The organism is Mesorhizobium sp. B2-1-8, from assembly GCF_006442545.2.
Classification (GTDB): domain Bacteria; phylum Pseudomonadota; class Alphaproteobacteria; order Rhizobiales; family Rhizobiaceae; genus Mesorhizobium.
Genome location: NZ_CP083952.1, coordinates 1 through 913,764, shown reverse-complemented (window position 1 = coordinate 913,764; position 913,764 = coordinate 1). Strand labels below are relative to the sequence as shown.

At 63.5% G+C, this 913,764-nt stretch carries 850 protein-coding genes, 5 tRNA genes, 1 other RNA gene, 12 pseudogenes and 1 riboswitch (1 of these 869 only partly in view); of the genes and pseudogenes, 397 read left to right on the top strand and 471 right to left on the bottom strand.

Annotated features, from left to right (window positions below; genetic code table 11):
• Both coaE and dnaQ read left to right on the top strand, forming a co-directional pair.
• A protein-coding gene (gene coaE, locus FJ970_RS04345) for a dephospho-CoA kinase (RefSeq protein WP_140762293.1) crosses the window boundary here: on the top strand, positions 1–140 show its 3' portion. Its footprint begins 460 nt before the window's first position; the window shows 140 of its 600 coding nt (coding positions 461–600); the start codon falls outside the window, past its left edge; its stop codon occupies positions 138–140.
• Between the two features lie 333 nt (positions 141–473).
• On the top strand, positions 474–1,202 hold the full coding sequence (gene dnaQ, locus FJ970_RS04340; RefSeq protein WP_140762291.1) for a DNA polymerase III subunit epsilon: 729 nt from the start codon (positions 474–476) through the stop codon (positions 1,200–1,202).
• 22 nt (positions 1,203–1,224) lie between these two features.
• On the opposite strand, the gene FJ970_RS04335 is transcribed toward dnaQ, so the two are convergent.
• From FJ970_RS04335 to FJ970_RS33770, 4 genes and pseudogenes are all read right to left on the bottom strand, one after another.
• Positions 1,225–2,175 (bottom strand): alpha/beta hydrolase, encoded by a 951-nt coding sequence (locus FJ970_RS04335; protein ID WP_140762288.1) that lies wholly within the window; start codon positions 2,173–2,175, stop codon positions 1,225–1,227.
• A gap of 18 nt (positions 2,176–2,193) precedes the next feature.
• Entirely contained in the window at positions 2,194–2,874 is a 681-nt protein-coding gene (locus tag FJ970_RS04330) for an isochorismatase family protein (protein WP_140762284.1), read from the bottom strand.
• A 265-nt stretch (positions 2,875–3,139) separates the two neighbouring features.
• On the bottom strand, positions 3,140–4,444 hold the full coding sequence (locus FJ970_RS04325; protein ID WP_140762281.1) for a M24 family metallopeptidase: 1,305 nt from the start codon (positions 4,442–4,444) through the stop codon (positions 3,140–3,142).
• A gap of 318 nt (positions 4,445–4,762) precedes the next feature.
• Positions 4,763–4,876, bottom strand: a pseudogene (locus FJ970_RS33770) (helix-turn-helix domain-containing protein); the annotation flags it as partial.
• 99 nt (positions 4,877–4,975) lie between these two features.
• Here FJ970_RS33770 and FJ970_RS04320 point away from each other — a divergent pair.
• Positions 4,976–5,143 carry a hypothetical protein gene (locus FJ970_RS04320; protein ID WP_181178734.1) on the top strand — a complete coding sequence of 56 codons (168 nt, stop codon included), beginning with the start codon at positions 4,976–4,978 and terminating at the stop codon, positions 5,141–5,143.
• 22 nt (positions 5,144–5,165) lie between these two features.
• On the opposite strand, the gene FJ970_RS04315 is transcribed toward FJ970_RS04320, so the two are convergent.
• The 4 genes from FJ970_RS04315 to FJ970_RS04300 form a co-directional block, all read right to left on the bottom strand.
• Positions 5,166–6,131, bottom strand: a complete 966-nt coding sequence (locus FJ970_RS04315) for a GlxA family transcriptional regulator (RefSeq protein WP_140762278.1) — start codon at positions 6,129–6,131, stop codon at positions 5,166–5,168.
• A 273-nt stretch (positions 6,132–6,404) separates the two neighbouring features.
• Entirely contained in the window at positions 6,405–7,574 is a 1,170-nt protein-coding gene (locus FJ970_RS04310; RefSeq protein WP_140762275.1) for a trans-sulfuration enzyme family protein, read from the bottom strand.
• Positions 7,571–9,022, bottom strand: a complete 1,452-nt coding sequence (locus FJ970_RS04305) for a pyridoxal-phosphate dependent enzyme (protein WP_140762273.1) — start codon at positions 9,020–9,022, stop codon at positions 7,571–7,573. The genes FJ970_RS04310 and FJ970_RS04305 overlap by 4 nt, the downstream gene beginning before the upstream one ends.
• Before the next feature lie 960 nt (positions 9,023–9,982).
• Entirely contained in the window at positions 9,983–10,168 is a 186-nt protein-coding gene (locus FJ970_RS04300; RefSeq protein ID WP_181178733.1) for a hypothetical protein, read from the bottom strand.
• A gap of 309 nt (positions 10,169–10,477) precedes the next feature.
• Here FJ970_RS04300 and FJ970_RS04295 point away from each other — a divergent pair, with 309 nt between their 5' ends.
• The 4 genes from FJ970_RS04295 to FJ970_RS04280 all read left to right on the top strand — a co-directional run bounded on the left by FJ970_RS04295 (position 10,478) and on the right by FJ970_RS04280 (position 13,805).
• On the top strand, positions 10,478–10,846 hold the full coding sequence (locus FJ970_RS04295; protein ID WP_140762270.1) for a septal ring lytic transglycosylase RlpA family protein: 369 nt from the start codon (positions 10,478–10,480) through the stop codon (positions 10,844–10,846).
• 291 nt (positions 10,847–11,137) lie between these two features.
• The gene (locus FJ970_RS04290; protein ID WP_140762267.1) at positions 11,138–12,415 is read left to right on the top strand and encodes a polyhydroxyalkanoate depolymerase; all 1,278 of its coding nucleotides are present in this window, start codon (positions 11,138–11,140) and stop codon (positions 12,413–12,415) included.
• A gap of 160 nt (positions 12,416–12,575) precedes the next feature.
• Positions 12,576–13,190 (top strand): transglutaminase-like cysteine peptidase, encoded by a 615-nt coding sequence (locus tag FJ970_RS04285; protein ID WP_140762264.1) that lies wholly within the window; start codon positions 12,576–12,578, stop codon positions 13,188–13,190.
• A 375-nt stretch (positions 13,191–13,565) separates the two neighbouring features.
• A complete protein-coding gene (locus tag FJ970_RS04280; RefSeq protein WP_140762260.1) occupies positions 13,566–13,805 on the top strand; it encodes a hypothetical protein in 240 nt (79 codons plus the stop codon).
• 62 nt (positions 13,806–13,867) lie between these two features.
• Here the strand turns inward: FJ970_RS04280 and FJ970_RS04275 are convergent.
• The 5 genes from FJ970_RS04275 to FJ970_RS04255 form a co-directional block, all read right to left on the bottom strand.
• Positions 13,868–14,811, bottom strand: a protein-coding gene (locus FJ970_RS04275; RefSeq protein WP_227791897.1) for an IS630 family transposase whose coding sequence is annotated in 2 segments (ribosomal slippage) — positions 13,868–14,475 and positions 14,475–14,811 — 945 coding nt in all. Because the reading frame shifts where the segments join, the coding sequence is not laid out codon by codon here.
• 86 nt (positions 14,812–14,897) lie between these two features.
• On the bottom strand, positions 14,898–15,266 hold the full coding sequence (locus FJ970_RS04270) for a helix-turn-helix domain-containing protein (protein WP_140765579.1): 369 nt from the start codon (positions 15,264–15,266) through the stop codon (positions 14,898–14,900).
• Positions 15,267–15,291: 25 nt separating this feature from the next.
• Entirely contained in the window at positions 15,292–15,822 is a 531-nt protein-coding gene (locus FJ970_RS04265) for a Smr/MutS family protein (protein ID WP_140765581.1), read from the bottom strand.
• Positions 15,822–16,919 (bottom strand): murein transglycosylase A, encoded by a 1,098-nt coding sequence (locus FJ970_RS04260; RefSeq protein ID WP_140765583.1) that lies wholly within the window; start codon positions 16,917–16,919, stop codon positions 15,822–15,824. Before FJ970_RS04260 ends, FJ970_RS04265 begins: the two co-directional genes overlap by 1 nt.
• Positions 16,920–16,940: 21 nt before the next feature.
• Positions 16,941–17,648 carry a Tim44/TimA family putative adaptor protein gene (locus tag FJ970_RS04255; protein WP_140765605.1) on the bottom strand — a complete coding sequence of 236 codons (708 nt, stop codon included), beginning with the start codon at positions 17,646–17,648 and terminating at the stop codon, positions 16,941–16,943.
• A gap of 199 nt (positions 17,649–17,847) precedes the next feature.
• On the opposite strand from FJ970_RS04255, the gene FJ970_RS04250 reads away from it, so the two are divergent.
• From FJ970_RS04250 to FJ970_RS04240, 3 genes are all read left to right on the top strand, one after another.
• On the top strand, positions 17,848–18,345 hold the full coding sequence (locus tag FJ970_RS04250) for an FxsA family protein (protein ID WP_140765607.1): 498 nt from the start codon (positions 17,848–17,850) through the stop codon (positions 18,343–18,345).
• A 358-nt stretch (positions 18,346–18,703) separates the two neighbouring features.
• Positions 18,704–19,207: a protein-export chaperone SecB gene (gene secB, locus FJ970_RS04245; protein ID WP_140765585.1), complete on the top strand. Its 504-nt coding sequence runs from the start codon at positions 18,704–18,706 to the stop codon at positions 19,205–19,207.
• A 492-nt stretch (positions 19,208–19,699) separates the two neighbouring features.
• Positions 19,700–21,340 (top strand): ABC transporter substrate-binding protein, encoded by a 1,641-nt coding sequence (locus FJ970_RS04240; RefSeq protein WP_140765587.1) that lies wholly within the window; start codon positions 19,700–19,702, stop codon positions 21,338–21,340.
• A gap of 1,057 nt (positions 21,341–22,397) precedes the next feature.
• On the opposite strand, the gene FJ970_RS04235 is transcribed toward FJ970_RS04240, so the two are convergent.
• The 4 genes from FJ970_RS04235 to lepA form a co-directional block, all read right to left on the bottom strand.
• On the bottom strand, positions 22,398–22,910 hold the full coding sequence (locus FJ970_RS04235) for a hypothetical protein (RefSeq protein WP_181178837.1): 513 nt from the start codon (positions 22,908–22,910) through the stop codon (positions 22,398–22,400).
• Positions 22,911–23,167: 257 nt separating this feature from the next.
• Positions 23,168–24,034 carry an SIR2 family protein gene (locus FJ970_RS04230; RefSeq protein WP_140765589.1) on the bottom strand — a complete coding sequence of 289 codons (867 nt, stop codon included), beginning with the start codon at positions 24,032–24,034 and terminating at the stop codon, positions 23,168–23,170.
• Positions 24,027–25,061 carry a ParA family protein gene (locus FJ970_RS04225; protein WP_140765591.1) on the bottom strand — a complete coding sequence of 345 codons (1,035 nt, stop codon included), beginning with the start codon at positions 25,059–25,061 and terminating at the stop codon, positions 24,027–24,029. Before FJ970_RS04225 ends, FJ970_RS04230 begins: the two co-directional genes overlap by 8 nt.
• 484 nt (positions 25,062–25,545) lie before the next feature.
• Positions 25,546–27,351: a translation elongation factor 4 gene (gene lepA / locus FJ970_RS04220; protein WP_140765593.1), complete on the bottom strand. Its 1,806-nt coding sequence runs from the start codon at positions 27,349–27,351 to the stop codon at positions 25,546–25,548.
• Positions 27,352–27,560: 209 nt separating this feature from the next.
• On the opposite strand from lepA, the gene FJ970_RS04215 reads away from it, so the two are divergent.
• The 6 genes from FJ970_RS04215 (at position 27,561) to FJ970_RS04190 (ending at position 33,243) form a co-directional block, all read left to right on the top strand.
• Positions 27,561–28,625, top strand: coding sequence for a TadE/TadG family type IV pilus assembly protein (locus tag FJ970_RS04215; protein WP_140765595.1), 1,065 nt, complete (start codon positions 27,561–27,563; stop codon positions 28,623–28,625).
• A gap of 255 nt (positions 28,626–28,880) precedes the next feature.
• On the top strand, positions 28,881–29,252 hold the full coding sequence (locus FJ970_RS04210; RefSeq protein WP_140765597.1) for an endonuclease domain-containing protein: 372 nt from the start codon (positions 28,881–28,883) through the stop codon (positions 29,250–29,252).
• 273 nt (positions 29,253–29,525) lie between these two features.
• Complete coding sequence (locus FJ970_RS04205; protein ID WP_140765599.1) at positions 29,526–30,230, top strand: DUF1223 domain-containing protein; 705 nt, start codon at positions 29,526–29,528, stop codon at positions 30,228–30,230.
• A 169-nt stretch (positions 30,231–30,399) separates the two neighbouring features.
• Positions 30,400–30,675, top strand: a complete 276-nt coding sequence (locus tag FJ970_RS04200; protein ID WP_140765601.1) for a hypothetical protein — start codon at positions 30,400–30,402, stop codon at positions 30,673–30,675.
• 186 nt (positions 30,676–30,861) lie between these two features.
• Positions 30,862–31,587 carry a peptide-methionine (S)-S-oxide reductase MsrA gene (msrA, locus tag FJ970_RS04195; RefSeq protein ID WP_140765603.1) on the top strand — a complete coding sequence of 242 codons (726 nt, stop codon included), beginning with the start codon at positions 30,862–30,864 and terminating at the stop codon, positions 31,585–31,587.
• Between the two features lie 309 nt (positions 31,588–31,896).
• Positions 31,897–33,243: an IS5 family transposase gene (locus FJ970_RS04190; protein WP_227791889.1), complete on the top strand. Its 1,347-nt coding sequence runs from the start codon at positions 31,897–31,899 to the stop codon at positions 33,241–33,243.
• Positions 33,244–33,331: 88 nt separating this feature from the next.
• Here FJ970_RS04190 and FJ970_RS04185 read toward each other — a convergent pair whose 3' ends face one another.
• Both FJ970_RS04185 and FJ970_RS04180 read right to left on the bottom strand, forming a co-directional pair.
• A complete protein-coding gene (locus tag FJ970_RS04185; protein ID WP_140765183.1) occupies positions 33,332–34,336 on the bottom strand; it encodes a cytochrome d ubiquinol oxidase subunit II in 1,005 nt (334 codons plus the stop codon).
• 283 nt (positions 34,337–34,619) lie between these two features.
• The gene (locus FJ970_RS04180) at positions 34,620–35,981 is read right to left on the bottom strand and encodes a cytochrome ubiquinol oxidase subunit I (RefSeq protein WP_140765185.1); all 1,362 of its coding nucleotides are present in this window, start codon (positions 35,979–35,981) and stop codon (positions 34,620–34,622) included.
• 323 nt (positions 35,982–36,304) lie between these two features.
• Between FJ970_RS04180 and FJ970_RS04175 the strand changes: the two genes are divergently transcribed.
• Both FJ970_RS04175 and FJ970_RS04170 read left to right on the top strand, forming a co-directional pair.
• Positions 36,305–37,231 (top strand): ABC transporter ATP-binding protein, encoded by a 927-nt coding sequence (locus FJ970_RS04175; protein WP_140765189.1) that lies wholly within the window; start codon positions 36,305–36,307, stop codon positions 37,229–37,231.
• A 14-nt stretch (positions 37,232–37,245) separates the two neighbouring features.
• The gene (locus tag FJ970_RS04170) at positions 37,246–38,007 is read left to right on the top strand and encodes an ABC transporter permease (protein ID WP_027146438.1); all 762 of its coding nucleotides are present in this window, start codon (positions 37,246–37,248) and stop codon (positions 38,005–38,007) included.
• An 80-nt stretch (positions 38,008–38,087) separates the two neighbouring features.
• On the opposite strand, the gene FJ970_RS04165 is transcribed toward FJ970_RS04170, so the two are convergent.
• Positions 38,088–39,125 (bottom strand): phosphatidylglycerol lysyltransferase domain-containing protein, encoded by a 1,038-nt coding sequence (locus FJ970_RS04165; protein ID WP_140765191.1) that lies wholly within the window; start codon positions 39,123–39,125, stop codon positions 38,088–38,090.
• Positions 39,126–39,559: 434 nt separating this feature from the next.
• Here FJ970_RS04165 and FJ970_RS04160 point away from each other — a divergent pair, with 434 nt between their 5' ends.
• Positions 39,560–40,744, top strand: a complete 1,185-nt coding sequence (locus tag FJ970_RS04160) for a flavin-containing monooxygenase (protein ID WP_140765193.1) — start codon at positions 39,560–39,562, stop codon at positions 40,742–40,744.
• A gap of 191 nt (positions 40,745–40,935) precedes the next feature.
• Here FJ970_RS04160 and FJ970_RS04155 read toward each other — a convergent pair whose 3' ends face one another.
• Positions 40,936–42,939 carry a PhoX family protein gene (locus FJ970_RS04155; RefSeq protein WP_140765195.1) on the bottom strand — a complete coding sequence of 668 codons (2,004 nt, stop codon included), beginning with the start codon at positions 42,937–42,939 and terminating at the stop codon, positions 40,936–40,938.
• Positions 42,940–43,213: 274 nt separating this feature from the next.
• On the opposite strand from FJ970_RS04155, the gene FJ970_RS04150 reads away from it, so the two are divergent.
• Complete coding sequence (locus FJ970_RS04150) at positions 43,214–43,687, top strand: hypothetical protein (protein WP_140765227.1); 474 nt, start codon at positions 43,214–43,216, stop codon at positions 43,685–43,687.
• 179 nt (positions 43,688–43,866) lie between these two features.
• Here FJ970_RS04150 and FJ970_RS04145 read toward each other — a convergent pair whose 3' ends face one another.
• Positions 43,867–44,529, bottom strand: coding sequence for a response regulator (locus FJ970_RS04145; protein WP_140765197.1), 663 nt, complete (start codon positions 44,527–44,529; stop codon positions 43,867–43,869).
• Entirely contained in the window at positions 44,526–45,917 is a 1,392-nt protein-coding gene (locus FJ970_RS04140; RefSeq protein ID WP_140765199.1) for a sensor histidine kinase, read from the bottom strand. The genes FJ970_RS04145 and FJ970_RS04140 overlap by 4 nt, the downstream gene beginning before the upstream one ends.
• Positions 45,918–46,085: 168 nt before the next feature.
• Here FJ970_RS04140 and FJ970_RS04135 point away from each other — a divergent pair, with 168 nt between their 5' ends.
• From FJ970_RS04135 to FJ970_RS04120, 4 genes are all read left to right on the top strand, one after another.
• Positions 46,086–46,424, top strand: coding sequence for a hypothetical protein (locus FJ970_RS04135; RefSeq protein ID WP_140765229.1), 339 nt, complete (start codon positions 46,086–46,088; stop codon positions 46,422–46,424).
• A gap of 24 nt (positions 46,425–46,448) precedes the next feature.
• Positions 46,449–47,150: a phosphatase PAP2 family protein gene (locus FJ970_RS04130; RefSeq protein ID WP_140765201.1), complete on the top strand. Its 702-nt coding sequence runs from the start codon at positions 46,449–46,451 to the stop codon at positions 47,148–47,150.
• A gap of 285 nt (positions 47,151–47,435) precedes the next feature.
• Positions 47,436–47,714, top strand: coding sequence for a helix-turn-helix domain-containing protein (locus tag FJ970_RS04125; protein ID WP_140765203.1), 279 nt, complete (start codon positions 47,436–47,438; stop codon positions 47,712–47,714).
• Positions 47,715–47,782: 68 nt separating this feature from the next.
• Positions 47,783–49,519: a SulP family inorganic anion transporter gene (locus FJ970_RS04120; protein WP_140765205.1), complete on the top strand. Its 1,737-nt coding sequence runs from the start codon at positions 47,783–47,785 to the stop codon at positions 49,517–49,519.
• On the opposite strand, the gene FJ970_RS04115 is transcribed toward FJ970_RS04120, so the two are convergent.
• A complete protein-coding gene (locus FJ970_RS04115; protein WP_140765207.1) occupies positions 49,509–50,126 on the bottom strand; it encodes a DNA-3-methyladenine glycosylase in 618 nt (205 codons plus the stop codon). The genes FJ970_RS04120 and FJ970_RS04115 overlap by 11 nt on opposite strands.
• Before the next feature lie 129 nt (positions 50,127–50,255).
• On the bottom strand, positions 50,256–51,110 hold the full coding sequence (locus tag FJ970_RS04110; RefSeq protein WP_140765209.1) for an SMP-30/gluconolactonase/LRE family protein: 855 nt from the start codon (positions 51,108–51,110) through the stop codon (positions 50,256–50,258).
• Positions 51,111–51,223: 113 nt separating this feature from the next.
• Here FJ970_RS04110 and FJ970_RS04105 point away from each other — a divergent pair, with 113 nt between their 5' ends.
• Together FJ970_RS04105 and FJ970_RS04100 are read left to right on the top strand one after the other, a co-directional pair.
• Positions 51,224–52,024, top strand: coding sequence for a helix-turn-helix domain-containing protein (locus tag FJ970_RS04105; protein ID WP_140765211.1), 801 nt, complete (start codon positions 51,224–51,226; stop codon positions 52,022–52,024).
• 111 nt (positions 52,025–52,135) lie between these two features.
• Positions 52,136–53,512 carry an adenylate/guanylate cyclase domain-containing protein gene (locus tag FJ970_RS04100; RefSeq protein ID WP_140765213.1) on the top strand — a complete coding sequence of 459 codons (1,377 nt, stop codon included), beginning with the start codon at positions 52,136–52,138 and terminating at the stop codon, positions 53,510–53,512.
• Positions 53,513–53,588: 76 nt separating this feature from the next.
• Here FJ970_RS04100 and FJ970_RS04095 read toward each other — a convergent pair whose 3' ends face one another.
• The 3 genes and pseudogenes from FJ970_RS04095 to FJ970_RS04085 form a co-directional block, all read right to left on the bottom strand.
• Positions 53,589–54,416 carry a YiiX/YebB-like N1pC/P60 family cysteine hydrolase gene (locus FJ970_RS04095; RefSeq protein ID WP_140765215.1) on the bottom strand — a complete coding sequence of 276 codons (828 nt, stop codon included), beginning with the start codon at positions 54,414–54,416 and terminating at the stop codon, positions 53,589–53,591.
• Between the two features lie 49 nt (positions 54,417–54,465).
• On the bottom strand, positions 54,466–55,407 hold the full coding sequence (locus FJ970_RS04090; protein ID WP_140765217.1) for a CHAD domain-containing protein: 942 nt from the start codon (positions 55,405–55,407) through the stop codon (positions 54,466–54,468).
• Positions 55,404–55,876, bottom strand: a pseudogene (locus FJ970_RS04085) (CYTH domain-containing protein). The gene FJ970_RS04090 and the pseudogene FJ970_RS04085 overlap by 4 nt, the downstream one beginning before the upstream one ends.
• A gap of 91 nt (positions 55,877–55,967) precedes the next feature.
• Here FJ970_RS04085 and FJ970_RS04080 point away from each other — a divergent pair.
• The 4 genes from FJ970_RS04080 to FJ970_RS04065 are packed head-to-tail and all read left to right on the top strand — an operon-like array spanning position 55,968 to position 59,672.
• On the top strand, positions 55,968–56,672 hold the full coding sequence (locus FJ970_RS04080; RefSeq protein ID WP_140765219.1) for a CerR family C-terminal domain-containing protein: 705 nt from the start codon (positions 55,968–55,970) through the stop codon (positions 56,670–56,672).
• Positions 56,669–57,622: an HlyD family secretion protein gene (locus tag FJ970_RS04075; protein ID WP_140765221.1), complete on the top strand. Its 954-nt coding sequence runs from the start codon at positions 56,669–56,671 to the stop codon at positions 57,620–57,622. Before FJ970_RS04080 ends, FJ970_RS04075 begins: the two co-directional genes overlap by 4 nt.
• Positions 57,619–58,539 (top strand): ABC transporter ATP-binding protein, encoded by a 921-nt coding sequence (locus FJ970_RS04070; protein ID WP_140765223.1) that lies wholly within the window; start codon positions 57,619–57,621, stop codon positions 58,537–58,539. The genes FJ970_RS04075 and FJ970_RS04070 overlap by 4 nt, the downstream gene beginning before the upstream one ends.
• A complete protein-coding gene (locus FJ970_RS04065) occupies positions 58,536–59,672 on the top strand; it encodes an ABC transporter permease (protein ID WP_140765225.1) in 1,137 nt (378 codons plus the stop codon). The genes FJ970_RS04070 and FJ970_RS04065 overlap by 4 nt, the downstream gene beginning before the upstream one ends.
• Positions 59,673–59,697: 25 nt before the next feature.
• Here FJ970_RS04065 and FJ970_RS04060 read toward each other — a convergent pair whose 3' ends face one another.
• Together FJ970_RS04060 and FJ970_RS04055 are read right to left on the bottom strand one after the other, a co-directional pair.
• Positions 59,698–60,672: a threonine/serine dehydratase gene (locus tag FJ970_RS04060; protein WP_181178823.1), complete on the bottom strand. Its 975-nt coding sequence runs from the start codon at positions 60,670–60,672 to the stop codon at positions 59,698–59,700.
• A gap of 314 nt (positions 60,673–60,986) precedes the next feature.
• Entirely contained in the window at positions 60,987–61,310 is a 324-nt protein-coding gene (locus tag FJ970_RS04055) for a hypothetical protein (RefSeq protein ID WP_140765071.1), read from the bottom strand.
• 172 nt (positions 61,311–61,482) lie between these two features.
• Between FJ970_RS04055 and mbfA the strand changes: the two genes are divergently transcribed.
• A complete protein-coding gene (gene mbfA / locus FJ970_RS04050; protein WP_140765069.1) occupies positions 61,483–62,466 on the top strand; it encodes an iron exporter MbfA in 984 nt (327 codons plus the stop codon).
• Positions 62,467–62,684: 218 nt separating this feature from the next.
• Here mbfA and FJ970_RS04045 read toward each other — a convergent pair whose 3' ends face one another.
• From FJ970_RS04045 to FJ970_RS04035, 3 genes are all read right to left on the bottom strand, one after another.
• Positions 62,685–63,029, bottom strand: coding sequence for an antibiotic biosynthesis monooxygenase family protein (locus FJ970_RS04045; RefSeq protein ID WP_140765067.1), 345 nt, complete (start codon positions 63,027–63,029; stop codon positions 62,685–62,687).
• Positions 63,026–63,358 (bottom strand): NIPSNAP family protein, encoded by a 333-nt coding sequence (locus FJ970_RS04040; protein WP_140765065.1) that lies wholly within the window; start codon positions 63,356–63,358, stop codon positions 63,026–63,028. The genes FJ970_RS04045 and FJ970_RS04040 overlap by 4 nt, the downstream gene beginning before the upstream one ends.
• Positions 63,359–63,450: 92 nt before the next feature.
• On the bottom strand, positions 63,451–63,666 hold the full coding sequence (locus tag FJ970_RS04035; protein ID WP_140765063.1) for a DUF1127 domain-containing protein: 216 nt from the start codon (positions 63,664–63,666) through the stop codon (positions 63,451–63,453).
• Positions 63,667–63,735: 69 nt separating this feature from the next.
• On the opposite strand from FJ970_RS04035, the gene FJ970_RS04030 reads away from it, so the two are divergent.
• Complete coding sequence (locus tag FJ970_RS04030) at positions 63,736–64,410, top strand: ArsR/SmtB family transcription factor (RefSeq protein WP_140765061.1); 675 nt, start codon at positions 63,736–63,738, stop codon at positions 64,408–64,410.
• A gap of 219 nt (positions 64,411–64,629) precedes the next feature.
• Here FJ970_RS04030 and ligD read toward each other — a convergent pair whose 3' ends face one another.
• From ligD to FJ970_RS04015, 3 genes are all read right to left on the bottom strand, one after another.
• On the bottom strand, positions 64,630–67,164 hold the full coding sequence (ligD, locus tag FJ970_RS04025) for a DNA ligase D (protein WP_140765060.1): 2,535 nt from the start codon (positions 67,162–67,164) through the stop codon (positions 64,630–64,632).
• A gap of 9 nt (positions 67,165–67,173) precedes the next feature.
• On the bottom strand, positions 67,174–68,046 hold the full coding sequence (locus FJ970_RS04020) for a Ku protein (RefSeq protein WP_140765057.1): 873 nt from the start codon (positions 68,044–68,046) through the stop codon (positions 67,174–67,176).
• A 105-nt stretch (positions 68,047–68,151) separates the two neighbouring features.
• Positions 68,152–68,658, bottom strand: coding sequence for a ferritin-like domain-containing protein (locus FJ970_RS04015; protein ID WP_140765055.1), 507 nt, complete (start codon positions 68,656–68,658; stop codon positions 68,152–68,154).
• A gap of 380 nt (positions 68,659–69,038) precedes the next feature.
• On the opposite strand from FJ970_RS04015, the gene FJ970_RS04010 reads away from it, so the two are divergent.
• Positions 69,039–69,179, top strand: a complete 141-nt coding sequence (locus FJ970_RS04010) for a hypothetical protein (RefSeq protein ID WP_013892047.1) — start codon at positions 69,039–69,041, stop codon at positions 69,177–69,179.
• Between the two features lie 180 nt (positions 69,180–69,359).
• The gene (locus FJ970_RS04005; protein WP_140765053.1) at positions 69,360–69,797 is read left to right on the top strand and encodes a thiol-disulfide oxidoreductase DCC family protein; all 438 of its coding nucleotides are present in this window, start codon (positions 69,360–69,362) and stop codon (positions 69,795–69,797) included.
• 168 nt (positions 69,798–69,965) lie between these two features.
• Here the strand turns inward: FJ970_RS04005 and FJ970_RS04000 are convergent, their stop codons facing one another.
• The 3 genes from FJ970_RS04000 to FJ970_RS03990 all read right to left on the bottom strand — a co-directional run bounded on the left by FJ970_RS04000 (position 69,966) and on the right by FJ970_RS03990 (position 73,557).
• A complete protein-coding gene (locus FJ970_RS04000) occupies positions 69,966–70,349 on the bottom strand; it encodes a DUF1850 domain-containing protein (RefSeq protein WP_140765051.1) in 384 nt (127 codons plus the stop codon).
• The gene (locus FJ970_RS03995; protein WP_140765048.1) at positions 70,346–72,517 is read right to left on the bottom strand and encodes a TRAP transporter permease; all 2,172 of its coding nucleotides are present in this window, start codon (positions 72,515–72,517) and stop codon (positions 70,346–70,348) included. Before FJ970_RS03995 ends, FJ970_RS04000 begins: the two co-directional genes overlap by 4 nt.
• An 83-nt stretch (positions 72,518–72,600) precedes the next feature.
• The gene (locus tag FJ970_RS03990; RefSeq protein WP_140765046.1) at positions 72,601–73,557 is read right to left on the bottom strand and encodes a TAXI family TRAP transporter solute-binding subunit; all 957 of its coding nucleotides are present in this window, start codon (positions 73,555–73,557) and stop codon (positions 72,601–72,603) included.
• 256 nt (positions 73,558–73,813) lie between these two features.
• Here FJ970_RS03990 and FJ970_RS03985 point away from each other — a divergent pair, with 256 nt between their 5' ends.
• Both FJ970_RS03985 and FJ970_RS03980 read left to right on the top strand, forming a co-directional pair.
• Positions 73,814–74,182, top strand: coding sequence for a YciI family protein (locus FJ970_RS03985; protein ID WP_140765043.1), 369 nt, complete (start codon positions 73,814–73,816; stop codon positions 74,180–74,182).
• Between the two features lie 7 nt (positions 74,183–74,189).
• Positions 74,190–75,434, top strand: a complete 1,245-nt coding sequence (locus FJ970_RS03980) for an RNA polymerase sigma factor (RefSeq protein WP_140765040.1) — start codon at positions 74,190–74,192, stop codon at positions 75,432–75,434.
• Between the two features lie 36 nt (positions 75,435–75,470).
• Here FJ970_RS03980 and FJ970_RS03975 read toward each other — a convergent pair whose 3' ends face one another.
• The 6 genes from FJ970_RS03975 to hrcA form a co-directional block, all read right to left on the bottom strand.
• Complete coding sequence (locus FJ970_RS03975; RefSeq protein ID WP_140765037.1) at positions 75,471–76,097, bottom strand: glutathione S-transferase family protein; 627 nt, start codon at positions 76,095–76,097, stop codon at positions 75,471–75,473.
• A 340-nt stretch (positions 76,098–76,437) separates the two neighbouring features.
• Positions 76,438–77,418 carry a cysteine synthase A gene (gene cysK, locus FJ970_RS03970; protein ID WP_140765034.1) on the bottom strand — a complete coding sequence of 327 codons (981 nt, stop codon included), beginning with the start codon at positions 77,416–77,418 and terminating at the stop codon, positions 76,438–76,440.
• Between the two features lie 176 nt (positions 77,419–77,594).
• On the bottom strand, positions 77,595–78,212 hold the full coding sequence (locus tag FJ970_RS03965) for a LysE family translocator (RefSeq protein WP_140765032.1): 618 nt from the start codon (positions 78,210–78,212) through the stop codon (positions 77,595–77,597).
• A gap of 127 nt (positions 78,213–78,339) precedes the next feature.
• Positions 78,340–79,686: a PQQ-dependent sugar dehydrogenase gene (locus FJ970_RS03960; protein ID WP_181178815.1), complete on the bottom strand. Its 1,347-nt coding sequence runs from the start codon at positions 79,684–79,686 to the stop codon at positions 78,340–78,342.
• 83 nt (positions 79,687–79,769) lie between these two features.
• Positions 79,770–79,967: a hypothetical protein gene (locus FJ970_RS03955; RefSeq protein WP_015314792.1), complete on the bottom strand. Its 198-nt coding sequence runs from the start codon at positions 79,965–79,967 to the stop codon at positions 79,770–79,772.
• A 179-nt stretch (positions 79,968–80,146) separates the two neighbouring features.
• A complete protein-coding gene (gene hrcA, locus FJ970_RS03950; RefSeq protein WP_140765029.1) occupies positions 80,147–81,229 on the bottom strand; it encodes a heat-inducible transcriptional repressor HrcA in 1,083 nt (360 codons plus the stop codon).
• A gap of 199 nt (positions 81,230–81,428) precedes the next feature.
• On the opposite strand from hrcA, the gene rph reads away from it, so the two are divergent.
• The 5 genes from rph (at position 81,429) to FJ970_RS03925 (ending at position 84,904) form a co-directional block, all read left to right on the top strand.
• Entirely contained in the window at positions 81,429–82,145 is a 717-nt protein-coding gene (rph, locus tag FJ970_RS03945; protein WP_140765026.1) for a ribonuclease PH, read from the top strand.
• 183 nt (positions 82,146–82,328) lie between these two features.
• Positions 82,329–82,739 (top strand): VOC family protein, encoded by a 411-nt coding sequence (locus FJ970_RS03940; RefSeq protein ID WP_140765020.1) that lies wholly within the window; start codon positions 82,329–82,331, stop codon positions 82,737–82,739.
• Positions 82,739–83,401 carry an RdgB/HAM1 family non-canonical purine NTP pyrophosphatase gene (gene rdgB / locus FJ970_RS03935; protein WP_140765017.1) on the top strand — a complete coding sequence of 221 codons (663 nt, stop codon included), beginning with the start codon at positions 82,739–82,741 and terminating at the stop codon, positions 83,399–83,401. Before FJ970_RS03940 ends, rdgB begins: the two co-directional genes overlap by 1 nt.
• Entirely contained in the window at positions 83,398–84,576 is a 1,179-nt protein-coding gene (gene hemW / locus FJ970_RS03930; RefSeq protein ID WP_140765014.1) for a radical SAM family heme chaperone HemW, read from the top strand. The genes rdgB and hemW overlap by 4 nt, the downstream gene beginning before the upstream one ends.
• Positions 84,577–84,580: 4 nt before the next feature.
• A complete protein-coding gene (locus tag FJ970_RS03925; RefSeq protein WP_140765011.1) occupies positions 84,581–84,904 on the top strand; it encodes a low molecular weight protein tyrosine phosphatase family protein in 324 nt (107 codons plus the stop codon).
• A 61-nt stretch (positions 84,905–84,965) separates the two neighbouring features.
• Here FJ970_RS03925 and FJ970_RS03920 read toward each other — a convergent pair whose 3' ends face one another.
• Together FJ970_RS03920 and FJ970_RS03915 are read right to left on the bottom strand one after the other, a co-directional pair.
• Complete coding sequence (locus tag FJ970_RS03920; RefSeq protein WP_140765008.1) at positions 84,966–85,154, bottom strand: hypothetical protein; 189 nt, start codon at positions 85,152–85,154, stop codon at positions 84,966–84,968.
• A 7-nt stretch (positions 85,155–85,161) separates the two neighbouring features.
• A complete protein-coding gene (locus tag FJ970_RS03915) occupies positions 85,162–85,347 on the bottom strand; it encodes a hypothetical protein (protein WP_140765005.1) in 186 nt (61 codons plus the stop codon).
• A 168-nt stretch (positions 85,348–85,515) separates the two neighbouring features.
• Here FJ970_RS03915 and rsmI point away from each other — a divergent pair, with 168 nt between their 5' ends.
• Together rsmI and FJ970_RS03905 are read left to right on the top strand one after the other, a co-directional pair.
• Positions 85,516–86,412, top strand: coding sequence for a 16S rRNA (cytidine(1402)-2'-O)-methyltransferase (gene rsmI, locus FJ970_RS03910; RefSeq protein WP_140765002.1), 897 nt, complete (start codon positions 85,516–85,518; stop codon positions 86,410–86,412).
• 81 nt (positions 86,413–86,493) lie between these two features.
• Positions 86,494–86,871, top strand: coding sequence for a YraN family protein (locus FJ970_RS03905; protein ID WP_015314716.1), 378 nt, complete (start codon positions 86,494–86,496; stop codon positions 86,869–86,871).
• A gap of 240 nt (positions 86,872–87,111) precedes the next feature.
• On the opposite strand, the gene FJ970_RS03900 is transcribed toward FJ970_RS03905, so the two are convergent.
• On the bottom strand, positions 87,112–87,918 hold the full coding sequence (locus FJ970_RS03900; protein ID WP_140764999.1) for an undecaprenyl-diphosphate phosphatase: 807 nt from the start codon (positions 87,916–87,918) through the stop codon (positions 87,112–87,114).
• A gap of 227 nt (positions 87,919–88,145) precedes the next feature.
• Here FJ970_RS03900 and FJ970_RS03895 point away from each other — a divergent pair, with 227 nt between their 5' ends.
• The 8 genes from FJ970_RS03895 to FJ970_RS03860 all read left to right on the top strand — a co-directional run bounded on the left by FJ970_RS03895 (position 88,146) and on the right by FJ970_RS03860 (position 96,948).
• Positions 88,146–88,838, top strand: a complete 693-nt coding sequence (locus FJ970_RS03895) for a glutathione S-transferase family protein (RefSeq protein ID WP_140764996.1) — start codon at positions 88,146–88,148, stop codon at positions 88,836–88,838.
• Positions 88,819–89,973 carry a tRNA epoxyqueuosine(34) reductase QueG gene (queG, locus tag FJ970_RS03890; protein WP_140764993.1) on the top strand — a complete coding sequence of 385 codons (1,155 nt, stop codon included), beginning with the start codon at positions 88,819–88,821 and terminating at the stop codon, positions 89,971–89,973. The genes FJ970_RS03895 and queG overlap by 20 nt, the downstream gene beginning before the upstream one ends.
• A complete protein-coding gene (locus FJ970_RS03885) occupies positions 89,970–90,869 on the top strand; it encodes an SDR family oxidoreductase (RefSeq protein WP_140764990.1) in 900 nt (299 codons plus the stop codon). Before queG ends, FJ970_RS03885 begins: the two co-directional genes overlap by 4 nt.
• Positions 90,870–90,988: 119 nt before the next feature.
• Positions 90,989–92,074: a penicillin-insensitive murein endopeptidase gene (mepA, locus tag FJ970_RS03880; RefSeq protein WP_140764987.1), complete on the top strand. Its 1,086-nt coding sequence runs from the start codon at positions 90,989–90,991 to the stop codon at positions 92,072–92,074.
• A gap of 334 nt (positions 92,075–92,408) precedes the next feature.
• Complete coding sequence (locus FJ970_RS03875) at positions 92,409–93,455, top strand: glucokinase (RefSeq protein ID WP_140764984.1); 1,047 nt, start codon at positions 92,409–92,411, stop codon at positions 93,453–93,455.
• A 79-nt stretch (positions 93,456–93,534) separates the two neighbouring features.
• Positions 93,535–95,394 carry an ABC transporter ATP-binding protein gene (locus tag FJ970_RS03870; RefSeq protein ID WP_140764982.1) on the top strand — a complete coding sequence of 620 codons (1,860 nt, stop codon included), beginning with the start codon at positions 93,535–93,537 and terminating at the stop codon, positions 95,392–95,394.
• Positions 95,391–96,236 (top strand): 4-hydroxy-tetrahydrodipicolinate reductase, encoded by an 846-nt coding sequence (gene dapB / locus FJ970_RS03865; RefSeq protein WP_140764979.1) that lies wholly within the window; start codon positions 95,391–95,393, stop codon positions 96,234–96,236. The genes FJ970_RS03870 and dapB overlap by 4 nt, the downstream gene beginning before the upstream one ends.
• A gap of 91 nt (positions 96,237–96,327) precedes the next feature.
• On the top strand, positions 96,328–96,948 hold the full coding sequence (locus FJ970_RS03860) for a 2,3-bisphosphoglycerate-dependent phosphoglycerate mutase (protein ID WP_140764976.1): 621 nt from the start codon (positions 96,328–96,330) through the stop codon (positions 96,946–96,948).
• Positions 96,949–97,063: 115 nt separating this feature from the next.
• On the opposite strand, the pseudogene FJ970_RS33850 reads toward FJ970_RS03860, so the two are convergent.
• A pseudogene (locus tag FJ970_RS33850) lies at positions 97,064–98,238 on the bottom strand (integrase core domain-containing protein).
• An 80-nt stretch (positions 98,239–98,318) separates the two neighbouring features.
• Between FJ970_RS33850 and FJ970_RS03845 the strand changes: the two are divergent.
• Both FJ970_RS03845 and FJ970_RS03840 read left to right on the top strand, forming a co-directional pair.
• Positions 98,319–98,948 (top strand): annotated as a pseudogene (locus FJ970_RS03845) (integrase core domain-containing protein); the annotation flags it as partial.
• Between the two features lie 172 nt (positions 98,949–99,120).
• Positions 99,121–99,205: transfer RNA gene (locus FJ970_RS03840), tRNA-Leu, on the top strand.
• A 266-nt stretch (positions 99,206–99,471) separates the two neighbouring features.
• Here the strand turns inward: FJ970_RS03840 and FJ970_RS03835 are convergent.
• The 3 genes from FJ970_RS03835 to FJ970_RS03825 form a co-directional block, all read right to left on the bottom strand.
• Positions 99,472–99,813 carry a phosphatase PAP2 family protein gene (locus FJ970_RS03835; RefSeq protein WP_181178678.1) on the bottom strand — a complete coding sequence of 114 codons (342 nt, stop codon included), beginning with the start codon at positions 99,811–99,813 and terminating at the stop codon, positions 99,472–99,474.
• 32 nt (positions 99,814–99,845) lie between these two features.
• A complete protein-coding gene (locus FJ970_RS03830) occupies positions 99,846–100,190 on the bottom strand; it encodes a phosphatase PAP2 family protein (protein ID WP_227792017.1) in 345 nt (114 codons plus the stop codon).
• A gap of 422 nt (positions 100,191–100,612) precedes the next feature.
• Positions 100,613–101,542 carry a phosphatase PAP2 family protein gene (locus tag FJ970_RS03825; RefSeq protein ID WP_227792016.1) on the bottom strand — a complete coding sequence of 310 codons (930 nt, stop codon included), beginning with the start codon at positions 101,540–101,542 and terminating at the stop codon, positions 100,613–100,615.
• Positions 101,543–101,996: 454 nt separating this feature from the next.
• Between FJ970_RS03825 and FJ970_RS03820 the strand changes: the two genes are divergently transcribed.
• The 3 genes from FJ970_RS03820 (at position 101,997) to FJ970_RS03810 (ending at position 104,722) form a co-directional block, all read left to right on the top strand.
• The gene (locus FJ970_RS03820) at positions 101,997–102,539 is read left to right on the top strand and encodes a cytochrome b (protein WP_140760287.1); all 543 of its coding nucleotides are present in this window, start codon (positions 101,997–101,999) and stop codon (positions 102,537–102,539) included.
• A 183-nt stretch (positions 102,540–102,722) separates the two neighbouring features.
• Positions 102,723–104,414 carry an FAD-dependent oxidoreductase gene (locus FJ970_RS03815; RefSeq protein ID WP_140760290.1) on the top strand — a complete coding sequence of 564 codons (1,692 nt, stop codon included), beginning with the start codon at positions 102,723–102,725 and terminating at the stop codon, positions 104,412–104,414.
• Positions 104,414–104,722, top strand: coding sequence for a UBP-type zinc finger domain-containing protein (locus FJ970_RS03810; RefSeq protein ID WP_140760292.1), 309 nt, complete (start codon positions 104,414–104,416; stop codon positions 104,720–104,722). The genes FJ970_RS03815 and FJ970_RS03810 overlap by 1 nt, the downstream gene beginning before the upstream one ends.
• Before the next feature lie 39 nt (positions 104,723–104,761).
• On the opposite strand, the gene FJ970_RS03805 is transcribed toward FJ970_RS03810, so the two are convergent.
• Positions 104,762–104,941 (bottom strand): hypothetical protein, encoded by a 180-nt coding sequence (locus tag FJ970_RS03805; protein WP_181178680.1) that lies wholly within the window; start codon positions 104,939–104,941, stop codon positions 104,762–104,764.
• Positions 104,942–105,037: 96 nt separating this feature from the next.
• Complete coding sequence (locus FJ970_RS03800; RefSeq protein ID WP_140760430.1) at positions 105,038–107,029, bottom strand: BTAD domain-containing putative transcriptional regulator; 1,992 nt, start codon at positions 107,027–107,029, stop codon at positions 105,038–105,040.
• A 248-nt stretch (positions 107,030–107,277) separates the two neighbouring features.
• On the opposite strand from FJ970_RS03800, the gene FJ970_RS03795 reads away from it, so the two are divergent.
• From FJ970_RS03795 to FJ970_RS03765, 7 genes are all read left to right on the top strand, one after another.
• On the top strand, positions 107,278–108,366 hold the full coding sequence (locus FJ970_RS03795) for a PLP-dependent cysteine synthase family protein (protein ID WP_140760294.1): 1,089 nt from the start codon (positions 107,278–107,280) through the stop codon (positions 108,364–108,366).
• Positions 108,367–108,377: 11 nt separating this feature from the next.
• Positions 108,378–109,865: a pyridoxal phosphate-dependent decarboxylase family protein gene (locus FJ970_RS03790; RefSeq protein WP_140760296.1), complete on the top strand. Its 1,488-nt coding sequence runs from the start codon at positions 108,378–108,380 to the stop codon at positions 109,863–109,865.
• Between the two features lie 50 nt (positions 109,866–109,915).
• Positions 109,916–110,272: a hypothetical protein gene (locus FJ970_RS03785; protein WP_140760298.1), complete on the top strand. Its 357-nt coding sequence runs from the start codon at positions 109,916–109,918 to the stop codon at positions 110,270–110,272.
• Positions 110,273–110,404: 132 nt separating this feature from the next.
• Positions 110,405–110,776: a hypothetical protein gene (locus FJ970_RS03780; protein WP_140760300.1), complete on the top strand. Its 372-nt coding sequence runs from the start codon at positions 110,405–110,407 to the stop codon at positions 110,774–110,776.
• 110 nt (positions 110,777–110,886) lie between these two features.
• Positions 110,887–111,513 carry a CDGSH iron-sulfur domain-containing protein gene (locus FJ970_RS03775; RefSeq protein ID WP_140760302.1) on the top strand — a complete coding sequence of 209 codons (627 nt, stop codon included), beginning with the start codon at positions 110,887–110,889 and terminating at the stop codon, positions 111,511–111,513.
• 315 nt (positions 111,514–111,828) lie between these two features.
• Positions 111,829–113,871, top strand: a complete 2,043-nt coding sequence (locus FJ970_RS03770) for a hydantoinase/oxoprolinase family protein (protein ID WP_140760306.1) — start codon at positions 111,829–111,831, stop codon at positions 113,869–113,871.
• Positions 113,872–114,171: 300 nt separating this feature from the next.
• A complete protein-coding gene (locus tag FJ970_RS03765; RefSeq protein WP_140760309.1) occupies positions 114,172–116,352 on the top strand; it encodes a malate synthase G in 2,181 nt (726 codons plus the stop codon).
• Between the two features lie 6 nt (positions 116,353–116,358).
• On the opposite strand, the gene FJ970_RS03760 is transcribed toward FJ970_RS03765, so the two are convergent.
• Together FJ970_RS03760 and FJ970_RS03755 are read right to left on the bottom strand one after the other, a co-directional pair.
• On the bottom strand, positions 116,359–116,829 hold the full coding sequence (locus FJ970_RS03760; RefSeq protein ID WP_227792149.1) for a GNAT family N-acetyltransferase: 471 nt from the start codon (positions 116,827–116,829) through the stop codon (positions 116,359–116,361).
• 130 nt (positions 116,830–116,959) lie between these two features.
• Positions 116,960–118,492: a YifB family Mg chelatase-like AAA ATPase gene (locus tag FJ970_RS03755; RefSeq protein WP_140760311.1), complete on the bottom strand. Its 1,533-nt coding sequence runs from the start codon at positions 118,490–118,492 to the stop codon at positions 116,960–116,962.
• Positions 118,493–118,941: 449 nt separating this feature from the next.
• On the opposite strand from FJ970_RS03755, the gene FJ970_RS03750 reads away from it, so the two are divergent.
• The 4 genes from FJ970_RS03750 (at position 118,942) to FJ970_RS03735 (ending at position 121,367) form a co-directional block, all read left to right on the top strand.
• Positions 118,942–119,313, top strand: coding sequence for a cupin domain-containing protein (locus FJ970_RS03750; RefSeq protein ID WP_140760313.1), 372 nt, complete (start codon positions 118,942–118,944; stop codon positions 119,311–119,313).
• 549 nt (positions 119,314–119,862) lie between these two features.
• Positions 119,863–120,273, top strand: a complete 411-nt coding sequence (locus FJ970_RS03745) for a hypothetical protein (RefSeq protein ID WP_210243053.1) — start codon at positions 119,863–119,865, stop codon at positions 120,271–120,273.
• Between the two features lie 62 nt (positions 120,274–120,335).
• Positions 120,336–120,758, top strand: a complete 423-nt coding sequence (locus FJ970_RS03740) for an ester cyclase (RefSeq protein WP_140760315.1) — start codon at positions 120,336–120,338, stop codon at positions 120,756–120,758.
• An 84-nt stretch (positions 120,759–120,842) separates the two neighbouring features.
• Positions 120,843–121,367, top strand: coding sequence for a TetR/AcrR family transcriptional regulator (locus FJ970_RS03735; RefSeq protein WP_246682487.1), 525 nt, complete (start codon positions 120,843–120,845; stop codon positions 121,365–121,367).
• A gap of 88 nt (positions 121,368–121,455) precedes the next feature.
• On the opposite strand, the gene gshB is transcribed toward FJ970_RS03735, so the two are convergent.
• From gshB to FJ970_RS03720, 3 genes are all read right to left on the bottom strand, one after another.
• Positions 121,456–122,400, bottom strand: a complete 945-nt coding sequence (gshB, locus tag FJ970_RS03730; RefSeq protein ID WP_140760319.1) for a glutathione synthase — start codon at positions 122,398–122,400, stop codon at positions 121,456–121,458.
• A 121-nt stretch (positions 122,401–122,521) separates the two neighbouring features.
• Entirely contained in the window at positions 122,522–122,896 is a 375-nt protein-coding gene (locus tag FJ970_RS03725) for a GtrA family protein (RefSeq protein ID WP_140760322.1), read from the bottom strand.
• A 3-nt stretch (positions 122,897–122,899) separates the two neighbouring features.
• On the bottom strand, positions 122,900–123,895 hold the full coding sequence (locus FJ970_RS03720; RefSeq protein WP_140760324.1) for a glycosyltransferase: 996 nt from the start codon (positions 123,893–123,895) through the stop codon (positions 122,900–122,902).
• 164 nt (positions 123,896–124,059) lie between these two features.
• Here FJ970_RS03720 and FJ970_RS03715 point away from each other — a divergent pair, with 164 nt between their 5' ends.
• From FJ970_RS03715 to FJ970_RS03685, 7 genes are all read left to right on the top strand, one after another.
• Positions 124,060–125,853: a GtrA family protein gene (locus tag FJ970_RS03715; RefSeq protein WP_140760326.1), complete on the top strand. Its 1,794-nt coding sequence runs from the start codon at positions 124,060–124,062 to the stop codon at positions 125,851–125,853.
• Between the two features lie 202 nt (positions 125,854–126,055).
• Positions 126,056–127,405, top strand: coding sequence for a putative bifunctional diguanylate cyclase/phosphodiesterase (locus tag FJ970_RS03710; protein ID WP_140760328.1), 1,350 nt, complete (start codon positions 126,056–126,058; stop codon positions 127,403–127,405).
• A 167-nt stretch (positions 127,406–127,572) separates the two neighbouring features.
• A complete protein-coding gene (locus FJ970_RS03705; RefSeq protein ID WP_140760330.1) occupies positions 127,573–128,340 on the top strand; it encodes an SDR family NAD(P)-dependent oxidoreductase in 768 nt (255 codons plus the stop codon).
• A complete protein-coding gene (locus FJ970_RS03700; protein WP_140760332.1) occupies positions 128,337–129,290 on the top strand; it encodes a 2-dehydro-3-deoxygalactonokinase in 954 nt (317 codons plus the stop codon). The genes FJ970_RS03705 and FJ970_RS03700 overlap by 4 nt, the downstream gene beginning before the upstream one ends.
• Positions 129,287–129,925, top strand: coding sequence for a 2-dehydro-3-deoxy-6-phosphogalactonate aldolase (locus FJ970_RS03695; RefSeq protein WP_140760335.1), 639 nt, complete (start codon positions 129,287–129,289; stop codon positions 129,923–129,925). Before FJ970_RS03700 ends, FJ970_RS03695 begins: the two co-directional genes overlap by 4 nt.
• Complete coding sequence (locus FJ970_RS03690) at positions 129,925–130,800, top strand: SMP-30/gluconolactonase/LRE family protein (protein WP_140760337.1); 876 nt, start codon at positions 129,925–129,927, stop codon at positions 130,798–130,800. The genes FJ970_RS03695 and FJ970_RS03690 overlap by 1 nt, the downstream gene beginning before the upstream one ends.
• 135 nt (positions 130,801–130,935) lie before the next feature.
• Positions 130,936–132,018, top strand: a complete 1,083-nt coding sequence (locus FJ970_RS03685) for a D-alanine:D-lactate ligase-like protein (RefSeq protein ID WP_140760339.1) — start codon at positions 130,936–130,938, stop codon at positions 132,016–132,018.
• A 74-nt stretch (positions 132,019–132,092) separates the two neighbouring features.
• Here FJ970_RS03685 and FJ970_RS03680 read toward each other — a convergent pair whose 3' ends face one another.
• The 6 genes from FJ970_RS03680 to dnaK form a co-directional block, all read right to left on the bottom strand.
• Positions 132,093–132,380, bottom strand: coding sequence for a DUF1330 domain-containing protein (locus tag FJ970_RS03680; protein WP_140760341.1), 288 nt, complete (start codon positions 132,378–132,380; stop codon positions 132,093–132,095).
• A gap of 27 nt (positions 132,381–132,407) precedes the next feature.
• The gene (pyrF, locus tag FJ970_RS03675) at positions 132,408–133,121 is read right to left on the bottom strand and encodes an orotidine-5'-phosphate decarboxylase (RefSeq protein ID WP_181178684.1); all 714 of its coding nucleotides are present in this window, start codon (positions 133,119–133,121) and stop codon (positions 132,408–132,410) included.
• A gap of 11 nt (positions 133,122–133,132) precedes the next feature.
• Positions 133,133–133,729 carry an NADPH-dependent FMN reductase gene (locus FJ970_RS03670; protein ID WP_140760343.1) on the bottom strand — a complete coding sequence of 199 codons (597 nt, stop codon included), beginning with the start codon at positions 133,727–133,729 and terminating at the stop codon, positions 133,133–133,135.
• Between the two features lie 341 nt (positions 133,730–134,070).
• Complete coding sequence (pmtA, locus tag FJ970_RS03665) at positions 134,071–134,676, bottom strand: phospholipid N-methyltransferase PmtA (protein ID WP_140760345.1); 606 nt, start codon at positions 134,674–134,676, stop codon at positions 134,071–134,073.
• A 104-nt stretch (positions 134,677–134,780) separates the two neighbouring features.
• Positions 134,781–135,911, bottom strand: a complete 1,131-nt coding sequence (dnaJ, locus tag FJ970_RS03660) for a molecular chaperone DnaJ (RefSeq protein WP_140760347.1) — start codon at positions 135,909–135,911, stop codon at positions 134,781–134,783.
• A gap of 222 nt (positions 135,912–136,133) precedes the next feature.
• Positions 136,134–138,050, bottom strand: coding sequence for a molecular chaperone DnaK (gene dnaK / locus FJ970_RS03655; RefSeq protein ID WP_140760350.1), 1,917 nt, complete (start codon positions 138,048–138,050; stop codon positions 136,134–136,136).
• A gap of 490 nt (positions 138,051–138,540) precedes the next feature.
• Between dnaK and FJ970_RS03650 the strand changes: the two genes are divergently transcribed.
• From FJ970_RS03650 to FJ970_RS03630, 5 genes are all read left to right on the top strand, one after another.
• Entirely contained in the window at positions 138,541–140,505 is a 1,965-nt protein-coding gene (locus tag FJ970_RS03650; RefSeq protein WP_140760352.1) for a hypothetical protein, read from the top strand.
• A gap of 10 nt (positions 140,506–140,515) precedes the next feature.
• Entirely contained in the window at positions 140,516–144,376 is a 3,861-nt protein-coding gene (locus tag FJ970_RS03645; RefSeq protein ID WP_140760354.1) for a DUF11 domain-containing protein, read from the top strand.
• A 208-nt stretch (positions 144,377–144,584) separates the two neighbouring features.
• Positions 144,585–145,262: a ribulose-phosphate 3-epimerase gene (gene rpe, locus FJ970_RS03640; RefSeq protein ID WP_140760356.1), complete on the top strand. Its 678-nt coding sequence runs from the start codon at positions 144,585–144,587 to the stop codon at positions 145,260–145,262.
• A gap of 429 nt (positions 145,263–145,691) precedes the next feature.
• Entirely contained in the window at positions 145,692–146,438 is a 747-nt protein-coding gene (locus FJ970_RS03635; protein WP_140760360.1) for a GntR family transcriptional regulator, read from the top strand.
• A gap of 179 nt (positions 146,439–146,617) precedes the next feature.
• On the top strand, positions 146,618–148,144 hold the full coding sequence (locus FJ970_RS03630; RefSeq protein WP_140760362.1) for a malonate--CoA ligase: 1,527 nt from the start codon (positions 146,618–146,620) through the stop codon (positions 148,142–148,144).
• A gap of 19 nt (positions 148,145–148,163) precedes the next feature.
• On the opposite strand, the gene FJ970_RS03625 is transcribed toward FJ970_RS03630, so the two are convergent.
• Genes FJ970_RS03625 through FJ970_RS03605 form a run of 5 tightly spaced genes read right to left on the bottom strand, consistent with a single transcriptional unit; the run spans position 148,164 to position 153,147 of the window.
• Entirely contained in the window at positions 148,164–149,276 is a 1,113-nt protein-coding gene (locus FJ970_RS03625; protein ID WP_140760365.1) for an NAD(P)/FAD-dependent oxidoreductase, read from the bottom strand.
• Between the two features lie 10 nt (positions 149,277–149,286).
• Positions 149,287–150,459: an N-acetylglucosamine-6-phosphate deacetylase gene (gene nagA / locus FJ970_RS03620; RefSeq protein ID WP_140760367.1), complete on the bottom strand. Its 1,173-nt coding sequence runs from the start codon at positions 150,457–150,459 to the stop codon at positions 149,287–149,289.
• Positions 150,456–151,490: an SIS domain-containing protein gene (locus FJ970_RS03615; RefSeq protein ID WP_140760369.1), complete on the bottom strand. Its 1,035-nt coding sequence runs from the start codon at positions 151,488–151,490 to the stop codon at positions 150,456–150,458. The genes nagA and FJ970_RS03615 overlap by 4 nt, the downstream gene beginning before the upstream one ends.
• Positions 151,487–152,269 (bottom strand): GntR family transcriptional regulator, encoded by a 783-nt coding sequence (locus tag FJ970_RS03610; protein WP_140760371.1) that lies wholly within the window; start codon positions 152,267–152,269, stop codon positions 151,487–151,489. The genes FJ970_RS03615 and FJ970_RS03610 overlap by 4 nt, the downstream gene beginning before the upstream one ends.
• A complete protein-coding gene (locus FJ970_RS03605) occupies positions 152,266–153,147 on the bottom strand; it encodes an N-acetylglucosamine kinase (protein WP_140760373.1) in 882 nt (293 codons plus the stop codon). The genes FJ970_RS03610 and FJ970_RS03605 overlap by 4 nt, the downstream gene beginning before the upstream one ends.
• Before the next feature lie 199 nt (positions 153,148–153,346).
• On the opposite strand from FJ970_RS03605, the gene FJ970_RS03600 reads away from it, so the two are divergent.
• The 6 genes from FJ970_RS03600 to FJ970_RS03575 all read left to right on the top strand — a co-directional run bounded on the left by FJ970_RS03600 (position 153,347) and on the right by FJ970_RS03575 (position 160,171).
• Positions 153,347–154,297, top strand: coding sequence for an N-acetylmuramic acid 6-phosphate etherase (locus tag FJ970_RS03600; protein ID WP_140760375.1), 951 nt, complete (start codon positions 153,347–153,349; stop codon positions 154,295–154,297).
• 117 nt (positions 154,298–154,414) lie between these two features.
• On the top strand, positions 154,415–155,674 hold the full coding sequence (locus tag FJ970_RS03595; RefSeq protein WP_140760378.1) for an ABC transporter substrate-binding protein: 1,260 nt from the start codon (positions 154,415–154,417) through the stop codon (positions 155,672–155,674).
• Positions 155,675–155,906: 232 nt separating this feature from the next.
• Positions 155,907–156,836: a carbohydrate ABC transporter permease gene (locus FJ970_RS03590; protein ID WP_140760380.1), complete on the top strand. Its 930-nt coding sequence runs from the start codon at positions 155,907–155,909 to the stop codon at positions 156,834–156,836.
• A gap of 218 nt (positions 156,837–157,054) precedes the next feature.
• Positions 157,055–157,894 (top strand): carbohydrate ABC transporter permease, encoded by an 840-nt coding sequence (locus FJ970_RS03585; RefSeq protein ID WP_127871135.1) that lies wholly within the window; start codon positions 157,055–157,057, stop codon positions 157,892–157,894.
• Entirely contained in the window at positions 157,891–158,952 is a 1,062-nt protein-coding gene (locus FJ970_RS03580) for a Gfo/Idh/MocA family protein (protein WP_140760384.1), read from the top strand. The genes FJ970_RS03585 and FJ970_RS03580 overlap by 4 nt, the downstream gene beginning before the upstream one ends.
• A 220-nt stretch (positions 158,953–159,172) precedes the next feature.
• Positions 159,173–160,171 (top strand): ABC transporter ATP-binding protein, encoded by a 999-nt coding sequence (locus FJ970_RS03575; protein ID WP_140760388.1) that lies wholly within the window; start codon positions 159,173–159,175, stop codon positions 160,169–160,171.
• A gap of 173 nt (positions 160,172–160,344) precedes the next feature.
• Here FJ970_RS03575 and FJ970_RS03570 read toward each other — a convergent pair whose 3' ends face one another.
• The 5 genes from FJ970_RS03570 to FJ970_RS03550 all read right to left on the bottom strand — a co-directional run bounded on the left by FJ970_RS03570 (position 160,345) and on the right by FJ970_RS03550 (position 166,799).
• Complete coding sequence (locus FJ970_RS03570) at positions 160,345–161,190, bottom strand: fumarylacetoacetate hydrolase family protein (protein WP_140760391.1); 846 nt, start codon at positions 161,188–161,190, stop codon at positions 160,345–160,347.
• A gap of 194 nt (positions 161,191–161,384) precedes the next feature.
• On the bottom strand, positions 161,385–162,116 hold the full coding sequence (locus FJ970_RS03565) for an SDR family oxidoreductase (RefSeq protein WP_140760392.1): 732 nt from the start codon (positions 162,114–162,116) through the stop codon (positions 161,385–161,387).
• 159 nt (positions 162,117–162,275) lie between these two features.
• Positions 162,276–164,648, bottom strand: a complete 2,373-nt coding sequence (locus tag FJ970_RS03560) for an aldehyde dehydrogenase family protein (RefSeq protein WP_140760394.1) — start codon at positions 164,646–164,648, stop codon at positions 162,276–162,278.
• A gap of 72 nt (positions 164,649–164,720) precedes the next feature.
• Complete coding sequence (gene deoC / locus FJ970_RS03555; protein ID WP_127871140.1) at positions 164,721–165,767, bottom strand: deoxyribose-phosphate aldolase; 1,047 nt, start codon at positions 165,765–165,767, stop codon at positions 164,721–164,723.
• Positions 165,768–165,971: 204 nt separating this feature from the next.
• A complete protein-coding gene (locus tag FJ970_RS03550) occupies positions 165,972–166,799 on the bottom strand; it encodes a ferredoxin--NADP reductase (RefSeq protein WP_140760397.1) in 828 nt (275 codons plus the stop codon).
• Between the two features lie 219 nt (positions 166,800–167,018).
• Here FJ970_RS03550 and FJ970_RS03545 point away from each other — a divergent pair, with 219 nt between their 5' ends.
• The 3 genes from FJ970_RS03545 (at position 167,019) to FJ970_RS03535 (ending at position 172,415) form a co-directional block, all read left to right on the top strand.
• A complete protein-coding gene (locus tag FJ970_RS03545; protein ID WP_140760399.1) occupies positions 167,019–169,103 on the top strand; it encodes a hydantoinase/oxoprolinase family protein in 2,085 nt (694 codons plus the stop codon).
• A gap of 1 nt (position 169,104) precedes the next feature.
• Positions 169,105–170,805 (top strand): hydantoinase B/oxoprolinase family protein, encoded by a 1,701-nt coding sequence (locus FJ970_RS03540; RefSeq protein ID WP_140760402.1) that lies wholly within the window; start codon positions 169,105–169,107, stop codon positions 170,803–170,805.
• Positions 170,806–171,299: 494 nt separating this feature from the next.
• Positions 171,300–172,415 carry an aminomethyltransferase family protein gene (locus FJ970_RS03535; protein ID WP_181178682.1) on the top strand — a complete coding sequence of 372 codons (1,116 nt, stop codon included), beginning with the start codon at positions 171,300–171,302 and terminating at the stop codon, positions 172,413–172,415.
• A gap of 92 nt (positions 172,416–172,507) precedes the next feature.
• On the opposite strand, the gene FJ970_RS03530 is transcribed toward FJ970_RS03535, so the two are convergent.
• From FJ970_RS03530 to FJ970_RS03520, 3 genes are all read right to left on the bottom strand, one after another.
• On the bottom strand, positions 172,508–173,995 hold the full coding sequence (locus FJ970_RS03530; RefSeq protein ID WP_140760407.1) for an aldehyde dehydrogenase: 1,488 nt from the start codon (positions 173,993–173,995) through the stop codon (positions 172,508–172,510).
• Positions 173,992–175,191: a cytochrome P450 gene (locus FJ970_RS03525; protein ID WP_140760409.1), complete on the bottom strand. Its 1,200-nt coding sequence runs from the start codon at positions 175,189–175,191 to the stop codon at positions 173,992–173,994. The genes FJ970_RS03530 and FJ970_RS03525 overlap by 4 nt, the downstream gene beginning before the upstream one ends.
• Positions 175,192–175,261: 70 nt before the next feature.
• The gene (locus FJ970_RS03520) at positions 175,262–176,710 is read right to left on the bottom strand and encodes an APC family permease (RefSeq protein WP_140760411.1); all 1,449 of its coding nucleotides are present in this window, start codon (positions 176,708–176,710) and stop codon (positions 175,262–175,264) included.
• 171 nt (positions 176,711–176,881) lie between these two features.
• Between FJ970_RS03520 and FJ970_RS03515 the strand changes: the two genes are divergently transcribed.
• From FJ970_RS03515 to FJ970_RS03490, 6 genes are read left to right on the top strand one after another with little or no spacing between them, the layout of a single operon-like run.
• Positions 176,882–177,652 carry an IclR family transcriptional regulator gene (locus FJ970_RS03515; protein WP_140760413.1) on the top strand — a complete coding sequence of 257 codons (771 nt, stop codon included), beginning with the start codon at positions 176,882–176,884 and terminating at the stop codon, positions 177,650–177,652.
• On the top strand, positions 177,652–178,929 hold the full coding sequence (locus FJ970_RS03510) for a Tm-1-like ATP-binding domain-containing protein (RefSeq protein WP_181178683.1): 1,278 nt from the start codon (positions 177,652–177,654) through the stop codon (positions 178,927–178,929). Before FJ970_RS03515 ends, FJ970_RS03510 begins: the two co-directional genes overlap by 1 nt.
• Entirely contained in the window at positions 178,926–179,594 is a 669-nt protein-coding gene (locus tag FJ970_RS03505; protein ID WP_140760418.1) for an HAD family hydrolase, read from the top strand. The genes FJ970_RS03510 and FJ970_RS03505 overlap by 4 nt, the downstream gene beginning before the upstream one ends.
• Before the next feature lie 20 nt (positions 179,595–179,614).
• Positions 179,615–180,964, top strand: coding sequence for an aminotransferase class III-fold pyridoxal phosphate-dependent enzyme (locus FJ970_RS03500; protein ID WP_140760420.1), 1,350 nt, complete (start codon positions 179,615–179,617; stop codon positions 180,962–180,964).
• A gap of 22 nt (positions 180,965–180,986) precedes the next feature.
• Positions 180,987–182,288 carry an aminotransferase class III-fold pyridoxal phosphate-dependent enzyme gene (locus FJ970_RS03495; RefSeq protein ID WP_415752026.1) on the top strand — a complete coding sequence of 434 codons (1,302 nt, stop codon included), beginning with the start codon at positions 180,987–180,989 and terminating at the stop codon, positions 182,286–182,288.
• Positions 182,285–183,307: a phosphotransferase enzyme family protein gene (locus tag FJ970_RS03490; RefSeq protein ID WP_140760422.1), complete on the top strand. Its 1,023-nt coding sequence runs from the start codon at positions 182,285–182,287 to the stop codon at positions 183,305–183,307. The genes FJ970_RS03495 and FJ970_RS03490 overlap by 4 nt, the downstream gene beginning before the upstream one ends.
• A gap of 61 nt (positions 183,308–183,368) precedes the next feature.
• Here the strand turns inward: FJ970_RS03490 and hpaH are convergent, their stop codons facing one another.
• The 5 genes from hpaH to FJ970_RS03465 all read right to left on the bottom strand — a co-directional run bounded on the left by hpaH (position 183,369) and on the right by FJ970_RS03465 (position 188,197).
• Entirely contained in the window at positions 183,369–184,175 is an 807-nt protein-coding gene (gene hpaH / locus FJ970_RS03485; protein ID WP_140760424.1) for a 2-oxo-hept-4-ene-1,7-dioate hydratase, read from the bottom strand.
• The gene (locus FJ970_RS03480) at positions 184,172–185,041 is read right to left on the bottom strand and encodes a fumarylacetoacetate hydrolase family protein (RefSeq protein ID WP_140760426.1); all 870 of its coding nucleotides are present in this window, start codon (positions 185,039–185,041) and stop codon (positions 184,172–184,174) included. Before FJ970_RS03480 ends, hpaH begins: the two co-directional genes overlap by 4 nt.
• A 244-nt stretch (positions 185,042–185,285) precedes the next feature.
• Positions 185,286–186,266, bottom strand: coding sequence for a 3,4-dihydroxyphenylacetate 2,3-dioxygenase (gene hpaD / locus FJ970_RS03475; RefSeq protein WP_140765571.1), 981 nt, complete (start codon positions 186,264–186,266; stop codon positions 185,286–185,288).
• Positions 186,267–186,280: 14 nt separating this feature from the next.
• A complete protein-coding gene (gene hpaE / locus FJ970_RS03470) occupies positions 186,281–187,798 on the bottom strand; it encodes a 5-carboxymethyl-2-hydroxymuconate semialdehyde dehydrogenase (RefSeq protein ID WP_140765569.1) in 1,518 nt (505 codons plus the stop codon).
• Between the two features lie 12 nt (positions 187,799–187,810).
• The gene (locus FJ970_RS03465; RefSeq protein ID WP_140765567.1) at positions 187,811–188,197 is read right to left on the bottom strand and encodes a 5-carboxymethyl-2-hydroxymuconate Delta-isomerase; all 387 of its coding nucleotides are present in this window, start codon (positions 188,195–188,197) and stop codon (positions 187,811–187,813) included.
• 213 nt (positions 188,198–188,410) lie between these two features.
• Here FJ970_RS03465 and hpaR point away from each other — a divergent pair, with 213 nt between their 5' ends.
• Entirely contained in the window at positions 188,411–188,806 is a 396-nt protein-coding gene (gene hpaR / locus FJ970_RS03460; RefSeq protein WP_224596905.1) for a homoprotocatechuate degradation operon regulator HpaR, read from the top strand.
• A 31-nt stretch (positions 188,807–188,837) separates the two neighbouring features.
• Here the strand turns inward: hpaR and FJ970_RS03455 are convergent, their stop codons facing one another.
• Positions 188,838–189,347 carry a flavin reductase gene (locus FJ970_RS03455; RefSeq protein WP_140765563.1) on the bottom strand — a complete coding sequence of 170 codons (510 nt, stop codon included), beginning with the start codon at positions 189,345–189,347 and terminating at the stop codon, positions 188,838–188,840.
• A gap of 5 nt (positions 189,348–189,352) precedes the next feature.
• Positions 189,353–190,897, bottom strand: coding sequence for a 4-hydroxyphenylacetate 3-hydroxylase N-terminal domain-containing protein (locus FJ970_RS03450; RefSeq protein WP_140765561.1), 1,545 nt, complete (start codon positions 190,895–190,897; stop codon positions 189,353–189,355).
• A 94-nt stretch (positions 190,898–190,991) separates the two neighbouring features.
• Here FJ970_RS03450 and FJ970_RS03445 point away from each other — a divergent pair, with 94 nt between their 5' ends.
• Positions 190,992–191,861 (top strand): helix-turn-helix domain-containing protein, encoded by an 870-nt coding sequence (locus FJ970_RS03445; RefSeq protein ID WP_140765559.1) that lies wholly within the window; start codon positions 190,992–190,994, stop codon positions 191,859–191,861.
• Positions 191,862–191,899: 38 nt separating this feature from the next.
• On the opposite strand, the gene FJ970_RS03440 is transcribed toward FJ970_RS03445, so the two are convergent.
• Positions 191,900–193,303, bottom strand: coding sequence for an RtcB family protein (locus FJ970_RS03440; protein ID WP_181178835.1), 1,404 nt, complete (start codon positions 193,301–193,303; stop codon positions 191,900–191,902).
• Positions 193,304–194,401: 1,098 nt separating this feature from the next.
• Positions 194,402–195,961: a vWA domain-containing protein gene (locus FJ970_RS03435; RefSeq protein ID WP_140765557.1), complete on the bottom strand. Its 1,560-nt coding sequence runs from the start codon at positions 195,959–195,961 to the stop codon at positions 194,402–194,404.
• A gap of 207 nt (positions 195,962–196,168) precedes the next feature.
• On the opposite strand from FJ970_RS03435, the gene rtcR reads away from it, so the two are divergent.
• The 7 genes from rtcR to FJ970_RS03400 all read left to right on the top strand — a co-directional run bounded on the left by rtcR (position 196,169) and on the right by FJ970_RS03400 (position 203,310).
• On the top strand, positions 196,169–197,764 hold the full coding sequence (rtcR, locus tag FJ970_RS03430; protein WP_140765555.1) for an RNA repair transcriptional activator RtcR: 1,596 nt from the start codon (positions 196,169–196,171) through the stop codon (positions 197,762–197,764).
• Positions 197,765–197,929: 165 nt separating this feature from the next.
• The gene (locus FJ970_RS03425; RefSeq protein ID WP_140765553.1) at positions 197,930–198,412 is read left to right on the top strand and encodes a hypothetical protein; all 483 of its coding nucleotides are present in this window, start codon (positions 197,930–197,932) and stop codon (positions 198,410–198,412) included.
• A gap of 306 nt (positions 198,413–198,718) precedes the next feature.
• Positions 198,719–199,927: an ABC transporter substrate-binding protein gene (locus FJ970_RS03420; protein ID WP_140765551.1), complete on the top strand. Its 1,209-nt coding sequence runs from the start codon at positions 198,719–198,721 to the stop codon at positions 199,925–199,927.
• Positions 199,928–199,938: 11 nt separating this feature from the next.
• Positions 199,939–200,718: an ABC transporter ATP-binding protein gene (locus FJ970_RS03415; RefSeq protein WP_140765575.1), complete on the top strand. Its 780-nt coding sequence runs from the start codon at positions 199,939–199,941 to the stop codon at positions 200,716–200,718.
• Positions 200,711–201,421 carry an ABC transporter ATP-binding protein gene (locus FJ970_RS03410; protein ID WP_140765549.1) on the top strand — a complete coding sequence of 237 codons (711 nt, stop codon included), beginning with the start codon at positions 200,711–200,713 and terminating at the stop codon, positions 201,419–201,421. Before FJ970_RS03415 ends, FJ970_RS03410 begins: the two co-directional genes overlap by 8 nt.
• Before the next feature lie 7 nt (positions 201,422–201,428).
• Complete coding sequence (locus FJ970_RS03405) at positions 201,429–202,316, top strand: branched-chain amino acid ABC transporter permease (RefSeq protein ID WP_140765547.1); 888 nt, start codon at positions 201,429–201,431, stop codon at positions 202,314–202,316.
• Between the two features lie 22 nt (positions 202,317–202,338).
• Entirely contained in the window at positions 202,339–203,310 is a 972-nt protein-coding gene (locus FJ970_RS03400) for a branched-chain amino acid ABC transporter permease (protein WP_227792148.1), read from the top strand.
• A gap of 37 nt (positions 203,311–203,347) precedes the next feature.
• Here FJ970_RS03400 and FJ970_RS03395 read toward each other — a convergent pair whose 3' ends face one another.
• The 8 genes from FJ970_RS03395 to FJ970_RS03360 all read right to left on the bottom strand — a co-directional run bounded on the left by FJ970_RS03395 (position 203,348) and on the right by FJ970_RS03360 (position 212,753).
• Positions 203,348–204,241 (bottom strand): HNH endonuclease, encoded by an 894-nt coding sequence (locus tag FJ970_RS03395; protein ID WP_140758848.1) that lies wholly within the window; start codon positions 204,239–204,241, stop codon positions 203,348–203,350.
• Between the two features lie 94 nt (positions 204,242–204,335).
• Positions 204,336–205,316, bottom strand: a complete 981-nt coding sequence (locus FJ970_RS03390; protein WP_140758847.1) for a 2-dehydropantoate 2-reductase — start codon at positions 205,314–205,316, stop codon at positions 204,336–204,338.
• A gap of 67 nt (positions 205,317–205,383) precedes the next feature.
• Positions 205,384–206,904, bottom strand: a complete 1,521-nt coding sequence (locus FJ970_RS03385; protein WP_181178599.1) for an acyl--CoA ligase — start codon at positions 206,902–206,904, stop codon at positions 205,384–205,386.
• A gap of 299 nt (positions 206,905–207,203) precedes the next feature.
• Positions 207,204–208,790: a gamma-glutamyltransferase gene (gene ggt, locus FJ970_RS03380; RefSeq protein ID WP_140758845.1), complete on the bottom strand. Its 1,587-nt coding sequence runs from the start codon at positions 208,788–208,790 to the stop codon at positions 207,204–207,206.
• Between the two features lie 48 nt (positions 208,791–208,838).
• Positions 208,839–209,639 (bottom strand): ABC transporter permease, encoded by an 801-nt coding sequence (locus FJ970_RS03375; protein WP_140758844.1) that lies wholly within the window; start codon positions 209,637–209,639, stop codon positions 208,839–208,841.
• A complete protein-coding gene (locus tag FJ970_RS03370; protein WP_140758843.1) occupies positions 209,636–210,562 on the bottom strand; it encodes an ABC transporter permease in 927 nt (308 codons plus the stop codon). Before FJ970_RS03370 ends, FJ970_RS03375 begins: the two co-directional genes overlap by 4 nt.
• Positions 210,559–211,644, bottom strand: a complete 1,086-nt coding sequence (locus FJ970_RS03365; RefSeq protein WP_140758842.1) for an ABC transporter ATP-binding protein — start codon at positions 211,642–211,644, stop codon at positions 210,559–210,561. Before FJ970_RS03365 ends, FJ970_RS03370 begins: the two co-directional genes overlap by 4 nt.
• 74 nt (positions 211,645–211,718) lie before the next feature.
• Positions 211,719–212,753: an ABC transporter substrate-binding protein gene (locus FJ970_RS03360; RefSeq protein ID WP_140758841.1), complete on the bottom strand. Its 1,035-nt coding sequence runs from the start codon at positions 212,751–212,753 to the stop codon at positions 211,719–211,721.
• Between the two features lie 215 nt (positions 212,754–212,968).
• On the opposite strand from FJ970_RS03360, the gene FJ970_RS03355 reads away from it, so the two are divergent.
• On the top strand, positions 212,969–213,670 hold the full coding sequence (locus FJ970_RS03355; RefSeq protein WP_181178597.1) for a GntR family transcriptional regulator: 702 nt from the start codon (positions 212,969–212,971) through the stop codon (positions 213,668–213,670).
• 18 nt (positions 213,671–213,688) lie between these two features.
• On the opposite strand, the gene FJ970_RS03350 is transcribed toward FJ970_RS03355, so the two are convergent.
• The 7 genes from FJ970_RS03350 to FJ970_RS03320 all read right to left on the bottom strand — a co-directional run bounded on the left by FJ970_RS03350 (position 213,689) and on the right by FJ970_RS03320 (position 221,614).
• A complete protein-coding gene (locus FJ970_RS03350; protein WP_140758840.1) occupies positions 213,689–214,630 on the bottom strand; it encodes an alpha/beta hydrolase in 942 nt (313 codons plus the stop codon).
• 216 nt (positions 214,631–214,846) lie between these two features.
• Positions 214,847–215,629 (bottom strand): carnitinyl-CoA dehydratase, encoded by a 783-nt coding sequence (locus FJ970_RS03345; RefSeq protein ID WP_140758839.1) that lies wholly within the window; start codon positions 215,627–215,629, stop codon positions 214,847–214,849.
• Positions 215,622–217,700 (bottom strand): acetate--CoA ligase family protein, encoded by a 2,079-nt coding sequence (locus FJ970_RS03340; RefSeq protein WP_140758838.1) that lies wholly within the window; start codon positions 217,698–217,700, stop codon positions 215,622–215,624. Before FJ970_RS03340 ends, FJ970_RS03345 begins: the two co-directional genes overlap by 8 nt.
• A gap of 85 nt (positions 217,701–217,785) precedes the next feature.
• On the bottom strand, positions 217,786–218,949 hold the full coding sequence (locus FJ970_RS03335) for an acyl-CoA dehydrogenase family protein (protein ID WP_140758837.1): 1,164 nt from the start codon (positions 218,947–218,949) through the stop codon (positions 217,786–217,788).
• Between the two features lie 4 nt (positions 218,950–218,953).
• Positions 218,954–220,048, bottom strand: coding sequence for a carnitine 3-dehydrogenase (locus FJ970_RS03330; protein ID WP_140758836.1), 1,095 nt, complete (start codon positions 220,046–220,048; stop codon positions 218,954–218,956).
• Positions 220,045–220,674 carry an HD domain-containing protein gene (locus FJ970_RS03325; protein WP_140758835.1) on the bottom strand — a complete coding sequence of 210 codons (630 nt, stop codon included), beginning with the start codon at positions 220,672–220,674 and terminating at the stop codon, positions 220,045–220,047. The genes FJ970_RS03330 and FJ970_RS03325 overlap by 4 nt, the downstream gene beginning before the upstream one ends.
• A 22-nt stretch (positions 220,675–220,696) precedes the next feature.
• On the bottom strand, positions 220,697–221,614 hold the full coding sequence (locus tag FJ970_RS03320; protein ID WP_140758834.1) for a 3-keto-5-aminohexanoate cleavage protein: 918 nt from the start codon (positions 221,612–221,614) through the stop codon (positions 220,697–220,699).
• A gap of 79 nt (positions 221,615–221,693) precedes the next feature.
• Between FJ970_RS03320 and FJ970_RS03315 the strand changes: the two genes are divergently transcribed.
• Positions 221,694–222,674 (top strand): GlxA family transcriptional regulator, encoded by a 981-nt coding sequence (locus FJ970_RS03315; RefSeq protein WP_140758833.1) that lies wholly within the window; start codon positions 221,694–221,696, stop codon positions 222,672–222,674.
• A gap of 162 nt (positions 222,675–222,836) precedes the next feature.
• On the opposite strand, the gene FJ970_RS03310 is transcribed toward FJ970_RS03315, so the two are convergent.
• A complete protein-coding gene (locus FJ970_RS03310; RefSeq protein ID WP_140758832.1) occupies positions 222,837–223,046 on the bottom strand; it encodes a hypothetical protein in 210 nt (69 codons plus the stop codon).
• A gap of 208 nt (positions 223,047–223,254) precedes the next feature.
• Positions 223,255–224,580, bottom strand: coding sequence for a xylose isomerase (gene xylA, locus FJ970_RS03305; protein WP_140758831.1), 1,326 nt, complete (start codon positions 224,578–224,580; stop codon positions 223,255–223,257).
• A 113-nt stretch (positions 224,581–224,693) separates the two neighbouring features.
• On the opposite strand from xylA, the gene FJ970_RS03300 reads away from it, so the two are divergent.
• Positions 224,694–225,056: a nuclear transport factor 2 family protein gene (locus FJ970_RS03300; protein ID WP_140758830.1), complete on the top strand. Its 363-nt coding sequence runs from the start codon at positions 224,694–224,696 to the stop codon at positions 225,054–225,056.
• A gap of 197 nt (positions 225,057–225,253) precedes the next feature.
• Here the strand turns inward: FJ970_RS03300 and xylB are convergent, their stop codons facing one another.
• The 3 genes from xylB to FJ970_RS03285 form a co-directional block, all read right to left on the bottom strand.
• On the bottom strand, positions 225,254–226,708 hold the full coding sequence (xylB, locus tag FJ970_RS03295; RefSeq protein ID WP_140758828.1) for a xylulokinase: 1,455 nt from the start codon (positions 226,706–226,708) through the stop codon (positions 225,254–225,256).
• A 79-nt stretch (positions 226,709–226,787) separates the two neighbouring features.
• Positions 226,788–228,113 carry a tetratricopeptide repeat protein gene (locus FJ970_RS03290; RefSeq protein ID WP_140758827.1) on the bottom strand — a complete coding sequence of 442 codons (1,326 nt, stop codon included), beginning with the start codon at positions 228,111–228,113 and terminating at the stop codon, positions 226,788–226,790.
• A 78-nt stretch (positions 228,114–228,191) separates the two neighbouring features.
• Positions 228,192–228,815: a LysE family translocator gene (locus tag FJ970_RS03285; RefSeq protein ID WP_140758826.1), complete on the bottom strand. Its 624-nt coding sequence runs from the start codon at positions 228,813–228,815 to the stop codon at positions 228,192–228,194.
• 185 nt (positions 228,816–229,000) lie between these two features.
• Between FJ970_RS03285 and FJ970_RS03280 the strand changes: the two genes are divergently transcribed.
• From FJ970_RS03280 to FJ970_RS03265, 4 genes are all read left to right on the top strand, one after another.
• A complete protein-coding gene (locus FJ970_RS03280; RefSeq protein WP_140758825.1) occupies positions 229,001–229,768 on the top strand; it encodes a L,D-transpeptidase in 768 nt (255 codons plus the stop codon).
• A gap of 212 nt (positions 229,769–229,980) precedes the next feature.
• Positions 229,981–231,147: a diphosphate--fructose-6-phosphate 1-phosphotransferase gene (locus tag FJ970_RS03275; RefSeq protein ID WP_140758824.1), complete on the top strand. Its 1,167-nt coding sequence runs from the start codon at positions 229,981–229,983 to the stop codon at positions 231,145–231,147.
• A gap of 98 nt (positions 231,148–231,245) precedes the next feature.
• Positions 231,246–231,920, top strand: a complete 675-nt coding sequence (locus FJ970_RS03270; protein WP_181178603.1) for an MBL fold metallo-hydrolase — start codon at positions 231,246–231,248, stop codon at positions 231,918–231,920.
• 189 nt (positions 231,921–232,109) lie between these two features.
• Positions 232,110–233,657 (top strand): DegQ family serine endoprotease, encoded by a 1,548-nt coding sequence (locus FJ970_RS03265; RefSeq protein WP_140758822.1) that lies wholly within the window; start codon positions 232,110–232,112, stop codon positions 233,655–233,657.
• A gap of 55 nt (positions 233,658–233,712) precedes the next feature.
• Here FJ970_RS03265 and coaA read toward each other — a convergent pair whose 3' ends face one another.
• The 9 genes from coaA to hisB form a co-directional block, all read right to left on the bottom strand.
• On the bottom strand, positions 233,713–234,672 hold the full coding sequence (coaA, locus tag FJ970_RS03260) for a type I pantothenate kinase (protein ID WP_140758821.1): 960 nt from the start codon (positions 234,670–234,672) through the stop codon (positions 233,713–233,715).
• A 24-nt stretch (positions 234,673–234,696) separates the two neighbouring features.
• Positions 234,697–235,020 (bottom strand): phosphoribosyl-ATP diphosphatase, encoded by a 324-nt coding sequence (locus tag FJ970_RS03255; protein WP_140758820.1) that lies wholly within the window; start codon positions 235,018–235,020, stop codon positions 234,697–234,699.
• A gap of 64 nt (positions 235,021–235,084) precedes the next feature.
• Complete coding sequence (gene hisF / locus FJ970_RS03250; RefSeq protein WP_181178601.1) at positions 235,085–235,879, bottom strand: imidazole glycerol phosphate synthase subunit HisF; 795 nt, start codon at positions 235,877–235,879, stop codon at positions 235,085–235,087.
• Positions 235,876–236,712: an arginase family protein gene (locus tag FJ970_RS03245; protein WP_140758818.1), complete on the bottom strand. Its 837-nt coding sequence runs from the start codon at positions 236,710–236,712 to the stop codon at positions 235,876–235,878. The genes hisF and FJ970_RS03245 overlap by 4 nt, the downstream gene beginning before the upstream one ends.
• On the bottom strand, positions 236,709–237,458 hold the full coding sequence (gene hisA, locus FJ970_RS03240; protein WP_140758817.1) for a 1-(5-phosphoribosyl)-5-[(5-phosphoribosylamino)methylideneamino]imidazole-4-carboxamide isomerase: 750 nt from the start codon (positions 237,456–237,458) through the stop codon (positions 236,709–236,711). The genes FJ970_RS03245 and hisA overlap by 4 nt, the downstream gene beginning before the upstream one ends.
• A 4-nt stretch (positions 237,459–237,462) precedes the next feature.
• Complete coding sequence (locus FJ970_RS03235; RefSeq protein WP_140758816.1) at positions 237,463–237,753, bottom strand: DUF1330 domain-containing protein; 291 nt, start codon at positions 237,751–237,753, stop codon at positions 237,463–237,465.
• Positions 237,754–237,758: 5 nt separating this feature from the next.
• On the bottom strand, positions 237,759–238,409 hold the full coding sequence (gene hisH / locus FJ970_RS03230) for an imidazole glycerol phosphate synthase subunit HisH (protein WP_140758815.1): 651 nt from the start codon (positions 238,407–238,409) through the stop codon (positions 237,759–237,761).
• A gap of 1 nt (position 238,410) precedes the next feature.
• Positions 238,411–238,881 carry a DUF2628 domain-containing protein gene (locus FJ970_RS03225; RefSeq protein WP_140758814.1) on the bottom strand — a complete coding sequence of 157 codons (471 nt, stop codon included), beginning with the start codon at positions 238,879–238,881 and terminating at the stop codon, positions 238,411–238,413.
• A gap of 4 nt (positions 238,882–238,885) precedes the next feature.
• Complete coding sequence (gene hisB / locus FJ970_RS03220) at positions 238,886–239,485, bottom strand: imidazoleglycerol-phosphate dehydratase HisB (protein WP_140758813.1); 600 nt, start codon at positions 239,483–239,485, stop codon at positions 238,886–238,888.
• A gap of 229 nt (positions 239,486–239,714) precedes the next feature.
• Here hisB and hslV point away from each other — a divergent pair, with 229 nt between their 5' ends.
• From hslV to FJ970_RS03195, 5 genes and pseudogenes are all read left to right on the top strand, one after another.
• Positions 239,715–240,266, top strand: a complete 552-nt coding sequence (gene hslV, locus FJ970_RS03215; protein WP_140758812.1) for an ATP-dependent protease subunit HslV — start codon at positions 239,715–239,717, stop codon at positions 240,264–240,266.
• On the top strand, positions 240,256–240,774 hold the full coding sequence (locus FJ970_RS03210; RefSeq protein WP_140758811.1) for a GNAT family N-acetyltransferase: 519 nt from the start codon (positions 240,256–240,258) through the stop codon (positions 240,772–240,774). The genes hslV and FJ970_RS03210 overlap by 11 nt, the downstream gene beginning before the upstream one ends.
• A gap of 8 nt (positions 240,775–240,782) precedes the next feature.
• A complete protein-coding gene (locus tag FJ970_RS03205) occupies positions 240,783–241,382 on the top strand; it encodes a DUF2585 domain-containing protein (RefSeq protein ID WP_140758810.1) in 600 nt (199 codons plus the stop codon).
• Between the two features lie 4 nt (positions 241,383–241,386).
• Positions 241,387–242,697 carry an ATP-dependent protease ATPase subunit HslU gene (gene hslU / locus FJ970_RS03200; RefSeq protein WP_140758809.1) on the top strand — a complete coding sequence of 437 codons (1,311 nt, stop codon included), beginning with the start codon at positions 241,387–241,389 and terminating at the stop codon, positions 242,695–242,697.
• Between the two features lie 250 nt (positions 242,698–242,947).
• Positions 242,948–243,927, top strand: a pseudogene (locus FJ970_RS03195) (DUF1402 family protein).
• A 237-nt stretch (positions 243,928–244,164) separates the two neighbouring features.
• On the opposite strand, the gene FJ970_RS03190 reads toward FJ970_RS03195, so the two are convergent.
• From FJ970_RS03190 to FJ970_RS03180, 3 genes are read right to left on the bottom strand one after another with little or no spacing between them, the layout of a single operon-like run.
• Positions 244,165–245,403, bottom strand: a complete 1,239-nt coding sequence (locus FJ970_RS03190) for an NAD(P)/FAD-dependent oxidoreductase (RefSeq protein WP_181178594.1) — start codon at positions 245,401–245,403, stop codon at positions 244,165–244,167.
• Positions 245,400–245,714, bottom strand: a complete 315-nt coding sequence (locus FJ970_RS03185; RefSeq protein ID WP_140758806.1) for a MocE family 2Fe-2S type ferredoxin — start codon at positions 245,712–245,714, stop codon at positions 245,400–245,402. Before FJ970_RS03185 ends, FJ970_RS03190 begins: the two co-directional genes overlap by 4 nt.
• Positions 245,715–245,741: 27 nt before the next feature.
• Positions 245,742–246,833: a fatty acid desaturase family protein gene (locus tag FJ970_RS03180; RefSeq protein WP_140758805.1), complete on the bottom strand. Its 1,092-nt coding sequence runs from the start codon at positions 246,831–246,833 to the stop codon at positions 245,742–245,744.
• Positions 246,834–246,997: 164 nt separating this feature from the next.
• Here FJ970_RS03180 and FJ970_RS03175 point away from each other — a divergent pair, with 164 nt between their 5' ends.
• From FJ970_RS03175 to FJ970_RS03145, 7 genes are all read left to right on the top strand, one after another.
• Positions 246,998–248,029 (top strand): LacI family DNA-binding transcriptional regulator, encoded by a 1,032-nt coding sequence (locus FJ970_RS03175; RefSeq protein WP_140758804.1) that lies wholly within the window; start codon positions 246,998–247,000, stop codon positions 248,027–248,029.
• Between the two features lie 42 nt (positions 248,030–248,071).
• Positions 248,072–248,899 carry a hypothetical protein gene (locus FJ970_RS03170; protein ID WP_227792015.1) on the top strand — a complete coding sequence of 276 codons (828 nt, stop codon included), beginning with the start codon at positions 248,072–248,074 and terminating at the stop codon, positions 248,897–248,899.
• 400 nt (positions 248,900–249,299) lie between these two features.
• Positions 249,300–250,241: a sugar ABC transporter substrate-binding protein gene (locus FJ970_RS03165; RefSeq protein ID WP_140758803.1), complete on the top strand. Its 942-nt coding sequence runs from the start codon at positions 249,300–249,302 to the stop codon at positions 250,239–250,241.
• Between the two features lie 101 nt (positions 250,242–250,342).
• Positions 250,343–251,419, top strand: a complete 1,077-nt coding sequence (locus FJ970_RS03160) for an ABC transporter permease (protein WP_140758802.1) — start codon at positions 250,343–250,345, stop codon at positions 251,417–251,419.
• A gap of 2 nt (positions 251,420–251,421) precedes the next feature.
• Positions 251,422–252,189, top strand: a complete 768-nt coding sequence (locus FJ970_RS03155; RefSeq protein ID WP_140758801.1) for an ATP-binding cassette domain-containing protein — start codon at positions 251,422–251,424, stop codon at positions 252,187–252,189.
• 121 nt (positions 252,190–252,310) lie between these two features.
• Positions 252,311–253,306: an inositol 2-dehydrogenase gene (iolG, locus tag FJ970_RS03150; RefSeq protein ID WP_140758800.1), complete on the top strand. Its 996-nt coding sequence runs from the start codon at positions 252,311–252,313 to the stop codon at positions 253,304–253,306.
• 35 nt (positions 253,307–253,341) lie between these two features.
• Positions 253,342–254,136, top strand: coding sequence for an SDR family oxidoreductase (locus tag FJ970_RS03145; RefSeq protein WP_140758799.1), 795 nt, complete (start codon positions 253,342–253,344; stop codon positions 254,134–254,136).
• Positions 254,137–254,171: 35 nt separating this feature from the next.
• Here the strand turns inward: FJ970_RS03145 and FJ970_RS03140 are convergent, their stop codons facing one another.
• Together FJ970_RS03140 and FJ970_RS03135 are read right to left on the bottom strand one after the other, a co-directional pair.
• Complete coding sequence (locus FJ970_RS03140) at positions 254,172–254,597, bottom strand: type II toxin-antitoxin system VapC family toxin (protein ID WP_032935032.1); 426 nt, start codon at positions 254,595–254,597, stop codon at positions 254,172–254,174.
• Positions 254,594–254,839: a type II toxin-antitoxin system VapB family antitoxin gene (locus tag FJ970_RS03135; protein ID WP_140758798.1), complete on the bottom strand. Its 246-nt coding sequence runs from the start codon at positions 254,837–254,839 to the stop codon at positions 254,594–254,596. Before FJ970_RS03135 ends, FJ970_RS03140 begins: the two co-directional genes overlap by 4 nt.
• A gap of 327 nt (positions 254,840–255,166) precedes the next feature.
• On the opposite strand from FJ970_RS03135, the gene FJ970_RS03130 reads away from it, so the two are divergent.
• The gene (locus FJ970_RS03130) at positions 255,167–256,258 is read left to right on the top strand and encodes a 3-deoxy-7-phosphoheptulonate synthase (RefSeq protein WP_140758797.1); all 1,092 of its coding nucleotides are present in this window, start codon (positions 255,167–255,169) and stop codon (positions 256,256–256,258) included.
• 38 nt (positions 256,259–256,296) lie between these two features.
• Here FJ970_RS03130 and FJ970_RS03125 read toward each other — a convergent pair whose 3' ends face one another.
• The gene (locus FJ970_RS03125) at positions 256,297–256,932 is read right to left on the bottom strand and encodes a LysE family translocator (protein ID WP_140758796.1); all 636 of its coding nucleotides are present in this window, start codon (positions 256,930–256,932) and stop codon (positions 256,297–256,299) included.
• 127 nt (positions 256,933–257,059) lie between these two features.
• On the opposite strand from FJ970_RS03125, the gene FJ970_RS03120 reads away from it, so the two are divergent.
• Positions 257,060–257,758: a helix-turn-helix transcriptional regulator gene (locus FJ970_RS03120; RefSeq protein ID WP_140758795.1), complete on the top strand. Its 699-nt coding sequence runs from the start codon at positions 257,060–257,062 to the stop codon at positions 257,756–257,758.
• 287 nt (positions 257,759–258,045) lie between these two features.
• Here FJ970_RS03120 and FJ970_RS03115 read toward each other — a convergent pair whose 3' ends face one another.
• Positions 258,046–259,155 carry a Gfo/Idh/MocA family protein gene (locus FJ970_RS03115; protein ID WP_140758794.1) on the bottom strand — a complete coding sequence of 370 codons (1,110 nt, stop codon included), beginning with the start codon at positions 259,153–259,155 and terminating at the stop codon, positions 258,046–258,048.
• A gap of 151 nt (positions 259,156–259,306) precedes the next feature.
• Between FJ970_RS03115 and FJ970_RS03110 the strand changes: the two genes are divergently transcribed.
• The 15 genes from FJ970_RS03110 (at position 259,307) to FJ970_RS03040 (ending at position 275,487) form a co-directional block, all read left to right on the top strand.
• Positions 259,307–260,152, top strand: coding sequence for a MurR/RpiR family transcriptional regulator (locus FJ970_RS03110; protein ID WP_140758793.1), 846 nt, complete (start codon positions 259,307–259,309; stop codon positions 260,150–260,152).
• 157 nt (positions 260,153–260,309) lie between these two features.
• Positions 260,310–262,244 carry a bifunctional 5-dehydro-2-deoxygluconokinase/5-dehydro-2-deoxyphosphogluconate aldolase gene (locus FJ970_RS03105; RefSeq protein ID WP_140758792.1) on the top strand — a complete coding sequence of 645 codons (1,935 nt, stop codon included), beginning with the start codon at positions 260,310–260,312 and terminating at the stop codon, positions 262,242–262,244.
• Positions 262,245–262,292: 48 nt separating this feature from the next.
• A complete protein-coding gene (iolD, locus tag FJ970_RS03100; RefSeq protein ID WP_140758791.1) occupies positions 262,293–264,143 on the top strand; it encodes a 3D-(3,5/4)-trihydroxycyclohexane-1,2-dione acylhydrolase (decyclizing) in 1,851 nt (616 codons plus the stop codon).
• Positions 264,144–264,296: 153 nt separating this feature from the next.
• Positions 264,297–265,214 carry a myo-inosose-2 dehydratase gene (iolE, locus tag FJ970_RS03095; protein WP_140758790.1) on the top strand — a complete coding sequence of 306 codons (918 nt, stop codon included), beginning with the start codon at positions 264,297–264,299 and terminating at the stop codon, positions 265,212–265,214.
• A 63-nt stretch (positions 265,215–265,277) separates the two neighbouring features.
• Positions 265,278–265,511, top strand: a complete 234-nt coding sequence (locus tag FJ970_RS03090; RefSeq protein WP_140758789.1) for a DUF3329 domain-containing protein — start codon at positions 265,278–265,280, stop codon at positions 265,509–265,511.
• Between the two features lie 361 nt (positions 265,512–265,872).
• A complete protein-coding gene (gene iolB, locus FJ970_RS03085) occupies positions 265,873–266,685 on the top strand; it encodes a 5-deoxy-glucuronate isomerase (protein ID WP_140758788.1) in 813 nt (270 codons plus the stop codon).
• A 151-nt stretch (positions 266,686–266,836) separates the two neighbouring features.
• Positions 266,837–267,544: a DUF1045 domain-containing protein gene (locus tag FJ970_RS03080; protein WP_140758787.1), complete on the top strand. Its 708-nt coding sequence runs from the start codon at positions 266,837–266,839 to the stop codon at positions 267,542–267,544.
• Between the two features lie 36 nt (positions 267,545–267,580).
• Positions 267,581–268,720 carry an alpha-D-ribose 1-methylphosphonate 5-triphosphate diphosphatase gene (locus FJ970_RS03075; protein WP_140758786.1) on the top strand — a complete coding sequence of 380 codons (1,140 nt, stop codon included), beginning with the start codon at positions 267,581–267,583 and terminating at the stop codon, positions 268,718–268,720.
• A complete protein-coding gene (gene phnN, locus FJ970_RS03070) occupies positions 268,717–269,346 on the top strand; it encodes a phosphonate metabolism protein/1,5-bisphosphokinase (PRPP-forming) PhnN (RefSeq protein WP_181178592.1) in 630 nt (209 codons plus the stop codon). The genes FJ970_RS03075 and phnN overlap by 4 nt, the downstream gene beginning before the upstream one ends.
• A 223-nt stretch (positions 269,347–269,569) precedes the next feature.
• The gene (locus FJ970_RS03065; protein ID WP_227792014.1) at positions 269,570–270,457 is read left to right on the top strand and encodes a MurR/RpiR family transcriptional regulator; all 888 of its coding nucleotides are present in this window, start codon (positions 269,570–269,572) and stop codon (positions 270,455–270,457) included.
• Between the two features lie 91 nt (positions 270,458–270,548).
• A complete protein-coding gene (locus FJ970_RS03060; RefSeq protein ID WP_181178590.1) occupies positions 270,549–271,553 on the top strand; it encodes an ABC transporter substrate-binding protein in 1,005 nt (334 codons plus the stop codon).
• A 16-nt stretch (positions 271,554–271,569) separates the two neighbouring features.
• Complete coding sequence (locus tag FJ970_RS03055) at positions 271,570–273,399, top strand: ABC transporter permease (protein WP_181178588.1); 1,830 nt, start codon at positions 271,570–271,572, stop codon at positions 273,397–273,399.
• Entirely contained in the window at positions 273,396–274,439 is a 1,044-nt protein-coding gene (locus FJ970_RS03050) for an ABC transporter ATP-binding protein (protein ID WP_140758782.1), read from the top strand. The genes FJ970_RS03055 and FJ970_RS03050 overlap by 4 nt, the downstream gene beginning before the upstream one ends.
• Positions 274,440–274,519: 80 nt before the next feature.
• Complete coding sequence (locus tag FJ970_RS03045; protein WP_140758781.1) at positions 274,520–275,275, top strand: COG4280 domain-containing protein; 756 nt, start codon at positions 274,520–274,522, stop codon at positions 275,273–275,275.
• Positions 275,272–275,487, top strand: a complete 216-nt coding sequence (locus FJ970_RS03040; protein ID WP_140758780.1) for a hypothetical protein — start codon at positions 275,272–275,274, stop codon at positions 275,485–275,487. The genes FJ970_RS03045 and FJ970_RS03040 overlap by 4 nt, the downstream gene beginning before the upstream one ends.
• Before the next feature lie 8 nt (positions 275,488–275,495).
• On the opposite strand, the gene FJ970_RS03035 is transcribed toward FJ970_RS03040, so the two are convergent.
• The 3 genes from FJ970_RS03035 to FJ970_RS03025 form a co-directional block, all read right to left on the bottom strand.
• Positions 275,496–276,491 (bottom strand): ABC transporter permease, encoded by a 996-nt coding sequence (locus FJ970_RS03035; RefSeq protein WP_140758779.1) that lies wholly within the window; start codon positions 276,489–276,491, stop codon positions 275,496–275,498.
• A gap of 96 nt (positions 276,492–276,587) precedes the next feature.
• Positions 276,588–278,126 carry a sugar ABC transporter ATP-binding protein gene (locus FJ970_RS03030; protein ID WP_140758857.1) on the bottom strand — a complete coding sequence of 513 codons (1,539 nt, stop codon included), beginning with the start codon at positions 278,124–278,126 and terminating at the stop codon, positions 276,588–276,590.
• Positions 278,127–278,246: 120 nt separating this feature from the next.
• Positions 278,247–279,209 carry a sugar-binding protein gene (locus FJ970_RS03025; RefSeq protein ID WP_140758778.1) on the bottom strand — a complete coding sequence of 321 codons (963 nt, stop codon included), beginning with the start codon at positions 279,207–279,209 and terminating at the stop codon, positions 278,247–278,249.
• Between the two features lie 603 nt (positions 279,210–279,812).
• On the opposite strand from FJ970_RS03025, the gene FJ970_RS03020 reads away from it, so the two are divergent.
• The 3 genes from FJ970_RS03020 (at position 279,813) to FJ970_RS03010 (ending at position 282,627) form a co-directional block, all read left to right on the top strand.
• Positions 279,813–280,925 (top strand): LacI family DNA-binding transcriptional regulator, encoded by a 1,113-nt coding sequence (locus FJ970_RS03020; protein ID WP_181178586.1) that lies wholly within the window; start codon positions 279,813–279,815, stop codon positions 280,923–280,925.
• A gap of 183 nt (positions 280,926–281,108) precedes the next feature.
• The gene (locus FJ970_RS03015) at positions 281,109–281,624 is read left to right on the top strand and encodes a hypothetical protein (protein WP_224616752.1); all 516 of its coding nucleotides are present in this window, start codon (positions 281,109–281,111) and stop codon (positions 281,622–281,624) included.
• Between the two features lie 202 nt (positions 281,625–281,826).
• Positions 281,827–282,627: a class I SAM-dependent methyltransferase gene (locus FJ970_RS03010; RefSeq protein WP_140758776.1), complete on the top strand. Its 801-nt coding sequence runs from the start codon at positions 281,827–281,829 to the stop codon at positions 282,625–282,627.
• A gap of 30 nt (positions 282,628–282,657) precedes the next feature.
• Here the strand turns inward: FJ970_RS03010 and FJ970_RS03005 are convergent, their stop codons facing one another.
• The 3 genes from FJ970_RS03005 to FJ970_RS02995 form a co-directional block, all read right to left on the bottom strand.
• Positions 282,658–283,143, bottom strand: coding sequence for an SRPBCC family protein (locus FJ970_RS03005; protein WP_140758775.1), 486 nt, complete (start codon positions 283,141–283,143; stop codon positions 282,658–282,660).
• A 2-nt stretch (positions 283,144–283,145) separates the two neighbouring features.
• On the bottom strand, positions 283,146–283,457 hold the full coding sequence (locus FJ970_RS03000) for an ArsR/SmtB family transcription factor (protein WP_140758774.1): 312 nt from the start codon (positions 283,455–283,457) through the stop codon (positions 283,146–283,148).
• Between the two features lie 163 nt (positions 283,458–283,620).
• Positions 283,621–284,379, bottom strand: a complete 759-nt coding sequence (locus FJ970_RS02995; RefSeq protein WP_140758773.1) for an SDR family NAD(P)-dependent oxidoreductase — start codon at positions 284,377–284,379, stop codon at positions 283,621–283,623.
• An 86-nt stretch (positions 284,380–284,465) separates the two neighbouring features.
• Here FJ970_RS02995 and FJ970_RS02990 point away from each other — a divergent pair.
• Both FJ970_RS02990 and FJ970_RS02985 read left to right on the top strand, forming a co-directional pair.
• A pseudogene (locus tag FJ970_RS02990) lies at positions 284,466–284,642 on the top strand (DUF3788 family protein); the annotation flags it as partial.
• A gap of 80 nt (positions 284,643–284,722) precedes the next feature.
• Positions 284,723–285,640 (top strand): NADP-dependent oxidoreductase, encoded by a 918-nt coding sequence (locus tag FJ970_RS02985; protein WP_140758772.1) that lies wholly within the window; start codon positions 284,723–284,725, stop codon positions 285,638–285,640.
• A 35-nt stretch (positions 285,641–285,675) separates the two neighbouring features.
• Here the strand turns inward: FJ970_RS02985 and FJ970_RS02980 are convergent, their stop codons facing one another.
• From FJ970_RS02980 to FJ970_RS02955, 6 genes and pseudogenes are all read right to left on the bottom strand, one after another.
• Positions 285,676–288,078 carry an EAL domain-containing protein gene (locus tag FJ970_RS02980; RefSeq protein ID WP_227792013.1) on the bottom strand — a complete coding sequence of 801 codons (2,403 nt, stop codon included), beginning with the start codon at positions 288,076–288,078 and terminating at the stop codon, positions 285,676–285,678.
• A gap of 546 nt (positions 288,079–288,624) precedes the next feature.
• Positions 288,625–288,828 (bottom strand): annotated as a pseudogene (locus FJ970_RS02975) (helix-turn-helix domain-containing protein); the annotation flags it as partial.
• A gap of 82 nt (positions 288,829–288,910) precedes the next feature.
• Positions 288,911–289,249: a DUF190 domain-containing protein gene (locus FJ970_RS02970; RefSeq protein ID WP_140758771.1), complete on the bottom strand. Its 339-nt coding sequence runs from the start codon at positions 289,247–289,249 to the stop codon at positions 288,911–288,913.
• A 2-nt stretch (positions 289,250–289,251) separates the two neighbouring features.
• Positions 289,252–289,752 (bottom strand): CrcB family protein, encoded by a 501-nt coding sequence (locus tag FJ970_RS02965; protein ID WP_140758770.1) that lies wholly within the window; start codon positions 289,750–289,752, stop codon positions 289,252–289,254.
• Entirely contained in the window at positions 289,749–290,156 is a 408-nt protein-coding gene (crcB, locus tag FJ970_RS02960) for a fluoride efflux transporter CrcB (protein WP_140758769.1), read from the bottom strand. Before crcB ends, FJ970_RS02965 begins: the two co-directional genes overlap by 4 nt.
• Before the next feature lie 12 nt (positions 290,157–290,168).
• Positions 290,169–290,462, bottom strand: a complete 294-nt coding sequence (locus tag FJ970_RS02955; RefSeq protein ID WP_140758768.1) for a hypothetical protein — start codon at positions 290,460–290,462, stop codon at positions 290,169–290,171.
• A gap of 65 nt (positions 290,463–290,527) precedes the next feature.
• On the opposite strand from FJ970_RS02955, the gene FJ970_RS02950 reads away from it, so the two are divergent.
• Entirely contained in the window at positions 290,528–290,893 is a 366-nt protein-coding gene (locus FJ970_RS02950; RefSeq protein ID WP_140758767.1) for a hypothetical protein, read from the top strand.
• Positions 290,894–291,442: 549 nt separating this feature from the next.
• Here FJ970_RS02950 and FJ970_RS02945 read toward each other — a convergent pair.
• From FJ970_RS02945 to FJ970_RS02915, 7 genes are all read right to left on the bottom strand, one after another.
• Complete coding sequence (locus tag FJ970_RS02945; RefSeq protein WP_140758766.1) at positions 291,443–292,192, bottom strand: hypothetical protein; 750 nt, start codon at positions 292,190–292,192, stop codon at positions 291,443–291,445.
• 591 nt (positions 292,193–292,783) lie between these two features.
• Positions 292,784–293,131, bottom strand: a complete 348-nt coding sequence (locus tag FJ970_RS02940; protein ID WP_140758765.1) for a hypothetical protein — start codon at positions 293,129–293,131, stop codon at positions 292,784–292,786.
• Positions 293,132–293,314, bottom strand: coding sequence for a TetR/AcrR family transcriptional regulator (locus FJ970_RS33845; RefSeq protein ID WP_181178584.1), 183 nt, complete (start codon positions 293,312–293,314; stop codon positions 293,132–293,134).
• Positions 293,315–293,403: 89 nt separating this feature from the next.
• Positions 293,404–294,999 carry an MDR family MFS transporter gene (locus tag FJ970_RS02930; protein ID WP_210243049.1) on the bottom strand — a complete coding sequence of 532 codons (1,596 nt, stop codon included), beginning with the start codon at positions 294,997–294,999 and terminating at the stop codon, positions 293,404–293,406.
• Positions 294,992–295,312, bottom strand: coding sequence for a hypothetical protein (locus FJ970_RS02925; protein ID WP_140758763.1), 321 nt, complete (start codon positions 295,310–295,312; stop codon positions 294,992–294,994). The genes FJ970_RS02930 and FJ970_RS02925 overlap by 8 nt, the downstream gene beginning before the upstream one ends.
• On the bottom strand, positions 295,309–295,815 hold the full coding sequence (locus FJ970_RS02920; RefSeq protein ID WP_140758762.1) for a hypothetical protein: 507 nt from the start codon (positions 295,813–295,815) through the stop codon (positions 295,309–295,311). Before FJ970_RS02920 ends, FJ970_RS02925 begins: the two co-directional genes overlap by 4 nt.
• Before the next feature lie 33 nt (positions 295,816–295,848).
• The gene (locus FJ970_RS02915; RefSeq protein ID WP_140758761.1) at positions 295,849–296,454 is read right to left on the bottom strand and encodes a VOC family protein; all 606 of its coding nucleotides are present in this window, start codon (positions 296,452–296,454) and stop codon (positions 295,849–295,851) included.
• Positions 296,455–296,635: 181 nt separating this feature from the next.
• Here FJ970_RS02915 and FJ970_RS02910 point away from each other — a divergent pair, with 181 nt between their 5' ends.
• Positions 296,636–297,313, top strand: a complete 678-nt coding sequence (locus tag FJ970_RS02910; RefSeq protein WP_181178582.1) for a TetR/AcrR family transcriptional regulator — start codon at positions 296,636–296,638, stop codon at positions 297,311–297,313.
• Positions 297,314–297,480: 167 nt separating this feature from the next.
• Here FJ970_RS02910 and FJ970_RS02905 read toward each other — a convergent pair whose 3' ends face one another.
• The 13 genes from FJ970_RS02905 to FJ970_RS02845 all read right to left on the bottom strand — a co-directional run bounded on the left by FJ970_RS02905 (position 297,481) and on the right by FJ970_RS02845 (position 309,751).
• Entirely contained in the window at positions 297,481–298,371 is an 891-nt protein-coding gene (locus tag FJ970_RS02905) for a LysR family transcriptional regulator (protein WP_140758759.1), read from the bottom strand.
• Between the two features lie 201 nt (positions 298,372–298,572).
• A complete protein-coding gene (locus FJ970_RS02900) occupies positions 298,573–299,466 on the bottom strand; it encodes a haloalkane dehalogenase (RefSeq protein WP_140758758.1) in 894 nt (297 codons plus the stop codon).
• A gap of 81 nt (positions 299,467–299,547) precedes the next feature.
• The gene (locus tag FJ970_RS02895) at positions 299,548–300,387 is read right to left on the bottom strand and encodes a pirin family protein (protein WP_140758757.1); all 840 of its coding nucleotides are present in this window, start codon (positions 300,385–300,387) and stop codon (positions 299,548–299,550) included.
• Between the two features lie 132 nt (positions 300,388–300,519).
• Positions 300,520–301,479 carry an alpha/beta hydrolase family esterase gene (locus FJ970_RS02890; protein ID WP_181178580.1) on the bottom strand — a complete coding sequence of 320 codons (960 nt, stop codon included), beginning with the start codon at positions 301,477–301,479 and terminating at the stop codon, positions 300,520–300,522.
• Positions 301,480–301,606: 127 nt separating this feature from the next.
• A complete protein-coding gene (locus tag FJ970_RS02885) occupies positions 301,607–302,209 on the bottom strand; it encodes a VOC family protein (RefSeq protein ID WP_140758755.1) in 603 nt (200 codons plus the stop codon).
• A 78-nt stretch (positions 302,210–302,287) separates the two neighbouring features.
• On the bottom strand, positions 302,288–303,133 hold the full coding sequence (locus FJ970_RS02880; RefSeq protein WP_140758754.1) for a pirin family protein: 846 nt from the start codon (positions 303,131–303,133) through the stop codon (positions 302,288–302,290).
• 36 nt (positions 303,134–303,169) lie between these two features.
• Positions 303,170–303,778 carry an FMN-dependent NADH-azoreductase gene (locus FJ970_RS02875; protein ID WP_140758853.1) on the bottom strand — a complete coding sequence of 203 codons (609 nt, stop codon included), beginning with the start codon at positions 303,776–303,778 and terminating at the stop codon, positions 303,170–303,172.
• Between the two features lie 550 nt (positions 303,779–304,328).
• Positions 304,329–305,507 (bottom strand): ABC transporter permease, encoded by a 1,179-nt coding sequence (locus FJ970_RS02870; RefSeq protein WP_140758753.1) that lies wholly within the window; start codon positions 305,505–305,507, stop codon positions 304,329–304,331.
• Between the two features lie 2 nt (positions 305,508–305,509).
• Entirely contained in the window at positions 305,510–306,655 is a 1,146-nt protein-coding gene (locus FJ970_RS02865; protein ID WP_140758752.1) for an ABC transporter permease, read from the bottom strand.
• Complete coding sequence (locus FJ970_RS02860; protein WP_227792012.1) at positions 306,652–307,362, bottom strand: ABC transporter ATP-binding protein; 711 nt, start codon at positions 307,360–307,362, stop codon at positions 306,652–306,654. The genes FJ970_RS02865 and FJ970_RS02860 overlap by 4 nt, the downstream gene beginning before the upstream one ends.
• Positions 307,359–307,772, bottom strand: coding sequence for an efflux RND transporter periplasmic adaptor subunit (locus FJ970_RS02855; RefSeq protein ID WP_265336227.1), 414 nt, complete (start codon positions 307,770–307,772; stop codon positions 307,359–307,361). The genes FJ970_RS02860 and FJ970_RS02855 overlap by 4 nt, the downstream gene beginning before the upstream one ends.
• Positions 307,727–308,599, bottom strand: coding sequence for an efflux RND transporter periplasmic adaptor subunit (locus FJ970_RS02850; RefSeq protein ID WP_181178578.1), 873 nt, complete (start codon positions 308,597–308,599; stop codon positions 307,727–307,729). The genes FJ970_RS02855 and FJ970_RS02850 overlap by 46 nt, the downstream gene beginning before the upstream one ends.
• 714 nt (positions 308,600–309,313) lie before the next feature.
• Positions 309,314–309,751, bottom strand: a complete 438-nt coding sequence (locus FJ970_RS02845) for a hypothetical protein (RefSeq protein ID WP_227792011.1) — start codon at positions 309,749–309,751, stop codon at positions 309,314–309,316.
• A 300-nt stretch (positions 309,752–310,051) separates the two neighbouring features.
• Between FJ970_RS02845 and FJ970_RS02840 the strand changes: the two are divergent.
• A pseudogene (locus FJ970_RS02840) lies at positions 310,052–310,997 on the top strand (transposase); the annotation flags it as partial.
• Positions 310,998–311,745: 748 nt separating this feature from the next.
• On the top strand, positions 311,746–313,566 hold the full coding sequence (locus FJ970_RS02835) for an adenylate/guanylate cyclase domain-containing protein (RefSeq protein ID WP_140758749.1): 1,821 nt from the start codon (positions 311,746–311,748) through the stop codon (positions 313,564–313,566).
• Between the two features lie 526 nt (positions 313,567–314,092).
• Here the strand turns inward: FJ970_RS02835 and FJ970_RS02830 are convergent.
• Together FJ970_RS02830 and FJ970_RS02825 are read right to left on the bottom strand one after the other, a co-directional pair.
• Positions 314,093–314,332, bottom strand: a complete 240-nt coding sequence (locus FJ970_RS02830; RefSeq protein WP_140758748.1) for a hypothetical protein — start codon at positions 314,330–314,332, stop codon at positions 314,093–314,095.
• Positions 314,333–315,079: 747 nt separating this feature from the next.
• A complete protein-coding gene (locus tag FJ970_RS02825; RefSeq protein WP_140758747.1) occupies positions 315,080–315,292 on the bottom strand; it encodes a helix-turn-helix domain-containing protein in 213 nt (70 codons plus the stop codon).
• Positions 315,293–315,403: 111 nt separating this feature from the next.
• Here FJ970_RS02825 and FJ970_RS02820 point away from each other — a divergent pair, with 111 nt between their 5' ends.
• The 3 genes from FJ970_RS02820 (at position 315,404) to FJ970_RS02810 (ending at position 319,608) form a co-directional block, all read left to right on the top strand.
• Positions 315,404–315,994: a hypothetical protein gene (locus FJ970_RS02820; RefSeq protein ID WP_227792009.1), complete on the top strand. Its 591-nt coding sequence runs from the start codon at positions 315,404–315,406 to the stop codon at positions 315,992–315,994.
• Between the two features lie 366 nt (positions 315,995–316,360).
• The gene (locus FJ970_RS02815; RefSeq protein ID WP_227792007.1) at positions 316,361–318,031 is read left to right on the top strand and encodes a recombinase family protein; all 1,671 of its coding nucleotides are present in this window, start codon (positions 316,361–316,363) and stop codon (positions 318,029–318,031) included.
• A 206-nt stretch (positions 318,032–318,237) separates the two neighbouring features.
• Complete coding sequence (locus tag FJ970_RS02810; RefSeq protein ID WP_140758745.1) at positions 318,238–319,608, top strand: tyrosine-type recombinase/integrase; 1,371 nt, start codon at positions 318,238–318,240, stop codon at positions 319,606–319,608.
• Between the two features lie 86 nt (positions 319,609–319,694).
• On the opposite strand, the gene FJ970_RS02805 is transcribed toward FJ970_RS02810, so the two are convergent.
• Positions 319,695–321,080, bottom strand: coding sequence for a hypothetical protein (locus FJ970_RS02805; protein WP_140758744.1), 1,386 nt, complete (start codon positions 321,078–321,080; stop codon positions 319,695–319,697).
• Between the two features lie 1,058 nt (positions 321,081–322,138).
• On the opposite strand from FJ970_RS02805, the gene FJ970_RS02800 reads away from it, so the two are divergent.
• A complete protein-coding gene (locus tag FJ970_RS02800) occupies positions 322,139–323,554 on the top strand; it encodes a glucosaminidase domain-containing protein (RefSeq protein WP_181178576.1) in 1,416 nt (471 codons plus the stop codon).
• Between the two features lie 178 nt (positions 323,555–323,732).
• The gene (locus FJ970_RS02795; protein ID WP_140758742.1) at positions 323,733–325,190 is read left to right on the top strand and encodes a hypothetical protein; all 1,458 of its coding nucleotides are present in this window, start codon (positions 323,733–323,735) and stop codon (positions 325,188–325,190) included.
• A 225-nt stretch (positions 325,191–325,415) separates the two neighbouring features.
• On the opposite strand, the gene FJ970_RS02790 is transcribed toward FJ970_RS02795, so the two are convergent.
• Positions 325,416–326,120: a hypothetical protein gene (locus tag FJ970_RS02790; RefSeq protein WP_140758741.1), complete on the bottom strand. Its 705-nt coding sequence runs from the start codon at positions 326,118–326,120 to the stop codon at positions 325,416–325,418.
• 157 nt (positions 326,121–326,277) lie between these two features.
• Here FJ970_RS02790 and FJ970_RS02785 point away from each other — a divergent pair, with 157 nt between their 5' ends.
• From FJ970_RS02785 to FJ970_RS02765, 5 genes are all read left to right on the top strand, one after another.
• Positions 326,278–326,910, top strand: a complete 633-nt coding sequence (locus FJ970_RS02785; RefSeq protein WP_140758740.1) for a hypothetical protein — start codon at positions 326,278–326,280, stop codon at positions 326,908–326,910.
• A gap of 9 nt (positions 326,911–326,919) precedes the next feature.
• Positions 326,920–327,900, top strand: coding sequence for a tyrosine-type recombinase/integrase (locus FJ970_RS02780; RefSeq protein WP_140758739.1), 981 nt, complete (start codon positions 326,920–326,922; stop codon positions 327,898–327,900).
• Positions 327,901–328,308: 408 nt separating this feature from the next.
• On the top strand, positions 328,309–329,247 hold the full coding sequence (locus FJ970_RS02775) for a hypothetical protein (RefSeq protein WP_140758738.1): 939 nt from the start codon (positions 328,309–328,311) through the stop codon (positions 329,245–329,247).
• Positions 329,244–330,884, top strand: a complete 1,641-nt coding sequence (locus tag FJ970_RS02770; RefSeq protein WP_140758737.1) for a pentapeptide repeat-containing protein — start codon at positions 329,244–329,246, stop codon at positions 330,882–330,884. The genes FJ970_RS02775 and FJ970_RS02770 overlap by 4 nt, the downstream gene beginning before the upstream one ends.
• A gap of 129 nt (positions 330,885–331,013) precedes the next feature.
• Positions 331,014–331,730 carry a restriction endonuclease gene (locus FJ970_RS02765; RefSeq protein WP_140758736.1) on the top strand — a complete coding sequence of 239 codons (717 nt, stop codon included), beginning with the start codon at positions 331,014–331,016 and terminating at the stop codon, positions 331,728–331,730.
• Positions 331,731–331,796: 66 nt separating this feature from the next.
• Here the strand turns inward: FJ970_RS02765 and FJ970_RS02760 are convergent, their stop codons facing one another.
• From FJ970_RS02760 to FJ970_RS02745, 4 genes are all read right to left on the bottom strand, one after another.
• Positions 331,797–332,474, bottom strand: coding sequence for a hypothetical protein (locus tag FJ970_RS02760; protein WP_140758735.1), 678 nt, complete (start codon positions 332,472–332,474; stop codon positions 331,797–331,799).
• Positions 332,475–332,761: 287 nt separating this feature from the next.
• Complete coding sequence (locus tag FJ970_RS02755; protein WP_140758734.1) at positions 332,762–333,235, bottom strand: hypothetical protein; 474 nt, start codon at positions 333,233–333,235, stop codon at positions 332,762–332,764.
• Between the two features lie 159 nt (positions 333,236–333,394).
• Positions 333,395–333,700, bottom strand: coding sequence for a hypothetical protein (locus tag FJ970_RS02750; RefSeq protein WP_140758733.1), 306 nt, complete (start codon positions 333,698–333,700; stop codon positions 333,395–333,397).
• Entirely contained in the window at positions 333,701–334,516 is an 816-nt protein-coding gene (locus tag FJ970_RS02745) for a hypothetical protein (RefSeq protein WP_140758732.1), read from the bottom strand.
• Between the two features lie 319 nt (positions 334,517–334,835).
• On the opposite strand from FJ970_RS02745, the pseudogene FJ970_RS33840 reads away from it, so the two are divergent.
• Positions 334,836–335,027 (top strand): annotated as a pseudogene (locus FJ970_RS33840) (hypothetical protein); the annotation flags it as partial.
• A gap of 196 nt (positions 335,028–335,223) precedes the next feature.
• On the opposite strand, the gene FJ970_RS02735 reads toward FJ970_RS33840, so the two are convergent.
• On the bottom strand, positions 335,224–335,406 hold the full coding sequence (locus tag FJ970_RS02735; RefSeq protein ID WP_181178574.1) for a hypothetical protein: 183 nt from the start codon (positions 335,404–335,406) through the stop codon (positions 335,224–335,226).
• Positions 335,407–335,628: 222 nt separating this feature from the next.
• Here FJ970_RS02735 and FJ970_RS02730 point away from each other — a divergent pair.
• Both FJ970_RS02730 and FJ970_RS02725 read left to right on the top strand, forming a co-directional pair.
• A pseudogene (locus FJ970_RS02730) lies at positions 335,629–336,641 on the top strand (IS110 family transposase).
• 976 nt (positions 336,642–337,617) lie between these two features.
• Positions 337,618–341,673 (top strand): NACHT domain-containing protein, encoded by a 4,056-nt coding sequence (locus FJ970_RS02725; protein ID WP_140758731.1) that lies wholly within the window; start codon positions 337,618–337,620, stop codon positions 341,671–341,673.
• 406 nt (positions 341,674–342,079) lie between these two features.
• Here FJ970_RS02725 and FJ970_RS02720 read toward each other — a convergent pair whose 3' ends face one another.
• The 3 genes from FJ970_RS02720 to FJ970_RS02710 all read right to left on the bottom strand — a co-directional run bounded on the left by FJ970_RS02720 (position 342,080) and on the right by FJ970_RS02710 (position 344,635).
• Positions 342,080–343,273: an IS91 family transposase gene (locus FJ970_RS02720; RefSeq protein WP_140765937.1), complete on the bottom strand. Its 1,194-nt coding sequence runs from the start codon at positions 343,271–343,273 to the stop codon at positions 342,080–342,082.
• A gap of 3 nt (positions 343,274–343,276) precedes the next feature.
• Positions 343,277–344,182: a tyrosine-type recombinase/integrase gene (locus tag FJ970_RS02715; RefSeq protein ID WP_140765935.1), complete on the bottom strand. Its 906-nt coding sequence runs from the start codon at positions 344,180–344,182 to the stop codon at positions 343,277–343,279.
• A 201-nt stretch (positions 344,183–344,383) separates the two neighbouring features.
• On the bottom strand, positions 344,384–344,635 hold the full coding sequence (locus tag FJ970_RS02710) for a helix-turn-helix domain-containing protein (RefSeq protein ID WP_081296097.1): 252 nt from the start codon (positions 344,633–344,635) through the stop codon (positions 344,384–344,386).
• Between the two features lie 91 nt (positions 344,636–344,726).
• Between FJ970_RS02710 and FJ970_RS02705 the strand changes: the two genes are divergently transcribed.
• Positions 344,727–345,368, top strand: a complete 642-nt coding sequence (locus FJ970_RS02705; protein WP_227792006.1) for a hypothetical protein — start codon at positions 344,727–344,729, stop codon at positions 345,366–345,368.
• A gap of 24 nt (positions 345,369–345,392) precedes the next feature.
• Here FJ970_RS02705 and FJ970_RS02700 read toward each other — a convergent pair.
• Positions 345,393–345,469 (bottom strand) — tRNA-Arg (locus FJ970_RS02700).
• A gap of 271 nt (positions 345,470–345,740) precedes the next feature.
• Positions 345,741–347,228 (bottom strand): sensor histidine kinase, encoded by a 1,488-nt coding sequence (locus tag FJ970_RS02695; protein WP_140757418.1) that lies wholly within the window; start codon positions 347,226–347,228, stop codon positions 345,741–345,743.
• A gap of 276 nt (positions 347,229–347,504) precedes the next feature.
• On the opposite strand from FJ970_RS02695, the gene rpmH reads away from it, so the two are divergent.
• The 5 genes from rpmH (at position 347,505) to FJ970_RS02670 (ending at position 352,472) form a co-directional block, all read left to right on the top strand.
• On the top strand, positions 347,505–347,639 hold the full coding sequence (gene rpmH, locus FJ970_RS02690; protein ID WP_008833937.1) for a 50S ribosomal protein L34: 135 nt from the start codon (positions 347,505–347,507) through the stop codon (positions 347,637–347,639).
• Positions 347,640–347,653: 14 nt separating this feature from the next.
• Positions 347,654–348,007, top strand: coding sequence for a ribonuclease P protein component (gene rnpA, locus FJ970_RS02685; protein WP_027040889.1), 354 nt, complete (start codon positions 347,654–347,656; stop codon positions 348,005–348,007).
• Between the two features lie 14 nt (positions 348,008–348,021).
• On the top strand, positions 348,022–349,842 hold the full coding sequence (gene yidC / locus FJ970_RS02680; protein WP_140757416.1) for a membrane protein insertase YidC: 1,821 nt from the start codon (positions 348,022–348,024) through the stop codon (positions 349,840–349,842).
• A gap of 384 nt (positions 349,843–350,226) precedes the next feature.
• Entirely contained in the window at positions 350,227–350,445 is a 219-nt protein-coding gene (locus FJ970_RS02675; protein WP_140757415.1) for a hypothetical protein, read from the top strand.
• 53 nt (positions 350,446–350,498) lie between these two features.
• Positions 350,499–352,472 (top strand): protein-L-isoaspartate(D-aspartate) O-methyltransferase, encoded by a 1,974-nt coding sequence (locus FJ970_RS02670; protein ID WP_140757414.1) that lies wholly within the window; start codon positions 350,499–350,501, stop codon positions 352,470–352,472.
• Between the two features lie 14 nt (positions 352,473–352,486).
• Here FJ970_RS02670 and FJ970_RS02665 read toward each other — a convergent pair whose 3' ends face one another.
• From FJ970_RS02665 to FJ970_RS02655, 3 genes are read right to left on the bottom strand one after another with little or no spacing between them, the layout of a single operon-like run.
• The gene (locus FJ970_RS02665) at positions 352,487–354,034 is read right to left on the bottom strand and encodes a DHA2 family efflux MFS transporter permease subunit (protein ID WP_140757413.1); all 1,548 of its coding nucleotides are present in this window, start codon (positions 354,032–354,034) and stop codon (positions 352,487–352,489) included.
• On the bottom strand, positions 354,031–355,323 hold the full coding sequence (locus FJ970_RS02660; protein ID WP_140757412.1) for an HlyD family secretion protein: 1,293 nt from the start codon (positions 355,321–355,323) through the stop codon (positions 354,031–354,033). Before FJ970_RS02660 ends, FJ970_RS02665 begins: the two co-directional genes overlap by 4 nt.
• On the bottom strand, positions 355,316–355,780 hold the full coding sequence (locus tag FJ970_RS02655; protein ID WP_140757411.1) for a MarR family winged helix-turn-helix transcriptional regulator: 465 nt from the start codon (positions 355,778–355,780) through the stop codon (positions 355,316–355,318). Before FJ970_RS02655 ends, FJ970_RS02660 begins: the two co-directional genes overlap by 8 nt.
• A gap of 176 nt (positions 355,781–355,956) precedes the next feature.
• Here FJ970_RS02655 and FJ970_RS02650 point away from each other — a divergent pair, with 176 nt between their 5' ends.
• From FJ970_RS02650 to FJ970_RS02635, 4 genes are all read left to right on the top strand, one after another.
• Positions 355,957–356,271 carry a hypothetical protein gene (locus tag FJ970_RS02650; RefSeq protein ID WP_140757426.1) on the top strand — a complete coding sequence of 105 codons (315 nt, stop codon included), beginning with the start codon at positions 355,957–355,959 and terminating at the stop codon, positions 356,269–356,271.
• Between the two features lie 122 nt (positions 356,272–356,393).
• On the top strand, positions 356,394–357,032 hold the full coding sequence (locus tag FJ970_RS02645; RefSeq protein ID WP_181178400.1) for a CatB-related O-acetyltransferase: 639 nt from the start codon (positions 356,394–356,396) through the stop codon (positions 357,030–357,032).
• Positions 357,033–357,106: 74 nt separating this feature from the next.
• Positions 357,107–357,688 (top strand): ribosome biogenesis GTP-binding protein YihA/YsxC, encoded by a 582-nt coding sequence (gene yihA, locus FJ970_RS02640; RefSeq protein ID WP_246682337.1) that lies wholly within the window; start codon positions 357,107–357,109, stop codon positions 357,686–357,688.
• Between the two features lie 72 nt (positions 357,689–357,760).
• Positions 357,761–358,462, top strand: coding sequence for a hypothetical protein (locus FJ970_RS02635; RefSeq protein WP_140757425.1), 702 nt, complete (start codon positions 357,761–357,763; stop codon positions 358,460–358,462).
• 124 nt (positions 358,463–358,586) lie between these two features.
• On the opposite strand, the gene FJ970_RS02630 is transcribed toward FJ970_RS02635, so the two are convergent.
• Both FJ970_RS02630 and FJ970_RS02625 read right to left on the bottom strand, forming a co-directional pair.
• The gene (locus FJ970_RS02630; RefSeq protein ID WP_140757408.1) at positions 358,587–359,372 is read right to left on the bottom strand and encodes a tetratricopeptide repeat protein; all 786 of its coding nucleotides are present in this window, start codon (positions 359,370–359,372) and stop codon (positions 358,587–358,589) included.
• Positions 359,373–359,542: 170 nt separating this feature from the next.
• Positions 359,543–360,268 (bottom strand): TetR/AcrR family transcriptional regulator, encoded by a 726-nt coding sequence (locus tag FJ970_RS02625; RefSeq protein ID WP_140757407.1) that lies wholly within the window; start codon positions 360,266–360,268, stop codon positions 359,543–359,545.
• 127 nt (positions 360,269–360,395) lie between these two features.
• On the opposite strand from FJ970_RS02625, the gene FJ970_RS02620 reads away from it, so the two are divergent.
• Both FJ970_RS02620 and FJ970_RS02615 read left to right on the top strand, forming a co-directional pair.
• Positions 360,396–361,586 carry an HlyD family secretion protein gene (locus FJ970_RS02620; protein ID WP_140757406.1) on the top strand — a complete coding sequence of 397 codons (1,191 nt, stop codon included), beginning with the start codon at positions 360,396–360,398 and terminating at the stop codon, positions 361,584–361,586.
• A gap of 74 nt (positions 361,587–361,660) precedes the next feature.
• Positions 361,661–363,256 (top strand): DHA2 family efflux MFS transporter permease subunit, encoded by a 1,596-nt coding sequence (locus FJ970_RS02615; protein WP_140757405.1) that lies wholly within the window; start codon positions 361,661–361,663, stop codon positions 363,254–363,256.
• Between the two features lie 142 nt (positions 363,257–363,398).
• Here the strand turns inward: FJ970_RS02615 and msrB are convergent, their stop codons facing one another.
• Both msrB and FJ970_RS02605 read right to left on the bottom strand, forming a co-directional pair.
• Positions 363,399–363,902 carry a peptide-methionine (R)-S-oxide reductase MsrB gene (msrB, locus tag FJ970_RS02610; RefSeq protein WP_140757404.1) on the bottom strand — a complete coding sequence of 168 codons (504 nt, stop codon included), beginning with the start codon at positions 363,900–363,902 and terminating at the stop codon, positions 363,399–363,401.
• A 224-nt stretch (positions 363,903–364,126) separates the two neighbouring features.
• Positions 364,127–364,294 carry a fasciclin domain-containing protein gene (locus FJ970_RS02605; protein WP_227792005.1) on the bottom strand — a complete coding sequence of 56 codons (168 nt, stop codon included), beginning with the start codon at positions 364,292–364,294 and terminating at the stop codon, positions 364,127–364,129.
• On the opposite strand from FJ970_RS02605, the gene FJ970_RS02600 reads away from it, so the two are divergent.
• Positions 364,258–365,757, top strand: a complete 1,500-nt coding sequence (locus tag FJ970_RS02600; protein ID WP_140757403.1) for an amidase — start codon at positions 364,258–364,260, stop codon at positions 365,755–365,757. The two genes, FJ970_RS02605 and FJ970_RS02600, sit on opposite strands and share 37 nt — an antisense overlap.
• Positions 365,758–365,857: 100 nt before the next feature.
• The gene (argB, locus tag FJ970_RS02595) at positions 365,858–366,751 is read left to right on the top strand and encodes an acetylglutamate kinase (protein ID WP_140757402.1); all 894 of its coding nucleotides are present in this window, start codon (positions 365,858–365,860) and stop codon (positions 366,749–366,751) included.
• A 27-nt stretch (positions 366,752–366,778) separates the two neighbouring features.
• Here argB and FJ970_RS02590 read toward each other — a convergent pair whose 3' ends face one another.
• The 3 genes from FJ970_RS02590 to FJ970_RS02580 form a co-directional block, all read right to left on the bottom strand.
• Positions 366,779–367,237, bottom strand: coding sequence for a RidA family protein (locus tag FJ970_RS02590; protein WP_140757401.1), 459 nt, complete (start codon positions 367,235–367,237; stop codon positions 366,779–366,781).
• Positions 367,238–367,314: 77 nt separating this feature from the next.
• Positions 367,315–368,898 carry a magnesium-protoporphyrin IX monomethyl ester anaerobic oxidative cyclase gene (gene bchE, locus FJ970_RS02585; RefSeq protein ID WP_140757400.1) on the bottom strand — a complete coding sequence of 528 codons (1,584 nt, stop codon included), beginning with the start codon at positions 368,896–368,898 and terminating at the stop codon, positions 367,315–367,317.
• A gap of 115 nt (positions 368,899–369,013) precedes the next feature.
• Positions 369,014–369,490 (bottom strand): Lrp/AsnC family transcriptional regulator, encoded by a 477-nt coding sequence (locus FJ970_RS02580; RefSeq protein WP_140757399.1) that lies wholly within the window; start codon positions 369,488–369,490, stop codon positions 369,014–369,016.
• 139 nt (positions 369,491–369,629) lie between these two features.
• On the opposite strand from FJ970_RS02580, the gene phhA reads away from it, so the two are divergent.
• Positions 369,630–370,466, top strand: a complete 837-nt coding sequence (phhA, locus tag FJ970_RS02575; RefSeq protein ID WP_140757398.1) for a phenylalanine 4-monooxygenase — start codon at positions 369,630–369,632, stop codon at positions 370,464–370,466.
• 62 nt (positions 370,467–370,528) lie between these two features.
• On the opposite strand, the gene FJ970_RS02570 is transcribed toward phhA, so the two are convergent.
• A complete protein-coding gene (locus FJ970_RS02570; protein ID WP_227792004.1) occupies positions 370,529–370,975 on the bottom strand; it encodes an Lrp/AsnC family transcriptional regulator in 447 nt (148 codons plus the stop codon).
• A 433-nt stretch (positions 370,976–371,408) separates the two neighbouring features.
• On the opposite strand from FJ970_RS02570, the gene FJ970_RS02565 reads away from it, so the two are divergent.
• From FJ970_RS02565 to FJ970_RS02555, 3 genes are all read left to right on the top strand, one after another.
• Positions 371,409–372,173 carry a transporter substrate-binding domain-containing protein gene (locus tag FJ970_RS02565; protein ID WP_227792146.1) on the top strand — a complete coding sequence of 255 codons (765 nt, stop codon included), beginning with the start codon at positions 371,409–371,411 and terminating at the stop codon, positions 372,171–372,173.
• A 78-nt stretch (positions 372,174–372,251) separates the two neighbouring features.
• Positions 372,252–373,556 carry an NAD(P)/FAD-dependent oxidoreductase gene (locus FJ970_RS02560; protein ID WP_140757395.1) on the top strand — a complete coding sequence of 435 codons (1,305 nt, stop codon included), beginning with the start codon at positions 372,252–372,254 and terminating at the stop codon, positions 373,554–373,556.
• Entirely contained in the window at positions 373,553–374,521 is a 969-nt protein-coding gene (locus FJ970_RS02555; protein WP_140757394.1) for an amino acid ABC transporter permease, read from the top strand. The genes FJ970_RS02560 and FJ970_RS02555 overlap by 4 nt, the downstream gene beginning before the upstream one ends.
• 176 nt (positions 374,522–374,697) lie before the next feature.
• Here the strand turns inward: FJ970_RS02555 and FJ970_RS02550 are convergent, their stop codons facing one another.
• From FJ970_RS02550 to FJ970_RS02540, 3 genes are all read right to left on the bottom strand, one after another.
• On the bottom strand, positions 374,698–376,137 hold the full coding sequence (locus FJ970_RS02550; protein WP_140757393.1) for a GMC oxidoreductase: 1,440 nt from the start codon (positions 376,135–376,137) through the stop codon (positions 374,698–374,700).
• Positions 376,134–376,319, bottom strand: coding sequence for a hypothetical protein (locus FJ970_RS02545; protein ID WP_140757392.1), 186 nt, complete (start codon positions 376,317–376,319; stop codon positions 376,134–376,136). The genes FJ970_RS02550 and FJ970_RS02545 overlap by 4 nt, the downstream gene beginning before the upstream one ends.
• A gap of 185 nt (positions 376,320–376,504) precedes the next feature.
• Entirely contained in the window at positions 376,505–377,266 is a 762-nt protein-coding gene (locus FJ970_RS02540) for a GGDEF domain-containing protein (RefSeq protein ID WP_140757391.1), read from the bottom strand.
• A 161-nt stretch (positions 377,267–377,427) separates the two neighbouring features.
• On the opposite strand from FJ970_RS02540, the gene FJ970_RS02535 reads away from it, so the two are divergent.
• Positions 377,428–378,132, top strand: coding sequence for a pyrimidine 5'-nucleotidase (locus FJ970_RS02535; RefSeq protein WP_140757390.1), 705 nt, complete (start codon positions 377,428–377,430; stop codon positions 378,130–378,132).
• A 141-nt stretch (positions 378,133–378,273) separates the two neighbouring features.
• On the opposite strand, the gene FJ970_RS02530 is transcribed toward FJ970_RS02535, so the two are convergent.
• A complete protein-coding gene (locus tag FJ970_RS02530) occupies positions 378,274–379,119 on the bottom strand; it encodes an LOG family protein (RefSeq protein WP_140757389.1) in 846 nt (281 codons plus the stop codon).
• Between the two features lie 143 nt (positions 379,120–379,262).
• Between FJ970_RS02530 and dapD the strand changes: the two genes are divergently transcribed.
• The 4 genes from dapD to FJ970_RS02510 all read left to right on the top strand — a co-directional run bounded on the left by dapD (position 379,263) and on the right by FJ970_RS02510 (position 381,775).
• Positions 379,263–380,117, top strand: coding sequence for a 2,3,4,5-tetrahydropyridine-2,6-dicarboxylate N-succinyltransferase (gene dapD, locus FJ970_RS02525; RefSeq protein ID WP_140757388.1), 855 nt, complete (start codon positions 379,263–379,265; stop codon positions 380,115–380,117).
• Positions 380,118–380,189: 72 nt separating this feature from the next.
• Positions 380,190–380,552, top strand: a complete 363-nt coding sequence (locus FJ970_RS02520; RefSeq protein ID WP_140757387.1) for a DUF805 domain-containing protein — start codon at positions 380,190–380,192, stop codon at positions 380,550–380,552.
• Positions 380,545–380,928 (top strand): DUF805 domain-containing protein, encoded by a 384-nt coding sequence (locus FJ970_RS02515; RefSeq protein WP_224590992.1) that lies wholly within the window; start codon positions 380,545–380,547, stop codon positions 380,926–380,928. The genes FJ970_RS02520 and FJ970_RS02515 overlap by 8 nt, the downstream gene beginning before the upstream one ends.
• Before the next feature lie 70 nt (positions 380,929–380,998).
• Entirely contained in the window at positions 380,999–381,775 is a 777-nt protein-coding gene (locus FJ970_RS02510; protein ID WP_140757385.1) for a hypothetical protein, read from the top strand.
• On the opposite strand, the gene FJ970_RS02505 is transcribed toward FJ970_RS02510, so the two are convergent.
• Complete coding sequence (locus tag FJ970_RS02505) at positions 381,675–382,718, bottom strand: 2-dehydropantoate 2-reductase (protein WP_140757384.1); 1,044 nt, start codon at positions 382,716–382,718, stop codon at positions 381,675–381,677. The two genes, FJ970_RS02510 and FJ970_RS02505, sit on opposite strands and share 101 nt — an antisense overlap.
• Positions 382,719–382,841: 123 nt before the next feature.
• On the opposite strand from FJ970_RS02505, the gene dapE reads away from it, so the two are divergent.
• Both dapE and FJ970_RS02495 read left to right on the top strand, forming a co-directional pair.
• Positions 382,842–384,035 carry a succinyl-diaminopimelate desuccinylase gene (dapE, locus tag FJ970_RS02500; RefSeq protein WP_140757383.1) on the top strand — a complete coding sequence of 398 codons (1,194 nt, stop codon included), beginning with the start codon at positions 382,842–382,844 and terminating at the stop codon, positions 384,033–384,035.
• A gap of 5 nt (positions 384,036–384,040) precedes the next feature.
• Positions 384,041–384,673 carry a transporter gene (locus FJ970_RS02495; protein ID WP_140757382.1) on the top strand — a complete coding sequence of 211 codons (633 nt, stop codon included), beginning with the start codon at positions 384,041–384,043 and terminating at the stop codon, positions 384,671–384,673.
• A gap of 53 nt (positions 384,674–384,726) precedes the next feature.
• Here FJ970_RS02495 and truA read toward each other — a convergent pair whose 3' ends face one another.
• The 6 genes from truA to def all read right to left on the bottom strand — a co-directional run bounded on the left by truA (position 384,727) and on the right by def (position 388,311).
• Positions 384,727–385,476 (bottom strand): tRNA pseudouridine(38-40) synthase TruA, encoded by a 750-nt coding sequence (gene truA / locus FJ970_RS02490; protein ID WP_140757381.1) that lies wholly within the window; start codon positions 385,474–385,476, stop codon positions 384,727–384,729.
• Positions 385,477–385,499: 23 nt separating this feature from the next.
• Entirely contained in the window at positions 385,500–386,006 is a 507-nt protein-coding gene (locus FJ970_RS02485; RefSeq protein ID WP_140757380.1) for a GNAT family N-acetyltransferase, read from the bottom strand.
• Entirely contained in the window at positions 386,003–386,956 is a 954-nt protein-coding gene (fmt, locus tag FJ970_RS02480) for a methionyl-tRNA formyltransferase (protein ID WP_140757379.1), read from the bottom strand. The genes FJ970_RS02485 and fmt overlap by 4 nt, the downstream gene beginning before the upstream one ends.
• A gap of 39 nt (positions 386,957–386,995) precedes the next feature.
• A complete protein-coding gene (locus FJ970_RS02475; RefSeq protein WP_140757378.1) occupies positions 386,996–387,421 on the bottom strand; it encodes a type II toxin-antitoxin system VapC family toxin in 426 nt (141 codons plus the stop codon).
• The gene (locus FJ970_RS02470; RefSeq protein WP_140757377.1) at positions 387,418–387,705 is read right to left on the bottom strand and encodes a plasmid stabilization protein; all 288 of its coding nucleotides are present in this window, start codon (positions 387,703–387,705) and stop codon (positions 387,418–387,420) included. The genes FJ970_RS02475 and FJ970_RS02470 overlap by 4 nt, the downstream gene beginning before the upstream one ends.
• 75 nt (positions 387,706–387,780) lie before the next feature.
• Entirely contained in the window at positions 387,781–388,311 is a 531-nt protein-coding gene (def, locus tag FJ970_RS02465; protein ID WP_140757376.1) for a peptide deformylase, read from the bottom strand.
• 103 nt (positions 388,312–388,414) lie between these two features.
• Here def and FJ970_RS02460 point away from each other — a divergent pair, with 103 nt between their 5' ends.
• Entirely contained in the window at positions 388,415–389,668 is a 1,254-nt protein-coding gene (locus tag FJ970_RS02460; protein WP_140757375.1) for a DNA recombination protein RmuC, read from the top strand.
• A gap of 3 nt (positions 389,669–389,671) precedes the next feature.
• Here FJ970_RS02460 and FJ970_RS02455 read toward each other — a convergent pair whose 3' ends face one another.
• The 3 genes from FJ970_RS02455 to FJ970_RS02445 all read right to left on the bottom strand — a co-directional run bounded on the left by FJ970_RS02455 (position 389,672) and on the right by FJ970_RS02445 (position 392,081).
• Positions 389,672–390,076: a GFA family protein gene (locus FJ970_RS02455; protein WP_140757374.1), complete on the bottom strand. Its 405-nt coding sequence runs from the start codon at positions 390,074–390,076 to the stop codon at positions 389,672–389,674.
• Between the two features lie 122 nt (positions 390,077–390,198).
• Positions 390,199–391,152 (bottom strand): cation diffusion facilitator family transporter, encoded by a 954-nt coding sequence (locus tag FJ970_RS02450; protein ID WP_140757373.1) that lies wholly within the window; start codon positions 391,150–391,152, stop codon positions 390,199–390,201.
• A gap of 119 nt (positions 391,153–391,271) precedes the next feature.
• Positions 391,272–392,081, bottom strand: a complete 810-nt coding sequence (locus FJ970_RS02445) for a transglutaminase-like domain-containing protein (RefSeq protein ID WP_140757372.1) — start codon at positions 392,079–392,081, stop codon at positions 391,272–391,274.
• Positions 392,082–392,292: 211 nt separating this feature from the next.
• On the opposite strand from FJ970_RS02445, the gene FJ970_RS33565 reads away from it, so the two are divergent.
• Entirely contained in the window at positions 392,293–392,418 is a 126-nt protein-coding gene (locus tag FJ970_RS33565; RefSeq protein ID WP_140757371.1) for a hypothetical protein, read from the top strand.
• Between the two features lie 199 nt (positions 392,419–392,617).
• Entirely contained in the window at positions 392,618–392,932 is a 315-nt protein-coding gene (gene sugE, locus FJ970_RS02440; protein ID WP_140757370.1) for a quaternary ammonium compound efflux SMR transporter SugE, read from the top strand.
• A gap of 111 nt (positions 392,933–393,043) precedes the next feature.
• Here sugE and FJ970_RS02435 read toward each other — a convergent pair whose 3' ends face one another.
• Positions 393,044–393,472 (bottom strand): DUF6481 family protein, encoded by a 429-nt coding sequence (locus tag FJ970_RS02435; protein ID WP_140757369.1) that lies wholly within the window; start codon positions 393,470–393,472, stop codon positions 393,044–393,046.
• Between the two features lie 336 nt (positions 393,473–393,808).
• Here FJ970_RS02435 and FJ970_RS02430 point away from each other — a divergent pair, with 336 nt between their 5' ends.
• From FJ970_RS02430 to FJ970_RS02410, 5 genes are all read left to right on the top strand, one after another.
• Positions 393,809–394,870, top strand: a complete 1,062-nt coding sequence (locus FJ970_RS02430) for an LLM class flavin-dependent oxidoreductase (protein WP_140757368.1) — start codon at positions 393,809–393,811, stop codon at positions 394,868–394,870.
• Positions 394,871–395,085: 215 nt separating this feature from the next.
• Positions 395,086–396,255 carry an AI-2E family transporter gene (locus tag FJ970_RS02425; protein WP_140757367.1) on the top strand — a complete coding sequence of 390 codons (1,170 nt, stop codon included), beginning with the start codon at positions 395,086–395,088 and terminating at the stop codon, positions 396,253–396,255.
• A gap of 70 nt (positions 396,256–396,325) precedes the next feature.
• Complete coding sequence (locus tag FJ970_RS02420) at positions 396,326–397,159, top strand: arylamine N-acetyltransferase family protein (protein ID WP_140757366.1); 834 nt, start codon at positions 396,326–396,328, stop codon at positions 397,157–397,159.
• Complete coding sequence (locus tag FJ970_RS02415) at positions 397,156–398,157, top strand: LLM class flavin-dependent oxidoreductase (protein WP_140757365.1); 1,002 nt, start codon at positions 397,156–397,158, stop codon at positions 398,155–398,157. The genes FJ970_RS02420 and FJ970_RS02415 overlap by 4 nt, the downstream gene beginning before the upstream one ends.
• 81 nt (positions 398,158–398,238) lie before the next feature.
• On the top strand, positions 398,239–399,060 hold the full coding sequence (locus FJ970_RS02410) for an inositol monophosphatase family protein (protein WP_140757364.1): 822 nt from the start codon (positions 398,239–398,241) through the stop codon (positions 399,058–399,060).
• 40 nt (positions 399,061–399,100) lie between these two features.
• Here the strand turns inward: FJ970_RS02410 and FJ970_RS02405 are convergent, their stop codons facing one another.
• Complete coding sequence (locus FJ970_RS02405; RefSeq protein WP_140757363.1) at positions 399,101–400,120, bottom strand: LacI family DNA-binding transcriptional regulator; 1,020 nt, start codon at positions 400,118–400,120, stop codon at positions 399,101–399,103.
• A 218-nt stretch (positions 400,121–400,338) separates the two neighbouring features.
• On the opposite strand from FJ970_RS02405, the gene FJ970_RS02400 reads away from it, so the two are divergent.
• Genes FJ970_RS02400 through FJ970_RS02390 form a run of 3 tightly spaced genes read left to right on the top strand, consistent with a single transcriptional unit; the run spans position 400,339 to position 404,200 of the window.
• Complete coding sequence (locus FJ970_RS02400; protein WP_140757362.1) at positions 400,339–401,925, top strand: sugar ABC transporter ATP-binding protein; 1,587 nt, start codon at positions 400,339–400,341, stop codon at positions 401,923–401,925.
• Entirely contained in the window at positions 401,922–403,235 is a 1,314-nt protein-coding gene (locus tag FJ970_RS02395; RefSeq protein WP_140757361.1) for an ABC transporter permease, read from the top strand. Before FJ970_RS02400 ends, FJ970_RS02395 begins: the two co-directional genes overlap by 4 nt.
• The gene (locus tag FJ970_RS02390) at positions 403,232–404,200 is read left to right on the top strand and encodes a substrate-binding domain-containing protein (protein ID WP_140757360.1); all 969 of its coding nucleotides are present in this window, start codon (positions 403,232–403,234) and stop codon (positions 404,198–404,200) included. The genes FJ970_RS02395 and FJ970_RS02390 overlap by 4 nt, the downstream gene beginning before the upstream one ends.
• A 283-nt stretch (positions 404,201–404,483) precedes the next feature.
• On the opposite strand, the gene FJ970_RS02385 is transcribed toward FJ970_RS02390, so the two are convergent.
• From FJ970_RS02385 to FJ970_RS02360, 6 genes are read right to left on the bottom strand one after another with little or no spacing between them, the layout of a single operon-like run.
• A complete protein-coding gene (locus FJ970_RS02385; protein ID WP_140757359.1) occupies positions 404,484–404,945 on the bottom strand; it encodes a MarR family winged helix-turn-helix transcriptional regulator in 462 nt (153 codons plus the stop codon).
• Positions 404,942–405,526 (bottom strand): amino acid synthesis family protein, encoded by a 585-nt coding sequence (locus tag FJ970_RS02380; RefSeq protein ID WP_140757358.1) that lies wholly within the window; start codon positions 405,524–405,526, stop codon positions 404,942–404,944. Before FJ970_RS02380 ends, FJ970_RS02385 begins: the two co-directional genes overlap by 4 nt.
• The gene (locus FJ970_RS02375) at positions 405,519–406,403 is read right to left on the bottom strand and encodes a UPF0280 family protein (protein ID WP_140757357.1); all 885 of its coding nucleotides are present in this window, start codon (positions 406,401–406,403) and stop codon (positions 405,519–405,521) included. Before FJ970_RS02375 ends, FJ970_RS02380 begins: the two co-directional genes overlap by 8 nt.
• The gene (locus FJ970_RS02370; protein ID WP_140757356.1) at positions 406,403–407,944 is read right to left on the bottom strand and encodes a 6-hydroxynicotinate reductase; all 1,542 of its coding nucleotides are present in this window, start codon (positions 407,942–407,944) and stop codon (positions 406,403–406,405) included. Before FJ970_RS02370 ends, FJ970_RS02375 begins: the two co-directional genes overlap by 1 nt.
• The gene (locus FJ970_RS02365; RefSeq protein ID WP_140757355.1) at positions 407,941–410,859 is read right to left on the bottom strand and encodes a molybdopterin-dependent oxidoreductase; all 2,919 of its coding nucleotides are present in this window, start codon (positions 410,857–410,859) and stop codon (positions 407,941–407,943) included. The genes FJ970_RS02370 and FJ970_RS02365 overlap by 4 nt, the downstream gene beginning before the upstream one ends.
• A complete protein-coding gene (locus tag FJ970_RS02360; RefSeq protein WP_140757354.1) occupies positions 410,856–411,710 on the bottom strand; it encodes an FAD binding domain-containing protein in 855 nt (284 codons plus the stop codon). Before FJ970_RS02360 ends, FJ970_RS02365 begins: the two co-directional genes overlap by 4 nt.
• A gap of 331 nt (positions 411,711–412,041) precedes the next feature.
• Here FJ970_RS02360 and pncA point away from each other — a divergent pair, with 331 nt between their 5' ends.
• Both pncA and FJ970_RS02350 read left to right on the top strand, forming a co-directional pair.
• A complete protein-coding gene (gene pncA / locus FJ970_RS02355) occupies positions 412,042–412,656 on the top strand; it encodes a bifunctional nicotinamidase/pyrazinamidase (protein ID WP_140757353.1) in 615 nt (204 codons plus the stop codon).
• 34 nt (positions 412,657–412,690) lie between these two features.
• A complete protein-coding gene (locus FJ970_RS02350; protein WP_140757352.1) occupies positions 412,691–414,109 on the top strand; it encodes a sodium:proton antiporter in 1,419 nt (472 codons plus the stop codon).
• 84 nt (positions 414,110–414,193) lie between these two features.
• On the opposite strand, the gene FJ970_RS02345 is transcribed toward FJ970_RS02350, so the two are convergent.
• From FJ970_RS02345 to gcvA (FJ970_RS02310), 8 genes are all read right to left on the bottom strand, one after another.
• Positions 414,194–414,916, bottom strand: coding sequence for an ABC transporter ATP-binding protein (locus FJ970_RS02345; protein WP_140757350.1), 723 nt, complete (start codon positions 414,914–414,916; stop codon positions 414,194–414,196).
• Positions 414,913–415,638, bottom strand: a complete 726-nt coding sequence (locus FJ970_RS02340) for an ABC transporter ATP-binding protein (protein ID WP_140757349.1) — start codon at positions 415,636–415,638, stop codon at positions 414,913–414,915. Before FJ970_RS02340 ends, FJ970_RS02345 begins: the two co-directional genes overlap by 4 nt.
• Positions 415,635–416,597 (bottom strand): branched-chain amino acid ABC transporter permease, encoded by a 963-nt coding sequence (locus tag FJ970_RS02335; protein WP_140757348.1) that lies wholly within the window; start codon positions 416,595–416,597, stop codon positions 415,635–415,637. Before FJ970_RS02335 ends, FJ970_RS02340 begins: the two co-directional genes overlap by 4 nt.
• Entirely contained in the window at positions 416,594–417,475 is an 882-nt protein-coding gene (locus tag FJ970_RS02330; protein ID WP_140757347.1) for a branched-chain amino acid ABC transporter permease, read from the bottom strand. The genes FJ970_RS02335 and FJ970_RS02330 overlap by 4 nt, the downstream gene beginning before the upstream one ends.
• 292 nt (positions 417,476–417,767) lie before the next feature.
• A complete protein-coding gene (locus tag FJ970_RS02325) occupies positions 417,768–419,072 on the bottom strand; it encodes an ABC transporter substrate-binding protein (protein ID WP_140757346.1) in 1,305 nt (434 codons plus the stop codon).
• A gap of 169 nt (positions 419,073–419,241) precedes the next feature.
• The gene (locus tag FJ970_RS02320) at positions 419,242–420,675 is read right to left on the bottom strand and encodes a hypothetical protein (protein ID WP_140757345.1); all 1,434 of its coding nucleotides are present in this window, start codon (positions 420,673–420,675) and stop codon (positions 419,242–419,244) included.
• Positions 420,676–420,836: 161 nt separating this feature from the next.
• Positions 420,837–422,141 (bottom strand): nicotinate phosphoribosyltransferase, encoded by a 1,305-nt coding sequence (gene pncB / locus FJ970_RS02315; protein ID WP_140757344.1) that lies wholly within the window; start codon positions 422,139–422,141, stop codon positions 420,837–420,839.
• Between the two features lie 119 nt (positions 422,142–422,260).
• Positions 422,261–423,232, bottom strand: a complete 972-nt coding sequence (gene gcvA, locus FJ970_RS02310) for a transcriptional regulator GcvA (RefSeq protein ID WP_140757343.1) — start codon at positions 423,230–423,232, stop codon at positions 422,261–422,263.
• Between the two features lie 209 nt (positions 423,233–423,441).
• Between gcvA (FJ970_RS02310) and speB the strand changes: the two genes are divergently transcribed.
• From speB to FJ970_RS02290, 4 genes are all read left to right on the top strand, one after another.
• Positions 423,442–424,503 (top strand): agmatinase, encoded by a 1,062-nt coding sequence (gene speB / locus FJ970_RS02305; protein ID WP_140757342.1) that lies wholly within the window; start codon positions 423,442–423,444, stop codon positions 424,501–424,503.
• A gap of 83 nt (positions 424,504–424,586) precedes the next feature.
• Positions 424,587–425,396: a transporter substrate-binding domain-containing protein gene (locus FJ970_RS02300; RefSeq protein ID WP_140757341.1), complete on the top strand. Its 810-nt coding sequence runs from the start codon at positions 424,587–424,589 to the stop codon at positions 425,394–425,396.
• A gap of 6 nt (positions 425,397–425,402) precedes the next feature.
• Positions 425,403–426,059, top strand: a complete 657-nt coding sequence (locus FJ970_RS02295; RefSeq protein ID WP_140757340.1) for an amino acid ABC transporter permease — start codon at positions 425,403–425,405, stop codon at positions 426,057–426,059.
• Positions 426,056–426,703, top strand: a complete 648-nt coding sequence (locus FJ970_RS02290; protein WP_140757339.1) for an amino acid ABC transporter permease — start codon at positions 426,056–426,058, stop codon at positions 426,701–426,703. Before FJ970_RS02295 ends, FJ970_RS02290 begins: the two co-directional genes overlap by 4 nt.
• Positions 426,704–426,746: 43 nt before the next feature.
• Here FJ970_RS02290 and FJ970_RS02285 read toward each other — a convergent pair whose 3' ends face one another.
• Entirely contained in the window at positions 426,747–428,150 is a 1,404-nt protein-coding gene (locus FJ970_RS02285; protein ID WP_140757338.1) for an MATE family efflux transporter, read from the bottom strand.
• A gap of 234 nt (positions 428,151–428,384) precedes the next feature.
• Here FJ970_RS02285 and FJ970_RS02280 point away from each other — a divergent pair, with 234 nt between their 5' ends.
• The 6 genes from FJ970_RS02280 to FJ970_RS02255 all read left to right on the top strand — a co-directional run bounded on the left by FJ970_RS02280 (position 428,385) and on the right by FJ970_RS02255 (position 434,781).
• Entirely contained in the window at positions 428,385–429,302 is a 918-nt protein-coding gene (locus tag FJ970_RS02280) for an AraC family transcriptional regulator (RefSeq protein WP_140757337.1), read from the top strand.
• Positions 429,303–429,543: 241 nt separating this feature from the next.
• Positions 429,544–430,815, top strand: coding sequence for an ABC transporter substrate-binding protein (locus FJ970_RS02275; protein ID WP_140757336.1), 1,272 nt, complete (start codon positions 429,544–429,546; stop codon positions 430,813–430,815).
• 139 nt (positions 430,816–430,954) lie between these two features.
• Entirely contained in the window at positions 430,955–431,821 is an 867-nt protein-coding gene (locus FJ970_RS02270) for a carbohydrate ABC transporter permease (RefSeq protein ID WP_140757335.1), read from the top strand.
• Positions 431,818–432,630, top strand: a complete 813-nt coding sequence (locus FJ970_RS02265) for a carbohydrate ABC transporter permease (RefSeq protein WP_140757334.1) — start codon at positions 431,818–431,820, stop codon at positions 432,628–432,630. Before FJ970_RS02270 ends, FJ970_RS02265 begins: the two co-directional genes overlap by 4 nt.
• A gap of 16 nt (positions 432,631–432,646) precedes the next feature.
• Positions 432,647–433,693 (top strand): NAD(P)-dependent alcohol dehydrogenase, encoded by a 1,047-nt coding sequence (locus FJ970_RS02260; RefSeq protein WP_140757333.1) that lies wholly within the window; start codon positions 432,647–432,649, stop codon positions 433,691–433,693.
• Positions 433,694–433,695: 2 nt separating this feature from the next.
• The gene (locus FJ970_RS02255) at positions 433,696–434,781 is read left to right on the top strand and encodes an ABC transporter ATP-binding protein (RefSeq protein ID WP_140757332.1); all 1,086 of its coding nucleotides are present in this window, start codon (positions 433,696–433,698) and stop codon (positions 434,779–434,781) included.
• A gap of 9 nt (positions 434,782–434,790) precedes the next feature.
• On the opposite strand, the gene FJ970_RS02250 is transcribed toward FJ970_RS02255, so the two are convergent.
• The 9 genes from FJ970_RS02250 to gcvA (FJ970_RS02210) form a co-directional block, all read right to left on the bottom strand.
• Entirely contained in the window at positions 434,791–436,377 is a 1,587-nt protein-coding gene (locus tag FJ970_RS02250) for an FGGY-family carbohydrate kinase (protein WP_140757331.1), read from the bottom strand.
• A complete protein-coding gene (locus tag FJ970_RS02245) occupies positions 436,374–437,057 on the bottom strand; it encodes an HAD family hydrolase (RefSeq protein ID WP_140757330.1) in 684 nt (227 codons plus the stop codon). Before FJ970_RS02245 ends, FJ970_RS02250 begins: the two co-directional genes overlap by 4 nt.
• A gap of 15 nt (positions 437,058–437,072) precedes the next feature.
• The gene (locus FJ970_RS02240) at positions 437,073–438,551 is read right to left on the bottom strand and encodes a mannitol dehydrogenase family protein (protein WP_140757329.1); all 1,479 of its coding nucleotides are present in this window, start codon (positions 438,549–438,551) and stop codon (positions 437,073–437,075) included.
• Positions 438,552–438,715: 164 nt separating this feature from the next.
• Positions 438,716–439,486: an L-iditol 2-dehydrogenase gene (locus tag FJ970_RS02235; RefSeq protein ID WP_140757328.1), complete on the bottom strand. Its 771-nt coding sequence runs from the start codon at positions 439,484–439,486 to the stop codon at positions 438,716–438,718.
• Positions 439,487–439,497: 11 nt separating this feature from the next.
• Complete coding sequence (locus FJ970_RS02230; protein ID WP_140757327.1) at positions 439,498–440,502, bottom strand: ABC transporter ATP-binding protein; 1,005 nt, start codon at positions 440,500–440,502, stop codon at positions 439,498–439,500.
• 50 nt (positions 440,503–440,552) lie between these two features.
• Positions 440,553–441,377: a carbohydrate ABC transporter permease gene (locus FJ970_RS02225; RefSeq protein ID WP_140757326.1), complete on the bottom strand. Its 825-nt coding sequence runs from the start codon at positions 441,375–441,377 to the stop codon at positions 440,553–440,555.
• A 206-nt stretch (positions 441,378–441,583) separates the two neighbouring features.
• The gene (locus tag FJ970_RS02220) at positions 441,584–442,456 is read right to left on the bottom strand and encodes a carbohydrate ABC transporter permease (RefSeq protein WP_140757325.1); all 873 of its coding nucleotides are present in this window, start codon (positions 442,454–442,456) and stop codon (positions 441,584–441,586) included.
• Between the two features lie 121 nt (positions 442,457–442,577).
• Entirely contained in the window at positions 442,578–443,888 is a 1,311-nt protein-coding gene (locus FJ970_RS02215) for an ABC transporter substrate-binding protein (RefSeq protein WP_140757324.1), read from the bottom strand.
• A 237-nt stretch (positions 443,889–444,125) separates the two neighbouring features.
• Complete coding sequence (gene gcvA / locus FJ970_RS02210; RefSeq protein ID WP_140757323.1) at positions 444,126–445,031, bottom strand: transcriptional regulator GcvA; 906 nt, start codon at positions 445,029–445,031, stop codon at positions 444,126–444,128.
• A gap of 110 nt (positions 445,032–445,141) precedes the next feature.
• Between gcvA (FJ970_RS02210) and FJ970_RS02205 the strand changes: the two genes are divergently transcribed.
• A complete protein-coding gene (locus FJ970_RS02205; protein ID WP_140757322.1) occupies positions 445,142–445,327 on the top strand; it encodes a hypothetical protein in 186 nt (61 codons plus the stop codon).
• 25 nt (positions 445,328–445,352) lie between these two features.
• On the opposite strand, the gene FJ970_RS02200 is transcribed toward FJ970_RS02205, so the two are convergent.
• Complete coding sequence (locus FJ970_RS02200) at positions 445,353–446,312, bottom strand: sugar-binding transcriptional regulator (RefSeq protein ID WP_140757321.1); 960 nt, start codon at positions 446,310–446,312, stop codon at positions 445,353–445,355.
• A 243-nt stretch (positions 446,313–446,555) separates the two neighbouring features.
• Here FJ970_RS02200 and FJ970_RS02195 point away from each other — a divergent pair, with 243 nt between their 5' ends.
• The gene (locus tag FJ970_RS02195) at positions 446,556–447,188 is read left to right on the top strand and encodes an HAD family hydrolase (protein ID WP_140757320.1); all 633 of its coding nucleotides are present in this window, start codon (positions 446,556–446,558) and stop codon (positions 447,186–447,188) included.
• 3 nt (positions 447,189–447,191) lie between these two features.
• Here FJ970_RS02195 and FJ970_RS02190 read toward each other — a convergent pair whose 3' ends face one another.
• The 9 genes from FJ970_RS02190 to ureC form a co-directional block, all read right to left on the bottom strand.
• Positions 447,192–447,959 (bottom strand): class II aldolase and adducin N-terminal domain-containing protein, encoded by a 768-nt coding sequence (locus FJ970_RS02190; RefSeq protein WP_140757319.1) that lies wholly within the window; start codon positions 447,957–447,959, stop codon positions 447,192–447,194.
• A gap of 80 nt (positions 447,960–448,039) precedes the next feature.
• A complete protein-coding gene (ureG, locus tag FJ970_RS02185) occupies positions 448,040–448,681 on the bottom strand; it encodes an urease accessory protein UreG (RefSeq protein WP_140757318.1) in 642 nt (213 codons plus the stop codon).
• On the bottom strand, positions 448,678–449,118 hold the full coding sequence (locus FJ970_RS02180; RefSeq protein WP_140757317.1) for a DUF3995 domain-containing protein: 441 nt from the start codon (positions 449,116–449,118) through the stop codon (positions 448,678–448,680). Before FJ970_RS02180 ends, ureG begins: the two co-directional genes overlap by 4 nt.
• The gene (locus tag FJ970_RS02175; protein WP_140757316.1) at positions 449,115–449,786 is read right to left on the bottom strand and encodes an urease accessory protein UreF; all 672 of its coding nucleotides are present in this window, start codon (positions 449,784–449,786) and stop codon (positions 449,115–449,117) included. Before FJ970_RS02175 ends, FJ970_RS02180 begins: the two co-directional genes overlap by 4 nt.
• Entirely contained in the window at positions 449,779–450,354 is a 576-nt protein-coding gene (locus FJ970_RS02170) for an urease accessory protein UreE (protein WP_140757315.1), read from the bottom strand. Before FJ970_RS02170 ends, FJ970_RS02175 begins: the two co-directional genes overlap by 8 nt.
• Positions 450,355–450,422: 68 nt before the next feature.
• Positions 450,423–451,058: a glutathione S-transferase family protein gene (locus FJ970_RS02165; protein WP_140757424.1), complete on the bottom strand. Its 636-nt coding sequence runs from the start codon at positions 451,056–451,058 to the stop codon at positions 450,423–450,425.
• A 44-nt stretch (positions 451,059–451,102) separates the two neighbouring features.
• Positions 451,103–451,696, bottom strand: a complete 594-nt coding sequence (locus FJ970_RS02160) for a hypothetical protein (protein ID WP_140757314.1) — start codon at positions 451,694–451,696, stop codon at positions 451,103–451,105.
• A 48-nt stretch (positions 451,697–451,744) separates the two neighbouring features.
• Positions 451,745–452,233, bottom strand: a complete 489-nt coding sequence (locus FJ970_RS02155; protein WP_140757313.1) for a DUF29 domain-containing protein — start codon at positions 452,231–452,233, stop codon at positions 451,745–451,747.
• A gap of 127 nt (positions 452,234–452,360) precedes the next feature.
• The gene (gene ureC, locus FJ970_RS02150) at positions 452,361–454,073 is read right to left on the bottom strand and encodes an urease subunit alpha (RefSeq protein WP_140757312.1); all 1,713 of its coding nucleotides are present in this window, start codon (positions 454,071–454,073) and stop codon (positions 452,361–452,363) included.
• A 167-nt stretch (positions 454,074–454,240) separates the two neighbouring features.
• Between ureC and FJ970_RS02145 the strand changes: the two genes are divergently transcribed.
• Both FJ970_RS02145 and FJ970_RS02140 read left to right on the top strand, forming a co-directional pair.
• Positions 454,241–454,618, top strand: a complete 378-nt coding sequence (locus FJ970_RS02145; RefSeq protein WP_140757311.1) for a hypothetical protein — start codon at positions 454,241–454,243, stop codon at positions 454,616–454,618.
• Positions 454,619–454,732: 114 nt separating this feature from the next.
• Positions 454,733–455,227 carry a hypothetical protein gene (locus tag FJ970_RS02140; protein WP_140757310.1) on the top strand — a complete coding sequence of 165 codons (495 nt, stop codon included), beginning with the start codon at positions 454,733–454,735 and terminating at the stop codon, positions 455,225–455,227.
• Positions 455,228–455,301: 74 nt separating this feature from the next.
• On the opposite strand, the gene FJ970_RS02135 is transcribed toward FJ970_RS02140, so the two are convergent.
• From FJ970_RS02135 to FJ970_RS02115, 5 genes are read right to left on the bottom strand one after another with little or no spacing between them, the layout of a single operon-like run.
• On the bottom strand, positions 455,302–455,607 hold the full coding sequence (locus tag FJ970_RS02135; RefSeq protein ID WP_140757309.1) for an urease subunit beta: 306 nt from the start codon (positions 455,605–455,607) through the stop codon (positions 455,302–455,304).
• A 6-nt stretch (positions 455,608–455,613) separates the two neighbouring features.
• Complete coding sequence (locus tag FJ970_RS02130) at positions 455,614–456,201, bottom strand: HupE/UreJ family protein (protein WP_140757308.1); 588 nt, start codon at positions 456,199–456,201, stop codon at positions 455,614–455,616.
• A gap of 24 nt (positions 456,202–456,225) precedes the next feature.
• A complete protein-coding gene (locus tag FJ970_RS02125) occupies positions 456,226–456,480 on the bottom strand; it encodes a DUF1272 domain-containing protein (RefSeq protein WP_140757307.1) in 255 nt (84 codons plus the stop codon).
• Positions 456,481–456,489: 9 nt separating this feature from the next.
• Positions 456,490–456,792 (bottom strand): urease subunit gamma, encoded by a 303-nt coding sequence (locus tag FJ970_RS02120; RefSeq protein WP_015314510.1) that lies wholly within the window; start codon positions 456,790–456,792, stop codon positions 456,490–456,492.
• Positions 456,793–456,820: 28 nt separating this feature from the next.
• Entirely contained in the window at positions 456,821–457,663 is an 843-nt protein-coding gene (locus FJ970_RS02115) for an urease accessory protein UreD (RefSeq protein ID WP_140757306.1), read from the bottom strand.
• Between the two features lie 196 nt (positions 457,664–457,859).
• Between FJ970_RS02115 and FJ970_RS02110 the strand changes: the two genes are divergently transcribed.
• The 3 genes from FJ970_RS02110 to FJ970_RS02100 all read left to right on the top strand — a co-directional run bounded on the left by FJ970_RS02110 (position 457,860) and on the right by FJ970_RS02100 (position 460,276).
• On the top strand, positions 457,860–458,114 hold the full coding sequence (locus FJ970_RS02110; RefSeq protein WP_027145432.1) for an acyl carrier protein: 255 nt from the start codon (positions 457,860–457,862) through the stop codon (positions 458,112–458,114).
• Positions 458,115–458,118: 4 nt separating this feature from the next.
• Positions 458,119–459,327 (top strand): beta-ketoacyl-[acyl-carrier-protein] synthase family protein, encoded by a 1,209-nt coding sequence (locus FJ970_RS02105; RefSeq protein WP_140757305.1) that lies wholly within the window; start codon positions 458,119–458,121, stop codon positions 459,325–459,327.
• A gap of 244 nt (positions 459,328–459,571) precedes the next feature.
• On the top strand, positions 459,572–460,276 hold the full coding sequence (locus FJ970_RS02100) for a glutathione S-transferase family protein (protein ID WP_140757304.1): 705 nt from the start codon (positions 459,572–459,574) through the stop codon (positions 460,274–460,276).
• 29 nt (positions 460,277–460,305) lie between these two features.
• Here the strand turns inward: FJ970_RS02100 and FJ970_RS02095 are convergent, their stop codons facing one another.
• The 3 genes from FJ970_RS02095 to FJ970_RS02085 form a co-directional block, all read right to left on the bottom strand.
• A complete protein-coding gene (locus FJ970_RS02095) occupies positions 460,306–460,647 on the bottom strand; it encodes a hypothetical protein (protein ID WP_140757303.1) in 342 nt (113 codons plus the stop codon).
• Positions 460,648–460,751: 104 nt separating this feature from the next.
• Positions 460,752–461,366: a nucleoside triphosphate hydrolase gene (locus FJ970_RS02090; protein ID WP_140757302.1), complete on the bottom strand. Its 615-nt coding sequence runs from the start codon at positions 461,364–461,366 to the stop codon at positions 460,752–460,754.
• A 138-nt stretch (positions 461,367–461,504) separates the two neighbouring features.
• Positions 461,505–462,602 carry a hypothetical protein gene (locus FJ970_RS02085; RefSeq protein ID WP_140757301.1) on the bottom strand — a complete coding sequence of 366 codons (1,098 nt, stop codon included), beginning with the start codon at positions 462,600–462,602 and terminating at the stop codon, positions 461,505–461,507.
• 323 nt (positions 462,603–462,925) lie between these two features.
• On the opposite strand from FJ970_RS02085, the gene FJ970_RS02080 reads away from it, so the two are divergent.
• Positions 462,926–463,819: a D-alanyl-D-alanine carboxypeptidase family protein gene (locus FJ970_RS02080; protein WP_140757300.1), complete on the top strand. Its 894-nt coding sequence runs from the start codon at positions 462,926–462,928 to the stop codon at positions 463,817–463,819.
• Positions 463,820–464,079: 260 nt separating this feature from the next.
• Positions 464,080–465,003 carry a DUF1003 domain-containing protein gene (locus FJ970_RS02075; protein ID WP_140757299.1) on the top strand — a complete coding sequence of 308 codons (924 nt, stop codon included), beginning with the start codon at positions 464,080–464,082 and terminating at the stop codon, positions 465,001–465,003.
• Between the two features lie 101 nt (positions 465,004–465,104).
• Here FJ970_RS02075 and xth read toward each other — a convergent pair whose 3' ends face one another.
• The 4 genes from xth to FJ970_RS02055 form a co-directional block, all read right to left on the bottom strand.
• Positions 465,105–465,878, bottom strand: a complete 774-nt coding sequence (xth, locus tag FJ970_RS02070; protein WP_140757298.1) for an exodeoxyribonuclease III — start codon at positions 465,876–465,878, stop codon at positions 465,105–465,107.
• 291 nt (positions 465,879–466,169) lie between these two features.
• Entirely contained in the window at positions 466,170–466,451 is a 282-nt protein-coding gene (locus FJ970_RS02065) for a hypothetical protein (RefSeq protein WP_140757296.1), read from the bottom strand.
• Positions 466,448–466,783 (bottom strand): hypothetical protein, encoded by a 336-nt coding sequence (locus FJ970_RS02060; RefSeq protein ID WP_140757294.1) that lies wholly within the window; start codon positions 466,781–466,783, stop codon positions 466,448–466,450. Before FJ970_RS02060 ends, FJ970_RS02065 begins: the two co-directional genes overlap by 4 nt.
• A 322-nt stretch (positions 466,784–467,105) precedes the next feature.
• Entirely contained in the window at positions 467,106–467,492 is a 387-nt protein-coding gene (locus FJ970_RS02055) for a c-type cytochrome (protein WP_140757292.1), read from the bottom strand.
• 327 nt (positions 467,493–467,819) lie between these two features.
• Between FJ970_RS02055 and FJ970_RS02050 the strand changes: the two genes are divergently transcribed.
• Entirely contained in the window at positions 467,820–468,662 is an 843-nt protein-coding gene (locus FJ970_RS02050; protein WP_140757290.1) for a DUF2189 domain-containing protein, read from the top strand.
• A gap of 49 nt (positions 468,663–468,711) precedes the next feature.
• Here FJ970_RS02050 and FJ970_RS02045 read toward each other — a convergent pair whose 3' ends face one another.
• The 6 genes from FJ970_RS02045 to FJ970_RS02020 all read right to left on the bottom strand — a co-directional run bounded on the left by FJ970_RS02045 (position 468,712) and on the right by FJ970_RS02020 (position 473,830).
• The gene (locus FJ970_RS02045; protein WP_140757288.1) at positions 468,712–469,182 is read right to left on the bottom strand and encodes an aminoacyl-tRNA deacylase; all 471 of its coding nucleotides are present in this window, start codon (positions 469,180–469,182) and stop codon (positions 468,712–468,714) included.
• Positions 469,183–469,286: 104 nt separating this feature from the next.
• Positions 469,287–469,667 carry a cytochrome C oxidase subunit IV family protein gene (locus tag FJ970_RS02040; RefSeq protein WP_140757286.1) on the bottom strand — a complete coding sequence of 127 codons (381 nt, stop codon included), beginning with the start codon at positions 469,665–469,667 and terminating at the stop codon, positions 469,287–469,289.
• Between the two features lie 9 nt (positions 469,668–469,676).
• Positions 469,677–470,399 carry a heme-copper oxidase subunit III family protein gene (locus FJ970_RS02035; RefSeq protein ID WP_140757284.1) on the bottom strand — a complete coding sequence of 241 codons (723 nt, stop codon included), beginning with the start codon at positions 470,397–470,399 and terminating at the stop codon, positions 469,677–469,679.
• Between the two features lie 54 nt (positions 470,400–470,453).
• A complete protein-coding gene (locus FJ970_RS02030) occupies positions 470,454–471,158 on the bottom strand; it encodes a cytochrome c oxidase subunit 3 (protein WP_140757282.1) in 705 nt (234 codons plus the stop codon).
• Positions 471,155–472,930, bottom strand: coding sequence for a cbb3-type cytochrome c oxidase subunit I (locus FJ970_RS02025; RefSeq protein ID WP_140757280.1), 1,776 nt, complete (start codon positions 472,928–472,930; stop codon positions 471,155–471,157). Before FJ970_RS02025 ends, FJ970_RS02030 begins: the two co-directional genes overlap by 4 nt.
• A 54-nt stretch (positions 472,931–472,984) precedes the next feature.
• Positions 472,985–473,830: a cytochrome c oxidase subunit II gene (locus FJ970_RS02020; protein ID WP_140757278.1), complete on the bottom strand. Its 846-nt coding sequence runs from the start codon at positions 473,828–473,830 to the stop codon at positions 472,985–472,987.
• Between the two features lie 462 nt (positions 473,831–474,292).
• Here FJ970_RS02020 and FJ970_RS02015 point away from each other — a divergent pair.
• A tRNA-Arg gene (locus FJ970_RS02015) sits at positions 474,293–474,369 on the top strand.
• Between the two features lie 88 nt (positions 474,370–474,457).
• On the opposite strand, the gene FJ970_RS02010 is transcribed toward FJ970_RS02015, so the two are convergent.
• From FJ970_RS02010 to FJ970_RS01990, 5 genes are all read right to left on the bottom strand, one after another.
• Positions 474,458–476,116: an FAD-binding dehydrogenase gene (locus FJ970_RS02010; RefSeq protein ID WP_140757276.1), complete on the bottom strand. Its 1,659-nt coding sequence runs from the start codon at positions 476,114–476,116 to the stop codon at positions 474,458–474,460.
• Between the two features lie 96 nt (positions 476,117–476,212).
• Positions 476,213–477,199, bottom strand: coding sequence for a Gfo/Idh/MocA family protein (locus tag FJ970_RS02005; RefSeq protein WP_140757274.1), 987 nt, complete (start codon positions 477,197–477,199; stop codon positions 476,213–476,215).
• An 85-nt stretch (positions 477,200–477,284) separates the two neighbouring features.
• On the bottom strand, positions 477,285–477,860 hold the full coding sequence (locus FJ970_RS02000) for a YceI family protein (RefSeq protein ID WP_140757272.1): 576 nt from the start codon (positions 477,858–477,860) through the stop codon (positions 477,285–477,287).
• A 69-nt stretch (positions 477,861–477,929) separates the two neighbouring features.
• Entirely contained in the window at positions 477,930–478,514 is a 585-nt protein-coding gene (locus tag FJ970_RS01995) for a cytochrome b (protein ID WP_140757270.1), read from the bottom strand.
• Positions 478,515–478,566: 52 nt separating this feature from the next.
• Positions 478,567–479,457 (bottom strand): LysR family transcriptional regulator, encoded by an 891-nt coding sequence (locus FJ970_RS01990; protein ID WP_140757268.1) that lies wholly within the window; start codon positions 479,455–479,457, stop codon positions 478,567–478,569.
• A 95-nt stretch (positions 479,458–479,552) separates the two neighbouring features.
• On the opposite strand from FJ970_RS01990, the gene FJ970_RS01985 reads away from it, so the two are divergent.
• A complete protein-coding gene (locus FJ970_RS01985) occupies positions 479,553–480,548 on the top strand; it encodes an aldo/keto reductase (protein WP_140757266.1) in 996 nt (331 codons plus the stop codon).
• Positions 480,549–480,780: 232 nt separating this feature from the next.
• Here FJ970_RS01985 and FJ970_RS01975 read toward each other — a convergent pair whose 3' ends face one another.
• The 7 genes from FJ970_RS01975 to infC form a co-directional block, all read right to left on the bottom strand.
• Positions 480,781–481,383, bottom strand: a complete 603-nt coding sequence (locus FJ970_RS01975) for a nucleotidyltransferase family protein (RefSeq protein ID WP_140757264.1) — start codon at positions 481,381–481,383, stop codon at positions 480,781–480,783.
• A 123-nt stretch (positions 481,384–481,506) separates the two neighbouring features.
• Positions 481,507–483,915, bottom strand: coding sequence for a phenylalanine--tRNA ligase subunit beta (gene pheT / locus FJ970_RS01970; protein ID WP_140757262.1), 2,409 nt, complete (start codon positions 483,913–483,915; stop codon positions 481,507–481,509).
• Between the two features lie 43 nt (positions 483,916–483,958).
• Entirely contained in the window at positions 483,959–485,056 is a 1,098-nt protein-coding gene (pheS, locus tag FJ970_RS01965) for a phenylalanine--tRNA ligase subunit alpha (RefSeq protein WP_140757260.1), read from the bottom strand.
• A 261-nt stretch (positions 485,057–485,317) separates the two neighbouring features.
• Positions 485,318–485,719 (bottom strand): 50S ribosomal protein L20, encoded by a 402-nt coding sequence (rplT, locus tag FJ970_RS01960; protein WP_006201247.1) that lies wholly within the window; start codon positions 485,717–485,719, stop codon positions 485,318–485,320.
• 19 nt (positions 485,720–485,738) lie between these two features.
• Positions 485,739–485,942, bottom strand: a complete 204-nt coding sequence (rpmI, locus tag FJ970_RS01955) for a 50S ribosomal protein L35 (RefSeq protein ID WP_006201248.1) — start codon at positions 485,940–485,942, stop codon at positions 485,739–485,741.
• A gap of 183 nt (positions 485,943–486,125) precedes the next feature.
• Entirely contained in the window at positions 486,126–486,752 is a 627-nt protein-coding gene (locus FJ970_RS01950; protein WP_140757258.1) for a methyltransferase family protein, read from the bottom strand.
• Positions 486,753–486,928: 176 nt separating this feature from the next.
• On the bottom strand, positions 486,929–487,465 hold the full coding sequence (infC, locus tag FJ970_RS01945; RefSeq protein WP_010912915.1) for a translation initiation factor IF-3: 537 nt from the start codon (positions 487,463–487,465) through the stop codon (positions 486,929–486,931).
• 220 nt (positions 487,466–487,685) lie between these two features.
• On the opposite strand from infC, the gene FJ970_RS01940 reads away from it, so the two are divergent.
• The 4 genes from FJ970_RS01940 to FJ970_RS01925 all read left to right on the top strand — a co-directional run bounded on the left by FJ970_RS01940 (position 487,686) and on the right by FJ970_RS01925 (position 491,055).
• Positions 487,686–488,453 (top strand): alpha/beta hydrolase, encoded by a 768-nt coding sequence (locus tag FJ970_RS01940; RefSeq protein WP_140757256.1) that lies wholly within the window; start codon positions 487,686–487,688, stop codon positions 488,451–488,453.
• Complete coding sequence (locus FJ970_RS01935; protein ID WP_181178396.1) at positions 488,450–489,640, top strand: benzoate/H(+) symporter BenE family transporter; 1,191 nt, start codon at positions 488,450–488,452, stop codon at positions 489,638–489,640. The genes FJ970_RS01940 and FJ970_RS01935 overlap by 4 nt, the downstream gene beginning before the upstream one ends.
• Positions 489,641–489,715: 75 nt before the next feature.
• The gene (locus FJ970_RS01930) at positions 489,716–490,198 is read left to right on the top strand and encodes a DUF2852 domain-containing protein (RefSeq protein WP_140757254.1); all 483 of its coding nucleotides are present in this window, start codon (positions 489,716–489,718) and stop codon (positions 490,196–490,198) included.
• A 98-nt stretch (positions 490,199–490,296) separates the two neighbouring features.
• Positions 490,297–491,055 (top strand): M48 family metallopeptidase, encoded by a 759-nt coding sequence (locus FJ970_RS01925; protein ID WP_140757252.1) that lies wholly within the window; start codon positions 490,297–490,299, stop codon positions 491,053–491,055.
• Between the two features lie 4 nt (positions 491,056–491,059).
• Here FJ970_RS01925 and FJ970_RS01920 read toward each other — a convergent pair whose 3' ends face one another.
• Complete coding sequence (locus tag FJ970_RS01920) at positions 491,060–491,278, bottom strand: hypothetical protein (RefSeq protein WP_140506871.1); 219 nt, start codon at positions 491,276–491,278, stop codon at positions 491,060–491,062.
• Positions 491,279–491,390: 112 nt separating this feature from the next.
• On the opposite strand from FJ970_RS01920, the gene FJ970_RS01915 reads away from it, so the two are divergent.
• From FJ970_RS01915 to FJ970_RS01895, 5 genes are all read left to right on the top strand, one after another.
• On the top strand, positions 491,391–492,050 hold the full coding sequence (locus FJ970_RS01915; protein WP_140757250.1) for a phosphoribosylanthranilate isomerase: 660 nt from the start codon (positions 491,391–491,393) through the stop codon (positions 492,048–492,050).
• Between the two features lie 28 nt (positions 492,051–492,078).
• The gene (trpB, locus tag FJ970_RS01910) at positions 492,079–493,299 is read left to right on the top strand and encodes a tryptophan synthase subunit beta (protein WP_140757248.1); all 1,221 of its coding nucleotides are present in this window, start codon (positions 492,079–492,081) and stop codon (positions 493,297–493,299) included.
• A gap of 2 nt (positions 493,300–493,301) precedes the next feature.
• Positions 493,302–494,141, top strand: a complete 840-nt coding sequence (gene trpA / locus FJ970_RS01905) for a tryptophan synthase subunit alpha (protein WP_140757246.1) — start codon at positions 493,302–493,304, stop codon at positions 494,139–494,141.
• 48 nt (positions 494,142–494,189) lie between these two features.
• Positions 494,190–495,116, top strand: a complete 927-nt coding sequence (gene accD / locus FJ970_RS01900; RefSeq protein WP_140757244.1) for an acetyl-CoA carboxylase, carboxyltransferase subunit beta — start codon at positions 494,190–494,192, stop codon at positions 495,114–495,116.
• A gap of 152 nt (positions 495,117–495,268) precedes the next feature.
• On the top strand, positions 495,269–496,594 hold the full coding sequence (locus FJ970_RS01895) for a bifunctional folylpolyglutamate synthase/dihydrofolate synthase (protein WP_140757242.1): 1,326 nt from the start codon (positions 495,269–495,271) through the stop codon (positions 496,592–496,594).
• 17 nt (positions 496,595–496,611) lie between these two features.
• Here FJ970_RS01895 and FJ970_RS01890 read toward each other — a convergent pair whose 3' ends face one another.
• From FJ970_RS01890 to FJ970_RS01830, 13 genes are all read right to left on the bottom strand, one after another.
• Complete coding sequence (locus FJ970_RS01890) at positions 496,612–496,893, bottom strand: cupin domain-containing protein (RefSeq protein WP_140757240.1); 282 nt, start codon at positions 496,891–496,893, stop codon at positions 496,612–496,614.
• A gap of 132 nt (positions 496,894–497,025) precedes the next feature.
• Entirely contained in the window at positions 497,026–497,349 is a 324-nt protein-coding gene (gene trxA / locus FJ970_RS01885; protein ID WP_015314366.1) for a thioredoxin, read from the bottom strand.
• Positions 497,350–497,423: 74 nt separating this feature from the next.
• Complete coding sequence (gene addA, locus FJ970_RS01880; RefSeq protein WP_140757238.1) at positions 497,424–500,930, bottom strand: double-strand break repair helicase AddA; 3,507 nt, start codon at positions 500,928–500,930, stop codon at positions 497,424–497,426.
• Complete coding sequence (addB, locus tag FJ970_RS01875) at positions 500,927–504,061, bottom strand: double-strand break repair protein AddB (protein ID WP_140757235.1); 3,135 nt, start codon at positions 504,059–504,061, stop codon at positions 500,927–500,929. The genes addA and addB overlap by 4 nt, the downstream gene beginning before the upstream one ends.
• Positions 504,058–504,786, bottom strand: a complete 729-nt coding sequence (locus FJ970_RS01870; RefSeq protein ID WP_140757233.1) for a nucleotidyltransferase family protein — start codon at positions 504,784–504,786, stop codon at positions 504,058–504,060. The genes addB and FJ970_RS01870 overlap by 4 nt, the downstream gene beginning before the upstream one ends.
• The gene (gene tsaE / locus FJ970_RS01865; protein WP_140757231.1) at positions 504,783–506,294 is read right to left on the bottom strand and encodes a tRNA (adenosine(37)-N6)-threonylcarbamoyltransferase complex ATPase subunit type 1 TsaE; all 1,512 of its coding nucleotides are present in this window, start codon (positions 506,292–506,294) and stop codon (positions 504,783–504,785) included. The genes FJ970_RS01870 and tsaE overlap by 4 nt, the downstream gene beginning before the upstream one ends.
• An 8-nt stretch (positions 506,295–506,302) precedes the next feature.
• A complete protein-coding gene (locus tag FJ970_RS01860) occupies positions 506,303–508,858 on the bottom strand; it encodes a sensor histidine kinase (RefSeq protein WP_140757229.1) in 2,556 nt (851 codons plus the stop codon).
• Positions 508,859–509,046: 188 nt separating this feature from the next.
• Positions 509,047–510,447 (bottom strand): adenosylhomocysteinase, encoded by a 1,401-nt coding sequence (ahcY, locus tag FJ970_RS01855; protein WP_140757227.1) that lies wholly within the window; start codon positions 510,445–510,447, stop codon positions 509,047–509,049.
• A 168-nt stretch (positions 510,448–510,615) separates the two neighbouring features.
• Positions 510,616–510,912, bottom strand: coding sequence for an HPr family phosphocarrier protein (locus FJ970_RS01850; protein WP_140757225.1), 297 nt, complete (start codon positions 510,910–510,912; stop codon positions 510,616–510,618).
• Entirely contained in the window at positions 510,909–511,310 is a 402-nt protein-coding gene (locus FJ970_RS01845) for a PTS sugar transporter subunit IIA (protein ID WP_010912939.1), read from the bottom strand. Before FJ970_RS01845 ends, FJ970_RS01850 begins: the two co-directional genes overlap by 4 nt.
• Positions 511,311–511,474: 164 nt before the next feature.
• The gene (locus FJ970_RS01840) at positions 511,475–511,933 is read right to left on the bottom strand and encodes an HPr kinase/phosphorylase (protein ID WP_140757221.1); all 459 of its coding nucleotides are present in this window, start codon (positions 511,931–511,933) and stop codon (positions 511,475–511,477) included.
• 12 nt (positions 511,934–511,945) lie between these two features.
• Complete coding sequence (locus FJ970_RS01835; protein WP_140757219.1) at positions 511,946–513,730, bottom strand: stimulus-sensing domain-containing protein; 1,785 nt, start codon at positions 513,728–513,730, stop codon at positions 511,946–511,948.
• An 83-nt stretch (positions 513,731–513,813) separates the two neighbouring features.
• Positions 513,814–514,515: a response regulator transcription factor gene (locus FJ970_RS01830; RefSeq protein WP_010912942.1), complete on the bottom strand. Its 702-nt coding sequence runs from the start codon at positions 514,513–514,515 to the stop codon at positions 513,814–513,816.
• Between the two features lie 344 nt (positions 514,516–514,859).
• On the opposite strand from FJ970_RS01830, the gene FJ970_RS01825 reads away from it, so the two are divergent.
• Together FJ970_RS01825 and arfB are read left to right on the top strand one after the other, a co-directional pair.
• On the top strand, positions 514,860–516,470 hold the full coding sequence (locus FJ970_RS01825) for a phosphoenolpyruvate carboxykinase (RefSeq protein WP_140757217.1): 1,611 nt from the start codon (positions 514,860–514,862) through the stop codon (positions 516,468–516,470).
• Positions 516,471–516,560: 90 nt separating this feature from the next.
• The gene (gene arfB, locus FJ970_RS01820) at positions 516,561–516,998 is read left to right on the top strand and encodes an alternative ribosome rescue aminoacyl-tRNA hydrolase ArfB (RefSeq protein WP_140757215.1); all 438 of its coding nucleotides are present in this window, start codon (positions 516,561–516,563) and stop codon (positions 516,996–516,998) included.
• Between the two features lie 8 nt (positions 516,999–517,006).
• Here the strand turns inward: arfB and FJ970_RS01815 are convergent, their stop codons facing one another.
• The gene (locus FJ970_RS01815; protein WP_140757213.1) at positions 517,007–517,192 is read right to left on the bottom strand and encodes a hypothetical protein; all 186 of its coding nucleotides are present in this window, start codon (positions 517,190–517,192) and stop codon (positions 517,007–517,009) included.
• Here FJ970_RS01815 and FJ970_RS01810 point away from each other — a divergent pair.
• Complete coding sequence (locus FJ970_RS01810) at positions 517,191–517,808, top strand: alpha-ketoglutarate-dependent dioxygenase AlkB family protein (protein WP_140757211.1); 618 nt, start codon at positions 517,191–517,193, stop codon at positions 517,806–517,808. The genes FJ970_RS01815 and FJ970_RS01810 overlap by 2 nt on opposite strands.
• On the opposite strand, the gene FJ970_RS01805 is transcribed toward FJ970_RS01810, so the two are convergent.
• The 3 genes from FJ970_RS01805 to FJ970_RS01795 form a co-directional block, all read right to left on the bottom strand.
• Positions 517,771–519,399, bottom strand: a complete 1,629-nt coding sequence (locus FJ970_RS01805; RefSeq protein ID WP_140757209.1) for a hypothetical protein — start codon at positions 519,397–519,399, stop codon at positions 517,771–517,773. The two genes, FJ970_RS01810 and FJ970_RS01805, sit on opposite strands and share 38 nt — an antisense overlap.
• Positions 519,400–519,928: 529 nt before the next feature.
• Positions 519,929–521,029 carry a hybrid-cluster NAD(P)-dependent oxidoreductase gene (locus FJ970_RS01800; RefSeq protein WP_140757205.1) on the bottom strand — a complete coding sequence of 367 codons (1,101 nt, stop codon included), beginning with the start codon at positions 521,027–521,029 and terminating at the stop codon, positions 519,929–519,931.
• A gap of 20 nt (positions 521,030–521,049) precedes the next feature.
• The gene (locus FJ970_RS01795) at positions 521,050–522,297 is read right to left on the bottom strand and encodes an aromatic ring-hydroxylating oxygenase subunit alpha (RefSeq protein ID WP_140757203.1); all 1,248 of its coding nucleotides are present in this window, start codon (positions 522,295–522,297) and stop codon (positions 521,050–521,052) included.
• Between the two features lie 114 nt (positions 522,298–522,411).
• Positions 522,412–522,614, bottom strand: a riboswitch (cobalamin riboswitch).
• Positions 522,615–523,107: 493 nt separating this feature from the next.
• On the opposite strand from FJ970_RS01795, the gene FJ970_RS01790 reads away from it, so the two are divergent.
• The 3 genes from FJ970_RS01790 (at position 523,108) to FJ970_RS01780 (ending at position 523,886) form a co-directional block, all read left to right on the top strand.
• Complete coding sequence (locus tag FJ970_RS01790) at positions 523,108–523,305, top strand: DUF680 domain-containing protein (RefSeq protein ID WP_140757201.1); 198 nt, start codon at positions 523,108–523,110, stop codon at positions 523,303–523,305.
• Positions 523,306–523,376: 71 nt separating this feature from the next.
• Positions 523,377–523,580 carry a DUF680 domain-containing protein gene (locus tag FJ970_RS01785; protein WP_140757199.1) on the top strand — a complete coding sequence of 68 codons (204 nt, stop codon included), beginning with the start codon at positions 523,377–523,379 and terminating at the stop codon, positions 523,578–523,580.
• A 66-nt stretch (positions 523,581–523,646) separates the two neighbouring features.
• On the top strand, positions 523,647–523,886 hold the full coding sequence (locus FJ970_RS01780) for a DUF680 domain-containing protein (RefSeq protein ID WP_140757197.1): 240 nt from the start codon (positions 523,647–523,649) through the stop codon (positions 523,884–523,886).
• A gap of 79 nt (positions 523,887–523,965) precedes the next feature.
• Here the strand turns inward: FJ970_RS01780 and FJ970_RS01775 are convergent, their stop codons facing one another.
• From FJ970_RS01775 to FJ970_RS01755, 5 genes are all read right to left on the bottom strand, one after another.
• On the bottom strand, positions 523,966–525,078 hold the full coding sequence (locus FJ970_RS01775) for an ABC transporter ATP-binding protein (protein ID WP_140757195.1): 1,113 nt from the start codon (positions 525,076–525,078) through the stop codon (positions 523,966–523,968).
• 30 nt (positions 525,079–525,108) lie between these two features.
• Entirely contained in the window at positions 525,109–526,773 is a 1,665-nt protein-coding gene (locus FJ970_RS01770) for an alpha-glucosidase family protein (protein WP_140757193.1), read from the bottom strand.
• Positions 526,774–526,777: 4 nt separating this feature from the next.
• A complete protein-coding gene (locus FJ970_RS01765; protein ID WP_140757191.1) occupies positions 526,778–527,932 on the bottom strand; it encodes a carbohydrate ABC transporter permease in 1,155 nt (384 codons plus the stop codon).
• Position 527,933: 1 nt separating this feature from the next.
• Positions 527,934–528,947: a carbohydrate ABC transporter permease gene (locus tag FJ970_RS01760; protein WP_140757189.1), complete on the bottom strand. Its 1,014-nt coding sequence runs from the start codon at positions 528,945–528,947 to the stop codon at positions 527,934–527,936.
• 175 nt (positions 528,948–529,122) lie between these two features.
• Entirely contained in the window at positions 529,123–530,478 is a 1,356-nt protein-coding gene (locus tag FJ970_RS01755; protein WP_140757187.1) for an ABC transporter substrate-binding protein, read from the bottom strand.
• Between the two features lie 363 nt (positions 530,479–530,841).
• On the opposite strand from FJ970_RS01755, the gene FJ970_RS01750 reads away from it, so the two are divergent.
• A complete protein-coding gene (locus FJ970_RS01750) occupies positions 530,842–531,864 on the top strand; it encodes a substrate-binding domain-containing protein (RefSeq protein ID WP_140757185.1) in 1,023 nt (340 codons plus the stop codon).
• 293 nt (positions 531,865–532,157) lie between these two features.
• Here the strand turns inward: FJ970_RS01750 and FJ970_RS01745 are convergent, their stop codons facing one another.
• From FJ970_RS01745 to puuE, 14 genes are all read right to left on the bottom strand, one after another.
• Positions 532,158–533,597: a S8 family serine peptidase gene (locus FJ970_RS01745; RefSeq protein ID WP_140757181.1), complete on the bottom strand. Its 1,440-nt coding sequence runs from the start codon at positions 533,595–533,597 to the stop codon at positions 532,158–532,160.
• A complete protein-coding gene (locus FJ970_RS01740) occupies positions 533,587–534,255 on the bottom strand; it encodes an anti-sigma factor (protein ID WP_140757179.1) in 669 nt (222 codons plus the stop codon). The genes FJ970_RS01745 and FJ970_RS01740 overlap by 11 nt, the downstream gene beginning before the upstream one ends.
• A complete protein-coding gene (locus tag FJ970_RS01735; RefSeq protein WP_140757177.1) occupies positions 534,252–534,818 on the bottom strand; it encodes a sigma-70 family RNA polymerase sigma factor in 567 nt (188 codons plus the stop codon). The genes FJ970_RS01740 and FJ970_RS01735 overlap by 4 nt, the downstream gene beginning before the upstream one ends.
• 181 nt (positions 534,819–534,999) lie before the next feature.
• The gene (locus FJ970_RS01730) at positions 535,000–535,839 is read right to left on the bottom strand and encodes an alkaline phosphatase family protein (RefSeq protein WP_140757175.1); all 840 of its coding nucleotides are present in this window, start codon (positions 535,837–535,839) and stop codon (positions 535,000–535,002) included.
• A 110-nt stretch (positions 535,840–535,949) separates the two neighbouring features.
• Positions 535,950–537,605, bottom strand: coding sequence for an ABC transporter ATP-binding protein (locus FJ970_RS01725; protein ID WP_140757173.1), 1,656 nt, complete (start codon positions 537,603–537,605; stop codon positions 535,950–535,952).
• Entirely contained in the window at positions 537,605–538,432 is an 828-nt protein-coding gene (locus FJ970_RS01720) for an ABC transporter permease (protein WP_140757171.1), read from the bottom strand. The genes FJ970_RS01725 and FJ970_RS01720 overlap by 1 nt, the downstream gene beginning before the upstream one ends.
• 12 nt (positions 538,433–538,444) lie before the next feature.
• Positions 538,445–539,404, bottom strand: coding sequence for an ABC transporter permease (locus FJ970_RS01715; protein WP_140757169.1), 960 nt, complete (start codon positions 539,402–539,404; stop codon positions 538,445–538,447).
• 16 nt (positions 539,405–539,420) lie between these two features.
• Complete coding sequence (locus tag FJ970_RS01710) at positions 539,421–541,007, bottom strand: ABC transporter substrate-binding protein (protein ID WP_140757167.1); 1,587 nt, start codon at positions 541,005–541,007, stop codon at positions 539,421–539,423.
• A 154-nt stretch (positions 541,008–541,161) separates the two neighbouring features.
• Positions 541,162–543,147: a CocE/NonD family hydrolase gene (locus tag FJ970_RS01705; protein ID WP_140757165.1), complete on the bottom strand. Its 1,986-nt coding sequence runs from the start codon at positions 543,145–543,147 to the stop codon at positions 541,162–541,164.
• Between the two features lie 79 nt (positions 543,148–543,226).
• Positions 543,227–543,613 (bottom strand): type II toxin-antitoxin system MqsA family antitoxin, encoded by a 387-nt coding sequence (locus FJ970_RS01700; RefSeq protein WP_140757163.1) that lies wholly within the window; start codon positions 543,611–543,613, stop codon positions 543,227–543,229.
• Between the two features lie 73 nt (positions 543,614–543,686).
• The gene (locus FJ970_RS01695; protein ID WP_140757161.1) at positions 543,687–544,280 is read right to left on the bottom strand and encodes a nucleoside deaminase; all 594 of its coding nucleotides are present in this window, start codon (positions 544,278–544,280) and stop codon (positions 543,687–543,689) included.
• Positions 544,280–544,783, bottom strand: coding sequence for an ureidoglycolate lyase (locus FJ970_RS01690; protein WP_140757159.1), 504 nt, complete (start codon positions 544,781–544,783; stop codon positions 544,280–544,282). Before FJ970_RS01690 ends, FJ970_RS01695 begins: the two co-directional genes overlap by 1 nt.
• Positions 544,780–545,643: a bifunctional allantoicase/(S)-ureidoglycine aminohydrolase gene (locus FJ970_RS01685; protein ID WP_140757157.1), complete on the bottom strand. Its 864-nt coding sequence runs from the start codon at positions 545,641–545,643 to the stop codon at positions 544,780–544,782. The genes FJ970_RS01690 and FJ970_RS01685 overlap by 4 nt, the downstream gene beginning before the upstream one ends.
• 9 nt (positions 545,644–545,652) lie before the next feature.
• Positions 545,653–547,071 carry an allantoinase PuuE gene (puuE, locus tag FJ970_RS01680; RefSeq protein ID WP_140757155.1) on the bottom strand — a complete coding sequence of 473 codons (1,419 nt, stop codon included), beginning with the start codon at positions 547,069–547,071 and terminating at the stop codon, positions 545,653–545,655.
• 204 nt (positions 547,072–547,275) lie between these two features.
• Between puuE and uraH the strand changes: the two genes are divergently transcribed.
• The 5 genes from uraH to FJ970_RS01655 all read left to right on the top strand — a co-directional run bounded on the left by uraH (position 547,276) and on the right by FJ970_RS01655 (position 553,792).
• The gene (gene uraH / locus FJ970_RS01675) at positions 547,276–547,650 is read left to right on the top strand and encodes a hydroxyisourate hydrolase (protein WP_140757153.1); all 375 of its coding nucleotides are present in this window, start codon (positions 547,276–547,278) and stop codon (positions 547,648–547,650) included.
• A gap of 3 nt (positions 547,651–547,653) precedes the next feature.
• Positions 547,654–549,135 (top strand): xanthine dehydrogenase small subunit, encoded by a 1,482-nt coding sequence (gene xdhA / locus FJ970_RS01670; protein WP_140757151.1) that lies wholly within the window; start codon positions 547,654–547,656, stop codon positions 549,133–549,135.
• A 205-nt stretch (positions 549,136–549,340) separates the two neighbouring features.
• Positions 549,341–551,704, top strand: a complete 2,364-nt coding sequence (gene xdhB / locus FJ970_RS01665) for a xanthine dehydrogenase molybdopterin binding subunit (protein ID WP_140757149.1) — start codon at positions 549,341–549,343, stop codon at positions 551,702–551,704.
• Positions 551,705–551,764: 60 nt separating this feature from the next.
• The gene (gene xdhC, locus FJ970_RS01660) at positions 551,765–552,862 is read left to right on the top strand and encodes a xanthine dehydrogenase accessory protein XdhC (protein ID WP_140757147.1); all 1,098 of its coding nucleotides are present in this window, start codon (positions 551,765–551,767) and stop codon (positions 552,860–552,862) included.
• Positions 552,863–552,955: 93 nt separating this feature from the next.
• Entirely contained in the window at positions 552,956–553,792 is an 837-nt protein-coding gene (locus tag FJ970_RS01655; RefSeq protein ID WP_140757145.1) for a PhzF family phenazine biosynthesis protein, read from the top strand.
• A gap of 11 nt (positions 553,793–553,803) precedes the next feature.
• Here FJ970_RS01655 and FJ970_RS01650 read toward each other — a convergent pair.
• Positions 553,804–553,950: pseudogene (locus FJ970_RS01650) on the bottom strand (nitrilotriacetate monooxygenase); the annotation flags it as partial.
• Positions 553,951–554,044: 94 nt separating this feature from the next.
• Entirely contained in the window at positions 554,045–554,965 is a 921-nt protein-coding gene (locus FJ970_RS01645; RefSeq protein WP_140757143.1) for a LysR family transcriptional regulator, read from the bottom strand.
• Between the two features lie 132 nt (positions 554,966–555,097).
• On the opposite strand from FJ970_RS01645, the gene FJ970_RS01640 reads away from it, so the two are divergent.
• From FJ970_RS01640 to FJ970_RS01625, 4 genes are all read left to right on the top strand, one after another.
• Positions 555,098–556,315: a urate hydroxylase PuuD gene (locus FJ970_RS01640; protein WP_140757141.1), complete on the top strand. Its 1,218-nt coding sequence runs from the start codon at positions 555,098–555,100 to the stop codon at positions 556,313–556,315.
• Between the two features lie 2 nt (positions 556,316–556,317).
• Positions 556,318–557,631 carry a guanine deaminase gene (gene guaD / locus FJ970_RS01635; RefSeq protein WP_140757139.1) on the top strand — a complete coding sequence of 438 codons (1,314 nt, stop codon included), beginning with the start codon at positions 556,318–556,320 and terminating at the stop codon, positions 557,629–557,631.
• A 78-nt stretch (positions 557,632–557,709) separates the two neighbouring features.
• The gene (locus FJ970_RS01630) at positions 557,710–558,213 is read left to right on the top strand and encodes a heme-degrading domain-containing protein (RefSeq protein ID WP_140757137.1); all 504 of its coding nucleotides are present in this window, start codon (positions 557,710–557,712) and stop codon (positions 558,211–558,213) included.
• Positions 558,210–559,475 (top strand): glycerate kinase, encoded by a 1,266-nt coding sequence (locus tag FJ970_RS01625; RefSeq protein ID WP_140757135.1) that lies wholly within the window; start codon positions 558,210–558,212, stop codon positions 559,473–559,475. The genes FJ970_RS01630 and FJ970_RS01625 overlap by 4 nt, the downstream gene beginning before the upstream one ends.
• A gap of 274 nt (positions 559,476–559,749) precedes the next feature.
• Here the strand turns inward: FJ970_RS01625 and FJ970_RS01620 are convergent, their stop codons facing one another.
• From FJ970_RS01620 to FJ970_RS01610, 3 genes are all read right to left on the bottom strand, one after another.
• Positions 559,750–560,430, bottom strand: coding sequence for a UdgX family uracil-DNA binding protein (locus FJ970_RS01620; RefSeq protein WP_265336213.1), 681 nt, complete (start codon positions 560,428–560,430; stop codon positions 559,750–559,752).
• A 161-nt stretch (positions 560,431–560,591) separates the two neighbouring features.
• Positions 560,592–561,977 carry a glutamine synthetase family protein gene (locus FJ970_RS01615; RefSeq protein ID WP_181178392.1) on the bottom strand — a complete coding sequence of 462 codons (1,386 nt, stop codon included), beginning with the start codon at positions 561,975–561,977 and terminating at the stop codon, positions 560,592–560,594.
• A 32-nt stretch (positions 561,978–562,009) separates the two neighbouring features.
• Positions 562,010–563,386 carry an aspartate aminotransferase family protein gene (locus FJ970_RS01610; RefSeq protein ID WP_140757129.1) on the bottom strand — a complete coding sequence of 459 codons (1,377 nt, stop codon included), beginning with the start codon at positions 563,384–563,386 and terminating at the stop codon, positions 562,010–562,012.
• A gap of 152 nt (positions 563,387–563,538) precedes the next feature.
• Between FJ970_RS01610 and FJ970_RS01605 the strand changes: the two genes are divergently transcribed.
• Positions 563,539–563,991: a hypothetical protein gene (locus tag FJ970_RS01605; RefSeq protein ID WP_140757127.1), complete on the top strand. Its 453-nt coding sequence runs from the start codon at positions 563,539–563,541 to the stop codon at positions 563,989–563,991.
• A gap of 13 nt (positions 563,992–564,004) precedes the next feature.
• Here the strand turns inward: FJ970_RS01605 and FJ970_RS01600 are convergent, their stop codons facing one another.
• From FJ970_RS01600 to FJ970_RS01585, 4 genes are all read right to left on the bottom strand, one after another.
• The gene (locus tag FJ970_RS01600; RefSeq protein WP_140757125.1) at positions 564,005–564,979 is read right to left on the bottom strand and encodes a WD40 repeat domain-containing protein; all 975 of its coding nucleotides are present in this window, start codon (positions 564,977–564,979) and stop codon (positions 564,005–564,007) included.
• Positions 564,980–565,073: 94 nt separating this feature from the next.
• Positions 565,074–565,601, bottom strand: coding sequence for a GNAT family N-acetyltransferase (locus tag FJ970_RS01595; protein WP_140757123.1), 528 nt, complete (start codon positions 565,599–565,601; stop codon positions 565,074–565,076).
• On the bottom strand, positions 565,598–565,876 hold the full coding sequence (locus tag FJ970_RS01590) for a DUF1778 domain-containing protein (protein WP_140757121.1): 279 nt from the start codon (positions 565,874–565,876) through the stop codon (positions 565,598–565,600). Before FJ970_RS01590 ends, FJ970_RS01595 begins: the two co-directional genes overlap by 4 nt.
• A gap of 80 nt (positions 565,877–565,956) precedes the next feature.
• The gene (locus FJ970_RS01585) at positions 565,957–567,012 is read right to left on the bottom strand and encodes a CobW family GTP-binding protein (RefSeq protein WP_140757119.1); all 1,056 of its coding nucleotides are present in this window, start codon (positions 567,010–567,012) and stop codon (positions 565,957–565,959) included.
• A 400-nt stretch (positions 567,013–567,412) separates the two neighbouring features.
• Here FJ970_RS01585 and FJ970_RS01580 point away from each other — a divergent pair, with 400 nt between their 5' ends.
• A complete protein-coding gene (locus tag FJ970_RS01580; protein WP_140757117.1) occupies positions 567,413–567,883 on the top strand; it encodes a MarR family winged helix-turn-helix transcriptional regulator in 471 nt (156 codons plus the stop codon).
• Positions 567,884–567,895: 12 nt separating this feature from the next.
• Here the strand turns inward: FJ970_RS01580 and FJ970_RS01575 are convergent, their stop codons facing one another.
• The gene (locus FJ970_RS01575; protein ID WP_140757115.1) at positions 567,896–568,765 is read right to left on the bottom strand and encodes an AraC family transcriptional regulator; all 870 of its coding nucleotides are present in this window, start codon (positions 568,763–568,765) and stop codon (positions 567,896–567,898) included.
• 53 nt (positions 568,766–568,818) lie between these two features.
• Between FJ970_RS01575 and FJ970_RS01570 the strand changes: the two genes are divergently transcribed.
• Positions 568,819–569,226, top strand: a complete 408-nt coding sequence (locus FJ970_RS01570) for a DUF2000 family protein (protein WP_140757422.1) — start codon at positions 568,819–568,821, stop codon at positions 569,224–569,226.
• A gap of 16 nt (positions 569,227–569,242) precedes the next feature.
• Here the strand turns inward: FJ970_RS01570 and FJ970_RS01565 are convergent, their stop codons facing one another.
• On the bottom strand, positions 569,243–570,487 hold the full coding sequence (locus tag FJ970_RS01565; protein WP_140757113.1) for an MFS transporter: 1,245 nt from the start codon (positions 570,485–570,487) through the stop codon (positions 569,243–569,245).
• A gap of 449 nt (positions 570,488–570,936) precedes the next feature.
• On the opposite strand from FJ970_RS01565, the gene FJ970_RS01560 reads away from it, so the two are divergent.
• The 4 genes from FJ970_RS01560 (at position 570,937) to FJ970_RS01545 (ending at position 574,392) form a co-directional block, all read left to right on the top strand.
• The gene (locus FJ970_RS01560; RefSeq protein WP_181178390.1) at positions 570,937–571,821 is read left to right on the top strand and encodes a DMT family transporter; all 885 of its coding nucleotides are present in this window, start codon (positions 570,937–570,939) and stop codon (positions 571,819–571,821) included.
• A gap of 124 nt (positions 571,822–571,945) precedes the next feature.
• The gene (locus tag FJ970_RS01555; RefSeq protein ID WP_265336212.1) at positions 571,946–572,923 is read left to right on the top strand and encodes a LacI family DNA-binding transcriptional regulator; all 978 of its coding nucleotides are present in this window, start codon (positions 571,946–571,948) and stop codon (positions 572,921–572,923) included.
• Positions 572,920–573,903, top strand: coding sequence for a 2-hydroxyacid dehydrogenase (locus FJ970_RS01550; protein ID WP_140757109.1), 984 nt, complete (start codon positions 572,920–572,922; stop codon positions 573,901–573,903). The genes FJ970_RS01555 and FJ970_RS01550 overlap by 4 nt, the downstream gene beginning before the upstream one ends.
• A gap of 84 nt (positions 573,904–573,987) precedes the next feature.
• Entirely contained in the window at positions 573,988–574,392 is a 405-nt protein-coding gene (locus FJ970_RS01545; RefSeq protein WP_140757107.1) for a hypothetical protein, read from the top strand.
• Here the strand turns inward: FJ970_RS01545 and FJ970_RS01540 are convergent, their stop codons facing one another.
• Positions 574,393–575,166 (bottom strand): gamma-glutamyl-gamma-aminobutyrate hydrolase family protein, encoded by a 774-nt coding sequence (locus FJ970_RS01540; RefSeq protein WP_140757420.1) that lies wholly within the window; start codon positions 575,164–575,166, stop codon positions 574,393–574,395.
• A gap of 264 nt (positions 575,167–575,430) precedes the next feature.
• Between FJ970_RS01540 and FJ970_RS01535 the strand changes: the two genes are divergently transcribed.
• Positions 575,431–576,540, top strand: a complete 1,110-nt coding sequence (locus FJ970_RS01535; RefSeq protein WP_140757105.1) for a TRAP transporter substrate-binding protein — start codon at positions 575,431–575,433, stop codon at positions 576,538–576,540.
• Positions 576,541–576,796: 256 nt separating this feature from the next.
• Here the strand turns inward: FJ970_RS01535 and FJ970_RS01530 are convergent, their stop codons facing one another.
• The 4 genes from FJ970_RS01530 to FJ970_RS01515 form a co-directional block, all read right to left on the bottom strand.
• Positions 576,797–577,819 (bottom strand): zinc-dependent alcohol dehydrogenase family protein, encoded by a 1,023-nt coding sequence (locus FJ970_RS01530; protein WP_140757103.1) that lies wholly within the window; start codon positions 577,817–577,819, stop codon positions 576,797–576,799.
• A gap of 19 nt (positions 577,820–577,838) precedes the next feature.
• Entirely contained in the window at positions 577,839–579,626 is a 1,788-nt protein-coding gene (locus FJ970_RS01525) for a TRAP transporter large permease (protein ID WP_140757419.1), read from the bottom strand.
• Positions 579,626–580,210 (bottom strand): TRAP transporter small permease subunit, encoded by a 585-nt coding sequence (locus FJ970_RS01520; protein WP_140757101.1) that lies wholly within the window; start codon positions 580,208–580,210, stop codon positions 579,626–579,628. Before FJ970_RS01520 ends, FJ970_RS01525 begins: the two co-directional genes overlap by 1 nt.
• Before the next feature lie 181 nt (positions 580,211–580,391).
• The gene (locus FJ970_RS01515) at positions 580,392–581,297 is read right to left on the bottom strand and encodes a branched-chain amino acid ABC transporter permease (protein WP_140757099.1); all 906 of its coding nucleotides are present in this window, start codon (positions 581,295–581,297) and stop codon (positions 580,392–580,394) included.
• Between the two features lie 142 nt (positions 581,298–581,439).
• Here FJ970_RS01515 and FJ970_RS01510 point away from each other — a divergent pair, with 142 nt between their 5' ends.
• From FJ970_RS01510 to FJ970_RS01460, 11 genes are all read left to right on the top strand, one after another.
• Entirely contained in the window at positions 581,440–582,048 is a 609-nt protein-coding gene (locus tag FJ970_RS01510; RefSeq protein ID WP_140757097.1) for a CGNR zinc finger domain-containing protein, read from the top strand.
• A complete protein-coding gene (locus FJ970_RS01505) occupies positions 582,041–582,574 on the top strand; it encodes a hypothetical protein (RefSeq protein ID WP_415752025.1) in 534 nt (177 codons plus the stop codon). The genes FJ970_RS01510 and FJ970_RS01505 overlap by 8 nt, the downstream gene beginning before the upstream one ends.
• Before the next feature lie 207 nt (positions 582,575–582,781).
• A complete protein-coding gene (locus FJ970_RS01500) occupies positions 582,782–586,276 on the top strand; it encodes an indolepyruvate ferredoxin oxidoreductase family protein (RefSeq protein WP_140757093.1) in 3,495 nt (1,164 codons plus the stop codon).
• Positions 586,277–586,413: 137 nt separating this feature from the next.
• On the top strand, positions 586,414–588,729 hold the full coding sequence (locus FJ970_RS01495) for a putative bifunctional diguanylate cyclase/phosphodiesterase (RefSeq protein WP_140757091.1): 2,316 nt from the start codon (positions 586,414–586,416) through the stop codon (positions 588,727–588,729).
• Positions 588,730–589,039: 310 nt separating this feature from the next.
• Entirely contained in the window at positions 589,040–589,801 is a 762-nt protein-coding gene (locus tag FJ970_RS01490) for an N-acyl amino acid synthase FeeM domain-containing protein (protein ID WP_140757089.1), read from the top strand.
• Between the two features lie 145 nt (positions 589,802–589,946).
• A complete protein-coding gene (locus FJ970_RS01485; protein WP_140757087.1) occupies positions 589,947–590,096 on the top strand; it encodes a DUF3096 domain-containing protein in 150 nt (49 codons plus the stop codon).
• Between the two features lie 163 nt (positions 590,097–590,259).
• Positions 590,260–590,484 carry an aa3-type cytochrome c oxidase subunit IV gene (locus FJ970_RS01480; RefSeq protein WP_140757085.1) on the top strand — a complete coding sequence of 75 codons (225 nt, stop codon included), beginning with the start codon at positions 590,260–590,262 and terminating at the stop codon, positions 590,482–590,484.
• An 87-nt stretch (positions 590,485–590,571) separates the two neighbouring features.
• Positions 590,572–591,846 carry a Re/Si-specific NAD(P)(+) transhydrogenase subunit alpha gene (locus FJ970_RS01475; RefSeq protein ID WP_140757083.1) on the top strand — a complete coding sequence of 425 codons (1,275 nt, stop codon included), beginning with the start codon at positions 590,572–590,574 and terminating at the stop codon, positions 591,844–591,846.
• Complete coding sequence (locus tag FJ970_RS01470; RefSeq protein ID WP_140757081.1) at positions 591,846–592,271, top strand: NAD(P) transhydrogenase subunit alpha; 426 nt, start codon at positions 591,846–591,848, stop codon at positions 592,269–592,271. Before FJ970_RS01475 ends, FJ970_RS01470 begins: the two co-directional genes overlap by 1 nt.
• Positions 592,272–592,277: 6 nt before the next feature.
• Positions 592,278–593,675 (top strand): NAD(P)(+) transhydrogenase (Re/Si-specific) subunit beta, encoded by a 1,398-nt coding sequence (locus FJ970_RS01465; protein WP_140757079.1) that lies wholly within the window; start codon positions 592,278–592,280, stop codon positions 593,673–593,675.
• A gap of 265 nt (positions 593,676–593,940) precedes the next feature.
• A complete protein-coding gene (locus tag FJ970_RS01460) occupies positions 593,941–595,287 on the top strand; it encodes an IS5 family transposase (protein WP_227791889.1) in 1,347 nt (448 codons plus the stop codon).
• 13 nt (positions 595,288–595,300) lie between these two features.
• On the opposite strand, the gene FJ970_RS01455 is transcribed toward FJ970_RS01460, so the two are convergent.
• The 3 genes from FJ970_RS01455 to FJ970_RS01445 form a co-directional block, all read right to left on the bottom strand.
• Positions 595,301–596,224 carry a hypothetical protein gene (locus tag FJ970_RS01455; protein ID WP_140762809.1) on the bottom strand — a complete coding sequence of 308 codons (924 nt, stop codon included), beginning with the start codon at positions 596,222–596,224 and terminating at the stop codon, positions 595,301–595,303.
• 214 nt (positions 596,225–596,438) lie between these two features.
• Positions 596,439–598,910, bottom strand: coding sequence for a DNA topoisomerase (ATP-hydrolyzing) subunit B (gene gyrB / locus FJ970_RS01450; protein ID WP_140762806.1), 2,472 nt, complete (start codon positions 598,908–598,910; stop codon positions 596,439–596,441).
• Positions 598,911–599,223: 313 nt separating this feature from the next.
• Complete coding sequence (locus FJ970_RS01445; protein ID WP_140762803.1) at positions 599,224–599,793, bottom strand: NADPH-dependent FMN reductase; 570 nt, start codon at positions 599,791–599,793, stop codon at positions 599,224–599,226.
• 211 nt (positions 599,794–600,004) lie between these two features.
• Between FJ970_RS01445 and FJ970_RS01440 the strand changes: the two genes are divergently transcribed.
• On the top strand, positions 600,005–601,372 hold the full coding sequence (locus FJ970_RS01440; protein ID WP_140762800.1) for a cytochrome P450: 1,368 nt from the start codon (positions 600,005–600,007) through the stop codon (positions 601,370–601,372).
• A 179-nt stretch (positions 601,373–601,551) separates the two neighbouring features.
• On the opposite strand, the gene FJ970_RS01435 is transcribed toward FJ970_RS01440, so the two are convergent.
• The 6 genes from FJ970_RS01435 to FJ970_RS01410 all read right to left on the bottom strand — a co-directional run bounded on the left by FJ970_RS01435 (position 601,552) and on the right by FJ970_RS01410 (position 607,402).
• Complete coding sequence (locus tag FJ970_RS01435) at positions 601,552–602,529, bottom strand: complex I NDUFA9 subunit family protein (RefSeq protein ID WP_140762797.1); 978 nt, start codon at positions 602,527–602,529, stop codon at positions 601,552–601,554.
• Between the two features lie 421 nt (positions 602,530–602,950).
• Positions 602,951–603,952, bottom strand: a complete 1,002-nt coding sequence (locus FJ970_RS01430) for an Ldh family oxidoreductase (RefSeq protein ID WP_140762794.1) — start codon at positions 603,950–603,952, stop codon at positions 602,951–602,953.
• Positions 603,953–604,052: 100 nt separating this feature from the next.
• Complete coding sequence (locus FJ970_RS01425; protein ID WP_140762791.1) at positions 604,053–604,862, bottom strand: ABC transporter permease; 810 nt, start codon at positions 604,860–604,862, stop codon at positions 604,053–604,055.
• The gene (locus tag FJ970_RS01420) at positions 604,862–605,527 is read right to left on the bottom strand and encodes an ABC transporter permease (RefSeq protein ID WP_140506889.1); all 666 of its coding nucleotides are present in this window, start codon (positions 605,525–605,527) and stop codon (positions 604,862–604,864) included. The genes FJ970_RS01425 and FJ970_RS01420 overlap by 1 nt, the downstream gene beginning before the upstream one ends.
• A gap of 205 nt (positions 605,528–605,732) precedes the next feature.
• Complete coding sequence (locus FJ970_RS01415) at positions 605,733–606,530, bottom strand: transporter substrate-binding domain-containing protein (RefSeq protein ID WP_140762788.1); 798 nt, start codon at positions 606,528–606,530, stop codon at positions 605,733–605,735.
• 56 nt (positions 606,531–606,586) lie between these two features.
• The gene (locus tag FJ970_RS01410; RefSeq protein WP_140762785.1) at positions 606,587–607,402 is read right to left on the bottom strand and encodes an ABC transporter ATP-binding protein; all 816 of its coding nucleotides are present in this window, start codon (positions 607,400–607,402) and stop codon (positions 606,587–606,589) included.
• Between the two features lie 212 nt (positions 607,403–607,614).
• On the opposite strand from FJ970_RS01410, the gene FJ970_RS01405 reads away from it, so the two are divergent.
• The 4 genes from FJ970_RS01405 to FJ970_RS01390 all read left to right on the top strand — a co-directional run bounded on the left by FJ970_RS01405 (position 607,615) and on the right by FJ970_RS01390 (position 611,736).
• Positions 607,615–608,487, top strand: a complete 873-nt coding sequence (locus FJ970_RS01405; protein ID WP_140762782.1) for a dimethylarginine dimethylaminohydrolase family protein — start codon at positions 607,615–607,617, stop codon at positions 608,485–608,487.
• Complete coding sequence (locus tag FJ970_RS01400; protein WP_140762779.1) at positions 608,457–609,128, top strand: TetR family transcriptional regulator C-terminal domain-containing protein; 672 nt, start codon at positions 608,457–608,459, stop codon at positions 609,126–609,128. Before FJ970_RS01405 ends, FJ970_RS01400 begins: the two co-directional genes overlap by 31 nt.
• 82 nt (positions 609,129–609,210) lie before the next feature.
• The gene (locus FJ970_RS01395) at positions 609,211–610,791 is read left to right on the top strand and encodes a 5-guanidino-2-oxopentanoate decarboxylase (RefSeq protein ID WP_140762776.1); all 1,581 of its coding nucleotides are present in this window, start codon (positions 609,211–609,213) and stop codon (positions 610,789–610,791) included.
• Between the two features lie 237 nt (positions 610,792–611,028).
• On the top strand, positions 611,029–611,736 hold the full coding sequence (locus FJ970_RS01390) for an SDR family NAD(P)-dependent oxidoreductase (protein ID WP_140762773.1): 708 nt from the start codon (positions 611,029–611,031) through the stop codon (positions 611,734–611,736).
• A 76-nt stretch (positions 611,737–611,812) separates the two neighbouring features.
• On the opposite strand, the gene rpsA is transcribed toward FJ970_RS01390, so the two are convergent.
• The 4 genes from rpsA to aroA form a co-directional block, all read right to left on the bottom strand.
• Entirely contained in the window at positions 611,813–613,510 is a 1,698-nt protein-coding gene (rpsA, locus tag FJ970_RS01385; protein WP_140762771.1) for a 30S ribosomal protein S1, read from the bottom strand.
• 205 nt (positions 613,511–613,715) lie between these two features.
• Positions 613,716–614,360 (bottom strand): (d)CMP kinase, encoded by a 645-nt coding sequence (gene cmk / locus FJ970_RS01380; protein ID WP_140762768.1) that lies wholly within the window; start codon positions 614,358–614,360, stop codon positions 613,716–613,718.
• 33 nt (positions 614,361–614,393) lie between these two features.
• A complete protein-coding gene (locus FJ970_RS01375; protein WP_140762765.1) occupies positions 614,394–614,897 on the bottom strand; it encodes a hypothetical protein in 504 nt (167 codons plus the stop codon).
• 58 nt (positions 614,898–614,955) lie between these two features.
• The gene (gene aroA, locus FJ970_RS01370; RefSeq protein WP_140762762.1) at positions 614,956–616,314 is read right to left on the bottom strand and encodes a 3-phosphoshikimate 1-carboxyvinyltransferase; all 1,359 of its coding nucleotides are present in this window, start codon (positions 616,312–616,314) and stop codon (positions 614,956–614,958) included.
• 206 nt (positions 616,315–616,520) lie between these two features.
• Between aroA and FJ970_RS01365 the strand changes: the two genes are divergently transcribed.
• Both FJ970_RS01365 and FJ970_RS01360 read left to right on the top strand, forming a co-directional pair.
• Positions 616,521–616,910 carry a TIGR02300 family protein gene (locus FJ970_RS01365; RefSeq protein ID WP_140762759.1) on the top strand — a complete coding sequence of 130 codons (390 nt, stop codon included), beginning with the start codon at positions 616,521–616,523 and terminating at the stop codon, positions 616,908–616,910.
• 172 nt (positions 616,911–617,082) lie between these two features.
• Positions 617,083–617,158: transfer RNA gene (locus tag FJ970_RS01360), tRNA-Ala, on the top strand.
• A gap of 168 nt (positions 617,159–617,326) precedes the next feature.
• On the opposite strand, the gene FJ970_RS01355 is transcribed toward FJ970_RS01360, so the two are convergent.
• The 3 genes from FJ970_RS01355 to FJ970_RS01345 all read right to left on the bottom strand — a co-directional run bounded on the left by FJ970_RS01355 (position 617,327) and on the right by FJ970_RS01345 (position 618,593).
• Complete coding sequence (locus FJ970_RS01355; RefSeq protein WP_227792000.1) at positions 617,327–617,590, bottom strand: hypothetical protein; 264 nt, start codon at positions 617,588–617,590, stop codon at positions 617,327–617,329.
• Positions 617,562–617,807 (bottom strand): hypothetical protein, encoded by a 246-nt coding sequence (locus FJ970_RS01350; RefSeq protein WP_140762818.1) that lies wholly within the window; start codon positions 617,805–617,807, stop codon positions 617,562–617,564. Before FJ970_RS01350 ends, FJ970_RS01355 begins: the two co-directional genes overlap by 29 nt.
• Positions 617,808–617,891: 84 nt before the next feature.
• Positions 617,892–618,593: a Crp/Fnr family transcriptional regulator gene (locus FJ970_RS01345; protein ID WP_140762753.1), complete on the bottom strand. Its 702-nt coding sequence runs from the start codon at positions 618,591–618,593 to the stop codon at positions 617,892–617,894.
• Positions 618,594–618,892: 299 nt separating this feature from the next.
• On the opposite strand from FJ970_RS01345, the gene FJ970_RS01340 reads away from it, so the two are divergent.
• Positions 618,893–619,378: a hypothetical protein gene (locus FJ970_RS01340; protein ID WP_140762750.1), complete on the top strand. Its 486-nt coding sequence runs from the start codon at positions 618,893–618,895 to the stop codon at positions 619,376–619,378.
• A gap of 126 nt (positions 619,379–619,504) precedes the next feature.
• Here the strand turns inward: FJ970_RS01340 and FJ970_RS01335 are convergent, their stop codons facing one another.
• Positions 619,505–620,164 (bottom strand): TetR/AcrR family transcriptional regulator, encoded by a 660-nt coding sequence (locus FJ970_RS01335; protein ID WP_140762747.1) that lies wholly within the window; start codon positions 620,162–620,164, stop codon positions 619,505–619,507.
• 279 nt (positions 620,165–620,443) lie between these two features.
• Here FJ970_RS01335 and FJ970_RS01330 point away from each other — a divergent pair, with 279 nt between their 5' ends.
• From FJ970_RS01330 to FJ970_RS01320, 3 genes are all read left to right on the top strand, one after another.
• On the top strand, positions 620,444–621,883 hold the full coding sequence (locus FJ970_RS01330) for an aldehyde dehydrogenase family protein (protein WP_140762744.1): 1,440 nt from the start codon (positions 620,444–620,446) through the stop codon (positions 621,881–621,883).
• A 59-nt stretch (positions 621,884–621,942) separates the two neighbouring features.
• Entirely contained in the window at positions 621,943–622,518 is a 576-nt protein-coding gene (locus tag FJ970_RS01325) for a DUF1349 domain-containing protein (RefSeq protein WP_140762741.1), read from the top strand.
• Positions 622,519–622,598: 80 nt separating this feature from the next.
• Positions 622,599–623,591 carry a hypothetical protein gene (locus tag FJ970_RS01320; RefSeq protein ID WP_181178753.1) on the top strand — a complete coding sequence of 331 codons (993 nt, stop codon included), beginning with the start codon at positions 622,599–622,601 and terminating at the stop codon, positions 623,589–623,591.
• On the opposite strand, the gene FJ970_RS01315 is transcribed toward FJ970_RS01320, so the two are convergent.
• From FJ970_RS01315 to FJ970_RS01290, 6 genes are all read right to left on the bottom strand, one after another.
• A complete protein-coding gene (locus tag FJ970_RS01315; RefSeq protein WP_140762738.1) occupies positions 623,574–625,145 on the bottom strand; it encodes a glycosyltransferase in 1,572 nt (523 codons plus the stop codon). The two genes, FJ970_RS01320 and FJ970_RS01315, sit on opposite strands and share 18 nt — an antisense overlap.
• Positions 625,146–625,152: 7 nt before the next feature.
• The gene (locus FJ970_RS01310) at positions 625,153–627,312 is read right to left on the bottom strand and encodes a glycosyltransferase (protein ID WP_140762735.1); all 2,160 of its coding nucleotides are present in this window, start codon (positions 627,310–627,312) and stop codon (positions 625,153–625,155) included.
• A complete protein-coding gene (locus tag FJ970_RS01305; protein ID WP_227791999.1) occupies positions 627,309–627,959 on the bottom strand; it encodes a bifunctional DNA primase/polymerase in 651 nt (216 codons plus the stop codon). The genes FJ970_RS01310 and FJ970_RS01305 overlap by 4 nt, the downstream gene beginning before the upstream one ends.
• Positions 627,960–628,087: 128 nt before the next feature.
• Positions 628,088–629,617 (bottom strand): mercuric reductase, encoded by a 1,530-nt coding sequence (locus FJ970_RS01300; protein ID WP_140762731.1) that lies wholly within the window; start codon positions 629,615–629,617, stop codon positions 628,088–628,090.
• Entirely contained in the window at positions 629,607–630,956 is a 1,350-nt protein-coding gene (locus FJ970_RS01295; RefSeq protein WP_140762729.1) for a glucoamylase family protein, read from the bottom strand. Before FJ970_RS01295 ends, FJ970_RS01300 begins: the two co-directional genes overlap by 11 nt.
• Before the next feature lie 223 nt (positions 630,957–631,179).
• Positions 631,180–631,932 (bottom strand): SDR family NAD(P)-dependent oxidoreductase, encoded by a 753-nt coding sequence (locus tag FJ970_RS01290; protein ID WP_140762727.1) that lies wholly within the window; start codon positions 631,930–631,932, stop codon positions 631,180–631,182.
• Between the two features lie 317 nt (positions 631,933–632,249).
• Between FJ970_RS01290 and FJ970_RS01285 the strand changes: the two genes are divergently transcribed.
• Positions 632,250–633,548, top strand: a complete 1,299-nt coding sequence (locus FJ970_RS01285; protein WP_140762725.1) for an O-antigen ligase family protein — start codon at positions 632,250–632,252, stop codon at positions 633,546–633,548.
• 362 nt (positions 633,549–633,910) lie between these two features.
• On the opposite strand, the gene FJ970_RS01280 is transcribed toward FJ970_RS01285, so the two are convergent.
• Together FJ970_RS01280 and FJ970_RS01275 are read right to left on the bottom strand one after the other, a co-directional pair.
• On the bottom strand, positions 633,911–635,167 hold the full coding sequence (locus FJ970_RS01280) for a polysaccharide biosynthesis/export family protein (RefSeq protein WP_181178752.1): 1,257 nt from the start codon (positions 635,165–635,167) through the stop codon (positions 633,911–633,913).
• Between the two features lie 85 nt (positions 635,168–635,252).
• The gene (locus FJ970_RS01275; RefSeq protein ID WP_140762719.1) at positions 635,253–635,930 is read right to left on the bottom strand and encodes a sugar transferase; all 678 of its coding nucleotides are present in this window, start codon (positions 635,928–635,930) and stop codon (positions 635,253–635,255) included.
• A 600-nt stretch (positions 635,931–636,530) separates the two neighbouring features.
• Between FJ970_RS01275 and FJ970_RS01270 the strand changes: the two genes are divergently transcribed.
• The gene (locus FJ970_RS01270; protein ID WP_140762716.1) at positions 636,531–636,806 is read left to right on the top strand and encodes an exopolysaccharide production repressor exox; all 276 of its coding nucleotides are present in this window, start codon (positions 636,531–636,533) and stop codon (positions 636,804–636,806) included.
• A gap of 23 nt (positions 636,807–636,829) precedes the next feature.
• On the opposite strand, the gene FJ970_RS01265 is transcribed toward FJ970_RS01270, so the two are convergent.
• The 6 genes from FJ970_RS01265 to FJ970_RS01240 form a co-directional block, all read right to left on the bottom strand.
• Positions 636,830–638,674 (bottom strand): ABC transporter ATP-binding protein, encoded by a 1,845-nt coding sequence (locus FJ970_RS01265; protein ID WP_140762713.1) that lies wholly within the window; start codon positions 638,672–638,674, stop codon positions 636,830–636,832.
• Entirely contained in the window at positions 638,667–639,644 is a 978-nt protein-coding gene (locus tag FJ970_RS01260; RefSeq protein WP_140762710.1) for a serine kinase, read from the bottom strand. Before FJ970_RS01260 ends, FJ970_RS01265 begins: the two co-directional genes overlap by 8 nt.
• On the bottom strand, positions 639,641–641,563 hold the full coding sequence (locus FJ970_RS01255; protein WP_140762708.1) for a lasso peptide isopeptide bond-forming cyclase: 1,923 nt from the start codon (positions 641,561–641,563) through the stop codon (positions 639,641–639,643). Before FJ970_RS01255 ends, FJ970_RS01260 begins: the two co-directional genes overlap by 4 nt.
• Positions 641,560–641,952, bottom strand: coding sequence for a lasso peptide biosynthesis B2 protein (locus FJ970_RS01250; protein ID WP_227791997.1), 393 nt, complete (start codon positions 641,950–641,952; stop codon positions 641,560–641,562). Before FJ970_RS01250 ends, FJ970_RS01255 begins: the two co-directional genes overlap by 4 nt.
• A gap of 109 nt (positions 641,953–642,061) precedes the next feature.
• A complete protein-coding gene (locus FJ970_RS01245; RefSeq protein WP_140762702.1) occupies positions 642,062–642,361 on the bottom strand; it encodes a PqqD family protein in 300 nt (99 codons plus the stop codon).
• Positions 642,362–642,497: 136 nt separating this feature from the next.
• Positions 642,498–642,650, bottom strand: coding sequence for a lasso peptide (locus tag FJ970_RS01240; RefSeq protein WP_140762699.1), 153 nt, complete (start codon positions 642,648–642,650; stop codon positions 642,498–642,500).
• Positions 642,651–643,149: 499 nt separating this feature from the next.
• Between FJ970_RS01240 and FJ970_RS01235 the strand changes: the two genes are divergently transcribed.
• From FJ970_RS01235 to FJ970_RS01200, 8 genes are all read left to right on the top strand, one after another.
• A complete protein-coding gene (locus FJ970_RS01235) occupies positions 643,150–644,280 on the top strand; it encodes a nucleotidyltransferase family protein (protein ID WP_140762696.1) in 1,131 nt (376 codons plus the stop codon).
• Between the two features lie 65 nt (positions 644,281–644,345).
• The gene (locus FJ970_RS01230) at positions 644,346–645,368 is read left to right on the top strand and encodes a glycosyltransferase family 2 protein (protein WP_140762693.1); all 1,023 of its coding nucleotides are present in this window, start codon (positions 644,346–644,348) and stop codon (positions 645,366–645,368) included.
• Between the two features lie 273 nt (positions 645,369–645,641).
• Positions 645,642–646,043: a hypothetical protein gene (locus FJ970_RS01225; protein WP_140762690.1), complete on the top strand. Its 402-nt coding sequence runs from the start codon at positions 645,642–645,644 to the stop codon at positions 646,041–646,043.
• Between the two features lie 122 nt (positions 646,044–646,165).
• Entirely contained in the window at positions 646,166–647,026 is an 861-nt protein-coding gene (locus FJ970_RS01220; RefSeq protein WP_140762812.1) for a family 16 glycosylhydrolase, read from the top strand.
• Between the two features lie 49 nt (positions 647,027–647,075).
• Positions 647,076–648,407, top strand: a complete 1,332-nt coding sequence (locus FJ970_RS01215; RefSeq protein ID WP_140762687.1) for a UDP-glucose dehydrogenase family protein — start codon at positions 647,076–647,078, stop codon at positions 648,405–648,407.
• Positions 648,408–648,576: 169 nt separating this feature from the next.
• Positions 648,577–649,656: a glycosyltransferase gene (locus tag FJ970_RS01210; protein ID WP_140762684.1), complete on the top strand. Its 1,080-nt coding sequence runs from the start codon at positions 648,577–648,579 to the stop codon at positions 649,654–649,656.
• Positions 649,657–649,753: 97 nt separating this feature from the next.
• Positions 649,754–650,875 carry an acyltransferase family protein gene (locus FJ970_RS01205; RefSeq protein ID WP_140762681.1) on the top strand — a complete coding sequence of 374 codons (1,122 nt, stop codon included), beginning with the start codon at positions 649,754–649,756 and terminating at the stop codon, positions 650,873–650,875.
• A gap of 87 nt (positions 650,876–650,962) precedes the next feature.
• Positions 650,963–651,901 (top strand): glycosyltransferase family 2 protein, encoded by a 939-nt coding sequence (locus FJ970_RS01200; RefSeq protein WP_140762678.1) that lies wholly within the window; start codon positions 650,963–650,965, stop codon positions 651,899–651,901.
• An 84-nt stretch (positions 651,902–651,985) separates the two neighbouring features.
• On the opposite strand, the gene FJ970_RS01195 is transcribed toward FJ970_RS01200, so the two are convergent.
• The 5 genes from FJ970_RS01195 to FJ970_RS01175 form a co-directional block, all read right to left on the bottom strand.
• A protein-coding gene (locus tag FJ970_RS01195; protein WP_227791897.1) for an IS630 family transposase occupies positions 651,986–652,929 on the bottom strand; the annotation gives its coding sequence in 2 pieces (ribosomal slippage) (positions 651,986–652,593 and positions 652,593–652,929; 945 coding nt in all).
• Between the two features lie 242 nt (positions 652,930–653,171).
• On the bottom strand, positions 653,172–654,665 hold the full coding sequence (locus tag FJ970_RS01190) for a lipopolysaccharide biosynthesis protein (RefSeq protein WP_140760808.1): 1,494 nt from the start codon (positions 654,663–654,665) through the stop codon (positions 653,172–653,174).
• Positions 654,666–654,829: 164 nt separating this feature from the next.
• Entirely contained in the window at positions 654,830–655,939 is a 1,110-nt protein-coding gene (locus tag FJ970_RS01185; protein ID WP_181178691.1) for an acyltransferase family protein, read from the bottom strand.
• Positions 655,940–656,132: 193 nt separating this feature from the next.
• Positions 656,133–656,927 (bottom strand): family 16 glycosylhydrolase, encoded by a 795-nt coding sequence (locus FJ970_RS01180; protein ID WP_140760653.1) that lies wholly within the window; start codon positions 656,925–656,927, stop codon positions 656,133–656,135.
• 244 nt (positions 656,928–657,171) lie between these two features.
• Positions 657,172–658,488, bottom strand: a complete 1,317-nt coding sequence (locus FJ970_RS01175; RefSeq protein WP_140760656.1) for a glycosyltransferase family 4 protein — start codon at positions 658,486–658,488, stop codon at positions 657,172–657,174.
• Between the two features lie 440 nt (positions 658,489–658,928).
• On the opposite strand from FJ970_RS01175, the gene FJ970_RS01170 reads away from it, so the two are divergent.
• From FJ970_RS01170 to FJ970_RS01145, 6 genes are all read left to right on the top strand, one after another.
• Positions 658,929–660,101 (top strand): glycosyltransferase family 4 protein, encoded by a 1,173-nt coding sequence (locus tag FJ970_RS01170; protein ID WP_140760659.1) that lies wholly within the window; start codon positions 658,929–658,931, stop codon positions 660,099–660,101.
• 15 nt (positions 660,102–660,116) lie between these two features.
• A complete protein-coding gene (locus FJ970_RS01165) occupies positions 660,117–661,106 on the top strand; it encodes a glycosyltransferase family 2 protein (RefSeq protein ID WP_140760662.1) in 990 nt (329 codons plus the stop codon).
• Positions 661,106–662,053: a glycosyltransferase gene (locus FJ970_RS01160; RefSeq protein WP_140760664.1), complete on the top strand. Its 948-nt coding sequence runs from the start codon at positions 661,106–661,108 to the stop codon at positions 662,051–662,053. The genes FJ970_RS01165 and FJ970_RS01160 overlap by 1 nt, the downstream gene beginning before the upstream one ends.
• A complete protein-coding gene (locus tag FJ970_RS01155) occupies positions 662,043–663,011 on the top strand; it encodes a glycosyltransferase family 2 protein (protein WP_140760666.1) in 969 nt (322 codons plus the stop codon). Before FJ970_RS01160 ends, FJ970_RS01155 begins: the two co-directional genes overlap by 11 nt.
• A 74-nt stretch (positions 663,012–663,085) precedes the next feature.
• Positions 663,086–663,982, top strand: coding sequence for a UTP--glucose-1-phosphate uridylyltransferase (locus tag FJ970_RS01150; RefSeq protein WP_140760668.1), 897 nt, complete (start codon positions 663,086–663,088; stop codon positions 663,980–663,982).
• A 148-nt stretch (positions 663,983–664,130) separates the two neighbouring features.
• The gene (locus tag FJ970_RS01145; RefSeq protein WP_140760670.1) at positions 664,131–666,512 is read left to right on the top strand and encodes a polysaccharide biosynthesis tyrosine autokinase; all 2,382 of its coding nucleotides are present in this window, start codon (positions 664,131–664,133) and stop codon (positions 666,510–666,512) included.
• Positions 666,513–666,863: 351 nt separating this feature from the next.
• On the opposite strand, the gene FJ970_RS01140 is transcribed toward FJ970_RS01145, so the two are convergent.
• The 3 genes from FJ970_RS01140 to FJ970_RS01130 all read right to left on the bottom strand — a co-directional run bounded on the left by FJ970_RS01140 (position 666,864) and on the right by FJ970_RS01130 (position 669,984).
• Positions 666,864–667,340 (bottom strand): hypothetical protein, encoded by a 477-nt coding sequence (locus tag FJ970_RS01140; protein WP_227791995.1) that lies wholly within the window; start codon positions 667,338–667,340, stop codon positions 666,864–666,866.
• Positions 667,295–667,930, bottom strand: coding sequence for an acyltransferase family protein (locus FJ970_RS01135; RefSeq protein WP_227791994.1), 636 nt, complete (start codon positions 667,928–667,930; stop codon positions 667,295–667,297). The genes FJ970_RS01140 and FJ970_RS01135 overlap by 46 nt, the downstream gene beginning before the upstream one ends.
• A 146-nt stretch (positions 667,931–668,076) precedes the next feature.
• Positions 668,077–669,984: a propionyl-CoA synthetase gene (locus FJ970_RS01130; RefSeq protein WP_140760673.1), complete on the bottom strand. Its 1,908-nt coding sequence runs from the start codon at positions 669,982–669,984 to the stop codon at positions 668,077–668,079.
• A gap of 732 nt (positions 669,985–670,716) precedes the next feature.
• On the opposite strand from FJ970_RS01130, the gene FJ970_RS01125 reads away from it, so the two are divergent.
• Genes FJ970_RS01125 through FJ970_RS01115 form a run of 3 tightly spaced genes read left to right on the top strand, consistent with a single transcriptional unit; the run spans position 670,717 to position 672,433 of the window.
• On the top strand, positions 670,717–671,007 hold the full coding sequence (locus FJ970_RS01125) for a PqqD family protein (protein WP_140760675.1): 291 nt from the start codon (positions 670,717–670,719) through the stop codon (positions 671,005–671,007).
• Between the two features lie 11 nt (positions 671,008–671,018).
• Entirely contained in the window at positions 671,019–671,453 is a 435-nt protein-coding gene (locus FJ970_RS01120) for a lasso peptide biosynthesis B2 protein (protein WP_140760677.1), read from the top strand.
• Positions 671,450–672,433, top strand: a complete 984-nt coding sequence (locus FJ970_RS01115; RefSeq protein WP_140760679.1) for a serine kinase — start codon at positions 671,450–671,452, stop codon at positions 672,431–672,433. Before FJ970_RS01120 ends, FJ970_RS01115 begins: the two co-directional genes overlap by 4 nt.
• A gap of 8 nt (positions 672,434–672,441) precedes the next feature.
• Here the strand turns inward: FJ970_RS01115 and FJ970_RS01110 are convergent, their stop codons facing one another.
• The 15 genes from FJ970_RS01110 to FJ970_RS01040 all read right to left on the bottom strand — a co-directional run bounded on the left by FJ970_RS01110 (position 672,442) and on the right by FJ970_RS01040 (position 686,546).
• Positions 672,442–673,464 carry a nucleotidyltransferase family protein gene (locus tag FJ970_RS01110; RefSeq protein WP_181178692.1) on the bottom strand — a complete coding sequence of 341 codons (1,023 nt, stop codon included), beginning with the start codon at positions 673,462–673,464 and terminating at the stop codon, positions 672,442–672,444.
• Between the two features lie 70 nt (positions 673,465–673,534).
• Positions 673,535–674,521 (bottom strand): dihydroxyacetone kinase subunit DhaK, encoded by a 987-nt coding sequence (gene dhaK / locus FJ970_RS01105; RefSeq protein ID WP_140760684.1) that lies wholly within the window; start codon positions 674,519–674,521, stop codon positions 673,535–673,537.
• Between the two features lie 39 nt (positions 674,522–674,560).
• On the bottom strand, positions 674,561–674,983 hold the full coding sequence (locus tag FJ970_RS01100) for a hypothetical protein (protein ID WP_140760686.1): 423 nt from the start codon (positions 674,981–674,983) through the stop codon (positions 674,561–674,563).
• A gap of 9 nt (positions 674,984–674,992) precedes the next feature.
• Positions 674,993–676,567 (bottom strand): phosphoenolpyruvate--protein phosphotransferase, encoded by a 1,575-nt coding sequence (ptsP, locus tag FJ970_RS01095; RefSeq protein WP_181178693.1) that lies wholly within the window; start codon positions 676,565–676,567, stop codon positions 674,993–674,995.
• A 41-nt stretch (positions 676,568–676,608) separates the two neighbouring features.
• Complete coding sequence (locus FJ970_RS01090) at positions 676,609–676,911, bottom strand: HPr family phosphocarrier protein (protein ID WP_140760692.1); 303 nt, start codon at positions 676,909–676,911, stop codon at positions 676,609–676,611.
• A 21-nt stretch (positions 676,912–676,932) separates the two neighbouring features.
• On the bottom strand, positions 676,933–677,322 hold the full coding sequence (gene dhaM / locus FJ970_RS01085) for a dihydroxyacetone kinase phosphoryl donor subunit DhaM (RefSeq protein ID WP_140760694.1): 390 nt from the start codon (positions 677,320–677,322) through the stop codon (positions 676,933–676,935).
• Positions 677,319–677,921 carry a dihydroxyacetone kinase subunit DhaL gene (dhaL, locus tag FJ970_RS01080; RefSeq protein ID WP_140760697.1) on the bottom strand — a complete coding sequence of 201 codons (603 nt, stop codon included), beginning with the start codon at positions 677,919–677,921 and terminating at the stop codon, positions 677,319–677,321. Before dhaL ends, dhaM begins: the two co-directional genes overlap by 4 nt.
• Before the next feature lie 72 nt (positions 677,922–677,993).
• On the bottom strand, positions 677,994–679,637 hold the full coding sequence (locus tag FJ970_RS01075; RefSeq protein ID WP_140760699.1) for a dihydroxyacetone kinase subunit DhaK: 1,644 nt from the start codon (positions 679,635–679,637) through the stop codon (positions 677,994–677,996).
• Positions 679,638–679,708: 71 nt separating this feature from the next.
• On the bottom strand, positions 679,709–680,722 hold the full coding sequence (locus tag FJ970_RS01070) for an ABC transporter ATP-binding protein (RefSeq protein ID WP_140760701.1): 1,014 nt from the start codon (positions 680,720–680,722) through the stop codon (positions 679,709–679,711).
• A complete protein-coding gene (locus tag FJ970_RS01065; RefSeq protein WP_140760704.1) occupies positions 680,715–681,827 on the bottom strand; it encodes an ABC transporter ATP-binding protein in 1,113 nt (370 codons plus the stop codon). The genes FJ970_RS01070 and FJ970_RS01065 overlap by 8 nt, the downstream gene beginning before the upstream one ends.
• Before the next feature lie 2 nt (positions 681,828–681,829).
• On the bottom strand, positions 681,830–682,033 hold the full coding sequence (locus FJ970_RS01060) for a hypothetical protein (RefSeq protein WP_140760707.1): 204 nt from the start codon (positions 682,031–682,033) through the stop codon (positions 681,830–681,832).
• Positions 682,034–682,250: 217 nt separating this feature from the next.
• On the bottom strand, positions 682,251–683,201 hold the full coding sequence (locus FJ970_RS01055; RefSeq protein ID WP_140709533.1) for a carbohydrate ABC transporter permease: 951 nt from the start codon (positions 683,199–683,201) through the stop codon (positions 682,251–682,253).
• Complete coding sequence (locus FJ970_RS01050; protein WP_140760709.1) at positions 683,198–684,145, bottom strand: carbohydrate ABC transporter permease; 948 nt, start codon at positions 684,143–684,145, stop codon at positions 683,198–683,200. The genes FJ970_RS01055 and FJ970_RS01050 overlap by 4 nt, the downstream gene beginning before the upstream one ends.
• Before the next feature lie 126 nt (positions 684,146–684,271).
• Positions 684,272–685,603 carry an ABC transporter substrate-binding protein gene (locus FJ970_RS01045; protein ID WP_140760712.1) on the bottom strand — a complete coding sequence of 444 codons (1,332 nt, stop codon included), beginning with the start codon at positions 685,601–685,603 and terminating at the stop codon, positions 684,272–684,274.
• 253 nt (positions 685,604–685,856) lie between these two features.
• Positions 685,857–686,546, bottom strand: a complete 690-nt coding sequence (locus FJ970_RS01040; protein WP_140760715.1) for a PIG-L deacetylase family protein — start codon at positions 686,544–686,546, stop codon at positions 685,857–685,859.
• A gap of 24 nt (positions 686,547–686,570) precedes the next feature.
• On the opposite strand from FJ970_RS01040, the gene FJ970_RS01035 reads away from it, so the two are divergent.
• From FJ970_RS01035 to nhaA, 5 genes are all read left to right on the top strand, one after another.
• Positions 686,571–687,461, top strand: coding sequence for a DMT family transporter (locus FJ970_RS01035; protein WP_140760718.1), 891 nt, complete (start codon positions 686,571–686,573; stop codon positions 687,459–687,461).
• 55 nt (positions 687,462–687,516) lie between these two features.
• Complete coding sequence (gene hrpB, locus FJ970_RS01030) at positions 687,517–689,979, top strand: ATP-dependent helicase HrpB (protein WP_140760721.1); 2,463 nt, start codon at positions 687,517–687,519, stop codon at positions 689,977–689,979.
• A 26-nt stretch (positions 689,980–690,005) separates the two neighbouring features.
• The gene (locus FJ970_RS01025) at positions 690,006–691,337 is read left to right on the top strand and encodes an ActS/PrrB/RegB family redox-sensitive histidine kinase (protein ID WP_140760723.1); all 1,332 of its coding nucleotides are present in this window, start codon (positions 690,006–690,008) and stop codon (positions 691,335–691,337) included.
• Between the two features lie 63 nt (positions 691,338–691,400).
• Positions 691,401–691,964, top strand: a complete 564-nt coding sequence (locus FJ970_RS01020; RefSeq protein ID WP_015314185.1) for an ActR/PrrA/RegA family redox response regulator transcription factor — start codon at positions 691,401–691,403, stop codon at positions 691,962–691,964.
• Positions 691,965–692,234: 270 nt separating this feature from the next.
• On the top strand, positions 692,235–693,431 hold the full coding sequence (nhaA, locus tag FJ970_RS01015; protein WP_140760725.1) for a Na+/H+ antiporter NhaA: 1,197 nt from the start codon (positions 692,235–692,237) through the stop codon (positions 693,429–693,431).
• A 278-nt stretch (positions 693,432–693,709) separates the two neighbouring features.
• Here the strand turns inward: nhaA and FJ970_RS01010 are convergent, their stop codons facing one another.
• From FJ970_RS01010 to cueR, 5 genes are all read right to left on the bottom strand, one after another.
• Positions 693,710–694,210: an MmcB family DNA repair protein gene (locus tag FJ970_RS01010; RefSeq protein WP_181178694.1), complete on the bottom strand. Its 501-nt coding sequence runs from the start codon at positions 694,208–694,210 to the stop codon at positions 693,710–693,712.
• 105 nt (positions 694,211–694,315) lie between these two features.
• A complete protein-coding gene (locus tag FJ970_RS01005) occupies positions 694,316–694,510 on the bottom strand; it encodes a hypothetical protein (protein ID WP_140760731.1) in 195 nt (64 codons plus the stop codon).
• A gap of 200 nt (positions 694,511–694,710) precedes the next feature.
• Positions 694,711–694,989, bottom strand: coding sequence for a DUF6894 family protein (locus FJ970_RS01000; protein WP_140760733.1), 279 nt, complete (start codon positions 694,987–694,989; stop codon positions 694,711–694,713).
• Between the two features lie 584 nt (positions 694,990–695,573).
• Complete coding sequence (locus FJ970_RS00995) at positions 695,574–696,044, bottom strand: nucleoside deaminase (protein ID WP_140760735.1); 471 nt, start codon at positions 696,042–696,044, stop codon at positions 695,574–695,576.
• A gap of 110 nt (positions 696,045–696,154) precedes the next feature.
• A complete protein-coding gene (gene cueR / locus FJ970_RS00990; RefSeq protein ID WP_140760738.1) occupies positions 696,155–696,640 on the bottom strand; it encodes a Cu(I)-responsive transcriptional regulator in 486 nt (161 codons plus the stop codon).
• Between the two features lie 225 nt (positions 696,641–696,865).
• Here cueR and FJ970_RS00985 point away from each other — a divergent pair, with 225 nt between their 5' ends.
• A complete protein-coding gene (locus FJ970_RS00985; RefSeq protein ID WP_140760740.1) occupies positions 696,866–697,483 on the top strand; it encodes a L,D-transpeptidase in 618 nt (205 codons plus the stop codon).
• A 160-nt stretch (positions 697,484–697,643) separates the two neighbouring features.
• Here the strand turns inward: FJ970_RS00985 and FJ970_RS00980 are convergent, their stop codons facing one another.
• The 8 genes from FJ970_RS00980 to FJ970_RS00945 form a co-directional block, all read right to left on the bottom strand.
• Positions 697,644–698,213, bottom strand: a complete 570-nt coding sequence (locus FJ970_RS00980; RefSeq protein WP_027142904.1) for a NifU family protein — start codon at positions 698,211–698,213, stop codon at positions 697,644–697,646.
• 142 nt (positions 698,214–698,355) lie between these two features.
• The gene (locus FJ970_RS00975) at positions 698,356–700,680 is read right to left on the bottom strand and encodes a glycogen debranching N-terminal domain-containing protein (RefSeq protein WP_140760742.1); all 2,325 of its coding nucleotides are present in this window, start codon (positions 700,678–700,680) and stop codon (positions 698,356–698,358) included.
• 169 nt (positions 700,681–700,849) lie between these two features.
• Positions 700,850–701,341, bottom strand: a complete 492-nt coding sequence (locus FJ970_RS00970) for a universal stress protein (RefSeq protein WP_140760744.1) — start codon at positions 701,339–701,341, stop codon at positions 700,850–700,852.
• A gap of 133 nt (positions 701,342–701,474) precedes the next feature.
• A complete protein-coding gene (trpS, locus tag FJ970_RS00965) occupies positions 701,475–702,542 on the bottom strand; it encodes a tryptophan--tRNA ligase (RefSeq protein ID WP_140760747.1) in 1,068 nt (355 codons plus the stop codon).
• A 173-nt stretch (positions 702,543–702,715) separates the two neighbouring features.
• Complete coding sequence (murJ, locus tag FJ970_RS00960; RefSeq protein WP_140760749.1) at positions 702,716–704,323, bottom strand: murein biosynthesis integral membrane protein MurJ; 1,608 nt, start codon at positions 704,321–704,323, stop codon at positions 702,716–702,718.
• A 46-nt stretch (positions 704,324–704,369) separates the two neighbouring features.
• Positions 704,370–707,171 (bottom strand): [protein-PII] uridylyltransferase, encoded by a 2,802-nt coding sequence (locus tag FJ970_RS00955; protein ID WP_140760752.1) that lies wholly within the window; start codon positions 707,169–707,171, stop codon positions 704,370–704,372.
• An 89-nt stretch (positions 707,172–707,260) separates the two neighbouring features.
• The gene (locus FJ970_RS00950; RefSeq protein ID WP_140760754.1) at positions 707,261–708,064 is read right to left on the bottom strand and encodes a glycosyltransferase family 25 protein; all 804 of its coding nucleotides are present in this window, start codon (positions 708,062–708,064) and stop codon (positions 707,261–707,263) included.
• Between the two features lie 261 nt (positions 708,065–708,325).
• Positions 708,326–709,129, bottom strand: coding sequence for a glycosyltransferase family 25 protein (locus FJ970_RS00945; protein WP_140760756.1), 804 nt, complete (start codon positions 709,127–709,129; stop codon positions 708,326–708,328).
• 203 nt (positions 709,130–709,332) lie between these two features.
• Here FJ970_RS00945 and FJ970_RS00940 point away from each other — a divergent pair, with 203 nt between their 5' ends.
• The 3 genes from FJ970_RS00940 (at position 709,333) to FJ970_RS00930 (ending at position 713,212) form a co-directional block, all read left to right on the top strand.
• Positions 709,333–711,840 carry a heavy metal translocating P-type ATPase gene (locus FJ970_RS00940; protein ID WP_140760759.1) on the top strand — a complete coding sequence of 836 codons (2,508 nt, stop codon included), beginning with the start codon at positions 709,333–709,335 and terminating at the stop codon, positions 711,838–711,840.
• Between the two features lie 43 nt (positions 711,841–711,883).
• A complete protein-coding gene (locus FJ970_RS00935) occupies positions 711,884–712,276 on the top strand; it encodes a DUF305 domain-containing protein (RefSeq protein WP_140760761.1) in 393 nt (130 codons plus the stop codon).
• 90 nt (positions 712,277–712,366) lie between these two features.
• The gene (locus tag FJ970_RS00930; RefSeq protein ID WP_140760764.1) at positions 712,367–713,212 is read left to right on the top strand and encodes an aldo/keto reductase; all 846 of its coding nucleotides are present in this window, start codon (positions 712,367–712,369) and stop codon (positions 713,210–713,212) included.
• Between the two features lie 35 nt (positions 713,213–713,247).
• On the opposite strand, the gene FJ970_RS00925 is transcribed toward FJ970_RS00930, so the two are convergent.
• On the bottom strand, positions 713,248–713,847 hold the full coding sequence (locus tag FJ970_RS00925) for a hypothetical protein (RefSeq protein WP_210243055.1): 600 nt from the start codon (positions 713,845–713,847) through the stop codon (positions 713,248–713,250).
• Positions 713,848–714,092: 245 nt separating this feature from the next.
• Positions 714,093–716,864: a DNA mismatch repair protein MutS gene (mutS, locus tag FJ970_RS00920; protein ID WP_140760768.1), complete on the bottom strand. Its 2,772-nt coding sequence runs from the start codon at positions 716,862–716,864 to the stop codon at positions 714,093–714,095.
• Between the two features lie 304 nt (positions 716,865–717,168).
• Here mutS and FJ970_RS00915 point away from each other — a divergent pair, with 304 nt between their 5' ends.
• Positions 717,169–719,448: an NADP-dependent malic enzyme gene (locus FJ970_RS00915; protein WP_140760770.1), complete on the top strand. Its 2,280-nt coding sequence runs from the start codon at positions 717,169–717,171 to the stop codon at positions 719,446–719,448.
• Between the two features lie 41 nt (positions 719,449–719,489).
• Here FJ970_RS00915 and FJ970_RS00910 read toward each other — a convergent pair whose 3' ends face one another.
• Entirely contained in the window at positions 719,490–720,188 is a 699-nt protein-coding gene (locus FJ970_RS00910) for an antitoxin Xre/MbcA/ParS toxin-binding domain-containing protein (protein WP_140760771.1), read from the bottom strand.
• Between the two features lie 270 nt (positions 720,189–720,458).
• A complete protein-coding gene (locus tag FJ970_RS00905) occupies positions 720,459–721,451 on the bottom strand; it encodes an adenosine kinase (protein ID WP_140760773.1) in 993 nt (330 codons plus the stop codon).
• 276 nt (positions 721,452–721,727) lie between these two features.
• Here FJ970_RS00905 and FJ970_RS00900 point away from each other — a divergent pair, with 276 nt between their 5' ends.
• Positions 721,728–722,630 carry an EamA family transporter gene (locus tag FJ970_RS00900; protein WP_140760776.1) on the top strand — a complete coding sequence of 301 codons (903 nt, stop codon included), beginning with the start codon at positions 721,728–721,730 and terminating at the stop codon, positions 722,628–722,630.
• Positions 722,631–722,852: 222 nt separating this feature from the next.
• Positions 722,853–723,563, top strand: coding sequence for a sulfate transporter family protein (locus FJ970_RS00895; protein ID WP_140760778.1), 711 nt, complete (start codon positions 722,853–722,855; stop codon positions 723,561–723,563).
• Between the two features lie 4 nt (positions 723,564–723,567).
• On the opposite strand, the gene FJ970_RS00890 is transcribed toward FJ970_RS00895, so the two are convergent.
• From FJ970_RS00890 to FJ970_RS00865, 6 genes are all read right to left on the bottom strand, one after another.
• Positions 723,568–724,566: a proline racemase family protein gene (locus FJ970_RS00890; protein WP_140760780.1), complete on the bottom strand. Its 999-nt coding sequence runs from the start codon at positions 724,564–724,566 to the stop codon at positions 723,568–723,570.
• A gap of 10 nt (positions 724,567–724,576) precedes the next feature.
• Positions 724,577–725,380 (bottom strand): isocitrate lyase/PEP mutase family protein, encoded by an 804-nt coding sequence (locus FJ970_RS00885; protein WP_140760782.1) that lies wholly within the window; start codon positions 725,378–725,380, stop codon positions 724,577–724,579.
• Between the two features lie 75 nt (positions 725,381–725,455).
• Positions 725,456–726,307: a hypothetical protein gene (locus FJ970_RS00880; protein WP_140760784.1), complete on the bottom strand. Its 852-nt coding sequence runs from the start codon at positions 726,305–726,307 to the stop codon at positions 725,456–725,458.
• An 84-nt stretch (positions 726,308–726,391) separates the two neighbouring features.
• Positions 726,392–727,063 (bottom strand): HAD family hydrolase, encoded by a 672-nt coding sequence (locus tag FJ970_RS00875; RefSeq protein WP_140760786.1) that lies wholly within the window; start codon positions 727,061–727,063, stop codon positions 726,392–726,394.
• 53 nt (positions 727,064–727,116) lie between these two features.
• Positions 727,117–727,602, bottom strand: a complete 486-nt coding sequence (dut, locus tag FJ970_RS00870) for a dUTP diphosphatase (RefSeq protein WP_140760788.1) — start codon at positions 727,600–727,602, stop codon at positions 727,117–727,119.
• Positions 727,603–727,698: 96 nt separating this feature from the next.
• Positions 727,699–728,169: an Lrp/AsnC family transcriptional regulator gene (locus tag FJ970_RS00865; protein WP_140760791.1), complete on the bottom strand. Its 471-nt coding sequence runs from the start codon at positions 728,167–728,169 to the stop codon at positions 727,699–727,701.
• 113 nt (positions 728,170–728,282) lie between these two features.
• Here FJ970_RS00865 and FJ970_RS00860 point away from each other — a divergent pair, with 113 nt between their 5' ends.
• The 3 genes from FJ970_RS00860 (at position 728,283) to FJ970_RS00850 (ending at position 730,868) form a co-directional block, all read left to right on the top strand.
• Complete coding sequence (locus FJ970_RS00860) at positions 728,283–728,531, top strand: DUF6356 family protein (RefSeq protein ID WP_140760793.1); 249 nt, start codon at positions 728,283–728,285, stop codon at positions 728,529–728,531.
• A 13-nt stretch (positions 728,532–728,544) separates the two neighbouring features.
• On the top strand, positions 728,545–729,345 hold the full coding sequence (locus tag FJ970_RS00855) for a class II glutamine amidotransferase (protein WP_140760795.1): 801 nt from the start codon (positions 728,545–728,547) through the stop codon (positions 729,343–729,345).
• Positions 729,346–729,497: 152 nt separating this feature from the next.
• Entirely contained in the window at positions 729,498–730,868 is a 1,371-nt protein-coding gene (locus tag FJ970_RS00850; protein WP_140760797.1) for an amidase, read from the top strand.
• On the opposite strand, the gene FJ970_RS00845 is transcribed toward FJ970_RS00850, so the two are convergent.
• Complete coding sequence (locus FJ970_RS00845; protein WP_415752024.1) at positions 730,862–731,959, bottom strand: NAD(P)/FAD-dependent oxidoreductase; 1,098 nt, start codon at positions 731,957–731,959, stop codon at positions 730,862–730,864. The two genes, FJ970_RS00850 and FJ970_RS00845, sit on opposite strands and share 7 nt — an antisense overlap.
• 117 nt (positions 731,960–732,076) lie before the next feature.
• On the opposite strand from FJ970_RS00845, the gene FJ970_RS00840 reads away from it, so the two are divergent.
• Positions 732,077–733,669 (top strand): peptide chain release factor 3, encoded by a 1,593-nt coding sequence (locus FJ970_RS00840; RefSeq protein WP_140760801.1) that lies wholly within the window; start codon positions 732,077–732,079, stop codon positions 733,667–733,669.
• A 161-nt stretch (positions 733,670–733,830) separates the two neighbouring features.
• Here the strand turns inward: FJ970_RS00840 and FJ970_RS00835 are convergent, their stop codons facing one another.
• Positions 733,831–734,298, bottom strand: coding sequence for a VOC family protein (locus tag FJ970_RS00835; RefSeq protein WP_140760803.1), 468 nt, complete (start codon positions 734,296–734,298; stop codon positions 733,831–733,833).
• A 247-nt stretch (positions 734,299–734,545) separates the two neighbouring features.
• Here FJ970_RS00835 and ilvD point away from each other — a divergent pair, with 247 nt between their 5' ends.
• On the top strand, positions 734,546–736,390 hold the full coding sequence (gene ilvD, locus FJ970_RS00830; RefSeq protein ID WP_140760805.1) for a dihydroxy-acid dehydratase: 1,845 nt from the start codon (positions 734,546–734,548) through the stop codon (positions 736,388–736,390).
• Between the two features lie 105 nt (positions 736,391–736,495).
• Here ilvD and FJ970_RS00825 read toward each other — a convergent pair whose 3' ends face one another.
• The 3 genes from FJ970_RS00825 to FJ970_RS00815 form a co-directional block, all read right to left on the bottom strand.
• A complete protein-coding gene (locus tag FJ970_RS00825) occupies positions 736,496–737,686 on the bottom strand; it encodes a helix-turn-helix domain-containing protein (protein ID WP_227791992.1) in 1,191 nt (396 codons plus the stop codon).
• Positions 737,687–737,913: 227 nt separating this feature from the next.
• A complete protein-coding gene (locus FJ970_RS00820; RefSeq protein WP_227791889.1) occupies positions 737,914–739,260 on the bottom strand; it encodes an IS5 family transposase in 1,347 nt (448 codons plus the stop codon).
• A gap of 264 nt (positions 739,261–739,524) precedes the next feature.
• Positions 739,525–741,279, bottom strand: coding sequence for an ABC transporter ATP-binding protein (locus tag FJ970_RS00815; protein WP_140765518.1), 1,755 nt, complete (start codon positions 741,277–741,279; stop codon positions 739,525–739,527).
• A 150-nt stretch (positions 741,280–741,429) separates the two neighbouring features.
• Here FJ970_RS00815 and FJ970_RS00810 point away from each other — a divergent pair, with 150 nt between their 5' ends.
• Positions 741,430–742,710: an amidohydrolase family protein gene (locus FJ970_RS00810; protein ID WP_140765516.1), complete on the top strand. Its 1,281-nt coding sequence runs from the start codon at positions 741,430–741,432 to the stop codon at positions 742,708–742,710.
• A gap of 108 nt (positions 742,711–742,818) precedes the next feature.
• Positions 742,819–743,742 (top strand): DMT family transporter, encoded by a 924-nt coding sequence (locus tag FJ970_RS00805; protein WP_140765514.1) that lies wholly within the window; start codon positions 742,819–742,821, stop codon positions 743,740–743,742.
• An 18-nt stretch (positions 743,743–743,760) separates the two neighbouring features.
• Here the strand turns inward: FJ970_RS00805 and FJ970_RS00800 are convergent, their stop codons facing one another.
• Positions 743,761–744,663 (bottom strand): phosphotransferase family protein, encoded by a 903-nt coding sequence (locus FJ970_RS00800; RefSeq protein ID WP_140765512.1) that lies wholly within the window; start codon positions 744,661–744,663, stop codon positions 743,761–743,763.
• Between the two features lie 94 nt (positions 744,664–744,757).
• On the opposite strand from FJ970_RS00800, the gene FJ970_RS00795 reads away from it, so the two are divergent.
• A complete protein-coding gene (locus tag FJ970_RS00795; protein ID WP_140765510.1) occupies positions 744,758–745,390 on the top strand; it encodes a class I SAM-dependent DNA methyltransferase in 633 nt (210 codons plus the stop codon).
• Here FJ970_RS00795 and FJ970_RS00790 read toward each other — a convergent pair.
• Positions 745,387–747,840 (bottom strand): GcvT family protein, encoded by a 2,454-nt coding sequence (locus FJ970_RS00790; protein ID WP_140765508.1) that lies wholly within the window; start codon positions 747,838–747,840, stop codon positions 745,387–745,389. The genes FJ970_RS00795 and FJ970_RS00790 overlap by 4 nt on opposite strands.
• On the bottom strand, positions 747,837–748,724 hold the full coding sequence (locus FJ970_RS00785; protein WP_140765506.1) for a phosphotransferase family protein: 888 nt from the start codon (positions 748,722–748,724) through the stop codon (positions 747,837–747,839). The genes FJ970_RS00790 and FJ970_RS00785 overlap by 4 nt, the downstream gene beginning before the upstream one ends.
• A 418-nt stretch (positions 748,725–749,142) precedes the next feature.
• Between FJ970_RS00785 and FJ970_RS00780 the strand changes: the two genes are divergently transcribed.
• Entirely contained in the window at positions 749,143–749,919 is a 777-nt protein-coding gene (locus tag FJ970_RS00780) for a DeoR/GlpR family DNA-binding transcription regulator (RefSeq protein WP_140765504.1), read from the top strand.
• On the opposite strand, the gene FJ970_RS00775 is transcribed toward FJ970_RS00780, so the two are convergent.
• From FJ970_RS00775 to FJ970_RS00760, 4 genes are all read right to left on the bottom strand, one after another.
• Positions 749,916–750,815 carry an NAD(P)/FAD-dependent oxidoreductase gene (locus tag FJ970_RS00775; RefSeq protein ID WP_140765502.1) on the bottom strand — a complete coding sequence of 300 codons (900 nt, stop codon included), beginning with the start codon at positions 750,813–750,815 and terminating at the stop codon, positions 749,916–749,918. The genes FJ970_RS00780 and FJ970_RS00775 overlap by 4 nt on opposite strands.
• On the bottom strand, positions 750,805–751,254 hold the full coding sequence (locus FJ970_RS00770) for an RrF2 family transcriptional regulator (RefSeq protein WP_140765500.1): 450 nt from the start codon (positions 751,252–751,254) through the stop codon (positions 750,805–750,807). Before FJ970_RS00770 ends, FJ970_RS00775 begins: the two co-directional genes overlap by 11 nt.
• Positions 751,255–751,322: 68 nt before the next feature.
• Positions 751,323–752,684, bottom strand: a complete 1,362-nt coding sequence (locus FJ970_RS00765; RefSeq protein WP_140765498.1) for a sensor histidine kinase — start codon at positions 752,682–752,684, stop codon at positions 751,323–751,325.
• Positions 752,685–752,694: 10 nt separating this feature from the next.
• Complete coding sequence (locus FJ970_RS00760) at positions 752,695–753,369, bottom strand: response regulator transcription factor (RefSeq protein WP_140765496.1); 675 nt, start codon at positions 753,367–753,369, stop codon at positions 752,695–752,697.
• Positions 753,370–753,661: 292 nt separating this feature from the next.
• Between FJ970_RS00760 and FJ970_RS00755 the strand changes: the two genes are divergently transcribed.
• The 9 genes from FJ970_RS00755 to FJ970_RS00710 all read left to right on the top strand — a co-directional run bounded on the left by FJ970_RS00755 (position 753,662) and on the right by FJ970_RS00710 (position 763,092).
• Positions 753,662–754,261, top strand: coding sequence for a class I SAM-dependent methyltransferase (locus FJ970_RS00755; RefSeq protein ID WP_140765493.1), 600 nt, complete (start codon positions 753,662–753,664; stop codon positions 754,259–754,261).
• On the top strand, positions 754,258–754,875 hold the full coding sequence (locus FJ970_RS00750; RefSeq protein WP_140765491.1) for a DedA family protein: 618 nt from the start codon (positions 754,258–754,260) through the stop codon (positions 754,873–754,875). Before FJ970_RS00755 ends, FJ970_RS00750 begins: the two co-directional genes overlap by 4 nt.
• Before the next feature lie 81 nt (positions 754,876–754,956).
• Positions 754,957–755,862 (top strand): LysR family transcriptional regulator, encoded by a 906-nt coding sequence (locus FJ970_RS00745; protein ID WP_140765489.1) that lies wholly within the window; start codon positions 754,957–754,959, stop codon positions 755,860–755,862.
• A 300-nt stretch (positions 755,863–756,162) separates the two neighbouring features.
• Positions 756,163–757,008, top strand: coding sequence for a class I SAM-dependent methyltransferase (locus tag FJ970_RS00735; protein ID WP_140765487.1), 846 nt, complete (start codon positions 756,163–756,165; stop codon positions 757,006–757,008).
• A gap of 212 nt (positions 757,009–757,220) precedes the next feature.
• Complete coding sequence (locus tag FJ970_RS00730; protein WP_140765485.1) at positions 757,221–758,375, top strand: ABC transporter substrate-binding protein; 1,155 nt, start codon at positions 757,221–757,223, stop codon at positions 758,373–758,375.
• Between the two features lie 196 nt (positions 758,376–758,571).
• A complete protein-coding gene (locus FJ970_RS00725) occupies positions 758,572–759,570 on the top strand; it encodes an ABC transporter ATP-binding protein (protein ID WP_140765483.1) in 999 nt (332 codons plus the stop codon).
• A 211-nt stretch (positions 759,571–759,781) separates the two neighbouring features.
• Positions 759,782–760,747, top strand: coding sequence for an ABC transporter permease (locus FJ970_RS00720; protein WP_140757992.1), 966 nt, complete (start codon positions 759,782–759,784; stop codon positions 760,745–760,747).
• The gene (locus FJ970_RS00715) at positions 760,737–761,552 is read left to right on the top strand and encodes an ABC transporter permease (protein ID WP_140757991.1); all 816 of its coding nucleotides are present in this window, start codon (positions 760,737–760,739) and stop codon (positions 761,550–761,552) included. The genes FJ970_RS00720 and FJ970_RS00715 overlap by 11 nt, the downstream gene beginning before the upstream one ends.
• A 112-nt stretch (positions 761,553–761,664) precedes the next feature.
• On the top strand, positions 761,665–763,092 hold the full coding sequence (locus FJ970_RS00710; RefSeq protein ID WP_140757990.1) for a gamma-aminobutyraldehyde dehydrogenase: 1,428 nt from the start codon (positions 761,665–761,667) through the stop codon (positions 763,090–763,092).
• Positions 763,093–763,221: 129 nt separating this feature from the next.
• Here FJ970_RS00710 and FJ970_RS00705 read toward each other — a convergent pair whose 3' ends face one another.
• The 12 genes from FJ970_RS00705 to FJ970_RS00650 all read right to left on the bottom strand — a co-directional run bounded on the left by FJ970_RS00705 (position 763,222) and on the right by FJ970_RS00650 (position 775,962).
• Entirely contained in the window at positions 763,222–764,631 is a 1,410-nt protein-coding gene (locus FJ970_RS00705; RefSeq protein WP_140757989.1) for an FAD-binding oxidoreductase, read from the bottom strand.
• 353 nt (positions 764,632–764,984) lie between these two features.
• Positions 764,985–765,299, bottom strand: coding sequence for a hypothetical protein (locus tag FJ970_RS00700; protein WP_140757988.1), 315 nt, complete (start codon positions 765,297–765,299; stop codon positions 764,985–764,987).
• A 42-nt stretch (positions 765,300–765,341) separates the two neighbouring features.
• Positions 765,342–765,704, bottom strand: a complete 363-nt coding sequence (locus FJ970_RS00695) for a nuclear transport factor 2 family protein (RefSeq protein WP_140757987.1) — start codon at positions 765,702–765,704, stop codon at positions 765,342–765,344.
• Positions 765,705–765,786: 82 nt separating this feature from the next.
• Entirely contained in the window at positions 765,787–766,266 is a 480-nt protein-coding gene (locus FJ970_RS00690) for a carboxymuconolactone decarboxylase family protein (protein WP_140757986.1), read from the bottom strand.
• 106 nt (positions 766,267–766,372) lie between these two features.
• Positions 766,373–767,926, bottom strand: coding sequence for an alpha/beta fold hydrolase (locus FJ970_RS00685; protein ID WP_140757985.1), 1,554 nt, complete (start codon positions 767,924–767,926; stop codon positions 766,373–766,375).
• A gap of 107 nt (positions 767,927–768,033) precedes the next feature.
• Complete coding sequence (locus tag FJ970_RS00680) at positions 768,034–768,345, bottom strand: formate dehydrogenase subunit delta (RefSeq protein ID WP_140757984.1); 312 nt, start codon at positions 768,343–768,345, stop codon at positions 768,034–768,036.
• Positions 768,335–769,159, bottom strand: a complete 825-nt coding sequence (fdhD, locus tag FJ970_RS00675) for a formate dehydrogenase accessory sulfurtransferase FdhD (protein WP_140757983.1) — start codon at positions 769,157–769,159, stop codon at positions 768,335–768,337. Before fdhD ends, FJ970_RS00680 begins: the two co-directional genes overlap by 11 nt.
• A 280-nt stretch (positions 769,160–769,439) precedes the next feature.
• Entirely contained in the window at positions 769,440–772,352 is a 2,913-nt protein-coding gene (gene fdhF, locus FJ970_RS00670) for a formate dehydrogenase subunit alpha (RefSeq protein WP_140757982.1), read from the bottom strand.
• Between the two features lie 10 nt (positions 772,353–772,362).
• The gene (locus FJ970_RS00665) at positions 772,363–773,919 is read right to left on the bottom strand and encodes a formate dehydrogenase beta subunit (protein WP_140757981.1); all 1,557 of its coding nucleotides are present in this window, start codon (positions 773,917–773,919) and stop codon (positions 772,363–772,365) included.
• Entirely contained in the window at positions 773,916–774,395 is a 480-nt protein-coding gene (locus FJ970_RS00660; protein ID WP_140757980.1) for a formate dehydrogenase subunit gamma, read from the bottom strand. Before FJ970_RS00660 ends, FJ970_RS00665 begins: the two co-directional genes overlap by 4 nt.
• A 194-nt stretch (positions 774,396–774,589) precedes the next feature.
• Positions 774,590–775,489, bottom strand: coding sequence for a LysR family transcriptional regulator (locus FJ970_RS00655; RefSeq protein ID WP_140757979.1), 900 nt, complete (start codon positions 775,487–775,489; stop codon positions 774,590–774,592).
• Positions 775,490–775,584: 95 nt separating this feature from the next.
• Entirely contained in the window at positions 775,585–775,962 is a 378-nt protein-coding gene (locus FJ970_RS00650; RefSeq protein ID WP_140757978.1) for a VOC family protein, read from the bottom strand.
• A 145-nt stretch (positions 775,963–776,107) separates the two neighbouring features.
• On the opposite strand from FJ970_RS00650, the gene FJ970_RS00645 reads away from it, so the two are divergent.
• Positions 776,108–777,277 carry an Mrp/NBP35 family ATP-binding protein gene (locus tag FJ970_RS00645; RefSeq protein WP_140757977.1) on the top strand — a complete coding sequence of 390 codons (1,170 nt, stop codon included), beginning with the start codon at positions 776,108–776,110 and terminating at the stop codon, positions 777,275–777,277.
• Positions 777,278–777,293: 16 nt separating this feature from the next.
• Here FJ970_RS00645 and FJ970_RS00640 read toward each other — a convergent pair whose 3' ends face one another.
• Positions 777,294–777,743 carry an SRPBCC family protein gene (locus FJ970_RS00640; protein ID WP_140757976.1) on the bottom strand — a complete coding sequence of 150 codons (450 nt, stop codon included), beginning with the start codon at positions 777,741–777,743 and terminating at the stop codon, positions 777,294–777,296.
• Positions 777,744–777,894: 151 nt separating this feature from the next.
• Between FJ970_RS00640 and FJ970_RS00635 the strand changes: the two genes are divergently transcribed.
• From FJ970_RS00635 to FJ970_RS00615, 5 genes are all read left to right on the top strand, one after another.
• A complete protein-coding gene (locus FJ970_RS00635) occupies positions 777,895–779,700 on the top strand; it encodes an IlvD/Edd family dehydratase (protein WP_140757975.1) in 1,806 nt (601 codons plus the stop codon).
• A 231-nt stretch (positions 779,701–779,931) separates the two neighbouring features.
• The gene (locus FJ970_RS00630) at positions 779,932–780,750 is read left to right on the top strand and encodes a chromate resistance protein ChrB domain-containing protein (protein ID WP_140757974.1); all 819 of its coding nucleotides are present in this window, start codon (positions 779,932–779,934) and stop codon (positions 780,748–780,750) included.
• On the top strand, positions 780,747–782,138 hold the full coding sequence (gene chrA, locus FJ970_RS00625; protein WP_140757973.1) for a chromate efflux transporter: 1,392 nt from the start codon (positions 780,747–780,749) through the stop codon (positions 782,136–782,138). Before FJ970_RS00630 ends, chrA begins: the two co-directional genes overlap by 4 nt.
• 169 nt (positions 782,139–782,307) lie before the next feature.
• Positions 782,308–782,706, top strand: coding sequence for a hypothetical protein (locus tag FJ970_RS00620; protein ID WP_140757972.1), 399 nt, complete (start codon positions 782,308–782,310; stop codon positions 782,704–782,706).
• A gap of 270 nt (positions 782,707–782,976) precedes the next feature.
• On the top strand, positions 782,977–783,768 hold the full coding sequence (locus FJ970_RS00615) for a hypothetical protein (protein ID WP_140757971.1): 792 nt from the start codon (positions 782,977–782,979) through the stop codon (positions 783,766–783,768).
• Positions 783,769–783,823: 55 nt separating this feature from the next.
• On the opposite strand, the gene FJ970_RS00610 is transcribed toward FJ970_RS00615, so the two are convergent.
• Both FJ970_RS00610 and FJ970_RS00605 read right to left on the bottom strand, forming a co-directional pair.
• Positions 783,824–785,413 carry a trimethylamine methyltransferase family protein gene (locus FJ970_RS00610; protein WP_140757970.1) on the bottom strand — a complete coding sequence of 530 codons (1,590 nt, stop codon included), beginning with the start codon at positions 785,411–785,413 and terminating at the stop codon, positions 783,824–783,826.
• Positions 785,414–785,592: 179 nt separating this feature from the next.
• Positions 785,593–787,086: a PLP-dependent aminotransferase family protein gene (locus FJ970_RS00605; protein WP_015314107.1), complete on the bottom strand. Its 1,494-nt coding sequence runs from the start codon at positions 787,084–787,086 to the stop codon at positions 785,593–785,595.
• A 5-nt stretch (positions 787,087–787,091) separates the two neighbouring features.
• On the opposite strand from FJ970_RS00605, the gene FJ970_RS00600 reads away from it, so the two are divergent.
• From FJ970_RS00600 to FJ970_RS00590, 3 genes are all read left to right on the top strand, one after another.
• On the top strand, positions 787,092–787,292 hold the full coding sequence (locus FJ970_RS00600) for a hypothetical protein (RefSeq protein ID WP_140757969.1): 201 nt from the start codon (positions 787,092–787,094) through the stop codon (positions 787,290–787,292).
• 96 nt (positions 787,293–787,388) lie between these two features.
• Positions 787,389–789,032, top strand: a complete 1,644-nt coding sequence (gene pgi / locus FJ970_RS00595) for a glucose-6-phosphate isomerase (protein WP_140757968.1) — start codon at positions 787,389–787,391, stop codon at positions 789,030–789,032.
• A gap of 5 nt (positions 789,033–789,037) precedes the next feature.
• Complete coding sequence (locus tag FJ970_RS00590; RefSeq protein WP_140757967.1) at positions 789,038–789,760, top strand: HAD family hydrolase; 723 nt, start codon at positions 789,038–789,040, stop codon at positions 789,758–789,760.
• Positions 789,761–789,838: 78 nt separating this feature from the next.
• On the opposite strand, the gene FJ970_RS00585 is transcribed toward FJ970_RS00590, so the two are convergent.
• The 3 genes from FJ970_RS00585 to FJ970_RS00575 form a co-directional block, all read right to left on the bottom strand.
• On the bottom strand, positions 789,839–790,846 hold the full coding sequence (locus FJ970_RS00585) for a hypothetical protein (protein ID WP_140757966.1): 1,008 nt from the start codon (positions 790,844–790,846) through the stop codon (positions 789,839–789,841).
• Between the two features lie 186 nt (positions 790,847–791,032).
• Positions 791,033–791,674 (bottom strand): class I SAM-dependent methyltransferase, encoded by a 642-nt coding sequence (locus FJ970_RS00580; protein WP_140757998.1) that lies wholly within the window; start codon positions 791,672–791,674, stop codon positions 791,033–791,035.
• A 71-nt stretch (positions 791,675–791,745) separates the two neighbouring features.
• The gene (locus tag FJ970_RS00575; RefSeq protein ID WP_140757965.1) at positions 791,746–793,767 is read right to left on the bottom strand and encodes a long-chain fatty acid--CoA ligase; all 2,022 of its coding nucleotides are present in this window, start codon (positions 793,765–793,767) and stop codon (positions 791,746–791,748) included.
• Between the two features lie 468 nt (positions 793,768–794,235).
• On the opposite strand from FJ970_RS00575, the gene FJ970_RS00570 reads away from it, so the two are divergent.
• The 5 genes from FJ970_RS00570 (at position 794,236) to FJ970_RS00550 (ending at position 799,498) form a co-directional block, all read left to right on the top strand.
• Complete coding sequence (locus FJ970_RS00570) at positions 794,236–795,828, top strand: ABC transporter substrate-binding protein (protein ID WP_140757964.1); 1,593 nt, start codon at positions 794,236–794,238, stop codon at positions 795,826–795,828.
• Between the two features lie 50 nt (positions 795,829–795,878).
• Entirely contained in the window at positions 795,879–796,886 is a 1,008-nt protein-coding gene (locus FJ970_RS00565) for an ABC transporter permease subunit (protein ID WP_140757963.1), read from the top strand.
• A gap of 70 nt (positions 796,887–796,956) precedes the next feature.
• On the top strand, positions 796,957–797,811 hold the full coding sequence (locus FJ970_RS00560; RefSeq protein ID WP_181178453.1) for an ABC transporter permease subunit: 855 nt from the start codon (positions 796,957–796,959) through the stop codon (positions 797,809–797,811).
• Between the two features lie 2 nt (positions 797,812–797,813).
• The gene (locus FJ970_RS00555) at positions 797,814–798,671 is read left to right on the top strand and encodes an ABC transporter ATP-binding protein (RefSeq protein WP_127278114.1); all 858 of its coding nucleotides are present in this window, start codon (positions 797,814–797,816) and stop codon (positions 798,669–798,671) included.
• Positions 798,668–799,498 (top strand): dipeptide ABC transporter ATP-binding protein, encoded by an 831-nt coding sequence (locus FJ970_RS00550; protein WP_140757961.1) that lies wholly within the window; start codon positions 798,668–798,670, stop codon positions 799,496–799,498. Before FJ970_RS00555 ends, FJ970_RS00550 begins: the two co-directional genes overlap by 4 nt.
• Positions 799,499–799,615: 117 nt before the next feature.
• Here the strand turns inward: FJ970_RS00550 and FJ970_RS00545 are convergent, their stop codons facing one another.
• The 4 genes from FJ970_RS00545 to FJ970_RS00530 form a co-directional block, all read right to left on the bottom strand.
• Entirely contained in the window at positions 799,616–800,827 is a 1,212-nt protein-coding gene (locus FJ970_RS00545; protein WP_265336226.1) for a cysteine desulfurase-like protein, read from the bottom strand.
• A gap of 182 nt (positions 800,828–801,009) precedes the next feature.
• A complete protein-coding gene (locus tag FJ970_RS00540) occupies positions 801,010–801,684 on the bottom strand; it encodes an amino acid ABC transporter permease (protein ID WP_127870695.1) in 675 nt (224 codons plus the stop codon).
• Between the two features lie 158 nt (positions 801,685–801,842).
• Complete coding sequence (locus FJ970_RS00535; RefSeq protein WP_140757959.1) at positions 801,843–802,640, bottom strand: ABC transporter substrate-binding protein; 798 nt, start codon at positions 802,638–802,640, stop codon at positions 801,843–801,845.
• Between the two features lie 419 nt (positions 802,641–803,059).
• Positions 803,060–803,836 (bottom strand): HpcH/HpaI aldolase family protein, encoded by a 777-nt coding sequence (locus FJ970_RS00530; protein ID WP_140757958.1) that lies wholly within the window; start codon positions 803,834–803,836, stop codon positions 803,060–803,062.
• Positions 803,837–803,957: 121 nt separating this feature from the next.
• Here FJ970_RS00530 and FJ970_RS00525 point away from each other — a divergent pair, with 121 nt between their 5' ends.
• Positions 803,958–805,049: an LLM class flavin-dependent oxidoreductase gene (locus tag FJ970_RS00525; protein ID WP_140757957.1), complete on the top strand. Its 1,092-nt coding sequence runs from the start codon at positions 803,958–803,960 to the stop codon at positions 805,047–805,049.
• 23 nt (positions 805,050–805,072) lie between these two features.
• Here FJ970_RS00525 and FJ970_RS00520 read toward each other — a convergent pair whose 3' ends face one another.
• From FJ970_RS00520 to FJ970_RS00465, 12 genes are all read right to left on the bottom strand, one after another.
• Entirely contained in the window at positions 805,073–805,468 is a 396-nt protein-coding gene (locus tag FJ970_RS00520; RefSeq protein WP_140757956.1) for a RidA family protein, read from the bottom strand.
• A gap of 77 nt (positions 805,469–805,545) precedes the next feature.
• Entirely contained in the window at positions 805,546–806,694 is a 1,149-nt protein-coding gene (locus FJ970_RS00515; RefSeq protein ID WP_140757955.1) for an acyl-CoA dehydrogenase family protein, read from the bottom strand.
• Between the two features lie 231 nt (positions 806,695–806,925).
• Complete coding sequence (locus tag FJ970_RS00510) at positions 806,926–807,738, bottom strand: enoyl-CoA hydratase family protein (protein WP_140757954.1); 813 nt, start codon at positions 807,736–807,738, stop codon at positions 806,926–806,928.
• Entirely contained in the window at positions 807,735–808,205 is a 471-nt protein-coding gene (locus tag FJ970_RS00505; RefSeq protein ID WP_140757953.1) for a MarR family winged helix-turn-helix transcriptional regulator, read from the bottom strand. The genes FJ970_RS00510 and FJ970_RS00505 overlap by 4 nt, the downstream gene beginning before the upstream one ends.
• On the bottom strand, positions 808,199–808,969 hold the full coding sequence (locus FJ970_RS00500) for an SDR family NAD(P)-dependent oxidoreductase (protein ID WP_140757952.1): 771 nt from the start codon (positions 808,967–808,969) through the stop codon (positions 808,199–808,201). The genes FJ970_RS00505 and FJ970_RS00500 overlap by 7 nt, the downstream gene beginning before the upstream one ends.
• Complete coding sequence (locus tag FJ970_RS00495; RefSeq protein WP_140757951.1) at positions 808,966–811,260, bottom strand: bifunctional salicylyl-CoA 5-hydroxylase/oxidoreductase; 2,295 nt, start codon at positions 811,258–811,260, stop codon at positions 808,966–808,968. Before FJ970_RS00495 ends, FJ970_RS00500 begins: the two co-directional genes overlap by 4 nt.
• A gap of 197 nt (positions 811,261–811,457) precedes the next feature.
• Positions 811,458–812,288 carry an ATP-binding cassette domain-containing protein gene (locus tag FJ970_RS00490; protein WP_140757950.1) on the bottom strand — a complete coding sequence of 277 codons (831 nt, stop codon included), beginning with the start codon at positions 812,286–812,288 and terminating at the stop codon, positions 811,458–811,460.
• The gene (locus FJ970_RS00485; RefSeq protein WP_140757949.1) at positions 812,281–813,159 is read right to left on the bottom strand and encodes an ABC transporter ATP-binding protein; all 879 of its coding nucleotides are present in this window, start codon (positions 813,157–813,159) and stop codon (positions 812,281–812,283) included. The genes FJ970_RS00490 and FJ970_RS00485 overlap by 8 nt, the downstream gene beginning before the upstream one ends.
• A complete protein-coding gene (locus tag FJ970_RS00480; RefSeq protein WP_140757948.1) occupies positions 813,156–814,004 on the bottom strand; it encodes an ABC transporter permease in 849 nt (282 codons plus the stop codon). Before FJ970_RS00480 ends, FJ970_RS00485 begins: the two co-directional genes overlap by 4 nt.
• The gene (locus FJ970_RS00475) at positions 813,997–815,004 is read right to left on the bottom strand and encodes an ABC transporter permease (protein ID WP_140757947.1); all 1,008 of its coding nucleotides are present in this window, start codon (positions 815,002–815,004) and stop codon (positions 813,997–813,999) included. Before FJ970_RS00475 ends, FJ970_RS00480 begins: the two co-directional genes overlap by 8 nt.
• Before the next feature lie 88 nt (positions 815,005–815,092).
• A complete protein-coding gene (locus FJ970_RS00470) occupies positions 815,093–816,622 on the bottom strand; it encodes an ABC transporter substrate-binding protein (RefSeq protein ID WP_140757946.1) in 1,530 nt (509 codons plus the stop codon).
• Between the two features lie 103 nt (positions 816,623–816,725).
• Positions 816,726–818,300, bottom strand: a complete 1,575-nt coding sequence (locus FJ970_RS00465; RefSeq protein WP_140757945.1) for a phytoene desaturase family protein — start codon at positions 818,298–818,300, stop codon at positions 816,726–816,728.
• A 118-nt stretch (positions 818,301–818,418) separates the two neighbouring features.
• Here FJ970_RS00465 and FJ970_RS00460 point away from each other — a divergent pair, with 118 nt between their 5' ends.
• The 6 genes from FJ970_RS00460 to FJ970_RS00435 all read left to right on the top strand — a co-directional run bounded on the left by FJ970_RS00460 (position 818,419) and on the right by FJ970_RS00435 (position 829,200).
• On the top strand, positions 818,419–819,210 hold the full coding sequence (locus tag FJ970_RS00460; RefSeq protein WP_140757944.1) for a cyclase family protein: 792 nt from the start codon (positions 818,419–818,421) through the stop codon (positions 819,208–819,210).
• 302 nt (positions 819,211–819,512) lie between these two features.
• Positions 819,513–821,087 carry a phytoene desaturase family protein gene (locus tag FJ970_RS00455; RefSeq protein WP_140757943.1) on the top strand — a complete coding sequence of 525 codons (1,575 nt, stop codon included), beginning with the start codon at positions 819,513–819,515 and terminating at the stop codon, positions 821,085–821,087.
• Positions 821,087–821,569, top strand: a complete 483-nt coding sequence (locus FJ970_RS00450) for a MarR family winged helix-turn-helix transcriptional regulator (protein WP_140757942.1) — start codon at positions 821,087–821,089, stop codon at positions 821,567–821,569. The genes FJ970_RS00455 and FJ970_RS00450 overlap by 1 nt, the downstream gene beginning before the upstream one ends.
• A 106-nt stretch (positions 821,570–821,675) precedes the next feature.
• A complete protein-coding gene (locus FJ970_RS00445; RefSeq protein ID WP_140757941.1) occupies positions 821,676–823,829 on the top strand; it encodes an indolepyruvate ferredoxin oxidoreductase subunit alpha in 2,154 nt (717 codons plus the stop codon).
• Positions 823,822–825,402, top strand: coding sequence for an indolepyruvate oxidoreductase subunit beta family protein (locus FJ970_RS00440; protein WP_140757940.1), 1,581 nt, complete (start codon positions 823,822–823,824; stop codon positions 825,400–825,402). Before FJ970_RS00445 ends, FJ970_RS00440 begins: the two co-directional genes overlap by 8 nt.
• A gap of 387 nt (positions 825,403–825,789) precedes the next feature.
• The gene (locus tag FJ970_RS00435; protein WP_140757939.1) at positions 825,790–829,200 is read left to right on the top strand and encodes an acyl-[ACP]--phospholipid O-acyltransferase; all 3,411 of its coding nucleotides are present in this window, start codon (positions 825,790–825,792) and stop codon (positions 829,198–829,200) included.
• Between the two features lie 54 nt (positions 829,201–829,254).
• Here FJ970_RS00435 and FJ970_RS00430 read toward each other — a convergent pair whose 3' ends face one another.
• The 10 genes from FJ970_RS00430 to FJ970_RS00385 all read right to left on the bottom strand — a co-directional run bounded on the left by FJ970_RS00430 (position 829,255) and on the right by FJ970_RS00385 (position 835,673).
• On the bottom strand, positions 829,255–830,493 hold the full coding sequence (locus tag FJ970_RS00430) for a DUF1501 domain-containing protein (RefSeq protein WP_140757938.1): 1,239 nt from the start codon (positions 830,491–830,493) through the stop codon (positions 829,255–829,257).
• A 28-nt stretch (positions 830,494–830,521) separates the two neighbouring features.
• Positions 830,522–832,003, bottom strand: coding sequence for a DUF1800 domain-containing protein (locus tag FJ970_RS00425; RefSeq protein ID WP_140757937.1), 1,482 nt, complete (start codon positions 832,001–832,003; stop codon positions 830,522–830,524).
• Positions 832,004–832,120: 117 nt separating this feature from the next.
• Positions 832,121–832,402 (bottom strand): GCG_CRPN prefix-to-repeats domain-containing protein, encoded by a 282-nt coding sequence (locus tag FJ970_RS00420; RefSeq protein ID WP_140757936.1) that lies wholly within the window; start codon positions 832,400–832,402, stop codon positions 832,121–832,123.
• Positions 832,403–832,511: 109 nt separating this feature from the next.
• A complete protein-coding gene (locus FJ970_RS00415) occupies positions 832,512–832,973 on the bottom strand; it encodes a periplasmic heavy metal sensor (RefSeq protein ID WP_140757935.1) in 462 nt (153 codons plus the stop codon).
• Positions 832,970–833,422 (bottom strand): hypothetical protein, encoded by a 453-nt coding sequence (locus tag FJ970_RS00410; RefSeq protein WP_140757934.1) that lies wholly within the window; start codon positions 833,420–833,422, stop codon positions 832,970–832,972. The genes FJ970_RS00415 and FJ970_RS00410 overlap by 4 nt, the downstream gene beginning before the upstream one ends.
• Before the next feature lie 113 nt (positions 833,423–833,535).
• Positions 833,536–834,078, bottom strand: a complete 543-nt coding sequence (locus FJ970_RS00405; RefSeq protein ID WP_140757933.1) for an RNA polymerase sigma factor — start codon at positions 834,076–834,078, stop codon at positions 833,536–833,538.
• Positions 834,079–834,123: 45 nt separating this feature from the next.
• Positions 834,124–834,561: an EF-hand domain-containing protein gene (locus FJ970_RS00400; RefSeq protein WP_140757932.1), complete on the bottom strand. Its 438-nt coding sequence runs from the start codon at positions 834,559–834,561 to the stop codon at positions 834,124–834,126.
• 213 nt (positions 834,562–834,774) lie between these two features.
• Complete coding sequence (locus tag FJ970_RS00395) at positions 834,775–834,963, bottom strand: YodC family protein (protein ID WP_140757931.1); 189 nt, start codon at positions 834,961–834,963, stop codon at positions 834,775–834,777.
• Between the two features lie 135 nt (positions 834,964–835,098).
• Positions 835,099–835,308, bottom strand: coding sequence for a hypothetical protein (locus FJ970_RS00390; protein WP_140757930.1), 210 nt, complete (start codon positions 835,306–835,308; stop codon positions 835,099–835,101).
• A gap of 289 nt (positions 835,309–835,597) precedes the next feature.
• Positions 835,598–835,673, bottom strand: a tRNA-Thr gene (locus tag FJ970_RS00385).
• Between the two features lie 289 nt (positions 835,674–835,962).
• Between FJ970_RS00385 and FJ970_RS00380 the strand changes: the two genes are divergently transcribed.
• Positions 835,963–837,108 (top strand): hypothetical protein, encoded by a 1,146-nt coding sequence (locus FJ970_RS00380; RefSeq protein WP_140757929.1) that lies wholly within the window; start codon positions 835,963–835,965, stop codon positions 837,106–837,108.
• 156 nt (positions 837,109–837,264) lie between these two features.
• Here the strand turns inward: FJ970_RS00380 and FJ970_RS00375 are convergent, their stop codons facing one another.
• Together FJ970_RS00375 and FJ970_RS00370 are read right to left on the bottom strand one after the other, a co-directional pair.
• Positions 837,265–838,866 carry a cisplatin damage response ATP-dependent DNA ligase gene (locus FJ970_RS00375; protein WP_140757928.1) on the bottom strand — a complete coding sequence of 534 codons (1,602 nt, stop codon included), beginning with the start codon at positions 838,864–838,866 and terminating at the stop codon, positions 837,265–837,267.
• Positions 838,867–839,095: 229 nt separating this feature from the next.
• The gene (locus FJ970_RS00370) at positions 839,096–840,106 is read right to left on the bottom strand and encodes a ligase-associated DNA damage response exonuclease (RefSeq protein ID WP_140757927.1); all 1,011 of its coding nucleotides are present in this window, start codon (positions 840,104–840,106) and stop codon (positions 839,096–839,098) included.
• A 150-nt stretch (positions 840,107–840,256) separates the two neighbouring features.
• Between FJ970_RS00370 and FJ970_RS00365 the strand changes: the two genes are divergently transcribed.
• The 3 genes from FJ970_RS00365 (at position 840,257) to FJ970_RS00355 (ending at position 842,187) form a co-directional block, all read left to right on the top strand.
• On the top strand, positions 840,257–841,174 hold the full coding sequence (locus FJ970_RS00365) for a class I SAM-dependent DNA methyltransferase (RefSeq protein WP_140757926.1): 918 nt from the start codon (positions 840,257–840,259) through the stop codon (positions 841,172–841,174).
• 100 nt (positions 841,175–841,274) lie between these two features.
• Positions 841,275–841,634 carry a hypothetical protein gene (locus FJ970_RS00360; protein WP_140757925.1) on the top strand — a complete coding sequence of 120 codons (360 nt, stop codon included), beginning with the start codon at positions 841,275–841,277 and terminating at the stop codon, positions 841,632–841,634.
• A 25-nt stretch (positions 841,635–841,659) separates the two neighbouring features.
• Positions 841,660–842,187 (top strand): AAA family ATPase, encoded by a 528-nt coding sequence (locus FJ970_RS00355; protein ID WP_140757924.1) that lies wholly within the window; start codon positions 841,660–841,662, stop codon positions 842,185–842,187.
• A 13-nt stretch (positions 842,188–842,200) separates the two neighbouring features.
• On the opposite strand, the gene FJ970_RS00350 is transcribed toward FJ970_RS00355, so the two are convergent.
• The 7 genes from FJ970_RS00350 to FJ970_RS00320 form a co-directional block, all read right to left on the bottom strand.
• Positions 842,201–843,142 carry a 2-hydroxyacid dehydrogenase gene (locus FJ970_RS00350; RefSeq protein WP_140757923.1) on the bottom strand — a complete coding sequence of 314 codons (942 nt, stop codon included), beginning with the start codon at positions 843,140–843,142 and terminating at the stop codon, positions 842,201–842,203.
• 30 nt (positions 843,143–843,172) lie between these two features.
• On the bottom strand, positions 843,173–844,804 hold the full coding sequence (locus tag FJ970_RS00345) for an ABC transporter ATP-binding protein (protein WP_140757922.1): 1,632 nt from the start codon (positions 844,802–844,804) through the stop codon (positions 843,173–843,175).
• Entirely contained in the window at positions 844,801–845,946 is a 1,146-nt protein-coding gene (locus FJ970_RS00340) for an ABC transporter permease (RefSeq protein ID WP_140757921.1), read from the bottom strand. The genes FJ970_RS00345 and FJ970_RS00340 overlap by 4 nt, the downstream gene beginning before the upstream one ends.
• Entirely contained in the window at positions 845,946–847,040 is a 1,095-nt protein-coding gene (locus FJ970_RS00335; RefSeq protein ID WP_140757920.1) for a microcin C ABC transporter permease YejB, read from the bottom strand. Before FJ970_RS00335 ends, FJ970_RS00340 begins: the two co-directional genes overlap by 1 nt.
• Before the next feature lie 279 nt (positions 847,041–847,319).
• Positions 847,320–849,188, bottom strand: coding sequence for an extracellular solute-binding protein (locus FJ970_RS00330; RefSeq protein ID WP_140757919.1), 1,869 nt, complete (start codon positions 849,186–849,188; stop codon positions 847,320–847,322).
• On the bottom strand, positions 849,188–851,065 hold the full coding sequence (locus FJ970_RS00325; RefSeq protein WP_140757918.1) for an extracellular solute-binding protein: 1,878 nt from the start codon (positions 851,063–851,065) through the stop codon (positions 849,188–849,190). The genes FJ970_RS00330 and FJ970_RS00325 overlap by 1 nt, the downstream gene beginning before the upstream one ends.
• Positions 851,066–851,227: 162 nt before the next feature.
• A complete protein-coding gene (locus tag FJ970_RS00320) occupies positions 851,228–851,908 on the bottom strand; it encodes a c-type cytochrome (protein ID WP_140757917.1) in 681 nt (226 codons plus the stop codon).
• Positions 851,909–852,101: 193 nt separating this feature from the next.
• On the opposite strand from FJ970_RS00320, the gene FJ970_RS00315 reads away from it, so the two are divergent.
• Together FJ970_RS00315 and FJ970_RS00310 are read left to right on the top strand one after the other, a co-directional pair.
• Entirely contained in the window at positions 852,102–852,830 is a 729-nt protein-coding gene (locus FJ970_RS00315; RefSeq protein ID WP_140757916.1) for a 3-deoxy-manno-octulosonate cytidylyltransferase, read from the top strand.
• Between the two features lie 9 nt (positions 852,831–852,839).
• Positions 852,840–853,703, top strand: coding sequence for a prephenate dehydratase (locus FJ970_RS00310; RefSeq protein WP_140757915.1), 864 nt, complete (start codon positions 852,840–852,842; stop codon positions 853,701–853,703).
• A 1-nt stretch (position 853,704) separates the two neighbouring features.
• Here FJ970_RS00310 and FJ970_RS00305 read toward each other — a convergent pair whose 3' ends face one another.
• The 3 genes from FJ970_RS00305 to FJ970_RS00295 are packed head-to-tail and all read right to left on the bottom strand — an operon-like array spanning position 853,705 to position 855,448.
• Positions 853,705–854,004: a Dabb family protein gene (locus FJ970_RS00305; protein WP_140757914.1), complete on the bottom strand. Its 300-nt coding sequence runs from the start codon at positions 854,002–854,004 to the stop codon at positions 853,705–853,707.
• Between the two features lie 30 nt (positions 854,005–854,034).
• Positions 854,035–854,976: an NAD(+) diphosphatase gene (gene nudC, locus FJ970_RS00300; RefSeq protein WP_140757913.1), complete on the bottom strand. Its 942-nt coding sequence runs from the start codon at positions 854,974–854,976 to the stop codon at positions 854,035–854,037.
• Between the two features lie 52 nt (positions 854,977–855,028).
• Positions 855,029–855,448: an HIT domain-containing protein gene (locus FJ970_RS00295; protein ID WP_140507712.1), complete on the bottom strand. Its 420-nt coding sequence runs from the start codon at positions 855,446–855,448 to the stop codon at positions 855,029–855,031.
• A 144-nt stretch (positions 855,449–855,592) separates the two neighbouring features.
• Between FJ970_RS00295 and ffs the strand changes: the two genes are divergently transcribed.
• The 13 genes from ffs to FJ970_RS00230 all read left to right on the top strand — a co-directional run bounded on the left by ffs (position 855,593) and on the right by FJ970_RS00230 (position 867,822).
• Positions 855,593–855,689, top strand: an RNA gene (gene ffs / locus FJ970_RS00290) — signal recognition particle sRNA small type.
• A gap of 104 nt (positions 855,690–855,793) precedes the next feature.
• On the top strand, positions 855,794–857,623 hold the full coding sequence (locus tag FJ970_RS00285) for a DNA polymerase III subunit gamma/tau (protein ID WP_140757912.1): 1,830 nt from the start codon (positions 855,794–855,796) through the stop codon (positions 857,621–857,623).
• Positions 857,624–857,654: 31 nt separating this feature from the next.
• Positions 857,655–857,978: a YbaB/EbfC family nucleoid-associated protein gene (locus FJ970_RS00280; protein ID WP_027142071.1), complete on the top strand. Its 324-nt coding sequence runs from the start codon at positions 857,655–857,657 to the stop codon at positions 857,976–857,978.
• A gap of 209 nt (positions 857,979–858,187) precedes the next feature.
• Positions 858,188–858,454: a hypothetical protein gene (locus FJ970_RS00275; RefSeq protein ID WP_227791990.1), complete on the top strand. Its 267-nt coding sequence runs from the start codon at positions 858,188–858,190 to the stop codon at positions 858,452–858,454.
• Positions 858,455–858,706: 252 nt separating this feature from the next.
• Positions 858,707–859,789 carry a cell wall hydrolase gene (locus tag FJ970_RS00270; protein WP_140757911.1) on the top strand — a complete coding sequence of 361 codons (1,083 nt, stop codon included), beginning with the start codon at positions 858,707–858,709 and terminating at the stop codon, positions 859,787–859,789.
• Between the two features lie 80 nt (positions 859,790–859,869).
• A complete protein-coding gene (gene recR / locus FJ970_RS00265) occupies positions 859,870–860,475 on the top strand; it encodes a recombination mediator RecR (protein WP_140757910.1) in 606 nt (201 codons plus the stop codon).
• A gap of 191 nt (positions 860,476–860,666) precedes the next feature.
• On the top strand, positions 860,667–861,944 hold the full coding sequence (locus FJ970_RS00260; protein ID WP_140757909.1) for a lytic murein transglycosylase: 1,278 nt from the start codon (positions 860,667–860,669) through the stop codon (positions 861,942–861,944).
• A gap of 261 nt (positions 861,945–862,205) precedes the next feature.
• Positions 862,206–863,849, top strand: a complete 1,644-nt coding sequence (locus FJ970_RS00255) for an ABC transporter substrate-binding protein (protein ID WP_140757908.1) — start codon at positions 862,206–862,208, stop codon at positions 863,847–863,849.
• A gap of 18 nt (positions 863,850–863,867) precedes the next feature.
• The gene (locus FJ970_RS00250; protein ID WP_140757907.1) at positions 863,868–864,929 is read left to right on the top strand and encodes an ABC transporter permease; all 1,062 of its coding nucleotides are present in this window, start codon (positions 863,868–863,870) and stop codon (positions 864,927–864,929) included.
• Entirely contained in the window at positions 864,926–865,846 is a 921-nt protein-coding gene (nikC, locus tag FJ970_RS00245) for a nickel transporter permease (RefSeq protein WP_140757906.1), read from the top strand. Before FJ970_RS00250 ends, nikC begins: the two co-directional genes overlap by 4 nt.
• Positions 865,843–866,706 (top strand): ABC transporter ATP-binding protein, encoded by an 864-nt coding sequence (locus FJ970_RS00240; RefSeq protein WP_140757905.1) that lies wholly within the window; start codon positions 865,843–865,845, stop codon positions 866,704–866,706. The genes nikC and FJ970_RS00240 overlap by 4 nt, the downstream gene beginning before the upstream one ends.
• On the top strand, positions 866,703–867,452 hold the full coding sequence (locus FJ970_RS00235) for an ABC transporter ATP-binding protein (RefSeq protein WP_140757904.1): 750 nt from the start codon (positions 866,703–866,705) through the stop codon (positions 867,450–867,452). Before FJ970_RS00240 ends, FJ970_RS00235 begins: the two co-directional genes overlap by 4 nt.
• A 55-nt stretch (positions 867,453–867,507) precedes the next feature.
• The gene (locus tag FJ970_RS00230) at positions 867,508–867,822 is read left to right on the top strand and encodes a hypothetical protein (RefSeq protein WP_210243034.1); all 315 of its coding nucleotides are present in this window, start codon (positions 867,508–867,510) and stop codon (positions 867,820–867,822) included.
• Between the two features lie 12 nt (positions 867,823–867,834).
• Here the strand turns inward: FJ970_RS00230 and FJ970_RS00225 are convergent.
• Positions 867,835–868,150: pseudogene (locus FJ970_RS00225) on the bottom strand (hypothetical protein); the annotation flags it as partial.
• A gap of 95 nt (positions 868,151–868,245) precedes the next feature.
• Between FJ970_RS00225 and FJ970_RS00220 the strand changes: the two are divergent.
• Positions 868,246–869,523 (top strand): 4-aminobutyrate--2-oxoglutarate transaminase, encoded by a 1,278-nt coding sequence (locus FJ970_RS00220; RefSeq protein WP_140757902.1) that lies wholly within the window; start codon positions 868,246–868,248, stop codon positions 869,521–869,523.
• Positions 869,524–869,643: 120 nt separating this feature from the next.
• Here FJ970_RS00220 and FJ970_RS00215 read toward each other — a convergent pair whose 3' ends face one another.
• Positions 869,644–870,897 carry an NAD(P)/FAD-dependent oxidoreductase gene (locus FJ970_RS00215; RefSeq protein ID WP_140757901.1) on the bottom strand — a complete coding sequence of 418 codons (1,254 nt, stop codon included), beginning with the start codon at positions 870,895–870,897 and terminating at the stop codon, positions 869,644–869,646.
• Between the two features lie 433 nt (positions 870,898–871,330).
• Between FJ970_RS00215 and FJ970_RS00210 the strand changes: the two genes are divergently transcribed.
• The 18 genes from FJ970_RS00210 (at position 871,331) to trmB (ending at position 888,605) form a co-directional block, all read left to right on the top strand.
• The gene (locus tag FJ970_RS00210) at positions 871,331–872,620 is read left to right on the top strand and encodes an imelysin family protein (RefSeq protein ID WP_140757900.1); all 1,290 of its coding nucleotides are present in this window, start codon (positions 871,331–871,333) and stop codon (positions 872,618–872,620) included.
• A 57-nt stretch (positions 872,621–872,677) separates the two neighbouring features.
• Positions 872,678–872,989, top strand: a complete 312-nt coding sequence (locus tag FJ970_RS00205) for a (2Fe-2S)-binding protein (RefSeq protein WP_140757899.1) — start codon at positions 872,678–872,680, stop codon at positions 872,987–872,989.
• Positions 872,955–873,440 carry a bacterioferritin gene (gene bfr, locus FJ970_RS00200; RefSeq protein ID WP_140757898.1) on the top strand — a complete coding sequence of 162 codons (486 nt, stop codon included), beginning with the start codon at positions 872,955–872,957 and terminating at the stop codon, positions 873,438–873,440. The genes FJ970_RS00205 and bfr overlap by 35 nt, the downstream gene beginning before the upstream one ends.
• 12 nt (positions 873,441–873,452) lie before the next feature.
• Complete coding sequence (locus FJ970_RS00195; protein WP_140757897.1) at positions 873,453–875,054, top strand: di-heme oxidoredictase family protein; 1,602 nt, start codon at positions 873,453–873,455, stop codon at positions 875,052–875,054.
• Positions 875,054–876,133 carry an imelysin family protein gene (locus FJ970_RS00190; protein ID WP_140757896.1) on the top strand — a complete coding sequence of 360 codons (1,080 nt, stop codon included), beginning with the start codon at positions 875,054–875,056 and terminating at the stop codon, positions 876,131–876,133. The genes FJ970_RS00195 and FJ970_RS00190 overlap by 1 nt, the downstream gene beginning before the upstream one ends.
• A gap of 61 nt (positions 876,134–876,194) precedes the next feature.
• The gene (locus tag FJ970_RS00185; protein WP_140757895.1) at positions 876,195–877,301 is read left to right on the top strand and encodes a DUF1513 domain-containing protein; all 1,107 of its coding nucleotides are present in this window, start codon (positions 876,195–876,197) and stop codon (positions 877,299–877,301) included.
• Positions 877,302–877,407: 106 nt separating this feature from the next.
• Complete coding sequence (gene tsaB, locus FJ970_RS00180) at positions 877,408–878,085, top strand: tRNA (adenosine(37)-N6)-threonylcarbamoyltransferase complex dimerization subunit type 1 TsaB (protein ID WP_140757894.1); 678 nt, start codon at positions 877,408–877,410, stop codon at positions 878,083–878,085.
• Between the two features lie 103 nt (positions 878,086–878,188).
• Entirely contained in the window at positions 878,189–878,683 is a 495-nt protein-coding gene (gene rimI / locus FJ970_RS00175) for a ribosomal protein S18-alanine N-acetyltransferase (RefSeq protein ID WP_140706277.1), read from the top strand.
• A 26-nt stretch (positions 878,684–878,709) separates the two neighbouring features.
• Positions 878,710–879,510 carry a lysophospholipid acyltransferase family protein gene (locus tag FJ970_RS00170; protein ID WP_140757893.1) on the top strand — a complete coding sequence of 267 codons (801 nt, stop codon included), beginning with the start codon at positions 878,710–878,712 and terminating at the stop codon, positions 879,508–879,510.
• Between the two features lie 183 nt (positions 879,511–879,693).
• Positions 879,694–880,995, top strand: a complete 1,302-nt coding sequence (gene miaB / locus FJ970_RS00165; protein ID WP_265336240.1) for a tRNA (N6-isopentenyl adenosine(37)-C2)-methylthiotransferase MiaB — start codon at positions 879,694–879,696, stop codon at positions 880,993–880,995.
• An 83-nt stretch (positions 880,996–881,078) separates the two neighbouring features.
• Entirely contained in the window at positions 881,079–882,071 is a 993-nt protein-coding gene (locus FJ970_RS00160; RefSeq protein WP_224594177.1) for a PhoH family protein, read from the top strand.
• 17 nt (positions 882,072–882,088) lie between these two features.
• Entirely contained in the window at positions 882,089–882,595 is a 507-nt protein-coding gene (gene ybeY, locus FJ970_RS00155; protein WP_140757890.1) for an rRNA maturation RNase YbeY, read from the top strand.
• 28 nt (positions 882,596–882,623) lie between these two features.
• Positions 882,624–883,718: a hemolysin family protein gene (locus FJ970_RS00150; RefSeq protein ID WP_140757889.1), complete on the top strand. Its 1,095-nt coding sequence runs from the start codon at positions 882,624–882,626 to the stop codon at positions 883,716–883,718.
• A 14-nt stretch (positions 883,719–883,732) separates the two neighbouring features.
• Positions 883,733–884,203: a VOC family protein gene (locus FJ970_RS00145; protein ID WP_140757888.1), complete on the top strand. Its 471-nt coding sequence runs from the start codon at positions 883,733–883,735 to the stop codon at positions 884,201–884,203.
• 90 nt (positions 884,204–884,293) lie between these two features.
• Entirely contained in the window at positions 884,294–885,886 is a 1,593-nt protein-coding gene (lnt, locus tag FJ970_RS00140; protein ID WP_140757887.1) for an apolipoprotein N-acyltransferase, read from the top strand.
• A 137-nt stretch (positions 885,887–886,023) separates the two neighbouring features.
• Entirely contained in the window at positions 886,024–886,443 is a 420-nt protein-coding gene (locus FJ970_RS00135; protein WP_127279029.1) for a helix-turn-helix domain-containing protein, read from the top strand.
• Positions 886,444–886,611: 168 nt separating this feature from the next.
• Positions 886,612–887,877, top strand: coding sequence for a methionine adenosyltransferase (metK, locus tag FJ970_RS00130; protein ID WP_140757886.1), 1,266 nt, complete (start codon positions 886,612–886,614; stop codon positions 887,875–887,877).
• Between the two features lie 26 nt (positions 887,878–887,903).
• Positions 887,904–888,605: a tRNA (guanine(46)-N(7))-methyltransferase TrmB gene (trmB, locus tag FJ970_RS00125; RefSeq protein ID WP_140757885.1), complete on the top strand. Its 702-nt coding sequence runs from the start codon at positions 887,904–887,906 to the stop codon at positions 888,603–888,605.
• Positions 888,606–888,668: 63 nt separating this feature from the next.
• On the opposite strand, the gene FJ970_RS00120 is transcribed toward trmB, so the two are convergent.
• Positions 888,669–888,833 (bottom strand): hypothetical protein, encoded by a 165-nt coding sequence (locus FJ970_RS00120; protein ID WP_140757884.1) that lies wholly within the window; start codon positions 888,831–888,833, stop codon positions 888,669–888,671.
• 281 nt (positions 888,834–889,114) lie between these two features.
• Between FJ970_RS00120 and rimP the strand changes: the two genes are divergently transcribed.
• From rimP to FJ970_RS00070, 10 genes are all read left to right on the top strand, one after another.
• A complete protein-coding gene (gene rimP / locus FJ970_RS00115; protein ID WP_140757883.1) occupies positions 889,115–889,762 on the top strand; it encodes a ribosome maturation factor RimP in 648 nt (215 codons plus the stop codon).
• 49 nt (positions 889,763–889,811) lie between these two features.
• Positions 889,812–891,404: a transcription termination factor NusA gene (gene nusA, locus FJ970_RS00110; RefSeq protein ID WP_140757882.1), complete on the top strand. Its 1,593-nt coding sequence runs from the start codon at positions 889,812–889,814 to the stop codon at positions 891,402–891,404.
• 38 nt (positions 891,405–891,442) lie between these two features.
• Complete coding sequence (locus FJ970_RS00105) at positions 891,443–892,093, top strand: RNA-binding protein (protein WP_140757881.1); 651 nt, start codon at positions 891,443–891,445, stop codon at positions 892,091–892,093.
• Entirely contained in the window at positions 892,090–894,666 is a 2,577-nt protein-coding gene (gene infB / locus FJ970_RS00100; protein WP_140757880.1) for a translation initiation factor IF-2, read from the top strand. Before FJ970_RS00105 ends, infB begins: the two co-directional genes overlap by 4 nt.
• 125 nt (positions 894,667–894,791) lie before the next feature.
• Entirely contained in the window at positions 894,792–895,202 is a 411-nt protein-coding gene (rbfA, locus tag FJ970_RS00095) for a 30S ribosome-binding factor RbfA (RefSeq protein WP_027142034.1), read from the top strand.
• Positions 895,202–896,188: a tRNA pseudouridine(55) synthase TruB gene (truB, locus tag FJ970_RS00090; RefSeq protein WP_140757879.1), complete on the top strand. Its 987-nt coding sequence runs from the start codon at positions 895,202–895,204 to the stop codon at positions 896,186–896,188. The genes rbfA and truB overlap by 1 nt, the downstream gene beginning before the upstream one ends.
• A gap of 44 nt (positions 896,189–896,232) precedes the next feature.
• A complete protein-coding gene (corA, locus tag FJ970_RS00085) occupies positions 896,233–897,327 on the top strand; it encodes a magnesium/cobalt transporter CorA (protein WP_140757878.1) in 1,095 nt (364 codons plus the stop codon).
• A gap of 181 nt (positions 897,328–897,508) precedes the next feature.
• Positions 897,509–897,778: a 30S ribosomal protein S15 gene (rpsO, locus tag FJ970_RS00080; protein WP_006202929.1), complete on the top strand. Its 270-nt coding sequence runs from the start codon at positions 897,509–897,511 to the stop codon at positions 897,776–897,778.
• A 279-nt stretch (positions 897,779–898,057) separates the two neighbouring features.
• Entirely contained in the window at positions 898,058–900,205 is a 2,148-nt protein-coding gene (gene pnp / locus FJ970_RS00075) for a polyribonucleotide nucleotidyltransferase (RefSeq protein WP_140757877.1), read from the top strand.
• Positions 900,206–900,273: 68 nt separating this feature from the next.
• On the top strand, positions 900,274–901,284 hold the full coding sequence (locus FJ970_RS00070) for a class I SAM-dependent methyltransferase (RefSeq protein ID WP_140757876.1): 1,011 nt from the start codon (positions 900,274–900,276) through the stop codon (positions 901,282–901,284).
• 17 nt (positions 901,285–901,301) lie between these two features.
• On the opposite strand, the gene FJ970_RS00065 is transcribed toward FJ970_RS00070, so the two are convergent.
• The 4 genes from FJ970_RS00065 to fabA all read right to left on the bottom strand — a co-directional run bounded on the left by FJ970_RS00065 (position 901,302) and on the right by fabA (position 905,610).
• The gene (locus tag FJ970_RS00065; protein WP_140757875.1) at positions 901,302–902,846 is read right to left on the bottom strand and encodes a putative bifunctional diguanylate cyclase/phosphodiesterase; all 1,545 of its coding nucleotides are present in this window, start codon (positions 902,844–902,846) and stop codon (positions 901,302–901,304) included.
• A 130-nt stretch (positions 902,847–902,976) separates the two neighbouring features.
• Positions 902,977–903,789: an enoyl-ACP reductase FabI gene (fabI, locus tag FJ970_RS00060; protein ID WP_140757874.1), complete on the bottom strand. Its 813-nt coding sequence runs from the start codon at positions 903,787–903,789 to the stop codon at positions 902,977–902,979.
• Positions 903,790–903,821: 32 nt separating this feature from the next.
• Complete coding sequence (gene fabB, locus FJ970_RS00055) at positions 903,822–905,042, bottom strand: beta-ketoacyl-ACP synthase I (protein ID WP_140757873.1); 1,221 nt, start codon at positions 905,040–905,042, stop codon at positions 903,822–903,824.
• Positions 905,043–905,091: 49 nt separating this feature from the next.
• Positions 905,092–905,610 carry a 3-hydroxyacyl-[acyl-carrier-protein] dehydratase FabA gene (gene fabA / locus FJ970_RS00050; RefSeq protein WP_127276870.1) on the bottom strand — a complete coding sequence of 173 codons (519 nt, stop codon included), beginning with the start codon at positions 905,608–905,610 and terminating at the stop codon, positions 905,092–905,094.
• 242 nt (positions 905,611–905,852) lie between these two features.
• On the opposite strand from fabA, the gene irrA reads away from it, so the two are divergent.
• Positions 905,853–906,284 carry an iron response transcriptional regulator IrrA gene (gene irrA / locus FJ970_RS00045; protein ID WP_181178441.1) on the top strand — a complete coding sequence of 144 codons (432 nt, stop codon included), beginning with the start codon at positions 905,853–905,855 and terminating at the stop codon, positions 906,282–906,284.
• Between the two features lie 100 nt (positions 906,285–906,384).
• A complete protein-coding gene (locus FJ970_RS00040; protein WP_140757871.1) occupies positions 906,385–906,765 on the top strand; it encodes a DUF4260 domain-containing protein in 381 nt (126 codons plus the stop codon).
• On the opposite strand, the gene FJ970_RS00035 is transcribed toward FJ970_RS00040, so the two are convergent.
• Complete coding sequence (locus FJ970_RS00035) at positions 906,755–907,315, bottom strand: SH3 domain-containing protein (protein WP_140757870.1); 561 nt, start codon at positions 907,313–907,315, stop codon at positions 906,755–906,757. The genes FJ970_RS00040 and FJ970_RS00035 overlap by 11 nt on opposite strands.
• Positions 907,316–907,463: 148 nt before the next feature.
• On the opposite strand from FJ970_RS00035, the gene FJ970_RS00030 reads away from it, so the two are divergent.
• Positions 907,464–908,465, top strand: coding sequence for a 2-hydroxyacid dehydrogenase (locus tag FJ970_RS00030; protein WP_140757869.1), 1,002 nt, complete (start codon positions 907,464–907,466; stop codon positions 908,463–908,465).
• Positions 908,466–908,490: 25 nt separating this feature from the next.
• Here FJ970_RS00030 and FJ970_RS00025 read toward each other — a convergent pair whose 3' ends face one another.
• The 5 genes from FJ970_RS00025 to dnaA form a co-directional block, all read right to left on the bottom strand.
• The gene (locus FJ970_RS00025) at positions 908,491–908,976 is read right to left on the bottom strand and encodes a GNAT family N-acetyltransferase (RefSeq protein WP_140757868.1); all 486 of its coding nucleotides are present in this window, start codon (positions 908,974–908,976) and stop codon (positions 908,491–908,493) included.
• A 2-nt stretch (positions 908,977–908,978) separates the two neighbouring features.
• Entirely contained in the window at positions 908,979–909,731 is a 753-nt protein-coding gene (locus tag FJ970_RS00020) for a molybdopterin-synthase adenylyltransferase MoeB (RefSeq protein WP_140757867.1), read from the bottom strand.
• Between the two features lie 31 nt (positions 909,732–909,762).
• Positions 909,763–910,902 (bottom strand): DNA replication/repair protein RecF, encoded by a 1,140-nt coding sequence (recF, locus tag FJ970_RS00015; protein ID WP_140757866.1) that lies wholly within the window; start codon positions 910,900–910,902, stop codon positions 909,763–909,765.
• A 70-nt stretch (positions 910,903–910,972) separates the two neighbouring features.
• On the bottom strand, positions 910,973–912,091 hold the full coding sequence (gene dnaN / locus FJ970_RS00010) for a DNA polymerase III subunit beta (RefSeq protein ID WP_010913340.1): 1,119 nt from the start codon (positions 912,089–912,091) through the stop codon (positions 910,973–910,975).
• Between the two features lie 200 nt (positions 912,092–912,291).
• Complete coding sequence (dnaA, locus tag FJ970_RS00005; RefSeq protein ID WP_224594067.1) at positions 912,292–913,764, bottom strand: chromosomal replication initiator protein DnaA; 1,473 nt, start codon at positions 913,762–913,764, stop codon at positions 912,292–912,294.

Genomic DNA, 913,764 nt, shown 5'->3' with positions numbered 1-913,764 from the left:
TGGCCAAGCAGGTGCCGGATGCCGAAAAGCGCCGTCTGGCCGATTTCGTCATCGACACCGGTGAGGGGATGGACGCCGCGCGAGCCGCGGTTGCAGCAATTATTGCGGAACTGGCGGGGGCCGGCAAGTCGAGCGACTGACACCTGCTATCGGCAGGCTTTCTCCAGCCAAAGCAGTGCTCGATCGGCCAACTGTCGAAGTCGGCGCCGCCCCCTCATCTGCCTACCGGCATCTTCTCCCCGTATAGGGACGAGGAGAAGGACGACTTCGCGAAGGGTTTCGACAATCTCCTGCGTTGTAAGGGGAGCACCGAGGCTGCCGCCGGCCCCTTCTCCCCGTCACTATACGGGGAGAAGTGCCCGGCAGGGCGATGAGGGGCAGCGCAAACTTGTGTGATTGTCCTAGCCAGCACGGTTGCCCATTGCCATTTTGTTCCGGTCTGACGATTCTGCTCCCAGGAGCGACCTGATTCGATGCGTGAGATCATTTTCGATACGGAAACCACCGGCCTCGATTCGCGAGACGACCGCGTGATCGAGCTTGGCGGCGTCGAGCTGGTCAATCGTTTTCCGACCGGCAGGACCTTCCATCACTATATCAACCCGCAAGGCCGCGCGATCCACGCCGAGGCGCAGTCCGTGCACGGCATCAGCGCGGCCGATCTCGCGGGCAAACCGAGCTTCGCCGAAATCGCCGAGGAATGGCTGAAATTCACGGAAGGCGCCAAGCTGGTCGCCCACAACGCCACGTTCGATATCGGCTTCCTCAACGTCGAATTCGGCCGGCTCGGTCACCCGCCTGTCGATAACGGGCTTGTCGTCGACACGCTGGCCCTGGCGCGCCGCAAGCACCCGATGGGTCCCAATTCGCTCGACGCGCTGTGCCGGCGTTACGGCATCGACAATACCAAGCGCACCAAGCACGGCGCCCTGCTCGATTCCGAGTTGCTGGCCGAGGTCTATATCGAGCTGATCGGCGGCAAGCAGGCCGCCCTGATCCTCGACAGCGCCACCGCGCCGGCCCAGGGCGGCGACAATGTCCGCCAAATCGAGATCATCGTTGCCGAGCGCCCCGCGCCGCTGCTGCCGCGTCTGACCGAAGCGGAGCGCGCGGCGCACGCCGCCATGGTCGCTACGCTCGGCGAAAAGGCGCTGTGGCTGAAAGCCTCCCCACAGGAAGCAGCCCAGGCGCTATCCTCATAAAAGCCGTCCGTGAAAAACGGCCTCAGTACGGCCACTCCCCCCGGCCCAGCGCGGCGACCGCCGCGATGATGCGCGCAAAGGCTTCCGCCGCGGCTAGTACGGTCGTGCGGGCGCGCAGGAAACTGTGCACGAGGCGAGGCTCCTCATGCCACCACGCCTTGCCGCCGGCTTCCAGGATGCGGTCGCGATAGATCTCGCCGTCCGACGACAGCGGGTCGCACTCGGCCGTGACGATCACCGTTGGCGGCAGGCCGGAGAAATCGGTATCGCGCAACGGCGAGAAGGTCGGATCGTCGGGCGATTGCCGCCTGATCGAGCGAACGTCGCGGTAGAAGGCGACGTCGCCTGTCGACAGCAGCGGCGCGTCGGCATGTTCGACATAGGAGCCCATCGCCTCGTTGCCGCCGAGACCGGGATAGATCAGCACCTGGCCGATCGCGGCGCGCGGATGGTGACGCGTGGCCTGTGCCACCGCCGCCGCCAGATTGCCGCCCGCGCTTTCGCCGCAGAGCACGAGCGGCAGGTCGATGCTTGCGGCCGACCATTCGAAAGCGGCCAGCGCATCGTCGAAGGCGGCGGGGTGGAGATGCTCCGGCGCCAGCCGGTAGTCGACCGACAGCACGTCGAAGCCGGTGCCGGCGCAGATTTCGGCGCAGATGTCGTCATGGCTTTCGAGACCGCCGAGGATGAAGCCGCCGCCATGGAAATAGAGCACTGCCGCACGCGGCGCCGCGCCGGCGAGCCGGTAGCGGCGGACCGGGATGTCATGCCTCGAAGCGGCAATCACGCTGTCGCTGGCCTTGACCCCGGGCGGACGGCCCTGGTGGAAGGCCCGGGACATCCTGGCATAGACCGCGCGCTGCTTGTCGACCGGCAGGCCGGCGATCTCGGGCGGGTACCAGGCGTTGACGCTGTCGATATAGGCCCAGAGCGCCGGGTCGAGCCAGGACCCATATTTGCCGCGGCTGGTCATCTCGGTCCTGCGGGCACGTCAAAGCTCGGCATAGAGGCGGGCGGCGTTTTCAAAGCTGAAGCGCAGGGGTACCGAGCCTTCGACCTGCCAGGCGGCGACGCTCTCGCCGGCCAGCAGCCGGCAGGCGCTATCGGTGTCGGTGACGGCGCCGCCATAGAGCCGGTTGGCGAGGTTGAGGATGGCGGTTTGGTGCATGGCCGCACTGCCGCTGCCGCAGGCGTCCTTGACCAGAAGTACGCGAAAGCCCATCGTCACCGCGTCCTTTACGGTGGCGTCGATGCAGGCCTCGGTCCACACGCCCGATATAACCAGCCATTCGATGCCGGAAGCCTTGAGCCGGTCGCCCGCCGGCCCGGAGCGGAAGGCGCTGGCCTCCGCCTTGATCAGCAGCGCCTCGCCATCTGCCGGCGCCACCTCGTGGCAGATTTCGGTCAGCGGGTCGCTCTTGTCGGAAAAGGCCGACTTGCCGTCTTCGCCTGTGGGATGAAAGGGCCGGACCTGGCTGTCGAGATCGACGATATAGGCCCAGTGATGAAGCGGCACATGGTTCTGCCGCGCCGTGGCCTGCAGGCGCTGGACGTTGGCGAGGATCTTTTCGTAGCCCTCAACGAGGTAGCGTGGGTCCTGCCGGTGCTCTTCCTGCAGGTCGATGAAGATGGCGGCCACCGTGCCGCGCTTGATGGAGATGGGGGCTTTCATGTGGATGGGCCTTCGCCCCAAGATATTTCCAAATGCTGGAGGGGCAGCGCCCCCCTCTGCCCTGCCGGGCATCTCCCCCTCGAGGGGGGAGATTGGCGGTTGCGAATGCTTTCGCCAATCACCAGCGTTGCAGGAAAAAGCGCTGCAAGCGAAGCTGCCGATCTCCCCCCTAGAGGGGGAGATGTCCGGCAGGACAGAGGGGGGTGCCACGGAATGAGGCGCTCGTTCTTCAAATGCGACACGTCGCTGAGGTGAGCAACCAGCATCAAACCTCTTTCTCCAGAAACGCGTCCTCATAGGGGAAGCGCGACAGAAGCTCGGTGCCGGTCTCGGTGATCAGGATCTCGTCCTCCAGCTTGACGCCCTCGCGGCCGCCCTTCTCGCCAATATAGCTTTCCACGCTCACCACCATGCCTGGCACGATATGGCCGTCGCGGCCATAGGTCTCGTAATCCATGGCATGCGCGATGAACGGTGTCTCGCCATGCATGCCGACGCCGTGCATGACCGAGGTGTAGCGCTGGTCGACGAAACGGTCCGGGATTTTCCACGCCTTCTCGGCGATCTCGCGGAAAGCCATGCCGGGTTTGACGATCGAAATATTGTGCTGAACCTGGTCGTGCGCCATGCGGTAGAGCGACTTCTGGTAAGGGGTCGGCTTGCCCGGCCCGCAGCGGAAGGTGCGGGAAAAATCCGAATAATAGCCGTAGCAGCCGATCGTGTCGGTATCGAGCGCCAGCAATTCGCCGGGCCTGATCTTGCGGCCGCTGGCTTCGTTGAACCAGGGATTGGTGCGCTGGCCCGAGGTCAGCAACCGGGTCTCGATGAACTCGCCGCCTTGGCGGATGACCTCGCCATACATGATGGCGAACAGCTCGTTTTCGGATACGCCGGGCTTGATCGCCTCACGCACCGCATAGACCGCCGCCTCGGCGCCGGCCATCGACACCTGCAGGCACTTCACCTCCTCAGGCGTCTTCACCGCGCGCACCGCGAGGATCTCGCCCTGGCAATCGCGGACCTCGCAGCCGCGCTTTTCCAGGGCCAGCGCCTGCAGGTGGCTGCAGCGGTCGAGCCCGAGCTTCATCGAGCCGCCGCCATGCTTCTTCAGCAACTCGGCGATCTCGTCAGCGAAGGGGCCGGCGGTCCCGTCGTCGCGGCCGGACACGGAAGACCAGACAAGCTTGGAAGGACGCGCCTCGTCGATCGTGTCGAGCACCATCGAGACATGGTAGCTCTGCGGATATTCGAACAGCACGATCGGCCCGTCGGCCGGAATGAAGAAATAGCGGGTCGAGTTGCGCAGGAAATAGCCGAACATGTTGCGCGAGCCGGTGGCGTAACGCTGGTTGTAGGGGTCGAACAAAACGACGCCGCCATAACCGGCGTCGCGCATCCAGCCGCGCAGTTTCGCCAGCCGGCCTTTGCGCAAGGCGTCGGCATCGATGAAGGACGGCTCCGTGTCGGACAGCCACATGCCGCCGGCAGGGTCGGCCGCAACGGGATGGCGCATGCGATCCTTGAAGTCGACGTCCTCGGTGCTGTCGGGGTCGAATACGACGATGCTCATGGGTGCCAGGCCTTGGGTGGGTGAAAGGCTTGACCATGGCGCAGCAGGCGCGGAGGGATTGTGCGGAAAACCGCATAGGTTGTGCGAAATGCCGCTGGAGATACGGAACGCTGGCGGGACAGCACCCCCCTCTGGCCTGCCGGCCATCTCCCCCGCAAGGGGGGAGATCGGATGTCTCCTCGGCTTTCGCTAATTTTCCGACGTTGGACAAGAAGGCGAGGTTGGCGAAGCTGTCAATCTCCCCGCTTGCGGGGGAGATGTCCGGCAGGACAGAGGGGGGCGCTGTCCCGCCGACCTCTCACCGCATCAGCGCGCCCCCTAATGCCGTCGCGCCATCTTCGGCGCATGTCCATGCTCTTCCCGAAAAGCCCTGGCAAAACTCGACATCGAGGCAAAGCCGCAGGCCAGCGCGACGTCGCATACGGCAAGCGTCTTTGCGGAACCTCCCAACCGCGTTATTCTGGCCGGGCAATGGAGCACCGGCACGTCAGGTCGCGTGCTGGCGAACTTGAAAAGGAGAATCAAGTTCCCATGAGCAGACAAGTAGCCATTGCGCTTTACGTGGTGGCGATGGTGGTGGTCATAGTCGGTATGGATTTCATGTTCTTCAGAGGTCAATTCTGGGGGCGGCTGGCTGCAAATATTGGGATAGTTTTTATGTTCATGGCTTTTTACCTGCTATTCCTTCGGCGCGCCTGAAACGGCCGCCCGCTGACTGCGCCTAATGCCTCCGCGCCATCTTCGGCGCATGCCCGTGCTCCTCCCGAAAAGCCCGGGCAAAGCTCGACATCGAGGCAAACCCACAAGCCAGCGCCACGTCGCGCACGGCGAGCGTCGAGTGTGCCAGCAGATCGGCGGCGCGCTTCAGCCTGAGGCGCCGGTAATAGCCGTTCGGCGAGACGGCGAGCTCGGAGCGGAAGGATCGTTCGAGCTTGTCAGACGAGACGCCGAGTTTCGCGGTCAGCTCCGCCATGCCAAGCCGTTCCTCCACCGCATCCTCCATGATGGCGATGGCCGACAGCACCAGCTCGTTCTGGACGCCGGTGCGCAGGCGCAGCGGCATCAGCTTGCGGTCGACGCTCGATCGCAACGGGCTGTGCACGAACCATTCGGCAACGCTGGCGGCAAGCGCGGCGCCGTAGTCGCGGGTGATGATCTCCAGCATCATGTCGAGGCTGCCGACGCCGCCGGCCGAAGTGAAGCGCTTGCGGTCGATGACGTAGAGGTCGCGCCGCAGCTCGATGTTGGGGAAGGCTTCGGTGAAGGCCGCCTGGCTGGTCCAATGCAAGGTGCAGGCATGGCCGTCGAGCAGGCCCGCACGGGCCAGGAAGAACGCCGCGTCCGCCACCGCGCCGACATGGGCGCCGGCCCGCAGGCTGCGGCGGATCCAGCTCGCCGCGTCCTCGGCGACGAGGTGATCGGCGTCGCCGCCCGAGCACACCACGATGCGGTCGACCTTGGGCGCCGCCTCGGCGTAAAACCCTGGCTGGATGACGACGCCGTTGGAAGCCTCGACCGTCCCTTCCGTCGCCCCGACGATGATCCAGCGGTAGCATTCCCGCTTCGCCAATATGTTGGCGGCGCGCAGCGGCTCGATGACCGAGCTGAACGCCATCATCGGAAAGCCGGGGAACACCAGCACCGCGAAGGTGAGGGGGGCGTCTGTGGGTGGTTCGCGCTTGGCCATGGGCGCTACATCTCGGGCGAATGGCGCCTGGGGTCAATTGCCTATCCGGAACCTTGGCGCCGCCCCTCATTGCCCTGCCGGGCATTTCTCCCCGTATAGAGAGACGGGGAGAAAGGGCTGACCGCAATGTCGGCGCTTGTTCTGCGACGTTGGCGATTGGCGAAACCATCGATGCCAGCGCCCCTCTCCCCGTCCCTATACGGGGAGAGGATGCCGGCAGGCAGGTGAGGGGCGGCGCCAGCTTCGACTATTGCCTCGTCTCAGCGAAGCCACTCAGTCCCCCAGCGCCTGATCCAGGTCCGCGATCAGGTCATCGCCGTCCTCGATGCCCGCCGACAGCCGCACCAGCGAATCCGATATGCCGATCTCCGCCCGCTTCCCGGCGGGAATGGAGCCATGCGTCATCAGCGCCGGGTGTTCGATCAGGCTCTCCACCCCGCCGAGGCTTTCGGCCAGCGTGAACAGCTGCGTGCGTTCGAGGAAGCGTTTCGTGCCGGCAAGGTCGCGATCCAGCACGGCGGATATCATGCCGCCGAAGGCATGCATCTGCTGGACGGCGATGGCGTGCTGCGGATGGCTGGCGAGGCCGGGATAGATGACGCGGCGCACGTCCCTGCGGGTTTCCAGCCACTGCGCGATTTTCAGCCCGTTGGTGGAATGGCGTTCCATCCTGAGCGCCAGGGTCTTCAAACCGCGCAGCGCCAGGAAACTGTCGAACGGACCCGATATCGCGCCGATGGCATTCTGCAGGAATTTCAGCCGGTCGGCGAGATCCTTATTGTCGCCGACCACGGCCACCCCGCCGACCATGTCGGAATGGCCGTTCAGATATTTGGTCGTCGAGTGGACGACGATGTCGATGCCGAGCTCCAGCGGCCGCTGGATATAGGGGCTGCAGAAGGTGTTGTCGGCGACAGTCAGTATGCCCTTGCGCCTGGCGAGCGCCGCGACGCCTTCGAGGTCGACGATGCGCAGCAGCGGGTTGGTCGGCGTCTCGACCCACAGCATCTTGGTCTCCGGCCGGATCGCCGCCTCGACCGCCGCAAGGTCGGTGAAATCGACGAAGCTCACCTGCAGGTTGGCCGAGCGCTTGCGCACCCGCTCCATAAGCCGGAACGAGCCGCCATAGATGTCGTCGGTGGCGACGATATGGGCGCCGGAATCGAGCAGTTCCAGCACCGTGGCGATCGATGCCAGGCCAGAAGCAAAGGCGAAGGCTGCCGAGCCGCTCTCCAGGTCCGCCACGGCGCGCTCGAAGGCGAAGCGCGTCGGGTTCTGGCTGCGGGCATACTCAAAACCCTTGTGCACGCCGGGCGACTGCTGGCCATAGGTCGAGGTGGCGTAGATCGGCACCATCACGGCACCCGTCAGCGGGTCGTGGCTCTGGCCGCCATGGATGGTCCGGGTGGAGAAGGCCAGACGGTTCTTGCCGGATGTGGTCATTTTGCGCGGCGCCTCAGATGGTTGATCAGGTCGATGCGGGTAATCAGGCCGACGAACTCGTCGCCGTCGAAGACAATGGCGACCTCGTTGCGGTCGAACACCGGCAGCAGCACGTCCAGCGTCTGGCTGGCCTGCAGCGTGTGCAGATTGGAGGTCATCGCCGTGCGCACCGGGCCGCTGAAGCGCTCCCAGCGCCCGTCATAGGGTCCGTCGACATGGGCAAGAATATCGCTTTCGTCGACGATGCCGACCAGCTTGCCATTGTCGAGCACCGGCAATTGCGAGACATCGGAGCGCCGCATGCGGCCATAGGCGTTGAGCAGGCTTTCATCCGGCCCGACATAGACCGTGTCGCCGGTGCGGTGGGTGCGCATGACGAGGTCGCGCAGGTCGCCATGCTGTTCGTGTTCGGCCAGCCCCTGCTCGGCCAGCCAGAAATCGTCGAACACTTTCGACAGGTACTTGTTGCCGCTGTCGCAGACGAAGGTGACGACGCGCTTGGGCGTCGTCTGTTCGCGGCAATAGCGCAGGGCCGTCGACAGCAGCGTGCCGGAGGAAGAACCGGCCAGGATGCCTTCGCGTGACAGGAGATCACGCACGGCCAGCATGCTCTGCTTGTCGGTGATGGAATAGGCTTTCCTGACCAGCGACAGATCGGCGTTGGGCGGCACGAAATCCTCGCCGATGCCTTCCACGGTCCAGCTTCCCGCCTCTTCCATCTTGCCGGTCTTGATCAGCGGCGCCAGCACCGAGCCGACCGGATCGGCCAGCACCATCTCCGTCTTCGGCGACGCCTTGGCGAAAAAGCGGCCAAGTCCGGTCAGCGTGCCGCCCGAGCCGACGCCGACCACCACCGCGTCGACATCACCGTCAAGCTGCGAGAAAATCTCCGGGCCGGTCGTCGTCTCATGCGCCTGCGGGTTGGCCGGGTTGGCGAACTGGTTGGCATAGAAGGCGCCGGGCAGTTCGGCGGCAATCTTCTCCGCCATGTCCTGGTAATACTCGGCATGACCCTTGCCGACATCGGAGCGCGTCATGTGCACTTCGGCGCCCAGCGCGCGCAGATGCTGGATTTTCTCGCGCGACATCTTGTCTGGCACGACCAGGATGATGCGGTAACCCTTGGGGATGCCGACCTGGGCGAGGCCAAGGCCGGTATTGCCGGCGGTCGCCTCGACGATGGTGCCGCCGGGCCTCAGCCTGCCGTCCTTCTCGGCCGCCGCGATCATCGATAGCGCGATGCGGTCCTTGATCGAGCCGCCGGGGTTCTGGCTCTCGAGCTTGATGAACAGCCGGCATTTTCCCGTGTCGAACCTGGTCAGCTCGACGATGGGCGTCTGTCCGATCAGATCGAGCACCGAGGCATAGGGTTTGCGTAGGCGGGATGGTGCGGTGTCCGACGGGGCGCTGTCGGCACCGTCGGCTATGGCTTTTCTGTGCTCGCTCATGTCGGAGCCTCCATGGATCAACCTAGCGTCTTTTCCAGCCGATCGCTGTTGGAAAGAAGATAGATCGTGCCAATCCGGCGGCCAGACGGGGAATGAAATTCCAGCGGCGGTTGCCACAGAACGGTCGACCCGGATTCGATCCCTATGCCGAGTTCCGTCACACCCTCCCGCTCTGTCCTGCCGGACATCTCCCCGCAAGGGGGAGATCGGCATCACCCTGGCCTTCGCTATTCTTCGACCGTTGAAGGGAGAGCACAGTCAGCGAAGCTGCCAATCTCCCCACCCGTGGGGGAGATGGCCGGCAGGCCAGAGGGGGGCGTCGCAAAGTGCTGACCTCACCGGCGAACCGCTATCCCCTCCGGCTGGCAGCAGGAGGGACTTCAGTCTTAGTTGAGTGATAGCTAATATACATATAGCTTGGTCATGCGGGGGACGATCCCAAATCGAAGCCTAACCCGCAATGGCCGGTGCGACCCGCTTTCAACCCAAGCATCCCCGCACCGGCCATTCTTTTCCCGGCGGGTCCATTGCCAGCTTGAAATCGCAATCTGGTGCACGATCTGGCGCTACTTGGGGTAGAACGAGTGATCGATGCGCCGAACCAGAATGGCTCTTTGTGCCGACCGAGATGCACGTCAACACGGCCGAGGATTAGAACGCCTTTGAAATAGGTCTGCTTCAAACTGTGTATATCTCAATTGGCTAAAGTACGGAACGTCCAATGGACAAGTCCGGAACGTTTGAAGGCCCCTCGGACCAAGGCCTACCGGTGCGCAAGACTTTAGTCCCGCCGTCTTATAGTTGAGAACGGAAGTTGTTCGGTCACGCGCCGCCCCGATAAATACCAGACTGCACTCAGGCGAACATGGTGCGATCGCGGAAGTCGCTTTCGGGCGAACACGGGTCCGCCAAATACGAGATCGCCGCCGGAAGTGCGTCGTGACAAGGTCCAAGCGCGGCTTACCCGCGCGAACGGTTTGCCCACACCAGCCCGGCCAGGCCGACCAGCATGGCGGCGAGGCCGATATAGAGCCATTGCGACTGGCCGGTCATGAAGCTGCCGCCGACCACGCCGATGCCTTGCAGCGACCACAGCGCACCAATGGCCAGCACAATCAAGGCCAGCAGATTTTTGATCAGTCTCATTGTCGAATCCCGCTTTTCAAGTCGATCGATTTCGACGCTATCGCCGTGATGAAAGAGCCGAAGGAAGTGGCCAGATCGTGCAGACCTCTATTTGAAGATCAATGCGTAATCTTGTCATAAAAATCCTTCGTGCCGATCAAAACATAATCAGAAACCGGTCCTGGAGCGCCAAAAAGTCTCTGACAGACTGTTACCCGGTGACTCCAAATGTGTGATCTCGCCATGGAACCGCCAGATCACTGCCGCATTTCGTGCCTTATTCTCCTCCTAACGGCTGGGGTCTGTCAAAAACGGAGCCATCCCCCAAGCATGAAGACCCCAAAACAGACCGCGCTTGTCGCGGTAACGATCGTTGCTGGCCTGATGGTCGGCGCCTCCGCAACTTCGGCAACCGCCGCCGCCGGCCAGTGTGGCCGCGCTTCCTGGTACGCGCTGCACTCGAGGACCGCATCGGGCGAGCGTATGAACCCCTCGGCGCTGACCGCCGCCCACCGCACGCTGCCGTTCGGCACCAAATTGCGGGTCACCAACAAGAACAACGGCCGCAGCGTCGTCGTGCGCATCAACGATCGTGGTCCCTTCATCAAGGGCCGCGTGCTCGACCTGTCGAAAGGCGCCGCAGGCCAGCTCGGCTTCATCGGCTCCGGTCAGACGTCCGTCTGCATGACGCGCGTTTGACCTGACCGTCTCTTGTGATCTCTCCCGGACCGCGGATCAGCGGAGCAAAGCGGGAAGCTTCCGGGATCATGGCCAGGTGTCCGGCGCCGAGACCTGACACATATCCTACACATTTCGGCACCGCACATTGAGCCGGCTGTGCCGTCCGGGGCCGATTTTCAAGGCTTTGGGCGAAAAGAAGCATTCGTCACGCCACGTGACGTATTGCATCGCAGCAATTAGTTGTTAACCTCCCCGCGAGACATCTAGGGCTCGGCGCTGCTCGTCGTCCCTTCGGGCGCGGGGTAACGTATGTTCTACCAGCTCTACGAAATGAACCATGCTGCCTTGCAGCCGGCGCGGCTCTATGCCGACGCGGTCCGGTTTCTCTACTCCAATCCGCTCAACCCGGTTTCGCATACGCACTGGGGCCGATCGATCGCGGCGGGCGCCGAACTGTTCGAGCGCACCACGCGCCGCTACGGCAAGCCGCAATTCGGCCTGGCCAAGACGGTGGTCGACTGGAACAGCGTCGCGGTCACCGAAAAGACCGTCTGGTCGAAGCCGTTCTGCAATCTCGTTCGGTTCGAGCGCGCCGTTCCAGCCGGGCGCAAGGCCGACCCGAAGCTTTTGATCGTGGCGCCGATGTCGGGCCATTACGCCACGCTGCTGCGCGGCACGGTCGAGGCGATGCTGCCCCATGCCGATGTCCACATCACCGACTGGGTCGACGCCCGCATGGTGCCGCTGGCCGACGGCAGCTTCGATCTCGACGATTATATCGACTACATCATCGACATGCTGCACACGCTGGGTCCGGACACGCATGTGATGGCCGTGTGCCAGCCTTCCGTGCCGGTGCTTGCGGCCGTGGCGCTGATGGAGGCGAAGGGCGACCCCTTCGTCCCTTCGACGATGACCCTGATGGGCGGGCCGATCGACACCCGCCGCAACCCTACCGCCGTCAATCTGCTCGCCGAGGAAAAGGGCATCGACTGGTTTCGCGACAATGTCGTGATGCGCGCGCCCTGGCCGGTGCCGGGCTTCGGCCGCGAGGTCTATCCCGGCTTCCTGCAGCTGTCGGGCTTCATGAGCATGAACCTCGATCGCCACATCATCGCCCACAAGGAATTCTTCATGCACCTTGTGAAGGACGATGGCGACAATGCCGAAAAGCACCGCGACTTCTATGACGAGTATCTGGCGGTGATGGACCTGACGGCAGAATTCTACCTGCAGACCGTCGACACGGTCTTCGTGCGCCATGCCCTGCCCAAGGGCGAGATGACGCATCGTGGCGCCAGGATCGATCCGTCCGTTATCCGCAACGTGGCCCTGTTCACGGTCGAGGGCGAGAACGACGACATTTCGGGTCTTGGCCAGACCAGGGCGGCGCAGGACCTGTGCGTCAACATCCCCGCCGACAGGAAGGCGCATTACGTGCAGCCGGCGGTCGGCCATTACGGCGTCTTCAACGGTTCGCGCTTCCGCTCCGAGATCGTGCCGCGCATCGTCGACTTCATCACCAGCTATGGCCGTCAGAACCGGGTGGCGGTGAAGCCGAAGCTTGTCCGCACCGCCAAGCGGTAGGGAGTTTGGAAACGGAACCGGCCGCGGGTCCGATTCAGTTGCACGAGCGCCGCTTTCCCTCCCGGCGGGTAACCATGCCGCCAATCAACTCGATGTCTTTAATTGACACGGAGTGTAAATCGCCCTTAACGTTTCGTTAACAACAGGGTGAGCGGGGACAATGAATTCCTCAACCATGCGAAGGCTGCGCGTATGCGTGGCAGCCGGGCTGGCGTTAACGGGAGGCTGGATGGCACCGGCCTGGGCGTCGGGCGCCATGGCGACCGGGGGCCTCACCTCGCAGCCGATCGGCCATTACGATTTCTGCAAGCAGCATCCGGGCGAATGCTCGATCCGCCCGGCCAACCTCGCGCCGGCCACCCTGACCGACGGCTTGATGCGCAAGCTGGTCGACGTCACCGCCAGGGTCAATGCCGCCGTCAAGCCGATGAGCGACATGGACATATACGGCAAGGACGAGGTCTGGGCCTATCCCGACAACGGCGTCGGCGACTGCGAGGACTACGTGCTGGAGAAGCGGCGCCAGCTGTCCCGCATGGGCATCTCGCTCGCCGATCTCTTGATAACCGTCGTGCGCAAGCCCGACGGTGAGGGCCACGCCGTACTGACGGTGCGCACCGACGGCGGCGACTATGTGCTCGACAATTTGACCGACAAGGTCAAACCCTGGGACGAGACCGGTTACCGCTTCCTCAAGCGCCAGGCGATCGACAACACCGGCCGCTGGGTCTCGATCCGCGGCGGCCAGCAGGTCCTGGTCGGCTCGGTGCAGTAGCAAAGAGCGCCGCGGTTCGAACCGCGGCAGCTTTCGTGCCCATGAAAGTGTCCGTTTATCTTTAGCAAAGGGCAGCGCTGCCCCTCATTGTCATGCCGGACATTTCTCCCCGTATAGTGACGGGGAGAAAGACGCCGTTGTCGTTGCTTTCGCCAATCGTCAACGTTGCAGGACAACCGGCGACGGCGCGGGAAATCCCTTCTCCCCGTTCTACGGGGAGAAGATGCCGGCAGGCAGATGAGGGGCGGCGCTGACATTGCCGATCGCGCGTCTCGCATCGCTATCCTGCAAATCTTTCATCCTCCGTGAACCATTTCCGTTCGCCCGGCGACACACAGCCGTGGACGATAGAAACCCAAATCATGGAGACTTCAAATGACTGCTTTTCTGCGAAATACCCTTCTCGCCGCCGCCGCCGCTTCGGCCCTGACCGGATCTGCTCTGGCCGGCCAGACCATCCCAAGCTGCGCCAACACCAATCTCAACGACCTGTGGAGCGGCCGTTGTTGCAGCGCTGGCGCATCGGACTGTCTGGGCGGCGGCAACGGTGGCCGCGACCATCAGGGCAATGGCGGCCGGGGAAACAATGGCGGCAGCACGGCCGGCAAGAATTGATCCCGCCACGGCTGCCCGCTGGCTGCTCGCCGGCGGGCGCTGTCTTCTAGAGCGGGATGAGATTAGTTTCGGTCATATCCGGAGTTTTCGAAGTAGTGTGAGCATTCTGTCGGTGTGATGCGGTTGAGAATTTGGCCGATCGCGTCGCAAACGGTTTGGACGGTGCGGCTTGCTGCCTTTCTCAGCCAGTGCTTGAGTTTTGAAAAGAGCTGTTCGATCGGATTAAGATCGGGCGAGTATTTCGGCAGGAAGAAGAGCCTGGCGCCGGCGGCGCGTATGGCGCGGCGCACCGCCTTGCCTTTGTGCGAGCCGAGATTGTCCATGATGACGATGTCGCCCGGCTGGAGGGTCGGAGCGAGAACCTTCTCGACATAGAGAAGAAATCTCTCGCCGTTGATAGGTCCGTCGATCAGCCAGGGCGCCTCGACGCGATCGTGGCGCAGCGCGGCCAGGAAGGTCATGGTCTTCCAGTGGCCATGCGGCACTTTGGCCTTGATGCGCTGTCCAACCGGCGCCCAGCCCCTTAGCGGCGACATGTTGGTCTTGGTCCAGGTCTCGTCGATGAAGACCAGTCGCGTCGGATCAATCCGGTCCCGATACTTCGTCCACTGCATGCGCCGTCGCGCGATATCGGGACGATCCTGTTCGACGGCGATCAGCGTCTTTTTTTGTGACTGAGCTTCTCGGCATGCACGAACTCCCACACCGAACGGTAGTCGACCCTCAGGCCACGCTCGCCAAGTTCGGCCACAAGCCCGCGCAAGGTGAAGTCCCTGTCGTGACAGCGTTCGATCAGCCAGTCGCGCCACGCTCCCGAGAGCTTCTTCGGTTTGTAGCCGCCGACCTGGCGAGGCGCAGCACTGCCAGTCTCTTCGACGCGCTTAAGCCACGCGATGGCCGCGCTGTAGCTGACGCCAAATCGAGCCGCCGCCGCGCGTCGCGAGAGCCCTTCCGTCTTGACCGCGGCTACAACCCGCTCGCGAAGGTCCATCGAATAGGCTGCCATCCATGCTGGCCTCCTCCCAGCATGCATGTTGAATCAGAACTGCGATGATTTGGGAATCTCACGACTCTTATAAATCTCATCCCGCTCTAGGATCGCCGGCCGAGTGCCGTGCGGATCGAGGCGGTGATGCGCACAAGCGCGGCCTCATCCAGCTTCTCGATGTTTTCGGCCAGAAGATTGGCAAGTTCGGTGGCGGCGGGGGAAAGACCCGACGTGTCCAGCCTGACGCGCGGGTGCGAGGCCTCGGCCAGCCGCGCCAACTCCTCGGCATCGTCCCAGATGATGTTGAAATAGCCGATGATCTTCTGGATCAGGGTCCAGGTCGGCGCGCCGCGCCTGCCATGCTCCAGCGCCGACAGATAAGCGGCGCTGACGCCGATCGCCGCCGCCATGTCCTTCTGGCTGACGCCGCGCTCGGCCCTCAGCGCGCGCAGCTTCTCGCCGAACGGGGTCATGCGCCCGGCCTCCCAAGGTCAGCCCTCATGGGCGAACCCGCCGCAGCCTGATATAGAGCGCGCCCGAGCCGCCATGGTTGCGGGCGGCGTGGTCGTGGCTGGAGACCAGCGGCCGGAACGCCGGCGTCGACAGCCAGGCCGGCACGGCGCGCCGCAGGACGCCATCGCCGCCCGAGGACGACCCCTTGCCGGTGATGACCAGCACATAGCGGACGCCGCCGGCATGCGCCCGGTGCAGGAACGAGAACAGCAGCGAATAGGCCTCGTCCTGCGTCATGCCGTGCAGGTCGACGCGGCCCTCGATCGGCAGCCGGCCTTTTTGCAGCTTGTCCAGCGTCGGCTCGTCGAGCCGGTGCGTGACATGCTGGACCTTCGGCTTTGCCGCGCCAGCCGGGCCGGCGGCGGGCTGAGCCGGTTGGGCCGGCGTCGGCCTGGCATCGACGGCCAGGTCTGGAATGTCGACGGCGGCGCGGCCCTTGAGCGGCTTGGCGGTGCGCGCCACCAGGTTCCACAGCACCCGGTCATCCTCGCTGAGCTTGTCCGGGCGCTTGCTCATCATGCGCCCCCGGCCAGCGCGCGTGGCACCAGCGCGTAGAAATCGGCCGCGTTGCGCACCACGCCGGCGATCTCGCCGGCGGCGTCGCCCGAGCCGGCGAACAGATCGCCGCGCGCCGGTCCGGTGATGGCCGAGCCGGTGTCCTGCGCGATCATCAGCCGCCGGAACGGTCTTTTGTCGAAGGCGGTGAGCGTCGGCGCGTCGATGTAAAAAGGCGTGCCGAATGTGTGCAGCAGCCGGTCGACGGCCATCGAGCGGCCCGGTGTCAGCGGCACCTTGGCGGCCGCGATCGGCCCCAGCGCCGCGTCATCCACCGCGGCCTCGCGGAAGAAGATGTAGGAACGGTTCTGCCATAGGATCTCGTCGATACGCTCCGGATGCGCCTTGAGCCAGGCGCGGATCGACTGCATCGTCACTTCCGAGAGCGGGATTTCCCCCAGCTCGCTCAAGGTTTTGCCAGGCCCGATAAAGCGCTGGCCGGATTTGGCTGCGTAGGTGACGCGGCAAAGCCGCCCGTCCGTCATGGCGAGCCGAGCCGCGCCTTGCACATGGATGAAGAAGGCATCGACCTTGTCGGCCAGCCAGGCAATCTCCAGCCCCTGGCCGGCGAGCGCGCCGCGCTCGATCGCGCCACGGTCGGGATATTCGACCAGCCCGTCGGCCGTCCGGCGCGCGAAGGCGAGGTAAGGATCCATTCCGGCGGGCCGGTTGGCGTCGTCGACATCGACGAGGTCGGCCGGACGCGACAGCAGCGGTACGGCAAAATGCTCGGTCCGCACCGGCGAGGCCTCGACTTGCGGCTCGTAGAAGCCGGTGACCAGCCCGGCGCCGGTCTCCGGCCGGACCAGCATGGGGACGAAATGGCGCTCGAAGAAGGCGCGGGCCTGCGGCCGGCTGGCGGCAGGGGCTGCTCGCGCGTGCGCATAGGCCTCGGCAAAGGCGCCGAAATCGACGCCCAGCGCACCGCTGCGATAGGGTTTGACCGGCACATGGAAGGCGGAGCGGGCAAAGGCCGCGAAGGCCGGCAGATGGTCGTCGTCACCCCAACCGGGCAGGTCGCCGAAGGATCTTTCAACAAGGAGAGGCGACAGCGACACCGGAGCCCGCCTGTTCCGGGCTCAGTCTTCTTCTTCGGTGGCGACGAGCTTCCAGTTCGGATCGCGCGAGCGCGTGTCGCGGGCGAAGGTCCAGACATCCTTGACCTCGGCCACGGTTTCGGGATCGCCGTCGATGACCGCGCCCGCCTTGTCGCGCGTCGCCGAGATCAGCTCGCTGATGATGCGCAGCGTGACATGCGCCTCGCCGCCCTTCATCTCGGCCGAGACGATGTCGGCCTTGTCGATGCCGACGAAGGAGGACTGGATCTTTTCCGACTTGGCCTCGCGCTCGCCGATCGCGGCGACGAAGCCGTCGAAAACTTCACGGGACAAAAGGTTCTTCAGCGTTTTGCGGTCGCCGTCGGCATAGGCCATGACGATCATCTCATAGGCCATCTTGGCGCCGTCGACGAACCCCTTGGGATCGAAGGACGGGTCGTTGTCCTTGATCGCGCGCAGGCCTTTGTTGAGATCTGTGTCGGGCTTGGCGAAGGCGTCGATCGCCGTATAGGCGTCGGCCGGCGCCGGCTCGCCGGGCGCCCGCTTGCGCGGCAGCGAAACCACGTTCTCGGGCTTCTGCGTGGCGTCCTTTTCGGTGCGCGCCGCCGTGTAGGGATCGAAGGGCGGCCGCTCGCTACCGGTCCGACTGCCCAGCACGTTGCGCAGCTGGAAGAAGATCACCACCGCCGCGATCAGGAAGAAAATCGTGCCGAAGTCGAAGAAGCCCATATCTTCCGCCAATCAATCCCTGCCTCTAGGCCGGACCGTCCAGCCAACAGGCCGCGGTCGCATAGCGTTCAACATTCAAAGCATATAGAACGCAAGGCGCAATCATTCAAATCAAAGGCAGGCATACCTATCTAACAGCCTCCATGCCAGCGGCGATTGGCCGCCGGCGGGACAAAACAATCGAATGGTCGGTAAAGACTTGCGCATTTCGCTGCTTCCCTTCTTTCTCCTGGCGCTGCCGCTGCTGGAAATCGCCGGTTTCGTCGTCGTCGGCCGCGAGGTCGGCGCGCTGGCGACGGTCGGCCTAGTGCTGGCCTCGAGCTTCGCCGGCGTGCTTTTGCTGCGCCACCAGGGTTTCGGCGTCATGACCCGTATCCGCACCGAGATGGCAGCCGGCCGCGACCCCAGCCGCCAGCTCGCCCATGGCGCCATGATCGTGGTCGCGGCGATCCTGCTGATCATCCCCGGTTTCATCACCGACATCATCGGCCTGCTGCTGTTCCTCCCGCCGCTGCGCGACCTTGCCTGGAACAGGCTGAAGGGCCGCATCGTCGTCGCCACCGATTTCTCCACCGGCGGCTTCCGCCGCCAGCGAGACAAGGTCATCGACCTCGAAGACGGCGACTATTCGCGCGAGGACGACCTGAAGCGCGGCCCGGACCACAATTCGCCATGGCGGCGTCTGAAGGACGACTGAGTGCCGCCCAGCTCCCGGCGTCGGCTCCGCCCCTCATTGCCCTGCCGGGCATTTCTCCCCGTATAGTGACGGGGAGAAAGGGCTGATTGCGGCGCTGGCGCTCAATCCCGCAACGCCGACGATTGGCGAAAGCGCCGATGACAGCACCCCTCTCCCCGTCACTATACGGGGAGAGGATGCCGGCAGGCAGGTGAGGGGCGGCGCTGCCTGCGGCGATGATCTTCCCGCTCACAAAGCGTCCGCGGCGATTGCCTTGAACTGCAAGGCGGCAAACCTTGTCTTGTCATGCCGGCCATGGTAGCGAACGCCCGATTTCAATTCGGTCAGCAACGCTGCCCAGGCAAAAGGATATAGGCTCATGGCCAGCAATGACGACGCGCCGGTCGGCGCCAACGGCAACGGCAACGGCAGCGCGACCCAGCCCTCGCTCAACGTGCTGGCCCAGTATGTCAAGGACCTGTCCTTCGAAAGCCCCGGCGCGCCGAACTCGCTGCGCGGCCGCGACAAGGCGCCCGGCATCGCCATCAACGTCAACGTCAATGCCAACCCGCTCTCCGAAAAGCAGTTCGACGTCAACCTGACGCTGAACGCCAAGGCCTCCTTCGACCAGGAAGTGCTGTTCAACGTCGAGCTGGTCTATGGCGGCGTCTTCGCCATTTCGGGCTTCCCGCAGGAGCACATGCTGCCGATCCTGTTCATCGAATGCCCGCGCCTTTTGTTCCCCTTCGCCCGCCAGATCATCGCCGAGGCGACCCGCAATGGCGGCTTCCCGCCGCTGATGCTCGACCCGATCGATTTCGCGCAGATGTTCCAGCAGAAGATCGCCGAAGACCAGGCCGCCTCGCAGACCAAGGTGAGCTGATCTCGGCTGACAGGGATCGCTTGAAGAACCCGGCCTCGTGCCGGGTTTTTTGTTGGCGTCATCCCCTTTGTCATCTCGGCAACGCTGGCGGGACAGCACCCCCCTCTGGCCTGCCGGCCATCTCCCCCCCAGGGGGGAGATCGGATGTCGTGTTTTGCCTTCGCCAATCTCCAACGTCTCAAAGTCGGCGGAGCGCCGAAGCTGCCAATCTCCCCCCTTGCGGGGGAGATGTCCGGCAGGACAGAGGGGGGTGTGAAGGAACTCGGCGGTCGGCCAATTCTGAACCACACCGCTCATCCCCTCTTGCGGAGCAGCGCACAACTCCTGCGGATTCCAGAACACTTCCCCACCTCCCCCCGCTTTATCATTCCCTCTCAGGCAATGGCGCCCCGGCTGATGCAGCCCCGGCCTCGGCGCGCCTGTTTTCGTGCATGCCGTCCCAAACCGCCGGGCACTTTTGGGCGGCAGGTACCAACAAAAGAGGGAACGACGATGAAATTCATGCTGACCGACCGCAAGCTCCACCCGCGCGCCAAATCCGTCGCCGACGATTTCAGGACGGGCGGCATCAGCCGCCGCGAATATCTGGCGCTGATGGCCGGGCTCGGCGTCAGCGCCGCCGGCGCCTTTGCCCTGGGCGGCATCGCCGCGACCCCGGCCCGCGCCGCCGAGCCCAAAAAGGGCGGCATTCTCCGCGTCGCCATGAACGTCAAGGGTTTCAAGGACCCGCGCACCTTCGACGGCGTCGAGATGTCCAACATCGCGCGCCACTGCAACGAATATCTGGTGCGCTGGAACACCGATTTCTCGTTCGAGCCCTGGCTGCTGGAAAAATGGGAGATGAGCGACGACGCCCGGACGCTGACGCTGCATGTGCGCAAGGGCATCACCTGGTCGAACGGCGATGCCTTCAACGCGGACGATGTCGTCCACAACCTCACCCGCTGGTGCGAGGCCGGCGTTGCCGGCAATTCGGTCGCCGCGCGCATGGGCGCTCTGGTCAACGCCGACACCAAGAAGGTGGTCGATGGCGGCATCGAGAAGGTCGACGACTTCACCATAAAACTCAATTTGCCGAAACCCGACATTTCGCTGATCGCCGGCATGGCCGACTATCCCGCGCTGATCATGCACCGCTCCTATGACGGCGACGGCGATCCCATGAAGGCGCTGGCGATCACCACCGGCCCCTGCGAGCTGGTCAAATGGGACGCCGAGACCGGCGCGGAGGTCAAGCGCAAGGACAAGCCGTGGTGGAAGGGCGAGTTCTACCTCGATGGCATCCAGTGGATCGACTACGGCTCCGACCCCAACGCCATGCTGTCGGCGTTCGAATCCGGCGAGATCGACACCGACCACGAGACCGCTTCCGACGCCGTCTCGCAGACCGACAAGATGGGGCTGAAGAATTCCGAGATCGCCACCGGCTCGACCATCGTCGCCCGCTTCAATGTCGGCAACGCGCCCTATGACGACGTCAAGGTGCGCCGCGCCGCGCAGCTCGCCGTCGACAATTCGGCCGTGCTGAAGCTCGGCCTCGACGGCCGCGGCAAACCCGCCGACAACCACCATGTCGGCCCCATGCACCCCGAATACGCCGATATCGGCCCGGCCAAGCGCGATGTGGAGCAGGCCAGGAAACTGCTCGCCGAATCCGGCAAGGCGGACCACGAATACGAGCTGATCTCGGTCGACATCGAATGGCAGAAGAACACAGCCGACGCCATCGCGGCGCAAATCCGCGAGGCCGGCCTCAAGATCAAGCGCACCGTGCTGCCCGCCGCCACCTTCTGGAACGACTGGAGCAAGTTCCCCTACTCCTGCACCGAATGGCTCGGCCGCCCGCTCGGCGTCCAGGTGCTGGCGCTGGCGTACAAGTCCGGCGCCGCCTGGAACGAGAGCGCCTACGCCAACAAGGAGTTCGACGAACTGCTCGACAAGGCGCTGGCCATGCCCGACCCCAAGGCCCGCAAGGAGATCATGGCCAAGATCGAGCAGAATTTGCGCGACTCCGGCATCATCATCCAGCCCTACTGGCGCTCGGTCTACCGCACCTACCGCAAAGGCATCGAAGGCTGCGAACAGCACCAGGCGCTCGAACAGCATTTCGAGAAGGTCTGGATCGAAAGCTGAGGCGGGCGCGGCGCCAACCTTAGACGTCGCGCCGCCCCTCACTGTCCTGCCGGCGTCCGTCGCTCGAAAAGCCAAGCAGTTGGCTTTTCGTCCGCTATGCGGACCGCTCCTCAACTCCCCGTAGACGGGGCGAGAGTAGCTGGCCGCAACGCCGCGTATTTTCCGCAAACGCTGGCGATTGGCGAAAGCCGCCATGACAGCGTCCCTCGCCCCGTTTACGGGGAGAGGATGCCGGCAGGCAGGTGAGGGGCAGCGCCAACGCTGATTTTCCTGTCTCCGACGGGGATTGACCTCGACGTACCAGCTACCGCCCGGCCCTCACCCGCGTCTGGATCCAACGGGCGAAAGTCAGCACCGGGAGCCGCGGGATGCGGAGCGCCTTTGGTGCACCTATCGTTCGGGGAAGATGGCCGGCGCGATGCCGGTGAGACAATTGCCTGAGCCCCGCGCCGGCCACTAGCGACCTTATAAAGGTCCGCCGCCCGATTTATGTACCGGCCTCGCGCCGCGCGATCAACCGAGCCGGGCAGTTGGTACGAATTCGTACCGACCCTCGCGTGAGACTTCGGATAGGAATCGGCGACAGGCTGAAAAGGCGCCATTCAGCGCCAGCGCAGGCAGGCCAGCCGGCGGGGCGGGCCTTGAAGCGGAGGCTATCCGCAGGGGTGCGATATCGGACAGACTCCGGCCGTCACGGCCGAAAGCTTCTCGCGCTTGCTCAGCGTCGGCTTTGCATAGATCTTTTTCATGGATACCCCCTTAGCCCCCAATGGCCGAGGTTCAAAGGCGCCGGTATTTGCGCGATGTCAATGCGCACGTGCAGACCGGACGGTGAAGAGCGTTCTTCCTTCTCCCCTTGTGGGAGAAGGTGGATTGCCGCAAAGCGGCAAGACGGATGAGGGGTGTTCCAGCTTGGCGGCACCATCAAAAGCCGCACCAAATCGGCGCGAAACACGTCACCCTCTCACTCTGTACGCACCCCTCATCCGTCTCGGCGCTACGCGCCGATCCACCTTCTCCCACAAGGGGAGAAGGAAGAAGCGCCGCCCGGTCCCGCTCATCGCGCCGGCCTCATCAGCGTCCAGATCCAGCCGGCGAAGGTCGCCACCAGGAAGGGATAACCTGCCGCCGGCAGCGGCGCCGAGGTCGGCAGCAAGGGCGCGCCCCACAGCACCATGCCCACCGACACCAGGAACAGCAGGGCGGCGACGAGCGCGGTCAGCCGCATCCACGGCGCGAAAGTGTTCGGCGCGCTGATCATGACCAGAGCCGCCGCCCAGAGCGAGATGCCGCCGACATAGGAAGGCACGCTGGCCTGCAAGCCCGCCGCATTGCCGGCCAGAAGCAGGCTCTCGCCTGCCAGGAAGGTCAGGAACCCCGCGGCCACGCAATCATTGCCGAGGCGCTGGTATTTCATCGTCAGAAGTGCTGCGGCCACCACCAGCGCCACGCCATCGATCGCCCACAGCGTCTCGCGCAACGCATTGCTTGCCACGAAGGTGCCGGCAAGGCCGAAGATGCCGCCTATGGCGAGGCCGAGTGAGGCGGTGACGTCGAGGGTGATGCGCATGTGATGTTTCCCTAAGCCGTGCGGAGGATACTTCGCAGCCGAGCCTTTTCAAAGGTGCGGCACGACAATCAGAGCGAAACGCGATGTTCGGTTCGGGCGGTGTCGGACGAAAGCGCCCGGAACGCCAGTGCCTCGGCGGCAGCCGCGTCGACAAACAGCGCCTTGGTGCAAGGTGTTGCTCGACGCTCTTGCGAATTTGGATGGGCTGGATAAGGGAATAGAGAAGGAGAAAGCGGGCGAGGTAACGAGGAATTGCCCTATGGGATTCCTCGAGTTCGTCTAAATTCGACGACATTTGCTGACAGCTCCGAAAAGAACAAAGCCATCTTCGAATGATCCCCTACAGGGTATTCTATGAAATGGATGTTGTAGGTCTTTGCCAGTGCGCTCCTTACGGACGAATGCGGTAACTTCTGGACAAGTGCATAATGAGGGTTTCTCGATGGGGTCGATAAGTTATTAAACTCCAATATTAGCTGTATATCTGGGTCCGACAGAGAGTACCCTAGGAACAAGGTCGTATTAATAGTCAATACGGCAGACACAGTCTGAAAATAAGCGGGATATTTTCGCCGGGCCTCAAAGTATTGCAGTCTAGTCAGTATAATGTCATCTGGTTGAGTCACGCACCCATGAACCTTCAGAATCGATCGCTGTGGAGACCGAATATCATCAAGAGCATGACCTTGATTATATAGACACACGTTGTATGCGTCGGCGTTTTTTGACAGACCGGCCAGCGCCGTCTCAATGAGCTTGTCGTAGTTGGTTGTCAATATTACCTGAGGGTCAATTTCAATAATATGTCGATAAAGATCTTGAGGAGAGCTGAGCTTCAAAGAAAATGTGTCTACAAGCTTTTGCCGAAGGTCTGCGACAGGAACTTCATCCCAAATAATCTGCGCGGCATCCAGATAATTCTGAAACTTAAGCAGCTTACGCACCGCATCCTGCTCGACCTTCTTTGGTAATTTTTCCGATAGCGAGAATAGCAAATCAGTCCAGCTCGGGAATGTCTTGCCATCTGCATGTGCCGTGGCGATAGAAAAGCCGGCACCAAGAAATAAGACAGCGCGCCTTTCGGCAAACTCGCGGACCAGCGCTTCTGGCCAAATTCTAGCCATCGATGCCCTCAAGTATCTTCTTCGCTAGTCTGCTAATGATATCGGTGTATTCAGACGCTTGGAGAAACTGGCTCCCTACAAGGCCGTCCTTCGAGCGCAAGGCGATTATAGGGGCGTTTGATGATTGCGCTAGCGGGATGAGGCTATATAAGTTGGGAACGTCTCCCAGATGTAGTTTCGTAAGGTCCTTTTCCGGACTGAAATCAATCATATACTTTCTAACTTCGTCAGGTAAATCCTCAAGAATTCTCTCATATGCTTTGGTTGGTCGTCGCACCCCTTCCTTGGCCTTGGCGATGTATTGCTGCAAAGTGTAGCCCACATATCCATTGCGGACAGGGATCTCTTTTGGAACTTCATACCTTTCCAGGCTTCCAGGGTTCAATCTCTCAGACTGCTCAAGGCCGACCTCGTAGTATTTTATCCATCCCGCCATCCAGCTTGCGATATTGCGCAGGCCCAAAATGCTAAATGCATCTGCCCCCAACGGTGAAATGAAATGATTGCACGACAAAAGTATCGACCTGTTCAGTGCGCCCAAAGATGGGCTCACATCCACAAATACAAAATCAAAATCACTCTCGCATTTCTTGAGAAAAGTTCTAAGCCAATTTGATATTCGAAACCCGCCAGGCTTTCCACTTGGTAGCTCCGTCCAAGCAGCCGACAAGGCATCCTCCAGCAAGGAGAAACGAGGGTGCCCCGGAAGAAGAGATACTCCGAACCTATTCGTCTTTGACGATAGGAATTTGACGGATGGATTTACGGAAGCGTCTCCGTCAAGTATCGGCTGAACAACGTCAAGAATCGTATTTGTACGCAAGTTATATTTTGGCTCCGACTCCGGCCAATACATGTTTATTGTTTTTTCATCACCAAGAATAAACTGAGTGACATTGCACTGCGGATCAGCATCGACGACGAGTATCCGTTTTTTCATCTCGATAGCAAGATATGCGCAGATATTTCCCGTCAACGTCGTCTTTCCGACGCCGCCTTTATTATTGAAAAAGGAAATGACTTTCATATTGCGATTCCTGGTGCGTTCGGGGGCTAGGTGCAACTCAAACGTATTTCTCGACGCCCCGCAAGCTCTGCGACGTTCCAAACTAGATCACCCAGCACAATGCAGCAGCGGATAGCGTTTTCGGATTGATGCGAATCGCGATGCGTTCACCATTCTGGTCAAAGAATGGCCGCGATGGCTAAGAAAAAATTCAGGTGATGACTACCGCAACGGCTCAGTAACGGGCAGGCCCAATTCCAGCTTGAAAACGGTTAATTGGCAGAAACGTGGCGAGCAAACTGGTCATTTAATGGAGCGGTCTAGGGAACGTTCTTTAAGGTATCGCCAAGCCGGATGACAGAGAGTCCTGATGGCGAGTAACTCCACCGCGCAGCGTCAGCGCCGCGCTGGCGGGGGGCCCGCTGCCTCCGGCAACTCCCCCGCTTTCGAAGCCTGCCATCGATCCACCGGATCGATGTCTTGGCGCTACGCGCCAACCGGCTTCTCAATCGCCCATCTTCAGCGCCTGGATAAACGCCTCCTGCGGGATATCCACCTTCCCAAATTGCCGCATCCGCTTCTTGCCCTCTTTCTGCTTGTCCAAGAGCTTGCGCTTGCGCGACACGTCGCCGCCGTAGCACTTTGCCGTCACGTCCTTGCGCAGGGCCGAGATGGTTTCGCGGGCGATGACCTTGCCGCCGATGGCCGCCTGGATCGGGATCTTGAAGAGGTGATGCGGGATCAGCTCCTTCAGTTTCTCGCACATCTGCCGGCCGCGCTTTTCGGCCGCCGTGCGGTGCACCAGCATCGACAGCGCGTCGACGGGCTCCTCATTGACCAGGATCGACATCTTCACGAGGTCGCCCTCGCGGTAGTCGGTCAGGTGATAGTCGAACGAGGCGTAGCCTTTTGAGATCGACTTCAGCCGGTCGTAGAAATCGAAGACGACTTCGTTGAGCGGCAAATCGTAGGTCAGCATGGCGCGCTTGCCGACATAGGAGAGGTCGGCCTGGATGCCGCGCCGGTCCTGGCAGAGTTTCAGGATTCCGCCGAGATAATCGTCGGGGGTCAGGATGGTGGCGCGGATCCACGGCTCCTCGATGGCCGAGATTTTCACCACGTCGGGCATGTCGGCCGGGTTGTGCAGTTCCTTGACCGAGCCGTCATTGAGCAGCAGGCGGTAGACGACGCTCGGCGCGGTGGCGATCAGGTCGAGGTTGAACTCGCGCTCCAGCCGCTCCTGGATGATTTCGAGATGCAAGAGGCCCAGGAATCCGCAGCGATAGCCGAAGCCGAGCGCGGCACTGGTTTCCATCTCATAGGAGAAAGAAGCGTCGTTGAGGCGCAGCTTGCCGACGGCGGCGCGCAGATCCTCGAAATCGGCGGCGTCGACCGGGAACAGGCCGCAGAACACCACCGGCTGCGCCGGCTTGAAGCCGGGCAGGGCGTGCGCGGTCTGGCGCTTGTCCTCGGTGATGGTGTCGCCGACGCGGGTGTCGGCCACTTCCTTGATCGAGCCGGTGAAGAAACCGAACTCGCCGGGGCCGAGCTCCTCGACATTGATGCGGGCGGGCGTGAACACGCCGGTGCGCTCGACCAGGTATTTGGCGCCCGTGCCCATCATGCGGATGGTCTGGCCCTTCTTCAGCACGCCGTCGATGACGCGCACCAGCACGATGACGCCGAGATAGGCGTCGTACCAGCTGTCGACCAGCATCGCCTTCAGGGGGGCTGATGCGTCGCCCTCGCGCGGCGGCGGCAATTGGTGGACGATGGCTTCCAGCACGTCGGGAATGCCGAGGCCAGTCTTGGCCGAAATCAGCACGGCGCCCGAGGCGTCGATGCCGATCACCTCCTCGACCTGCTCGCGGATGCGCTCGGGCTCGGCGGCCGGCAGGTCGACCTTGTTCAGCACCACGACGATCTCGTGGTTGTTGTCGATCGCCTGGTAGACATTGGCCAGCGTCTGCGCCTCGACGCCTTGGCTTGCGTCGACGACCAGCAGCGAGCCCTCGCAGGCGGCGAGCGACCGCGACACTTCATAGGCGAAGTCGACATGGCCGGGCGTGTCGATGAGGTTGAGGATATAGTCCTCGCCATTGTTGGCGCGGTATTTCAGCCGCACCGTCTGCGCCTTGATGGTGATGCCGCGCTCGCGCTCGATGTCCATCGAGTCCAGCACCTGCTCCTTCATGTCGCGCAGCTCCAGCCCACCTGTCGACTGGATCAGGCGGTCGGCAAGCGTGGATTTGCCATGGTCGATATGGGCGACGATGGAAAAATTTCTGATGTGGTCGAGGGGCGTGCTCATGCCGCGCGCTTTAGCAGGGGCGGCAACCGGCGGCAAGGCTTGCGGCGCAAGGGCTGTCTTGCCGCTCACAAAGCGGTGACATCAGCCAAGAAACCGGGAAAACCGGCCCGCGGGCGAAGAATGCGTAAACTTTGATCGATCACATTAGACCTTGGTTTGCCGGCTGTGTGGTAAATGCACGGTCGCTAATGTCCGTTGGGGGTTTGGAAATGTTCAGGGTTTTGCGCGGCTTTGCCCGTTCCCGCAGCGGGTCGATGATGCCGCTCTTCCTGGTGATGCTGATGCCGCTGATCGCGGTTGTCGGCTTCTCGGTCGACTATACCAGCGCGGTGCAGACCAGGTCCAACCAGCAGCAGGCGCTGGATGCAGCGATCCTGGCGATCACCACCATGGATACCACGTCGACGCTGCCGCAGCGCCAGACGCTGCTGCAGGATTCCTTCATCGCCAACGGCGGACAGGGCACCGCGACGCTGACCAACTTCGTTGCGGGCACCACCGCCACCGCCACCACCGCGCAGGCCACGGCAAGTTTCGCCATGCCGACTGTTTTCATGAGCATCGCCAGGATCAATACCGTGCCGATCGCCGTGGGTGCGGCGGTCAGCAAGCCGCCGGCGCTGGTTGCGGCGACGTTCAAGGTCTCCGGCGTGTCGGGATACTGGAACAAGACGATGACCCTCTACGGCACGCAATTCGGCGCGACGGTGGCCAAGCCGCTGATGACGATCGACTACACCTATGGCCAGACCGGTGACCCGAAGGGCTATGGCACCACCAATGTCAACGTCCTCACCACCGATTCAAGCGGCAAGACCGTCACCACCCTGGTCCAGACGCAGGTCTGCACCGTCGGCAGCAAGGCGCCGAAGGGCGTGACGCTCAAGACCGATGCGAGCGGCACGAAATATTACTGTGTCGACACGATGTACCCGGCCAACAGCGCCGGCGCGGCGATCGACGTCAGCGCGATGGGCGGCCTCTATTTGCAGATGGATGTGCCGTCAGGCAACCCGAAAAAGCTGATGTCGAACGATCCGGCGACGTCCAACCGGCTCTATAGCGGGTTGAGCGCAACCAACCTGACCGAGACCGCCACCGGCCAGCCCGTCGACATCTTCGGCGTCGTCCCTTGCGGCGCGACAGCCTATCAGGCCTGGGAAGACGGCGGCAATCCGGTCCCGGCGCCGGTCAGCAACGCCGATTTCTTCTACAACGTCACCGGCAAATGCGACTTCAACAAGCGGCCCTCGGACACCGCGCTGACGCAGTGACGTAGACGCTTCTTCCTTCTCCCCTTGTGGGAGAAGGTGGTCTCGCGAAGCGAGGTCGGATGAGGGGTGTTCCAGGGAACACCGACGCCTCATTCCGCTGGAACACCCCTCAACCGTCTCGGCGCTGCGCGCCGATACCGCCCTGGACGAGTCACGGGCCTCGCCCGCCCTTCGGGCCCCACAAGGGGAGAAGGGAACGCGTGCCTTTGCCACCGGGGCTGTAGACGGACCGCAGCGTTCGACTAATCTCACGTCATGCCGCATCAACCCGTCCCTCCCGCCAAACGCAATTTTGCCCGCTCGCTTCGTCGTGCCATGACGGAGGCTGAAGGCAGGCTTTGGCAGGAGCTGCGCGACCGCAGGCTCGACGGGATAAAATTCCGGCGCCAGATGCCGTTTGGAAAATACGTCGCGGATTTCGTCTGCATCGAAGCCAGCCTGATCATCGAGATAGATGGCAGCCAGCACGCGGATTCGGATTCGGACCGCAGCCGTGACGCCGACCTGAAGGCGAGAGGCTTTCGCATCCTGCGCTTCTGGAATGACGACGTCCTGAGAGACATGAACGCCGTCTGCGACACGATCATCGCCTATATCAGGGACACGAGTCTGCAGCCTTGGCGTTAGCGTCGATTTTTCCTTCTCCCCTTGTGGGAGAAGGTGGATCGGCGCGTAGCGCCGAGACGGTTGAGGGGTGCGCCACAGAGTGCCGTCCTTGCCAAGCTGGAACACCCCTCATCCGACCTCGCTTCGCGAGGCCACCTTCTCCCACAAGGGGAGAAGGGAAGAAAGCGCAGGCGCCCCGATCACAAACCGGTGAGCGTTGTAACGAAGCTCGTCGTGGCGGCGAAGTGGGGACATGACGGGCGCATCGTGGCGCCGTCCCCACGGAGCACGCCGATGTCGCCAGTCCTATCAAGCAGGTTCCTCGCACTGTCCGGCCTCGCCGGGATGGCGCTCGCCGCCTCGCTCGCCAGCGCCGTCGCCCAGCCGCTCACCGTGGTGGAGCTGTTCACCAGCCAGGGCTGTTCGTCCTGCCCGCCGGCCAATGCCAACCTCATCAAGGTTAAGGACCGGCCGGGCGTGCTGGCGCTGTCGTTCAATGTCACGTACTGGGACTATCTCGGCTGGAAGGACACGTTCGGCAAGCAGGAATTCACCCAGCGCCAGGTTTCCTACGAGCCGCCGCTCGGCCATGACGGGCCGTTCACGCCGCAGGTGGTGGTCAACGGCCATGCCGATGTCGTCGGCGCCGCGCCCGGCCAGATCGAACATCTGATCGCCGCCACGGGCAAGACCGGCGGCCCGCCGCTGTCGCTCGCGGGCGGCAAGGTCTCGATCGGCGCCGGCTCGGCACCTGGCGGCAAGGCCGATGTCTGGCTGGTGCGCTACACCAAGGGTGTCGTCGAGGTGCCGGTGGCGCGCGGCGAAAACACCGGCCGCACCTTGCCGCACGCCAATGTCGTGCACGCACTGACAAAACTCGGCAGCTGGAGCGGCGAGGCCAAGACGCTCGATCTGCCGGCAGCCTCGGCTGGCCTCTGCACCGCCGTGCTGCTGCAGTCGCCCGGCGGCGGGCCGATCCTGGCCGCCGCCGCCAACTAATGCATGTCGCGCAAAAGTGACCTCGGTTTTGCGACGACGACATGCATCAAGCAACAATCACGTTCAGGCAAAAGACTTGCCGAGCAGAGATTTGCGCCGCCGCATGGGCGGCGGCGCAAGAGCCCGGCCGCCCAAAGGGCGTGCCACCAACCCCACAAGGAAACCGACCATGACCAATTTCTCCCGCCTGACGCTGCCGGCGCTCGCGCTTGCTCTCTGCTCGACGGCGCTGTTTGCCGGCGGCATCGCGCGCGCCGACGACGCCACCAATGCGATGAAGCCCGCTGCCAGCGCCATGGCGCCGGCCGCGGACGCCATGAAACCGGCAACCGATGCGATGAAGCCCGCCGATCCGATGGCCACCAACTCCATGAAGCCCGCCGCCGATGCCATGAAGCCTGCCACGGACGCGATGAAACCGGCAACGGATGCCACGGCCAATTGAGATTGGTCCGTGGCCTTCTGTCCCTGGCGGGCTCCCTGTCCAGCCGGGGACAGTTGCCGGAGCAATCCCGGGAAAGGCGTGAGGTCCGGGAGCACGCGAATGTGAGCTGCCGCCGCAACTCGCGCATCGCGCCACGGTAGCTGATCCAATAGACTGATCCCTATGCAACCCACGAGGAGTGCAACCATGACCAATATCGACAATCGTCCGACGGGCTTTGTCCGGGGCGGGCTCGCCGCACTCGCCCTTGCCGTCGCGGGCGCCGCCTTCTGGCTCACGCCCGCCATCTCCGCCGAGGATGCGGTGAAGATCCCGCCGCCGGCGATCGACGAAAAGGCGGCCCCAGGCAGCGAAAAGGCGATCTTCGCCGGCGGCTGCTTCTGGGGCGTGCAGGGCGTGTTCCAGCACGTCAAGGGCGTCAGCAAGGCGGTGTCCGGCTACACCGGCGGGTCAAAGGAGAACGCCGTCTACGAGACGGTCGGCACCGGCCGCACCGGCCATGCCGAATCCGTCGAGATCACCTATGATCCGTCCAAGGTGACCTATGGCCAGCTGCTGCAGGTCTATTTCTCGGTCGCCCACAACCCGACCCAGCTCAACTACCAGGGCCCGGACTCGGGCACCCAGTACCGCTCGACGATCTTCGCCGAAAACGACGCGCAGAAGAAGATCGCGCAGAGCTACATCGCCCAGCTCGATAAGGCCAAGGTGTTTTCCGAGCCCATCGTCACCACGCTGGAGACCGGCAAGACCTTCTACCCGGCCGAAAACTACCACCAGGATTTCCTGACGCTGAACCCGACCTACCCCTACATCGTCTACAACGACCTGCCCAAGGTGGCGAATTTGAAGGCGCTGTTCCCGTCGCTCTACAGCGAAAAGCCGGTGCTGGTGCTGTCGGCGAGCAATTGAGATGGCCCGCATTGAGCCTTCTCCCCGTTTACGGGGAGAAGGTGCCGGCAGGCGGATGAGGGGCGGCGCCGGCAGTTCGAAAGGCAGAGGCTACTCGCTTTGCTTGGCAAGTTCGTGCTGCCCCTCATTGGTCGTCGGTGAACTATCCGCAAGGCTTTGATCTGGTTTCCTAATCGGCGAGGAATGCGGGAATAGCGTTGCAACATTTGCGGTGTCTGGTTGCCGTTTTCTTGCAATTCGATTTGACGATTCCCTTGTGCGCCGATGCGTGATTCACTCGTTTTGGCGGGCGAATCGAGGGGACGGCGAATGTCCAGGCCACGCGAGAAGCGCGAGACGGGAGAGCAGGACCTGTTCCGCTCCAGGCTCGATCAGATCATCAACATGAAGCACGAGTTGGTGCGGCTGGCGCAGGCGATCGACTGGCCGGTGCTGGAGGAGCGTTTCGGCGCGGTCTATTCGGACGGTCCTGGCATGCCGCCCTTGCCGACGCGACTGATGGCGGGCCTTGCGATCCTGAAGCACACTTTCGACTTGTCGGACGAGGAGCTGTGCGCCCGCTGGGTGGAGAACCCCTACTTCCAGTATCTGTGCGGTGAAGAGTTCTTCCGCCACGAGCTCTCCTTCGAGCGCTCATCGATGACGCGCTGGCGCCAGCGCATGGGCGAGGAGCCGATCACGGCGCTCCTGCAAGAAAGCCTGGCGGTGGCGGTCAAGAGCGGAGCGATGAAGCCGGCCGATACGCGCCGGGTGATCGTCGACACGACCGTGCAGCCGAAGAACGTGATGTTCCCCACCGACGCCAAGCTCGTCAATCGCGCGCGCGAGCGGCTGGTGCGGCTGGCCAAGAAGGCGGGGCTCGATTTGCGCCAGACCTACGTGCGGGTCGGCAAGCTGGCGCTGATCAAGCACCAGCGCTACGCGCACGCCAAGCAGTTCAAGCGGGCCAACAAGGCGCTGCGCAAGCTCAAGACCTATCTCGGCCGCACCATTCGCGACATCTCCCGCCGGATCACCGGCCAAACGGACCTCGAGGCGAGCTTCAAGTGGCCGCTCTACCAGGCCTCGGCGGTTCTGGAGCAACGTCAGCGCCAGCGCGGCCGCAAAATCTACAGCCTGCACGCCCATGAGGTCGAGTGCATCGGCAAGGGCAAGGCGCATGCCCCTTACGAGTTCGGCGTCAAGGTCTCGATCGCCACGACGCTCGAACGCTCGAAGGGCGGCCAGTTCGCCCTGCACGCTAAGGCACTGCCCGGCAATCCCTATGACGGCCATACGCTCGCGACCGTTATCCCCGACATGGAAAAGACCATCGGCAACGAAATCGGCCGCATCCTCGCCGACGCCGGATATCGCGGCCACAACGCACCTGAAAGCCACAAGCTCAGGGTCTTCACCGCCGGCCAGAAGCGCCGCGTCACACCTGCCATCAAGCGTCAGATGCGCAGGCGATCGGCAGTCGAACCCGTCATCGGCCACATCAAGGCCGAGCACCGCATGGGCCGCAACTACCTCGCCGGCGAACAGGGCGACGCCATCAACGCCATCCTCGCCGCCGCCGGCTACAACTTCTCGCTCCTGATCAAATGGTTCAGGCTGCTTTTGTGGCTTCTCATCACAGCACTCCAAAGCCGCCCCAGATCCAGCGCAGCCTGACCCACTTCATTGTTCACGGACGACTCATTGTCCTGCCGGACATTTCTCCCCGTATAGTGACGGGGAGAAAGACGCTGTCATCCCACCCTCAATCGTAAGTCAGATCCGTCGCCTTGCCGCCGAACACGCGGTAGGCATAGAACGAATAGAAGATGATGATCGGCAGCACCACCACGGTGCCGGCCAGGATGATGGCCAGGCTTTCGGTCGCCGACGCCGCTTGCCAGATGGTCAGTCGATCAGGCACCACATAGGGATAGAACGACCAGGCAAGCCCGGCAAAGCCGAGCGCGAAGATGGCGGCCAGCGTCAGGAACGGCGTCAGCGAATGGCGGTCGTCGGGCCGCGGCAGATGGAAGGTCTGCCGCCACAGCCAGAGAAACAGCAGCGCCGACAGGATCGGCAGCGGCGACAGATAGAGCATCTGCGGCCAGCCGAACCATTTGGCGAAGATGCGCGGGCTGGCGAAGGGCGTCGCCAGCGACACCGCGGCCATGCCGAGCGCGGTCAGCACCAGCGCCGTGCGCAGCCAGAGCACCGCCTTCTTCTGCAGTTCGCCTTCGGTCTTGTAGATCACCCAGGCCGCGCCCATCGCCGCGTAGGCCGCCGCCAGGCAGAACGCCACCAGCACGCCGAACGCCATGCCGCCCGGCCCGATATCGAGGCCGAGCACATAGACGCCCAGCATGTAACCCTGCGCCAGCGAGGCGATGACCGAGCCGAGGAAGAAGATGCGGTTCCAGCGGTGCTTGCGGCCGGCCGGCACCTTGGCGCGGAAATCGAAGGCGACGCCGCGCAGGATCAGCCCGACCAGCAGCACGAACACCGGAATGTAGAGCGCGGTCAGGATGACGCCATGCGCCAGCGGAAAGGCGACCAGGAGCAGGCCGACGGCCAGCACGAGCCAGGTCTCGTTGGCGTCCCAGAATGGGCCGATCGCCGCGATCATCGTGTCCTGCTCGGTGTCCTCGGCGGCGGCGAACAGGATGCCGATGCCGAGGTCGAACCCGTCGAGAATGACATAGATCAGGATGGCGAGGCCCATCAGGCCGGCGAAGATGAGCGGCAGCAGGGTCGGCCAGTCGTAGGTCATGGGTATATCTCCCAGCCGCGATGTGTCGGGTGCACGGCCTTACCGCTTGAAGCGATCGTTTCAGATCGATTGTCGGAGTTGGCGCCGCCCCTCATCGCCCTGCCGGGCCCTTCTCCCCGTATAGTGACGGGGAGAAGGGGGCTGGCCGCAACGCCGGCGCCATCCAAGGAACGTTGGCGATTGGCGAAACCATAAGACATAGCGCCCCTCTCCCCGTCACTATACGGGGAGAGGATGCCGGCAGGCAGGTGAGGGGCGGCGCAAACCTGCAATGAAAACATGCTCACTCCCCCGCGGCCGGCTGCGACAGCGCTGCGTTGAGAACACCCGGCAGCGGCGAGGTGTCGCCATCCTTGGCCGCCTTCAGCGCCAGATGCACCAGCACGCCGAGATAGGCGATCAGCAAAAGCACATAGAGGAGGAGATAGATGACGAGCGTCAGCGCGACATGGCTGCCGGCCACCGGCCCGACGGCGTCGGCGGTCTTCAGCACGCCGGTCACCAGCCAGGGCTGGCGGCCGATCTCGGTCGTATACCAGCCGGCCAGCGTCGCCAGCCAGCCCGACAGCGCCATCGGCACCATCAGCAGCGCGAGCGGCCTGGGCAGCGAATGCCGGCGCTTGAGGAAGAAGGCGGCCGACCACGAGACGGCGAGCATCAAAAGCCCGGTGCCGACCATGATGCGGAAGCTCCAGAACAGTGGAAAGACCGGCGGATGGTTGCCCGGGAAATCGTTCAGCCCCGGCACCACGCCGTCGGCGCTGTGCCGCAGGATAACGCTGGCGCCGTCCGGAATCGTGACCTCGAATCTGTTTTCCTTGGCCGCCTCGTCGGGCAGCGCGAACAGCACCAGCGGCACGTTGGGGCCGGTGTTCCAGTTGGCCTCCATGGCGGCGATCTTCTGCGGCTGGTGTTCCAGCGTGTTCAGCCCATGCTGGTCGCCGGCCAGGATCTGGATCGGGATCAGGATGGCGGCCGTGAAGACGCCGGTGCGCAGCGCCTTCCACATCGATTCCGAACGGTCGCCCTTGAGGTAGCGCAGCGCCGACAGGCCGGCGATCAGGAACGACACGGTGAGCCCCGAGGCGAGCAGCATGTGCACCAGCCGGTAGGGCATGGAGGGGTTGAAGACGATGGCCCACCAGTCGACGGCGTGTGCCACGCCGTCGCGCATCTCGAAGCCGGCCGGCGTCTGCATCCAGGAATTGAGCGCGATGATCCAGAACGCCGACAGCGTGGTGCCGCCGGCGACCAGTACCGTCGCCAGCGTGTGGACGCGGTTGGAGACGCGGCGGAAGCCGAACAGCATGATGCCGAGGAACGCCGCCTCGAGGAAGAAGGCGGTGAGGATCTCGTAGGCGAGCAGCGGCCCCGCGATGTTGCCGACATGCTGCATGTAGCCCGGCCAGTTGGTGCCGAACTGGAAGCTCATGGTGACGCCCGACACGACGCCCATGGCGAAGGACAGCGCGAACACCTTCACCCAGGTGAAATAGGCGCGCATCCAGGCGGAATCATTGGTCGCATTGTAGCGCAGCTTGAAGAACAGCAGCACCCAGCCAAGGGCAATGGTGATCGTCGGAAACAGGATATGAAACGAGATATTCGCGCCGAACTGCATGCGCGAGAGAATAAGCGAGTCCATGGCGGGCTCCGGCTGCGTATTATGTATTTCGACGCAATTCCCTAGGGAAAGCGTTATGCGCTTTTCCCGGGAAAACCGCTTCACACTTTTCCTGGAATTGCTCCAATATTGGCGAAGGATAGGCCCGAAGCGGGATCAGGTCAAAGCGGCGTCCCGCCGCGAGGCTGAACGCCACAGGACAATTTTGCCGGTTGCAAGCGACGCATTTCCGGCCAGCCCCGGGCTTCGATGTCCAGAACTGGCAGCAAGGCATTGACTTGCGGTTGCACTGGGCGACAACAGGCCTATATCAAGTCACCTCTTTCAGGCAGCCGTTTTCAACCATGCCGTCCATTCTGTCCATTTCCGGGGTCTCCAAGACCTACGCCACCGGCTTCACCGCGCTCAAGGAAGTCAGTCTCGACATAGAGCGCGGCGAGATCTTCGCCCTGCTCGGTCCCAACGGCGCCGGCAAGACGACGCTGATCTCGATCGTCTGCGGCATCGTCAACCGCTCGTCGGGCACCGTCACCGTCGACGGCCACGACATCAACAAGGACTATCGTGCTGCGCGCAGCCTGATCGGGCTGGTGCCACAGGAACTCACCATCGATGCCTTCGAGACCGTGTGGGCAACCGTCAACTACAGCCGCGGCCTGTTCGGCAGGCCGGCCAATCCGGCCTTTGTCGAGAAGGTGCTGCGCGATCTGTCGCTGTGGGACAAGAAGGACTCCAAGGCGATCACGCTGTCGGGCGGCATGAAGCGGCGGCTGATGATCGCCAAGGCGCTGTCGCATGAGCCGCGCGTCCTGTTCCTCGACGAGCCGACCGCCGGCGTCGACGTCGAACTGCGCCAGGACATGTGGGCGATGGTGCGCCGGCTGCGCGAGGACGGCGTCACCATCATCCTCACCACGCACTACATCGAGGAAGCCGAGGCGATGGCCGACCGCGTCGGCGTCATCAATCGCGGCGAGATTATCCTGGTCGAGGACAAGGCCGAACTGATGCTCAAGCTCGGCCGCAAGCAGATGTCGCTGGAGCTGCGCGCCCCGCTCGGCAGCGTGCCCGATGGGCTCTCGAACTACGCGCTCGAACTGTCGCCGGACGGCAACCAGCTCACCTACACCTATGACAACCAGAGCGACCGGCCGGGCGTCGCCTCGCTGATCCGCGATCTCGAGGCGGCCGGCATCCAGTTCCGCGATCTCGACACCAAGAACAGCTCGCTCGAAGAGATCTTCGTCAATCTTCTGAGGCAAGAGCCATGAATCCGCGCGCAGCCATGAATCTACGTGCAGTGTGGGCGATCTACCGGGTCGAGATGGCGCGTGCGTTCCGCACCGTGCTGCAGAGCATCATCTCGCCGGTCATCTCGACATCGCTCTATTTCGTCGTCTTCGGCTCGGCCATCGGCTCGCGCATCACCGAGATCGACGGCATCAGCTACGGCGCCTTCATCGTGCCGGGACTGATCATGCTGTCGCTCCTGACGCAGTCGATCTCCAACGCCTCCTTCGCCATCTACTTCCCGAAATTCGTCGGCTCGATCTACGAGCTCCTGTCGGCGCCGGTCTCCTATCTGGAGATCGTCATCGCCTATGTCGGGGGTGCGGCCACCAAGTCGATCATCCTCGGCCTGATCATCCTGGCGACCGCCTCGCTGTTCGTGCCGCTGCACATCGAGCATCCGTTCTGGATGCTCGCCTTCCTGATCCTGACGGCGGTGACCTTCAGCCTGTTCGGCTTCATCATCGGCATCTGGGCGAAAAGCTTCGAGCAGCTGCAGTTGGTGCCGCTGCTGATCGTCACCCCGCTGACCTTCCTCGGCGGCAGCTTCTATTCGATCCATATGCTGCCCGGCATCTGGAAGACGATCACGCTGTTCAACCCGGTGGTCTACCTGATCAGCGGATTCCGCTGGAGTTTCTACGGCAAGGCCGACGTCTCGGTCGGCATCAGCCTAGGCATGACGCTGGTATTTCTGGCGGTCTGCATCGCGATCGTCGCCTGGATCTTCCGGACCGGCTACCGGCTGCGCAACTGATCGGGTGAAGGCGATCTGAGCCGCAGCCGACATTTGCTGAAATTCAGGTCAGGCCGGCCTCACCCGAATATCGCCGGATCTCAAATCGCCTTGACCAGCCGCAGCAATCCCAGCATCTCGATGTAGGTCCCCTCGCGAAAGGCGATGTAGACCGGCTCCTCGACGCCGTGGAAGCGGCGCTTGAACGCCGCCTGGCCCTGCAGGTTGAACCTGCGGCGGTTGACCCAGGGCGAGTCGTAGGCGCGCTGGAAGGTGTTGCGCCAGAAGTCGCTTTCGGCAAATCCGCTCGGGCCGACATCGACGAGCGGCGACAGGCCGAGCGTCACCACCGAAGCGCCTTCCTCGCGAAAGCGGTCGACGGCGAATTTGGTCAGGCCGATCTCGGCATGCGGCGAGGCATCGATATGCTTGCGCTTGAAGGCGGTGGTGTAGCCGATCACCTTGCCGTCGGCGAACATCGGATCGAAATCGAGCAGCGCGACCAGGCCGCCATCGGGACCGTGCAGTACGAAACGGCGCATGTCCGTGCCGAGCTGATCGTAAAACGGACGGTTGAGGAAACCCATCTCCCATCGCTTGACGATGCGGTCGCCGCGCCAGTTTTGGGAGAGCCGGGAGATCTCGTCGAGGTGGATCGTGCGCTTGTCCTCCTCGAACGAAAAGCCTTTCTTCAGCAGCCAGCGCTCGGAATAACGCACCGTCTCGTTGCGCTTGCCGGAAAAATCATGCTCGGGCAGCGGCAGGCAGGTATCGATGCCCAGCCGGTTGACCTTGTAGCCGAGGCCGGCAAGGACCTGGGCGGTCTGTTCGCCGATCTGCACGAACCATGGGCCGCCGGCACTCTCGACGAAGCGTCTGATATAATCGGGCCGCTGCGCCGGCGCCGCCACCGGATCGCCGAGCGCGAAATGATGCTTCATCTTGGTGCCGAAGGCGATGTAGCCGTCGGCGTCGCCAAAATAGGAAAGCTTGGGCTGCACGGCGGTGGAATAGGCGAGCGAGAAGTCGCCATGGCGGCGCACCAGCGCCAGCCGTTCGACATGCGTCAGCGCCCGGCGCTCGACCTTGGGCGAGGCACCCTCGAGGATGTTGTCGAAATAGATCCGCAAGGAGGGCATGGTCGAGATTCCGCGTGCCGTTTGTGGCGCGACGTGTCCGCCGACACACAAGACGCGCCACGGCGCCTTGATTTTTCGCGGGCAGCCGAAATCGGCTGTCGGTTTCGAATGCCCGCGTCCGTGACGAGATCCCCCAGCCCCCGGGACCTCGAATCAATCACTTTGCCGCGACCTGATTATCGCCGATGCCGCCGATATGCCATATAGGGTGGATGTATTCGGACAGAAGCGGGTAATCCGCTCAATGTCGTTGTTTTGGCCGCGATGCCGCGCCCTGTTTCCACCCGGGCGGCGGAATGCTCCGGAAGCGAGACCGCGCCTCGGCGCGGGGTCATCGAAGATCGGCATCGATTTGCCGTTCGGCGCGATCAAACGGTTACAGCGACCTGCGAGCCTTCGGGGTTGCCGCAAGGGCGAATGGGATTCGAGAGTGAATGGCTGAAACGACACCCCAGACGATGATGGAGCAGGTGGTGGCGGTCGAGCCGGCGATCGTCATTGGCGCCGGCGCCGCCGGGCTGGTTGTCGCGCACGCCTTGATGAAGGCGGGCGTGGCGACGGCGATCCTGGAGAAGGAAAGCCGGCTGGCCGAGCCCTGGCGCCGGCGCCACGAACAGCTGCACCTCAACACCCACCGCGATCTCTCGGCGCTGCCCGGCCTTGCCTATCCCAAGGGTACCCCCGCCTTTCCGCACCGGGATGTCGTCATCCGCCATATGAGCGATTTCCATGAGGCGAACCGTTTGCCGGTGGAGTTTGGCGTCTCCGTCGAGGCCATCACGTCCGGGGGCGACCATTGGATCGTGCGCACCAGCGCCGGCTTGCGCCTGGCGCGTCATGTCGTTGTCGCCACCGGCCGCGACAGGGAACCCTTCACGCCGCAATGGAAGGGCATGCAGGCGTTCGCGGGCCGGATCATCCATTCGGCGGATTTCGGCGACGCCCAGGCCTATGCGGGCAAGAAGGTGCTGGTTGTCGGCGCCGGCAATTCGGGCTTCGACGCCCTCAATCATCTGGCGGGCATCGATACCGCCGCTGTCTGGCTGTCGGCCCGCAACGGCCCCGCTCTTTTGCCCAAGCGCGTCGGCAAGATCGCCGTGCACCGCCTCTCGCCGCTCATGGCGCGCCTGCCGCTGCGCGTCGCCGATGCGGTCATGGCGGTGACGCAGCGCCTGGTTTTCGGCGATCTCACCAAATTCGGCTTGCCGCCCGCGCCCGCCGGCGGCGCCAGCCGCCTGACCTCGGACTATACCGCGATCGCCGCCGACGATGGCGCCGTCGATGCCATCAAATCGGGCAGGATCGTGGTGGTGCCGGGGATACGGGAGTTCACCCGCGATGGCGTCATCCTGGCCAATGGCAGCCTGATCGCTCCCGACATCGTCATTGCCGCGACGGGCTACCGCACCGGGCTGGAGCGCATGGTCGGCGATCTCGGCGTCCTCGACGAGAAGGGCGTTCCGCTCTTCAACGGCGGCCAGGCCGATCCGAAACTGCCCGGCCTGTGGTTCACCGGCATGCGGCCGAGCATCCGCGGCTGCTTCGCCAATGCCGCCATTTTGGCCAGGGCGATAGCTGGGCGGATCGCCGGTCCCGGCCATCCGGGCACCTCACGCTGATTTCGGCTCCAGTAGTCGGAACCGACAGCCTCGGTCGGCATCTCCTCGTCGGCCTTGCCGGCATTGTTGAGGGCAAGCGAGGGTGAGAGCCAATTCACGCGCCAATCTTTCCCGAGGCTTGAATACAATACCGCACATAAAAAGAGGGGCCTCGGATCCCCGAAGCCCCTCCCGCTTTGTCTCGCCCGACGTCAGACGGCGATCTTGCCGCCGCCCTGTTTGGTGATCGCCACGACCGCCGGCCGCACCGGCATGTCGGGCTTGAAGTCGGGCCAGCGGGTCGACGGGTCCTCGTAATAGGAGGGCCGGCCAAACGCTTCCCAGTCCTCGCCACCGTCGCCCGGATGCTGGACGGCGACGAAGGCGGTCCGATCGTCCGGCGCGAACAGCGGGCCGCACATCTCGGCGCCGATCGGCACCCGGAAGAACAGTTTCGAGGTCGCCCGCGCCGGTCCTTCCGTGTCCACCGCCCACAGGCCGTCGGTGCGGCCGGTGGCCTTGGGGCCTTGGCCGTCGGTGGCGACCCACAGGCGCCCGGCCGAATCGACCGCGCAATTGTCGGGCATGCCGAACCAGCCATTGGCCGTCGTCGCGGTGGAGAAGGTGGCGCCGACATCGGCCACGGACGGGTCGCCGCATTTCAGCAGCACTTCCCACTTGCCCTTGGTGGCGGCGAAATCGCCGCCGTCCTCGACGATCTCGATGATATGGCCGAAGGCATTCCCGGCGCGCGGGTTGGCGGCGTCGACCTGATCGGCCTTGCGCTTGGAATTGTTGGTCAGCATGACATAGACCTTGCCGTTGCCGGCATTGGGCTGGATGTCCTCGGGCCGGTCCATCTTGGTGGCGCCAAGCAGGTCGGCGGCGCGGCGCGTCTCGATCAGCACGTCGGCCTGGCCGGCAAAACCGTTTTCCGCCGTCAGCGGACCCTGGCCGAACACGATCGGCATCCATTCGACCGAGCCGTCCTCGGCGAATTTGGCGACATGCAGCGTGCCGTCGTCGAGCAGGTCCTTGTTGGCCGCGCGGTCGCCGGCGTTGAACATGCCCTTGGTGACGAATTTGTAGACATAGTCGAAGCGCTCGTCGTCACCGAGATAGAAGACGACGCGGCCGTCCTTGGCGACGATCGATTCGGCGCCCTCATGCTTGAAGCGACCCATGGCGGTGCGCTTGCGCGGCACCGAATTAGGGTCGTTGACGTCGACCTCGACGATCCAGCCGAAGCGGTTGGGCTCGTTCGGTTCCTTGGCGAGATTGAAGCGGTCGTAATGCGCGCCCCATTCATAGGCGCCTTCCGGGATGCCGAGGCGCTTGTAGTTGGCGGCTTCCTTGTGGCCTTCCGGCAGCTCGCCGGAAAAATAGCCATGAATGTTCTCCTCGGCCATCACATAGGTGCCGCAGGGCGTGACGCCGCCGGCGCAGTTGTTGATCGTGCCGAAGACCTTCGTTCCCGACGGATCGGCATTGGTCTTGACGCGGTCATGGCCGGCGACCGGGCCGGACAGCGCCATCTCGGTGCTGGAGGTGATGCGGCGGTTGAGCTTGCCGTCGCGCACCACCTGCCACTTGCCGCCGTCCTTGCGGATCTCGACGATGGTGCCGCCATGGGCGGCCATCTCGACATCGACCTGCTCCTTCGAGAGCGGCGCCACCTCGGCCGACTTCTTGCCGTCCTTCTCGACGATCTTGACGAGGCCCGGGAACATCAGATGCGGGTTGGTGTATTCGTGGTTGACGACCAGCAGGCCGTGTTCGGCCGAACCGTCGATCGGGATATAGCCGACATAGTCGTTGTTGTAGCCGAACTGCCTTGCCTGGGCTTGCGCCGACTGCCTGGTCGGGTCGAATTCCGGCGAATCGGCAAACAGCGGATCGCCCCAGCGCAACAACACGTCGGCGTCGTAGCCCGGCGCGACATGATGCTTGTCGTCGATGCCGGCCTCCAGCTCGTCGAATTTGAAGGCGGAGCCGTCCGCGGCGCGGGCATCGCCGGCGGCGATCATGGCCAGCGGGCTGACAGTGGCGGCGATCGCCGAGACGGCAAGTGAACCTTTGAGGAAGCCACGGCGCGAAAAACGTGCGGCGATGATCTCGCCCATCGTGCGGTTTTCGCTGGGATTGTTGGCCTGGCCTTCGTTTTCCTCGAGCAGGCTGGTGCGGAATCGGGCGTCGGGGGTGCGATGTTCGGTCATGGGAGCCTCTGGCTTGGAGTGCTGGAGCTTGTTGCCTGTTCGACGCCTTACAGTCGGCTGATCACATTTTCGTGACAGGATATCGGCACTGCCGCTCCCTCACGATACCGTTTTTCATGCCGGGTCTGGGACTTTGGTCCAACCTTGCGCCTGCAAAGGTCCTGAGAGAGAAACGCAACGGTCGGAGGTCGCTTCCGGTCCCCACGTCTTTCGGCGATGTTGGTTGCACTGCAACGTTGGGGTGGGCGCGCCGGCTCAATCGACGGAGATCAGTATGCACGGATCGATCACGGCCCGTTGTTGCCGTCTGGCTCTGAGATCGGCGGCGCTTCTGGCGCTGACCGTCGCCCCCTATGGAGTTGTCTTCCATGGTTTCGTGCCCGGAATCGATGCCGCGACCGCACATGCCGACAAGGGCGGCAATGGTGGCGGCAACGGCGGTGGTAACGGCAACGGCGGCAGCGGCGGCAACAGTGGGAATAGTGGGAATAGCGGGAACAGTAACGGGAATAGCGGCGGCGGCAACAACGGAAAAGGCAAGGGGCAGGGCGACAACAACTCCAGCCATGTCAACGCCACGACCGGCGACAAGGTCGACGTGGACGGCAGCAAGATTTCAGTTCAGCACCCCGACGGCATGACGGAAACCATCGAGAACGGCCGTTTCAGGATGAAGGATGGGCTGGGCCGCACGATCATCGACCGCCGGGCCACACCGGCCGATGTCAGCCGTCTCAAGGGCCTGTGAATTTCGGCCCTGCGAATTTCGGCCTTGTGAAGCTGGTCAACAGGCAACGACCAGTTTCACACGTCACCTCCGCCGCCCCCCGGCGGAGGTGACCTCCTTTTGCGCGGCGTAGCGCTTTTCCTGGCGGAATGCGTAAAAACAAGAGCTGGAGCGACTCGGCGATCAAACGCTGAACCGCCCTATGAGAAGTCCCGCTCGCGGTCGCGAAACTCGCGCATCATGAGGGCTGCTTCAGTGCGGTTTCGCACGTTGAGTTTCGACAGCACCCCCGTCATGTGGTGCTTGACGGTCTTCTCCTGCAGCTCCAGGCGCAAGGCGACTTCCTTGTTGCTCAGCCCCTCCGCCACCAGCCGCAGGATTTCGGTCTGACGGCCGGTGAGTTGCCGCAGCCGGTCCGCCACGCCGTTGGCAGGCTGCAGGGACTGCACATCGGAAAGCAGCCGGGCCGACAACATCGGCGAAAGATAGCTTTCGCCAGCCGCCACGTTGCGCAGGATATCGGCGAGCGAGCGCGACCCGACGCCTTTGAGGACATAGCCGCGCACCCCCGCGTTCAGGGCCTTGGTCACATCGGCATTGGCCTCTGAAACAGTCAACAGGACGATCTTTTGGGCGGGATGGTCGGCAAGGATGTTTGCAACCGCGGCCAGGCCGCCGCCTGGCATCGAAATGTCGAGCAGCAAGATGTCGGGCTGCACGGTCGAGGCGATGCGTTCCGCGTCCTGCGCGGTCGCACCTTCCCCGGCCATCTCGAAGCCTCCGATCTCCGACAGGCTGCGCGTCACGCCTTCGCGGAACAGCGGATGGTCGTCGACAATGGCGATGCGGATTGCGCCCATCATGCTTGCTCCTCAACCGAAAGACGGATCACCAGCTTCGTGCCTTTCGGCCCGCTCAGGGTTTCGAACTGTCCGCCAATGCTTTCGACTCGCTCCCTGAGGCCGGCCAACCCCAACCCCTCGGCCCGCGCCGGATCGAAGCCCGGCCCGCCATCCGACACTTCAACGAAAAGCCTGCCATCTTTCATTCCTGCACGCACCGCCTGATCCTTGCCCCGCCCGTGGCGGTAGGCATTGTTCAGCCCCTCCTGCACGAAGCGATAGATGCTGATCTTCTCAGAAGCGCCGGGCTCGGGCAAATGTCCGGGCAGCGTCAGCTTCACCGACGTGCCGGTACGGTGCTCATGTTCCTCGATGGCCAGCCGCAACACATCCGCCGCCGCCGCCGTTTCTATCTGCGGCAGCACCAGGCCGTTGCAGATGCCGCGTATCTCGCGCATCGCGTCCTCCAGCGTCTTGCGGATCATGGCGACCTCGGTCGAGCGACCTTCGCTGCCATGGCCGTCGCCGGTAAACACAGGACTGTCCATGCGCAGCGCCGCCAGGGCCACGAGCTGGGCAGGGCCGTCATGCAGGTCGGCGCCGATCCGCCGCAGGTATCTTTCGTTGAGTGCGGTGGCGCGCCGCGACGCCCGCTGCACGCGTTGCCGCAAGGCGCTGTTCTGCGTCACCAGGCCTTGCAGCTCCGACACCTGCCGGCGCAGCGCCCCGCGCTGGTCATCGATGGTGCGGCTGGCGCGCAGGACGATGCCCGACAGAAGCAGGAATGCGGTCAAGGTGGCGCCGGCCACGACCAGCCAGCTCGACCGCAGGGCGGAAGCCAGCGTGGCTTTGAAATCGGTCGCGACCTCATAGAATTCGGTGACGGCGACCACGTCGCCGGACCAGGGTTCGCGCACCGGATTGTAAATCTCGAGCAACGGCACGCCCGAGCCCCGCACCTTGTCTTCGTTTTCGTCGAACGTATCGAATTGGGCAACGACACTGCCCTGGAAGGCGGAACGCAGATTTTTGTTCAGGCCGAAGCGGCGGCCGATCAATTCCGTGTCCTTCGCGTAGAGCACCGTGCCGTCGCGGCGCCAGAGCCTGAACGATGCCAGGCGTTTGCCGAGCGCGCCCTGGCCGAGCGTCTCGTCGAGCGCCTGTTTGACGGATTCGCTGAGCTCCTCGTTCTTGCGCAGGTCGGGCAGCAGCGGCGCAATCACGCTGTCGACATAAAGCGCCGTCGTGGCGGCCGAATTGCGTGTGACGCCGTCCCGGATCTGCGTCGTCACCCAAGTCCCTACGACCAACATGACGACAAGGAGCCCAAAGCCGCCGGCAACGACGAATTGCAGGGCAAGGGAAAGCTCGCTCCAGCGCCGCGTCAATTTCTGAAGAATACGAATCATGGACCCCTGACCGCCCTTCTATCGACATGCCGGGCGATTCCAGCACATTGAGCTTCAGTCTCGCCCTTGCCAAGACCCTCCTTGGAGCGACGTTGCTTGACGTCTCGGCGCGCTTCGGAAACAAGGTCCGCGATATCAGGCGAAAGCCGCTTCGAGGGGGACGAGACATTGAGTTTTTCGGGATTGCTGCAGCTTGGCTTTTCGACGGTGATCTTCCTGCTGGCAGCGACCGCCGCCAAGCAATGGGGCCTGGCGCCGAGCCTGGGCAAGATCCTGCTGACGCTGGCGCTCTATTCGCTGGGCAATTTGATCATGCTGCGGCTGATCCGCGAGTTCGGCATGTCGGTGTCGTTCAGCCTCTCGGCGGTGATCCAGCTGGTCTCGGTCAACGTGGTGGCGCTGGTGTTCTTCGGCGAGCGCGTCAACGCGCTGCAGGCGGCCGGCATCGCACTGGCGATCGCCGCCGTGGCGCTGATCACGCTCGGGCCCTATCTGCAAGGGCGATGATATGACGACCGAGGTACCGGCCCGATGAAAGACAACGCAGGCACTCTGTTCAACCGGATCGAATTCCCGGTGCTGCTCGCCGGCCTGGTCATCGCCGGCGGGCTGTGGGGCTTCGTGGAACTCATGGAGGTAGCACGCGCCACCGCCCCGCATGGTTTCGACACCGAGATACTTCTCGCCTTCCGCCAGCCGGGCCAGCCCGGCGTTCCCATCGGCCCATCATGGCTGGAAGGGGCGATGCGCGACATCACCAGCCTTGGCAGTACCAGCGTGCTGGCGCTGGTCACCACGGCGACGATCATCTATCTGCTCTTGATCCGCAGGCGTGGAACCGCGCTTCTCATCCTCGTCGCCGTGGCTGGTGGCGAGGTGCTGTCGAGCCTGCTGAAAGTCGGCGTCGACCGGCCGCGCCCGGAACTGGTTTCGCATCTGGTCAACGCGACCTCGCTTTCCTTCCCGAGCGGCCATGCCATGCTGTCGGCGGTGACCTATCTCACGCTCGGTTCGCTGGCGGCGCGCTTCCTGCCGGGCCGGACGACCAAGGTCTACGTCTTGTTCCTGGCGGTGCTCACGACGGTGCTGGTCGGCGTCAGCCGCATCTATCTCGGCGTCCACTGGCCGTCCGATGTGCTGGCGGGCTGGTGTGCCGGTTTCGCCTGGGCGATGCTATGCTGGTTGGTGGCGCGGCTTCTGCAACGGCGCCAGGCGGTGAGCGACGACGCCTGACCCCGCCGTCAGATCAATCTGTTGATGAGATGCCCGCCACAGCCCGCCAGCGCCAAAACCATCGACAGCAAGCCTGCCGATGTCATCAAGGTCTTGAAAACGTTCAACCGCGTTACCCCTGCCCCGGAAGGGCAGCACCCTAGCTTGAAATCCTCGGGAAGTATCGAAGAAAAATGGACAATCTGGCGAAGACGCTTACGTCTGAAACCCTTATAATGATGCTTGAAACATCACAATGAAGGTATTATACGTTATATCAGCAGACTCAGACATGGGTTCCGGCCGATGATCACTGCCGCGCAGATGCGTGCCGCAAGGGCCTTGGCCGGCATCGACCAGAAGACGCTCGCCGAGCGCGCCGGCGTTTCGCTTCCAACCATCCAGCGCATGGAAGCGAGCGATGGCGTGGTCCGGGGCGTGGTCGATACGCTGATGAAGGTCATCCAGGCGCTCGACGAGGCAGGGGTGGAACTGATCGGCGAGAACCAGGCCAGCGAGCGAGGCGGCAGGGGCGTGCGCCTCAAGCCCGCCGTGTCGCCGGATCCCAGGGCTGAGCCGGCATAAGTCGCGACGGCGACCGCCGACAGTCCTGCCGACGATCCCGCCGCCTTTGCAGGTGCGGAAGGCAGTCCATGGATCAAGCGCGTCAGACAGTGCATCAAGCGGCCCACCAGCCGGTGAAGCCGACATTTTCCGAACTGTTCACGCCGAAGCTGGTGACAGTCTGGCGGGAGGGTTACCACCTGCCGCAATTCAAGGCGGACTTCATGTCCGGCCTGACCGTAGCCATCGTCGCGCTGCCGCTGTCGATGGCAATCGCGATCGCGTCGGGCGTGACGCCGGAACGCGGCCTCTACACCTCCATCGTCGGCGGCTTCATCATCTCGGCCTTGGGCGGCAGCCGCTTCCAGATCGGCGGCCCGGCCGGCGCCTTCATCGTGCTGGTGGCGGCAACGGTTGCGCGGGTTGGCGTCGACGGCCTGCTGCTGGCGACGATGATGGCGGGCGTCTTCCTGCTTGCGATCGGGTACCTCCGCCTCGGCACCTACATCAAATTCATTCCCTATCCGGTCACCGTCGGCTTCACCGCCGGCATTGCCGTCATCATCTTCTCCGGCCAGATCGTCGAACTGTTCGGGCTGATCCTGCCGGGCAAGGAGCCCGGACCGTTCGTGCCCAAGCTGATCGCGCTTGGCGAAGCGGCCGGCACGATCAACCCCGCCGCGACCCTGGTGGCGGTGCTGACCATCGCAACCATCGTTTTCCTGAAGCGGTGGCGGCCGAAATGGCCTTCCATGCTGATCGCCATCGGGCTTGCCTCGCTCGTCGTGGCGCTGTTTGCACTGCCGGCCGAGACGATCGGCACGCGCTATGGCGGCATCCCGCGAAGCCTGCAATGGCCTGGCCTGCCCCCGGTCAGCTTCGGCAGGATGCTCGACGTCCTGCCCGACGCCATCGCCTTCGCGCTGCTCGGCGCCATCGAATCGCTGCTGTCGGCCGTTGTAGCCGACGGCATGACGGGCCGGCGGCACCGCTCGAATTGCGAGCTGGTGGCGCAAGGCTTCGCCAACATCGCGTCCGCCCTGTTCGGCGGCGTCTGCGCCACCGGCACCATCGCCCGCACCGCCACCAATGTGCGGGCCGGCGCACACGGCCCGGTTTCGGGCATCGTCCATTCGGCCATCCTGCTGGTGCTGATGCTGGTGGCGGCGCCACTCGCCAGCTACATCCCGCTCTCGGCCCTTGCCGGCGTGCTGGCGGTGGTCTGCTGGAACATGTTCGAGAAACAGGCTTTCGTCACGCTGCTCAGGGCATCGCGCGGCGATGCGCTGGTGCTGTTGGCGACCTTCCTGATCGTCGTCTTCCGCGACCTGACCGAAGGCATCGTCGTCGGCTTCGCGCTCGGCTCGATCCTGTTCATCGATCGCATGGCGAAGTCCGTCGCCGTCGAGGCGGATCTGGCGCAGGACGATGTCGCCGACAGCGGCGCCGGCGGCTATGATTCCAGCGAGGCCGCTGACGCCGACACCGTCGTCTATCGCATCTCGGGCGCCTTCTTCTTCGGTGCCGCCTCCACCGTCGGCAGCGTGCTCGACCGCATCGCCGACCAGCGCCGCAACTTCATCCTCGACTGTTCGGCCGTGCCGCTTTTTGATTCGACGGCGGCCAATGTCATCGAAAGCGCGGCCCGCAAGGCGAGGCGCGCCGGCGTGCGCTTCATCATTTCGGGCGCCTCGCCGCGGACACGGCGCATGCTGATCAACCACGGCGTCAAGCGGCCGCTGGTGACCTATGCCGCTTCGATCCGCGATGCGCGCGCGCAGCTGGCGGGAGAACAGGAGGCGGAGCAGCCGTCCCTCAACGGTTGAGCGATCCCGGGCCGCTGACGAAAGGACTTGCCTTCAGGTAAAATCGCAGCAGGCGTTCGGCATCCTTCGAAATGCCGATCCTGATGCTCTGCCCGATTTCAGCGGGGACGTGGTCTTCGTGTGCGAGCCATAGCGGGCCTTCCCGGCAAAGGTCGATCCCGTCGAGCGATCGATCGATCCGCAATGCCGCGGCCAGCCTTCCCGGCCCGCGCGCCAGGTCGCGCAGGCGCTCGACGCCACGGTTCAGCCGCATGATAGCGATGCCTTCCAGCGGCTCCAGCGCCCGGATCAGCACGCCGGTTCCCCTGCCTTGCGTCTCGCTCGAAACGTTCAGCATGAACGAGATGCCGTAGGCGAGATAGACATAGGCGTGCCCGCGCTCGAGAAACAACGACCGGTTGCGCGGCGTCATTCCCCGAAAGCCGTGCCCGGCGGCATCGCCGACGACATAGGCCTCGGTCTCGACGATGCGGCCGCTGACCCTGCCTTCGGGCAAGTCGCGCACCACCAGCTTGCCGATGAGATCGCGGGCGAGGGCGGCCGTATCGTCCGGCAGGTCGTCCCGCGCGAGCGGCGGATGATTGTCGCTGTGGCTCACGGCATCCATGGGGCCGCTCTGATCTCGCGGTCGTCCATGGCACACCTCCCTGACCATCACCGTGGATGGACCGTCCTACCACGGCCCATCCACGGCTGTCAGCGAAGGTCGCACGGGTCGGCCCCGCGGCGGCGATTCTCAATCGATCTTCAGCGCCGCCACCTCGCCCTCGTTCATCAGTGGTACATAGAGGATCGACTTGCCGTCGGTGCCGATGTCGGCGCTGCCCGGCTTGAAATGCGCCACCGCTTCCGGCGTGCCGCCGGTCCTGTATCGGTAGAGCGTGCCGGTCATGTAGGCGGTGGCATAGATGGTGTCGCCAATGGCGACGATGCCGTCGAGGTCGGCGAACCTTTGGGCGCCCGCCAGCGGCGTTACCGTCTTGCTGGCGAGGTCTACCGACAGCAGCCCGCCCGGCTCGGCGGTGCTGAAATCGGCCTTGATGCCCTTGCCCCATGAGGCCACGATCAGCCTGCCGCCATCGGCGAAGACGCCGTTCGGCGAGGCAAGCAGCGGGTCCTTGACGAACAGATCCGGCCTTTCGCCGTCGATGCGGTAGATCGTGTCGGCCAACATGTCGGTGACATAGACCTTGCCGGACCGGTCCGATGTCATGTCGTTCAGGAAGACCGCGTTCGGCACAACGATGCTGGTGACGAGCTTGCCGCTGGCGAGGTCGACGACGCGGACCTTGGTGATGTCGGCGACATAGAGCTTGCCGCCCGATATCGCCATGCCCTTGGGCGCGTCCATGCCGTCGGTCCAGTGCTGGGTTACGATCTTGCCGTCGAGGGACAGCACGCTGAGATAACCATTGCCGTCGGCGTCGCCCGGATTGCCGACGATGTTGGAAACGATGATGCGGTCGTTGGCGGCGTCGAACAACGCCGATTCCGGCTGTTCGAGGCCCGTTGCGCGCCAGAGCTCGCCGGCCTGGGCGGGAGCGGCGATGCCGATGGCGGCGATAAAGGCAGAGGTGATGAGGCGTTTCATGTCCGGTCTCCTTTGATGATGGCGGAGACCTAGGGTTCTCGATACTTTTCGGAAAGAGTATTTGGCGTTAGTATCGAATGTCGATACGAAACCGACCGCAAGAGGTGCATCCCATGAATGGTTTGATCTTCGAGGCGTTGAAGCGGACGCTGAAGGCGAAGGGGGTCACCTATCGCGGCCTCGCCGAGCGCATGGGGGTTTCCGAGCCGACGGTGAAGCGCATCTTCCATGAGAAGAACTGCAAGCTCGACCGGCTGGTGGAGATCTGCGCCGCCGCCGGCGTCGAGCTGGAAAACGTGTTCGGCTCGATGAACCGGGGGCCGGGGCCTGTCAACCACATCGCGCCCGAGATCGAGCGCCGGCTCGCCGGCCGGCCGGCACTGCTGTTCGTCTTCGTCATGCTGTCGGAAAAATTCACGCCGGAAGGCATCATGCGCTCGCAGGGCCTGAGCGAAGCCTCGATGTTCCTCTATCTGCGCGACCTCGAGGAACTCGGCCTGATCACGCTCGGTCGTGGCCTTTCGGCGAAATTGCTGGTCGAAACGCCTATCCAGTGGAATTTCGAGGGGCCGCTCAGGCCGCTGTTCGAGATGACCAACAAGAATTTCATCGGCTGGGCGATCACCCATATCGAGCGGGAGGCGACCTTCGTCAGCTTCTCCAGGCGGATGCGGCCGGAGACGGCGGAGATGGTGCGGCGCGAGGCCGAGGAGCTGGCCGACCGCGCGAAGCTGCTGGCCCATCACGACCAGCACACCACGCCCGAGGACGGGTTGGTCGGCTACAAATGGACGTTCGCCTTCGGCGCCACGCCGTTCGAGGCGATCATGCCGATCGGCCCGCATCCGCGCGACGCCGGGGCGTTCGATCGGCCCGCCGCTCCAGCAAAGGGACGCCGCCCGTTACCGGCCTGATACAGAAAAACGAAATCACATTCATGATATAGTTCGCTCACTGATTTGTCAGATTGTAGAAGGCGGGTTTGCCGAATGCGTGACACGTCCCCGTGAAATCGAAGTGATCCTATGTCGACCGCGCCAACACTTGAACTTCGCCGCTATTCGCGCCTGAAAAATTTGCGGGCGCGTGCAGAACGCCAGGGTGCTGCATTACAGTTCTGGGCGCGTACGGCATCGCTCGCCGTGATCTCCTGCTTCTTTTCATTGACCAGCCGCTGGGATGCTTCGCTGCTCTTCGTGCTGGCGGGCCTCGTGCTGTTCCAGCTCATCGGCCTGATCCAGTTTCTCTTTGCTCGCCGTCGCACGGCGCGATGGTGGATCGGTTACCTCGCCGGTACGCTGGACATCATTCTGTTGACCGTTCTGCTGATAACGCCCAACCCGTTTTCCCTGGAGGTCGCGCCGGCCGCGATGCAACTGCGCGAGGGCAGCTTTAAATACCTGCTGATTTTCGTATGCCTTGGCGCTCTGACCCTTTCAACACGATTGGCACTCTATCTCGGCGCGCTCGCGGCCCTGACATGGGCGATCGGGGTGGGATGGGTGATTTCTCATCCGGGAACCGTAATTCCGGCGACGAACCTCTATTCGCTGCCAATGACAGAGCGACTGAACCTCTATCTCAACGCCAATTTCGTCGATACATTTGCGCAGGCGACCAACGTGTTGGTTGTGCTGATTATCGGCGCGATCATGGCGCTGGTCGTCTTTCGTTCCCGACATCTGTCGGAGGACTACGTCAAGGCAGAGCGCGCCCGCGCCAATCTCGCCCGGCATTTTTCGCCCAATGTCGTCGACCAGCTCGCCACCGATGACGAGCCCTTCGGCCCGGTCCGCCGGCAGGATATCGCGGTGCTGTTTGCCGACATCGTCGGCTTCACACACTATTCCGAGGATCATCCGGCCGAAGCAGTGTTCGAACTTCTGCGTCAGTTCCACCGTCGCATGGAACAAGTCGTTTTCGACCACCATGGCACCGTCGATAACTATATCGGCGATTGCATCATGGCGACATTCGGGGTTCCGCAAGCCAGCCATGACGACGCGACTCGGGCCATCCAATGCGCTGAAGCGATGGTCGCCGCTCTCGAAGACTGGAATGTACAGCGGGTGTCCAGGGGATACCCGCCGCTGGACGTTCGGATCGGTGCACAATATGGCGCAGTGGTCATCGGCGCGGTCGGCAGCGAGCGCAATCTGTCCTTCGCGGTGGTGGGCGACACCGTCAACGTCGCCAGCCGTTTGCAGTCGCTCTGCCGTGAGCTTCAGGTGAATATTTGCTTTGGGTCACGACTGATTGAGGCCGCGAAGGCGGAATCGCCCACGACACCGTTGAATGCGCGCGATCATGGACCGATGAGCATCCGCGGCCGGGACGAACCGGTCCATGTCTGGGTCGAACACAGAGCCGAAAACCAGGGTTCTATTGCGGTTCCGGCGTGACATAGGCCGCCATGTGAAACGCCTGCACCTCGGCGGATAGCGGTAGGCCGCGTGTCCTGACCTAGGCCGAAAGCCATCACGTGTCCGTCGCGGTTGCGCCAGCCTTTGCGGCTGCGGCGTCTGTGCTTGCCTTGTCGTCCCAGACCATTTGCCGGTAGTCGAAACCATATTCCAGCGTCGGCTTGACGATGCGGAAAAACGGCGACAGGTCGAAATCGCGCGGCGTGTAGAGCGAGTGGTGACGAATGTGCAGGATTTCCTTGCGCATATAGGTCGACTGTGCCGAGGCGCGGCCGGGCGCGTGGGTAATGTCGGGCAGGATCGGATAGCGGATCTGGCCGTAAGCCTCGGCGATCAGCGTCGAGCAGATCGCCCGGGTCGGGTTGCCGGAGCCGAAGGCCAGCATGCGGCGGCGCCAGCGCACCGGTACCGGCGGCGCCGGCAGGAAATAGCGCAGCATGTCGAAGATGTTCTTGAGATCGTATTTCAGGCCGAGCTTGCCGATCATGAAGGCAACGACCTTGTCACGGTCTTCGGGTGTCAGGCCGCTCGCCCGGCAGATGCGGGTGTTGTAGCTCCGGTACCGCGACAGCGGCACGGCGACACAGCCTCTGCCGAGCGTAACCTCGATCAGGCGCCGCCGTTCCGAGCCGTCGTCCGGTTCGGCCAATGCGTCGCCGACATAGAAGGCCGCGTGCGACCACGTCGACTGGGTCAGGTATTTGATCGCCGCCGAGATTTTCTGGTTGCCCTCGATCAGCAGGATGTCGCCCGGCTCCAGCGTGCGGCGCAGTGTTTCGGCGTCGGAAGGCGTGTAGGGCTCGTAACCCGATGATTCTTCCTGCAGCCGGCCGGCAAGCCAGCGGCCTATGCGGTCTAGGAGCGTGTCGGCGGGCTGGGTCATGACTACGCGTGACTAGCACGAGGTGGCGGGAACGGGAGGCACTGGCGCATCAGCCCACCGTCGCGTTCGCGTCTTCCTGCGCCGCGCCGGCAAGATCGTCGCGGGCCTTGCGGGCAAGCATCTTCGTCGAGCGCTTCGGGCTGTCGCCGAACAGTTCGGCCGCCTCGGCAAGGCACGCCTTCTTCAGGCCCTTTTCCGAGCGCTTGAGCAGCTTGCCGAGAAGTTTCGTATCCTCGGGCGGCCCAAGCGGCTCGCTGTCCGCCTCGAGCAGCGCACGCATGACGAACACGTCATGCAGTTCGCCGAGCCGTTCGCCCAGTTCATCGACGGCCTTGCGCCGCGCCTTGATCGGCGTCGGCCACAGCCTGCCAAGCAGCGACAGGTGCATGCCATGCGTCTTGGCCGCCTTGCGCAGGTCGTGGAAATCGTTGGCCTCGCCGTGTGCGCCTGCCTTGTCGAGCGCCTTCCTGGCACGGCGCAAGGTGGCGCGCGCGCCTTCGGCGAGCACGTCGGCGGCCTGTTCCGGCTGGTCGGGCAGGACAAGGGATTCGATGCGCTTCATGCCGTCTTCGCAGGCCGCGGTGGCCGCTCCGATCGCGGCCTGCAGCCCGGCGCCCTCATGCAAATCGTGCTGGCGGGCGATGAGCCTGTCGCGCACGGTATCGAGCCCGCCATCGGCGCTTTCCTTCGCGAAACTCGCAGCCAGCCGGTCGATGGTTTCGATCAGCGCCGTCGCCTCACGCGGGCCGGCAAGCAGCGCCGCCACATTGCGATAGCATTGGTTTTCCGTGGCGCAGAATGTTTCGTCTCCGGAACGAACGAGCCGCAGCAAGGCACGCGCGCTCTTCAGCCGCTTGCGGCATTTGTGCAGCCCCTGGTCCGGCCGTGTGCGCGCCGCATCCAGATGCAGCAGGGCCTTGCCGATTTCCTCGGCAAGGATGCGTCTGACCTCGCCGGTCAGCGGCATGCGCGGGTCTATGCGAAAGCTCATGCGGCGATCTCCGGTATCCCCCCGAGGGCGAGCGACGCGTTGTAGAACTTCTGATCGCCGGTGACTTCACGGCCGAGCCAGTCCGGCAGCATTTCGTCCGGAACGTCTTCCGGAGTCTCGAGTTCGGCCACCACAAGTCCCGCCAGTGCGCCACCAAAGACATCGACTTCATAGAGATAGCCGCGATGCCTAACATGGTGACGTGTCTTGTCGATGACACGTCCGATGGCGAAGTCCAGCATTTCCACGCCTCCTCAAGCGGGATCGGATATTCGAATTCGTCGCGCTCGCGCGCGCTGCTGCCGAATTTGAGCGTCAGTTTGGCCGAGGCTCCGTCACTGATGCGGATGCGGACGGTTCGTCCGGGTGCCATGGCGAGATAGAACTGGAGAATGCGGATATCCGCTTCCACCAGATCTCGCCATGCGGTGCTGGAGACCAGGAACTTGCGCTCGATTTCCTTGCCCATGGCCACGCACTAAAGCGGTTGCCGCGCGCGATGGCAAGACGGCGCCGCGCACAAGTTGACTTTAATCAATCGATTGATTAAAGTCTTGCCCATGACCAAATTGCCGAACGCCAAGACGCCCCGCCGCGCGGCATCGCCGGCTGAGCTGACGCGTGCCGCGCTCGTCCGGGCGGCGCTGAAACTGTTCGGGCGGCAAGGATTCGACGGCACCTCGACGCGAGAGATCGCGGCCGAGGCGGGGGCCAATATCGGCTCGATCGCCTATCATTTCGGCGGCAAGGAAGGTCTTCGCACCGCTGCCGCCGACTTTATCGTCGAGACCATTGAGGCGGTCGCCGGCCAGGCGCTCGGCAATGGACAGGCCGCGACGGCAAGCGACCCGGAGGCGGCGCGGGCGCAGCTCTTCGCGGCCCTGGAGCGGATGGTCGGCTTTGTCGTTGCCAGCCCGCAGGCCGGAGAGATCGTGCAGTTCGTGCTGCGTGAGCTGTCGCATCCGACGGCGGCGCTCGACCGCATCTATGAAGGCGTCTTCGAGCCGACGCATCGCCGGCTGTGCCTGATCTGGGAGCAGGCCACCGGCGAGCCGGCCGAAAGCGAACGGACCCGGCTCACCGTGTTCACGCTGATCGGCCAGGTCATCTATTTCCGCATCGGCCGCGAGGCGGTGATGCGCCGCATGGGCTGGCACGACATCGGTGCCGCAGAGGCCGCCAAGGTGGTGGAGGTCACCACGGACAACCTCGGCGCCATACTGGCCGCCCGAAAGGCGGCAGGGATGAAGGGATCGGGACAATGAGCTTTCTGTGTTCGCTGCCGCTCGCCGCCCAACTGTTTGGTGCCTGCGCGCCGGCGGCACCGCTCGCCGTCGGTTATGTCGAGGGCGATTACGTGCTCCTTGCGCCGATCGAGGTGGCGCAGGTCGAGACGGTGATGGTCAAGCGCGGCGACCGCGTCACGCCGGGAGCCATTGTGGTGACACTCGAAAACGCCGACGCCAAGATCGCGGTGGCGCAAGCGCAGGCGGCCCTCGCCCAGGCGCAGGCGCAACTTGCCGACCTGCAGGTCGGCAAGCGGCCGGAAGAAATCGCAGCGCTCAGAGCCCAGGTCGACATGGCCAAGGCGCAGGCCGACGACGCCAAGCGCAAATACGACCGCGCCGCCGATCTGTTCAAGCGCGGTACCGGCACCCAAGCGGACTATGACACCGCCTCGGCGACGCTGGAAACCGCCAACGCCCAGGTCGGCCAGGCGCAGGCCAATCTCGCCGTCGGTGGCCTGCCGGCGCGGACCGAGACGATCAAGGCCGCCGACAACCAGGTCAAGCAGGCGCGGGCGGAGCTGGAACAGGCGCAATGGCGCCTGTCCAAGCGCACCCTCGCCGCCCCTTCGCCCGGCCGGGTCAACGACGTCATCCGCAATCCCGGCGACACGGCGGGTCCGACCGCGCCTGTCATCTCGGTGCTTCCCGACGGCGCCGTGAAGCTCAGCGTCTACATACCGGAGACGGCCTTCTCCTCGGTCAAGGTTGGCAGCCTGCTCAGCGTCCATTGCGACGGCTGCGGCCCGGACGTGAAGGCGCGCGTCAGCTATATCTCGCCCGATCCCGAATTCACCCCGCCGGTGATCTACTCCTTGGAAAACCGGCAGAAGCTGGTCTACCTCGTCGAGGCGCGGCCGGAGGGCGATGCAGGCCCGCTGCAGCCCGGCCAGATCGTCGATGTCGATCTCGCGGATATGGGAAAATGAACGCCATCGACGTTCACGGCTTGGTCAAGCGCTTCGGCGACAAGACTGTCGTCGACCACGTGACCATGTCGGTCGCCGAGGGCGAGATCGTCGGCTTCCTCGGCCCCAACGGCTCGGGCAAGACCACCACCATCCGCATCATGTGCGGCCTGCTGACACCGGACGAAGGCGAAGGCACGGTGCTGGGCTTCAACATCCGCACCGACAGTCTCAGGATCAAGCGCGAAGTCGGCTACATGACGCAGAAATTCTCGTTCTACGAGGATCTGACGATCGGCGAAAACCTCGAATTCGTGGCGCGACTCTACCGGCTGAAGCCGGTCGAGGAGTATGTCGCCGGGACATTGGAGGATCTTGGCCTGGCGACGCGCCGCAACCAGCTGGCCGGCACCTTGTCCGGCGGCTGGAAGCAGCGGCTGGCGCTGGCCGCCTGCATCATGCACAAGCCGAAACTGCTTCTGCTCGACGAGCCGACGGCCGGCGTCGATCCGAAGGCGCGGCGCGAGTTCTGGGACGAGATCCATCGCCTGGCCAGCGGCGGGCTCACCGTGCTGGTCTCCACCCATTACATGGACGAGGCCGAGCGCTGCCACCGCATCAGCTACATCTCCTATGGCAAGATGCTGGCCACCGGCACCGTCGCCGAGGTGGTGAAGAATGCGGGCCTGACCACGTTCGTGCTGCAGGGTCCGCGGCTCGACGAGGTGGCGCAAGCGCTGCAAGGCCGCCCCGGCGTCGATCAGGTGGCGCCGTTCGGCGCCACGCTGCATGTCGTCGGTTCCGACCGCAAGAAGCTCGAGGCTGCCCTTGCCGATGTCGAGAAAGAGCACAAGGGCGTGACCGTGAAGCCCGGCGAAACCAGCCTGGAGGACGTCTTCATCCAGTTCATGTCGGGATCGAAGGACAACATGGCATGAACAGCGTCTTTTCCTTCGCCAGGCTCGGCGCCCTGCTGATCAAGGAATTCATCCAGATGCGGCGCGACCGCATCACCTTCGCCATGATGCTGGGCGTGCCGCTGATCCAGCTCGTGCTGTTCGGCTACGCCATCAACAACGACCCGAAAAGCCTGCCGGCGGCACTGGTGGCGACCAGCAGCGATCCCTACACCCGTGCCATGGTCTCGGCGCTGCAGACCACCGGCTATTACCGCTTCGATCATGTCGCGCGGAGCGCCGACGAGGCCGAGTTCCTGATGGCGCGGGGCGACGTCGCCTTCGTCGTCACCATCCCCGCCGACTTCGCCCGGCGTGTCGAGCGCGGCGACAAGCCGCAGATCCTGATCGAGGCCGACGCCACCGATCCGGCGGTCGCCAGTGGCGCCATCTCCACGCTCGGCACCATCGCCGGCCAGGCGCTGCTGAGAGCGCAGGGCATGCAGGAAGCCGCCGCCGAGGCCGCCAGGGGACAGCTCGATGTCGTCGTCCACCGGCGCTACAATCCCGAAGGCATCTCGCAATACAACATCGTGCCCGGCCTGCTCGGCGTCATCCTGCAGATGACCATGGTGATGATGACCTCGATCGCGCTGACGCGCGAGACCGAGCGCGGCACGATGGAGAACCTCTTGGCGATGCCGTCGAGCCCGCTGGAGATCATGATGGGCAAGGTGCTGCCCTACCTGGCGGTCGGGGCGGTGCAGGTGGTGGTGGTGCTGGCGGCGTCGAAGCTTCTGTTCGCCATCCCGTTCACCGGCTCGATGACGCTGCTTCTGTCGGCGGTGCTGGTGTTCGTGCTGTCGCTGGTGCTGCTCGGCTACACGATCTCGACCATCGCGCGCACGCAGATGCAGGCGCTTCAGCTCACCTTCTTCTTCTTCCTGCCCTCGATCATGCTGTCTGGCTTCATGTTCCCCTATCGCGGCATGCCGGACTGGGCACAGACCTTCGGCGAGATTTTTCCGCTGACGCATTTCCTGCGCATCACCCGCGCGGTGATGCTCAAGGGCGCCCAACTGCCGGCGGTGGCGACCGAGATCGGCTGGCTGGTGGTCTTCGTCGCGCTGTTCGCCGGCGTGGCGCTGGTGCGCTTCAGGCGCACGCTGGACTGACGAGGTCCTCGCCAAGCCCGCCGCCCTACGCCGCCATAATCCCGGCATAGGTGGCGAAATCGACATTGCCGCCGGACAGCACCACGGCGACGCATTTGCCCGACAGCTCGATCTCGCCCGATGACAGCGCCGCGAGCGCGACGCAGCCGCCGGGCTCGACCACCAGCTTCAGGTAGGCCATGGCGTCGCGCATCGCCTGTGCGGTCGCCTTGTCGGAGACCGCGATGGCGCCGGTGAGGTTGCGGCGGTTGATCTCGAAGGTGATGACGCCCGGCTCGGCGGTCAGGATCGCGTCGCAGATCGAACTGTGGCCCGGCTCGTTCGAAACCCTGGCGCCCGCCGCCAGCGAGCGGCGCGTGTCGTCGAAATGCTCGGGCTCGACCGCCCAGATCGCGGTGCCGGGCGAGGCATCCTTGACCGCGACGGAAATGCCGCTGGTCAGGCCGCCGCCGCCACAGGGGACGACGACCGCGTTGAGCGATACACCCAGCGCCCGCGCCTGCTTGACCAGCTCCAGTCCGATCGTGCCCTGTCCGGCGATGATGGCCGGATCGTCGAAGGGCGGCACCAGCGCCATGCCCTTGTCGAGATAGGGGCGAACCACCGTCATGCGGTCGTCCTTGAAACGGTCGAAGGGCACCACCTCGGCGCCCATCTTGCGGACATTGGCGATCTTCATGTCAGGCGCATCCGCCGGCATGGCGATGACCGCCTTGACGCCGAACATGGCGGCGGAAGCCGCCACGCCTTGCGCATGGTTGCCCGAGGAAAAGGCGACGACGCCACGGGAGCGCTCCGCCTCGCTCAGCGAGGACAGCTTGTTGTAGGCGCCGCGGAACTTGAACGAGCCGGTGCGCTGCAGCGTCTCCGGCTTGAACAGGATGCGGCCGCCGAAGCGCCGGTTCAGCTCCTGCGATTCGATGAGCGGTGTCTCGACGATCAGGCCCGAAAGGCGCGCGGCGGCGGCGTGGATGTCGGCGATGCCGGGAGGGGTGGTCATGGCGATCCTGTGGCGATGCGATCCGGCCATGGTGCACGGAAAGGCTCTCGCGATGCCAACGAAAAGATGTGACCGGGACAAATTTAGCGATTGTGATCAAGATACAAATGTAGCCAGCGATGCCGGCGGGACAGCGCCCCCCTCTGCCCTGCCGGGCATCTCCCCCTCGAGGGGGGAGATTGGCAGCTCCGATCGCGGCACTTTTTTCCGGCGTTGAAAATTGGCGAAAGCCGTCGTGACATCCGATCTCCCCCCTTGAGGGGGAGATGGCCGGCAGGCCAGAGGGGGGCGCTGTCCCGCCAGCGTATCGCAATTCAACCCAACAACGTCCGCTGCCTTTTTGTCCCGCCCAGCTTGCGCCAGCTGTTGAACCGATGCGTGGCGGCGGCGAACGAGATCTTCATCTGCTGGGCCACCGAATAGCGCGACTTGCCTTCGTCGAACATGCGGTAGCAGCACTCGACGCCTTCCTCGGTCAGCTTGCCGTCCGGCGCCTTGTTGTGCGGGTTGGCGGGGTCGAATTTCTCGACCTGTTGCTCGACCAGGCCTTTCAGGCGTTGCAGGTCGGCCTCGATGCTGGCGATGAGATCGAGGACCGGTTTCGGGTCATAGGCGTGCGGAGGCTTCTTGGCCGTCATCAGCTCGTTCCTTTCATGGCTTGGTCCGATATATAGGTGAACATTCACTGCTAATGAAGAGCGATGCCCTGAACCGGGGCTTCAACTATTCTTGACCACGGCCAAGCGGGCGATTGACCATGCACGCCGTAAACCCTAGTTTAGAACAATTCTAAACTAGGGTGATTTCCTCATGCTTTCCCGTGTTTTCGGCTTCGGCCGCCGCCCCTTCGAATCGCTTTCCGAAAAGGAAATCCTGGCGCTGGCCATATCGTCGGAGGAAGATGATGGGCGCATCTACCGGGCCTACGCGGACGGACTGGCCGAGAGTTTCCCGCAATCGGCCAAACTGTTCGAGGCGATGGCCGAGGAGGAAGACGGCCATCGCGACTCACTGATCGAACTCTTTCGCAAGCGTTTCGGCGAGCGCATTCCGTTGATCCGCCGTGAACATGTGAAGGGCTACTATGAGCGCAAGCCGGACTGGCTGGTGCGGCCGCTCGGCATCGAGGCCGTGCGCCGCCAGGCCGAGGCGATGGAGCGGCAGGCCTACCTGTTCTATGTCGAGGCCGCCAAGCGCACCACCGATGCCTCGACACGAAAACTGCTCAATGATCTGGCGTTGGTCGAACAAGGCCACGAGACGCTTGCGCAGCGCCTCGAGCACAAGCATGTGCCGGGTGACGTGAAGGATGAAGAGGCCGCCGCCGAGCAGCGCCAGTTCATCCTCACCTATGTGCAGCCGGGCTTGGCCGGATTGATGGATGGATCGGTGTCGACGCTGGCGCCGATCTTCGCCGCCGCCTTCGCCACGCATGACACCTGGCAGACGCTTCTGGTCGGCCTCGCCGCCTCGATCGGCGCCGGCATCTCGATGGGCTTCACCGAAGTCGCCTCCGACGATGGCAAGCTGTCCGGGCGCGGATCACCGATCAAGCGCGGCCTGACCGTCGGGGTCATGACGGCGTCGGGTGGGCTTGGCCACGCATTGCCCTATCTCATCCCGCATTTCTGGACGGCGACCGGCGTCGCCGCCGTGGTGGTGTTCTTCGAATTGTGGGCCATCGCATTCGTCCAGAACCGCTACATGCAGACCCCGTTCCTGCGCGCCGCCTTCCAGGTGGTTCTGGGCGGCGCCCTGGTGTTCGCGGCGGGTGTGCTGATCGGGAATGCTTAGACAAAGTGGCGAAGGACAGCGCTGCCCCTCATTGTCCTGCCGGACATTTCTCCCCGTATAGAGACGGGGAGAAAGGGCAGCTTCTGCGCGCGCGCTCTTTCCGGCCGCGCTGGTGACTGGCGAAACCATCGATGACAGCGCCCCTCTCCCCGTGACTATACGGGGAGAGGATGCCGGCAGGCAGGTAGGGGCGGCGCCAACATCAACCCCAATAGCCCTCACCCATTCACCGCCCGGCTGTCCGCCGGCGCCTCGTCTCTCTCGGTCAGCCCATAATCCCGCACCACATGGGCGATCCGCAATCTATAGCCGGCAAAGATACCGCCGCGCCCTGCCTTCTGCGCCTGCCGGTGTTCTTCCGTATTGCGCCAGGCCTTGACCGCCTCCTCGTCACGCCAGAATGACAGCGACAGGACCCGGTTCGGGTCGGCCAGGCTCTGGAAGCGCTCGATCGAGATGAAGCCATCGATGCCGTCGAGCAGCGGCCGCAGATCGGCGGCGATGCTCAGATAGGCCTCGCGCCGGCCCTGTGCGGGCTGCACCTCGAAGATGACGGCGATCATACCTTCACCAGCGGCGCATGCGGACCGGAAGCCAGTTTCAGGAACATGCGATCCTCCCTGAGGATGAAGCGTTCACGGCGGGCGAACTCGTAGTTTGCCTTGCCGGCGGGGTCGGCGGCAAGCCGGGCGCGATAGGCCTCGTAGGCGGCAAGGTTTTCGATATTGTAGGCGGCATAGGCCGTCGTGGCCGAGCCCTCGTGCGGCGCGAAATAGCCGATCAGATCGGCGCCACAGCGCGGAATGGCCTGGCCCCAGTTGCGGGCATACTCCTCGAAGGCGGCCTTGCCGAACGGGTCGATCTCATAGCGGATGAAGCAGGTGATGGTCATCTCGGTCTCTCCTTGAAGAGTGTTTTCGCGTCGATGGTTCGAGCGGCGTCGAAACGTTGTATCGTCCGATCTGCTAGGCAAATGTCCTGGCGTCACGCCTGCCAGAAGGATTTCGCGCATTCGCGGCGCACGTCCTGCCGTGTCAGGCCGAGGTCGCGCAGCAGGTGGTCGTCGATCTCGCAGAGATCGCGGCGCTGCAAATGGCGGTCATACCAGCGGGCCAGCAGCCGCGAGCGGACCCAGATGATGAACGGGAACGATTGGCGGCGGGGCAACGGCGCAGGGGCGGAAGCGGTTCGTGCGGTCATCGTCATCTCCTTGATCTGGTCGGAGAATAGTGGTTTATCTGACAAGAATGCTTCGATGAGGACCGAACTATGCGTGAAGGACCCGACATTGCCCGCATCGCCAGCCTGGTCGGTGACCCGGCCCGCGCCAACATGCTGAACGCCCTGATGGGCGGCACGGCATTGACGGCGAGCGAACTGGCGCTGGAGGCCGGCGTGTCGTTGCCGACCGCGTCCTCGCATCTGTCCAAACTGATGGAGGGTGGGTTGCTGACCTTGGCCAGCCAGGGCCGGCATCGTTATTACGGGCTGGCCGGCCCGCAAGTGGCCGGCATGATCGAAGCCATCACCGGTGTGGCTGAAGCCGTTGGCCCCAAGCGCGTGCGGCCGGGCCCCCGCGACGGCGCGATGCGCATCGCGCGCGTCTGCTACGATCACCTTGCCGGCGAGCAGGCCGTTGCGATGCTGGATCGCCTTGTCGATAGAAACATACTGGTCCGCGATGACAAGGAGATCAGGCTCGGGCCCTCCGCGGCCTCGCACTTCGCGGCGATCGGCATCGACGTCTACACCAAGCCGCGGCGGCCGGTGTGCCGCGCCTGCCTCGACTGGAGCGTGCGGCGCTCGCACCTCGCAGGCACACTGGGCGCCGCCATCCTCGACAAGATCCTTGCCGAGAAATGGGCGCGCCGCCAGAAGGACAGTCGCGCGGTGATTTTTTCACCGCCGGGCAAGCAGGCGTTCGAGAGGGTGTTTTTGGCCTGAGAGGTCGGCGGCGCTCCTTTAGCGATGCCGGCGGGACAGCGCCCCCTCTGCCCTGCCGAGCATCTCCCCTCAAGGGGGGAGATCGGATGTGACGACAGCTTTCGCCAATTTCCAACATCGGAAAGAAAGTTCCGGCATCGAAACCGCCAATCTCCCCCCTTGAGGGGGAGATGTCCGGCAGGACAGAGGGGGGTGGTGCCCCACGGCGTTGAAGTCGAGTTAGCCCCGCTTCAACAGCTTGCCCTTCTTGAAGAAATCCACCCACGGGTCGGCTTCCGAGAGCCGCTTCAGCGTCGTCTTGTCGCCGATCGGAAAGGCGTTTGGCGGCAGGCCGGCCTCGATCTCGGCCCAGGTCACCGGCATCGACACAGTCGCGCCCTTCTTGGCCCGCGACGAGTATGGTGCGACGGTGGTCGCGCCGCTGCCATTGCGCAGATAGTCGACGAAAATTTTTCCGGTGCGCGCCTTCTTCGACAGCGTCGCCGTGTAGCGGTCCGGCGCGCCTTGCTCCAGCGCCCCGGCGAAATCATGGGCGAAAGCTTTGACCTCGGCCCAATCCGCCGATGGTTTCAGCGGCACCATGACATGAAAGCCCTTGCCGCCGGATGTCTTGACGAAATTGGGCAGCGACAGCTCGTCGAGCTTGGCCCTGATGTCGAGCGCCGCCTCGCGGACCGCCTTCACATCGACGCCTTCGTCGGGGTCGAGGTCGAAGACGATCTGGTCCGGCTGTTCAAGCTTGTCGATCGTGCAGCCCCAGATGTGGATCTCGACCACGCCGAGCTGGACCAGCGCCGCGATGCCGTCGAAATCGCGGATGAACAGGATTTCCTCGCCATCCGTGGGATCCTTCGTCTTCTCGATCTTCGCATGCATGCCGGCCGAGGCATGCTTCTGGAAGAAGCGCTGGCCGCCGACGCCATCCGGCGCCCTGACCAGGCTGAGCGGACGATCGACCACGAATTGCTTCATGCGTGGCCATACCAGCGCGTAATGATCGAGCAGGGCCTGTTTCGAGATCTTTTCGTCTGGCCACAGAAGCTTGTCCGGATGGGATAATTTCACCGTGGTTTTCGCCGTTCCTGCCGTATCGGCGCTGCTTGCCGCCGGCCTGGCCTTGGCCGGGCCCTTGCCTATCGCTGGCTTGCCCGTCGCTGTCTTGGGTGTCGCCGCCTTGGGCTTTTCCTGCACGACTTCCTCCGCCGGCTTGTCCTCGCGCAGCCCCTGGAACGAGGCATGGCGTATTATACGGTCCGACGTCCAGCTGCGAAACTCCACTTCGCCGACCAGTTCCGGCTTGACCCAGACCAAGCCCTTGCCCTTCGGCACGGCGGCATCGAAGGGCGAGGCGTCGGCCTTCAGCGCATCGAGCCTCTTCTTCAGGTCGTTGGCGCCCTTGGTGGAGAAGCCGGTGCCGACCCGGCCGGCATAGTGCAGGCTGCCGTCTTCGAAATAGCCGACCAGCAGGGAGCGCAGGCCGCGTCCGGTCTTGTCCGACGGCAGATAGCCGCCGATGACGAATTCCTGTCGTGCCGTGCATTTCGATTTGACCCATGCCGGACCGCGGCCGCTGCGGTAGGGCGCATCGGCGCGTTTCGAGACGACGCCTTCCAGCCCCATGCGGCAGGCATGTTCCAGTATGATCTTGCCGGGTTCGGCAAAATGGTCGGAGAAACGCAGCGCCGCGGTGTCGGCCCTCTCGCCGAGCAGGTCCTGCAAGGCCTGTTTGCGCTCGACAAGCGGTTCGCGGCGCAAATCCTTGCCGTCGAGCCGCATCAGGTCGAAGACATAGTAGAGGAAGCGGTTCGTCCGCTTCGCCGACAAATCCTGCTGCAACAGCGCGAAGGACGACACGCCGCTATCGGCCAGCACGACGATCTCGCCGTCGATGATGGCATCGCTGCATTTCAGCCCAGCGAGTTCGGCCGCGATCTCGTCGCCGAATTTTTCCGTCCAGTCGAGACCGGTGCGGGTCAGGAGCCGAACGTCGGTGCCGGCGATCTGCGCCTGCATGCGATAGCCGTCGAACTTCACCTCATGCAGCCAGTCCTGGCCCGACGGTGCATCCCGCTCCAGCGTGGCGAGCTGCGGCTCGATGAAGTCGAGTTTCCTGGCCCCAGCCTTCGCCTTGCCGGCGGCCGGCTTGTTGGAGTGCCAGACTTTGGGTTTCTCGCCCTTGGCCGCCTTGCCTTCGCCGACCTCCTCGATCGTCAGGCCTGATTTCACCGACTTCGGCTCGTCCTCCAGAACATCCTCGCCGGGGCGTGCGGCGGCATCGTCGGACTTGATCAGCAGCCAGTTGTCGCGCTTTTCGCCCGGGCGCGGCCGCAACCGTACCAGATGCCATTTGCCATGCAGCTTGTGGCCCTCGAGCTCGAAATTGATATGGCCCTTCTTCATCATCTTCGCGGGATCGCCTTCGGGCGCCCAGGTGCCTTCGTCCCAGACGAGCACCGAGCCTCCGCCATATTCGCCCTTGGGGATGGTGCCTTCGAAGCCGGCATAGTCGATGGGATGATCCTCGACATGCACGGCGAGCCGCTTTTCGTGCGGGTCGAGGCTAGGACCGCGCGTCACCGCCCAGCTCCACAGCACGCCGTCATGCTCGAGGCGAAAATCGTAATGCAGCCTTGTGGCGGCGTGCTTCTGGATGACGAAGATACCGCCGGTCTTCTTCCCGCGCGCAACCTTGCCGGTCGGCTCGGCGGTCTTCTTGAAGTCTCGCTTCGAATGATACTGTTCGAGGCTGGCCATCTCGTATCCTCAGGCCGATTTGCGCTTCGGCGCAACGCTTTTCGCCTTGGCGCGTTTGGCGGCAGGCTTGGCTTTCGCCGAGGATGACGCTTTCGACGAGCCTGAATCCGACGACAGGCTTTTCTTCAGCGCGTCGAACAGGTTGACCACGTTGGATGGTTTTGGGGCCGCCTTGGCCTTCGGCGCCTTGTGCCCCGCCTTCTTGGCGCGGATCAGTTCGAGCAGGGCATCCTCATATTTGTCCTCGAATTTCGAGGGATCGAACTTCGCCTTCTTCTTGTCGATGATGAGCTCGGCCAGATCGGTCATGTCCTGATCGGTCTTCACCGCCTTGATGTCGCCAAAGACGGTCTCCGGCTGGCGCACCGTGTTGTCGTAGCGCAGCGTCGTCAGCACCATGCCCTTGCCGAGCGGCTCGATGACGACAGGCCGTTCGCGTTGATAGAGCACGATGCGGGCAAGCCCCGCCATCTTCTTGCCCGCCATGGCGTCGCGGATGACGGCGAAGGCCTCTTCCGAAACCTTGTCGGCAGGCGCGACATAGTAGGGCGTGTCGAGATAGATCTGCTCGATCGAGGCTTTGTCGACGAAGCCGTCGAGGCTCATCGTGTGCGAGGATTCGATCTGCACCGCCTCGATCTCGTCCTCCTCTATATGGACGAAATCGCCCTTGTCGATCTCGTAGCCCTTGATCTCGTCGCCGTCCTCGATCGGCTTGCCGGTCTCGGCATCGACGTAGATCCGCTTCACCGTATTGCCGGTCTTGCGGTTGAGGATGCGGAACGAGACCTTCTCGGCATGGGTGACGACATTGGTCAGTTCGATGGCGCAAGTGACCAGCGAGAGCTTCAGATAGCCTTTCCAGGCCGGACGCGGCGCCATGATGGGTTCCTCTTGAGAAGATCAGCTGGAACGGACGACCACCCCGATGGGTTCCAACCCCGTCCGGCCGGGCCGGCGCTCTGCCGCCGGCCCGGCTTTCAGCCCCTATTCGGCGGCGTGCAGGTTGATCTTGCTTTCCGCCATTTCGGTCAGCTTGCGATCTGTCGCTTGCTCTTCTTTGAGGTTCTTGGCCAGCACATTGGCGCAGTCGCTGCGGCCGAGCTGCTTGGCCCAGGCGATCAAGGTGCCGTAGCGGGTCATTTCGTAGTGTTCGACGGCTTGGGCGGAGGCGATCAGCGCGGCGTCGAGAACATCCTTGTCGTCGACGTCGCCGCTGACGTCGTCGGCTTCCTCGAGAATGCCGTCGATGGCCGGGCAATTCACCTGCTTGGCCTTCACGCCAAACAGCTCGAACACCTCTTCCACGCGTTCGACATGGCCCCTGGTCTGTTCGAGGTGTTTTTCGAAGCCGGCCTGCAGCTGCGGGTCTGTTGCCTTGTCGATCATCTTCGGCAGCGCCTTCTCGATCTGCTTCTCGGCATAATAGATGTCGCGCAGCGTGTGCACGAAGAGATCGTCCAGCGTTTTGATGTCCTTCGAAAAGAAGCCCATGATTTCAGCCTTTCCATTGCTCTTGCTTGTGTCGGAGATTCCGAGCCGGCAATGCCGGTCCTGGGATCCCAACGTCCGCTGCGCGGGGCGGTTCCGGGCTTTACCGCTCATCCGGCAAGGAAATTCCCAGGGCGGCACGAAAGTTGAAACACAAGCGCGCCAAGGCGACATTCAAACGAAACATATGTGATGCAAAAGTCACACCAGACGAAATGGCGACAAAAGGCACCGAAACACCCCGAATCAGCCGCAATCCGGCCACGAAGCGACGGGGTTTCGACCAGAAATTAACATCACGTTCACCGAGTATTCACGCCTCGATGCTATCGTTCTCGCAATTCGGAAGGGACATCCGAAAATCGGGACAGGGACCAGGTAAAATGAACTTCCTCACGCACCTCATCGGCTATGCCGCCGCCATCCGCGAGTTCGTCGCGCCGACCTATCGGCCCGAGCGCTATTACATGCGCGGCCCCGGTCCGGCCTGCGCCCGTCGCGGCACGTCACTGGGCGCGCACTGACCATGACCTTCGAGAGCCGCCACAACAGCCGCATCTGCAGGCCGGGCGTCGAGACCCGAGCCACTGCCTATCGCGCCGAACGCCCGGTCCTCACTGACGGGCGGCGTGCGACATCGCCGCGTCTTTGACGTCGCCATCGGCTGGCTTAGTGTCCCAGGGACATGAGCAGCCGAGGCCAGCGTGACCGACCATCCCAAGCCGCCTTCCCTACCCTTTGATGCAAGCCATCCGCTGATCGTCTTCGACGGCGTTTGCGTGTTCTGCTCGGGCTTCGTGCACATGGTGGTCCGCCTCGACCGCAAAGCGCGCTTCCGCTTCGCCACCGCGCAATCACCGCTCGGCGAGGCACTGTTCCGCAAATACCACCTCCCGACCAACAGCTACGAAACCAATCTCGCCCTTGTCGGCGGCGTCCCCTTCACCCGTCTCGACAGTTTTGTCGCCGTGATGGCCGAGCTTGGCTGGCCTTGGCGCGCGGCCAGGGTGCTATTGCTTTTGCCGCGCCCGCTGCGCGACTGGCTCTACGATCGCATCGCCAGGAATCGTTATGCCCTGTTCGGCAGGAAGGACAGTTGCGACGTCCCGTCGGCCGAGCTGCGAGGGCGGCTGATCGGCTAGAGCGGTTCAGCGTTTGATAGAATCGCCGAACCGCCCTAACTCTTTGTTTTAACGCAATTCCCTAGGGAAAGCGCTAGCGCTTTTCCCGGGAAAACCGTTACACACTTTTCCTGGAATTGCTGTAATGCATGTCGAGATTTCGGATCCGCTCACCAGCCTGATCGTGCGCTATCGCGGCTGGCTGGAGCCTGTGGCTTCGCACGGCTCGAGCGAGATCGTCTCGCCCGCCGTCTTGCCGAGTTCCAGGCAGCCCTGAACCGTGCACAGCGTCCAGCCGCCGCCGGTCGCGCCGGAGGCGGCGAGCATGACGCGACGCTGGGCGCCCACCCTGGGCGCATAGACCCACCAGCCGTCGCGCAGCACGGCGCCTTCCTGCGGCTCCATGCCGGCCCCCGAGCCCTCGATGCGGGCCTCGACCACTTGCAGGCCGGACGGCGTCACCTTCCAGTCCTCCTCCCAGCGCGTCCGTTCCACCGAATGGATCCAGGACAGTGTGAAAGCTGCGACCGTCAACGTCACCGTCTTGCCGGCGGCGAGGATGCACAGGCTCATGGCGGCGGCGATCCAGGCCGGACATCCGTCGTTCCGCGGCTGGCATCTGCCATGCCCCGGCTGGCGCTTGCCGTGCCACGGCTGGCATCTGCCATGCCACGGCTGCGATACCAATGCGCCGCAATCATCAAGAGGGAAAGCGCAAAGCCCGCTTCATCGGTCATCGGCAGCGCGGCGACCAGCATGAAGGCGGCCAGCGCTGCCAGCAGCCGTTCCCAGGTCAGCAGCCGCGTGCGCAGGAAGCCGATCACCGCCGCGCCCCACAGGCCGATAGCCAGCACCGTCTTGACGACGATATAGGCTACCGCCGGCCAGTAGCCGATTTCGGTTGCCAGAACGCCGCCGTCCTGCAGCATCAACGCCGGCGTGTACACCGCCATGAACGGCACGATGAAGCCGGCGGCGGCGACCTTTATCGCCTCGAACGCGATCTTCAGCCCGCTTTCGCGCGCGATCGGGGCGGCCGCGAAACAGGCCAGCGCCACCGGTGGGGTCAGGTCGGCCAATATGCCGAAGTAGAAGACGAACATGTGGCCGACCAGAAGCGGCACCCCAAGCTGGAGCAGCGCCGGCCCGGCGATCGATGCCGTGATGATGTAGTTGGGAATGGTCGGGATACCCATGCCCAGCACGATGCAGGTGATCATGGTCAGGATCAGCGACAGGAACAGGCTCGACTGGCCGATCGAGACGATGAAGGCGCCGAAGGTGGTCGCCGCGCCAGTCAAGGTCATGGTGCCGACGATGACGCCGACGACGGCGCAGGCAATGCCGACTGGAAGCGCGGTGCGGGCACCCTCGGCCAGCGAATCGCGGCAGGCGGCCAGCGTATCGCGCCCGCCCGCGACGAACAGATTGGCGACGATCAGCACCAGCGCCGCGACCAGGATGGCGTTGATGCCGATCTTGAAGAAGCTGGCGGCGACCAGGCCGAGGCCGATCCAGAAGATGACGCGCAATGCCATCGACGAAAACCCCAGCGCCACCGAGCCGCCCAGGATCAACAGCACCGTCATGGCCAGACCGATGGTGCCGGCATAGAGCGGCGTGTAGCCCGAGAACAGGAGATAGATGAGGACGCCGAGCGGCAGGATCAGGTACCAGCGCTCGCGAAATGCCTTCAGCGGCGACGGCAGGTCGGCGCGCGGCAGGCCGAGCAGGCCATGTTTGCCGGCTTCCAGATGCACCATCCAGAAGGCCGAGGCGAAATAGAGCAGGGCCGGGATGATCGCCGCCTTGACGACCTCGTAATATTGGACACCGAGCGTCTCGGCCATGATGAAGGCGACGGCGCCCATCACCGGCGGCATGATCTGGCCGCCCATGGACGCGGTCGCCTCGACGCCGCCGGCGAAGGCGGCGCGGTAGCCGAAGCGCTTCATCAGCGGAATGGTGAACTGGCCGGTGGTGACGACATTGGCGACGCCCGATCCCGAAATCGTGCCCATCAGGCCAGAGGCGATGACCGCCACCTTGGCGGCGCCGCCGCGTGCATGGCCGACGAAGCCGAGCGAGACGTCGGTGAACAGCTTGATCATGCCGGCGCGTTCCAGGAACGAGCCGAACAGGATGAACAGGAAGATGTAGGTGGCCGACACGTAGATCGGAATGCCGTAGATGCCTTCCGTGCCATAGGCCATCTGGTCGATGACCTGCGAAAAATCATAGCCGCGATGATTGAGCGGCCACGGCAGATATTGGCCGAAAAGCGCGTAGAGCAGGAAGCAGCCCGATATGATCGGCAAGGCCGGCCCCATCATGGCGTAGGCGGCGGCGAAGATGGTGACCAGCGCCACCACGCCGAAGACGAGATCGAGCGTGTTGAGGTCGCCGGCGCGGAAAATCAGCGGCTGGTATTCTATGTACTGATAAGCCGCGACCGCCACCCCCGCGAGTGCCATTGCCCAGGCAAACGCCTTGCCGGCGGCGGGCAGGCCGCGCGCCGAAGCGACGAGCGGGAAGGCCAGAAGCATCAGGAAGCCGACATGGACGGCGCGCAGCACCTGGCTAGGCACGGTCAGGACATGGGCGGCCGTTGCGATCTGGAACAGCGAGAAGGCAACCGCGATCCAGAACAGCAGGCGGCCCTCGAGCGTGTCGGCGAAACCGCGTCCGGTCGGATCGTGGAAATCGTCCGTGACGGCCTGCTCGTTATGGCTGTCGGTCATCGGCGCCTCGAAAAGAGAGTTCCATCAACGGGAAGGGGCCGGCCGGCGGCCGGCCCTTGCCGTTCGCAGCGCAATTCGCGCTGCTACAGCAGGCCCTTTTCCTTGTAGTAGCGCTCGGCCCCCGGATGCAGTGGAATCGGCAGTCCCTTGATCGCGTCTTCCAGCTTGATCGACTTGGCCGCGCTGTGCGCGGCGACCATCTGGTCGAGATGCTCGAACAGCTGCTTGGTCATCTGATAGGCCTCGTCGTCCGACAGGTCGGAACGCGTGACCAGGATGTTGGTGATGGCCAGCGTCGGCACGTCTTCCGTCTGGCCCTGATAGGTTCCGGCGGGAATGGTCGCCGCTTTGAACGGCGCGCCGAGCTTCTGCGCGACTTCGGCCGGCACCGCCACCACGGTGATCGGCACCGAGGATGCGAGGTCCTTAATCGAGGCGACGCCGAGGCCGGCCGACTGCAGCGTGGCATCGAGCTGCCGGTTCTTCATCAACTCGACCGATTCGCCGAACGGCAGGTATTCCGTCCGCGACAGGTCCTGGTAGCTCATGCCGAGCGCGCCGAAGATGGCGCGGGCGTTGAGTTCGGTTCCTGATTTCGGCGCGCCGACCGACAGGCTCTTGCCCTTCATGTCGGCGAAGGACTTGATGCCGGCCTCCTGGCTGGCGACGATCTGCACATAGTTGGGATAGATGGCCGCGATCGCGCGCAATTTGTCGAGCTTGTTGGGGAAGCCGGCTTCCTTGTCGCCCTCGGCCGCCGCCTTGACAGAGTCGCCGAGGGCAAAGGCGATCTCGCCCTTGCCCTGCTGCAACAGGTTCAAATTCTCGACGGAGGCCTTGGTCGCCTGCACCTGGGTGCGCACGCCTGGGATATTCTTGCCATAGATTTCCGACAGCGCCACGCCGAGCGGATAGTAGACGCCCGAAGTGCCGCCGGTCAGCACATTGATGAATTCCTGCGCCTTGGCTGAGGCCGCACCAAGGCCAAGTGAAAGCGCCATCGCGCCGACAGCAACGAATTTCGTTCTGAAATTCAACATCTGGTCTCCTCCCTGAATGGTGGCCGCATCACCTCCCTGACACGAACAGAGGCGAGTTTAGACAGCGGAAGAGAAATGCCAACCCGCAATTCCACGCTTTAGACAAATGGTTGAGAGGTCGCGAAGCACATGCCCGCTTGCACAAGGCGCGGCCGGAGACGAAAGTTTTTTCCACAAGTTGTCGAAATCGGTCGCCGACGCGCGACATACGTTCGGCCCGCAACGAAGCGGCCTTCCAAACCACGGGAGAAGACCCATGCGATACATGCTTTTGATCAACAATGACGAAGCCGCGCTGGCGAACACGCCGGTCGAGAAAGCCCAGCAGATGAGCGCGGCCTATGCGGCCTATACCGAAGCGTTGAAGAAGTCCGGCGCGTGGCTGGCCGGCGAAAGGCTGCGTCCGACCCAGGCGACGACCTCGGTGCGGATCGCCGACGGCAAGACCAACGTGGTCGACGGTCCCTATGCCGACACCAAGGAGCAGCTTGCCGGCTTCTACATGATCGAGGCGGCCGACATCGATACCGCCATCGACTGGGCGGCGCGTTGTCCGGCGGCCAGCACCGGCACCGTCGAGCTGCGGCCGATCTGGGAAATGGCCGACTATATGCCCAAGAAGTGACGGCGTGATGGATACTCGCCCGGAGATCGCCCGGGCGGCCGCCGAGGCCGCCGCCCGGCAGAGCTATGGCAAGCTGGTCGCCTGGCTCGCCGCGCGCACGCGCGACGTGGCCGCCGCCGAGGACGCGCTGGCCGACGCCTTTGCGGCGGCGCTCGAACGCTGGCCGCGCACCGGCGTGCCGGAAAAGCCGGAAGCCTGGTTGCTCGCCGTGGCCAGGCGGCGGCGTGTCGATGCGGTGCGGCGGCGGCTGACCAGCGAAGCCGGCCGTGACCATCTCAAGCTCATTGCCGAGGAGGCGGAAGCGCGCATGACCGACGAGGACCTGCCCGACGAACGATTGCGGCTGATGTTCGCCTGCGCCCATCCGGCGATCGAACCCGGCGTGCGGGCGCCGCTGATCCTGCAGACCATCCTTGGATTCGATGCCGCGACGATCGCTTCCGCCTTCCTGCTCTCGCCGGCCACGATGGGCCAGCGCCTGGTGCGCGCCAAGAGCCGCATCCGCGAGACCGGCATTCCGTTCCGCGTGCCGGAGCGGACCGAACTCGGGGAAAGGCTGGACGCGGTGCTGGAGGCGATCTACGCCGCTTTCGCCGAGGGCTGGTCCGACCCGGCCGGCACCGAGACGCGGCGCCGTAACCTCGCCACCGAAGGTATCTGGCTCGGCCGGCTGGTGGCCTCGCTGCTGCCGGACGAGCCGGAGGCACTGGGCCTGCTGTCGCTGATGCTGTTCGCCGAGGCGCGCCGCGCCGCGCGGCGCGACCCGGCCGGAGATTATGTGCCGCTCGCCGAGCAGGATCATGCACTCTGGGATCATGCCCTGGTCGACGAGGCCGAAGCATGTCTTCGCGGCGCCGCGACCAGGGGTGTCATCGGCCGCTACCAGCTGGAGGCGGCGGTACAGTCCGTCCATGCGGCGCGGCGGTTGACCGGCCGCACCGACTGGAGCGCGCTCCGCGAGCTTTACGACGCGCTGTTTTCGATCGCGCGATCGCCGGTCGTGGCGATCAACCGCGCGGTGGCTATCGCCGAGACTGAGGGCGCGGTGGCGGGGTTGGCGGCTCTCTACGTGCTGGGTGACGACAAGCGGCTCGATGATTACCAGCCCTACTGGGCCGCGCGTGCCGGCCTTCTGGCCAGGCTCGGCCAGGGACCGCAGGCGGTCGAAGCCTATGACCGCGCGATCGGCCTCGAGCGCGATCCGGCGGTGCGCCGCTTCCTGCAGGAAAAACGCGCCGCGCTCGTGCAGTGAGGTGCCGGAGCGCGGGTGGCCTTTCGGTCCGTCCGTTCAGGCCGGCCACATCTCGTGCGCCGTGTTAAGCGTCTTCATGAGCGGATGCTCCCGCAACCGCGCCCACAGGCGTTCGATATCGGGCCAGGCTGCCCGCGCCCTGTCGATGTCGGGATGCCAGGCCACCAGCATGACGAGATAGATGTCGGCCACCGACATCTTATCGCCGACAAGCCAGTCGCGGCCATGTAAGGCGTCATCGACGACGGCAAAACCGCGGTCCAATTCGGCGACCGCCGCCTGTTTCACCGCCTTCGTACCGTCCGCATCCGCCGTGTAGCGATGGGCATAGTAGAACCGCAGCACCGCCGGGTAGAGCACCGAGGGCATGAAAGCCATCCAGCGCAGGAACTCCGCGCGGGCGGGCGCATCGACCGCCGGCGCCAGGCCGGCCTGCGGGTGGCGCTCGGCGAGAAGGATGCAGATCGCCGCCGATTCGGTGATCGAGCATCCGTCCGGCAAGGTCAGCACCGGCACCTGGTTCAACGGGCTGATGGCGAGAAAGGCCGGATCGGGCGCCTCGCTCTTCGGCACGTCGATCCGTTCGAAAGGCGCATCGATCAGCGCCAGCGCCGCCTCGACGACGAAGCCGCCGCTGCCGGGACGCGTATAGAGCTTGTACATGGAATCCTCCCCCGGCCGTCTTCTCGCGGACCGGAGGTGATATGAACCGGAAGCAGGGGTCGGCTAAAGCGGCGCGCCGGCGGCCACGGGGAGTTTTTCAGCGGGCCAGGCTCACGGTGCAGGACCAGTGAGGCTGGCGGGCCAGCGCCCCCCTCTGTCCTGCCGGACATCTCCCCCTCAAGGGGGGAGATCGGATGTCATGAATGCTTTCGCCAATTTTCGACGCTGAAGAACGAGCGCGGGGCTGAAATTGCCAATCTCCCCCTCGAGGGGGAGATGCCCGGCAGGGCAGAGGGGGGCGCTGGCCCGCCGGCGCATGCTATTCCTGGGTGTCGAAAACCTAAGCCCCCAGCCCCTCGAACAGGATCGTCGACAAATACCGCTCGGCGAAGTCGGGGATGACCACCACCAGGGTCTTGCCCTTGTTCTCGGGCCGCGAGCCGACGACGATTGCCGCCTGCAGGGCCGCGCCCGACGAGATGCCGACCGGCACGCCTTCGAGGCGGGCGATGAGGCGCGCATTGGCGACGGAATCCTCGTTCGAGACCTTGACGATCTCGTCATAGATCGTGGTGTCGAGGATTTTTGGCGCGAAGCCGGCGCCGATGCCCTGGATCTTGTGCGGGCCGGGCTGGCCGCCCGACAGCACCGGCGAGGCATCCGGCTCGACGGCGACGACATGCAGCGCGGGCTTGCGCTTCTTCAAGACCTGGCCGACGCCGGTGATGGTGCCGCCAGTGCCGATGCCGGCGACGAAGATGTCGATCTCGCCCTGCGTGTCGTTCCAGATTTCCTCCGCTGTCGTCTTGCGGTGGATTTCCGGATTGGCCGGGTTTTCGAACTGCTGCGGAATGATGGCGTTGGGGATCGTCGCGGCCAGTTCGTCGGCCTTGGCGATGGCGCCCTTCATGCCTTTCGGGCCTTCGGTCAGCACCAGCTCGGCGCCGAGCAGCGCCAGCATCTTGCGGCGCTCCACCGACATCGTCTCCGGCATGGTCAGGATCAGCTTGTAGCCCTTGGCGGCGGCGGCGAAGGCAAGCGCGATGCCGGTGTTGCCGGATGTCGGTTCGATCAGCGTGGTCTTGCCCGGGGTAATCTTGCCGGCTGCCTCCAGCGCTTCGATCATCGCCACGCCGATGCGGTCCTTGACCGAGGCGATCGGATTGAAGAATTCGAGCTTGGCGACCAGATTGGCGACGACGCCCTTCTCCTTGGCGAATTTGTCGAGCCGTACCAGGGGCGTATCGCCGATCGTGTCGGTGACGGAATCGTAGATACGGCCGCGGCCGGGCACGCGGGCTGAAGTGACGGGCTTGTTCATTGGTTTCGCTCCCTGGATTTCAGGCAATTGGCAGTAGCCGACAGAATAGGGCTTTCAGCCGCGCAAGATAGGCTGCGGCTCGAAAATATCCGAGTGGGGCGCGTGCTGAAAACGCCTGGCCCCCGGAAAACCATTTCTCGAAACAGCCGGGCCAGGGAATGGTTTGGCCAAAAGGCCTACTGACGAGCAGCGATCGCCGCTGCGGCGCCAACCATGAAGGCACCGGCGGTGCGGTTCAGCACCTTGAGCGCGCGCGGCGACTTCAGGAACCAGCGCGCCTTGGCCGCCAGCGCCAGGTAAGGCACCAGCACGACGAACAGCACGACGACCGTCAGCGCGACGAGAATGCCGTAGTCGGCAAGCGTGATCGTCTTCAGGTCGACGATGGTGGGCGTGATGGCGAGGTAGAAGATCATCGTCTTTGGATTGCCGAGCGTCACGGTCAACCCGGCGACGAAGCTCGACAGCAAGCCGCCCTTGCCCTTCCTGGCTTCGATGGTTTCGGGCGTGATGCCGGCGGTCCAGAAGCGCCAGCCGAGGAAGGCGAGATACGCGACGCCGGCCCATTTGATCGCCAGGAAAACCATGCCGAACTCCTGTGCGACGAAGGCCAGGCCCAGCACCACGGCGGTCAGATAGATGAGATCGCCAAGCATCAGGCCGAAGGACATGGCGAGCGACGAGCGAAAGCCGGAGCCGAGCGCACGTGCGACGAGCGCTGTGACGCCGGGGCCCGGGATGGCGGCGGCGACGCCGAGCGCGGCGCTGTAGGCGAGAAAGCCGGTGAGTGTCATGGATGTGGTCTCGGATGAGGGCGCTTTATCGCATATATCTGAATGGAATTGAATTTACCGAGGAATGGATTCGATTGCACCAGACCTCTGTGAGACCTGATGGGGGCCAGGGCTGCCAATAGACGGATCAGGACCGTCCGTCACTATAAGTCACGCGCCAGATCGTGCCGTTGCCGTCCTCGGTGACGATCAGCGCCCCGTCCTTGGCCACCGCCACGCCAACCGGCCGGCCCCAGACCTTGCCATTGGAGACGACGAAGCCGGTCATGAAATCCTCGTATTCGCCGGTCGGCTTGCCATCCTTGAACAGAAGACGGACTACCTTGTAGCCAGTCCTGTTCCCGCGATTCCACGAGCCGTGCAGGGCCACGAAGGCATCGCCTTGATACTCGGCCGGAAAGCTTTTGCCATCGTAGAAAGCGATGTTGAGTGGCGCCGAATGCGCCTGCATCAGCACATCGGGAATATCAGCCTTGCCGGCGAGGTCGGGACGCGCGCCCTTGTGGCGCGGGTCCTCATTGTTGCCGATGTAATACCAGGGCCAGCCATAGAAGGCGCCTTCCCTGACCGTCGTCGCGTATTCGGCGGGCGTATTGTCGCCGAGCGCATCGCGCTCGTTGACGACGCACCACAGCGCACCGGTCGCCGGCTGCACGGTCATGCCCGAACAGTTGCGCAGCCCGGTGGCGACGATGCGTCCATTCTTGCCGTCGGGGTCGAAGGCCCGCACCTCGGCCCGGCCCGCCTCGGCGCCCCAACTGGCGCCGAGCGGCTTCGACTTGACCCACGCGTCGAGCCCGCCTCTGGGTCTTTTGCCCATGTCCTCGGCGATATTCGAGCCGGAGCCGACGGAGAGGTAAAGTGTCTTGCCGTCGGGCGAGAAGGCGATGTCGCGCGTCCAGTGGTGATTCGCCGGAATGTTGTCGACGATGGTTTGCGGCTCGCCCGAGGCCTTCAGGTCGCCATTGCGATAGGCAAAGCGCACGATGCTATCGCTGTTGGCGACATAGACCCATTGCGGGTCATTGCCGGGCGGATAGAAGGCGATGCCGTAGGGCCGGTTGAGGCCGCCGGCGAAGATGCTTTTCTCCGCGGCTTTCGCGCTTCCGTTCGTCAGCCGGTAGACACGGACCTGGTTGGCTTCGCTGTCGGCGACGAACAGGTCGCCGTTCGGCGCGACGCGCACCACACGCGGATTGTCGATGCCGGACGCGACGAGTTCCGCCGAAAAGCCGGGCGGCAGTTGTGGCTTGGCGTCTTGCGGCCTATCCGTCAGGCCGGCGCTGTTCGAAGCGGATTTGGTGACATAGGGCCTCGGCAAGTCTTCCGGCTTGATCAACCGGCGCACGCCGGGCTTGTCGGCCCGCCAGTCGCCGAAGGCCGCCGGGCCTTTGAGCACGGGCTGATCGGCCTGCTGGGCGAGAGCCGCGGTCGTGAGAAACAGTGCGGACATCGCCAGTCCGGCCAATCGCATCACTTTCTCCAGTGGGTCGTGGAAGAAATCAACGATCGGCTTGTCCGTGGGTTCCGTCACGCCCGGAGAGCAAACTTCTGGAATCAGGTCCCGGCAGCGTAAAAATCGTCGTCCAGGCGTTTTTCCAGTTCCACGAGATCGGCCGGCAACGGCAGGCCCATGGCGCGCATTTCCCGCAGTTTTTCGCGCAGCTGTTCCTGAATTTCGTGCTGGTCCTCCGGCTGGTTGACCATCTCTTCGAGCAGCAGGCTGATCTGGGCCTTGAATGATTCCAGCGCCATTCTTTTTCTCCTTTGCAGCCGGTCCTTCGGTGTCGCACCAAAGGGTGTCGAGATTCGGGTCTGGCCGAGTCGAAAACGGTGGCTTACGAGAACCGGAGCGGAGCGTACTTAAGTACGCGGGCACCGGAAGCGCAGGAAGCCACCGTTTGCAGGCCGGCTTCACCCGAATATCAATACACCTATCGAAGCATGCGCGATATCAGCTGCGCCGTATAGTCAACCATAGGCACGATGCGGGCATAGTTGAGCCGGGTCGGGCCGATGACGCCGAGCGCGCCGACGACGCGGGCGTCCTTGTCGCGATAGGGCGCCACCACCAGCGACGAGCCCGACAGCGAGAACAGCTTGTTTTCCGAACCGATGAAGATGCGCACGCCCGATCCCTCCTCGGCGAGGTCGAGCAATTGGATCAGTCCGTCCTGCGTCTCCATGTCCTCGAACAAATGCCGCAGCAATTCGATGTCGGCCTGGGCGGTGACGTTTTCGAGCAGATTGGCGCGGCCGCGTACGATGAGTCGTGCCGGCAGCCCGCTTTCGGCGCCCGCCCACACAGCCAGTCCCTTCTCGACGAGGTCCTGCGACAGCGTGTCGAGCGCCGCCCTCGTTTCTTCCTTGATGCGGGCGATCTCGGTTCGAGCCTCGGCCAGCGTGCGGCCGCGAATATGCGCGTTGAGGAAATTCGAAGCCTCGTGCAATTGCGAAACGGTGATGCCGGCCGGCAGGTCGACGACGCGGTTCTCGACGTCGCCGTTCTGCGACACCAGCACGGCAAGCGCCTTGGTCGGCTCGAGCTGGATGAACTCGATATGCTTCAGCGCCACCTCGTTCTTGGCCGCCAGCACCAGGCCGGCGCCGCGCGACATGCCCGACAGCATCTGGCTGGCCTCGGTCAGCATGTGCTCCAGCGTCGCACCCGAGCCGGAGGCCCGCACCTGCGCTTCGATGGTGCGGCGTTCCTCGTCGGAAAGGTCGCCGAGCTCCATAAAGGCATCGACGAAGAAGCGCAGGCCGGCCTGCGTCGGCAGACGCCCGGCCGAAATATGCGGCGCGTAGATCAGGCCGAGATGCTCGAGGTCGCTCATCACGTTGCGGATGGTGGCCGGCGACAGCGAGGACGGCAGGATGCGCGACAGGCTGCGCGAGCCCACCGGCTCGCCGTCCCTCAGATAGGAATCGACGATGCGTCGGAAGATGTCGCGCGAGCGCATGTCGAGCGATTGAAGCGCGGGCGACTGCGACGCGGGATCTACTGCCTTGGTCATTCGGCCAAAAAACCTCCGGCTCCAGGATATAGACTTCGGTGGGCCGCGCGCAACCGGCGTCTGTGTCGGATCACCCCGGCGTCTGTGTCGGATCACCCCGGTGTCCGTGTCGGATCACCGGTCCGTTTTCCTTTGCGCGCTGCCCCCCTTGCGTCTAAAAGCCGGCCACGATTCAAAAAATGACAAGAAAGCAGGCTGAATGCGCCCCTCCAAACGCCAATTCGACGAAATGCGCGCCATATCCTTCGAGCGCGGCGTCTCCAAGCACGCAGAAGGCTCGTGCCTGGTGAAGTTCGGCGACACCCATGTCCTGTGCACCGCCAGCCTCGAGGAGAAGGTGCCGGGCTGGATGCGCAATTCCGGCAAGGGCTGGGTGACAGCCGAATACGGCATGCTGCCGCGTTCGACCGGCGAGCGCATGCGCCGCGAGGCCTCCGCCGGCAAGCAGGGCGGCCGCACACTGGAAATCCAGCGCCTGATCGGCCGTTCGCTGCGCGCCGTGGTCGATCTGCAGGCGCTGGGCGAACAGCAGATCACCGTCGACTGCGATGTCATCCAGGCTGATGGCGGCACCCGCACCGCTTCGATCACCGGCGGCTGGGTGGCGCTGTATGATTGCCTGCGCTGGATGGAAGCGCGGCAGATGGCCAGCGTTTCGAAAGTGCTGAAGGACCATGTCGCGGCGATTTCCTGCGGCATCCATGACGGCCAGCCGGTCATCGACCTCGACTATGTCGAGGATTCCTCGGCCGGCACCGACGCCAATTTCGTCATGACCGGCAAGGGCGGCATCGTCGAGATCCAGGGCACCGCCGAAGGCGAACCTTTCTCCGAGGACCAGTTCGCGGCGCTTATGGGCCTGGCCAAGAAGGGCATTTCCCGGCTGGTCAGCCTGCAGCAGATGGCGGTGGCGTAATTTCGAAATGTCGAGCTTGAGCGCCCTTCTCTGTCCTGCCGGACATCTCCCCCACATGGGGGGAGATTGGCAGCTTCGGCGCTCCACTCAATCCTGCAACGCAAATGATTGGCGAAAGCCGCGATGGCCGCTGATCTCCCCCCTAGTGGGGGAGATCCCAGGCAGGGCAGAGGGGGGCGCCTCGTGATACCCTCCGCCATCCTGGAATCGGCCCTCTACGTCTCCGACCTCGACGCCGCTGAGCACTTCTACACCGACGTCCTCGGCCTCGAACCGCTCGGCAAGGTCGACGGCCGCCACCTCTTCTTCCGCTGCGGTCCGGGCGTTCTGCTCGTCTTCAACGCCGAGGCGACCAAAATTCCGCCCGCACCGGACGCGAGGCTAAAAGTGCCGCCGCACGGCGCTATCGGCGAAGGCCATCTGTGCTTTGCCGCGACCGCCGCTGAAATCGACGGCTGGAGAGCCCATCTCCAGGCGAAGAAAATCGCCATCGAAAGCGAATTCGAATGGCCGCAAGGTGGCCGTTCGATCTATATACGCGACCCCTCGGGCAATTCGATCGAGTTCGCCGAGCCAAGAATCTGGGGCCTTTGATGCATTCACTCGATGGCAAGAAGATCGTCGTCGCCAGCCACAACGCTGGCAAGCTGCGCGAATTCGCCGACCTGATGGGTCCGTTCGGCTTCGAGGCGAAATCGGCCAAGGCGTATGGCCTGCCCGAACCGGACGAAACCGGCACCACCTTCGAGGAAAACGCCTACATCAAGGCCTTCGCCGCCGCGAAGGCGACCGGCCTGCCGGCGCTGTCGGACGATTCCGGCCTCTGCGTCGACGCGCTCGACGGGGCGCCCGGCGTCTATACCGCCAACTGGGCCGAGACGCCGGACGGATCGCGCGATTTCGCCATGGCCATGCAGCGCACCGAAGTGGCGCTGCAGGAAGTCGGCGCGGCCACGCCCGAACGGCGCACGGGCCGCTTCGTCGCCGTCATCTGCCTCGCCTTTCCCGACGGCGAGGCCGAATATTATCGCGGCGAGGCCGAGGGCACGCTGGTCTGGCCGCCGCGCGGCGAGCTCGGTTTCGGCTACGATCCGGTGTTCCTGCCCAATGGCTTCGACAAAACCTTCGGCGAGATGAGCGCGGAGGAAAAGCACGGCTGGAAACCCGGCCAGGCGACGGCGCTGTCGCACCGCGCCCGCGCCTTCCAGAAATTCGCCCAAGCTCGGCTCGGTTCGGCCAGGCCTGGCTCAGCATGATCGGACCCGGCACCACCATGGCGCTCGACCGCAGTCCCGGCTTCGGCGTCTACGTACATTGGCCGTTCTGCGCGGCCAAATGCCCCTATTGCGACTTCAACAGCCATGTCCGCCACCAGCCGGTCGACCAGGAGCGTTTCGCCGCCGCCTTCGAGGCCGAGCTGGCAACGATGCGCCAGCGCACCGGGCCGCGCGAAGTGACCAGCATTTTTCTCGGCGGCGGCACGCCGTCGCTGATGAAGCCCGAAACGGTGGCCAGGGTTCTCGACGCGGTGGCCAGGAACTGGACGGTGCCTGACGGCATCGAGGTGACGCTCGAGGCCAACCCGTCTTCAGTCGAGGCGGAGCGTTTCCGTGGCTACCGGGCGGCGGGGGTCAACCGCGTCTCGCTCGGCGTGCAGGCGCTGAACGACAAGGATTTGCGCTTTCTCGGCCGGCTGCACAATGTCGAGGAAGCCTTGCACGCCATCGGGCTCGCGCGCGAAATCTTTCCGCGCCTGTCCTTCGACCTGATCTATGCGCGCCCCGGACAGACGCCACAGGATTGGCGGGCGGAGCTCGAACAGGCGATCGGCCATGCCGCCGACCATCTGTCGCTCTACCAGCTGACCATCGAGGAAGGCACGCCCTTCCATGCGCTGTACGCGGCGAAGAAATTCATCATTCCAGACAACGATCACGCCGCCGACCTCTACGCGTTGACGCAGGAAATCACGTCGGCGCACGGCCTGCCGGCCTACGAGATTTCCAACCACGCGCGGCCGGGCGCCGAGAGCCGGCACAATCTGACCTACTGGCGCTACGGCGAATATGTCGGCGTCGGCCCCGGCGCGCACGGCCGCTTCGTCGAGAACGGCCATCGGGTGGTGACCATCGCGGAGAGAATGCCGGAAACCTGGGCCAATCTGGTCGAGGCCAAGGGCCATGGCGTCACCGGCGGCGAGCTCCTGACGCGCTCGGAAGAGGCGGACGAGTTTCTTTTGATGGGGCTGCGGCTCGCTGAAGGCATCGACCTCTCCCGCTACGAGGCCTTTTCCGGACGCGGCTTGTCCACGGCGCGGCTGTCGGCGCTACAGGGCGAGGGGCTGGTGGCGCCGATCGGCAATGCGCGGCTGCGCGCCACGCCGGCCGGCATGATCGTGCTCGACGCCGTGGTGGCGGACCTAGCACGGTAATCCTTTGAAAAACGTCCTCTTCGTCTGCAGCCAGAACCGCTTGCGCAGCCCGACCGCCGAGCAGGTGTTTTCCACGCGGCGCGACATCGAAGTCACCTCGGCCGGCACCAATCACGATGCCGAAAAGCCGCTGACGCATGAGCTGGTCGCCTGGGCCGATATCATCTTTGTCATGGAGAAAATCCACCGCACGAAATTGCAGAAGAAATTCAAGGCCGGCCTGAAGGCGGCCAAGGTGATCTGCCTCGACATAGCGGACGACTACGAGTTCATGGACCCGGAGCTGATAGCGCTTCTGAAGGCACGCGTTTCACGATATCTGGACTGAGCGCCCGGCCCCGGCGTTCGCCTCTCCGCCTTCGGCGGCCGCCTCGCCGATCCGAGCCAGATCAGGCGTCGTGCTTGTGGCGGTGCTTTCCGCGCTCCTTCTCGGCGTGGGACTCTCCGGAGCGGACTGGCTTGGCGTTGTCCTTGTCGCGGCGGCCGCGGTGCTGGTCGCCCAAAGAGGGCAAGGGTGCGCCGTTGCGGGCGTTTTTCGTTTCAAGACGGGTGATGAAGATATCGAAGCGATTGGGCATCGTCCGGTCAGTGCTCCGTCGTGCTGTCGGGTTTGTTGTCGGAAAGCCTGACGTCTGTCGGCAAGGCACTCGCGGCCTGCTTGGTCAGGCTGGTCTCGTTCCGGGCTGGCAGCCGCTTGTCCTGGCGTGCGGCCATCCGGCTGCGGCCGGCATAATAGGGCTCGAAAGCGTCCTGTATCGTCAGGCTGTCCATCCTGCCCTCCCTTGGGAATCAGGGGCTAAATCTGCCAAGACCGGTTTCGTTCCCTACTGTGGCGAAGGAATGGCGATTGCCTTACATCGGCGTGAGTTTTGCAAGCCGGCGCCAGCCATGCCAAACAGGATTTGGCAGGCCAAACAGGCTTGAACGGAGACGGCATCGGTGACTGGCGAGACGGGCAAGCGCAGCTATGTGGTCGGGCAGACCGAGATCGCGGCCCGTCCGCTCGAGCCGGCGCTGTATCTGGTGGCGACGCCGATCGGCAATCTGGCCGACATCACGCTGCGCGCGCTGGAGACGCTGGCCGCCGCCGACATCGTCGCCTGCGAGGATACGCGCGTGTCGCGCGTGCTGCTCGACCGCTACGGCATTCGCCGCCGCACAACAGCCTATCATGAACACAATGCCGGCGAGGCCGGGCCGAAACTGATCGCGGCACTCGAAGCCGGCCAGAGCGTGGCGCTGATTTCCGATGCCGGCACGCCGCTGGTCTCCGATCCCGGCTACCGGCTGGTCGGCGAGGCGCTCGACCATGGCATTCGCGTCGTGCCGATTCCCGGGCCCTCGGCGCCGCTTGCCGCGCTCACCGCATCCGGCCTGCCGTCCGACGCCTTCCTGTTCGCCGGGTTTTTGCCGGTCAAGGTTGGCCAGCGGCTGTCGCGGCTGGAAGCGTTGAAAGCCGTGCCGGCGACGCTGATCTTCTTCGAATCGCCGCGCCGGCTGGCCGAGTCGCTCGGCGCCATGGTCGAAGCGCTCGGCGGCGAACGCCAAGCCGCCATCGGCCGGGAATTGACCAAGACCTTCGAGGAGATGCGCACCGGTACGCTGCGGGCGCTCGCCGACCATTATGCGGCGGCCGATACGCCGAAGGGCGAGATCGTCGTCTGCATCGGCCCCGCCGAGGCCAAGGCCAACGAACCCGAAGACATCGACCGTCTGCTTTTGTCGCTCGCCGCCGAAATGCCGGCCTCCAAGGCGGCGGCGGAGGCCGCGAAAATGACCGGCGGCCAGAAACAGGCGCTGTATCGGCGGCTGCTGGAACTCAGGGACAGGCCATGACCCCAAAAAGTGGAGCGTGGTTTTCTCGGACAAACGGTTTCGTTTGTCCAGAGGTCATGGTCGAGCAAAGGGAAGGCGGCGGTGGCTGAGCGCCCGAGCGCCAGCCGCCAGAAGGCCTACCGGCGCGGCCATCGCGGCGAATGGCTGGCGGCTGCCGCGCTGATGCTGAAGGGCTACCGCATCCTGGCGCGCCGCCATCGCACGCGCTTCGGCGAGATCGACCTGATCGCACGGCGTGGCGACCTCGTCCTGTTCGTCGAGGTCAAGGCGCGCCGCACGCTGATCGAAGCCATGGAAGCGATCGGCCACGAATCGGAGCGCCGCATCGAGGGTGCGGCCGACATCTGGCTGTCGCGCCAGCCGGACTATGGCAGGCTGTCGATGCGCTTCGACATGGTCGCCGTGCTACCCTGGCGCTGGCCGGTGCATGTCCCGAATGCGTTTTATGGGAGGAGCTAGATTGCAAAAGCGGTGCCGCCCCTCATCGCCCTGCCGGACACTTCTCCCCGTATAGTGACGGGGAGAAGGGAGCGGCCGCAGCGACTGCGCCCTTCTTGCAACCGTTGTAATTGGCGAAATCGCAGATGACAGCGCCCCTCTCACCGTCCCTATACGGGGAGAGGATGCCGGCAGGCAGGTGAGGGGCAGCGCAAATTTCTGATAACGCGCCTATTCAAACCGACGCGATTGCCCTTGCAATCACCCCCAAACCATCAGCGCCACCAACCCGACAATCCCCACCACCAGCCGCCACCAGCCGAACAGCGAGTAGCCGTTGCGCGAGACGTAATCGAGCAGGAAGCGGACCACGAACAGCGCCGTGACGAAGGCGGCGACGAAGCCGATGGCGATGATCGGCAGGTCGGCAGAAGTCAGCACGTTGCGGTTCTTGAACAGATCGAAGGCGAAGGCGCCGACCATGGTCGGGATGGCGAGGAAGAAGGAAAATTCCGCCGCCGCCCGCTTGTCGACGCCCAGAAGCAGCGCGCCGACGATGGTCGACCCGGAGCGGGACGTGCCGGGGATCAGCGACAGGCACTGGAAAAGCCCGATCTGCAGGTAAAGCCTGGTCGGAAACCGCTCGACGTCGCGATAGACCGGCTTGAGGTTCATGCGGTCGACCACCAGCAGCACCACGCCGCCGATGATCAGCATGATGCAGATCAGTCGCGGCGATTCGAACAGCACCGTCTTGATGAAGTCGTGCGCCAGCGCGCCGATGATCGCGGCCGGCAGGAAGGCGATGAGGATGCCGATGACGAAGTGCCGCGTCAGCCGGTCATGCGGCAGGTCGAGCAGCATCTGCCACAGGCGCCGGAAATAGACGCTGAGGATGGCCAGGATGGCGCCGAGCTGGATCAGGATCTCGAAGGCCTTGCCGGTCGACTGGAAGCCGAGGAAATGGCCCGCGAGCAGGATATGGCCGGTCGAGGACACCGGGATGAATTCGGTCAGTCCCTCCAGCAGGCCGAGCAGCAGGGCTTCGACGATGGTCTGGCTTTCCATTTCTACCTCGGCATTGGCGTGACGGCTAACGGAATGGCTTGCTTGTCATGGCGCCGAAGTCCCCCTATAGGTCGCAACACCCCTGACGGCCCGCTAACCGGGCGGCCAAGACTTACCGGTGCGCCTTGCGATTCGCCAGTGTGGCAATCCGGAATTCGCCACACCTGGGACAAGCGCGATGCGCGAATTCCGGATTCTGAACCAGTGCGCTTTATCATCGCGGAACCATGCTGACGCTTTTCCACCATCCCATGTTCGCCACCTGCCGCTTCGTCCGCCTCGCCTTTGGCGAGTATGGCGAGGAGCTGGCGCTGATCGAGGAAAAGCCGTGGACGCGCCGCAAGGAGTTCTTGGCGCTGAATCCGGCCGGCACGCTGCCGATCCTGCTGGCCGAGGGTGACGTGCCGATCATCGGTGCGACGGTCATCTCGGAATATCTCGACGAGACGCGCGGCGTGCTCAAGCGCGACAAGCGGCTGTTCGCCGAGGACCCGATGCAGCGCGCCGAAATCCGCCGGCTGATCGACTGGTATCTCAACAAGGCCGAAGGCGAAGTCACCCGCCACCTCGTGCGCGAGCGCGTGCTGAAGCCGGTGATGCCGGAAACCGCCGGCGGCGGTTCGCCCGATTCGGGCGCCATCCGCGCCGCGCGCGCCAACATCCGCCAGCACATGAAATACACCAACTGGCTGGCCGGCACCCGTCATTGGCTGGCCGGCGGCAGGGTCACCTATGCCGATCTGGCGGCCGCCGCGACGCTGTCGGTGCTCGACTATCTCGGCGAGATCGACTGGCGCGAACACCCCGCCGCGCGCGAATGGTACACGCGGGTGAAGTCGCGGCCCTCTTTCCGGCCGCTCTTGACCGACCGCGTGCGCGGCCTGTCGCCGGTATCGCATTATGCGGACCTCGACTTCTGACGCGGCAAAACTGCGTGCACTGATCGACGCGGAAGCGCGGCGCGCCGGCTTCGATGCCGTCGCCGTCACCACTCCCGACGCGATTCCGCTGGCGCCGGCACGGTTGGCCGAGTTCGTCGCCGACGGCTTTCACGGCTCCATGGACTGGATCGCCGAGACGATTGAGCGCCGCAGCGAGCCTTCGACGCTGTGGCCCGACGTGCGCTCGATCATAGTGCTGGCGATGAATTATGGGCCGGACCATGACCCGCGCGATGTGCTGGCAAGGCGCGACCGTGGCGCGATCTCGGTCTACGCGAAAAACCGCGACTATCACGAGGTGATGAAAGGCCGGCTGAAGGAAATCGCCGGCAAGATCGTCGCGCGCGCCGGCGGCGACGTGAAGGTGTTCGTCGATACCGCCCCCGTCATGGAAAAGCCGCTGGCGGAAGCAGCAGGCCTGGGCTGGCAAGGCAAGCACACCAATCTGGTCAGCCGCGAGCACGGCTCCTGGCTGTTCCTCGGCACCATTTTCACCACGGCCGAACTGGCGCCGGATAGCGCCGAGATCGACCATTGCGGCTCCTGCCGCGCCTGCCTCGACGCCTGCCCGACCGACGCGTTCCCAGCCCCCTATAGGCTCGATGCGCGGCGCTGCATTTCCTATCTCACCATCGAGAACAAGGGGCCGATCCCGCATGAATTCCGCGAGGCGATCGGCAACCGCATCTATGGCTGCGACGACTGCCTCGCCGCTTGCCCGTGGAACAAGTTCGCCCGCGCCGCGTCCGAAGCCAAGCTCGCCGCGCGCGACGAATTGCGTGAGCCTGCGCTCGCCGACCTCTTGGCCCTCAATGACGTGGCCTTCCGCGCCTTCTTCTCCGGCTCGCCGATCAAACGCATCGGTCGCGACCGCTTTGTCCGCAACGTGCTGATCGCCGCCGGCAATTCCGGCGAGGCCGCCCTTGCCGGCATCGTCCGGGACCTGCTCGGCGACGCCTCGCCGCTGGTGCGGGGCGCGGCAATATGGGCGCTGGCGCGGCTGGTGCCGGAAACCGAATATGCCGAACGGGCCGCGAACGGCCTGAAGAGCGAGAGCGATGGCGCCGTCCGCGAGGAATGGCGCCTGGCGCGGCCAAACAGGACGCATGCATGAGCGAAAAGCAGGTCTTCATCTTCGGCGCCGGCTATTCGGGTAAGGCCTTTGCCCGCGCCAATACGGGAGCCGCCACGATCGTCGGCACGACACGCGTTGAAGAAAAATTCGATGCGCTGCGGCAGGCCGGCATCGACCCACTGCTGTTCGATGGGAGGTTGACGGGCGACATCGGCGATGCGCTGGAGAAAACCACCCATCTGGTGATTTCGATCGCCCCGGAAGAAACCGGCGATCCCGTGCTGAATGCCGCCCGGGAAGCAATCGCGGGGATGCCTGACCTGAAGTGGATCGGCTATCTCTCGACCGTCGGCGTCTATGGCGATCATGGCGGTGCCTGGGTCGATGAAACGGCCGCGTGCCGGCCGGTTTCGAAGCGCTCGATGATGCGGGTCGAGGCCGAGCAGTCCTGGCTGAAACTCGGCCGGGACATCGACCGGCCGGTGGCGATCCTGCGGCTGTCGGGCATCTACGGTCCGGGCCGCAACGCGCTGGTCAACCTGGAAAACGGCACGGCCAGACGCCTGGTCAAGCCGGACCAGGTGTTCAACCGCATCCATTGCGACGACATATCGGGCGCGCTGTGGCATCTGATCGGCGGCAATACGGGCGGCATCTTCAATGTCACCGACGATGAGCCGGCGCCGCCGCAGGATGTCGTCGCCTATGCCGCTTCGCTGATGGGGGTTGAGCCGCCGCCCGAAATTCCGTTCGAGACCGCGCAACTTTCGCCCATGGCGCGGTCCTTCTATGGCGAGAACAAGCGGGTCGCCAATGCGGCGATCAAGGCGGCGGGCTATCGGTTTCGCTTTCCCGACTATCGCGCCGCCTTCGACCATATGTGGGCAAGCGGCGACTGGCGCGAGGGCGCGCCGCGCAGTCCGATGAAGGGATAAGCAATTCCAGGAAAAGTGTGAAACGGTTTTCCGTCCGGAATTGCGCCAAAAGCTAGAGCGATCGAAGCGTCGCATGTTGCGTGCTATGATTCGGGCTTGGGGTTTGTGGATCCGGTTTCATGAAGACAGCGACGTCTCTCGGAAAAAAATCACTGCTCGCCGCCGCGCTTGGTCTGTTCGCATTGACCGGTCTCGCCCCACAACCGGCAGCGGCCGAGGAACGGGCAAAAGACCTGTTCGGCGCCGAGAAACTGCCGACGGCTACCGCCCCTCAATCCTTCGGCTTCTATTCCAAGGGCTGCTTTGCCGGCGGCGTCGCCATTCCCATGGATGGCCCGACCTGGCAGGTGATGCGGCCATCGCGCAACCGTCGCTGGGGCCATCCGGCGCTGATCGCGCTGATCGAGAAACTGTCGCGCGACGCGGTCGCCGACGGCTGGCCGGGTCTGCTGATCGGCGACATCGCGCAGCCGCGCGGCGGCCCGATGCTGACCGGCCATGCGTCGCACCAGATCGGGTTGGACGCCGACATCTGGCTGACGCCGATGCCCGACCGCACGATGACCAGGGCGCAGCGCGAGACCATGAGCGCCACGCTGATGGTCGACGAGAAGACGCATCTGGTGAAGGACGCGCTATGGACGCCGCAGCACACGGCGTTGCTGAAGCGCGCGGCGAGCTATCCGCAGGTCGAGCGCATCTTGGTCAATCCGGGCATCAAGAAAAAGCTCTGCGACACCGTCAAGGGTGACCGCTCCTGGCTGCGCAAGATCAGGCCGTTCTGGGGCCACGACTATCATTTCCACATGCGCATCGGCTGCCAGCCGGGCTCGCCCAACTGCAAGGCGCAGGAGGCGACACCGGATGACGACGGCTGCGGCAAGCCGCTGGCCTGGTGGTTCACCGAAGAGCCGTGGCGGCCCAACAAGAACCCCGATGCGCCCAAGGCCCGCGACCTGATGACGATGGCCAACCTGCCCAGGGAATGCCGCGCCGTGCTCGACGCGCCGGGGCCTGCCTCGGCCGAGGCCGCGACCTATCATGGCGACGCGGTGCCGATCGCGGTGGCGGCGCCCGAACCCGAAGCGCCGGCGCTGCCCGCTGTGACGGCCAGCAGCACGGCCGGCCTGCCAAGCGCTGTGAACGCCTTCATGGCGACACCGGAGGTCGGCGTGCCGGTGCCACGGCCACGGCCCGGCAATTGACGATTGATTGCCGAGGTCGGCGCCGCCCCTCATCGCCCTGCCGGGCACTTCTCCCCGTATAGGGACGGGGAGAAGGGGCTGGCCGCAACCTCCGCGTCCTCCTTGCAATACTGGTGATTGGCGAAATCGGCGATGGTAGCCCCCTCTCCCCGTCACTATACGGGGAGAGGATGCCGGCAGGCAGGTGAGGGGCGGCGCAGACGGCGCAAGGATCGGATTCAAATTCGAAGCGATTGTCCTGGAACTGAAAGCAAGCGGCTTTCCCTTTGCAAGGCCATGCGCTAGTCAACGGGAAAACAGCGGCACGTAGCCCGGACGGGGAACGGACGAGAGCATGCCAAGCACAGCCGATGACGAGACTTTGCTGCGATTTCCGATCCTGATCGGCGATATCGGCGGCACCAATGCGCGCTTTTCGATCGTGCTCGACGCCAACTCCGAGGCCGGCGAGCCGACCATCGTCCAGACCGCCAATTACAACACCATCGACGAGGCGATCCAGGCGGCCGTGCTCGACCGCTCCTCGGTCCGTCCCAATTCGGCGGTGCTGGCGGTGGCCGGGCCGGTCGACGGCGACGAGATCGAGCTCACCAACTGCCCGTGGGTCGTCAAGCCTAGGCAGATGTTCGCCAGTCTCGGCTTGAGCGACATCGTCGTGCTCAACGATTTCGAGGCGCAGGCGCTGGCCGTCGTGGCGCTCGGCGAAGAGCATATGGAAAAGATCGGCGGCGGCACGCCGGAGCCCAATGCCGGCCGCGTCGTGCTGGGGCCGGGAACCGGGCTCGGCGTCGCCGGGCTGGTCCATGCGCTGCATGACTGGATACCGGTGCCCGGCGAAGGCGGCCATATGGACATCGGCCCGCGCACGCCGCGCGATTTCGAGGTGTTTCCGCATATCGAGAAGCTCGAGGGCCGCATTTCGGGTGAGCAGATCCTGTGCGGACGCGGCCTAGTCAACGTCTACCGGGCGGTGGCCAAGGCGGACGGCAAGCCGTCGCCCTTCACCACGCCGGCCGAGGTCACCGCTGCGGCGCTGGCCAAGACCGATCCTGTGGCGCAGGAAGCGCTGGAGACCTTCGTCACCTGCCTCGGCCGCACCGCGGGCGACCTTGCGCTGGTGTTCATGAGCCGGGGCGGCGTGTTCCTCACCGGCGGCATCGCGCAAAAGATCGTGCCGGCATTGAAGGAGGGCAATTTCCGCGCCGCCTTCGAGGACAAGGCGCCGCACAGCGCGCTGATGCGCACCATGCCGGTCTATGTCATCACCCATCCGCTGGCGGCGCTCCTCGGACTTGCCGCCTATGCCAGGAACCCCTCACTGTTCGGCGTCCAGACGGCGGGCCGGCGCTGGCGCGACGAAGTTAGTCAGCCCAAGGCATAGGCAAGCCGGCTGCTTGGCGTTAATAGGGGTGCCGAATTGCCCGGCCACCGGGAAGCGGAAACCGACGAAGCCCTCTGATTTGACACTTCAAAACCCAAACAAGCTGAAAGCCCGGCCTGGCGAGGTCACAGCGGTGCTGCGCCGCATTCTCGCTGAGAACAGCCATGACTATCGCTGGACCTATGTCATGGTCATCACCTGTTCGCTGATCGTTTCGGGCACGACCGCCTTCACGGCCTGGATCATGGCCCCGATGGTCAACCAGATCTTCTACGAACGGCGTGGCGACGCGATCGTGTGGATCTGCGCCGGCTTCATGGCGGCCTTCCTGCTGCGCGGCTTCGCCGGCTATGGCCAGGCGGTGGCGCTGGCCAAGATCGGCAACAATCTGGTGGCGCGCTACCAGAAGCGCATCTTCGATCACCTGATGAAGCTCGGCGTCGGCTTCTTCAACGACACACGTTCCGGCCGGCTGGCGGCGCAGGTCAACGAAAACGTCGGCGGCATCCGCGACCTGCTGTCGTTGACGCTGACCTCGATCACCCGCGACGCCGTGACGCTGATCGGGCTTCTCGGCGTCATGGTCTACCAGGATCCGGTTCTGTCGCTCAGTTCGCTGCTGATCGGGCCGCCGCTGATCTGGGCCGTCGTCTACCTCACCCGTCGCGTGCGGCGCATAACCCGCGAATCCGTGCTGATCAATTCGCGGTTGATCGGCGCCGTGCAGGAAGCGACGCAAGGGATCGCCATCGTCAAGGCATTCACCATGGAGGACGAGTTGGCGGGCCGCATCGGCAAGCTTGCCAGCGACGCCGAACAGCGCTCCAACAAGATTGCCCGCGTCTCCGAACGGTTGGCGCCGATTTCCGATATGCTGGCCGGCCTCGCCGTCACCTCCGTCATCGCCTATTCCGGTTACCGGGCGCTCGTTCTCGGGCAGCCGCCGGGCGCGGTCTTTTCCTTCATCACCGCGCTGATCCTGGCCTATGACCCGGCACGGCGCCTGGCGCGCATGCAGGTCGGCATGGAGCGGGCGCTGGTCAATGCACGCATGATCTACGAACTGCTCGACCTCGAGCCGAAGCAGGGCGACGCCCCGGATGCCACGCAGGCGCATTTCACCACGGGCGAAGTGCGCTTCGACAACGTATCCTTCCGTTATGTCGAGGAGGCACCGGTCCTGCAGGGTCTGAGCTTTGTCGCCGCCGCCGGCAAGATGACCGCCGTCATCGGCGCATCCGGCGCCGGCAAGACGACGCTGGTGGCGCTGCTGCAGCGCTTCTACGACGTCGAGAGCGGCACGATCACGATCGACGGCCAGGATATCTCGAAGGTCACCAAACAGTCGCTGCGCGGCTCGATCGCCTATGTCTCGCAGGCCCCCTACCTGTTCGAAGGCACCATCCGCGACAACATCCGCTATGGCCGCCCCTCGGCCACCGATGCCGAGATCGAACAGGCCGCGCGACTGGCCGCGGCCGACGAATTCATCCGCCAGCAGCCGCAAGGCTATGACACGCCGGTCGGCGAGAATGGCGCCACGCTGTCCGGCGGCCAGCGCCAGCGCGTATCGATCGCCCGCGCCATCGTGCGTCAGGCGCCGATCCTGCTGCTCGACGAGGCGACATCGGCGCTCGACAACGAGGCCGAAGCCCGGGTCCAGCAGGCGCTCACCAAGGTCATGGAAGGGCGCACCACCATCGTCATCGCGCACCGCCTCTCGACCGTGGTCAATGCCGACCACATCATCGTGCTGGAACAGGGCCATCTGGTCGAGGAGGGTACGCACGCCTCGCTGATGGCCGACCCGCACAGCGTCTATGCCCGTTTCCACCGGATACAGGGCGTCAAGGGCCTGGGGCTTGTCGACGACAGCGCGCCGGTCGAGACTTCGGTTCAGGACTTGGAAACCCAGAACGTCGCCGGGAGCACGGCATGAGCGAAACATCGGCAACATCGGGCGAGCCGACCAGCGATATGGGCCTTGTGGTGGTGGGCGCGGCCGGCCGCATGGGCCAGACGCTGATCCGTGCCATCCACGCCATTCCGGGCGCCCGCGTCATCGGCGCGGTCGAGCGCGCGGATTCGCCTCACCTGGGCAAGGATGCAGGCGAACTGGCCGGCGTCGGCCGCATCGATGTGGCGATCGGCAGCGATCCTTTACCAGTCTTCGCCAGGGCCGATGGCGTGCTCGATTTCACCACTCCGGCCTCCACGGTAGAGTTCGCCGGCTACGCGGCGCAGGCGCGCATCGTCCATGTCATCGGCACGACCGGCTGTTCGGCCGACGACAATGCGAAAATCGCCGCCGCCGCGCGCCACGCGACCATCGTCAAGTCGGGCAATATGAGCCTCGGCGTCAACCTGCTGGCGGTGCTGGTCGAGCAGGCGGCGCGCGCGCTCGATGCCGATGATTTCGACATCGAGATCCTCGAAATGCACCACAGGCACAAGGTCGACGCGCCTTCGGGCACGGCGCTTCTGCTCGGCGAAGCCGCCGCCGCCGGGCGCGGCATCGCACTGGCCGGCAACGAAGTGCGTTCACGCGACGGCCATACGGGTGTGCGAAAAACCGGCTCGATCGGCTTCGCCGCCCTGCGCGGCGGCTCGGTCGTCGGCGACCACAGCGTGATCCTGGCCGGCACCGGCGAGCGCATCACGCTGTCCCACCATGCCGAGGACCGCGCCATCTTCGCCCGCGGCGCCGTCAAGGCCGCACTGTGGGCGCGCGGCAGGAAGCCGGGACTGTATTCGATGCGCGACGTGCTCGGGCTTGCCTGAAACGACCCTGAACCATCTTCGTTCCTACGCAAGTCCGGACGGAAAACCGCTACACACTTTCCTTGAACGCTCAGACCCCAGAGGAGCAAAAATGTCGAGAACTCTCGTGCTCGTTCGCCACGGCCAGAGCGAATGGAATTTGAAGAACCTGTTCACCGGCTGGCGTGACGTCGACCTGACCGAGCAGGGCCACGCCGAGGCCAAGGCCGCCGGGCAGAAGCTCGAGGCGCGCGGCCTGAAATTCGACATCGCCTTCACCTCGGCGCTGGTCCGTGCGCAGAAAACCTGCCAGCACATTCTCGACGCGGTCGGCCAGAGCGACCTCAAGACCATTCGCGACCAGGCGCTCAACGAGCGCGACTATGGCGACCTCTCCGGTCTCAACAAGGACGACGCACGCCAGAAATGGGGCGAGGAGCAGGTGCATGTCTGGCGCCGCTCCTATGACGTGTCGCCGCCCGGCGGCGAGAGCCTGAAGGACACCGGCGCCCGCGTCTGGCCCTACTACCTGCACGACCTGCAGCCGCACGTGCTGCGCGGCGGCACGGTGCTGGTCGCCGCCCACGGCAATTCGCTGCGTGCGCTGATCATGGCGCTGGACGGCAAGTCGGGCGAGGAGATCGTCAAGCTGGAGCTCGGCACCGGCGTGCCTGTGATCTACCAGCTCAATGCCGATTCGACCGTGGCCTCGAAGGAAGTGCTGGAAGGCTGAGCTTCTGTTAGTTCTGCCAATTGTGACGTTAGCGCCGCCCCTCATTGTCCTGCCGTGTCCAGCGGATAGATGGGTAACAGAATGAACCGGATACATAGGTAACAGTTTTCTCCCCCTAAGATGCGGTTGCCGCAGCGCCAAGCGGTCCGGTTGGCGCGGCGCTGCGGCGAACCAGTTTCATGTGCTTGTCGTCGATGAAGCCGAGCGGATGGGCGTAGAAACGCATGGCCCACTTGCCGTTCTCGGTCTCCTCAATGGCGATCGGTTCGCCGGCCAACGTGGCCGAGACATAGATCTCTGTGCCTCGCCATTTGACGGCGCCATTCTGGCGCACGCCGCGCACCGCTGCCTCGGCCGGATAGTCGGGTTCAGGAGCTGTCTTCGGCATCGGCCGGGTCGAGGGACGGTAGTGCTGCGCCGGGGTGTCCATGCTAAGCGCCTCGTGCGGACGCTCCTCATTGTAGCTGCGCCGAAAGTCCTCGAAAGCCTGGCTCTGGGCCGCCCTGTCGGCCGCCGGTTCCTTGGCCATCGGCAGCATGGCCAGGTGGAAACGCTCATGACGTCCGTTCTGCTGCGGCTTGCCTGGCTGGATGCGCTCCAGAGCGATGCCGAGCTTGATGAAGCGCACCGCAAGCGGCGTCAACCCTGTGACGCCGGCCGACGCAAATGGCGGGCCGTTGTCGCTTCGGATGCGATCCGGCAGACCGTTCTCCTCAAACAGCCGCTCAAACACCGGCCACGCCTCCTCGTCGGCCGTCGAGCCCGTCGCCTCGAGCCCCAGCAGATAGCGGCTCAATGCATCCATCACCGTCAACGGCTCGCAGCGCCATCCGTCACGGGTCCGGAACCACCCCTTGTGGTCTGCCGTCCACACCGCATTCGGCTCCGCAGGCTCCGGCCATGGCCCGTTGCCCTCAGCCCGCCAGCGCCTGCGCCGGCGTCCCACAAGACCGTGCCGCTTCAGGATCTCGCCTGCCGTCGAGACCGCCGGCCAGTCGCAGCAGGGCTCGCTGCGTCTCAGGCGCGCAATGATCTTCTTTGGACCCCACAGCCCGCCAAAATCCGATCCACCAGCTCCGCTGCCGTTGCTCGGCCGTGCTCGAGCGGCGCCCGCGGCAGATCATGCAAACCTTCCGGGCCAAACTCCCGATAGCGACCAAGCCATTTGTAGCCGCTCTTGCGCGATATGCCGTAGGCCCCACAAAGCGCGCTCATCGTCTCCTCGCCGGCCAGGCAATCCACTACAAACCGAAGCCGCTCGTCCATGATGCCAGTCTCTCGCCAAACCATCGCCGGTCCTCCCGGCGGACAAGAAAACTGTCACCCATGCTATCGGTCCATTCTGTTACCTATCTATCCGGTTCGGACAGGAGGCGTGGCCGGTGTTTGAGCGGCTGTTTGAGGAGAACGGTCTGCCGGATCGCATCCGAAGCGACAACGGCCCGCCATTTGCGTCGGCCGGCGTCACAGGGTTGACGCCGCTTGCGGTGCGCTTCATCAAGCTCGGCATCGCTCTGGAGCGCATCCAGCCAGGCAAGCCGCAGCAGAACGGACGTCATGAGCGTTTCCACCTGACCATGCTGCCGATGGCCAAGGAACCGGCGGCCGACAGGGCGGCCCAGAGCCAGGCTTTCGAGGACTTTCGGCGCAGCTACAATGAGGAGCGTCCGCACGAGGCGCTTAGCATGGACACCCCGGCGCAGCACTACCGTCCCTCGACCCGGCCGATGCCGAAGACAGCTCCTGAACCCGACTATCCGGCCGAGGCAGCGGTGCGCGGCGTGCGCCAGAATGGCGCCGTCAAATGGCGAGGCACAGAGATCTATGTCTCGGCCACGTTGGCCGGCGAACCGATCGCCATTGAGGAGACCGAGAACGGCAAGTGGGCCATGCGTTTCTACGCCCATCCGCTCGGCTTCATCGACGACAAGCACATGAAACTGGTTCGCCGCAGCGCCGCGCCAACCGGACCGCTTGGCGCTGCGGCAACCGCATCTTAGGGGGAGAAAACTGTTACCTATGTATCCGGTTCATTCTGTTACCCATCTATCCGCTGGACACCGGCAGGCAGGTGAGGGGCAGCGCCGACGCCCGAAACTGAGTCGGCGAGTGGCGGCCTTCGAAAAAAGCGCGTTGACAGCAATCGCTTGCCCGCTTATTGAGCCCGCACCAGCCCAGATGGCGGAATTGGTAGACGCGCACGGTTCAGGTCCGTGTTCCGCAAGGAGTGGAGGTTCGAGTCCTCTTCTGGGCACCATTTTTTCCCGACTACCAACGGGATCACAAGCCATTCGATTTATTGCGCCCACTTTTTTGTGCATTTTTGGCGTGTCCGCCTGTTGAACTAAAAGGCTGCTACGGCACGAGCACGCGGTTTACCCCTGCCGCCAATCGAATGGTGCGGCGGGAGGGACGACGATGGCCGCAGAGCTCCTACGCGGCGCCCCCGGGCTTGCCGGAGGATAAACCGGTCCGGGCGCGCCAACTCCCTTTACATTGCCGCACCTCTCTCTCACGCGACGCTCAAGAGAGTGCCACTGTTCGCTCCTGGCCAAGCTTTCCGCAACACAGCCAGATGGCGAGCGCTACGGTAACGCCGACAATGCCATCCACGGCGTAGTGCCATCCAAGATGAATGGAGCCGAGAAAGATCAGCACGGCATAGGCCAGCATGACATGGCCGAACCTGCGGTTGATGGAGTACGCGACCGCCGCAAACAATGCCGCCTGCGCGTTGTGCATGCTGGGCATGGCCGAGATGCCTCCGGGCAGGTCGACATTGCCAATATAGACCTGCCAGAGAAGATTCTTGGCCAAGGCTGAAGACAACGGATAGGCGGCTGCGACCTCATCAAGATAACGCATGAGATCGACATACGGCGAGGGCGTGCCCGGGACTATTTTCGAAAAGTAACAGGTCCCGCGGAAGAGAACATCGCTGCCATCACGAGGCCTATCAGGAGCCAGGAAATGACCGTTGCCCGCCAGTAGCGGACACGCATCGGCTGCGGCACGCGCGGGCTGGCGAACAGCCCTCCCCAGAACAGGAAGACCATCGGCACCCATGATGAATACGCAATGTCGAACAGCAGGGTGATCCAGGGTACGCCAACGATCGGCTGAATGATTTGCCATGCCTGGTATCCACCCAAAAGACTTGCGTCCCAGCGGGAGAAGGTTTCGTCCCATTGGAAGGGGACCACAACCGGGATCATCATCTTGTTGTAGAGGAAGGCTGCCATGAAGAGGGCCAATATGGCGCAAGCGTAGAGATACCGTACCAACGTGTTCGACGTAACCAAGCTTCGCAGCTGAGCCGTTGCGAGACTGACGGGTGATCCATGGCGACCCCGGACGAGCGCGCATGAACAAGCCCAGAGGACAAGGGCGGAACTTAACAACACAAAGGCTCGAACGACCCGGCCGGCATATTCGAAGACATGGGGCAGGATCGATTCGCCCCTGATTGTTGCGACCAGAAAGGTCAGGACGACGAACGCAAGGACGGTTGCGTGAAGCGTCGCATCGCGGCGCCTCGCGTATGCGAGCCACAGACGAAACCGCTTTGCTTGCGAAAGATCTCGCGTGGTTTCAGAAGAAGCCATGGACAAATACCAGGTATTCGAAGGTTTCGCGTCGGTATGATACGGCGAGTCGGCAAAAGCTATTCGCGCACCAGGCGCCCGCTCCCCCACCAGATCGCCGATACCGCTATGATCGAGATATAGCCGTCCACCGCGTAGTGCCATCCGGTGTATACCGACCCGTACATGATCAAGGCCGCGAAGATCCAGCCGAGAACGCCAAGCCAGCGGTTGAGGGAGGAAAGGAAATATGCGTTCAGGACGGCAAGGGCGACGTGCAGGCTGGGCATGGCCGAGATGCCGCCTCCCAGGCCTGCATTCCCTGTCGTGTGCAGGGTCAAGAGATAATCGGCGTATTCTCGCACGATAACGCTGGACTCCAGCGCAGACATGGCGACCCCGAGACCACCGAAGCGATTATCGCCGACAAAGTGATCATAGTAGATCGGACCCGCCGACGACAGGAAGAGGGCGAGCAAGGTACCAATGATCGAGATGGTCAACGCCAACGCCCAGAGATAGCGAATGCGTGCGATCCGATCCGACCACATCGCCACGAAAAGAACCGTTCCAAACCATTGCGCATACCAAAGCACATCGTAATTCTTGAAAACGAAGAACGCCCATAGATCGTGATCGAGACGATGCGCCAATTCCCATGGCGCCGCTCGGTGTATCCACTCGTCGAGGTCGGCAAGCCATGGGTCGGCATAGAACGGAACGATCCTCGGGATCATGCTCTTGTGGGTGGAAAACGCAGTCATCCCGACGAGGAAGAACAGGAGCACCGGCACACACCCCCGCCAGCGCGCTCGAAGCAGTTCGACGGCGTATCGCGTCGGAGCCTGACGCCCGAAAATGAGCGCGGCGGTGCCAACGCCGCCAACCAACAATATCGGAATGGCGACGACGAATTTTTCGACGTGAATCTGACTTAGAGCTACGAATGATTGCGGGTCCAGGAAGAATGCGACCAGGACATAGATGCCTACGCAGAATGCCAGTCTCACTGACCATTTTGCCGGCGGGCTGTACTGAGAAACTTCAGTAGTTAAGACCATTGTATTTTAACTATCTCTAATATGCGATACTATTCAAAGTACCTTATCGATACCGGTCCTATCTTACTTATAGGTTACTTTGACTTGATCAAAATGCGCACCGTCGAGGCAGGCCTCGCAGCTAGGCAGCGACACAGGCACGACGCACCGCCCACCATCCACGCCGCAATTCCCGCCAGCACCGCGATCTTCGGCGCCCGCCGCGACCACGCGTTTCCAACGCTGGCCGAGGCGGATGTCGATCGCATGCGCCGGTTCGGCTACGGCTCAGTGCCTCATCTCCCGGCGCCTCCCGAAAGGACGCATCGTGTCCGGCCCGGCGCGACCAAAAAGGACCACTGTCCCGACAAAGCTTTGACATGATCGCGCGTAGTTTAGAAACATTCAAAACTGGATGCCTCGCATGAATCCCACCTACACAAGCGCGCAAAAGGCCATGCACTGGGCCGTGTTCCTGCTGGTTATCGGTCTTTATGGCTTGACCTATGTCGAGGAGCTTTTTCCCCGCGGCGACCCCGGCCGTGCGCTCGTCTGGTGGCTTCATATTTCGTTTGGGATGCTCTTGTTCGTGCTGATCGTTGTCCGCGTCGGCCTGCGCCTGACATTGGGAACCCCGGGGCTGCCGCGGCAAATGTCAGAGCTGGAACGATGGACGGCCAAGGTCGCGCATCTGGTGCTTTACGCACTGCTCGTGGCCATACCGGTTCTTGGCATCGTGTTGACGTGGTACAGGGGCGATGCGTTGAGCTTCTTTGGCCTCTTCACCATCCCGGCGCCGGTTTCTCCCGACCGCGACGCGGCCCGATTCGTAAGGGAGCTGCACAGCCTCTGCGCCAATCTGATCCTCATCCTTGCCGGACTGCATGCGGCCGCTGCGCTGTGGCATCATTTCATACGCAAGGACGATGTGCTCAAGCGTATGTTGCCGGATGCGGCTGGCTCCTGAGAGGCGGCGGCGGCCCAAGGCGATCATTCCTCTGGGCGGCGAACCCTGAGTTTCGAAATTCTCAAGTGGGCCGGCCCTGGTCATCCCAGAGCGACGGCATGGTGACTGGCCCAACCTCCCCTCCCGGCTAGTCCGCGAACAAACCGCTTCAAACCGCGCTCCCGCTTCGCTACGCTCGCTGCCATGTCTCAATCCAGCACCGCGATCTTCGGCGCCCGCCGCGACCAGGCGTTTCCAACGCTGGCCGAGGCGGACATCGATCGCATGCGCCGGTTCGGCGAGGCCAGCGCCTATGCCGCCGGCGAGCACATTTTCGAGACCGGCGATGTGTCCCCGGGGCTGATCGTCGTCCTATCGGGCAAGGTTGATATCACCCAGGATGGCAAGCTCGGCCGACGCGAGACGCTCGTCACACATGGTCCCGGCAGCTTCGTCGGTGAACTGGCGCAGCTTTCGGCTCGTCCCTCGCTGGTCAATGCGCAGGCGGCCGAGCCGGTCGAGGCGTTCGTCATCTCCTCGCAGAGGTTGCGCGACCTGATGGTGCAGGAGGCCAATCTCGGCGAGCGCATCATGCGGGCGCTGATTTTGCGCCGCGTCGGGCTGCTCGAGAGCGGCACGATCGGTCCAATCATCGTCGGGCCGGCCGACAATGGCGATGTTCTGCGCCTGCAGGGCTTTCTCGCCCGCAGCGGCCAGCCCCACCGCGTGCTCGATTCAAAAACCGATCCTTGCGCGAAGACGCTGTTCGAGCACTTCCATGTCGATCCGCACCATTTGCCGGTCGTGCTTTGCCCGAATGGCAGGCTGCTGCTCAATCCCGCGGAGAAAGACCTCGCCCGCTGCATCGGCCTGCTGCGGCCGGTCGACGCCAGCAAGGTCTATGACGTCGCCATCGTCGGCGCCGGACCGGCCGGGCTGGCGGCGGCGGTCTATGCGGCGTCCGAAGGGCTGTCGACCATCGTGCTCGATTGCCGGGCCTTCGGCGGCCAGGCTGGCGCTTCCGCGCGCATCGAGAATTATCTCGGCTTCCCCACGGGCATTACCGGCATGGCGCTGATGGCACGCGCCTACAACCAGGCGCAGAAATTCGGCGTCGAGATGGTCATCCCCGACGAGGTGAAGCTGCTCGGCGCCGCCACCGACGGCGCGCGCTACCAGCTTGCGGTCGGCGACGGCGAGACGGTGCGCACGCGCTCGGTGGTGATCGCCAGCGGCGCGCGCTATCGCCGCCTCGATGTCGCCAACCTCGCCGAGTTCGAAGGCACTTCAGTGCATTATTGGGCCTCGCCCATCGAAGCACGGCTTTGCGGCGGCCAGGAAGTGGCGCTGGTAGGCGCCGGCAATTCGGCTGGCCAGGCGGCCGTCTTCCTGGCCAGCCATGTCGGGAAAGTGGCGCTGCTGGCGCGTGGCGGCAGTCTCGAAGCCTCGATGTCGCGTTACCTCGTCGAGCGCATCAGGGCGCAGCCGAATATCGAGGTGCTGACCGGCACCGAGATCGAGGCGCTGGACGGCGAGGAAGGCAATCTTGCCACGGTCCGCTGGCGCGACCGCTCGAGCGGCGCCTCGACGACGCGGCCGATCCGCCATCTCTTCCTGTTCATCGGCGCCGATCCGAACACCGATTGGCTCGCCCAATCCGACGTGGCGCTGGATGCCAGGGGTTTCATCCGCACCGGCTCGGACACAGCATCGGCGCACGGCGTGATGGAGACGAGCCGCGGCGGCGTGTTCGCTATCGGCGACGTGCGCTCCGGCTCGGTCAAACGCGTCGCGGCTGCCGTCGGCGAAGGCGCCCAGGTGGTGGCGGCGTTGCATGCATTTCTTGCGCGGGAAGGCAGCCGTGCCGACGCGCCTCGACCTGTCGGGAGAGTGTGATGGCTGACGAGTGCAGACACGCGGCTGATATCAAGGACGTGACGCCGAGCGCGCTTGGCTGCGAGGAATGCCTGAAGAGCGGCTCGTGGTGGGTGCATCTGCGGCTCTGCCGCACCTGCGGCCATGTCGGCTGCTGCGACGACTCACCCAACCGCCACGCCACCAAGCATTTTCATGCCACCAGCCATCCCGTGATCGAGGGCTATGATCCTCCGGAAGGCTGGGGCTGGTGTTATGTCGACGAGATCTTTCTCGACCTCGGCGACCGCACGACGCCGCAGAACGGCCCGATCCCTCGCTTCTACTGAGCTACCGAGCAGCCCGGAGAAAAGCGGATTCGGCCTGATTTATCGTACCGACCCGGTAACGGTCCGGTCGACATCGGGAACGGATTTGCGATCGTTGCCGGCAAGGGCGGCGATGAGCAGCAGGCTGGCCACGACCGGAACGAACAGCACGGCGATACGGGCCTGTATATGAAGAATGGCGCGCCATTCGCTGCTGCGCTTGTCGGGGCTGTCGCTCATCACACTCACTTTGCCATGGACCCCCCGAGGTCACATAGCCGTCAACGGTTAAGCAACTCCTTCCGACTTCGTTAACCCAGGCGTTCAAGCCTGAAATCAGCCCAACCCTATCCGCCTGGCGCCTTGCCGGAATAACGCTTCGGCGTCGGGCTCGAAGCGGAACGTGCCGATGAAATCGTCGGCGCGGTAGTCCGGCAACGTCTTGCGGATGGCGGCGGCAAAGCCGCGCGCCTCGTCGAGCCGTCCTGCCAGCGCCAGGCAATGTGCCGCGATCGCCGGGATGATGGTGTGCGCGTTCGGCCGCGCCGCCGCCTTCAGCGCCCATACGGCCGCCTCCTCGAACTGGCCGAGCCGGACATGCGCCATGGCCCGCGCGCCCAGCATGCCGAACAGCAGCGGATCGAAGGGACTCAAATGGCGCGAATGATCGGAGGAGCCGATTGCCGCCCGCGGGTCGCCCGACTGCGAATGGACGAAGGACAGCGCGTAATGGCCGAGCGCGAAATTGGGGCTGAGTTTCACCGCCTGTTCCAGTTCGCCCAGTGAGCCCTCCTGTTCGCCGCGCAGCCACAGCGCCCGCCCCATCGCCCAGTGAGCGGCCGGATTGTGGTCGTCGACCAGCAGGCTTTGGCCGGCGCTCTCGAAGGCCAGCGCGCTTTCCCGGTCGCGGTCGCCCCAGCGCTGGAAGGCGTTCTGCCAATGGGTGAAGGACAGGCCGGCATAGGCGCGGGCGAAGGTCGGATCGAGCTGCAAGGCCCTGGCAAAGAAATGCCGCGCCGTTTCGTTCTCGGCTTGGGTGAAGCGGTACATGTGCCAGAGGCCGCGATGATAGGCCTCCCAGGCATTGAGTGAGTTGGGTGCCTTCAGCAGGGCGCGGTTGCGCTCGACCGTCTCGATCTCCACCGAGATCGACGACACGATGCTGTCGCCGATGTCGTCGAGCACCGCAAAAATGTCGTCCGGACGGCGCTCGAAGGTCTCGGCCCAGACGATTCTGGCGGTACGCACCTCGACGAGTTCGACGCTGACGATCAGGCGGCTGGCCATGCTGCGCACCGTGCCGGTGGCGACATAGTCGACCTTCAGCCGGCGGCCTGCCTCCTCGGGCGCGATGCCCTTGTCGGCCAGCGCGAACACCGATCCGCGCGCGATGACGAAGAAATCCCGCAGCTTGGCGAGACGGGTGATGATGTCATGGGTGAGGCCGTCGGCCAGCCCGCCGCGCAGGCGGGCTTCCTCCACAAACGGCATCACCGCCAGCGAAGCATGGCTCGGCTCGACTGGACCGGAGTCGGGCGGACCATGGTTGAGCAGGTCTAGCGATGACGCCAATTGCGATCCCGTGGACTGGCAGGCCGGCTGCGCCTGCTGGTCACGGATCATGCGCCATGTTGCCCGCAGCGGGGCGAAATCCAGGTCTTCCGACTGGAACAATTGTGCCGCCACCGCCAGATGCCTCTCGGCCGCGGCGATCTCGCCGCGCCGGGCGAGGCTCGCCAGCAGCGTCGTATGCGCGCGCTCGTCGAAAGGCGCGAGTTCCACCCACCTGTCGAGATGCGCGATGCCCTCGTCGCAGTCCGCGGGCAGGCTCGCGACGAGCCGTTCCAACACCGCTGCATGGACGGACCGGAAGCGGCGGCGCTGGCCGATCAGCCAGCTGTTGAAGTGCGGATTGCGTTCGAGCTCCAGCCCGTCGAGAAAATCGCCGGCGAAGAGTTTTGCCAGGGTTCGCAACCGCTCCGCATCGAGTGTGTCGATCCCGTGCGCGGCGGCACGGCTGATCTCCAGGGCATCGACAAGGCAGCCGCCGAGATCGAGCGCGACCGTATCGTCCTGCGTGCGGACATGGCGCCGGTCCGGCGTGTCGAGAGCGCCGCGCAACTTGCTCAGGCACCAGCGCAGCTCGCCTCGCGGATCGTTGGGCACATCCCACAGAAGTTCGCACAGGCGGCTGCGCCCCACCGGGTGCGGCGCCAGCACGAGATAGGCCAGCAGCGCCCGCAGCTTGCGTGACGCCGCCAGCGCCATCGGCGCGCCGTTGCGCGTGACCGTCAACGGTCCGAGCAGCCGCACGGACAGGCACGGCATGCCGCCGTCCTGCCTTGATGGTGCGGTTTCCACGTCCGTTTCCACGCCTGCTCCCACGCTGGCCTGTCGGCCCTTGCTTTATCACCAAACACGACACGGCGCATCCGGCGGCGAATTTCGCGCCGGCCGCGGTCAATGCCGCATCGCCGGCATGTCAGCCCTAGCGCGACAAGGTCTCGAAACCTCGCCGCCCAGGCCGGCGGTTTGTAACCGGCCTGTGAAGATGAACACGATGGAGGAGATCAACGATGTTGAACAAACAAAGAATCAGGACCACCGCCGGGCGCGGCCACCTGTTCGACAGCATTCTGGACACGGTCGGCGACACGCCGGCGGTGCGCATCAACAATCTCGCACCGGCCCATGCGACCATCTACGTCAAGGCCGAGTTCTTCAATCCGGGCGCCTCGGTGAAGGACCGGCTGGCGCTCAACATCATCGAGGAGGGCGAGCGCAGCGGCGCGCTGAAGCCGGGCCAGACCGTGGTCGAGGCGACCAGCGGCAACACCGGGATCGGCCTCGCCATGGTCTGCGCGCAAAAGAACTATCCGCTGGTCGTCACCATGGCCGACAGCTTTTCGGTCGAGCGCCGCAAGCTGATGCGCATGCTCGGCGCCAAGGTGGTGCTGACGCCACGCGCCGAAAAGGGTTTCGGCATGTACAAGAAGGCGGTCGAGCTGGCCGAGGCCAATGGCTGGTTCCTTGCCCGCCAGTTCGAGACGGCCGCCAATGCCGCCATCCACGAGGCGACGACCGCGCGCGAAATCATCAATGATTTCGCCGGCTCGCGGCTCGACTGCTTCGTCACCGGCTATGGCACCGGCGGCACTGTCGTCGGCGTTGCGCGCGTCTTGCGCCGTGAACGGCCCGACACCCGCATCGTGCTCTCCGAGCCGGCCAATGCGCAACTGATCGGCAGCGGCAAGGCGCAGCAGCGCGGGGCCGATGGCGCCCCTGCGGCCAGCCATCCGGCCTTCGAGCCGCACCCGATCCAGGGTTGGACGCCGGATTTCATCCCCAACGTCCTGCAGGAGGCGATCGATGCCAGCCTTTACGACGAGGTGATCCCGATCGCCGGGTCAGACGGTATCAAATGGGCCAGGGCGCTGGCCCAGAAGGAAGGCATCTTCACCGGCATTTCCGGCGGCGCGACCTTCGCCGTGGCGCGCCAGATCGCGGAGAAGGCGCCCGCGGGATCGGTAATCCTGTGCATGCTGCCCGACACTGGCGAGCGCTATATGTCGACGCCGCTGTTCGACGGCATCGAGGCCGAGATGGACGCCGACGAGCTGGCGCTGTCGCGCTCGACGCCTGGCTGCCAATTCCCGGCGGCTTGACGGAGGCAGTCATGGACATCGCGCAGGAAACCCTCGGCGTCGCAACCGAAGAAGCGCTTGACCCCGCCGACTGGGCTGATGTCCAGGCCCTGTCGCGCCGGGTCGTCGACGATGCCGTCGATTATTTGCGCGACGTGCGCGACCGCCCGGTATGGCGGGAAATGCCCGTGGACGTGCGAGCGTTTTTCGCGGCACCCCTGCCGCGTGCGCCGGCGCCGCTGGCCGATGTCTACGGCGAGGTCTCCCGCACGGTGATGTCCTATCCAATGGGCAACATCCATCCGCGCTTCTGGTCCTGGTACATGGGGTCGAGCAACTTCACCGGCGCGCTCGGCGATTTCCTCGCGGCGATCCAGGGCTCCAACCTCGGCGGCGGCAACCACGCCGCCGGGCTGATGGACGGGCAAGTGGTGAACTGGTGCAAGGAGATGCTGGGCTTTCCGGCCTCCGCCTCCGGCACGCTGGTCAGCGGCGGCTCGATGGCCAACATCATCGGGCTGACGGTGGCGCGCAACGTCAAGGCCGGCATCGATGTGCGCGAGCACGGCGTCGCCGCGATCGAAAAACCGCTGCGATTCTACGGCTCGGACCAGATCCATTCCTGCCACCGCAAGGCGATGGAAGCGCTTGGCCTCGGCAACCGGGCGCTGCGCCGCATCCCGACGGATGCCGGACTGCGCATCGACATATCGGCCCTGCGCGCGGCGATCGCAGAGGACCGGGCAGCCGGGTTCAAGCCGGCATGCATCATCGGCACCGCCGGCACCGTCAACACCGGAGCGATCGACGACCTCAAGGCGCTTGCCAAGCTGGCGCACGAGGAAGGCCTCTGGTTCCATGTCGACGGCTGCATCGGCGCGCTGATCGCCATCGCGCCGCAAAACGCCCACCGCGTTGCCGGCATCGAATGGGCCGATTCGATCGCGCTCGATCCGCACAAATGGCTGCATGCACCCTTCGAGGTCGGCTGCGCGCTGGTCAGGGATGCCGCAGCGCACCGCCGGAGCTTCGCGGTGACGCCGGAATATCTGGAGTCGACGCCGCGCGGCCTCGCTTCCGGCGAATGGCTGCACGATTACGGCCTGCAGACGTCGCGCGGCTTTCGCGCGCTGAAAGTGTGGATGGCGCTGAAGGAACATGGCGTCGAAAAATTCGGCCGCCTGATCGACCAGAACATCGCGCAGGCGTCCTATCTGGCCGGGCTGATCGAGGCCGAGCCTTCGCTGGAGCTGGCGGCGGCGCCGACCATCAACATCGTCTGCTTCCGCTACCAGCCCGGTTTGGCGGGCGAAGCGCTGAAGGCGCTCAACACCGAGATCATGCTGCGGCTGCAGGAGCAAGGCATCGCCGCACTCTCCGACACCACCGTGCATGGCGAACACTGGCTGCGCGTGGCGATCACCAACCATCGCACCCGACGCGACGATCTCGATCTGCTGGTGCGTGAAGTCGTGAGGCTTGGGCGCGAGATCACTGCGCAGCGCCCGCTGTCTTCCTAGTTGCCGGCGAGCGTGCCAGTCTGCCCGCGATGATTCGAGGGAGGTCGGCGGTGACGCTGTTTCGCATGGTTGCGCTGGCGGCACTGGTCCTGACCAATTCGGCGGAGGCCGCCGACATGGCGTTTTTCGTCAAGAACCTGCGCAAGGAGGCGGTCGCGGTCGAGCTGTTCAGCCGCGACCGCGAGACCGTCTGGCCGGGCAGCGACAAGGTGTTCCTCGTCGATCCGGGCTCACAGAAATCGGTGCCGATCTCCTGCAATCAGGGCGAACGCATCTGCTATGGCGCCTGGGTCGACGGCAATGACAAGATTTCCGCTGGCGTCGGGCCAGACAACGACCAGCCCTGCGATACCTGCTGTTTCATCTGCGTGGAGCACACGACCGAGACGATCGACCTGGTGCCGTAAGACAAGGTGGGCCATAAGCGCGTCGGACCCAAATTAAGTCAGGGATCCAGTCACCAGCCCCACTTCCGCGATTCAGCACGGCATGCGATGGTTGCGGCGCGGCCAGATGGGCCGCTTATTCAGGGGGTTACCATGTTCTGCGCCTATGCGCGCCGCTCGCTGGCCGCGCTTTCTCTCGCCATGTTGCTGGTGCCGTCGGCCCATGCCGGCGACGTCACCTTCGCCGTCAAGAACAGCCATCCAAACGCCATGCGCCTCGAGCTCTACAGCCAGGACCGCGACTATGTCTGGCCGGGCAATGGCAAGGATTTCTATCTCGACGACGGCGAGACCAAGCAGCTGCCGATTTCCTGCAATGAAGGCGAATCGATCTGCTACGGCGCTTGGGTCGATGGCGATGAGGGCACCTATTGGGGCGTCGGCCCCGGCAACAAGGAAAAATGCGAGGATTGCTGCTACACCTGCAGCGGCGGCGAGACCGAGGAGATCGAGCTGGTCCCCTGACCGGTTTGCCAGCTTGACGGTTTTCCTGCTGGGAGCCATAGCCTACCCAAACACCTAAGGCACGCCGCGTCATTCAGGCGGCGTGGTCCAGGCAAACAGGGAGCACGCCAATGGCCGGCATGGTCGAAAGCGACAAGATCGACGTCGGATTTTCCGGCAAACGCTGCATCCACTCGCGCAATTGCGTGCTTGGCGACCCGCATGTCTTCGTGCCCAACGCGCCGGGCCAATGGATCCATCCCGAGGCGGCCAGCGTCGAAAAGATCGTCGCGCTGGCCGAGAACTGCCCCTCGGGCGCCATCACCTATGTCCGCAAGGATGGCGGCCCGCAGGAAAAGCCGCCTGCGGTCAACACCGTGCGGCTGCGCGAAAACGGCCCGCTGGCGGTGCATGCCGAGATCGTGCTTGGCGACGAGACGTTTTTCCGCGCCACGCTCTGCCGCTGCGGCGCCTCGCAGAACAAGCCGTTCTGCGACAACAGCCATATCAAGGCCGGCTTTGCCGCCACCGGCGAACCGGCGCTGAAGGATACGCCAGCGCTGGAGACCCGTAATGGCCCGCTGAAGGCGACGCCGACCGCGAACGGCCCGCTCAAACTCGAAGGCAATGTCGAGATCGTCACCGGCACCGGCCACACGGTCGACCGCACCACGAAGGTCTTCCTGTGCCGCTGCGGCCATTCAGCGAACAAGCCGTTCTGCGACGGCAGCCATAAGAAGGTTGGGTTTGTGGGGTAGCTGCGGAGGTTGGCGCGAGGCGCCCCCCTCTGCCCTGCCGGGCATCTCCCCCTCAGGTGGGGAGATCAGATGCCACGCCGGGTTTCGCCTATCGCCAACGTTGCTGGGGCAGCGCCGGCACTGAAACTGCCAATCTCCCCCCTTGAGGGGGAGATGTCCGGCAGGACAGAGGGGGGCGCCTCACGCCAAACCTTTCAATAAATTCTCCACCGCGCCAGTGCCGCGTCCCTTGGCCCATCTCTCCCGACTTTATCCGCAAGCCCGTATCGGCTAAGGGCAGGCAACCAAACCATTTGCCCGGACTTTCGCCCCAAAATGACCGCCAAATCCAAGCCCGCCCCTCTCTTCCTCGGCATCGACACCGGCGGCACCTACACCGATGCCGTGCTGTGGTCCGAGACCGAGGGCCCACAAGAGGGGCCGAACAAGGGCAAGGTGCTGGCCAAGGCCAAGGCGCTGACCACGCGGCATGATCTGGCCGTCGGCATTTCGGGCGCCGTCGATGCGGTGCTGGAAAAGGCTGGCACCAATCCGGCCGACATCAAGCTGGTCTCGATGTCGACGACGCTTGCCACCAACGCGCTGGTCGAGGGCCAGGGCGGCCGGGTGGCGCTGGTCATGATCGGCTTCTCCGAGGCCGATCTTGCCCGCGATGGGCTGAAGACGGCGCTCGGCACCGACCCGGTGGTGTTTTGTCCGGGCGGTCATGATGTGCACGGCAATGCGGCAAAGCTCGACCTGTCCGGACTGGAGGCGATGCTGCCGGAACTCGGCGTTTCGGTGTCCGGCTTTGCCGTCTGCGCCTATTTCGCCACCCGCAATCCCGCGCATGAGATCGCCGCCCGCGAACTGATCCGCGACAGGACCGGTCTGCCGGTCACATCGAGCCATGAGCTGTCGGCCAAGCTCGGCGGCCCGCGCCGGGCGCTCACCACGCTGCTCAATGCCAGGCTGATCTCGATGATCGACCGGCTGGTGGCGGCGACCGAGGGGTTTCTCACAGCGCGCAACATCGCCGCTCCCTTGATGGTGGTGCGCGGCGATGGCGCGCTGGTTTCGGCGGCGTTTGCCCGCCAGCGGCCGATCGAGACGATCCTCTCGGGTCCCGCCGCCAGCCTGGTCGGCGCCCGCCACATGACCGGGCTCGACAATGCGGTGGTGTCCGACATTGGCGGCACCACCACCGACGTCGCCGTGCTCGATGGCGGCCGGCCGCGGCTCGATCCGGAAGGCGCCACGGTCGGCGGCTTCCGTACCATGGTCGAGGCGGTCGCCATGCGCACGTTCGGCCTCGGCGGCGATTCCGAGGTGACGCTGGAGGATGGCGCGCTCAACCCGAAAATCCTGCTCGGGCCGCGCCGCCTGGTGCCGCTGGCGCTGGCCGGCATGGCGCATGGCGAGGCGGTGACCGCGGAACTCGAACGCCAGTTGCGCGCCCCCAACACCGGCCGCATGGATGGCCGCTTCGCGGTCCGCACCGGCGTGCCGGACCGGCTCGCCGCGGGGCTGACCGCCCCCGAGACAAAGCTCTATGAGGCGATCGGCGCGACGCCGCTCGCCCTCGACAGGCTGCTGACCTCGAACGCCCAGAACGCCACGCTGAACCGGCTGGTCTCGCGAGGGCTGGTGCATATCTCAGGCTTCACCCCGTCGGACGCCGCGCATGTGCTCGGCAAGCAGGCGAACTGGGATGCCGCCGCCGCCCGCCTCGGCGCAGAACTGTTCGCCCGCAGGCGCGATGGTCGTGGCCAGCCTATCGCCGCATCACCGGAGGTGATTTCGGAACGCGTGCTGGTGACGCTGACGCGCTGGTCGGCCGAATACATCCTGGAAACCGCCTTTGCCGAGGACGGGCTCGATGGCGCGGCGACCGTGGCGCACGCGCTGGTCCAGCGCGCCGTCGACGCCCACCCCGGCATCGCCCGCCTCAGCGTCGCGCTCGACCGGCCGGTCATCGGGCTCGGCGCGTCGGCCCCCCTGCACTATGCCGGCCTGGCGCCCTTGGTCGGCAATGAGTGCTTGGTGCCCCGGGATACCGATGTCGCCAACGCGCTCGGCGCCGTCGTCGGCCAGGTCAGGGTGTCCGCCGAGGCCCGCGTCAGTCAGCCCAAGGAAGGCCTGTTCCGGCTTGCCTCGGGTGAGACGGTGCGCGATTTCCTCGACGAGGCGGCGGCGATCGCGGCCGCCGAGGCCGACGTGCGCGCCATCGTCGCCCAGCGTGCCCTTGATGCCGGCACCGACAGCGCCGAGATCGACGTTGCGACCGAGTTTCGTGTCTCGACCGTCGAAGCGCAGCGCATGTTCATCGAAGCGCATGTCGTGGCGGTTGCCTCGGGCAGGCCGAGGATCGCGGTTTGAGGAAGAAGAGCGATCTCCCCCCTCGTGGGGGAGATGGCCGGCAGGCCAGAGGGGGGCGCTGTCCCGCCAGCATCTCCGTTCTCCCTTTGCTCCAACTTTTTGGTGGGGATGACATTTCCACGGCAAGATGGGCAGCGTCGGCGATCCTTCGCGCCCCCCTCTGCCCTGCCGGGCATCTCCCCCACGAGGGGGGAGATTGGCTAACCGCCCAAAATGCCCCACCTTCACCCTAAGCCGAATTGACCCTGCACCCCTGACATGCCAAACGCCCCGCAAAGCCTTTCATCTGGAGAAGCCCTGATGACCGATCGCATCGAGATCGCCGGATTGCGCATTGCCCGCGAGCTGCATGACTTCGTCGTCGACGAAGCGCTACCCGGCACCGGCATCGAAGCGACGCACTTCTGGGATGGGTTTTCGGCCGTCGTCCATGATCTCGCGCCCAAGAACCGGGCGCTGCTGGCAAAACGCGACGCCATGCAGGCAAAGCTCGACGGCTGGTATCGCGACAATGGCGCGCCCATCGACATGGAGGCCTACAAGGCGTTCCTGAAGGAGATCGGCTATCTCGTTCCCGAAGGACCGGCCTTCAGCGTCTCGACCGACAATGTCGATCCGGAAATCGCCGTCGTCGCCGGGCCGCAGCTCGTCGTGCCGGTGATGAACGCGCGCTATGCGCTCAACGCCGCCAATGCGCGCTGGGGCTCGCTCTACGACGCGCTCTACGGCACCGACGCCATTCCCGAAACGGACGGCGCGCAGAAGGGCAAGGGGTTCAACCCGGCGCGCGGCGCCAAGGTCATCGCCTGGGCCAAGGACTTTCTCGACCAGTCGGTGCCGTTGACCACGGGCAAATGGGCCGGCGTCAACGGGTTGTCCGTCGCGAACGGCGCGCTGAAGGTCGGCGAAGGCGCCGGCTCGACGACGCTGGCCGACCCCAGGCAATTCGTCGGCTATCGCGGCGACGCCCCTAATCCGCAAGCCGTGCTCCTGGTGAAAAACGGGCTGCATGTCGAGATCCTGATCGACCGCGCCAACCAGATCGGCCGCACCGATCCGGCAGGCATTGCCGACGTCATCCTGGAATCGGCGCTGACCACCATCCAGGACTGCGAGGATTCGGTCGCGGCGGTGGACGCTGAGGATAAGGTCGTCGTCTACCGCAACTGGCTCGGCCTGATGAAGGGCGATTTGGCCGAAGAGATCAGCAAGGGCGGCAAGAGTTTCGTCCGCAAGCTCAACCCCGATCGCGTCTATACCGCGCCTGCCGGCGGCACGCTGACCGTGCCTGGCCGCTCATTGATGCTGGTCAGGAATGTCGGCCACCTCATGACCAATCCGGCGATCCTGGACCGCGACGGCAGCGAGGTGCCGGAAGGCATCATGGACGCCGCGATAACGGCGCTGATCGCGCTGCACGATGTCGGGCCGAAGGGGCGGCGGATGAACTCCCGCGCCGGCTCTATGTATGTGGTGAAGCCGAAGATGCACGGGCCGGAGGAGGTCGCCTTCGCGGTCGACATCTTCGACCGAGTCGAAGCTTTGCTCGGCATGGCCCGGAACACCATCAAGATGGGCATCATGGACGAGGAGCGGCGCACCACGATCAACCTCAAGGAGGCGATCCGCGCGGCACGCGAGCGCGTGGTGTTCATCAACACCGGCTTCCTCGACCGCACCGGCGACGAGATCCACACCTCGATGGAAGCCGGCCCGATGATCCGCAAGGGCGACATGAAGCAGGCCGCCTGGATTTCCGCCTACGAAGCCTGGAATGTCGACACCGGTCTCGAATGCGGGCTCGCCGGCCATGCCCAGATCGGCAAGGGCATGTGGGCAATGCCGGATTTGATGGCGGCCATGCTGGTCGAGAAGATCGCGCACCCCAAGGCCGGCGCCAACACCGCCTGGGTACCGTCGCCGACGGCGGCGACGCTGCACGCCACGCACTATCACAAGGTCGACGTGCACGCCGTGCAGGCGGCGCTGAAGAGCCGGCCGAAGGCCAGGCTCGACGACATCCTGTCGGTGCCGGTGGCCGTGCGGCCTAACTGGACGCCCGACGAGATCCAGCGCGAACTCGACAACAACGCGCAAGGCATTCTGGGCTATGTCGTGCGCTGGATCGACCAGGGCGTCGGCTGCTCCAAGGTTCCTGACATCAATGATGTCGGCCTGATGGAAGACCGCGCCACGCTGCGCATCTCCTCGCAGCACATCGCCAACTGGCTGCGCCACAAGGTCTGCTCGGAGATCCAGGTCAGGGATTCACTGCAGCGCATGGCCGCAATCGTCGATCTGCAGAATGTCGGCGATCCTCTCTACCGGCCGATGGCGCCGGATTTCGACAGCTCGATCGCCTTCCAGGCCGCCTGCGACCTGGTGTTCGAGGGGACGAGCCAGCCAAATGGCTACACCGAGCCGGTGCTGCATAAGCGGCGGCTGGAGCTGAAGGCGCGCGATAGGCAGGAATCAGCCTGAAAGCCCTCACACGCCTTTGATCGCGCGCGACAGGAATACGTCAGTATGCCTGACATGCGCCGGGGTTTCGCGAAAAGGCGCGCAGGGGTTGAAGCCGAACGCCTCATACACAGCAACGGCACTTTTCATGTAAAAACTCGTATGGATTAGCACCGTGCGAGCTGGACCCTTCTCGATTTCCGCCAGCACGGCACCCATTAGTGCGCGGCCTATACCCTGCCCGCGGAAGGATGCGTCGACAAAGAACTTGTGAAGCTCTACCGTGTCGTCGCCGAACTGGTCGAAGGCGAGGCAACCCGCCGGCAGGGTTCCCGACCGAGCAACGAACGCCACGGCATTCGGCGCGCCGAATTGCGATGCCAGTTGAAGGCCGCTGGTTTCAGGCTGGAAGAGCGCCCTTACATCCTCCTCCGAGACGCCATGAGGTGCGGACGCGTCGACATCCCATTGCGCAAGCCTGCGGCAGAGCATGGCCATGATCACGAAATCTTCGGCGCTGCGCGCCGGTGAAACTGAAATCATCCACGCCCCCGATTAGCCACGCGCCATCATAGCATGCACCCTTCGGCGCGAAACGCACATCGTCGAGTGCATTCGAGGGTGGCGTCTACGCCGCCTGTGCCACGCGCTCCGCACTCATCCGATAAGAAATCGCCTCGGCCAAATGGATGCGGCCGACGGTCTCGCTGGCGTCGAGATCGGCCAGCGTGCGTGCTACTTTCAGCACGCGATGGTAGGCGCGGGCGGAAAAGGCGAGTTTTTCGCTAGCGTCCTTGAGCAGCGACAGGCCGGCGGCGTCCGGCACGGCGATCGCCTCGATGACCGCGGGAGAGCAATGCGCGTTGGTGGTGGCGCTGTTGACGCCGAGCCGTTCGAAGCGCTCGCGCTGGAGGGTGCACGCGCGGCCGGCGCGGAGTGCAACTTCGGCGCTCTTCTCCGCCCGGTCGGGCCGGATCAGGTCGCTGGCCGAGACCGCCGGCACTTCGATCCTGAGATCGATGCGGTCGAGCAGCGGGCCTGAGATGCGCGCCTGGTAGTCGGTGCGGCAGCGCTCGCCGCGCAGGCAGCGATAGCCCGGCTCGCCGGCCATGCCGCAGCGGCAGGGGTTCATCGCCGCCACCAGCTGGATGCGTGCCGGATAGGTGACGCGGTGGTTGGCTCGGGCGATCATGCAGTCGCCGGTCTCCAGCGGCTGGCGCAGCGCATCGAGCGTCTGCGGCGTGAATTCGGGGAACTCGTCGAGGAACAGCACGCCGTGATGTGCGAGCGACACCTCGCCCGGCCGCGCGCGTATGCCGCCGCCCACCATTGCCGCCATCGAGGCCGAATGATGCGGAGCGCGGAACGGCCGCCGGTCGGTCAGCTTGCCCTCGCCGAGCTCGCCAGCCACCGAGGCGATCATCGAAACCTCGAGTAATTCCTTCGGCGCCAGCGGCGGCAGGATCGACGGCAAACGCTGCGCAAGCATCGATTTGCCGGAACCGGGCGGACCGATCATCAGGAGATTGTGGCCGCCGGCGGCCGCCACCTCCAGCGCGCGCTTCGCCGTCTCCTGGCCCTTGATGTCGGCAAGGTCGGGCAGGTCGCGGGCCGAGGCATGGATGCCGGCTTCGGGGCGAGACAGCACCTGCGTGCCGCGGAAATGGTTGGCTATGGCAATCAGGCTGCGCGGCGCCAGAATGTCGAATTCCCGCCCCGCCCAGGCCGCTTCCGGGCCGCAGGCGAACGGGCAGATCAGGCCCTTGCCCTCGGCATTGGCGCCGATCGCCGCCGGCAAGGCACCGGCGACCGCCGTAATGGTGCCGTCTAGCGACAGTTCGCCGAGCACGACATAGCCGGCCAGCATGTCGCCCGGAATGGCGCCGAGAGCCGCCATCAGCCCGAGTGCGATCGGCAGATCGTAATGGCTGCCTTCCTTGGGCAAGTCGGCGGGCGCCAAATTGATCGTTACTTTCTTCGATGGCATCGACAGGCCCGACGCGTGCAGGGCCGCCTGGACCCGTTCGCGGCTCTCGGCCACCGCCTTGTCCGGCAGGCCGACGATGTGCATGTTGACCTTGCCGGGCGCGATCATCACCTGCACGTCGACCGGCACGGCCTCGATGCCCTGGAAAGCGACCGTACGAACCCGCGCCACCATTTTCTGCCCCCGATGCCGGCTCGCCGCGGGCCTTGTGAACAGGCCGCGAGCGACGTCAACGCAAGACAACCACAGATTTCAGGCTTAGGCAAGAACAATACAAGAACAAAAAGGACGGATTTCGTGGAAAAGGCTAGCCCTCCCCTCGCCCTCGGTTTGTCCCCCACGCAAGGGTTCCACTGGCCCCCCGATCAAACCCGGAACATCTCCGGAACCTGTAACCGCCCCGGCTGCACAGCGCTTGTATGCGGTTGCAGAAAGCGGAACATGGTTAAGACAAAATGAAAACAGGCCATTCGACCCGGCGCCGCAGAGGAGAGGAGCGGGCACGGTCAGTATATATTTTAGCAACTGCTTATAATTGTATGCCGGCTCCAAATGGGATATGAATCCGTCGCGGTTCCGACAATCGCAACGTCAGGCTCCGCGTCGAGTACAGGGAGGATGACATGGCCGGTGTGGAAGTCAGCAAATTTGCGTCCAAGTCTCACAACAGCCCGGATGAAGTTCGCACGCCGGACAAGACGCGCGTCGAAGTGGTGCGCCTTCCCGGCTATACGTTGGGCCGGCTCAACATGGAGCCGGGCTGGAAATGGTCCGAATGCGTGAAGCCGGTGGTCAAGACCGACAGTTGTCAGGTTTCGCATGTCGGCTACGTCGTCTCGGGAACCATCACCATCAAAATGAATGACGGAACCCAGAAAACGTTTGGGCAAGGCACGTCCTATACGATTCCGCCGGGCCACGACGCCTGGGTGGAAGGCAACGAGCGCTTCGTCTGCATCGAAGTCATGAGTGCCGAGCAGTATGCCAAGGCATAGTAAGATGTAGGCTCCAGGCCGAGCGCGGTCGGCAGGTGGTAACGGCTGCCTTCCCTGGGCAGGTCCGCCGCCGATGCCTGGAGCGCCGCCTGTCCGCGCCCGCAGTCACCGCCCTGTCGGGCAGGCCGACGATCTGCATGCCGCCCGGCGCGATTCATCAGCGGGACATCGGCCGCCACGAGGCCGGGAGCCATTGTGCGAACCCGCCACCAACTGTCCGGGCCCTGAACGAAGTCCGTCCGCCACGCTGCGATCAGGTGAGATCAGACCAACACCCCAGCCCTCGCCGGAGATCGGCGCGATAGCTGCCGCGGCCGACCCGCGTCCAGTGTCCCGGGATGTCAAAACCATCGTCTCCTAATAAGATTATTATTGCAATGAGACAGAAATCTCATTATGAGGTGCCCATCGTTCAATCTCACCCAGGGATCACACCACATGTTTTCGACCCGAGCATTTCATTCCGATGCCTCTGAACATCATCGTTGGACGCCCCCTGGGCCGATCCTTCGAATGTTGCTCGTAGCGGCGCTGCCAATTGGGCTCGCCATGGGCGCCGCGAGCGGCGCGTCTGCCGGATCGTTGAAGGCCGAACTTAGTCAACTGCCGAGAACCCGGGTCCTGCCTGCCGGCGTGGTGCAGATTTCACCCTATGTGCCCGGCGTGGGCGAGCATTGGGCGAACCCGGCCAATCTGCCCTTCGGACCCATCTACTGTGTGATCGAGGGCCACATCACCTGCATGGAGTACATGATTTCACAGAAGGATTTCGCCGAAGGCGTCTCCCACAACAAGCTCGTGCCTTGGTTTGACGGCAAGCGGCAGCCTCCCATCAATCACATCGATATCGGGTTCGAGCCAAACGGCCACCATGGCTACGAAATTCCGCACTACGACATTCACATGTATTTCCTGTCGCCGGAGGCCCGTCTGGCCGGCGACAAGCTCGTCACGAAGTAAGACTGCTAATCCGCCGCCGCGCCGATGCCGCGGCATCATTCCCGCGAACAATGAGAACCAAGATGATGCTTACCCCCAAGGACATGGATCGGAAGATTGACGAGCATTTCGGCTTCGAGGCAAGCGACAACGTCGAAGGCGTGCTGCGGACCCTGTCCGAAGACGTCGAGCATGACGTTGTCGGCTGGCCCTTCGGACCCTCACATGGACGCGATGCTGCCCGCTCCTTCTACCAGGCGACGTTTTCCGATCTGGCGGAAAGCTCGGTCGATTGCGTCAAGAGGCTTTACGGCGATGGCTTCCTCGTGGATGAGTCACTATGGCGGGGCCGCGCGTCAGGCCGGCCCTTTGGGCTTGAAGGCCGCAATCGTCCTTTGGAGTTCCGGCTGCTCCATGTCATAGAGTTCAACGGCCAGGGCGACATCAAGCGGGAAAATGTCTGGCTCGACCTTGCAGCAATCATTCGGCAACTGCCACAGGACTGATCAATGACCCGAGCGGGTAAGGCCGGACGGCCGAACCAACGGCGGCGGACCCGCAAGGACCTGCTTGAAGCCGCGACGCGGCTCATGAAACAGGGCCGCCAGCCGGCACTCGAAGATGTAGCGGCGGAGGCGCTGGTCTCACGAGCCACCGCCTACCGCTACTTCCCGAGCATCGACGCGCTGCTCCTGGAAGCCTCCATCGACATCGCTGTGCCCGGGCCGGAAGAACTGTTCGAGCATGAATCCTCGACTGATCCGGTGGCGCGCGTTGAGCGCGCCGACCGGGTCCTGCATGACATGATCCTCGCGAATGAGCCCGCGCTCCGTGCAATGCTGGCCCAGTCAATCGAGCGCCGGGCCAGAGCCGTCGAGGATGGCGACCTCCCTGCCCGCCAGAACCGACGCACACCGCTGATCGAGGCGGCGCTCGAGCCGGCACGTGATTGGTACCACCCGGAGGACCTCGACAGGCTTGCGAAGGCGCTTGCGCTCATCCTCGGGCCTGAGGCCATGGTGGTGTGCAAGGATGTTTTGCAGCTCGACGATGCGGAAGCGCGTGACGTGAAGCGCTGGGCGATCAGAACGTTGGTCACGGCGGCGCGGAAATGAAATAGCGCGGTCGGTCAGCCGGCTGCGTGGCGGGGTCATTGTCGTGCTGCCCGCGGCAACAGGCGGTAACCAAAGGTCGGGGCGCTGCCTAGAGTCGCCGCTTGCCTTCAACGCAATCCCAGAAAAGACTGGCGATGTCGGCGCCGCCGAAGCGTTGCACTTCGCGCACGCCGGTCGGCGAGGTGACGTTGATCTCGGTCATGTAGTCGCCGATCACGTCGATGCCGACCAGGATGAAGCCGCGTTCCCTCAGCGACGGTCCGATGCGGGCGCATATCTCGCGCTCGCGTTCGGTCAGCTCGGTCTTCTCGGCTCGGCCGCCGACATGCATGTTGGAGCGCGAATCGTGCTCCGCCGGCACCCGGTTGATGGCGCCAACCGGCTCGCCGTCGATCAGGATGATGCGTTTGTCGCCCTTGCGCACATCCTTCAGGTAGCGCTGCACGATATAGGGCTCGCGGAACAACTGGCCGAACATTTCGAGCAGCGAGGCGAGGTTGCGGTCGCCTTCCAGCAGATGGAAGATGCCGGCGCCGCCATTGCCGTAGAGCGGCTTGACGATGATGTCGCCGAATTCCTTGCGGAAGGCGGCGACCTCGAGCGGATCCTTGGTGATCAGCGTGTCCGGCATCAGGTCGGAAAACTCGGTGACGAAGATCTTTTCCGGGCTGTTGCGCACCCAGGCCGGGTCGTTGACGACCAGCGTCTTCGGATGGATACGCTCCAAGATGTGGGTCGTGGTGATGTAGTTCATGTCGAAGGGCGGGTCCTGGCGCAGCAGGATGACGTCCATCTCCGACAGATCGGTGCGCACCTTTTCGCCCAGCGAGTAATGGCTGCCCTTCTCGTCGCGCACCTGCATCTCCTCGACGCGGGCAAACACCTTGCCGTCGCGCAGCGACAGCTGGTCTGGGGTGTAGTGGAACAATTGATGACCGCGCCGCTGCGCTTCCAGCGACAGCGCGAACGAGGTGTCGCCGGCGATCGACACGGTGGAGACATGGTCCATCTGGACGGCGATTTTGAGCTTCATGGCAGGTTCCCAGCGCAATTGGAGCGACGTGCATCCCCTTGGATGGACAAGGACGCTCCAACACTTTTGAATTGACAGCGATATAAGCGTCGCGGCGCCTTCTGCCAATCGGGCCACGCCGCTAACGGTCGAAGACCAGCCGCGAGTAACCCAGGAAGGACAGCGCCATGGCCACCAGCGAAGCGATGGCGAGAGCCACGAGAGGCGAGATTGCCGGCACCGCAAACAGGATGGCCGAATAGACGGCATAGTTGACGATGCTGGTGGCGACGCCGACGCCGCCATAGCGGGCGCCTTCCCTTGTCATTCCCCTGCTCGACGGCGAGAAGGTCAGATGCCGGTTGATCTGCCAGGTGACGCAGAGCGCAAAGCCGATCGACAGGATGCGGCTGACGAAGGGCCCGAGCGGCGTGACGGCGAGCAGCAGCCACAGCGCCGCCGCGTCCGAGACGAAGCCGATGCCGCCTGCGAAGACAAAGCGGACGACGCGTTGCATCGTTCAGGCCGCGCGCGAGGCCTTGCCCGGCTTCTGCACCACGTCGCCCGTGCGGCGCTGGACACGGCCCGAAGGCATGGAGAGATAGAAGATCCGCTTCTGTTCGGCGCGCCCACGCGAGACCGAATCGAGGATCAGTCCGGTCACCGCCGCCAGCATCGACAGAAGCAGCAGGCCGACCGACAGCACCCATGTCGGCATGCGCGGAACGAGGCCGGTTTCGGCGAATTCGACCAGCACCGGCGCCATCAGGAACAGGCTCGAAGCCAGGAAGAACAGCGAAAAGGCGCCGAAGAAGCGCAGCGGTTGCGTCTCCTTCATCAGCATGGCGAACATCCACAGGATCCTGGCGCCGTCGCGGAAGGTCGACAGCTTCGACGACGAGCCTTCCGGCCGGCGGCCGTAGTCGAGCGCGATTTCGCTGACCGGCAATTTGAGCTGCGAGGCGTGCACCGACATTTCGGTCTCGATCTCGAAGCCGCCGGAGACGGCGGGAAAGCTCTTGACGAAACGCCTGGTGAAGACGCGGTAGCCGGAGAAGATGTCGGTGAAATCGTTGCCGAACAGCCATTTGTAGAGGCCGTTGAAGACCCGGTTGCCGAAGGCATGCCCGGCGCGGCCGGCATCGTCGGTGACGCCGCGCCTAGTCCCCACCACCATGTCGCAACGCTCGGTCAAGAGCGTGTTGATCAGCTGCGGCGCGTCGTCGGGCGCATAAGTGCCGTCGCCGTCGGCCATCAGATAGATGTCGGCGTCGATGTCGGCGAACATGCGCCGCACCACATTGCCCTTGCCCTGGCGCGGCTCGCGAACCACGATGGCGCCGGCCGCGCGGGCGCGCAGGGCCGTCAGATCCTTCGAATTGTTGTCGTAGACGTAGATGGTCGCCGCAGGCAGCGTCTCGCGGAATCGCCGCACCACCTCGGCGATGGTCAGCTCCTCATTGTAGCAAGGCAGGAGCACGGCGATGACGGGTTCATGGCTGATGTCTTGCGGCATTTTTGTCTCCGAATGCCTTGTCGACCATACGGTCGCGCTCCGGAAACCGGCCGCGTTCAGGCGGTTTTACTATTTATTGAAGCCGTTAAGGCTAGGTTTAAGGCCGACTTCATGAGTGTCGATTGGCCTGGAAAGGCCCGGCATTCCCGCCAAGGGCGATCGGGATGGGCACAGCAAGGGGAACTTCCACCTGGAAGTCCGATATCGCGTTCGCGCTGCTTGCCGCATTGCTGCTGCTGGCGCTCGAGGCCCTGCAGGGATTCCCGCAACTGGCCAATCCGGCGGGCGACAATGACAGCCTGCTGCAACTGGTCGAAGTCCGCGACCTGCTGGCGGGCCAGGGCTGGTTCGACCTGCACCAGTACAGGATGGGGCTGGAGGGCGGCTTCGTCATGCACTGGTCGCGGCTGCTCGATGCGCCGCTGGCGCTGAGCATCCTTGCCGCTTCGGCCCTGACGGGCAGCACCGCCTTGGCCGAACAAATCGTGCAAGTGCTCTGGCCTGCGCTGCAGTTCTGGTTGGCGGTCTTCTTCACCATCCGCGCCGCGCGCGCTTTCGCCGGCGCGTCCGCCGTGCTGCCCGCCGCCGTCGTCGGCGGGGCTGCCTTGTATTACATCGGCATTTTCTCTCCCGGCGCGCTCGACCATCACAATGTCCAGCTGATGCTGACGCTGGCGAGCCTCGCCTTGCTGCTCGAGGCGCCCACGCATCGGCCGGCTGCCCTTGTCGCCGGCATCTGCGCCACGCTGACCTTGGCCATCGGCATGGAAAGCGCGCCCTATGCCGGCGCCCTCGGCGCCGTCGTCGCGCTGCTGTTTCTCGGCAAGGGTGACGGTGAAAGGCTGATCGCCAGGGATTTCGGCCTCGGCGTCGCCGGCGCCTCGGCTGTCGTCTTCGCCGTTACTGTCCCGATGTCGTCCTGGGGCCAGGCCCAGTGCGACACGTTCTCGGTCGTCCAGTTCGCGGTGACGGGGCTTGCCGGCGCCGGCCTGGCAATCATTGCTTCATGGAAGGCCGCCAACGCAACGGCGGCCCGGCGCCTGATGTCGCTTGGCCTGCTTGCCGCCGCCCTCGCTCTCGTTATTGGGCTCCTATTCCCGCAATGCCTGGCGGCGCCCTATGCCCATCTCGACCCGCGCCTGCAGCGGATGTGGCTCGGCTATATCGAGGAGGCGCAGTCGATCGTTCAGCTTGTCGCCGACGATCCGGCCAGGGCCGTGGCGCGTTTTGCGACGCCCCTGGTGGCGATCGTCCTGATGGCGCTCCGCTTCAGCCGTGGCGACTGGCGGCGGCAGGACAGCCTCGTCGCCGCACTGCTGGTGGTGGCGGTCCTGGTCAGCGCCTGGGAAGTGCGAGGCTCGACCTTTTCCATCGCCTTCGCGGTGATTCCGCTTTCGGCCTGGATCGCCAAATGGCGGCAGCGGGCGGAGGCCCGCCCCTCCAGCGGCTCCGTGCTCAGAATGGCCGCAGCCTGGCTGATCTCGGTCAATGCGATCTGGTCGGGTGCCGCCGAGGCCGCCTCGAGCGCCTTCGCAACCACCGCACCCGCCAGGGACGCCAGCATCGATGCGCCCTGCAACAGCAAGGCCTCGTTCGCCGTGCTTGGCGCGATGGCCCCTACCACGGTGCTTGCCATCTCCAATGTTGGTTCGCCCGTCCTCGCCTTTACCGGTCATCGCGTGTTCGCCGGGCCCTATCATCGCAACGTCGCCGGAAACCTGCTCGTGTTCGATGCCTTGCTGGGCTCGGCCAGCGACGCGAAAGCCATCGTCGAAAGCCACCATGTCGGCCTTGTCGCGCTCTGCCGCGGCAACCCAGAAAGCCGGCTGTTCGCGGCCAGGGCGCCGGACGGTTTTCTGGCCGGGCTGATGCGCGGCAGCGTGCCGGAATGGCTGGAGCCGGTGGCGGAGACCAGGGGCAGCCCCCTGGAGCTCTACCGCGTCAAGTCAAACGGCTGAAAATCCGGGTGCTCGACGTATCTTGTAGCCGGCTTCACGAAGGTATCCGGCGTCTGGGCACGGGTCACGGCGAAAGGCGGATCCCGTTTTCGGAATCGTGCTCCGGCTACAAAAATCGTTTTTGGGATACGTTTCCTAAAGGGTTTGCTGCCAGTCTCGAAATAAATTCCGACGACAAGAGCAGGGACGAGCAGGGACACCGATGCAAACTCCGTTTGGCACCGGTCAGGCAAACAGGGAAAGCACGGATCTGGCGTTCACCGATCCGTTGACCGGGCTTGGCAATCATCGCCGCTTCTTCGACAAGGTAGACCGCCTGATTAGCGATCGTGCCGACGATCCCGCGCCCTTCACCGTCGGCATTCTCGATCTCGACGGCTTCAAGCCGATCAACGACCTGTTCGGCCACAAGGCCGGCGACGACATCCTGATCCAGGTCGCGATGCGGCTGCGCGCCTCGATGGACGGCCATTCGACCGTCTGCCGCATCGGCGCCGACGAATTCGCCTTCCTCTACCCCCTGGTGTTCTCGGAGGAGGCGGCGGCGGAAAAATCCCGCATGCTGATCGAGATCCTGTCGGCGCCTTACGATGTCGGCGAGCGCACCGCCAGGCTCTCGGCCTCGGTCGGCTGCTCGCTGTTCTATTCCGGCGACGAGACCACCGAGATTCTCATCAACAAGGCCGAAACGGCGCTTTACCATGCCAAGCGTTCCGGCCGCGGCCGCGTCGTCGTCTACACCCGTGAGATGGAAGAGGCCGCCAAACGCGTCACCCGCATCGAGCAGGCGCTGCGCCGCGCCGTCTCCGCCGGCGAGGTGGAGCCGCATTTCCAGCCGATCGTCGATCTCACCACGCGCCGCACCATCGGCTTCGAGACGCTGGCGCGCTGGACCGACCGCGACCTCGGCGCGGTGCCGCCGACCGTCTTCATCCCCATCGCCGAGGAGCGCGGCATCATCGGCCCGCTGTCGCAGCTGGTGCTGCGCAAGGCGACCGAAGCCGCCAGGAGCTGGCCGAAGGACCTGTTCCTGTCCTTCAACCTGTCGCCCTCGCAACTCGTCGACCAGAACACCGGCCTGCACATACTGGCGATCCTCGACCGCACCGGCTTCGATCCGCGCCGGCTGGAGGTCGAGATCACCGAAACCGGCCTGATGAACGACCCGGCCTCGGCCGCGCAGATCGTCGAGGATCTGCGGCGCGTCGGCATCCGCGTCTCGCTCGACGATTTCGGCACCGGCCAGTCCTCGCTCGGCCGTCTGCGCGAGTTCCATTTCGACAAGCTCAAGATCGACCGCGCCTTCGTCTCCTCCATTCTCGACGACCGTCCGTCCGAACACATCATCCGCGCCATCCTCGCCATGTGCGAAGGGCTCGGCATGGACGTGGTCGCCGAAGGCATCGAAGAGGAGGCGCAGGCCGACCGGCTGGTCCAGTTCGGTTGCGCCGGCGGGCAGGGCTATCTCTTCGGCAAGCCGGCCGATGCCGACGCCACGTTGGGCTACCTCCGCGATTCCTTCCGTGGCGCCTTGCGCGCCAAGGCGATCTGAGCGCCAGATTTCGGCGTTGCCCGCCATGCAGCGATGCCGCCTGGCGGGTCGCGCGCGGACGCGATCGCCTTTTTGTCCGACATAAGCCCGAAATAGCGTCTTTTCGCCCTTGCCCGCCGGACATGTCTGGCTAGGATGCGCGCCGGTTGACCCGGGAGACGAAAATCATGATGCCATCGGCGCGTTTTGCCGACCTCGAAGGCGCTTCGGTGCTGATCACCGGCGGCGGCTCCGGCATCGGCGCGGCGTTGACCGAAGGATTCATGCGGCAGGGCGCCAAGGTCGCCTTCATCGACATCGCCGATGAGCCCAGCACGGCGCTTGCCGACCGCATCGAGAAAGAATTCGGCCGGCGGCCGCTCTACCTCAAGACCGACCTGCGCGATGTCGAGGCCTTGCGCGCCTCTGCGGCAAGGGCGGCCGAGGCGCATGGCGATGTCACGGTGCTGGTCAACAATGCCGCCTGGGACGAACGCCACGCCGTCGAGGACGTCACCGTCGAATTCTGGGACAACAACCAGGCAATCAACCTGCGGCCGCATTTCTTCACCGCGCAGGCGGTGGCACCAGGGATGAAGCGGGCCGGCGGCGGCTCGATCATCAATTTCACCTCGACATCCTACCTGATCAACCACCCCGACATGCCGGCCTATACCGCCGCCAAGGCCGGCATACTCGGCCTCACCAAGGGGCTGGCCGGCAAGCTCGGGCCCGACCGCATCCGCGTCAACGCTGTCGCGCCCGGCTGGGTGATCACCGAACGGCAGCAGGAGCGCTGGGTGACCGAAGAGGCGCTTGCCGCCCATGTCGCCAAGCAGTGCATCAGGGACGTCATGCGGCCGGACGACATGGTCGGCACGGTGCTGTTCCTGGCCTCGGATGCCTCGCGCATGCTGACCGCGCAGATGCTGATCGTCGATGGAGGCTTCCTGTGAGTCCAGCCAGCAACGTTCCGGCGGTCGCGGCGCTCGATTGGGGCACGACCCGGCTGCGGGCCTGGCTGATCGACGGAAGCGGCAAGGTGCTTGCCGAGCGTCGCGGCGACGATGGCCTCATCACCGCGCGCGAAAAGGGTTTTGTCAACGTCCTGGAGGGCCATCTGACAGCGATGGGCGCGCCGGAGGAATTGCCCGTCATCATCTGCGGCATGGCCGGCTCCCGCCAGGGCTGGCTGGAGGCGCCCTATGTCAGCGTGCCGTCGCCGCTCGGCGCCATTCTCGGCGGCGCGGCCCGGGTGCCCGGCCAGAAACGCGACATCCGTATCGTTCCCGGCCTTGCCCAGCGTCTGGCCGACGCGCCCGACGTCATGCGCGGCGAGGAGACGCAGCTTGCCGGCGCCGGCCTGCCGGCCAAGGGCCGCGAGCTGGTTTGCATGCCTGGCACCCATTCGAAATGGGTGCTGGTCGAGGACGGCGCCGTCGCCGGCTTCGGCACCTGGCCGACGGGCGAGCTGTTTTCCGTGCTTGCGGCGCACTCGATCCTGCGCCATTCGCTGGGCGAACATCCGAGCCCGGTTGCCGCCGACAATCCGTTCTTCCGCCGCTGGTGCGAAATTGCACTGGGCGAGGGTGGTGACATCACCTCGCGGCTGTTTGCCATCCGCGCCGCCGGCCTGCTCCAGGATCTCGAGGCCGATGACGCGGCCGCTTGTCTGTCGGGCCTGCTGATCGGCGGCGAGATCGCCTCGGCGAAACGGCGCCACGGCGCCGGGGCCACGTCGGTGGTGCTGATTGCCTCCGGGGCTCTGGCGGTGCTTTACCAGGCAGCGCTCGACCTTGCCGGACTCGGTGTGCGGACAGTCGATGCGGACGAAGCTGTACGCGCCGGCCTGATCGAGGCCGCGCGCGAGAACGGCATGATCGCCAGAACCGGAGCCGCCACATGAGCCAGACCGCCCCCTTTCCAAAACTCAAGCGCGGCCTGGTCGCCATCCTGCGCGGCCTGAAGCCCACCGAGGCGATCGCCATGGGTCAGGCGCTGTTCGACGCCGGCATCGAGGCGATCGAGGTGCCGCTCAACTCGCCCCAGCCATTCTCGTCGATCGCCAGGATTGTCCAAGTGCTGCCGAAGTCAGCCCTGATCGGCGCCGGCACGGTGCTGACGGCGGCCGATGTCGACAATCTTCACGAGGCAGGCGGACGGCTGCTGGTCAGCCCCAACATCGATGCCGAGGTGATGGGCCGCGCCAGGACATACGGCATGGTGACCATGCCCGGCGTGTTCACCCCCACCGAGGCCTTCCAGGCGATCCGGCTCGGCGCCTCGGCGCTGAAATTCTTCCCGGCGAGCGTGCTGGGTGCATCAGGCATTTCGGCGATCCGGGCGGTGCTGCCGGCGCAGACGCTGGTCGGCGCGGTCGGCGGCGTTTCGGACAAGGACTTTGCCGGCTACAAGGCGGTAGGCGTGACGGTGTTCGGGCTTGGCTCCAGCCTGTTCAAGCCGGGCATGAGCGTCGACGACGTGGCGGCGCGCGCTCACGCCGCCGTCGCTGCCTGGGACGCGGCATTCGGAGACGCATGATGAGCGAGGTTTCTGTTTTTTCCGACCATGTCTGCGAGCTCGGCGAAGGGCCAAGCTACGATCCCGCCACCGACGCGCTGTTCTGGTTCGACATCGTCAACGGACAGCTCCTGGAAAAGCCCGTGGCCGGCGGTGCGCTGAAGATCCACGAGCTTGGCCAGATGGCGAGCGCCATCGCCATCATCGACGACAAGCGCCAGCTGATCGCCACCGAAACCGGCCTCTTCGTCCGCGACGTCGCGACCGGCCAGATGACGCTGCATACGCCTGTCGAGGCGGACAACCCCCTTACCCGCTCCAACGATTCCCGTGTCCATCCCTGCGGCGCCCTGTGGATGGGGACGATGGGCAAGAGCGAATCGAAGGGCGCCGGTGCGATCTACTGGTTCTTCAGGGGCGAACTGCGCAAGCTGTTCTCCGGCATCACCGTGTCGAACTCGATTTGTTTCTCCGCGGATGGCGCGCTCGCCTATTACACCGACACTTCGACCGGCCTTTTGATGCGCGTCGCCTGCGATCCGGCGAGCGGCCTGCCCTCTGGAGAACCAAAAGTATTCGTCGATCACCGTTCGTCTAAGGGTTATGTCGATGGTTCGGTCGTCGACCGCGACGGCGTGCTGTGGAACGCCGTCTGGGGCGGCAAGGCGGTCAAGGCCTATTCGCCCGACGGCACATTGCTGCGCGAAATTGCGATGCCGGTGACGCAGCCCTCCTGCCCGGCCTTTGTCGGCCGGAACGCCGACCGGCTGGCGGTGACGTCGGCCTGGAAAGGCAAGGACGACAAACAGCGCCAGCTCGATCCGCAGGCCGGCATGACCTTTCTGCTCGATATTCCCGTCAACGGCCGCTTCGAACCGCGCGTGCTGATCGCCTGAACAGGCCGGCGATCGGCTCCGCTCATATCTGTCGTGGTGCTGTCACGCAGGCGTCCGGCCTGAGTCGGTTTCGCGAAAGCCGTTTGCGTCGGTCGTGCGATGCTAGGTGATCGCACCGCCGGGAATGTTCGTCTCATGTCGAGTCACAAGCCAAAGCTGATCCTCGTCCACGAACCGGAGAAGGCATGCTTCGACCGCCTGGTCGCCGACGGCCATGCGCCGCAGCGCGCCGCCGAGATTTCGTCCTACCTGGCGCAATCGACCGATCTCGCCCCCGAATTCGATGCGCTGGCCGCCGCCTGTGACAGGCGTGGCCTCGCCTTCGCCGCGGTGGAGCTGGACCATGCCGCAAGCGCGCTCACCGAAGCCGATCCTTCCACGACGCTGGTCTGGACGCTGACCGACGGCATCGCCTATTTCCGTGGCGGCGCCGCACCCGCGCTGGCGCGGCTCAACGGCTTGAGGACGATCGGTGCCGATGATTCGCTCTTCGCGCTCTGCCAGGACAAGTTCCGTTCCGGCGCCGTGCTTGGCGCGCTCGGCCTGCCGGTCCCGCAGGCGGGCCTTGCCCGGGATGGAACCTGGCTGGTCGCGCCGCCGGCCTCCGCGGCGGGCTGGTTCGTCAAGCCCAACCGGCTCGGCGCCAAGATCGGCATCTGGCCGGATTCGCGCATAACCGATCTCGGTCACGCGCTGGAGCTTAGCCGGCGTGTTTTCGCGGCCTATCGCGATGATGTCGTCGTCCAGCCCTATGTCGGCGGCCGCAATGTGCGCGCCAGCTTCCTCGGGTTGACGCCGCAAGTTGGTGTCGAGGCGCTTGGCATTGTCTTTGTCGAGTCAGGCGTCGATTTCCAGACCATGGCCGACAGCCTGGCGCTTTATGGCGACACCGGCGAGGCGGCAAAGGCTGCCGGGCACTATGCCGAACCCGAACTCGCCCCGGTCGCGGCCAGCCAGCCGGTGGCCGATGCCAGGATCCGCGCGATTGCCAAACGGTTGATGGACGGGCTCGGCCTGCGCGACGTGTTTTCGGTCGACCTGCGCGTCGAGGCCGACGATACGGTTCATCTCATCGAGTTCGAGGTCTGCCCCGGCCTGCCGTGCTTCGATTTCCGCGCCTATTGCCGCCAGCAATGGGGGCTGAGCCTGGCCGACGCGATGGCGGAAACCGCGGCGAACAGGCTCTTCCGCCAGAGCAATTCCAGGAAAAGTGTGTAACGGTTTTCCGTCCGGAATTGCGTGAAAACAAAGAGTTAGAGCGGGTCGGCGATTCTATCAAACGCTGAACCGCTCTAGACCCCTTCTACCAGCACGATCTCGCCGTCGGCCACTTTCTGGCGGATCGCCACCGCGCGTTGATACTCCGGCGAGTGATAGCAATCATGCGCCGCGGCGAGCGATTCGAACTCGATGAGCACATTGCGCGCCCGCCCGGGACCCTCGGCTTTTTCATGCTCGCCGCCGCGCGCCAGGAATTTCGCGTCGAAGCGCTCGAAAGCTGGTTTCGCCGCCGCGACGTAATCCTTGTAGCCTTCCGCGTCGCGCACATCGACGCGGGCGATCCAGTATCCCTTGGGCATTCTCTTTCTCCTGTTCGTGGGGGCTCGTCAGGCCGAGCGCATCTCTTCGAGTATCGCCTCCGCCGCGGCGCGCCGGTCGCCGGCCGCCACGATCGGCCGGCCGACCACGAGGTGGCTGGCGCCGTTGCGGATCGCCTGTGCCGGCGTTACCACGCGCTTCTGGTCGCCATGGTCCCTGCCCGCAGGCCGGATGCCGGGCGTCACCACCGCCATGTCGGGGCCGACGATGCGGCGCACCGCTTCGGCCTCCGCGGCCGAGCAGACGATGCCGCCCATGCCGGCATGCAGCGCCTGTTCCGACCGCCTCAGCACCAGCGTGTGCGGGTCATATTCATAGCCGACGTCGATCATGTCCTGCTCGTCCATCGAGGTCAGCACGCTGACGGCGAGCAGGCAAAGCTCGCTGCCGCGCGCTGCCTCCACCGCCGCGTGCATCGCCTTGGGATAGGCATGGATGGTCAGCATGGTCATGCCCATCTTGACGATGTTTTCGACGCCCTTGGCCACCGTGTGGTCGATGTCGAGCAGCTTCATGTCGAGGAAGATTTTCGTCCCGCCGCTGACCAGCTCCCTGGCAAAGTCGAGCCCGCCGGCGAAGGCCAGCTGATAGCCGATCTTGTAGAAAGAGACGACGCCGTCGAGCTCGCGCACCGCCTGCTCGGCTTCCTTCACGGTCGCCACGTCGAGGCCGACGATCAATCTTTCCTGCATGGATTTGGCCTGCATGGGGTGGGCCTGCATGGTAGCGGCAGTCACGCCTCGACCCTGGTCGACAGCATGCGTGAGGTTTCGATCAGCGTGCGGCATAGGTGCTCCATCGATTTGTGCAGTCTTTCGTCGCGGAAATGGCCGTCCCCGTCGAAGGCGTCGCCACCCTCCGGCACCGAGCATTCCGGCGTCACCACCTCCATCTGGCAGCGCACCAGGACGGCGCGCAGATGGTTGATGCAGCGGATGCCGGCAAAATGGCCTTTGGAGGACGAGCAGAGGCCCGCGACCTTGCCGGCAAGCGGCCTGACCGACCGGCCGCCATCCCTTCGCACCCGACTCACCCAGTCGATCGTATTCTTGAGCAGCGGCGGGATGGAGCCGTTATATTCCGGCGTCGCGATCAGCACCCCGTCATGAGCGGCGATCAGCCGCGCGAGCTTCTGGGCGTTTTCGGGGACGCCCCTTTCCTTCTCCAGGTCCTCGTCGAGGATCGGCAAGGGATAGTCGGCGAGCGAAATGCGGGTGACCTCGGCGCCTTGCACCGCAAGTTCCTGTTGCGCCACGTCGGCGGTCCTGCCGCTATAGGCGCCGCCGCGCACCGAGCCGGCGAAGACGAGGATTTTCGGGATCACTGCCATTGGCCACCCTTGTTCTGGGACACGTACAGCCAAGGTTCGATCAAATCAACGCATCAAACGGAAACCGCAACTCTAAACTTCGTCATCCCTGGGGCGAAGCAGGAGCGAAGCTCCGTCGCGGAGACCCGAGGATCCATGCCGCGACATTCGCCGAAGGACGCAACGGAGCAGAACTCCCCACCGCAGCAGCGCTCCGAGGTCGCGGCATGGATCCTCGGGTCTGCGCCGCGTCGCTGCGCTCCTTGCCCCGCCCGTGGATGACGAAATCCTGGGGCTTCCGCCAATCGCGAAGATACGCAGGCCAGCACCCAGGAACCGCGAGCGCCTCCGCGACGGGGAACCTAATGCGCTTCGCGCCGATAGATCCAAAGCTGCGTCGGTGGAATGTTGCGGAAGATGAAGTCGAAATGCTTGACCGTATAGTCGCCGCGGCCAGCCGGGATCGGCGACATCGGACCATAGGTCAGTTGCACGATCGGCCGTCCGGCCGGGATGCGGTCGAGCAGGCTCTCGATATAGGCGATGCGCTGGGCGACCGGGAAGTTGAGCAGCGGCACGCCGGAAACGACGCTGTCAAAGATCATCCCGCTCCTCTCGCCAAGCGTGGCGTTGAGGTTGAAGGCATCGCCCTCGATGACGTTGACGCCGGGGTAGAGCTGGCGCAGGTGGCGCACGAAATCGGTATTGTACTCGACCGCGTAGAGGTTTTCGGGCCGCACGCCCTGAGCGAGGATGGCGCGGGTGATGACCCCGGTGCCGGGACCGACCTCGAGCACCGGCAGGCCGGACTTCGGGTTGACGATCGAGGCCATTTTGCGTGCGGTGATCGAACTGGTCGGAACGATGGAGCCGACCGTCTTCGGCTTGTCGATCCAGCCCTTGAAGAATTTGAGTTCGTCGTCGAACTTCTCGGCAAACGCCTTCCGCAGTCCGTGACCACGTGCCATGCAAGCTCTCCTCAGCGCTCCCGTGGAAGCTACTTAACACCTGGGTGACGCAAGGCAAGGCGCGGCCATGCCTCTGTCGTGGATAAGATAGCTCTGGTCGCGTCTCAACGCTCGCCGAAAGACTCGAAAAAGTCCTTCATGCGGGCGAAAAAGCCGCTCGATTGTGGCGAATTGTCCTGCGAGGAGAGTTGTTCGAACTCTTCCAGCAATTCGCGCTGGCGGCGCGACAGGTTCTGCGGCGTCTCGACCGCGGTCTGGATGTAGAGGTCGCCGACATTGGGCTGGCGCAGCACCGGCATGCCCTTGCCCTTGAGGCGGAACTGGCGTCCGTTCTGCGTGCCTTCGGTCACCTTCACCTTGGTCTGCGTGCCGTCCAGCGTCGTCACCTCGAAGGATCCGCCAAGGGCGGCCGTGGTCATCGAGATCGGTACCTTGCAATAGAGATCGGCGCCGTCACGCTGGAAGAATTCGTGCGGCTTGACCGCCAGGAAGATATAGAGGTCGCCCGAAGGCCCGCCGCGCAGGCCGGCCTCGCCCTCATTGGCAAGGCGGATGCGGGTGCCGTCCTCGATGCCGGCCGGGATGTTGACCGACAGCGAGCGCTCCTCGGTGACGCGGCCCTGGCCGGCGCATTTCGGACACGGGTCCTTGATGGTCTGGCCGCGGCCCTGGCATTGCGGGCAGGTCCGCTCGATCGAGAAGAACCCCTGCGTGGCGCGCACCTTGCCGTGGCCGTTGCACATCGAGCAGGTGACCGGCTGGGTGCCCGGCTTCGCGCCACTGCCGGAGCATTCCGTGCAGGATATCGAAGCCGGCACGCGGATCTGCGCGGTCTTGCCCGCGAAGGCTTCCTCCAGCGAGATTTCCATGTTGTAGCGCAGGTCGGCGCCGCGCTCGCGGCCACCGGACGAGCGGCGCTGGCGGCCGCCCATCATGTCGCCGAAAATATCCTCGAAGATGTCGGCGAAGCCGCCGGCGCCAAAGCCTTGCGCGCCGCCATTCATGCCGCCCTGCTCGAAGGCGGCGTGACCGAAACGGTCATAGGCCGCGCGCTTCTGCGGGTCCTTCAGCGTCTCGTAGGCTTCGTTGATTTCCTTGAACTTGTGCTCGCAGGAATGATCGCCGGGGTTGCGGTCGGGGTGGAACTGCATGGCGAGCTTGCGAAAAGCGCTCTTGAGCTCCTTCTCGTCGGCGCCTTTTTGCACGCCCAGCGTTTCGTAGAAATCAGCTTTCATTTTTTCCCGCAGTCCGGATCAACGTCTTGATGCATGGTGTTGCGTCGTTTGCCGGCACGTTGTCTCGATTTAGGAGCGGTGCTGCCCGTATGCTAGGGCCGGCGCGAACTTGTCCGTGGTTTTCAGTGATTTTTTCGGCAGTGCTCGCGCTTTTTTCAGCGAGGGTTGCAAAAAAGCCCGGCCTTGCGCCGGGCTTTTCGCATTGTCTTGCCGTCAGGCCGTTCAGGCCGACTTCTTCTTGTCGTCGTCTTCGTCGATTTCCTCGAAATCGGCGTCGACCACGTCGGAGTCCTTGGCGGCATCCGCCTTGGCGTCGGCTTCCGCCGCTTCCTTCTGAGAGGCCTCGTACATGGCCTGGCCAAGCTTCATGGAAGCTTCGGCAAGCACCTGGCTCTTGGCCTCGATGTCGGCCGGGTCGTCGCCCTCGGCGGCGGTCTTCAGCGACGCGATCGCATCGGAAATCGCGGTGCGCTCGGCCTCGGAGACCTTGTCGCCATATTCCTTCAGCGACTTCTCCGAGGAATGCACCAGCGCTTCGGCCTGGTTGCGGGCCTCGACCACGGCGCGACGCTTCTTGTCGGTATCGGCGTTGGCCTCGGCGTCCTTGACCATCTTCTCGATATCGGCGTCCGAAAGACCACCCGAGGCCTGGATGCGGATCTGGTGCTCCTTGCCGGTGCCCTTGTCCTTGGCCGAGACGTTGACGATGCCGTTGGCGTCGATGTCGAACGTGACCTCGATCTGCGGCACGCCGCGCGGCGCCGGCGGGATGCCGACCAGATCGAACTGGCCGAGCGCCTTGTTGTCTGCGGCCATTTCACGCTCGCCCTGGAAGACGCGGATGGTCACGGCCGACTGCGAATCCTCGGCCGTTGAGAACACCTGGCTCTTCTTGGTCGGGATCGTCGTGTTGCGCTCGATCAGCCGGGTGAACACGCCGCCCAGCGTCTCGATGCCGAGCGACAGCGGCGTCACGTCGAGCAAAAGCACGTCCTTGACGTCGCCCTGCAGCACACCGGCCTGGATGGCGGCGCCGAGTGCGACGACCTCATCCGGGTTGACGCCCTTGTGCGGCTCCTTGCCGAAGAACTGCTTCACGATCTCCTGGATCTTGGGCATGCGGGTCATGCCGCCGACCAGGACCACTTCGTCGATCTCGGCGGCCTTCAGGCCGGCATCCTTGAGCGCTGCCTTGCACGGTTCGATGGTGCGTTGGACGAGATCCTCGACCAGGCTCTCGAACTTGGCGCGCGTCAGCTTCAGCGTCAGGTGCTTCGGGCCGGTCGCGTCGGCGGTGATGAAGGGCAGGTTGATCTCGGTCTGCGTCGTCGAGGACAGCTCGATCTTGGCCTTCTCGGCCGCTTCCTTGAGGCGCTGCAGGGCGAGCTTGTCGGCCTTCAGGTCGATGCCCTGTTCCTTCTTGAACTCGGCCGCCAGATACTCGACCAGGCGCATGTCGAAATCCTCGCCGCCGAGGAAGGTGTCGCCATTGGTCGACTTCACCTCGAACACGCCGTCGCCGATCTCGAGCACCGAAATGTCGAACGTGCCGCCGCCAAGGTCATAGACGGCGATGGTCTTGCCTTCCTTCTTGTCGAGGCCGTAGGCGAGCGCCGCCGCGGTCGGCTCGTTGATGATGCGCAGCACTTCCAGGCCGGCGATCTTGCCGGCGTCCTTGGTGGCCTGGCGCTGGGCGTCGTTGAAATAGGCCGGAACGGTGATGACCGCCTTCTCGACCTTCTCGCCGAGATAGGCTTCCGCCGTTTCCTTCATCTTCTGCAGGATCATGGCCGAGATCTGCGAGGGCGACTGCTTCTTGCCGCCGGCCTCGACCCAGGCATCGCCATTGTCGCCCTTGACGATCTTGTAGGGGACAAGCTTCTTGTCCTTCTCCGTTACCGGATCGTCATAGCGGCGGCCGATCAGGCGCTTGACCGCGAAGATGGTGTTTTCAGGATTGGTGACAGCCTGGCGCTTGGCCGGCTGGCCGACGAGACGTTCGCCGTCGCCCGAGATGGCGACGATGGAAGGCGTCGTGCGCGCGCCTTCCGCATTTTCGATCACCTTCGGCTCCTTGCCATCCATGATGGCGATGCAGGAGTTGGTGGTGCCAAGATCGATACCGATTACTTTTGCCATTTTTCTAGTCTCTCCGCTAAGCAGGCTCTCAGGACCCGGTAAAGGCGTTCCGACGAAAGCCCCTGTTCACAAGAATTCCCGTTCGGCCACCGGTTCTCCGGCGCCGCACGGCTTGGCGCGTATATAAGAACAGGCGGCATCGCGCGCAAGCATTCTGCGCAAGGCGTCCATGAACCTTTCCGCGCCGGCCCGCGACTGATGTCCAGGTGCCGCATGGTGTGGCCCCGGAAAGGAAGCCCCCATGACCAGCAACCCAGAGACTCCATGGTCTCCGGGACCAACAGGAGCTCGGCGCGACCACCGCCTTCGGGACGGGATCGATGCGCTGGGCTTTCCGTTGATTCCGTTGACCCTGCGCAGGAGCAGGCGTATCGTCACCATGAGGAAAGCAGACAATTCGATCAGGGAAGAACGTGCCGGACCATCGCGCCTTGCCCTGATTTGCGCGGCGACGCCGGGTGTTTCTCCCGTGGCTAACGGGGGTAGCTTGATGTCTCGCGTCCGCGGCACGTTCGTGTCTTCTTTTGACTTTGACGGCCGCTTGCGCGGTGCATTGCAGGCCGGCGGCTTGCTGGCGCTGGTGGTTGCCGCCAGCCTGTGCCTTGGAGGCGCCGCCCGGGCGCAGGAAACCCAGATCATCTATCCAGGCTCGATGGCGGTCACCGGCTTTCCCGGCACCATCATCCCCAATTTCGACGAGGGGCTGCCGCCCGGCGTCGATCCGATCGACGAAACCTTCATCGACACTTCGCGCGCCACTTTGCGCGTGTTCGACGTTTCGCACCTGGGTGGTCCGGCGTCGGGCCAGCTCGTCTTCACGCCGCCGCCTTTCGAGGTGACGGCGGGCCAGATCGGCGAGGTGTTCGGCCTTACCTATGATGACGGCGTGCGCGACGGGGTGCCGTCCGGCATTCCCAACCTCTATGCCGCCGCGACCTCGCTGCATGGCATCGAGATCGTCACGCCGGACGCCGACAAGGACGGCAGGCCGGAGCGGCAGCGCCGCGGAACGGCCGGCGCCACCTTCATGGAGGGCCAGTTCGGCACCGAAAACGGCGGCGGACCGGGCACCATCTGGAAGATCGACGGCATCACCGGCCAGGTCGTCAAATTCGCCGACATCGACACCAACAGCGGTCCCGGCATCGGCAATATCACCTTCGATCCCGTCCACCGCCAGTTCTTCGCTTCCGACCTCGATACCGGCGTGATCCATCGCATCGACGCCAACGGCAGACTGGTCGACACGTTCGATCACGGCGTCGCCGGGCGACCGGCGCATGGGCTGGCTCCCGTCGCCGATGATGGCGCGGTGATGGACATACAGGGCGCGGCTTTCGACACCGAAGACCCCGACAGCTGGGGCTACACCCAGGATGAGCGCCGCGTCTGGGCCGTCTCCTATCATGGCGGCCGCCTCTACTATTCGGTTGGCGAAAAATCGGAAATCTGGTCGGTGGGCATTGCCCGCGACGGCACCTTCGCCGGCGATCCGCGCTGGGAACTGACGGTCAGGGCCGACAAGGACTACGCCGTCACCGACATTGCCTTCGACAACAGCGGCTTCATGTACCTAGCCCAGCGCGGCCCGGTCGAAAACCGCTACGACTACAGCCGCTTCGCCGATTCCGGCAAGGGCGAGGTCATCCGCTACTTCAGAGAAAATCCGGACGATCCCGCGACGGAATCGGTCTGGGTGGAGGCACCGCAGGAATATGCGGTCGGCTTCCCGCAAGGCAACAGGCAGTCGGCCGGCGGCCTCGACCTGCAATATGGCTACGATGCCGACGGCAATCTCGACACTTCGGTGTGCACCCAGACCTTGGTCAACACCGGCGACAAATTGCGCGACAACCCCACACTTGCCGAAAAGCTCGCCGCCGGCGGGCCGCTTGCCGTGCATGGCGTGCAGATCACGCCCAAGGAGCTGGTCAAGCCGGCCAACGTGCCGCCCTTCGGCTCCTGGTTCGTCGATTTCGACGGCTATTTCGAGGATCCCGAAGTGGAAGGCCATGTCGGTGACGTCGCCGTCTGGCACCCCTGCGAGGGCCGTGCCGGCTATTATGAGGAAATCCCGGGCGGCTATGAGTCTCCTTTCTACCCGCCGGACTTCCCACCGCCCGGCAATCTGCCTCCGTGTCTCGATGTCGAGGCCGTGCAGTATTACTGCACGCCGCGCGGCCTCGAGGCCGATCTCTATCTCCATGACCATGCCGGCTTCGGCGGCGATTCGATCAAGGCCCAATCCAGGACGCCAGGCGTCGGGGTGACCTCACCCATGTCGCATGCGCCAGGCAAGCCGTACACGATCGACATCACCGGCCACTATCCGGGCGACAGAGTGGATGTCGGGCTGTGCTTCTACAGGAAGTCCGACAAGGACAAGGGTGGCTACTACCCTTGCTGCAAGATGACCTTGCCGCTCCGCACCCCAGCCGTCAGCTGCGAACGTTGAGGAGGCAAAGATGACCATTCTTGCCCCCTCCCCGCTCGCGACCGAAACGCAAAAAACCGTCATGGAGACGATCATGAAACCCCTGTCATATGCCAGGCGCGGTGCGCGCTGGCTGATGGCGGCCGGTATCGCGGTCGCCCTTGCGCCCGCACTGCCGGCATCCGCCGCGCAGGCCGTCCAGGCCGTCACCAGCCCGGATGTGCAGCTGCAGCTCGACAATCCGCGCATCATCAACCCGGAACCCGGACGTGTCGTGCCGTTCTTCACCAAGACCGGTGGCCAGCGCAGCTGCGACTCTGTCTTCTACACCTTGACCTTCGGCCTGCGCGGCAATCCGCAGGGCTTTGCCGATCCGGGCCTCGAGGCGGCGCTGAAGAAAGCCAAGCTCGAGTTCAAGGACCAGCTTCCGCACGGTCTTTCGATCGTCAACGTGACGGTATCCGGCGACGGCACCGATGCATCGGGTGGGGCCTTGCCGAGTGCTGTCGTCAGCAATTCGGCCGGACCCAACGATACGGCAACGGTTTCCGATTTCCGGATTTCCGCCAGCGATCTCGATGGCTCGGGCGCACCGAACGAACGCGTCATCACCTTCCGCATCACGGCCAAGATCGACCACGCCGCGTTTCCGGCGCCGGTCAATGTCGACAATCAGGGCCTGATCAAGGTCACCGGCGGCGTCGGCACGGGAACCATCATCCCGTCGCAGGATCCGGGCAAGCCGGACGATGGCAACATCGCGACCGGCGAAAAGACCTCGATCCGGATCGACCTCACCAAATGCGACAAGCAGCCTCCGCCTCCCACCGACCATGAATGCTTCAAGGTCGAGCGCGGCACCGTCGACTGCGTGCCTGGCGGCGGCGCCTTCATCTACCACATGCCGGTCGGCCCGGAGATGGGCGGCAAGTGGGTGCAGGTTTCGACGACCTCATCAGGCATCACCATCATCCCCGACACCCAGAAGGTGCCGGCGGGCGGGGGCGTGCTCGACTGGAAGATCGTCGGCGCGTCACCCGGCGACGTCATCCACCTCATCGTCACCGGCATCGAGACCTATGCCGGGCCGAAGGAGGGCTGGGGCCTGTGCTGCACGCAAACCATCGACATCGTCATTCCGCGTGACCAGAGATGCCCGCCCCGGGACAAGGAGCCGGACCTCAAGGTCGAGAAACGCGCCGACGTTCCGCGCTGCACCGTGGCCGGCGGGTGCGACTTCACCATCCGCGTCACCAATGTCGGCACAGCGCCCTACAACGGCAAGATCGTGCTCGACGAGGTGACGCTGCCGGCCGGCTCGACGCTGACTTCAGGACCCAATCCGCCCTGGGTCTGCGCGCCGGGAACCACCCCGATGACGTGCACCTATCCGGTGACCACGCTCAATCCGGGGGCCTTTGTCGACCTCAAGCTCGGCTTCAGGCCGGCCGGAGGCTGGCAAGGCAGCGTGCTGCGCAACTGCGCCACCTACAATTACGGCGCCAGCGGCAAGCCGCTGTTCGGCAGCCAGGCCAATGACCGTGGCTGCGCCTCGATCCCGATCTGCCGCCGCGGCGACCGCAACCCGGATTGCCAGCCGCCGGTCGAGAAGAAGGTCGACCTGATCCTCAAGAAGCGTGCCCGCACCGAAGTCTGCACCGCCGATGGCGTCTGCACCTTCATCATCGACATCATCAACAACGGTACATCGACCTATAACGGTCCGCTGACGGTGATCGACAACTACCCAAGCGGCGCGCCGACGTCCTCGACCTTCGGACCGAGCCCGCCCTGGACCTGCGGCCCGAACGGCCCCGGCCAGTTCCGCTGCGACAATGCCGGCATCTCGCTGCCCGCGGGCGCCTCGACGCCGATCTTCGTCAAGGCGGTGGTGCCGGCCAGCTATCGGTCGGACACGGTCGAGAACTGCGCCGAGGTGAAGGCCATCCCCGGTGAGGTCGATCTCACCAACAACAGGGCCTGCGCCAAGGAACGCATCCGCCATCCCAATGGCGGCCAGCCGACCTTGCGCATCACCAAGGTCTGCAGCGGCTCGCTGGCGGGTGCAGCAGTGGTTTCCTGCCGCATCACCGTCACCAGCGTCGGTACGGCTGCCCCCACCGGTCCGGTACGGGTCAACGATGCCGCCACGCTGGTGTCGGGCGGAGCGCCTGTCCAGATCCAGACCGTCACCCCCGACGGCGCGGAATGGGCGTGCGGACCGGTTCCGGCCAATACGTTGTCGTGCCAGATTCCCGGCGCCGTCATGACGCCCGGAACCTCCAGGCACTTCGACGTGACTGTCTCGGCCAATGGCGAGTTCGAGAACTGCGCGCGGGGCTCCTATGGCCCGGCACAGGGCGACGACGTCGTCTATCCGATCGGCCAGGCCTGCGCCAAGGGCGGCGGCTCCTCGACCATTCGTGTCGAGAAGACCGGCGACCGCGAGTGCCGCGTCGGCCAGCCCTGCTCGTTCGACATCACTATATCCAATGACGGGACGAGCCCCTTCTCGGGTCCGGTCCGCATCGGCGATGCGATCGGCGTGGACGGGCTTGGCCGGCTGGATGGCGTTGCGATCACTTCGATCGACCCGCCCTTCGGTTGCTCGCCCGAACCGACGACGCTGCCGGCCTCCTGCATCGCCAACTTGACGCTCGGCGCCGGCGAAAGCCAGTCGCACCATGTGACGGTGGTCATTCCCGGCGACGGGCGCCTGGCCAACCTGCAGGGCAACGTCAGTGGCCAGAACTGCGTCGGCGTGCTGTCTCCCGACACACGGGTGCAGGGCGGCGACGTGCTGTCCAAGGATGCGACCAACGGGCAGGGCGATCGCGGCAAGGCCTATGCGTGCCATCCCTTCACCATCACGCATGAGGTGAAGAACCAGTGTTCGCCGAGCTTCGTCATGAACGACGCCGGCCGCTGCGTCTGCCCGAAAGGCACCACCTTCCGCAACGGCCAGTGCACTGGCGGCGGCACCAACCTTCTGCCATTGCCACTGCCGCCGCCACCGCGCTGCGTCCTGCTCGAAGGCCAGATCCGCACCGAGGACGGACGCTGTGTCTGCCCGCGCGGCACGGGGCTGGAGAACGGAAAATGCGTCAGGACCGACAAGCCCGAGCAGTGCACCATCCGTGGCCAGGTCCACAATGCGGACGGGGACTGTGTCTGCCCGCGCGGCACCGAGGTGCGTGACGGCGCCTGCCGCCCGATCAGGCCGAAGCCCGAGCAGTGCACCATCCGCGGCCAGATCCACAATGCGGATGGCGACTGCGTCTGCCCGCAAGGCACCGAGGTGCGAGACCGGGCCTGCCGCCCGATCAGGCCGAAGCCCGAGCAGTGCACCATCCGTGGCCAGGTCCACAATGCGGACGGGGACTGTGTCTGCCCGCAAGGCACCGAGGTGCGCGACGGCGCCTGCCGCCCGATCCGGCCGAAGCCTGACCAGTGCACCATTCGTGGCCAGGTCCATGACTCCGATGGCAATTGCTTCTGCCCGAGGGGTACCGAGGTGCAAGGCAATGCCTGCCGGCGCAAGCAGCCTGACATGCAGCAGTGCGACATACGCGGCCAGGTCCACAACAAGCGCGGCGAATGCGTCTGTCCGCGTGGGACCGAGGTGATCGACGGCGCCTGCCGCAAGCCCAGGCAACAGAGCGAATGCGCGCCGGGCTCGCAGATGGTCAACGGCCAGTGCCAGCCGATCTTCAGGCGACACTGTCCGGAGGGTACGATCGGGCGGTATCCGAACTGCCGGCCGATACGCGGACAGCCATCGCTGGAAATCGATCCGGGCCAGTTGCTGCAATTGCTGCCGCGACGCAGGCAGCAGATCGACCAGCAACAGGATCCGGTTCCAAACAGGCTCCTGAAACTCCAGCAGCAGTAACCACCCGCGCGACGCCAAACGAGAACCCGCCGGAGCAGTCCGGCGGGTTTTCTTTATGATCAGGTCAGGTGGTGATTGGCGGCGACAAGATCGGCGCCGTGACACCACCCTGTGGAACCGCGCTTGTGCCCTCGACAAGTCGGCGGCAGCGCTTTAGGCAGTCGGTTCGGGGCGTCCGTATGAAAAGGGCGCCCGGAAAGGCCGCGAGATGAGCAAAAAAACCTTGATCGCACCGTCGGTGCTGGCATCGGATTTCTCGAAGCTTGGTGACGAGGTCGAGGCGGTGGCGGCGGCCGGTGCCGACTGGATCCATCTCGACGTGATGGATGGGCATTTCGTGCCGAACATCACTTTCGGGCCGCCTGTCATCAAGGCGATCCGCAACCGCACCAAGGCCTTTTTCGACTGCCACCTGATGATCGCGCCCGCCGATCCCTACCTCGCCGCCTTCGCCGAGGCCGGCTGCGACGGCATGACGGTGCATGCCGAGGCCGGGCCGCATCTCGACCGCTCGCTGCAGACCATCAGGAACCTCGGCAAGAAGGCCGGCGTCTCGCTCAATCCGGCGACGCCGGAAAGCGCCGTCGAATATGTGCTCGACCGGCTCGACCTGATCCTGATCATGACCGTCAATCCGGGTTTCGGCGGACAGGCCTTCATCCCGGCAATGGTCGACAAGGTGAAAAGGGTCAAGGCGTTGATCGGTGACCGGCCGATCCGCATCGAGATCGACGGCGGTGTCTCGCCGGAAACCGCGCCGCTGGTCACGTCAGCCGGCGCCGACGTGCTGGTGGCGGGTGCTGCCATCTTCAAAGGTGGCAGTGTCGAGGCTTACCGCGCCAACATCGAAGCCATTAGGACCACGGCCGACAAGGCCGCCGGCTAGAGCAATTCCAGGAAAAGTGCGTAGCGGTTTTCCCGGGAAAAGCGCGTAGCGCTTTCCCTTGGGAATTGCGGGAAAACAAAGAGTTAGAGCTGTTCGGCAATTCCAACAGACACTGAACCGCTCTGACTCGGCCCGATCGATTCGGTCGAACCTGCCACTGTCTTTGCGCGCGACAGAAAAGATGCTCGCACGGGCGCACGAGAAACATATGATTCTGCGTGCATACAAACACGTTCAGTTTCTGCTGGTTGCAGAGATATTCGAATTCCCGCGATCGGCGCGCCGATTGGGTATATTTCTTTGTTCTAAAGTACAATAGCGCGATCTTCTGCTTGAGCCGCGGAAGCGTGGCGCTGTATGGTACATGTACAGAAGGGGAGTGTTCGGACTCGAATTGCCCAAGACGACAGTTGGGGACAAGGAGTCGCTTTGACATATGGAGCTGCCAATCTGAACGACGACGGCACGGAAGCCAAGAGTACGCTTGCCAGCACGGTCTATCATCAATTGCGGGATGATCTTCTCGGCGGCGCTCTGGAAGCCCCAAGCAAGCTGCGCGTCGAATGGGTCGTTTCCAAGTATGGCGCCGGTGCCTCTCCGGTTCGCGAAGCTCTCAATCGCCTTGCCTCCGAAGGTCTCCTCGGCCGCCATGACCAGCGCGGCTTCTTCATCATGCCGGTCAGTGCGGCCGAACTCGAGGAGCTGACGCGCACGCGCTGTTGGCTCGAGGAGCGGGCGCTGCGCGAATCGATCGCCCACCGCACCCCCGAATGGGAAGAACAATTGGTGCTGGCGCTGCATCGCCTGGGGCGCGCCTCACGGCTTTCGCCGCAAAGTAGCTCGTCGCTCGATCCGGACTGGGAGAAATTGCACCGCGCCTTCCACCGGGTGCTGATCTCGGCCTGCCGGTCGCACTGGCTGGTGGGCTTCTGCGAGCAGCTTTCCGATCACGCCTACCGCTATCGCCAGATGGCCCATGACGGCGAGAGCGTCCAGCGCGACGATTTCGCCGAACACCGGCTGATTGCTGAAAATGCGCTGGACGGAAATGCGGATGGCGCCGTCCAGGCCCTGATCGATCACTACCAGCTGACCGCCGCCATGTGCATGGAACGCTTCAAGCAAGGCGAGGCAACAAAGGTCGCCGCCGGTCCGGGTCATCGCGCCCACCGTTGACGGCTGTTTGATCGTCGCGCTCTGCTGTCCCCATCCCTCGAATCTTTTCGATAGACGCCGGGCAGCCCTTTGCGGCCTTGACGGCCGGGCCGGGAAACGCGAACTCTTCGCCGCGTGCCGACCCACGGCCGGCGTCGACATTGCTGTCACCCCCAATTGCCGTCACCCTGGAAGATTTCATGAGCAATCATCTGTTCGATGCATTCTGGTCCCGGATGCCGGCGCCTGGGCATCTGTTGATGGAAACCGATGATGGGCGCTCGCTCACCTATGGCGACATGCAGGCGCAGTCGGCGCAGCTCGCGCATGCGCTGCTGCAAATGGATGTCACGCCCGGCGACCGCGTTGCCGTGCAGGTCGAGAAGAGCCCGGAGATGGTTTTGCTCTATCTCGCCTGTGTGCGCGCCGGCGCCGTCTTCCTGCCGCTCAATACCGCCTATACGCTGGCCGAGCTCGGCTATTTCTTCGACGATGCGGCGCCTCGCGTGATTGTCTGCGATCCGGCGCAGTCGGCGGATATCCGTGGGATGGTCGACCCATCCGGTGCCGTCGTGGTCACGCTCGACCGTAATGGCCAGGGATCCCTTGCGGACCAGGCATCGCGTCAGTCCTCCGATTTCCACGATGTCGAGCGCGGCGCGGACGATCTTGCGGCGATCCTCTACACGTCGGGAACGACCGGCCGTTCGAAAGGCGCCATGCTCAGCCACGAGAACCTCGCCTCGAACGCGCGGGTGCTGGTCGATCAGTGGCGCTTCACCAGGGATGACGTGCTGATCCACGCGCTGCCGATCTTCCACACGCATGGCCTGTTCGTCGCCACCAACGTCGTCCTGATGGCCGGCGCCTCGATGCTGTTCGAGCAGAAATTCGACGCCGGCCGCATCATCTCGCTGCTGCCGCGCGCCACCGCCCTGATGGGCGTGCCGACCTTCTACACCAGGCTGCTGCAGCAGGAGGGGCTGGATCGAGAGGCGGCCAAAAACATGCGGCTGTTCGTGTCCGGTTCCGCGCCGCTGCTGGCCGAAACGCACAAGGCATGGCGCGATCGTACCGGCCACGCCATTCTCGAGCGGTACGGCATGACCGAGACCAACATGAACACCTCCAATCCCTACGAAGGCGAGCGACGCGCCGGCACGGTTGGTTTCCCCTTGCCCGGCGTGTCGCTCCACATCGCCGACCCCGATAGCGGCAAGCCGCTTGCCCAGGGCGAGGTTGGCATGATCGAGGTCAAGGGTCCGAACGTGTTCGGCGGCTACTGGCGCATGCCGGAAAAGACCAAGGCGGAATTCCGCGCCGACGGCTTCTTCATCACCGGCGACCTCGGCATGATCGACGCCGACGGCTATGTCCACATCGTCGGTCGCGGCAAGGACCTGATCATCTCCGGCGGCTACAACGTCTATCCGAAGGAACTCGAAAGCGAGATCGACGCGCTCGACGGCGTCCTGGAAAGCGCCGTCATCGGCCTTGCCCATCCGGACTTCGGCGAAGGCGTCACCGCTGTCGTCGTGCGCTCACCCGCGTCGCGGATCAGCGCGGCCGAGATTCTCGACGCCATCACCGGACGCGTGGCGAAGTACAAGCATCCCAAACGGGTGATTTTCGTCGACGAACTGCCGCGCAACACGATGGGCAAGGTGCAGAAGAACTTGCTCCGCGACAGCTACAAGGATCTCTACGTGTCCGCCAAAGCCGGCTAAGCAGATATTCCGCTCCGGCTCAGGCCGGGTACAAGAGTTCGACGACATGGTCGGCGATCGCCAGGCTCGCGGTCAGGCCGGGGCTCTCGATGCCGAACAGATTGACGATCCGGCCCGCGCCATGATCGGCCGGCCCTTGGATCATGAAATCGGCTGAAGTTTGGCCCGGGCCGGACAGCTTCGGCCTGATGCCGGCATAGGCCGGCTGCAGGGCGTCGTCGGCAAGGTCGGGCCAATAGCGGCGGATCGACTCGTAGAAGACGGCGCTTCGGCCGGGGTCGACCGTGTAATCCACGCCGTCGATCCATTCGACGTCGGGGCCAAAGCGCGCATTGCCGGCAAGGTCGAGCGTCAGATGGACGCCGAGGCCGCCTTCGACCGGAACCGGATAGATCAGCCGGGAAAACGGCGACCGCCCCGGAAGCGCGAAATAATTGCCGCGCGCCAGCCACTGCCGGGGGATGAGGCCCCTTGGGAAACCCTCGATCCGGCTGGCCACCGCCTGCGCATCGAGGCCCGCGGCGTTGACGAAAGCGCCGGCCTCCAGGACGAAGGTCTCGCCATTGGCATCGCGCGTGTCGATCCGGATCGCGTCGGCTTCGATCGCTGCTCCGGCAACGGAAGTGAGGAAAGCAAAGGATGTGCCGGCGGCCTCGGCGTCGCCGCGCAGCGACAGCATCAGCGCATGGCTGTCTATGATGCCGGTCGATGGCGACAGCAACGCGGAGGCGCAGGTCAGCGCCGGTTCCAGGCGCTCGGCCTCGCCGCGCGTCAAAAGTTCGAGATCGTCGACCCCGCAGCGCTTCGCATTGGCCTCGATCGCCCGTAGCCCGTCCGCCTGGGCAGGCTCGCTGGCGACGATCAGCTTGCCGGCGCGGCGATGGCCGATATCGTGTTCGGCGCAGTAGGCGTAGAGAAGCCGGCGTCCTTCGACGCAGAGCCGGGCCTTCAGGCTGCCAGGCGCATAATAGAGCCCGGCATGGATGACTTCCGAATTGCGTGAACTGGTGACGGTGCCGATCGCGTCGGCCTTTTCGATCACCACCACCTCGCGGCCCGACAAGGCAAGCGCCCTGGCAATGGCCAGCCCGACGACGCCTGCTCCGGCGACGACACAATCGATTGTCTGCATGGCCTCGCTCTCAGCGGGAAGCGGCAGCCTCGAACACCTTGTCGCCGCCGATCCAGACGCTTCCTATGCCAAGATCGTCCGATAGCGCAACGATGTCCGCCGCCGTGCCGTTGGCGAAGCGGCCAAGCCGGCGCGACTGGCCGATCGCCTGCGCCGGATAGAGCGAAGCCATGCGCAAGGCTTCGGACAGCTCGAGCCCGACGGTGCGGTGCATGAACCGGATGGCCGAGATCATGTCGAGGTCGGCGCCCGCCAGCGTGTCGTCGGCAAGCCTGAGGCTTCCGTCCTTGCGGTAGATAGTGCGGCCGTTGAGCGCGAACGAACTCATGTCGGTGCCGATTGTCGCCATCGCGTCGGTGACCAGCACGATCCTGCCCGGCCCCTGCTTGGCATCGAGCGCGATCCTGATCGTGGCCGGATGGACATGGATGCCGTCGGCGATCAGCCCGGCCGACAAGGCGCCGATGTCGATGGCCGCGCCCGCCAGCCCGGGCTCGCGGTTGCCGATCTGGCTCATCGCGTTGAAGAGGTGCGTGACGACGCTGGCGCCGGCCTCGGCGAAGGCTTTTGCCGTGGCATGGCCCGTATCCGAGTGGCCGAGGCTGACGATGATCCCGGCCTTGGCCAAGGCCGTGACCCGGGCCGCATCGACGGATTCGGGCGCGATCGTGGTCAGCAGCACCGGCAATTTGTTGCGCGCCGCGATCAGCATGGCCTGGTCGGCGTCCGTCATCGGCCGGATCAGCGCCGGATCATGCGCACCCTTGCGGGCGATCGACAGATGCGGACCTTCCAGATGCAGGCCGAGAAAACCCGGCACTTTTTGCAGCGCTGCCGCTTCGCCGGCGGCGATTGCCGCGGCGGTGATCGCGGGCGTGTCGGTGATCAGCGTCGGCAGCAGCGCCGTCGTGCCGAACGGCGCATGCGCGCGGCAGATGGTTTCGATGGAAGCGACATCGGGATGGTCGTTGAGCATCACTCCGCCGCCGCCATTGACCTGGATGTCGACGAAGCCCGGCGCCAGCATGCCGCCACCAGTGTCGATGGCGCGGATATCCCCCGGAAGCGCGCCTTGCGGCAGCATGGCCTCGACGAGGCCGTCGCGCACGACGAGGGCTGAGCCTTCATGCCAGTCGTCGCCGTCGAAGATGCGGGCGCCAGTCAGGGCAAAACGGTCGCTCATACGGTCTCCGTCACCTTGCGAAGGTTGCGCGGCGCGTCCGGGTCGAGGCCGCGATGCCGGGCAAAGGCCTCGACGAACATGTAGAAGGAGACGATCAGCGTCAGCGGATCGGTCAACGGGTGACCGGTGGCGACATGCGGCAGGCGCGTGGCGCGATTGGCGAGCGCCGAGGTGACGAACACCGGCGCGCCCTTGGCCGCCAGGCTGTCGGCCGCTTCGGCGACGGAGGGCTCGGACGCGTCGCGCGCGGCCAGCGCCAGCACTGGAAAGTCGGGGCCGATCAGCGCCAGCGGACCATGCATGACTTCGGCCGCGCTATAGGCCTCGGCATGCATGCCGCAGGTCTCCTTGAACTTCAGCGCTGCCTCGTTGGCCATCGCCGCCGACGGGCCGCGGCCGAGAATGAACAGCGACTTCTGCTTCTCGATCGTCTCGGCCAGCACGCTCATCCAGTCGCAGGCGATCGCCTTGCCGAAATGCTCGGGCAGGCGGGCAAGTGCCGCGAGAAGCGCTTCATCGCCGGTCGCATGCGCCATCAGGGCAAGACCGGCAACGGCGGAGTTGATGAAGGTCTTGGTTGCCGCGACGCTGCGCTCGGGACCGGCCAGGATGTCGATGGCGAAATCCGAGGCCCGCGCGAGCGGCGAATCGGCGGTATTGGTGACGGCGATGGTCAGCGCGCCGCCGGCCCGGGCGGTTTCGGCCATGGCGACGATGTCAGGGCTCTTGCCCGACTGCGAGATCGCCAGGCAGGCCGAGCCACCGAGCCGGAGCTTGCGGCCGTAGATCGAGGCGATGGAGGGGCCGACCGAGGCGACCGCAAGGCCCGCGGTTAGTTCCACGGCATATTTCATGAAGGTGGCGGCATGGTCGGACGAACCACGCGCCACGGTGACGACGAAATGTGGGTCGCGTTCCCTGATGCCGCGCCCGGCTTCGGCCAGCACCGCTCCCGAGCCGTCGAGCAGGCGGGCGACGGCCTGCGGGATCTCCTCGATCTCGCGCTGCATATGGGTGGTGTTGGCAATCATGGTCGGCTCTCTTCGCTCGGCCCTGTCAGCCGCAGTTCGGTGACGAAATCATAGGCGTCGCCCCGGTAGATGGAGCGGGTGAATTCGATCACCTTGCCGCTCGCCAGATAGGAAATACGCTCGATGTGCAGGCCGGCAATACCCGGCGGCACTTCGAGCAGGCGCGCATCGCCATCGCCGAGATTGGCGGCGGCGATGCGTTGCACCGCCCGCACCGGCCGGTTGCCGGTCAGTTCCAGTGCCGCGTAGAGCGAGGAGCCGATGCCGGCCGGATCGGGCAGCACGCTGGCCGACAGCGAGGCGCGTTCGATCGCCAGCGGCGTATCGTTGGCGATGCGCAGGCGCGCCACGCGCGCCACCAGCTCGTTCGACGACAGGCCTAGCACCATCATCTCGTCGGGCGACGGCGCGTAGAGGCCGCGGTCGAGCCAGGCCGAACGCACCGCCATGCCGCGCCGCGCCATGTCCTCGGTGAAGGAAGTCAGCCGCGACAGCGACTGCTCGACGCGCTCCATGCGCGGCGCCACGAAGGTGCCGGAGCCGTGGCGCTGCACCAATATGCCGCCCTTGACCAGGTCCTGCACCGCCTTGCGCACGGTGACGCGTGAAATGTCGGCCTTGGTGGCGATGTCGCGCTCGGATGGCAGCGCGTCGCCCGGGCCGATCAGCCCGCGATTGACGGCGTCCTCGATGCTTTTGCGCAGCTGCAGGTAAAGCGGCGCGCCGCTTTGCGAGGATTGTTTGAGGGCGGCGAAGATCTGGTCGGCGGCATCGCTCATCGCGCCGCCCCCAAGTGCCCAGTGAAAAGGCGCGCCGCCATCTGCACCGCGCCGCCAAGCGCATCGTCGAGCGGTTCCTTCAGCAAGGCGCGGTAGCGCGCCGACAGGCGCGGCGCATAGAGCGGCGCCAGCCCGCCAAGCAGGCAGAGCGGCGCGCCGGCGGCGAGGTCGAGCGCGCCGAGCGAGGCCTCGACATCGGCGACCGCCTTGTCGAGGATCCAGTTGGCGACGATGTCGCCTTTTTGCGCGTGCTCGAACACTTTCGGCGCGAAGCCGCCGAAATCGCCTGGCTTGGCGTTGGTGGTGAATTCGACCACGTCCTCGGGATTGTTGCGGAAAACGGCCATCATGCTGTCGGTCAGCGGCGAGGCCTGGCGCACGCCGTCATGCGCCAGCAATGTCTGTTCCAGCAGGTCGCGGCCGATGCGGGCGCCGCTGCCCTGGTCGCCGACCTGGAACCCCCAGCCGCCGATGGCACGCGATTTGCCATTTTTGCGCGCCATATAGGCGGTGCCGGTGCCAAGGATCGCCATCGCGCCGTCGCCGGAACCGACCGCGCCTTCGAGCGCGATCTCCGCATCGGTCTCGACGCGGCTGGTGCTGAACGGCAGGATCGCTTCGAGCTGCTGCCGGTAGGTGCCGACATTGGCGCCGGCAAGGCCGAGAATGGCCGGTGTTTGCGGGATCAGGTCCGGATCCTGCCCGGCGGCGATGAAAGCCTGCCGCGCCGCATCGACGATGTTCGAGCGGGCGCCGGTGAGGTCGGTGCGGATGTTGGCGGCGCCGCTTTTGGCACGGCCGACAACAACGCCGTCCGCTGTAGCCAGTGCGGCCCTGCAGCTGGTGCCGCCGCCATCGATGCCGAGCACGAATTTCACGCGATTTCTCCTCCGGGCGGATAATACCAATAAAATACCAATAGCCAAGGGTTAATTTCCGTTTCAAAAAGATTAAGCCGTATTTTACTGAAAAAGCTGCTCAATTCGTCGGCTCGGCGATTTCCTGTCCGCGAATTCGTTAATGCGTGTGGACAAGTGGTATTTTTTTGGTATTGTTTTCGAAGTTGGAGGAACTGGGATGGCCGAAATGCGCACCGAAGCGCTGCATGGGAATGCCGAGGGACTGGATATCCAGGCTCCCGAAGCGATCCTCGGCTCGCTGGCCGATGCGCAGGTCGAGGCCGCGAAGGCCGTCCGCAACGCCATTCCCTCCATCGCCAGGGCAGCCGAGATCATTGCCGGCAGCCTGAGCAGCGGCGGCAAACTTGCCTATGCCGCGGCCGGCAGCTCCGGCCTGATGGCGCTGGCCGACGCGCTGGAACTGCCCGGCACGTTCGGCCTCCAGCGCGACCGCATCGTCATGCTGATCGCCGGCGGCGACGAAGCTTTCAAAACACTGGCCGGCGGACCCGAGGATGATGCCGAGGAGGCCTCGACCGCGGTCGCCAATGCCGGCATCGGCGCGGGCGATTGCCTGATCGCTCTTTCGGCCAGCGGCACGACGCCCTATGCGGTGCGCGCCATCGAGGACGCGCGGCGCCGGGGTGCCGCCACCATCGGCGTCGCCAACAACAGGGACTCGGCTCTGCTCAGGCAGGCCGACACCGCCATCCTGCTCGAAACGCCGCCGGAAGTCATCGCCGGCTCGACCCGCATGGGCGCCGGAACGGCGCAGAAGATCGCCCTCAACATGCTGTCGACGCTGACCGCCATCCATCTCGGCCATGTTCATGACGGCTACATGGTCAACCTCATGGCCGACAACATGAAGCTGCGCGACAGGGCGGCGCGGATGGTCGCCGCCATCAGCGGCGCGAGCCGCGAAGAGGCTGCCAGCCTGCTCGAAAAGAGCGGCGGCGCCGTCAAGACCGCCATTCTGCTCGCCGCCGGCGCCGACAGCGCCGACGCCGCGCGGAAGATACTGGAACGGACGGGCCATAAGCTGCGGCCAGCCCTTTCCGCGCTGGGGCATGATCCCGAAAACTGGAAACCGCTTTTCGGAAAAGATCATGCTCGAACAAAGAAATAGAGCCTGTTTCATCCCGATTTCGATCGGGGTGAAACGGGCTTGCGAGGGGAACAAGGGCTCCAAAGCCTAGGTTCTCATCAAAACCGAACCTGAAAAAGGTCAACAGGGAGACTGAGCATGACAACGAAACTACTGACGGCACTGCTTCTGGGCACAAGCATTCTCGGCTCGGCCGGGATGGCTCACGCCGAGGACGTAACGCTCAACATCGAAAGCTGGCGCGGCGACGACCTTGCCATCTGGAAGGACAAGCTGATCCCGGCCTTCGAAGCCAAGAACCCCGGCATCAAGGTGGTGTTCGCCCCCTCGGCTCCGACCGAATATGACGCCGCGCTCGGCGCCAAGCTCGCCGCCGGCTCGGCCGGCGACCTGATCACCTGCCGCCCGTTCGACAAGTCGCTCGAACTGTTCAAGAAGGGCAACCTTGCCGATCTCTCGGCGCTGCCCGGCATGGAAAACTTCTCGCCCGTCGCCAAGTCCGCCTGGCAGACCGATGACGGCAAGGCGAGCTTCTGCGTGCCGATGGCGTCGGTCATCCACGGCTTCATCTACAACAAGGACGCCTTCGAAAAGCTCGGCATCAAGGTGCCGCAGACCCGCGACGAGTTCTTCGCCGCGCTCGACAAGATCAAGGCCGACGGCACCTATATCCCGATGGCGATGGGCACCAAGGACCTCTGGGAAGCCGCGACCATGGGCTACCAGAACATCGGCCCCAACTACTGGAAGGGCGAGGACGGCCGCAAGGCGCTGATCAAGGGCGATCAGAAGCTGACCGACAAGGACTGGGTCGCTCCGTATGAGGAACTGGCCAAGTGGAAGCCATATCTGGGCGACGGTTTCGAAGCCCAGACCTATCCGGACAGCCAGAACCTGTTCACCCTCGGCCGCGCCGCCATCTACCCGGCCGGCTCGTGGGAAATCGGCCTGTTCAACACCCAGGCCCAGTTCAAGATGGGCGCCTTCCCGCCGCCGGTCGAGAAGGCCGGAGACACCTGCTACATCTCCGACCATACTGATATCGGCATGGGCCTGAACGCAGCCTCCAAGCACGCGGACGCGGCCAAGACCTTCCTGTCCTGGGTGGCCTCGCCGGATTTCGCCACCATCTACGCCAACGCGCTGCCGGGCTTCTTCAGCCTGAACTCCTCGCCGGTGAAGATGCAAGACCCGCTGGCGCAGGAATTCGTCTCCTGGCGCGGCAAGTGCAAGTCGACGATCCGCTCGACCTATCAGATCCTGTCGCGCGGCACGCCGAACCTCGAAAACGAGACCTGGGTTGAATCGGCCAACGTCATCAACGGCACCGACACGCCCGAGGCCGCGGCCAAGAAGCTGCAGACCGGTCTCGACAGCTGGTATAAGCCCGCCAAGTAAGAGCTCAGGCAACGGAATCGGCTGGGCGCATGCCCGGACGGTTCCGGATTATCCTGTTTTCATATTGCGATTGTCGGCTCTGCCTCTCGGCCTTACCCTGCTCTTATTGGGGAAGGCTGGCTGATCAGTCGCAGGCCTTTGTCTTGCCGCACCGGGCAAGGTTTGGGCGATGCATCGAGGCATCATCTAGTATCACATCATCTGGAACCGAGAGACGGCGGGGACCGAACTCATGGCCGCACAAACACGACCGAAAAGACCGTTCCGCTGGCATATCGCCGTTTTCCTGGCGCCGGCGGTGCTGGTCTATACGGCAATCATGATCCTGCCGCTCGCCGGCACGCTGCAGCTCTCGCTGTTCCGAAACGTCGAGCAGTCCCAGATCTTCGTCGGCCTGGACAATTTCCGCACACTGTTCGGCGACCCCAACTGGTCGGTGAATTTCTGGAACGCGCTGCGCAACAATGTCTGGTTCTTCATCATCCACATGCTGGTGCAGAACCCGGTCGGCGTGCTTTTGGCGGCGCTCCTGTCCAGCCCGAAGCTCCGGTTCTCGGCCTTCTACCGCACCGCGATTTTCGTGCCGACCATCCTGTCCTTCGTCATCGTCGGCTTTGCCTGGAAGCTGATCCTGTCGCCGCTGTGGGGCGTGGCGCCGCATCTGCTCGATTTCGTCGGCCTGAAGAGCCTGTTCACGCCGTGGCTCGGCAAGGAGCAATACGCGCTGACCGCGCTCAGCCTTATCTCGGTGTGGCAGTTCATCGGCATCCCGATGATGCTGATCTATGCCGCGCTGCTGTCGATCCCCGAAGAGGTGATCGAGGCCGCCGAATGCGACGGGATCACCGGCCTGTCGCAGTTCTGGAAGATCAAGCTGCCGCTGATCCTGCCGTCGATCGGCATCATCTCGATCCTCACCTTCGTCGGCAATTTCAACGCCTTCGACCTGATCTACACCGCGCAAGGCGCGCTCGCCGGACCGAATTATTCGACCGATATTCTCGGCACCTTCCTCTACCGCGCCTTCTTCGGCTTCCAGCTACAGGTCGGCGACCCCAACATGGGCGCGACCATCGCCACGATCATGTTCCTGATCATCCTCGGCGGTGTCTGCGTCTACCTCTTCCTCATCCAGACGCGCCTGCGTCGCTACCAGTTCTGAGGGGCGGAAATGTCACGGCTGAACACCCCCCTCTGGCCTGCCGGCCATCTCCCCCGCAAGGGGGGAGATCAGATGTCGCTACTGCTTTCGCCAATCGCCAACGTTGCAAAGTGGGCGGCAAGGCCAACGCTGCCGATCTCCCCCCTTGAGGGGGAGATGTCCGGCAGGACAGAGGGGGGTGCCTTGGCGCCAACCTCTCTGTGCAGGGAGGTTTTCCAATGAGCATCGCCACCCGTTCGCTCCCCCGCACCATCGGCGCCCACGCGATCCTGCTGACCTATACGGTGATCGCGCTTTTCCCGGTGGTCCTGGTCATCATGAATTCGTTCAAGTCCCGCGCCGGCATCTTCGGCGCGCCGCTGACGCCGCCGACGCCGAAGACCTTCGACATGATCGGCTACACCACGGTGATCGGCCAGGGCGACTTCATCCATTATTTCCAGAACAGCCTCGTCGTCACCGTCGGCTCGCTGTTCTTCGTGCTGCTGTTCGGCGCCATGGCGGCGTTCGCGCTGTCGGAATACCGCTTTCGCGGCAACACGCTGATGGGGCTCTACCTGGCGCTCGGCATCATGATCCCGATCCGCCTCGCCACCGTCGCCATCCTGCAATTGATGGTGGCGAGCGGGCTGGTCAATACGCTGACGGCGCTGATCCTGGTCTACACCGCGCAAGGCCTGCCGCTGGCCGTTTTCATCCTGTCCGAATTCATGAAGCAGGTGTCCGACGATCTGAAGAATGCCGGCCGCATCGACGGCCTGTCGGAATACACCATCTTCTTCCGCCTGGTGGTGCCGCTCGTGCGGCCGTCGATGGCGACCGTCGCCGTCTTCACCATGATCCCCATCTGGAACGATCTGTGGTTCCCGCTGATCCTGGCGCCATCCGAAGAGACCAAGACGGTGACGCTCGGCGCCCAGCTTTTCCTCGGCCAGTTCGTCACCAATTGGAACGCCATCCTGGCCGCGCTGTCGCTGGCGATCCTGCCGGTGCTGATCCTCTATGTCATCTTCTCGCGGCAGCTGATCCGCGGCATTACGTCGGGAGCCGTCAAGTGAGTTCGCAAGCCCCTCTTCGTGTAGTCGTCGCCGGTCTCGGCAATATGGGCCGCAGCCATGCGCTGGCCTACCACACCAATCCGGGTTTTCAGATCGCGGCGCTGGTCAACCGCTCCGACGTGCCATTGCCTGGCGGGCTGTCCGGCTATGGCATCAGGCGGTCCTTCGACGACGCCCTGCGCGAGGAAAAACCCGACGTCGCCTGCATCGCCACCTATTCGGACAGCCATGCCGACTATGCGGTGAGAGCGTTCGAGGCCGGCTGCCACGTCTTCGTCGAAAAGCCGCTGGCAACGACGGTGGCGGATGCCAGGCGCGTCGTCGCCGCCGCCAAGGCCAACGGCCGAAAACTGGTGATCGGCTACATCCTGCGCCATCACCCGTCCTGGATCAGGTTGATCGCCGAGGCGCGCAAGCTCGGCGGTCCCTACGTGTTCCGCATGAACCTCAACCAGCAATCCTCGGGCCATACCTGGGAGACGCACAAGCAGTTGATGCAGACGACCTCGCCGATCGTTGACTGCGGCGTGCACTATCTCGACGTCATGCTGCAGATCACCGATGCGAAGCCAGTCGAGGTGCGCGGCATGGGGGTGCGGCTGACCGACGAGGTGGCGCCCTCCATGTACAATTACGGCCATCTGCAGGTGCTGTTCGACGACGGTTCGGTCGGCTGGTACGAGGCCGGCTGGGGTCCGATGATTTCCGAGACGGCCTTCTTCGTGAAGGATGTCATGTCGCCAAAGGGCTGCGTGTCGATCGTCATGAAGGAAGGCGTCAAGTCCGACGACATCGACACCCATACCAAGACCTCGACCATCCGTCTGCACAGCGCCGCAACCGGGCCGGACGGCAAATTCGCCAGGCCGGACGAGATGCTGTCGATGGAGGGCGAACCCGGCCATCAGGACCTCTGCGATCTCGAACAGGCTTTTGTCCTCAAGGCGATCCGCGAGGATATCGATCTCACCAGACACATGGACGACGCGGTGCGATCGCTCGCCGTCTGCCTTGCCGCCGACGAGAGCGTGCGCAGCGGCAAGGCGGTGCGACTGTGATGAGGCTGTTGTCGTCCGCGCCCTACGGCGCCCCCCTCTGGCCTGCCGGCCATCTCCCCCTCAAGGGGGGAGATCGGCTGTCTCGTTTGCCTTCGCCAATCACCAACATTGCAAGAAGAATGCCTGGGTCGACGCTGCCAATCTCCCCCCTTGAGGGGGAGATGGCCGGCAGGCCAGAGGGGGGTGCTTTCGCGCCCACTCATCAATTTGGAGGACTGCCGTGGGCTCGCTGAAGATCGAGAATGTGAAGAAGGCTTTTGGGCCGGTCGAGGTGCTGAAGGGCATCGACCTCGAAGTGACGGATGGCGAGTTCGTCGTCTTCGTCGGCCCTTCGGGCTGCGGCAAGTCGACCTTGCTCCGCGTCATCGCCGGGCTGGAGGATTCGACCTCCGGCCGGGTGCTGATCGATAGCGAGGATGTCTCCGTCACCCCGCCTGCCAAGCGCGGCATCGCCATGGTGTTTCAGACCTATGCGCTCTATCCGCATCTGACGGTGAAGAACAATATGGGCCTCGGCCTCAAGCAGGCGAACACCCCTGCGACGGAGATCGACCGTCGCATCGGCATCGCCTCGTCCATGCTGTCGCTGGAGCCCTATCTCGAAAGGCGGCCGGCGGAACTCTCCGGCGGCCAGCGCCAGCGCGTCGCCATCGGCCGCGCCGTAGTGCGCGAACCAAAGCTGTTCCTGTTCGATGAGCCTTTGTCGAACCTTGACGCGGCACTGCGCGTCAACACGCGGCTGGAAATCGCGCAGCTGCATCGCCGGCTGAAGGCGACGATGATCTACGTCACCCACGACCAGGTCGAGGCGATGACGCTCGCCGACAAGATCGTCGTGCTCAACGCCGGAAAGATCGAGCAGATCGGCGGCCCGATGGAGCTCTACAATTCGCCGGCAAACGAATTCGTCGCCGGTTTCATCGGTTCGCCGAAGATGAATTTCGTCGACGGCGCCCGGCTCGGCGAGACGGCCAAGACCATCGGCGTGCGGCCGGAGCACCTGACCGTCGATCCGAAATCGGGCGCCTGGAAAGGCACTGTCGTCCACGCCGAGCATCTCGGCGCCGACACCAATCTTTATCTCGATTGCGAGAAGGCCGGGCTGATCACCGTGCGGATTTTCGGCGTGTACGACGCGGAGCCGGGTGCGACGCTTTACGCGACGCCGGATCCGGCGAAGACGTATCGGTTCGGGGCTGACGGGAAGGTGCTGAAGTAGGCAGGCGCCGACGCTTCTTGCCTTCTCCCCTTGTGGGAGAAGGTGGCCGCGAAGCGGCCGGATGAGGGGTGCTCCAGCTTGGCAATGACGGCGATCCGTCACGCACCCCTCAACCGTCTCGGCGCTGCGCGCCGATCCACCTTCTCCCACAAGGGGAGAAGGAAAGGGCGCCCTTAAATATCAGCCCTGAACGTCTGCTTCTGCTGGCCGAGCCCTTCGATGCCCAGTTCCACCACGTCGCCGGCCTTCAAGAACACCGGCGGCTTCATGCCGAGGCCGACGCCGGGCGGGGTGCCTGTCGAAATAATGTCGCCGGGGTGCAGCGACATGAACTGGCTGAGGTAGGAGACGAGGTAGGCAACGCCATAGACCATGGTCCTGGTCGAGCCGTTCTGCATCGTCTTGCCGTTGACGGTCAGCCACATTTTCAGATTCTGCGGGTCGGCCACTTCATCCTTGGTCACCAGCCACGGGCCGGTCGGGCCGAACGTGTCGCAGCTCTTGCCCTTGGTCCACTGGCCCTGGCGCTCGGCCTGGAAGGCGCGTTCGGACACGTCATGGGCGACGCAGTAGCCGGCGACGTAGTCGAGCGCGTCGGCCTCGCTGACGTATTTCGCGGTTTTGCCGATGACCACGCCGAGCTCGACTTCCCAGTCGGTCTTCTCGGAGCCGCGCGGGATCAGCACGTCGTCGTCCGGGCCGACGATGGCCGAGCTTGCCTTCATGAAGATGATCGGCTCAGGCGGCACGGTGGCGCCGGTCTCGGCGGCGTGGTCGGAATAGTTGAGGCCGATGCAGATGAACTTGCCGGTGCCGGCAACGCAGGCGCCAAGGCGCGGCTTGCCGGGAACCACCGGCAGCGACTTCGCGTCGAGCTTCGACAGCATGTCCAGCGACGCCGGATGAAGCGTGGTGCCGGCAATATCGGCGACATGGGCGGAGAGATCGCGGATCGTTCCATCCGCATCGAGCAGGCCGGGACGTTCGCTCCCCATCTCGCCATAGCGCAGCAGTTTCATGCATCTTCTCCTGATTGCGACCTCGTGGCCGTTCTAAAACTCTCCGCCGAGGCATCAGCCCTTCCGGAACCGGGCGGACCGTAGCCACCGGCCTGCTTCACGACAAGCGCGGACAGCCTGCTTTGACGGCCGGCTAGCCGGTTTTCAGACTTCCCGATCCTTCGTCAAGCCCGATCTTTGTCCCCGGGCGGCGCTCAGATCGACCAGCCACCGTCGATATTATAGGCCTGCCCCGATGTGTAAGTGGCGCCGGCCAGATACACGGCGAGATCGGCAATCTCTTCCGGTGTGCCGAGCCGGCCCATCGGCTGGCGGGCGATGAAGGCAGCGCGGGCGGCGTCATAGTCGCCCTGGGCATGCATGCGGTCCTGCAGCGACGGGCTTTCGACCGTGCCGGGGCAGATGGCGTTGCAGCGTATGCCCTTGCCGACATAGTCGGCCGCGACCGCCTTGGTCAGGCCGATGACCGCCGCCTTGGTAACGCCATAGGCGAAGCGGTTCGGCACACCCTTGGTCGAGCTGGCGAGCGAGGCCATGTTGATGATCGATCCGTCGCCACGCTCCAGCATGCCGGGCAGCACGGCGCGGATGGTGCGGATCATGGCGCGCACGTTGAGATTGAAGGCGAAATCGAGATCGGCGTCCTTCATCTCCAGGATCGAGCCCGAATGAACGAAGCCGGCGCAGTTGAACAGCACGTCGACGGCGCCGATCTCGGCAAAGGCGGCGTTGACCGCCTCGTCGTTGAGCACGTCGACCTTGCGAGTCTTGATGCCGGAGGTCCTGGCGAGTTCCGCCAGCAGCGTCTCGTTGATGTCGGTGGCGTGGACGGTGGCGCCAGCCTTGGCGAAGGCCAGCGCGCTTGCCTTGCCGATGCCTTGCGCCGCTGCCGTGATGACAACGACCTTGCCTGCCAGATCCGCCATGTTTTCCTCGCCTGCTTGGGTCAACTGCCTCTATCGGCGGCCGGCGAAGGCGTCATGTGCCAGTCAGGCGCCATTATGCGGCCTGTGCCAGTTCACTGATAAAGATGTTTTTTCTCGTTAAAGAACATATACCCGCCCGTCAAGCCCGAACGACAGCGTTCAATCGCCATAAGGCACCCAGACATTCTTCACCTCGATGGCGCGGCGCAGCAACGCGTCGCCGGCGGCTTCTTCCGAGGCCCAGTCGAGGCTGCGGCCATTGCCGCTCCACACGCGCTTGAGATTGCCGATGGAGTCGGCTTCCGCCTTGGCGCAGGTATCGGCGTCAGCAAACAGCCAGAGCCCGTCGACGTCGTCGTGCTTGGCCAGCACGCCGGCAAGTTCGGCGCTGCGGCCGGTGACGATGTTGATGGCGCCGGCCGGCACGTCGGAATATTCGATGACCTGATAGAGATCGGTGGCCAGCAGCGGATACCGTTCCGACGGCACGGCGACCACCATGTTGCCCATGGCCAGCGCCGGCGCGACCAGCGAGATGAAGCCGAGCAGGGGCTGATTGTCCGGCGCGACGATGCCGACGACGCCGACCGGCTCGTGCAGTGCCAGCGTCACGGCCCTGGCTGGCGGCTGGTGGACGCGGCCTTCGAACTTGTCGGCAAGGCCGGCATAGAGGAACAGCCGTTCGATCGAGAGTTCCACCTCGTCCCGCGCGGCCTTGGCATTGGCGCCTGTCAACTCGGCAAGGCGGGCGGCAAACTCGCTTGCACGGCCGGAAAGGTTTTCGGCCAGGTAATAAAGCACCTGGGACCTGTTATAGGCGGTCGCTTCCGGCCAGCTCTTGCAGGCGCGGGCGGCCGAAACCGCATCGCGGATATCCTTGCGGCTGCCGAGCCCGACCTCGCCGGCAAGCTTGCCCTTGGCGGTGGCGACGGCAATCGAGTAATTGCCGTCCGGACGCACCTGCTTGCCGCCGATGAACAGCTTAGCCGTGCGGTCGATATCAGCGCCATCCGTCTGATCGACGGGCTGCGCCGAAGACGTCGCCGGCTTGATCACCGGGCCTAGCGGCAGTTTCGCCGAAAGATACTCGAACATGCCTTCGCGCCCGCCTTCGCGGCCGAAGCCGCTCTCGCGGTAGCCGCCAAAGCCGCAGGCAGCGTCGAACATGTTGGTGCCGTTGACCCAGACCACGCCGGCCTTCAATTGCGGCGCCACATGGAGGGCAAGGTTGACGTTCTCGCTCCACACCGAGGCCGCCAGCCCATAGCGCGTGTTGTTGGCGAGCTCGATCGCTTCCTCGGTGTTGCGGAAGGTCATGGTGGCGAGCACCGGCCCGAACACCTCTTCCTGCGCCAGGATATTAGCCGGCGAAACACCCGTTGCAAGCGTCGGCAGGTGATAGTAACCCGACGACGGCAGCGCCGCGTCCGGCTGCCAGCAGACGGCGCCCTGCCTGGCGCCCTCGGCGATCAGCCCCTTGACTCGGTCGAGCTGGGTCAGGTCGACCAGCGGGCCGATATCGGTGTTCTTGTCGAGCGGGCTGCCGACACGCAGCCGGCTCATCCGCGTCTTGACCTTGGCGATCAAGGCGTCGGCGATGCCTTCCTGCACCAGCAGGCGCGAACCAGCGCAGCAGACTTGGCCCTGGTTGAACCAGATGCCGTCGACCAGCCCTTCGACGGCGCTGTCGAGATCGGCGTCCTCGAAGACGATGAAGGCCGACTTGCCGCCGAGCTCCAGCGACAGTTTTTTGCCCGACCCGACGGTGGCTTTCCGAATGATCTTGCCGACTTCCGACGAACCGGTGAAGGCGATCTTCTGGATGCCGGGATGGTTGACGATGGCCGCACCTGCTTCCGGACCGCCCTGCACGATATTGACGACGCCCTTCGGCACGCCGGCACGTTCGCAGATCTCGGCGAACAGGATCGATGTGAGCGGCGTGAATTCGGCCGGCTTCAGCACCACGGTGCAGCCCGCCGCAAGCGCCGGCGCGATCTTCCAGGCCAGCATCAGCAGCGGGAAATTCCACGGGATGATCTGGCCGACGACGCCGACACCCTTGTGGCCGGGGAAATCCCGGTCCAGCGCCTGCGCCCAGCCGGCATGATGAATGAAATGGCGGATCGCCAGCGGCACGTCGATATCGCGGCTTTCGCGGATCGGCTTGCCGTTGTCGATTGTCTCAAGCACGGCGAACAGGCGCTGGTGGCGCTGCATGGCCCGGCCGATGGCGTAGAGCACTTTCGCGCGCTGGTAGCCCGAACTGGCGCTCCATTTCGGTAGCGCCTTGGTGGCCGCAGCGACCGCCGCGTCGATATCGGCGGCATTGGCGTCGGAGACTTTGGCCAGCAGCTTGCCGGAAGACGGTTCGCTGGTGTCGAAAGTCTTGCCGCCACTGGCGGCTTTCCAGTCGCCGCCGATGAACAGCGCCTTGCCGAATTCGCGCGCCGCGAGCCAGGCATCCGCCTCGTTGCGGGCCTCCGGCGCCGGGCCGTATTCCATGGCGTGATAGCGTTCGAGAATGTTCATGGGGCGCTCCAGATAATTGTCTCGGGAAGCATTTCTTCGCCGTAGGGCTCCACGTTCAAAGCCTCGCTCGCCTCAAGCCATCGCGTGGCGATGATTGGCCGAATAATGCCCGGTCAGATGATGCTCGAGCTGGCGCTCGATATCGGTCAGCAGGCTGGAGGCGCCGAAGCGGAACAGCTCCGGCTCCAGCCATGGCCGGCCGAGCTCTTCCTTCATCAGCACCAGCCAGTCGAGCGACACTTTCGCGGTGGAAATGCCGCCGGCCGGCTTGAAGCCGATGAGATAGCCGGTCTCCTCGAAATAGGCCCTGATGGCGCGCACCATGGCAAGCCCGACCGGCAGCGTAGCGTTGACGCTTTCCTTGCCGGTCGAGGTCTTGATGAAATCGGCGCCCGCCATCATCGCCACCATCGAGGCCAGCATGACATTGCGCAGCGTGGCGAGGTCGCCTGTACCCAAAATCACCTTCAGATGCGCGTCCCCGCAGGCGGCCCGCATCGAGACGATCTCGTTGTAGAGCTCGCGCCACTTGGCGCCGAACACCAGGCCGCGCGGGATGACGACGTCGATCTCGTCGGCGCCGTCCTTCACCGAGGCCTCGATCTCCTGCAGCCGGGTCGACAGCGGCGCCAGGCCATGCGGGAAGGCAGTGGAGACGGCGGCGACATGGATGCCGGTGCCGCGCACGGCGTCGACAGCCGTGGCGACGAAGGGGTGGTAGACGCAGACGGCGGCGGGCCGGATGGTCTCGCCCGCAATGCCGAGGCCTTCCATGATGTCGCGGCGCAGCGGGTTGATCGCCTTGGCGCAGAGCCGGCGCACGCGCTCCTCGGTATCGTTGGAGTTGAGCGTCGTCAGGTCCATGCAGGCGATCGCCCGCAGCAGCCAGGCGGCCTGGTTGTCGGCCTTGATCGAGCGCCGCTTGGTCAGGCTGGCGACGCGGCGTTCCAGCGCCGAGCGGTTGACGCTGCGCACCGATTCCAGAAAACCGAGGTCGAGTTTCAGGCCGGGATTGCGCGCGATGTGATGGTCCAGCGGCACCGGCGTGTTGGCGGCGGCGCGTGCCGGCAGCGGCGTCACCTTGGTGCCAAGATCGGCTTCGCGGATTGTGCTGCTCATCTCCTGCCCTTTCATTCAGCGGCGTGCGCTCTTGGTGCGCATCGTTCTCCCAAAGCCGTTCGGCACTTTGGGCGACACGCACGAAGATAGCCCGCGAAGCCGCGCTTCACGAGTCCTCAAGCGAGGGATAGCTGAAAAAGGCCGCGAAAGCAGCTGATTTTTGACCGGAAGGTCAAAACTCGATTGACGAGAGAAGCGCCAGCCTCAGCCGACGAAGGCGCGCTCGACGACGAAGCTCGAGGGATGGCTGAGCGAGCCTTCCTGGAAGCCGAGGCTTTCGGCCAGCTCCTTGACGTCCTTCAGCATGTGCATCGAGCCGCAGATCATGATGCGGTCGGTCTCTGGATCGAGCTTCTCGATGCCGAGATCGCTGTAGAACTTGCCGGAGCCGATCAGCGCGGTGATGCGGCCCATGCGCGCCGACTCCTCGCGGGTCGTCGAATTGTACAGCGTGACGCGGCCGGCGGTCAGCTCGCCGATCAGCGGGTCGCTTTCCAGTGCCGCCACCAACTCCTGGCCGTAGATCAGCTCGGCATTGTCGCGGCAGGTGTGGGTCAGGATCAGCTGATCGAATTTCTCGTAGGTGTCGGGGTCGCGCAGCAGGCTGGCGAAGGGCGCGATGCCGGTGCCGGTCGAGATCATGAACAGGCGCTTGGCCGGGGTCAGTGCGTCGACCACCAGCGTGCCGGTGGACTTCTGGCGCATGATGACCGTGTCGCCGACCTGGATCTTCTGCAGTTCCGAGGTCAGCGGGCCATCCGGTACCTTGATCGAGAAGAATTCCAGCTCTTCGTCCCAGGCCGGGCTGGCGACGGAGTAGGCGCGGTACACCGGCTTCTCGGCATTGGGCAGGCCGATCATGACGAATTCGCCGGAGCGGAAACGCAGCGACTGCGGGCGCGTGATGCGGAACGAGAACAGCCGGTCGGTGTAGTGCTTCACCGAGACGACGGTTTCGGCATAGACATTGGCCGGAATCGGAAACTGTAGCGGGCGGGCTTCAGCGGTATTGAACGCGGGCGTGGTATTCATCAATTCCAACCTTCTCGCCCAATTACAGACGCGGGCGCCAAACTTTCCCGTGCGCGCCCGGACCATTCAGGTTCCGGCGTGCCATGCACGCTACCGAAGCGGTAAGCTCTTGTGTCCGGAATTTATTAGTATACAAACGATATTTGCGTCAAGATGCCGCCGTAAAACACCTTTCCAAACTGTGGCATATCCGTAGTCCCAGCATTTCGGGTTTCGACAATGAAAGAGAATTTTTCGGTGCAGCCGCCGGATTCCCTGGGCAGCGTCGTCGCCGGCATCGATGTCGGCGGAACCTTCACCGACCTGCTTCTGATCGACGGCAGGGACGGTGGCAAGGTGTATCTGGCCAAGACCCCGACCACGGTCGACAACCAGGCCTTCGGCGTGGTTTCGGCGCTCGGCGCCACCGGCTTTCCGGTCGACGGCATCGACCTCATCGTGCATGGCACGACCACCACCACCAATGCGGTGCTGGAGCGCCGGCTGGCCAAGACCGGCATGATCACCACGCGCGGTTTTCGCGACGTGATCGAGCTCGGCCGGCGCACGCGGCCGCAGCCCTATGGCATGACCGGAACCTTTGTCCCGATCATCCCGCGCAATTTGCGCCTAGAAGTGTCCGAACGCGTCGAGGCATCAGGCGCCGTCCGCACGCCGCTCGACGAGGCCGAGATGGGCGCGGCGGTGCAGGCGCTCATCGCGGCCGGCTGCGAATCCCTCGTCATCCATTTCCTGCATTCCTACGCCAACCCGTCACATGAGCGGCGCGCGGCCGAAATCGCCGCCGAGCTTTGGCCGAACGGTTACATCACCACCGGCCATGCGCTGCTGTCGGAAGCGCGCGAATTCGAGCGTGGGGTGACGGCATCGGTCAACGCCTCGGTGCAACCGATCCTGGAGCGCTATGTCGAGCGCCTGCGCAAGGAATTGGCCGACAAGGGTTATGCCCGCGATTTTCTCATCATGAACGGCAATGGCGGCATGATCTCGGCGCGCTTCGTCACACGTGAATCGGCCAAGACCGTGATGTCGGGCCCCGCCTCCGGCGTCATCGCCGCCGCCTATACGGGCAAGCGCGCCGGCTTCCAAAATCTCGTCACCTACGACATGGGCGGCACTTCGACCGACGTGGCGCTGATCCGCAACGCCGAGCCGGCTGTTTCGAACGAGATCGAGATCGAATACGCCATGCCGATCCATGTGCCGATGGTGGCGGTGCATACGGTCGGCGCCGGCGGCGGCTCGATCGCCCGCGTCGATGCGGCCGGCCTGATCCAGATCGGTCCGGAAAGTGCGGGCGCCAATCCCGGCCCGGTCTGTTACGGGCGCGGCGGGACCGAGCCGACGATCACCGACGCCAATCTGGTGCTCGGCCGGCTGGCGCCGAAGAAGCTGCTCGCAGTCGACAATCCGGTCACGTCGGAGCGCGTCACCGGCATCTTCGAGGACAGGATCGGCAAGGCGACGGGCCTGTCGGGTGTCGAGGCCGCGGGCGCGGTGCTCAGGCTCGGCAACATGAAGATGGCCGGCGCCATCCGCATGGTCTCGGTGTCGCGCGGCCACGACCCCCGCGACTTCGCCCTATTCGCCTTCGGCGGCGCGGGCCCATTGCATGCCACGGCGCTCGCCCGCGAACTCGGCTTGCCCAAAGTGCTGGTGCCGGCGCGTCCCGGCATCACCAACGCGCTCGGCTGCGTCGTCGCCGATCTGCGCCACGACTTCGTCAACACCATCAACCAGCCCGTGGCTGTGCTCGATGAAGCCCGGCTCCACCAGGTATTGGAACGGCACCGGAACGAAGGCGAGGAGCTGATCGCCAAGGAAGCGGTGAAGCCGGAAACGATCCGCGTCACTCACTCCGCCGACATGCAGTTCGTCGGCCAGACCCACATCATCAACGTGCCGTTGCCGTCCTCGTCGGTGACCCGGCACGAATTGCAGTCCCTGTTCGAAAAGGCCTATTTCGCCCGCTTCAAGGTAGAACTGCCGGAAATCCGCGCCAACCTCGTCAATCTCAACACCTCGGTCACCGGCGTGCGCCCGGCGATCGATCTGTCGCGACTGATCGACCCGGCCGGGCGGTCAAAGACGCTCGAAGAGGCGCGGCGCGAAATCAGGCCGGTCTGGTATGGCGGACGCTGGTATGACACGCCGGTCTATATCAGGGAAAAGCTGCCGCTCGACGCTGTCATAGAAGGGCCGGCGATCCTCGAACAGATGGACGCAACCACCGTGCTGGAACCCGGCGACCGCGCGCGACCGGACGCCGACGGCAACATCGTCATCGACATTGGCGAGGCCTGAAATGAAGCTCGACGCCATTACCCTTTCGGTTCTCCAGGCGGCCCTGCAGCAGGTCTGCGACGAAATGGACCTGACCTTTTCGCGTGCCGCCTTCTCGCCGGTGATCGCCGAGGCCAATGACCGCTCGGACGGCATCTATTCAGCGGTAGACGGCTCGCTGATCGCACAGGGCAGTCAGGGCCTGCCGGTGTTCGTCGGCGTCATGCAATATTCGACCAGGACGGTCATCGAGATGATCGCCGACGGCCGCTGCCTGGCTCCGGAGCCGGGCGACATCTACATCGTCAACGATCCCTATCTCGGCGGCACGCATCTGATGGATGTGCGTTTCGCCATGCCGGTCTATCGCGGTGAAAAGATCTTCTGCTGGCTGTCGAACACCGGCCATTGGCCCGATATCGGCGGTTCCGTTCCGGGAGGCTTCTCCGCGTCCGCAACCGCCGTCGAGCAGGAAGGCCTGCGGCTGCCGCCGGTAAAACTGTTCAAGAAGGGCGTGCTCGATTCCGAAATCTACGCCATCATCTGCTCCAACATCCGGGTTGCCGATCAGCGCATCGGCGACATCAGGGCCCAGGCCGCCGCGCTGCTGATCGGCCAGGATCGGCTCAATGGAATCCTGGATCGTTACGGAGACGAAACCGTCGTCGAGGCGATCGCCGAACTGCGCCGCCGTGCCGCCGAACAGATGCGCGCCAACATCGCGGCCATTCCTGACGGCACCTACCGCTCCAAGGCTTTTGTCGATTCCGACGGCGTGGTCAACGAACCGCTGACTATCGCACTCGCCGTCGAGAAAAAGGGCGACACGCTGACCTTCGATTTCGCCGGTTCGTCAAAGCCCTGTGCCGGGCCGATGAACAGCGTGCTGGCGACGACATTGTCGTCCGTCTATCTCGCCATGCGCCATATCTTCCCGGACGTGCCGATCAGCGCCGGCGCCTTCGAGCCGCTCCAGGTCAAGCGGCCGGAAGGCACCTTCCTCGACGCGAAATACCCGCGTCCGGTCTCGGGCTGTGCGGCCGAGGTCTCGCAGCGCATCGCCGAGGCGGTGTTCGCGGCCATGGTGCAGGCGCTGCCCGACAAGGTGACGGCGGCTCCAGCAGGCTCCAGCGGCAATTTCGCGCTCGGCGGCAACGACCCGGCGCGCGGCCGTGACTACGTCATGTACCAGATCTCCGGCGGCGGTTATGGCGGCAATTCAGGCCATGACGGCCTGACCAATGGCTGCTCGACCATCGGCATCTCCAAGTCGCCGCCGGTCGAGATCATGGAGCAGGCCTTTCCGGTGCTCTACCGGCACTATGCCTTGCGCGAAGGCTCGGGCGGCGCCGGCAAGCATCGCGGCGGTTTCGGCCTCGCCTATGAGGTCGAGATTCTGCGCGGCGAGGCGCGTGCCTCTTTCGTCATGGATCACGGCCGCTTCGGCCCGCAAGGCGCCCTCGGCGGTGGGGACGGCGAGCCCAACAGCGTGACCGTCTTCCGCAATGGCGGGCAACACATACCGCCGCACCTCTCCAAGGAGCAGGACATCCCGCTGAAGGCCGGCGACCGCGTGCGCGTCGGCACGCCGGGCGGTGGCGGCTATGGCGATCCGAGTGAGCGTGATCCGAAACAGGTCGCCGAGGATGTCAGGCTGGGATACTATACATCAGAACAGGCCAAGGAATTGTTTGGGGTCGCCCTGGATGGACAGCTCGAATAATGCTCAGGACAGATTCAAGTGCCGCGTTTGTGGCCTTGATCAATTTCCTGATGTGCCATGGGGAGAAAGCGGCAAGGAGCCGACCCACGATATATGCCCCTGTTGTGGCGTAGAGTTCGGCTATGAAGACGACATGCTAGAAAACTGTTTGTCTTTCCGGCGGCACTGGATCGAGATGAGGCGATGTAAGTGGTTCTCGCTTAGGGAGCGGCCACTCGATTGGGACATGCCAAGTCAGGTAAGAGGCATTCCTCCCGCCTATAGGAGCTCACAGGATGAGCAACTGATCCAAACATATCTGGTTGGAGGAGAGCTGGCTCCGCAGGGTTTGGCTGCTTTGAACGCAGTCGAAAAGCGTGATCGCTAGCAACAATCGCCGTAAGCTCACGAGAGGTCGACCGAGTTCCCGCCGGGATCGGCGCAGCGCATGTCGTTTCCGTCTCCGCCGGCGATCCAAAAGCACGTATTTTCCAATGACAAGCGTGGAGACTTCCTTGGCCGAGCGGCGTTCCCCTTTCTACAGCAGCATCGTCGGGCTGGGTGCGACCATGGGCCGGGTCGGCGGCGATTTCATCTCGGCCAAATACTATTCCGGCATCGCCGACGAGCACCTGAACACTCGTGAGAATGTCGGTGTCCAGGACCTCAGCACCATGGGCAAGATGGACATCAAGGGTCCGGACGCCGAAGCGCTGGTCAACCACGTCATCGTCAATGATGCCGCCGCCATGAAAGCCGGCCAGGTCCGCTATTCCACGGTCTGCCGGGAGGATGGTGGCATCATGGACGACCTCACCGTGTTCCGGCTGGCACCCGAGCACTTCATGCTGGTGACTGGGTCGGTCAACCGCCTGAAGATGCTGCCCTGGCTCCAGCATCACGCGCAGGCGCGAAAAGCCTATGTCACCGATATCACCGCCGCGGTCGCCTTCCCGACCATCCAGGGCCCGCGCTCGCGCGAACTCCTGAAGGCACTGGTCTCGGAGGCCGATCTTGATGGCTTGAAGCGCTGGGCGTTCACATCGGGGCGTGTCGGCGAAACCAGGGTGCTGATCTCGCGCACCGGCGTGACCGGCGAGCTCGGCTTCGAACTGTTCGTGCCTGCGGACGAGGCGACCTCGGTCTGGGAGGCCCTGATGCGGACGGGAGCGGACTTCGGCCTGAAACCCTATGGCGTGCTGGCGATGTTCACGCTCGGCCTGGAAAAGGCCTATCCGGCGCATGGCATCGACATGGACGAGACCCGCACGCCGTTCCATGTCGGCCTCGACCGTTGGATCAAGTTCGACAAAGGCGATTTCGTCGGCCGCGAAGCGCTGCTCAAGGTGGGCGACAGGGGCCTCGGCGAACGCTGGACCGGCCTGATCCTCGACGGCGACAAATCAGCCGCGACCGATGCACGGGTGATGGCCGATCGCGAGGATGTGGGCGTCGTCACCTACAGCGACCATGGCTATTCCCTGGGCAAGGTGCTGGCGACAGCGCATCTGCGGCTGCCGTTCACCGCCATCGGCACCGAGCTCAGCATCGACATCGACGGAAAGCCGACGCGCGCGGTGGTGGCGCCGATGCCATTCTTCGATCCGGAAGGGGTGAGATTGAGGCGCTAGCCCGGCTTACCCGGAAATCGTTGTGGTTCCCAAATTACGCATAGTGGCGCCGACCTTGATGCCTCGGAGTCTCAGCGAAAACCGGCGGGCTCTCAAAGCGCGATCCAGGCTGTCTTCAGCTCCAGATATTTCTCCAGTGCATGCAGGGACTTGTCGCGGCCAAAGCCGGACTGCTTGACGCCACCCAGCGGCACGGTGATGTCGGCGCCGCCATAGGTGTTGACGTGGACGACGCCGGCGTTGATGGCGCGCACCATGCGGTGCGCGGTGGAGAGATTGGCGCTCCACACCGCCGACGCCAGCCCGTAGACGGTCGCGTTGGCGAGGCGCACCGCCTCTTCCTCGGTCTCGAAGCGCATGACGCCGAGCACCGGCCCGAATACCTCCTCGCGGGCAAGCTGCATCTCCTGCGTCACGCTTTCGAAGATCGTCGGCGCCATGTAGCTGCCGCCGGTCTCGGCCAGGATCCGTTCGCCGCCGGTGACCAGCCTTGCGCCTTCTTCCGTGGCCTTGGCGACGAAACCGAGATTCTTGTCCAGCTGTTCCGCGCTCGACACGGCACCGACATCGCTGCCGAGATCGAGCGGGTCGCCGACCTTCAGCCTTGTGGTCGCCGAGAGCAGTTCGTCCATGAAGCGATCATAGACCGACGACTGGACGAGAAGGCGCGAGCCGGCGACGCAGACCTGGCCGGAATTGCGGAAGATGCCGTTGGCCGAGACGACCGCCGCCTGTTTCAGGTCAGGCGCATCGGCAAAGACGAGGTTGGGCGATTTGCCGCCGAGTTCGAGGAAGACACGTTTCAGATTGGAGCGGGCGGAGTATTCAAGCAGCCGCCGGCCGACCGGCCCAGAGCCGGTGAAGGCGATGGCGTCGACATCCATGTGCAGGCCAAGCGCCTCTCCAGCGACCGCGCCCCGGCCGGTGACGACATTGAGCACGCCCGCCGGCAGCCCGGCTTCGGCAGCCAGTTCCGCCAGCCGCAGCAACGTCAGCGAGGCGATCTCCGGAGGCTTGACCACCACGCAATTGCCGGCGGCCAGCGCCGGCGCGATCTTCCAGGCGCCGATCATCAGCGGAAAATTCCACGGAACGATGACGCCGACGACGCCGAGCGGCTCCTTGTGGATCAGCCCGAGCACGTTGTCGGCCGTCGGCGCGATCTCGCCATAGACCTTGTCGATCGCTTCGGCATAGTAGCGGATGGTGCCGGCGGCCGACAGCGGTTCGGCCTTGTAGGCCATGCCGATCTCGGTGCCGTTGTCGCGCACGCCGAGCACGGCCAGCTCGTCGACATGCTTTTCGATCAGCTCGGCGAGCCTGGTCAGCACCTTCTTGCGAAAGACAGGAGCGGCGCGCGACCATGAACCCTTCTCGAACGCCTTGCGCGCCGAGCGCACGGCGCGGTCGATGTCGGCTGCATTGCCGTCGGCGATGCTGGCGAAGGCGCGGCCATCGATCGGCGAGATGACAGGCAGTGTCGCGCCGCTTGCCGCCTCCGCTTGGGCTCCATCGATGAACAGGCCGCGCGCACCGATCTCGGTCCTGCGCAGTGTGTCGATGGCATTTTGACTGATCATGGGGAACCGGCTCCGAAACTGACATACAATGTGGTTGGCGCCCGGAACTCCCAGCCGCGGAACACCGGCTCCTTGCCGGGCACCAGCCTGAGATCGGGGAAACGCTGAAGCAGCAGCCTTACCGCGAGACACATTTGCTCGCGCGCGAAAAACCGGCCGGAACAGAAATGATGGCCGAAGCCGAAGGCAGCGTGATTGCCCTCGTCGCGGTTTATGTCGAAGCGGTCCGGATCGGCAAAGCGGCTCTCGTCGCGGCTGGCCGAGGAGACGAGTGCGGCGACCGGCGCGCCAGCGGGAATCGTCGCCCCGCCGATCTCGACCGCACGGGTCGTTTCGCGCGTCTGCGTACCGATCGGCGCCACCCAGCGCAGGCCTTCGTCGACGGCTTTGGGCACGAAAGTTTCGGGATCGTCGAGCACCTGCCGCAACTGGTCGGGATTCCGGAGCAGGCCGACAAGGATCGAGCCGGCGCCGTGGCCCGGCTCCTGCATGCCGCCAAGCAGGATCACCTTTATGGTAGGCATCAGGAGGTCGAAGGACCGGGTTTTGCCCTCGAGCATGCCGTCATGCAGCATGTGCGACAGCGCGGAATCGTCGGGCTCGCGGACGAGCCTTTCCAGCGTCGGCATCACGGCATCGCCGACCTCGGCGCCGATCGCGTCGGCGATTTGCTGCCGCTTCGGGTCGTTCTCGAAATTGATGGCGCCCTGGGCGAGCCCATAGAACCAGCGGCGCAGGGTCGGCATGTCGATGTCTGTCAGACCGAGCGAGCGCGCCAGGCTGAGCGACGACACCGGCTCGAAATAATCGGCCATCAGTTCGGCCGAACCGCGCTCGGCGATCGCGTCGAGATAGGGCTCGGCGATCGAGCACACGAGATCGCCGGCATAGGAGGCGACGGTGCGCGGCCGGTATTTCGGATCGACGCCCTGGCGAAGGTCCTTGTGCACCGCGCCATCGCTGGTCAGGATGGTCGGCTTGCCGAAGGAGCGCTCGACGGGCGATACGCCATTGGTGATGATTGCCGAGAAGATGTCGGGCGACTTCGCCACCAGCTCGACATCGTTCCAACGGGTGACGAACCAGAGATTTACCGACGGCACGAAGGCGACCGGCGCGCTGCGCCTCATTTCGGCATAGATCGGGTAGGGGTCCGCTTCCAGCGCCTCGACGGTGATGTTTTCGGCAAAGCTCAAACCGGCCGCTCCTTTTGAGGTCGGAGGGGCGGCATCTCGCGCCGCCCCTGGATGCTTTGAAACCGGTCGTTCAATCCTTCAGCGGCAAACCGAGGCTTTCGAAGGCGACCGGATCCCGGCTCTTCAACGCACCCGCCAGCAGCAGTCCGATCACCGCCGCGATCAGCACCAGCCCCGGCAGGAACACGCCGAGGAAGCCGCCGGCTCCCGACAGGCTGCCGAAATTGATGACGATCAGGTAGATGATGACGGCGAAGGCGATAAAGGTCAGCCCGGGCAGGAGCGTGGTCTTTACGGCATTCTCCTGGGCCGACGGGTTGGCGCGGAAGTACATCACCACGGCGAGCGAGGCGACCGCCATCATCACGATGACGCCGAGCGTCGCGACATTGGTCAGCCACGAGAAGAGCGCCAGCACGGGATCGAGGCCGAGCACGGCGAACAGCCCGACGACGACAGCGGCGAGCACGCTCTGGATGACCGAAGCGACATGCGGACTCTGATGTGCCGAATGCGTCACGCCGATCGACTGCGGCAGCAGCTTCTCGCGCCCGGAAACGTAGATGTAGCGGGCAACGGCATTGTGGAATGCCAGCACGCCGGCGAACAGGCTCGACACGAACAGGATGCTCATCGCGTGGGTCAGCAGCGTTCCGGAGTAGCGGTCGGACAGGCCGAACAGGAAAGTCGTCGGATCCTGCAGGCCCTGCAGCGCCGGCAGCAATTTGTCGACGCCGGCACCGACCGCCATCAGCCAGGCCGTGACCGTGTAGAAGACGCCGATCAGGACGACCGAGAAATAGGTGGCGCGCGGAATGGTGACCTTGGGGTCGCGGGCTTCCTCGGCGTAGATCGTCGTCGCCTCGAAGCCGATGAAGGCGGCGAAACAGAACAGGATGGCTATGGCCGGCGCGCCTGATGTGATCTGGCTCCAGCTGAACGGAGCCGCCGAAAGGCCGCTGTCGCCGCCGGTCTTGAGGATGGTGAGATCAAGGATCAGCACCACGGCGTATTCGCACAGCACCAGCACCGTCAGGATCTTGGCCGACAGATCGACCTGGCGATAACCGAGCACGGCGACGATGGCGATGGCGATGAAGCTCCACACCCACCAGGGCAGGTTGATGCCCCAGCCGGCGAACAGCCCGGAGGTGGCAGCGCCGAGCAGGCCCATGACGCCGATCTGCATGGCATTGTAGGACAGGATGGCAATCAGCGCCGTGGCGCCGCCGGCCAGACCGCCGAGGCCGCGCGCCGCGTAGGCGTAGAAGGCGCCGGCATTGCCGACATGGCGCGACATGGCGACATAGCCGACCGCGAACAGGAGCAGCAGCACCGTCACGATCAGATAGGTGCCGGCAAAGCCGGCGCCATTGCCCATCAGCATGCCGAGCGGCGTGCCGCCGGCGACCGCGGTGAGCGGCGCCGCCGCCGAGATCACCATGAAGGTGATGGCGCCGACACCCAGACTGTTCTTGCGCAGCCTGTTGGCCGGCGCCGTTTCCGAAATTGCTGACATTGGTCCCTCCTGTTTGCAAGCCGTTTGGCTTGCCGGCCGATCGGCCTGTCCCATACGCTCTGGATGTGGTTCATTATTTGAACCATTATTTTGAATATAGACTTGCAAACAAAGCGGCTTCCTGTCAAGTTAATTCACACGTTAATTGATTGCCCGCTCAGGGAGGATGCATTGAGTACGGTCGGCAAGGCGATTTCGCTTCTGGAGTTGTTCACCGTGGCCGAGCCCGAGCTCGGGCTCTCGGACCTGGCGCGCCGGTCGGGTTTCGACAAGGCGACGACACGGCGCCTGCTGGTCGCGCTGACCGGCCATGGTCTCGTCGAGCAGGATGCGGCCACACGGCACTATCGGCTCGGCGCCGGCCTATCGCGGCTGGCGCGCATCCGCGAGGCCCGCTTTCCCTTCCTGCGGACCGCGGTGCCGCTGGTGCGGGATCTGGCAAGTGCCACGGCCGAGACCGTGCATCTGTCGGAATTCGGCGTCGACAGGCTGGTCACCGTCCATGTCGAGCATCCGGCACGGGCAAACCGGGTCAATGTCGATATCGGCCAGCTTCTGCCCCTGCATTCGACCGCCTCGGGCATCGTCTATCTGGCCTTCGCCAGGGACGACGCCGTCAAAGGATGCCTGGCTGGCCCCCTGGACGCCTTCACGGCGCACACGCTGACCGAGCCGGCCGCTATCTCCCGCTCCATGGGCGAGGCACGCGAGCGCGGCTATTCGATCTGCGACCAGGGCCTGGAAGAAGGCGTCATCAGCGTCGCGGCGGCAATCCTGGCGGCGGACGGGTTCGCGCTCGGCACGATCGCGGTGGCGGCGCCGAAAGCCAGGACGACAGCGGCTGACATCGTGGAAAGAGGACTTGCGGCCGTGGCCGTGGCGCGGGAGATTTCGATGCGGCTCAACGGCGATAATCTGCAAGCGCTGAGGAGGCAGGCCTGATGTCCGAACAGACGCCCCGCATCCTGGTCATAGGCACCGGCGACACCAAGGCCGACGAATTGCTGTTCATGAAAGCATGCATCGAGGCATCGGGCGGCAGCGCCGTGATGATGGACGTCAGTGTGCTGGGCGACCCGCCCTATAGCCCCGATCATGACAAGCACGCGGTCGCCCGCGCCGTGGATGTCACGATCGGCGAGATCGTCGCGAGCGGTGACGAGAACACCGCCATGACGCTAATGGCCGGCGGCGCCGTGCAGCTGGTGCGCAAGCTGCACCAAGCCGGCGAGATCGACGCCTTCATCGCCATCGGCGGCTCGATGGGAACCGATCTGGCGCTGGATGTCGCGCTCAGCCTGCCGCTCGGCGTGCCGAAATTCGTCGTCTCCACCATTGCCTATTCGCACCTCATCCCGCCGGAGCGCGTCGCGCCCGACCTGATGATGATCCTGTGGGCGGGTGGGCTCTATGGCCTCAACTCGATCTGCAAGCTGGTCCTGTCGCAGGCCTGTGGCGCAGTCGTCGGCGCGGCGAAATTGGCACTCGCCTCACGGGCCTCGGCTGCGGCGACCGGCCCGACCATCGGCATGACCTCGCTCGGCAGCTCCTGCCTTCGCTATATGAAGACGCTGAAGCCGGCGCTGGAACAGCGCGGCTATGATGTCGCGGTCTTCCACACCACCGGCATGGGCGGCCGCGCTTTCGAATCGATCGCCGGCCAGGATCATTTCTGCGCCGTCTTCGACTTCAGCCTGCAGGAGATCACCAACCATCTGGCCGGCTCCGTCGTTAGTTCCGGCATCGACCGGCTGGAGAATGCCGGCGCCCGTGGCGTCCCGCAGATCGCGGCGCCAGGCGCGATCGACATGGTTGACCTGCCGACCTGGCAGGCTTTGCCGGCTAAATTTTCCGAACGCCCGTTTCACGCTCACAACAGGCTGATTGCTTCGGTTACCGTCGATGCGGATGACCGCCGCGAGGTCGCCCGGACCATCGCCGCCAAGCTCGGCATGGCAAAGGGCCGTTCCGCCCTGATCCTGCCTTCCCGTGGCATCCAGGAATGGGACGCCGAGGGCGAGCCACTCCATGAGCCCGAAGCGCATGCCGCCTTCGTCGATGAAATGCGCAAGGCCATTCCCGCGCAAGTAGAGTTCCACGAGATCGACGCCCACATCAACAGCGACGGCTTCGTCGCCAAGGCGCTCGAAATCTTCGACCGCTGGGTCGAGGAAGGCATTGTCCCGCGCGGCACGCCTGCCAAGGAGGTCGCCGCGTGAGTGCCATTCCCGCCCAGGCGCTGGTCCTCGATTTCGGCGGCGTCGTCACCCGCACGCTGTTCGAGACCCACGCCCTGACCGAACAGGCGCTCGGCCTGGCGTCAGGAACGCTGAATTGGCGCGGGCCGTTCGATCCGGACTCGGATCCGCTGTGGCTGGCCATGCAGGCCGACGAGATCAGCGAACGCGACTATTGGCGAACGCGCACCGGGGAGGTCGGCCGCCTCGTCGGCGAGGACTGGCAGGCGATGGAAACCTTCGTTCGGCGCGCACGAGGCGCCGAGCCCGAAAAAGTGGTGCGACCCGAAGCCGAGCGCGCCATCCGCGCCGTCCATGCCGCGGGCTTTCGCCTGGCGATCCTTTCCAACGAACTCGACCTGTTCTACGGCGCCGGCTTCCGCCAGCGTCTGCCGCTGCTCGGCCTGTTCGACGTGATCGTCGACGCCACCTATACCGGCATCCTCAAACCCGATCCGCGTGCCTACGCCTTCGTCACCGAAGCGCTTGGCCTGCCGGCCGCCGCCTGCGTCTTCGTCGACGACCAGCAGCGCAATGTTGATGGCGGCCGTGCCGCCGGCATGCGCACGGTTCATTTCGACGTTGCCCGGCCGGCCTATTCCTATGCCGAGGCACTCGGCCATTTCGACCTCGTTCCAGTTGCCTGAGACATTTGCGGAGCCTTGCGATGCGCGACATCAATTTCCTCACCGAGAAGAATGCCAAGCCGATCTGGCACCCGATGGCGCATCCGGCCGAGATGCGGGCCAACCCGCCAAAGGTGATCATGAAGGGCGAGGGCGTGATGGTCACCGACATCGCCGGCAACACCGTGCTCGACGCCGTCGGCGGGTTGTGGAACGTCAACCTCGGCTACAGCTGCGATCCGATCAAGAGAGCGATCGCCGACCAGCTCGGCGCGCTGCCTTACTACTCGGGCTTTCGCGGCACCTCGACCGGGCCGTCGATCGAGCTCGCCTATGAGCTCTCCGAGTGGTTCGAGCCGGAGGGCATGGTGCGGACCTTCTTCACCTCCGGCGGCTCCGATTCGGTCGAAACGGCATTGCGGCTGGCCCGGCAATACTGGAAGATCCGCGGCCAGGGCGACCGCACCAAATTCCTCGCCTTGAAGAAGGGCTATCACGGCACGCATTTCGGCGGCGCCTCGGTCAACGGCAACGCCAATTTCCGCCGCAACTACGAACCGCTGCTGCCCGGCGTCTTCCATATTCCCGCCCCATGGACCTTCCGCAACCCGTTCGACGAAACCGATCCGGCGCGGCTGGCGAAACTGTGCGCCAAGGCGCTGGAGGACGAGATCGCCTTCCAGGGCGGCGACACCATCGCCGCTTTCATCATGGAGCCGGTGCTGGGTGCGGGCGGCGTCATCGTTCCGCATGAGAGCTTCATGCCGCTGGTGCGCGAAATCTGCGACCGCCACGAGATCCTGCTGATCGCCGACGAAGTGGTCACCGGCTTCGGCCGCGCCGGCGCCTGGTCGGGCTCGCGGCTGTCCGGTGTAAAACCGGATTTCATGACCATCGCCAAGGCGATCACCTCGGGCTATTTCCCGCTCGGCGCGACCCTGATCGGCGCCAGGGTTGCCGACGCCTTCGAGGCCGACAAGACCAGTTTCGGCGCGATCGGCCATGGTTATACCTATTCCGGCCACCCGGTCGGCTGCGCGGCCGGGCTGGCGGCGCTTGCCGAGACCAAACGGCTGCGCCTGAACGAGAACGCGGCCGCGCGCGGCGTCGAGCTTGCGGCGGTGCTGGAAGGCCTGAAGGCGAAGCACGCGATGGTCGGCGACGTCAGGTACAAGGGCCTGATGGCGGCGGTGGAACTGGTCTCCGATCGCGCGACGAAAAAGGCCGCCGACAAGAAGACCATGGCCGTCGTTTCCGAGGCTGCCTATGAGGCCGGCGTCATGCTGCGCGTCTCCGGCAACACCATCATCCTGTCGCCGCCGCTGATCATCGGCGCCGCGGACGTTACCAGGATCGGCGAGGCGATCGACGCGGGCCTGTCGAAGGTCTGACGGACACAACGGAGTTTTGGTGATGGCTCAGCAAAAAATGGCCGACGAGGCGCTGGTTAGCCGGCGTTCCCGCCTGCTCGGCGCGAAATCGCAACTGTTCTATGACGAGCCCGTGCACCTGGTGCGCGGCGAAGGCGTCTGGCTCCATGATGCCGATGGCCGAAAATATCTCGACGCCTACAACAATGTCGCGCATGTCGGCCATTGCCACCCGCATGTGGTCGAGGCGCTGTGCCGGCAGGCAAGCCTGCTCAACACCCACACGCGCTATCTCCACACCGCCATCCTCGACTATGTCGAGCGGCTGACCGCGACCTTCGATGCCAGCCTGTCGACCGCGATCCTCACCTGCACCGGCAGCGAGGCCAATGACATCGCGCTGCGCATGGCGCAGGCGGTCTCCGGCCAGATGGGTATCATCGCCACCGACGCCACCTATCACGGCAACACCACAGCGGTTTCGCAGCTCTCGACCCGCATGCCGCCGGTCGGCGGCCGCGCCCACCATGTCAGGCTGGTGCCGGCGCCTGACAGTTTTCGCCATCCCGATGCGATGGCCAATGGCAAGGCTTTCGGCGACGCCGTGCGCGAAGCCATCGCCTCGCTGGCCAGGGAAGGCATAGGCCTTTCCGGCATGATCCTGTGCCCGTTGCTCGCCAATGAAGGTTTTCCGTCACTTCCCAACGGCTTTTTCGACGACGCCGTATCGGCGGTGCGCGAGGCGGGCGGTCTAATGATCGCCGACGAGGTTCAGCCCGGTTTCGGCCGCACCGGCAGCCATTTCTGGGGCCACCAGCGCGCCGGTTTCGTGCCCGACATCGTCACCATGGGCAAGCCGATGGGCAACGGCCATCCGGTCGCCGCCGTGGTCACAACGAAAGATATCCTGGCTACCTTCCGCAACGCCTTCCGTTACTTCAACACCTTTGGCGGCAATCCGGTCTCCTGCTCGGTGGCCAATGCGGTCCTCGATGTCCTGGAAGACGAAAACCTCGTCGCCAATGCGCGCGATGTCGGCGCCTACGCGCTCGAGCTGCTGCGGCCGCTGGCCGATCGGCATGATTGCATCGGCGAAGTCAGGGGAGCCGGCCTGTTCCTCGGCGCCGAGCTTGTCCACGACCGCCAGACCCGCGAGCCGGCGTCCGATATCGCCGGCCGCGTCATCAACGCCATGCGCGACCGTGGCGTGCTGATGGGCAAGACCGGCATTCATGGCAATGTGCTGAAGATCCGCCCGCCAATGCCCTTCTCCCGCGACAATGCCGATCTGCTGATCGGAACGCTCGACGAGGTGCTCGGCGAAGTCGGCGGAGTGCCGGCGTGAACGCTGTCTCGACGCATGCCGAGCCGGAAACGGCAGCTGACGTGACCGACCTTGCCAGTCGCGCGCTCGAACATTGGGGCGTTCGCCACGGGCAACCGGAGCTCTTGAAATACCGGGAGAATGCGGTCTTCCGGGTTCACCTGCCCGGCGGTCGGCCGGCCGTGATGCGCGTGCACCGGCTTGGCTATCACACGGATGCCGCGCTGCGCGGGGAATTGCAATGGATGAGCTTTCTGCAAGCCGCCGGCGTCGCCACGCCGTCTCCGATCGCAACGCAGGCCGGCGATCCGTTCGTGCTCGTGAGCACCGCCGCCTTGGCGCAACCGCGCCAGATCGATTGTCTGAGCTGGCTCGAAGGCCGCGCCGTCGGTGCGCGCGGCGTGCCGCTGGGTTATGCGCCGGAACAATTGAAGCAGGTCTTCATGGCGATCGGTCGAAGCGTCGCCCACATGCATACAGTCACCGCCGCCTGGGTGCCGCCTGCCGGCTTCGCCCGCCATGCCTGGGATTTCGACGGCTTCTTCGGCGCGGCCCCAAATTGGGGACGCTTCGAGACCTCGCCCTTCCTCGACGGCGCGCGCCGCGACCTGGTTTTCCAGGCCCGGGAAAAGGCCGTGAAGGCGCTGTCGGAGCATGAACGCAGCGCCCGCAATTTCGGCATCATCCATGCCGATCTGGTGCGCGAGAATGTGCTCATCCATGACGGTGCGGTGCGCATCATCGACTTCGACGATTGCGGCCTTGGCTGGCACATGTACGACCTTGCCGTCGCGCTCTACCAGAACCGCGACGAGCCGCTCTATCCGCTGATCGAGGCATCGCTGCTGGAAGGCTACCGGCAGCAGCGCGAGTTGACCGTGCGCGACATCGCCGCGCTGCCGCTGTTCGCCGCGCTGCGGGCCTTCGCGTTTCTGGGCTGGGTGCAAAGCCGTGTCGAAGGCGACATTACGAGGGAGGTCGGCCTGCGCATGTCCGATATCGCGGCCGATGTGGTCATTGCCTATCTGCGAGGCGAGTAGAGCAATTCCAGGAAAAGTGTGAAGCGGTTTTCTGTCCGGAATTGCGTTAGACTAAGAACCGTCAGCCCTTTGCGAAGTGGATGCTGACCGTTCCCGAGCCGCCGAAATCGGCGACAATGGTGTCGCCGGGCCGCGCCTCGACGGGCCGCACGAAGGACCCCGACAGCACCACTTCGCCCCCCGCGATCGATAGGCCGTAGCGGGCGAGCCGGTCGGCCAGCCAGGCGATGCCCATCGCCGGATGGTTGAGCACGCCGGCGCCAAGCCCGGTCTCCTCGACCTCGGCATTGCGCGAGACGATGGCGCCGATCCAGCGCATGTCGGCTTCATCGGGCCGTTGCGGCCTGCCGCCGATGACGATGCCGGCATTGGCGGCATTGTCCGAAATCGTATCGAAGAAGGTGCGCGCCTTCTTGGTCTCGGCATTGACGCGCTCGATGCGCGTGTCGAGGATTTCCAGCGCCGGCGTGATGTAGTCGGTGGCGTTGAGCACGTCGAAGATGGTCACGCCGGGCCCCTTCAGCGGCGCCTTCATGACGAAAGCGATCTCGGCCTCGACGCGCGGCTGGATGAAACGGCCGGCGGGAATCGTGGCGCCGTCATTGAAGAACATGTCGTCGAAGAGCACGCCCGAATCCGGTGTGTCGATGGCCAGCGCATATTGCATCGCCTTGGACGTCAGGCCGATCTTCCAGCCTCTCGGCTTCAGCCCGGCATCGATCTTGCGCGTCACCAGCGCGGCCTGCACGCGATAGGCGTCCTCCATCGTCGCCTCGGGAAAATCGAGGCTGAGCAGCCGGATCTGGCGGCGTGAGCGCTCGGCCTCGAACAGCCGGTCGGCCGCGTCTTCCACTTGGCTTGGGGTCATGCTTCCGCCTCGTCGACGACGCCGTTTCTGAGCATACCGATGCCGTCGGCCTCCACCTCGATCAAATCGCCCGGCTTCAGCCAGACCGGCGGCTCGAAGCGAGCGCCAGCGCCGGTCGGGGTTCCGGTGACGATGATATCGCCGGGCGCCAGCGTGGTGAATGTCGAGATGTAGTTGATGATCTTGCGGAAGGAAAAGATCATCCGGCTGGTGCGGTCCTGCTGGCGCACTTCGCCGTTGACGCGCGTGGTGAGCGCGATGTCGGCGATCTGCGCCTCGTCCGTGAACGGCACCAGCCACGGGCCGATCGAACCGGTGCAGTCGAAGTTCTTGCCTTGCGTGACGTTGAATTTTGCATGCCGCACCCAGTCGCGGATGGTGCCTTCGTTACACAGCGACAATGCCGCGATATGGCCGAGCGCGTCTGCCTCGGCGATGCGCCGGCCGGGTTTGCCGATGACGATGACGATCTCGCCCTCATAATCCAGCTGTGGCGACTCCGGCGGCCGTACCAGCGGCGCGCCATGACCGACGAAGGAGTTGACGAAGCGGATGAACAGCGAGGGGTTCGAGGGGGCTGCCTGGCCGTCCTTGTACTCCTCGTTGCGGTCGGGAAAATTGACGCCGACGCAGATGATCTTTTCCGGCGAGGGGATGGGGATGTCGTAAGTGATAGCGTCGAGCGGAAAATCGGCGGCGAGGGTGCCTGCCTCTTCAGCCAGCCGCCGCAAGGCGCCGGCCTCGATCACTTCGCGCAATGTCGGCCACTGGCCGTGGCGGGCGGAGAGGTCGACGACGCCTTTCTCGGTGATTGCGCCGTAGCGTGTCTTGCCGTCGATGGTGAAGGTGGCGAGCCGGGCATTCATGCGGCCACCCCGCCATCTGTGTTGTTCGATGCTGGCCAGGCCGGAGTTCTACGGCGCCCCCCTCTGTCCTGCCGGACATCTCCCCCTCTTGGGGGGAGATTGGCTGGCTCCGGCGTTAGCGCTTTCCTTGCGGCGTCGACGATTGGAGAAAGCGGAAATGAAGTCCGATCTCCCCCCTTGAGGGGAAGATGTCCGGCAGGACAGAGGGGGGCGACACAGAACGCTGACATAAAATCAAAATCCCTTACGGCGCGATGATCGGCGACGCCGCCAAGCCCGGCTGCCGCACCTCTGCACCCGCGAAAACGCTGCCCTCCTCGAACCAGCTTTTCGGCGCCGGCGCGCCCCACAGCGTCTGGCGCTGCGGGTCCTTCAGATCCCATTTGATCGGCTCGAGGTCGGGATCGACCGTCTGGTAGTCCGAGCAATAGATCTCGATGCGGTGGTTGTCGGGATCGCGCACATAAAGGAAGAACGCGTTGGAAATGCCGTGCCGGCCGGGGCCGCGCTCGATGTTCGGCAGATACCCGGTCGTCGCCATCAGGTCGAGCAGGTCGATGATGTTGAGCGGCGTCGGCACCCAGAAGGCGACATGGTGCAGGCGCGGGCCGACGCCATTGGTGAAGGCGATGTCATGGACGCCGCCCTTGCGGTGCGTCCAGGCCGCCCACAGCTTCCCGCTGCTGGCGTCCTCGGTGTATTCGGTGACGCGAAAACCGAGCTCGTTGTAGAAGGCGACGGACTCGTCGACATCAGGCGAGAAGCAGTTGAAATGGTCGATGCGCAACGGCTTGACGCCCTTGTAGAGCGCGTATTTCTGGTGGATCGGCGGCAAGCGCTCCATCGTCGCGTAGAATTCGAGCGGAATGCCGTGCGGGTCACGCGTGCGGAAGGTGCGCGACTGGTAGGGACGCTCGACCCATTCGACCGGCATGCCCTTGCCCCTGAAGAAATGCTCGGCCTTGTCGAGGTCTTCTTCGGAATACACCTTGAAACCGAGATCGCGCGCTTCCGCCGTTGTCGCCGTCTTCAGCACGATGCAGTGATGGCCACGCTCCTCCATGGCCCTGAGGTAGATGGCGCCTGATGTCTCGTCGGTGACCTGCAGGCCGAGCGTATCGACATAGAAAGCTCGGGATTTGGCGAGATCGGTGACGGCCAGTTCGACATGGCTCAGCCGCACGATGTTGAAGGCCGGATAGAGGTTGGGCTTGGGCAAGGGCATCTGGTTTCCTCCGGTCAGCCGCCGAGTTTCTGGATCGCGTGCGCTGACGTGGCGAAGGCGATGTTCTTGGTCTCCATGTAGAAATCGAAGGAATGGTCGCCGCCGTCGCGGCCGATGCCGGAATTCTTGACGCCGCCGAACGGCGTCGGCAGATGGCGTACATTCTCCGAATTGACCCAAATCATGCCGGCGTCCAGCGCTTCGGTGAAGCGGAAGGCGCGGGTGACGTCCGATGTCCAGAGATAGCCGGTCAGGCCGTATTGCGTGTCGTTGGCCAGCGCCAGCGCCTCCGCCTCGTCCTTGAAAGCGATGGCGGTCAGCACCGGTCCGAAGATTTCTTCCTGGGCGATGCGCATCCTGTTGGTGGCGCCCGTGAACAGTGTCGGGCTGACATAGCAGCCGCCGCCGGGGCCGGCGAACTTGCCACCGCCGGCGGCGACCACGGCACCTTCCGATTTGCCGATCTCGATATAGGACAGCACCTTTTCCTCGTGCACCGGATGGATCAGCGGCCCGACCACGGTTTTCGGATCGAGCGGATGGCCTATCCTGATGCGCTTTGCCTTCTCCGCCACCAGATCGGTGAACCGGTCATAGACCGGGGCTTCCACCAGCAGCCGCGACGATGAGGTGCAGCGCTCGCCGTTGAGCGAATAGATCATGAACACCGCCGCATCCGCCGCGCGTTCGAGATCGGCGTCGGCGAAGACGATCACCGGGTTTTTGCCGCCGAGCTCGAAATGCACGCGCTTCAGCGTATCGGCGCCTTGGCGCATGATCATCGAGCCGGTGCGGCTTTCGCCGACGAAGCCGATCGCCTTGATGTCGGGATGCTCGGTCAGTGCCTTGCCGGCATATTCACCGAGGCCATTGACCAGGTTCCACACCCCTTTCGGTAGGCCGGCCTCCTCGGCGATCTCGACAAGCAGCCGCGCGCTGAGCGGCGAGAACTCAGCCGGCTTATGAACGACGGTGCAGCCGGCGGCCAAGGCCGGCGCGATCTTCCAGGTCGACAGCATGAACGGCGTGTTCCACGGCGTGATGATGCCGACCGGCCCGATCGGCACCCGCGTCGTCATATTGACCTGGCCCGGGGTCCGCAGCGTCTCGCCGTCGCGCGCTTGCGGCGCGCGGTCGGCAAAGAAGCGGAAGTTTTCGGCGCCCCGCAACGCGGCCTTGGCCATGAACTTCAGCGCCTGGCCGGTGTCCATGCACTCGACGAAGGCGATCTCCTCGGCGCGCGCCTCGATCGCATCGGCGATTCTGTGCAACAGCTTCTTGCGCGCCTCGCCCGGCAAGGCGGCCCAGGCCGGGAAAGCCCCCTTCGCCGCTTTGGCCGCACGGTCGATGTCGGCGGCGTCGCCGCGCGCGACCTTGGCCAGTGGCTGCAGATCGACCGGCGACAGCGTCTCGAAGGTCGAGCCGTCGGCGGCCGGCACCGCCTCGCCGCCGATCTGGTTCAGCACGCCGTCGGTCTTGAAGCGGGCGAGGTAGGCGTGCGCCTTTTTCAGATTGCCTTCGAGATCGGACATGTCAGTCTTCCGTCACTTGTCGCGCAGCCGCGGGTGGATTGCATTCTTCTTCCAGCTCAGCACCGGGTCGATTTCCCTGATCTCCAGCGACAAGGCGAAATGCGGAGTCTCGAACAAGCGGCGGAGAAATTGACTAATCGCCGCGAACACGGCCTCGCCGGTCCGCTTCTTGTCCTCCGCGCTGCGGCCGGCACCGATGCGAAACGACATATCGAGAAAGGCGTTTTCCGGCAGGTGATCGGCAATGGCGTAGGCGTCAGCGCGAAAGGCCCGCACCCGCACGGCGCCGGTCTCGAACAGACCGGTGTCCAGCACCGTGCGCAACACCAGCGCGCACAATTCATCCATATCGACCTTGGCATCGAGATTGGCCGAATACTCGATGGAGAAGTGCGGCACCGCGTTTCGTCCCTGGTTTGTCGCATTGTTGTAGTTAACGCGTTAATTACATGACCTACCCCCAAAGTCAAGTCTTGCATCGGGCTGGAGGCGACGATACGGGATGGAAAGGTCGGGTTTCGACATTGGTCCATGTGGGCCGAAATCCGCTGACCACCGCATTATTGGGGGCGCTGCTTCTTGCTGCCGGAAAACACTCGTCGCTCCTTGCCGATGGCATTGCTTCACGCCCGCGAAGCAGTGATGGCGCGGTTTCGCCCGATGCTTGCCGCGCATGACGTGACCGAGCAGCAATGGCGCGTGCTGCGCGTGCTGAGCGAGGCCGGGCCGGTCGAGGCGACCGAGCTTGCCGATCGCGCCTCCGTGCTGCCGCCCAGTCTGACCCGCATCATCAAGGCGCTCGAGGGCCGGAAATTCATCACCCGCAACAAGGCGGAAGGCGACGGCCGCCGCGTCGTGCTGACCATCGCGCCGGCGGGCTCCGCGCTGATCGACGCGCTGTCGCCGGAGAGGCGTGTCATCTACGACGACATCGAGCAGCGGTTCGGCCACGAGCGGCTGGAGCAGCTGCTCGATCTCCTGGAGAGCCTGATCGACGGCGAGAGTTGACCGCTCCGCGGTCAGGGCCGTTCGCTCCTGCTCACCCCCCGAAACTCCCCAATCGCGTCGGCTGTGTGTAGTTGCGGTCGACATAGAGCAGCGCCGAGCCGCCGCTGCCGTGCCTGACGTCGATGACGCGGCCGACCATGACATTGTGCGTGCCGACGAGGTGCACGGTCTCGATCTCGCAATCGAAGTTGACGATGGCGTCCGACAGTGCCGGCGTGCCCGAGGCCAGTGTCTGCCAGCGCGCGGCCTCGTAACGGGCCGCCATGTCCCTGGTCGCGCCGGCAAACTTTCCGGCCAGGTGCATATGGTCATGCGTCAGCACGTTGACGCAGAAGCGCCGGTTGGCCAGGAACATCGCCGCCTGCGTCGAACGTCCGTTCATGCACACAAGCAGCGTCGGCGGCTCGTCGGAGACGCTGCACATGGCGGTGGCGGTGAAGCCGCCGCGTCCCGCCGGCCCATCGGTGGTGATGATGTTGACCGGCGCGCAGACCCTCGCCATGGCGTCGCGGAAATCGGCCTTCGAAATCTGCGCGGCCATCGGCTTCACCCGGCCGTCGAGCCAAGCGGCGGCAGCCAGGTGTCGCCTGTCCAGCCGTTCTCGTCATAGTCGGCCATGCAGGTATCGACGAGTTCCTCCATCGCCTTCAGCTGCCCGCCGCGCTCGGCGCCCTTCAGTACCTGCAGCCGCACCTCTTCCGGCGCGCCGGCATAGTTGAGTTCATAGAGCGCATGGCGGCCGCCGAACTCGGTGCCGGTCGCGTCCCACAGCAACTTCATGATCTTGATGCGCTCGACATGGCCCATATCGTTGGAGCCGCGCACATATTGCGTCAGATATTTGTCGATCTCGGGATTGTTGAAGTCGCGCACCGAGGACGGCAGGTAGATCAGCCCCGACGCGACCACCCGGCGCACCGTGTCGATGACGCGCGGATAGGCCTCCGACATGAAGGTGCGATAGGCGAGCGCGGCATCGAGATTGGGCAGCACCGCACCGTTCGCCCACGGGATCGGGTTGTGGGCCATGGCATTGGAGAAACTCCAGAACATGTGCCTCAGAGCAATGACTTCGCCCAGTGCCGCCTGGTTGCCGCGAAAGGCGTCGCCGCCGGTGGCGCGCAATGCCTTGGCCAGCAGGCCGGCGAGGAAATCGAGCTTGACGGCGAAGCGCGTGCAGCCCTGGAAACAATAGCCGTGCATGAAGCCCGACGCCGGATGGAAGGACAGGATCTTTTGCGCATCGCGCAGCACCAGCACGTCCTCCCAGGGGATGAAGACGTTGTCGAGCACCAGGATGGCGTCGTTCTCGTCGAAGCGCGACGACAAGGGATAGTCGAACGGTGCCGCCACGGTATTGGCGGTCTGCTCATAGGAAACGCGGCAGAACATCTTTATCCCCGGCGCGTTCATCGGCACGATGAACATCACCGACAGCGACGGATCCTCGGTGACCGTCGCGGAGCCTTGCGCCAGGAAATTGTAGTGCGTCAGCGCCGAGGACGTCGCCACCACCTTGGCGCCGGAAACGAAAATACCGGCATCCGTTTCCTTGGTGATGTGGACGAACACGTCCTTCACCTGCTCGGCCGGCTTGTGGCGGTCGATTGGTGGGTTGACGATGGCGTGGTTCATGAACAGCACGGCTTCCTGCGCACGTTTGTGCCAGGCCAGCGCATTGTCCTTGAACGGTCCGTACCAGTCGGCATTGGCGCCGAGCGTGTTCATCAGCGCCGCCTTGTAGTCAGGCGTGCGCCCCATCCAGCCATAGGACATGCGCGACCACTCGGCGATCGCCGTCTGCTGGGCCGCGAGTTCGCCGGAGGATTTGGCGACGCGGAAGTATTTGTGGGTGTAGCCGCCCGAACCGGTGTCGGTCGGCGAGGTCAGCGTCTCACGACGCTTGCCGTCATGCAGCACATCATAGAGCCGCGCCAGCGACCGCGCCGAGTTGCGCATGGCGGGGTGCGCGGTGACGTCGGCGATGCGTTCGCCATTGATATAGACCTCGCGTCCATCGCGCAGGCTCTCCAGGTATTCGGCCCCGGTGAACGGGCGCGCTTTATCCGCGCGAAAATCTTCTGATCGCATTGATGCTCCTCCACTTGGTATCGCAACCCTAGCGCCTCCGCGGGGGATCGGATATGGACGGAACGGCAAAACCGATTGGACTTTTTCCGGCACCATGAGTCAGAATTCGATTCCCGATTTCTTCGTCTACGGCGAACCGGTGCGGCCGCTCGATGTCGGCTTCCTTCATGTCGAGACAGTGCTTGCGCGCAGCAACATTCACCTCGGTCAGGTTGCCGCGCACAAGCACCCGCAAATGGGCCAGATCACCTACTGGACCAGCGGTTCCGGTACTTACCGCATCGAGGATCGGTCCTGGGACTTTTCGGCGCCGGCCGTCAGCTTCGTGCCGAGCAATGTCGTGCATGGTTTTTCGATCGGGCCAGGCACCGACGCCATCGTCGTATCCGTCGCCGACGATGCGTTGGCCACGCTCGCCGGCGACAGCCTGCTGCCGCTGGACCGGCCGGTCTTCGCCGACGCCTTCCCGCAGCACGCTGCATGGCAAAGACTGGCGACGGTGCTGGACATGATCGCCGCCGAGTACGCCGAGGCGCAGGCGGGCAACGACAAGGTGCTGCCGGCGCTGATCGTCGTCGCGCTCTCCCATATTGCGCGTCTTGCGCCCGCGAGAGTGGCCGCCACGGCGTCTTCCGATGCGACACTGGCCTTTGGCTTGCGCCGGCTTGTCGATGCGCATTTCCGCGAGAATTGGCCGGTCGACCGCTACGTCGAGGCTCTCGCCACCACGCCGCATTTGCTCGACAAGGCCGCGCACGCGGTGTTGGGCAGTGGCGTCAAGCGGGTGGTCGGCGATCGCCGACTGCTGGAAGCCAAGCGTCTGCTGCTGTTCACCGTGCGCACGGTCGAGGACATCGCCTACGAGATCGGCTTCGACGACCCGGCCTATTTCTCACGCTTCTTCCGCGAGCGGATCGGCGAGGCCCCAGCCGCCTGGCGGCGGAGGCAGTTGCGGGACCAGTGATCACCGGATGCGAGCTTGCAGCCCGCATCCGGTCGGGGTTAGCGCCCCTGTTGCTGGCGCGCTTCCCACTTCTTGCGCCATGGCGCGTTCGCCTCCCAGTCGCCGGCCATGATGCAGCCATAAGGCAGCACTTCGTCGACGATCTCCGCCAGACCGAAATGCTCGATCTGGCGGCGCATCGAGGCCGCGTTCTTGTAGGCGCTCGGCAACTCCGAAATATCCGTCACGCCGGAGAAGAAGCGAGCATCGATGCCCTTCGTCTCCTGCGCGAAGATATCGGCGTCGCTGCGCCCCGCCTGCATGCGCCGGTGCTGGGTGCGCGAGAAATTGCGCCCGGCGCCGTGAGGCGAGAAGCCAAGCCCGTGCACCGCGTTCTTGCCACGTACAATCAGCACCGGTTCCGCCATGTTGAGCGGGATCAGCGTCAGATCGGTGGCGTCGTCGGCCCAGTTGTCGAATGCCGGTGTGGCGCCCTTGCCGTGGTAGAATAGCCCATCCGAGCGGCGGAAGACGAAGTTGTGCTCGTTCCAGAACCGGTCCGACACCTTCGCCGACAGCTTTTCGGCCGCTAGGTCGTGGATGAGCATATGGTTGCCCTTGGTCCATTCGCGGATCGTTTGCAGGGCGTCCCAATACTCATCGCCTTCCCGCGTGTCGGCCGGGATCCAGGCGTTCTGCGGCAAGGTTTCCGGCGACAGCGTCTTGCGGACGCCCTCGGCGATCCTCATCCCCTTGCTGTAGAGCCGCGCGCCAGGCGAGCGCGAGCCGTGATGGGTGACCAGCGCCGTCTCGCCACTCGACTTCAACGTGCCGACATAGGCGAAATGGTTGCCGTCGCCCTGCGTGCCGAAATGCTCGATCGCGGCACTGGTCAGGTCGCGCAGCAAGGGGTTGGCCTCGAAACGCTCGAAGATCTCCTTGGCCGGCCGGATCTGCTGGCCCCGCGGACGCCCGCCCGGTCCGAAATGGGTGACCCCATGAATGGCATCGAGCAGCGCGACGGGCGCCACGCCGGGAAATACCGAGATCGCCATCGAGCAGCAGATGTCGGCAGAATGCATGCCGGGGTGGATGCCTTCGGACACGGCGACGCCGCCGACCGGAATCGTGCCCGCCGGACCAGCCGGGCAGGCGTCCGGCATGATGGCGCCGGCGCGGATCACCGGCGTGCGCATCAGCTCGGTCATCGAGCGCATCACCGCTTCGACATTGGCGGCTTCGTCAGGCGTTTCGGCCTCGATGTTGAGGTGCAGTGGCATCGAGGAAGCCGCATGCAGCGGAATGGCGGGCGGCGGCGCGAAAGCGCGCGCGGCCTCCAGCGCATCGCCCTGCGATCCACCCTTCTCCAGCACCGCATTGGCGGCGGCCAGCGCCTTGCCGAACCATTTGCCCTGCGGCATGCCGGCGTCGATCAAATCCTGTCCACTCAAAATCTCGGTCATGTCCTTCACTTTCGATACATCAAGCACTGCGCATTGCGGACGGACGACAAGGGAATGCGAGACATTTTTCCGCCACTTCGCGAAGATGCGAAGGAGGGATACGAACCCTCACGCCTTTCGGCACCCGCTTGCTTGTTTGCTTCGGAGCGGGCCGCGTCTACCTGTAGTCTCGCAGGCATTCGTCCTTATTCGGTCTGGCGACAAGTGTCGGCAAGACAAACTGAGCTACTTTCCGTCCCAGTGGGATGGAAGGGATGGCTTGAACATCCGACCTTCCGCCGCTTTCGCCGCGGATGCTCTATCCTGTAATCCTGCCTGCATTCGCCATTCATTCCCTTCTCTGCGGCGGGCGACAAATCGAAGCGAGAAACCGATCGATCAACCGATCGACGGGCGGATTCGAACCGCCAGATACCAATGTATTCCCGCAGGCATTCGCCCGTTCAATCGGCTGGCGACAAGGATCGGCAAGACGGTGACTGCGCCACCCCGCTCCAGAGAGCGGGAGAGTGATTTGAACACCCGACCTCCCGTCCTTCGACGGGCGCGCTACCTGTAGTCCTGCCTGCATTCGCCATTTGTTCGGTCGCCGCGGCGACAAGGGATGATGAAACACCGGGAGTCCCGCTCGTGCCAGAGAGCGCCTGCAAGGTGAGGAGTCGAACCTCACGGAGCATCCCGTTCATGTTGCTGTAGTTCCATCCGGCATTCGCCGCGGCTTTGTTCGGGTGTGACGACAAGATTTCTGCGAAAACTGCCTTTCTGCTCTGCCGACTGAGCTACGGAGCCGATTGGCAGCTCCGGCGGGACTCGAACCCGCGACCCGAAAGTTAGGATGTAGTTCCACAGGCATTCGTCACGCTGTTTGTTCAGTTCCTTTCCTATTCAGTTGCGGCCGAAACCGCGTAATGCCGTCGGGCATGACGACAAGGTTTGATGAAACGTCCCGCTCTATCCGCTGAGCTACGGGTCCATAGTGGCGGACCCGACGGGATTCGAACCCGCGACCTGGAGGTGAACAGCCTGTAGTTCCATCGGCATTCGTCATGCCCTGTTTTTGTTCCGGTAGTCCCGGCGGGCGCGCCGCCGGGACCGTTTTCAGAGTTCGATCGCCTCGATCGTGCGCACCCAATGGTCCGGGTCGCCGCTCGACGACAACATCGTCCCAACCACGTCGAAGACGCGGTCGGAGAAGCCACCGACATTCAGGATGTCGGCCTGCGACTTGGCCTGCGTCGTCGCATGGGACTGGATGTCGATGCAGACCAGCTTGGCTGCCGGGTTCAACCCCTTCAACTTCTGCCATTCCTGCATCGTCGCCGTCCCCTGATGCGCATGCGCCGAGGCATCCACCCAGGACTGGTTGTCCGACACGAACACCACCAGGTCGACATCGGCCTTCTCGCGCACCAGCCGCGCCAGCGGAGCCGAACAGTTGGTCCCGCCACCACCGACGGTGGCAAGCTTGGCGGCGTTGGTCATCACCGTATCGCGAGCGTTGAGGCTGACATCAACCACATCGTTCTCGAACGGCAACACCCTGGCCGTCGGGTTGCGTCGCAGCAGTGCGGCGGCCACCAGGGCGGCCACATCGATGCAACGCACGGCCGACGTCGCGCCCTGGCGGTAGCCGGTGACGGGCGAGCTCATTGAGCCCGAAACGTCTGGACACACCACCACGTTGCCCTTGATCCGGGGCACGTTGCCGAGCGCGATTTCCATCGCATCCTGCAGCGCGTCCCTAACCACGCCAGGCACTTTCGCATCGGCCACGGTGAACGCCACCATCAGCTGATACGGGAACACCCGGGCGCGCGGGACCTCCTGGGGATCGCGCAGACGCGCCGCCAGCTTCTCGCCGAACCCTTCCACTTCGAACACGCCATTGCGGGCAAAGGTGTTCAGGTTCTGCCGCAGCATCTGCCATCCGGCCGTTTGCGCGATCTGCACCCAATGTTCACGCGACAGCGGCATCGAGGTCAGCATCTGGAACGGCACCTCAGGCACAGGCAGCGATGGATCGCGCTTGAAGGCTTCGAATGCCTTCACCACGTCCGGCAGCACGGCCACGTCGTGCGGCTTGCCCAGGAGATAGCCATAAAGCGCCTCACGCGACGCCGATTTCGGCTTCGGGTGAACCATCTTCACGACATCGGCCAGCGACGGATCGTTGCCGACCGCGGCCCGCATGATCTCGAAGTCGGCCGCCTGCTCGAGCCAGGCCTGGACATGGCGCTTCGGCCGCGTGCCGAGCGACTTGCGGCCGGTGGCGCCCGAACGCATGACCTGCACGAAGTTGCGCAGCATCTTGCCGTTCCGGACGATGCGCCCGAAAGCACGGTCGAACTCGTCGCCCTGCATCGAGGAGAGAACGGCCAGCAGCAGCGCCGGCATGTCCTTCATGTAGCCCTGCTCGAAAGCGTGGACGGCGGTGCGTGCCAGGAACCCCGGCTCGACCTGCCAGGCAAGCTTCAGCACCTCGTCCAGCTGCTCACGCGGCTCGGCGTAGAAGGTGGCGTTGAACGTTCCCGTCGCCGCCAGCTGCGCCAGAGACTGCTCGGGCGATAGGCGGTAAGCCCGGGCACCCTCACGGTTTTTGGCGTCAGCCGGCGGGAGCAGCTTTCCTGCACTCGTCGCAAACACGGATTTGTTCGCCATTGTTCTGATCCTTCATTTCACACCAGCAGCATTACAAGCTGCGTGCCAGTTTGAAGAGCGGGGCTGCTTCAGGTCGCCTCATCGCGCATAATCGATTGATTTTATTGAGAAACAAAAATCACGGACTAAACCTTTTGCATCTGGCGCTTCGCGAGAAGAAGCCTGTAATATAATCCAATTGTATCGACTCTTATATCACGGGATAAAATGCGAAGACGGGTCGCTATAGGTATTCTCGGGACGACGCTCGATGCGGGTCGCACCGACGACCGCTGGAAGAAATGGCGGCCGACGGTTGCGCTGTGCCAGCAGCAGGGATTGTTCATTGACCGCCTGGAACTCATTCACGGGACACAGTCCCGGCAGCTCGCCACGCAGATCATCGCCGACATCGAACAGGTTTCGCCGGCGACAGAGGTCAGGCCGCATATCATCGGCATGAGAGACCCCTGGGATTTCAGCGAGGTCTACACCGGCCTGCGCGATTTTGCCCGGGGTTATGTGTTCGATCCCGAGAAGGAGGATTATCTCGTCAACATCACTACCGGCACGCATGTCGCGCAGATCTGCTGGTTCCTGCTCACCGAGGCCCACTTCATCCCTGCACGCCTGCTACAGCTCTCTCCCCGCAAGGATGGGCGCGACGACGTCTCCGGCAGCCACTCGATCATCGACCTCGACCTGTCGCGTTATGATGCGATCGCTACACGCTTTACCGCGGAGCGCGACGAGGCGACGTCGTTCCTGAAGTCTGGCATCGCCACCCGCAATCCGGCCTTCAACCAGATGATCGACCAGATCGAGAAGGTGACGATCCGCTCGCGCGCGCCCGTCCTGCTCACCGGCCCGACAGGCGCCGGCAAGTCGCAGCTCGCGCGCCGCATCTACGAACTCAAGAAAGCGCAGCGGCAGGTTTCCGGCGCCTTCATCGAGGTCAATTGCGCGACCTTGCGCGGCGACCAGGCGATGTCGACGCTGTTCGGCCACGTCAAGGGCGCTTTCACCGGCGCGCAGAACGAACGCGCCGGGCTGATGAAGTCGGCCAACAAGGGCGTGCTGTTTCTCGACGAGATCGGTGAACTCGGCATCGACGAACAGGCCATGTGCCTGCGCGCCATCGAGGAGAAGCGTTTCCTGCCGGTGGGCGCCGACCAGGACGTAATCTCGGATTTCCAGCTTCTGGCCGGCACCAATCGCGACCTGTCGATCGGCGTGAAGGAGGGCAGGTTCCGCGAGGATTTGTTCGCACGTCTGAATCTCTGGACCTTCCAGCTTCCGGCGCTACGCGACCGCAAGGAAGACATCGAGCCCAACCTCGACTTCGAGCTGCGCCGCTTCGGCGAACGCGAGGGCCAGAACGTGACCTTCAACAGGGAGGCGCGGGATCTCTACCTGAAATTCGCCATCGCGCCGCAGGCGATGTGGCGTGCCAATTTCCGCGATCTGTCGGCATCCATTACCCGCATGGCGACACTGGCGCCGCTCGGCCGCATCAACGAGGAGACCGTGCGCGACGAGATCGAACGACTGACGATGCTGTGGCGTGCCGGGGATGCCGGCGGCCGCGAGGCCATCCTGGTGGAGGCTTTGGGTGTCGAGCGGCAAAGCCGGATCGACCTATTCGATCGGCCGCAACTTGCCACCGTGCTCGAGGTCTGCCGCGACAGCAACTCGATCAGCGCCGCCGGCCGAAAACTGTTCGCCGTTTCGCGGCTGCAAAAGACCAGCGGCAACGATGCCGACCGGCTACGCAAATATCTCATGCGGTTCGACTTGAGCTTCGAGGACGTCGCCCGGAAATGATGGACGTCCTTCGTCGGCTGCCGGCGGGTTCATCCGCGGCGAGCGCAAGTCAAAAAGCTCTGCGGCTTGCTCGGCCACCTTTTCGTGAAGGCATGCGGGTTGATCCGGCGGCCTGCTTGCCTAGGTAGAGAGGGCGGCCGGGCGCCACGCGATCTCAATATCGGTATGACATTTTCCTGCATTCGAAAGCTTGCCCTCTCTGGTCTCATCGTCGTCGTCCAGTCTTCCTGCGTCGTTCCCGACGACACGTCGCGCATCGCCAAGGTCGATCCCACGGCGGCAGCGGCCCGCAAGGAGATGGTCGGCCTCAGTGAAGCCGACGTTCGAATGTGCGCGGGGTTTCCGACCGCCACCGCGGATGTCGGTCAGTCCGGGCAGATCTGGACCTACAAGCGCGTCGTCCAGCGCGGCAATCTCAGCGTCGTCGTTCCTGCCTTGGCCGTCGGGGCGATCCCGACGGTCGGCGGTTCCGTCAATGTCGCTCCCGGCGGTTACTGCGACACGCAGGTTCGCATGGTCGGCGGCCACGTCGCCGAAGTTGCCTATGCCGGCGACAACAATCTGCCGAACAGGCGCGACGCGCTTTGTGTCTCAACCGTGGATGCTTGCGTAACCTATGCCCGCCAACACAGGCCGGCGGCCAAATAGCGGCGGCGGATTTAGGAAATCCCCAGCGCCAGCCGCCGGATCGGCGAGGCCCCGCTGAAACTGGCGGTGAGTGATGCCGGCAACGGCCATCTGGTCGCGGCCGGGGGTTGAAGCCGTCCAGGCTCAAACAAGCTCGGTGTGTCGCCGGCCGAGCTTCACATATTCGTGTCACACGCCATGGGGTCGGCCTTGCCGCCATGAAATCCGCGGCCGCCCCTTGCCCTTCCGCCTCATTTTCCTAATGTGCTTGCGGATGACGATCGTTGAGGGCGGCCGGATTCATCCACACTGGGAGGAAATAAACTCATGAAGCTATGCTATGTCGTTTCCGCCGCGCTGCTCGCGGCCACCGCGATTCCCGCCTCGGCCGCCGAGATTTCCGATGGCAAGGTCAAGATCGGCATCCTCAACGACCAATCCGGCGTCTATGCGGATTTCGGCGGCAAATGGTCGGTCGAGGCGGCCAAGATGGCGGTCGAGGATTTCGGCGGCAAGGTGCAGGGAGCACCGGTCGAGATCATCAGCGCCGACCACCAGAACAAGCCCGATATCGCCTCCAACATCGCACGCCAGTGGTACGACACCGAACAGGTCGATGCCATCATGGAGCTGACGACCTCTTCGGTCGCGCTCGCCGTGCAAGGGATCTCCAAGGAAAAGAAGAAGATCGACATCGTCACCGGTGCGGCGACCACCGAGCTCACCGGCAAGCAGTGCTCGCCCTACGGCTTCCACTGGGCCTATGACACCCATTCGCAGGCTGTGGGCACCGGCGGCTCGCTGGTGCAGCAGGGCGGCGACAGCTGGTTCTTCGTCACCGTCGACTATGCGTTCGGCTATTCGCTGAAGGAGCAGACCGCCAAGTTCGTCGAGAGCCATGGCGGCAAGGTGCTGGGCGAGGTGCGTTATCCCCTCGGCGCGACCGATTTTTCGTCCTTCCTGCTGCAGGCGCAATCGTCGGGCGCCAAGGTCATCGGGCTGGCCAATGCCGGCCTCGACACCTCCAATTCCATCAAGCAGGCGGCCGAGTTCGGCATCGTGCAGGGCGGCCAGCGCCTGGCCGCACTCCTGTTCACGCTGGCCGAGGTGCATGGGCTCGGCCTGCAGGCGGCGCAAGGCGTCGTGCTGACCGAGGGCTATTACTGGGACCGCGACGACAAGAGCCGCGAATTCGGACAGCGCTTCTTCAAGCGCACCAACCGCATGCCGAACATGATCCAGGCCGCGACCTATTCGGCGGTGACGCAGTATTTGAAGGCGATCGACAAGGCCGGCACCGACGAGACCGAAGCGGTCGCCAAGCAATTGCATTCGCTGCCGGTGAACGACGTCTTTACCGCCAATGGCAAGGTCCAGGCCGACGGCAACATGGTCCACGACATGTATCTTTACCAGGTCAAGGCGCCCAGCGAGAGCACCAAGGATTGGGATTACTACAAATACCTCGCCACCATTCCCGGCAAGGAAGCCTTCCTGAGCGAAAAGGAAAGCGGCTGCCCGACGGCGGCCCAGTGACCGGCGCGGCCATGGTGCCGCCTGATCCGAGCGCGGAAGAGCCGCGGGTGGTGCTTTCCGCCCGCGGCCTGCGGCGTGACTTTGCCGGCTTCGTCGCCGTCAGGAATGTCGACCTGGATGTCCGCCATGGCAACATCCATGCCCTGATCGGCCCCAACGGCGCCGGCAAGACCACCGTCTTCAACCTGCTGACAAAATTCCTGGCGCCGACCAGCGGCAGGATCGACCTGCTCGGCCACGACATCACCCGCACGCCGCCGGCCAGGGTGGCGCGGATGGGGCTGGTGCGCTCGTTCCAGATATCGGCGATCTTTCCGCACCTCAGCGTGCTCGACAATGTGCGCGTCGCGCTGCAGCGGCCGGCCGGGCTCGGCGTGCAGTTCTGGCGCTCGCTGGCGGCGCTCGACCGGTTGACCCCGCGCGCCATGGAGCTGCTGCGCTCCGTCGGCCTCGACGATGCGACGAACAGGCTGGCCGGCGATCTTTCCTATGGCAGGAAGCGCGTGCTCGAGATCGCCACGACGCTGGCGCTCGATCCCAAAGTGCTGCTGCTGGACGAGCCGATGGCCGGCATGGGCCATGAGGACGTGGCCACGGTTTCCGCCCTCATCCGCTCGGTGGCGAGCGACCGCGCGGTATTGATGGTCGAGCACAATCTGACCGTGGTGGCCGATCTCTGCGACTGGATCACGGTGATGCAGCGCGGCGAGGTGCTCGCGGCCGGCGACTACGCCACCGTCAGCCGCGACGAGCGCGTGAAGGTCGCCTATATGGGCACCGCCGATGACTAGCCCCGCGCCCCTGCTTGCGGTCAGCGGTCTCAACGCCTGGTATGGCGAAGGCCATGCGCTGCACGGCGTCGACCTCGAAGTGTTTGCCGGCGAAACGGTGACGTTGCTCGGCCGCAACGGCGTCGGCAAGACGACGACATTGCGTGCCATCATGGGCCTGATCCGCCGGCGAACCGGGAAGGTCGTCTTCGACGGCGCCGACCTGATGCGGCTGCCGCTGCACCGCACCGCGCACCAGGGCATCGGCTTCGTGCCGGAGGAACGCGGCATCTTCTCGACGCTGACCGTCGACGAGAACCTGGTGCTGCCGCCCGTCGTCGCCCCGGGCGGCATGAGCGTCGAGGAAATCTTCGATCTCTTCCCCAATCTGAAGGAGCGGCGCAACAGCCCGGGCACGCGGCTGTCGGGCGGCGAACAGCAGATGCTGGCGATCGCGCGCATGCTGCGGACCGGCGTCAAGATGCTGCTCTTGGACGAACCGACCGAGGGACTCGCGCCTGTCATCGTCCAGCGCATCGGCGAGCTGCTGGCGACGTTGAAAAAGCGCGGCATGACCATCCTGCTGGTCGAACAGAATTTTCGCTTCGCCAGCCGTGTCGCCGACCGTTTCTACCTGATGGAACACGGCAAGGTCGTGGCCGGATTTCCGACCGGCGAACTGGCGGACCGCATGACGCTGCTCCACGAAATTCTGGGTGTATGATGACGCCATGACGATGATCTTCGGCATCCCCATCCAGGCATTGCTCGGCCAGTTGCTGGTCGGCCTGATCAACGGCTCCTTCTACGCCATGCTGAGTCTGGGCCTGGCGGTGATCTTCGGCCTGCTGCGCGTCATCAATTTCGCTCATGGCGCCCAATATATGCTCGGCGCCTTCGTCGGCTATCTCCTGCTCACCCATCTCGGCATCGGCTATTGGCCGGCGCTGGTCCTGGCGCCGCTGATCGTCGGCCTGTTCGGCGTCGTCGTCGAACGCCTGGCGCTGTCCAGGCTCTACGACACCGATCCGCTCTACGGCCTGCTCTTCACTTTCGGCCTCGCGCTCGTGCTCGAAGGCATCTTCCGCTACTATTACGGCGTGTCGGGAAACCCCTACGCCGTGCCGCCGCTGCTGGCGGGCGGCACCAATCTCGGCTTCATGTTCTTGCCCAACTATCGCGGCTGGGTGGTGGTCGCCTCGCTGATCGTCTGCTTCGGCACCTGGGCGCTGATAGAGAAGACCAGGCTCGGTTCCTACCTGCGCGCCGCAACCGAAAATCCCCGTCTCGTCCAGGCCTTCGGCGTCAACGTGCCGTTGCTTTTGACCCTCACCTACGGCCTTGGCTCCGCGCTGGCCGGGCTCGCCGGTATCCTGGCCGCGCCCGTCTATCAGGTCAGCCCGCTGATGGGATCGGATCTCATCATCGTCGTCTTCGCCGTCGTCGTTGTCGGCGGCATGGGATCGATCCTCGGCGCCATCGTCACCGGCTACATGCTCGGCCTGGCCGAAGGTCTGACCAAGGTTTTCTATCCCGAGGCCTCCAACCTGGTGGTCTTCGTCATCATGGCGATCGTGCTTTTGGTCCGGCCGGCCGGCCTGTTCGGAAGGGACGCCTGACATGGCGGAAGAAACATCCGACATGGCCGAGCTGACACTGCGCGAGGCATCGGCCAAACCCTCGGCAAGGCTCGAATGGGTGCTGGTCGGGCTCGGCATCCTGGCGTTGCTGGCGGCGCCGTTCTTCGTCTACCCGATCTTCCTCATGAAGATGCTGTGTTTCGCGCTGTTTGCCTGCGCCTTCAATCTCCTGCTCGGCTATACCGGCCTGCTGTCGTTCGGCCATGCCACCTTCTTCGGCGGCGCCGCCTACTTCACCGCGCATGCCGTCAAGGTCTGGGGCTGGCCGCCGGAGGCCGGCATCCTGCTCGGCATGGCGGGCGCCGCACTGCTCGGCCTCGTCATGGGCTTCTTCGCCATTCGCCGGCAAGGCATCTATTTCGCCATGATCACGCTGGCGCTGTCGCAAATGTTCTTCTTCTTCTGCGTGCAGGCGACGTTCACGCAAGGCGAGGACGGCATCCAGGGCGTGCCGCGCGGCGTCCTGTTTGGCGTCCTCGACCTCAACGCCCCGATGAACATCTATTATTTCGTGCTTGTCGTGGTCCTGCTCGGCGTCTTCGCCATCTGGCGCATCGTCAATTCGCCCTTCGGCATGATCCTGCGCTCGATCCGCGAAAACGAGAACCGCGCCATTTCGCTTGGCTATTCCGTAGCCAGCTACAAACTCGGCGCCTTCGTCATGTCGGCGGCGCTGGCCGGGCTCGCGGGCTCGCTGAAGGCGATCGTCTTCCAGTTCGCCACGCTCACCGACGTCACCTGGCAGATGTCGGGCGAGGTGATCCTGATGACGCTTCTGGGCGGCATCGGCACCATGGTCGGCCCGATCATCGGCGCCAGCCTCGTCGTCGGCCTGGAAAACACGCTGGCCACATCAGGTTTCCCGGTGACCATCGCCACCGGGCTGATCTTCATGGTCTGCGTGCTGGTGTTTCGGCGCGGGATTGTGGGGGAGGTATATGCGCGGGTGCTGGGGCGGGTGGGGAAGGGGTGAGGGGTGGAAGTCGTTCCAACGCGGTAATGCGGAACCATCACCGCTTGAAGCAGTGCTCGCGGTGCCATTGCAGGAAATGAGGATGAGGACGTTCAAGCTGTCGACGGGGTGTAAGCGCCCGGCCTGACTTGTTGACGAACGCCCTTACGCTCTCAGGATCATTGACCTGTCGTGAAATCAGGATTTCCAGATCATCATTTAGGCCGATCAATCCGCGATCGAACATCCAATGCGCTGTGCCGGAGAGTGCAATGCCGTTGCTGACAATATCTGGCCCGCTCGCTTCGACAGGTCGAATATGGGCTGCGGCAACCTCCGCACGGCCACGACCATTTATCAGCTTAAGTCCCGTGATCGCACAGCGTTCGTCATATGCGCGCAAAACGATGCGGCGGAAAATGCGGTCCCGTACAATCCTTGATCCGACATAAGCGACACGGTCGCGGCTCTGCTCGAACTGGAATGGAACCTGCTCCTCTTCAAACTCAAAACCGATCTCATCGACACGCGGCAGGAGCGGCTCGTTCTCGTTCAATCCAAGATCGACAATTCGGTTGAAATCGCTCGGGCTGAGCGGACGAACCGCCGATTGGGCGCGACCAGAAATCTGCCCTTCATCATTGAGCAACCCTCGCTCTACGAGCCCATCCATCCCGCTGAACGGAACCGGATTGACGAAATCGAGGTAACTTCCCGGTTCGATGAGAGCGAGGTACATGCCCTGAATCGCAGGATCACGGATGACCTGCTGCACCTTGGCCATGGCGAAATAGCCCCGAGTCTCCGCGATCTTCCGAGGCTCGTAGTAGATGATCCAGCCACCGACGCATGCCTCGACGCGACGCAGATACTGGCTTGGGAACTGATATTGCTCCGCCGGGCTGTCGTCGTAGATCGAATCTGAGCGATGAATAAAAACCCCGAATCCCATGGTCGTCGAATACTAAAGTTTTTGAAGGTATGCATTTCTTTGAATCTGCGGATTTACCGTTCGGCGAATGGGCTGTTACCTGTTCAGCCCACCCTCACCCATAACACCCCCGCTCCACCGCCAGCCTCCTCACCAGCGCCAGCACCCCATCGATAGCCGGCGTTGGCTTGCCCGTCAGCCGCCCGAGCTCCTGCACCGCGCCCACCAGCGCATCGATTTCCATCGGCCGGCCGCGTTCCAGGTCTTGCAGCATCGAGGTCTTGTGTTCGCCGACGTCGCCGGCGCCCTTGATGCGGCGGTCGACGTCGATGGGGAAGCGCACGCCGAGGCTTTCGCCGATCGCCTGCGCTTCCAGCATCATGGTGCGGGCGAGCGTGCGGGTGCCCTCGTCGGCGACGATCGCGGCCAGCGTGCTGCCGGTCAGCGCCGAAATCGGGTTGAAGGAGAGGTTGCCCCAGAGTTTTATCCAGATCTCTGCGCGTATGTCGTCGCGCACCGGCGCCTGCAGCCCGGCCTTGACCATCTCCCCGGCCAGAAGCGTGGCCCGTTCGCTCTTCTCGCCCGAGGGTTCGCCGAGCGAGAAGCGCCTGCCCTCGACATGGCGGATCAAGCCGGGCGCGTCGACCTCGACGGCGGGGTAGACCACCGCGCCGATGACGCGCCGCGGGCCGAGCCGGTCCCATATCGTGCCGCCGGGGTCGACCTGATGCAGCCTTGTGCCTTCGAGCGCGCCGCCTGCCTTGTAGAAATACCACCAGGGCACGCCGTTCTGCATGGTGACGACCGATGTGTGGTCCCCAAGCAGCGGTGCGATCTGGTCGAGCGCGGGCGCGACGGAATGCGCCTTCAGCGCCAGCACGACGTAATCCTGCGCGCCGAGCTCTTCCGCCTTTGCGGCGGCGCGGACGGGGGCGGTCGTCTCCTTGCCGTCCTCGATCAGGCGCAGGCCATTTGCCCTGATCGCTTCGAGATGCGCGCCGCGTGCGACGATCGACAGGTCGGTGCGGCCGGCAATGGCCAGCTTGGCCGCGAGATAGCCGCCGATGGCGCCGGCGCCGAAGATGGTGATCTTCATCGTAGTGAGCCTTTGATTCTATGCATGTCGCTATCTCGGAACCGAGGACACTTCCAAGCGACATGCATTAGAGCCCGAGCTTGGCGGCAAGCCCGATGCGCTGCAGCTTGCCGGTCGCGCCCTTGGGGATCTCGTCCAGGATCAGCACCTTGCGCGGCACCTTGAAGTCGGCGAGCCGCATCGCGGCGTGGGCGCGGATGTCGCCCTCGGTGGCGCTCATGCCTTCGCGCAGCACCACGGCCGCCGCCACCTCCTCGCCGAGCTTGTCATGCGGCATGGCGAAGGTGACGACCTGCGCCACCGCTGGGTGATCCATAAGCACGTCGTCGACCTCGAGCGGCGAGATCTTTTCGCCGCCGCGGTTGATGATTTCCTTCAGCCGGCCGGTGACGCGGAGATAACCGTCCTCGTCGAGCACGCCCTGGTCGCCGGTATGGAACCAGCCATGCGCGAAGGCCGTGGCGTTGGCATCCGGGTTCTTCTCGTAGCCTGACGTGACATTGGGGCCGCGAATGACGATCTCGCCGGTCTCGCCTGGTTCGAGCAGCCGCCCGTCCGGCGCCATGACCGCCACTTCCGGCCCGCCCGCCGCACCGACGCTGCCCGGCTTGCGCAAGCCCGGCGGCAGCCGGTTCGACGCCATCTGGTGCGCGGCCTCGGTCATGCCGTAGGACTCGATGACCGGGCAGCCGAAGGTCGCTTCGAGTTCGGCCATCACCTGCGCCGGCAGCGATGCCGAGGACGAGCGGATGAAACGCAGGCGTGCCGCCGCCAGCACGTCCGGATTGCGCGCCGCGCGCGCCAGGATCGCCTGGTGCATGGTCGGCACGGCCGTGTACCAGCTCGGTTTCGCGTCGCCCAACCACTGGAAGAAGCGCAACGCATTGAAGCCCGGCGTGCAATGGATGCTGCCGCCTGAGGCCAGCGAGGACAGCACCGCCGCGATCAGGCCGTGGATGTGGAACAGCGGCATGATGTTGAGGCAACGGTCATCCGCCGTCAGGCCGAGCGTCGCGCCGATATGGCGGGCGGAGGCCGCGACATTGGCATGGCTGAGCGGCACCAGCTTGGGCCGCGACGTGGTGCCTGAGGTGTGCAGGAACAGCGCGATGTCGCCGTCCCCAGCCATGGCGGGCGCCGCTTGCGGGCCAACCGCCTCGCCCTCGATGGTGAAGCTGCCGGCCGGCGCGCCAGCAGGCACGATGAGCCGCAGCACGCCGATGCCGAGGCGCTCGGCCACCGTCACCGCTGGTCCAGTCTCGGTCTCCGCGACCAGGATCGCCTTGGCGCCGATGTCGGTCAGGTAGAAATCGAGCTCGTCGGCCCGGTAGGCCGGATTGAGCGGCGCCGTCGCCGCCGTGGCAGCGACCGCGATGAAGGCCGTCGCCATCTCCGGCCCGTTCGGCAGCACGATCGCCACCCGGTCGCCCCGGCCGATGCCCAGTGCGTGGAGCTGTGTGGCGGTGGCGGCGATCAGCGCGCGCAGGCCGCCATGGGTGAGCGTGGGTCTGTCGGGTGCCAGGATGGCAGGCGCATCGTCGGCGCCGGCGACGAGGCGGCGGGAGAGGTCTGAGTGGGTCTGGTTCATGGTCACCGGCTATGTTTCAGACGAGTGGTTGTGAATGTCCAGTCGACGTTGGCGCCGCCCCTCATTGCCCTACCGGGCATTTCTCCCCGTATAGTGACGGGGAGAAAGGGGCTGCCGCCGATGGCTTCGCCGACTGCCAGCGTTGCCAAGAAAGCGCCGAGGGACCGGCGCGCCCCTCTCCCCGTCACTATACGGGGAGAGGATGCCGGCAGGCAGGTGAGGGGCGGCGCCAGCGCCTGAAAAGTAGCGACCAGCGCCACACCTGCCCATCTGCGCCTCGCCACCGCCTCGCCCATCCCTCAATACCCCAGCGCCATCCCATCCTTGCGTGGGTCCGAGGCGCCCGTCAGCGTTCCCTTCTCCCAGTCGATCAGCACCGCCTGGCCGCCGCCGAGCGGGTGGTTCGGCTCGGTGATGGCGTGGCCGCGCCGGCGCAGGCCTTCGATCGCCTCGGCGGGCACGTTGCGCTCCGCTTCCACCATGCCGTCATTGTAGAACACGCGCGGCGCGTCGAGCGCCTGCTGCGGGTCCATGCCGAAATCGATCATGTTGGTCAGAAGATGGACATGGCCGAACGGCTGGTAGCCGCCGCCCATGACGCCGAACGGCATCACCACGCGGCCGTTCCGCGTTGCCATGCCGGGCATGATGGTGTGCATCGGCCGCTTGCCGGGCGCGATGGCATTGGGGTGCGCCGGGTCGAGGCGGAAGCTCGAGCCGCGGTTCTGCAGCACCACGCCGGTCTTCGGGCCGACGACGCCGCTGCCGAACGAATAATAGGTCGAGTTGATGAACGAGACCGCGTTGCGGTCGCGGTCGACGATGGAGATGTAGACCGTGTCGCTGCCTGGCAGCTGGACATCCGGAAGATGGGTCATGGCGCGCTCGCGGTCGATCTCGGTGCGCAGCCGATCGGCATAGGCGGCCGACAGGAGCTCCCTCACCGGCACCGGGACACGGTCCTGGTCGCCGACGAAACGATCGCGGTCGCGATAGGCCAGCCGCCCGGCTTCGATCTCCAGGTGCAGGCGCTCGGCGCCGTTCGGGTCGAGCTCGCCGAGCCTGAAGCCCGACAGCACGTTCAGCATCAAAAGCGCCGTCAGGCCCTGGTTGTTCGGCGGCATCTGGTGGATCTCGTGGCCACCATAGCTGACGCTGACCGGCGCCACGTAGTCGCCCCGGGCCGCGGCGAAATCCTCATGCGAATGCAGTCCGCCCAATTCCTTGAGCCGGCGCACCATGTCGTCGGCGACCGCGCCCTCGTAGAATCCGGCGCGGCCCTGTCTGGCAATGATCCGCAACGTCGCGGCAAGCTCCGGCTGCCGGTGCACGTCGCCAGCCGTCGGCACCTTGCCGCCCGGCAGGAAGATGCGCGCGCAATGTTCGTCGGCGGAAAGATCGATTTCCGGGTCGGCCCAGTCGAAGGCGACGCGGTCGTGCACGACATAGCCGTTCTCGGCATAGTGGATCGCTGGCGCCAGCACCTCGGCGATGCCCTTGCGGCCATGGTCCTCCAGCAGCCGGCACCATGCGTCGATGGCGCCTGGCACGGTGACGGGATGCGGCCCTTGGAGCGGGATGCGGTCGAAACCCTTTTCCAGATACCAGTCGACGGTCGCGGCCGCCGGCGCCCGGCCGGAGCCGTTGAAAGCCAGCACCTCGCTTTGTCCGTTGGGGCAATAGAGGACAAAGCAATCGCCGCCTATCCCGGTCGATTGCGGCTCGACCACGCCCTGCACGGCGGCGGCGCAGATGGCGGCATCCATGGCATTGCCGCCGGCGCGCAGCATCTCGATGGCCGCAAGCGTCGAGAGCGGATGCGATGTCGCGGCAATCGCTTCGGTGGCACGAACCGGCGAGCGGCCGGGAAACTGGAAATCACGCATCTGGTCTGGATATCCTTGAGGCACTTGAAGCGAATGGATCCGATGAAATCAATGCCGCCGGCCGAAGATCTGCGCCAGCGACAACAGCAGCACCGACAGCACGATCAGGCAGGTCGAGATGGCGGCGATGGTCGGGTCGATCTGGTCGCGCAGCGCGTTGAACATGCGGCGCGTCAGGGTCGTGGTGTCGCCGCCCGAGATGAACAGCGAGACGACAACTTCGTCGAAGGAGGTGATGAAGGCAAACAGCGCGCCAGAGACGATCGAAAAGCGGATCTGCGGCATCGTCACCTGCCAGAAGGCAGCGATGCGCCCCGCGCCCAGGCTGCGCGCCACCCGCTCCTGGTTCATGTCGTAGGAGCGCAGGCCCGACAGCACCGTCAGCACCACAAGCGGCAGCGCCTGCACCGTATGCGCGATGACCAGGCCGGTCAGCGTGTTGTTGAGGCCGATGCGCGCATAGAGGAAGAAAGTGCCGATGCCGACCAGGATCACCGGGATGATCAGCGACGCGGTGAGCAGCGCGTTGATGGTGCCGTTGAAGCGCAGCGTGCCCCTGTTGATCGCGTAGGCCGCCGCGGTGCCGAGCGGCGTCGCCACCAGCGCGGTCATGATAGCGACCTTGACCGACACGATGGTGGCGTCACGCCATTCCAGCGACTGGAAATAGCTTTGGTACCAGCGCAGCGACCATTGCTGCGGCGGGAATTGCAGCAGTGTCGAATCCGAAAACGACATGATGACGATGATGACCGACGGCGCGATCAGGAAGGCAAGCACGAGGCCGCCGAGGCCGTAGAGCCACAGGCGTTGCCGGTGCGAGATCGGCAGGCCGATACTGTCACTCATCGCGAACTCCATACGCCGGTGGCGCGCGCACCGAGCAGCCACTGGAACAGGCCGAGCAGCGCCAGCGTGACCACCAGCAGCACCACGCCGAGCGCCGCACCCGCGCCCCAGTTGGAATAGAGGCTGGTGGTCTGTTCCATGCGCATCGCCCACATCACCACCTTGCCGCCGCCCATCAGCGCCGGCGTGACGAAGAAGCCGAGGCAGAGCACGAAGACGATGACCACGCCCGAGGCGAGGCCGGGCAGCGACAGCGGAAAGAAGATCTGCCGGAAGGTCGCGGCCGGGCCGGCGCCGAGATTCATGCCGGCGCGCAGGCAGTCGGTGTCGATCGTCTTCATCGAGGCGTAGAGCGGTAAAACGAGAAACGGCAGCAATATGTGCGTCATGCCGATGACCACGCCGGAAAGATTGTTGGCGAGCGACAGCGGCCGACTGATCACGCCGAGATCGATCAGCCAGCTGTTGATCAGGCCCTTGCGCTGCAGGATCACCAGCCAGGCATAGGTGCGCACCAGTACCGAGGTCCAGAACGGCAGGATGACGAAGATCAGGCAGATCGACGCCGCCCGGCGCGGCAGCTGCGACAGCATGTAGGCCAGGGGATAGCCCAAAAGCACGCAGGCGCCGGTGACGATGAAGGCGACCTTGAAGGTGGTGATGAAGGTCTTGATGTAGGAGGCCTGCTCGAAGAAGCGTGCGTAATTGGCGGCGCTGAAGGCACCGGTCTCGTCGAACAGCGACAGCCAGAACAGCCAGCCGATCGGCACGATGATGATGGCGCAGACAAGGAACAGGCTCGGCGCCAGCAGCGCCAGCAGCCGCAATGACTCGCGCCGCGCATCGGCGCGCAAAGCCTGCGCGTTGAGGTCCTGCCCCGCCGGGCCGGCAGTCTCGTTCAGCAGGGCGGATTGCGCGCTCATCCCTCGGCCGCCACCAGGATCGTGTCTTTTGCATCGAGGCCGAGCATGATCGGCTGGCCGGGCGCGGGCAGCCTTGCCAGCACGTCGCTGCGGCAATAGTCGCGCAGCGTCAGCTGGCGGCCGTCGCTCAGGCTGGCGTAGCAGACGAAACTGTCGCCCTGGTAGATGATGTCGCTGACCGTCGCATCGAGCACATTGATGCCGGTCGACGGCTCGCCTGCCATGACCAGCCGCAGCTTTTCCGGTCGCACCACCATCAGATGCGGGCCCGCCAGCGGCGTCGGTGCCGCGGTCTGGATGCGCCTGTCCTGGTACCAGACCGACCCGTTGCGGCTTTCGACCGGGATGAAATTCGATTCGCCGATGAAGCCGGCTACGAATTGCGTCTTCGGCGCGGCATAGAGGGTTTCGGGCTTGTCGAGTTGTTCGATGCGGCCAGCATTCATCACGGCGATGCGGTCCGACATGGTGATGGCTTCGCGCTGGTCGTGCGTGACATAGACCGTGGTCATGCCAAGACGGCGATGAAGCGCGCGCAGTTCGATCTGCATATGTTCGCGCAGGCCCTTGTCGAGCGCCGAGAGCGGTTCGTCCATCAGCACGATGCGCGGCTCGAAGACGATGGCGCGCGCCAGCGCCACGCGCTGGCGCTGGCCGCCGGAAAGCTGGTCGACGCGGCGCTCGCCCAGCCCCTGCAGCTTCACCAGCTCCAGCGCCTTCTCCACCCGCTGCGCCGTCTCGGCGGCCGCGACGCTGCGTTGCTTCAGCGGGAAGGCGATGTTGTGGAAGACGTTCATATGCGGAAACAGCGCATAGTTCTGGAACACCATGCCGATGTTGCGCCTGTGTGGCGGCGTGGTGATGATCTCGTCGCCGCCGACCTTGATGCTCCCGCCATTGGCTCTGACGAAACCGGCCAGGATCATCAGCAGCGTCGTCTTTCCCGATCCGGAGGGGCCGAGCAGCGTCAGGAACTCGCCGGCCTCGACATCGAGGTTCAGGTCGCGCAGCACCGGCACGCTGCCAAATCGTTTCTCGATCCGGCGCATGCTGATCGGCAGCGCGGATGGTGCAATGGACAAGATCGTTTTCTCCCGGGCAGAGACTGAAGGAGCGGGGCGGCGCTGGCACCGCCCCGCAATGTCAGGGTTCCGGCCTATTGCTGGATCAGATTGTTGAACTTTTCCGTCGCCTCGACGAGGGTGTCGCGCCAGAACCCGGCATCCTGCAACACCTGCTTCTTGACGTTCTCCGGCGCCGAGTTGATGTCCTTGATCCGTTCCGGCGGGATCTTGCCGGTCTCGAAGGCCTTCTCGTTGACCGGCCCATTGTCGACATAGAGCGGCAGATTGGCCTGCAGCTGCGGGCTGACGAACATGGCCAGCGCCTTCATCGCCGCTTCCTTGTTCTTGGCGCCCTTGGGGATGACCATGCAGTCGGCGGTGAGCACGCCCTGGTCGAAGGAGAAGCTGACCGGCGCGCCTGTCTTCTTCAGGGTGCCGGCGCGTCCGTTCCAGATGCTCGCCATGTCGACTTCGCCGTCCTTCACCAGTTGCATGGCCTGGGCGCCGGAGGTCCACCAGGCGTCGACATGGCCACGGATCTTGTCGACCGATTTCAGCGCCCCGTCGATGTCGACGGGATAGACCTTGTCGATCGGCAGGCCGGAAGCGAGTGCGGCGACACTCAGCGTCTCCGTTGCCTGGCTGCTGCTCAGCGCGCGCCGTCCCGGGAACTTTTCCACGTTCCAGAAGTCGGCCCAGGTCTTCGGACCCTTGTCGCCGAAGACGTCGGTCCGGTAGATCAGCACGACGGAGGTGTAGGAAATGCCGACCCAGTCGTCATGCACCAGCTTCGGGTTGATGCCGCTCTTGTCGATGACGCCGTAATCCAGCTTCTCGAACAGCCCTTCCTTCGAGCCGCGCGCGCATTCGTCGGCGCCGAGCTCTGTGATGTCCCATTTCACGGCATTGCCGGTCACCTGCAGGCGCACGTCGTCGAGGCCGTTGGTGGTGTCTTCCTTGATGGTGATGCCGAGCGCATCGGCGGTCGGCTTGAAGAAAGCCTTGGTCTCCGCCTCCTGGTAGGTGCCGCCCCATGAGGCGACGGTGATCGTGTCGGCGGCGACGGCGGGCGCTGCCACGGAGGCAATGAGGCCGGCTATCGCGAAAGTTCTGAAGGTCCTGTTCATTTCGGTTCTCCGACCGGTGTTCCCATTTGTTTTTGATTTGGCATGCGATTTTGTATACAATTTCGAATGTAGCCGAGAGATCGGTGTTGTCAACTGCGATGGGCGCGATCAGTTGGACGGTGGGGACGGCGCCGCAGGGCGTGGCAAATTGCGCCGACTGCGACTACAAACGAGGCAATGCCCGGCCAAAGCGGCCGGAGAACTGGGAACGGAACTTGGCCAAGGAAACCAAAAACACCCTGCGCGACTCGGTCTATTCCGCGCTCAAGGCGATGATCGTGACCGGCCAGATCCCGCCGGGCTCGCGCGTCACCGAAACCGATATCGCGGCGAAACTCAATGTCAGCCGCACGCCCGTGCGCGAAGCCTTCAACCGGCTGGAGCGCGACGGGCTGGTCACCGGCCGGCCGCGCCAGGGCTATGCCGTTACCGAGTTCGACATCAACATGTTCCGTGAGGCCTTCGACATCCGTGAACTGCTCGACGGCCATGCGACGGAATTGGCGGCGGTCGCCGCGACCGACAAGGACAAGGCGCGGCTGCGCGCCATGCTGGCCGAATGCGAGCGGCTGGCCGCCATTCCCGATCGCACGACGCGCGAGAAATTCCAGGAGCTGGAAGTCGGCATCGACCTGCACCGCGTCATTGCCGAAATCAGCGGCAATGCGATGCTGCACGGCATGCTGTGCAGCATCCTCGACAAGTGCCAGCATTATGTCTGGACCGAACTGTTGTGGCTCGACGAATGGAAGATCGCCCGCGACGAGCATGCCGAGATCGTCGAGGCGATTTGCGCCGGCGACGCCGTCAAGGCCGGCGCCCTGGCCCGCGCCCATGTCCGCGGCTCGCGCGAGAACGTGCTGCGCCTGCTGCAGGCGAAATCGGACTATCAGAGTTTTCTGGCCAAGGCGTCCTGAGCGGGACGGTTGTTGCCCTCACCAGGTCCAGCCGCCTTTTCCGAGCGTGGCCACCGCGTCGACGATCCGGGTGAAGCTGGTGCGGGCGCGGCCGACGCTGTGCCGGGCCCTGAGATAGCCGTGCACCAGGCCGGGTTCCTCGAACCAGGCGGCGCGCCCGCCTGCCGCGACGATGCGGTCGCGATAAGCCTCGCCATCGGACGACAGCGGGTCGCACTCGGCGGTAATCAGCACGGACGGCGGCAGGTTGGCGAAATCGGCATCGGCCAGCGGCGACAACGTGATGTCACCGGTCTGGTCGACGCCCCCGGTGCGGATGTGCTTGTAGAATTCGAGGTCGCGCACCGTCAGCATCGGCGCTTCGGCATGCCTCACATAGGAGCCGCGCGAGCGATCGCCGCCGAGGCCGGGATAGATCAGCACCTGGCCGATCGGCTTCTTCGCATGGCCACGCGTGGCGTGTGCAACGGCGGCGCAAAAATTGCCGCCGGCGCTGTCGCCGCAGAGCACCACCGGGCGGTCGTAGCTCCCTGCGGCCCATTCGAAGGCGCTCATCGCGTCATCGAAAGCGGCTGGATGCAGGTGGTCCGGCGCCAGCCGGTAGTCGACCGAGACCACCTCATGACCGGTGCGGCCGCAAAGCTCGGCGCAGACATCGTCATGGCTGTCCAGCCCGCCGAGCATGAAGCCACCACCATGGATATAGAGCACCATGGCGGCATGGTCCGACGTCGCGTTGCGATAGATGCGGATTGGTATGGTGTTGGCGGGTGTGGTGATGGCGGTCGTCTCGGCCGTCACGCCTTGCGGATAGCCGGCAAAGAACTCGCGGCACATGCGGTCATAGATCGCGCGCTGCTGGGCAATCGTGTAGTCGATCGTATCGGGCGGATAGTAGGAGTTGGTCCGCTCGATGAAGGCCCAGGTTTCGGCGTCGATGAGGGTTTTGTAGTCGGTCATGAAGGGAGCCCGGACAGCAATGAATGCGCCCAGGCGCCCCCCTCTGGCCTGCCGGCCATCTCCCCCTCAAGGGGGGAGATCGGATGTCGTCTCGGCTTTCGCCAACCTCCAACGTTTCCGGAAGAGCGCTGTCGGCAACACCGCAAATCTCCCCCCTTGAGGGGGAGATGCCCGGCAGGGCAGAGGGGGGTGCCTGGCGCCATCATCTCCGCAGCGTCACTTCCCCTTCCACACCGGCTCGCGCTTTTCGGCGAAGGCGCGGAACCCTTCCATACCGTCCTCCGACCCATAGAGCGCATCGACCGTTGGCAACTGCCGGCGTGTCACCTTGTTCATCGCATCCTGGAAGGTCAGCGATTCCGCCACCCGCGCCGTCTCCTTGATCGCTGCGAAGACCAGCGGCGGGCCGCTGGCGAGCAGGCGGGCGATCTCCCAGACGCGGTCCTCGAGCTTTTCCTTGGGCAGCACCTCGTTGACCAGGCCCCAGCGATGCGCCTCGGCGACATCCATCCAGCGGCCGGTGAGCAACAGGTCCATGGCGACATGATAGGGGATTCGCTTCGGCAGCTTGATCGTCGCGGCATCGGCAAGCGTGCCGGCGCGGATCTCGGGCAGCGCGAAGGAGGAATGATCCGACGCGTAGATGAGGTCGCAGGACAGCGCCAGCTCGAAGCCGCCGCCGACCGCCATGCCGTTGACGCAAGCGATGACCGGCTTGTTCAGGTCGCGCAGTTCCTGCAGGCCGGCAAAGCCGCCGACGCCATAGTCACCATCGACCGGGTCGCCGCCGGCGGCGGCCTTCAAGTCCCATCCGGCGCAGAAGAACTTGTCGCCCGCGGTCTTGACGATGGCGACGCGCAACTCCGGATCGTCGCGGAACGCTTTGAAGGTCTCGCCCATCAGCCGCGAGGTCTTCAGGTCGATCGCGTTGGCCTTGGGGCGGTCGAGCGTGACCTCGAGAATCGAACCTTCGCGGCGGGTCGAAATGACGTCAGACATTCTTGTTTTCTCCCAGCACCAGCAGCGCGTCGGCGATCCAGGCGCCCTTGCCCTGCGTGCAGACGATCAGCGGATTGATGTCGAGTTCCTCGATCTCGCCGGCATTCTCCTGCACGAAGCCGGCGATGCCCGCGATGGCGTCGATAGCAGCCTGGACATCGGCCTTCGGCCGGCCGCGATAGCCTTCGAGCAGCGGGAACAATTTCAGCCCGCGCAGCGCGGCTTCGATGTCGTCGCGGGTCGCCGGCAGCATCAGCGTGACGCTGTCGCGCAGCAATTCGACCAGCACGCCGCCGGTGCCCAGCGTCATGACAGCGCCGAACATCGGGTCGCGGGTGAAGCCGACGATCAATTCGGCGACGCCGTCGCGCACCATGCGTTCGACATAGAGCCCGGTGCCGAGCGGCAGCAAGTCATGCGCCGCCGTGCTGACCGATTCGGCGTCCTTGAGGTTGAGGCTGACGGCGCCGACCTCGGACTTGTGGGTGACACCCAGCGCCTTTAGGGCGACGGGGAAGCCGAGCGCCATGGACGAGATCACCGCCTCGACCGCATTGCCGGCCCGCTCGCCTTTCGGCACGGGAAGCCCGGCCTTGATCAGCCGCGCCTTGGCTTCGGCCTCGTCAGGCGTAACGCGCGGCGCATCGGATGCGCCGGCAGCCCTCGTATCCACTGGCTGCGCCTGCGGTTCGCGCCAGGCCCAGCCGATGAAGGCCGCCGCCTGCGCGGCGTCCATCGCCTCGGAAATGCCGAACAGCGGCACCATGCCCCGCGCCATCAACTCGGCGGTGTATTCCTCCGGCAGGTTCTCCGGCAGCGAGGAAACGATCGCGCCATGCGCATTGTTGGTCTTCAGCGCCGATTCGAAGGCGCGCAGCGTCGCCCACCAGTCGGTCACCGTGCAGCGGTCGGGGCGCGGAAAATCGAGCACCAGCATGTTGAGGTCGAAGCCGCCCGACACCATGGCGGTGAAGGTGGCGGTCATCGCCGGCTCGTTGTTCCAAATGAAGGTGTGGTAGTCGAGCGGGTTGGCCACCGCGACCAGCGGCCCGAGCGTCGATTTGACATGGGCGCGATGGGTGTCCGTCAGCACCGGGAAGTTGACCCAGCGCCCTTCGGCGCTGTCGGCCATGACCGATGCCTCGCCGCCCGAACAGCTCATCGATGAGAGCCTGTAGCCGGGCAGCGGGCCGGTGATGTGCAGCAGCTTCAGCGCCTCGATGAAGGCGGGGATGGAATCGACACGCGCAATGCCGAGCCGCCTCAGGAAGGCGCCCGAGGCCGCGTCCGAGCCGGCAAGCGAGGCGGTGTGCGAGACCGTCGCCTGCCGCGCCTGTTCGGAGCGGCCGACCTTCATGGCGATGATCGGTTTCTTCAGCTCCCGCGCCCTGGCCGCCAGACGCTCGAAGCCGGCTACCGAATCGAAGGCCTCGATGTGCAGTCCAAGCGACGTCACGCGTTCGTCCTCGATCAGGCCGAGCGCCATTTCGGACAGGCCGGTCTGCGCCTGATTGCCGGCGGTCATCAGGAAGGCGATCGGCAGGCCGCGCTTCTGCATCGTCATGTTGATGGCGATGTTGGAGGACTGGGTGATGATGGCGACGCCCTTGCCGCCCTCGCCCAGCCTGATGCCGCCATGCTGGTCGGGCCACAAAAGCGCACCGTCGGCATAGTTGATCAGGCCGTAGCAATTCGGCCCGATGATCGGCATCTGGCCGGCGGCGGCGACCAATTCGGCCTGCAGCCGTTCGCCGTCCTCGTCATAGGCTTCGGTCTCGAGGAAGCCGGCGGCAAAGCAGACGGCGCCGCCGGCGCCGCGCTCGGCCAGCGCCTTGATCACCTCGATGGTCAGGTGCCGGTTGACGCCGACAAAGGCCGCGTCGGGCGCGCCAGGCAGATCCGCGACCGAGCGGTAGGCCTTGCGTCCGGCAACCTCGTCCTTGGTCGGGTGTACCGGCCAGATCTCGCCGGCAAAGCCCATCTTGATCGATTGCGCGACGACGGCGGCGGCCTGCACGCCGCCGAACACGGCGATCGATTTCGGGCGCAGGAGACGTTCGAGTTTATGCATGGTCATCTTTTCGTTTGAGCGCGATCTCAGGACAAACGATCTCGTTTGCCCGACAAAACCGGATGCCGGCTTTGGCTATCATGCTCTAAGCGCCGAACGGACGCAGCAGCGCCCGCGAAATAATATGTCGCTGAATCTCCGAAGTGCCTTCCCAGATGCGCTCGACGCGGGCATCGCGCCAGATGCGTTCCAGCGGCAGGTCGTCCATCAGCCCCATGCCGCCATGGATCTGGATCGCCTCGTCGGCAACGAAGGCGAGCATTTCGGTGGCCTTCAGCTTGGCCATGGCCATGTCCTGGTCGGTGACGGTGCCCTGATCGTACTTCCAGCCGGCTTCGAACACCATCAGGTCGGCGGCCTTGAGTTCCGTCGCCATGTCGGCGAGCTTGAACGACACGCCCTGGAACTTGCCGATCTGTTGGCCGAACTGCTGGCGCTGCGCGGCGTATTCGACGGCATGGCCAAGCGCCCGCTCGGCGCGGCCGAGGCAGGTGGCGCCGACCTGCAGGCGCGTGGCGCCGAGCCAGGAATTGGCGACGTCGAACCCCTTGTGCGCCTCGCCGAGCACCTGGCTTGCCGGCAGGCGGCAATCATCGAACTCGAGGATGGCGTTGGTGTAGCCGCGATGCGAGACGTTGCGATAGCCGTCACGCACCGTGAAGCCCTTGGTGCCCTTGTCGACGAAGAACGCGGTGATCTTCTTGCGTTTTCCACGCGGCGAATCCTCTTCGCCCGAAGCCATGAAGACGATGGCGAAATCGGCCAGATCGGCGTGCGAGATAAAATGCTTGGTGCCGTTCAGCACCCAGTCGTCGCCTTCCTGCACGGCGGTTGCCTTCATGCCGCGCAGGTCGGAGCCGGCGCCCGGCTCGGTCATCGCCAGGCAGTCCCATTTCTCACCACGGATGCAGGGGAAAAGATACTTTTCGCGCTGCTCCGGCGTGCCGGCGAGCAGGATGTTGGATGGGCGGGCAACGCAGGTCCAGTGCAGCGCGTAATTGGCCCGGCCGAGCTCCTTTTCGTAGAGCAGCCAGGTCACCGTATCGAGCCCCGCGCCGCCGACATCGGCCGGCATGTTGGCGGCATAGAGCCCGGCCTCGATCGCCTTGGCCTTGATCTCCTCGATCAGCTCGCGGCGAAGCACGCCGGTGCGCTCGACCTCGCGTTCATGCGGATAAAGCTCGTTCTCGACGAAGGCGCGCGTCGTCTCGACAATGAGCTTCTGCTCTTCCGAAAGACCAAAATCCATGGTCTCAGCCCTTCTTCTTTTTCTTCGGTTTTTCGGCTTTCTTCACCGGCTTGGCGGCCCTGGCCTGTTCCGCTGCCTTTGAAGCCACCGGCTTCTTCGCCGCCAGCTTGGCCAGTTGCTTCGTATAGTCCTTGTGCAGCGCGCCGGCGCCCCAGCCCTTGCCCTTGTTCTGCTTCGACAGCGCATCCATGATCGCGACGAGATTGTCGTCGCGGATCTTTTCCAGCTCGCGGATCGACAGGCCGTGCGCCTGGTCGTCCGACTGGGTGGCGATCAGGTCGACCAGCTCGTCGTTGAACTCCGGCACGTCCATCAGCTTGGTCCACGGCCATTTCAGGCACGGCCCGAACTGCGCCATGAAGTGGCGCATGCCGGCTTCGCCGCCGGCGACACGATAGACCTGGAACATGCCCATCTGCGCCCAGCGCAGGCCGAAGCCATAGCGCATGATGTCGTCGAGTTCCTCGACCGTGCAGATGCCGTCCTTGATCAGCCATAGCGCCTCGCGCCAGGCGGCTTCGAGCAGGCGGTCGCCGACGAAGGCCTCGATCTCCTTGCGGATGACGACCGGCTTCATGCCGATCGAGGCGTAGATTTCCTTGGCGACCTCGATGGCTTCCGGAAAAGTCTGGTCGCCGCCGACGATCTCGACCAGCGGCAGCAGATAGACCGGGTTGAACGGATGGCCGACGACCAGCCGTTCAGGATGCTTCTTCATCGCCACCTGCATGTCGGTCGGCTTGATGCCGGAGGTCGAGGAGCCGACGATGGCGTTGGCAGGCGCATGGCTGTCGATCTCGGCCAGCACCTTGTGCTTGAGGTCGAGCCGTTCCGGCACGCTCTCCTGGATGAAATCGGCGTCGGCCACCGCTTCGGCGATCGTCTTGGCGAAGGTCAGCTTGCCCTCTTTGGGCAGACCGCCGGGCACCATCTGCTTGTAGGCGCGGCGCGCGCCCTTCATTACTTCCGAGACCTTGCGCGAGGCCTCCGGGTCGGGATCGAAGATCGAGACGTCGATGCCGTTCAAGAGCAGCCGTGCCACCCAGCCGGCGCCGATGACGCCGCCGCCAATGGCGGCCGCCTTGTTGATGATGCTCATTGAGAGGCTCCGGTTCTTGTCCTGGCGGTTTCGGGATCGGTGAGAGGCACGCGCTCGCCGGCGCGGATGACTGATGGGTCGTAGGCCTTACGAGCGAAGACTTCGAGCACGAAGGGCCGGAAGAATTCGATCGGCAGCGTGTCATAGTCGGGATCGAAGCTCGACTGGTCCCAGCGCTCGCAAAACGCATCGCAATCGTCGAAATAGGCATGGCCGGCGAAGCGGTCGCGCGCATGGCGGTTGCCGCCGAGATGATGGGCGTAATAGAGGCGCTGGAAATCGCCATGCTTCTCCACCACCCAGGTGCATTGCTCCCGCACGAAGGGCTTCAGGATCGACGCGGCGTATTCGTCATGATTGTAGGGCGCGTAGATGTCGCCGATGTCGTGCAGCAGCGCACAGGCGATCCAGTCGGTGTCGGCGCCATCGCGCCAGGCGCGCGTTGCCGCCTGCAGCGAATGCCCGAGCCGAGTAATCTTGTAGCCGGACAGGCCCTCGTCGAGCTGCACCAGGGCGTCGAGCAGCCGCTCGCCGGTCCTGGCCGCATAGTCGATTTCATGGGCGGTCAGGAACTCGTAGTCGTCCCTGTCGCCATCCTTCATCGCGGTGAATTTGACGGTAGTCATATCAACCCTCCCTGCGAATAATTTATGCCGTTATCGGCGCTCGCTTGGTCAGGTTGAGCTTTTTGCGCACTTCTTCCGGTCCCAAAATCCTGGCGCCGAGATTGGTGACGATGGAGGCGGCGCGCTCGACCAGCTGCGCATTGGTCGCCAGCACGCCCTTGTCGAGCCACAGATTGTCTTCGAGGCCGACGCGGACATTGCCGCCGGCGAGCACCGCCGCCGCTACATAGGCCATCTGGTTGCGGCCGATCGCGAAAGCCGACCAGTTCCATGCCGACGGCACGTTGTTGACCATCGCCATGAAGGTGTTGAGGTCGTCGGGCGCACCCCATGGCACGCCCATGCAAAGCTGCACCAGCGCGTCGGGGTTCAGCACCTTTTCCTCGACCAGCTGCTTGGCGAACCAGAGATGCCCGGTGTCGAAGGCTTCGATCTCGGGCTTGACGCCGAGCGCCGTCATCATGCCGCCCATCGCGCGCAGCATGCCGGGCGTGTTGGTCATGACATAGTCGGCCTCGGCGAAATTCATGGTGCCGCAGTCGAGCGTGCAGATTTCCGGCAGGCACTGGCGCACATGCTCCATGCGGTTGGTGGCGCCGCCCATGTCGGTGCCTTTTTCGTTGAGCGGCAGCGGCGCTTCCGGCGAGCCGAACACCATGTCGCCGCCCATGCCGGCGGTGAGGTTCAGGATGACGTCGACGTCCGCCGCGCGGATACGCTCGGTCACCTCGCGGTAGAGATGCACGTCGCGCCTGGGCTTGCCGGTTTCGGGGTCGCGCACATGGCAATGGACGATTGCAGCACCCGCCTTGGCCGCGTCGATCGCCGAATCGGCGATCTGCTTGGGCGAGCGCGGCACATGCGGGGAGCGGTCCTGCGAGCCGCCGGATCCGGTCACGGCACAGGTAATGAAAACCTCACGGTTCATCGCGAGCGGCATGGAATTTTCCTCCCAATCAAACAGAGAGCGTAGCATTGCGCGACTTGCCGGAGACTGCTTTGCGCTTTACGAAGACGGCATGATAAAAAACGAAAAAACGACAATCTTTCGAGCCGAGCAGTCGCCGCTCAAGGTTACGCTACTGGTATTTTCCGGAGCGTCCATCATGTGCGTGGCATGCGCCGTCGATCCGTTGCGTGCCGCCAACCGTATCGCCGGTGAAACCCTGTTCGACTTCAAACTGGTTTCGGTGACCGGTGAGGCGCCGGTCACAACATGCGGCTTGCCCGTGGCGGTCAGCGGCCGGTTCGATGCGACGGAACCAACCGATGTCCTTGTCGTGGTCGCGGGCTTCGGTACGCAGAACTATGCCACGTCAGCCTTGCTTGCCGGCCTGCGCCGCGCGGCCCGGTCGGCCCGCGCCTGCGGCGGCGTCGAGGCAGGCACGTGGCTGGTGGCGCGTGCAGGCTTGCTGGAAGGACGCAGCGCCACCACCCATTGGGAGGACATGGAGGATTTTTCGTCCGCCTTTCCAGGCGTCGACGTGCGCCCCGATCGATACATCATCGATGGGCCGGTGTTCACCACGGGCGGTGCGTCGCCGACCCTGGACCTGATGTTGCATCTGATCCGCACCCGGCTCGGCATGGCGGTGGCGCTGGATGTGGCAAGTGCGTTCATCTACGATCAGGCGCGCGTGGCGACCGATGCACAGCCGCTGGTCTCGCTTGGCCGGCTCGATGGCTATGATCCGCGCCTGGCACAAGCCATCCGGCTGATGGAAGCGCATGTCGACCAGCCGCTGACCATAGAGGCCATTGCAAAACGTGCAGGCGTGACGGCGCGGACGCTGGAAAGCATCTTTCGCAAGTCGATCGGCGAGACGCCGGGCGCCTACTATCTCAGGCTGCGCCTGGGTGCCGCGCGCCGGCTCGTGGTCGACACGCGGATCGCCATGGCGGATATCGCCGGTCGGACGGGGTTCTCGTCTGCCGCGGCCTTTTCCAGGGCGTTTTCAAGAGCTTTTGGCGAAGCCCCTGTCAGGCTTCGCCGGGGTTAATGCATGTCGCCCGGAAGTGTCCTCGGTTCCGGGATAACGACATGCATAAAATCAGAAACTTACAGCAGGTCGGGCGAATCCTATTCGCCGCGACATGCTGTAGTGCAGGTCGCCCAAAAGCGTGCAGCGGTTTTGGGGCAACGACATGCACGGATAGAGGATTTATGCCGCATTCTGATGGTCGCTGCCGCCATCGATCTGCGAGCGCATCTGCCGCGCGAGATGGGTCTCGAAGCGGCTGGCAACGGCGCGATCCCATTCATTGGTGCTGCGTGCGCCCTGCTTTGGATGCGGCATTGCCATCAGCCGGTCGATGATCGATCCGGCCTCGCCAGGTGAGAGCAGGGCGTCGATTTCACGTTCGTTCTGCATATCGGTTCGCCTCCTTCTTCCTCTCCCGCCACGAGCGATATCTATACGAGATTCGTGACGGCAGTTTGAAGGCAAGAGCGAGGTCATTGAGAGGCGCTGGGGGCAAAACCTTGTCGTCGGTTTCAGCATGGCGCGCAAAAGGTTTCCGCGCGCCAAGCTTTTTCGTATCACATGGCCGCCGGTCTGGATTGCCGGCGGCCAAACAGCGTCAGACGTAGCGGTTGACGATGTTTTCGAGCAGTTCCTGACGGCCGGAGCGCGGCTGCGGTTCGATCTTCTTTTTCACCACGCGCTCAGCGATCTCTTCCAGCGTCCGCTTGCCCGAGAGCATCGCCTTGGCCTCGGTGCCGTTCCAGCCGGCATAGCGCTCGGCGAGCGGACCCGACAGCGCCTTGTCCTCGACCATGCGGGCTGCCGCCTTCAGGCCGCGCGCACAAGAATCCATGCCGCCGATATGACCGATCAGTAGGTCCTGCGGGTCGAGCGACTGGCGGCGCAGCTTGGCGTCGAAATTGGTGCCGCCGGTCTTGAAGCCGCCGGCCTGGAGGACCTGGTAATAGGCGAGCGCCATCTCCGGCACGTTGTTGGGGAACTGATCGGTGTCCCAGCCCGACTGGTAATCGTTGCGGTTCATGTCGATCGAGCCGAAGACGCCGAGCGCATTGGCCAGCGCCAGTTCGTGCTCGAAGGAATGGCCGGCCAGGATGGCATGGCCTTGCTCGATGTTGAGCTTGACCTCCTTCTCCAGGCCGAAGCGCTTGAGAAAGCCGTAGACGGTCGCGACATCATAGTCATACTGGTGTTTTGTCGGCTCCTGCGGCTTCGGCTCGATCAGGATCGTGCCCTTGAAGCCGATCTTGTGCTTGTATTCGACGACGAGGTTCAGGAAACGGCCGGCCTGTTCCTGCTCGCGGGCAAGGTCGGTGTTGAGCAGCGTCTCATAGCCCTCGCGCCCGCCCCACAGCACGTAGTTCTCGCCCTTCAGCCGCTTGGTTACGTCGATGCAGCTCTTCACCGTCGCCGCGGCGTAGGCGAACACATCCGGATCGGGATTGGTCGCGGCACCCGACATGAAACGGCGGTTGGAAAACAGGTTCGCCGTACCCCAGAGAAGCTTGACCCCGGTCTGCTTCATCTTTCCGGCGAAATAATCGGCGATTTCATCGAGACGGGCCGCGCTTTCGGAAAAATCCTTGCCCTCGGGCCGCACATCGGCGTCGTGGAAGCAGAAATAAGGCGCACCGAGCAGCGAGAACATCTCGAAGGCGACGTCTGCTTTCAGTTTCGCCAGTTCCATCGTGTCGACGTCACCGGCCTTGGGGAACCAGGGACGGTCGAAGGTCTGGCCGCCGAACGGGTCGCCGCCCGGCCATGCGAAGGAATGCCAGTAGGCGACGGCAAAGCGCAGATGGTCTTCCAGCCGCTTGCCGGCCACCACTTCATCGGGATTGTAGAAACGATAGGCCAGCGGATTGGTCGAATCCGGTCCCTCATATTTGATCTTCTGGATGTCGCCGAAAAAGCCGCTGCTCATGGTTCTCTTCCTCTCCAAGATAGTTTTGCCTGATTACCTCAGGCGTAATTGGTTTCACGTCGGCGCTGGTCGAAAACGGTCATGTCAAAACCGTCAAATGAAGGAGACAGATCATGACCGACCTCGACACGATCGCCCAGAACTACATCACCGCCTGGAACGAAGCCGATGCCGACCGCCGGGCAGCCCTGCTCGAGGCTGTCTTCACCGAAGACGTCAGCTATCGCGATCCGCTCATGCAGGGCGACGGCCATGATGGCGTCGCGGCGCTGATCGACGGCGTGCAGCAGCGCTTTGCCGGCTTCCGCTTCTCGCTGAAGGGCACGCCGGACGGCTTTGCCGACAAAATCCGCTTCTCCTGGAACCTCGGCCCCGAGGACACGCCTTCCGTCATCGAAGGCACCGATATCGGCGTCATCGAGAACGGCCGCCTGAAGAGCGTCACCGGCTTCCTGGACAAGGTGCCGGCGCAGTGAGGCTAACTTAGGAAGGGGGGTGCGAGGCGCCCCCCTCTGGCCTGCCGGCCATCTCCCCCTCAAGGGGGGAGATTGGCTGGCTTTTCTGCCTTCGCCATTCACCGACCTTACAGGACCCGCACAGCCGCCGAGGCTGGTGATCTCCCCCCTAGAGGGGGAGATGCCCGGCAGGGCAGAGGGGGGCGCCTGGCGCCTGCTCACGCGGTTACTGCTTTGATCGCCGGGTAAAGTGCCCGGTAGCGGTGATAGGCATCGGCATAGGCGCCGCCGAGTGCCGAATCCGGTTCGATCGTGGCGTCGGTCTTCGGCGCCGTGCAGACGCTGAGCGGATCGGCGCCCGTCGCGGCGATCAGGCCGAGCCGGGCGGCACCGAAGGCGGCGCCGAAATCGCCGTCGGCGGGGATGTCGACGGGCAGTTGCAGCGCGGTGGCGATCGCCTTCAGCCAGTAGCGCGAGCGCGAGCCGCCGCCGATCGCGGTCACGCGCGTCAAGGTCGTGCCGGCCGTCTTCAACGCCTCCAAGCTGTCGCGGAAGGCGAACGCGACGCCCTCGAGCACGGCCTGGGTCAGTACGGCGCGGCTCGATTCATGCGCGAGGCCGGTGAAGGAACCGCGAATGGCGGAATCATTGTGCGGCGTGCGCTCGCCCGAGAGATAGGGCAGAAAGGACACGCCGGTCGGCGCTTTCAGGGAATCGCCGAGTTCCGATGTCAGTTCGCCTGCGCCCTTGCCCGTGATCTCCGACAGCCAGTTGAGCGAATCGGTCGCCGACAGGATGACGCCCATCTGGTGCCAGGTGTTGGGCAGCGCATGGCAGAAGGTGTGCACCGCGCTTGCCGGGTTCGGCAGATAGGACGCGTTGGCGGCAAACAGCACGCCCGACGTGCCGAGCGAAACAAAGGCGTGGCCGGCGCCGACTGTGCCCATGCCGCAGGCGGAAGCCGCATTGTCGCCCGCGCCGCCAGCCACCGGAATGCCAGCTTCGACGCCCCATTTCGATGCGAGTTCGGCGCGCAACGCGCCAGCCTTTGCAGTACCTTCGACCAGCGCTGGCATATGGTTCTCGTCAAGCGATGTCGCGGCGAGCAGGTCCGCGGACCAGCGGCGCTTGCCGACGTCGAGCCAGGACGTGCCGGCCGAGTCGGACATTTCCGAAATATGTTCGCCGGTCAGCCAAAGCCGGAGGAAATCCTTCGGCAAAAGCACTTTCGCCACCTTGGCGAAGACAGCGGGCTCGTTGTTCTTGACCCAGGCGAGCTTGGGCGCGGTGAAGCCCGGAAAGACGATGTTGCCCGTGAGCGTGCGGAAGCGCGGATCGGCGTCGAGCGCGGCCGCCTCGACGTGGCTGCGCGTGTCGTTCCACAGAATGCAGGGGCGCAGCACATGATCGGCCGCATCGAGCAAGGTCGCGCCATGCATCTGGCCGGACAGGCCGATGCCCTTCACCGCCGCGAATTGCCCGGGATGCGACGCCTTCAGTTCGGCGATCGCCTCCTCGCAGGCGCGTATCCAGTGCAGGGGATCCTGCTCGGACCAGCCGGGATGCGGCCGAGAAACATCGAGTGTACCATGGCCGGAGCCGATGACGCCCTGTCCGGCATCGATCAGCAGCGCCTTGACGCCCGATGTGCCCAGGTCGAGGCCGAGATACATGGCTTCCTCCCACGTTCTTATTTTTTTCGGATCCCGAAAAATATGGTTGAGCAGTTTTTAAGGCAAGATCCGCTCCGGGTCAATTCTCTGACAAATCGGCGGCGCGTCGAGAAAACAGCGCCGACAGCGGACTGTCCGGGCGTGCCGTCGCGCGCTCCGTCGTCAGTGCCTGGGCAAGCGCGGCGTCGCCGGCGCGCAGGGCGGCCTCGATCAGCGTGAGATCGAGGACGTCGCGCTGCGCGTGGCTGCCACCAAAGCGATGGGCGATGGCCCGGATCGGACCGATCAGTCGGATGGCTTCGGCGTAGTCGCCCTCTCCGAACGCCTTGATCGCAAGCGTCAGGGGATGGCCGACATCCCTGGTGAAGCCGGCGTTGTCGTCATTGCCCCGCATCGCCTCGTGCTGGGTGGCGAGCAAGGTCCGGGCCGGGGCGTCGAGCCCGGCGCCGACGAAGGCCATCATCGCATGGGCGTCGTTGAAGGCGTAATTGCCGGAGGCGGCCTTGGGCACCCAATTGGCGGCCAGCGCCACCCAGCGGTCGCCGACATCGATCCCACCGAGATGGAGCCGCCACAGGATCGCCGATGCATCGACCATGTTGAGCGCCAGCGTCGATCTGTTGCCGTAGATCGGCCCGTCATAGAGCGCCAGCACCTCTGCGGTCTCGCCGAGGTCGTAGTGGAACAGCGCCAGGTGCCACCAATTGTGCACTTGGAGGAAGCTCTCCTTCGTCCAGGCTTCGGGATCGGAACGCATCCAGGCAATGCCATCCCTTTGCCGGCTTTGCATCTCCATCACATGCGCGACTGCATGTTGCGCCCAGCCGTCGCGCGGTTCGATCTCGACCGCTGAGCGACCCAGTCTTTCGGCCTGCGCATACTCACCCATCTCTTCGAGCCCGAAGGCCTGCATGCCGAGGATGGCGTGGTAACCCGGCATGTCCGTCTGCCATGATGGCAGGGCGCGGGCGATGCGGTCGCGCAGCATGCGGGCGTTGCCGGTAAAGAAATCGACCTGGTGTCCGACCTGGAGCGCCACGGCATCGAGGGGGAAATCGATCGCTATGTCCCGCAGGATATCGGAGGTCTGATGCCAGCGGCCGTTGGCGAGGTGGCCGAGGGCCGAGACATGCGCCCGCTCGCGCGGTGTCGCGGCAAGCGGCAGCGCCGCCTCGTGGCAGGCCCTGGCCACGGCCGTCGCCTCCGGTTCGGTAGCAAGGCCGAAGAGGTAGCCCTTGAAGACATGCGCCATGACGAAACCGGGGTCCTGCGCGATGGCGCGATCGACGGAGTTGACCGGGTCGCCGATGAAACACTGCAATTCATGCACAGCTCGGCCGTAGGAAGAGAGCCCGCCCTGTGTCGCGCCTGACAATGACAGGCCGAAGTCGTCCTTGATCATCATGCCTCGTCCCTGGATCGCCGCACCGGCGCCGATCCTAGAGCATCAACTGCTGGGGCGCCAAGCGACCAGAGAACCGGGCTAGTTGCCCGACCGCATCGCCACAGTGGCGATGCCGGCGCCGACCAGCAGCGTGCCGCCGGTGCGGTTGAAGATACGGATCGCCCTGGGATTGCGCACCACATTGCGGGCGCGTGCCGCGATCAGCGCATAGCCGAAGGCATTGGCGAAGGCGAGCGCCAGGAAGGTCGTCTCGAAAACCAGCATCTGCGTCCAGAAATTCGCATGCCGGTCTAGAAACTGCGGCAGGAAGGCGACGAAGAAGGTGATGCTCTTCGGGTTGAGCGCGGTGACCAGCCAGGCATGCGCCATCATCCTGGCCGACGACACCGCGTCGGTGCGTGGTTCGGCCTTCAGCGTGCCGCCGGCGCGGAACAGTTTCACGCCGAGATAGATCAGATAACCGGCGCCGATCAGCTTGAGCACGGTGAAGACACCAGCGGAAGCCGCCAGCAGCGCGCCGATACCCAGCATCGACAGCGTCATGGCGGTGAAGTCGCCCAGTGCCACGCCGACGGCCATCGGCAAGGCGGTGCGCCAGCCCTGGCCCAGCGCATAGGACACGACCAGAAGGATGGTCGGGCCCGGGATGACAAGAAGGACGGTCGACGCTGCAGCGAAGGCGGCCCAGTTTTCGAAGGACATGCTCGTCTCCTTTGAGCTCAAAGAAGAGGATAAATCCTTGGGTCCCGAAGAATGTAAAGGGCCGAATCTTTGTTTTTGCAAACGCAAGCAGCACAAGGCATTCACGCTTTATCAACCATGAATGATGAAAATACCTGCTATCCGGCCGGACCGTGCTTCCCGCCGAAAGCGTAGGGTTTGGGTATATGGGTGAGTTGCCGCAAGGTCCGACGCCGCCGCGAAACGGCGACGCAATCGAAACCGATCTTCTTCTCTCCCGCCGCGCCGTCCTGTCCGGGGCGGGCGCTTTGGCGCTGCTCGGCGTCGCCGGCTGCTCGACTTCCGGTGGTGGCGACCTGCCGGCACTCCAGCTCGACGATACGGTCACCGGTTCGGTGCCGATCCGGCCTTCGATCAGCGTCGACAAGAACATCACCAGCCCTGACGTCATGTACGCCTCCTTGACCGACAACGGCTTCAACGTGCCCGAGGTGCCCTATCTCAAGGTGAAGCCCGAATTCCGCCGCCAGATCGTCGTCGACACCACTGGCGAGGCGCCCGGCACCATCGTCGTGCATCTCAAGGAACGCATGCTCTATCTCGTCCAGCCGGGTGGCGACGCCATCCGCTACGGCGTCGGCATAGGCAAGGACGGGTTCCGCTGGTCCGGCCGCGCCAACATCCAGTACGGCCGGGAATGGCCGACCTGGACGCCGCCGCCCGAAATGATCCAGCGCAAGCCCGAACTGGTGAAGTGGCAGGGCGGCCAGCCCGGCGGCCTGACCAATCCGCTCGGCGCCCGGGCGCTCTACATCTACCAGGATGGCAAGGACACCGGCTACCGCATCCACGGCTCGCCCGAATGGTGGAGCATCGGCCAGGCGATGTCGTCGGGCTGCGTGCGCCTGATCAACCAGGACATCATCGATCTCTACAGCCGGGTATCGAAGAAAAACCCCGTCGTCGTCATGTGATCGTGGCCGCGATTTGCGGCCGTCAGACTCTTCCGTTGCGCGAGGCGACAAGACAGGCCAAGGTGCCTTGAAAACCATCGCCTAGAGCCGGATGATTTCAGGCCCGTTCGACCTGAAATCTGAATCCGTCTCTAAATCAAAGAAGTAGAGCATGATGTCGTCCGAAAACCGCTTCACACTTTTCGGCATCATGCTCTAGGGAGACGTCAGGAATGGCCGGAACTTTTGTTATCGCGCAGGGCGGCGGCCCGACCGCCGTCATCAACCAGACGGTGGTGGGCGCCACGCTGGAGATTCGCAAGCGGCATCCCGGCGCCAAGGTGCTGGGCTCCATCCACGGCGTGCGCGGCATCCGTGACGGCAACTATGTCGACCTTTCCGCCATCCCCGAGGACCGGCTGCGGCTGATCGCCGGAACGCCGAGCGCCGCACTCGGCTCGACGCGCGACAAGCCGGATGCCGCCTATTGCGAGGTCATCCTGAAGGGCCTGCAAAAAGCGGGCGCCGACGCCTTCATCTATATCGGCGGCAACGACACCTCTGGCACCCAGCAAATCCTAACCGACGCCGCCGGCGGCAAGATCGCCTTTGTCCATGCGCCGAAAACCATCGACAACGATCTCGAGGAAAACGACCACACGCCGGGCTTCATTTCGGCGGCCGAATTCGTCGCCGGCGCCTTCCTGTCCGTCGATCTCGATTTTCGCGCGCTGCCCGGCATCTATGTCGGCATCGTCATGGGCCGGCATGCCGGCTTCCTGACCGCGGCGGCGGCGGCCTGGCAGCTCGACCCCGACAGCGGCCCGCATCTCGTCTACGTTCCGGAGCGGCCGTTCTCCGCCGCCGGTTTCATCGACGACGTACGCGCCACGCTCGACCGTCACAAGCGCTGCATCGTCGCCGTGTCGGAAGGCGTCAGCACCGCCGATGGCAAGGCGCTGGTCGAAAGCCTGGTGCCGGCGGAGAAGCTCGAACGCGACCAGCACGGCAACGTCAAACTGTCGGGCAGCGACCTGCCGGCGGCGCTCGAACGGGCATTGGCCGAAGGGCTCCCGGGCAAGCGGGCCCGCGTCGACGCACTCGGCTACATGCCGCGCGGCTATGTCGGTGCCATCAGCGCGGTCGACGCGCAGGAGGCCTTCGATGCCGGCGCCTTCGCCGTCGGCGTTGCCGAACAGGGCGGCGGCTCGGTGGCGCTGCAGTATGATGGCAGCAAGATAGTGCTGAAGAAGGTTCCGCTGAAGAACGTCGCCGGCAAGACCCGACACATGCCCGACGATTTCATGAAACCCGACGTCAACCAGCTGTCCGATGCCGGCATGGCCTATCTCGAGCGGCTCGTGCCGGAAAAATACAAGGTCGGAAAGCCGTTCGTCTGATGCCCCGGCTCATACCTGCCGCCGGGCCTGCAAATTATCCGGATTCTCACGTGAACTCGGGCTGGTTCAGCAAGCGCATCGTCGACGACAGGACGACGATGCTGACCGAACCGTTTGTGCACGACTATGTTCGCGCCAACATCTGGCATCTGACCGGCCGCGACGCCGACCTTCTGGTCGATACCGGCATGGGCATCTGTCCGCTGGCGCCGCAGATAAAGACGCCCGAAGGCAAGCCGCTTCTGGTCGTCGCCACCCATATCCACCTCGATCATGTCGGCTCGCTGCACGAATTTCCGCTGCGGGCCGGGCCAAGGATGAGTGCCGCGCAGTTCGAGAGCATGGATGAGGCCGCGACCTACGCCTATATGTTCCACGATCTCGAGGGCGCGGTCTCGAGATTGCCGGCGCCGGGCTGGAAATCGGCCGACTATACGATAGCGCCGGCGCCGTTGACGCGCACGCTCGACGAAGGCGACGTGGTCGATCTCGGCGACCGCCGGTTTCGGGTGCTGCACCTGCCCGGGCACTCGCCGGATTCGATCGCGCTTTTCGACGAGGCCGACGGCCTGTTCTTCAGCGGCGACGCCATCTATGACGACACGCTGATCGACGATTTGCCGGATTCCGACCGGGCCGCCTATGCCGGCACGATGCGGCGCCTGCTCGAGCTGCCGATCCGCATCGGCCATGGTGGCCACGGCCCGAGTTTCGACGGCAAGCGCATGCGTGAAATCGCGTCGGCCTATCTGCGATCCGTAAGCGCGCTCTGAATTAAATCTTCGTAAGGTCGGGCAAAACCCCTAAATTGGGCAGATCGGCGCCCTAGATAGTTTGTTGTCGATCCGGCCGGCCGCCATGTACGGCGAGACAGGCCACCCCGGCTGTCGACACGCTGACGGGTGCTTTCTCCCAGGAGCCGCCCGCGGCGCCGGATCAACCCTCGCCCGGACAGAACGACCATGTCACCCTTTGGTATTCTTCGTAGGCATCGCGTCGCCGCCCTGCTGGGCGCCGCGCTGTTAATCTCTCCTGTCGTCGTCTCATTCGCCCAAAATACCGGCAATGCCGGCCTGAGCAAAGTCGTTGCGACGACACAGACCCCAGTCGCCGGAACAACGGCCCCGAACGGATCGTTCGCGCCAGTCGTGGCTGCGACCAAGCCCGCGGTCGTCACCGTCACGACGGTCATGAAGGCGCAGCCGCGAATCATGAGCGAAGGTTCACCCTTCGGCGGCAATTCGCCCTTCGACGACTATTTCCGCCAGTTTTTCGGCGATCAGGGCATGCCCGCTCCCAAGACGCCTCCGCAGCAACAGGGGCCGCGCGCCGAGGCGCTCGGCTCGGGCTTCATCGTCAGTGCCGACGGCACCATCGTCACCAACAACCACGTCGTCGACGGCGCCTCCTCGATAAAGGTCACGCTCGACGATGGCACGGAGCTTCCGGCCACGCTGGTCGGTCACGATGCCAAGAACGACCTCGCCGTGCTGAAGATTAAGGCCGGCAAGTCGTTGCCGACCGTGAAATGGGGCGACTCCGACAAGCTCATGACAGGTGACCAGGTGCTGGCGATCGGCAATCCGTTCGGCATAGGCACCACGGTAACGGCCGGCATCGTCTCGGCGCGTGGCCGCGACTTGCATAGCGGGCCCTTCGACGATTTCATCCAGATCGACGCGCCGATCAATCACGGCAATTCCGGCGGACCGCTGGTGGACGTCAATGGGAATGTCGTCGGCATCAACACGGCGATCTATTCCCCTAACGGCGGCAGCGTCGGTGTCGGCTTCGCCATTCCGTCCGACCAGGCCCAGAAGGTGGTCGCCAAGCTGATGAAGGGCGGCAACATCGAATACGGCTATCTCGGCGTCGAGATCCAGCCGGTGACCCCGGATGTGGCAAGCGCCATGGGGCTCGACCATCCCGGCGGTGCCTTGGTCTCGCAGGTCAATGACGGGTCGCCTGCGGCCAAGGCCGGCGTCGAAACCGGCGACGTCATCACCGGCTTCGCCGGGCAGGACGTCAAGGATCCCAAGGATCTGTCGCGGTCTGTGGCCGACGTCGCGCCGGGTGCCAAGGAGACACTGGATGTCTGGCGCAAGGGCAAGGCCATGCAGATCTCGGTGGAGGTCGGGCGCAACGGTGAAGATGTGAAGACGGCATCGACTGGCAATTCCAGCGCGCCGGGCACCGGGCAGGGTTCCCGCGCGCCGGGCATCGGCCTCGGCCTGATGGACATTACGTCCGACATCCGCCAGCAGATGAACCTCCCCGAGACCGAGCACGGCGCCGTGGTTGCCAGCGTCAATCCCGACAAACCGGCAGCGGCTGCCGGCATCCAGCCGGGAGATGTCATCGTCGCCGTCAACCAGGCCCCGGTGAAGAGCGCGAAGCAGGTGACCCAAGCGATTGCCCAAGCCGGCAAATCCGGACGCAAGTCAGTGCTGCTTCTGGTGGAGCGTGGCGACACGCAGATCTATGTCGCCGTCCCGTTCGCCAATGGCTGACAGGTAACACCTGCATGGCGGGCTTGGATGAGTCCTCCGTGCGGGGTTCTATCAGCTATAACTTGCGCAGCGCCACTTCCTCGACCAGGTGGTCGGCGCCCTTGCGCAGGATCAAGTCGGCGCGGGCGCGCGTCGGCAGGATGTTTTCGCGCAGGTTCTTCAGGTTGATGTTGGTCCACAGGCCCTCGGCGATTGCCTTGGCCGCATCCTCCGACAGCTGCGAATAGCGGTGGAAGAAGGAGTCCGGATTGCGGAAGGCGGTCTCGCGCAGCCGCATGAAGCGGGAAATATACCAGTTGTGGATCAGCTTCTCGTCGGCATCGATATAGATGGCGAAGTCGAAGAAGTCCGACAGGAAGGGCACGATCTTGCCGTCCTGCGGCAGCTTGCCCGGCTGCAGCACGTTGATGCCTTCGAAGATCAGGATGTCGGGCCGGTCGATGGTGACGAATTCGCCGGGGATGACGTCATAGGTGAGATGCGAATAGACCGGCGCGCGGACATCGGGCAACGCCGACTTGATGCCCGACAGGAAACGCAGCAGCGCGCCGACATCGTAGCTGTCGGGGAAACCCTTGCGCTCCATCAGGTTTTCGCGGCGCAGCACCTCGTTGGGCAGCAGGAAGCCGTCCGTGGTGATGAGGTCGACCTTGGGGCTCGACGGCCATCGCGCCAGCAATTCCTTCAGCACGCGCGCCGTGGTCGATTTGCCGACCGCGACCGAACCGGCGATGCCGATGATGAACGGCGTCTTGACGACATCGACGGCATTGAAAAAGGCCTGGCGCTGCCGGAACAGAAGCTGGCTTGCCTCGACATGCGCCGACAAAAGCCGCGATAGCGACAGATAGATTCGCTTGACCTCTTCGAGGTCGACCGGGTCGTTGAGCGACCGCAGGCGGCGGAACTCGTCCTCGGTCAGTGTCAGCGGCGTGTCGGCGCGGAATTGCGACCATTGCTCGGCCGAGAAGAAGCGAAACGGGGAATATTTCTCGGTTGGCGCGAGCTGATCCATCGAGATACCTGCCCTCCCTCCCGATCAGCCCTTGGGCCGTGACGCCTTCTCGGCGATGCCCGAACGCCCGGTGCGGCTTTCGAGTTCCTCGAGCACGTCGTTCAGCGGAACGCCTGCTATGCCGAGAACGACCAGCCAATGATATATAAGATCCGCACTTTCCGAAACGAGGCCCTGTTTGTCGCCCTTGACGGCGGCGATGACCGTCTCGACCGCCTCCTCGCCGAGCTTCTGCGCCGCCTTGTCCATGCCGCGCGCGAACAGTTTGGCCGTCCACGAGTCCGGATCGCCGGAATGGGCGCGGTCGCTGACGATTTTTTCCAGGTCGGAGAGCGAAAACTCGGCCATGCCAGTCTATCTTCTTGTTTAAGCCGGATCTTTTCCGAAAGTCGGTCCAAGGAACATGCTCTAGCTAGGACCTGTTGCCCAGCGAGTCCAGCCGCATCGGCAGGCCGGCCTCGGCCATATGCGCCTTGGCTTGCGCGATCGTGTAGGTGCCGAAATGGAAGATGGAGGCCGCCAGAACCGCGCCGGCATGGCCGTCACGAATGCCTTCGACTAGGTGGTCGAGCGTGCCGACGCCACCCGAGGCGATGACCGGCGCGCGCACCGCGTCCGATACCGCCCGGGTCAGCGCGATGTCGTAGCCGGCCTTGGTGCCGTCGCGGTCCATCGAGGTCAACAGGATCTCGCCGGCGCCGCGATCGACCATCCGGCGCGCGAATTCGACGGCATCGATGCCGGTCTTCTCGCGTCCGCCATGGGTGAAGATCTCCCAGCGGTCGGCCTCACCGGGGCCGGACACTTTCTTGGCATCGATGGCGACGACGATGCATTGGTTGCCGAACTTGTCGGCGGCTTCGGCGACGAAATCCGGGTTCTTCACCGCGGCCGTGTTGATCGACACCTTGTCGGCGCCGGCCAGCAGCAATTTCCTGATGTCTGCAACCTGGCGCACGCCGCCGCCGACGGTCAGCGGCATGAAACATTGTTCGGCGGTGCGGGCGATGACGTCGAAGATGGTCTCGCGATTGTCCGACGAAGCGGTGATGTCGAGAAAGCAGAGCTCGTCGGCGCCGGCGGCATCATAGGCCTTGGCTGCCTCCACCGGATCGCCGGCGTCGATGAGGTCGACGAAATTGACGCCCTTGACGACACGGCCGTCCTTGACGTCGAGGCAAGGGATGACGCGGGCTTTCAGCATCAGCGGCCCTCTATCGTGGCAAGCAGATCGTTGAGCAGCTGGCCGACCAGCGGCGGCACATCGGCCTGGGCATCGAAGGCCGGATCGTAAGCGGAAACGGAGATGCCGACGACCGGCACCGCAAGCGCCATGGCGCAGACCGCGTCGCGCAGCTGCTCCGGGTTCGGCCCGCCAGGGGTGACGTAGCGATTGGCCTGCAGCTCATTGGGATCATGCACGTCGAGATCGAGATGCATGTGCACGCTGTTGGCGCCGGCTGCCCTCAGTTTTTCCGTCGCTTGCGCCACGCCGGGACATTCCGTCCGGATGACCGGCAATGTTTCGAGAAGTTTCTCCTCCGCCGGATCGAGATCGCGGGCGTTGACGAGCACGCAGCGCGCGGGATCGATCGGCCTGAAGCCGGGAATGGCCGCCGCCATCGGGCGCCAGCACAGGCCGAGCACCGTCGACAGCGCCATGCCGTCGAGAAAGCCGTATACGGACGTCTCGGGCGTGTTGAGGTCGCCATGCTGGTCGGCCCAGATGATCGCATCGGCGCCTTCGCCGGCGACCGCGCCGGCACTGGTCAGGCAGTTTCCGGCCAGCACGATGGGAAACCGCCCCCTGTCGCGGGCGATGCGGACCTCGCCCGAGACGGCGTTGCAGACGGCAAAACCCGTGGCGATCTCGCGCTCCTGGTCGGTGCCGACCCTGCCGATATCCTCGACCGTGACGTCATGGCCGGCAAGGGTCAGGGCATCGACGAGCCCGCCCGATATCAGCGCGTCGGGCCCCTGGCCCATGCCGCCATGATAGTGGCCGCTGTCATAGGAGGCCAAGATGAGCGAGACCTTCACGACCGCGCCTCCGCCACCGGCCGGCCCTGCAGGATCGCCAGCGCCTCGGCGGGATCGATGCGGCCGTCATAGAGCGCGCGGCCCGAGATCGCGCCTTCGAGTTTTTGCGCGTCGGGCATGGTCATGCGCACGATGTCGGCGATCGAAGCAAGCCCGCCCGAGGCGATGACCGGGATCGACACGGCCTCGGCGAGGTCGATGGTGGCGTCCCAGTTGATGCCGGTCAGCACGCCGTCGCGGTCGATGTCGGTGTAGATGATGGCGGCGACGCCCGCACCTTCGAATTTCCTGGCCAGTTCGATGACGCCCAGGCTCGAGGCCTCGGCCCAGCCTTCGACCGCCACCTTGCCGCCCTTGGCGTCGATGCCGACGGCGACCTTGCCGGGAAACGCCTTGCAGGCCTGCCTGACCAGATCGGGATCGCGCACCGCCACCGTGCCGAGGATGACGCGGGCCAGTCCACGGTCGAGCCAATCCTCGATCTGCTCCAGCGTGCGGATGCCGCCGCCGAGCTGCACCGGGTTCTTCGTCGCCTTCAGGATGGCGCCGACCGCGGCGCTGTTGACGCTCTGGCCCTGGAAAGCGCCGTTGAGGTCGACGACATGCAGCCACTCGAAGCCCTGTTCTTCAAAGGCTTTGGCCTGTGCCGCCGGATCGTCATTGTAGATCGTGGCGGTCGCCATGTCGCCGTGCTTGAGGCGCACGCACTGGCCGTCCTTGAGGTCGATGGCTGGAAACAGGATCATATTTTCAGGCGCCTTCAACGATGACGAAATGACCCGATGAGGCGGCAAGCCGGAATTTGGAGGCATGCTGATATTCGGGCGAATGATAGCATTCGACCGCCTTGTCGAAAGACTCGAACTCGACCAGCACATGGCGGTTGCCGGTGGGCCCTTCCGGGTTTTCGTGGCGGCCGGCCCGCACGGCGAATTTCGCCCCATACTTCGCGAACGCCACGGCGTTCGCCTCGATGTACTGGTTGTACAGTTCGGGGTCGCGGACATCGACCATCGCCATCCAGTAGCCCTTCTTGCTCATGGTGTTCAGGGCCTCCAGCGCAGGAAATTGGTGATCAGCGCCAGGCCCAGCGCCTGGCTCTTCTCCGGATGGAACTGCGTGCCGGCGAGATTGTCGCGGGCGACGGTTGCCGTCACCGGGCCGCCATAGTCGGCGACCGCAACGACCTCGTCCGGCTTTTTCGCATCGAGATGGTAGGAGTGGACGAAATAGGCATGCAGGCCCGTCGCGCCGGTCGGAATGCCGGAAAACAGCGGGTGCCGACGCCTCAATTCGATCGTGTTCCAGCCGATCTGCGGGATCTTCAGCGCCGGATCGGAAGGCGTGATCTCCTTGACGTCGCCCGATATCCAGCCGAAGCCGTTGGTGACGGTCTTTTCGAGACCGCGCTCAGACATCAGCTGCATGCCGACGCAAATGCCCAGGAAAGGCCGGCCCTTGGCGATGGCGACGTCCTCGATCGCGTCCCACATGCCCTCGACGGCGCGCAGCCCGGCCGCGCAGTCGGCATAGGCACCGACGCCGGGCAGGACGATGCGGTCCGCGGTGCGCACGCGGTCGGCGTCGGCCGTCAGGTCGATCTCGGCCGCGATGCCGGCTTCACGCGCGGCGCGCTCGAAAGCCTTGGTGGCCGAGCGCAGATTGCCCGAACCGTAATCGATGATCGCAACCCGCATCTCAGCGCCGTCCTGGAATGTGGGTCAGCCCCAGCGCCATGCCGGGCTGCGCCGGGCGCGCCAGAGCGGCATCGGGAACGATGCGCGGCGCGGGCTCATCCGAAAGCCCTTCGGCTTCCAGGGCATAGCGCATGTCGGCATCCCCGAGCCAGCCAGCCTCGACGACGCCCCATTCATGCCAGCCGCGGCGGCGTAACGCCGCGATGCGCAATCCCTGGCCCTCCAGCCCGATATAGAGCGAGACGAGCAGCGACAGCAGCGAGCCGGCGACACCGAGGCCAAGCTTCTGGCCAAGCATCGAAAGCACGCCCATGACGACGAAGGCGAGCGCCGCTTCGACCCACAGCCGGTGCCAGGCAAGCCACAGCGGCGGCACCAGCAGGCCGAGCCAGGTGAAGCCGTCGCGGACCAGCGTCGTCATGTCGAATTTCTCGCTGCGGCCAGGTGGCTCCATCACGACATAGGCGGTCATGAGGCTATCCCTTCAAAGAACCCTTGGTGGAGGGAACCGCGCCAGGCTGGCGCGGATCAAGCTCGAGCGCGGCGCGCAACGCGCGCGCCACCGCCTTGAAGCAGGTCTCGGCTATATGATGGTTGTTGGCGCCATAATGGTTGGTGACATGCAGCGTGATGCCGGCGTTCTGCGCCAGCGCCTGAAAGAATTCACGCACCAGTTCGGTGTCGAAGGTGCCGATCTTGGGCGACGAGAACGAAACGTTCCAGACCAGGAAGGGGCGGCCCGACACATCGATCGCCGCACGCGTCAGCGTCTCGTCCATGGCAAGGTCGATCGAGGCGTAGCGCATGATGCCGCGCCGCTCGCCCAGCGCCTTGGTCAAGGCCTGGCCGAGCGCAATGCCGGTGTCCTCGACCGTGTGGTGGTCGTCTATGTGCAGGTCGCCCTTGGCCTTGACGATCATGTCGATCAGCGAATGGCGGGCAAGCTGGTCCAGCATATGGTCGAAGAAGCCGACGCCGGTGGCGATGTCCGATTTGCCGGAGCCGTCGACATGGATCGACACCGAAATGTCGGTTTCCGCGGTCTTGCGGCTTGCATCGGCGGAACGAGGCGCCATCACTCTATCCTTGTGCCAGTGGTTCAGATCGTGACCGGTTCACGGCCCTCGAGCGCTCGCGGGCTTGAAAACGAGAGCCTTCTAGCAGCATGATCCGGCGATTGCCAGTTGCGATCCCGGCCGCTATCGAGCCGTTTGCAATCATTGGCCCCGTGCATACATATGGCCGATCAAGTTACTCGTACCGCGCCAATCGCCTTTTTGGGATGGCGCTGCTCGGAGCCAGGAAATGTCTGATAATCTGACCATGCACGCCACGACGATCGTGACCGTGCGCAAGGGCAACAAGGTGGTGATCGCCGGCGACGGCCAGGTCAGCCTCGGCCAGACCATCATGAAGGGCAATGCCCGCAAAGTGCGCCGCATCGGCAAGGGCGGCAATGTGATTGCCGGCTTCGCCGGTGCCACCGCCGACGCCTTCACGCTTTTGGAACGCCTCGAAGCCAAGCTCGAACAGTATCCTGATCAACTCACCCGCGCGTGCGTCGAGCTTGCCAAGGACTGGCGCACCGACCGCTATCTGCGCCGGCTGGAGGCGATGATGCTGGTTGCCGACAAGTCGGTCTCGCTGGCGCTGACCGGCAATGGCGACGTGCTGGAGCCCGAACATGGCGTCATGGCCATCGGTTCGGGCGGCAATTACGCTCTGGCCGCGGCGCGCGCGCTGATGGACACCGACAAGGACGCCGAGGAGATCGCCCGCAGGGCGATGCAGATCGCGTCCGACATCTGCGTCTACACCAACAACAATTTCGTTGTCGAAACGCTCGATGCCGCCTGAACCAGTCGCACCCTACGATTTTCGGCCGGTGACCAAAAAGGACCTGCCGATGATCGCCGGCTGGCTGGCCGAGCCGCATGTTGCAGAGTGGTGGGACGATCCCGAGACGGAAATCGCGGAGATTGCCGATCATATAGACTCGATTTCCGTCGAGCCGCTGATCGTCGAGCTCGACGGAAAGCCGATCGCCTATCTCCAGAGCTACGACCCGCATCTGGAAGACGGCCATCCCTATGCGGATCAGCCGTTCGGCACTCTCGGCATCGATCTCTCGATCGGCCGGCCGGAGCTGATCGGCATCGGCCACGGCTCGGCGATCGTGCGCCAGTTCGTCGAAGACCTGTTCGAGGAGGGCGTGCCGCGCGTCATCATCGATCCCGACCCTGCCAACATCAGGGCCATCCGCGCCTATGAAAAAGCCGGATTTCGGGCCATTGATCGCAGGCAGTCGATTTATGGCGACGTCGTGCTGATGGCCATCGATGCCGAAGACGCGCAAGAGGGGTAATCCGGGGCATGGTCACATCGAGCGAGGACAAGAGCCTTTCCGCTTACGAGGACAGCTGGCGGATGGGGCTGCTGATCGTCGCCGGCCTGCTCGTCGCCCAGGCCGTCACGCTCTACCTGATGGGCCATCCGTCGATCTGCACCTGCGGCTATGTCAAGCTGTGGCATGGCGTGGTGAACAGTTCGGAGAATTCCCAGCACATTTCGGACTGGTACACCTTCTCGCACATCATCCACGGTTTCCTGTTCTATGCGTTGGCGCGGTTCCTGTTCCCGCGCTCGCCGATCGGCTTGCGGCTGGCATTCGCCGTCCTCGTCGAGGGCGGATGGGAAATCCTCGAAAACAGCCCGTTCATCATCGAGCGCTACCGCGCCGGCACCATTTCGCTCGATTATTACGGCGACAGCATCATCAATTCGGTGTCCGACACACTGGCCATGGTGCTGGGATTTGTCATGGCGCGCAGGCTACCTATATGGGTGATCGTCAGCCTCGCCATTCTCTTCGAACTGGGCACCGGCTACCTCATCCGGGACAACCTTGCACTCAACGTGATCATGCTGCTGCATCCGTTCGAGACCATCAAGCAGTGGCAAAGTGGAATTTAGCGATATGAGCACATTTTCTCCCCGCGAAATCGTTTCGGAACTCGACCGCTTCATCATCGGCCAGAAGGACGCCAAGCGCGCCGTGGCCATCGCCTTGCGCAATCGCTGGCGCCGCCAGCAGCTCGAAGGCCAGATGCGCGAAGAGGTGATGCCGAAGAACATCCTGATGATCGGCCCGACCGGCGTCGGCAAGACCGAGATTTCGCGCCGCCTGGCGCGGCTCGCCGGCGCGCCGTTCGTCAAGGTCGAGGCGACCAAATTCACCGAGGTCGGCTATGTCGGCCGCGATGTCGAGCAGATCATCCGCGATCTGGTCGAGATTGCCATCGGCCTGATGCGCGAGAAGATGCGCGAGGACGTCAAGGCACGCGCCCATGTCAACGCCGAGGAACGCGTTCTGGAAGCCTTGGTCGGCAAGACGGCGAGCCCAGCGACGCGCGACTCATTCCGCAAGAAGCTGCGCGAGGGTGAGCTCGACGACAAGGAAATCGAAATCGAGGTGGCCGACACCGGCAATGGCGGCATGCCCGGTTTCGAGATTCCCGGCATGCCTGGCGCCAATATCGGCGTTCTCAACATCAACGACATGCTGTCTAAGGCGATGGGCGGCAAGAAGACCAAGCTGCGCAAGACCACGGTGAAGGAATCCTACGACCTGCTGGTCGGCGACGAGTCCGACAAGCTGCTCGACCAGGACGAGGTGGTGCGCCGGGCGCTCGACGCGACGGAGAATGACGGCATCGTCTTCCTGGACGAGATCGACAAGATCGCCGCCCGGTCGGACATTTCGGGCGGGCCTTCGCGCGAAGGCGTGCAGCGCGACCTGCTGCCGCTGGTCGAAGGCACGACGGTGGCGACCAAATACGGGCCGGTGAAGACGGACCATATCCTGTTCATCGCTTCCGGTGCCTTCCATGTCTCCAAGCCGTCCGACCTGTTGCCGGAACTGCAGGGCCGCCTGCCGATCCGAGTCGAGCTGCGCGCGCTGGAGAAGGAGGACTTCGTCCGCATCCTGACCGAGACCGAGGCGAGCCTGATCAAGCAGTATATCGCGCTGATGAAGACCGAAGGCGTCGAGCTGACGTTCACCGACGACGCCATCGATTCGCTCGCCGGCGTCGCCGTCGATCTCAACGCCAGCATCGAGAACATCGGCGCCCGGCGGCTGCAGACGGTGATGGAGCGGGTGCTGGACGACATTTCCTATGATGCGCCCGACCGCAACGGCACGGCCGTCACCATCGACGCCGCCTATGTCCAGAAGCATGTCGGCGACCTCTCCAGAAACACGGATCTGTCGCGGTTCATCCTTTGAACGAGGGGGCCGGAGCAGTCCGGCGCGGTCATGCAATAGGTTCCGGCAGGAGCCATGTGTGGCCAGATGGTACCATCTGGCCACCTTTCGTCTCGCCGGATGATGGGGCGCTCTCGACTCGACCAAGTGCTTTACCTAGTTTGCGCGGCAATTCCCTAGAGCGGTTCAGCGTTTGATAGATCGCCGACCCGCTCTAACTCTTTGTTTTCACGCAATTCCGGACGGAAAACCGTTACACACTTTTCCTGGGATTGCTCTAGGCGGCGGCGCATGAAAAAACTGATCCTGGTCATTCTCGGCTTGACGCTGGCGGCGACGCTGTTCGCCGCCGACGCGGCGACATTGGTGCCGGCGGGAAACCGCAATGCCGAGCAGCCCGACATTCCCGGCGCCTCCAGCCGCCGCACGCAGGCGACCAACACCACCTTCCAGGCGAAGTACCGCAAGGTCTATGCCCTGCTGCAGAACGACGCCGATCTGCGCGCCAAGATCAGGAAGGCGGCCAGCGCCTATGGCATAGACCCCATGCACATCGTCGGCGCCATCGTCGGCGAGCACACCTACAATGTCGACGCCTATGACCGGCTGCAGACCTACTACGTCAAGGCGATCTCCTACCTGTCGAGCAAGCTGTCCTTCGCCTATGACGGCGAGGATGTCAGCGATTTCGTGCAGCGGCCGGAATTCAAGAAATGCGCCGCCATTTCGGACAGCTACGATCTGTGGGAATGCCGCGAGCAGGTCTGGAACCATTCGTTTCGGGGCAAGACCGTCGGCGGCGAGGATTTCCCCGACAACCGTTTCGGCGCCACCTTCTTCCAGCCCTACTATGCCGGTCAGACCTTCGGCCTCGGCCAGCTCAACCCGCTGACCGCCTTGCAGATGAGCGACCTCGTGCACAAGGTGTCCGGCCTGCCGGAACTCGACGTCTCCGATCCCAATTCGGTCTACAAGACCATCATGGATCCGGACCTGACGCTGCCTTACGTCGCGGCGACGATCAGGAAATCGATCGACGCCTACAAGAGCATTGCCGGTTTCGACATTTCGGGGAATCCGGGGCTGACAGCCACCCTCTACAATGTCGGCAATCCCGAGCAGCGCGCCTATGCGCTGAAGGCGGAGAACGACAAGCGCCGAGCCGCCGGCGAGCCGGAGAAGCTGCCGGAAGAGAATTATTACGGCTGGCTGGTCAACGACAAGCTGGCGGAGCTCGAGGCGCTGTTTTAGCGGCGCAGGCGCGCTGGCATTAATTCGTCGACACCTGCGCCGCCCCTCATTGTCCTGCCGGACATTTCTCCCCGTTTAGTGACGGGGAGAAAGATGCCGTTATCAATGATTTCGCCAATTATTTGCGGTGCGTGAATCGCGGCGATGTTGCCACAGCTCCCTTCTCCCCGTTCTACGGGGAGAAGATGCCGGCAGGCAGATGAGGGGCGGCGCCGACATCGACCAGGTGGTGCGACTTCACGCCGCCAGCAATGCCTTCAGCTTGACTTCAGGCGATCCCAGCGCCTCCGGCGCCGGCTTGGCCCACTTGCCGATCAGCATCTCGGCCAGCCTTATGTCGCGCGCCACCGCATTGCCCGGGCCGATGCCGCTGGCCGCTACCAGCCTGCCGTCCTCGGCGAGATGGAAGAGGATGAAGGCGCCGGCGCCGAGATCGCGACGCACGGTGCTACGGCCTTCGTCGGAAAGGCCGGCGATCTGCAGGGACAGGCCGTATTGATCCGACCAGAACCACGGCACCGCGGCATGCGCCTCGCCGGCGCCAAGCATGTTCTTCGCCGCCAGTGCGCCCTGTTGCTGCGCATTGCGCCAGGCCTCCAGCCGCACGCGGCGGCCGCCATAGACGGCGAGCGGAAACGAGCAGCAATCGCCGGCGGCAAAGATGTCGGGATCGCCGCTGCGTAATTCCGCGTCGACCGCGATGCCGTTTTCGATGGCCAGGCCGGCTTTAGCCGCGAGCCCGGTCACCGGCACGGCGCCGATGCCGATGACGGCGAGGTCGGCAATGATCTCGCGCCCGCCGGCAAGCGTCACCCGCACCTCCCTGCCGTCGTCGGCGATGGAGGCGATGCCTTGCCCGCAGACCACGTCGACACCCTCGGCGACATGCGCTTCATGGATGATTTCGGCGATCTCGGCCGGAACGCCGCGCATCAGGATACGTGGCTGCGCCTCGATGACGGTGACATCTGCGCCGAGCTTGCGGGCGGCCGCCGCAAGTTCGAGGCCGATAAAGCCGCCGCCAATGACGGCGATGCGGTTGCCGGCGCTGAGATGGGCGCGGATGGCCAATGCATCGGCGAAGGTCCGCAGATACACGCAACGCCCGCCAAGGCCAGGCATCGGCAGCTTGCGCGGCGTCGAACCGGTGGCCAGCAGCAGCTTGTCGTAGGCCAGCACCGAGCCGTCCGACAGGCGCACCATGTGCGCCGCGCGATCGATCGCCACCGCCTGGACGGAATGGACGTGCTGGATCGATTTTTCGGCCAGGGTCTTGTCGCTGGCGATTGCCTTGATCGCGGGCGCGTCGCTGGCCATCGCCTCCTTGGACAGAGGCGGCCGTTCGTAGGGCAGATGCGGCTCGTCGCCGACCAGCGTCACCGGCCCGTCATAGCCGAGATCGCGCAGCGTGAGTGCTGCCCGTCCGCCGCATTCGCCGGCCCCGATGATCACCATTCCGCGTGCCATGCCGGTCATCCGATCTGAACCAGCACTTTGCCGGCGTCGACCTTGACCGGATAGGTTTTGAGGTCGACGCAGACCGGCGCGCCCCTGGCCGCGCCGGTCTTGTAGTTGAAGCGGCCATTGTGCTTGGGGCATTCGATGATGTCGTCCATCACCAGCCCGTCGGCGAGATGCACCTTCTCATGCGTGCAGAGTCCATCGGTGGCGAAATATTCGTCGTCCGGGCTGCGATAGATGGCGAAGGTGCGCCCGCCATGATCGAAGCGCATCACGTCCTCTTCATCTATGTCGCCGGCGGCGCAGGCCTCGACCCAATCGCTCATTCAGTCCTCCCCTGCAGTCTTTCGATGTCATTCCACCGCCGCGGCGACGGTATCGTTATGGAATTCCTCGCGGTACGGCCTGGCGGTCGGCGGCAGTTCGCGCTTGAGGAAATAATCCTCGTTGCGCAGCTGGCGGCGGAAGACCGGGATCATCTCGCGGTAACCGGACAGGATCGACGGCGTCGGCGCCGGCAGATCGTGCTTGATCAGCGCATGCAACCTGGGCAGCGCGTGGTAGGGGACCATGGGGAACATGTGGTGTTCGACATGGTAGTTCATGTTCCAGTAGATGAAGCGGCTGATCGGGTTCATGTAGACGGTGCGGCTGTTCAGCCGGTGGTCGGTGACGTTGTCGGCGAGACCGCCATGCTGCAGCAGGCCGACCATGACGTGATGCCAGGCGCCGTAGAGCCTGGGCAGGCCGACCAGCATCAAGGGCAGGAACGACCCGGTGTAGAGCGCCAGCGCGATGGTCGCGGCATAGATCGCCGTCCAGATGCGGGCAACACGGATCGCTTTGGGCTGCTCCTGTTCGGGAATGAAGGTTTTCTCCACTGCGCTGATGTTGCCGGCGGCGTTGCGCAGCATATCGCTCATAGCATGCCAGGCGTCGAGCACGCCGACAAAACCGAGGACGAGGCGCATCAGGTCCGGCGGCCGCATGACCGAGATTTCAGGATCGCGGCCGACGATGATGGTGTCGGTGTGGTGGCGCGTGTGGCTCCAGCGCCAAGTCACCGGGTTGCGCATGATCATGAAGCAGGCGATCTGATAGACCAAATCATTCATCCACTGCGTGCGGAACGCCGTGCCGTGGCCGCATTCGTGCCAGCGCGAATCGGTGGATGAGCCGTAGAGCACGCCATAGGCAAAGAAGAACGGCACGCACCACCAGCTGCCCCAGAACCAGGCGCCGCCGGCGCCGCTGATGACGAGGGCGGCGAGCCAGATCGCGGTGTCGCGGATCGCCGGGCCATCGGAGCGCTGCATCAGCTCCTTCATCTGCTTGCGGGGGATCGCGGTGTGATACCACTCGGCCGCCGACAGGCCGTTTTCGACGGCAAGCCGGGCGTCGCGGCCTATCAGGCTGTAGTCACGCCGGGACGGCGTTGCGGTCATGATTGCCTCCCAAGGCAGGCATTCGTCATGCGAATGCCGATCACCAACTGGCTTCATGCCTAGAAATAACGCCCGGTTATGATAGACTCAACATCACAAAGATAGTTTCTATCATTTTCTATCAAGATGATGTATCGATATCAGGCAACCGAACGAGGGCGATCATGGCGAAACGGCCGACCATCACTGATCTGGCGCGCGTCTCCGGCGTCAGCGTCGCCACGGTGGACCGCGTGCTCAACAATCGCTTGCCGGTACGCGAGGAAACCGCGCGCCGTGTCTACGAGACCGCGACCGAGATCGGCTATCACGCGGCCGGCCTGATCAAGCAGCGCATGCGCCACGAGCTGCCGGAATACCGGCTCGGCTTCCTGCTTTTGAGAGGCAATGATGTCTTCTACACGGAGTTCGCGCGGCAGCTCGAGCTCGCGGTGTCGCAATCGCAGCGCTTCCGCGGTGTCGCGATCATCGACTTCGCCAGTTCGCTGACGCCGGACGAAATCGTCGAGCGCACGGGCAAGCTGGCGGCCAAATGCAGGGCTGTCGCCCTTGTCGGGCCGGATCACCCGGCGTTGACCGTCACCGTAGAGGAGATGAAGGCCAAGGGATTGCCTGTCTTTTCCCTGCTGTCCGACTTCGCCGCCGGCATTCGCGAGGGCTATGTCGGCCTCGACAACCGCAAGGTCGGCCGCACCGCAGCCTGGATGATCTCGAAAGCGGCGAAGCGGCCGGGCAAGGTCGCGCTCTTCGTCGGCAGCCACCGCTTCCATGGCCACGAACTGCGCGAGATCGGCTTTCGCTCCTTCTTCCGCGAACAGGCGCCGGATTTCACCGTGCTGGAAACGCTGGTAAATCTCGAGGCCAACCAGATCACGCAGGACACGCTGCTCGATCTGCTCGGCCGCCACCCGGACTTCGTCGGTTGCTACGTCGCGGGCGGCGGCATGGAAGGCGCGGTCGCGGCGCTGAGGCAGGCCAAGCCGGCCGAGATGCCGGCGGTGGTCTGCAACGAGATATCGGCGGTCTCGCGGTCCGCCTTGGCGGACGGGGTGCTGACCATGGTGATCTCGACGCCGCTGCCGGCATTGTGTCGCGAACTGCTCGATCTCATGGCGCACGCCATCGAGACGGGCGCGGCGAACGCACCCGGCCAGACCTTCCTGCCATTCGACATCTACCTGCCTGAGAACATCTAGCGCTGGGCTTTCAGGCGCGCCGCGCCCGCAGGCGTATCCAAATTGACGCATGAGTGGCAGCTAATATATACATGGCTGATGGATGGGGATGGGTTTGGCTACATCGCTTTTGGGAGCGACGAACTCTATGCGCGTGGCGCGCTCTTCAGCGCGCTTCGCCTGCTTCACTTTTGCCCGAATGCCAGGGTAATGGTCCTGACCGACAGGCCCTCCATTTTCGACGACTATCCCATCGAAACGATCGAACTGACGGCCAAGAGACAGGCCGAGATGTCCTTCGGCAATCGATACATGTTTGGCATCAAGGCCGCAGGCATCGTCGATCTGCTGCGGCGTTGCGAGCGCCTGTTCTTCATGGATACGGACATGTATCCGACCGGTGACATATCGCGATGTTTCAACCGGATTTCAGCTTTGTCCTCCATAATGTGGCGGTGTGAAGGGCGCCCGAAGGCCTCTTATCGCGCGCTCAAGGGCAAGGGGCTCTCAATTGGAGGTCACATCCTGACGGGAGACGAGACGATGTGGGCGAGCGGCGTCCTTGGCGTTCATCATGATAACATCCCGGCGATACAGCTAGCGTACGCGGCCAGCGAGAAAGTCAGCGAAATCGTGCGTTTGCACACCCCGGAACAATTCTGCATCGGCGTCGCGCTATCACAGGATGGACGGAAAATCCGCAGCCACCGGCTGCCGATCCGCAACTACAACACCAGGGGAAAGAAGCTTCACGCCCGAAAGCGAATTGGAGCTTTCTTCGATCTCAGCGGCAAGCTCAGTGTCGAACAGCAGGTGAGGCAGGCGGCGGGATACAGGGTCTGGAGAGCGCCGCTCGATCTCTTGCTGCAGAGAGACATCTGGCATTTCTGAACTGCCATCGCCTGTCGACGGCATCCAAGGAACGGACATGGCGCGCGGATGCCATCGGCATCGCCGCCGGCGGCAGGCGTGCGCCTGCCTGCCCCGCGCCGCCAAGGCAGCGGCATTCATCCGGCAGCATCCGCACAGTGTCGACGCGTCCGCCAAAATCGCACATCCGGTTTTGGAATCGCCCTTGACGCCTCCCGACGAAATGGAATAAATATTTCACCAGTCATGTATTTTGGTTCTTTCGTTCCGGAACATCTGTTTCAAACAGAAGCTTTGGCGTTCCAGCAAACGGCAGGCGCCATCCGGGGGAGAGAAGACAATCGGGAGAGATTCCCCGGGCAGATCGGGGATTCCGGAGACATCGGTGCAACCGGACACCAAAAGTGGAGGAGAGATTACAATGAAGAAACTGCTTTTGGGCGTCGCCTTCGCGGCGCTGATGAGTTCATCGGCCATGGCCGCCAAGATCGGCGTCTCGATGGCCAAGTTCGACGACAATTTCCTCACCGTGCTGCGCAATGGCATGATCGCGCAGGCCAAGGGCATGAGCGGCGTCGAGTTGCAGGTCGAGGACGCACAGAACGACGTCGCCAAGCAACTCGACCAGATCAAGAACTTCGCCGCTTCGGGCGTCGACGCCATCATCGTCAACCCGGTCGATACCTCGGCCACACAGGCGATGTCGGATGCGGCCGCCGCCGCCAAGATCCCGCTGGTCTACGTCAATCGCGAGCCGGTCAATGTCGACAAGCTGCCCGACAACCAGGCCTTCGTCGCTTCGAACGAGGCCGATTCCGGCACGCTCGAGACCAAGGAAGTCTGCCGCCTGTTCAAGGAAGCCGGCAAGAAGGAAGCCAATGTCTACGTGATCATGGGCGAGCTTTCCAACCAGGCCGCCGTGCAGCGCACCAAGGACATCGACAATGTCATCGCCACGCCGGACTGCAGCTTCATCAAGATCATCGACAAGCAGACCTCGAACTGGGATCGCGACCAGGCCCAGAACCTGATGACCAACTGGCTGTCGACCGGCAAGAAGTTCGACGGCGTCATCGCCAACAATGACGAAAGCGCCATCGGCGCCATCCAGGCGATGAAGGCCGCCAACATCGACATGAAGTCGGTTGTCGTCGGCGGTGTCGACGCCACCCAGGACGCGCTTGCCGCCATGCAGGCGGGCGACCTTGACGTAACCGTGTTCCAGGACGCGGCCGGCCAGGGCGCCGGCGCGCTGGATGCGGCGCTGAAGCTGGCCAAGGGCGAGAAGGTCGAGCACAAGGTCTATGTGCCCTTCCAGCTCGTCACCCCGGCCAACATCGACAAGTTCTTGAAGAAGAACTGAGCGGCGGATAGCGGGAGCGGCGCTCTCAAAGCGTCGCTCCTCCTTCCCTCAGCGCCGGCAGGGCGCGAGGATCGACTGCGGCTGACGGAGGATAGAAAGACGTGGCACAGACATCTCATGGCGTCGGCGGTCTGACCTACGATGCGAAGAAGCGCGCATGGCCGGCCGAGTTCAATGTTTTCCTGGCGCTCGTCATCCTTGTCGTCGTCTTCGAGCTGATCGGCCGGATCTTTCTCGGCGACAGCTTCCTGTTCAACACCCGCAGCGATGTCAGCGGCATCTTCAATGAGGCGCGGCTGCAGATCATCATCCTGCAGGTGTCGATCGTCGGCATCATCGCCATCGGCGTCACGCAAGTGATCATCACGGGCGGCATCGATCTGTCCTCCGGTTCGATCGTCGGCGCGACGGCCATGATCGCCATGAGTTTCGCCCAGGTCGCGACCGTCAATGGCAATCCCAATCCCAAGGCGATGTTCCTGGCGCAGGGCTGGACCGACCTGCCGGTGATCGTCCCGGTGCTGGTGGCGGTCGGCTGCGGCCTGCTCGCCGGCATGGTCAACGGCGCGCTGATCGCCTACACGCGCATTCCGCCCTTCATCGCCACGCTCGGCATGATGGTGACCGCGCGCGGCATCGCCAAATGGTGGTCCAAGGGCCAGCCGATCTCGTTCCCGACAGACAGTTTCGCGGCAATAGGCAAGGGCCTGATGCCGGTCATCATCTTCCTGTCGCTGGCCGCGCTGTTCCAGCTGATCATGACCTACACCAGATACGGCAAGCATTGCTACGCCATCGGCTCCAACGAGGATGCCGCGCGCATGTCGGGCATCAAGATCGCCAACCACAAGATCCTCGTCTATGTCATCGCCGGCATTCTCGCGGCGCTCGCCGCCGTGGTGCTTTCCTCCAAGAACCTCACCGCCCAGGCCGGCATGGGCGTGATGTATGAGCTCGACGCCATCGCCATGGCGGTCATCGGCGGCGTCTCGCTGTCGGGCGGCCGCGGCTCGATCATCGGCACGGTGATCGGCGCGCTGATCTTCGGCGTCATCATCTCCGGTTTTACCTTCCTGCGCCTCGACGCCTACTATCAGGAGATGGTCAAGGGCGTGATCATCGTCGGTGCGGTCGTTCTCGACCAGTGGCGCCAGCGCATGCGGGCATTGAGGGCTTGACCATGTCAGACATCGTCCTGAAGACCGAAAATCTGACCAAGCGCTATGGCGGCGTGCACGCGCTGGATGGCGCCAACTTTGAACTGCGCAAGGGCGAGCATGTCGCCATCATGGGCGACAACGGCGCCGGCAAGTCGACCTTCGTGCGCCAGATCACCGGTGTCGAGCAACGCACAAGCGGCCAGATCTGGTTCGACGGCAAGGAAGTGAATTTCGCCGGACCGATCGAGGCCCGCGAGGCAGGTATCGAGACGGTGTTCCAGAACCTGGCGCTGGCCGACGATCTCGACGTGCCCTCGAACCTGTTCCTGGGCCGTGAAAGGGTGCTGTTCAACCTCGGGCCGTTCTCGATCCTCGACCGCCGCTATATGCGCAAGGCGACCGAGGCGGCTCTGGTTCGCACCGCGGTGAAGATCCCCAATTTGTCCAACACGATCCGCCATATGTCAGGCGGCCAGCGGCAGTGCGTGGCGATCGCCAGGACGGCGACCTTCGCCTCCAAGCTGATCATCATGGACGAGCCGACGGCTGCCCTCGGCGTGCAGGAGACGGCGCAGGTCGAAAACATCATCCGCACGCTGAAGGACAATGGCGAGCCGCTGATCCTGATCAGCCACAACATGCGCCAAGTGTTCGATCTCTGCGACCGCATCGTGGTGTTCCGGCGCGGCCGCATCGTCGCCAATCTGCGCAAGGAGAATACCGACTGGCAGGACATCGTCTCGTACATCACCGGCGCCAAGACCGGCGAGGCGGAACTCGCGGCGTAGGCGGCGTGGCTACCCCGCTCCGGGACGATCCGCCACGCCGACAAAAATGAACTTGCCCCTTTCCTCGACAGGAAGGTGCGGACACAACTCTCTCGAACCCATCCCCTAGAGGAAAATTTCCATGACTGTTCGCTTCGCCCTCCTTGGTGCCGGCCGCATCGGCAAGGTCCACGCCCGCGCCGTGGGTTCCAACCCCCAGGCAAAACTGGTTGCCGTTGCCGACGCCTTCGAGAAGGCGGCGAGCGAATTGGCTAGTGCCTATGGCGCCGAGGTGCGCACCATCGACGAAATCGAGACGGCCAAGGACATCGATGCCGTCGTCATCTGCACGCCGACGGACACGCATGCCGATTTGATCGAGCGCTTCGCCAAGGCCGGCAAGGCGATCTTCTGCGAGAAGCCGATCGACCTCGACGTCAAGCGGGTGGAGAAGTGCCTGGCCGTCGTCGACAAGGCCAAGGCAACGCTGATGGTCGGCTTCAACCGCCGCTTCGATCCGCATTTCGCCGCCGTGCGCAAGGCGATCGACGACGGCGCCATCGGCACCGTCGAGATGGTCACCATCACCTCGCGCGATCCCGGCGCTCCGCCGATCGACTATATCAAGCGCTCGGGCGGCATTTTTCGCGACATGACCATCCATGATTTCGACATGGCGCGCTTCCTGCTCGGCGAAGAGCCGGTCGCGGTCAGCGCACACGCTTCGGTGCTTGTGGACAAAAAAATCGGCGAAGCCGGCGATTTCGACTCGGTCAGCGTCATCCTCGAAACCGCATCGGGCAAGCAGGCCGTCATCTCCAATTCGCGCCGCGCCACCTATGGCTACGACCAGCGCATCGAGGTGCATGGCTCGAAAGGCATGGTGGCTGCCGAGAACCAGCGGCCGGTGTCGATCGAACTCGCCAACGAGAAAGGCTATACGCGCCCGCCGCTGCACGACTTCTTCATGACCCGTTATCTCGACGCCTATGCCCTCGAGATCGCCGCCTTCATCACCGCGGCGACTTCAGGCAAGAAGGCAGCGCCGAGCGGCGCGGACGGCCTCGTGGCGCTGAAGCTCGCCGATGCGGCGCTGAAGTCGGCGACCACGGGCAAGACCGTCCGTTTGGACAAGTAAGAACGCATCCGGACCCAACGCACAGGAGCAGAGCGATGAGCGCATTCGCCGATCGCAATTCGAACACCCGCGCCATCGTTACCGGCGGAGCGCAAGGCATCGGCTTTGCCGTCGCCGAAGCCCTTGCCGACGAAGGCTGCCGGGCGCTGGCGCTCATCGGCCGCTCGCAGGAGAAGGGTGACAAGGGGGTTGCCCATTTCAAGAAATCAGGCGTCGACGCGATCTTCATCAGCGCCGACGTCTCGAAGGTGGCCGACTGCAAGCGCGCGGTCGCCACCGCTCTCTCGCATTTCGGCAGCATCAACGCGCTGGTCAATGCCGCCGCCACCTCGGCGCGCGGATCTCTGGTCGAGACATCGGAAGAACTCTTCGACCAGATCTTCGACACCAATGTGCGCGGCCCCTTCTTCCTGATGCAGGGCGTGGTGGCGCATCTGCTGGAGAAAAAGACACCCGGCTCGATCGTCAACGTGCTGTCGATGTCGGCGCATACCGGCCAGTCCTTCCTGACGCCCTATTCGACCAGCAAGGGCGCGCTGATGACGCTGACCAAGAACGTCGCCAACGCCTATCGCTTCAACCGCATCCGCTGCAACGCGGTGCTGCCCGGCTGGATGGACACCGAAGGCGAGGATATCGTCCAGAAGAAATGGCACGACGCCCCCGATGACTGGCTAGCGAAGGCCGAGGCCGCGCAGCCGATGGGCCAGTTGGTCAAGCCGGACCAGCTCGCGCGGCTGATCAGCTACATGGTCAGCCCGCAATCGGGCGTCATGACCGGATCGCTGGTCGACTACGACCAGAGCGTTGCCGGGTCGTCGCCGGAATAGGTTCGTGCGGGCCAGTCGCGTGGCGCACCTTAAACCTATCGTATGTCTGTCTTTGTGAAATCCTGACCGGTGTAGAGCAAAGCCAAATCATATGCCTTGCAACAGGCATAGGAAAAGCAATCGCCCATGTTGAGCTGCGCCGGCGAATTGACACCCTTGCCGTAGCTGCGTGCCGCTTCGACAGCGAGCCGCCCGACTTCAGCCGAAATGAGGACCTCGCCGATCCCCAAATCCTGCACGAAACGGTCGACGGCGGCATTCGCCTTTGCGATTGCCGCCGGTTCCACGGGTGAAGGCAGGGGGGTCTTTGAACGCGCCAAGGCCATTGCGGTCTCGAAACGAACGACCGCCGAAATGAAGAAAGGCCCGCCGTGGGCATCCATCCGGGCGGCGAGTTCTCCTGCCGTGGGCTCCGGGCGCAACAGAGCAACGACCGCCGACGCGTCGATGAACAGGCTCATAGCCCGCCTGAAAGCTCGTCCGAATAGGCTTTCATATCGAAGTCAGGATTATCCTCTCCGATTTCGCCAGCCATTCTGACCGCCTCCGCCAAGCGTTCCGAGACGGATTGGACAGCGCGGGCGCGCTCGATTTCATGCGTCAGAGCGCGGCGAACCGCCTCGGCCTTACTCGGCGCCTTTGTGAGGCGCTGCACCTCGAGTACCAGCCGGTCGACTTCCCGGTCCTTCACGTAAAGCGGCATCGGAGCATATCCTTTTTGACATATCCAACATATGCATTCTTACATATCCATGCAAGACTCCTATCAGACGCGTGACATCCAACGCGACTTCAGCTATACGCCACACTCATGATCAACCTGACCGCCACGTATTGGTACTTTAGGAGCTCGCTGGCGGCGGGAGGATTGCGCTCGATCTGAAGATTGCAGCACCAAGATCCGAACAGCCGCCAGACCTGGCGGCTTTTTTGTTTCAGCCGGCAGGTTCCCAAACATAGTTTTACGCAATTCCGGACGGAAAACCGCTACGCACTTTTCCTGGAATTGCTCTAACAGGAGCAGAAAGCCGTGTTGACCACCACAGACGACCTTCGGGTCAAGGAACTCAGACTGCTGAGCACGCCGGAAGAGGTGATGCGCGAGATACCGCGCTCGCTGACGGCGACCCGCACCGTTGCCGCCTCGCGCAACGCCATCCACTCCATCCTGACAGGGGCCGACGATCGACTTGTTGTCATCGTCGGCCCTTGTTCCATCCACGATCCGGTCGCGGCCGTCGACTATGCCAGCCGTCTGGCGGCGCTGCGCGAGGCCCTGGCCGACCGGCTCGAGATCGTCATGCGGGTCTATTTCGAGAAGCCGCGCACGACGGTCGGCTGGAAGGGCCTGATCAACGATCCCGACCTCGACGGCAGCTTCAACATCGACAAGGGCCTGCGGATGGCGCGCAACGTGCTTTCCGCCGTCAACAATCTCGGCCTGCCGGCGGCGACCGAATTCCTCGACATGACGACGCCGCAATACATTGCCGACCTCGTCGCCTGGGGCGCCATCGGCGCGCGCACGACCGAGAGCCAGATCCATCGCGAGCTGGCCTCGGGCCTCTCCTGCCCCGTCGGCTTCAAGAACGGCACCGACGGCAATCTCAGGATCGCCGGCGAGGCGGTGAAGTCGGCCGCCCAGCCGCACCATTTCATGGCGGTGACCAAGGGCGGGCGCAGCGCCATCGCGGCGACCACCGGAAACGAGGATTGCCATGTCATCCTGCGCGGCGGCATCGCGCCGAACTATGACGCGGCAAGCGTCGAGGCCGCCTCCGTCGAACTCGCGCGCATCGGTATCGCGCCCCGTCTGATGATCGACGTCAGCCACGCCAATTCGAGCAAGAAGCCCGAGAACCAGCCCAAGGTGGCAGCTGACGTGGCGGGCCAGGTGGCGGCGGGCGACGAGCGCATCATCGGCGTCATGATCGAGAGCAATCTCGTCGCCGGACGGCAGGACGTCGTGCCTGGCAAGCCGCTGGTCTACGGCCAGAGCATCACCGATGGCTGCATCGACTGGGCAACCACCGAAACCGTGCTGCACGGGCTTGCCGGCTCCGTCGAATGGCGCCGCTCGGCGCGCCGCGCCATGCTGGACAGCCGGCAAGGGGCCGCCTGATACAGCCGACGATAGGGGGAGGGCGGCGCCGACGGGAATTATGCCGCCCTCAAGCCCTCCCATGCAGTGAACACGGAAACCGCAAACAGCAGCAGCCCGGCCGCACGCCCGGCAAGGACGGTCGCCCGTGGATTGGCGATCAGAAGGCTGCGGCTGCGGCCGGCTGATATGGCGAGCCCGCCATAGATCGCGGCCTGCGTCAGGACGGTCAGCAGGCCCATGATCGTCGCCTGCATCCAGATCGGACCGTAGTGCGGTTTCAGGAACTGCGGGTAGACGGCCAGGACGAAGAGATAGGCCTTCGGATTGATCAGGCAGGTCACGAAACCCTGGCGAAACGCCTTCCATGCGGAGCGGCTGCCGGCGGGCCCGTCATGGCCGACGGTGATCGAGCTGCGCATCAGAGCGATGCCGATATAGGCCATATAGGCGGCGCCGGCGATCAGCAGCGGCTTGAACAGGATCGGCACGAAATGCATGAGCAGGCCGACGCCGATCGCACCGTTGAGCGTATGCACCATGCCGCCGACCATGATGCCGCCGGTCGCCGCCAGCCCCCTGTCGCGTCCACCGGTCAGCGCATTGGCAAGCACGAACAGCATGTCCATGCCTGGAACGGCTATGATGCCGAACAGGAGAAGAAAGAAAAGCCATAGATTTTCCGCGTAGCTCATGTCAGTTGCCTGTCGCCTCTTGGCGGCGTGCCGCCAAGGAATTGTTGCTTTTCAACCCGATAGGCGATCCTATAGATCGAGCCAACTGACGATGGTGTGTCAGTTGTGATCGCAGCCGGTGAGAAAAATGCGCAAGGCATCGCGCCTGTTCGAGATCATTCAGATCCTGCGGCTGGCCAGGCAGCCGGTGACGGCGGCGATGATTGCCGCGCAGTTGGAAGTGACGATACGCTCGATCTACCGCGACATCGCGGCACTGCAGGCCATGCGTGTCCCGATCGAGGGCGGCCGTGGCATCGGCTACATCCTGCGTCCCGGCTTCGACCTGCCGCCGCTGATGTTCTCGATCGAGGAGATGGAGGCGATCGTGCTGTCGCTGGCGCTGCTGGAGCGCACCGGAGACGACGAACTCAAGCAGGCGGCCAAGCGCGTCAGCGCCAAGATCGCCGGCGCAGTGCCACCGCCCCTGCGCCAGACGCTCGACGCCAATGCGTTGCATGCCTGGGGCTTCGCCGCGCCCTCCGCCGGTACGATCGACCTGGCGCTGGTGCGCCGCGCTATCCGTGACGAGGAAAAGCTCGAACTTTCTTACCGCGACGAACTCGGCCGGGCCTCCGAGCGCCTCATCCGCCCGATCGCGCTGATCTACTACGCCGAGACCGCCAACATCGTCGCCTGGTGCGAATTGCGCCAGGCGATCCGCAACTTCCGCAGCGACCGCATCGAGGATTGCCAGCCGACGGGGGTGCGATTCAAGGGCGAAGGCGACCGCTTGCGGCAGGTCTGGGTGGCCGGCTGGGAGACGAACACGGCTGTCGGTGGTTGAGATCGCGGATGGCTACCGCAGCGCGATTGGTTTGATAGGCTGGCGCCGCCCCTCATTGCCCTGCCGGGCATTTCTCCCCGCATAGTGACGGGGAGAAAGGGTCGCCTTCGCCGGATTTCGCCAATCGGCTGCGTTGCAGAACAGGCGCCAAGACCGACACCGCACCTTCTCCCCGTCACTATACGGGGAGAAGATGCCGGCAGGCAGATGAGGGGCAGCGCCGACGTTGAAACCTGCCCGCCGACGTTTGGATCACGTGGAAGCCTGGACCGGCGCCAGCGCGATCGTTACCTCACATCTACCCAGCGCTTCTCCGCGAAGGAGCGCGCCATGGCGTGCACAGTGCGCTCGATCTCCAGCCCTTCGGCGAACTCGATGAGCCGGGCCGGCTTGCCGGCAAGTCGCGTCAGCAATTCATGGCATTCGATGATCTTGAGATCGTTGAAGCCGAGGCCGTGGCCGGGCGCCGGCACGAAAAGATCATAGGGCTTGTGCTGCGGCGCCACCAGTATGGTGCGGTAGCCCTGTTCGGTCGGCCGGTCCGACGTCAGGTAGAGCTGGAATTCGTTCATCCGCTCCTGGTCGAACAGGATCGATCCCTTGGAACCGAAGATCTGGATGGCGATGCGGCCCTTGCGGCCCCAGGCCGAACGGTTGACCTGCAGCGTGCCGGCAATGCCGTTCTCCAGATGCATCAGCACGCTGGCGATGTCGTACGTCTCGACCGCGCGGCGCCCGCCTGATGCGAGCTTGCGGTCGGCATAGGGCTTGGCCATGTCGCAGATGACGCTGGCGACGCGGCCGAACAGCGCCGTGACCAGCGACAGCGGATGCACGGCGAAATCGTCGAGCGCGCCGTAGCCGGAAGCCGCCTCGTGTTTCCAGAAGAACAGTGCCTCGGGATCGGCCATGAAATCCTCGTCCATCTCGATGCGCAGATGGTTGACCTCGCCGATGATCTTCTCGTCGAGCAGCGCGCCGATGTGGCGGATGGCCGGGCTCTGGATGTAGTTGTAGCCAAGCGCCGCGACCTTGCCCGATCTCTTCGCCGCGGCCGCCATCGCCTCGGCTTCGGCAAAGCTCGGCGCCATCGGCTTTTCGCACCACAGATGCTTGCCGGCTTCGAGCACGGCGATGGCCATTTCTGGATGAAACTGGTTGGGCGTCGTCAGCGAGACGACATCGACTTCGGGGTCGTTGACGACGGCGCGCCAGTCGCCGGACGCCTTGGCGAAGCCGAACTCGCCGGCCTTGCGCCTGGCGAGGTCCTCGTTGACCTCGCCGAGATGGACGAGCCGTGGCTTGATCGCGTCGGGGAAGACGACCCCGACGGCGCTCCACGCGATGGCGTGGCATTTGCCCATGAAGCCCGTGCCGATAAGACCTACGCCGACCATTATTCGTTCCTCCACGGCCATGAATGCTGCGTGGATGAGTTAGTCCATTTTCGCTAGGAATGGAATGTCTGCCTCATTTTTTATGGCGTTCTTGCGCAGGCCCGCTATGATGGGGCAGAGAGAGCTTCCAGACAGCCTGAACAGAGCGACGATGGACGAACAGGTACCTCGCGACTTCGAGACGCTGCGCGCCACCATTCTGGATCGGCGCGAGAGCCTGCCCAAGCGCATCGCCCAGATCGCCGCCTACGCGCTCGACAATCCCGACGATATCGCCTTCGGCACCGCCGCCAGCATCGCCGCTTCGGCCGGCGTGCAGCCCTCGACCCTGATCCGCTTTGCCCAGCAACTCGGTTTCGATGGTTTCACCAGCCTGCAGCAGGTGTTTCGCGAGCGGCTGCGCGAGCGCAACTCCTCCTATGACGAGCGGCTGCAGGCGCTGCGCGCCAAGGCCGAGGGCGGCGCCGGTCACCGGGCGATCTTCGACGGCTTCATCGCCGCCGCCAGCACCTCGCTCAACGACATTTCCCGCACGCTGGATGACGCGCATCTGGAAGACGCGATTTCGCTGCTGGCGAAGGCGCAGACCATCTATGTCTTGGCCAAGCGACGCTCCTATCCGGTGGCGAGCTATATCGCCTACGCGCTCGGCAAGCTGAAGATCCGCAACCAGCTGATCGAATCGGCTGCCGGGCTGAATGCCGAGATGGTCGGCTTCGCCACACCTGCGGACGCCGTCATCGCCATCAGCTTCTCGCCCTACGCGCCGGCCACGATCGAGGAGGCGCGCGCCATTGCCGAGCAGGGCGTGCCGATCGTTGCCATCACCGACAGCTCATTCTCGCCGCTCGCCCAGTTCGCCAGGGTCTGGTTCGAGGTTGCCGAAGCGGATTTCGCCGGCTTCCGCTCGCTGTCGGCGACAATGGCGCTGGCCATGGCGCTTGCCGTCGGCGTCGGCGAGAAGCGGCGCGACGCGACTCGCAAGCGCAAGGCGTGATCGAGCATCCCACCAAGGCAATTTTAGCTCAGGGAATGCTCATTCCATATTGACTATGGATTGGAATTATTATTTCATATTGCCGGCACCACGCCGCCGCTCGCGCGTGTTACCCAAACAATGTTGTCCATGACGACAAGACCGACGGGAGGTTCCAATGAGCGAAGCCGTGGACGCAAGACAGGCGCTGCTCGACGTCATCACGATCGGCCGCGCGTCCGTCGACCTCTATGGCCAGCAGATCGGCTCGCGGCTTGAGGACATCACCACCTTCGCCAAGTCGGTCGGCGGCTGCCCGGCCAACATTTCCGTCGGTACGGCGCGGCTCGGCCTGCGCTCGGCGCTGCTGACGCGCGTCGGCGACGAGCAGATGGGCCGCTTCGTCCGTGAGCAGCTGAAGCGCGAAGGCGTCAATGTCGACGGGCTGAAGACCGACAAGGAGCGGCTGACCGCGCTGGTGCTGCTTTCGGTCGAGAGCGAAGGCGTTTCCCCGATGATCTTCTATCGCTCCGACTGTGCCGACATGGCGCTGGCCGAAGAGGATATCGACGAGGCGTTCATTGCCTCGGCGCGCTCGATCGTCGTCACCGGCACGCATTTTTCCCGTCCCAACAGCGATGCCGCCCAGCGCAAGGCGATCCGCATCATGAAGGCCAGGGGCGGCAAGGTCGTCTTCGACATCGACTACCGGCCGAACCTGTGGGGTCTCGCCGGCCACGCCGAAGGATTTGAGCGCTATGTCAAGTCGGACCGGGTCTCGGCCCAGTTGAAGACGGTGCTGCCCGATTGCGATCTCATCGTCGGCACCGAGGAAGAGATCATGATCGCGTCAGGCGCCGACGACTGCCTGAGCGCGCTGAAGACGATCCGCGCCCTGTCCTCGGCGACCATCGTCCTGAAGCGCGGCGCCATGGGCTGCATCGTCTATGACGGGCCGATCAGCGACGATCTCGAGGACGGCATCGTCGGCGAGGGTTTCCCGATCGAGATCTACAATGTGCTGGGCGCCGGTGACGCGTTCATGTCCGGCTTGCTGCGTGGCTGGCTCGGCGGCGAAAGCCTGGCCACGGCGGCGACCTGGGCCAACGCCTGCGGCGCCTTCGCCGTGTCGCGGCTGCTCTGCGCGCCTGAATATCCGACCTTCGAGGAGCTGCAGTTCTTCCTCAGGAACGGCAGCAAGCATAGGGCGCTGCGCAAGGACGAGGCGATCAACCACATCCATTGGGCGACCAGCCGGCGGCGCGACATCCCTTCGCTGATGGCGCTTGCCTGCGACCACCGTGTGCAGCTCGAGGATGTCGCGACCAAGACAGGCGCCGATCCGGCACGCATCCGCGATTTCAAGGTGCTTGCGGTCAAGGCGGCGGCCAAGGTCGCCGCCGGTCGCGACGGCTACGGCATGCTGATCGACGAGAAACACGGCCGCGAGGCGATGTTCGAGTTCGCCAGGCATCCCTTCGCCTGGCTCGGCCGGCCGGTGGAGCTGCCGGGCTCGCGGCCTCTGCGTTTCGAATTCTCGCAGGATATCGGCTCGCAGCTCACCGAATGGCCGGTCGATCACTGCATCAAATGCCTGTGCTTCTACCATCCCGACGATCCGGCGGCCCTGAAGGAAGAACAGCAGCAGAAGCTGCGCGCGCTGTTCGAGGCCGCGCGCAAGGTCGGCCGGGAACTTCTCATCGAGATCATAGCCGGCAAGCATGGCAGGCTCGACGACACGACGATCCCGCGCGCGCTGGAGGAACTCTATGCGCTCGGCATCAAGCCGGACTGGTGGAAGCTCGAGCCGCAGGCGTCGAGCGGCGCCTGGGCCAAGATCGAGGCGGTGATTCTGAAGCACGATCCTTGGTGCCGCGGCATCGTCCTGCTTGGCCTGGAAGCGCCGCAGGACGAACTGGAAGCGGCGTTCGCCGCCACCGCCAAGGCGCCTATCGTGAAAGGCTTTGCCGTCGGCCGCACCATCTTCGTCCACGCCGCCGAGCAATGGCTGGCCGGCAAGATGTCGGATGACGAGGCTGTCGCCGACATGGCGTCGCGCTTCGAACAGCTGACCGAAGCGTGGCTTGCCGTGCGCGGCCGCAAGGCGGCATAACAAGGCGCGGCACAAACGGGCGGCATAGGGACTGCGGAGGAAAACACCATGAGCAAGACAATCCGCCTGACGATGGCGCAGGCGCTGACCCGCTTCCTGTCCCGGCAGATGACCGAGATCGACGGCAAGACGATGCCGATTTTCGGCGGTGTCTGGGCGATCTTCGGCCATGGCAACGTCGCCGGAATCGGCGAGGCGCTCTACCAGGTGCGCGACGAGCTGCCGACCTTCCGCGCCCACAACGAGCAGGCGATGGCGCATGCGGCGATCGCCTATGGCAAGGCCAATTTCCGCCGCCGCTTCATGGCCGCGACCTCTTCGATCGGCCCCGGCGCGCTGAACATGGTGACGGCGGCCGCCCTTGCCCATGTAAACAGGTTGCCCGTCCTGTTTCTGCCGGGCGATGTCTTCGCCAACCGCATTCCCGATCCGGTGCTGCAGCAGGCCGAGGATTTTTCCGACGGAACGGCGACGGTCAACGACTGCTTCCGTCCGGTCTCACGCTATTTCGACCGCATCACGCGGCCGGAACAGATCATCCCGGCGCTCAATCGCGCCATGCAGGTGCTGACCGACCCGGCCGAATGCGGCCCGGTGACTTTGTCGCTCTGCCAGGATGTGCAGGCCGAGGCCTATGACTATCCCGAGAGCTTCTTTGCCGAGCAGGTCTGGCGCCAGCGGCGGCCGCGTCCGGACCGTGGCGAACTGGCGGCGGCCGTCGCCGCGCTCAAGGGCGCGAAGAAGCCGCTGATCATTGCAGGCGGCGGCGTTCTCTATTCGCAGGCTTCCGACGAACTGGCGAAGTTCGCGCAAGGCGCCGGCATTCCGGTCTGCGAGACGCAAGGCGGCAAGTCCTCGCTGCCGGACGATCATAAGCTCAACATGGCGGCGGTCGGCGTCACCGGCACCTCGGCCGCCAACCGGCTGGCGGAAGAGGCCGATGTCGTGCTCGCCATCGGCACGCGCCTGCAGGATTTCACCACCGGCTCGTGGGCGCTGTTCAAGAATTCCGGCAAGACCATCATCGGGCTCAACGTGCAGCCCTTGGATGCCGGCAAGCACCGGGCGCTGCCGCTGGTCGCCGACGCGGCCGAAGGGCTCGCGGAACTCGCCGCCGCGCTGAAAGGCTGGAAGGCGCCTGACGTCTGGACCGACAATGCGGCCACCGGCAAGAAGGCCTGGCAGGCCGATGCGGCCAAGGTGACGGCATCGACCAACGCCGCTTTCCCCTCCGACGCGCAGGTGATCGGCGCCGTGCAGCGCGCCATGGGCTCCGGCGTGACGCTGCTGCACGCGGCAGGCGGCCTTCCGGGCGAATTGCACAAGCTCTGGCAGGCCGGCGCGCCCGGCTCCTATCACGCCGAATACGGCTTCTCGACCATGGGCTACGAGATCGCCGGCGGGCTCGGCACCAAAATGGCCAAGCCCGACGAGGAGGTCGTCGTCATGATCGGCGATGGTTCCTATCTGATGCTGAACTCCGAGATCGCCACCTCGGTGATGCTCGGCCTGAAGCTGACCATCGTGCTGCTCGACAACAGGGGTTTTGGCTGCATCAACCGGCTGCAGATGGCGACCGGCGGCGCCAACTTCAACAATCTTCTGAAGGACTCGCGTCACGAGGTCCTGCCCGACGTAGACTTTGCCGCGCATGCGGCGAGCATGGGCGCGATATCAGAGAAAGTGCCGTCGATCGCCGAGCTGGAGAACGGGTTGCAGAAGGCCAAGAAGAACGACCGCACCACCGTGCTGGTCATCGACACCGATCCGCTGGTTTCCACCGATGCCGGCGGCCACTGGTGGGACGTAGCGGTGCCGGAAGTGTCGGCGCGCAGCCAGGTGAACGCGGCGCGCAAGGCCTACGACGAGAAGCGGCAGATGCAGACCATCGGCGATTGACGCCGGCGCCGGAGCTTCTTCCTTCTCCCCGTCCCTATACGGGGAGAAGGGTGCCGGTCCACCCTCCGCAGCTGCTGCGGAGGACGGGCAGGCGGATGAGGGGCGGCTCCAAACGAACAAGAAATGAACTGTTTTTAGCACCGGAGTGACGACTTGAAAGCCAAACTGGGCATGTCCCCCATTGCATGGTGGAACGACGATCTTGCCGAACTCAGCGATGACGTGTCGCTGGAGGAATGTCTGCGCCAGTCGCGTTCGGCCGGTTTCACCGGCATGGAAATGGGCCGCCGCTTCCCCAACGACCCCAAGGTGATGCTGCCGATCCTGAAAGCCGCCGACGTGACGCTATGCGGCGGCTGGTTTTCGGGCACTCTGGTCGACGAGGAGATGGCTGCCAACAGGGACCGCATCCAGCCGATGATCGACCTGTTCAAGGCGGTCGATGCGCCCTGCATCGTCTATGGCGAGGTCGGCCGCTCGATCCAGGGCGACCGCTCCAAGCCGCTCGCGACCAAGCCGAAGCTCACCGGTGACGAGATGAAAGCCTATGGAAGGCGCCTGACCGAATTCGGCGAATGGTGTGCGGAACAAGGCATGCCGCTGTCCTATCACCATCATATGGCGGCCGTGGTCGAGACCGAGCCGGAGCTCGATGCCTTCATGCGCCATTCCGGCGAAGGCATCCCTCTGCTGCTCGATGCGGGCCATCTGGCGTTTGCCGGCGGCGATGTGCTGCGCGCCATCGACAACCATCACAAGCGCATCAGCCATGTCCATGTGAAGGACGTGCGCATGGATGTGATCGACAAACTCGACCGTACGAAGCAGTCCTTCCTCGACGCGGTGGCCCTCGGCGCCTTCACCGTGCCGGGCGACGGTTCGCTCGACTTCGGCGCCATCGTGCAGCGCTTCGCCGATCACGGCTACGAGGGCTGGTTCGTGGTCGAGGCCGAGCAGGATCCCAGGAAGAACCCGCCGCTCAAGATGGCGCAGGTCGGCTACAAGGAGCTGATGCGGGTGATGACATTAGCCGGCTACACGGTCGAGACACAAGGTTTTCCGAATGCCTGAAGGCTGGATTCGCCGTGACGCCCGGTCTATCTGAGGACAGATTGCTGAATTTCGGATGGCGCGATGAAAGATTATGAACACCCGTTCTTCCGCCCGCTTTGGCGGCGCATCGCCGTCGTCGCGGTCTGCCTGATCTGGTCGGTGATCGAATTCGCCACCGGCACGCCGTTCTGGGGCGTCATTGCCCTCGGTTTCGCCGGCTACGGCGCCTGGCAGTTTTTCTATCTCTACAAGCCGGTGGAGGAGGCGAAGGCGACGCCTGAGGAACCCAAGGGCGCCGTCGAACCCAAGGAATAATGGAAGAAGATACGTGCGCAACGGATCCATACGTTGGTGATTGGCCGAAATGCTCCTTGCCTCGTCATCCTAGGGCGGAGCAAGGAGCGCAGCGACGCGGCGCAGACCCTAGGATCCATGCCGTTGGATTGAAGCGTTGCGACGGTGCAGAATTCCGCTCCGCTGCATCCTTCGACCGAGGTCACGGAATGGATCCTAGGGTCTCCGCGACGGAGCTTCGCTCCTGCTTCGCCCTAGGATGACGAAGTTGAGAGGGCCTCGGCCAATCTGAGGCGTCTGCGATGATCCTTTTGAACAACCGGTGAAATCGTCGGCTTGGACAAGCTGCAACCCGTCAAGCCACTGCAATAGGAGAGACAAAATGTCCAAACTGCTCGTCAAAGCCGACAAGGGCCATGGCCGCGTCGCTCATGTGACGCCGAAAAGCGCCGGCTGGACCTATGTCGGTTTCGACCTGCATCGGCTGAAGCCGGGCGAAAGCGCCTCTGGAAAGACGGACGACCGCGAGGTCTGCCTGGTGTTCGTGACCGGCAAGGGTACCGCCAAAGCCGGCGGCAAGGATCTCGGCCTGCTCGGCGAGCGCATGTCGCCCTTCGAGGGCAAGCCGTGGTCCGTCTACGTGCCGCAGGGATCTGACTGGTCGGTGACAGCCGATACCGAGCTGGAGCTTGGCGTGTGCTCGGCGCCCGGTCTTGGCGGCGGCCTGCCGGTCCGGGTGATCGGACCGGACGATCTCGGCCAGGAGGTGCGCGGCAAGGGCACCAACACACGCTACGTCACCAACATCCTGCCGGAGGGCCAGCCGGCCGACTCATTGCTGGTGGTCGAGGTCATCACGCCCGGTGGCCACACGTCGAGCTATCCGCCGCACAAGCACGACCAGGACAACCTGCCCGCCGAATCCTATCTCGAGGAAACCTACTACCACCGCCTCAACCCGCCGCAGGGCTTTGCCTTCCAGCGCGTCTACACCGATGCCGACAAGGACGGCCAGCGCGCGCTCGATGAAGCCATGGCGATCGAGGACGGCGACGTGGTGCTGGTGCCCAGGGGATATCACCCCTGCGCCGCTTGCCACGGCTATGACCTCTATTATCTCAATGTGATGGCCGGGCCGAAGCGGACGTGGAAATTCCACAACGCGCCCGAGCACGAATGGTTGATGAAGGCCTGACCGTTCTGCGTTTCCGGCTGAACCTGTTGGTCCAGCTTGGAAAAATCGTCGGCTAACAACCCTGAGGGTCGATTTGCCTTCGAAAACCCTTCAAAGCTTCGTCAATCCGTCATGGAAATCACCTATGGCAACCTTCTGACGAGGACTTCCGATGCGTTATGCCATCTATTTCACTCCCAGGCAGGACGAGCCGCTGGCGCGAATTGCCGCCAACTGGCTGGGCCGCGACCCGTTTGGTGCCGCGACCAGGCCGGTTGAGGCCGTTGCCGACCTGGCGGCGGCGGAAGTGGCCTTCCACACCGCTTCGGCGCGCCGCTATGGCTTTCACGCCACGCTGAAAGCGCCTTTCCGCCTGGCTGCCGACGAGACCGAGGCTTCGCTGCGAGCGGCGCTCGATCATTTTGCCGAGGTGACGCCTGTCGTGACGATCCCGCGCCTGGTCGTCAGCCAGATCGACAGCTTCTTCGCGCTGGTGCCGGACGGTCCGCTGCCTCCGCTCAACCGCTTCGCCGACGACGTCGTGCGCGATTTCGACCGGTTTCGCGCGCCGTTGAGCGATGCCGAGATCGACCGGCGCAGCCCGGATTCGCTGAAGCCGGCCGAGTTTCGCAATCTCTGTCAATGGGGTTACCCCTATGTCTTCGAAACCTTCCGCTTCCACATGACCCTGTCCGGCCGGGCCGGACCACAGGAAAGCCCTCGCCTGCGCACCGCGATCGACAGCCTTTTCGCCGATGTGTTGCGCCAGCCCGTGCTGGTGGATGCGCTGACATTGTTTGTCGAACCCGAACCCGGTGCGCCATTCATGGTGCTTTCCCAGCACGCGCTCGGACGCCGCCCGGCCCGGAAGATCGCCTGAACCAACCCGACCGCAAGAGCCAAGGACTAGCCTAAAATGACCACCGAAACTGTCCTTTCCAACGCCCGCATCGTACTTGCCGACGAGATCGTCGAAGGGTCGCTGGTGCTGCGCGACGGCTTTGTCGCCGGCATCGATGCTGGCACTGGCCGCATCGGCGAGGACATGGGCGGCGACTTCATCATTCCAGGGCTGGTCGAACTCCACACCGATCATCTCGAGGGCCATTATGCGCCGCGGCCGAAAGTGCGCTGGAACCCGATCGCCGCGGTGCTTGCGCATGACGCGCAGGTGGCGACCGCCGGCATCACCACCGTGCTCGATGCCTTGCGCGTCGGCATGGACGAGGACGCCGACCTGACATTGGACGATATCCGCAAGCTGGCCGACGCGATCGAGGACAGCGTCGCGCAGGATCGTCTGCGGGCCGATCACTTCCTGCATCTTCGCTGTGAGGTCTCGGCGCCGGACTGCCTCAAGGCATTCGCCAATTTCGACGGCGACGAGCGGGTCAGGCTGGCATCGCTGATGGACCATGCGCCGGGCCAGCGCCAGTTCGTCAACCTTGAGACCTATGCCTACTACTATCAGCGCAAGCTGAAACTCTCGGATCGCGACTTCCAGAAATTCTGCGAGAAGCGGATGACCGAATCGGCGCAGAATTCGGGGCCGAACCGCGTCTTCATCGCCGCCGCCTGCCAGGAGCGCGGCATCGTGCTCGCCAGCCACGACGACGCCACGTCGGCCCATGTCGACGAGGCCATCGAGCAGGGCGTGCGGGTTGCCGAGTTCCCGACCACCGAGGAAGCGGCGCGGGCCTCGAAGGCCGCCGGGCTCGGCGTGCTGATGGGGGCGCCCAATGTCATGCGCGGCGCCTCGCATTCGGGCAATGTTTCGGCCCGTACCTTGGCCAGTGACGGCCTGCTCGACATCCTGTCGTCCGATTACATCCCCTTCAGCCTGATCCAGTCGGCCTTCTTCCTCGGCGACATGGTCGAAGGCATTTCGCTGCCGCAGGCCGTCGCCATGGTTTCGAAGAACCCGGCGCAGGCGGTCGGCCTTGATGATCGCGGCGTCATCGAGCAGGGGCGCCGCGCCGATCTGGTGCGCGTGCGAGTCGACGATCATGTTCCGGTCGTGCGCACCGTCTGGCGGCAGGGACGCCGGGTGGCATGATGGTGTCGGCCTTGATCGAGCGCGAACTGTCCGCCGAAACCTTTCCGATCCGTCACGGCGTCTTTGTCGCTGTCGTGGGCCCAAGCGGTGCCGGCAAGGACACGGTGATCGGCTACGCCAAGGCGCTCTTCGCCGACGAGACGCAGTTGGAGTTCGTGCGCCGCGTCATCACCAGGCCGAGCGATGCGGCGAGCGAGGATCACGACACGCTGGCCGATGCCGCCTTCGCCGAGGCCGATGCCGACGGCGCCTTCGCTATCTCCTGGGAGGCGCATGGCCTGCGCTATGGCCTGCCTGCCGATGTCGACTGGTCCGTTTCCAACGGACACGTTGTCGTGGCCAACGTGTCGCGCGCGATCATCCCCACTCTGCGCGAACGCTATGCCAATCTGGCGATCGTAGAGATCACCGCTTCGCCCGAGGTACTGGCCGAGCGGCTGGCGATGCGCGGCCGCGAGTCGCGCGGCGAAGTGCTGGCGCGGCTTGCGCGCAGCGCCAATGTGACCTTGTCCGGCCCCGGCGTCACCTCGATCGACAACAGCGGTCCGCGCGAGGTGGCCGGCGAACGCTTCGCCGAGCTGCTGCGCAAGGCGATGGCCTTCTCCGACATGTCGGGTCTGATCTAAGCCAAGATCCTCCAGCTCCGATTTCGGCACATCACGATGCCGCGACCGCTGCTTGCAGCGGTCCGTGGCTGCTTATCTTTGAGCAGCGACATGGTCGCGTGGGCCTGACGGCCGCCGTCACATCCCTGTAACAGACATTTCGGATTGTGGCCCCCGTTGTAATCACTACAGACGAGCGAGCGGGCCGGCCACCATGACCTATGATGCCTCGGAAGACCGAAGGATGACGGTCGATGCCCGTGTTCAGGCGGTACTCGAAAGCTTGCCGCCGGCCGAGCAGCGCATGGCGCGGTTCTTCGTCGACCAGAAGCAGTCGGTCCTGCTGGGGTCGGCGGCCGAGATCGCAGAACTCGCCGGCACCAGCGATGCGACCGTCGTGCGGACGGCGCGCTCGCTTGGATTCGACAGCCTCTCGGCGCTTCGCCAGATGCTGTTGTCTGACCTGACCGGCACGCCATCCCCAGGCAAGCGCCTGGCGCGCACCTTGCAGGAGACCGGCGACGACAGTGCCGGGGCACTGCGGCATGTGATCGACCTCCATGACAGCGTGCTCGACGTGCTCAAGCGTCCGGAGATGGCGGCGGCTTTCGAGCGCAGCGTCGACATTCTGGCGCGGGCCAGCCGCCGCCATGTCTTCGGCATAGGTCCATCGGGCGCCATGGCCGACTATGCCAGTTTGCAGTTCAACCGGATCGGCCTGCCGACCAGCGCGCTGTCGGTATCGGGAATTGCGCTCGCCGATCGCCTGCTGTGGCTCGGCAAGGGCGACGCCGTGATGATGATGGCCTACGCGCCGCTCTATCGCGAGGTGGAAGTCGTGCTCGACCATGCCGCGCGTTTCGACATTCCGGTGGTGCTTATCAGTGACAATCTGGCTCCGCTGGTTCCCGGCAAGGTGGCGGAGAGCCTCCCGGTTCCGCGCGGCAAGGCCGATCACCTGGCCATGCATGGCGGCACGATCGTCCTCATCGAGGCGATGATCATCGGGCTGGCGAAACGAAACAGCGAAGCCGCCTTTGATGCCCTCGAGCGGCTGAGCACGGTTCGGGGATCGATCGACAAGGCCTGGATAAAGCGGGGCATACGTAAGAATAAATATAATAAAAATTAAGAAACTCTGCAGACGACACAAAACATTCAATCTGTTCATACATGATACGACGGAACTTACTGTGCCCATGGAAAATCTACTGGAGAGCAAGATGAACGTACGTACAAGTTTCTATTTGGCAATTGGCTTGAGTGCGCTTGCCATGGCAGCACCTGCCTCGGCATCCGACCTCGTGCTTTATGACGCGCTCGACTTCGCCGGCCCGGTGGCCAAGGCCTTCCAGGCCAAGACCGGCCTCACCGTCGATGTCGTCGAACCCGGCAGCACAGGCGAGACGCTGGGCAAGATCGCCGCCGAAGGCAGCAATCCGCAATTCGACATCGTCTGGGTCGACGGCTCCGCCGTGATGGAGCGGATGGCGGCAGATCATGTGCTGCAGGCCATTCCCGCCGCCGCCTACGACAAGGTGGCCTTCACCGATCTCGGCAAGTCGCTGATCCCGCAAAGCCACGCCTTCCTGCCGACCGGCACCAGCACCACGGCCATCGAGGTCAACACCAAGAAAGTGCCAGCCGGCAAGATGCCCAAATCCTGGGCCGATCTTCAGTCCTTCGCCGGCGGCGTCGCGGCCAAGGATCCCAACCTGTCGGGACCGGCCTATCAATGGCTGGCCGGCTTCTTCCAGACCAACGGCCTCGATGCCGGCAAGGCTCTCCTGGCCAAGACGCTGACCAACAAGTCCCTGTCCGGCCTGTCGAGCGGCGGCAAGGTGAACAAGGCCGTGCTGACCGGCGATGCCTCCGTCGGCATCAACCAGGACAGCGCCATCTTCTCAAAGATCGCCGCCGGCGAACCCGTCGTCGCGGTCTACCCCAGCGAGGGCTCGGTATCCCTGCCGCAAGGCCTCGGCATCAGCGCCAAGACCCAGCACATGGACGCGGCCCGGAAATTCATCGACTTCGTCACCAGTGCCGAAGGCCAGGCCGCCATGCAGAATGGCGACGACACCGACTTCTTCTACATCCCGATCATCAAGGGCATCAACGCCAAGCCAGGCCGCGAGACCAACATCACCTACACGCATCTCGACGATGCCGTGGCCTCGGCTCACGAGACCGAGTGGAAGCAGTGGTACAAGGCCAGTTTCGTCCAGTGATCCGGCTGTTTGGGAAATGACGATCCTCCAGCATTCCAACGCCGCGGCCTTTGCCCGCGGCGTTGGCGCAGGAAAGCCGCCGCTAGGCCGCCTGTCGACGCTCGCTCGCCACGGCGGGCCATTTGCCGTCTACGCCGTGTTTGCCTTGCTGATCGGATTGCCGCTTGCCCTGGTGCTGGTCCAGACGGTCATGCCCGGCCTGTTTGCCGCGCAAGACGCCAGCAACAGTCTGAGCCTCGAGCCCTTGGCCCGTGTATTCAATTCTCCCTATGTCGCGGGCTCGGTCCTGCATTCGCTTGAGCTCGGCATGCTCGTCGCCTGCACCACGACGGCGCTGGGCGGCGCTTTCGCGGTGCTCGTCCAGCGCTGCGACATTCCGGGCCGGACAGCAATTTCAATGGTGCCATGGCTGGTTTTCCTGACACCGTCCTATCTGAAGGCGCTCGCCTGGGTGCTGCTGATGTCTTCCGGTGGTTACCTGGCTCAATTCGGGCTGCTGCCTGCTTCGCTGGGCTCCGCGTTTTTCGGCCTGACCGGCCTGGTGTTCGTCCACACGCTCAGCCTGTTTCCGCTGGCCGCCTTCATCATCGGCAGCGCGCTGGCCGGACTGGGCAGCGAACTGGAGGATGCAGCGCGGCTCTCCGGCGCCGCTCCACTCAGGATCTGGCTGCGCATCAACGGCCCCTTGCTGGCGCCGGCCATCGCCTTGAGCTTCATCGCCACCTTCGCCGAGGTGCTGTCAGACTTCGGCTTGGCCTCGACCATCGCCAGAATGTCGAATTTTGGTGTCCTGACCTATGGCATTTACGCCGCCGCAAGCGACTATCCGGTCGATTTTCCCGCCGCCGGCGCCCAGGCGCTCGTTCTGCTCAGCCTCGTCCTGCTCGTCGTGGTGGCGGACCGGCTGTTGCGCCGCCGCGCCGATCCGCGCCTGATTTCGGGCCGCGCCAGGCCGGCTAGGTTGTACGATCTCGGCAAATGGCGCTGGCTCGCCATGGCGGCGACCCTTGCCATTGCCTTCCTGGCGCTGGCATTGCCGCTGGCAGCGATCGCGGCCCGCGCCTTGACGCAGACGCTGGGCCACGGGCTCGTCTGGAGCAATTTCACCGCGGCCAGTATGGTGGCGGCGCTCAGCCTGAACACCGCGGCCAATGACGGCTTGCTGCGCAGTCTCTTCTATGCCGGGCTGACAGCCCTTATCGCCAGTTCCCTCGCCTTGCTCCTGTCGGCGCAACTCGACCGCGCGGGCCCGGTTCTGCGCAGCGCCGTCATCGGCCTGTCGCTGGGGTCGGTGGCCATACCGGGCATCGTGCTCGGCTTCGGCTATATCCTTGTCTGGAATCGCTTGCCGGGTTTCCGCGACTGGCCCTTTCCCCATTATGGCGATGGCTCGCTGCTGGTCATGGGCTATGTCGCGGCAGCGCTTCCTTACTGTCTGGTGGTGATCCTTTCGGCCATCGGCCAGCTGGCGCCAGGCTTGACGGATGCGGCGCGCCTGCACGGCGTCGGGGCGACCCGCCGGTTGCTGGCAATTACCTTGCCGCTGATCCTGCTGAGCGTGGTGACGGCCTTCCTGTTGACGTTCATCCGCACCGTGTTCGAACTGCCGATCTCGCAAATGCTTATTCCCCGGAGCGGCCCGCCGGCGCCGACGCTCATCCTGAAGCTGTTCAGCCACGATCGGGACGGATTGGCCTCGGCGATCGCGCTGGTCGCCATGGCGGCCGCGGGCATGGGTGCCGCGCTGGTCTGGTATCCGCTTCGGCGGTTCGTCAGACCGCGCCGGAGTGCGGCGCTTGTCGATGCGGGCCACCACCAGACCGTCGGAGTGGAACCCTTGTCATGACCGCATCCCTGCATTGTGCCGGCATTTGCAAGTCGCTCGGCGGGCGCCCCATCCTGACCGACCTGGACCTCAAGATCGATGCCGGCGAAGTGGTGTCGCTTCTCGGTGCCAGCGGCTCCGGCAAGACCACGCTTCTGCGCATCATCGCCGGGCTGGTCGCACCCGAAAAGGGATCGATCACGCTGGACGGACGGGTCGTATGGAGCGAGACGTCGGTCGTACCTCCTGAAAAGCGGCGGATCGGCATGGTCTTCCAGGACTATGCGCTGTGGCCGCATATGACGGTGGCCAACAATCTCGCCTTCGGCCTGCGCGCGCAGCGGCTTTCGGAGCAGGAAATAGCCCAGCGGGTGAACCATGCGTTCGACGTCACCCGCCTTGCTCCCTACAAGGATCGTTATCCCACGGAATTGTCCGGCGGCCAGCAGCAGCGCGTCGCCATCGCGCGCTGCCTCGCGGCGCGTCCGGCGCTGATGCTGTTCGACGAACCGCTGAGCAACCTCGATGCCGCGCTGCGCGAGGACATGCGCATCGAGATGATGGAGATGGTGCGCCGCGAAGCCATCACGGTCGTCTATGTGACGCATGACCAGGCGGAGGCCATGGCGGTCTCCGACCGTATAGCCATCATGCGGGCAGGCGAGATCGTCCAGTTCGACACGCCACGCGCCATCTATGAAGCGCCGGCCGATTCTTTCGTGGCGGGCTTCATCGGCGGCTTTTCGATCGTTCGCGGGCAGGTAAGGGACGAGCATTTCAGGATCGCCGACAGTGATGCCGAAACCGTGCGCACGCCGGGCGCCCGATCCGGCTCAGGCATGCTGGTCATCCGTCCCGAGGACGCCCGGCCGGCGGACGCCTATCCCGGCAATCGATTGCAGGGCAAGGTGCTGTCGAGCGCTTTCCAGGGCCGATGTTGGCGGCTGGCGGTCGATCTCGGACAACAACGCATACGGCTCGACTGGCCCGAAGCGCCGCCTATTGGCGCCGCGCTTGCCTTTTCGTTGCCACCGGAGCGCTGTGTGGTGCTGACCGCATAGTGATCCCGGATCGCACTCCCGAAGCTGGAAATGACCGGCCAAAAAGATCATGGTCGAACGAGACAAGACAGGAAGCCTTGATGCAGACACTGACACCCATTCTCTCGACAGTCACGGCGGCATTTCTCGCCTCCCTGGTCGAGGTCGTCGAAGCTTTCACCATAGTGCTCGCGGTGGGGGTGACACGCAGCTGGCGTCCGGCTTTGACGGGTGCCGCGCTGGCGCTGGCGGTGCTGGCGGCCCTGGTGCTGGCGTTCGGGCCGCTGCTGGCGCTGGTGCCGATCACCACGCTGCAGTTCGCCGTCGGGGCGTTGCTGATCCTGTTCGGCATGCGCTGGTTGCGAAAGGCCATCCTGCGCAGCGTCGGCGTCATCGCCCTGCATGACGAGGAAGCGGCTTTCGCCAAGGAAACCGCCGCGCTGCACCGGCAGGCCGGAGATCGGCGCGCCGACTACCTCGCCGGACTGGCGTCCTTCAAGGCGGTGCTGCTCGAGGGTGTCGAGGTGGTGTTCATCGTCATTGCCGTCGGCGCCGCGCACGGGCAGACGCTATACGCCAGCATGGGCGCGCTGGCGGCCTTCATTCTGGTGATGCTTGTCGGCCTGGCGGTTCACCGTCCGCTGGCGCGCGTGCCGGAAAATGCGCTTAAATTCGTGGTCGGGCTGATGCTGACCAGCTTCGGCATCTTCTGGACCGGCGAGGGGATCGGCGCCGACTGGCCGGGTGCTGATCTTGCTCTGCTCGCCATCTTCGCCATCGTCGCGCTGGCGTCCTTCGCCATGGTGCGCTGGCTGCGCGGCACCAATCCCACAGCCGCTGGTGGGCTCGCCCGATGAACGTCATTCGTCTCGTTGCCCGCGAATTCTTCGGCATGTTCGTCGATGACGGCAATCTGGCGCTGCTGGCACTGGTCCTGGTGGCCGCCGTCACCGCGGCGGTGAAGCTGCTGGCGCTGCCACCGCTGGTTGGCGGCGCGCTGCTGCTGGTCGGCTGCCTCGCCATCCTTCTGCAAAGCGTTCGCCGCGCCGCACGCGCGAGCAGCAGGTAGTTGAGGACTTATTCCGCTGCCGCGCCGACCGCGCCCTTGCGGGCGGCATCGACCATCCGCCGGCGCGCCCGGAACACGCCCCATTGCTGGTCGACCAGCACCCCGATGAGGATGACGCCACCCATCACCGCGAAGTTGAGCGAGGAGGGAATGCCGAGCAGGTTGACCAGGTTCTGCAATTCCTGCAGCAGCACCGTGCCGAGGATGACGCCGATCAGCGAGCCTTCGCCGCCGCGCAGCGAGAAGCCGCCGAGCACGGCGGCGGCAATGGCGTAGAGCTCGTAGAACTGGCCATGGCTGGCCGGCGAGATCGAGCGCGTGTACATGGCGAAATAGATCGCCGACAGCGCCGTCAGCACGCCGCAGATGACGTAAGCCGCCATGACGACGCGGCCGGTGCGGATGCCCGAATATTTCGCCGCCTCCTCGTTCTTGCCGATGGCGTAGAGATAGCGCCCGAACACCGAGCGGTGCAGCACCACCCACATGACGATGGCGATGACGATCAGCGCGAAGAAGGAGTTCGGCACGCCCCAAGAGCGGCCAGCGGTCAGGAATTCGAGATCGGGAAAATTCTGGCCGAAGGCGAAACCGGCGGTGCCATCGGCGGTGTAGAAGCGCGCGACGCCGCGATAGATCAAAAGGCCGCACAAGGTGACGACGAAGGGCTGCAGCTTGAGCCGCGTGATCAGCCAGCCATGCGCCAGGCCGATGATGGCGCCGAGCACCAGGATCAGCACCAAGGCGATCGGCCATCCCATGCTGCGCACGGCGATGAAGTCGATGAACAATGTGCCGAGCAGCGCGACGACGGAGCCGACGGACAGCTCGATGCCGCCGGTGATGATGACGAAGGCCTGGCCGATCGACAGAATGCCGAACAGACCGATGAGATTCGAGGTGTTGGCGAGATTGATCGGCAGGAGGAAGCGCGGATTGATGATGGCAACGACCGCTCCGACCACCAGGATCAGGATCAGCAGGCCGAGATCTTTCTTTGTCATCGTCGTCTCCGCTTAGCTAAAGCGCGTCGCGCGCTTCAGCTTTTGTTTATGCATGCCGTTGCCGCAAAACCGAGGGTCACTTTTGCGCGGCATGCATTAGTTTGCCGGCTTGCCCACCGCGAGCAAAAGCACGTTTTCCTGGCTGAACTGATCCTTGTCGAGAATGCCCGAGATCTGGCCCTCATGCATGACGGCGATGCGGTCGGACACGCCGATCACTTCTTCCATGTCGCTGGAGATCATCAGCACGGCGACGCCGGCATCCGCCAGCGCCCGCATCAGCCCGTAAATCTCGGCCTTGGCGCCGATGTCGATGCCGCGCGTCGGCTCGTCGAGGATCATCACCTTCGGGTTCATGGCCAGCCATTTGCCGAGCACGACCTTTTGCTGGTTGCCGCCCGACAGCGTGCCGGTGCGCGTCTGCACCGAAGGCGCCTTGATGCCGAGATTCTTCTTCTGCTTCTCGGCGGTAGCGACTTCCGCGCTGTTGGAGACCAGCGTGCGCTTCGCATGCGCGGGCAAATTGGGCAGTGAAATATTCTGCGCGATCGACAGGTCGAGCAGGATGCCGGTCAGCTTGCGGTCTTCCGGCACGAGGAAAATGCCTTGCGCGACGGCGTCCGCCGCGCTGGCCAGCGCAAGTGGCTTGCCGTTGAGTTCCAGCGTGCCGCCAAGGCTGGCTTCGATGCCGAAGAACACCCGCGCCAGTTCGGTGCGGCCGGAGCCGACAAGGCCGGCAAGGCCAAGGATTTCGCCACGCCTGACGTCGAGATCGACCGGCCGGCCGGGGTAGGTGGGGGTGCGGACCGCCTTGGCCGACAGCGCGACGGCACCAGGGGCTCGCGCGGCCTCGGAGGCCTTCTCGCGTTCCTTCAGCATGCGGCCGATCATCAGCTTGACCATCTGGTCGTGGTTGATGTCGCGCTTGCCCAGCGTGCCGGCCAGCATGCCGTCGCGCAGCACGACGACCCGGTCGGCGACGCGCTCGATCTCGTGCAGGCGGTGCGAAATGAAGATGACGCTGATGCCGTCGGCCTTCAGCGCCTTGATGACGTCGAGCAGCTTGTCGGTTTCGGCGAGCGGCAGGCTCGATGTCGGCTCGTCGAGGATGACCAGCCGGGCCTTGATCGACAGCGCCTTGGCGATCTCGACCATCTGCTGCTGCGCCAGCGAGAGATCCGCGACCTGCGTGTCGGCGGAAAAATTGGCGCCCACGCGCTTCAGCAGCGGCGCCACCATTTCGCGTAGTTTCCCGCGGTCGACCAGCCTCAGCGGCCCGGCACGCAGCGGTTCGCGGCCGAAGAAGATGTTGGCGGCGACGTCGAGATTTTCGAACAGGTTGAGTTCCTGGTGGACGAAGGCGATGCCGGAACCCAGGCTGCCTTCGACCGTCAGGTCCTTGTGGGCGGTGCCGTCGACGGTGATGGTGCCGGTATCAGGCGTGGTGACGCCGCCGAGGATCTTCATAAGCGTCGACTTGCCCGCGCCATTCTCGCCGACAAGGCCGATGACCTCGCCCGGCCTGACCTCCATGGAAAACCCGTCGAGCGCCACGACGCCCGGATAGGTCTTGCGCACGTTCTCGAGGCTGAGGAACGGAGTGGTCGCCGCGATGGATGTGTCGGAATAATTCATCATGCCTGACAGCAGCCGGTGAGCCAAAGCGGCCCGTTCTGCAGACTGACGATCCCGGCAGGGTTCGTCAATGCGAACAGCCGGCTCAAGCGAGTTGAGCCGGCTGAACTGTCTGTGGTCTTAGTTTCCAGCCATCGCCTTCAGATTTTTGGCATAGGCGTCGACATCATCCTTGCCGATGATCTTGGTCGGGATGATGATCAGATTGCCGGCCGGGATGCCCGACTTGTCGCCCTTGAGATAGGCGGCCATCAGCTTCATTCCCTGATAGGCCCATTCGAAGGGCTGCTGCACGACGGTGGCGGCAATGGTGCCTTCCTTGACGCCGCCCAGCGTGATCGGATCGTCATCGAAGCCGACGACGGTGATCGAGCCGAGCTTGCCGGCATCGCGCAGCGCTTCATAGATGCGCGGCGTGTTGTAGGAGTAGAAGCCGACCATGCAGGTGACGTCGGGGCTGGCGACCAGCGCATCCTCGACATTCTTCTTGGCGCGCGCCTGGTCGATGTCGTCGCCGCGCACGTCGACGAGCTCGATCTTGGTGCCGGCGAGGCCATCCTTCATGCCCTGGATGCGCTCCTTGGCATTGTCGGCGCCGAGCAGGCCGACGAAGCCCAGGCACTTGCCGCCGTTCGGCATCGCCTTCTTGGCGATTTCGGCCGCCTGCTTGCCCGCATCGACATTGGACGAGCCGATATAGGCGACGCGCTTGGTCTGGGGAGCGTCACTGTCGGTGGTGAACAATGCCGTTTGCGAGGCGATCTTGTTCAGACCATCGGTCGAGGTCTTGGGATCGACGGCCGAGACCATGATGCCCTTTACGCCGGCGGTCACCAGATCGTCCATCAGCCGCTGCTGGATGGCGACCGAGGATTGTTCGGGATATTTGAGTTCGAGCGTGTAGCCGGGCAGTTCGCCCTGCGCCTTCTTGACGCCGGCTTCGGCCGCTTTCCAGAAATCGGAAGCGCCGTTGACGACGAAGGCCAGCGTCGGCTTGTCGTCGGCGCGCGCGATGGCCGTCGCCGTAAGGCCGACAACCAGGGCCGCGGCGGCCACGGATGCATTGCGTATCAAGGATTTCATGTTCAACCTCCCGTTTTGGTCAGTCGGAGGACTGACCGGACTAGATCACTGGATTGTCTTGCACACTGGAATTGCCGTTTGCGGCTTGGACGCCCCTCCTCCTCAGGGGTTCCGGCACTGAAAGGACTGGCGTCGTTCCCAGCCACGGCCATGGACTTTAGACAACCATTCTTCATTCGTAAATAGTCCGATTTGTCTGACATATCACATGTACGAGACAGGGTTGGCGGAGGCAGATATCCGCTCGCCATCGGACCATTCATAGACACTCCCCACCGCAGCCGGACCCGACCGGGTCGGATGCGGTGGATTGACGGTACAGCGCATTTTTGTATTAGTAAACACTATCAGCACGGGATTGGCGTGGCAGTGCGAGGAGGCCATCTCCAGACAGATTTGCCGGATGCTGTGATCCCCGCACATCAAGCCGGAGCCCTGCGATCTCGGTATTTTTCGAGGCCCCAGCCTGCACGAGCGATGGACCGCAAGTATGATAATAGTTATAAACGAAGTCGATGCGACCGTGAATCGGCAGCGTCATGCCATCTTGCCGGCCCGGCAGGCCGTCGCTAGACAGGCTGGGGATCGGGGGACATCTGCTGCATGAGCGAGACGACGGATCCGGCCACCGCAACCGCGAAGCGCCGCAAGGCGGCGGCAAAGCCCAAGGGCCGCGTCACCATGACCGACATTGCGCGTGCCGCCGGCTGCTCGCAGGCGACGGTTTCCTTCGTGCTCAACAATTCGCCGGGCATCCGCCTGTCGCAGCAGACCCGCGAGCGGGTGATCGAGGCGGCGCGGGCGCTCGGCTACAGCGCCCCTGCCTTCTCGGCGCTGAACAAGCCCGCTACCGCTTTCGAGGGGACCTTCGATGGACTTGACGGCGTGATCGGCTTCGCCGTCGACCAGCTGGCCACCAGCCCGGAAGCCGTCGTCGCCATCGAGGGCGCGCGCCAGGCCTCGTGGAATGCCGGCAACGTGCTTTTGGTGGCGCAGACCATGGGCGACGCCGTGATGGAGCCGCGCGCCATCGCAGCCCTGACCAAGCGCGGCATCTCGGCGCTGATCTACATGACCATCTTCACCCGCGAGATCACGGCGCCCGACTTCCTCTACGGCCTCGACATCCCCGTGATCCTGCTCAACTGCTACACGTCGGATTATGCCTTCCCGGCCGTGGTGCCGTCCGAGATCGCCGGCGGCCAGAGCTCGACGCGGCACCTGATCAGCCACGGCCACCGCCGCATCGCCACCATCACGGGCGAACCCTGGATGCAGGCCGCGCAGGACCGCCTGAAAGGCTACCGCCGCGCGCTCGCCACCGCCGACATCCCGTTCGACCCCGAACTGGTGGTCGAGGGCGACTGGTCGGCCAGCGCCGGCTACGCCGCGACCGTCAAGCTGCTGGCCCTGAAGGACCGCCCCACCGCCATCTTCTGCCAGAACGACCGCACCGCGATCGGCTGCTACGAAGCGCTGAAGGAAGCCGGCCTGCACATTCCCGCCGACATTTCCGTCGTCGGCTACGACGACGAGGAAATCGCCCGGCATCTGTTCCCGCCGCTGACCACCTCGATCCTGCCGCATATGGCCATGGGCCAATGGGCGATCGAGCAACTGGAAGCGCCCGCGGTGGCGGGGCGGGGGCGCTATCCCATTACGAAGCTGGAATGCCCGCTGGTGGAGCGGGAGAGCGTGGGGCGGGTGGGGGGCTGAGGCAGCATCGTTGTTTCAGCCGGCCAATAGGCCGCCATCCCCTCACGCCATGTCATTCCAGTATGCGGCAGGGGAATTGTCGTTCATACTCGAACCATGACGGGTCCAGGCTTGCGCTGTGTGCAGGTGTGTGCGGCTTTGCTGGCCGCAAGCTGCCCGCGCGCCGAGGCGGACGGGACCAGGATGGTCCAAGCCGGCGCCTACTCGTTCTCCGACGAGCTCGGCGGTTTCAGGATCCTCTCGGCCAGGGGCGCCGGAACGCGCGCTGATCCGATCGTGGTCACCGAGGAACTGGAGACGGCGGACCCGGTTACGCTGACCATACGGGCCGCCAGGCAGATCCAGCCGTTCGGAACCTCCGGCGACTACACGACCGGCTTCCTGCCGCTGAAGATCGTCGCCCTCAACAACAGCGGTGACGCCTGGATCGAATTCGAATTCGAGCTGCAGTCGATCATGAACAGGCCGAGCGATTATGGCGACGGGCTGTCATTCGACCAGGCTGAGCGCGAGCACGGCATGATCAAGTCCGACAGCTTCGCCGAATTCAAACGCGATTTCGAGCCCTATGACAGGCTGCTGTTCCGCAAAGGCAAGGTAGACCCGCTCGAAACCGCCTCATTTTCGTTCCTGGTGACGGATTTCTCACCGAAGGACCGGTTTTACCTCGTGGAGGAGCCACATATTCCTTCGTCTTGAGGGCGCTATCCGATCGCCAAGCTGGAATGGCGGCTGGTGGGAAGGAAAGCGTGGCGACGCTCAAAGGCGTCGCATAAAGACCGGCAAAACTGCCGGTCGGCCTTTTTGGCTCGCCCGGATGCTGGCACTCACCGTGCTCCCCGCGTCTTGGCTTCATCCTGATTGAGGTCTAGCCTGCGCCGCCAGCCAAGGGGAGGGGCATATGACATCGAGTTTCACCGTTCATGACGCGTCCGGCTATGAGCAACTCATGGGCCGCTGGAGTCGAAAGCTCGCGCCCAGCTTCATCGGCTTCGCCGGGCTTGCCCCTGGCGAAAAGATCCTCGATGTCGGCTGCGGCACCGGCAGCCTGACATTCGAACTGGCGAAATCCGCCGAGCTCGCGGCGATCGCGGCGATCGACTTTTCACCTGTTTTCGTCGAGGCGGCAAAGCGGCGCAACACCGATCCGCGCGTCGAAATCAAGCAGGCGGACGCCACCGCCTTGCCGTTCGCGGACAATGCGTTCGACCGCGCGCTGGCGCTGCTGGTGCTTCACTTCGTGCCGGAAGCCGGCAAGGCTGTTGCCGAAATGCGCCGCGTTACGCGGGCGGGCGGCGTGGTCGCGGCCGTGGTGTGGGACCATCTCGGCGGCATGGCGGGCATGCGCATGATGATCGACACGGTTGCCGCGCTCGGCGAAGGCGGGCGCCAGCTGCGCAGCCGCTATTGCTTCCAGCCGATGATGCAGCCCGGCGAGATGAAGCGGACTTTCGTGGAGCAGGGGCTGGCCGACGTGACCGAAACCGAGCTGATGATCCGCATGGACTACCAGGACTTCGCCGACTATTGGGCGCCGATAGCAGCCGGCGAAGGGCCGCTCGGAAAATACATGACCACGCTGGAGGCAACCGAGCGCGAGCGCACCGAGGCTGCCGTCCGCGATGCCTATCAGGCCGGGCGACCGGACGGGCCGAGGTCGTTCGCCAATGTCGCCTGGGCGTGCAGGGGCGTGGTGCCCTGACCGCCCGTCCGGCGAAGGGCCAAACTGCGGTCAGGCCTGCCGTGCAACCAGATCGACATAGCGCTGCAGGTAGAGCGGCCAGCCCTGATCGCCGGCGACGGCGTCGCGGACGCCTTCCCAGCCCTGGCCATGGCGCTCCAGGTTCCGATGCTCGATCTCGACGCGGGTGCGCTTAGCCGTTTCGGCGGTGAACCGCACCTCCCACTCGCTGGTCCTGGCCAGGTCGGTCTCGATGCGCCATTGCGGGCTGATGTCCCAACTCAAGAGCACGCGGTTGGGCGGCTCGTAGGCCAGCACGCGCGCCCAGCGGCACTCGCTGCCGTCGACGCCGCGGTCATAGACGTGGCCGCCGACCCGAGGCTCGAACACCGTCTCGGCGATCTCGGCTACAAGCAAATTGTGCTCTGGCGGTTTGAAACTGCCGAAATCCTCGGTGAAAACCTTGAAGGCGCGCTCGATCGGCGCCTCGACCACGACGGACTGTTTTACCGACGCGATGGGGATCTGGGTGTTCATGGTCACTCCTCTGATGGGGTCTCGACGGCCAGCTTGTAGGCCGCGAGCGTCTTGCTCCAGAAACGGTCGAGCCAGGCGCGCATCTGGCCAAGCCCGTGCGGATCGATGTGGTAGACGTTGCTGGCGCCCTTCGGCTCCGCGCGCACCAGCCGTGAATCCCGAAGCACTTTCAGATGCTGCGACACCGCGGACTGCGACACGCTGACCTGCCGCGTGACCTCCGCCACCGAGCGCGGCCGCTCCGCGATCAGCTCAAAAATCTGCCTTCGGGTCGGATCGCCCAGGGCGGCAAGCTGTGCATTATCAACAGTCATGACTTATGATTAGTGCAGACTGATGATTGAGTCAAGCGGGAAGGTGCCTGGCGGGTCCAGACTGGCCGCGAGGAAATTTCACCCGAGAGAGATCACGGTTCATTCCGGGTGGAAGGAATTACGTCTGAGGGTCGAAATCCATCCAGGCATAAGGCCGCGAGGTCTATCCCTTGCGTTCCTCGAGGCTGTTGCCGCCGTCCACCACCAGCAAGGCGCCGTTGATGTAACTGGCGCTCTCGGAGGCCAGGAACACGACCGCCGCCGCGACCTCATCCGGCCGACCGGCGCGGCCCGGCGGCGCATGCCGGGCCGCTATCCGCTCCGCCTCGCTCGACGCCCCTGTCTCGATCCAGCCAGGCGCCACGGCATTGGCGGTGACGCCGTGCCGCGCCACTTCCAGCGCCAATGTCCGGGTCAGGCCGACCATCCCGGCCTTCGCCGCGGAATAGGCGGCGGTGCCCTGGTAGGAGACCAGCGGCCCGGTCACCGATGCGACATTGACGATGCGCCCATACCCCGTTTCGACCATCGCCGGCAGAAACGCCCTGGTGACGAGAAACGCCGTCTTCAAGCTGGTCTCGATGCCCTGGTCCCACTCGGCCTCGCTCATCGCCAGGAACGTCTTGTCGACGGACGGCGAGGCCAGCGATCCCATGCCGGCATTGTTGACCAGGATATCGACAGCGCCGACCTCGGCCCGCAGCCGCTCCACCTCCGCGGCAATGGTGAGATCGGCGACCGCGGCCGTGGCATCGATGCCCTCGCCGCGAAGCTCGACGGCGCGCTCCAGCACCCGTACGCTGGCGCCGGTCAGGAAAACCGCATGCCCGGCCTGGCCAAACCGGCGGGCAATGGCAAAGCCGATGCCATCGAGAGCGCCGGCGCCGGTGATCAGGGCGCGCCTGGTGGTGGTTGTGGTCAAGTCAGGCTCCAAAAACAGTTCGGGTCAAAAGTGTTACCCGGTACAAACCGTAACCCATGTGTCCGGAACGGATCCATGGAACTTGGCAATTGGTCGAACTCTACGATGAAACAAAAACATACATCGACGGAAAATGGCTGACGATTGCCATCTCGTCGGCAGATGATCCGCATGATGTGATGGAGCTTATGGCTATGAAGCGCCCGCCAGATGTCTCGTCGGCATCAACATCAAGGACGTCGCGGAAGGCGTCGAGCCGATAGCCAAAGGCGTGAGAGATCGAAAAGACCTTGCACCCCTGCAATTTATCTCGAACCAACAAATCACTGAGGAGACAATTCCCATGAAAGCGATCGTCGTGACGGACCAGGCCGCGGGAACGGCCGGAATGAAGCTGGTGGAGCGGCCCGAGCCACAGGCAGCGATAAACGACGTCGTCGTACAGGTTCATGCGGCGGGCTTCGTCAACACCGAACTGGAGTGGCCTTCGACCTGGGCAGATCGGGCCTTCCGTGACCGGACGCCATCGATCCTCGGCCATGAATTGGCCGGTGTGGTCTCCGCGCTTGGCTACGGCACCACGGGGCTGTCAATCGGTCAACGGGTGTTCGGCCTGTCGGACTGGCATCGCGACGGCACACTTGCTGAGTACGTCGCCATGGAAGCACGCAATCTCGCGCCACTGCCCGGCGATGTCGACTTCGCGGTGGGCGCGAGTCTGCCGATCTCGGGCCTGACCGCATGGCAGGGTCTGTTTCAGCATGGCCGCCTTCGGGCAGGACAGAGCGTGCTTGCGCATGGCGCGGCCGGCGCCGTCGGTTCGGTCGTGACGCAGCTTGCGCGGGAAGCCGGCGCCTATGTCATCGGCACCGGCCGCGCCGCCGACCGTCAGAAGGCGCTCGACTTCGGTGCAAATGAATTCGTCGACCTCGGGAACGACTCCCTGGAGGACGTCGGCAGGATCGATCTGGTGTTCGATGTCATCGGCGGGGATATCCAGAAGCGGTCCGCAACTCTGATCCGGGCCGGAGGAACGCTCGTGACAGTCGTCGGACCAACGGATGTTCGACCCGCAGATGGCCTGGCGATCGACTTCGTCGTCGAGGCTGATCACGCGCAACTATCCGAGATAGTTCAGCGGGTCCGGGACGGAAGACTGCGGACGAACATCGGCAAGGTCTCAAGCCTCGATGATGCTGTCGCCACGTTCAATTCGACTGAGCGGCGCGCGGGGAAAACGATCATCCGCGTCCGCCCGTGAGGATTCGGGGAGAGAAGGGTTCCCTCTCGCCTCGATTACCGTCTGCGGCGAGGGCGCGCGCTGCCCGCCAGCGCTGCGGGTCTGCCGACCTCATTCGCGTATGCCTCAATTGGATAAGGGCGGCCGATCAGGTAGCCTTGCAGAGCATTGCAGCCCTCTTCGCTAAGAAAGGTCAACTGCTCCAATGTCTCGACGCCCTCCGCGATGATATGCATCGACAGGCCTCGTCCCAACCCCACGATCGCACGAATTATGGCGGCCGATTGCGGGTTCTTCTCGATCATCCAAACGAAGGACTTGTCGATCTTGATCTTGTCGAAGGGGAAAGACTGAAGATAGGAAAGCGACGAATAGCCGGTTCCGAAGTCGTCCAGGGCGATCTTCACGCCGAGCGATTTCAGGCGCCTGAGGATCGAACTTGCCCGCGAGAAGTCGTCGAACAGCACATTCTCGGTTATTTCCAGCTCCAGCCGCTTTGGATCGAGCCCCGTCTCCAGCAGGACCGAATGCACCAGGCCAGGCAGATCGCCCTGGCGAAACTGCACGGGAGACAAATTGACGCCAACCTGGACAGGCTTGGTCCACGCAGCCGCCTCTCGGCATGCCTCCCGCAGCACCCATTCTCCAATGGGCACGATCAGTCCACTCTCTTCGGCCACAGGAATGAATTCGGCGGGTGGGATCATCCCTCGGTCCTTGTGGGACCACCGGATCAGAGCTTCGAACCCAACGATTTCGCCGGACATGCCCGCCTGCGGCTGATAGTGCAGGAATAATTCGCCACCTGCCAGTGCGGATCGCAAGTCTTGTTCGAGAGCACGGCGTTCGCGCAGCTTGCGATCCATGTCGGCTTCGAATATCCGGAAGACACTACGGCCATCGGCTCTTGCGCGATCAAGCGCTGCCTGAGCATTGCTCAAAAGAGCTGTGACGTCGGTCGCATCGTCAGGAAAGAAGGCGATACCGATGCTGAGCCCAGCCCGCAGTGTGTGGCCTTCGACATCGAAAACGTCGGCGATCGTTGCCAGCAGGCGGTCGGCCAGCTCTACAGCTACCGCGGGATGCGGACCTTCGCTGGCGATCAAGGTGAACCCGTTGCCGCCTGTCCGCGCAGCGAAGTGCTTGCCCGCGGTTACGGCAAGGCGCTTCGCCACCTGGCCAAGCAGAGCGTCCCCCACCCCCGGTCCGTAGACGTCGTTGACTTCCTTGAAGCCGTCGAGGTCGAGACGCATGACGGCAAACGACTCGCGCCCGGAGCTCGCCCGTTCGAGCGTGAACTCGAGCTGCTCGACGAGTGCCGCTCGATTGGGAAGGTCGGTCAGCACGTCATGTGTGGCCATGTAGGCGATCCGCGCGGCATCTCGCCTGCGCTCGGTGATGTCTTCCGCGACCGTAAGCAGGTATTTCGACGTGCCATCCTGGCTCTCGACAGCCAGCCGTCGGGTTGCGAGGTCGCGCACGCCTTTGTGTCGCGTGGGGATCTTCTCTTCCGCGGCGATTTGCACGGAACCGGAGCGCAAAGCCTCCTGGTCGCGAATGAAGAAGGACTCGGCCTCCTCTGGCGAAAACAGCTCGGCGTCGGTCCTGCCGATCAGCTCCGCCCGAGGGATACCGAGCAGTTCCTCGCCCGCCCGGTTCATCAGGACGTAGCGATGCTGTCCCGCCTCCTTGGCGAAGAGCATGACCGGAATGTTCTCGATGACTGTGTCCAGGAACTCCCTGGTGCGCCGAAGGTCGTCTTCCGCCCGCTTCCGCTCCGTCACGTCCATGACAGCGACCATGAAAGCCGCGCGGCCGTCATAGTCGATCGGCTTGGAATAGGCGAGGATGTCGATCAGGCTGCCGTCCGCCTTGATGTGACGCCAGCTGCGCCCGGTTTGGTAGGAGCCTTGTCCGGTGCCGACGATGCGATGGAACGCCTCGATATCTTCGCGAGGTCTGATGTCGAGGATCGACTTGGAGAGGAATTGCTCGCGTGTGTAGCCATAATGCTCGATGGCGGCCTGGTTGACGTCCAGAAAGCGCAGGCTTTCCAGGTCGAATACCCACATCGGCAGCGGATTCTCCTCGAACAGGAGCTGCAGGGAGGCTTGGTGCTGCTTCAGCTTGGTAATGTCCGTAATACTACCGACCACAAAACGGGCACCGGTCGGCAGCAACGCCCGCGCCTTGCGCGTCACAACTGTGCGGATCACACCTTGCGGCCCGCGGATGATCTCCTCGTTCTCGTTGATTTCGCCAGTTTCCAGCACCAGTTGATCAATGCGCCGGAACACATCCGCGTGTTCCTTCGGTACGAAGTCGTAGTCCGTCTTGCCGATTAGCTCCTCGTGGGAACGCCCCATGAACTCGCACATGCCACGATTCAGAACAACGAAACGGGATTGGTGATCCTTGATGAATATCGGATGAGGGACCGCGTCGAGCACCAGGCGCACGGCGTCGGCATCGTCCTTGGAAAATGACTGGGCCAGCTGGTCAACCGGGAATCTTGAACGCGACATTTCGTATCTCCGCGTTTTGCAAAGAATCCGGGTAAGAGTAATATCCTTATAATTCTTACCTATCTGTAACGATCCAAATGGCAACTTTGAACTAAAGCGAGAGTGCTGTCGGCCCTCCGTGCCCGCACACCGCCATCGAATACAAGTCAAAGACGCCGAGCATGAAGCCGGTATGGTAAATACCAGGTCGCGAAAATCCCCCTGCGGATCCCTTGCGATGTCGGTGACGACGACAGACTCGTGGGGTAGGCGGCAGTGCCGCAGGAGCCGACCTTGGGCATCGTGCAGCGGCCGCGAAAATCTTGGAACGGCCGAAGGGCCGCGCGGCCATGATCGTAATTGTCACGATCTGGTTGGCATTGGACTGGCGGGATTGATGCTGATTCTGACGTATTTCTGGTCACTTCCGGCTGATCTGGCTCTCGATGGCAGCTAGCGAAAGTAAAGGATCATGGCCACTTCGCACCGATCAGGCCGAAAATCTTGCCCTTTCTGCTCGATCGACCGATCGGCCATGCCGGCTCGGCCCTCCGCTTTATAGCTCTCGATCCAACGCGTCACGACCTTCGCCGTCACCACATACTTCAACGCCGCTTGGGCTTGGGAAACGCCGCCTTCTATCACCGACAGCGCCATTTCCTCTCGACGCAGCGGCGTCAGGCGGGCATTCTTATGGATGTTCATTCGGACCCTCCGGCGAATCTGAAGCGTGGTAACTCCAGTCTCCTCGGTCGGCTCGAATGGACAACCTCCCGAAAGCTCGCATCTAGGCGCCGCTTGATCCGTACTGCAACACCTGCACCTTTTCGAGCGTCACCAGTCCGCTAGACATGATGCCTTCGAGCACCGGCAGGAAAGCATTGATCTTCTCTTCGCTGTCCACGATCTCGACGACCAGGGGCAAGTCCTCCGACAACCTGAGGATTTTTGTAGTGTGTAGCCGGCTGGACTGACCGAAGCCCATTCCGCCGCGCAGCACGGTTGCGCCGGCAAGCTGCATCTCGCGAGCCTTCAGCACGATGGATTCGTAGAGCGGGTGGCCATCGTCACGATCATCCTCACCGATGAATATCCGCAGAAGCATAGCTTGGCGTGGTATCTGCATGATCATGTTCCTCCCAGGCGGTTGAGGCGTGAAGCAAGAGCGTGGCCGAGCCAGACGGATGCGAGCCAAGTGATGACGGAGATGCCGACATAAAGCCCTGCGAGCGTGAATCTACCGGCATGAAGCGACTGGAAGGCTTCCAGACTGAAGACCGAGAAGGTGGTGAAGCCGCCACAAATGCCGGTCATCACGAATTGACGCTGGTACATGCCCGCGAAGATTCGTCCGTCCGGCCCTGTGATCGCGGCGTAGAAGCCAATGACGAAGGAACCCACGATGTTGACGAACAGGGTACCCCATGGAAATCCCTGGCCGAACCAGCCGAGCGCGGCGAGCGAGGCAAGGGCGCGCAAGACGCTGCCGATGATCGAACCGAGCGAAACCACGGCATAAAGAAGCAGCCTTTCGCGCAACGAATGCCATCTGGCCCGCCCTCGTAGACCGGCCTTGGGCGTCGGCCGCGGTTCTTCTTCGTCGGAAAGCGCCTCCTTGAACTCGCTCATGCGGGGCCAATCCCAAGGCTGAAAGCGCCAACGCCATAGCCAAGCGCCACGGCTGACAGGCAGAGAGCGAGGGAAAGCGCCACATTGCTACCCGCCTTGCGAAACTGGCCGTCGCGGGCCAGCGCCATGGTCTGGAGACTGAAGGAGGACACGGTTGTGTAGGCGCCGAGGAAGCCGGTGACGGCAAGCTGCCAGGCGGACGGCATCGGTAGAAAACCCCCGGTGGTCGCGGCGGCTGCAATCAGGCCGATCACGAAAGCGCCGCTGACGTTGACGACCATGGTGCCCCAGGGAAAAGTTTCGCCGACGTGCCGGCCGACCAGCCCCGACACGAAATAGCGCGCCGGGCCGCCAAAGGCACTGCCGAGCGCCACCCACATCACTGCATGAAGAACGTCCTGCATCTTCTTGTCGACCTATCCCCGAGCCCGCTCGTCGTGGATGGACCCTCCTAGATCGATGCCATTGATGATCATGTGGATGCGGGCAAGTCCGAAGCCGGCAGCTTGCCAAATGACCGTGCCGAGAATGATGGGGCCCAGCAACACGAAAGCACCAGTACGCTCCGCCGCATCGACACCCGTCTGTTCGGCCAAAAAGTAGACGCCTGCGAACAGCGAAAGGATCAGCACCTGAGCGACGATCGTATAAAAGTCGGCCCACTTCTCGTGCAGCCTGATAATGCGGATTTTCTCCGTGTCCCCGTTCATGCCGTCCTCGCTTCAGCTCCTGGATGTCGGTTAGCGCTGTTATATTCCGCTTCTTCGAATATTCTATGGTAGAGATCTTCGCCGAAGCTTGTTTGAAGCGGAACGCCTTCGTGTGGTTTGAAAGTCCGCATTCCGTCTCCCTGCCTTTCGGCACGCAGGAACATTGCGTTCGGCAGGTTCCGTTCACGGAGGTTGTGGGCGAACTCGAAGAGATGCGTGACGAAGAATGCCTCGATCCCGCTCTCGGTCAGGGCCTCGACGATAACGAGCCGATTTGCGACGGTTCGCTCCGGAATGGTGGGCATACCGTCAGCACCATGCCCAATAGCGCCCATACCGCCATCCGGTTGATTTGTGCGGCTGTCGGCGGAACGTGGCGCGCCGCGCCGGGTGATGATGAGAACTACGTCTACGCTATAGCCCTCCTTTAAGTCGGTTCAAATCCCGCTCCCTCCGCCATACCATTTTTCGTCCCCCAATGATCAGCGATGTCAATGGCTTATAGCCGCTCCGCCAAAGCGCGGTCCCCCAGTCTGGTCCCCCAAGTTAGGCGCTAGGCGGAGCCATAGGACGCCACTGAGGGGCGGCTTGCATAGGCTGGGATTGGCTCCTCCATCATCCCCTTGTTACTGTATGGTCTTCCCAGAGTCACGCAGGCGGCATCGCGCCGCGTACCCTTTGGGCCGCCATCCGGTGGCCAGCGGCAGCGGGCCCGCAACAAGCAACCGCCCGGAGGCGAACAGCTTGAGCTTGAATAGCTGGTCGGGCTGGTCGCCCTCGATAGGCTCACAGGATCGCCTAGACTCATAGCGGGCCGCTGAGAGGCGCTAGGCTAGTGTACCTCTGCATCATGACGTGCCGGTGATCTTGGCCTGGTGGGTATCGAGGCTTTCACCGTTCGAAGCCTGCTCGATTGTCGAGACGGGAACGTATCCGAAACCCTCATTTGCCACCCCTTTCGTAACATCGCTGTAGGACGGCTACGGAGACGGTCGCGCGCTGGCGCCGTCATCTTGAGTGTGCCGTGCAAGTTGATCTAGCGCGTCGTTAACGCGTGAGCGCAGTAGTCGGCGCGCGTCACGTAGGTCCATCGGTTTCGACGGCCGCTTCTGCTCATTTCTCCTGTCATGGTGCCGATAGAACCAGTTCGCTGTGCGACTGAAGCGATCCATTTCGGCTCTGCCTTTCCCCCTTGGGTTGAACCCAGCTTGTTCTAGACACTCCATCGCCTTGTAGAGGTCGAACCAGCCAGGCTCGCCGGCGCAGTAATTGAGCGCGTGTGTTAGGAAGTCGCTTGCCCTGGAAGCAGCGTAGCGGCGTTGGGCCGAAGTTGGCGCGGGGGTCGGCACGACGATGTTGCCGTCGTTGTCTCGAATGATGGCCTGAAACTCAGCGGATCCGCGTCCTATGGAAAAATGCGCTGTTTCCGTGCGCAACATCATATGGCGGATCAGTCTGCCGTCGCGCATTTCGGATGCACCGTCAAGTTCAACCGAGGACCCCGCAAAGACAACCCCTCCAGCGACTCCATTCAAGGTTCGGACTATGCCGTCTCCAGCGTTCAGCGTGTCTTTGAGTGTCGTGAGACCGTCTAGCTCCTTCGATTTGAGGATAAGCAACTGGTCGCCCGACTCATGGGGCATCAGTTCGACGTAGGGGTCGAACGGCGGCTTGAACATCTTCAGCCATTCGCTCTGTCCTACTCGGTTGGCCTTCAGCACTAACCACATTGGACCGGCAAGCCTCCTCAAACGGTTCGACAGCGCCTTCCAATCTTTGCCCAGAATCTGCCGATCTCCGGTGGTATCGACATAGCACCACGTATTGTGGCTGTCCGGCCAATTGGGTGGTAATCGCCTTGTCGGGCAGCGTCAGAACCTGAGATCCGAAATCACAATAGGCCTGCACTATATCGGGAACGTCGTAGGCGCCCAGGAGACACATCGCGGAACCCACTAGGTTGGAAAGTGGTTTGAGGTGGTAGCGGGAGAGGGCTACCGCCAATACAGCGCTGCAACTGAGTTCGTCTGTTGACGGGACTTCGCAAGCGGGGCCAGCAGGTTCAAATCCTGTCCCCGTAACCAATTTTATCATAAATCAATAACCGTCCCGATCTAACCGGGGCGGTTTTTGCGTTCCGGGGAACGCAGCGCCGATGGATGCCGACGCGGGCCATATCTGCCTGTCGGCCTCGAAGCACACGGTGTAGCCATCTCCTGAACGACGTGAATTGCGGCGGGGGTCATCGCGGCTTCCAGAAGGCCAACGGCCTCGACATCGACTGGCTGACGCGGATAACGGCGCAAACCGCCTTCTACGGTTCAGATCGCCCGGCCGACGAGGCGGTCGGCGGCGTTGGCGAGCTCGCGCGCCCAGTCGGCATCGCTCCCCGAAAGACTGGTCGCATAGACGCCGTTAATCAGCAGGACGAGTTGCCCCGCTATTCGCTCAGGCTGCGGCACTTCCATGCTGATGCAAAGAGCGGCGAGGCGGACGCCCAAGGCTTCCTTGTGCGCGCGAGCGACATGCCTGCCCGGATGGGCCTCGTCGGGGAACTCGGCTGCTACATTAAGGAACGGGCAGCCGCGGGAACCGCCGCGTCTGATTTGCATGACGATGCCGACGAGCAGCGCGTCGAGGAACGCGCGAGGATCGCCCGGATGTTCCACCTAAAGCCTATCCCACCACGTCCAAAACTGCCGGTCGTGCTCAGCTATATAGGCTGCAATCAAGTCATCCTTGGATTCGAAAGTGGTGTAAATGCTGGCCTTCGAGACGCCGGCTGCGCCGGCGATAGCGTCAACGCCGATCCCGCGGATCCCCCCACGGGAGAACAGCTCATGTACGGTCATTAGGATCCGTTCGCGGACGCGCGGCCTTCCCCCGGTCGGGCGCCCCCGCCGTGACTTTTCGCGCGAGGCGAGCGCGGGATGCCGCGATTTCATAGCTCGGACTCCGCTAGTCGTTCTTGGCCTCGTTCCGGTGAGGGCGGGGATGGCAGGAATAGCGAAAGCGCACAGGCGGCAGCCATAGCAACGCCGCTGAGTAGAAAGCTGGCGCTGATGGCGTTTCGGTAGGCGACGACGACGGCGCTGTGGAGCGGCGCCGGCAGCGCTGCAAGGCTTGCTATTGCACGCGCGATCAGGGCCTTCGGGTCGATACTCGGATCGAGGCCGTTCAGCGCCGCGAACAGCCGTTCCGTCATGACGCCGCCGGACAAGGCGACGCCGAGCGATCCGCCCAACGACCGCATGAAGGACATGGTGGCCGTGGCGACGCCGATACTCTCGCGGTCCACGGCGTTCTGGATGACGACCATTACGACCGGCATGGCGACGCCCATGCCCAGGCCCAGAAGCGCCAAGACGATCAGGAACCAGGCGACGCTGGCATCGAGGGAGGCGAGCAAAGCCAGTGACGACAGCGCCAGCGCGGCGATACCGAGGCCTGCGAGGATGAAGGGTTTCGTATGGCCAAGCCGGGAAGACAAGCGTCCTCCCGCCACGGACCCCGCCGTTAGCGCCAGCACCTGCGGCAGCAGCACCAAGCCGGTCGTTGCTGGCGCAAGCCCCAGCACGAGCTGGAAATAAAGCGGCAGAAAGATGATGGAACATGACATGCCAAGGATCATAATCCCCGTCACGGTCACGCCAATCGCGAAGGCCGGCAGCCGAAACAGATTGAGATCGAGCACGGGTTCGGCCGCACGCCGCTCCTGCAACAGGAACAGCGTTATAAAAGTGGCGGCCGCCAAGGCCAGCGTCAGGGCCGTGCCCGAATTCCAGGTGAAGGCCGAGCCACCGCCGGTTAGCAACAGCAGCACGGCCGTGCTGCCTCCGGTGAGCAGCAATGCCCCTGCATAGTCGATCCGGTGATCGGACCGCGGCGGCGTGCGGCGAAGCCCGGCCAGCAGCAGCACCACTGCCACTGCCCCGATCGGCAAATTGACGTAGAACACCCAACGCCACGACAGGTAGCTTGTCAGTGCGCCCCCAATGACGGGGCCGGCGACATTGGAAATTGCGAAGGCTCCGGCGAACATGCCTTGATACCGTCCTCGTTCCTGGGGCGGCACCACATCGGCGATCACGGCTTGCGACAGCGTCATGAGGCCGCCGGCTCCCAGCCCCTGCAACGCCCGGAAGAGGATGAGTTGCGTCATAGAGCCGGCCAGCCCGCAGAGCATCGATGCGGACAGGAACAGGCCGATGCTCACGACCATTAATCGGCGACGGCCGTACATGTCACTGAGCTTGCCATAAAGCGGCACGGTGATGGTGGATGTAAGCATGTAGGCTGCCACGATCCAGGCGACATGTTCGAGACCGGAAAGCTCGCTCGCCATGCGGGGCAGAGCGGTGTTGACGATGTTCATGTCCAGGGCGGCGAGGATCATGGTCAGCATCGCCCCGCTGAGGACGATCCGCAGTTCGCGCGGCGCCGCGAGTGGCCATTCCGGGGTCATAGCATCGGGGGGCGATAGCTGCACTTCGGCGGCGGTGTCTTTGGGGGCGCTGTGTTGGGAGGCTTCATCCATGGCCGGGCTCCCCCTCCCGCAGCGCCTGCCGCAGTGCCGCCTTTGCCGACTGCAGGTCGGGATGGTTGGCGATCGCCTCGGCGACGAAGGCATCGATCTGCCTGGAATGAAATAGGCGCCACCAGTCGCCCGGCACGTCCATGCCCGACACGAAGCGCTGAGCGGCACGGCCGCTGATTTTGGCCGAACTGGTCGCCGGCAGGACGCCGGCGGTGTAGCCGCCGACGGACGGGGCCGCCGGTGGCACGAAATCGGGTCCCACTGTGCAGCCGGCAAGGCTCGTGGCGAGAAGTAGAGGAACGAGGACCGTCATATGTACCGTCCAACGGCCATGAGTGTGATGGTGATGGCGAGCATCACGGCGCCGAGTTGCGTCGACCGAATGACACGTCCCAAGAACTGTTGGCACGCGGCCTCCTGTGCCTCCGTCGGCGATGACGCTTGGGCGGCGATCGCCCGCGACAGGCGCCCCAGCTTGATGGCTGACGGCAGCGAGATCCCGCTCAGAAGGATGATCGACACGAGCGAGACATAGCCTCCCGTTGCGTACCATCGCTGCGGCCCGTCAAAGCCCGTGCCTGACCAGATACCGTGGTAGAGCGAGATGCCGGCGGCGATCGATATCGTGCCCGCCACGTTCATTGCCGCCAGCAGGCGCGTGTGCAGCGTGAACTGCGCGGCGAACGCGCCCGCCGCTGCCTTCGCCGTCCTCAATCCGGGCAGGAGAAAGAACCCGACAGCGAATGCACTTCCCAGCCAGAAAGCGCCGAAGGCGATATGGATGGCACGAAGGATGGCGATGACTGTTAGGCTCACTTTGGCCTCCTGAACAAATGCGTTGCGCGCGCCTCACGCAAGGCTGCGCGGATCAAAGGGCTTTTCCGGTTTGAATTCGCCGGCGACCGCCCGCTCATGCAGCGCCCAGGGCGATCCGCCGGCCTTGCGCGCCGCGACCATCTTGTCGGGATCGATGTTCATTCGCGTCGGCGGCGCGGTGCGAAGGTGCTCGGCAGCCGTCCAGGGATTGCCGTAGTTGTTGACGTTCAGTTCGATTACATTTCGGTCCGGGTCGTCGTAATAGAACGAAGTCCCCAAGCCATGATCGGCAGCGAAAGTGGGCTCGATGCCGAGGCCTTTCAGCCGAACATAGGTGCCGAGCAGATCGTCGAGGGTTTCGTATTCGAAGGCGACATGCTGGAGCCCGGCCGGCCGGCGGCCGTCGGGCTGGCCAGCACTTGGCGTTTCGAAGAATACGATCCGATGGTCCGACTCGTCGTTGGTGATGAAGGCGAATGCCGAAAACGGCGCGCGGCCGGCCGCTGCGGCCGGCAGCGTCGAACGATGATTGACGGTCATGCCGAGAACCTTCCCGTACCAGTCGATCACGGTGTCGAGATTGCTGGTGGTTAGACCGTAATGCTGAAGTTTTGGGCGGACGATGATTTCGGTATTCATGAGGGCGTACTCCTGTGGGTTGGTATTCTGGAATTAAATGAACGCTGTCGTTCATTTCCAGATAGCGCGGTCGCTTTCGTCCGTCAAGATATCTTTACGAAAACGTTTCGTTCTTTTATGTTTGACAGCGGTTGATTGGAGGGGGAAGGGTGCGGGATCGAACGATGGAACAGGTCTAACAATGCAAAAAACCACCGTGAAACGATCGCAAGGGCGCATGGGGCGCCCCCCCCGGGCACTCGCGGGGGAGGTCGACGACCGCATTCTGGACGCGGCTCGTGATATCTTTCTGGTAAGCGGCCTCGCCGGTGCCAGCATCGACGAGATTGCCCGGCGTGCCCGCGCCGGCAAGCCAACGATATATGCTCGCTACCCGACCAAGGAGGCGCTATTCGCGGCCGTAATCATGCATAATGCCGCCCGTGTTCAAGCCGCCGGCGCGGACGAGCGGCCGACCGGAGGCACGATAAAGGATCGACTCACGAGCGTCGGGACGGCCATTCTTAAGCGCCTGCTTTCCGGAGACACGATCGATTTCATGCGGCTGTCCGCAGCCGAGGCGCAGCGCTTTCCAGAGCTCACAAATGTCGGGCGAACGGTGCGCGAGCGCGCGGCGCAGGCCGCGACTCACGTGTTGCGCGAGATTGCAAGCTCGGATGAGGCAGCCGTATTCCCAGGCCTTGCCCCGGGACGCCTGGAGACGACAACCCACTTCTTTCTGGATTTGGTGGCGTCGCGCTTTCTGCTGCGCGCGCTGCTTGGAGAGCCCCTTGACCGTCTCCGAGCAGATATCGACGTGCACGTAGCCCAGGCCGTCAGCTTCTTTCTATCAGCGTGCCGGAATCCGTCGAACGGTTGAAAATGCATGTCCCGCTGGGGCTTATCGTTCCAGCAGGGGTAAACTGCCCCACTTCCCCAAAGTACGTCGGTCTCCGGGAGGTGTCGGCGGGACATCGCTTAAGGCTTCTCATTGCTTTGGAGGAACTAGGCACTCTCATTGAGGCGCGCAGGTGATTGGGCCCGCGCCTAGGCCGATTCCTTGAGGCGATCGATTAGCCAGCGTCCCGCCGGACCGGGAGGTGTGTCGGTTCGAAAGATGGCCGTCATTGCGATCGATGCACTCACATCCAGTTCTTCGGTGACCAGTTGGACCAGCAAGCCGCTTTCCAGGTCCTTCTTCACCATATGCTCGGGCATGCCGCCCCAGCCAAGCCCGGCGAGCAGGAAGGCGTGTTTGGCTCCGAGATCCGACAGGCGCCAGGTCCGCTGTGACACAACACGAAGGTCTCGCCCCTCGGTCATTTGAGACCGATCCGACAACACCAGCTGCACATGTTCAGCAAGTTCTCGCGATGGAATTGTACCCCGAACGGCTGCTAGCGGATGTGACGGTGCCGCCACCATCACGTATTTGATGGAAAGCAGATGTTCGCTGGTGAGATGGGGGTGGGCGATGGAGAGGGGGCCACGAATGCCAAAGGCGCAGCGTCCTTCGAGAACCGGCTCGAACACCGCGCCCAAACCTTCTACCGCAATTCTAAGTGGCGTGTTTGGGTAGCTTTCTTTGAACGCTGTGACGGCGGTGGTCAGAACAGTGGTCGGAAACATCACATTTACGACAATGCCGAGTTCCGGTTCCAGCCCCCCGGCGAGCACCTTGGCGCGCGCCTTCAGTTGATCCATGCTGGTTGCAACGGCTTGGGCGTCGAGCAGTAAGGATCGGCCGGCGGCGGTGAGTTCCGGGTAACGTCCGATTCGCTCGAACAACTTGACGCCGAGCTGCCCCTCTAAATTCGCCAGGGTCTGGCTGACAACCGATTGGGCCCGGCCAAGGTGGCGACCGGCGGCCGAGAAGCTGCCTTCCGTTGCAGCTGCGATGAAGGTACGGAGCTGATCGATTGATATACCGTCGAGCATCCGTCATCTCCATGTCTTCGTGTTCAAGTGTGTGACACTGGTACATGTAAGGCAAGTGTGCATCAGCCGTGGCCCGAGCAGCTACCAGCAAGCGCAGCCGCAGATCTTCTGGAAGCAGGATGTGTCCTTCCAAGCCCTTGGCGTCGGTCTAAGGTTGAATCTCCCCACCCCGTTGACAGTTCAGTGATTTGGCGGCGCCTACTAGGACGCCTGCCGGACGTCCGTGACGAAGGCCGCAATCGCTCTTCCGATCTCGTCGGCGCTGTCCTCCTGCAGCAACTTTATCCCTTTGACGGTGACCTCGGTCTGGTTGGGCCAACCGCGTACCTCGTCGAGCACGCGACCACGCATTAGGGTGCCCGGTTCCCCGCGAATGAACAGTTTGGGAAGATGACGGCTGCGGGCCATCCATTCCGCGGACGCCGATATCGCATTGGCGGTGCCGACCGGCTCGCCATCAAGCGGCAGGTTGCGCGGGAAGGACAGGGTTGGTCGCCGCCCTTCACCAGGCTCTAGGAATGGTCGCCGATAGTGCTCCATTTCCTCAGGCGTGAGGTCGCGTATTGTTGCGCGGAGCAGTACTTGCTCTATGAAAACGTTCTGCTGCAGAACCATCTCCTCGCCCGCTGGCGAGCGCAAGGCCTTGAAAAAAGGATGAGCTTGCTCCGGAAGATCGGCAAAGCTCATCGGCAGGGCCACTGCCTCCATGTGCACGATTGCCAAGACCCGGCCTGGGTTGAGGCGGGCCCACAAAAAGCCCAGTGCGGCACCCCAGTCATCGAGCACCAGCACGATGCGGTTGCCGAGTTCGAGCGAATCCCAAAGCGCGAACAGATACTCCGCGTGTTCGGCGACGCTGTAGCTGCCTGGTCCCGTATTCACCAGCTTGTCGGAAGCGCCCATCCCGATCAGGTCGCAGGCTACCAGCCGGCCCAGGCCTTCCAAGTGCGGCATGACATTGCGCCACACATACGAGGATGTCGGCTGGCCATGCTGGAAGACGATGGCGTCGCCGGCGCCCTCATCGACATAAGCCATCCGCGTCCCATTGATCTCGCGATATTTCAGCGCCTCGTAAGGTTTGGTTCCGGTCATTTTACACTCCTAGGATTGATGCCGGCCTTCGGTGAAGGAGGATGACAACCGCTTTGGCGGGTTCGTTAAATGCGGCCGAGCTCAGGTCGGTGCCAATCGTCCCATCCCACCGTTGCGGTAGCGCTCATGGGCAGCCTGCACCTCCGCCTGGCTGTTCATAATGAAGGGCCATTCGTAGACGACCGGCTCATCGATTGCAGGAGCGGACAGGATGATGAGCTGCGACGGGTCGGCTGCTTCGAGGACCGCGTCACCGCCGCGTTGCAAAGCAACCGCGTTGCCCGCGGTAACCTTCTCGATTTGATGCCCACCGCGGACCGTGACGGTGCCTGCGCTCACGTAGACGAGGGCGTTGTGACCGGCCGGCAAATGAAAGCTGATCTCTTGCCGCAGACTGACGTCGAGCAAGGTGAACGGTTCCATGGGCTGCAGCGGGGAACTGAGATTGCCGTACGTCCCGGCCACGACCCGCACCTGGTTGCCGCCTTTGTCCTGCCAGATAGGGATCTCATCGGCTTGCAGCCAATTTACCCGAGCTGGTTCCAGCTTGTTCGCCGAGGTGAGATTGACGAAGGCGACGAGGCCATGCACCTCAACGCTTGGCACCGAGGGTAACTCCTCATGCACAATGCCGCGGCAGGATTCCGTCCAGACAACTCCGCCGGGTCCAACCGTCACGTCATTGCCAAGAGTGTCGCGGCTGCGAAGCCCGCCGTGTGAATCCTCAAAAATGTACGTGATGGTCGTGAGGCCGGCATGCGGATGTGGCGTGATTGGACGACCGACGGCACGGGAGTCGAAAACCACGGTAATGGGAGAGACGAGGTTCGCCATTCCGGCAAGTTGGAGCGCGCGGAAATAGTGCCCTGGGGCGCCCGTATGGGCCTGTGCGGGGATGACAGGAGAGATTTTAATCGGCATAGGACGGCTCCTTCGCGTTGAACGGCGAGCTTTGGGAATCTGGCTTCGTATCGCGATGGCGAAATATGCTGGGATAGACCTGGATAACCTGCTTGGTCGTTTCAGCAGCAATCGTCAGAAATGGTGCGGCTTTCAGCGGGGGTGACCCTTGAAAAAATCCCACATGAGTTCGGTCGCGTTGATCTCGAAGGTGACCTTGCCGAGCTTCGGTTGCCGAAGGTAGTTCGCGCTGCCAGGCCACACGTGGCCTCCCGATTTGACCGTGTAGTATTCGAGCGCTGCGCCGGGCCGGCAGTTCTGATAAGTCATCCTCTCGATATCGCCTGATAGCTCATCTACCTCCGGCGATGGTTGGCAGCCACCGATGGCGGCCCATCTGGCTCTCGCCTTTTCCACCCCGTATTTCCAGTACGCCGCGCCTCCATCACTGAAAGGATTGACGGGATCGGCCAGCCCACCGAAAGCAATAATCCGAACCGGCTTGTCTGGGCGACACGTGGCAGGGTCGGGCTCGGGTCCATTCGGGCCGTCTTTGGGAAAACCCGCTCGAATTCCCGCCACGAGACCTACCGCGGCAAGCGCGCCCGGATGGTCACACGCGAATTGGGCGACCATGCGCGCTCCGCCCGAATAGCCGCTAGCAAACACCCTTGATTTGTCGATGCAGAATCTGGCGTCCAAGGCGTTGATCGCGTCCAGAATGTAGCCTTCGTCGTCAGGCCCGTCTGGGCCGGTAACGCCGGGAACGTTCCAACGCCAACCCGAAGGTTGTGCAGCAAGAGCGCCCTGCAGTTCGGCAGCGACAAATCCGTTTGTCTCGGCAGAACGCTCCCACATTCCGCGATCCATCTGTTCGACGCTGTCGCTGGCACTTCCGTGCAAATCGAGCACCAATGGAGCCGTATTGCCGGGCTGGTAACTGGTTGGGACGTAGACGAGCGCCTGGCGCTCTACGCCACCGGACTGAAATTGCAGCAGTTGACGGCCAGCCTGCTGTGGAGCGCCGCAACCCTCGGCCTTGGCCAAACCTGCAACGAACGGAAGACACAGCGTCGCGGTCGCCAGTCCGATAATACCGAAAAGCCTTAGCATCGATCTCTCTCCCTGAGTTGGCAAAGTGTCGCGTGAGCGCCTACCGGCGTAGCGAACGCATTCTGGTGGAGCATTGCGGGTCCGCGTGCCTGCTCCCCCTGAAAGCTGTTCCGCACACGCGAAAACGTCAGTAGCTTTTGCCGAGATCGTAAGGCTCATCCGGCACCAACTCTCCGGCAAAAGCGCGCTCGTGAATCTCCCAAGCCGTTGCCCCGGCCTTGCGCGCCGCGATCAGCTTCTCGGGGTCAATGTAGACGTGCAGCTTTGAAGGCAAATCCTTCAGCTGCTCCGTCACCGCCCACAGGTTGGTGAAGTTGTCGACGTTGAGTTCGATGACGTTTTTGTCCGGGTCTTCGTAATAGATTGCCGTTTGAAACGACTGGTCTGCCGCCCACATCGGCACCATGCCGAGTTTCTTTAGCCGAACGTAAGTACCCAGCAGTTCATCGAGCGTGCCATAGGCGAAAGCAAGGTGCTGAACCCGGGCATGTCGAGATCTCCCGGGATCTACGGTTGCAGACTTCATCTCGAAGAACGACAGCCGATGGTTGATCTCGTCGTTGCTGGCGAACGCAACTGTCGTGAACGGTGCCCGGCCTTCGGGTACTGCCACACGGTTGTTCACTGTCATGCCGAGGACAGTCCGGTACCATTCGAGCATTGCATCCAGATTGGGCGTGGTGATGCCAACGTGCTGCAGCGTTGGATGAGCAATTATGTCCGTGTTCATGATGAATCCTTTGGCGGTTGACTTCGCGCATGCGCGCTCGGGGAATTCGTGGCGTTGACCACGTCCAGTGCTGGAGGTTCACTTGTCGGGTAGCGGCGCGAGATAGCCCATCTCGCCGGCTTGATATCGCGCGGCCGCGGCCTCGATTTGCTCCTTGCTGTTCATGATGAAGGGGCCCCGGGCCAGCATCGGGTCCGATATCGGCGCCCCGGACAGAATCAGGAAATGAGCGGCCTGGAGGCTTTGAAACACCACCGAAGCACCGTCTCCGGCTATCGAGAGTGCATGGCTTTCAGAAATCCGGTGCTGGTTACCATCGTCTCCGACGATGATATCGCCAGAAACGACATAGACGAGGGCAATGTCTCCGGCTGGCAGATCGACTGAGACCTCACGGTTCAGATGGACCTCGAGGAATTGAAACGGTTCGGGAGGAGTGAGGGGAGAAGACACGCCGTCATAGGTGCCAACAACGACACGCACCGCGTCACCGTTGGCGTTCCGCCAGACCGGAATCTGGGAACTTTGCAGAAGCATCATCCTTGGCTCGATCAGCTTGTTCTGCGCGGACAGGTTCACGAAGAGCTGCAATCCGTGCAGTTCGCGCGAACCGGCAGGCACCTCGTGGTGGACAATCCCGCTGCCTGCCTGAGTCCACACGATCCCCCCTGGACCGACGATCATGTCGTTGCCGAGGGAGTCCCGGCTGCGCAATTCACCCGGGGAATCCTCAAAGACATAGGTCACGGCTGAAAAACCAGCATGCGGATGGGGTTCGAAGGGGCGCCCGCGGACACGGAAGTCGTCGAGGACCGTAACGGGCGAGTTGGTTGCCCCAAGCTGCTTGAGATCGACGGCTTTAAGGCGGAATGGATCCTTGCCGCGTTCGCTCGCAGCAATGACAGGCGAAAAGTGAACCGACATGGAACGCTCCTGGAATTGAAGGGCCGATGGAGCCGGCTAGGCCGCCAGTTTCGAGACTTCGTCCTTGGCGGACGAAATCGCCTTCTTGCGCCCGTCAGGGCCGGTCGCCACACCTTCGGCTCTGATGAAAGACAGATCCCGGACGCCGAGGAAACCGAACAAGGCCTGAAGGTAGGTTTCCTGGTGGTCGAACGCGGCTGCGGAGGAACCAGGCCCGAAGAATCCGCCTCGACTCGAGACGATCACCACCTTTTTGGCGCCGGCGAGGCCTTCCGGCCCATTGCTGGTGTAGCGGAAGGTTTTACCCGCGACGGCGAGGCGATCGATCCACGCCTTGAGCTGGGAGGGGATGCCGAAGTTGTACATCGGTGCGCCGACCACGATGATGTCGGCATCCAGGAACTCTTCCATCGCCGTATTTCCCGCGCCGATATCGGCGCTCAAGCTTGCATCGGTTGGAACAGCTCCGTTCATGACAGCAAGGTGCGCGGCTGTAAGATGGTCGATCGGCGCTGAGACAAGATCCCGGTAGGTAACTGCAATCGTCGGATGCTTGGCGGCGAAGGCTGCGACGACATCGGCCGACAGAGATCTGCTGACAGAGCCAGGGCCGAGAATGCTAGAATCGACGTGTAAGAGTTTCATGAGGTGCCTCGATTTTACAGTTTGTGTTTCTTGGGCTGCGCGCCCGTGGCCCAAAGATGCGGCTTGGCAATCCATCTTAAAAGCCTATATGTTTCGATAGATTGTATCGTCTTTGAAGATATATCGGTTCGACTACGGCCGCGGTCTTGCGGCTGCCTTGGGCGCAACGACCTGGATGGCCTCCCAATTCGGCGCTGCAGGCTTCTGCGGACCGACGGCTGCCGACAGCGTGCTGGCGAGCAACTGAGGAAACACTGTGGCCTTCGGGTCCATGTTGAACAGCGTCTGAAACGGGCGGCCTACCCAAGCATACGGCCGCTTGTAATAACGGCTGATGCCAAGCTCCCTTGCGATGTCGGCCAGTGTGGGTCTACGCCCTCCTAAAACGGCCATCCTTCTGAAGCGGCCGAAAACCAGGGAATGTCGCCCGGGCCTTCGATCTCCGTCCGGTGGTTGACTGTCACGCCAACCACCTTCCGGTCCCATTCAATCAGTTTGTTGAGGTTGAAGGTGGTGGGGCCGAAGGCCCCCCGGCAACTCGCCGGGCTCGTCAGAGCGTCCGAAGCGCCTCCACAACCGGAAGCCGGGCGGCCCTCAGGGCGGGGAGCAGCCCGCCGAGAAAGCCGATGGCGAGAGCCCAGCTGACGCCTTGCAGCATCAGTCCTGGCGTCACAGTGAGACGGAAAACCAACTGTGTGAAATTCCCCCCCAGGGCGTTGACGCCATGCCCGTTGAAGAGCAGCCAGGCCGTGATGGCCCCAGTCGCGCCGCCGAGCAGGGAGAGCACCATGGCCTCGGTCATGACGGACGCGACGATCGGCACACCTCCAAAGCCAATGGCTCGTAAGGTAGCAATTTCCCGGCTTCGCGCGCTGACGGCCGAGTACATGGTATTGAGGGATCCGAACACGGCACCGACCGCCATTATGCTGCCTACCACGGTGGCGATCAGCGTCATCATTTTCGTCAAGTTCGCCGAGAGCTTCGCTAGATATTCCGTCTCGCGGTGCACTTCGACCGAAAGCTGCGGATTCGCAGTCAAAGCGGCCTCAAGTTGCGGCAGCGATCCCGGCGACTCAAGCTGGACCGTCACACTCTGGAACAGGGTGTGCTGGTAAGCTTCCAAGGCGGTGTCGGCGTCGGCAAGGATCTCGGATTCATGGGCGTCACCGTCGCTCTCGAACGTACCGACGATGGTCCACTGCTTGTCACGCAGAGTGATCTGGCTGCCGACGTCGAGGCCTATGAACTGGCGTTGGGCGCTCTTGCCCACCACCAGTTCGTGCAGTCCCGGCTTAAACCAGCGGCCTTGAGCAAGCTTGAGCTCCGGCCGCAATGCGAGGCCCTGCGGGCCGACGCCGCGTAGCGTGACGTTGGCGTCGGTGCCGCCGTTCCGCATCGGGCGGGTCAGGATCAGAACGACTTCCGGGGAACCGATTGTAACTCCCGTTGAGCCGCGGCGGATGCCCGGCGCATCTAGAATCATATTGACAGCATCGCGCGACAACGTGCTCGATAGTTCCGTGTCGGACCCGCCGCGCAAGATGATTGCGCGATCCTCGCGGCCGGCATGGGCCATAGTAGAGCTTAGCCCGGTCACCATTGCGAGAACGGAGACGACCACGCCTACGACACCCGCCACCCCGAGGATGATCACCAATGAGCTCCAGAAGCGGCTGGGCAGCGTCTTCAGGTTCAGGATAGTTACAGCAATTGCTTGTCTGAGCATGATCAGCGTCCTCCCAAGGCATCAACGAGATTGAGCCGCGCGACCCGCAGGCCGGGCAGCAAGGTGGTTACCAAGGCCAGAAGGACGGCATAAAACAGCCCAAGCGCCACGACGCCGGCCGGCAAGTGCGCAACGCCCACTACGCCTTCCAAAAGCGGAAATGCCGCCGCTGAACCTGCAAGCCCCAAGGCGGCAGCGATGATGGAGAGAACTAGGCCTTCGGCCACGACCAGGGCGAGGACCGTAAAGTTCGGGAAACCGATAGTCTTCAAGATCGCGAATTCCGGGATTCGCTCCCTCACCGATTGCATCATCGTGTTGCCGGTCAGAAACAGGAGGGCGAAGAAGACCGCCCCGATAATGGCGCTAACGATGAAGTTGATGTCGCCGAGTTGCTTCAGGAACGATTGGGTGAACTCCTTTTCCGTGACGGTCTTCGTCTCGTGGTCGGAGTTGGCGAATAGGTCATCGATCGCCTTGGAAATCGCGCCGGCATGGACGGGATTGTCGATGTGCACGCTGTACCAGCCGATCAGCCCCTTATCAAATCCTCGCGCCTCGTCGAAATAGTCGTTGTTGAAAAACAGCCTCTGTTCCTGTGAGGAATCCTGCGGGTTTTCGAAGATTCCAACGACCTGGAATTCCCAGTCGGACGTGCCGTCCTGCTTGGTCCATATCGTCGACTTGATGGGGATCGTGTCGCCGACCTTCCAATTGTAGGTCTCCGCCAGCTTGCGGCCGATGACTGCCCCGGTGCGCGTCTTTTGCAGCGCCTCGAGCTGAGCTTTCGGCAGGACGATCTCAGGAAAAAGGCCAAAGTAGGTAGCGGTGTCGACCGGGAACGAGAAAATGCTGTTCTTGGTGTCCTGGTAGTAGCCGCCAAACCAGCTCGCGACGGTGATGTCAGTGACGCCCGGCACAGCCGCGATACGTTCGCGGTAAGCGAGCGGCAGCTGATCGGTCATGTTGACCTTGCCCTGGACGATCAGCCGATCGAGGTGCGCTCCCTCCACACCGCGGCTGAAAGTTGCATTGACGCCCTGAAGCATGCCGAAGAGCAGGAAAGCGACAATGATTGAGAGCAACGTGAACAGAGTGCGCAACTTCTTGCGCATCAGGGCTGCCCAGACGAGGGGAAGATACTTCATAGGGCCAACTCCGTCTTGGCCAGCTGGCCCTTGTCGACATGCAGCTGGCGCGTTGCCGTATCCGCTGCCCGCTGGTCGTGCGTGACCATGATGATGGTCTTGCCGCGACGAAAAGTGAGCGCGCGCAGAAGTTCGAGCACCTCGGTGGCGGTGTCGCGGTCGAGGTCACCCGTCGGCTCGTCGCAGACCAGGATCGGAGGATCGGAAACCAGCGCGCGGGCGATCGCCACGCGCTGCTGTTGACCACCGGAGAGCTCCGACGGCTTGTGGCGGGCGCGCTCGGACAAGCCGACAATCTCAAGGGCTGCAGCGACCCTTGCGCGGCGCTCTAGTTTCGCGAGCGGCAGAAGCAGCAGCGGCAGCTCCACATTGGCCTCCGCACTCAGGGCCGGCATGAGGTTGTAGAACTGGAAAATGAACCCGATATAGGCGGACCGCCAACGGGTCAGCTCGCTCCCCGACATTTGGTCAATTCTGTGCCCTGCCACCGTCACGGCGCCAGAGTTCGCGCGGTCTATTCCGGCGATGATGTTCAACAGCGTCGATTTGCCCGACCCAGATGGCCCCATGATGGCAACGAACTCGCCTTCCGGAATGGACAGGTTGAGGTTGTGGAGAACCTCAACAGTTTCCCCGCCGCGTCGGTATGTCTTAGCGACATTGACCAGTGATATTGCTTCAGTCACTTGTAAATCTCCTGATTTCATTGCTCGGTTTTGACTTCGAGTCCATTCGACAACTTGTCGAGATTGCTCACGGCGACATTTTCGCCGGCCGTCACCCCGGACTGCACGATCTGGTTGCCTGCCGCCTGCGGCCCGAGCTTGACGGTCCGCCGCTCGACATGATTGTCGCGCACCACAAAGAGGATATTCTCACCGCCGCTGGACAGGATGGCTTCTGGCGGGACCGCCAGGCCAGACGGCGGTGCCTCCTCGGGTTGAGACTTCGCCTCGGCGAGGAAGGCCACCTTGGCGCCCATTTCCGGCAGGATCCGCAGATCTTTGACGTTGAATCCGACGCGGACCCGCACCGTCGCCTTGGTGCGGTCGGCCGTCGGCACGACCGCGATCACGTGTCCCGGGATCTGCCAGTCCGGATAAGCGTTAAGACTGATTTTGCAGCCCTGGTTCGGACGAACACGATTGATGAAGTTCTCGTTGACGTCGACCTCGACCTCCAGCGATCCATGTCGACGATGGTGGCGACGCCAGTACGCGTGAAGCCGGAGCCTGCCGACATCGGCGAGATGATCTCGCCGGCCTGCGCGGCCTTGACGGTCACGACGCCTGAGAACAGCGCGCTGATTACGGTATCGTCGAGGTTCTGCTGGGCAATAGCTACTGCCGCCTGCGCCACCGCTACTGCCGTTGTGGTGTGATTGTAGGTTGCCTCGGCGGTTTCGAACGCCTCTTGGCTGGTCAGTCCTTTCGCAACCAGGGCCCTGCTACGCTCGAACGCCGGTCGCCCGTCAGTGGCCGCAACAGTGGCCTGATCGAGTGTCGCCTTTGCCTGGTTAAGATCGGCAATGGCGTTGGAATCGTCGAGGTGAGCGATCACTTGTCCGGCTTCGACATGCATGCCTTCATCCACGAGCACGTCCCGTAACCTGCCGGCGACCTTCGGTCCGACCGTTGCCGCCCGGCGGGCAACCACGTAGCCGGTGGCGTTGAGGAGGGCGGTCCCTTCGGCCGCACCGTTCTGTTGGGCGACCAGCTGAGCGGTCGCGACACGGACAGAAGGTGTCTGCTGAAGCAAAGTCGAGACGCCAGGCATTTCCTTGCCAAGAAGGATTGACCATCCCCCAGCCGCCGCAACCGCCAAAGTGGCCGCCCCCAGAGCGATGATGCTCCAGCGGACAGGCTGACGCGGGGGTGTTGGCGGTGTCGGCGCCGCGCGATCGATGCGCAGGGTGTCGAGAAGATTCATTTTGTCGTTGGTCATCGTGCTGACTCCTTCGGATGCCAGGTAGTTGATTTTGTCGGATGGCGGCGCGAAGCGAACTGTCGGTGCTCTCGCGAGCAACGTCGATGCTGTTCCACCAGCCTCCGCACACCTTTGAAAAAGGGGCCGCATGGCTTGGCTGGCCAATCTAATAAGCTGGTGTGCAGCATGCTCTCGGGGCCTTCTCTTGGAGTAGCCAATATAATGAAACTGTGTCGTTTCATTATTGCTTAGCATGCATCCAGAGGGCCGTCAACAAAAATGAACGATACCGTTTCGTTTTTAATTTGCGAGGGCGCGCAAGCAGGCCCACAAGGAGCGCTCTGATGTGCGACTTACCGACGTTAAACGGGCAGAACGAGAGAATTGACAGAGGTGCCGATAGCGCACGGGGCAGAAGGGGGCGGCGACGTTAGTTGAGGCGGCCATGACGCAATCTGGCGCACGAAGGTCGACGAACGTATCCTCCGATTAGCCGCGCAAGCATTGATGGGATTACCGACTCTCGCGCATATCGTTCTGGCGCGCGTCGTCATGCGTGCGCGTCTGGGCGAGCCGCTAAAAAGCTGCGTGCCGAATTAGCCACACACGTTAGCGAAGGCGTCGCTTTTTTCCGGGCAGCCTGCCGCCAACTGTTTGATTGCGATCAACGGGCACCCGCGCAAGATCCGCCCATACGCATCACAAGGTGGGCTCGAAGCGTCAAATATCTTCTCAGGGCCCGATTTCCATGAGCTCGAAACGACAGGCGTCTGTGAACTCCCGTAGAAAATCGTACTGTGAGCCATTCGTGGCATCGCGATCCGGAACTTTCAGGGACGGGCTATGATAGGCCATTGCTATAGTTCCCATGACCCTATCCGCAGCGTCCAGAGTTCGGTCGGAAGCGAACAGCCGCAATTTTCCCAATATGGAGTAAATCTCGAAGAGCGGGACAAATCCCTGGGGTTCGCTGACCACTGCGTCGGCATATCTCCTGGCAGCCTCTTCGATGAACTCCCCAAAAAGCCTCTCCCGTCGCGTGTGCTCCTGCAGGGAGCGCTGGCTTCGACTTTGCGAGGCCTGCGTCAGCCAAGTGGCGGCGATCGAAGCCATGGCCCCAAGTGAGGAGCCTGTCAGAGCAGAGACCGCCGTAATGTAAGTTGGGTTCATTCGTATTAATCTCGCCATCGGTCACTTTTCGATGTGCAGGCATAATGAAACGACGTCGTTTCATTATCGACTAGCACGCGTTCCAGCGAACGTCAAACGGAAAAGTACGACGTCGTTCCTTTTTTGGGCGCCAAGCTACCTGAATGCAGTTTTTGAACACTATCTGGAGCGACGGCACCTTCTTTGTCGGCGAGTTGGCCGCGCGCGAGTCGGACGCGCGGCGCACGCATGGCAACCCGCAAGTTTCTGGTGCGCATCGATGAGCGATGTGAGGCAGTTCAAACGCACGGCGCCGACACGCTGACGGACGCGATCCGAGAAATGAATCCGCTCCGACGGATGAGAACCGATGCAGACCAGGAACGAATGAAACTTCGCCTGCCGACCATCTGCCTGGAAAAGGTGCATGTGCGCGCCGCGCTGTCGGCGCAGCGTGGCAAGCAGGGCGTATCCGCTCGGCAGTGCCCATGCCATGAGTGCCGGGTGGCTCCGCCACGCCAATATCAAGTCGGAAAGCTGTTACCGGACTCGGCTTCTGCTGACCTACCGGCGCAATCTGAAGGCCAAGTTCCTCGACCTGGAGAACGCCAATCCGCCATTCGCTGAAGCCGTTTGGTACCCCGCCTTACCAAAGTCGGACGCTCCGCTTTCGAGCAGGCGGTGCGCGGCGGTGGCCGAAGATCACCCGCTGTCCAGCGAACTGAGAGATGCCATGCTGTCGCGGCGCGGCGGTGTGAAGAAAGTATTGCCGGCTGCACGATCTCGTCGTCAAAATGGTGGCGCGCAGCGAGGAGTGCCGACGATTCATGGCATCCCGGGCGCCGCCCCGATGACAGTGCTTTCCTTCATTACCGCGATCGACGACCCCGTCACGCTTCCGCCGCTCGCGTGATGTGGCGGCTTACTTCGGGCCAGCGTCGCGAAGCTGGCGTTCGAGCACCTCGATCGAGGTTCAGGACGGATATCGAAGGCTGGGGACGCGGATGTGCGGCGTGCGCTGTGAGGCGACGTCGGGCTTAATGACGCGCTTCAAGAGCAGGGACAAGGTCACGAACTGGGGCCAGAACATCGCCGAACGCTCCTGCCACCGCAAGGCTTGCGTGGCGGTGGCGCGCAAGCTGGCGGTGATCATGCACGCTATGTGGAGCGATGGCACGTTTTACGTCGGCGACGCCGCAGCAAGCCAGGTCGACGTCGCGCAGCGCGCGCGCATGGCAAGGCCCGTAAGCTTCTGGGTGCGCATCGATGAGCGGGGAGACGACAGTTCAAACGCATGGCGCCCGTACGATGACGGCCGCCACCTGACACAAGGGATCCGCCCCGGCGGATGAGGACCGATGCAGACCAGGAACGACGGAACGCACGTTATCTTGCCCGCGGCCGCGCCGATCGACAGACGGCCGGACCGCGCTCGATTGCCTGTGACGATGCTCCGTCAGTCCGATGGAAAAGTGCGCCACGACGGTTCGAGCGCTGCTTTCGGGCAGCCGATTAAACCCGTCGCAGAGCGCGGAGGATTGCACGGCGCATCGGAACTCGACGCCAGAACGCGGTATCGTAGCGTAGAGAATAAATGCGTATATTATCGCACAAAGAGAGAGGAACGACGAATGTCGAAAAGATCAACGGAAGCACAGCCGATTAAGATGGCAAGATAAAAGGGCGCACATTGTGCGGCGATCGGTTGGCTGTTTTTGCTGGCGTTTTCGCCACTTCTCACACATTGCTCGCCTTCGCTGCAATGTGCGATTTTATAATAGATTATTGTCTCCAAGGTGCGGAGCACATCCGCTGGCCCATACCGGGTTTGCCCCTTATCCTTCAAACGTCTGCACTGGGGCCGAGTTCTGACTGTCGGCTTCCGGGCGTCGAGGCTTGAATAGCTGCCGTTAGGCGCGCTAATTTCAACGACGACTTTCGCCAGGATCGCACCCATCGAATGGGGAGGCGCTCAACAGTTCGTTGTGCTAACCTCGATAGCCGCGGAGGGCGCTATGGGTGAGAATCGCAAGCTAGCCGCAATTCTAGCCGCAGACGTCGTCGGATATAGTCGGCTCGCCAGCGAAGACGAAGATCGCACCTTGGCGAGGTTGCGGGCACTACGCAGCGACCTGATCGATCCGACCATCGCCGTGCACAACGGGCGCGTGATCAAGCGCACCGGGGATGGAGCGCTGGTCGAGTTCCGCAGCGTGGTGGATGCCGTGCGCTGCGCTATCGAGGTGCAGAACGGAATGGTGGAGCGCAACGCCGGTGTACCGCAGGACCGTCGCATCGAGTTCCGGATCGGCATTCATCTGGGAGACGTTGTCGAGGAAAGCGACGGCGACCTGATGGGCGATGGTGTCAACATCGCTTCGCGTCTGGAGGGCGTTGCGGCGCCCGGGGCCATCTGCCTGTCCGAAGATGCCTATCGCCAGGTCAAAGCGAGGCTCAACCTCTCGGTCGCCGATCTCGGCAGCACGCAGCTCAAGAACATCGCCGAGCCGATCCGAGTTTATTCGCTGGCGGTCGGTGCCGCCGGCGCGAAGGCGATCGCGACGTCGGAACCCTCGACGAGCCGGCCGGCAGGATCAAAGTCGGCAAAGCTGTCGATCGCCGTCCTGCCGTTCGCCAATATGAGCGGCGACACCGAGCAGGACTACTTCGCCGACGGCATCAGCGAAGACATCATAACCGACCTGTCGAAGGTCGCCGGCCTCTCGGTCATCGCCCGCAACTCCAGCTTCACCTACAAAGGCAAGAACATCGATGTCCGGACGGTCGGGCGCGAGCTCGGCGTGACTGCGGTGCTCGAGGGCTCGATCCGCCGCGCCGGCAACCGCGTCAGGATCAATGCCCAGTTGATCGATGCGCGGACCGGGACCCATGTCTGGGCGGACCGCTACGACCGCGACATGACCGATATCTTCGCGCTGCAGGATGACGTGACGCACCGCATCGTCGAAGCCCTCAGGGTTGCCCTGACCCCGGCCGAGTCGGCGCGCATCGCCCATACACCAACGAGAAACATCCAGGCGCATGATCTTTTCCTGCGCGGGCGCGAGGTCTTGTCCGGTCCTGATAAGACAAACGAGACATTCGAGCGCGCGGTCGCCTTGTTCACTCAGGCAATTGAGCTCGACCCCGACTATGCCGAACCGTATGCCGGCCTGGCTCACGCTTACAACCACGACTTTCAGAACCACTGGAGCGGGCGCACCGACAGCAAGGAACTCTCTGCCCATTATAGTCGGCTGGCGCTCGAGAAGGACCCCAACCTGCCCTATGGGCATTACATGGCCGCGCTGGTGAAGTTTTGGGAGAAGGATCCGACCGGACATCGCGAAGAGGTGGAGAAGGCGATTGCTCTCAACCCCAACTTCGCACTGGCCTTCGGCCTGCGCGGGGTGGGCAACATCTACAACGGCGCGCCGCTGGAGGCGATTCCGGATCTGGAGCACGCGCTGCGCCTCGATCCGCTGCAGAGCCATTTGACCTGGCACTTCATCGGCTCGGCTTACCTCCTGGCCGGGCAGTACCAGAAAGCGGTCGAGGCATTTCGCGAGCGTATCCGCATGTCGCCCAAGACCGACCTGTCGCGGGGGCTCCTTATTGCCGCGCTTGGCCACCTCGGCGACGTCGATGAAGCACGGCGCGTGAGCGCCGAGCTAAAAGAGATAAACCCGAGCTATCGCTTTTCAGAGCACGTGGGGCGGCTACCCTTCAGCAATCCGGCCGACGCCGAACGCATCCGGCAGGGCTACGCCAAGGCGGCGATACCCGAAGCGGACGAAAGCCCTGCGCCTGCGCTAGAGCTTTCGAGGGGCCGCTAGGTCGGCGGCGCGATGAAGGCCGGCACCATTATTAAGTGGGTTTCCCCCGCCTCGGTGTTGGTATTTTTGATGGTATCCAACCACCTGATGTATTTTGGCGATTGGCAGGATGAAGGACCAAAAATCCTGGCTTAGTGCCGTTTTCACCAGTTTGGTTGCACCCAGTTAGAATCCGGCAACCGGAATTGAACCGCCGCCAACCAGCATCCGCTCATCGAGGACGATGTCCAGTAAGCCCAACTCCAGGATGAAATAGTGCAGAGCGACCAAGGTCCCTTGCCATCGCTACGTTAAGGCGCGAGGTCGCAGGCGGGTCAGCTTGGGGCCGACAGCGGATCAACGGCTTTCAGGCATCGATGAAGGGCTAGCGGACGTTCGATCGCAAAGTCGCCAGTGTCAACTTCCGACCCTTACATCAACCCAACCTGACATCGATGGATCACAAGGGCCATGCCGCCGACCTATCCCTGCCGCATCCACCACGCGACAGCGTTTATGGTGGCAGGGATGCGTGCAGGGGCAGAGTCTAAGGCTCGGACCAATGGTCATCTCCGTGGGCCTTGCACCATGCCAACCATTCCGCATGCGTCTGGCCTTCACTTCCGTTCGCACGATGCCATGCCACCCACTCGGCATGGGTGGGCAACTTGTCGATGTCTGGCTTGTAGCCTCTTTCCACATAGTCGCTGTTCGGCAAAATCATCGAGTTTTGCTCGTAAAGAACCATCACGGCATCGTCGCTATAGCGATAGAGACCTTTGGCCATTGCAGACTGTCTCCTCAATTGCCTGACGACCGCTCCCACCATAGCGGCCTTTCGGGGTTGTCTAACCCAATACATGCTTGGCGGGGTCTTTGACCGGAAATAGTCTCAATAAATGCTGGCACCCAGCAACAGTGGCAGCGAGGTACGTCTGATCGATTGCAAATACAAAGTGGTGGGATTGCCTAAGATGGTCAGGCGTAATGTCGACAGTCACCTCGATGGCTCCTAACGAACCGCATGTTACCTTCGCACCTACAGCAGGTTCGATGCATTGCAGCTCAGCCGCGCCCTTAAGGTCGCGATAGAGCGTCGTTAGTTGGTCATGGAAAGCGGCAAGTTCGTCGCTTCGAACATACGGGCCCCGCACCTCAACTTGAGCGCCGGGGGCGTCTACAACTGCCAGGATGTCAATCCAGTAGCCGTCCCAATAGTCGTCGCAGCCAGGATACGCGCGTGACAGCGCCCACAATGAGAGACCTGCCAGTTTGAGGTCTGGCTCCCTTGCCATGTGCATCTGAGCGCCCACCTAAATTGCATTTCAACGACCTACCGAATGACGTTGCTATAGCAGTCGGATTAACGTCGGCTTTCCACAAATCTCGGCCATTGATCGCCCCTCAGTGGTATGGCAGCTTATGGCAGATGAGGGTCCGGCCCTTGAACGTCCGAAATGGGCGCAAAGCCGCCGCCCGCTCGCTACAGCGCTGTTGAGGGCGCGCTCGCGAGCGGCTCGACGGTCGCGGGAGGCTATCTGTTCGGCCGCACCAGCGTGTGCGGCTCGACACCCAGCGCGTCTGCGATGCGCCCGAGCACGGTGACACTTGCCGAAACGTGTGCCCGCTCGATTGAGCCGATGTATCTAGCGCTAAGCCCTGCGCGCTCTGCCAGCTCTTCCTGCGTCAGCCCTTTGCTGCTTCTGATTTGACGCAAATTGCTTGCAAAAACTTCCTTGAGGTCCATTCCCAGAGATAGCTCAGGAATGGAACGATCATTCCAGGAACGATAGTTCCTATTCGGCATTCACTATGATATGGAGGAGGTGCCTTCCAGCAAACGAAAAGGCTCACCCGCATGGACAGATTCGATAGACAACCCGCATTGGAAAGCCGGTTCGATGACCGAGCGCTGTACCTTTGGTCCCACCAGCAGCGAGCCCATCACGTCGCTCTCCTACTGTGCCGAATACAGCAACGGCTGGAGAGCCGAATGTTGGTCAATACCGGAATTCCGGTATTGACGGATTTGGCGGCATCGGGCTCCGGAAATAGCGTCCGAGCGGCGCAGATCGCGGCCTGGCAGACGGTCGATGGGAGCCCAGAGTTTGCGGTTGCACGTGAAGCGGAGGTGCTCGCCGTGACGGAGGAGTTGAAGCATCTCGACGCAATCCCCGATGTGACCGCGACTTCGCTTGCTGGCGTGGTCGCCAAGCTGGAGATCATCGTTGGAGCAGACAGGGAGATCGACGATCCGTCTGACTTCCCCTGGCCGCACATCGCGTCGGTGCTTCGGGACATGAAGGCGATCGTTGGAGACATAGGTATGGATCGGCCGGAGAGGGCGACGGTCCGGGCTGACATCGCCAGACATTGGGAGGCGGCAGCCAAGCTGGTCGCAGCCCTGAAGGAGGAAGATGCCCTGGAGCGGTGCGGCCAAACCGGTTGAACGAAAGCTGATCCGTCAGCGTGCGAATGGTGGTTCTGGCGAATACATAGGTCGTTCCGCTTTGACGGGTTGCTGGGGCATATTTGGGCCATGTCCCACCCGCCTCGCAAAGCGACCTCTGCGGAACTGTCACGGGTCCGCCTCGGCACATTGCCGATCGACCTGTATGACTACCTACACGTTGAGCTGCGTCCACGCGTTGGCCGACAGGTTCAACACGATCCACGCGAGTGGCGCGTTACCGACAATCTGCCAGAGCCCGTCCCTGTTACTTCCCCGGAAATCGACGCGTTCGAGGCATGGTTTGGCGACATCTTCGATCAGCTTTTCGGAGATCGCCCATGAAATGACAGGGAGACAGTGCTTATGAAGATGGCTTCACAACAGCAGCAGTCTGCAAAGGGATCGCGGGCAGTCCTCTACCTTCGCGTATCGACGGCCCGCCAGGCCGAGCACGATGTCTCGATTCCCGACCAGAGGCGCCAAGGTGAGGCTTACTGCGCCTCTCGTGGCTATGAGCTGGTCGAGACCTTTGTCGAGGCAGGCGCATCAGCCACCAGTGACAAGCGTCCAGAGTTCCAGCGCATGATCGAGGAAGGCACATCAAAGCCTTCCCCTTTCGATGTCGTGGTCGTTCATTCCTTCAGCCGATTCTTCCGCGATCACTTCGAGCTTGAGTTCCATGTCAGGCGGCTCGCCAAGAACGGCGTAAGACTTGTGTCGATTACCCAGGAGATGGGTGACGATCCAATGCATGTCATGATGCGCCAGATCATGGCTCTCTTCGATGAGTACCAGTCGAAAGAGAACGCCAAGCATGTGCTCCGCGCCATGAACGAGAATGCCAGGCAGGGCTTCTGGAATGGGGCGTTGCCTCCGATTGGCTACCGGATCGTTGCGGCAGAGCAGCGCGGATCGAAGACCAAGAAGAAGCTGGAGGTCGATCCGCTGCACGCCGAGTCCGTCCGATTGATCTACCGCCTGTTTCTTCAGGGCAATGGAATCTCAGGACCAATGGGCGTCAAATCGATCGCCTGCCATCTGAATGAGAACCGGTTGTTCACACGAGACGGCGGTCTCTGGGGACTGGCGCAAATCCACGCCGTCCTAACCCGAACCACCTATATTGGCGAACACCGCTTCAATACGCGCAGCTTCAAGGGCAGGGCAAAGAAGCCGGACGACGAGGTTGTCGTCATGGCGGTGCCGGCAATCATCGAGCGCAAGACCTTCGATGCCGTGCAGGCGCGTCTGAAGTCTCGCCATCCCATGGTGACGCCACCCAGGGTCACCACAAGCCCCGTTCTCCTTACCGGTATTTGCTTTTGCGCCAAGTGCGGAGGAGCCATGACGCTCAGGACCGGCAAAGGCTGCACTGGCACTATGTATCGTTACTACACCTGCTCGACACGCGCCCGCCAGGGCAAGGCAGGTTGCCAGGGCAAATCAATCCCCATGGCCTTTCTGGACGACCTGGTTGCCAATCACCTGGAGAAGCGGCTTCTCAAGCCAGAACGGCTCACCGCCATTCTTGAGGCTGTCCTGGGTCGGAGGCAGGAACGCACTGAGCGCCGCCGCGAGCACTTGGGCGAACTGAAGCGGAAGATCACCGAGACCGACCAGCGCCTCAATAGACTCTATGACGCGATCGAAGCTGGCGTCACAGACGTCAACGATCCGGCTCTCAAGGATCGCATGGCGGGTCTCAAGGCGATCAAGGAACAAGCCACGACAGACGCAAAGCGCATCGAGGCTTCGTTCGACAGCACCGGCAACCAGCCGATTACTTCCGAAATGGTCACCACATTCGCCCGCGGCGCTCGTGAGCGCATGCACGATCCGCGTGGCGGCTACCGCCGCGATCACCTGCGAGCGTTGGCGCAGCGGATCGAAGTGGCCGAGAAGGAAGTCAGAATCATCGGATCAAAATCCGAATTGCTCCAAACCCTGGTCGCGGCGTCAGGCGAAGAAACGGCGGTGTCGGGAGTTCGCAGTTCTGTACTGAAGTGGCGCGCCCGAAGAGATTCGAACTCCTGACCCCCAGATTCGTAGTTTACTTTTGTGACTCGCCGAACATATCCGATTATACGTCATGTTTGTAATTTTATCTTTTATTACAGTTGCTTGAGAGAAACTTCGTATTTGGGCGTGGACACACCGCTTGATCCCGTGCGAGTCTAAAACCGGCTGAAAACCGGCTGAATTTTCTGACCGATGTGCACTAGACTTGCAGGGACCGCTCTATGGCCGACATCCGTATCCTCGTCAACGACAGGTCGACCAGAGACCTTAAAACGCCCAGTTCGGGACAGTATCGCGCCCGCGACACCCAGCTAAGAGGGTTCCATGTCATCGTCGGCAGGCGAAGCAAGACATTCGCCGTACAAGGAGACCTGCGAAAGAATGGCAAGCGCGTTGCGTCGATTTCAGTACGGATTGGCGACGCGGAGACGATGTCTACACGCGAGGCTCGCGCAGCAGCAAAGACGTACCTCGCGCAGATTTCCAGAGGTGAGCACCCCAATCCCAAAGCTGCTGACATGCCAGCAGATGCAAGCGATACCTCACAGGTCAAGGATGAAGCAGCGCAATCTGATATCACCCCGAAAGGTGTCACCCTAAGGCAAGCGTGGGAGCGCTATCGCGACGCCCACCTTATCCGGAAAGGCCGGAGCGAAGGAACGATCGAGGGGTATCGTGACCACGTGGAGCGCCTTTTCAGGATTTGGCTCGACATCCCTTTGCAGGAACTGGGCGACGATCCCGGCAAAGTCATTGCTAAGCATGACGAGATCACCAAGGAGCATGGTCCGTATATTGCAAATGGCAGCATGCGGACGCTGCGCGCCGTCTATAATCATGCGCGAAAGGCGCATCGCTATCTCCCGACCGACAATCCAGCAAGCGTGGTTGACTGGAACTCCGAAGAGCGTCGCAACACAGCGATGGGACTGGGCGACTTGCCAAATTGGTTCCGGCAAGTCGCCGTGTTGCCCAGCCCCATCCGCCGAGAGTACCATCTATTTTCACTACTCTCGGGATGCCGGCCCACGGCCCTGATGGAGGCGAAGCCGCAGCATCTCGACCTCCGCCGCCGGGTACTGCACATCCCGCGTCCGAAGGGCGGCGCGGACCGTGCCTTCGACATTCCGCTGTCGCGCCAAATGATCTTGTGTCTCGTGCGGGTGATCCGGTTTGACCGGCACTGCTATCCTGTCCAGGCCAATGACTGGCTATTCCCGGCGGATAGCGACAGCGGGCATCTAGCTGAACAGAAGGAGCACCGGGACGTCCTGGCGAAGTGGGGCAATGATTTGCGGCAGACGTTCCGGACCTTGGCAACGCCAGCTGGTGTCTCGGAGTTCGACGCGCGCTTGCTGATGAACCATGCCATTCCGGGCGTCAACGCAGGTTATATTTCCCGGCATAAGTTGCTCGAGGACCACCTTCGCGCTCAGCAGCAGGCGATCAGCAGCAAGATGTTCGGGGCTATCGGCGGTCTCCTCGTCAAGGATCGCGCCGTTCGTTCCTGGCTCGATCCACACGCCACGCAACAGGCAATCGAGGACGCCAAACGTGACGCTGACGGGGAGGCATTGCGTACAGCCGCCTAGAGGAATTGTACTGGTTTCTGGGAAGGTGACCTACCCCTGTGGTTCTCACTTAGGGGGATATTCTGGCGCGAGGCTTATCTCCGCGCTCAGTCGTCCTTGAGTATCACTTCGAAGCGGACAGACCCGTGGACCGGATCGATAGGTTCATTTGCGGTGATGGTGTAAGTCGCCTTGAACGACGCGACGTCTTCTTTCTTGGCGAGGCAAATTATGAATGCATCCAACACCGACTTATGATTGTGCTTGAGTTCGCCAAGCGTGAAGTGAACCCGGCGCTCGCTTGGATGGACATGGGTCGATCGAGGGAAACGGGAAAGGATATCGTCAACACGGAGGGAAAATGGACCCTGTGTGATGATAGCAGAACCAGGCCCCATCGGCCTCAGTTCTGGCGGTTCCGGCGCCACCGGTTTCAAAGCCGCAAGCGTCTTAGCATTGTCTACTAGCGTGATTTGCTCGGGAAAAATGACGTCTACATCGATGGCGGTCGCAGCAAGGGTTCCCTTGTTCTCAAGCTTCAGCACGAGCTCAAGACTCCGCTGCATCAAACGTTGGTACTCAGTCATCTTTTGCAGAAAGAGCTTATAATCCGAGTAGTATCTCTCGACCCATCGGTTGTAGCCGTCAGTTTCCTCGCGAGACCACTCGCTTGGAGGCCTTCTGCTGCCGAATAGCGATTGAGCCGATGAAGCGCGAGAACCTATGTTTGCCAAGGATCCCAACCGAGGATGGCGTGGGGCAGGGAGTGGTAGGAGGGGCGTCGCGGCGTGTATCTCCTCTAGCGTTTTGACGTCAAGTGAAGACACAACTTGTGAGATCGTCCACGGGTTGTCGTGTCCATCCTCGATCGCCACGCTCAATTTGGGCACACGTTTCGTTTGACGATTTTTTTCCGCCTGGGCGACTTTGGCCGACTTGAGACCCGGTTCAATCCGCTGCCGAAGCGATTGCTTCAGCTCGGCGGCTACCTTTTTTCTGTACTCTTCCGTCGAATCCTTCGAAAGCTTGTAAACGGCCGGGAAGCGCCAGTGTCCAAGGTCAAAGGGCAGATTGCGAACCGATCCTCCCTCCGCCCCGTTCATCACGAGGACAATGCGTTCGTGGCCGAGAACCTCTAATGCAAAACCGAGCTCAATCATGACGTTGGGATTCGGCACCCGCTTACCGGCTCCTAGCGTTATGCAAATGGGGGTGACGTCAGCGACGAAGACAGCAGCTTCGCGTATCTTTCGGAGAATCGTTTCGGCGATAATTGGTGACCCCCCCACATTGAGGGTGTCATGATCAATCTCAATTCGGTCTTTGTCGGCCGGCAGGGCTTCCTGTTCGTCGCTCTCAAATTCCGGCCGCTCGGCGTCCACGGCTCCTTCTACGCCACTCAACTCCTTCGCCAAATCGGTAAGCACGCCGCGTACGAAATGCCGGCCACTGGCCTGATGGGTGTCACTTTGCCAGGACCAGAAGATTTTCATTTGCACCAAGTCATTTTGGAGGATCGGCAAAAGTAGGCTTAGCACAACTCTTGGGAGTTATCATTGGCTGATTAAGTCGTCTATTCTGCAGCAACAATGGTCGGGCAAGGGCGCCGGCTGGCACGGTGCTTCGATAGGTGAGGGGAAATAATGAGCCATCAAAGACCTGGGGCATTTTTTAGGGACCCAAAACGCCGGGGACGGGTGACTCGTAAGGCCAACGAGAAGTGGCGACCCGTCGCAGCTGGAATATTAGTAATCGGTGGAGCGGCACTCGCAACCGATCGCTTTTTTGAACTCCTGCTCGAGCTGGCTAGTTCAACCGATCCCAATGTTAGCTAAATCGCGTACGCCTTTGCGGCTATAGCAGCACTGGCTGTCGGGGGTTTTGTTTATCTGATCCGCGAGCAAATGAAATGGCGTTACTACGGGTTGCTCGAAATAGGCGTTGGGATGGGCGCAGCTGCTCAATTCGTGAGGCCCGATACAGGGTCGCTGGCTCGAGTGGTGATCTTCGCCGCAGGGGTTCGGGTCATTGTGGATGGGATAAAACGCTTTCTTGAATTCCGCCGGCTAGATCAGTCGAAAATTGTCACAACGTGATACAGATCCTGGCTTGCGGGCTAGCTCACCCGACACGATCCCTTTTTGAAAGCCTCAGAAGCGGATCGTACCACAATCGGTATTCGGGATAATCGACATTGGCACTCACTTCGAATGCGCAGTAGGCAATCGACGTTTCGGGTCTCCGCCATACCGAAGTGGCGAACGGTCGAAGCATCGATGCACACCACGATGGGCTGCGGCCCATCCGGCGACCGGGAGCGGGTCTCGGTCGAGTTTTGCTCGAGATCCTTCAAGACGGTTTCCCGAGCGATGGACAAGCCAGAGCCGCGCGGTCAAATTCGTGCTCCAATTCGTTTCTTGCAGCCTTTGTCGCAAAGCCCGCAAGTAACTAGAGCGAGTTTTTTCGCGGTTAATCCAAAGAAATGGGGCTGTAAAGCCCCTCGTCCTGTGCTCTATTTATTATGAACATCTATCCAAAAAGGGAGGGCGGGATGAGAATCTTATACAGCCTGGCAGCATTGTTTATATCCTGTGTATTCGTTCTGGCGCCGCCAGTCACTTCTGCGGCAGAGCCAGATATGAATGGAAAATGCTATGGCCCCACGAAAACATTAACGCCGGAGCTAAAGGCGGCGTTCGTTGAGGAAGTCAGTGCGCTCGCCATTAAGGCTGAGCACGATCATGGCATTCCCGCGCCCATACTTGCGGCCATGTCGATCGACGAAAGCGGCTACGGGACGACCAAGCTGGCACTCGCGACCCACAACGTCCTTTCGTACAAATGGAGCGGCAAGTCGGGTCCGGGCGGCCGCGCGCTCTTCACGTTGACTTGTCAGGATAAGAATGACGAGGGCAACGTCTATATTGTTTTCAAGGATCGTGCCGATGCCGCCGATTTCGTCTCAGACAAGCTCGCCAAGTCGAAATACTACAAGGCTGCGACGCTTGCCTACAGGCAAGCCGTCGCGTCAGGAGCTGATCGGGAGGCAAGTGCAAAGGCTTGGTTTCGCACAATCGCGCCCACCTACAATCCCTATCAATCGCAGGCTTACATCGCCAAGGTGCTAAAAGCGGCTGACGATCCGATCGAGGTATCATCGGGCAAACGCGATCCCAAAACCACCCTGTGGAACCTTGCCACGGTCACGAATGCGACCAAGGCGACGGACCCAAAAAAGGGCGGGGGCGCGCAGGCGCACCTGGCGGCAGTCAAGAAGGCGCAGCTGGCCTCCTACGCGATAACTCAAGCCACCAACGACTGTCCGTCACCCGCCGCCGACATGTTCGGCTGGCCGGCCAAAAAGCTCAAAGCGTGCGATTACAAAGTCGGCCCTAAGGCAAGCCCGCGCACTGCGCACGTCGTACTGCTCGACGTGCCGCCTGAGCAAACCGTCGCCTGGATTGAGACGGCCTGCTCTAAGCAGTTGCAAGGGCTGTCCGGATGTTTCGATGTGCTCGTGAAATGCGCGCAGAACAACTCGGGCATGATGATCCCTGTGAGCGGCAACATGATGGAGGACATGGATGGCGTTCACTGGAAGAATTATTTCTTCCGCAATGGCATGACAGTTACGTTCGAGACGCAGGGCAACGGGGGTACAGATCAGATCGATAGCGCGAAGCAAAACGATCTGACCACGATGCCCGACTCCGCCATCAAATCCATTCCATCGGGCGTCACCCGGTTCTGGCGCACGAAGTCCCAGCAGTTCGCGAAGCAGTTTCCCAATCAAGGCGCACCGGCCAATCTGAAGTCTCCTGCGGAACGCCAGCAATGGCTCGATACTGCAAAGCAGGAATTGTTGAATGCCCTCTCGAATCCCGAGAACCGTTTGCTGACGGCGTGGGTCGGCGCTCACCCGAAAACTTTGGCAAAAGGCGTGTGCCCCGAAGACAATAGTCCGTAAAGAGAAATGCCAAAGGCGCGGGCGCCGGAAGAAGGCTTGGCGCTCGTCAGGCGCTTTAGCCACGAAGGTGGCTTGATCGCAGGGGTTCCATTTCTCGGTGAAATTGTTCGTAGCTGGTGTGGGTGCTGATAAACCGCCCTAACCGTATCTCAATCTGATCTTTGATCGAGGGAGCAAAATGAATAAGGGGCTTCGCATAGTCGGCTTGCTGATCGCAATATTGGCCGTTACTTTTTATTCCTCTCAAATGCCGGTAAGCGCGCAAATTGTTGAGACCGGCGTTGCTGCCGGAACAGTTGGAGCATTTCTTGACGGTCTTCGAGCCACGGTTAAGCAACTTGAAGACTCGGCCCACTCACTTATTGATCACGGAAACATCGCGCTTGCGCAGCAGCAGATGCTCTTAGCAGGAATTATAAGTAAAACTATTGATCAGGTTTCATCGGCGTATGCCGATTCTCTCGGCAAGACGATGAGCCAATTGAGCATCGCGGAACAGAATACATTTACCGGACTCGCCGAACAAATTGATGCGTTGAATCACTTGGAGGATAAAACCTCTGGCGATATTCAGCAGGTGATTTACAAAACGCAGGGTGCGGCCAACCAGCTGCTTGACGTTCTTCCCTTCACGGAGCGCTATCCCATTTTTTATGGAGTTAGCATACGTGACCTGACGACCGATCCGGCACAGCATCCCTCGGATGTTGAAATTTTCGGGTTTCATCTTAGTGATCCCAAGCTAGATCGAAAGGCGCCTCAGATCAGTGTGTCAGGTGAGCAAATCCCAGACGACTTGATATCTGTGCAAGAGGATCGTATCCAGGTACAAATTCCGGATGCTCTCAAAGAAAAAATTGGCTTTGGCAATAAGGCTTGCGATCCACGCAAGACTTTTCAGATCGCGATAATGGTATTTTACTCTATTCAGAGAGGGTATTGGCCGATCTCGTGGTCGTCTGAGAAGGAAATGAAATTTAACGCCAATGCGCTACCCGGGGCAGATCTCTATGACTTGAAAGTAACGTACTCTGGAACGCGCACAACCAATCCGCTGGTTTCGCATACGTTTAGTGCTCGATCCGGCTATGCAGCGATGGGGTGCGAGCAAACAACGTCGGCGGCCGCAACATATCAGTTGCCGCAAGGTGCACAAGAAATTCAATGTTCCGCTGCATGGGTTGATACGAGCAATATTGGCAGCTCCTCGCAAAACTGCGCGGTTGGAGGCCTGGTCGCTACAGGGTCGGGCAGCATGCGTGGACGTAACAAAGATTGCATCAAGATACCTCCCTTCGGGCCAAACGTTTGCAATTGTCCTGGCGGCGGACATGGGACCTTGCAAATATCGGGAACGTATAAGGTCCCGGAGCCAACGAATGAGGACCTCACTGGAGTAGAGGTCGGGGCTTATGTGCTGAAAGGTGGCAGTGACGTATCCGCGTCGCTGCCGGAAGATGCGACTGTCATAATCAAAAAAGTTGAAGTTTCGGTGGCACGGCGGGCGTGTGAAGCCCAACTCGATAGCATTTCTATAAATGTGCCGAACGCGAACCAAAGACTTTCTCAAACATCAAAATTGGGGCTGTTCCAAGCGACGCTTTGGAATGGTCAGTTAAACGTAAGGAAACCGTAGCCAGGTCTTTGCCGTTGAGGCGACGTTGGTGCGTGAACCAAGAATTACGCACGACATATGCACGCGTCTCGACCATGGGCTAAACCCTTGATATTCAGCGCGATATCGAACGCGCGCTGTCCGGAAACTTCGATCGAGACGAGAACCGCCGCAACCTGAAGGTCAATGGGGCCGCGCATGTTTGCCCGTAAGCCGAGATCGATCGCATGACCGTTCGCGTTGCGTTCAGCCACCTGAGGCGAAGTACATAAGAGTAGCGCGCCGCGCGAGCAAACAGGAAAACAGAAAAAGCCCAAGTTGGATCCAGCTCTCCAATGGTGCGTAGATATAGGGGAGTTGGGCCATCAAATCGGCGGCCCCCTCAAGAGCGCGATCGGGAAGGAGGGGGCGAATTTGCCACCCGTCTAGACTAAGGAATAGAAATCCAATCCTCTCTTGGAGATCCCACGCCTTCGCCGCCTCGTCCGGTACTAAGTCGCAGAATCGCCGTAGCGCAATCAGGGCCGCCGTTGGCGGAATAATGAAGTACCACAAGATGCGCCATCCACGATCAGCGACCCACGCGATCCCGCCGGCGCCGGGCTGATTGAAATTGTCGAGCGCCAAGCGATCTCCTGGTGACACTTTGTTCTGCCCCGTGACTTTCGCAGCAAGAATGGTTCGCCTCAGGAGGTGCCGGCGCCTCAAAAGGGAGAGATAGACAACAAGCGTCATGACTGCAGTCAGGGGGCCAAAAATTATTGCGTAACCGACGTTGAAGCCGGAAACCGATAGGCCAACGGCCGAAGCCGGGTTGATTTGGAGCCCAGGAGCGCGCGCCCAAATTGCGAGGAATAGGTTCACGAAGCCAAGAACGACCGCAGTCTTCTCGAACGTCGACGTTGCGTCGTCAAACCGCTTGAGATCCCGTTCAACGATGTCGCTCGCCATACCGTATGACCCTTCCTTGATGAGAGCATTGGTCGGCTTGTTCGCACATCATTTTTCTATGTCTCATAAGTGTGCAAGAGAAATTCTCGCGCCCAGCCCATTAGCTTATGATAACCTATTTTATCATAAGCTATGAAACAGCGATCTGGAGGGGTAGGTGGACTGGAAAGCGATTGGTGAGAAGGTCGTGGTGGGTGCGATCTCCGCGGTTGTATTGGCTGCGCTGGCGCTACTCTGGAATTTTGGATCTGGCGGCGGGCTGATTCGCGCCCTTGGCGGTGCTACAGCAGGGCAACTAGCAGAGTTGCAAGCTGACGCCGGAGCAATCCCGACAGGCGCTGTTGTCGCATTTGATCGTACCGACCTTGATGAGGATAACTGCCCGGAGGGCTGGAAGCCATTTCTATACGCTCGAGGACGGACTTTGGTCGGGGCTGGCGACCCGCAAAAGGCGCCGGAGGAGATGGCCTTCGACGAGCGCGGCCGAAAGCTTGAGGGATATATATTGCGCCGGCACGGCGGCGAGCAAATCCACCAGCTTACGTTGGACGAGCTCCCAATATATTCTCCGGTGGTTGTCAGACAAAACGGCGTGAGCTTTGGCTTTAAAGCGGGCACCGCTGTGCCCTGCCTTGATGGTGACAAAGGCTGCAACCACATGAGTGTGGTGACCGAAGATCGGCCTAGTCTGACGACAACACCCCTGTCGATCGTGGGCTTCGGTAAGGCAGACAACCACAACAACGCGATGCCGCCCTTTGTAGCGGTCTACTATTGTCGTAAGAATTAGGGATTAAGCGTGGATCAACTCGTCCTAATCGCTAGGTCACATTCCCTTCCCGCTTTGGTGGAGGCGGCCGGCGAGCGTGCCCGTTGGCGGTTCCTGGAGTTCTTCACCGCCCATATCCGCAATCCGAACACCCGCCGTGCCTACAGCAAGGATGTCGGCCAGTTCCTGGATTGGTGCCAGGCGCAGGGTGTGCGCGACATTGGCGAGATTCATACGCTGCATGTCGCCACCTACGTCGAGCTGCTGACGAAAAGCCACGCGGCGCCGACAGCGAAGCGGCATGTGTCGGCAATACGCCGGCTGTTCGATTGGCTGGTCACTGGGCAGATCATTCCAGCCAATCCCGCCTTGTCGGTGCGGCCGCCGCGGCATTCGCAACGGCGCGGCAAGACGCCGATCCTCGATGCAGACGAGGCACGCGCGTTGCTGGACAGCATCGATACCAGCACGCTTCTTGGCATTCGCGATCGAGCGCTCATTGCTCTGATGATCTTCGCGTTCTCGCGCATCGGGGCATGTGAGGCTATGAAGGTAGGTGACGTCTTCCAACGTCAGCGGCGGCTGTGGGTGCGGTTGCACGAAAAGGGCGGCAAGGAGCATGAAATGCCCTGCCACCACACGCTTGAAGCAGCGCTCGACGCCTGGGTTGAGGTCAGTGGGCTCCGCGATGATCCCAAGGCCGCATTGTTTCCAAGCTGTCCGCGGCGGATGGCTGGCGACGACGCTACATGGATCAGGATCGGAAAGGCCATTACACAGCCTGCCGCCTACCAGATGATGCGTAGACGGGCGAAGGAGGCGAAGCTCGGCGATAGGAAGATCGGCAACCACAGCATGCGCGGCACCGGCATCACGGCATATCTCAAGAATGGTGGCTCGCTTGAGAAGGCGCGCGACATGGCGAACCATGCCACGACCACGACGACGCAGCTCTACGACCGACGCAGCGATGACGTGACGCTTGACGAGGTGGAACGGATATTGATCTGATTGATGCCATCAGCCATGGTGTGCGCGTCAATCAATACGGGCGGCCCGAGGTCCAAGCAAAATCGATGCGGCCGACCCGCGAGGATCGGCCGCATCCTATGCACCCTAAATCTGTCAGTAGCCGAGCGCGCGCGCCAGCGTCACGAGCGCTAAGCCAAATTGGAGGAAGAAGGCGATCCAGAGCATTTGTTTGGGTTCCTAGTTTCGACGACTGCCCTGCAGGACACGGTCGTTTCTAACGCCCTCACGATTTTGGTGTGCGCCTTGAGCGGTGCACGTTTTCCGCAGTTAACAACGCTCGACGCTTCATGGCGCAACGAGAGGAAGGGCGAGGAAAATGTGCGGAAAATACGACTAACACCCGCCACAGCAATTGACGCACGATTGGCCTTAAGAGGAGTGTGATCAATGTCCGCAGCAGGCCTAGTTCATCACCAGCTTAGGGAAAAGCTTCTCATGATCGCAGAGGAGAAGCTTGGTTTATCACGAAAAAGTTTGAGGCATCTGGCGCTTGCGATGGAAGTACATCCGTCAACGCTGACAAAGGCGGTGAAGAAAGAACAGCTGACTTGGCAACTGGAAACGAAAATCACCGCTTATGCAAATTTAGATCCAAAAAACCCCTATTGGCGAGATTCGACGGTTTCGAATTCAGAACGCGCCGCGTCCTCCGGGAACTACAAGGGTCGAGATTCAATCCCTGCTTTTCGTCGGTACTTTCTCGCACGGCAAGGACGCGACGAGGCCGTTCCCCGCAAGATTAACTGCCCGGCAGCAGTTCACAGGAACACCAACCTCGCGACATTTGTCGTACAAGGCCCAGACCTACAGTTGATACCGCCTGATCGGCCTATTGAGTTGTCTTGCAAAGTCGTTATGAAACAAGCTCCCCATTTGTCTTACCGGTATGGCTTCAGCGTGGCTCGCCTCCGCCTCAAAGTGGCTGGAGCAACGTTAGCAAAATTCAAGAATCTGTTCGGCGAAGATAACCAGGTGGCAGTTCGCGACGCCTTGGTCACCGGTTGGGGTGCACCCGACGATCCTGAGATTATCTTCAAGGCAAAGGGCAAGATACTTGAGGGCGAATACCTGACGTCGCCAGCTTGTTCTCTTGACGGTGTGGCCCCCGGCGAAACGGTCAGGGCGGACCTCGCAGTTGCGCAATGCGACGCAGTTATCCTAGACCGAAATGGCGACGATATGGACGATGCAGCACGTGCGGCGGTGCTTGGAGCTCTGCAAGCAATGTTAATAAAGCTGGATGAAGATTTCTCCAACGACAGCGATGATGGGTGGATCATCTTGGGCGTGCAGAAATTAACTGTCGTGGGCAGTGATCTTTCATGAAGCGAGAGGAGATCAATGCCGCAATCAAACGCGTACTAGAGGCCAAGCGAACAGACTTTCTTGGCTACGTAGAGATTGCTGGAATTCTTGATCGAGATCATTTCCGCAACACAAATGCCCGTAACGTTGACTTCTCTGGGCTCGATTTGAGGGGGTACGATTTTCGCGGCGCGGCTTTGGACGGCTGCAAGTTTACAAATGCGCTAGTCAGGGGCGCGCGATTTGACCCAAAGGTGGTTGAAAATGGAATGTTGGCGGATGCCGCCGATGTGGGAGAAAAGATTCCGGTTGAACCGACTCTTGTTGGTCGGCACTGGTACGATCCGTCGGTGTTCGAAACGCCAGAACAAATTGCCGGGGCGCTCGCCGAGGTAGCCTCGATCGGTAGGGAACCGTTACGCGCAGAGGCCTTAATTTCGTTGGTGCCACATTTGCCGCAGATGCTTATCGCTCAGGCGATCACGGTTGCGCAATCGATAGGCGACGGACGGTATCGCGTTCGTGCTCTTACGGAATTGTACCCGCGTTTGCCTGATGAAGTGAAGCGGAGCGCCTTAGCCGCAGCTGTGAGTATCGACGATGAATTCCATCGCGCTGACGCATTGTCGAGGCTGCTGCCCTATCTTAGGTCTGAAACGCTGCCGTTTTCAACACGGAAGGCAGCAGTTTCCAACTCACTTGCTGCTGCTCTAGCAATCGGCGACGAGTTGTCTCGCGCTGATGCGATAGTCTCTCTGGCGCACTATTTGCCGCGGGATCAAACCCTAAAGGCGTTTGCCGCCGCGAGTTCGATCACCGACGAAAGCTGTCGCGTGCGCGCCTTGGTCGCGTTGGTGCCGCGTTTACCGGCTACACGCATGGCCGACGCGCTTTATCTCGCTACTGGAATCCAAGGAGAGAGCTACCGCGCTCGCATGCTCGCGTCCCTCGCCCCGCATTTGCCGCCTGAATTGATTCCCGAAGCTTACGCTGCCGCTGCCGCAATCGTGGATGAAGACAAGCGCACTATTAGCCTTGTATCCTTGGCACCTTATTTGCCGCCGCACTTGATGGCTACGGCACTCGCCGATGTCGAAAAAATTAACAGTGGATACCATCGACAGCGCGCGCTGGCGTCGCTAGTCCCGCATTTGGCGCCGGTGCTGATTGCAAGCGCGGTCGCCGTCGCCAGGACAATTGCCGATGAATATTATGGAGCTGGCGCCCTCGCGTCGTTGGCGGAGTTCCTGTCGCCGAGCGATATGTCTATAGCGCTTACTGCCGTTGCAACCCTACGCGATGAGGGCGACCGTGTTGAAGCCCTTTCTCAGATGGCGCCGTACCTACCCAGCGACCTGCTTCCCGAAGCATTAGCGGAAGCATCGGCTGTTGTTGGCAAGGTTTCTCGCGTTAAAGCGCTTGCGTCGCTTGCGCCGCATTTGCCTCTTGATCGTAGAAATAAAGTTCTGCGAGAAGCATTGGAAATCGCTATGTCAATAAGTGTTGACGCTAATCGCTCTTTTGCGCTCATTCGACTTGGACCGTATTTGACTAAATCGTTAAGGGCCAAAGCAATAGACTCAGCCAAAAGTATGACAAATCCCTACCATCGTAACCCGACGATAGAGTTCCTCACCTCCTGCATGTCGCCTCAATAGCAATGTAGCTAATGGTCGCGAACGGTGGCACGACGGCGCACGATCTTCGACTCTGACTGGTGGTTCGTTGCTCCCGGTCGAATATGCCACGCTGAGCAAAAGAACAGACCGGATAGGCATGTCGTCAGAATGACGCCGAAGGAATATGAGCACGCGGTTCTTGAGCGGTTCCGCACGCTATTTCCGCTCCCCCGCTTCACGGTGAAGCACAACGTCCGCCTGAGCGGGAGCAAGACTAAGGCGCGCCGCCAGGTCGATGTATGCGTCTTCGAGGCAGGGAATCCGAAACCCGTTTTGTTGATTGAAGCTAAGCGACACAAGCGCCCGATCGACAGCGTGCATGCGGGTGCGACGATCGCCCTGGTGCGCGACGTGGGCGAGGTTCCGGCCGTCATGGTGGCGACCGCCGGCTTCTCGCGCGCTGCCAGGAATTACCTTGCCGCCGAAAGCATCGGTCATCTAACGATCACGCTGACGGAAGCGCAGGGGCTGCGTTGGATTCCGCTGGTCGAAGAAGCTTGCGCTGTCGATCATGAGTTCAGGGAGGTTTCCGGCCATCTCGTAGAAGCCTTGCGGACAGGCGACGCTGACCCATTCCTTGATGAAACCGGCCTGCCTTATGAGGAATGGCTAGCGGTTTTCGCTGCTGGCCTATCCCGTTTTCGGGACACAACGGCGCGTGTACTTAAAGAGTTGGCGCACGACCATTTCGATGACGGTGTGCGCTTCAATGCCCTGCAATTGCTCGACGACGCCGACCAGCTCACAGCGGCCGAGGTAGTGACGCTGCTTGCAGACGAACGTGATCCTGACACCAGCGACCTATTGCACGGGTTCCTAGAATAGCGGTTCATCCGGCCGGATCACCTGCAAAGCGATCCGGCCGAGCCAATGTGCGCCCGCATCGGCGCTTCAATACTCGATCTTCAAATCGAGCTTCACCGCTTCCACCTGCACCCCTGCGAGCTGGGCTACGCGGTCTCTTGCCCAAGCCATCACTTCGGCGATCGTGGAAAAGCCAGGCTCGACCGTCTCGGGTGTGTGTTCCGGCTCTTCGCTGCTCGTCTCTTCGTGAGGATTATCGGCGAGCAAATCGGAAATCGGATAGACCGCGACACGCTTGTAGTGATCGAGAATGCCCGTCCCGACACTGGCGGCAATTCCGCGATTGTCGAGGTCGAGCCCTACCCACATGCCGAAATTATCCTTGATCGCCTGCCCTTCCTTGGAGCGTGCGGCATAGTGGGCGTTGAACCGCTTACGCACGTCGTCGGCCGGGAAAATGTAGACCTCGACGTTTTCCGGGTCGTCCTTCGAGTCCACCGTCGCAACGATGACGGTCTCGACATCATCGAGCGTCTTCCACTTCGTGCCCCCTTTCAACGGGGGAAAAGCGATGTAGCGGTCGCGCGTGGTGCGGATCGCGGCCACTGTCGTCTTGCCGTCCTTGGTGATGTTCCAAATGTTCGAAAGGCCCCGTCCCGGCACGCGAGCCATGGAATAACCCTGCGCCTCGGCCGCCTTCTTTGCCGCGTCCACCATCAGCCGCCACCGAACCGATTCAGACAGTTCGCTCAACAGATTAGTCATTGTAGCCATCCTTCAATTTACGGTTCGCTCGTCACGAGCCATCCGGCTGGACGGTATATACGTATTCCCAAATCGATCGTCAAACGTTTTGAATTGGTGTCCAAACCAAATAGCTGGTTTGGGTTAACAGAGCCAAATTGTGCATAATTCACGAATTTTGCACGGCGCAGCGTCGACTGCCGCCGTGGGGTAAATCGGGCGACGCTCCCCGACTGTGCATGAAACAGATTTGGCAATTCTGTTTAATGGGTCGCTTTCGAAGTCGATTCAACGCGGCCAAGCAGACGTTATTCCGACTTCGGTTGGGCTGACACTCTTATAAAATGGGAGCCGCCACCAAGACCTGGCAGAATGATCCGGCGCGAACGCTCGATCTTGGGCATCATCGCCAGCATCTGGCCTGGCTGCGTGTAGGTAGCGTGTGGGAACCGACACGGCATCTTGTACACCTCGGGTGTCGACGAGGCGAGAAACGCGATGTGCAGATTGTTGTGGAAGCTGGCTAGCGCCGCCACGATCGTTTTTCCGTCGGTGTTGAAGCGATACCGAAACTGGTCGCCCGCGCTCTTGCGCCCGGCCGCCAACGTTCCCGAAACAGGCATGATAGAGACGATCTTCTCTGCAGTTTCCCGCGTCAAACCGGCGTTGAGATAATGCCAGGCCTCGACTCCGCCCTCTTTGGGGAGGGATTTGCCGGTTTGCTCGCGGAATAGGGCCATAGCCAGTTTCGCGGCAAAGACACTTAAGTAGCTCTTGACCAACGGCCCACGGCCGTGATGACCGTCTGTCGCACCAGAACCCCACCTTTTGTTGGGATGGTGAGTGAGGTCGCCCGCGAATGCCCAAACAGCTCTTCCATGAAGCCGGGAGCGATCTCGTTGAGGATTGCGCGCTGCTTAACGTTCTCCACAATTTGCCAGCTAGACGGGTGAGCGTTCCAGGAAATCTTCGAGGAAGGCCGCGACGGAATCTGCCGCGGATGTTCCGTTGTTGCAGTCAGCGCAGGCGGCGTACTCCATCCCACCCGGACGGTGGCGCCCCTCGAACATGACAATAGGCGGCATGTGTTCCTGCTTGTCGGCAGGCCCGCCACAATCAATGCAGTTCGGGTCGGCGGCCATCACCGCCGCCCGACTGCGGGTTCTTCTTCCTGACTTGCGGTCCATGGCAATTTTCATCGTGACAATACGATGCTTTGAGTCGGTCGCCAGTGTGTCATGCAGCAACTAGGCGTCAGTTCCGTTCGGCTCCTGCTGATAGGCCATCCACTGTTTGCGGACTTGCGTTGGTTCGCCGCACGCGAAGCATTCGGTCATGATGTTCTCAACTAGATCGCGCTCGGGGGTCCCGTTCTCCTTCCCGCATTTTTTGCATTGCCACCGGAGTTTGCGCAACTCGATGTCGAGTACGTCGCCTACGTGTACGACATCGTAGACGCGGCCGCATTCACTGCAGATGACGATCACGCCCTTTTCAATGTGCTCGGCGCGCCGGTGCATCTCAAATCCGCAAGCGCATCTCATCGTCCAGCGCGGGCCGGTCATGTGAAGGTGCCATGACTGCGAATCCAGAACCTTACGAAGCTCCGGCATATATTCTTGGCAGCGTTCCCGAAAGATCGCAGGCGTGGCCTCCTGCCCTTTCTCGACCTGGTCAATCGTAGGCACATGCAGCGCGTTGCCAAGCGCGTTATGCGCCTTGTTGGCCCACTTTACCGAAAAACGGTAGTCCTGTGTGCCGAAGTCGTGCCACTCCCCGGTCTTTGGGTCCTGGACGCTTAGTAGTTGTGGAGTTGTCGCGTATTTATCGATTTCAAGCAGCTCATCGAGCACCTTTTTAGGTTGCCATTTCGCGAGCTCGCCTTTCGACAATTCAGAGCGATAGAGACAGAGCATTCCGTAGCAGATGGCCTCCACGCAGAGCCGCAATTCGATGCAGGCATATCTTGTAACGTCGTCATCTCCGCTGCGGAGGAGTCGTTCCGCCGCTGCGAGATGGTCTCGTGCCCTCTGCCGGTATTGGCTCGGCAATTTCTTTGTCATTCGGCTTATCCGCTGCCCGAAACCCTAACTGTGGTATTGCCAGCAATTTCGACATTCTGCGAGGGGCAGTTGTCGTAAAGGTCGACCACAAACCGAAGCTGGCGCTGAATGCGACTTAAAAAACCTCGCTCGGCGCGACATGCCGCGCATCGAGAATCTCGCATAGTTTCCACACCAAAGCTGCATTGTCGGAAAGCGCCCCAGGTCAAGAGAGCGGCAACGTTCATATCCGTCTGAGCATGCTCGGGCCAGGGGCTTTCGAGCAGCCGGTGCGCTGCGCCATAGCGGACGATCCGCTATCGAGCGAGCTATTGACGCCATGCCGTCGGCACGTGGGACGCTGTGGCGACAGTATAGCCGGCTGCACGATCCCGTTATGAAGATAGTCGCGCGCAACGAGACATGCCGGGGCTTCATCGCTATCCCCGGCGTCGGGCCGGTGACTGCGCTTTGGTTCATGACGGCCATCGATGATCCGTTGGCGGCGGCCATGCTCGATCGAGTTTTGCATCATTGTCACGTCATCCAGACAGGCGGCCCGAGCTATCGGGTTCGCCATGTCAAGCAGCGGCTCAAGGCCCCAAACCGACGTGGAAACCGCCGATGCATAATACCTCAATCCGCAACAGCCGTGCGCGAGCAGCCCGCCTGCGCCATGCGAGCCGCTCCGGCGGGCTGCTCGTCCGCATTGTCATCAACGCCCGTTCCTACTTGCGGAAAAACTCCCTGTTGCTTGACGCCAAGCGATCGCCAAACACCCCTGCCATCGCAAAGCCTGTTTCGCGGTGGCGTGCAAACTGGCGGTGATGATGGTCGCGATCAGGACCGACGGCGCGTTCTAGGTCGGCGATCCGGCGGCAAGCCAGGCGGATGCCGCGCGCCGCGCCCATGGCAAGGCGCGCAAGCTTCTGTGAGCGCGTCGATGAGCGGTTCGAGCGCAGTTCAGACGCACGGCGCCGGCGCGCTGACGGGCGCCATCTGACACAAGAGATCCGCTCCGGCGGATGAGGACCTATGCTGACCAGGAACGACAGAACGCACGTTATCTTATGGGATGGCCCGCCCTCCAGTTCCAGCCAAACTGCTAGTCCGTGTCAGAAGGAGGAAGGAAAATGAACATCGTCGTACTCGGAATCGATCTTGGAAAGACGCTCTGCAGCCTGGTCGGCCTCGACCGTGAAGGAGCGGTTGTGCTGCGTCGTCGGATACGCCGTGCGTCCCTTACTGCATTCGTCGAAAAGCAATCACACTGCCTCATTGGCATGGAGGCGTGCTGCGGTGCTCATCACCTCGCGCGTCAGTTCGTCATGGGCGGACATGAGGTTCGGCTGATGCCGCCCGAGTATGTGAAGCCGTACGTGAAATCGCACAAGAACGATGATCGCGATGCGGAGGCAATCGCCGAAGCGGCGACACGGCCCGCCGATCAAGTCGGAAGAGCAACTCGATGTGCAGACTTTGCACCGTGCCCGCGAGCGGCTGGTCGGCACTCGGGACGGCGTTGATCAATCAACTGCGCGGCGTACTTTTCGACCGCGGCATCGTCATCGCCAAGGGGCGCCCAAAGCTGAACCTGTGGCTGCGCGAGAACCTGCCGGACAACACACTCCTAACCGCCAGGATGCGGCAACTCGTTGATGACATGGTCGACGAATTGCACGCGCTCGATCATCGGATCAAGCAGCTCGATCAAGAGTTCGAAGCGCTCGCGAAGAGCGATCAACGGGCTCGTCTGTTGCGCAGTGTTCCGGGCATTGGCGCGCTCAACGCAACGGCGCTGGCAGCAGCGGTCGGCTACGTGTCGGCGTTTGCGAAGGGGCGTGACTTCGCTGCTTGGCTGGGGCTTGTTCCACGTCAGATCACGACCGGCGGCAAGCCGCGCCTGACGGGGATCAGCAAGCGCGGGAGCACCTACATGCGCGTGCTGTTGATCCATGGTGCGCGAGCGGCATTGCCATATCTGGCGCGAATGGACACCCAGATCGGCGCCTGGCTGCAGGCACTGCTCAAGCGCGCCAAGCGCAACGTCGTGGTCGTTGCGCTTGCCAATAAACTGGCCCGGATCGCCTGGGCGGTGATGTCGAACCAGCGCCCCTATGAAGCCGCAATGGCCTCGAAGGGGTAACGAGTTGGTCGAGCGGGAGCGTCCCGGCAACTGCTCGGCCGCATGAAGTCTGCGGGAGGATGTACACAGAGATGGCCCAACGGTTGATCGGCGTTCGGCAAACCTGTCGCAGGCAGCGGCCCTTTCGAGGTCGTGTATCTTGTTAGGAGCCGGGCGTGCGAATCTCCATCTTGGCAGGGCGCGCAGAGCGCCGAGGCCGGATACATTGGTGCAGACCGGTTGTTCCACCCAAAACATTCTGCTTGCAGACGGGGCGGGCCATACATTGCCTGCGGCCGCGCCGATGGGAAGACGGCCGGACCGCGCCGGATTGCCTGTGACGCTGCTCCGACACTCCGATGGAAAAGTGCGCCACGACGGTTCCCGTGCTGCAAATAAGCAGCGCTGCTACCCCGTCGGAGAGCGCGGAAAACTGCACGGCGCATCGGAACTCAACGTCACACTACGGAATCGTGGCATCGAGTATAGAATAGTATATTATCGTAGATTGGAGGACGAGTGACGATGACAAGAAAGTCTCGCAAAATACGACCGATTAAGATGGCAAGATAAAAGGGCGCACATTGTGCGGCCGTCGGTTGGTTGGATTTGCTAGGTTTCTTGCCACTTTCGGCACATTGCGGCGCCTCGGCACAATGTCCAGTTGTATAATAAGTTATTGATCTAGCGTGGGAATCTACAACGTGCGAGGAGCATCCGCGACCAACACAGGGTTTGCCGCCTGTCTTCAAACTTCCGCAATGGGGCCCCCGATACCAGACAGACCGGTTTGTGACACGGTGAGGCGATAGTCGCCGTTCTTTGGTCCAGGCTGAACCCGTCGTTAGTCGCTCCACGTCATCGATTTGGTGGCGTCGACCGTCTAATCTGTCGAAGAAACAACGGTGAGCTGCACGGGACTATCCACAGGGATTGCTGCTAGCCAGCCAAGGAACCGCTTTTATTCTTTGTCACCGGCACGCGGCGCCAGTATTTTGTGCTGATGAGAATTGCATCACTGGACCGTAGGGTCCTTGTTCATAGCGAGTCAGAAGCGAGCGAGTGCGCCCTGAGCGCGCTGCGCGATCGTCCGTTTGTCGTTCTGCTCGGCGAACCTGGCCTCGGCAAGTCCACGGCGCTGCGTTACGAGTCTGGGGCCGAGGGCGCCGAGGTCTTTACCTGTCGAGATGCTATGAACGGCGCCCCGCTACCCGTTGGCGAGACGCTCTATCTTGATGCATTGGACGAATATCGCACGGGTGAGAACGGCAAGGACAAGCTCCTGCAACTCGCCAATACCCTGTCCGCAAACAAGAACCTTCGTTGGCGCCTCACCTGCCGGGCAGAGGACTGGCGCGAGGCCGCCGATCTCGGAGCCATGCGACCGGCGGCTAGCAATGGCGCGATCACCGTGGCGCGTCTTCTGCCCTTGGATGAAGGCGAGGCCCGAGCCGTGCTGACGGCGCTTGGGGCCACTGATCCGAGATCGTTTGTGATTGAGGCACGCAATCGCGGCGCCGAAGCCTTTCTCGAGAGCCCTTTGAGTCTCCGCTTGCTTCATTCGGTGGTAGCTGCCGAGGGTATATGGCCAAGCAGTCGTTTTGAACTGTTCGAAAAGGCCATCTGGGCGCTGGCCCACGAGCACGATTCTGAACGGGCGACAGATCCCAGGCCGAGCGTTGAAGCAATCGTCGAAGCCGCTTCAAGACTGTGTTTCTACGCCCTTGCTTCGGGCGCTAAGGCGCTCTGGCGCTCAAATGCGCCGCCGCCCCATTTGGGCGGCGCCAATGAGTATTTGACCACGAATGCTCTCAATCTGGAGCCTAAGCTGGCGGATGCAACGCTGGACACGGCATTGTTTCGTGGAGAAGGTCACATCTTCGAGGCCTTCCATCGCACCGTGGCGGAATTCCTCGCCGCACGCTTCTTGGCCAGGGTCGTGACGGGCGCGGGAAGCAACCCGACCTTCCCATTGCGGCGCGCAATCGCGCTCATCACCGGCCGAGATCGCAAGGCACCAAGCGAACTTCGTGGATTATATGCGTGGTTCGCAGCCCATCTTTCCAGGCGGGGAGACGCACAGGGCGCACTCCGTCTCATCGATCGCGATGCCGCCACCGTGTTGGCCTATGGCGACGCCGCCGCTTTCGACACCTCGGGACGAAAAGCGATTCTCCTCAATTTTGATCGTGACGATCCCTATGTCCTTTCCTCGCAGAGGGGAGCGACCGTGCTCGGTGGTCTTGCCGGCGAAGACTTGGCAGGGGATTTCGCGACGATCCTGGACAAAGACGTCCGCACTCACCTCCAGGCCACGGTCTTGCAGGCTCTCGCAGAGGGGCCTTCGGTTAAGGGGATTCAAAGCAAACTTCTTGCGATTGTACTCGATGCCGGTCGGCCGTTGTGGATGCGGGAACGCTCTTCGGAAGTAATTGTCCGGGCCAGCGAGGATCGAACCGCCGCACGTCGGGCCTTGCTAGTTGAACTGGAGCGTCAGCCCGACACCGCCAGCCAAGTGGTGCTACGGGCCCGGCTTTTGGCAGGAATGCCGGCGGACGCAATAAATTCATCCGAAATACGAAAACTTCTGGCCGACTTCGGCGCACTTCCCGCGTCATCGGACGATGATGAAGTTGAAGATCGCGGAGCGTTGACCGCGCTTGCTCTTGCCCTGCGTCGCTCGGCTCCCGAAGATCTTTTCGATGTCCCGATTTCGCAGGGGACGACAAGCGCGCTGCGGCAGAAATCGCAAATCCGCTCCTTCATCGATCAGGTACTGGCCTCCGCGATTGATCGATGTCCCGATCTCGGGGCCGACCGCCTGTGGACCTGGATAAACAATGCCCGGGAGCACGTCTGGGACATGCTGGACAGCACTGTGGTCGAGGCGATGCAGAACTGGGTCGATATTGACCCTCCCCGGCGGGAACTCGACTTCTTTCTCGCCATGTCGCGAACCGGGGAGCCCACCGACGGACCTTGGGTCGTTGTGAATCACTACATCTCGACCATGCGCCGGCTTGCTTCGGCGTCACTGGTCGAGGGGCTCTTTGCATTGGCGCGGAGCGAGGCGAAAGGGTCAGGGCGCAGGCGACTGTTTGAGATTGCCGCATATGCTGCGCGCGGAGAGGCGCATTGGCCGACATGGCGCGAGAAGGTCGTCGCCATTCTCAAAGAGGAAGGTGGCTACGCGGAGTTCATAAAAGCGCTTCTTTCCGACCCGAACGCCGAGTGGAAAAAGCAGGAGGCGCAACGGCAGGCCAAACTAGAAGCCAAGACTGACGCTTCCCGGAAGAACAATATCGCTGCCTTGACCCCGAAGCTCGCCGCGATTGCCAGCGGTGTCGAGAGTGAGTTCAGTGCTTTGAAATGGGCTGCCGATCACTACCGCAATGCGCGGATATCAAAGAAGGACAACCCTCTCGCTAAGGTCACCACATACACCAATGACGAGATTGCAGCCGCCATTGCAGAAGGGTTCATCCAATTCGCGATCCACACCGACATCAAGGTCGATGCTGAGAGCCTCGGCCGGGCCGAGGCAACGAACGGGGCCTATCCGCAAGAATGGGTCGTCGCGGCTGGTCTGCATCAAGGCCTGTTGCATGGTCGGCAAGCTGAGCTTGCTGAGACACCTTTGGTCTGCGCGCTCGTCGGACTGCGCCAGAGCTATTTCAGCGGCGAGGATGGGCCGTCGCTTGTCACGTGGGCCGTTCAACGTCTTGCGCAAGATCGAGAACACGGTGTCACCCAAATGTTGCGGTACTGGAACGCCGCCCTCGACGCTGGCGATGACGATCTGGATGGCCTTCACCACCTTGTGAGCGCCAGAGAGCTTGGGTTGGTAGCTGCCTGCCTTCAGGAGCTGCTGAAGAACCGGCCAAATCTGCCGATGCCCGCGTTAGAGCAGGCGCTGGTCGCCGGCGCATCGATACTCGCTTCCGAAGAACTGGCGCGCTTCGCGTCATCAGCCGTGCAACGATCCAATCTCGGCCATGAACAGCGGCAGATTTGGAGTTTTGTCGGACTGGCTCTCGATCCGACAACTATTCCCGCTGAACTGTCCGACGAGGAGGTCCAGGGCATTTTGTTGAGGCCGAACGGGGCTCTTGTTGAGGCATTCTACGAACGGTCTCCGCAACCCGATGTACTGGATCGCTTCCGGATTGCGGTTCTTGCCAGAGCGCATGAATCCGTAGACGATGATTGGCGTCACTCGAACACGGTCAGTGGCATCGTCAGGGCTGCGATCCGCCGGCTGAGCGCATCCAAAAACTCCGATGCTGGCGACTTACTCAAATCGCTTGCTTCAGACGTTCATCCAAGTTGGAGGCCGCAGCTCGCTCACTCGGCCGCCGAACACGCCAGAATGATGCGGGATGACCTTTACGTCGCGCCGCCAGTGGGAGACCTTGTCACAGCGCTTGCGGGCGGCGCTCCAGCTAGCCCGGCCGATCTCGCGGCGGCGGTTCTCGAAGAGGTCGATCGATACAGGACGACGCTGCGAACCGGCAGCGAAACACCGTGGAAGCGGTTCTGGAACACGGACAAGGACGGGGCTGCAACCACGCCGCAGATCGAGAACGAGGACCGCGATCGGCTCCTTGAACTGCTGCGGATTCGCCTCGAGAGGTACGGTATTGTCGCCAGTCTTCCTGAGGCGCGGCGTGGCGAAAATACCAGGGCCGACGTCCTGCTCCTCAGCCACGCTGGTAAGAATCTGCCGATTGAGGCGAAACGTCACTACAATAGAGAGCTGTGGTCAGCACCCTTGGAACAACTCGCCGGCTATGCGGCCGATGCGGGCGCCGATGGGTTTGGGATCTACCTCGTCTTTTGGTTCGGCATCGAATTTCCGCTCCCCCGCCGGAGTGACGGAGACATACTCCCGTCCACAGCAGAGGCACTCGAAACAATGCTTCGAAGTGATATTCCGGAATGCTTACAGGACAAGTTGGCGATCGTCGTGCTGGATGTTTCCCGTCCGACAACGATGGCCACGATTATGACCCGGCGCGGTCAGAAGCGCTCGAAAAAGCAGGACGGTCGGTAGCTGCAGAGACCCGTTTCCTCACGTTTGAACGAAGGACGCCGAGTTCAGCCGGCCCGGCTGAATGTCCGCATCCAGCAGACGGCTACTACAAGATTGACGACCTATATTGGGAAGGGTTTCGGGTGCCGTCAGGCGTACGAAAGCCTCTCATGCAGGAACCCGCGGGCTACAGTCGATGTCTATGGGGATTTCGATTTGCGGCTGATGTCGGCGATAGCGCGACCGTCGCCGGGAAGCGCCGGGATGGATGCGGACAGGCGGCTTCGTTGCGCCTCCGCGCGATGTTGTCGGCACGGTAAGCGGCTGAAGGCGGCCCCGTCGGCGTCGACGATCACCATGGACGCGTTTGGGTCCGTTACCGGAGGCTGAGGGCCTGCGGTTGAAGTCTCGACTATTCCATGCCGGGTCATAGAGCGGTCTCCCGGTTCGTCGCGGTAGCGTCCGGCGGTCCGCGTGGCTGCCTCCAGCGTTCGAGTACCTCGACGACGATCATGCGTCCGCCGCAGCACGGGCATGACGGGCGGAAGTCCTCCGGTTCGCCTGGTGTGTCGTCATCGGGTGGCGCAGCGACGCTCAGCAGTTCGCGGGCGAGCGCGAGGCTGGCCTTGCGGGCGGAGCCGGCGAGCAGGCCGTAGTGGCGGATGCGGTGAAAGCCTCGCGGCAACACGTGGAGCAGGAAGCGGCGGATGAACTCGTCTGTGGCGAGCGTCATGACCTGCTGGCGGTCGGCGCCGTCGCGGCGGTAGTTCTTGTAGCGGAAGGTGACGCCGCTCTCGTCGAAGGCGATCAGGCGGCTGTTCGATATCGCGACCCGGTGAGTATAGCGCGACAGGTATGCGAGCACCGCCTCCGGTCCCGCGAACGGTGCCTTGGCATAGACCACCCAGCGCTTCTTCCGGACTGGCGACAGGTGCCGCAGGAAGGCTCGCCGCCCGGTGAGGTACGCCATTGATCCGAAGAAGCTGAGCCGTCCGGCGTCGTGCAGCGCCATCAACCGGGTGAGGAAGAGCCGGCGGAACAGCTTGCCGAGCACGCGCACCGGAAGCAGGAAGGCCGGCCGCGACGAGACCCAGCGCTTCCCGCCGGGCGCGATGCCGCCCCCCGGTACGATCATGTGCACGTGCGGATGGTGAGTCATCGCAGAGCCCCAGGTGTGGAGCACGGCGGTGATGCCGATCCTGGCTCCAAGGTGCTTCGCATCGGCCGCGATGGTCAGCATCGTCTCCGACGCTGCCTTGAACAGCAGGTCGTAGGCGAGCGCCTTGTTGTGGAAGGCGATGTCGGCGACCTCGGCGGGCAGCGTGAACACGACATGGAAGTAGCCGACCGGCAGCAGGTCGGCCTGGCGCTCGGCCAACCATGTCCGCGCCGCTGCGCCTTGGCACTTCGGACAGTGCCGGTTGCGGCAGGAGTTGTAGGCGATCCGCCATTGGCCGCAGTCCTCGCAGGCCTCGACGTGACCGCCAAGGGCCGCGGTGCGGCAGTGCTCGATCGCCGACATGACCTTGATCTGGCCAAGGCTCAGATGACCTGCATGGGCGGCCCGGTAGGGTGGCCCAGCAGCACGGAAGATGTCGGCGACCTCGATCGAGGTGCGCACGGCTCAACCGGGCGGCGTCTTGCCTTCCATCAGCGCCATCAACCGATCGAGCGGCCCGGCGACCGCATGGATCGTCCGGGTCGAGACCTTGGTGTAGAGCGCGGTCGTATCGAGCTTGCTGTGCCCGAGCAGCACCTGGATGACGCGGATGTCGACATCCTGTTCGAGTAAGTGGGTGGCGAAGCTGTGACGCAGAGTGTGCGGACTGACGCGCTTGCGGATGCCGGCGACTTCGGCCGCCTCCTGGACGGCGCGGTGCAGTTGCCGCGACGAGATCGGCGCCGTGCAACTGCGGCCCGGGAACAGCCAGCCATGCGGAAGCATCACCCCGCGCCGCCTGCCTTCGCGCCACCACAGCCGCAGGAGTTCCAGAAGCTGCGGCGAGAGCATCGCGTTGCGGTCCCTGCGGCCCTTGCCCTGCTCGACGCGGAGCAGCATGCGCGTGCTATCGACATCGTCGACCTTGAGATGCGCGACCTCGGACACGCGCAGGCCCGCGCCATAGGCGACGCCGAGCGCGGCCTTGTACTTGATGCCAGGTGCGGCTTCGAGCAGCCGCGCCGCTTCCTCCACGCTCAGCACGTCGGGAAGCTTGCGCTGATACCGCATGACCACCAGCGCACGCGCCAGATCCCGCCGCTTCAGCGTCACCAGGAACAGGAACCGCAACGCCGAGACCGCGCCGTTGATCGTCGCAGGTCCGGCGCCACTCTCATGCTGATGAAGCTGGAAGCGGCGGATGTCCTCAGACGACGCCGCATCGGGCGAGCGGCCGAGGAACGCGGCGAAGCGCCGGACGTGACGAACGTAATCCTGCTGGGTATGCGAGCCCAGGCCCCGCATCAGCATGTCGTGCTGCATGCGCTGGCGAAGCGGGCTAATAGGTGCATCGGTCGATGGGGTAGCCATGGCGAGTTCCTCTCGTTGAAGGGAACTCCATCGTCAGATCGACGCCTCTACCCGCTCAAGGCCTATGACATGCACGCCATCTCAGAAGGAGGCGGCCCTCCCGCGCAGCGGGTTCGTGCATGAGGCGCAAAGCTGCGGCTCGCTCGCTACGGCGCTGTTGAGTGGCGCGCTCGCGAGCGGCTCGGACGGTCTTAGCTAGATTCAGTTTGGTTCTGCTGCCAATCTCTTGATGGCTGCAGAAGGGTCGAACCCCAGGATTTTCGCCAGATCGATGAATTCGACCACGTCGACGCGGCGTTGGCCGCTTTCAAGTCGCGCGACAAACGACTGATATTCGCCTAGCTTTTCGGCGAGCTCAGTCTGTGTCAGCCCGCTAGCCTCACGCTTTTCAATCAGCATCGTGATCAATGACTTGTGGCGCAGCGTTCCGAGCGTTTTCACCACCGGCCTCATCCAGTTCCAGATGAGGGCTTCAATTATATCTGATTTCCAGTTATCTTAAATTCAGATACGACCTAGCCATGTCGAATTGGAGGAATCCAAGATGGCGTCATCAGCAGCAATGAAACGCGACCCAGCTCTCGCCCTGTGGGCCGCATGGCATCGTGCGCAACATACGTCTCTGGTGCTTTGCAGGATCCAGCAGCGGTTGGAGACGAGAATTATCAGCAATACCGGAATTCAGGCATTGACCAGAGGCGAGATCAAAGAGCAGCCCATGCCAGCGATCGCACCGGACGGCGTTCAGTACGCTGTTGCTCGGGAGGCCGAAGTCTTAGCCGTGACCGAAGCGCTCAAACTTCAGGATGCGATTCCAGAGGTTTCAGCTCAGTCCTTAGCTGGCATCTTGGCCAAGTTGGAGGTGATCGTCGGAGCGGACCGCGATATCGGCGATCCGACCGATTTCCCTTGGCCACACATCGCTTCCGTATTGCGCGATCTGAAAGCTATTGCGGGCGATTTGCAGCCATACGAGTTGGACCGCTTCACCACTCGCGCCGATGTAACGAGGCATCTGCAGCAAGCGGCCCAACTCGTAGACCCTGTGGAGGCGGAAGAGGCTGCGGAACATATACGCCAAACTGCGAAATCGTTCGCGGAAACATCCGTTTTTCCAAAACCGGCTGAAAAACCGGCTGAATTTTGGAAATCGAGCCGGCGCCGTCTCGCGACAAATACCAAATAGCTGAGTGAAATCAACCGGATGAAATGGCGCGCCCGAAGAGATTCGAACTCCTGACCCCCAGATTCGTAGTCTGGTGCTCTATCCAGCTGAGCTACGGGCGCGCATCAGGCCATGTTTTCGACGGCCCCGCGATCCGATCCGAAAGACCGGCCGCGAATGTGTGCAGTTCCCTAACGACTGAATTTGCGAAAAGCAAGCCGATCCGGCAAAAGTTTTGTCGCAGGCCTGTCATGCGGCGATGCCGGCGTCGATCCAGGTCCTTCGAGCCGCTGTAAGGCCCGCCTAAATCCAGACGGCGGATGATCGGGAACGGCCAGCGACGCGCGATGGGTCTGGAAGGCAAGTAACCTCTGGAAACGGGCGCGGAAGCCGTCAGGCCGGGCGGCGCAGGCTGCCACGGGCCTGGTCGAGCCGCACCGGCTGGTCGGGGATGATGACGGCGAATGTCGTGCGCCCGCCAATCGACTCGATCAATTCCACCGTGCCGCCATGCGCCCGGATCAGTTCGTGCGCGATGGCCAGGCCAAGGCCGGTGCCGCCGCTGCGCGCAGAGCCGCGGAAGGCCGCGAACAGGTTCTCGCGCGCCTTCGGCGGCAGACCGGGGCCGGTGTCGGTGACGGCAATGCGGCTGACACTGCCCATGCGCTCGGCCGAGACCGCCAGCCGCCGCACCACGGCGCTTTCGGTATCGGCCGCCATCGCCTGCACCGAGTTGCGGCAAAGATTGGTGAGCACGCGGAAGAGCTGGTCGGAATCGGCGTCCACCTCGAAAGTCATATCGACGGCGTTGATGAACTCGATGTCCTGCTCGATGTCGAGCAGGCCGTGCACGTCCTCGACCAGTTGGCGCAGCCTCACCCTGCGGCGCGAAGGCGGCGGCTCCTGCGTGCGGCCGTAATGAAGCACGCCCTCCGAATAGGAGACGGCGCGGTCGAGCGCGCGCAACAGTTTTGGCGCGAAGGCCTGCACGGTCGGATCCTTGACCTGGCGCAGGCGATCCGACATCAACTGGGCCGAGGCCAGGATGTTGCGCATGTCGTGGTTGATCTTCGACACGGCGAGCCCGAGGTCGGCAAGATGCTTCTGCTCGGCCAGCATCTTTTGCAGCCGCTCCTGCATCTGCGACAGTTCGCGCTCGGCCACGCCGATCTCGTCGGCGCGGTCGGCGGGGTGAATGATCCGCCCGGGGTCGTCGGGAGCCTCGGAAAACGACAGCATCGAGCGCGTCATGGTACGGATCGGGCCGATCATGATCAGGTCGATCGCGGCATAGACGAGCATGGCCGTGAACAGCGAGATCAGGAGCGAGACGAAGGCGACGTTGCGCGAATAGATGAGCATGGCCTTGCGCAGGGAGTAGTCCGGCATGATCAGCTCGAACTCCTTGTCGCTGTCGCCGACCGGTCCGAAAACGCGCAGCATCCTGTCGCCGCCGAAGAACAGCGTGTCCAGCGCGCCGGTCATGCCCTTGACCATGCCGACGCTGGCGAGATCGATGTGTTCGTCGACCTGCGGCGGCATGTCGGCCACCACCAGAAGCCGCGAGACGCCGCCGTCGCGCACCGCGATCGCCTTGGCGCCGATGGCCATCAGCACATCATTCTGGGCCGTTCGCGACAGCGAGGTCGAATCGCCCTGCACCAGCACGATCGACACGGCAGCTGCCGTGCTCAGCCTCTCCTTGAGCCAGCTCAGCCTATAGCTGGCGATCCAGGGCAGGAAGATCAGCACTTCGGCCAGCAGCACGAAAACGATGGTGAGCAGCAGCAGCTTCGTCGACAAACCGCGCGACAGGGGTACAGTGCGGACAGCGGCTGACGCCGTTCCGGTCCCTTCCCCTGCTTGGCTGGCTTCGCTCATGCGACTCGATCTTCACAATCACTTGATCAGCCAAGATTAGGCGATTACGGCTTTTTTGCCAATTTCTCCCTTGGTCGGAAAAATAGATGCTCCAAAAAGGTGCGTCTTTGGCGCGCCGACGCCGGATTGACTTCCAAAACCCTTCTTTCTATAAGCCCGCTCACGCTCGGGCCATTCGTCCCGGCGCGGTTTCGATCGCGCCAAAACCGGCCCGGCAAAGCTCCTGTTACAGAGTGACAGAATCAAGAAGGGCCGCACCCCGCGGTATTAAAACAAATGAAGCGTACCTACCAACCGTCCAAACTCGTCCGCAAACGCCGGCACGGCTTCCGTGCCCGCATGGCCACCAAGGGTGGCCGTGGCGTCGTCGCAGCTCGCCGCAACCGCGGCCGCAAGCGGCTCAGCGCCTAAGCGAGACGGGATCGTTGCCCGCAACCGGAAAGCCAGTGGGCCAAAATCCCAAGCGGCTTCTGAAACGCGCGGAATTCCTGGCCGTCCGTCGTGGTGAAAAGCGACGCGGACGGTTTTTCCTCGTCGAGGTCCTCGACCGCGGCGACGGCGGGGTGCCGCGCGTCGGCTACACCGTCACCAAGAAGGTCGGCAACGCCGTTGTGCGCAACCGTGTCAGGCGGCGACTGAAAGAGGCCGTCCGCGTCCATGCGGCAGATGACATGGTGCCCGGCAATGATTATGTCATCGTCGGGCGCGATGATGCGCTGCGCGCGCCTTTCGGCCAGTTGAAGGCCGAACTCTCCCGCCGACTTCGCGGAACACGATAGGCCAAGGGCTCTCGATGGAAAACAACCGGAACTTCTTCATCACCATCGCGCTGTCGGTGCTGATCCTGGCGGTATGGCAGTACTTCTACGTGCTGCCACACAGCGAGGCACAGCGCGAGGCCGCCAAGATCGAGCAGCAGCGCATCGAGGAACAGAAGAAGGCGGCCGATGCGGCCAATCCAGGCGCATCGACGCCGGCGCCGGGCACTACGGCCCCGGGCGCCATTCCCAACGCCCCCGGCGGTGACGTCGTCACCGCCGCCAGCCGTGATCAGGCGCTGGCGGCATCCAAGCGCGTCAAGATCGACACGCCGAGCCTCGAAGGCTCGATCAATTTGACCGGCGCTCGGCTCGATGATCTCAAGCTCAAGCACTACACCGAGACCGTCGACAAGAATTCGCCCGAGATCGAACTGCTCAACCCGCAAGCGCTGCCCACGGGCTATTTCGCCGAGATCGGCTTTGTCGGCAACGACAAGACCGGCGCGGTGCCGGGTGCCGAAACGGTGTGGAGCGTGGACGGCAATCCGACGCTGACTCCGTCGACGCCGGTGACGCTCACCTACACCAACGACAAGGGCCTGACCTTCAAGCGTACCTTCTCCGTCGACGCCAACTACATGTTCACGGTGTCGGACACGGTGCAGAATTCCGGCTCGAGCGCGGTTTCGCTGTTCAACTATGGCCGCGTCACGCGCTACGACAAGCCGGCCGTCGCCAGCACCTATGTGCTGCATGAAGGCCTGATCGGCTTCACCGGCACGGAAGGCCTGCAGGAACACAAATACGCGTCGGTCGAGAAGGACAAGCAGTATCAGCCCGGTAAGTCGACCGACGGCTGGCTCGGTATCACCGATAAATACTGGGCCGTCACGCTGGTGCCGACCGAGAAGCAGCCGTTCCAGCCGCGCTATGCCTATTTCGAGGACGGCCGCCACCGCTACCAGTCCGACTTCCTGACCGACCCGATCAATGTCGCGGCCGGTCAGTCGGCGACCGTCGAGACCGAAATCTTCGCCGGTGCCAAGGAAGTCGCCAAGATCAACGCCTATGCCGAAGACCGCCATATCAAGCGGTTCGACCTGCTGATCGACTGGGGCTGGTTCCACTTCATCACCAAGCCGATGTTCTGGCTGATCGACACGCTCTACAAATTCCTCGGCAATTTCGGCCTGGCGATCCTCGCCACCACCGTCATCGTCAAGGCGCTGTTCTTCCCGCTCGCCAACAAGTCCTACGCGTCGATGGCGAACATGAAGAAGGTGCAGCCCAAGATGCTCGAGATCCGCGAGAAATACGCGGACGACAAGATGAAGCAGCAGCAGGCGATGATGGAGCTGTACAAGACCGAGAAGATCAATCCGCTCGCCGGCTGCTGGCCGGTGGCGCTGCAGATTCCGGTCTTCTTCTCGCTCTACAAGGTGCTCTACATCACCATCGAGATGCGCCACGCGCCGTTCTTCGGCTGGATCCAGGATCTGGCCGCGCCCGATCCGACATCGATCTTCAACCTGTTCGGGCTGGTTCCAATCACGCTGCCGCACATGCTGATGATCGGCGTGTGGCCTCTGATCATGGGCGTCACCATGTTCCTGCAGATGCGCATGAACCCGACGCCGCCGGATCCGACGCAGGCCGCGATCTTCACCTGGATGCCCGTCATCTTCACCTTCATGATGGCCGGGTTCCCGGCGGGCCTGGTCATCTACTGGGCCTGGAACAACACGCTGTCGATCCTGCAGCAGGGCGTGATCATGAAGCGCCAGGGCGCCAAGATCGAGCTGTGGGACAATCTGGTTGCACTGTTCCGCAAGAAACCCTCGCCGGCGGAATAGCCGGCGCCTCTTTGGCAAAGGAGCCCGCCCCGGTAAACCGTAAATTTGGGCGGTTAGGGAGCGCAGATTTGACGGCTGGGTCCTGTGTTCTACAGGGCTCAGCCTTTTAGTTTCAGTGATGCAGCGTGCGATGCCGTGGTCCGGCACGCGATAGGGACCAGGGACTGCGCCGGCATTTTCCTGGCCTCCCCTTATTGCCGGCGAATCAGCCGAACCTCGCTGCTGCCCGATTGTCCCGCATGGAACTTATTCCACGTTCAAGAGTTCGCGCATGAGGCTTCCTAAAAGCTCCCGCGTGGGAGGATCAGGTCGACCCGCCCATCCAAATTCAAGGCAGTGCAGCGGACCGACCTCATCACATGCTACTTGCAGCGAGGCATTCCGATGAGCAGCAACATTCATCCAAAGACACGCAAGCCCACCGACAAGGATTTGAAGCAGAATCCCGGAATTGGCGCCTCCAGGGGCACGATCAAGGGTGGCAGTCTTCTCGACGAGGACGAGGAACTGGACGGCGAGAACACTTTTGAGGGAGATGTCGATAACGACACCACGCCGCAAGGCGGCGTCAATCCCCGGCAGACCGGGCGCACCAACGAATAGGAGCCTGGCACGACGTCACGTAGACCCGATCAAACGCCTGATTGGAGGCTGTCATGCTGGATTTCGAGCACGCCAGGCATCGGATGGTGGAGGCGCACATCGCACGCCGCGGTGTGCATGACAAGCGCGTCCTGAATGCGGTGCGCCGGGTCGCGCGTGAGAAATTCGTCGACGAGGGTTTTGAGGAATTCGCTTATGAGGACAGCCCGCTGCCGATCGGCAGCGGACAGACGATCTCGCAACCCTTCATCGTGGCGAAAATGGCTGAGATGGCCGAGATCGAGGCGACCGATCGCGTGCTGGAAATCGGCACCGGCTCGGGCTACGCGGCAGCCGTACTGGCCGAACTTGCCGAACACGTCTTCACCGTCGAGCGGCATCGATCGCTCGCGCAACAGGCGGAACGGCGGCTCAATGCCGCCGGCTATCGAAACATCGAGGTCAGGGTCGGCGACGGCACGAAAGGCTGGCAGGAAAAGGCACCTTTCGACGCTATCGTCGTCGCGGCCGCCGCCACGTCTATTCCCCTCGGCTTGCAGGAGCAGTTGGAGATCGGCGGCAGGCTGATCATTCCGGTCGGTGAAGACGTTTACTCGCAGCGGCTCGTTCGCCTCACGCGGATTGCGGCAAACAAGTTCGAGGAGGAGGATCTCGGTGGCGTCATGTTCGTGCCGTTGATCGGTGAGCATGGCGGGCACGACGAAAACGCGCCGTCGGCGCGCGAGGCACCCCCTCCTCCATTGCCGCAGCAAATCGCGCGGGCGGCCGAAGATTTGCCGCCGATCGACGATCCGGCCTTCGGCGCAATGTTCGACCGGTTCGGCGACCGGCGCGCCGTCCTGCTCGGGGAGGCCAGCCATGGCACTTCGGAGTTCTATCGTGCCCGCGCGGCTGTCACGCGACGCCTCCTCCAGCGACACGGGTTCACCATCGTGGCCGTCGAGGCGGACTGGCCGGACGCCGCGCAGATCAACCGGTATGTTCGCGCGGAGGAACGGCGGTCGGATGCGCAGCCGCTCTTCCAGCGCTTCCCGACCTGGATGTGGCGCAACACCGAAGTGTCCGAATTTATCGGCTGGCTGCATGAGTACAACCGGGACGTGCCCGATCATGCGCGGAAAGCAGGCTTCTACGGACTCGATCTCTACAATATGAGCGGCTCGATCGCCACGGTGCTTGCCTATCTGGACAGGGTAGACCCCGAAGCGGCCGCCGTCGCACGCGAGCGCTATGGCTGTCTGATGCCCTGGCAGAATGAGCCCACCACCTATGGACGCGCTGCGCTGCGGCCGGGCTACAGAACCTGCGAAGAGGCGGTGGTGCGACAGTGCATGGATCTGTTCGGGCGATCCATGGCCGAGGGCGACGGCGATCTCCTCGACGCAAAACAGAGTGCACGGCTGGTCGCATCGGCCGAGCGGTACTACCGCGTGATGTATTATGGCGGCGCCGAGACCTGGAATCTGCGCGATCGGCACATGTTCGAGACGCTCGATCAGCTTCTCGAAACGCATGGCCGGGATTCGAAGGCCGTGGTGTGGGCGCACAACTCACATATCGGTGACGCACGGCATACCGACATGGGTACTGTCCGCGACGAGCTGAACATCGGCCAGCTCTGCCGGGAACGCTTCGGTGCGCGGACGGCGCTGATCGGCTTCGGAACAGATACCGGTACTGTCGCCTGCGCCTCGGATTGGGACGGTGAGATGGAGGTGAAGGACGTGAATCCTTCGCTGCCGCACAGCTTCGAGCGGCTGTGTCACGACAGCGGCAAACCGTCGTTCCTGCTGGATTTTGGGCGCCATGGTCAGCTCGGCGACGATCTGGCGGCGCCGAGGCCGGAACGCTATATCGGCGTTATCTACCGGCCGGAGACCGAACGGCTCAGCCATTACATGGACTCGTCCGTCTCCCGCCAGTTCGACGCCTTCGTCTGGTTCGATCGAACGTCAGCGGTCACGCCGCTCGGCAAGTCGGCCGACAGCACCGGCAAGGTACCGGATACGTTTCCCTTCGGCATCTGAATGCCGCCAAGACGTCACTCCATGACCGCGCTGTGGTCGATCTTTGCCGGCGTTCCGGGCTTACGCAGCAGGAGCACCAGCGGGATGGCGGCCAGCGACAGGATCATCATCAGCTTGAAATCGTTCATGTAGCTGATAACAGTCGCCTGCAGCGTCACCACACCGTCGAGCGCGGCGCGGCCGGCGGCGGTGTAGGGGTTCATTGCCTGGAAGATCGCCGTATCGCCGAACGCCTGGTTGAAGGGCGTCACATAGGTGGCGATGTTGGCGTGGTTGATCTGCACATTCTGCGTCAGAAGCGCGGTGACCACCGATATGCCGACGCTGGAGCCGATGTTGCGCGACAGATTGTAGAGGCCGGTGCCTTCCGCGCGCCGCTCCGGCGCCAGCGTGGCGAAGGTGATGGTGGTCAGCGGCACGAACAGGAAGCCGAGCCCCGCGCCCTGGATGAAGCCGGTGGAGATGATGGTCCATTGCGAAACGTCGGGCGTCCAGCCGGTCATGTCGTACATCGCCCAGGCGGTGATCAGCAGGCCGATGAGCAGCAGCCAGCGCGTGTCGACCTTGCCGATCAGCCTGCCGACCAGGAACATGCAGGCCATCGTGCCAAGCCCGCGCGGCCCCATGACGATGCCGGCCGTCACCACGGGATAGCCCATCAGCGTCTGCAGATAGGGCGTCATCAGCGCCAGCGAGGCCAAGTAGGTGATGCCGATGATGAAGATGAAGATCATGCCGACGGCGAAATTCCGATCGAGGAAAAGCCTCGGATTGACGAAGGTGTCGCGGGCGGTGAAGGTGTGGACAAGGAAGATGTAGAAGGCCGATGCGCAGATCACCGCCTCGACGATGATCTCCGACGACGAGAACCAGTTGAGCTGCTCTCCGCGATCGAGAAACATCTGCAGGGCCGCGATCGTGATGCTGAGCATGCCGAAACCCAGCCAATCCAGCCTTGCCTTGAAGTCCAGCTTGGTTTCCAGGACGTACAGCGACACGCCGGCGAAGGCCAGCGCGCCGATCGGCACGTTGATGTAGAACACCCAGCGCCAGCTGACATTTTCGGTCAGCCAGCCGCCGATGACCGGTCCCAGAACCGGCCCGACCATCACCGAAATGCCGAACAGCGCCATGGCGGAGCCGCGCTCTTCCACACTGTAGATGTCGAGCAGGATGCTCTGCGACAGTGGCACCAGCGCCGCGCCGAATAGGCCCTGCAGCAGGCGGAAGCCGACGATCTGAGGCAGCGACTGCGCGAAACCGCACAGCACCGAGGCGACGACGAAGCCGGTGATCGAGGTCAGGAGGATGCGCTTGCGGCCGAAGCGGTTGGCGAGGTAGCCCGAAGGCGGCGTCATGACGGCCGCCGCCACGATGTAGGAGGTCAGGACCCAGTTGATCTGGTCGGCGCTGGCCGAGACGCTGCCCTGGATATAGGGCAGAGCGACATTGGCGATGGTCGTGTCCAGCGCCTGCATGATGACGGCCAGGATCACGCAGGCGGTGATGGCGCCGCGATTGGCGACCACCGGCGTGGTACCTGTCGCGGACGCGCCGGTCATGACTTTTGTCCGAACAGGCCGATGAGATTGGTGAGGAAGTCCGGCAGGCCGCGTGCATGGCCCGTCTCGACGTCGACCACCGCGCTCATGCCGCCGCGCAGCGGAGGCTTGCCCTTCATATCATCGATCGTCACGCGCATCGGGATGCGCTGCACGACCTTGACCCAGTTGCCGGTGGTGTTCTGCGCCGGCAGCAGCGAGAAGCTCGACGACGAGGCCGGGCTGATCGAGGCGACGGTGCCGTGCCAGACGGCGCCCGGATAGGTGTCGACGCTGATCGTCGCCGTCTGTCCCGGCCGCACATAGGTCAGCTCGGTTTCCTTCGGTTCCGCCGCGATCCACAGATCGGTCGACGAGACCAGGCTGAACGCCGGCTGCGAAGCCGGCAGGTACTTACCGACCTGCAGCGCGTCGACATTGGTCACGGTGCCGTCGAACGGCGCCTTGACCACGGAATCGGCGAGGTTGCGCTGCGCATCGTCGACGCCCGACTGGGCCTGCAGGTAGAAGGGGTTCTTCTCCACCGGCTGGTTGGCGTCGCCGCCGAGCTGGGCGAGCGTGGCCTGCGCCTGCGCCTTGGCGACGGACACTTTCTGGCGGGCGGCGACGAGGTCGTGCTGGGCGCTGTCGAAAGACGCCTTCGAGGCGGTGGAGGTCTTGAGCAGATCCTGCTGCCGCTGGAAGGCGGCTTCGTAATAAGGGATGTCGGCCTGCGCCTGCTCGATCTGCACCAGCGACTGCTGGTAGCTCGCTTCCAGGGTCAGCACCTGGTTGCGTACCGTGCCGAGCTGGGCCTTAGCGGCGGCGAGAGCGGTCTCGAAAGAGGCCGGCCGCAGGCGAAACAGCACGTCGCCCTTCTTCACCGCCTGGTTCTCATGCACGTCGATCTCCTGCACCGTGCCGGAGACGTCAGTGGAGACGCCAAGCGACTGGGCCTGGATGTAGGCATTGTCGGTCGTCATCAGCTGGCCGCCGGTGACATAATAATAGCCGCCGACGACCAGCGCGACGGGAAGCAGCGCAAAAAGGACGGGCCGTGTCAGACCGCGCTTCGGTTTGGCCGGAACAGGAGGAGCAACGGCGGCGGCGGCCTGCCGTGGCTGCGGCTCTTTGGCCGGAGCCTCGAGCGCCGCCGGCTCCAGGGCGACCGGCGCTTCCAGCTCGTCATTGTCGATGACGACGTTGGTCCGCCTCTGCTCCCGCTCGTTGTCGAGCTGGATAATCTGGTCGGTCCGACCTGCCGGTGTCTCGTCTCCGGCAGGCTTCTTGGGGGATGTTGATTCAGCCATGTACTTTCTCCCGGTCGACGGCTGGCTGGGTGCAAGCCGCGAGCAGATTGGATTTGATCAAGCTTAGGGTTTGCAGCAGATGCTGCTGTGTCTCAGGCGAAAGGCCGGCGAAGGCCTCGTCTCGTGTTTTCTGACCGTTGCCGCGCATGATCCCGAGCAGCGGATGGGCCTGCGGTGTCAGGTAAAGCAGCCAGGCCCTGCGATCGGCGGGATCGGGCCGGCGCACGATGAAGCCGCGAGCTTCCATCTTGTCGAGCAGCCGGGCGAGCGTGATCGGCACGATCTCGATGAGGTCGGCGAGCTTGTTCTGGTGGATGCCTTCATGCAGCGAAAGGTACGCCAGCACCTGCCACTGGGCACGGGTCAGCCCCGATGCGCGCGACCGCTGCTCGAACCGCTTGCGAAGCAGGCGCGCGACGTCGTGCAGCACGAAGCTGATATTGGGCGAAGAGGGCATGGGAGGAGATCGGGGGTCGACTGACAACTTTTCGTGAGCATGCTTATTATCATCATGCACATAATCTTGCTGGACGCCCCGCGCAAGACCGATTAAGCCCCGAGGGCGAAAAAACGCATGGGCCACGGCGCGGAAAACGCGCCAGGGGGCGAGATTATGCGGCGAGGATTTTGGCGATGGATTGGATCAGGATCGCGGCCGTCACGGCTCTCATTGGGTGGCCCGCCGCCGCGGCTGCGAAGGATGCGGTCAGCTGTGGCGGCGCCGCCATGCTGGGCGGCGCGCAGCTCAACTGCAGCCATGTCGAACCCAAGGCACCGCCGCAATTCTGTACGTTCAGCTGGGATCTCCACACGATGGCGGGCGATCAGAAGGTCGTCGAAGGCACCTTCATGCTGCCGCCCGGAGCGTCGAACGTTCAGGTCTATCAAGGCAGTGGTTTCGACAGCGCGCTGTCAAACCCGATCGTGATCTGCCGCGGCAACAAATGAGCTTGTCCGCCACGGAAGGCTCGCTCGCCAGCCGATTGGTGCTATAGGGCGGATCACGTTATTTTGACCAGGCACGCGGATCCCGGATCCGCGTGGCTATCACTTCCTGGACGGACTTCGACATGGACGGACCCAACCCCGGCATCAAGCACCCGATCCCGATGCACACCCGCGTCGGCTTCCTGAAGCCTTTGGTCACGGCGCCGAACATCGAGATCGGCGACTTCACCTATTATGACGACCCTGACGGGCCGGACAAATTCGCCGAAAAATGCGTGCTGCATCACTATCCCTTCATCGGCGACAAGCTCACCATCGGCAAGTTCTGCGCCATCGCCGAAGGCGCGCGCTTCATCATGAACGGCGCCAATCACGCCATGTCCGGCTTTTCGACCTATCCGTTCAACATCTTCGGCCATGGCTGGGAAAACGGTTTTGACCCGGCGACCTGGTCGAAGGAAGTGCGCGGCGACACGGTCGTCGGCAGCGATGTCTGGATCGGCATGGAGGCGGTGATCCTGCCTGGCGTGGAAATCGGCCATGGCGCCATCGTCGCCGCCAAATCGGTTGTGACGCACGACGTGCCGCCCTATGCGATCGTCGCCGGCAACGCGGCGAAAGTGGTCAAGATGCGTTTCGACGACAGGACGATCCGGCGGCTGCTGGCGGTGGCATGGTGGGACTGGCCGGTGGACAAGATCGGCCGCAACCTCGACGCCATCAGGGGCGCCGACATCTCTCTTCTGGAGGCAGCAGCTTGAACGTTCCCAACAGCACCGCGATCGGCACCGACCTTTTCACGCGCGGGTGGATCTTCATCCGCGGCGTGCCGGCCATGAAGTTCCTGCCGCCGGAAGGGCCGCCGGAGATCGCCTTTGCCGGACGCTCCAATGTCGGCAAGTCGTCGCTGATCAATGCCCTGGTCAACCAGAAGGGACTGGCGCGCACCTCCAACACGCCGGGGCGCACGCAGGAGCTCAATTATTTCGTGCCGGACGGGTTTTCGGGCGAAGGCGCCGACCTGCCGCCGATGGCGCTGGTCGACATGCCGGGCTACGGCTACGCCACCGCCCCAAAGGAGAAGGTCGACGAGTGGACCAAGCTGGTCTTCGATTATCTCAAGGGCCGGGTCACGCTGAAGCGGGTCTATGTGCTGATCGATGCCCGCCACGGCATCAAGGCCAAGGACGACGAGGTGCTGTCGCTGCTCGACAAAGCGGCGGTGTCCTACCAGATCGTGCTGACCAAGACAGACAAGATCAAGGCCGCCGGCGTGCCGCGGCTGATCGAGGAGACGCTGGCCAAGATCAAGAAGCGGCCGGCGGCGTTTCCGTTCGTGCTGGCGACGTCATCGGAGAAGGGCCAAGGCCTCGAGGAATTGCAGGCCGCGATCGTGCTCGCGGCCAATGGAGGCTAGTCGTCGTACGAGTATCCGTTGACCGCACCCTGGCAATCCGTCAACATCGCAGTGCCGTTCGAGGGCAACCGGATGCGTATCGTTTTTCGTTGTGATCCCGCGCTTGCCGAAACGCTGCCCCGGCCGGTTCCGGCGCGCGGCGTCCTGCCCGACTGGCTCCGCAAGATGCCTCCGAAAGCCTATTCGGAAATCCATGGGCGAGAGATCAGGACGGTAAAACAGTGTCCGCCCTTCGTCGACGCCATGACACATGGCTTCATGATCCTGCTGCCATGCGATGTGACCGTCGAGAACGGCGCCTTTGAATGGCGGTGGGATATCGCCGAGCCGTCAACGAAGGGGCACCCGCGTTCGCCGCTCAGCTTCCATGTCGCCGAACAGCTCGCCGGCGCGCCGTTCTCCAACGGGCTGGCAGCCATAAAATTCAACAGTTTCTGGACGATCGAGCTGGAGGAAGGCTGGTCCCTCTTCGCCACCCATCCGGTCAACCGCGATGATCTTCCTTTCCGCCTGGTGACCGGTGTCGTCGATTCGGATCACTTCCAGGACGCCGGCATCAATTTCCCGGCGATTTGGACCGACCAGGGTTTCTCCGGCGTGCTGGCGAAGGGCACACCGGTTGCGCAATGCTTTCCCGTTCCGCGCGCCGCGCCCGAACTCGTCTTCGAAAGCTTCGATGCCGTGCGCAAAGCCTCCTATGAAGAAACCGTCGCCGATGTTCTTGCCGAACCCGGCGTCTACCGGAAGCGGTTTCGCGTAAAGCGCGCCCGCTAGAACTTTTCCTGGAATTGCTCTTACAGCATGTCGCGGCGAATAGTATTGGCCGCGACATGCTGTAAGCTTCTGATTTTATGCATGTCGTAGTCCCGGAACCGAGGACACTTCCGGGCGACATGCATTAGCCTCCAAGCAAGCCCTTCAACGCGTCGCGATCGATCCAAAGCTTGCCGTGCGGCGCTGACGTCAGGGCCATCGCGATGATGCCGAAGGTTGTGGCGCGCTGCTCGTAGGCCGTCCGATAGGCCTCGATCGCGGCGTCCATATCGCCCGTTTCCTGAAGCGCAATCCCCAGATTGACCGCCGCTTCGGCATCGTCGGGGTGTATCTCCAGCGCTTTGCGATAGGCGACCGCTGCCCCCACATGATCATGCAGATCCTGCCTGACAAGGGCGAGGTCGAACCATGCCGATGCAGGCGCGTTTCCCTTTACGGCCCGTTCCAGCAAAGGTGCCGCATCGGCAGGCATTGCGTCCTCGAACAGCATGCGGCCCAGACGCGCCGCCGCTTCCGCCGACAGGGGATCGGCAAGTGTCACCTGCCGCCATACTTCGAGTGCCTGGGTTCGGTCGCCTGCCTCGTCGAGCGTTCGCGCCTGCTCGATAAGCACAGCAGCATCAGGCGCCAATTCGGCCGCGCGTGAGAGATGGAACAGCGCTTGGTCAAAATCCCGTGCCGCCCGCGCCAGGCGGCCGGCGAGCAATTGAGCGGATGCGTTGTCAGCCCGGATCGCCAGACTTGCCCGAATATGGGTGCGGGCTCCCAATATTTCTCCCTTGGCGAAAAGAACGGCAGCCATGAGGTGGTTGAGGGCAGGGTCGTCCGCCGCCTGGCGAAGAGCCTTCTCGCAAAGCAGCCGCGCCTGCTCGTGGCGACCGGCGTTGAAGTCCGCCACGATGCGTCGCATCTGACTCTGGAGCTTCGGATCGCCCATCCCGATCTGCCTTCACGCTGGCGAACGAGAATCATTTCCCGCGGAATGCTTCGTTCGGCCCGGTTATCCAGACCTTGACGCTCAGCGCCTGGAGGTCAAGCCGGTCCCCGCAAAAATCGGCCACTGGAGGCCGTTTAGGAGCGTCATGTCAGGGTGAGTTTTGAGGCCCTTTCTTCCTCGGCCATCCTTTCGGTGCCATAGGCTTTCAGGAACATGTCGACGCCCGACCTGACGATGTGGTCGATCTCGTCCTGGGTCGGGGCCTTGGTGCGGTAGGCGAAGATGCACTGCCGGAAAAGGCCGGCCAGGCATAGTTCGGTGAACTGATAGGCGGCGAGGTCGACGTCGTCGATCTCGAGCAGGCCGCGCTCGATGGCGGCATTGAGGAACGTCGCGACCTTGTCATGGCCACGCTTGGGGCCGCGTTCGTAAAAACGCGCGCCCATGTCCGGTATCCTGTCGGAGGCGCCGATGACCGTGCGCTGCGCCTGGATGACCTTGGCCGAGGTGATCTTCATCGACAGCACCTTGCCGAACTTGACCAGCGTCTGGCGCAGGTCGTCGGCGCGGTCGAGCATGTCGTACATGTTCTTGAAGATGGTGCCGCGCTCTTCCTCGATCAGCGCTTCGAACAACTCTTCCTTATTGGCGAAGTAGACATAGATGGTGCCCTTGGAGACGCCGGCCTCGCGCGTGATGTCGTTCATCGAAGCAGCCTCGAAGCCTTTTTCGATGAAGACACGGCGGGCGCCGTCGATGATCTGGCTGCGCTTGACCGGGTCCTGTCCAGCAGCCGGCCGGCCGCGGCGCAGACCTTCCAGCAGGTCTTCGCACGAGTCGGTTTCGGCGTTGCCCACAATCTCGCCCATATAAGTCGCACCTCGAAATAATTCGAACCAACCGGTTCGATTTCCCCTTGATATGGTCCTCTTTACGCGCTATGTCAACGGCCGGATCGAACCGAACGGTTCAGTATTATAACTTTAGAGAGATGTCATGTCCTCGAACACGCCCGCCACCGCCGAAGTCCGTCCTTTCCCCAACGCCAAGGTTGCCCCGGCGACGGAAGCGCCCGATGTGCATGTCCAGCCGGCCGTCGCGCCGCCACCTGAGGCCGAAGCTCCGGCCAAGAAGAAGCGCTCGGCGCGCTCCTTCCTGCTGCCGATCATCGGCCTTGCCCTTTTGAGCGGCGGCGCCTGGTACGGCTATGACTACTGGACCACGGGCCGCTTCATGATCTCGACTGATGACGCCTATGTCCAGGCCGACATGGCGTTCGTCTCGCCAAAAATTTCAGGCTATGTCGATCAGGTCCTGGTCGGCGAGAACCAGCAGGTCAAGGCCGGCGATCCCCTGCTGACGATCGATGCCGGCGACTACAAGATCGCCGTTGCCCAGGCCGAGGCGCAGATCGCCACGCTGGCCAAGACACTCGACCGCATCGACGCGCAGACCAAGGCCGCGCAGGCTTCGCTGCAGCAGGCACAGGCGCAGAAGATTGCCGACCAGGCCGCCGCCGCCAATGCCGGCCGTGCCCAGCAGCGCGCCGCGCAACTGGTCAAGACTCATGTCGGCACGCAGGCACAGCTGGACGACGCCCAGACCGCGCTCGACCAGGCCAATGCCGCGCTCGTCGGCGCCGACGCGCAGATTGCCGCCGCGCAGGCCAATATCGGCGTGCTCGAGGCGCAGCGCGCAGAATCCGCCAGCACGCTGGCATCGCTGCAGCTCGGCCGCGACAAGGCCGCGCGCGACCTCTCCTTCACCGTGCTCAAGGCGCCGTATGACGGCGTCGTCGGCAACCGTTCCGTCGAACAGGGCGATCTGGTCAGCCCCGGCCAGAAGCTCGCCGTGGTCGTGCCGATGGACAAGCTCTACATCGTCGCCAATTTCAAGGAGACGCAGCTTGCCCGGCTCGTGCCTGGCGAAAAGGTCAACATCTCGGTCGACGCCATCGACGGCCACCCCATCCAGGGGACGGTCTCCTCGCTGGCGCCGGCGTCGGGCGCGGTGTTCTCGCTGCTGCCGCCGGAAAACGCCACCGGCAACTTCACCAAGGTGGTGCAGCGCGTGCCGGTCCGCATCGACGTGCCGGCCGATGCGTTGAAGACCGGCAAGCTGCGCGCCGGCTTGAGCGTCGTAGTCGCCGTCGACAGCCGCACCGCGCCTGCCGCGACCAGTAACTAAGCGCTTTTCGGAGGGCGGCTTGGTGGCTGATTGAAGCGCCAAGCCGCCCGGCCTGCCTCAAGGAGGCTCAGGACATGGCAACCGCAACCATCACCGCAGGAGCGCCGCCGGCGATGCCGGCCGCGCCCGACACCATTTCGACCCGGCGCATCATCGCTTTCCTGGCGATGGTGTTCGGCATGTTCATGGCGATCCTGGACATCCAGATCGTCTCGGCCTCGCTGTCCGAGATCCAGGCCGGCCTCAGCGCCAGCTCCGACGAGATTCCGTGGGTGCAGACGGCCTATCTGATCGCCGAGGTGGTCATGATCCCGCTGTCGGGCTTCCTCAGCCGGATGCTGTCGACGCGCGTGCTGTTCACCGTCGCGGCCGCTGGCTTCACCGCGGCCAGTGCCCTTGCCGCGACCGCCACCAACATCGACCAGATGATCGTCTACCGCGCCGTGCAGGGTTTCATCGGCGGCGGCATGATCCCGAGTGTCTTCGCGGCGGCCTTCACCATCTTCCCGCCGTCGCGCCGCGCCATCGTCTCGCCGATGATCGGCCTGGTGGCGACGCTGGCGCCGACGATCGGCCCGACCGTCGGCGGCTATATCAGCCACGCCTTTTCATGGCACTGGCTGTTCCTGGTCAATGTCGTGCCCGGCATCCTGGTGGCGACCGCGGCCTGGTCGCTGATCGATTTCGACAAGCCCAATCTCAAGCTGTTCTCGAAGTTCGACTGGTGGGGCCTCGCCGGCATGGCCGCCTTCCTCGGCTGCATGGAATATGTGCTCGAGGAAGGTCCGAACAATGACTGGCTGCAGGACCAGGCCGTGTTCATCTGCGCCATCATCATGACCATCGGCGCGGTGATCTTCTTCTGGCGTGTCTTCACAGCCGAGGAACCGATCGTCGACCTCAAGGCGTTCAGCAACATCAATTTCGCCTTCGGCTCGCTGTTTTCCTTCGTCATCGGCATCGGCCTCTATGGCCTGACCTATCTCTATCCGGTCTTCCTCGGACGCATCCGTGGCTACGATTCGATGATGATCGGCGAAGCGCTGTTCGTCAGCGGCCTGGCCATGTTCTTCACCGCGCCCATCTCCGGCTTCCTGTCGAGCAAGATGGATTTGCGGCTGATGATGATGATCGGCCTGTTCGGCTTCGCCACCGGCACCTGGTGGATGACGCATCTGACCGCCGACTGGGACTTTTACGAGCTGCTCATCCCGCAGATCCTGCGCGGCTGTTCGATGATGCTGTGCATGGTGCCGATCAACAACATCGCGCTCGGCACCTTGCCGCCGGACCGGTTGAAGAATGCGTCCGGACTGTTCAACCTCACCCGCAACCTTGGCGGCGCCGTCGGCCTTGCCCTCATCAACACCGTGCTGATCGACCGCAATGCCTTCCACTATGCCCGGCTCTCCGAGCATGTGCAGTGGGGCAGTGCCGCCGCGCAGACCAAGCTGCAGAACATGACGCTCAATTTCGAGCAAACCACCGGCCTGGACGCCACAAGTGCGGCGATCTCCAAGCTGTCGGGCATGGTCCACCAGCAGGCGGCGCTGCTGTCGTTCATGGATGTGTTCTACCTGCTGACCGTCCTGTTCGGGACGCTGGGGTTCTTCACCATGCTGATCAAGAAGCCGGCCGCGCCCGGTGGTGGCGGAGGCGGCGGGCACTGAAGCAATTCCAGGAAAGTGTGAAGGCGAAAAATGAGAACCGTGGCAGCGGTTTCGGGAAGCTCCTCCAGTCCACGCCCGAAAGCTCCGACCACGCAAAAACTCCGGGCCGCAAAGCCCGGAGTTTTTGTTGCTCTTTGTATCCTCAGGCGGTCGTGGGCTTGAAGGTCAGCGCCACGCCGTTGATGCAGTGGCGCAGGCCGGTCGGCGCCGGACCGTCGTCGAAGACGTGGCCGAGATGGCCGCCGCAGCGGCGGCAATGCACCTCGGTGCGGGTCATGCCCAGCGAGCGGTCCTCGGTCTTGCCGATGCCATTGGCGATCTCCTGCCAGAAGCTCGGCCAGCCGGTGCCGGAATCGAATTTCGTCTCAGAGGGATAGACTGGCAGGTCGCAGCCGGCGCAGGCGAAAATGCCCTTGCGGTGTTCGTTGAGCAGCGGGCTGGTGCCGGGATACTCGGTGCCCTCCTTGCGCAGCACGTCGAAGGCGGCCGGCGATAGGATGGCTTTCCACTCGTCGTCTGTCTTGGTGACCTCGAATTTCTCGGCGGCTTGCGCGGCCTGCGGGCTGCCCATGCGCAGCATCGCTGCCGCGGCCCCGACGACGCCGATAGCGGCGGCACCACTCAAAAGAAAGTCGCGACGGTTCATGACCAGTTCCTCCTGTCGTCTGTTTTGCCAAACTATGCCGCCGCCCGAAAGTCAAAAGCCGGTGACGGTTGCCCAAACGACACTCCGCGCCGTTCCACGGTTGATCGTGGACGGCGCGGAGCACGCATGTCGATTGCGGGTCACGGGAGCGAGACGACGCAATGACGGAGGGCTCTTGCAACGGGTTCGTCCGCGGCAAGCGCCTCGTTACATCGTTCACCCGATCACATCTTCGGGAGCAGAACCTTGTCGATGACGTGGATGACGCCGTTGGACTGTTCGACATCGGGCGCAGGCTTCGATTGCCAAGGGAATTGCCGCTGGCTAGCTTGGCGGCGGCAACGGGGGAGTGCGCATGTCGGTCGAACGAATCCTGTGGGAAGAAGACGCAACCGGTCTAGCCGGTCTGATGCGCAGGGGTGAACTGTCGGCGATCGAACTGACCGAGGCAGCGATCGCTCGGGCCGAGGCCACCCGCCCCGAAATCAACGCCACGGCAGAGCCGCTCTATGAGGCCGCACGGACCCGGGCAAAGAGCATCGACCGTTCGTTGCCGCTGGCCGGAGTGCCCTTTGCCATCAAGGATCTCGGCATCGCCGTCAAGGGCGTGCCCTCGCATGGCGGCAGCCGCATTCCGGCCTGGGTGCCCGATTTCAATTCGGTGATGACCGAGCGCTATCTCGCCGCCGGGCTGATCCCGATCGTCACCTCGACCTCGCCCGAGCATGGGTTGCGGCTGATGACCGAATCCAAGGCCTTCGGCATCACCCGCAATCCCTGGAACACCGGCCACACCACCGGTGGCTCGTCGGGCGGTTCGGCAGCGCTGGTCGCCGCCGGCGTCGTGCCGGTGGCGCATGCCTCGGATGGCGGCGGTTCGATCCGCGTGCCGTCGGCCTGCAGCGGACTTGTCGGCCTCAAGACCTCGCGCGGCCGCGTCCCGCTGTCGCCGCTGGTGAGCGAAAGCTGGTACGGCATGGTCGTCGATCATGCCGTCACCCGCTCGGTGCGCGACTGCGCGCTGCTGCTCGACCTCACCCATGGTCCCGATACGCTGGCGCCTTATGCCGCGCTGCCGCCGAAGGGCACGTTCGCCGCCGCTGCGGCGCGCGATCCCGGCAAGCTCAGGCTGGCGGTGTACCGCAAGTCGCCGCTTGGCCTGCCGATTTCGACCGAGACGCTGAAGGCGCTCGACATTGCCGTGGCGCTCGCCCGTGAAGGCGGCCATTCGGTCGAGGACATCGAGCTGCCCTTCATCGGCCGGGATTTCTTCGCCGATTTCTGCACGACGGTCGCGTCCGCCGTCGCCGGCTCGCTGCGGGCCGAAGCGCTGCGCGTCGGCCGTTCCGTGACGGGCGACGTCGAGCGAGCCACGCGGGTGCTCGGCCGGTTGGGCGAAATGGTCTCGGCCGGCGAGACCTATGCCGGCCTGCAGCGGCTGCACGCCGCCTCGCGGCAACTGATCACGGAGACCGCGCGCTATGATGCGGTGCTGATGCCGATCATCGCGCACCCGCCGCTTGCCTGCGGCGCCATGGATCCCAAAGGCGCCGATGAACTCGTCGAGAACCTGCTCGACAAGCTACACCTCACCTCCTTGCTCAAGATCAAACCACTGTTCGGCCAGTTGATGGACAAGAGCCTTTGGTTCACGCATTGGCCCGCGATGCACAATGTCAGCGGCCAGCCGTCGATCGCGCTCCCCGTCCATGTCACGGACGCAGGCCTGCCGCTCGGCATCCAGGCCGCCGGCCGCCCGGGCGACGAGGAAACGCTTCTGTCGCTCGCCGCGCAGATGGAGAAAATCTCGGGCTGGCTGACGCGGCGGGCGCCGCTGATGGTGCCGTCACAATGACGACACCGTGAACCGCTCGAATATGACAGCAATGCCATTTGCGGCTCGCGTCAATTCCCGCTAAGACGCCGCCGTCCCTATAGATATCCAGGAACGCCCGATGACGGACATCACCGCCACCGCCGAAATGCAGGCTGCCCTCTTGTCGCGTGCGCTGCCCTACATGCAGCGCTACGAGAATAGAACCGTCGTGGTGAAATATGGCGGCCACGCCATGGGCGATATCGAGCTCGGCAAGGCCTTCGCACGCGACATCGCACTGTTGAAGCAATCCGGCGTCAACCCGATCGTCGTCCATGGCGGCGGCCCGCAGATCGGCGCCATGCTGAACAAGATGGGGATCGAATCCAAGTTCGAGGGCGGCTTGCGCGTCACCGACCAGAAGACCGTCGAGATCGTCGAGATGGTGCTGGCCGGGTCGATCAACAAGGAGATCGTTGCGCTGATCAATGCCGAGGGCGAATGGGCGATCGGCCTCTGCGGCAAAGACGGCAACATGGTGTTCGCCGAAAAGGCGCGCAAGACCATGATCGACCCCGACTCCAACATCGAGCGGGTGCTCGATCTCGGTTTCGTCGGCGAACCGGTCGAGGTCGACCGCACGTTGCTCGATCTTCTGGCGCGCTCCGAAATGATCCCGGTGCTGGCGCCGGTGGCGCCCGGCCGCGACGGTCACACTTACAACATCAACGCCGACACTTTCGCCGGCGCCATCGCCGGCGCCTGCAAGGCCTCGCGCCTTCTGTTCCTCACCGACGTGCCGGGCGTGCTCGACAAGGACAAGAAGCTGATCGACGAACTGACGGTCGCCGAGGCCAGGGCGCTGATCAAGGACGGCACGGTCTCGGGCGGCATGATCCCCAAGGTCGAGACCTGCATCGAGGCGATCGAGCGCGGCGTCGAAGGCGTCGTCATCCTCAACGGCAAGACGCCGCATTCAGTGCTGCTCGAACTTTTCACCGAACACGGCGCCGGCACACTGATCGTGCCCTGATATCTTGCGCTTCGGCGCCTGGCATCCTCAGTCCGGCAGAGCGGCGACGGCCCCGATCTCGACGACGAGATCGGGATGCGCAAGCGCGGCAACCCCGATCACTTCCGATGGCGGCGGATTGTTGTAGCTGCAGTGCTTCGGGCAGTGCTCGGCGAAGAACTCGTCCATGACGTCCAGCCGGAAGTTGGGCGAGCTCAGCACGCCGCCGTCTGGAAACGGCCCTTTGACATACTGGGTTATCTTGACGAGATATTCGAGCGAACTGCCGAGTTCTTCCAGATCCGATTTGATGTTCGCCAATATGGAGCGCCATTGCGTCGCCGCGTCGCCGACGGCGCCACCCTTGCTGCTCGACGGGTCATAATTCTCGGTTGTGCCTGTATTGCCGGCAAGAAAGACATATCCCTTGGCGCCGGTCACGACAGTGCCTTTCCCCCAAGGCATGAGTCGGCCGCCCTTCATCTTCCTATGCGTGACAAGGTTCATCGCTTCCTCCTGCCAATCACCATCGTCCGATCGCTGGAAATTAGCGCGTTGACCGCTGGCGGCGAGGGCGAGACGGGTCAGTGCGGTGGCGAGACGCGAAAGGCGTGCGGCTCGAGCGCGGCAGGTTGCACGGCGGCAGGCACCGTTACAGGTCTCTTCGCCGGACGCTGAAAGACCATCGATTCCTCCTCGGCGTCCTGCGGTGCGCCCCAGAATTCGGCGAGCGTCGGGCCGCCTGTCATCCGGCGGTCGGTCACCAGGAATCCCCAGACCTCGCGGAACCAGACGCGGCGGCCCATTTTGGTGTACCAGCGCATCGAATGCCGCTGCTCGGGGTCGGGGTGGAACAGGATGCGCGCCAGCGCCTTCGGCCGCGACTGCACCGCCAGTTCGATTAGCTTGACCGAGAAGAACAGCATCCACGGCTTCAGCCGGGTCATGTGCAGCACCTGGTGCTTGTAGTCCCACAGGCGGGCGTCCGTTTGGATAACCTTGCGGTCGCGCGCGATGCGGAAAAACGGCGTCCAGCGATGCGGCGTCACATAGAGCGCCCGGATCTGGTCGGGATCATAGGCGAGGAGCTGGCGGAAACCGCGCCAGAGATCGCGAAACCCTTCGTCCTCGAAGCCGGCCACCCAGGTCGCCATCGACAGGATGCCGTGCTTTCGCAGCAGCCGTATCGCCTCGCGGTCGGACGAGGTGCTGCCGCCCTTGCGGATCAATGCGAGCGTCTGCTCGTCGGTATTTTCCATGCCGAGCAGCCAGCGGATGACGCCGGCCTTGCGGTAGAGGTGCAGCATATCGGCGTCGCGCACGATGTCGTCGGCGCGTGTCGAGCCGACGATCAGCACCGGCACATTCTCGGCGATCATCGCATCCAGGAAAGCGCGCCAGGCCTTCTTCGAGACGGTCGGGTTCTCGTCGGCGAGGTTGATCAGCTCGACGCCGTGCTCGCGGTGCAGCCAGGCGATCTCCTGCGCGAATTTCTTGGGATCGCGATGCCGCCAGCGGGTCCAGAAGCCGCGCTGACCGCAATAATTGCACAAATGCGGGCAGCCGCGCGAAAACTGCATGACCACGGCGCGCTTGCCGCCCCAGTAACTGTATCCGCGGTGATCGATCAACTCCCAGCCGACGCGGTAGGCGTCGAGGTCGGCGATGGTCATCGCCGCTTGCGTGGCGAAGGGACGATCGAGGTCATCGCGATAGGCGATGCCGGCAACGCTTGCCGGCGGCTGGCGCATTTCCACCGCCTCGACCAGCGCCACCACGGTCGCTTCGCCCTCGCCGCGCACGATGAAGTCGAAAACGTCGGTTTCGGCGAGGATGTCGCGCCAGTGATAGGTCGGGAACACGCCGCCGTAGAGGATGATCGTCGCCGGCTCGCGCGCCTTGATCATCGCGGCGATCAACAGGGCGGTCGGATGCGCCGAGGTCGATCCGGAATGGCCGATCAGGACGAAGTCGGGGCAGTCCTTCAGGGCTTCCGCGACGACCGAGGCAAGCGGCATCGGCCCGAATTCGGCATCGACGAGCCGCACCTCATGGCCGGCGTCGAGCAGCGGGCCGCCGATCGCCAGAAGACCGAGCGGCGGCAAATGATCGTCGGGCACGCGGCTGCCGATGGCGGTGTGCGGCGGATTGATCAGGACGATGTTCATGGCGGACCTCCTGGGAGTTGGTCCGCGCATGCTGGCCGGCGATAGTGCCGCCCGATTGGCCCGTTTCAGCAGTTTGCGTGCAGCTTTTCCGCAAAAACGGGAAGGCCGGCCACCATCATCGCCTGAGATGCGCGAGCGGCACGTGGCCCGGGCCCTTGATGTTCTGCAACACCAGTTGCGTGTGGACGTCGCGCACGCCGTCGAGCCGCATCAGCCGATGCATGACGAAGGCGTTGAGCTCGTCGACAGATGGCACCATGACATGCAGCAGGAAATCGTGGTCGCCGGTCATCGTCCAGCACGACGACACCTCGTCCATGCGCTGGACGGCGGCGATGAAGCTTTCGGGCGAGCCGTCGCTGTGGCTGACGAGGCGCACCTGGATGAACACCTCGACCATCAGGCCGATGGCGCGGCGGCTGATCATGGCGGCAAAGCCCTTGATGATGCCGGCTTCCTGCAGTGCATCGAAGCGCCGCGCGCAGGGCGTGGTCGAGAGGCCGATCTCCTGCGCCAGTTCGGAGACAGGCTTGCGTCCGTCGCGTTGCAGGACATCGAGCATCCTGATCTCGAAATCGTCGAATTGAGGCATTTTAACTCGTCCTTTGCGGATTGTGAGTGAATGTTATCCCGAATATGGCGAGCGGGCCATCATCAAAACCGAATTGCCTCTGCGGGTCGGGTTAGCATTGCGGTGCGTCAACCATCGATGATCTGCGAGGAGAAAGACCATGACGACGATGAGCGTTGCCGAATATGCCCGCGACTGCGCGGCGCAAGGGTTGCGCGGCGACTATTCGGTGTGTCGCGCCGATTTCACTGTGGCACAGGGCTATGATTACAGCGCCGAGGAGCAGGCGGTGTGGCGCACGCTGTGCGACCGCCAGACGGAGCTGACGCGCAAGCTCGCCCACCACTCCTATCTCGACGGCGTCGAGAAGCTCGGCCTTCTCGATCGCATCCCCGATTTCGCTGACGTCAGCGCCAAGCTGCGCAAGCTCACCGGCTGGGAAATCGTCGCCGTGCCCGGCCTCATTCCGGCCGCCCCCTTCTTCGATCACCTCGCCAACCGCCGCTTCCCGGTCACCAACTGGCTGCGGACAAGGCAGGAACTCGACTACATCGTCGAGCCGGACATGTTCCACGATTTCTTCGGCCATGTGCCGGTGCTGTCGCAGCCGGTGTTCGCCGACTTCATGCAGATGTATGGCAAGAAGGCCGGCGACATCATCGCACTCGGCGGCGACGAGATGATCACGCGGCTCTATTGGTACACGGCCGAATACGGCCTGATGCAGGAGCCCGGCCAGCCGCTGAAGGCGTTTGGCGCCGGACTGATGTCGTCCTTTACCGAATTGCAGTTCGCGGTCGAGAGCAAGGACGCCCACCATGTGCCTTTCGACCTCGAGACGGTGATGCGTACCGGTTACGAGATCGACAAATTCCAGCGCGCCTATTTCGTGCTGCCGTCTTTCGACGCCTTGCGCGATGCCTTCCAGACCGCGGATTTCGAGGCGATTGTCGCGCGCCGCAAGGGCGAGCCAGCGCTCGATCCGGCGACGGTCTAATTCGCCTACATGGCGGCCCCGGCGGCGGGGCGTTCTCCGCCGCCTGGACATCCCGCCACCTCCTACAATGCGTAGATGGTCCGGTTGAACTTCGTCTCCATCACCACATGGGAAGCGGTTTTGACGACACCGTTGATTTCATTCACCGCATTCACCTCCCGGTTCAGCTTCTCGAGCGTCTCGGCGGCAAGGTGGATGATCAGGTCCCACTCGCCGGTAATGGCGTAGACCGCCTGGATCGAGGGCATCGCCTTGATCTTTCTGGAGACGTCCGGATAGCTCTTGTTGTTGAGGGCGGCGAGCGTGAAACAGTGGACGGCATTCTGGGCGACCTCCTTGGTCAGCCGCACGGTATAGCCTTCGATAATACCGCCGGCCTCCAGCTTCTGGATCCGCTCCTGCAGCGCTGTCCGCGATACGCCGAGCTGACGTGCCAGTGACGCGACCGGCTCACGCGCATTCTTCTGCATCAGCGCGAGCAGCTGACGATCCTTGTCGGTCAATTCCACAAAAAAATCCTCTCGCTCGATCCGCGCTGTAACCGCCGCGCGATCCTATCGGCTGAACCGCCCCGGCGACAATCCGGAAGACTGGCCAGAAGACTGGCCTGCGCGAACGGAACAAGGCGACCATATCCGGCATTTTGCCGTCTCAAGGCACGCAATGACTGTGCGATCGCCATTATCCCGCATTTCGCCGGGTAGAACCCTTCTTTTTGCTACCTGACTGTCTGGGGCCACAAACGCCGGTCCATCAGGGGGAACGAGCTTCGGCTGTGGTCGGCACAAACCGAAACCGATCCGCGTTGAAGCTGTGGCTGAAGCGCTGAGGTCCGACGTTACGCATCCTATCAGTTTCAACCACAAGGGAGGGATAACTTTGAAAAAGCTGCTCGATTTAGCCGTTCTTGCCGCCGCGACATTCGCGATCACGACGGCGGCCATGGCCGGGGAAACCCTGGACCGCGTCACGTCGAAAAAGGCGATGGTCATCGCCACCAACGCGGCCTGGCCGCCACAGAGCTTTCTCGACGACAGCAACGAACTCGCCGGTTTCGACATCGATGTCTCGCGCGAAATCGGCAAGCGCCTTGGTGTCGATGTCTCGTTCGAAACGCCCGACTGGGCGACGCTGACCGGCGGACGCTGGCAGGGACGTTACGATCTGGGCGTCGGATCGGTGACGCCGACCAAGGCCCGTTCCAAGGTGATCGACTTTGTCGGCATCTATTATTACAGCCCCTATGTCTACGTCCTGCACAAGGACAGCGGCGCGAAGTCGGTCGCCGATCTCAACGGCAAGATCATCGGCGTCGAGACGGCCACCACCTCGGAGGATTTCATCCGCCGCAAGCTCGAAATCGACGCGCCCGGCCTGCCTCCCATCGAATACAAGCTGGAGCCGGGCGAGATCCGCACCTACGCGGATTCCATGCTTCCCTTCGATGACCTGCGGCTTGGCGACGGCGTGCGCCTGAATGCCGTGATCGCGCCGGAGCAGACGGCGCAGAACGCCATCAAGAACGGCTATCCCGTGAAGATCCTGGAAGGCGAGTACGCCTTCCGCGAGCCGCTCGTCGTCATCGCCGAAAAGAAGGATCCCGAGTGGACCGCAAAGGTCGCCGGCATCATCATCGGGATGAAGACGGACGGCACGCTCGCCGCGCTGACCACGAAGTGGTACGGCAAGGACTACAGCGCCAAGTAAAGTCATTCCGCCGGCTGCCCCTCGGCAGCCGGCGGACTTCACCCCACCAAATGCATGCTCCTCACCGCAAAGTCATCGATGGCCTATCCGGACACCTATTACGCCCGCACCCTGACCGACCGGAAGACGCGACCTTCGCTCAAAGGCGAGGCGCAATGTGACGTGGCCGTCGTTGGCGCCGGATTGGCCGGGTTGACGACAGCGCTGCAGCTGGCGCGCGCCGGACTGCATGTCGCCGTGCTGGAAGCCCAGCTCGTCGGTTTCGGCGCTTCGGGCCGCAATGGCGGTTTCGTCACGCCCGGCTTCGCCACCGGCGGCGACAATATCGCCGCACGTGTCGGCGGGGAGGCAGCACGCGACCTGCATCGGCTGTCGATCGAAGGCGTGGAATTCGTGCGCGACACGATCGAGGCGCTCGGGATATCGGCCGCCATGCCGCGTGCCGGCCTGCTCAGCGTCTTGCGCTACGACGACGGCGATGCGCTCAAGGCCTATGCCGAACAGATGGCCCGCGACCATGGCTATGAACTTCAATATCTCGACAGGGAAGACGTCCGGTCGGTGCTGAAGTCCGTCCGCTACCACCAGGGCCTGCGCGACCCGAACGCCTTTCACATCCATCCCCTCAACTATCTGCGTTGCCTGGCCGACGAGATCGAGCGGCTTGGTGGCGAGATTCATGAAAGCTCCGAGGTCGTAGAATGCGACCTCTCGGGGCCGCAAAAGATGCTTCGCACCAGACAGGGCACGCTTCGGGCGTCCCGGATCGTTCTCGCGACCGGCGGCTATACGGGTCCGGTATTCGGCCAGCTCTACCGCGCCTTTTTGCCCATCGCGACCTATGTGATGGTTTCCGAGGCAGATCCCCGCCTCATTGCGCAAGCCGTGGCGACGACAGACGCCGTCGGCGACAACAGGCGGGCCGGCGACTATTATCGCCTGGTCGAGGGCGGCAATCGCCTTTTGTGGGGCGGGCGCATCACCACGCGCGCCGCTTCCGCCGACGCGCTGGCGCACGAATTGCGCCGCGAGATGGTCGGCACCTACCCGCAGCTTGCCGGCCTCAAGACCGAACTGGCGTGGTCGGGGCTGATGTCCTATGCCCGGCATCTGATGCCCCAGATCGGGGAGCTGCAGTCAGGCGTCTGGTACTGCACCGCTTTCGGCGGCCATGGCCTCAACACCACGGCGATTGCCGGAAAAATTGTCGCCGAGGGCATTCTGGGCGCCTCGGACCGCTACCGGCAGTTCGCGCCCTTCGGATTGAGCTGGGCTGGCGGCGCCGCCGGTCTGGCCACCGCGCAACTCACCTACTGGAAATTGCAGGCGCAGGACTGGTGGCGGGAACGCCGCGCCACCCCCAGGGACAAGGTGACGGCATGATCGGCAGGCTGATGCTCTCCCATCCAGGGCTCACCCGCCGCGCCGCGGGCGCGCTTTTTCCGGCACTGCTGGCCGCGGCCCTCTACGCCATGGGCATCAAGTCGAGCTGGATCGGCTCTTTGATGCCGCTTGCATCCGACTGGTTGCAGGCCAACCCCGCTCTGTCGCGCGCCCTCTCCGCCGTGTTGATCGCGCTCCTGGTGCTGACGAATGGCAAACTGCTGCTACTCCTGCCCCGGCGGCAGCAGATCGTCGGCGTCTGGATCGAGCTGTTCGTGCTGCTGATGCTGTTCTTCTATTCCTTCGACCTCTCCCTTGCCTTCATCGCCAGGAAGGTCGGGTTCCTGATCACCCAGGGCGTCACCACGACGCTCTACATTTCGGCGATCTCGATCCTGATCGCGACCTTGATCGCCCTGGTCGGTGCCATCGCCAAACTGACCGGAAACGGCATCGTTTACGGGCTCGCCACCTTCTACACATCGCTGTTTCGCGGTCTGCCGTTGCTGATGCAGATCTACATCATCTATCTCGGCCTGCCCCAGGTCGGCTACGTGATCGGCGCGGTGCCGGCGGGCATCGTGGCGCTGTCGCTGTGTTACGGCGCCTACATGACCGAGGTCTTCCGCGCCGGCATCGAAAGCATCCCGCGCGGTCAAAGCGAAGGCGCCACGGCGCTCGGCCTGAGCCCCGGTCAGACCATGGCGCTGGTCATCCTGCCGCAGGCCATGCGCGTCATCATTCCGCCGACCGGCAACCAATTCATCGCCATGCTGAAGGATTCCTCGCTGGTATCGGTCGTCGGCGTCTGGGAAATCATGTATCTCGCCCGCACGATGGGCCAGACGGAGTTCCGCCACATCGAGATGCTGATCACCGCCTCGATGATCTACTGGATCCTGTCGATCTCGCTGGAATTCGGCCAGGCCTATCTCGAACGGCGCTTCGGCCGGTCGGAACGCTAGGCGTAGGTCATCGCCTCCAAGCATGGAATGGCATGGCTGGGGCTCTCCGATTGGCCTCGGCATCCTGCTGGTGTCGCTGGCCGCCGCCGCCGTGCTGGTGCGCATCGCCGTCTATGGTCTTTGAGCTTCTGCCGGCGCCATTTTTGGCGCCGGCCCTGGGACTTCATGGAGGTCGCTCAGGCCGTTACCACCTTGCTCAGATGGTCGCCAAGCCGGCAGGCGAGCGCGGTGATCGTCGTCGTCGGGTTGGCTTGTCCCGACGTGCAGAACACGGAAGAGCCGCCGACATAGAGATTGTCCATGCCATGCACCTTGCAATTGGCGTCCACCACGCTCCTGGTGACGTCCGTGCCCATGCGCGTGCCGCCCATGTGATGATTGCCCGCCGTCTCTTCGTTGGTCGGATAATCCTCGCCGTTAGAGATCCAGTCCGCAATGCGCACCCGGCCCAGGTTTTTCTGGGCCAACGTCGTGCCGAACAGTTTCAGGCCTTCGAGAAGCGTGCGACGTTCCAGTTCCGATTTCTTCCAGTGCAGCTCAATGCGCGGCACGCCGGCATGGTCGACCTCGGTCTTCGACAGCTCGATCTGGTTCGAAGCCAGCGGCGCCTGTTCCCAGGCGACATAAAGCTGAGCGGCGCAACGCAGGTTCTGGTCGAGTTTGCCCGATACCCATTCCGCCATGTGCGGCGCCGTACAGGCAAGGTCGGCGATGAGGCTTTTGACGCCCGGATAGGGAGCCTCGATCAGCCTGATGCCGAAATTCATGATCTTGAGCCGATCCATCGCGGCAGGCATCGGCGAGAAGAAGGCCTCCTTGACGGCATCGACCTCGAACGCGTCATAGTCGGCCAGGATGGCATTGCCGCCCTCGAAGGTCGGATGCTCCATCCAGTAGCGGCCAAGCGCCGTCGCGTTCGGCACGACGCCGCCGTTGGAGCGCTGGTTCGACCACAGCAACAGCCGTGAATTCTCCAGCCCGCCGGTGCAGACGATGAAATCGTCGGCGCTGAACGAGCCGGCGTCCCTGCCGTTGGACCACAGTTTGGCGCCGGTCACCCGTTTGCCGTCGCCGGCAAGCTCGGTGGCGTAGGTGTTGAGCACGATGGCGATGTTTTTGCTCTTGTCGAGTTCGTCGGCAAATTTTTCCGCAAACCGCACCGCCGGGCTCTTGATCAGCTGCACCCAGCGAATGTCGTCCGAGATCGGCACATCAGGCCGAAAATCGGGAAGGTCGAGGATGTCGCGCACTTCGGCAAGATAGGGTTCGATGTCGGCGCGACGGATCGGCCAGCCGGTATCGGGCGCCCAGGCCTTCGGCTCGAAATCCTGTTTGTCGAGCACGCGGCACCAACCGGCCCAGTGATTGGAGCTGCCGCCCATGAACCGCAGCCGGGTGATGTCGAGATCGAAATAGAAGTCACCGACGGTGGTGCCGCGGTAAAAGTCCTGCGAGCCGTCGCTGAATTCCCGCGAACCGGCTTCCAGCACCACTACCGGGATGCCGGCCGCGCCAAGTTTTCTGGCGATCGTGGTGCCGGCCGGACCGGAACCGAGGATGCAGACCTTTGGCGCAAAGTTGGCGGCGCGATACGCCTCGTAGCTGTCGAAGATCATGCCAGGTCGCTCCGCTTCAGGATCCAGCCATTGACCTCGACGATCTCGTCAGGGTCGACCCGGGATGAACCGGCATGGGTGACGTCGGCGTCAGGCAACTCGCGGAACAAGGACAGGGCAGGCAGGGCGATCAGCGCTTGCACGAGCGTACGGCGCGAGATTTTTTTGATGGAGAAACTCATGACAGGTCTCTCTGCTAGGGGCTTCGATACGCGCATGACGTTCCCGAACGGCACACGCATCGTCAGGCAAGCCAATATCGTGCCAAGCATGGCCTCGAGGCGGTGAAAGTGCCGACAAGCGGCACAAACGGATGCAAACAAGGTTACAGATTTCTTAACGGGCCAGGTGTGCCGGCCCGGCCTGCTCATGCGGCTTCGGAAATATCGGTATCGAGGATCGTCAGGTTGCGGCCCGCATGCTTGGCCTGATAGAGGCGCCGGTCGGCGGCGCGCATCAGTTCCGATACGTTGACGTCCTCGCCGCAGACGGTGCCGCCGATGCTGACGGTCAGCGGAATGGTCCGTTCATCGACGGGCCGGAAGCGGATCAGCTCGACCTCGCGGCGGATCCGTTCGGCAACGCGCTTGGCTTCCTGTTCCGTGGCTCCGATCAGAAACGCGCCGAACTCCTCGCCGCCGATGCGGCCGAGCACATCGCCGCTGCGCACGCCGCGCTCGATGGCGCTGGCGATCAACAGCAGCGCGTCGTCACCTGTCAGGTGGCCGAAATTGTCATTGATCGTCTTGAAATGATCGGCGTCGATGATCAGCAGCGCGCCACGGTCGGACTTGCGCCGGGAGCCGTCCAGCGCGGCGAAGAAGCTCTCCCGGTTGAGCATGCCGGTCATGTCGTCGCGGCTCGCCTTTTCCGCCAGGCGGCGGTGCGCGGCGGCGAGTTGGGCATGGGCACGTGCGAGTTCGCGATGGGCGTTCTTCAGCCTGTCGCTCTGCCAGAACGTGCCGGCGCACGCCGTCCAGGCAAGGACCAGCGGACAGAGCGTCAATGTCAACCAGATCGTTCGCGTGAGCGGGAACCCCATGGCTGGGACGATGATCAACGTCAGCAGAAGAGATGCAGCGACGGAGGCGAAGGCGATGGCGGCGGATTTGAGAATGATGCTGTTCATCGCAGGCTCCCCACAGGACTGTCTCTGTGCCAGCAAGCCCTGAAGGCTACCTTTCCGGGATGCATAAAATTTGAATCGTGGGGTTATTTCTGCAACTTCAACGCGAAGAAGTTGTGGATAAAGTCCCTTTCAGAATCCCTGTTTCATGCCATAAGGAGCGCATGACCACGCTTCCCGATCCCGCCCGCTTCGCCCATGTCACCGACTGGGTGTTCGACCTCGACAACACGCTCTATCCGCACCACTCGAATCTGTTCTCGCAGATCGACGTCAAGATGACCGCCTATGTCGGGGAATTGCTGGCGCTGCCGCGCGAGGAGGCGCGCAAGCTGCAGAAGGAGCTCTATCTCGAATACGGTACGACGCTGAACGGGCTGATGACGCGCCACGGCATCGATCCCGACGACTTCCTCGAGAAGGTCCATGACATCGACTATTCGTGGCTGGTGCCCGATCCCGTTCTCGGCACCGCCATCCGCCAGCTTCCCGGCCGCAAGTTCATCTTCACCAATGGCGACCGCAGGCACGCCGAGCGCACCGCGCGCCAGCTCGGCATCCTCGAGCATTTCGACGACATCTTCGATATCGTCGCCGCCGGCCTCAACCCCAAGCCGGCGCGCCAGACCTACGAGAAGTTCGCCGAACTGCACGCCGTCACCGGCCACAATGCGGTGATGTTCGAGGATCTCGCCCGCAACCTTTCCGTGCCGAAGTCGCTGGGCATGACCACGGTTCTCGTGGTGCCGCGCAATTTCGAGCCGACCTTTTCCGAAATCTGGGAACGCGACCCGGCCAACGAGGATGACGTCGATTTCGTCACCGACGATCTCGCCACGTTCCTCACGACCATAGTCATAAGGGAGTGAGGAATTGAGGAATTGAGGAATTGAGGAATTGAGGAATTGAGGAATTGAGGAATTGAGGAATTGAGGAATTGGTCGGGACGCAAGACTATGTTCCTTATTTCGTCAATTCCTCATTTCCTCATTTCCCAGTTCCCCCAATTCCTATTCCCCTAGCTTGTAGAAGCGGCTGACGATGCTCCAGGCCTCCTCGGCGGTGTCGACGAAATCGATGATGTCCTGGTCGCCCGGGCTGATAGTGCCTTGCTCGGCGAGAAAGTCGAGGTCGATCGCCCGCTTCCAGAAGGACTTGCCGAACAGGATCACCGGCACACGCTCCATGCGCCCGGTCTGGATCAGCGTCAGCGTCTCGAAGAACTCGTCCATCGTGCCGAACCCGCCGGGAAACACCGCCACGGCCTTGGCGCGCATGACGAAGTGCATCTTGCGGATGGCGAAATAGTGGAAGTTGAAACAGAGCTCCGGCGTCACATAGGGATTCGGCGCCTGCTCGTGCGGCAAGACGATGTTGAGCCCGATCGACGGCGCACCGACATCGTCGGCGCCGCGGTTTCCGGCTTCCATAACGCCCGGCCCGCCACCGGTCACCACGACATATTCGCGATAATATGAAGTGGCCGACTGCCGCGAGCAGAGGCGGGCGAATTTGCGCGCCTCCTCGTAATATTTGCTGTTTTCCTCGAGGTTCTTCTTCTGCGTCTCGTTCTTGGCCGCCCAGGCCTCGCCGCCGGGTTCGGGCAGGCGCGCGCCGCCGAACAGGATCACCGTCGAACGGATGCCGCGCTCGGCCAGGATCATTTCCGGCTTCAGCAGCTCCAGTTGCAGCCTGACCGCGCGCAGTTCGCGCCGCGTCATGAAGTCGGGATCGTTCCAGGCCAGGCGGTAGGTTTCGGCCCGCGTCTGCGGCGTGTCCGGCACGCTTTTCGACCGCTCCAGATCCTCGTCCGAATGCGGCAGCGGCGTCCATCCCGCCTTTTCCATGGGAGTCATCGAATCCACCCGTCCATTCCTTTACTTGCGTCGTCCCGTGACGCAGCTGCGATTGACCCCCATTGAGCCTTAACATAGGGTCCGCGCGACTTTTAAACAGGTTAAGGCCCAGCCCCTTAACAGCTTGGTAATGGAGCGAATTCATGTCGAAGCCCGATCTGGCGAGCCTCGAAAAGACCATAGACAAGGCCTTCGAGGAACGCGACGCCATTTCGACCGCGACCCGCGGCGAGGTTCGCGACGCCATCCAGTCGGCACTCGACCTGCTCGACCGCGGCACCGCCCGCGTCGCCGAGCGGCAGGCCGACGGCAAATGGCACGTCAATCAGTGGCTGAAGAAGGCCGTGCTGCTCTCCTTCCGGCTCAATCCGATGGAAATCATCAAGGGCGGCCCCGGCGAGGCCGTGTGGTGGGACAAGGTGGCGTCCAAGTTCGACGGCTGGAGCGCCGTCGATTTCGAGAAGGCGGGCTTCCGCGCCGTGCCGTCGTCGATCGTGCGCCGTTCGGCCTATGTCGCGCCCGGCGCCGTCTTGATGCCGTCCTTCGTCAATGTCGGCGCCTATGTCGATAGCGGCACCATGGTCGATACCTGGGCTTCGGTCGGCTCCTGCGCCCAGATCGGCAAGAATGTCCACCTTTCGGGCGGCGTCGGCATCGGTGGCGTGCTGGAGCCGATGCAGGCCGGCCCCACCATCATCGAGGACAATTGCTTCATCGGCGCGCGTTCCGAAGTGGTCGAGGGATGCATCGTGCGCGAAGGCTCGGTGCTCGGCATGGGCGTCTTCATCGGCCAGTCGACCAAGATCGTCGACCGCGCCACCGGCGAGATCTTCTATGGCGAGGTGCCGCCGAATTCGGTCGTCGTCGCCGGATCGCTGCCGGGCAAGCCGTTTCCAAACAACGAACCGGGCCCAGGTCTCTATTGCGCCGTCATCGTCAAGCGGGTCGACGCCAGGACCCGGTCCAAGACCTCGATCAACGAATTGCTGCGCGATTGATCTTTCCGCCGGGCAGGCGCACCTTCCGCCGGCGCGACGATCGGTCGCGCTGGTTCAACATGGAGGGGTGACATGGACTGGAAATATCTGCTCACAAGCTTTGATGGTCGCATCAACCGGGGCAAGTTCTGGGCTGGCATCGGGGTATTCATCGTTATCGGCGTTATAGCTTTCATTCTCGACGCGATCCTCGGCACCCGTTTCACCACGGCCAGCGGCGCCCAGGTCGGCATCATCGGCATCCTCTTCGCGCTGGCATCGATCTATTTTGCGATTGCCCTCTATGCCAAACGCTGGCACGACCGCAACAAGTCGGGTTGGTGGACGCTGATCGGCCTCGTACCCGTCATCGGCGGCATCTGGCTGCTGGTCGAACTCGGCATCCTCGAAGGCACCAGGGGCGCCAATCAATATGGATCGGACCCGCTTGCCTGAAAGATCGGATCTCACCTGGCTTTTCTTCAAGACCTCGGGCCGCGTCAGCCGCGCGGCCTATTTTCTTGGCGGATTGCTCGTCGCCATCATCCAGGCGTTCCCGCTGTACCGCTTCACGCTGGTGCCGGAGGGCTCGGCCGAGAGCAACATGTGGTCGTTCATCTTCTTCGTCGCCTTCATCGCCTCGCTGTGGTCGAACATCGCGCTGGCGGTGAAGCGTCTGCACGACCTCGACAAGCCGGGCATCGCCGCGCTGATCCTGTTCGTACCGGTCGTCTCGATCGTCGCCTTCCTTGTGTTGTGCCTGTTTCCTGGGCAGCCTGGGCCCAACCGCTACGGCCGGCGCACCAACGAGCCGGCTGAACCGAAGAAATAGAGCATGATGTCGTCCGAAAACCGCGTCACACTTTTCGGCATGCTCCAGGCGGCCGGTCGGATATCTCGCCATGCGCTACCGCACGCTTGATCCGAAACTGATCATCGAAACCGCCGAGCGGCTTGACGGCCGCGTCGCCGACCGTTTCCCGGACGCCGGGTTGCGCGGCGTCGCCGCCGAACTGGTGTCGCTGTCGCGCGATCTGGCCAAGGCCGCCAAGGCGCTGGAAGCGCCTATCTGGTGGCTGCGTGGCATCATCGCCGCCGCCGTCGTCGCGGGCGCGCTGATCTTCCTGTTCGTCGGGACCATCCTGCCGCTCATTCACATCTCCCAGTCCGACGACGCGGTTCAGTCGGTGCAAGGCATCGAAGCCACGATCAACATGATCATCCTCGCCGTGCTCGGCTTCCTCGCCCTGATCCGAACCGAGGAGCGCATCAAGCGCAAGCAGGTGTTTCGTCAGTTGCACGGCCTGCGCTCGCTGATCCACGTCATTGACATGCACCAGTTGACCAAGGATCCGGCGGCGCTGTCGGCCAGTTTCAAGCCGACTTCGCATTCGCCCGCCCGCATCACTAATGCCGCGGATCTCGCGCGCTATCTCGACTATTGCTCCGAAATGCTGTCGATCACCGGCAAGATCGCGGCGCTGTTCGCCCAGTCCGTCAATGACGCCGTCGTCATCGACGGCGTCAACGACATCGAGAACCTGGCGTCCAACCTGTCGCGCAAAATCTGGCAGAAGATCACGCTGATCGACGGCCGGCCGGCGGCGCCAGAACCTTCTCCGGCACCAGGCCCGGCGAGCCGAGCCGCTCGGACTCCGCCGCGCGCACCAGGGCGCTGATCCGCTGGAGCGTCGGCGCCGGCGTGCCGGCTTTCTCAGCGAGCCGCAAAACAGCACCCTGCAGGTCGTCGATCTCGGTCGGCCGGCCGCGCCGCAGATCGTCCCACATGGACGAGCGCGCCTCGGGGTCGATCGCGAGCATGCGCCGCGCCAGGAGCTTGAACAGCCAGTCGGGCAGCCTGAGCATCTTCGGCAGCAGTGCAGGGCGCAGGCCGGCGATGCGCGCCGGCGCGATGCCGGAGGCCTTCATCGCTTGCAGCGCCTCGTCGATCTGGGCGGCCAAGATCAACCGCCAGCGCCTGTCGGCAAGCTCGGTTGCCAGCGGAAGGCCTGACAGCGCCACCAGCGCATTGTTCAGGTTCATCAGAAGCTTGCCCCACAGCACGGCCTTCATGTCGCCATGTGTTTCGACAGCGAGGCCTTCGACGTCGAGAAGGCCGGCAAGGCCGGCAGCACCGTCTTCGACCATCACCTTGCCGTTGCTGGCGCGGTGGACGCGCAGCGGCAGCTCTCCATCGGCCGATTGCACGACATTGAACGGCACCATGCCGGCCAGAACGGTTTGCCGGCCAAGCGCCGCGCGCAGCCTGTCGGCATTGTCGACGCCATTCTGCAGGCTCACCACCACGGCGTCGGGACGGGCATGGGCCTTGATGAGGGCTGCCATATCCTGCGTGGCGCCGCTCTTGACGGTGACCAGGATCACATCGGCCGCCGGCAAGGCGACAGCAGGATCGGCGGTGACGGCAAGCGCTTCCGGCTTGATCAGGCGATCACGGCCCTGGAGGTCGCCGACGCGCAATCCGTCCTGCCGCAGCGCTGCCTCGATGCGCGGCCTGGCGAGCAGGACAACCTGCCGGCCGGCGAGCACCAGGCAGCCGCCGGCATAACAGCCAATGCTGCCGGCGCCGGCAATGACGATCCTCTTTTCCCCGTTCGTCATCTCTTGCTCCGCACAAGCCCACTATACGACATGAAAACCATAATGTCGGCGGTATCGCCGGCCATTGGCTTGGCCCTATGTCTGGCCGTGACAGGCCTTTCGCTTTCGACTATCGCTTTTGCCATGACGCTCCCGACTGATCCCGCCGCAAACCTCGCCTCTCTCATCCGCTGTGCCTCGGTGACACCAGCCGAAGGCGGCGCGCTGAGCGCGCTGGAGACAATGCTGAAACCGCTCGGCTTCCTGGTCGATCGGCCGGTGTTCTCCGAGGACGGCACGCCGGATATCGAAAACCTCTATGCGCGGCGCTCCGGCAACGGCCCGCATCTGATGTTCGCGGGCCATACCGACGTGGTGCCTGTCGGCGACGAAGCCGCCTGGACACATCCGCCTTTCGCCGCCGAGATCGCCAATGGCGAGATGTATGGCCGCGGCGCCGTCGACATGAAGGGCGGCATTGCCTGCTTCATCGCGGCGGTGGCGCGCCATGTGGAGGCAGATGGCGGCCCGAAGGGCTCGGTCTCGCTGCTGATCACCGGCGACGAGGAAGGGCCGGCCGTCAACGGCACGGTCAAGCTGCTCGAATGGGCAGCGTCCAAAGGCGAGAAATGGGACGCCTCGATAGTCGGCGAGCCGACCAATCCGGACACGCTCGGCGACATGATCAAGATCGGCCGGCGCGGCTCGATGTCGGGCAGCATCACGGTCAATGGCCGCCAAGGCCATGCCGCCTATCCGCAGCTTGCCGACAATCCGGTGCGCGGCCTGATGAGCCTGGTGGATGCCTTGCTGCACCCGGTCTTCGACAAGGGCACCAAGGATTTCCAGCCGACCAATCTGGAGGTGACCTCCATCGATGTCGGCAATCCAGCCACCAATGTCATTCCTGCCAAGGCGACCGCCACCTTCAACATCCGCTTCAACGACAGCTGGACGGCCGAGACGGTCCAGGCGGAAATCCACAACCGTCTCGATCAGGCGGCGGGGCGCAAGAAATACCGGCCGGGCAAGAAGACGCCGGTCGACTATGATCTCGTCTGGCGCGACCGGCCGAGCCATGTCTTCCTGACCCGCGACGACAGGCTGGTCGAGACGCTGAGCGGCTCGGTCAAGGCGGTGGTCGGCAAAAAGCCGGCGCTGTCCACCTCCGGCGGCACATCGGATGCGCGCTTCATCAAGGATTATTGTCCGGTGGTCGAATTCGGCCTTGTCGGCCAGACCATGCACATGGTCGACGAGCGCGTCGCCATCGCCGATCTCGAAACGCTGACGCGGATCTACCAACGCTTCATCGACGACTGGTTCGGACAGGGCTGACCGGCATGCTTTCGGCGGACGAAACCCAAGCTTCGCTGACCGGCGCCTGGCGGCTGATGCTCGGCAAGGTCGACGGGCTGCGCCTGCTCGACCTGTCGGCCGACGGCTTCTGGAATTCGTTCTTCGCCATCATCGTCGCGGCGCCGGCGCTGATCGTCGGCTGGGTCGGCATCGCCAATGAGATCGGCGATCCCGACGCCTTCGCCGGTCGCTTCTCCATGCTGGTGCGGCTGGCGACGGTCGATATCGGCACCTGGGTGCTGCCGCTGGTCGCGCTCGCCTTGGTGGCGCCGCGCGCCGGCATCGGCGGGCGCTTCGTCCACTATGTCGTCGCTAGCAACTGGGCCTCGGCGATCACCGCCTGGCTGATGCTGCCCTCGGCGCTGATCAGGCTTTTCCTGTCGTCGACAAGCCAGGTCTCGAGCCTTGTGTCTCTGCTGTTGTTTTCCCTGTCGATGGTGCTGACCTGGCGCATGACCAACGCCACGATCGGCAGGGGCGCGGCGGTCGGCACCGCCGTTTTCGTCGGCATGTTCATCGCTTCGCTGCTGGTGCTTTTCGGGCTGCAGATGCTGCTCGGCATCACCGTGCCGGACGATGTCGGGGCGCAGAGCCTTTCCCGAGTCTATCCGGGATAGAACCAGTTCTACCCGGGATAGAGCGGGGCTCTTATCCCGGGATAGAACTGGTTCTATCCCGGATAATCGACGCCTATCAGGAAAAGCCCGTCGGGCGGCGCCACCTGGCCGCAGGCGGCGCGGTCTCGCGCCTCGAGCGCCGCCTCGAGGTCGCCTGATGTCCAGCCGCCGTCGCCGACCCGCTTGAGCGAGCCGACCATGGAGCGCACCTGGTTGTGCAGGAAGGACCGCGCCGAGGCTCTCACCTCGATCACATCGCCCGTTCGGCTGACATCGAGCCGCTCCAGTGTCCTGACCGGGCTGTTGGCCTGGCACTGGGTCGAGCGGAAGGTGGTGAAGTCGTGCCGGCCGAGCAGGAGTTTCGCCGCCTCGTGCATGGCGGCGGCATCGAGCCGCTTGGGCACCCACCATACCTTACCCTTCTCCAGCGCCGAGGGCGCCCGCCGGTTGAGGATGCGGTAGAGATAGTGCCGGCCAGTGGCCGAGAAACGGGCATCGAAATCGTCCGGGACGATCGTGGCCTTCAGGATGACGACGCGCGCGCCGGCCGCCTGCAGATGTGCATTGACGGCATCGCGCACCTTGTCGTCAGGCCACGCCTTGGCAAGGTCGACATGCGCCACCTGCGCGGTTGCGTGCACGCCGGCATCGGTGCGGCCGGCGGCGCGCAGCCGGACCTCTTCGCCACAGAATTTCTCGATCGCCTGTTCGATCGCCTGCTGCACCGAAGGCTGGTCGGCCTGATGCTGCCAGCCGGCAAACAGGCTGCCGTCATATTCGATATCGAGGCGAAAACGCGGCATGCCGGTCGGTAATACGCTCTCGCCTAGGCGGCGAGAGCGGTAAAGGCGGAGGCGTAGACCAGCCTGCCGGCTTCGGGTGCGTCGCCCCAGGCCAGCGCCTGCAGCGCTTCGCTTTGGTATTCGCTTTCGAACTTTTCAGCGCGGGCGTGGCTATAGCCGAAACGGCCGTAATAGGCCGGATCGCCCAGCACAACGGCCAGCGTCTCGCCGGCATCCTTGAGCCGGATGTGAGCCTCGCGGATCAGTGCGCCGCCAATGCCGGAGCCGTGAAAAGACGGCTCCACCGCCAGCGGGGCAAGCGCCACGGCGGCGAAACTCTTGCCGCCGTTCTGCACGAACAGCCGCGAAAACAGGATGTGGCCAACGGCCTGGCCGTCCTCTTCCGCCACCAGTTCGACGACGGCGTCACCGCCGGTCACCAACGCGTCGACCAGCCCGGCCTCCGTTTGCTGGCCGAAAGCGTGTTCCTCGACGAGGCGAATGGCCTCGCGGTCCCGCGGCGTCGCCGCGCGTATCGACATCATGCTCATGAGAATTTCAGTCCTTTTTCGATCTTGGCTCCGCGCAGGAACTCCGACGCGGCGGCGGGCCTTCCGCCCGCACGTTGAACTTCGACCAGCCTGACCGCGCCTTTTCCGCAGGCGACCGTCAGCCGGTCATCGAGAATTCCTCCCGACTCGCCCAAATCTTCCGAAAGCGACAGGCCTTCGGACAGCGTCGAGCGAAGCAGTTTCAGCCGCTCCGAGCGGCCGCCAATGTCAATCTCGGCCCAGGCGCCGGGAAAGGGCGATAGGCCACGAATGTGGTTGTGGACCTCGGCCGCGGGCCGTGTCCACTCCACGCGCGTCTCGGATTTATCGATTTTCCTGGCGTAAGTCACCCCTTCGGCCGCTTGCGCGGCAAATGTCAGGGTGTTCTGTTCCAGCCGCGCCAGTGCTTCCACCATCAGGGCAGCGCCAACGCTCATCAACCGATCATGCAGATCGCCGGCTGTCATATCGGGGTCGATGGCGCATTTTTCAACCAATCCCACCGGACCGGTGTCGAGGCCCTCCTCCATGCGCATCACCATCATGCCGGTCTCGGTGTCGCCGGCCATGATGGCGCGCTGGATGGGCGCGGCGCCGCGCCAGCGTGGCAAAAGCGATGCATGGCCGTTGACGCAGCCAAGCCGTGGCGCCTCCAGAACCGCCTTGGGCAACAGCAGTCCATAGGCAACGACCACGGCGATATCGGCGCCAAGGGCGGCAAAAGCGGCCTGTTCGACCTCGCCCTTCAACGATGTCGGCGTATGCACCTCGATGCCCAGCCGCTCTGCCTCGCGCTGCACCGGCGACGGCGTCAGCTCCAGCCCGCGCCGGCCCGCGGCGCGCGGAGGCTGCGTATAGACAGTTGCTACCTCATGTCCGGCTTCAGTGATGGCGCGCAGCGTCGGCACCGAAAACTCAGGCGTGCCCATGAAGATAACGCGAAGAGGCATTTTCTTTTGCGGCCTTGTTCCTGCCTGCCGTGACCCGGCTCAGGCACTCGTTTCAAACGGGTTTACGAGCTTAAGGTCAAGCCCGTCGAAGTCGCGAACATTGCGGGTTGCCAGCGTAGCGTCATGCGCGAGACAGATCGCGGCGATCATGGCATCAGCAAGGCTGATTGGGCGCCCGAGCCGTTCCCGCGTCGCCCGGAGCTTGCCGGCAAGGCGGGGGATAGAGCCGGCAAATTCGACGACACGACCGGAGAACTGTTTCGAGATCAGGTGATCGAGAGCACGGATATGGCGATCGGAGCCGGTCTTGTTCAGGAACCGTTCGGCACCGAAGGATTGCTCCATGACGACGGGGCCGCACAGATAGAGGTCAAGCAACTCCTGTTTGCGAAACCATTCGACCACGTTTGCGTCGGGTGCCGTCCTACTCGTTTCGGAAATGACGTTGGTATCGAGGACGATCACTCGAAGTCCCCAACCGGGCGCCCAAAGTCGCGTTTTCTGTCCGCTTCGATCTCGTCCATGATCTCGGCGAACTCGTCGTCGATCGCGTTTTCAGTCGCGAACGCGGAGCGAATGTTGTCCCATGCCGACAGACCGGGCTCTGGCTTGGCCTCCTTTTCGGCGACCATGCCTTTACGCAAAAGATCGATCGCTTTGCCGGACAAGCTCTGGCCGCCGCTTCGTGCAGCCTGTTCGATTTCGCGTTTCAACGGTTCGGGGATGTCCCTGATCAGCATATCGCCCATGCAATTCTCCAGCGTTGATATCAATGATATCACGACGAGGACTGCTGCTCAATGGATTCTGCGCTCGCGTTGCGCCTATCCCACCAGCTTGCCTGGCGCCTTGTCCCTGGCGAGCTTCTTGAACTTCTTCACCACCATGTCGCGCTTCAGCTTCGAGATGTGGTCGATGAACAGCACGCCGTTGAGATGGTCGATCTCGTGCTGCAGGCAGGTCGCCATCAGGCCTTCGGCCTCCATCTCCTGCAGCTTGTCGTCTCGGTCGAGATATCTGACACGCACCGAGGCCGGGCGCTCGACCTCGGCGTAGTAATCCGGGATCGACAGGCAGCCTTCCTCGTAGACGGACCGCGCGTCGGCGCTTTCTAGAATCTCCGGGTTGATGAAGACGTGCGGCGCCGGCGTTTCGTCTTCCTTGGCGAGGTCGATCACCAGCATGCGCAGCGGTTCGCCGATCTGGATTGCCGCCAGCCCGATGCCGGGCGCGTCATACATGGTCGCCAGCATGTCGTCGGCCAGTTTGCGCAAGGGCGCGTCGACGCGCTCCACCGGCTTGGAAACCTGGCGCAGGACGGGGTCGGGAAGGATGATGAGCGGCTTGATCGGCATGGCGTTTCACCTAAGACCTCAAAAGAAAGGCGTCAACCGGTGCGCCTGAGCCTCGTTCACGTTTTGATCTGTGCCAGCCTGCCGAATCGGCTATGCTGTCCACATGAATGATCTGAGCACCATCCTTTCGGAGCCTGTCGTACGGCTCGGCGCCTCGACGATCACGCTCGGCCACGCGCTGGCCTTCGGCGCATTGCTGTTTCTCGGTCTGTTCGTGGCGCTCGTCGCTGCGCTGTGGCGGTCGGCCAAGGCGCGCGCGGTCGCCGCTGCGGAAGCCGCCGACCATGCCCGCGACGCGGAGGCGCGCATGGCTGGTATTTTGCAGGCACAGGCCGAAATGCAGGGCCGCATGGGGGCCATTGCCGAAGTGTTCGGCGCCCGGCAGGCCGAATTGACGCAATCGATCGGCCAGCGGCTCGACGCCATGACCGGCCGCATCGGCCAGACCATGACCGAGCAGACCAAATCCACGCATGAGAGCCTGACGAAACTGCAGGAGCGGCTGGCGGTCATCGACACCGCGCAAGGCAACATCCAGTCGCTGGCCGGCCAGGTCGTTCAACTCCAGGCGATCCTCTCCAACAAGCAGACGCGCGGCGCCTTCGGCCAGTCGCGCATGGAGGCGATCGTCGCCGACGGCCTGCCGCATGGCGCCTATGAATTCCAGGCGACGCTGTCGAACGGCAGCCGGCCGGACTGCCTGGTGAAAATGCCGAACGGCGCGCCGTCGCTTGCCATCGATGCCAAATTTCCGCTGGAAGCGTGGAATGCCATCCGCGCCGCCGACGGGGCCGACCTGCAGAAGGTCGCGGCCCAGGCCTTTCGCCGCGACATCGAGGTCCATGTCCGCGACATTTCGGAGAAATACCTGCTCCAGGGCGAGACGCAGGATACCGCCTTCATGTTCGTGCCGTCGGAATCGGTGTTCGCCGAAATCCATGAGAATTTCGAGACGGTTGTCCAGAAGGCGCACCGCGCCCGTGTCATCATCGTCTCGCCTTCGCTGCTGATGCTGTCGATCCAGGTCATCCAGGCGATCCTCAAGGACGCCCGCATGCGCGAACAGGCGCATCTGATCCAGGGCGAAGTCATCAGGCTGATGGAAGACGTCCAGCGTGTCGACGAGCGGGTGCGCAAATTGCAGGGCCATTTCGGCCAGTCGGCCAAGGACATCGATGACATCCTCGTCTCGACCTCGAAAGTGACCAAGCGCGGCCAGAAGATCGAGGCGCTGGAGTTCGGGGAAGGCGAGCCCGACGCCCCGCGCAGCGACGCCGCCAAGGTCGAGGCCGCACCGCGCGTGGCCGATTCCAAGACGGGACAGCTGAGGTTGAGGGTCGTCGAAGGCGACGACTGAACGCTACTGCTCTTCGACGATCGTCATCCCTTCGAATTCCGGCAGCCAATGCAGCGCTGAACGGTGCCAGAACTGCCGCCTCGGGACGAGTTCCTCGCGCTGCCGCGCCGTGCCGACGCGGATGCCGTAGACCTTCGGGCCGTCGCCGACCGACGTCGCATAGAGATGCGAGCCGCACTCGCCGCAGAAACCTTGGGCGCGCTTGGCGCCGCTGGACCCGGTCTTGACGTAGACCTTCGGTGTGCCCTTGGTGATCCGATAATCCTCTTCGGGCGCCCGCACCGAGACGCGAAAGGCCGTACCGGTCAGCTGTTGGCAATCGGTACAATGGCAGATCGAGGTCTTCTCCGGGTCGACCTCCGCCTCATAGGTGATGGCACCACAATGACATCCGCCGTCGATTTTCATCGTCGTTCCTCCAACATTGATCAGGTGATCTTAGCGGCGCCGGGACGCGAGGCAACGGCGCGGCGCTGGTCCAGAGCCAAGGCATGATCAGGAAGCGAGGATTTTCGGATCATGGCCAAACTCTATCCGGACGCGGATTCGATCAGCTTGCGCCGCGTTTCCCAGGTGCCTGACGTCTGCGGCTTGACGAACAGCCGCGTGATTTCGGGCATCTCCTTCCTCAGCCGTGCCTCGAGACGCTCGATACAAGCCTCGATCTCAGGCGCCGACAGATGGTCCTCGAATTCGATGCTCAGGGCGGCAACGATCTCTTCCGGTCCCATATGCACCGTCAGCACACCGTTCGCCCGCTGCACCGCCGGATCCTGCTGGACGATCGCCAGCACCTTCCTCTGCACCTCGGGTGAGGCCGGCTCGCCGATGAGCAGGCCCTTGCTTTCACGCGCCAGAAAGATTGCCGTCGCACCAAGGATGAGCGCGATGCCGATCGAGGCGGCGCCGTCGAGTTCGGGCATCTCGAAAATCTCCGCCGCCAGGATGCCGGCAAAGGCGACGGTCAGACCGAGAAGGGCCGCACTGTCTTCGAACAGCACCGTATAGACGCTCGGGTCCTTGCTCGATTGCACGGCCTGCAGCCAGCCTTGCTTGCCCTTCTGCTTGCGGAATACCCTCAGTGCCACCAGCCAGGAGCTGCCTTCGAACAGGAAGGACAGGCCGAGAACGATGTAGTTGACCTTGACGTTGGCGACCGGCTCCGGCGCCATGATGTGGACGATGCCCTCGTAGAACGACACGCCGGCGCCCAGCGCGAAGACCAGAAGGGCGACGATGAAGCTCCAGAAATAGAGTTCACGGCCGTGGCCGAGCGGATGCGTACTGTCTGCCGGACGCGCGGCGCGGTGCATGCCGTAAAGCAGCAGGCCGCCATTGCCGGTATCGACCAGCGAGTGCACGCCTTCCGACAGCATGGCCGAACTGCCGGTGAAAAAGGCGGCGGCGAACTTGGTCAGCGCTATGGCGAGATTGCCGGCGAGCGCCGCATAGATGACCGTTCTGGAGCCGCCATGGCCTGCCATGCAGGTTTATCCTCTTTGAGGTACGATACAGCGGCTCCGCCGCGGAGCTGCACAGCCATCACAACGCGCCAATCGTCGGGTCGTTCAACGTCTTCGAAACCTGCTGGCAACAACGCCAGCTATTCCTGGATTTCGTCGGTCCATACCTTGAAGCCAGCGAGTGTACCTGGTCCGAAAATATGGGTCAGCGGCACGTCCGCCGCGTCACGGCCCGAGGCGATCAGGATGCGGCCGATGCGTGGCGCGTTGTTGCGCGGATCGAAAGCGTGCCAGCGGCCGCCGAGGTAAACCTCCATCCAGGCACAGAAATCCATGCTCGCCCAGGGCTTCGGCATGCCGATGTCGCTGATGTAGCCGGTGCAATAGCGCGTCGGGATATTGAGTGCCCGGCAGAATGTGACGGCGAGATGCGCGAAATCGCGGCACACGCCACTCCGTTCGCGCCAGGCTTCCGCGGCGGTGCGCGTCACCCGTGCGTTGCCGTAATCGAAGACGATGTGGTTGTGGACGAAATCGCACACCGCCTGCACGCGCGGGATGCCGGCCGGCGTATGGCCGAACAGCCGCCATGCCTCGCTTGCCAGGAGGTCACTCTCGCAAAACCGGCTGGGCAGCAGGAACAGCAGCGTTTCCGCCGGCAGGTCGCGAACCTCGTGCTGCCACGCCATCAGTTCGCCCATCTCGAATGTGCCGGGGTCGCGGATCACCGCATCCGTGCCGAAAGTGAAACGCCCGGGTGGGGCGACGAATCGGTTGCACCAGTTTCCGAAACTGTCGCGATAACTTTCAATCGGCACCGGCGGGTTGGAGGTCAGGAAATCCGGGCGCTCGAGATCGGAGGCGCGGGAATAGTGGACATTGAGCATCGCGATGAGCGGCGTCTCCTGCGGAAAATCGAAGCTCATCTCGCAGCCGATGTGGATCCGCATTGTCGTCCTGACCGGCCTGCCTGACGATCACCCGGCGGTGCACGGGTCGATGCTGCAGTGCGAAGACAACCATGGCATGGACCGCCGGGGTTTACGAGCAAATTAGAAACCGGTTGAAAGCGGCCTGCCAGCGTTGGCAGCACGCACTACCCTCTTGCAGTCTGGCGTTTGTCTTGTTTCACTCCGTTTCCCGCAACAGGAGGAACGAATCATGGCCAAAGGTGCGATGAAGGCAGGCAAGGAAGCCCGCAAACCAAAGAAAGACGCCAAGAAGCCTGTAGCCGCTCCGACCCTCAAGGCAGCACCGGTCAAGGCGATGAGGCTCAAGGAAAAGTAAGTCTCGGCAAACGGCAGGGTGGGATTTCACCGGCGGCATTCGACACTGCCGCCGGCATGTGTTGATCGGGCGTTCGGACAGCCCTGCATCGACGGCGCGGGGACGACCTCGCACTTTCCGAAAATTCGGTCGGGACGACCCGCCATTGCCGCTGAGCATTCGAGGCCAGAAAGCCTGGATGTTCCGATGGAGCGTTGCGATGTCCTGGACTTTTCTGTTTTTCGCCGGCCTGTTCGAAATCGGCTGGGCGATCGGTCTCAAATACACCGACGGGTTCACCAGGCTTGTCCCGACCCTGCTCACCGTCGCTTCGATGATCGTCAGCCTCACCTTGCTCGGCCTCGCGCTGAAGGCGCTGCCTGTCGGCACCGCCTATGCGGTGTGGACCGGTATCGGCACCGTCGGCACGGCGCTGCTCGGCATCTGGCTGCTGGGCGAGCCCGTCACGGCCATCAGGCTCGGCTGCATCGCGTTAATCGTCTGCGGTATCATGGGGCTGAAATTCGCGGCTTGAACGGCCTTGTCCGCCGGCCGACGATATCGGCCGAGCCGACATGGACAAATGCGAAAAGGGCCGCGCCTTGGCGCGTCCCTCATTCATCATCCGTCGAGGTCGAGTGCGCTCTTAGCGACCCGTAAAGCCGGGAGGTGTCCTGCCGGTGCGCTGCTTGCGTGCCGCATAGCGCGCGTCGCGCTTTGCCTTTCGCTCGGCTTCATCGGCAAGCAAACGAGCAATACGCTCGTTCTCTTCAGCTTCCCGAAGCTTGGCTTCCGCTTGCGCTGCCTCTTCGGCGGCAATGCGCGCCGCTTCGGCTGCTGCCTCACGCTCGGCCTTCTCAATCGCTTCGCGCGCCAGCTTTTCCTGCTTCAGCCTAGCCTTCTCGGCCTCGCGGATCTCGCGAGCCGCAAGGATCGCCTTGCGTTCGGCCTGTCGTGCCAGCACTGCGGGATCGTCTGCTGCCGGCTTTGACTTGAAGCGCTCCAGAAGCGCCTTCTTTGCCTCGGTCGCGGCATTGCGCCGCTCGAAAATGTCTTTTTCCCTGTAGATAGCCAAGTCCACTTCCTTGAAGTCTATTCGCGACGCTTACATACGCGCGAAAACCGGGAGTTCAAGCGCCAAAACGGCATGCCAGCCATGAAATTCCGGGATGTTGCACCGGGGAGACGCATTTCCCGCCGAAATCGACATGCACTGTTCACCAGCCACCCTCTGGCGGTGTGGCGGGCGCGTCGCTACGTGTAGAGCATGATGTCGAAAAGTGCGAAGCGGTTTTCGGACGACATCATGCTCTATCTCTTTCTGATTTAGAGTCGGATTCAGATTTCAGGTCGATTGACCTGAAATCATCCGACTCTAGCGCGACAATCAACACACTGGGATGACATCCAAATGGAACTCGGCCTCTACACTTTTGCCGATGTGAGCCCCGTGCCGGGTCCCGGCGCCATCGGCCCGCACGAGCGGCTGCGCAACCTGATCGAGGAGATCGAACTGGCCGACCAGGTCGGCCTCGATGTCTTTGGCCTCGGCGAACACCATCGGCCCGACTATGCCGCTTCGGCGCCGGTCGTGGCTTTGGCCTCGGCCGCGGAGCGTTCGAAGCGCATCAAGCTGACCAGTGCGGTCACCGTGCTGTCCTCCGACGATCCGGTGCGCGTTTTTCAGCAATTCGCCACACTCGACCTCCTGTCGGGCGGCCGCGCCGAGATCATGGCCGGGCGCGGATCGTTCATCGAATCCTTTCCGCTGTTCGGCTACAACCTCGAAGACTATGACGAACTGTTCGCCGAAAAGCTCGACTTGCTGCTTGCCATCCGCGATCAGGTGAAGGTTACCTGGTCAGGCAATCTGCGCGCGCCGATCAACGATCGCGGCGTCTATCCCAGGCCGTTCCAGGAGAGGCTGCCGGTCTGGATCGCCATTGGTGGAACGCCGCAATCGGCCGCCCGCGCCGGCGCGCTCGGCCTGCCGCTGGCGCTTGCCATCATCGGCGGCGAACCGGCGCGCTTCGCGCCGCTGTTCGACCTCTACCGTGAGGCAGCCAAGCGCGCCGGCAGCGATCCGGCAGGGTTGGCCACCAGCATCAACGTGCATGGCTTCATCGCCGAGACGACCGAGCAGGCGGCGGACGATTTCTATGGCCCGCAGGCCGAGGTGATGAACCGCATCGGCCGAGAGCGCGGCTGGGGCCCGACATCGCGCGCGCATTTCGACCAGTCGCGCGGTCCCAATGGCGCCCTGTTCGTCGGCAATCCGGAACAGGTGGCGGAAAAGATCGTTGCCCAGCACAGGATTTTCGGCAACGACCGCTTCCTGCTGCAAATGGCGATCGGCATCATGCCGCACGCCAAGATCATGAAGGCGATCGAGCTTTACGGCACCAAGGTGGCGCCGATCGTGCGCAAGGAAACGGCGAAACCCGCGCCGGCCATGGCGGCGCCTGTTGCGTGAACCGGAAGCAATTCCAGCCGCTCCCGTACTAGGCCCGCCACGTGCCCGGACACGGTATGTAATATGGGATACTCGTAGGCGAGCCACCGGTTGCGCAGTTGGCGGCAGCACCCCTCAACTGCGGCCCGCGCCGTCAGTGCCGGCTAACGGAACCTTGAAGCCGCGCCGGCGTTTTTCGTCAGCGGATCGCATCAGTTGCCGCCGAGGGGATCACGATGAAAGCCGAACCTGCCGCTTTGGGCGCAGGCGCAGCCGAAGCTGAAGAGACGCGTGTGGCGGCGCGCGCCGATACGCGCCTGATGCGCTCGCTGCTCATCGGCATCTTCCTGTTCATGACCGTCTATGCGCTCTATTTCGCGCGCGCCTTCTTCATGCCGGTCATCCTGGCCTTCCTGCTGACGCTGACGCTGACGCCGATCGTGCGGCTGCTGCGCAAGCGCGGCATTCCCGAAGTGGTTTCGGCGACGCTTCTGGTGCTTGTGTCCGTCTTCATCTTCGCGAGCGCCGGCTATGTGCTCAGCGGCCCCGTCATCGATCTCATCAACAACACGTCGTCCATCGGCCAGCAACTGACCGAGCGATTGGCGCAGTTGCGACGGCCGGTCGAGAGGATCATGGAGATTGCGCACCAGATCGAAGGGCTGACCGAGACCTCGCAGGAGCCGGGTGTGCAAAAAGTCGCGGTAGCGCAGTCAGGCTTCCTCTCGGCGGCGGCGAGCAACATCCTGTCGGCCGGAACAAGCCTGACCATCATCTTCGTGTTGTCGCTGTTCCTGCTCGCCTCGGGCACGATGTTCTACGAAAAGATCATCCAGTCCTTCGCCAGCCTCACCGAAAAGAAGCGGGCGCTGCGCATCGTCTACGACGTCGAGCGGGAAATCTCGCACTATCTGCTCACCGTCACCATCATCAACACCGGCCTCGGCACGGTCATCGGCCTCGGCCTGTGGGCGCTTGGCATGCCCAATCCGCTGGTCTGGGGCGCGGCGGCCGCTCTGCTCAATTTCCTGCCCTATGTCGGAGCCATGATCACGTTTGTCCTTGTCACGGTCATCGCACTGATCAGCTTCGACACGATCGCCTACGCGTTGTTGGCGCCTGCCTTCCTGGTGTTGTGTGACATCATCGAAGGGCAGTTCGTGACGCCCATGGTGGTCGGGCGGCGGCTTGAGATCAACGCCGTGGCGATCTTCATCGCCATCGCATTCTGGTCATGGCTGTGGGGCTTCGTCGGCGCGCTGATGGCGGTGCCGCTGCTGGTCGTCGTCAAGGTGTTCTGCGACCATTTCGAGAGCCTTAGCCATGTCGGCAATTTTCTCGCCGCGCAACATACAGCGGTCATGGAGGAGGAAGCCGACGAGCAGGACGGCACGGCCGCCGCATAAACGGCGCACGGTTTGCGGCTGCGGGATCGAATGCCTATATCCGCCCGATCAGCGCCCGGTGCCCTTCCCGATGAACGACGCTCCCTTCGACCTCGACGCCTATTTCGCCCGGATCGGCCATGCCGGTTCCAGGGATGCTTCGCTCGACACGCTGAAGACGCTTCATTTCCTGCATCCGCAGGCGATCCCTTTCGAGAACATGGATCCGTTTCTGGGGCGCCCAGTCCGATTGGACGCCGCATCGCTACAGGACAAGATCGTCCTTGACGGGCGTGGCGGCTATTGCTTCGAGCACAATCTCATTTTCATGCATGCGCTGAAGGCGCTTGGCTTCGAGGTCGGCGGCCTCGCCGCGCGTGTGCTCTGGGGTCAGAGCGAGGACGCGATCACGGCGCGCAGCCACATGCTTTTGCGCGTCGAGTTCGACGGCCGGACCTATATAGCCGATGTCGGCTTCGGTGGCCTGACCCTGACGGCCCCGCTGCTGCTCGAGCCGGACCTCGAACAGACGACCCCGCACGAAACGTTCCGCATCATCGAAACCGGCGACCACTTCCGCCTGCAGGCCGCTGTCGGCGGCGACTGGCGCTCGCTGTATCGCTTCGACCTGCAGCCGCAATATGAGGTCGACTATTCCGTCGTCAACTATTTCCTGTCGACCAACCCGGCATCGCATTTCCTGACCTCGGTTTTGGCGGCGCGCGCCGCGCCGGACCGGCGCTACGCCTTGCGAGGCAATCGCCTGTCGATCCACCACATCGATGGCCGAACCGAGCAGAAGCAGATCACCACCGCCGCCGAACTCGCCGACACGCTGGAAGGCCTGCTCGGCATCACTATTCCCGACCGTGCCGCCTTCGAGGCCAGGGTGCGCGAGAAGAAGATCGTGGAGACCCGTATATGACCGAACTGTCCGTTCTCGACCTGTCGCCGATCGTCGAAGGCAGCGATGCCTCGCAATCGCTCGCCAATTCGCTCGACCTCGCGCGCCACGCCGAGCGGCTCGGCTACAAGCGCTACTGGCTGGCCGAGCACCACAACATGCCAGGCATCGCCAGTGCGGCCACATCGGTCGTCATCGCCCATGTCGCCGGCGGTACGAAAACTATTCGTGTCGGCGCCGGCGGCATCATGCTGCCCAACCATGCGCCGCTGGTGATCGCCGAGCAATTCGGCACGCTGGCCGCCTTGTTTCCCGGCCGTATCGACCTGGGGCTAGGCCGCGCGCCCGGCACCGACATGAACACGGCGCGCGCATTGCGCCGCAATCTCGAGGCCGGCGTCGACAATTTCCCGCAGGATGTCGTCGAACTGATGGGCTATTTCCTGCCCGCCGAGGAAGGCCAGCGCCTGCGCGCCGTGCCCGGCGAAGGCCAGACGGTGCCGATCTGGATTCTCGGGTCGAGCCTCTACGGCGCGCAACTCGCCGCCATGCTCGGCCTGCCCTACGCTTTCGCCTCGCATTTCGCGCCAGCGGAGCTCGATCACGCGCTGGACATCTACCGCTCGCGCTTCCAGCCATCCGAGCAACTCGACAAGCCGCATGTCATGCTCGGCCTCAACGTCTTCGCAGCCCCCACCGACGCCGAGGCACGGCTGCTGTTCAGCTCGCTGCAGCAGGCCTTCGTCAATCTTCGCACCGGCAGGCCCGGAAGATTGCCGCCGCCGGTCGAGAATTATGACCGGGATCTCGACCCGATGGCCAAGACCATGCTCGGCCAGGCGCTGTCATGCGCCGTCGTCGGCTCGCCGGAAACGGTCCGGCAAGGCATCGATGCGTTCGTGCGCCGCACCGGCGCCGACGAGTTGATGGTCACCGCGCAGATCTTCGATCACGCCGCTCGCGTGCGCTCCTTCGAGATTCTGGCCGAGGCCCAGAAATCGCTTTCGCAAGCAGCCTGAATTAATAGGCCGCCAGATGCTTTTGCCGGTAGCGATGCTCTGCTAAGTGCGGGTCATCCTCAGGCAGCAGCGAGCTTTTCCGTGACACATGACCTCGACGCACGCATGCACTTCGCGATTGATCTGGCGTGGCGCGCCGGCGAGCTCGGCCTGCAATATTTCCGGGATCTCGACAGCCTGACCATCGAGAGCAAGGGCCATCAGGACCTGGTCTCGCAAGCCGACCGCGAAGTCGAACTGTTCATCCGCGCGGCGATCGCCGCCGACTATCCGCAGGACGGCATCGTCGGCGAGGAGCACGCCTCGGTCGCCGGCTCGACAGGCCATGTCTGGGTGATCGACCCCATCGACGGCACCGCCAATTTCGTACGCGGCATTCCGGCCTGGTGCGTGGTGATCGCTTGCGCAAGGGATGGAGAGACGATCGTCGGCGTCATCCACGAGCCGTCGACCGGTGAGACCTTCCACGGAAGGCTGGGCGGCGGCGCCTTCGTCAACGGCCGGCCGATCAGGACGAGCGCGGCGACCAGCCTGGAAGAGGGCTCGGTGGGCACAGGCTTCTCGAACCGGGCCGAGGCCGAAAACATCACCGTGCTGATCAAGAAGATCCTGGCCGAGGGCGGCGTCTTCTTCCGAAACGCGTCCGGCGCGCTGATGCTCGCCTATGTCGCCTCGGGCCGACTGCTCGGCTATGTGGAAGAACACATGAACGCCTGGGACTGCGTGGCCGGCATGCTGCTGATCGAGGAAGCCGGCGGCACGATCCTGAAGGCGAATCCGAAGACGGTGTTGCAGAGCGGGACACAGGTCATCACAGGCGGCAAGGGTGTGTTTTCGAAGCTGCAAGAGCTGTGTACTGGTGTTTTTACGCCCGGATCAGGCAGCAAATCTCAGGAAGCGTGACCTCGTCCGAAAACAGCGCCACACTCTTCGGCATCATGCTTTAGGCACTCACGCTCTGCACCACCGCGCCCAGCGGCCGACATGAATTGCGGATCATCAGCCGACCCTTGAGCACCAGCTTGCGCGGCGGCGCGTCCCGGTTGCCGGCGAGGCGGTCGAGCAGCAGATTGGCCGCCTGTTCGCCGATCGCCTGCACTGGCTGCGCCACGGTGGTCAGCTGCGGCTGGAAAACGTCGGACCAGGGAAAATCGTCGAAGCAGGCTACCGAAATATCCTCCGGACAGGACAGGCCGATGTCGCGGATCGCCTTCATGGTTCCGATCACCATCGGGTTGTTGGCCGAGAAGATGGCGCTTGGCCGGTCATGCAGCGACAGCAGCTGCATGGTTGCGTTGTAGCCGTCGATCTCGTGGAAATTGCCGGAGCGAACCAGTTCCTCGGCCATCGGCAAGCCGGCGGCCTGGAGCGCCTCGCGATATCCGGTCATGCGGTCATGCATGGGTGAAATGTCCGAGGTGCCGGTGATGTAGCCGATGCGGCGGTGGCCGAGATTGATCAGATAGCTGATGGCGTCGAAGACCGCGCGCTGGTTGTCGAGAACCACGGCGTCGGTGTCGACGCCCTCGCACAGACGATCGATCAGCACGACCGGCACGTTGGCGTCGGCGACGATCTGCTTGAGGATCGCGCCATCCCCGACGCGGGCCACGATCAGTCCGTCGACCATGCGGTCGAGCAGCAGCCTGATCTGGTCGTCCTGGGTGTTCAAATCCTCGTCGGTGCAGCACAGCATGACGGCGTAGCCGGCGCGGTCGAAGGCCTGCTGGATGACCGAGACGACATCGGTGAAGAACGGGTTGGTGATGTGCGGAACGGTCAGGCCGATGGTGCGCGTCGTGCCCATCTTCAGGCTGCGGGCGATGGCGTTGCGCTTGTAGCCGATATCGCGGATCGCCTGTTCGATGCGCTGGCTGAGCTCCGGGCTGACGGTCGCCGTTCCGTTGATCAGGGCCGACACGGTGGCGACCGAGACACGCGCCGCTTCAGCCACGTGAAGCATGGTGGGTGCGGTGGATTTGCGGTGCTTTTTTCGCCCTGACGCTGTCATTTTCGAAACGTTTCGTCACCCCTTGCCGCCAATACCTACGGAATCTTGCCATTTTAGGCAAGAATTGAAATGCATCAAAGTTGCATCACCCTATATCGGCTTGACATGATCGAAACGTTTAGATTAGCGTTCGGGAAGCTGACGAAGACGGAAGGGAGGCCGCCATTGTCATGGAACAGAACAATTCCCTTTCCTCGACGCGCAGTGTGGCGTCGGATCGCTCGGACATCGTTCTGAGCGCCGAGCATATTTCCAAGAGTTTTGGCGGCATCGCCGCCCTCGTCGATGTCGGCTTCGACTTAAGGCGCGGCGAAGTCCATGCCTTGATGGGCGAGAACGGCGCCGGCAAGTCGACGCTGATGAAGATCCTGTCCGGCGTCCACACCGGCTACGAAGGCACGGTCAGTATCGACGGCCGGCCGGTCAGCTTCGCCGGCGTGCGCGATGCCGAGGACGCGGGCATCGCCATTATCCACCAGGAACTCAACCTGGTGCCGGAGCTGAGCGTCGCCGACAACATCTTCCTTGGCCGTGAGAAGCTGATCGCCGGGCTGATCGTCGATCGCAAGGCGAGCAGCCGCGCCGCAAGCGCCCTCCTGCAGCGGCTCGGCATCGAACTCGACCCGGACGCACGCGTCGGCACCCTGCGTGTCGGCGAACGGCAGCTGGTCGAGATCGCCAAGGCGCTGTCGATGTCGGCGCGCATCCTGATCATGGACGAGCCGACCTCGGCATTGTCGCCGGCCGAATGCCAGCGGCTGTTCCGCATCATCGGCCAGCTTGCGGACAGCGGCGTCGCCATTGTCTACATCTCGCATCGCATCGACGAGGTCATGCATCTGGCCGGCCGCGTCACCGTCTTCCGCGACGGGCGTCATGTGCTGACGCGGCCGATGGCCGAGCTTGACGAGAATGCCATCATTTCGGCGATGGTCGGGCGGGACCTGCTCGCATCCTCTCAAGGTGAGCGGGATCCCGGCGGCAGGACCGTGCTTTCGGTCAGCGACCTGTCGCTGTCGAAGCCCGACCGCCAGGGCTGGCGGCAGGTGATCGACGGCGTCAGCTTCGATCTGGCCGCCGGCGAGATTCTGGGCATTGGCGGGTTGCTGGGCTCAGGCCGCACCGAGATCATGGAAGCGATCTTCGGTTCGAGCGATGGCCGTGCCGGCGGCGAGATCCGGCTCGACGGCCAGCCGGTGGATATCCGCTCACCGCGCGATGCGCGGCGGCTGGGGATCGCGCTGGTCACCGAGGACCGCAAGACGCAAGGCCTGCATCTGCAGGCCTCGATATCGGACAATGTGGCGCTACCGCTGGTCGGCGCGCTGGCCCGCTTCGGCATCCGTTCGATGGCCGGCGAACAGGGGCTGGCGCGGCAGGCGGTCAAGGCGCTCGGTATTCGCTGCCGGGATATCGACCAGCCCGCCGGCACGTTGTCGGGCGGCAACCAGCAGAAGGTCGTCATCGGCAAGTGGCTGGCGACGAGGCCGAGGGTGCTGTTGCTCGACGAGCCGACGCGCGGCATCGATGTCGGCGCCAAGCGCGAGATCTACGACCTCATCTTCCGGCTGGCGCGCGATGGCCTTGCCATCGCCGTCATCAGCTCCGAGCTGCCGGAATTGCTGCATCTTTCCGACCGCATACTGGTGATGGCCGACGGCCGCCAGACAGGCATCCTTTCCCGCGACGCGGCGAGCGAGGAGGCCATCATGCGCCTCGCGGCACCGCGCCGGACCCTATCGAGACCTGCCGCATGACCGCACTGAAACTCCTGTCCCGCACCAAGCTCTACTGGGGCCTGATCGCCATCTTCCTGATCGGCGTGCTGGGCTCGCCGGTGAGCTCCAAGGGCAACAACATCTTCCTGTCCTACGGCAATCTGCTCGACGTGCTGCGCCAGGTGTCGACCACCGGGCTGATCGCCACCGGCATGACGGCGGTGATCATCACCGGCGGCATCGACCTTTCCGTCGGTTCGCTGATGGCCATCTGCTCGGTGGTGTGCGCCATGCTGCTGACGGTTCCGGGCGTGACGCCGGGCGTCGTGCTGGGCGTGCCGACCGTTGCGCTGGTTGCGCTGTGCCTCGGCATCGTCGTCACGCGCTTCATCTTCCTCAACTTGGAGAAGTCCCGCGCCGGCGCGGATGCCGCCGCGCGCGATGTCAGGCTGGACACCGTTCGCGGCCTGGTCACGCCGGCGATCGTCGGCGTCGTCCTGTGCTGCCTTTCGCTCTGGTACCTGCTGCCGCAGATCGAGCCCAAATTCGGCGTTCTCGGCGTGCTGCTGGTGGCGCCCTGCGTCGGCCTGCTGTTCGGCGCCATCAACGGTTTCATCATCGTCGGCGGCCGGCTGCAGCCCTTCATCGTCACGCTGGCGATGATGGTGACGGCGCTCGGCATCGCCCGGCTCACCGCCGGCCAGAACAATGCCGTGCTGCCGGTCTATACCGGTTCCAACGCCACCGCGGATTTCGAGCTGCTGCGCTCGCTGGTGTTCGGCGTCATCCCCATGCCCGGCCTGTTCTTCCTCGGCGCGATCGTCATCTATGGCGCGGTGCTGCGCTTCACGCCGTTCGGCCGCTATGTCTATGCCATCGGCGGCAATGAGGAGGCGGCCCGGCTCTCCGGCATCGCCGCAGGCCGCGTCAAGATCGCCACCTATGCCATATCAGGCCTGCTCGCCGGCATCGCCGCGGTGCTCTACGTGGCGCAGTACCGGCAAGGCAAGCCGGACGCCGGCGCCGGCCTGGAACTCGACGCCATCGCCGCCGTGGTCATCGGCGGCACTAGCCTGATGGGTGGGCGCGGCAGTCTCACCGGCACGTTCTGCGGCGTGCTGATCTTCGGGCTGCTCTCCAACATTCTGCAGCTCCACAACATCAATTCGAACCTTCAGCTGGTGCTGAAGGGGATGATCATCATCGGCACCGTGCTCGTGCAGGAGCGCAATGCCGGCGATCTGCTGGCCTATCTGCGCCTGCCCGGAGCGGCGCACAAGGAAACGGCCGCCGCAAAACGGCCGTCGCAAGAGACACCGTCTCTCAATCTCGGAGGAAACAAGAAATGAAACGACGTGACATGCTGAAGCTTGCCGCATTCGGCGCGGCATTGCTGACCACCACGGCACTGCTCTCCACCGGCCATGCCTTCGCCCAGGACAAGAAGTGGAAGATCGGCTTCTCGCAGGTGACCACCATCGAGCCCTGGCGCGCCCAGTTCAACAAGGACATCATTGCCGAGGCGGCCAAGCATCCGGAGGTCGAGCTGATCATCACCGACGGCGAGGACAAGACCGAGAAGCAGGTCGCGGACGTCGAGAACCTGATCCGCCAGGAGGTCGACGCGCTGCTGGTGTCGCCGAAGGAATCGGCCGGCCTGACCGGCGTCGTGCAGCAGGCGATCGACGCCAAGATCCCGGTCTTCGTGCTCGACCGCAATGTCGACACCAAGGACTACACGCAGTTCGTCGGCGGCGACAACAAGCTGATCGGCCGCGCGGCCGGCGAATATGCCGTCGAGCTGCTCGGCGGCAAGGGCAAGGCAGCAGGCAATGTCGTCGAGATCTGGGGCGGCATGGGCACCCAGCCGGCGCATGACCGCCATGACGGTTTTCATGAATTCACCGACAAGGAGCCGGGCATCAAATACCTGCTCGACCAGCAGTCGGGCGACTGGAAGCAGGACCAGGCCTACAACCTGATGGCCAACGCGCTGAAGACCAACGAGAAGATCGATCTCGTCTACGGCCACAACGACCCGATGGCCTACGGCGCCTATCTCGCCGCCAAGGATGTCGGCCGCGAGAAGGACATCAAGTTCATCGGCATCGACGGCCTGCCCAATGAAGGTGTGCAGATGGTGAACAAGGGCGAGCTGACGGCGACTTTCACCTATGTCACCCCCGGCGCGGAAGGGCTGCGCCAGGCGATCAAGTTCCTCAACGGCGAGAAGGTCGAGAAGACCATCACCTTGCCGACGCAGAAGATCACCAAGGAAAACGCCGCCCAAGTGCTGAAGGACAACGGGCTTTAAGTTTTCACGGGAGATAAGCACCGGCCAACGTCCAGGTTCTTCGTTCGTCCCAGGGATAGCTTGGCACCCCTCCTCTCCCCCGTCGATCGGGGGAGAGGTGTCGAGCGCAGCTCGACGGAGTGGGGGTCGACACTTGGCGCGGTGCGGAAGATTCTTGCGCCTCGGTCCCCCCTGAATATCCGTTGACGGCGGTTGCCAAGTGGTTCCCCCACTCCGTCGCTGCTTCGCAGCGCCACCTCTCCCCCCTCCGGAGGGAGAGGAAACGACCTTGCCGCCGCACCTACTATGCCAGCTTGGCCAGCAGCTTCATGAAAGTGGCGGCCTCCTTGGCCGTGAGCGGCGCCAGCGTTTCCTGCGTGATCTCCCTTGCAAGCGGGATCAGGCGCTCGATCGCTTCGCGGCCCTCGGCCGTCAGGTTGACCAGCAGCCGCCTTTTGTCGACCTCATGCCTGGAAAGCTCGACCAGGCCGCGCGCCTTCAGCCGGTCGATGACGCCCTTTACCGTTGCGGCGTCCATGGCGATCAGCGTGCCCAGTTGGTTCTGCGAAGTCTCGCCGACATCATGCAGCTTGGCCAGTGCTGCGAATTGCGGCGGCGTCAGGTCGGCGATACGGGCGGCGAAGATCGAGACGTGGCGCTGGTGCGCCTTGCGCAGGATGAAGCCGACCTGTTCCTGCAGCAGGTAATCGTGATCGTCGGCGTCTTCGACCTCGACGAGCTTGAGCAGATTGTCCTCGCCGCTCACCGCAACCCGTCCCAGGCTTTTATCTCGTCCGCCGCGAGGCCACCCATGCGATTATGGATGCGCGGGCCGCAGGTCATGGCCAGGCAGAACAGGATCTCGTCGGAACGCGGGCCGTCGCTGACGCCGACTTCCATGGCGTCGAAATGGCTGCGCACATAGGCGGCGTTGATATGGCCGAGCGGCACGTCGAGCTTCGAGCCGAAGGCGCCGACCTTCTTGGCCGAGGGCACGATCGCCTTGGCATTGCCGAGCCGCTCCCGCATCGCGTAGCCGCCCGGCACATGCCAGAGCGCGCCGTGCTCCAGTTCGCCCGCGGTGCCGACGATGGCGCCCTTGCCGTAGCCGTCGATCTGTTTCACGTCGCCGCCGAGTGCGGCGATCAGCCGGTCGGCGAGCAGCAGGCCGAGCGGCTTCAGATCGTCCATGGCGCTCTGCAGATCCTCGACATAGCGTCCGGCGAACGGGTTCCTGACCACGGCCATGGCGGCAGCACGCCGGCGCGGCACCGCGGCGACAGGCCCGCCTTCGTGAAAGATCTCTTCGCTCAGCACCGCGATCTTGCGGATCGGAAACTCAGGCATGGGCAACTTCCTCCGGTTCATGCTTGTTGGGCGCGCCGAGTGCAACGGAGCCACTGACGCGGGCCTCCCCGCCAAGAAACAGCGCCGATGCGGCAACCAGGCCGCGCCGGCGAAAATCTTCGGCGACGGCAAGGCCATTGTCCAGCGCCCGCGCCACCTCATCAGCTACAAGCGTGCCGACGCCTTGTGTCACCAGCCGCGCGCCTAGATCGCTGTCGGGCGACAGGTCGCGTGCGGGAATGCGCCTGATGGCGGGATTGCCGGGCAGGTCCACCGCGTTGGCGATGAGCGTCGCCGCCGCATCGGCCTCGGCGCCGGTCCGCGCGAGCACGGTGACGGCATCGGCAATGCCAAGCGAGAAAGAGCGGCCACGCCAGCCGCTGGTTGCGACGCCACGCACGCCATCCTCGGCGCGGATCGTGATCCGGTCGGCCATGCCGTTGCCGGTGCCGGCGACCGCCAATCCCATGGATCGGCCCGCGCCGATGTGGAGGGCACTGTCGCCGCCATTGTTGACATAGGCGCGATCGAGCTTGCGACCCGCAAGCAGCGCGGCAAGCATTTCGTCGGCTATCGATCCAGCAACGGCGGCCATCGGCGTGATAAAGCATTCCGCCAACGGCATGACGGCTGCTTCCATGCGTCGCGCCGTCGGGCCGGCGAAGGCGCGCGGCGCCAGGAAAAATGCCTGAAGGCGCAGTTCGGGAAGCTCCTCGACCAACTCGATCAGGATCGTCTGGAAGCGCGCGACGGCCTGGGCGTAGGCGGCGCGACACTCATCGGCCTCGCCAAAGGCCTCGACGATCAGGTCGATCGGCCCGTGGTTGAGATGCAGCCGCTTGCCGTCCTGAAGCCAATGCGCTTGCGGGCCTTCCATCAGCCAGCCCCGTTGGAGCCCGCGCGGCGCAACTGCGCCAGCGGCGGCCATGGATTGCTGGACGGGGCACCCGTGCCGCGCCGGGGGTTGAGATACTCGCCGCCCTTGGCGACGATGTCCGCAACGCTGCGAATTTCGGCCTCGTAGCCACCGAGCCTGATGTAATCGTCGCGGCGCAAGGTGAATTCGATCGGCGCCACCAGCGCCGGCGTCGGCACGTAGCCGAAGGCGCCTTCCGGAACCCTGCTGACATCGACCATCAGCGTGATGCCGCCGCCCGGCCAGACATAGACCGGCGCGCCACCCACGGTGACGTAGGTTCTCAGGCCCTGCACCGAACGGGTGAGATTGACCGGGTTTTCGGTGACGCCGGCACGCAGCGACCCGCCGGCGCCGCCGATGAATAGCACGGTGCACAAAGCCGGCTCGCAATTGTCCTCGATCAGGTTGACGGATCTCTGCAGCCGTTCCGGAAACGGCTTTTCGACGGGCTTCAGCTCGTCATCGAGTTCGTAATAGGCGAACTGCTCGCCGGTGGTCGAAACCATCAGCAGCGACAGGCCCGGCCGCGCGCCCTTCTTGGCATTCCACTCGCCGAGGATCGACAGCGGATCGGAAATGCTGGTGCCGCCCCAACCGAGGCCGGGCTCGGAGACCTTGAAATAGCGGCCCGGTGTGGAGCGGCGGCCGATGATCTTGATGCCGGTATCCTGCCAGCCCAGCACCTTGCCGGCTTGATGCTCGGAGACGACCCCGGTGATGTGGTCGTCGACCACCACGACCTCGTCGACCAGGCCGCGCCACTGCGTGGCGAACATGCCGATGGTGGCCGAGCCGCAGCCGACGCGCATGCGGTGTTCCTGCTTGCCGTCGATGACTGGCGGTTTGCCGGCTTCGACAATGACCGTGGCGCCGCCGTCTATGCTGAGTTCCACAGGTTTGCGGTTGCACAAATTGAGCAGCGCGTCGCAAGTGGCGCGGCCCTCCGCCTTGGAGCCGCCGGTCAGATGATGCACGCCGCCCAGCGACAGCATCTGCGAGCCGTATTCGCCCGTCGTGACGTGGCCGACGGCCTCGCCCTCTGCCCGCACAACAGCCGTTTCGGGTCCGATATGACGGTCGGTGTCGATCTTCACCTTGACGCCGCAATAGGAGAAGATGCCTTCGGTCACCACGGTGACGAGATCGACGCCTTCGACCTCCTGGCTGACGATGAAGGGCGCCGGCTTGTAGTCGGGATAGGTCGTGCCGGCGCCGATCGCCGTGACGAAACGGCGGCCAGTGTTGACCAGTTCGCCGTCCCACTGTTCGCCCTCGGCGACAAAGGGCACCATGGTAGCGCCGGTTTCGGCTGCGTGGTCGAGGATGGCCAGCGGGTCCATGCGCACGATCCGGCCCGCGACATTGCCATAGCGGTCGCAGGCGCCGGTGCGCCCGTCTGCGATGTAGCACATGACGGGACAGGCGTCGCAGCGGATCTTTTCCGCCACCAGCTTCTCGCCGGGTTCATGGGTTTCGAAGCGTTCGGCAAGCTCGCTCATGCACGTGCCTCCTTCTCGCGGATGGCCGCCAGGATGCGGCTTGGCGTTGCCGGCACCTTGGTGACCAGCACGCCGGTGGCGTGGCGGATGGCGTTGAGGATCGCCGGCGCCGTCGGGATCAGCACGTGCTCGCCCAGGCCCTTGGCGCCGAACGGTCCCTCCGGATCGGGCACCTCGATGAGGATGGTCTCGATCGGCGGCACGTCGCCAATGGTCGGGATGAGATAATCGTGCAGGTTCTCGGTGCGGCCGGGGATGTATTCTTCCATCAGCGCCATGCCGATGCCTTGCGCGATGCCGCCTTCGATCTGGCCCTCGACCAGCAGCGGATTGATCGCCTTGCCGACGTCATGCGCCGCGATGATCCTGATCAGCCTGACCGTGCCGAGCTTGAGATCGACCTCGAGCTCGGCGATCTGCGCGCCATAGCCATAGACCGCATAGGGGTTGCCCTGGCCCTTGGCATCGAGCGGCAGCGTTGGCGGATCATAAGTCTCCTCGGCGCGGAAGACGAAGCCGTTGGCATCCGCATCGAGCGAGGCAAGATCGACACGGCGCGTCGCCTCGCCTTCGCGGATGACGATCGCCGAGCCATCCAGTTGAAGGGAAGCCTTGTCCGAGACATTGGCAAAGCGCAGGATTTTTTCGCGCAGGGCCCGCCCAGCCCTCTCGGCCGCCTTGCCGGTCACGAAAGTCTGTCGCGAGGCCGAAGTCTTGCCGGCGTCGGGGCTGATCGCCGTATCGGCGCTCTTGAGCCGGAATTTTTCCAGCGGCAGGCCGAGAGCGTCGGCGCAGATCTGCGTGATGACGGTGTTGGACCCCTGGCCGATATCGACGGCGCCCTGGTGCAGGATGACCGCGCCGTCAGCCGCGATGCCGACCCTAATGGTCGACGGATTGGGCAGCGATGTGTTGCCGCAGCCGTACCAGCACGAAGCGACGCCGATGCCGCGTTTTCTGTCGATACTGGCACGGTTGAAACCATCCGCATCGGCCATAGCCCGCACCCAATGCGGCCGCAGGGCTTCGAGGCACTCGGCGATGCCGACGCCAGACTCCAGAAGCTGCCCGGTAACCGTTTCGGATCCGTTCCGAAGGCAGTTCTTCAGACGAAACTCAAGCCGATCCATGCCGAGCTTGCCGGCGAGCTCGTCATAGAGCGTCTCTTGCATGATCGTCGCCTGCGGCACGCCGAAGCCACGGAAGGCACCGGCGATCGGCCCATGGGTGTGGATGGCGCGGCCCTCTGCACGATAGTTGGGCGTCGCATAGGGGCCGGAGGCGTGCACCGGCACGCGGTTGGCGACCGTCGGGCCCCAGCTGGCATAAGCGCCGGTGTTGAAATCGCCCTCGAAGACCATGCCGGTGACGTAGCCGTCGGCATCGGCGCCGATGGTGGCCTTCATCTGGGCCGGATGGCGCTTGGTGGTCGAAATCATGGATTCGCTGCGGGTGTAGGCAAGCGCCGCCGCCCGCCCGGTCTTCAGCGCCACGAGGCCGATGAGAGGCTGCAGGGAAACGTCGAGCTTGGACCCGAAGCCGCCACCGGTCGCGGTCGGCACGATGCGCACCTTGTCGACGGCGAGGCCGAGCACTTTCGCCGTGTCGTCACGGTCCATGTAAGGCGCCTGGGTGCAGGCGACGACGACCAGCGTGTCGCCATCGAGATATGCATAGCCGGCTTCCGGCTCGATATAGGCGTGCTCGACATAGGAGGTGTCGATCGCGCCGCTGGCGGTGACGGCCGCATCGGCCAGCGCCGACTCGGGATCGCCGCGCTCGACAAATCCCTTGGTCAACAAATTGGCCGGGCGGTTTTCATGGATCAGCGCAGCACCTTCGGACTGCGCGTCGTAAGTCTGGAGGACATGCGGCAGCTCGGTCCAGCGGATGGGGAAGTCCGACAGATCGAGATCGAGGATCGCCTCGCGCTCGCCGGCGACCAGGGCGACCGCCTCGCCGCGAAGCCGGACAAAGCCCTCGGCGAGCGCCGGCTGGTCGGCGAACGGGCCGATCACGCCGAAACAGTTTTTCCCCGGGATATCGTCGGCCGTGAAAACGCCCGCGATACCGGGATGGTTTCTCGCCCAGCCATCGATGTCGCCGAAGGCGAAGCCGGCATGATAATGCGGCGAGCGGATCACCAGCACGGCAAGCGCATCGGCCGGGAAGGAATCGCCGCCGAATTTTTCATCGCCCGTTACCTTCGGCACGCCATCGAGCCTGATCGGCGAAGCCCCAACGGCATGGCCCGAGGCCGGCATCCTCCGATCGAAATCGCGATCCAGTCCATAAAGTTGGCGCTGCCCCTCACCCTTACCCTCTCCCCGCAAGGGGCGGGGAGAGGGGGGCGCCAACGCTGGAGCGCTTCCCTTCTCCCCGTCACTATACGGGGAGAAGGTGCCGGCAGGCGGATGAGGGGCAGCGCTATCCGTCGATGGCTTTATTGCAAATTGTCCGGCCTCCATCACCGCCGCGATGATCTTCCGGTAGCCGGTGCAGCGGCAGAGGATCCCGCCCAGCGCATCCTGCACCTCGGTCTCGGTCGGCCTGGGTTTCGTGTCCAGCAATGCGGTCGCCGCGACCAGCAGCGCCGGCGTGCAGATGCCGCATTGCGCCGCACCATGCGCCAGGAACGAGGCTTGCAACGCCGACAGCCGGCTATTGGCGAGGCCCTCGACCGTCGTCACCGCAGTGCCGGCGGCTGAGGCCGCCGGCATCAGGCAGGCACAGACGGGATCGCCGTCGACCAGCACCGTGCAGGCGCCGCAGTCGCCGGCGTCGCAGCCGACCTTTGTGCCGGTCAGCCGCAATTCGTCACGCAGCACCGAGGACAGCCGGCGCAGCGGCGGCACGTTGATCGAGACGGCGGCGCCATTGACCGCGAAGGCGATATCGGCGCGATCCATGCTCATGCGGCCACCTTGTCGCCTTTCGGATTGCCCGCGGCCTCGAGCACCGCGCGCGCAACGATCTCGCGCACCGCTTCGAGCCTGTATTCGGCGCTGCCGCGCACATCGGCGATCGGCGACAGCTCAGCCATCTGCGCCGACCGGACCGCGGCAACAAGCCCGGCGTCCAGGGGAAGCCCGCGCAACGCCGCCTCGACACCGGCAAGCCGCCTGGCAACGGCGGAACAGGAGCCGACGGCGACGGCCGCATCCGCGACAATGCCATTCTCGACAACCAGACGCGCCGCCACCATGGCGATGGAGATGACGAGATAACGCCGGGCGCCGAGCTTGACGAAGGCCGATGTACCGGTGGGTTTCGGCACGCGGATGGCCGTCACCATCTCGCCAGGCTGCAAGGCCGTGCGGCGGTTGCCCAGGATGAACTCGGACAAGGGCAGATGGCGCGTCGCCGCCGCCGAGCGCAGCTCGACCTCGGCGTCGAGCACGAGCAGCCCCGGCACGCCGTCGGCGGCCGGCGAAGCGTTGCACAGATTGCCGGCGACCGAGGCGACGTTCTGGATCTGCGCCGAACCGACCTCGCGCGCCGCCTGTTTCAGTGCGTCAAAGGCTGGCGGCAGGGGCAGGCGGATGACATCGGTCCATGTCGTGCGCGCGCCGATGATCCAGTGGTTGCCGGTCTCGGCGATGCCGCGCAGCGCCGTCAGGCCGTTGATGTCGAGGACATTGTCGCGAAACGGCTTGCTGCCTTGTGCCGGATAGAAATCCGTGCCGCCCGCAAGAATACGCCAGGCGCCCTCGCCAAGCAGCGCGAGCGCCTCGTCGACCGTGGTGGGTTTCGCGTAACGGATCACGCTTTCCTTCCCAATAAGGTGGGCCTTCCCAACAAAATGGGCCTTCCCGGAAATCGGCCCTCCCAAGGCGCTTGCTCCCGGGGATATCTTGCCGGTTTCAATCCGGCAAATTCATTCGTATGCAAATGATATCAAGACGGCAGAAATTGTCAAAGCCAGAGTTTGCGGCGGCGCCCGTGTGGCTGGCATCGCCACGCATTTGATATGCCGCTGGAGGTTGACGCGGCCCGCCATCTGGTCGAGTTTCTCCCTCCGGTCGCGCCAGCGGCTTTTTCTTTCGCCCGGTCCCTCGTTCGGAACCCGAGCCCTAGCCTGACAGGAAGGAAACCCCATGGCCGACGAAGCGCTCGTTGTCATCGACCTGCAAAACGATTTTTGCCCGGGCGGCGCGCTGGCGGTGGCCGGCGGCGACGAGATCGTGCCGCTGGTCAATGACATGATCCGGCGAACCGACCATGTCGTGCTGACGCAGGACTGGCACCCCGCCGGCCATTCCAGCTTTGCCTCCAGCCATCCCGGCGCGCAGCCTTTTTCGACGATCGAGATGCCCTATGGTCCGCAGACTTTGTGGCCGGACCATTGCATTCAGGGCAGTCTTGGCTCGGATTTCCATTCCGGCCTTGCCTGGACCAAGGCCGAACTCGTCATACGCAAGGGATTTCGCCCTGCCATCGACAGCTACTCGGCCTTTTTCGAGAACGATCACACGACGCCGACCGGGCTCGCCGGTTATCTCCGGGAGCGCGGTATCGACACGCTGACCCTGGTCGGCCTGGCGACCGATTTCTGTGTCGCCTTCTCGGCGCTGGATGCGGTCAAACAGGGTTTTAGCACCACGGTCAGGCTCGATGCCTGCCGTGGCATCGATCTCAACGGATCGCTCGAGACAATGCTGGCGAAAATGCGCGATGCCGGCGTGACGCTCGAAGATCACACGTCGGGCTGACGGCACCATGGGGAGCAGAAGGGGATCTTTGCCGATGGCGATCGGAGCGGCCGGTGCGATCGTCGTCGCGATGCTGTTTCCGGTATCGGCCTTCGCGGCCGAAGAACACGGCCTGCCTGGCGCCACGATGTCGCTCTGGTGGGCGCTGCCTTTTGCCGGGCTGCTCCTGTCGATCGCGACCGGTCCGCTGCTGTTCCACCATGTCTGGGAACATCACTACGGCAAGATCGCGGCCTTGTGGGCGGCGCTGGTGATCGTGCCGCTCGCGGTCGCCTTCGGTGCTCCGGCGGCAACCGAGGCGGTGCTGCACGCGCTGCTCACCGAATACATGTCGTTCATTGTCCTGCTGTTTGCCCTCTACACGATTTCGGGCGGCATCCTGCTCGCCGGCAACATCCACGGCACACCGCTGGTCAATGCCGGACTGCTGGCGGTCGGGGCGCTGCTTGCCTCGGTGATCGGCACGACGGGCGCCTCGATGATCCTGATCCGGCCGATCCTGCGCGCCAACGACAACAGGCCTTTCAATGGCCATGTCGTCATCTTCTTCATTTTCCTGGTATCCAACATTGGCGGTTCGCTGACGCCGCTCGGCGACCCGCCGCTGTTCGTCGGCTTCCTGCGCGGCGTCGATTTCTTCTGGACGACCACCAACCTCTACCGGGAGACGCTGTTCGTCGGCGTCGTCGTGCTGGCGGTGTTCCTGGCGATCGACCTCATCCTGCACCGGCGCGAGGCCGGCGCGCCGAAGATCAAGGATCCAACACCGGATACGAAAGTGCGTCTGCGCGGCCTGGCCAACCTTCCGCTGCTGGCCGGTGTGATCGGCGCCATCCTGCTGTCGGCGGCCTGGAAGCCGGGCGTGAGCTTTTCCGTGTTCGGCGTCGGTCTCGAACTGCAGAACCTGGTGCGCGACGCGGTCATTCTCGCGCTGGCCCTGCTATCGCTTCCCCTCTCGTACAAGAGCCACCGCCAAGCGAACGGTTTCAATTGGGGTCCGATCGCGGAAGTGGCCAAATTGTTCGCCGGCATCTTCATCTGCATCGTTCCGGTGGTCGCCATTTTGAGAGCCGGCCATGACGGCGCGCTGGCGCCGCTGGTCGCGCTCGTCACGTCGGCACAAGGCACGCCCAACGACCTCGCCTATTTCTGGCTGACCGGGGCGCTGTCATCCTTCCTCGACAATGCGCCGACCTATCTGGTGTTTTTCGAGCTGGCGGGCGGCGACCCTCAACACCTGATGACGGAGTTCGCCTCGACGCTCGCCGCGATCTCGGCGGGCGCCGTGTTCATGGGCGCCAACACCTATGTCGGCAACGCCCCCAACTTCATGGTCTATGCCATTGCCAGACATCGCGGCGTCAAGATGCCGGGCTTCTTCGGCTATATGCTGTGGTCCGGGCTGGTGCTGATCCCAACCTTCCTGATCGCGGGTTTTCTGTTTTTCCGCTAAGCTCATTCGACGCAATTCCCAAGGGAAAGCGCTACGCGCTTTTCCCGGGAAAACCGCTACACACTTTTCCTGGAATTGCTCTCGTCAACCGACGCCGACATAGCGCCGGACCGCCGACGGGTCGGCGCGCAGGGCCTCGACATCGACCGTCTCGCGGTTGCGGCCGTTTTCGATGAAGCAGACACGATCGGCGACCGACAGCACGGCATCGACCCGCTGCTCGACCAGTATGGTGGAGACACCCATCTCGCGCAGCTTCGACACCGTCTCGCGGATCTTGGCGATCATCGACGGCATCAGCCCTTCGGTCGGCTCGTCGAGCAAAAGCACCTGCGGCTCCAGGCAGAGCGCACGCGCCATCGCCAGCATCTGCTGTTCGCCGCCGGACAAGGTGCCCGAGCGCTGCCGCAGCCGTTGGCGCAGCAGCGGGAACAGATCGAGGACGTTCTCGCGTGTCGCCTTGTCCTTGCCGCGCGCCATCAGCCCGATCTCGATATTCTCGGCCACGGTCATCTCGGCGAACAATCGCCTTCCCTGCGGCACATAGGCGACGCCGGCCTTCGGCACCTCATGCACCGGCAGGCCGGTCAACTCCCGGCCAGCGAGCCTGATCGAACCGGCACTTGCCGGAACCAGGCCCATGATCGCTTTCAGCGTCGTCGTCTTGCCGGCGCCGTTGCGGCCGAACAGGCACAGCACCTCGCCCTTGTTCAGCACGAGATCGAGTCCGTAGAGCACCTGGACCTCGCCATGGAAGCAATCCAGCCCCGAGATCACCAGTGCATCGGTCTTGCTCGTCTCCGTCATGGGGCGGTCCCCAGATAGGCTTCCTGCACCGCGGCGTTCTCACGGATGGCTTCGGGCGCACCCTCGGCGAGGATCCTGCCGGCGTTGAAGACGGTGATGCGGTGCGCGAGCTGCATGACGACCGGCATGTTGTGCTCGATCAGGAGCACGGTGGCACCTCCTGCGATGTCACGCACCAGGGCGATAAAATTGTCGATCTCGCTGTCGGCCAGACCTTGCGTTGGCTCGTCGAGGATCAGCAGGCGCGGCTTCAGCGCCAGGCCCATCGCCACTTCCAGCAGTCGCTGATGGCCGTAGGACAATTGCCCGGCCGGCATATGGGCGCGGTCCGCCAGCCCGGTGCGTTCGAGCGCCGACATGACGCCGGCACGCACGGCACCCTTCGAACGGCCGTCGCTCAGCGTGCGCTGCACCGGCAGCGCGACATTGTCATAGGCGCTGAGGTTGGCGAAGACGCTGGTGATCTGGAAGGTGTAGGCGATGCCCCGGCGGACCCTGACATAGGCCGGCAGGCCGGTGATGTCGGCGCCGTCGAAGAGGATCGCTCCCGAAGAGGGCCGGATGCGGCCGCTGACCAGGCTGACGAAGGTGGTCTTGCCCGCGCCGTTGGGGCCGATGACGGCGCGGATTTCTCCGGGCATCAAGGTGAAGTCGACGTTGTCGACGGCGCGCAGGCCACCGAAATTGCGCGACAGGGCCTTGGTGGTCAGCAGCGGCGTCATGGCAGCCACCCGAGCCAGCGCTGGCGGATGGTGCCGAGAATGCCCTTCGGGAAGAACAGCACCAGCAGGATCAGTGCGATGCCGACGATCAGCAGATAAGCCGATGTGTAGCCGCTGGTGATGTCGATGACATAGTACATGAACAGCGTGCCGATCAGCGGCCCGAGCGTTGTCGCCGCACCCCCGAGCAGCACCCACAGCAGCGGCAGGATGGAATACTGCACCGAGGCGAAGCTCGAGCCGACATAGCCGAACAGCAGCGCGTAGGCGGCGCCGGACGCCGCACAGATCGCGCCGGAGACGACGACGGCGGCGAGCTTGTTGGAGAAGGTGTCGTAGCCCAGCATCTTCGTCCGTTCCGCGTTCTCCCTGATTGCGACCAGCACGCGGCCATGTCTGGAACGGACGACGGCGAGCGTGATCAGCAGCACGAGAGAGAACAAGCCGAGCGCCGTCATGTAGCGCACGGTCGGGTTGGTGAGGTCGAGCGATGTGGCGCCGAAAGTGAGGACACGTGCCGGCTGCGGCACGACCATGCCCTGATCACCCCCGGTCCAGGCCGCGAAATAGAGGATGGCGAGATAAAACACCTGGGCGAACATCATAGTGACGATCATGAAGGCGACACCCGTGGTGCGCAGCGCCAGGAGGCCGATGATCAGCGAAAGAACCACTCCGCAGCCGAGACCAGCGGCGAACGCCGCCGGCACGCTCCAGCCGAGCTGGATGACGGCGAGCCCGGCGCCATAAAGCCCGGCGCCGAAGAACATGGCATGGCCGAGGCTGAGCAGGCCGACATAGCCGAACAGCATGTTGTAGCCCATGGCGAAGACCGCCAGCACCATGATGCGGGCGAGCAGACCGTGATAATAGTCCGGTAGCAGCAAGCTCAGCACGAAGAGCAGGGCGATGACGCCGAGATGCAGTGCATAGGCCTTTGCCGGCGAAGCTTCGCTCATCGCGACGCCGTCCCGAACAGGCCTTGCGGGCGGAACACCAGCACCATGGCGACCAAGAGCGTGGCGATGATCTTGGCCAGCGTCGGCGAAAAGAACATCGAGATGATGCCGTCGGACAGGCCGATCAGCACGGCGGCGACTACGGTGCCGCGCAGCGATCCGAGGCCGCCGATGATGACGACAATGAAGGACAAGAGCAGCGGATCCTGCCCCATAAGGTAATGCGCCTGGCTGATCGGCACGATCAGCACCGCGGCAATCGCCGCCAGCATGGCGCCGAGCGCGAAGACGCCGCCATAGACGCGGCCGACCGGGATGCCGAAGGCTTGCGCCGTCTCGCTGTCATACTGCGTGGCGCGCATGATGAGACCAATTTTCGTGCGCGTCAGCACCAGCCATGTCGCGATCAGCAGGAGAGCGGAGGCGGCGATAACAGACAGCTTGTAGCCGGAATAGCCGAACCACGGCAAAAGGATGCGATAGCTGAACGGCGGCTCGACGGGCCGCGCTTCCGGGCCATAGAAAGTCAGCGCCAGCTGCTGGATGATGTAGAGCATGCCGATGGTGGCGACGATGGTGGCTTCCGGATTGTAGTTGAGCCGGCGCAGCACCAGCCGTTCGGCGACCAGCGCGATGGCGCCGACGATCAGCGGCGCGATCACCAGGGCCGCCAGGAAGCCCAGGGCGGGGTGGCCGCCGACTGTCGATGTGATCGCCCAGGCAAGCACGGCGCCCAGCATGAAGAACTCGCCATGGGCGACGTTGACGACTCGCATCACGCCGAACACCAGCGACAGGCCAAGCGCGGTCAGCGCCAGCACGGCCGACGTGACGAGGCCTTCGAGGGCGGCGAGGAGGAGGTGAGGGCCGAAGTGCATCTATGCACCAGCGGATGCGTGAGGCACCCCCCTCTGCCCTGCCGAACCCGGCCCTGCGCTATCGCTCCGGGCGTTCGTCGTTCGGAAAGCCAAGCAATTGGCTTTCCGTCCGCTGCGCGGACCACTTCTCACCCCCCGCAAGGGGGGAGATTGGCAACTTGTGCGGATGCGGCCACCTTCCAACCTTGGTGATTGGCGAAAGCCATGGCGACATCCGATCTCCCCCCTTGCGGGGGAGATGTCCGGCAGGACAGAGGGGGGTGGCTTGGCGTTCACGCTTGCTGGAATGAGCCTAGAGCGCCTGCGTCGTGTAATCCCCTTCGGCCTCGTAAAGCCCGTCCTCGATCTTGGTCTTGTGGACGACCTTGAGCTTGCCGCCTTCGACCTTGGAGATGTTCTGGATGCCAAAGCACTGGTGGATCTTGCCGTTGAAGGTTTTCGGCCCCTGCGGATGCTCCGGCCCTTCGGCGAATTCCTTCAGCGCCTCGGTCGCCTCGACCAGCTTGGCGCGATCTTCCGGCCCCTTGTAGCCAGCGTCCTCCATCGCCTTCTTGACGACGTAGAGCGTTTCCCAGCAGCCGAACATGTGCGCGGCGGTGGAGACGTCCTTGGGGTCGCCGACGGCGGCGCCATTGTCGTCGATGCCGACGGCGGCGCGATAGGCTTTCTGCGCTTCGGTGTCATCGGGCTGGGCGTAGCGCGGCGAGCCTTCCCAGAAATGGCTTCCGTCGAGGAATTCGAGGCCGGGGCTGTTGATGTCGACGGCCTCGAGCGAATCGATGAAGCCGAAGAGCTGCGGCCGGTTGGAGCCGTAGAACTCGCCGAGTTCCTTGACGAAGGTGAGCACCGCGGGGCCGACCATGACGTGGTAGATGACCTCGGTCTCGGCAGGGATCTGCGGGAAGTATTTGGTGAAGGAACTCTCCGTCGGCGGGATGGCGATCTGCGCGATCACCTCGGCGCCTTGCGCCTTCAGCGCCGGGGGCAGGTAGTCGCGATGGTCGTAGCCGAAGGCGAAATCGGGGAAGATCTGCGTCACCTTCTTGCCGGCATTGGCCGCGATCCACGGCGCCATCGACTGGATCTGGCTCTTCACGTCGGTGATGCCGGGCTGGAAGACGTAGCGGTTGAGCTTGGTCGAGGCGACGTGGTGGCCTTCGCTGACGACGAAGTAGGGTATCTTGTTTTCGCCGGCGGCGGGCGCCGAGCCGATGACGACATGCGAGAACAGCGTGCCGAAGACGATGTCGGTCTTGTGCTGGGTGGCGAACTTGCCGACCACTTCGGCGCCGCGGCCGGGATCGGTGCCGTCATCCTCGATGATAACCTCGACCTGACGGCCATTGATGCCGCCGGCGGCGTTGATCGCCTTGATCGCGGCGGCGGTGGTCTTCTCGTACCAGCGGCCATAGGCGGCGCCAATGCCGGTGCGGTGCGACTGGAAACCGATCTTGATCGGCGCGGAGCTTTGCGCCTGGGAATAGCGGACGAAGCCGGGCGCGGCGGCGAGGCCGGCGCCGGCGGCCAGACCCTTCAGCGCCGTGCGGCGGGTAAGCGTGGTTTTGGAGAGGTCGAAAAATCCGTTCTTGTCAGTCACGTTCGTTCCCCTGTTTTTGTGTTTTGACCAACGATAAGGCGGCTCGAACATCCTCGGCAAGAGGATGCAAAATTGCATGTGTACAAACTAAATCACCAAAGGCCTGACCTGGCAAGCGAGCTTTCCGCCGGGCATGGCTCACCCGGATGGCCCACGCGGACAGCTTGTCTCATCCGACTGTCGGCGTGGCAAGCAGCCAAAGGCCGAAAATGGTGTAGGCGATCATCAAGACGGTGAGCGGAAACTGGCTGAGCGCGGCGCGGGCCGGCTGGGGGTGCAGGCGCCAGGCAAAGCCGTGGGCGACGAGAACCGCGAGGACATGGCCAAGGATGATGGCGCCGGCCTGGATGTTCCACAGCCACCACGCCGACGCCGCGCCGGCAACGACCCCGGCTTCGACCTGCATGTCGGCGGTGCCGAACAGATTCCAGCCCAGTGCGAAGGGGTCGGACAGGGCGGCCAAGGCATATTGGCCGTCGACCAGCAGCGCCGTCAGATAGTGCGCGACATGATAGGCGAGCGCGATCGGCACGATCGACCACACCAGCAGTCCCGCTGCCTCGGCGAGAGGCCGATCGCTGCCGGCAAGGCGCTGGCCGAGGACCACGGCAAGCAGGAACACTGCCGCGAGCAGCACGAATGTCAGGACAAGGCCAAGGCTGCCGCTGCCGATCACCGCCGAACGGCCGGGAAATTCCAGTGGATTGATGCCGAACAGGCCGAGCCAGAAGAAGGTCTTCGACAGGCCGTCGAAGGAGACCGAGGACAGAGCGAGCAGCAGGAAGGCGATGCCGCTGGCCGGCAAAGGCTCGGCCGTGAGCAGCTTGGCGCCCGGCCAGCACAGCGCAAGACGGCCTTTGTCGCCGCGCTCGACCGGCGCGAAGCGCGCCACCATCGAAAAGAAGATGCCGAGGAATTCACCGCTGCGGCCCCATTTGTCGTAGCCGAACACCAGCATGGCCATCAATGTGAACAGCCAATAGAGGCCGGCGACCCATGCAAGCCGTGCCGGATCGTCAGGAGCTGGATAGACGAGTTCGAACCAGGCAAAGGCGATGAACATGACGACGGCCGGCCAGCGGCCAAGCGACTGCGGAAGTTGCCAGGCCGCCTCGTCGCCTCTGCCGCTTAGCCGCGACAGCAGCCGCCATGGCCCGTACCAGGGGTTGAGCCACGCCCAGAGATCGCCGAATACGCCTTGCAGCAGCGTCAGTCCGGCCCATAGCAGCGTCCAGATCACCAGTGGAAGCGGGTTGGAGAGGGGATCGCGGCTGCCGAGGAAGCCGGCGGCGATGAGAATTGCAAAGCCGGCAAAGGAGATCAGGCTGACGGTGGTTCGGGTGGCGTCGCGGAAGGCGAATAGCGGCAGGCGGCGGCGCCAGAAACGGTCAATCCAATCCGCCGGCAGCAGCGCCAGCACGAGGAAACTGGCGGCTACGGCGAAGGCGCCGCCGATGAGATAGTAGCCGGTGGGGAGCAGGAGGACGTGGCTGCGGTCGGAGGCGTGGGCGAAGGCGGGCGTGGGGCCAAGTAAAGCGGCAATCAGGAAAGCTAACGATAGACGGAAGCACTCTACGGCGCCCCCCTCTGTCCTGCCGGACATCTCCCCCACTTGGGGGGAGATTGGCAGTTCGCTCGATCGGCGCCAGTCGAAGGCGGAGACAAAGTCCAATCTCCCCCCTCGGGGGGAGATGTCCGGCAGGACAGAGGGGGGCGCGACGGAACTCGACCTATCCAGGTTTTCCATCCCGCGCGCCCTCAACCTCAAACCTTGACCAGTTGCTCCACGCGATCCTTCTGCCCGAAAATCCTCAAATACCGCTCGATCTCCTTGAGATCGCCGGTCGCCTTGGCCGGGTTGTCGGACAGCTTGACCGCCGGCCTTCCATTGGCCTCGGTGACCTTGCAGACGAGCGATATGGCGTCGAGGCTGTTGGTCTCGGTCGGCGCGCAGCCTTCGAAATCATTGGTCAGGTTGGTGCCCCAGCCGAAGGACATGCGCACCTTGCCCTTGAAGTGGCGGTAGGTCTCCTCGATGGTTTCGACCTCGAGCCCGTCGGAGAAGATCAGCAGCTTCTGCCTGGGGTCCTTGCCCTTTTCGCGCCACCACGACAGGATTTTTTCGCCGCCCTCGATGGGCGGCGCGCTGTCGGGACGGAAGCCGGTCCAGTCGGCGACCCAGTCCGGCGCGTCGCGCAGGAACGAAGCGGTGCCGAAGGCGTCGGGCAGCACGATCAGCAGATTGCCGCCATAGTAGCGCTGCCAGTCCTGCAGCACCTTGTAGGGTGACTGCTTCAGCTCTTTTTCCGAATTGGCCAGTGCCGCGAACACCATCGGCAATTCATGCGCGTTGGTGCCGAGCGCTTCGAGGTCATTGTCCATGGCCAGCAGCACATTGGAGGTGCCGGTGAACGCCTCGCCTACGCCTTCCTTGAGTGCCTCCACGCACCAGCGCTGCCACAGGAAGGAATGGCGCCGGCGGGTGCCGAAATCGGAAATGCGAATGCCGGGCAGCGCCTTCAGGCGTTCGGTCTTGGCCCACATCTTGGCCTTGGCGCGGGCGTAGAGCACATCGAGCGCGAACGGCCCGTAAGCCCGCATCGCCGCACGGGATCGGAGTTCGTTGATGATGGCGAGCGCGGGGATCTCCCACAGCGTGGTGTACATCCACGGGCCGGAGAAGGAGAGCTCATACTGACCGTCGCGCTTCGACAGCTCGTATTCCGGCAGCCGAAAACCTTCCAGCCAGGCGAGGAATTCCGGCTCGAAGATCTGCTTGCGGCCATAGAAATTGTTACCACCCAGCCAGATCATCTCCTTCTTGGAGAAGCGCAGCGTGCGGGCATGGTCGAGCTGTTCGCGCAACTCACCTTCGTCGATCTCGTCGGCGAGCCGCACCGAAATGGTGCGGTTGATCAGGGAAAAAGTGGCATCGACCTTGGGGTACATGCCCCAGATCATCTGCAGCATCAAAAGCTTGTAGAAGTCGGTATCGAGCAGGCTGCGCACGATCGGGTCGAGCTTCCAGGTGTGGTTGTAGACGCGCCGCGCAATATCGGTCTTGGCCATGTCTCGTTACCGCCTTCGCTGCCCTGCCACCACAATAGCGACAGGCCTCATAGCATCGAATTGACCAAAACGCTGCTTGCTTTCAGGCTGGCCCGACAAAAAGAAAGTCCTGCGTGCGGCTACGAGGGTTTGCCGCCCATCACCTTGAGCGCGGGACGTTTGCGGCGGATGACGAGGCGGCCCGCCACAGGAGCGTCGGCGCGGCTGTCATCCCCGGCCTTCTCGGCGAACAGCCAGTCGATAAACACCTGCACGATCGGCGTCGCCCGCATTTCGTTGCGGCAAACGACATAGAAATCATCGACCGCCGGCACCGACAGGCTGAACGGCGCGACCAGCATGCCCCTGGCGAGCAGCGCGCTTGCCGTCACGGAATCGCCCAGCGCCACGCCATGGCCATGGACGGCGGCTTCCGCCGTCATGCGCGCATCGCCGAGATGATGGCGCCGGCCGCGCTCGAGGTCCAGCGCGTCGGCGGCGGCCAGCCAGGTGTGCCACTCGCGGCCATCGTCACCATGCAGCAGGACATGGTCGGCGAGGTCGCGAACATTGCGGATCGGCCGGTTGTTGATCAGCGTCGGGCTGACCACCGGGAACAGCTCCAGGCCCGACCATTTGCGCATCCAGCAATCGGCCCAGCTGCCATCGCCATAGTGCACGCAGACATCGATGTGCGGCGCCCGGATATCCCTTGGGTCGTTGGAGGGAATGAGCGTCAGCTGGATATCGGGATATTGCGCAGTGAAGCTGCCGAGCCTCGGCGTCATCCACAAAAGCAGCAGCGCCGGCACGCAGGACACCGACAGCGCGCCGCTGCTTGCCGGCCGCGTCAGCCGTTGGGTGGCGGCGGCGATGCCGTCGAACGCGACCGATACGGCCGGCAAAAGTTCGGCGCCATGCGGGGTCAGCTTGACCCGCTGGCCGACCCGCTCGAACAGCTTGACGCCAAGCGATTGTTCCAGCGCCTTGATCTGGTGGCTGACGGCGCCATGCGTGACATTCAGCTCACTCGCCGCCTTGGTCAGCGAGGCATGGCGCGCCGTGGCCTCGAAGGCGCGCAGCGGGTTGAGAGGTGGCAAGCGCTTGGCCATGGATGCTCGGCTTCATTGTGAGATTTTCTCACAGAAACCACCCTAACAATATCAATTGCTTTTTCAAAGCGGCTGCCGGAGACTTTGCCCCAAGACAACATGAAGACCTGAATTTGCAGACAGCCAGCGGGACAGCAGCCCGGCCGGATGACGGTCGGCTCGCCCGAGGTCACCAATTGCAACGCTGCATCGGCTGAGGAGAAGCGGATATGGGATACGATCGCGGTAAGCTCGACGCGCTGCGTCGCAAGTATGGCGAGAGCCATGGCGGCGAGATGTTCGACCCGAAATTCCGCAAGGTCGCCGACAAGATCTTCTCCAAGAGCGGCACGCGGCTGGCGCCCTATTCCGGCATCCCGACCTTCCTCACCGCGCCCTACCGCGAAATCGCGGCGGACAATCCGGACTTCGGCGACCTGCAGGTGGCGATCATTGGCGTGCCGATGGATCTCGGCGTCACCAACCGGCCGGGCTCGCGCTTCGGGCCGCGCGCATTGCGGGCCATCGAGCGCATCGGCCCCTACAACCATGTGCTGGAATGCGCGCCGACGCATGAGCTCAGGGTCGCCGACATCGGCGACGTTCCGTTCCAGAGCCGTTACCGGCTTGAGACCAGCCATGAGGATATCGAGCGGCGCATCAACCAGATCGTCGACGCCGGCGTCATCCCGTTGTCGGTCGGCGGTGACCACTCGATCACGCACCCGATCCTGAAGGCGGTCGGCAAGAAGGCGCCGGTCGGGCTGATCCACATCGACGCCCATTGCGACACCAGCGGCCTGTTCGACCTGACCAAATTCCACCACGGCGGCCCGTTCCGCAACGCGGTGCTCGATGGCGTGCTCGATCCGACACGCACCATCCAGATCGGCATTCGCGGCGCGGCCGAGTATCTGTGGGAGTTCACCTACGAATCCGGGATGACCGTGGTCCATGCCGAGGAGGTGACCGGGCTCGGCGTCCCCGCCATCATCGAGAAGGCGCGCAGAATAGTCGGCGATGGCCCGACCTACGTGTCCTTCGACATCGACAGCGTCGACCCCGCCTTCGCGCCGGGCACCGGCACGCCGGAAGTCGGCGGGCTGACGACGCGCGAGGTGCTTGAATTGCTGCGCGGCCTAAAAGGTCTCAACATCGTCGGCGGCGACGTCGTCGAGGTGGCGCCGCAATATGACGCGACCACCAACACCGCGCATGCCGGCGCCCAGGTGCTGTTCGAGATTCTGAGCCTGATGGTGTTCAGCCCGGCCGTGACCGGCAAGGGAGCCTGACGTTCAGAAAAGCAAAGGCGGCCGCCGCGCTGGAGCCGGCGGCCGACCCAAACAATCAAAAAGCTTCCAGAAGGGGAATGACAATGACAATCCGCTCGACATTCAAATCATCCATCGCCGCCGTCCTGGTCCTGGGCGCGGCAGGTCTCGGCCTCGCCACGCAGGCTGCCAAGGCCGACGCACTGGCCGATATCACCAAGGCCGGCACCATCAATGTCGGCGTCTTCGCCGATTTCCCGCCCTTCTCCTCGGCCAGCGCCGACATGAGCCTCAAGGGCTATGACATGGACGTCGCGCAGTACATCGCCGACACGCTCAAGGTGAAGCTCAATCCGATCGCCGTCACCGGCCAGAACCGCATCCCCTACCTCAACGACCACCGAGTCGACATCCTGATGAGCGTCGGTTACTCCAAGGAGCGCGAGCAGGTCATCGACTTCGCCGCAGCCTACGCGCCCTACTACATCGCGGTGATCGGTCCGGCAGCGATGTCGGTCAAAGGCAAGGAAGACCTCGCCGGCAAGTCGATCGCCGTCAATCGCGGCACTCTGGAAGACACCTCGCTGACCGAGGCGGCACCAGCGTCGGCCGACATCAAGCGCTTCGACAACTACAACTCGGTGATCCAGGCCTTTATTTCCGGCCAGACCCAGCTGATGGTCGTCGGCAACGACGTCGGCGCCCAGGTGCTGGCCAAGCAGGATGTGCTCAAGCCGGAGCAGAAGTTCCAGCTTCTGACCTCGCCTTCGCATATCGGCCTCAACAAGAATGAGGACGGCCTGAAGAAGGCGGTCAACGATGCCGTCGCCAAGATGTTGGCCGACGGCAAGCTCGACGAAAGCTCGAAGGCCTGGCTGAAGACGCCGCTCAACCCCGACAACCTCAAGGATTGAGTTGCCGTGGCCTTCGGCTGGCTTCCAGGTGCCGTGGGCGACATCGCGCACGGCGCGGCGACGACGATCCTTTTGATCGCCGTCACCACGCTGGCGGGAACGCTGCTCAGCATCCTCGGCGCCGCTGGGCGGCGAAACGGCCCCGCGCTGCTGCGCCGGGCCATCGCCTGGTATGTGGAGGTGATGCGCAACACGCCGTTCCTGGTGCAGCTGTTCTTCATCTTCTTCGGCCTGCCGAGCCTCGGCATCAGGCTCGACCCGATCCTGGCCGCCATGCTGGCGATGACGCTCAACATGGCAGCCTACACCATCGAGATCGTCGGCGCCGGGCTCGACGCGGTGCCGAACGGGCAGACGGAGGCGGCCCTGGCCCTTGGACTGCGGCCACGCCAAGTGTTCATCAAGATCGTGCTGCCGCAGGCGCTCAAGATCATCTATCCCGCGCTGACCAGCCAGATCGTCATCATGATGCTGGAATCCGCCGTGGTGTCGCAGATCGCGGTGCGCGAACTGACCTACGAGGCCGACATGCTGCAGGCGCGCACCTTTCGCTCGTTCGAGACCTATTTCGTCGTGACACTGGTCTATCTCTTGATGTCGATGGCCTTGCGGCGGCTGCTGGTCACAGGAGGGTGCCGCGCGCTCGGGGCTGGCGTGTCATGATCGAGTTCACGCTCTGGGACATCGTGCGCAACCTTCTGCTTGCCGCCCGCTGGACGGTGCTTTTGTCGCTGGCCGCCTTCGTCGGCGGCGCCCTGGTCGGGATGGCGGTGCTGTTCTTCAGGATCGCCAAGAATAAATGGAGCCGGCGCCTTGCCTCCGGCTACATCGCCCTGTTCCAGGGGACGCCGCTCCTGATGCAGCTCTTCCTGATGTTCTTCGGCCTGCCGATGCTTGGCCTGCGCATCGAGCCCTGGACGGCGGCGGTGCTCGGCCTGACCTTCTTCGCCAGCGCCTATCTCGCCGAGATCTGGCGCAGCGGCGTTGACGCGCTGCCGCTCGGCCAGTGGGATGCCGGCGCCAGCCTCGGCCTGCACTATCTGCAGGAGCTGCGGCTGATCATCCTGCCGCAGGCGTTCGCGATTACGCGCGCCCCGACCGTCGGCTTCCTGGTGCAGCTGATCAAATCGACGGCGCTGACCTCGATCATCGGCTTCGAGGAGCTGGTGCGGACTTCGAATGCCATCAACAACGCGACCTTCGAACCGTTCAAGGTCTATGGGCTGGTGGCGCTGATCTTCTTCGTCATGTGCTTTCCGCTGACGCAGTATGCGCGGCGGCTGGAGAAGCGGGTGCCGGGCCACTGACAGCCAACAAGGACGGCCACCAGGCTACCGGCGGCCGTGTTTTTCAATGCCCGAAGGCCAGCGACGGCGCGATCCGATCCCGCCGCAGCCAGCGGGCCAGAAGCAGGGCCGCCACCACGGCCAGCCCGCTGGACAGGCCGATCCAGATGCCGACGCCATGGAAGCCGAAATGGAAGGCGAGCAGCACGCCGAGCGGCAGGCCGACGCCCCAGTAGCCGATGGCGGCATAGATCATCGGCACCTTGGTGTCGTGCAGGCCGCGCAGCATGCCGGAGGCAACCGCCTGCGCGCCGTCGAAGACCTGGAACAGGGCGGCAAACACCAGGAACGACACGGCAAGCGCGATCACCCTGGCATTTGCGGGATTGCCCAGATCGATGAAGGCGCTGATCAGGAGATGCGGCCACAGCACCATCACCAGTCCCATCAGCGCCATGAACGAGACGCCGAGGACAAAGGCGGTCCAGCCGGCACGCGACACGCCCTCGGGATTGCCCGCGCCATGCGCCAACCCGACACGCACCGTCACCGCCTGATTGAGGCCGAGCGGGACCATGAAGGAGATCGAGGCGATCTGGATGGCGATGGCGTGCGCGGCCAGAGAATCGGCGTCTATCAGGCCCATCAGCAGGGCAGCGGCGTTGAAGATCGTCACCTCGAAGGCAAGGATGCCGGCGATCGGGAGGCCAAGCCGCAGCAGTCCCTTGAAGCGCGGCCAGTCGGAACGCCAGAAGCGGCCGAACAGATGGTAACGCCGGAATTTCTTCTCCAGCATCACCACGATGGCCATGCCGACGAACATCAGCGTGCTGGACAGCGAGGTGGCGAGGCCCGAGCCTGCGATGCCCATCGCCGGAACACCGAGATTGCCGAACATGAACAGCCAGTTGAAGAAGGCGTTGCAGGCGACGGCGACGAAAACGATGATCAGCGCCCAGCCCGGCCGCTCCAGCGCCGAGATGAACGAACGCAGCACAATATAGCCATAGAAGGGCAGCACCGCCCATTCCAGCCAGCGCAGGTAGATGCCGGCCTGACGCGCCAACGCGGGCTCCTGGCCCATGGCCAGCAGAATGGCCTCGCCGTGCCAAAGCACGAGCCAGATCGGGATCGCGATCAGGATCGCCAGCCACAGGCCCTGGCGCACGGTGCGGCGCAGATCGCGCACGGAATGGCGGCGGCGGCCTAGCTCGGTGGCGATCATCGGCGAGGTCGCCAGCATCAGGCCGAGGCCGAAGATCAGCGGCATGAAATAAAGATTGGCGCCAAGCGCCCCGCTGGCCAGCGTGTCCGCGCCGAGGCGTCCCATCATCATGACGTCGGTGGCGGTCATCGCCGTCTGGCCGAGATTGGTCAGCACCATCGGCCAGGCCAGCGCCAATGTCGCCCTGATTTCCCGACGCCAAAGATTTTCCGGCGCGCGAGCGCCGGCTTCGATCGCAGACATTGTCCTGCTCTTTCAGAACACGGCGCGTCGGGCCACGCCCGGAAGCCGCACAGCAATGGCACAAAATGGCGCCGTTTGCGCCGTCTATTGAACGAAATGCGACATGAAGGCAAGGGAGGAGGCGCGGGAACAGATTGAGCCAGCGCATTGAGCGGGAAGCACCGCCTCGTTCCCTTGCCGGCCGGGGACTGCTACGGATCAGACATCGGCAAACCGGCAGATGTGGGAGGCAGGATGGCGTTCAGACGCAGAAAGAACACGGCCGCGATCCCGCGCACGGCGCCTTCCTTCGAGCATATCGTCACCGAGGCGAGCGACAGTTTCCTGTGGCGGCTGGACGACTATCCCTGGGAGCGCAATGTCTGGAATTTTCACCCGGAATACGAGATCCACCTGCTGCGGAAATCCTCCGGCGTGGTTCTGGTCGGCGACCATATCGGCGAGTTCGGCCCGGGCTACCTCACCATCGTCGGCGGCGGCCTGCCGCATGACTGGGTTACTGCGGTGCAGCCGGGCGAGTTGATCGAGGGCCGCGACATCGTGCTGCAATTCGATCCCGAGCGGCTGCGTGGGTCGGCGGGGCTGCTGCCGGAACTGCGCGAACTGGAGCCGTTCCTGGAGCGGTCGCTGCGCGGCATCGTCTTCCATGGCCGGGCGGCTCTCGACGGTGCCGCGCTCATGGAGCGGATGGGCACGGTGCAAGGGTTGGCCCGGTTCTGCCTGTTCCTCGAACTGGTGGATCTGCTGGCCCGGACCGACGAGTATGAGCTTCTGTCATCGCCGGACTTCCAGCCGGTTCTCGACGCCGCTTCGCTCGACATCATCCAGCGTACGCTGACCTATCTGTTCCAGCATTTCGCCGAAGACCTGAAGCTGCCTGACGTGGCCGAGCTGGCCGGCATGAGCGAAAGCACCTTCTCGCGGTTCTTCCAGAAGAACACCGGCAATTCCTTCAGCGACCATCTTGCCAAGCTCAGGCTCTGGCAGGCGTGCAAGCTCCTGGCCGACACCGATATCCCGATCACCGACATCTGTTTCCAGGTCGGCTACATGAACATCTCCAACTTCAACCGCGCCTTCCTGCGCAAGCACAAGATGACGCCGTCATCCTATCGCAAGCTGTCGCGGCAGCGTCTGGCGATGCGCGCATAAGCGCTTCCTGAATCACCGTTTTGGACCCGATCGATACTCGTGTGACGTGCTCCGTACGGGTATGCCGGTTTCTGCGCTGCACAATGCATAAAAGTACAGGTCTGCTGCAACGGGGCTTCTAGCGTCGCCCCACGCAACTGCGCATTTTGGCGACGGGTGGCATGTCGTTCGGGCGATGGTGAGGATCGCGCAACCCGAGGACCTGCGCTGCCTGCGACGTATTCCTGGAGGAGAAAAAATCATGAAACCAGTTCGGCTCGCTGCCAGCCTTGGCGCAGCTTTCGTGCTTTCCGCTACCGTTTCAACCCTAGCCCTGGCGCAGGCGCCGGTCTGCTCGGCACCGGTCAAGGTGCTGGCGCAGCCACGCGACGGCCTGACGCTTCTGGAAGACTCCAAGGCCGAGTTCGAGAAGCTCTCCGGCGCGAGCTTCAAGATCGATTATCTGAACGAGAACGACCGCCGCGCCAAGTCGCGCGCCGACGCGTCCACCGTCGGCAACTACAACGTCTACTATGTCGATGAAGCGAATGTCGCGCTTTTCGCCTCGTCGAAGTGGATCGTGCCGCTGACCGATTATTATCCGGCTGACTATGACTATGCCGACTTCGATCCGGGCCGCCAGAAGGTCGCCACCTATGACGGCAAGGTCTGGTTCGCGCCGCTGACCGGCGGCGGCGACCTGATGGTCTACCGCAAGGACGTGCTGGAGGGCGCCGGCATCCAGCCGCCCAAGACGCTTGACGAGCTGATCGCCGACGTGCCGAAGCTGACCAACGCCGACAAGGGCATGTACGGCATCGCGCTGCGCGGCGCGCGCGGCTCGGGCGCCAATGTCTGGCGCTGGATGCCGTTCTTCAAGGCCTATGGCGGCAAGTGGTTCGACGGCGACAAGCCGGCCTTCAACTCGGACGCCGCCGTCAAGGCAACCGAGACCTATCTGAAGCTGTTCAAGGATTCGGCACCGGGGACCCAGACCGGCAGCTGGGATGAATCGACCGGCGCATTCCTGTCGGGCCAGGTCGCGATCCTGGTCGAATCGACGCCGCTTTCGGGCATGGCGGTCGACCCGAAGACCTCGCAAGTGGTCGGCAAGATCGGCTTCCTGCCGCCGCCCTCGCCGCTGACGGGCGGCGGTTACGGCCATGGCCTCGCCATCGCCGCGAAAGCCAATGCCGACGACGCCTCGAAGAAGTGCGCCGGCCTGTTCATCGCCTGGGCAACCTCGAAGGAAAACGAGAAGCGCCGGCTCGACGCCCATCAGTTCGGCGAGTTGAACCGCACCAGCATCCTGTCCAGCAAGGAATTCGCCGACATCTACGGCGCCGATCTCGGCCAGGCGCTTGCCGATACCGGCAAGGTCACGGCGGTGAACTTCTGGCAGGATCCGCGCTGGCCGGACCTCGGCGATCGCTGGGGCATCATCCTCGAGGAACTGATTGCCGGCACACGCACCGACGTCAAGGGCAGCCTCAACGAGCTCGAGGCCTATGCCAACGGGCTGGTGAAGAAATAGGCACCTCCCTCTTGCGGCGCACGGTTCGCGGCATTCCTGGGAATGCGGGGACCTGTGCGTCGCAGGAGGGCCCGCCCTTTCCTGCGCGCGAGGGTTCCGTGATGTCCAGATATCAGAGACACAGCAAGGCCTGAGACCAATGCCTCGACGTTCATCCCTGCCGGTCACCTTCGTCGTGCCGACGCTGGTCATTCTGCTAATCCTGTCGATGGTGCCGACGCTCTACGCGATCATCATCGCCCTGCAGAACCGCGAGTTGAGCTCGACGGCCTATTCCTGGGTCTGGTTCTCGAACTTTGTCGACCTGTTCTCCGACCGCCGCTTCCTCAACGCCGTCTGGGTATCGGTGAAGTGGGAGGTCGTCACCGTCGTCGCCACGATGGTGGTGGCGATCGGGCTCGGCGTGCTGATGTTCGAGGTCGCCTCACCGCGTCTGCGCAACCTCTATTGCCTGCTGTTCATCATTCCGGTGCTGTTGCCGCGCGTCTCGGCGGCTTTCGTGTGGAAATTCGCCTATCATCCGCTCTACGGCATCGCCACCTACCCATACCGGCTGCTGACCGGCGGGCTGATTTTCGACCCGCTTTCCAAGCCGTCGACGGCTTTGTTCGCGGTCGCTTCGGTCGATGTCTGGCAGTGGGGCCTGTTCTTCGCCGTCATCGTGCTGAAGCTGCTGGAGACCTTGCCGCCGCAGCCGATCGAGGCGGCCCGGCTCGACCACGCCCGGCGCTGGCAGATCCATGCCTATGTCACCTTGCCGATGCTGAAGGCGCCGCTGATCAGCCTGATGTTCGTCAAGATGATCGAGTCGCTGCGCTCCTTCGACCTGATCTATGTGATGACCCGCGGCGGGCCGGGGGTCGCGACCGAAACGCTCGACATGTACGCCTTCTCGCAAGGCTTCATCGAATCCGGCAAGGTCTCCTACGCCTCGGCCATGGCTGTGCTGATGATGATCGCCACCGTCATCACCTTCACCATGCTGTGGAAGCGGGTGCAGGCATGAGGCCCGGCCGCATCATCGCCAAGGCCGTCCTTGCCTTCGCCGGTTTTCTCGCGGTGTTCCCGCTGCTGTGGACGGCGCTCAACTCGCTGAAGAACAGCGTCGACATCATCACCCGCGTTCCCCGCCTGGTGTTCACGCCGACGCTTGCCAATATCAGCTACATACTTGGTCGCGACAGCGTCATCACCGGGCTCTACAATTCGGTCGTCGCTTGTGGCACGGCCGTGCTGATCGGCGTCGTGCTCGGCCTGCCGGCGGCCTACGCGGTGGCGCGCTACCCCAACCGCTGGGCCGGCGACATCCAGTTCTTCGTGCTGTCGCTGCGCTTCCTGCCGCCGGTGGCGGTGGCCATTCCGCTTATGGTGATCTGGCTGCAGCTCGGCCTCTACGACACGTTGCCGGCGTTGATCGTCACCTATTCGCTGCTCACCATCTCGGTGATCATGTGGCTCGCCATCCCCGCTTTCCAGGCGGTGCCGAAGGAGATCGAGGAAGCCGCCTTCGTCGACGGCTACGGCGCTTATGCGGTGTTCTGGCGGATCGCGCTGCCCGTGGCTGCGCGCTCGCTGATCGGCGCGGTCGCCTTCAGTTTCGTGCTGGTCTGGAACGAATTCCTGATCGCGCTGATGCTGTCGAGTTCCAACGCCAAAACCTTGCCGATCGTTGCCTCCGAACTCTCCCAGCAAGGCATGAACGTACCTTGGGGCATTCTCAACGCCTCGGTCGTGCTCCTGTCGTTGCCGCCGCTGCTTTTCCTCGGCGTGCTCAGCGGCTTCCTGAATTCCGTTTTCCGGCAAAAAAAGACTTGAAGTGAGGACTTACCCGATGCGGGCTCTGGTGCTTGAGAAAAAAGGTGAATTGTCGCTGCGCGAGATCGCGTTGCCGCTCGATGTCGGGCCGGACGATGTCAGGATCGCCATCCACACGGTCGGCGTCTGCGGCAGCGACGTTCACTATTACACGCATGGCGCCATCGGCAGCTACGTCGTGCGGGCGCCGATGGTGCTCGGCCACGAGGCCGCCGGCACAATCGTCGAGGTCGGCGCCAATGTCACGAACCTGAAGGTCGGCGACCGCGTCTGCATGGAACCAGGCGTACCGAACCTGTCGTCGCGCGCGACAAAGCTCGGCATCTACAATGTCGACCCCGACGTCACTTTCTGGGCGACACCGCCTGTGCATGGCATCCTTGCTCCCTATGCCGTGCACCCGGCCGCTTTCACCTACAAGCTGCCGGACAATGTCTCCTTCGCCGAGGGCGCGATGGTCGAGCCCTTCGCCATCGGCATGCAGGCGGCTAGCCGTGCCCGCATCGTCCCGGGCGATGTCGCCGTCGTCGTCGGTTGCGGCCCGATCGGCATCATGATCGCGCTTGCCGCCCTTGCCGGCGGTTGTTCGAAAGTGCTGATTTCCGATTTTTCCGCGCCCAAGCTGAAGATCGCCGCACAATATGCCGGCATCGTGCCGGTCAATATTGGCGAGCAGTCGCTGGTCGATGCCGTCGCGGCCGCGACCGACAATTGGGGTGCCGACATCGTCTTCGAGGCGAGCGGCAGCCCCAAGGCTTTCGCCGATCTGTTCGACGTCGTGCGCCCGGGCGGCGCGGTGGTGCTGGTCGGGCTGCCGGTGGAGCCGGTTGCCCTCAATGTGCCGGCGGCGATCTCGAAGGAAGTCCGCATCGAGACGGTGTTCCGCTATGCCAACATCTTCGACCGCGCCCTGCAGCTCATTGCCTCCGGCAAGGTCGACCTCAAGCCGCTGATCACCGGTACCTATGATTTCGCCGACAGCATCAAGGCGTTCGAACGGGCGGCCGAAGGCAACCCGCAGGACGTCAAGCTGCAGATCCTGCTGACCGACGAAAAGGGCTGACCATGTCCGCGATCGTTTGCTCCCATGTCGACAAGGCCTATGGCGCCACCACGGTGATCCGCAATCTCAATCTCTCGATCGAGGAGCACGAATTCGTCGTGTTCCTCGGCCCGTCCGGCTGCGGCAAGTCGACCTTGCTCAGGATGATGGCGGGGCTGGAGGACATCAGTGGCGGCGAGGTCTCGATCGGCGGCAAGGTGGTCAACGACCTCGATCCGGGCGATCGCGGCATCGCCATGGTGTTCCAGAACTACGCGCTCTATCCGCATATGAGCATCTTCGACAACATTGCCTTCGGGCTGCGGCGCCAGAAGGTGCCGGCGCCCGAAATCCGCAAGCGGGTCGAAGCGGTGTCCCGCACGCTGGGGCTCGACCCCTATCTCGGCCGCAAGCCGGCCGAACTCTCCGGCGGCCAGCAGCAGCGCGTGGCGATCGCCCGGGCCATGATCAAGACGCCCAAGGTGTTCCTGTTCGACGAGCCGTTGTCCAATCTCGACGCCAAATTGCGCAACCATATGCGCGTCGAAATCGCGCGGCTGCACCAGTCGCTGAAGACCACCACCGTCTATGTCACCCACGACCAGCTGGAGGCGATGACGCTCGCCGACCGTATCGTGCTGCTCAAGGATGGCATCATCGAGCAAATCGGCTCGCCGGCGGAAATCTATGGGCGGCCGGGCAATATGTTCGTGGCCGGCTTCATCGGCACGCCGAACATGAATTTTGTCGAAGTGACGGTCGGCCGGGCCGGGAACGGCTGGACGCTGACCGGCGCCGGAACGGTACTTTCGATAGACGGGGCGGGCTTTCATCTCCAGCCGGGCGATCGCGCCGTGCTGGGCATCCGGCCCCCGGACCTGAAGACAGCCAGTGCCGGCTCCGCCGGCCTATTGCAAGGCACCGCCGATCTCATCGAATTCCACGGAAATGACGCGCTGGTGACATTCGGCTCCGGCGGCAAGGAGATCAGCGCACTGGTGCCGGCACGCGACTGCCCGGTGCTGCATGCTCCGCTCCGCTATACGTTCGAGGAGAATGACATCCACCTGTTCGACGCGACATCAGGCGCGTCCTTGCGCAAGCAATAGCGCAAAAGTCTACCGGATCGCGTCGAGCATTTGCCGCTGCCGATGCATTTCGAGGAAAATCCGGTAGTCGCGATCGAAGCGGCCGCTAGCTGCCGGGTTGGCGGCGCGTGTCTTGCCGCCCTGCTGCATGGCAAGACAGGCGGCGTTGAGATCAGGAAAAAGCCCTGCGGCGGTCGCCGCCACCATGCCGGTACCGAGCAGCACCGCCTCGTCGGCCAGCGGCTCGACCACCGTGCAGCCGGTGGCGTCGGCGTAGAGCTCCATCAAAAGCGGGTTCTTGGTGTGGCCGCCGGTAACGTGCAGCGTGTCGATCAGATAGCCGTTCTCGTTCAGCGCCTCCAGCACATGGCGCACGCCGAGCGCAATGCCGACGGCGGTGCGCCAGTAGAGCTTGCACAGACTGTCGAAAGAGGAATCCAGCGTTAGACCGCTGACGACGCCGACCGCGTGCGGATCTGCTAGCGGCGAGCGATTGCCGTGGAAATCCGGCAGCACGTGCAACCGGGGGGCAAGGTTATCGCCCTCGGCGGCGCGCAGTTCGGCGACGCGCCCGGCGATCCTGGCATGCATGGCGGCGTTTGGCTCGCCGCCGGCGCCGTGCCAGCGGATGATGTGGTCGAGCAGCGCCCCGGTCGCCGACTGGCCGCCCTCCGACAGCCAGAGCTTCGGCAGTGCGGCGCCATAGTAGGGGCCCCAGACGCCGGCGAAGGGCTGCGGGTCGGGCGACATCGCCATGACGCAGCTCGATGTGCCGGCGATCAGCGCCAGATGGCGGCCGATATTCCGGTCGTCGCCGGCAAAGCCGCCGAGCACGCCAAGCGCGCCGGCATAGGCATCGATGACGCCCGCGCCGACGCGGCAGTTTTCTGTCAGGCCGAGTTCCGCCACTGCCTCTGCCGTCAACGGGCCGATATCGGTGCCGACCGCGCTGGCCCGCTCCGGCAGATTGCCGTGCTCGAAAAGATCGTCAAGGCCGACGAGTTCGAAGAAATCACGCTGCCACGCGGTTTCCTGGTGCGCGAGATAAGTCCATTTGGCCGTCAGCGTGCATTGTGAGCGCGCCAGCGAGCCGGTCGCCTGCCAGGTCAGGTAATCAGTCAAGTCGAATAGATAGCCGGCTTCATTCCAGGTGCCGGGCAGATTGCGCTTCAGCCACATCAGCTTTGGCGTCGCCATCTCGGGCGACATGACGCCGCCGATATAGTTGAGCACCTCGTGGCCGCTCGCCGTGCATTCGTCGGCCTCGGCAATGGCGCGGTGGTCGAGCCAGACAATGGTGTCCCAGCGCTTGTCGCCGGTGGTCGACACACTGAGCTGGCCGCCTTGCCTGTCACGCACCACCAGCGAACAGGTGGCATCGAAGGAGATGCCGGCGACATCCTCGGCCGCGACGCCGGCCTTTTCCCGTGCGGCACGCACGGCGGCGCAGACAGCGGACCAGATATCGCGTGAATCATGCTCGGCATGATCGGGCTTCGGCTGGTTCATGGCGATCGGCCGCTCGGCACGGCCGAGCAACGCGCCACTGGCGTCGAGAATACCCGCGCGAGCGCTCCCGGTGCCGACATCGACCGCGCAGACAAACTGTTTCGTCAAGATGCTCTAACTCTCGCTCCCAGGCCTGCAATCAGATCGGGCAATTGCAGCATGTCAGCGAATATAGAGTCCGGTTCGGTCGACGCAAGCCGCGCTTTCAATCCCGGATTGCCGGCGTGCGCGCCGCCAGTGAAGGCGAAGACGCGCATGTCGGCCGCGCGCGCCGCAGCGACACCGGTCGGGCTGTCCTCGATGACGAGGCAGTTTCGCGGTTGCGCCCGCATGGCGACAGCGGCGTGGAGGAAAAGATCCGGTGCCGGCTTGCCCCTGGCAACCATGGCGGCGCTGAACAGATGCGGCTCCATCAGCGTGAGCAGGCCGGTGACGTCGAGCGCGTAACGAATCCGTTCCAGCGTGCCGGAAGAGGCGACGCAGTACGGCAGGCCGAGCTTCGGCAGCATCTCCTTGACGCCAGGGATCGGCTTCAGCTCCTCGCGAAACTTTCGCATGAGGTCGACGCGCATGGCGGTGAGATGCTGTTCGGTGATCTCCAGGCCGAAGTCGCGGCCAAGGATCTCGCGCACGCTCTTCATGCTCTTGCCGAGGAAATGCTCGTAGGCGGCGTCTTCACTGAGACTGCCGCCGGCAAGGTCGATCATGCCGAGCAGGGCGGAGACGGAGAGCACCTCGCTGTCGACCAGCACGCCGTCGCAGTCGAAGATGACCAGGTCCGGCGTCATGGTGCCGGCTGGCTCTCAGAGCTTGCCGGCGAGGTAGCGCGTCAGCGTGGCGCGCGCGCCATTGGCCCAGAGTGCGTTGAGCGCGTGGGCAAAGGCCTCGACGAAGGCGGTGGCGCGGCCGACATCGCCATAGATATCGTCCATCGCAAGCCAGGCGGCGGGCGCGTCCTTTGCCGCTTTTGCCGTTGCCTGCAGCCGGTCCCAGCTCGGGTCGTTGGGCTCGATGACCGCTCCGCTGTCCGTCGTGCCGAAGCAGTAGCGACACCACAGCGCCGATTCCAGCGCCAGACCGGCAACGCCTTTGCCCGCCTTCAGCCGATCGGCGATGGTCGGGATGATAAATTTCGGCTGGCGGTTGGAGCCGTCGAGGCAGAGGCGGCGCACCGTGTCGCCGATCTTGGGATTGGAGAAGCGTTTCTCGATGAGCTGGTAATAGTCTTCCAGCACCGTGTCCGGCACCGGCGGCACGGTCGGGATGATCTCGTCATGTTCGAGCTTGTCGAGGAAGCCGCGCACCAGCGGTTCCTGCATCGCCTCATGGACGAAGTGGATGTCCATCAGCCCGGCCGGATAGGCGATGGTGGCGTGGCCGCCATTGAGGATGCGGATCTTCATCAGCTCGTAAGGGGCGACATCCCTGACGAACTGCACGCCGACCTTTTCCAGCGGTGGGCGCCCATCGGTGAAATGATCTTCCAGCACCCATTGCCGGAACGGCTCGCAAAACACCGGCCAATTGTCCTCGAGGCCGAAATCGTCGGCGAGGATCCTGCGCTCGCGGTCGCTGGTCGCCGGCGTGATGCGGTCGACCATGGCGTTCGGGAAGGCGACGTGGTCGCCGACCCAACTCGCCAGGTCCTCGTCGATCAGGCGGGCGAGCCCGATCACACCATCCGACGTGACATGGCCGTTGTGGGGAATGTTGTCGCAGGACATGACCGTGAACGGCACGATGCCATCCTGGCGGCGGCGCACCAGTCCAGCCAGGATGATGCCGAACACGGTCTTTGGTGTGGCGCCCGGCTGCGCGTCGGCGACGATGTCGGGATGGGTCGGATTGAAGACGCCGGAGGCCGGGTCGATGAAATAGCCGCCTTCGGTGATGGTCAGCGATACGATCCTGATCGCCGGATCGGCAAGCCGGTCGATGATGACGGCTGCGTCGCCCGGCATCAGGAAATCGATCATCGCGCCGGTGACGCGGGCACTCATGTGGCCTTCGTCCTGCTCGACCACGGTGGTCAGCCAGTCCTGCCCCTCTAGCTTGCCGCGGCCGATCTTCTCGCCGTCGAAGACGCCGGCGCCGACCAGCGCCCAGTCATGGCCGATGCCCTGACCGAACAGGTCGTCGAGATAGACGGCCTGATGCGAGCGGTGAAAATTGCCGACGCCGAAATGCACGATGCCGGCTTTCAGCGCCGACCGGTCATAGTTCGGCCCTGTGACCTTGGACGGAAGGCTGGCGAGGCTGGAGGAAGAGAGTTTCACGGTCATCTGCTTTACCCTTTGGCCGATTTGCAGCCCGACTGTTTCGCCTCCTTCGGGAGGGCGAGGGTGAGGGGCCGCACCTGGTTTCCAGTATGCTGCCCCTCACCCGCCCCCGCGGCGCCTTCTCCGGAGGAAAAGAGAAAAGCGCCTTCCCCCTCAATTCATCCCTTTCAACTCATCCATTGGCCGCCATCGACATTGTAGGTCTGGGCAATGATGTATTCTGCCTCGTCGCTGGCGAGGAACACGGCCATGCCGGCGAGGTCTTCCGGCCTGCCCATGCGGCCATACGGCACACCCTCGCCGACCAGCCGTTTCTTTTCGCCCTTCGGCCGGTTCTCGTATTTGGCGAACAGGGCATCGACCTCGTCCCACATGTCGCTGTCGACGACGCCGGGCGCGATGCCGTTGACGTTGATGCGGTGCTTGATCAGGTCGAGCCCGGCCGACTGGGTCAGCGAGATGACGGCGGCCTTGGTGGCGCAATAGACCGCGACCAGCGGCTCGCCGCGACGCCCGGCCTGGCTTGCCACGTTGATGATCCTGCCGCCCTTGCCGCGCGCGATCATCGAGCGGCTTGCCGCCTGCAGCATGAACAGCGTGCCGGCGACGTTGACAGAGAAAAGCTTATCGTAGCTTGCCCGAGAGATCTCCACGATCGGCGCCAGGTCGAACAGAGCGGCGTTGTTGATCAGGATATCGAGACCGCCGGTCCTGCTCTCCACCGCCTTGACCGCGGCATCGATGGATGCCTGGTCGGTGACGTCAAGCTTTAGCGCATAGGCATGGTCGCCGATTTCAGCCGCGGTCTTGCGCGCGGCGTCGAGATTGATATCGGCAATCGCCACCGTGGCGCCCTCGCGCACATAGGCTTCGGCGAAGGCTCTGCCGATGCCGCGCGCCGACCCGGTGATCAGCGCCGATTTATCTTGCAGCCTCACCGTCCCATCCTTCACTGGGCCATCGCTTTTCCGTCAGCGCCGAAGCGATGCAGCTTGGACTTGTCGGGGGTGAGATAGATGGTGTCGCCATGGCGGACCGCCAGTTCGCCGTCGGCGCGCACCGTCAGCGGCCCGACGCCATCAGCTTGAACGTGCAGGAACGTGTCGGAGCCGAGGTGCTCGGCCACGCCGACCGTCGCCTTCCAGTCGCCGGCCGTCGTCGAGATCTGCATATGTTCAGGCCGGATGCCGATCGTCTTGGCGCGGTATTTGTCAGCCGGCGCGCCCTCGAGCAGGTTCATCTTCGGCGAGCCGATGAAGCCGGCGACGAACAGGTTGCGCGGCGTCTTGTAGAGCTCCATCGGCGATCCGACCTGCTCGATATTGCCGGCGTTGAGCACGACGATCTTGTCGGCCATGGTCATGGCCTCGACCTGGTCGTGGGTGACGTAGATCATCGTCGTCTTGAGCTGGTGGTGCAGTTCGCTGATTTCGAGCCGCATGGTGCCGCGCAGTGCGGCGTCGAGGTTGGACAGCGGTTCGTCGAACAGGAAGGCCGAGGGCTGGCGCACGATGGCGCGGCCGATGGCGACGCGCTGACGCTGGCCGCCGGAGAGCTGGCCGGGACGGCGTTCGAGATAGTTGGTGAGGTTGAGCACGCGCGCCGCGTCCTTCACCTTCCTGTCGATGGTCGCCTGATCCTCGCCGGCCATCTTCAGCGGGAAGGCGATGTTCTTGGCCACCGTCATATGCGGGTAGAGCGCATAGGACTGGAACACCATGGCGAGCTTGCGCTTGGCCGGCGCCTCGCCGGTGACGTCACGGCCGTCGATGTTGATGGTGCCGCCGCTGGTGTCTTCGAGGCCGGCGATCAGCCGCAGCAATGTCGACTTGCCGCAGCCAGACGGGCCGACGAAGACGACGAACTCGCCATTCTCGATCACCAGGTCGAGACCGGGGATGATGGACGTCGATCCAAAGGATTTGGAGACGTTCTTGAGGGTGATGTTTCCCATGGTTTCCTCCCGGAGAGCTATTTTTCGCCGATTGCTTCAGGCAATTTTCGTTACTTCACCGCACCAAAGGTCAGGCCGCGCACCAGCTGCTTCTGGCTGAACCAGCCCATGATCAGGATCGGCGCGATGGCCAGCGTCGAGGCCGCCGAAAGTTTGGCCCAGAACAGGCCTTGCGGACTGGAGAAGGAGCTGATGAAGGCGGTGAGCGGAGCTGCGTCCGTGGTCGTCAGCCGGATGGTCCAGAACGCCTCGTTCCAGGCCAGGATGATGTTGAGCAGCATGGTCGAGGCGATGCCCGGCACCGCCATCGGCGTCAGCACGTAGATGATCTCGTTCCACAGCGACGCGCCGTCCATGCGGGCCGCTTCCAGGATCTCGCCGGGGATCTCGCGGAAGTAGGTGTAGAGCATCCACACCACGATCGGCAGGTTGATCAGCATCAGCATGACCATCAGGCCGATGCGCGAGTCCAGCAGGCCGAGATCGCGGAAAATCAGGTAGATCGGAAACAGCACGGCGACCGCCGGCATCATCTTGGTGGACAGCATCCACATCAGGATGTCCTTGGTTCGCTTGGTCGGCGAAAACGCCATCGACCATGCCGCCGGAATGGCGACCAGGAGTGCCAGGATGGTCGAGCCGACGGAGAGCAGCACCGAGTTCAGGAAGAACTTGAAATAGCCGCTCTGCGCCTGGACTTCGGCATAGCTCTCGAAGGTTCCGGACGGTATCAGGTTGAAGCCCTGGATCGCTTCCTGCTCCGACTTGAACGAGGTGATGATCGTATAGAGGATCGGGAAGAAGATCAGCAGGGCGACGATCCAGGCGGCGACGGTCGCGATCGTCTTGTGCCGGGTGGTGACTGCGCGTGCCATGATCAGGTTCTCCCGTATCGGCAATGGTGGCGGCAGGGTCGACCCCCACTCCGGTTTGCTGCGCAAACCACCTCTCCCCCGATCGACGGGGTAGAGGAAGGACGCAGCTTCGATGCAGCCGTTTCCTCTCCCCCGGGCAGAGGGAGAGGTGTCCCGCGCAGCGGGACGGAGTGGGGGTGGTTCAGCGCACGTGCCATCGTCTCCCCCTATTTGTCCAGGTTCTTGCCGACGGCGCGCATGGCGAAGAAGGCGACGATGTTGGCGAGAATGACGGCGATCACACCGCCCGCGGATGCCTGGCCGATTTTGAACTCCAGCAGCGCCTTCTGGTAGACGAGGAAAGGCAGGTTGGTGGAGGCGTAACCGGGGCCGCCATTGGTGGTGACCAGGATCTCGGCATAGATCGAGAGCAGGAAGATCGTCTGGATCAGGATGACCACGGTAATCGCCCGCGACATGTGCGGCAGCGTCAGATAGATGAAGCGGCTGATGAAGCCGGCGCCGTCCATCTCGGCGGCTTCCTTCTGCTCGGCGTCGAGCGACTGCAGCGCGGTGAGCAGGATCAATGTCGCGAAAGGCAGCCACTGCCAGGCGACGATGATGATGATCGCCGTCATCGGATGCTGCCCGAACCAGTCGATCGGTTGCGCCCCGAAAAAGCGCGCTATGTCGGCGAACACGCCATATTGCGGGTGCATGATCATGTTCTTCCACACCAGTGCTGCCACCGGCGGCATGACGAAGAACGGCGAAATGACGAGAATGCGCACGATCCCTTGGCCCCACATCGGCTGATCGATGAGCAGCGCCAGCAGGATGCCGCCGATCACCGTGATCAGCAGCACGCTGACCACCAGGACAAGCGTGTTGAGGATCGACTGCAGGAAAGCCGGGTTGGAATAGAACAGCGCGTAGTTCGAGAGGCCGACGAAGCCATCGCGAACCGGATTGAGCGGATTGTATTGCTGGAAAGAGAACCACAGGGTGAGAGCGAGCGGAACAACCATCCAGACCAGCAGCAGCACCACGGATGGCGCCATCATGAATCGGGCAAGCGAACGGGTCTGCTGAGTAGCCATGACGGTCACCCTTCAAGGATCGAACAGAATTTCAGAGGCGTTGAAGACGGCCGCCCGAACTGGGTTTCGGGCGGCCGTTGCCGGTCAGCGAGCTGGCCGGCATTCGGCACCGGGAGGAGCCTTACTTGATGTACCCGCCTTCGGTCATTGTCGCGGTCGCGGCGTCCTGGGCCTGCTTCAGCGCATCGTCGACGCTCGACTGACCGGCGAGAGCCGCCGAGAAGAGCTGGCCGACGGTGGTGCCAAGGCCCTGGAACTCAGGGATGGCAACGAACTGCACGCCGACATAGGGCACCGGCTTGACGGTCGGATGCGTCGGGTCGGCGGCGTTGATGGAGTCCAGCGTCATCTTGGCGAACGGAGCCGCCTTCTGATATTCGGGATTGGCGTAGAGCGAGGAGCGCGTGCCCGGAGGAACGTTGGCCCAGCCTTCCTTCGATGCAACGAGCTCCTCATAGTGCTTGCTGGTCGCCCACGACACGAACTTCTCGGCCGCATCAGCCTTCTGTGTACCGGCAGGGATGGCCAGCGACCAGGCCCACAGCCAGTTGCCGCGCTTGCCGAGCCCCTTGTCGGGAGCCAAGGCATAACCGACCTTGTCGGCGACGGTGGAGTTCTTCGGGTCGGAGACGAAGGACGCCGCGACGGTGGCGTCGATCCACATGCCGCACTTGCCCTGCTGGAAGAGCGCCAGGTTTTCGTTGAAGCCGTTGGAGGACGCACCCTCGGGGCCATCGGCCTTCATCAGGTCGACATAGAATTGCAGGGTGTTCTTCCACTCGGGCTGGTCGAACTGCGGCTTCCAGTCCATGTCGAACCAGCGAGCGCCGAACGAGTTCGACATGGCGGTCAGGAAGGCCATGTTCTCGCCCCAGCCGGCCTTGCCGCGCAAGCAGACGCCGTTCACGCCATTGGCGCGGTCGGTCATCTTGTCGGCGGCCTGCTTGATGAAGTCCCAGGTCGGCGCGTCGGGCATCTTGAGCCCAGCCTTCTCCATCAGGTCCTTGCGGTACATGACGAAGGAGCTTTCGCCATAGAAGGGCGCGGCATAGAGCTTGCCGTCGACCGATAGGCCGCCGGCGATGGCCGGGATGATGTCCTTGACGTCGTAGTCGGCGCCGAGCTTGTCGAGCGGCAAGAGCCAGCTCTGCTTGGCCCAGATCGGAACCTCGTAGGTGCCGATCGTCATCACGTCATACTGGCCGCCCTTGGTGGCGATGTCGGTGGTGACGCGCTCGCGCAGCACGTTCTCTTCGAGCGTGACCCAGTTGAGCTGGATGTCGGGGTTGGCCTTGGTGAAGTCGTCGGTCAGCTTCTGCATGCGGACCATATCGCCATTGTTGACGGTGGCGATGGTGATGGATTCGGCGTGTGCGGCGAACGCAAGCGCGCTGGCGGACAACAAGCCCAGGGTGAGCGTGCGAAGTTTCATCAAATTCCTCCCATAAACCAAGATGAGCATTTGCCTTGGCTGTGAGCAATTACTCACTTAGTCTTAATTATGTCAAGCCGGATTCGTTGCTGCAGCGCAGCACGCGATCGGCAAAATGGCGATGAGGGTTGGCGTCAGGGCTCGGATTGTCGCCACCTGGAGTCCAGGGGACGGCGCCCAAAGCCTCTCAAACGATATGTGGTTTTCTTGGCGGGTCTTGGTCTGCTTGTCTGCCGGTCAGCAGGCGATCTCGGCCAGCAGCCAATCGCGGAAGGCGCGGATCTTGGGCACGTTGCGGCGCGCCTCGGGGTAGACCAGCCAGTAGGCGTGCCCGTCGTCGCCGACCAGATCGAACGGCTGGATCAGCCGGCCGTCGGCGAGTTCGGCCTTGAACAGCGCCCTGGTCAGGATCGCCACGCCGTGGCCCGATATGGCCGCGTTGGCTTCATAGGCCTGCGCGCCCATGCTGCTGCCGGGACGCTTGGCAAGGTCGTGGCTGTGCACGCCGGCGGCCTCGAACCATTGCGTCCACCAGATATCGCTGGGATCGAGGATCGGCAGCTTGAGCAGATCCGCCGGTTCGTTGATGCCACCGATGCTCGCCGCGAGCTTGGGGCTCAGCATCGGCGTGAAGTCGGCATCGAGCAGCTTGTGGGCTTCCAGCCCTGGCCATTTGCCGCCGCCCGAACGGATGGCGAGGTCGACATCCTCGCGGGCGAAATCCGTCAGCCGGCTCGACGTCTCGAGCCGCACGGCAAGCGACGGATGCGCGATCTGGAACGCGCCGAGATGGTGCGCCAGCCAGTTGGAGGCAAAGGTCAGCACCGTGGTGATACACAACAACCCGTCCGCGCCGCCGCGCGCGGCGGCATAGGCCTGGCCAAGAATGGCAAAGGCCTCGCTGACAGCCGGCGCCAGGCGTTGGCCGGCTTCGGTCAACTCGATCTGTCGCGGTCGGCGCAGGAACAGCGGTGCGCCGACACGCTCCTCCAGCACCTTGATCTGATAGCTGACCGCCGCTTGCGTCATGGCGAGTTCACCGGCGGCCTTGGTGAAGGAAAGATGCCGAGCCACCGCCTCGAACACCCGGATCGCCTGCAAAGGAGGCAGTTGCGAAACCTGCGGCGCGCTGAGGTCAGGCATAAAGCCTCCTTATGGGTCGTTATCGACGTTCGATTGGCAAAGGCGGCCGGCAAGGCCGACATTGATGCTCAACCCATCATTCGGGTTCAGGATAACGAAGGTTGACGATCATGACCATGGCGCAGCAAAAATGCACTCCCGCTCCCGATCATCGCTGGATTTCGTGGCTCGCGGACGGATTTAGCTGGTTCGCGCCCAGAAAAAGGGCGCATCTCGACATCAGGGACCTGTCGCCGCATCTGCAGCGCGACCTCGGTTTTCTCGACGGCAACGACCCTTTCGGCCGGCACCAATAGCCTTGCCGGCTTTATCGCCAAGCCGTCAAATGCTGGCCAGCAGGGCGGCCGCCGTGCGCTCGTCGGTGATGAGCCCGTTGACCAGCCGGCGGTTGACGGCCGCCAGGATGCCGGGCAGCTTGCGCTCGCCCATGGCAAGCGCGATGACCAGCGACTTCTCACGTGACGGCAGCGCCGCCGACGACACCCGGTCATTGGTGATGCCTTCGATCATGCGGCCTTCGCGATCGAACACCCAGCCGACGATTTCGGCGACGCCGCCGGCTTTCTGCAAGGCTTTCAGCTCGCTTTCGGAAATGAAGCCATCCTCGTAGAGCGGCGCCTTCGGGCCAAGGTCGCCGATACCGATGAAGGTGACATCGGCCTCGGCGGCAAGCGCCAGCGTCGGCTGGATCATCGGCTGGTTGAGCAGCATTTCGCGCTCCTGCGGCGAGGACGCGATGACCGGCAGCGGCATCGGGAAGGATCGCGCCTTGACCCTGTCGGCCATGGTGAAAATGACGTTGTAGAAGGCGGCCGAACCGTCCGGCGAGATGTTGCCGGTCAAGGACACCACCTTGTGCTGCGGGCATTCCATCGGCGGCAATTGTTCGATCGCCGCCTTCAGCGTGCGTCCGGTGCCGATGCCCATGACGATCGGCGTCGGCGATCGCAGCCGCCGCTCGATCTCGGCGGCCGCCGCTTCGGCGATGCCGATGGTGGTGGAGGATGAATTGGGGTCGCTCGGCACCACCTCGACAAGATCGAGCGCAAAGCGCGATTTCAGCCGCGCGGCAAGGTCGAGGCAGTTGGCTATCGGATGATCGACGCGGACCTTGATCAAGCCTTCCGACACCGCCAGCGACACCAGCCGCTGCGCCGTCTGCCTCGATATGCCGAGCGTGGCGGCGATCTGGTCCTGTGTGTTGCCGGCAACATAATAGAGCCAGCCGGCGCGCGCCGCGTCGTCCAGCCTATTGCTGCCGCCATCCTGCCGGGTATTCACGTCCTGCCTCCCGAACCCGCCGATCATCGGGCGGTCCGTATCACTTTCGCAGGGAATGGCTGCCTGCGCAATTGTCAATCTTGAGAGCAAATGCTTGCGCCGATACAGCGGAGGTTCTCTCCGGCAACATCAGGCGGGAGCAGGCGCGGCCGGTTCCGTTTCCACCAGAAGGCATGTTCCATGCCCGCCAAAGGTTTATCTCCCGGCGCAAACCCTTTAAGGGATCGCAAAAAGGAGCGCTGCATGACACCGAAGGCGGTTTTCTGGGACATGGACGGCACGCTGGTCGACAGCGAACCGCTGCACGCGGCGGCCCTCATTGCAGCGATGCGCAATGCCGGCCTCACGCCGCCTGACGATCTGCACGAGCGTGTGCTCGGCGTCGCCGCCTGGCCGGTCTACGAAATGATGCGCGGCGAGTTCGGGCTGCAACTGCCCTTCGACGAATGGATCGTTCACAAATATGAGCATTACCTGCCGTTGGTCGAAGGACTGAAGCCGCGCCCGGGCGCGATCGAGGTCTTCAACGAATTGCGCGCGCTCGGCATTCAGCAGGCGGTGGTCTCCAATTCGGACCGGATGATCGTCGACGCCAACCTGCGCATGGTCGGCCTCACCTATCCCGGCATGAAGACGATCAGCCGCAACGACGTGCGGGAAGGCAAGCCGCACGCCGAGCCTTTCCTGCGTGCCGCCTATCTGGCCGACGTCGATCCCGCACACGCCGTCGCGGTCGACGACAGCTGGCCGGGCGCCATGGCGGGCCTGGCAGCGGGGATGAAGACCATCTTCTGGCCTGAAAAGCCGATGGATGGACCGCCCGGGGCCATCGTCATCAACAACGCCGCGGAATTGCGGGCTCAACTCGGACTGTAGGTCTCAGTTCCGGTACGCCGGCTCCTGTTCGTCGAGGATCGCCTTCAACTCGGCGAGATGACGTTCGGCTTGGCCTGGATAATCGTCCATCTCGCTCGCCGCCTTCTCGGCGATCGTGTCGGAGAGCATGCGCAGCGGCCGGCCGGTCCACAGCGCCTTGATGTAGGTCTCGGCGGCGCGCTCGAAATAGAACATGCGGTTGAAGGCGTCGGCGACGGTGTCGCCGATGACCAGCACGCCATGGTTGCCCATGACCATTACCTTGACCTTGGGGTCGGCGAGAAGCTGCGAGCAGCGCTCGCCCTCTTCCTCGAAGGCCAGCCCGCCATAATGCGCGTCGACGACGTGACGGTTGAAGAACATCGCCGAATTCTGGTCGATCGGCGGCAGAGTCGAGTCGGCAAGCGAGGCCAGCACGGTGGCGTGAATCGAATGGACATGCATGACGCAGCGCGCGTGCGGCACATTGCGATGGACGGCGCCATGCAGGCCCCATGCCGTCGGGTCGGGTGCATTGGGGCCTGACAGCGTGTCGGGATCGTTGGCGTCGATTTCGATCAGGTCGCTCGCCTTGATGCGTGAGAAATGCACTTGGTTCGGGTTCATCAGGAACCTTGTGCCGTCATCATTGACCGCCAGCGAAAAATGATTGGCCACCGCTTCGTGCATGTTGAGCCGCGCCGTCCAACGGAAGGCGCAGGCGAGATCGACGCGCTCTTCGTAGAAGGGCAGGTTGGTCAGCGTTTCCTTCTGCAGGCGGGCAATACTCATCTTAAAAGTCCTCCGGTTTCGGCAAGAATGCCGCGCTCCGCTGGTGCCCGCAACCGCTTTCGCTTGGTGCAGAAGGCCAGCTATGCCGCCGTGCTTGCGGCGCCCACGGTCCGCAATCCGCCGTGCTCGACGATGAAATCGATGACCTCCTGCAACCCCTTGCCGCGCGAAAGATCGGTGAAGCCATACGGCCGCTTACCGCGCATGCGGCCGGCGTCGCTCTCCATGATATCGAGATTGACGTTCACATAGGGCGCCAGGTCGCTCTTGTTGATGATGAGGAAATCGGAGCGCGTGATCGCCGGGCCGCCTTTGCGCGGGATCTCTTCGCCCTGGCAGACCGAGATAACATAGAGCGTCAGGTCGGCAAGGTCCGGCGAGAAGGTGGCGGCCAGGTTGTCGCCGCCGGATTCGATGAAGATGATGTCGAGATCGGGGAATTTGCGGTTCAGCTCGGCGATAGCCTGCAGATTGATCGACGCGTCCTCGCGGATGGCCGTGTGCGGGCAGCCGCCGGTCTCGACGCCGACGATGCGCTCCTCCGGCAGCGCCTGCAGCCGGGCCAGCATCATGGCGTCTTCCCGGGTGTAGATGTCGTTGGTGACGACGGCGATGGAGAACTCGTCGCGCAACGCCTTGCAGAGTTTTTCGGTGAGCGTCGTCTTGCCGGAACCCACGGGGCCGCCAATGCCGATGCGAAGAGGACCGTTAGCTTGTGTCATGCCGGAAACTCCATGATGGCGAGGACCGCGAAACTAAGCCCGATCAGCAGGCACAGCGGCGAATAGAGAATGGTATCGAGCCGCGCGAAAGGCTGTTGCGGCGCCAGCCGGCGCCACCAGGGCGTGAAACCGGCGATGCCGCGCCCCAGGAACACCAAACCGATTAGCATCGACGTGGCGGCGAGCCCCTCCTTTGGAAAGGGCGAGGCAAAGAAACCGATGAGCGCAAGCGGCCAGAGCGTTGCCAGGCCAAGGCAAGCGGCAACGGCGAAGCTGGCGAACGGCGTCGGCATTTCGTCGACGCTGCGAAAGCCGACGACGGCGTGGGCGCAGGACGCGACATCCCTGCCCGGCCAGATGCCGCCGATGCCCCAATAGACATGCAGCGCCGTGATCAGCAGCAGGACGAATGAGAGGACGAAGGCGAGGAGGATCATGAACGGAACAATCGCGAATACTGGGTTTCGTGCTTCATCGCCACGATGTCTGAGATGAAGGCGCAGCCACCGAGATCGTCCGGTGTCGAGCGGGACGCGCGGGCAGCGGTCGAGAGCGCCAGCGGCTCGAACCCGGCAAGCAGCGTCGTGGCCTCGTTCTGACCGATGACGCCGAGCCGGATCGCGGCCTGGACGAGGTTGGAGAAGAAGGCCTGCAGGAAGGCGGACAGCGCGTCCCGCAGCGCAATGCCATTGCCGCCGGCAACAGTGCCGACAGCGATGCAGTAGGCGCATTCGGCCGGCAAGCGCTTCAGCGCGGCATTGGGCCAGGCGCCGGCCGCTTTGAGGAAGGCCGCACCTTGCAGCATGGTCTCGGTGTGGCGTTCGCGCGAGCCGGCCAATGCCTCGGCCAGTGCTGCGACTTCGGCCAGATCGCCGCCTTCGCGGGCGCGGCGCCAGCTCTCTGCGAACAGCACGGCATCGTTCCAGCCCGAACCCATCTCGACCAGCGTCTCCAGCCAGGAAGCAAGGCTGTCGCCGTCGCTCACCAGTCCGTCATGCACCGCGCGCTCAAGGCCATGGCTATAGGCGAAGCCGCCGACCGGAAAGGCCGGCGACAACCATGCCATCAGCCGCAGCAGGGCGATGCCGGAGGGCTGGTCAGTCATGGTGATGATCGTGATGCGAATGCGCGTGGCTGTGCGAATGGGATTCGCCGTGGCCATGGCTGTGCGCCTCGGCGTGCGCACGCGCATGGCCGTGATCGTGCCCGTCGGAATAGGCGCCGCGCACCGGTTTGAACGGTTCCGAGACGTCGCGCACCGTGGCTCCGAGCCCCTCCAGCATCGCCTTGATGACGTGGTCGCGCAGGATGAGGATGCGGTGCGCCTCGATGCCGGCGGCGAGATGGCGGTTGCCGATATGCCAGGCGAGCTCGGCGAGATGTACGGCGTCGCGGGCACGGATGTCATAGACCTCTTCGGGCGCAGCGATGATCTCGATATGGCCGCCATCCTCCAGCACGAGCCGGTCGCCGTCGTTGAGGGCGACAGGTTCGGGCAGGTCGACGAGCACCTTGCTGCCGTCGGCAAGTTCGATGGCGCGGCGGCGCAGATGCCGCTCATCATGGGCAAGAACCGCACGGCCGGTTGGCGCGACGGTCGCGGCCGTGCCGGCGGGCAGCACCGAGACGGCGCGTGGAAATTTGGTGAAGTCGGTGTTGATGTTGAGCTTCATTTCATGGAGCCTCCTTAGAGCGCCGCGCGTCCTCTTGGACGCGCAAAGGACGCTCTAATACTTTGAATCTATGCATCGTGCTTTCCAAAAATCGATTCCGACTTTCGGGCCGATGCATTGGCTTGCGCCCGCGCACGGGCAGGCCTCGACAACACGCGGTCGAAATAGGCGTTGACGCGGTCGGAGTCGATCGCGAACCGGCCGGCACGCGCCCAGCCGCCCATGTCGCCAAGCAGCACATCGACGGCCGAGAACCGGTCGCCGAGTGCAAACGTTTTGTCGCCAAGCCTGCGCTCCAGCGCCTTGACCTCCGACGCAAAATCAAAGGCCGCGGCAGGGCCGACATCGACCCGCACTTCCCTGGGCAAGAGGAAGCGGTGGCGCAATTTGTTCCACAGCGGCGCCTCGAACTCCGACTGTGCGAAGTGCATCCAGGAATCCATCTCGGCACGGCCGGCGATCCCAGGATTGGCGCCCAGGCCTTTGTCGGCGTGCTTGTCGGCGAGATAGACACAGATCGCCGCCGAATCCGTCACCGTCAGCTCGCCGTCGATGAGGATCGGCACCTTGCCCGACGGATTGAGCGCATAGGCTTCCGGCGAGCGTAGCTTGACCTCGACGAATTCATAGGGCTGCCCGAGCTCCTCCAGCATCCAGAGGACGCGACTGACCCGGGAGCCACGCGATCCGACGGCCTTGTACATCATTGAACCTGCCTTTCCCCGGAACTCTAGATCATCGGCCGATCTCATACGATCGTGTCGAAGAGCCGCAGGATGAACGATATCTGATAGATCAGCGCGGCCGCGACGAAGGCGATGTGGAAGCGGCGGTCGCGCACCAGGATCGCGGCGATGCAAAACGCGACGAAGACCGGCGTGCGGAACAGATATTCGTTGCCGAAGCGGGCGAAATGCTCGGGACCTTTCAACAGCGTGTCGATGATATCGAGCAGATAGGTCGCCGCCAGCAGTCCGAAGAACCAGGCGCGGCGCGAATAGAAGAAATCCTCGTAGCTGGTGTAGTCGAGCATCGAGTCCGGAAACAGCATCGCGCAGAGCAGGAACAGCGTGATGGCGTAGAAAATGATGAAAAGATATTTGCCGAAGGTCCACGTTTCGATGGCGTAGAGGCCGAACTCCCACCACCAGAAATGCACCAGCATCAACAGCACCGAGGCGACCCAGGCCAGATGCACGGGATAGAGCCGGTACTGGCCAGGATGCTGGACGATGCGCGCCACCCCCGACAGCAAACGGGCGACGCCAAGCCCGATCACCATGCCCATGACGATGCGGATATGCGGGAAAATGTCGTGGGCGGAGGCTATTTCGGTGGCCATGACGAACGCTCGCCGGGGGATGGAACGTCCGTCAGAACCACTATCTGTCTATTCTCGCATAAGGTTGTCCGAAGACCACGGTGATCCTGGGAAATAGTCATCGTCTAAAATTTCCTTGATCCCATAGGGGCAATCGACAGGGAAATCCCGATCCCTCAGGCCTGTTTCGTCCTGTGCCTTCAATCTTGCTATCTTGAACTCTCGATCGAGCACCTGCGCAGGATATGTTCTGAGGCTCGGACTCTCATCAAGCAGTCCCGCAATCCGAAGCCGTTGCTCCCGAATTGTCAGCAACCAGCCCGTTTTGCGCTGCTCAGGCTGAAACTCCCATTTCAGCAAGTGAAGGACCAAAGTGCCGAGCCTGCTCGCAATTTCCCTTTTGTCGCTCCGCCCCAAGCTCTCGATCTCCTCAGCAACATTCTCACGATCGATGTCGGAAAGACGACCTTCGCGCAGCAGCGCGCCCTGTTCGGCGCACCACTGAGCATAGTCGGCCTCGTAGGGCGTCAATTGCTGTTTGCGGAATATCTTGTTCATTGAGGACATATTGCTCCCAAAGCGTACGATTTCCAAGTCCGCGAAGAACGAGTGGGCCTATTCGGACAGCCCCGCACAACCTACTCACCGCCGCATTTAACGAAGGCCATGGCTCGCGATAATCCTATCAAAACAGAAAATACCGCTGCGCCATCGGCAGCACGGTCGCCGGCTCGCAGGTCAAGAGTTCGCCGTCGGCGCGTACCTCGTAGGTTTCCGGATCGACCTCGATATGCGGCGTGGCGTCGTTGAGCACCATCGAGTGCTTGCCGATGCCGCCGCGCGTGTTTTCGACGGCGACGAATTGCTTGTCGACGCCGAGCCTGCCGTGCAAACCTGATTCGAGCGCGGCCTTCGAGACGAAAGTCACGGACGAGTTGGTCCGGGCTTTGCCATAGGCGCCGAACATCGGCCGGTAGTGCATCGGCTGCGGCGTCGGGATCGAGGCGTTGGGATCGCCCATCGGGGCGGCGGCGATCATGCCGCCGATCAGCACCATATCCGGCTTGACGCCGAAGAAGGCCGGATTCCACAGCACCAGGTCGGCGCGTTTGCCGACCGCGATCGAGCCGATCTCCTTCGACAGCCCGTGCGCGATGGCCGGATTGATGGTGTATTTGGCGATATAGCGGCGGACGCGGAAATTGTCGTTGTCGCCGGTCTCCTGCGGCAATGACCCGCGCTGGCGCTTCATCTTGTCGGCGGTCTGCCAGGTGCGGATCGCCACCTCGCCGACGCGACCCATGGCCTGGCTGTCCGACGAGATGATCGAGAAGGCGCCTATGTCGTGCAGGATGTCCTCGGCCGCGATGGTCTCCTTGCGGATGCGGCTTTCGGCAAAGGCGATGTCCTCGGGGATCGACGGCGACAGATGATGGCAGACCATCAGCATGTCGAGATGCTCGGCCAGCGTGTTGACCGTGTAGGGCCGTGTCGGGTTGGTCGAGGACGGGATGACGTTGGGCAGGCCACAGACCTTGATGATATCCGGTGCATGGCCGCCGCCGGCGCCCTCGGTGTGGAAGGCGTGGATGGTGCGGCCCTTGATGGCCGCCACGGTGTTCTCGACAAAGCCGGATTCGTTGAGCGTATCGGTGTGGATCATGACCTGCACGTCGTAGTCGTCGGCGACCGACAGGCAGCAGTCGATTGCCGCCGGCGTCGTGCCCCAGTCCTCGTGGAGCTTGAGCGAGCAAGCGCCGCCCAGCACCATCTCTTCGAGTGCTGCAGGCAGAGAGGCGTTGCCCTTGCCCGACAGGCCGATATTCATCGGGAAGGCGTCGAAGGACTGGATCATGCGCGCCATGTGCCATGGCCCCGGCGTGCAGGTGGTGGCCAGCGTGCCATGCGCCGGGCCGGTGCCGCCGCCGAGCATGGTGGTGATGCCCGACATCAGCGCCTCCTCGATCTGCTGCGGGCAGATGAAGTGGATATGCGCGTCGAAGCCACCGGCGGTGAGGATCTTGCCCTCGCCGGCGATGATTTCCGTGCCGGGACCGATGATGATGGTGACGCCATCCTGCGTATCGGGATTGCCGGCCTTGCCTATTGCCGCGATGCGGCCATCCCTGAGGCCGATATCGGCCTTGAAGATGCCGGCGCTGGCATCGATCACCAGCGCGTTGGTGATGACGGTGTCGACCGCGCCTTGAGCACGGGAAACCTGGCTCTGGCCCATGCCGTCGCGAATGACCTTGCCGCCGCCGAATTTCACCTCCTCGCCATGAATGGTGAAATCCTTCTCGACCTCGATGATCAGCTCGGTGTCGGCAAGCCGCACTTTGTCGCCAACGGTCGGGCCATACATCTGGGCGTAGGCGGCACGGGTTAGTCTGGCCATCAGCGATTGCTCCCGAAATGCGGTGTGATCGAAGCCCAGCTACACATTGTCGCCATCCAATAGTCACGCAATGACCCGCTCGGCGACACCTTCTGAACCCATTTGGCGGTTGAGGTTGGGGCGCCACCCCAAAACGACCGTTTGCCAAAACGATGGAAGGAAAATCCATGCGCAAAACGATAGTTCTTGCAACTGCCGCCACCCTGATGCTGGTTGGTGCCGCCAGTGCCCAGCAGCAGCCCGCGCAACAGCCCGCTCCAAGCGCGCCGGCTCCAGCCGCCCCTGGCGGTCAGCAGGCCGCGCCGGCGATCCAGAGCGTCAACGTCATCGACATCAGCGAGTTGCCGAAGGACACGCAGACGCAGGTCAACCAGGTGATCGCGCAGCGTGGCGACGCAGGCCTGCAGAAACTGCGCAGTTCGATCGACGCCACCCCCAAGGTGAAATCCGCCCTCCAGGCCAAGGGAATGACCTCGGCTCAAGTGGTCGCGGCCAGCATGGAGCCGAATGGCGCGCTGACCCTGATCACCAAGAAAGCGAGTTAAAGACCCGGCGTGGCGGGCCGGTATCCGGTCCGCCCGCCGAATCGTGACGGGAACCGTGGCAGAGCCGGAGTCGTTTCGTTTCCTGAGCGTCGAAACAAACCGCGAAAGTGGACGATGACCGACACCAACTTGCCCGATGTCCGTTGGCTGCACGCCGTTGCCGCAGCTGCGTTTCTGGTGGTGAGTCTCCCCCCGGCGGCGCTGAACGCGCAGGGCCTTCAAAGTCCGGAGACCGTCGACCGCATCGTCGGCTCGCAAGTCAACCAGGAAGAGGCCAAGACGACCGCCGAGATCGGAAAGGTCAATTCGGCGATCGACCGCACGCGCGAAAACATCAGCACGGTGCGCAAGACATCCAAGCTCGACAAGGTCGATATCGTGTTCCTGACCGACGCCGCGCGCAGCGAAGGCGGTCCGCCACCGGCCATCGAGAACAAGGTCCGGCAGCATCAGGACGATGTTACCGAACTGCGCAAGGAGATCGAAGCCAACGCCCTGCTCTTCAATGCCATCGAGTCGCGGCGCGTGCTTGCCGAGGACGTTCTCGCCGTCGAGTTCGACGATCCCGGAAAGATCGTCATCTATGCGGCCGCCAAACCGTCTGGCTGAGCCGAAGGCATCGTTTGCTTTCAGGTTTGCCCCGAAGCCGTTGGCCGGCCTTGCGCACCAGGCATGAGACGCCCTCACAGCTTGCCCATCACCTTCTGCTGAAATCCATAGACCTCGCGCTTGCCGCCGAGCGGCACCAGCGTGACGTCGCGTTCCTGCCCCGGTTCGAAGCGCGTGGCGGTGCCGGCGGCGATGTCGAGGCGCATGCCGCGCGCGCTCTCGCGGTCGAATTTCAGCGCCTCGTTGGTTTCGAAGAAATGGTAGTGGCTGCCGACCTGGACCGGGCGGTCGCCACTGTTGGCGACTTTCAGGGTGACGGTCGGCAGACCCTCATTGAGTTCGATGTCGCCTCGAGCAGAGATGATTTCGCCGGGGATCATGGGACCTCACACGACGCCGAAGGCGAGGCCGACGCCGATCGCCGCGCAGGCGGCACCCGCGATACGGGCCACACCGCGGAACCTTAGGCCGAGGCTCAGACCAGCGGCGATGCCGATTGCATGGAGCAGCACGGTGGCGATGGCAAAGCCGGCCATATATTCGAGCCCGCCGGCATTTTCCGGCACTTCCGTGCCATGGGCGTGGCCGTGAAACAGCGCGAACAGACCGATGATGGCGACACCGGCCGAAACGGGCAGATCGACCGCCAACGCCACCAGCAGTCCAACCGCCACGACGGAGGCCAGTATGCCCGGCTCGACGAACGGCAACGGCATATGAGCCATACCAAGGGCCGCGCCACCGAGCATGACGGCGACGAACGCCGCAGGCCAGGCCCAGATCGCCTTGCCACCCTTGAGGGCCGCCCACAGACCGACAGCGAGCATCACCGTCATATGGTCGAGACCCGACAGCGGATGCGTGAAGCCGGCCATGAAGGAGGATGTCGTGCCAATGCCGACATGGGCGTAGGCAGGCACGGCGGCCGCCACGAGCAGGATCGCCGAGAGGCACAGGCGTTTGACAGGGATCATTTTACTTGCCTTTCGTTTGCGGTGTCAGGCGGCCCTGCGGGGGCCGCAGCCCTCGGCCTTGAGCACGCGTTTGGTCGAAGCCGGATATTTCTTCAGCATCGCGGCCGGGCGAATCGGCCGGGCTGTAAAATTGCCACCGCAGTTTGGGCAGACGCCGCCAAGCACGTTTTCGACGCAGCCGGCGCAGAAGGTGCACTCGAAGGTGCAGACCAGCGCATCCTTCGCTTCGGGCGGCAGATCCTTGTCACAGCATTCGCAGTTCGGGCGCAGCTCCAGCATTTTCTCTCCTCACCGGATCGGTTCGTGCACGGTCACCAGCTTGGTGCCGTCGGGGAATGTCGCTTCCACCTGCACGTCATGGATCATCTCGGCGATGCCTTCCATGACCTGCGCGCGGCTGACGACATGGGCGCCGGCCTCCATCAACTCGGCCACCGGGCGGCCATCGCGGGCGCCCTCGACGACGAAATCGGTGATCAGCGCGATCGCTTCCGGATGGTTGAGCTTGACGCCGCGCTCGAGTCGCTTGCGCGCCACGATCGCCGCCATGGCGATCAGCAGCTTGTCCTTTTCCCTTGGCGTCAGGTTCATGCGTCTTCCTGAAATGATGCGGCCACAGTCACAGTGACCATAATTTGGGCAACCCCGCCCTTCCGTTGAGCAATTCGACGAGCGGGACCAGCCGCCGGCGCAGATGGTAGCCGTCCCCGGCGTAAAGCCTCGCAAGAAGCTTGCCAGATGTCTTCACTGTCCAGACGCTGGCGCCGCCCCGGTCGCCAATGATCTCCCGAACCGGGTCGAGCAAGGCCTCCGCGCGCGGCGACACCAGCAGCAGCGTAGCCACGGCGATCGCACCGCCTGATGTCGCCGGACGGGCCAGAGTGTCGGCGATATCGGGGCCGATGCGGAAATCCTCGGCATGAATGAGAATTCCTTCCCTGCGGATACGCCAGCGGTCGCGAAAGGTGCCCTGCGCGGCACGTTCGCCCATGGCCAGGCGGCCGAAGACGGCCGCTTCCAGCACCAGCGCCTCGGCCCCCACGGCAAGCTCGACATCCAACGTACGGACAAACGCGGCGCGGTCGAAGACGATGGTTTCCTGCGGCAGCCAGGCGATGCTGCCGTTCTGACCGACGGTCAGCTTGACCCGCACTTCGGCATGGTCCGACGCGGCGCGATAGATCTTTTCGCAGGCCTGGGTCGTTATCGTGGCGCTGGCATCCGCGCCGACGTCGACATCCCAGCCGAGGCGGTCGCCGCCGGTCAGCCCGCCGGCGGTATTGATCAGGACGGCCTCCAGCGGTCCGGCCGAAACGGCCGGCAGCCTTATCTTGGCGGAGCCGTCCTGATAGAGGCGCCGCAGCCGCGTGCGTCCGTCGATACAGGCGCAACCAAGCTGCGCCTTGCCCGCCGCGCGCTGGGCCAGCTGGCCCGAGAACTTCGTATTTTCGATCGTATCCACGCCGTCAGGTTAAGCACTGTGGCGCTTTTGTCGACATATAGCTTGTTGCTTGATGGCGTTTCCGTTTCTATAGAGGGAACCACCTTGGTACGGTCAGGCGACGCTTGGCGGGGGTAGAAGGCGAAGATCGCGGCCTGATATCGAGGACAAGAAGGCGCTGTTCAGCGTCGGAAACGACAAGTGGGGAAGAAACCGAATGGCTGACCAGCTGGCAACGGACATCATCGAAAAGATCAAGGCCCATGCCGAGCCTGGCGGCGAGGAAATCACCACCACGACCGAATTGACGGCGCTGGGCATTCATTCGCTGGAGCTGACCGAGATCATCTTCGACCTCGAGGAGCAATATGGCATCGAGATCGAGATGAACACGGTCGATGCCTGGAGCAATCTGAAGAATGTCGGCGACATGGTCGAGGCCGTTCGCGCGCTGATCGCGAAAAAAGCCTGACCGAATGCTGAAGCGTGTCGTCATTACCGGCATCGGTGGGCTGTGCGGATTGGGCACCGATGCGCAGGCAATCTGGGCCGAGATGCGGGCCGGCCGGTCGGCGATCGGCCCGATCGACAATCCCTTCCTGCACGACCTGAAGGTCAAGACAGGCTGCGAGATCAAGGCGCTGCCGGATCACGGCATCGAGCGCAAGCAACTGGTGTCGATGGATCGCTTCAGCCTGCTGGCGGTGATCGCGGCGAAAGAAGCCATGCGGCAGTCCGGATTGGTCCCGCATGCGGACAATACCTATCGGATGGGAACCATTGTCGGTGTTGGCGTCTGCGGGTTCGAGACGGTCGAGGAGAACTATCGCGCCATCCTGATCGAGGGCAAGAATCGCGCCGGCATCTTCACGGTTCCCAGGGTCATGCCGGGCGCCGCCTCCGGCCAGATCAGCATGCATCTGGGTTTGCGCGGACCGGTGTTCGGCGTCACCTCGGCCTGTTCGTCGGCCAATCATGCCATCGCCTCGGCGGTCGACCAGATCAGGCTCGGCCGCGCCGACGTCATGGTGGCCGGCGGCACCGAGGCGCCGCTGGTGTGGGGCGTGCTGAAGGGCTGGGAGGCACTGCGTGTGTTGTCGCCCGACACGTGCAGGCCATTTTCTGCCGACCGCCAGGGCCTGGTGCTGGGCGAGGGTGCCGGCATGGCGGTTCTGGAAAGCTACGACCATGCGATGGCGCGCGGCGCCACCATTTTGGCCGAGATCGCCGGCGCCGGCCTTTCGGCCGATGCCTCGGACATAGTCGCGCCTACCGTCGAGGGACCGGAAGCGGCGATGCGCTTCTGCCTGGCCGATGCCGGGCTCAATCCCGAGGATGTCGACTACCTCAACGCGCACGGCACCGGCACCAAGGCCAACGACCAGATCGAGACCACCGCGATCAAGCGCGTCTTCGGCGACCATGCGCGGGCGCTCTCCGTCTCCTCGACCAAGTCGATGCATGCGCATTGCCTCGGCGCCTCGGGCGGGCTGGAGATGATCGCCTGCGTCATGGCGATCCGCGAAGGCGTTGTGCCGCCGACGGCAAATTACCGCGAGGCCGATCCCGACTGCGATCTTGACGTGACGCCGAATGTCGCGCGCGAGCGCAAGGTGCGCGCCGCCATCAGCAATAGCTTTGCCTTTGGCGGCACCAATGCGGTGCTGGCCTTCAAGGCCATCTAATCCTGGCGGTTACTACCTGCCCCGGGCGGTTACTACCTCCCGGGCGGTTACTACCTCCCCGGGCAGTCACCACCGTCCCGGTCGGTCACCACCTGCCCCAGGCGGTCCGGAACGGTTGACTATCCGTGCATGGTGAAAGCGTCGCCGCCATATTGATCCCATCCGACCGCAGCCCTAGCTAATTCTTGGCAGACCCGCCGACCCCGCGCCGCTTGGCGCAAATCCCCCCGCTCAGGAGTTCTCGATGGCCGACTTGTCCGCCTTTCCGATCGCAACCCGTTGGCCAGCGAAGCATCCGGACCGGATTCAGCTCTATTCGGCAACGACGCCGAACGGAGTGAAGATTTCGATCGCGCTGGAGGAACTCGGCCTGCCCTATGAGCCGCACCTGATCAACATCGGCAAGAACGAGAGCTGGACTCCGGAATTCCTGTCACTCAATCCCAACGGCAAGATTCCGGCGATCATCGATCCCAACGGCCCTGACGGCGCGCCGATCGGCCTGTTCGAATCCGGCGCCATCCTGCTCTACCTCGCTGAAAAGACCGGCCTGCTCATCCCAGCGGATGGAGCGCGGCGTTACGAAACGATCCAGTGGGTCTTCTTCCAGATGGCCTCCGTCGGGCCGATGTTCGGCCAGGTCGGTTTCTTCCACAAATTCGCCGGCCGCGAGATCGCCGACAAGCGGCCGCTGGAGCGTTACCGCGACGAATCGCGCCGCCTGCTCGGCGTTCTCGACGTCAGGCTGAAGGGCCGCAAGTGGATCATGGACAATGACTACACCATCGCCGACATCTCGCTGCTCGGCTGGGTGCGCAACCTGATCGGCTTTTACGAGGCGCGCGATCTGGTCGGCTTCGATGATTTCACCAATCTGGCAGCGTGGCTGGAGCGCGGCCTGGCGCGGCCGGCAGTGCAGAAGGGCCTGACCATTCCGGCGCGGAGCTGAACCCCGCCGGCCCGACGGGGAACGCGGCCCTACTTTGCTTTCGCCTTGGATCCGCCCTTGCCGACCACGGAGGCGGCGAGGGACGCCACGCCTCGCGCCGTGGCTACGACCGCTCCAGCGGCAATGTTGGCCGCCGTGCGAACCTTCGAGCCGCCTGCGGCCGGCTTCCTCGTTTGGGCTGTCCTGGCAGCCGCTTTCGGCGCGGTCACTTTCGGCGCGCCGCCTGGTACGACTTTCTTCGGCGGCGCCTTGCCGAAGGCCTTTGTATCCTTGGAGCGCTGGGCGACCGCCGGGCCGGCGCCGGCTGTCGATTGCGGCGCCTTCGGTTGGGCTGACTTGCCCCTGGCGGGCTTTTTTGCTTTGGTTGCCATCGGACGGAATCCCTCTTCTGGCATGATTGCCTGGTCGGGATAACGCCTTGTAAGTCTTAAGGTTCCCGTCGAAAAATACCGAAAATTAAACAGGTTGATCGAGATTAAACCCCAATGACCAGGTCGGCCGCCCGGCGCCGTGCCAGCACGCGTTCGATGTTGGGCATGTCGTTGGAGGCGATCCAGGCGCGCGCGTCGGCTTCGGAACGGCCATGCTCGTGCCAGCGTTCCATCAGGCGGCGTTCGAGCTCATTGCGCGGCACGTCGACGAAGATCGAGAAATCGAACAGCGGCGCCAGCCGCGACCAAGGCTCCTCGTCGAGCAACAGGTAATTGCCTTCGACCAGGATGAACTTGGTCTCGGCACCGACGATCGCCGCGGCGGCGCGCGACAATTCCATGTCGCGGTCGAAGACCGGAATGGCGATTTCGGGCTCGCCGGCGCGGATGCGCTTCAGAAGCGCCTCGAAGCCGCCGAAGTCGAACGTGTCGGGCGCGCCCTTTCGCGCGCGCAGGCCGCGCGCGTCGAGCACGATATCGTCATAGTGGAAGCCATCCATGGGCACGACTTCCACAGCGCCTTCCGGCAAAAGGTCATGCAGGCTTGCCGATAATGTCGATTTGCCGGCGCCCGGCGGTCCGGCGATGGCGACGATGAAGCGCTTCGCCTTGCCGGCGCGCTTGAAGATGGTGGCGGCGAGGTGGGCGATTTCGGACATTTTGGCTCCTTCCGCACGATTTCAGACGCATCTTGTCGGCGGTCGCTGGAAATTTCAAACCGCGATTTGCACGATTTAGAGCGAACAGGCGTGGAAGTCAGCGCTGGCGAATGCGATTAATCCTTACGGCTTTGCCCTTCAGCGTGCCGCTGGCAGGCCGATGCGCAGGAATTCGCTGTCGAACGGGACCTCCGATGCCGCCGCGCCAGCCAACCGCAGACGGCCATCCGCCGTGGTGATCTCCCGTGGTGGCTCGCCGCCCGACAGCGGTAACGCGCCGATGACATGGCGGAACGAGACGCCGCGGTCCTCGTCAAGCGCGAATGCCGTCGCCACGCCTTCGCGCTTCAGCCAGTTGTCGCCGAGCGAGGCGGCGTGGCCAATCGCCGTGCGCCCATCCTCGATGCCGAGCACACCGAGATGGCGGCCGCTCCACGGCGCGTAGTCGCGCCCGCCATTGCTGAACCACAGCATGGTGACCGGCAGTTCGGCCGGGTTCTTCAGCACCAGCACCAGATCGTCCTCGGCGTGGCGGGCAAGCGCGGTCCAGCCCGGGCCGCCATGGTCGGCCTCGACCAGAGTGAGGAAATCCTCGCGCCGGTGCTCTATGCGGTAGTTCGTGAGATCCAGCGTGCCGCCGCCGGCAGCGGGAAAATGCGCGAGGTCGGACGACCGCGCCGGATACGCCAGCATGAAGCGGCCGCGCCCGGGGTCCGGCTCCAGCGGATCGGCCGGGGTGGCGGCAAACCGCTTCGGCGAGAACGCCAGCCTGCCGCCGCCTTTCATCGCCGTCATCGGGTGGTGGGCGACCGAGATCGCGCCGGACCCGCCGGAAAACACATGTTCCTGGTAGAGAAAGGGATGGTCGTCGCGCAGCGTGAAAATCTTGTCGACGCCGGCACCCATCACCTTGTGGCGCAGCCGGAGGACGGCGCGCCATCCGCCATCCGTGGCGCCGCTGTCGACCACATCCCAGGCACTGTTCGCCGGCCAGCCATGCAGCGGCGCCTCCTCGACATCGCTGCGCGAAAACGGCGCGCAGAGAAAGTCGCCGGAGAGCCGGACGGTGCCCTGCGGCAGGTCAGGAGGCAGCATCTCGCCGGCGTCGACCCAGGGTGCGCGGTGCAGTGGCCGCAAGCGGCGCCCGTTACTTTCAATGACCATGTCGGCGATGTGGCCGACCGTGAGGTCGAGCGAAACCGAGATGCCCTTGGCGTTGATCGTGACTGTATCCATGGTGCTCTCACCCGAATCTGACGGTGCGAACAGAACCCGTTCCGTGTGGATTGCGCAAGCGCAGCGTCAGGCATTTTGCATCAGGGTGGAGGGATGTATTGTCGAACGTGAAGCAGATTTCCTTTCGGGACTAGCGCCCTACGAAGCCCCTCTCCGGCCGCTACGCGGCCACTTCTCCCCCGCCTTCGGCAGGGCGAGGAAACACAGGTCGTGCCGCACTCGACATTCCCAGGCCTAACCGGCATTAACCAAATGGACGCATCCGCCGCGTTACGTTAGCTTCGCCTTATCTCAGCAACAGCATTGCCAGAACAGTCCAGCCCTTGTCCTTTTCGCGTCTCTTTCCGCTCTTCCAGAAAATCCTGGCTGCCCTCACCCTGGCGGCCATGGTTGCCGGCTGCTCGACCATAACCCCGCCCGACAGCGTGTTGGCCGTTCCGGCACCGCCGCAGAAATACGCGGCCATCGTCGTCGATGGACGGAGCGGCAAGCAGCTGTTCGAGGTCAATTCGACGGCGCAGCGCTATCCGGCGTCGCTGACCAAGATGATGACGCTCTATCTGCTGTTCGAGGCGATGGAGACGGGCCGCGTCACCAAGGAGACGCAGATCCCGGTTTCCGACCACGCCGCCTCGCAGCCGCCGACCAAGATGCGCTTCCGGCGCGGCGAGACGATCGACGTCGATTCCGCCATCCGCGCCATCGTCGTCAAATCGGCCAATGACGTGGCGGTGGCGGTGGGCGAATATCTCGGCGGCTCGGAGGACCAGTTCGCCGCCATGATGACCTCCAAGGCGCGCCAGCTCGGCATGAGCAGCACCACCTTCCGCAACGCGTCGGGCCTGCCCGACGACGGCCAGATGACGACCGCGCACGACATGGCGGTGCTCGGCATGTCGTTGCAGCGACGCTTCCCGCAGCACTTCCACTATTTCTCCGAAAGCGACTTCATGTTCCGCGGCAGGCTGGTACGCGGCCACAACGACATGCTCGGTCGCGTGCGCGGCGTCAACGGCATCAAGACCGGCTATATCAGGGCCTCCGGCTTCAACATCGTCACCTCCTACGACGCCGACGGCCGCCAGTTGATCGTGGTAGTGATGGGCGCCGACAGCGCCCGCCAGCGCAACGACCATGTCGAAGCGCTGATCCAGCGCAGCCTGTCGCCCACCATGGCCGACACCAAAACCAGGCTGATGTTCGCCGAACAGCAGTGAGGTGGGGAGCCTCCCCATCTCTTCGTCATCCACGGCGGAGCAAGGAGCGAAGCGATGTGGCGCAGACCCGAGGATCCATGCCGCGACCTCGGGGCGCCGCGACGGTGCGGATCCTGCTCCGCTGCACCCCGCAGCCGGCTATTGTCTTGCGACTGTCACGCAATCGTGCGGAAGACGTGGCATAGGCTGCGGAATCCGATGGTGGATATGCCCCACCGCGATGGCGTATTCTAAACTAAGCACGACAGCAGGAGCCCATCATGAGCACCGTTCCCAAGGCATCCGAGCAGAAGTCGGCCGACAATGAGAACGACAGCGGCGGCGAATATTTCGAGGCGCCGACCACCGAAGCGGATCTGCACGGCGTTTCCGACGAGCATTTCGATACGCCCGAAGTGCCGGATTCCGAACCGTCAGGGCCTGGCACATCGCGGCTGAAGCCGAAGAAAAAGCCATCGGCGATCTCGGGCCGCAAATTCCGCAAGCGCGACCTTGTGCGCATCGATACGCTGCGCCCGAGTCTCGCCGACCGCATTCACTCGGACCACCCCGACCTGCCCAAGGGCGCCCGCATCAGCCGCGAGGAGCTCGGCCGCTACCGCATGCGCTACATGGAGGAGCTGCTGCAGCAGGAGCACGGCGAATTCTCCGAGCTCGACCGCCAGGTGGTGGAATCGATCGCCCGGCAGGACACGATTTCGGAAAACAGCGAAGAAGAATTCGAGGAGCACCGGACGTTCGCCGACCGCGTCTCCGACGGCATGGCCGCCTTCGGCGGCAGCTGGTGGTTCCTGATCTCGTTCGGCAGCGTGCTTCTGGTGTGGATCGGCATCAACCTGTTCGAAGGCACGACCGGCGCCTTCGATCCCTACCCCTTCATCCTGCTGAACCTGCTGCTCTCCTGCATCGCCGCCATCCAGGCGCCGATCATCATGATGAGCCAGAAGCGCCAGGAGGTGAAGGACCGCCTGCGCTCCTTCAACGACTACCGCGTCAACCTCAAGGCCGAGCTCGAAGTGCGCCATCTGCACGAAAAACTCGACTACCTGATCTCGCGCCAATGGACGCGGCTGGCGGAGATGCAGCAGATGCAGCTCGATGCCATGCACGAGCTGGCGAGTGCGAAGAAGGCGAAGCGGGCGACGCGCGCACGGCGGCCGGTGAAGAGCCCGGCGGGGGAGTGAGGGGCGGTGCCGCGCAGCGGACGAGGCCTCTACCACCAAACCCCGACCACTCTAACTCTTTGCGTTACGCAAACGCATAATTCCTGTAATTGCTTTAGTACTCAATCGAGCTCGATCCAAGCTGGCGCATGGTCGCTTGGCTTCTCCCAGGCGCGCAATTCGACGTCCACCCCGGCATTGCGCAGTTTGTCCGAAAGGGAAGGACTCACGAGCAGGTGGTCCATTCGGAGGCCGGAACTTCGATCGTAGCCGCCCCGGTATGAGAAGTTCCAGTATGTGTAGATGCCCTTCTCGGGGTGGATGCGCCGGACGGCATCGATCCAACCATTCCCCAGCATTTCGGCGTAGGCTTGCCTGCTCTCCGGAAAGTACACCGCGTCCCCTAGCCATCGTCCGGGCACCACGGCGTCGATTGCGGTTGGAACGACGTTATAGTCGCCGCAGAGAATGCTAGCGCCGTCTGTGACTAGCAGCTGGCCGTAGCTGATCAGGCGATCGAACCAGCGGAGCTTGTAGTCGAATTTTGGACCTGGCGCCGGGTTGCCGTTGGGCAGGTAGAGACAACCCACAACAAGCCCATTCACCTCGGCCTCGATGTAGCGGCTGTGAGTGTCGTCTGGATCCCCGGGCAGACCTCGCCGACGTTCTAGTGGTTTTGTCCCTCGAGCTAGGATAGCTACACCGTTGTAAGACTTCTGCCCGTGCCAGATCGCGCCGTAACCCGCGTCCAGGATCGCATCAGCAGGGAACTTGTCGTCGGATGTCTTTAGCTCTTGAAGGCAGACAATGTCGTACGTGGTTTCACTCAGCCATTTGAGCAGCACCGGCAGGCGGCTGTTGACGCCGTTCACGTTGAACGTTGCGATGCGAGTCATTGGACTTTCCGTAGGCTAGGCAGCGCTTCTCAACGCCGGACCGTTCACTACGATCCCGGTCTAAGTGCAAAATCGGGAGGTTCAACGGAACCGGATGCAGTTGTTTCTTGGCGTCTGACGATCCAATGCCCCTGAGCCAGTCAAATCGGCCCAGGAGGCGCCGTGAGCAACTCGCAAAGGGCGTCCCCCGAAGCAGCCGGGGAGCCAATGGGCCGCTCCGCGTCGGCCGCCATAGAAAAAGGCCGCTCCAACCGAATGCAGATGGAACAGCCTTCTCATGGCATAGCGGTGTTAATAGGCTTTTTTGGATGCCGCGGTCTTCGCGGTGTGCTTCTTGTGCTTCACCGGGCTCTTGTGCTTAACCGGGCACTTGTGCTTCTTCGTCGGCTTGCAAGCCTTCTTGGTCGTAACGTTCTTCGCGTGCGGCTTCGCAGTCGTTGCCGCCTTGGTCATGGTGGTCGTTGCGGTCGCAGCTGGAGCGGTCGTCTTGGTGGCGGCGGCGGTACCGGGAGCTGGCATCGACAAAGCCAGCGCAACGGCGAGACCGAGGGCGGAGAGAAGGGACTTGTTCATGGTTTTTTCTCCTTGCTATGCAGGTCGGTTTTCACTGCATCCGGATCGATCGGCGTCACGCCAAGCAGCTTCACAGCATTTGCGAGCATTCGGATTCCCTGTGCCTGCTTCTTATTGGCGCAGAACCGATTTCCCTTTCTTTGCAGCGCTTTCGCCGCGGTGACCTGCGTTGACGCGGCATGGGTTTCGAGGGCTTCGTCAACTTGGCGGCTGAGATTGGTGCAGCGCTCGGTTCGGGTCGCCGCAACCTTTGCCTCGCCAGCTTCGACCGGACTGGTAGCGAGCGAAATGCCGAGCAACGCACTCATCAAGCTGATCGAGAACCTTTGCATCGCTTGTCGCCAATCCGAACAAGTGCCGCAGTGCGGCAGCCGATGAAACCCTCTCCAGCCAATTCTACGCCCGAACGATTTCTGGAGTTTTTCTGATTTATTTCTGAATTGTGTCTGAGGCCGCGCGCGCGCTTTGCCCCGCGTAAAAACGGAACATCGGGGCGCATTGGGGAGTGTTGCGAAGCCCTTCGAAAAGGTCCGCCCCGATCGCCTCGGGTGCGGCAACTTTCGTATCAGTCTGGCATGAATTCGCTACGGCCTCGGCAAGCATCACCCGCCTCCGAGTCCAGCAAAGGCTCAGGCATCCCAGTTCCGCCAGCCTCTACTGCTTGGCGGCGGCTTCCAGGTAGGCGATCACATTGGCGACGTCGGCATCGTTCGGGAGCCCGGCGAAGGGCATCTTGTTGCCGGGCACCTTTGTCTTCGGCGACTTGATGTATTCAGCGAGATTGGCCTCGTCCCAGACCAGGCCGCCCGCACCTGCCTTCTTCATCGCGTCGGAATATTTTGCCTGGAAGCTCGGCAGCGAACCTGCCTTTCGGCCGATGACGCCATGCAAGGATGGACCGATCTTGTCCCTGTCGGTCGTCGCTTCATGGCAGACCATGCATTTGGTGAAGATCTTCTTGCCGGCGTCGGCATCGCCCGCTGCAAAGGCCGGGGTGGTCGCGATAAATGAAATCGCAAGAAGGGCCGCGTTCAGTCTCATGGCATTCTCCTCCCTCAAATCGGCGCCGTCCGCGCCGTGGATGCTAGCGCATGTCGCCCGAAAGTAACCTCGATTTTGGGACAGCGACATGCATAAAGCTAAAATTAGCGGGTCGCACGCCCCCTTTTCGACCCCACGCGCTTCAATGCCGCGCACGGTAACGCATCAAACGGTATTTAGGTTGCAGACCGGGCGGCCGAACGCGACAAGGCCGGGGAACAATGCTATGATACCGGCGGTGCAGGTCGCGGTTTCGCGTGGCCAGTCACGCAGACGGCAGCACCGAAAACCGCGACCGAACCGGGCCCGATCCTGGAGGGAATGGTCATGGCAAATTTCCATGTCTACGCAGCAGGCACCGGCAGCAAGCTCGAACATCCCGCTATCCGCCGGATAGGGGTTGCGGATGTTTTTGACGCGCTTCGCCGGGGATTTGACGATTTTTGGGAAAAACCTTCGCACTACGTCTTTTTATGCCTGATCTATCCGGTTGCCGGCATCGTGCTGATCACCTGGAGCTCCGGCGGCAACGCGCTTCAGCTCGTCTATCCACTGATGACCGGCTTCGCGCTTCTAGGCCCCTTCGCCGCGCTTGGCCTCTACGAGATCAGCCGCCGGCGCGAACAGCAACTCGACGCGTCGTGGCGACATGCCTTCGACGTCCGAAAATCGCCCGCCATGCCGGCTATCGCCGCTCTCGGGATCATGCTGGGGGTGCTGTTCATCGCCTGGCTGGTAACCGCGCGCGCGCTCTATGCCTACCTCTATGGCGACGCCGCGCCGGCATCGTTCTTCAGCTTTATCGCGGATGTGCTGACCACGCAGCGCGGCTGGACGCTGATCATTCTGGGCAACCTCATCGGTTTTCTGTTTGCCCTTGTCGTGCTCAGCACCACGGTCGTCGCCTTCCCGCTGCTGCTCGACCGCGACATCGGCGCCTACGCGGCTGTCGAGACTTCGGCGCGAGCGGTCATGACGAACCCGGTGCCGCTGCTGCTGTGGGGTCTCATCGTCGCCGTTGCGCTGGGTCTCGGCTCGCTGCCGCTGCTCGTCGGCCTGGCCGTGGTGCTGCCCGTGCTCGGCCATTCGACCTGGCACCTTTACCGCAAGCTGATCGAACCGGCGCCAGCCCCTGCCCCAGCCAAGGCAAAAACACGCAAAGGGAGCTGATCCGACGAAGGAGAGGCGCCCACCCCGTAAAGAGGCGGGCGCTCCTGGTTCACGCCGGATGGCTGAAGCGAGCGACCCGCGCATCCCTCAACAGATTGCGGAAGTCGCCGCCCGTGACATGCACCAGCGTCTTGTGATCGCCGGCTTCGAAATAGACATCGTCTTCGGCGCCAAAGCTTTCGTCGAGAATGACCGGCACGCCATAGGCGGCGCCCAGGGGCGGCACGGCGCCAATGTCGCAGTCGCTGAACACCTCGCCGATTTCATCTTCGGAAGCGAGGCCAAGGCGTCTGTCGACCACGTCCTGCAACGTATTGAACTCGACCCGGTGGCTGCTCGGAACCACCGCCAGCGCATAGCCCATCTCGTGATGGACCAGCACCGATTTGGCGAGTCGTCGGCCCGGAACATGCGCTGCCTGCGCCGTCTGGCTGCTGGTCGCGGTTCGGTGGTGGGCAACGGTATCGTAGGCGATGCCCCTGCCGGCAATATAGTCCTGGAGTTTCCTTGCGATCGTCATCGTAGGCGCCTTTCTGTTGGAGGTGGGACGCGTCTGAGAACGTGGCAACCATTGTCCTCCCGTCATTTTTCCTGTCAACGAAGAAACGCGATCCGACGAGCCGTCTATGGCCCCATGCCGAATGACAGGACACGGGTCAGTTCGGTGTAACCGGACTCGAGAACCATGATCCACACGAACACCAGGATCAGCAGCGGCGGCACCAGGATCGCATAGGCAAGCGCCAGCCGCTCCCAGGCCATGTGCATGAACACGGCGACGATCAGCCCGGCCTTGAGCATCATGAAGGTGATGATCAGGCCCCATCTGAGATGGCCCTGGAGGCCGAAATAGTCGATGCTGTAGGAGCCGGCGCTGAGGATGAACAGCCAGCCCCAGACGACGAGATAGAGCCTGATCGGGTGCTGCTGGCCTTCCGCGTGTCCCACCGCCTGCGAGGGAGCGTGTCCTTGCAGCCCTTGTTCCTGCGCTTCTGCCTGTGCCATCGCTCCACCTCACCAAAGATAGAAGAATGCGAAGATGAATACCCACACCAGATCGACGAAGTGCCAGTAGAGCCCCATGATCTCGACGCTCTCGTACCGGCCGCGCCGGCTGGTGAAGAACCCGCGCGCGCCGGCTTCGAAGTCGCCGCGCCACACCTTGCGCGCGGTGATCAACAGGAAGATCACACCGATGGTCACATGGGTGCCGTGGAACCCGGTGATCATGAAGAAGGATGAACCGAATTGCACGGCGCCCCAGGGATTTCCCCAGGGCCGCACGCCCTCGGTGATGAGCTTCGTCCACTCGAAAGCCTGCATGCCGACGAAGGTCGCACCCAGAGCGGCGGTGAGCAACATCAACGCCGCGGTCTTCCTGCGATCGTGCCGGTAGCCGAAATTGACCGCCATGGCCATCGTGCCGCTCGACGAGATCAGCACGAAGGTCATGATCGCGATCAGGATCAGCGGAATGTCCTGGCCGAACATGTGCAGGGCGAAAACCTCGCTCGGGTTGGGCCAAGGCACCGTCGTCGACATGCGCGCGGTCATGTAGGACAACAGGAAGCAGCCAAAGATGAACGTGTCGCTGAGCAGGAAGATCCACATCATGGCCTTGCCCCAGGAGACGTTCTTGAACGCCCTCTGGTCGGATGACCAGTCGGCCGCGATGCCGCGCAGGCCTGGCGGCCGCGGAGCGACCGGTGCGGCGTGTTGCAGCGTGGTTTCGGCCATGAGCATTTCCTCCTTGGGTATGGCCTCCGTGGGTACGGCCCGGCGCGCGGCCGTCTAGGTCAAGAGCCCCCGGCAGATGTCGATCACGTTATCCGCCCAGCCCATGAGCACGCAAAAAAGCACCAGCCAGACGGCAAGCAGGATGTGCCAGTATATCGCGCAGAGCTCGGTCGACAGAACGAGGCTTCCGGACCGGACGCCTCGCCATGCGCGCACATTGACCCGGCCGAGCGCCACCAATCCGCCGATGATGTGAAGGCCGTGCATCGCGGTCAGGAGATAGAAGAAGCTGGCAGCCGGGTTCTCTGTCGCGAAATAGCCTTCGGCGGCGAAATCGCGCCAGGCGAGCAATTGCCCAGCCAGAAACGCCAACGATGCCAGGGCGCCGGCGAGAAGGGCAAGTCGGAGATTGTCCAGTTGGGCTTTGTGCGCGGCAGACACCGCGCCTTGCAGCGCCAAGCTCGCCAGCACCAGCATGGCGGTGTTGAGCCACAGCAGCCTCGGAGCCGGAGCGGCCTGCCAGTCGGCATAGTCCATGCGCATGACATAGGCGCTGATCATGAGCGCGAACAGCGCGCCGACCACGGCAAGGAACACGCCGAGCCCGATCTTGGCCGGATGCATGAGCGACGCTTCCGTCTGCGGAAACGCCGTGACCGGCCCGGCCTCGAGCCACGGCTTGGACATCAGCCGCTGGCGCGACAGCCACCAGCCGACAACGCCGGTTACGGCGGCCAGGAAGATCAGGATCGCGATCATGCGGGGCCGCCTTGCGTCAATGGACGCGGATCGTTCTGTGCAATGAAGTCTTCCGGCGCGCCGGGCACGCTATAGTCATAGGCCCAGCGGTAGACCACCGGCAGCTCCTTGCCGAAATTGCCGTGTGGCGGCGGCGTGCCGGCCGTCTGCCACTCGAGCGTCGTCGCCCGCCACGGATTGTCGCCTGCTGGCCGCCCATGACGAATGCTCCACAGCAGGTTGAACAGGAACACCATCTGGGCGAAGCCGACGATCAGCGCGGCCACGGTGATGAACTCGTTCAGCGTATGCACCGAAGGCGGGACGAAGGCCGTATCGCCGAGTTCGGGATAGCGGCGCGGCACGCCGACCAGCCCGATATAGTGCATCGGGAAGAAGATCATGTAGGTACCGATGAAGGTCACCCAGAAGTGGAAGCGGCCCATCGCCTCGTTGAGCATCCGGCCGGTGATCTTGGGGTACCAATGATAGATTGCACCGAATACCACCATGATGGGCGCCACGCCCATCACCATATGAAAATGCGCGACGACGAACATCGTATCCGACAGCGGCACGTCGACCACCACATTGCCGAGGAACAGCCCGGTCAGCCCGCCATTGACGAAGGTGACGATGAAAGAGAGCGCAAACAGCATCGGGATGGTCAGGTGGATGTCGCCGCGCCACAATGTCAGCACCCAATTGTAGACCTTGATGGCGGTGGGGATGGCGATGATCAGCGTGGTGGTGGCGAAGAAGAAGCCGAAATAGGGATGCATGCCCGAGACATACATGTGGTGTGCCCAGACGACGAAGGAGAGCGCGCCGATGCTGACGATCGCCCACACCATCATGCGATAGCCGAAGATGTTCTTGCGCGCATGCGTGCTGATGAGGTCGGAGACGATGCCAAAGGCAGGCAGCGCCACGATGTAGACTTCAGGATGGCCGAAGAACCAGAACAGGTGCTGGAACATGATCGGGCTGCCGCCATCGTGCGGTAGTGGGGTGGTGCCCATTTCCACGATCGCCGGCATGAAGAAACTCGAGCCGATCGCGCGGTCGAACAGCATCATGACGCAGGCGACGAAGAGCGCCGGGAAGGCCAGCAGCGCCATGACCGTGGCGGTGAAAATACCCCAGACGGTCAGCGGCAGGCGCATCAGCGTCATGCCGCGCGTGCGACCCTGAAGCACGGTCACCACATAGTTGAGGCCGCCCATGGTGAAACCGATGATGAACAGGATCAGCGACACGAGCATCAGGATGATGCCCCAATCCTGTCCGCCGGGCGTGCCCGAGGTAATGGCCTGCGGCGGATAGAGCGTCCAACCGGCGCCTGTCGGTCCCCCCGGCGCAAAGAAGCTGCCGACGAGCACCAAAACGGCAAGCAGATAGATCCAGTAGCTCAGCATGTTGACATAGGGAAACACCATGTCGCGCGCGCCGACCATCAACGGAATGAGATAATTGCCGAAGCCGCCAAGGAACAGCGCGGTCAACAGGTAGATCACCATGATCATGCCGTGCATGGTCATGAATTGATAATACATGTCCGGCGAGATGGACGCGAAAGTGTCGGGAAAGCCAAGCTTCAGGCGCATCAGCCAGGACAGCACCAGCGCGACGAGCCCGATGGACAGCGCCGTGCCGGCATATTGGATGGCGATGACCTTGGCATCTTGTGAAAAGACGTATCTCGTCCACCAGCTGTGCGGGTGATAGAGTTCCACCTCCGCCACTTCCGCGGCCGGAATGAAATCTGCTCCATGAGGCGTGACGTCGACCATCCCTGAACCTCTCCGCTCTTTCCGGTCCTCCTCGGGGCCGGTTTCATCGATGCCTTACTCTGCCTTCGCCCGTGCCGTCGCCGGCGCAGCAAGCACGCCCACCTTGGCGGGTGCCGACATCTGGGCAAAGGTCGACTGCTGCTGCAGCCAGGCCAGATAATCCTCTGGGGTGTCGACCTTCACGACGCCACGCATGAAGGCGTGACCGACGCCGCAAAGCTCGGCGCAAAGAACTTCGAAACTCCCTGTCTTGGTGGGGGTGAACCAGAAATAGGTGACAGTGCCGGGAACCATGTCCATCTTGGCGCGGAACTCCGGCACGTAAAAATCGTGCAGCACGTCGATCGAGCGCAGCAACACCTTGACCGGCTTGCCGATCGGCAGATGCAGATCGGTCGCCACGACCACGACATCATCCTGACCGTTCGGGTCCTGCGGGTTGATGCCAAGCGGGTTCTCGGAACCGATGAGCCGGGCGTTCGAGGTGCCAAGCTTGCCGTCCGCGCCGGGCAAGCGGAAGCTCCATTGCCATTGCTGCGCAACGACCTCGATCTCGGTCGCGTCCTTGGGAACGGTGACGAACTGGCTCCACACGAACAGCCCGGGCGCCAGCAATGCCGCGACGCCGACAGCGGTGACCACGGTCAGCCAGGATTCGAGCTTCCTACTTTCGGGCTCGTAGTGCGCCTTCTGCCCTTCCTTGTGCCGGAAGCGGTACACGCAATATGCCATGAACAGCACGACAGCGGAGAAGACCGTCCCGGTGATCCAGAACGTGATGACGAGAGTGCTGTCGATATAGCCCCAGTTGGAGGCTATCGGCGTCCACCACCAAGGGCTCAGCACATGGAACAGCACCGAGCCGACGACAATCAGAACGAGTACGAGCACAACGGCCATCCTCGGTTCCTCCCGGCGTTCCGAGGGACTCTGTCCCGCAGGAAGGCCGCGCCCATTATGCGCGACTTACTTCGGAAATACTAGGGCACGTGGCTGGCGGGGGGAACGTCATACTTTGCGGGGGCGACGCGCGCGCGACGGACGGTGGAGAGCGAGGCGGGGCAGTGAGGGACAGCGCGGATCGACCGGACGAAGCGGGCTGCCGGCGCCGTCGGAAAGGCTCGGGTCCTCGCCCCGCAGAGTGGGCGGTCCGAGGGACGGGCGAGACCCGTGGCTCGCCCCGGCAGGAGGCTCGGCGAAGCGGACATGGAGAGGGGAGCGTCATGCTCGACAGAGTCCTCGCCTTACGAAGGGAAATCTCCAATCCTCAATTGCCCGTTGAAGCCCGCCCCCGCTTCCGCTAAGAAGCCGTGACTTGCCGGTTCACCGGCTGGTTCGTTTTCCGGACCCTTCGTCCTGAAAGCACCCGTAGCTCAGCTGGATAGAGCGCTGCCCTCCGAAGGCAGAGGTCACAGGTTCGAATCCTGTCGGGTGCGCCAAATCCTTGAACTGCAGTTCGTCGGTTGCGCCGTCGATAGCACCGGCTTTGCCATGCTCGGCCGGCCGTCGACTCACGCCGCTGCCGTCTCACCCCACCGACCGCGCAGCCGCCCGGCCGGCGCCGCGGCCCGAGAAAATGCAACCACCCAGGAACGTGCCTTCGAGCGCCGCGTAGCCATGCACGCCGCCGCCGCCGAAACCGGCGGCTTCGCCGACGGCATAGAGGCCCGGCACCGGCTGGCCGTCGGTATCAAGCACGCGGCCGTCGAGATCGGTCTGCAGGCCGCCCAGCGTCTTGCGGGTCAGGATGTTGAGGCGCACCGCGATCAGCGGTCCGTTCGCCGGGTCGAGCATCTTGTGCGGCTTTGCCGTGCGGATCAGCCGGTCGCCGAGATAGGCCCGCGCCCCGCGCAGCGCGGTGATCTGCATGTCCTTGGAGAACGGGTTGTCGAGTTGCATGTCACGGGCGCGGATCTCGCGCTCGACCCCTGCAACATCGAGCAGCGGTTCGCCGCCGGCCAGCGCGTTCATGCGGGCGACCAGCTTCGGCAATTCGGTCTCGACGATGAAATCCTCGCCCTTTTCCATGAACGCCTTGACCGGGCCGGGGATGCCCGACGTGGCGCGGCCGAGCACCTGGCGCCAGCTTTTTCCCGTCAGATCGGGGTTCTGTTCGGAGCCCGACAGCGCGAACTCCTTCTGGATGATTTTCTTCGTCAGGATGAACCAGGAATAGTCGAAGCCGGTGCTCATGATGTGGCTGAGTGTGCCCAGCGTGTCGAAGCCGGGATAGAGCGGCACCGGCAGGCGTTTTCCCCGGGCATCGAGCCACAGCGAGGACGGGCCGGGCAGGATGCGGATCGCGTGATCGGTCCAGATCGGCGCCCAGTTCTTGATGCCTTCGACATAGTGCCACATCCGGTCGCGGTTGATGATCGAGCCGCCGGCCTGTTCCGTGATCGCCAGCATGCGGCCGTCGACATGGTCCGGCACGCCGGTGATCATGCGCTTGGGTGCCGAGCCCAGCCGCCTGGGCCAGTTTTCCCGCACCAGCTGATGGTTGCCGCCGATGCCGCCGGAGGCGACGATCACCGCCTGCGCTTGCAATGCGAAATCGCCCGATATTTCGCGCGAGCTCTTGTGGCCACGCTCGACAGTGCTCGGCTGCAGGATATCGCCCTGTACGCCGGTCACGGCTGCACCCGTCCGCGTCAGCGCATTGACCCGGTGACGGAACCTGAAGTCGATCAATCCGCGCTTTTGCGCCTCCCGCACGCGCAGAACAAAAGGTTCGAGGACGCCCGGGCCAGTACCCCAGGTGATGTGGAAGCGCGGCACCGAATTGCCGTGGCCGATGGCATTGCCGCCGCCGCGTTCGGCCCAGCCGACGACAGGAAAGAACTTCAGGCCGCGCTCGATCAGCCAGGAGCGCTTCTCGCCGGCGGCGAAGCCGACATAGGCCTCCGCCCATTTGCGCGGCCAGTGGTCTTCCGGCCGGTCGAAGGCGGCGGTGCCCATCCAGTCCTCGAGCGCCAGATCATGGCAGTCGCGGATGCGCATGCGCCGCTGCTCTGGTGAATCGACGAGGAAAAGCCCGCCGAACGACCAGAACGCCTGGCCGCCCAGCGACTGCTCCGGCTCCTGGTCGACGATGATGATTTTCTTGCCGGCCTCGGCAAGCTCGGCGGCGGCAACCAGCCCGGCAAGGCCGGCGCCGACAATGATCACGTCCGCGTCGTCAGCCATTTTTCATCCAGTTAACCGGCTAAGCAAACAATTCGAGGCGGTTTTCCCGGGAAAAGCGCGTAGCGCTTTCCCTAGGGAATTGCGTCAGACAATGGCTCAGACGGCCTCCCAGCCGCCTGTGTCGCCGGCGCGGAAGATTGCGTCGATGACTTTCTGGTTGAGCACGGATTCTTCGAGCGTGAAGACCCGCTCCTTGCCGCCCTGTGCCGCCCGCGCGAAGGTCTCGACCTCGAGCCTGTACTGCTGTGTCCCGGGGAAGCGGAACACCTGGGCCTCGGTGTGGTTCTGGTTGTGCAGTTCGACGCGGTGATGGTCGTACAGCCCGGCGTTGAAGGGCGAGAACACTTCGATGAAACCCTTCTCGCCGTGGAACACCATCACCTGGCGCGCCGCCATCTGGGTCGACAGGTAGAAAGACAGTTCGAAATCGCCGAAATCGGCGCGGATCGAGGAATAGATGTCGGTGCCGAATGTCTTGTCGCGCTCGATCGTCGCCTGCACGCGCAGCGGCTCCTTGCCGGTCGAAAAGCGCGTCGACACGGTCGGGTAGACGCCGATGTCGGGCAGCGCGCCGCCACCCAGGTCGAGCTTGTTGCGCATATTGTCGGGGTCGACATTGTAGTAGGAGAAAGCGCCCTGCACATGGCGCAGCCGGCCGATGGCGCCGCTGGCGATGAGATCACGCACCTTGACCCATTGCGGATGGTAGATGACCATGAAAGCTTCGCAGGCCAGCACCTTCTTCTGGTCGCGCAGCTTTATCAGCGGCGCGATGTCCCTGGCGTCGAGCGCCAGCGGCTTTTCGACCAGCACATGCTTGCCGGCTTCGATGGCCTTGGCCGTCCATTCGACGTGTTGCGAGGTAGGCAGCGGGATATAGACGCCGTCGACCTCGTCGGAAGCGAGCAGGTCCTCATAGGAGCCGAAGGCATGGCGCGCGCCGAAGCGGTCTCCCAATGCCTTGGCCTTCGACAGGTCGCGGCTGGCGATCGCCGACAGCACGCCGTTCTCCGCCTCGACGATCGCCGGCAACAACTGCTCGCGGCCGATCTTGGCCGTCGACAACACACCCCATCGGAACATCACGCTTCTCCATGTCGATTTCAGGCAAGGAGGTTTGCCTGAAATCGCCGGAAAAGCCAATGCGGGTGCTCGGTACCGCTGCCTCTCAGCCCCTTCTCCCCGTCAGCGTCATGTCGAAATCGACGACGTTGGAATAGAGGGGCGTGCCGACATCCATGCCGTAGCGGGAGCGCAGCACCTTGCCGGTGACATGAAATTTGATCGCGCCGCCCTTCAATCCATCGAGCTCGGCGCTGAATTTTTCCGGAAACGTCTTGCCGCGCGCCGTCAGCCGGCCGGTGACGAGCGCCGTCGTGTCGCCGGTGCGGGTCACGCTGGTCGAACGGAACTGGATTTCGGGACTGTTGGCCGCGTCGAACACCGCGTCGGAACGCAGGAAGGCATCGATGCGGCCCTGGCCGGTGCCGACGCTCTCGGGATAGATGGTGAGGTCGACCTTCGAGCGACCGACATCCTTGTTGTCGATACGGATCGTGCCCTTGAAACGAGCGAAGGCGCCGTCGAAGCCGCCGCCGCCGGCCTTGCCGATGGTGAAGCGGATCGCCGAGCCGGCCTGGCTGATCGTGTAGCTGCCGGCAGCATCGCCCAGCACGACTGCCGCATGGACGGGCATGGCAAGGCAGGCGGCGGCAGCCGCCAATCCGAGGATTCGCGCATGCATTGGGTTGTTCCTTGTTCGGAGGCAACGCTCTCTCACGTCCTCACCTCACAAACGAGACCAATGCCCGTTCTATTCCCCGGCTGACGAAGGCGTGATCATGCGCGCGAGCACGCTGTCGCGCAGCAGGAAATGGTGGCGCAGGGCCGCACAGACATGCAGCGCAACCAGCCCGATACCGGCATAGGCGAGATGCCAGTGTGCCGACGCCCAAAAGCTTTCGGCGGCGTCGGATTCGGCGGCGTCGGATTCGGCCAGCGGCAGGTTGGGCATGACGAACAGGTTGAATGGCATGCTGGGAATCTCCAGCGTCGAAACCGACACCAGCGCCCAGCCGGACAGGGGCAGGGCGATCTGGAAGGCATAGAGTGCCAGATGCGCCAGCGGCGCCGAGTGGCGCTCCAGGGCGCCGACGGAAGGCGGCAAGGACGGTGTCGCATTGCCGAGCCGCCAGGCGATACGCAGGATGATGAGGCCAAGCAGCAGAAAGCCCAGGGATTTGTGCAACTGGATCAGCTCGAAGGCCGTGCGCTGGCTCTGGGTCCTGACCATGACGAAGCCGAGCATGAACTGGCCGATGAAGATAATCCCGACCAGCCAGTGAAGGACGATGGTTGCCCAGCCATAGCGGGTCGCGGTGTTGGTGATGGTCTGCATGCGAGGCGAACGAATGCCGGGCTGGGTTTCTTCCGCCTTTGGGGAGGGTGGCCTACCCGCTCACCTTGAAGAAATCGACGAAAGCCCTCAATGCCGGTCGCATCTGACGGCGGCTGGGGTAATAGACGAAGAAACCGTCGAACGATGGGCACCAGTCCTCCAGAACGCGGATCAACCGGCCGTCGGCAAGCGGTGCGCGGACATAATCCTCGAAGACGAAGGCAAGTCCCGCACCGTCGATCGCGGCCTGCGCTATCAGATGGTCTTCGTCGAGGATCAGCGGTCCTTGCACCGCCAACTCGACCTCTTCGCCGTCCTTCTCGAACTCCCAGCGGTAGAGGATGCCGCTGGAGAAGCGGAAGCGGATGCAGCGATGATCGGCAAGTTCGCGCGGGTGGCGCGGCCGGGGCATGGTCTCGAAATAGGATGGCGCGCCGACCACGGCGCCACGAATGTCCGGCCCGATGCGCACCGCGATCATGTCGCGCTGCAGGCTTTCGCCGAGCCGCACACCCGCATCGAAACCGCCTTCCACCACGTCGGTGAAGCGATCCTCGATGACGATCTCCAGCACGATGTCGGGATAGGCCGACGCAAAGGCGCCGAGCCGTGGCGTCAGCACCAGATGCGCTGAGGTGCGTGGCACGCTGAGCCGCAGGTTCCCGGCGGGCCGGTCGCGCGCCTCGACGGCCGTCTCCAGCGCCAGGTTGATCTCGGAAAGCGCCGGGCGCAATCGCTCCAGCAATTGCGCGCCTTCCTCGGTCGGAGCGACGCTACGGGTGCTGCGCGCCAAAAGGCGCACGCCAAGCCGTGCTTCCAGGCTGGAGACCGCGTGGCTGACCGCCGAGGGCGCGATCGCCAGTTCCCTGGCCGCACCGCGAAAACTGCCGCATTGGGCAACGCTTGCCAGCACAGCAAGCTGTGAGAGATGTGCTCGGTTCATTGATCTATTTCTTGGAACAGCCCGTACGAAGAGGAGCCGATTATCGAACGAGCCGCAAGGGCCTATTTCAATCTCATCACAACAGGAGATGCGTGATGAAAACCCGCAAGCTAGGAACTGAACTCGAAGTCTTCCCGGTCGGCCTTGGTTGCATGGGCATGAGCTTTGCCTATGGCGGCCAGCCGGAGGCCGAGGCGATCGCCACCCTGCACCGCGCCGTCGAGATCGGTGTCACCTTCTTCGACACGGCGGAGGTCTACGGGCCCTATGAGAACGAGATCCTGCTCGGCAAGGCGCTGAAATCCGTCCGCGACAAGGTGACCATCGCGACCAAGTTCGGCTTCAAGATCCTGGAAGAAGGCACCGGCATGGATCGCATGGCTGGTGTCGACAGCCGTCCCGAGCACGTCAAGGCCGTCGCCGAGGCGTCGCTGAAGCGGCTCGGCACCGATGTCATCGACCTCTACTACCAGCACCGCGTCGACCCGAACGTGCCGATCGAGGATACGGTCGGCGCCATGGCCGAGCTGGTGCGCGAGGGCAAGGTGCGGGCGATTGGCCTGTCGGAGGCAAGTGCGGCCACCATCCGACGGGCACACGCCGTGCACCCGATCGCGGCGGTGCAGAGCGAGTATTCGCTGTGGAGCCGCGACCCTGAAGACGAGGTCTTCGCTGTCTGCCGCGAACTCGGCATCGGCTTCGTGCCCTACAGCCCGCTAGGCCGCGGCCTGCTCACCGGCACGATCGCCAAGCCGGAGACCCTGAGCGGCGACGACTGGCGCCGTGGCCTGCCGCGCTTCCAGGCCGACGCCATGGCCGCCAATGCCAAGGTGATCGCCACGTTGGAAAAGATGGCGGCCGAGAAGGGCGTGACCTCGGCGCAGCTGGCGCTGGCCTGGGTGCTGCACCAGGGCGACTTCATCGTGCCGATCCCGGGTGCCCGAAAAATCCGCCACCTGGAGCAGAACACCGCGGCGGCCGGGATTGAACTGAGCGCGGCCGAGGTGACATCGATTGGCGATGCGCTGTCGCCCGACAAGGTGATGGGCAAGCGCTATACCGAGGAACTGCTGGCGCTGGTGAATGGGTAGATAGATGGGCGCGAGGCGCCCCCTTTGCTGACGTAGGCGCGAGGCGCCCCCCTCTGTCCTGCCGGACATCTCCCCCACGAGGGGGGAGATTGGATGCACCTCTACTTTCGCCAACTGCCAACGTCGAAAAAGGGGCAGGACCGCGAAGTTGCCAATCTCCCCCCATGTGGGGGAGATGCCCGGCAGGGCAGAGGGGGGCGCTGTCCCGCCAACATCTCCTATTTCGGTCGGCTCACCACGGCACAACCGTAATCTCCGGCCAACACTCCTGCGCCCGCTTGCCCTTCGCCTCATGCGTTCGCCGATTGTCCATCACCCGGCTGGGCGTGATGCGAAACGAAAAAAGATCATCCAGCCCAAACGGCGCCACCAGCTCCAGCCCCCCATCGGCGCCGTAGCGCACCCCGACCGCATGCGTCTTGGAGGCGAAATAGCCGATGGGTTCGCTGGCACTCGTATAGCGCGGGCAGTGCTGGCCGAATTTCTGCGGATACCACAGATGCACGCGGGCCTGGTTGCGCACCTCGACCGGCAGCGGCAGTCCCTCGAAATGTCGCGCCGCCCGGCGGATCACGGCGTCCTCCGCCTCGTAGGACAGGTCGGAGTCATCGAAATAGAAGAGGTCGACATCCCTGATGCCGTAACCCTGCGGTTTGCCGGTCAGATGGTTCCAGACGCTGTTGTAGAGCGCGCCGGAAACCACCAACCAGTCTGGCAGCGCAAGCATGCGCACCCGCGCTAACGTTTCGGCCAGCAGCGGATCGGCCGCGACGATGTCTAGAAACGCCTGGCGTTGTTTCTCGAATGGGAGTCCGGAATAGCGCAGATGGTCCATCGCCCTTTGGAAGGCGATTCGCCATTGCTGTGCAATCCACCAAAGCAATTCCAGGAAAAGTGTCGAGCGGTTTTCCGTCCGGAATTGCGTAAGAACAAATGCTTGGAGCGGCGTTGAGCCGCTCTAAGCGCGCAGCATGCCGCCCGTCTGCTTGCCGACGTTGTCGACGATGCGCCTGGCCAGCGCTTCGAAATCCTCGTCGGTCAGGGTCTTCTCTACCGGCTGGATCGACACTTCGATGGCGATCGACTTCTTGCTCTCGCCAAGCGACGCGCCCTCGAACACGTCGAAGACTGAGACCGCCGTGATCAGCTTCTTGTCGGCGGCAAGTGCGGCGCGTACCAGCGTGCCGGCCTCCACCGTTTTGTCGACGACGAAGGCGAAGTCGCGCTTCACCGCCTGGAAGGCGGAGAGCTCCAGCCTGGGCTTGGTTTTCGTCGGCTTGGCCTTCGGCTCGGGCACGGCGTCGACGAACACCTCGAAGCCGCATAGCGGCCCGGAGACATCGAGCCCTTCCAGCGTCTTCGGATGGAACTCGCCGAACGTGCCGAGCACGGCCTTCGGACCGAGCTTGATCGTGCCGGAACGGCCGGGGTGATACCAGGCCGGTCCGCCGGCCTCGATCTGCAACCGGTCGACCGGCGCGCCGCAGGCTTCGAGGGCGGCGATCGCGTCCGCCTTGGCGTCGAACACGCCGACCGGACCCGAATTGCCGGCCCAGTTGCGGCCGGAGCCGTCGAGCTTGGCGGTGCCGCGGCGCACGCCGGCAGCGACGCGTCGCTGCTGGTCGGCGCCATCGCCTTCATAGGTGCCCGACACTTCGAACAAGGCAACGTCGCCAATACCCTTGTCGGCATTGCGCTGCGCGGCCGAAATCAGCCCCGGCAGCAGCGAGGGCCGCATGTCGGACATGTCGGCGGCGATCGGATTGGCGAGTTTCAGCGCTGCCTGGCCGCCGCCGAACAGTTCGGCGTGCTTGGCCGGAATGAACGACCAGGTAACGGCCTCCATCATGCCGCGCGCGGCAAGCGAACGCTTGGCGGCACGGGTGCGGATCTGTAGCGTCGTCAGGATCTTGCCGTTGACCACGTCATGTGCGCCGAGCGGCTGCGGCGCGATATTGTCGACGCCATGGATGCGCATGACCTCCTCGACCAGGTCAGCCTTGCCGTCGACATCGGGGCGCCAGGAGGGCACGGTCACGTCGACGATGTAGCCCGATCCCTGCGCGTGGAAGCCGAGACGCGACAGGATGTCGAGGCTCTCCGCCTTTGGCACCTCGATGCCGGTCAGCCGCTTCACTTCCGACAAGGGAAGGGAAACGATCCTCGGCTGATGCCCGGCATAGCCGGCCACCTCGGCCTCCGTCGGAGTGCCGCCGCAGAAGTCGATCACCAGCTTGGTCGCCAGCTCGATACCCGGCACCATGAATTCAGGATCGACACCACGCTCGAAGCGGTAGCGCGCATCGGTGATGATGCCGAGCGTGCGGCCGGTGCGGGCCGTAGTGATCGGGTCCCAAAGGGCGGATTCGATCAGCACGTCCGTCGTGTTCTCATCGCAGCCGGAATGCTCACCGCCGATGATGCCGGCAATGGATTCGACGCCATCGTCGTCGGCAATGACACACATCTCCGGCGTCAGCGTGTATTCGCGCCCGTCGAGCGCCTGCACTTTTTCGCCGTCCTTGGCGCGGCGCACCACGAGGTTGCCGGTGACCTTGGCGGCATCGAAGACATGCAATGGCCGCCCGCGATCGAAGGTGACGTAATTGGTGATGTCGACCAGCGCGCTGATCGGCCTGAGCCCAATGGCGATCAGCCGCTGCTGCAGCCATTTCGGCGAGGGGCCGTTCCTGACGCCCTTGATCAGCCTGAGTGCGAAGCCGGGGCAAAGTTCCGGTGCCACTATCGTCACCTTGACCGGACACATGCCGCTGCCGACATGCGGCATGATCGCGCCGCCGACGAGGCGGCCGAGGCCGCTCGCCGCCAAATCCCGGGCGATGCCATGGATACTGGTGGCATCGGGCCGGTTCGGCGTCAAATTGATCTCGATGACCGGATCGTCGAGATGCGCATAGGACGCAAAGCTGGTGCCGACCGGCGCATCCTCGGGCAGGTCGATGATGCCGTTATGCTCATCGGACAGTTCCAGCTCGCGCTCGGAACACATCATGCCATGGCTTTCGACGCCACGGATCTTGCCGACCGTCAGTGTCACGTCGATGCCGGGCACATAGGTGCCGGGCGCGGCGAAGGCGCCGATCAGGCCCGCGCGCGCGTTGGGGGCGCCACAGACGACCTGCACTGGTGGCTTGCCGTCACCGGTATCGACGGTCAGCACCCGCAGCCGGTCGGCATCGGGATGCTGCACCGCCGTCAGCACCTTGGCGATGACGAAGGGTTTCAGGCCTGCCTTGTCGTCGACATGCTCGACCTCGAGGCCGATCGAGGTCAGCCGCTCGACGATCTCGGCCAGCGTGGCGTCGGTCTCGAGGTGATCCTTGAGCCAGGAGAGGGTGAATTTCATTGGACTGTTCCGTAATAGCTGGCAGCAGGAGTCTTCAGGACCGTCACGCGCTCAGGCCTCCGAACAGCGTCGGCATGTCGAGCGGCCTGAAGCCGTAATGCGACAGCCAGCGCACATCCGCGTCGAAGAAGGCGCGCAGGTCCGGCATGCCGTATTTCAGCATGGCGATGCGGTCGATGCCCATGCCCCAGGCAAAGCCTTGATATTCGTCGGGATCGAGCCCGCCGGCCCTGAGCACGTTGGGGTGCACCATGCCGCAGCCGAGGATCTCCATCCAGTCGGAGCCTTCGCCGAAGCGCACTTCGCCCGGCCGCGAGCGGTCGCACTGGATGTCGACCTCGAGGCTCGGCTCGGTGAACGGGAAGAAGGACGGCCGGAAGCGCATCTTGACCTGCGGCACTTCGAAGAATGCTTTGCAGAACTCTTCCAGCACCCACTTCATGTTGGCGACGTTGGCCGACTTGTCGATCACCAGCCCCTCGACCTGATGGAACATCGGCGAGTGGGTGGCGTCGGAATCCTGCCGGTAGGTCTTGCCCGGAATGACGATACGGATCGGCGGCTTCTGCTTCTCCATGGTGCGGATCTGCACCGGCGACGTGTGGGTGCGCAAAAGCTTCCGTTCGCCCTTCTCGTCCGGCTGGAAGAAGAAGGTGTCGTGCATCTCGCGCGCCGGGTGGCCGTCGGGAAAATTCAGCGCCGTGAAATTGTAATAGTCGGTCTCGATGTCAGGACCTTCGGCAATGGCGAAACCGAGATCGCCGAAGATCGCCGCGATCTCGTCGATGACCTGGCTGATCGGATGGATGCGGCCGCGCTCGGCCGGCGACTGCCGCACCGGCAGCGTCACGTCGACCTTCTCGGCGGCAAGCCGTGCTGCGATCGCCACGTCCTTCAGTTCCACCTTGCGCGCGGTCAGCGCATCGGTGACGCGGTTCTTGAGGCCGTTGATGGCAGGGCCCTTCACCTGCCGTTCCTCGGCGCTCATCGCGCCAAGCGTCTTCAGCATTTCGGAGACCGAGCCCTTCTTGCCAAGCGCGGAGACGCGCACGGCCTCGATCGACGCCTCGTCGGCGGCCGAGGCGATGTCGGCAAGCAGAGAGGCTTCCAGGGCTTCAAGATTTCCAGCAGTGGCGTTCACGGGGAAGCTTTCTTGATCGGGCGACCGACACCATTTCGGTTCGTTCGTCACCATTTTGGTTACATCAGGGTCAAAAAAAGAACCCGCGCCAGCCGTGCCAGCGCGGGTTCCCCAAATCAAGTGTCGAAAGTGCTTGGGAAGCGCTGGGCTCGGAGCCCGATCCCGAAAAGTTGCAGACTTTTCGGAAAAGATCGCGCTCCTCGCTAATTTCCCTGGAGCATGATGTTGTCCAAAAAGTCAGAAACTTTTTGGCATCATGCTCTAGGCGACAGCGCTCTCAAAAGCGTTCGGCGTGGTGTTCTTCAGATATTCGAGCGCGACCTTGGCCTTGGCGACCAGGGCAGCGAAAGCCTGCGGCTCGTGGATGGCCATGTCGGACAGGATCTTGCGATCGATCTCGATGCCGGCCTTGTTCAAACCGTCGATGAAGCGGCCATAGGTCAGGCCGTGCTCGTGGGTCGCGGCGTTGATGCGCTGGATCCACAGCGCGCGGAACGAGCGCTTGCGGTTCTTGCGGTCGCGGTAAGCGTACTGCAGCGACTTTTCCACCGCCTGCTTGGCGATGCGGATGGTGTTCTTGCGGCGGCCGTAAAAACCCTTGGCGGCTTTCAGGACCTTCTTGTGCTTGGCGTGCGAGGTGACGCCTCTCTTTACGCGTGCCATGTCATGATCTCCTTAAAACTTAAAGGCCGTTCGGAAGAAAATTCTTGATGACCTTCTTGCCATCCGGTTCAGCCAGAACCATCGTGCCGCGGGCATTTCGAATGAACTTGTTGGAACGCTTGATCATGCCGTGACGCTTGCCGGCCGCAGCCGACAGGACTTTACCCGTACCTGTGATCTTGAACCGCTTCTTGGCGGCCGATTTGGTCTTCATCTTGGGCATTTTGCTACTCCGTATTGTTGGCGCACGATCGCGCTTCTTGTTCGCTTCGGGCCGACCAAAGCCCGAAAAGCAAATGAAACCGCCACGGCATGCCCTGCCGGGCGGTTTTCTTGGAACGGCGGTGCTATAGATCAAAGATGGCCCGGGCGCAACACCCGAAGCCGTGCGACGCACCGTCCCTGGTCAGGGCAGCCTGAACCACACCGGCAGCATACCCGATAGCTGAGCGCCGTCGATCAGCTCAAAAGCCGGCAGAGCGATCAGGAATACCAGCCCGTCGAGCAGTGTGGTCAAAAGCAGGCGCGGCTTGAAGCTGCCGGTGTCGCCTTCCTGGTAGAGCGAAAGCCTGGGGAAGAAGCGCGGCACGCGCGCCAGATAGTCGGCATACGGCGCGCCGAGCGCTTCCTTGAGGAATTTCTCCTCGCGCAGGATGACGATGTGGAAGGCGCCCGCGCACAGGACCGCGAAAAGGACGATGCCTGAGAACGAGCCGATCTGCGCGCCGACACCGGCGGCGGCCACGGTCGAGAACACATAGAGCGGGTTGCGGGTGATCGAATAGGGCCCGCCGGTCACCACCTCGGATGATTTGCGCCCCCCGATGTAGAGCGTCGCCCAGAGGCGCCCGACGATGCCGAGGAAAATCAACAGCACGCCGAACATCTCGATCGATTCGTGCACCGGCGTGTCGGGCGGGAAGGTCGACTGGCCGAACAGCAGCGCGAGAAACAGCACCACCACGAGCACGGCAAGCACCAGCCGGCGCATCTGCTGGTAGTTGCCCAGCCCGTGTTTGTATTCTGTGTCCAAGTTGGGATCCGATCGTCGAGGAGCTTAGCCGGCGATCGCAGCTTTAGCCAGGAATAGGCGTCCCGCCGGTCGTCGGGACGCCCTGTATCACAATTCAGGCGGATTTAGAGTGCGGCTGCCCGCCTAACCTTTTCGTGACCGTGCCGTGATCTCAGGCACTTCACGCCAACGCAGGCTTAGCGCGGCGCCAGCACCATCATCATCTGGCGGCCTTCGAGCTTCGGCTCGGCTTCCACCTTGGCGATGGTCGCCACCTCCTCGCGCACCTTGTTCAGAAGCTGCATGCCGAGTTCCATATGCGCCATCTCGCGGCCGCGGAAGCGCAGCGTCAGCTTGACCTTGTCGCCTTCCTCGAAGAAGCGGCGGACCGCCTTCATCTTGGTCTCATAGTCGTGGCTGTCGATGTTCGGGCGCATCTTGATCTCCTTGATCTCGATGACCTTCTGGTTCTTGCGCGCCTCGGCCGCCTTCTTCTGGTTGGCGTATTTCAATTTGCCGAGATCGAGGATTTTTACGACGGGCGGCACCGCGTTGGGCGATATCTCGACCAGATCGAGCCCGGCCTCTTCGGCGAGCAGCAATGCGTCGTTGATGGAAACATCGCCACGGTTCTGGCCTTCGGCGTCGATAAGCTGGACCCGGGGAACCCGGATATCACGGTTGGAGCGCGGCCCATCCTTGGTCGGCGCCGCTGCTTTGAAAGGTCTGCGAATGGTCGTGGTCTCCTTGGCCGTTTCGTTCGGGGTTCGTACAAATCTGTGTGTGGACGCGCCAATGTGGGAAGCGCGCGGCGCAAGTCAATAGCACAGCGTTCTCAAGAAATCACCTGATCACGAGCCTGTGCCAAGCAAAGAAACATCGCGAGCACTTTCCGCCTTGCCTTTGGCCGTGCCAAAAGCGAGGCGTGAAAAAAATCAGGACCGCCCCACAGCCATGACCGCCGCTCCGACCTTTCTCGATGTTGATGGATCCGATATCGCCGTGCGCCACGCGGGCGGCTCGACGCCCGGCATCGTCTGGCTCGGCGGCTACAAGTCGGACATGCTGGGCACGAAGGCCGAGACGCTGTCGGACTGGGCGGCACGGGAAGGCCGTGCCTTCCTGCGGCACGACTACTCTGGCCATGGCGAATCCGGCGGCGCCTTCGCCGAAGGTACGATTTCGACCTGGCTCGCGCAAAGCCTTGCGGTTTTCCGGCACTTCGCCAAGGGCGATCAGGTCCTGGTCGGTTCGTCGATGGGTGCCTGGATCGCGCTGCGCATGGTGCAGGAATTGCGCAAGGCGGGCGACGCAAGCGTCGTCGGCATGGTGCTGCTGGCGCCGGCGCCGGATTTCACCAGTGAATTGGTCGAACCGGCGCTGACCAAGGCGCAGAAGCGCGAGCTCGCCAAAAAGGGCTACTTCGCGGAGCCGTCGGACTATTCCGCGGAGCCTTACATTTATACCCGCGCCCTGATCGAGGATGGGCGGGAAAACCGGGTGATGACCGGGCCGATCGACACGCATTGCCCGGTTCACATCTTGCAGGGGCTGGCCGATGCGGACGTGCCGTCGAGCCACGCCTTGAGGCTGGTCAGCCTGCTGCCGGCCGACGATGTCACGCTGTCGCTGATTCCTGACGGCGACCATCGCCTGTCGCGGCCGCAAGACCTCGACATGCTGGTGCGGGCCGTCGGCGACATGGCCGGACGGGGCAAATGACGGTGCGTCTTTCCATCCCGGTCTCCGCCTTCGTCGCGGCCATCGTCGGCTTTGGCGGCACTCTGGCCATCGTCATCGCCGCCGCCAAGGCGGTCGGCGCGACGCAGGTCGAGACGGCGAGCGGTGTGACGGCGATTTGTCTGGCCATGACGGTCGAGTGCCTGTGGCTGTCATGGCGCACGAAAATGCCTGTCATCACCGCCTGGTCGACGCCGGGACTGGCACTGGTCGCCGCCTCGAGCGGCTTTTCGATGGGCGAGGCCGTCGGCGCCTATATCGTCACCGGTATCCTGCTGGTCGCGACCGGCCTGTTCGGGCCGCTGACCCGGCTGATATCGAGAATACCGGCTTCGGTCGCTTCCGGCATGCTGGCCGGCATCGTCGTCACCTTCGCCATCAACGCCATGAAGGCCATCCCGGCGGACCCTTGGCTCATCCTGCCGCTGATCGCGGCATTCTTTGTCATCCGGCTGTTCAATCCGGCGCTGTCGGTACTGGCGGTGCTGGTCGGCGGCGGCCTTGCCGCCTTCCTGACCGGCCGTGTCGGCGGCTTGCCCGCGCCCGAACTGTCGACACTGACGTTTATTGCTCCGCATTTCACAGCCAAGGCGATCATCGGTCTCGCACTGCCGCTCTATCTCGTCACCATGGCCTCGCAGAACCTTTCCGGCCTCGCCGTGCTGCGCGCCGCGGGGTACCACCCGGAGCCCGGCCCGCTGATCGGCATCACCGGCCTGTTTTCGCTCCTGTCGGCGCCGTTTGGGGCCGGAACCACCAATCTGGCGGCGATCTCGGCGGCCATCTGCACCGGGCCTGACGTCCATCCCGATCCGGCTGAACGCTGGAAGACCGGCCCGTTCTATGCACTTGCCTATCTGATCTTCGCGATTTTCGGAGCTTCGCTGGTGGCGATCTTCGCCGTCCTGCCGCAGAGCCTGATCGTGCTGGTGGCGGGTCTCGCGCTGATGGCCTCGCTTGCCAACGCGCTGGGGATCGCGCTCAAGGATGAGGGCGACCGCATGGCCGCCACCGTCACCTTCGTCGTCACCGCCTCCGGGCTGACGCTGTTCGGCGTCGGTGCGGCTTTTTGGGGCCTGATCGCCGGCTTGGCCGTTCTTTCCCTTGATATGCTCAAAAAGCGACAATCATTTCAGAAGCTTGTCCGGTTTTGGCCGACATTGTCTTGAATCGCCGTTTTCGCCTTCCCATTTCGATTCCACGCAGCCGGTTGTGGCTGTCTCCAACCGAAGGAATGGGAGAAAATGAACACATCTGCATTGATCCGCCCGGCTTGGACGCCGGCGACCATCGCGTTGATGGTGATCGGCTTCATGGTGTTCTGGCCGCTCGGCTTCGCCATGCTCGCCTACATTATCTGGGGCGACCGGCTCGAGGGCTTCAAGCGTGACGTCAACCGCGCGACCGACGGCATCTTCGCCGGCTGCCGCCGTGGTTCCGACAAGGCCGCGCGCTGGGGCCACGGCTCCGCCCGCACCGGCAACGTCGCTTTCGACGACTGGCGCGAAAAGGAGCTTGAGCGCCTGAACGAAGAGCGCCGCAAGCTCGACGAGATGCTGACGCAATTCGACGAGTATGCCCGCGAATTGCGCCGCGCCAAGGACCAGGACGAATTCGACCGGTTCATGGCCAACCGCAACAAGTCGACCGCTCCGACCAAGACCGATCCGAGCACCGGAACGACCCCCACCAAGCGTGGCAAAGGCTCGAACCTGCTCGACGACTGAGGCCTAGCGACAAGCCAAGGTAGGATGACGGCGTCGCGTGAGCGGCGCCGTTTCTTTTTTGTTCTATTCGTTTTCCTCGAATCGCGTATCGTCCTGCCATGACCATCGGGTTCTTCCGCAATCTGACGAAGCCCAAACCCACGCCTGCCGTGGAGAGGGAATACTGTGTCGCCGGCCGCACCCTGCCGCTCAAGATCGTCGAGAGCGCCAGGGCAAAGCGCCTGACGCTGCGCATCGATTCCGGCGGTCAAGGCCTGCGCATCACCGTCCCGCCAGGCCTGCGCCGCGGCGAGGTGGACAGGTTCCTCGACCGCCACCAGGACTGGCTGGAGCAGCGGCTGGCCAAGGTGCCGACACGGCCGCAGGTGCGACCCGGCATCAAGATTCCGGTACGCGGCGTGGCCCACCGCATCGTGCATGAGCCGTCAAAGCGCGGCACCGTCACCATATCGCGCGACGAGCGCGGTCCGCTGCTGATCGTGCATGGCGAGCGCATCCATCTGCCGCGCCGCATCGCCGATTTCTTGAAGCGCGAGGCCAAGAAGGAGATCGAGAAGCTGGTCGTCAGACACACCGAGGCGCTCGGCAAGCGCGCCAAGGCGATCCGCTACAAGGACACCTCCAGCCGCTGGGGCTCTTGCACCTCCGAAGGCAATCTCTCCTTTTCTTGGCGCATCATGATGGCGCCGCAGCCGGTCATCAACTACCTCGTCGCGCACGAAGTGGCGCATCTCAAGGAGATGAACCACGGGCCGAAATTCTGGAAATTGTGCGAAAAACTCTGCCCCGACACCGACCGCTGCAAGGATTGGCTGAAGCGCAATGGCGGAGCGCTGCAGGCGATCGCGTTCGAGTAGGCTGCTAGTCGTCATTCGCCGCGTTGAGCTCCTCTGGCCGCAATCCCTCTTCGCCATGATGAGGCCAGGGCAGAAAATTCCGGTCGAAGGCGTCGCCGCCGAAATAATCCAGCGCCCGATGCGCTTCGGCGCCGTTGAAGGCGGCCTTGTCCATCAGATGCGCGATGACCTCGCGCGCCTGTGCGATCTTCTGCTTCAGTTCGGCAACGGTCTGGTCGGCCATGATCTTTCTCCCGCCTGGCATGCTATCCCTCAATAGGTAGCGCCTTTGGCCTTGCCGGCAAACAGCATGCTTTTTCTCGACTCTTGGCGCTTTTCGTGCCAATTCCCGCGCCATGGCGCTCGACATCAAAATCTGCGGCTTGAAAACCGACCAGGCAATGGCCGCGGCCCTTGCCGGCGGCGCCAGCCATGTCGGGTTCATTTTCTTTCCGAAAAGCCCGCGCTATGTCGAGCCCGTCGAAGCCGGTCGTCTGCGCGAAGCGGCGCGTGGCAAGGCCTTGGCGGTCGCCGTCACCGTGGATGCGAAGGACGCCTTCCTCGATGAAATCGTGGAAAAGATGCAGCCCGACATGCTGCAGCTGCATGGCTCCGAAACCCCCGAGCGAGTGGCCGAACTGAAAGCCCGCCATGGGCTGCCGGTGATGAAGGCGTTGCCGCTCAGCGAGGCCGCCGATCTCGACCGGATCAGGCCGTTCATCGGAGTTGCCGATCGCTTCCTGTTCGACGCCAAGCCGCCGAGGGGCTCCGAGCTGCCGGGCGGCAATGGCGTCACCTTCGACTGGCGCATTCTCGCCGGCCTTGACGCCGGGATCGATTACATGCTTTCCGGTGGGCTCAACGCCGCCAACATCGGCGATGCCCTTCGGCTTGCCAATCCGCCCGCAATAGACATTTCGTCTGGCGTGGAAAGCGCGCCGGGCATCAAGGATCCGGCGCTGATCGAACAGTTTTTCCGGGCCGTCAGGGCCGCGCGGGGCGACCGCGCCGCCTGAACAGTATTTTCGAACCAGGAGATCGGCGATGAACAAGCCGGCGACACCCAATTCCTTCCGCACCGGGCCAGACGAACAGGGCATGTTCGGCATTTTCGGTGGTCGTTTCGTAGCCGAAACGCTGATGCCGCTGATCCTCGACCTGGAGAAAAACTGGAACGAGGTCAAGAACGATCCGGATTTCAGGGCTGAGCTGACCGATCTGTCGACCCACTATGCCGGGCGGCCCTCCAAGCTCTATTTCGCCGAAGGCCTGACCAGACATCTCGGCGGCGCGAAAGTCTATTTCAAGCGCGAGGATTTGAACCACACCGGCTCGCACAAGATCAACAATTGCCTCGGCCAGATCCTGCTGGCCAAGCGCATGGGCAAGAAGCGCATCATCGCCGAGACCGGCGCCGGCCAGCATGGCGTGGCCTCCGCGACCGTCGCCGCCCGCTTCGGCTTTCCCTGCGTCGTCTATATGGGCGCGACCGACGTTGCCCGGCAAAGCCCCAACGTCTTCCGCATGAAGCTGCTGGGCGCCGAAGTGCGGCCGGTGACCGCGGGCCATGGCACTCTGAAGGACGCCATGAACGAAGCCCTTCGTGACTGGGTGACGAATGTCGAGGACACCTATTATCTGATCGGCACCGCCGCCGGTCCGCACCCCTATCCGGAGCTGGTGCGCGACTTCCAGTCGGTGATCGGTACCGAGGCCCGCGCGCAGATCCTCGAACAGGAGGGACGGCTGCCCGACACCATCATCGCCGCCGTCGGCGGCGGTTCCAATGCCATCGGCATGTTTCATCCCTTCCTCGATGACAAAGAGGTTCGCATCATCGGCATCGAAGCGGGCGGACGCGGCCTCGACGGCATCGAGCATTGCGCCTCGATGAACGCCGGTTCCCCCGGCGTGCTGCACGGCAACCGCACCTATCTCCTGCAGAACGCCGACGGCCAGATCATGGACGGCCATTCGATCTCGGCCGGCCTCGATTATCCCGGCGTCGGCCCGGAGCATTCGTGGCTGCGCGATTCGGGCCGTGTCGAATATGTGCCTATCCTCGACGACGAGGCGCTCGAAGCCTTCAAGTTGACGACGCGCGTCGAAGGCATCATCCCGGCGCTGGAATCGGCGCACGCCATCGCTCATGCGGTCAAGATCGTACCCGCCATGGACAAGGACCAGATCGTCATCGTCAACCTGTCCGGCCGTGGCGACAAGGACGTGCACACGGTGGCCTCGATGCTGGGCATGGAGATCTGATCATGGTGACCCGCATCGACCGCCGCATGGCGAAGCTCAAGAACGAAGGCCGCCCGGCGCTCGTCACCTATTTCATGGGTGGCGACCCCGACTATGAAACCTCGCTTTCGATCATGAAGGCGCTGCCCGGTGCAGGCTCCGACGTCATCGAGCTCGGCATGCCGTTTTCCGACCCGATGGCCGACGGCCCGGCGATTCAGGCCGCCGGCCTCAGGGCGCTGAAAGGCGGGCAGACGCTGGTCAAGACGCTGAAGATGGCCTCGGACTTCCGCGCCGGCGACGATGAAACGCCGATCGTGCTGATGGGCTACTACAATCCGATCTACATCTACGGGGTCGACCGTTTCCTGAAGGACGCGATCGCCAGCGGCATCGATGGGCTGATCGTCGTCGACCTGCCGCCGGAGATGGACGAGGAACTCTGCATCCCGGCGCTCAAGGCCGGCATTAACTTTATCCGCCTGGCGACGCCGACCACCGACGACAAGCGCCTGCCCAAGGTGCTGCAGAACACGTCCGGCTTCGTCTACTACGTGTCGATGACCGGTATCACCGGCTCGGCGCTTGCCGACACCGGCAAGGTCGCCACGGCGGTCCAGCGCATCAAGGGTCACACCAATCTGCCGGTCTGCGTCGGCTTCGGTGTCAAGACCGCCGAACAGGCGCGCGTCATCGGCGCCAACGCCGACGGCGTGGTCGTCGGCACGGCGATCGTCAATGCGGTCGCCAATGTGCTGGGGCCGAAGGGCGAAAAGACCGCTGATCCGGCCGAGGCGGTCGCCACGCTGGTCAGCGGCCTTGCGCAAGGCGTGCGCTCGGCCCGCCTTGCTGCCGCCGAATAGTCTTCCTACGTCTTTACCCAACTCTTCGTCAGGACAGGAGCCGAAGCGATGAACTGGATCACCAATTACGTTCGCCCGAAGATCAATTCGATGCTCGGCCGGCGGACCGACATGCCCGAGAATCTCTGGATCAAGGATCCCGAGACCGGCGAGATGGTGTTCCACAAGGACCTGGAATCCAACCAGTTCGTCATCCCGTCTTCCGGCCATCACATGAAGATCTCGGCCAAGGAGCGGCTGAAATTCTTCTTCGACGATGGCAAGTACGAGACCCTGGACAATCCCAAGGTCATGCAGGATCCGCTGAAGTTCCGCGACGAGAAACGCTATGTCGACCGGCTGAAGGACGCCAAGGCCAAGACCGGCCTGGAAGACGCCATCATCAATGCGCTGGGCACCGTCGAGGGCCTGCCCGTGGTGGTGACGGTGCAGGATTTCGCTTTCATGGGCGGTTCGCTCGGCATGGCGGCGGGTGATGCGATCGTGCATGGCTTCGAGGTCGCCTTGCAGCGCAAGCGGCCGCTGATCCTGTTCGCCGCTTCCGGCGGCGCCCGCATGCAGGAAGGTATTTTGTCCCTCATGCAATTGCCGCGCACCACGGTCGGCGTCGACCGGCTGAAGGAAGCCGGCCTTCCCTATATCGTCGTGCTGACCAACCCGACCACCGGCGGCGTCACCGCCTCCTACGCCATGCTGGGCGACGTGCACATCGCCGAGCCGGGCGCGCTGATCGGTTTTGCCGGTCCGCGCGTCATCGAGCAGACCATCCGCGAGAAATTGCCCGACGGCTTCCAGCGCTCCGAATATCTGATGGAGCACGGCATGGTGGATATGGTGGTGTCCAGGCTGGAAATGCGCCAGACGATCGCGCGGCTCCTGAAAATGCTGCTCAAGATGCCGGAGGAGCAAAAGCCGCTGGAACCGGAAATCCTGCCGCCGGCCGTGGTTGCTGCCGAAGCCCGGCCGCAGGCTTGACGCTGGAACGGCCCGACGCGAGACTGGCCTGACGCGACATTGGCCGCCGCGAACAGCGATTGCGCAGCATCCGTGGCGCGCTGTAGCCTTTTGATAGCCGTGGTCATTGCGGGAGCGATTCTGGCTCTCGGGCCATGCGCCGGGATTGTGCCATGACGACGCTTGCCGCCGACCGCGAAATTGAAGCCCTGATGGCGCTTCATCCGAAAGGCTTCGACCTTTCGCTCGACCGCATCACGCGGCTGTTGGAGCGGCTGGGCAATCCGCAGGACCTGCTGCCGCCGGTCATCCACATCGCCGGCACCAACGGCAAGGGTTCCTGCGCCGCCTTCTCGCGGGCACTGCTGGAAGCTTCCGGCCGGCTCGTCCATGTCCACACCTCGCCGCATCTGGTCAACTGGCATGAGCGCTACAGGCTTGCCGCCGAGGGCGGCGGCAGGCTGGTCGACGACGACATCTTCGCCGAGGCCATTGCCCGCGTCGCCAAGGCCAATGCAGGCCAGAAGATCACCGTCTTCGAGATACTCACCGCCGTCACCTTCATCCTGTTTTCGGAACATCCGGCCGATGCCGCCATCATCGAGGTCGGTCTTGGCGGCCGCTTCGACGCCACCAATGTCATCGCGCGGCCGGCCGTGTCGGTGATCATGCCGGTGTCGATGGACCACGAGGCCTATCTCGGCGACCGTGTCGAGCTGATCGCCGCCGAAAAGGCCGGCATCATGAAACGCGGCTGCCCGGTGGTGATCGGCGCGCAGGAAAGCGAGACCGCGCTGCAGGCGCTGATCGACACCGCCGAGCGGCTGGAGTGCCCGACCCTCGTCTATGGCCAGGATTTTCTCGCTTTCGAGGAAAACGGACGCATGGTCTACCAGGACGATGATGGTCTGATGGACCTGCCGTCGCCGCGCCTGCCCGGTCGCCACCAGTTCGCCAATGCGGCCGCCGCGATCGCCGCGGTCAAGGCCGCCGGCTTCGAGATCAGCCACCGCGCCGCCGAGAAGGCGATGACCAACGTCGCCTGGCCCGGCCGCATGCAGAAGCTGGCGCAGGGCCGGTTGGCGGAACTGGGGCCGAAGGGCGCCGACATCTGGCTCGACGGCGGCCACAATCCAGGCGCCGGCGTGGTCGTCGCCGAAGCGCTGGCCGAGCAGGAAGAAAAGAACCCGCGCCCGCTCTTCCTCATCTCGGGCATGATCAACACCAAGGACCAGAGTGGCTATTTCCGCGCCTTCAAGGGCTTGGTCAAGCATGTCTACACGGTGCCAGTGAGCCAGAGCGACGCTGGCGTGCCGAGCGACGAACTGGCCATCCGCGCCACGGAAGCCGGACTGACGGCCGAGCCGGTCAGCTCCGTCGCCAGCGCCCTGATGCTGCTGCGCGACACCTGGGACGGCCCGACGCCGCGCATTCTGATCGGGGGGTCGCTTTACCTGGCCGGCGCGGTTCTCGCCGAGAACGGCACGCCGCCGACCTGAGGTTCTCCTCAGCGCTGCTACTTCAGCTCGATCTCGATAAAAGCGTATTCGACTTCATTGGCGCTGATGACGTCGTGTTCGACGCCCTCCTTGCGGAAATAGGGAGAACCTTTCTTCATATCGGCGAAGGTTTCGCCGTCCTTGGTCACCAGCTTCAGCCTGCCGTCCATCAGCGGCACGACGACATAGTCGTGGCCGTGGCGATGCCAGCCGGTATTGTCGCCCGGCTGGAAGCGGTATTCGGTGACGATGACGCGCTCATTGTCGATGAAGACTGTGGCCTTGGCGGATCCGGTCATTTCTCTCTCCTGCTTCTGCTGCCAACAGAGGACATGGAGTGCCCCGATGTGAGGGCCAGAGCGGCGCACCCGATGACGCCAACAAAAAGCCCGGCGCGATGGCCGGGCTCAATGCTTCGAATTCAGATGGGATCAGGCGAGATTGCCATTGACCCAGTGCGACAGCGCGGTCTTGGGCGCGGCGCCAACCTTGATGTCGGCCACTTCGCCGCCCTTGAAGATCATCAGCGTCGGGATCGAGCGCACGCCAAACTGGGCGGCAAGCTCGGGATTCTCGTCGATGTTCAGCTTGGCGATCTTGACCTTGGCGCCGAGTTCGGTGGCGATGTCCTCAAGCGCCGGTGCGATCATCTTGCAGGGGCCGCACCACTCCGCCCAGAAATCAACCACGACCGGTACCTGGGCGTTGAGCACATCGGCCTGGAAATTGTTCTTGTCGACCTTGACGGTGGTCATGCGGAAATCCTTTCGAGATTTTTCGTCGCACCAAATGTGGTGGTTGTCGCGCCCTTCTTCAAGCAGTTCTTGTGTCACGCTCCCGTGAGTCGGGCAAGGGCGTCGTCCATGGCCCGGGCCGGCAGATCGATCAGCCTTGGCGCTTCCGTAAACAGCAGGGCTGCCTTGACTTCCCGCCCGGGATAGAGCGGCTGCAGCAGGGCGCGATAGAGCGCGAGTTGGAGCAGGTAGGCCGGCGGGACTTCGGCCAGAGAGGCGGGAGCTGGCCGGTTGGTCTTGTAGTCGACGATCGAGACCGTATCCGCTGTCACCGCCAGCCGGTCGATCTTGCCGGAGATGGAACGGATTTTGCCCTTGACCTCGAGGCTGCCCATGATCGCGACTTCGGCACGTGACGATGGCCCGAACAGTTGACCGAGGCCGGGGTCGGCAAGGACGGCCATCACCGATGCCAGGGCCTTTTCACGCTCGGCTGGCGGCCACGCCGCACCCGTTCGCGAGAGGTAACGCCCTGCTGCACTTTGGCGGTCGCTGTCGGCAATGCTGGGCAACATCTGCAGCAGTTTGTGCAGGGCGAGCCCGCGCAGGACGGCAAAACCCGGCTCGGCATCGGCGTCCAGCACCGGCGACGCCTTGTCGACAACCGCTTCCTTGCCTTCCTCGATCAGCGCCGAAGCGCCCGACGGCGACAACGGACGCGGCAGGTCCTCGAAAGGCGGCAAGGGCCGGAACAGGGTCGCCGGCAACTGCCCGAACGCATCGGCCTGCCGCGCCTGCTCGCCCGGGCCAGGCGCAACCGGCGGCAGTTTGGTGACGTGGAAACGGTAGACAGGCTCGCCGCCGGCTGGATGCGGACGCTGTTCGCTTTCGGGCGCGCCGCTCAGCGCGCGGCTGACGATCGAATGCCAGGTGCCGGTGCTCGGCGCTCGCTTGCCATGATAGCCGCAGACGATCAGCCGGTCCTCGGCGCGCGTCATGCCGACATAGAGCAGCCGGCGGTATTCGTCGTCGGCGAGTTCGCGGGCGCGAGCGGCCGCCGTTTTCGAGAAGCCGTTGGCGACGTCGCTGGCCGAACGCCAGAGATAGCCCTTGCCGTCCCAATGCCGGCCCGAGCCGTCGAAAGGCATCAGGCGCGGCAAATGCTGGTCGCTGAACGGAGCGGAACCGCCGTCGACCAGGAACACCACCGGCGCCTCCAGGCCCTTGGCCGCGTGCACGGTCATGACCCGGACCTCGTCGCGGGTCTGGTCCATCTCGCGCTTGATCTCGGGACCGGCGTTTTCCAGCGTCGACAGGAAGGCTTCCAGCCCGGGCAGGCCGGTGCGCTCCTCGGCAAGGCAGAAGCTCAGGAACTCGTCGAGAATATCGCCGGCTTCCGGCCCGAGCCGCGCGATCATCTTGCGGCGCACGCCATCGCGCGCCAGCAGGGCGGCATAGAACTCGAACACCGGCTTGAAGGCGGCCTCGTCAGCCCAGGCGTCGAGTTGCGCGACGATCGCCGCAAGCGCTTCGCTTTCGCCGGCATGCTGGCGCAGCGACGCCCCCAGCGACACGCCTGGCGGCCTTTGCGCGGCAAGCGTGAACAGCCTCTCCTCCGGCAGGTCGAAGATCGGGCTGCGCAGCAGAGCGGCGAGCGACAAGTCGTCCTGCGGCTGGATCAGCAGATGGCCGAGCGCGATCAGGTCCTTGACCGCGATATGTCCCGGCAGGCTCAGCCGGTCGGCGCCGGCAACCGGAATGTCGCGGCGCTTGAGCGCGCGGGTCAACGCATGGACGAAGCTGTCGCGCTTGCGCACCAGCACCAGCACGTCTCCCGGCCGCAGCCGCTTGCCACGGCCCTCGATGATTTCGCCCTTGCCGATCCAGCCTGCAATGGTGGCCGCGGCATTCTCGGCGACGCGCACCGCCGGCGCATGGGCATGGTCGATGGCTTGCGCCCAGTCGTCGGGCTCGTCGACGGCCTCGGCGCCGATCGATGGCCAGACCTCGACATAGCCCGGCGCATCGCTGCGGATCGCCTTGTGGTTCAGCGGATCGGGGTCGTGGCTGATGCCGCGCCGCACGATGGGATCGGCGAAGACGCGATCGACGGCGGCCAGCACATCGTCCGTGGAGCGGAACGACCAGGTCAGCTTGAGGTCGGCGAAGGACGCCTCGGCGTCACGCACCCGCCCGGCGAACAGCAACCGGCTGTTGGCGAAGGAGTCGGGTGCCGCGCCCTGGAAGGAGTAGATCGACTGCTTCTCGTCGCCGACGGCAAAGATCGTGCGGTGGACCCGGTCGCGAGCGCCAAAGCCGGCAAAGAATTCTTCCGCCAGCCGCTTCACCACCTCCCATTGATCCGGGCTGGTGTCCTGCGCCTCGTCGAGCAGGATGTGGTCGATGCCCTGGTCGAGCTTGTACTGAACCCAAGGGCCAGCATCGGGCCGCGCCAAAAGGTTCACGGTGCGGGTGATCAGGTCGTTGAAGTCGAGAAAGCCGCGGCTGCGCTTCAGCACTTCGTAGCGGGCGATCAGCCAGTCGGCGATGGTCAGCGCCGCGCGTGTGCCTTCCAGCATCCGGAACAGCGCCAGCCGATCGACGGTCTCCATGATGGCGCTGGCCGCCGACAGATAGCGCTCAGCCAGGTCCGGCAGCCGGTCGGTCAGCGCCTTCTTGAAGGCCTTTGCCGAATCATAGGGATCGCCATCGGTCTTGAGGAAGGCTCTTGCCAGCAATTGAAGCCGTCGAACGGGATCGCCCTCGGCGAAAGCCTGGCGCGCATAGGGCAGGATGTTGTTCAACACCGATCTGGCGTCGGTGGCTTCGGCTGCCTGGGCAAAGCCGGCAAAGTAGTCCGGCAGGAAGCCGGGCAGCGGCCATACAGATGCCGCTATGTCTTCGGCGGTCTGGCCGGGGCGGAAATGGAATTCATCGAACAGGGGCTGGAAGCCGTCACGCCCGACGGCATCGAGGAAATGGCGCAACCCGTCGCGCTTGCGTACGATCTCGCCGAGCAGGGCGTCGAGCCCGGCCTCGCCGCCGCGTTCCAGTACAGTGGCGAAGGCCTCGGCCAAATTCCTGTCGCCGGCGGCAGAAATCATCTCGCGGCGCGCGGCGGCAAAAAGCGAGGCCTCCATCTGGCTGTCGAGCATTTCGAAATGGGCGGGGATGTTGGCTTCAAGCGGGAACTGGTGCAGCACGGATTCGCAGAAAGCGTGGATCGTCTGGATCTTCAGCCCGCCAGGCGTCTCCAGTGCCTCGGCGAACAGGCGGCGGGCTCTGCGCATGGTCTCGCGATCGGGCCGGCGCCCCTCCAACGCCTCGACTTTGGACGCCAGGTCGGCGTCGCTAAGCGTCGTCCATTCCGACAGCGTCGAAAAAACCCGGTTCGACATGTTGGCGGCCGCGGCGCGCGTATAGGTCAGGCACAGGATCTTCGATGGATCGGTGCCATTGAGCAGCAGCCGGATGACACGCTGGGCAAGAACATGGGTCTTGCCGGAGCCGGCGTTGGCCGACACCCAGGCGGAATTGCCGGGATCGGCGGCGCGGGCCTGGCTCGAAGCCGTATCGGTCGGGATCGGATAGGCTTTCTTCATGCCTCTCCGCCCTCATCCCCGGCGTCTCCGCCGGCGGACCATTCGAGCACGCGGGCGAGATGGTCGTAGTCGCCGTCGGTTTCGCCTTCGCGAAACGGCAGCGCGCGCGATAGATAGCCGGTCGCCGGGTCGGCATAGTGGATCAGCAGTTTTTCCAGCCGCGCCCAGGCCTCTTCGGCGAGATCGGCCGCGGTGCGTGGCTGGCGATTGTGTTCGAGTATGGACTCCTCGAACACCTCGCCATTCGGCTTCAGCCGCACGAATGCCAGTTGCGACGGCTCGCGCGCACCCAGATCCTTGAACGCGCCGCGCCTCAGTAGCGCGCCTTCCAGCGCCAGTTGCGGCGCCAGCAGCGTATGCGCCTGCGCCTTGGAAGGCGAGGAACCGGTCTTGTAGTCCAGAATGTCGGCCATGCCGCCGGCCAGCAGATCGACACGGTCGGCGTAGCCGGACAGCGTCACGCCGGACTGTCCGACCACGGTCTTGCCCGCCCGTTCCTCGGCGTGGCGCCGCATCACCGCGTCGGCGCGCGTGCGCTCCCATTCGATGATGTTGGCGGCGAGCTTTTCGAAACGTGGCCACCACACCGCCTCGACATCGGCCGGAAGCGCCGCCTCGGCAAAACAGGCGCGGCCGGCGGCGATGAGCCCGGCCAGCGCGTCCGGCGCGCGCGGGTCGGCCACCTCGGACGAGAAGAGATGCAGGATGGCGTGAAACAGCGTGCCGCGCTCGGCGGCACCGGGATCGCGGATGAGCGGATCGAGCGGCATCAGCCCGAGGACCCTTCGGGCATAGATGGCGTAGGGATCGCGGCGCAGCGTCTCGATCTCGGTGACCGAGAAATGGCCCGGGCGCACCGGCAATGGCGGCTTCGGCTGCGGCCGTGGCGCGAAATCCCGCTTCGGCCCGGTGTCGAGCGCCCGCGCCCAGGCAAGCAATTCATCGCCGCGCCGGCGCAGCGCTGCCGCATGGTCGTTGCCGATGAAGGTGAGCAGCCGCTGCAGCCATCGCGAAGGCACGGCGGGTGCGTCGCCGGCACGTGCCGAGCGCGCCAGCACCACGTGTCTCGCGCCTATGGCCATCTGGAAATCATGCGCGGCAAGACCGATGCGCCGCTCCGGCGGCTCGAGATCGATGCCGGTCTTCATCAGCCGTGACATGAAGCGGTCGCTCTCCGGCTTGCGCGGCCAGACGCCTTCGTTGAGCCCGCCGATGACCAGCGTGTCGACATGCTGCAGCCGGGCTTCCAGCGCGCCCCAGATGGCGATGTTCCTGTCGGTGCCTTGCGCCGGCTTGACGGTCTCGGGCGCGATCAGCGCCTCCATCACATCGGGCCATTCGATTGCCGCGAACGACAGCGGCGCCGAAGCCGCGACCAGCCCGCGCAGCAGTTCGGCGAGCTTTTCGCCGGCATCGCCGGCGTAGAGTTCGCCAAGACCGCCATCGACGGACCGGCCGAGATTCTCAAGGGCAACGACACTGGCTTCGACCAGCGCGGCAAGGCCGGCTTCCGCCTGGCCGCGAAAGGCCGAAAGCGGCGTTAGCGCTTCAGTCAGGCGTCCGAGAAGGGTCCGCGCGGCTTCGACGGAGCGCACGGTCAGCCGGGCAAGCCAGAAGGGCGGCCGGCTGTCATTGCCGAAGCCGGTGAGGCGAGCCTCGAAAAGATCCGGCAGCGAAGTGATGTCGGGGCGGCCGGTGCCGCCGCGCAGCGCCACCAGCTCGACCAGTTCCGCCGCGTGGCGCACATCGGCGCGTTCCAGGCCAAGGCCAAGCAGGGGATGCTTGAGCAGCGACAACAGGCCGACCGGATCGCCCGGCCGGAACACCGCTTCAAGCGCCAGCCTGAACAGGCTGGCGGCCGGGGTGTTGGAAAGCGGCGTGCCGCCGGAATCGTCGGCAACGACGCCGAAGCGCTTGAGTTCGACGCTGACGCGGCGTGCCAGCGCGCGGTCGCCGGTGACGAGAGCCGCTCTCTGGCCTGGTTCTTCCACTGCCTGCTTGAGCGCGACGGCGATCGCGACGGCCTCGTCGCGCTCGCTTGCCGCTTCGAGCAGCGTCACGTCGGCGAAGGCGCCGGCAATATGGGACGCCGAAAACCCGTTTCGCGTCTCGGCCCACAATTCGGTGGTCTCGGCCGGCCGCAGCGCCTCGCCGACAAGGGCGGCGCGGAGCGCAAGCTTCGGCTCGGCCGCGCCGATCTCCTCGACATCGCCGCGCAGCACGCCGATCTTGCCGATCAGCTTCGCCAGGCCGTATTGCGGATGGCCAAGCACGGCTGGACGCGCGCCGGGTGCGACGAGCGCCTGGAAGGAGGCTTCGTCCAGCATCTGGTCGAGCCCGGGCAGCACGATGGCGCCGCCGGAGAGGCCGGCAATGGTCGCAAGCAGCTCCGCCGTGGCGGGGATGGAGCCGGTGGACCCCGCCGCTATGACCGGCCCGGCAGGCGGATTGCGCCGCAGCCGCGCCGCTTCGGCACGGATCAGGGCGCTGCGATGCGCGGCCGGGTTGGAGCGGTCGCTCTCTTCTAGGAATTTCGGCCAGGCATCGGTGACGATGCCGAGGAATTCGAGCGTCACTTGCCACCATCCGGCAAGGTTCCCGCTCACCAGGCCGGCGAGTTTGGCCCAATCGGTGCCTTCCGTCTCGATCTCGTCCATCAGCCCGGCCAGATCGCGCGCCAGCCAGATCGCGTCGGCGGTGGAGGCCGGGACGACGATCTCCTCGGCGAAGAGGGCCGCGACATGGGCGGGCAACCGGCGTTTCCACGCTCGCACCAGCGGCGTCAGCAGCAACAGCCGTTCGGTGGCGGCGATCGGTGGCGCCAGATCGATTGCCGCGGTTGGCTCGGCATCGAATGCGGCCTCGTCCTCGTCGAATTCGCCGAGCGGGCGGATCACCGGCAGGATCGCCGAACCGCCGCCGCCACGCGCCTTCAGGCTGTCGACGAAGACGCCGCGCAAGGCCCGTGCGGCGCGGCGCGTCGGCACATAGATGGTGACATCGGCCAGCGCGAGCGGGTCGCCATCGAAACGAAACCCGGGGACAAGGCGGCCGTCAAGCAGCGCCTCGGCCAGCGTCGGCAGAAACGGCGCTCCGGAGGGGATGGAGAAAACGCGGCTCGAGCCGCTCATTGCAATCCGATGAGTGCGCCGGCCACCGCGTCTTCGGCGAGCGGAATGGCCTCGGGCGTGCCGACGGTGATCCAGTGGCCATGCATCTGCATGCCGAACAGGCGGCCGGCGGCAATCGCCTTGTCGAAATAGGCGTTGAGCGAATGCGGTTCGGCGGATGCATCCTTGAACAGGCGCGGATGGATGATCGCGGCGCCGGCATAGATCAGGCCCGCGGGATCACCCTTCGAACGCCGCAGGGCGCCATCCGGCGCCACCAGGAAATCGGTGCTGCCACAGTGTCCTGTCGCCTGATGGAGATCCGCCAGCATCAGCAGAATATCCATTTTCGCGGCGTCCCATGCAAGGGCGAGCCGCCCGAGATTGAGCGGGCCGTGGTCGATCCAGAATGTATCGGCGTTGAGGACGTAGAACGGCTCCGGGCCGAGCTCCGGCAGCGCCTTGACGATGCCGCCGGCCGAATCGAGCAGCCGTTCGCTCTCATCGGAAATGACGATGCGCGGCGCGCGGCGCGCGGCGACATGGGCGACGATCTGTTCGGGAAGGTAATGGACATTGACCACCGCCTTGCCGACGCCGGCCGCGGCCAGGCTGTCGAGGCCCCAGTCGAGCAGCGTCTTGCCGGCGATGCGGACCAGCGGCTTGGGGATGGTGTCGGTGATCGGCCGCATGCGCTTGCCGAGGCCGGCGGCAAGAACGATGGCGGTGTCCGGTCTCGTCGTCACAGCGCTCGTTCCTCCAGCAGCCCGTGCGCGCTGTAGAAGTCCCGCAGGTCGGCGAGCGCGGGGTGCGACAGCGCCCGCCTGAGATAGTCGCGGATGCGCGGCAGGTGCCTGAGATAATAGGGCTTGCCGTCACGTTTTTCGAGGCGCACGAAAATGCCCAGAATCTTGGAATTGCGTTGTGCGGCCATGATTGCATAGGCTTCGAGGAAGCCTGCTTCATCGAAGTCGCCCGCTGCATGACGCGCGGCGACATAGGCATCGAGCGTCCGCTTCTCGATCTCGGGTGCCATGGTGACGCGCGCGTCCATGGCAAGCGAGGCGACGTCATAGGCGGCGGGCCCGATCAGCGCGTCCTGGACGTCGACGATGCCGAGCCGGTCGAGGCCGGACCGCTCGCCGCGCCAGATGATGTTGGGCGAGTGGAAGTCGCGCAGCATCAGCGTGTATTCGCTGCCCTTGAGCCGCTCGAGAAGCGCGTTCCATGTCCTGTGGTAGCCGGACCGCAGTTCGTCGCTCGCCGGCTCGCCCGATATCGCCGGCACGTACCAGTCGATCAGTAGGTCCGCCTCGATCAGCATGGCGTCACGATCGAAGGGCGGCACGTCATGGACGACGCCTGGAGCCGCTTCCATCCGGTGCGGCCAGGTCTTGCCGTGCATCATGGCAAGCAGTTCGGCTGCCGCCTCGTAACGTTCGGCAACCGGCTCACCATTGCCGTCGAGGAAGCTTTCCGAGCCCAGGTGCTCGAGCAGCAGGAAACCCTGGTCGAGATCCTGTGCGTCGATCCTGGGCACCGCGACCCCGGCGGCCAGCAGCGCACGGTCGATGGCGACGAAGGCGGACACCGACTGCGCGGTGTGGGCGATCACGGCATAGGGCTTGCCGTCGCGCACGGGAGGGCCGAGCACCAGCCGCGGCGAGTTCATCAGCACGCGCGGCGCCTCGCCGGCAAGCGAGACGATCTCGTACGAACGGGCCGAGGCGTCGCCGATGAAATGCCGGCGCTGCGCTTGCCCCCATCCGGCACTCTCGAGGAAGTCGCGCATGGCCAGCGAGCGCGCGACACGGTCGAAGGTCGCGCCATGCCCCGACAGTCGGGCCAGCCGGCCCTCGCCATCCTGGACGAGTTCGATCAGCACCGTCGTCTTGGGCAGATAGCCGTCAGCCCGTTCCGGCCATTCGACCAGGGCGGCACCTTGCACCAGCGCCTCCTCGAAGCCGAGTTCGTCCAGTTCGGACGCCGAGGACAGGCGGTAGAGATCGAAATGATGGACCGGGATGCGTGTGTCGTAGCTCTGCACCAGCGTGAAGGTCGGGCTCGGCACTTCGAGACCGGCATCGTCGGCCAGCGTCCGGATGAGTGCTCTTGCCAGCGTCGACTTGCCTGCGCCGAGATCGCCCTCGAGCGCCAGCACGTCGCCCACGCGCAGCGCCAGCGCCAGATCCTCGCCCAGCCGCGCTGTCAGGGTCTCGTCGGCGAGCAAACGCTCCAGCACCGGTTCCGTCATCGAACGCGCTACTCGGCCGCTGCGCGGATACCCGGCATGTCGGGAAAGGTGCAGATGACGGTCGTGCCCTTGTCCCTGCCGGTTTCGATGCGAACGGCGCCGCCATGCAGTTCGACAAAGCTCTTGACGATCGACAGGCCGAGGCCAGCGCCGCGCCGGCGGCCGCCATTGGCGCGCGGCTCGAAGCGGCGGAACACCGAATCGAGCACGTCGGGCGGCATGCCAGGGCCATCGTCATGAACCGAGAACTCGACCCCGTCCGCCAGCTGGCGGCAGGCCAGCCGGATGGTGCTGGCCTCCGGCGCGTAATTGGCGGCGTTGCTCAGCAGATTGTAGAGGATCTGGCGGATGCGGGTTTCATCGCCATGAAACGTCTTCGGCGCTGCGGCGGCGTCGACCGCAAGCCGGATCGAATGCTCCTCCAGCCGGTCGGCGACAAGCTCGGCGGCGGCCGCGATGGTGCGATCGACATGCACTTCGGAAATGTCGAGCTGCATGATGCCGGCATCGACCGTCGCCAGGTCGAGTATGTCGTTGACGATGGTCAGCAGCACCGATGAGGACGAGCCGACATGCTCGACATATTCGCGCTGCTTCTGCGTCAACGGTCCGGTCGCCGGCAGCGACAGCAGCTCTGTGAAGCCGATGATGTTGGTCAGCGGCGAACGCAGTTCGTAGGACACATGCTGGACGAATTCGTTCTTGAGCTGATCTGATTTTTCGAGCGCCTCGTTCCTGTCCTTGAGCGCGCGTTCGACGTGGACGCTGTCGGTGACATCGACGAAGGTCATCATCACTTGCCCGTTGGGCAGCGGGATCACGGCGTATCGTAGTACGGTGCCGTTGTTGAGCTCGGTCTGGCCGTGGCGGTCGCGGCGCTCGTCGTCGAAGCCGGTGATGGCGGCGACGAAGCCGGGCCAGGGGCTCTCGACCGCTTGCCGTTCGGAGAGCTCGCGTATGGCCGATACGTGCACGTTGGGCTTGGCGGCTTCCTTGTCCAGTCCCCACAGCGTGGCAAAGGCCGGGTTCGACAGCCGCAGCCGGCCATCGGGGCCGAACACCGCGACGCCTTCGGCGAGATTGTCGAGCGTTTCGCCCTGGACCCGGACCGCGGTGCGGTAGCGGCTTTCGAGATCCATCTTCTCGGTCAGGTTCTCGAACACCCAGGTGACGCCGCCCTTGGGTTGCGGATTGGCGACGACACGGATCGTCTTGCCGTCGGGCAGGTGCCACCAGTGTTCCTGAGATTCGACCGCACGGTAGGCGCCGAGCAGGCCTTCCTTCCAGCGGCGCCATTCCGGCTGTTCGGCGATCTTGCCCTCGCTGCGCAGCCGGTCGAGCAAAAGAGCATTGTCGGGCGCGCTGTGCAGGAAGCCCGGGTCGAGGCCCCAGAGTTTCTGGAAGGCCTGGTTGAAGAAGCGCAGTTTCTCGTCGGTGTCGAAGATGGCGACCGCGGTGTTGAGCTGGTCGAGCGTATCGGCGTGGCTGCGCACGGTCCGCTCATATTCGCCACGGATGGCCTCGATGGCGCTGGTGTCGCAGGCAAGGCCGGCCGAACCGTCGGCGCCGGCAAAGTCGGTCACCGCGAACACGCGGCGGTCGCCTTCGATTACCGTCGAAAGCGATTGCTCGAACACCGGATGCGTTTTGTGTTGCGTGGCGATGGCGTCGCGCGCCTGGCCGCCGAGGAACTCCTTGGCGTCCCGCACGGCAGCTTCCGCGCTCTCGGCTTCGACCGCATCGGCATAGGCCCGGTTGACCCATTTGAGGCGGCCATGCTCGTCACGCAGCCACGCCGGCATCTTCAGCGCCTCGATCAGGCCGATCATCGTCTCATGGTCGGCGGCCAGCCGCTGGTTGTCGATTTTCAGTCGCGCCTGGCTGCGCTGCGTTTCGGAAAGCGAAACAAACCGCACCAGGATATGCGCGGCACTCTTGCGGCCATGCACTTCGAGCGGGGCACCAGCCTGGGATTCGATGACGAGGTCGAAGGGCTTGGCCTTTTCGCGCAACCCGGCGACGGCATGTTCGAGTGCTGCCGCCGAACGCGGCATCAGCCAGCGGCCGAAGGCCAGGAATGCCGCCCGCTCCTCGGGTGCGCCGCTTTCGACCGGCAATGTGCCGATCAGTTCGGGCTTCTTGTTTTCCGAGGCCCAGATGACCACACGCTGGTCGCGCAGATTGAGCAGCGCCTCCGAGCGGCGCAGCGCCGCGTTGACGTCGGCAATACGGCTTCTCAGGTCGACATTCTCCGCCGACGTGCGTGCCCGTTCGCGAATGAGAAAGATGGCCGACAGGAATGCCGCTCCCATCACCCCGGCAAAGACGGCAAGCTGCATGACCTCGATCGTGCTGACCGAAAGGCTGGCTGCGGCCGCATCGGCGCCTTGGGCGCGTGCGGCGCCGCCAAGCAACGGACCGGCAAGCGTGGAGCCGGCAAGCAGCAGCCCCGCGCGGCCACGCCACGAACGGCGCCCGCGCCATGCCGCGGAGCCTCTGGTCACCGAATCGTCGTGGCCGCCGGAAACGGCCTGTCCCGCGTGAAGCGGGTTTTCCCCCGGCATGTCTTGGTCCTCTTCGCCGCCTGAATGCAAGACCGCCCTGACGCGTGCGCCGGTCCTCGCCCCTGGACCCGCGAATCACAACAATAGCGCCTGCTGGAATCGGCGTGAAGAATCATTCGACGCAAAAATAATGCCGGGCGAAAAGTCAATCGCCCGGCATCAATATCTTGTAGTAATTTCGGCTTTGGTTAATAGCGGTAGTGTTCCGGCTTGAACGGGCCCTGCGGCGTGACGCCGATATAGGCGGCCTGCTCGCCCGATAGCTCGGTCAGGCGGGCGCCGAGCTTGTCGAGATGCAGGCGCGCCACCTTCTCGTCGAGATGCTTGGGCAGCACATAGACCTGGTTCTGGTACTGCTCACCCTTGGTGAACAGCTCGATCTGCGCCAGCACCTGGTTGGTGAAGGACGCCGACATGACGAAGCTCGGATGGCCGGTGGCGTTGCCGAGATTGAGCAGGCGGCCCTCCGACAGGAGGATCATCCGCTTGCCGTCGGGGAAGGTGATCATGTCAACCTGCGGCTTAACATTGGTCCACTTCAGATTGCGCAGCGATGCGACCTGGATCTCGTTGTCGAAATGGCCGATGTTGCCGACGATCACCATGTCCTTCATCGAGCGCATATGGTCGAGGGTGACGACATCCTTGTTGCCGGTGGTGGTGATGACGATGTCGGCGGTCGGTGCCGCATCTTCCAGCGTGACCACTTCAAAGCCGTCCATCGCCGCCTGCAGCGCGCAGATCGGATCGACCTCGGTGACCTTGACGCGGGCGCCCGCGCCCTTGAGCGAGGCCGACGAGCCCTTGCCGACGTCGCCATAGCCGCAGACGACCGCGACCTTGCCGGCCATCATCGTGTCGGTGCCGCGGCGGATGCCGTCGACCAGCGATTCCTTGCAGCCATATTTGTTGTCGAACTTCGACTTGGTGACCGAGTCGTTGACGTTGATGGCCGGGAAGGGCAGCAGGCCCTTCTTCTGCAACTGGTAGAGCCGGTTGACGCCGGTCGTCGTCTCTTCGGTGACGCCGCGGATCGCCGCCTTCTGCTTGGTGAAGAAGCCCGGCGAAGCCTTCAGGCGCTTTTTCACCTGGGCATAGAAGTATTCCTCTTCCTCGCTCTGCGGATTGGACAGCACGTCCTCGCCGGCCTCGGCACGGGCGCCGATCAGGATGTACATGGTGGCGTCGCCGCCATCATCGAGGATCATGTTGGAGAGGCCGCCGTCGGCCCACTGGAAGATCCTGTCGGTGTAGTCCCAGTACTGCTCGAGGCTCTCGCCCTTGACGGCGAAGACCGGAATGCCGGCCTCGGCGATGGCCGCGGCGGCGTGGTCCTGGGTCGAGAAGATGTTGCAGGACGCCCAGCGGATGTCGGCGCCGAGCACCTTCAGCGTCTCGATCAGCACCGCTGTCTGGATGGTCATGTGCAGTGAACCGGTGATGCGCGCGCCCTTGAGCGGCTGCTTGGCGCCGAATTCCTCGCGGCAGGCCATCAGGCCCGGCATTTCGGTTTCGGCGATATCGAGTTCCTTGCGGCCCCAGCCGGCAAGCGAGATGTCGGCGACCACATAGTCCTTGCTACCCGTCATGGCAGTGCTCCGATGCGAATTGTTATGCGAATTTTTAGCGGATGCGCCCGTGCCGGAAGACATTTCCAAGGGCGCGAATTGCCGGCCTGACTAGCAGATCAGGCTTCACACGACAATGGGATATAAAGAAATCTTTATTCGTGCATGTCTCGGAGAGCTGACTCGGGGTCAGCACTCTTCGCCGAAACGGGAGGCGACAAGCTGCTCCAGCGCATCCATGACCTCGAGCGCCTCCGGGCCGCTGGCGGTGACGCGGATCGAGTATCCCGGGCTGGCGGCCAGCATCATCAGGCCCATGATCGAGGTGCCGCCGACCCTGACGCCGTCCTTCTCGACATGGACTGAAGCGTTGAAGCCGCTGGCAAGCTGGACGAACTTCGCCGAAGCGCGCGCATGCAGCCCGCGCTGGTTGACGATCGGAAACTCCCGGACGATCTGGTCTTTTTCCGGGGATATCGCGTTCATTTACTGCTCAAAAGCTGGCTGGCGACGTTGATGTATTTGCGGCCCGCGGCCTGCGCTTCATCGAGCGCCGCCGCCATGTTGTCGCCCTTGCGGATCGACGACAGCTTGATCAGCATCGGCAGGTTCATGCCGGCGATCACTTCGGTTCGGCCGGACTCCATCACCGAGATTGCAAGGTTGGATGGCGTGCCGCCGAACATGTCGGTCAACACGATCACACCTGCTCCCGTATCGACACGGGCGACCGCGTCGACGATGTCGCGGCGACGCTGCTCCATATCGTCGTCGGCACCGATCGCCACGGTTTCGAAATTGTCTTGTGGCCCGACGACATGTTCGACGGCATGTCTGAACTCGGTGGCCAGTTGACCGTGCGTTACAAGCACGAGTCCGATCATTCTTTGGTGGCTCCCGTCATCGCCGCTTCACAGGCGCATTTTATGTTCGCCAGCCATTCCAGGCGGCGGGAGCGCTATCTTGTCGACGCGCGGCCCGTTGACAAGCCCAAAATTGCGCCGGCCCATGCCATTTTGACGCATTGCAGCAAAAAACCCAGGGCGGATCATAGAAAAGGCGCGATCGATAGCCGCGCCATCACGGCGGGCAAGGCAACCGCGACATTGCGCTCGCCCAGATCGATGCACGCCACCGTGCAGCCGGCGAGGTCGTCGCGGACGTCCTCCTGGAAGCGTGCGATTTCGGCGGCCGGCAACAGCCGCACATGCAGGTCGACGACGCAGGCCGGCTCGAACGGCAGAGGCCGTGGCCCAAGTCCCGGTACTTCGGCCAGGCCCTCGATGGTGGCGGGCGCACGGCACACCAGCCGCCCCGCATGGGCTTCGACGAAGAGCTGATCGTCGCCGACGAGCCGCGAGAACAATCCGCGCCGCATGCAATGGCCGATCAGCGTCAGCGCCAGCGTCGTCTTGCCCGACCCGGACGACCCGGTGATGAAGATGCCGCGCTCGCCGATCAGCAGTGCCGTGGCGTGAACGTTCTCAGGCCGCACGTCGCAATCCATAACGATCGGCGATCATCCCTCGGCCGGCAGCGTCACGACGAAGCGCGCACCCTTGATCTCGCCGGGCTTGGTGCCGGGGATGTTTTCGGCGGTCAGCGTGCCGCCATGGGCCTCGACGATCTGCCTGGAGATCGACAGGCCAAGCCCCGAATTCTGGCCGAACGCCTCGCCGGCGGGCCGATCGGTATAGAAGCGTTCGAAGATGCGGTCGATGTTGTCGGCGCGGATGCCGGGGCCATTGTCGTCGATGGTCAGGATGTTGAACTTGCCGGCGCGCCCCAGCGACAGGCTGATGTGGCCATGGTCCTCGGGCACGAACGAGCGGGCGTTCTCGATCAGGTTGGTGATGACCTGGCCGATGCGCAGATCATGGCCGACGACGACATAGCCCTTGGCGCCCTGCGGCAGCTTGGCAATCTTGAGCTCGATCTCGACCGCCTTCTTGTTGCGCGTCGTTTCACGCGAAACAGCGACGAGGTCGGTGACGAATTTCTTCAGGTCGACGGTGCCGGCATCTTCGCGCGCCAGTTCCGCGTCGAGGCGGGAGGCGTCGGAAATGTCGGTGATGAGACGGTCCAGCCGTTTGACGTCATGCTGGATGATCTCCATCAGACGTGCGCGTGAGGTGTCGTTCTTCGCGAGCGGCAATGTTTCGACGGCACTGCGCAGCGACGTCAGCGGGTTCTTCAGCTCATGCGACACATCGGCGGCGAAACTCTCGATCGCCTCGATGCGCGCATAGAGCGCGTTGGTCATGTCGCGCACGGCGACCGACAGATTGCCGATCTCGTCCTGGCGGTCGGAAAAGTCGGGGATTTCCTCGCGGCTCTTGACGCCGCGCCTGACCCGTACGGCAGCGGCGGACAGCCGGCGCAGCGGGTTGGCGATGGTGGAGGCCAGGAGCATGGACAGGATGGCGGTGACGAGCGCCGCGATGCCGAAGACGCGCAGGATCGCCTTGCGTTCGGCGGCGACGATCTTGTCGATGTCGCCGCCTTCGGTCGACAGCATCAGCACACCGAGAACGGCGCGAAAACGCTGGATCGGCACCGCCACTGAGACGATCTGCTCGCCCTGCTCGGAGACGCGCACGATGGTCGACGGGCTGCCGGTAAGCGCCTTGACCACTTCGGGGAAGGCGGCGCCGTTGCCGCCAGGCTGCTCATGATAGACCGGCAGGTCAGTGTTGCGGAAGAAGTCGAAGATGAACTTCTGGATGCGCTCGACGAGGTCGGGCTCTTCCTCTTCCACCGGCGGCAGGTCGTAGCGCAGGATCTGACCGCGCGAATAGAGATGGCGCGAATCCAATAGCAGGTTGGCATCGCGGTCGTAGATGCGGGCACGGGTGCGGGTCGGTGAGATCAGCCGCCGCAACACCGGCGCCACGCGCTCTGGGTTGATCGGAAAATCCAGATTGTCGAGCTGGTCAGAGCCAGGTCCCAGGCTTTCGCCGGCCTGCAGCTCGAGCAGCTTTTCCGGGTCGATGCTGATCGAATCCGTCTCGACCGTCGCCGACGCCGCGATGGCGCCGGCGATGATCTCGCCTTGCGTCATCAGACTTTCCACGCGCGCGTCGATCAGCCCGTCGCGGAAGGTGTTGAGGTAGAGGATGCCGGTGACCAGGACAGCCAGGCCGGCAAGGTTGAGGAAGAGGATACGCCGCGTCAGGCTGGAAAAGATGTGGTGGCCGAGGAACCGGCGCATCGGCACCGTGATTTTCGACACGAAGGAAGGCATGATGCGCGACGGCCGCCTGGCGGCGCCCGTCGACCTGCTTCGCTGTGCTTCCACTGCCATCGAATAGCAGCTCCCGCTAGTCCTTGGTTTGATACATGTCGCAGTCCCGAGCCCGGGACCGCTTTTGGTCGACATGCATCAAATTATGCTTCGCGGAACCGGTATCCGACTCCGTAAAGGGTTTCGATCATCTCGAAGTCGTCGTCGACGGCCTTGAACTTCTTGCGCAGCCGCTTGATGTGGCTGTCGATCGTGCGGTCATCGACATAGACCTGCTCATCATAAGCCGAATCCATCAGCGCATCACGGCTTTTTACCACACCGGGGCGTTGCGCCAGCGAATGCAGGATCAGGAACTCGGTGACGGTGAGCGTCACCGGCTCGCCTTTCCAAGTGCAGGTATGGCGTTCCTGGTCCATCACGAGTTGGCCGCGCTCGAGCGAGCGGGCCTGCTGGCTGGGCGCTTTTGCCGCGGCCTCGCGGGCGCTGGCCCGGCGCAAAACCGCGCGCACCCGCTCGACCAGCAGGCGCTGCGAGAACGGTTTGCGGATGAAGTCGTCGGCGCCCATCTTGAGGCCGAACAATTCATCGATCTCGTCGTCCTTGGAGGTCAGGAAGATCACCGGCAGGTCGGATTTCTGGCGCATCCGGCGCAGAAGTTCCATGCCGTCCATGCGCGGCATCTTGATGTCGAGGATGGCGAGGTTCGGCGGCCGGGCCGCCAGGCCTTCCAGCGCGGACGCACCATCCGTATAGGTCTCGACACGATACCCCTCGGATTCGAGGGCGATCGACACCGATGTCAGAATGTTGCGGTCGTCATCGACAAGCGCGATTGTTGCCATTTCAAGCGGCTCCCTCATGAGCTGTCCCTTCTGTCGTAAGAGAAGGGGCTTTTGCAGGACAAATTAGGTACAAAATGTGGCATAGGCCTTTTCCGCTGTCACGAGCGGCGTGCCGGCGGCCACAATCCTACCTCGACACGGATTGGACGAACGATAACCGCCAATCCTTTGGGCAACCACGAAACTTTTTGCATATATAAACGATTTAAACAACTTTCAAATTTTTTAAATCGATTAAAGATTTGATATCGTTTGGCTTTTCTGGTTCTGACCATCTTGGCCTGCTTGGCAGGTGTGCCGGAAATATGCCGGCGAAGATGCGGCAAGCTTGAGAAGGGCCACAAATGTCGGAAGTCGGCAAACGCAATCCTGCCTGCGCGATCGATCGTGTCGGTCTGAAAACCTCCGGCGTGGTGCGCTATAATTTCGGTGCGGCTGCCCTCTACGAGGAAGCGATCCGGCGCGGTGAAGCCCGGCTGACCGCGCATGGCGCGCTTGTCGCCGAGACCGGACAGCACACCGGTCGCTCGCCCAAGGACAAGTTCGTCGTTCGCGACGGTGCCACCGAACCGCAAGTCTGGTGGGATAACAACAAGGCGATCTCGCCGACCCAATTCGACACTCTGCTCGCCGATTTCCAGGCCCACGCCGCGGACAGGGATCTCTATGTGCAAGATCTGGTCGGCGGCGCCGACGCGGAGCTCAAGCTGCCCACCAGGGTGATCACCGAATTTGCCTGGCACTCGCTGTTCATCCGCAACCTGCTCATCCGTCCCGACGCGGCCGAACTCGAACAGTTCGTGCCCGGGATGACCATCATCGACCTGCCGTCCTTCCGTGCCGATCCCGCCCGCCATGGCAGCCGCACCGAGACGGTGATCGCCGTCGACCTGACACGCAAGATCGTGCTGATCGGCGGCACCTCCTATGCCGGCGAGATGAAGAAGTCGGTGTTCACCATGCTCAACTACCTCCTGCCGGAGAAGGGCGTGATGCCGATGCACTGCTCGGCCAATGAGGGACCGGCCGGCGATGCCGCCATCTTCTTCGGCCTGTCGGGCACCGGCAAGACCACGCTGTCGGCCGATCCGTCGCGCACCTTGATCGGCGACGACGAGCATGGCTGGGGTCCGCACGGCATCTTCAATTTCGAAGGCGGCTGCTACGCCAAGACCATCAAGCTGTCGGCGGAAGCCGAGCCGGAGATCTTCGCCACCACGCAGCGCTTCGGCACCGTGTTGGAAAACGTCGTGCTCGACGCCTATGCCGTGCCGGATTTCAATGACGGTCGGCTCACCGAAAACACACGCTGCGCCTATCCGCTCGACTTCATCCCCAATGCCTCGAAGACCGGGCGCGCCAGTCACCCGAAAAACATCATCATGCTGACCGCCGACGCTTTCGGCGTGATGCCGCCGATCGCGCGGCTGACGCCGGCGCAGGCGATGTATCATTTCCTCTCCGGCTACACGGCCAAGGTGGCCGGAACCGAAAAGGGCGTGACCGAGCCCGAGGCGACCTTCTCGACCTGCTTCGGCGCACCGTTCATGCCGCGCCATCCGTCGGAATACGGCAATCTTCTGCGCGAGCTGATCGCCCGCCACGGCGCCGATTGCTGGCTGGTCAACACCGGCTGGACCGGCGGCGCCCATGGCACCGGCAGGCGCATGCCGATCAAGGCGACGCGCGCCTTGCTCGCCGCCGCCCTCGACGGTTCGCTGAAGACGGCCAGGTTCCGCACCGACGCCAATTTCGGCTTCGAGGTGCCGGAGGCCGTGCCTGGCGTCGACAGCGCCATTCTCGATCCGCGCTCCACCTGGATCGACAAGGCTGCCTATGACCTGCAGGCGGCAAGGCTGGTAGGCATGTTCGCCGTCAATTTCGAGAAATTCGAACCGCATGTCGATGCAACCGTCATGGGCGCGGCGCCCCACATGCAGGTAGCGGCGGAGTAATCGCCAGGGCATCGTTGTCACTCAGCACCATTGAAGGCCCGGTTTCGATCGGGCCTTTTCTTTTTCGGTCCGCCGCGCCATGACTGCGGCATGCCGATCGACGACGACATCATCATATCGGGCGAAGCCGTGATCCGCCCGGGCGACCTGCACGAGGATTTCATCCGCTCGTCCGGTCCCGGCGGCCAGAACGTCAACAAGGTGGCGACGGCGGTGCAGCTTCGCTTCGACGCGCAAAACGCGGAGGGTCTGTCGGAGCGCGTGCGCGAGCGGACCATAAAACTTGCCGGCCAGCGCGCCACCAAGGACGGTGTCATCGTCATCGAGGCCGGACGCTTCCGCACGCAGGAACAGAACCGCGCCGATGCGCGGGCGAGGCTCGCGGCACTGGTGGCCAAGGCTGCCGAACCACCGCCGCCGCCGCGCAAGAAGACACGGCCGTCGAAAGGCGCGGTCGAGCGGCGGCTGAAGAGCAAGGCGGGACGCGGCACGATCAAGAAGCTGCGCGGCCGGGTGGAAAACGATTAGCACCACCATCACGTGTACGAAACGGCTTCGCATTCTTTGTCCGTCACTGTCTTTGGCCAATTGGGAAACGCGAATTCACCGCCCATTCCCGCTTCGGCAATTTCAATGAGATCGACGACGGATTTCGGGTCGCCCCATGCCTGTGATGGTGGCATCCTGCGGCTCCGAATATCCGCGAGGTGAGCCAATTCCATGCTCGTTCTGCCCAAGGGCGTCCGCCACATGCCGGGCCATCTGTCCCGCGCCGTCCAGGAGACGCTGGTCGAGGAGGTGAGGAGCATCGTCCAGCAAGCGCCGCTGTTCGTGCCGGCCATGCCGCGGACCGGCAAGGAGATGAGCGTGCGCATGACCAATTGCGGTCCGCTCGGCTGGGTCACCGACAAGGAACGCGGCTATCGCTACCAGCCGACGCATCCACTGACCGGAGAGCCGTGGCCGCCCATCCCAGACAGCCTGCTCGATCTGTGGCGGCAGGTATCGGGCTATCCGAATCCACCGCAGGCCTGCCTGATCAATTTCTACACGGCCGACGCGAAGATGGGCCTGCATCAGGATCGCGACGAGGCCGAGTTCTCGGCACCGGTCGTCTCGGTCTCGCTGGGCGACGACTGCCTGTTCAGGGTTGGCCAGACAACGCGCGATGGCGCCACCAAATCGTTCAGGCTGAAGAGCGGCGATGTCGTCGTGCTTGGCGGCGAGGGCCGTCTTGCCTTCCATGGCGTCGACCGCATCTACCCTTCGACCTCGACGCTGCTCAAGAACGGTGGCAGGATCAATCTGACGCTGCGGCGGGTGACGAAGCCTGAGTGAGCGAGCTATGGGCATCCGAGCGTCGCGCATAGACTTCAATATAGTCCCCACTCGCGATTTCCTCATAATCCTCCATCAAGATTTGGAAATCCGCATTCTGGCGCATCCACACGATCCAAATTGGCGGAAAGTTCGCCGTCAGCGGCCACGCTGATTTTTTCTTGTTTAGCCGATCCATCAGGATGATATCGGGCCTGTTGTCCCGGATCAGGGAATTGACGTAGCGAGTATAACTATCAAGGTCCTGCCGCGCGATGCGCTCGTCCTCGCCTTGATACTCACCCCGCATCAGTCCCCAAAGCGCATAGGTGCCAACCCAATCATGAGCATAGGCCGACAGCCAGCGACCGTTGGTCATCCTTGTCAGCGGATTGCCGACTGACAGGTCGGAACTGACCTGGACGACCGAAGGCGAGGCATAACGGCTCTTGATGGCATCGACCAGGCTTTTCTCAGGCAACTGGTAAGACTGGTGGTGCATCACCGAAAGTGCAACGATCACAGCCAGCGCGGCTGCGGCGTGGAGCCTGACGCTGGCTACCTCGGAAGCAGCCTCTGTATTTGTAAGACCAAGCGCCATTCTCCATCGCGATGCCACTGCCAGCAGCATCGCGACCAGCAACGTAGCCTGATAAGGATACTGGTGATTGGGCCAGTATTTTCCCAGGTAAAGCATGGAGACGAAGAAGCCAGCGGCACTCGCCACCGCCAGCGCAACGTCGTCTCGCCAGACTGATCTACGCATCTGGAAGACCGCGAAAACGACAAAGACCGTAAAAGTCGGCAATGCGGCGAAAATGTTTACGTTGGCTCGCAGGCTGACATAGTAGCGTAGCAGCAATTGTAGGAAGGCGCCAAGAAATTCGGGAAACCATATATACACGCTGACGAGATAGGCAGCGCAAACTGTGAAGATGACGACGTTTTCGGCAGTCAAGCACGCCATTGCCGAGCGTTTGCGCCAAGCGATAAAGAGATAGGGCAGTACGATGCCAGCTGCCCAATGTGGTTTGACCAGAACCAGCACACTTCCCGCTAGGCCGACCGCCACGGCAAGGCTAAGAGGAACCGATGCAGCCGCACCGGGTTCAATCCGCCACATCATCAGGAACAGCATCGGCATGAACAACATCGTGCCAATGTGCTCGCGCTGGCCGAAAACATTACCAGGCATGATGAGAAGCAAAACCGCTAGCGCGGGATATATCCATTGCGTCTTCACATCGACGAAAATTCGGCTTCGCTCGATGACGACCGCCGACAGCGCAATTGAAACGAAAAAAACCATATAAATAAAGAATTCAATCGCCGATTCCGGCGAAATGCCGAGCCTTTGAGACAGCCATACCGGCCCAATATAGAGGGCGACGGAAAAAGGTGGATTGGTTTCTAGAATATCGACATAGAGCTTCTGGCCATCAAGAACCTTTTCGCAGATAAGAATGAGCCAGCTAACATCGGTATTGTCGCCGGCTGCCCATGGCATAAAAAGCGAGAACACCACCACGGTCGCAACAAGCCAGACCGCTGACAAGCTTCCGATCGAAGACGCAAAGCCAGTCGCGGTATTGATGTTTCTTACATTTGCCACGCTCGGGACCGCTCCAACAAACATCACTTTTACGCAGAACGACGAAATCCTGGGAGCACAGCTACGCCTGCCTCTGTAATTGAGGAACCCGAGCCGATGTGGTCGAAAGCAGAAGCCGATCGTGCGGTCGCGCCCAGCGTATCAAGCAGCATCGAGATAGGTGCCACCGGTGCCGGGTCACTCGCCCCACGGCAGTGCTCACATCGATCACCCGCTGCCCCCGAAATCGCTGGAACTGACCCTGAAAGCTAGCGGGGATTACCTAAAGGGCTGTTAATCGCGCATCGTGGCGCCTTCCCGCTATCAGCCAATGAGCAAGAATTCCGCCGAGACAAGCTGGAAAGGCAATGCGCCATAGGCGGCGACCGTCGCCTGATCGTCCCATTGGCGGAACTGCCGCGACGGCCGAAATATTTGCCATTGGCAAGGTTGAGCACCACGGCCTCGCCATCGAAGGATTCGAAAACGATATCCCGGCAAGGCAAGCTGTGCCGGCAAGGTGCCGACCATTTCTGCGATCAGTTCGGTATCAAGCCTCGATTTCCAGCGCCGACAATGGCTTGGAACAACAGGCCAGGATGAAGCCATCGTCGACCTCATGATCGAGGATGCCGCCATTGTGGCTCATCTCGACGCTGCCGGAGACTTTCTTCACCTTGCAGGTTCCGCACAGGCCGAATTCGCAGGCCGCCGGTATCCGCACGCCCGAGGCACGCGCCGTCTGCAGCACGGTCTGGCCGGCGACGCATTCGGCGTCGACATCCGAAAGCGCGAATCGGATCGGCGTCGCGGCTTCGACGGGGATAGCCACACCGTCCTGCGCCGGCGCCGCGAACGGCGCCGGGATTTCCTCCACGGTCGGTGCGGCAAAGCTCTCCTGATGGTACTTTGTCATGTCGAAGCCGGCGGCTTCCAGCATGCCGCGCACGGCGCGCATGAAGGGATCTGGGCCGCAGCAGAAGATTTCGCGTTCGCGGAAATCGGGTGCCAGGAGCGGCAGCCGGATGGCGTCGATGCGGCCCATATGGCCGTACCAGCCCTCGCGGCTCGACCGCTCCTCGATCATGAAGCCGAGCGACAGGCCCGGCATATGGCCACCGAGCAGCTCGAGCTCCTTGCGAAAGATGATCTCTTCCGGGCGCCGCGCGCAGTTGACGAAGCCGACATCGGTCCATGGCGCGCAGTCGTTCAGCCAGCGCAGCATCGACATCATCGGCGTCACGCCGGAACCGGCCGAGACGAACAGATACTTCGCCGCCGGATGGCTGTGCAGTGAAAAGTCGCCGCCTGGTCCATAGGCCTTGACGTGCGAGCCCGGCGCCAGGTGATCGAACATCCAGCGTGTGCCGACGCTGCCCGCTTGCGCCTTCACCGTCACCGCGATCGAGAACGGCCGCGACGGCGAGGACGACAGCGTGTAGGTGCGCATCAGCGGGCCGTCCGGCGTCGGCAGTTCCAGCGTCACGAACTGGCCTGGCTTGTAGCGGAACCAGGTCTGGTTGTCGGACCGGAAGGTGAAGGTCTTCACGTCCGGCGCCTCGTCGCTGACGCCGGTCACTTCCAGCACCTGCAGCCTGTCGTTCCAGGGCGCCATCTGGTCGAGATGACGATAAAGGCCAAGGTCGGTCATCGCATTCATCCCTCAGCCTCTCATGCGACGCTGCGCAGCGCAGGCCGGCCACCTTCGGCAAGGCGCGGTCCGATGAAGCGGGCATACCAGTCGACGAACTGGATCACACCGCCCTCATGCAGCTCGGAATAGGGGCCGGGCTCGTAAGCGGGCGATAGGATACCGAAGGCGTTCTCTTCGACGATGCGGCGATCCTGGTCGTTGGTTTCGGTCCAGACATGGGTGAGTTCGGCGAGATCGTAGTCGACGCCCTCGACCGCATCCTTGTGTACCAGCCATTTGGTCGTCACCGCCGTCTCCGTGGCGCTGACCGGCAGCACGCGGAAGGTGACGGCATGGTCGATGAGGATATGATTCCAGGTTGTCGGGTAGTGATAGTGCATCAGCGTGCCGATCCGGTCGGCCGAAACGCTGTCGGACAGGTTCTTCTTCACCGCCCGCTTGCCGGTCATCGTGTAGCTCTGGGCATCGCGCAGCAGCGGCGCGCGGGTGGCGCGGTATTGCCCGGCCGGGTCGATGCGGAATTTGCTGGGTAGGCCAGCAGCCTCGCATTTCGCCCAGTGCGCCAGCATCTCCGGATCGCTGTCGGCCCCTTGCACGCCGGTCACGGTCGGTGCTTCCGGGAAGGTCTTGCACAGCTCCGGATGATTGCCCGCACAATGATAGCATTCGCGGTTGTTTTCCCAGACCAGCTTCCAGTTGCCCTTCTCGATGATCGTGCTCTCGAAGGCGATCTTGGCCTCGCTGAGCCGGTGCGGCTTCAGATAGGGCTCGATCATCGCCCGCATCGGCGCGAAGTCGGCGGGCTCCTTGGCCAGGCAGATGAAGACATAGCCGGCGACGCTTTCGCAGGCGACCGGCTTCAGCCCGAACTGGCTCTTGTCGAACCCATCGGCCATCTGGCGGGCGAACAGCAGCCGGCCGTCGAGCTCGTAGGTCCACTGGTGATAGGGACAGACCAGTTTGGCGGCCATGCCCTTGTCGGTGTTGCAGACGCGGCTGCCGCGATGGCGGCAGGAATTATGGAAGGCGTTGATCTTGCCCTGCTGATCGCGCACCAGCACGACCGGATAATCGCCGATCTGCACGGTGATGAAGCTGCCCGGCTTGGGCAACTCGCAATCATGGCCGATGAACAGCCAGTCGCGATACCAGATCAGCTCCATGTCCAGCTTGAAGTAGTCCGGGTCGGTGTAAAAGGGCTGTTCCAGCGAAAAGCCTTGTTTGCGGCTGTTCAAGAGCCTCAGCATGTCGTTGCGCGCGTCCATGTCCTGTCCTCAGTTTCAAGGACTGAACTGGTGGTGATTGAGGAAGGACTGGACGCAGATCGGCAAAAAGCCGGACAAACACCATCCGCCTCTTGACCGCCCACCGCGATCAGTCGAGTTCTGGCCATCTCGGGCTGGTTTCCGGGCTCTGGAGTTGTCCTTGCGGACCATCGCGACACCTTCCCAGGCCTTCGCCCAGTGGTCTCCCGTTGCGACTTGAACTCCACCACCGTTGCGGGGGCAGCGCCGGAATCTGACCGGCTTCCCAATTCTCCGCTCCGTCGTCACGCAGCGGCACCTGAGATGCCTGATCTAATCACGGCAGGCTTTGCGACATCGGCACGAAAGCGACATCGCATCCATGCGGCGCGACACGCACGCTGGATCGCCGTGACAGGGTCGTAGCCGTTGGAATCGACCTCCGTCGCCAGACGCGCCGGCACCGTTTTCGACCCCTTTGCCGCGGGCGAGAAGGTTAACGGTTTCAAAAAGTGACTATTAGCAGAGTCTAAAATCGAACCGAACGGTTCGTTTCTGTTGACGGTGCGTGCAAGAGGGTGTGAACGCCGAGCCTCCGACACAGTTGATGATCGAGGCGTTGGATTTAGATAACCAATTGATATCACGAAGAAAAAGAGCGGATGTGGAAAGCCCTGGTACAATTTCAAGTGGTGGAGTCATGGTCCACGCTGAACAACTTCGTGATTGGAAACGGCCGCGGGGCTCTCCCACATCGGAGCTGTCCGAACGACGCGATTTTAATCCCAAGACACGCCGCTAGACGGACGGGAAAATACTGGAGTACCCAAAATGAAAAAGATTGTTCTCACTGCCGCCGCCCTTCTGGCGATTTCCGGCAGCGCCTTCGCTGGTAGCGACAATTACGGTGCCAATCAGCCCGCATCAGCCGTGGACAGCTCGTACACCGCTTCCACCTCCACCAAGACGTCGGAGCCGGTTGCTCAGGCGCCTGCTCAGGGCAGCGATCGCAACCTCTTCGGTCGCTAACGGCCTATCCGCACGGATGGCGGGCTTGCCCGCCGGTCCGGTGGAATTCAACAAATTCAGGAGTGTCTAAAATGAACAAGATCCTTATTGCCGCCGCCGCCGTTCTGGCTATTTCCGGCAGCGCTTTTGCCAGCGACAACTATGGCTCCAACGGTGCCAACCAGCCTGCTGCCGCGGTGGACAACTCGTACACCGCTTCGGTCGACAAGTCGGCTCCTGCCAACCAGGAGCCCGTCCAGCACGGCGCCGATCGCAACCTGTTCGGCAACAACTAACATCTCGTCAAGCAGGGACGGCGCGCTCAGCCCGTCCCTTGAATTCGAAAATATCGGAGTAAAAAAATGAAAAAGATTGTTCTTACCGCCGCCGCTCTTCTGATTGCCGCTGGCGGCGCCTATGCCGGCAACGACAACGTTGGCGGCACCGACATCAACAAGCAGGCGACCGTCAACGTCGATACGTCGCATACGGGTTCGATCCGCAACAGCGACTCGCCCGTCTACAAGCTGCTCAATTCGTCCGGCGACGTGCAGAAGCCGGCGCATCAGGGTGCTGATCGCAATCTCTTCGGCAACAACTAACCAGCCGTGGTGATATACAAAAGAGAGCGGCGGGTTTGCCCGCCGCTCTCTTTTTGCGTCGTCGAGACAGGTTGTGGTCTCAGGCGGCTTTTGCTTCCGCTTCGTGCAGCGCGAACGACCGTCCATCCGCATCGAAGATATGAAGGTCGCCGGCATTGGCGGTCAGCCGCAACGTCGAGCCGCGCTTGACCTCGACATTGCCCGGCAACTTGGTCACCAGCGGCAGGTCGGCCCGGCCGATGTCGATATAGACCAGCTGGACCTCGCCGAGCTGCTCGAGATAATCGACCGTCCCCTCGAACAGATAGTCGCTACCACTGGCGATCGCGAGATCTTCCGGCCGCACGCCGAAGCTGACCGCCGCTCCCTTTGCCGAGGCAGGCGTCGCGATCGGTACCGTCGCCTTGCGTCCGCCGACATGGCTGATGATGGTTGGGTTGCCCGTCTTGTCGACCGTCGCCGGCAGGATGTTCATGGCCGGCGAGCCGATGAACTGGGCGACGAAGAGGTTGCCGGGGTTCTTGTAGAGCTCCATCGGCGTGCCGACCTGCTCGATGTGGCCGTCCTTGAGCACGACGATGCGGTCGGCCAGCGTCATCGCCTCGACCTGGTCGTGCGTGACGTAGATCATGGTCGTGTTGGGCATGGATTCCTTGAGCTTGGCGATCTCGATGCGCGTGGCGACGCGCAGTGCCGCGTCAAGGTTCGACAGCGGCTCGTCGAACAGGAACACTTTCGGATTGCGCACGATGGCGCGGCCGATGGCGACACGCTGGCGCTGGCCGCCCGACATCGCCTTGGGCAGGCGGTCGAGATATTTGGTCAGCTGCAGGATCTCGGCTGCCTGCCGCACCCGCTTGTCGATCTCGGCCTTGCTTTCCTTGCCGATCTTCATCGAGAAGGCCATGTTGTCGTAGACGGTCATGTGCGGATAGAGCGCGTAGGACTGGAACACCATGGCGATGCCGCGCTTCGACGGAGGCACGTCGTTGACCACCTGGCCGTCGATCCTGAGTTCACCCGCCGTGATCTCCTCGAGCCCGGCGATCGAGCGCAGCAAGGTCGACTTGCCGCAGCCCGACGGACCGACGAAGACGATGAACTCGCCCGATTTGATGTCGAGGTCGATGCCGTGGAGAATGTTGAGATTGCCGTAGGACTTCTTCACTTGCCTCAAATTGACATCGGCCATTGGTTTCCTCCCAGTGATTCCTCGGATGTTTCAGTCTATGCGCCCGAACCAGGCGCCGTAGCCGCCGAGCTCGACCGAACCGGTGCTTGCCTGCCCGGAAAACCCGTGTCCCGCCAAAGGTTGCAGGGTTCGGTTGCCGAGGTCAACCTTCGCCGGCGCGGCAGCCAGATTGAAGACGCAGACGACCTCCTCATTGCCCGCCCGGCGCGTGAAAGCGACGGTGTCGCCCTGGCTTTCGATGAAGGTGATGTCGCCCTTGGCCAGTGCCGGATGGGCGCGGCGGAAGGCGAGAAAGCGCCGGTAATGCTCGAGCAGCGAGGTTTGGTCACCTTGCTGCACGTTGACCGCCTTTGACAGATGCTTGGCTGGCACCGGCAGCCAGGGCTTTGCCTGGGAGAAGCCGCCATTCCTGGCGCTGCCATCCCATACCATGGGCGTGCGGCAGCCGTCACGGCCCTTGAATTCGGGCCAGAAGCGAATGCCATAGGGGTCCTGCAGGTCCTCGAAGCGCAGATCGGCCTCGCCGAGCCCGAGTTCTTCGCCCTGGTAGATGCAGACCGAGCCGCGCAACGACATCAGCAATGCCGAGATGACCTTGAGATAAGCGGTCGGGTCGGCTTCGTCGGCGGCCCAGCGCGAAGCCGGGCGCATCACGTCATGGTTGGAAAACGCCCAGCACGACCAGCCGTCGCTGGCCACCCTGCCAAAAGCTTCCAGCACCGAGCGGACCTTGGCGGCGCTGATCTTTTCCGGCGCCAGGAAGTCGAAGGAATAGCACATATGCACGCGCTTGCCGCCGGCGGTATAGGCGGCGACCACGTCCAGCCCGCGCTGCGAATCGCCGACTTCGCCGACCGCGGCGGTGGCCGGATACTCGTCGAGCAGCGCCCGGAAGCGCTCGAGGAAGGCGAGGTTCTCCGGCCGGCTCTTGTCGTAGATATGATCCTGGTAGTTGTAGGGGTTGACCGCCGGCGCCGTCTGGTCGTTGCGCTCTTCCGGCGGCAGCGGCGGGTTGTTTTCCAGCCCCTGGCTGTGGAAGTAGAAATTGATCGTGTCGAGGCGGAAGCCGTCGACGCCGCGCTCCAGCCAGAAGCGGGTGACGTCGAGCAGCGCGTCCTGGACCTGGCGGCTATGAAAGTTGAGGTCCGGCTGCTCGGCCAGGAAATTGTGCAGGTAGTATTGCTGGCGGCTGGTGTCCCATTGCCAGGCCGAGCCGCCGAAGATCGACAGCCAATTGTTGGGCGGCGTGCCGTCGGGCCTTGCGTCCGCCCAGACATACCAGTCGGCCTTCGGATTGGTGCGGCTGGAGCGGCTTTCCCCAAACCAGGGATGGATGTCGGCGGTGTGCGACAGCACCTCGTCGATCATCACCTTGAGACCCAGCCGGTGTGCCTCCGCCGTCAGGGCGTCGAAATCCGCCAGCGTGCCGAACATCGGGTCGACGTCGCAATAATCCGAGACGTCGTAGCCGAAATCCTTCATTGGCGATTTGAAGAACGGCGAGATCCAGATGGCATCCGCGCCAAGAGCGGCAATGTAGGGCAGCCTGCCGATGATGCCCTTTAGGTCGCCGATGCCGTCGTCATTGGAGTCCTGATAGCTGCGCGGATAGATCTGGTAGATCACCGCGCCCCGCCACCAGTCGCGGTCGACGGCGGGGTCTGGTTTCGAAGTCGCCTTCAAAGCCGATTGCATGGTCTCAACCTCCTTTCACCGAGCCGGCCAGCAGCCCGCGGACGAAATAGCGCTGCAGCGAGAAGAAGACGATCAGCGGCACGATGATGGTGATGAAGGCCGATGTCGTCAGGATCTCCCAGTTGCCGCCACGCGAGCCGAGCAGCGCATTGAGCTTGGCCGTCAGCACGATCTGGTCGGGCGCGGTTCCGAGGAAAACCATTGCCACCAGGAGATCGTTCCATACCCACAGGAATTGGAAGATGGCGAAGGAGGCAAGCACCGGGAAGGACAGCGGCAGCACGATCTTGACGAAGATCTCGAAATCGCTGGCGCCGTCGATGCGCGCCGATTCCATGATCTCGCGCGGCAGGCCGGCAATATAGCTCCGAAGCAGATAGATGGCGAAGGGCAGGCCGAAGCCGGTATGCGCCAGCCAGATGCCGAGATAGGTCTTGGACGGCACGCCGAAGAAAGTGCCGACGCCGTTGTAGAGCCTGAGCAGCGGGATCAGCGACATCTGCAGCGGCACCACCAGGAGGCCGATGATGACCGCTATCAGCAAGGCGCGTCCGGGAAACCGCATCCAGGCCAGCGCGTAGGCGGCAAAGGCCGCTATCAGGATCGGGATCACCGTCGCCGGTATGGTGACCGTCAGCGAATTCATGAAGGAGCGGCCGATGCCTTCGGAGAACAGCACGGTCTGGTAGTTGTCGGGGGTGAATTTCGGCGGCGCCGACGAGGCGTAGTAGACGCGCTGGCCGCGATCGCCTTCGAAGGCCTTGGGCGATGCCATGACGAAGCTGCCGTCGGCATTGACCTGCAGGGTCACGCCGTCACCGAGGTCGGCCGATGTGCCGGCCGGATATTGTGTAGGTGCTGCCGCCTTGACGCCGAAGGCGCTGATGTTGCGCTTGGCGCCGTCGCCGAAGATGTTGCCCTCGAGGACGAACTTGCCGTCCTTCTGGGTCTGCGCGGAGGCGGGCGGCAGGCGCCCAGCCTCGGTCTGGCTGGAACTGGCGAAGGAATTCCACCAGCCCGAGGCGATGATCTGGTCCTTGTCGCGCAGCGACGAGACGAGGATGCCGAGCGTGGGGATGGTCCAGATCACCACGAAGACGAGCACCGCGATATGGACGCCGAAACGGCTGGCGAAGGAATTTCCGGTCGCGACGGCCATCTCAGTGCCCTCCCGTCTCTTTGTTGGCCTGGCGGATGTTCCAGATCATGATTGGAATGACCGCGATCATGATGATGATGGCAATGGTCGCGCCGCGGCCGAAGTCGCCGCCGCCGCGGAACATCCAGTCGAACATCAGATTGGCCAGCACCTGGCTGTTCCATTGACCGTTGGTCATGGTCAAGACGATGTCGAACACTTTCAGCACCAGGATGGTGATGGTGGTCCACACCACCGCGATGGTGCCCCAGATCTGCGGCACCATGATCTTCCAGAAGATCTGGAACGGGTTGGCGCCGTCTATGACCGCCGCTTCCAGCGTTTCTTCGGGGATGCCGCGCAGCGCCGAGGACAGGATGACCATGGCGAAACCGGTCTGGATCCAGATCAGGATGATCATCAGGAAGAAGTTGTTCCAGAACGGCAGTGATATCCAGACCTGCGGCTGGCCGCCGAAATGCTGGATGATGGCGTTGAGCAGGCCGATCTGGATCTGGCCGTCGCCACGATATTCGTAGATGAACTTCCAGATCACGCTGGCGCCGACGAAGGAGATGGCCAGTGGCAGGAAGATCAGGCTCTTGGCGATCGTGCCCCACCATATCTTGTCGGTGAGCACGGCGATGATCAGGCCGAGGAAGGTGCAGGCCGCCGGCACCACCGCCAGCCAAAGGATGTTGTTCAGGATCGCGTTTCGCAGATCCGGATCGCGCAGCGCCCATTCGTAGTTGGCGAACCCCGCGAAACTCGTGCCGCCGCGGTCGAAGAAAGACAGCCACAGCGTCGCGATCACCGGATAGATCAGGTAGATGGTCAGGATGATCAGCGCCGGACCCACGAACAGCCAGGGCCGCACCAGTCCCTGCCGGCGCAGATTGTTGACGGCGGCCGTCCCGGACACCCCACGCGCTGGGAAGATCAGGTCGAGCAGTTTGTTGGCGCCCCAGAAATAGGCGACACAGCCACCGACGCCGATGATGATGACGAATATTGCCGAGAAAATCTGAGCCGCCATGGGTCCCTCTCCCTGCGCATGATCGGCCAGGCGATGCTGGCGACCGGATGCGCCGACTTTCAGTCATTCGGAACAATCGAAACGCGAAGGCTACGGCGGGCATCGCCGGTCTGGATCCGGGCGTAGCCCGGATCCAGTAGCAAGATCAGGAATGATCAGGTCGCGCCGCGGCCGCCTACTTGATGGCGTCCCAGCTCTTCTGGATGTCGGTGGCGACGTCCTGGGCGGACTTGCCGCCGACCAGGTCGATCATGCCGGTCCAGAAGGACCCGGCGCCGACCTTGCCGGGCATCAGGTCGGAGCCGTCGAAGCGGACCGTCGTGGCGTCGACCAGGATCTCGCCCTGCTTCTTCAGCGCATCGCTGCCATAGGCGTCCTTGTTGGCCCCCTTGAAGGGGGTGACGAAGCTCTTCTGCGCCATCCACAATTCATGCGCGAGCGGCATCTGCAGGAACTTGATGAATTCGCGCGACGCCTTGGAATCCTTGGTGATCATCACCAGCGTTCCGGCCACTTCCAGCGGCGTTCCCAGTTCCGGCTTGGAGGCGTAGGGCGGGTAGGGGAAGAAGTCCGCATCCTGGCCGAGCTTTGTGCCCTCGGGGAAGAAGGAGGGGATGAACGATGCCTGGTGGTGCATGTAGCATTTCGGCGGCACGGTGAAGAGGCCCTTCGGGCTGTCGCGGAAGTCGGTCGCCGCCACCGCCTTGGCGCCGCCGTCGACCATCTTGTCGTCGGTGGCGATCTTGCCGAAGATGTCGATGGCGTTGACCACTGCCGGATCGGTGAACGGGATCTCGTTCTTCACCCACTTGTCGTAGACTTCGGGCGGCTGCGTGCGCAGCATGATGTCCTCGACCCAGTCGGTCGCCGGCCAGCCGGTCGCGCCGCCCGAACCAAGCCCGATGCACCACGGCGTGCCGCCATCGGCGATGATCTTCTTCTCGAGTTCGGCGAGCTCTTCCTGCGTCTTCGGAACCTTGTAGCCGGCTTCCTGGAAATTGTCGGGCGAGTACCAGACCAGCCCCTTCACGTCGATCTTGTAGGGAAAGGCATAGAAGCCCGACTTGCCGTCCTTGCCCGTATAGGTGCCGAGCTTGGCCCAGGAGTCACCGGCGGCGTAATTCTCCTTGACCCAGGCCGCGACGTCGTCGCCAAGCGGGGTCAGCACACCCTTGGAAGCAAGGTCCTGGATGAGGCCCGGCTGCGGCAGGACGGCGATGTTGGGCGGGCTGCCGGCCTGGGTGTCGATGACGATCTGCTGCTCGTAATTCTCGGAGGAGGAATATTTGACCTCTGCGCCGGTGGCTTCGGAGAAATAATCGAGTACCGACCGGACAAGCGTCTCGTCCTCGCCGCGCCACGGTCCGAAGATCGACAGGGTCTCGCCCTTGAGGTCGATTTTCTTGAGGTCTTCATAATTCGCCCAGTGAAAGCGCTGGTCCTCGCCGGGCTTGAACTTCAAGTCGGCGTGCGCGGGCGCGCTCAGGGCGAATGCGGCAGACGCAACGCCCAGCAAAAGCATTTTCTTCATCGGTATTCCTCCCAGTGGGTCACACACACCGGACGGAACCTCCATTCCGCCCGCCGACGCCGCAGGACTGTGACTCAGTCGCAAGGGAACCGCAACCTTTCGAAGAGTCTTCCAAAGCGCTTTGGCTTTGTCGATCTCGCCATTGAATCGATCAGGAGTCAATAGGGTTCGCAAGTTAATCGATTTAATTGCTAGCAGCCACGGCTCGGAAAGTGCGCCGCAACATGCTTTTTTGGCGGTGCAACAGCAATTTCTGTTTCAAACCCGGGTCCGGCACGCTTATGCTCTCTGCGATATGGCCGCATCCCGGATCATGTTTGGGTCGATTCAATTTAAAAGCGCTTTGAGGCAGGGAGGCCTCTCGTGAACCTCAAGCAACTCGCGCATATGCTGGCGCTTTCGCAGACCACGGTAAGCCGGGCGCTGAACGGCTATCCCGAAGTCAACGAGGAAACCCGCAGGCGCGTGATGGACGCCGCCAAGCGCCACGGCTATCGTCCCAATCCGAGCGCGCGCCGGCTGGCCACAGGCAAGTCCGGAATGATCGGCTACGTCCTGCCGACGGGTGCCGCCGTCGACATCGACCCGCACTTCGTCGAATTCCTGTCCGGCCTTGGCGACTATGCCCGCTCGCACGAGCTCGACCTTGTCCTGTCCCCGACCGATGCCGACGACCAGGAAACGACCTACCGGCGCATCGTCGCCAACCGGCAGGTTGACGCCGTCTACATCTCTTCGCCGAGGCCGCAGGATCGGCGCGTGGCGCTGGTCGACACGCTCGGCATTCCCTTCATCGTCCATGGCCGCAGCGAGGGCCTGGACTTCGACTATCCCTTTCTCGACATCGACAATGAAGGCGCTTTCCACGAGGCGGCGCGGCTGCTCGTGCAGCTCGGCCACCGGCGGCTGGCGCTGATCAACGGCGATGACAGGGAAACCTTCGCCATTCATCGCGAGCGCGGCATGCGTCGCGCGCTGGCCGCTAGCGGCCTGGCATTGGGCGAGCGACACGTCTGCTCCGTCGTCATGACCGAGGAGAACGGCTATCGCGCCGCCCGGCGCCTGCTCGAGCAGGACGGGGCGCCGACGGCAATCGCCTGCTCCAGCCTGATCATGGCGCTCGGCGTCGTGCGCGCGGTGCGTGATCTTGGCCTCGGCATTCCCGGCGATGTCTCGCTGATCGCCCATGACGACGTCTTTCCCTGGCTGAAGCCGGAGAATTTTTCCGTGCCGCTGTCCACGACGCGCTCCTCGATCCGGCTGGCCGGCGCACGAATCGCCGAGCGGCTGGCGGCACGCATATCGGGGCTCGAGGACGGCGCCCGCGGCGAGGTCTGGCCGGTCGACCTGGTGGTCAGGGGATCGGTGGCGGGAGCGCCGAGGTAGAGATCAGTCGTTTAATTCTCGTTGAGCCAATTTCACTTGGTAGACGCTTCTCGGATGCCTTCTCCGTCGCCATACGTTGAGAAGTATAATCAGCATAATATATCCGAGCAGTACAACGAAACCCAATAGGCTACCAAGCGTCTCGACATAGAAAAAAATAATTAGAGATGCGGCTACAGCCGCGATGTAATATAGGACGGAAGACCAGACGTATTTCTCCATTTGAGAGCTAGTCATCCATCGGCCTTGTTGTAGGGACTTCTCGTTTCACAATTCTCTCATGAGCGGTCGGACTACTCCTTCGCCGCTCCGGCTGCCCTGATGTCCAGCAGGCCGTAGCCGAAATCATTGTCCCGCCCTTTCGGGCCGAGGTCCCTCGCGGTGTCGGCAAGTGCCTTCTCGATCTCGTCGGCCGAGCGGTCGGGCGCGGCGTGGATGAGGTTGGCGATGGCGCCGCTGACAACAGCCGCGGCAAACGAGGTGCCCGTAACGACGTCCGAGCCGGCGCCGCTCGGCGCCACCATCTCGACGCCCGGCGCCGAGATGAAGACATAAGCGCCGCGATTGGCCTGCGGCATCAGCCCGTCCTTGGCGTCGGTGGCTGTCACCGCGATGACGCCGTCAAAGGCGGCTGGGTAGCCATAGGGCGCCTTCGGGCCGTTGTTGCCGGCTGCCGCGACCAGAACCATGCCGAGCGCCCGTGCATTGCGGCAGGCGGTGCCGAGCAGGTCGTTTTTCGGGCCGACGAAGCTCATGTTGACGATGCTGACATTCTGGTCGGCCGCCCAGTCGAGCGCCGTCAGGATGACGTCCATGGTCGACTTGCCGCCCTCGAAGGCGCGCGCATGGTAGATTTTCGCGCCCGGCGCCATGCCTTCCAGAGGGCCGACGCCGGCGATCAGACCGTCGACGGAGGTGCCATGATCGCGCTTTTCGATCGGCACGCCGGGCATCGCGTCGAACTGCGCGGCAATGACTCCGGCAAGTGCGGGATTGGTGTCGTCGATGCCGGTATCGATGACGGCGACGCGGACGTTTTCGCCACTGGCCTGTTTGGCGTCGAGCGCGATGCGGTCGAAGGCATAGTTGACGATGCTGGCCGCCTCCTGCAGCGAATAGATGTGGTTGGGCTCGCGGCGCTCGGTGCGGCCGTCGGCGGCGAGCTGCGCCAGCACGACGCCGACCGGGCGGCCATCGGGAATGCCGAAGCGCACCAAGGTGGTGCCGAGCAGCCGGGACTGGCGCTGCGAGCGCACTTCAAGGCCGAAGGAGGCGGCGATCTGCTGCACGGCGCCGGCATCGCCATCGACGGTCACCAGCACCTCGTCGGGCACGAAGTCGCCGGTTACGGCGCGCCGCGGCTGAACGGCGATGAGATCGGTCGGCGAGACGATCGCGCCACTTGCTGGCAGGCCGGCCTGGTTGCCTCCAGGGGGGGTCGCGGGCTCCGGCTGTGGCGTCGGCACCGGTGCGGGAGGGGCGACCGGGTTGGGGAAGAGGTCGACGATCAAGGCGGGCAGAAAAACGGCGCCGGCCTGGGCCGCACCCGACACGCCCTTGGTGCCGCCGCCGTTCTTGACGCAATCGGCTGCCGTCGCATTGGCCCGGTCGTTGCAATCGATTTTCGTCCGCTCGGGAGTGGCATCGTTGCTCTGCGCCGACGCAGGCACGGCGGCGATTGTCATCGCCGCCGCAAGGATAGCCGCAAATCGAATGACCGCCTCAGCCGCCATCAACAGGTTTCCTTCCCTCGATCACAGTCTCCGCGAAAGGCTGGGCGGCAATAAGGCCGCGCGCCTTCTCGTAGTCGGCGGCTGTCGTCGCCGGAATGGCGAGCCTGAAGACGCCGTCGGCGGTCGGTCCGCCGATGATCTTGAGCTTGTTGGCGTCGAGGAAGGCGGCAATATCGGCCATCCTGGCATCCGGCTTGAATTTGACCAGAGCGAACGGCAATTTGGCCAGATCGTCTTGTGCGCCGGCGACCTCGAAATTGCCGCCCTTGCCGCCGGGCTGCATCAGCGACTGCACCGCGATCAAGGCGAGCAGCACCGCAGCCGCCGCCCAGGCGACGCCGACCGGCACCGCCATGAAGCGGCCCCAGGCCTGCGCCAGCCAGGATGCGCTAGCAGGCGCCCGAGCCGGCCCTGCCTCCGCGTCGAGCGCCTTGGCGAAGCGGCTGAGCGCATCGGCCGGCGGACGGATCGTCTCATTGGCGGCCGCCGTGCCGGAGAACTCGGCTTCCGCCTCGCCGAGCGCGGCAAGTGCCGCGGGATCGTTGGCCAGCCATTCTTCGATGGCTTCCAGATCCGAACCTTCGAGCGAACCGTTCAGGTAGAACGGCAGCAGCGTTTCCATTTCGTCGCGGCGCGACATCTTTTCAGCGGCGCTCATGGCCACCCCCTGTCGTAACCGGCGGCCTTCAGGGCTTCGCCGAGTTTCTTGCGGGCGTAGAACATACGGGTCTTGACGGTCGCGACCGGGATGTCGAGCACCTGTGCGATCTCGGTCACCGATTGCCCCTGATAATAGGCGAGGTCGATCACCGTGCGGTGCTCCTCGGGCAAGGCGTCGATGAGGCGGCGCAAGGCAGCGGCCTTGTCCTCCTTCATGGTGAGGACTTCGGGCGTGTCGGCGCTGTCGGGCACGGCGGCGGCGGCCTCGTCGTCGATCCAGTCTTCCTTCTTCTTGCGCAGCAGCGAGAGCGCCTTGAAGCGGGCGATGCCGAGCAGCCATGTCGAGACTTCGGAGCGCCCTTCGAAACCCGGCGCCTGGCGCCACAGTTCGAGGAACACCTCGTTCGCGATATCGTCAGCCATCATTTCCGATCCCGTCTGGCGCGCCACGAAGCGGTAGATCCGCGCGTGGTGACGCATGAACAGGAGCCGCACGGCGGCCCGGTCGCCCTTCGCGACCCGGTCGACAAGCGCGCGATCGGTCTCCGTCGCCGCCGTCATGGCCGGTCGAGCCGCCTGGCTCCTGTCTGCTCTGTAGCCGATCGGTCCAAAAAGGTTCATCCTCCGCCAAGGAATTCTGGGAGGCTAACCGAAGAGCGGGGACGTGGCCAGAGCATCCCTTCTCCCGTTTCACGGGGAGAAGGTGCCGGCAGGCGGATGAGGGGCGGTGCCAGCCGCTTGATCAGGTGAGAAAAGCCTTCGCCTTCATCGTCGCCGGCACCGGCACGCCCAGCCGGCTCAACACCGTTGGTGCCAGTTGTAACTGGTCGAGCAGTGTGTCGGCCTGCGGCCCCTTGCCCTGTCCGAAATAATACAGCGCGAAATCCTGCATCTCGTCGTCATGGCCGCCATGATGGCCGCGGTCGGTCTGGCCGTGGTCGGCGGTGACCATGACCTCGTAGCCGGCCTCGATCCAGCCCGGCAGGAAGGCCGCCAGCATGCCGTCCACGGCGTAGCAGGCATGGTCCATCTCGTGGCAGTCATGGCCGAAACGATGGCCCATCGAGTCCAGCGTGCAGGTGTGCAGGATGCCGTAATCGATGCCATGGCGCCGGGTGAGCATGGTCAGTGTCGCGAACAGGTCGACATCACTCGGCGTCATCTGGTTCTTGAGATTGTAGCCGGTCATGGAGTGGAAGCGGCCGTGCGTGATCGGCCCGCCGGGCTCGTCATACTCCATGTCCTCGATCAGGTCGAACGGGTAGGAGCGGAAGAATTCGGACCAGTAGGAATGGGTGACCGCGCCGGTCTTGCCGCCGGCCTTGCTGACTTCCGAGAAGATGTCGGGCTGCCCGACGCGAAAGCGGTTCTCGTTGGACAGGATGCCGTGCACCTGCGGCGACACGCCCGTGTGGATCGAGGCATAGCAGCAGGCCGAGGTCGACGGCAGCACCGAGCGCATCTCCCACACCCGAGCCTCGCCCGACTGCACCCAGCCTTCGAGATTGCCCATCAGCCGGCGCCAGTTGCGGTATGGAACGCCGTCGAGGATGATCAGCAGAAGCTTGGTCTTGAGCGCCACGGACGGCTCCATGCGATTGTCTGTCGGTGGCGGCGGCGTCGATGAATTGGCTGAAGAAGCGCACGATCAACCCGCCTTCGCGCGCATCGGCATAGCCATGTTGCGCTTGGCTAGTTCCCCGCGCTGGCCATGCGCCGCCCCTTGATCGCTTTTTCCAGCCAGCCGATCTCCATTTCCGGAACGGACGACAGCAGCAGGTCGGTATAGGCATCGAAGGGAGGTGTGAGCACCTTGCTCTTGGAGCCATAGCGCACCACTTCGCCGCGATACATCACCGCGATCGAATCGGCGATCGACTTCACCGTCGCCAGGTCGTGGGTGATGAAGAGGTAGGCTACCTTCTCATGCTGCTGCAGGTTGAGCAGCAGCTTGAGGATGCCGTTGGCCACCAACGGGTCGAGAGCCGATGTCACTTCGTCGCAGATGATCAGCTTCGGCTTGGCCGCGAGCGAACGGGCGATGCAGACGCGCTGCTTCTGGCCGCCCGAAAGCTCGGCCGGATAGCGGTCGACGAAGCCCTTGCCCATCTCGATCTCGTCGAGCAGCTCGGCGACACGGCGGTCGCGTTCCCTGCCGCGGATACCGAAATAGAATTCGAGCGGCCGGCCGATGATGGTGCCGACGGTCTGGCGCGGATTCATCGCCACGTCGGCCATCTGGTAGATCATCTGCAACTGGCGCAGATCCTCCTTCGGCCGGTCGGCGAGCCGGTTGGCCAGTGGGCGCCCATCGAAGGTCACCGTGCCCTGTTCGGGCGGCAGCAGGCCGGTGATGGCGCGCGCCAGCGTCGACTTGCCGGATCCGGACTCGCCAACCACGGCCAGTGTCTGGCCCGGATAGATGTCGACAGAAACGTTCTTGAGCACCTTGACGTGGCCGCCACCATAGGCGGCGGTGACGTTCTTGACCGACAGGAACGGCGTCGCGCCCGGGTTCTGTTCGGCATGCTCGATCTCGTGCACCGAGACCAGCGCATTGGTGTATTCCTGGCGCGGCTCCTTGATGATCTGGCGGGTGCCGCCCCATTCGACCAGCCGGCCATGGCGCAGCACCATGATCTCGTCCGAGACCTGGGCAACGACGGCAAGGTCGTGGGTGATGTAGAGCGCCGCCACATGGGTGTCGCGGATGGCGTCCTTGATCGCCGACAGCACGTCGATCTGCGTCGTCACGTCGAGCGCCGTGGTCGGTTCGTCGAAGACGATCAGGTCAGGCTCTGAGCACAGCGCCATCGCCGTCATCACACGCTGCAACTGTCCGCCCGACACCTGATGCGGAAAGCGTTCGCCGATGGTTTCCGGGTTCGGCAGGCTGAGCTTCTTGAACAGCGCGATCGCGCGTTTCTCTGCCTCGGCCCGTGTCGCCGTTCCGTGCAGAAGCGTGGCTTCCACCACCTGGTCCATCAGCCTGTGCGCCGGATTGAAGGCGGCCGCCGCCGACTGCGCGACATAGCAGACCTCGCGGCCGCGCAGCTTGCGGAATCCGTCCTTGCCGCCCTTCAGGATATCGCGGCCGTTGAGGATGACTTCGCCGCCGGTGATGCGCACGCCGCCGCGGCCATAGCCCATGGACGACAGGCCGATGGTCGACTTGCCGGCGCCGGATTCGCCGATCAGGCCGAGCACCTTGCCCTTCTCCAGTGTCAGCGACACGTCGTGGACCAGCGTGATGGTCTTTGGTGTCTCGCCAGGGGGATAGACCGTCGCCTCGATGCGCAAATTGCGGATGTCGAGCAGAGGGGCGGACTTTGCCTTGCCGTCAGCCATCAGCCGCGTCCTCCCTTCAGGCTTGTCGTGCGGTTCAGCACCCAGTCGGCAACAAGATTGACCGAGATCGCTAGGGCCGCGATCGCGGCCGCCGGAATGAGCGCGGCGCCTATACCGAACACGATGCCGTCCTTGTTCTCCTTCACCATGCCGCCCCAGTCGGCATCCGGCGGCTGCACGCCAAGGCCGAGGAAGGACAGCGTCGACAGGAACAGCACCGCGTAAATGAAGCGCAGGCCGAGTTCAGAAACCAGTGGCGACAGCGCGTTGGGCAGGATCTCACGGAAGATGATCCAGACGCTGCCTTCGCCGCGCAGCTTCGCTGCCTCGACATAGTCCATGACGTTGATGTCGACAGCGACCGCGCGCGACAGGCGATAGACGCGGGTTGAATCGAGGACGCCCATCACCAGTATCAACGTCACCAGGTTGGACGGCAGCACCGAAAGCACGACGAGAGCCATGATCAGCGTCGGGATCGACATCAGCAGATCGACGAGGCGCGACAGTCCCGTGTCGAACCAGCCGCCGAAAACCGCCGCCGAAAAGCCGAGAATGGCGCCGAGCGAAAAGGAGAGCGCGGTGGCGAGCACGGCGATGAACAAGGTGATGCGGGCACCGTAGATCATGCGCGACAACAAATCGCGCCCAAGATTGTCGGTGCCCAGCCAATGCAGCGCCGACATGGGTTCCCAGGGAGTGTCGCTGACGATCTCGGCATTGCCGTGCGGCGCGATCCATGGCGCGAAGACTGCCGCCAGCACGAACAGAGCGGTGAGCGCCAGGCCGATCAGCGCCGGGATGGGAATGCGTCTGACATCGAGCATATCGGTCGCTCCCTACTTCGGATGTCTGAGACGCGGATTGGCGACGATCGCCGCTATGTCCGCGATGATGTTCAAGCTGATGTAGACGGCGGCGAAAATCAGGCCGACCGCTTGCACCACCGGCACGTCGCGCTTGGTGACGTGGTCGACGAGATATTGGCCCATGCCGGGATAGACGAAGATCACCTCGACGACGACGACACCCACAATCAGATAAGCCAGATTGAGCATCACGACGTTGATGATTGGCGCAATGGCATTCGGAAATGCGTGCTTCCGGATCACGCTGAACGCCGACAGGCCCTTCAGTTCCGCTGTCTCGACATAGGCCGACTGCATGACGTTGAGGATGGCCGCCCGCGTCATGCGCATCATGTGGGCGAGCACCACCAGCGTCAGCGCGGCCGCCGGCAGCGCGATCGCCTGCATGCGCTCGCCGAACGGCATGCCGTCATAGACCGTCGAGATGGCAGGGAACCATTGATACTGCACGGCAAAGAAATAGACGAGCACATAGCCGATAAAGAATTCCGGGAACGACGTCGAGGCGAGCGCCAAGCCGGAAATCAGCTTGTCGACCCAGCCATTGCGGTAGCGCACCGCGATCAGGCCGAGCGTGATCGCCAGTGGAATGGCCACGATTGCCGCCCAAAAAGCCAGGAACAGCGTGTTCCACAGCCGTTCCTTGATCGATGTCGCGATGTCCTGCCCGCTCGACATGGCGGTGCCGAGATCGCCGGTCAGCACGCCGCCCAGCCAGTGGAAATAGCGGATATAGGCGGGCTGGTTGAGCCCGAGCTGCTCGCGCAGGTTGGCCAGCGACTCCGGCGTCGCCGACTGTCCGAGGATGGCTTGCGCGACGTCGCCGGGCAGGATCTGGGTGCCGGCGAAGATCAGGACCGAAACGGCCAGCAGAAGGAGGATGCCCAGCGCGATGCGCTGGGCCACCAGTTTCACGAGGGGCGAGGACATCTCCGCAGGGCCGTGCTCAGGCTTCGAGCCAGCACTTCGCCAAAGCGTAGCCGTTGCACAGCTCCTGGTGCGGATCCTCCACCCAACCGGCGACTTTCGGTCCCGTTGCGTCGATGAACTGGTTGAACATCGGCAGGATCAGGCCGCCTTCGTCGCGCACCATGACAGCCATGTCGTGGTACATCTGCTTGCGCTTGGCCTCGTCGAGTTCGGCGCGCGCCGCCAGCACCATCTTGTCGAAGTCCGGGCGCTTGAAGCGCGTGTCGTTCCAGTCGGCCGTCGACAGATAGGCGGTCGAGTACATCTGGTCCTGGGTCGAGCGGCCGCCCCAGTAGGAAGCGCAGAAGGGCTGCTTGTTCCACACCTCGTTCCAGTAGCCGTCGCCGGGCTCGCGCTTGAGCTCGATCTTGATGCCGGCCTTGGCCGCGCTCTGCTGGAACAGCTGGGACGCATCGACAGCGCCCGGGAAGGCGACGTCCGAGGTCCTCAGCAGCACTGTGCCGTCATGGCCCGACTTCTTGTAGTGGAACTTGGCCTTGTCGGGATCGTATTTGCGCTGCTCGATTTCGGTGAACAGCGGATAGGACGCGTTGATCGGGAAATCGTTGCCGAGCGAGCCGTAGCCGCGCAGCACCTTGTTCAGCATTTCCTCGCGGTCGATCGCCAGCTTCAGCGCCATCCTGAGGTCGTTGTTGTCGAACGGCGCCGTGTCGCAATGCATGATGAACACGTAATGGCCGGGGCCGGAATGGTTGCGGATGGTGACGCCCGGTACGCGCTTGATCAGGTCGACGATCTTCGGCTCGACGCGGTTGATCATGTTGACTTGGCCGCCCTGCAGGGCCGCCGTGCGCGCCGTCGCGTCGTTGATGACGACGACTTCGACCTGGTCGGCATGGCCCATCTTGTCGCCCTGCCAGTAATTGGCGAAGCGCTCGCCGACATGGCGCACGCCAGGTTCGTTGGTCTTGACCTTGTAGGGGCCGGCCGAGATGCCGGCGTCGGGCTTGTCCTTGCCGCCGTTCGGCTGGACGATCAGGTGATAATCACTGAGCAGGTACGGAAGGTCGGCGTTGGCCTCCTTCAGGGTCAGCACCACTTCCTTGCCGTTGACCTTGATGGTGTCGATGCCCTTCATGTAGCCAAGCGCGCCGGATTTCGACTTCTCGTCCGAATGGCGTTCGAGCGTGGCGGCGACGTCCTCGGCAGTCACAGTCTTGGCGTTGTGGAATTCGATGCCGTCGCGGATCTTCAGCGTCCAGACCTTGGCGTCCTTGGATGAGCCGATGTCTTCGGCGATGCGGTTCTCGAGCTTGCCCTCGGGCGACAGCTCGACGATCATTTCGCCCCAGCATTTGCCGAAGGCGAACGGCACCTGCGTCATCATCAGCGCCGGGTCCAGGCTGTTGGTGGATTCGCCGCCGACCAGGCCGGCCTTTAGCGTGCCGCCCTTGACCGGCCCCGCCGCCCGCGCCGCGCTCGAAAGCAATGCGTTGGCGAAGGGTGCGGCGATGCCGAGCGCTGCGGCCCGGCCGAGAAAATCACGACGGCTCAGTTTGCCCAACGCGACGCGCCGGCTAAGGAATTCCAGTTCGTTTGACATTTGAGTTCCTCACTCTGTTGGTTCGACTCTGTGGTCGATTTTCTTGCTTGTTGTTAAAGGGAATAATGACCGCAAGGGAAAGCGGTAAGCAAGACCGAATGCGACATGCCGTGGCGTAAATCGTACGTCGCATTTGGACCAACGGTTTCAGCACTCAAACCAGCGCGCGCGGGACCTTTTCGTCGAAATCTCGCTCGAAGACGAGGTTTTCGCCCTCGTAAGCCTCGATTCTGGCGCTGACGATGAAGTTTTGCGCATCCGACCGCATTTGCGCCCGTGTCTCGGTGCGGACCGACCATCCGTTTCGCGACAGGGTCTGCGTCCAATGTGTTTTTCCCGAGGCTGACAGAGGATCGTCAGGATGGATGGTCCAGGTTTCGCGGGCGATGCTGCCGTTGACAAGGCCATGGTCGAGATCGCGCACCTCGCCGAAGTCGTCCGTTATGGAAAGCGTGACGATTCCCGTCTTTTCGTCGCGGTCGACATGGCGTTCTGAATTGGCGGCACGGATCGTCTCGGTTGCCCAGGGCGCAGCACCTTCCGGCTCGCCGAAAACAGCTTCGTCGCCTGTTGCCAGCAGGCGCAACGGCACCGATAGCGTGGCGTCCGACAGGGTCAGTCGTGCCGGTTCCGGCGAAGGCCAGATCATTGGCCAGTAGGCGGTCGAAATGGCAACGCGCAGACGGTGGCCGGCCGGCACGCGGTAGGCGCATTGATCGAGCACGACACGCACCGAAACTGTCTCCCCGGGGACCAGCGCTTCGGGGAATTCATGCGAGTTGCGGTGCGTCAGATTGAGCACGCCATAGGATATGAGTTCCGAGGCACCGTCGGGATGCACGTCGCAAAGCCGGACCGCGATGTTGGCCTGGGGCCGATCGGAGGCAAGCTGGATCTTAAGCTCCGGCGCCCCGACAATCTCGATCGGCTTGGTGAGCTCAGGCTGGTCGAAACACGCCGACAGCGCATCGTCAGGGCGCTGATCACCCGGCAATTCCGGCCCGAAGGTGAACGGAAAATATTCGCCGCCGGCGAGCCCGCAGGTCTGCGGTGAAGCGACCGTGGAAGGCCCTGCATCAGGGGGAATTAGTTCGATCGCTTCGACCGCTATGTTGGACGACGGCCACTCCTGCTCGGCTATCCAGCGGCCGGGCCGCTCGGGATGCCAGCGGGCGGGACGCACACTGTCCATCACATAGGCGCGGTAGTCGGGATCGGCCTCGACGCCGGTCTCGACGCCCTTCAGCCAGTGGTCCCACCAGCGCAGCGCTTCCTGCAGGAAGCCGATGGCGGGCTTGGGTCCGGCATAGTGCGGGTATTTGTGGATCCACGGCCCGACGATGCCCTTGACCGGTGCCTCGATATTGGTGACGAGGTGCGAGATCGTGTTGCGGTAGCCGTCATGCCAGCCGCCGATCGACAGCACCGCGGCATGAACAGCGGAAAAATCCTCGCAGATCGAGCCGCGCTTCCAATAGGCGTCGCGATGCTGGTGGCTCAGCCACAGCGGCAAAAGGAATGATTGGTTCTCCAGCCGTCTCAGCCACAGGTCGCGCCATCTGTTGTCGCCGGCAAGCAGCGGATCTGGTGGCCGCGACGAGTAGGACAGCATGGTCGAGGCCCAGCCGAAATTCTCGTTCAAAAGGCAGCCGCCCTTGTAGTGGATGTCGTCGGCATAGCGGTCGACGGTGGAGCACAGGCTGATCACCGCCTTGAGCGCCGGCGGCTGTTTGGCCGCCACCTGCAGGCAATTGAAGCCGCCCCAGGAAATACCCATCATGCCGACATTGCCGTTGCACCAGGGCTGCGCCGCCGCCCAGGCGATGACATCGCAGGCGTCCTGCAGTTCCTGCTCGGAATATTCGTCGTCCATCAGCCCTTCGGAATCGCCATTGCCGCGCATGTCGACGCGGATCGAGGCGTAGCCGTGGCCGGCGAAATAGGGATGGGTAAGCTGATCGCGAAAGATCGTGCCGTCGCGCTTGCGGTAGGGCAGGTGCTCGAGGATGACAGGTACCGGGTCATCGCCCGCATCCTCCGGCATCCACACCCGCGCCGACAGCCGGCAGCCATCGGGCATGACGATGCCCATGTCGGGAAATTCGACGACCTTGCGGGGGAATTCGGTGATGGTTTTCATGGCAGGCATAACGCCCCGCGGCACGAGAACTTTCAATCGTCATTCGCGACTGGAGCAGCGAAATATGCGACCTGTGCCGCTACCGCAATTCGTCGAGCAGTTCGGGATGTTTCTCCAGCAGTGTCATCAACTGAATTGTCGGGCCACTCGGTTCGATCAAGCCTCTTTCGTACTTGTCGAAGGCATTTTCTCCGACCTTGAACAGGGATCCCGCCTCGCGCTGCGAAAGCTTGAGCTTCGCGCGCATGCGGCGGATGGTTGACGGGGCCGGCACGCCGTCGATCTTCTCCTTGAGGGCGCGCAAGGCGGCATCGACAGCGGCCATGTCGTCGCCGACATGTACAACCTCGCCATCCGATGGCGGATAGTAGCCGGGCAGGTCGACGATCATGCTCTCGCCCTTATAGGTTACGGTGAATGGACGGACCCCGCGCGCCAACGTTTCTCCGGTTTCGGGAGAAATCATGGTTCTATTTCCCATGTCTCAATTTGCCACCATAAAGGTGGCAGTTCAAGCTTCCTATCATAGGACGTCCGCATCAATTTAGCGGAATGTCGTTTTCGGCCTTGTTCGCCTGGTAGGCGCCGGACAGCTCGTCATAGCGTGCGGAAATCCTGGCGATGCGCGCCTCCAGCCGCTGGCGTTCGACCTCGGGCAGTGCGCGCACCAGCCGACGGATGGAAAAGCTTTTCCAATAGGCATTCTCGGCATTGTAGCCGCCGGGGTCGAGGGTGAAGACCTCTTTCAGGATTTTGAGATCATGCGGAATGGCGAAACTGTCGCGCGAATCCTCGTGGCTGAAGAGGTAGTAAAAATTGTCGAAGCCGGTCCAGGTGATCGCCGACAGGCAGAGCGAGCAGGGCTCATGCGTGGCGATGAAGATGGCGTCTTTCGTGTCGACACGTTCGGCCTTGGGCATTTCGTAAAAGCGCTTCAGGCAATGCACCTCGCCATGCCAGAGCGGGTTTTCCATCTCGTTGTTGGTCTCGGCTAGTATCAGCGACCGGTCGTCCTTGCGTAGGATCGCCGCGCCGAACAGCTTGTTGCCGAGCGCGACGCCTTCTGCCGTCTTCGGCACGATATCTTGCTCGATGACGTCGAGCAGGCGGTCGATCAGCGAAATGTCGGTCATCACAAGCTCTCGTCGGGAAGATGGATCTCGTAGGCGTGCGAGAAATGGAATTCTTCGAGGTTGGACCCGTCGCCGCCGCGGTCGACGATCAAAAAATCCTGCGCCTCGCCGAGCGGCGTCAGCACGCCGTGCCACAGATTGCGGGAATAGTTGATGCCTTGCCCCGGCGCGGTGATGAAGGCATGCGGCTCGCCCGGCCCCTCCTTGCCGTCATGGCAGACGACGACCAGGAACGGACGCGGCGACAGCGGGATGAAGGCCTGGCTGCCCAAGGGGTGGCGCTCGACCATGGTCAGCTTCAGCGGCATCTCATAAGGCGTGCCGCGCACCATCGAGATCAGCACGCGCGCATTTGGTCCTGTCGCCTGCGCGGTAGCGAGGTCGTGGTAGCGCTCGGCCTTGCCGCCATTGATCGGGTAGTGGTTGTCGCCGCCCATGTCGATGACGTCGCCGAATTCGGCAAAGGCCTCGCGGGTCAGCGGCCGCGCGACGATGCGGGTCATGGCGTGCGCTTCGCGATATCTGCCCCGCCGAGTTTGGCGTGCCGGTTGACATCCTTGTAAAGCAGATAGCGGAATTTGCCGGGGCCGCCGGCATAGCAGGCCTGCGGGCAGAAGGCGCGCAGCCACATATAGTCGCCGGCCTCGACTTCGACCCAGTCCTGATTGAGCCGGTAGACAGCCTTGCCCTCGAGCACATAGAGCCCGTGTTCCATGACATGCGTCTCGGCGAAGGGAATGACCGCGCCCGGCTCCAGCGTGACGATGGTCATATGCATGTCGTGGCGCAGATCGGCGGGATCAACGAACCGCGTCGTTGCCCAGCGGCCCTCGGTGCCCGGCATCGGGGTCGGCGCGATCTCCTGTTCGTTGGTGAAGAAAGCCTCGGGAATCTCGAGGCCGTCGACTGCCTCATAAGCCTTGCGTATCCAGTGGAAGCGGACAGCCGCCTTGCTTTCGTTGCGGACTGTCCAGCCGCTGGCCGGCGGCAGGAAGGCAAAGCCGCCGGGCCTCAAGCTATGCTTCTTGCCGTCGAGCAGAACCGTCAGTTCGCCCTCGACCACGAACAGGGCGCCTTCGGCACCGGCATCGGGCTCCGGCCGGTCGCTGCCGCCGCCGGGCGCGACCTCGACGATGTATTGCGAAAACGTCTCGGCGAAGCCGGACAGCGGCCGCGACAGGATCCAGACGCGGGTCTTGTCCCAGAACGGAAGGGCGCTGGTGACGATGTCCTGCATCACGCCCTTGGGAATGACCGCATAGGCCTCGGTGAAGACGGCGCGGCCGGTCAGAAGCTCGGTCTGGCCGGAATGGCCGCCCTGCGGGGCATAATAGGTGCGCTCGGGCATCCTGATCGTATCCATGGTTCAAACCTATTGTGGAAGCATGTCCTTGAGGCGGAGCAGCGCGATGAGCTCGACCTGTTTACAGGCGGTCTCGAACTCGACGCCGCGGCTGTTGCCTATACGGGCTTCGAATTCGGCGAGGATTTCCTCCTTTGTCTTGCCCTTCACCGCGATGATGAAGGGGAAGCCGAAGGTGGTGACGTAGGCGGCGTTGAGCTTGGAGAACAGTTCGCGTTCCTTGTCGGTCAGCGCGTCGAGGCCGGCGGAAGCCTGTTCCCTGGTCGATTCCGCCGTCAGCCGCCTGGCCTTGGCGAGCTTGCCGGCGAGGTCGGGATGGGCGTTGAGCACGCCGAGCCGCTCGGTCTCGCTGGCGGAACGGAAGATGCGGCAGAGCGCATTGTGCAGGCCGCCCGCCGTGTCGTGCGCCGGGCCAAGCTCCAGCTCGTAGGCCCGTTCCGCGATCCACGGCGAATGCTCGAACACGCCGCCGAAGGTGTGAACGAACGTCTCGAATTCCATCTTCGACGGGCGCAAAGCGGCCGGCTTGTAGGGATGGTTCTCCTGCCAGTGCTTGGCGATGTCGATGCGCCGTGCCAGCCAGACCTTGTCGTGCGACTTGACGTAATCGACGAAGCGCTTCAGCGCCGCTACCCGGCCCGGCCGTCCGACGAGACGGCAATGCAGGCCGATATTCATCATGCGCGGCCTGCCTGCCTTGCCCTCGGCATAGAGCGTGTCGAAACTGTCCCTGAGATAGGCGAAGAACTGGTCGCCCGAGTTGAAACCCTGCGGCGTGGCAAAGCGCATGTCGTTGGCGTCGAGCGTGTAGGGGATGATGAGCTGCGTGCTGCCGCTATGCTCGAACCAGTAAGGCAGTTCGTCGTCATAGGTGTCCGAGACGTAGTCGAAGCCGCCTTCTTCGGCCACCAGCCGCACCGTGTTGACCGATGTGCGGCCCGTATACCAGCCGGTCGGGCGCTGGCCGGTCACCTCATAGTGCAGCTTGATCGCCGCTTCGAGATCGCGGCGCTCGTCCTCGGCGTCGTGGTCGCGGTAGTCGATCCATCTCAGTCCGTGCGAGGCGATTTCCCAGCCGGCTTCCTGCATGGCCGTGACCTGGTCGGGTGAGCGCGCGAGCGCCGTGGCGACGCCGTAGCAGGTCACAGGCACCTGCTCTTCGCTGAACAGGCGCAGCAGCCGCCAGAAGCCGGCCCGCGCCCCATATTCGTAGATCGATTCCATGTTCCAGTGGCGCTGGCCCACCCAGGGCGCCGCGCCGACGATTTCCGACAGGAAAGCTTCCGAAGCCTTGTCGCCGTGGAGCACGCAGTTCTCGCCGCCCTCTTCGTAGTTGACGACGAACTGCACGGCGACATGCGCGCCGCCAGGCCATTTCGGATCCGGCGGATTAGCTCCGTAGCCACGCATGTCCCTGGTGTAACGCATCGTCCCTCCGCACCCGGCATCACCGGAAGTATGATCAGAATATCGAAAGGGTGCTTCTCGCATTCCCCTCAAAATTTTTGAAAGTGTTTTTGTCGCACTCCGCTCGACCGGGACTTATGCATCGCCTTTAATTGGCGCACAATTCATCGTTAGTGCTCGATTGTACCGGCCAATTTGTTCGTATTGGAAAATGGGAGGCGGCCAATGGCAGAAACGTCGAAAGCCGATGGCGGGCGTCTGACGACCCATGTCCTGGATACCGCGACCGGTAAGCCGGCGGCTGGATTGTCGATCGCGCTCTACCATCTTGACGGTTCCGCCCGCACGCTTCTGAAGACGGTCGTCACCAATGCAGACGGCCGCTGCGACGCGCCGCTGCTGGCAGGCGCCGACTTCCGCCCCGGCGAATACGAACTGGTGTTCGCGGCTGGCGATTATCTGCGTGTCCAGGGCACGAAGCTGCCGGAGCCTGCCTTCCTCGACAGCGTGCCGATCCGCTTCGGCATGGCGGAGGCGGTGCACTATCATGTACCATTGCTGATCTCGCCATACGGCTATTCCACTTACAGGGGGAGCTGAGGCATGGCCAAGGTCAACATTCGCGACGAAATCCGCTTCATTCTGAATGGCAGGGATGTCGCGCTGTCATCCGTGGCGCCAGACGCGACCTTGCTCGACTGGCTGCGGCTCGACCGTTCGCTGCGCGGCACCAAGGAAGGCTGCGCCGAGGGCGATTGCGGCGCCTGCACCGTGCTCGTCGGCAAGCTATCGGCCACCGGACTGGTCTATGAAAGCGTCAATGCCTGCATCCGCTTCCTCGGCTCGCTCGACGGCACCCATGTCGTGACGGTCGAGCATCTGCGCGGCGAAGCTGGTCAGTTGCATCCTGTGCAGCAGGCGATGGTCGATTTCCATGGCTCGCAATGCGGATTCTGCACGCCGGGTTTCGTCATGTCGCTCTATGGCTTGTGGATGAAGTCGCCGGACCCGTCGGATGCGGCGATAGAAAAGGCCTTGCAAGGCAATCTCTGCCGCTGCACCGGCTATGAGGCGATCATGCGCGCCGCGCATGCCATCTCGAGCTATGGCAAGGCGGCGAAGGATCCGCTGGCGGCGGAGCGCCGGGACATCACGACACGGCTGCGGGCGTTGCGCGATGGCGCCAGGATCGAGATTGGCTCCGGCAAGACTCGGCTGGTCGTGCCGGCCGATGCCGACGATTTCGCTTCTGTCTTCGAAAAAGAACCCACCGCCACCGTCGTCGCCGGTTCGACCGACGTTGGCCTGTGGGTGACCAAGCATATGCGCGACATCTCGCCGGCGATCTTCATCGGCGATCTGCCGGGGCTTTGCACCATCACGGAAGAAGATGGCGTCATATCGATTGGCGCCGGCGTCACCTATACCGAAGCCTTTTCGACACTGTCGAAACGCATCCCGGCGCTGGGGCCGTTGTTCGACCGCATCGGCGGCGAACAGGTCCGCAACATGGGCACGATCGGCGGCAACGTCGCCAACGGCTCGCCGATCGGCGACACGCCGCCACCGTTGATCGCGCTCGGCGCACGGATGACATTGCGCAAGGGCAAGAAGCGGCGCACGATCCCGTTGCAGGATTTCTTCATCGCCTATGGCAAGCAGGACCGCCAGCCAGGCGAGTTTGTCGAGGCTGTGCATGTGCCCGTGCCGGCAAAGGATGTGAAATTCGCCGTCTACAAGGTCACCAAGCGCCGTGACGAGGACATCACCGCGACCTTGGGTGCCTTTTGTCTGGCTCTGGCCAAGGACGGCACGGTAGCCGATATCCGCATCGCCTATGGCGGCATGGCGGCAACGCCGAAGCGGGCGTCGGCTGTCGAGAAGGCGCTGATCGGCAAGGCCTGGAACGAAGCCACGGTAGAGGCGGCGATGACCGAATATGCCAAGGACTTCACGCCGCTCACCGACATGCGCGCGAGCGCCGAATATCGAGCGCTGGCGGCAAAGAACCTCTTGCTGCGCTTTTACGTCGAGACGACAGGAACGAAAGCGCCGTTCCAGGTGTCGCGCAACGAGGCGGCCTGATGCGAATCAAGGCGAGTGAGCAGACAGGCAAACGGTCGCGGGTAGCGTCCTTCTCCCCGTTCACGGGGAGAAGATGCCGGCAGGCAGATGAGGGGCGGCGCCAGCGTCGATCGCTTCTGGTAAACTCGTCAATGTCGGCGCTGCCCCTCATCCGGCCCTTCGGGCCACCTTCTCCCCGTGAACGGGGTGAAGGGAAGGAGGCTGAATGAACGACCACGCACCATCAAACCTCAAGGCGGAAAAGATCGTCGGTGGCGTCGCCACCGACCAGCAGCATGATTCAGCCCACAAGCACGTCAGCGGCGGCGCCGTCTATATCGACGACATGCCGGAACCGGCAGGCACGCTGCATGCCGGCCTTGGCCTGTCCAAGGTGGCACATGGCGTTCTGAAAAGCGTCGATCTCTCGGCGGTGCGCGCGGCCCCTGGTGTCGTCGACGTGCTGACTTATGCCGACGTGCCGGGCGAAAACGATGTCTCGCCCAGCAACATGCATGACGATCCGGTGCTCGCGGAAGGCAAGGTGCAGTTCTTCGGCCAGCCGATCTTCGCGGTGATTGCCGAGACGCGCGAGGCAGCCCGGCGCGCCGCGCGCCTGGCCAGGATCGAGTATGATGAGCTTCCCGCCGTGATCGACATCTGGGACCTTGATCCGACGAAGGACAAGCAGGTGACTACGCCGCTGATCCTGAAGCGCGGCGATGCGGCCGCGGCAATGCAGGCAGCGCCCCGCCGCATCAAGAACCGCATGTGGCTTGGCGGCCAGGACCATTTCTACCTCGAAGGCCAGGTGTCGCTCGCGATTCCCGGCGAGGACGACGAGGTGACTGTCTACTGTTCGACTCAGGGTCCGAGCGAGACGCAGCATCTGGTCGCCCACACGCTCGGCGTGCCGAGCAACGCGGTGACGGTGGAGGTGCGCCGCATGGGCGGCGGCTTCGGCGGCAAGGAAACACAGGCCAACCAGTGCGCCGCGATCGCCGCCATCGCGGCCAAGAAGCTGAAGCGCGCGGTCAAGATCCGGCTCGACCGCGACGAGGACATGACCGCAACCGGCAAGCGGCACGATTTCGCCATCGACTACGAGGTCGGCTTCGACGACGAGGGCAACATCCTCGGTGTCGATTTCACCTACGCCTTGCGCTGCGGCTTTTCCGCAGACCTGTCCGGACCGGTCGGCGATCGTGCGCTGTTTCACTGCGACAACGCCTATTTCTATCCTGCGGTGCACGCCAAGTCGGCGCCGCTCTTTACCAACACCGTGTCCAACACCGCCTTTCGCGGCTTCGGCGGCCCGCAAGGCATGGTCGGCGCCGAGCGCGTCATCGACGAGGTCGCCTTCGCGGTCGGCAAGGATTCGCTCGAAATCCGCAAGCTGAATTTCTACGATCCGATGGAAGCGATCGGCGGCCGCAACGTCACGCCCTATCACCAGAAGGTCGAGGACTGCATCATCCAGCGCATCGTGGCGGAACTGGAGGAGAGCGCCAGCTATGCGCGCCGCCGCCGCGAGATTTCCGCGTTCAACGCCAACAGCCGCTTCGTCAAGCGCGGCCTGGCGCTGACGCCGGTCAAGTTCGGCATCTCCTTCACCAAGACCGAGGCCAACCAGGCCGGCGCGCTGGTGCATGTCTATGCCGACGGTTCGGTGCACATGAACCATGGCGGTACCGAAATGGGCCAGGGTCTGCATCTCAAGGTGGCGCAGGTCGTGGCCGAGGAATTCCAGATCGACCTCGACCGCGTGAAGATCACCGCCACCACCACCGCCAAGGTGCCTAACACCGCGCCGACGGCGGCATCCTCTGGCGCCGACCTCAACGGCATGGCGGCGCAGAATGCGGCGCGCCAGATCCGCCAGCGGCTGACCGACTTCGCCGCCGAGAAATACCAGATCCCCGTCGACCAGGTGGTGTTCCTGCCCAACCGGGTGCGCGTCGGCAACCAGGAGGTCAGCTTCAACGATCTGGTCAAGCAGGCCTATGTCGCGCGTGTGCAGCTCTCGGCCGCCGGCTTCTACAAGACGCCGAAGATCCATTGGGACCGCAGCAAGGGCCGGGGCCACGCCTTCTACTACTACGCCTACGGCGCGGCCTGCGCCGAAGTGTCGGTCGACACGCTGACCGGCGAATATGTCGTCGAGCGCGCCGATATCCTGCACGATTGCGGCCGTTCGCTGAACCGGGCCATCGACCTCGGCCAGGTCGAGGGCGGCTTCATCCAGGGCATGGGCTGGCTGACCACTGAGGAACTGTGGTGGGACGACAAGGGCCGGCTGCGCACGCATGCGCCGTCGACCTACAAGATTCCGCTGGCGTCGGACCGCCCAAAAATCTTCAACGTGGCGCTGACCGACTGGTCGCAGGCCTATGAGCCGACCATCCATCGCTCCAAGGCGGTCGGCGAACCGCCGCTGCCGCACGGCATGGCGGTGCTGCACGCCCTGTCGGATGCCGTGGCCAGCGTCGCCGACCACAAGATCTGCCCGCGCCTCGACGCGCCGGCAACGCCAGAACGCGTGCTGATGGCGATCGAGCGGCTGAAGCGGGAGGCTTCAGAGCTGTCCTGAGGCTCCAAAACGTGCAAATCGCGCCGAAAACACTATATTTCGTGGATGGAAGTGCAGACGATGAACTCGAAGGTTCAAGAGCTGAAAGTGTTTCTCGACCATGCCGGTCGGGCTGCGCTTGTCGAAGTTGCGGCGACAAAGGGTTCGACGCCGCGCGAGGCCGGTGCCTTCATGCTTGTCTCGGCATCGGCGACTTTCGGCACCATTGGCGGCGGTCAGCTCGAATATATGGCGATCGACAAGGCGCGGCAGATACTGGGCTCGTTGCGCTCCGCACCTTCCAGCGAATTTGCCGATGTCGGCGCCGCCCCTCATCCGCCTGCCCGTCCTCCGCAGCAGCTGCGCAGCACCTGCGGAGGGTGGACCGGCACCTTCTCCCCGTATCGTGACGGGGAGAAGGGAAACGGCCCTAATGCCGGCGACCCCCCGTCCTTACGGGAAGAGGGTAAGGGTGAGGGGCAGCGCGACGCTGACGAAGCTGTCGTCACGCTCGACGTTCCGCTCGGGCCGGAAATCGGCCAGTGCTGCGGGGGCCGGGTCGAGGTGTTGATTCGCTTGGTCGACGGCACAATCGAGGAACAGCTGATAGCGAACGCTGAATCGGAAGAGGCGCACCTGCCGCATGTCTATATCTTCGGTGGCGGCCATGTCGGCCAGGCGTTGGCCGCGTCGCTGGCGCTGCTGCCGATCCACGTTGTCGTCGTCGAGACCCGATCCGAGGCGCTGGAAGGCATGCCGGAAACCGTCGAGACGCGGCTGACGCCGCTGCCGGAGGCCGAGGTACGCAACGCTCCGGCCGGCGCCGCCTTCGCCATCCTCACCCATGACCATGCGCTCGATTTCCTGATCGTCGCCGAAGCGCTGAAGCGCGGCGACGCGGCCTATGTCGGCATGATCGGCTCGAAGACCAAGAAGGCGACATTCAGGAGCTGGTTCCTGAAATCGGCGGATGGCGGGGAGGCGGAGTTTGCCCGCCTCGTCTCGCCGATCGGCGGCGACGCCGTCAAGGACAAGCGCCCGTCCGTCATCGCCGCGCTGGCGGCCGCCGAGATCATGACGGCGCTGGTCATTCAGCGGGCCGTGTCGAACGCCGACCATCAGGACCATCAGGACCATCAGGACCATCAGGACCATCAGGCCGGGATCATGGCCGGTTAGCCGAGGCTGCTCGCTGGCGGCCTTTCCGTTTTCAATCGCCCGAAGCACGCATTTGCTATATGCAACCGGCGTTGCAGCATGAGGCGAAGGCATATGGGCGTACTCAAAATCGCGGCTTTTTCGGATGGCAGCTCCGGCGGCAATCCAGCCGGTGTCCTGATAAATGACGCCTTGCCCGATGCCGCCGAAATGCAGCATATCGCGGCGGAGGTCGGATTCTCGGAGACCGCCTTCGCCGCGCCCGATGGCGACAGCTGGCGCGTCCGCTATTTCTCGCCGGAATCCGAGGTCCCCTTCTGCGGCCACGCCACCATTGCACTGGGCGCCGCGTTGGTTCGGCGGTTTGGCGATGGGCTCTTCCCACTCAACCTCGCCCAAGCCAGCATTACCGTTGAAGGCTTTCGAGATGGCGCGAACGTTGCCGCCGCGCTACAGTCGCCGCCCACACGCAGCAAGCCCGCCGCTTCGGAGCTGATTAGCGAATCGCTGGCGCTATTCGGCTACGCTGTGGCCGATCTCGATCCGGCCATTCCACCGGCGCTGATCCATGGCGGCGCCGACCACCTTGTGCTGGCTTTCAACTCGCGCGAGGCGCTGGCGGCCATGCGCTACGACCTTAAGGCCGGACAGCTCTTCATGCGGAGGGAAGGGCTGGTGACGATCCTGCTCGCCTACGCCGAAACGCCGCGCTTGTTTCACACGCGCAATCCCTTTGCATCCGGTGGGGTCTATGAGGATCCCGCGACGGGCGCGTCGACAGCCGCCTTTGCCGGTTATCTCAGAGACATTGGCTGGCCGCATGGCGGCGCGATAGATGTCGTGCAAGGCGAGGACATGGGCATGCGCTCACGCCTGCATGCCGATATTCCTGTGGAGATAGGCAGTTCGATCAGGGTTTCCGGCACCGCACGGATGATGGACGAGGCATAACCGCACCTGCCTCAGTCAGGCCATTTCAGGCCGAGATGCGAGCGCAGCGTGGTGCCTTCATAGTCCTTGCGGAACAGGCCGCGCCGCTGCAGTTCCGGCACGATCAGGGTGGCAAAGGCATTGAGTTCACAGGGCAAAAAGGACGGCATGACGTTAAAGCGGCCATTTGGCTGCCCGCGACGGCAGCCATCCGGCTACCAACCCCGGCTGGCTTTCGCGCAAGGCAACCGGATCGGATGGGCCAGGAGGCCATCACTTGCCGGCCAGAAGATCCTTGATCAGCCGCTGGCAGCGCTCGGCCATGAAATCGAGCAATAGCCGCACCTTGGGGTCCTGCAGCTTCTTGTGCGGATAGACGGCAGCGAACTGTACCGGAGTCGGCGGCGTGCTGGTCAAGATCACTTTCAGCCGGCGGTCGCGGATGAACGGCTCGACCTCGAAGCGCGGCTTGTTGATGATGCCGCGTCCCGACAGCGCCCAGCCCGTCAGCACGTCGCCGTCGTCGGTGTCGTAGGGTCCATGCACCTCGAATTTCTGTGGGCCGGCCGGCGTTTGCAAGGTCCAGACATATTCGAGCGCGCCGGAATAGCGCAGCATAAGGCAGTCATGTTTCCTGCCGATCAGCTCCTGCGGCTCCATAGGCTCGCCGCGCGCCTCCAGATATTTGGGTGCGGCGACCAGCACACGCTCGCATTCCATGATACCGCGCATCCGAAGACTGGAATCCTCGATGATGCCGAGGCGGAAGGCGACGTCAATGCCTTCCTTCATGATGTCGACATTGTGGTCCGAAAGCCTGAGCCGCACCTCGATGTCAGGGTATTTGTCGTGGAAATCGGGAATGCCCGAGGCCACCAGCCGTCGCCCGAGACCGAGCGGTGCGGTGACGCGAATGGTGCCGCGCGGCTGGCCGGACAGCGCCGAGACGGCCGCTTCCGCCTCGGTGATCGCCTCCAGCACCTGCTTGGCGCCGGAATAAAAAACAGTGCCATGTTCGGTCGGCATCAATTGCCGGGTGGTGCGGTTGAACAGCCGCACGCCGAGATGCTTCTCCAGTTCCTTGATGCGGTTTGAGGCGACCGCCGGCGAAATGCGCATGTCGCGCCCGGCCGCCGACAGATTGCCGAGCTCGACGACGCGGACGAAGACGGCGATGTTGTCGAGATAGGCCATGCGGAGCACCTTCGCCGGTTTGCGGCCATCAACCTAGTATTTTCCAATTTTTTTTGAAAGTCATCGTACACCTCGCCTCTTTTCGTTTGCGCGCCACACCGTAAAGTCACCCGATCGGCAGGGACGACTTCAATGATGGATTTCGCGATTTTCTGGGACTGGCTGAGCTTCGCCGTGCGCTGGCTGCACGTCATCACCGGCATCGCCTGGATCGGCTCGTCCTTCTACTTCGTCGCGCTCGATCTTGGGCTGCGCCAGCGCCCGGGCATGCCGGTCGGCGCCTTCGGCGAGGAATGGCAGGTGCATGGCGGCGGCTTCTACCACATCCAGAAATATCTGGTGGCGCCGGCGGAGATGCCCGAGCACCTGACCTGGTTCAAATGGGAATCCTATGCCACCTGGCTGTCCGGCTTCGCCATGCTTTGCGTGGTCTACTATGCCGGAGCCGACCTGTTCCTGATCGATCCCAACGTGCTGCCGATGTCGGTGCCGGTCGGCATCCTGCTGTCTATGGCCACGATCGGCGTCGGCTGGGTCGTCTATGATCTCTTGTGCCGCTCGCCGCTCGGCAAAAGCGACACCGGCCTGATGCTGGTGCTCTATTGCGTGCTGGTCTTCATTGCCTGGGGGCTGACCCATCTGTTCACCGGCCGCGCCGCCTTCCTGCATCTGGGCGCCATCACCGCCACGATCATGTCGGCCAATGTCTTCATGGTCATCATTCCCAACCAGAAGATCGTCGTCGCCGACCTCATCGCCGGCCGCAAGCCGGATCCGAAATACGGCAAGATCGCCAAGCAGCGTTCGCTCCACAACAACTACCTGACGCTGCCGGTGCTGTTCCTGATGCTGTCGAACCATTATCCGCTGGCGTTCGGCACGCAGTTCAACTGGGTCATCGCCTCGCTGGTGTTCATCATCGGCGTCCTGATCCGGCATTATTTCAACACCGTGCACAAGCGCGCCGGCAACCCGCACTGGACGTGGCTGGGCGCCCTTGTCCTGTTCCTCATCATCATCTGGCTGTCGACCGTGCCGAAGGTGCTCACCGGCGAACCGAAGGCCTCCGCCTCGGCGGACATCTATATCGCCTCGGCGCATTTCCCGGCCGTGCGCGACACCGTGCTCGGCCGCTGCTCGATGTGCCATGCGCAGGAGCCGGTCTATGAGGGCATCTATCACGCGCCCAAGGGGGTGATGCTGGATACGGACGCCGGCATCGCCGAGCATGCCCGCGAAATCTACCTGCAGGCCGGGCGCAGCCACGCCATGCCGCCCGCCAATGTCAGCCAGATCACCGACAAGGAACGGGCGCTGCTGGTGGCCTGGTTCGAAGGCGCGGGGAAATAAGCATGACCTCGACACTTCTGCGTGGCCGCACGCTGTCCTTCGTGCGCTGGCCGCAAACCATCGACGACCACTCCGCCTGGCGCTACGAGGAGGATGGCGGCCTGCTGATAAGCGACGGCAGGATCGTTGCAGCAGGCGCCTATGCCGAGGTCGAGAAACAGGCCGGCGAGACGGTGAAAAAAATCGATCACCGGCCGCATCTGCTGCTGCCGGGCTTCATCGATGCCCATGTGCATTTCCCGCAGATGCAGATCATCGCGTCCTATGGCGCCGAACTGCTCGACTGGCTGAACACCTACACCTTTCCCGAAGAAACCAAATTCGCCAACGCTCAGCATGGCCGCCGCATCGCGCGCCTGTTCCTTGACGAGACGGTGCGCCACGGCACCACGACGGTTGCCGCCTATTGCTCGGTGCACAAGGCCTCGGCGGAAGCCTTCTTCGCCGAGTCGCATGCGCGCGACATGCTCAACATCGCCGGCAAGGTGATGATGGACCGCAACGCGCCCGAAGGTGTGCTCGATACGCCGCAATCCGGCTATGACGATACCAAGGCACTGATCGCGGAGTGGCACGGCAAGGGAAGGCAGCACTATGCCATCACGCCACGCTTCGCCATCACCTCGTCACCGGAGCAGATGGAGATGGCCGGCGCGCTGAGCCGCGAACATCCCGGCCTGCACATGCAGACGCATCTGTCGGAAAACCACGCCGAGATCGCCTTCACGCAGCAGCTCTACCCTTGGTCGCGCGACTATACCGACGTCTACGAGCATTACGGGCTGCTGGGCAAGAAGAGCCTGTTCGGCCACTGCATCCATCTGTCGGAGCGCGAGGCGGACGCGCTTTCGGATAGTGGTTCGGTGGCCGTCTTCTGCCCGACCTCGAACCTGTTCCTCGGCTCAGGCCTGTTCGACTATCAGCGCTTTCGCCGCCGCGACAAGCGGTTGCGCATAGCGTCCGCCACCGATGTCGGCGGCGGAACCAACTATTCCATGCTGCGCACCATGGATGAGGGCTACAAGGTGATCGCGCTCAATGGCGAGAAGCTGAACCCGTTCCAGTCCTTCTGGCAGATCACGCGCGGCAATGCCGAGGCGCTGTCGGTGGCTGACAAGATCGGCACGCTGGAGCAAGGCACCGATGCGGACATCGTCGTGCTCGATGCCCGCGCAACGCCCGCCATGCGGCTCAGGATGGAAACGGCCGAGACGCTGGCGCAGGAATTGTTCCTGCTGCAGACGCTGGGCGACGACCGCGCCGTGCGCGAGGTCTATGTCGCGGGGCGGCCTGCCAAGAGCGACATCGCGAATTAGGCGCTGCTCGTGCGTTCCTTGCTTGACCCAGCGGCAGCCATCGGTCAAAGCGTGCGACGAAGTTGACAGGGGAACGACATGGCCGTTGCTGACGACATCGCTCTGATCAAGAGACAGGAAGAGACCCTTGTCTTCAAGGCTTTCGACGAGGCCGTCGCCTTCGAGATCGGCGCAGCCATCCGTGGTCGTGCAATTGCCGAGAATCTGCCGATCATCGTCGATATCAGGCTATGGGATCGGCCGCTTTTCTATGCCGCCATGCCGGGGTCGAATGCATCCAATCCCGACTGGGCGCGGCGCAAGATCAATGTTGTCAAGCGCTACCTCAAAAGCACCTACCGTCTGGTTCTGGAGCAGCAGCGCTCCGACCGCACCTTCAAGATCGGCGAGGGGCTGGATATTGCTGACTATGTGCTCGCCGGCGGCGGGTTCCCGGTCGCGGTCAAGGGTGCCGGTGTCATCGGCGTGATCGCGGTGTCCGGCCTGCCGGAGCGCCAGGATCATGGCGTGGTGGTCGATGCGCTGTGCGATCACCTGGGCATGGACAGGCGCGGACTGGCGCTGTCCGCGGACCCCGAATGACCGTGCCCGATCCCAAGGCTTTTCTTACCTCGATCTTCAATGCGGCGGTCGCAGCCGCCGACCCGGAGCGCACTATCCGCGACCATTTGCCGGCCAGGCCCAGGGGCCGCACCATCGTCATCGGTGCCGGCAAGGGCTCGGCGCAGATGGCGGCGGCGTTCGAGAAGGTTTGGGATGGCCCGATCGAAGGGCTGGTCGTCACCCGCTACGGCTATGGCGCCCAATGCGAGCGCATCGAGATCATCGAGGCGGCGCATCCGGTGCCGGACGCCGCCGGGCTCGAGGCCTCGCGGCGGCTGCTGGAGAAGGTGCAAGGGCTGACGGCGGACGATCTGGTCGTAGCGCTGATTTCCGGCGGCGGCTCGGCGCTGCTGCCGTCTCCCGCTGCCGGCCTAACACTGGCCGACGAGATCGCCGTCAACGAGGCGCTGCTCGCCTCGGGCGCGCCGATCGCGGCGATGAACACCATCCGCAAGCACCTCTCCACCATCAAGGGCGGCCGGCTGGCTGCCGCCGCCTGGCCGGCCAAGGTGGTCTCGCTGGTGGTCTCCGACATTCCCGGCGACAATCCGGCCCTGGTCGCATCAGGCCCGACCGTTCCCGATACCGGCAGCCGTGAAGACGCGCTGGCCTCGATATCCGCCTACGGCATGAACCTGCCGGCCTCGGTGATGGCGCACATCCAGTCGCCGGCGGCCGATGCACCAGATCCCGACGATCAGCGCTTTTCGCGCAACGAGGTGCATCTGATCGCCTCTGCCGGCGTGTCGCTGGAAGCGGCAGCAGTGGAAGCGAGGCGGCAAGGCATAGAAGCCGTCATCCTTTCCGATGCAATCGAAGGCGAAGCACGCGAGGTCGGCGGCGTCCATGCGGCAATCGCCCGCGAAGTGGCGACGCGCAGCCGGCCCTTCCAAAAGCCGGTTCTGATCCTTTCGGGCGGTGAGACCACCGTGACGTTGCGGGCAAAGGGCAAGGGTGGCCGCAACTCGGAATTCCTGCTCGCCTTCGCCATCGGCATCAGCGGCGTGGAAGGCATTCACGCCTTGGCGGCCGATACCGACGGCATCGACGGTTCTGAAGACAATGCCGGTGCCTTCGCCGATGGTTCGACGGTTTCGCGCATGCGCGCGGCAGGCGTCGATGCCAAGGCGATGCTGGCCGGCAACAATGCCTGGACAGCCTTCAACGCCGTCGGTGATCTTTTCGTACCCGGCCCGACCGGCACGAACGTCAACGATTTGAGGGCAATTCTCGTTCGTTAGCGTACGTCGCATGAAAACAAGCGTGAGCGCCGCCCCTCATCCGCCTGCCGGCACCTTCTCCCCGTAAAGTGACGGGGAGAAGGAAGCTAACCGCGTTTTGGCGCTTTTCTTGCAACATTGGTGATTGGCGAAAGTGGCAGGTACAGCGCATTTCTCCCCGTCACTATACGGGGAGAAATGTCCGGCAGGACAATGAGGGGCGGCGCTCACCGGCAACCTTTATCCGGCATGTCGAGGTCGTTTCGGCGCGAAACGCTCCAGCTTCGGCAGCCAATCACGTCCCCATCAGCCGCTTCACCTGCTTCATATCGCGCAAAAACCGCTCGCGTTCAGCTTCCTTGTCGGCGTGATCCCGAATGCGCAGGATGAAGGAGGGATGGACGGTGATGAAGACACGCAAGCCATCCTCGCGTTCGATCATCTGGCCGCGCATTTTCGTCACCGGTGTGGCTTTGCCGAGCAGCGACAATGCTGCCGTGGCGCCGAGCGCCACGGCGAGGTTCGGCTTGATCAGGTCAAACTCCTGGTCGAGCCACCAGCGGCAGGCTTGAACCTCGCCGACATTGGGCTTGGAATGGATGCGCCGCTTGCCGCGCGGTTCGAATTTGAAGTGCTTGACCGCGTTGGTGACGTAGACCTTCAGGCGGTCGATCCCGGCATCATCCAATATGGCATCAAAGATCTTGCCGGCCGGCCCCACGAACGGCTGGCCGACGAGGTCTTCCTGGTCGCCCGGCTGTTCGCCGACAAAAATCACCTTGGCATTGTCAGGCCCTGCACCGAATACGGTCTGCGTCGCATCGCGCCAAAGCGGACAGCGGCGGCATCCCTTCGCGGCCTCGCGCAATTCGGGAACCGTGTCCGCGGCATCGTCATCAGGCATCTCGGCTGGCTCACGCTTCGGCCAGCGCCTCGCCTGCACCTTGGCATGGTGCGGCGCAGGCGTTGTAGGCATCTTCGCAATCATATCCCTGGCGGCCTTGTCCGCTCCCGCGACCAAATCAGGAATGAGCGAGGCCTCGGGAAGTTCCGCCGATATTTCTGTCTGGAAGGCCGGAACGCCACCTCATTCGATGGTGGCGGCGAAAAAGTCATCGCCGTCGGGTCGTCCAGCCATCAGACTTCATGCAGGTAGAGGTGATAGTCCAGTTCGCTGACCGTACGCGCCACGCGCAGGTATTCGGACTGCTTGATCGCCACGAAGGTGCGGTGCAAGTCCTCGCCGAGCGCGCCCTTCAGGAAGCTGGACGCCCTGGCCGCTTCGATGGCGGCGCGCCAGTCGGCGGGCATCGTCGTACGGGTGACGGCTGCCTCATAGCCATTGCCAGTCGTTTCAGGACCTGGATCGAGCCCTTCGTCGAGGCCTTTGACAATGCCGGCGAGCACCGTCGCCGCAATCAGATAGGGGTTGGCGTCGACGCCGGACGGCCGATGCTCGATGCGCCGGTTTTTCGCGTCGCCCGCCGGCACGCGCAACGCCACCGAGCGGTTGTTGACGCCCCAGGTCGGTGCCACCGGCGCATAGGATTGCGAGACGAAGCGGCGCCAGGAATTGGCGTGCGGCGCAAACACCAGCATCGATTCCGCCATGGTCTGGATCAGCCCGCCGAGGCCACGCAGCAGCGGCAGCGACCAGTTTTCGCCGGCGGCTTCCGAAAAGACGTTTCGGCCGTCCTTGTCCTGCAGCGAGACGTGGAAATGCATGCCGGAGCCGGCATATTTCTCGATCGGCTTGGCCATGAAGCAGGCGGTGACGCCGTGACGGCGCGCCTGCGCCCGCACCAGCCGCTTCAGCATGACCAGATCGTCTGCCGCCCGCATCACGTCCTTGCGGTAGTTCAGCGTCAGCTCGTACTGGCCAGGCGCATATTCGGAAATCACCGTCTCGGCCGGAATGCCTTGCGCCTTGGCGGCGGCGTAGATGTCGGAGAACAGCGGCTCCATGCCGTGCAGATGGTCGACGGAATAGACTTCCGTCTTGCCCGAGACGCGGCCGTCGAGCACCGCGCGCGCCGGCTGCACCTTGCCGTCGGCATCGCGTTCATTGGCCAGCAGAAAAAACTCGAGCTCGAAGGCGCCAGCCGGATGGAGGCCCTTGGCAGCCAGTATGTCGACCTGCCGGGCAAGCGCCAGCCGCGGGTCCGATGACATTGGCTGGCCGTCGAGATGATACATCGCCATCAGCACCTGGCCGCGCGGCGGGTTCGTGCCGTAAAGCGGCACCAGCGTGCCGGGAATCGGCCAGGCCCTGAGATCGCCGTCGCCGCTGTCCCAGATCAGCCCGGTTTCATGCACATCCTCGCCGGTGATGTCGAGGCCGAGGATCGAGATCGGCATGTGCCGGCCGCCCTCGAAAATGCTTTTCAGCTCATGCCGGCGCACGATCTTGCCGCGCCCGACGCCATTGGCGTCGGTCAGCACGATATCGAAGGCCTCGATCTCGGGATGGGCGTCGAGGAAGGCTTGCGCCTCGGTGGGCGTCGAGCCCGAAGGTGAACTCATGATGGAACTCGGGTTTGGCTTGGTGGCTTGTCTCATGCCGCGAGCTTTGCCGCAACCGCGCCAAACGCGCTGATCAGCCGGTTGACCTGGGCGCCTGACGTCGCTGGCGAGATCAGCATCATGTTGTGGAAGGGTGCGATCAGCACGCCGCGATTGACCAGCGCGACATGGATGGCGGCTTCCAGTTCCGGCGCATGCGCGCCCTCGGCCTCGGCGCCATTGCGCAGCGGGCCGGGCGCGCAGATGAACTCGACGCGGGCCCCCACACGGGAAACATGCCAGGGCAGGTTGTAACGATCGATCACGCCGGTCAGTCCGGCATCGAGCCGCCGCGCCAGATGATCCATGCGGTCGTAATTCTCCTGCGTCATCACCTCCTCGAGCGTGGCGCGCATGGCGGCGAATTGCAGCGGGTTGGCCGACAGCGTCGTGCCCATGCCGGAATAACCCGGTTCTTTCGTCCTGTTGTAGTCGGCATAGCGCGAGGCGACTTCATCGCTCATGCCCCACACGCTCGCCGGCACGCCGCCGGCAATCGGCTTGCCCAGCACGAACAAGTCCGGCTCCAGCCCATATTTCCTGGTGTAGCCGCCCGGGCCGGTCGAGATCGTGTGCGTCTCGTCGATCAAAAGCAGCGTGCCCGCTTCGCGCGTCAACTTTCGCAGCGCCTCATGGTAGCCAGGATCCGGCAGCACCATGCAGGAATTGGTCAGCACCGGCTCGGCAATGACGCAAGCGACATCCCTGTCCTTCAGCGCTGCTGCCAGTGCGGCGACATCGTTGAATTCGATGACCTTGGCCGTGCGGGTCAGGTCGCGGAACTCGCCCGCCAGTCCTGGCCGATTGACGGGCTTGCCGTCGATCAGCCGCACCATCGTCTCGTCCACCGAGCCGTGATAGCAGCCATTGAAGACCAGGATTTTTTCTCTCCCAGTGATGGCGCGGGCGACGCGCAGCGCGAACCGGTTGGCGTCGGTCGCCGTCGTCGCGATCTGCCAGAACGGCAGGCCGAAGCGCTGCTGCAGCAGCGGCCCGATGGCCAGCGCATCGTCGGATGGCAGCATGTAGGTCAGGCCGCGCCCGGCCTGGCGGCGAATGGCACGCGCCACCGGTGGCGGCGAGTGACCGAACATCGAACCGGTATCGCCGAGGCAGAAATCGTCGAGCTTGTTGCCGTCCATGTCGGTGATCGTGGCGCCTCGGGCGCTGTCGACCAGGATCGGAAACGGCGTCGGCCAGTCGTTCATCCAGTGCATCGGCACGCCGCCGAAGAAGCCGGGCAGGCCGTTGCCGACCTTGGCTTGCGATCTAGGCCGCGCCTTGCGGAAGGCAGCGCCTTCCGCCTCGCGCAATTGCGCAATGCGGTCGCGGCTGATGCCGCCTACGGGCGTCGAACTGTCGTTGTGCATGAAAACCCCTCTGGCGCGCCCCTCATAGCCAATCCACCTCCTCAACGGCAATTGGCCGCGCGTCCGTTCTGCATTGGCTCAGCCCGTGCTGGGCGCGCTTGACGCTCTGCGCGAAGTCGGCGTCAATGGGAACGGCAATTGGGGCAAGGGAAATGCGGACGATCATCTGCGTAGCGGCACTGTTCCCGTCGGCTGGCACGGCGTCCGCGACCGGCGGTATTTGGTGCTCCGTCGATGATCCACAGGTGAAATTCCAGGTCGATACCGGCGTCACCACCGGGATGGGCGGCCCGACCTTCAATTTTCGCGGTGACCTCGAAATCAAGGCAAGGCCCACCGGCGATCAACTGCGAAAGACCACTTTTGAGAACTCCAACCTCACCCAGTACTGGCTCGACGACAAGGAATTGCGGCTGAACATCTACCACGAGCAGGAGGTGGCCAAGACCTACAGTTCGGTCGAACTGACGATCCTGACCAGGGCCAGCGACGAAGGGGTCTATGATGGAGATTACAAGCTCGGTGTCTATGACGGCACGGCCGACAAGGACAGCGATGGCAAGCCCGTCGATCTGATTGGCAAGGTGTCCTGCGGCGCCGAGTGATCGGCCATCCGGACTACGCAGTGATGTCGATGACGCCGCAGTCGCCGGCGGCACTGCCGAAGGCGACACGGCGTTCTTCCTTGTCCCACATCATCGCGGTGATGGCGCCTTTGCCCGGGCGCCGCAAAAGCACTTCCTTGGCATCGGCGAAGCGCACCGCCATCACCATGCCGTCGTCATAGCCGACAGCCACGACGTCCTGGCTCGGATGGCAAGCGACCGCCGTCACCATGGCGTTGCCGCGCGTGCCGAGTTCCAGCGGCGCCTTGCCCATCGGTCCGTCCTTGCCCGAGAACGGCCAGACGATCGCCGCCGGCGCGCCGGAACTGGCCAGCCATTTGCCTTTCACGCTCCAGGACAGGCTTTTGACCTTGCCCGGATAGCCGCTCATGCGCATGTGCTTGCCGTCGGCGAGCTTCCAGCCATGGAGGGCGTTTTCCTGCATGGTGGTGACCAGAAAGGCGCCGTCCGGCGAGAAGGTGATGCCGGTGTGGGCGCCCGCCCATTCGAGCTCCACCGGCTTGCCTTCGGCGGCCGGGAAATGCAGCGTCGCGCCATTGTAGCGGGCGACGGCGAAGCGCATGCCCTTTGGCGAGAAGGCCAGCCCCTCGACCGAGCGCGGATGGGCAAATTCCCGTGTCTTGCCGTCGGCGAAGCGCACGAAGGCGGTCTTGCCCGTGGCATAGGCGATGGCGCCTTGCGGCCCGGCGGCAATGCTGGTGATCCATTTCTTGCCGGCGCTCGCCACCTCCTGGGTCTCACCGCCGGTTTTCACGGCAAACACCTTGCCGTCCTCGCCGCCGGTGATCAGCCGGTCGTTGGCCGCGTCATGGAAGGCGGCAAGCAGCCCATCGTTGGCCTGCACCGTCTTGTGGCCATTGTCGAGCCGATGGACAGCGCCATCGGCCAGCGCGAAATGCGGCACGTCGCCGAGGAAGACGGCGGCGACGCAATGGCCTTCGAGATCAAGCGGGGCGACTGTGGGCATGATTGTCTTCGTTCAACTGGATGAGATTACAGAGTCGGCTTACTCGACGTTTGCGGTTCCGGCAACCGGCAGATCAGATGGCGAGAGGCTGTCATCAAAGCAGCCCCTTCGCCCGCAGATCGGTTGCGAACGTCGCCAATGGCATGACCAAGATCAGGTTCGATCCCTGGAGGCGCTCGGCCCCGTAACTGGCATACCATCTTGCGGCCCGCTCGCTCTTGGCATCGATGATGAGCAGGATGCCGCCACCTTCGCCGGCAAGTCGCAAGCAGCGCAACGCGGCGGCGGCAAGCAGTTGACCTCCGAGGCCTTGCCTGGCGACGCTGCGGTCGGTCGCCAGCCGGGCAAGCTTGAAGCCGGAAACCTCGTGCCGCGCCAAGCCTCTCGTCATCGTCTCCGGCACGGTTTCGTGAGCAATGGCTGACGGCGCGATCGTATAGAAGCCAAGGATCCGGTCCAAAGCCGCATCGTCGATCGCACAGAAAGTCTTGGCGGCATTCTGTTCGTGGCTTTGCCGCGCGAACCGCCGCAGAAAATCGTTCATCTGCGCATCGCCGCAATCGAACGAGGCCCGATCATGGCGTTTCGCAATCGGCTCCTCGTGCCAGGCGGGAAGCGTCACAGAGTATCCGGCAAGGCCGCGATCGCTGCTCGGAGCTTGGCATTGGGTTTCGGCGGGTTCTCCAGCAGATCGAGTATACGTGTGAAATCGCGGTCGGACACTTTCGCAACCTCGGCTGCTTCGATTACGGCCTGTGCTTCGGGAACCACCTTGTTGAGAATAAAGTCGGTAACGTCCTGATGAGACAGCGCAGCGGCGCGCGCGATCATCGCCTTCTGTGCAGGCGCGATGCGGATTTGATAGCGCTCGGTTTTGGTGTCGGCCGACCTGGGCATCGGAAATCTCCTCGGGTCCATGTACACATGATATGTGTACATGGACCCATAGTCAATCTCGAAGGTCCATCAACACAGCCTTACGAGGCCTGGCAGGCCTCAAAGCTCTTCTTCAGCCGCTCGGCGTCGAGTTCGCGGCCGATGAACACCAGCCGGCTCTCATGCTTCTCGCCGTCTTTCCAGGCGCGCTGGTGGTCGCCTTCGATGATCATGTGCACGCCCTGGATGACATAGCGCTCGTCATCGCCCTTGAGCGCGATGATGCCTTTCAGCCGCAAAATGTTGGGGCCTTCCATCTGGGTGATCTTCTCGATCCACGGGAAGAATTTCTTCGGGTCCATCTCGCCGCCGCGCAGCGATACCGACTGCACCGTCACGTCATGAATGTCGGAAGGATGCGCATGATGGTGGTGGTCGTGCCCATCATGGTCGTGGTGGTCATGGTCGTGATGGTCATGATCGTGGTCATGTTGGTCGTCATGCGCCTCGAGGAAATGCGGATCGTTTTCCAATGCCCGGGACAGGTCGAAGGCGCCGCGGTCGAGCACTTCCGACAGCGCCACGCCCGCGCGGGTGGTGCGGTGGATCCTGGCCGCCGGATTGATGGCGCGGATCGTCGCTTCGACCTTGGCGAGTTCTTCCGGGGTGACGAGGTCGGTCTTGTTCAGCACCACGACGTCGGCGAAGGCGATCTGGTCCTCGGCTTCCTTGGAATCCTTCAGCCGCAGCGGCAAATGCTTGGCGTCGACCAGCGCCACCACCGCATCGAGCTTGGTCTTGGAGCGCACGTCGTCGTCCATGAAGAAGGTCTGCGCCACCGGCACCGGATCGGCGAGCCCGGTGGTCTCGACCACGATGGCGTCGAAGCGCCCGGGCCGGCGCATCAGGCCCTCGACGACGCGGATCAGGTCGCCGCGCACCGTGCAGCAGACGCAGCCATTGTTCATCTCGTAGATTTCCTCGTCGGATTCCACGATCAGGTCGTTGTCGATGCCGATCTCGCCGAATTCGTTGACGATGACGGCGTAGCGCCTGCCGTGGTTCTCCGACAGGATGCGGTTGAGCAGCGTCGTCTTGCCGGCGCCGAGATAGCCGGTGAGAACCGTTACGGGAATCTGCGTCTGTGCGTCGCTCATGGCTTGCCTCGAAATGACTAGGCCCTGAAATTCAGGCCGCGAAAGGGGATTGTCGGTTCCATATAGGATGTGCGCCGGGCTTTTGCACGGGCAAACCATGGGCCAAAGTGACATCGTGGCTGAGGAAAGCGGTCGCCGCCTTGGCGATGGAATGATCAAGGGGCTTCTTGCCAGGGCTGTCGGTCGTCGGATCGCATTCGCGCGGCGGTTGCTCCGAATTCCCTTCACGCGAAACTCGTTTGTCATCTAACTGAAATAAACATCTGGCATCACCACGGCGGGCACCGCAAATGCTTGCCGGCAAAGCTGTTTGGTATGCCGGAATCTTTTCGATCGTCGATTGCCAACCGGCCGGCTGCGTCTATGCTGTGCGCACCGGTACGGCCGAAGAGGGATGACCATGGCCAAGGCGGACAAGACTGCAACGATGAGCCGGCTGCATTCAGCGGCAAGGCTGGCAAGGACCGCACTGGCGGCACGGCTTCTGGCGCACGGCTTCTACGCCGGCCAGGACCAGATCATGCTGTCGCTGGACCGCGAGGACGGCCAAACACCGGGCAATCTTGCCGGGCGTCTTGGCGTGCGTCCGCCGACCATCACCAAGACCATCAACCGGCTGCAGGCGCAGGGTTTTCTGGAAAAACGCGCGTCGGAATCCGATGCCCGCCAGGCGCATATCTTTCTCACCGATACCGGCCGTGAGACCATCCGCGCCATCGAGAAGTCGGTGAAGAAGACCGAAAAGCAGGCGCTGAAAGGCCTCGACAAGAAAGACCAGAAGGCGCTGTTCAAGCTGCTTGCCCGGATCGAAGCCAACCTCTCCAACGAGGAACTGGTGCTGATCGATGACGACGCCGAGACGGACGACTGATCTCTTCGGCAATCAGGCTGCCGCGGCAGCTCCGTGGGTCAAGGACGACCAGCGTCCCGGCGTCATGCCGAACGCCTTCTTGAATTGCCTGTTGAAGTGACTCTGGTCGCTGAAGCCGGCTTCGATCGCGATCTGCGCCAAGGGCTCGCCGGCGGCGATCATCCTGCGCGCGCTCTGAAGCCGGCGCATCACCAGGAAACGATGCGGACTGGTCGAGAAGGCCGCGCGGAAATGTCTCGACAGGGCATAACGGTCGAGGCCCGTGATGGCTTCCAACTCGTCCGAACGCACGGGCCGGTCGAGGTTTTCCGTGAGATATTCACGCGCCAGTGTCGCCGCCCGCCATGCCGTTCCGGCGAGTGGCTTTGCCGGTTGACCGGCATGCCGGGCCAGGCTTTGCATCAGCTGCGCCAGGAAGTCGTCGACGAACAGCTCGTCGAGTTCCTGCTGCAATGGCCCAAGCGCCGAAAGCAGCGTCGCGCAGAAGGCATCGTCCGTCACCACCCCGTCCCTGACGAACGGCAGCGCCGTGCCGCCGAGACAGTCGAGCATCAGTGACGGCTCGAGATAGAGCATCCTGTAGCGCAGGCCTTCCTCGGTGCCCGCGCCGCCATCGTGCAATTCGTCCGGATGCAGCACGATGACCTGACCGGGCAGGCTCAGCCTTGCCGCGCCGCGATAGCGGAAGGTCTGCACGCCGCGCAACGTCACTCCAATCGCATAGGTGTCGTGGCGATGCGGATCGAAGGCGCTGCCATGAAACCGCGCCTCGATGCGCTCCATCCCGGCGGGGTCGGGAGCGGAGATGATGCAGTTTTCAGCGGCATCGGCGCACAAACGTCCAAGACCCTCGAAGGCCTGGCGGTCTAGTTCGAACGACATCGTCTCCTTCAGCCTCGCGATACGGGGCCCAACCTCGAATGGTCCATTTTCTCATGTTCGATACGAAATTTGCAATCGTACTGCGGGAAGATCTGCCCGTCTGGCAGAAACTCAACGTCACCGCCTTCCTGACCAGCGGCGTCGTCGCGCAGTTTCCCGACATCATCGGCGAGTCCTATCGCGACCGCGCCGGCAATCTCTACAACCCGCTGTCGGTCCAGCCGGTCATCGTGCTGTCCGCGGACCAGGCAACGCTCGCCGCGATCCACCGGCGCGCGCTGGAACGCGGTGTCGCCACCTCGCTCTATGTCGAGGAGATGTTTTCCACCGGCTTCGACGCCGCCAACCGCGCCGTCTTTGCCGAATTCGCGCCCGAAGACGCCAAGGTGGTGGGCATCGCGCTGCGTGCCGACAAGAAGGTCGTTGACAAGATCACCAAAGGCGCCCGCATGCATGCATAGAGGCAAACTCACAAACTCAATCGACTGGCTGCCGCCGATCGAGAAGAGCGGCATACAGTGCCGCCAGCAATGCGAATCCCGCCGACACCAGCATCATGGAAAAAAGCGCTGGAGCTGAATCTGCAAGAAACAGCCCGGCGATGGAGGCGATGAGTGCCCCGCCGCCGATCCTCATTGCGGCGGCTAGTCCTGCCGCGGTGCCAACCAGATCCGGCCGTACAGACAACGCGCCGCTGTTGGCGGCGGGCATGGTCAACCCGTTGCCGACGCCGATGAACATACAAGGTCCAAAGAAGGCCAGAACGTGAGCGGTGCCAAAGCTCGACAGAACCAGGCCGATCAGCAGACCCGTGCAGGTCATGAGGCGTGCAAAAACAAGTGTGGCGCTCAGCGAGATCTTCGAGGCGTAACGCCCGGCCAAATAGCTGCCGAGAATGAAGCCGGTCGGGATTAATCCCATGTAAAAGCCGAGCTTCATGCTCGATCCACCGAGCGCATCACCGACGATCAATGGCGCTCCTCCGAGGAACACATAAAGCACGCCCATCGAGCAGGCCATGCACAGGGTGTGTGCCCAAAACCGCGCTGACCGGAGGAGCAGTCCATATGAGGCAACGTAGTTCCCATTGGATCGCGACAATGGGATGGTCGTTCTTCCGAGCTCGCGCATGGATAAGGCCAAGGCGGCCGCGCCGAGGATCGCGAAGACAATGAAGCTCGATCGCCATCCGAACAGTTCGTCCAGCGACCCCCCAAACAAAGGACCGACCATGGGTGCGAACGCCCAACCCATGGCAAGATAGCCAAATTTGCTGGCGGCCTCGCGCTCACCTGATGTCTCTTTGATGATGACCAAGGCGACGGAGTAGCAGGGGCCAATGCAAGCTTGCATAGCGCGAAACAGAAGAAAAATGCCGATGTTGGGGGCCAGGGCGCAGCCGATGGACGCGGCGACGAAGATCGAGAGAGATGCCAAGACGACCAGCCTGCGCCCAAATCGGTCCGATATCATGCCGCCGACGGCCTCTATGAGGGCCGTGATGATCGCAAACCCGGCAACCGACAGATTGACCAATGCGAAATCAGCTTGGAACGCTGCGCCAATGTTCGGCAGCGAAGGCAAAATCATGTTCACCGGCAACACCGCAAGAGCCGAAAGCAAGATAAGAGTAGTTAGCCGGGGTTGGACTGCCGGTTCGGAGAATGTCATTTTCCTGATTGTGTCCGTGGTCGGACTCGGAATGGGGTTCTCGCTCGCCATGATCTCGTTCGCCTTGTCAGTGGGCTTAAAGTGAGGGTCTGACGGGGCGGCCTAGATTCCGGGCATAAAAAAAGGCCCCGTCAGGAGCCTGCTTACCGCGCATGGGCGCTTTCGCCGGACGGTTACACCATCCTGCCCATGCGCTCTCTTACCACGATGAAAATCATTGCGATGTTCATGCTATCAGGGCTAGGCGGAAAGGTGCATGTCGTCAAGGCAGCATGCTTACGACGTCGATCAACAAAAAAGACCACGGAGCCTGCACTCAGACTTGAGCTGAGCGGGTACTAAGCCTGTCCTGGCGTCTCGTTGTGCCAGACGCTTTTGGCTTGCCGGCAAGCGACAATTCCCGCAAAGGTGGGGCTCCAGCCCAGCTTCTCCCCGGCCTGCACGTGAATCCTTCCCAAAGATATGTCGAAAGCGCGACGCCGCCGGTGGCGGTCCTGTGCATGCTGACCACCTATGTCTTCTTCACCTTCCTCGACACCTCCAGCAAGTATCTCGTCCTGGCCGGCGTCTCCGTGCTGATCGTCGCCTGGGTGCGCTTCGCCGTGCATGTCGTGCTGGTCGGGGCGCTGTTGCGTGGCTGGCGCGAGCCGGTGCGGTTTCGCCCGGTCAACCTGCCGGCGCATGTGATGCGCGGCGCCTTCCTGTTCGGCTCGACCATTTTCAACGTCCTGGCGCTGCGCTCCCTGCAGCTGGCCGAGACGACATCGATCTATTTCTTCGGGCCGATGGTGATCACCGCCCTTGCCGGCCCGCTGCTCGGCGAATGGGCCGGGTGGCGGCGCTGGCTGGCGATCCTGGCGGCTTTCGCCGGGGTCTTGATCATCACGCGGCCGGGTGTCGGTGTTTTCGGCATCGGACATCTCTTCGCGCTCGGCTCGATGCTGTCGAACTGCTTCTATGTGATCATGACGCGCCGCATGTCGGCGACCGAGACGCCGGAAAGCCTGATCCTGTTCTCGGCGCTGGCGCCGGCGGTGCTGCTTTTGCCCCTCCTGCCGTTTTCCTTCTCCTTGCCGCATGATGGCTGGCACTGGTTCGTCCTGCTCATGCTTGGCGTGTTCGGCGGCGTCGGCCACTGGCTGCTGGTCCAGGCCTATCGGCTGGCGACGACCACGGCGCTCGCCCCCTACCCGTATTCGCAGATGGTGTGGATGATCCTTTCCGGCTGGATCGTCTTCAAGCAGTTCCCGGACCGCTGGACGCTGGTCGGCGCCGCCATCATCGTCGCCAGCGGCCTCTACATCGTCCATCGCGAACATCGGCTTCGGCTGCGCAGCCGCGCGGCCTCCGATGTGGAAGCGGAAGCGCTGGCAAAAAAACTTTGATTTGCCTCCGATCGGTGGCATAACGCCGCCTTTAAACAGTTTAGGTCTGGAATTCAGGCCTGTCGGGGAGCGCGGGTCACTGGCACAGAAGATCAAGCTTTCGACGATCGCGGATGCGCTCGGCGTGTCCACGGCCACGGTTTCGCTGGCGCTGCGCGACAGTCCGCTTGTCGCCGGCTCGACACGCGACCGCATCAAAGAACACGCCCGCACCATCGGCTATATCTACAACCGCCGCGCCGCCAGCCTGCGCACCTCGCGCTCGGGCATCGTCGGTGTCGTCGTGCACGACATCATGAACCCGTTCTTCGCCGAGATCCTGCGCTCGATCGAGAGCGAACTCGACCGCAGCCGGCAGACTTTCATCCTGTCCAATCACTATGATCAGCTCGAAAAGCAGCGCACCTTCATCGATACGCTGCTGCAACTCGGCGCCGATGGCGTCATCATGTCGCCGGCCATTGGCACGCCCGCGTCCGACATCGTCATGGCCGAGGAGAACGGTCTGCCGGCGGTACTGATCGCCCGCACCGTCGAGGGCGCCGACGTGCCGGTGTTTCGCGGCGACGATGCCTATGGCACGGGCCTCGCCACAAACCATTTGATCTCACTCGGCCACAAGCGCATCGCCATGATCGGCGGCACCGACCAGACCTCGACCGGGCGTGACCGCTACCAGGGCTATGTCAACGCCATGGAGGCTGCGGGGCTCGAGGTCAGCCCGTCCTGGCGTATCGCCGGCCCGCGCACCAAGCAGGCCGGTTTCGAGGCCGCCGGCCAATTCCTGGCGCTGAAGGACAGACCGACCGCCGCCTGCTGCTGGAACGACCTCGTCGCCATCGGCCTGATGAACGGCATCGCGCGCGCCGGCCTTGTGCCGGGCATCGACATCTCCGTCACCGGCTATGACGATCTCGAAGAGGCGGCGATCGCCACGCCGGCGCTGACCACCGTCTGGAACGGCCAGCGCGAGGTTGGCCGCCGCGCCGCCAGAGCGCTGCTCGACAAGCTCAACGGGCAGACGGTGCGGCCCTCGCAGGAATTGATCAAGCCGGAACTGCATGTTCGCCAGTCGACCGGCAAACCGGTGGAGCGTGCATGACCAGGGCCGAAAATCTGCAAGCCGTTGCCATTCTGGTGCCGGCGGACTTCAGCGACCACGCCATTGGGCGCATCGAGCGGACATTCAGGCGCGTCGGCATCGAGCGCGCCGATCCGGCGTTGGTCACCGAGGAGATGCGCCGCACCGTGCGCGGCATTGCATCCTTTGCCGGCATCAGTGCGGCGATGATGGATGCGTTGCCCAACCTCGAACTCATCGCCTCTTTCGGCGTCGGCTACGATTCGGTCGATGTCGGCCATGCCGCGGCGAAGAATATCATGGTCACCAACACGCCCGACGTGCTGACCGAGGAGGTCGCCGACACCGCGATCGGGCTGCTGATCAACACGGTGCGCGACCTGCCGCGCGCCGAGACCTGGCTGCGGGACGGCAGTTGGGTGCGCAAGGGCAACTATCCGCTGAGCCGGCTGACCTTGCGCGCGCGCCGTGTCGGTATTTTCGGCATGGGACGCATCGGGCAGGCCATTGCACGGCGGCTGGAGGCGTTCGGACTGCCCGTCGCCTATCACAACCGGCGTCGTGTCGAAGGTCTTGCTTACCAGTACCATCCGACGCTGAAGAGCCTGGCCGAGGCAGTCGACACGCTGATTTCCGTGGCGCCCGGCGGTGCTTCGACACAGAAAGCGGTCAATGCCGAAATCCTGTCGGCGCTCGGCGCCAATGGCGTCTTCGTCAACATCGGCCGCGGCAGCACGGTCGACGAGGCGGCGCTTGCGGCCGCTCTCGCCGACGGCACCATCGCCGCCGCCGGGCTCGATGTCTTCGCCGACGAGCCGAATGTCCCCAAGGCGTTACTCGACCTGCCAACCACCTCTCTGTTGCCGCATGTCGGCTCGGCCTCGGAGCACACGCGCCGCGCCATGGCCGATCTTTGCGTCGACAATCTGGTGTCATGGTTCAGCGAGCGCCGCCCGCTGACACCGGTGCCCGAGACAGTTGACGTGAAGGCGCGCGCTTGAGCGCCGGGCTTTGCCCTATTTATTAACGCCCGCTTAACCCTTTGAAATCATTCTTCATCCTGTGTATGCGTGGGTGAGATCAGGATGAAGACGCTTTCCACATTGATCGGGGCCGCCGCCTTGTTCGGCGGCGTTCAGCTGTTTCATGGCGGCGGTGTTGAAGGCATCGGCGAAGAGGCCACGCCGTCCAACACCTACAGGCTGGTCGCCAATGGCGACGAGGGGGCCTGCGCTGTCACGCGCGGCGCCTCGGTCTCGGATGGCTTGTCGCTGCTGGAGGTGGCGCCGAATTGCCACCGGCTCCTGCCGGGCCTCGAGCAGGCGAAATTCTGGCACGAGCAAAACGACGGAACGGTCGCCTTCAGCGCCAACGGCATCGATCCGATCGTCACCTTCGCGGTGGCTGACGGCGACGGCTACGAATCCTACGCCCCGGCGCTACCATTGCTGTCGCTCGCGGCCGATGGTGACTTGAGGCGGCGAGACTGACTACTCGGCCGCGGCCCGCGCGCCGGCTTTCGCAGCGGCATGCAGGCGCACCGCATCGCCGAAAGCGCGAAAAATCTTGGCCGAGTTGCTGTCCGACTTGACCCAGTATTCGGGATGCCATTGCACGCCGACGGCGAAGGCGCGCGCGCCCTTGACCGAAACCGCTTCGACGGTGCCGTCCGTGGCGACAGCCTCGATCTCGAGCTTCGACCCCAGCCGGTCGATCGCCTGGCGATGCAAGGAATTGACCTTGATGTCGCCCGCGCCGAACACGCCGGCCAGGCAACTGCCTGGTTTGATCGAAATGGTCTGGTGAATGGCGAAGCGCTCGTCCTGTTTGTCGCTTACCGCCGCACGGTGGTCCAGCGACCCCACGCGCTCCTGGATCTCGGTGCCCAGCGTACCGCCAAGCGCCACGTTCAGTTCCTGAATGCCGCGGCAGATGGCAAGCAGCGGCACGCCGCGCTCGATCGCCTTGCGGATCAGCGGCAACGTCGTGGAGTCGCGCGCGGTGTCATAGGGGCCATTCGCTTCGCTGGCATCGCCGCCATAGAGCGAGGGGTCGACGTTGGATTTCGAGCCGGTCAGCATGACACCATCGACCGATGACAGGAGTTCGTCGAAATCCAGCCGATCGCCGAACGAGGGCACGAGCAGGGGGAAAACGCCGGCACCTATGATTGCGGCTTCCAGATATTGTTGGGGGGCGGCATGCCAGGTGTAGTTGTCGAATTGACGGACGTCGGTCGATATGGCGACGAGCGGCTGCTGCATTTTGGGTCTGTTTTCCATCTGGCAAGGGATATCCTGCCTTTAAAATAAGCGATCCCCGGGCATTTTTCCAGCCAAGTTTCAGCGCGTCGCATGGGCCACGAAAGCGGCTATTAGACTATAGTTGCAGGCTAGCATGGCTTCGCCGCCAATTACGGCCGCCGTGCTGGACTCGACTCTTTGCCCGTGTATTGTTCCGTGCGAACCGATGCGGGGAGCCGAGGATTTCCCGAGCGTCGGTCTATTGATCCAAAAGGGAGGAACTGCATGGATCGTCGTTCATTCATCCGCAAGGCCGGCGTCACCGGCGTCGGCGCAGCAGCGGCAGCGGCCACGCTCGCCGCACCGGCAATAGCCCAGTCCAATCCCAAGGTGACATGGCGGCTTGCGTCGTCCTTCCCGAAGTCGCTCGACACCATCTATGGCGGGGCCGAAGTGTTCTCCAAGATGCTGTCGGAGGCCACCGACGGCAATTTCCAGATCCAGGTCTTTGCCGCCGGCGAACTCGTCCCTGGCCTCCAGGCCGCCGACGCCACCACGGCCGGTACGGTCGAGGCCTGCCACACGGTGGCATATTATTACTGGGGCAAGGATCCGACATGGGCGCTGGGTGCGGCGGTGCCCTTCTCGCTCAACGCGCGCGGCATGAATGCCTGGCACTACCATGGCGGCGGCATCGACCTGTTCAATGAGTTCCTCGCCACGCAAGGTCTGTTCGGCCTGCCGGGCGGCAACACCGGTGTGCAGATGGGTGGCTGGTTCCGCAAGGAGATCAACACCGTCGCCGACCTCTCCGGCCTCAAGATGCGCATCGGCGGTTTTGCCGGCAAAGTGGTGCAGAAGCTCGGCGTCGTGCCGCAGCAGATCGCCGGCGGCGACATCTACCCGGCGCTGGAAAAGGGCACCATCGATGCCGCCGAATGGGTCGGCCCCTATGACGACGAGAAGCTAGGCTTCTACAAGGTCGCGCCCTATTACTACTATCCCGGCTGGTGGGAAGGCGGCCCGACCGTCCATCTGATGTTCAACAAGGCGAAATATGAAGAACTTTCGCCGACCTACAAGTCGCTGCTGCGCACGTGCGCCCAGGCCGCCGACGCCGACATGCTACAGAAATACGACTATGTGAACCCTCCGGCGGTGAAGCGGCTGGTGGCCGGCGGCGCCAAACTGCGCCCGTTCAGCCAGGAGATCATGGCCGCCTGCTTCGAGAAGGCGAACGAGGTCTATGCCGAAATGGAAGCCTCGAACGCGCCGTTCAAGAAGATCTGGGAATCGATCAAGGGCTTCCGCAAGGAGCACTATCTCTGGGCGCAGGTGGCCGAATACAATTACGACACCTTCATGATGGTCCAGCAGCGCAACGGCAAGCTGTAACGATTTGCCCTAAGTCGGGGTGGCCAACTACAGAAGTTTGCGCCGCCCCTCATCGCCCTGCCGGGCACTTCTCCCCGTATAGCGACGGGGAGAAGGGGCTGGCCGCAACGCCGATGCCTTTCTTGCAAAGAAAGCGATTGGCGAAACCGTCGATGACAGCGCCCCTCTCCCCGTCACTATACGGGGAGAGGATGCCGGCAGGCAGGTGAGGGGCGGCGCCAACATACGGACGGTTTCGAAGACCAACCGCCTACCTTCACTCCGGCACCACCAGCACCTTGACCTCGCCCGGCGCCGGCGGATTGGCGATCACGCCAGGCGCCTCTTCCAGCGACACTTGCCTGGAGATCAGCCGATCGATCTCGATCGCGCCGGACGCGATGAGCGCGGCGGCGCGGCGGTGTGTGTAGGGGTTGAGGAACGAGCCCAGCACTTTCAGCTCCCGGAACAACAAGTCGAAGGGCTCGAATTCCGCCTTCATGCCTTGCGGCGTCACGCCGACGATGACGACGATGCCGCCGGCCCTTGCCAGCCGCATCGACTGCTCGACGGTCTCACGCACACCGGCGCATTCGAACACCACGTCGGCGCCACCGGGCGCCAGGCCGGCCGGACCGGCGATCGCATCGATCACATCGGCGGCTGTGGGATCGACCGTCGCCGTCGCGCCGAGTTCCCTGGCAAGCGCGCGTCGCGAGGCTTGCCTTGTCGACAGGATGATGGTGGTGGCCCCGGCAAGCCGCGCCAGTTGAACGGTGAGCAGGCCGATGACGCCGCCGCCGAGCACGACCACCGAACTGCCTGGCTTGATCCCGGCAAGGTCGACGCCGTGCAGGCAGCAGCCGAGCGGCTCGCAGAAAGCGCCATGCGTCGGTTTCAGATCCGCGGGAAGGACAAAAGCCTGTTTCTGCGGCATCACCAGATAGTCGGCAAAGCCGCCGTCGCGGTGGATGCCGATGGCGGTGAGATTGCTGCACAGATTGACGCGGCCGGCATGGCAATGGCCGCAGCGTCCGCAGGCGATGTTGGGATCGCCAGTGACCCGGTCGCCGACGGCAAAGCCGGAGACGGCATCGCCGACCGCCTCGACGATGCCGGAGAATTCGTGCCCGGGCGTCACCGGCGGCCTGCAGGGGAACTCGCCGTGGAAAAGATGGCGGTCGGTGCCGCAGACACCGCAGGCCTCGATCCGCACCAGGAGCTCGTCCGGGCCGGGAACAGGCTTGGCAACCTCGCGCAGCGCGATGCTGCCCACTTTCTCCAGCCGGACGGCTTTCATGGCGTCTTCCCCTCCGACCTCAGTTGAAATTCGGCGGCTGCGACAGGTCCGGCGCCGGTGCCGCCGGTTTGGCCGGCGGCGCATCGCCGAAATTCGGCGGTTGCGACAGGTCGGGCGTGCCGGGCGCCGCCGGTGCGCCACCGCCATTGGCAGGCGCGCCGCCGCCTTCCGGCGTGCCAAGCGGCGACAGGCTGGGCATTTCCGGCACCTTGTAGTCGATCGTGCCGGAATCGACGGCCGCGCCCTTGTAGCGCATCACCATTTGCGGGAAGGCGATGGTCAGGGCGATCATGATCACCTGGATGCAGACGAACGGCACCGCGCCCCAATAGATCTGGCCCGTCGTCACCGGCGCTATCTGCTTGCCGGTCAGGCGGTCGAGGTAGGGCACGCGCGAGGCGACCGAGCGCAGGTAGAACAGCGCGAAACCGAACGGCGGATGCATGAAGCTGGTCTGCATGTTGACGCCCAGAAGCACGCCGAACCAGATCAGGTCGATGCCGAGCTTGTCGGCGGCCGGCGCCAGCAGCGGCACGATGATGAAGGCCAGTTCGAAGAAATCGAGGAAAAAGGCGAGGAAGAAGACGAGCAAGTTGACGCCGATCAGGAAGCCAACTTCGCCGCCCGGCAGCGAGGTCAAGAGATGCTCGACCCAGATCTGGCCGTTGACCCCGTAGAAGGTCAGCGAGAACACCCGCGCGCCGATCAGGATGAACAGCACGAAGGACGACAGCCGCGTCGTCGAGGCCAGCGCCTGCTTGATCACGTCCATCGACAGCCGGCCCTTCATCGCCGCCATCGCCAGCGCGCCGACCGCGCCCATGGCGCCGCCCTCGGTTGGGGTGGCGATGCCGAGGAAGATAGTGCCGAGCACCAGGAAGATCAGCGCCAACGGCGGGATCAGCACGATCACGACCTGCTGCGCCAGCCGCGACATCATGTTGATTTTCAGACCGCGGTCGAGGATCGCGACGACGTAGATGAAAATAACGCCGACGGTCGCGCCGAGAATGTCGGCATTGTCGCCATGAGCGGGCACCAGGTAACGGTAGGCAGCGTAGGCGATCGCCACGGACGCTACCAATGCGATCAGCAGGGACACCACGCCGTGGCCGAGCGTCCGCGCCTCGAGCGGCAGGGCCGGCATCGACTTTGGCCGGACGATCGACATGATCACGATGTAGAGCGTGTATAGGCCTGTCAGCACCAGGCCGGGGATCAGGGCGCCAGCATACATGTCGCCCACCGAGCGGCCGAGCTGGTCGGCGAGAACGATCAGCACCAGCGACGGCGGGATGATCTGGGCAAGCGTGCCCGACGCCGCGATGACGCCCGATGCCACCCGGCGGTCATAGCCATAGCGCAGCATGATCGGCAGCGAGATCAGGCCCATGGCGATGACGGACGCCGCCACCACGCCGGTGGTCGCCGCCAGCAACGCGCCGACGAAGATCACGGCATAGGCGAGGCCGCCGCGGATCGGTCCGAACAACTGGCCGATCGTGTCGAGCAGGTCCTCGGCCATGCCCGATCGCTCGAGCACGATGCCCATGAAGGTGAAGAATGGGATGGCCAGCAGCGTGTCGTTCGACATCACCCGGCTGCCGTAGAAATTGTCCGGCAGCGCATAGAGCAGCGGCCAGGCGAGATTGATCGCGCCGCCCGAATAGGGCGTCAAGAGCACGCCGATGAAGAAGAACATCAGGCCGTTGGCGGCGAGCGAAAAGGCGACGGGATAGCCGATCAGCATGAACAGGATCAGCGAGGCGAACATGATCGGCGCCATGTTCTGGGCGATGAACTCCATCACGAACGCACCTCTTCGGCGAGCGCCTTGGCTTCGAGTTCGGCCTGTTCGTGCACGGAAATGAACGGGTTCGGATCCTCCATGATGCCGCGCATGATGGCGATCTTCTTGATGATCTCGGAAATCCCTTGCAGCGCGAGCAGGAAAAAGCCGACCAGCAGGATGGCCTTGGCCGGCCACACGATCAAGCCGCCGGCGTTGGTCGACATTTCACCGCTGTGGAAGGAAAGCGACACATAGGGCACGAAATAGAACACCATCAGCGTCACGAACGGCATCAGGAAGAAGACGTGGCCGAAGAGATCGATCCGGTGCTGCACGCGGCGTGAAAACAGGCCGTAGACGATATCGATGCGGATATGCTCGTTCTGCTTCAGCGTGTAGGCGGCGGCCAGCATGAAGGCGCCGCCGAACAGGTACCATTGCAGCTCCAGCCACGCGTTGGACGACGTGTCGAACGCCTTTCGGATGACCGCGTTGGCCGCGCTCACCAGGATCGCCAGCAGGATCAGCCAGGATACCGATTTGCCGATGAATTCGTTGGCGCGATCAATGGCCCTGGATAGAGCGAGAAGCCCTGCCATGCATTCCTCCCTGATGCGGTGACGCGCGATCCCCCTTTTTCGTCGCGCCGCCTGGCCCAACCGTATGCAGTGCGTGGTCCGGTTGGTCAACACGAGGAGGAAGAATGCAGGCCATCGGCCCTTGCGGCACGGTGGAAAACCGCAGCCTGACGAAAGGTCATGCAACCAAAGTCTGACGGGTTCAGACGGCCTTGCCGGTGTCGCGGCCGGCGCCGATCAGGATCAGCATGGCCACCAGGAACAGATACATCCACGCATCGCGCCATTCGACCGGGAAATAGCCGGCCCACAGTGATTCGGCCATGCCGAAAGCGGCCGCGCCCAGCGCGGCCCGTGATGGCGAGAGATAGCCGCCGACAGCCGTCACGAACAGGATCTTCAGGCCATAGACAAGGCCGGAGCCGAAGCTGACATTGCCGTAATAGAGGCTGGCCATGACCCCAGCCAGCGCGGCGCAGGAGCCGCCGAGCAGCACGGCACACCGGAACACGCCACGCACATCGACGCCGCACAGGGCGGCGGCCCTGGGGTCGTCGGAAACGGCGCGCCAGCACCGGCCGAAGTTTGAGCGGGCAAACACCCACGTAGCGAGTGCGACCGCCGCCACGACCACGGCGCAGTCGAGCACCTGGATCAGCGTCAGCGTCGCCTTGAAGCCGGAGCCTTCGGCGAAGACGATGGGCTCGGCCAGCATTGGCGGCAGCCACAGATCATGCGTGTCGGCCGCGATGCGGTTTGCTTCCGACAGGACGAGCAGGATGCCGAGCGTCGTCACCACGATGGCATTGGGCGAGCGGTCGGCCAGCGGTTCGAAGACGCCGCGCGACAGGACATGGCTGATGAGCGCGGCATAGAGGAACGCCGCGACGACGCCGAACAGCACCGAAGCCAACAGCGTCAGCCACAGCACCTGATAGCCGAAGGCGACGCTCAGGATCATTGCCTGGCCGCAGAAGGCAAACAGCGCGCCATAGGCGAGGTTGGTGCGGTGCAGGATGCCGTTGGTCAGCACGTAGCCGAAGGCGAGCAGGGCATAGAGCGCGCCCGAATGCAGCCCGTTCAGCACCTGCTGGAAGAAGTAAAGCATGCTCGACAACTCCAGAAGCATCCCGCCCAGGAGCGGATCGGACAGGAGCGGATCGGACAAAGGCGACCATATCGTGCGCATCCGAGGTTTGCATCGCCTGTTCTAACTTGTCAAATGCGATTTATCGGTTAGATTTTCAGGAATGACAGTTGCCTGGACTCCTCACCGCTTCACCGGCGGCCTGCTCGCGCTCGACACTGCCAACACCGTCGTGCTGCGCGGCGATCCGGAGCGCGCGTTCGACCGCTTCGACGATCCGGCCGAGATAGCCCGCTTCGCCGACGCGGCCAGCGGCTTTCGCGCCGCCGAGCTTGGCGACAGGCGGCTGGCGGTGTCCTCGCCGGCCGCAATCGCGCCCGTCGTGCTCTCGATCCGCGAGACGACCGACCGGCTGTTCCGGGGCGCTGTGTCGAAGGGCGCGCTCGCCACCGCGGAGTTGCCCGAATTCCTGCGGGCCTGCGCCGACGGCCTGGCCGCCGGCCGGACCGAGATCGGGGCGCCGGGACGGCCGTTCGGCGATCCGGACACACCGATCGCCTTCGAGGCGGCGCTGGCGGTTTCAGCCCTCTCACTGCTGCGCGACGACACGGTCGCGAGGCTCAGGATCTGTCCCAACTGCAGCTGGCTGTTCGTCGACAGAAGCCGCAATTCGAGCCGCCTTTGGTGCGACATGGCGGTGTGCGGCAACCGGCAGAAGGCAAGCCGTCACTATCGCCGCCGCAGGGCGGCCAATGAGGTCAGGAATGCCTAGAACTCTCTTCCGCTCGATCGTTGTTGGCGCGGCGCTGGTAGCGGCGATCGCGCTTGGCGCCTGCCGCGATACCGGCGGCGAAGGCAAGCTGTTCGAGGTCTCCGGCAAGATATTCGTCTTCAACTACCGTCTGGCCCGGGCGACCTATGTCGTGACGCTGCGGCCCTTGCAGCCGATGGGCGAGGGTCAGGTGGCGGTCGCCAGCTTCCAGAACCCCGCCGGTGGTGATCCATTCGTGGTCGAGCAGAAGATCTGGCCGAAGCTCGACAAGGTGAGCCTGGAAAGCCCGGCGCTGACCTGCGTCGTCAAGAACAAGCCCTATGCCATCGCCATCAGCATCAAGGGCGCCGACGGCGCGATCCTGCAGACCATCGACACCACCCTGATGTCGACGGAAGATCAGTCCATCCTGCCCGACCGGCCGCTGGTCATCGACCAGCTCTACACGGCCAATCCCGACCTCGCCGGCCATCCCGACGGCAAGCTGCCGGGCGAGCCGAAGCCGGACTGCTCGAAAGCCGGCTGACGGCATCGATTTCGACTGGAATTTTCGTACGCCGTCGCCCTGTTGGCGCACGCTTTCATGCGCGGTCCAGCGTTCGACGGACTGTTTGTTGCGCGTTGGCTGGTCCTTTCGATTTTGTTTGACCTGTCTTGCAAGGAAAGAAAGGATGCGTCATCCGATCCCGACGTTGGCTGCTGCTCGGCGCGGCCTTCGCAGAGGAAATGCCTGATGACGCTGCATGATGTCGCGCTCGACGACAAGTTCGATCTTGGGAAGGAGCGCATCTTCCTGTCCGGCGCACAGGCGGTAATCCGCATGCTCCTGATGCAGCGCGAGCGCGACCGCCGCGCTGGCCTGAACACGGCGGGCTTCGTCTCCGGCTATCGCGGCTCGCCGCTCGGCGGCCTGGATATGCAGCTGTGGAAGGCGAAGAAGCAGCTCGCTGGGGCCGATATCGTCTTCCAGCCCGGCCTCAACGAGGAGCTTGCCGCCACCGCCTGCTGGGGCTCGCAGCAGACGGAACTGCTGGGCGAGGGCACCCATGACGGTGTTTTTTCGGTGTGGTACGGCAAGGGGCCCGGCGTCGATCGTTCAGGTGATGTGTTCCGCCACGCCAATCTCGCCGGCTCGTCCAGACATGGCGGCGTCCTTGCGCTCATGGGCGACGACCACATGGCCGAATCCTCGACCAACGCGCACGCCACCGAATTCCTCTTCGTCGACACCATGGTGCCGATCCTCAACCCGGCCGGCGTCCAGGAGATCATCGACTACGGCCTGTATGGCTTTGCCATGTCGCGCTTCGCCGGCACCTGGGCAGCGATCAAATGCGTCAAGGACAACATCGAATCGACAGCCTCGGTCGATGCCTCGCTCGAACGGCTGAACATCGTCGTGCCGGATTTCGACATGCCGCCGGGCGGCCTCAACATCCGCCACGAGATCGACATGCTCGGCCAGGAAGAGCGGCTGCATGAGCACAAGCGTGCCGCGGCCTCCGCCTTCATCCATGCCAATGGGCTGAACAGGATCGTCTATTCGGGCGGTCGCAACCCGAAGCTCGGCATCATCACCCTGGGCAAGAGCTATCTCGACGTCCGCCAGGCGCTGGAGGATATCGGCATCGACGAGGCGGGAGCCAGCCGGATCGGCGTGCGGCTGTTCAAGGTCGGCTGCCCGTGGCCGCTCGACCTGCAGCACATCGCCGAGTTCGCGCGTGGTCTCGACACCATTGTCGTCGTCGAAGAGAAACGATCGCTGATCGAGGTGCAACTGCGCGAGAGCCTTTATGGCACCGCTTCGCAGCCGGTCATCGTCGGCAAGAAGGACGAGCGCGGCGACTGGCTGTTCCCGGCCAAGGGCGCGCTGGACCCCAACGAGATCGCCATTGCTCTCGGCGACAGGATCGTGAAGACCATCGGCCCTTCCGAAGAGATTTCGGCAAGGGTGGCGAAGCTGCGGCAGTTCCAGGCGATGCTGGCGGATGCCACCGACATCGGTTCGCGCACGCCCTTCTTCTGCTCGGGTTGTCCGCACAATTCCTCGACCAAGGTGCCGGACGGCTCGATCGCCGCCGCCGGCATCGGCTGCCACTTCATGGCACTGTGGATGGACCGCAACACGCTCGGCTTCACCGCCATGGGCGGCGAGGGCGCGCAATGGGTCGGCCAGGCGCCGTTCTCCAGGCGCGACCACATCTTCCAGAATCTCGGCGACGGCACCTACAACCATTCCGGCACGCTGGCGATCCGCTTCGCCCTGTCGAGCGAAGCCAACATCACCTACAAGATCCTCTACAACGACGCCGTCGCCATGACCGGCGGCCAGCCGCATGAGGGCGGGCTGACCGTGGACATGATCGCCAGGCAGGTGCGGGCGGAGGGCGTCGACCGCATCGCGATCGTCACCGACGAGCCTGACAAGTATGCAGGGAAGGCCGAGTTTCCGGCCGGCGCCACCATTCATCACCGCGACGACCTCGATCTCGTCCAGCGCGAGCTGCGCGACGTCAAGGGCGTGTCGATTCTGCTCTACGACCAGACCTGCGCCGCCGAAAAGCGCCGCCGCCGCAAGCGCGGCACCTTTCCCGATCCCGACAAGCGCGTCTTCATCAACGAACTGGTCTGCGAAGGCTGCGGCGATTGCGGCGTGCAGTCGAACTGCGTCTCGATCCAGCCGGTCGAAACCGAATTCGGCCGCAAGCGCAAGATCGACCAGTCGAGCTGCAACAAGGATTTCTCCTGCGTCAACGGCTTCTGCCCGTCCTTCGTCACGGTGCACGGTGCCAAGATCCGCAAGGCCGAAGGCCTGGCCGGCAAGACCGACCCGCTCGAAGGCGTACCGACACCAGCCGAATTCCCGCTCGGCGTCGAGGGCTGGGCGGCGATCATCGACGGCGTCGGCGGCACCGGCGTCGTCACCGTCGGCGCCGTGCTCGGCATGGCGGCGCATCTGGAGGACAAGGGCTGCGGCATGATCGACATGGCCGGCCTCGCCCAGAAGGGCGGTTCTGTGTTCACCCATGTCCGCATCGCCCGCACGCCGGACGATATCCATGCCATCCGTGTCTCAGCGGGGAAAGCCGACCTCGTGCTCGGCTGCGACCTCGTCGTCTCAGGCGCCAAGAAGGTGCTGACCGCGGTGCGCGAGGGTCATACGATATTCCTCGCCAACACCGCCGAGATCATGCCGGGCGAATTTGCCCGATCGGCCGATTTCTCGCTGCCGGTCGAACGCCTGAAGAAGGCGATCCGGTCAGCCGCCGGCGACGACAAGGCGCATTTCTTCGACGCCACCCGCACCGCCACCGCGCTGTTCGGCAATTCGCTCGGCGCCAACATGTTCATGCTCGGCTTTGCCTTCCAGCACGGTGGTCTGCCGCTCTCGGCCGAGGCGGTTGAAAAGGCTATCGAATTGAACGGCGAAGCGGTGGCGATGAACATTGCCGCTTTCCGCTGGGGCCGCCGCGCCGCCCACCAGCCGGATTTCGTGCGCGGTCTCGTCGCCCAGCCGGGGCCAACCTTCGCCGGCAAGGCCGGGCAGGCCGCGCCGGTCGCCGAGACCCTCGACGAGATCATCGCCCGCCGTGTCGCCTTCCTCGCCGCCTATCAGAACGCTGCTTACGGCAGACGCTACGCCGACAGGATTTCGACGCTGCGAGCGGCGGAAACGAAGGCCATGCCGGGTTCGACCGACGTGACCGGGGCCGCCGCCAAAAGCCTGTTCAAGCTGATGGCGATCAAGGACGAATACGAGGTGGCGCGGCTCTACACCGACGGCTCCTTCGCCGCCGAGCTTGGCAAGCAGTTCCAGAGCTACGAGAAACTCGAATTCCATCTCGCGCCGCCGATCATGGGGCGCCGCGGCAATGACGGCAAGCCGAGGAAATCGAGCTTCGGCCCTTGGATGATGAAGGGCTTTCGCCTGCTGGCGGCGATGAAAGGCCTGCGCGGCACGGCTTTCGACCTGTTCGGCTACACCGCCGAGCGGCGCATGGAGCGGCAATTGCTGGCGCAGTACGAAGCCGATCTACAGCTCGTGGCCAGCTCGCTGGCGCCGGGCAAGATCGAGGCCGCGGTAGCCCTGGTCTCGGTCCCGGCGCTGATCCGCGGCTATGGCCATGTCCGGCAGGCAAGCGCCGAAAAGGCTGCGGGCGAGCGCTCCAGACTGCTCCAGCGGCTGACCCAAACGATGCCGATACCGGTTCTCAGTGCCGCTGAGTGATTCCCCCACCAAAGCCTTTTTCGGGCTGTAAGGCCCTCTCGCCTTGGCAGGCGGACCGAAGCCGTTGCTTAACCCACTGTTCTAAGCCTTTCTTAAGGCGGTTGTGGCATGACAAGGCCTAGCGTTGGGCCGACCATATGGGCAAAACAAAGACCGAAAGCATCCCCGCGGATGTTTATATCCAATTTGTGCGGTCGTTGTTCGACAACGCGCACATGTTGGTGATTGGTGGCGCGTGCTACTGGATCCTCGGGTTCATGATTTATCTGCGCACGCAAAATCCGTTGTTTCTGGCCTTTTCATTTATTCTACTGCCGATCAGCCTTCTCCGCTATTTCGGTATCCGCAGCTTCCTGAAGACGGGCGGCGTGATTGCCGATGTCGAACACGCACACCGATTGGAGCGCAGCTACATCTTCAAGGGCTGCTTACAGGGCCTCGGTTTGGGTGCGCTGTGCTTCGTGTCGATCTATGTGTATCCCGACCCATTCGCCGAACTGGCGGCGATGTCGCTGACGTTGGCAACCCTGGTCACGGTTGTCGCCCGCAACTACGGTTCTCCGCGCATGGTGCGGATTTTTTCGGTAACCTTCATCGGTCCGATGGCACTTGCGCTCCTGCTGCGTCAGGATGCGCCGTCTGTCGTCCTCGGTCTGATGATCTTCCCGATGACGTTCATTACCATCAATAGCGCCGACCATGTTCGCAATGTGCTGTTTTCCGCGGTCATCGGCCACCAGCAGGCGAAAAGCATAACGCGCAGGTTCGACCGCGCGCTCAACACCATGTCGCACGGCCTAGTCATGCTCGGCCCTGACGGGCGCGTCGCGGTCGCCAACGCCGAGGCCGCTCACCTGATGTCGCTGAAATCGGCCGACGCGCTGCTCGGGCGCTCCATCCACGGCCTTCTGATGCGCGGCGTCGCCGGCGGCATGCTGGCGTCGAAGGACTGCCGCTACGTCGAGGCGCAGCTGACGCGCGCCCTGCGCGAGGGCAGGGACCGCAAGGTGCTTGTCTCGCTCGCCAACGGTCAACATTACGAATTCTCCGCGCGCGAAGGCAGCCTGGAACTCGGCGTGATCACCTTCGAGGATGTCACGGCGCGCGTCGAAGCGGAGGAAAAGATCCGGTTCATGGCGCGCTACGACAATCTCACCGGCCTTCCCAACCGCGCCTATTTTCACGAACTGGTGGGCGAGCTGATGGTCTCCGGCGACCGCGATCGCCTGTGCGGCCTCGCGGTGATCGACCTCGACGATTTCAAGAGCGTCAACGACACGCTCGGTCATCCTGTCGGCGACGGCCTGATCTACGCCGTGGCCGAGCGGCTGGCGGCCATCGCCGGGCAAGGCCTTACCGTCAGCCGCTTCGGCGGCGACGAGTTCATGCTGTTCTTCGATCGCATCGATGACGACAGCCACCTGGCGAGCCTGCTCGACGGGATTTTCGCCGAGCTGCAGGGAGAGGTCGACGTCGCGGGCCATGGGTTGCGGATCCAGGCCAGCGCCGGCGCGGTGCTGTCCAAGGTCGGCGAAAGCGATGTCGACGGCATGATCGTCAAGGCGGACCTGGCACTCTACAAGGCCAAGGAGCTCGGCAAGAACGGTTGGCGGCTGTTCGAGGCGGCGATGGACGCCGCGTTCCGCAACCGCCAGCTGATGAAGGCGGATCTGCGCAGCGCCGTGGAAAGCAAGGGCCTGCGGGTCGTCTACCAGCCGATCGTGGCGATGAACACCATGCGCATCGCCAGCTGCGAGGCGCTTTGCCGCTGGGACCATCCCGATATTGGGCCGATCTCGCCCGGCATCTTCATTCCGCTGGCCGAGGAGATGGGAATCATCTCCGAGATCAGCACCTTCGTGCTCCATGCGGCTTGCACCGAATGCGCCAAATGGCCTGACCAGACCAGCGTCTCGGTCAACCTTTCGGCCAGGGATTTCCGCAACCGCGACGTCATCCAGAAGGTCCGCGATGCGTTGGCGAACTCCGGCCTCGCCGCCGACCGCCTCGAGATCGAAGTCACCGAAACCGCGCTGCTCGACGACAAATCCTTGACGCGCCAATATATCGAGGAGCTGAAGCAGCTTGGCGTTCGCATCGCCCTCGACGATTTCGGCACCGGCTATTCAAGCCTGAGCTATCTCCACAAGCTGCCTCTCGACAAGATCAAGATCGACCGGTCGTTCGTGATCGACGTCACCCAGAATCCGCGTTCGCTCGAGCTGTTGAAGGGCGTCGTCGACCTGACCCGCATCCTTGGACTCACCGTCACCATCGAAGGCGTGGAGACGTTCGAGCAGCTCAAGATCCTCATGCAGTCGGTGAAGCCGGATCTTGTCCAAGGCTTCCTGTTCGGCGCAGCGCTCAGCGCGTCGGGTATCGAGACGATGTCGAACGTCACCTGGCCATTTGCCGCGGATCTGCGTGTCGTCACCAAGCGCACAGCCGGCTAGCTTTCGCCGCAAATTCCCGCCCATCGGAGTCAATAATGTGCGTTGCTTGGATCGTGCGGCGGGCTCGTACGAACCAGCATATTTGAGCACATTTGGTAGCGACTTGGAACAAATCCAAGCAAAGCGCTCAGTAGCTTTCACGCGGACTTGGATATGGACGCCAAAACTGCTCCTTTAGCTAGCACCACTCTGCCGCCAGAATCTCCGGTTGTTAAGGTTAACAAGTGGTAAATCGGCAGGGTCGAATTTTCGGCTTGTGTCTCATTTCAACTCGAATAGCCTGTTCAGAGGCGGATACGAGGACTTGAGAATGGATGCTGCGAGAAACGATGCGCGGGCTGGCGCCGGCGCAAATGCTGGGTCGGCGCTGAACCATTCGATCATGCAATTGCTGGAGCATGTCGACTATCGTCTCATCACTGGAGGCGAGGATCTGGAGGCGATCTACCGCCTTCGCTATCAATCCTACCTGCAATCGGGCATGTGCGGCCCGATCGCCAGCGGGATGTTCGAGGATCGCTGGGACAATCTGCCGAATTCCTATCGGTTCGGCGTCTACTTCGATGGACACCTAGTCAGCACACTACGGCTCCACTACCTTTCCCGAGAGCACCCTCATTCGCCGTCCGTCGACGCCTATCCGGAAATATTGGCCGAGCGGCTTGCCCGCGGAGAGACGTTCATCGACGGGACTCGCTTCGCAACCGATGCCGACAGTGCGCCCGCGCCCGGAGTCCTGCCTTTTCTGACGCTCAGACTAGGCATGGTGGCCGCAAGTTACTTTAACCTCACGGCAGTGCTTACGCCGATCAAGATCGAGCATTCCGCTTACTATGCTCGCATCTTCCATGCCATTCAGAGGACAGAGGGCAAGGTGTTCCCGGGTGTTCTTGCGCCGATCGCTCTGTTCGAAATCCCCTGCGGCGAAAACTTGCGCCAGACACTCGAACGGTTCCCGTTCTTTAAGTCGACGGCGGTGGAGCAGCGGATGATGTTCGCCAATCCGGCCATCAACCGGCTGACGCCGCTGTCCATCGTACCGACGGCGAAATACTATCGCGACGCTGCCTGAACGGGTGCCTTCCTGGCATCATGAACCTTTCCCGCGGATTCGCCGTTATGAGTAGCGGCATCGCCATCGAGTATCGCCGCAATTCTGCCCAACGGGCGTTTCGCCCCGGGCTCATGTCGCATTGTTCGTGGGAAGGAATACGGTCATGACCATCCACTCGCTCGCGCTCACGCCGCTGATCTCGCTGATCGCCGGCGTGCTGATTCTGATCATGCCGCGGCTGTTGAACTACATCGTCGCGCTCTATCTGATTGTCGTTGGACTGCTGGGCTTGTTCCCGCATCTGGCCAGCTGAGACAGCCGGGCAAGCGTGCCGCAGAATCGCGGAATGCCCGGATCGGCCGCCAGTTTCAATTTTCCCTTGAGGCAGTTGTCGGCTGCGATGCGGCAATAGCGCCATTGCTCTCCGCTCGGCTTTTCGCTATGTGCCTGAAAGATGTCTTCGAAGGGGTATTCCTATGGCTAAGCACACGCCGAGCGGTCCTGTAGAACTGGGCGCGAAGATGGACTATGCCGAGCATGACCGCACCTATGCGGGCTTCCTGGCGCTGGCCAAATACGGTTCGCTCTTCTGCGGCGCGCTCCTTCTGGCGATGGCTTTCGGCTTCTTCGCGGGCGGCTTCTTCTCTGCGCTGATCCTGTTCGTCCTGATCATGGCCGTCGGCGCCTTCATTCTGCGATAGACCTTCCAAAACCCTCTTGCGGTTGACGTAGCCGGATATCCCGGTCGACACGTCGCGCAGACAGGTTCCAGCCGAAAGGATCATGCGGTGGGACAGACGGTTTTCATCCCTCGTGAGCTCGACGCGAACGAGCCGCGTGTCGCGGCATCGCCCGATACGGTGAAACGGCTGGCCGGCCTGGGTTTCGACGTTATCGTCGAAGCCGGTGCCGGCACCCGCTCGCGTATCCCCGACGAGGAGTTTGCCAAGGCAGGCGCTGCCATCGGCAAGGCCTCGAATGCCGGCAAGGCCGATGTCGTGCTGAAGGTCCGCCGGCCGACGGATGCCGAGCTGAAGAATTACAAAGCCGGTGCTGCGGTGATCGCCATCATGGACCCCTACGGCAACGATGCTGAAGTCGCAGCTCTTGCCAAAGCCGGCGTCACCGCGTTCTCGATGGAGTTCATGCCGCGCATCACCCGCGCGCAATCGATGGACGTGCTGTCCAGCCAGGCCAATCTTGCCGGCTACCAGGCGGTGATCGACGGCGCCGCCGAATATGACCGGGCGCTGCCGATGATGATGACGGCCGCGGGCACGGTGCCGGCGGCGAAGGTCTTCATCATGGGTGTCGGCGTCGCCGGCCTGCAGGCGATCGCCACCGCGCGCCGTCTCGGCGCGGTGGTTACCGCCACCGACGTTCGGCCCGCCGCCAAGGAACAAGTCGCCTCGCTCGGCGCAAAATTCCTCGCCGTCGAGGACGAGGAGTTCAAGGCCGCCGAGACCGCCGGCGGCTACGCCAAGGAAATGTCCAGGGAATACCAGGCCAAGCAGGCGGCGCTTACCGCCGAGCACATCGCCAAGCAGGACATCGTCATCACCACGGCGCTGATTCCCGGCCGGCCGGCGCCGAAGCTTGTCTCGGCGGCCATGGTTGCCTCGATGAAGCCGGGCTCGGTGATCGTCGACCTCGCCGTCGAGCGCGGCGGCAATGTCGAGGGCGCCGAGGCCGGCAAGATCGTCACCACCGCCAACAATGTGAAGATCGTCGGCCATCTCAACGTGCCAGGCCGCATCGCGGCATCCGCCTCGCTGCTCTATGCCAGGAACCTGTTCGCCTTCCTCGAGACGCTAGTCGACAAGACCACCAAGTCGCTCGCCATCAACCGTGATGACGACCTGGTCAAGGCGACGATGCTGACCGATGGCGGCAAGGTCGTTCATCCGGCCTTCGCCAAGGCCGACCAGCAGCCTTATATCGAGCCGCCCGCGATCCCGGCCACGACCATGGTCGCCGATGCTTCGGCTGCGCCGAAGAAGTCCGCGCCCCGGAAGACCGCCGCATCCAAGTCACCCTCGCCGAAGCCGAAAGGGACCGCGTGATGGATCAGACCTTGCAGAAAGCACTGGACCAGCTCGACCAGGCGAGCGCCGCCGTCAGGCTCGCTGTTCAAAACCTGGCCAATGCCCCGGGCGGCACTGAGGCCGCCGGTAACGCCGCGCACGCGCTGTCGGGCGGTGCCATCGACCCCTTCGTCTTCCGTTTCGCCATCTTCATTCTGGCGATCTTCGTCGGCTACTACGTCGTCTGGTCGGTGACCCCCGCACTGCACACGCCGCTTATGGCGGTCACCAACGCCATTTCCTCGGTTATCGTCGTCGGCGCGCTGCTCGCCGTCGGGATCGCGGCTTCCGGCGTCGCCGCCGGCTTCGGCTTCGTCGCGCTGATGCTGGTCTCGGTCAACATCTTCGGCGGCTTCCTCGTCACCCAGCGCATGCTGGCCATGTACAAGAAGAAGGACAAGTAGAGCGCCATGAACGCCAACTTCGCGTCCTTCCTCTATCTGGTGTCCGGCGTCCTGTTCATCATGGCGCTGCGCGGCCTGTCGCACCCGACAACCAGCCGCCAGGGCAATCTCTACGGCATGATCGGCATGGGCATCGCCATTGCCACCACGCTGGCGCTGGCAACCCCGTCCGCCGGCCGCTTCGGCCTGATCGTGCTTGGTCTCGCCATCGGCGGCGGCGTCGGCGCCGTTACCGCGCGGCGCATCGCCATGACCTCGATGCCGCAACTGGTCGCAGCCTTCCACAGCCTGGTCGGCCTTGCCGCCGTCATGGTCGCGGCCGCGGCCATCTATGCGCCAGAGAGCTTCGGCATCGGCACCGCGGGCGACATCCACGCCCAGGCCCTGATCGAGATGAGCCTGGGCGTCGCCATCGGCGCCATCACCTTCACCGGCTCGGTCATCGCCTTTCTGAAGCTCGACGGCCGCATGTCCGGCAAGCCGATCATGATCGGCGGCCGCCATTTCATCAACGCAGCGCTGGGTATCGCCCTGATCGTGCTGATCGTGCTTTTGGTCGCCACCGAGGCCAAGCTGGTGTTCTGGCTGATCGTCGCCGCCTCGCTGGTGCTCGGCGTGCTCCTGATCATCCCGATCGGCGGTGCCGACATGCCGGTCGTCGTCTCGATGCTGAATTCTTACTCGGGCTGGGCAGCGGCCGCACTCGGCTTCACGCTCGGCAACCTGGCGCTGATCATCACCGGCGCGCTGGTCGGCTCGTCGGGCGCGATCCTGTCCTACATCATGTGCAAGGGCATGAACCGAAGCTTCATCTCGGTCATCCTCGGCGGTTTCGGCGGCGAAACGGCGGCAGCAGCCGATGATGGCATCGAACGCACCGTCAAGCAGGGTTCGGCCGACGACGCCGCCTACCTGATGATGAACGCGCAGAAGGTCATCATCGTGCCGGGTTACGGCATGGCGGTCGCCCAGGCGCAGCACGCGTTGCGCGAAATGGCCGACAAGCTCAAGGCCAATGGCGTCGACGTCAAATACGCCATCCACCCGGTCGCCGGCCGCATGCCCGGCCATATGAACGTGTTGCTCGCCGAAGCCAACGTGCCTTACGACGAAGTGTTCGAGCTTGAGGATATCAACTCGGAGTTTGCCCAGGCCGACGTCGCCTATGTCATCGGTGCCAACGACGTTACCAACCCTTCGGCCCGCGACGACAAGTCGTCCCCAATCTACGGCATGCCGATCCTCGATGTCGACAAGGCGCGCACCTGCCTGTTCGTCAAGCGCTCGCTCGGCTCCGGCTATGCCGGCATCGACAACACGCTGTTCTACAAGGATGGCACCATGATGCTGCTCGGCGACGCCAAGAAGATGACCGAAGAAATCGTCAAGGCGATGGACCACTGATCCGGCCGATCTGACCGTTGAATCATAGAGCCCGGTCGATGCCGGCCTCTATGATTCTGGCGTGATGCTGCCTTCACCGTTGCTTAGTCGTCGGTGAACTATCCGCAAGGCTTTGATCTGGTTTCCTAATCGGCGAGGAATGCGGGAATAGCGTTGCAACATTTGCGGTGTCTGGTTGCCGTTTTCTTGCAATTCGATTTGACGATTCCCTTGTGCGCCGATGCGTGATTCACTCGTTTTGGCGGGCGAATCGAGGGGACGGCGAATGTCCAGGCCACGCGAGAAGCGCGAGACGGGAGAGCAGGACCTGTTCCGCTCCAGGCTCGATCAGATCATCAACATGAAGCACGAGTTGGTGCGGCTGGCGCAGGCGATCGACTGGCCGGTGCTGGAGGAGCGTTTCGGCGCGGTCTATTCGGACGGTCCTGGCATGCCGCCCTTGCCGACGCGACTGATGGCGGGCCTTGCGATCCTGAAGCACACTTTCGACTTGTCGGACGAGGAGCTGTGCGCCCGCTGGGTGGAGAACCCCTACTTCCAGTATCTGTGCGGTGAAGAGTTCTTCCGCCACGAGCTCTCCTTCGAGCGCTCATCGATGACGCGCTGGCGCCAGCGCATGGGCGAGGAGCCGATCACGGCGCTCCTGCAAGAAAGCCTGGCGGTGGCGGTCAAGAGCGGAGCGATGAAGCCGGCCGATACGCGCCGGGTGATCGTCGACACGACCGTGCAGCCGAAGAACGTGATGTTCCCCACCGACGCCAAGCTCGTCAATCGGGCGCGCGAGCGGCTGGTGCGGCTGGCCAAGAAGGCGGGGCTCGATTTGCGCCAGACCTACGTGCGGGTCGGCAAGCTGGCGCTGATCAAGCACCAGCGCTACGCGCACGCCAAGCAGTTCAAGCGGGCCAACAAGGCGCTGCGCAAGCTCAAGACCTATCTCGGCCGCACCATTCGCGACATCTCCCGCCGGATCACCGGCCAAACGGACCTCGAGGCGAGCTTCAAGTGGCCGCTCTACCAGGCCTCGGCGGTTCTGGAGCAACGTCAGCGCCAGCGCGGCCGCAAAATCTACAGCCTGCACGCCCATGAGGTCGAGTGCATCGGCAAGGGCAAGGCGCATGCCCCTTACGAGTTCGGCGTCAAGGTCTCGATCGCCACGACGCTCGAACGCTCGAAGGGCGGCCAGTTCGCCCTGCACGCTAAGGCACTGCCCGGCAATCCCTATGACGGCCATACGCTCGCGACCGTTATCCCCGACATGGAAAAGACCATCGGCAACGAAATCGGCCGCATCCTCGCCGACGCCGGATATCGCGGCCACAACGCACCTGAAAGCCACAAGCTCAGGGTCTTCACCGCCGGCCAGAAGCGCCGCGTCACACCTGCCATCAAGCGTCAGATGCGCAGGCGATCGGCAGTCGAACCCGTCATCGGCCACATCAAGGCCGAGCACCGCATGGGCCGCAACTACCTCGCCGGCGAACAGGGCGACGCCATCAACGCCATCCTCGCCGCCGCCGGCTACAACTTCTCGCTCCTGATCAAATGGTTCAGGCTGCTTTTGTGGCTTCTCATCACAGCACTCCAAAGCCGCCCCAGATCCAGCGCAGCCTGACCCACTTCATTGTTCACGGACGACTGCTTAGGAAGACCGCTTCTTCTTCATCGCGCTGCCTGCCGCCGAGCGCAGCGGCCGCACTGGCGATGAAGGCGCCGATGACCAGCGACAGGGCACCAAGAAGCGCAAAGGTGGCGCTTGCCTTCCTCGCCGTGTCGGCCGCCTGCTTCGCCTTGACTTTCGCGTCCTGCGCCTTTGCCAGTACAGTGTCGACACGCGTCTTGGCATCGGCCTCGGAAAGGCCGGTGCGCGCGGCGACCAATTGCGCAAGATAGGTCTTGTCTTCCGCGGAGACCTCGCCGGCGACGGCACTGGCGATGAGGATGCGCGAGGCCTGCCCGGCCGCAGCGGCTTCGTCGGCCGGATTGGCAGTCGCAAGCTTGGCCGGATCGGCCGGGCGGAACAGCGAATCCACCAAATAGGACGTCGCGTTATCGGTCGATGCCCCGCTGGCATTGGCCGAGGCCCTGGCCGACGCACCCATGGCGGCTCCCGAGGCCACGGTGGACGCGGCCTGCACGCCTGAACCAATAGCGGCGGAAAGCGCAGAGCCAAGTACGCCTACAACGAGAAGCGTGGCCAATGCCCAGGCGAGGAAGCCGTGGGCGGTGTCACGGAAATAGACCTCGTCGGTGTGGACGCCGACCCATTTGGTGCGCAGCCGGCCCGCGAGGTAGCCGCCGAAACCGGACGACAGCCATTGCACGACGATAAGCCAGATGGCGGTCGACACCGCGAAGGTGGTGATCGACGCGCCCGAGCCCGACCATGGCGAAACCATGGTGAGCCCAAGGCCCGAGCCGAGCAGCATCAGGATGAAGGTCAAGATCGAGGCCGCGAAGGCGCCGGCAATGATCGGTCCCCAGCTGACGGCGGTGGAAGACGATTCCGTCGAAGCCGATACGTCGACAGCCGATAAGGTGGCGGACTGCATAGCGGCCCCCTATCGCATGAAAAGCATGAGAAGAATGATGATCGGAATCGGAACTCCGAGCAACCAGAGTAGAATGCCGCGTCCCATGAAGGCCTCCTGCAAGAAATTGTGATCGACACTGTCACAATGTCTTTGAAGGCCTTCTGTTCCGGCGGACGCTCCTTATTGGCGCGCGCCCGAGCCACGCCAATGTTCAAAAAAGCTGGACGAAACCTCAAATATCCAGATTGGCGACCGATAGCGCGTTGTCCTGGATGAATTCGCGCCGAGGTTCCACCTCGTCCCCCATCAGGCGCGAGAACAAGCTGTCGGCATCAGTCGCGTCATTGACCTTGACCTGCAGCAGCGAACGCACGTTCGGGTCGAGCGTGGTCTCCCAGAGCTGCTCGGCATTCATCTCGCCGAGACCCTTGTAGCGTTGCATGGTCAGTCCCTTGCGCCCGGTCGCAAAGACCGCGTTGAGCAGCGCCAGAGGTCCCGAGACGGTTTCGGACACATCCTTGCGGCGCAGCACCGGCGGCGTCCCGTAGACCTCGCTGAGGCGCTGTGCGTACCGGTCGAGCTGGCGTGCGTCGGCGGAATTGATCAGCGCCATGTCGAGATGGGCGTATTCCTTGACGCTGCGCACGGTGCGTTCGAAGACATAGCCGCCGATACCCTCGTTCGAGGTCGACATCCGGCCGGTCCAGCCGCGCTCGGTGTCCTCGGCGATGATGTCGAGGCGTTGCGCGATCCGCTCGGCCATCGCGTTGGCGCGGCCAAGATCGGCGAAGACATCGGGATTGAGGCCGCCGGCGATCGCCGCCTGCTCGACGACGTCGCGGTTGTAGCGCGTGTGCAAGCCGTTGATGAGCTGGCGCACGGCAAGCGCATCGGCAACGGCGCCGTGCAGATCCTGTCCGGTCCGCACCTCCCCTGAGCCAAGCGTAAGCGACGCTTCCTCCAACCCTGAATCGATCAGGAATTCCTCGAAGGCGCTCTCATTCTTGATGTATTGCGAGCTCTTGCCGCGTGTCACCTTATAGAGCGGCGGCTGGGCGATGTAGAGATGGCCGCGCTCGATCAGCTCCGGCATCTGCCGGAAGAAGAAGGTGAGCAGCAAGGTCCTGATATGGGCACCGTCGACGTCGGCGTCGGTCATCAGGATGATCTTGTGGTAACGCAGCTTGTCGGCGTTGAATTCGTCCTTGCCGATCGAGGTGCCGAGCGCGGTGATCAGTGTGCCGATCATGTCGGAACTGAGCATGCGGTCGAAGCGGGCCCGCTCGACATTGAGGATCTTGCCGCGCAGCGGAAGGATCGCCTGGTTCTGGCGCGAACGGCCGCCCTTGGCGGAGCCACCGGCCGAGTCGCCCTCGACGATGAAGATTTCGGACTTCGCCGGGTCGCGTTCCTGGCAGTCGGCCAGCTTGCCGGGCAGCGAGGTGACGCCGAGCGAGGTCTTGCGGGTGATGTCGCGTGCCTTGCGCGCGGCCTCGCGCGCCGCAGCGGCCTGGATCACCTTGTCGACGACCACCTTGCCCTCGGTCGGATGCTCTTCGAGCCACGTGCCGAGCGCTTCGTTGACCAGCCCTTCGACCACGGGACGGACTTCCGACGAGACCAGCTTGTCCTTGGTCTGCGACGAGAATTTCGGGTCGGGAACCTTGACCGACAGCACCGCTGTCAGGCCCTCGCGGCAATCGTCGCCGATCAGCGAGACCTTTTCCTTCTTGGTCAGGCCCGAGGATTCGCCGTAGCCGGTGATCTGGCGGGTCAGCGCGCCGCGAAAACCAGCCAGATGGGTGCCGCCATCGCGCTGCGGGATGTTGTTGGTGAAGGCCAGCACATTCTCGTGGTAGCTGTCGTTCCACCACATCGCCACTTCGACGGTGATGCCGTCGCGTTCGGCCCTAATGGCGATCGGCTTGTCGATCAGCGGTTTCTTGACGCGGTCGAGATATTTGACGAACTCTTCCAGGCCCCCGTCATAATGCAGTTCATGCCTCACGACGTCGGCATGACGGGCATCTGTCAGCACGATGCGCACGCCGGAGTTCAAGAAGGCGAGTTCGCGCAGCCGGTGCTCCAGCGTGCCGAAGTCGAACTCCACCATGGTAAAGGTTTCGGCGGATGGAAAGAAGGTGATCTCGCTGCCGCTGCGACCCTCATTGGTGCCCGGGCGCTTGTCCTGCTCGTAGCTGCCGGTCGCCTTCAGCGGCGCGTCGGCATCGCCGTGGGTAAAGCTCATTTCGAAGATCTGGCCGTTGCGGCGGATCTTGAGCTTCAACCAGGCCGACAGCGCGTTGACCACCGAGACGCCGACGCCATGCAGACCGCCAGACACCTTGTAGGAGTTCTGGTCGAACTTTCCGCCTGCGTGCAGCTGCGTCATGATCACTTCGGCCGCCGATATGCCCTCGCTGGGGTGAATGTCGGTCGGAATGCCACGGCCATTGTCGATAACCGTCACCGAGCCATCGGGATTGAGCGTCACCGAAACCAGGTCGGCATGGCCCGCCAGCGCCTCATCGATGGCGTTGTCGACCACCTCGTAGACCATGTGATGCAGGCCCGAGCCGTCATCGGTGTCGCCGATATACATGCCCGGCCGCTTGCGGACAGCATCCAACCCCTTCAAAACCTTGATGGAATCGGCGCCGTATTCGGCTTCAGCGCCGTTGGCATTCTCGGTCTGGTCGCTCATGAAAACCTGTTGTCTAGATGCCGCTATTATAGCGCGAAAAATCGGCCCCGAATCGCGCTTCTGATATCGATTAGATATAGGCGCTAAAGGCGGTTTTTCCAAGGTTTGCAGGCATTTCCCGGGAGATTGAGCCGGCTGTCCACATAGGGCTCTCGCCGCGCTCTATTCGCCTTGGGCTACGCGGTCCCTGAGAGACTTGATCACCAACTTTAGCCGCAGCGACAGCCCGTCCGCTCCGGTCAAGTTCCAGCGTCATGTCGAGCGCCTGGGAAAGCACCGCCGGCGCGAGCAAGCCGGGTTGAGAGCGGCTCTTTCAGGCTGCGCGCATTGGCTTCAACGCCTCGCTCCAGCGCAACAGTTCGTCCAGCATGGTCTTGGTCCCGCCCCGCACCTGCTCGCTGGCATCGAAGGCGCCATTCTCATCGACCAGTTTCTGGTACAATGGCAGCGCGACGCCTTCCGGGATCGGCATGATCCCGACCGAGGTCAGCAGCGGCTTCAGCGCCTGCGCCGCGCGCAGGCCGCCGGAGACACCGCCATAGCTGAAGATGGCGGCGGGCTTGTATTTCCATTCGCGGGCGAGATAGTCGATCGCGTTGACGATTGCCGGTGCCGCGAAATAATTGTATTCCGGCGCCACGAAGACAAAGGCGTCTGCGGCGTCGACCGCCTTCGACCAGGCCTTGGTGTGGTCGTTCTGATAGTTGCCGAACCTTGGATGGTGCGGCTCGTCCAGCACCGGCAGGCTGAACGCGGCGATGTCGGTCAGCACCGGCTCGAATTTTCCATGCTCGCGCACGAACGTCTCCAGCCACTCGGCAAAAACCGGGCCGGCGCGGCCGGGCCGTGTGCTGCCGATGATGATGTTCAACTGCTGCTTCAAGACAGGCTCCTTTGACGGGCGGTATCCGTTGGTGACTGTCACTACGGCAGAGCGTTCCAGCGGACAAGGTCGGAGCCCTGACGGAACGGTCACGATCGGATGAACGGACTGCATGCCCCGGCGTTCCTTCCGCCATGGTCCGCCCTGCCGTTCGGCCACATGGACGCCCGCTGTGCCAGCCACTACATTGATGGGAATAGCGGAGCACTTCATGGATACTCAGCCCGCCCCCTTTGTTCCTCCCGCTCCGAAGCCGCGCACATCGCCGCCTTCGACGCTGGAGATGATCCGCATCGTGTATCGCAATCCGCTCGAACTCTGGGGCGAGCCCACCTACAACGAACCCTGGATTTCGGCCAAGGGGGCCGGCGGACCGCTGGTCATCGCCAATGATCCCGGCCTAATTCGCCATGTGCTGGTCGACAACGCCAAGAACTACAAGATGGCGACGGTGCGCCAGAAGATCCTGCGGCCGATCCTGCGTGATGGCCTGCTGACCGCCGAGGGCGAGGTGTGGAAGCGGTCGCGCAAGGCGATGGCGCCGGTGTTCACGCCGCGCCACATTTTCGGCTTCGCACAGCCAATGCTGAAGCGGACGCTGGAGTTCGTGACCCGTTACGAGGCGGGCGGCACGTCCGATATCGCCCATGACATGACGCTGCTCACCTACGACATCCTGGCCGAGACGCTGTTTTCCGGCGAGATCGCAGGCGAGCCGGGCGGTTTCGAAAACGAGATCGACCGCCTGTTCGAGACCATGGGCCGCGTCGATCCGCTCGACCTGTTGCGCGCGCCCGACTGGCTGCCGCGGCTGACCCGCATCCGCGGCCGCAAGACGATGGCCTATTTCCGCAAGATCGTGACCGACACGGTCAAGATGCGCGAAGAGAAGTTCAGGCGCCACCCCGACGCCGTGCCCCAGGATTTCCTGACGCTGCTGCTCGAGGCCGAAGGCCCCGACGGACTGACGCGCCCGGAAGTCGAGGACAACATCATCACCTTCATCGGCGCCGGCCACGAGACCACGGCGCGCGCGCTCGGCTGGACGCTTTATTGCCTGGCCGAATCGCCCTGGGAGCGCGACCGCGTCGAACAGGAGATCGACCAGGTGCTGGCGCGCGAGCCCGATCCGACGAAGTGGCTCGACGCCATGCCGCTGACACGCGCCGCCTTCGACGAGGCGCTTCGGCTCTACCCGCCGGCGCCGTCGATCAACCGCGAGCCGATCGTGCCGGAAATGTGGAAGGATCTCTATATCCCCAAACACGCGGCCGTGCTGGTGATGCCGTGGGTCGTCCACCGCCACAGGAAGCTGTGGGATCGGCCCGACGCCTTCCTGCCCGAACGCTTCCACCCGGGAAACCGTGAAAAGATCGACCGTTTCCAGTATCTGCCCTTCGGCGCGGGCCCGCGTGTGTGCATCGGCGCCAGCTTCGCCATGCAGGAGGCGATCATCGCGCTCGCCATCCTTTTGTCACGCTTCCGCTTCGACACGACCGCTGAAACAAAACCCTGGCCGGTGCAGAAATTGACCACGCAGCCGCAAGGCGGTCTGCCGATGCGCATCACGCCTCGCTAGGCATGCCGATATTCACCTGATGCCGGCCTGCGAACGACTCCTGTGCTTCCCCGTTCTACTGCGTCGCAGTAGAACTGTGCTCACGTACTTTAAGTACGCTCCGCTCCGGTTCTCGGAAGCCACCGTTCTCGACTCGGCCTGACCTGAATCTCAGCACGCCTTGCGGCTGTTGCGCCCGCTCACACCGCGGGCTTGCGCTGCTGGAACTGGCCGGCGGCGCGGAAGCGCCAGAGGTAGCTGGGCAGGATCGTCGCGATCGATTGCGGCTGAATGCCGAGCCCCGCCAGTGTCCGGTTGGCCTTGGCGGCTTCGTCCGAAACGATGTTGTGCTCACGCAGCAGCATCACCTGGTCCTTGGTCAGCATCGGGTTGGGCAGCAGGCCGAGGATCGAGGCCTGGATGTTGGCCACCCACCACGGCACCGGCACCAGCAGGCGCTTGCGCTCGACCACGGTGAGCATTTCCTGCATGCACTCCTTGAAGCTGAGCACGTTGGGGCCGCCAAGCTCGTAGACCTGGCCGCCATCGACCTTATCGTCGACCGAACGCGCAACAGCTTCAGCAACGTCGCCGACATAGACCGGCTGGAACTTGGTCTGGCCGCCGCCGATCAGCGGCAGCACCGGCGAATAACGCGCCATGTTGGCGAAGCGGTTGAAGAACGCGTCCTCCGGCCCGAAATTGATCGATGGCCGGAAAATGACGGCGTCCGCGATCGTCTCCAGAACGGCCTTCTCGCCCAGCGCTTTGGTGCGCGCATAATCCGATTTGGAGTCCAGATCGGCGCCGAGCGCCGAAATATGGGTGAGGCCGGCACCGACCGCGCGCGCGGCCTCGGCGATGGCGCGAGCACCGAATTCGTGCACGGCGGAGAATTTCTGCCTGCCGCTCTCATGCAGCACGGCGACGAGATTGACGACGTGGTCGGCGCCCTGCACGGCGCGGTCGACCGACCAGCGTACGCGCACATTGGCCTGCACCGGCTGGATCTGACCGACATTGCCGAGCGGCTGCAAATGGCCGGCAAGATCGGGCCGCCGGCAGGCGACCCGGATGCGATAGCCGCGCTTGGCCAGCGCCCGCACGACATGACGGCCGACAAAGCCTGACCCGCCAAAGACGACGACGAGCTTTGGGGTCTGCAGGATTTCGGTCATGGCGGGCTCCGGCGCGCGTTCCAGATGGCTTGGCTGAGCCGTTTCATAGTCCGTTTTGCGCCAAAGGCAAAGGGTGACGCGTCGTCGCGTCATCCTTGTTTTTTGAGCAATTCCAGGAAAAGTGTGAAGCGGTTTTTCGCGAAAAGCGCATGGCGCTTTCATCATGGTTTGGCGTCATGAACGACAAACGCAGAAAACCCCGCCGAAGCGGGGTTTTCCGGGTGAAGTTCATGTCGAAACCAGGGTCCGACGAGGCGGCCTGACCTGAGACGGTATCAGCGTGGCGTGAAGCAAGTACGCCCGCCCCAGCCCTGAACGCATCCGACAGAAGACACCGACCGGGCAACCCGACCCGGACAGCCATGTGTCGTAGGGACGCGCGGAAAGGTTCACCGACGCGCGGAAGACTTGGTCGAGCTCTTCAGGCCGAATAGCGCTCGGCGAATTCGGAGATGCGCTGGATCACCGCCTTGGGCGCGGTGATGCCGCGCGCCTGCGCCTTCTCGACCGCTTCGGCCCGGGCGCGGCCGGGCACATGCACGCCATAGCGCCGGCGCAGCCGGTCGAGCTGGTCTTTCATACGCTGCTCGAAATCCGGATCGAGCAGCTTGGGCTCGACCGCGAGCACGAACAGGCCGGTTCCCGGACTGTCGGGACCGCCGCTGAACCACGGCGCGTCGAGCGACCAGTTGGCGCCCGACAGGCCGGCCGCCAGCACTTCGACCATCAGCGCGATGTTGGCGCCGCGCTGGCCGCCAAAGGCAAGCATGGCGCCCTTCATGGCGGCGGCCGGGTCGGTTGTCGAATTGCCGCTCGCGTCCAGCGCCCAGCCTTCGGGGATTTTCTTGCCGTCTTCCGCGGCCTTGCGGATGTTGACGAAGGCGGTCGCGCTCGACGACTGGTCGATGACCAGCGGCGGGCCATCGGCGGCGGGCGCGGCGAACGACATCGGATTGGTGCAATAGACCGGCTTGACTGAGCCCGAACCGGCCAGGACGGCCGGACCGTTGGTGGCGGCGAAGGACACCAGCCCCTGCGCGGCCAGCCGGCCGCTGAAGTAGCCGAGCGCCCCGCACGTATAGGCGTTCCTCTGCGAGAAGATGGCGACGCCGAACAGTTTTGCCGCCTTGGCAAGATCGTCGATGGTGCGGTCGAAGCCGGTATGCGCCAGCCCGCCGCGTGCATCCGAGAGATAGATGGCCAGCGCCGGCCGCGTGATCACCGGGTCGGCATTGCCGTCGATGCGCCCGGCCTCGAGCGCTTCGAGGTAATCGATGAAATGCGACAGCCCGACGGTGGCAAGTCCCTCCGCCTCGGCCGCGATGATCGAGGCGGTGAGCGATTGCGCCGCTTCCTCATTGGCGCCTGCGCCAAGTGCCGCCATCCGGCACAGTCCTGTTGCCTGGTCGAGAGTGAGTTGCATTGTGCATGCCTTCAGTGTGTGGTCGTTAGTGAGCAGTGAGTAGCGAGTAGTGAAAGGGCTGGCCAGCCGGTCACCACTCGTTACTCACTGCTCACTGAACTTACCCGATCTTGACCGGGATCCGCGCCTCGATCCGGCTGAAGGCGAAGACCAGAATGCCGGTGATCGCCATATAGATCAACGCCAGGAGCAGCAAGGGCTCGTAGGTGAGGTAGGTGTCCTGCCGCACCTTGGACGAGACGGCGAAGATGTCGATGACGCTGATGGTCGCCACCAGCGGCGTCGATTTCAGCTGCAGTACGGTCTCGCCGGTCAGCGTCGGCAGCGCCCGGTAGAAGGCCTGCGGCAGCCAGATGCGGCGGAAGATCTTCCAGCGGCTCATGCCGAAGGCGCGGGCGGCTTCCAACTGCCCCTTGGGCACGCCGGCAAAGGCGCCGCGCATCACTTCGCCTTCATAACCGGCGAAGGACAAGGTCAGCGCCAGCACGCCGTATGGCCAGGCCTGCCTGAGATAAGGCCACATCCACGATTCGCGAATCCACGGATATTGCGGGAACAGCGAACCCAGCCCGTAATAGAGCAGCCATAGCTGCAGCAGCAGCGGCGTGCCGCGGATGATGGTGCAGAAGACTTTCGCCGGCGCCGCGACCCAGATCGAGCCGGCCGCCTGCGCCAGCCCGACCGGCACGGCGATCGTGAAGCCGAGCGCGCAGGTGACGGCCAGGATCCACAGGGCACGCCAGATGCCCATCAGGCCCATTTCCCAATATTGCGGCAGCCAGTCCCAGCGCATGAAGTAGGCGGCCGACGCCACAAGCCCCAGCGCGATGAGGATCAGCACGATGCGATGCGGCTTCAGCCAGAGCGAAGCGCGCGCCGCCGTGTCGATGACGGCTATTTCGCTGGTCATCAGCGTGCCTCCTTGATGGAAGGCATGCCGCGCCGCGCCCATTTCTCGGCTCGGCCAAGCAGGAAGTTCGAAACCAGCGTCACGCAGAGATAGAGTACGCCGGCGGCGAGGAAGAAAACCAGATAGGCCTTGGTGACGCCTGCCGCCTGTCGTGTCGCCAGCGTCAGTTCGAAGAAGCCGACGACGGCCAGCAGCGCGGTGTCCTTGGTGGCAATCAGCCACAGATTGGCGAGACCCGGAATGGCGAAAGGCAGCATCGCCGGCAGAGTGATACGCCGCAACAGAAGGCCGGGAGACATGCCGAAGGCGCGGGCGGCTTCGATCTGGCCCTGCGGAATGGCGAGGATCGCGCCGCGGATGACTTCCGTCGAATAGGCGCCCTGGACGAAGCCGAGCACGGCAATGCCTGCCACCAGGCCGCTTATGTCGACACGCTGGTAACCCATCGCGGCCAGCACCTGGTTTATCAGGTCGGTGCCGGCATAGTAGAGCAGCAGGATCAGCACCAGTTCCGGCACGGCGCGCACCACCGTGGTGTAGACCGCGAAGAGGTCGCGCACCACGGGCCCGCCGTAAAGCTTGCCATAGGCACCCCAGGTTCCAATCAGCAAACCGACTATGGTGGCGCCGACGGCGATCTCGAGCGAATGCAAGAGCCCGAGCAAAAGCGTCCCGCCCCAGCCGACGGGCGCCGGCGAGAGAAGTTCGACGATGCCGGCCGCGGAGGCCGGGAGAAAGGATTCGATCAGCGTCGCCCCCGGATTGCGGGCTCGATCCGCCGGCACAAGCGGCCGGCGGCAAGCGTGCGTGGACAGGCTGGCTGGAGGACGGGGGCGTCAGCGCCCCGTCCTCCAGCCCATGCGAGGGTCGTCAGTTCGACTGCGGGGCGCCGCCGTAAATGTCGAAATCGAAGTATTTCTTCGAGATTTCGTCATATTTGCCGTTGGCGCGGATCGCCTTGATGCCGGCGTTGATCTTCTCTTTCAGATCGGTGTCTTCCTTGCGCACGCCAGCACCGACGCCCGGTCCGAGCACTTCGTCGTCAGGGGCCACCATGCCCTTGAGATCGCAGCAGGCCTTGCCCTGGTCGGTCTTGAGGAACTCCTTGAGCGCGATGGAATCGGCCTGCACCGCGTCGAGGCGGCCGGCGGCAAGGTCGTTGTTGGCTTCGTCCTGCGTCTGGTATTCCTTGATTTCGGAGGCTGTGCTGCCAAAATGCTTCTTGGCGTAGACGGCATGCACGGTCGACACCTGGACGCCGACAACCTTGCCCTTGAGGTCCTCCGGCGTGGCGCCGAACTTCTGGTCCTTCGGGCCGATGATCGCGGTCGGCGTGTTGTAGTACTTGTCGGAGAAGTCGATGGTCTTCTTGCGTTCGTTGGTGATCGACATCGACGAGACGATGAGGTCGATCTTCTTGGTCGTCAGCGCCGGGATGATGCCGTCCCAGGCGACAGGGGTGATGACGCAGTCGAGCTTTTCCTCGGCGCACACGGCGTCGATGAAGTCGATCTCCCAGCCGACCCATTTGCCCGAAGCATCTGGCGAGGTGAACGGCGCGTAGGGTTCGGCGGCGACACCGATCTTGACCGGATCGGCCTTGGCCACGCCCATGGCGGCGACGCCGAGCAGCAGCGCCGCGGCGAATGTCTTCAGAAAAGTCTTCATTTTCAGAACTCCCAGTTTGTTGTTGGTTCCCGTTTTTCTTCCGTCCCGGCCGTTCCCTAGCCGATGTTGCGGATGAACTGCTTGAGCCTTTCGGATTTGGGCGCGCCGAAGATCTCCTCCGGCGGGCCTTCCTCCTCGACCAGCCCGTTGTAGAGGTAGACGACGTGGGTCGCGACCTCGCGGGCGAATTTCATTTCGTGGGTGACCAGCACCATGGTGCGGCCTTCGCGTGCCAGATCGCCGATCACCTTCAGCACTTCGCCGACCAGTTCGGGATCGAGGGCCGAGGTCGGTTCGTCGAACAGCATGACGCGTGGATTGATGGCCAAGGCGCGAGCGATCGCGGCGCGCTGCTGCTGGCCACCGGAGAGATAGGCCGGATAGACATCGCGTTTCTCGGCAAGCCCGACGCGCGCCAGCAGCTTTTCGGCCTGGGCGATCGCCTGGTCGCGCTTGACGCCCAGCACGTGCACGGGAACCTCGATGACGTTTTCGATCAGCGTCATGTGGCTCCACAGGTTGAAGTTCTGGAACACCATGCCGAGCTTGGAGCGGATGCGTTCGATCTGCCTGCGGTCGGCCGGAATGGTGTGGCCGTGGCTGTCCGCCTTGAGCTTGATCTCCTCGCCATTGACCCGGATGATGCCGCTGGTCGGGTTTTCCAGGCAGTTGATGCAGCGCAGCAGCGTCGATTTGCCCGAGCCCGAACCGCCGATGATGGCGATGACCTCGCCGTCACGCGCCGACAGCGACACGCCCTTCAACACATGCAGTTGACCGAATTTCTTGTGCAGGTTCTCGACATGGATGGCTTCTGCGGCGCCGTCCTGCGCCTCGCCGGATGGGACCTTGGCAGCTGCCACAGCGCTCACCAAATGACCTCCATCGGGCCGTCGGCAGGTCGTCGAACGTCTATCCGGCTAATCAACATACGCTGTACCGCCCCGCTCCAGACTTCAAGCATGGACCCAACAGAGCGAGCCCGTCAATCCCGCTCATTACGGCACTTGCGGGCTTGTTCTGCAAGTGTATAAATAGCCTCTCATGAAATTTTCTGGATTTTTTTCAGCTTAAAAGGGCATCGATGAGCGCTTTCGGATCACAGTCCATGGCGGCGCCGCTGCGGCGCGTGCTGATGCGGTCGGCGGCCAACGCCATGCGTGACGCCGACCGGGCCGCCTGGCACTATGGCTCGGGATTCAACCCGGCGAAAGCAGCCTCGCAGCACGCGGTCCTTGCTGAATTGGTTGCCGCTTCCGGCGCCGAGATCGAATGGATCGAGGACAAGGCCGACGGACTTTCGGATTCGGTGTTCACGCACGACCCCTCGCTGATGACCGACCGCGGCGCGCTGATCCTGTCCATGGGTAAGCCGTTGCGCGCCAGCGAGCCTTCGCTGCATGAGGAAACCTACAGAAGACTGGGCATTCCGATCCTTGGCCGCGTCGAGGCTCCTGGCCAGGTCGAAGGTGGTGACTGTGTATGGGTGGATGCCCGCACGCTGGCGATCGGGCGCGGTGTCCGCTCCAACCAGGACGGCATCCAGCAGGTTTCCAATCTGCTGACGCCGCTGGGCATCTCCGTCTACGGCTTTGATCTGCCGCTGTGGCAGGGCGAAGAGGCGTGCCTGCATCTGATGTCGGTGATCAGCCCGCTGGCCGACGACCTGGCGCTGGTCTATTCGCCGCTTTTACCGGCCCCGTTCTATCAGACGCTGAAGGCGCGCGGCATCCGGCTGGTCGAAGGCGACGCCGAAGAATTCGCCGCGTCCAACGGCCTCAGCCTGAACGTGTTGCCGACCAGCCCGCTCAAGGTCATTGCCGTCGCGGGCTTTCCCAGGACCAAGGCGGCGATGGAAGCCGCCGGCTGCACGGTTGAAATCTTCGAGGCGGATGCGCTCTGCATCGCCTGCGAAGGCGGGCCGACATGCCTGACGCGACCGATCCTGCGCCAATGAATGCGCGCCGTAAGTTCCGTCGCGAGGGCGAGGAGCGGCGGCGGCAGGATCTGGTCGAAGCGACTCTCGACAGCGTGGCGGAACATGGCCTGCAAGGCGCTAGCCTGCGCACCATCGCATTGCGTGCCGGCGTCACCGCCGGTCTGATCCGGCACTATTTCCCGGGCAAGGAAGAATTGCTGCAGGAAGCCTATACGGCGCTGGTCGGCCGCATGACCGAGCAGGCGAAAGCGGCGTTGGTCATGGATGATGCCTCGCCGCGCCAACGCCTCGCGGCTTTCGTCACCGCCAATCTCAACGCGCCGATCATCGACGCGCGGGTGTTTTCGCTCTGGGCAACCTTCATCGGCCGCGCCGGTGCGGATCCTGCCCTGGCCCGTGCCCACCGCGAAGGCTACCTTGGCTTTCGCAACGAGGTGGAAGCGGTTGTGGCCGAAGTGCTCGCCGCCGAACAGCACAAGCCGGACGCAAACGAGCTGCGCCACCATGCCATCGCGATCAATGCCATCATCGACGGGCTCTGGATCGAAGGCTGCCTGGCCGGCGAGATGTTCTCGCCCGGCGAACTGGCGGCAATTGGCATCAAGGCTGTCGAGGCCGAGCTCGGCCTCGCGCCGCTGGAGCAATTCCAGGAAAAATGAGTAGCGGTTTTCCCGGGAATAGCGCGTTGCGCTTTCCCTTGGGAATTGCGTAAGCAACAAAGAGACAGAGGGGAGAAAACCAATGACCACCATCGGCGAAGCGTTGATTTCGCTACTCGAGGCCCATGGCGTCGACACCGTCTTCGGCATCCCCGGCGTCCACACGGTCGAGCTCTATCGCGGCCTGGCGAGGTCGAAGATCCGCCATGTCACGCCGCGCCACGAACAGGGCGCCGGCTTCATGGCCGACGGCTATGCTCGCGCCAGCGGCAGGCCGGGCGTCGCCTTCGTCATCACCGGGCCGGGGCTGACCAACACCATCACCGCCATGGGCCAGGCGCGCGCCGATTCGGTGCCGATGCTGGTGATTTCCGGCGTCAATGCCACCGATACGCTCGGCAAGGGGCTCGGCTTCCTGCATGAATTGCCCGATCAGCGCGGCATGATGGAGAAGGTGGCGCTGTCGTCGGAGCGCATCACCGAGGCTGCAGAACTGCCGGGCGCGCTCGCCCGAGCCTTCGCGTTGTTTTCGTCCGCGCGTCCAGGACCGGTGCACATCGAAATTCCGACCGACGTCATGGTGAAGCCCGCCGACGGTCTTGCGGCTGCGCTGAGCAATGCCGCCCCGCCCGCTCCGGAAGCCAGGGCAATTGCCGAGGCGGCAAAGCTGATCAAGGTAGCACGCCGTCCGTTGATCCTTGCCGGCGGCGGCGCGAGGAAGGCGGAAGCCCCGCTGCGGCGCCTCGCCGAAAGCTTGGGCGCTCCGGTCGTCGAGACGACCAACGCACGCGGTTTGCTGCACCGCCATCCGCTCTGCGTACCGGCAAGTCCGAGCCTGAAGGCGGTCCGCGCGCTGATGGCCGAGGCCGATCTGGTGATCGCCGCCGGCACCGAATTCGGCGCGACCGACTATGACGGCTACGGCGACGGCGGCTTCGTGCTGCCGTCGAACCTGATCCGTATCGACATCGGCGCCGACCAGCTTGCACGGCGCCCGGTGACGGTCGCCATCCAGGCCGATTGCGCCGAGGCGATCGAGGCCCTGCTCGCGGCGATCGATCCCGCCCACAGCGCCGGAGAAGACGGCCATGGCCGCGCCGCGGCGGGGCGAAAGGCCGCCTTCGCCGAGTTGAGCCCGGCCTATGCGGCGCAGGTGCATGCCGTGGAAATGATCCGCGATGCCTTGCCCGGGGCCATCATCGTCGGCGACTCGACCCAGCCGATTTACGCCGCCAACCTCTACTACGACCACGACCGGCCTGGCGGCTGGTTCAATGCCGCGACCGGCTTCGGCGCGCTGGGCTATGGCCCTCCGGCGGCGATCGGCGCGGCACTCGCCATGCCCGGCGCACCGGTTGTCTGCCTGACCGGCGACGGCGGCTTCCAGTTCACCTTGCCGGAGATGGCCGTTGCGCTGGATTCCGAAGCGCCTGTCATATTCGTCGTCTGGAACAACAGGGGCTATCGCGAAATCGAGACCTCGATGCTCGATGTCGGCGTGGAACCTGTCGGCGTGTCGCCGGCGCCGCCTGATTTCTGCAAGCTGGCCGAAGCCTATGGCATCGGCGCCGAAAGACTGGCCGATGTCGACGCCCTGCCACAGGCGCTGAAACACGCCCGGGCAACGGGACTGCCGCGGGTGATCGAAATCACGGTCGTTTGAATCGTCCGAGCCAGCCTCGGTCCCTCGTCCGGAAGCGGACCATTCGCCGGCTTGGTTTTTGCAAGACATGAGCCGCTTCCGGGCGGCTTCGCTATTCGACGGCGTCCTGACGCATGCAAAGACGTGACGGCTGCCATGTCGAGATATCGGTTGAGTGATCGACTGAAAGGCGCGACGCTTCGCGTCGGCGCGGCAAATCAACGACAAAAGTCATAAAAATGACAGGAGCGGTCCAGGATGACGGAAACACTTGAAGGCAGGCATATCGTTGTGACCGGTGGAACCGGCGCGCTCGGTGGGGCGGTGGTCGGCAGACTGCTGGAGCAGGGCGCGATCTGCCATGTGCCGAACGCGCACGCCGCCGCACCTTCACACTTTCCCTTCACCACGCACGATAATGTCAAACTGGCGCACAATGTCGACCTGTCGGACTCCGCCAAGGTCGAAGCCTTCTATTCTCTGGTTCCTGCCTTGTGGGGATCGATCCATCTGGCGGGCGGCTTTGCCATGGCGCCGGTGGAAAAGATCGAATCGGCGTCCTTTGCCGAGATGATGGATACCAACGCCCGCACCGCCTTCCTGTGCAGCCGCGCGGCTATCCGCTCGATGCTGGCGTCGGGCTCTGCCGGCCGCATCGTCAATGTCACCGCGCGCGCCGGGCTCGACCCCAGGCGCGGCGCCGGGATGGTCGCCTACACCGCCAGCAAGGCGGCGGTGGCCGCCATGACAGTGGCAATGGCGGAAGAGCTCAAGGCCAACGGCATCCTAGTCAATGCCGTGGCCCCCTCGACGCTCGACACGCCGGCCAACCGCGCCGATATGCCGGATGCCGATTTCACCAAGTGGGTCAGCCTCGAAGCGGCGGCCGAGGCCATCGCCTATCTCGCCTCGCCCACCAACCGGGCAATGAGCGGAACGCTGGTGCCGCTCTACGGCAGGGCCTGAGCTTCAAGAGCATTCACCAAAGAAAAACCCCGCCGGAGCGATCCGGCGGGGTTTGTTTTTGAGCTATATGAGGGGCTTAGCTGCCCTGCTTCTTCAGCGCGGCACCCAGGATATCGCCCAGCGAAGCGCCGGAGTCGGTCGAGCCGTACTGGGCCACCGCTTCCTTCTCTTCGGCGATTTCCAGCGCCTTGATCGAGACCTGCAGCTTGCGGGTCTTCTTGTCGAAGGCGATGACGCGGGCGTCGACCTTCTGGCCGACGGTGAAGCGCTCGGGGCGCTGCTCGTCGCGATCGCGGCTGAGGTCGGAGCGCTTGATGAAGGTCTCGATGCCGCTGTCGACCAGCCGCACTTCCAGACCGCCATCCTTGACGCCGATGACTTCGCAGGTGACGACCGCGTTCTTGCGCAGTTCGCCTGACGTCGCGGCTTCACCGACCGTATCCTTGGCCAGCTGCTTGATGCCGAGCGAGATGCGCTCCTTGTCGATGTCGACGTCGAGCACCTGCGCCTTGACCATGTCGCCGCGATTGTACTCTTCGATGACCTGCTCGCCCGGACGGGTCCAGTCGAGGTCGGAGAGGTGGACCATGCCGTCCACGTCGCCTTCGAGGCCGATGAACAGGCCGAACTCGGTCTTGTTCTTGACCTCGCCCTCGACCTGGCTGCCGACCGGATGGCTCATGGCGAAAGCCTGCCACGGATTTTCCAGCGTCTGCTTGAGGCCGAGCGAGATGCGGCGCTTGGCCGGATCGACCTCGAGTACCACCACGTCGACTTCCTGCGTCGTCGACAGGATCTTGCCGGGATGCACGTTCTTCTTCGTCCACGACATTTCCGAAACGTGGATGAGACCCTCGATGCCCGGCTCCAGCTCGACGAACGCGCCGTAGTCGGTGATGTTGGTGACGGTGCCCTTGATCTTCTTGCCAATCGGGAACTTGGTGCCGATCTCGGACCACGGATCGCTCTCGAGCTGCTTCATGCCGAGCGAGATGCGGTGGGTTTCCTGGTTGATGCGGATGATCTGCACCTTGACCGTCTGACCGATGTTGAGGATTTCGGTCGGATGGTTGACGCGGCGCCATGCCATGTCGGTGACATGCAGCAGACCGTCGATGCCGCCGAGGTCGACGAACGCACCGTAGTCGGTGATGTTCTTGACGACGCCTTCGACAACCTGGCCTTCTTCGAGGTTCTGCACGATTTCCGAACGCTGTTCGGCGCGGCTCTCCTCGAGCACGGTACGGCGCGACACCACGATGTTGCCGCGGCGGCGATCCATCTTGAGGATCTCGAAGGGCTGCGGGTTGTGCATCAGCGGGGATACGTCGCGGATCGGGCGGATATCGACCTGGCTGCGCGGCAGGAAGGCCACGGCGCCGTCGAGGTCGACGGTGAAGCCGCCCTTGACCTGGTTGAAGATGACGCCTTCGACGCGCTCACCCTTGGTGAACTTCTCTTCGAGACGGACCCAGCTCTCTTCGCGGCGGGCCTTCTCACGCGAAAGCATCGCTTCGCCAAGCGCGTTCTCGATGCGCTCGACATAGACTTCGACGGTGTCACCGACCTTGAGGGTGGTGTCCTTGCCCTTGACGCCGAATTCCTTCAGCGGCACGCGGCCTTCGACCTTGAGGCCGACGTCGATGATGGCCATGTCCTTTTCGATCGCGGTGATCGTGCCCTTGACGACCTGACCTTCGCCGGAGTGGCCGGTGGTGAATGATTCTTCGAGAAGGCTCGCGAAATCATCGCGAGTGGGATTTGCAGCTGACATTGTTTCTCCTGGAGTGCCCCGCGTTTCGAGCGGGACGGGCGCCGTGGGTTAGCGTTGCGTTGGCCTGCCGGCGTTCCGGGCTAAAAAGCCCTGGGCCGCCTTTAAGCGGCAATTCCGGCGCATGAAGAATGCTGGCAGGCTGGTTCGTGCCCGATATGGGTATTTTCGTCGCCTCCGGCAATCGGAAGCAGCATGAAAACCCGGATCAGGCCTTGTTTCTCTTGGCCAGCACGTCGTCGATGACAGACATGGCCGCGAGAAACGCGGCTTCTATAGCCATTTCGCTGGTATCAAGCAAGTGCGCGTCGGCGGCCGGCTTCAACGGCGAATCCGCCCGGCCCATGTCGCGCTCGTCGCGGCGTTGGATGTCGGCAAGGATTTCGGCGAAATCGGCGGTGCCGCCGATGCTTTCGATTTCGGCCAGCCGGCGTTGTGCCCGCACTTCGGGGCTGGCCGTCACATAGAGTTTGATGTCGGCGTCGGGGCACACGACGGTGCCGATGTCGCGGCCGTCAAGCACCGCGCCCGGCGGCGTCCTGGCGAAGTCGCGCTGCTTTTCGACCAGGATGCGCCGCACGGTCGGGAAAACCGCGACCTTCGAAGCCGCTTCGCCGACCGCATGCGCCGACAGCACGGTACGGTCGAGCTTTGCCAGGTCGACCTGGCGCGCCGCCGTCTCGGCCGCCGAGACGTTGTCGAGCGGCAGACCGAGCCGAAGCAGCGCATCGGCGACAGCTCGATAGGTGAGGCCGGTGTCCAGCAGGTTCAGCCGGTAATGGTCAGCGAGCCGCCGTGCCAGCGTGCCTTTGCCGGCACCGGCAGGGCCGTCGATGGCGATGGTAAAGGGCAATTCGCTACCTCGAAGACTTAATGCTTGTAAGTGCTAGGGTCGAAACTGGAAACCCGCATCCTTCAGCTTCAGAGCCTCATTTCCAGCGTAAAAGCCACTGTGCAGATGATTTAGATTTTTCCGGACTAGGCGTAGCAGTGCGTCGCCAATCTTGGTGAACATCGCATGCTTCTCTACCAATTGCCCAAGATCGTCGACGTAGCGCGCCTGAAAATAAAATCGACCCTGAAAAATTGAACTGCCTTCGATCCGGCACGGATTGTATTGTATCACAGATGAGCGGCTGAGATCGGGATCGTAGGTGCCGTTGTATGGGTTGTGCTCCCAAACTATTTCCTCGCTTAGTGCCTTGGGAACGATATGAAAGCGCTCGACCTTATGCTCCAGATGCACCCGTTCGAATTTTTCTTTCAGCAAGATTGCCGGCGCCTTTAACTGGGTGTTGATCACCGCAAACGAGCCCTTTGAAAGAACGATGGACTGAAGTTCAATTTGATCTTTGTCTGACAACCAGAAATTGACCTGTCTGCCCATCATTGCCGCGATTCCGACATTGCGCTTTCAGGCACGAAAGACAGCACGTTGACGCTGGAAATCACTCGATCTCCGCGCCCAGCCCCTTCATCAGCCCCATGAACTCCGGAAAGCTCGTCGCGATCATCGCCTGGTCGTCGATCGTCACCGGCTTTTCCGTCGCCAGCCCCATCACCAGAAAACTCATGGCGATGCGGTGGTCGAGATGCGTCTGCACGGTCGTATCGAGGCCGTTGGGATGGCCTCCCAGGCCCTTGCCGCCGGGTTTGCCGCGCACGGCGAGCGAAGCTTCGCCCTCGGTACAGTCGACGCCGTTGAGCTTCAGCCCGTTGGCCACCGCCGACAGCCGGTCGGATTCCTTCACCCGCAGCTCTTCCAGCCCTTGCATCAGCGTCTCGCCCTCGGCGAAGCTGGCGGCAACGGCCAGCACTGGATACTCGTCGATCATCGACGGCGCCCGCTCCCGCGGCACGATGACGCCCTTCAGCTCGGAGTAACACACGCGCAGGTCGGCGACATCCTCGCCGCCGGCATTGCGCGGATTCAAGACGTCGATCTGGCCGCCCATCTCCTGCAGCGTCAGAAGCAGGCCGGTACGGGTCGGGTTCATCAGCACGTTCTCGATCGTGATGTCCGAGCCCGGCACGATCAGCGCCGCAACCAGCGGAAAGCCGGCCGAGGAAGGATCACCCGGCACCGCGATGGTCTGGCCGGTGAGCTTGCCCTGGCCTTCGATGAAGATGTGGCGCACGCCACGTTCGTCGGTTTCGACCGACAGATTGGCGCCAAACCCCTTCAGCATCTTTTCGGTGTGGTCACGCGTCATGACAGGCTCGATCACCGTGGTGATGCCCGGCGTGTTGAGGCCGGCCAGCAGTACCGCCGACTTCACCTGCGCCGAGGCCATCGGCACGCGGTAGGTGATCGGGGCGGCGTGTTTCGGGCCATGCAGCGTGATCGGCATGCGGTCGCCGGGCGTGGCCTTCAGCACCTGCACGCCCATCTGGCGCAAGGGTTCCAGCACGCGGCCCATCGGCCGGCCGGACAGCGAAGCATCGCCGATGAAGGTCGTTTCCATGTCGTAGGTGCCGACGAGGCCCATGGTCAGCCGCGAGCCGGTGCCGGCATTGCCGAAGTCGAGCGGGCCTTCCGGCTGCAGCAGCGCGCCGTTGCCGGTGCCGCGGATCACCCATTCGGCGCCGTGCTTCTCTATATGCGCGCCCATCGCCTTCATGGCCGCGCCCGTGCGCATCACGTCCTCGCCCTCGAGCAGGCCGGTGATGCGGGTTTCGCCGGAGGCGAGCCCCCCGAACATGAAGGAGCGGTGCGAGATCGACTTGTCGCCCGGCACGCGGGCGGTGCCGGAAAGGGCTGGTGACTTGCGGGCGGTGGCCGGCTTGGCAGCGGCGGCGTGAGACATGGAATTTCCCTGGACGGAATGCCGGCTGACCGGCGCTTTTCATTTGTTGCGGCGGTCTCGTATCACGGCGAGGCGAAATGGTCATCCCCATGGTCGTCACTTGGCGCGAGGCCTTTCAGTGCTTGGTTTTGTGACGCCGGCTTTTCGCTTTGACAGCGCTGCAAACTGTGGTTAAGGGGACCACTCTTTTATCGACGAGGCTTGCCGTGGCAAAAACCGAACTTGGCACAAAACGCATCGACCCGGAAACGGGCCGGAAATTCTACGACCTGAACAAAGACCCGATCGTCTCGCCCTATACGGGCAAGACCTATCCGCGCTCCTATTTCGAGGAAGGCAAGATCGCCGCCGTCGAGGAGGAGGAGGAAGTGGCCGAGAAGGAAGTGGACGCCGAGGACGAAGAGGGCGTCGAGGTCGTCTCGCTCGAAGAGGCGGAAGACGATACCAAGAGCGACGATCTTCCCGATCTCGGTGATGACGAGGATGATGTCGATCTCGGCGACGACGAGGACGATACGTTCCTTGCCGACGAAGAGGAAGAAGAAGACGACGTTTCCGACATGATCGGCGTCGGCGACGACGACGACGAGGTCTGACAAGGTCTCGAACGCAAGCGTTTGCCGGCTTTCACGGCCTGTGAAGAAAAAGCCGGCGATGAAGGCTTGATATCTGGGAAAGGCGGGGTTAGAAGCCGCCTGCACTAACGGCGCGGTCTTCCAACCCGCGCCGATCTCTCGCCGGAAACGGCGCCGGCTGACTGCCGGGAGTGGGGCCATAGCTCAGTTGGGAGAGCGCTTGAATGGCATTCAAGAGGTCGTCGGTTCGATTCCGATTGGCTCCACCAAACAGTCTCTGGGGGTTTTAAGGAAACCCTTTGATTTCAAGGCTTTACTCTACAAATGTACCTCATCTGGCGTGACGTCTCCGGCTCGCGGTGGCGTCGATTGCTTCGGTTGCGCATCTGGGATGCAACCCTCAATCAACAATTGGGGGGACGACCGCGTTCCTACGGTCACGGAACGTCGGCATCGAATTCGATGGCAAATCCCGCATCGATCGCGCTTCGCGCTATGTGGTCGCCAAGTTCCCAATCCGTGAGCTCGCAAAGCGGAAATATCTTTCTCACGGCGCCGATAACCTCGGACAGCGAAACGCTGGGGCTGTCGACATTGTCGATCAGGTAGCGGACAATCGCCTGGCGAACGTCCGCGGGAGCAGTCCTTTGCGCAAGCGCGGGCATCTCCGGCCTATGAATGGAGCCGCGATGGTGAGCCATCCGGCCTGGCCGCGTCGAAAGCGACGGGCACCATGTGAGCGATGCAGGCCGTCGCCAGCATTTCCTCCAACTCGTGGTCGGTGGCGTTGCATGCCGGCATAAGTGTCCGGATGGCGCGGATTGCTTGTGCAATGGAGAGAAAGCGGGCCTTTCCCCTGGAAAGGACGTAGGCTTCGGCCGCTCCTTCCACCGTGATGGTGTGAAACGTGTTGGTCATCAAGAATGCCTCCCTGAAATCCAAGCCAATACTACTTTCGACCAACATGTGGAGGCCTTCAAGGCTATGTCCGATTCCGGACATTCAGCCGGAGGCGATGCCGAAGTGACGCTGTTCCTCCTCGCCATAGGCACCGTCCGTGAGTTTTATCATTCCGGTGCGGTCGACGATGGTGATCTCGCCGCGCCTGGCGTGGACCAGCCCTCGATATTCGAGCATCTGGAGAGCCGTGGTAACGCCGGGCCGTCGGGAACCAAGCATGGTCGCCAGAAATTCATGCGTCAGATAGATGATATCTCCATCAGCGCGATCGTTGACCATGAGCAACCAGCGGGCCAGCCGTTCCTCGATTTTCGAATGGCCATTGACCAGCGCCGTTCGCGACGACTGGATCAGGAATTCGTGGGCGTAGCGAAGCAGTGACGGGCGAAGGGTCTGGCTCCCGGCAATCGCGATGCGAAGAGGTTCAACCGGCAGGGACCAGCCGTCGCTGGCGACCTGGATATAGGTTTCATTGGGAGACCTGTCCTGGCCGAGGACGACCGTAATGCCCGTCATGCCGTCATAGCCGATCAGGCCGACTTCGCTTTGCCGCCCTCCGGTCATGGCGGCGACCACCGATGCGATACCCGTCTCGGGAAAATATACGTGCTCGATCGGCTGATACGCGATCTCCAGCCGGGCTTTGATGGCCAGTTCGACGTGATGCATCGACGGCCGTAAACGCGCGAAATCCTCAGGTGTGAGGGTTTTCAAAACATGGTTGCGAAAGGTGGATTGAGGCATCGCTCTTCTCCCCATCGGGCAAGAGCACGTACCTCTCACTGTCGGCTGCATCCGGATTAAAGGGCGGCCGATGCTTGAGTCTACGCTCCATGGGCGGGCTTGGCAAACGATTGCGCCCGCGTCGGGCGACGCCACAGGTGGCGAAGGTAGCCGACAAGACGGTCGAGCATCAGGGCACCGGCGGCCGGGACGCGCGCGCTGTCGATCCGACCATCGGTTATCCCCGGTGAAAGCTTACCCACAATTTACGACCATCGGTTACATCACTTCCTGTCTGATTCGCCCGGGACAGGAACACCATGAGCAAAGCCCTCACATCCTTCGCATTGGTCGCGGTGCTGACCGCCTTGCTGATGGCGCTGAGCCTGGCGGTGGCAAGGCACGGTTATCCCTATGGCGCGATCGGTGTGAGGCGGCTTGACGGTATCGCCGATGCCGGCACATTCATTCCACTTGCCGCGGCCTATTTCTTCAGCGCCTTGCTGATGATGATCCTGCCGATCAGGGCAGCCAGCATTGTCTTGACGCACATCGCGGACGCTCTTTTCTGGACCGCGATCGTGCTGTTGGCGGCCATCATAGGCTTCCTCATCGCCAGATGGGCCTTTGGTCAGTGGGAGGTCTTGCGGGCAGTGCTGAACTGGCGCTTCCTGTTTGCGGCCGCGATCATCGGCTGCCATTTCGTCATGAACGAACTCCGCCGCAATGTGCTCTTGCGCAGCCTGTTCTTCGTAATCTTTGCCGCCGCGACGCTGGCCTGCCTGTTCTGGTCGTTCACGCTCTGAGCATGGTCACGGCCGGCGACTTCGATGATCCGGCAGCGATGTTGCCGGCAGCCATCTCCATCCACGTCCAGAAATAGGCTGCAAGACCGCGATCGACATGGATGCGCAGCTCGCTTTCATGGATGGCTACCGGCTGCGCGGAAGGGTTTTCTCGACGTAGCGCGAGAAATCCTCGATATCCTGGGGCGAGGGCTCCCGGCCGGTGAAGCTGCGCAGATAGGCGGCAACATGCGGCAGACGGCTGCTCATCGGCTCGTTGAGTTCGAGCGAATAGTAACCGATCTGCATAAAATAAAGCACGCGGGCGCGCACGAACGCGTCTTCCTCCTCATAGCCATGACGCATGAACATGCCGCGTATGGCATCGACTCGTTCTTCGTCGGCCTCGTCGAGCGCACGCCGGATGCTCGGGGAGCGGCGAGCCCAGGCCCGGATCGCGAAATCCAGCCGGGGGTCGAACAGCCTATCGTCCACCCAGCATTCGAAAATGCCCATCACCCCGCGTATGACCGTCGCGGAAGGGCGTTGGGCGCGCTCGACGATGAATCGGGTATTGGTCTGCCGCCAGTGGTCCAGCAACTGGTCGAGCAGGTCCTGGCGGCTCTTGAAATACCAGTAGAAGCTCGAGCGCGAGACGTCGAGCTGCTGGCCTAGCGTCAGCACGCGGACGCGTTCGACGCCGTCCGAGATCAGGGTTTCAAGCGCAAGCTTCAGCCAGTCTTCGCGCGTGGCCTTGATGTTGCCGGTGGCGCCGGCGCGCTGGATCGTCGTCTCGAGTGCTGCCATCTAGACGACGCATGACACGCCGCACCAGGCAAAGCAAGATCGTGGACATATATGTGTACAGGGCAATTCAACCTTGACCCGGAGAGCTATCCACCGATGTTAGCTGGATTGGTTGTCGACGCGGCACAGTCGCCGCTGCAGCGAAAGCATGAGCGCAGGCCCGGGGACTTTTGTCGCGGCCTTCGAGTCCAGTGCGTGCTTTCCCGCAAGGCAATTGTCTGGCAAATACCACTTCAGACAGATGCCGCCGCGCGGCCAGCAGCCAGGGAAGGCAAGGACATGACAGCGTTTCGAAAGAACCTCATCGATGGCGAGTGGGTTGGCGATGCAGGCTCCCGCAACATCAACCCCTCGGATACCGGCGACGTCGTCGGCGAATATGCCTCGGCGGGTGTCGAACAGGCGAGCCAGGCGATCGCGGCGGCCAAGGCGGCGTTTCCGGCATGGTCCCGCTCCGGCCCGCTGGCGCGCCACGCGGTGCTGAAAAAGGCGGCCGACGAGATCTTGGCACGCAAGGACGAAATTGGCCGCAACCTGGCGCGGGAGGAAGGCAAGACGCTGGCCGAGGGCATTGGCGAGACCATCCGCGCCGCCCAGATATTCGATTTCTTTGCCGGCGAAACATTGCGCCTGTCGGGGGAAGTGGTGCCAAGCGTGCGGCCGGGCGTCGGCGTCGAGATCACGCGCGAAGCGGTCGGCGTGGTCGGCATCATCACGCCATGGAATTTCCCCATCGCCATTCCGGCCTGGAAGATCGCTCCGGCGCTTGCCCACGGCAACACCATCGTCTTCAAGCCGGCCGAACTCGTTCCCGAAAGCGCCTGGTCCATCGTCGACATCCTGCATCGCGCCGGCCTGCCCAAGGGCGTGCTGAACCTCGTCATGGGCAAGGGCTCGGTGGTCGGTCAGGCAATGCTCGACAGCCCCGACGTCAACGCCATCTCCTTCACCGGCTCGGTGGGAACCGGCAAGCGCGTCGCCGCGGCAAGTGTCGAGCACATGCGCAAGTTCCAGCTCGAAATGGGCGGCAAGAACCCGCTGGTCGTGCTCGACGATGCCGATCTCGCGGTCGCCGTCGATTGCGCGCTGAACGGTGCCTTCTTCTCGACGGGCCAGCGCTGCACGGCCTCGTCGCGTTTGATCGTCACCAACGGCATCCACGACCGTTTCGTCGACGCGCTCAAGGAGCGCATGGAAAAGCTGGTGATCGGCGATGCGCTCGATGCGCAGACCCAGATCGGCCCGGTGGTCGACGCGACCCAGCTCAAGCAGGACGAGGACTATATCGCCATCGGCGTCCGGGAAGGCGCCACGCTCGCCTTCGGCGGCGAACGGCTGGACCGCAAGACCCCGGGTTTCTATCTCAAGCCGGCGCTGCTGACCGGGGCCACCAACGCCATGCGCAGCTCGCGCGAGGAGATTTTCGGGCCCGTCGCCAGCGTCATCCGCGTCCAGGACTATGACGAAGCGCTGGCCGTCGCCAACGACACGCCCTTCGGCCTGACCTCGGGCATCTGCACCACCAGCCTCAAGCACGCCACGCATTTCAAGCGCAACTCCGAAGCCGGCATGGTCATGGTCAACCTGCCGACAGCGGGTGTGGACTTCCATGTTCCCTTTGGCGGGCGCAAGGGCTCGAGCTTCGGTCCGCGCGAGCAGGGCCGCTACGCCATGGAGTTCTACACCACGGTAAAGACCGCTTATACGTTCGCGGGATGAACTGGCGCGCCGGCTGACCGGCCGGCGAGCCGTCACCAGCAACCGGACCGGTGCAAGGGATGACATTGCAGGACCTGACCTGGCTCAACCCGCCGCCGCACCACGCCACCGAAGGTGATGCCGTGCGCGTGCGCACCGGCAAGGAGACCGATTTCTGGCGCGAGACCTTCTATGGTTTTTGGCGCGACAACGGCCACTTCCTGTCTCGGCAGGTCGAGGGCGACTTCACCGCGGAGGTCACCGTCAAGGGCGACTACAAGGTGCTTTACGACCAGGCCGGGCTGATGGTCCGGCTGAGCGAAACACACTGGATCAAGGCCGGCATCGAATACACCGACGGCCTTGCCTATGTCTCCGTCGTCGTCACCAACGACACCTCGGACTGGTCTCTGGTGCCGATTGCCGCCGGCCCGGACGGCGTCAGGATCCGCCTGACCCGCCACGGCGAAGCGATCCGTGTCCAGTATCTCGACGCTTCCGACGGTCATTGGAAGCCGGTGCGGCTCGCCTATTTCCCGATCTCGAAGATGGTCGACGTCGGCATGATGTGCTGTTCGCCGCAGCGTGAGGGTTTCGAGGTCACGTTCTCCGGATTCTCGGTCAGTCCGCCGATTGCGCGGGACCTGCACGACTGAGGCCACGAGCCCGCCTTGGCCTGTGTAAACAGGCCGGCAGCACGTTGCGGCCATAACGGCGTCTGGGCTAAGCGTTGCCCATGGGCATGTCGCGTTGGCGGGCAAAACTCAAGAAAGCCGTCCGTTCCGGGGCGCTGAGGTTTTTCAGCGTTCCTTCCGTGCTTTGGTCGCAAGGGATCGGGCACTTCTGCGACTTCGCCGGACCCGATTGGTATCGCTGGGCGCCGACCGAATCGACGCAAAGCGAGGCTTTTTTCCGCGACCATTATAGCGGCGCGCATGGCATCGTCTGGGTGCGGTTGAGCACCCTGGCCAGGCTTGCGCGAAATTGCGATCTCGACACTTTCGCCAGGATAGCCCTGCCCACCATCAAGGCTCCCTTCATCCTGCTGACGACCGACGGTGATTGCTCGGTGCCTTCGGATCTGACCAAGGACACCGTCGAGCGGCTTCTCGCCAACCCCTATCTGGTCTCCTGGTACAGCCAGAACTACGACGGCGGTCATCCCAGGGTCAAGCCGTTCCCGATCGGGCTGGATCTCCACACCCCACGTTCCCTGGCGACGCCTGCCGGACTGGTGAGACAACTGAAAACCCTGCGCGGGAAGGGGAGTGCGGATCGTCGTCCGGCCAGGATATTTTGCGATTTCAGCATCAGCAAAGAGTCTGGCGAGCGTCGGGAATTGCTTGATGCTCTGGACGGATGCCCGCATGTCGATTTTCTAGGACAACACGTATCGCAGCGCTCGATCTGGCAGCTCTATTCGCAATATCCGCTCGTGCTGTCGACCGCCGGAAACGGCCTGGACTGTCACCGGACATGGGAACTGCTTTATCTCGGCTGCATCGTGGTGACCAAGACTTCACCGCTGGATCCGCTTTACGAAGGCCTGCCTGTCATCATCGTCGATGATTGGCGCGAGGTGCGACACCCCGATGCCCCGGGGCGCTGGATCAGGCAGGCCGCGCATTTGACGGACCGGAACTATGTATGGGGGCGTCTGCGCCAGCAAAGCTATCTGCAGCCTCTGCGCGAAGAGCTTCGGGCCGTCGTCTCACCACGGGACGTGTAGGATTTCCAGCTTGGGCAGGCCGACCGGCCGGATGCCGAGGTCGTTGGCAAGGAGGCCAAAAGCTTCGGTCTCGATCAGATCGCGGTATGGAATTTCGGGGAAACGAAGGCCGCCGCGATGCAAGGCGGCATCGACCAGCAGCATTGTTCCGCCGACCGCATCGAGGCCGATGATGTCGAGATGCCTGACATCGCTGAGATGATACCGGCTTGGCGTTTGCACGGGAGGCTGGTGAAGGCCGCCGCGTATCTCGCGGTAATAGCGATAGTCCTTGATTTGCCGTCTGATGACAAAGCTGTTGAGGTCGAAACTGGCGCCACCGGCGATCTTCACGCAGTTGGGCACCGCGATGCGGTGCCCCGCGGCGATCAGGCGGTTCAGCACATCGCCGGGAAAGCGCCAGACGTCGATGTCGATCCACAGCGCCCAGTCGTCGTCCTCGCTGAGTCCGTGATCGATCAGGTAATTTCGCACCTTGGCGATCGCGCCGCGCCTGACGCGCTGCATCCTGTGCTTTGCCCGCTTTGCCCTATCGAGGCTGGTGCCGACCTGTCTTCGCAGCAGGACGATGTCACGATATTTGCCGACCAATCCAGCGGTCGAGGCCTGCAGCCGCTCCCAGCTTCCGTCGAGGCTGTCGCCTTCGCAGAAAACCAGCTTGATTCGGTCCTTGGGGTAGTCGAGCCCGTCCAGCGCATCGAGAAAGGGCTGGATAAGGTCGGCGGCATCGCGAAGCGGCACCAGGAGAGCGATGTTTTGTCCCGACGGCGGCGGCGCCGACAGCACCGCCCTGTCGACGCCGGCTTTTGCCTGCGCTTCATCCAGATAGGCTCCGCGCGTCAGGTGATACCAGAACCTGTGGGCCCGGCTGCGCAGCTTGGTCGTCCATTTTGGTGCCGGCTCCGGCGTCCACCATGTGCCGGCCCAGTGATGGATCGAAAGCGCCGTATCGTCGCCGGCCTCGCGCTCCATGCTCCCGGCCGACGTCACCGGCGCGAACAGGCCGGAAGGATGAATGGCGAAGGCCGCCTGGTCGCTGTATCCGCGCTGCGCGGAGGTGAGCAGGCAAGGACCGGTCGCGTCGAGCACATCCTTGGCAGCGGCGAGCCTGGACATCATCGACAGGAGATGCATCCAGAACGGATGACCGGGCGGGCTCGCTATCGTTCCGTTGAACAGGAGGTAGGGCAGGCCCCGGAAATCCGCCTGGACGGCCGCATGCGAAGCCGGCTCCTTGCACAGCACGACCCGGGTCTGGTTCATGATCGCATCGAAGGGGGCGACGCATTCGCAGTCGATGTCGGCATAGACCCCGCCAAAGTGATGCAGAAGCATGTAGCGGGCCGCGTCCGACCGCTGCACGCCGTTGGCATAACCGCAGAACATCGGCAGATAATCCGGGTAGTGCTCGGCCACGAATTCGAGCAGCATCCGGTCGCTCCAGAACATGACCGTCCAGTGTGGATTATGCCGCTTCCAGCTGTCGGCATAAGCCTGGAAGCGCGCGGGAACGATGTCGGTCTTCCACGTCTGGTGCAGGATCGGCGGGATCATCGGCGGCTCATGGGATGATGGGAAATGGCGGGTCGTTGTCGCCGTTGTCCAATGCAAGCCCGGCGCGGACAGCATCGCGGATGGCCTGCGGGCCAAACTTGGCCCATACGGCCTGATGCGCGCGAAAGCGCTGCCGTACCCGGCGTTCGGCGTCGAGAGAAAGGTCGACGGCCATGGCGGCCAGTCCTTCGTCGCTGGCCGACAGAAGCACCTGGTCATTCTCGACCAGGCCCAGCCCCTCGGCCGCGAGCGGTGTCGCGATCACCGGCACCCCCCAGGCCATCGCCTCCAGAATCTTGATGCGCGTGCCCCCGCCGGCCCCGAGCGGGATGATGCTGAGATGCGCGCCGGACAGGAGCGGCGCCACGCTTTCGGGATTTTCGACGAGCTCGACGCCAGGCAATCCGGCCAGCGCCCGCACGGTTGCCTTCGGGCTGCGCCCGGCGAGAACGAGTTTGGCGTCGGGCAAAGTTTGCCGGATATGAGGCAATATGGCATGGGCCAATCGCTCGGCGGCATCGACGTTTGGCGGATAGCCGAGATGCCCGATGAACAGGATCACCGGATAGCCGCTGTCGGCCGGTGCTTCCGCCGGTAGCACATCGGGAATGGCCTCGACGTTGGGAATCCCATTGGGAACGACATCGACGGGCATTGTGCGCCCGGCAAGCGCCATCAGCCTCTCGCGATCCTCGTTCGAGCAGACCCAGACCCTGTCGACGATGGATTGTGCTTTTCTCTCCAGCCGCCGGATGCCAAGAACCGCCGGAGATCGCGCTGGACGGATATGGCGCAGCTGTGCCGCCAGTTCGGATTCGACATTGTGCATGTCGAGGATGAGCTGTTTCGTCAGGGGACGCAAAGGTCGCAACAGCTTGAAAAGGCCGATACCCTCGACGACGATCGTGTCGGGTTTGAAGGTTTGCACCAAGCTCCGCAGCCGCACCAGTGCCGTGCGGGGAATACGGTTCTCCTCCGCGATCCTCCACCAGCCGAGAGAGGCCGAACGCGGTTCTCCATCGATCGTCAGGCCAACCGCATTGATGCGCGCATCGGACGGCTGTGACGGGTTGCCTGGGGGCCTGACCGAGACAAGCCGGACCGGGCCATACTCGGCCGCAAGGCTGGCATTGTTGAAATTTCTCAGGTCCGCTCCGGAAACCGGCGGAAACGCCGGGTCGAAGGACACGATCAGCGTGCGTCTTTCCGTGTCCGCGCCAGCGCGCGACGGGTAGTCAGGCCTTTCCATCATGGCTCCGAAGCGAATTCGAATACGATATTGCGTTGCCTTCCAGCTCCGCCCCAGACTCTTGTGGGCGCGAACGGCACGCATCATGCTCATCGCATAGCTGTATCGGTTGTGTTTGATAAGCTGCCTTGAAATCCGCAGAGCTATCCAGGCCTTCCGCCACTGCAGAACTTCCTTGGCAATGCCTGAATCGGCAAGCTTGTCCAACTCGACAGCTATCGCCAGAAAAGTGGCGCGCGGAGCCAGAACGAACCGCCGCGCCATCCTTTCTTCGTCATGGTGATAGAGAAGCACCGGAGCGGGAATTGTCGCCACCTGGGCGCGGGCGAGCAGGGCCGCCCAGTAGCACGTGTCCTCATCCAGGCTGGTGGTCTCCGGAAAGCGCACGGTGGCCGTTGCCGAGGTTGCGACCAATGCGCTGCCCATGGCGATCGGCCATGCCTCGTTGAGGAGATACCGGCGGGCGTTCGACGCCCGGTCGCTCGTGTACCCATGTGGAGTCTTGAGCTTGTCCGGCCGGCCCCTGGCACGTCGAATGCTGGCCCCTACCGACAGGCCGGCCTCCGGATGGCGCAGGAGCGCATCATGTAATAGCCCCAACCCTCCCGCCATCACCTCGTCGTCGGCATCGAGGAAGAATATGAACTTGCCCTTGGCCCGCGCAATTCCGGCGTTCCGGGCAGCACCCGCGCTGCCCAGCCGCACGGCCAGGATCTCCAGCGGCAATCCATACCGCAGGGCGCTTTGCACCGAGATCGCCGCGGTCTGATCGCTGGAGCCATCTTCGACCAGAAGAACCTCACCGATCAGGCTCCTTTCGGGCAGAAGGCTTCGCAACGTGGCGTCGATCGTCACCGCGGCATTTCTTGCCGGGATGATGATGCTGATGTCGGGTTGCGCTCGCCCCGGGATGCTCATTGTGGCAAGAAAAAGCCGCGCTTCAGAACGCGGTCATAGCAATGTTTGAATGGCGAGACCGCGCGAAGTGAAAGACTGGCCAGGCTTTCGACTGGCTGCGGGTCGACGTCGAACGGCGACTGGTCCTTCAACCAGTTGTAGCAGGAGCCGTCCTTGAGGACGGAAGGACTTCCAACGATGTAACCGCCAAGCGCCTTGACGTGGCCGACACGCCGCACGCCGCTATAGAGGCTGGACGAAACCGCCGGTTCGCGGGTCCTGAGATAGACGTGGAATCCATTCGGCGATCTTGCGACCGGCGTGCAACTCGAAAGGCGTGCGTACTTACAGGACCAGGCCAGATAGCCCGCTGAATCATCGAAATCCAAGATGAGAAGGTTGCCGTGTCCCGCTACGATCCCGACATTTCCGGCAAATTCACGAAACCAGTGCCGGGTTTCCTCACGTGTCGGTGGCTTCTGCGAAAGCTGAAAGGCAATCGAGCGGAACGCCAATTCTTTGAGGTCTTTTCGACGGCCCTGCAAATGTAGCGGGTGATATTCCATCGCCTGAAGATCGAGATGCTTGCCACCTTCTCGCAGCGGCACACAGATGTACCCCTTAGCCAAGAGCTCGATTGCGTATTCCGTTTCGACTAGAGGCTGCATCCACGAATGTTCCGCGGCCGAAGACGTCGTCCCAATCTCATTAGCCTCGCAGGGTTCCGTCAAGCGCCGCCGCGCATTTGGCCGTGTATTTGTGAGCATTTCGGCATATATACTGGGTCTTGGGCTGGTTATCGCCTCGACCAGGCCAGCCAGCGCGCCGCCAGGCGCCTGCGCAAGGAGGTGAGCCGTGTCCGCCTGTAGGCGTCGCCCGCCATCTTGATGCCTTGCGCCTGTGTCGGGAAGGGATGGATGACGTCGGCCAACGCATGCAATCCCATGCCCGATCGAATGGCGAGAGTCACCGTGTTGATCATCTCGCCGGCATGGCTGGCGACGACCGTCGCCCCCAGGATGCGGTCGGACCCCTCCCTGACATGGATCTTGACGAACCCTTCCTCCTCGCCGTCCATTACGGCGCGGGCGACATCGTGCATCAGCACGGTGTAGGTCTTGACCGGAATGCCGTTGCTGCGCGCCTCCAGGGGATAGAGGCCGACATGGGCGATCTCCGGATCGGTATAGGTGCACCAGGGAACGACGAGTTCACTGAGCCTTTCGCGGCCGCGAAACAAGGCATTGCGCACGACAATGCGCGCCGTTGCCTCGGCGGTGTGGGTGAACTTGTATTCGAGGCAGACGTCGCCCGCCGCGTAGATGTGCGGGTTGCTGGTTCGCAGATAATCATCCACCTTGATGCCGCTGGCGTCATACGCCACGCCAGCCTCTTCGAGGTCGAGACCGGCGACATTGGGTGAACGGCCGACGCCGGTGATGATCTCGTCCACCGAAATCGTCGTCGTGTCGCCATCCCGCATCAGGTCGGCGAGCTTGTTTGCGCCTTCCCTGCGCACCGCCACCACTTCGGTGTTCAGGCGCACCTCCACCCCTTCGCGCGCCAGCGCATCCGAAAGGATCTGCGCGGCGTCGCGCTCCTCGCCGGGCAGGAACATCGGATCGCTCTGCGCCAGGATGACCTTCGCGCCGAGCAGGCAGAAGGCCTGCGCCGTCTCGCAGCCAAGCGGCCCGCCGCCGATGACGAGGAGGCGTGGCGGGCATTGCGTAAGATCGAACATCGTCTCGTTGCTGAGATAACCGGCTTCGACCAGCCCCGGAATGGCAGGGAAGGCCGGATGTGCGCCTGTTGCAATCAGCGCCTTCTTGAAATGCAGCGTCTTGTCCGCGACCGTGATCGTATCGTGTCCGGCAAATCGCGCCTCGCCGAAATAGAGATCGATCCCTTCCGAAACCAGGCTCGCGGCGGAATCGGCACGGCTGATCCGCTGCCGGATCTGCCGCATTCGTGTCATTGCGCGTTGAAAATCGACACGAAGATGGTCTGGCGGGTCGCCGCCGAAGCTCTCGGCATCGCGCATGTCGGCATAGAGCCTGGCTGTGCGGATGATCGACTTCGACGGAACGCAGCCGACATTGATACACGCACCGCCAATCAGCCCACGCTCGATCAGCGCGACTTTCGCACCAAGGCTCGCCGCGTCACGCGCGGCGGCCAACCCGGCCGGCCCGGCGCCGATGACGACGAGATTGTAGGGGCCGTTCGGGGTCGGATTCTTCCAGTGCGGGGGATGCGCGCCCCTGATCAGTTCGACGTCGTTGCGGTCGACAGGGAAGGCGGCGGTTCTCGTCGGTTCACGTGACATCGCGTCCCCCGGATGCCGGCGTTGCCGGCCGCGACAACCATCCGCCGGTGAAGCCGGCCTTGCCCAGGCCGCGACGGATATGGGGATTGGAACGCATGAGCTCCCAGATCAGGCCGGAACGGTGGTTTTCGATCATCATCACCGCGATGCCCTGGTCCAGTCCGAAATGGCCTTCCGACACCCAGCCATTGCGGCCGAATTTTCGCCGATTGGCCAATGTCGGGTTGAAACCGCTAGGCAGCCGGAAATTGTCGAGCACCTCCGGGTAACGATCGACGAGGTGACGCAGCGCCGCCAGGCAGATGTCCGGCGCGAACGGCAGCGACGCCGAATAGGACCAGGGCGCGATCGTGCCGTCATCCGGACCAAAAGGCGCGCCACGCGCCGCATAACCGGAAAACCGGTGGCGCCGTCGCTCCACGCTGGCGCGGAAGCTGCCTGGTCCGTCGCCGGCCGAAAGGCCCCACAGATTCTCGCCATAGCCGTCAAAGCCGTAAGGGTTGTGCCGGGCGTAGTCGCGGTGAAGATATGTCGAGCGGCGGCTGTTTTCGAAATAGTCCGAATTCTTCTCGCGCATGAAAGCGTCGCGGATGCCGGCGAAATCGATCCAGGCATGCGAGAACTGGTGCATGAACAGCGGCCCGCCATAGAGCACGTCGCGGCCGTAGATGTTTTCCCATTGATAGGTCGCCGTCCAGGCCTCGTAGCTGTCGTCGGAGCTCGGTCGGCCCGGCGAGGCCATGGACAGCACATAGAGGATCGTCGCCTCGTTGTAGCCTTCCCAGCCATAGTGCAGAAAGCCGGTCCTGGCCTTCCAGCCCTGGCGGAGCGTCGGGCTGCTGCCTTGCGCCCATCGCCAGTCGACTCGCCTGTAGAGCGCCTCGGCCAGTTGGCGGATTTCGGCCTCATCGTCATTGTCACCGGAAAAATAGGCGCCCGCCACCAGCATGCCGGCGATCAGTAAGGCGGTATCCACCATCGACAGCTCGCAGCGCCAGACGCGCAAACCGGTCCGCATGTCGAGGAAGTGATAGTAAAAACCCTTGTGGCCGGTAACGTCCGGGCCGCTGCCTTGCGTGCTGGTCTGGAAAAAGCGTAGCGCCGCAAGGGTCAGCCTGGCAGCCGCGTCGCGCGCCACCCAGCCACGTTCGACGCCGATCGGATAGCAGGACAGGGCGAAACCGACGACAGCGATGCTGCACGGTGAATTCGGCCGCGAGGTGTCGGCGACCAGCCCGTTGCCGGGGTTCACATTCTCCAGGAAATAGCCGAAGGCGGCGCTTTGATAGCGGTCCAGAAGCTCATCGTCGGCCAGCGCGGCGGGATCTGCTCTAAGCAAACGACGCAAACTCCAACATGATGTTCGCGGCGCCCGTCGATCGCACGCCACCGGCACGGTGGCCGGAGGGCATCGCAGCTGCCGGGCTCTCTCGTCGTGTCATGGCATACCCCTGTTATGGCATTCAGACGTCAGCTACCATAAGCCTTTCCAGCACCAATCGTTGCTTCGTCACGCGGAATTGTAGTTGGCTCGGGCCAACTCGGAACTGCCTCGATCCGGCTCAATAAGTGGCGCGGCCGCCCGAAACGTCGAACACGGCGGCCGTGGTGAACGAGCATTCCTCCGAGGCGATCCATGAGATCAGCGCCGCCACCTCCTCGACTTCGCCGAAGCGCGCCATCGGTATCTTGGACAGCATGAAGTCGATGTGCTCCTGGCTCATCTGCCTGAAGATCGCGGTGCGCACGGCGGCCGGCGTTACGCAATTGACCGTCACCTTGGTCTTGGCGAGCTCCTTGCCGAGCGACTTGGTCAGGCCGATCACCGCCGCCTTCGAGGTGCTGTAGGCGGAAGCGTTGGGATTGCCTTCCTTGCCGGCGATCGAGGCAATGTTGACGATGCGACCATAGTTGCGCTCGAGCATGTGCGGCACCAGCGCCTTGTTGCAGTAGAAGACGCCGTTGATGTTGATGTCGATGACCCTTTGCCAGTCCTCGGTCGAATAGGACCAGGTCGTCATGTTCGGGCCGGTGATGGCCGCGCTGGTGACCAGTATGTCGACGCCGCCAAGGGCTTCGATCGTCGATTGTGCGGCGGCCTCCACACTTGCCGCATCCGCAACGTCCACCATGACCCCATACAGGCTGGGAACAATGGCTTTCGCCTGTTCGATCTGCGCGGCATCGCGGTCCCAGACGCTGACGCGCCCGCCTTCGTTGACGATCCTCTGCGCGACGGCCAAGCCGATGCCCGAGGCGCCGCCGGTAATCAACGCCGACCGGCCGGCGAATCGTCCCGCGAAGTTCATCGGCATGTCATTCCCCCTGTCCATCCTGGCTGAAGTCGGCCTATGTGATGGCCGTGTTCGGGGACTGTGATGTTACCGCAGGCCGAGTTCAAGCCCGCATGCGGCCGGATCGTCTGGGCCAAAACCGGCTGGACTACGGCGTGCGATCTCTCGGCGATAGCCGCGCTGTAAGACAAGGTGACCGGATTTGCCATTGAGCATGGGGTGCGATAGGTTATATTGCACTGCACAATGGAGATGCCGTTTCTTGTACGCCCCTGTTTGCGGATATGCCGGCCGGTTTGCGGCCTGCCGGTCTGGGGTCGTGTCGACGGGACCCTGAGATGAAGATTCCCAAGTCCCTGCTCGTCGATCCCGAAAGGAATTCGGTTTATGGCAGCTTTGCCGTTGCCGTCTCGATCTGGGCGTTCTCCTATTCCGTCATTTTCGGCCAGGTGCTGATCCTGGCCTACTACGCCGTCTGGCTTCCACTTATTCTGGTCGACTACCGGCGGTTCCTGCGGCAACTATCCAGTGCCTGGCTGCCGCTGCTGTTCGCGGCCTATGTCTGCTTCTCCGTGTTCTGGTCGCAGGCTCCCGGCATCACCGCCAGAACGGCGGTTCAGTACCTTTCCCACATCGCCTGCGCCTATGTCGCGGCACGCACCGTCAGTGTGCGCACCCTGACGATAGGCGCCCTGGTCGGCATATTCTTCGTCCTGCTGTATTCGATGAAAGTCGACGGCTATTCCGAGGACGTCCTCGACGGCACCTATAATTTCGTCGGCGCCTTCGCCTCCAAGAACCAGATCGGCTTCGTCGGCTCGCTCGGCATCTATTTCTCCGTCGTGTTTCTTGCTTTTCTTCGGCGTGGCCGACTGAGCTTCATGCTGACCGTGCCGGTCGTGCTGTTGTCGGTCTATGTACTGATCGTATCGCATTCCGCCACCTCGATAGCCTCGATACCGGCGGTTCTGGCGCTGGTGGCGCTTCTTGCGATGAGCAAGCTTTTGTCGCGGCGCTATCGTCGGGTGATCTTCGTGATCGGCGCCGGCATGATCGTCGTGGTGGCCATTGTCGCCCTCAATCTCGGGCTCATGGATTTCGTGCTTGGCCTATTCGGCAAGGATTCGACGCTTACCGGGCGCACCTATCTTTGGGAGCAGGGCTGGGACGCCGCGATGCGGTCGCCGATCCTCGGCGTCGGCTACGCCGCCTATTGGGTGCAAGGCTTTGCCGAAGCGGAGCGGCTGTGGAACGAATTCTACATCACCACCCGCACCGGCTTCCATTTCCACAATACCTATGTCGAAGCCCTTGTCGAACTCGGCTTCACCGGGGCGGTGCTGCTATCGCTGATCATGCTGCGTACGCTCTTAGGCCATATCGCCGCGGTGGTCTTCAAGACATGGCAGGCCGAATCGGTGGTCCTTATCGGCGTGATGGTGCTGCTGCTCATCCGCTCCTTCGTCGAGGTCGAGATTCTCAACCCCTACATCATGGGCTCCTTCCTGATGTATTTCAGCTTCTTCAAGCCGGCGCGGTTGCCGGTCACCCGCAAGCGATGGTCGCCGGCCTTCGAGCCTGCGGATGCGAAGGGTGGAGAGGCAGCCTGGCCCCATCGTCCAGCGGCGGCCGAGTAATGACGAGGGCCCGCTGGAGCCCTTCCAGGAAAAGTGCTTAGCGGTTTTTCGTCAGGTGCTGCGCAAGTTGGAGCGGGCCGAAGCCATTCCAGGAAAAGAATGTGGGACGGTTCTCCGTCCGGTGTCGCGTCGACAGCCCCTTTCGTTTCCCGGTGCTGGAAATCCTGATGCATGTCGCCCGGAAGTGTCCTCGGTTCCGGGATAACGACATGCATAAAATCAGAAGCTTGCAGCAGGTCGGGCGAATCCTATTCGCCGCGACATGCTGTATCGGCAAAAACCTCCGCCGGGCAGGCCAGGCGGAGGTTCAAAGTCTTTGCGCCATGGGTCTCGAAGCGGCAGGCCGCGCGAACTTCCGCGTCCTACTGGCTGGCCAGCGGCGCCAGCTTGACCCTGATCACATCGCCAGGTAGCACCAGCGTGTCTTCCTTGGCGGTGATTTCGCTGGTCTTGCCGTCGACATCGCGCACCAGCGAATAGAGCAAGGTGGGTTGCTGGTCGTTGGTGATGGCGGCCGTCGTCGCCGGATCGGAGGCCTGGGCGATCAGGCCCTTCTGCATATTCGCCTTCAGCGCGGCCTCGTTCAGGTCGGCTTCGGTCTGCTGTCGGTCGGAGGCGAGCCTCGAGCTCAAGGTGTTCTGGGCGTCGATGGCGTCCTGCGTCGCCTTGCTGATTGCCTGCTTGGCGGTGAGGATGGCCGTCTCGTAGTCCAGGATCTTGCCCTGCAGGTCGGTCACGGACTGCTGCGAATCCAGAAGTCTGGCATTGGCGACCAGGCCCTTCTGCGCCAGCGGACCGATACTGGCCAGCTGTTGCTGCGCCAGGTCGACCTGCTTCTGCTGGTTGACGATCTTCTTCTGCAGCGATTCGATTTCCGCCTGCAGCACGCCCTTGAGATCGTCGAGCGCCTCGAGCTTCAGCTTCAGCGCCTTCTGGTCGGCGGTCAGGATCGTCATCTCGTCGTTGACGATGGTCGGCAGCCGCGGATCGCCCTCGACCTCCTTCGGCGCTTCGAAGCTCGTCTTGCCGGCCATATCGGCGTCGATACGGGCGCGCTTGACGATCAGCCGCACGCGCAGGTCGTCGGAAATATCGAAATTGCCCTTGGCGGTGACCAGGTCCTTGCCGATCTGCGGGCCGTAGTCGGTGTTGCGCCTGATGCCGCCGGCGACGCTGATCGCCTTCAGCACGGTAAGTTCGGGCACATACGGAAACTGGCCGGGATTCTGCACTTCGCCCGAAATGTAGAACGGCCGGAATTGCGCCATTTCGACCGAGGCTTCAGGCTTGTCCGACAAAGCGAGCTTGTGCTGCAGCGCCTCGCCGATCGCCGCGGCGACCTCCGCCGTGGTCTTGCCCGCCGCCGGCAATTCGCCGACGAAAGGCACCGACAGCGTGCCGGCCGGACCGACCGTGTATTGGCCATTGACCGACGACCAGTCGCGGAACGCGCTTTCGACGGTCTGCCATTCGGCGATGCGGATGGTGAGCTTGTCCTGGGAGCCCAGACGGTAATCGTCGGCGGCGGCCAGCTGGGGAAAAGCGAGCGACATCGTAAGGCACGCCGCCAAGAGCCGCGAGCGGCCGGAAAACGGGCCGCTGCCAAAGACTTCGAACATGTCTGTTTTCAACTGAGCGTTCCGATCCGTTATAGCCCCCATCGCCCGATGAGCTTGCCGCCGGATGCCTGGGTCAGGCGGCCTATCAGTAAGACCCGCGTGACATCCAGACGGCCGGCACGGTCCTGATGATGATGCGAACGTCCTCGAACAGAGACCAGTTCTCGACATAGTGTCGATCGAACGCGACGCGGCTGTCATAAGAAACGTCGTTGCGACCGCTGACCTGCCACAGGCCGGTCAGGCCGGGCCGGGACTTCAGATAATAGACGGCTGCGCTGCCGTAGATTTCCAGTTCGTCGCGTACCACCGGGCGAGGCCCGACGAGGCTCATATCGCCCTGGAGGATGTTGATGATCTGCGGCAACTCATCAAGGCTGAGCTTGCGCAGGACCGCTCCGACGCGGGTGACGCGTGGATCGTTCTTCAGCTTGCGGGTCGCCATCCATTCCGCATTGGCGTCTGGATTGGTCGCAAGATAGGCGGCCAGCACCTTGTCCCCGTTCGGAACCATGGTGCGGAACTTGAGGCAGGAGAAGAGCCGTCCGCCGCGCCCGATTCGCCGATGACCGTAGAAAATCGATCCGCCATCGGAGAATTTGACGAGCAACGCTATCATGATGAACAGCGGGCCGAGCGCGATCAGTCCGGCCAGCGAACCGGCGATGTCGAAGCTCCGCTTGATGAGGCCGCCGATCGGCGGCGGGAAGTCGGTGTCAGCCTGCGAAAAGCCCGCCGTGGCTGACTTGGCAATGTCCCTCATGCGGAAAACTCCATGCGTTGAACGAATGGTTTACCGCACGATATCAAAAAAATGTTGCAGCGCAACACACAATTTTCCATATCCTTGAAATAGTCGCGTCATGAATTGACTAAATAATAAGCTCGTTTTGCACAAATTTCAGGATGTTTAGCACATTTGTGACAATAAATGGGCAAGGACAAAAAAATCTGGACATTTTTGGGGCGGTTCCTGGGCGGCGCGTTCCTCGCGCAGGGGCCCGGAGCATATTAGTGCTTTAGGAAGACGCCACATTGGAAATTGTTCACCTAAAATACTATTTAATATTATAAGTATACTCGAATTTTTTGGCGGCTGCAGGTAGAGTGAAATGCGGGCGTGTGCATTGCAGCATGGCAGAGTCGAACGCGTAAGCTCAATCAAAAATTTGTGCGGTTGCCCTTGCCGCCTTCCGCCCGCCTTAATAGAATTGCAAATTATACCTGTCATGGTCGCGACAGGTTGAAAGGCCGGAAGCAACCGGTCGAGAGCGGGCGACTTAACAAGCCCGCATCACAAGGGACGGCGCTCGGGTGGGGCTATCGTTGGATATAACCCGAGCCGGTTTATGGGCTGTTGGGTATGTCGCTTCCAAAATTCATCGTTGGGATGCTTTTCGCGCTCGCGATCGTCGTCGCCTGGTCCTGGCTGGGTGGAGCTTCGTTCGGCACGACGCTGCTGCGCGTCATCATCTGCGCCATGGTCATCCAGGCTGGTTATTTCGCGGTTGTCTACGCCATGATCGTCAGGAGCGCGCCGACGCCAGCCGACAGGCTGCGCGAAGCCGAGAGAAAGCAGAACTCCACCGAAGTGCCCGAGGGCGAGAAACTCGGCAGCGCCCGGCGGGGCCTGCATTAGGTCCCACGACGACATCACCGTCCTCAGGCCACATCGGCGGGTTCGGTCTCCGACTGTTCTCCCGATAGCATCATGGACAGCCGGCTCCGCGGCTTCGCCTTCAGGCGCTGATATTGCCCGACTTCCACGACACGGCCGTCTTCCATCGCCACCACCCAGTCGGCGAAGGCGATCATCGACGGCCGGTGCGCGATGGTCAGGATCGTCATTGTGCCGCGCAGGCCGTCGATCGACCTGGCGATAAGCGACTGATTCTGCCAGTCGAGCGCGCTTGTTGCCTCGTCCAGGATGAGCAGTGAGGGCTTGCGCAGCAGCGCGCGTGCCAGCGCGATGCGCTGACGCTCGCCGCCCGAAAGGCGCACGCCACGGTCGCCGACCACCGTCTCCAGTTCGAGGTCGAGCCGTTCTACGAATTCGCCGGCATGCGCGGCGCGCAACGCCGTCCACAATTCGTCGTTGCTGGCCCGTGGGGCTGCAAGCCGCAGGTTCGCCGCGATCGTGTCATGCAGCAGGAACACGTCCTGCGGCACATAGGCCACCTGATCGCGCCACAGGCGGCGATTGCCGGCATCGATCTCGATGCCATCGACGAGGATCTTGCCTGCGGTCGGCTCGAGCAGCCCGAGCAGCATGTCGGCGATCGTGCTCTTGCCTGATCCGGACGGGCCGATCAGGGCGGTGACCTTGCCGGCCGGAAGGCCGAAGGTGATGTCGCTCACCACCGCCTTGCCGGCGCCGTCGTCATAGCCAAAGGAGACGTCACGAATGTTCAGCCCCGTATCGAGGGTCAGCTTGCGGGCATCCCTGGGTTCGACATGGCCTGGCTCCCGCTCGGCGTCGAAACGTGCCTGCAGGCTACGCATTGCCGTATAGGCGGGCAGGTTGATCAGCACCTGCTGGGCCTGCGTCTGCATGTCCATGAAGCGCGGCGCGATTCGCATGAAGACCAGGAGCAGCACGACGATCTCGGCCAGCGACAGGTGGAAGCGGACCAGCGCCACATAGATGAACAGGCTCAAGCCCACGACGCTCGCCACCTGGAACACGGCGGTGCCGATCGAGCTGTTGCGCACATAAGCGATGTTGTCGGCCTTCATCTTTTCGAGCGTGGCCCGCAGCTGCGCGAAATAGCTGGCCTCGACATTGAGGCTCTTGGCCACCTTGATGCCACCGAGAAATTCCGAGACCGTGCGGTACTGGTCCTGGCGATTGGTCGTCAGAATCCGGCCGAAGGCGGTGGCCCGCGAGCGAAACGGCTGCAGCGCTATGAACATCACGATGCCGATGATGACGGCAAACGCCGTCATGACCGGCGAGATGAACATGGAAATCACGAGATAGCCCACCAGCAGCACGGTGATCTGAACCATCATCAGCAGGGAAAAAGCCGCCCCCTGGACGCGGTCGATGTCACCGGTCAAAGCATGGTCGAGATCGGAGCCGCGCATGCGCGTGAACACGCCCCACCGCGCCTTGCCGATGCTCTCGAACAGGTTCATGCGCAAGCGGTTGATGAAATCGAAGAGCAGCCTTGCCATATAGACCGACTTGAAGCGGTTGAAGGCTGCCTGCATGGCAACGAGCCCGACCAGCGCGCAAAGCACTGTGGTCAGCTGCAGCGTTCCGCCGGGCACCAGCCAGCGCACGAAATCAATGTTCGGCAGCCTGACCGCGAAATCCTGGTCGGCACGCCCGACCAGATGCAGCAGCGGCACCAGCAGCAGAATCGAGATGCCTTCCGTCAGGCTGCCGAGGATCAGGAACAGCAGCGCCGTCCAGGTTCGCCGCCCGCCGATCTGGGCAATGACGGCGCCGAACGCCGCGACATCGCGAAACAGCGACAGGCTGAAGATCGATGACCTAGGCATCTCCAGCCAGTTCCTTTTCGATCAGCGCCACAGCCTCGCCGATCCTGTCGATGCCCGTCGGAACGTCCAGCCGGCACACGCCGACATGGTTAGCGATTGCTGAACAGTGGTGAAGATGCATCGCCGCGAAATCGCCGGAGAGTGCGGCGCGGCCGAAACGCGTCACGTAGGAGAATTTGATGATGGCCGGCAAGGCGGCGATGCGAGGCAATGGGGTGATCCCGGCCCTTTCGCCGCGCTCGAGCATATAAATCCTGGTCGCCGGCACCCTGTTGCCGGCGAAGGCGCCGTGCAGGCGATGCTGCATCTTCTCGATCGCGGGATGCACCTGCGGCCGCACTTGCGCCTGCCCAAGCGAGATCGCCGCCGCGGCATCGGCCGCAAGCTTGATCTGCGGAAACCCCGGAACTATCATCGGTTGGTCCGAGTCTGCCAGGTCAAGCGCCACGACGTCGTCGGTGAGCAGATCGTGCCCGGCCCGGATCAGCGCGCTTGCCGTCGTCGATTTGCCGGCGCCCTTGTCGCCCATGAAGATGGCGCCCCTGCCGGTCACGGCTATGGCGCTGGCGTGCAGGACGAGCAGGCCGCGCTGGTGCAAAAGCAGCGCCAGCACTGGTCCCAGCAATGGGAAGGCAAGCAAGGCGTCGCCGACGCCGGGTGCCGGCTGGACATCGATGCGGCGGGCGTCGCTGATCAGGAATGCGCCGACGGCCTCCCAGGCCAGATACTGCCGGCCAGGCTCGAAGCGGAAGACGGTCGTTGCCTCCGCCGACGGCTTGGGCATATCGATCGGGCCGATGGCGATCTCGATGTCGGCCGCCGCCGGCTCCGCCGGCTCCAGTTCGGGCAGTGATATTTCGGACGCGATGATCAGGCCATAGGCGCGGTAGTAACGCCGTTCTCCGGCGATCCTGCCGCGCCGGAAAGGATGGTCGAGATCGCCGGCGAACGGCTCATGGCGGGACATCATGCGGGGCTCCCCCCATGCTGGACCTGCCGCAGCCACAACGACAGTGACGCCGAGCGCCAGACATATTGGACATCGAGCGCCGCCGCCTGGTCCGGCTGATGCAACAGCCGCGCATAGGCGGCGTTTACTTCCGGCAGGTTGACATAGGGCGCGATGCGACCCGCATCGCCAACCAGCAACTGCTCCAGCAGGCCGCGATGGTTGCGCACCATGCCGTTGACGAGATTGGCGGTGAAATCGATCTTGTCGCGTCGCCACTGGACAGCCGCCGGCAGGATACCCTCCATGGCCCGACGCAGCACGTAGCGGCCAAAGCCGTGACTGAGCTTCTGCTCGCCCGGCAGCCCCAGGCAGAATTCGACCAGCGGCTTGTCCCAGAACGGATAACGCGGTTCGACGCCGAAATTGGCGGCGACCTTGTCCAGAACCTCGAAAGAGTGCGGCACATAGCCGTTGGACAGGATCCAACGGTGGCTGAGCGCATCGCTGGCCCGGACGCCGGGCGGCATATAGCCGGCTCGGTGGAACCGGTCGATGATCTCGGTTCGCCTGGCAAGGTCCGGATTGATCAGGTCGCGCCAACTCCGGCCACGCTGCGATCGGGCAGGCCCGCGTATCCTGTTCAGGGCCCGGTTCCCCAAACGCCGCAGCTTGGCGATGCGCCAGGCCGGCCCGTAAATGGTGAGGAACTGGAAATAGAGGCCGAGCGTGCTGTCGCCATAGGTGTTGGAGGCGCTGCGCACCTCGCGCCAGAGGTCCAGCCATCTGCCGCCATTGGCAAGCTCATGCAGATGGCCATGTCCCTGAGAAACAACTTCGTCGCCGCCATGGCCGTCGAGCAGCACCTTGATGCCTTTGGCGCCCGCCGTCCGGTATATGCCGCGGGTCAGCGTCAGGCCCGGCGCCAGGAAAGTGCCTTCCTGCTCCTCCAGCACCCGTTCGAATTCAGCGAAGGGCGCATAATTGCCGACATGGATCAGCGTCGGATCGGCCTTCTGCTGATCCAGCACGGCATCGATGAAGGAGCGCTCGTCCATCGATGAACCCTTCTCGAAAACCAGTGAGAAGGTCGGCAGCTTCGGCTTGCGCCCGGCCGCATTCTGCAGCCCGGCCACGCAGGCGATCGAGGAGGAATCGAGGCCGCCGCTCAGCATAGCGCCGACCGACGGACTCCCCCGCATGCGATTGCGGACCGATTGCGAGAACAGATGGGCGAATTCCTCAGCGGCGTCCGACCGCGGCGCCCGCTGCGACGGCTCTATCTGCCAGTACCGGCGCAGCACCAGACGTTGCGCGGTGACCGTGAGGCTGTGACGCGCCGGCAGGGCGAAGATGTCGCTGTAGGGCGTGGACTGCGGGTCGTCGGGCAGGCCGGCCAGGAATCCGGAAATCCGGTGCTCGCTGAGGCGTGCATCGACCCCCTCGAGGCCGAGCATTGGCCCGATCTCGGAGGCAAAGGCAAAGCGTCGTTCCGCCGCGTGGTAGTAGAATGGCTTCACTCCGAAATGGTCTCGCGCGCAGAACAAGAGCTGCCGTTCGGCATCCCAGACGGCAAAGGCGAAATCGCCTTGCAGATGCACCGGGCAGGCTTCACCCCAGCGCAGATAAGCCCGCATCAGCAATGACGCATCGGCGACTGAACTGTCCCTGATGCCGAGCCCGGCGAGCAGTTCGTCGCGGTTGTCGAGCCGGCAGTCGGCGGTGATGGCCAGCTTGCCGCCAGCCATGGTCAGTGGGCCGGGGCCGGCTTCGTCGGTCGTGTTGAACCAGGCGTGGCCAAGCGCGATCCCGCTGTCCAGCCACCACGAGCTTCCGTCGGGACCACGATGGCGCATGCGCGCCAGCATCTGCTGGATGCCGCTCGCCGCTTCAGCCGGCGCGGGAGCCTGTCGCAGCAGGATTCCGGCCACGCCGCTCATAGGCTGCCGTGGTCGATCAGGTGGGCGAAGCCATCGACGGATCCGCCGAGCACGATGTGGTCGTCGCTGACCAGCCAGGCATGCGCCTTCAATTGCTCGCCCGTACCGCGCTCGATGCCGATGCGGATATTCGACGCATTGCCCTTGCGCGCGAGGAGGTATTGGCCCGAAAGCGCCTGGGTCAGGCATGTGGCGCCCGGCACGAACCGTGCGGCTGCTGCAACCCCCCAGGCGACGAGCCGCAACTCGCCCATGCTGGCACATTGGCGCGCGTTGAGCCGGGTCACCATCGCGCGGACGCGGTTGTAGGAGAACACTGTCAGCCCGACCCGGACGGTCGCGACCACCAGCAGGCAACGGCACAGGAAAAGCGCTTCCGAGCCGCTCAAGGACAAAATTCTGGTCAGGCTCCGCCTGCCAGGCCGCTGCTTCATCGGCGTGGGGGGTCTCTGCGTCACAGGTCTTTGCCGCGCAACCATGGCGTTCTGCGCCACCTGCCTAGACGAGTGCCTCATGCTCAAGCCTCGCAAGCCCGTTTTCCGCAAGGCCTTTCAGCAATGCGTCGACGTCGGCCTTGCAGCGCTCGGCGTCGACAGTGTAGCGCGCGAGGACGGCGCTGCGGATATCGGCGATCGGCTTGGGTTCCTGGATCAGTTCCCAGATGAAAGCGCCGACACCGTTGAGGCTGTAATAAATATTGGATCTCAGGTTGAGAAGCGCGAGACCATCGCCGAATTCGCAAGCAACGGCGTCCCTGGTGGCCTTCACGCAATCGTGCTCGGTTGGGTTCCAGTTCATCCTAAAACCTCGTTTGCAACACACGGTCTACGCGGCATCAGTTCGACGGGGAAAGTCGGGGATTTTCGTCCCCGGCTCCATTTCATTGTCTTCGATCCTGGAGGCCCAACGTCATTCCTCCAGAAACAGGCTGGTCTCAGGAGAACGTCAGGTCGCCGATCGGGGTGTGTGCGGGAAACGACGCATCGGTCGCCGTGCTGCCGCCGCCGCCTTGGGTGATGGTCTCGATCGAACCATGTACCGTCAGGTTTGGCGTTTCATACTCATGCTTTTCAACATTCTGTTCCATTTTACTCTCCATAAGGACTTGAAACGGCCTGTCGATTGCCGTCAGCACTTAAATGCTGCATTGCAATAGCTGCACGGCAACATTTATGAGTCAAGTCTCATTTACCTGGCGTTAATCAATTGTGGGTTGCGAACGTCATTCGACGTGGCGATCCGCCTCTCGTGAGGTGAAGCCGCATGAAATCGGCGATTGCTTCCGGTAACCATGTAGGATTTTGCTATTTTGAGGGAAATTCACGCAGGCGATTGATTTTAGATGACGCTAAACTATATCCCTCTTTCAGTTGACCATCGCCGATAGCTCGGCTAACGCGCCGCGACAGGGTTGGAATTGAGTCCATGCACCTCGTCACTTTCGCGGGAAGCTGGCAAACGTTATGGTTGCAAAATCTTGCACTGCGAAAGGAAGGGCTTTACGACGCCGCGGTTTTTAAGGATGCTTTGCTTCGCACTTGCAGCATACGCGACGCGCAAACCGTTTTTTGGAGACTGTGCGCTCAATGGCCTTGCCGGAAAGCTCTTATGAACGACTGCGCGCAACCGACTGCGCCGACGAGATCGCCTATGTGCAGGCCTGCTTACGGCTGTATTTTGCTGCGCCGGCCGCCTCGGTCGGCGAGATGTCGCCGCCGGGCCTTTCAGTCGCTGCCGTCACCGACATCGCCAGGCTGAACAAGGTCGGAACCTTCGTTCTGAAGGCGCTGTCGCGTGCGCTGGCGCATGAGAGGCCGGCCGAGCTCTTCCAGTGGCTCGAAACCTATCGCAGAAGGACGGTTTCGATGAACGCCGCCTGCCTGATGGATTCGATGGCCATCAACGAGGCGCTGCTCGACAGGCGGATCGATTTCGTCTTCCTGAAAGGGCCGTTCCAGCAGCATCTGCTTTACGACGATCACTTCATGAAGCCTGCCGGCGATGTCGACATCCTGGTCTCGCCGGCCGGGTTCTTGAAGGCACGCGAAGCGTTGCGCGCGATCGGCTACGAGGTGTCGGGCAAGTCGCGTTCGGTCTGGTGGGTCCGCTTCCTCGGCGAACAGCACATGGTTCGCGGCCATGGGCCGAAATCATCCACGGTCGATCTTCATTACCGGCTCCAGCAGCCCGGCTCGCCCAGCCCGCGCGATGCCGACGGGTTCCTGCGGCGAAAACGGCTGGTCGAGATCACCGGCGTCGAAGTCCCCTTCACTTCGGCGGCCGACACTTTGATGCTGTCCTGCATCAGCGTCGCCAAGGCCCTGTTCAACCGCGAACCCTGCGCCGGCTATGTCTGCGATATCAGGGCCAGCTCCAGCCGCCTCGACGAGGCCGATCAGCAGCGTGTGCTCGATGCCGCGGTGAGCCAGGGACTGGACGACACCTTGCTGCTCGGCCTGCGCGCCGCCGATGTGCTGCTGGGCGGCACCGGCACGCTTCTATCGGAGCGGGCCAAGCCGATCCTGTCGCGCATCGGCAATGAGGACCTGCTCAACATGGTCATCGCGCCATGGCTGTCGTCGCTGCGCTGGCCGCAGCGGCGGACAGTTTTGTGGGAATTGTGCGGCCGGGCTCCCGTCCGCTACCTAGCCGAGGCTGGCTGGGCCGCCTCGGCGGACATCAGCCGCCGCATCTTCGAACGGCCGGCCAGTCCGTGAGGGCGATGAATATCGAACGCGTACAGGGCGAGGGCAGAACGAAACCTGTGCAAGAGGCAAATTCCATGTCGATGACGAAATCCGAGGTTTGCGTGATCATCGCGGCCAAAAACGCGGCGCGCACGATCGCGGTTGCCATCGCATCCGCGCTGCGCGAACCGGAAGTGGCGGAGGTCGTCGTCGTCGACGATGGCTCTACAGACACGACCGCCGAGGTCGCCCGCTCCGCAAACGATGGCAGCGGCCGGCTTACAGTCATGCGCCTCGACGTCAATCGCGGCCCATCCTTTGCCCGCAATGCCGCGATCGCCGGCTCACGAGCACCGTTCGTCAGCATTCTGGACGCCGACGATTTCTTCCTCGAGGGCCGGTTTCGCAACCTGTTTGCCGGCGCCGACTGGGATTTCGCCGCCGACAACATCATGCTCATCAGGGATGACGCGACCGGCGACGCGACCAAGATCGTCGCCCCGGATTTTGCCGCCGATCCGGAATTCCTCGATCTCGAACGGTTCGTGGAAGGCAACATTTCCAGGCGCCGCGTGCAAAGAGGCGAACTCGGCTTCCTTAAGCCCGTGATCAGCCGCGCCTTCCTCGACCGCCACGGATTGCGCTACGACGAAAGCCTGCGACTGGGTGAGGACTATGAGCTTTACGCGCGGGCGGTTGCCCACGGGGCACGGTTCAAGGTCATCCGTTCCTGCGGTTACGGCGCCATCGTGCGTGCCGATTCGCTCAGCGGCCGCCACAAGACGCAGGACCTGAAGCGGCTGGCCGATGCAGATCTGGCGCTGCTGGCCATCGACAGCCTGCCGGAAGGGTCCAAGGCGGTGCTGCGGCGGCACGAGAGGCATGTGCGCGACAAATACCGGCTGCGCAATTTCCTCGATGTGAAGGCCGAGCGGGGCCTCGCTTCCGCAGCGGCCTACGCCTTCGCAAGCCAATCCAACCTCGTTCCCATCGTCCAGGGCGTGGCATCCGACAAGCTCGAGGCGTTGTTTCGCAATATTGGCCTCGTGTCCAGGAACAAGCGCGTGCCACCGCTGCGTTTCCTGATGGCCGGAACCAGCGCGGGCAAGGCACGGTAAGGCACGGGAACGTTCCGTCTTGCCTGCCGGCCGCGGGCCCAGCACGCAACCATTTCGATCGGATTTATGAGTTTACGAATTGGGTGGTTGCCTCGCGGCTCCGGGGATGGCAATCTATGTTGCGGTGCAGCAAATTGAACGACCAGCCGAACTAGCCCCCGATCGGACTGGTCCGAAGTCTCACTTCGTCAGAGGAGTGGACGACGCGGTATGAGTTTCAGGCCCGGCCAGAAAGCCGACCCAGAAAGCCGACGATGACGGGAGTTTAAGTTCATGGCTTCGATATTCGGCTTCAGATCAAGGGATCCGGCGCGCGACATGCAGACAGACGTTGCGCGTCTGGACCGGCTGGCGAAGCTGTTCGAGCAGATCGCGGCCGAAATCGATGCCGAGAAAACCGGCCTGGAAAGCCGCTACCGCAAGGAGGCGACCAACGCGGCCTTCCTTGTCGAAGCCATGGAAAACGGTTCGGCCTCCGACCGCCGCTCGTCCGAGGTCAGCGCGTTGACGCAGTCCATCTTGAACAGCGAGCGTCGTATCGCGGCACTGTCGCGCCAGGGCGGCATGATGCGTGAGTTCCGTCATTCGCTTGATGTGGTCTTCCACGAGAATGGGACCGCCGATTCACCGGCCACGGTCGAATCGGCCAGGCAGACAGGAGCCGGCCGAGGGTGAAGGTGGCGGCGCGGGACCGTTACGATGGAGGTGATGCAAGGAGTGGTCAAGATTGGCCCGTTTGGAAGCGGTTCAAACGTCGACTTTGGGTTGGGAACGCACAGCGCAAAGGGGAGTTTGTCATGAATTCGGATCCCAAAATCATGTCCACGACAGCAATCGACGCCGCCCTGCATTTCGGCTGGCGGTCCGGCCTGGCGGTCGCTTTGCTGCTTGCCGTTTTTGGCAGCCTGCCGGCAACCCCGTCTCATGCGCAGGATATCCAGTCCTCGCCCTCCTTCGTCGACGATTTCAAGAGTTTCGACCATGAGCGCTGGTACGTTTCGGACGGCTGGACAAACGGCAGCCATCAGAATTGCACCTGGTCGAAAGGCCTGGTCGAGCTTTCCGATGGCGTTCTTTCGCTGGGTTTCGCGAAGCAGAAGACCAAGGATCGTGAGTTCGCCTGCGGCGAGATCCAGACCAAGCAGCGCTTCGGCTATGGGACCTATGAGGCTCGGATGAAAACCGATACGGGCCCCGGCCTCAACGCGGCTTTCTTCTCCTATATCGGCCCGTCCGACAAGCAGCCCTGGGACGAGATCGATTTTGAGATCCTCACCAAGGACACGTCCAAGGTGCAGGTCAACGCCTACATCGCCGGCAAGGGCAAGAACGAGAAGCTGGTCGACGTGCCCGGAGGCACCGACAGTGCCTTCAACGACTACGCCTTCGTCTGGGAGAAGGATAGTCTGCGCTGGTACCTCAACGGTCAGCTGGTGAACACCATTACCGATCCTGCGAAGCTGCCCAGCCATGCTCAGAAGATTTTCTTCAGCCTTTGGGGCAGCGACACGATGAAGGGCTGGATGGGGGCGTTTGCCGATCCGGGCCGCAAGCTTTCGCTGCAGGTCGAGCGTGTTGCCTTCACCGCGCTCGGTCAGCCCTGCCAGTTTCCGGAATCGCTGGTATGCAGCGTAAAAGAGTTGGGAAAGACGAATTGAACCGGCCGGACCGAAAGCGGCTCCAGGCCCTGGATGGGAATGAAACCGAATGAACTTGACGGTGTTTGGAATTGGCTATGTCGGCCTCGTGCAGGCGGCGGTGCTTGCCGAAGTTGGCCACCAGGTTGTCTGCGTCGATATCGACGCAAGCAAGGTGGAGCGGCTCAATCAGGGCTTTGTCCCGATCTTCGAGCCAGGCCTTGAAAGCATCGTCAGGGAGAATCACGCCGCTGGCCGCATCAAGTTCACCACCGATGCGGCGGCTGCCGTCAGGCATGGCGAAATCCAGATGATCGCGGTCGGTACGCCGCCCGGCGAGGACGGTTCGGCCGACCTCAAATATGTGCTGGCGGTCGCCGAGACCATCGGCCGCGAGATGGATACCGCCAAGATCGTCGTCGGCAAGTCGACAGTGCCGGTCGGCACCTGCGAAAAGGTGAAGGCCAGGATCGCCGAGACGCTGAAGAAGCGGGGGCGCGAGGATTTGAGCTTCGACGTCGCCTCCAATCCAGAATTCCTCAAGGAGGGCTCCGCCGTCGCCGACTGCATGAAGCCGGATCGCATCATCGTCGGCACCGACAGCGAGGACACCGAGGCGGTGATGCGCGAACTCTACGCGCCCTTCAATCGCAACCACGAGAAGATGATCGTGATGGACGTGCGCAGCGCCGAATTCACGAAATACGCCGCCAATTGCATGCTGGCGACCAAGATCAGCTTCATGAACGAGATGGCGAACCTTGCCGAGCAGCTCGGCGCGGACATCGAGGAGGTGCGCAAAGGCATCGGCAGCGATCCGCGCATCGGCTACCATTTCATCTATCCGGGTCTCGGCTATGGCGGCTCGTGCTTTCCCAAGGATGTTCGCGCCCTGATCAAGACCGCCGAGGGCGTCAAATTCGACGCCAAGCTGCTGCGCGCCGTCGAGGAGCGCAACAATGACCAGAAATCCGTCCTGTTCGACAAGGTGCATCGCTATTTCAAGGGCAACCTCGAGGGCAAGACCTTCGCGCTGTGGGGCCTGGCCTTCAAGCCCAACACCGACGACATGCGCGAGGCGCCCGCGCGTGTCCTGATGGAAGCGCTCTGGAACGCCGGCGCGACCGTGCAGGCCTATGACCCCGAGGCCATGCAGGAATGCCAGGCCGTCTATGGGCTGCGCGACGACTTGATGCTGTGCGGCACCAAGGAAGCGGCATTGCGCGGCGCCGATGCGCTGCTGATCGCCACCGAATGGAAGAGTTTCCGCGCACCGTCCTTCGATGCGCTGAAGGATGCACTGACCACGCCGGTCATCTTCGATGGCCGCAACCTCTACGATCCCAAGGTCGTGGCGCGCCACGGCATCGAATATCACTCGATCGGCAGAATGGCGGCATGAGATCGGGGCGGAGACAAGCTCGAAATAGGGCGGATGGGGCAACCAAGACAAGCGCGCCAGGCGCGGAAAGAATTGCGGCTGATGATGCTGTGAAGTCCGGGAAAATCACCAGGGACGATTTCGAAAGCGAGGCGGCGGCTTTGGCCTGTTGCGTCGGAAAGGAGACCCCATGAAAGTTCTTTTTGCAGGCGGCAATGGCTACACGCCTGAATTCAGCGGCGGCGTTCAGTCGAGCACCCATCATCTGGCCGAACAACTGATCGAGCACGGGCATGAGGCCGCGGTGCTTGCCGCCCTCTTCGGAGATGGTGTCTTCGGTTTCAAGGCGCGCGCCAAAATGAAGCTCTTGCGCCAGCCCGCGGTCGTCGACAGTTTTCCCGGCTATCCGGTGGTGCGGGCATGGTTTCCCTGGGAAGTCGCCAGTTTTGCGGTTAACCGGATGAGGCCGGACGTAGCGGTTGTCCAGTGTCATAAATCGGTTCCGCTCGGCAAGGCGCTGCAGACCGAGGGCGTGCCGCTCGTCGTCTATCTCAGGAATGTCGAATTTCATGAGTTGGGCGGTGACCTGCGCGACCTGGACTCGGCGCTCTACATCGCCAATTCGGAGTTTACCGCGCGCACCTACGCCAAGGAGTTCGGTATTGAGGCGGCGGTAATTCCGCCGACCATCAACCCGATGCACTACAGCACGCCGACCACGGGCCAGTTCGTCACGCTAATCAATCCCTACGAGGAAAAGGGCTTTGAGCTCGCGGTACGCATAGCGGGCGCTTGCCCCGAAATCCCGTTCCTGTTCGTCGAGAGTTGGAAGCTGGAAGAGGATCATCGGGCGCGCATCGAGGAAACGATCGCACCGCTTGGCAATGTGACGCTGGAGAGCCGGACCACCGACATGAAGACTGTCTATGGCCGCACCAGAATCCTGCTGGCACCCAGCAAATGGGAAGAAGCCTGGGGGCGAGTGGCATCGGAGGCCCATTGCTGCGGCATTCCTGTCGTTGGCTCGCGGCGTGGCGGCCTGCCCGAAGCGATCGGGCCTGGCGGCGCGGTGCTGGACTATGACGCCCCGGTCGCCGACTGGGTCGCGGCTGTCAGGCTTCTGTGGAACGACAACCAGGAATATGATCGGATCTCAGGCCTCGCGCGCAGCTTCGCAGCGCGTCCGGAACTCGATCCGGACCGTCAGTTCGTTACTTTCTTCTCGATATTGGACAGGGCAGTGCGGCAGGGCGCACGGCAAGCTGCTTAGACTTGAGCGCCAGCTGGTCGCTCACTTACTGGGCATTTACCCCGACTGCGGCTTTTGGCGCTCGACCGGATCTCGACGTAGCGCCCGAAGGGTAAGAATGGCAGAAAAACACAAGTTTGTAATGTTGGATGGCCTCAGAGGCATCGCGGCGATCGCTGTCGTTCTGTTCCATCGGCGCTGGTGGTTCGCGGACGATGGTGGCTTTCTGCAACACGCACCTTTGGCGGTGGATTTCTTTTTTCTCCTGAGCGGGTTTGTGATCGCCTACGCCTATGAGCCCAAACTGATCGCTGGAATGAGCCTCCGCCGGTTTTTGATAAAACGCCTGATAAGGCTGTATCCTCTGATAATCCTCGGGGCGTTCCTCGGTGGTGCGTTCATTTTGTTGAAGGAAATAAGAAATGAAGGCAGAATAGCGGACACGATAGAGATCACATTGTTCGGCATAGCAGCAATTCCGATGCCGTTTCCAAACTCCATAGCCAACCAGCCATTTTATGCCGATCAGCCTCTGTGGTCGATATTCTTTGAGCTTTTGGTGAATATAGGGTTCGCTGCTTTTCTATATAGGCTCACAAACAGTTCATTGAAACTAATTGTAGTTTTTACTGCAGTGGTCTACCTGATCGCGGTTGCTGTAAAAGGGGATTTCGGTCTCATCGGAAACCAATATGGTCCGTACGGATGGATGCTTCTGGCCGGTTTACCCCGCACCGCATGTTCGTTTTTTCTCGGCGTCATCATCTTTCGGCGCTTGGGGGACAGCTGGATAAGTCGCGTAAGGGCGCCAGCATGGACCCTTCCAGTGATCTTGATAGCGATTTTTGCCGTGCCGGATTTGGGAAATATTGGAAATACAATCATGGCTGCTTTGTCTGTCCTGATTGTTTTCCCGCTAATTGTGATTACAGGAGCCAACGCGCAGCTGGATGGGGTTGGGGCGAAAATCGCCGCGATTTCAGGCGCGGTATCTTTCCCTATATACGTACTGCATGAGCCAATGTATGCTTGGTCGGATCCGCTTATGTACAGACTTGGCCTGTTTGATCAAGTAGTTCCCTCCGTGTTGTCTTGCGCGCATGTATTTGGAATTGCGGTTTTTTCTCTCATAGTGTACAAGATTTACGATATCCCGATACGCCGTTTCCTTACGAGTACTTTCGATACCTCCAAACAAGCTACTCCCGCCTGCGATGGGAGTCTTCATGATCGTGCGTGATGATGCATGGTGCGGCGCACAAATCGATGTTGCGCCTGCGAACAATTCCCTTTACGTTTTGGAATGGTCGATGGTCTAGGATCGGACTTGGATATGATGGCCGGGCGCCAAGCGGAACGCGGCACAGAAGGCCGTCTTGAACGAGCAACAAGGCGTCTGCGCCATGCTGCCGGCTGGCGACTTGCGATGCTTCGCCGGACCACGTCGAGTCTTTCCTCGCAGGCGACGGCACGCTCCGCGCTTTTCCTCAGGTGGAAACTGTCGCGGCCAGGCCGAACGCATCAACTCCCGGGAGAATTGATCGTCTCCCTGACGTCCTATCCAGCACGATTTTCGACACTCCCGTTGACGCTGAAGTGCCTCTTGTCTCAATCGGTCCAGGCGGACAGGACGATCCTATGGATCGCCGAGGAGGATATCGTGTCACTGCCAAAATCAGTCACGGAACTCCAAGCTCACGGACTGGAAATACGCTCCTGCAAAAACAGTAGATCGTATAAGAAAATTGTTCCGGCGCTGGCTGCCTTTCCGAATGCCTTCATCGTGACTGCCGACGACGACGTCTACTATTCCGGTCGTTGGCTGGAGCGGATGGTTATGCTAGCGGCTGAAAGGACGATCGTCTGCCATCGGGCCCATACGGTCAGGTTCGACGAAGCCGGCAATCTCGCACCTTACCACAAATGGTATTTTGACCCCAGGGCCGCCTCTCCGATCCTGTTTCCGACCGGTGTGGGTGGCGTGCTCTACCCGCCCGGTTCACTAGCGCCGGAAGTTCTGGATGAAGCAGAATTTATGCGGCTCTGTCCAAGCGCCGACGATGTCTGGCTGTTCTGGATGGGACGCAGGGCAGGAAGTTCGTACGTGATGGCTGGAAACGGATGGTTCCCCATCCCATGGCAGGGGACGCAGACCTCGGCTCTCCATCTCACGAATGTGGGGCAGAGCGCCAATGACGAGCAGATCAGGAGCATGATCAAGCGGTACGGCAGTCCATTCGAGCATTCTAGAGCAATTGGTGCGTAGCGCTTTTTCGTCGGGAATTGCGTAAAGTCGGCGAATCTAGCAATCGCTGAGTCGCCGACGGGTGTGCGCTAGAGCGGGATGAGATTAGTTTCGGTCATATCCGGAGTTTTCGAAGTAGTGTGAGCATTCTGTCGGTGTGATGCGGTTGAGAATTTGGCCGATCGCGTCGCAAACGGTTTGGACGGTGCGGCTTGCTGCCTTTCTCAGCCAGTGCTTGAGTTTTGAAAAGAGCTGTTCGATCGGATTAAGATCGGGCGAGTATTTCGGCAGGAAGAAGAGCCTGGCGCCGGCGGCGCGTATGGCGCGGCGCACCGCCTTGCCTTTGTGCGAGCCGAGATTGTCCATGATGACGATGTCGCCCGGCTGGAGGGTCGGAGCGAGAACCTTCTCGACATAGAGAAGAAATCTCTCGCCGTTGATAGGTCCGTCGATCAGCCAGGGCGCCTCGACGCGATCGTGGCGCAGCGCGGCCAGGAAGGTCATGGTCTTCCAGTGGCCATGCGGCACTTTGGCCTTGATGCGCTGTCCAACCGGCGCCCAGCCCCTTAGCGGCGACATGTTGGTCTTGGTCCAGGTCTCGTCGATGAAGACCAGTCGCGTCGGATCAATCCGGTCCCGATACTTCGTCCACTGCATGCGCCGTCGCGCGATATCGGGACGATCCTGTTCGACGGCGATCAGCGTCTTTTTTTGTGACTGAGCTTCTCGGCATGCACGAACTCCCACACCGAACGGTAGTCGACCCTCAGGCCACGCTCGCCAAGTTCGGCCACAAGCCCGCGCAAGGTGAAGTCCCTGTCGTGACAGCGTTCGATCAGCCAGTCGCGCCACGCTCCCGAGAGCTTCTTCGGTTTGTAGCCGCCGACCTGGCGAGGCGCAGCACTGCCAGTCTCTTCGACGCGCTTAAGCCACGCGATGGCCGCGCTGTAGCTGACGCCAAATCGAGCCGCCGCCGCGCGTCGCGAGAGCCCTTCCGTCTTGACCGCGGCTACAACCCGCTCGCGAAGGTCCATCGAATAGGCTGCCATCCATGCTGGCCTCCTCCCAGCATGCATGTTGAATCAGAACTGCGATGATTTGGGAATCTCACGACTCTTATAAATCTCATCCCGCTCTAATGCATGTCGCCCGGAAGCGTCCTCGGTTCCGGGATAACGACATGCATGAAATCAGAAGCTTACAGCAGGTCGGGCGAATCCTATTCGCCGCGACATGCTATAGCCGTGCGGGTGCAATGGCCCAGAACCCGGTCCGGAGGAATGCGCAGATGTCACGCCTCGCGCGGTGCAGCCACAGCCGTCCTTGTGTGGAGGATTTGCATGGCCTCGCGTAAGGCTTCGCGGCCCGCCGTGAATGCCAGCGCGACCACAATAGTAATCAGGTAGGCAAGGACGGCGCCGCTTGCCAAGGCGAAGATATGCTGCTGTGGCAGCAGCGGCTTGATGAACCAGACTGCGGCCAGCGCCGTATGGGCGCCAAGAACGAACGGAGTAGCCGTCCGGAACATGTGGCGGGCTTGCAGCGGCCCGCTCCTGCCGACATAAAGCCACAGGAACGGTGTTCTCAGATACTCGCTGATTGCATAGGCGCTCGCCACACCCAAGGCGCCATAGGGCAAGCCAAGCAGGAAGGCGATGATCGACGTCACCGCTGTGACGACGCCCCAGCGCATGAGGTCGCCAGAGCGACCTTGGCTGACGAACAGCCATCCTGACGGGTTGTTGAGAGGCTGCAGGAGCCCGGCAAATCCAAGAGCGAAGAAGATGCTGGCGCTTGCGCGCCACTGCTCACCGAGCACGAACGGAATGAGAGTGTCCGACATCGCCGCGGCAAACGCGACGCCAGGAAGCGCCACAATCAGGATCAGCGGGATCACGCGAAGAAATGCGCTGCGGTAACGGTCCGGTTCGTCTTTCAGCCTTGAGAGCGCCGGCACCATCACCTTCGACAACGGATTGGTGATCTGGCTGAGCGGAAACAGGAGCAGCTTGTAGGCACGGTCATAAAGGCCGAGCTGAGCCTCTCCCCAGTATTTTCCGATCAGTACATTGTCCAGGTTGCGGGCAAAAAAATTGGCGAAGTTGAAGCCCGTGACGCCAGCGCCGAAGTTCATCAACTCGCTGATCCCTGCGACATTGCGCGGCCGGCCGGGCCGCCAGCGCGAGCTGGCCCAATAACAGAGGGTCGGTAGCACGGCGCCCGTCAATGTGCCGGCAAACAGCGCCCAGTATGAGCGGTCGATGTACGTCCAGGCAATGGATACTGCCAGCCCCGCGATAGCGCTGGCAACGTCGATCAGGGCGAGCCGGTCGAACTGCATCCGGCGTGTCAGCAACGCCAGATGCTGCGCACCCAGTCCGTAGGCCATGATCTGCAGGCCGAACGCGGCCACCAGGCCCGTGACGCGGGGTTCCCCGTAGAAACCGGCAACCAGCGGTGCTGCTCCGGCGAGAACGCAGGCCAGGACAGCGCTGACGGCAACATTGATCCAGAATAGATAATTGACCTCCTCATGCCGGATTGCCGACTTCTGGATCGTCGCTTGGGTTAGGCCGAAATCCTGAAACAGCGCGATGAAGGCCAGCACCGGCGCGCACATCGCAACGACGCCGAAATCTTGGGGCGACAAGAGCCGCGACAAGACAATGACAGAGATGATTTGCGTCGCGACTCGCACGGATTGCGACAGGGCGGTCACAACTGCGCCACGTCCAACTGATTTGCGCAACGAGCCTTCCGGCGGATCGAATGGACTGGTTTCCAAAGCGGAATCCTTGATTTGCACGGATCCCTGGATCCACGAACACCGCCCGGAACAACCCTAAGGCAATAATTTTGCAGTGCAACAAAAAACGCCGTTCTTTTTCGCTCTGTACAAGAAATGCTGCAGTGCCGTTCGTGGTGCGGCAAGCCGCGCTCCCTGGTGGCTCAGGCGGCGTTTGCCAATTTATTCCCGGGGATCGGTTTCCGTGCCTTGCCCAAAAACATCCAGCGCGAAAACCAGAACCGGTCCATCACCAGACACAGGGCAAACGGAACGATCACAGCCGCCAGGATCAGTTCCAAATCCCGCGATACACCCAGGTCCCGCAACGTGAAATGCACGAACTGATGCACGAACATGATCACCAGAGACGCTCTGCCCACAGGGATAAGCCACTCTGCTGGAGGCCAATTGCTCAGCTTCATTGTGGTCAGCATAACCGCAACCGAAAGCGCCGTCGCGAGCAGAATGCCAAGCAAAGGCGGGCCGAAATTTGTATCCTTCATGCTAAAGCTAAAATGCACGCCGGCGATTGCCGCCACGGTACAAATGACGAAAGCGCCGGACAGGAAAGTGATCGAAAACTGGCCAAGTGAAGGCCTCTGAGCCAGCATGTGGCCAAACCAAAAGGCAACCATCGCGATTGGAATGCAAGATATTGCCCATGGTGTTCTTGCCGCCGGGAACTCGTGCATCACCAGGTAGCCTAAGGCGCATGAGCAGGCGACCAGAGTCAGCACCGCAGGCGACAGGGCTGATTGCGACCTCGCGCCGACGAAGTTGTATGCCAGTTGCGTGAGGAACAGACACGTCACGAACCAGAAAGTGCCGAACTTCCCGTCGAGAAACTGGCCGCCCAGTACGCTATGGATCGCGATTTCGCGGAACTGCCATGGTGCGAGTGTCTGGCCTCGCGCATAGGTCCATATGACGTCGAGAACAACGAGTGTCGCCAGAAACCCGACATAGGGAAGAAGGAGGGACTGGCTCCGTTTCCTGGCAAGCTCTGAGGTGGAGGAAGGCGAGTAGAAATAGCCGGAGAGGATGAAAAAAAGCGGCATATGAAAAAGGAATATGCCCCAGGCCATGTACTGCTTAACTGGATCGTGGCTCACGATGAAAATGTGCGCAACGACCACGAGTATGATGCCAAATCCCCGACAGATATCCACCCATACTATGCGTTGATCTGGTACAGGCGTGCGCCCGACATGTCCGGGTACGACCGGCTCTCGCAGCGCTCTCTCTGTTTGATCGAATGGATTGGCTTCCAAATTCAGGATTCCTGATCTTTGCGCGGATTCCGCAGCCCGAAATCCACAACCGCCGCCGAACACAAACTACGGCAATAATTTTGCAGTGCAACAGAAAACGTGGAACGCCGCGCCAAAATTGTTGCGATGCAGCATTCCCGGCGCCCATGCCTTGATGCTCGACAAAGCAGCCTTGGCGCCGTGAAGGCTCAGCTCATTGACCGACGTTACTGCGCTTGTATCCGTGGAGTGTCATGACCAGTCTCTCCGAGGTGGCCATTGGCTCCCATTTGCCGGCCCAGCGCGGATCCATGGTCGCGCCTGCCGCCACCCACAGGTCGAAATACGGCTGCATGGGCTTGTTCGGAAACGCTCCGCCGGGGGTGTCGGCCGGCGTTACGACGGCCACTTCCTTACCGTCGATGAAGAAGGCAACTCTTTTCCCCGCCTCATATTGCATGCCGAGGCGATATCGTTTGCCCGAGAGGTCGCCAGGCTGGATCAATTTGACCCAAACGGTCTTGTGCTTGTTGTCGACGTTCGCCCAGACAGTAATCTGCATCCCCTTGGTGCCGACGATCTCAAAGTCGACTTCCTCATGGGCCTTGTCGTTGAAAATCCAAAGCGGCGCCGCGATTAGCCCTGGCTTCATCGTGGGAAGCGTTACGTCCACTTCCCATTTTGCCGATGAGGAAGCTGAGTTGGCGCCAGACATTACCTCTGCGGACGCCTTCTCGCTGACGGTAAGCTGAAGCGCGCCGTCGACGATTTTGACGTTAGCGGCTTTCCAGTCGTAACCTCCAAGCTTGGGTTCGCTCCACTGCGACGGCACGAAGGGATTGTTGTATTTCCAAAGTTGCAGCTTGACACCCGACCAGTCGGGAAGCTTGTCGAGGGCAACATTCCCGCTTCCCGCCGTGGCGCTCTCGGCCAATGCATGGCCGGCGACCCATTGCATGGCGGAGGAGGCCGCCAGAAGCGTGAGGAATTGTCTGCGTGTGGAATTCATCGCTAGCCTCCATTGGGTCGCCTTGACCTTGTCAGCGGCGACGATGCCAAAGCCGGCCGTTCGACGCGGCCGTGGCGTTCCAGTGGCATGGGCGCCACTTCGGTGATTGAGCCATACACCAATGATAAGGCGATTTTTTGCTGCATTGCATCAAAAATATTGCAATGCAGAAAAAGGCCTTTCGTGTCAGGAGATTGCCGGCGGGCGCAGGCCAAGAGCAGCGCTGCAACTCCTGGAGAGGCGCTCAAGCCGCGGAGGCAATCGGGGGGTGGGTCCGTCCCACTGTATTTTGCCCGCCAGGTTCAAACTGCGATGGACCGAGTCGAACGCTTTCAAGCTGCAAGCACTGGGGAGACGCAACATCGAGGGCAGGATCGAGTTGCACAGGCTCGCGCACTCTTTCCAATGCGACACGATCGTAAAGCGCATCGAGAAACGCGCCTGCGGGTTCTGCCCCGAACATGGTCTCCGCGGTCCTGCGGGCATCGCGCCGGAGCGGCGCCATCAAGGCGGGTTGCCCAATATACGGCTTCAATCGGTCGATGGCCAAACTGGCGAGCCGTTCGACCTCATCACGGAAATATTCGGCATACTTCGCCTCCCCCCGCGAGTCGTATCCCGGACTCCACCAATCGCCGATGTCGTCGAGCCTGACAGGCAAGGCAATCCCGTTGATGCCGTCCTCGAGGAATTCCGGCAAGGCGCAGACCTTTGTTCCAAGAACAGGGGTGTGCTCTGACATCGATTCCAGCGCTGAATAGCCGAAAGTGTCGCCAAACGTGGCGAGGATGCCGAAATGCGAGTTGCGCAGCAATTGTCGGACCGATTGGTTAGGCAACACCCCGTAATGCTGGACGTTTCTCAGTTCGAGCAGCTTGATATAGGGGTCGAAGAATCCCGGACTTGTCGGATCCGTCCATATATGGCCGCCAACCTGGAGACTTGAGACAACGTTCACCCGAATTGGCAATTTCTGCTGGATGGCTTTTTCGGCGATCTTGACCGCAACGCATCCGCCCTTGCGGCCAAAGTGAGCGCCGACAAATGTCAGCACCAGTTCCTCGGCGCTGTTTTCGGACATCGCGTCTTCCGTCGCCGGCACCACGACGTTCGGGTGGCGGACCAACAGCTTCTCCATCAGGAGGCCGACTTCCGGATTGTCGCTGTGCTGGGCCAGAAAACTTCTGCGGGCAAAATGCGAGAGTGCGATGATGCGACGGCAGCTTGTGCTGGCAATTCGCGACCTGAGATAGCGGGCCATCAACCCGCGTTTGCGAAGGGCAAACTGTCGCGGCAAATGGGATTCAAACGACATGATGTACTTGGATGAATTGATCGGTATCCGGTTAAATGCATGCACCATGTCGACAGAGAAGGCAGGCTCGATCAGCGTCACGCCTTCCAGCTTGGACGAGACCAGATTCAATGGCAGAAATCGCTGTCGCAGGATCGTATGCCTGGACGCTCGCGGCGTAACGAAGCTGGTCGGATACTTGTCGTCATAGACGGCGATGCGAAGAGATTTGCCCATACGGAACCACTCGTCTTCAAGCAGCGGCATCGGGGATATTCGCAAGCTATTCCAAAGATGCAGAAAAGCATGCTGCCGCGCTGCAACAGAATGCAGCCAGCGGATCCCTGGCCAACCTCGAGGCCCAACTTCCCTGACAAGAATTCAACACCATTTTTTGTTGCGGTGCAATATGATTTTAGCAATTGATTAACTGTTAGCTCTTTTGCCGGGTGGGAGCGATTTGGCCTGATGTGATCGTCATTTTGCCGGCTTTGCAAGCGAAACGCCCCGATTTCCGGGCGCGGCAGGCCATGTCGCCTCCGATGGTTCGATTGTATGGGCGCGCCAGCGCTGTCAAAAAATTGGATCATGTGTTTTGTGCGGTGCGGTAGAGATGGCGATTTTGCTACGCCGCACCAAAAATGTTGCGATGCAGCAAGAGCTGTACTAGGCTTCCCTTCGGGTGGGCCAACAGCGATCGAGTTTTCATGCTGCATGTCTTGTACCTGGTGCACGATGTTTCCGACCCGGCGGTTCGCCGGCGGACCACGATGCTCAGGGCAGGTGGCGCCAAGGTCACCCTGGCGGGCTTCCGCCGCACCGCGAATCCGATTGCCGACGTTGAAGGATTGCGGCCGATCGACCTTGGCGCGACGCGCGACGGCCGATTCTCCCACCGCCTGGCGGCGGTGGCGAAGGCGGCGGTTTCGCTTCGCACGAAGCTGAGGGGCACGCCGAGGCCCGATCTCATCATCGCGCGCAATCTGGAAATGCTGGCGCTGGCCCGCCGTGCAAGGTCGGCTTTCGGCGCCGCTGTCCCGATCGTCTATGAATGCCTGGACATTCACCGCCTGGTGCTCCGCGACGATGCCCTGGGCAAGACGCTGCGCGCCACCGAGCGCCATCTGGCGCGGGATGTGAAGCTGCTGGTGACGAGTTCGCCGGCCTTCATCGCCAATTATTTCAAGCCGTTCCGCCAGGTCGCGGCACCGGTGGAACTGATCGAGAACAAGTATTTCGAGGCAGCGGCTGTTCTGCCTGGTGAACGCGAGGCGGTGGAAGGACCTGTCGCCCCGCCATGGCGGATCGGCTGGTTCGGGGCGCTTCGGTGCCGCCGCTCGCTCGAACTGCTGGCCGGTTTCACGCGCCGCATGGAGGGTCGATTCGAGATCGTGCTGCGCGGCCGTCCGGCACTTTCCGAATTTCCGGATTTCCATGCCTTCGTCGATGCCGAACCTTACCTGTCGTTTTGCGGGCCGTATCGCAACCCGGAGGACATGGCGGCGATCTATCAGGACGTCCATTTCTCCTGGGCGATCGATTTCTTCGAGGAGGGACAGAACTCCGAATGGCTGCTGCCCAACCGCCTTTATGAAGGCTGCCGCTTCGGCGCGGTGCCGATCTCGATGGACAACACCGAGACCGGACGGTTCCTGCGGCAGCGGGATATCGGCGTTTTGTTGCCGCAGGCCACGCCCGAGGCGCTCGAAACCGCACTTGGCAGGATGGAACAGCACCGCTTCGGCAGGCTGAAGGCGCGCGTGCTGGCGCACAATCCGAGGATGTGGAGCTACGATCGCAGCGATTGCAGCGCCCTGGTCGAAAAACTGCGCCGGCTGACCACCGTGCGCGAACCCGTCGCGACTGAGGCCTTGGCATAGGATGGACATCGCCCGATGACGCAAGCGCTTGCCCCCAGCCTGATCGTGATCCCATGTCTCAACGAGGCAACCCATATCGGTGCGCTGCTCGACCGGCTCTGCCCGGCGGCGGAACGGCTTGGCGCGCGGATCGTCGTTGCCGACGGCGGCAGCACCGACGGTACGCTGGCCATCGTCGGCGAGCGCCAGAGGAACGATCCGCGCATCATCCTGCTTCACAATGAAAAGCGCATCCAGAGTGCCGCGATCAACCTGGCGGTGGCCAAATTCGGCGAGGGCGCGCAATATCTGATCCGCATCGATGCCCATGGCGGTTATCCCGACGACTATTGCGACCGGCTGGTCGAGGAGGCGTCGGCCACCGGCGCCGATTCGGTCGTGGTTTCGATGCTGACCAGCGGCAGCGGCACCGTGCAGAAAGCGGTGGCGGCGGCGCAGAACTCCAAGCTCGGCACCGGCGGCTCCAAGCATCGCCACCTCTCCGCCGGGGGATGGGTCGACCACGGCCATCACGCGCTGATGCGGATTTCGGCCTTCCAGGCCGTCGGCGGCTATGACGAGACGTTCAGCCACAACGAGGATGCGGAACTCGACTATCGGCTGAGGCAGGCCGGCTACAGAATCTGGATGAGCGGCAGGACGCATATGGTCTACTATCCGCGCACCTCGCTGCGCGGCCTCTATTTCCAGTATCTCGGCTATGGCCGTGGCCGGGCCAAGAATGTGCTGAAACACCGCGTGATCCCGAAGGTTAGGCAGATGGTGCCGCTGGCGGTCTTCCCGGTGGTTCTGCTGGCCGCCTTCTCCTTCGTGCACTGGATCGCGGCGCTGCCGCTGTTGCTGTGGGCGGCGGTGTGCCTGGGCTATGGCCTGGTGACGGCCATCGGCCAGCGCAATGCCGACATCGCGCTTGCCGGCGTCTCGGCTATGGTGATGCATTTCGGCTGGTCCGTCGGTTTCTGGCTGCAGCTTCTCGGCCTCGGCGCGCGGCGGAGGGCGGCGTGATGGCGGTCGAGGCCAGGAGCCGCAGCATCGACATCGGCGTGTGCACGTTCCGGCGTCCGGAACTGGCCGATACGCTGCGCTCGCTCGCCGCTCTTGCCGTGCCTGACGGCTTCGAGGTCGGCGTCATCGTCGCCGACAATGACGACATGCCGAGCGCCAGGGAGTTGGTGACGGTGCTGTCGCAGGAATTGAAGCTGCCGGTCCGCTACCGGCATTGCCCGGCGCGTAACATCTCGATTGCCCGCAACGCTTGCCTCGACGCCAGCGAGGCGGATTTCCTGGCCTTTATCGACGACGACGAGACCGCCACCGCCCACTGGCTCGCCGAACTGGTGGCGGCGGCCGAGACGAGCGGCGCCGCCGCGGTTCTCGGCCCGGTACGCGCGCTCTATCGCCCGGATGCGCCGGACTGGATGCGCCGCGGCGATTTCCATTCCACCTTGCCGGTCCGCGTGCGCGGCGAAATCCGCACCGGTTACACCTGCAACGTCCTGCTGCGCATGGGATCGGACAGCCTGCGCGGCCGTCGCTTCAGCCTGGCGCGCGGCCAGACTGGCGGCGAGGACACCGAATTCTTCGACCAGATGCACAAGGCAGGCGGCCGGATCGCCTTTGCCCCGGAGGCATGGGTGGACGAGGCGGTGCCGCGGGCCAGGGCCGCGTTCGACTGGCTCAGCCGTCGCCGTTTCCGGGTCGGCCAGACGCACGGCCACCTCCTGGGCCGCAACGCCAGCGGCATCGCGCGGGCGAAGCAGGCCGGCCTTGCGGCGGCAAAGGCCGCTTATTGCTTCGCCGCCGCACTTCCGGTTGCCGCCAGCCCGATACGCAGGAACCGCAGCGTACTGCGCGGCATCATGCATGTCGGCGTCGTCAGCGGCCTTGTCGGTGTCCGCGAACTGCGCCTCTACGGCCAGCCAGCAGGGGAAGGAGGCAAGCGTGCAGCCTGATATTGCCTTCGTCCCCGATGTTTCTTTTGTGATTGCCGCCTTCAATGCCGAGGCAACCCTCGATCGGGCGATCACCAGCGCCATCGCCCAGAAGGGTGTCAGCCTCGAGATCATCGTCGTCGACGACAAGTCGCGTGACGGCACACTCGATGTGGCGCGGGCCTATCCCGAACACATCGTGCGCGTCGTGGCGCTGGAAAAGAACAGGGGTCCCGGAGGGGCCAGGAATGCCGGGCTCGACGCCGCCCGCGGCAGGTGGATCGCGGTTCTCGATTCCGACGACGCCGTCTTTCCCGGCCGCATCGCCGCCATGATCGGCCGCGCCGAAAAGGCGAAGGCCCAGATCGCTGTCGACAATCTCCAGGTCGTCCGCGAGGACGGCGTGGTCGAGGACGCGATGTTCCCGCGCCAGTATCTGGAAGACCTGCGCGAGATTTCGCTGGCCACCTACATCGCCGGCAATGTCGTCTTCGAATCGAAATTCAATCTCGGCTACCTCAAGCCGATCTTCCTGCGCAGTTTCCTCGACGAAAACCGGCTGCGCTATGACGAGAAACTGAGGATCGGCGAGGACTACATCCTGTTTGCCGAAGCCCTGGCCGTTGGTGGCAGATGCGTGGTCGAGCCCGATATCGGCTATGCCTATCATATCCGCGGCGGTTCCATCTCGCGCGTGCTCGAGCCTCATCATGTCGAGGCGATGCGCAAGGCGGATGCCGAATTCGCTCAAACCCATCGGATGGACGAGGCGGCCCAGGCAGCCTTCGCCCGGCGCGGCCGCAGCCTGCGCAAGGCGGCCTCGTTCCTGGCGATGGTCCAGCACATCAAGGCGCGGTCCCCGTTCAAGGCGATCCGGACGGCGCTCAGCGACCCGGCGGCGGTCAGGCATATGGGCATGCCGATCGCCGTGCGGTTGCGAAGAGTAGCGGCACAGTTTGCCGTGGGGGTGGGGAGGTGAAGATGCAGGCACATGGAGGGATTTTTCGTGGCCTGTGAATGGACTGAAGTCGATCTCCTCAGAAGGAATTTGCGATGAAGAAAATCAGGAAGGCCGTGATACCGGTGGCGGGGCTTGGAACACGGTTCCTGCCGGCGACCAAGTCGATGCCGAAGGAAATGCTTCCCGTCGTCGACAGGCCCGTCGTGCAATATGCGGTGGACGAGGCCTTCGAGGCCGGCATCGAGCACATCGTTTTCGTCACCGGCCGCAACAAGGCGGTCATCGAGGACTATTTCGACCTCCATCCCGAACTGATCGGAACCCTGGAGCAGACTGGCAAGAAGGCGCAACTGCAGTCGCTGGAAAGCCTGCTTCCGGTGGCCGGCGCCACCTCCTTCATCCGCCAGCAATCGCCGCAAGGCCTCGGCCATGCCGTCTGGTGCGCGCGCGAGGTCATCGGCAACGAGCCCTTCGCCCTGCTTTTGCCCGACATGGTCTCCTTCGGCGGGCGCGGATGCCTGGCCGAGATCACCGACCTGTATGCCGAGACCGGCGGCAACGTCATCGCCGTCGAGCGCTGCGACCCAAGCGAGACCAACAAATACGGCATCGTCGGCCGTGGCGCCGACATTGGCGGCGGCTTCGAGGTGACGGCCATGGTCGAAAAGCCTGCGCCGGCCAACGCGCCGTCGAACTTCTACATCAACGGCCGCTACATCCTGCAGCCCGAGATTTTCCAGCTTCTGGGCAACCAGCAACGCGGCGCCGGCAATGAAATCCAGCTGACCGACGCCATGGTCCGCCTGTCGCAGGAGCAGCCATTCTTTGCCCAGCCTTTCAAGGGCCGCATGTTCGACTGCGGTTCCAAGGAAGGGTTCATCCAGGCCAATGTCGCCTTCGCGCTGGCGCGCGACGACATGAAGGGCCCGGTCTTCGAGATGCTCCGGGAGTTCGTCCGGACGCATGAACGCCAGGAAGAAGCCGCATAATGCCCATCTTTCGGGAGCATTGTCGGGCGGCTGACGGCGGAGGGGCCGGCCGGCTCCGCGCCATCCGGCACCAAGTGTGTGTCGCGCCCGCCAATGCTCCCGATCTTCCCGGGGCCTGCGAGCGAGACAAGTCAGAATTGGACCGAAGATGAATTATGCCAACTTTCCTCTCGACAAGAGGATGCCATTGCCGAATCCGGACGCAGGAAACGGCGAAGACTTCATCGACGTGGAGCGGCTGCTTGGCATGGCCGCGCGGCAGGCCAAGGTGGTTGGCGTGTGCGCCATCATCGGTCTTTTCCTGGGCTTGCTCTATCTGCAGACGACGCCGCCCAAATACCAGTCGGTCGCCAGCGTGCTGATCGACGAGGGGCTGAACAAGATCGTCGACGACATCTCGGCGGCGTCGACAACCATGCAGACCGATTCCGCCATCCTCAGCCAGATCGAAATCCTGACCTCGACGCGGCTTGCCGCCGTGGTCGTCGACAAGCTGAAACTCGACCAGAACGACGCGTTCATGAACCCGCCGCAGTCGGCCCTTGCCCAAGGCGTCGGCTTGGTCCGCGGTCTGATCCAGTATGTCCGTCCGAGCCCGGTCATGCCGGGTGTCGGCGATATCTCCAAGCTCGACCCCGCCACGCGCGATGCGCTGATCGCCACGTCGCGACGCGACTATGCGATCCTCAAGCTGCAGAACGAGATCCGAGCCGATCGCGTCGGGCGAAGCTACGTCATCGCGCTTGGCTACCAGGCGACGGATCCGGGTTTGGCGAAAGCCATCACCAAGGCCTATGCCGACGCCTATCTCGCCGACCAGCTCGATGCCAGCTTCGATGCCACCGAGCGCGCGGCGGTCTGGCTGCAGGGCCGGCTGACCGAACTGCGCGAAAGCTCGCGGCAGGCATCGCTCGCGGTCGAGAAATTCAGGGCCGAGCATGGTCTTTCCGCCAACAGCGACGGCCAGCTGATGAGCGACAAGCAGCTTGCCGACCTGAACGCGCAGCTCATCGTGGCGCAGGCCGACACGGCACGTGCCAGCGCCCGCTACCAGCAGTACAAGTCGATCGTCGACAGCGGCTCGGACAACGCTTTCAAGGACGCCGCAATATCGAGCGACCAGCCAAGCAGCTCGGTCATCGCGGCGCTGAAGACACGCTATCTCGCGGTCGCCAAACGGCAGCAGGATGTCGAGGCGAATTTCGGCGCCCAGCATCCCCAAGCCGTGGCGCTCGCCAAGGAAAAGGCAGACATTTCGGCCCAGATATTCGGCGAGCTGAAGCAACTCACCGAAAGTTACCGCAACGAGTATGAGGTGGCTCTGGCGCGCGAGACGGCGCTCAGGGCCAATGTCGCTGCCGCACAAGGCAAGAGCTCCATCGACAACCAGTCGCAAGTCAAGCTGCGTGAACTCGACCAGAAGGCGACGGCGCTGACGACGCTCTACCAGACTTTCCTCGGCCGTTATGAGGAAGCCGCGCAGCAGCAATCCTTCCCTGTCGGCAAGATCCGCATCATCTCGGACGCGTCGACGCCGCTTGCCGCCTCGAGCCCCCGCACCATGGTCGTGCTCGGTCTTTCGCTGGTGCTCGGCGTTCTGATGGGCGCCGGCTTCGGCGGCCTCAACGAGTTCAACGAACGGTTCTTCAGGACCGGCGAGGAGGTGCGCGACCGCGTCGGCCTCAAATTCCTCGGTTACCTGCCCACCATCGGCGGCAAACCGATGAAGGAAGACAAGCCGGGCGAGCCAGATCTCAAGGTTGCCAGAACGCCGGCTGCCATCGAAAGGCGCGCGCGAATGCGGGTGAGCATCGACGCTCCGGCATCGATGTTCTCCGAAACGCTGCGCAGCGCCAAGATCGCCTTCGACGTGGTATTGGAAGGGCAAGCCAGTCGCGTCATCGGCGTGATCTCGGTCCTGCCCGGCGAAGGCAAGTCGACGGTCGCCGCCAATCTCGCCGGGCTGCTGGCCGCCAACGGCGCCAGGACGCTGCTCATCGACGGCGACCTGCGCAATCCGGGCCTTAGCCGCAGCCTCGGCATGGAAGCCGAGCAAGGGTTGATGGAAGCAGTGGTGAGCGGCCAGACCTGGCAGTCCGTCGGCAAGATCGACAGGCAGACCAAGCTGGCGATCATCCCGGCCGTGTCGCGCGGGCATTTCTCGCACACCAGCGAGCTTCTCTCCTCGGCCGGCATGCGCCGCTTCATCGAGAACGCCAAGGAGACGTTCGAATACATCGTCGTCGATCTGCCGCCGCTCGGGCCGGTGGTCGACGCCAAGGCCTTCGCACCGCTCGTCGACGGCTTCGTGTTGGTCACCGAATGGGGTCGCACGCCGCGCGCCATGGTGCGCTCGATGCTGGAATCCGAACCCTATGTCGCCAACAAGATCGTGGGCGCGGTGCTGAACAAGGTCGACCTGAAGAAGCTCGCCAAATACGGATCGATCGGGGCCTCGGAGAAATTCTTCGACAAGTACTCGACCTACTATCTCGACAAGTCGGAAGTGCGTAGCAAGGCAGCGGTCTGAGGCAGGTCGTCGCCCACTATTCTCTTACAGCATGTCGCGGCGAATAGGATTCGCCGGACCTGCTGGTAAGCTTCTGATTTTATGCATGTCGTTGTCCCGGAACCGAGGACACTTCCGGGCGACATGCATTAGAGCAATTCCAGGAAAAGTGCGTAGCGGTTTTCCCGGGAAAAGCGCGTAGCGCTTTCCCTAGGGAATTGCGTGAAAACAAAGAGTTAGAGCGGTTCGGCGATTCCAACAAACACTGAACCGCTCTAGGAGTGGGCTGCGGTTCTCATTCGAAATTGCGCAAAGCTTCGGCCGTCCCGCCACCGTTCATGCGGCCGGACATGAAGCGGAGCGTCGCATCGCCTACGCCGTCTTGAGCCGGTAGCGGAAGAGCGTGTAGTCGAGCAGCAGCCGGATGCGCGGTTCGGCCTCGGTTGCCACCAGCCAGCTTGCCGCGATCATGGTCGCGCCGACGATTGCCATCGACGGGAGATATGGCAGCCCGGCGCGCACCATGGCGCCGAGCATCGACGCGCCGATGACGTCGTGGATCAGATAGAGCGGATAGGTCATCAGCCCGATCCGGCGCCAGCCGCTCCAACTGAGATCGAGCCGCAGCGACCATGCCATCAGGGCGATGGCTGCGAGGAACATCAGGATCGGCGGCGCGTAGGGCATGGCGGCTGCGACCTTGATGCTGTGGACGTCGACGGAACTCGCGATCTGCAGCACGCCGCCGCCGAGGAACAGCAGGCAGAAAGCAAGGCGGGGAGGCGTCATCGCCTTGAACCGCATCAGCCAGATGAGCACGCCGACGGCGAAGAAGCAGCCATGATGCACCAGGATGAGCTGCAGCCAGCGCGTCTCGGCGAAGGATAATAGAGGCACCAGAACGACGTGCTGACCAGGCCGATGACGATGGCAACCCTCTCCATCAGATGGAAGCGGCCGAGCCGCAGCAGGATCCAGACGATGGCATAGAAGGCGATTTCGATGCCGAGCGTCCAGTAGACGCTGTCCACCCAGGGACCATAGGGTGCGAACAGGGCCGTTCGGGCGAGCCTGACCACCGCGTCGGTCGGCCAGGTCGAGCCAATGAGCAGCAGCAGTGCCGCGGTGATCGGCGCGCAGATCCAGACCGCCGGCGCCAGTCTTTTGACCCTTGCCTCGAAGAACCGCAGCGGTGTCGAATTCTCGGCGCTGAAGGCAATGACGAAACCGCTGATGACGAAGAAGATCTCAACGCCGACCCAGCCGGACTCGACCCAGGCGCCTATACCGGGCTGCGCCGGAACGCCGCCCGTGGCTTGCGCCGAGATACCGTCGGGATAGGCCCACACCCAGAAACCGTAGTGGTAGACCATGACCAGCACGGCGGCGAGAAACCGCAGGATATCGATACCGCCAAACGTTGTCTTTTGCTGAGCCATGCGATCCCGTCGAATGGCCCCCCGCGGGAAGTTTAAGGTGGAATATTGCATTGCACAATCAACGATTGCTCCCTGCGGTCATCACAAAGTTCGCCGTGCCGCAACATCGCGGAACGTTGGCTCCACTCAGGGTCGGGCACTGCTCCCTACACGCCGATGCCGCGCGCCTTCAGCGCTGCCGTGATTTCCTCGAGGATGGCGGGGTCGTCGATGGTCGCCGGCATCGTCCACGCTTCCTTGTCGGCGATCTTCTGCATGGTGCCGCGCAGGATCTTGCCGGACCGCGTCTTGGGCAGGCGCTTGATCGTCACCACGGTCTTGAAGGCGGCGACCGGGCCGATGCGCTCGCGCACCAGCGCGACCACCTCCTTCTCGATGGCGCCACCGTCCCGTGCGACACCGGCGTTCAGCACCACGAAGCCCAGCGGAATTTGGCCCTTCATCGCATCGGCGATGCCGACGACGGCGCACTCGGCGACGTCGGGATGGGCGGCCAGCACCTCTTCCATGGCGCCGGTCGACAGCCGATGCCCGGCGACGTTGATGATGTCGTCGGTGCGTGCCATCACATAGAGATAGCCGTCCTCGTCGATCATGCCGGCATCGGCCGTCTTGTAGAAGCCGGGGAACTCATCGAGATAGGCTTGGCGGAAGCGGGCGTCGGCGTTCCATAGCGTTGTCAGGCAGCCCGCCGGCAGCGGCAGCTTGACCACGACATTGCCCAGCGTGCCGCGCGGCACCTCGTGGCCGGCATCGTCGAGCACGCGGATGTCGTAGCCCGGCATCGGCACCCCGGGCGAGCCGTATTTCACCGGCAGCAGGCCGAGCCCGGCGGGGTTGATCGTCATCGGCGAGCCGGTCTCGGTCTGCCACCAATGGTCGATCACCGGTACGTCGAGCTTCTGCTCCGCCCATTTGATGGTTTCGGGGTCGGCGCGCTCGCCGGCGAGGAACAGCGTGCGGAATTTCGACAGATCGTATTTCGGCACGAACTCGCCCTTGGGGTCTTGCCCCTTGATGGCGCGGAAGGCGGTCGGCGCGGTGAACAGCGCGACCACGCCGTGCTCCGCGATCACCCGCCAGTAGGTGCCGGCATTGGGTGTGCCGATCGGCTTGCCTTCGAACAGCACGCTGGTGCAGCCATGCAGCAGCGGGCCGTAGACGATGTAGGAATGGCCGACCACCCAGCCGACGTCGGACGCGGCCCAGAACACTTCTCCCGGCTTCACACCGAACTCGTTGTCCATCGTCCATTTCAGCGCGACCATGTGGCCGCCATTGTCGCGCACGATGCCCTTGGGCTGGCCGGTCGTGCCCGAGGTGTAGATGATGTAGAGCGGGTCGGTGGCCAACACCGGCACGCAGTCGACATTGGCGCCGGCCGCCCGCTCGCGGGCGACCGCGTCGGCATAGTCGATGTCGAAATGATCCTTCAGATCGCAGCGCAACTGGTCGCGCTGCAGGATCAGGCAGGCGTCCGGCTTGTGCCGGGACATCTCGATGGCCTTGTCGAGCAGCGGCTTGTAGGCAACCACCCGGCCCGGCTCCAGGCCGCAGGAGGCCGAGATGATCAGTTTCGGCCTCGCATCGTCGATGCGGGTGGCAAGCTCATGCGAGGCAAAGCCGCCGAACACGACCGAATGCACGGCGCCGATGCGGGCGCAGGCGAGCATGGCGATGGCCGCTTCCGCCACCATCGGCATGTAGATGATGACGCGGTCGCCCTTGCCGATGCCGCGATTCTTCAGGACCGAGGTCAGCGCCACCACTTCGCGTTTGAGTTCGGCATAGGTGAACTTCTTCACCGTTCCGGTGATGGCGCTGTCATGGATCAGTGCGATCTGGTCGGCCCGCCCGCCAGCAACATGCCGGTCAAGGGCATTGTAGCAGGTGTTGCAGGTCGCTCCGGTGAACCAGCGGCCATAGACGCCGGCGGCGGCATCGAACACCTTGTCCCACGGCGAATACCAGTCGATGCCGCCGGCCGCGTCGGCCCAGAATTTCTCCGGGTCGCGCTTCCAGCCGTCATAGACCTCATGATAGCGTGAAGCCATCCACATCCTCCCCAGGATCGATTTGCCGTCTTGCCAACAGCCTATGCTGTTTTTTCCGGCGCTGTCTTCCCTGATTTTCGTCTGAGATGCCCTATCGTGACCTACGTATCGAGGGGGAGGACGTGAGCGCATGCGCCATAGATGATCGATCGAGTCGAGGAACTGCCCGAACTCCTACAGCCTGCCGGAAGCCCACCAATTCAAGCCGGCGGTGATCGTCGTGCTGGTACAGCGCTTCAGCCGGGGCTTTGAAGGGCGCGGTCGTCGCGTCACCGCGGTGACAGGAAACCTCGCTGAGCAACCCGTCGATAGCCGTCTAACGAATCGGATTCGCTGGACAGATGTTGATTGCGCTAGATCGGCAAGGCCACCAGCATGAGGCCGATGCCGCCAAAGATCAAAATGGCTGTCGCAAGAGCTTTTCGATGACGCTCGAAAGGCGTCGGAGCCCTCTCCCAATTGTAACGCATACGCTTATCTCCCCAAGACCCGGGGGAGTTCTTACCTTACCTTAGGGAAGAAAAGCAACGGTCCTACCGGTCAACGCACCTGCCTGGCGCGTCGTGCTGACGACTATTTCTGGGACGATTTCTGCCGTGGATGGATGTTGCGGCCTGGCGAGAGCCTGCCGCAAACACGGGCTGCGGTGCTGTCTCCCAGCCGGCCGGATAGACAGCGCCCCACCACCGCGCTATCTCATTTCGGGGTTTTGCATGGCTTTTGGGGTTCGTGATGGAAATAGTCGCTGGAACGATTCTGCGATTGACGGATGATGCCTCGGTTCAGCATGTCGGCGACGGCGCGGTCGTGCTGTTGGCGCGCAGCGGCCAGCTTTATACCTGCAACGGCACGACCGAAGCTTTTCTCGACAAGGTGGATGGCGCGCGCAGCCTCGGCCAGATCGTCGGCCTGCTTTGCGAGGAGTTCGAGGTGGACAAGGGCACACTTGACGAGGACATGGCGGCGCTGGCCGCCGACCTTGTGTCGGAAGGCATCCTCGCCGCGCCAGGGCTCGATGGCTGAAGGGCTGCTTGATGGCGGACAGTCCTCTCCTGCGCGCCTTGTTCCGCTGCCATCTCTGGGCAAGCGCGCGGCTGATGCCGGTCCTCATCGCCAACCGCAGTTTCGAGGAGGTGCTGAAATGGGCGCCGCTCGCCTCGCCGACGCCCTATCGCGGTCTGCCAGCCCCCTACATTGTCGCCTGCGTCAACCGTGCCGTGCGCCGTCCCTGGCTGATGCGCGATCGCAGATGCCTGCGGGAAGGACTGCTCGGCCATCGTTTCCTGCGCCTCGCCGGCTTCGATCCGGAGTTGCGTTTCGGCGTCGATCCGAAGTCGCTGCAAGCGTCGCGGCTGTCGGCGCATTGCTGGGTCTGCCTCGACGGCATGCCGGTGGTCAGCGACAGCCTTCCCGGCATGGTCGAGATCTATCGCCATCATGACCGTGCCTCGAAAGTGCGCCCCGCTTGACCAGACCTTCCGCCTTCTATGATCTCAACGGCCAGGTCCTCGGCATTTCGGCCGACCGCGCCGAGCTATGGCGGGACTTCGACAGGATGCTCGCCAGCCTGCGCGTCGAAGGTTCGACCGAAGCGGATTTCCATCTCGACATCGTCGAGGCGGAAGCGCTGGACGAGACCCCCGCCGGATCCCTGGTCTTCGACGGCGAGATACCGGACGACGGCCATTGCCGGATGATCGCGGACGGCGCCAGCGTCCATCTGGTCTTGCCGGGACGTCAGACCGTCGAGATCAACGAGAAGGGCTGGGCTCGACTCCGCATCGTGCCCGACAGCAAGGCCGCCTGGACGCCGTCAATGCTGATGCTGGACGCGGCACTCGACGCCGGCGGCCAACATATGCTGCACACCGCTGGCCTGACGCTGCCGGGCAGCGACGCCGTCGTGCTGGCCCATGCCCCGAGCGGCACCGGCAAGACCACCATATCGCTGGCCTTGGCGACGCAAGGATTCGGCCTGTGCTCCGACGATGCCATGATCCTGAATGTCGCGTCCGCCACGCCCGTTGCCTGGGGTTTGCCCCGCCACGTCAAGATCCATGAGAAGACCGCGCGGATGATCCCGCTTGTGGCGCCATGCCTGGGGCCATCCTGGGATCGCAACGGCGAACAGGCTGTTTCGCTGGAAAAGCTGGGCGGGATCGTGAAAATCGAAAGCCCGACCGCCCGTCCGGTAGCCGCGCTCCTGCACCTTGCGCGATCGGCCGATGAACAAACCCGGCTCGCGCCCATGGCCCGGACCGACGCGATGGTGGCGCTGGCGATGGACAATGTCCGAACCGGCATGACCGGCCTGCTGCCGCTGCAGAAGCGCCGGCTGGCGACGATCGGCAGACTGGTCGCCTCGGTGCCGACCTTCACCTTGGAAGTGGGGGCGCGTCCGGCCGATGCGGCGACGCTGATAAGCGCCACATTGACATCACGAGGCTGACGGCCACTTCAAGCGGGGTATGGCCTGGCCTTGGCCAACCGCTGGATCCAGCGGAACGCATCGCGACGTAGACGCGAGCCGATCTTCTCCCGGGAATTGACCCTGAGCAGGGTGTTCACCGTGATCAGCTTTTTGGCCAGCCGTATCGACAGGTCAGGCTTGATCCGCCCGGCGAGTTCGAGCGCATGCGGTTCGTCGAACAACTGGCCGGTCACGTTGAGCACAATCGCCAGTTCAAGCTCGATGCCGGTCATGCGGGCGGCGTCGAGCAGGCGTTCCTCGGCTTTCGGCGACTGCAGCGCCCGCACGCCTTGCAGCACGTCGACGCAAAGCTGCAGCCGGTGGAATTTATGTCCCCCGGCCGCATGCACGATGGCGATCGTCAAAAGGGCTGCCGGCGTGTCCGCCGCCTCGCCGTCGATGATGCCCAACTCGCGAAAACCCAGCGACAGGCGCCGCCGCATGCCGGTGTCATGCACAAGGTCGCCATGCAACTCGACCAGCAGGCTGGAGTTCTCCTTTTCCAGCCATTTGAACTCCTGCAGCCGGTAGGATTCGGCTTCGTTGCTGCCAAGCTCGAAGCCTGATGCCGCGATCACCTGGTTTGCCCGCACGAGGTTGGCGGGCTCGACGAGGATGTCGATGTCGGTGAACGGCCGGTCGGAAACGTTGCGGTAGAGTTTTCGCGCGAAGACCGGTCCCTTGACGATCCGCGCCGGAATGCCTTCCGCCGCCATCCCCTTCATGATGCGGTCGCCATGATACTGCAGCAGCATCGACTGGCCGGTGGCGATCGTCGCCTTCTGGCGCAGGTCGTCGAGTTTGTCCTGCAAGCCAGCGTCCGACGGCAGGTGCGCGTCGCCGCGCTCCCAGAGCTTGCGCAGCATGATCGGCAGGACGCCGTGGAATTCGGCATTGTCGAGCAGCGCCGACAGGGCCTTCGCCGACAAATCGTCCTCGACCGCCGAGGCCTCGGGATCGGCGAAGCGCAGCAGCAGTCTTTCTTCGGCGCAGGTGAGGGATGGCAGCATCAATCCGGGCAAACCCATCGCTAAGTGGATAGTCCAGAATGGTTGCAGAAAAGCGCGGACGAAGCGAGCCTTATAGGCCCCAGCGCAGCGCGGCCGTGTGGACAGGTGCGTCCCACCAGCCCGTCAATTCGTCGTCGAGCAGGGTCAGCGTGATCGAGCAGCCGGCCATGTCGAGCGAGGTGACATAGGTGCCGACCAGCGAGCGGGTTATCGTCACGCCATGTTGCTCGAATATCCGGCGGGCGCTGTTGTACATCAAATAGAGCTCCATCAGCGGGGTGCCGCCGAAGCCGTTGACGAACAGCAGCGCGGGTCCCTTCGCCTTGTCACCGAGATCCCCAAGGATCGCGGCGCAGATCTCCTGCGCGATCGCATCGGCGCTCATCAAGGTGTCGCGGCGGCGGCCGGGCTCGCCATGGATGCCGACGCCGAATTCCATCTCGCCGTCGCCGATGTCGAAGGTTGGCTTGCCGGCCGCCGGCACGGTGCCACTGGTCAGCGCCACACCCATCGAGCGGGTCGCGTCGTTGACGCGGTCGCCCAGCGCCTTCAACGCCGGCAATGCCAGGCCGTGCTCGGCGGCGGCACCGACGATCTTTTCAACCACCAGCGTGCCGGCGACGCCGCGCCGGCCGGTCGTGTAGGAAGAATTCTCGACGGCGACGTCGTCATTCGTCACCACCTGAAGCACGCCTTCCGACATTTCCGCCGCCATGTCGAAGTTCATCACGTCGCCTTCATAGTTCTTGACGATGAACAGGCAGCCGGCGCCGGTGTCGACAGCTTGCGCGGCCGCCAGCATCTGGTCCGGCGTCGGCGAGGTGAACACCTGGCCGGGGCAGGCGGCGTCCAGCATGCCATGGCCGACAAAGCCGCCATGCAGAGGCTCGTGGCCGGAGCCGCCGCCGGAGATCAGCGCCACTTTGCCCGGCTTGAGCACCTTGCGGCGGATGAATTTGTGCTCCTCGCCAAGCACCAGGATGCCGGCATGGGCGGCCACGAAACCGTCGAGGCTCTCGGTCAGCACCGTATCCACCGAGTTCATGAATTTCTTCACGGCTGTCTCCTCCCGAAATAGCCTGACATCAAGGGTCACTCAGCCACTCTTGCCGGTGATGATGGTGACCTTCTGGATGAATTCGTTGATCGCGCGGTCGAGCGCCGCATTCTGCTTGTCGTCGCCGAAATCCGGCACGATGAGCGAAACGTGCCTTGTCTTGCGCGCGCCCGCGGCGACCGAGATCTTCCCGGGATGTGCCTGATGATAGGCGGCGAGAAACTGGTCGCGCTCGGCCTGGCTGAAATGGCAGACGGAAAAGATGGCGGGCAGATGCTTTGACGGTATCGGGATCGAATAGGCGGGGCTCGAAATCTGCGTGACGAAACTGCGGTGCTTGCCAAGCGCGTCGGCAAGGCGCTGGCGCATACCGGACGGGCGCTGGTCGATGACCTGTGACAGGATCGTTTTGTAGGCGCGGATCGCCTCTTCGGAACCGGGTTCGGGTTTGATATCGATCATGCCTGCCGCCTAGACCGGGACGTTCGCGATGGCCGCCTTGGCCATGGCGAGTTGCGCCGGCGCGACGGAGAGATCGCGCAGGCCAGCCTCCAGCAGCGAGGGGATCGCGGCGGGGTCGCCGCCGGCATCCCCGCACAGGCTGACGGGAATCCCGTTTTCCCGTCCGAAGGCCGCGACCGAGCCGATCAGCCTCAGCACTGCGGGATGACGAACAGAATTCAGCTTGGCCACAGCGGCATTGTCGCGCGCGGCCGCCATCACATATTGCGTCAAATCGTTGGAACCGATCGACAGGAAGGCGACGCCGGCGAACGCCTCCGGCGCGATGGCCACCGAAGGCACTTCGACCATGATGCCGAGCGGCGGCATTTTGTGCGCGATGCCGCGCGTGGCAAGGGCTACCCGTTCCTCGGCGAACAGGGCGGCGGCGCGTTCATACTCTTCCGGTGTGGCGATCATCGGAAACATGACTTTGAGATTGCCGTGTGGTGCGGCGCGCAGCAATGCCCTTATTTGAACACGGAATATGTCGAGCCTGGCCAGCGACAGCCTGATGCCGCGCAGGCCGAGGAACGGATTGCCTTCCTCGACGGTGAAGCCCGGCACCGGCTTGTCGCCGCCGGCATCGACGGTACGGATCGTCACCGGTTTTGTGCTGGCCCATTCCAGCACCTTGCGATAGGCGCGATACTGCGTCTCTTCATCCGGCAGCGTCTTGCCGAACAGGAATTCCGTGCGCATCAGGCCGACACCGTCGCAAGTGGCGATGTCGATGGCATCGACATCCCTGGGGTCGGCGATATTGACCTGCACGCGCACCGCGGTGCCGCGCTTCGTCGCCGCCGGCCGCGCCAGAAAGGTCTGTGCATCGCCTTGGCGGGCCACGAAGGCTGAGGACGACTGCCGGAACGAGCCGATCTCCGTGGGCGAGGGCGCCAGAACGATATTGCCGTGCTCAGCGTCGAGCAGCGCGATGCCGGCAACAGCGGTGAGCGGCTCGCGCAGACCCACGACCATCGGCACGCCACGCGAGCGCGCCAGCATGGCGACGTGACTTGCGGTGCTGCCTGCCTTCAGCGCGATGCCGCCGCCATGGCTCCAGTCGGTTTCGAGAAAGCGCGTCGGCGCGATATCCTCGCCGTAGAGGATGGCGCCCGCCGGTGCCGCGCTGTCACCGTCCTCGGTCAGGACGCGCAGCACCTGGTCCCTGATATCGCGCAGGTCCGTGGCGCGGGCGCGGAAATAATCCTGGTCCGAGACCTCGTAGCCGGCGATCTCGGCATCGAGTGCCTGCCGCCAAGCCGCGTCGGCGGGTTTTCCCGAAGCGATCGATGCGAAAGCCGGCCCGCTCAGCGCGTCGTCTTCGAGCATCGCGATGTGGAATTCGAGTATGTCGGCGGCATCGCTGTCGGCGGTCCCGACCATGGCCGCGAGCCGGTTCACCGCCTTGCCGATCGCGGCCTCCAGTGACATCTTCTCTTCCGCGGAGCTTGCCTTGCTCGCGTAGATGCCGGCAGGCCGGCCGAGGTCGAACAAAGGCCCCTCGGCGTAGCCGGCCGAGGCCGGAACACCCTCAATGCGCATGGCCCGCATTCCCCGCGGGCCGGCCAAGGCATGCGTCGGCCTCAAGCCGAGCGGACATGGCCGGCATCCTCGTCGAAATCGCGCTGTACCAGTTCGATCAGCGCGCGGATAGCATCATCGGCACCATCACCATTGGCCCTGATATGCAGCACCGTGCCCTTCGGCGCCTTGGCCGCCATCACCTTGACGATGCTCTTGGCATCGAACCATGGGCCATTGGCGGCAAGCGCGATTTCCACGTCGGCGGCAAAGCTCTTGGCCAGCTTGGTGAACTTCACCGAAGGTCGCGCATGCAGGCCCACATCGTGGGTGATCAGGACGGTCGCTTCGGCGGTTGCGGACATATGCTCAACGTTCCTGTTCACTCACGACGGCGACAATTCATGCGCCGTCGCCACCACTTCTTTCAGCGAGGCGCCGCCGGACGCCTCGGTCGCCGCCATCACCGCGCCCTCGACGATCGGCGCGTTGCAGACGATGATCTTCTGCGCCCGCGGCTCGCCGATCATCTCCACCGCCATTTCCGAATTGGTCTCGGCCCCGCCGAGATCGACCAGTATGGCGACGCCAGCGTCCGACCAGGCCCTCTCGATGGCGCCCATGATCGCCTCGACATTGGTGCCGAGCCCGCCATGGCCGTTTCCGCCGCACCACGCAAGCGGCACTTCGTCACCCACCATCTGGCGCACCATGTCGGCCGTGCCTTCCGCGACCAGCGGCGAATGCGACACGATCACGATCCCGACATTGCTCATGCTTTGTCCCCGATGATCTGCGCCAGAGTGCGCACCAGCAGCGCGGTCGAGCGCGCGCCGGCATCCATATGGCCGATGGAGCGGTCGCCGAGGAACGAGGCACGGCCGCGCAGCGCCTTCATCGGCACGGTCGCTTTGGCGGCGGCGTCGGCGATGTCGGCTATTTCAGCCGCCGTCTTTTCCCCGGCCAACGCGTCACGCACCGGCTGCAGCACATCGAGCATGGTTTTCTGCCCGACTTGTGACTTGCCGCGCGCGGCCACGGCTTCGATCGCCTTGCCGAAGGCAGCCGTCAAATTGGCATTGTCGGGGTCCGCCGATATCTCCTTGCCGAGCGCGATGAACAATGTGCCGAACAGCGGACCGGAAGCGCCGCCCACGGTCATCACCAGCTTTGTGCCGATCGCCTTCAGGGCGTCGGGCAGCGGCTTTGCGGCGAACACATTGGCGTCGGACCGCAGGGCTTCGAAGCCGCGTTTCATGTTTAGCCCGTGGTCGCCATCGCCGATCGCCTGATCGAGCGCCGTCAATTCCTCGGCGTGGTCGACAATCGTGTCAGCGGCAGCCGTGATCAGTCTCGAAAGGTCCAGCGCTCTCATGTCGCCCGAATTCCCGATTTCCACCTTGCCCGCAGTAGCGAAAGAACGGTCGTTCGACAACTGGAGCATGCGTCAGGCCATGACAAGAAGCGTGGCGGCGGCCGCGAACACCTCGGCCACGGCATGGGCGCCGGGGTCGACCACGCCCTGCAATTTGGCGCCGACATACGCGGACCGTCCGACCTTCGCCTTCTCCATCGCGGCCGTTGCCTCGGCGCCGCGCCGGGCCGCTATCGCGGCTTCCTCCAAGCCTTTGCCGTCGAGCGCCTTCAATGCCGGCTCCAGCGCGTCGACCATGGTGCGATCGCCTGGATTGGCGCCACCGTAGAAGATCATTCGTTCAAGCCCGGCTAGCAGCGCCTTGGATAGCTTCGCACCGCTGTCCATAGCCTGCGCCGCTGCTGTGAAGAAGATCGACAGCAGCACCCCGCTAGAACCGCCCATGGATGAACTCAAAATATCGCCCACCGCGCCAAGCGTCGCTGGGGGCTCGGCAAGCGGCAGCGTCTCGAGCCGTTCGAGGATGCTGCGCGCGCCGGTCGCCACGGTCGAGCCGGTGTCGCCGTCGCCCGCCTTGGCGTCGAGCCCGTTCAATGTCGCTTCGAGCGAAATCAACCTTTCGCAGACAGTGGCGATCAAGCGCCTGGTGCCTGCATCCTGGCTGGCCTTGCGCGCCGCGCCTTGTCCGGCTGCCTTGGTCATCGATACGACAGCAGGCGCAACGACCGGCTTTGCCGGCATCCAGGCGTGTGGGCCGACCGGTTCCAGCAAGGCAGCTTCGCGCGCCGCGTCGAGCTTGATCAGCGACAGCGAAAAGCCGTTCATGTTGAGCGCCGTCATCAGCGGCCCGGGGCCGATCGTGAGCTTCACAGTCCTGACGAGCGGCGAGGCAAGCACCGCATTGGCGACAACAGACATTTCAAGCGGTGGCACGGAGCCCAGGTTGTTGATGAGCAAGGCATGGGCGGCCTTCGGGTCGAGCCGCACCGCCAAGCGCTCCGCCATGACAGCCACCAGCCGGTCGGCACTCTGCACCGCGATGCGCTCGACGCCGGGCTCGCCGTGGATGCCAAGGCCAAGCTCACCGTCATCGGCGCCGAACCGGTCCTCGTGCGGCTGGCCGGGGATGGAGCAAGATGACAGCGACATGCCGAGCGAGACGATGTCCTTCGCCGCCGCTCGCGCGGCTGTCGCAACGGATGCCAGGTCCTGGCCGGCTTCCGACAGATGTCCTGATATCTTGTGCACGAACAACGTGCCGGCTACACCGCGCGGCTGGGCGATGTCGGGGAGCGCGATGTCGTCGGCGACGATCACCATCTCGACGGCAAAACCTTCGGCGCGCGCTTTCTCGGCCGCCAGGCCGAAATTGAGCCGGTCACCGGTGTAATTCTTGACGATCAGCAGGCAGCCGGCCGGTCCGGTGACCGCGCGGATGGCTGCCAGCACGGCCTCGACGCTTGGCGAGGCAAAGATCTCGCCCGATACGGCAGCCGTCAGCATGCCCTTGCCGACGAAGCCGGCATGCGATGGCTCGTGCCCGGCGCCGCCGCCGGAGACGACGGCAACCTTGGACTTGTCCCAATCGGCGCGCAGCACGACCTTGATCTCGGGATAGCCGTCGAGGCGCGCGAGGTCGCCTGAGCCAATGGTGCGCAGCAATCCCTCCAGCGCCTCGGTGACGATCGTTTCCCTGCGGTTGAAAAAGTGCTTCATCGAATTCGTCCCGTATTTCGCAATCGTCAATCAGATGCCGGCGTCACCTTGGCGGGGATGCCGAAAACCATTCACATCAGTCGGTGTCCGTCGGCGCCGAAATAGAGCGGCGAGCGGTAGCGGATCATCACTCTGTCGCCCTGCGCCAGATCGGTGTCGGGATCGGTCAGTGTAACGAGTTTCTTCGGCCCCACCGTCACATGCAGATGGTTCTGGTCGCCGAGATGCTCGACCCAGTCGACGACGCCGTCGGCATGGCCATTTGGCGCCTTCTCGATCGCCAGGTGCTCGGTGCGTGCGCCGATGGTCTTGGTGCCGGCCGGCGCGCCGCCGTCAGGCAGCAACCCCGTCGGCAGAAGATTGATGGCCGGCTGGCCGAGCCTTGCCGCAACGTGCAGGTTTGCCGGCTCGGAATAGATCGTCCGCGGTGAGCCGATCTGCACCAGCACGCCGTCGGCGAGGATGCCGATGCGGTCTGCCATGGTCATGGCCTCGATCTGGTCGTGGGTGACGTAAAGCATGGTGGCACCGAGTTCGGACTGGATGCGCTTCAGCTCCAGGCGCAGATCCGCGCGCAGCTTGGCGTCGAGCGACGACAGCGGTTCATCCATCAGATAGATGGACGGCTTGCGCACCAATGCGCGGCCGATGGCGACGCGCTGCATCTCGCCGCCCGACAATTTCGTCGACCGGTTGGCGAGCTTGTGATGGATGCGCACCATCTTCGCCACCTCCTCGACCCGGCGGCGGATCTGGTCTTCCGGTATTTTCCGCGCCGGCGAGCGCAGCGGGAAGGCGAGGTTGTCGAACACCGACAGGTGCGGATAGAGCGAATATTGCTGGAAGACGAAAGCGGTGTCGCGCTCGGCCGGCGACAGGGTCGTGGCATCGTGGCCGCCGATCTCGATCGTGCCGGCATCGGGCCGCTCCAGCCCGGCGATCAGCCGCAGCGTCGTCGTCTTGCCGGCCCCGGTCGGTCCGAGCAGCACGACGAATTCGCCGTCAGCTATATGGAGATTGAGACCGTTGACGGCGACATGCTCGCCAAAACTCTTGGTCACGCCCTTGATGTGCACGTCAGCCATGTTGCACTCTCCGCTCCGAGGCAGTGTCGTGGATCGCCGTTCTCACCGCGCGCCCGGAGCCTTTTTCGAACAGCGACAGCCGCGCGCTGTTCAGCGTCAGGCCGACATGGTCGCCGGTGTTGAGCCGGATTTCTGCCGGCACCCGCGCCTTGATGATGCCGTCCGCCGTCTCCACCGCAACGATCTGCGTCGTGCCGAGATATTCGGTGCCGTAGATGGCGCCGCGCAGCTTGGAGGCATCGTCGAAGCGGATGTGTTCGGGGCGGATGCCGAGTGCCATGTCGGCGGGCGCGATGTCCTCGCGCACCTCCGGTACCGCGACCTTGGCACCCTGCACGACGATCTCCTTCGCGCCTTTGGGAAGCCCGCCGCCAAAGCCCAGAAAATTCATCGGCGGCGAGCCGATGAAGTCGGCGACGAACATGGTAGCCGGGCGGTCGTAGATTTCGCGCGGTGTGCCGAACTGCTCGATGACGCCATGGTTCATGACCGCGATCTTGTCGGCCATCGACATCGCTTCCATCTGGTCATGCGTTACATAGACCGTGGTGGCGTGGATGCGGTTGTGCAGCTCGCGCAATTCATGGACCATCAGGTCACGGAATTCGGTGTCGAGCGTCCCCAGCGGTTCGTCCATCAGGAAGCATTTCGGCCGCCGCACGATGGCGCGGCCGAGCGCGACGCGCTGGCGGTCGCCGCCGGCAAGACCGGAAACGGACTTGTTGAGCAGATGGTCGATACGCAGAAGCTTCGCGGTTTCCTCGACGCGGGTGCGGATCTCGGACGAGGGCATGCCTTGCGCCAGCAACGGGAAGCCGATGTTCTTGCGCACATTCATATGCGGGTAGAGCGCGAACAGCTGGAAGACGAAAGCGATGTCGCGCTCGCGTGCCCTGAGCATGGTGACGTCGTCGCCGCCGAGCAGGATTTGGCCGCCCGTTGGCAGCTCGAGCCCGGCGATCATGCGCAAGGTGGTGGTCTTGCCGCAGCCCGATGGCCCTAGCATGACGAAGAACTCACCGTCCTCGACGACGAAATTGGAATCCTGCACCGCGACGAAATCGCCGAAGGCCTTTCTCAGATGTTGGACGCGGATCTCGGCCATGATTATTCCGGGAACTTAGAGACGATGATGAACGTCACCGTGCCGGCAAGCATGGTGATGAAGGAATAGGTGTAGAGCGACAGCGCGAAAGGCTGGAACAGCATCAGGAAGCCGATGGCGATCAATGCCGTTGCGATGTTTTCCATCAGCCCGCGCCGGGCCCAACGCGGCCATGATGATTTCCCAGAGATGGCGGGGCGCGTCATGCGTAGCTCCCTTCCCTTTCCCCGTTCAAGGGGAGAGATGACTGCCAGGTGGTTCCCCCACTCCGTCGCTGCTTCGCAGCGACACCTCTCCCCCCTCCGGAGGGAGAGGAAGGGAGCCTTGCTGAATGAAGTTCGCGCCCTTCCTCTCCCCCGTCGATCGGGGGAGAGGTGTCGAGCGAAGCTCGACGGAGTGGGGGTCGACTTATTCCCAGATCAATCATTTGCGCACCGCGCCGAAGGTGATGCCGCGCAGCAATTGCTTGCGGAGCAGGATGGTGAAGACAAGGATCGGAACCAGGAAGATCGTCGTGCCGGCCGCGACCGCCGGCCAGTCCTGGCCGCCTTCGCCGATGATGGTCGGGATGAAGGGCGGCGCGGTTTGTGCCGTGCCGGAAGTCAGAAGTGCCGCGAACGCATATTCGTTCCAGGCGAAGATCAGGCAGAAGATGGCGGTCGCGGCAATACCGGTCGTCGCTTGCGGCAGCACGGTGCGCCAGAAGGCCTGCAGTCGCGTGTAGCCGTCGATCATGGCGGCTTCCTCATATTCGCGCGGGATCTCGTCGATGAAGCCTTTGAGCAGCCATACCGCGAGTGACACGTTGACCGCCGTGTAAAGCAGGATCATGCCGAGCGCGGTGTCCGACAGCCCAAGCTCGCGGTACATCAGGTAGATGGGAATCGCGACCGCGATCGGCGGCATGAAACGCGTCGACAGGATGAAGAACAGAAGGTCGTCGGCGAGCGGCACCTTGAAACGCGAAAACCCGTATGCCGACAACGTGCCGAGAAACACCGCGCAGAAGGTCGAGCCGAAGGCGATGATCAGCGAATTGATGAAGCGCGGCAGGAAGTTGGACGGGCCGGCGATCACCATGTTGCGCTTGCGCACCGTCTCGTCGCAGAAGCCGGTCGCCGGTCCGAGCGAGTTGATGTATTCCGGCGTCTGCCTGGTCCGCGTCGTGAACAGGTTGCAGTAGCCCTCGATGCTCGGCTGGAACACGATCTTGGGCGGGTAGGCGATCGAATCCGGCGGCGTCTTGAAGCTGGTGGCGAAGATCCACAAGAGCGGCACGATCGAGATCAGCGCATAGGCGATGATGATCGCGCCGGCGATGCGCTTCGAACCAGCCGAGGGGGCGACGACCGAATGGGCTGTGGTCAGGCTCATCTCTGCTTCACCTTGTTGAGCGCCTTGACGTAGATGTTGGCCAGACCGAACACCGCGACGAACAGGATGATGGCGAAGGCCGAGGAATAGCCGGTGCGCCAGCTTTCGAAGGCTTGCCGCTTCAGCGTGATCGAGGCCACCTCGGTGGTGGAGCCCGGTCCGCCGCCGGTCAGCAGATTGACCATGTCGAACATCTTGAAGTTCTCGATGCCGCGAAACAGCACCGCCAGCATGATGAAGGGTAGCGCCATCGGCAGCGTGATCGACCAGAACTGCCGCCAGTTGGAGGCACGGTCGACCTCGGCCGCCTCATAGATGTATTCGGGGATGGAACGCAGGCCCGCCAGGCAGATCAGCATCACGTAGGGCGTCCACATCCAGGTGTCGACGATGATGATCGACCACGGCGCCAGCGAGACGTTGGAAAGCATCTGGATGCTTGTCGGCGGAATGCCCGACACGAACGAGATGACATAGGAGAACAGCCCGATCTGCGGCTCGTAGAGGAAGCGCCAGAAATTGCCGACCACCGCCGGCGACAGCATCATCGGCACCAGGATCAGCGTCGTCCAGAAGGCGTGGCCGCGGAACTTCCTGTCGATCAGCCAGGCCAGCGTGAAGCCGATCAGCGTCTGCAAGAGGATGGTCCAGAACACGAAATGCGCCGTCGTCTGCATGGCGATCCAGATGTCCTGGTCGCCGAGGATGCGCCGGTAATTGGCGAAACCGAGGTTCTTCACCACTTCGTTGGGGCGGTTGGCGCGGAAATTGGTGAACGACAGATAGATCGCCCAGAACAGCGGGAAGATGTTGATGGCGAGCAGCAACAGGATCGTCGGCGAGATGAACAGCCAGGCGAGGCCCTTGTCGCTGATGCCACGGACCTTGCGCGCCAACGGTTCCGGGGTCGCCCGGGCAACGTTGTCCGCAGTCCGATTGAGCATGGTTAGTCCTGCTTCGGTCACGGGTCAGACTCGATGATGGAACTTATCTGAACTGCGTCCCGTGCCAAGGGCGGCACGGGACGCGGCGGTCACGGCTCGGGAGGAGCCTTGGATATTGCCTCGCGGCTACATCTTGCCGTCGTCCTGGAAGACCTGCGTCCAGTCCTTGACCAGCCCGTCGAGCGCGTCCTTGGCCGAGCCCTGGCCGGCGACGACATAGTCATGGAAGCGCTTCTGCGAGGCCTGCAGCAGCGGTGCGTAGCTGGGTTCGGCCCAGAAGTCCTTCACGATGGCCATGGAGTCGAGGAAGGCCTGCGCATAGGGCTGGCTGGACGGGAACTTCGGATCCTTCACCACCGCGTTCAGGCAGGAATAGCCGCCGAGCGACCACCACTTGGCCTGCACGTCCTTGTTGGCGAACCACTTGATGTATTTCAGCGCCGATTCCTGCTTGTCGGAATAGGACACCACCGAAATGCCCTGGCCGCCGAGCTGGGCGAACTGGTCGCCGTCGGGACCCTTCGGGTTGACGAAATAGCCGATCTTGTCGCCGCCGACATTCTCGTCCTTCTGCAGGCCAGGCCATGTGAAGGCGAAGTTCATGTGCATCGCCACCTGGCCGGATTTGAAGGCATCGACGCCTTCACCCATGTAGCTGTTGGAGGCGCCGGGTGGGGTGCAGCAATCATAGAGAGCCTTGTAGAATTCCAGCCCCTTCGCCGATTTCTCGGAGTTGACGAAACCTTCCATCTCGTAGGGCTTCTTCGGATTCTCGTACTGGAAGCCGTAGCTGTAGAGCACGTCCATGGCGCCCATGGTGATGCCTTCGGAACCACGCTCGGTGTAGATCGAGGCGCCGTAGACGGTCTTGCCGTCGATCTGCCGCTTCTGGAAGAATTCGGCGATCTGCTTCAACTGGTCGAAGGTGGCCGGCGGGCCGAGATCCCAGCCATACTTCTCCTTGAATTCCTTCTGCAGCTCGGGCTTGGAGAACCAGTCCTTGCGGTAGGTCCAGCCGACGACGTCGCCCATGGCCGGCAGCGCCCAGTAGTTGGGCGTGTTCTTCGGCCATTCCGAATAGCCGACGACCGTCGCCGGCACGAAGTCGTCCATGCTGATCTTCTCCTTGTCGAAGAAGTCGTTCAGCTTGACGTAGTGGCCGTTCTCCGCCGCGCCGCCGATCCACTGGCTATCGCCGATGATCAGGTCGCAGAGCTTGCCGTGCGAGTTCAGTTCGTTGAGGAACCGGTCGGCATAGTTGGTCCACGGCACGAACTCGAATTTCATGCCGATGCCGGTTTCCTTGGTGAAATCCTTGGACAGTTCGACAAGTGCATTGGCCGGGTCCCAGGCGGCCCAGCACAGCGTCAGGTCTTCGGCGTGCGCGGCGTTCGAGGCGGCTGTCGACGCTGTGATCGCCGAGGTCAGTCCCAACGCCAGTTTCAAACTCGATTTCATGCCTTCCTCCCATTTGTGAAACACGCCCGGATGGCGGTCTCGAGAACCCTTAACCTCTCTCCTCAGAGGCCCAAACATGGCGGCGTTATCGCGTCGCGAATGTTTAGTAATTTGTTTAGTAATGCAATTTCTACTAAACAAGGCAAGCGAATTCGTTGCTGCGCCGCAACATGCTTGCGCCGGTGTCTGAAAACGTTGGGAAAAGCGCCGGGCGCCGGTTGGCTGAGCGCGGAGTGTGGACGCGGTCCGGGGTTCAGTCGAGCCGCTTGGTGCTCACCATCACCGTCCTGATCGGCGGCGCCGGCGGCAGCAGCGCGCGGATGTCGCCGAAGGGAAACGTCGGCTCGAAGCGGAAGGCTTCGGCCAGCGACCCTTGCGCGCCATTGCATTGGCCCGAGCGGAAAAGGTTTTGCGTCAGCGCGATGTCGACGAAGCGATCCGGGTCCTGCGACTGGTGCATGCGGATCGCTTTGGCCTTGATGTCGGCATGAGCGGAAATATCGACATAGTGCGTCGGCGAGAACCCGGTGCCGCCCATCGTATCGGCATGCAGCACGGGGACGCCGAACGACGCGGCGATGCGCACGCCGTCCGACAGCGCGCGATGGTCGGCGTGATAGTCGTTGGTCGCGTGCGTGATCACGAGATCCGGCCCGATTTCGTCGATCAGCATTTTCAGCGCGTCGATCAGTGCGGCGTCGGCCACCAGGCCGCCATCGGGAAAGTCGAGGAAGCGCGGCGCCGCCCCGAGCAGCGCGGCCGCGGCCGTCGCTTCCTCGCGGCGGACACGAGCCAGAACGGCGGGATCGCTCTTGCCGCCCCTGGCACCATCGGTGGCCACGGCAAAACTGAGTTCTGCGCCTTGCGCGGCATAGGCGGCCATCGTACCGAACATGAAGATCTCGATGTCGTCCGGATGCGCACCGAGCGCCAGTATTTTCAACTTTATCTCCCTGGAAATGAAAACGTGCCGAACGGAATCCTGCTCGCCCTGATCGCCTATGCAAGCTATTCGGGCAGCGATGCCGTTATCAAGAGCCTGGGCGGCCAATTCACGGTGTTCGAGATCGGCTTCTTCTCGACATTGTTCGCCGGCTGCTTCCTCTTTTTCAGCCGGCCGGCCAACGAGCGCTGGCGTGATTTCTGGCGCACCAAACGTCCCTGGGCGGTGCAGGCGCGGGCTTGGGCCGGCATCGCGTCGGGCGTGCTCAGCGTCTATGCTTTCACCACCATTCCGCTGGCCGAGGCCTATGCGCTTATCTTTCTGGCGCCGCTCTGCGTCACCATTCTCTCCACCGTGATCCTCAAGGAAAAGGTCGGCCCCTGGCGCTGGCTGGCGGTGGTCGCCGGCTTTGCCGGTGTCATGCTGGTTGTCAGGCCGGGCTTTCGCGAACTGCACCTCGGCCACCTTGCCGCTTTCACCATCGCCTTCCTCGCGGCCACCAACGTCATCCTGATGCGTTCGCTGGCGCAGCAGGAAAAACGCACCACCATACTCGGCGTGTTGATCGGGTACGGACTGCTGTTCAACGGCATCGGCGCCGCCGCGACCTCCTTCACCGTTCCGGATGGAAAACAACTGGCATGGCTGGCGATGGCGGGCGCCTTCACCGCCTGTGGACAATTGCTGCAGTTGCTGGCCGTCAAATACGCGCCCGCCAACCGGATCGCGCCGACGCATTATTCGCAGATTGTCTGGGCGGTCATCCTCGGCGCGCTGTTCTTCCAGGAATACCCGGACTGGCTGTCGCTTGTCGGCCTCGCGGTCGTCGGCGGATCCGGCCTGCTGACCATGGTGCGCGAGGAAGCGCGGCTGGGTACGGTGCGCTGGAATCCGTTTTCGCGAGCCCGGCTCTGAGTCGCTGCAGTCCGACAAGTTGCACGGGCCCCGTGACGGCTGATATGCGGGCGCAATGACGACCAATCCCTTGCCGGAGCTTCCGGTATCCGCCGTGCTGCCGACGCTGACCGAGGCGCTCGGCTCTGGCAACAGCGCCGTGCTGGTGGCGCCGCCCGGCGCCGGCAAGACCACGCTGGTGCCGCTGGCGCTGCTCGATGCGCCCTGGCTGGGGACGGGCAAGATCGTGTTGCTCGAACCGCGCCGGCTGGCCGCCCGCGCCGCGGCGCGCCGCATGGCCGAACTGCTGGGGGAAGAGCCGGGCGCCACCGTCGGCTACGCCATGCGTATGGAAAACCGCAGCTCGGCGCGGACGAAAATCCTGGTCGTCACCGAGGGCGTTCTGTCGCGCATGATCCTCGACGACCCTGAACTGCCCGGCGTTTGCGCCGTCATTTTCGACGAATTCCACGAGCGTTCGCTCGACGGCGATTTCGGTCTCGCTCTCGCCCTCGATGTGCAGGGCGCGCTGCGGCCGGATCTGCGTCTGCTGGTGATGTCGGCAACGCTCGACGGCGCACGGGTCGCGAAACTCCTGTCGGGCGCGCCGGTGATCGAAAGCGAGGGCCGCGCCTTCCCCGTCGATACCAGGTACGACGAACGGCCGGCCGGCGTGCCGATCGAGGACGCCATGGCCAAGGCGATCCGCTCCGCCCTTGCCGGCGAGAGCGGCAGCGTGCTTGCCTTCCTGCCCGGCCAGCGCGAGATCGAGCGCACCGCCGAACGGCTGGCCGGCAAGGTCGGCGCCGACACCGACGTCGTCCCGCTCTATGGCCAGCTCGACGGCAAGGCGCAGGACGCGGCGATCAAGCCGGCGCCGCCAAGCCGCCGCAAGGTGGTGCTGGCGACCTCGATCGCCGAGACCTCAATCACCATCGACGGCGTGCGCGTCGTCATCGATTCCGGCCTGTCGCGGCTGCCGCGCTACGAGCCGGCCAGCGGCCTGACACGGCTGGAGACAGTTCGCGTCAGCAAGGCTTCCGCCGACCAGCGCGCCGGCCGCGCCGGGCGCACGCAAGCCGGCGTCGCCATCCGGCTGTGGCGCGCCGAGCAGACGGCGGCGCTTCCCGCCTTCACGCCGCCGGAAATCCTCGAGGCGGACCTGTCCGGCCTGCTGCTGGACTGCGCCGCCTTCGGCGTCGCCGATCCCGGGACGCTCGCTTTCCTCGATCCGCCGCCGGCTCCCGCGCTCAACGAGGCAAGGGCGCTGTTGCGCGCGCTCGATGCAATCGACGAGGCAGGCCGGTTGACGGGCGCGGGCGCGTCGATGCGCAAGCTCGCTTTGCCGGTACGGCTGGCGCATATGGTCGCCGAGGCGGCCGGCAGCGGCCATGGCGGCGAAGCAGCCATGCTCGCCGTGCTGCTCACCGAGCGCGGCCTTGGCGGCGACGGTGCCGATCTCGAGCGGCGGCTGATGCGTTTTCGCGGCGAGAAATCGCCGCGTGCCACGTCGGCGCGCCAGCTTGCCGAGCGCCTGGCCAGGCAGGTAGGCGCTGCGAAGACCAGCGGAGTTGCTCCAGCCGGAACCCTGCTCATCCATGCCTGGCCGGACCGCGTCGCCAAGGCGCGCGGCGAGCGCGGCCGTTTCGTGCTGGCCAATGGCTCCGGCGCCATGCTCGACGCCGCCGATCCGCTGGCGGGCGAACCCTTTCTGGTCGTCGCCGACCTGCAGGGCAAGGTGCAGAATGCCCGCATCACGGCAGCGGCGGCAATCAGCGAGGAGGACATCCGGTCGGCGCTTGGCGGCAAGATCGAAACGCGCAGGCAGACGAGTTTCGACCGCGAGCGCCGCGCCGTGCGGGTGCGCGAAACCGTGCGTCTCGGCGCCATCACGCTCGCCGAACGCATGCTGCCGCCGCCGACCGGCGCCGATGCCGACCGCGCCATCATCGAGGCCGTGCGCGAGCATGGGCTTTCCCTTTTGACCTGGAGCAAGGAGGCCCAGACGCTGCGCCACAGGCTATCCTGGCTGCACAAAGGCCTGGGCGCGCCCTGGCCCGACATGTCGGATGAAGCGCTCGCCGAGCGCCTCGACGACTGGCTGCTGCCGTTTCTGTCCGGTGCGGCATCCCTGGCCGCCATTGATCCCGGCGTGATCTCGGCAGGGCTGGAGTCGCTCGTGCCGCACGACCTGCAGCGTAAGGTCGATGCGCTGGCGCCGACCCATTTCGACGCGCCGTCGGGCAGCCATGTTCCCATCCGCTATGACGGCGAACGGCCGGTTCTGGCGGTCCGCGTCCAGGAACTGTTTGGCCTCGACCGCCATCCTTCGATCGCCAGCGGCACCGTGCCCCTGACGCTCGAGCTGTTGTCGCCGGCGCACCGGCCGATCCAGACGACGCGCGACCTGCCCGGCTTCTGGCGCGGCTCCTGGGCTGACGTGCGCGCCGAGATGCGCGGCCGCTATCCCAGGCATGTCTGGCCGGAAAACCCGCTGCTCGCCGCCGCCACCGCCCGCGCCAAGCCGCGCGGGACCTAGCGCTCGCCGCCCCACGGCTGTAATCCATGGCCATGATCAACATTCTGAACACGCCCGATTTCCAGCAGAGCCAGCGACTGCGCCTCAACACGCTGATCCGGCTGCGCTGGCTGGCCATCGTCGGTCAAAGCGTGGCGGTGCTCGTCGTCGCCTACGGGCTGAAATTCCCGCTGCCGGTCAGCCTGTGTTTCGCCCTGATCGCCGGTTCGGCCTGGATGAACCTGTTTCTGGCCTTCCGCTTTCCGGCCGCGCACCGGCTCACCCCGTTCGCCGCCTTCGGCATTCTGATCTTCGACAGCCTGCAGCTTGCCGGCCTGCTCTACATGACCGGCGGCCTGACCAATCCGTTCTCGCTGCTGATGACCGTGCCCGTCGTCATTTCGGCGACCTCGCTGCCCCTTCGGCTCACCGCCATCCTCGGCGGGCTGGTGATGATAGCGGCGACCTTGCTGGTCTTCCGACATCTGCCGCTGCCCTGGCATGAAGGCGCGCCGCTGGTGATGCCCTTCATCTACGTCGCCGGCATGTGGATGGCGGTGCTGTCGTCCATCGCCTTCACTGCCATCTATGCCTTCCGGGTGGCCGCCGAGGCCCGGCTTCTGGCCAACGCGCTGGCCGCCACCGAACTGGTGTTGCAGCGCGAGCAGCATCTTTCGGCACTCGACGGCCTGGCCGCCGCCGCCGCGCACGAACTCGGCACGCCGCTCGCCACCATCACGCTGGTCGCCAAGGAAATGGAAAAGGCGCTCGGCAGCGATCCGAAATACGGGGAAGACGTGAAGCTGCTGCGCTCGCAGAGCGAGCGCTGCCGCGAAATCCTCAAGCGCCTGACCAGCCTGTCGTCGGAGGGCGAGGCGCATCTGTCCCGCCTGCCGCTGACCTCGCTGGTCGAGGAGGTTATCGCGCCGCATCGCGACTTCGGCATTTCGATCAAGCTTCGCCCCGGCGAGCGGACCGGACCGGAGCCGGTCGGGCGGCGCAATCCGGGTGTCATCTATGGCCTCGGCAACCTGGTCGAGAACGCCGTCGATTTCGCCCGCAAGAGCGTCACCATACGCTGGAGCTGGGACGAGGCGACGGTCTCCTTCTCGATCACCGATGACGGCCCGGGTTTTCCGCCCGAGATCATCGACCGTATTGGCGAGCCCTATATGTCGACACGCCAGGGCAATGAGGCCGGAGGCGGCCTCGGGCTCGGCCTGTTCATCGCCAAGACATTGCTCGAACGTTCTGGCGCTACGCTCGACTTCCGCAACTCGAGCGGCCTCGGCGAAGGGGCCGTGGTGCGGATTTCATGGCCGAGAAGCGTCTTTCTGAATCCGGAATCCGCCCCGGCGACCATGTTTGACACTGCGTAATTGGACAATAGCCCCGCAAAACTATATCTGCGTAAAAATAAGGCAGCAGGAATTTTCGAGACGATGACAGGCGATGAAAACAGTGGGCCCATGGTTGAAGGCGAGGACACCTCGCTTCTGATCGTCGATGACGACAAGCCGTTCCTGACCCGTCTGGCCCGTGCCATGGAAACCAGGGGCTTCGTGGTCGAGACCGCCGAGAGCGTCGAGGAGGCCGTGGGCAAGGCCCGCGCCAATCCGCCCGCTTATGCGGTGGTCGACATGCGGCTGGGCGACGGCAACGGCCTCGACGTGGTCGCCGCCATCCGCGAGAAGCGCGAGGATTCCCGCACCATCATCTTGACCGGCTACGGCAACATCGCCACCGCGGTGACCGCGGTGAAACTCGGCGCCGTCGACTATCTGTCGAAGCCCGCCGATGCCGACGATGTCTTCGCGGCACTGACCCGCACCACCGGCGAGCGCGCCGCGCCTCCGGAAAACCCGATGTCGGCCGACCGCGTGCGCTGGGAACATATCCAGCGCGTCTACGAAATGTGCGAGCGCAACGTCTCCGAGACCGCGCGCCGGCTCAACATGCATCGCCGCACGCTGCAGCGGATACTGGCCAAGCGCGCGCCGCGCTAGGATCGCCGGATCGGTTCGGACCATGCCAATTTCGAACTCAGCGCCGCCCCTCATTGCCCTGCCGGGCATTTCTCCCCGTATAGTGACGGAGAGAAAGAGGCTGGCTGCGATGTCGGCGCCCTTCTGCGACGCAGGTGATTGGCCAAGCCGACAGTGACAGCGCCCCTCTCCCCGTCACTATACGGCGAGAGGATGCCGGCAGGCAGGTGAGGGGCGGCGCCGGCGCATGGACAATGAAGCCCGCCGAGCAGGCTAGGTAACGGAGGCAAAATGCAGGATTTGAAGCAACGGCCGGTTTCCGTCTTTCGCGAATTCCTGGACAGCGAGGCGGCTGGCGGGATCATCCTGATGGCGGCGGCCGCCCTTGCCCTGATCGTCGCCAATTCGCCGCTTGCCGAAACCTATTTCTCCGTTCTCCACGCCTATCTCGGCCCGCTCAGCGTCTCGCACTGGGTCAATGACGGGCTGATGGCGGTGTTCTTCCTGCTCGTCGGGCTGGAGATCAAGCGCGAGATGCTGGACGGCCAGCTCTCGACCTGGCCGCGCCGGGTGCTGCCCGGCATAGCCGCGGCCGGCGGCATGGTGGTGCCGGCGCTGGTCTATGTCGCCGTCAACAGCAACAACCCGGCCGCATTGTCCGGCTGGGCGATCCCGACCGCCACCGATATCGCCTTCGCCCTCGGCGTGCTGTCGCTGCTCGGCAGCCGCGTGCCGGCCTCGCTGAAGGTCTTCCTGACCGCGCTTGCCATCATCGACGACCTGGGCGCCGTCATCATCATCGCCATATTCTACACCAGCGGTCTGTCGCTGGCCTATCTCGGCGCGGCCTTCGCCGTCATTGCCGCGCTTGTCGTGCTCAACCGCATGCGGGTGATGACGCTGGTGCCTTATCTCGTGCTTGGCGCCGTCCTGTGGGTGCTGGTGCTGAAGTCCGGCGTCCATGCCACGCTCGCCGGCGTGGCGCTGGCGCTCACCATTCCGCTCGAACGCTCCGCCGGGATCGGCCACGATCTCGACCATTCGCCGCTGCACCGGCTCGAGCATGGTCTGCACAAGCTGGTGGCGTTCATCGTCGTGCCGATCTTCGGCTTCGCCAATGCCGGCGTTTCGCTTGCCGGCCTGAGCGTCAGTGCCTTGATCGAGCCTCTGACGCTGGGCGTCGCGGCCGGTCTCGTCGTCGGCAAGCTGGTCGGCGTGTTCGGCTCCTCCGCGCTCGCCATCCGCTTCGGCCTCGCCGACCTGCCGGCCCATGCCGGCTGGTCGCACATGATCGGCATCTCGCTGCTGTGTGGCATCGGCTTCACCATGAGCCTGTTCATCGGCCTGCTCGCCTTCGCCAGCGACGTGGCGCTGCAGGACGCGGTCAAGGTCGGCATTCTCGCGGGTTCCTTCGTCGCCGCGCTGCTCGGCGCCGCGGTGCTGCTGATGGCGCCGGCTGCGGGGGGAGTGGAAGAAGCGGAGGAGTAGGATGGCCTGCCCTAAAACGTGACCGCTGTTTCGACGCGAATCCACTTTTCGGCGAATGTCGCGCCGCCCCTCATCTGCCTGCCGGCATCTTCTCCCCGTAAACGGGGCGAAGGGGCTGGCCGCAACCCCGCCACCTTTCTCTGCAATGTCGGCGATCGGCGAAATCCGCGACGAGAGCGTCCTTCTCCCCGTCGCTATACGGGGAGAAGATGCCGGCAGGCAGATGAGGGGCGGCGCCAGCACCCTGACAGTTGCGGGCGTCAATTTCAGGGCCGCGTTTACTCGCTCTCCCCCTCCAGCGCCGGCACTGCCACGCCCGCCAGCTCCGCCGCCAGCAGCCGCGAAGCACCCGCCCTTGCGATGCGCAGCATCAGCGCCTTGCGCGTTGCCGCCGCCATGCGGTGCTCCGGCGCGTCGCGCAGGATTTCGGCGCCATAGCCGTCGGAGAGGATGAAGCCGCATTCTTCGGGAAAGATTTCGGCTGGCACGCCGGGATGGGTAGCAAAGAAGAAACGGTCGGAATGCAGCCGGTAATCAGGCCATTTGCGGTCGACGCGAAAATCCTCGATCGAGGATTTGATCTCGATGATCCAGATATCGCCTTGCCGGGTCAGCGCCACGAGGTCGGCGCGGCGGCCGGTGGCCAGCGACAGTTCGGGCAGCACATGCGCGCCCATTTGCATCAGCAGCCGCTGCACGCCCCGCCGCACCAGCATGGCGCGCTCGGACTGGCGACCGTCGATCAGAGGGTTCAGGGGAATCGGGGAGATGATTGGCATGGCAGGCACTATGCCAGATTTTGTTCACGGTTTGAACCCGTTCTTGCGTCGAACCACCAAATAGGTTGCCGGCCTGTCAGGCCCATACGGCCTAGTTCTGAACGGCTAGAGGTCCTGATCAGTCGGATTAAAGACCTTCCGGGCTTTCAAATCGCCCCAGTATAAGGTCAAGGCCAGCAACGCGGGATAACCAATGCCGCCGACAATGACGACCGCGATGAGGCCAAACCACCGGTACGCGAGAATGCCGATCACAATAAGGATCATGCTTCCAACAAAACTACTAAAGGGCGCGACCATGGCTGATTTGTATCAGAGCTTCCACAGCGGAGCCATTCCCCTACGGCTGGATAGCGCCGCCTGACTTGGCGGCAAGCCGATCTAGCAGCTTGCGAGATTCATCGATTACACGGCGCGTCTCTTCGATATCCGAGCGCAAATTCTCAACCTGTGCCACCGCCCGTTCCTGATATAGGCGAGCGCTTATATCGAAGTAGTCGTCAGGTTCCCACGGTTCCATGACCTGGCGAGGGTGGTGATGCCGACAGACGCCCCGTTTCAACCTCAAAAAGACTGGCTCGAAAAACCAAATCTCCGCCGCCATCTTTGACTACGATCACCAGCTTGTGGTCATCGCCATCCGGAAGCGCGTTTCTCGTCATCTCTGCCAGGAAATTGATTGCTTCATACCTGACAACGGCAACGTCCTGGCACTCTGTGCCCCCATCGTCAGGGAAGCTCGTTCCGTTGTTGTCGAGGTGGAAATAATAGAGCGCCATTCCGCCCCACCTAGAGCGGCGCCATGGATTTCCTAGAGGCCAACGCGGGCTTGGTATGATGCGTACAGAAAGAGCCGGCCTGTCGAGGATCATATTCCGGATAATCGCCTTTTAGGCGGCGATTGTGTATTTGACAGACCCAATGGTGCGATAACACCATTCACAGAATAATTAAAATGCTAAACAGTTAGGGTGCAGCGGTCGATTCTCAGGATGTAGCCGCTCAGAATGAAGCCCGTCCCGGGTCGCTACTGTGGCGGGCTTTTTATTGGGTTTGAACAGGGCAGCGTTGGCGCGCCCCTTCGTACCAAGGCAAGCACGAGACGCCGTGGACCAGCCGCCTCAAAAACGCGCGTTGAATCTGCCGCCCAACCCGCTTTAGGCAGAGGAATCGACCGGCTGACCGGGGGCGGCTCGGCGGTTTGGGGGGACATAAATACTGGCAAAACCGCCGAGCCTGACTGGCGGCGGCAGATTTGGGGATTTGGTCGCCGTCAGCTTTGACCATAATAGCGCAGGATTGGCGGGGTGGCGTCATTCGAATGCCGGGCAGCATTTCCGCGGGGCGTGGTCGCGAAGAACCGCTATCGCTGCCAGAAGCCACGGTGCACCGCGACCAGTTCGTCCGCAATTTCGGGGAAGGGGCCGTGAACCTCGATCTTCTTCTGTCCAGAGCCGAGCACGACGCGCGAGGACAGGCTCATCGTCGGGTTTTCGGGATGGTCGCCGGTCAGCGCGAGAAGCTCGGTCTCCTCGAAGCCATAGACCAGCCGCCCGATATTCGCCCAGTAGAGCGTTCCGGTGCACATCGCACAGGGCTCGCCGGTCGAGACCAGCGTGCAGGTCCAGAGAAACGCCGGCGAATAGGCTGCCGCCGCGCGCCGTGCGAGTTCGGTCTCGGCGTGATGAACGGTGTCGATGTTGCCTTGGCGCATGAGGATCGCGTCGTCGGGACCGACCAGCACCGCACCGAACGGATGATGGCCGTGCGCGGCAGTCTCGCGAGCGACCGCATCGGCGGTGCGAAGGTGGGCGAGCATCTGGTCGCGGGTCATGCACTCTCTCCGGTCATTGGGTCACCGGCAAGCGGGACCAGCGGCTGTGCTTGTACCCTACGCTCATATTAGAGCGTGCAATATACTGCACGAACCAATGCTGGCGGCTTTCACGAGCGCGTGGCAAGGCGGCTGGCGCCGCCTTCGCCCAGGACACCTTCCTCGACACGCTGTCGACCGCTCCTGCGGTGCGGTTTGTCGCCGGCCAACGCCGCCCCCGCCATATCATCCAGGATCGGGCAGTCCGGCCGCTCGTCGCCATGGCAGGCATGAACGAGCTTCTGCAGCGTCGAGCGCATCGATTGCAGCTCGCGCACCTTCTCCTCGATGGCTGTGACGTGGGCGGCGGCGATCGCGCGCACGTCGTGGCTGGCGCGGCCGCGATCCCTGTAGAGCGCCATCAGTTGGCGGCAGTCGTCGATGGAAAAGCCGAGGTTGCGCGCGCGGCGCAGGAAGGCCAACCGGTGGATGTCGTCGCCCGAATAGTCGCGGTAGCCATTGGCGGCGCGCGCGGGCGCGATCAGGCCGATTTCCTCGTAGTAGCGGATGGTCTTGGCCGGCAGGCCTGAGCGGTGGGCGGCGTCGCCGACATTCATGGCGGGTCCTCGGTTTTGCGAGGCCTGCGATTCAGGCCCATTGAATTTCCTTCACAATCCGGTGAAGCATGTTGCCGAAATGCCATAGTGATACGCATACCAGCATGTAAGTCCCTGCATATAGGCATCGTGTGCTTGGCAAGCAAAGCAAATGCCAGCATGAATGATGTTGAGAAAGCGGCCGACTCGTGCCGCTCTGGTTTAGGCGGGGCACCGGATCACCACATGCGCATGAAGTCGCTTGCAATAGTCGCCGCACTGGCGTTGTCCACCGCTATTGCCGGTTGCAGCACCATCGGCGGGCAGATCTTCTCCAACGACTATGGCGCGGTGACCGATGCCGGTTACCAGCTGCCGCGTATCCCGATCGAGAAAGTGCCTTCGAAGTACCATCGCCAGGAAGTCAATTACGACAGCAAGGAAAAGCCGGGCACCATCATCGTCGATACGCAGAACAAGTTCCTTTACTTCGTCGAGGGCGGCGGCCGGGCAATCCGCTACGGTATCGGCGTAGGCCGCGAGGGTTTTGAATGGCACGGCACCGCCCATATCGCCATCAAGCGCGAATGGCCGACCTGGACCCCGCCCTCGCAGATGATCAAGCGCCAGCCCGAACTCGCCAAGTTCGCCGGCGGCATGGATCCGGGCCTGAAGAACCCGCTCGGCGCGCGCGCCATGTACCTGTTCAACAAGGGCGGTGACATGGGCTACCGCCTGCACGGCAGCCCGGAATGGAACTCGATCGGCAAGGCGATGTCGTCGGGTTGCATCCGGCTGATGAACCAGGATGTCATCGACCTCTACGATCGCGCCGAGGTCGGCGCCAAGGTCATCGTTCTTTAGGCCATGATGCCGGAAAGCCTGTCCGCTTTTTCGGCATATCGTGGTTAGACTGGAAGTCGCCTTTCATACGCGGACCGTCTAGGCAACAACGGACGTCCCAAACAAAAAACCGGGCAATTCGGCCCGGTTTTTTGTTGTCTGTTTTGTGGGAAATTACCGATTAGGAAACCTGTTCGACCTGCTGCACTTCCGGCACGAAATGGCGAAGCAGGTTCTGGATGCCGTGCTTCAACGTCGCCGTCGACGACGGGCAACCGGCGCACGCACCTTTCATGTGCAGGAACACGGTGCCGTTCTCGAAGCCGCGGAAGGTGATGTCGCCGCCGTCCTGCGCCACCGCCGGGCGCACCCGCGTATCGAGCAGCTCCTTGATGGTGATGACGAGCTCCTCGTCGGCCTTGTCGTAGAATTCGCCGGTCTGGCTGGTCTCGGCGGCGGGACCGGCCTTGGCCATGACAGGCGCGCCGGACATGAAATGCTCCATGATGGCGCCGAGGATCGCCGGCTTCAGGTGCTGCCAGTCCGGGCCGTCCTTGGACACGGTGATGAAATCGTAGCCGAAGAAAACACCGGTGACGCCGGGGATTTCGAACAGCCGGCCAGCCAGCGGCGAGGCCGTCGCCGCACTGTCGGCATCGCGGAAATCGGCGGTGCCTTCGAGCAGCACTTCCTTGCCGGGCAGGAATTTCAGCGTCGCCGGATTGGGCGTCGACTCGGTCTGGATGAACATGGCCGTCTCCATGCCCGTTTGGGCAACTAGTTTGGAATAGTTCTAAATAGGCTCTATCGGCTGGACATTCAAGCGAAACGCATCGCCGGAACGGCTGGCTGGCGGAATGTTTTTGCCGTGGCCCTTCGAAACCCGACAAGCACTATCCTTCAACATCGACGCTCAGTTGTCCATTTGTCCGCAGGATGGTTACCTCGGCCCCGTCGGCGGTCCGCCTGAATTCGAGGTCGGCGCTGCCGTCACCGACGCGCAGCCCGTGAAGCGCTATGTGCTTTGCAAAGTCGGGCAGGCGAGGCCGCACCACCCGCAGTTTCCCGGCGAATGCGTCGGGCTCCAGCCCGAGGCACGTGGTCACCAGGAACGGTATCGCTCCGGCTGCCCAGGCCTGCGGGTGGCAAGCCACGGGATAATGCACCGGCGCCTGGAAATCCTCGCGTCGAAAGCCCGCCATCGCCTCGGGCAGCCTTTGGTGGCGAAAGTGCGCGGCAGCCTCGGCAATCGCGGTGAAGATCCGCAGCGCCGCTTCATCCTCGCCATGGTTTCGACAGCCGGCCGCCAGCAGCGCATTGTCATGCGGCCAAACGGTTCCGAGATGGTATCCGACCGGATTGTAGCGCCGTTCCGCCGTCGACAGGGTGCGCACGCCCCAGCCGCTGAACATGTCGTCCTGCATAAGGCGCGCCACGGACCGGTGCCCCTTGTCCTCGTCCGCGATACCGGTCCACAGCGCGTGCCCGGGATTTGAGGAGACGACTTCGGCCCGGCGGCCTCCGGCCTCCAGGGCGAGGACGAAGATGCCTTGCTCCTCGCACCAGAAGTCACGGTTGAATCGTTTCCGAAGCGTCTCGGCTTCATGGCGAAGCTGGCTTGCCCGATCGGGCTCTCCGGCGCGCTCGTAGAGATCGGCAATCGCCCGCTTCGCGGCAAATACGTAGCCCTGCACCTCGACCAGCGCTATCGGCGGCTTCGCAAGGCTGCCGTCGGCCCTGACGATGGCGTCGCCTGAATCCTTCCATCCCTGGTTGACCAGGCCTTTCTCGGACCGGCTGCGATATTTGAGGTAGCCGTCGCCATGGTTGTCCCCGGCCTTCGCGATCCAGCCCAGCGCGCGTTCCACCGGCTCCCGCAATTCGCGGAACAGACCGAGGTCGCCGGTCCACGCCGCATGGCGGCCCAGAAGCAGCAGGAAGAGCGGGGTTGCGTCCACCGTGCCGTAGAATTGGGCGTGCGGAACGTCGCCGGCCCGGGCAAGCTCGCCGACCCTGAGTTCATGGATGATCTTGCCGGGCTGCTCCTCGCGCCACGGATCGTCCCGCCACCCCTGATAGCTGGCCAGCAGCCGCAATGTCTGGGCGGCGATCTCCGGCTGGAAAGCCAGCATCTCCAAGGCCACGATCAGACTGTCGCGGCCGAACAGGGCGACGAACCACGGCACGCCGGCGGCAAAATACTCCTTGTCGCCCAGGCGCGATCTCAGCACCGCGAGATCGCGCAGCGAGCGGTCCATGATGCCGTTGAGCAGCGCGCTGTCGCTGGTGAGCTTCGTATGCTGCTCCAGCCATTGTTGTGAACTGTTCTGGAGGTTTCTTGCGAGGCTGCCGAGCGTAACCGCCGGCCGCTGGTCCAAATGCCCGGCCTCGGCCTCCTCGGCGTTTTCGGTAAGCTCGAGGGTAACCGTGATGGTCCGCGTGTCGCCCGCGGGGACACGGATGCGGAACTCCGCAGCGGTTTTGTGCCTGGTGTCGGGCGCGGGCGAGAAGGTGACCGTCACTGTCCTGCGCAGCCGATCGGCGCCGTGGTACACGAACTCCAGCTTGCCGCCGCGCCAGGCGGGTTGCTCGGATCTGCCGAGGTTGTCCTGCACCAACCCGCGCACGCTGAAGATGTCCTCGAAGCCGGCTCGGAAGTGCAAGGTCAGCGGAAAGCTGCATGCCTGGTGCCCGAAGTTCTGAATGGTCATGACCTCCCGCACGCAGGTCTGCCCCGCATCGAGAACACGCTGCCAGCGGATGCCGAGTTCGTCCTTGGGGATCGATTGCCCCTGCTCGAGCTGCAGCTCAGGATTGGTCAATTCAAAAAGCGCCCGATAGCCCTCTTGTGCGGTCGAGGCCAACACGACGGGAGCCAGACCGGCAAGCGCCATCTCATAGCCGCCGAGGAAGCGGCAGTCGTGAAAATACAGCCCGAACCCGTGCTCGCCTTTCACAGGCATCTGCGCGTCCGAAGCGACGACGTAGTAAAGATCGAGGTTCTTGACCGTGACCGCACCGGCGATGCTGTCCACCATGGCCGGATGCCCCTTGGTCAGCACACGAAGCTTGCGCTCCTGCTGCGCCTGCGGAGTCTGCTGCACCTTGTCCTGAGCTCGTGCCGACTGCTCGCGGTGTCGTGGAGCAGGCCGGGCCTTCCCGCTGCTTTGCGGGTTGGGCCGCCCGCTCTTGCCTGCTTCCCTGTTCAATCTGGCCATCGGCTTTCCTTTGGAATCATGGCTTCCATGCCGATTCCAAATGGCGCAACGGGATAACGCGCCAAGGGCGCGCTTTGTCGCGCACCGATGACTGATGACGCCGATAGGGTCGGATCCATCCACCCGATTGCACGGGAGGGGTCCTTCGCGGAACCCGAGAGCTCACACCCTAGGCGAGGCTCTCGATCTCGTCGTCCGACAGGTTCTGCGGCACCACGGTCACCGGGATCGGAAAGGCAGCGCCCTTGCCGGCCACGGCGCCGACCAGCGGCCCCGGCCCTTCCTTGCCGGCACCGGCCGCCAGCACGAGAATGGCGATATCCTGGTCTTCCTCGATCAGCTTATGGATCTCTTCCGTCGGCTTGCCTTCGCGCACGACCATCTCCGGTTCGATGCCGAGCTTCTGGCGCACCTTGTTGGCGTAGCCATCGAGCGCCGCGCGCGCCGTGGCGTTCGCCTCCTCGCGCATGATCTTCTCGACGCCCAGCCAGTGTTGGAAATCGTCCGGTACGATGACATAGAGCAGCACCAGCGTGCCGCTGGTGCTCTGCGCCCGCTTCGAGGCGTAGGCGACGGCGCGTTCGCATTCCGGCGTGTCATCGATGATCGCCAGGAATTTCCTGCGATGACCGGCTTCGCGGCTGAGGCGTTTGGAGACCATGTCTACCTACTCGGTATCTTTTGCGCCGCAATCTGCCACCACGGCAGGCCGGCGGCAAGCCGCCGGCCATAGGCCAGTATGTCTTGGCCAGTATGTCCTGGGCCGGTATGAGGCGGTGCGTTGACGATCAGGCTCAGCCCTGCAGCAGCCCGACAATGTCGCGCACCGTCTTCATTGTCGTCTCGGCAAGCACGCCGGCACGTTCGCCGCCGTCCCGGAGCACGGCGTCGACATAGGCGCGGTCGCCCTGGATGCGCCGCATCTCGCCGGCGATCGGCGCCAGTTTTTCCACCGCGAGATCGGCCAGCGCCGGCTTGAAGACGGAGAATTGCTGGCCGCCGAATTGCCTGAGCACGTCGGCCTTCGACATCTCGGCGAGGCCCGCATAGATGCCGACCAGGTTTTCCGCCTCGGGCCGGCTTTCCAGCCCGTCGACCTCGCTCGGCAAGGCTTCCGGGTCGGTCTTGGCCTTGCGGATCTTCTTCGAGATGGTGTCGGCATCGTCGGTCAGGTTGATGCGCGACAGGTCCGATGGGTCCGACTTCGACATCTTCTTCGACCCGTCGCGCAGGCTCATGATGCGCGCCGCCGGGCCGCCGATGACCGGTTCGGTGATCGGGAAGAAGCCGTTCACCGTCTCCTCGCCGACCTGCATCTCGACGCCGACGCCAAGACCGGCGATGCGGTCGGAGAAATCGTTGTTGAATTTCTGGGCGATGTCGCGGGTCAATTCCAGATGCTGCTTCTGGTCCTCGCCCACCGGCACGTGGGTGGCGCGGTAGAGCAGGATGTCGGCCGCCATCAGCGAGGGATAGGCGAGCAGGCCCAGCGAGGCATTCTCGCGGTCCTTGCCAGCCTTGTCCTTGAACTGCGTCATCTTGTTCATCCAGCCGATGCGCGCGACGCAGTTGAAGATCCAGGCGAGCTCCGCATGCTGCATCACCCGCGACTGGTTGAAGACGATGTGCTTCTTCGGATCGATGCCGGAGGCGAGGAACGCCGCAGTGATCGACCGCGTCTGGTCGGCAAGGTCGTCATAGACGAGCTGGGCGGTCAGCGAATGCAGGTCGACGACGCAATAGATGCAGTCGGACGTGTCCTGCAGGGCGACGAATTTCTTGATGGCGCCGAGATAGTTGCCGAGATGCAGATTGCCGGTCGGCTGGACACCGGAGAAGACGAGTGGCTTGAAGGCGGACATGGGTTTCCTCATGGCTTGTGGAGGGCCGTATAAGCGTGATTCCGAAAAGTTGCAGACTTTTCGGAGCCAATCACGCGGCTGGAAACCGCGCGCGGCGAAAGTCTTGCGACGGCGCGCTTATGGACGAGAGTGGGGGGAGGATCAAGAGCAGCGAGACGGGCCGGACGGCCGATTTATTCGTCGAGTTCTGATTTTGCCACGGACTGACCGGATTCTGTTCTCCTGCGCCCGACATTGCGCCGGATCATGCCGAAATCGGCGCCGCCGGTGGCGAATGCGGTGACGAAATAGAGCGTCGCCCCACCTGCCACCAGCGCGAGCACCGTGGTCGCCTTGATGACCAGCGGCGAACCGGGTCCGAGCCTGGCGGCGAAATAATGTTCGGCGAAATAGAGGGCGACACCCATTACCGCCGCCGACAGCACCAGCCGTGGAATTCGCTTCAAGAGCGGCACGTCGCGGCCCCAATGGCCGCGCCGGATCAGTACGGCAAGCAGCATCAGCGCGTTGACCCAGCCGGCGACTGCCGAAGCCACGGCGATACCGGGTGCGCCCATCCTCGGGAATAGCGTCAGTGCGGTGCCGACATTCACCGCCACGGAGATTGCGGCGAAGATCATCGGCGTGCGCGTGTCCTCGCGCGCGAAATACCCTGGGGTGAAGGCCTTGATCAGCACGAAGGCCGGCAGGCCGAGACCGAAGATCGCCAGGATCGCCGCCACGACAGGCGTCGAATGGTTGGCGGCGAACGCACCGCGCTCATAGACCAGCCGTACGATCGGTTCCGACATGACCCAAAGTGCCGCCGCCGCCGGCAAGGTCATGAACAGGGTGAATTCGACGGAGCGGTTCTGCAGATTGGCGGCCTCGATCACATTGCCTGATTTCAGAGCCCGCGACAGTTCGGGCAACAGCACGATCGCCACCGCGACGCCGACGACGCCGAGCGGCAACTGGTAGACGCGGTCGGCATAGGCCAGCGAGGAGACGGCACTGTCCTGCGCCGAGGCAATGGCCGTTCCGATCAGCTGGTTGATCTGGGTGATGCCGCCGGTGATCGCCGCCGGCAGCGCCAGGATCAGGAGCCGCTTCACGTTCGGGGTCATCTTCGGCCGGCGGAAGCCGATCGAGATGCCGGCATTGCGCACCGCCACCCAGACGATGGCGAGTTGCACGATGCCGGCCGCCAGCACGCCCCAGGACAGGGCGAAGCCGACAGCATGTGCATCCTGCCCATGGTACCAGGCGTAGCCAAGCACGCTGATCAGGATGATGTTGAGGAAAGCCGGCGCGATCGCGGCGGCGAAATAGCGGCGCAGCGAGTTCAGCATGCCCGCCATCATGGCGGCGAGCGACATGCAGATCAGGTAGGGGAACATGATCGTCGCGAGCCGGACGGTCGTCTCGAACTTGCCCGGCGTGTCGGCAAAGCCCGGCGCCACCAGGTAGCGCACGATCAGCGGCATCGCCAGTTCCATGGCGATGGTCAGCGCCAGCAGCGCGGTGAACAGGACCCCGAACACTTCTTCCGAGAATCGCTTGGCGCCGTCGGTGCCGTGCGTCTCGATCTCCTTGGCGAACAGCGGCACGAAGGCGGCGTTGAACGCGCCTTCGGCGAACAGCCGGCGAAACGTGTTGGGGAACTGGAAGGCGGCGTTGAAGGCGTCGGCGACCGGTCCGGTGCCGAGTGCGGCTGCCATCAGCATCTCGCGGCCGAAACCGAGCGCACGGCTCATCAACGTGCCGGAGGCTACGGTAGCGAATTTCTTGACAAGACTCATGCGTTCGCAAACTGCCTGTGGGATTGGGAGAAGAAGATGATGGCCGTCACTCGGCGGCTGCCTTGGCCCTGCCGCCGCGTTCTGGCACGATGCCTTCGAGCGTCGCGATCAACCGGTTGCGGATGGTGGCGATTCGGGCCGGGCTGTCGATCTTCTGGCCGGTAAGGTCGGTGACATAGAAGGTGTCGATGACCTTCTCGCCAAAAGTGGTGATATGCGCCGAGGCAATGTCGAGCGACAGGTCGGACAGCGTCCCGGTGATTTCCGACAGCAGGCCGGGGCGGTCGAGCCCCTCGACCTCGATCACCGAAAACCGGTTCGACAGCGCGTTGCGGATTTCGGCGCGCGGCGGGATCTTGAACACCTTGGATCCGCGCCTTGGCTTGGTGCGCTTCTCGATCATTTCCGGCAGCCAGCTCTTGCCCGACAGCACGTCCTCGATCAGCTTGCCGACGCGCTCGGCGCGCCGGCGCTCGTCCTCGTCGCGGTCGAACTCCCTCGAGATCAGGATCGTGTCCAGCGCCCGGCCGTCCGACGTGGTGAAGATCTGCGCGTCGACGATGTTGCCGCCGGCGCCGGCGCATGCCCCGGCAATGACCGAGAGAAGACGGGGATGGTCCTGCGCCAGCACGGTGATTTCGGTCACCCCCTCGAACTGGTGCGTCTTGACCATGGTTGCGAGCTTGTTGCCAGCCGCGTCCGTCTCGCGAATGAATTCGGCGTGGCGAAGTTGGTCCGGCAGGTCCACGGCCAGGAGGTAGTTTTCATAATGCAGCCTGACATAGCGCTTGCGCGCCTTGTCGGGCCAGTCGGCGAGCGCCTCCGCCAGCCGTTCGCGCGCCGCCGCCGTGCGTTGAGCGCGCGAGACTTCCGAAAAGCCGCCGGTCAGCAGCAGTTCGGTCTCGTAGTAGAGCGTACGCAGCAACTGGCCCTTCCAGCCATTCCACACGCCTGGTCCAACGCCCCTGATGTCGCAGACGGTCAGGATCAACAGCATCTTCAGCCGCTCGACCGACTGCACGATCGAGGCGAAGTCCTCGATCGTCTTGCGGTCGTTGAGGTCGCGGGTTTGTGCCGTCATCGACATGACGAGGTGGTTCTCGACCAGCCAGGCGACGGTTTCCGTATCGGCCGGCGAAAGCCCCATATGCGGGCAGATCCGCCTTGCGATCCTGGCGCCGGCCTCGGAATGGTCTTCAGGCCTGCCCTTAGCGATGTCGTGCAGCAGCACGGCGACATAGAGCGCCTCGCGGCTCTTCTTCAGGCCCGGCATCAGCGAATGCGACAGCGGATGCACCTTCTCGCCATCGCCGCGCTCGATCTCGGCCAGCACGCCGATGCAGCGGATCAGGTGCTCGTCGATCGTGTAGTGGTGGTACATCGAGAACTGCATCATGGCGACGATCTTGCCGAAATCCGGGATCAGCCGGCCCAGCAGCCCCGCCTCGTTCATACGCCGCAGGTTGAGTTCGGCGTTGCGGTCCGAGGTCAATATGTCGAGAAACAGCCGGTTGGCTTCCTCGTCGCGTCTGAGCGACTTGTTGACCAGGCCGAGCGAACGGGTGAGCAGTTTCAGCGCATCGGGATGGAATTCCAGCCCGTGCTTGTCGGCGAACCAGAACAGCCTGAGAAGATTGACCGGGTCGCGCTCGAAGACGCCGTCGTCGGCGATGTTGATGCGATGGTTGTCGACGATGAAGTCGGACGTGCCCGCAAGCTTTCGCTTGCGGCGCTGGAAGGTGAGGAAGATGCGGTTGAAGCCGGGAACGTGCTTGGCCTGCTCCTCCTCCAGCGCGGCGCAGAAGATGCGGGTCAGGTCGCCGACATCCTTGGCGACGAGGAAATAGTGCTTCATGAAGCGTTCGACCGCCGACAGGCCGGGATGGGTCGTATAGCCGAGCCGTTCGGCGATCTCGCGCTGGATGTCGAAATGCAGCCGCTCCTCGGCCTTCCCCGTGAGGAAATGCATGTGGCAGCGCACCGCCCACAGGAAATCCTCGGCCTTCTGGAACTCACGATACTCGGCCTCGGTGAAGACGCCTTTCTCGACCAGTTCCTCGCCGGTACGCACGCGGTAAAAATACTTGCCGATCCAGAACAGCGTCTGCAGGTCGCGCAAGCCGCCCTTGCCGTCCTTGACGTTGGGCTCGACCAGATAGCGGCTTTCGCCGGCCTTGGCATGGCGCTCGTCGCGTTCGGCGAGCTTGGCCTGCACATATTCCGGTCCGGTCGTGCGCACCACCTCATGGTCGAAGCGCAGCATCAGCTCGTCATAGAGCTTGCGTTCGCCCCACAGGAAACGCGCTTCCAGGATCGAGGTGCGGATGGTGATGTCGGTGCGCGACAGCCTGAGGCACTCATCGATGTTGCGGGTGGCATGGCCGACCTTCAGCCCCATGTCCCACAGCATGTAGAGCATGTATTCGACCGTTTGTTCTCCCCAAGGCGTCTGCTTGTAGGGCAGCAGGAACAGCAGGTCGATGTCGGATCCCGGCGCCAGTGTACCGCGGCCATAGCCGCCGACGGAAACGACCGCCATGCGTTCGGCCGAGGACCGGTTCTTCACCCGGTAGACATGCGTGGCGGCAAAATCGTAGAGCGCGCGGATCAGCTCGTCCATCAGGTGCGACAGCCGTTCGGCGCAGGCGTTGCCGCCGCCATCTTGCCTCAGCATCGCCTCGGCTGTCTTGCGACCCTCGGCCAGGCGCCCCTTGAGAAGCTGAAGAACGGCAGCACGGATGCCCTGGCTGGAACCATCGCCGGCACTGGCCGCGGTCTGTGCGGTCATCTCGCGGCGCAAAGCGTCGCCGTCGATCAGTTCATTGAGCTTCAGGGAGATTTTTGCCATAGATACCGGTTGGCCTTGCCTTTTGGGCGGCGTCTATAGCGTGTTTTCGCGGCGCTGGGTATGGGCCTGCTATCGATCCCGCAAACGCTCTAGTCGTTTGCCTCGACTGGAGCGAGCGGGACGACAATCTGCCGCCGCAGCCTGCAGAGATCGGTGATCTGCCGCGTTGCCCGCCTGGCCTCCCTACGGATCCGTGCGAGAGCCGGCATCCTCTGTCCGTTGGCGAGCCCGCTTGCGACCCGCTCGGCCTCCCGGCCTTGTTCAAGCAGGCTCGGCAACCGGTCGTCCACGAACCGGTCCTGCGCACAGAGCGCCGGGACAAGCTGGTAGATCGTCTTGCCGGTCGACGTCGCGAACGCAGGATCGAAGATGAGATTGTCCACCGCCACATTGACATCGGAGGTCGCCTCGAGAAGAGCGTGAGCCGCTTGCCTAGACAGCAGGTAGCCACCGGCTCCGATATGGTTCTTGCGAAGCCTGAACACCGAAAAACCGTGGCCGACGGCAACCTTCTCCCGCTGGATCACCGTCGTGTGGAAGAACGTCTCGAGCTTGACGACATCGGCGCCGGTCGGAACCCAGTCCGTATTGGCCAGCAGCGCACCGGCTTTCGCGGAAAACACCATGTCGTCCTCGAAGACGGCGCCATACGGCGCGTCGTCTTGCGCGATGATGGTCCAGCAGGCGCGATGACTGTGCAGGCAAGCGATCTCGCTGCCGGACAGACGCCGCACCGCATACAATGCATGCTGGCGCTGCAACACGAGGTCTGGACGGTCCCTTGCATCGATTGCGGCAACCCGCTCGAATCCAAGGCCAATGCGCGCAAACTCCGCAGTCGTATGGGCAAGCCGGTCGGGAGATCGATCGAGGTTGATAACCAGGCGCTTCATTCTTCACTAACTTGTTTTTTCTTGTGGTGGCGGCGCTCTATAGCACATGCGGAGCTTGCGTCTTCTGTATTTTGGGAAGGACTTTGCTTTGTGGCCAAATGAAAGGGACAATACGGCTGTTTAGCCATTCAACTGGCCGGAATCACTGTCGATGTTTGGGGAAGGGGGGGTTTTCAATTTCTATCCCCCGTTCGTCGCAAGGAGGGTCGAAACAACACTGAGGTCTATACTTATGTTGGCGATTCTGCCGGCCAGGCAAGCTTAGTCGGTTGCGCCGGTCGAATCGAAGGGGACGACGATGTGTCGCCGATATCTGCAGAAATCGACGATCCACCGCGCGGCTCGTCCGCCTTCCTTCATGATTCTTTCGGCGACGGGCCTTCTGCGTTTTGCGACAAGAGCATTCGCGGTTCCCTCGGCGTCCCGCTCTTGGCCGAGCAGGCTTGGCAATCGGTCGCCGACGAACTGATCCTGCACGCACAGCGCAGGGACGAGCTGGTAGATCGTCTTGCTGGACGAGGTAGCGAATGCCGGGGTGAAAATTAGATCGTCGGCGGTGATATTGATCTTTTCGGTCGCCTCGAGGAGATCGCGCGCGGCCTGTCTGGAGATGATGTAGCCCCCGGTCCCCGGATGGTTCTTGTAGAGCCTGAACGCGGAAAAACCATGTCCAGCGGCGGTCCTTCGCCGGTGGACGAGGGTTCTCTTGAAGTACGTCTCCAACTTGACAATGTCGGCATCGGTCGGAATCCAGCCGTTGTCGGCAAGCAACGGACCGGCATTTGCTGAAAAAATCACGTCGTCCTCGAAGATGGCGCCGTAGCTGGCATCGTCCTGCGCCAGGATCGCCCAGCAGAGGCGGTGGCTGTGCAGGCAGGCGATCTCGCTGCCCAGCAAACGCCGGGGGGCATACATCGGATGTTGCGGTTGCTGCCCGAGTTCGGGGTGGCTGCGCGCATCGACCGCCGCAACACGTTGGAACGCAGCGCCGATCCGGGCGAACTCTGCACTTATGTGAGCAAGTCGGTCCGGGGACCGATCGAGATTGATGACCAGGCACTTCATAGTCGACCGAAATCTAGCGAGATGAACGGGATGCGGCGAATAATATTAGCAAGAAAAGTTTTAGCACGAGATGTGCCTTTGTGCAGGGGGTGTTCGATCGATTTCACGGCCCCCGAAATCGGAAAATCAAAACGGCCCTTGACCTTCCAGTTACTGGAAGCACTACCTCGGGTTCGAAGCAATGACATCAAGGCATTTTCGGAATGACGCATTCAGATCACGATCACCAGGCACATGGCTCGCATGGCGGCTGTTGCGCGCCGAAAGGCGCCGCCGCGAATACGGTCCTCCGCGACCCGGTCTGCGGCATGACCGTGGATCCGGCCGCCGGCAAGCCGACATCTCAGCATGACGGCCGCCTCTATCATTTCTGCAGCGAGCGCTGCCGTTCGAAGTTCCAGGCCGAGCCTGAGAATTACCTCACGGCCGCCGACCCTGTGTGCGGCATGAGCGTCGACCGCTCGACGGCGAAACATTTCGTCCGTCATGAAGGCCAGGGCTTCTATTTCTGTTCCGCCGGCTGCAAGGCGAAGTTCGAGGCGGCGCCGCAAACCTATCTCGACGGCAGGCCGGCGCCGGCGCCGATGCCCAAGGGCACGCAATACACCTGCCCGATGCATCCGCAGATCATCCGCGGCAAGCCCGGCTCCTGCCCGATCTGCGGCATGGCGCTCGAGCCTATGGGCGTGCCGACGGGCGATGAAGGGCCAAATCCCGAACTGGTCGATTTCACCAGGCGGCTCTGGGTGAGCGCGCTGCTGTCGGCCCCGCTGCTGATCATCACCATGGCGCCGATGGTCGGCCTGTCGCTGGAGGGCCTGGTCGAGGATCGCGCAAAGGTCTGGATCGAACTGGCCCTGGCGAGCCCCGTGGTGCTCTGGGCCGCCTTCCCGTTTTTCCATCGCGGCTGGGACTCGATCCTCAACCGCAGCCCCAACATGTGGACGCTGATTTCGCTGGGTGTCGCCGCCGCCTATTTCTACAGCGTCGTCGCCACGCTCTTCCCGGACATCTTTCCGCATGAGTTTCGCGGCCATGGTGGTGCGGTGCCGGTCTATTTCGAGGCCGCCGCAGTCATCGTCGCGCTTGTCTTCCTCGGCCAGGTGCTGGAACTGCGCGCCCGCGAAAAGACCGGATCGGCGATCCGCGCTTTGCTTGACCTCGCGCCGAAGACCGCGCGGCGGATCGCCGAGGACGGCGCCGAGACCGATGTAGCACTGGACGAGGTGAAGACCGGCGAGCGCCTGCGCATCCGGCCCGGCGATGCGGTCCCGGTCGACGGGACGGTGCTCGAAGGCCGCTCCTCCATCGACGAATCGATGATCACGGGCGAACCCTTGCCGGTCGAGAAGGCCGAAGGCGATGCGTTGACCGGCGGCACGCTCAACAAGAACGGCTCGCTGATCATGCGCGCCGAACGGATCGGCGCCGAGACCACGCTGTCGCGCATCGTCGAACTCGTCGCCAAGGCACAGCGCTCGCGCGCGCCGATCCAAGGCTTGGCCGACCGCGTTTCCTTCTACTTTGTCCCGGCCGTCGTCCTGGTCGCCATCGTCGCGTTCATCGCCTGGGCGGTCTTCGGCCCCGAGCCCAGCCTGATCTTCGCCATCGTCTCGGCGGTTTCGGTGCTGATCATCGCCTGTCCCTGTGCGCTGGGTCTCGCCACGCCGATGTCGATCATGACCGCCACCGGGCGCGGCGCGCATGCCGGCGTGCTGATCAAGGAAGCCGCCGCGCTCGAACGCTTCGCCTCCGTCGACACCTTGATCGTCGACAAGACCGGCACGCTGACCGAAGGCCGGCCGAAACTGACCGATGTCGTCGCGGCTACGGGCTTTTCCGAGGACGAATTGCTGGTGTACGCCGCGACCCTGGAAAAAGGCTCGGAGCATCCGCTGGCCGAGGCCATCGTCGAGGGGGCGGACCAGCGCGGCGTGAAGATCGCCGAGGCCGGCAGCTTCGAGGCGGTTACCGGCAAGGGCGTTTCCGGCACGGTGTCGGGCAAGAAGGTCGCGCTCGGCAATGCCGCGATGATGGCCGATCTCGCCATCGACGTTTCCGCAATCCAAGCCAGCGTGGAAGCATTGCAGGGCGATGGCAAGACGGCGATGTTCGTCGGCGTCGACGGCAAGCTGGCCGGCATCGTCGCCGTCGCCGATCCGGTCAAGGCGACCACGGCCGAGGCGATCAAGGCGCTACACGGCAGCGGGCTGAGGATCGTCATGGCGACCGGCGACAATGAGCGCACGGCCAAGGCAATCGCTGGACGTCTTGGCATCGACGAGGTTCGGGCAGGTCTGTTGCCGGAACAGAAGGCAGCGCTCGTCGACGAACTGCGCGGCAGGGGTGCCGGTGTCGCCATGGCCGGGGACGGCGTCAACGACGCGCCGGCGCTTGCCGCCGCCGATGTCGGCATCGCCATGGGAACGGGCGCCGATGTCGCGGTCGAAAGCGCCGGCATCACCTTGGTCAAGGGCGATCTCAACGGCATCGTGCGCGCCCGCACCCTGGCCCAGGCGACTATCGGCAACATCCGGCAGAACCTGTTCTTCGCCTTCCTCTACAATGTGCTCGGCGTGCCGGTCGCCGCCGGCGTGCTCTATCCGCTCACCGGCACGCTTCTGTCGCCGATGCTAGCGGCCGCGGCGATGAGTCTGTCCTCCGTCTCGGTGATCGCAAACGCTTTGCGGCTCAGAACGTTGAAACTCTGAGATCAGCCCCCAGATACGAAACCCAACCGACAGGAGACCATGAATGACCTTGGCTAAGAAACTCGTGCTGCTGCTGATGGCCGCCGGAATGCTGCTTGCCGTCTTCCTCGAAAGCGTGCCGGCGCGGAGCGAGGAGATGAAGCACGACATGGGTGCCATGGCCATGGGAGCGGAAAGCCCTTCGACGGCGGGCTACAAGGCGGCGATGGACAAGATGCATACCGACATGATGGCCTCGCAATATACCAGCAACGCCGATGTCGATTTTGTCCGCGGCATGATTCCGCATCATCAGGGCGCGATCGATATGGCCAAGGTCGAACTGGCCAACGGCAAGGATCCCGAAATCCGCAAGCTCGCCGAAGGCGTCATCGCCGCGCAGGAAGCCGAAATCAAGCAGATGCAGGACTGGCTCGCCGCCTATCCGGTGAAGTAAGCTTCGCGGCAGCACTAAGCAGGTCCGGCGAGAACTTCATCCGGGTTCACGTCGAGGCTCGATGCGATCGGGTACCCACGGAGCCATGCCATGGAATCGAGCGTCAGAACCACCACGCTGCCCTGCGGCGAGGCCATACCCGTCCTCGGCCAGGGCACGTGGAAGATGGGCGAGGATTCGCGCCGCCGCGCCGATGAGGTCAGGGCGCTGAAGCTCGGCCTCGACCTCGGCGTCACGCTGATCGACACCGCCGAAATGTATGCCGATGGCGGTGCCGAGGTCGTGGTAGCGGAAGCCATCGCCGGGCGTCGTGACGAAACCTTCCTGGTCTCGAAGGTCCTGCCCTCCAACGCCTCGCGCGCCGGCGTGCGCCGCGCCTGCGAAAACAGCCTGAAGCGCCTGCGCACCGACCGCATCGACCTCTATCTCCTGCATTGGCCGGGCAGCGTGCCGTTGACCGAGACGGTCGAGGCGTTCGAAGCGCTGAAGCAAGCCGGCAAGATCCGGCATTGGGGCGTCAGCAATTTCGACACCGACGAGATGCAGGAATTGGTGCTCCTGTCCGACGGCGACAAGGTACAGACCAACCAGGTGCTCTACAATCTCGTCCGCCGCGGCCCGGAATTTGATCTCTCGCCCTGGATGAGGAAACGCGGCATCCCGCTGATGGCCTATTCGCCGGTGGAGCAGGGCGCGCTGGCACATAATGCCAGGCTTGCCGAGGTCGCCGCCCGCCATGGTGCGAGCGCGGCGCAAATCGCCTTGGCCTGGGTGATGCGGCAGGACGACGTCATCGCCATTCCCAAGGCCGGCAGCCAGGAGCACGTCCGCCAGAATGTCGCCGCGCTCGATATCAGGCTTACACATCAGGACATCGCCGATCTCGATCGTGCGTTCCCGCAACCGACGCGCAAGCGCGGACTGGAGATGATTTAGCTAGGAAGCAATCCCTGCAGAGCCGACCACTGCCATCATCGATGCGGCCAAATGCTAAAAGCCGGAGCGGAGATATCATCGTTGTCGATGATGATATCGGCAACCTGCTGAGGCCGTGCCTCGGTCAGGTAGAGCTGTTCAGACAGGCGATAGCGTTCCAACATCTCGCCATCGCGTGCCGTTGCACGAAGCTCCGATATTTGAGGATCTACATCCAACCACACCCCAACATCCCAAAGATCGCGCAATTCGGGACGCAATGCGAATACGCCGTCAATGACGAGAATGGCTTGGTCCGGCACCGGTATAAGTTCAGCTGAATGGTCTATCTGCGTTATCGGATCAATCGAGCACAGCATGGTCTGTCCGGCTCGGAAGCCGCCGACCAAATCTGAGCGAATGCGTTCAATATCGAACGCGTTGCGATAGTAGCCTTCACCGCTCGCTCGATCGTAAAGGTAACGATCTCGCCAGGGTTTCTTGAAGTCATCCAGGCTCGCCCGAAACACACCTGTCACGGTCGCGCTCAGAGTGTGGGCGAGCTCATCGGCAAATGTTGTCTTGCCGGAGGCGGTACGACCGTCAATGGCTACAACAACCGGACCCTCAACATATGAAGTAACGACATCTGCCAAGCGAGTCGTCAAACCGGCCCGCACCTCGGAGACATGTGCCTGTCGAGGTGCAATCCACGTTGACGATCCTCGTATCCATTTGGTTGTCATCAGCGGTCATTGGTGCCGGCAACAGTTGCGTGCATCGAACCTAGATGGGAAGAACCGTCATGGAAACCCGCATCAAGATTGCCGCACCACTCGAAGATGTGGATACCGAACGCCTGCACCTCCGGGGGAGATTGGCGGTATCGCCGCCGCCTCTCCTATTTCCCCGCCAGCCCCTTCAGCCGGTAAAGCGCCTCCAGCGCTTCCTTCGGCGTCATCTCGTCGGGATTGATCTCGCCGAGCGCTGCGCCCAGCGCGTCGTCCTTCACCGGCTTTGGCTCTTCCCGCTTCAGCGCCACCGAAAACAGCGGCAGGTCGTCGACCAGCCGGTTGGTCTTGCCGGAGACCTCGCCTTCCTCCAACTGGTGCAGCACCGCCTTGGCGCGGTCGACCACCGCTTCCGGCAGACCGGCGAGCCGCGCCACCTGCACGCCGTAGGAGCGGTCGGCGGCGCCCTTGCCGACCTCGTGCAGGAAGACGACGTCGCCTTCCCATTCCTTGACCCGCATGGTGACGTTGGAGAGCCGCGCCAGCTTGCCGGCGAGCGAGGTCATTTCGTGGAAATGGGTGGCGAAGATCGCCCGGCAGCGGTTCTTCTCATGCAGATATTCGACCGCCGCCCAGGCGATCGACAGGCCGTCGAAGGTTGCGGTGCCGCGGCCGATCTCGTCGAGGATCACCAGCGCCCGTTCGCCGGCCTGGTTGAGGATCGCCGCCGTCTCGACCATCTCGACCATGAAGGTCGAGCGGCCGCGCGCCAGATCGTCCGAGGCGCCGACGCGCGAGAATAGCCGGTCGACGACGCCGATATGGGCAGACGCCGCCGGCACGAAGGAGCCGGTCTGGGCCAGGATCGCGATCAGCGCGTTTTGCCGCAGGAACGTCGACTTACCACCCATGTTCGGGCCGGTCAGCAGCCAGATCGCGCCGTTCTTGGCATTCCCCTCGGGTGAGAGGTCGCAATCATTGGCGACGAATGAGCCTTCGCCCGAACGGCGCAGCGCCTGTTCGACCACTGGATGCCGGCCACCCGAAATCTCGAAGGCCAGGCTGGAATCCACCACCGGCCGGCACCAGGCTTCGCTCTCCGATAAAAGCGCGAGTGCTGCCGACACGTCGAGCACGGCGAGCGCATCGGCGCCGGCGCGGATCGCTTCGGCCTCGCCGACCGCCTCCGCTGTCAGCGCATCGAAGGCGGCCAGCTCGATGCTCAGCGCACGGTCGGCGGCATTGGCGATCTTGGTCTCGAGTTCGGCGAGTTCCGTCGTGGTGAAGCGCATGGCATTGGCCATGGTCTGGCGGTGGATGAACCGCGCCTTGGCGCCATCGCTGCCGGTCATGACGGCATGATGGTTGGCCGTCACCTCGATGTAGTAACCGAGCACGTTGTTGTGCCGGATCTTCAGCGAACGGATGCCGGTCTCCTCGATCAGCGAGCGCTCCAGCGCGGCGATCACTTTGCGCGACTCGTCGCGCAGCGCCCGCATCTCGTCGAGTTCGGCATGGTAACCGCCGCGAACGAAACCGCCGTCACGTTTGAGCAGCGGCAGTTCCTCGCCGAGCGCCTGGGTGAGATGCTGGGCAAGTGCCCTGGGCAGCGTCTGGATGGCGGCCATTGCGCCGGCCAGTTCCTGGGGCAAGGCGACCGCGGCAAAGGTTTCGGCAATGGCGCCGGCCGCCTCGAAGCCGGCGCGCAGCGCGCCGAGGTCGCGTGGGCCGCCGCGGTTGAGCGCCAGCCTGGACAGCGCACGCGGCATGTCGGCGACGCTCTTCAGGCTCATCCGTACTGCCTGGCAAAGCCGCACTTCGGAACGGAAGAACGACACCGAATCCAGCCGTGCGCCGATGGCCGCCGGGTCGGTCAGCGGCGCCATCAGCCGGTCGGCGAGCAGCCTCGCGCCGCCGCCGGTCACCGTGCGGTCGATCGCCTTGAACAGCGAACCCTCGCGGCTGCCGGACAGCGTGCGCAACAGTTCGAGATTGCCGCGCGTCGCCGGATCGATGAACAGGGTCGAGCCCTGCTCCTCGCGTTCGGGCCGCGACAAGGGAGGACGCTCAGCCTTCTGCGTCTTCTCGACATAGGCGATGGCGCCCGAGATGGCCGACAGTTCGGCGCGTGAAAACGTGCCGAAACTGTCTGGTGTCGCCACCTCGAAAAAGCGCGCGATCCGCCCCGTGGCCGAGGCCGAATCGAACAGGCTCGGCGGCTGTGGGCTGGCAACGCGTCCGAGCACGTCGAAAACCGGCTTCAGCTCGGGATCGTGGAACACCGGCTCGGCGACGATCAGCTCACGCGGATCGACGCGGAAGATGTCGGCCAGCAGCCGGTCGGCGGTGGTCTCGGCGACGCGGAAGGCGCCGGTCGAGATGTCGATCCAGGCAATTGCAAAGCTTCCTTGGTTCCCTGTCGCGCTGCCGCGCTCCCCGCTTCTTGGCTCCGCCCCACCCTTAACCCTGCCCAACGCCATCAGGAAACTCGATTCCGACGGCGCCAGCAATTTGTCCTCGGTGATAGTGCCCGGCGTCACCAGCCGCACCACGTCACGGCGCACCACCGATTTGGAGCCGCGCTTCTTGGCTTCGGCCGGATCCTCGATCTGCTCGCAGACGGCGACGCGGAATCCCTGGCCGATCAGCTTCTGCAGATAGTCGTCGGCCGCATGCACCGGCACGCCGCACATCGGAATGTCGTGGCCCTGATGCTTGCCGCGCTTGGTGAGCACGATGCCGAGCGCCCGGCTCGCCTTCTCGGCATCGTCGAAGAACAGCTCGTAGAAATCGCCCATGCGGTAGAACAGCAGCGAATCCGGGTTCGCCGCCTTGATCTCGATGAACTGCTCCAGCATCGGCGTGACGGCGGCCGTGCCGGGCTGTGGCGGCGTCATCGCCTCGGGGGCGGCGTCGGGCTCGTTCGGGCTGTGCATGTTCATGGCGCGGCACGCTAGCAGATGTGATGGCGGGGTTTAATGCCGGGCCATCGAAAAGCAGGGGAAGACCGCGAGCCATCGTCCATGGAAGGGCTATTCAGCGGCATTGCCCGATGCCGTGATCGCGCATGCGCATGAAATCATGGCATCCAGGGTGGCGCGGAAGGGCTCCTGACCGAGCGTGTCCGCTTTGAAGCAGCTTTGCAGAGCTTCGTGGTTTACACGCGGCGGCCCGTGGTCTTAATTCGCAAGCACACAGGCACCCGCCTCAAGGAGGTGTCGCACCGGCGAGGAAATCAAAAGCATCATGGCCAGGAAAACCGAGAACAACGGTCCATCCGTCAGCGCGCAGGAAGCGCTCGAATTCCACGCCATGGGCCGGCCCGGCAAGCTGGAGATCGTCGCCACCAAACCGATGATGACGCAGCGGGATCTGAGCCTCGCCTATTCGCCTGGTGTCGCCGTGCCGGTGCGCGCCATCGCCGAGGACCCGTCCAGGGCTTTCGACTACACGGCGCGGGGCAACATGGTCGCCGTCATCTCGAACGGCACCGCCATTCTTGGCCTCGGCAATCTCGGCGCGCTGGCCTCGAAGCCGGTGATGGAAGGCAAGGCGGTGCTGTTCAAGCGCTTCGCCGATGTCGATTCCATCGACCTCGAGGTCGACACCGAGGATGCCGACGAGTTCATCAACTGCGTGCGCTTCCTCGGTCCCTCCTTCGGTGGCATCAACCTGGAAGACATCAAGGCGCCGGAATGCTTCATCATCGAGCAGCGCCTGCGCGAACTGATGGACATCCCGGTCTTCCACGACGACCAGCACGGCACCGCCATCATCTCGGCCGCCGGCCTGATCAACGCGCTGGAGGTAACCGGCCGCGACATGAAGACCACGAAGCTGGTCTGCAATGGCGCGGGTGCGGCCGGCATCGCTTGCATCGAGCTGATGAAGGCGATGGGTTTTTCGCCCGAAAACATCACCTTGTGCGATACCAAGGGCGTGGTCTTCCAGGGCCGCACCGAGGGCATGAACCAGTGGAAATCGGCGCATGCGGTCAAGACGAAGGCGCGTTCCCTGGCCGAGGCGCTCAACGGCGCCGATGTCTTCCTCGGCCTTTCCGCCAAGGGGGCGCTGACCACCGCCATGGTGCAGTCGATGGCCAAGAACCCGATCATCTTCGCCATGGCCAATCCCGATCCCGAGATCACGCCCGAGGAAGTGGCCGAGATCCGCACCGACGCCATAATGGCCACCGGGCGTTCGGATTACGCCAATCAGGTCAACAACGTGCTCGGCTTCCCCTATATCTTCCGCGGCGCGCTGGATGTCAGGGCGACCACCATCAATGACGACATGAAGATCGCCGCCGCGCGTGCACTGGCCGAACTGGCGCGCCAGGACGTGCCCGACGACGTCGCCGCCGCCTATCAGGGCAACCGGCCGAAATTCGGGCCCAACTACATCATCCCGGTGCCGTTCGACCCGCGCCTGATCTCGGCCATTCCGATTGCCGTGGCCAAGGCGGCAATGGATTCGGGCGTGGCCCGCAAGCCGATCCTCGATCTCGACCGCTACGCGCAGGAGCTTTCCGCCCGCCGCGACCCGATCGCCTCGACCCTGCAGCGCATCTACGATCGCGTGCGCCGCCAGCCCAAGCGCATCGTCTTCGCCGAGGGCGAGGAGGAGCAGGTGATGCGCGCCGCCGTCTCCTATGTGAACCAGCGGCTCGGCACCGCCATCCTGCTCGGCCGCGACGACGTCATCAAGGAGAACGCCAGGCACGCCGGCATCGACTTGAACAAGCAAGGCATCGAGATCATCAATGCGCGCCTGTCGCGTCGCAATTCGATCTACACCGACTACCTCTACGAACGCATGCAACGCAAAGGCTTCCTGTTCCGCGACTGCCAGCGCCTGATCAACAACGACCGCAATCATTTCGCCGCCTGCATGGTGGCGCTGGGCGACGCCGACGGCATCGTCACCGGCGTCACCCGCAACTATTCCACCGCGCTCGACGACATCAGGCGCGTCATCGACGCCAAGCCCGGCCATCGCGTCATCGGCGCCTCGATCGTGCTCGCGCGCGGCCGGACGGTCATCGTCGCCGACACCGCCGTCCACGACATGCCCAACGCCGAGCAGATCGCCGACATCGCCGAGGAAGCGGCCGGCTTCGCCCGCCGCATGGGCTATGAGCCGAGGCTCGCCATGCTCGCTTATTCCACCTTCGGTCACCCGCAGGGCGAGCGTTCCGAACGCATCCAGGAAGCCGTGCGCATCCTCGACAAGCGCCGCGTTGATTTCGAATATGACGGCGAAATGGCCGCCGACGTCGCGCTCAACCCCCGCGCCATGGCGCAATACCCGTTCATCCGTTTGACCGGCCCGGCCAACGTCCTGATCATGCCGGCTTTCCACTCAGCCTCGATCTCGACCAAGATGCTGCAGGAACTGGGCGGCTCGACCGTCATCGGTCCGCTGCTGGTCGGCCTGAACAAGCCGGTACAAATCGTATCGCTGAACGCCAAGGACTCGGACATCGTGAACATGGCGGCGATCGCGGCGTATACGGCGGGGACTTGAGGCAGACGGACTGACGAAAGCTGGCGATCAGGCTGGGACCCTCACCCTGGCGCGAACACCCGCGCCGCCTCGACCACCTCTTCCGCCCGGTCCTGCCGCAGCAGATCGATTGGAATGCGGCCGTCGAGCTGCGCCGCTGGGCGGTTCAGCCACAGCCAGGCGAGCCTCGGGTTGCCGATCAGCTCCAGTACGTCGCTTATGCCGGCCACCGGCCTGCCGTCGACGAACTGCGCCAGCGGGAAGACGTGCTTGCGGCCGCCCTTGCGCAACGCGATGACGTCGCCGCGTCTCTGCCAGCGGTGCAAGGTGGAGCGGGCGATGCGCAGGTTTTCTTCCAGATAGGTCGAGCCGGCGACGCGGCCGGCCCAGTCCTCGATCAGCATCGATTCGAGGTCGTCGGACGGGGGGAACGCGGGGAGTGTTTCGGCCTCAGCCGACAGCGTTGTCGTCCCGGTTGTGCCGGCTTCGCTGCGGCGCGCGGCTTCGGCCGCGAGCGCACGCACGAATTTCGAGGCAAGGCCGGGAAGGTCGGCATGGATGGCGTCGATGGCGCGCTGGTGCTTGGGCGACAGCAAGGTGACGGCGGACGCTATGCTGCCGGCGATCTTGCCGACCGAGACCTTTGTGGGACCGTTGATGGCCTCGTCATAGTGGGCAAGCGCACGCTCGACCTTTTCCGCCACCATGTCGGCGAAATCGTCCTGCGTGATGCCGGTCGTCTTAGTCTGAAATCTGGTCATGCATCTGTTTTCTTGGCCGCGCGCTCCTCCCTCAGCCGCGGCCGGTTGTCGAACGGTTACGGCGGAAAGTGGAAAGCGCGACGGCAACAGATGCAGCGACCCGACAGGTTGCTGTCCTGCATTGCTCCACACCCCGATTAGCCTGCCGAAATGTCAGTCCCGGCACGCTCGCTTTTGCGTTTAGGAGCGGTATGTGACAACTGCGCGACGGTGAGCGAGACGGCGAAGCTGCCGATCTCCCCCACGAGGAGGGAGATCGGCAGCTTTGTCCTACAACAACCCCGCCTGCTCGGCCTCTTTGCGTAGGTTCTGCCGTGGCCTCGGGCCGATCTGCTGGATCACCAATCCGGCCGCCAGTGAGCCAAGATCGCCGCAGGTCTGGAGGTCGTGTCCCTGTGTATAACCATGCAGGAAACCGGCGGCGTAGAGATCGCCGGCGCCCGTCGTGTCGACCAGTTCCTTGATGGCGGTCGCCTTTATGACCACGGTCTCGTCGCCGCGCACGATGACCGAGCCCTTTTCGGAACGGGTCACCGCCGCGATCTTGCAATCCTTGCGGATCTGCGCCACCGCCTCGTCGAACGACGAAGTCTGGTAAAGCGACTTGATCTCGTGGCTGTTGGCAAAAACGATGTCGACTGTGCCCGAACGCATCAGGTCGAGGAACTCGTCGCGGTAGCGGTCGACGCAGAACGAATCGGAGAGAGTCATGGACACTTCGCGGCCGGCCGCGTGGGCCAGCCTGGCCGTCTGCCGGATGGCTTCCTTGGCGCGCGGCGGGTCCCACAGATAACCCTCGAAATAGGTGACCTTGGCGCCCGACGCCTTGTCGGCCTCGACATCTTCCGGCCCGAGTTCGATGCAGGCGCCGAGATAGGTGTTCATCGAGCGCTCGCCATCGGGGGTGACGAAGATCATCGAGCGCGCCGTCGGCGGCTCGCCCTCGAGCGGCCTGGTGTCGAAGGCGACGCCCTGCGCGTGGATATCGTGCGCATAGATTTCGCCCAGCGCATCGTTGGAGACCTTGCCGAAGAAGGCGGCGCGTCCGCCAAAGGAGGCGACACCAGCCGCCGTGTTGCCGGCGCTGCCGCCGGAGGCCTCGATCGCCGGACCCATGCGGCTGTAGAGCAATTCGGCGCGGTGGGTGTCTATGAGGTTCATCGCGCCCTTGATGATGCCGTTGGTCTGGAGGAAGTCCTCCTCGCACTGGGCGATGATGTCGACAATCGCATTGCCGATGCAAAGCACGTCATATTCCGGCATCAATGTCTCCGCCAAAACCCGGGCCGGCTTCTTGCCATGCCCGCGCGGGTCTACAGCATGATCCTGAAAACTGGCAACCGATTTTCTGTCGTTGCCGGCGTTGCGGCGAGGCCCATCTTTGTCGAAGAAGCCAGCAACTACGTGCCTGTAAAGCGGTTCTGCCCATGGTTTTCGTTGTACCCCCAGGCGTTACGACAATTCGATCGTGGCCGAAGCATTTCGTCGTGGCGTTGCCTAAAAGGGCTTGTTCGATCTCGACCCGAAGGCGGCAAGCCCATGTCTGCAAAGAGCGATACGACCACCGACCTGGCGCTGCTCGGCGTGCTGGCGGTGCTGTGGGGCGCCTCCTACACCTTCATCAAGATCGGCGTCGAGACCATCCCGCCCATCACCTTCATCGCCGCCCGCACCCTGATCGCCGGCGCCATCCTGTTCGCCGTCATCCGCTGGCGCGGGCTTGCCATGCCGGGTGATGCGGCAAGCTGGCGCCGCTTTGCCTTCCAGGCCTGCCTCAACAGCGTCGTCCCGTTCACGTTGATCGCCGCCGCCGAGCGCTCGGTCGACGCCGGCCTTGCCACCATCCTCAACGCCACCTCGCCGATCTTCACCTTCCTGCTGACGGCGCTCATCACCCGCCATGAGCCGGTCACAGTGCGCAAGCTGGTCGGCGTCGGCGCCGGCATCGCCGGCATCTGCCTCATCGTCGGCACGCAGGCGCTTGGCGGCATCGGCCACCAGCTCTGGGCGCAGCTGGCCATCGTCGCGGCAACCGTGTGCTATGCGGGCGCCGCGATTTTCGGCCTTGGCTTCAAGGGCCTCGATCCGATGCTCCCCGCCGCCGGTTCGATGCTGTGCGGCGCGGTCATGCTGGTGCCGCTCAGCCTGGCGGTCGACCAGCCGTGGACGCTGGCGCCTTCGGGGGCTTCCATCCTCGCGCTGCTCGGCCTGTCCGTGTTTTCGACGGCACTGGCTTTCGTCATCTATTTCCGTCTGATCCACACGCTGGGTTCGGTCGGCACCACGTCTCAGGCCTATCTGCGCGTGCCGATCGGCGTCGGCATCGGCGCTGTCTTCCTCGGTGAAAGCCTTGGCCCCACGGCTTGGCTCGGCATGGGTTTTGTCGTCGCAGGCGTGGCTACCATGACCATACCGGTCCGCAGACCGGCCTTCGCCCGATAGGCAAATTTCGAGAGCGTCCAAAGGCGAGCAACGGTCCGCGCTTGTGCTCGCGGGCCGCACCGCCTATCTCGGGAGCGTCGTGCCTTGAGCGGTTCAGTGTTTGATGGAATCTCTGACCCGCTCTAATTTCTTGTTTTTACGCAATCCCGGACGGAAAACCGCTAGGCACTTTTCCTGGAATTGCTCTTGTGGCTGTGTCCGCTGACCTGGGGTTGAAGCACGGTGATTTTCGACGCTGCCCGCACCGCGGCCCTGGAACTGCTCTCGCCTCCGTTCCGCGCCGTCTTCATCAAGACGCTCGGCCTGACTCTGCTGGCGCTGGTCGCCCTGTGGTTCGGCCTGACCAGCCTTGTCGAATGGCTGGCCCTGCCGTGGCTCCAGACACTGTTTCCCGGCATGCCATCCTGGGCCGGCTGGCTGGGCGGCATTGTCGCGGCAATAGCGCTTGCCTTCGGCATGGCGCTGCTCGTCGCGCCGGTCACGGCCGTCATCGCCGGCCTGTTCCTCGACGAAGTCGCTGACGTGGTCGAGCGCACCGACTATCCCGGCGACCCGGCCGGACGCGCCATCCCGGCATTGCGCTCGCTGGTGCTGGCGATAAAATTCTTCGGCGTCGTCATCCTGGGCAATATCGTGGCGCTCATGCTTCTGCTGGTGCCGGGCATCAACATCGCCGCCTTCTTCATCGTCAACGGCTACCTGCTCGGGCGCGAATTCTTTGAATTCGCCGCCATGCGCTTTCGCGGGGAAGAAGAGGCCAGAGCCTTGCGCCGGCACTATGCCGGCACAGTGTTCCTTGCCGGGCTGGTGATCGCGGCCTTCCTTGCCGTGCCGCTCCTCAACCTGCTGACGCCGCTCTTCGCCGCCGCCATGATGGTGCATCTGCACAAGGCGATTGCGGCGCGGGAAATGGCGCGCCCCGCACGCGGTTGAGCCTTCAGCGCAAGAGGAAACCGCGCCCCAGCTCGTCGTCCGGTTCGACAATGAACTCGGCTCGTCCGGAATAATAGGCACGGCCGCCAACGCGGGCGACGATCGCTTCATGCGCGCCGGCCTGTGCCGTTCGCGCCACGGCCCCCGAGAAGCGCGAGCCGGCGATGCTCTCGAAAATGCGCGTCTGCCCGATGGCGATCTCGCCCTTGGCATGCATGGCCGCCAGCCGGGCGGTGACGCCCGAACCAGTCGGCGAACGGTCGACCTCCGCCTCGGCGAAGACGCAGACATTCCTGGTGACCTCCTCGGAAAAGGCGTCCTTTCCATCGGTCAGGATGGTGCCATAGAGGAAGGCGAGATCATCATGATCGGGATGCGATAGCGGAAATTCGGCCTTGAGCCGGTTCGTCAGCGCGGTTGCCGCGTCGACGAAATCGCGCACGCGGTTGCGGCCGAATTCCAGCCCGAATTGATGGCAGTCGGCCAGCGCGTAGAAAGCCCCGCCATAGGCGATATCGAAACCGATCTTGCCATATTCCGTCAGTTCGATCTGCTGGTCGCGGGCGAACAGGAAGGCCGGCACGCTCTCGAACGACACCGAACCGGCCCTGCCATCGCTGACCGCGACAGAGGCGACGACAAGGCCGCACGGCGCCTCGATGTTCACGGTAGTGAACGGCTCCTGTTTCGCCACAAGTCCTTGATCGATGGCGTAGCGGCCGAGCGCGACGATGGCGTGGCCGCACATGGTCGAATAGCCCTCATTGTGCATGAACAGCACGGCGAGGTCGGCGCCGGGCAGGTCCGGCTCGACCAGCAGGGCGCCATACATGTCGTAGTGGCCGCGCGGCTCGAAGATCAGCAGTTTGCGCAAATGATCGAGATGGTCGCGCACATAGGCGCGCTTCTCCAGGATGGTGCCCTTGGGAATGCTGGGATAGCCGCCCGTGACGATCCGGAGCGGCTCGCCGCCCGTATGCATGTCGACGACGGTGAGGTTCATGCGGCCGGTCCTAGCCCTGGGATTTGCCGTACAGCGCCTGCAATTTGCCGAACGGCATGGCGGCGCGGGTGAAGCCGAACGTGCCGTCCTGCTGGATTTCGCGCGCCGCCGTCTCCAGCATGCCGTAGGCGAAATTGGTCAGCCAGGGGCCAAGCGAAATCCGTTTGACGCCGGCCATGGCAAGGTCGGCGATGGTGAAGCCGGGCCTCGCCATGACGTTGACCGGCTTGCCGACCGCCGAGCAGATCGTGCGCACCATCTCGATGTCGCCGATGCCCGGCGCATAGAGCACGTCGGCGCCGGCCTTTTCGAAAGCCTGCAGCCGCTTGATCGTGTCGTCGAGGTCGGACTTGCCCCAGAGGAAATTCTCGGCCCGCGCCGTGAACACGAAATCGCGCTTCAGCGCACGCGCCGCCTCCACCGCGGCCGCGACACGCTCGACCGCGTGCGAAAACTCATAGATGGGCTTATCCGGATCGCCGGTGTGGTCCTCGATCGAGCAGCCGGCAAGCCCGGCGGCTTCCGCCGCGAAGATGGTCTCGGCGGCCTGCTCGGCGCTGTCGCCCTTGCCCTTCTCGAGATCGGCCGAAACCGGCAGGTCGGTGGCGGCCGTCACGTCGCGGCAATGATGGATCATCTGGTCGAAGCTCACGGCTCCATCCGGCAGGCCGCGCGAAAAGGCAAAGCCGGCGCTGGTCGTGGCCAATGCCTTGAAGCCGAAGGAGCCAAGCAGCTTCGTCGTGCCCGGGTCCCAGGGATTGGGCATGACGAAGGTCGAGGCATGCAGGTCGCGAAAAATCTTGCCCTTGTCCATGGATGCTCCCCCATAACGAGTGTCGGGGCGGATGCTAGCGCGCTGTTTGCGGCCGGGCAAACGAATGCGGTTGGTTCAGAAGCGTTTCTCGTTGTCTGCTGCCAATTTCTCGAAAGCGTCGGAATCGGCGACATAGCCCGCCGTTCTCTTATCCCAGCGGTAGGTGACGGAAATGTCGTTCGAGACGGCCTTCGGGGCCGGTTCGTCGCAAGTCTCTTCGCCGGGCGCTGTCTTGTCGGTTATCGTCGCCTTGATCGCCGCGTAGGGCGGGCCATCGCTCAAAGCCTGGAAGGCCAGATCCTGGGAGCGCCGGTAGGAACAGACATTTTCGTCGAACGTGTTGATGAGGTCGATCAGCTCAAAACGGTCGTCTCGCACCAGGATAAGCGGCGTCGACATGTAGCCCTGGTTCGAGTTGAAATGCGTGCTGGAGATCATCAGCGCATCGTCACCGACGCCGAGCGAAAGTTTACCGGGGTGGCGAAAGAAGGTGAAACGGTCGGTCGCCACATTGACGGCATCGAGCAGCCTCGGTTTGCCGGTGAGGTCGTAAAGCGCCAGCACCACATAGCCCTCCGCGCTGTCGGGCGACTCGCCGAGGTCGAACAGCATGGCCAGCCGGTCCTTGCCGCCGGCTTTGATGCCAAGCACGCCGGCGCTGAAAATGCTCGGTGCTTCCGGTGGCGAGCTGTCATTGTCGGGACCGGCAATGTGCCGCATCTCGATCGGCGAGGAGCCGACATAATAGTCACCCTTCGCCGTCAGATCCGGAATGACCATCCTGATGAGATCGGCATAGGTCGTATCGGCGTGGCCGGCGATGGGTTTGGCGAGGTCCGGGCTGGCGGCATCCTGGGCGCTGGCCGCGCCGCACAGCAATGGCACCAACAGGCAGGCAAAGACGAGCCGATGCAAAAATCCTGACATGCTTGATATCGTCCCCTCACCGCAAGCATCGCGAAGCTAACATGGCTTGCAGGGCGCCGCAGCTAGCCAATCCGGCCGGCAAAGTCAGTGGATCGGCACCAGCCCGGCGAGTTCGCGCATGTCGTCGAACAGGATGCCGCCGGCCTGGATCAGGCCGTTGCGGTCGGAATAGGGATCGCCATGATAGGAGAACACCCGCATGCCGGCGGCGATGCCGGCCTGCGTGCCGGCAACGCTGTCCTCGATGACGATGCAGTCGGCGGACTCGAAGCCCATGGTCCTGGCCGCATGCAGGAACAGGTCGGGGAACGGCTTGCCCCGCGACACCATGGTGGCGCTGAACATGGCATGCTCGAACAGCGGCAACAGCCCGGTCTGGCCAAGCGTTATGTGCATTTTGGAGATCCTGGCCGAGGTGGCGACGCAATAGGCGAGGCCGGCCGCACGGACCGCCTCGATGAACTCCCGGACATAAGGGATCGCTTCGACGCCATGGGCGAACAGATCCGGCAGGCCGGCATTCCAGCGCTCGACGAAATCGGCGCCGAGCCTGACGCTGGTCGTTTCCTCGATCTCCTTCTGCACTGACACCATGCTGCGGCCGGAGAAGTTCTTGCGGCAATATTCGAAGGTCGTTGGGTAACCGGCCGCGCTAAGCCATTCGGCCAGGCGTCGGTTGGCCAGGTTCTCGGTATCGACCAGGATCCCGTCGCAGTCGAAGATGACGAGCTTTGGCAGAGGCCGTGTTTCAATCATATTGGATCAGTCTACCCGGCAAACGGTTCAATATGCCGAAACGCAGCCATGCATCAGGCGGTGCCGGTCGATCCGAAGCCGCCCGAGCCGCGCGCCGTGCCGCCAGCGAGCGAACGTTCTTCCACCGCCACCTGCGTCACTGCGGCGAAAACGATCTGGGCAATCCGCATGCCGCGCGTGACGGCAAAATCCTCGTCGCCGAGATTGACCAGCAGCACCTTCACCTCGCCGCGATAATCGCTGTCGACCGTGCCCGGTGAATTGAGGACGGTAAGGCCATGTTTGAAGGCAAGGCCCGAGCGTGGCCGCACCTGGCCTTCCATGCCTTCGGGAATTTCCAGGATCAGCCCGGTCGGCACCAAAGCGCGTTTGCCCGGCAGGATCAGAAGCGGCCGGTCTTCGGGCACCGCTGCGCGCAAATCCATGCCGGCGGCGCCGGCGCTTTCATAGGCTGGAAGAGGAAGTCCCTCACCGTGCGGCAGCCTGACGAAGCCGACGGTCGGACCGATGACGGAGGGAGTTTGGAGGGCTGCGCGCATAAAATCGATCCTATCGGCGCGATTGTCGATTCGGTCAACTCGACCGCGGACCTATCAACGGCTTTCTTTCGGGCATCACTATGGCCTGAGGGCGGCTTAGCGAACTTCCATCGGAACAACCGTCGTCTCCTTGATCTCTTCCATGACGAAGGAGGCGGACACATCGGACAGCGCCACCTTGGCGATCAGTCGCTGGTAGAGCCGATCATAGGCTTTCACGTCGGCGACGCGGGCGCGCAGCACATAGTCGAGATCGCCAGACATGCGGTAAACGCCGATGATCTCGGGCAAGCCGGTCACCGCGGCGCGGAATTTCTGCAGCCAGTCCGGATCGTGGTTGGATGTGCGGATCAGGATGAACACCGAAAGGCCGAGCCCGAGCTTTTCGGCATCGACCAGCGCCACGCGTCCGGTGATGACGCCATCTTCCTCCAGCCGCTTGACACGACGCCAGCAGGCATTGCGCGACAAGGCCACCCGCTCCGACAGCTGGTCGACCGACAAGGTGCCGTCACGTTGCAATTCGGCGAGCAGTTTTCGATCGATTTCGTCGATTGCCAGTGTCATGCGGGATATTTGTCCCATGAAATGGCAAAATACAAGGATATTTTGGGACCAATGAACCGGTGAGGCGTGTCAGGATACTCATATTGGAACGGAAGCGCTGAAGGGGAACCAGCATGTCGGTCGCAAGGATTTTCACCTCTCATCCGGCCAAGGTCGGCGAAACCTATTTCGGCCACATGGCCTTCGCCGCCTGGTTCTCGTCGCGCCTGCTGATGGCGGCGGGAGCAGCATTTGTTCACGCTTTCTTGCCATTTCTCTTCGAGACTACCGCCAGCCGAATCATCCGCGAGCTCTACGAGCGGACTCACAACAGAGGCACACACGCGATCAACGAGCCGGTGGCTCTTCCGGATCGCGCCTAGGGGATGACAAGCGATGTGCCGGTGGGCCGCGTATCTCGGTGAAGCGGTCTTTCTCGAAGACATCCTCACGGCGCCCTGTCACTCGCTGATCGCCCAGAGCCACTGCGCCCAGGAAGCGAAGTCGCCGACCAATGGCGACGGTTTCGGCCTTGCCTGGTACGGCGACCGGCCCGAGCCCGGTCTTTATCGCGACATCCTGCCGGCCTGGTCCGATCCCAACCTGAAGAGCCTGTGCCGGCAGATCAAATCCGGCCTGTTCCTCGCCCATGTGCGGGCCTCGACTGGCGGCGCCACCAGCCGCATGAATTGCCATCCGTTCATCTCCGGCCGCTGGTCGTTCATGCACAACGGCCAGATCGGCGGCTTCGAGAAGATCCGCCGCGCGCTGGAGAACTCGCTGTCCGACGCTGTCTTCGACCAGCGCGAAGGCACCACCGATTCCGAACTCTTCTTTCTCCTGATGATCGACGAAGGATTGGCTGCTGATCCGCAAGGCGCCGTTTCCCGTGCCACCAGTCGCGTGCTCGAAGCCTCGCGCCGCGCTGGCCTCGAGCCGGCGCTGAAACTCACCGCCGCCTTCTCGGACGGGCAGGCGCTGTATGCTGTTCGTTATGCCACCGACGCCCAGGCGCCGACGCTCTACACGTCCATCTTCCGCAAGGGCGGAGGCCGCTGCATCGTCTCCGAGCCCTTCGATCGCGAGGGTGGCGACTGGCAGGCAGTCCCGCCATCGAGCTTCGTCACCATGACAAGGGATGGCATCGACATTCGCCCGTTTGCGCCGGTTGCGGCGAAGCTGGCGCTGGTTGGATAGGCTTTCGCCGCGTTGAGTAACGTCGCGGAGAGCGCCGACTTTAGTGCAATCCCAATCAAGCGCCGACCTCCAAGGAATGCTCGACTCCGCTTGACGCCGAGCCGCTGTCCGCCATCTTGACGGGCAGGCGGCAGCAAGCCGGAGCCTTGATCATGGACCTCGCCTTTTCCACAGCCACCGAACTCGCCACGGCCATTCGAAACCGCAAGATCTCTGCCGTCGAGGCGCTCGACGCCCATCTCGCGCGGATCGACAGGCACAACCCTGCCGTCAACGCCGTCATCTCGCTCGACAGGGACAACGCACGCGAGCGTGCCAAGAAGGCCGATGCGGCATTGGCGCGTGGCGAAGCGCTCGGGCCGCTGCACGGCGTTCCCTTCACGCTGAAGGACATGCACGAGACATTCGGCATGAGGACCACAGTCGGCTTCCCGCCCTTCGCCGACTATGTGGCGAAAGAAGACAGCCCGGTCGTTATCAGGCTGAAGGCGGCCGGCGGTGTGCTAATGGCCAAGACCAATGTCGCCACCATGTTGTCCGACTGGCAGTCGGACAATCCGCTGTTCGGCCGCACCTGCAATCCCTGGAACCTCCAGCGCACCCCGGGCGGATCCAGCGGCGGCGCCGCTGCCGCCGTCTGCACGGGCATGACACCGTTCGACGTCGGCACCGACATGCAGGACTCGATCCGCCTTCCGGCGGCGTTCTGCGGCGTCTACGGCCTGAAGCCGACCGAACATCGCGTTTCGCTGGCCGGCGCCTTTCCGGATCCGGGCGGTGCCGCGCGCGGCGTGCGGCTGATGTCCTGTCTCGGCCCACTGGCGCGCAGCGTGGACGATCTGTCGTTGATCTATCGGATCATTGCTGGACCGGACGGACACGATACCGACCCTGCGCCGGTGCCGGTCGAGGCCATGCCGAAGCTCGACCTCCAGACGTCGCGCATCGCTTTCGCGCTCTCCTTTCCCGGTTTCCCGGTGGCGGGCGACATTAGCGCCGCGGTCGAAAATCTCGCAAGGCAACTGCAAGACGCCTGCGCCATCATAGAGGAAGCGAAACTGCCCAAGCTCGATCTGCACGACGATCTTGCCGAGGGCGGCGCACTGATCGGTATGATGATGGAGGCGGCGCAGGAAACCCCGGAGCAACCGACGTCGGTCTCGCGCTGGTTCGAGGCACTGGCCCGCCGCGACAAATCCATTCTCGCCTGGGACCGGTTCTTCGAGGATTGGGACGCGCTGCTCTGCCCGGTCGCCATGACCACGGCATTCCCGCATTGTGCGCCAGGCACTGCGATCAAGGTCGACGGCAAAGACCAGAGCTACTGGATGCTGCCGGCCTATGGCGCCGTCTTCAACTACAGCGGCCACCCGGCGCTTTCGATGCCGTGTGGCCAGGACAGCGCCGGCCTGCCGATCGGCCTGCAGCTTGTCGGCAAACGCTGGTCGGAGGCACGGCTGCTCGCCATCGCCAAGGCGATGGAACCGCTGGCCGGCGGCTTTCGCCGGCCGCCGGGTTATTGAGCGAAGCGCGACAATCCATAAGGTTCGAGCAGCGGGTCGCGCTCGCCGCCAAGAATTTCGCGCGTGGCGAACAGGCCGACGGCCGGCGCCAGCGTGATGCCGGAATGCATGACCGCGACATAGACGCCATCCATGCTCTCGGCGCGGCCGATGATCGGAAAGCCGTCGATCGGTGTCGGCCGGTAGCCGACCGTGTGGAAATCCAGCTCAAGTCCGTCGCTGTCGCGCAACATGGCTTTCGTGGCCGCGAACAACGCGCGGGCGGTGGCCTCGGCATCCATCCCCGGATCGGCGCCGCCGAAGTCCGAGCCGGCGATGATGCGGCCTTCCGCCGTCTGGCGCATGTGCAGCCGCTCGGCCAGCACCAGTCCGTTGAGCAGCTTCTTGTATGGCCGCGAATGGACGATCAGGCCGGGCGGCGTCTCGATCGGCAGGTTGATGCCGGCGGTCGCGGCAATCTCCGGCGAGCCGACGCCTGCCGCGATCACCACGTCGTCGGCGGCGATCAGCCCATGCGATGTGTCCACGCCGGTTATCCTGCCATTGGTCTGGGCAAGTGCCGTCACCGTGCTGGAGATGACGCGCGCGCCATGCCGCTTCGCATCTGCCAACAGTGCTTTCGTGGTTGCGACCGGCTCGGCGACACCCTCTTCGGCCACATGCAAAGCGACATCCGGCAGATCGGCGAGGTTAGGCTCGATGCGCGCCGCGCCGGCACGGTCGACGCGCTCGATGCCGTAGCGCCAGGCAGAATGCTCCGCGGCATAGGTTTCCATCTCCGCCGCCGATAGATCCCAGCACAGGCCACCGCACCAGGCGAGCGGCAGGCTTGGCAGATCCCGCGCTAGCCGAGTCCATTCAGCCATCGCGCGGCTGCGCAGCCGGAAATACGGCGCCGGGTTACCCCAGCTTGCATTGATCCAGGCAAAGGAATTGGGCGTCGCGACACCGCCAATGCCGCTTTCGGAGATGACGGTCACTTGCGCGCCGGCCCTGGTCAGATGCCAGGCGATGGAAGCTCCGATGATGCCGGCGCCGATGACGATGATTTGCTTGGTTTCGCTCACGCTTGATCTCCGCCGGATTGGCATCCCTGATGCCATCGCGGCGGCCGGAGCTCAAGTGCGGACAGGGCCCGTCAGGCCAAAACCGTCGACAGGCCGGAAAAGCGCTGCTAGAAGCCCGCGCCACAGACAGGATTCCAGAAATTGGCAGAAGACATCGAACAGGCGGTATCGCGCCGCCGCACTTTCGCGATCATCGCCCACCCTGACGCCGGCAAGACGACGCTGACCGAAAAGCTGCTGCTGTTCGGTGGCGCCATTCAGCTTGCCGGCGAGGTCAAGGCAAAGAAGGACCGCATCCAGACGCGGTCCGACTGGATGAAGATCGAGCGCGAGCGCGGCATTTCGGTCGTCACCTCGGTGATGACCTTCGAATATGAGGACAACGTCTTCAACCTACTCGACACGCCGGGCCACGAGGATTTCGCCGACGATACCTATCGCACGCTGTCGGCGGTCGACTCGGCGGTCATGGTCATCGATGCCGCCAAGGGCATCGAGCCGCGCACGCTGAAGCTGTTCGAGGTCTGCCGGCTGCGCGACATCCCGATCATCACCTTCGTCAACAAGATGGACCGTGAAAGTCGCGATCCGTTCGAGATTCTGGACGAGATCGAGCAGAAGCTGGCGCTGGACACCGCGCCCATCACCTGGCCGATCGGCCGTGGCAGGACCTTTTCCGGCACCTACCATCTGGCGCTGAACGCGGTGCGCAAGGGCGATGACGAGAAGGAACGCACGCCGGTCAACGGTCCCGATTCCAACCGCGTTGCCGGCTTGCTGCCGGAGAACGAGCGCGAGGCCTTCATCGAGGAACTGGAACTCGCGCGCGAAGCCTGTCGCCCGCTCGACATCGACGCTTTTCGCGAAGGCCATCTGACGCCTGTCTATTTCGGCTCGGCGCTGCGCAACTACGGTGTGCGCGACCTGATCGAGGCGCTCGGCGCCTTTGGCCCGCCGCCGCGCGCGCAGGAGGCCGATACCCGCACCATCGAGGCGACCGAGGAGAAAATGACCTCCTTCGTCTTCAAGATCCAGGCCAACATGGATCCCAACCACCGCGACCGCATCGCCTTCGTGCGCGTTTGCTCGGGCAAGCTCGAGCGCGGCATGAAGGCAAAGCTGGTGCGCACCGGCAAGCCGATGTCACTCTCGGCGCCGCAATTCTTCTTCGCCCGCACCCGTGTCACCGCCGATGAGGCCTTCGCCGGCGATGTCGTCGGCATCCCCAACCACGGCACGCTGCGCATTGGCGACACATTGACCGAGGGCGAGGAGATCCTGTTTCGCGGGGTGCCGAATTTCGCCCCGGAAATCCTGCGTCGTGTCCGCCTCGGCGACGCGATGAAGGCGAAAAAACTCAAGGAAGCGCTGCACCAGATGGCCGAGGAAGGCGTCGTGCAGCTGTTCTCGCCCGAGGACGGCTCTCCGGCCATCGTCGGCGTTGTTGGCGCCCTGCAGCTCGATGTGCTGAAAGAGCGGCTGAACTTCGAGTACACACTGCCCGTCGAGTTCGAGATGTCGCGTTTTTCCGTCTGCCGCTGGATCTCGGCCGACGACAAGGCCGAGGTGCTTCGCTTCATCGAGGCGCACCGCGGCGACATCGCCCGCGACCTCGACAACGACCCGGTCTTCCTCGCCCAGCACGCCTTCTCGCTGAACTACGAAGCCGACCGCTGGAAAGCGATCCGTTTCGCCACGATCAAGGATTACCAGGTGAGAGACAAGGCGGCGTGATTATAGTCAGTAGTGAGTAGTCAGTAGTCAGTAGTCAGTAGTCAGTAGTCAGTAGTCAGTAGTGATATTACCACTCACCACTCACCACTCACCACTCACCACCCACCACTCACCACCCACCACTCACCACTCACTACTCACTACTCACTACTCACTTGCGATCACCCCTTCGCCGCTTCCTCGATCTTGGCGATGTCGATCTTGCCCATCTGCATCATCGCACTCATCACCCGGCCGGCCTTGGCCCGGTCCGGATCCAGGAGCAGGCGCGGCAACTGTTCCGGCACGACCTGCCAGGAAACACCGAACTTGTCCTTCAGCCAGCTGCAGGCGCCAGGCTCCCCGCCCTCGGTGAGCTTCTCCCAGAAATAATCGACTTCTTCCTGCGTCTTGCAGTCGATCGACTGCGACATCGCCTCGTTGAACTTGAAGTTGGGGCCGCCATTGAGCGCCTGGAACGGCACGCCGTCGAGCTCGAACGTGGTCAGCAGCACTTTGCCCTCATCGGCGTGACCCTTGGGCCAACGCAGCACGCTCAGCACCTTCGAATTCTTGAAGATGGAGACGTAGTGGTTCATCGCTTCTTCGGCCTGGCCGTCGAACCACAGGCAGGTGGTGATCTTTTGCATGTCGTGCTCCTCGGTTGCTTCTTGCGCCACAATGAAACGGCCGACTCCCGGAATGGGGCCATTTCTTGCCGTCTGCCCAAGGACGGCCGTGAAACGCCCGATCCGACAGTGGCATCGAATTTTCCTAGAGAATCTGGCGCATTGCAAAAATGTGGCCAGACCATACTTGCGCGTCTATAACCCCTGCGATCAAAATTAAGCGCCGCCGCGCCATTCTTCGGCTGCGGTCAGCCATCAAGGAAAAAACATGCCCGCCTACCGTTCCCGCACCACCACCCATGGCCGCAACATGGCCGGCGCCCGCGGCCTGTGGCGCGCCACAGGCATGAAGGACAGTGATTTCGGCAAGCCGATCATCGCGGTGGTCAATTCCTTCACGCAGTTCGTGCCGGGTCACGTCCATCTGAAGGACCTTGGGCAGCTGGTCGCCCGCGAGATCGAGAAGGCCGGCGGCGTTGCCAAGGAATTCAACACCATCGCCGTCGATGACGGCATCGCCATGGGGCATGACGGCATGCTCTATTCGCTGCCGTCGCGCGAGCTGATCGCCGACTCCGTCGAATACATGGTCAATGCGCACTGCGCCGACGCCATGGTCTGCATCTCCAACTGCGACAAGATCACGCCCGGCATGCTGATGGCGTCGCTGCGCCTCAACATCCCGACCGTGTTCGTCTCCGGCGGCCCGATGGAAGCCGGCAAAGTGGTGCTGGCCGGCAAGACGCAGGCGCTCGACCTGGTTGATGCCATGGTCGCCGCCGCCGACGACAAGATCTCCGACGAGGACGTCAAGGTCATCGAGCGCTCGGCCTGCCCGACCTGCGGCTCCTGCTCGGGCATGTTCACCGCCAACTCGATGAACTGCCTGACCGAGGCGCTGGGGCTTTCGCTGCCCGGCAACGGGTCGACACTGGCCACGCATGCCGACCGCAAGCGGCTGTTCGTCGAGGCCGGCCATCTCGTCGTCGATCTCGCCCAGCGCTACTACGAGCAGGATGACGAAAGCGCATTGCCGCGCAGCATTGCCTCCAAGGGCGCCTTCGAAAACGCCATGACGCTCGATATCGCCATGGGCGGCTCCACCAACACCGTGCTGCACATCCTGGCCGCCGCCCATGAGGGCGAGGTCGACTTCACCATGGAGGACATCGACCGGCTGTCGCGGCGGGTCCCCGTCCTGTGCAAGGTGGCGCCGGCCAAGTCCGACGTGCACATGGAGGACGTCCATCGCGCCGGCGGCATCATGGCCATCCTCGGCCAGCTCGACAATGCCGGCCTGATCAATCGCGACCTGCCGACCGTGCACACGGCCAGCCTCGGGGAAGCGCTCGACCATTGGGATATTTCACGCACCTCGAGCCAGAATGTGCGGGACTTTTTCCTCGCCGCCCCCGGCGGTGTGCCGACGCAGGTCGCCTTCAGCCAGGACCGCCGCTGGGACGAGCTCGACACGAACCGCGAGACCGGCGTCATCCGCTCGGCGAAGACCCCTTTCTCGAAAGACGGCGGCCTTGCCGTGCTGAAAGGCAATCTGGCGCTCGACGGCTGCATCGTGAAGACGGCAGGCGTCGATGAGTCGATCCTGAAATTCACCGGTCCTGCTCGCGTCTTCGAAAGCCAGGACGCTTCGGTCAAGGCGATCCTTGCCAATGAGATCAAGGCCGGCGACGTCGTCGTCATCCGCTATGAGGGACCGCGCGGCGGCCCCGGCATGCAGGAAATGCTCTATCCGACCAGCTATCTGAAGTCGAAGGGCCTGGGCAAGGCCTGCGCGCTGGTCACCGATGGACGCTTCTCCGGCGGCACGTCGGGCCTGTCCATCGGTCATGCTTCGCCGGAAGCAGCGGAAGGCGGTCTGATCGGGCTGGTGCAGGAGGGCGATACGATCGAGATCGATATCCCGAACCGCACCATCCGTCTTGCCGTCGACGACGCGGAACTCGATGCCCGCCGCGCGGCCATGGAGGCCAAGGGCGCGGCCGCCTGGAAACCGCAGGAAAAGCGCAAGCGCAAGGTGACAACCGCTTTGCGCGCCTACGCCGCCTTCGCCACCAGCGCGGACAAGGGTGCCGTGAGGCACGTGCCGGAGTAAGGCTCGAATCTCGTCAGGTCGGCGCTGCCCCTCATTGTCCTGCCGTGTCCAGCGGATAGATGGGTAACAGAATGAACCGGATACATAGGTAACAGTTTTCTCCCCCTAAGATGCGGTTGCCGCAGCGCCAAGCGGTCCGGTTGGCGCGGCGCTGCGGCGAACCAGTTTCATGTGCTTGTCGTCGATGAAGCCGAGCGGATGGGCGTAGAAACGCATGGCCCACTTGCCGTTCTCGGTCTCCTCAATGGCGATCGGTTCGCCGGCCAACGTGGCCGAGACATAGATCTCTGTGCCTCGCCATTTGACGGCGCCATTCTGGCGCACGCCGCGCACCGCTGCCTCGGCCGGATAGTCGGGTTCAGGAGCTGTCTTCGGCATCGGCCGGGTCGAGGGACGGTAGTGCTGCGCCGGGGTGTCCATGCTAAGCGCCTCGTGCGGACGCTCCTCATTGTAGCTGCGCCGAAAGTCCTCGAAAGCCTGGCTCTGGGCCGCCCTGTCGGCCGCCGGTTCCTTGGCCATCGGCAGCATGGTCAGGTGGAAACGCTCATGACGTCCGTTCTGCTGCGGCTTGCCTAGCTGGATGCGCTCCAGAGCGATGCCGAGCTTGATGAAGCGCACCGCAAGCGGCGTCAACCCTGTGACGCCGGCCGACGCAAATGGCGGGCCGTTGTCGCTTCGGATGCGATCCGGCAGACCGTTCTCCTCAAACAGCCGCTCAAACACCGGCCACGCCTCCTCGTCGGCCGTCGAGCCCGTCGCCTCGAGCCCCAGCAGATAGCGGCTCAATGCATCCATCACCGTCAACGGCTCGCAGCGCCATCCGTCACGGGTCCGGAACCACCCCTTGTGGTCTGCCGTCCACACCGCATTCGGCTCCGCAGGCTCCGGCCATGGCCCGTTGCCCTCAGCCCGCCAGCGCCTGCGCCGGCGTCCCACAAGACCGTGCCGCTTCAGGATCTCGCCTGCCGTCGAGACCGCCGGCCAGTCGCAGCAGGGCTCGCTGCGTCTCAGGCGCGCAATGATCTTCTTTGGACCCCACAGCGGATGCACTTGCTTCTCCGCCAAAATCCGATCCACCAGCTCCGCTGCCGTTGCTCGGCCGTGCTCGAGCGGCGCCCGCGGCAGATCATGCAAACCTTCCGGGCCAAACTCCCGATAGCGACCAAGCCATTTGTAGCCGCTCTTGCGCGATATGCCGTAGGCCCCACAAAGCGCGCTCATCGTCTCCTCGCCGGCCAGGCAATCCACTACAAACCGAAGCCGCTCGTCCATGATGCCAGTCGCTCGCCAAACCATCGCCGGTCCTCCCGGCGGACAAGAAAACTGTCACCCATGCTATCGGTCCATTCTGTTACCTATCTATCCGGTTCGGACAGCCGGACATTTCTCCCCGTATAGTGACGGGGAGAAAGAGGCCATTACCAACGGCTTCGCCCAATTGTCGGCGTTGCAAGAAAGCTGAGAGGTTGCGACCAGCCCCTTCTCCCCGTCACTATACGGTCGTCCGTGAACAATGAAGTGGGTCAGGCTGCGCTGGATCTGGGGCGGCTTTGGAGTGCTGTGATGAGAAGCCACAAAAGCAGCCTGAACCATTTGATCAGGAGCGAGAAGTTGTAGCCGGCGGCGGCGAGGATGGCGTTGATGGCGTCGCCCTGTTCGCCGGCGAGGTAGTTGCGGCCCATGCGGTGCTCGGCCTTGATGTGGCCGATGACGGGTTCGACTGCCGATCGCCTGCGCATCTGACGCTTGATGGCAGGTGTGACGCGGCGCTTCTGGCCGGCGGTGAAGACCCTGAGCTTGTGGCTTTCAGGTGCGTTGTGGCCGCGATATCCGGCGTCGGCGAGGATGCGGCCGATTTCGTTGCCGATGGTCTTTTCCATGTCGGGGATAACGGTCGCGAGCGTATGGCCGTCATAGGGATTGCCGGGCAGTGCCTTAGCGTGCAGGGCGAACTGGCCGCCCTTCGAGCGTTCGAGCGTCGTGGCGATCGAGACCTTGACGCCGAACTCGTAAGGGGCATGCGCCTTGCCCTTGCCGATGCACTCGACCTCATGGGCGTGCAGGCTGTAGATTTTGCGGCCGCGCTGGCGCTGACGTTGCTCCAGAACCGCCGAGGCCTGGTAGAGCGGCCACTTGAAGCTCGCCTCGAGGTCCGTTTGGCCGGTGATCCGGCGGGAGATGTCGCGAATGGTGCGGCCGAGATAGGTCTTGAGCTTGCGCAGCGCCTTGTTGGCCCGCTTGAACTGCTTGGCGTGCGCGTAGCGCTGGTGCTTGATCAGCGCCAGCTTGCCGACCCGCACGTAGGTCTGGCGCAAATCGAGCCCCGCCTTCTTGGCCAGCCGCACCAGCCGCTCGCGCGCCCGATTGACGAGCTTGGCGTCGGTGGGGAACATCACGTTCTTCGGCTGCACGGTCGTGTCGACGATCACCCGGCGCGTATCGGCCGGCTTCATCGCTCCGCTCTTGACCGCCACCGCCAGGCTTTCTTGCAGGAGCGCCGTGATCGGCTCCTCGCCCATGCGCTGGCGCCAGCGCGTCATCGATGAGCGCTCGAAGGAGAGCTCGTGGCGGAAGAACTCTTCACCGCACAGATACTGGAAGTAGGGGTTCTCCACCCAGCGGGCGCACAGCTCCTCGTCCGACAAGTCGAAAGTGTGCTTCAGGATCGCAAGGCCCGCCATCAGTCGCGTCGGCAAGGGCGGCATGCCAGGACCGTCCGAATAGACCGCGCCGAAACGCTCCTCCAGCACCGGCCAGTCGATCGCCTGCGCCAGCCGCACCAACTCGTGCTTCATGTTGATGATCTGATCGAGCCTGGAGCGGAACAGGTCCTGCTCTCCCGTCTCGCGCTTCTCGCGTGGCCTGGACATTCGCCGTCCCCTCGATTCGCCCGCCAAAACGAGTGAATCACGCATCGGCGCACAAGGGAATCGTCAAATCGAATTGCAAGAAAACGGCAACCAGACACCGCAAATGTTGCAACGCTATTCCCGCATTCCTCGCCGATTAGGAAACCAGATCAAAGCCTTGCGGATAGTTCACCGACGACTATACGGGGAGAAGATGCCGGCAGGCAGATGAGGGGCGGCACAAACACTGCAGGACTACCTGTCCTCGGCTTGCGCCGCTCCACACTAAGGCATCAACTGATACTCATAGAGCTTCTGGTAAAGCCCGCCCTGCTTGAGCAAGGCCCGGTGCGGCCCGCTTTCCACCACTTTGCCGGCTTCCAGCACCACGATCGTGTCGGCCTGGTGCACGGTCGACAGGCGGTGCGCGATGACGATCGTGGTGCGCCCTTCCGTCAGCTGTTGCAGCGCGTCGCGGAACAGCGCCTCGGATTCTGCGTCGAGCGCGCTGGTCGCCTCGTCCAGCAGCAGGATTTCGGCGTTGCGCAGCATGGCGCGCGCGATCGAGATGCGCTGGCGCTGGCCGCCCGACAAAAGGCCGCCATTCTCGCCGACATCGGTTTCATAGCCTTTCGCCTGCGCGACGATGAAATCATGCGCGTTGGCCGCCCTGGCCGCGGCGATCACCTCGTCGTCGGTCGCGTCCTCGCGACCAAGCCGGATGTTGTGCATGATGGTGCCGGCAAACAGGAACGTGTCCTGGCTGACATAGGCGATCTTTTCCCTGAGCGAGGCGAGGGTGGCATGGGAAATGTCCTGGCCGTCGAGCAGCACCCTGCCGCCCTTCGGGTCATATAGGCGCATGATCAGGTTCAGGATCGTCGACTTGCCGCCGCCGGAGGGGCCGACCAGCGCCGTCATCTTGCCGGGCGCCAAGGTCAAGTCGAACCGGTCCAGCACTGGCGGGCCGTTCAGATAGGCGAAGCTGACGGCGTCGAACCGGATCTCGCCCGGTCCTGCCTGAAGCGGCCTTGCATCCGGCTTCTCGGCCAATGTCAGCGGCTCGTCGGCCAACTGGAACATCATGCGCACGCCGACAATGCCGCTTTCCAGCGAGATGCGCACGCGCGCGAGGCGCTTTGCCGGTTCATAGGCGAGCAGCAGCGCCGCGATGAAGGCCATGATGTTGCCAGGCATCTGGCCGCCCTTCAGGACCAGTAAGCCGCTGACCATGACCGCGCCGGCGATCGCCAGGCCGGCCAGCGTTTCCATCACCGGATTGGTCACCGCTTCCAGCGCGGCGATGTTGTTGGCCCGGTCCTCGACATCGGACACCGCCCTGTACATACGCTTGCGCATCAGGCCTTCGAGGTTGAAGGATTTGACCACGCGCACACCGATCGCGGTTTCCTGCATCACCTGGACGATTTGGCCGACCGAGCGGAACTCCATGGCGGCGAACTTGCGCACGCGCTTCAGGATGCGGTTGACTCCATAGATGGCCAGCGGACCGACGACGAAGCAGATCAGGGACAGCGCCGGCTGCTGCCAGACCATGACCCCAATCAAGGCAGCCAGCGTCACCAGGTCGCGCACATAGGAGGTGACGATGAGGTCGAGCACGTTGCGCGCCGCCTGCGCATTGTTGGTCATGCGGGTGATCAGGTCGGACGACGAGGTCGAATGGTAGAATTCGATGCCTTGCGCCAGGATGCGATCGTAGATCTTGCGTTGCCGTTCGGCGATGATGGCGTTGCCGACCCGGCTCATGAAGTAGGCCTGGACGAAGTTGGCGATGCCCTTGACGATGAATATCCCGGCGACCGCCACGGCAATCATGTTGACGCGATCGACCCTTTTGTCGATCACGAATTCATTGGTGATTTCGCGCAGGATCCAGGCGCTGGCGGCCGTCATGCCGGCCACCACCAGCATCGACAAGATCGCGGCGGCGTAGCCGGCCCTGTGCTGCCGGAACGATTCCCGGAGCAGCCTTGCGACCAGGCGCTGGTTTTCCGTCGAGCGGAAGAAGCGAAACACGGCTGATCCTTGATGCCGGGATGACGAAGGCGGCTTATAGAGGGAGTTGCCGCCGGAGGGAACCTTTCGCCGCCATCGAAAGAAACCGCTGCGGCAGGCTGTCTTTTGAGACACGATACAACTGTGATTCTTCAAGCGGGATGATGAGAGATGGATTTCGACTTAATCGTTCGTGGCGGCACGCTGCCGGAGGGCGGCATAGCCGACATCGGCATCAGCGGCGAGACGATCGCGGCGATCGAGCCGAAGCTCGAGGGTTCCTCGCGGACCGAGGTTGACGCCCGTGGCAATCTGGTCTCGCCGCCCTTCGTCGATCCGCATTTCCATATGGACGCCACGCTATCCTACGGCATTCCACGCATCAACGCGTCGGGCACGCTGCTCGAGGGCATTTCGCTGTGGGGCGAACTGAAGCCGCTCTTGACGCACGAAGCGGTCCGCGATCGGGCGCTCGCCTATTGCGACTGGGCGGTCTCGATGGGACTGCTCGCCATCCGCACCCATGTCGATGTCTGCGACGACCGGCTGCTGGCGGTCGAGGCGCTGCTGGAGGTCAAGAAGACCGTCGCCCCCTATATCGACCTGCAATTGGTGGCCTTCCCGCAGGACGGCTTCTATCGCTCGCCGACGGCGCGCCAAAACACCATTCGCGCGCTGGACATGGGCGTCGACATCGTCGGCGGCATTCCGCATTTCGAGCGCACCATGGCCGACGGCACGCGCTCGGTCACGGAACTGTGCGAGATCGCGGCAAAACGCGGCCTCATGATCGACCTGCATTGCGACGAGACCGATGACCCGCTGTCGCGTCACATCGAACAACTCGCCTATGAAACGCAGCGCCTCGGCCTGCACGGCAGGGTGGCCGGTTCGCATCTCACCTCCATGCATTCGATGGACAATTACTATGTCTCGAAGCTTCTACCTCTGATCGCCGAGGCCGGTGTTTCGGCGATTCCCAACCCGCTGATCAACATCATGCTGCAGGGCCGTCACGACACGTTCCCGAAGCGGCGTGGCATGACGCGGGTCAAGGAGATGCAGGCGCTGGGCATCCGTGTCGGCTGGGGCCAGGATTGCGTGCTCGATCCCTGGTATTCGCTGGGCACCGCCGACATGCTCGACGTCGCCTTCATGGGCCTGCATGTCGCCCAGATGTCGAGCCCGGCCGACATGGCGCGCTGCTTCGACATGGTCACCAACGTCAACGCCGCGATCATGGGCCTCGATCAACTCGGCCTGGCCGTCGGCAAGCGCGCCAGCCTGGTGATCCTCGATGCCGGCAATCCGATCGAGGCCCTGCGCCTGCGCGCCGAGCGCATCTGCGTCATCGCCAGGGGCAAGGTTGTGGCGGAGCGAACAAGGCAGGATACCAGGCTTTCGATCTCCGGCAGGCCGTCGCAGGTGAACCGCAGACATATATCCACCTAGATACAGCCGATTCCCGACGCTGGTCTTACCTATTTCCTGATTTCTCCTCGTCAAAGCCACCGCTTCCGTCTACGACGCGGCTTAGGCGAGGGAGGAGTCGGGGTCGGCATGACGCAACCCGTGGCGCAGAATTCCACAATCAAGAATGTGCTTTTGGCCGGCATCCTGCTGATGCTGGCGGGTGACTTTCTGTTTGCGCTGAACGACGCGATGGGCAAATGGCTGGTCACCAGCTTTTCTGTCGGCCAGGTGGTGCTGATCCGCTCGATTGGCGCCTTCATCGTGCTCGGCCCAATGATCGCCAACCAGGGCGCTGGAAAACTGTTCCAGATGGAACGGCCCGGGCTGCAGATCCTGCGCGTGGTGGCGACGACGCTGGACACCGCTTTGTTCTACGCCGCCGTCGTCTATCTGCCGCTTGCCGATGTGATGAGCTTCTACATGGCCGGGCCGATCTATGTGGCGGCGCTGTCGCATTTCCTGCTTGGCGAAAAGGTCGGCTGGCGCCGCTGGGTGGCGATCCTGCTCGGCTTCTGCGGCGTGGTGATCATGCTGAAACCGTCCTCTGCCGCGTTTTCGCTATCGTCGGGTTTCGCGCTTGTCGGCAGCCTTGCCTTCGCATTCGCCATCATCCTCAACCGGCGCCTGCGCGGCACCAGCGACACCAATCTGGTGACATGGCAGACGATCGGCACGCTGGTGGTTGGCGGCGTGCTGACCATCGGCGCCTGGAAGACACCGTCGGCTCTCGATTTCGGCGCCATGCTGCTGCTCGGCATCGTCTCCTGCGGCGCGCATCTGATGATCACGCGGGCGCTGAAACTGGCGCCGGCCTCGACTCTGGCGCCGCTGCATTACACGCTGCTCTTGTGGGCGGTGGTGTTCGGGCTGGTGTTCTTCGGCGACGTTCCCGGTCCACGCATCCTGATCGGCTCCGGCATTGTCGTTCTGGCCGGCCTGTTCATCTTCCATCGCCAGAAAGTGGTCGACACCACGGTGCCGCCGGAGAACGTGCCGAAGGGTGTGAACTGAGGCCCGGATTTCGGGTGCCTAGACTTGGCGTACCGCAGCAAGGTGCCGCGAAAATTCCTCTGTCTCCATCAGCACCTTGCAGCGCGCGAAGCGGCCGTCGGCATAGGCGCGGAAATCGTCTACTGGGTTGTTGTTGGCAAGCTGGATCAGCCCCCACAGCGTCCACAACAGGTCGCACATCGCCTTGTAGATGACGATGCGGCCGCGCTCCGCCGGCTTCGCCTCGCCACCGAAATAAGCGCGCATCAGCTCCTCGTCCTGGGCCGCGTCGAATTTGCCCTCGACGCTGAGATCGCCGAGGTCCCAGAGCGGGTCGTTCATTCCGGAATATTCCCAGTCGACGATCCACATCCGCTCGCCCGTATCGAGAAAATTTTCGCACAGCGGATCGCAGTGGCAGGCGACGAGGGGCAAGGGGCGGACGGCCAGCGCCGAGCGCACGCTGCCGGCCTCGCGCACCACGTCGTGATAGCCGGCGGGCAGGGCGACATCCCTCGTCGACAGCACCTTGAGATAGTCGTCGATCATCGAAAACAGCTCGAAGCGGAAGGGGAACACCGCGCCGGACGCGTGCAGCTTGCGGAAGGCCTCGGCCGCCCGGGCCGGACTGCCCTGCCGGTCCCTGAATTTCTCCGGCGACATCGTCTCGGCACCAGCGATGTAGCGCGTCACCATCAGGCCCGTGGCGGCATCGGCATGCAGCACCTCGGGACTGACACCGGCCTTTGCCGCCTCGCGCGCCGCCACCGCCTCGCTGGCGCGGTTGATGTATTCCTCGGTGCCTTTGCCTGGAATGCGCAGGCAGTAATCGCCGGCCTTGAAGACGAGATTGGTCAGGCCGCCGAGCCGTTCCAGCGGCCCGGTGTAGCCGGCCAGCACCGGAATGGCGGCAAGTTTTGCCTGCGCCTCGTCTGTGACCATGCCTGCGTCCCCACGCGCTATTTCTTCGCCGCAACGGTTCCACAATTTTCGCCGTTTGGCTATCATCCCGGCAAGACGAGGGATTGGTGGACACGTGACGGACAGCAAACACCATGGCGCACTTGGCGAGGTCTACGCGGCCAAGCGCCCGGAAGAGGTGGCGGCACTCTATGACAGGTGGTCGCAGACCTATGACGCCGACATGTCGGCCGCCGGCTACCGCCATCCGACGATCTGCCTTGCCTTGCTGGCCCGCCATCTGCCGCGCGGCTCAGCCCCGTTGCTCGACGCCGGCGCCGGTACCGGGCTGATCGGCGAATGGCTGGATATTGCCGGCTATCCCCAGGTCGAGGGGCTGGACATCTCGCAAGGCATGCTGGATCAGGCCGCGCGCAAGGGCGTCTATTCGGCGCTGCATTGCCTGGCGCTCGGCGGCGCCTTGCCTTTTGCCAACGACACCTATGCCGGTATCATCTCGGCCGGCGTGTTCACCTCGGGTCATGTCGGCGCCGAGGGCTTGGACGAACTGATCCGTATCTGCCGGCCGGGCGGGGTGATCGTGCTGACGGTCAAGAACACGCTGTGGGATCAGGGTTTTGCCGCGCGCATCGCGGAACTCGAGGCGCAAGGTCTCGTCACCCGCGCCGAGGAAACCCGCCCTTACGTCTCGATGCCCGGGGAGGCTGATACCGTCCCGAGTCGTGGCCTCGCCTTGCGCGTGAGTTAAGCCTTCACTCGCTCCATTGCCGGGTCGTATAGCGGCTCGAAATAGAGTTTAGCCGGCGTCCGCTGCATCGCGACCACCAGTTCATAGCTGCCCGAGGCGAGGAAATCGTCGCTCACCCCGTCGGCGTTGCGCACATAGCCATAGCCGATATTCTTGCCGACCGTGTAGCCATAGCCGCCGCTGGTCAGATAGCCCACCGGCTCGCCATCGCGCAGGATGGTCTCGCGCCCAACGAGCACGATCTCCGGATCGTCGACCGTGAAGCCGGCAAAGCGCTTCTTCAGGGACGCGCCGCCAACCTTCTCGAGCGCGCGCCGTCCGACGAAGTCGGTGTTCTTGCGCAGCTTGACCGCCCAGCCGAGCCCGGCCTCCAGCGGCGTGTCATTGGGCGTGATGTCGGAGCCCCAGGCGCGATAGCCCTTTTCCAGCCGCAGCGATTCCAGCGCGCGGTAGCCGACCGGCCGGATGTCGTGTTTCCCGCCGGCGACCATCAGCTCGTCGAAGACTTCGCCGGTGGCAGCGATCGGCACATGCAACTCCCAGCCCAGTTCGCCTACATAGGTGACGCGCAGCGCCCGCACTGTGTAGCCGGCTATTGTGATCTCGCGCACATGACCGAACGGGAAGCCGGCATTCGACACGTCACTCCCGGTCACCGCCGAAAGCACGTCGCGGGCACGCGGTCCCATCAGCGACAGCGTGCCGAAATCCTCGGTGACATCGGCGAGCTGGGCATCGAGGCCCTCGCCAATATGGTCGCTGATCCACGAGGCGTCATGGTTGCGGAAACCTGTGCCGGTGACGATGTAGAATTTTTCCTCGCCAAGCCGCGACACCGTCAGGTCGGCCTCGATGCCGCCGCGCGTGTTGAGGAGTTGCGTGTAGGTCAGCCGGCCAACCGGCTTGCCGACATCGTTGGCGCAGATGCAGTCCAGGGCCTTCGCCGCGTCGGACCCGCTCAACTCATACTTGGCGAAGGACGACTGGTCGAAGATGCCGACATGCTCGCGCACATGCCGGTGTTCGTCGCCGACGGCGGCGAACCAGTTCTGCCGGCCCATCGAATAGATGTCCTTTGGCTCGACGCCCTCCGGCGCGAACCAGTTAGGCCGCTCCCAGCCGAGCTTGGATCCGAAGACGGCGCGATGGTCTTTCAGCCTGTCGTAGAGCGGCGAGACGATGCGCGGCCGGCCGGAAACGTATTCCTCGTGCGGGAAGCCGATCGTGTAGTGCTTGCCATAGGCTTCCAGCGTGCGCTCACACACCCAGTGCCGGTCGCGGTGCAGGTTGGAAAAGCGCCTGATGTCGACCACCCACAGGTCGAGCGGCGCCTCGCCATCGACCACCCATTGCGCCAGCACCCAGCCTGCGCCGCCGCCCGACGCGATGCCGAAGGCGTTGAAGCCGGCGCCGACGAACATGTTGGCGCATTCGGGCGCTACGCCGAGGATGAAATTGCCGTCCGGCGTGAAGCTCTCCGGCCCGTTGATCATCTGCTTGACGCCGACCGTCTCCAGCGCCGGCACGCGTGCGATCGCCTGCGCCATGTGCTGCTCGAAATGATCGTAGTCGTCGTCGAACAGCCGGAACTCCCAGTCATCGGGCACGTCGCCCCCGGGCAGACCGGTTGTCCAGGCCTGCGGGTTCGGCTCATAGCCGCCCATCACCAGGCCGCCGACCTCTTCCTTGAAATAGGTGCGCCGATCGGGGTCGCGCAGCGTCGGCGCATCGGTGGCCAGCCCCGCGATCTTCTCGGTGATGATGTACTGGTGCTTCACCGGCTGCAGCGGCACATCGATGCCGGCCATGGCGCCGACCTGTCGTGCCCATTGCCCGGCGCAGTTCACGACCTTGTCACAGGCGATGTCGCCCTGATTGGTCTTCACCGCCGTGATGCGGTCGCCCTTCATCTCGAAACCGGTGACGCGCACCTCCTCATAGAGTTTGGCGCCATGCATGCGCGCGCCCTTGGCCAGCGACTGCGTGATGTCGGAAGGGCTCGCCTGGCCGTCGGTCGGCAGCCAGGACGCGCCGACGAGATCGCCGGTCTCCATCAGCGGCCACATCGCCTTGACCTCCGCCGGAGACAGCAAATGCATGTCCATACCGAAGCTTTTCGCCGTCGTCGCCAGCCTTTTGTACTCGGTCCAGCGGTCGGCATTGGTGGCGAGCCTGAGGCAGCCGGTCATCTTCCAGCCGGTGGCAAGGCCGGTCTCGGCCTCCAGCCCCTTGTAGAGATCGACGGAATATTTCAGCACCCGCGTGATCGAGGCCGAAGAGCGCAATTGCCCGACCAGGCCGGCGGCATGCCAGGTCGAGCCCGAGGTCAGCTTGCCCTGTTCGAGCAGCACCACGTCGGCCTTGTGGTCGCGCGCCAGATGATAGGCCGTCGAACAGCCGATGATGCCGCCGCCGATGACGACGATCGCGGCCTGGCTAGGCAAGGTCATGATTTCAGGATCCCGTATTTTGTCCGGTAGTTTTCCAGCGCCGCGTCGAGCCGCGCCAGGTTTTCCTCGGTATAGGCGACGTAGTCGATGCCGGGCGCGTCGAGATAGAGCTCCGACACCATGCTCCACATCGCCTCGCGCAGCAGCGAGGCGCATTGCATGGCTGCGTGCGAGCGGCGGATCGCCTCGTCCGGTTCCTTCATGAAATAGGCGGTCAGGAAGGCGAAGGATTCCTCGTCGCTCATGCCCGCGTTCGAAGCGACGCCGGCAAGGTCGAACATTGCTGTGTTGAAGCCGGCATATTCGAAATCGATCAGCCACAGCCTGCTGCCGTCGTCGAGAATATTGGCCGGCAAGAGATCATTGTGGCCAAAGACGATCGGCAGCAGTTTCTGGGCGCGCTCCAGTTCGTCGGCGAGCGCCAGAAAGCGCGGCAGGTCACCGCGCTTGCGGCTGTTGCCCTCGTCAAGCGTGCGCGCATAGTCGCGGATGACGTGAAACACCCAGAACATGAAGCCGGCGCCGGAGATATGGTTGGGCATCTCCCGGTGAAAGCCGCGCATCAGCGCCGCGACGCGGCCGAGATTGGCGCGCACGTCCTCGGCCAGATAGGTTTTGGCGCCAAGAAACGCCGTCACCAGGATTCCTGGTTCGGCATAATGGACCGCCGGTGCGAAGCCGGCAGCGTGCGCCGCTCGCGCGGTCATCACCTCGCGTTCGCGGAAGACATGGTGGAACGGATAATCCTGGCCGAAGCGCACGACATGTTTGCCAGCCGTATCGGTGACCACATAATTGGCATTGCTCAAGCCGCCGGGCAGCGGTGCGATCTCGATGGCGCCCGTCCAGCAGGGAAGGGCGCGGATGCGGTCTTCGGCAATCACGAAATCATCCCTGGTTTGCTGGCCTGGTTTGCCGGGTTTCGACAAGGCGCCATGGGCAGCGCAATGACGGCGGGGAGAAACGCAAACAATCTCGTCGGTGCGGGACGCCAGGATCGGTATCCCGCACCGCACCGACGAGCCCCTTGGCCAGACTTTTGAGCCCGGCATCCGCCCCCGCGGATCTGAAAATTCCTTGAGCCAGACACGTTACGGGCTGTCCGGTCAATGAGTTGCGGCTCTGCCAATTAACCTCCCGCTGCAGCTCCGAACCCTATTGAGGGTGGATTTCACGCCAGGGTTGCCCTTCTGTCAATAAAAAGATGTGACCTTTTTTGGGTATTTTGCCCGAAAGTATAGGCAATTCCTTTAAAAGCGCTAGGAATGCCATAGAAGCGGGCAAATTCTGGGACGCGCACATATGGTCCACTCGAAACGGCATGGCGAGATCCTGCGGCTGTTGCAGGAAGAGGGAACCGTCACCATCGCCAGCCTTGCCGACCGGTTGGGCGTTTCACTCGAAACCGTGCGGCGGGACGTCAAGCCGCTCACCGGCGACGGCTCGGTTCTGAAGATGCATGGCGCCATCGGCCTGCCGTCGATGATCGGCGAGGCACCGTTCGAACGGCGCATGCGCGAGCATGCCGACGCCAAGCGCGTCATCGCGCGCATGGTTGCCGCCACCATCCGCGACGGCGAATCGATCATGCTCGACACCGGCACCACGACGTCGTTCCTGGCGCGCGAACTGCTCGGCCACCGGCGCCTGACGGTCGTCACCAACTCATCTGATATCGCCCGCACGCTGGCCACCATCAACGGCAACAAGGTCTATATGGCGGGCGGCGAGCTGCGCAGCGATTCAGGCGCCGCGTTCGGGACGTCGGCGATCGAGTTCGTCAGCCGCTTCTCGGTCAGCCACGCCATCATCTCGACCGGCGCCGTGGATGCGGTGACGGGCGTCATGGACTTTGATCTGGACGAGGCGGAATTCGCCCGCATGGTGCTGTCCAGAGGCCAGCGCTCGCTCGTCGTCACCGACCACACGAAGTTCGGCCGCCAGGGGCTGGTTCAGGTCTGCGGCTTCGACGGCTTTTCCGAACTCGCCACCGACCGCGCGCCGCCGCATGACGTTGGAGCCGCCCTCGCACAAGCCGGCGCGCGGCTCAGCATCGCCGGCGGCGAAGCCGGAATTTAGCCGAACACCAGGGATTGATGGGCACAGACGCCCGCGAAAGTGCCGCCCGACACGGCGAAGGCGATGTTGTGCATCGCGCGCGCAGCGTCGCCGGCGGCATAGACGCCGGGAACGGTCGTCTGCTGCCTGTCATCGACCGATATCGTCGGACCGAGCAGGCCGTCCTTGAAGCCGCAGCCGAGCTGTTCGGCCAGCGGGCTCGCCATCGTGTTGCGGGGCGCGGTGAACATCGCTTTGACGCCGGCCTTCCGGCCGCCGTCCAGGTGGACAACCAATCCGCCGGAGCCGTCTTCCCTCAGTTCGCTGACCGTCGCGGGCTCAAATCTTACATTCTTGTCCTCCAGCGCGAGCATCTCCTCGGCGGTGGGCTCGATCAGGCCGTTGCCGAGCAGCGTGACGTCGCCCCAGTCGGAAATCAGCTGCGCCTGATGCATGGACATCGGGCCGGTCGCGAGCACGCCAAGCGGTCCGCCGGAAACCTCGTAGCCGTGGCAATAGGGGCAATGCAGCACGGTCTTGCCCCATTGCTCGGCAAGCCCGGGAACCTCCGGCAGGATGTCGCGCACGCCGGTTGCCAGCACCAGTCGTGCGGCGCCGAATGTCTCGCCGCCATCGATGGTGATTTCGAAATCACTGCCGCTGTTCGCAATGGCTTTGTCCGCACGCGCGGTGACCAGCCTGGCCGTCGGATAGGCAAGCAATTGCCGCCTGGCATCGTCGAGGATGGCGCCTGGCGTGCGCCCGTCCTGGCCGAGGAAGCCGTGCGAATGCGCGGCAAAGCGGTTGCGCGGCTGGCCGGCGTCGATCACCAGCACGTTGCGCCGCGCCCGCGCCCCCTGGATGGCCGCGGACAGGCCGGCGAAGCTGCCGCCGACGACGGCAAGATCATACTGCATGGCTGGAAACTCCAATGAGGTCGAAACGGCGGCGGAAATCGGCGGTCAGGTCAGCCAGCGTGATGCGGCTGAGCTTCTCCGCCAGCAGCCTCTCGGCCGCGACGCGAAAATCGTCGAGCACGGCGATCACCGCTTGCTCGACGAGACAGCCCGGGCTTTCCGGCTCGGTGCTGAACGGCAGCAGCGTCTCGCCAAGGGCAACGCTTATCTCGGCCAGGGAAATGTTCTCGGGCGCGCGCCCGAGCAGCCAGCCGCCGCCATGCCCGCGCGACGAGGTGACGATGCCGGCGTCGCGCAAGCCGGCGATGGTGCGGCGCACCACCACCGGATTTGTATGAATGAAGGTGGCAAGCTGCTCGGAGGTCAGCGCTTGATCGGGTTTCTCGGCCATGTGGACGAGGATATGCAAGGTGGAGGATAGACGGCTGTTGCGCTTCATGTAACTTAATTAGTTACAATAAGCTGCGATGTCAAACGCGCCGGCGTCCCTGTGAACTCGCGGCGACGCTATGCCGGCAAAGCGCGAAAACTCATCCTGAAGCAGGCGCCGCTGGGCTTGCCATCGAGGATTTCGATGCGGCCGCCATGAAGATGCATGATTTCCTGCACGAGGTTGAGGCCGAGGCCGGCGCCATGATCCTGCGGGCGCAGCCGGTAGAAGGGCTCGAAAATGCGCTCCCGCTCGCCCGGCGGCACGCCGTCGCCTTCGTCCCGGACCTCTATGACGGCGGGCGTTGTGACGCCGACGGTGATCTTGCCGGCGCGGCCGCCATGCTCGATGGCGTTCTGGACGATGTTGGTCACCGCACGTTCGATCGCGGTGCGGTCGCCGGTTGCAAAAAGCGTGTCGCTGTCCGGCTCGAACGACATTTCGTAGCCGGCCGAGAACGCCATCGGCGCGAGGTCGACGATAACGCCGCGCGCGATCGCCACGAGATCGACCTTTTCGAAAGGCGATGTCTGCCGGTCGAGCCGCTGCAGGTCGAGCAACTGGTCGGTCAGCGTCGAAAGCCGTGCCGCATCCTGCAGCAGCCGTGCCCGTTCCGGTGTCGCCGGCAGCGAGGCCAGGCGCGTGTTGAGGATGGCGACCGGTGTTCTGAGCTCATGGGCGGCGTCGGTGAGGAAACGCTTGTGGCGCTCATAGCCCTTGTCCAGCCGCGCAAGGGCTGCGTTCACCGCCTTGACCAGCGGTGTCACTTCCGTCGGCACGTCCTTCAGCGGCAACTGCACGCCGCGCTGGTCGATGTCGATGCGTTCGGCCTCTGCGGCTGCATGGCCTAGCCCCGAAAGGGCGCCACGAACCACCCAGGGCGTCGCGAACAGCGTGGCCAGCGCCATCAGCCCGGCGAGCGGCAATATGCCTTGCAGGAAGAATTGCGGCGCCTGGCCGAGCAGGCGCAGCAGCGAAAGCCCGCCCTTGGTGCCGGTGAAGATCTGGACATTGCCGGCCGCCGTGTCGGTCCAGCGGATCTTTCCCTCCGGCGGCGCGGATTGCCCGATTGCGTGGTCGATACGGGCGTCGCTGATAGCATCCAGCAGTCCGGCGAAAGGCTGGAAGATGGGCGGCACGGTGCCCTCCTGCAGCCGCTGGCCCTGCTTGTCTCGGATGATGAACCAGAGATCGGGGACCTCGGATCGCAGCTTCGTCAGGTCCGCGGTCTCGCGCAGGACGAGCTTGCCGCCTGCGTCACGCGCCACCGCATCCGCCAGCACGTCCATTGTGCCGTCTTCATAATCGTGCGGAATGAGCCCGGTGGCGAGCAATGCGACGAGAATGCCGACGATGATCAGCGTCAGCATCGCGCATTGCAGCAAGGCGATGCGCAGCACCAGGCTCCATTTCAGCGAACGCGGACGCTTGAGGCTCATTGCTTGGCGCTCATGTCGTCTCGCGCAGGAGATAGCCGACGCCGCGAATGCCGTTGATCGTCACCCCGGCATCGGCATCGGCGAGTTTGCGGCGCAGGCGCGAGACATGGGTGTCGAGGGCGTTGGACTGGATCTCGTCGTCGAGGCCGAACACCGCCTCCATCAGCGCCTCACGCTGCACCATGCGGCCGGTGCGCCGCATCAACGCCTCCAGCACCAGGAGTTCGCGGCGCGGCAGGCTGAGCGGTTCGGCACGGACAGACGCTTCGCGATGCCCGACATCGAGCACCAGATCGCCGGCGCGGATAAACTGTGACTGCAGCGGTGCCGGGCGCCTGAGCAGCGCGCGCAGGCGGGCCAGCAATTCCTCGAAGGCGAATGGTTTTGCCAGATAGTCGTCCGCGCCCATGTCCAGCCCATCGACCTTGTCCGATGTATCGCCTCTCGCCGTCAGCATCAGCACTGGCGTCGTGTTCTTGGCCGAACGCAATCTGGGAACCAGCGACAGCCCGTCGCCATCCGGCAACTGGCGGTCGAGCAGGATGGCGTCGTAGCTGTCGGCGGCAACGAAGCCTTCGGCTTCGTTGAGCGAGCCGGCGTGATCGACCACCATGTCGTGGCGCTTCAGCGCGGCACGCAAGGCGGAGACCATTTCAGGCTCGTCCTCGACCAGCAAGATTCGCATCGACAATTCTCCAGCAACGGCCTCGGGCGTTACCGCGCCAACATTGCGCAAACATGGCAAAGCCGAACGGCCGGAGGTCGACGAGCGCTTTCTTTGGCTCCGCGATATTGCGCAATGTCTATGCAACCCAGTCGCGGCAAACAGCGTCGGTCGGCGCGAATCGCCCATGCCGGCGAGAAGGCGTCGGGCCCGAATATGCAACAGGTCGGGCCCGACGCTGAAACGAAATGGCGCTGAAACGAATCAGTTGGCCACACAATCTGGCGTGCTGTTGTCTGGGATCGAGGTTACCATGCCTGTAAATGATGCTCTGTCTTTCCTCGCGGCGTGGACCGTGGCGCCGTTCAGGGTCGGCTCCGTCACGCCGTCCAGCTCCAGCCTGGCGGCATTGATGACCCGTGACATCGGACCCGAGACAGGCCCCGTGCTGGAGCTCGGTCCAGGAACCGGTCCTTTCACACGGGCGCTGCTGTCGCGCGGGGTGAAGGAGGAAGATTTGACGCTGATCGAATCCGATCCGGATTTTGCCGTGCTGCTCAAGCGTCGCTTTCCGGCTGCCCGGATTTTCGAAATGGATGCTGTCGGTCTGCGCCATCTGTCGCTCTTCCACCGGCCGGTCATTGGTGCTGCCGTCAGCGGCTTGCCTTTCCGGCTGATTTCGCCGCGCAAGACGCTCGCCATTCTCGAAGGTGTTTTCGCCAATCTTCGCCTGGGCGGAGCGCTCTATCAGTTCACGCTCGGACGGCGCTGCCCGTTCGACCAGTCGCTGCTCGACAGGCTCGATCTCGAGGTTACGCGGGTTGGCCATACCTTTCGCAACTTCCCGCCGGCGACGGTCTATCGCATCGCCAGGATCAAGACGTCAGAAACCTACGACTGGCGCTTCGCATGACGGGACCGTTGTCGGCCATTCTCGGCTTCGGCCTGTTCGGCGTCTTCTGCCTCGCTTTCACCGAGAAGATCCTGCCGATTCCGCCCTCGCATGTGTTGCTGCTGTTTCTCGGCATGACGGCGGCGCCTGACGGCGCGACGCTGGCGGTCCTGCTGGCGGTGACGACACTTGCTTCCTTCGCCGGCTGCCTTGTCTGGTATGCGGTCGGCCGCCGGATCGGGTACGACCGTGCCGACAGGCTGATCGGACGAGCCGGCAGATATGTCTTCCTGCGCCCCGAAACCTATCGCAAGCTGGGCCAGGCCTATCGCCGCAATCACGTCAGGGTGTCCTTGCTGGCACAGTTCATCCCGACCGTGCGCAATTACCTGCCGATCGCTGCTGGCGCGCTTTGTCTGCCTGCCTTGCCTTTCGCGGCCGCGACGCTGCTTGGCGCCACCACATGGAATGCGGGCTTTCTCCTGACCGGTTACCTCATGCACGACAGTGGCCAGGATTCCTTCGCGGTGGGCTTGCGCATCATCGTCATCGTCGTGGCGTTGGAGACGACCTTCATGCTTGCGCTGCGCTATGGCCCGACATGGCGACGCCGCATCAGGCTGATGCTCGGCTGACCGCGCTGCACCAATCTCCGGTCACGGGATAAGCTCCGCAGCCGGCTTTCCTTCGCTTGCCTGCCGGTGTTTAGTCCGGCCATGGCCTTCACCATCCGCCAGTTGCAGTTCTTCATCGCCGTCGCCGAGCAAGGCACGGTGTCGCGCGCGGCGCAAAACCTCTCCATTTCGCAATCGTCGGTCACCGAGGCGATCAAGGAACTTGAAAGCGATCTTGGCGTCGCGCTGTTCGAACGCCATCCGCGCGGTCTCAACATCACCCACAAGGGCCACCAGTTCCTGCGTCACGCGACAAAGATTCTCGCCGACGTGTCCGACGCGCGCCGCTCTTTTTCCGGCGAACAGGCCATTGCGGGCGGGCGGCTGCAACTCGGCGTCACCTCGCTTGTCGCCGGCTACGTGCTGTCGGATCTGCTCTCACGCTACCGCCGCGCCTATCCGGGCGTCGAGGTCTCGGCCATCGAGGACAATGGCGACTACCTCGAACACCTGTTGATCGGCGGCAAGCTGGACATTGCAGTCATGGTCACCTCCAATTTGCGCGACCGCACTGCCCTGCAATCGGAAATCCTCGAAGTCTCGGCTTACCGGCTGTGGCTGCCGCTCGGCCATCCCTTGGCTGGCGCCGACATCATCGGCATCGGCGATATCGCCTCTGAACCGCTGATCATGCTGACCGTCGACGAGATCGAGGAGAACACCGGCAAGCTGCTGACGGCGATCGGCGCCAGACCGCATGTCGCCTTCCGCACCCGTTCCGTGGAAGCCGTGCGCAGCCTAGTCGCCACCGGCGCCGGTGTGGCGCTGCTGCCCGACCTCGTCTACCGGCCCTGGTCGCTGGAAGGCGACCGCATCGAATCGCGCGACATTTCGGGCTCCTTGCCGGTGGTGCAGGTCGGCATGGTCTGGCGGCGGGGCTCCGGCCTGCCGCAGGCGGCCCGCGACTTCGTCGGCCTTGCCCAGTCGCAGCGGACGGTCCGCCGCTAGTCTGGTGTGGCCTACTCCAGGCTGACGCCTGGTGTGGCCTACTCCAGGCTGACGTCGCCAGTCTTGCGCACGATCAAGGCGAGCCGTTCCAGGACGGTCGGGTCGAACAAGCGGCGCAGGCTGCGACGGCCGATCGAAGCGATGAGGCCCTTCTCCTGGTAGTAGCGAAGTGTCAGGCGGGCACGCCGGTGCGGCGCGGCACTTTGGCAATGTCGATATCTTTTATGCTTGACCTCAAGTCGGCTCGGACTCGTAGAATGTCGCGACGATCGGTGAGAGCAACAGAAAGTGAGGCCCGTTATGCCGCAATCCGCGCAGCCAAACACACGCCAAGCCGCGCTCTGGAACGACGTCAGCGGGAAGGCCTGGGTCGAGATGCAGCCGATCCTCGACGAGATACTGGCACCGTTGGAGCGGCTGGTGGTCGATGCCGGCTATCCCGGGGAGGGGGGCAATGTCCTGGACATCGGCTGCGGCGCCGGCGCCACAACCCTGACGATGGCGCGCCGCGTGGGCAACGACGGAAATTGTGTTGGGCTCGACATCTCGCGGCCGCTTGTCGCCCTGGCGACGGAGCGCGCGCGGGTGGAAGGGGCAGCAAACGCAAGTTTCGAAGTGGGCGATGCCCAGGCGCATGCGTTCGAACCAGGACGCTTCGACGCTGTTGTCTCGCGCTTTGGTGTTATGTTCTTCGATGATCCAGTGGCCGCGTTCTCCAATATAAGACAAGCCGCAAGGCGCGGTGGCAAACTCGCCTTTGTTGCTTGGCGCAGTCCGGTCGAGAATGATTTCATGACGACCGCCGCGCGAGCGGCTGCGCCTTTCCTGCCGCCCGCACCCGCGCCAGACCCCGATGCGCCGGGACAGTTTGCCTTTGCCGACGGCGCCAAAGTGAAGCGGATCCTTGAAGCGAGCGGCTGGTCGTCAATCAAAGTCGAACAGGCGAACGTCCTGTGTCAGATCGCCGAAGGCGATCTGATGACGTTTGCCACCCGGCTAGGGCCGGTCGCCGCCACGCTGCGCGAAGTTGACCGGGTAACGGCCGAAAAAATCACTACGGTGTTGCCTGCTGCGTACGCGCCTTTCGTGGAGGACGGTGAGGCTCGCTTCAATGCCGCCTGCTGGCTTGTGACGGCGCTGGCTTGAAGGGGCCTCTTGCTATCGGCAAAACCGATATCGCCCTTCTGATAAATGAATTTGCGAAACCGGAATTTTCAAAGCACCTTCCGTTTCAGGGACCAAAGCCGCCATTAGAGTGGCGTCAGGTCCCACGGACGAGCTGACAAGTTTTCAGTCCGCGCGTGATCTGGCGAAAACCGGAGCGGTTTCAGGATCACGCGCCAAATGGGAGATCGATGATGAATTCATTCCTGAAGTCGTGCACTGCTTTGACGGTCGCGCTGACCTTCTCCGGTCAGGCCATCGCCCAGGTCAAGGAACTCGGCAAGGGCGAAGGTCAGGTCAACATCGTTGCCTGGCCGGGCTATATCGAGCGCGGCGAGACCGACAAGGGCTATGACTGGGTCACCGCCTTCGAGAAGGAGAGCGGCTGCAAGGTCAACGTCAAGACCGCCAACACGTCGGATGAGATGGTGTCGCTGATGAACGAGGGCGGCTTCGACCTCGTCACCGCTTCGGGCGATGCTTCGCTGCGCCTCGTCGCCGGCAAGCGCGTGCAGCCGATCAACACCGATCTCATCCCAAGCTGGAAGACGGTCGACGACCGGCTGAAGGACGCGCCCTGGTTCACCGTCGACAAGGTGCATTACGGCATCCCCTATCAGTGGGGTCCCAACATCCTGATGTACAACACCGAGGTGTTCAAGGAAGCGCCGAAGAGCTGGAACGTCGTCTTCGAGGAAATGAAGCTGCCGGACGGAAAGTCCAACAAAGGCCGCGTCCAGGCCTATGACGGGCCGATCCACATCGCCGACGCCGCCAACTACCTGATGTTCCACAAGCCGGAACTCGGCATCAAGGATCCCTACGAACTGAACGAGGACCAGTACAAGGCCGCGCTCGAATTGCTGCGCGTCCAGCGCACGCTGGTCGGCCGCTACTGGCATGACGCCGCCATCCAGGTCGACGATTTCCAGAATGAAGGCGTGGTCGCCTCGGGCTCGTGGCCCTATCAGGTCAACACGCTGGTCGCCGCCAAGAAGCCGGTTGCCTCGACCGTGCCGGAAGAAGGCGTCACCGGCTGGGCAGACACCACGATGATGGAAGCCGACGCGGCCCATCCGAACTGCGCCTATATGTGGCTCGAGCATTCGCTGGCGCCGAAGGTGCAGGGCGATGTCTCGGCCTGGTTCGGCTCGCTGCCGGTCGTGCCGGCCGCCTGCAAAGGCAACGAGCTGCTCGGCGAGGAAGGTTGCAAGACCAACGGCTACGACAATTTCGACAAGATCAAGTTCTGGAAGACGCCGGTCTCGAAATGCGCCACCCAGAACGACCAGTGCGTGCCCTACTACCGCTGGGTGTCGGACTATATCGGCGTCATCGGCGGACGATAATTTTCGCTTCGCTTCGTCGATAGTTGGCGCTGCCCCTCACCCTTGCCCTCTCCCCGTGAAGAACGGGGAGAGGGGATCATCGGCGTTGAAGCGCGTCCCTTCTCCCCGTCTCAATACGGGGAGAAGGTGCCGGCAGGCCGATGAGGGGCAGCGCCAAACCCCAAGATTTGACGAGCCTGACAGATCAGGACACCACATGACCCCAGCCGTTTCCTTTCAAAAAGTCTCGCGTCATTTCGGCAGCGTTCGCGCGGTCGACGCTGTCGACCTCGACATTGTACCAGGCGAATTCTTCGCCATGCTCGGGCCGTCCGGTTCCGGCAAGACGACGTGCCTGCGCCTGATCGCCGGTTTCGAGCAGCCGACATCGGGTTCGATCTCGATCTTCGGTGAACGCGCCGAGGGCGTGCCCCCCTACCGCCGCAACGTCAACACCGTGTTCCAGGACTACGCGCTGTTCCCGCATCTCAACGTGCTCGACAACGTCGCCTACGGGCTGATGGTCAAGCGTGTCGGCAAGGCCGAGCGGCACAAGGCGGCGGAAGAAGCGCTGTCGCTGGTGCGGCTGCCCGGCTATGGCGCGCGCCGGCCCGGCCAGCTTTCCGGCGGCCAGCGCCAGCGTGTCGCGCTGGCGCGTGCGCTGGTCAACCAGCCCAAGGTGCTGCTGCTCGACGAACCGCTCGGCGCGCTCGACCTCAAGCTGCGCGAAAACATGCAGGAGGAGCTGAAATCGCTGCAGAAGGCGCTCGGCATCACCTTCGTCTTCGTCACCCACGACCAGGGCGAGGCGCTGTCGATGGCCGACCGCGTCGCCGTCTTCAACGATGGCAAGATCATGCAGATCGGCACGCCGGAGGACATCTATCAGCGGCCGAGCACGCGCTTCGTCGCCGATTTCGTCGGTTCCTCGAACGTGCTGCCGCCGGATTTCGTCCAGCGTTATTCCGGCCAGAGCCGCTGGGGGAGCTTGCGGCCCGAATCCATTCGCGTCGGCCGCGCCGCAAGCGGCGAGGGCGTCGCCGCGCGGCTTGTCTCGACCAACTACCTCGGCGCCACGACCAGGCTGGCGCTTGATGCCGACGGGTTGAAACTGCACGCCGTGGTGCCTGCCGGCACTGCCTTGCCGGCGGAGGGCGAGGCGGTGGTGCTGACGTTCAATCGCGAGCACCTGCATCTGATGGATGAGCAGGCATGATGAAGGTTTGCGCGATGCGCCCCCCTCTGTCCTGCCGGACATCTCCCCCTCTAGGGGGGAGATCGGATGTCGCATCGGCCTTCGCCAATCTCCAACGTCTGAAGGCTGGCGCCGCGCACGAGCTGCCAATCTCCCCCCACGTGGGGGAGATGTCCGGCAGGACAGAGGGGGGCGCGACGGATCACGGCGTCAGCAGAACTGTGCATCCGTCATGACGATCGCCGCCCTCAACCCCAATCCCTTACCCGCCATCCTGCCCGGCAGCGGCGGCATGCGCGGTGCGCTCTCCGACCTCTTCTGGCGCCGGCCGCAAGTCCTGCTGCTGCTCATGCTTTTGCCGCCGGTGCTGTGGCTCGGCATCGTCTATATCGGCTCACTGTTCGCGCTTTTGGCGCAGAGCTTCTTCTCCATCGATGAGTTCTCCGGCCTCATCAACCGCGAGTTCACGCTGAAGACCTATGGCGACCTTTTGCAGGCCGCCAACCTCGACATCATCCTGCGCACGGTGACGATGGCGGCCCTGGTCACGCTGGCTTCGGCCATCGTCGCCTTCCCCATTGCCTACTACGCGGCGCGCTATGCGCGCGGCCGCTGGAAGGCGCTGTTCTATCTCGGCGTCATGCTGCCGCTGTGGTCGAGCTATCTGGTCAAGATCTATGCCTGGAAGCTGATCCTGGCCAAGGAAGGCATTTTGACCTGGCTGCTCGCCAAGCTGCATCTGCTGTGGCTGCTCGATGCCTGGCTGTCGCTGCCCGTGGTCGGCGGCAATTCGCTGTCGGTGTCTTTCACCGGCACTTTCATCGTCTTCGTCTATGTCTGGCTGCCTTTCATGATCCTGCCGGTCCAGGCGGCACTCGAGCGCGTGCCCGGCAATCTGGTCGAGGCGTCGTCCGATCTCGGCGCCTCGCCCGGCCAGACCTTCCGCAACGTGCTGTTCCCGCTGGCGCTGCCCGGCATCGTCGCCGGCTCGATCTTCACCTTCTCGCTGACATTGGGAGATTACATCATCCCGCAGATCATCGGCACCTCGCGCTTGTTCATCGGCCAGGCCGTCTATTCGCAGCAAGGCACCGCCGGCAACATCCCGCTCGCCGCCGCCTTCACCGTGGTGCCCATCGTCATCATGGGTTTCTACCTCTGGGGCGCCAAGCGCATGGGGGCCTTCGATGCGCTCTGATCGTGGTCAATCCGCTCCCGTCGGCCTCAAGATCGCGGCCGCCTGCGGCCTGCTCTTCCTGCATCTACCGATCCTGCTGATCTTCGTCTATGCCTTCACCACCGAGGAGAAGAGCTTCGTCTGGCCGCCGCCCGGGCTGACCACGCAATGGTTCGCCGTCACCTGGAACCGGCCCGATGTCTGGGAAGCGCTGTCGCTGTCGGTCCGCGTCGCTGCCATCTCGACCACGATTGCGCTGGTGCTCGGCACGCTGTGCGCCGCCGCCGTGTCGCGGACGAAATTCTTCGGCCGCGAAACCATCTCGCTGCTGGTCATCCTGCCCATCGCACTGCCCGGCATCATCACCGGCATCGCGCTGCGCTCGGCCTTCGCGCTCGCCGACATCCCGTTCTCGTTCTGGACGATCGTGCTCGGCCACGCCACTTTCTGCGTGGTCGTCGTCTACAACAATGCGGTCGCCCGTTTCCGCCGCACCTCGGGCTCGATGATCGAAGCTTCGATGGATCTCGGCGCCGACGGCTTTCAGACCTTCCGCCATGTCGTGCTGCCCAACATCGCCACCGCACTGCTCGCCGGCGGCATGCTCGCCTTCGCTTTGTCCTTTGACGAGGTCATCGTCACCACCTTCACCGCCGGCCAGCAACAGACCGTGCCGATCTGGATGCTGGAAGAGCTGATCCGTCCGCGCCAGCGCCCGGTCACCAATGTCGTCGCCATGGTCGTCGTCCTGGTGACGCTGCTGCCGATCCTGTTTGCCTACTACCTGACCCGCGACGGCGACCAGATCGCCGGAAGCGGGAAATGAAAGAAGTGAGTGGTGAGTAGTGAGTAGGGAATAGCCGAATCCACGGTGGAAACTCATCCACTACTCACTACTCACTACTCACTACTCACTACTTCTGCCCAAGGAGAATCCAATGGACACCCAGATGCTGATCGGCTCGAAATTCGAGAAGGGCACCGAGACCGAGGAGCCGATCCTCAACCCAAAGACCGGGGCGACCATTCTCAACCTGCCCGAGGCCAGCCAAGCGCAGATCGAGGCGGCAGTCATTGCCGCCGAACAAGCGTTCGTCTTGTGGTCGCGCACCACGCCGGCGCAGCGCTCCGGCTACCTCCTGAAGATCGCCGACCGCATCGAGGCCGAAGCCAGGGAATTCGCCACGCTCGAGGCGTTGAACTGCGGCAAGCCGATCAACGCCGTACTCAATGACGAAATCCCGGCGATCGTCGACTGCTACCGCTTCTTCGCCGGCGCGGTCCGCTCCATGCCGGGTGTCGTCGCGGGCGAATATCTGCCCGGCCACACCTCCATGGTGCGGCGCGATCCGATCGGCATCGTCGCCTCGATCGCGCCGTGGAACTATCCGCTGATGATGATGGCCTGGAAGCTGGCGCCGGCGATCGCTGGCGGCAACACCGTCGTCTTCAAGCCGTCGGAGCAGACGCCGCTGACGGCGCTGAAACTGGCCAGGATCCTGGCCGAAATCCTGCCCGAAGGCGTCGTCAATGTCGTGCTTGGCCGGGGCGACAGCGTCGGCAACACGCTGATCAATCACCCCAAGGTTAATATGATCTCGATCACCGGTGACGTCGCCACCGGCAAGAAGGTGCTGCAGGCCGCCGCCAAGTCGGTCAAGCGCACGCATCTGGAACTCGGCGGCAAGGCGCCGGTCATTGTCTTCGACGACGCCGATCTCGGCGCCGTCGTCAACGGCCTGCGCGCCTTCGGCTATTACAATGCCGGCCAGGACTGCACCGCCGCCTGCCGCATCTATGCCGGCAAGAAGATCTACGACAAGCTCGTCGCCGACCTCTCCTCCGCGGTCTCGACCATCAAATACAACCAGCCCGACGACACCGAGAACGAGATCGGGCCGCTGATCTCGCGCCGCCAGCGCGACCGCGTCTCGAGCTTCGTCGAGCGTGCCTCGGAACTGAAGCACATCGAGATCACCACCGGCGGCAAGCCGGGCGAGGGCACCGGCTTCTACTATCAACCGACTGTCGTCGCCGGCGCGCTGCAGGAGGACGAGATCGTGCGCCGCGAAGTGTTCGGCCCAGTCGTCTCCATTACCCGGTTCTCGGAGGTCGACGACGCTGTGAACTGGGCCAATGACAGCGATTATGGCCTAGCGTCTTCGGTATGGACGAAGGACGTTTCACGCGCCATGGCAACGGCTGCCCGCCTGCAATATGGCTGCACCTGGATCAACACGCATTTCATGCTGACCAACGAGATGCCGCATGGCGGACTGAAACAGTCCGGCTACGGCAAGGACATGTCGCTCTACGCGCTGGAGGACTACACCGCCGTGCGCCATGTCATGGTGGCTCACGGGTAAGGGGATATCGCATCGCGGCGCTGACGCCCTTTGTCTGAAGGAGGGCGTCAAGCGTTACTATACTCTCTATAAGGCCCTGCCTTTTGCGGAGGGAAGACCGCCTAAGCGGCATAAGCAGCGATCCGCCAGCTAAGCCGCCGTCCTGCCTTGTACCCCGGATGGCGCGGGCTTGATGTTCTGATTGACCCGAAAGACGTTGGATGGGTCATAGGTCCGCTTCACCTGGCTCAGCCGCTCGTAATTCGCGCCATAGCTTGCCCGCAAGCGCGCTTCCCCTTCGTCCTCCATCATGAAATTCACGTAGCCGCCTTCGCCATTGTGGGGATGGATGCGCGCCCAGTAATTCTTGGCCCACTTGGTGAGGTCGGCCGCCTTGCCCGGATCGGGATCGATGCCGGCTATGACCATTGACCAGCTTGCGTCGCGTGCGTTCCAGGCAGTCTCGTCCTTGCCGACGCGGCGCACGGCGCCGTCTATCGGGTAAAGATGCATGAGAGACAATTCGCTGGGCGCTTGCGCGGCCTGCGCTATATGGGTCGCGATGGCTTCGTCGGGAAGCGACTTGACGAAATCGCCCTTCCAATACCATTGCAGGCCCTTCGGAAGCAGCGGATCGAACAGCGCCTGCAACGCCGGGTATGGCATGACGCCCATCCAGTTGAAGATCGGCGGCGGCAAGTTGTCCAGCAGTGGCGCCATCGCCTTGCGCCCGTCTTCCTCCGTGCCGTTGTAGCAGGAGATGATGGCGCAGGCGCGCTTGCCCCAATACTCGCGCGGGAAGGGATCGGTCGAGGGCACGGACTTCAGGCCGACAAAAGCACCCAGGTCTTCCGGCGCCTCCGGTAGGTAGTCGCGATAGACCTGCATGACGGCCTGAGCATCCTTGGCCTCCCAGAATACCGGGCCGCCGAAGATCATGTTCACAGGATGGGCCTGGAACAGGAAGCTGGTCACTACGCCGAAATTGCCGCCGCCGCCCCGCAGCGCCCAGAACAGGTCGGGATTCTCGCTTTTGCTGGCCCTCACCACGCTGCCATCGGCCAGCACCAGATCGGCTTCGACAAGATTGTCGATGGTGAGACCGTATCTGCGCGTGAGATAGCCCGTCCCTCCGCCGAGAGTAAGGCCGGCAACGCCCGTGGTCGAGACGATGCCGAACGGGACGGCGAGCCCGAAAGCGTGGGTGGCGTGGTCCACGTCACCGGACGTGCAGCCGGGCGCGACCCTCACGGTGCGCCTGTTCGGGTCGACATGGACCCCCTTCATCGTCGACAGGTCGATGACGAGGCCGTTGTCGCAAATTCCCAATCCGGCACCATTGTGCCCTCCGCCGCGCACGGCGATCAGGAGGTCGTTGTCGCGCGCGTATCTCACGGCGGTGATCACGTCGGCGACATCGGCGCAGCGTGCGATCAGCAGCGGGTGCTTTTCGATCATGCCGTTGTAGATCTTGCGTGCTTCGTCATATCCGGCATCGTCACGCAGGATCAGCCCCCCGCGCAGGTTTTCACGCAGTTTTGCATGGGTTTCGTCGGTCATCGGTTTTCTCCCTTTGATTGCGCCGGCGCTATGCGGCGTCGGCGCGACGCATCTTGTTGCTTCGTTGTGCCGCCTCCCTCGGGGCGGATGCGTTGGATGGAGCAGAGGCGAGTACATTGCACCGATCCTGTCCCCGCTGCTTCGCCCGAAAGGGCCAATGGGCAATGGCCCAGGAGAGCCATGGCGGGCAGCCGGAAGCCGCCGAAGAGATTGACCGTATAGGAGAGCGGGAGCCACGCCTCGTGGCTTTGCCTTTATCGCATGGCGCATGATGAAGGTGGCCGCCGCCTCGCAGCCACCCTCCTTGGTACTCGCCGCCTCCCAGGGGCTGGGCCACGGCTATCCGACATCAACTATTCGACGATACGGAAAATCTGCCACAGGCTGGTGCCTGACACGACATAGGGCTCCAACTCCTTGCCCCATTTGGCGTGCGCGTCGATCTTGCCGATCTTGGCGAAGAACGCCTCCAACTGGGCGAGGCTCTCGACCTGGTGGTGAGACTCGACCGTCGCTTCGCGCGCGCCGATCGAGCCGGTCATGATCTGGAACTGCAGGTCGGCGAGACCGACTTGTGAGCCGATCTCGCGTTCCCATTTTCGCATCAGTTCGAGCACGGTCTGCTTGTGTCCGAACCTGGCGTCGATCTGCCATCTGGCGCTGAACATGTTGGTTCTCCTCCATCACTTGCGGTTGAGCCTGCGGCTGATTTACTCGTCCCAGGCCTGCACGACGGTCTGCCGCGCGATCTGCCCGTTCTTGAGTTCCAGCATCGCCGCGGCGAACACCTTCGTGCCGTCCGGATAGGCGCAGGCCTGGGTAAAGGCCAGGCTGTCGCCGTCGGCGATGGTTGCATCGACCTTGTGGGTCATCGCGCGGCTGCAGATATCGTCCCAGAACATCGTGATCGCCGCGCGTCCGCGGATTTCGCGTGGCTTGCTCGGCGGGTTGTTGCGGTCGATCACCCGCACCAGCGCGTCGTCCGCATAGAAGCTCGACAGCATCTTTCCATCACGGCCTTCGATCGCCTTCTTGATCGCCGCGCCGTCCACTGTCTGGGTCTTGGTCAGCATTTTGTCCTCCATATGCCCGTCGTTGCGATCGGGCGGTTCATGCTTTGAGGTGTCGCCCGGCACTCATCGCCGAGCCGGGTCGTCACTGCGACTTGGCCTTGACGACCGCGAACACGTCGTCGGTCTGTTTCTTGAAGGTCGCGAGATCGACCTGGCTGCCGTTGAGGATCGTCGACCAATGGCGCACGATTGCCGCCATCGCGATCGTCTCCTTGATCTCCTCGTCGCTGGCGCCGTTGAGCTTGGCGGCTTCGGTGTGGAAATAGATGCAGTACTGGCACGGGATCTGCGACGCGACCGCGAGCCCCATCAACTCCTTGGTCTTACCATCAAGCGCGGTCTTGGGGTTGAGCTGCACACCCTTGATCTCGGCCCAGGCGCCGGCGATGGCGACATCAGGCAGTGTCCTGAACATGTCCGGCACCGAGCCGAGCGTCGCCCGGATGTCCTTGTAGGCGGCGGTCGCCGATGCATCCTCTGCTCTTACGGGAGAGGTCGTGGTCAGCACGCCAATGCCTGCCACGACCATAAGGGATCTGACATTCAGTTTTGACTTGAGCATCTCATCCTCCGTTCGCAGCGCCTTTCGGCGATATCCGCCTGGACTGCATGGGGAATTGATAGCGCTTACACCGGTGTGCCTGCTTCGCCCGAAAGCGCCATGGCCCTCATGGCCCGTCCGGGCCAGTCTGCCTGGCGGAAAATGCCGCCGCCGCCGCTCGCGATGGCAGGTCGAGCTTGAGCAATATGTTGGCGACGTGGCGCTTGACCGTGTGCTCGCTCAGCCTGAGTTCGGCGGCGATCGCGGCATTGCTCTTGCCGTCGGCGATCAGGCTCACCACCTCGCTCTCGCGCGCGGTCAGGCAAGCCGGTTCGCTCGCCTTGGCCTTGGGACGACAAGCCGGCTCCAGGTGCTGTTCGGACATCGCAAGGACCAGCGCCATGGGCTCGTCCAGTTCGTCGATGCTGACACGGCCAGCGTCGGCGAAATGAAGCCCCGAGCCGGCTGCGAGGTCGGCGACCAGCCTCGACGCCAATATCTCGCCGCGCCCGGCGTGAGCGGCGAGTTGGATCGTCACGCGGCCCGTCAATCCTGCGGGGGGGCCGCGCAATTCGATCTCGCCGACATGCGCCCCTTGCGCGCTTGCCACACCGATTTGTTGCGCCGCGTCGCGCAATGCCGCCGCGCAGCGCAAGGCCCGCCCCGGGCCGTCGAAGCGCGAAATCATCATTTCGCCATGCACATCCGTGCAGCGCCCGCCATGGCGGCCCACAAGTGCCCGCCATATCTCGTGGAAATGCTCGCTGCGTTCGCTCCACATCCTGTCGCCAAGCCGTGCCGTGTCATAGATGCGTGTCACCAGAAGCGCCGCCAGAACGCGCTCCGCTTCCCCCACGGCGCGTTCGCCGGTCAGGAATTCCTCGATCAGGTCGGCCACCCGGTCGACATCGCCGGTCCAGATCGGATGGTCGCGCCCCGGGATTTCGACTAGTCGCGCGTTGGGAATCTTCCTGGCCAGAAAACGGCTGGCGTCGGGGTCGACCCGCACATCGTTGCGGCGATGGATCAGCAGCGTCGGCGCGCTGATCGCCGCCAGCACGCCGCGCACATCGATCTCGGCGTTCATCCGCGCCAGTGCCACCGCCGCGGTCGGGCTCGCCGACAGTCGTTCGAAGCGGGCCCACCAGTTTGAGAACCGGGCGTCATCAACCCGGCCTGGCGCGAAATTGGGCAAGGTGGCGCCAGTGCCCCAAGCCGTCTCGGCCATCGCGATGAAGGCGTCCAGACGCTCCGGTGGCATCACCCATTTGTGGAAATGCGCATAGCCGCCATAGAGCGTCAGCGCCCGCGTCCGCTCCGGATAGGTGGCGGCGAACAGCATGGCCAGCGGCGCGCCTTCGGAAGCGCCAAGCAGGGCAGCACGGCCGCTGCCCGCCGCATCCATCACCGCGCGCACATCGTCCATACGGGTTTCGAGGCTGGGCAGGTGATGGACATCGACGCGATCGGAGAGACCCGTGCCGCGCTTGTCGAACAGGATTAGTCGGGAGAACGCCGAAAGCCGCTTCAGGAGCCGGGTATACCCCTCGTCTTCCCAATGCAGGTCGAGATTGGAGATGAAGCCCGGCACGAAGACGAAGTCGAACGATCCCTGGCCGACCACCTGATAGGCGATCCGCACCTCGCCGCTAAGGGCGTATCGGGTCTCGATCGGCCTCACGAGGTTGTCCGCCCGGCCTGACGATTTCTGATCGCCAACCATAGCAGAGCCGCGCCGTTTGCGGCAGCTTAAACTTTAGCAAAGAGAAATATAAGCCGGCGCCGAGGCTATCTTTGCGACGCCGTGACGTCGCCCGGAAAAGCCTCGAGCCCGAGTTTGAGATCGGCCTCCGCCGACGTGATCGGCCGTTTGATCTTGGCCGAAGCCGCCACGACCAGTTCGTCGAAGCCCTCACCGCCGCTGTCCAGCATCTCGAAGAACTGGCGCCGCATCCTCGGCTCCCAGAATTTGTTGATGTGCTCGGCGACGCCGGCAACGCCTTCCTCGCGTGGCCTGGAGTGGAAAAAGGCGGCGATCTGGTTGGCCATGCGCACCAGCTTTTCCCGTGTGCTCATGATGTGCTCTTCGTCATGCGACATGCTGGGTAACTCCGGAGATCACCCGGTCAGGGTGGGTAAAAACATCGAAATCGTCGCCGCGCACCAACGCCACCAGTGTCATGCCGGCTTCTTGCGCCGTGCGGATGGCAAGGGCGGTGGGAGCGGAAACGGCGATGATGAAGGCCGAACCGATCGCCGCCGTCTTCTGCACCATCTCGACCGAAACACGGCTGGTCACCACGACGGCGCCCGATGCGCCATCGATATTGGCCTTGGCCAGCGCGCCCGCCAGCTTGTCCAGCGCATTGTGGCGGCCGACATCCTCGCGCGCCATGATGACGCCCTTGCCCGGAACGTAGAAGCCGGCGGCATGCACGGCGCCGGTCTCGGTGTGCAGCGGCTGCACCTTCGACAGCAACTTGACCGAGCGGGTGATGTCGTCGGCCTCAAGCGTAAGTTTCGACGCACCGACCGCATCGACCGAGCGCATCGCTTCCTCGATGGATTCGATGCCGCAGAGCCCGCAGCCGACCGGTCCGGCAAGCCGCCGGCGCCTCGCCTCGAACCGCGTATTGGCCTGATCCTTCAGCCGGATCTGGATATCGATGCCGGCGCCATGATCTTCCACATCGATAGCTTCGATCTCGTCGGGCGCAGCGATGATGCCTTCGGTCAGCGAGAAGCCGAGCGCGAAATCCTCGAAATCGGCGGGGCTCGCCATCATCACCGCATGCGTGGTGCCGGCAAAGGAGAACGCCACCGGCGTCTCCTCCGGCACCATGCGGTTGGCCGCAGCCGTGCCACTGGCGCGGTGGGCCAGTCTGGAGATTTGGGTGATAGGAGGGCGGGTCACGAGGCGCCAACCTTTGGCCTGCCGGCCATTTCGCTCAGGAAGCGCTGAAGGTTTCTTGCTTCAATCGGCGATTGTTCTCCCAGGCCATCCCCCACTCCGTCGCTGCTTCGCAGCGCCACCTCTCTCCCCTCCGGAGGGAGAGGAAGGGTGCCTCCCGGCAAAAGCGCGCGCCTTTCCTCTCCCCCGTCGATCGGGGGAGAGGTGTCGAGCGAAGCTCGACGGAGTGGGGGTCGATCAGCCGTCAAGATTGAAGCTCTTGTTGTCGAATGCCTCGACACAGCTACTCCGCCGCCTGCAGCGGAGCGATGCGGCGGCTCTGCTTGGCCTGTTCGTCATAGTCGCGCTGCCATTCCGACGGGCCGTTGGAAGCGCCGACCTGCACCGCGGTCACCTTGTATTCCGGACAATTGGTCGCCCAGTCGGAGAAGTCCGTGGTGATGACGTTGGCCTGCGTGTCGGGATGGTGGAAGGTCGTGTAGACCACGCCCGGCGACACCCGGTCGGTGATCAGCGCGCGCAGCGTCGTTTCGCCCGAACGGCTGGTCAGCCGCACCCAGTCGCCATCATGCAGGCCGCGGTTTTCCGCGTCGTGCGGATGGATTTCCAGCCGGTCCTCGGAGTGCCACATGACATTCTCGGTGCGCCGTGTCTGCGCGCCGACATTGTACTGGCTGAGAATGCGGCCGGTGGTCAGCAGCAGCGGGAAGCGCGGTCCGGTCCTTTCGTCCGTCGCCACATATTCGGTGCGGATGAACTTGCCCTTGCCGCGCACGAAGCCGTCGACATGCATGATCGGCGTGCCGAGCGGTGCCTTGTCGTTGCAGGGCCATTGCACGGAGCCGACCCGGTCGAGCAGTTCGAAGGAGACATTGGCGAAGCTTGGCGTCGTCTTGGCGATTTCGTCCATGATTTCGGACGGATGCGTATAGTTCCAGTCGAGACCGATCGCGCGGGCGAGCTCCTGCGTCGCCTCCCAATCGGCGTAGCGCGCCTTCGGCTCCAGCACCTTGCGCACCATGTTGATGCGGCGCTCGGCATTGGTGAAGGTGCCGTCCTTCTCGAGGAAGGTCGATCCCGGCAGGAAGACATGCGCGTAGTTCGCCGTCTCGTTGAGGAAGAGGTCGTGCACGACCACGCATTCCATCGCGGCAAGGCCGGCGGCGACGTGCTTGGTGTCGGGATCGGACTGCAGGATGTCCTCGCCCTGGATGTAGATGCCCTTGAACGATCCGTCGACGGCGGCATCCAGCATGTTGGGGATGCGCAGGCCGGGTTCGTCGTCCAGCTTCACGCCCCATAGGCTCTCATAGATGTCGCGCACCGCGTCGCCCGAAATGTGCCGGTAGCCCGGCAGCTCATGCGGGAACGAGCCCATGTCGCACGAGCCTTGCACGTTGTTCTGGCCGCGCAGCGGGTTCACGCCGACACCCGGGCGGCCGATATTGCCGGTGGCCATTGCGAGGTTGGCGATCGCCATCACCGTGGTCGAGCCCTGGCTGTGCTCGGTGACGCCGAGGCCGTAATAGATCGCGCCATTGCCGCCCTTGGCGTAGAGGCGCGCCGCACCGCGGATCAGCTCGGGATCGACGCCCGACAGCTTGCCCACGGTTTCGGGGCTGTTTTCCGGCAGGGCGACGAAGGACGCCCAGTCCTGGAATTCCGCCCAGTCGCAGCGCTCGCGGATGAAGGCTTCGTCGAAAAGCCCCTCGGTGACGATGACATGCGCCAGCGACGTCAGCACGGCGACATTGGTGCCGGGCTTCAGCGGCAAATGGTAATCGGCTTCGACATGCGCCGACTTGACCATCTCGGTGCGGCGCGGATCGAGCACGATCAGCTTTGCGCCCTGGCGCAGCCGCTTCTTCAGCCGCGAGGCGAACACCGGGTGCGCCGAAGCCGGATTGGCGCCGATGATGACGGCGACGTCGGTGAATTCGACGGAATCGAAATCCTGCGTGCCGGCCGAGGTGCCGTAGGTCTGGCCGAGCCCATAGCCGGTCGGCGAATGGCAGACGCGTGCGCAGGTGTCGACATTGTTGTTGCGGAAGCCTTGCCGCACCAGCTTCTGGACGAGATAGGTCTCCTCATTCGTGCAGCGCGAGGAGGTGATGCCGCCGATCGCGGTGCGGCCGTACTGGTACTGGATGCGCCGGAATTCCTTGGCCGTGTGGGCGATCGCCTCTTCCCAGCTCACCTCGCGCCAGGGATCGCTGACCTTTTCCCGGATCATCGGCGACAGGATGCGGTCCTTGTGGGTGGCGTAGCCATAGGCGAAGCGACCCTTGACGCAGGAATGGCCGTGGTTGGCCATGCCCTCCTTGTAGGGCATCATGCGGATGACCTCGTCGCCCTTCACTTCGGCCTTGAACGAGCAGCCGACGCCGCAATAGGCGCAGGTGGTCACGGCCGAGCGCTCCGGCAGGCCCTTTTCGAGCACGGTTTTCTCGCGCAGCGCATCGGTCGGGCAGGCCTGCACGCAGGCGCCGCAGGAGACGCATTCCGAGGCAATGAAGTCCTCGTGCATGCCGGCGACCATGCGCGATTCGAAGCCGCGGCCCTCGATGGTCAGCGCGAAAGTGCCTTGCACCTCTTCGCAGGCGCGCACGCAGCGCGAACAGACGATGCACTGAGCCGGATCGTAGGTGAAATAGGGGTTGGATTCATCGCGGGCGATGTAGTCGACCGCAAGCGAGCCATGGCCGGGCGCGACGCCATTTTCTTCCTTGACGTGGTTGCGGCCCTCGACGCCGTAGCGGTTTTCGGTCAGGCCGACGGACTTCGCCACCACATCGAACTCGCTGGCGCCGGTTCCCGCCTTCTCGTTCCAGCCGGTCGGATGGTCGGAGACGTAGAGTTCCATGACGCCGCGGCGGATGGCGTCGAGCCTGTCCGATTGCGTGCGCACCACCATGCCTTCGCCGACTGGCGTCGTGCAGGAGGCCGGCGTGCCGCCGCGCCCTTCGATCTCGACGAGGCAGACGCGGCAGGAACCGAAGGAGTCCAGCATGTCGGTGGCGCAGAGCTTCGGAATCTCCACCCCGCCTTCCATCGCCGCACGCATGATCGACGTGCCTTCCGGCACGCTGATGCTGCGGCCATCGACGGTCAGCGTGACCTGCTTCTCGGCCTTCGACTGCGGAGTTCCGTAATCGAGTTCTTCGATGAGCGTCGGGAAGTCGGCCTTGATGTTCATCTGCCAGCTCCTATTCAGCAGCCACGCGCGCCGGCGCGGGCTTGAAATCCTCGGGGAAATGCGTGATCGAGCTCATCACCGGGTAGGGCGTGAAGCCGCCCAGCGCGCAGAGCGAACCGAACTTCATCGTGTTGCAGAGGTCCGTGACCAAAGCGAGGTTCTTCTCCGGCTCGATGCCGGCGGCAAGCCTGTCGATGGTTTCCACGCCCCGCGTCGAGCCGATGCGGCAAGGCGTGCACTTGCCGCAGCTTTCGATGGCGCAGAACTCCATGGCGAAGCGTGCCTGCTTCAGCATGTCGGCAGTATCGTCGAAAACTGTGACGCCGGCGTGGCCGATCAGTCCATCGCGCTTGGCGAATTCTTCGTAGTCGAACGGCGTGTCGAACAAGGCGCGCGGGAAATAGGCGCCGAGCGGCCCGCCGACCTGCACCGCCTTGACCGGACGTCCAGTGGACGTGCCGCCGCCGATATCGTCGACGATCTCGCCCAGTGTCAGGCCGAAAGCGGTTTCGAACAGGCCGCCTTGCTTGACGTTGCCGGCGATCTGGATCGGGATCGTGCCGCGTGAGCGGCCCATGCCGAAATCCTTGTAGAAGGTGGCGCCCTTATCCATGATAATAGGCACCGAGGCCAACGAGATGACGTTGTTGATCACCGTCGGCTTGCCGAACAATCCTTGTATCGCGGGCAGCGGCGGCTTGGCGCGCACCACGCCGCGCTTGCCTTCCAGGCTGTTCAAGAGCGAGGTTTCCTCGCCGCAGACATAGGCGCCGGCGCCGACGCGGATTTCCATGTCGAAGGCGTTGGGCGAGCCCAGCACATTGACGCCGAGCACGCCGGCCTTGCGGGCGATCTCGACCGCCTTGTTCATGACAGCCACCGCGTGCGGATATTCCGAGCGGATGTAGACAAAACCCTTGGTCGCGCCGGTGGCGATGCCGGCGATGGCCATGCCTTCGATGAGCACGAAGGGGTCGCCCTCCATGATCATGCGGTCGGCGAAGGTGGCGCTGTCGCCTTCATCGGCGTTGCAGACGATGTATTTGCGCTCCGATGTCGTGTCGAGCACCGTCTTCCATTTGATGCCGGTCGGGAAGCCCGCGCCGCCGCGACCGCGCAGGCCGGAGTCGGTCACCTGCTTGACGATGTCGGCGGGCGCCATGGCCACCGCGTTCTGCAGGCCCTTCAATCCGCCGAGCGATTTGTAGGCATCGAGCGACAGCGGGTCGTTGATGCCGCAGCGTGCGAAGGTCAGCCGCGTCTGCTTGGCGAGGAACGGGATTTTGTCGGGCGCACCCAGCCAGCGCTTGTGATACCCGCCTTGGAGAAAGCCGCTGTCGAACAGGCTCTTCACGTCCGACGGCTTCACCGGCCCGTAGGCGACACGGCCATTGTCTGTCGCCACCTCGACCATCGGTTCGAGGAAATAGGCGCCGCGCGAGCCGTTGCGCACGATCTTGGCATCGATGCCGCGCTCGGCCAGTTCATTTGCGATCGCTTTGGCGACCTTTTCCGCGCCCAGCGCCAGCGCGCCGGAATCGCCGGGAATGTAGATGCGTGGGGTCATGAGCGCACCTCGGCGACGATCTCGTCGATCTTCTCGTCATCGAGCCGTCCGATCACCTCGCCGTCCAGCATAGCCGACGGCGAACAGGCACACAGCCCGAGACAATAGACCGGCTCCAGCGTAACCGATCCGTCATGCGTGGTCTCATGGAAATCGATGCCGAGCAACTGCTTGACCCTGGCGGCGACGGCGTCCGAGCCCATCGACTGGCAGGCTTCCGCCTGGCAGAGCTTCAGCACGTGCCGGCCGGCCGGCCGGGCACGGAAATCGTGATAGAAGCTGACGACGCCGTGCACTTCGGCCCTGGAGAGGTTCAGCCCGTCGGCGATGACCGGCAGCGAGGCCTGCGGCACATGGCCGAACTCTTCCTGGATGCCGTGCAGGATCGGCAGCAACGGACCTTCGAGGTCCTTCAACTCCTCGATGATCGCCGCAATGCGCGACGCGATCTCGGTACTTGCAGGCTGCACGGTCATGCAGCGCCCTCCCTGGTCATGGCGGCCCGATATATGTCACCCCAAGATATAGAGCGGTTTTGGGGTAACGACATGCACAGGGCGCAATATCGCTAAGTCCTTACGAAATCAGAGGAAACCCCCGAGATCAATAAAGCTGTCCCGTCGTTTGATAGAAATTTTCTATCGACAACGCTCAGCCTCCATTCTCTAGCCTAGCGATGGGCGCGGAAATCGTCTGCCAGCGCCATCGCCTCGTCCAGCAGCGCCTGCACCAGCGGCGTATGCGGCTCGCGCGGCGCGGCCACCAGGCCAACTGTGTGGCTGGCATCGGGCTCGACAATCGGGATGGCTCGGATCGGTTCGGAAAAACCGAATGTTTCCGCAAGGTTGAGCGGCATGATCGACGACCATTTGCCGGTCCGGATGTGCGAGAACAGCACGATCATCGAGTTCGATTCCAGTGTCGGCCGCACCTGCACGCCGGCCTCGGCCAGATGCTGGTCGATGATGCGGCGGTTCTGCATGTCCGGGGTCAGAAGGCACAGCGGCAAATGGCTGATCTCCGCCCATGTCACTTTGTCGCGGTCGGAATAGGGATTGCCGATAGCGGTGATCAACTGGTAGCGCTCGTCATAGAGCGGCACGCTGGTCACCCGTCCCAGCGGTTCGTTGTCGAGATAGGTGATGCCGGCATCGACATCGAAATTGCCCAGCAGCGACAGTACTTCGATCGAGGTGCGCGACAATACTGAAAAAGTGACGCCCGGATGCTTTTCGCGAAACGGCGTCGTCAGCCGCGCCACCATGGCGAGCGCCGTCGGGATGGCGGCGATGCGGATGCGGCCTGAGAGGCCGTGGCGCGCCGCCCGCATCTCCTCGCGCATGGTCCTGGAGTCGCCAACGATGCGGCGCGCCCAGACCAACACCTGCTTGCCCTCCGGCGTCAGCCCCTGAAAGCGCGAGCCGCGCAGTACCAGCATGACGCCGAGCTGGCCTTCCAGTTGCTTGATGCCGGCCGACAGCGTCGGCTGGGTGACGCCGCACACTTCCGCGGCGCGGCCGAAATGCTCTTCCCTGGCCAGTGCGATGAAGAATTCCAGCTTGTCGATCATTGGCGGAAGCTATCCGGCGCAGTGGCGCCGCGCCAGATGGTTGCTGCTACCGCCGACAATCGTGCCGCCCCCAGCCATTGCGCAATCGCAAAAAACTACCTGTCGACGAGATTCAGGATGTTGCCGTCCGGATCCTTGAACCAAGCGACCCTCATACCCTGTCCGACATGGACATCACCTTCCAGCGTCAAACCGGGCATTTCGTAGTGTTCAAAGACGACGCCCTTCGATTTCAGCGCGGCGACGACGGTGCCGATCGCGTCGCCGACCGTCCACGTCACCGCTGTCGCCTTGTTGGTTCCGGCGAATTGGGAGCGATAGACATTGATGGTGGTGTCGCCGCTTTTGTACACGATCAGTTCGCCGCCCTCATCGTGCACCTGTTTCAGGCCGAGCGTCCCCTCATAGAAAGCCTTTGCCTTGGCCAGGTCCCTGACCGCGAGATTGGCCGTTGCGTTGCTGTTTTCAAGCATGATCGTCTCCTTTCCTGGCTGTCATTCCCTCTGGTCATGGAAATAGGTCACCCAGGCCGCTTGACGACCGCCATACGCCTGACGCTTGGAGCCGTCCGCGTTCTGCACTATGTGAGCTGCAGCCGAACGCCAGGGAATAACAGCCATGTCCATCACCAAGGAAACCGTCGTCGAGCGCCTGAAGACCGTCAACGGGCCGGACTTCACCGGCAACATCGTCGATCTCGGCATGGTGTCGGAGATTTTCATCGCCGATTCGAAGGTGTTCTTCTCGATCACCGTTCCCGCCGCGCGTGCCCCGGAGATGGAGCCGTTGCGAGCCGCCGCCGAGCGGGTGGTGAAGGCCATTCCCGGCGTGGCCGGCGCGGTCGTCGCGCTGACGGCCGAAAAGAAAGGCGGCGGCATGGAGGCACCGGTTCCATCGCGTCCCGCACCCAGGCCGGCTCCGCCCGCCGCCGCACCGCGGGCGGCTCCGCATGCTCCCGCTTCGCAAAGCCACGGCAAGCGCGGCGTGCCCGGCATCGAGGCGATCATCGCGGTTGCCTCCGGCAAGGGCGGCGTCGGCAAGTCGACCACGGCCGTCAATCTGGCGCTTGGCCTTGCCGCCAATGGCTTGCGGGTTGGCGTGCTCGATGCCGACATCTACGGTCCGTCGATGCCCAGGCTGCTCAACATCCACGGCCGGCCGCAGACGGTCGACGGCAAGATCCTGAAACCCATGGAGAATTACGGCCTCAAGGTGATGTCGATGGGTTTCCTCGTCGATGAGGAGACGCCGATGATCTGGCGCGGGCCGATGGTGATGTCGGCGCTCACGCAGATGCTGCGCGAGGTCGAATGGGGGCGGCTCGACGTGCTCGTCGTCGACATGCCGCCTGGCACCGGCGACGCGCAGCTCACCATGGCCCAGCAGGTGCCGCTGGCCGGCGCGGTCATCGTCTCGACGCCGCAGGACCTGGCGCTGATCGATGCCCGCAAGGGTCTCAACATGTTCAAGAAAGTCGACGTGCCGCTGCTCGGCATCGTCGAGAACATGAGCTACTTCCTCGCCCCGGACACCGGCAAGCGCTACGATATTTTCGGCCATGGCGGCGCGCGCCGCGAGGCCGAAAGGCTGGGCGTCACCTTCCTGGGCGAGGTGCCGCTGGAAATGGGCATTCGCGAGAGCTCGGACGCCGGCACGCCGGTGGTCGCCTCGAAGCCCGACGGCGCCGAGGCGAAAATCTACCGCGATATAGCCTCCAAGGTCTGGGACAGGGTCAATGAGGAACGTGGCGCGGCCGAAGCGGCTGTGCCGAACATCGTATTTGAGTGATCCCTCACGGGAAGAATCAGCCGCCGACTTTTTCGCCGAATGCCGAAAAGAACTGTCCGGCCAGTTTCTTCGATGTCGATTCGATCAGCCGGCTGCCGAGCTGCGCGATCTTGCCGCCGACTTCTGCCTTGGCGGCATATTTGAGGACCGTCGCGTCCGGCCCGTCGGCGGTGAGGGTGACGTCGGCGCCGCCCTTGGCGAAGCCGGCGATGCCACCCTTGCCTTCGCCCTGGATGGTATAGGCATGCGGCGGCTTGAGATTTTTCAGCGTCACTTCGCCGTTGAAGGTCGCCTTGATCGGCCCGATCTTCAGCACCACCGTTGCCGCCATCTCGGTCGCCGATTTCATTTCCAGGCTCTTGCAGCCCGGAATGGCGTCCTTCAGCACGGTTGGGTCATTCAGCGCTTCCCACACTTTCTGCACGGGTGCGGCGATACGTTCCTCGCCCTCGATCACCAAAGCCATCTAAACCTCCCCGATCGCCGATGTCGGATTGGTCGTAGCGCGCGGCTCGATAGCTGTCTATCGCACCAAAGTCGGGATTCAGATCACGCGTGCCCCTTGCCTGCATCCGCGCGTTGTCATATCGATTTGTCATACAAATACGGAGACCATGATGGCCGGCGCCCCCACGAAAAAGAAAAAGTTCCGCTCGCAGGAGTGGTTCGACAATCCCGACAATCCGGGAATGACGGCGCTCTATCTCGAGCGCTACCTGAATTACGGACTGACACGCGCCGAGCTGATGTCGGGCAAGCCGCTGATCGGCATTGCCCAGACGGGCTCCGATCTCTCGCCTTGCAACCGGCACCACATCGAGCTCGCCAAGCGCGTGCGCGAAGGCATCGTCTCGATGGGCGGCATTCCTTTCGAATTCCCCTGTCATCCGATCCAGGAGACCGGCAAGCGGCCGACCGCGGCACTTGACCGCAACCTCGCTTATCTCGGCCTGGTCGAGGTGCTCTATGGCTATCCGCTCGACGGCGTCGTGCTGACCATCGGCTGCGACAAGACCACGCCCGCCTTGCTGATGGCGGCGGCGACCGTCAACATCCCGGCCATCGCGCTGTCGGTCGGCCCGATGCTCAATGGTTGGCACAAGGGCAAGCGCACCGGCTCGGGCACCATCGTGTGGGAATCGCGCCAGCGCCTGTCGGCCGGCGAAATCGACTATGACGAGTTCATGGACATCGTCGCCTCCTCGGCGCCGTCCACGGGCTACTGCAACACGATGGGCACCGCCACCACGATGAATTCGCTGGCCGAGGCGCTCGGCATGCAACTGCCCGGTTCGGCCGCCATCCCGGCGCCGTACCGCGAACGTGGCCAGATCGCCTACGAGACCGGAAAGCGCATCGTCGACATGGTGCACGAGGACCTGAAACCGTCCGACATCATGACTCGCGCGGCCTTCGAAAACGCCATCGTCGTCAATTCGGCGATCGGCGGCTCCACCAACGCGCCGATCCATCTCAATGCGATTGCCCGCCATCTCGGCGTACCGCTCGACAATGACGACTGGCAGAAGGTCGGCCTCAATGTGCCGCTCATCGTCAACCTGCAGCCGTCGGGTGAATATCTCGGCGAAGACTATCACCACGCCGGCGGCGTACCCGCCGTGGTGGCCGAACTGATGAAGGCCGGAATGCTGCCGCATCCCGATGCCCTGACCGTCAACGGCAAGTCGATCGGTGCCAACTGCGAGGGGGTCGCCAACGAGAACACCGACGTCATCCGCACCGTGGCCGAGCCGCTGAAGGCCAATGCCGGCTTCATCAACTTCAAGGGCAATCTGTTCGATTCGGCGATCATGAAGATGAGCGGCATCTCGCCGGAATTCCGCGAGCGCTATCTGTCCAACCCGAACGATCCGGAAGCCTTCGAGGGCAACGCCATGGTCTTCGACGGCCCGGAGGATTACCACGCCCGCATCGACGATCCGGCGCAAGGCATCGACGAGCACACCATCCTGTTCATGCGCGGCGCCGGCCCCGTCGGCTATCCAGGCGGCGCCGAGGTCGTCAACATGCAGCCGCCGGCCTACCTTATCAAGAAGGGTATCCACGCGCTGGCCTGCATCGGCGACGGCCGCCAGTCCGGCACGTCGGGCTCGCCGTCGATCCTCAACGCCTCGCCGGAAGCCGCCGTCGGCGGCGGCCTGGCGCTGCTCAAGACCGGTGACCGCGTCCGCATCGACCTGCGGAAAGGCACCGCGAATATCCTCGTCAGCGACGACGAAATCACCCGGCGTCGCGCCGAACTGGAGAAAGATGGTGGCTATCATTATCCCCAGCACCAGACGCCGTGGCAGGAGATCCAGCGCGGCATGGTCGACCAGTTCTCGGCCGGCATGGTGCTGAAGCCGGCGGTGAAATACCAGGATGTCGCGCACACCATGGGCGTGCCTCGCGACAATCACTGATTCTTCCCCGGAATAATCATCGATTATTCCTGGCTGGTCACAGATAAATAAACGAACACCGGCGGCCTGATCGATCAGGCCGCCGTCCTCACGTCGTAGGCCGCGAACGCTCCGTCCTTGACAAGCCCGCCCAACAATTCCACCATCATGCCAAGGGGTGCATCGCGACGACCCCGTGAGGCGTCAGCCCAATGTTCGCGTCCAGGCTTCTTTGTTCAGGAGGTGGACGCCATGCCGTCAACAACCGCTATCACCGTACAGCAACTATCCCGTCTGATTGGTCTGCCCGGCGCACCTGTGATCGTCGATGTCCGCATCGATGACGATCACGACGCCGATCCGCGCCTACTGCCGGCCTCGCACCGGCGCAACTTCAAAACCGTCTCGGTCTGGGCAAACGATCTTGCCGGCAGTCAAGTGGCCGTCGTCTGCCAGAGGGGGCAAAAGCTTTCGCAGGGCGTGGCCGCATGGCTGCGGCACCAGGGCGTTGCCGCCGAGTCCCTCGAAGGCGGTTTCGAGGCCTGGCGCGATGCCGGGGGCCTTCTGGTCCGCGCCGGCAAGATACCGTCCCGCGATGAAAAAGGCCGCACCGTCTGGGTGACGCGGGCTCGCCCCAAGGTCGACCGCATCGCCTGCCCCTGGCTGATCCGGCGTTTCATCGATCCGCATGCGGTCTTTCTTTTCGTCGAGGCGGCCGAAGTGCCTGCCGTCGCCGACCGCTTCCAGGCAGTGCCCTTCGACATCGACAATGTGTTCTGGAGCCACCGCGGCGAACGCTGCACCTTCGACACGATGATCGAGGAGTTCGGGCTGGAATCCCAGGCACTCGACCGCCTTGCCACGATCGTGCGCGCGGCCGACACCGCCAGGCTCGATCTCGTTCCCCAGGCCGCCGGATTCCTTGCCGCCTCGCTCGGCCTGTCACGCATGTTCCGCGACGATCTGGAACAGCTGGGGGCGGGGATGCTGCTCTATGACGCGTTCTTCCGCTGGTGCCGCGACGCCACCGACGAGACGCACAACTGGCCGGGCGGGGCAAAGCCGTCATGAGCAGCCTCGTTTCGGGGAAAGATGCGGACGTCGTGGATGTGCCGGCGGTCCCGAGCTTCCGCGAGGCTACGAAACTCTGGGCGAAGATCGGATTGCTGAGCTTCGGCGGACCCGCGGGGCAGATCGCGCTCATGCACAAGGAATTGGTCGAGCACCGGCGCTGGATCGGCGAACAGCGTTTCCTGCATGCCTTGAACTACTGCATGCTGCTGCCCGGTCCCGAGGCCCAGCAGCTCGCCATCTATATTGGCTGGCTGCTGCACAGGACGGTCGGCGGTCTCGTTGCAGGCGTCTTGTTCGTGGTGCCCGGTGCGCTCGTCATGCTCACCCTGAGCACCTTTTATGCGCTCTATGGTGATGTCCCGCTGGTCGAGGCGCTGTTCTTCGGGGTGAAGGCCGCCGTGCTTGCGGTGGTGGTCGAGGCGGTGATCCGCATCGGCCGCCGCGCCTTGAAGAACCGGGTGATGGTGGCGATCGCGGCTTGCGCTTTTCTCGGCATCTATGTGCTCAGCATCCCGTTCCCGCTCATCGTCCTGCTTGCGGGGCTGGTGGGATGGCTGGGAAACCGGGTCGCGCCAGCCCTGTTTTCCGGCTCGGCGCACGGCAAGAACGACGCTCCCGACATCAGGGGCGCGGTCGACCTGATGTTCGAACGCGGCGAACTGGCCCATACCAGGCCGACACGATGGCATGCGCCGCGCACGGTCGCCATCTGGCTGCCGATCTGGCTCGGGCCGGTTCTGTTGCTCTGGGCGCTCACCGGGACGAGCAGCGTGTGGACGCAGATCGGCGGGTTCTTCAGCCTCATGGCGGTCGTCACCTTCGGCGGCGCTTACGCGGTTCTTGCCTATGTCGCACAGGCCGCCGTCGAATCGTTCGGCTGGCTGGCGCCCGGCGAGATGGTCGACGGGCTCGGGCTTGCCGAAACCACGCCTGGTCCGCTCATTCTGGTGTTGCAGTTTGTCGGCTTCATCGCCGCGTTTCGCCACTCCGGCTCGCTGAACCCGTTGCTTGGCGGATCGCTTGGAGCGCTGCTGACCTTGTGGGTCACGTTTACCCCATGCTTCTTCTGGATATTCCTCGGTGCGCCCTATATCGAGGCCTTGCGTGGCAACAAGGCCCTGTCGGCCGCGCTCGGAGCCATCACCGCCGCCGTCGTCGGCGTCATCCTGAACCTCGCTTTGTGGTTCGCCATGCACGTGATCTTTCACCAAGTCAGCAAACTTGGCCTCGGCATGAATGTGCCGGTGCCGTCATCGATCGACTGGCGAGCCGCATTGTTGTCATGTGCCGCCATGATCGCCATCCTCAAGCTGAAGATCGGCATGCTGCCGACACTTGCCGGGTCAGCCCTGGCCGGTGTCCTGCTGCTGGCGGTGAGCGGATAGGCGCATGTTGCTGCCTTTGTATTCTGCCAGCCAACCACCTAGAGCGGTTCAGTGTTTGATAGAATCTCTGACCCGCTCTAACTTCTTGGTTTTACGCAATTCCGGACGGAAAACCGCTACGCACTTTTCCTGGAATTGCTCTAACTGGTTGGAAACGGATTGGACCATCATGGCGCAACGACGCTCTTCCCTCGGCTTTCTCGGCATGTTCGGCCGCTCGGGTGATTTGCGGCAGCTCGACGCCGCCTTGCGCGGCGCCGACCTGCACCCCGCCCTTGTGCCCGAAGGGGTGAAACTCACCATAGTCAATCTGATGAAGGACCGCTGGCCCGAGGAGCCACCGCCGCAGGCCTATCCGCAGGTGGCGCAGCTGTTCAGCTATTGCATCGCCGGCCCGGAAACCTTCGAGCGTGCGCAAGGCTTGCTGCAGCGGCTCGACGCGGAGCGTCGGATCGAGGCGGCTCTCGAAACCGGCGACAGCTTCGATGCGCGGATCGTGCTGATGGCGCTGCACGCCAAGCTGATCAACGCCGAAGTCGTCGAACGCTATGGGCTGGCAGCCGGATGATTTCAGGTCTAATCGACCTGAATCTGAATCCCTCTCTAAATCAAAGAGATAGAGCATGATACCGTCCGAGGAGATTTATTTAGTCCCGACCGACGGGTAAAGGGCGTAGGGGTTGAAAGGTAGGTCGGACGCAACTCAGCAGATATCGCCTAGCCAGTAACGTCAAAGAGGACAAACGAGGCTACTTCTTCTGCACCTGTGACAAATAATTCGACAAAGCCAAATGTATCTGATCGAGAGAATCAATCTACGCGAAATGCGATTGGACTGATGGGTGGTTTAGCCGCATTGGGCTGGAATAGCAGCGCTCGCTTTCTAAGGGGTGAAATTATGTCGGATTTCGACTTAGGGAAGGTAATCAAACAGAAACTAGAAGTCTTACTTTATGCCATCGATAGTCGCCAAGGTGGATTTTCCGAACTTGGCTATACCGGTATGCAAGACATTTTCCTTGAGCCTGCAATGAGGGAAATCGGATTAGATCGTTCTCAGACAGAAGCCGTGTTCATGTCGCGACGACTCCAGCAAGCGATGCCTCTCTCCGCGGGCATGAGCCCTGCTGAGGAGAACTCGCTCAATAACATTGTTACAGACGTAGGTATGTGGAAAGAGCGGACGGGTTATCTCTTTCGCCATGACGAAAATTCTCTTGAACGTAAAATACCGAATGGTGCTGAGGTTAAGATTGCCGCATCGGTAGTAAAAGATTGCTTTGTATCGTCAGGATTAAAAGACGTTTCCTATACGAAAGGGGATGGATATCTGACATGGCGAGGCATTGAGTTTCTTGAACAAATAAGCATAAGAGTAGCTTTTGACGTTAGAACGAAATACAAATGGAGAATGCGATTTAAGGTCGGAATTTTCTCGAAAGATGGAGATCTGCTCTGTGGTGTAAGCGATTGGGAAGCATTTGGAAAAATCATATATGCAGTAGTTGGATTGAATTTCAAAGAACCTTTCGAATATTGCGATACATCCGATAACAATCTCAAGATTTTAAATAATTATTTATCTATTGTTGTCTCGACATTAAATCAAGTTAGGTCTTGGCGATTGTAGAGACGTATCTCTTCGAATTAGGGGCGCCGACTAAATCTCTTGGCGAGAAGCAGTTCTACCCGCCCATGCCGCCGCGCGGCAGCTTGATCATGTCGCCGAAGCGGGCGCGTAATTTGTCGTCGAGCAGCTTCGGCACATGGCGCGGAAAGCGTTCGGCAAGGACGCGCTTCTTCTCGATGATCGCGCGCTGCAGGATGTCCGGCCGACCCTTCTCGTTCCACTCCTTCGGCGAAAACCGGTCGCCGACGGCGGGATAGAAATATTCCGTCTGCATCAGCCGCAAGGTCTGTTCGTTGCCGAGATAATGACCTGGCCCCTTCAGGCAGACATCGGCGATGGTGTCGATCGACAGCGCTTCGTCGGTCACCTCGATGCCGCGCACGCAGCGCAGGCAGTGTCCGAGCATGTCGTTGTCGATGATCAGGCTTTCCAGGCAGAAGCCGAGCAGCGAGGCATGCATGCCGGCCGATTCATAGACGAGGTTGAGCCCGGCAAGGCCGGCCATCACATCGGTGATGCCCTTCTCATAGCCCGACTGGATGTCAGGCAGTTTCGAGTCCGTCATGCCGGCGGCCGAGCCCCCCGGCAGGTCGTAGAACTGCGCCATCTGCGCGCAAGCCGCGGTCAAGACAGCCTGTTCGGCAGAGCCGCCCGACATGGCGCCTGTCCTGAGATCCGATACGAACGGCCAGGTGCCGAAGATCGCCGGATGCCCTGGTTTGATGGCGTTGACATAGACCAGGCCGGCCAGCACTTCGGCCACCGCCTGCACCACGGCGCCGGCAATCGCCGCCGGTGCCGTGGCTCCGGCCTGGCCCGCCGACAGCAGCAGGATTGGAATGCCGCCCTCGACGCAGGCCTCGAGCACGCCGCAGGCGTCCTCGGCGAACTTCATCGGCGGCACGACGAAGCAGTTCGAATTCGACACAAATGGCCGGGCGCGGAAATTCTCCTCGCCGCCGGCGATGGCATAGAGCATTTCGAGCGCCGGCTGCACGTTCTCGCGGACCGTAAATGAGGTGCCGACATGCTTGGACGTGCCCATCACGCAGGCGTAGAGCGTGTTGAAGTCCATTTCGAGCGGATCGGGAATATCGCGCGGCACCATCGGCCGCTGGAAGAAATGGATGTTGTCGAGCCCTTCGACGATGCGGGCGGCGTCATAGATGTCCTGCAGCAGCGACTCGCGGTATTCGCGCTTCTCGACATCCACCAGATGAACCGCGGCGCCTGCCGTTCCGTAGTGCACGCGCTTGCCCTGGATCACCATGTCGTGTCTGGGATCCTGGCCGTGCAGGGTGAAGTTCCGTGCCGCCTTCTTGATCGTCTCGAGCACCAGCGCGCGCGGGAACCGGATGCGGCCATCGTCGCCATAAGTGGCGCCGGCCTGGGTCAGCGCCTCGATGCAGGAGGGGATGGCGTTGGCGAAGCCGACTGTCTCCAGGAGCGTCAGCACCGCGTCGTGGATGCGCTCGCGATCATTGCCCTTGAGTGGCCCGTAGCTGCCGCCCTCGAGGCCGGCACGAACCGGCTTGATGTCGTCGGCGAGCGGCGCTGCCCGCATGGCGCGGCGCGCTTCGCGTCCGCCGGAGCGGCGCGAGCGTTGATCCGCCGCCGCTTCCTGCTTTTCAAGAACCACAGACATCGAAGCACTCCACCTTTGCGAGAAACAGCGCGGCGGTTGGTCCACCATCGGCTGCTTCTTCCCCTTTGTGCCACGACTATGCTGCCGGCATTGGCACAGCCTATGAGCCAGCCGGTCCGGTTGGATATGCCAGCGCTAAAGGAGCCGAAGCCGCCATTGGGCGGCTCCGGTCAGTGGAATCAGGCGGCAGCGGGCCTGCGGCCAGCGGCCGTGGCCAGTTCGCGGATGCCGGGCTCGATGTGCTGCAGCGCGATCGAGGAAATACCCAACCGCATGAAACGCGAAGGCTTTTCGGTGCGGTCGAAGAAGCGGTCGCCAGGCTCGATGATGACGCTGCGCGAGGCGGCGGCTTCGGCCAAACCGCGGGAATCGGTGCCCCGCGGTCCTTCCAGCCACAGCGACGTGCCGCCGGCCGAATCGGTCGAGCGCCATTCCGGCAGGAAGGCGGAAATCGCATGGACCAGACGCTTGCGCCGCTCGTCGAAGGCGCTCGACAGCCGCCGCACCAGCGCTTCATGATGGCCGAGCGACAGGAACAGCGCCACGGCGCGCTGGTTGTTTGCCGGCGGATGGCGCAGCATGAAGCGGCGCAGCGCCCTCAGTTCAGCGATTAGTCCAGCCGAGGCCACGATGTAGCCAAGCCGCAGGCCGGGGGCCAGTGTCTTCGACATCGAGCCGACATAGACGACGCGGCCGGAGCGGTCGAGGCTCTTCAGCGCCTGCTGCGGCGCCTCGTCGAGCAGCTGGCTGTCATAGCCGTCCTCGATGATGATCTGGTTGTGCCGGTTGGCGCGCGCCAGAAGGTCCTGCCGCCGTTCCGCCGACAGCGGCACCATGGTCGGGCAATGATGGCTGGGCGTGACGAAGACGAAGCCGGAATCATTGGGAATAGAAGAGGTTACGATGCCGGACTGGTCGACCGGCACCGGCTCGATGTCGGCGCCCGCAAGGCGGAAGATCGAGCGCGCGTCGGGGTAGCCCGGATCTTCCATCGCCACCTTGGAGCCCTTGGTCATCAGCAGCGAAGCGAGCATGTAGAGCGCATTCTGTGCGCCCAGCGTGACGATGATTTCATCCGGATTGGCGAAGATGCCGCGCCTGGGCAGCAGCCGTGCCTGGATCTGCTCGATCAGCAGCGGGTCGTCGCGGTCGACCATGTCGGACGCCCAGTTGCGGATCTCCAGCACGGCCAGCGCCATGCGGTTGCACTCACGCCACTCGGCGGTCGGGAACAGCGCCGGGTCGAACTGGCCGTAGACGAAGGGATAGGACGACTTGATCCAGTTCTCGTGCTTGGCCGGCGGCGGCATGTCGCTTGCGGCGATCTGCCGGCGCGCCTTCCAGTCGATCTCGTTGGCCTGGTCGGGCGCCTTCTGGTGCGGCTTGGCGGGTGTCGCCAGCACGTCGGGATTGACGAAATGGCCGCGCCGCTCGCGCGCCACCAGGAAACCCTGGTCGACGAGCTGCTGGAAGGCCAGCACCACGGTCCCGCGCGCCACGCCGAGTTTTTCGGCCAGGATACGGCAGGAAGGAAGCGGCATCGAAGCGGCGATCTGGCGGTCGAGAATGGCGGCCACGATGGCTTGGCGGATCTGCGCCTGCAGGGTCTGGCCGGATTCGGCCGAAATCCGGAACAGGCCGGACCATATCGCCGTGTCGTTTCTCTGTGGCATGGAAGATGTTCCTCGATGGCCAGCTTTTTTCGCTTGGCTGGACCAGCCGAACGTACCCGTGGCACAAGGGGTTGCGCCAATCAATTTTTCTGATCTTTGGGATTTATGCCAGTGATCCTTCAGGCCCGAACCAACGCGCTGCTACCTCCCTGCCCGATACATTGTGTCATCGCATCGTGATGCGCTGCGTCATCGCCGCGTATTGACCGGATGGAATTCGGCTCAATAGTTTCGGCGCGACGACACGCGCCGGAAACATCCGGTCTGATATGGTGCGTCCAAAACGCCAGGAGTCCCCGCCAGTGGATCAGTCAGCCTTCCAGAAACAGCTTGCCGCCCTGCGCAATCATCGCGCCGTGGCGCCCGCCAGCATGCGCCAGGCCTTTGCCGCCGATCCGCGGCGGTTCGCGACATTCTCCGCCACGGACAACGAGATGTTGCTCGACTGGTCGAAATGCGCCGTCGATGCGACCACCATGGATCTGCTGGAAAAGCTGGCCGCCGCTGCCGATCTCGAAGGCCGTCGCGCCGCCATGTTCGCCGGCAAGAAGATCAATGTCACGGAAGACCGCGCCGTTCTGCACACGGCACTGCGCAACCTCAGCGGCAAGGGTGTCACGGTCGACGGCCAGGACGTCAAGGCGGATGTCATTTCCGTGCTCGACGCCATGGGCGCCTTCGCCGATGCCATCCGCTCCGGCAAGGCGACAGGCGCCACCGGCAAGAAGATCACCGACATCGTCAACATCGGCATCGGCGGCTCGGACCTTGGTCCGGCCATGGCGACGCTGGCGCTCGCCCCCTATCATGACGGCCCGCGCGCGCACTACGTTTCCAACATCGACAGCGCCCACATCCACGACACGCTGAAGGGGCTGTCCGCCGAAACCACGCTGTTCATCATCGCGTCCAAGACCTTCACCACGGTCGAGACGATGACCAATGCGCAGACGGCGCGCGACTGGGTGCAGAAGGCGCTCGGCAAGGAGGCCGTGGGCAAGCATTTCGCCGCCGTCTCGACCGCGCTCGACCTGGTGGCCAAGTTCGGCATCGAGCAGGATCGCGTCTTCGGCTTCTGGGACTGGGTCGGCGGCCGCTATTCGCTGTGGGGCGCGATCGGCCTGCCGGTCATGATCGCCGTCGGCCCGCGTAATTTCCGTGCCTTTCTCGATGGCGCGCACGAGATGGACGAGCATTTCCGCATCGCGCCGCTCCGCAAGAACCTGCCGGCGCTCCTGGGGCTTGTCGGCTGGTGGCACCGCGTGATCTGCGGCTACCCGGCCCGCGCGGTCATCCCCTACGACCAGCGCCTGTCCAGGCTGCCGGCCTATCTTCAGCAACTCGACATGGAATCGAACGGTAAGAGCGTCACCCTTGACGGCACTGCGGTGACGACGCCGACCGGACCGTTGGTCTGGGGCGAGCCAGGCACCAACGGCCAGCACGCCTTCTTCCAGCTGCTGCACCAGGGCACCGATCTGATCCCGGTCGAGTTCCTCGCCGCCGCCATCGGCCACGAGCCTGATCTCAAGCACCAGCATGACCTGCTGCTCGCCAACTGCCTGGCGCAGTCGGAAGCCTTGATGAAGGGCCGTACGCTGGAGGAGGCGCGCGCGCAGATGCTGGCCAAGGGCATGAAGCCTGCCGATGTCGACCGTATCGCGCCGCATCGTGTCTTCTCCGGCAACCGGCCCTCGGTGACCATCCTCTACCGCAAGCTCGATCCGCGCACCTTCGGCCGGCTGATCGCGCTCTACGAACACCGCGTCTTCGTCGAGGGCACGCTGTTCAACATCAACTCCTTCGACCAGTGGGGCGTCGAGCTCGGCAAGGAACTGGCGACTGGCCTTCTGCCTGTCGTCGAAGGCAAGGAAAGCGCCGCCAAGCGCGACGCGTCGACCGCTGGCCTTGTGGGATACATCCACCAATTGCGTGGTTCGGAGTGAAAAGTTTGGCAGACATCAAGGGGATATTGTTCGACAAGGACGGGACACTTGTCGACTTCAACGCGACCTGGCTGGGCGTGGCCGATTTCATGGCCATGGATGCAGCCGAGGGCGATCGCTGGAAGGCCGACAGACTGCTGGCGGCCGCCGGCTTCGATTTCGCCAACCGGCGCTTCAAACCCGATTCCATCTTTGCCTCCGGCACCAATCTCGACGTCGTCGAACTGTGGTTTCCGCGCCTGTCCAACGAGGACCAGATGCTGGCCGTCGCCCGCTTCAACGAGATCACTTCGGTGCAGGGCTCGGCGATGGCGGTGGCGCTGCCTGATATCGTCGACACGCTGGCTCTGCTGCACAAGCGATCCTACCGGCTTGGCGTCGCCACCAACGATTCGACCAGCGGCGCGGAGAAGACCTTGGTCACGCTGGGCGTCGCCCAGCTGTTCGACGCGGCCTATGGTTACGACGCCGTGGCGAACCCCAAGCCGGCCCCCGACACCATCCAGGCGTTCTGCGATCTTACCGGGCTGAAGCCGGCGGAGATCGCCATGGTCGGTGACAACAGGCACGATCTCGAAATGGCGCGTGCCGGCGGCTGCGGCCTCGCAGTCGGCGTGCTCTCCGGCACCGGCACACGTGAGTCGCTGGCCGAGATCGCCGACGTCGTCCTGGATTCGGTTGCCGATCTGCCGGATTTGCTATCGGCACGGGTCAAAGAGACGGTCTGATCAGGAAGGCGGGGCAAGCGCAATCAATCTGTGCTTTGTCGCCAATAGTCGAACGAGTACAGGGAGTTCTTCCAGGCACTAGTCGACTGTCAGGCGGACGCAGTCGATATTCGCATTCTCGATGGCGGCCAGTTTGGTCAATAGATCCAGGCGGATCATTTCGACGGTCTGGTCTGGAAGAACACCTTCGACCGTCAACTGGATATCGTGCCAGTCCTCGACATAGCGCACGGTGACGCCTTCGACACACAGACGGTGGACGCCATGCTCGTCCGCCATTTCAGGGATATTCGAGTGTGGAAGCTCGGGCGTGTACAACGTTTCGATCAAGTCTATCCGAGGGTTGGGGCCAAGTTCGCGAAGGCGCTCGGCTAGAAAGCTGCTTCTGTTTTCGCTTTTCCCCCATTTTTGATCCGACAGAGCGCGGCGAAGCCAAGTTAGATGGTTAGGCAAGCCGTCATCTCGAACGAATGAAAATCGAGGCCATGGCCGCTTGGTGAGGCGTTCCCACCGGCCCGCGGTGATGTCCAGGCGCCAGTCGTCGATGTTCTCGACCACGACAGGCCACGCTGGCCCGATGAGGAGACCGCCGCGAACCAGGATCGCACCACCATTTTTCACAAGTTCTGAAGAGTGCTTGTATATCCATGGCGGAGCCTCGCCTGTCGTTTCGAAGTGACCGATGCCATAACTTGTTGTGTCCAGCACGAGCACTTGCGCCTTGTCGGCCCGAATAAAGGGGTAAGATAGGTTGCCGATCATAAATATGCGGTCGTCGACAAGATTTGCCGTGTGGAAATCGGTGGGCGGAAAAACCTTATCCGAGTAGCCAAAAATCTCGGTGTGCCCCTCGGCGTCGCTCACGATCACATCATTGTAAATATAGAAATCGGCATCGTAGTGATCTTCATACTCGCCGCCGATCCTGACAAGGCGACCGTCTGGCAGCAGTGTTTCAGTGCCCCCGTACCGGCTGAAGCTCCAGCACGGCCCTACATGCTCCGAGCGTGGGCCGAGGAACGCCTTGTTCAGACCGTAACCGGTGAGACGGTGCTCAACCGCCCATGCCCAGACGGGGTTGGTCATCAGCTCCGGATTGCCGGAACCTCGACTGGGCGAACGAAACTTCGAAAACAAATTGTGGTCGATCGGAGGTGTTTTGATCAAGCTCTAGCGAGGCTAGCAAGGCTTCTATATCGAGCCGATACCCCATGATTGGACTATAGCTTGTATAGGATCGTCTGCAAGGGCGATTGTATTTGAGTCGGGGTTTCAGCGACATTCCGTCTCGAAGGAAAACACCCCGCTCGGCTTGGTTGCAGTGCCCCTCGCGTCACCGAAATCCGGCACTTGATGTTCGGCGAGCAATCGCAGCCGGTGCAGCGGCAGGTCGCTGCGGCGGGGGTCGCCGACCAGCACCTCGATACCGGCTGCCAGGCAGCGATCGAGGAACGGGATAACCCGCAGGGCAACCTCGCGGCCGTAGAACACGTCGCCCGCGAGAACGAGGTCGACGGCCGGCGGCGGGCCTGTGGTGACATCCTTGTCAACAAGGGCGATTTCGACGCCGTTCGCCGCCGCATTGAGGCCGATCGCGGCAACGCCGTTGCGATCGATCTCGGCCGCAATCACCTCGCGCGCGCCGGCCTTCGCGGCGGCGATGCCGACAATGCCGGAGCCGGCTCCGAGGTCGAGCACGCGGCGGCCGGCCACGATCTTCGGATGGTCGAGTATATGGCGCGCCAGCACGGCGCCGCCCGCCCACGCATAGGCCCAGTAGGGCGGCTGCGGTTCCGGCGTGTCATCGTCCGTATCGCCATCGTCTTCGGGGTCGACGAGGCGCCTCAATCCGCTGCCCGGGTGAGCGGTGTAAAGCTGGATTTCGGGAAGCGCTGGTACCGGGGCAAGGCGCATATTCGCCTTGATGAAGTCCGTCGGGTCGAGGCGGAGGCGCCGGCCCGGCACATCGTCGTCGGCGAGATCCACTATTCGCGCAAAGCCCGGCGCAGGATCTTGCCGACCGGCGTCTTCGGCAATTCCGTCCTGAACTCGATGTATCTGGGCCGCTTGTAGCCGGTCAGGTTCTCGCGGCAAAAGGCGATGATGGCTTCGGCGGTCAGGGCCGGATCCTTCTTGACGATGAACAGCTTCGGCACCTCGCCCGAATGCTCGTCCGGCACGCCGATCGCCGCCACTTCGAGCACGCCGGGATGTGCCGCCACGACCTCCTCGAGTTCGTTCGGATAGACGTTGAAACCGGAGACGAGGATCATGTCCTTCTTGCGGTCGACGATCTTGGTGTAGCCGCGTTCGTCCATGAAGCCCATGTCGCCCGACTTGAAGAAGCCGTCCTCGGTCATTACCTTGGTGGTCTCGTCCTGCCGGTTCCAGTAACCGGCCATCACCTGCGGTCCCCTGATGCAGATCTCGCCGACCTCGCCCAGCGGCACGTTGTTGCCGTCGTCGTCGCGGATGGCGATTTCGGTCGAGGGCAGCGGCAGGCCGATAGTGCCGGTGAACTCGCCGGAGCTGAACTTGTTGGCCGTCGCCACCGGGGAGGTCTCCGAAAGGCCATAACCTTCGCTGACGGGGCAACCGGTCAGTGCTTTCCAGCGCTCGGCGACGCCCTTCTGTACCGCCATGCCGCCGCCCAGGGTAAGAAGCAGCGGCCTGAAGTCGAGCTTGCGGAAGTCCTCATTGTTCAAGAGCGCGTTGAACAGCGTGTTGAGGCCCGGAAAGATATGGATCGGATATTTGCCCATTTCCTTGACGAAGCCGGGAATGTCGCGCGGATTGGGGATCAGGATGTTCTGGCCGCCCATTTGCATGCCCATCAGCGCATTCACCGTCAGCGCGAAAATATGGTAGAGCGGCAGTGCGCAGACGAGGTTGAGATGGGCTGGCTTTGGCTTGACCGTGTAGGCGTCCTGCAGCCACAGCGAATTCTGCGCGACATTGGCCAGCACATTGCTGTGCAGGAGGGTCGCGCCTTTCGAGATTCCGGTGGTGCCGCCGGTATACTGCAGGAAGGCGACATCACTGGCGGCTACAGTGGCCGGCTTGAAAGTCATGCCACGGCCAGCCTTCAGGGCCGCATTGAACTTGACATGGCCGGGCAATGACCAGGCCGACACCATTTTCTTGACGCGGCGCACCACCAGATTGACGATCGAGCCCTTCAGGCCGCCGAGCATGTCGCCCATGGCGGCGACAATGACGTGCTTGACCGAGGTCCTGGCGACGACCGCCTGCAAGGTACTGGCGAAGTTCTCGAGGATGACGATGGCCTGCGCCCCGGAATCCTTGAGCTGATGCTCCAATTCGCGCGGCGTGTAGAGCGGATTGACGTTCACCACCGTGAAGCCGGCGCGGGCGACCGCCATCATCGCCACGGGATACTGCAGCACGTTCGGCATCATCAGGGCGACGCGCGCGCCCTTCTGCAATCCGGTGGACTGCAGATAGGCACCGAAGGCCGCCGAAAGCTGTTCGAGTTCAGCGTAGGTGATGGACTTACCCATGCACGTGAAAGCCGGCTGGCCGGCGAACTGCTTGCAGGCGCCGACGAGGAAGTCGCCGATGGAACTGTAGGGAAGGGCGCCGATCTCGGCCGGCATGTTCTTGGGATAGCTGTTGAGCCATGGTTTTTGCGGCAGGCCGGCGGTGAGTTCGGTGAGCGCCTTCGGCAACCGCTGGCTGGCTGCCGTTGCCGGTTTCGAGACCGGTGAAGTTTTCGCTGGTGGCGAGCTCTTCGTCATCGCGATCTTGCCGGTTCCGGCATTGCCTGTTCCGGCCTTGGTCGCGGATGCCTTTGCCGGCGCGGCTTTCGTCGCCGGCTTCTTGGCGGTGGCCGCTGCTTTTGCCGCGGGGGTATTCTTGGCGGTTTTGGTCGCCGCCTTCGCGGTCGCGGCTTTGCCCGCAGCCTTGCCTTGCCCATCGGCTCCAGCGGCTGGTTTCGAGACCGCCTTGGCCGACGCCTTCACTGGCGCCTTCGATGCTTTTGCCACCCGTTCCTCCTCGACAACCCTGGTCGCCTGTTTCTCGTTGGCCCGTGCCGCGCCGCCTCCGGATTGATGGAGACGTCCTCCGCTGCCGCTGGTTGTCCATCTATGTATTGCCTCTATCGGCGGCGGTGCAAGTCTTGCCCTTGCGGCAAGACGCCGAAAGAATTGCCGCCGAAAATCGTTCCTGCCGGCTGCACTTGGAGCCGGCATCTTTCCGCATCGATGGTCGCATGAAGACGGCGCGCGGCACCCTTGTCGCCGGCCGCCGGATCAATAAAAAAATGCGGTCGTTAATAATATCGTGAATGGAAAGAACTGCTAATTTTTTCTGTCGTTTAGCCAAATCGCGGATTCTTTTTCTGCTTCCCGAGGGGTAAGCAAGCGGGGTGTTCCAAAGCCGGAAAAACGGTGCTTATATGCGCGCTTCGCGAGCCTGATAGAGGGGCTTGGAAGAACATCAGGGAGTGCTCAATGAAGAAGAAATTGACTTTTGCAGCCGCGTTGCTGGCTGCAAGCGTCCTGGGAGGCGTGGCCAACGCGAAAACCCTGGTCTATTGCGCGGAGGCGTCGCCGGAAGGTTTCGATCCGGCGCCGTACACCGCGGGACAGACGTTCGATGCGTCCTCGCGTACCGTTTTCAACCGCCTCGTCGAATTCGATCACGGCAAGACCTCGGTCTCGCCCGGCCTGGCTGAGAGCTGGGCGATTTCCGACGACGGCAAGGAATATACTTTCAAGCTGCGCAAGGGCGTCAAGTTCGCGCCCACCGACTATTTCACCCCGACGCGCGACATGAACGCCGACGACGTGGTGTTTTCGTTCCAGCGCCAGGTCGACAAGAACGGCCCCTGGTTCCAGTACATACCGGGCATCGCCTATCAGTATTACAATGACCAGTTCGGCGACAACATCACCAAGGTCGAGAAGGTCGACGACCTGACGGTGAAGTTCACTCTCAAGGAGCCGGCGATCACCTTCATTCCGACGCTTGGCATGGATTTCGCCTCGATCGTCTCGAAGGAATATGCCGACAAACTGCAGGCCGACAAGACGCCTGAACTGTTCAACCAGAAGCCGGTCGGCACCGGCCCGTTCATCTTCGTCGACTACCAGACCGACGCCGCAATCCGCTACAAGGCCAACCCGGACTATTGGGGCGGCAAGCAGAAGATCGACGATCTGGTCTTCGCCATCACCACCGATCCGGCGGTGCGCGCGCAGAAGCTGAAGGCCGGCGAATGCAACATCATGTCCTACCCGGCGCCAGCCGATATTAAAGGCCTGCAGGCTGATCCGAACCTGACGGTCGCGGAGCAGGAAGGCCTCAACGTCGGCGCGCTGATGTACAACACCCAGCAGAAGCCGTTCGACGACGTGCGCGTCCGCAAGGCGCTCAACATGGCCATCAACAAGAAGGCCATCATCGACGCCGTGTTCCAGGGCGCGGGCCAGGTGGCGATCAACCCGATCCCGCCGACCATGTGGTCCTACAACAAGAACGTGAAGGACGATCCGTACGATCCGGACGCGGCCAAGAAGATGCTTGAAGAGGCTGGCGTCAAGGACCTCAAGATGAACGTCTGGGCCATGCCGGTGTCGCGTCCGTACATGCCGAACGCGCGCCGCACCGCCGAGCTGATCCAGGCCGACTTCGCCAAGGTCGGCGTCACCGTCAACATCGTCAGCTACGATTGGGGTGAATACCTCAAGCGCGCTTCGGCGGTCGATCACGACGGCGCCGTCATCGTCGGCTGGACCGGCGACAACGGCGATCCGGACAACTTCCTCGGCGTGCTCCTGAGCTGCGCTTCCGTCGGTTCGAACAACCGCGCGGAATGGTGCAACAAGGACTTCGATGCGCTCATCAACAAGGCCAAGACGGTTTCCGATCAGGCCGAGCGCACCAAGCTCTACGAACAGGCACAGGTCATCTTCAAGGAGCAGGCACCGTGGGCGACGCTGGCCCATTCCAAGGTGTTCATGCCGATGCAGAAGACAGTCTCCGGCTTTGCGATGGATCCGCTCGGCATCCACCGCTTTGACGGCGTCGATATCGCCGAATAAGGTTCGCGAAACGGGGCGGCGCCACAGGGCGCCGCCCCACCTCGCCCGCCATGCTGCGTTACATCCTCGGCAAGCTCGCCCTCATCATCCCGACCTTCATCGGGATAACCATCCTCGCTTTCGGCTTCGTGCGCATCCTGCCCGGTGATCCGGTGCTGGTGCTTGCGGGCGAACGTGGCCTGTCGCCCGAACGCCACACGGCGCTGATGCATCAGTTCGGTTTCGACCTGCCGATCTGGCAACAGTATCTGACCTATCTGACCAACATCCTCAGCGGCGATTTCGGCACCTCGTTTTCCACCAAGACACCGGTGCTCAAGGATTTCCTGGTGCGGTTCCCGGCCACGGTCGAACTCGCCATCTTCGCCATGATCTTCGCCGTCATCTTCGGTGTCGCCTTCGGCATCTTCGCCGCGATCCGCCGTGGCTCCTGGTTCGATCAGCTGACCATGGGCACCGCGCTCGCCGGCTATTCCATGCCCATCTTCTGGTGGGGGCTGCTGCTGATCATCGTCTTCTCCGGCATGCTGCACTGGACGCCGGTCTCGGGCCGCATAGACCTTCTCTACTTCTTCAAGCCGGTGACCGGCTTCATGACCATCGATTCCCTCATCTCGGGCCAGAAGGGCGCCTTCCGCTCGGCGGTGTCGCACCTCATCCTGCCCACCATCGTGCTCGGCACCATTCCGCTGGCGGTCATCGCCAGGCAGACACGCTCGGCCATGCTCGAAGTGCTGGGTGAGGACTATGTTCGCACCGCGCGCGCCAAGGGCCTGGCGCCGCGCCGTGTCATCGGCCTGCATGCCTTCCGCAATGCGCTGATCCCGGTCGTCACCACCATCGGCCTGCAGGTCGGCACGCTGCTCACCGGCGCCATTCTGACCGAGAGCATCTTTTCGTGGCCGGGCATCGGCAAGTGGATGATCGACGCCATCTCCAAGCGCGACTATTTCACCGTGCAAGGCGGGTTGCTTCTGATCGCGCTGATCGTCATGTCGGTGAACCTTATCGTCGACGTGCTCTATGCCGTCATCAACCCGCGTATCCGGGCGAATTGACATGACCAATGAAGGCCCAGCCACCATCGAAGCCGCGACCGTCGTCGAACCGCGGGACGCGCGGCTGCAGATGTTCGCCGAATTCTGGCACTATTTTTCCATCAACAAGGGCGCGGTGATAGGCCTCGTCGTCTTCGCCCTGCTGATCCTTGTCGCCATCTTCGCGCCGCTGCTCGCCCCGCATTCGCCGGACGATCAGTTCCGCGACTTCTTCCTGACGCCGCCGGCCTGGCAGGCGGGCGGCAACGCGCAGTTCCTGCTCGGCACCGATGCCGTCGGCCGCGATATGCTTTCGCGCCTTATCTACGGTTCGCGCTTCTCGCTCGCCATCGGTTTCGTCGTCGTCACCACGGCACTGATCTCCGGCGTCATCCTCGGCTTGCTTGCCGGCTACTGCCGCGGCTGGGTCGACACGCTGATCATGCGCATCATGGACATCATCCTGGCCTTCCCGTCGCTGCTGCTCGCGCTGGTGCTGGTCGCGGTGCTCGGCCCCGGCCTCGTCAATGCCATGATCGCCATCGCCTTCGTGCTGCAGCCGCACTTTGCCCGGCTCACCCGCGCCGCGGTGATGGCGGAGAAGACCCGCGAATATGTGGTCTCGGCCAAGGTCGCTGGCGCCAGCCATGTCAGGCTGATGCTGGTCACCATCCTGCCCAACTGCATCGCGCCGCTGATCGTGCAGGCGACGCTGTCCTTCTCCAACGCCATTCTCGAGGCTGCAGCACTCGGCTTCCTCGGCATGGGCGCCCAGCCGCCGACACCGGAATGGGGCACCATGCTTGCCGAAGCGCGCGAGTTCATCCTGCGCGCCTGGTGGGTGGTGACTTTCCCGGGCCTCGCCATCCTGATCACCGTCTTTGCCATCAACCTGATCGGCGACGGCCTGCGCGACGCCCTCGACCCCAAGCTGAAGAGGTCGTGAGCATGTCCCTGCTCGAGATCAAGAACCTCACCGTTTCCTTCGACACCGCCGCCGGGCCATTCATGGCCGTGCAAGGCATCGACCTTTCGATCGAGCCGCGCGAGGTGCTGGCGATCGTCGGCGAGTCCGGCTCCGGCAAGTCGGTGTCGATGCTGGCGGTCATGGGGCTGTTGCCCAACACCGCGACGGTCAAGGCCGACCGCATGGCCTTCGACGGCGTCGACCTGTTGAAGCTCAGCCCGTCCGAGCGCCGCAAGATCGTCGGCAAGGACATCTCGATGATCTTCCAGGAGCCGATCGCAAGCCTCAACCCGTGTTTCACGGTCGGCTTCCAGATCGAGGAAGTGCTGCGCTTCCACATGGGCATGGACCGAGCACAGCGCCGCGCCCGCGCCATCGAACTGATGAAGCTGGTCGGTATTGCCGATCCGGAAGAACGGCTGAGCTCGTTTCCGCATCAGATGTCCGGCGGTCAGTGCCAGCGCGTCATGATCGCCATCGCCATTGCCTGCAATCCGAAGCTTTTGATCGCCGACGAGCCGACGACAGCGCTCGATGTCACCATCCAGAAGCAGATCCTCGATCTGCTCGTCTCGCTGCAGGCCAAATACGGCATGGGCCTGATCATGATCACCCACAATATGGGCGTGGTGGCCGAGACCGCCGACCGCGTCATCGTCCAGTACAAGGGCCGCAAGATGGAAGAGGCCGACGTGCTGTCGCTGTTTGAATCGCCGAAGAGCAACTACACGCGCGCGCTGCTGTCGGCGTTGCCGGAAAACGCCGTCGGCGACCGGCTGCCGACCGTTTCCGACATGCTGTTCGAGCCGGCCCCCTCGGTAGCGGGAGCCTCCGCATGAGCACCACGGTCCTCGAAGGCAAGAACATCGTTCGCGACTACCATATCGGCGGTGGCCTGTTCAGCGGACCGCGCACCGTGCATGCGGTCAAGGGCGTCTCCTTCACGGTGGACAAGGGCAAGACGCTCGCCATCGTCGGCGAAAGCGGCTGCGGCAAGTCCACGCTCGCCCGCATCATCACCTTGATCGATCCCGCGACGTCGGGCGAATTGTTCATCGACGGCAACAAGGTCGACATCGCCAAGGGCGGACTGACGAAGGAGATGCGCCGCAAGGTGCAGATCGTCTTCCAGAACCCTTATGGCTCGCTGAACCCGCGCCAGAAGATCGGCGACGTGCTCGGCGAGCCGCTGCTCATCAACACCGACAAGCCGGCCGCCGAACGGCGCGACCTCGCCATGAAGATGCTGAAGAAGGTCGGCCTCGGCCACGAGCACTACAACCGCTATCCACACATGTTCTCGGGCGGCCAGCGCCAACGCATCGCCATAGCCCGTGCGCTGATGCTCAACCCTAGCCTGCTGGTGCTGGATGAGCCGGTCTCCGCGCTCGATCTCTCGGTGCAGGCGCAGGTGCTCAACCTGCTCGCCGACCTGCAGGACGAATTCAAGCTGACCTATGTCTTCATCAGCCACGACCTCTCCGTGGTGCGCTACATCGCCGACGACGTGATGGTGATGTATTTCGGCGAGGCCGTCGAATACGGCTCGCGCGACGAGGTCTTTGCCGACCCCAAGCACAGCTACACCAGGACGCTGTTCGCCGCCACGCCGCGAGCCGACGTCGCCTCGATCAAGGCGAGGTTGGCGAAGAAGAAGGCGGCCTGACGTCTCTTCGTCATCCTATGGTCTGCGCCGCGTCGCTTCGCTCCTTGCTTCGCCATAGGATGACGACGTCGAGGGGGCCGCGACTCCCACGGAGAGGTTCCGACCAAAGGTCTGAGGTCACTGCAGCTTGGCGATGATGGCGCGCAGCGCCTCGCCGAACTTGTGGATCTCCTCGACCGTGTTGTAATGCACCAGCGAGGCGCGGATGGCGCCGCTGTCCATCGACAGGTTGAGGCGTTTCATCAGGCGGGGCGCATACATGTGGCCGTCGCGGATGCCGATCTGCATCTCGGCCATTTCCTCGACGATCCGCTGTGGCGACAGCTTGCCGATGTTGAAGCAGAAGGTCGGCACGCGCTCGTTGATGCGGGCTTCGTCGGCGACGCCGTAGATGGTCGCGCCGCAGTTCTTCAGCACGCTCATCATCTCGCGCGCCAGCACCAGCTCATAGTCGCGGATGGCGCCCATGCAGGCGACGATATTCTCGCGCCGCGAGCGGTTGTTGGACGGCGCGAGATTGCGGCCGATCAGTTCCAGGTACTGTACGGCGGCATCCATGCCGGACACGTTCTCATAGATGAAGGTGCCGGCCTCGACCTTGTAGGGCGGCTCGTTGGGGATGAAGTCCTCGCGGAAGGTCGGCAGGCGCTTCAGCGTTTCGAAGCGGCCCCACAGGAAACCCATATGCGGCGAGAAGTTCTTGTAGCCGGAGCAGACGAGGTAGTCGCAGTCCCAGGCTTGCACGTCGATCATCCCGTGCGGCCCGTAGTGCACGCAGTCGAGGAACACTTCGGCGCCGGCGGCATGCGCGATTTTGGCCACCGAAGCGACATCGACGATCGAACCGATCGAGTGTGCGGTCACCGTGCAGGCGATGAGGCGGGTGCGGTCGGAGACCAGTGGACGCAAATCGTCGACATGCAGATTGCCGTCCTCGCGCATGCGCCACCACTTGAATTTGGCACCGGCGGATTCCAGCGCCAGCCACGTGGCGATGTTGGCATCATGGTCCATGTCGGTGATGACGATTTCATCGCGCTCTGCAAGCATCTGGCCGATGCCGAGGCTGACGAGGCGGATGAAGGAGGTGGCGTTCATGCCGAAGCAGATTTCCGCCGGGCTGTAGGCATTGATCAGCAAGGCGACGCTTGTCCGAGCATCGGCGACCGACTGGTCGACGGTGACGCTGCGGCCATAGCGGCCGCCGCGCTGCACATTGTGCGAAACCAGGTGGTTGGTCACCGCGTCGAGCACGCTCTGCGGGATCTGCGCGCCGGCGGCATTGTCCATGAAGATGAAATCGCCGGCCCGCTGCAGGGCAGGGAACATGGCGCGGATGGTGTCGACGGGAAAGCCGCCGGTGGCCTGGGGATTGCTCAAGAATATCTCCTGCGAAGTGATTGTGGTGGCTAGAGCAATTCCAGGAAAAGTGCGTAGCGGTTTTCCGTCCGGAATTGCGTGAAAACAAAGAGTTAGAGCGGTTCGGTGATTCCAACGAACACTGAACCGCTCTAGCGGGCCTTCTCGTCCTTGAAGCGGGCTTCAAGCAGGCTGACGAGACGAACCATCGGCCAAAGGAAGATGAGATAGACGAGTGCCGCGCCGATCAGCGGCGAGGGGTTGGCGTAGAGCGATTGCGCGTTGGTCGCTTCCTTCAGCAGTTCCGGCAGCGCCACGGTTGAGGCCAGCGAAGTGTCCTTGAACATCGAGACGCAGTTGCTGGTCATCGGCGGGATGACGACGCGCACCGCCTGCGGCAGCACCACCTTGCGCAAGGTCAAAAGGAACGGCAGGCCGAGCGCCTGCGAGGCCTCGAACTGGCCGCGCGGAATGCTCTCTATGCCGGAGCGGAACACTTCGGCCGAATAGGCCGACATGATGATGGCGAACGCGGTCACCGCCGAAGCCCAGGACGACAGGCGAATGCCGAGGAAAGGCAGCGCATAGTAGATCAGGATCAGCACGACTAGGACCGGCAAGGCACGGAAGATGTCGGTGTAGCCGACCGCCAGCCAGCGCAGCGGCTTCGGCGCATAGAGTCGCAACAGGCTGATCACCAGGCCGATGGGAATGCCGATGCCGATGCTGAGCAGGCCGAGCAGCAGCGTGTTCAGGAAGCCGCGCAGCAGCGCCGGCAGGCTCGACGCGATGACGTCTGCGTTGAAGAAAGTGTCGATCAGCGACATCGGAGCATTCCCGAACGGTGTTGCGTCATCTGACGCCAGAGAGCCCGACCCGGGATCGAGATCGGCCTTGCCGAACGGATGCTGGTCCCGGGAAGGTTATGCGTGAAAACGGCCGACCCTTTCGGAGCCGGCACGCCTTCCGTCCTGTCGATCGCGGCTCAGGCCTTGGGCAGCGGCATTTCCTTGACGGTCGAGGAATCGGCCGGGGCGTCGCTGCCGAACCACTTCTTGTGGATGGCGGCCAGCGTACCGTCCTTCTTCATCGCGCTCAGCGCGTCGTTGAGCTTGCCGAGCAGCGGATGATCCTTGGTCATCATCAGGCCGTACTGCTCGCCGGTCTTGATGCGCTGCTTGACCTTCAGGTCCTTCATCTTGGTGAAGGAATATTCCATGCCGGGAATGTCGCTGACGGCGGCGTCGACACGGCCTGCGCTGAGGTCGAGCAGCAGGTTCTGCTGCGTGTCATAGCCCTTCACGTCGCTGAAGCCGTCGGCGTCCTGGTGCGCCTTGACCCAGGTCTCGCCGGTCGAGCCCGAGAGCACGCCGACGATCTTGCCCTTGAGGTCGGCCTCGGCATTGACCGCGCTGTCGGTCTTGGTGGCGATGCCCATGTCGGAATCATAATAGGGCTGGGTGAACGACTGCGACTTCAGCCGCTCCGGCGTGATCGTGATCGAGGAGATGGCGACGTCGATGCGCTTGGAAGTGGTCGCGGCGAACAGTGCCTGGAAGCCGAGATCGGCGATGTCTGTTGTCATGCCGGCGCGCTTGGCCGCCTCGTTGACGATGTCGACCTCAAAACCCTCGAAGGTACCGCTCTCGTTCTTGTATTCGAAGGGCGGGTTGGTCGGGTAGGCGCCGACATTGAGCACATCGGCGGCATAGGCGGTTGCCGGCCCGGCGCCGATACCGATTGCCGCTGCGAAAAGGATGAGATTGCGACGGGTCAGGTTCATTGGTGGTCCCTCTGGGGTGTTCCCTCTGGTTGTTGATCGGGCGGGCTGCCCCGCACGGTTTGTTGCCGTCCCGCCTCCCAGCGGGGCGTCAATTCATGATGGCGACCATGGGCTCGAGCGTGGCCGCAATCTGGTCACCGTCGCGTAGGCATTCATGCGCGCGGCAAGGTTGGCGATGGTCTCGGTATGCGGGTTCCTGGGCGCACGCATCACAGGCGTAGCGTGCACTGGACGATGACTGGGGCAGCACAAACGACAAGGACTGAAACCTCTCCTACCCGGAGCAGAATGATGAAATGCCCGGAAACCCTCCAGCCCGACGGCGGCCGTTGATCCTGAATGCTTATCCAAAGTGCCGCGGTTTTCAAGGCAAAAGTTTTAAGCTTAAAAAAGTTGCTCGGCTTGCCCTCGGCTGGGCGCTAGCGCGGGTTTTCCCGCGCCAGTTCGGCCAGGGCAGCGGCATGGTTGGCCGCGGCGCCCGCACCGAGAAACATCGTGTCGCTGGCCAGGACGAAAAAGCTGGCGCCGACGGCTGCCCATTGGCCGACAGTCTGCGGGCTGGCGCAAAATATGCCGGAGGTCTTGTCGTGCGCGATCGTCACGCCGATGATCCTGCGGATCGCATCCGTGAGCTTGTCGGCGCCCTTCGGTCCGATCGCATCGATCGACACGGAGAGATCGCCGGGGCCGACAAAGATCACGTCGACGCCGTCGACATCAGCGATCGCCTCGATGTTGGCCAGCCCTTCAGAAGTTTCGACCTGGATCGCGACGATGGTCCGCTCATTGGCGCCCGCAAGATATTCGGGAATACGATAACCATAACCGGCCGCGCGGCCGGGTCCGACGCCGCGTTCGCCTCGTGGCGGATAGCGGGACGCTTTCACCGCCATCGCCGCCTGCGCCGGTGTTGAGACGCGGGGCACCAGCACGCCTTGCGCGCCGCTGTCCAACGCCGCCTGGATGGCTTCGGGCGCATGTCCGGGAACGCGCACCATCGCCGGCACGCGATGCACATCGGCGGCGCGTACCATGCTCTCGACCATGTCGCGGGAAATCTGGGCATGCTCCCAGTCGATGCAGAGGAAATCGAGGCCGGACAGCGCCAGCAATTCGACCGCGACGGGGTGAGGAATGGCGGCGAAGGAGCCGACGAGGCTGGTCTTGCCGATGCATTTCTGGCGGAACTCGCTCATGCCGATCCCCTTTTTCATCCCGCCAAATTCATATCGGCAAACCAGCGCGAGGCGAAGCTATTTCATGCTTGAAATATTTTCGCGGAGCCGTAGCGTGCGATCTTCGCCGGGAGGTCGCGACATGAACAAGGCACATCCGTTGCACGGCTCCAACAAACTGAAGCTTGGGGTCTTCTCGACCAACGCCGATGGCGGCCTTGCCATATCGGATGTGCCGGAGCGCTGGACGGCAAGCTGGCAGGACAATCTGACGGCCGCCCAGATCGCCGACCGCGCCGGGCTGGAGTTCCTGCTGCCGATCGCCCGCTGGCGCGGCTTTGGCGGCCGCAACAAGGTACGCGAGCGGTCGTTCGAGACCTTCACATGGGCGGCGGCGCTCGGCGTGGCCACCGACCGGATCGGTCTGTTCATGACCGTGCATGTGCCCCTGGTGCATCCGCTCTATGCCGCCAAGGCGCTGGCGACGGTTGACCACATCAGCCAGGGCCGTGCCGGTTTGAACATCGTCTGCGGTTGGAACCCGAAGGAATTCGGCATGTTCGGCACGCCGCTGGTCGAGAAGGGTTACGACCAGGCGGCCGAATGGATCGAAATCCTGGAAAAGCTCTACGCGTCGGCGGAGCCGCTCGACTATGAAGGCACCTATTATCACCTCACCCAGGCGGTCAGCCGGCCGGCCAGCCTGCAGGTTCCGCGCCCGGTGACCATGAACGCCGCTTTCGGCGGCCCGGGCCGCGATTTCGCCGCCGCCAGATGCGACTATCTGTTCACGACCTTTTCCGAGATGGGCGATGCCGGCAAGCATGTCGCCGACATCGGCGAGCGGGCCGACAAGGTGGGCCGCGAGGTCGGCGTCTACACCGTGGCCCATGTCGTCTGCCGCCCGACCATGGAAGAGGCACAGGCCTATTATAACAGATATGCCGTCGATCTGGCCGACCACGAGGCGGTCGATGCGCATATGGCCGGCAAGAAGGAATTCTCGCAGTCGCACGACCCGCATGCCTATGACCGCTACCGCCAGCGTTTCGCCGGCGGCGCCGGCACCTATCCGCTGGTTGGAACGCCGCAGACGATTGCCGCCGAGATGGCCGCCATTGCCGCGCACGGCTATCAAGGTATCGCCCTGTCCTTCGTCAACTATACGCAGGAATTGCCCTATTTTTGCGACCACGTGCTGCCCTTGCTGAGGCAGGCCGGACTTCGCGAATAAAATATTCCGGAGAGACGAATTCTTTATTCCGGAACGACGGCGGTCGCCTGGATCTCCACCTTGGCGCGGTCTTCCACGAGCGCCACCACCTGCATGGCGGCCATGGCCGGAAAATGTCGGCCGATCACCTCGCGATAGGCCTCGCCGATCCCCTTGAGGTTGCCGAGATATTCGGCCTTGTCGGTAAAATACCAGGTCATCGAGGTGATGTGCCGTGGCTCCGCGCCGGCCTCGGCCAGCACCGCGACGATGTTCTGGAGCGTCTGCCGCACCTGGCCGGCGAAATCGTCGGTTTCGAACTGGCACTGCCCGTTCCAGCCGATCTGTCCGCCGACGAAGACGAGCCTGCCGCGCGCCGCCACGCCATTGGCGTAGCCGACCGGTTTTGCCCAGCCTTCCGGCTGCAGGATCTCGTGCATGTCGTCTCTCCGCCTATCCAATATCGGGTCCGCAATATCCGCGTTTCAAAACAATCCAATCCGTCAACGCGACCTGTTCAGGCCGCGCCCATCACTTGCCGCGCGATCACCACTTTCTGGACGTCCGATGCTCCCTCATAGATGCGCAGTGCGCGAATTTCGCGATACAGGCTCTCGACGATGTGGCCTTTGCGGACACCGTCGCCGCCATGCAGTTGCACCGCTTTGTCGATCACCTCCTGAGCCTTGTCGGTGGCGAACAGCTTGGCCATCGCCGCCTCGCGCGTCACCCGCGCGGCACCCATGTCCTTGGTCCAGGCGGCGCGATAGACCAGCAGCGCCGCCGCATCAACGTCGAGCGCCATGTCGGCGACATGGCCCTGCACCATCTGCAACTCGGCCATAGGCGCGCCGAACAATTTGCGCTCGGCGACGCGCTTGATGCTTTCATCGAGCGCGCGGCGGGCAAAGCCGAGCGCCGCCGCGCCGACCGTCGAGCGGAACACGTCGAGCACCGACATGGCGATGCGAAAACCGTCGCCCGGCCTACCGATCAGCGCAGAGGCAGGCAGCCGGACCTGACCGAACGAAAGCCGCGCCAGCGGATGCGGCGCGATGACTTCGAGACGTTCGGCGATACCGAGGCCCTTGGCGTCTCCCGGCACGATGAAGGCCGAAAGCCCCTTGGCGCCCGGTGCCTCTCCCGTGCGGGCAAAGACAACATAAAGATCGGCGATGCCGCCATTGGAGATCCAGGTCTTCTCGCCGGTGAGAACGTAGCTGTCGCCGTCACGCGTTGCTGTCATCTCGGTGTTGGCGACATCGGATCCGGAGCGCGGCTCCGACAGGGCAAAGGCGGAGATCGCCTGGCCGGCGCGTGTCTTTGCCAGCCATTGCTGCTGGTCCGGCGTGCCGAACAGGCTGAGCGCGCCGGTGCCGAGCCCCTGCATGGCGAAGGCGAAGTCTGCCAACCCATCATGGCGCGCCAGCGTCTCGCGCGTGATGCACAAGGTACGCACGTCGAGCGGTCCCGGATTGTCGATGTCGAGCGCCGTCGGCTTCAGCCAGCCGTCCTTGCCGAGCTTCGCCACCAGTTCGCGGCAGGCGGCATCGACGTCATGATGATCGACGGGCAGGTTTTTCGCGCACCACGTGTCTAGGTGCTCGGCGAGGTCGCGATGGTGGTCTTCGAAGAAGGGCCAGGCGAGGAAGGAACGGTCAGGCATGGGTGCCTCCGCGGTACTTCAAGATTAGTGCTCTACGGCGCCCCCCTCTGTCCTGCCGGACATCTCCCCCTCTAGGGGGGAGATTGGCAGTGTCGGCAGCGGCGCCCTTTCTGCGACGTTGGCGGTTTGCGAAAGCATACGTGACAGCCAATCTCCCCCCTAGAGGGGGAGATGTCCGGAAGGACAGAGGGGGGCGCTGTCCCGCCAACGTCTCCGATAGAACGCCCATCCTCAATTTCCCTCGAACACCGGCTTTTCCTTGGCCACGAAAGCCAGGTACGCCCGCTCGAAATCGCGCGTCTGCATGCAGATCGCCTGCGCCTGCGCTTCGGCCTCGATCGCCTGGTCGAGGCCCATCGACCATTCCTGGTTGAGCTGCGTCTTGGTGATGCCATGGGCGAAGGTCGGGCCGGAAGCGATGCGGGCCGCCATCTCCAGCGCGTCGGCCTCCAGAGCCGCGGCATCGACCAGCCTGTTGTAGAACCCCCAGCGCTCGCCTTCATCAGCCGTCATGGTGCGGCCGGTGTAGAGCAGTTCGGCGGCGCGGCCCTGGCCGATGATGCGCGGCAGGATCGCGCAGGCGCCCATGTCGCAGCCGGCAAGGCCGACACGTGTGAACAGGAACGCCGTCTTGGCTTCCGGCGTGGCGATGCGAATGTCCGAACTCATGGCGATGATGGCGCCGGCGCCGACCGCCACGCCGTCGACAGCCGCGATGATCGGCTTGCCGCAATTGAGCATCGCCTTGACGAAATCGCCGGTCATGCGGGTGAAGGCGAGAAGTTGCTTCATGTCCATCTTGACCAGCGGACCGATGATGTCGTGGACATCGCCGCCGGAGCAGAAATTGCCGCCATTGGACAGGAACACCACGGCGTCGATATCGTCGGCATAGACGAGGTCGCGGAACGTGTCGCGTAGCTCGGCATAGCTGTCGAAAGTCAGCGGATTCTTGCGCTCCGGCCGGTCGAGCCGGATCTTGGCGATCCTGCCCTCGACCTCCCACAGGAAATGCTTCGGCTTCAGGCCGGCCATTGCAGTCATTCGCGTCCCTCCCAGTTGCTGCGGAACGAGGTCAGCATGCCGGTCAGCCGGCGCGCATCCTCATCGCTGACCTTGCCCAGCAATTCACCGATCCAACCCTCATGCGCGGCGGCGATGGTGGCGAAGGACTTCGTGCCTTCGTCGGTCAGCCGCACCATGGAGGTGCGGCGGTCGCCATTGCGGCGCGCGCGGGCGACAAGTCCTTCCGACACCAGCCGGTCGACAATGCCGGTGACATTGCCGTTGGACACCAGCAGGAAGCGCGACAGGTCGCTCATCAGCATGCCTTCCGGCGCCCGGTAAAGCGCGGCCATCACATCGAAGCGCGGCAGGGTCGTATCGAATTCCTTCTTTAGCCGTTCGCGCAGCTCGGCCTCTATCGTGCGTGAAGCCCGCAGCAGCCTTATCCAAAGACGCAACCGGTCCTTGCCGGGTCCCGATGGCACGGGCAGGGGGCCGGCTACCATGTTTCACCTCCCGAGATAGAAATCGCCTGTCCGGTGATCGACGCCGCCGCGTCGCCGCACAGCCACAGCACGGCTTCGGCAATTTCCTGCGGCTGGATGAAACGGCCTTGCGGATTGGTCGAGACGAGGCTGGCTCGCGCCTCGCCAGCCGAGCGGCCGGTCTTCTCGATGATGCGCTGGATGGACTCTTCCAGCATGTCGGTCTCGACGAAGCCCGGACATACGGCATTGACGGTGACGCCGGATTTCGCCGTCTCGGCGGCAAGCGCCCGCATCAGGCCGACAACGCCATGCTTGGCCGCGACGTAAGGCGCGACATAGGCGTAGCCTTTCAGACCGGCGGTGGAGGCGATGAAGACGATCCGTCCTGCCTTGCGCGCGGCCATGCCGGCCAGCGCCGGCTTCACCGTCAGGAAGGCCCCGGTCAAATTGACGTCGAGCGTTCGCTGCCAGTCGGCCAGCGAGGTCTTGTGCGCCGGCGTGCTGCCGGCCATGCCGGCATTGGCGACGACGATGTCGAACGGTCCGCGCGCGGTTTCCGCCGTTTGGTAAAGCGAGGCCATCGCCACCTCATCGGTGACGTCGGCGACAATGCCATGGATGCGGCCGTTTTCGCCGGCAACCTTGACGAGTTCAGCTTCGCGGCGCCCGCATATGGTCACGTCGGCACCAGCCTCGGCCAAATTGAGCGCGATGGCCCGGCCGACGCCGGAGCCGCCGCCGGTCACCAGCGCATGCTTGCCGGAGATTGTCGCGGCCGTCATACTTTCAGCCCCGCGGCCGCATCGCGCTCGGCCAGCCGGTAGAGCTGGTCGCGTCCGGGCAGATAGGGATCCGGCCATTTGACGCCACGGTCGCCGAGCGTCACCGCCGCATGCAGCGTCCAGTAGGGATCGGAGAGATGCGGCCGCGCCAGCGCCACCAGATCGGCGCGGCCGGCCATCAGGATCGAATTGACGTGGTCGGGCTCGAAGATGTTGCCGACCGCCATCGTCGCCATGCCGACCTCGTTGCGAATGCGGTCCGAAAACGGCGTCTGGAACATGCGTCCGTAGACCGGCTTTGCCAACACAGAAGTCTGGCCGGCCGAAACGTCGCAGATGTCGACGCCGGCCTCGTGCAGCATCCGCGCGATCTCGACGGCATCTGCCGGCGTCACGCCTTCGATGCCGACCCAGTCATTGGCCGAAATGCGCATCGAGATCGGTTTTCCCGCCGGCCAGGCGGCGCGCACCGCGTGGAAGATTTCGAGGGGATAGCGCATGCGGTTTTCCAGCGGACCGCCATAGGCGTCCGTGCGCCGGTTGGTGACCGGCGTGATGAACGACGACAGCAGATAGCCGTGCGCGGCGTGGATTTCGAGCATGTCGAAGCCGCAGCGATCGGCCATCTCGGCTGAGGCCACGAATTGATCGCGCACCAAATCCATGTCGGCGCGGTTCATCGCCTTCGGAACTTGGTTCTCAGGCGACCACGCAACGGCCGATGCCGCCATGACAGGCCAGTTGCCCGAGACCAGCGGCACGTCGGTGCCTTCCCAGCCGACTCGGGTGGAACCCTTGGCGCCGGAATGGCCGATCTGGGCGCAGATTTTCGCCTCGGTCTCGGTATGCACGAAGTCGACCAGTCGCTTCCAGGCCACCTCATGTTCGGGCGCGTAGAAGCCGGGGCAGCCGGGCGTGATGCGCCCTTCCGGGCTGACGCAGGTCATCTCGATATAGACCAGGCCGGCGCCGCCCTTGGCGCGCTCGGCATAATGGGTGAAATGCCAGTCGGTCGGGCAGCCGTCGACGGCCTTGTACTGCGCCATCGGCGAAACGACGACGCGATTGTTGAGGACCATGTCGCGGAGCTTGAAGGGCGCGAACATCGGCGCCCGACGTAGCCTGTTGCCGCCGGCGCCGGCCTGGCGCTGGAACCATTCTTCCGCGCCGCCCAGCCACTCGGCATCGCGCAGCCGCAGATTCTCGTGGCTGATGCGTTGCGAACGGGTCAAAAGCGAATAGTTGAACTGCACCGGGTCGAGGCCGAGATAGCGCTCGACCTCCTCGAACCATTCCAGAGAATTGCGCGCCGCCGACTGCAGCTTCAGCACCTCGGTGCGGCGGGCATCCTCATATTTGCGGAACGCGGCCTCGAGGTCCGGTTCGGTCTCGACATAGTCGGCCAGCGCCACCGCACTTTCCAGGGCAAGCTTGGTGCCCGAGCCGATCGAAAAATGCGCCGAGGCCGCCGCGTCGCCCATCAGCGCCAGATTCTTGTACGACCAGCGCTCGCACAGCACGCGCGGGAAGTTGATCCAGGCCGAGCCACGGATGTGATTGGCATTGGTCATCAGCGCGTGGCCGCCGAGATGTTTGGCAAAGATGCGCTCACACACCGCGATGGACTCCTGCTGCGTCATCGCGCCGAAGCCGAAGGCGGCCCAGGTCTGTTCGCTGCACTCGACGATGAAGGTCGCGGTCTCGCTGTCGAACTGGTAGGCGTGCGCCCACACCCAGCCATGCTCGGTCCTTTCGAAGATGAAGGTGAAGGCGTCGTCGAATTTCTGGTTGGTGCCGAGCCAGACGAACTTGCATTTGCGCGTGTCGATGTCGGGCTTGAAGACATCGACGAAGCTGTTGCGCGCCCTGGAGTTCAACCCATCCGCGGCGACGACCAGGTCATGCGTCTCCATATAGGGTTTTGGATCGGCGATGTCGGTTTCGAACATCAGCTTGACGCCGAGTTCGCGGGCGCGGCGCTGCAAGAGAACCAGCAGGCGCTTGCGGCCGATGCCGCAGAAGCCGTGGCCTGACGAGACCGTGCGCACGCCGTCATGGATGACGGCGATGTCGTCCCAATAGGCAAAATGCTTCTTGATCCAGACGGCGCTGACCGGATCGTTCTTCGCAAGATTGTCGAGCGTCTCGGCCGACAGCACGACGCCCCAGCCGAACGTGTCGTCGGCGCGGTTGCGCTCGAAAACCGTCACCTCGTGCGCGGCGTCCCTCAGCTTCATTGAAATGGCAAAGTAGAGGCCGGCTGGTCCGCCGCCGAGAACCGCAACCTTCATCCGTGCGCTCTCCTCTTCGCTTGCTGCATATCGAGTATCGCGCCGGCGGCAAGATATTTCAAGCTTAAAGTTTTATGTCGAAATGATTATGCGGACGTGGGTCGCGCGCTTGCCGTGACGACCTTCAGGCGTATCCGCCGAGGCCGCTCCCATCGAGCCGAACAGGATCGCGGCAAGCACCGTGCGGGATGGACAGTCTATGCCGGCGCCTTCCCGGGCGGCCGCAGCCAGTCCGCGTCGATCTCGGGAAGCGGAATTGCGGCAAGCAGGTCTCGCGTGTAAGTCTCCCTGGGATCGTCGAACAGCGCGTCGGTGGCGTTCGCCTCGACGATCCTGCCCTCGCGCATGACGATCACCTGTTGGCAGAGCCGCCGGATGACCGACAGGTCGTGGCTGATGAAGGCGACCGTCAGGCCCATCTCCGCGGCAAGCTTCTCCAGCAAGGTGAGAATCTGCGCCTGCGTCGAGACGTCGAGCCCGGAGACGATCTCGTCGGCCAGCACGAATTTCGGCGACAGCGCCAGCGCGCGTGCGATGCCGACGCGTTGGCGTTGGCCGCCCGACAGTTCGTGGCGGTAGCGGGTGGCGAAGCTTTGCGGCAGGCCGACGCGTTGCAGGGCCTCCGCGACACGCGTCTTCAGATTGTCGCCAAGCCCGTTCTGCTTGAGCGGCGCGGCGATGATGCTGGCAATGGTGCGGCGCGGGTTGAGCGACGACATCGGATCCTGGAAGATCATCTGCAGGTCGCGGCGCAGTGGCCGCAGTGCCGCTTCCGGCAGATGGGTGATGTCGCGGCCCTCGAACCGGATGCTGCCGACACTCGGCTCCAACAGCCGCACCAGCGTACGGCCAAGCGTCGATTTTCCCGAACCGGATTCGCCGACGATGCCCGTCACCGAGCCGCTGGGCAGGTCGAAGTCCAGGCCTTTCAGAATCTCGGCCAGCGGTGCGCGGCCGATCAGCGGCTTGCGCGTCATGTCGGGCAGCGCGACCTTCAGCCCGCGCACGGAAAACAGCGGCTCAGCCATGCGGACGCCTCCAGGCCCGGTCGGCTGCCGCGATCTCGGCCGCAAGTCCGGCCAGTACCGTCTCGTCCACGGGTTTCAGCGAAGCGAACGGATCGGTATAGCGCGGCGTCGCAGCCATCAGCGCCCGGGTGTAGGGGTGCCGTGGTGCTGCGAAGAGATCAGCGGTGTCGGCCTCTTCCACCACCTTGCCGGCATAGAGCACCGACACTTTCTGGCTGATCTTGGCGACGACGCCGAGATCGTGGGTGACGAACAGGATCGCCGTGCCGTGCTCGCGCTGCAACGCGGCGATCAGCCGAAGGATCTGTTTCTGCACGGTGACGTCGAGCGCCGTGGTCGGCTCGTCGGCGACGATCAGCCGTGGCTCGGCGGCGAAGGCGGCGGCAATCAGCACGCGCTGGCGCATGCCGCCGGACAGCTCGTGCGGATAGCTCTTCAGCACGCGGTCGGGGTCGCGGATCTGCACCTCGTCCAGCAATTGCCGGATGCGCCGGTCGGCCCTGTCGCCGCTCCAGCCGAGGATGCGCACCAGCCGGTCGGTCATCTGCGGGCCGATGCGGCGCGACGGGTTGAGCGCGGTCAGCGGGTCCTGCGGGATCAGCGCCGTGCGCGCGCCGATCAGCGTGCGCCGCGCCTTGGGCTGGAGTTTGCCGAGGTCTTCGCCCTCGAGCCGCATATCGCCTTCGACGATGCGCACACTCGATGGCAGGACGCCAAGCACCGCCTTGCCGATCATCGTCTTGCCGGCGCCGCTTTCGCCTACCAGGGCACGCACCTCGCAGGGCTGCACTGAGAGCGATACCGAGCGCAGCACGCGCTGGCCGTTGGCCAGCACGGCGCTCAGATTGGCGATGTCGAGACAGGCGCTCATCGCAGAACCGGATCGAAACGCGTCTTCAGCGCTTCGCCGAACTGGCTGAACGAGAGCACGGTGAGGATGAGCATGATCAGCGGGAAAACCAGCACCCACCAGGCCTGATGGATCGACAGCCGGCCCTCGGCGATGATGCCGCCCCAGGTCGGATCGTCGGTCGAGATCGACAGATTGACGAAGGACAGGATCGCCTCGACGATGACGGCGATGCCCATTTCCAGCGACAGCAGCGCCACGATAGACGGCACTACATTGGGCAGCACCTCGCGCAGCATGATGCCGATGCGGCCGTAGCCGGCGATGCGGGCATTCTCGACATAGTCCATGCGCGACTGCCCCATGGCTTCGGCACGAATGACCCGGCAGAAGCGCGTCCAGTCGATGATCGCGATGGCGAGAATGACCGAGCTCAAGCCGGTGCCGAGCACGGCCACCAGCAGGATGGCGAACAGCACAGGCGGGAACGCCATCCAGATGTCGACGATGCGCGAGATGATCCGGTCCGCCCAGCCGCCGAAATAGCCAGCGATCAGCCCAAGCGTCGAGCCGACGACGCAGGCGGCGATGGCCGCCACGAAAGCAACGATGAAGGCGATGCGGCCGCCGAAGATCAGGCGCGAGAGCAGGTCGCGGCCGAGGCTGTCGGTGCCGAGCCAATAACCCGGCTCGGCGCCATCGAGCCAGAACGGCGGCAGACGTTCGAGCATTAAATCCTGCGCCAGCGGATCCTGCGGCGCGACCAGCGGCGCGAAAATCGCCGCCAAGAGCGCGATGAGGAGCCAGCCGCCGGCCAGCCACAGCCTCGGGCTCAATCCGCGTCGCGAGATGCGTGCCTCATCCACGGCGCAGCCTCGGATTGAGCAGCGCATACATCATGTCGACGGCAAGGTTGATCAGCACGAACAGCAGCGCGAAGACCAGCACGATGCCCTGGATCAGCGGCAGGTCGCGGTTGATGACGGCGTCGATCGCCATGTTGCCGAGGCCCTCATAGGAGAACAGCCGTTCGACGATGACCGTGCCGCCGATGAGGAAGGTGAATTGCACGCCGACCAGGGTCAGTGTCGGCAGGGCGGCGTTCTTCAGCGCCTCGCGCAGGATGACCTGCGTTTCCGAAAAACCCTTGACCCGCGCCAGCACGACGTAGTCGAGGTCGAGCACTTCCTTCAGCGATTGTTTCAACAGCTGCGAGATGATTGCCGCGAGCGGCAGCGCCAGGGCAATCGCCGGCATCAGCATGTGTTTCAAGAGATCCCAGGTCAGGTCGAAGCGCAGCCGCAGCAGGCTCTCGAACAAATAGAACTGGGTGACGAAGGGCAGGTCGAGTTGCGGCGACACGCGGCCCGAAATGTCGAAGATCGGCACCAGCACGCCGAAGAGCAGGATCAACACCAGGCCCCAGAGGAAATCGGGGATGGAAAGCGCTGCACCGCTGGCGATGTCGATGCCGGCTTCGACCGCCGTACCGCGTTCGCGCGCGCCGAGTATCGCCGTCGTGCCGCCGATCGCCACCGCCATGACAAGCGCGACGATGGCAAGCTCCAGCGTTGCCGGAAGCCGGTTGAAGACGAGGCCGAGCACGTCTTGCCGCAGCGAGATCGAGGTGCCGAAATCGCCTCTGGCGACACCGGACAGCCAGATGAAGAACTGTTCGACGATCGTTTTGTCGAGCCCGTAGAGCGCGCGCAGCCGGGCGATGTCGTCACTGGTGGCGCCGGGCGGCAGCATCATGGCGATCGGGTCGCCGGGCGCGACGCGGATGACCACGAATACGACGACGGCCACGCCGAACAGCGTGATCAGCATCGTCAGCAGACGGATCAGGAATCGTTGCAGGAGCATTTAAATCTTCAGGAGCCCTTGGGCTCGTATGCCCGATGGAAAATGCGCGCCGTCATTGGCGACGGCGCGCGGCAATTCCGGGCCGATATCAGGCCGGGGTCATCAGGGCCGGCAGCAGCGCGCCGGAAATATGCTGCACCACGTTGACGCCCTTGGCATGCACGATCGGCTGCGCGTACTGCATCAGCGGCAGCACATAGGCCTGCTCGGCGATGTATTTATCGACCGCCTTCCAGCCGGCGATGCGCTTGGCCTCGTCCTTCTCGCCCCAGAGCGGGCCGATCTTGGCGTCGAGGTCGTCGGTCTTCCATGACGAATGCGGCGAGGGTCCGAACATGGCGAAACCGGTCGACGTGGTCGGATCGCCGATGGCGTTGCCCCAGTTGTAGAAGGCCGCCGGCGCCAGCTTGTGCGCGGCCCGCAGCTCGTAGTGCTTGGCGATCTCGTAGACCTCGATCGTTGCCTCGATGCCGACCTTGCGCCACATGCCGACGATGGCCTGCACCATCTCATAGTCCTTGGGCTTGAAGCCCTTGGTCGTCTGGACGGTGATCTTGGCGGGCTTCTCTTGCGAATAGCCAGAAGCGGCGAGCAATTCCTTGGCCTTCTCAGGATTGTGCTCGACCTTGATCGAAGCGTCGTAGGCCGCGTATTCCGGTGTCTCCAGCGTGTCGATCGGCTGGCCGTAGCCGCGCAGCAGCCGCTTGACCAAAAGCTCCTTGTCGACAGCCATCACGGCTGCTTGGCGGACGTTCTTGTCGAGCATGGCATCCTTGTTGTTGAAGAAGATCATGCCGATGTCGGAAACGTTCTTGATCGAGCCGGCAAGCCCGTCCTTGGCGATCAGCCGGTCGTATTCCTCATAGGGGATTTCGAGCGTCACCTGCGAGGATCCGGATTCGATCTCGGCGACGCGGCTTGCCGCATCGGTGACGAACTTGATCGTCACATTCTCGAAGGCCGGCTTGCCGCCCCAATAGTTGGGATTGGCCTTCAGACGCAGGAAGGCATTGCGCTCGAACTTCTCGACCATGTACGGGCCGGTTCCGATCGGCGCCTTCTCGAAACCTTCGGCGCCGACCTTCTCGTAATAAGCCTTCGGCATGATGTAGCCGGTCAGGAACGACATCCATTTGAAATAGACCGGGTCGAACTGCACGACGTCGCCAGTGATCTTGTTGCCGTCGATCTTGAAATTGCTGACGTTCTTCCAGACGAACTGGATCGGGTTGCCGGTCTTTTCGTCGCCCGCCCGCTGCAGCGACCAGACGACGTCTTCCGGCGTGAACGGCGAACCGTCATGCCATTTCACGCCTTCGCGCACCGTCATCATGATCTTGGTGCGGTCGTCGTTCCAGCCCCATTCGGTGAGCAGGCCAGGCGCGAAGGACAGGTCCGGCTTCTGCGGGATGAACTGGTCGAACACCGACTGGTAGAGACCCTGGATTGTCGGGTTGACGGCCGACGGCCCGGTGGTCGGATCCCAGGACGGCAGGTTGACGTTGTAGGCGATGGTCAGTTCGCCGGCGGCAGCTTGGGCGATCTTCGGCAGGCCGACGGCGGCCACGCCAAGTGCCGCGGCACTGTACCCCAGCAATTCGCGTCTGTTGATTGTCATGGTCGTTCCCCTTGTTGGTTATTGTCTTCGCGCGGCTTCGTCCGGTTCAGGCTTCGTCGGCAGCAGCGCCTTGCCTCTCGTCGCCCTCATGAAATCGTCTCGCCTACCTCCCGCCGAGTTGTTGCGCGAGCATGAAGCCCGAGGCGGCACCGGTGCCGGCACCGGGCCATGTCGCGGCGCCGGTGAGATGCAGATTGGTCAGCGGCGTGTTCCAGCCGGCATAGCCGCGCGCCGGGCGGAACAGGAAGTTCTGCGCCAGGTGATGGCTGCCGCAGACCTGGTCGCCGCCGACGAGGTTCGGGTTCTCGCGCTCGAGATCGATGGGCGAAAACACCGCGCGGCCGAGGATTTTTGCGCGCAGGCCGGGCGCGTAGGTTTCGATGATGTCGAGCACGCGGTCGGCATAGACCTCCTTGACCTCGTCCCAATGCGCTGGCGCGATCTTGCCTGTTGCATCGCCAAGGATTTCGGCGGGTAGCATGCGCACCTGCACCCACAGAACATGCTTGCCCGCAGGCGCTCGCGACGGATCGACCGCGGTCGGCTGGCCGACGACCAGCACCGGTTCGTCCGGCAACATACCTGCCATCGCCTGCTGATAGGTGCGCGACATCTGGTCGAGCGATGGCGCCAGATGCACATAGGCGAACTGGCGCAACTCTGCCCCGACGCGCCAGTCCGGCAAATCGTCCAGCGCCAGGTGGATCATCATCGTGCCCGGCGCATGCCTGAATTTTTGCATCGCCGTGTCGAAGCGGGTGTCGCCGGAACCTCCGGGCAGCAACTTGCCGGTCAGCGCCTTGGGCGCGACGCCTGCAATGACCGCCCTGGTGGCCGTATGCGTCTCGCCGGAGGCAAGCCGTACGCCTGTCGCTTTGCCGCCGGAGACCTTGATCTCGGCGACATCGGCGCTGGTGACGATCTTGCCGCCGGCCGACGTCACCATGCCGGCCAGCGCACGGATGATCGTGTCGGCGCCACCCTTGCCCAGCACCATGCCGAAACTCTGGTTGGCCATCGATTCCAGATAGGGAAACACGGCACCGCCGGCGATGTCGGGCGCGAAGTCGAGATGCATGCCCCAGGTTGCGAGCGTCGCCCCGATGTGTGGAGACTCGAAAGTCTCCTCCAGCCAGGCACGCGGCGAAGACAACAGCAACCGGCCGGTGTCGAGCGCGCCGGAAACACCCTTCTTGCGCCACAGGTTCCATGCGGTTGCCGCAAGCGCCCGGGCGCTCATTGGCGAGCCCAGCAGCTTGAACAAATGTTCGGCTTCGGTGGGGAAGGCGGTGACCAGCTTGCGCCATGTTGCGGCATCGGCGGCTGAAAACGCGGCCATCCGGCTGGCGGTCTTTTCCAGATCGTTGCTGACGCCGAACCAGCGTCCATCCGGGAACGCGCTGGCGAAACAGTCGGCGACCGGCGCGAATTCCAGCCCCTGCGCTTTCAATTCATTTGCATATTTCCGGTGGAAGGCGGAGCCGGCGAACAGGCTCAGATTCATCGCGCCGAAGTCGTGGCGGAAGCCGGGGAGGGTGAATTCGCGGGTCTGGACGGCGCCGCCGATTGTTGCGCTGCGCTCGAAAACCCCGGTTTTCCAGCCCTTGAGCGCCAGATGCGCAGCGCATGCCAGAGTGTTGTGGCCCGCCCCGACAAAGATGGCGTCGAACTCGCTCACGCCCCGTTCCCATTTCCTTTATGCTTAAAGATAATTGCAGATGCATATGTTTTCGTCTAGTAGGATATTAAGGGCCGAGACGAGCCTTGATCATGTCAGACAAGAGGGAACAGAGACCATGGACACCCAAAAACTTCTCGGCGAAGTCGCCGGCCAGCTCCTTTCCGGCGCCATCAAGGTGGTCGACCTGACGGCGCCGCTTGGACCGGACACGCCGCTGATCAAGCTGCCGCCGGAGCTCGCGGTCGACACGCCGAAGATCGAGATCCACTCGATCTCCCGCTACGACAAGAACGGTCCGTGGTGGGCGTGGAACTGGCTGAAACTCGGCGAGCATTCCGGCACGCATTTCGACGCGCCGCAGCATTGGATCAGCGGTAAGGACTATCCGGACGGCGCCACCGACACCATTCCAGCGCAGAATTTCATCGGTCCGGTCAATGTCATCGACTGTTCGAAAGAGGCCGCCGCCGACCCTGATTTCCTGCTCACCGTCGACCACATCAAGGCCTGGGAAGCCAAGCATGGCGCCATCAATGCCGGCGAGTGGGTGGTGATGCGCACCGACTGGTACAAGCGCAACGGCTCGGAAGCCGAGTTCCTCAACGCCAACGAGACCGGCCCGCACACGCCCGGCCCGACGGCTGAAGCCATCCAGTTCCTGATCAGCAAGAATATCAAGGGCTGGGGCTCGGAGACCATCGGCACCGATGCCGGCAAGGCCGGCGGCATGGAGCCGCCATTCCCGGCGCACACGCTGATGCACAAGGCCAACCGCTATGGCCTGGCCAGCCTCTGCAATCTCGACCAGCTGCCGCCGAAAGGCGCGATCCTGATCGCCGCACCGCTCAAGATCGAGCACGGCACGGGCAGCCCGATCCGCGCACTGGCGCTGGTGCCGGGGAAATAGGGCGAGGGCGGTCTTCGGGAGAAGATCATGGTTGCAGCAGATGTTGTAGTGATGGGTGGGAAGGGGCAGCCTGGCAAGGCCGTCGCTCTACGGCGCCCCCCTCTGTCCTGCCGGACATCTCCCCCACGAGGGGGGAGATTGGCAGCTTTGGCGCCCCGCTCGTTCTTGCAACGTTGGAAATTGGCGAAGGCAACGATGACAGCCGATCTCCCCCCTCGTGGGGGAGATGTCCGGCAGGACAGAGGGGGGCGCCGTAGAGGGCTGACCTCGCATGCCTACCTGCTGGCCCCGGGGAATCATCAATGAACGCCCCCGATCACATCATCGTCGGCAGCGGCATCAATGGGCTGGTTTGCGCGGCGATGCTTGGCGGTAATGGCGCCAGGGTGCTCGTGCTGGAGCGCAATGACCGTATCGGCGGCTGCATGCGCACCGAGGAGATCACCGCGCCCGGCTTCATCCACGACGTGATGGCGACGACCTTCGTGCTGTTCATCACCTCGCCGGCCTTCGCGGCACTGGGCGCCGACCTCGCCCGGCACGGGCTGGAATTCTGCCACACCGGCACGCCAACGGGCGTGCTGCGGCCGGATGGCAGCCACGCGGTGCTCACCACCGACCGCGCCGCCAACATCGCTGCGTTCAACGCGATCGCGGCCGGCGACGGTGACCGCCATGCGGAAGATGTCGGCGGCATCGAGCGCAATGCCGGCCTGCTGTTCGGCTTGCTCAGCGGCAGTCTGTGGTCCTATCCGACGGCCAAGCTGCTGGCCGGCGACGCCTGGCGGCGTGGTCCGCGCGGGCTTGCCGCCTTTCTCGGTGACGCCCTTGTGTCGGCGCGCGGCTGGCTGGAAAGCGCTTATCAGTCCGAGACCGTCCGCGCGCTCTGGGCGCCGTGGGTGCTGCATGCCGGGCTTGGCCCGGAAGACGGCTTTTCCGGCCAGATCGCCAAGGTGATCGCCTTCGCGCTGGAGGCTGCCGGCGCGCCGATCGTCAAGGGCGGCGCGAAGAACCTGCTGTCGGCTTTCGAGGCGCTCATCAAGGAGCGTGGCGGCGTCATTTCCACCGAAGCGGACGTTGCCTCCATCCTCCTGACCGGAGGTCGCGCCACAGGCGTACGGCTGGCCTCGGGCGAAACCGTTCACGCCACCAAGAGCGTCATCTGCTCGGTCACGCCGACGCAGCTTTATGGTCGCCTGCTCGGCAAGGACGCTCCGAAGGACGATGTCGAAGCGACGCGGAAGTACCGCTATGGCAAAGGCAACTTCCAGATCCACTACGCCCTCGACAAGCCGCCGGCCTGGCGCGGCGGCGAGGGCCTCGACAAGGTGGCGCTGCTGCATCTGACGCCTGGCCTGGATGGCGTCTCGAAAGCCTGCAACGAGGCGGCGCGCGGCATGCTGCCTGACGTGCCGACCATCTGTGTCGGCCAGCCGCATGCGCTCGACCCGTCGCGCTGCCCGGAAGGCAAGGCGATCCTGTGGCTGCAATTGCCCGAGGCGCCGCGCCACATCAAGGGCGACGCTGCCGGCAAGCTGCAGGCGCCGGCTGACGGTCAATGGACCGAGGCGCTGCGCGAAGCCTATGCCGACCGTGCCGAAGCGATCCTCGCCAGCCATATCGACGGCTTCAAGGACAGCATCATCGCGCGCCGCGCCTATTCGCCGGCCGATCTCGAGGCGATGAACGTCAACCTGGTCGGCGGCGATCCCTACGGCGGCTCCTCGACCATTGACCAGTCCTTCCTGTGGCGGCCGTTCAAGACCAGCCGCAACCACCAGACCGGCATCAAGAACCTCTACCATATCGGTGCCTCGACCCATCCCGGTGCTGGCCTTGGCGGCGGCTCCGGTTTCCTGCTGGCGGGGAAACTGTGATGGAACAGAAGGTCGCCGAAAAACGCCAACGCATTTCGACCCTCGGTCAGATCGGCCTGCAGCAATTCGCGCCCTATCTGATGAACCGCATCATGGGCCGCTACAACGCCACCTTGCGTGAAGATTTCCGCAAGCAGGGCCTGACGATTTCGCAGGTGCGCACGCTGGCCGTGCTGTCGGTCACCGACGGCGTCACCGTCAACGACCTCTCGGTCTATACTGTCATCGAGCAGTCGACCTTGAGCCGCACGCTGGACACGCTGGAGGGGCAAGGGTTCGTGCGGCGTGAGCAAGGTGTCACCGACAGCCGCATCCGCCACGTGTTCCTGACCGACGAAGGCCGCGCCGAGTTCACCCGCGCCTGGCCGGCCATGCACGACGCCTTCGAGGCTATGTTCGACGATATCGACGACGCGGAATATGCAGCGCTTATCGCCACGCTTTTGAAGATGCTGAAGAACATTCGCAAGCACGACATCTAATGCATGTCGCCCAAAAGTGGACCCGGTTCTGGGGAACGACATGCATAAACAAGGATTCTAGAACGCACGCGCCGCCGGCTGTCGGCGGCAACGGAAGGAGGCAGAGATGGCCGAACGGTCTTTTGCCAAGGAAGTCGAAAAACTCAGGCTCGGCGCCGGCGAGGAATTTGCCGGCGAGGGCATCCTCGCCATCACCAAGGCGCTGCTGCAATGCGGCGTCGGCTATGTCGGCGGCTACCAGGGCGCGCCGATCAGCCATCTGATGGACGTGCTGGCCGACGCGCAGGACATTCTGGGCGAGCTCGGCGTGCATTTCGAGGCCAGCGCCTCGGAAGCCACCGCCACCGCCATGCTCGCCGCCTCGGTGCACTACCCGATCCGTGGTGCCGCGACCTTCAAGTCGACGGTCGGCACCAACGTCGCTTCAGACGCGCTGGCCAATCTCGCCTCCGGCGGCGTCACCGGCGGCGCGCTGATCATCGTCGGCGAGGATTATGGCGAGGGCTCCTCGATCATGCAGGAGCGCAGCCATGCCTTCGCCATGAAGAGCCAGGTCTGGCTGCTCGACCCGCGTCCGAACCTGCCGTCGATCGTCAAGGCGGTGGAGGATGGTTTCGAGCTGTCGGAAATCTCCAACACGCCGGTCATGCTGCAGGTGCGCATCCGCTGCTGCCATGTGCATGGCCATTTCATCGCCAAGGACAACAAGCGCCCGCCGATGACGGTCGCCGATGCGCTGGACGCACCGCGCCGCGACACCGGCCGCATCGTGCTGCCGCCCGCCTCCTTCCTGCACGAGAAGGAGAAGGTGGCGAAGCGCTGGCCGGCAGCGGTGGATTTCATCACCAGGAACAAGATCAACGAGTTCTTCGGCTCGGACCACGGCTCGGTCGGCATCGTCATGCAGGGCGGCATGTATAATTCGGTCATCCGCGCGCTGCAGCGGCTCGGCCTTGCCGACACCTATGGCGACACCGATGTGCCGCTCTACGTGCTCAACGCCGTCTATCCCCTGATCGACGACGAATTCCTGTCTTTCTGCGAAGGCAAGCAGGCGGTGCTGGTGGTCGAGGAAGGCCAGCCCAACTACATCGAACAGGCCTTTGCCGCGATGATGCACAAGGCGGGGCGCGGCACCAGGCTGGTCGGCAAGGAGCATCTGCCGATGGCCGGCGAATATACCGGCCAGGTCATGCTCGACGGCATCGGCGCCTTCCTGCGCGCCGAGGCACCGCATCTGTTGCCGGGCGAAGTGCGCGCGCCCAACAAGATCGGCGACGGCGTCGACACGGCTGATCTGATCAACGTCGTGCCGGGCCGCCCGCCCGGCTTTTGCATAGGCTGCCCGGAACGGCCGATCTTTGCTGCGACCAAGCTGGTCGAGCAGGAGCTCGGCAAGCACCACATCGCCTCCGACATCGGCTGCCATCTGTTCTCGATCATGCCGCCTTTCGAACTCGGCGCTACAACCATGGGCTACGGGCTGGGTCCGGCCTCGGCCTCGGCGTTCAATTCGCCCGACGCCAAGCGCCGCTCGATCTCCTTCGTCGGCGACGGCGGCTTCTGGCACAACGGCCTGACCTCCTCGATCGGCAATGCGGTGTTCAACAAGAATGACGGCGTCATCGTCATCGTCGACAATTTTTACTCCGCGGCCACTGGGGGGCAGGACATCCTGTCGTCGCGCGCCGGCAACAAGACGAAGTCGACCAAGCATCCGATCACCGAGGCGGTGAAAGGCATGGGCGTCAAATGGCTGCGCCACGTCGACCGCACCTACGATGTCGGCAAGATGCAGGACACCTTGCGCGAGGCGCTGACGACGGACGAAAAGGGGCCAAAAGTCATCGTCGCTTCGTCGGAATGCATGCTCAACCGCCAGCGCCGCGAAAAGCCGCTGGTCGACAAGGCGATCAAAGGCGGCGAGCGTGTCGTCAAGCCGAAATTCGGCGTCGACGAGGACATCTGCACCGGCGACCATGCCTGCATGCGGCTCTCCGGCTGTCCGTCGCTGTCGGTGAAGTCGCTGGACGATCCGCTGCGCGACGATCCGGTCGCATCGATCGATCAGAACTGCGTCGGCTGCGGCAATTGCGGCGAGGTGGCGGACGCGGCTGTGCTCTGCCCGTCCTTCTACCGCGCCGATGTCGTACACAATCCAAGCCGCTGGGATCGTTTCCTCGAAGCCACGCGCCGCGCGACGATCGGCGTCCTGCAGAGGCGGCGCGAAAGCCGGCGCCTGACATTCGCCGATGCTTGAGCCTGTTCCCTCCCTGCGTCCCAGGTCCGGTGCTGCCGATGAGCCGGTCATCAAGCTAGCCGTGCTGGCGGTTGGCGGCCAGGGCGGCGGCGTGCTCGCCGACTGGATCACCGATGTCGCCGAGCGCAATGGCTATGTCGCGCAATCGACGTCGGTCGCCGGCGTCGCCCAGCGCACCGGCGCCACCATCTATTATATCGAAATGGCCCGCGACACGGGCCGCCTGCCGGTCTTCGCCCTGTCGCCCTCGCAGGGCGATGTCGACATATTGATCGCCGCCGAATTGATGGAAGCCGGCCGTGCCATCATCAGGGGCTTCGTCACCCCCAACCGCACCACGCTGATCGCTTCCTCGCACCGCATCGCCGCCGTCTCGGAAAAGATTGAACCGGGCGACGGCCGCGCTTCGTCGTCCAAGGTCCAAGCCACGGCGGAAGCCGCGTCGAAGCGCTTCATCGCCTTCGACATGGAGAAGATCGCCGCCGACAATGGCTCGATGATCTCTGCAAGCCTGCTTGGCGCGCTGGCCGGCTCCGACGCACTGCCGTTCACCCGTGAAAGTTATGAGCAGGCGATCGGCACCGGCGGCCGTGGCGTCAAGGCCAGCCTCGCCGCCTTCGGCGCCGCGTTCGATCGCGCGCGCGGCATGGCGGCAACACCTTCGTCAAAGCCGGCGGAGCCGGCGATTGCCGAATCCGCCCTGGGTCCCGGGCGCGTGAGCGGTCCACAAAACCTGTTGCAGGGATGGCAGGCGCTGGCCGCTCGCATCGACCAGATGCCGGTGGCGGTGCGCGACATGGCGCTTCGCGGCTTGAAAAAGGTCGTCGACTATCAGGACATCGCCTATGGGCGCGAATATCTCGACCGGCTGGACAAGGCCGTCGCGCTGGACAGCGCCGGCCACGCCCATGCGCTGTCCATCGCCGCCGCCAAGCATCTGGCCAATGCCATGTGCTACGACGACATGATCCGCGTCGCCGATCTGAAGACGCGTTCGACCCGCGACAGGCGGGTCCGCAAGGAGGTTGGCGTCAAGGACGGTTCGGTCCTGCAAGTGACCGAATACTTTCATCCGCGCATCGAGGAGTTCTGCGGCACGCTGCCGGCGGGGCTGGGCAGCTACATCGAGAACCGGCCCAAACTCGCTGGCTTCCTCGACCGCCGCATCAACCGTGGCCGCCGCATCCGCACCGACAGCTTTGCCGGCTTTGCCGCCCTGTGGTTCATCGGCGGCCTGCGCCGCTGGCGTCGCCGCCTGCTGCGCCACCAAGTCGAGACGGCGCATCTGGAACGTTGGTATACGCTGGCGCTTGGCTACGTACCCTCAGACTATGCGCTGGCCGTCGAAATCCTCAACTGCCGCCGGCTGATCAAGGGCTACAGCGACACCCATGTCCGCGCCCAGTCGAAGTTCGACCGGGTACTCTCATCTCTCGACCTGCTCAAGGGCCGCGACGACGCCGCCGACTGGATCCGCCGCCTGCGCGAGGCGGCGCTGAAGGACGAGAAGGGCGACATGCTCGATGGCGCGCTGAAGACCGTGGCAACGCTGGGATCATCTTCAGTCATCTGAGTTTCAACGGGCGGCCTCCGCCGATTGCGCCGCCAATCGCCTCCGTGACTCTAGCCACGGCAACACGGCTGGCCGCCACCGTTGCATCTTCTCTCCGATCAATCCGCTCTTCGTGAACGTCGTTCATTTTTCTCTTGAACACTGTTCACATTGTGGTACGTTGGCACCATGAACATTGTTCATAGGGAGAAGCGGAAATGTTGAACAACTCCACGTTGACGCGGGGCAGGGTCGCTGGCCGGAACGAGCCTGGGCCTGCGATCCCGGGGAAGATCTGACCGGTAAGAAGTTTAACCAGCTCACGCTATTACAACGATTGAAACAGCGCATGAACCCGCGGGGATCACCGGAGCATCGCCGCGTGGTTCCGCCAAATGGGAAATCGCCATGAACACGCATCTCATGCTTTCGCGGCGCTTCGCGCCGCTTTTCTGGACGCAGTTCCTGTCCGCCTTCAACGAGAATTTCCTCAAGAACACGCTGGTGTTCCTGATCCTCTTCACACTTGCCGCCGATCAGGCGGCCTCGCTGGTCACTTTGGCCGGCGCCGTGTTCATGGCTCCGTTCCTGCTCCTGTCGGCGCTGGGCGGCGAGATTGCCGACCGCTTCGACAAGGCGCTCATCGCCCGCCGGCTGAAATTTGCGGAGATCGGCGCCGCCGCCGTCGCGGTCGTCGGCATCGCGCTGTCCTCCATTCCCGTGCTGATGACGGCGCTGTTGATGTTCGGCGTCATCTCAGCACTGTTTGGGCCGATCAAATACGGCATCCTGCCCGATCATCTCGAACGCCAGGAGTTGCCCCGCGCCAACGCCTGGATCGAGTCGGCGACCTTCGCCGCCATCCTCGGCGGCACGATCGTGGGCGGCATCGTCTCCGCCGACGGCATTGGTGTCGCCGTCTTCGGCCCGATGATGATGATCCTGGCGGTCGGCTGCTGGGTCGTCAGCCGTTCCATCCCTTCGACCGGCTCGGCCGCGCCGAACCTTGTCATCGACTGGAACATCTTCCGCTCGACATGGCGGCAGGTCAGCGAATTGCGCACCGACACGCGCATCTGGCGCGCCGGATTGATGACCTCGTGGTTCTGGCTGATCGGCGCCATCGTGCTTTCGATCCTGCCGACGCTGATCAAGGATCAGCTCGGCGGCAACGAGATCGCGGTCACCGCCTATCTCGCGGTGTTCGCCGTCTCCATCGCCATCGGCTCGGCGATCGCCGCCTGGATGTCGCAGGGCCGCATGGTGCTGCTTCCGGCGCCGGTCGGCACGGCGCTGCTGGCGCTGTTCGGCTTGCACCTTGCCTGGACGATCTGGAGCATGCAGCCTTCGCCCAAGGCCGAAACCCTTGGCCTCTTCTTCGCCGGGCCGAACACGATCCGTGTTGCGATCGACCTTGCCGGCATGGCCATTTCCAGCGCCTTCCTGGTGGTGCCGACCTTCGCTGCCGTGCAGGCCTGGTCGCCCGAGGCGCGCCGCGCCCGCGTCGTCGCCGCTGTCAGCATCGTCAACGCCGGCTTCATGACGCTGGGCGGCATCCTCGTCGCCGCCATTCAGGCCGCCGGCGTCTCCATTGCCAGCGTGCTGTTCGGGCTTGCCGCCTTCAATGCCGTGGCCGCCTGGCTGATGTTGAAATATCTGCCGACCAACGCCTTCCGCGACTTCGTCTCCATTCTCTTCCGCGCCTTCCATAGGCTCGAAGTGGAAGGGTTGGAGAACCTCAAGGCCGCGGGCCCGGCACCGATCCTGGCGCTCAACCATGTCAGCTTCCTCGACGGTCCGCTGGCGCTGACGCTGACCGATGAAGAGCCGGTCTTCGCCATCGACTACACGATCGCGCGGGCCTGGTGGATGAAGCCGTTCCTCAAACTGACCCGAGCCCTGCCGCTCAATCCGGCCAAGCCGATGTCGACGCGCACGCTGATCAAGATCGTGCAGAACGGCGACCCGCTGGTCATCTTCCCGGAGGGCCGCATCACCGTCACCGGCGGGCTGATGAAGGTCTATGACGGCGCCGCCATGGTGGCCGACAAGACCGGCTCGATGGTGGTGCCGATCCGTATCGAGGGGCTGGAGAAAAGCCCCTTCTCGCGGCTGACGGCGCAGCATGTCCGCCACCGCCTGTTCCCGAAGGTCAGGGTGACCATATTGCCGCCGGTCAAGCTCAAGGTCGACGACGAGCTGAAAGGCCGCAAGCGCCGGGCCGCCGCCGGTGCCGCACTCTACCAGGTGATGTCCGACCTCGTCTTCCGCACCCAGCATATCGACAAGACCGTGCTCGAAAGGATCATCGAGACGGCGACCGAGCGCGGCATGAAGCAACTCGCCGTGCAGGATCCGGTCGCCGGTTCGCTGAGCTACGGCAAGCTGCTCACTGGTGTCGCCGTGCTCGGCGAGAAGTTCGAAACGCTCTATGCCGGACAGGACACGCTCGGCATCATGCTGCCCAACGCCAATGGCGCCTGTGCTGCGCTGCTCGGCGTCATGTCGGCCGGCAAGGTCCCGGCGATGATCAACTTCACAGCCGGTGCCGCCAACATCCTGTCCGCCTGCAAGGCGGCGCAGGTAACCACCATTCTGACCTCTCGGGCTTTTGTCGAGCAGGCCAAGCTCGGCGCGACGGTCGAGGAGGTCGGCCGGTCGGTGAACATCGTCTGGCTCGATGATCTGCGTGCAACCATCGGCCTCAAGGATAAGCTGCTTGGCCTGTTGCGCAAGAGCACGCCCAGGGTTGCCCGCAAGGCCACCGACCCGGCCGTGATCCTGTTCACCTCGGGCTCCGAAGGCACGCCGAAGGGCGTGGTGCTTACCCACCGCAACATCCTGGCCAATGCCGCGCAGGCCGCCTCGCGCATCGATTTCCATTCGGGCGACAAGGTGTTCAACGTGCTGCCGATCTTCCATTCCTTCGGGTTGACGGCGGGCACGGTGCTGCCGCTGGTGTCGGGCGTCCCCGTCTATTTCTATCCGTCGCCGCTGCACTACCGCATTGTGCCGGAACTGGTCTATGCCTCGAACGCGACGATCATCTTCGGCACCGACACCTTCCTCAACGGCTATGCGCGCACGGCGCATCCCTATGATTTCCGCTCGGTGCGCTATTGCTTTTCCGGTGCGGAGCCGGTCAAGGCCTCGACCCGCGAAACCTATATGGAGAAGTTCGGCCTGCGCATTCTCGAAGGCTACGGCGTTACCGAGACGGCGCCGGTCATCTCCATCAACACGCCGATGTACAACAAATCAGGCACGGTCGGAAAAATCATGCCCGGCATGGAATGCCGCCTGGAACCGGTGATCGGCGTCGAAGGTGGCGGACGGTTGTTCGTGCGCGGCCCCAACGTCATGGCGGGCTATCTCAGGGCCGAAAAGCCTGGTGTGCTCGAACCGCTGCATGATGGCTGGCACGACACCGGCGACATCGTCAGCATCGACGAGGCCGGTTTCGTCAGCATCCGTGGCCGCGCCAAGCGCTTCGCCAAGATCGGCGGCGAGATGATTTCGCTGGCTGCCGTCGAGGCGATGGCGGGCGAGCTATGGAAAGGTTCGCTCTCGGCGGTCGCGACCGTGCCGGATCCGCGCAAGGGCGAAAAGCTGGTGCTCGTCACCGAAGCCGAAAGGGCGACGCGCGCCGAGTTTCTGGCCTTCGCCAAGGCGAACGGCGCCATGGACCTGATGGTGCCGGCCGAAGTGCGAGTCGTGTCGCATGTGCCGGTGCTTGGCTCGGGCAAGATCGACTTCGTCGGCGTGACCAAGCTGGTGCGCGGCGAAGACTTCGCGCCCGCCAAGGTCGAGGCCGCCTGATCACCGACAAGAGCGAGGCGACGCCGCGTCAGGAAACGCGGCGTTGCCAGAGCCTCAGGCGATCAGGTTCATCATCGGCTTCACCGCACCCGAGTCCGGAAACACTTTCTCGCCGAGCACGGCGGCCGAAAGTCCGAACTGGTCGGCGAGCAGGCCTTTCAGCACCGCCCTGACATCGCTGGTCGGCGCAAGGTCGCGCTGCTGGTAAAGTTGCGCCGGCTTCAGCCCCGGCCAGTCGGCGATGACGCGGCCGCCCTTGATCGCGCCGCCGGCGAGCAGCACCACGGTGCCGGTGCCGTGATCGGTGCCGACCGTGCCGTTGATCCGCGCCGTGCGGCCGAATTCGGTGATGGCGACGATCGCCGTATCCTTCCAGCGCTCGCCGAGACCTTTTTCGAATTCCTCGAAGGCACCGTCGAGGCCGCCGAGCAAAGTGGCGAGCCGGCCGGTCGCGCCGCCTTCGTTGACATGCGTGTCCCAGCCGTCGAAGGCCAGTGCCGCGACGCGCGGCCCGTCATCGGCCGCGATCAGCCTGGCGGCACCTTGCGCGGCCTGCCGCATACCGGCGGCGCTGTCGAGGCCGCCTCTAGGCTTCATCGCCTTGGAGCCGATCTGGTCGTCGAGCGCCATGCGGTCGGCGTCGAGGCCCTTTTGCAGCGCCACCGCCAGAACCGGGTCGCGGTGCTGGTAGAGATCGAGAACACGCGTCGCGAGGTCGCCGGCGGGCGCCGGTAGCGATTGCGGCGCCCAGCCGAGTACTGGTGCAGCGCCACGGATCACCAGCGGCGTCGACGGCCCGACGGCCAGGCCGCCAAGCGTCGCCACGCGGTCGCCCGCCGGCAGGTTCTCGAGCGCCCGGTTGAGCCAGCCGGTAGCGACATGGCCGGGACCGGCAAAGCCGCTTTCCAGCACATCCTGTCCGTCGAAATGCGAGCGCTCGCGATAGCCGGTCGCCGCCGCATGCACGACCGCCGCCTGGTTCGCCTTGAACAGGCGCGCGAACTCCGGCATCGCCGGATTGACCGCGAAGAAACCATCGAGCGGCAGCGCCGCATGCGGGCCGGAAAGCGATAGCGCGATGTCACCATGCAGGCCGGCATAGTCGGGATCGCCGACCGGAGCGATCGCCGACAGGCCGTCCAGCGCGCCGCGCAGTACGATGACGATCAGGCGCGGGTCGCGATTGTCGGCGGCGCGGGCGAAGCGCGGCAGATAGGCCCAGGCGAACAGCGAGCCGCCGGTCATCAGCACGGCGCGGCGGGAAGGATGAGGTGTTTCACACAGCAGGCTCATGACATTGTCTCCATTGTCCGCGCTGGCGCTATCGGCGCTGGAATTCGGGCGCCATCAGCAACAGCGCCAGGCCTTGCTGCTTGGACTCGGCGCGGGCGACCGCCTGGCGCGTTTCCGGCGAGGCGGAGGGACCGATGACCGCGTCGAGCATGTCGTTGGGATTGCCGATGTCTTTCACTTGCCTGGCAGCCTGCCAGGCGATGTCGAGCCGTGTCTTCATGCCCTCCGCCGATGCCCAGCTGTCCGCCTGGTCGGAAAAGCCGTTCGGTCCCGGCGGCCGCCAGAGCGGCTCGCCCAGCGCGTTGAGCCATTTGAGCGGCTGGCCGGGATCGTTCGGTCCCGGGCCGGCCGCCCGCCTGATGGCGGTGACATAGTCGAGGGGCGAGCGCATCTTGGCCAATGGTGTCGACCACGCCTCCGGCAGGTCGATGAGCGCCGCCGCCAGTGCCCTGAGATTGCCGTCGTTCTTGATGAACACCTTGGCGAGACGGGCGACCGCCGCCGGCGGCGGATCGTCGGCTATGAAATGGCGGGCAAGTTGCGTCGCGATGTGTTGCGCGGTCGCCGGATGACGGGCGATGTCATCGAGCGCGGCCTCGGCCTGCCCCATGCCGCCGGCCGGATAGGTCTTGCCGAGCAGCACCGCCTCGCCCGGCTCGTGCGCATTGGCGTTGAAGACGAAACTGCCGGGTTCGCCCAGCCGTCCTTCCCGTCCGGCCATCGTCCAGCCGGTCAGGATGCGCGCGAAGCTGGTGACGTCGGCCTGGCTGTAGCCGCTGCCGACACCGAGCGTGTGCAGTTCCAGGATCTCGCGGGCGAGGTTCTCGTTGAGGCCGCGCTGGCGGTTCTTGCCGGCGCGCGAATTCGGGCCGATAGAGTGCTGGTTGTCGAGATAGAACAGCATCGCCGGATGCCGCTCCACCGCCATGAGCATGTCGGCGAAACGCCCGAGCACGAAGGGCCGGATGGCTTCCCGTTCGAAGGCCCCGGCGCTGGCGCGCACGATGTTGCCCTTCGCCACGGAGACGCAGAAATGGTTCGACCAAAAATAGACCAGACGCTCGACGAAGCCGGCCTCGGCCCGCAAGGCTTTGTCGAAGCGCGCCTGCGCCTCGGCCCGGAACAAGGTGACCTCGACAGGCGGCACGGCGGGTTTGGCCTTGGCAGCGGGCGACGACACGCCCGATGCGGCCGGCGGCGGCATAGCCGAGGCCGAGGCTGGCGTGCCCGTTGCCGGCTGCTCTGTCGCCATCCGCTCCCGGTCCAGCTTGCGCTGGAGGTTTGCCGCCATGCTGGCCTGGATGGCAGACGTGCTTCCCTCGAGATCGGTGTAGGCCGGATCGTCAGGCGAGATCATGGCGACGTCCGGCCGTCGCAGTTCCGCCTTGAGATAGCCGCGAGGGTCGTTCGCCAGCCTGTCGCGGTCGCCAGGCCGGGCCCCGAGCCCGAAGCGATTGAAGGCAATCAGGGCTGGATCCAGTAGGGCGGAACCTTTAGCCGGGGCTGCCATGTCAGCTCTCCATGGTTGGATATCACGGGAGGCGCGCGACGCCCGACTGGGCTGTTTCCCAGCTCAAGTTGGGAATAGGCGGCCGGGCCGGCGTGTGCCGCCCGGCCCCCCACGCGCCTACCAGCGATGCCAGCGGTGCCAGTGGCGGTGCGGATGCCAGCCGTAATAGGCCGGGCCGTGCCAATAGCGGTAGCGCGGATACACCACGACACGGTTGGGAACGCAGCGCCCCCAGTGATTGGGATGCCAGCCGAGCCCGCAGCCCCAGGCCACATGCTCGATCAGCGCCGGGGCGGCCGGTTGCACCGTCATAGGCATGGCGGCGGACGTCGCGACGGTTGCGCCGGTTCCGGTCAAGGCGAGGACGGCTGCTGCCGCGTATTGTGTCAGACGATTCATGACGTTACTCCGAATGTTGTCCGAGAATGAAAACCTGTTCGTACCGATTGGTCCGGCAGGTCTGCCCTTCCCCCAGTTAAACGGCCTTGCGAGCGTTTTCCGTCGGTCGTCACGGCGATTTTTTTGGTGCTACGGCCGCGCGGCGTTCCACATGGCGCATCAGTGCCGCGGCCAGCGCGCTCCGGTTCTGCGGCGATGTGTTCGCCGCGAAGTCGACAATGGCCTGTTCAAGCCGCGTGCGCACGGTCACGTCAGCGTTGCGCGCCCGCTCCAGGGCGGCGGACAAAGCCACGGTGTCCACAACGGGTTGGCGCAACAGGTCCGCCGCCTCCTGCCTTGCCTGCTGGCCGTCAAGAATAGTCTGGCGGGCTTCAATGCGTACTTGCCGCAGCGCCTTGCGAAAGGACTTGCGATCTTTTTCGGGAAGCTGTCCGCCAACCGACTCCAACGAGTACCCGGCGCCTGCCCTGGCATTTCTCAGCCAGACGGCCCCGCTGACAAATGCCCCGGCAAGAAAGACGTTCAGCACGACCGAGGCGATGACCAGACCACGAACCCAGCGCGCGCTCATAGGCTCTCCTCACCATTTTCGGCATCGGGGCCGGCATCGCCGAACGCCGTCGCGTTGGCATCCAGCACATAGTGATCCGATCCGGTTTCCGGCGTGACAACGCTCACCAGCGCCAATCCGGCAACGGCGCCCGCCAGGCCAATGCCGGCGAGACCCAGGCCCAACCACCAGAACCGATGGTGTCGGCGCTGGACGAGGTGCCGGTCGGCCGCGCGCAGGATGCTGCCGTGCAGCGCCTTGCCGGGATGCTGGACCCGATAGCTGTCGAGCAGGGCGTCAAGTCTGCCGGCGTGTCGCGAAATGGCCTGGCCCGCTTCGCTTGACGCAAAGGCCCAGGCGGCTTCGCGTTCTGCTTCCGGCCAGCGGCGCACATCGCCGCCATAGGCTTGCGCGAGCGCCGCGAAACGCTTGGCATCCATTGCCGGCCCGTCTTCGATGTCTTCAGCCATTTGTTTTCCCCTTGCCCCTTGGTGCCGGGTGCCCACGCGGGTTGGAAACGACGCAGACCACCCGGACACCCGCAAGGCGGGTTGAATGTACAGTATTTGGGCGCGCGCCTTTCTCAGTCATCGCAGCCATCCCTGGCCAGCATCGCCTGCAGCGCCCGCCGGCCGCGCGACAGCAGGCTCTCCAGGGCATCGACACTGATCTCCAGGGTCGCGGCCGCCTCGATGTTGGACATCTCCTGGTAGTAGACCAGGATGATCGCCTCGCGCTGGCGTGGCGCGATTGCCTGCAAGGCCCGCTCGACCCGATGCGCCTCGTCGCCAGGATGGGAATCGGGAAGCGGGGCGGGATCGACAATGTCCGGCACTTCGTCGGTCACCCATTCGCGGCGCCGACGCAGCCGGTCGTAGCAAAGGTTGAGCGTGACGCGGTGGATCCAGGTGTCGAAGCGTGCATTGCCACGCCGCCACTTCGAGGCATGACGCCAGATGCGCATAAAGGTTTCCTGCGCGACATCCTCGGCCTCCGCCGCATCGCCCAGCATGCGCACGGCAAGCGAAAGGATACGCGGCAACTTCCGCGCGACGAGCGCCTGCACCGCCGCGGGATCGCCAGCACCGACCCGACGAACCAACTCCTCGTCCGGATCGCCGCTCATCGGCTGGCGCACTTCCGATATCCATCACACGTCATAGCCTCTTGGTCACTGCTCCGGCTTGGGAGCGGATTTGTGGCCCGGCATCTCGTCGGCCGTCAGCATGCCGTCGCCATTCTTGTCGAGCCGGGCAAAGCGCTTGGCGAAGAACGCATCGAGCTCGGCCCGGTCGATCAAGCCGTCATGATTGGAATCGATGCGCGCGAAGGATTTGGCCGGATCGCCCTTGACGTTGCGCTTGGCCTGAAAAGCCTCCCACTCCAGCAGGCTGATCTTGCCGTCGCCGTCCGTGTCGGCGGCCATGATCGCCTTCTCCCGCCGTTTCTGGAACTTGGCCAGTGTGATGTCGGACTTGGCGGCCGACGATGTAGCAGCGGGCGACGCGGCGGCCGGTGGCGTCGCGGCCGGTGGCTGTGCCGCTGTCTGGGCCGGAGCCGCGGTGGTCAGCAGGCTCAAGGCAGCGGCAAGGATCGAACGGCGTATCATGGCTTTACGTCTCCGGTTGGCGCATGCCATGGCCCAATGCCATGGTCACGCTTCAACCGTTAAACGTCGCGATCGGAGAAATCCGTCGGCCACCCATGCCGATCACGCCGCTTGCCGGCGATGACGGACCTTCGCGGCCCGGGGAGCAGCAGAACACCTCCTCCAGCGCGTCTGGATACGCCCGGGCCGGCCATTCCTTGGCGAAAGCGGGAATTACGTCGATTGGTCGGCGGCTACCAGCTGCTCCTGCTTGAAGCCGGCATGCTGCGGCGTCCACACCTCGCCCTCTTTGTTGAACCAGTGGCACAGATACATGCCGGAAGCGGCGCCGTCGCTGACCGTCATCTTCGGGCCTCCCGACCTCAGCTTGACGACGTCTCCGGTCTTGAAAGTGTTGGGCATTTGGACCTCCCATGCTGACGCCTGTTATTTCATACCAAAACCGGTGTCCCGACAATGGCATATGGGTCTTCTGGGTTGCCGCCTTATGCGGCAACGCGGATCGCGCTCCAGGGGCGAACCGGCGACCTCCGCGGATCAGTCCACCTCGATCACACGCCGCGCCTGCTTCCTGACCGGCTCGCGTCGGCGCGCAGGCGGAGACTTGTCCGCCAATGCCTCCTGCTGCAGTCTCTGCTCCCTCAGGCGAGTTGTCTTGGCGTCCCTTGCGTGACGCTCGGCATCCAGCACCCGCTTCGCCTCGCGGTCCGCCCTTTCGAGCCTTTCCTTGTCGACACGCCTTGGCAATTTGAAACCTCCTGTCCGTAGAAACCACGGCAGGAAATGTGCGACCCAAGCGTCTGTTCCAAAAAACAGGCGTCTGTTCCAAAAAAATAGAAACGCGCGGTCCATCATTTGCTGTTGTGATTTGAAAAAGGCCCCATCGCACCTTCTCGACGCGTTTATAGGGCCGGAGGACCTCGCGCCTGGGCCGGTATCTGCAAGTCGCACGACTATCCGGCTTGGCACAAGCAAACGGCCAGGATTCGGGCCATCTTCCGCGCACCCGAGCTGCTTCGATCATTGGTTTGAAAACTGGTGCCGCTTAGGTGACTCGAACACCTGACCCCATCATTACGAATGATGTGCTCTACCAACTGAGCTAAAGCGGCCCGGGAGGCCAGGACCTCCAAGATGGGCAGGGTGATAGACTCAACGGGCCGCGAATTCAAGATGCGACTTGGCAAATCATGCGAAGAGCGCCGCCGCGATCGAAACCGGGGTTCTAGCGCCCCTGCATGCTGGAATCGGCGCCATGTTCCGATTTTGTTTGCCGGAACATCGCGAAGATGGACTTTGGACGGCACGTCGAGGCAGAATGCGGCCGCCCGCCCGTTGATTGATTGGTCGCCTGCCGCTAACCATCGTGAAAGCTTGTGGCAATTTGCAGAGGGATCTCGCTTGGACGCGATCGAAAAAGCGATCCGGAACGCCTTGGAAAAGGGCAATGCCGAGAACCGAGCGTTCCGCGAGAGGGTCTATCGGTCGGCCTTCGCCGCGCTCGACCGTGCGCTCCAGGCCAATCCCGGCGTGACGGTGGAAGTCGCCATCAAGCGCCGTAAGGCGATTCAGGCGAAAATCACCGAAATCGAATCGGAGTACCTGCCGGCGGTGCCCGGCGTCGCCCCGCAGATCGACGCGCCGGCGGGCGAGGCCGAGGGCGGCGCAGCGCCTGCGGTCGAGGCCGGCCCGAGGGCGCCATCGCCCGCTGTCACCGTCGACGGCCCCGTGCAGCCCGCCTCCGACGCGCCGCGCTCGCGCGTGCTGCCGGTGGTTCCCGACATCATGCCCGACGCCAACCTTCCCGGCGCGCCAGCCATCGACATGTCGGCTCCCGCAGCGCCGGGAGCCGCGACGGAAGTGACCCCAGACCGCGATGAGCGGCGCATTCGCGGCCGGCGCCTGCCGCTGACCGCCATTTTCTTCACGGTCACGCTGCTCGCGGCGATTGGCATCGGACTGTACTTCGCCATGCAGACCGGTGTGTTCAAGACGGCCGCGCAGCTCAACACCGCGCCGCCGGAAGCGCCTCCGACGGTCGAGGACCCCGATTTCACCCCGGCCGACGGCGCCAACGCGCCGGCAAAGCCCGGTGCCGCGGACCAGTCGCGCGCCTGGATCAATGTGTTTTCACCGACAGATCCGACCCATGTCGCCGCCCCGTCGGACGCCAAGGCCGAGGCCGTGAAGGATGACAGTGGGCCGTTCCTGCGCATCCAGTCCGGCGCCTCCGGCTCGGCGATCGCCTTCGATGTCGGGCAGGGCGTGCTGGAAAAGCTCGCCGGCAAGCATGCCGTGTTCGACATCATCGCCCGCGCCGAGGACGGCAAGGACACGCAGATCTCCGTCGACTGCAATTTCGGCGAACTCGGCGACTGCGGCCGCAAGCGTTACGCGGTCGGCCAGCAGAAAAACGAATATCTGTTCGACGTGAAGTTCCCCGACAAGCATCCGGGCTCGGCCGGAACCATCGCCATCAATTCCGATTTCGACAAGCAGGGCAAGGCGGTCAACATCTACGAGATCCGCGTGTCGATCGAGCCTTGAACTGAATCGCGACCGACATATCGACGGTCCTTAGAGCGGTTCAGTGTTTGTTGGAATCGCCGAACCGCTCTAACTCTTTGTTTTCACGCAATTCCCTAGGGAGAGCGCTACGCGCTTTTCCCGGGAAAGCCGCTACGCACTTTTCCTGGAATTGCTCTAGCGGTCGAGCAGCGCCTGCAGGGTTTCGATGCGGTCGGCCTCGTTGGCCGGCTTGTCCCAGCGCAACCGTGAAATCCTGGGGAAGCGCATGGCCACACCCGATTTGTGCCGGGTCGAACGGTTGAGCCCCTCGAAGGCGACTTCCAGCACCAGGCCATTGTCGCGATCGGCGCGCACCGAGCGCACCGGTCCGAAGCGCTCGACGGTGTTGTCCCTGACATATTTGTCGATCTGCTTCAGCTCCTCGTCGGTGAAGCCGAAATAGGCCTTGCCGACCGGCACCAGTTCCTCCTCGCCCGTGGCTCCGGACCAGACGCCGAACGTGTAGTCGGAATAGAAGCTCGAGCGCTTGCCGTGGCCACGCTGGGCATACATCAGCACGGCGTCCACCGTGTGCGGATCGCGCTTCCATTTGAACCACGGCCCCTTCGGCCGGCCAGCGACATAGGGCGAATCCCAGCGCTTCAGCATCACCCCTTCGATGATCGGATGCGGCGGCGCGCGGCGCAGGTCCTCGAGCGCCTGCCAGTCCGTGAAGTGGACGAAGGGGGAAAGATCGAAGCGGCTGGGGTCGAGCGTCCCGATGAAGGCTTCGAGACGGCCGCGCCGCTCGCGGAAGGACAGTGGGCGCAGATCCTCCGCGCCGATCTGCAGCAGGTCGTAGCAACGCATGAAGGCCGGATATTGCTGCTGCATCTTCGGCGTCACCGTCTTGCGGTTCAGCCGTTGCTGCAGGTCCGAGAAGGTGCCCGTCGCGTCTCGCGGATCGCCGACAAGCAGTTCGCCATCGAGCGTCGCGGAAAAGTGCATGGCGTCGGCGAGATCTGGAAAGGCGCCCGAGACATCGTCGCCGGTGCGCGAATAGAGCCGGCGGATGCCGCCTTCGGCCACCGCCTGGACGCGGATCCCGTCCCATTTCCATTCCGCCGCATAGTCCAAGGGATCGAGCTTTTCGAGGTCGCCGTCGCCGATCGGATTCGACAGCATGACCGGGCGAAACAGCGCCATCGCCGTGTTGCGCGGTTTTTCGGCCTTGCCTTCCAGCCAGGCGAACAGCGCCGTGTAGGGCGGCGATAGCCCATGCCAGAGCTCCTCGATCTCGGCCATGTCGACCTTGCCGAAATCGGCCAGCGCCTGTTTGGCCAGCCGCGCCGAGACGCCGATGCGCAGGCCGCCGGTGACCAGCTTGATGATGGCAAAGCGCGCCGAGATGCCGGCGCTGTCGAGCAGCCCCGCCAGCACCTTCGGTCCATCGGAGCGGCTCGCCGCCTGCAGCTTCGCCACAACTTCGCCAAGCGTCGGCTCGCGGTTCGCGATCCCGCCAGGCGTTTGCGGCCAGACCAGCGACACCGTCTCGGCGAGGTCGCCGACATAGTCGTAGGAATAGCCGAACAGCACCGGGTCCATGCGTTCGATGACCAGCGTGCGCAGCATGGCCGGCTTGACCGCGGCAATCTTGAGATCGCCGGTGATGGCGGCCAGCGCCAGGCCGCGATCGGGATCCTCGACGCTGCGGAAATAGTCGGTCAAAAGGGTCAACTTGCCGTTGCGTGATGGCATCAGCACCAGGCGGTCGAGAAGCTCGGCGAAGCGGTTCATGGCTGGACGCACCACGCCAGTAGTGAAAGCCGGCGCGAGGCGCCCCCCTCTGTCCTGCCGGACATCTCCCCCTCGAGGTGGGAGATCGGATGTCGCGACGGCTTTCGCCAATCTTCAACGCAGAAGCAAGGGCGCAGCCGCCAAAACTGCCAATCTCCCCACTCGAGGGGGAGATGGCCGGCAGGCCAGAGGGGGGCGCCGAAGGGCGCGGCATCGATGGGTGTCATCCTCAATCGCCCTCGTCCTCATAGCCCACCAGATGCAGTGGCCTGGCCGCTATCCCTTCCAGTTCGCACCAGCGCACCAGCGCTTCCTCTCGGCCGTGCGTGACCCAGATTTCCTCGGCGCCGGTCTGCTTGATGGTGACGATCAGTTCGTCCCAGTCGGCATGATCCGAGATGATGAGCGGCAGTTCGACGCCGCCTTGCTTGGCGCGCTGGCGGATGCGCATCCAACCCGACGCAAAGCACGAGATCGGATCGGGAAAGCGCCGAGCCCAGCGGTCGGCGAAGGCCGATGGCGGGCCGACCACGATGGCCCCGGCGAAATCCTGCTTGCCGCCGCTCTCCACCGTCGCCGGCTCGAGTTCGCCGAGATCGATGCCCTGGCTTTGGTAATACGCGCTGAGCTTGGCCAGCGCGCCATGGATGTAGAGCGGCTTGTCGTAACCGGCGTCGCGTAGCAGCCGCATCACGCGCTGCGCCTTGCCCAGCGCATAGGCGCCGACCAAGTGCGAGCGCTCCGGAAATTGCGCCGCCGATTTCAAGAGGCGGGCGATCTCTTCCGTGTCGGGTGGATGGCGAAACACCGGCAGGCCGAAGGTTGCCTCGGTGATGAAGACGTCGCAGCGGATCGGCTCGAACGGCGCGCAGGTCGCATCCTTCTGCCGCTTGTAGTCGCCGGAGGCGACGATGCGCCTGCCCTGGTGCTCGACAGCAATCTGCGCCGAACCCAGCACATGGCCCGCCGGATGAAAGGTGACATCGACGCCGTCGATGGCAATCGTCTCGCCGAGCATGGCTGCCTGCGTCGTCCCGGCAAAATCCTCGCCATAGCGAAGTCCCATGATATCGAGCGTCTGCTGCGTCGCAAGCACCGAGCCGTGGCCGGAACGAGCATGGTCGGAATGGCCGTGGGTGATCAGCGCCCGGTTCACCGGCCGCACCGGGTCGATGAAGAAATCGCCCGGCGGGCAGTAGAGGCCTTCGGGCCGGGGATGAAGCAGGTCGCTGGCGCGCATGGTCCCAAGATAGGATATAATTCCGCTGCGAGAAGCCCGTTGCCCCAGACTGCTGACTCCCCGGGCAAAGCCAGCTCAATTCGGTTCAGCTTCGGCATGCTTTGCTCTACAGAGATGGCGGCTGGCTACCCTGCCGGTGGAACCATCATCATGAAACCGCTTCAGACCTCGTCGGGCGACCCGAACGCCGATCGCCGTGCAGATTATGCCGAAATGCTCTTTGCCTCAGGCGATCATACTGCTGCGGCCGAGTTGCTGCTCGGTGCGCTGGAACTGGCGCCGCAATGGGCAATGGGCTGGTTTCGGCTCGGCGAGATGCAGGAGGCATCAGGCAGGCTCGACCTTGCGGCGCAAGCCTGGATGACGTCGCTGAAACTCGATCCGGCCGATCGCCAGGGCGCGGCCCTCAAATTGCAGCTGATCGGCAAGGGTCCGGTCTCCATGGCGCCGCCCAGTGCCTTTGTCGAAACGCTGTTCGACCACTATGCGGAGACATTCGAGGAGATGCTGGTCGGCAAGCTCGACTACCGGCTGCCCGAGGTACTCGACGCCGCCATCCGCAAGGCAAGGCCAGGCCGCTTCCGCCTGGCGCTCGACCTGGGCTGCGGCACCGGATTGATGGGCGAGAGGCTGAGGCCGATCGTCGACCGGCTGGAGGGGGTCGATATCTCGGCAAGGATGCTGAGGATGGCGCGGGCAAAAGGTATCTATGACGCGCTGACAAAAGCGGATTTGCAGGACTTTTCCTATTCCGGCGACATGGCCGATCTGGTGATGTCAGCCGACGTGCTGATCTACATCGGCGGGCTCGAAGGTTTTGTGGGAACGGTCGCCGGCCTGCTCGCCGAGGGCGGCCTGTTTGCCTTTTCCGTCGAGAGCTTGGCGGATGGCGGCGACTTCGCGCTGCAGCCGTCGCGGCGCTATGCCCATTCGGAGGGCTATGTTGGACGGACCCTCGAGGCCAACGGCCTCTCGATCGTGGCGCTGGAGCCGACCACCATCCGGCAGGATCGCCGCGAGCCCGTCAAAGGCCTGGCCGTCGTGGCACGGAAAGCTCATGCCATGTGAGGGCAGCCCTTTGTACTGCTGCGAAAAAGTCCGATTTGCGTGCGCGACTGATATTTGCGATCTGGTCGCGTCAGGGCGGGATACCAGGAGGAGCACTTCGATGCGCTGGAACATGATGATCTTGGCGTCTTGCCTGGCAACCACCGGCTGCGTCGGCAATTCAGCATCCGAGCGGCAGGACGCCAACGTCGAGTCCTCGCTGCAATATGACAGCGTGCCATGCGATCAGTTGCTGGGGCAACGCAACGGGCTGGCGCAGCAATACAACCTCCCGACGACCGCCAAGCCGGCCTTCTCCAATCCTGCCATGGGCTTCGGCCCGTTCACGCCCGACTTGCGCTCCAAGGCCCAGCGCGACAGCGACAAGGCGTCAGGCGAAATCGATGCCATGAACCGGTCCATCGACCGCCGCGACTGCGGCAAGCCGGACAAGCAGAAGAAGTTCGCTCTGCCCGGCTGATGATCCAATCGCAAGGCTCCATCCGGTGAATCTCTCGGACTTAGGCGACCGCATCTGTATTTTGGGGCCGTCCAACAGCGGCAAGTCGACGCTTGCCGACGCGATCGCGCGCAAGCGTGGCCTGACGCCCATCCATCTCGATCTGCTCTTTCATCTGCCCAACACGGATTGGGAGCAGCGCCCGAGGGACGAGTTCATTGCCTTGCATGACGCCGCGATCGCCGGCGAGCGGTGGGTGATGGACGGAAACTACTCGGTTTGCATGCCGCAACGCTTCCAGCGCTCGACGGGATTGATCCTGCTGGACATCTCCACCTCGGCAAGTCTGCTGCGTCATTTCAGGCGAACCCTGTTCGAGAGGGAGAGGCGCGGTGGCCTGGAAGGCGGGCGCGACAGCATCAAATGGGACATGATCCACCACATCGCCGTGGCCACGCCGGAAAACCGGCAGAGATACAGGGCGATGTTCGAGCGGATCGACCTGCCAAAGCTGCAGCTGCCTTCGGTTCGGGCGATCAAGAAATGTTTTCAGGACTGGGACTTGGCCAGGTGACGACGACGTCTGGCTAATATCCCGCCTTGCGGTCCACCAGATTGTCGAGCTTCTCGCCGCGCTCGAAGGCGTCCATCTGGCGCAGCATGATCGGCGCCAGGTGCACGGGATCGGAAGTCGCCGCGGCATGCGGCGTCACGAACACTTTCGGATGGCGCCACAGCGGATTGGTCTTCGGCAGCGGCTCGACTTCGAACACGTCGAGGCTCGCTTCCTTCAGCGTGCCGTCGTCCAAGGCCCGCACGATGTCGGCATCCTTCTGCAGCCGCCCGCGTCCGGCATTGATCAGCACCGAGCCGCCAAGCCCGTTGCGCTTGCGCAATTCCTTCAGCACGCCGTAATTGATGATGCCTTGCGTGTCCGGAGTGAGCGGCAGGAGCACCACCAGAATGTCGGTGGCGTTGAGGAACGGGATCAGGCCCGCTTCGCCGGAATAGGTCGCCACCCCCTTCATCGGCCGGTCGCTGCGCGACCAGCCATTGACCGCGAAGCCGAGCGACAGAAGCACCGAGGCCGCGGCCCGGCCGAGACTGCCGAGACCCATGATGCCGACGGAAATGTCGCCGGCCGGCCTCTGTTGCGGTTCGTGCCAGATCTTCTTCAGCTGCTGCGACCGGTAGAGCAGGCCCTGGCGATGATGGTCGAGCACTCGCCAGACGACGTACTCGGTCATGTACTGCGTCAAGTTATCGGCGACGACCTTGACGATCGGCACGTCGGGCAGGCCGGGATCGGCGAAGATATGGTCGACGCCGGCGCCGATCGAGAAGATGGCGCGCAGATTGGGCAGCGACGACATCAGATTGGGCTTGTGCTTCCACACCACCGCATAGGTGATCGAGGGATCCTTGGCGCCGTCCGGCTCCAGCACCACCTCGCGCTCGGCCGACAACAGGTCGCGCCAGCGCTGCGGATGAAAGCCGGTGACGGCAAGCAGGATACGGCCTTTTTCCATCGCGGTTCGTTCAGTCCTTCCTTGTGCGGATCACTCGCTGACCACGCCTGTCGGCGCCGTCTCGATCTTGAAGGCGGCCGAGATCAGCGCCCGAGTATAGTCGGTTTGCGGATTTCCAAAAATCTGTTCGGACGTGCCGGCTTCGACGATCTGGCCGTTGCGCATGACGATGACGTCGTTGGCCAGCGCCCGGATGACCTTGAGGTCATGGCTGATGAAGAGATAGGCGAGGTCGTGCTTGGCCTGCAAATCGCGCAGGAGATCGACGACCTGCGCCTGCACGCTCATGTCGAGCGCCGATGTCGGCTCGTCCAGCATGACGAAGCGCGGGTTGAGAACCATGGCACGCGCGATGGCGACACGCTGGCGCTGGCCACCGGAAAATTCGTGCGGATAGCGGTTGCGGGTCGCCGGGTCGAGGCCGACTTCCTTCAGCACGGCGGCGACCTTGTCGTCGCGCTCGTCGGGTGACAGTTTCGGCTCGTGGATCTTCAGGCCTTCCTCGATGATCTCGGCGATCGACATGCGCGGGCTGAGCGAACCGAACGGATCCTGAAAGACGATCTGCAGTTCGCGCCTGAGCGGCCGCATGGCGTTGAAGGTGAGCTGGTTGATGTCGCGGCCGTTGAACTGGATGGCTCCGGTCGACGAGATCATGCGCGCCAGCGCCAGGCCGAGCGTCGTCTTGCCCGAACCGGATTCCCCGACCACGCCCAGCGTCTGGCCGGCGCGCACCGTGACATCGATGCCGTCGACCGCTTTCACGTGATCGACGACACGCCGGAAGAAGCCCTGCTTGATCGGAAACCAGACCTTGATGTCCTTGCCGGTCATGACAGGCTTGGCGCCGGCATTGGCGGCCGGCGGCTTGCCTTTCGGCTCGGCGGCCAGGAGGTGGCGCGTATAGGGGTGCTGCGGGTTGGCGAAGATGTCCTTGGTCGGTCCTGTCTCGACGATCTTGCCCTTGGTCATCACGCAGACCCGGTCGGCGATCTTGCGTACGATGCCGAGGTCATGGGTGATGAACAGCATCGACATGCCCTTGCGGCTTTTGAGGCCCGCGAGCAGTTCGAGGATCTGCGCCTGCACGGTGACATCGAGCGCCGTCGTCGGCTCGTCGGCGATCAACAGTTCCGGCTCGTTGGCGAGCGCCATGGCGATCATGACGCGTTGGCGCTGGCCGCCCGAAAGCTGGTGCGGATAGGCGTCGAGCCGTTTCTGTGGATCGCGGATGCCGACCTCGTTGAGTAGGGCCAGCGTCCGCGCCTTGGCCGGACGATCGCCCATGCCCTGATGCAGCTTCAGGATTTCGACGATCTGGTGCTCGATCGTGTGCAACGGATTGAGCGAGGTCATCGGCTCCTGGAAGATCATGGTGATCTTGTTGCCGCGCACCTGCCGCAATTGCTTCTCGCTCATGGCCAGCAGGTCGGCGCCCTGGAACAGGATCTTGCCCGAGGGATGGCTGGCGCTGGGGTAGGGCAGCAGCTTCAGCACCGACAGCGCCGAGACCGATTTGCCGGAGCCGGATTCGCCGACCAGCGCCACCGTCTCGCCCTTGGCGATGTCGAACGAGATGTGGTCGACGGCGACAGACTGGCCGCCGTCCTGGCTGAAGGCGACGCTGAGGTCCTGGACGCTGAGCAAGGGGGTTTCGCTCATTTGAACGTCTTGCGCGGATCGAAGGCGTCGCGCGTCGCCTCGCCGACAAAAACCAGCAGCGACAGCATCAGCGAGATGACGACGAAGCCGGAAATGCCGAGCCAAGGCGCGTTGAGGTTGCGCTGTGCCTGCTTGAGCAGTTCGCCGAGCGAGGCGGAGCCGGGCGGCAGGCCGAAGCCGAGATAATCGAGCGAGGTCAGTGTCGAGATCGAGCCGCTCAGCAAAAAGGGCAGGAACGTCAATGTCGCCACCATCGCATTGGGCAGCAGGTGCCGGAACATGATGGTGCGGTTGCGCACGCCGAGCGCGCGCGCCGCGTTGACATATTCGAAGTTGCGGGCGCGCAGGAACTCCGCCCGCACCACGCCGACCAGCGCCACCCAGGAGAACAGCAGCATCAGGCCGAGCAGGATGAAGAAGCCCGGCGGCAGGATGGCGGCGACGATGAGCAGCAGATAAAGCACGGGAATGGCCGACCAGATCTCGATGAAGCGTTGGAACAGCAGATCGGTCCAGCCGCCGAAATAGCCCTGCAAGGCTCCGGCGCCGACGCCGATCAGCGCCGACCCCGCGGTCAGGATCAGGCCGAACAGCACCGAAATGCGGAAGCCGTAGATGACGCGCGCCAGCACGTCGCGCGCCTGGTCGTCGGTGCCGAGCCAGTTCCAGTTGCCGACATTGCAGGCTGGATCGGCCGCTCCTTGTGGATACTGGTTGCAGCGCGTCTTGGCGTCATATTCCCATGACGGCTTGGCGGGTGCTGCTTCCGGGATGGCGTTGTTGACGGTCTGGTAGGAGTAGCGGATCGGCGGCCAGATCATCCAGCCATGGGCATTGATCTCGTCCTGGATCACCGGGTCGCGGTAGTCCGTGACGGCATAGAAGCCGCCGAATTTTTCCTCGGGGTAAGCGACCATCACCGGGAAAAGGATTTCGCCCTTGTAGGACGCGATGATCGGCTTGTCGTTGGCGATGAACTCGGCAAACAGCGACAAAACGAACAAGACGAGGAAAATCCACAAAGACCAGAAGCCGCGTTTATTAGCCTTGAAATTCTGCAGACGGCGCTTGTTGAGCGGCGACAGGAACGGCCGTGGGAGCCGCTCCGGCAAGACACCGGCGGTAACGCTTGCCTCCGACATCAGACGTCTCTCCGCTCGAAATCGATACGCGGATCGACCCAGGTGTACATCAGGTCGGACAAGAGCCCGATGAACAGGCCGAGAAGCGAGAAGATGTAGAGATTGGCGAACACCACGGGATAGTCGCGCTCGACGACGGACCTGAAGCCGAGCAGGCCGAGGCCATCGAGCGAAAAGATGTTCTCGATCAGCAGCGAGCCGGTGAAGAAGGCCGAGATGAAGGCGCCCGGGAAGCCGGCGATGACGATCAGCATGGCATTGCGGAACACATGGCCGTAAAGCACCTGCCGTTCCGACAGGCCCTTGGCGCGCGCCGTCACCACATACTGCTTGCGGATCTCCTCCAGGAACGAGTTCTTGGTCAAAAGCGTCGTCGTGGCGAAGGCCGACAGCACCAGCGCCGTCAGCGGCAAGGTCATGTGCCAGAAATAGTCGGCGATCTTGGCCGGCCACGACAACTGGTCCCAATTGTCCGAGACGATGCCGCGCAACGGGAACCAGTCCCAAAACGAGCCGCCGGCGAACAGCACCATCAAAAGGATGCCGAACAGGAAGCCCGGAATGGCATAGCCTACGATGACGACGCCGCTGGTCCAGACGTCGAAGGGGGTGCCGTCCTTCACCGCCTTGCGGATGCCGAGCGGGATCGAGATCAGATAGGACAGGAGCGTGATCCAGAGCCCGATCGAAATCGAAACGGGCATCTTCTCGAGGATCAGGTCGAGCACCGAAATATCGCGAAAATAGCTGTTGCCGAAATCGAACCTGGCGTAATTCCACAGCATCATGCCGAAGCGTTCGAGCGGCGGCTTGTCGAAGCCGAACTGCTTCTCCAGCTTCTTGATGAATTCCGGGTCGAGACCCTGGGCGCCGCGATATTTCGAACCGACATCGCCGGCGGCGTCGAAATTGGAGCCGCCAGCATCACCGCCACCACCGCCGAGGCGGTCGCTGCCGCCCTGGTTGGTCAGCTTGGCGATGACCTGCTCGACCGGGCCGCCAGGCGCGAACTGGATGACGGCGAAGGAGATCGCCATGATGCCGAACAGGGTCGGGATCATCAAAAGGATACGGCGCAGTATATAGGCGCCCATCAGATGGTATCCTCCTCAAGGAGAGCCACCGTGTCCGGCGGCACCCCCAAGGCAGTCGCCTCAGTCCAATTGTCGACGCCGGCGCCGCCCCTCATTGTCCTGCCGGACATTTCTCCCCGTATAGTGACGGGGAGAAAGGGACTGGCCGCAGCCTCGGCGCTCTTATCGCGACGTTTGCAGTTGGCGAAATCACCGATGAGAGCGCCCTTCTCCCCGTCACTATACGGGGAGAGGATGCCGGCAGGCAGGTGAGGGGCAGCGCCAACACCCGCAAGAAATTCAGCCTTTGCCAATTTTTGCCGCCTTGCCCTTGTCGAACCACCACAGCGTCTCGACCGGAAAGCCGAAATCGGGCTTTTGCTCGACAAAGCCGAACATGTCCCAATAGGCGACGCGGTGATTCGCCAGATAGTATGTTGGTATCCAGTCTAGCCGCGCGCGCAAGACCCGGTCGAGCGCCCTGAGCGCGGTGACCAGTTCTACGCGGCTTTGTGCCTTGCCGGCCGCCACGATCAGCGCATCGATGGCCTTGCTTTTCGTACCCGGATAATTGCGCTGCCCCGGTATGTCAGCCATCCGGGAATCATAGAGCATTTCCAGCCCGTCATCGGTCGGTGTCGCTCCGATCGACCAATGCAGCATGTCGAGATCGAAGTCGAAATCGCTCTGCCGCTGTTCATATTGCGCTGAATCGACTTGCCGGATCGATGCGTCGATTCCGATCGCCTTCATATTCTCGGACCACGGGGTGTAGATGCGAACGATGCCGTCATCCTCCGCCAGCATTTCAACCCGCAGCCGCTCACCCTTGTCGTTGACGAGGAAACTGCCGGCACGTTTCCAGCCGGCCTGCGCAAGCAATCGCGAAGCCTCGCCCAGCTGCTTGCGGTCATGGCCCGAACCGTCGGAGAGGGGCTGCGTCACCGCTTCACCAAAGACTTCTGGCGGCAACTCGGCCCTGAACGGCTCCAGCAGGGCCAATTCCTCGGGCGAGGGCAGCCCTTCTGCCTTGTAATCCGACCGTTCGAAATTCGACTGAGCACGTTCGTAGGAGCCGTAAAACAGCGCCCGCTTCATCCATTCGAAATCGAAGCATCTGGCGATCGCCCGTCGCACCCGTTCGTCGCGGAATTGCGGACGACGCTGGTTCAGAGCGACGCCCTGCATGTCCGGCGTCTTCTCGCCGGGAAATTCCCGTTTGACGACCTTGCCGTCCTTCAACGCTGGAAAGTCGTATCCGGTCGCCCATACGCGCGCGGTGAATTCCTCGCGAAAATGCGTGTCGCCTTTTTTGAACGCTTCGAAGGCTGCCTGCCGGTCGAGGTAGAAATCGATGCGGATGCGGTCGAAATTGTACAGGCCGCGGTTCACAGGGAGATCGCGGCCCCAATAGTCGGCCACGCGCTCATATTCGACAGTCTGTCCGGCCGCCACGCGCCCAATCTTGTAGGGCCCGGAGCCGAGCGGCGGCGTCATCGTCGAGGCGTCGAATTTATTGGCCGTATAAAAGGCCTTGGACACGATCGGCATTACCACGACCGCCAGGATGTTTTGCGCCGACTGCTCGCCATTGAAGGTCAGCTCGAGCGTGGTCGGATCGACCGCGACCGCTTCCGTCATATGCCGCAGTGCCTTGGAAAGGTTCGGGTGACCTTGGTCCTTGTAAAGCTTCAGCGCGAAGGCGACGTCCTCTGCGGTCAGCGGCGAGCCGTCGTGGAAACGCGCTTGCGGCCGAAGCACGAAGCGGAAGCCGTTGCGGTCTTGCGACAGCGTGACGGACTCGGCAAGCAGGCCGTAGACCGCATCCGGCTCATCGAGGGCGCTTGTCATCAGGGAATCGAAGCAGAGTTCGGCGCGCGGCGGCGCCTCCCCCTTCAACACCAGGAAATTCAGCGTGTTGAAAGTCAGGAAGCTCTGATTGAGGGTTGCGTTGGGCGGCGCGAAATTCATCTGGCCGCCCTTGGGCGCGTCCGGATTGACATAGTCGAAATGCGGGAAGTCAGGTTTGTATTTGAGGTCGCCGAAGGCGGACAGACCGTGCAGCTTGGTCCCGGTTGCAATGCTTGCGAAGGCTTTGCCCGGCATCAGGGCTGCGGCAGCGGCGGCGCCGCCCAAAGCCAGGAAATCGCGGCGGGGTAGCACCGCCATCAATTGCCGCCCTTGTATTTGGCCGCCAGCGCTTTTTCCTTGTCGAGATCGACCCACCAGGAATCGATGTCGACGCCCACATAGGCAGGCTGCTTGTCGGGGAACTTGAACTTGTTCCAATAGGCCAGCCAGACCGCGGAACGGTAATATTGCGGCACCACGTAGAAGTTCCACAGCAGGACGCGGTCGAGCGCATGGGTGGCGGCGACCAGATCATCGCGGTCGGTGGCAAAGATGATGCGATCGACCAGCGCGTCGACGATTGGATTCTTGATGCCCATCAGGTTGCGCGAACCAGGCGCATCGGCGGCTTTCGAGCTCCAGAAATCGCGCTGCTCGTTGCCGGGCGAATCCGACTGGCCGAACAGACCCGTCACGACATCGAAATCGAAGTTGTTGACGCGGTTGATGTACTGCGTCTGATCGATGATGCGCAGAGTAGCGTCGACGCCGATCTTGCGCAGGTTGGCAATGTAGGGGCTGGCGATCACCTGGTCTGTGTCGTTCCAGCCGAGGATCTCGAACTTGAACGGTGCGCCTGTCTTGGCGTTGACCATCTTGCCGCCCTTGATGACCCATCCGGCCTTGGCGAACAGATCGACGGCCTGCTTCAGGTACTTTCGCTCCGCTTGCGGAGAGTCGTAGACAGGCAGCTTGAATTCCTGGGTGAAGAGTTCCGGCGGCAGCTTGTCGCGGTATTTTTCCAGGATCTCCAGTTCCTTGCCTTGCGGCAATCCGCTGGACGCCAGTTCGGTGCCCTGGAAATAGCTCGATGTGCGGGTATTGAAACCGAAGAACAGCGTACGATTCATGCTTTCGAAATCGAACGGCATGGTCAGTGCCTCACGCACCAGCCGGTCCTGAAACTGCGGCCGCCGCTGGTTGAGAACGAAGCCCTGCATCGGCTGCGGCGACCGGGTCTGGAAGTCCTTTTTGATGACATCACCGGCTTGGACAGCCGGAAAATTGTAGGCCGTCGCCCATTTGCGCGAGCTGTTTTCGCGGTGGATGTCTTCCAGCCCGCCCTTGGTGAAGGCCAGCCAGGCGGCATTGTCGTCGAGGATGTAGGTGTATCGGCGCGTATCGAAATTCTCGCGGCCGACCTTCACCGGCAGTTTGGCGGCCCAATAGTCCGGCACGCGCTGCCAGATGATTTCGGAGCCAGGCTTGAAGCTGGCGATCTTGTAGGCCGCCGAGCCGAGTGGAATTTCCAGCGTCGACTTGGTGATGTCGCGCTTCTTGCCGTTGGCATCGGTACCCTCCCACCAGTGCTTTGGCAGCACGGCAAGATCGCCCATGATCTTGGGCAGTTCGCGGTTGCCCTTCTGGTTGAAGTGGAATTCGACCTCGCGGTCGGAAACCGCCACCGCATCGGTGACATTCTCGAAATAGCGGTTGTATTGCGGGCTGTTCGCCTTCAGCACCTGGAACGACCAGATCACGTCGTCGACGGTGATCGGCTGGCCGTCATGCCATTTGGCGCGCGGATCGAGCCGGTAGGTCGCCGAGGAGTAGTCGGCCGGATATTTATAGGCGTCGGCGATCAGCGGATGGCTGACGCTGCCCTCATCGGTCGCCTGCTCCATCAGGGTGTCGTAGAGCAGGCCGCCGCCGAATCCGACGAGACCTGCCGCCGGCGTTCCCTGGACGATGTAGGGGTTGAAACTATCGAAGGTGCCGAGCACCACTGAATTCAGTGTGCCGCCCTTGGGCGCGTTCGGGTTGACGTAGTCGTAGTGCTGGAAATTGTCGCCGTATTTGGAGTCGCCGATCAGCGATGAGGTGGTGCGCCACTCGTCGGCCAGGGTCGTCTGCAACCCCGCCGCCAGCAGGGCCGCCGCCAGCAACGACATGAGAAGCGTTCGGCCAACCGTCATGCACTATCCTCTTCGCCATGCCTGCGGATCATCCAGACGCAATCTAGATGATTTGGCGCTCGTGAAAACCGCCATGCGCGGCTTTGTCGCCGCATCGGAGCTTTTCCTAACGAAAAAGCCGGGCAGAACCCGGCTTTTTCAAGATGATCACCGCATTTCCGGTTATTTTGCCGGTGCGGCCGGCGCAGGCGCGGCGGGAGCCGCGGGTTTGGCCGGTGCGGCGCCGTCAGCCGGTTTCGCCGGAGCGGCCCCATCGGCCGGCTTGGCGGGCGCGGAGGCGTCCGCGGCGGCACCCGGTGCCGGCAGCGGCTTGGGGTTGTCCGACAGCGTGCGCAGATAAGCGATGACGTTGGCGCGATCTTCTTCCTTGGGCAGGCCGGCAAAGCCCATCGCCGTGCCCTTCACGAATTTCTTCGGCGAGGTGATGAAGTGGTTGATGTTGTCATAGGTCCACTTCTCGGTGCCGCCCTTGGAGAATTCCTTCATGCCGGCCGAATAGGCGAAGCCTTCATGCTCGGCGACCGGGCGGTCGACGAGGTCCCAGAGATCCGGACCGACCTTGTTAGGGCCGCCCTTTTCGCCGGAATGGCAGGCCTGGCACTTCTTGAAGATGGCAGCGCCCTTTTCGACGCTGGCGCTGGCCAGGAGGTCGGCGATCGGCTTTTCGGCTGCTGCCGGAGCGGCGGGGCCACCTTCGGCGGGCTCCGCGGCCTCGATGGCGAAGCCGGGCTTTTCCGGGGCCGGCGAGGCAAACAGCGCGTCCGATACCAGCCCGACCGAGAAGACGACGAAAACGGTTCCGAGCAATCCGGCGAGCAGTTTGTTGACTTCGTTGGAATCCATTCGCCCCTTGCTCCCTTTTCCGGCGGACTGATCCGTCCACTCCGTCCGTCGGTATCGAGACCTGCCCTCCAGAGCCGGTCAAATCGGGCGGAAACTAGGTCTTTTGCTCGGGCGTTGCAACACCTATAAGGGCGCTGCCAGTGAGACCTTTTGCCACTTTTCCCCTCCTCGTTTCGGACGCCTTGCCAGACCGATGTCCACCTTGATCCTGATACCGGCCCGCATGGCCTCGACACGGCTGCCGGGCAAGCCGCTGGCCGATATATCAGGCGCGCCGATGATCGTGCATGTCGCCCGCCGTGCGGCCGAAGCCGGCCTTGGTCGGGTGGCGGTGGCGACCGACACGCAAAGCGTGGCCGAGGCGGTGCGCGCGCATGGTTTCGAGGCGGTGATGACGCGCATGGACCACGAATCGGGTTCCGACCGCATCTTTGAAGCTCTGCTCGAACTTGACCCCGGGCAAAAGGTCGAAACCATCGTCAATGTGCAGGGCGACCTGCCGACCATCGATCCCGCGATCATCGCGGCCTCGCTGAGGCCGTTCGAGGACGCCTCGGTGGATATCGCCACGCTCGGCGTCGAGATCATCCGCGAGGAGGAAAAGACCAATCCCAACGTCGTCAAGATCGTCGGGTCGCCGCTCTCCGGCACGCGGTTGCGGGCGCTGTACTTCACCCGCGCCACGGCACCTTGGGGCGACGGGCCGCTTTATCACCATGTCGGCCTCTACGCCTATCGCCGCGCCGCGCTCGAGCGCTTCGTCGCGCTGAAGCCGTCGCCGCTCGAGCGCCGCGAGCGGCTGGAGCAACTGCGGGCGCTGGAAGCCGGCATGCGCATCGACGCCGAGATCGTCCAGTCGCTGCCGCTTGGCGTCGACACGCCGCATGACCTGGAACGTGCCAGGGAAATCCTTTCAAACTGAGATATCAGCATGCCTGAAAAGACCAACAGAATATCCTTCCAGGGCGAGCCCGGCGCCAATTCCGACACCGCCTGCCGCAACGTCTATCCCTCGATGGAGCCGTTGCCGTGCCCGACCTTCGAGGATGCGTTCAACGCCGTCGAGACCGGCAAGGCCGATCTCGCCATGATCCCGATCGAAAACACCATCGCCGGGCGCGTCGCCGACATCCACCATCTCCTGCCGGAATCGAGGATGCACATCGTCGGCGAATATTTCCTGCCGATCCATTTCCAGCTGATGGTGCTGCCGGGCGTCAAGCGCGACGAGATCAAGACCGTGCACACCCACATCCACGCGCTCGGCCAGTGCCGCAAATACATCCGCAAGAATGGGTGGAAAGGGGTAGTCGCCGGGGACACGGCGGGCGCCGCCAAAATGGTCTCCGAAGTCAGGGACCGCACCATGGCCGCGCTGGCCCCGGCGCTGGCCGCGACGCTCTACGGGCTCGACATCATCGAGGAGAACGTCGAGGACACCGACAGCAACGTCACCCGCTTCGTCGTCCTGACCAAGAGCAAGCAATGGGCCGAGCGCCCGTCACCCGACGTCAAGATGATGACGACCTTCATCTTCCGCGTCCGCAACGTGCCGGCCGCGCTCTACAAGGCCATGGGCGGCTTCGCCACCAACGGCATCAACATGACCAAGCTGGAGAGCTACCAGCTCGGCGCCTTCACGGCGACGCTGTTCTACGCCGACATCGAGGGCCATCCCGACGATCCGCTGGTCAAGCTGGCGTTGGACGAACTGCGCTTCTTCTCGCGCGAGGTGCGGATACTTGGCGTCTATCCGGCCAGCGAGTCACGTGAGCAGTGGAAGGTGGCGGATTGAGCTACCAGCCCAACGGCACGTAGTCGATCTCCATGAAGGTCTCGACCTCCGGCACCCAGCGGTCGCGCACGAAGGCGACATGATCGGGATGGTCGTTGTACCTGGTGTAGGCGGCCTGGTCGGCGAACTCCATCGAGAAGCCGAACTGATAATCGTTCTTTGGGCTGATCTGCCGCAATTGCTCGAAATGCGTGACGCCCCGGATCGCCGAGAGGATTTTCCTGGCGTCGACGAGGAATCGCTTTTCCTCCAGCGAGTGCGGCGGGTGCTTCAGCGTGAAGACGACGGTGTGACGGATCATTTGTCTCTCCTGCAATGACTTCGATATTCGCTATTCGCTGTCGACCCAGGCGCGGATGAGGTGATGCGCGATGGCGCCCTTTGGCGGCGTGACCAGATTGTCGGGGTGCGTACGCTCCAGCATCAGGCGCACCTCGTCGCGCAAAAACCAGCGGCAGTCCTCCAATTCGTCGAGATCGGCCTGGATGTCTTCGTTGAGCGGCTCGCCGAAGCAGCCGATCATCAGTGAATAGGGAAACGGCCACGGCTGGCTGGCATGGTAGACGACGCGGCCGAGCCGTATCCCGGCCTCCTCCAGCGTTTCGCGGCGCACCGCCGCCTCGATCGTCTCGCCGGGCTCGATGAAGCCGGCAAGCGCCGAATACATGCCCGGCCCAAAATGCCGGCCGCGCCCGAGCAGGCATTTCTCCCGCGTCGCCGTCAGCATGATCGCCACCGGGTCCGTGCGCGGAAAATGCTCGGTGCCGCAATTCGGGCAATGGCGCTTGTAACCACCCGCGCGCATCTGCGATTCGGTGCCGCATTTGCTGCAGAAGCGGTGGCTGGCATGCCAGGCGAGCAGGGCGGCGCCTTGCGCCATCGCGCCGGCGGCGGCCTCGTCGATCAGCCCTTGCATGTAGACCGAGCGGTAATCGATCGCCTTGACGGTTTCGGGCAACTGTTCGGGATCGATGCCGGCCAGCACCGCCAGCACCGGCCCCTGTTCGGAAAAGCCGAGCAGGACGCCCTGGTCGAAGGAAGGGCTGAAGGGCTCGCTCTCGGCGACGCGGTGCCAAGGATCGAAACCGCCATCCGCCAGTTTCAGGTGGAGCCGGCCGCCATTCATCAAAAGCAGTCGCGTCGTCGGATCGGCCAGCGCCTTGTCGACCGAATCGTCGGCGCGGTTCTCGGATTGCCGGTCGATCGTGTTGCCGGCAAAGCCGACGAACTGGCTCGGCTCGCGCAGGGGCGCGTCAAACAGGCGGAAGCTCATATGGACTCTGGTGCTTTGGGATGGACATGCTTGGGATGGACACGGGGAAGGCTTATAGCGCCGCCCTTATCGTTTCGGCAAACCGGCGCAGGTCGGAACGCTCGTACGGCTCGCGCAGGCCATGCCCCCACACCGGGCCGGGCCAGCCGGGATCGCCCTCGGACCGTGCGATGATATGGACATGCAGTTGGCGCACGATGTTGCCGAGCGCGCCGGTGTTGATCTTGGTGCAGCCGCTCACCTTCTTCAGCGCCTGCGCCACCATATTGGTCTCGAAGGTCAGCATCGCCTGGTCGAGCGGCGTCATGTCGTGGATCTCCTCCGCGCCCGGGCGCTGCGGCACCAGGAGCAGCCATGGCCAGCGGCGGTCGTTCATCACCCGCAATTCGCACAGCCCAAGCCACATCAACTGCTCGCTGTCCGCCTCCAGCCGGGCATCCAGCGTGAATCCGGCCTTCAGGCCCGGCAGCATCGGCGTTTCCCTTGCTTTTCTTGGTTTCCTCAAACCCTGAACGCTAGAGCGGCCGCATCGGGGCTGCAAGCGAATCCCGTGCTTCGCGGTGCCGATTTGCCTGCGCACTTGCATTTCGTCGCGCAATTGCCGATATGGACAGCGGGAGGTTGGTGGTGGACGATCCACTCGCCAACCGGGTCAGGTCCGGAAGGAAGCAGCCCTAACGAGCCCGGAACGGGTCATTGTTCCAGCCTCCCACCTCATCGGCCCTCCTCGCGACATTGACGACGCATTGCAGCGCGGGCGAGACTATGCGCAGGAATCGGCGCCTTCGGGCGCGGCCTTTTGGAGCTTAACGGGCGAATGAGCGAAGCCGGAAATTCGGGGTCCGATAGTCTGGCGACTGGCAAGGCCGCCGCCTACCGCGTGCTGGCGCGCAAATACCGTCCGTCGAATTTCTCCGAACTCGTCGGCCAGGAGCCGATGGTGCGCACCCTCACCAATGCCTTTGCCACCGGCCGCATTGCCCAGGCATGGATGCTGACCGGTGTGCGCGGCGTCGGCAAGACCACGACCGCGCGCATACTTGCGCGAGCCCTGAATTATAAAACCGCCACCGTTGACCAGCCCTCGGTCGATCTCGCCGTGCTTGGCGAGCATTGCCAGGCGATCATGGAAGGCCGCCATGTCGACGTCATCGAGATGGACGCCGCCTCGCACACCGGCATAGACGACATCAGGGACATCATCGAACGCGTGCGCTACGCGCCCGTCTCGGCCCGCTACAAGGTCTACATCATCGACGAAGTGCACATGCTGTCGACGCAGGCCTTCAACGGCCTGCTGAAGACGCTGGAAGAACCGCCGCCGCACGTCAAATTCATCTTCGCCACCACCGAGATCCGCAAGGTTCCGATCACGGTCCTGTCGCGCTGCCAGCGTTTTGACTTGAGGCGCATCGACGCCGGCGCGCTGGTCGCGCATCTCTCCTCGATCGCCGGCAAGGAAGGCATTTCGGTCGACGACGACGCGCTGGCCATGATCGCGCGCGCGGCGGAAGGCTCCGCCCGCGATTCGCTCTCCATTCTCGACCAGGCGATCGCCCATGGCGCCGGCTCGGTCAGCGCCGAGGCCGTGCGCGCCATGCTGGGCCTGGCCGACCGCGCCCGCATCGTCGATCTGTTCGAACATGTGATGAAGGGCGATGTGGCGGCCGCACTGGGCGAATTCCGCGCGCAATATGACACCGGCGCCGATCCGGCCGCCGTGCTCACCGATCTGGCCGAGTTCAACCATCTCGTCACCCGGCTGCGTTTCGTGCCGAGCGCCACGGACGATGCCTCGCTGTCGCAGGACGAGCGCCAGCGCGGCGCCGATTTCGCCCGGGCGCTATCGGTCCGCGTGCTGTCGCGGACCTGGCAGATGCTGCTCAAGGGCATTCCCGAGGTGCAGTCGTCCAACCGGCCGGTCAGCGCCGCCGAAATGGTGCTGATCCGGCTGGCGCACGCCGCCGACCTGCCGACATTGGACGAGGCGTTGAGATCGCTGGAGAACGGTGCCTCGGCAACTGGCGCCGCGCCGCGCCCGAACGGCGCGCCCGTGAACCCCGGCAATGGCGGTACTGGTGGCCACGGCGCCAGCACCGTGGCGCAGGCGCGCATGCCTGGTGGGTCGGGCGGCGCGCAGACCATGCGGCTGGTCGAGGCCACGCCGGCCCCGGCCGCCTTCGTCGCGCCCCCGCAACCGGCGCCGGAGACGCAAGCCGTACCGCTGAAATCGCTGGCCGACATCGTTGCCCTCGCCGACGCGCAGCGCGACATCGCCTTCAAGGTGCTGGTCAAGCGCTGCATCCGTCTCGTGCGCATCGAACCTGGCCGCATCGACGTCAGCCTGACCGATGATGCGCCCAAGATGCTGCTCAACGAGCTGACGATGAAACTGCGCGCCTGGACAGGCCGCAGTTGGCTGGTGTCGCTGTCGAAGGAGGAGGGCGGCCACACCCTGGCTGAAATGGAATCGACGAAGCGTGAAAACGCCTTCCTCGATGCCAGGAACGACCCGACCGTGGCCGCCATCCTGGCCCGCTTTCCCGGCGCCAAGATCATCGACGTGCGCATTCCCGACACGCCGGACGCCGAAACGAGCGAGGCCGAAATGCCGGTCGAGCCGCCGGCCGATGACGACGAACCCTGATATCCAGCACTAATCCGCAAAGGATCGGACCATGAAAGATCTTCTCGGCCTGATGGGCAAGGCGAAGGAAATGCAGGCCAAGTTCCAGGCCATGCAGGATGAGATCGCCACTGTCGAAGCCGTCGGCCAGGCCGGCGGCGGCTTGGTCAGCATTACGTTGAGCGGAAAGTTCGACATCAAGTCGCTGAAGATCGACCCGTCTTTGTTTAGGGAAGACGAGGTCGAAATCCTCGAGGATTTGATTCTTGCCGCGCACAATGACGCCAAGGCCAAGGTCGAGCAGATCATGCAGGAAAAGACCAAGGCGCTGACCGCCGGCCTGCCCATCCCGCCAGGAATGAAACTGCCTTTCTAATGCATGTCGCCCAAAAGTGCGCAGCGGTTTTGGGGCAACGATATGCATAAAGCTGAGACCGGCGCGGCCATGATCGGCGAGCCGTCCGAAAGACTGATCGAGCAGCGTATCCGCAACAGGATTTACGAGATTCTGGAAATCCTCGCCGATTGCGATGCGGGCGTCGATCTCGTCGGCATCAAGGGCTATTTCAATCTTTCGAGGATTTCGTGCACCGCCCTTCGATCGAGGCCGGCACGTCGGCGCTTTCGAAGGACGAACGCGCGATCGTGCTGGAAATCGCCGAATTCCTGGAGGCGGCGTCCGAAACAAATCCTGATTTCACCAAGGCCGAGTTCATCGACAGCGACTGGCCGGGCAAGATCGCGCCGACGGCCCGGGAGGCGCGGGCGCTGTTTCTCGGGCGGGGCTTGTTTTCAGAGACGGTCGAAGAGGTCGAACCCGGTCGACCGGCAGCAATCGCCGCCGGGCGATAGGCTGTTTTTGAGAAAGCGTGGCGCGGCTTTCCCGGGAAAAGCGCATGGCGCTTCCCCAAGGGAATTGCGGCGAAACGAAGAAAAGGTGGTCATCGTCTATGTGAAACGACGGCTCGATCCATCTGGAAAGCCTCGATTTGTGTCAATTCGGCAACAGTCCGCCGTTAATAACGTTTTGGCCATCATTTTGCCCGAAAGTGTCTCATTCTTGCCGCAGCCTGGGGGCGGGCATTGAAGTGAGAGGGTTACCTGTTGATCGCCATGCGATGGAAGACGCCGCTGTTGCTCGGCGTCGTCACGTCTCCCCTTTTCTTGGCCGCTTGCAGCCAGACCACCTCGCACGGCATGTCGGTTGCCAGCCTGACCGACGCCATCACGCCGAGTTTCCTGAGTTCGCGCGCCTACAGCCACACGCCGAAGGACAGGGAATGCCTGGAACGGGCAATGTTCTTCGAATCCAACCGGTCGAGCCGCGACGGTATGATCGCCGTCGGCACGGTGGTGATGAACCGGCTGCGCTCGGGCAATCATGGCAGCACCATCTGCCAGGTGGTGGGTGAACCCGGGCAGTTCGCACCGGGCGTCATGACCAGGCCGATGAATTCGCGTGCAATGCCCGATGTCGAGGAGGCCGCCGACGCCGTGCTCAAGGGCGAGCGCAAGGCCAAACTCAAGAACACGATGTATTTCCACACCGCCGGCCTGCGCTTCCCCTACAAGAACATGCACTACACCATGGTTGCGGGCGGCAATGCCTTCTACGAAAAGCGCGGCCGCAACTGGCAACCGCTGCCGGATGAGCCGATGGTAGCGTCGGCCGAGCCGCCGACCGCGTTGCCGGGAGTACCCGCGACGCGTGTCGCGTCCGTCGAGATGGCGCGCCCGGCCAAGTCGACCGCCCGCAATGCTCCGGCAGAGCAGGTCTACATGACCGCAGCGGCGGAACCGGCACGCCCCAGCAAGACGGCAACCGCCCGCACCGCTCCGGCACAGCAGGTCTACGTGACCGCCGCCGCGGAACCGGCGACCAAGCCGTCGCCCGCCCGCATCGCCCCCGCGCAGCAGACCTATCTGACGGCATCCGCAGTGCCGACGGCAAAGTCCGCTCGGATCCAGGCCAAGCCGATCGAAGTTGCCATGCAGGAGCCGATGGAAGAGCCGGATGCCGCCCGTTTTGGCGGAACCTTGAACAGCGGAACCTCGAACAAAAGGGTCATCTCCTCGGTTGAGGACGCTCCGCAGGAAGCGTCGATGGGCTTCCAGTCGACTCCTGAGAACACCGATGCCATCGGCGCGATGATCGTCAGCCAGGGCCGCCCGCTCGAAGCCAACTGATCCCTTCCACATGGCAGCATGGCGGGCCATGCGTCGATGGGGATGTTTCAAAGCGCTCTGAAAAATCCTAGATCAGGGCGATGTCCAAGCGAATCGCCGGTCCCGAGATCGAACGCCTGATCCAGCTCCTGGCCAAGGTGCCGGGGCTTGGCCCCCGATCGGCCAGGCGCGCGGCGCTGCACCTGATCAAGAAGAAGGAACAATTGCTGTCGCCGCTCGCCGCCGCGATGGGCGAGGCGGCCGACAAGGTGCGCATCTGCTCGACATGCGGCAATGTCGATACGTCGGACCCCTGCATGATCTGCACGGACGCCCGTCGTGATGCCGCCACCCTGATCATCGTCGAGGACGTCTCGGATCTGTGGGCCCTGGAGCGGGCGGCGGCGATGAATGTGCGTTACCACGTGCTCGGCGGCACGCTGTCGCCGCTCGACGGCATCGGCCCCGATCAGCTCAACATCCGTTCGCTGATCGACCGCATCGCCGGCGGCGAGGTCAAGGAGGTCATCCTCGCCGTCAACGCGACGGTCGAGGGCCAGACCACCGCGCACTACCTCACCGATCAGCTCTCCGGCTTCGAGGTCAAGATAACCCGGCTGGCGCACGGCGTGCCGGTCGGCGGCGAACTCGACTATCTCGACGAAGGCACGCTGGCCGCCGCGCTGCGCTCGCGAACGGCGTTTTGACAAGATCGGCGGGGCGGATGGGCACGATGATTGCGTCTCCTTCGAAGTTGGTGGTGCACGCCCCACTCTGTCCTGCCGGACATCTCCCCCTCAAGGGGGGAGATCGCCAGATTTGTCTGCGGTCGCTGATTTTCAACGCTGCAAGATTGGCGGCAAGGTCGAAGCTGCCAATCTCCCCCCTTGAGGGGGAGATGTCCGGCAGGACAGAGGGGGGCGCCACAAAACGCGGCATTCGCAAATTCGGCTTTATTTTCTTTATGGCCGCGCTCCTCGCCATCTTTCTCACCATCCCCGCCTCCGCCGCCAAGATCGACGATCAGTTCCGCGCCTGGCTCCAAACCGACCTCTGGCCCGAGGCCAAGGCGAAAGGCATTTCCAAAAAAATGTTCGATGCCGCGTTCAACGGCATCAAGCCCAATCTCGATCTCCCCGACCTTGTCATGCCCGGCGAAAAACCGAAGACGCCGCAGAAGCAGCACCAGGCCGAGTTCGGCTCGCCCGGCGCCTATTTTGCCGAGAAGACGGTTCGTGCGGTGACATCAGGCGGACGCGCCCGCGAAGCCGCCAATGCCCGCACGCTTGCCGCGATCGAAAAGCGCTATGGCGTGCCGGGCGAAATCCTTCTGGCGATCTGGGGCCGCGAGACCGGCTTCGGCGCGGCGAAGATGCCCTACGATGCCTTCGAGGTGCTGGGCACCAAGGCGTTCATGTCGACGAAAAAGGATTTCTTCCGCACCGAACTGCTGGCGGCGCTCGAAATCGTCGAGCGCGGGCTGGCCCCGGTCGGCGCGATGAAATCGTCCTGGGCCGGTGCGCTCGGCCAGCCGCAATTCATGCCGACCTCCTTCCTCAAGCATGCGGTCGATTTCGACGGCGACGGCCGCGTCGACATCTGGAATTCGACTCCCGACGTGCTGGCTTCGATCGCCAATTATCTTGTCCACTACGGCTGGGTGAGGGGACGCGGCTGGGGTTTCGAGGTGACCGTGCCTCAGAGCGTGTCCTGTTCGCTGGAAGGTCCGGACCAGGGCAAGAAGATTTCGCAGTGGGACGCCATGGGCATCAAGCGCGTCGGCGGTAAAGCCTTCCCGGCCGCCGAGATGAAGGCGGAAGGCTTCCTGCTGATGCCGGCCGGGCGCAGCGGCCCGGCCTTCATCGCGACCCCCAATTTCTACGTGCTGAAGGAATACAACACCAGCGACCTCTATGCGCTGTTCATCGGCCATGGCGCCGACCGCATCGCCCATGGCGATCAGAATTTTTCCGGTAGCTGGGGTCCGGTCGGCGACCTCCACCGCTCCGACATCGCCGCCTTGCAGCGGACCCTGGAGGCCAAGGGCTATGACGTTGGCAGCGCCGATGGGCTGCCCGGCTTCAAGACCCGCCGCTCGATCGGCAAATGGCAGGAAAAGAATGGTCAGGCCGCCACCTGTTTTCCCGATGCCGGCCTGGTCACCGCGCTGAAATAGCTTCGAATTTCAGCAGATTTTTCCCGATCCGCGGCATCGATTGGCCGGCGCATGCATGGACACGCCACAGCGGATTCTGATCCACTCATGCTGTTTCATAAATCCTCGTTGCCGGCCCCGGAGTCGCCGGATATGGTGTTGACCAACTGGACAAAAACCACGACGGTAGTGGGCCAGGGCTCTCGTTGGAGCCCTGAAAGAACACCGCAACCCTGAGCCGGGAACTCAGGTCGACAAACAACAAAACAGGGAACAATCATCATGATGATGGAAAAGCTTGCTCTACGATCCCGCATCCTGCTTGCGGGCGCCGCCATGTCGGCGCTGCTTCTGGCCGGAGCGCCGGCTGGCGCGGTCACCCCCGCCGACACGCTTGTCGAAGGTTTTGCCATCGACGACATCATCTCGATGGATCCGGGCGAGGCGTTCGAGCTGTCGACCGCCGAAGTCACCGGCAACACCTATGACCTTCTTGTCCGCCTCGACCTCAGCGACACCTCCAAGGTCAAGCCCGACCTCGCCGAAAGCTGGACCGTCTCCGACGATGGCCTGACCTATACGTTCAAGCTCAAGCCGGGCCTGAAATTCGCCTCCGGCAATCCGATCACCGCCGCCGACGTCGCCTGGTCATTCGAGCGCGCCGTCAAGCTGGACAAGAGCCCGGCCTTCATCATCGACCAGTTCGGCATCAGCGGCGACAACGTCACCGAAAAGGCCAAGGCGGTCGACGACACCACCTTCCAGTTCACCGTCGACAAGGCCTATGCGCCAAGTTTCGTGCTGAACTGCCTGTCGGCCACCGTTGCCTCCATTGTCGACGCCAAGCTGGTCAAGGAACATGTCGCCGCAGTGACGCCGAGCGCCGACTACAAATGGGACAACGACTTCGGTAATGCCTGGCTGAAGACAGGCTACGCCGGCTCGGGCGCCTACAAGCTGCGTGAATGGCGTGCCAACGAGGCGGTCGTCATGGAGCGCAACGACAATTATCACGGCGAGAAGGCCAAGCTCGCCCGCGTCATTTACCGCAACATGAAGGAAAGCTCGGCGCAGCGCCTGGCACTCGAAGCCGGCGACATCGACGTTGCCCGCAATCTCGAGCCGAACGACCTCGACGCCATCGGCAAGAACGCCGACCTCACCACCACGAGCGCGCCGAAGGGCACGGTCTACTATATTAGCCTCAACCAGAAGAACCCGAAGCTCGCCAAACCCGAGGTTCGCCAGGCCTTCAAATACCTTGTCGACTATGATGCCTTGAGCACGACCATCCTCAAGGGAATCGGCGAAATCCACCAGACCTTCCTACCCAAGGGCGACCTCGGCGCCATGGACGACAATCCCTTCAAGCTTGATGTCGCCAAGGCCAAGGAATTGCTGGCCAAGGCCGGCCTGCCCGACGGCTTCAGCGTCACCATGGATGTACGCACCGGTCAGCCGACCACCGGCATGGCGGAATCGATCCAGCAGACGCTCGGTCAAGCCGGCATCAAGCTGGAGATCATTCCGGGCGACGGCAAGCAGACGCTGACCAAATATCGCGCCCGCAACCACGACATCTATATCGGCAATTGGGGCCAGGATTATTTCGATCCGAACTCCAACGCCCAGACCTTTGCCTCGAACCCGGACAATTCGGATGCCGGCAAGTCGCATACACTCGCATGGCGCAATGCCTGGGACATTCCGGACCTGACCAAGGAAACCGAAGCAGCTCTCCTGGAGAAGGATTCGGGCAAGCGCGCCGATATGTACAAGGATCTCGAGAAGAAGGTCCTCGACACCAGCCCCTTCGTCATCATCCACCAGCAGCTGGAAGTCGCGGGTCTGCGCAAGAACCTCCAGGGTTTCAAGCTTGGGCCAAGCTTCGACACCAACTTCGTCGGGCCGGTCTCGAAAGAATAGCGCCCGCGGACGCGCAGCATGAGCGCGGTTGAACACGAAAGCGGGCGCGGCAGCGCCCGCGCCGTCGCCCTTGCATCATCGCTCGGCCGCTTCCTGGTCATTGCGGTGACGACCTATCTTGGTCTTCTCGCGGTCACCTTCTTCATTGGCCGCGTCATCCCGATCGACCCGGTGCTCGCCGTTCTGGGCGACCGGGCACCTGCCAATGTCGTGGAGCGCACGCGCCGCGAGATGGGTCTCGATCTGCCATTGATCGAGCAGTTCTATATCTATGTGAAACACGCTCTGAGCGGCGATTTCGGTATCTCGGTGCTGACCACAAACCCTGTCATGACCGACATCCGCCGCGCTCTTCCCGCAACGACGGAACTGGCGACATTGGGGACACTGATCGGCGCGTTGTTTGGCGTACCGCTCGGGGTGCTGGCCGCGGTCAAACGCGGCAGCTTCGTCGACCAGATCGTGCGCGTCATCGGCCTGATCGGTTATTCCGTGCCGATCTTCTGGCTCGGCCTGCTTGGGCTCGTCCTGTTCTATGCCAAGCTGCAATGGGTGGCCTTCCCGGCACGGCTCGACGTCGTCTACGAATACACTTTCACGCCGATCACCGGTTTCTACTTGCTCGATTCCGCGATGCAGGGACAGTGGGACGTCTTTTACGACGCCTTCCGGCACATCATCCTGCCGGCCTCGCTGCTCGGCTATTTCTCGCTCGCCTATATCAGCCGCATGACGCGCTCGTTCATGCTCAATGAACTCGCCCAGGAATATGTCGTCGCGGCGCGCGCCAAGGGCCTGTCGGAAACCCGCATCATCTGGGGCCACGCGCTGCGCAATGCCGCCGTGCCGATGGTGACGGTGATCGCGCTCTCCTACGCCGGGCTGCTCGAAGGCTCGGTGCTGACCGAGACCGTCTTCTCCTGGCCGGGCATCGGCCTCTACATCACCAACTCGCTGCAGAACGCCGACATGAACGCGGTGCTTGGCGGTACCATCGTCATCGGCTCGGTGTTCATCGGCATCAACCTCCTGTCCGACCTGCTCTACCGTGTGCTCGATCCGAGGACCAAGACAGGATGAGCGCCGAGACCATCCAGAGCCGTCGCGAATGGTTGCTGTCGGAGCGGCCGACATCGCGCATGCAGGCAAGACTCGGCCGCGCCTATGTCGCGTGGCGGCGCTTTTCCGCCAATCGTCTGGCCTTTGTCGGCCTGCTGATCATCATCGCCCTGCTGCTCGTCGCCGCCCTTGCCGGTGTGCTGGCGCCGTATTCGCCGACCTTCGGTGACCTGAAGAACGCGCGGCTGCTGGCGCCGAGCGGGCAGCACTGGTTCGGCACCGACGACCTCGGCCGCGACATCTATTCGCGCATCCTCTACGGCTCCCGCTGGACGCTTTATGTCGTCGTCCTGGTCGCCATCATCGCCGCCCCCATCGGTCTTCTGGTCGGCACCGTCGCCGGCTATGCCGGCGGTTGGACCGATGCCGTGCTGATGCGCATCACCGACATCTTCCTTGCCTTCCCCAAGCTGGTGCTGGCGCTGGCCTTCGTCGCCGCCCTTGGTCCCGGCATCGAGAACGCCGTGCTGGCGATCGCCATCACCTCCTGGCCGCCTTATGCGCGTATCGCTCGGGCCGAGACGCTCACCGTGCGCAACTCGGACTACATCAAGGCAGTGCAATTGATGGGCGCCTCGCCTTTCCGCATCGTGCTGCGCCATATCATGCCGCTGTGCATCTCCTCGCTGATCGTACGCGTGACGCTCGACATGGCTGGCATCATCCTGACGGCCGCGGGCCTCGGCTTCCTCGGCCTTGGCGCGCAGCCGCCGCTGCCGGAATGGGGGACCATGATCGCTTCGGGCCGCCGATTCATCCTCGACCAATGGTGGGTTGCCGGCGCGCCTGGCTTCGCCATCCTGATCGTCAGCCTCGGGTTCAACCTGCTCGGCGACGGCCTGCGCGACGCACTCGATCCCCGCAGCGGTGACCAATGAGTGGGCCCCCTGATCAACGGCGATCAAAGAGCACGCTTCTCGACGTCGAGGATCTGCGGGTCACCTTTCCGACCCGCACCGGCATGATTGAGGCGGTGCGCGGGGTTTCCTTTTCGCTCGGCCGCGAGCGGCTCGGCATCGTCGGCGAATCCGGCTCGGGCAAGTCGCAGACGGGCCGTGCCATCATGGGACTGACACCGCCGCAGGCCCGGATATCGGCCAGCAAATTGACCTTCGACGGCATCGACCTGCTCGGCGTCTCGGCGCGCCAACGCCGGGCGTTGCGCGGCAACCGCATCGCCATGATCCTGCAGGACCCGAAATATTCGCTCGACCCGGTGATGAGCATCGGCCGTCAGATCGTCGAAACGCTGCGCACCCATGAAAAGGTCGGCAAGGCCGAGGCGCGCGAGCGCGCGCTGGCCATGCTGGAGGCGGTGCAGATCCGCGATCCCAAACGTGTCTTCGACCTGCATCCGCACGAAGTGTCCGGCGGCATGGGCCAGCGCGCCATGATCGCCATGATGCTGATCGCCGGGCCGGAAATGATGATCGCCGACGAGCCGACCTCGGCGCTCGACGTCACGGTGCAGCTCGATGTCCTCGGCATCCTCGACCGGCTGGTCGCAGAGCGTGGCATGGGACTGATCTTCATCTCGCACGATCTGCGCCTGGTTTCCTCTTTCTGCGACCGCGTCATCGTCATGTATGCCGGCAAGGTGGTCGAGCAGCTCAAGGCCTCGGAACTCGGCCAGGCCCAGCATCCCTACACGCGTGGGCTGCTCAACTGCATGCCCAAGATCGGCGCCGACCGTCACCCGCTGCCGGTGCTCGACCGCAAGCCGGAGTGGGCGGCATGACATCTGCGATTGCCGTCGACAGGCTGGAGGTGATCTTCGACCGCTTCCGCGCGCTGAAGGGCGTCAGCCTCGACGTGCAGCCGGGCGAATCCTTCGGCCTTGTCGGCGAATCCGGTTCCGGCAAATCGACATTGCTGCGGGCCATCGCCGGCCTCGCGCCGGTCGCCTCGGGCAGCATTGTCGTCAACGGCAAGACGCTCGGCGCGCGCCGCGACAAGGCCTTTTACCGCGAAGTGCAGATGGTCTTCCAGGATCCGTATGGCTCGCTGCACCCGCGCCAGACCGTCGATCGACTGCTGCAGGAGCCGCTTGCTATCCACGGCTTTGCCGATGGCGAAAAGCGGATCGAACGCGCTCTCGACGAAGTCGGCCTCGGCAACGGCTTTCGCTTCCGCTACGCCCACCAATTGTCGGGCGGCCAGCGTCAGCGTGTGGCGATTGCACGTGCGCTGATCCTCGAACCCTCGATCCTGCTGCTCGACGAGCCGACCTCGGCGCTCGACGCCTCGGTGCAGGCGGAGGTGCTCAACCTGCTGGAAGAAGTCCGCCGGCGGCGCAAGCTGACCTTCCTGATGGTCAGCCACGACCTCGCCATCATCACCCATATGTGCGAGCGGCTGATGGTGATGCAGGGCGGCGAGGCGGTGGAGAATCTGGTGGCGAACGACCTCGTCGAGCGCCGCGTTTCGAAGGACTATACGCGCAACCTGCTCAGGGCGAGCGACGGGTTTGTGAGAACCGGCTGAATTCATGAGAATCCTTCTCACTGTGCGCTGAACCGTTGGTTTTCAGGGGATTCCCATGGAGGAATGGAAATTTGCAGATCCGCCCCATGTCGCGGTTTTTCTGGATAGAGGCATAGTCGCCCGCGGGGACTGGATCGCATATGTATCGCATGACGATGATGATGGCAGCTGGCAATTCCACAACAGCGAAACTGGCCCTGTTGACGACGGCGACATCATGATTGTCAGCTTGCAAAACGTGTTGCGGCGGGATGAAACCATCCTGGCCTTGGCCGACTTGCCTGAAGGCTGGCATGCTTGGCGCAGCTCGAAGTCCTCGCCCTGGCAGCGGGCCAAGTCGCGTCCTGTACCCTCCAACGACAACGAATAATCCAGCAAAGCCTTACGTCGAAGCTTTAACCGGGTCGCCATTCTCCGCAACGGGCGGGGTTTCCTGGTCTTTCGGCTCCTTGATCCTGAACCACGTCACATAAAGCGCCGGCAGGAACAGCAGCGTGATCGCAGTGCCCGCGATAATGCCGCCCATCATGGCGTAGGCCACAACGCCGATCAGGCCCAGCCGCGCCACCGCCACCACCAGGAGCAGGCGCTGAAAGCTCTGCAACTGCAACCATCGGAATGGTCGCCATGACGAACAGCATCAGCGGCACCACGGCCGCGTGTATCGCTGGACTGGTTGAGTCAGGTCCAATCGACCCGGTGATGGTGCCGACTTGAGGAAAATCTGAAATAAGGCCAGAAGGGGAGTTCAACGACATCAAACAGAACGGGCGCCGGCCCGGTGAGGGATATCATGAAGAACTCCGCCATTTCCGAACGCAAGAACCAGTCGATCTCGCGCGGGGTCGGCATGACCACGCAGATCTACGCCGATCGGGCCGAGAATTCGGAAATCTGGGATGTCGAGGGCCGCCGCTATATCGACTTCTCCTCGGGCATCGCCGTCGTCAACACCGGCCACCGCCATCCCAAGGTAATCGAGGCGGTCAAGGCGCAGCTCGATCGCTTCACCCACACCTGCCATCAGGTCGTGCCTTATGAGAGCTATGTACGGCTGGCCGAACGGCTGAACGCCATGCTGCCCGGCAAGTTCGAGAAGAAGACCATCTTCGTCACCACCGGCGCCGAGGCGGTGGAAAATGCCATCAAGATCGCTCGCAACGCCACCGGCCGCCAAGCCGTCATCGCCTTCGGCGGCGGCTTCCACGGCCGCACCTTCATGGGCATGGCGCTGACCGGCAAGGTCGTGCCCTACAAGGTTGGCTTTGGAGCCATGCCGGGCGACGTCTACCACGTGCCGTTCCCCGTGCAACTGCATGGTGTCTCGGTCGCCGATTCGCTGGCGGCGCTCGACAAGCTGTTCAAGGCGGATGTCGATCCGGCCCGCGTCGCCGCGATCATCATCGAGCCGGTTCAGGGCGAGGGCGGCTTCTACGACGCGCCGCGGGAACTCCTGACGGCGCTGCGCAAGCTCTGCGACCAGCACGGCATGCTGCTCATCGCCGACGAAGTGCAGACCGGCTTTGCCCGCACCGGCAAGATGTTCGCCATGGACCACCATGAGGTGGCGGCCGACATCACCACAATGGCCAAGAGCCTGGCTGGCGGCTTCCCGCTGTCGGCGGTCACCGGTCGCGCCGAAATCATGGATGCGCCCAGCCCCGGCGGCCTCGGCGGCACCTATGGCGGCAGCCCGATCGGCGTTGCCGCGGCACATGCCGTGCTTGACGTCATAGAGGACGAAAAGCTCTGCGACCGCGCCAACACGCTGGGTGCGAGGCTGAAGCAGCGTCTGCAGTCGATCCGTGACGACGTGCCCGAGATTGTCGACATCAGGGGTTTGGGCTTCATGAACGCGGTCGAGTTCAACGACGTCAAGAAGGGCCTGCCGTCGGCCGAGATCGCCAACGCGATCCGCCTGAAGGCGCTCGATAAGGGCCTGATCCTGCTGACCTGCGGCGTCTACGGCAACGTCATCCGCTTCCTGGCGCCGATCACCATCCAGGACGAGGTCATGAACGAAGCGCTCGACATTCTGGAAAGCTCGATCCGCGAAGTCTGCGCCGCCTGAGCCGGTGCGCTTACCTTCTCCCCGTCACTATACGGGAGAAGGTGCCGGCAGGCGGATGAGGGGCAGCGCAGACGTCCTAAATTGACGGTTATCAAGATCGCCCCGCTCAGCAGATGCCAGCTATCCCGCCGCCCTTGCCGGCGCGTTTTCCTGGTAGTCGGCCAACGCCGCCTTTAGCCCCTCGGGACCCGTGGCTACCGTCTGCGGCGTCGGCGAGAAACCGGCGCCGAGCATCTTGCGGCCAAGCATGTGGTCGCCCGGACGGTTGACGGATTCGATACCGAGCAGGCGGTCGCCGGCATAGTGGTAGATCGAGAATTTGTTGTCGGGAAGATCGCCGAGTAGGACATGGCTGTCGCCGCCAGCGGTCAGGCCAACCATCTGCAGCTTCATGTCGCCAATGTCGGACCAGAACCATGGCACCGCCGAGTAGGCGTCGGTGTGACCGGTAATTGTCCTGGCGGCAAGCCGTGCTTGGTCGGTGGCGTTTTGCACCGATTCCAGCCGCACGTCGCCGCCCGTGAACCAGTGCCGGTACGAGGCGGCGTCGCCGATGGCCAGAATCTCCGGCACCGAGCTGCGCATCTGGTCATTGACGCGGATGCCGTTGGCGACGGCAAGGCCGGCGGCTTGCGCCAGCTCGACATTCGGCACGGCGCCGATGCCGACCACGACCATACGCGCCGGCAGTCTTTCGCCTGACGAGGTGATCGCGGCCGTGACATGGCCGTTTTCGCCTTCGAGCCTTGAAATCGAGGTCCCGGTGAGAATGCGCACGCCTGTCGCTTCCAGCCTTTGCCGGACATGGCTCGCAACCACCGGCGCCACGGCGCGGCCGAGCAGCCGGTCGACGGCTTCGACAACCGTCACGGTGCGGCCGGCAGCCCGCAGCGTCGCTGCGATCTCCAGCCCGATGAAGCCTCCGCCGAGGATGACCACATCTTCGCTCCGCGCGCTCAGCTCCCGGATCAACCGCGCATCGGCCAGCGAGCGCAGCGACACCACGCCGGACAGATCCGCCCCGGGCAGCGGCAGGGCGCGTGGGCGCGATCCGGTCGCCAGGATCAGATGGTCGCAGGCAAGTGCGCCGCCGCCCGCAATGTCGAGACTGTGGCTGCCGGCATCGATACGCTCGATCCGGATCCCTGGCCGGTAGTCGATGGCGCTGCCGGTATAGAAGGCCTCGCCCCGAAGCGGTTGAGGCTTGGCTTCGGCATCCTTGATGAAGGTCTTCGACAGCGGCGGCTTGTGGTAGGGCAGTTCGTTCTCGTCGCCGACCAGGATCACCGGCCCATCGTAGCCATCCTCGCGCAGACTGGCGGCCGCCTGCACGCCCGCATGACCCGCACCGACAATGACCACGCCGTTCTTCATCGCATTCCGATCCCGTTCGATCCTAGGACGTCTCGCCAAGTGGCAATTGTCTGGCGCCGCCGCAAGAGGGGGTTTGCGGGTCGCACCCGGGACGGCGACTGTCAATCGTACAGTTCGGGCCGCAAAGCCGGTGCAGCGGACGTATAAAGTTGACAATCGTAGTTTAGAATAATTCTAAACTATTGTTTCGATTGGGTTTTCCAGAAATTGTCCATTGACTTCCTTCGAACTCGAAGCTTTAAGGAAGCTCGCGCATTGGCGCATCCCTTTGATGTCTGGGCCTTGAACCCGTTCGATTGGAGGCATTTTGATGTCTTTCTTCCCTGAGCCGCGCGATCGCGCGGCATGTCTTGCGCCCAATGGCATGAATGTGGCCTGGCGCGGGTTGGCGCGCGCGCCGCTTGGAAAATTCCCGAGAAACTGGAGAGCGATAATGACAGCACGATATGGCGTCAGGCTGACGGCGATCGGCGCCACGGCGCTGCTGACCGCCGCGGTGTTCGTGCTGCCTGCCAAGGCGGAAACCGATGCAAAGGCGGTCATCAAGACCTATGCCGACATCGGGCTTGCCAAATACGAGGATTCGCTGACCACGGCGCAGGCGCTCGACAAGGCGGTCGACGCGCTGCTTGCCGATCCGTCGGCGGAAACGCTCAATGCCGCCCGCGACGCCTGGAAGGCATCGCGCGTGCCCTACCAGCAGACCGAGGTCTATCGCTTCGGCAACAAGATCGTCGACGACTGGGAAGGCATGGTGAATTCCTGGCCGCTGGACGAAGGCCTGATCGACTATGTCGCCAAGAGCTACGGCACCGAGTCCGACGCGAATTCGCTCTACACGGCCAATTTGATCGCCAACAAGGAAATCGAGATCAACGGCAAGAAAGTCGATGCCTCGAAGCTCTCACCGGAGTTCCTCTCCGGCACGCTGCAGGAGGCCGGCGGCGTCGAGGCCAATGTCGCCACCGGCTATCATGCCATCGAATTCCTGCTCTGGGGCCAGGACCTGCACGGCACCGGCCCGGGCGCCGGCGAGCGCCCCTACACCGACTATGACCTCAAGAACTGCACCGGCGGCAATTGCGACCGCCGCGCCGAATATCTGAAGTCCGCCAGCACGCTTCTGGTCTCGGACCTGCAGGAGATGGTCGGCAACTGGAAGCAAGACGGTGCGGCGCGCAAGAACCTTGTCGACGGTGCGCCGAACACCGCGATCTCGGTGATCTTCACCGGCATGGGCTCGCTCTCCTACGGCGAACTTGCCGGCGAGCGCATGAAGCTCGGCCTGTTGCTGCATGATCCGGAAGAGGAGCAGGACTGCTTCTCCGACAACACCTACAATTCCCATCTCTATGATGCCATCGGCATCCGCGCCGCCTACCACGCCAGCTACACCAGGCTTGATGGCACCGTTGTCTCGGGTCCGTCGGTGGCCGATATTGTCAAGGCCGCCGATCCGGCGATCTACAAGGAACTGTCTGATAAGCTCGATGTCACCGTCGCCAGGATGGAGGCGATCAAGGCGCGGGCCGAGGCCGGCGAGGCCTATGACCAGCAGATCGCCGAAGGCAATACCGCGGGCAACGCCACCGTTCAGGCGGCAATCGACGCGCTGATCGATCAGACCAAGTCGATCGAGCGCGCGGTCGGTTCGTTGAAGTTGAATGCCATCGCCTTCGAAGGCTCCGACAGCCTCGACGCACCCGACAAGGTGTTCAAGTAAAGCCTACCATCCCCAGCCAAACGGCGCCGCACCGGCGCCGTCAGCTAGAGCGACGAAATGCTGATCTGCCATTGCAACATCATCACCGAGAAGGAGATCGAGCAGGCGATCATCGGCCTGCTGGATCAGGATCCCTGGCAGCTCATCGTGCCGGCAAAAGTCTATCACGCCATGCACAAACGGGGCCGCTGTTGCGGCTGTTTCCCAAATGTGGTCGAAACGATCATTCGGGTCACCGAGAACTACCACGCCCGCTCGCAGGCGAGCGGCGTGGACATCGTTTCACATCTGGATCGCGTCAGAGGCCTGCGCGTCCAATACGGGAGCAGAACCCATGAAAGGCGAACCACAGGTCATCGAGCGGCTTAACGAAGCTCTTTTTCTGGAGCTCGGCGCCGTCAATCAGTATTGGGTGCATTTTCGCCTGCTCGAGGATTGGGGATACGCCAAGCTGGCCAAGAAGGAGCGTGCGGAATCGATCGAGGAGATGCACCACGCCGACAAGCTGGTCGCCCGCATCATCTTCCTTGAAGGCCATCCCAACCTGCAGTCCGTGGCGCCGCTGCGCATCGGCCAGAACGTCAAGGAAGTGCTCGAATCCGACCTTGCCGGTGAATATGACGCGCGCACTGCCTACAAGCGCTCGCGCGAAATCTGCGATGAGGCGGGCGACTACGTATCGATGAAACTGTTCGAGGAACTGCTGGCCGACGAGGAAGGCCACATCGACTTCCTCGAGACGCAGCTCGACCTGCTGGCCTCGATCGGCGAGGAAAAGTACGGCCAGCTCAACGCCGCATCGGCGGACGAGGCGGATTAAGGATATGCAAGAATGCGGCGCCTCTTAGACTTCCTGCGCCGCTTGCGGCGGGCCAAAGCCCCGCTGCCCCTCCGGAAAGCGCCAGCCATATCGGCTGGTCGGCGCGGCATCATTCTCATGCTGGCGTTGACATCCTCCGCGATCGCCGGCGACCTTCAACCCGCCGGCCTCGCCACCACGCGCACCGATCTCAATGCCAAGGATCAGGCGCGCGTCACCGCCGTCACCAGGCCGACCACGGATTTCTCCCAACCCGAGGCTTTCGAACTGATGCAAGGTGGCGCGGGCACCTCGCGGAAGGACGTCAGCCGCGATTCCTTCTCTCAATCCTCGGCCAACATCAGCTTCGAGGAAGAAGGCACCTTCAAGCTCGGCAACGCCCTGTTCCGCAAGAACTGGGTGTCGTCGCCATCTTCCACGCAGGCCTCCGATGGCCTTGGGCCCCTGTTCAACGAACGTGCCTGCCAGAACTGCCATCTGAAGGATGGTCGTGGCCGGCCGCCGCAAGGCGATGCCGGCACCACCTCGATGTTCCTGCGGCTGGCGCGCGACGCCAGCAGCGCGGAAGAGAAAGCGGCGTTCGCCGACCACAGGCTGCTCAATCTCCCGGACCCGGTCTATGGTACGCAGTTGCAGGAACTGGCCGTCCCTGGCCTCAGGGGTGAGGGCAGGATGCGTGTCGACTATCAGGAACGTAAGGTGGAGCTGACGGATGGCGCCGTGGTTTCCCTGCGCAAACCCAGTTATTCCGTTGCCGATCTCGCCTACGGGCCGCTCGGTCCACGCACCACGCTGTCGCCGCGTCTGACACCGCCGATGATCGGCCTTGGCCTGATCGAGCAGATCGCGCCCGGCGACATTCTGGCCCTTGCCGACCCGGACGATAGGGATGGCGATGGGATCTCCGGCAAGCCGAACATCGTGCGCGATGGCCTGAGCGGCGAGCTGACGCTTGGCCGTTTCGGCTGGAAGGCGCAGACGGCGTCGATCCGCCAGCAGGCGGCGGATGCCTTTGCCGGCGATATCGGCATCTCGACGCCGCAAGAGCCGAAACACTGGGGTGATTGCACCGCCGCGCAGGAAAAATGCCTCGCCATGCCCAACGGCGTGCAGGCGCGCCTCGGCCCTGCCGAGGCGCCGGCGCCGGTGATGGATCTCGTCACCTTCTATTCGCGGAACCTGGCGGTGCCGGCGCGACGCGACCTCGCGTCGCCTGACGTGCTCACGGGCAAGAAGGTCTTTTACGAAATCGGCTGCGTTGCCTGTCACACGCCGAAATTCGTCACCCGTCGCGATGCGCCCGACAAGGCGCAGGCGTTCCAGTTGATCTGGCCTTATTCCGATTTCCTGCTGCACGACATGGGGCCGGATCTTGCCGATGGTCAGGCAGTGGGCGAGGCCACTGGCAATGAGTGGCGCACCCCGCCGCTATGGGGCGTCGGCCTCACCGAAACGGTCAACGGCAATTCCTTCTATCTGCACGATGGCCGTGCGCGCTCTTTGGTCGAGGCTATCCTGTGGCATGGTGGCGAGGCGCGGAAGGCGCGCGATCGCTTTGCCGCCACCAGCGCCACCGAGCGCGATGCATTGGTCAAATTCCTGGAGTCACTTTGATGCCGAAGCGTTTCGCGCTGGTTCTCGTTCTTCCGCTGGTTCTGCTGGGGGCCCTGCCCGCATCGGCCGCGGTGAAAGCCTCTGACGTCATCCAGCGCGCGATCGACGGCTTTGTCCGCCCGGCATATGACGGCCTGCACCAGCATGCGGAGGCCCTCGCCAAAGCGATGCACAAGCTCTGCGAGGCGCCCTCGCAAGCCGACCTCGAAGCCGCGCGGGCTGCGTTCTCGGCTACCGTCCATGCCTGGTCATCGGCCGAGATCATCGGTTTCGGGCCGATCAAGGAGAACAACAGGCTGGAGCGCATGCTATTCTGGCCGGACCGCAAGAGCATCGGTCTGAAACAGGTGCAGGCGGCGCTGTCGGACAAGGATCCCGCCGCCGCCGACCCTACGCAGCTCGCCGGCAAGAGCGTTGCCATGCAGGGGCTCGGCGCGCTGGAATTCGTGCTTTACGGCGACGGCGCCGATGCCTTGACAGGCAAGGCTGAACCCTATCGCTGCGCTTATGGCGCGGCTGTTGCCGGCGACATCGAAACCATAGCAGCGGATGTCAGCGCGGCCTGGAACAAGCCGGACGGCTTCGCGGCACTCTGGGCCAATCCGGGGCCGCAAAATGCGCTCTATCGTGATGGCAACGAGGCGGTCACCGAACTGGTCGGGATCTTCATCAACGAGCTGGAAATGGTCCGCGATGTGCGCCTGAAGGGTTTTCTGGGTGCCAAGCCCGAGGCCGACAAGCCGAAGCTGGCGATCTACTGGCGTTCGCAAAACACCGCCAATGCGCTGGCCGGAAATCTGGCTGGCATCGATGCGCTGTTCCAGGTGTCGAAGCTTGGCGACGCGCTGCCGCCGGATGCGCATTGGATGGCGGAATCGATCCACATCCAGCTTCTCAACGGCGTCACGACCGCCAAGGCCGTCCAGGGCCCGATCGACAAGGCGCTCGCCGATCCGGCGCTGCGCGAAAAACTCGAGCATTTCGTCCTGATCACCTCCAGCCTGTCGACCCTGATCGGCACCAGGTTGACCGCTGAATTCGGCCTGACCGCCGGCTTCTCGTCGCTGGATGGGGACTGAGCATGATCCGGAAAAGTTGCGGACTTTTCGGAAAAGATCATGCGCGAAAGGAGAACTGACCTTGAAAACGCCGCTCATAGATCGCCGCGATTTTCTTAAAGCGGCAGGTGCAAGCTTTGCCGTTGCCATGACGCCGCCGGCCTGGGCGAACACGCTTGCGGCGGATGCCGTGTTCGCTACCGCCTTCGTCAAGCGCGACGGCGGTTTTGGCGCTGCCGTCCTGTCCGAGGCCGGCAAGGTGCTGCACGCCATCGACTTGCCCGATCGCGGCCATGACGTCACTTTCGATCCCGTATCGAAGCGTTCGGTGGTCTTCGCCCGCCAGCCCGGCACTTTCGCCGTCGTTTTCGATCACACGGGACGCGACGCTCCGCAAACCATCGCCAGCATCACCGGCCGGCACTTCTTCGGTCACGGCGTGTTCTCGCCCGACGGCGCGTTGCTCTACGCCACCGAGAACGATTTCGACAACGCGGCCGGCGTGGTCGGCGTCTATGACGCGCGGGCGAAATTCAGTCGCATCGGCGAATTCCCGACCTACGGCATGGGCCCGCACGAACTTCTGCTGCTGGGCGACGGCAGGACGATCGCGGTCGCCAATGGCGGCATCGAGACCCATCCCGACTATGGCCACGCCGAACTCAACATTGCCACCATGAAACCCTCCTATGTGCTGGTCGACCGCGTCACCGGCGACCTGATCGAAAAGCACGAATTGCCGGCCGCGCTCCACCAATTGTCGATCCGTCACATGGATACCGACCAGACCGGCGCCGTCTGGTTCGGTTGCCAGTACCGCGGCCCCGGCACCGATCGTCCGCTTCTGGTCGGCCGCGCCGCGCGGGGCAAGGCGTTGGCTTTGCTCGACATGCCGCAGGACGTGCTGTCCGGTTTCCGCAACTATATCGGCTCGGTCGCCGCCAACCCTGTTGCCGGTACCGTCGCCGTCTCCTCGCCGGAAGGCAATTCACTGGTCGTGATCGATGCGGGCAGCGGCGGGGTCGTCTCCTCCAGCGCGCTGGTCGAGGTCTGCGGCGTGGCGCCCGACGGGGCCGGTTTCATGGCGACAACGGGCGCCGGCGAGATCATCGAGGGCGGTGGTGCCACGCGGTCGGAACCGGACTATGTCTGGGACAACCACATGCTGCGCATAGGCCAGGCGGCATAAGGTCCTCTGCCAGGCCAAACCGAAGCCGCTTAACAAATTGTGCACTATACCCTTGCGGTTGCGCGCCATGGCGGGCACAGGGAATGTTTCTCGAACCGGTCGTTTCATGAAAGTTCTCGCCATCGACTGTGCCGCCAGCCTCTGCGCCGCCTGCGTCTACGACGCGGCGGTCGGGCGGGAGCTCGGCCGTTCGGTGCTTGACCTGGGCAAAGGCCATGCCGAGCACCTGATGGCCGTCATCGCCGAAGCGTTGAAGGCCGGCGCGACCGACTACGCCGGCCTTGGAGCCGTTGCCGTCTCCGTCGGCCCCGGTTCCTTCACCGGCCTGCGCGTCGGTGTGTCGACCGCGCGCGGCCTGGCGCTGGCGCTCAAGGTTCCGGCAATCGGGGTGACGACCCTCGAGGCGCTGGCCGCCGAGGCAGCCACCGCATTTCCAGGCCGTGCCGTGCTGGCGGCGCTCGATGCCGGACGCGAGGAAATCCATGCCGCGCTCTACGATGAAATGTCAGCCTTGACTTACGGTCCGGCGGTGGTCACGCTTGCGGACGCGGTGACCATGGCGTCGGAATGTTCCGCGGTGCTCGCTGGCACGGCGGCAACGCCGATCGCCGAAGCGGCCGGCCGCACCTTCGATGTCGGGCCTCGGACGGCCACCGCCGACATTCTCACCTACGCCCGGCTGGCTGCCGCAAAGGGGCAGGGCGAAAGGCCGAAACCGCTTTATCTGCGCGGTGCCGATGCCAAGCCGCAGGCCGGATTTATACTTTCGAGGCAAAGACCATGATCCCGAACCGAAGGACCGCGTTAGCGAAAAGTGGAAGCCGGTTTTCGCGGACAAACGGTCCCGTTTGTCCACAGATCATGGTCAGACGAGAAAACGAGAATTGATGCGCATACCTTTTCTCCAATCGCGTCGCCGGGACTACGCGCTCGAGCCGCTCAGGATCACCGACAGCCCCGCTGTCTCGGTGCTGCACCGCGAGGACTTTGTCCGCCCATGGACCGACGGTGAGTTCGCCGCCCTGCTCGAACAGGATACCGTGTTCGGTTATGCCGCGCGCGAAACCGGGCAGGGCGCCAAACCGCCCGTCGGCTTCGTCCTCGCTCGATTGGCCGCGGGCGAGGGTGAAATCCTGACTGTCGCGGTGGCACGGTCGCATCGCCGCCAGGGCCTGGGCTGGCAGTTGATGGACGCGGTGCTGCGCGAGCTGCATTCGCAGCGCGCCGAAGCCCTATTCCTCGAGGTCGATGAAACCAATGCCGCCGCGATCGCCCTCTATCGTCGGCTGGGTTTTCGGGAAGTCGGCAAGCGTCCGGATTACTACAAGTCGCCGGATCGGGGACCGACGGGCGCGCTTGTCATGCGCCGCGATCTTCGCTAGCGAGGGATCGGGTAGGGCCAGGACATATGATCGGAAAAATCAGGATTTTCCTGGCGCTGGGCCTTGTCGCCGCTGGGTCGCTGGTTCTCGCGCCGCTGCAGATACTGTCGATGAAAACCGGCTGGTGGCCGGAAACCGTCATCCTCAAGATTTGGCACCGGCTGATCATCCGGGCGCTCGGCATGCGCATTCATGTCAGGGGAACGCTGTCGACCAAGCGTCCCTTGCTGGTGGCCTCCAACCACATCTCCTGGACCGACATCATGGTGCTGGGCTCCTTTGCCGATGTGAAGTTCATCGCCAGGGCCGACATGGAAAGCTGGCCGTTGATCGGCATGTTGTCAAAGCTGCAGCGCACCGTCTTCATCGAGCGCGAGCGCAAGCGCTCCTCGGGCGACCAGGCCAGCGAGATCGCCAATCGCATGGCCAAGGGCGATGCCATGGTGCTGTTCGCGGAGGGGTCGACCGGCGACGGCAATGTCGTGCTGCCCTTCAAGAGCACGCTGTTCGGCGCCGCCTCGATGGCGATCTCGGAAGGTGCCGCGCAGGAAGTGTTCATCCAGCCGGTGGCGATCGCCTACACGCGCCTGCACGGCGTGCCGCTTGGCCGCCGTCACCGCCCGATCGCGGCCTGGATCGGCGACGAGGACCTGATGCCGCATCTCAAGGTGCTGATGGCCGAGGGCGCGCTCGACGTCGAGGTGCATTTCGGCGAACCGATCGCCTTTGCCAAGGGTTCCAACCGCAAGGAAACGGCCAAGCTGATGGAGGGCAGGGTGCGCGAGATGATGCAGGCGGCCCTCGCCGATCCGCACCCGAGTCGTTAGCCGCCGGCATGCGCCAGCTGACGAGTGCCGAGAATCGTCTGTTTTTTGTCACGGAAAGGCGTTAGAAGCCGCCGGATGGACTTGAACACGATTGAAAGCGACGAACTCGGCACCGTGGCCGGACAGCCGGCGGCGCGCGCCACGGCAGGCAAGAAGGTCTTCATCAAGACCTATGGCTGCCAGATGAACGTCTATGATTCACAGCGCATGACCGATGCGCTGGCCGCCGACGGCTATACCGCGACCGATGCCATCGGCGAGGCCGATCTGGTGCTGCTCAACACCTGCCACATCAGGGAAAAAGCGGCCGAAAAGGTCTATTCCGAACTTGGCCGCATCCGTGACATGAAAGCCGAGCGCACCAGCGCCGGCCGCGAGATGCTGATCGGCGTCGCTGGTTGCGTGGCGCAGGCCGAAGGCGCCGAGATCATCCGCCGGTCGCCGGCCGTCGACCTGGTCATCGGTCCGCAGACCTATCATCGTCTGCCCGACGTATTGGCCCGGGTTCGCGGCGGCGAGAAGATCGTCGAGACCGACTACGCCATCGAGGACAAGTTCGAGCATCTGCCGGCGCCCAAGCGCGCCGAGGTGATCAAGCGCGGCGTCACCGCCTTCCTCACCGTCCAGGAAGGCTGCGACAAGTTCTGCACCTTCTGCGTCGTGCCCTATACGAGAGGCTCGGAAGTATCGCGGCCGGTGGCGCAGATCGTGGCGGAGGCCGAACGCCTGGCCGAGGCCGGTGTGCGCGAGGTGACGCTGCTCGGCCAGAACGTCAACGCCTGGCATGGCGAGGGCGAGAACGGTCAGGAATGGGGTCTCGGTCGCCTGCTGTTCAGGTTGTCCGAAATCCCCGGCCTGGCGCGGCTGCGCTACACCACCAGCCATCCGCGCGACATGGACGACGAATTGATCGCGGCCCATCGCGACTTGCCGTCGCTGATGCCCTATCTGCACCTGCCGGTGCAATCCGGATCGGATCGCATTCTGAAGGCAATGAATCGCAGGCATACGGCGAAGGATTATCTGGCGCTGCTCGACCGCATCCGGGGCGCCCGGCGCGATATCGCACTGTCGGGCGACTTCATCGTCGGGTTCCCCGGCGAGACGGAAACCGATTTCGAGGCGACCATGGAACTGGTGCGCCAGGTGAACTACGCCTCGGCCTTCTCGTTCAAATATTCGCCGCGTCCCGGCACGCCGGGCGCCGACATGCCCGACCACGTGCCGGAAGCGGTCAAGGACGAGCGCTTGCAGCGCCTGCAGGCGCTGCTGTTGAAACAACAGCAGGATTTCGGCTTGAGTTTGGTCGGCAGCACCATAGATACGTTGATCGAGAAGCCCGGCCGTCAGGCGGGCCAGAAGGTTGGTCGCTCGCCTTGGCTGCAGCCGGTTATTGTTGATGAAAAGGCCGGCGAAATCGGTGACATTATCAAGGTGCGAATCACGAAGACGGGCTACAACAGCCTGTTCGCCGAATTGGCCTGATGGTCTCGGCAGATGAGGAGAGACGGTTGAGCGCAGCGGAGCTGAAGAATCTGCCCCCGGTACCGGCATCCGGGGCTTCTGACATGGCGCACATCGTTCTGACTTTCGACAACAACAAGCTTGCCAGCGCCCTTTACGGCCAGTTCGATGAGAACCTGGCCCGGCTCGAGCAGAAGCTCGGCGTCGACATCCGCTCGCGCGGCAACCAGCTGACCATAAAGGGGTCCGCTTCGGCCGCCGAACAGGCACGCCGTGCCTTGGACAATCTCTACGGCATCCTGCAGAAGGGCGTCGACATCGGCCAGTCCGATGTCGACGGCGCAGTGCGTATGGCGGTTGCGGCCGACGATCAGCTGACGCTGCCGACGCTGGAGCGCAAGGGCAAGGTTTCCGCCGCCCAGATCGCCACCCGCAAGAAGACCATCTATGCCCGTTCGCTGAACCAGGACGCCTATATGCGGGCGCTGGAGCGTTCGGAGCTGGTGTTCGGCATCGGTCCGGCCGGCACCGGCAAGACCTATCTGGCGGTGGCGCACGCGGCGATGCTGCTCGAGCGCGGCATGGTCGAGCGCATCATTCTGTCGCGGCCGGCCGTCGAAGCCGGCGAACGGCTGGGCTTCCTGCCGGGCGACATGAAGGAGAAGGTCGATCCGTATCTGCGCCCGCTCTATGACGCGCTCTACGACATGATGCCGGCCGACAAGGTCGAGCGTGCGATTGCCGCCGAAGTGATCGAAATCGCGCCGCTTGCCTTCATGCGCGGCCGCACGCTGGCGCACGCCGCCGTCATTCTCGACGAGGCACAGAACACCACGCCGATGCAGATGAAGATGTTTCTCACCCGTCTCGGCGAGAACTCGCGCATGATCGTCACCGGCGATCCCTCCCAGATCGATCTTCCTCCGAGCACCAAGTCAGGCCTGGTCGAAGCCTTGCGTGTCCTCGACGGTGTGGCTGGCGCGGTAACCGTGCGCTTCAACGATGTCGACGTCGTTCGCCATCCGCTGGTGGCGGAAATCGTCAGGGCCTATGACCGGGACACCAAGCTGGCTCGTGGCCTCGGTGCCGAGAATTGATGTGACGATGCGGCCTCATGCCTGAGGACAACATATCCGGCGGCGGGAGCCTTCCGGTTCCCGTCGAGATCGATATATCGGTTGAAGCGGGCGACTGGCCCGATGAAGCAAGCCTGGCGCGGCTGGTCGATCGCGCGGTTGACGCCGCCTTTGCCGAGACCGGCGCGACGGGTCGTTCCGAACTCAGCGTTGTTTTTTCCGACGACGCCCATATCCGTAGCTTGAATGCGGACTGGCGCGGCAAGGACAAGCCCACCAACGTCTTGTCTTTCCCCGCTTTTCCGCATGTGAAAGGTGGCCCGCTGCCGCCGATGCTCGGCGACATCGTGCTTGCCGCCGAAACAGTGGCGCGCGAGGCGGCACTGGAAGACAAGCCGCTGGAGAACCATATCTGCCATCTCGTCATCCATGGCCTGCTGCATCTCATGGGCCATGATCACGAGACCGACGCCGAGGCCGAGGAGATGGAAGCCATCGAGCGCGCCGCGCTTGCAAGGCTTGCCATTCCCGATCCCTACGCGTAACTAAAAAAGATCAATTGACCGGACGACGATGAACGACAAACCAGAGACTGCCGCCCGCCCCGATGCCGGCAGTGCGATCAAGGCTTCCGATACGTCGGAAGAGGGATCAAGTCCGAGTACCGTTACCCCTGGTGTTGCCAACACCGGCAGCGCCGCCGTCGAGCAGTTGCCTGCCGGTCCCTCCCTGTTCAACCGCGTGCTGGGCCTGTTCCGGCAACGCAACGGCACCAGCCTGCGCGAGGAGATCGCCGGCGCGCTCGCCGAGACGACGAGCGATGTCGAATCCTTCTCGCCTGGCGAACGCGCCATGCTCAACAACATCCTGCGGCTGCGCGAAGTGCGCGTCGAGGACGTCATGGTGCCGCGCGCCGATATCGAGGCGGTCGAGATCGCCACGACGCTCGGCGATCTCCTTGGCATGTTCGAACAATCCGGCCATTCCCGCATGCCGGTCTATTCCGAGACGCTCGACGACCCGCGCGGCATGGTCCATATCCGCGACGTGCTGGCCCATATCACCAAGATCGCGCGCGTCAGGAAGGGCCGTGCAACCCGCAAAACGCCCGTCGCCACGGTTCTCGATCTTGCCAAGGTCGACCTGGCGCGCACCATCGGGGAGCTCAACCTGATCCGCCAGGTCCTGTTCGTGCCGCCGTCGATGCTCGCTTCCGACCTGATGGGCCGCATGCAGACGACACGCACGCAAATGGCCCTGGTCATCGATGAATATGGCGGCACGGACGGCCTCGTCTCGCTCGAGGACATTGTCGAAATGGTGGTCGGCGACATCGAGGACGAGCACGATGACGACGAGCCGCTGATCACCCAGACCGGCGACGGCGTGTTCATCGTCGACGGCAAGGCCGAGATCGACGAGGTCGCCAAGATGATCGGCGAGGATTTCACCGCGGGCGAACATGGCGAATATGTCGACACCATTGGCGGCATGATCTTCAACACGCTCGGCCGCGTGCCGGCACGCGGCGAGGTGGTACAGGCCATTCCCGGCTTCGAGTTCCATGTGCTCGATGCCGATCCGCGCCGCGTCAAGCGCGTGCGCATCGTGCAGAGTCAGAAGGGCGAGCGCCGCCGGCGCGCCACGGCGCGCACCGAACAGGCTTGAGAAGCTGCCGCGCCATGACGGTCGAGGATCCGTTCAAGCATCCGGTCCTCGGTTCTGGCGTGTTCTACCGCGACCCGCGTGCGGCGCTGGATTGGCTCGAAGCGGCCTTCGGCTTCGAGCGCAGCATGGTGGTCAGCGATACCGGCGGAAAACTGGTCCATGCCGAGATGCGGTTCGGGGATGGCTACATCATCGTCGATTCCGAATGGGCCGATCATGTCGCCAGCCCCGCATCGGTCCGCGGCAAGAACACGCAGTCGGTCTATGTCAGGCTGAAAGACGGTCTGGATGCGCATTGCGAGCAGGCCCGCACGGCAGGTGCTGCCATAATCCAGGAGCCGGCGGACCAGTTCTACGGCGAACGCCAGTATCGGGCGCGCGATCCCGAAGGCCATGTCTGGACGTTCACGCAGCCAATTCGTTCTGTTTCCCGTGAAGAGGCCGAACGGTTGGGTGGCTTGCGCATCGAAGGCTGGCACCGGTAGAACCGCAGCCGGGTCATCGCGCCGGCGTTTGGAGTGCAGGCCACAGCCTGATAAATCTTGCGTCCTGATTCGCGCGACTCGGAAGTATTCATGGTGCGCCTTGCCGGCCGGATAATTCTGCTCTGGGGCTGGCGCCGTGCGCTGGTGGCCTTTCTCGCCGGGGCGCTGGCGGTGTTGGGCCAGGCGCCTTACGATTTCTTCGCCGCCTGTTTCATTTCGTTTCCGGTTCTGGTCTGGCTGCTCGACGGCGCGACCGGCGAAGCTTCCGGCAGCCTGTTGCGGCGCCTGCGGCCGGCTTTCGCCATCGGCTGGTGGTTCGGCTTCGGCTATTTCCTCGCCGGCCTCTGGTGGATTGGCTCGGCGCTGCTGGTCGAGGCCGACGACTTTGCCTGGGCGCTTCCCTTCGCGGTGGTCGGCATTCCGTTCGCGCTCGCATTTTTCTATGGCTTCGCAACGATGGTTGCCCGGCTCCTGTGGAGCAGCGATATCGGCCGCATCGCTGCCCTTGCCTTCGGTTTTGCGCTGGCGGAGTGGCTGCGCGGCTTCCTGTTCACCGGTTTTCCCTGGAATGCCATCGGCTACGCGGCGATGCCTGTACCCCTTTTGATGCAGAGCGTCTCGGTGACCGGCATGATCGGCATGAACGCGCTCGCGGTCTTCGTTTTCTCACTGCCGGCGCTGCTGGCGGCTCGCCGGCATCTTCGGCTGGGCGCCGCACTGTTGGTCGCGCTCGCCGCCGCCCATGCCGGCTTTGGCTATGTCAGGCTCACCGCCCCCGAAAAGCCGGCGACGCGCAGTCTCGATGTCCGCATCGTCCAGCCGGCCGTCGACCTGTCGGAAAAATGGGATGCCTCGGTGCGCGACCGTATCTTCGCCACCTTGCTGGGCCTGTCCGCCAAGGCGCCGGACCCAGGTCACGAAAAACCGCAGCTGATTCTCTGGCCGGAAACTTCGGTGCCGTTCCTTTTCACTGAGCGCCCCGATGCCTTGACGGCCTTGGGCGACATGCTGGGCGACGGCCAGATGCTGATCGCCGGCGTCGTGCGTGAGGAGGGCGGCTCGGCGGCAAGTGCCGACAGCCGCTATTACAACTCCGTGGTGGCGATCAACGACAAGGGCGAGATCGCCGATGCCGTGGACAAGGTCCATCTGGTGCCGTTCGGCGAGTACCTGCCTTTTGCCGACCTGCTCGGCCGTTTCGGCATCGAACAGCTCGTCGCGGGACCCATGACGTTCACGGCCGGCAACGAGCGTCATCCCATCACGCTGCCGGGCGGCATTCGTGCCCTGCCATTTATCTGTTATGAGGTGATCTTTCCCGATCTGGTGGCAGTTGACGCTACGTCAGCGCAGCTTATTGTGAACGTTACCAATGATGCGTGGTTCGGCGACACGCCGGGACCGTATCAGCATTTCAGGCAGGCCCAGATTCGCGCGGTGGAAAACGGATTGCCCTTGTTGCGTGCCGCCAACAACGGCATTTCGGCTGTTGTCGACCCACGTGGCCGCGTTGTCGATGCGCTGGCGATCGACGCGCGCGGAGCCATTGATGTGAAGGTGCCTGTTTCCGAACAGACGGTCATTTCGCCCCGCCAGCGGCGCATTAACGGAATGCTGATCATGTTGCTGTTTGCGCTTGTAGGGGTGCTGTCGAACGTAAGGCGAAGGCTACGGGTGAATTGACAGTTGGCACATTAGAAACCCATACTGTACCGCCTGAAAATTTCTCGAAGCCGGTGGATCGTTCTGTTGGGGCAGTCGCCTCCGGCTTTGTTTGGGCAGGAAAAAATCAAAAGCCGAAAAAATTCGGCGAGGAAAAAATGACAGAAGAAAACAAGAAGAAGCCCAATCCCATCGATATTCACGTTGGAAGCCGGGTCCGGCTTCGCCGCAATATGCTCGGAATGAGCCAGGAAAAGCTGGGCGAGAATCTCGGCATCACGTTTCAACAAATCCAGAAATATGAAAAGGGCACCAATCGCGTCGGTGCCAGCCGTCTGCAGGCGATAGCCTCCATACTGGGCGTGCCGGTCGCCTTCTTTTTCGAGGATGCGCCGGGCCAGGAGTTGACGGCCAACCGTGGCTTTGCCGAGGATAGCTCGATGGCTTTCGCCGTCGAATTCTGCGGCAGTCCCGAAGGACTTCAGCTCAACCGGGCTTTTGTCAAGATCGCCGATGTCAAGGTGCGCCGCAGGATCATAGACCTGGTGAAATCGCTCGCCGAGGACGATCTCGACTGATCCGCAATGCGCCTTGCGCCGGCGGCGTGCGCCGCCGGTGGCACAAGATATCGCCTCCGACATTCGGGCCAGACCCGCGGCAACGCTTGACGAGCAGCGCTTTGCCCCGCTAACACGTGGCGCGCCAAAATCGGCAGCCTGCCGATCGTTTTTCAAGAGGGGACACCCGTGACGCGGCAGAACTACTTCTTTACCTCGGAATCCGTTGCCGAGGGCCATCCCGACAAAGTCTGTGACCGGATCTCCGACGAAATTGTCGATCTGGTCTATCGTGAAGCCAAGAAGACCGGCATGGACCCGTGGAAAGTCCGTGTCGCTTGCGAGACCCTGGCGACCACCAACCGCGTCGTCATCGCCGGCGAGGTGCGCGTCCCCGAGACGCTCTTGAAGAAGGACAAGGCCGGCAACATCCTCAAGGACGCCGCGGGCCACCCTGTCGTCAACCCGGCGAAGTTCAAATCCGTCGCCCGCAAGGCGATCCGCGAGATCGGCTACGAGCAGGCCGGCTTCCACTGGAAGACGGCCAAGATCGAGGTCCTGCTGCATGGCCAGTCGCCCGACATCGGCCAGGGCGTCGACAACGCCGCCGACCGTCAGGGCGAGGAAGGTGCCGGCGACCAAGGCATCATGTTCGGCTATGCCTGCCGCGAGACGCCGGACCTGATGCCGGCGCCGATCTACTACAGCCACAAGATCCTCGAACTCCTGGCCGCCGCCCGTCACGAAAACAACGGCGAGGCCGGCAAGCTCGGCCCCGATGCCAAGAGCCAGGTCACCGTCCGCTACATCGACGGCAAGGCCGCCGAGGCGACGCAGATCGTTCTGTCGACCCAGCATCTCGATTCCAGCTGGGATTCCAAGAAGGTCCGCAAGGTTGTCGAACCCTATATCCGTGAAGCACTCGGCGACCTCAAGATCGCCGACGACTGCATGTGGTATATCAACCCGACCGGCAAGTTCGTCATCGGCGGCCCGGACGGCGATGCCGGCCTGACCGGCCGCAAGATCATCGTCGACACCTATGGCGGCGCGGCCCCTCACGGTGGCGGCGCCTTCTCCGGCAAGGACACCACCAAGGTCGATCGGTCGGCTGCCTATGCGGCGCGCTATCTGGCCAAGAACGTCGTGGCGGCAAAACTTGCCGACCGCTGCACCATCCAGCTTTCCTACGCCATCGGCGTCGCCCAGCCACTGTCGGTCTATGTCGACCTGCATGGCACCGGCAAGGTCGACGAGGCCAGACTCGAGGATGCGTTGCGCAGCGTGATGGACCTGTCGCCGTCCGGCATTCGCCGTCATCTCGATCTCAACAAGCCGATTTACGCCAAGACGTCGTCTTACGGCCATTTCGGCCGCAAGGCCGGCCGTGACGGGTCTTTCTCCTGGGAAAAGACAGACCTCGCCAAGGCGCTCAAGGATGCTGTCGCGGCCTGATCGCCACGACGGACCTACGCGACCAGATGAGCCAGCAAGACAGGCCAAGCCGCACGACCGAAGCCTTCTTCGGCCGTCGGCGCGGCAAACCCGTTCGCCCGCAGCAGGCGGCGGCGCTGGAAAGCGGCCTCGGCGCCTACCGGCTCGATCTGACGGCTGAAGTCCCATCGGATCTGCGAACCTTGTTCAAAACCGACGTTTCGGCGGTTCGGCTCGAGATCGGCTTTGGCGGCGGCGAACATCTCCTGCATCGCGCGACCGAGGCGCCGACGATCGGCTTCATCGGCGTAGAACCTTTCGTCAACGGCATGGCCAAGATGATGATGGCGGTGCGGGCAGCGCCGCTGGCCAATCTCAGGGTCTACGACGACGACGCCACCCAGTTGCTTGACTGGCTGCCACCGGCCTCGCTCGACGGTATCGACCTTCTCTATCCCGACCCCTGGCCGAAGAAGAAGCACTGGAAGCGGCGTTTCGTCAGCCCGGTCAATCTCGACCGTTTCGCGCGCGTCCTGAAGCCGGGCTCAAAATTTCGCTTCGCGTCCGACATCGACACTTATGTGAACTGGACCTTGCTGCATTGCCGCGCGCATGGCGCCTTCGCATGGCAGGCCGCGGAAGCGGCGGACTGGCATCGCTCCTATGAGGGCTGGCCGGGTACGCGCTATGAGGCGAAGGCCATCCGCGAGGGCCGCCGACCGGCCTATCTGACCTTTATCAGGACGTAAGCAAGCCCAACCGGCAATGGCTCCAGCAAGCTGTCGGGAGTCTGGGTTGAGTGCTTATCGCAGTCAGAAACGACCGATCCTGTTGAATACGGCCGGGTCCATGCCGAGATTGCGCAGGTCGTCGGCTCTGGGCTTACGCCCGGCTTCCACGGCGCGCGATGCGGCAACGGCGCTGCCGAATCTGGTGAAGAGATCGCCCAAGGTGGAAAATATCTTGCGCTTGCTCATGGCCTTGTCCTTTCGCGCGCCAGCGCGCGCCAATTCAATTCGTTTGATGGCTAAAAAATAAGAGCGCCCCACAGGCTCTCACAGGGGGATTGCCGCATGGCGGCCATGCGCCTGCAACAACCCTGGAGCCACAGGCTTTTGGCCGGTTGGGACTTGAAACACCAGCCCGGATCGTTTATATCGACCTCAAATTCTTGGTCGGTATGACGAAGAGTGGGTCCACCCGGTCCCGCTCTTTTTTATTACCTGCCGATAGGTTCGAAACGAACGACAGGCAATTGATGACTGCAACGGCAAGCGAAGGTGACGACCGCATCATCCGCGAAAGCGGCATCGATGCGCGCATTGCGCTGATCGTCCAGCCGGTGCTGCGCGGCATCGGCTTTCGCCTCGTGCGCGTGCATCTGTCCGGCCAGAACGGGCTGACGCTGCAGATCATGGCCGAGCGCGAGGACGGCACCATGACCGTCGAGGATTGCGAAGAGGTCAGCCGCGCGGTGTCGCCGGCGCTCGATGTCGATGATCCGATCGAAAAGGCGTATCATCTCGAAGTTTCCTCGCCCGGTATCGATCGGCCCTTGGTGCGCAAATCGGATTTCGTGACCTGGACCGGTCATCTGGTGAAGATGGAGACGTCGGTCGTCGTCGCTGACCGCAAGCGCTTCAAGGGCAAGATCGCCGAGGCCGGTGAGAACGACGTGCTGATCGAGCGCGACAAGGCGGCCTATGGTGAGGAGCCGACGGTGCGCGTGCCCTACGATGCCATTGCCGATGTCCGGCTGATCCTGACCGACGACCTCATTCGCGAAGCGTTGTCGAAGGACAACCGGGCGCGTAAGGAAGCCAAGAAACGCCGCGGTGAACCGGACGACGATGTGTCCGAAGGTGCGGAGCCGGACGCCACGGAAGAACACGAACAGGAAATTTGATTGAGCTGCCGGGCGCAAAGGTCCGGCGAACAAGCTCGGGAGAAAGAACATGGTTGTAAGCGCCAACAGACTTGAACTGCTGCAGATTGCCGATGCGGTCGCGCGTGAAAAGTCGATCGACAAGTCGATCGTCCTCGCTGCCATGGCCGATGCGATCCAGAAGGCGGCGCGTTCGCGTTATGGCCAGGAGACCAACATCCGCGCCGACATCAACCCGAATACCGGCGAGATGAAGCTGCAGCGGCTGATGGAAGTGGTCGAGAAAGTCGACGACTACGCCACGCAGATCGCCATTTCCTCGGCCCGCGAGCGCAATCCCGACGCCCAGCTTGGCGATTTCATCGCCGAACAGCTGCCGCCGATGGATTTCGGCCGCATCGCCGCCCAGTCGGCCAAGCAGGTCATCGTCCAGAAAGTGCGCGAGGCCGAGCGTGACCGCCAGTATGACGAATACAAGGACCGCATCGGTGAAATCGTCAACGGCACCGTCAAGCGCGTCGAATATGGCAATGTCATCGTCGATCTCGGCCGTGGCGAGGCGATCATCCGCCGCGACGAGCTGATCCCGCGCGAAAACTACAAATACGGCGATCGCGTCCGCGCCTATGTCTACGATGTGCGTCGCGAGCAGCGCGGTCCGCAGATCTTCCTGTCGCGTACTCATCCGCAGTTCATGGCCAAGCTCTTCACCATGGAAGTGCCGGAGATCTATGACGGCATCATCGAGATCAAGTCGGTCGCCCGTGACCCGGGCTCGCGCGCCAAGATCGCCGTCATCTCGCGTGATAGCTCGATCGATCCGGTCGGCGCCTGCGTCGGTATGCGCGGCAGCCGCGTCCAGGCCGTCGTCGGCGAATTGCAGGGCGAGAAGATCGACATCATTCCGTGGTCGCCTTCGGCCGCCTCCTTCATCGTCAACGCGCTGCAGCCGGCGGAAGTCGCCAAGGTCGTGCTCGACGAGGATGCGGAGCGCATCGAAGTGGTGGTTCCCGACGATCAGCTGTCGCTGGCCATCGGCCGCCGCGGCCAGAATGTGCGCCTTGCCTCGCAGCTCACCGGCTGGGACATCGACATCCTGACCGAGGCCGAGGAATCCGAGCGCCGTCAGAAGGAATTCGTCGAGCGCTCCGCGCTGTTCATGGAAGCCCTCGATGTCGACGAGATGGTCGGCCAGGTGCTGGCCTCCGAAGGCTTCACCAGCGTCGAGGAAGTCGCCTATGTCGATGCCGGCGAAATCGCCTCGATCGACGGCTTCGATGAGGATACCGCCTCTGAAATCCAGACCCGCGCCCGCGAATATCTGGAGAAGATCGAAGCCGAGCATGACGAGAAGCGCAAGGCGCTGGGCGTTTCGGATGATCTGCGCGAAATTCCCGGCGTCACCACCGCCATGATGGTGACGCTCGGCGAGGACGGCGTGAAGACGATCGAGGATTTCGCCGGCTATGCCGCCGACGACCTCACCGGCTGGAAGGAACGCAAGGACGGCGAGACCAAGGTCTATCCCGGCGTGCTGGCCAATCACGGCGTTTCGCGCGCCGATGCCGAGCAGATGGTTCTGGCCGCTCGCCTCAAGGCCGGCTGGATCACAGAAGACGAGCTTGCGGCCGAAGAAACGGCTGACGAAGCCGTTGGTGCGTGAGGTGAAACCGCATCGCACACAACCCGCCCTTGGACGAGATGAACGATCGCACCTGCATCGTCACCCGAAAACAGGCCGAACCGGATGAACTGATCCGGTTCGTCGTCGGTCCGGATTCGGCCGTCGTTCCCGATCTCAAGAGAAATCTGCCCGGCCGTGGTTGCTGGGTGAGTGCCGACCGCCTACATATCGAGAAGGCGGCGGCCAAGAACCTTTTTGCCCGCGCCTTCAAGGCACAGGTGGTCGTGCCGGCCGATCTCGGCGGCATGGTCGACGGGTTGCTCTCCAGATCCGCTCTGGGCATGCTGGGCCTTGCCCGCAAGGCAGGCGCGATTTCGCTAGGCGCTACCAAGGTCGAGAGCGCGGTGCGCGGCGGGCTGGCGCTTTTCGTGCTCCACGCAACCGAAGCGTCCGAGGATGGCGTACGCAAGATCAGCCAGGCGCGGCGGGCGACCGTCCATATAGGCGGCCCTTCCATCCTTGCCTACAAACTTTTCTCCGAGGCCGAGTTGAGCTTGGCATTGGGGGGTACAAATGTGATACATGCTGCCGTCCTCGCGGGAGACGCGGGTAAGGCGGTCCAGAAGCGCATGGTTGCGCTCGACCGATATCGGGGCGGAACCCCGGACGATCTTGCAATGCTTGCGGCCGTTGCTGACGAAGATGATGCTGCAGAGGATATGGAATGAACGATACGAAATCGGGCGACGACAAGACGTTGAGTGTTACGCCGAAGAAGACCTTGACGCTGAAGCGCCCCGGCATGGAACAGGGCACTGTGCGCCAGAACTTCTCGCACGGCCGTACCAAGTCGGTCGTGGTCGAGACCAAGAAGCGCAAGTTCTCGCTGCCCGGCGACAAGCCGGAGCTGGCTGCGGCTCCGCCTGCGCCCGTCTTCACGCCGAAGCCGGCGGTCGTGGCGGCACCCGTCGTGCAGGAAGCGCCCAAGGCGCCTCCGCCTCCGCCGCCTCCGGTCGAGCGCAGCGGCATGGTGCTGAACGAACTGTCGCGCAGCGAAATGGAAGCGCGCCGCAGGGCGCTCGAGGGCTCGAAGGTCCGCGAGGTCGAAGACCGTCAGCGCGCCGCCGAAGAGGCCAAGCGCCGCGCCGAGGACGAAGAGCGCCGCAAGCGCGAACGCGAGGACTCCGCGCGCCGCCAGGCCGAGGAAGAGGCACGGTTGCAGACCGAGGCCGAATCGCGCCGTCGCGCCGAGGAAGAGGCACGCCGTCGCGCGCCGCAAGCCGCTGAGTTGGCGACCGCCGACGAGGAGGAAGAGGCCAAGCCGAAGCGGGCGACCGCCGGTGCGCCGGTGCGCCGCCTGGTCACGCCCGAAGTGGCGCGCCCGGCCAAGCCCACCAAGAGCGAGGAAGACCGCCGCCGTGGCAAGCTGACGCTGAATTCCGCGTTGTCCGACGAGGATGCGCGGGCCCGTTCGCTGTCGTCGATGCGTCGCCGCCAGGAAAAATTCAAGCGCGCGATGCACAACGAGCCGCGCGAGAAGGTCATGCGCGAAGTGATCCTGCCCGAGACCATCACCATCCAGGAACTGGCGCAGCGCATGTCCGAGCGTGCTGTCGACCTGGTCAAGTACTTCATGAAGCAGGGCCAGATCCTGAAGCCGGGCGACGTCATCGACGCCGACACGGCCGAACTGGTGGCCACCGAATTCGGCCACACGGTCCGCCGCGTCGCCGAGTCCGACATCGAGGAAGGCCTGTTCAACATCGCCGACCGTCCGGAAGACCTCGTGTCGCGTCCGCCGGTTGTCACCATCATGGGCCACGTCGACCACGGCAAGACGTCGCTGCTCGATGCCATCCGCAACGCCAATGTCGTTTCCGGCGAGGCGGGCGGCATCACCCAGCATATCGGCGCCTATCAGGTCGAGAAGAACGGTCAGAAGATCACCTTCATCGACACGCCCGGCCACGCCGCCTTCACGGCGATGCGCGCCCGTGGCGCCCAGGCGACCGACATCGCCATCCTGGTGGTGGCCGCCGACGACAGCGTCATGCCGCAGACGATCGAATCGATCAGCCATGCCAAGGCGGCCGGCGTTCCGATCATCGTGGCGATCAACAAGATCGACAAGCATGATGCCGATCCGCAGAAGGTGCGCTCGGAACTCTTGCGCCACGAGGTGTTCGTCGAATCGATGGGCGGTGAAGTGCTGGACGTCGAGGTGTCGGCGACCAAGGGCACCAATCTCGACAAGTTGCTCGAAGCGATCCTGCTGCAGGCCGAAATCCTCGACCTCAAGGCCAACCCCGACCGCACCGCCGAAGGCGTCGTCATCGAGGCGCAGCTCGACAAGGGCCGTGGTCCCGTCGCCACCGTGCTGGTGCAGACCGGCACCTTGATGCCGGGCGACATCCTTGTCGCCGGCAACGAATGGGGCCGTGTGCGCGCGCTGGTCAACGATCGCGGCGAGCAGATCAAGGAGGCGCCGCCGGCAATGCCGGTCGAGGTGCTCGGCCTTCAGGGAACCCCGCAGGCCGGCGACCGCTTCGCCGTGGTCAACAACGAGGCCCGTGCCCGCGAGATCACCGAATATCGCCAGCGTCTGGCGCGCGAGAAAGCGGTGGCCAGGCATGCCGGCCAGCGCGGCTCGCTCGAACAGATGATGTCGCAGTTGCAGACGAGCGGGCTGAAGGAATTCCCGCTGGTGATCAAGGGCGACGTGCAGGGTTCGATCGAAGCGATCAATGCCGCCCTGGACAAGCTCGGCACCGACGAAGTGCGTGCGCGCATCGTCCATTCCGGCGCCGGCGCCATCACCGAAAGCGACGTCTCGCTAGCGGAAACGTCCGGCGCGGCGATCATCGGCTTCAACGTCCGTGCCAATGTGCAGGCGCGTGCCGCGGCCGCGGCCGCTGGCATCGAGATCCGCTACTACTCGATCATCTACAACCTGGTGGATGATGTGAAAGCGGCTCTGTCGGGCCTGCTGTCGCCGGAGCGTCGCGAGACCTTTATCGGCAATGCCGAGATCCTCGAGATCTTCGACATCACCAAGGTCGGCAAGATCGCCGGCTGCCGTGTCACCGAAGGCAAGGTCGAGCGTGGCGCGGGCGTGCGCCTGATCCGCGACAACGTCGTCATCCACGAAGGCACGCTGAAGACCCTGAAGCGCTTCAAGGACGAGGTTTCGGAAGTCCCCGGCGGCCAGGAGTGCGGCATGGCCTTCCAGAACTACGAGGATATGCGCGTCGGCGACGTCATCGAGTGCTTCCGCGTCGAGATGGTGACCCGCACGCTCTGAGTTCGAGTGGCTTGTCGATACCGGGCGGTGGTCGAAAGACCGCCGCCTCGGTGCTATTGAGAATGACCGTTTGAGACATGCGGCACGGTCCTATCCCGCGCCTCACGCTTTCAGGATTGAGAAAAATGCCCCGTTCCACGACATCGAGCCCATCCCAGCGCATGCTGCGCGTCGGCGAGCAGGTGCGTCATGCGCTCTCCGAAACCTTGCAGCGCGGCGAGATCATCGACCCGTTGATTGAAAACTCGGTCGTTTCGGTCTCAGAAGTGCGCATGTCGCCCGATCTCAAGATCGCCACCGCCTTTGTTTCGCCGCTCGGCGCCAAGGATGCCGACGCGGTGATCGAGGCGCTGAACAAGCATGCCAAGTTCGTGCGCGGCCGTGTCTCGGGCGCGCTCAGGCAGATGAAATACATGCCGGAGTTCCGCTTCCGGCTGGATACCTCCTTCGACAATTTCGCCAGGATCAACGACCTCTTGAAGTCGCCCGAAGTGGCGCGCGATCTGGATAGCGACGACAACAAGGAAGAAGAATAATGGCGCGTCGCGGCAAGAAGAAGGGCCGGCCAGTCTCCGGCTGGGTGGTGCTGGACAAGCCGGTCGGCATGGGCTCGACCGAAGCCGTCTCCAAGATCAAATGGCTGTTCCAGGCCGAAAAGGCCGGCCACGCCGGTACGCTCGACCCACTTGCCTCCGGCATGCTGCCGATCGCGCTCGGCGAGGCCACCAAGACAGTGCCCTACGTGCAGGACGGCGCCAAGGTCTATCGTTTCACCGTTGCCTGGGGCGACGAGCGCTCCACCGACGATCTTGAAGGGCCGGTGACGAAGAGCTCCGATCTGCGTCCGGCGGAAGCCGAAGTGCGGGCGCTGCTGCCGAAATACACCGGCGTCATCATGCAGACGCCGCCGCAATTCTCGGCCATCAAGATTGCGGGTGAGCGCGCCTACGACCTCGCCCGCGAAGGCGAGACGGTCGACATACCCGCACGCGAGATCGAGATCGGCCGGCTCGATATTGTCGAGCACAAGCCGGACCAGACGATTTTCGAAGTCGAATGCGGCAAGGGCACCTATGTGCGTTCGCTGGCCCGCGACATGGGCCGCGACCTCGGCTGCTTCGGCCACATCAGCGAGCTGCGCCGGGTCGAAGTCGAGCCGTTCACGCCGGACGACTTCGTCACCATCGCCGAACTCGAGGCCGCCCGCTTCGGCGCCACTGGCGATGAGAATTTGGAAGCGGCCGACGAAGCCGACCCGGCTGACGCGGTGGCCAAGCCGATCGACTTCGGCGCCATCGACACGCTCCTAGTCGACACCTCGGCTGCTCTCGACTGCCTGCCGCAGATCGCCATAAGCGACGATGCGGCGACAAAGATCCGCCTCGGCAATCCGGTCATCATCCGTGGCCGTGACGCGCCGGTGGAGGCCGAAGAGGCCTGCGCGACGTCACGCGGCAAGCTGGTCGCCATCGGCGCCATCGAGCAAGGCATGTTCAAGCCCAAGCGGGTCTTTGCCGGGTGATGCCACTCATCTAGTGTCGGTGCGACATCGCGGCAGAGGGCTCCATGGCAAAGGCTGACACGGTCAAGAAACGTGCGCCGGTGAAGACGAGGCGGCCGCCTGTCGGCGCCTCGCCGGGCACGTTGATCGCCGACCCGGCGGCGCGGCGCTCCGAATTGCGGCTGACCCTGATCTCGCCGCAGAAGGTCAAGACGATCGAGAATGCCAGCATCGACGATGTCGCGGCCAATTGCCGGAAATGGCCGGTCATCTGGCTCGACTGCACAGGCCTCGCCAACATCCAGTTGATCGAGGAGATCGGCCGCATCTTCAGCCTGCATCCGCTGGCGCTGGAGGATGTCGTCAACACCGGCCAGCGGCCGAAAGTCGACTTCTTCGAGGATCACGCCTTCGTCGTCATGCGCATGATCGACGATGTCACGTCGCATCGCTACGAACAGATCGCTCTCTTCCTCGGCGAGAACTTCGTCGTCACCTTCCAGGAGCGCGAGGGCGATCCGTTCAATCCCGTGCGCAAGCGCATCGAGAGTTCGGCGCCCAACCGGCTGCGCACGCGCGGCGCCGACTATCTCGCCTACGCGCTGATCGACGCCATCGTCGACAGCTATTTTCCGCCGATCGAGGCCACCGGCGACCTTGTAGACAGCATCGAGGACGAGATGCTGCATTCGACGCACAAGCACCAGATGCGGCAGCTGCACGAATTGCGGCGCGACGCCAATGTCCTCAAAGGCGTGCTGTGGCCGATGCGCGATGCGCTGGCTACGCTGATCCGCAACGACGTGTCCTATGTCAGAGCCGAGACCAAGGTCTTCCTCAACGACACGCTCGACCATTCGCTCAGGCTGATCGAGTTGGTCGAGACCCAGCGCGACATGCTGACCGGCCTGATCGAAATGCATCTGTCGCTGAGCCAGGCCCGCACCAACGACGTCATCTCCTATCTCACCATCGTCTCGGTCATCTTCATGCCGCTCACCTTCCTGGTCGGCATCTGGGGCATGAACTTCGACCCCGCGAGTTCGCCGTGGAACATGCCGGAGTTGAAGGCGTACTACGGCTATCCCTTGTCGCTGCTGTTCATGGCTGCCATCGTTGTCGGGCTGATTGCATTCTTCAAATGGAAGAAGTGGCTTTGACTGGGATTGAACCTGCCATTTGAGCGTCAAAAGCCGGCTTGTGAATTGGGCTGGTGTTTTTCGGGGAATTGCACTATATGCGCCGCAGCATAGCGCCTTGACGCTTTGCATGCACGGCCCCTGCTGGACGACATCCCGGCTGTGGGCGACCCGTTTCCTCGAACAGATAAGGAAAAACACGATGTCGATTACTGCCGAGCGCAAACAGGAATTGATGGGTGAATTCGCAACCGCCAAGGGCGATACCGGGTCTCCGGAAGTCCAGGTGGCCATCCTTTCCGAGCGCATCAAGAACCTGACCGATCATTTCAAGGACCACAAGAAGGATAACCATTCCCGCCGTGGTCTGCTCGCTCTCGTGTCCCAGCGCCGCAGCCTGCTTGATTATCTCAAGCGCAAGGACGACGCGCGCTATCAGACACTGATCGAGAAGCTCGGTCTGCGCCGTTGACGAATTGACCGGCGGACTTTCCCAGGGAAGTCCGCCGGTCACGCATTCTGCCAGTCATATCGGCTGGCCAGACCCGGTTTCGAGCGTGCAGAGGGCCACTCGAAACCGCCCATGGACGGTCATGGGGCAGGATTGCAGGACGCTCGTGCGCGCTCGTCGCGCCTAAATCATCCGAGCTTCCCGTTGTCTTGCCCGTGGCTGCCCGAGAAAGGAAGCCAGGGAAAGGGCATCCGCGCACCGTGAAACGGCGCGCCCCTTTCCGCTTATTAAGGACAAGACATGTTCAATCACCACAAAGTGGAAATCGAATGGGGCGGCCGTCCGCTCATCCTCGAAACCGGCAAGATCGCGCGCCAGGCCGACGGCGCGGTGCTCGCCACCTACGGCGAGACCAAGGTTCTGGCCACCGTCGTTTCGATGAAGGAGCCCAAGCCCGGCCTCGACTTCTTTCCGCTGACCGTAAACTACCAGGAAAAGACCTATGCCGCCGGCAAGATCCCGGGCGGCTATTTCAAGCGCGAAGGCCGTCCGAGCGAAAAGGAAACGCTGGTTTCCCGCCTCATCGACCGCCCGATCCGGCCGCTCTTCGCGGCGGGCTACAAGAACGACACGCAGATCGTCGTCACCGTCGTCCAGCATGACCTCGAAAACGACCCGGACATCCTGTCGATCGTTGCCACCTCGGCCGCTCTGACGCTCTCCGGCGTTCCGTTCATGGGTCCGGTCGGCGGCGCCCGCGTCGGTTACATCAATGGCGAATATGTTCTGAACCCGCATGTCGACGAGATGCAGGAATCCAAGCTCGACCTCGTTGTCGCCGGCACCGCCGACGCCGTTCTGATGGTCGAGTCCGAAGCCAAGGAACTTGGCGAAGAGCTGATGCTCGGCGCCGTCATGTTTGGCCACAAGGGTTTCCAGCCGGTCATCGACGCCATCATCAAGCTGGCCGAAGTTGCGGCCAAGGAGCCGCGCGACTTCACCGCGCCGGATTATTCCGCGCTCGAGGCCGAGATGCTGAAGATCGTCGGCGACGAGCTCAGCGATGCCTACAAGAACGTCGACAAGCAGAAGCGTTACGCTGCCGTCGACGCCGTCAAGGCGAAGGTCAAGGCAGCGTTTGCCCCGGCCGAAGGCGAGGACGCAAAGTATACCTCCGAACAGATCGGCTCGGTGTTCAAGGAACTCCAGGCCAAGGTCGTGCGCTGGAACATTCTCGACACCGGCTCGCGCATCGATGGCCGCGACCTGAAGACGGTTCGCAAGATCGTCTCCGAAGTCGGCGTCCTGCCGCGCACGCACGGCTCGGCGCTGTTCACCCGCGGCGAGACCCAGGCGCTGGTCGTTGCCACGCTCGGCACCGGCGAGGACGAGCAGTACGTCGATTCGCTGACCGGCATGTACAAGGAGAAGTTCCTCCTTCACTACAACTTCCCTCCCTACTCCGTTGGTGAGACCGGCCGCATGGGTTCGCCGGGCCGTCGCGAAATCGGCCACGGCAAGCTCGCCTGGCGCGCTATCCGTCCGATGCTGCCGACCTCCGACCAGTTCCCCTACACGCTGCGCGTCGTCTCGGAGATCACCGAGTCCAACGGCTCGTCGTCGATGGCCACCGTCTGCGGTACCTCGCTGGCGCTGATGGATGCCGGCGTGCCGCTGGCCAAGCCGGTCGCCGGTATCGCCATGGGCCTGATCAAGGAAGGCGAGCGCTTCGCCGTGCTCTCCGACATCCTTGGTGACGAGGATCACCTCGGCGACATGGACTTCAAGGTCGCCGGCACCGAAGGTGGCATCACCTCGCTGCAGATGGATATCAAGATCGACGGCATCACCGAGGAGATCATGAAGATCGCCCTTGGCCAGGCCAAGGACGGTCGCCTGCATATCCTCGGCGAAATGGGCCACGCACTCTCCGGCGCGCGTTCGGAACTCGGTGAGTTCGCGCCGCGCATCGAGGTCATGCACATCCCGACCGACAAGATCCGCGACGTCATCGGTTCGGGCGGCAAGGTCATCCGCGAGATCGTCGAGAAGACCGGCGCCAAGATCAACATCGAGGACGACGGCACGGTCAAGATCGCTTCCTCGAACGCCAAGGAGATCGAGGCGGCGAAGAAATGGATCCACACCATCGTCGCCGAGCCGGAAGTCGGCGAAATCTACGAAGGCACGGTCGTCAAGACCGCAGACTTCGGCGCCTTCGTCAACTTCTTCGGTCCGCGTGACGGTCTCGTCCACATCTCGCAGCTCGCCAACGACCGGGTCGCCAAGACCTCGGACGTCGTCAAGGAAGGCGACAAGGTCTGGGTCAAGCTGATGGGCTTCGACGAGCGCGGCAAGGTTCGTCTGTCGATGAAGGTCGTCGACCAGGCCACTGGCAAGGAAATCGCCCGCGACAAGAAGACCGAAGGCGAAGAAAACGCCGCCTGAGCGATCTGACTGAACAATAAGACGGGCGCGGCTTAGGTCGCGCCCGTTTTTGTTTATGGAGCACGGCTATGTCCGCTGAAGCGCTGAAGACGCTTTTTCACCCGTTCGAGGCCGAGGCTCTTTCCTTGCCGGGGAAGGGCGAGCGCGTTCTCTTCCTTGGCGCCGAACCCGGCCTGCACCTGCCGCCGGCTTTCGAGGCGACGCTCGATCTCGTACAGGGCTTCCGGCCGCATTTCCGTGCATTGCAGGCGGCAGGCTTCACGGTCACGCCGCAATCGACCGGCGATGGTCTTGATGCCGCGCTCGTGCTTGCCGGCCGCCATCGCGGCCAGAACGAACTGCGCATCGCCGAGGCTCTCGAGCGCGTGGCCGAGGGCGGATTGATCCTCATTGCCGGTGGCAAGGAGGATGGCGTCGCCAGCCTGCGCAAGCGCGTCGGCGATCTCGTGCCGATCGAAGGCCACATGCCGAAATATCACGGTATTGCCTTCTGGCTGCGCCGCCCGGCCGCCATGCAAGCCGCGGCTGCGCTTCGCACCGCCAATCCCGCCTTTCTGGTCGGGGACCGGTTCCACACCGCTCCCGGCATGTTCTCCTTCGACCGCGTCGATGCCGGTTCGAAACTGCTGGTCGACAACCTGCCCGGCGACCTGCGTGGCAGTGCGGCCGATTTCTGCGCCGGCTGGGGCTATGTGGCGGCCGAGATGGCTGCCCGCTCGCCGGGCTTGTCGGCCCTTGATCTTTACGAGGCCGATTTCGATGCGCTGGAGGCAGCCAGGGGCAATCTCGGCAACACCGTGGCACAGGGCTTCTTCTGGACGGATCTGCTCGCCGAGCCTGTCGAGCACCGCTACGACGTCATCGCCATGAACCCGCCCTTCCATCGCAGCCGTGCGGCGGAGCCCGAGATCGGTGCCGGCATGATCCGCGCGGCCGCCAAGGCCCTGAAGCCCGGTGGACGCCTGTTCATGGTCGCCAACCGCCAGCTTCCTTATGAGCAGGTGCTGTCGGCCGCCTTTGCCAGTCATGCGGAGCTTGCCCGCGATGGCATGTTCAAAGTGTTCGTCGCGCGCCGGTAATACAGCGTGGCGGGTTATCAATGCAGATTGGCGATGCGCCTCATGTCGTTGGCGACATGCCCGTCACCAACGCCGATATCGAGCGGTGCTGGCCGGCCGAACAGGTAGCCTTGCACCACCTCGCAGCCGGCGGCCCGCAGCAGGGTCGCCTGGCTTTCGGTCTCGACGCCTTCGGCGATGATGCTGACGCCGAGCGCCCGCGACAGCCCGACAATGGTCGACACGACCGCGCCGGAGCTGGCATCGGTATCGATGCGGCTGACGAAGGAACGGTCGATTTTCAGCTTGCCGAACGAGAAGTCGATCAGATAGCTGAGGTTGGAATAGCCGGTGCCGAAATCATCGACGGCGACCGAGATGCCCATCTCGGCAAGCTCTTTCAGGATGGCGGCCGCGCGGTCGCGGTCCTGCATCATCGCCGTCTCGGTGACTTCCAGCTCCAGCCGTGACGGCTTGATGCCGGTGGCCCGCATCGTGTCGCGCACAATGCCGACGAAGTCCTTGGTCATGAACTGGACCGGCGAAATGTTGACGGCGACGAAGCAGTCGTCCGGCAGGTGGCGGGCATCGCTGCAGGCCTTGCGCAGCACCCATTCGCCGATCGGGTTGATCATGCCGGTCTCCTCGGCGATCTGGATGAACTCCATCGGCGGGATCATGCCGCGTTCGGGATGCTTCCAGCGGATCAACGCCTCGTAGCCGACGATGCGGCCGGTCGGGAGGTCGAGCTGTGGCTGATAGTGCAGGTCGAAATCACCGCGTTCAAAGGCGCTATGCAGTTCGGATTCGACCCATTGGCGATGGTCGGCGACGCGCCCCATCTCGCTGTCGAAGACCGACCAGTTGCCAACCCCTCTGGCACGCGCATTCTGTAGCGCCAGGTTGGAGCGCCGCAGGATAAGGACCGGATCGATACCGTCCTTGGGCATCGCCACGATGCCGACCGACAGGCTCACCGATTGCTGGTGACTGCTGAGCTCATACGGCTCCATCATCTCGTCGATGAGCCTCTCGACCATGCTTTCCAGGGTCCCCCGAATCAGATGGTCCGGGAGCAGCACCGCGAACTCGCCGGCCCCGATGCGGCCGATCAGGGCGCGCGCGGGCACGCAGCTGCGCAGCCGCTTGGTGAAGGCGCGGATCAATTCATCGCCCTGGGTGTAGCCAATCGCGTCGTTGATCTGCTTGAACCGGTCGATGTCGATGTCGATCAGGAACACCGGTTCCCCGGTGCGGCTTGTCGCGCATGCCGCCTCGGCGATCTTGCCGACCATGGCCGGGCGTGCCAGCAGTCCGGTCAGCTTGTCGAAATGGGTTTCGTTGAAGACGAAATCCGCCGATTCATCGACGCCGGCGAAGAACGACATTGCCGCCACCGATGCCGCCAGCGCGCAAAGCGCGGCCATCACCGACACCATCATATCAGCCGATATGCCGGCAAACCCGTCGCCGAGACCGTGCTTCAGGCCCCAGATGCCGAGGACGAAACTGCCAATGCCCGAACTTGCTATCGTGAGCAGTCGGAACATAGGTGTTCGCTTCGGGTTGCTGACGGCAGGCATGACAAGGTCCCCCAGATCGGGGATCTCTATAGCGGAAACCTCCTTAAAATGAGTTTCCGCGAATGAATCCAATTTTACTGGAGAGGATTATTTTCTTTACTGGCAAAGACCCGGTTGGCGGACCCGCTTTTCAGTCGCGCCCGCCATCCGTCTGCTTCAACTCGTCGAGCGTCGGCATCGAGACGATATGGTAGCCGGAATCGACATAGTGGATTTCGCCGGTGACACCGGAAGCAAGGTCGGACAGGAGATAGAGCGAGGAGCCGCCGACCTCGTCGATCGTCACGGTCCGGCGCAATGGCGAGTTTCGCTGCTGGTAGGAGAACATGTGACGGGCGTCCGAAATGCCGGCGCCGGCCAGTGTGCGCACCGGACCGGCCGAGATGCCGTTGACGCGGATGCCGCGCGGACCGTAGTCGTTGGCGAGGTAGCGCACGCTGGCCTCGAGCCCAGCCTTGGCGACGCCCATGACATTGTAGTTCGGCATGACGCGGACCGCGCCGGCATAGGTCAGCGTGATCATCGAGCCGCCATTGGTCATCAGCGGCGCGGCATTGCGGGCCACCTCGGTGAATGAATAGCAGGAGATCACCATGGTGCGGACGAAATTGTCCCGGCTGGTGTCGGCGTAGAGGCCCTTCAACTCGTTCTTGTCTGAGAAACCGATGGCATGGACGACAAAGTCCAGGCCGCCCCAGGCCTTGCCAAGCGTCTCGAACGTGGCTGCGACCGAAGCGCTGTCCTCGACGTCGCAAGGAACGACCAGCGAAGCGCCAAGCTTGTCGGCGAGCGGCTTGACGCGGCGACCGAAAGCCTCGCCCTGGTAGGTGAAGGCGAGTTCCGCCCCATGTTCGGACAATTTCCGGGCGATGCCCCAGGCGATCGAATGATCGTTGGCGACACCCATGACAAGCCCGCGCTTGCCTTTCATCAATCCGTCCATGGCCGGCAAATCCTTGTATAAAAAACTTGGCCCTATGCGGAATAGCGCTGGAAAACGAGCGTTGCGTTGGTGCCGCCGAAACCGAAGGAATTCGACAGGACAGTGTCGATCCCTGCGTTGTCGATGCGCTTGCGCACGATCGGCATCCCCTCGAATTCCGGATCGAGCGTCTCGATATGGGCGCTTTCGCCGATGAAGCCGCCTTGCATCATCAGGATCGAATAGATGGATTCCTGCACGCCAGCCGCGCCCAGCGAATGGCCGGTCAGCGACTTCGTCGACGTGATGAACGGCATCTTCTCGCCGAACACTTCACGGATCGCGCCCATTTCCTTGGAATCCCCGACCGGCGTCGAGGTGCCGTGGGTGTTGATGTAGTCGACCGGCGTGGAGACCGTCGCCAGCGCCTGGCGCATGCACCGGACCGCGCCTTCGCCCGAGGGCGCCACCATGTCGTAGCCGTCCGAGGTCGCGCCATAGCCGACGATCTCGGCGTAGATCTTGGCGCCGCGCGCCTTGGCATGCTCCAGCTCTTCCAGCACCAGCACGCCGGCGCCGCCGGCAATGACGAAGCCGTCGCGATTGGCGTCATAGGCGCGCGATGCGGTCGAGGCCCTGTCGTTGAACTTCGACGACATGGCGCCCATGGCATCGAACAGGTCCGACATTGTCCAATCGAGATCCTCGTGGCCGCCGGCAAAGACTATGTCCTGCTTGCCCCACTGGATCAACTCGTAGCCGTTGCCGATGCAATGCGCCGAGGTCGAGCAGGCCGACGAGATCGAATAGTTGACGCCATGGATCTTGAACCATGTGGCCAGCGTCGCCGACGCGGTCGACGACATAGCCTTCGGCACCGCGAAGGGACCGATGCGCTTGGGGCTGCCGTTCTTTAGCGTGGTTTCGGCCGCCTCGACGATGGTGCGGGTGGAGGGGCCGCCCGAACCCATGACGATGCCGGTGCGCTCGTTGGTGATGTCGCTTTCGTCAAGGCCGGCGTCCGCGATCGCCTGGTCCATGGCGACGTGATTCCAGGCCGCGCCCTGGCTCAGGAAGCGCATCGCGCGGCGGTCGATCATGGCGGTAGGGTCGAGCGTCGGCGCGCCCCAGACTTGGCAGCGGAAGCCATGCTCGGCAAAGGAATCGGAAAAGCTGATGCCGGATCTGGCGTCATGCAGCGAGGTCTGCACCTCGTTGGCATTGTTGCCGATCGACGACACGATGCCGAGGCCTGTGACTACGACACGTCTCATTCGCAACTCCTTCCAGGGATACTGGCCAATGGGCGGGCCAGGGCTGCGGTCAAGCGACCGCCGACTGCTTCGACAGGCCGACCTTCAGGTCTGTCGCCGCATATATGGGCTCGCCATCCGCCTTCATCCAGCCATCGGCGATGCCGAGCACCAGCCGGCCGCGCATCACACGCTTGAAATCCACGCCATACTCGACCTTCTTGACCGACGGCGTGACCATGCCCTTGAACTTGACCTCTCCGGTCGACAGCGCCATTCCCTTGCCGGGTTCGCCTAGCCAGCCGAGATAAAAGCCCGTCAATTGCCACAGGGCGTCCAGGCCGAGGCACCCTGGCATGATCGGATTGCCGATGAAATGGCAGGCAAAGAACCACAGGTCGGGCTTGATATCGAATTCCGCGCGAATGAAACCCTTGTCGAAGGCGCCGCCGGTCTCGCTGACCTCGGTGATACGGTCGAACATCAGCATCGGCGGGTAGGGCAACTGGGCATTGCCCTCTCCGAACAGCTCGCCGCGGGCGCAGGCCAGCAATTCTTCGTAGTCGTAGCTGGATTTCGAACCCGCCATCAATTTCTTCCCCATATCGTCCGGGCGGTAGCGCGCCCTTGTCGTTGGTGTCCTAACACAATCTGTTTCAGGCCGGAAACCGGCGTTTGCGCTTAACCCGCCAGTCTGCCCGGGTCAATGCGCGCTATTGATCGCATTCGGGCGACAGAATATATGTCAACAGGGGTCCGGTTTCGGCAGACATTCATTTTTTTGCCATTCTGGGCGTGTCTTGAAGCGGGACTGTGAGCTTGGAAGACCAGATGGACCGGGGCTGCCGGAAGGAAAATGTCGCTGTGGACAAGCGGGTACGTGAAGCCGGCCTGAGGCCGACGCGTCAGCGTATCGCGCTGGCCGACCTGCTTTTCGCCAAGGGCGACCGCCATTTGTCGGCTGAGGAACTGCACGAGGAGGCGCAGGCCGCCGGCGTGCCGGTGTCGCTGGCCACCGTCTACAACGCGCTTCACCAGTTTACCCAGGCGGGGCTGCTGCGTATCCTCGCCGTCGAAGGTTCCAAGACCTATTTCGACACCAACACCTCCGACCACCATCATTTCTATATCGAAGGCGAAAACAGGATTTTCGACATCGCCAACGGTCCGGTAACGGTCTCCAATCTGCCGGACCCGCCCGAGGGTATGGAAATAGCCAATGTCGATATCGTGGTGAGGCTCCGTCCCAAGCGTCCGGAATGACCGGCGAGGCCGAAATAATTGGCTATGCTGGAATAATCAGCCGGGCCGGAATAATCGGCCTGGCCGGAATAATCCGTCTGGCCGGAATAATCCGTCTGGGATGAAGTCCCTCGATTGGATAGTCCGGCTCGAATGGGCCGTCGTGGCGGTTGCCGCAATCGTCTTCTATGGCGCGACAGGCGTCTCCTGGTGGTTCTTCGCATTGCTCATCCTGGCACCGGACCTGTCGATGCTGGGTTATCTCGGTGGCCCGCGCATCGGCGCCATTGCCTACAACGCCTTGCACATTCTGATCGTACCTGTGCTTCTGCTGCTTGCCGGGCATCTCGCCGGCAGTGCGGTCGGCAGCGCCATCGCACTGATCTGGATCGCCCATATCGCAATCGACCGTGCACTCGGCTACGGCCTGAAGCTGTCGACAGGGTTTCAGGACACCCATCTTGGCCCCATCGGGCGCAAACGCGAAACGTTCAGTCCTTGACCCGCTCGCCCGGATAAGCACCCCAGACGACCGACTGGGCAAGCCAGCCGGTGTGGCCGTCGAGCGTCATTTCGCACCACTGGCCGTCGCAGGACTTGATCGTGCCCATCACGCCGGGTTCGACGATCGCCACCACCCTTGCATCCTTGTCGGGACCTTTCAGAAGATTGACCTGGCCGCCCTTGCCGCGCTGCCAGGGCGCGATGATCGCCGTGCGCCGGCCCGACAGCAGCGACTGGTTGATCCATCCTTCCGAGCCATCGGCGTCGCGCACACGCCGCCACGTATCGAACTCCTGGATGATTTCCATCGGCAGGCCAGCCTTCATATACATCCAGTCGACCGAATAGTTGGCGCCGGGGCCGACGCGCGAGTTGACGCGGCCGGATTTCAGGCTGACGAATCGCGGCAGCGGCAGGCCGCTCGGTCCGAGCGTGATGGCGCTCTGGGCAGGGGCGGCCGCGCTCTGCGCGCCGGCAAGCGGAGAATAGAGGAAAGCGCCGAGAAATGCTGCGCTGAAGGCCAGGCGAAGCGACGCGAAACCAGACACTTTCGTTCCTTTCGGCGCCGGCCCGACGGCTGCGGCACCCCTTTTTCTTTGTCTTCGGCGGCACCGCTTGTTACATGGGTAAATCGGCTGCCGCGACCAGCTTTCAGTTTCGCCGGTCTTGGTTAAAGAGGTCTCAACGAGGGAAACAATGCCAGGCAAAAAGAAGCCTCTCGTAGTCATCACGCGAAAGCTGCCCGACCCGGTCGAGACCCGCATGCGCGAACTGTTCGACGCAAGGCTGAATGTCGAGGACAGGCCGATGACGCAGCCGGAACTGGTCGCAGCGGTCAAGGAAGCCGACGTGCTGGTACCGACCGTGACCGACCAGATCGATGCCGCGCTGATCGCCCAGGCCGGCGACAACCTCAAGCTGATCGCCAATTTCGGCAATGGCGTCGACAAGATCGACGTGACGGCGGCGGCCAAGAGAGGCATCACGGTCACCAACACGCCCAATGTGCTCACCGAAGATACCGCCGACATGACCATGGCGCTGATGCTTGCGGTGCCGCGCCGGTTGGCCGAAGGCGCCAGCGTGCTTACCGGCGACAAGAAATGGGCCGGCTGGTCGCCGACGTGGATGCTTGGCCGGCGCATCTGGGGCAAGCGGCTCGGCATTGTCGGCATGGGCCGCATCGGCACGGCCGTTGCCCGGCGGGCCAAGGCTTTCGGCCTATCCATCCACTATCACAACCGGCATCGCGTGCTGCCGGCGGTCGAGGACGGTCTGGAGGCGACCTATTGGGAGAGTCTCGACCAGATGCTGGCCCGCATGGACATCATCTCGGTCAATTGTCCGTCGACGCCGGCGACCTTCCATCTTCTGTCGGCACGGCGGCTGGCGCTGCTGCAGCCGACCGCTTATATCGTCAACACCGCCCGCGGCGATATCATCGATGAAGAAGCGCTGGTCAAGCTGATCCAGGACGGCAAGATCGCCGGTGCCGGCCTCGACGTCTACGAACACGAGCCGGCCCTGAACGGCAAGCTCTTGAAGCTCGCCGCCAGGAACAAGGTCGTGCTTCTGCCGCATATGGGCTCGGCCACGCTCGAGGGCCGTATCGACATGGGCGAGAAGGTCATCATCAACATCCGCGCCTTCGTCGACGGCCATCGCCCGCCGGACCGCGTGCTGCCACTCAGAACCTGAAACCTTCCAGGGCTCGGCTCGCCGTTTACGAGATCGTTTTGCGCATGGTGATGGAGGTCGGCCTGTCATAGCCCTCATGCGCCGTCCGTTCGGTCTCATGAAAGCCGAGCCGTGCAAAGGCGGCATGGTTGGCGGTGAGCTCGATCCTAGTCTCGAGCTCGATGGCCGCCTTGCCGCGGCTGCGGGCCAGATCCTCGGCCGCTTGCATCAGCCGCCGGCCAATGCCTTGCCCCTGGAGGTCCGGGGCGACGGCGAGCTTGCCGAAATAAAAGCCGTCAGCCCTTTCGAGAGCAAAAACGCAGCCGACGATCCTGTCGCCGTCGAGTGCCAGAAAGCCTGTCTCCCGCAGGGCCTTGGCGCGCAGCGCATCGACTGTGAGCAGGTGAGCCGACGACGGCGGGTCGATGATGCCGTCCATGAAGGCGAAGGCACGCGTGATGAGGGTAAGCACATCGCCCCAGCGGCCGAAATCGGCGGGGATCCGGGTGATCGAAACACGGCATTGTTCCAAGGTCAGCGTCTCTTGTAGCGGATAGTCTCGAAGCGCGCGGCCAGCGCATCATAGAGCAGCAGCCGGCCGATCAGCGGCTCGCCTATGCCGGTGATCAGCTTGATCGCCTCCATCGCTTGCAACGTGCCGATGACCCCGGTCAATGCGCCCAGCACCCCGGCCTCGGCACAGGACGCCACCAGGCCCGGCGGCGGTGCTTCGGGAAACAGATCCCGATAGCTCGGGTTCGGCTTGCCGTCGCTGCCGCTTTCAAAAGGCTTCAGCACGGTCACCGAGCCGTCGAAACGTCCGACGGCTGCATGCACCAGCGGTCTCCCTTCGGCCGCGCATGCATCGGCCACCACATAACGCGTCTCGAAATTGTCGGACCCATCGACGACGATGTCGTACTTGGCGACGAGGGCGGGGGCGTTCTCCGCGGTCAGCCGGAATGTGTGCGTTTCGACTGATATGTTGGGATTGATGCGGGTGATCGCCGCCCCGGCGCTCTGGGTTTTCAGCATGCCGATCGTATCGGTGCCATGGATGACCTGGCGTTGCAGGTTGGAGAGCGAAACTGTGTCGTCGTCGACAATGCCGAGCGTGCCGACGCCGGCCGCGGCGAGATATTCAAGCACCGGTGCACCGAGCCCGCCGGCGCCGATGACCAGGACCCGCGCCTGCTTGAGCTTCTGCTGGCCCGCGCCGCCGACCTCCGGCAGCACGATGTGGCGGGCATAGCGTTCGATCTCGTCGGCGGTGAGCGCAGTGGTCATATCAGGACCATATAACGGTCGAAAAACCTTGTCAGGGGTCTTCGGTTGGCCCAACCATGCCGTGGTCGACCGTCAGGAACTGCGCGCGGCCATGCAGGCTGGAAAACAGCGCCGCATCGGTTCCCGTCATGAAAGCCTGGCAGTTCAGGTCCTCCAGGATCGAAAACAGTGCCGCGCGCCGACCGCCATCGAGGTGCGCCGCGATCTCGTCGAGCAGCAGGATCGGCGTCAGGCCGGACATTTCGCCGGTCAGCCGGGCATGCGACAGCACGATGCCGACCAGCAGTGCCTTTTGTTCGCCGGTCGAGCAGAGTTCGGCCGGCATCGCCTTGGGCCGGTGCCGGACCACGAGGTCTGAACGGTGCGGCCCTTCGAGGGTGCGTCCGGCGGCACGGTCACGGTCTCGGCCATCGGCAAGCGCCCGCCGGAACCGCTCCTCGACATCGACCGCCGGTGCACCGGCAATCTCGGCCTCCAGGTCACCCGAAAGGCCGATATCGGCCTGCGGAAACGGCCCTGTGTCGGGCAGCCTGCCGATCATGGCGGCCAGCAGCCGCACCATCTCGGAGCGCGCTGCGGCGATCGCCACGCCGGTCTCCGCCATCTGTGTCTCTATCGCCTCGAACCAGCCGATATCTCGTGAGCCTTCCGTCAGCAAACGGTTACGGCCACGCATCGCCTTCTCGTAGTCGAGCGCACGCTGGCCGTGTCCGGGATCGATCGCCAGCACCAGCCGGTCGAGAAAGCGCCGGCGATCCGCGGCCGGTCCGGTGAACAACGAATCCATCGCCGGCGTCAGCCACACGACCCGCAGCCATTCCAGCATGTCCTCGGCCCGGGCGGCGGCTCCATTTATACGCACCCGCCTGCCGCTCTCCGCCGTGTCGCCCCCGGAGATGCCCGTGCCGATCTCGACCTCGCCGTCAGGTCCGTCGAGTCGGGCATGCAGGGCAAAACCGCCATCGCCACCCTCACGTGCCACATCCCCGTAAGGTGCGCGGCGCAATCCGCGCCCCGGCGTCAAAAAGGAGATCGCTTCGAGGAGATTGGTCTTGCCGGCACCATTGTCGCCGGAAAAGACCACGGCGCCCGGAGCAACATCTATCGCCAGGGTCGCATAATTGCGAAAATTGGTAAGCGTAAGCTTACTTATGTGGGTTTGTGCCGGCAACCGCTATCCGCCTGTGGAAGTCACCGCAACCAATGCCCGCCGGTCGTATCGTCAGGCGACGCCGCGCCGGCTATACCCGCATCGGCATCAGCACGTAAAGCGCGGTCTCGTCGGCCATGTCGTGGATCAGCGTTGGCGAACCCGCATCGGCGAGCATGAATTTGGCTTCCGTGCCGGTCAGCTGCGCGGCGACATCGAGTAGATATTTCGCGTTGAATCCGATCTCGATCGGGTCGGACGAATAGTCGGCCGCCAGTTCTTCCGTTGCGCTGCCCGAATCCGGATTGTTGACGGCAAGCGTCACCTGGCCTTCGCTGATCGAAAGCTTCACAGCGCGGCCGCGTTCGGAAGAGATGGTCGAGACGCGGTCGACCGCGGCCGCGAAGCTCTGGCGGTCGAGGATCAGCTTCTTGTCGTTGCCGGTCGGAATGACCCGCTGATAGTCCGGGAAGGTGCCGTCGATCAGCTTCGAGGTCAGGACGACGCTGCCGATGGTGAAGCGGATCTTGGTGTCGGACAGTTCGGTGGTCACGGCGACATCCGGATCGTCGACCAGCTTCTGCAGTTCGCTCACCGTCTTGCGCGGAATGATGATGCCAGGCATGCCCTCGGAGCCAGCCGGCGCGTCGATCTCGGCTCGCGCCAGGCGATGGCCGTCGGTCGCCACCGAGCGCAGCTTCAGCTTGCCGCCGACTTCATGCGTGTGCAGGTAGATGCCGTTGAGATAGTAGCGCGTCTCCTCGGTGGAGATGGCGAACTGCGTCTTCTCGATCAGGCCCTTCAGCGCCACCGAGTCGAGACGGAAGATATGCGAGAAGGATCCGGCCGAAAGCTCGGGAAAGTCGGATTGCGGCAGGCACTGCAGGCGGAAGCTCGAGCGGCCCGACGTCACCGTCATGGCGTTGCCGTCCTCATCCGTCTTCAGCATCACCTCGGCGCCGTCGGAAAGCTTGCGCACGATGTCGTAGAGCAGGTGCGCGGGCACCGTCGTCGCGCCGCCGCGCTCGACTTTGGCGGGCGTCGCTTCCGTCACCTCCAGGTCGAGGTCGGTGGCCTTCATTTCGAGGCTGGCGCCTTCGGCGCTGAGCAGCACGTTGGACAGGATCGGTATGGTGTTGCGCCGTTCGACCACGCGGTGCACGTGGTTGAGCGACTTCAGGAGATTTGACCGTTCCAGGATAACACGCATGACGAAACAGGCTCGCTTGAATGAATGAACGGGTCTCCGGCTGACGGCGCCCCGCAAAAGGTCTGAACAGGCTTCAGAATCTACGCAAACTGACAGGAAAAAACCAGTGAACGCAAGCCCGCGCCACCGGTTCGGGCCGGTTACGCGGGCTTTCTGGGGATAACGCTGGCCAACCCTGCAAGCGGGCGGTTTCCGGCCGGTCACGCCTGGTCGTTGATCAGCCTTCTCAGCAATTCCAGTTCCTGTGCCAGTGTGTTGTCGGCGCCGGAAAGGTCCTCGATCTTGCGCACGGCGTGCAGCACCGTCGTGTGGTCGCGGCCGCCGAAGCGCCGCCCGATCTCCGGCAGCGAGCGCGGCGTCATCACCTTGGACAGGTACATGGCGACCTGTCGTGGCTTGACGATGGTGCGCGTGCGCCGGTTGGACAAGAGTTCCGTCTTCGAGACGTTGTAGTGGCGCGCCACGATGCGCTGGATGTCCTCGATGCGGACCCGCTTCGGTTCGCCCGTGCGATAGATGTGGCCGAGGATCTCGTCGATGCGGTCGATGGTGATCTGCGGCTCGAACGACTGGCGAAACAAGAGTTGGTTGAAGGCGCCTTCCAGTTCACGTCCGCTGCCCGTCACGGTGCGGGCAACGTGGTTGAGGATCTCTTCGGAAATGTCGAGCGACGCATCGTCGACCCTGGCTGTGGCCAAGCGCAGTTTGAGCATGCCGAGCCGCATGGCGAAATCGGGTGCCGACATTTCGAGCGCGACGCCGCCATTGAGGCGCGAACGGACCCGCGGTTCGAGCGATTCCAGCTCCGACGGTGGCCGGTCGGCCGCGACGACGACCTGCTTGGCGCTGTCGAGCAGCATGTTGATCAGATGGCAGAATTCGTGCTGGATCGACTTGCCCTGCAGGAACTGCATGTCATCGATGATCAGGAGGTCGATGTCGCGCAGCTGCTCCTTGAGCGTCAATGCATTGTTGTCGCGGATCGCGGTGGCGAAGCGCCACATGAAATACTCGGCGGTGAGATAGACGACGCGCGACTTCGGATTCTGCTTCAGCGATTCCGCGGCGATGGCCTGCAAGAGATGCGTCTTGCCGAGCCCGACGGTGGCATGCAGGAAAAGCGGATTGAAGCGCACCGCGCTCGATTGAGATTCCGCCACGGCCTTGGCGGCGGCGAAAGCCACGCGGTTCGAGGGCCCTTCGATGAAGGAGCCGAACGTGTAACGCGGATCAAGCGGTGACCCCAGCACATTGTGGCGGAACTCGCTCTCGACCGGCGCACCCGGACGCGGCACGGGAGACCGCTCGACCCTGCCTGGGCTGACGGTGCCGGCGGCCAGCGCCGTCTGCGTCTGCCGCGTCATCTTGCGCGCCGGCGCCAATTCCGGTTCGGGCTGGCTGCGCCCCTGACGGGTCGCGGTGCGCACGACGATTTCGATCTTGAGAAGCTCGGGATCCTCGTGCTTCCACAGCTCGGAAATGAGATCGTGATAGTGGCCGTTGATCCACGAGCGCAGGAACGCGGTGGGCACGGAGATGCGGACAATGCCCTTGGAAGCTTCCGCGACCTTCATGCGGCCGAACCAGCTTGAATAGACTTCGGTTCCCAGGCGCGCCTTCAACTGGGCCTTGACCCGGTCGAACTTCTGTTCCGCGTCGCTGGAGACCGCCAT

Bases quoted from the DNA above. Each gene is read 5' to 3' on its own strand.
- fabA (WP_127276870.1), bottom strand. From the start codon at position 905,610: ATGGCGGGTTCGAAATCCAGCTACGACTACGAAGAATTGCTGGCCTGC.
- FJ970_RS02290 (WP_140757339.1), top strand. From the start codon at position 426,056: ATGATCGAGTTCACGCTCTGGGACATCGTGCGCAACCTTCTGCTTGCC.
- FJ970_RS00905 (WP_140760773.1), bottom strand. From the start codon at position 721,451: ATGCCGGAATATGACGTGCTTTGCATCGGCAATGCGATTGTCGACATC.
- FJ970_RS01165 (WP_140760662.1), top strand. From the start codon at position 660,117: ATGACGCAAGCGCTTGCCCCCAGCCTGATCGTGATCCCATGTCTCAAC.
- FJ970_RS03830 (WP_227792017.1), bottom strand. From the start codon at position 100,190: ATGGCAGCCTTCCTCTACAACAAGATGATGATCCCGGTTGTGGTCCCC.
- FJ970_RS03645 (WP_140760354.1), top strand. From the start codon at position 140,516: ATGACCATTCTTGCCCCCTCCCCGCTCGCGACCGAAACGCAAAAAACC.
- FJ970_RS00530 (WP_140757958.1), bottom strand. From the start codon at position 803,836: ATGAGCGAGTTCCGCCAGAAATGCATCGGCAAGACCAGCCTCGTCGGC.
- FJ970_RS02035 (WP_140757284.1), bottom strand. From the start codon at position 470,399: ATGGCCGAAACCACGCTGCAACACGCCGCACCGGTCGCTCCGCGGCCG.
- FJ970_RS04225 (WP_140765591.1), bottom strand. From the start codon at position 25,061: ATGAAAGTCATTTCCTTTTTCAATAATAAAGGCGGCGTCGGAAAGACG.
- FJ970_RS02380 (WP_140757358.1), bottom strand. From the start codon at position 405,526: ATGCCTGAGTTTCCGATCCGCAAGATCGCGGTGCTGAGCGAAGAGATC.
- FJ970_RS02460 (WP_140757375.1), top strand. From the start codon at position 388,415: ATGAATGATCTGAGCACCATCCTTTCGGAGCCTGTCGTACGGCTCGGC.
- bfr (WP_140757898.1), top strand. From the start codon at position 872,955: ATGAAAGGCGAACCACAGGTCATCGAGCGGCTTAACGAAGCTCTTTTT.
- FJ970_RS00435 (WP_140757939.1), top strand. From the start codon at position 825,790: ATGAACACGCATCTCATGCTTTCGCGGCGCTTCGCGCCGCTTTTCTGG.
- FJ970_RS03120 (WP_140758795.1), top strand. From the start codon at position 257,060: ATGCGCAAGGCATCGCGCCTGTTCGAGATCATTCAGATCCTGCGGCTG.
- FJ970_RS01265 (WP_140762713.1), bottom strand. From the start codon at position 638,674: ATGCCTAGGTCATCGATCTTCAGCCTGTCGCTGTTTCGCGATGTCGCG.
- FJ970_RS01235 (WP_140762696.1), top strand. From the start codon at position 643,150: ATGGCCTTGCCGGAAAGCTCTTATGAACGACTGCGCGCAACCGACTGC.
- FJ970_RS01535 (WP_140757105.1), top strand. From the start codon at position 575,431: ATGGATCGTCGTTCATTCATCCGCAAGGCCGGCGTCACCGGCGTCGGC.
- FJ970_RS00760 (WP_140765496.1), bottom strand. From the start codon at position 753,369: ATGCGAATCTTGCTGGTCGAGGACGAGCCTGAAATGGTCTCCGCCTTG.
- FJ970_RS00970 (WP_140760744.1), bottom strand. From the start codon at position 701,341: ATGGTCTCCAAACGCCTCAGCCGCGAAGCCGGTCATCGCAGGAAATTC.
- FJ970_RS03815 (WP_140760290.1), top strand. From the start codon at position 102,723: ATGTCTCAATCCAGCACCGCGATCTTCGGCGCCCGCCGCGACCAGGCG.
- fdhF (WP_140757982.1), bottom strand. From the start codon at position 772,352: ATGAACATCAAGGCCGACTTCCCGACGCTCATCGAAGAACTCGATTAC.
- FJ970_RS03995 (WP_140765048.1), bottom strand. From the start codon at position 72,517: ATGACCGACAGCCATAACGAGCAGGCCGTCACGGACGATTTCCACGAT.
- deoC (WP_127871140.1), bottom strand. From the start codon at position 165,767: ATGAGCAGCACAATCCGCGAAGCCGATCTTGGCACCAAGGTGACGCCG.
- FJ970_RS00585 (WP_140757966.1), bottom strand. From the start codon at position 790,846: ATGACCAACCCCGTCTGGGCATGGGCGGTTGAGCACCGTCTCACCGGT.
- murJ (WP_140760749.1), bottom strand. From the start codon at position 704,323: ATGAGTCTTGTCAAGAAATTCGCTACCGTAGCCTCCGGCACGTTGATG.
- FJ970_RS00975 (WP_140760742.1), bottom strand. From the start codon at position 700,680: ATGGCCAGATTGAACAGGGAAGCAGGCAAGAGCGGGCGGCCCAACCCG.
- FJ970_RS03020 (WP_181178586.1), top strand. From the start codon at position 279,813: ATGAGCGAGACGACGGATCCGGCCACCGCAACCGCGAAGCGCCGCAAG.
- FJ970_RS01060 (WP_140760707.1), bottom strand. From the start codon at position 682,033: ATGACGCGCCCCGCCATCTCTGGGAAATCATCATGGCCGCGTTGGGCC.
- FJ970_RS04055 (WP_140765071.1), bottom strand. From the start codon at position 61,310: ATGACGGCCAAGAAGCCTCCGCACGCCTATGACCCGAAACCGGTCCTC.
- FJ970_RS00310 (WP_140757915.1), top strand. From the start codon at position 852,840: ATGCCTGAAAAGACCAACAGAATATCCTTCCAGGGCGAGCCCGGCGCC.
- FJ970_RS04290 (WP_140762267.1), top strand. From the start codon at position 11,138: ATGTTCTACCAGCTCTACGAAATGAACCATGCTGCCTTGCAGCCGGCG.
- FJ970_RS04080 (WP_140765219.1), top strand. From the start codon at position 55,968: ATGACCAAATTGCCGAACGCCAAGACGCCCCGCCGCGCGGCATCGCCG.
- FJ970_RS02140 (WP_140757310.1), top strand. From the start codon at position 454,733: ATGACCGACACCAACTTGCCCGATGTCCGTTGGCTGCACGCCGTTGCC.
- FJ970_RS01010 (WP_181178694.1), bottom strand. From the start codon at position 694,210: ATGCCAATCATCTCCCCGATTCCCCTGAACCCTCTGATCGACGGTCGC.
- FJ970_RS02470 (WP_140757377.1), bottom strand. From the start codon at position 387,705: ATGGGCGATATGCTGATCAGGGACATCCCCGAACCGTTGAAACGCGAA.
- FJ970_RS02615 (WP_140757405.1), top strand. From the start codon at position 361,661: ATGGCAACCGCAACCATCACCGCAGGAGCGCCGCCGGCGATGCCGGCC.
- FJ970_RS01655 (WP_140757145.1), top strand. From the start codon at position 552,956: ATGGGCGTACTCAAAATCGCGGCTTTTTCGGATGGCAGCTCCGGCGGC.
- FJ970_RS02110 (WP_027145432.1), top strand. From the start codon at position 457,860: ATGGCTGACCAGCTGGCAACGGACATCATCGAAAAGATCAAGGCCCAT.
- FJ970_RS00420 (WP_140757936.1), bottom strand. From the start codon at position 832,402: ATGAATCGTCTGACACAATACGCGGCAGCAGCCGTCCTCGCCTTGACC.
- rtcR (WP_140765555.1), top strand. From the start codon at position 196,169: ATGCGAAGACGGGTCGCTATAGGTATTCTCGGGACGACGCTCGATGCG.
- FJ970_RS00315 (WP_140757916.1), top strand. From the start codon at position 852,102: ATGTCCACCTTGATCCTGATACCGGCCCGCATGGCCTCGACACGGCTG.
- FJ970_RS03425 (WP_140765553.1), top strand. From the start codon at position 197,930: ATGACATTTTCCTGCATTCGAAAGCTTGCCCTCTCTGGTCTCATCGTC.
- FJ970_RS03545 (WP_140760399.1), top strand. From the start codon at position 167,019: ATGAAAGAGAATTTTTCGGTGCAGCCGCCGGATTCCCTGGGCAGCGTC.
- FJ970_RS01300 (WP_140762731.1), bottom strand. From the start codon at position 629,617: ATGTCACGTGAACCGACGAGAACCGCCGCCTTCCCTGTCGACCGCAAC.
- hpaE (WP_140765569.1), bottom strand. From the start codon at position 187,798: ATGTCCGATCTCGAAGGCAATCTGAAAAAGGCGCACGCCTACCTCGCC.
- FJ970_RS00885 (WP_140760782.1), bottom strand. From the start codon at position 725,380: ATGGACAAGGGCAAGATTTTTCGCGACCTGCATGCCTCGACCTTCGTC.
- dapD (WP_140757388.1), top strand. From the start codon at position 379,263: ATGTCGAAGCCCGATCTGGCGAGCCTCGAAAAGACCATAGACAAGGCC.
- FJ970_RS02735 (WP_181178574.1), bottom strand. From the start codon at position 335,406: ATGGGCGCGGCGCGCGGCATCCGCCTGGCTTGCCGCCGGATCGCCGAC.
- FJ970_RS01590 (WP_140757121.1), bottom strand. From the start codon at position 565,876: ATGCCCAGGTCGGCCGACACCAAAACCGAGCGCTATCAAATCCGCATC.
- FJ970_RS01505 (WP_415752025.1), top strand. From the start codon at position 582,041: ATGCCTAGAACTCTCTTCCGCTCGATCGTTGTTGGCGCGGCGCTGGTA.
- FJ970_RS01760 (WP_140757189.1), bottom strand. From the start codon at position 528,947: ATGGCGGCTCAGATTTTCTCGGCAATATTCGTCATCATCATCGGCGTC.
- FJ970_RS04120 (WP_140765205.1), top strand. From the start codon at position 47,783: ATGGATCAAGCGCGTCAGACAGTGCATCAAGCGGCCCACCAGCCGGTG.
- FJ970_RS02195 (WP_140757320.1), top strand. From the start codon at position 446,556: ATGACACCGAAGGCGGTTTTCTGGGACATGGACGGCACGCTGGTCGAC.
- def (WP_140757376.1), bottom strand. From the start codon at position 388,311: ATGCCGATCAAGCCGCTCATCATCCTTCCCGACCCCGTCCTGCGCCAG.
- FJ970_RS00615 (WP_140757971.1), top strand. From the start codon at position 782,977: ATGGGTGGTTTAGCCGCATTGGGCTGGAATAGCAGCGCTCGCTTTCTA.
- FJ970_RS00330 (WP_140757919.1), bottom strand. From the start codon at position 849,188: ATGGCGGTGCTACCCCGCCGCGATTTCCTGGCTTTGGGCGGCGCCGCC.
- FJ970_RS01435 (WP_140762797.1), bottom strand. From the start codon at position 602,529: ATGACCGAAATCCTGCAGACCCCAAAGCTCGTCGTCGTCTTTGGCGGG.
- FJ970_RS02945 (WP_140758766.1), bottom strand. From the start codon at position 292,192: ATGTGGTTAGTGCTGAAGGCCAACCGAGTAGGACAGAGCGAATGGCTG.
- FJ970_RS01530 (WP_140757103.1), bottom strand. From the start codon at position 577,819: ATGAAAGCCGTCCGGCTGGAGAAAGTGGGCAGCATCGCGCTGCGCGAG.
- FJ970_RS02550 (WP_140757393.1), bottom strand. From the start codon at position 376,137: ATGATCTTCGACAGCTACGAGGCGTATCGCGCCGCCAACTTTGCGCCA.
- nusA (WP_140757882.1), top strand. From the start codon at position 889,812: ATGGTTGTAAGCGCCAACAGACTTGAACTGCTGCAGATTGCCGATGCG.
- FJ970_RS02760 (WP_140758735.1), bottom strand. From the start codon at position 332,474: ATGACTAATCTGTTGAGCGAACTGTCTGAATCGGTTCGGTGGCGGCTG.
- FJ970_RS01630 (WP_140757137.1), top strand. From the start codon at position 557,710: ATGGCCGTTGCTGACGACATCGCTCTGATCAAGAGACAGGAAGAGACC.
- FJ970_RS02215 (WP_140757324.1), bottom strand. From the start codon at position 443,888: ATGAAACTTCGCACGCTCACCCTGGGCTTGTTGTCCGCCAGCGCGCTT.
- FJ970_RS00490 (WP_140757950.1), bottom strand. From the start codon at position 812,288: ATGGCTGAGCCGCTGTTTTCCGTGCGCGGGCTGAAGGTCGCGCTGCCC.
- rdgB (WP_140765017.1), top strand. From the start codon at position 82,739: ATGCATTCACTCGATGGCAAGAAGATCGTCGTCGCCAGCCACAACGCT.
- FJ970_RS03210 (WP_140758811.1), top strand. From the start codon at position 240,256: ATGCCGCCTGAACCAGTCGCACCCTACGATTTTCGGCCGGTGACCAAA.
- FJ970_RS01025 (WP_140760723.1), top strand. From the start codon at position 690,006: ATGGCCATGATCAACATTCTGAACACGCCCGATTTCCAGCAGAGCCAG.
- FJ970_RS02625 (WP_140757407.1), bottom strand. From the start codon at position 360,268: ATGGGCGAGATTGTGGGCAACGCCGAAACCGACTCGTGCGAAGACCTG.
- nagA (WP_140760367.1), bottom strand. From the start codon at position 150,459: ATGAGCGACCGTTTTGCCCTGACTGGCGCCCGCATCTTCGACGGCGAC.
- FJ970_RS01230 (WP_140762693.1), top strand. From the start codon at position 644,346: ATGTCGATGACGAAATCCGAGGTTTGCGTGATCATCGCGGCCAAAAAC.
- FJ970_RS00775 (WP_140765502.1), bottom strand. From the start codon at position 750,815: ATGCAGTATGATCTTGCCGTCGTCGGCGGCAGCTTCGCCGGCCTGTCC.
- rpe (WP_140760356.1), top strand. From the start codon at position 144,585: ATGAGCAAAAAAACCTTGATCGCACCGTCGGTGCTGGCATCGGATTTC.
- FJ970_RS01600 (WP_140757125.1), bottom strand. From the start codon at position 564,979: ATGCCCACAGTCGCCCCGCTTGATCTCGAAGGCCATTGCGTCGCCGCC.
- tsaB (WP_140757894.1), top strand. From the start codon at position 877,408: ATGAAAGTTCTCGCCATCGACTGTGCCGCCAGCCTCTGCGCCGCCTGC.
- FJ970_RS01835 (WP_140757219.1), bottom strand. From the start codon at position 513,730: ATGGCAGTGGAAGCACAGCGAAGCAGGTCGACGGGCGCCGCCAGGCGG.
- mepA (WP_140764987.1), top strand. From the start codon at position 90,989: ATGAAGACAGCGACGTCTCTCGGAAAAAAATCACTGCTCGCCGCCGCG.
- FJ970_RS02560 (WP_140757395.1), top strand. From the start codon at position 372,252: ATGGCCTATCCGGACACCTATTACGCCCGCACCCTGACCGACCGGAAG.
- FJ970_RS00780 (WP_140765504.1), top strand. From the start codon at position 749,143: ATGGTCCACTCGAAACGGCATGGCGAGATCCTGCGGCTGTTGCAGGAA.
- FJ970_RS00395 (WP_140757931.1), bottom strand. From the start codon at position 834,963: ATGCCCAACACTTTCAAGACCGGAGACGTCGTCAAGCTGAGGTCGGGA.
- queG (WP_140764993.1), top strand. From the start codon at position 88,819: ATGCGGACCTCGACTTCTGACGCGGCAAAACTGCGTGCACTGATCGAC.
- FJ970_RS03775 (WP_140760302.1), top strand. From the start codon at position 110,887: ATGGCCGGCATGGTCGAAAGCGACAAGATCGACGTCGGATTTTCCGGC.
- FJ970_RS02505 (WP_140757384.1), bottom strand. From the start codon at position 382,718: ATGACGAACGGGGAAAAGAGGATCGTCATTGCCGGCGCCGGCAGCATT.
- ggt (WP_140758845.1), bottom strand. From the start codon at position 208,790: ATGCGTGATTTCCAGTTTCCCGGCCGCTCGCCGGTTCGTGCCACCGAA.
- FJ970_RS04270 (WP_140765579.1), bottom strand. From the start codon at position 15,266: ATGACCCCGTTCGGCGAGAAGCTGCGCGCGCTGAGGGCCGAGCGCGGC.
- xylB (WP_140758828.1), bottom strand. From the start codon at position 226,708: ATGTATCTCGGCCTCGACCTGGGCACATCGGGCGTCAAGGCGCTGCTG.
- FJ970_RS01830 (WP_010912942.1), bottom strand. From the start codon at position 514,515: ATGGCAACAATCGCGCTTGTCGATGACGACCGCAACATTCTGACATCG.
- FJ970_RS03540 (WP_140760402.1), top strand. From the start codon at position 169,105: ATGAAGCTCGACGCCATTACCCTTTCGGTTCTCCAGGCGGCCCTGCAG.
- FJ970_RS03280 (WP_140758825.1), top strand. From the start codon at position 229,001: ATGGGTGAGTTGCCGCAAGGTCCGACGCCGCCGCGAAACGGCGACGCA.
- FJ970_RS02970 (WP_140758771.1), bottom strand. From the start codon at position 289,249: ATGCAGATACCACGCCAAGCTATGCTTCTGCGGATATTCATCGGTGAG.
- FJ970_RS01400 (WP_140762779.1), top strand. From the start codon at position 608,457: ATGCCTGACGCGACCGATCCTGCGCCAATGAATGCGCGCCGTAAGTTC.
- FJ970_RS00360 (WP_140757925.1), top strand. From the start codon at position 841,275: ATGCGCTGGAACATGATGATCTTGGCGTCTTGCCTGGCAACCACCGGC.
- FJ970_RS02530 (WP_140757389.1), bottom strand. From the start codon at position 379,119: ATGACTCCCATGGAAAAGGCGGGATGGACGCCGCTGCCGCATTCGGAC.
- FJ970_RS03330 (WP_140758836.1), bottom strand. From the start codon at position 220,048: ATGAGCATCATCAACAAGGCGGCCGCCATTGGCGGCGGCGTCATCGGC.
- FJ970_RS01330 (WP_140762744.1), top strand. From the start codon at position 620,444: ATGACAGCGTTTCGAAAGAACCTCATCGATGGCGAGTGGGTTGGCGAT.
- FJ970_RS02335 (WP_140757348.1), bottom strand. From the start codon at position 416,597: ATGAGCGAAGCTTCGCCGGCAAAGGCCTATGCACTGCATCTCGGCGTC.
- FJ970_RS01785 (WP_140757199.1), top strand. From the start codon at position 523,377: ATGAACAAGATCCTTATTGCCGCCGCCGCCGTTCTGGCTATTTCCGGC.
- FJ970_RS03820 (WP_140760287.1), top strand. From the start codon at position 101,997: ATGAATCCCACCTACACAAGCGCGCAAAAGGCCATGCACTGGGCCGTG.
- FJ970_RS00650 (WP_140757978.1), bottom strand. From the start codon at position 775,962: ATGCTTGAAAACAGCAACGCAACGGCCAATCTCGCGGTCAGGGACCTG.
- FJ970_RS02880 (WP_140758754.1), bottom strand. From the start codon at position 303,133: ATGTCGGTTCACTTTTCGCCTGTCATTGCTGCGAGCGAACGCGGCAAG.
- msrB (WP_140757404.1), bottom strand. From the start codon at position 363,902: ATGAACCGTCGCGACTTTCTTTTGAGTGGTGCCGCCGCTATCGGCGTC.
- FJ970_RS02670 (WP_140757414.1), top strand. From the start codon at position 350,499: ATGCTGGATTTCGAGCACGCCAGGCATCGGATGGTGGAGGCGCACATC.
- FJ970_RS02405 (WP_140757363.1), bottom strand. From the start codon at position 400,120: ATGCTTCACGTGGCTGAAGCGGCGCGTGTCTCGGTCGCCACCGTGTCG.
- FJ970_RS02895 (WP_140758757.1), bottom strand. From the start codon at position 300,387: ATGCCGATTAAAATCTCTCCTGTCATCCCCGCACAGGCCCATACGGGC.
- FJ970_RS03265 (WP_140758822.1), top strand. From the start codon at position 232,110: ATGTCACCCTTTGGTATTCTTCGTAGGCATCGCGTCGCCGCCCTGCTG.
- FJ970_RS03630 (WP_140760362.1), top strand. From the start codon at position 146,618: ATGAGCAATCATCTGTTCGATGCATTCTGGTCCCGGATGCCGGCGCCT.
- FJ970_RS02985 (WP_140758772.1), top strand. From the start codon at position 284,723: ATGAAAGCGATCGTCGTGACGGACCAGGCCGCGGGAACGGCCGGAATG.
- FJ970_RS01845 (WP_010912939.1), bottom strand. From the start codon at position 511,310: ATGATCGGACTCGTGCTTGTAACGCACGGTCAACTGGCCACCGAGTTC.
- FJ970_RS02055 (WP_140757292.1), bottom strand. From the start codon at position 467,492: ATGAGACTGAACGCGGCCCTTCTTGCGATTTCATTTATCGCGACCACC.
- FJ970_RS04300 (WP_181178733.1), bottom strand. From the start codon at position 10,168: ATGAGACTGATCAAAAATCTGCTGGCCTTGATTGTGCTGGCCATTGGT.
- FJ970_RS02205 (WP_140757322.1), top strand. From the start codon at position 445,142: ATGACCATGGCGCAGCAAAAATGCACTCCCGCTCCCGATCATCGCTGG.
- FJ970_RS00570 (WP_140757964.1), top strand. From the start codon at position 794,236: ATGAAGAAGAAATTGACTTTTGCAGCCGCGTTGCTGGCTGCAAGCGTC.
- FJ970_RS02485 (WP_140757380.1), bottom strand. From the start codon at position 386,006: ATGAGCATGATGTCGATACGCGCGGCGACGCCGCGGGACCGCGAGGCC.
- FJ970_RS03770 (WP_140760306.1), top strand. From the start codon at position 111,829: ATGACCGCCAAATCCAAGCCCGCCCCTCTCTTCCTCGGCATCGACACC.
- FJ970_RS01710 (WP_140757167.1), bottom strand. From the start codon at position 541,007: ATGTCAAACGAACTGGAATTCCTTAGCCGGCGCGTCGCGTTGGGCAAA.
- hisB (WP_140758813.1), bottom strand. From the start codon at position 239,485: ATGGCGCCTCGTTCCGCCGATGCAAGCCGCAAGACCGCGGAAACCGAC.
- FJ970_RS03725 (WP_140760322.1), bottom strand. From the start codon at position 122,896: ATGCAACGCGTCGTCCGCTTTGTCTTCGCAGGCGGCATCGGCTTCGTC.
- FJ970_RS01640 (WP_140757141.1), top strand. From the start codon at position 555,098: ATGATGGATTTCGCGATTTTCTGGGACTGGCTGAGCTTCGCCGTGCGC.
- FJ970_RS03590 (WP_140760380.1), top strand. From the start codon at position 155,907: ATGGCCGCACAAACACGACCGAAAAGACCGTTCCGCTGGCATATCGCC.
- FJ970_RS00705 (WP_140757989.1), bottom strand. From the start codon at position 764,631: ATGACCGACGAAACCCATGCAAAACTGCGTGAAAACCTGCGCGGGGGG.
- FJ970_RS03345 (WP_140758839.1), bottom strand. From the start codon at position 215,629: ATGTCTGACGTCATTTCGACCCGCCGCGAAGGTTCGATTCTCGAGGTC.
- FJ970_RS01580 (WP_140757117.1), top strand. From the start codon at position 567,413: ATGGCCAAGGCGGACAAGACTGCAACGATGAGCCGGCTGCATTCAGCG.
- FJ970_RS00630 (WP_140757974.1), top strand. From the start codon at position 779,932: ATGCCGTCAACAACCGCTATCACCGTACAGCAACTATCCCGTCTGATT.
- accD (WP_140757244.1), top strand. From the start codon at position 494,190: ATGAACTGGATCACCAATTACGTTCGCCCGAAGATCAATTCGATGCTC.
- FJ970_RS03290 (WP_140758827.1), bottom strand. From the start codon at position 228,113: ATGATGATCAAGGACGACTTCGGCCTGTCATTGTCAGGCGCGACACAG.
- rpsO (WP_006202929.1), top strand. From the start codon at position 897,509: ATGTCGATTACTGCCGAGCGCAAACAGGAATTGATGGGTGAATTCGCA.
- FJ970_RS00415 (WP_140757935.1), bottom strand. From the start codon at position 832,973: ATGAGCGCGCGCTGGGTTCGTGGTCTGGTCATCGCCTCGGTCGTGCTG.
- FJ970_RS03755 (WP_140760311.1), bottom strand. From the start codon at position 118,492: ATGGTGGCGCGGGTTCGTACGGTCGCTTTCCAGGGCATCGAGGCCGTG.
- FJ970_RS01225 (WP_140762690.1), top strand. From the start codon at position 645,642: ATGGCTTCGATATTCGGCTTCAGATCAAGGGATCCGGCGCGCGACATG.
- FJ970_RS02775 (WP_140758738.1), top strand. From the start codon at position 328,309: ATGTCCGCAGCAGGCCTAGTTCATCACCAGCTTAGGGAAAAGCTTCTC.
- rpmI (WP_006201248.1), bottom strand. From the start codon at position 485,942: ATGCCCAAGATGAAGACCAAATCGGCCGCCAAGAAGCGGTTCAAGATC.
- FJ970_RS03455 (WP_140765563.1), bottom strand. From the start codon at position 189,347: ATGGCCGCGCAGATTTCGAAGGCCGATTTCCGCGACGCCATGGCGAGG.
- FJ970_RS02495 (WP_140757382.1), top strand. From the start codon at position 384,041: ATGCTTTCGGCGGACGAAACCCAAGCTTCGCTGACCGGCGCCTGGCGG.
- speB (WP_140757342.1), top strand. From the start codon at position 423,442: ATGGGATACGATCGCGGTAAGCTCGACGCGCTGCGTCGCAAGTATGGC.
- FJ970_RS01500 (WP_140757093.1), top strand. From the start codon at position 582,782: ATGACGCTGCATGATGTCGCGCTCGACGACAAGTTCGATCTTGGGAAG.
- FJ970_RS02275 (WP_140757336.1), top strand. From the start codon at position 429,544: ATGAAACCAGTTCGGCTCGCTGCCAGCCTTGGCGCAGCTTTCGTGCTT.
- FJ970_RS00120 (WP_140757884.1), bottom strand. From the start codon at position 888,833: ATGAGCAAGCGCAAGATATTTTCCACCTTGGGCGATCTCTTCACCAGA.
- FJ970_RS01270 (WP_140762716.1), top strand. From the start codon at position 636,531: ATGTCGCTTCCAAAATTCATCGTTGGGATGCTTTTCGCGCTCGCGATC.
- irrA (WP_181178441.1), top strand. From the start codon at position 905,853: ATGGACCGGGGCTGCCGGAAGGAAAATGTCGCTGTGGACAAGCGGGTA.
- FJ970_RS00250 (WP_140757907.1), top strand. From the start codon at position 863,868: ATGAGCGCGGTTGAACACGAAAGCGGGCGCGGCAGCGCCCGCGCCGTC.
- FJ970_RS02005 (WP_140757274.1), bottom strand. From the start codon at position 477,199: ATGTTCCGATGGGGTGTGTTGTCGACGGCCAAGATCGGCCGCGAGCAG.
- secB (WP_140765585.1), top strand. From the start codon at position 18,704: ATGGCCAGCAATGACGACGCGCCGGTCGGCGCCAACGGCAACGGCAAC.
- FJ970_RS03155 (WP_140758801.1), top strand. From the start codon at position 251,422: ATGTCAGACATCGTCCTGAAGACCGAAAATCTGACCAAGCGCTATGGC.
- FJ970_RS00635 (WP_140757975.1), top strand. From the start codon at position 777,895: ATGGCCGGCGCCCCCACGAAAAAGAAAAAGTTCCGCTCGCAGGAGTGG.
- FJ970_RS00875 (WP_140760786.1), bottom strand. From the start codon at position 727,063: ATGATTGAAACACGGCCTCTGCCAAAGCTCGTCATCTTCGACTGCGAC.
- iolD (WP_140758791.1), top strand. From the start codon at position 262,293: ATGAGCAAGACAATCCGCCTGACGATGGCGCAGGCGCTGACCCGCTTC.
- FJ970_RS03720 (WP_140760324.1), bottom strand. From the start codon at position 123,895: ATGCCGCAAGACATCAGCCATGAACCCGTCATCGCCGTGCTCCTGCCT.
- rplT (WP_006201247.1), bottom strand. From the start codon at position 485,719: ATGGCACGCGTAAAGAGAGGCGTCACCTCGCACGCCAAGCACAAGAAG.
- FJ970_RS00170 (WP_140757893.1), top strand. From the start codon at position 878,710: ATGATCGGAAAAATCAGGATTTTCCTGGCGCTGGGCCTTGTCGCCGCT.
- corA (WP_140757878.1), top strand. From the start codon at position 896,233: ATGGCAAAGGCTGACACGGTCAAGAAACGTGCGCCGGTGAAGACGAGG.
- FJ970_RS03175 (WP_140758804.1), top strand. From the start codon at position 246,998: ATGGCGAAACGGCCGACCATCACTGATCTGGCGCGCGTCTCCGGCGTC.
- FJ970_RS00695 (WP_140757987.1), bottom strand. From the start codon at position 765,704: ATGCTGACCAAGACCCAGACAGTGGACGGCGCGGCGATCAAGAAGGCG.
- mbfA (WP_140765069.1), top strand. From the start codon at position 61,483: ATGCTTTCCCGTGTTTTCGGCTTCGGCCGCCGCCCCTTCGAATCGCTT.
- FJ970_RS04200 (WP_140765601.1), top strand. From the start codon at position 30,400: ATGACCAATTTCTCCCGCCTGACGCTGCCGGCGCTCGCGCTTGCTCTC.
- FJ970_RS00525 (WP_140757957.1), top strand. From the start codon at position 803,958: ATGAACAAGGCACATCCGTTGCACGGCTCCAACAAACTGAAGCTTGGG.
- FJ970_RS01700 (WP_140757163.1), bottom strand. From the start codon at position 543,613: ATGATTTCTCCCGAAACCGGAGAAACGTTGGCGCGCGGGGTCCGTCCA.
- FJ970_RS02425 (WP_140757367.1), top strand. From the start codon at position 395,086: ATGAAAGCCGAACCTGCCGCTTTGGGCGCAGGCGCAGCCGAAGCTGAA.
- FJ970_RS00520 (WP_140757956.1), bottom strand. From the start codon at position 805,468: ATGCACGAGATCCTGCAGCCGGAAGGCTGGGCAAAACCGGTCGGCTAC.
- FJ970_RS01070 (WP_140760701.1), bottom strand. From the start codon at position 680,722: ATGGCTGACGTGCACATCAAGGGCGTGACCAAGAGTTTTGGCGAGCAT.
- FJ970_RS01350 (WP_140762818.1), bottom strand. From the start codon at position 617,807: ATGACCAACACGTTTCACACCATCACGGTGGAAGGAGCGGCCGAAGCC.
- FJ970_RS04240 (WP_140765587.1), top strand. From the start codon at position 19,700: ATGAAATTCATGCTGACCGACCGCAAGCTCCACCCGCGCGCCAAATCC.
- FJ970_RS01795 (WP_140757203.1), bottom strand. From the start codon at position 522,297: ATGGACGCGCGCAACGACATGCTGAGGCTCTTGAACAGCCGCAAACAA.
- FJ970_RS04000 (WP_140765051.1), bottom strand. From the start codon at position 70,349: ATGAGCCTGTGCATCCTCGCCGCCGGCAAGACGGTGACGTTGACGGTC.
- FJ970_RS00325 (WP_140757918.1), bottom strand. From the start codon at position 851,065: ATGACGGTTGGCCGAACGCTTCTCATGTCGTTGCTGGCGGCGGCCCTG.
- FJ970_RS03610 (WP_140760371.1), bottom strand. From the start codon at position 152,269: ATGAGCGATGCCGCCGACCAGATCTTCGCCGCCCTCAAACAATCCTCG.
- FJ970_RS01985 (WP_140757266.1), top strand. From the start codon at position 479,553: ATGAAAACCCGCAAGCTAGGAACTGAACTCGAAGTCTTCCCGGTCGGC.
- FJ970_RS00470 (WP_140757946.1), bottom strand. From the start codon at position 816,622: ATGACAATCAACAGACGCGAATTGCTGGGGTACAGTGCCGCGGCACTT.
- FJ970_RS02155 (WP_140757313.1), bottom strand. From the start codon at position 452,233: ATGAACAAGATATTCCGCAAACAGCAATTGACGCCCTACGAGGCCGAC.
- FJ970_RS02535 (WP_140757390.1), top strand. From the start codon at position 377,428: ATGACCACGCTTCCCGATCCCGCCCGCTTCGCCCATGTCACCGACTGG.
- cysK (WP_140765034.1), bottom strand. From the start codon at position 77,418: ATGAACAAGCCCGTCACTTCAGCCCGCGTGCCCGGCCGCGGCCGTATC.
- FJ970_RS02065 (WP_140757296.1), bottom strand. From the start codon at position 466,451: ATGAACAAGTCCCTTCTCTCCGCCCTCGGTCTCGCCGTTGCGCTGGCT.
- FJ970_RS03780 (WP_140760300.1), top strand. From the start codon at position 110,405: ATGTTCTGCGCCTATGCGCGCCGCTCGCTGGCCGCGCTTTCTCTCGCC.
- FJ970_RS03180 (WP_140758805.1), bottom strand. From the start codon at position 246,833: ATGACCGCAACGCCGTCCCGGCGTGACTACAGCCTGATAGGCCGCGAC.
- FJ970_RS03760 (WP_227792149.1), bottom strand. From the start codon at position 116,829: ATGGCCATGCTCTGCCGCAGGCTTGCGCAATGGGATGTCGACGCGTCC.
- FJ970_RS00500 (WP_140757952.1), bottom strand. From the start codon at position 808,969: ATGACGGCCGCGACAATCTCCGGCAAGCATGCGCTGGTGACCGGCGGC.
- uraH (WP_140757153.1), top strand. From the start codon at position 547,276: ATGGCAGAAACGTCGAAAGCCGATGGCGGGCGTCTGACGACCCATGTC.
- xylA (WP_140758831.1), bottom strand. From the start codon at position 224,580: ATGAGCAGCGGCTTTTTCGGCGACATCCAGAAGATCAAATATGAGGGA.
- FJ970_RS02090 (WP_140757302.1), bottom strand. From the start codon at position 461,366: ATGTCCGAAATCGCCCACCTCGCCGCCACCATCTTCAAGCGCGCCGGC.
- FJ970_RS04295 (WP_140762270.1), top strand. From the start codon at position 10,478: ATGAAGACCCCAAAACAGACCGCGCTTGTCGCGGTAACGATCGTTGCT.
- FJ970_RS00135 (WP_127279029.1), top strand. From the start codon at position 886,024: ATGACAGAAGAAAACAAGAAGAAGCCCAATCCCATCGATATTCACGTT.
- FJ970_RS03705 (WP_140760330.1), top strand. From the start codon at position 127,573: ATGATGCCATCGGCGCGTTTTGCCGACCTCGAAGGCGCTTCGGTGCTG.
- FJ970_RS00350 (WP_140757923.1), bottom strand. From the start codon at position 843,142: ATGGAAAAAGGCCGTATCCTGCTTGCCGTCACCGGCTTTCATCCGCAG.
- FJ970_RS01390 (WP_140762773.1), top strand. From the start codon at position 611,029: ATGACGGAAACACTTGAAGGCAGGCATATCGTTGTGACCGGTGGAACC.
- FJ970_RS01520 (WP_140757101.1), bottom strand. From the start codon at position 580,210: ATGGCAGGGCTTCTCGCTCTATCCAGGGCCATTGATCGCGCCAACGAA.
- FJ970_RS01205 (WP_140762681.1), top strand. From the start codon at position 649,754: ATGGCAGAAAAACACAAGTTTGTAATGTTGGATGGCCTCAGAGGCATC.
- FJ970_RS00295 (WP_140507712.1), bottom strand. From the start codon at position 855,448: ATGCTGCCGGGCCTGAAGGCCGGATTCACGCTGGATGCCCGGCTGGAG.
- xdhC (WP_140757147.1), top strand. From the start codon at position 551,765: ATGAACTCGAAGGTTCAAGAGCTGAAAGTGTTTCTCGACCATGCCGGT.
- FJ970_RS01495 (WP_140757091.1), top strand. From the start codon at position 586,414: ATGGGCAAAACAAAGACCGAAAGCATCCCCGCGGATGTTTATATCCAA.
- FJ970_RS04230 (WP_140765589.1), bottom strand. From the start codon at position 24,034: ATGGCTAGAATTTGGCCAGAAGCGCTGGTCCGCGAGTTTGCCGAAAGG.
- FJ970_RS00820 (WP_227791889.1), bottom strand. From the start codon at position 739,260: ATGTCCAGGCCACGCGAGAAGCGCGAGACGGGAGAGCAGGACCTGTTC.
- FJ970_RS03690 (WP_140760337.1), top strand. From the start codon at position 129,925: ATGAGCGAGGTTTCTGTTTTTTCCGACCATGTCTGCGAGCTCGGCGAA.
- FJ970_RS00230 (WP_210243034.1), top strand. From the start codon at position 867,508: ATGGAGGAATGGAAATTTGCAGATCCGCCCCATGTCGCGGTTTTTCTG.
- infB (WP_140757880.1), top strand. From the start codon at position 892,090: ATGAACGATACGAAATCGGGCGACGACAAGACGTTGAGTGTTACGCCG.
- addB (WP_140757235.1), bottom strand. From the start codon at position 504,061: ATGAGCGGCTCGAGCCGCGTTTTCTCCATCCCCTCCGGAGCGCCGTTT.
- FJ970_RS01695 (WP_140757161.1), bottom strand. From the start codon at position 544,280: ATGACCGACATTTCGCTGATCGACCGCCTGCTCGACGTCATCGAGCAA.
- FJ970_RS03205 (WP_140758810.1), top strand. From the start codon at position 240,783: ATGGTCACATCGAGCGAGGACAAGAGCCTTTCCGCTTACGAGGACAGC.
- FJ970_RS01255 (WP_140762708.1), bottom strand. From the start codon at position 641,563: ATGAGCGGCGTGGCCGGAATCCTGCTGCGACAGGCTCCCGCGCCGGCT.
- FJ970_RS04065 (WP_140765225.1), top strand. From the start codon at position 58,536: ATGAACAGCGTCTTTTCCTTCGCCAGGCTCGGCGCCCTGCTGATCAAG.
- FJ970_RS03790 (WP_140760296.1), top strand. From the start codon at position 108,378: ATGGACATCGCGCAGGAAACCCTCGGCGTCGCAACCGAAGAAGCGCTT.
- FJ970_RS00660 (WP_140757980.1), bottom strand. From the start codon at position 774,395: ATGACCGTGCAGCCTGCAAGTACCGAGATCGCGTCGCGCATTGCGGCG.
- FJ970_RS02900 (WP_140758758.1), bottom strand. From the start codon at position 299,466: ATGACCGGAACCAAACCTTACGAGGCGCTGAAATATCGCGAGATCAAT.
- FJ970_RS00980 (WP_027142904.1), bottom strand. From the start codon at position 698,213: ATGTTCATCCAGACCGAGTCGACGCCCAATCCGGCGACGCTGAAATTC.
- yihA (WP_246682337.1), top strand. From the start codon at position 357,107: ATGAAGTTCCTGCCGCCGGAAGGGCCGCCGGAGATCGCCTTTGCCGGA.
- FJ970_RS04265 (WP_140765581.1), bottom strand. From the start codon at position 15,822: ATGAGCAAGCGCCCGGACAAGCTCAGCGAGGATGACCGGGTGCTGTGG.
- FJ970_RS00755 (WP_140765493.1), top strand. From the start codon at position 753,662: ATGCCTGTAAATGATGCTCTGTCTTTCCTCGCGGCGTGGACCGTGGCG.
- FJ970_RS01480 (WP_140757085.1), top strand. From the start codon at position 590,260: ATGGCTAAGCACACGCCGAGCGGTCCTGTAGAACTGGGCGCGAAGATG.
- FJ970_RS01570 (WP_140757422.1), top strand. From the start codon at position 568,819: ATGTTCGATACGAAATTTGCAATCGTACTGCGGGAAGATCTGCCCGTC.
- FJ970_RS00855 (WP_140760795.1), top strand. From the start codon at position 728,545: ATGTGCCGGTGGGCCGCGTATCTCGGTGAAGCGGTCTTTCTCGAAGAC.
- FJ970_RS01935 (WP_181178396.1), top strand. From the start codon at position 488,450: ATGACGGTGCGTCTTTCCATCCCGGTCTCCGCCTTCGTCGCGGCCATC.
- FJ970_RS02120 (WP_015314510.1), bottom strand. From the start codon at position 456,792: ATGAACCTGACGCCAAGGGAAAAGGACAAGCTGCTGATCGCCATGGCG.
- FJ970_RS02835 (WP_140758749.1), top strand. From the start codon at position 311,746: ATGGGTGAGAATCGCAAGCTAGCCGCAATTCTAGCCGCAGACGTCGTC.
- FJ970_RS02245 (WP_140757330.1), bottom strand. From the start codon at position 437,057: ATGACGCCGGACCTGGTCATCTTCGACTGCGACGGCGTGCTGGTCGAC.
- FJ970_RS03955 (WP_015314792.1), bottom strand. From the start codon at position 79,967: ATGGCGCTGGAATCATTCAAGGCCCAGATCAGCCTGCTGCTCGAAGAG.
- FJ970_RS02365 (WP_140757355.1), bottom strand. From the start codon at position 410,859: ATGAGCATGGATCGCGCCGATATCGCCTTCGCGGTCAATGGCGCCGCC.
- FJ970_RS00540 (WP_127870695.1), bottom strand. From the start codon at position 801,684: ATGTCGCTGATCGACACTTTCTTCAACGCAGACGTCATCGCGTCGAGC.
- FJ970_RS03795 (WP_140760294.1), top strand. From the start codon at position 107,278: ATGTTGAACAAACAAAGAATCAGGACCACCGCCGGGCGCGGCCACCTG.
- FJ970_RS02705 (WP_227792006.1), top strand. From the start codon at position 344,727: ATGGCGTCATCAGCAGCAATGAAACGCGACCCAGCTCTCGCCCTGTGG.
- gcvA (WP_140757323.1), bottom strand. From the start codon at position 445,031: ATGCCTGACCTCAGCGCGCCGCAGGTTTCGCAACTGCCTCCTTTGCAG.
- FJ970_RS01510 (WP_140757097.1), top strand. From the start codon at position 581,440: ATGACAGTTGCCTGGACTCCTCACCGCTTCACCGGCGGCCTGCTCGCG.
- FJ970_RS01800 (WP_140757205.1), bottom strand. From the start codon at position 521,029: ATGACCGACCTTGGCCTTTATCGTCATCTCGACCAGATGGCGCCCTGG.
- FJ970_RS02265 (WP_140757334.1), top strand. From the start codon at position 431,818: ATGAGGCCCGGCCGCATCATCGCCAAGGCCGTCCTTGCCTTCGCCGGT.
- FJ970_RS03025 (WP_140758778.1), bottom strand. From the start codon at position 279,209: ATGAAATCCTTGATACGCAATGCATCCGTGGCCGCCGCGGCCCTGGTT.
- FJ970_RS03800 (WP_140760430.1), bottom strand. From the start codon at position 107,029: ATGCCGTGCCTGTCCGTGCGGCTGCTCGGACCGTTGACGGTCACGCGC.
- chrA (WP_140757973.1), top strand. From the start codon at position 780,747: ATGAGCAGCCTCGTTTCGGGGAAAGATGCGGACGTCGTGGATGTGCCG.
- hisA (WP_140758817.1), bottom strand. From the start codon at position 237,458: ATGATCCTGTTTCCAGCCATCGACCTCAAGGACGGCCAGTGCGTGCGC.
- FJ970_RS01725 (WP_140757173.1), bottom strand. From the start codon at position 537,605: ATGGCTGACGGCAAGGCAAAGTCCGCCCCTCTGCTCGACATCCGCAAT.
- FJ970_RS03965 (WP_140765032.1), bottom strand. From the start codon at position 78,212: ATGACACTCACCGGCTTTCTCGCCTACAGCGCCGCGCTCGGCGTCGCC.
- yidC (WP_140757416.1), top strand. From the start codon at position 348,022: ATGGAAAACAACCGGAACTTCTTCATCACCATCGCGCTGTCGGTGCTG.
- hslV (WP_140758812.1), top strand. From the start codon at position 239,715: ATGTCTGATAATCTGACCATGCACGCCACGACGATCGTGACCGTGCGC.
- FJ970_RS00750 (WP_140765491.1), top strand. From the start codon at position 754,258: ATGACGGGACCGTTGTCGGCCATTCTCGGCTTCGGCCTGTTCGGCGTC.
- FJ970_RS02955 (WP_140758768.1), bottom strand. From the start codon at position 290,462: ATGAACGGGGACACGGAGAAAATCCGCATTATCAGGCTGCACGAGAAG.
- hisH (WP_140758815.1), bottom strand. From the start codon at position 238,409: ATGCGGGTTGCGATCATCGATTACGGTTCGGGCAATCTGCGCTCGGCC.
- FJ970_RS02320 (WP_140757345.1), bottom strand. From the start codon at position 420,675: ATGTCCGGCAGGACAGAGGGGGGCGCCGTAGAGTGCTTCCGTCTATCG.
- FJ970_RS03805 (WP_181178680.1), bottom strand. From the start codon at position 104,941: ATGAGCGACAGCCCCGACAAGCGCAGCAGCGAATGGCGCGCCATTCTT.
- FJ970_RS01925 (WP_140757252.1), top strand. From the start codon at position 490,297: ATGACCATCGGGTTCTTCCGCAATCTGACGAAGCCCAAACCCACGCCT.
- FJ970_RS03360 (WP_140758841.1), bottom strand. From the start codon at position 212,753: ATGAACAGGACCTTCAGAACTTTCGCGATAGCCGGCCTCATTGCCTCC.
- FJ970_RS02430 (WP_140757368.1), top strand. From the start codon at position 393,809: ATGGAACTCGGCCTCTACACTTTTGCCGATGTGAGCCCCGTGCCGGGT.
- FJ970_RS03520 (WP_140760411.1), bottom strand. From the start codon at position 176,710: ATGTCAGCAATTTCGGAAACGGCGCCGGCCAACAGGCTGCGCAAGAAC.
- FJ970_RS04035 (WP_140765063.1), bottom strand. From the start codon at position 63,666: ATGACCGCACGAACCGCTTCCGCCCCTGCGCCGTTGCCCCGCCGCCAA.
- FJ970_RS03000 (WP_140758774.1), bottom strand. From the start codon at position 283,457: ATGACTGTTGATAATGCACAGCTTGCCGCCCTGGGCGATCCGACCCGA.
- FJ970_RS01525 (WP_140757419.1), bottom strand. From the start codon at position 579,626: ATGGAGTTCATCGCCCAGAACATGGCGCCGATCATGTTCGCCTCGCTG.
- FJ970_RS01775 (WP_140757195.1), bottom strand. From the start codon at position 525,078: ATGGCCGATGTCAATTTGAGGCAAGTGAAGAAGTCCTACGGCAATCTC.
- FJ970_RS01745 (WP_140757181.1), bottom strand. From the start codon at position 533,597: ATGGCGGCTGAGGCGGTCATTCGATTTGCGGCTATCCTTGCGGCGGCG.
- FJ970_RS02915 (WP_140758761.1), bottom strand. From the start codon at position 296,454: ATGAATACCGAAATCATCGTCCGCCCAAAACTTCAGCATTACGGTCTA.
- FJ970_RS03565 (WP_140760392.1), bottom strand. From the start codon at position 162,116: ATGGCGGATCTGGCAGGCAAGGTCGTTGTCATCACGGCAGCGGCGCAA.
- FJ970_RS01585 (WP_140757119.1), bottom strand. From the start codon at position 567,012: ATGAGCGACGCACAGACGCAGATTCCCGTAACGGTTCTCACCGGCTAT.
- FJ970_RS03135 (WP_140758798.1), bottom strand. From the start codon at position 254,839: ATGCCGCTTTACGTGAAGGACCGGGAAGTCGACCGGCTGGTACTCGAG.
- FJ970_RS00955 (WP_140760752.1), bottom strand. From the start codon at position 707,171: ATGGCAAAAATCTCCCTGAAGCTCAATGAACTGATCGACGGCGACGCT.
- FJ970_RS03145 (WP_140758799.1), top strand. From the start codon at position 253,342: ATGAGCGCATTCGCCGATCGCAATTCGAACACCCGCGCCATCGTTACC.
- FJ970_RS03075 (WP_140758786.1), top strand. From the start codon at position 267,581: ATGACCACCGAAACTGTCCTTTCCAACGCCCGCATCGTACTTGCCGAC.
- FJ970_RS01320 (WP_181178753.1), top strand. From the start codon at position 622,599: ATGGGCATGTCGCGTTGGCGGGCAAAACTCAAGAAAGCCGTCCGTTCC.
- FJ970_RS01440 (WP_140762800.1), top strand. From the start codon at position 600,005: ATGGATACTCAGCCCGCCCCCTTTGTTCCTCCCGCTCCGAAGCCGCGC.
- FJ970_RS01765 (WP_140757191.1), bottom strand. From the start codon at position 527,932: ATGGCCGTCGCGACCGGAAATTCCTTCGCCAGCCGTTTCGGCGTCCAT.
- FJ970_RS03735 (WP_246682487.1), top strand. From the start codon at position 120,843: ATGAAACAGGGCCGCCAGCCGGCACTCGAAGATGTAGCGGCGGAGGCG.
- FJ970_RS00440 (WP_140757940.1), top strand. From the start codon at position 823,822: ATGCTTGAGCCTGTTCCCTCCCTGCGTCCCAGGTCCGGTGCTGCCGAT.
- FJ970_RS00930 (WP_140760764.1), top strand. From the start codon at position 712,367: ATGGAATCGAGCGTCAGAACCACCACGCTGCCCTGCGGCGAGGCCATA.
- FJ970_RS00850 (WP_140760797.1), top strand. From the start codon at position 729,498: ATGGACCTCGCCTTTTCCACAGCCACCGAACTCGCCACGGCCATTCGA.
- FJ970_RS03105 (WP_140758792.1), top strand. From the start codon at position 260,310: ATGAGCGAAGCCGTGGACGCAAGACAGGCGCTGCTCGACGTCATCACG.
- dnaN (WP_010913340.1), bottom strand. From the start codon at position 912,091: ATGCGTGTTATCCTGGAACGGTCAAATCTCCTGAAGTCGCTCAACCAC.
- FJ970_RS01100 (WP_140760686.1), bottom strand. From the start codon at position 674,983: ATGATCGATATCAAACCCGAACCCGGTTCCGAAGAGGCGATCCGCGCC.
- FJ970_RS03560 (WP_140760394.1), bottom strand. From the start codon at position 164,648: ATGAACATTCTCGAACGCTATCACGCCATGGAATACGGCCCGGCGCCG.
- FJ970_RS00845 (WP_415752024.1), bottom strand. From the start codon at position 731,959: ATGCCAATCCGGCGGAGATCAAGCGTGAGCGAAACCAAGCAAATCATC.
- FJ970_RS01285 (WP_140762725.1), top strand. From the start codon at position 632,250: ATGAAGATTCCCAAGTCCCTGCTCGTCGATCCCGAAAGGAATTCGGTT.
- FJ970_RS04180 (WP_140765185.1), bottom strand. From the start codon at position 35,981: ATGGACTCGCTTATTCTCTCGCGCATGCAGTTCGGCGCGAATATCTCG.
- FJ970_RS02145 (WP_140757311.1), top strand. From the start codon at position 454,241: ATGCGCAAAACGATAGTTCTTGCAACTGCCGCCACCCTGATGCTGGTT.
- FJ970_RS01280 (WP_181178752.1), bottom strand. From the start codon at position 635,167: ATGTTCGAAGTCTTTGGCAGCGGCCCGTTTTCCGGCCGCTCGCGGCTC.
- FJ970_RS01930 (WP_140757254.1), top strand. From the start codon at position 489,716: ATGAACACATCTGCATTGATCCGCCCGGCTTGGACGCCGGCGACCATC.
- FJ970_RS02600 (WP_140757403.1), top strand. From the start codon at position 364,258: ATGTCGGTCGAACGAATCCTGTGGGAAGAAGACGCAACCGGTCTAGCC.
- FJ970_RS02255 (WP_140757332.1), top strand. From the start codon at position 433,696: ATGTCCGCGATCGTTTGCTCCCATGTCGACAAGGCCTATGGCGCCACC.
- dnaA (WP_224594067.1), bottom strand. From the start codon at position 913,764: ATGGCGGTCTCCAGCGACGCGGAACAGAAGTTCGACCGGGTCAAGGCC.
- FJ970_RS04235 (WP_181178837.1), bottom strand. From the start codon at position 22,910: ATGCGCATCACCCTCGACGTCACCGCCTCACTCGGCCTCGCCATAGGC.
- FJ970_RS04145 (WP_140765197.1), bottom strand. From the start codon at position 44,529: ATGATGGGCGCAATCCGCATCGCCATTGTCGACGACCATCCGCTGTTC.
- FJ970_RS01975 (WP_140757264.1), bottom strand. From the start codon at position 481,383: ATGGACCATCTGCGCTATTCCGGACTCCCATTCGAGAAACAACGCCAG.
- pncA (WP_140757353.1), top strand. From the start codon at position 412,042: ATGGCCGACGAAGCGCTCGTTGTCATCGACCTGCAAAACGATTTTTGC.
- FJ970_RS00865 (WP_140760791.1), bottom strand. From the start codon at position 728,169: ATGACACTGGCAATCGACGAAATCGATCGAAAACTGCTCGCCGAATTG.
- FJ970_RS03615 (WP_140760369.1), bottom strand. From the start codon at position 151,490: ATGATTGCCAACACCACCCATATGCAGCGCGAGATCGAGGAGATCCCG.
- FJ970_RS33565 (WP_140757371.1), top strand. From the start codon at position 392,293: ATGGCCAAAGGTGCGATGAAGGCAGGCAAGGAAGCCCGCAAACCAAAG.
- FJ970_RS00890 (WP_140760780.1), bottom strand. From the start codon at position 724,566: ATGAACCTCACCGTCGTCGACATGCATACGGGCGGCGAGCCGCTCCGG.
- FJ970_RS01540 (WP_140757420.1), bottom strand. From the start codon at position 575,166: ATGCAGCAGCCGCTCGTCGCCATATCGACCGACGTCCGTCAATTCGAC.
- FJ970_RS03435 (WP_140765557.1), bottom strand. From the start codon at position 195,961: ATGGCGAACAAATCCGTGTTTGCGACGAGTGCAGGAAAGCTGCTCCCG.
- FJ970_RS03810 (WP_140760292.1), top strand. From the start codon at position 104,414: ATGGCTGACGAGTGCAGACACGCGGCTGATATCAAGGACGTGACGCCG.
- FJ970_RS00995 (WP_140760735.1), bottom strand. From the start codon at position 696,044: ATGACCCGCGACCAGATGCTCGCCCACCTTCGCACCGCCGATGCGGTC.
- sugE (WP_140757370.1), top strand. From the start codon at position 392,618: ATGTCCTGGACTTTTCTGTTTTTCGCCGGCCTGTTCGAAATCGGCTGG.
- FJ970_RS03585 (WP_127871135.1), top strand. From the start codon at position 157,055: ATGAGCATCGCCACCCGTTCGCTCCCCCGCACCATCGGCGCCCACGCG.
- dnaJ (WP_140760347.1), bottom strand. From the start codon at position 135,911: ATGAAAGCTGATTTCTACGAAACGCTGGGCGTGCAAAAAGGCGCCGAC.
- FJ970_RS01740 (WP_140757179.1), bottom strand. From the start codon at position 534,255: ATGAGCGCCGCTGAAAAGATGTCGCGCCGCGACGAAATGGAAACGCTG.
- FJ970_RS02850 (WP_181178578.1), bottom strand. From the start codon at position 308,599: ATGACCAACGACAAAATGAATCTTCTCGACACCCTGCGCATCGATCGC.
- FJ970_RS02715 (WP_140765935.1), bottom strand. From the start codon at position 344,182: ATGGCTACCCCATCGACCGATGCACCTATTAGCCCGCTTCGCCAGCGC.
- FJ970_RS01990 (WP_140757268.1), bottom strand. From the start codon at position 479,457: ATGAACCGAGCACATCTCTCACAGCTTGCTGTGCTGGCAAGCGTTGCC.
- FJ970_RS03710 (WP_140760328.1), top strand. From the start codon at position 126,056: ATGCAAACTCCGTTTGGCACCGGTCAGGCAAACAGGGAAAGCACGGAT.
- dnaK (WP_140760350.1), bottom strand. From the start codon at position 138,050: ATGGCAAAAGTAATCGGTATCGATCTTGGCACCACCAACTCCTGCATC.
- FJ970_RS00645 (WP_140757977.1), top strand. From the start codon at position 776,108: ATGTCCATCACCAAGGAAACCGTCGTCGAGCGCCTGAAGACCGTCAAC.
- FJ970_RS04205 (WP_140765599.1), top strand. From the start codon at position 29,526: ATGTCGCCAGTCCTATCAAGCAGGTTCCTCGCACTGTCCGGCCTCGCC.
- FJ970_RS01605 (WP_140757127.1), top strand. From the start codon at position 563,539: ATGCGGACGATCATCTGCGTAGCGGCACTGTTCCCGTCGGCTGGCACG.
- FJ970_RS02620 (WP_140757406.1), top strand. From the start codon at position 360,396: ATGTCCTCGAACACGCCCGCCACCGCCGAAGTCCGTCCTTTCCCCAAC.
- FJ970_RS02420 (WP_140757366.1), top strand. From the start codon at position 396,326: ATGAACGACGCTCCCTTCGACCTCGACGCCTATTTCGCCCGGATCGGC.
- hrcA (WP_140765029.1), bottom strand. From the start codon at position 81,229: ATGACCAAGGCAGTAGATCCCGCGTCGCAGTCGCCCGCGCTTCAATCG.
- FJ970_RS02010 (WP_140757276.1), bottom strand. From the start codon at position 476,116: ATGGCTGACGACGCGGACGTGATCATTGTCGGCGCCGGCCTTGCCGGG.
- FJ970_RS04155 (WP_140765195.1), bottom strand. From the start codon at position 42,939: ATGACCGAACATCGCACCCCCGACGCCCGATTCCGCACCAGCCTGCTC.
- FJ970_RS04015 (WP_140765055.1), bottom strand. From the start codon at position 68,658: ATGGGCTTCTTTTCGAAGGACATCAAAACGCTGGACGATCTCTTCGTG.
- FJ970_RS01405 (WP_140762782.1), top strand. From the start codon at position 607,615: ATGAGCGCTTTCGGATCACAGTCCATGGCGGCGCCGCTGCGGCGCGTG.
- FJ970_RS02820 (WP_227792009.1), top strand. From the start codon at position 315,404: ATGGACAGATTCGATAGACAACCCGCATTGGAAAGCCGGTTCGATGAC.
- FJ970_RS02415 (WP_140757365.1), top strand. From the start codon at position 397,156: ATGACCGAACTGTCCGTTCTCGACCTGTCGCCGATCGTCGAAGGCAGC.
- FJ970_RS00195 (WP_140757897.1), top strand. From the start codon at position 873,453: ATGCGGCGCCTCTTAGACTTCCTGCGCCGCTTGCGGCGGGCCAAAGCC.
- FJ970_RS00580 (WP_140757998.1), bottom strand. From the start codon at position 791,674: ATGCGCCTTGCCCCGGTACCAGCGCTTCCCGAAATCCAGCTTTACACC.
- trxA (WP_015314366.1), bottom strand. From the start codon at position 497,349: ATGACCACCGTCAAGGTCGACAAGAACAATTTCCAGGCCGATGTGCTC.
- FJ970_RS02085 (WP_140757301.1), bottom strand. From the start codon at position 462,602: ATGGATACAGTCACGATCAACGCCAAGGGCATCTCGGTTTCGCTCGAC.
- FJ970_RS00550 (WP_140757961.1), top strand. From the start codon at position 798,668: ATGAGCACCACGGTCCTCGAAGGCAAGAACATCGTTCGCGACTACCAT.
- FJ970_RS02810 (WP_140758745.1), top strand. From the start codon at position 318,238: ATGGCCGACATCCGTATCCTCGTCAACGACAGGTCGACCAGAGACCTT.
- ureG (WP_140757318.1), bottom strand. From the start codon at position 448,681: ATGACACAAGCTAACGGTCCTCTTCGCATCGGCATTGGCGGCCCCGTG.
- FJ970_RS03225 (WP_140758814.1), bottom strand. From the start codon at position 238,881: ATGACCGCCTATGTCGTGATGGAGCCACCTGGCCGCAGCGAGAAATTC.
- FJ970_RS00020 (WP_140757867.1), bottom strand. From the start codon at position 909,731: ATGACCACTGCGCTCACCGCCGACGAGATCGAACGCTATGCCCGCCAC.
- FJ970_RS02025 (WP_140757280.1), bottom strand. From the start codon at position 472,930: ATGGTCGACGTCACGCCTCATGGAGCAGATTTCATTCCGGCCGCGGAA.
- hemW (WP_140765014.1), top strand. From the start codon at position 83,398: ATGATCGGACCCGGCACCACCATGGCGCTCGACCGCAGTCCCGGCTTC.
- FJ970_RS02045 (WP_140757288.1), bottom strand. From the start codon at position 469,182: ATGACGATCGCAAGGAAACTCCAGGACTATATTGCCGGCAGGGGCATC.
- trpA (WP_140757246.1), top strand. From the start codon at position 493,302: ATGGTGACCCGCATCGACCGCCGCATGGCGAAGCTCAAGAACGAAGGC.
- FJ970_RS03960 (WP_181178815.1), bottom strand. From the start codon at position 79,686: ATGCGATTGGCCGGACTGGCGATGTCCGCACTGTTTCTCACGACCGCG.
- FJ970_RS03680 (WP_140760341.1), bottom strand. From the start codon at position 132,380: ATGCCCAAGGGATACTGGATCGCCCGCGTCGATGTGCGCGACGCGGAA.
- FJ970_RS00030 (WP_140757869.1), top strand. From the start codon at position 907,464: ATGCCAGGCAAAAAGAAGCCTCTCGTAGTCATCACGCGAAAGCTGCCC.
- FJ970_RS01995 (WP_140757270.1), bottom strand. From the start codon at position 478,514: ATGCAGACCATCACCAACACCGCGACCCGCTATGGCTGGGCAACCATC.
- FJ970_RS02345 (WP_140757350.1), bottom strand. From the start codon at position 414,916: ATGACGGAGACGAGCAAGACCGATGCACTGGTGATCTCGGGGCTGGAT.
- xdhB (WP_140757149.1), top strand. From the start codon at position 549,341: ATGAACGACCACGCACCATCAAACCTCAAGGCGGAAAAGATCGTCGGT.
- FJ970_RS00450 (WP_140757942.1), top strand. From the start codon at position 821,087: ATGGAACAGAAGGTCGCCGAAAAACGCCAACGCATTTCGACCCTCGGT.
- FJ970_RS00305 (WP_140757914.1), bottom strand. From the start codon at position 854,004: ATGATCCGTCACACCGTCGTCTTCACGCTGAAGCACCCGCCGCACTCG.
- FJ970_RS00425 (WP_140757937.1), bottom strand. From the start codon at position 832,003: ATGGCAGCCCCGGCTAAAGGTTCCGCCCTACTGGATCCAGCCCTGATT.
- FJ970_RS33845 (WP_181178584.1), bottom strand. From the start codon at position 293,314: ATGACCGTACATGAGCTGTTCTCCCGTGGGGGGATCCGCGGGATCGGC.
- FJ970_RS00860 (WP_140760793.1), top strand. From the start codon at position 728,283: ATGTCGGTCGCAAGGATTTTCACCTCTCATCCGGCCAAGGTCGGCGAA.
- puuE (WP_140757155.1), bottom strand. From the start codon at position 547,071: ATGCGTTACACCAGGGACATGCGTGGCTACGGAGCTAATCCGCCGGAT.
- FJ970_RS02175 (WP_140757316.1), bottom strand. From the start codon at position 449,786: ATGACTGACCAGCCCTCCGGCATCGCCCTGCTGCGGCTGATGGCATGG.
- FJ970_RS00280 (WP_027142071.1), top strand. From the start codon at position 857,655: ATGAAAGATCTTCTCGGCCTGATGGGCAAGGCGAAGGAAATGCAGGCC.
- FJ970_RS02805 (WP_140758744.1), bottom strand. From the start codon at position 321,080: ATGAAAATCTTCTGGTCCTGGCAAAGTGACACCCATCAGGCCAGTGGC.
- FJ970_RS00455 (WP_140757943.1), top strand. From the start codon at position 819,513: ATGAACGCCCCCGATCACATCATCGTCGGCAGCGGCATCAATGGGCTG.
- FJ970_RS02830 (WP_140758748.1), bottom strand. From the start codon at position 314,332: ATGGCCAAAGGTCTCTATCGCTATAGCGACGATGCCGTGATGGTTCTT.
- guaD (WP_140757139.1), top strand. From the start codon at position 556,318: ATGACCTCGACACTTCTGCGTGGCCGCACGCTGTCCTTCGTGCGCTGG.
- FJ970_RS00040 (WP_140757871.1), top strand. From the start codon at position 906,385: ATGAAGTCCCTCGATTGGATAGTCCGGCTCGAATGGGCCGTCGTGGCG.
- FJ970_RS03745 (WP_210243053.1), top strand. From the start codon at position 119,863: ATGGGCGCCGCGAGCGGCGCGTCTGCCGGATCGTTGAAGGCCGAACTT.
- bchE (WP_140757400.1), bottom strand. From the start codon at position 368,898: ATGAACATCGTCCTGATCAATCCGCCGCACACCGCCATCGGCAGCCGC.
- FJ970_RS00810 (WP_140765516.1), top strand. From the start codon at position 741,430: ATGGATTTCGACTTAATCGTTCGTGGCGGCACGCTGCCGGAGGGCGGC.
- FJ970_RS00715 (WP_140757991.1), top strand. From the start codon at position 760,737: ATGCGCTCTGATCGTGGTCAATCCGCTCCCGTCGGCCTCAAGATCGCG.
- FJ970_RS02930 (WP_210243049.1), bottom strand. From the start codon at position 294,999: ATGGATGAAGCCTCCCAACACAGCGCCCCCAAAGACACCGCCGCCGAA.
- FJ970_RS00410 (WP_140757934.1), bottom strand. From the start codon at position 833,422: ATGGCTGAAGACATCGAAGACGGGCCGGCAATGGATGCCAAGCGTTTC.
- FJ970_RS01315 (WP_140762738.1), bottom strand. From the start codon at position 625,145: ATGATCCCGCCGATCCTGCACCAGACGTGGAAGACCGACATCGTTCCC.
- FJ970_RS03370 (WP_140758843.1), bottom strand. From the start codon at position 210,562: ATGAGCGCGCAATCCGCCCTGCTGAACGAGACTGCCGGCCCGGCGGGG.
- FJ970_RS03080 (WP_140758787.1), top strand. From the start codon at position 266,837: ATGCGTTATGCCATCTATTTCACTCCCAGGCAGGACGAGCCGCTGGCG.
- FJ970_RS01245 (WP_140762702.1), bottom strand. From the start codon at position 642,361: ATGAACTGGAACCCAACCGAGCACGATTGCGTGAAGGCCACCAGGGAC.
- FJ970_RS00485 (WP_140757949.1), bottom strand. From the start codon at position 813,159: ATGAGCGCCTGTCTCGACATCGCCAATCTGAGCGCCGTGCTGGCCAAC.
- FJ970_RS00260 (WP_140757909.1), top strand. From the start codon at position 860,667: ATGTCCGGCAGGACAGAGGGGGGCGCCACAAAACGCGGCATTCGCAAA.
- FJ970_RS00105 (WP_140757881.1), top strand. From the start codon at position 891,443: ATGAACGATCGCACCTGCATCGTCACCCGAAAACAGGCCGAACCGGAT.
- FJ970_RS02675 (WP_140757415.1), top strand. From the start codon at position 350,227: ATGAGCAGCAACATTCATCCAAAGACACGCAAGCCCACCGACAAGGAT.
- FJ970_RS02965 (WP_140758770.1), bottom strand. From the start codon at position 289,752: ATGAGCGAGTTCAAGGAGGCGCTTTCCGACGAAGAAGAACCGCGGCCG.
- FJ970_RS04030 (WP_140765061.1), top strand. From the start codon at position 63,736: ATGCGTGAAGGACCCGACATTGCCCGCATCGCCAGCCTGGTCGGTGAC.
- FJ970_RS02370 (WP_140757356.1), bottom strand. From the start codon at position 407,944: ATGAGCGAGCTTGCCGAACGCTTCGAAACCCATGAACCCGGCGAGAAG.
- xdhA (WP_140757151.1), top strand. From the start codon at position 547,654: ATGGCCAAGGTCAACATTCGCGACGAAATCCGCTTCATTCTGAATGGC.
- FJ970_RS00985 (WP_140760740.1), top strand. From the start codon at position 696,866: ATGCGCATGAAGTCGCTTGCAATAGTCGCCGCACTGGCGTTGTCCACC.
- FJ970_RS03325 (WP_140758835.1), bottom strand. From the start codon at position 220,674: ATGACTACCGTCAAATTCACCGCGATGAAGGATGGCGACAGGGACGAC.
- ybeY (WP_140757890.1), top strand. From the start codon at position 882,089: ATGCCTGAGGACAACATATCCGGCGGCGGGAGCCTTCCGGTTCCCGTC.
- FJ970_RS01430 (WP_140762794.1), bottom strand. From the start codon at position 603,952: ATGCAACTCACTCTCGACCAGGCAACAGGACTGTGCCGGATGGCGGCA.
- FJ970_RS00190 (WP_140757896.1), top strand. From the start codon at position 875,054: ATGCCGAAGCGTTTCGCGCTGGTTCTCGTTCTTCCGCTGGTTCTGCTG.
- FJ970_RS02665 (WP_140757413.1), bottom strand. From the start codon at position 354,034: ATGACCGGCGCGTCCGCGACAGGTACCACGCCGGTGGTCGCCAATCGC.
- FJ970_RS04040 (WP_140765065.1), bottom strand. From the start codon at position 63,358: ATGACCATCACCTGCTTCATCCGCTATGAGATCGACCCGTTCGGCAAG.
- FJ970_RS01150 (WP_140760668.1), top strand. From the start codon at position 663,086: ATGAAGAAAATCAGGAAGGCCGTGATACCGGTGGCGGGGCTTGGAACA.
- FJ970_RS01210 (WP_140762684.1), top strand. From the start codon at position 648,577: ATGAAAGTTCTTTTTGCAGGCGGCAATGGCTACACGCCTGAATTCAGC.
- FJ970_RS00505 (WP_140757953.1), bottom strand. From the start codon at position 808,205: ATGGTAGCCGGCCCCCTGCCCGTGCCATCGGGACCCGGCAAGGACCGG.
- FJ970_RS03670 (WP_140760343.1), bottom strand. From the start codon at position 133,729: ATGGCAGTGATCCCGAAAATCCTCGTCTTCGCCGGCTCGGTGCGCGGC.
- FJ970_RS01815 (WP_140757213.1), bottom strand. From the start codon at position 517,192: ATGGAATTGGCTCACCTCGCGGATATTCGGAGCCGCAGGATGCCACCA.
- FJ970_RS01825 (WP_140757217.1), top strand. From the start codon at position 514,860: ATGTCGGAAGTCGGCAAACGCAATCCTGCCTGCGCGATCGATCGTGTC.
- FJ970_RS03045 (WP_140758781.1), top strand. From the start codon at position 274,520: ATGCAGACACTGACACCCATTCTCTCGACAGTCACGGCGGCATTTCTC.
- FJ970_RS01215 (WP_140762687.1), top strand. From the start codon at position 647,076: ATGAACTTGACGGTGTTTGGAATTGGCTATGTCGGCCTCGTGCAGGCG.
- FJ970_RS03510 (WP_181178683.1), top strand. From the start codon at position 177,652: ATGTCCGAACAGACGCCCCGCATCCTGGTCATAGGCACCGGCGACACC.
- FJ970_RS01395 (WP_140762776.1), top strand. From the start codon at position 609,211: ATGACCACCATCGGCGAAGCGTTGATTTCGCTACTCGAGGCCCATGGC.
- addA (WP_140757238.1), bottom strand. From the start codon at position 500,930: ATGAAGAAAGCCTATCCGATCCCGACCGATACGGCTTCGAGCCAGGCC.
- FJ970_RS03235 (WP_140758816.1), bottom strand. From the start codon at position 237,753: ATGAGCAAGAAGGGCTACTGGATGGCGATGGTCGATGTCCGCGACCCC.
- FJ970_RS03015 (WP_224616752.1), top strand. From the start codon at position 281,109: ATGGTCCAAGCCGGCGCCTACTCGTTCTCCGACGAGCTCGGCGGTTTC.
- FJ970_RS00205 (WP_140757899.1), top strand. From the start codon at position 872,678: ATGCTGATCTGCCATTGCAACATCATCACCGAGAAGGAGATCGAGCAG.
- FJ970_RS01770 (WP_140757193.1), bottom strand. From the start codon at position 526,773: ATGCAATCGGCTTTGAAGGCGACTTCGAAACCAGACCCCGCCGTCGAC.
- FJ970_RS03625 (WP_140760365.1), bottom strand. From the start codon at position 149,276: ATGCAGACAATCGATTGTGTCGTCGCCGGAGCAGGCGTCGTCGGGCTG.
- FJ970_RS01915 (WP_140757250.1), top strand. From the start codon at position 491,391: ATGGCGCTCGACATCAAAATCTGCGGCTTGAAAACCGACCAGGCAATG.
- FJ970_RS02565 (WP_227792146.1), top strand. From the start codon at position 371,409: ATGGCCGGGGAAACCCTGGACCGCGTCACGTCGAAAAAGGCGATGGTC.
- FJ970_RS03600 (WP_140760375.1), top strand. From the start codon at position 153,347: ATGGCCGAAATGCGCACCGAAGCGCTGCATGGGAATGCCGAGGGACTG.
- gshB (WP_140760319.1), bottom strand. From the start codon at position 122,400: ATGAAGCTCAAAATCGCCGTCCAGATGGACCATGTCTCCACCGTGTCG.
- FJ970_RS01895 (WP_140757242.1), top strand. From the start codon at position 495,269: ATGACGACGCTTGCCGCCGACCGCGAAATTGAAGCCCTGATGGCGCTT.
- FJ970_RS00255 (WP_140757908.1), top strand. From the start codon at position 862,206: ATGATGATGGAAAAGCTTGCTCTACGATCCCGCATCCTGCTTGCGGGC.
- FJ970_RS01860 (WP_140757229.1), bottom strand. From the start codon at position 508,858: ATGCCGGGGGAAAACCCGCTTCACGCGGGACAGGCCGTTTCCGGCGGC.
- FJ970_RS00945 (WP_140760756.1), bottom strand. From the start codon at position 709,129: ATGAAGTGCCTGGTCATCAATCTCGATCGGTCCCCGGACCGACTTGCT.
- FJ970_RS04075 (WP_140765221.1), top strand. From the start codon at position 56,669: ATGAGCTTTCTGTGTTCGCTGCCGCTCGCCGCCCAACTGTTTGGTGCC.
- FJ970_RS02240 (WP_140757329.1), bottom strand. From the start codon at position 438,551: ATGACCGTGAAACTCTCTTCCTCCAGCCTCGCCAGCCTTCCGTCCAAG.
- FJ970_RS01615 (WP_181178392.1), bottom strand. From the start codon at position 561,977: ATGAGTTCACCTTCGGGCTCGACGCCCACCGAGGCGCAAGCCTTCCTC.
- FJ970_RS02580 (WP_140757399.1), bottom strand. From the start codon at position 369,490: ATGCCTCAATTCGACGATTTCGAGATCAGGATGCTCGATGTCCTGCAA.
- FJ970_RS03440 (WP_181178835.1), bottom strand. From the start codon at position 193,303: ATGACCGAGATTTTGAGTGGACAGGATTTGATCGACGCCGGCATGCCG.
- FJ970_RS04305 (WP_140762273.1), bottom strand. From the start codon at position 9,022: ATGAGCGAGCACAGAAAAGCCATAGCCGACGGTGCCGACAGCGCCCCG.
- truA (WP_140757381.1), bottom strand. From the start codon at position 385,476: ATGCCGCGTTTTCGCCTCGATATCGAATATGACGGCAGCCTGTTTGCC.
- FJ970_RS01625 (WP_140757135.1), top strand. From the start codon at position 558,210: ATGACCGTGCCCGATCCCAAGGCTTTTCTTACCTCGATCTTCAATGCG.
- dapE (WP_140757383.1), top strand. From the start codon at position 382,842: ATGACGCTCCCGACTGATCCCGCCGCAAACCTCGCCTCTCTCATCCGC.
- FJ970_RS03875 (WP_140764984.1), top strand. From the start codon at position 92,409: ATGCCAAGCACAGCCGATGACGAGACTTTGCTGCGATTTCCGATCCTG.
- FJ970_RS00725 (WP_140765483.1), top strand. From the start codon at position 758,572: ATGACCCCAGCCGTTTCCTTTCAAAAAGTCTCGCGTCATTTCGGCAGC.
- FJ970_RS02875 (WP_140758853.1), bottom strand. From the start codon at position 303,778: ATGAAACTCTTACACGTCGATTCTAGCATTCTCGGCCCTGGCTCTGTC.
- nikC (WP_140757906.1), top strand. From the start codon at position 864,926: ATGAGCGCCGAGACCATCCAGAGCCGTCGCGAATGGTTGCTGTCGGAG.
- pheT (WP_140757262.1), bottom strand. From the start codon at position 483,915: ATGAAATTCACCCTCTCCTGGCTCAAGGATCACCTCGAGACCGACGCC.
- FJ970_RS03125 (WP_140758796.1), bottom strand. From the start codon at position 256,932: ATGAGCTACGCGGAAAATCTATGGCTTTTCTTTCTTCTCCTGTTCGGC.
- FJ970_RS01355 (WP_227792000.1), bottom strand. From the start codon at position 617,590: ATGGCTCACCATCGCGGCTCCATTCATAGGCCGGAGATGCCCGCGCTT.
- FJ970_RS03405 (WP_140765547.1), top strand. From the start codon at position 201,429: ATGACGATGATCTTCGGCATCCCCATCCAGGCATTGCTCGGCCAGTTG.
- FJ970_RS02630 (WP_140757408.1), bottom strand. From the start codon at position 359,372: ATGCGACGCATCGTGGCGGACTTCAACGCCGGTCGCCACGAGCAGGCG.
- FJ970_RS02800 (WP_181178576.1), top strand. From the start codon at position 322,139: ATGAGAATCTTATACAGCCTGGCAGCATTGTTTATATCCTGTGTATTC.
- FJ970_RS01415 (WP_140762788.1), bottom strand. From the start codon at position 606,530: ATGAAGACTTTTCTGAAGACATTCGCCGCGGCGCTGCTGCTCGGCGTC.
- rpsA (WP_140762771.1), bottom strand. From the start codon at position 613,510: ATGTCAGCTGCAAATCCCACTCGCGATGATTTCGCGAGCCTTCTCGAA.
- arfB (WP_140757215.1), top strand. From the start codon at position 516,561: ATGCCGATCGACGACGACATCATCATATCGGGCGAAGCCGTGATCCGC.
- FJ970_RS00345 (WP_140757922.1), bottom strand. From the start codon at position 844,804: ATGAGCGAAACCCCCTTGCTCAGCGTCCAGGACCTCAGCGTCGCCTTC.
- FJ970_RS04160 (WP_140765193.1), top strand. From the start codon at position 39,560: ATGGCTGAAACGACACCCCAGACGATGATGGAGCAGGTGGTGGCGGTC.
- FJ970_RS03495 (WP_415752026.1), top strand. From the start codon at position 180,987: ATGGCTCAGCAAAAAATGGCCGACGAGGCGCTGGTTAGCCGGCGTTCC.
- FJ970_RS00445 (WP_140757941.1), top strand. From the start codon at position 821,676: ATGGCCGAACGGTCTTTTGCCAAGGAAGTCGAAAAACTCAGGCTCGGC.
- pncB (WP_140757344.1), bottom strand. From the start codon at position 422,141: ATGGCCAAGACCGATATTGCGCGGCGCGTCTACAACCACACCTGGAAG.
- FJ970_RS04330 (WP_140762284.1), bottom strand. From the start codon at position 2,874: ATGAAAGCCCCCATCTCCATCAAGCGCGGCACGGTGGCCGCCATCTTC.
- FJ970_RS01170 (WP_140760659.1), top strand. From the start codon at position 658,929: ATGCTGCATGTCTTGTACCTGGTGCACGATGTTTCCGACCCGGCGGTT.
- FJ970_RS01075 (WP_140760699.1), bottom strand. From the start codon at position 679,637: ATGAAGCACTTTTTCAACCGCAGGGAAACGATCGTCACCGAGGCGCTG.
- FJ970_RS00710 (WP_140757990.1), top strand. From the start codon at position 761,665: ATGGACACCCAGATGCTGATCGGCTCGAAATTCGAGAAGGGCACCGAG.
- FJ970_RS03285 (WP_140758826.1), bottom strand. From the start codon at position 228,815: ATGTCCTTCGAAAACTGGGCCGCCTTCGCTGCAGCGTCGACCGTCCTT.
- hslU (WP_140758809.1), top strand. From the start codon at position 241,387: ATGAGCACATTTTCTCCCCGCGAAATCGTTTCGGAACTCGACCGCTTC.
- FJ970_RS01890 (WP_140757240.1), bottom strand. From the start codon at position 496,893: ATGACCGGATCCGCCAAGGCCACAGTCTTCATCGACAATGAGCGCGTC.
- FJ970_RS01720 (WP_140757171.1), bottom strand. From the start codon at position 538,432: ATGCTCGATGTCAGACGCATTCCCATCCCGGCGCTGATCGGCCTGGCG.
- FJ970_RS01045 (WP_140760712.1), bottom strand. From the start codon at position 685,603: ATGAAATCGAGTTTGAAACTGGCGTTGGGACTGACCTCGGCGATCACA.
- FJ970_RS00335 (WP_140757920.1), bottom strand. From the start codon at position 847,040: ATGGGCGCCTATATACTGCGCCGTATCCTTTTGATGATCCCGACCCTG.
- lepA (WP_140765593.1), bottom strand. From the start codon at position 27,351: ATGAGCACGCCCCTCGACCACATCAGAAATTTTTCCATCGTCGCCCAT.
- argB (WP_140757402.1), top strand. From the start codon at position 365,858: ATGACGGACATCACCGCCACCGCCGAAATGCAGGCTGCCCTCTTGTCG.
- FJ970_RS02300 (WP_140757341.1), top strand. From the start codon at position 424,587: ATGACAATCCGCTCGACATTCAAATCATCCATCGCCGCCGTCCTGGTC.
- FJ970_RS00690 (WP_140757986.1), bottom strand. From the start codon at position 766,266: ATGCTCAAGTCAAAACTGAATGTCAGATCCCTTATGGTCGTGGCAGGC.
- FJ970_RS04315 (WP_140762278.1), bottom strand. From the start codon at position 6,131: ATGGCCAAGCGCGAACCACCCACAGACGCCCCCCTCACCTTCGCGGTG.
- FJ970_RS02860 (WP_227792012.1), bottom strand. From the start codon at position 307,362: ATGAAATCAGGAGATTTACAAGTGACTGAAGCAATATCACTGGTCAAT.
- lnt (WP_140757887.1), top strand. From the start codon at position 884,294: ATGGTGCGCCTTGCCGGCCGGATAATTCTGCTCTGGGGCTGGCGCCGT.
- FJ970_RS02695 (WP_140757418.1), bottom strand. From the start codon at position 347,228: ATGAGCGAAGCCAGCCAAGCAGGGGAAGGGACCGGAACGGCGTCAGCC.
- dhaM (WP_140760694.1), bottom strand. From the start codon at position 677,322: ATGAGCAATGTCGGGATCGTGATCGTGTCGCATTCGCCGCTGGTCGCG.
- FJ970_RS02845 (WP_227792011.1), bottom strand. From the start codon at position 309,751: ATGAACCCAACTTACATTACGGCGGTCTCTGCTCTGACAGGCTCCTCA.
- FJ970_RS03165 (WP_140758803.1), top strand. From the start codon at position 249,300: ATGAAGAAACTGCTTTTGGGCGTCGCCTTCGCGGCGCTGATGAGTTCA.
- FJ970_RS01425 (WP_140762791.1), bottom strand. From the start codon at position 604,862: ATGACCAGCGAAATAGCCGTCATCGACACGGCGGCGCGCGCTTCGCTC.
- FJ970_RS02790 (WP_140758741.1), bottom strand. From the start codon at position 326,120: ATGGCGAGCGACATCGTTGAACGGGATCTCAAGCGGTTTGACGACGCA.
- FJ970_RS03450 (WP_140765561.1), bottom strand. From the start codon at position 190,897: ATGCGATCAGAAGATTTTCGCGCGGATAAAGCGCGCCCGTTCACCGGG.
- FJ970_RS04310 (WP_140762275.1), bottom strand. From the start codon at position 7,574: ATGACCACATCCGGCAAGAACCGTCTGGCCTTCTCCACCCGGACCATC.
- truB (WP_140757879.1), top strand. From the start codon at position 895,202: ATGGCGCGTCGCGGCAAGAAGAAGGGCCGGCCAGTCTCCGGCTGGGTG.
- FJ970_RS02270 (WP_140757335.1), top strand. From the start codon at position 430,955: ATGCCTCGACGTTCATCCCTGCCGGTCACCTTCGTCGTGCCGACGCTG.
- phhA (WP_140757398.1), top strand. From the start codon at position 369,630: ATGACGACGATGAGCGTTGCCGAATATGCCCGCGACTGCGCGGCGCAA.
- FJ970_RS02590 (WP_140757401.1), bottom strand. From the start codon at position 367,237: ATGAACCTTGTCACGCATAGGAAGATGAAGGGCGGCCGACTCATGCCT.
- FJ970_RS03185 (WP_140758806.1), bottom strand. From the start codon at position 245,714: ATGAGCGATTGGGTCGAGGCCTGCGCCGCCGGCGACATAGATGAAGAG.
- FJ970_RS03005 (WP_140758775.1), bottom strand. From the start codon at position 283,143: ATGAACACCCAGATCCCCATCGCGTCGGTAAAACAGTCCGTCGTGGTC.
- FJ970_RS03040 (WP_140758780.1), top strand. From the start codon at position 275,272: ATGAACGTCATTCGTCTCGTTGCCCGCGAATTCTTCGGCATGTTCGTC.
- FJ970_RS02745 (WP_140758732.1), bottom strand. From the start codon at position 334,516: ATGACAAAGAAATTGCCGAGCCAATACCGGCAGAGGGCACGAGACCAT.
- FJ970_RS02190 (WP_140757319.1), bottom strand. From the start codon at position 447,959: ATGAGTATTGCCCGCCTGCAGAAGGAAACGCTGACCAACCTGCCCTTC.
- dnaQ (WP_140762291.1), top strand. From the start codon at position 474: ATGCGTGAGATCATTTTCGATACGGAAACCACCGGCCTCGATTCGCGA.
- FJ970_RS01810 (WP_140757211.1), top strand. From the start codon at position 517,191: ATGCTCGTTCTGCCCAAGGGCGTCCGCCACATGCCGGGCCATCTGTCC.
- FJ970_RS02950 (WP_140758767.1), top strand. From the start codon at position 290,528: ATGGTAGAGATCTTCGCCGAAGCTTGTTTGAAGCGGAACGCCTTCGTG.
- FJ970_RS00545 (WP_265336226.1), bottom strand. From the start codon at position 800,827: ATGTTCCCTGCCCTGCAGCGGGCCGGCGATTTCATCTTCATGGACAAT.
- FJ970_RS00765 (WP_140765498.1), bottom strand. From the start codon at position 752,684: ATGAGCCTCAAGCGTCCGCGTTCGCTGAAATGGAGCCTGGTGCTGCGC.
- FJ970_RS03090 (WP_140758789.1), top strand. From the start codon at position 265,278: ATGAAAGATTATGAACACCCGTTCTTCCGCCCGCTTTGGCGGCGCATC.
- FJ970_RS01840 (WP_140757221.1), bottom strand. From the start codon at position 511,933: ATGGATTGCGACGTGCGGCCTGAGAACGTTCACGCCACGGCACTGCTG.
- FJ970_RS02340 (WP_140757349.1), bottom strand. From the start codon at position 415,638: ATGACGCCGCTGCTGACCACCAAGGCCCTGTCGCGCAATTTCGGTGGC.
- FJ970_RS01490 (WP_140757089.1), top strand. From the start codon at position 589,040: ATGGATGCTGCGAGAAACGATGCGCGGGCTGGCGCCGGCGCAAATGCT.
- phnN (WP_181178592.1), top strand. From the start codon at position 268,717: ATGATGGTGTCGGCCTTGATCGAGCGCGAACTGTCCGCCGAAACCTTT.
- rph (WP_140765026.1), top strand. From the start codon at position 81,429: ATGCGCCCCTCCAAACGCCAATTCGACGAAATGCGCGCCATATCCTTC.
- ahcY (WP_140757227.1), bottom strand. From the start codon at position 510,447: ATGACGGGTAGCAAGGACTATGTGGTCGCCGACATCTCGCTTGCCGGC.
- FJ970_RS02825 (WP_140758747.1), bottom strand. From the start codon at position 315,292: ATGGACCTCAAGGAAGTTTTTGCAAGCAATTTGCGTCAAATCAGAAGC.
- FJ970_RS03300 (WP_140758830.1), top strand. From the start codon at position 224,694: ATGACCGACCTCGACACGATCGCCCAGAACTACATCACCGCCTGGAAC.
- FJ970_RS04045 (WP_140765067.1), bottom strand. From the start codon at position 63,029: ATGATCGCCGTCATCTTCGAGGTGCAGCCCGCACAGGGCCGGCGCGAG.
- FJ970_RS01345 (WP_140762753.1), bottom strand. From the start codon at position 618,593: ATGCCTCAATCCACCTTTCGCAACCATGTTTTGAAAACCCTCACACCT.
- FJ970_RS00825 (WP_227791992.1), bottom strand. From the start codon at position 737,686: ATGGTTTGGCGAGCGACTGGCATCATGGACGAGCGGCTTCGGTTTGTA.
- FJ970_RS00150 (WP_140757889.1), top strand. From the start codon at position 882,624: ATGAACGACAAACCAGAGACTGCCGCCCGCCCCGATGCCGGCAGTGCG.
- gcvA (WP_140757343.1), bottom strand. From the start codon at position 423,232: ATGGCCAAGCGCTTGCCACCTCTCAACCCGCTGCGCGCCTTCGAGGCC.
- FJ970_RS01515 (WP_140757099.1), bottom strand. From the start codon at position 581,297: ATGCTTTACTTCTTCCAGCAGGTGCTGAACGGGCTGCATTCGGGCGCG.
- FJ970_RS03035 (WP_140758779.1), bottom strand. From the start codon at position 276,491: ATGACAAAGAAAGATCTCGGCCTGCTGATCCTGATCCTGGTGGTCGGA.
- FJ970_RS02645 (WP_181178400.1), top strand. From the start codon at position 356,394: ATGGACGGACCCAACCCCGGCATCAAGCACCCGATCCCGATGCACACC.
- FJ970_RS04020 (WP_140765057.1), bottom strand. From the start codon at position 68,046: ATGGCGCCGCGTCCGGCCTGGAAAGGCTATCTGAAGCTCTCGCTGGTC.
- FJ970_RS01755 (WP_140757187.1), bottom strand. From the start codon at position 530,478: ATGAAGAAAATGCTTTTGCTGGGCGTTGCGTCTGCCGCATTCGCCCTG.
- FJ970_RS01125 (WP_140760675.1), top strand. From the start codon at position 670,717: ATGGAAATAGTCGCTGGAACGATTCTGCGATTGACGGATGATGCCTCG.
- FJ970_RS04095 (WP_140765215.1), bottom strand. From the start codon at position 54,416: ATGACCCAGCCCGCCGACACGCTCCTAGACCGCATAGGCCGCTGGCTT.
- FJ970_RS03715 (WP_140760326.1), top strand. From the start codon at position 124,060: ATGGGCACAGCAAGGGGAACTTCCACCTGGAAGTCCGATATCGCGTTC.
- rimP (WP_140757883.1), top strand. From the start codon at position 889,115: ATGACTGCAACGGCAAGCGAAGGTGACGACCGCATCATCCGCGAAAGC.
- FJ970_RS03445 (WP_140765559.1), top strand. From the start codon at position 190,992: ATGAGTCAGAATTCGATTCCCGATTTCTTCGTCTACGGCGAACCGGTG.
- FJ970_RS02395 (WP_140757361.1), top strand. From the start codon at position 401,922: ATGACCGCACTGAAACTCCTGTCCCGCACCAAGCTCTACTGGGGCCTG.
- FJ970_RS01260 (WP_140762710.1), bottom strand. From the start codon at position 639,644: ATGATGTCCCGCCATGAGCCGTTCGCCGGCGATCTCGACCATCCTTTC.
- FJ970_RS01715 (WP_140757169.1), bottom strand. From the start codon at position 539,404: ATGTCCTCGCCCCTCGTGAAACTGGTGGCCCAGCGCATCGCGCTGGGC.
- FJ970_RS03500 (WP_140760420.1), top strand. From the start codon at position 179,615: ATGCGCGACATCAATTTCCTCACCGAGAAGAATGCCAAGCCGATCTGG.
- FJ970_RS02795 (WP_140758742.1), top strand. From the start codon at position 323,733: ATGAATAAGGGGCTTCGCATAGTCGGCTTGCTGATCGCAATATTGGCC.
- FJ970_RS01470 (WP_140757081.1), top strand. From the start codon at position 591,846: ATGGATCAGACCTTGCAGAAAGCACTGGACCAGCTCGACCAGGCGAGC.
- FJ970_RS01545 (WP_140757107.1), top strand. From the start codon at position 573,988: ATGAAGACGCTTTCCACATTGATCGGGGCCGCCGCCTTGTTCGGCGGC.
- iolG (WP_140758800.1), top strand. From the start codon at position 252,311: ATGACTGTTCGCTTCGCCCTCCTTGGTGCCGGCCGCATCGGCAAGGTC.
- FJ970_RS01020 (WP_015314185.1), top strand. From the start codon at position 691,401: ATGACAGGCGATGAAAACAGTGGGCCCATGGTTGAAGGCGAGGACACC.
- FJ970_RS02130 (WP_140757308.1), bottom strand. From the start codon at position 456,201: ATGATCCCTGTCAAACGCCTGTGCCTCTCGGCGATCCTGCTCGTGGCG.
- FJ970_RS02125 (WP_140757307.1), bottom strand. From the start codon at position 456,480: ATGCTGGAGCTGCGCCCGAACTGCGAATGCTGTGACAAGGATCTGCCG.
- FJ970_RS01065 (WP_140760704.1), bottom strand. From the start codon at position 681,827: ATGGCCGAGATCCGCGTCCAACATCTGAGAAAGGCCTTCGGCGATTTC.
- FJ970_RS02040 (WP_140757286.1), bottom strand. From the start codon at position 469,667: ATGGCACAGGCAGAAGCGCAGGAACAAGGGCTGCAAGGACACGCTCCC.
- FJ970_RS03595 (WP_140760378.1), top strand. From the start codon at position 154,415: ATGACAACGAAACTACTGACGGCACTGCTTCTGGGCACAAGCATTCTC.
- ligD (WP_140765060.1), bottom strand. From the start codon at position 67,164: ATGGCCAGCCTCGAACAGTATCATTCGAAGCGAGACTTCAAGAAGACC.
- FJ970_RS03550 (WP_140760397.1), bottom strand. From the start codon at position 166,799: ATGAATACCACGCCCGCGTTCAATACCGCTGAAGCCCGCCCGCTACAG.
- cueR (WP_140760738.1), bottom strand. From the start codon at position 696,640: ATGAATGTCGGCGACGCCGCCCACCGCTCAGGCCTGCCGGCCAAGACC.
- FJ970_RS01180 (WP_140760653.1), bottom strand. From the start codon at position 656,927: ATGAATTCCACACGCAGACAATTCCTCACGCTTCTGGCGGCCTCCTCC.
- FJ970_RS00745 (WP_140765489.1), top strand. From the start codon at position 754,957: ATGGCCTTCACCATCCGCCAGTTGCAGTTCTTCATCGCCGTCGCCGAG.
- FJ970_RS03570 (WP_140760391.1), bottom strand. From the start codon at position 161,190: ATGAAACTGCTGCGCTATGGCGAGATGGGGAGCGAACGTCCCGGCCTG.
- FJ970_RS00145 (WP_140757888.1), top strand. From the start codon at position 883,733: ATGACGGTCGAGGATCCGTTCAAGCATCCGGTCCTCGGTTCTGGCGTG.
- FJ970_RS00610 (WP_140757970.1), bottom strand. From the start codon at position 785,413: ATGTCTGTGGTTCTTGAAAAGCAGGAAGCGGCGGCGGATCAACGCTCG.
- FJ970_RS00235 (WP_140757904.1), top strand. From the start codon at position 866,703: ATGACATCTGCGATTGCCGTCGACAGGCTGGAGGTGATCTTCGACCGC.
- FJ970_RS03985 (WP_140765043.1), top strand. From the start codon at position 73,814: ATGCGATACATGCTTTTGATCAACAATGACGAAGCCGCGCTGGCGAAC.
- FJ970_RS04285 (WP_140762264.1), top strand. From the start codon at position 12,576: ATGAATTCCTCAACCATGCGAAGGCTGCGCGTATGCGTGGCAGCCGGG.
- FJ970_RS03340 (WP_140758838.1), bottom strand. From the start codon at position 217,700: ATGCATAAACTCGAACGTCTCCTGCGCCCGAAATCGATCGCCGTGTTC.
- FJ970_RS00720 (WP_140757992.1), top strand. From the start codon at position 759,782: ATGACGATCGCCGCCCTCAACCCCAATCCCTTACCCGCCATCCTGCCC.
- dut (WP_140760788.1), bottom strand. From the start codon at position 727,602: ATGCGCGCAGCCCTCCAAACTCCCTCCGTCATCGGTCCGACCGTCGGC.
- FJ970_RS00510 (WP_140757954.1), bottom strand. From the start codon at position 807,738: ATGACTGCAATGGCCGGCCTGAAGCCGAAGCATTTCCTGTGGGAGGTC.
- FJ970_RS02910 (WP_181178582.1), top strand. From the start codon at position 296,636: ATGCAAAAAACCACCGTGAAACGATCGCAAGGGCGCATGGGGCGCCCC.
- FJ970_RS02390 (WP_140757360.1), top strand. From the start codon at position 403,232: ATGAAACGACGTGACATGCTGAAGCTTGCCGCATTCGGCGCGGCATTG.
- tsaE (WP_140757231.1), bottom strand. From the start codon at position 506,294: ATGACGGAACCGGTGCTGGAGCGTTTGCTCGCCGACGAGACCCTGACA.
- FJ970_RS03900 (WP_140764999.1), bottom strand. From the start codon at position 87,918: ATGGAAAGCCAGACCATCGTCGAAGCCCTGCTGCTCGGCCTGCTGGAG.
- FJ970_RS01305 (WP_227791999.1), bottom strand. From the start codon at position 627,959: ATGCAGCCTCTAGTCGAAACGGAATACGCAATCGAGCTCTTGGCTAAG.
- FJ970_RS02770 (WP_140758737.1), top strand. From the start codon at position 329,244: ATGAAGCGAGAGGAGATCAATGCCGCAATCAAACGCGTACTAGAGGCC.
- FJ970_RS04150 (WP_140765227.1), top strand. From the start codon at position 43,214: ATGCACGGATCGATCACGGCCCGTTGTTGCCGTCTGGCTCTGAGATCG.
- FJ970_RS03140 (WP_032935032.1), bottom strand. From the start codon at position 254,597: ATGAGCCTGTTCATCGACGCGTCGGCGGTCGTTGCTCTGTTGCGCCCG.
- FJ970_RS02030 (WP_140757282.1), bottom strand. From the start codon at position 471,158: ATGATCGCGATCCTGATCTTCCTGGCCGCCGTAACCGGCGTTGTCGGC.
- FJ970_RS00655 (WP_140757979.1), bottom strand. From the start codon at position 775,489: ATGATCGACAAGCTGGAATTCTTCATCGCACTGGCCAGGGAAGAGCAT.
- FJ970_RS03980 (WP_140765040.1), top strand. From the start codon at position 74,190: ATGGATACTCGCCCGGAGATCGCCCGGGCGGCCGCCGAGGCCGCCGCC.
- FJ970_RS04280 (WP_140762260.1), top strand. From the start codon at position 13,566: ATGACTGCTTTTCTGCGAAATACCCTTCTCGCCGCCGCCGCCGCTTCG.
- FJ970_RS02865 (WP_140758752.1), bottom strand. From the start codon at position 306,655: ATGAAGTATCTTCCCCTCGTCTGGGCAGCCCTGATGCGCAAGAAGTTG.
- FJ970_RS01620 (WP_265336213.1), bottom strand. From the start codon at position 560,430: ATGCCTACAACGCCTGCGCCGCACCATGCCAAGGTGCAGGCGAGGCGC.
- crcB (WP_140758769.1), bottom strand. From the start codon at position 290,156: ATGCAGGACGTTCTTCATGCAGTGATGTGGGTGGCGCTCGGCAGTGCC.
- FJ970_RS01135 (WP_227791994.1), bottom strand. From the start codon at position 667,930: ATGGCTCAGCAAAAGACAACGTTTGGCGGTATCGATATCCTGCGGTTT.
- coaA (WP_140758821.1), bottom strand. From the start codon at position 234,672: ATGGATCAGCTCGCGCCAACCGAGAAATATTCCCCGTTTCGCTTCTTC.
- FJ970_RS01850 (WP_140757225.1), bottom strand. From the start codon at position 510,912: ATGAACGCGATATCCCCGGAAAAAGACCAGATCGTCCGGGAGTTTCCG.
- FJ970_RS03190 (WP_181178594.1), bottom strand. From the start codon at position 245,403: ATGACCGGCATGGCACGCGGAATGGTGATCATCGGGGCCGGCGAATGC.
- trpS (WP_140760747.1), bottom strand. From the start codon at position 702,542: ATGTCCGCCTTCAAGCCACTCGTCTTCTCCGGTGTCCAGCCGACCGGC.
- FJ970_RS00405 (WP_140757933.1), bottom strand. From the start codon at position 834,078: ATGAGCGGCGATCCGGACGAGGAGTTGGTTCGTCGGGTCGGTGCTGGC.
- fabI (WP_140757874.1), bottom strand. From the start codon at position 903,789: ATGGACGGATTGATGAAAGGCAAGCGCGGGCTTGTCATGGGTGTCGCC.
- FJ970_RS00640 (WP_140757976.1), bottom strand. From the start codon at position 777,743: ATGGCTTTGGTGATCGAGGGCGAGGAACGTATCGCCGCACCCGTGCAG.
- FJ970_RS01110 (WP_181178692.1), bottom strand. From the start codon at position 673,464: ATGCTGCCATCCCTCACCTGCGCCGAAGAAAGACTGCTGCTGCGCTTC.
- FJ970_RS01335 (WP_140762747.1), bottom strand. From the start codon at position 620,164: ATGGCAGCACTCGAGACGACGATCCAGCGCGCCGGCGCCACCGGCAAC.
- FJ970_RS01735 (WP_140757177.1), bottom strand. From the start codon at position 534,818: ATGACGGCGGCGACGGAGACCGATCGCGCGCTTGTCGACCGGGTCGCG.
- FJ970_RS03060 (WP_181178590.1), top strand. From the start codon at position 270,549: ATGAACGTACGTACAAGTTTCTATTTGGCAATTGGCTTGAGTGCGCTT.
- FJ970_RS02050 (WP_140757290.1), top strand. From the start codon at position 467,820: ATGGCAAATTTCCATGTCTACGCAGCAGGCACCGGCAGCAAGCTCGAA.
- FJ970_RS00730 (WP_140765485.1), top strand. From the start codon at position 757,221: ATGAATTCATTCCTGAAGTCGTGCACTGCTTTGACGGTCGCGCTGACC.
- FJ970_RS01120 (WP_140760677.1), top strand. From the start codon at position 671,019: ATGGCGGACAGTCCTCTCCTGCGCGCCTTGTTCCGCTGCCATCTCTGG.
- FJ970_RS02285 (WP_140757338.1), bottom strand. From the start codon at position 428,150: ATGTCTGCGATCGAAGCCGGCGCTCGCGCGCCGGAAAATCTTTGGCGT.
- FJ970_RS00370 (WP_140757927.1), bottom strand. From the start codon at position 840,106: ATGCGCGCCAGCGACCTGCTTCATCCCCGGCCCGAAGGCCTCTACTGC.
- FJ970_RS01130 (WP_140760673.1), bottom strand. From the start codon at position 669,984: ATGGCTTCACGCTATCATGAGGTCTATGACGGCTGGAAGCGCGACCCG.
- FJ970_RS02180 (WP_140757317.1), bottom strand. From the start codon at position 449,118: ATGATCCTCCTCGCCTTCGTCCTCTCATTCGTCCTGCTGCTGATCACG.
- FJ970_RS01005 (WP_140760731.1), bottom strand. From the start codon at position 694,510: ATGGTCGCGCCCTTTAGTAGTTTTGTTGGAAGCATGATCCTTATTGTG.
- FJ970_RS01455 (WP_140762809.1), bottom strand. From the start codon at position 596,224: ATGCAGTCCGCCACCTTATCGGCTGTCGACGTATCGGCTTCGACGGAA.
- FJ970_RS03975 (WP_140765037.1), bottom strand. From the start codon at position 76,097: ATGTACAAGCTCTATACGCGTCCCGGCAGCGGCGGCTTCGTCGTCGAG.
- FJ970_RS00070 (WP_140757876.1), top strand. From the start codon at position 900,274: ATGTCCGCTGAAGCGCTGAAGACGCTTTTTCACCCGTTCGAGGCCGAG.
- FJ970_RS03420 (WP_140765551.1), top strand. From the start codon at position 198,719: ATGAAGCTATGCTATGTCGTTTCCGCCGCGCTGCTCGCGGCCACCGCG.
- FJ970_RS02445 (WP_140757372.1), bottom strand. From the start codon at position 392,081: ATGCGGATCCACATCGGCTGCGAGATGAGCTTCGATTTTCCGCAGGAG.
- aroA (WP_140762762.1), bottom strand. From the start codon at position 616,314: ATGTCTCACGCCGCCGCTGCCAAGCCGGCCACCGCCCGCAAGTCACCA.
- FJ970_RS02165 (WP_140757424.1), bottom strand. From the start codon at position 451,058: ATGTACAAGGCCGTCGGATCGCGTGGCTCCCGGGTCAGTCGCGTCCTC.
- FJ970_RS03415 (WP_140765575.1), top strand. From the start codon at position 199,939: ATGGTGCCGCCTGATCCGAGCGCGGAAGAGCCGCGGGTGGTGCTTTCC.
- FJ970_RS02400 (WP_140757362.1), top strand. From the start codon at position 400,339: ATGGAACAGAACAATTCCCTTTCCTCGACGCGCAGTGTGGCGTCGGAT.
- FJ970_RS02135 (WP_140757309.1), bottom strand. From the start codon at position 455,607: ATGATCCCCGGCGAAATCATCTCTGCTCGAGGCGACATCGAACTCAAT.
- FJ970_RS01000 (WP_140760733.1), bottom strand. From the start codon at position 694,989: ATGGCGCTCTATTATTTCCACCTCGACAACAACGGAACGAGCTTCCCT.
- FJ970_RS00240 (WP_140757905.1), top strand. From the start codon at position 865,843: ATGAGTGGGCCCCCTGATCAACGGCGATCAAAGAGCACGCTTCTCGAC.
- ptsP (WP_181178693.1), bottom strand. From the start codon at position 676,567: ATGCGCATTGAGGGTGTTCCGGCCTCGGCCGGCTACGCCGAGGGGCCT.
- FJ970_RS01055 (WP_140709533.1), bottom strand. From the start codon at position 683,201: ATGAGCCTGACCACAGCCCATTCGGTCGTCGCCCCCTCGGCTGGTTCG.
- mutS (WP_140760768.1), bottom strand. From the start codon at position 716,864: ATGAACATGCACAGCCCGAACGAGCCCGACGCCGCCCCCGAGGCGATG.
- FJ970_RS03835 (WP_181178678.1), bottom strand. From the start codon at position 99,813: ATGCGTTATCTTGATGAGGTCGCAGCCGCCTATCCGTTGTCTTCAGCC.
- FJ970_RS02765 (WP_140758736.1), top strand. From the start codon at position 331,014: ATGACGCCGAAGGAATATGAGCACGCGGTTCTTGAGCGGTTCCGCACG.
- FJ970_RS04110 (WP_140765209.1), bottom strand. From the start codon at position 51,110: ATGAAACGCCTCATCACCTCTGCCTTTATCGCCGCCATCGGCATCGCC.
- FJ970_RS01790 (WP_140757201.1), top strand. From the start codon at position 523,108: ATGAAAAAGATTGTTCTCACTGCCGCCGCCCTTCTGGCGATTTCCGGC.
- FJ970_RS01690 (WP_140757159.1), bottom strand. From the start codon at position 544,783: ATGACCCGCATCGTCGCGCGGCCGCTGACCCGCGAGGCCTTTGCCGAA.
- FJ970_RS02650 (WP_140757426.1), top strand. From the start codon at position 355,957: ATGGATTGGATCAGGATCGCGGCCGTCACGGCTCTCATTGGGTGGCCC.
- FJ970_RS00805 (WP_140765514.1), top strand. From the start codon at position 742,819: ATGACGCAACCCGTGGCGCAGAATTCCACAATCAAGAATGTGCTTTTG.
- FJ970_RS01485 (WP_140757087.1), top strand. From the start codon at position 589,947: ATGACCATCCACTCGCTCGCGCTCACGCCGCTGATCTCGCTGATCGCC.
- FJ970_RS01565 (WP_140757113.1), bottom strand. From the start codon at position 570,487: ATGGCGAGCGAGAACCCCATTCCGAGTCCGACCACGGACACAATCAGG.
- FJ970_RS00515 (WP_140757955.1), bottom strand. From the start codon at position 806,694: ATGCCTGACCGTTCCTTCCTCGCCTGGCCCTTCTTCGAAGACCACCAT.
- FJ970_RS03740 (WP_140760315.1), top strand. From the start codon at position 120,336: ATGATGCTTACCCCCAAGGACATGGATCGGAAGATTGACGAGCATTTC.
- FJ970_RS00835 (WP_140760803.1), bottom strand. From the start codon at position 734,298: ATGCAAAAGATCACCACCTGCCTGTGGTTCGACGGCCAGGCCGAAGAA.
- FJ970_RS04210 (WP_140765597.1), top strand. From the start codon at position 28,881: ATGCCGCATCAACCCGTCCCTCCCGCCAAACGCAATTTTGCCCGCTCG.
- FJ970_RS03765 (WP_140760309.1), top strand. From the start codon at position 114,172: ATGACCGATCGCATCGAGATCGCCGGATTGCGCATTGCCCGCGAGCTG.
- FJ970_RS02075 (WP_140757299.1), top strand. From the start codon at position 464,080: ATGAGCACCGTTCCCAAGGCATCCGAGCAGAAGTCGGCCGACAATGAG.
- FJ970_RS03685 (WP_140760339.1), top strand. From the start codon at position 130,936: ATGTCGAGTCACAAGCCAAAGCTGATCCTCGTCCACGAACCGGAGAAG.
- FJ970_RS01160 (WP_140760664.1), top strand. From the start codon at position 661,106: ATGGCGGTCGAGGCCAGGAGCCGCAGCATCGACATCGGCGTGTGCACG.
- FJ970_RS03335 (WP_140758837.1), bottom strand. From the start codon at position 218,949: ATGGATTTTGGTCTTTCGGAAGAGCAGAAGCTCATTGTCGAGACGACG.
- rimI (WP_140706277.1), top strand. From the start codon at position 878,189: ATGCGCATACCTTTTCTCCAATCGCGTCGCCGGGACTACGCGCTCGAG.
- FJ970_RS01340 (WP_140762750.1), top strand. From the start codon at position 618,893: ATGAGCAAAGCCCTCACATCCTTCGCATTGGTCGCGGTGCTGACCGCC.
- FJ970_RS04100 (WP_140765213.1), top strand. From the start codon at position 52,136: ATGTCGACCGCGCCAACACTTGAACTTCGCCGCTATTCGCGCCTGAAA.
- FJ970_RS04070 (WP_140765223.1), top strand. From the start codon at position 57,619: ATGAACGCCATCGACGTTCACGGCTTGGTCAAGCGCTTCGGCGACAAG.
- hpaH (WP_140760424.1), bottom strand. From the start codon at position 184,175: ATGACCCCAAGCCAAGTGGAAGACGCGGCCGACCGGCTGTTCGAGGCC.
- FJ970_RS02890 (WP_181178580.1), bottom strand. From the start codon at position 301,479: ATGCTAAGGCTTTTCGGTATTATCGGACTGGCGACCGCGACGCTGTGT.
- FJ970_RS02870 (WP_140758753.1), bottom strand. From the start codon at position 305,507: ATGCTCAGACAAGCAATTGCTGTAACTATCCTGAACCTGAAGACGCTG.
- FJ970_RS02815 (WP_227792007.1), top strand. From the start codon at position 316,361: ATGAAGATGGCTTCACAACAGCAGCAGTCTGCAAAGGGATCGCGGGCA.
- FJ970_RS01375 (WP_140762765.1), bottom strand. From the start codon at position 614,897: ATGATGGGCAGACAGGTCAATTTCTGGTTGTCAGACAAAGATCAAATT.
- hrpB (WP_140760721.1), top strand. From the start codon at position 687,517: ATGACGACCAATCCCTTGCCGGAGCTTCCGGTATCCGCCGTGCTGCCG.
- FJ970_RS00950 (WP_140760754.1), bottom strand. From the start codon at position 708,064: ATGAAGCGCCTGGTTATCAACCTCGATCGATCTCCCGACCGGCTTGCC.
- FJ970_RS04115 (WP_140765207.1), bottom strand. From the start codon at position 50,126: ATGGATGCCGTGAGCCACAGCGACAATCATCCGCCGCTCGCGCGGGAC.
- FJ970_RS04140 (WP_140765199.1), bottom strand. From the start codon at position 45,917: ATGATTCGTATTCTTCAGAAATTGACGCGGCGCTGGAGCGAGCTTTCC.
- FJ970_RS03010 (WP_140758776.1), top strand. From the start codon at position 281,827: ATGACATCGAGTTTCACCGTTCATGACGCGTCCGGCTATGAGCAACTC.
- FJ970_RS03310 (WP_140758832.1), bottom strand. From the start codon at position 223,046: ATGCAGAACGAACGTGAAATCGACGCCCTGCTCTCACCTGGCGAGGCC.
- FJ970_RS03920 (WP_140765008.1), bottom strand. From the start codon at position 85,154: ATGCCCAATCGCTTCGATATCTTCATCACCCGTCTTGAAACGAAAAAC.
- FJ970_RS04335 (WP_140762288.1), bottom strand. From the start codon at position 2,175: ATGACCAGCCGCGGCAAATATGGGTCCTGGCTCGACCCGGCGCTCTGG.
- FJ970_RS03395 (WP_140758848.1), bottom strand. From the start codon at position 204,241: ATGGGATTCGGGGTTTTTATTCATCGCTCAGATTCGATCTACGACGAC.
- FJ970_RS04190 (WP_227791889.1), top strand. From the start codon at position 31,897: ATGTCCAGGCCACGCGAGAAGCGCGAGACGGGAGAGCAGGACCTGTTC.
- FJ970_RS02160 (WP_140757314.1), bottom strand. From the start codon at position 451,696: ATGGCCACCGAAATAGCCTCCGCCCACGACATTTTCCCGCATATCCGC.
- FJ970_RS00340 (WP_140757921.1), bottom strand. From the start codon at position 845,946: ATGTCGGAGGCAAGCGTTACCGCCGGTGTCTTGCCGGAGCGGCTCCCA.
- FJ970_RS00665 (WP_140757981.1), bottom strand. From the start codon at position 773,919: ATGACCCCACGCATCTACATTCCCGGCGATTCCGGCGCGCTGGCGCTG.
- nudC (WP_140757913.1), bottom strand. From the start codon at position 854,976: ATGAGCTTCCGCCTGTTTGACGCGCCCCTGCGCGAGCCGAGCCAGTTC.
- FJ970_RS00790 (WP_140765508.1), bottom strand. From the start codon at position 747,840: ATGACCTTGCCTAGCCAGGCCGCGATCGTCGTCATCGGCGGCGGCATC.
- FJ970_RS04255 (WP_140765605.1), bottom strand. From the start codon at position 17,648: ATGGGCTTCTTCGACTTCGGCACGATTTTCTTCCTGATCGCGGCGGTG.
- rbfA (WP_027142034.1), top strand. From the start codon at position 894,792: ATGCCCCGTTCCACGACATCGAGCCCATCCCAGCGCATGCTGCGCGTC.
- FJ970_RS02170 (WP_140757315.1), bottom strand. From the start codon at position 450,354: ATGAAGCTCAACATCAACACCGACTTCACCAAATTTCCACGCGCCGTC.
- FJ970_RS03915 (WP_140765005.1), bottom strand. From the start codon at position 85,347: ATGGACAGCCTGACGATACAGGACGCTTTCGAGCCCTATTATGCCGGC.
- FJ970_RS02510 (WP_140757385.1), top strand. From the start codon at position 380,999: ATGCGCTACCGCACGCTTGATCCGAAACTGATCATCGAAACCGCCGAG.
- FJ970_RS03990 (WP_140765046.1), bottom strand. From the start codon at position 73,557: ATGTTGAATTTCAGAACGAAATTCGTTGCTGTCGGCGCGATGGCGCTT.
- FJ970_RS00700 (WP_140757988.1), bottom strand. From the start codon at position 765,299: ATGTTCAGCGCCAGATGGCAGATCGACGCCAGGTTCGGACACAAGCAG.
- fmt (WP_140757379.1), bottom strand. From the start codon at position 386,956: ATGCCTCTTCGCGTTATCTTCATGGGCACGCCTGAGTTTTCGGTGCCG.
- FJ970_RS03350 (WP_140758840.1), bottom strand. From the start codon at position 214,630: ATGACCGACTACAAAACCCTCATCGACGCCGAAACCTGGGCCTTCATC.
- pmtA (WP_140760345.1), bottom strand. From the start codon at position 134,676: ATGGCACGTGGTCACGGACTGCGGAAGGCGTTTGCCGAGAAGTTCGAC.
- FJ970_RS00560 (WP_181178453.1), top strand. From the start codon at position 796,957: ATGTTCGCCGAATTCTGGCACTATTTTTCCATCAACAAGGGCGCGGTG.
- FJ970_RS02455 (WP_140757374.1), bottom strand. From the start codon at position 390,076: ATGAAAATCGACGGCGGATGTCATTGTGGTGCCATCACCTATGAGGCG.
- FJ970_RS04185 (WP_140765183.1), bottom strand. From the start codon at position 34,336: ATGACCTACGACTGGCCGACCCTGCTGCCGCTCATCTTCGCCGGCCTG.
- FJ970_RS04170 (WP_027146438.1), top strand. From the start codon at position 37,246: ATGAATCTACGTGCAGTGTGGGCGATCTACCGGGTCGAGATGGCGCGT.
- gyrB (WP_140762806.1), bottom strand. From the start codon at position 598,910: ATGAGCGACCAGACCGAGAATGCCAACGGCGCTGAAGCCGAATACGGC.
- rpmH (WP_008833937.1), top strand. From the start codon at position 347,505: ATGAAGCGTACCTACCAACCGTCCAAACTCGTCCGCAAACGCCGGCAC.
- hpaD (WP_140765571.1), bottom strand. From the start codon at position 186,266: ATGCCCTTGCCCAAGCCCAACCTCTATCCGGCCTTCAACATCGTGCGG.
- ilvD (WP_140760805.1), top strand. From the start codon at position 734,546: ATGCCCGCCTACCGTTCCCGCACCACCACCCATGGCCGCAACATGGCC.
- FJ970_RS02095 (WP_140757303.1), bottom strand. From the start codon at position 460,647: ATGGCAACCAAAGCAAAAAAGCCCGCCAGGGGCAAGTCAGCCCAACCG.
- FJ970_RS03275 (WP_140758824.1), top strand. From the start codon at position 229,981: ATGGCCGGAACTTTTGTTATCGCGCAGGGCGGCGGCCCGACCGCCGTC.
- FJ970_RS03115 (WP_140758794.1), bottom strand. From the start codon at position 259,155: ATGGTCGGCGTAGGTCTTATCGGCACGGGCTTCATGGGCAAATGCCAC.
- FJ970_RS02540 (WP_140757391.1), bottom strand. From the start codon at position 377,266: ATGAACAGCATCATTCTCAAATCCGCCGCCATCGCCTTCGCCTCCGTC.
- FJ970_RS04130 (WP_140765201.1), top strand. From the start codon at position 46,449: ATGAAAGACAACGCAGGCACTCTGTTCAACCGGATCGAATTCCCGGTG.
- FJ970_RS00460 (WP_140757944.1), top strand. From the start codon at position 818,419: ATGGACACCCAAAAACTTCTCGGCGAAGTCGCCGGCCAGCTCCTTTCC.
- FJ970_RS02885 (WP_140758755.1), bottom strand. From the start codon at position 302,209: ATGAACACGGACATAATTGCTCATCCAACGCTGCAGCACGTTGGCATC.
- FJ970_RS00210 (WP_140757900.1), top strand. From the start codon at position 871,331: ATGACAGCACGATATGGCGTCAGGCTGACGGCGATCGGCGCCACGGCG.
- FJ970_RS00680 (WP_140757984.1), bottom strand. From the start codon at position 768,345: ATGTCGCATGACGAAGAGCACATCATGAGCACACGGGAAAAGCTGGTG.
- FJ970_RS02280 (WP_140757337.1), top strand. From the start codon at position 428,385: ATGGCGTTCAGACGCAGAAAGAACACGGCCGCGATCCCGCGCACGGCG.
- FJ970_RS04090 (WP_140765217.1), bottom strand. From the start codon at position 55,407: ATGAGCTTTCGCATAGACCCGCGCATGCCGCTGACCGGCGAGGTCAGA.
- FJ970_RS00600 (WP_140757969.1), top strand. From the start codon at position 787,092: ATGTTCCTCGATGGCCAGCTTTTTTCGCTTGGCTGGACCAGCCGAACG.
- FJ970_RS00565 (WP_140757963.1), top strand. From the start codon at position 795,879: ATGCTGCGTTACATCCTCGGCAAGCTCGCCCTCATCATCCCGACCTTC.
- FJ970_RS03055 (WP_181178588.1), top strand. From the start codon at position 271,570: ATGACGATCCTCCAGCATTCCAACGCCGCGGCCTTTGCCCGCGGCGTT.
- FJ970_RS00910 (WP_140760771.1), bottom strand. From the start codon at position 720,188: ATGACCAGATTTCAGACTAAGACGACCGGCATCACGCAGGACGATTTC.
- FJ970_RS00900 (WP_140760776.1), top strand. From the start codon at position 721,728: ATGTCTGCAAAGAGCGATACGACCACCGACCTGGCGCTGCTCGGCGTG.
- iolB (WP_140758788.1), top strand. From the start codon at position 265,873: ATGTCCAAACTGCTCGTCAAAGCCGACAAGGGCCATGGCCGCGTCGCT.
- FJ970_RS00800 (WP_140765512.1), bottom strand. From the start codon at position 744,663: ATGGTCACAGACGAGGCGCAGGCAAAACTTGCCGCCATTCCGGTGCTG.
- FJ970_RS03885 (WP_140764990.1), top strand. From the start codon at position 89,970: ATGAGCGAAAAGCAGGTCTTCATCTTCGGCGCCGGCTATTCGGGTAAG.
- FJ970_RS03650 (WP_140760352.1), top strand. From the start codon at position 138,541: ATGTCTCGCGTCCGCGGCACGTTCGTGTCTTCTTTTGACTTTGACGGC.
- pnp (WP_140757877.1), top strand. From the start codon at position 898,058: ATGTTCAATCACCACAAAGTGGAAATCGAATGGGGCGGCCGTCCGCTC.
- FJ970_RS00430 (WP_140757938.1), bottom strand. From the start codon at position 830,493: ATGAGCCTGCTGTGTGAAACACCTCATCCTTCCCGCCGCGCCGTGCTG.
- FJ970_RS03065 (WP_227792014.1), top strand. From the start codon at position 269,570: ATGACGGTCGATGCCCGTGTTCAGGCGGTACTCGAAAGCTTGCCGCCG.
- FJ970_RS02350 (WP_140757352.1), top strand. From the start codon at position 412,691: ATGGCGATCGGAGCGGCCGGTGCGATCGTCGTCGCGATGCTGTTTCCG.
- trmB (WP_140757885.1), top strand. From the start codon at position 887,904: ATGAGCCAGCAAGACAGGCCAAGCCGCACGACCGAAGCCTTCTTCGGC.
- FJ970_RS02710 (WP_081296097.1), bottom strand. From the start codon at position 344,635: ATGAGGCCGGTGGTGAAAACGCTCGGAACGCTGCGCCACAAGTCATTG.
- FJ970_RS01090 (WP_140760692.1), bottom strand. From the start codon at position 676,911: ATGTCCGCAACCGCCGAAGCGACCGTCCTGATCACCCACGATGTGGGC.
- FJ970_RS01575 (WP_140757115.1), bottom strand. From the start codon at position 568,765: ATGTCGTTCGAACTAGACCGCCAGGCCTTCGAGGGTCTTGGACGTTTG.
- FJ970_RS01705 (WP_140757165.1), bottom strand. From the start codon at position 543,147: ATGAAAACCATCACCGAATTCCCCCGCAAGGTCGTCGAATTTCCCGAC.
- FJ970_RS02060 (WP_140757294.1), bottom strand. From the start codon at position 466,783: ATGCAAAGGTTCTCGATCAGCTTGATGAGTGCGTTGCTCGGCATTTCG.
- FJ970_RS00605 (WP_015314107.1), bottom strand. From the start codon at position 787,086: ATGCCACAGAGAAACGACACGGCGATATGGTCCGGCCTGTTCCGGATT.
- FJ970_RS01290 (WP_140762727.1), bottom strand. From the start codon at position 631,932: ATGCCGATGAACTTCGCGGGACGATTCGCCGGCCGGTCGGCGTTGATT.
- FJ970_RS00555 (WP_127278114.1), top strand. From the start codon at position 797,814: ATGTCCCTGCTCGAGATCAAGAACCTCACCGTTTCCTTCGACACCGCC.
- FJ970_RS03375 (WP_140758844.1), bottom strand. From the start codon at position 209,639: ATGAGTGACAGTATCGGCCTGCCGATCTCGCACCGGCAACGCCTGTGG.
- recR (WP_140757910.1), top strand. From the start codon at position 859,870: ATGTCCAAGCGAATCGCCGGTCCCGAGATCGAACGCCTGATCCAGCTC.
- FJ970_RS04105 (WP_140765211.1), top strand. From the start codon at position 51,224: ATGAATGGTTTGATCTTCGAGGCGTTGAAGCGGACGCTGAAGGCGAAG.
- FJ970_RS02230 (WP_140757327.1), bottom strand. From the start codon at position 440,502: ATGGGAAACATCACCCTCAAGAACGTCTCCAAATCCTTTGGATCGACG.
- dhaL (WP_140760697.1), bottom strand. From the start codon at position 677,921: ATGAGAGCGCTGGACCTTTCGAGACTGATCACGGCTGCCGCTGACACG.
- FJ970_RS02655 (WP_140757411.1), bottom strand. From the start codon at position 355,780: ATGCCCTCTTCGCCCAATATCAGCTTCGTGCTGCACGACGTCGCGCGC.
- FJ970_RS00220 (WP_140757902.1), top strand. From the start codon at position 868,246: ATGAAGAACTCCGCCATTTCCGAACGCAAGAACCAGTCGATCTCGCGC.
- FJ970_RS02925 (WP_140758763.1), bottom strand. From the start codon at position 295,312: ATGACGGTCCTCGTTCCTCTACTTCTCGCCACGAGCCTTGCCGGCTGC.
- FJ970_RS01465 (WP_140757079.1), top strand. From the start codon at position 592,278: ATGAACGCCAACTTCGCGTCCTTCCTCTATCTGGTGTCCGGCGTCCTG.
- FJ970_RS04060 (WP_181178823.1), bottom strand. From the start codon at position 60,672: ATGACCACCCCTCCCGGCATCGCCGACATCCACGCCGCCGCCGCGCGC.
- FJ970_RS01145 (WP_140760670.1), top strand. From the start codon at position 664,131: ATGAATTATGCCAACTTTCCTCTCGACAAGAGGATGCCATTGCCGAAT.
- FJ970_RS00940 (WP_140760759.1), top strand. From the start codon at position 709,333: ATGACGCATTCAGATCACGATCACCAGGCACATGGCTCGCATGGCGGC.
- FJ970_RS00285 (WP_140757912.1), top strand. From the start codon at position 855,794: ATGAGCGAAGCCGGAAATTCGGGGTCCGATAGTCTGGCGACTGGCAAG.
- FJ970_RS00880 (WP_140760784.1), bottom strand. From the start codon at position 726,307: ATGTCAGGATTTTTGCATCGGCTCGTCTTTGCCTGCCTGTTGGTGCCA.
- ureC (WP_140757312.1), bottom strand. From the start codon at position 454,073: ATGGCCAGACTAACCCGTGCCGCCTACGCCCAGATGTATGGCCCGACC.
- FJ970_RS02220 (WP_140757325.1), bottom strand. From the start codon at position 442,456: ATGGCTACTCAGCAGACCCGTTCGCTTGCCCGATTCATGATGGCGCCA.
- FJ970_RS00620 (WP_140757972.1), top strand. From the start codon at position 782,308: ATGGCGCAACGACGCTCTTCCCTCGGCTTTCTCGGCATGTTCGGCCGC.
- FJ970_RS01220 (WP_140762812.1), top strand. From the start codon at position 646,166: ATGAATTCGGATCCCAAAATCATGTCCACGACAGCAATCGACGCCGCC.
- FJ970_RS01240 (WP_140762699.1), bottom strand. From the start codon at position 642,650: ATGGAACAGAATGTTGAAAAGCATGAGTATGAAACGCCAAACCTGACG.
- FJ970_RS01275 (WP_140762719.1), bottom strand. From the start codon at position 635,930: ATGAGGGACATTGCCAAGTCAGCCACGGCGGGCTTTTCGCAGGCTGAC.
- dapB (WP_140764979.1), top strand. From the start codon at position 95,391: ATGAGCGAAACATCGGCAACATCGGGCGAGCCGACCAGCGATATGGGC.
- FJ970_RS03695 (WP_140760335.1), top strand. From the start codon at position 129,287: ATGAGCCAGACCGCCCCCTTTCCAAAACTCAAGCGCGGCCTGGTCGCC.
- FJ970_RS03390 (WP_140758847.1), bottom strand. From the start codon at position 205,316: ATGAAGATCACCATCTTCGGCGCCGGCGCCATCGGCGGCTATCTCGCG.
- FJ970_RS03480 (WP_140760426.1), bottom strand. From the start codon at position 185,041: ATGAATGCCCGGCTCGCCACCTTCACCATCGACGGCAAGACACGCTAC.
- FJ970_RS02450 (WP_140757373.1), bottom strand. From the start codon at position 391,152: ATGGCAGGCCATGGCGGCTCCAGAACGGTCATCTATGCGGCGCTCGCC.
- FJ970_RS01610 (WP_140757129.1), bottom strand. From the start codon at position 563,386: ATGCACAACGACAGTTCGACGCCCGTAGGCGGCATCAGCCGCGACCGC.
- FJ970_RS00935 (WP_140760761.1), top strand. From the start codon at position 711,884: ATGACCTTGGCTAAGAAACTCGTGCTGCTGCTGATGGCCGCCGGAATG.
- FJ970_RS04125 (WP_140765203.1), top strand. From the start codon at position 47,436: ATGATCACTGCCGCGCAGATGCGTGCCGCAAGGGCCTTGGCCGGCATC.
- FJ970_RS03255 (WP_140758820.1), bottom strand. From the start codon at position 235,020: ATGGCCGAGTTTTCGCTCTCCGACCTGGAAAAAATCGTCAGCGACCGC.
- FJ970_RS01920 (WP_140506871.1), bottom strand. From the start codon at position 491,278: ATGGCCGACCAGACCGTTGCCGAACTGAAGCAGAAGATCGCACAGGCG.
- FJ970_RS03050 (WP_140758782.1), top strand. From the start codon at position 273,396: ATGACCGCATCCCTGCATTGTGCCGGCATTTGCAAGTCGCTCGGCGGG.
- FJ970_RS02375 (WP_140757357.1), bottom strand. From the start codon at position 406,403: ATGGAAGGCCCGCAAGCGCATTGGCTTCAGGACGGCAAGCGGCTGCAT.
- FJ970_RS01325 (WP_140762741.1), top strand. From the start codon at position 621,943: ATGACATTGCAGGACCTGACCTGGCTCAACCCGCCGCCGCACCACGCC.
- FJ970_RS00770 (WP_140765500.1), bottom strand. From the start codon at position 751,254: ATGAAGCGCAACAGCCGTCTATCCTCCACCTTGCATATCCTCGTCCAC.
- FJ970_RS00365 (WP_140757926.1), top strand. From the start codon at position 840,257: ATGAAACCGCTTCAGACCTCGTCGGGCGACCCGAACGCCGATCGCCGT.
- FJ970_RS00915 (WP_140760770.1), top strand. From the start codon at position 717,169: ATGGCCAGGAAAACCGAGAACAACGGTCCATCCGTCAGCGCGCAGGAA.
- FJ970_RS03270 (WP_181178603.1), top strand. From the start codon at position 231,246: ATGCTGACCGAACCGTTTGTGCACGACTATGTTCGCGCCAACATCTGG.
- FJ970_RS04215 (WP_140765595.1), top strand. From the start codon at position 27,561: ATGTTCAGGGTTTTGCGCGGCTTTGCCCGTTCCCGCAGCGGGTCGATG.
- FJ970_RS00320 (WP_140757917.1), bottom strand. From the start codon at position 851,908: ATGGATTCCAACGAAGTCAACAAACTGCTCGCCGGATTGCTCGGAACC.
- FJ970_RS01560 (WP_181178390.1), top strand. From the start codon at position 570,937: ATGCTGACCACCTATGTCTTCTTCACCTTCCTCGACACCTCCAGCAAG.
- FJ970_RS02100 (WP_140757304.1), top strand. From the start codon at position 459,572: ATGGCCGACTTGTCCGCCTTTCCGATCGCAACCCGTTGGCCAGCGAAG.
- FJ970_RS02000 (WP_140757272.1), bottom strand. From the start codon at position 477,860: ATGCATGCGCGAATCCTCGGATTGGCGGCTGCCGCCGCCTGCCTTGCC.
- FJ970_RS02260 (WP_140757333.1), top strand. From the start codon at position 432,647: ATGCGGGCTCTGGTGCTTGAGAAAAAAGGTGAATTGTCGCTGCGCGAG.
- miaB (WP_265336240.1), top strand. From the start codon at position 879,694: ATGAACGTCTATGATTCACAGCGCATGACCGATGCGCTGGCCGCCGAC.
- FJ970_RS02020 (WP_140757278.1), bottom strand. From the start codon at position 473,830: ATGGCCGTTGTGCTCGTACTCGTTCTGATTGTCGTCGGCTCGGTGCTG.
- FJ970_RS00375 (WP_140757928.1), bottom strand. From the start codon at position 838,866: ATGAACCGCTTCGCCGAGCTTCTCGACCGCCTGGTGCTGATGCCATCA.
- FJ970_RS03530 (WP_140760407.1), bottom strand. From the start codon at position 173,995: ATGATCAGTCAAAATGCCATCGACACACTGCGCAGGACCGAGATCGGT.
- FJ970_RS03320 (WP_140758834.1), bottom strand. From the start codon at position 221,614: ATGCCGCTCGCGATGAACCGTGAGGTTTTCATTACCTGTGCCGTGACC.
- FJ970_RS01460 (WP_227791889.1), top strand. From the start codon at position 593,941: ATGTCCAGGCCACGCGAGAAGCGCGAGACGGGAGAGCAGGACCTGTTC.
- FJ970_RS03400 (WP_227792148.1), top strand. From the start codon at position 202,339: ATGGCCGAGCTGACACTGCGCGAGGCATCGGCCAAACCCTCGGCAAGG.
- FJ970_RS03385 (WP_181178599.1), bottom strand. From the start codon at position 206,904: ATGAACCAGACCCACTCAGACCTCTCCCGCCGCCTCGTCGCCGGCGCC.
- FJ970_RS02225 (WP_140757326.1), bottom strand. From the start codon at position 441,377: ATGGCACGCGCAGTCACCACCCGGCACAAGACGATCGCGACCGTCGCC.
- pyrF (WP_181178684.1), bottom strand. From the start codon at position 133,121: ATGCAGGCCCACCCCATGCAGGCCAAATCCATGCAGGAAAGATTGATC.
- FJ970_RS02555 (WP_140757394.1), top strand. From the start codon at position 373,553: ATGATCGGCAGGCTGATGCTCTCCCATCCAGGGCTCACCCGCCGCGCC.
- FJ970_RS00400 (WP_140757932.1), bottom strand. From the start codon at position 834,561: ATGATACGCCGTTCGATCCTTGCCGCTGCCTTGAGCCTGCTGACCACC.
- FJ970_RS01645 (WP_140757143.1), bottom strand. From the start codon at position 554,965: ATGGCCTATCTCGACAACATCGCCGTCTTCGTCCGCGTCGTCGAGCTC.
- FJ970_RS00495 (WP_140757951.1), bottom strand. From the start codon at position 811,260: ATGAAGGTTGCGGTTCTCGGCGGCGGACCAGCCGGCCTCTACTTTGCC.
- FJ970_RS01050 (WP_140760709.1), bottom strand. From the start codon at position 684,145: ATGCTCAATCGGACTGCGGACAACGTTGCCCGGGCGACCCCGGAACCG.
- FJ970_RS02105 (WP_140757305.1), top strand. From the start codon at position 458,119: ATGCTGAAGCGTGTCGTCATTACCGGCATCGGTGGGCTGTGCGGATTG.
- FJ970_RS01940 (WP_140757256.1), top strand. From the start codon at position 487,686: ATGACCGCCGCTCCGACCTTTCTCGATGTTGATGGATCCGATATCGCC.
- FJ970_RS04325 (WP_140762281.1), bottom strand. From the start codon at position 4,444: ATGAGCATCGTCGTATTCGACCCCGACAGCACCGAGGACGTCGACTTC.
- FJ970_RS00735 (WP_140765487.1), top strand. From the start codon at position 756,163: ATGCCGCAATCCGCGCAGCCAAACACACGCCAAGCCGCGCTCTGGAAC.
- FJ970_RS03860 (WP_140764976.1), top strand. From the start codon at position 96,328: ATGTCGAGAACTCTCGTGCTCGTTCGCCACGGCCAGAGCGAATGGAAT.
- FJ970_RS02905 (WP_140758759.1), bottom strand. From the start codon at position 298,371: ATGCTCGACGGTATATCAATCGATCAGCTCCGTACCTTCATCGCAGCT.
- FJ970_RS03410 (WP_140765549.1), top strand. From the start codon at position 200,711: ATGACTAGCCCCGCGCCCCTGCTTGCGGTCAGCGGTCTCAACGCCTGG.
- FJ970_RS03750 (WP_140760313.1), top strand. From the start codon at position 118,942: ATGGCCGGTGTGGAAGTCAGCAAATTTGCGTCCAAGTCTCACAACAGC.
- FJ970_RS01310 (WP_140762735.1), bottom strand. From the start codon at position 627,312: ATGAGCATCCCGGGGCGAGCGCAACCCGACATCAGCATCATCATCCCG.
- FJ970_RS00475 (WP_140757947.1), bottom strand. From the start codon at position 815,004: ATGCTCCTGCAACGATTCCTGATCCGTCTGCTGACGATGCTGATCACG.
- FJ970_RS03030 (WP_140758857.1), bottom strand. From the start codon at position 278,126: ATGAATTATTCCGACACATCCATCGCGGCGACCACTCCGTTCCTCAGC.
- trpB (WP_140757248.1), top strand. From the start codon at position 492,079: ATGAACAAGCCGGCGACACCCAATTCCTTCCGCACCGGGCCAGACGAA.
- FJ970_RS02635 (WP_140757425.1), top strand. From the start codon at position 357,761: ATGCGTATCGTTTTTCGTTGTGATCCCGCGCTTGCCGAAACGCTGCCC.
- FJ970_RS04175 (WP_140765189.1), top strand. From the start codon at position 36,305: ATGCCGTCCATTCTGTCCATTTCCGGGGTCTCCAAGACCTACGCCACC.
- FJ970_RS03895 (WP_140764996.1), top strand. From the start codon at position 88,146: ATGCTGACGCTTTTCCACCATCCCATGTTCGCCACCTGCCGCTTCGTC.
- nhaA (WP_140760725.1), top strand. From the start codon at position 692,235: ATGCAGGATTTGAAGCAACGGCCGGTTTCCGTCTTTCGCGAATTCCTG.
- FJ970_RS00215 (WP_140757901.1), bottom strand. From the start codon at position 870,897: ATGAAGAACGGCGTGGTCATTGTCGGTGCGGGTCATGCGGGCGTGCAG.
- fabB (WP_140757873.1), bottom strand. From the start codon at position 905,042: ATGAGACGTGTCGTAGTCACAGGCCTCGGCATCGTGTCGTCGATCGGC.
- FJ970_RS01550 (WP_140757109.1), top strand. From the start codon at position 572,920: ATGACCAGGGCCGAAAATCTGCAAGCCGTTGCCATTCTGGTGCCGGCG.
- FJ970_RS01780 (WP_140757197.1), top strand. From the start codon at position 523,647: ATGAAAAAGATTGTTCTTACCGCCGCCGCTCTTCTGATTGCCGCTGGC.
- msrA (WP_140765603.1), top strand. From the start codon at position 30,862: ATGACCAATATCGACAATCGTCCGACGGGCTTTGTCCGGGGCGGGCTC.
- FJ970_RS02660 (WP_140757412.1), bottom strand. From the start codon at position 355,323: ATGGCTGAATCAACATCCCCCAAGAAGCCTGCCGGAGACGAGACACCG.
- FJ970_RS02520 (WP_140757387.1), top strand. From the start codon at position 380,190: ATGGACTGGAAATATCTGCTCACAAGCTTTGATGGTCGCATCAACCGG.
- FJ970_RS04165 (WP_140765191.1), bottom strand. From the start codon at position 39,125: ATGCCCTCCTTGCGGATCTATTTCGACAACATCCTCGAGGGTGCCTCG.
- FJ970_RS04320 (WP_181178734.1), top strand. From the start codon at position 4,976: ATGAGCAGACAAGTAGCCATTGCGCTTTACGTGGTGGCGATGGTGGTG.
- xth (WP_140757298.1), bottom strand. From the start codon at position 465,878: ATGACTCGCATCGCAACGTTCAACGTGAACGGCGTCAACAGCCGCCTG.
- FJ970_RS01175 (WP_140760656.1), bottom strand. From the start codon at position 658,488: ATGCCGCTGCTTGAAGACGAGTGGTTCCGTATGGGCAAATCTCTTCGC.
- FJ970_RS03315 (WP_140758833.1), top strand. From the start codon at position 221,694: ATGATAAAAAACGAAAAAACGACAATCTTTCGAGCCGAGCAGTCGCCG.
- FJ970_RS03110 (WP_140758793.1), top strand. From the start codon at position 259,307: ATGGACGAACAGGTACCTCGCGACTTCGAGACGCTGCGCGCCACCATT.
- FJ970_RS00065 (WP_140757875.1), bottom strand. From the start codon at position 902,846: ATGCCTGCCGTCAGCAACCCGAAGCGAACACCTATGTTCCGACTGCTC.
- FJ970_RS01685 (WP_140757157.1), bottom strand. From the start codon at position 545,643: ATGGATACGATCAGGATGCCCGAGCGCACCTATTATGCCCCGCAGGGC.
- FJ970_RS04010 (WP_013892047.1), top strand. From the start codon at position 69,039: ATGAACTTCCTCACGCACCTCATCGGCTATGCCGCCGCCATCCGCGAG.
- FJ970_RS02545 (WP_140757392.1), bottom strand. From the start codon at position 376,319: ATGAGTTTCTCCATCAAAAAAATCTCGCGCCGTACGCTCGTGCAAGCG.
- FJ970_RS00535 (WP_140757959.1), bottom strand. From the start codon at position 802,640: ATGAACCTGACCCGTCGCAATCTCATCCTTTTCGCAGCGGCAATCGGT.
- FJ970_RS00160 (WP_224594177.1), top strand. From the start codon at position 881,079: ATGGCGCACATCGTTCTGACTTTCGACAACAACAAGCTTGCCAGCGCC.
- FJ970_RS02330 (WP_140757347.1), bottom strand. From the start codon at position 417,475: ATGCACTTCGGCCCTCACCTCCTCCTCGCCGCCCTCGAAGGCCTCGTC.
- hpaR (WP_224596905.1), top strand. From the start codon at position 188,411: ATGGCATTGCTTCACGCCCGCGAAGCAGTGATGGCGCGGTTTCGCCCG.